This is a genomic window from Mycolicibacterium chengduense, from assembly GCF_033741155.1.
Lineage (GTDB): Bacteria > Actinomycetota > Actinomycetes > Mycobacteriales > Mycobacteriaceae > Mycobacterium.
Genome location: NZ_JAWQNH010000002.1, coordinates 166,155 through 1,015,948, shown reverse-complemented (window position 1 = coordinate 1,015,948; position 849,794 = coordinate 166,155). Strand labels below are relative to the sequence as shown.

Annotated in this window: 812 protein-coding genes, 2 tRNA genes, 1 rRNA gene, 7 pseudogenes and 4 riboswitches (1 of these 826 only partly in view); of the genes and pseudogenes, 424 read left to right on the top strand and 398 right to left on the bottom strand. The window is 67.6% G+C overall.

Going from position 1 to position 849,794, the window contains the following annotated elements:
• The first annotated feature begins 181 nt into the window (after positions 1–181).
• The 7 genes from rrf to recN all read left to right on the top strand — a co-directional run bounded on the left by rrf (position 182) and on the right by recN (position 5,945).
• Positions 182–294 (top strand): 5S ribosomal RNA (gene rrf, locus SBI67_RS10440).
• Between the two features lie 152 nt (positions 295–446).
• Positions 447–1,235: a tetratricopeptide repeat protein gene (locus tag SBI67_RS10435; protein WP_318980444.1), complete on the top strand. Its 789-nt coding sequence runs from the start codon at positions 447–449 to the stop codon at positions 1,233–1,235.
• A gap of 1 nt (position 1,236) precedes the next feature.
• Positions 1,237–2,241 (top strand): HAD-IIA family hydrolase, encoded by a 1,005-nt coding sequence (locus SBI67_RS10430; protein WP_318980443.1) that lies wholly within the window; start codon positions 1,237–1,239, stop codon positions 2,239–2,241.
• Positions 2,242–2,268: 27 nt separating this feature from the next.
• Complete coding sequence (locus SBI67_RS10425; RefSeq protein ID WP_318980442.1) at positions 2,269–2,460, top strand: hypothetical protein; 192 nt, start codon at positions 2,269–2,271, stop codon at positions 2,458–2,460.
• A 4-nt stretch (positions 2,461–2,464) separates the two neighbouring features.
• Positions 2,465–3,271 (top strand): TlyA family RNA methyltransferase, encoded by an 807-nt coding sequence (locus SBI67_RS10420; protein ID WP_318980441.1) that lies wholly within the window; start codon positions 2,465–2,467, stop codon positions 3,269–3,271.
• Positions 3,268–4,191, top strand: coding sequence for an NAD kinase (locus SBI67_RS10415; protein WP_318980440.1), 924 nt, complete (start codon positions 3,268–3,270; stop codon positions 4,189–4,191). Before SBI67_RS10420 ends, SBI67_RS10415 begins: the two co-directional genes overlap by 4 nt.
• Positions 4,191–5,945 (top strand): DNA repair protein RecN, encoded by a 1,755-nt coding sequence (gene recN, locus SBI67_RS10410; RefSeq protein ID WP_318980512.1) that lies wholly within the window; start codon positions 4,191–4,193, stop codon positions 5,943–5,945. Before SBI67_RS10415 ends, recN begins: the two co-directional genes overlap by 1 nt.
• Here recN and SBI67_RS10405 read toward each other — a convergent pair.
• Complete coding sequence (locus SBI67_RS10405; protein WP_318980439.1) at positions 5,942–6,781, bottom strand: pyridoxamine 5'-phosphate oxidase family protein; 840 nt, start codon at positions 6,779–6,781, stop codon at positions 5,942–5,944. The two genes, recN and SBI67_RS10405, sit on opposite strands and share 4 nt — an antisense overlap.
• 10 nt (positions 6,782–6,791) lie before the next feature.
• Positions 6,792–7,241 carry a VOC family protein gene (locus SBI67_RS10400; RefSeq protein ID WP_318980438.1) on the bottom strand — a complete coding sequence of 150 codons (450 nt, stop codon included), beginning with the start codon at positions 7,239–7,241 and terminating at the stop codon, positions 6,792–6,794.
• A 111-nt stretch (positions 7,242–7,352) separates the two neighbouring features.
• On the opposite strand from SBI67_RS10400, the gene SBI67_RS10395 reads away from it, so the two are divergent.
• From SBI67_RS10395 to xerD, 6 genes are all read left to right on the top strand, one after another.
• A complete protein-coding gene (locus tag SBI67_RS10395; protein ID WP_318980437.1) occupies positions 7,353–7,874 on the top strand; it encodes a CGNR zinc finger domain-containing protein in 522 nt (173 codons plus the stop codon).
• A gap of 101 nt (positions 7,875–7,975) precedes the next feature.
• A complete protein-coding gene (steA, locus tag SBI67_RS10390; RefSeq protein WP_318980436.1) occupies positions 7,976–9,160 on the top strand; it encodes a putative cytokinetic ring protein SteA in 1,185 nt (394 codons plus the stop codon).
• A gap of 22 nt (positions 9,161–9,182) precedes the next feature.
• Entirely contained in the window at positions 9,183–10,115 is a 933-nt protein-coding gene (locus SBI67_RS10385; protein WP_318980435.1) for a copper transporter, read from the top strand.
• Positions 10,116–10,247: 132 nt separating this feature from the next.
• Positions 10,248–11,981: a CTP synthase gene (gene pyrG / locus SBI67_RS10380; RefSeq protein WP_266049490.1), complete on the top strand. Its 1,734-nt coding sequence runs from the start codon at positions 10,248–10,250 to the stop codon at positions 11,979–11,981.
• Entirely contained in the window at positions 11,974–12,594 is a 621-nt protein-coding gene (locus tag SBI67_RS10375) for an NUDIX domain-containing protein (RefSeq protein WP_318980434.1), read from the top strand. Before pyrG ends, SBI67_RS10375 begins: the two co-directional genes overlap by 8 nt.
• The gene (gene xerD / locus SBI67_RS10370; RefSeq protein ID WP_318980433.1) at positions 12,591–13,538 is read left to right on the top strand and encodes a site-specific tyrosine recombinase XerD; all 948 of its coding nucleotides are present in this window, start codon (positions 12,591–12,593) and stop codon (positions 13,536–13,538) included. The genes SBI67_RS10375 and xerD overlap by 4 nt, the downstream gene beginning before the upstream one ends.
• Here the strand turns inward: xerD and SBI67_RS10365 are convergent.
• The gene (locus SBI67_RS10365; RefSeq protein WP_318980432.1) at positions 13,535–14,284 is read right to left on the bottom strand and encodes an O-methyltransferase; all 750 of its coding nucleotides are present in this window, start codon (positions 14,282–14,284) and stop codon (positions 13,535–13,537) included. The two genes, xerD and SBI67_RS10365, sit on opposite strands and share 4 nt — an antisense overlap.
• Positions 14,285–14,373: 89 nt before the next feature.
• On the opposite strand from SBI67_RS10365, the gene SBI67_RS10360 reads away from it, so the two are divergent.
• From SBI67_RS10360 to SBI67_RS10325, 8 genes are all read left to right on the top strand, one after another.
• Positions 14,374–15,255: a ParA family protein gene (locus SBI67_RS10360; protein ID WP_318980431.1), complete on the top strand. Its 882-nt coding sequence runs from the start codon at positions 14,374–14,376 to the stop codon at positions 15,253–15,255.
• Complete coding sequence (locus tag SBI67_RS10355) at positions 15,252–16,067, top strand: segregation/condensation protein A (RefSeq protein WP_318980430.1); 816 nt, start codon at positions 15,252–15,254, stop codon at positions 16,065–16,067. Before SBI67_RS10360 ends, SBI67_RS10355 begins: the two co-directional genes overlap by 4 nt.
• Positions 16,064–16,798 (top strand): SMC-Scp complex subunit ScpB, encoded by a 735-nt coding sequence (gene scpB / locus SBI67_RS10350; RefSeq protein WP_318980429.1) that lies wholly within the window; start codon positions 16,064–16,066, stop codon positions 16,796–16,798. The genes SBI67_RS10355 and scpB overlap by 4 nt, the downstream gene beginning before the upstream one ends.
• Before the next feature lies 1 nt (position 16,799).
• Entirely contained in the window at positions 16,800–17,543 is a 744-nt protein-coding gene (locus tag SBI67_RS10345) for a pseudouridine synthase (protein ID WP_318980428.1), read from the top strand.
• Complete coding sequence (gene cmk / locus SBI67_RS10340; protein ID WP_318980427.1) at positions 17,540–18,226, top strand: (d)CMP kinase; 687 nt, start codon at positions 17,540–17,542, stop codon at positions 18,224–18,226. The genes SBI67_RS10345 and cmk overlap by 4 nt, the downstream gene beginning before the upstream one ends.
• Positions 18,223–19,653: a ribosome biogenesis GTPase Der gene (der, locus tag SBI67_RS10335; protein ID WP_318980426.1), complete on the top strand. Its 1,431-nt coding sequence runs from the start codon at positions 18,223–18,225 to the stop codon at positions 19,651–19,653. Before cmk ends, der begins: the two co-directional genes overlap by 4 nt.
• 40 nt (positions 19,654–19,693) lie before the next feature.
• Positions 19,694–20,461: a sulfite exporter TauE/SafE family protein gene (locus SBI67_RS10330; RefSeq protein WP_413232456.1), complete on the top strand. Its 768-nt coding sequence runs from the start codon at positions 19,694–19,696 to the stop codon at positions 20,459–20,461.
• Positions 20,462–20,664: 203 nt separating this feature from the next.
• Entirely contained in the window at positions 20,665–21,579 is a 915-nt protein-coding gene (locus tag SBI67_RS10325; RefSeq protein ID WP_318980424.1) for a sulfite exporter TauE/SafE family protein, read from the top strand.
• Here the strand turns inward: SBI67_RS10325 and SBI67_RS10320 are convergent.
• Positions 21,559–23,043, bottom strand: a complete 1,485-nt coding sequence (locus SBI67_RS10320) for a cryptochrome/photolyase family protein (RefSeq protein WP_318980423.1) — start codon at positions 23,041–23,043, stop codon at positions 21,559–21,561. The two genes, SBI67_RS10325 and SBI67_RS10320, sit on opposite strands and share 21 nt — an antisense overlap.
• Positions 23,044–23,131: 88 nt before the next feature.
• Between SBI67_RS10320 and SBI67_RS10315 the strand changes: the two genes are divergently transcribed.
• From SBI67_RS10315 to SBI67_RS10305, 3 genes are all read left to right on the top strand, one after another.
• A tRNA-Pro gene (locus SBI67_RS10315) sits at positions 23,132–23,205 on the top strand.
• Positions 23,206–23,624: 419 nt separating this feature from the next.
• Positions 23,625–24,473, top strand: coding sequence for a bifunctional 5,10-methylenetetrahydrofolate dehydrogenase/5,10-methenyltetrahydrofolate cyclohydrolase (locus SBI67_RS10310; protein WP_318980422.1), 849 nt, complete (start codon positions 23,625–23,627; stop codon positions 24,471–24,473).
• A 103-nt stretch (positions 24,474–24,576) separates the two neighbouring features.
• Positions 24,577–25,428 carry a MerR family transcriptional regulator gene (locus tag SBI67_RS10305; protein WP_318980421.1) on the top strand — a complete coding sequence of 284 codons (852 nt, stop codon included), beginning with the start codon at positions 24,577–24,579 and terminating at the stop codon, positions 25,426–25,428.
• A gap of 26 nt (positions 25,429–25,454) precedes the next feature.
• Here SBI67_RS10305 and SBI67_RS10300 read toward each other — a convergent pair whose 3' ends face one another.
• The 3 genes from SBI67_RS10300 to SBI67_RS10290 all read right to left on the bottom strand — a co-directional run bounded on the left by SBI67_RS10300 (position 25,455) and on the right by SBI67_RS10290 (position 28,095).
• Positions 25,455–26,090 carry a GNAT family N-acetyltransferase gene (locus SBI67_RS10300; protein WP_318980420.1) on the bottom strand — a complete coding sequence of 212 codons (636 nt, stop codon included), beginning with the start codon at positions 26,088–26,090 and terminating at the stop codon, positions 25,455–25,457.
• Positions 26,091–26,094: 4 nt separating this feature from the next.
• Complete coding sequence (locus SBI67_RS10295; protein ID WP_318980419.1) at positions 26,095–26,808, bottom strand: class I SAM-dependent methyltransferase; 714 nt, start codon at positions 26,806–26,808, stop codon at positions 26,095–26,097.
• 324 nt (positions 26,809–27,132) lie between these two features.
• Positions 27,133–28,095 (bottom strand): dipeptidase, encoded by a 963-nt coding sequence (locus SBI67_RS10290; protein ID WP_318980511.1) that lies wholly within the window; start codon positions 28,093–28,095, stop codon positions 27,133–27,135.
• Positions 28,096–28,624: 529 nt separating this feature from the next.
• On the opposite strand from SBI67_RS10290, the gene SBI67_RS10285 reads away from it, so the two are divergent.
• Together SBI67_RS10285 and SBI67_RS10280 are read left to right on the top strand one after the other, a co-directional pair.
• On the top strand, positions 28,625–29,161 hold the full coding sequence (locus tag SBI67_RS10285) for a DinB family protein (protein WP_318980418.1): 537 nt from the start codon (positions 28,625–28,627) through the stop codon (positions 29,159–29,161).
• Between the two features lie 163 nt (positions 29,162–29,324).
• A complete protein-coding gene (locus SBI67_RS10280; RefSeq protein WP_318980417.1) occupies positions 29,325–29,582 on the top strand; it encodes a DUF3297 family protein in 258 nt (85 codons plus the stop codon).
• A gap of 150 nt (positions 29,583–29,732) precedes the next feature.
• Here SBI67_RS10280 and SBI67_RS10275 read toward each other — a convergent pair whose 3' ends face one another.
• On the bottom strand, positions 29,733–30,686 hold the full coding sequence (locus SBI67_RS10275) for an extracellular catalytic domain type 1 short-chain-length polyhydroxyalkanoate depolymerase (RefSeq protein ID WP_413232455.1): 954 nt from the start codon (positions 30,684–30,686) through the stop codon (positions 29,733–29,735).
• 66 nt (positions 30,687–30,752) lie between these two features.
• On the opposite strand from SBI67_RS10275, the gene SBI67_RS10270 reads away from it, so the two are divergent.
• Positions 30,753–31,202: a MarR family winged helix-turn-helix transcriptional regulator gene (locus tag SBI67_RS10270; protein WP_318980416.1), complete on the top strand. Its 450-nt coding sequence runs from the start codon at positions 30,753–30,755 to the stop codon at positions 31,200–31,202.
• 21 nt (positions 31,203–31,223) lie between these two features.
• On the opposite strand, the gene SBI67_RS10265 is transcribed toward SBI67_RS10270, so the two are convergent.
• The 8 genes from SBI67_RS10265 to SBI67_RS10230 form a co-directional block, all read right to left on the bottom strand.
• Entirely contained in the window at positions 31,224–31,790 is a 567-nt protein-coding gene (locus tag SBI67_RS10265; protein ID WP_318980415.1) for a dihydrofolate reductase family protein, read from the bottom strand.
• 37 nt (positions 31,791–31,827) lie between these two features.
• Positions 31,828–32,631 carry an RsiV family protein gene (locus SBI67_RS10260; RefSeq protein WP_318980414.1) on the bottom strand — a complete coding sequence of 268 codons (804 nt, stop codon included), beginning with the start codon at positions 32,629–32,631 and terminating at the stop codon, positions 31,828–31,830.
• Between the two features lie 130 nt (positions 32,632–32,761).
• A complete protein-coding gene (locus SBI67_RS10255; protein ID WP_318980413.1) occupies positions 32,762–33,454 on the bottom strand; it encodes a hypothetical protein in 693 nt (230 codons plus the stop codon).
• Between the two features lie 156 nt (positions 33,455–33,610).
• Positions 33,611–33,889, bottom strand: a complete 279-nt coding sequence (locus SBI67_RS10250) for a ferredoxin (protein ID WP_318980412.1) — start codon at positions 33,887–33,889, stop codon at positions 33,611–33,613.
• A complete protein-coding gene (locus SBI67_RS10245) occupies positions 33,883–35,097 on the bottom strand; it encodes an NADH-ubiquinone oxidoreductase-F iron-sulfur binding region domain-containing protein (protein WP_318980411.1) in 1,215 nt (404 codons plus the stop codon). The genes SBI67_RS10250 and SBI67_RS10245 overlap by 7 nt, the downstream gene beginning before the upstream one ends.
• Positions 35,094–35,654, bottom strand: coding sequence for a ferric reductase-like transmembrane domain-containing protein (locus SBI67_RS10240; RefSeq protein ID WP_318980410.1), 561 nt, complete (start codon positions 35,652–35,654; stop codon positions 35,094–35,096). The genes SBI67_RS10245 and SBI67_RS10240 overlap by 4 nt, the downstream gene beginning before the upstream one ends.
• A complete protein-coding gene (locus tag SBI67_RS10235) occupies positions 35,651–36,598 on the bottom strand; it encodes an FAD:protein FMN transferase (protein ID WP_318980409.1) in 948 nt (315 codons plus the stop codon). Before SBI67_RS10235 ends, SBI67_RS10240 begins: the two co-directional genes overlap by 4 nt.
• Entirely contained in the window at positions 36,595–37,098 is a 504-nt protein-coding gene (locus tag SBI67_RS10230) for a hypothetical protein (RefSeq protein WP_318980408.1), read from the bottom strand. Before SBI67_RS10230 ends, SBI67_RS10235 begins: the two co-directional genes overlap by 4 nt.
• Positions 37,099–37,160: 62 nt before the next feature.
• On the opposite strand from SBI67_RS10230, the gene SBI67_RS10225 reads away from it, so the two are divergent.
• Complete coding sequence (locus tag SBI67_RS10225; RefSeq protein WP_318980407.1) at positions 37,161–37,832, top strand: response regulator transcription factor; 672 nt, start codon at positions 37,161–37,163, stop codon at positions 37,830–37,832.
• The gene (locus SBI67_RS10220; RefSeq protein WP_318980406.1) at positions 37,829–39,034 is read left to right on the top strand and encodes a sensor histidine kinase; all 1,206 of its coding nucleotides are present in this window, start codon (positions 37,829–37,831) and stop codon (positions 39,032–39,034) included. The genes SBI67_RS10225 and SBI67_RS10220 overlap by 4 nt, the downstream gene beginning before the upstream one ends.
• A 34-nt stretch (positions 39,035–39,068) precedes the next feature.
• Here the strand turns inward: SBI67_RS10220 and SBI67_RS10215 are convergent, their stop codons facing one another.
• Positions 39,069–39,413: a hypothetical protein gene (locus SBI67_RS10215; RefSeq protein ID WP_318980405.1), complete on the bottom strand. Its 345-nt coding sequence runs from the start codon at positions 39,411–39,413 to the stop codon at positions 39,069–39,071.
• Positions 39,410–40,009 (bottom strand): hypothetical protein, encoded by a 600-nt coding sequence (locus SBI67_RS10210; protein ID WP_318980404.1) that lies wholly within the window; start codon positions 40,007–40,009, stop codon positions 39,410–39,412. Before SBI67_RS10210 ends, SBI67_RS10215 begins: the two co-directional genes overlap by 4 nt.
• A gap of 230 nt (positions 40,010–40,239) precedes the next feature.
• Between SBI67_RS10210 and SBI67_RS10205 the strand changes: the two genes are divergently transcribed.
• The gene (locus SBI67_RS10205) at positions 40,240–40,578 is read left to right on the top strand and encodes an RNA polymerase-binding protein RbpA (protein ID WP_266049463.1); all 339 of its coding nucleotides are present in this window, start codon (positions 40,240–40,242) and stop codon (positions 40,576–40,578) included.
• 3 nt (positions 40,579–40,581) lie between these two features.
• On the opposite strand, the gene SBI67_RS10200 is transcribed toward SBI67_RS10205, so the two are convergent.
• Complete coding sequence (locus SBI67_RS10200; protein WP_318980403.1) at positions 40,582–42,654, bottom strand: FUSC family protein; 2,073 nt, start codon at positions 42,652–42,654, stop codon at positions 40,582–40,584.
• Positions 42,655–42,771: 117 nt separating this feature from the next.
• Here SBI67_RS10200 and SBI67_RS10195 point away from each other — a divergent pair, with 117 nt between their 5' ends.
• Positions 42,772–43,728, top strand: a complete 957-nt coding sequence (locus tag SBI67_RS10195) for a helix-turn-helix transcriptional regulator (protein WP_318980402.1) — start codon at positions 42,772–42,774, stop codon at positions 43,726–43,728.
• Positions 43,729–43,734: 6 nt separating this feature from the next.
• On the opposite strand, the gene SBI67_RS10190 is transcribed toward SBI67_RS10195, so the two are convergent.
• A complete protein-coding gene (locus SBI67_RS10190; protein WP_318980401.1) occupies positions 43,735–44,394 on the bottom strand; it encodes a VldE C-terminal domain-containing protein in 660 nt (219 codons plus the stop codon).
• Positions 44,395–44,448: 54 nt separating this feature from the next.
• Between SBI67_RS10190 and SBI67_RS10185 the strand changes: the two genes are divergently transcribed.
• The 8 genes from SBI67_RS10185 (at position 44,449) to SBI67_RS10150 (ending at position 53,577) form a co-directional block, all read left to right on the top strand.
• The gene (locus SBI67_RS10185; protein ID WP_318980400.1) at positions 44,449–44,835 is read left to right on the top strand and encodes a DUF4267 domain-containing protein; all 387 of its coding nucleotides are present in this window, start codon (positions 44,449–44,451) and stop codon (positions 44,833–44,835) included.
• 94 nt (positions 44,836–44,929) lie between these two features.
• Positions 44,930–45,262 (top strand): ferredoxin, encoded by a 333-nt coding sequence (gene fdxA / locus SBI67_RS10180; RefSeq protein WP_266049458.1) that lies wholly within the window; start codon positions 44,930–44,932, stop codon positions 45,260–45,262.
• 120 nt (positions 45,263–45,382) lie between these two features.
• Positions 45,383–46,690, top strand: coding sequence for an acyltransferase family protein (locus SBI67_RS10175; RefSeq protein WP_318980399.1), 1,308 nt, complete (start codon positions 45,383–45,385; stop codon positions 46,688–46,690).
• Between the two features lie 10 nt (positions 46,691–46,700).
• Entirely contained in the window at positions 46,701–49,049 is a 2,349-nt protein-coding gene (locus SBI67_RS10170; protein ID WP_318980398.1) for a Tex family protein, read from the top strand.
• A gap of 1 nt (position 49,050) precedes the next feature.
• A complete protein-coding gene (locus tag SBI67_RS10165) occupies positions 49,051–49,821 on the top strand; it encodes an AraC family transcriptional regulator (RefSeq protein ID WP_318980397.1) in 771 nt (256 codons plus the stop codon).
• 76 nt (positions 49,822–49,897) lie between these two features.
• The gene (locus SBI67_RS10160) at positions 49,898–51,070 is read left to right on the top strand and encodes a 4-hydroxybenzoate 3-monooxygenase (RefSeq protein WP_318980396.1); all 1,173 of its coding nucleotides are present in this window, start codon (positions 49,898–49,900) and stop codon (positions 51,068–51,070) included.
• Between the two features lie 233 nt (positions 51,071–51,303).
• Positions 51,304–52,521 carry a DUF7159 family protein gene (locus tag SBI67_RS10155; RefSeq protein WP_318980395.1) on the top strand — a complete coding sequence of 406 codons (1,218 nt, stop codon included), beginning with the start codon at positions 51,304–51,306 and terminating at the stop codon, positions 52,519–52,521.
• A 123-nt stretch (positions 52,522–52,644) separates the two neighbouring features.
• Positions 52,645–53,577, top strand: a complete 933-nt coding sequence (locus SBI67_RS10150) for a class I SAM-dependent methyltransferase (RefSeq protein WP_318980394.1) — start codon at positions 52,645–52,647, stop codon at positions 53,575–53,577.
• A 4-nt stretch (positions 53,578–53,581) separates the two neighbouring features.
• Here the strand turns inward: SBI67_RS10150 and SBI67_RS10145 are convergent, their stop codons facing one another.
• Entirely contained in the window at positions 53,582–55,294 is a 1,713-nt protein-coding gene (locus SBI67_RS10145) for an acyl-CoA synthetase (RefSeq protein ID WP_318980393.1), read from the bottom strand.
• Between the two features lie 191 nt (positions 55,295–55,485).
• Here SBI67_RS10145 and fumC point away from each other — a divergent pair, with 191 nt between their 5' ends.
• From fumC to SBI67_RS10130, 3 genes are all read left to right on the top strand, one after another.
• A complete protein-coding gene (gene fumC, locus SBI67_RS10140) occupies positions 55,486–56,949 on the top strand; it encodes a class II fumarate hydratase (RefSeq protein ID WP_318980392.1) in 1,464 nt (487 codons plus the stop codon).
• Positions 56,942–58,243 (top strand): threonine/serine exporter family protein, encoded by a 1,302-nt coding sequence (locus tag SBI67_RS10135; RefSeq protein ID WP_318980391.1) that lies wholly within the window; start codon positions 56,942–56,944, stop codon positions 58,241–58,243. The genes fumC and SBI67_RS10135 overlap by 8 nt, the downstream gene beginning before the upstream one ends.
• A 121-nt stretch (positions 58,244–58,364) precedes the next feature.
• On the top strand, positions 58,365–60,017 hold the full coding sequence (locus SBI67_RS10130; protein ID WP_318980390.1) for an NAD-dependent malic enzyme: 1,653 nt from the start codon (positions 58,365–58,367) through the stop codon (positions 60,015–60,017).
• An 11-nt stretch (positions 60,018–60,028) separates the two neighbouring features.
• On the opposite strand, the gene budA is transcribed toward SBI67_RS10130, so the two are convergent.
• The 4 genes from budA to SBI67_RS10110 are packed head-to-tail and all read right to left on the bottom strand — an operon-like array spanning position 60,029 to position 64,193.
• A complete protein-coding gene (budA, locus tag SBI67_RS10125; protein WP_318980389.1) occupies positions 60,029–60,811 on the bottom strand; it encodes an acetolactate decarboxylase in 783 nt (260 codons plus the stop codon).
• A gap of 24 nt (positions 60,812–60,835) precedes the next feature.
• The gene (gene alsS, locus SBI67_RS10120) at positions 60,836–62,509 is read right to left on the bottom strand and encodes an acetolactate synthase AlsS (protein ID WP_318980388.1); all 1,674 of its coding nucleotides are present in this window, start codon (positions 62,507–62,509) and stop codon (positions 60,836–60,838) included.
• Between the two features lie 25 nt (positions 62,510–62,534).
• Positions 62,535–63,419 (bottom strand): LysR family transcriptional regulator, encoded by an 885-nt coding sequence (locus SBI67_RS10115; RefSeq protein WP_318980387.1) that lies wholly within the window; start codon positions 63,417–63,419, stop codon positions 62,535–62,537.
• A gap of 60 nt (positions 63,420–63,479) precedes the next feature.
• On the bottom strand, positions 63,480–64,193 hold the full coding sequence (locus SBI67_RS10110; protein ID WP_318980386.1) for an alpha/beta hydrolase: 714 nt from the start codon (positions 64,191–64,193) through the stop codon (positions 63,480–63,482).
• Between the two features lie 232 nt (positions 64,194–64,425).
• Between SBI67_RS10110 and SBI67_RS10105 the strand changes: the two genes are divergently transcribed.
• The gene (locus tag SBI67_RS10105) at positions 64,426–64,998 is read left to right on the top strand and encodes a UbiX family flavin prenyltransferase (RefSeq protein ID WP_318980385.1); all 573 of its coding nucleotides are present in this window, start codon (positions 64,426–64,428) and stop codon (positions 64,996–64,998) included.
• Between the two features lie 13 nt (positions 64,999–65,011).
• A complete protein-coding gene (locus SBI67_RS10100; RefSeq protein ID WP_318980384.1) occupies positions 65,012–66,535 on the top strand; it encodes a UbiD family decarboxylase in 1,524 nt (507 codons plus the stop codon).
• Between the two features lie 151 nt (positions 66,536–66,686).
• Here SBI67_RS10100 and SBI67_RS10095 read toward each other — a convergent pair whose 3' ends face one another.
• The 3 genes from SBI67_RS10095 to SBI67_RS10085 form a co-directional block, all read right to left on the bottom strand.
• Complete coding sequence (locus tag SBI67_RS10095) at positions 66,687–66,872, bottom strand: hypothetical protein (RefSeq protein WP_318980383.1); 186 nt, start codon at positions 66,870–66,872, stop codon at positions 66,687–66,689.
• 141 nt (positions 66,873–67,013) lie between these two features.
• Positions 67,014–67,472, bottom strand: a complete 459-nt coding sequence (locus tag SBI67_RS10090; protein ID WP_318980382.1) for a hypothetical protein — start codon at positions 67,470–67,472, stop codon at positions 67,014–67,016.
• On the bottom strand, positions 67,469–68,116 hold the full coding sequence (locus tag SBI67_RS10085) for an RNA polymerase sigma factor (protein WP_318980381.1): 648 nt from the start codon (positions 68,114–68,116) through the stop codon (positions 67,469–67,471). The genes SBI67_RS10090 and SBI67_RS10085 overlap by 4 nt, the downstream gene beginning before the upstream one ends.
• Positions 68,117–68,197: 81 nt before the next feature.
• Here SBI67_RS10085 and SBI67_RS10080 point away from each other — a divergent pair, with 81 nt between their 5' ends.
• The 8 genes from SBI67_RS10080 (at position 68,198) to SBI67_RS10045 (ending at position 71,113) form a co-directional block, all read left to right on the top strand.
• Positions 68,198–68,662 (top strand): Asp23/Gls24 family envelope stress response protein, encoded by a 465-nt coding sequence (locus tag SBI67_RS10080; RefSeq protein WP_318980380.1) that lies wholly within the window; start codon positions 68,198–68,200, stop codon positions 68,660–68,662.
• Positions 68,616–68,951 (top strand): Asp23/Gls24 family envelope stress response protein, encoded by a 336-nt coding sequence (locus SBI67_RS10075; RefSeq protein WP_413232441.1) that lies wholly within the window; start codon positions 68,616–68,618, stop codon positions 68,949–68,951. The genes SBI67_RS10080 and SBI67_RS10075 overlap by 47 nt, the downstream gene beginning before the upstream one ends.
• A gap of 114 nt (positions 68,952–69,065) precedes the next feature.
• Entirely contained in the window at positions 69,066–69,245 is a 180-nt protein-coding gene (locus SBI67_RS10070; RefSeq protein ID WP_266047830.1) for a DUF2273 domain-containing protein, read from the top strand.
• Positions 69,238–69,642 carry an Asp23/Gls24 family envelope stress response protein gene (locus SBI67_RS10065; RefSeq protein ID WP_318980378.1) on the top strand — a complete coding sequence of 135 codons (405 nt, stop codon included), beginning with the start codon at positions 69,238–69,240 and terminating at the stop codon, positions 69,640–69,642. Before SBI67_RS10070 ends, SBI67_RS10065 begins: the two co-directional genes overlap by 8 nt.
• On the top strand, positions 69,639–70,214 hold the full coding sequence (locus SBI67_RS10060; RefSeq protein WP_318980377.1) for a DUF6286 domain-containing protein: 576 nt from the start codon (positions 69,639–69,641) through the stop codon (positions 70,212–70,214). Before SBI67_RS10065 ends, SBI67_RS10060 begins: the two co-directional genes overlap by 4 nt.
• Entirely contained in the window at positions 70,211–70,792 is a 582-nt protein-coding gene (locus SBI67_RS10055; RefSeq protein ID WP_318980376.1) for an Asp23/Gls24 family envelope stress response protein, read from the top strand. The genes SBI67_RS10060 and SBI67_RS10055 overlap by 4 nt, the downstream gene beginning before the upstream one ends.
• Positions 70,789–70,929: a hypothetical protein gene (locus SBI67_RS10050; protein WP_318980375.1), complete on the top strand. Its 141-nt coding sequence runs from the start codon at positions 70,789–70,791 to the stop codon at positions 70,927–70,929. The genes SBI67_RS10055 and SBI67_RS10050 overlap by 4 nt, the downstream gene beginning before the upstream one ends.
• Positions 70,919–71,113: a hypothetical protein gene (locus tag SBI67_RS10045; protein ID WP_024449709.1), complete on the top strand. Its 195-nt coding sequence runs from the start codon at positions 70,919–70,921 to the stop codon at positions 71,111–71,113. The genes SBI67_RS10050 and SBI67_RS10045 overlap by 11 nt, the downstream gene beginning before the upstream one ends.
• Positions 71,114–71,118: 5 nt before the next feature.
• Here SBI67_RS10045 and SBI67_RS10040 read toward each other — a convergent pair whose 3' ends face one another.
• Entirely contained in the window at positions 71,119–71,523 is a 405-nt protein-coding gene (locus SBI67_RS10040) for a hypothetical protein (protein WP_318980374.1), read from the bottom strand.
• A 37-nt stretch (positions 71,524–71,560) separates the two neighbouring features.
• The gene (locus SBI67_RS10035) at positions 71,561–71,917 is read right to left on the bottom strand and encodes an Rv0313 family protein (RefSeq protein ID WP_318980373.1); all 357 of its coding nucleotides are present in this window, start codon (positions 71,915–71,917) and stop codon (positions 71,561–71,563) included.
• A gap of 39 nt (positions 71,918–71,956) precedes the next feature.
• Between SBI67_RS10035 and SBI67_RS10030 the strand changes: the two genes are divergently transcribed.
• Positions 71,957–72,748 (top strand): nuclear transport factor 2 family protein, encoded by a 792-nt coding sequence (locus tag SBI67_RS10030; protein ID WP_318980372.1) that lies wholly within the window; start codon positions 71,957–71,959, stop codon positions 72,746–72,748.
• Between the two features lie 26 nt (positions 72,749–72,774).
• Positions 72,775–73,350, top strand: a complete 576-nt coding sequence (locus tag SBI67_RS10025) for a hypothetical protein (protein ID WP_318980371.1) — start codon at positions 72,775–72,777, stop codon at positions 73,348–73,350.
• An 11-nt stretch (positions 73,351–73,361) separates the two neighbouring features.
• Here SBI67_RS10025 and SBI67_RS10020 read toward each other — a convergent pair whose 3' ends face one another.
• Positions 73,362–74,156: an SGNH/GDSL hydrolase family protein gene (locus tag SBI67_RS10020; protein ID WP_318980370.1), complete on the bottom strand. Its 795-nt coding sequence runs from the start codon at positions 74,154–74,156 to the stop codon at positions 73,362–73,364.
• Positions 74,157–74,201: 45 nt separating this feature from the next.
• Between SBI67_RS10020 and SBI67_RS10015 the strand changes: the two genes are divergently transcribed.
• A complete protein-coding gene (locus SBI67_RS10015; protein WP_266047820.1) occupies positions 74,202–74,720 on the top strand; it encodes an NUDIX hydrolase in 519 nt (172 codons plus the stop codon).
• A 70-nt stretch (positions 74,721–74,790) separates the two neighbouring features.
• Here SBI67_RS10015 and SBI67_RS10010 read toward each other — a convergent pair.
• The 3 genes and pseudogenes from SBI67_RS10010 to malQ form a co-directional block, all read right to left on the bottom strand.
• A pseudogene (locus tag SBI67_RS10010) lies at positions 74,791–75,120 on the bottom strand (nuclear transport factor 2 family protein); the annotation flags it as partial.
• A 23-nt stretch (positions 75,121–75,143) separates the two neighbouring features.
• On the bottom strand, positions 75,144–75,587 hold the full coding sequence (locus SBI67_RS10005; protein WP_266047819.1) for a hypothetical protein: 444 nt from the start codon (positions 75,585–75,587) through the stop codon (positions 75,144–75,146).
• A 64-nt stretch (positions 75,588–75,651) separates the two neighbouring features.
• Positions 75,652–77,766, bottom strand: coding sequence for a 4-alpha-glucanotransferase (gene malQ / locus SBI67_RS10000; RefSeq protein ID WP_318980369.1), 2,115 nt, complete (start codon positions 77,764–77,766; stop codon positions 75,652–75,654).
• Positions 77,767–77,862: 96 nt separating this feature from the next.
• Between malQ and SBI67_RS09995 the strand changes: the two genes are divergently transcribed.
• The gene (locus tag SBI67_RS09995) at positions 77,863–79,056 is read left to right on the top strand and encodes an MFS transporter (RefSeq protein WP_318980368.1); all 1,194 of its coding nucleotides are present in this window, start codon (positions 77,863–77,865) and stop codon (positions 79,054–79,056) included.
• Here the strand turns inward: SBI67_RS09995 and SBI67_RS09990 are convergent.
• Together SBI67_RS09990 and SBI67_RS09985 are read right to left on the bottom strand one after the other, a co-directional pair.
• Positions 79,010–79,333 (bottom strand): DMT family transporter, encoded by a 324-nt coding sequence (locus SBI67_RS09990; protein WP_318980509.1) that lies wholly within the window; start codon positions 79,331–79,333, stop codon positions 79,010–79,012. The genes SBI67_RS09995 and SBI67_RS09990 overlap by 47 nt on opposite strands.
• Positions 79,333–79,665, bottom strand: coding sequence for a DMT family transporter (locus tag SBI67_RS09985; protein ID WP_318980367.1), 333 nt, complete (start codon positions 79,663–79,665; stop codon positions 79,333–79,335). Before SBI67_RS09985 ends, SBI67_RS09990 begins: the two co-directional genes overlap by 1 nt.
• A gap of 186 nt (positions 79,666–79,851) precedes the next feature.
• Here SBI67_RS09985 and SBI67_RS09980 point away from each other — a divergent pair, with 186 nt between their 5' ends.
• The 6 genes from SBI67_RS09980 (at position 79,852) to SBI67_RS09955 (ending at position 86,400) form a co-directional block, all read left to right on the top strand.
• On the top strand, positions 79,852–81,378 hold the full coding sequence (locus SBI67_RS09980) for a carboxylesterase/lipase family protein (protein ID WP_318980366.1): 1,527 nt from the start codon (positions 79,852–79,854) through the stop codon (positions 81,376–81,378).
• 19 nt (positions 81,379–81,397) lie between these two features.
• A complete protein-coding gene (locus SBI67_RS09975) occupies positions 81,398–82,348 on the top strand; it encodes a sterol desaturase family protein (protein WP_318980365.1) in 951 nt (316 codons plus the stop codon).
• A gap of 35 nt (positions 82,349–82,383) precedes the next feature.
• On the top strand, positions 82,384–82,866 hold the full coding sequence (locus SBI67_RS09970; protein ID WP_318980364.1) for a cation:proton antiporter regulatory subunit: 483 nt from the start codon (positions 82,384–82,386) through the stop codon (positions 82,864–82,866).
• Positions 82,867–82,881: 15 nt separating this feature from the next.
• Positions 82,882–84,027 (top strand): cation:proton antiporter, encoded by a 1,146-nt coding sequence (locus SBI67_RS09965; RefSeq protein WP_318980363.1) that lies wholly within the window; start codon positions 82,882–82,884, stop codon positions 84,025–84,027.
• Positions 84,024–85,421, top strand: a complete 1,398-nt coding sequence (locus SBI67_RS09960) for an NAD(P)/FAD-dependent oxidoreductase (protein ID WP_318980362.1) — start codon at positions 84,024–84,026, stop codon at positions 85,419–85,421. Before SBI67_RS09965 ends, SBI67_RS09960 begins: the two co-directional genes overlap by 4 nt.
• Before the next feature lie 226 nt (positions 85,422–85,647).
• Positions 85,648–86,400: an Rv1815 family serine proteinase gene (locus SBI67_RS09955; protein ID WP_318980361.1), complete on the top strand. Its 753-nt coding sequence runs from the start codon at positions 85,648–85,650 to the stop codon at positions 86,398–86,400.
• Here the strand turns inward: SBI67_RS09955 and SBI67_RS09950 are convergent.
• The gene (locus SBI67_RS09950) at positions 86,313–86,753 is read right to left on the bottom strand and encodes a nitroreductase/quinone reductase family protein (RefSeq protein WP_318980360.1); all 441 of its coding nucleotides are present in this window, start codon (positions 86,751–86,753) and stop codon (positions 86,313–86,315) included. The two genes, SBI67_RS09955 and SBI67_RS09950, sit on opposite strands and share 88 nt — an antisense overlap.
• 105 nt (positions 86,754–86,858) lie before the next feature.
• Here SBI67_RS09950 and SBI67_RS09945 point away from each other — a divergent pair, with 105 nt between their 5' ends.
• Genes SBI67_RS09945 through SBI67_RS09935 form a run of 3 tightly spaced genes read left to right on the top strand, consistent with a single transcriptional unit; the run spans position 86,859 to position 89,617 of the window.
• Positions 86,859–87,566 carry a TetR/AcrR family transcriptional regulator gene (locus tag SBI67_RS09945; protein WP_318980359.1) on the top strand — a complete coding sequence of 236 codons (708 nt, stop codon included), beginning with the start codon at positions 86,859–86,861 and terminating at the stop codon, positions 87,564–87,566.
• A gap of 45 nt (positions 87,567–87,611) precedes the next feature.
• Positions 87,612–88,109 carry a VOC family protein gene (locus SBI67_RS09940; protein WP_318980358.1) on the top strand — a complete coding sequence of 166 codons (498 nt, stop codon included), beginning with the start codon at positions 87,612–87,614 and terminating at the stop codon, positions 88,107–88,109.
• Positions 88,106–89,617 (top strand): FAD-binding protein, encoded by a 1,512-nt coding sequence (locus tag SBI67_RS09935; protein WP_318980357.1) that lies wholly within the window; start codon positions 88,106–88,108, stop codon positions 89,615–89,617. The genes SBI67_RS09940 and SBI67_RS09935 overlap by 4 nt, the downstream gene beginning before the upstream one ends.
• Here the strand turns inward: SBI67_RS09935 and SBI67_RS09930 are convergent.
• Both SBI67_RS09930 and SBI67_RS09925 read right to left on the bottom strand, forming a co-directional pair.
• Positions 89,614–91,509 carry an ABC transporter ATP-binding protein/permease gene (locus tag SBI67_RS09930; RefSeq protein ID WP_318980356.1) on the bottom strand — a complete coding sequence of 632 codons (1,896 nt, stop codon included), beginning with the start codon at positions 91,507–91,509 and terminating at the stop codon, positions 89,614–89,616. The two genes, SBI67_RS09935 and SBI67_RS09930, sit on opposite strands and share 4 nt — an antisense overlap.
• A gap of 26 nt (positions 91,510–91,535) precedes the next feature.
• Positions 91,536–93,461 carry an ABC transporter ATP-binding protein/permease gene (locus SBI67_RS09925; RefSeq protein WP_318980355.1) on the bottom strand — a complete coding sequence of 642 codons (1,926 nt, stop codon included), beginning with the start codon at positions 93,459–93,461 and terminating at the stop codon, positions 91,536–91,538.
• A gap of 95 nt (positions 93,462–93,556) precedes the next feature.
• Here SBI67_RS09925 and secA2 point away from each other — a divergent pair, with 95 nt between their 5' ends.
• The 9 genes from secA2 (at position 93,557) to SBI67_RS09880 (ending at position 100,927) form a co-directional block, all read left to right on the top strand.
• Positions 93,557–95,908: an accessory Sec system translocase SecA2 gene (secA2, locus tag SBI67_RS09920; RefSeq protein ID WP_489685551.1), complete on the top strand. Its 2,352-nt coding sequence runs from the start codon at positions 93,557–93,559 to the stop codon at positions 95,906–95,908.
• 81 nt (positions 95,909–95,989) lie between these two features.
• Positions 95,990–96,538 (top strand): CDP-alcohol phosphatidyltransferase family protein, encoded by a 549-nt coding sequence (locus tag SBI67_RS09915; RefSeq protein ID WP_266047844.1) that lies wholly within the window; start codon positions 95,990–95,992, stop codon positions 96,536–96,538.
• A 4-nt stretch (positions 96,539–96,542) separates the two neighbouring features.
• The gene (locus SBI67_RS09910) at positions 96,543–97,436 is read left to right on the top strand and encodes a DUF881 domain-containing protein (RefSeq protein WP_413232454.1); all 894 of its coding nucleotides are present in this window, start codon (positions 96,543–96,545) and stop codon (positions 97,434–97,436) included.
• Between the two features lie 17 nt (positions 97,437–97,453).
• Positions 97,454–97,786 (top strand): small basic family protein, encoded by a 333-nt coding sequence (locus tag SBI67_RS09905; RefSeq protein WP_024455738.1) that lies wholly within the window; start codon positions 97,454–97,456, stop codon positions 97,784–97,786.
• Between the two features lie 80 nt (positions 97,787–97,866).
• Complete coding sequence (locus SBI67_RS09900) at positions 97,867–98,562, top strand: DUF881 domain-containing protein (protein WP_318980508.1); 696 nt, start codon at positions 97,867–97,869, stop codon at positions 98,560–98,562.
• 37 nt (positions 98,563–98,599) lie between these two features.
• Entirely contained in the window at positions 98,600–98,995 is a 396-nt protein-coding gene (gene gcvH, locus SBI67_RS09895; protein ID WP_318980352.1) for a glycine cleavage system protein GcvH, read from the top strand.
• A 176-nt stretch (positions 98,996–99,171) separates the two neighbouring features.
• A complete protein-coding gene (gene garA, locus SBI67_RS09890; RefSeq protein ID WP_024455735.1) occupies positions 99,172–99,636 on the top strand; it encodes a glycogen accumulation regulator GarA in 465 nt (154 codons plus the stop codon).
• Positions 99,637–99,648: 12 nt separating this feature from the next.
• Positions 99,649–100,386: a transcriptional regulator FtsR gene (ftsR, locus tag SBI67_RS09885; RefSeq protein ID WP_318980351.1), complete on the top strand. Its 738-nt coding sequence runs from the start codon at positions 99,649–99,651 to the stop codon at positions 100,384–100,386.
• Between the two features lie 46 nt (positions 100,387–100,432).
• On the top strand, positions 100,433–100,927 hold the full coding sequence (locus SBI67_RS09880; protein ID WP_266047801.1) for a bifunctional nuclease family protein: 495 nt from the start codon (positions 100,433–100,435) through the stop codon (positions 100,925–100,927).
• Between the two features lie 14 nt (positions 100,928–100,941).
• Here SBI67_RS09880 and SBI67_RS09875 read toward each other — a convergent pair whose 3' ends face one another.
• Positions 100,942–102,201 (bottom strand): YeeE/YedE thiosulfate transporter family protein, encoded by a 1,260-nt coding sequence (locus tag SBI67_RS09875; RefSeq protein WP_318980350.1) that lies wholly within the window; start codon positions 102,199–102,201, stop codon positions 100,942–100,944.
• Positions 102,202–102,548: 347 nt separating this feature from the next.
• Between SBI67_RS09875 and SBI67_RS09870 the strand changes: the two genes are divergently transcribed.
• From SBI67_RS09870 to SBI67_RS09860, 3 genes and pseudogenes are all read left to right on the top strand, one after another.
• Positions 102,549–103,181, top strand: a complete 633-nt coding sequence (locus tag SBI67_RS09870; protein ID WP_318980507.1) for a MerR family transcriptional regulator — start codon at positions 102,549–102,551, stop codon at positions 103,179–103,181.
• Positions 103,182–103,234: 53 nt separating this feature from the next.
• A riboswitch (glycine riboswitch) is annotated at positions 103,235–103,333 on the top strand.
• Between the two features lie 144 nt (positions 103,334–103,477).
• The gene (gcvP, locus tag SBI67_RS09865; RefSeq protein WP_318980349.1) at positions 103,478–106,303 is read left to right on the top strand and encodes an aminomethyl-transferring glycine dehydrogenase; all 2,826 of its coding nucleotides are present in this window, start codon (positions 103,478–103,480) and stop codon (positions 106,301–106,303) included.
• Between the two features lie 85 nt (positions 106,304–106,388).
• Positions 106,389–107,254 (top strand): annotated as a pseudogene (locus SBI67_RS09860) (alpha/beta fold hydrolase).
• On the opposite strand, the gene SBI67_RS09855 reads toward SBI67_RS09860, so the two are convergent.
• From SBI67_RS09855 to SBI67_RS09805, 11 genes are all read right to left on the bottom strand, one after another.
• Entirely contained in the window at positions 107,251–109,155 is a 1,905-nt protein-coding gene (locus tag SBI67_RS09855; RefSeq protein ID WP_318980348.1) for a hypothetical protein, read from the bottom strand. The pseudogene SBI67_RS09860 and the gene SBI67_RS09855 sit on opposite strands and share 4 nt — an antisense overlap.
• 57 nt (positions 109,156–109,212) lie before the next feature.
• Positions 109,213–111,411, bottom strand: a complete 2,199-nt coding sequence (locus SBI67_RS09850) for a malate synthase G (RefSeq protein WP_318980347.1) — start codon at positions 111,409–111,411, stop codon at positions 109,213–109,215.
• A 61-nt stretch (positions 111,412–111,472) separates the two neighbouring features.
• Positions 111,473–112,840: an alpha/beta hydrolase gene (locus SBI67_RS09845; RefSeq protein WP_318980346.1), complete on the bottom strand. Its 1,368-nt coding sequence runs from the start codon at positions 112,838–112,840 to the stop codon at positions 111,473–111,475.
• Positions 112,841–112,876: 36 nt separating this feature from the next.
• Positions 112,877–114,061: a lipase family protein gene (locus SBI67_RS09840; RefSeq protein WP_318980345.1), complete on the bottom strand. Its 1,185-nt coding sequence runs from the start codon at positions 114,059–114,061 to the stop codon at positions 112,877–112,879.
• Positions 114,058–114,936, bottom strand: a complete 879-nt coding sequence (locus SBI67_RS09835; protein ID WP_318980344.1) for a 3-methyladenine DNA glycosylase — start codon at positions 114,934–114,936, stop codon at positions 114,058–114,060. Before SBI67_RS09835 ends, SBI67_RS09840 begins: the two co-directional genes overlap by 4 nt.
• Positions 114,929–115,978 (bottom strand): hemolysin family protein, encoded by a 1,050-nt coding sequence (locus SBI67_RS09830; RefSeq protein WP_318980343.1) that lies wholly within the window; start codon positions 115,976–115,978, stop codon positions 114,929–114,931. The genes SBI67_RS09835 and SBI67_RS09830 overlap by 8 nt, the downstream gene beginning before the upstream one ends.
• On the bottom strand, positions 115,971–117,341 hold the full coding sequence (locus SBI67_RS09825) for a hemolysin family protein (protein ID WP_318980342.1): 1,371 nt from the start codon (positions 117,339–117,341) through the stop codon (positions 115,971–115,973). The genes SBI67_RS09830 and SBI67_RS09825 overlap by 8 nt, the downstream gene beginning before the upstream one ends.
• A 185-nt stretch (positions 117,342–117,526) precedes the next feature.
• Entirely contained in the window at positions 117,527–118,963 is a 1,437-nt protein-coding gene (locus SBI67_RS09820; RefSeq protein WP_318980341.1) for a GuaB1 family IMP dehydrogenase-related protein, read from the bottom strand.
• Positions 118,964–118,988: 25 nt separating this feature from the next.
• Positions 118,989–120,434 carry an NADP-dependent phosphogluconate dehydrogenase gene (gene gndA, locus SBI67_RS09815; protein ID WP_318980340.1) on the bottom strand — a complete coding sequence of 482 codons (1,446 nt, stop codon included), beginning with the start codon at positions 120,432–120,434 and terminating at the stop codon, positions 118,989–118,991.
• A 66-nt stretch (positions 120,435–120,500) separates the two neighbouring features.
• Complete coding sequence (locus SBI67_RS09810; RefSeq protein ID WP_318980339.1) at positions 120,501–121,448, bottom strand: M48 family metalloprotease; 948 nt, start codon at positions 121,446–121,448, stop codon at positions 120,501–120,503.
• Between the two features lie 14 nt (positions 121,449–121,462).
• Positions 121,463–121,879: a BlaI/MecI/CopY family transcriptional regulator gene (locus SBI67_RS09805; RefSeq protein ID WP_024453681.1), complete on the bottom strand. Its 417-nt coding sequence runs from the start codon at positions 121,877–121,879 to the stop codon at positions 121,463–121,465.
• 215 nt (positions 121,880–122,094) lie between these two features.
• Here SBI67_RS09805 and SBI67_RS09800 point away from each other — a divergent pair, with 215 nt between their 5' ends.
• From SBI67_RS09800 to SBI67_RS09765, 8 genes are all read left to right on the top strand, one after another.
• On the top strand, positions 122,095–122,874 hold the full coding sequence (locus SBI67_RS09800) for an iron reductase (RefSeq protein WP_318980338.1): 780 nt from the start codon (positions 122,095–122,097) through the stop codon (positions 122,872–122,874).
• 155 nt (positions 122,875–123,029) lie between these two features.
• The gene (locus tag SBI67_RS09795; protein ID WP_318980337.1) at positions 123,030–123,431 is read left to right on the top strand and encodes a PaaI family thioesterase; all 402 of its coding nucleotides are present in this window, start codon (positions 123,030–123,032) and stop codon (positions 123,429–123,431) included.
• 60 nt (positions 123,432–123,491) lie between these two features.
• On the top strand, positions 123,492–123,794 hold the full coding sequence (locus SBI67_RS09790) for an urease subunit gamma (RefSeq protein WP_318980336.1): 303 nt from the start codon (positions 123,492–123,494) through the stop codon (positions 123,792–123,794).
• A gap of 74 nt (positions 123,795–123,868) precedes the next feature.
• Entirely contained in the window at positions 123,869–124,186 is a 318-nt protein-coding gene (locus SBI67_RS09785) for an urease subunit beta (protein ID WP_318980335.1), read from the top strand.
• On the top strand, positions 124,183–125,904 hold the full coding sequence (locus tag SBI67_RS09780) for an urease subunit alpha (RefSeq protein ID WP_318980334.1): 1,722 nt from the start codon (positions 124,183–124,185) through the stop codon (positions 125,902–125,904). Before SBI67_RS09785 ends, SBI67_RS09780 begins: the two co-directional genes overlap by 4 nt.
• Positions 125,904–126,569, top strand: coding sequence for an urease accessory protein UreF (locus tag SBI67_RS09775; RefSeq protein WP_318980333.1), 666 nt, complete (start codon positions 125,904–125,906; stop codon positions 126,567–126,569). The genes SBI67_RS09780 and SBI67_RS09775 overlap by 1 nt, the downstream gene beginning before the upstream one ends.
• Before the next feature lie 25 nt (positions 126,570–126,594).
• On the top strand, positions 126,595–127,275 hold the full coding sequence (gene ureG / locus SBI67_RS09770; RefSeq protein ID WP_318980332.1) for an urease accessory protein UreG: 681 nt from the start codon (positions 126,595–126,597) through the stop codon (positions 127,273–127,275).
• Positions 127,276–127,279: 4 nt separating this feature from the next.
• The gene (locus SBI67_RS09765; RefSeq protein WP_318980331.1) at positions 127,280–127,906 is read left to right on the top strand and encodes an urease accessory protein UreD; all 627 of its coding nucleotides are present in this window, start codon (positions 127,280–127,282) and stop codon (positions 127,904–127,906) included.
• 8 nt (positions 127,907–127,914) lie between these two features.
• Here SBI67_RS09765 and SBI67_RS09760 read toward each other — a convergent pair whose 3' ends face one another.
• The 3 genes from SBI67_RS09760 to SBI67_RS09750 form a co-directional block, all read right to left on the bottom strand.
• Positions 127,915–129,309, bottom strand: a complete 1,395-nt coding sequence (locus SBI67_RS09760) for a type II NADH:quinone oxidoreductase Ndh (RefSeq protein ID WP_266047778.1) — start codon at positions 129,307–129,309, stop codon at positions 127,915–127,917.
• A gap of 104 nt (positions 129,310–129,413) precedes the next feature.
• Positions 129,414–130,340, bottom strand: coding sequence for an LLM class F420-dependent oxidoreductase (locus tag SBI67_RS09755; RefSeq protein ID WP_318980330.1), 927 nt, complete (start codon positions 130,338–130,340; stop codon positions 129,414–129,416).
• A 68-nt stretch (positions 130,341–130,408) separates the two neighbouring features.
• A complete protein-coding gene (locus tag SBI67_RS09750; RefSeq protein WP_318980506.1) occupies positions 130,409–131,080 on the bottom strand; it encodes an SDR family oxidoreductase in 672 nt (223 codons plus the stop codon).
• 207 nt (positions 131,081–131,287) lie between these two features.
• On the opposite strand from SBI67_RS09750, the gene SBI67_RS09745 reads away from it, so the two are divergent.
• From SBI67_RS09745 to SBI67_RS09730, 4 genes are all read left to right on the top strand, one after another.
• The gene (locus SBI67_RS09745) at positions 131,288–132,076 is read left to right on the top strand and encodes an ABC transporter permease (protein ID WP_318980329.1); all 789 of its coding nucleotides are present in this window, start codon (positions 131,288–131,290) and stop codon (positions 132,074–132,076) included.
• A complete protein-coding gene (locus tag SBI67_RS09740) occupies positions 132,073–133,155 on the top strand; it encodes a sulfate/molybdate ABC transporter ATP-binding protein (RefSeq protein WP_413232440.1) in 1,083 nt (360 codons plus the stop codon). The genes SBI67_RS09745 and SBI67_RS09740 overlap by 4 nt, the downstream gene beginning before the upstream one ends.
• 198 nt (positions 133,156–133,353) lie before the next feature.
• A complete protein-coding gene (locus SBI67_RS09735; RefSeq protein WP_318980328.1) occupies positions 133,354–134,292 on the top strand; it encodes an APA family fibronectin-binding glycoprotein in 939 nt (312 codons plus the stop codon).
• Positions 134,293–134,397: 105 nt separating this feature from the next.
• Positions 134,398–134,697, top strand: coding sequence for a GlsB/YeaQ/YmgE family stress response membrane protein (locus SBI67_RS09730; RefSeq protein ID WP_266047772.1), 300 nt, complete (start codon positions 134,398–134,400; stop codon positions 134,695–134,697).
• Positions 134,698–134,750: 53 nt separating this feature from the next.
• On the opposite strand, the gene SBI67_RS09725 is transcribed toward SBI67_RS09730, so the two are convergent.
• Positions 134,751–135,527 (bottom strand): CPBP family intramembrane glutamic endopeptidase, encoded by a 777-nt coding sequence (locus tag SBI67_RS09725; RefSeq protein ID WP_318980327.1) that lies wholly within the window; start codon positions 135,525–135,527, stop codon positions 134,751–134,753.
• A gap of 47 nt (positions 135,528–135,574) precedes the next feature.
• Between SBI67_RS09725 and SBI67_RS09720 the strand changes: the two genes are divergently transcribed.
• The gene (locus SBI67_RS09720) at positions 135,575–137,050 is read left to right on the top strand and encodes an acetyl-CoA acetyltransferase (RefSeq protein WP_318980326.1); all 1,476 of its coding nucleotides are present in this window, start codon (positions 135,575–135,577) and stop codon (positions 137,048–137,050) included.
• 17 nt (positions 137,051–137,067) lie between these two features.
• On the opposite strand, the gene SBI67_RS09715 is transcribed toward SBI67_RS09720, so the two are convergent.
• The 7 genes from SBI67_RS09715 to SBI67_RS09685 form a co-directional block, all read right to left on the bottom strand.
• Positions 137,068–138,258, bottom strand: coding sequence for an NAD(P)/FAD-dependent oxidoreductase (locus SBI67_RS09715; protein WP_318980325.1), 1,191 nt, complete (start codon positions 138,256–138,258; stop codon positions 137,068–137,070).
• A 28-nt stretch (positions 138,259–138,286) separates the two neighbouring features.
• On the bottom strand, positions 138,287–138,922 hold the full coding sequence (locus tag SBI67_RS09710) for an endonuclease (protein ID WP_318980324.1): 636 nt from the start codon (positions 138,920–138,922) through the stop codon (positions 138,287–138,289).
• A gap of 30 nt (positions 138,923–138,952) precedes the next feature.
• Positions 138,953–139,294: a TfoX/Sxy family protein gene (locus SBI67_RS09705; RefSeq protein WP_318980323.1), complete on the bottom strand. Its 342-nt coding sequence runs from the start codon at positions 139,292–139,294 to the stop codon at positions 138,953–138,955.
• Position 139,295: 1 nt separating this feature from the next.
• The gene (locus SBI67_RS09700) at positions 139,296–139,682 is read right to left on the bottom strand and encodes a nitroreductase/quinone reductase family protein (RefSeq protein WP_318980322.1); all 387 of its coding nucleotides are present in this window, start codon (positions 139,680–139,682) and stop codon (positions 139,296–139,298) included.
• Between the two features lie 22 nt (positions 139,683–139,704).
• Entirely contained in the window at positions 139,705–140,433 is a 729-nt protein-coding gene (locus SBI67_RS09695) for a DUF72 domain-containing protein (RefSeq protein ID WP_318980321.1), read from the bottom strand.
• 123 nt (positions 140,434–140,556) lie between these two features.
• A complete protein-coding gene (gene lon / locus SBI67_RS09690) occupies positions 140,557–142,899 on the bottom strand; it encodes an endopeptidase La (protein ID WP_318980320.1) in 2,343 nt (780 codons plus the stop codon).
• 30 nt (positions 142,900–142,929) lie between these two features.
• Positions 142,930–143,601 carry a VC0807 family protein gene (locus tag SBI67_RS09685; RefSeq protein WP_318980319.1) on the bottom strand — a complete coding sequence of 224 codons (672 nt, stop codon included), beginning with the start codon at positions 143,599–143,601 and terminating at the stop codon, positions 142,930–142,932.
• Between the two features lie 86 nt (positions 143,602–143,687).
• On the opposite strand from SBI67_RS09685, the gene SBI67_RS09680 reads away from it, so the two are divergent.
• On the top strand, positions 143,688–144,422 hold the full coding sequence (locus tag SBI67_RS09680) for an SDR family oxidoreductase (protein ID WP_318980318.1): 735 nt from the start codon (positions 143,688–143,690) through the stop codon (positions 144,420–144,422).
• Positions 144,423–144,426: 4 nt separating this feature from the next.
• Here SBI67_RS09680 and SBI67_RS09675 read toward each other — a convergent pair whose 3' ends face one another.
• Complete coding sequence (locus SBI67_RS09675; protein WP_318980317.1) at positions 144,427–145,044, bottom strand: TetR/AcrR family transcriptional regulator; 618 nt, start codon at positions 145,042–145,044, stop codon at positions 144,427–144,429.
• Positions 145,045–145,088: 44 nt separating this feature from the next.
• Between SBI67_RS09675 and SBI67_RS09670 the strand changes: the two are divergent.
• Both SBI67_RS09670 and SBI67_RS09665 read left to right on the top strand, forming a co-directional pair.
• A pseudogene (locus SBI67_RS09670) lies at positions 145,089–145,745 on the top strand (hypothetical protein); the annotation flags it as partial.
• Positions 145,746–145,888: 143 nt separating this feature from the next.
• Positions 145,889–147,847 carry a YhgE/Pip family protein gene (locus SBI67_RS09665; protein ID WP_318980316.1) on the top strand — a complete coding sequence of 653 codons (1,959 nt, stop codon included), beginning with the start codon at positions 145,889–145,891 and terminating at the stop codon, positions 147,845–147,847.
• A gap of 61 nt (positions 147,848–147,908) precedes the next feature.
• Here SBI67_RS09665 and SBI67_RS09660 read toward each other — a convergent pair whose 3' ends face one another.
• The 7 genes from SBI67_RS09660 to SBI67_RS09630 form a co-directional block, all read right to left on the bottom strand.
• Positions 147,909–148,904 carry an esterase family protein gene (locus tag SBI67_RS09660; protein WP_266047758.1) on the bottom strand — a complete coding sequence of 332 codons (996 nt, stop codon included), beginning with the start codon at positions 148,902–148,904 and terminating at the stop codon, positions 147,909–147,911.
• 188 nt (positions 148,905–149,092) lie between these two features.
• A complete protein-coding gene (locus SBI67_RS09655; RefSeq protein WP_318980315.1) occupies positions 149,093–150,484 on the bottom strand; it encodes a mechanosensitive ion channel domain-containing protein in 1,392 nt (463 codons plus the stop codon).
• On the bottom strand, positions 150,481–152,655 hold the full coding sequence (locus SBI67_RS09650) for an adenylate/guanylate cyclase domain-containing protein (RefSeq protein WP_413232439.1): 2,175 nt from the start codon (positions 152,653–152,655) through the stop codon (positions 150,481–150,483). The genes SBI67_RS09655 and SBI67_RS09650 overlap by 4 nt, the downstream gene beginning before the upstream one ends.
• Positions 152,656–152,720: 65 nt before the next feature.
• A complete protein-coding gene (locus tag SBI67_RS09645; RefSeq protein ID WP_318980314.1) occupies positions 152,721–154,010 on the bottom strand; it encodes an alpha-amylase family glycosyl hydrolase in 1,290 nt (429 codons plus the stop codon).
• Positions 154,007–154,486 carry a nucleoside deaminase gene (locus SBI67_RS09640; RefSeq protein WP_318980313.1) on the bottom strand — a complete coding sequence of 160 codons (480 nt, stop codon included), beginning with the start codon at positions 154,484–154,486 and terminating at the stop codon, positions 154,007–154,009. Before SBI67_RS09640 ends, SBI67_RS09645 begins: the two co-directional genes overlap by 4 nt.
• A gap of 30 nt (positions 154,487–154,516) precedes the next feature.
• On the bottom strand, positions 154,517–154,717 hold the full coding sequence (locus SBI67_RS09635) for a hypothetical protein (protein WP_266047754.1): 201 nt from the start codon (positions 154,715–154,717) through the stop codon (positions 154,517–154,519).
• Between the two features lie 118 nt (positions 154,718–154,835).
• Positions 154,836–156,521, bottom strand: a complete 1,686-nt coding sequence (locus SBI67_RS09630) for a tetratricopeptide repeat protein (RefSeq protein WP_318980312.1) — start codon at positions 156,519–156,521, stop codon at positions 154,836–154,838.
• 102 nt (positions 156,522–156,623) lie between these two features.
• On the opposite strand from SBI67_RS09630, the gene SBI67_RS09625 reads away from it, so the two are divergent.
• Positions 156,624–157,001 carry a cupin domain-containing protein gene (locus tag SBI67_RS09625; RefSeq protein WP_413232438.1) on the top strand — a complete coding sequence of 126 codons (378 nt, stop codon included), beginning with the start codon at positions 156,624–156,626 and terminating at the stop codon, positions 156,999–157,001.
• A gap of 48 nt (positions 157,002–157,049) precedes the next feature.
• Here the strand turns inward: SBI67_RS09625 and SBI67_RS09620 are convergent, their stop codons facing one another.
• From SBI67_RS09620 to SBI67_RS09605, 4 genes are read right to left on the bottom strand one after another with little or no spacing between them, the layout of a single operon-like run.
• Positions 157,050–158,657, bottom strand: coding sequence for a SulP family inorganic anion transporter (locus SBI67_RS09620; protein ID WP_318980310.1), 1,608 nt, complete (start codon positions 158,655–158,657; stop codon positions 157,050–157,052).
• 24 nt (positions 158,658–158,681) lie between these two features.
• Entirely contained in the window at positions 158,682–159,404 is a 723-nt protein-coding gene (locus SBI67_RS09615; RefSeq protein WP_413232437.1) for a cysteine hydrolase family protein, read from the bottom strand.
• On the bottom strand, positions 159,401–160,801 hold the full coding sequence (locus SBI67_RS09610) for an allophanate hydrolase (protein ID WP_318980309.1): 1,401 nt from the start codon (positions 160,799–160,801) through the stop codon (positions 159,401–159,403). The genes SBI67_RS09615 and SBI67_RS09610 overlap by 4 nt, the downstream gene beginning before the upstream one ends.
• Before the next feature lie 57 nt (positions 160,802–160,858).
• Positions 160,859–161,536, bottom strand: a complete 678-nt coding sequence (locus SBI67_RS09605) for a GntR family transcriptional regulator (protein WP_318980308.1) — start codon at positions 161,534–161,536, stop codon at positions 160,859–160,861.
• 83 nt (positions 161,537–161,619) lie between these two features.
• Here SBI67_RS09605 and SBI67_RS09600 point away from each other — a divergent pair, with 83 nt between their 5' ends.
• Positions 161,620–162,246, top strand: coding sequence for a PaaI family thioesterase (locus tag SBI67_RS09600; protein WP_318980307.1), 627 nt, complete (start codon positions 161,620–161,622; stop codon positions 162,244–162,246).
• Here SBI67_RS09600 and SBI67_RS09595 read toward each other — a convergent pair.
• On the bottom strand, positions 162,243–164,243 hold the full coding sequence (locus tag SBI67_RS09595; protein WP_318980306.1) for an FUSC family protein: 2,001 nt from the start codon (positions 164,241–164,243) through the stop codon (positions 162,243–162,245). The genes SBI67_RS09600 and SBI67_RS09595 overlap by 4 nt on opposite strands.
• A 101-nt stretch (positions 164,244–164,344) precedes the next feature.
• Between SBI67_RS09595 and SBI67_RS09590 the strand changes: the two genes are divergently transcribed.
• Together SBI67_RS09590 and SBI67_RS09585 are read left to right on the top strand one after the other, a co-directional pair.
• A complete protein-coding gene (locus tag SBI67_RS09590) occupies positions 164,345–165,055 on the top strand; it encodes an EthD domain-containing protein (protein ID WP_318980305.1) in 711 nt (236 codons plus the stop codon).
• Positions 165,052–165,807 carry an enoyl-CoA hydratase/isomerase family protein gene (locus tag SBI67_RS09585; RefSeq protein ID WP_318980304.1) on the top strand — a complete coding sequence of 252 codons (756 nt, stop codon included), beginning with the start codon at positions 165,052–165,054 and terminating at the stop codon, positions 165,805–165,807. The genes SBI67_RS09590 and SBI67_RS09585 overlap by 4 nt, the downstream gene beginning before the upstream one ends.
• On the opposite strand, the gene SBI67_RS09580 is transcribed toward SBI67_RS09585, so the two are convergent.
• Positions 165,804–165,989, bottom strand: a complete 186-nt coding sequence (locus SBI67_RS09580) for a (2Fe-2S)-binding protein (protein ID WP_318980303.1) — start codon at positions 165,987–165,989, stop codon at positions 165,804–165,806. The genes SBI67_RS09585 and SBI67_RS09580 overlap by 4 nt on opposite strands.
• 3 nt (positions 165,990–165,992) lie before the next feature.
• Positions 165,993–166,628, bottom strand: coding sequence for a fatty-acid--CoA ligase (locus SBI67_RS09575; protein WP_318980302.1), 636 nt, complete (start codon positions 166,626–166,628; stop codon positions 165,993–165,995).
• Between the two features lie 274 nt (positions 166,629–166,902).
• Here SBI67_RS09575 and bfr point away from each other — a divergent pair, with 274 nt between their 5' ends.
• The 4 genes from bfr (at position 166,903) to SBI67_RS09555 (ending at position 170,522) form a co-directional block, all read left to right on the top strand.
• On the top strand, positions 166,903–167,382 hold the full coding sequence (gene bfr / locus SBI67_RS09570; protein ID WP_266047741.1) for a bacterioferritin: 480 nt from the start codon (positions 166,903–166,905) through the stop codon (positions 167,380–167,382).
• A 117-nt stretch (positions 167,383–167,499) separates the two neighbouring features.
• On the top strand, positions 167,500–169,542 hold the full coding sequence (locus SBI67_RS09565; protein WP_318980301.1) for an MDR family MFS transporter: 2,043 nt from the start codon (positions 167,500–167,502) through the stop codon (positions 169,540–169,542).
• A 53-nt stretch (positions 169,543–169,595) separates the two neighbouring features.
• Positions 169,596–170,078, top strand: a complete 483-nt coding sequence (locus SBI67_RS09560; protein WP_266047739.1) for a carboxymuconolactone decarboxylase family protein — start codon at positions 169,596–169,598, stop codon at positions 170,076–170,078.
• 18 nt (positions 170,079–170,096) lie between these two features.
• Positions 170,097–170,522 carry a hypothetical protein gene (locus SBI67_RS09555; protein WP_318980300.1) on the top strand — a complete coding sequence of 142 codons (426 nt, stop codon included), beginning with the start codon at positions 170,097–170,099 and terminating at the stop codon, positions 170,520–170,522.
• Here the strand turns inward: SBI67_RS09555 and SBI67_RS09550 are convergent.
• The 5 genes from SBI67_RS09550 to SBI67_RS09530 form a co-directional block, all read right to left on the bottom strand.
• On the bottom strand, positions 170,473–171,333 hold the full coding sequence (locus tag SBI67_RS09550; protein ID WP_318980299.1) for a cytochrome c biogenesis CcdA family protein: 861 nt from the start codon (positions 171,331–171,333) through the stop codon (positions 170,473–170,475). The genes SBI67_RS09555 and SBI67_RS09550 overlap by 50 nt on opposite strands.
• 1 nt (position 171,334) lies before the next feature.
• Complete coding sequence (locus SBI67_RS09545) at positions 171,335–171,823, bottom strand: disulfide bond-forming protein DsbE (protein ID WP_318980298.1); 489 nt, start codon at positions 171,821–171,823, stop codon at positions 171,335–171,337.
• 37 nt (positions 171,824–171,860) lie between these two features.
• Positions 171,861–172,304 (bottom strand): nuclear transport factor 2 family protein, encoded by a 444-nt coding sequence (locus SBI67_RS09540; RefSeq protein ID WP_318980297.1) that lies wholly within the window; start codon positions 172,302–172,304, stop codon positions 171,861–171,863.
• Entirely contained in the window at positions 172,294–174,102 is a 1,809-nt protein-coding gene (locus SBI67_RS09535; protein WP_318980503.1) for an N-acyl-D-amino-acid deacylase family protein, read from the bottom strand. Before SBI67_RS09535 ends, SBI67_RS09540 begins: the two co-directional genes overlap by 11 nt.
• 78 nt (positions 174,103–174,180) lie before the next feature.
• Positions 174,181–175,089 (bottom strand): SDR family oxidoreductase, encoded by a 909-nt coding sequence (locus SBI67_RS09530; protein WP_318980296.1) that lies wholly within the window; start codon positions 175,087–175,089, stop codon positions 174,181–174,183.
• 67 nt (positions 175,090–175,156) lie between these two features.
• On the opposite strand from SBI67_RS09530, the gene SBI67_RS09525 reads away from it, so the two are divergent.
• The 3 genes from SBI67_RS09525 (at position 175,157) to SBI67_RS09515 (ending at position 177,778) form a co-directional block, all read left to right on the top strand.
• Positions 175,157–176,104, top strand: coding sequence for a dienelactone hydrolase family protein (locus SBI67_RS09525; protein ID WP_318980295.1), 948 nt, complete (start codon positions 175,157–175,159; stop codon positions 176,102–176,104).
• 80 nt (positions 176,105–176,184) lie between these two features.
• A complete protein-coding gene (locus SBI67_RS09520) occupies positions 176,185–177,297 on the top strand; it encodes a glycosyltransferase (protein ID WP_318980294.1) in 1,113 nt (370 codons plus the stop codon).
• 67 nt (positions 177,298–177,364) lie between these two features.
• Positions 177,365–177,778 (top strand): hypothetical protein, encoded by a 414-nt coding sequence (locus SBI67_RS09515; RefSeq protein WP_318980293.1) that lies wholly within the window; start codon positions 177,365–177,367, stop codon positions 177,776–177,778.
• Here the strand turns inward: SBI67_RS09515 and SBI67_RS09510 are convergent.
• Complete coding sequence (locus SBI67_RS09510) at positions 177,688–178,287, bottom strand: winged helix-turn-helix domain-containing protein (RefSeq protein WP_318980292.1); 600 nt, start codon at positions 178,285–178,287, stop codon at positions 177,688–177,690. The genes SBI67_RS09515 and SBI67_RS09510 overlap by 91 nt on opposite strands.
• Positions 178,288–178,348: 61 nt before the next feature.
• On the bottom strand, positions 178,349–179,104 hold the full coding sequence (locus SBI67_RS09505; protein ID WP_318980291.1) for a MetQ/NlpA family ABC transporter substrate-binding protein: 756 nt from the start codon (positions 179,102–179,104) through the stop codon (positions 178,349–178,351).
• Between the two features lie 134 nt (positions 179,105–179,238).
• Between SBI67_RS09505 and SBI67_RS09500 the strand changes: the two genes are divergently transcribed.
• Together SBI67_RS09500 and SBI67_RS09495 are read left to right on the top strand one after the other, a co-directional pair.
• Complete coding sequence (locus tag SBI67_RS09500) at positions 179,239–180,657, top strand: APC family permease (protein ID WP_318980290.1); 1,419 nt, start codon at positions 179,239–179,241, stop codon at positions 180,655–180,657.
• A gap of 219 nt (positions 180,658–180,876) precedes the next feature.
• Positions 180,877–181,317, top strand: coding sequence for a hypothetical protein (locus tag SBI67_RS09495; RefSeq protein ID WP_318980289.1), 441 nt, complete (start codon positions 180,877–180,879; stop codon positions 181,315–181,317).
• On the opposite strand, the gene SBI67_RS09490 is transcribed toward SBI67_RS09495, so the two are convergent.
• A complete protein-coding gene (locus SBI67_RS09490; protein WP_318980288.1) occupies positions 181,310–181,783 on the bottom strand; it encodes an acyl-CoA thioesterase in 474 nt (157 codons plus the stop codon). The two genes, SBI67_RS09495 and SBI67_RS09490, sit on opposite strands and share 8 nt — an antisense overlap.
• A 48-nt stretch (positions 181,784–181,831) precedes the next feature.
• Between SBI67_RS09490 and SBI67_RS09485 the strand changes: the two genes are divergently transcribed.
• Entirely contained in the window at positions 181,832–182,818 is a 987-nt protein-coding gene (locus tag SBI67_RS09485; protein WP_318980287.1) for a threonine ammonia-lyase, read from the top strand.
• A 307-nt stretch (positions 182,819–183,125) separates the two neighbouring features.
• On the opposite strand, the gene SBI67_RS09480 is transcribed toward SBI67_RS09485, so the two are convergent.
• Entirely contained in the window at positions 183,126–184,610 is a 1,485-nt protein-coding gene (locus SBI67_RS09480) for a peptide MFS transporter (protein ID WP_318980286.1), read from the bottom strand.
• A 209-nt stretch (positions 184,611–184,819) separates the two neighbouring features.
• Between SBI67_RS09480 and SBI67_RS09475 the strand changes: the two genes are divergently transcribed.
• Both SBI67_RS09475 and SBI67_RS09470 read left to right on the top strand, forming a co-directional pair.
• Positions 184,820–186,073 (top strand): DUF7159 family protein, encoded by a 1,254-nt coding sequence (locus SBI67_RS09475; RefSeq protein ID WP_489685550.1) that lies wholly within the window; start codon positions 184,820–184,822, stop codon positions 186,071–186,073.
• Positions 186,074–186,185: 112 nt separating this feature from the next.
• Complete coding sequence (locus tag SBI67_RS09470; protein ID WP_413232436.1) at positions 186,186–186,932, top strand: L,D-transpeptidase; 747 nt, start codon at positions 186,186–186,188, stop codon at positions 186,930–186,932.
• Here the strand turns inward: SBI67_RS09470 and SBI67_RS09465 are convergent.
• From SBI67_RS09465 to SBI67_RS09455, 3 genes are read right to left on the bottom strand one after another with little or no spacing between them, the layout of a single operon-like run.
• A complete protein-coding gene (locus SBI67_RS09465; protein WP_318980284.1) occupies positions 186,919–187,611 on the bottom strand; it encodes a sterol desaturase family protein in 693 nt (230 codons plus the stop codon). The two genes, SBI67_RS09470 and SBI67_RS09465, sit on opposite strands and share 14 nt — an antisense overlap.
• On the bottom strand, positions 187,608–188,339 hold the full coding sequence (locus SBI67_RS09460; protein ID WP_318980283.1) for a FadR/GntR family transcriptional regulator: 732 nt from the start codon (positions 188,337–188,339) through the stop codon (positions 187,608–187,610). Before SBI67_RS09460 ends, SBI67_RS09465 begins: the two co-directional genes overlap by 4 nt.
• A gap of 48 nt (positions 188,340–188,387) precedes the next feature.
• Positions 188,388–189,122 (bottom strand): helix-turn-helix domain-containing protein, encoded by a 735-nt coding sequence (locus SBI67_RS09455; protein WP_318980501.1) that lies wholly within the window; start codon positions 189,120–189,122, stop codon positions 188,388–188,390.
• A 129-nt stretch (positions 189,123–189,251) separates the two neighbouring features.
• Between SBI67_RS09455 and SBI67_RS09450 the strand changes: the two genes are divergently transcribed.
• Complete coding sequence (locus SBI67_RS09450) at positions 189,252–189,578, top strand: hypothetical protein (protein ID WP_318980282.1); 327 nt, start codon at positions 189,252–189,254, stop codon at positions 189,576–189,578.
• Here SBI67_RS09450 and SBI67_RS09445 read toward each other — a convergent pair.
• On the bottom strand, positions 189,514–190,779 hold the full coding sequence (locus tag SBI67_RS09445) for a cytochrome P450 (protein WP_318980281.1): 1,266 nt from the start codon (positions 190,777–190,779) through the stop codon (positions 189,514–189,516). The two genes, SBI67_RS09450 and SBI67_RS09445, sit on opposite strands and share 65 nt — an antisense overlap.
• A 218-nt stretch (positions 190,780–190,997) precedes the next feature.
• On the opposite strand from SBI67_RS09445, the gene SBI67_RS09440 reads away from it, so the two are divergent.
• Positions 190,998–191,471, top strand: coding sequence for a hypothetical protein (locus tag SBI67_RS09440; protein WP_318980280.1), 474 nt, complete (start codon positions 190,998–191,000; stop codon positions 191,469–191,471).
• On the opposite strand, the gene SBI67_RS09435 is transcribed toward SBI67_RS09440, so the two are convergent.
• The 5 genes from SBI67_RS09435 to SBI67_RS09415 form a co-directional block, all read right to left on the bottom strand.
• Positions 191,461–193,710 (bottom strand): molybdopterin-dependent oxidoreductase, encoded by a 2,250-nt coding sequence (locus SBI67_RS09435; protein WP_318980279.1) that lies wholly within the window; start codon positions 193,708–193,710, stop codon positions 191,461–191,463. The genes SBI67_RS09440 and SBI67_RS09435 overlap by 11 nt on opposite strands.
• A 1-nt stretch (position 193,711) precedes the next feature.
• Positions 193,712–194,275, bottom strand: a complete 564-nt coding sequence (locus tag SBI67_RS09430) for a TetR/AcrR family transcriptional regulator (RefSeq protein ID WP_318980278.1) — start codon at positions 194,273–194,275, stop codon at positions 193,712–193,714.
• Positions 194,276–194,431: 156 nt separating this feature from the next.
• Positions 194,432–195,562: a nitronate monooxygenase gene (locus tag SBI67_RS09425; protein ID WP_036395546.1), complete on the bottom strand. Its 1,131-nt coding sequence runs from the start codon at positions 195,560–195,562 to the stop codon at positions 194,432–194,434.
• Between the two features lie 211 nt (positions 195,563–195,773).
• Positions 195,774–196,526, bottom strand: coding sequence for an HAD family hydrolase (locus SBI67_RS09420; RefSeq protein WP_318980277.1), 753 nt, complete (start codon positions 196,524–196,526; stop codon positions 195,774–195,776).
• 5 nt (positions 196,527–196,531) lie between these two features.
• Positions 196,532–197,629: an NAD(P)H-dependent amine dehydrogenase family protein gene (locus SBI67_RS09415; RefSeq protein WP_318980276.1), complete on the bottom strand. Its 1,098-nt coding sequence runs from the start codon at positions 197,627–197,629 to the stop codon at positions 196,532–196,534.
• Between the two features lie 103 nt (positions 197,630–197,732).
• Here SBI67_RS09415 and SBI67_RS09410 point away from each other — a divergent pair, with 103 nt between their 5' ends.
• The 4 genes from SBI67_RS09410 to SBI67_RS09395 all read left to right on the top strand — a co-directional run bounded on the left by SBI67_RS09410 (position 197,733) and on the right by SBI67_RS09395 (position 202,943).
• Positions 197,733–198,491, top strand: a complete 759-nt coding sequence (locus SBI67_RS09410; RefSeq protein ID WP_318980275.1) for a glucose 1-dehydrogenase — start codon at positions 197,733–197,735, stop codon at positions 198,489–198,491.
• 115 nt (positions 198,492–198,606) lie between these two features.
• The gene (locus SBI67_RS09405; protein ID WP_318980274.1) at positions 198,607–201,363 is read left to right on the top strand and encodes a glycosyl hydrolase 2 galactose-binding domain-containing protein; all 2,757 of its coding nucleotides are present in this window, start codon (positions 198,607–198,609) and stop codon (positions 201,361–201,363) included.
• A gap of 54 nt (positions 201,364–201,417) precedes the next feature.
• On the top strand, positions 201,418–201,651 hold the full coding sequence (locus SBI67_RS09400; RefSeq protein ID WP_318980273.1) for a hypothetical protein: 234 nt from the start codon (positions 201,418–201,420) through the stop codon (positions 201,649–201,651).
• The gene (locus tag SBI67_RS09395) at positions 201,648–202,943 is read left to right on the top strand and encodes a competence/damage-inducible protein A (RefSeq protein ID WP_318980272.1); all 1,296 of its coding nucleotides are present in this window, start codon (positions 201,648–201,650) and stop codon (positions 202,941–202,943) included. Before SBI67_RS09400 ends, SBI67_RS09395 begins: the two co-directional genes overlap by 4 nt.
• A 9-nt stretch (positions 202,944–202,952) precedes the next feature.
• On the opposite strand, the gene SBI67_RS09390 is transcribed toward SBI67_RS09395, so the two are convergent.
• Positions 202,953–203,816, bottom strand: coding sequence for an LLM class F420-dependent oxidoreductase (locus SBI67_RS09390; RefSeq protein WP_318980271.1), 864 nt, complete (start codon positions 203,814–203,816; stop codon positions 202,953–202,955).
• A 17-nt stretch (positions 203,817–203,833) separates the two neighbouring features.
• The gene (locus SBI67_RS09385) at positions 203,834–204,748 is read right to left on the bottom strand and encodes an alpha/beta fold hydrolase (RefSeq protein WP_318980270.1); all 915 of its coding nucleotides are present in this window, start codon (positions 204,746–204,748) and stop codon (positions 203,834–203,836) included.
• A 220-nt stretch (positions 204,749–204,968) separates the two neighbouring features.
• Here SBI67_RS09385 and SBI67_RS09380 point away from each other — a divergent pair, with 220 nt between their 5' ends.
• The gene (locus SBI67_RS09380) at positions 204,969–205,301 is read left to right on the top strand and encodes a hypothetical protein (RefSeq protein WP_318980269.1); all 333 of its coding nucleotides are present in this window, start codon (positions 204,969–204,971) and stop codon (positions 205,299–205,301) included.
• A 13-nt stretch (positions 205,302–205,314) separates the two neighbouring features.
• Here the strand turns inward: SBI67_RS09380 and SBI67_RS09375 are convergent, their stop codons facing one another.
• Together SBI67_RS09375 and SBI67_RS09370 are read right to left on the bottom strand one after the other, a co-directional pair.
• Positions 205,315–206,778 (bottom strand): amidase, encoded by a 1,464-nt coding sequence (locus tag SBI67_RS09375; RefSeq protein ID WP_318980268.1) that lies wholly within the window; start codon positions 206,776–206,778, stop codon positions 205,315–205,317.
• 72 nt (positions 206,779–206,850) lie between these two features.
• Complete coding sequence (locus tag SBI67_RS09370; protein WP_318980267.1) at positions 206,851–207,237, bottom strand: hypothetical protein; 387 nt, start codon at positions 207,235–207,237, stop codon at positions 206,851–206,853.
• 172 nt (positions 207,238–207,409) lie between these two features.
• On the opposite strand from SBI67_RS09370, the gene SBI67_RS09365 reads away from it, so the two are divergent.
• Positions 207,410–208,066: a GNAT family N-acetyltransferase gene (locus SBI67_RS09365; protein WP_318980266.1), complete on the top strand. Its 657-nt coding sequence runs from the start codon at positions 207,410–207,412 to the stop codon at positions 208,064–208,066.
• Positions 208,067–208,069: 3 nt separating this feature from the next.
• On the opposite strand, the gene SBI67_RS09360 is transcribed toward SBI67_RS09365, so the two are convergent.
• The 4 genes from SBI67_RS09360 to yaaA form a co-directional block, all read right to left on the bottom strand.
• The gene (locus tag SBI67_RS09360; RefSeq protein ID WP_318980265.1) at positions 208,070–209,197 is read right to left on the bottom strand and encodes a hypothetical protein; all 1,128 of its coding nucleotides are present in this window, start codon (positions 209,195–209,197) and stop codon (positions 208,070–208,072) included.
• 194 nt (positions 209,198–209,391) lie between these two features.
• On the bottom strand, positions 209,392–210,762 hold the full coding sequence (locus tag SBI67_RS09355) for a WS/DGAT/MGAT family O-acyltransferase (RefSeq protein ID WP_266047701.1): 1,371 nt from the start codon (positions 210,760–210,762) through the stop codon (positions 209,392–209,394).
• Between the two features lie 46 nt (positions 210,763–210,808).
• Entirely contained in the window at positions 210,809–211,774 is a 966-nt protein-coding gene (locus tag SBI67_RS09350) for an esterase family protein (protein WP_318980264.1), read from the bottom strand.
• An 80-nt stretch (positions 211,775–211,854) separates the two neighbouring features.
• On the bottom strand, positions 211,855–212,604 hold the full coding sequence (gene yaaA / locus SBI67_RS09345) for a peroxide stress protein YaaA (RefSeq protein WP_318980263.1): 750 nt from the start codon (positions 212,602–212,604) through the stop codon (positions 211,855–211,857).
• Between the two features lie 611 nt (positions 212,605–213,215).
• Between yaaA and SBI67_RS09340 the strand changes: the two genes are divergently transcribed.
• A complete protein-coding gene (locus tag SBI67_RS09340) occupies positions 213,216–213,482 on the top strand; it encodes a hypothetical protein (protein ID WP_318980262.1) in 267 nt (88 codons plus the stop codon).
• Between the two features lie 5 nt (positions 213,483–213,487).
• Here SBI67_RS09340 and SBI67_RS09335 read toward each other — a convergent pair whose 3' ends face one another.
• Positions 213,488–214,165 (bottom strand): FadR/GntR family transcriptional regulator, encoded by a 678-nt coding sequence (locus SBI67_RS09335; protein ID WP_318980261.1) that lies wholly within the window; start codon positions 214,163–214,165, stop codon positions 213,488–213,490.
• A gap of 49 nt (positions 214,166–214,214) precedes the next feature.
• On the opposite strand from SBI67_RS09335, the gene SBI67_RS09330 reads away from it, so the two are divergent.
• Complete coding sequence (locus SBI67_RS09330) at positions 214,215–215,450, top strand: CynX/NimT family MFS transporter (protein WP_413232435.1); 1,236 nt, start codon at positions 214,215–214,217, stop codon at positions 215,448–215,450.
• A 4-nt stretch (positions 215,451–215,454) separates the two neighbouring features.
• Here SBI67_RS09330 and SBI67_RS09325 read toward each other — a convergent pair whose 3' ends face one another.
• Both SBI67_RS09325 and SBI67_RS09320 read right to left on the bottom strand, forming a co-directional pair.
• Positions 215,455–216,006: a peptidoglycan endopeptidase gene (locus SBI67_RS09325; protein ID WP_318980260.1), complete on the bottom strand. Its 552-nt coding sequence runs from the start codon at positions 216,004–216,006 to the stop codon at positions 215,455–215,457.
• Positions 216,007–216,291: 285 nt separating this feature from the next.
• Positions 216,292–216,789, bottom strand: a complete 498-nt coding sequence (locus SBI67_RS09320; RefSeq protein WP_318980259.1) for a MarR family winged helix-turn-helix transcriptional regulator — start codon at positions 216,787–216,789, stop codon at positions 216,292–216,294.
• Positions 216,790–216,865: 76 nt separating this feature from the next.
• Here SBI67_RS09320 and SBI67_RS09315 point away from each other — a divergent pair, with 76 nt between their 5' ends.
• Positions 216,866–218,107 (top strand): multidrug effflux MFS transporter, encoded by a 1,242-nt coding sequence (locus SBI67_RS09315; RefSeq protein ID WP_413232434.1) that lies wholly within the window; start codon positions 216,866–216,868, stop codon positions 218,105–218,107.
• A 12-nt stretch (positions 218,108–218,119) separates the two neighbouring features.
• Here the strand turns inward: SBI67_RS09315 and SBI67_RS09310 are convergent, their stop codons facing one another.
• From SBI67_RS09310 to SBI67_RS09295, 4 genes are read right to left on the bottom strand one after another with little or no spacing between them, the layout of a single operon-like run.
• Positions 218,120–218,566 carry a DUF5078 domain-containing protein gene (locus tag SBI67_RS09310; RefSeq protein ID WP_318980499.1) on the bottom strand — a complete coding sequence of 149 codons (447 nt, stop codon included), beginning with the start codon at positions 218,564–218,566 and terminating at the stop codon, positions 218,120–218,122.
• A 15-nt stretch (positions 218,567–218,581) separates the two neighbouring features.
• Entirely contained in the window at positions 218,582–218,932 is a 351-nt protein-coding gene (locus SBI67_RS09305) for a DUF732 domain-containing protein (RefSeq protein ID WP_318980257.1), read from the bottom strand.
• Positions 218,929–221,838, bottom strand: a complete 2,910-nt coding sequence (locus SBI67_RS09300) for an MMPL/RND family transporter (RefSeq protein WP_318980256.1) — start codon at positions 221,836–221,838, stop codon at positions 218,929–218,931. Before SBI67_RS09300 ends, SBI67_RS09305 begins: the two co-directional genes overlap by 4 nt.
• Entirely contained in the window at positions 221,835–222,266 is a 432-nt protein-coding gene (locus tag SBI67_RS09295) for an MmpS family transport accessory protein (RefSeq protein WP_318980498.1), read from the bottom strand. The genes SBI67_RS09300 and SBI67_RS09295 overlap by 4 nt, the downstream gene beginning before the upstream one ends.
• Before the next feature lie 309 nt (positions 222,267–222,575).
• Between SBI67_RS09295 and SBI67_RS09290 the strand changes: the two genes are divergently transcribed.
• The 3 genes from SBI67_RS09290 (at position 222,576) to SBI67_RS09280 (ending at position 225,233) form a co-directional block, all read left to right on the top strand.
• Positions 222,576–223,133 (top strand): Rv1352/Rv1906c domain-containing protein, encoded by a 558-nt coding sequence (locus SBI67_RS09290; RefSeq protein WP_318980255.1) that lies wholly within the window; start codon positions 222,576–222,578, stop codon positions 223,131–223,133.
• A gap of 105 nt (positions 223,134–223,238) precedes the next feature.
• A complete protein-coding gene (locus SBI67_RS09285; protein ID WP_318980254.1) occupies positions 223,239–224,420 on the top strand; it encodes an acyltransferase family protein in 1,182 nt (393 codons plus the stop codon).
• Between the two features lie 129 nt (positions 224,421–224,549).
• Positions 224,550–225,233 (top strand): Rv0518 family GDSL lipase, encoded by a 684-nt coding sequence (locus tag SBI67_RS09280; protein ID WP_413232433.1) that lies wholly within the window; start codon positions 224,550–224,552, stop codon positions 225,231–225,233.
• On the opposite strand, the gene SBI67_RS09275 is transcribed toward SBI67_RS09280, so the two are convergent.
• On the bottom strand, positions 225,212–225,892 hold the full coding sequence (locus tag SBI67_RS09275; RefSeq protein ID WP_318980253.1) for an MOSC domain-containing protein: 681 nt from the start codon (positions 225,890–225,892) through the stop codon (positions 225,212–225,214). The genes SBI67_RS09280 and SBI67_RS09275 overlap by 22 nt on opposite strands.
• A gap of 169 nt (positions 225,893–226,061) precedes the next feature.
• Entirely contained in the window at positions 226,062–226,718 is a 657-nt protein-coding gene (locus tag SBI67_RS09270; RefSeq protein WP_318980496.1) for a cutinase family protein, read from the bottom strand.
• A 140-nt stretch (positions 226,719–226,858) separates the two neighbouring features.
• On the opposite strand from SBI67_RS09270, the gene SBI67_RS09265 reads away from it, so the two are divergent.
• From SBI67_RS09265 to SBI67_RS09255, 3 genes are read left to right on the top strand one after another with little or no spacing between them, the layout of a single operon-like run.
• Positions 226,859–228,001: an alkaline phosphatase family protein gene (locus SBI67_RS09265; protein ID WP_318980252.1), complete on the top strand. Its 1,143-nt coding sequence runs from the start codon at positions 226,859–226,861 to the stop codon at positions 227,999–228,001.
• Between the two features lie 5 nt (positions 228,002–228,006).
• Complete coding sequence (locus tag SBI67_RS09260; protein ID WP_318980251.1) at positions 228,007–228,969, top strand: enolase C-terminal domain-like protein; 963 nt, start codon at positions 228,007–228,009, stop codon at positions 228,967–228,969.
• 5 nt (positions 228,970–228,974) lie between these two features.
• On the top strand, positions 228,975–229,196 hold the full coding sequence (locus SBI67_RS09255) for a hypothetical protein (protein ID WP_413232432.1): 222 nt from the start codon (positions 228,975–228,977) through the stop codon (positions 229,194–229,196).
• Here the strand turns inward: SBI67_RS09255 and SBI67_RS09250 are convergent.
• Both SBI67_RS09250 and SBI67_RS09245 read right to left on the bottom strand, forming a co-directional pair.
• Positions 229,193–230,395: an MFS transporter gene (locus SBI67_RS09250; RefSeq protein ID WP_413232453.1), complete on the bottom strand. Its 1,203-nt coding sequence runs from the start codon at positions 230,393–230,395 to the stop codon at positions 229,193–229,195. The two genes, SBI67_RS09255 and SBI67_RS09250, sit on opposite strands and share 4 nt — an antisense overlap.
• 37 nt (positions 230,396–230,432) lie before the next feature.
• Entirely contained in the window at positions 230,433–231,335 is a 903-nt protein-coding gene (locus SBI67_RS09245; protein ID WP_318980249.1) for a LysR family transcriptional regulator, read from the bottom strand.
• A gap of 86 nt (positions 231,336–231,421) precedes the next feature.
• On the opposite strand from SBI67_RS09245, the gene SBI67_RS09240 reads away from it, so the two are divergent.
• Positions 231,422–232,069, top strand: a complete 648-nt coding sequence (locus SBI67_RS09240; protein WP_318980248.1) for a response regulator — start codon at positions 231,422–231,424, stop codon at positions 232,067–232,069.
• 1 nt (position 232,070) lies between these two features.
• Positions 232,071–233,285: an ATP-binding protein gene (locus SBI67_RS09235; protein WP_318980247.1), complete on the top strand. Its 1,215-nt coding sequence runs from the start codon at positions 232,071–232,073 to the stop codon at positions 233,283–233,285.
• On the opposite strand, the gene SBI67_RS09230 is transcribed toward SBI67_RS09235, so the two are convergent.
• The gene (locus tag SBI67_RS09230; protein ID WP_318980246.1) at positions 233,255–234,388 is read right to left on the bottom strand and encodes an acyl-CoA dehydrogenase family protein; all 1,134 of its coding nucleotides are present in this window, start codon (positions 234,386–234,388) and stop codon (positions 233,255–233,257) included. The two genes, SBI67_RS09235 and SBI67_RS09230, sit on opposite strands and share 31 nt — an antisense overlap.
• A 42-nt stretch (positions 234,389–234,430) precedes the next feature.
• Here SBI67_RS09230 and SBI67_RS09225 point away from each other — a divergent pair, with 42 nt between their 5' ends.
• Positions 234,431–235,030 (top strand): TetR/AcrR family transcriptional regulator, encoded by a 600-nt coding sequence (locus SBI67_RS09225; protein WP_318980245.1) that lies wholly within the window; start codon positions 234,431–234,433, stop codon positions 235,028–235,030.
• 21 nt (positions 235,031–235,051) lie between these two features.
• Here SBI67_RS09225 and pntB read toward each other — a convergent pair whose 3' ends face one another.
• The 4 genes from pntB to SBI67_RS09205 all read right to left on the bottom strand — a co-directional run bounded on the left by pntB (position 235,052) and on the right by SBI67_RS09205 (position 240,368).
• A complete protein-coding gene (pntB, locus tag SBI67_RS09220) occupies positions 235,052–236,473 on the bottom strand; it encodes a Re/Si-specific NAD(P)(+) transhydrogenase subunit beta (protein ID WP_318980244.1) in 1,422 nt (473 codons plus the stop codon).
• A 4-nt stretch (positions 236,474–236,477) separates the two neighbouring features.
• Complete coding sequence (locus SBI67_RS09215) at positions 236,478–238,004, bottom strand: Re/Si-specific NAD(P)(+) transhydrogenase subunit alpha (RefSeq protein ID WP_318980243.1); 1,527 nt, start codon at positions 238,002–238,004, stop codon at positions 236,478–236,480.
• A 64-nt stretch (positions 238,005–238,068) separates the two neighbouring features.
• Positions 238,069–239,076: a magnesium transporter CorA family protein gene (locus SBI67_RS09210; protein ID WP_318980242.1), complete on the bottom strand. Its 1,008-nt coding sequence runs from the start codon at positions 239,074–239,076 to the stop codon at positions 238,069–238,071.
• Positions 239,073–240,368 carry a serine/threonine-protein kinase gene (locus tag SBI67_RS09205; RefSeq protein ID WP_318980241.1) on the bottom strand — a complete coding sequence of 432 codons (1,296 nt, stop codon included), beginning with the start codon at positions 240,366–240,368 and terminating at the stop codon, positions 239,073–239,075. Before SBI67_RS09205 ends, SBI67_RS09210 begins: the two co-directional genes overlap by 4 nt.
• 261 nt (positions 240,369–240,629) lie before the next feature.
• Here SBI67_RS09205 and SBI67_RS09200 point away from each other — a divergent pair, with 261 nt between their 5' ends.
• Genes SBI67_RS09200 through SBI67_RS09190 form a run of 3 tightly spaced genes read left to right on the top strand, consistent with a single transcriptional unit; the run spans position 240,630 to position 243,302 of the window.
• The gene (locus tag SBI67_RS09200) at positions 240,630–241,505 is read left to right on the top strand and encodes an ABC transporter permease (protein ID WP_413232431.1); all 876 of its coding nucleotides are present in this window, start codon (positions 240,630–240,632) and stop codon (positions 241,503–241,505) included.
• Positions 241,502–242,533 (top strand): taurine ABC transporter substrate-binding protein, encoded by a 1,032-nt coding sequence (locus SBI67_RS09195; protein WP_318980240.1) that lies wholly within the window; start codon positions 241,502–241,504, stop codon positions 242,531–242,533. Before SBI67_RS09200 ends, SBI67_RS09195 begins: the two co-directional genes overlap by 4 nt.
• Positions 242,514–243,302: an ABC transporter ATP-binding protein gene (locus tag SBI67_RS09190; RefSeq protein ID WP_318980239.1), complete on the top strand. Its 789-nt coding sequence runs from the start codon at positions 242,514–242,516 to the stop codon at positions 243,300–243,302. The genes SBI67_RS09195 and SBI67_RS09190 overlap by 20 nt, the downstream gene beginning before the upstream one ends.
• Positions 243,303–243,400: 98 nt before the next feature.
• On the opposite strand, the gene SBI67_RS09185 is transcribed toward SBI67_RS09190, so the two are convergent.
• Positions 243,401–243,511, bottom strand: a complete 111-nt coding sequence (locus SBI67_RS09185) for a hypothetical protein (protein ID WP_019514171.1) — start codon at positions 243,509–243,511, stop codon at positions 243,401–243,403.
• Positions 243,512–243,652: 141 nt separating this feature from the next.
• Here SBI67_RS09185 and SBI67_RS09180 point away from each other — a divergent pair, with 141 nt between their 5' ends.
• The 8 genes from SBI67_RS09180 to SBI67_RS09145 all read left to right on the top strand — a co-directional run bounded on the left by SBI67_RS09180 (position 243,653) and on the right by SBI67_RS09145 (position 257,305).
• Positions 243,653–244,294 carry a TetR/AcrR family transcriptional regulator gene (locus SBI67_RS09180; protein WP_318980238.1) on the top strand — a complete coding sequence of 214 codons (642 nt, stop codon included), beginning with the start codon at positions 243,653–243,655 and terminating at the stop codon, positions 244,292–244,294.
• Positions 244,287–245,063: an SDR family oxidoreductase gene (locus SBI67_RS09175; RefSeq protein ID WP_318980237.1), complete on the top strand. Its 777-nt coding sequence runs from the start codon at positions 244,287–244,289 to the stop codon at positions 245,061–245,063. Before SBI67_RS09180 ends, SBI67_RS09175 begins: the two co-directional genes overlap by 8 nt.
• Positions 245,060–246,766, top strand: a complete 1,707-nt coding sequence (locus SBI67_RS09170; protein WP_318980236.1) for an acyl-CoA dehydrogenase — start codon at positions 245,060–245,062, stop codon at positions 246,764–246,766. The genes SBI67_RS09175 and SBI67_RS09170 overlap by 4 nt, the downstream gene beginning before the upstream one ends.
• Before the next feature lie 139 nt (positions 246,767–246,905).
• On the top strand, positions 246,906–248,174 hold the full coding sequence (locus tag SBI67_RS09165) for a cation:proton antiporter domain-containing protein (protein ID WP_318980235.1): 1,269 nt from the start codon (positions 246,906–246,908) through the stop codon (positions 248,172–248,174).
• A 52-nt stretch (positions 248,175–248,226) separates the two neighbouring features.
• Entirely contained in the window at positions 248,227–249,993 is a 1,767-nt protein-coding gene (locus SBI67_RS09160) for an NAD(P)/FAD-dependent oxidoreductase (protein ID WP_318980234.1), read from the top strand.
• A 129-nt stretch (positions 249,994–250,122) separates the two neighbouring features.
• Positions 250,123–255,672 carry a type I polyketide synthase gene (locus tag SBI67_RS09155; RefSeq protein ID WP_318980233.1) on the top strand — a complete coding sequence of 1,850 codons (5,550 nt, stop codon included), beginning with the start codon at positions 250,123–250,125 and terminating at the stop codon, positions 255,670–255,672.
• Positions 255,669–256,502 (top strand): ABC transporter ATP-binding protein, encoded by an 834-nt coding sequence (locus tag SBI67_RS09150; protein ID WP_318980232.1) that lies wholly within the window; start codon positions 255,669–255,671, stop codon positions 256,500–256,502. The genes SBI67_RS09155 and SBI67_RS09150 overlap by 4 nt, the downstream gene beginning before the upstream one ends.
• A complete protein-coding gene (locus tag SBI67_RS09145) occupies positions 256,499–257,305 on the top strand; it encodes an ABC transporter permease (RefSeq protein WP_036399513.1) in 807 nt (268 codons plus the stop codon). Before SBI67_RS09150 ends, SBI67_RS09145 begins: the two co-directional genes overlap by 4 nt.
• Before the next feature lie 21 nt (positions 257,306–257,326).
• Here the strand turns inward: SBI67_RS09145 and SBI67_RS09140 are convergent, their stop codons facing one another.
• Positions 257,327–258,412 (bottom strand): alcohol dehydrogenase catalytic domain-containing protein, encoded by a 1,086-nt coding sequence (locus tag SBI67_RS09140; RefSeq protein WP_413232430.1) that lies wholly within the window; start codon positions 258,410–258,412, stop codon positions 257,327–257,329.
• 32 nt (positions 258,413–258,444) lie between these two features.
• Between SBI67_RS09140 and SBI67_RS09135 the strand changes: the two genes are divergently transcribed.
• A complete protein-coding gene (locus tag SBI67_RS09135; protein WP_318980494.1) occupies positions 258,445–258,882 on the top strand; it encodes an acyl-CoA thioesterase in 438 nt (145 codons plus the stop codon).
• Here the strand turns inward: SBI67_RS09135 and SBI67_RS09130 are convergent.
• Positions 258,859–259,755 (bottom strand): D-2-hydroxyacid dehydrogenase family protein, encoded by an 897-nt coding sequence (locus SBI67_RS09130; RefSeq protein ID WP_413232452.1) that lies wholly within the window; start codon positions 259,753–259,755, stop codon positions 258,859–258,861. The genes SBI67_RS09135 and SBI67_RS09130 overlap by 24 nt on opposite strands.
• 77 nt (positions 259,756–259,832) lie before the next feature.
• Here SBI67_RS09130 and SBI67_RS09125 point away from each other — a divergent pair, with 77 nt between their 5' ends.
• Positions 259,833–260,273 (top strand): SRPBCC family protein, encoded by a 441-nt coding sequence (locus SBI67_RS09125; RefSeq protein ID WP_318980229.1) that lies wholly within the window; start codon positions 259,833–259,835, stop codon positions 260,271–260,273.
• 66 nt (positions 260,274–260,339) lie between these two features.
• On the opposite strand, the gene SBI67_RS09120 is transcribed toward SBI67_RS09125, so the two are convergent.
• On the bottom strand, positions 260,340–261,020 hold the full coding sequence (locus SBI67_RS09120) for a GntR family transcriptional regulator (RefSeq protein WP_318980228.1): 681 nt from the start codon (positions 261,018–261,020) through the stop codon (positions 260,340–260,342).
• A 132-nt stretch (positions 261,021–261,152) separates the two neighbouring features.
• Here SBI67_RS09120 and fadD5 point away from each other — a divergent pair, with 132 nt between their 5' ends.
• From fadD5 to SBI67_RS09040, 16 genes are all read left to right on the top strand, one after another.
• Positions 261,153–262,796 carry a fatty-acid--CoA ligase FadD5 gene (gene fadD5 / locus SBI67_RS09115; RefSeq protein WP_318980227.1) on the top strand — a complete coding sequence of 548 codons (1,644 nt, stop codon included), beginning with the start codon at positions 261,153–261,155 and terminating at the stop codon, positions 262,794–262,796.
• A gap of 212 nt (positions 262,797–263,008) precedes the next feature.
• Positions 263,009–263,806: an MlaE family ABC transporter permease gene (locus SBI67_RS09110; protein ID WP_024454954.1), complete on the top strand. Its 798-nt coding sequence runs from the start codon at positions 263,009–263,011 to the stop codon at positions 263,804–263,806.
• A 10-nt stretch (positions 263,807–263,816) separates the two neighbouring features.
• Positions 263,817–264,686, top strand: a complete 870-nt coding sequence (locus tag SBI67_RS09105) for an ABC transporter permease (protein ID WP_024454955.1) — start codon at positions 263,817–263,819, stop codon at positions 264,684–264,686.
• Between the two features lie 4 nt (positions 264,687–264,690).
• On the top strand, positions 264,691–265,911 hold the full coding sequence (locus SBI67_RS09100; RefSeq protein WP_318980226.1) for an MCE family protein: 1,221 nt from the start codon (positions 264,691–264,693) through the stop codon (positions 265,909–265,911).
• A 52-nt stretch (positions 265,912–265,963) separates the two neighbouring features.
• A complete protein-coding gene (locus tag SBI67_RS09095; RefSeq protein ID WP_318980225.1) occupies positions 265,964–266,995 on the top strand; it encodes a virulence factor Mce family protein in 1,032 nt (343 codons plus the stop codon).
• On the top strand, positions 266,992–268,581 hold the full coding sequence (locus SBI67_RS09090) for an MCE family protein (RefSeq protein WP_318980224.1): 1,590 nt from the start codon (positions 266,992–266,994) through the stop codon (positions 268,579–268,581). The genes SBI67_RS09095 and SBI67_RS09090 overlap by 4 nt, the downstream gene beginning before the upstream one ends.
• Positions 268,582–270,231: a virulence factor Mce family protein gene (locus SBI67_RS09085; RefSeq protein ID WP_318980223.1), complete on the top strand. Its 1,650-nt coding sequence runs from the start codon at positions 268,582–268,584 to the stop codon at positions 270,229–270,231.
• The gene (locus SBI67_RS09080) at positions 270,231–271,382 is read left to right on the top strand and encodes a virulence factor Mce family protein (protein ID WP_318980222.1); all 1,152 of its coding nucleotides are present in this window, start codon (positions 270,231–270,233) and stop codon (positions 271,380–271,382) included. Before SBI67_RS09085 ends, SBI67_RS09080 begins: the two co-directional genes overlap by 1 nt.
• Positions 271,383–271,388: 6 nt before the next feature.
• A complete protein-coding gene (locus SBI67_RS09075; RefSeq protein ID WP_318980493.1) occupies positions 271,389–272,939 on the top strand; it encodes an MCE family protein in 1,551 nt (516 codons plus the stop codon).
• The gene (locus SBI67_RS09070; protein ID WP_318980221.1) at positions 272,909–273,541 is read left to right on the top strand and encodes an Rv1363c family protein; all 633 of its coding nucleotides are present in this window, start codon (positions 272,909–272,911) and stop codon (positions 273,539–273,541) included. Before SBI67_RS09075 ends, SBI67_RS09070 begins: the two co-directional genes overlap by 31 nt.
• Positions 273,538–274,530 (top strand): RDD family protein, encoded by a 993-nt coding sequence (locus SBI67_RS09065; protein ID WP_318980220.1) that lies wholly within the window; start codon positions 273,538–273,540, stop codon positions 274,528–274,530. Before SBI67_RS09070 ends, SBI67_RS09065 begins: the two co-directional genes overlap by 4 nt.
• Positions 274,527–275,078, top strand: a complete 552-nt coding sequence (locus SBI67_RS09060) for an Rv1363c family protein (RefSeq protein WP_318980219.1) — start codon at positions 274,527–274,529, stop codon at positions 275,076–275,078. The genes SBI67_RS09065 and SBI67_RS09060 overlap by 4 nt, the downstream gene beginning before the upstream one ends.
• On the top strand, positions 275,045–275,746 hold the full coding sequence (locus SBI67_RS09055) for a mammalian cell entry protein (RefSeq protein ID WP_318980218.1): 702 nt from the start codon (positions 275,045–275,047) through the stop codon (positions 275,744–275,746). The genes SBI67_RS09060 and SBI67_RS09055 overlap by 34 nt, the downstream gene beginning before the upstream one ends.
• A gap of 7 nt (positions 275,747–275,753) precedes the next feature.
• Entirely contained in the window at positions 275,754–276,428 is a 675-nt protein-coding gene (locus SBI67_RS09050) for a YoaK family protein (protein ID WP_318980217.1), read from the top strand.
• A 9-nt stretch (positions 276,429–276,437) separates the two neighbouring features.
• On the top strand, positions 276,438–277,268 hold the full coding sequence (locus SBI67_RS09045) for an SDR family NAD(P)-dependent oxidoreductase (protein ID WP_318980216.1): 831 nt from the start codon (positions 276,438–276,440) through the stop codon (positions 277,266–277,268).
• A gap of 143 nt (positions 277,269–277,411) precedes the next feature.
• Entirely contained in the window at positions 277,412–279,859 is a 2,448-nt protein-coding gene (locus tag SBI67_RS09040; RefSeq protein WP_318980215.1) for a hypothetical protein, read from the top strand.
• Between the two features lie 13 nt (positions 279,860–279,872).
• On the opposite strand, the gene SBI67_RS09035 is transcribed toward SBI67_RS09040, so the two are convergent.
• The 3 genes from SBI67_RS09035 to SBI67_RS09025 all read right to left on the bottom strand — a co-directional run bounded on the left by SBI67_RS09035 (position 279,873) and on the right by SBI67_RS09025 (position 283,176).
• Positions 279,873–280,955 (bottom strand): phosphodiester glycosidase family protein, encoded by a 1,083-nt coding sequence (locus SBI67_RS09035; protein ID WP_318980214.1) that lies wholly within the window; start codon positions 280,953–280,955, stop codon positions 279,873–279,875.
• Between the two features lie 189 nt (positions 280,956–281,144).
• Positions 281,145–282,434, bottom strand: coding sequence for a PQQ-dependent sugar dehydrogenase (locus SBI67_RS09030; RefSeq protein WP_318980213.1), 1,290 nt, complete (start codon positions 282,432–282,434; stop codon positions 281,145–281,147).
• Positions 282,415–283,176 (bottom strand): pirin family protein, encoded by a 762-nt coding sequence (locus tag SBI67_RS09025; RefSeq protein WP_318980212.1) that lies wholly within the window; start codon positions 283,174–283,176, stop codon positions 282,415–282,417. The genes SBI67_RS09030 and SBI67_RS09025 overlap by 20 nt, the downstream gene beginning before the upstream one ends.
• A 67-nt stretch (positions 283,177–283,243) precedes the next feature.
• Between SBI67_RS09025 and SBI67_RS09020 the strand changes: the two genes are divergently transcribed.
• Positions 283,244–283,696 (top strand): MarR family winged helix-turn-helix transcriptional regulator, encoded by a 453-nt coding sequence (locus SBI67_RS09020; protein ID WP_318980211.1) that lies wholly within the window; start codon positions 283,244–283,246, stop codon positions 283,694–283,696.
• A gap of 6 nt (positions 283,697–283,702) precedes the next feature.
• On the opposite strand, the gene SBI67_RS09015 is transcribed toward SBI67_RS09020, so the two are convergent.
• Complete coding sequence (locus SBI67_RS09015; RefSeq protein ID WP_318980210.1) at positions 283,703–285,241, bottom strand: class I SAM-dependent methyltransferase; 1,539 nt, start codon at positions 285,239–285,241, stop codon at positions 283,703–283,705.
• A 112-nt stretch (positions 285,242–285,353) separates the two neighbouring features.
• On the opposite strand from SBI67_RS09015, the gene SBI67_RS09010 reads away from it, so the two are divergent.
• A complete protein-coding gene (locus SBI67_RS09010) occupies positions 285,354–286,130 on the top strand; it encodes an SDR family NAD(P)-dependent oxidoreductase (RefSeq protein WP_318980209.1) in 777 nt (258 codons plus the stop codon).
• Between the two features lie 89 nt (positions 286,131–286,219).
• Here SBI67_RS09010 and SBI67_RS09005 read toward each other — a convergent pair whose 3' ends face one another.
• On the bottom strand, positions 286,220–286,855 hold the full coding sequence (locus SBI67_RS09005; protein WP_318980208.1) for a TetR/AcrR family transcriptional regulator: 636 nt from the start codon (positions 286,853–286,855) through the stop codon (positions 286,220–286,222).
• A gap of 80 nt (positions 286,856–286,935) precedes the next feature.
• Here SBI67_RS09005 and SBI67_RS09000 point away from each other — a divergent pair, with 80 nt between their 5' ends.
• The gene (locus SBI67_RS09000) at positions 286,936–288,696 is read left to right on the top strand and encodes a sulfatase family protein (protein ID WP_318980207.1); all 1,761 of its coding nucleotides are present in this window, start codon (positions 286,936–286,938) and stop codon (positions 288,694–288,696) included.
• Positions 288,697–288,700: 4 nt separating this feature from the next.
• Here SBI67_RS09000 and SBI67_RS08995 read toward each other — a convergent pair whose 3' ends face one another.
• Positions 288,701–289,825 (bottom strand): NDMA-dependent alcohol dehydrogenase, encoded by a 1,125-nt coding sequence (locus SBI67_RS08995; RefSeq protein ID WP_318980206.1) that lies wholly within the window; start codon positions 289,823–289,825, stop codon positions 288,701–288,703.
• A gap of 139 nt (positions 289,826–289,964) precedes the next feature.
• Between SBI67_RS08995 and SBI67_RS08990 the strand changes: the two genes are divergently transcribed.
• Positions 289,965–290,459, top strand: coding sequence for a VOC family protein (locus tag SBI67_RS08990; protein ID WP_318980205.1), 495 nt, complete (start codon positions 289,965–289,967; stop codon positions 290,457–290,459).
• Positions 290,460–290,605: 146 nt separating this feature from the next.
• Complete coding sequence (locus SBI67_RS08985) at positions 290,606–291,517, top strand: type IV toxin-antitoxin system AbiEi family antitoxin (RefSeq protein WP_318980204.1); 912 nt, start codon at positions 290,606–290,608, stop codon at positions 291,515–291,517.
• Between the two features lie 29 nt (positions 291,518–291,546).
• Here SBI67_RS08985 and SBI67_RS08980 read toward each other — a convergent pair whose 3' ends face one another.
• Positions 291,547–292,584 (bottom strand): sigma-70 family RNA polymerase sigma factor, encoded by a 1,038-nt coding sequence (locus SBI67_RS08980; protein ID WP_413232429.1) that lies wholly within the window; start codon positions 292,582–292,584, stop codon positions 291,547–291,549.
• 3 nt (positions 292,585–292,587) lie between these two features.
• On the opposite strand from SBI67_RS08980, the gene SBI67_RS08975 reads away from it, so the two are divergent.
• The 5 genes from SBI67_RS08975 to SBI67_RS08955 are packed head-to-tail and all read left to right on the top strand — an operon-like array spanning position 292,588 to position 296,385.
• Positions 292,588–293,427: an alpha/beta hydrolase gene (locus tag SBI67_RS08975; RefSeq protein ID WP_318980203.1), complete on the top strand. Its 840-nt coding sequence runs from the start codon at positions 292,588–292,590 to the stop codon at positions 293,425–293,427.
• Positions 293,424–294,470, top strand: coding sequence for an alpha/beta hydrolase family protein (locus SBI67_RS08970; protein WP_413232428.1), 1,047 nt, complete (start codon positions 293,424–293,426; stop codon positions 294,468–294,470). The genes SBI67_RS08975 and SBI67_RS08970 overlap by 4 nt, the downstream gene beginning before the upstream one ends.
• 31 nt (positions 294,471–294,501) lie before the next feature.
• Positions 294,502–295,242, top strand: coding sequence for a DUF2786 domain-containing protein (locus SBI67_RS08965; protein ID WP_318980202.1), 741 nt, complete (start codon positions 294,502–294,504; stop codon positions 295,240–295,242).
• A 7-nt stretch (positions 295,243–295,249) separates the two neighbouring features.
• Positions 295,250–295,738 (top strand): TIGR04338 family metallohydrolase, encoded by a 489-nt coding sequence (locus SBI67_RS08960; protein ID WP_318980201.1) that lies wholly within the window; start codon positions 295,250–295,252, stop codon positions 295,736–295,738.
• Entirely contained in the window at positions 295,738–296,385 is a 648-nt protein-coding gene (locus tag SBI67_RS08955) for an O-methyltransferase (protein WP_318980200.1), read from the top strand. Before SBI67_RS08960 ends, SBI67_RS08955 begins: the two co-directional genes overlap by 1 nt.
• Here the strand turns inward: SBI67_RS08955 and SBI67_RS08950 are convergent, their stop codons facing one another.
• Both SBI67_RS08950 and SBI67_RS08945 read right to left on the bottom strand, forming a co-directional pair.
• Entirely contained in the window at positions 296,386–297,060 is a 675-nt protein-coding gene (locus tag SBI67_RS08950) for a Crp/Fnr family transcriptional regulator (protein WP_318980199.1), read from the bottom strand.
• A 128-nt stretch (positions 297,061–297,188) separates the two neighbouring features.
• Entirely contained in the window at positions 297,189–297,839 is a 651-nt protein-coding gene (locus SBI67_RS08945; protein ID WP_318980198.1) for an IclR family transcriptional regulator, read from the bottom strand.
• A gap of 65 nt (positions 297,840–297,904) precedes the next feature.
• Here SBI67_RS08945 and SBI67_RS08940 point away from each other — a divergent pair, with 65 nt between their 5' ends.
• Both SBI67_RS08940 and SBI67_RS08935 read left to right on the top strand, forming a co-directional pair.
• A complete protein-coding gene (locus tag SBI67_RS08940) occupies positions 297,905–299,245 on the top strand; it encodes an FAD-binding oxidoreductase (protein WP_318980197.1) in 1,341 nt (446 codons plus the stop codon).
• A gap of 1 nt (position 299,246) precedes the next feature.
• Complete coding sequence (locus SBI67_RS08935) at positions 299,247–299,993, top strand: DAPG hydrolase family protein (RefSeq protein WP_318980196.1); 747 nt, start codon at positions 299,247–299,249, stop codon at positions 299,991–299,993.
• Positions 299,994–300,061: 68 nt separating this feature from the next.
• Here the strand turns inward: SBI67_RS08935 and ilvD are convergent, their stop codons facing one another.
• Positions 300,062–301,774, bottom strand: a complete 1,713-nt coding sequence (gene ilvD, locus SBI67_RS08930; RefSeq protein WP_318980195.1) for a dihydroxy-acid dehydratase — start codon at positions 301,772–301,774, stop codon at positions 300,062–300,064.
• A gap of 79 nt (positions 301,775–301,853) precedes the next feature.
• Between ilvD and SBI67_RS08925 the strand changes: the two genes are divergently transcribed.
• From SBI67_RS08925 to SBI67_RS08915, 3 genes are all read left to right on the top strand, one after another.
• Positions 301,854–302,426 (top strand): DUF305 domain-containing protein, encoded by a 573-nt coding sequence (locus SBI67_RS08925; protein WP_318980194.1) that lies wholly within the window; start codon positions 301,854–301,856, stop codon positions 302,424–302,426.
• Positions 302,427–302,429: 3 nt separating this feature from the next.
• Positions 302,430–302,732: a copper-sensing transcriptional repressor RicR gene (gene ricR / locus SBI67_RS08920; RefSeq protein WP_318980193.1), complete on the top strand. Its 303-nt coding sequence runs from the start codon at positions 302,430–302,432 to the stop codon at positions 302,730–302,732.
• 183 nt (positions 302,733–302,915) lie between these two features.
• Entirely contained in the window at positions 302,916–303,977 is a 1,062-nt protein-coding gene (locus SBI67_RS08915; RefSeq protein WP_318980192.1) for a L,D-transpeptidase, read from the top strand.
• 83 nt (positions 303,978–304,060) lie between these two features.
• Here SBI67_RS08915 and SBI67_RS08910 read toward each other — a convergent pair whose 3' ends face one another.
• On the bottom strand, positions 304,061–306,100 hold the full coding sequence (locus SBI67_RS08910) for a M13 family metallopeptidase (protein WP_413232427.1): 2,040 nt from the start codon (positions 306,098–306,100) through the stop codon (positions 304,061–304,063).
• Here SBI67_RS08910 and SBI67_RS08905 point away from each other — a divergent pair.
• On the top strand, positions 306,099–306,677 hold the full coding sequence (locus SBI67_RS08905; protein WP_318980190.1) for a hypothetical protein: 579 nt from the start codon (positions 306,099–306,101) through the stop codon (positions 306,675–306,677). The genes SBI67_RS08910 and SBI67_RS08905 overlap by 2 nt on opposite strands.
• Positions 306,674–307,363: a hypothetical protein gene (locus SBI67_RS08900; RefSeq protein ID WP_318980189.1), complete on the top strand. Its 690-nt coding sequence runs from the start codon at positions 306,674–306,676 to the stop codon at positions 307,361–307,363. The genes SBI67_RS08905 and SBI67_RS08900 overlap by 4 nt, the downstream gene beginning before the upstream one ends.
• Here the strand turns inward: SBI67_RS08900 and SBI67_RS08895 are convergent.
• Both SBI67_RS08895 and SBI67_RS08890 read right to left on the bottom strand, forming a co-directional pair.
• Positions 307,350–307,826: an XRE family transcriptional regulator gene (locus tag SBI67_RS08895; protein ID WP_266047478.1), complete on the bottom strand. Its 477-nt coding sequence runs from the start codon at positions 307,824–307,826 to the stop codon at positions 307,350–307,352. The two genes, SBI67_RS08900 and SBI67_RS08895, sit on opposite strands and share 14 nt — an antisense overlap.
• A gap of 2 nt (positions 307,827–307,828) precedes the next feature.
• Positions 307,829–310,777, bottom strand: a complete 2,949-nt coding sequence (locus SBI67_RS08890) for an MMPL family transporter (protein WP_318980188.1) — start codon at positions 310,775–310,777, stop codon at positions 307,829–307,831.
• Between the two features lie 363 nt (positions 310,778–311,140).
• Here SBI67_RS08890 and SBI67_RS08885 point away from each other — a divergent pair, with 363 nt between their 5' ends.
• The 4 genes from SBI67_RS08885 (at position 311,141) to SBI67_RS08870 (ending at position 314,434) form a co-directional block, all read left to right on the top strand.
• The gene (locus tag SBI67_RS08885) at positions 311,141–311,707 is read left to right on the top strand and encodes a hemophore (protein ID WP_318980490.1); all 567 of its coding nucleotides are present in this window, start codon (positions 311,141–311,143) and stop codon (positions 311,705–311,707) included.
• A 181-nt stretch (positions 311,708–311,888) separates the two neighbouring features.
• Entirely contained in the window at positions 311,889–312,272 is a 384-nt protein-coding gene (locus tag SBI67_RS08880) for a heme-binding protein (RefSeq protein WP_318980187.1), read from the top strand.
• A gap of 50 nt (positions 312,273–312,322) precedes the next feature.
• Entirely contained in the window at positions 312,323–313,000 is a 678-nt protein-coding gene (locus SBI67_RS08875; RefSeq protein WP_266047579.1) for a response regulator transcription factor, read from the top strand.
• A gap of 3 nt (positions 313,001–313,003) precedes the next feature.
• Positions 313,004–314,434, top strand: coding sequence for a sensor histidine kinase (locus SBI67_RS08870; protein WP_318980186.1), 1,431 nt, complete (start codon positions 313,004–313,006; stop codon positions 314,432–314,434).
• On the opposite strand, the gene SBI67_RS08865 is transcribed toward SBI67_RS08870, so the two are convergent.
• The 3 genes from SBI67_RS08865 to SBI67_RS08855 are packed head-to-tail and all read right to left on the bottom strand — an operon-like array spanning position 314,349 to position 317,039.
• Positions 314,349–314,717, bottom strand: a complete 369-nt coding sequence (locus SBI67_RS08865) for a DUF3054 domain-containing protein (RefSeq protein ID WP_266047580.1) — start codon at positions 314,715–314,717, stop codon at positions 314,349–314,351. The genes SBI67_RS08870 and SBI67_RS08865 overlap by 86 nt on opposite strands.
• Complete coding sequence (locus tag SBI67_RS08860) at positions 314,704–315,924, bottom strand: M23 family metallopeptidase (protein ID WP_318980185.1); 1,221 nt, start codon at positions 315,922–315,924, stop codon at positions 314,704–314,706. Before SBI67_RS08860 ends, SBI67_RS08865 begins: the two co-directional genes overlap by 14 nt.
• The gene (locus tag SBI67_RS08855; protein ID WP_318980184.1) at positions 315,924–317,039 is read right to left on the bottom strand and encodes a lysylphosphatidylglycerol synthase transmembrane domain-containing protein; all 1,116 of its coding nucleotides are present in this window, start codon (positions 317,037–317,039) and stop codon (positions 315,924–315,926) included. The genes SBI67_RS08860 and SBI67_RS08855 overlap by 1 nt, the downstream gene beginning before the upstream one ends.
• Positions 317,040–317,114: 75 nt before the next feature.
• Here SBI67_RS08855 and SBI67_RS08850 point away from each other — a divergent pair, with 75 nt between their 5' ends.
• Positions 317,115–318,269 carry an AI-2E family transporter gene (locus tag SBI67_RS08850; protein WP_318980183.1) on the top strand — a complete coding sequence of 385 codons (1,155 nt, stop codon included), beginning with the start codon at positions 317,115–317,117 and terminating at the stop codon, positions 318,267–318,269.
• Here SBI67_RS08850 and mmpL3 read toward each other — a convergent pair.
• Genes mmpL3 through trmB form a run of 3 tightly spaced genes read right to left on the bottom strand, consistent with a single transcriptional unit; the run spans position 318,266 to position 322,779 of the window.
• Complete coding sequence (mmpL3, locus tag SBI67_RS08845; protein ID WP_318980182.1) at positions 318,266–321,157, bottom strand: trehalose monomycolate exporter MmpL3; 2,892 nt, start codon at positions 321,155–321,157, stop codon at positions 318,266–318,268. The two genes, SBI67_RS08850 and mmpL3, sit on opposite strands and share 4 nt — an antisense overlap.
• Before the next feature lie 54 nt (positions 321,158–321,211).
• Positions 321,212–321,937 carry an NYN domain-containing protein gene (locus SBI67_RS08840; protein WP_318980181.1) on the bottom strand — a complete coding sequence of 242 codons (726 nt, stop codon included), beginning with the start codon at positions 321,935–321,937 and terminating at the stop codon, positions 321,212–321,214.
• 17 nt (positions 321,938–321,954) lie between these two features.
• Entirely contained in the window at positions 321,955–322,779 is an 825-nt protein-coding gene (gene trmB, locus SBI67_RS08835) for a tRNA (guanosine(46)-N7)-methyltransferase TrmB (RefSeq protein WP_318980180.1), read from the bottom strand.
• A gap of 228 nt (positions 322,780–323,007) precedes the next feature.
• Between trmB and SBI67_RS08830 the strand changes: the two genes are divergently transcribed.
• The 4 genes from SBI67_RS08830 to SBI67_RS08815 all read left to right on the top strand — a co-directional run bounded on the left by SBI67_RS08830 (position 323,008) and on the right by SBI67_RS08815 (position 328,980).
• Positions 323,008–323,859 carry a hypothetical protein gene (locus SBI67_RS08830; RefSeq protein ID WP_318980179.1) on the top strand — a complete coding sequence of 284 codons (852 nt, stop codon included), beginning with the start codon at positions 323,008–323,010 and terminating at the stop codon, positions 323,857–323,859.
• Positions 323,856–325,301 carry a hypothetical protein gene (locus SBI67_RS08825; protein WP_318980178.1) on the top strand — a complete coding sequence of 482 codons (1,446 nt, stop codon included), beginning with the start codon at positions 323,856–323,858 and terminating at the stop codon, positions 325,299–325,301. Before SBI67_RS08830 ends, SBI67_RS08825 begins: the two co-directional genes overlap by 4 nt.
• A 167-nt stretch (positions 325,302–325,468) precedes the next feature.
• Positions 325,469–327,295 carry a phosphoenolpyruvate carboxykinase (GTP) gene (locus tag SBI67_RS08820; RefSeq protein WP_318980177.1) on the top strand — a complete coding sequence of 609 codons (1,827 nt, stop codon included), beginning with the start codon at positions 325,469–325,471 and terminating at the stop codon, positions 327,293–327,295.
• A 407-nt stretch (positions 327,296–327,702) separates the two neighbouring features.
• Positions 327,703–328,980, top strand: coding sequence for a calcium:cation antiporter family protein (locus SBI67_RS08815; RefSeq protein ID WP_413232426.1), 1,278 nt, complete (start codon positions 327,703–327,705; stop codon positions 328,978–328,980).
• A 16-nt stretch (positions 328,981–328,996) separates the two neighbouring features.
• Here SBI67_RS08815 and SBI67_RS08810 read toward each other — a convergent pair whose 3' ends face one another.
• Entirely contained in the window at positions 328,997–330,373 is a 1,377-nt protein-coding gene (locus SBI67_RS08810; RefSeq protein ID WP_318980176.1) for an NAD(P)H-binding protein, read from the bottom strand.
• 159 nt (positions 330,374–330,532) lie between these two features.
• Between SBI67_RS08810 and fadD4 the strand changes: the two genes are divergently transcribed.
• From fadD4 to SBI67_RS08790, 4 genes are all read left to right on the top strand, one after another.
• Positions 330,533–332,053: a fatty-acid--CoA ligase FadD4 gene (fadD4, locus tag SBI67_RS08805; protein ID WP_318980175.1), complete on the top strand. Its 1,521-nt coding sequence runs from the start codon at positions 330,533–330,535 to the stop codon at positions 332,051–332,053.
• A gap of 48 nt (positions 332,054–332,101) precedes the next feature.
• Positions 332,102–333,346, top strand: a complete 1,245-nt coding sequence (locus SBI67_RS08800) for an MFS transporter (RefSeq protein ID WP_318980174.1) — start codon at positions 332,102–332,104, stop codon at positions 333,344–333,346.
• A complete protein-coding gene (locus SBI67_RS08795; protein ID WP_266047494.1) occupies positions 333,297–333,662 on the top strand; it encodes an ArsR/SmtB family transcription factor in 366 nt (121 codons plus the stop codon). The genes SBI67_RS08800 and SBI67_RS08795 overlap by 50 nt, the downstream gene beginning before the upstream one ends.
• Before the next feature lie 78 nt (positions 333,663–333,740).
• Positions 333,741–335,054: an amidohydrolase family protein gene (locus tag SBI67_RS08790; protein WP_318980173.1), complete on the top strand. Its 1,314-nt coding sequence runs from the start codon at positions 333,741–333,743 to the stop codon at positions 335,052–335,054.
• Here the strand turns inward: SBI67_RS08790 and SBI67_RS08785 are convergent.
• The 10 genes from SBI67_RS08785 to SBI67_RS08740 form a co-directional block, all read right to left on the bottom strand.
• Positions 335,029–335,793, bottom strand: coding sequence for a GntR family transcriptional regulator (locus SBI67_RS08785; RefSeq protein WP_318980172.1), 765 nt, complete (start codon positions 335,791–335,793; stop codon positions 335,029–335,031). The genes SBI67_RS08790 and SBI67_RS08785 overlap by 26 nt on opposite strands.
• A gap of 69 nt (positions 335,794–335,862) precedes the next feature.
• Positions 335,863–336,642 (bottom strand): 3-oxoacyl-ACP reductase FabG, encoded by a 780-nt coding sequence (fabG, locus tag SBI67_RS08780; RefSeq protein WP_318980171.1) that lies wholly within the window; start codon positions 336,640–336,642, stop codon positions 335,863–335,865.
• 40 nt (positions 336,643–336,682) lie between these two features.
• Positions 336,683–337,663 (bottom strand): phosphotransferase enzyme family protein, encoded by a 981-nt coding sequence (locus SBI67_RS08775; RefSeq protein ID WP_318980488.1) that lies wholly within the window; start codon positions 337,661–337,663, stop codon positions 336,683–336,685.
• Between the two features lie 35 nt (positions 337,664–337,698).
• Positions 337,699–338,364 (bottom strand): microcompartment protein, encoded by a 666-nt coding sequence (locus SBI67_RS08770; RefSeq protein ID WP_318980170.1) that lies wholly within the window; start codon positions 338,362–338,364, stop codon positions 337,699–337,701.
• Between the two features lie 2 nt (positions 338,365–338,366).
• Positions 338,367–338,648, bottom strand: a complete 282-nt coding sequence (locus SBI67_RS08765) for a BMC domain-containing protein (protein WP_266047499.1) — start codon at positions 338,646–338,648, stop codon at positions 338,367–338,369.
• Between the two features lie 12 nt (positions 338,649–338,660).
• Entirely contained in the window at positions 338,661–338,909 is a 249-nt protein-coding gene (locus tag SBI67_RS08760) for a EutN/CcmL family microcompartment protein (protein ID WP_318980169.1), read from the bottom strand.
• Positions 338,910–338,934: 25 nt separating this feature from the next.
• Positions 338,935–339,420: a hypothetical protein gene (locus SBI67_RS08755; RefSeq protein WP_318980168.1), complete on the bottom strand. Its 486-nt coding sequence runs from the start codon at positions 339,418–339,420 to the stop codon at positions 338,935–338,937.
• Positions 339,417–340,016 (bottom strand): BMC domain-containing protein, encoded by a 600-nt coding sequence (locus tag SBI67_RS08750; protein ID WP_318980167.1) that lies wholly within the window; start codon positions 340,014–340,016, stop codon positions 339,417–339,419. The genes SBI67_RS08755 and SBI67_RS08750 overlap by 4 nt, the downstream gene beginning before the upstream one ends.
• 4 nt (positions 340,017–340,020) lie before the next feature.
• Positions 340,021–341,568: an aldehyde dehydrogenase family protein gene (locus tag SBI67_RS08745; RefSeq protein ID WP_318980166.1), complete on the bottom strand. Its 1,548-nt coding sequence runs from the start codon at positions 341,566–341,568 to the stop codon at positions 340,021–340,023.
• Positions 341,565–342,842 carry a class-III pyridoxal-phosphate-dependent aminotransferase gene (locus SBI67_RS08740; RefSeq protein ID WP_318980165.1) on the bottom strand — a complete coding sequence of 426 codons (1,278 nt, stop codon included), beginning with the start codon at positions 342,840–342,842 and terminating at the stop codon, positions 341,565–341,567. The genes SBI67_RS08745 and SBI67_RS08740 overlap by 4 nt, the downstream gene beginning before the upstream one ends.
• 184 nt (positions 342,843–343,026) lie before the next feature.
• Here SBI67_RS08740 and SBI67_RS08735 point away from each other — a divergent pair, with 184 nt between their 5' ends.
• A complete protein-coding gene (locus tag SBI67_RS08735) occupies positions 343,027–344,568 on the top strand; it encodes an APC family permease (protein WP_318980164.1) in 1,542 nt (513 codons plus the stop codon).
• An 87-nt stretch (positions 344,569–344,655) separates the two neighbouring features.
• On the opposite strand, the gene SBI67_RS08730 is transcribed toward SBI67_RS08735, so the two are convergent.
• Positions 344,656–346,824 (bottom strand): acyl-CoA dehydrogenase family protein, encoded by a 2,169-nt coding sequence (locus tag SBI67_RS08730; RefSeq protein WP_318980163.1) that lies wholly within the window; start codon positions 346,822–346,824, stop codon positions 344,656–344,658.
• A 124-nt stretch (positions 346,825–346,948) separates the two neighbouring features.
• On the opposite strand from SBI67_RS08730, the gene SBI67_RS08725 reads away from it, so the two are divergent.
• From SBI67_RS08725 to SBI67_RS08710, 4 genes are all read left to right on the top strand, one after another.
• Positions 346,949–348,175, top strand: coding sequence for an alpha/beta hydrolase fold domain-containing protein (locus tag SBI67_RS08725; protein WP_318980162.1), 1,227 nt, complete (start codon positions 346,949–346,951; stop codon positions 348,173–348,175).
• A 23-nt stretch (positions 348,176–348,198) separates the two neighbouring features.
• Positions 348,199–349,638 (top strand): WS/DGAT/MGAT family O-acyltransferase, encoded by a 1,440-nt coding sequence (locus tag SBI67_RS08720; RefSeq protein ID WP_318980161.1) that lies wholly within the window; start codon positions 348,199–348,201, stop codon positions 349,636–349,638.
• Positions 349,639–349,670: 32 nt separating this feature from the next.
• Entirely contained in the window at positions 349,671–350,423 is a 753-nt protein-coding gene (locus SBI67_RS08715) for a hypothetical protein (protein ID WP_318980160.1), read from the top strand.
• Between the two features lie 165 nt (positions 350,424–350,588).
• Positions 350,589–351,494, top strand: coding sequence for an aromatic alcohol reductase (locus SBI67_RS08710; RefSeq protein ID WP_318980159.1), 906 nt, complete (start codon positions 350,589–350,591; stop codon positions 351,492–351,494).
• A gap of 21 nt (positions 351,495–351,515) precedes the next feature.
• Here SBI67_RS08710 and SBI67_RS08705 read toward each other — a convergent pair whose 3' ends face one another.
• The 5 genes from SBI67_RS08705 to SBI67_RS08685 form a co-directional block, all read right to left on the bottom strand.
• On the bottom strand, positions 351,516–352,718 hold the full coding sequence (locus SBI67_RS08705; RefSeq protein ID WP_413232451.1) for an MFS transporter: 1,203 nt from the start codon (positions 352,716–352,718) through the stop codon (positions 351,516–351,518).
• A 95-nt stretch (positions 352,719–352,813) separates the two neighbouring features.
• A complete protein-coding gene (locus tag SBI67_RS08700; protein ID WP_318980157.1) occupies positions 352,814–353,461 on the bottom strand; it encodes a GntR family transcriptional regulator in 648 nt (215 codons plus the stop codon).
• Between the two features lie 96 nt (positions 353,462–353,557).
• Positions 353,558–354,757 carry an alpha/beta hydrolase fold domain-containing protein gene (locus SBI67_RS08695; protein WP_413232450.1) on the bottom strand — a complete coding sequence of 400 codons (1,200 nt, stop codon included), beginning with the start codon at positions 354,755–354,757 and terminating at the stop codon, positions 353,558–353,560.
• Positions 354,750–356,366, bottom strand: coding sequence for an acyl-CoA ligase FadD12 (fadD12, locus tag SBI67_RS08690; RefSeq protein ID WP_318980155.1), 1,617 nt, complete (start codon positions 356,364–356,366; stop codon positions 354,750–354,752). Before fadD12 ends, SBI67_RS08695 begins: the two co-directional genes overlap by 8 nt.
• A 12-nt stretch (positions 356,367–356,378) precedes the next feature.
• Positions 356,379–357,188: a 1-acyl-sn-glycerol-3-phosphate acyltransferase gene (locus SBI67_RS08685; protein WP_318980154.1), complete on the bottom strand. Its 810-nt coding sequence runs from the start codon at positions 357,186–357,188 to the stop codon at positions 356,379–356,381.
• A 121-nt stretch (positions 357,189–357,309) separates the two neighbouring features.
• Here SBI67_RS08685 and SBI67_RS08680 point away from each other — a divergent pair, with 121 nt between their 5' ends.
• Positions 357,310–358,131, top strand: coding sequence for an arylamine N-acetyltransferase family protein (locus SBI67_RS08680; RefSeq protein WP_318980153.1), 822 nt, complete (start codon positions 357,310–357,312; stop codon positions 358,129–358,131).
• Positions 358,132–358,141: 10 nt separating this feature from the next.
• Here the strand turns inward: SBI67_RS08680 and SBI67_RS08675 are convergent, their stop codons facing one another.
• Both SBI67_RS08675 and SBI67_RS08670 read right to left on the bottom strand, forming a co-directional pair.
• Positions 358,142–359,131 carry an acyl-CoA dehydrogenase family protein gene (locus SBI67_RS08675; protein ID WP_318980152.1) on the bottom strand — a complete coding sequence of 330 codons (990 nt, stop codon included), beginning with the start codon at positions 359,129–359,131 and terminating at the stop codon, positions 358,142–358,144.
• A 63-nt stretch (positions 359,132–359,194) separates the two neighbouring features.
• Positions 359,195–360,337: an acyl-CoA dehydrogenase family protein gene (locus SBI67_RS08670; protein ID WP_318980151.1), complete on the bottom strand. Its 1,143-nt coding sequence runs from the start codon at positions 360,335–360,337 to the stop codon at positions 359,195–359,197.
• Positions 360,338–360,416: 79 nt separating this feature from the next.
• Here SBI67_RS08670 and SBI67_RS08665 point away from each other — a divergent pair, with 79 nt between their 5' ends.
• A complete protein-coding gene (locus tag SBI67_RS08665) occupies positions 360,417–361,316 on the top strand; it encodes a helix-turn-helix domain-containing protein (RefSeq protein WP_318980150.1) in 900 nt (299 codons plus the stop codon).
• A 5-nt stretch (positions 361,317–361,321) separates the two neighbouring features.
• Positions 361,322–361,846 (top strand): dihydrofolate reductase family protein, encoded by a 525-nt coding sequence (locus tag SBI67_RS08660; protein ID WP_318980149.1) that lies wholly within the window; start codon positions 361,322–361,324, stop codon positions 361,844–361,846.
• Here the strand turns inward: SBI67_RS08660 and SBI67_RS08655 are convergent.
• Complete coding sequence (locus tag SBI67_RS08655) at positions 361,843–362,466, bottom strand: TetR/AcrR family transcriptional regulator (protein WP_318980148.1); 624 nt, start codon at positions 362,464–362,466, stop codon at positions 361,843–361,845. The two genes, SBI67_RS08660 and SBI67_RS08655, sit on opposite strands and share 4 nt — an antisense overlap.
• 285 nt (positions 362,467–362,751) lie before the next feature.
• On the opposite strand from SBI67_RS08655, the gene SBI67_RS08650 reads away from it, so the two are divergent.
• Both SBI67_RS08650 and SBI67_RS08645 read left to right on the top strand, forming a co-directional pair.
• Positions 362,752–364,584 carry an acyl-CoA dehydrogenase gene (locus tag SBI67_RS08650; protein ID WP_318980147.1) on the top strand — a complete coding sequence of 611 codons (1,833 nt, stop codon included), beginning with the start codon at positions 362,752–362,754 and terminating at the stop codon, positions 364,582–364,584.
• 10 nt (positions 364,585–364,594) lie between these two features.
• Positions 364,595–365,224: a hypothetical protein gene (locus SBI67_RS08645; protein WP_318980146.1), complete on the top strand. Its 630-nt coding sequence runs from the start codon at positions 364,595–364,597 to the stop codon at positions 365,222–365,224.
• 15 nt (positions 365,225–365,239) lie between these two features.
• Here SBI67_RS08645 and SBI67_RS08640 read toward each other — a convergent pair whose 3' ends face one another.
• Together SBI67_RS08640 and SBI67_RS08635 are read right to left on the bottom strand one after the other, a co-directional pair.
• On the bottom strand, positions 365,240–366,733 hold the full coding sequence (locus SBI67_RS08640; RefSeq protein ID WP_318980145.1) for an aldehyde dehydrogenase: 1,494 nt from the start codon (positions 366,731–366,733) through the stop codon (positions 365,240–365,242).
• 54 nt (positions 366,734–366,787) lie between these two features.
• Entirely contained in the window at positions 366,788–367,552 is a 765-nt protein-coding gene (locus SBI67_RS08635) for a class I SAM-dependent methyltransferase (protein ID WP_318980144.1), read from the bottom strand.
• A 33-nt stretch (positions 367,553–367,585) separates the two neighbouring features.
• On the opposite strand from SBI67_RS08635, the gene SBI67_RS08630 reads away from it, so the two are divergent.
• A complete protein-coding gene (locus tag SBI67_RS08630) occupies positions 367,586–368,749 on the top strand; it encodes a glycosyltransferase family 4 protein (RefSeq protein ID WP_318980143.1) in 1,164 nt (387 codons plus the stop codon).
• A 111-nt stretch (positions 368,750–368,860) separates the two neighbouring features.
• Here SBI67_RS08630 and SBI67_RS08625 read toward each other — a convergent pair whose 3' ends face one another.
• Positions 368,861–370,447: an MmpA family trehalose lipid delivery protein gene (locus SBI67_RS08625; protein WP_318980142.1), complete on the bottom strand. Its 1,587-nt coding sequence runs from the start codon at positions 370,445–370,447 to the stop codon at positions 368,861–368,863.
• Between the two features lie 17 nt (positions 370,448–370,464).
• Entirely contained in the window at positions 370,465–371,676 is a 1,212-nt protein-coding gene (pgfA, locus tag SBI67_RS08620; RefSeq protein WP_318980141.1) for a cell envelope lipid trafficking protein PgfA, read from the bottom strand.
• A gap of 126 nt (positions 371,677–371,802) precedes the next feature.
• On the opposite strand from pgfA, the gene SBI67_RS08615 reads away from it, so the two are divergent.
• From SBI67_RS08615 to SBI67_RS08605, 3 genes are read left to right on the top strand one after another with little or no spacing between them, the layout of a single operon-like run.
• Positions 371,803–372,972: an acyltransferase family protein gene (locus SBI67_RS08615; protein WP_318980140.1), complete on the top strand. Its 1,170-nt coding sequence runs from the start codon at positions 371,803–371,805 to the stop codon at positions 372,970–372,972.
• A gap of 45 nt (positions 372,973–373,017) precedes the next feature.
• Entirely contained in the window at positions 373,018–373,914 is an 897-nt protein-coding gene (locus tag SBI67_RS08610) for a metal-dependent hydrolase (RefSeq protein WP_318980139.1), read from the top strand.
• The gene (locus SBI67_RS08605) at positions 373,911–374,978 is read left to right on the top strand and encodes a PDR/VanB family oxidoreductase (protein WP_318980138.1); all 1,068 of its coding nucleotides are present in this window, start codon (positions 373,911–373,913) and stop codon (positions 374,976–374,978) included. The genes SBI67_RS08610 and SBI67_RS08605 overlap by 4 nt, the downstream gene beginning before the upstream one ends.
• Here the strand turns inward: SBI67_RS08605 and SBI67_RS08600 are convergent.
• Together SBI67_RS08600 and SBI67_RS08595 are read right to left on the bottom strand one after the other, a co-directional pair.
• Positions 374,915–379,138, bottom strand: coding sequence for an alpha-(1->3)-arabinofuranosyltransferase domain-containing protein (locus SBI67_RS08600; protein WP_318980137.1), 4,224 nt, complete (start codon positions 379,136–379,138; stop codon positions 374,915–374,917). The genes SBI67_RS08605 and SBI67_RS08600 overlap by 64 nt on opposite strands.
• 109 nt (positions 379,139–379,247) lie before the next feature.
• Complete coding sequence (locus tag SBI67_RS08595) at positions 379,248–379,421, bottom strand: DUF2613 domain-containing protein (protein ID WP_064961435.1); 174 nt, start codon at positions 379,419–379,421, stop codon at positions 379,248–379,250.
• Between the two features lie 151 nt (positions 379,422–379,572).
• On the opposite strand from SBI67_RS08595, the gene SBI67_RS08590 reads away from it, so the two are divergent.
• Entirely contained in the window at positions 379,573–380,715 is a 1,143-nt protein-coding gene (locus tag SBI67_RS08590) for a glycoside hydrolase family 3 N-terminal domain-containing protein (protein ID WP_318980136.1), read from the top strand.
• A 10-nt stretch (positions 380,716–380,725) separates the two neighbouring features.
• Positions 380,726–381,739 (top strand): alcohol dehydrogenase catalytic domain-containing protein, encoded by a 1,014-nt coding sequence (locus SBI67_RS08585; RefSeq protein WP_318980135.1) that lies wholly within the window; start codon positions 380,726–380,728, stop codon positions 381,737–381,739.
• Between the two features lie 6 nt (positions 381,740–381,745).
• On the opposite strand, the gene SBI67_RS08580 is transcribed toward SBI67_RS08585, so the two are convergent.
• The 5 genes from SBI67_RS08580 to SBI67_RS08560 are packed head-to-tail and all read right to left on the bottom strand — an operon-like array spanning position 381,746 to position 388,455.
• Positions 381,746–383,197: an aminotransferase class I/II-fold pyridoxal phosphate-dependent enzyme gene (locus SBI67_RS08580; protein ID WP_318980134.1), complete on the bottom strand. Its 1,452-nt coding sequence runs from the start codon at positions 383,195–383,197 to the stop codon at positions 381,746–381,748.
• Entirely contained in the window at positions 383,194–384,360 is a 1,167-nt protein-coding gene (locus SBI67_RS08575) for an amidohydrolase family protein (RefSeq protein ID WP_318980133.1), read from the bottom strand. Before SBI67_RS08575 ends, SBI67_RS08580 begins: the two co-directional genes overlap by 4 nt.
• Positions 384,347–385,636, bottom strand: coding sequence for an aspartate aminotransferase family protein (locus SBI67_RS08570; RefSeq protein ID WP_318980132.1), 1,290 nt, complete (start codon positions 385,634–385,636; stop codon positions 384,347–384,349). The genes SBI67_RS08575 and SBI67_RS08570 overlap by 14 nt, the downstream gene beginning before the upstream one ends.
• Entirely contained in the window at positions 385,633–387,114 is a 1,482-nt protein-coding gene (locus SBI67_RS08565) for an APC family permease (RefSeq protein WP_318980131.1), read from the bottom strand. Before SBI67_RS08565 ends, SBI67_RS08570 begins: the two co-directional genes overlap by 4 nt.
• 24 nt (positions 387,115–387,138) lie before the next feature.
• Positions 387,139–388,455, bottom strand: coding sequence for a type I glutamate--ammonia ligase (locus SBI67_RS08560; protein ID WP_318980130.1), 1,317 nt, complete (start codon positions 388,453–388,455; stop codon positions 387,139–387,141).
• Positions 388,456–388,579: 124 nt separating this feature from the next.
• On the opposite strand from SBI67_RS08560, the gene SBI67_RS08555 reads away from it, so the two are divergent.
• From SBI67_RS08555 to SBI67_RS08545, 3 genes are read left to right on the top strand one after another with little or no spacing between them, the layout of a single operon-like run.
• Complete coding sequence (locus SBI67_RS08555; protein ID WP_318980129.1) at positions 388,580–389,371, top strand: class II glutamine amidotransferase; 792 nt, start codon at positions 388,580–388,582, stop codon at positions 389,369–389,371.
• 5 nt (positions 389,372–389,376) lie between these two features.
• Positions 389,377–390,243: a MurR/RpiR family transcriptional regulator gene (locus SBI67_RS08550; RefSeq protein WP_318980128.1), complete on the top strand. Its 867-nt coding sequence runs from the start codon at positions 389,377–389,379 to the stop codon at positions 390,241–390,243.
• A gap of 37 nt (positions 390,244–390,280) precedes the next feature.
• Entirely contained in the window at positions 390,281–390,883 is a 603-nt protein-coding gene (locus SBI67_RS08545) for a TetR/AcrR family transcriptional regulator (RefSeq protein WP_318980127.1), read from the top strand.
• A gap of 18 nt (positions 390,884–390,901) precedes the next feature.
• Here SBI67_RS08545 and SBI67_RS08540 read toward each other — a convergent pair whose 3' ends face one another.
• Both SBI67_RS08540 and SBI67_RS08535 read right to left on the bottom strand, forming a co-directional pair.
• The gene (locus tag SBI67_RS08540; RefSeq protein ID WP_318980126.1) at positions 390,902–391,747 is read right to left on the bottom strand and encodes a MaoC/PaaZ C-terminal domain-containing protein; all 846 of its coding nucleotides are present in this window, start codon (positions 391,745–391,747) and stop codon (positions 390,902–390,904) included.
• A gap of 5 nt (positions 391,748–391,752) precedes the next feature.
• On the bottom strand, positions 391,753–393,105 hold the full coding sequence (locus SBI67_RS08535; RefSeq protein ID WP_318980125.1) for a 3-oxoacyl-ACP reductase: 1,353 nt from the start codon (positions 393,103–393,105) through the stop codon (positions 391,753–391,755).
• A gap of 46 nt (positions 393,106–393,151) precedes the next feature.
• On the opposite strand from SBI67_RS08535, the gene SBI67_RS08530 reads away from it, so the two are divergent.
• Positions 393,152–394,450, top strand: coding sequence for an acetyl-CoA C-acetyltransferase (locus tag SBI67_RS08530; protein WP_266047541.1), 1,299 nt, complete (start codon positions 393,152–393,154; stop codon positions 394,448–394,450).
• 157 nt (positions 394,451–394,607) lie between these two features.
• Here the strand turns inward: SBI67_RS08530 and SBI67_RS08525 are convergent, their stop codons facing one another.
• A complete protein-coding gene (locus SBI67_RS08525) occupies positions 394,608–395,729 on the bottom strand; it encodes a TDT family transporter (protein WP_318980124.1) in 1,122 nt (373 codons plus the stop codon).
• Between the two features lie 27 nt (positions 395,730–395,756).
• Here SBI67_RS08525 and SBI67_RS08520 point away from each other — a divergent pair, with 27 nt between their 5' ends.
• Together SBI67_RS08520 and SBI67_RS08515 are read left to right on the top strand one after the other, a co-directional pair.
• Positions 395,757–396,665, top strand: a complete 909-nt coding sequence (locus tag SBI67_RS08520; RefSeq protein ID WP_318980123.1) for a TIGR03564 family F420-dependent LLM class oxidoreductase — start codon at positions 395,757–395,759, stop codon at positions 396,663–396,665.
• Positions 396,666–396,886: 221 nt separating this feature from the next.
• Positions 396,887–397,210 carry a helix-turn-helix domain-containing protein gene (locus tag SBI67_RS08515; RefSeq protein ID WP_318980122.1) on the top strand — a complete coding sequence of 108 codons (324 nt, stop codon included), beginning with the start codon at positions 396,887–396,889 and terminating at the stop codon, positions 397,208–397,210.
• Here the strand turns inward: SBI67_RS08515 and SBI67_RS08510 are convergent.
• Positions 397,207–397,800: a ClpP family protease gene (locus tag SBI67_RS08510; RefSeq protein ID WP_318980121.1), complete on the bottom strand. Its 594-nt coding sequence runs from the start codon at positions 397,798–397,800 to the stop codon at positions 397,207–397,209. The genes SBI67_RS08515 and SBI67_RS08510 overlap by 4 nt on opposite strands.
• 28 nt (positions 397,801–397,828) lie before the next feature.
• Complete coding sequence (locus SBI67_RS08505; protein WP_318980120.1) at positions 397,829–398,428, bottom strand: ClpP family protease; 600 nt, start codon at positions 398,426–398,428, stop codon at positions 397,829–397,831.
• Between the two features lie 211 nt (positions 398,429–398,639).
• Here SBI67_RS08505 and SBI67_RS08500 point away from each other — a divergent pair, with 211 nt between their 5' ends.
• Positions 398,640–399,542 carry a putative endonuclease domain-containing protein gene (locus SBI67_RS08500; protein WP_318980119.1) on the top strand — a complete coding sequence of 301 codons (903 nt, stop codon included), beginning with the start codon at positions 398,640–398,642 and terminating at the stop codon, positions 399,540–399,542.
• 55 nt (positions 399,543–399,597) lie between these two features.
• Here SBI67_RS08500 and SBI67_RS08495 read toward each other — a convergent pair whose 3' ends face one another.
• Positions 399,598–401,433, bottom strand: coding sequence for an acyl-CoA dehydrogenase (locus tag SBI67_RS08495; protein WP_318980118.1), 1,836 nt, complete (start codon positions 401,431–401,433; stop codon positions 399,598–399,600).
• Positions 401,434–401,691: 258 nt separating this feature from the next.
• Here SBI67_RS08495 and SBI67_RS08490 point away from each other — a divergent pair, with 258 nt between their 5' ends.
• A complete protein-coding gene (locus SBI67_RS08490) occupies positions 401,692–402,771 on the top strand; it encodes an NAD(P)H-dependent amine dehydrogenase family protein (RefSeq protein WP_318980117.1) in 1,080 nt (359 codons plus the stop codon).
• A 1-nt stretch (position 402,772) separates the two neighbouring features.
• On the opposite strand, the gene SBI67_RS08485 is transcribed toward SBI67_RS08490, so the two are convergent.
• Complete coding sequence (locus SBI67_RS08485) at positions 402,773–413,629, bottom strand: type I polyketide synthase (protein WP_318980116.1); 10,857 nt, start codon at positions 413,627–413,629, stop codon at positions 402,773–402,775.
• Between the two features lie 363 nt (positions 413,630–413,992).
• Here SBI67_RS08485 and SBI67_RS08480 point away from each other — a divergent pair, with 363 nt between their 5' ends.
• The 3 genes from SBI67_RS08480 (at position 413,993) to pe (ending at position 419,614) form a co-directional block, all read left to right on the top strand.
• Positions 413,993–415,414 (top strand): condensation domain-containing protein, encoded by a 1,422-nt coding sequence (locus SBI67_RS08480; RefSeq protein WP_318980115.1) that lies wholly within the window; start codon positions 413,993–413,995, stop codon positions 415,412–415,414.
• A 94-nt stretch (positions 415,415–415,508) separates the two neighbouring features.
• Positions 415,509–418,487: an MMPL/RND family transporter gene (locus tag SBI67_RS08475; protein ID WP_318980114.1), complete on the top strand. Its 2,979-nt coding sequence runs from the start codon at positions 415,509–415,511 to the stop codon at positions 418,485–418,487.
• Positions 418,484–419,614: an acyltransferase PE gene (pe, locus tag SBI67_RS08470; RefSeq protein ID WP_318980113.1), complete on the top strand. Its 1,131-nt coding sequence runs from the start codon at positions 418,484–418,486 to the stop codon at positions 419,612–419,614. Before SBI67_RS08475 ends, pe begins: the two co-directional genes overlap by 4 nt.
• A 96-nt stretch (positions 419,615–419,710) precedes the next feature.
• Here pe and SBI67_RS08465 read toward each other — a convergent pair whose 3' ends face one another.
• From SBI67_RS08465 to SBI67_RS08445, 5 genes are all read right to left on the bottom strand, one after another.
• A complete protein-coding gene (locus tag SBI67_RS08465) occupies positions 419,711–420,280 on the bottom strand; it encodes a hypothetical protein (protein WP_318980112.1) in 570 nt (189 codons plus the stop codon).
• Between the two features lie 438 nt (positions 420,281–420,718).
• Positions 420,719–422,431 carry an AMP-binding protein gene (locus SBI67_RS08460; RefSeq protein ID WP_318980111.1) on the bottom strand — a complete coding sequence of 571 codons (1,713 nt, stop codon included), beginning with the start codon at positions 422,429–422,431 and terminating at the stop codon, positions 420,719–420,721.
• A gap of 69 nt (positions 422,432–422,500) precedes the next feature.
• A complete protein-coding gene (locus tag SBI67_RS08455; RefSeq protein ID WP_318980110.1) occupies positions 422,501–423,745 on the bottom strand; it encodes a hypothetical protein in 1,245 nt (414 codons plus the stop codon).
• Between the two features lie 157 nt (positions 423,746–423,902).
• Positions 423,903–424,367, bottom strand: coding sequence for an HIT family protein (locus SBI67_RS08450; RefSeq protein ID WP_318980109.1), 465 nt, complete (start codon positions 424,365–424,367; stop codon positions 423,903–423,905).
• Positions 424,368–424,561: 194 nt separating this feature from the next.
• A complete protein-coding gene (locus tag SBI67_RS08445; RefSeq protein ID WP_318980108.1) occupies positions 424,562–426,685 on the bottom strand; it encodes an acyltransferase family protein in 2,124 nt (707 codons plus the stop codon).
• Between the two features lie 329 nt (positions 426,686–427,014).
• Here SBI67_RS08445 and SBI67_RS08440 point away from each other — a divergent pair, with 329 nt between their 5' ends.
• From SBI67_RS08440 to SBI67_RS08430, 3 genes are all read left to right on the top strand, one after another.
• Positions 427,015–427,845: an SGNH/GDSL hydrolase family protein gene (locus tag SBI67_RS08440; RefSeq protein WP_318980107.1), complete on the top strand. Its 831-nt coding sequence runs from the start codon at positions 427,015–427,017 to the stop codon at positions 427,843–427,845.
• Between the two features lie 1,198 nt (positions 427,846–429,043).
• Positions 429,044–430,420, top strand: coding sequence for a tyrosine-protein kinase domain-containing protein (locus SBI67_RS08435; RefSeq protein ID WP_318980106.1), 1,377 nt, complete (start codon positions 429,044–429,046; stop codon positions 430,418–430,420).
• 198 nt (positions 430,421–430,618) lie between these two features.
• The gene (locus SBI67_RS08430) at positions 430,619–431,695 is read left to right on the top strand and encodes an acyltransferase family protein (protein ID WP_318980105.1); all 1,077 of its coding nucleotides are present in this window, start codon (positions 430,619–430,621) and stop codon (positions 431,693–431,695) included.
• 141 nt (positions 431,696–431,836) lie between these two features.
• Here SBI67_RS08430 and SBI67_RS08425 read toward each other — a convergent pair whose 3' ends face one another.
• The 13 genes from SBI67_RS08425 to SBI67_RS08365 form a co-directional block, all read right to left on the bottom strand.
• On the bottom strand, positions 431,837–433,243 hold the full coding sequence (locus SBI67_RS08425) for a hypothetical protein (RefSeq protein WP_318980104.1): 1,407 nt from the start codon (positions 433,241–433,243) through the stop codon (positions 431,837–431,839).
• 72 nt (positions 433,244–433,315) lie between these two features.
• Entirely contained in the window at positions 433,316–434,056 is a 741-nt protein-coding gene (locus SBI67_RS08420) for a hypothetical protein (protein ID WP_318980103.1), read from the bottom strand.
• A gap of 110 nt (positions 434,057–434,166) precedes the next feature.
• On the bottom strand, positions 434,167–435,120 hold the full coding sequence (locus SBI67_RS08415; RefSeq protein ID WP_318980102.1) for a KpsF/GutQ family sugar-phosphate isomerase: 954 nt from the start codon (positions 435,118–435,120) through the stop codon (positions 434,167–434,169).
• Positions 435,117–435,860: a 3-deoxy-manno-octulosonate cytidylyltransferase gene (kdsB, locus tag SBI67_RS08410; protein ID WP_318980101.1), complete on the bottom strand. Its 744-nt coding sequence runs from the start codon at positions 435,858–435,860 to the stop codon at positions 435,117–435,119. The genes SBI67_RS08415 and kdsB overlap by 4 nt, the downstream gene beginning before the upstream one ends.
• A gap of 13 nt (positions 435,861–435,873) precedes the next feature.
• On the bottom strand, positions 435,874–436,428 hold the full coding sequence (locus tag SBI67_RS08405; RefSeq protein ID WP_318980100.1) for a KdsC family phosphatase: 555 nt from the start codon (positions 436,426–436,428) through the stop codon (positions 435,874–435,876).
• Positions 436,425–437,279, bottom strand: coding sequence for a 3-deoxy-8-phosphooctulonate synthase (gene kdsA, locus SBI67_RS08400; RefSeq protein ID WP_318980099.1), 855 nt, complete (start codon positions 437,277–437,279; stop codon positions 436,425–436,427). The genes SBI67_RS08405 and kdsA overlap by 4 nt, the downstream gene beginning before the upstream one ends.
• A gap of 43 nt (positions 437,280–437,322) precedes the next feature.
• A complete protein-coding gene (locus tag SBI67_RS08395) occupies positions 437,323–437,877 on the bottom strand; it encodes an acyltransferase (protein WP_318980098.1) in 555 nt (184 codons plus the stop codon).
• 2 nt (positions 437,878–437,879) lie between these two features.
• Positions 437,880–439,154, bottom strand: coding sequence for a hypothetical protein (locus tag SBI67_RS08390; protein ID WP_318980097.1), 1,275 nt, complete (start codon positions 439,152–439,154; stop codon positions 437,880–437,882).
• A complete protein-coding gene (locus SBI67_RS08385) occupies positions 439,155–440,189 on the bottom strand; it encodes a WaaS/CpsH family glycosyltransferase (protein ID WP_318980096.1) in 1,035 nt (344 codons plus the stop codon).
• A complete protein-coding gene (locus tag SBI67_RS08380; RefSeq protein WP_318980095.1) occupies positions 440,186–441,322 on the bottom strand; it encodes an NAD-dependent epimerase/dehydratase family protein in 1,137 nt (378 codons plus the stop codon). Before SBI67_RS08380 ends, SBI67_RS08385 begins: the two co-directional genes overlap by 4 nt.
• Positions 441,323–441,477: 155 nt before the next feature.
• A complete protein-coding gene (locus SBI67_RS08375) occupies positions 441,478–443,037 on the bottom strand; it encodes a sugar transferase (RefSeq protein ID WP_318980094.1) in 1,560 nt (519 codons plus the stop codon).
• Between the two features lie 748 nt (positions 443,038–443,785).
• On the bottom strand, positions 443,786–444,418 hold the full coding sequence (locus SBI67_RS08370; RefSeq protein ID WP_318980093.1) for a GAP family protein: 633 nt from the start codon (positions 444,416–444,418) through the stop codon (positions 443,786–443,788).
• Positions 444,419–444,425: 7 nt separating this feature from the next.
• Positions 444,426–444,980 (bottom strand): arsenate reductase/protein-tyrosine-phosphatase family protein, encoded by a 555-nt coding sequence (locus tag SBI67_RS08365; protein ID WP_318980092.1) that lies wholly within the window; start codon positions 444,978–444,980, stop codon positions 444,426–444,428.
• A 95-nt stretch (positions 444,981–445,075) separates the two neighbouring features.
• On the opposite strand from SBI67_RS08365, the gene rfbA reads away from it, so the two are divergent.
• From rfbA to SBI67_RS08330, 7 genes are all read left to right on the top strand, one after another.
• Positions 445,076–445,945 carry a glucose-1-phosphate thymidylyltransferase RfbA gene (gene rfbA / locus SBI67_RS08360; protein ID WP_318980091.1) on the top strand — a complete coding sequence of 290 codons (870 nt, stop codon included), beginning with the start codon at positions 445,076–445,078 and terminating at the stop codon, positions 445,943–445,945.
• Entirely contained in the window at positions 445,945–446,943 is a 999-nt protein-coding gene (gene rfbB, locus SBI67_RS08355) for a dTDP-glucose 4,6-dehydratase (protein WP_318980090.1), read from the top strand. Before rfbA ends, rfbB begins: the two co-directional genes overlap by 1 nt.
• A 15-nt stretch (positions 446,944–446,958) precedes the next feature.
• The gene (gene rfbD / locus SBI67_RS08350) at positions 446,959–448,389 is read left to right on the top strand and encodes a dTDP-4-dehydrorhamnose reductase (protein WP_318980089.1); all 1,431 of its coding nucleotides are present in this window, start codon (positions 446,959–446,961) and stop codon (positions 448,387–448,389) included.
• A 148-nt stretch (positions 448,390–448,537) separates the two neighbouring features.
• Positions 448,538–448,939: a hypothetical protein gene (locus SBI67_RS08345; RefSeq protein ID WP_318980088.1), complete on the top strand. Its 402-nt coding sequence runs from the start codon at positions 448,538–448,540 to the stop codon at positions 448,937–448,939.
• A 178-nt stretch (positions 448,940–449,117) separates the two neighbouring features.
• Positions 449,118–450,875, top strand: coding sequence for a DUF4012 domain-containing protein (locus tag SBI67_RS08340; RefSeq protein ID WP_413232425.1), 1,758 nt, complete (start codon positions 449,118–449,120; stop codon positions 450,873–450,875).
• Positions 450,876–450,942: 67 nt separating this feature from the next.
• Positions 450,943–451,914 carry an isopenicillin N synthase family dioxygenase gene (locus SBI67_RS08335; protein WP_318980087.1) on the top strand — a complete coding sequence of 324 codons (972 nt, stop codon included), beginning with the start codon at positions 450,943–450,945 and terminating at the stop codon, positions 451,912–451,914.
• Positions 451,915–451,927: 13 nt separating this feature from the next.
• Positions 451,928–452,410: a flavin reductase family protein gene (locus tag SBI67_RS08330; RefSeq protein WP_318980086.1), complete on the top strand. Its 483-nt coding sequence runs from the start codon at positions 451,928–451,930 to the stop codon at positions 452,408–452,410.
• 2 nt (positions 452,411–452,412) lie between these two features.
• Here SBI67_RS08330 and SBI67_RS08325 read toward each other — a convergent pair whose 3' ends face one another.
• The 5 genes from SBI67_RS08325 to SBI67_RS08305 form a co-directional block, all read right to left on the bottom strand.
• Positions 452,413–452,574, bottom strand: a complete 162-nt coding sequence (locus tag SBI67_RS08325) for a hypothetical protein (RefSeq protein ID WP_318980085.1) — start codon at positions 452,572–452,574, stop codon at positions 452,413–452,415.
• Positions 452,575–452,704: 130 nt separating this feature from the next.
• Entirely contained in the window at positions 452,705–453,454 is a 750-nt protein-coding gene (locus tag SBI67_RS08320) for a succinate dehydrogenase/fumarate reductase iron-sulfur subunit (RefSeq protein ID WP_024450258.1), read from the bottom strand.
• A 1-nt stretch (position 453,455) separates the two neighbouring features.
• Positions 453,456–455,360: a fumarate reductase/succinate dehydrogenase flavoprotein subunit gene (locus SBI67_RS08315; RefSeq protein WP_318980084.1), complete on the bottom strand. Its 1,905-nt coding sequence runs from the start codon at positions 455,358–455,360 to the stop codon at positions 453,456–453,458.
• Positions 455,361–455,397: 37 nt separating this feature from the next.
• A complete protein-coding gene (locus SBI67_RS08310; protein ID WP_318980083.1) occupies positions 455,398–456,228 on the bottom strand; it encodes a succinate dehydrogenase subunit SdhC in 831 nt (276 codons plus the stop codon).
• A gap of 46 nt (positions 456,229–456,274) precedes the next feature.
• Positions 456,275–456,577, bottom strand: coding sequence for an Rv0250c family protein (locus tag SBI67_RS08305; protein ID WP_024450255.1), 303 nt, complete (start codon positions 456,575–456,577; stop codon positions 456,275–456,277).
• 116 nt (positions 456,578–456,693) lie between these two features.
• Between SBI67_RS08305 and SBI67_RS08300 the strand changes: the two genes are divergently transcribed.
• The 4 genes from SBI67_RS08300 (at position 456,694) to nirD (ending at position 461,431) form a co-directional block, all read left to right on the top strand.
• The gene (locus SBI67_RS08300) at positions 456,694–457,449 is read left to right on the top strand and encodes an isocitrate lyase/PEP mutase family protein (protein ID WP_318980082.1); all 756 of its coding nucleotides are present in this window, start codon (positions 456,694–456,696) and stop codon (positions 457,447–457,449) included.
• Between the two features lie 109 nt (positions 457,450–457,558).
• Positions 457,559–458,428 (top strand): type IV toxin-antitoxin system AbiEi family antitoxin, encoded by an 870-nt coding sequence (locus SBI67_RS08295; protein WP_318980081.1) that lies wholly within the window; start codon positions 457,559–457,561, stop codon positions 458,426–458,428.
• 76 nt (positions 458,429–458,504) lie between these two features.
• On the top strand, positions 458,505–461,063 hold the full coding sequence (gene nirB / locus SBI67_RS08290) for a nitrite reductase large subunit NirB (RefSeq protein ID WP_318980080.1): 2,559 nt from the start codon (positions 458,505–458,507) through the stop codon (positions 461,061–461,063).
• Positions 461,060–461,431, top strand: a complete 372-nt coding sequence (gene nirD, locus SBI67_RS08285) for a nitrite reductase small subunit NirD (protein WP_318980079.1) — start codon at positions 461,060–461,062, stop codon at positions 461,429–461,431. Before nirB ends, nirD begins: the two co-directional genes overlap by 4 nt.
• Here nirD and SBI67_RS08280 read toward each other — a convergent pair.
• The 10 genes from SBI67_RS08280 to SBI67_RS08235 all read right to left on the bottom strand — a co-directional run bounded on the left by SBI67_RS08280 (position 461,397) and on the right by SBI67_RS08235 (position 469,109).
• The gene (locus SBI67_RS08280; RefSeq protein ID WP_318980078.1) at positions 461,397–461,663 is read right to left on the bottom strand and encodes a Fur family transcriptional regulator; all 267 of its coding nucleotides are present in this window, start codon (positions 461,661–461,663) and stop codon (positions 461,397–461,399) included. The two genes, nirD and SBI67_RS08280, sit on opposite strands and share 35 nt — an antisense overlap.
• 223 nt (positions 461,664–461,886) lie before the next feature.
• Positions 461,887–462,582, bottom strand: coding sequence for a sirohydrochlorin chelatase (locus SBI67_RS08275; protein ID WP_318980077.1), 696 nt, complete (start codon positions 462,580–462,582; stop codon positions 461,887–461,889).
• Positions 462,579–463,724 carry a uroporphyrinogen-III synthase gene (locus SBI67_RS08270; protein WP_318980076.1) on the bottom strand — a complete coding sequence of 382 codons (1,146 nt, stop codon included), beginning with the start codon at positions 463,722–463,724 and terminating at the stop codon, positions 462,579–462,581. Before SBI67_RS08270 ends, SBI67_RS08275 begins: the two co-directional genes overlap by 4 nt.
• Before the next feature lie 203 nt (positions 463,725–463,927).
• Positions 463,928–464,467 carry a GNAT family N-acetyltransferase gene (locus SBI67_RS08265; RefSeq protein ID WP_318980075.1) on the bottom strand — a complete coding sequence of 180 codons (540 nt, stop codon included), beginning with the start codon at positions 464,465–464,467 and terminating at the stop codon, positions 463,928–463,930.
• Between the two features lie 44 nt (positions 464,468–464,511).
• Positions 464,512–465,393 (bottom strand): 5-oxoprolinase/urea amidolyase family protein, encoded by an 882-nt coding sequence (locus SBI67_RS08260; RefSeq protein ID WP_318980074.1) that lies wholly within the window; start codon positions 465,391–465,393, stop codon positions 464,512–464,514.
• Positions 465,390–466,037 (bottom strand): 5-oxoprolinase subunit B family protein, encoded by a 648-nt coding sequence (locus SBI67_RS08255; protein WP_318980073.1) that lies wholly within the window; start codon positions 466,035–466,037, stop codon positions 465,390–465,392. Before SBI67_RS08255 ends, SBI67_RS08260 begins: the two co-directional genes overlap by 4 nt.
• Positions 466,038–466,111: 74 nt before the next feature.
• Positions 466,112–466,795, bottom strand: a complete 684-nt coding sequence (locus tag SBI67_RS08250) for a queuosine precursor transporter (protein ID WP_318980072.1) — start codon at positions 466,793–466,795, stop codon at positions 466,112–466,114.
• Positions 466,796–466,832: 37 nt separating this feature from the next.
• Positions 466,833–467,744, bottom strand: a complete 912-nt coding sequence (locus tag SBI67_RS08245) for an ABC transporter substrate-binding protein (protein WP_318980071.1) — start codon at positions 467,742–467,744, stop codon at positions 466,833–466,835.
• A 65-nt stretch (positions 467,745–467,809) separates the two neighbouring features.
• Complete coding sequence (locus SBI67_RS08240; RefSeq protein ID WP_318980070.1) at positions 467,810–468,502, bottom strand: maleylpyruvate isomerase family mycothiol-dependent enzyme; 693 nt, start codon at positions 468,500–468,502, stop codon at positions 467,810–467,812.
• Between the two features lie 10 nt (positions 468,503–468,512).
• Positions 468,513–469,109, bottom strand: a complete 597-nt coding sequence (locus SBI67_RS08235; protein ID WP_318980069.1) for a TetR/AcrR family transcriptional regulator C-terminal domain-containing protein — start codon at positions 469,107–469,109, stop codon at positions 468,513–468,515.
• A gap of 189 nt (positions 469,110–469,298) precedes the next feature.
• On the opposite strand from SBI67_RS08235, the gene SBI67_RS08230 reads away from it, so the two are divergent.
• From SBI67_RS08230 to SBI67_RS08220, 3 genes are read left to right on the top strand one after another with little or no spacing between them, the layout of a single operon-like run.
• The gene (locus tag SBI67_RS08230) at positions 469,299–470,300 is read left to right on the top strand and encodes an agmatine deiminase family protein (protein ID WP_318980486.1); all 1,002 of its coding nucleotides are present in this window, start codon (positions 469,299–469,301) and stop codon (positions 470,298–470,300) included.
• Positions 470,301–471,926 carry an amidohydrolase gene (locus tag SBI67_RS08225; protein WP_318980068.1) on the top strand — a complete coding sequence of 542 codons (1,626 nt, stop codon included), beginning with the start codon at positions 470,301–470,303 and terminating at the stop codon, positions 471,924–471,926.
• An 11-nt stretch (positions 471,927–471,937) separates the two neighbouring features.
• Positions 471,938–473,281: an APC family permease gene (locus tag SBI67_RS08220; protein ID WP_318980067.1), complete on the top strand. Its 1,344-nt coding sequence runs from the start codon at positions 471,938–471,940 to the stop codon at positions 473,279–473,281.
• Positions 473,282–473,369: 88 nt separating this feature from the next.
• Here SBI67_RS08220 and SBI67_RS08215 read toward each other — a convergent pair whose 3' ends face one another.
• The gene (locus tag SBI67_RS08215) at positions 473,370–473,774 is read right to left on the bottom strand and encodes an organic hydroperoxide resistance protein (RefSeq protein WP_318980066.1); all 405 of its coding nucleotides are present in this window, start codon (positions 473,772–473,774) and stop codon (positions 473,370–473,372) included.
• Between the two features lie 113 nt (positions 473,775–473,887).
• Between SBI67_RS08215 and SBI67_RS08210 the strand changes: the two genes are divergently transcribed.
• Positions 473,888–474,334, top strand: coding sequence for a MarR family winged helix-turn-helix transcriptional regulator (locus tag SBI67_RS08210; protein WP_318980065.1), 447 nt, complete (start codon positions 473,888–473,890; stop codon positions 474,332–474,334).
• Between the two features lie 7 nt (positions 474,335–474,341).
• Here the strand turns inward: SBI67_RS08210 and SBI67_RS08205 are convergent, their stop codons facing one another.
• The 4 genes from SBI67_RS08205 to SBI67_RS08190 form a co-directional block, all read right to left on the bottom strand.
• Positions 474,342–475,367 carry an alcohol dehydrogenase catalytic domain-containing protein gene (locus tag SBI67_RS08205; RefSeq protein ID WP_318980064.1) on the bottom strand — a complete coding sequence of 342 codons (1,026 nt, stop codon included), beginning with the start codon at positions 475,365–475,367 and terminating at the stop codon, positions 474,342–474,344.
• Positions 475,368–475,370: 3 nt separating this feature from the next.
• On the bottom strand, positions 475,371–477,278 hold the full coding sequence (locus SBI67_RS08200) for a flavin-containing monooxygenase (RefSeq protein WP_318980063.1): 1,908 nt from the start codon (positions 477,276–477,278) through the stop codon (positions 475,371–475,373).
• A 165-nt stretch (positions 477,279–477,443) separates the two neighbouring features.
• Positions 477,444–478,109, bottom strand: a complete 666-nt coding sequence (locus tag SBI67_RS08195; protein ID WP_318980062.1) for a response regulator — start codon at positions 478,107–478,109, stop codon at positions 477,444–477,446.
• Positions 478,106–480,172, bottom strand: a complete 2,067-nt coding sequence (locus SBI67_RS08190) for a histidine kinase (protein ID WP_318980061.1) — start codon at positions 480,170–480,172, stop codon at positions 478,106–478,108. The genes SBI67_RS08195 and SBI67_RS08190 overlap by 4 nt, the downstream gene beginning before the upstream one ends.
• Positions 480,173–480,346: 174 nt before the next feature.
• Between SBI67_RS08190 and SBI67_RS08185 the strand changes: the two genes are divergently transcribed.
• Entirely contained in the window at positions 480,347–480,655 is a 309-nt protein-coding gene (locus tag SBI67_RS08185) for a hypothetical protein (RefSeq protein WP_318980060.1), read from the top strand.
• Positions 480,656–481,069: 414 nt separating this feature from the next.
• Complete coding sequence (locus SBI67_RS08180; protein WP_318980059.1) at positions 481,070–481,972, top strand: helix-turn-helix transcriptional regulator; 903 nt, start codon at positions 481,070–481,072, stop codon at positions 481,970–481,972.
• A 13-nt stretch (positions 481,973–481,985) separates the two neighbouring features.
• Here the strand turns inward: SBI67_RS08180 and SBI67_RS08175 are convergent, their stop codons facing one another.
• Together SBI67_RS08175 and SBI67_RS29095 are read right to left on the bottom strand one after the other, a co-directional pair.
• Positions 481,986–482,579, bottom strand: a complete 594-nt coding sequence (locus tag SBI67_RS08175; RefSeq protein ID WP_318980058.1) for an MmyB family transcriptional regulator — start codon at positions 482,577–482,579, stop codon at positions 481,986–481,988.
• A 9-nt stretch (positions 482,580–482,588) separates the two neighbouring features.
• Positions 482,589–482,840: pseudogene (locus SBI67_RS29095) on the bottom strand (helix-turn-helix domain-containing protein); the annotation flags it as partial.
• Positions 482,841–483,022: 182 nt separating this feature from the next.
• Between SBI67_RS29095 and SBI67_RS08170 the strand changes: the two are divergent.
• A complete protein-coding gene (locus tag SBI67_RS08170; protein WP_318980057.1) occupies positions 483,023–483,964 on the top strand; it encodes an SDR family oxidoreductase in 942 nt (313 codons plus the stop codon).
• Between the two features lie 34 nt (positions 483,965–483,998).
• Here SBI67_RS08170 and SBI67_RS08165 read toward each other — a convergent pair whose 3' ends face one another.
• From SBI67_RS08165 to SBI67_RS08130, 8 genes are all read right to left on the bottom strand, one after another.
• Positions 483,999–484,739, bottom strand: coding sequence for a DUF2306 domain-containing protein (locus tag SBI67_RS08165; RefSeq protein ID WP_318980056.1), 741 nt, complete (start codon positions 484,737–484,739; stop codon positions 483,999–484,001).
• A 71-nt stretch (positions 484,740–484,810) separates the two neighbouring features.
• Positions 484,811–485,509: a cutinase family protein gene (locus SBI67_RS08160; protein ID WP_413232449.1), complete on the bottom strand. Its 699-nt coding sequence runs from the start codon at positions 485,507–485,509 to the stop codon at positions 484,811–484,813.
• A gap of 300 nt (positions 485,510–485,809) precedes the next feature.
• Positions 485,810–486,787, bottom strand: coding sequence for an amidohydrolase family protein (locus SBI67_RS08155; protein WP_318980054.1), 978 nt, complete (start codon positions 486,785–486,787; stop codon positions 485,810–485,812).
• The gene (locus SBI67_RS08150) at positions 486,784–487,692 is read right to left on the bottom strand and encodes an MBL fold metallo-hydrolase (protein WP_318980053.1); all 909 of its coding nucleotides are present in this window, start codon (positions 487,690–487,692) and stop codon (positions 486,784–486,786) included. The genes SBI67_RS08155 and SBI67_RS08150 overlap by 4 nt, the downstream gene beginning before the upstream one ends.
• A gap of 194 nt (positions 487,693–487,886) precedes the next feature.
• Positions 487,887–488,642, bottom strand: coding sequence for an SDR family oxidoreductase (locus tag SBI67_RS08145; RefSeq protein WP_318980052.1), 756 nt, complete (start codon positions 488,640–488,642; stop codon positions 487,887–487,889).
• Positions 488,643–488,839: 197 nt separating this feature from the next.
• On the bottom strand, positions 488,840–489,187 hold the full coding sequence (locus SBI67_RS08140; protein ID WP_318980051.1) for a DoxX family protein: 348 nt from the start codon (positions 489,185–489,187) through the stop codon (positions 488,840–488,842).
• Between the two features lie 185 nt (positions 489,188–489,372).
• Positions 489,373–489,813, bottom strand: a complete 441-nt coding sequence (locus SBI67_RS08135) for an HIT family protein (protein WP_318980050.1) — start codon at positions 489,811–489,813, stop codon at positions 489,373–489,375.
• Between the two features lie 63 nt (positions 489,814–489,876).
• Complete coding sequence (locus tag SBI67_RS08130) at positions 489,877–490,518, bottom strand: TetR/AcrR family transcriptional regulator (RefSeq protein ID WP_318980049.1); 642 nt, start codon at positions 490,516–490,518, stop codon at positions 489,877–489,879.
• Between the two features lie 757 nt (positions 490,519–491,275).
• On the opposite strand from SBI67_RS08130, the pseudogene SBI67_RS08125 reads away from it, so the two are divergent.
• The 9 genes and pseudogenes from SBI67_RS08125 to SBI67_RS08085 form a co-directional block, all read left to right on the top strand.
• Positions 491,276–492,691 (top strand): annotated as a pseudogene (locus tag SBI67_RS08125) (cytochrome P450); the annotation flags it as partial.
• 472 nt (positions 492,692–493,163) lie between these two features.
• Positions 493,164–493,895: an MBL fold metallo-hydrolase gene (locus SBI67_RS08120; protein WP_318980048.1), complete on the top strand. Its 732-nt coding sequence runs from the start codon at positions 493,164–493,166 to the stop codon at positions 493,893–493,895.
• Between the two features lie 27 nt (positions 493,896–493,922).
• Complete coding sequence (locus tag SBI67_RS08115; protein ID WP_318980047.1) at positions 493,923–495,035, top strand: NAD(P)-dependent alcohol dehydrogenase; 1,113 nt, start codon at positions 493,923–493,925, stop codon at positions 495,033–495,035.
• 75 nt (positions 495,036–495,110) lie between these two features.
• Complete coding sequence (locus tag SBI67_RS08110; RefSeq protein WP_318980046.1) at positions 495,111–496,319, top strand: oxygenase MpaB family protein; 1,209 nt, start codon at positions 495,111–495,113, stop codon at positions 496,317–496,319.
• A 35-nt stretch (positions 496,320–496,354) separates the two neighbouring features.
• Positions 496,355–496,921, top strand: coding sequence for a VOC family protein (locus SBI67_RS08105; RefSeq protein ID WP_318980045.1), 567 nt, complete (start codon positions 496,355–496,357; stop codon positions 496,919–496,921).
• A complete protein-coding gene (locus tag SBI67_RS08100) occupies positions 496,918–498,567 on the top strand; it encodes an FAD-dependent monooxygenase (RefSeq protein WP_318980044.1) in 1,650 nt (549 codons plus the stop codon). Before SBI67_RS08105 ends, SBI67_RS08100 begins: the two co-directional genes overlap by 4 nt.
• Positions 498,564–499,436, top strand: coding sequence for a fumarylacetoacetate hydrolase family protein (locus tag SBI67_RS08095; protein WP_318980043.1), 873 nt, complete (start codon positions 498,564–498,566; stop codon positions 499,434–499,436). Before SBI67_RS08100 ends, SBI67_RS08095 begins: the two co-directional genes overlap by 4 nt.
• Before the next feature lie 130 nt (positions 499,437–499,566).
• Entirely contained in the window at positions 499,567–499,704 is a 138-nt protein-coding gene (locus SBI67_RS08090; protein ID WP_318980042.1) for a hypothetical protein, read from the top strand.
• 163 nt (positions 499,705–499,867) lie between these two features.
• Entirely contained in the window at positions 499,868–500,041 is a 174-nt protein-coding gene (locus SBI67_RS08085) for a hypothetical protein (protein ID WP_318980041.1), read from the top strand.
• A 49-nt stretch (positions 500,042–500,090) separates the two neighbouring features.
• On the opposite strand, the gene SBI67_RS08080 is transcribed toward SBI67_RS08085, so the two are convergent.
• From SBI67_RS08080 to SBI67_RS08070, 3 genes are read right to left on the bottom strand one after another with little or no spacing between them, the layout of a single operon-like run.
• The gene (locus tag SBI67_RS08080; protein WP_318980040.1) at positions 500,091–501,587 is read right to left on the bottom strand and encodes an aldehyde dehydrogenase family protein; all 1,497 of its coding nucleotides are present in this window, start codon (positions 501,585–501,587) and stop codon (positions 500,091–500,093) included.
• 18 nt (positions 501,588–501,605) lie between these two features.
• On the bottom strand, positions 501,606–502,016 hold the full coding sequence (locus SBI67_RS29090; RefSeq protein WP_413232448.1) for an SRPBCC family protein: 411 nt from the start codon (positions 502,014–502,016) through the stop codon (positions 501,606–501,608).
• A 53-nt stretch (positions 502,017–502,069) separates the two neighbouring features.
• A complete protein-coding gene (locus SBI67_RS08070; RefSeq protein WP_318980038.1) occupies positions 502,070–503,047 on the bottom strand; it encodes an oxygenase MpaB family protein in 978 nt (325 codons plus the stop codon).
• A gap of 380 nt (positions 503,048–503,427) precedes the next feature.
• On the opposite strand from SBI67_RS08070, the gene SBI67_RS08065 reads away from it, so the two are divergent.
• Positions 503,428–503,718, top strand: coding sequence for a hypothetical protein (locus SBI67_RS08065; protein WP_318980037.1), 291 nt, complete (start codon positions 503,428–503,430; stop codon positions 503,716–503,718).
• 658 nt (positions 503,719–504,376) lie between these two features.
• Here SBI67_RS08065 and SBI67_RS08060 read toward each other — a convergent pair.
• Entirely contained in the window at positions 504,377–505,375 is a 999-nt protein-coding gene (locus SBI67_RS08060) for an amidohydrolase family protein (protein WP_318980036.1), read from the bottom strand.
• A gap of 68 nt (positions 505,376–505,443) precedes the next feature.
• On the opposite strand from SBI67_RS08060, the gene SBI67_RS08055 reads away from it, so the two are divergent.
• Positions 505,444–505,875, top strand: coding sequence for a MarR family winged helix-turn-helix transcriptional regulator (locus SBI67_RS08055; RefSeq protein ID WP_318980035.1), 432 nt, complete (start codon positions 505,444–505,446; stop codon positions 505,873–505,875).
• A 9-nt stretch (positions 505,876–505,884) separates the two neighbouring features.
• Here SBI67_RS08055 and SBI67_RS08050 read toward each other — a convergent pair whose 3' ends face one another.
• From SBI67_RS08050 to SBI67_RS29085, 6 genes are all read right to left on the bottom strand, one after another.
• Entirely contained in the window at positions 505,885–506,250 is a 366-nt protein-coding gene (locus SBI67_RS08050; protein WP_318980034.1) for a hypothetical protein, read from the bottom strand.
• 60 nt (positions 506,251–506,310) lie between these two features.
• Positions 506,311–507,423 (bottom strand): xanthine dehydrogenase family protein molybdopterin-binding subunit, encoded by a 1,113-nt coding sequence (locus SBI67_RS08045; RefSeq protein ID WP_318980033.1) that lies wholly within the window; start codon positions 507,421–507,423, stop codon positions 506,311–506,313.
• A gap of 6 nt (positions 507,424–507,429) precedes the next feature.
• Positions 507,430–508,521, bottom strand: a complete 1,092-nt coding sequence (locus SBI67_RS08040; protein WP_318980032.1) for a xanthine dehydrogenase family protein molybdopterin-binding subunit — start codon at positions 508,519–508,521, stop codon at positions 507,430–507,432.
• Positions 508,518–509,474 (bottom strand): FAD binding domain-containing protein, encoded by a 957-nt coding sequence (locus SBI67_RS08035; RefSeq protein ID WP_318980031.1) that lies wholly within the window; start codon positions 509,472–509,474, stop codon positions 508,518–508,520. Before SBI67_RS08035 ends, SBI67_RS08040 begins: the two co-directional genes overlap by 4 nt.
• A gap of 22 nt (positions 509,475–509,496) precedes the next feature.
• Positions 509,497–510,150: a (2Fe-2S)-binding protein gene (locus SBI67_RS08030; RefSeq protein ID WP_318980030.1), complete on the bottom strand. Its 654-nt coding sequence runs from the start codon at positions 510,148–510,150 to the stop codon at positions 509,497–509,499.
• Positions 510,151–510,426: 276 nt separating this feature from the next.
• Complete coding sequence (locus SBI67_RS29085) at positions 510,427–510,750, bottom strand: SDR family NAD(P)-dependent oxidoreductase (protein ID WP_413232447.1); 324 nt, start codon at positions 510,748–510,750, stop codon at positions 510,427–510,429.
• 86 nt (positions 510,751–510,836) lie between these two features.
• On the opposite strand from SBI67_RS29085, the gene SBI67_RS08025 reads away from it, so the two are divergent.
• Positions 510,837–511,655 (top strand): helix-turn-helix transcriptional regulator, encoded by an 819-nt coding sequence (locus SBI67_RS08025; protein ID WP_318980029.1) that lies wholly within the window; start codon positions 510,837–510,839, stop codon positions 511,653–511,655.
• A gap of 60 nt (positions 511,656–511,715) precedes the next feature.
• Here SBI67_RS08025 and SBI67_RS08020 read toward each other — a convergent pair whose 3' ends face one another.
• Entirely contained in the window at positions 511,716–512,486 is a 771-nt protein-coding gene (locus tag SBI67_RS08020; protein ID WP_318980028.1) for an ABC transporter permease, read from the bottom strand.
• Positions 512,487–512,594: 108 nt separating this feature from the next.
• On the opposite strand from SBI67_RS08020, the gene SBI67_RS08015 reads away from it, so the two are divergent.
• Genes SBI67_RS08015 through SBI67_RS08005 form a run of 3 tightly spaced genes read left to right on the top strand, consistent with a single transcriptional unit; the run spans position 512,595 to position 515,632 of the window.
• Positions 512,595–513,452 (top strand): MmyB family transcriptional regulator, encoded by an 858-nt coding sequence (locus tag SBI67_RS08015; protein ID WP_318980027.1) that lies wholly within the window; start codon positions 512,595–512,597, stop codon positions 513,450–513,452.
• Between the two features lie 57 nt (positions 513,453–513,509).
• The gene (locus SBI67_RS08010; protein ID WP_318980026.1) at positions 513,510–514,700 is read left to right on the top strand and encodes an MFS transporter; all 1,191 of its coding nucleotides are present in this window, start codon (positions 513,510–513,512) and stop codon (positions 514,698–514,700) included.
• Complete coding sequence (locus SBI67_RS08005; protein ID WP_318980025.1) at positions 514,697–515,632, top strand: alpha/beta hydrolase; 936 nt, start codon at positions 514,697–514,699, stop codon at positions 515,630–515,632. The genes SBI67_RS08010 and SBI67_RS08005 overlap by 4 nt, the downstream gene beginning before the upstream one ends.
• A 45-nt stretch (positions 515,633–515,677) precedes the next feature.
• Here the strand turns inward: SBI67_RS08005 and SBI67_RS08000 are convergent, their stop codons facing one another.
• On the bottom strand, positions 515,678–516,304 hold the full coding sequence (locus SBI67_RS08000) for a response regulator (protein WP_318980024.1): 627 nt from the start codon (positions 516,302–516,304) through the stop codon (positions 515,678–515,680).
• An 11-nt stretch (positions 516,305–516,315) separates the two neighbouring features.
• On the bottom strand, positions 516,316–517,386 hold the full coding sequence (locus tag SBI67_RS07995) for a sensor histidine kinase (RefSeq protein ID WP_318980023.1): 1,071 nt from the start codon (positions 517,384–517,386) through the stop codon (positions 516,316–516,318).
• Positions 517,387–517,571: 185 nt separating this feature from the next.
• Between SBI67_RS07995 and SBI67_RS07990 the strand changes: the two genes are divergently transcribed.
• The 4 genes from SBI67_RS07990 (at position 517,572) to bla (ending at position 520,319) form a co-directional block, all read left to right on the top strand.
• Complete coding sequence (locus SBI67_RS07990) at positions 517,572–518,045, top strand: hypothetical protein (protein WP_318980022.1); 474 nt, start codon at positions 517,572–517,574, stop codon at positions 518,043–518,045.
• Positions 518,046–518,200: 155 nt separating this feature from the next.
• Positions 518,201–518,599 (top strand): helix-turn-helix domain-containing protein, encoded by a 399-nt coding sequence (locus SBI67_RS07985; protein WP_413232423.1) that lies wholly within the window; start codon positions 518,201–518,203, stop codon positions 518,597–518,599.
• The gene (locus SBI67_RS07980) at positions 518,596–519,453 is read left to right on the top strand and encodes an alpha/beta fold hydrolase (RefSeq protein ID WP_318980020.1); all 858 of its coding nucleotides are present in this window, start codon (positions 518,596–518,598) and stop codon (positions 519,451–519,453) included. The genes SBI67_RS07985 and SBI67_RS07980 overlap by 4 nt, the downstream gene beginning before the upstream one ends.
• Before the next feature lie 92 nt (positions 519,454–519,545).
• The gene (gene bla, locus SBI67_RS07975) at positions 519,546–520,319 is read left to right on the top strand and encodes a class A beta-lactamase (protein WP_318980019.1); all 774 of its coding nucleotides are present in this window, start codon (positions 519,546–519,548) and stop codon (positions 520,317–520,319) included.
• A gap of 58 nt (positions 520,320–520,377) precedes the next feature.
• On the opposite strand, the gene SBI67_RS07970 is transcribed toward bla, so the two are convergent.
• The gene (locus tag SBI67_RS07970; protein ID WP_318980485.1) at positions 520,378–521,601 is read right to left on the bottom strand and encodes a cytochrome P450; all 1,224 of its coding nucleotides are present in this window, start codon (positions 521,599–521,601) and stop codon (positions 520,378–520,380) included.
• A 184-nt stretch (positions 521,602–521,785) separates the two neighbouring features.
• Between SBI67_RS07970 and SBI67_RS07965 the strand changes: the two genes are divergently transcribed.
• The gene (locus tag SBI67_RS07965; protein WP_318980018.1) at positions 521,786–522,340 is read left to right on the top strand and encodes a TetR/AcrR family transcriptional regulator; all 555 of its coding nucleotides are present in this window, start codon (positions 521,786–521,788) and stop codon (positions 522,338–522,340) included.
• 22 nt (positions 522,341–522,362) lie between these two features.
• Here SBI67_RS07965 and SBI67_RS07960 read toward each other — a convergent pair whose 3' ends face one another.
• Complete coding sequence (locus SBI67_RS07960; protein WP_318980017.1) at positions 522,363–522,995, bottom strand: TetR/AcrR family transcriptional regulator; 633 nt, start codon at positions 522,993–522,995, stop codon at positions 522,363–522,365.
• A gap of 77 nt (positions 522,996–523,072) precedes the next feature.
• On the opposite strand from SBI67_RS07960, the gene SBI67_RS07955 reads away from it, so the two are divergent.
• Together SBI67_RS07955 and SBI67_RS07950 are read left to right on the top strand one after the other, a co-directional pair.
• The gene (locus tag SBI67_RS07955) at positions 523,073–524,101 is read left to right on the top strand and encodes an aromatic ring-hydroxylating dioxygenase subunit alpha (protein ID WP_318980016.1); all 1,029 of its coding nucleotides are present in this window, start codon (positions 523,073–523,075) and stop codon (positions 524,099–524,101) included.
• A gap of 30 nt (positions 524,102–524,131) precedes the next feature.
• Entirely contained in the window at positions 524,132–525,205 is a 1,074-nt protein-coding gene (locus tag SBI67_RS07950; RefSeq protein WP_318980015.1) for an NAD(P)H-dependent amine dehydrogenase family protein, read from the top strand.
• A 24-nt stretch (positions 525,206–525,229) separates the two neighbouring features.
• Here the strand turns inward: SBI67_RS07950 and SBI67_RS07945 are convergent, their stop codons facing one another.
• Complete coding sequence (locus SBI67_RS07945) at positions 525,230–525,658, bottom strand: MarR family winged helix-turn-helix transcriptional regulator (protein ID WP_318980014.1); 429 nt, start codon at positions 525,656–525,658, stop codon at positions 525,230–525,232.
• 152 nt (positions 525,659–525,810) lie between these two features.
• Here SBI67_RS07945 and SBI67_RS07940 point away from each other — a divergent pair, with 152 nt between their 5' ends.
• The 3 genes from SBI67_RS07940 (at position 525,811) to SBI67_RS07930 (ending at position 529,129) form a co-directional block, all read left to right on the top strand.
• Positions 525,811–526,833 (top strand): substrate-binding domain-containing protein, encoded by a 1,023-nt coding sequence (locus SBI67_RS07940; RefSeq protein WP_318980484.1) that lies wholly within the window; start codon positions 525,811–525,813, stop codon positions 526,831–526,833.
• 197 nt (positions 526,834–527,030) lie between these two features.
• Positions 527,031–528,068 carry an aliphatic amidase gene (locus SBI67_RS07935; RefSeq protein WP_318980013.1) on the top strand — a complete coding sequence of 346 codons (1,038 nt, stop codon included), beginning with the start codon at positions 527,031–527,033 and terminating at the stop codon, positions 528,066–528,068.
• Between the two features lie 11 nt (positions 528,069–528,079).
• Positions 528,080–529,129 (top strand): AAA family ATPase, encoded by a 1,050-nt coding sequence (locus SBI67_RS07930; protein ID WP_318980012.1) that lies wholly within the window; start codon positions 528,080–528,082, stop codon positions 529,127–529,129.
• Positions 529,130–529,191: 62 nt separating this feature from the next.
• On the opposite strand, the gene SBI67_RS07925 is transcribed toward SBI67_RS07930, so the two are convergent.
• Genes SBI67_RS07925 through SBI67_RS07910 form a run of 4 tightly spaced genes read right to left on the bottom strand, consistent with a single transcriptional unit; the run spans position 529,192 to position 533,311 of the window.
• The gene (locus tag SBI67_RS07925; protein ID WP_318980483.1) at positions 529,192–529,638 is read right to left on the bottom strand and encodes a DUF5078 domain-containing protein; all 447 of its coding nucleotides are present in this window, start codon (positions 529,636–529,638) and stop codon (positions 529,192–529,194) included.
• A 15-nt stretch (positions 529,639–529,653) separates the two neighbouring features.
• On the bottom strand, positions 529,654–530,004 hold the full coding sequence (locus SBI67_RS07920) for a DUF732 domain-containing protein (protein ID WP_318980011.1): 351 nt from the start codon (positions 530,002–530,004) through the stop codon (positions 529,654–529,656).
• Entirely contained in the window at positions 530,001–532,868 is a 2,868-nt protein-coding gene (locus SBI67_RS07915; protein WP_318980010.1) for an MMPL/RND family transporter, read from the bottom strand. The genes SBI67_RS07920 and SBI67_RS07915 overlap by 4 nt, the downstream gene beginning before the upstream one ends.
• A complete protein-coding gene (locus tag SBI67_RS07910; protein WP_318980009.1) occupies positions 532,865–533,311 on the bottom strand; it encodes an MmpS family transport accessory protein in 447 nt (148 codons plus the stop codon). The genes SBI67_RS07915 and SBI67_RS07910 overlap by 4 nt, the downstream gene beginning before the upstream one ends.
• A gap of 181 nt (positions 533,312–533,492) precedes the next feature.
• On the opposite strand from SBI67_RS07910, the gene SBI67_RS07905 reads away from it, so the two are divergent.
• On the top strand, positions 533,493–534,092 hold the full coding sequence (locus SBI67_RS07905; RefSeq protein WP_318980008.1) for a TetR/AcrR family transcriptional regulator: 600 nt from the start codon (positions 533,493–533,495) through the stop codon (positions 534,090–534,092).
• Here SBI67_RS07905 and SBI67_RS07900 read toward each other — a convergent pair.
• Positions 534,077–534,526 (bottom strand): hypothetical protein, encoded by a 450-nt coding sequence (locus SBI67_RS07900; RefSeq protein ID WP_318980007.1) that lies wholly within the window; start codon positions 534,524–534,526, stop codon positions 534,077–534,079. The two genes, SBI67_RS07905 and SBI67_RS07900, sit on opposite strands and share 16 nt — an antisense overlap.
• A gap of 188 nt (positions 534,527–534,714) precedes the next feature.
• Between SBI67_RS07900 and SBI67_RS07895 the strand changes: the two genes are divergently transcribed.
• Positions 534,715–535,668: a TIGR03557 family F420-dependent LLM class oxidoreductase gene (locus SBI67_RS07895; RefSeq protein WP_318980006.1), complete on the top strand. Its 954-nt coding sequence runs from the start codon at positions 534,715–534,717 to the stop codon at positions 535,666–535,668.
• 4 nt (positions 535,669–535,672) lie between these two features.
• Here the strand turns inward: SBI67_RS07895 and SBI67_RS07890 are convergent, their stop codons facing one another.
• Positions 535,673–536,572, bottom strand: coding sequence for a class I SAM-dependent methyltransferase (locus SBI67_RS07890; RefSeq protein ID WP_318980005.1), 900 nt, complete (start codon positions 536,570–536,572; stop codon positions 535,673–535,675).
• A 282-nt stretch (positions 536,573–536,854) separates the two neighbouring features.
• Between SBI67_RS07890 and SBI67_RS07885 the strand changes: the two genes are divergently transcribed.
• Both SBI67_RS07885 and SBI67_RS07880 read left to right on the top strand, forming a co-directional pair.
• A complete protein-coding gene (locus tag SBI67_RS07885) occupies positions 536,855–538,081 on the top strand; it encodes a GGDEF domain-containing protein (protein ID WP_318980004.1) in 1,227 nt (408 codons plus the stop codon).
• Between the two features lie 60 nt (positions 538,082–538,141).
• Complete coding sequence (locus SBI67_RS07880; protein WP_318980003.1) at positions 538,142–539,656, top strand: PucR family transcriptional regulator; 1,515 nt, start codon at positions 538,142–538,144, stop codon at positions 539,654–539,656.
• Here the strand turns inward: SBI67_RS07880 and SBI67_RS07875 are convergent.
• The 4 genes from SBI67_RS07875 to lysE all read right to left on the bottom strand — a co-directional run bounded on the left by SBI67_RS07875 (position 539,647) and on the right by lysE (position 544,155).
• Positions 539,647–540,759: a CaiB/BaiF CoA transferase family protein gene (locus SBI67_RS07875; RefSeq protein WP_318980002.1), complete on the bottom strand. Its 1,113-nt coding sequence runs from the start codon at positions 540,757–540,759 to the stop codon at positions 539,647–539,649. The genes SBI67_RS07880 and SBI67_RS07875 overlap by 10 nt on opposite strands.
• A complete protein-coding gene (locus tag SBI67_RS07870) occupies positions 540,756–542,228 on the bottom strand; it encodes an aldehyde dehydrogenase family protein (protein WP_318980001.1) in 1,473 nt (490 codons plus the stop codon). Before SBI67_RS07870 ends, SBI67_RS07875 begins: the two co-directional genes overlap by 4 nt.
• A gap of 26 nt (positions 542,229–542,254) precedes the next feature.
• Positions 542,255–543,430 (bottom strand): acyl-CoA dehydrogenase family protein, encoded by a 1,176-nt coding sequence (locus SBI67_RS07865; RefSeq protein ID WP_318980482.1) that lies wholly within the window; start codon positions 543,428–543,430, stop codon positions 542,255–542,257.
• A gap of 125 nt (positions 543,431–543,555) precedes the next feature.
• Positions 543,556–544,155 (bottom strand): L-lysine exporter, encoded by a 600-nt coding sequence (gene lysE / locus SBI67_RS07860; RefSeq protein WP_318980000.1) that lies wholly within the window; start codon positions 544,153–544,155, stop codon positions 543,556–543,558.
• Between the two features lie 222 nt (positions 544,156–544,377).
• On the opposite strand from lysE, the gene SBI67_RS07855 reads away from it, so the two are divergent.
• Positions 544,378–544,992 carry a TetR/AcrR family transcriptional regulator gene (locus SBI67_RS07855; RefSeq protein WP_318979999.1) on the top strand — a complete coding sequence of 205 codons (615 nt, stop codon included), beginning with the start codon at positions 544,378–544,380 and terminating at the stop codon, positions 544,990–544,992.
• Between the two features lie 22 nt (positions 544,993–545,014).
• On the opposite strand, the gene SBI67_RS07850 is transcribed toward SBI67_RS07855, so the two are convergent.
• A complete protein-coding gene (locus SBI67_RS07850; protein WP_318979998.1) occupies positions 545,015–545,818 on the bottom strand; it encodes a DUF1906 domain-containing protein in 804 nt (267 codons plus the stop codon).
• A 157-nt stretch (positions 545,819–545,975) separates the two neighbouring features.
• Here SBI67_RS07850 and SBI67_RS07845 point away from each other — a divergent pair, with 157 nt between their 5' ends.
• Positions 545,976–546,830, top strand: coding sequence for an HpcH/HpaI aldolase/citrate lyase family protein (locus SBI67_RS07845; RefSeq protein WP_318979997.1), 855 nt, complete (start codon positions 545,976–545,978; stop codon positions 546,828–546,830).
• 34 nt (positions 546,831–546,864) lie between these two features.
• Here the strand turns inward: SBI67_RS07845 and SBI67_RS07840 are convergent, their stop codons facing one another.
• Positions 546,865–548,994: a DNA gyrase subunit A gene (locus tag SBI67_RS07840; RefSeq protein ID WP_318979996.1), complete on the bottom strand. Its 2,130-nt coding sequence runs from the start codon at positions 548,992–548,994 to the stop codon at positions 546,865–546,867.
• Positions 548,995–549,004: 10 nt separating this feature from the next.
• Positions 549,005–551,038: a toprim domain-containing protein gene (locus SBI67_RS07835; protein WP_318979995.1), complete on the bottom strand. Its 2,034-nt coding sequence runs from the start codon at positions 551,036–551,038 to the stop codon at positions 549,005–549,007.
• A 383-nt stretch (positions 551,039–551,421) separates the two neighbouring features.
• On the opposite strand from SBI67_RS07835, the gene SBI67_RS07830 reads away from it, so the two are divergent.
• The gene (locus SBI67_RS07830; protein WP_318979994.1) at positions 551,422–552,027 is read left to right on the top strand and encodes a class I SAM-dependent methyltransferase; all 606 of its coding nucleotides are present in this window, start codon (positions 551,422–551,424) and stop codon (positions 552,025–552,027) included.
• A gap of 6 nt (positions 552,028–552,033) precedes the next feature.
• Here the strand turns inward: SBI67_RS07830 and SBI67_RS07825 are convergent, their stop codons facing one another.
• From SBI67_RS07825 to SBI67_RS07800, 6 genes are all read right to left on the bottom strand, one after another.
• On the bottom strand, positions 552,034–552,999 hold the full coding sequence (locus tag SBI67_RS07825) for a hypothetical protein (RefSeq protein WP_318979993.1): 966 nt from the start codon (positions 552,997–552,999) through the stop codon (positions 552,034–552,036).
• 70 nt (positions 553,000–553,069) lie between these two features.
• Complete coding sequence (locus SBI67_RS07820) at positions 553,070–553,684, bottom strand: methylated-DNA--[protein]-cysteine S-methyltransferase (protein WP_318979992.1); 615 nt, start codon at positions 553,682–553,684, stop codon at positions 553,070–553,072.
• Positions 553,681–554,190, bottom strand: coding sequence for an RNA polymerase sigma factor (locus tag SBI67_RS07815; protein WP_318979991.1), 510 nt, complete (start codon positions 554,188–554,190; stop codon positions 553,681–553,683). Before SBI67_RS07815 ends, SBI67_RS07820 begins: the two co-directional genes overlap by 4 nt.
• Positions 554,191–554,233: 43 nt before the next feature.
• Positions 554,234–554,731, bottom strand: coding sequence for a flavin reductase family protein (locus SBI67_RS07810; protein ID WP_318979990.1), 498 nt, complete (start codon positions 554,729–554,731; stop codon positions 554,234–554,236).
• 38 nt (positions 554,732–554,769) lie between these two features.
• Complete coding sequence (locus SBI67_RS07805; RefSeq protein WP_318979989.1) at positions 554,770–555,822, bottom strand: 3-deoxy-7-phosphoheptulonate synthase; 1,053 nt, start codon at positions 555,820–555,822, stop codon at positions 554,770–554,772.
• Positions 555,823–556,094: 272 nt separating this feature from the next.
• On the bottom strand, positions 556,095–557,015 hold the full coding sequence (locus SBI67_RS07800) for an EamA family transporter (protein WP_318979988.1): 921 nt from the start codon (positions 557,013–557,015) through the stop codon (positions 556,095–556,097).
• An 86-nt stretch (positions 557,016–557,101) separates the two neighbouring features.
• Here SBI67_RS07800 and SBI67_RS07795 point away from each other — a divergent pair, with 86 nt between their 5' ends.
• Positions 557,102–558,028: a LysR family transcriptional regulator gene (locus tag SBI67_RS07795; protein ID WP_318979987.1), complete on the top strand. Its 927-nt coding sequence runs from the start codon at positions 557,102–557,104 to the stop codon at positions 558,026–558,028.
• An 18-nt stretch (positions 558,029–558,046) separates the two neighbouring features.
• Here the strand turns inward: SBI67_RS07795 and SBI67_RS07790 are convergent, their stop codons facing one another.
• The 8 genes from SBI67_RS07790 to SBI67_RS07755 all read right to left on the bottom strand — a co-directional run bounded on the left by SBI67_RS07790 (position 558,047) and on the right by SBI67_RS07755 (position 566,113).
• A complete protein-coding gene (locus SBI67_RS07790; protein ID WP_318979986.1) occupies positions 558,047–559,417 on the bottom strand; it encodes an NAD(P)/FAD-dependent oxidoreductase in 1,371 nt (456 codons plus the stop codon).
• An 82-nt stretch (positions 559,418–559,499) separates the two neighbouring features.
• A complete protein-coding gene (locus SBI67_RS07785; protein WP_318979985.1) occupies positions 559,500–560,687 on the bottom strand; it encodes an AI-2E family transporter in 1,188 nt (395 codons plus the stop codon).
• A 135-nt stretch (positions 560,688–560,822) separates the two neighbouring features.
• Positions 560,823–561,932, bottom strand: coding sequence for a glycosyltransferase family 4 protein (locus SBI67_RS07780; protein ID WP_318979984.1), 1,110 nt, complete (start codon positions 561,930–561,932; stop codon positions 560,823–560,825).
• 170 nt (positions 561,933–562,102) lie between these two features.
• The gene (locus SBI67_RS07775; RefSeq protein ID WP_318979983.1) at positions 562,103–562,552 is read right to left on the bottom strand and encodes a hypothetical protein; all 450 of its coding nucleotides are present in this window, start codon (positions 562,550–562,552) and stop codon (positions 562,103–562,105) included.
• Between the two features lie 2 nt (positions 562,553–562,554).
• Positions 562,555–563,265 carry an HAD family hydrolase gene (locus SBI67_RS07770; protein ID WP_318979982.1) on the bottom strand — a complete coding sequence of 237 codons (711 nt, stop codon included), beginning with the start codon at positions 563,263–563,265 and terminating at the stop codon, positions 562,555–562,557.
• Between the two features lie 78 nt (positions 563,266–563,343).
• Positions 563,344–564,384 carry an NAD-dependent epimerase/dehydratase family protein gene (locus tag SBI67_RS07765; protein WP_318979981.1) on the bottom strand — a complete coding sequence of 347 codons (1,041 nt, stop codon included), beginning with the start codon at positions 564,382–564,384 and terminating at the stop codon, positions 563,344–563,346.
• Between the two features lie 4 nt (positions 564,385–564,388).
• A complete protein-coding gene (locus SBI67_RS07760; RefSeq protein ID WP_318979980.1) occupies positions 564,389–565,417 on the bottom strand; it encodes a sensor histidine kinase in 1,029 nt (342 codons plus the stop codon).
• Between the two features lie 3 nt (positions 565,418–565,420).
• Positions 565,421–566,113 carry a response regulator transcription factor gene (locus tag SBI67_RS07755; RefSeq protein WP_318979979.1) on the bottom strand — a complete coding sequence of 231 codons (693 nt, stop codon included), beginning with the start codon at positions 566,111–566,113 and terminating at the stop codon, positions 565,421–565,423.
• A gap of 103 nt (positions 566,114–566,216) precedes the next feature.
• Here SBI67_RS07755 and SBI67_RS07750 point away from each other — a divergent pair, with 103 nt between their 5' ends.
• Genes SBI67_RS07750 through SBI67_RS07730 form a run of 5 tightly spaced genes read left to right on the top strand, consistent with a single transcriptional unit; the run spans position 566,217 to position 569,740 of the window.
• On the top strand, positions 566,217–566,873 hold the full coding sequence (locus SBI67_RS07750) for a glycosyltransferase family 2 protein (protein WP_318979978.1): 657 nt from the start codon (positions 566,217–566,219) through the stop codon (positions 566,871–566,873).
• On the top strand, positions 566,870–567,538 hold the full coding sequence (locus tag SBI67_RS07745) for a TIGR04282 family arsenosugar biosynthesis glycosyltransferase (RefSeq protein WP_318979977.1): 669 nt from the start codon (positions 566,870–566,872) through the stop codon (positions 567,536–567,538). Before SBI67_RS07750 ends, SBI67_RS07745 begins: the two co-directional genes overlap by 4 nt.
• Complete coding sequence (locus SBI67_RS07740) at positions 567,538–568,167, top strand: methyltransferase domain-containing protein (RefSeq protein WP_318979976.1); 630 nt, start codon at positions 567,538–567,540, stop codon at positions 568,165–568,167. The genes SBI67_RS07745 and SBI67_RS07740 overlap by 1 nt, the downstream gene beginning before the upstream one ends.
• 20 nt (positions 568,168–568,187) lie before the next feature.
• Complete coding sequence (locus SBI67_RS07735) at positions 568,188–569,264, top strand: molybdopterin-dependent oxidoreductase (RefSeq protein WP_318979975.1); 1,077 nt, start codon at positions 568,188–568,190, stop codon at positions 569,262–569,264.
• Positions 569,261–569,740, top strand: coding sequence for a hypothetical protein (locus SBI67_RS07730; protein WP_318979974.1), 480 nt, complete (start codon positions 569,261–569,263; stop codon positions 569,738–569,740). Before SBI67_RS07735 ends, SBI67_RS07730 begins: the two co-directional genes overlap by 4 nt.
• Here SBI67_RS07730 and SBI67_RS07725 read toward each other — a convergent pair.
• From SBI67_RS07725 to SBI67_RS07705, 5 genes are all read right to left on the bottom strand, one after another.
• Positions 569,666–571,012, bottom strand: a complete 1,347-nt coding sequence (locus SBI67_RS07725; protein WP_318979973.1) for a hypothetical protein — start codon at positions 571,010–571,012, stop codon at positions 569,666–569,668. The genes SBI67_RS07730 and SBI67_RS07725 overlap by 75 nt on opposite strands.
• A 75-nt stretch (positions 571,013–571,087) precedes the next feature.
• Positions 571,088–571,240, bottom strand: coding sequence for a DUF4193 family protein (locus SBI67_RS07720; RefSeq protein WP_318979972.1), 153 nt, complete (start codon positions 571,238–571,240; stop codon positions 571,088–571,090).
• Positions 571,241–571,375: 135 nt separating this feature from the next.
• Positions 571,376–571,681: a DUF4235 domain-containing protein gene (locus tag SBI67_RS07715; protein WP_318979971.1), complete on the bottom strand. Its 306-nt coding sequence runs from the start codon at positions 571,679–571,681 to the stop codon at positions 571,376–571,378.
• A 2-nt stretch (positions 571,682–571,683) separates the two neighbouring features.
• Positions 571,684–571,980 carry a DUF3618 domain-containing protein gene (locus SBI67_RS07710; protein WP_318979970.1) on the bottom strand — a complete coding sequence of 99 codons (297 nt, stop codon included), beginning with the start codon at positions 571,978–571,980 and terminating at the stop codon, positions 571,684–571,686.
• Positions 571,967–572,386: a phage holin family protein gene (locus tag SBI67_RS07705; protein WP_318979969.1), complete on the bottom strand. Its 420-nt coding sequence runs from the start codon at positions 572,384–572,386 to the stop codon at positions 571,967–571,969. Before SBI67_RS07705 ends, SBI67_RS07710 begins: the two co-directional genes overlap by 14 nt.
• 214 nt (positions 572,387–572,600) lie before the next feature.
• On the opposite strand from SBI67_RS07705, the gene SBI67_RS07700 reads away from it, so the two are divergent.
• The 3 genes from SBI67_RS07700 to SBI67_RS07690 are packed head-to-tail and all read left to right on the top strand — an operon-like array spanning position 572,601 to position 575,853.
• Positions 572,601–573,836, top strand: coding sequence for a PP2C family protein-serine/threonine phosphatase (locus SBI67_RS07700; protein ID WP_318979968.1), 1,236 nt, complete (start codon positions 572,601–572,603; stop codon positions 573,834–573,836).
• Entirely contained in the window at positions 573,833–575,410 is a 1,578-nt protein-coding gene (locus SBI67_RS07695; RefSeq protein WP_318979967.1) for a sensor histidine kinase, read from the top strand. The genes SBI67_RS07700 and SBI67_RS07695 overlap by 4 nt, the downstream gene beginning before the upstream one ends.
• A gap of 2 nt (positions 575,411–575,412) precedes the next feature.
• On the top strand, positions 575,413–575,853 hold the full coding sequence (locus SBI67_RS07690) for a response regulator (RefSeq protein WP_413232446.1): 441 nt from the start codon (positions 575,413–575,415) through the stop codon (positions 575,851–575,853).
• Here the strand turns inward: SBI67_RS07690 and SBI67_RS07685 are convergent.
• The 5 genes from SBI67_RS07685 to SBI67_RS07665 form a co-directional block, all read right to left on the bottom strand.
• The gene (locus SBI67_RS07685; protein ID WP_318979965.1) at positions 575,826–576,302 is read right to left on the bottom strand and encodes an ATP-binding protein; all 477 of its coding nucleotides are present in this window, start codon (positions 576,300–576,302) and stop codon (positions 575,826–575,828) included. The genes SBI67_RS07690 and SBI67_RS07685 overlap by 28 nt on opposite strands.
• A gap of 31 nt (positions 576,303–576,333) precedes the next feature.
• A complete protein-coding gene (locus SBI67_RS07680; protein ID WP_318979964.1) occupies positions 576,334–576,711 on the bottom strand; it encodes an STAS domain-containing protein in 378 nt (125 codons plus the stop codon).
• A 93-nt stretch (positions 576,712–576,804) separates the two neighbouring features.
• Positions 576,805–577,509: a HemK2/MTQ2 family protein methyltransferase gene (locus tag SBI67_RS07675; protein ID WP_318979963.1), complete on the bottom strand. Its 705-nt coding sequence runs from the start codon at positions 577,507–577,509 to the stop codon at positions 576,805–576,807.
• Positions 577,510–577,651: 142 nt separating this feature from the next.
• On the bottom strand, positions 577,652–577,804 hold the full coding sequence (locus tag SBI67_RS07670) for a hypothetical protein (protein ID WP_318979962.1): 153 nt from the start codon (positions 577,802–577,804) through the stop codon (positions 577,652–577,654).
• Positions 577,805–578,012: 208 nt separating this feature from the next.
• Positions 578,013–578,432: an STAS domain-containing protein gene (locus SBI67_RS07665; protein ID WP_318979961.1), complete on the bottom strand. Its 420-nt coding sequence runs from the start codon at positions 578,430–578,432 to the stop codon at positions 578,013–578,015.
• 374 nt (positions 578,433–578,806) lie between these two features.
• Between SBI67_RS07665 and glgX the strand changes: the two genes are divergently transcribed.
• The 6 genes and pseudogenes from glgX to SBI67_RS07635 form a co-directional block, all read left to right on the top strand.
• Positions 578,807–580,945 (top strand): glycogen debranching protein GlgX, encoded by a 2,139-nt coding sequence (gene glgX, locus SBI67_RS07660; protein WP_318979960.1) that lies wholly within the window; start codon positions 578,807–578,809, stop codon positions 580,943–580,945.
• Between the two features lie 107 nt (positions 580,946–581,052).
• Entirely contained in the window at positions 581,053–581,283 is a 231-nt protein-coding gene (gene mbp1, locus SBI67_RS07655; RefSeq protein ID WP_318979959.1) for a microaggregate-binding protein 1, read from the top strand.
• A gap of 74 nt (positions 581,284–581,357) precedes the next feature.
• Positions 581,358–582,395, top strand: a complete 1,038-nt coding sequence (locus SBI67_RS07650; RefSeq protein ID WP_318979958.1) for a zinc-binding metallopeptidase family protein — start codon at positions 581,358–581,360, stop codon at positions 582,393–582,395.
• Between the two features lie 35 nt (positions 582,396–582,430).
• Positions 582,431–583,408 (top strand): iron-containing redox enzyme family protein, encoded by a 978-nt coding sequence (locus SBI67_RS07645; RefSeq protein WP_318979957.1) that lies wholly within the window; start codon positions 582,431–582,433, stop codon positions 583,406–583,408.
• Positions 583,405–584,493, top strand: coding sequence for a M42 family metallopeptidase (locus SBI67_RS07640; RefSeq protein ID WP_318979956.1), 1,089 nt, complete (start codon positions 583,405–583,407; stop codon positions 584,491–584,493). Before SBI67_RS07645 ends, SBI67_RS07640 begins: the two co-directional genes overlap by 4 nt.
• A 173-nt stretch (positions 584,494–584,666) precedes the next feature.
• Positions 584,667–584,918 (top strand): annotated as a pseudogene (locus SBI67_RS07635) (Orn/Lys/Arg family decarboxylase); the annotation flags it as partial.
• A gap of 55 nt (positions 584,919–584,973) precedes the next feature.
• Here SBI67_RS07635 and SBI67_RS07630 read toward each other — a convergent pair.
• The 4 genes from SBI67_RS07630 to SBI67_RS07615 form a co-directional block, all read right to left on the bottom strand.
• The gene (locus SBI67_RS07630; protein WP_318979955.1) at positions 584,974–585,726 is read right to left on the bottom strand and encodes an SDR family oxidoreductase; all 753 of its coding nucleotides are present in this window, start codon (positions 585,724–585,726) and stop codon (positions 584,974–584,976) included.
• Positions 585,727–585,874: 148 nt separating this feature from the next.
• Entirely contained in the window at positions 585,875–586,318 is a 444-nt protein-coding gene (locus tag SBI67_RS07625) for a TIGR03618 family F420-dependent PPOX class oxidoreductase (protein WP_318979954.1), read from the bottom strand.
• A gap of 50 nt (positions 586,319–586,368) precedes the next feature.
• Positions 586,369–587,289, bottom strand: coding sequence for a 2-hydroxyacid dehydrogenase (locus tag SBI67_RS07620; protein ID WP_318979953.1), 921 nt, complete (start codon positions 587,287–587,289; stop codon positions 586,369–586,371).
• 5 nt (positions 587,290–587,294) lie between these two features.
• Complete coding sequence (locus SBI67_RS07615; RefSeq protein WP_318979952.1) at positions 587,295–587,810, bottom strand: nitroreductase family protein; 516 nt, start codon at positions 587,808–587,810, stop codon at positions 587,295–587,297.
• A gap of 83 nt (positions 587,811–587,893) precedes the next feature.
• Here SBI67_RS07615 and SBI67_RS07610 point away from each other — a divergent pair, with 83 nt between their 5' ends.
• Positions 587,894–588,484, top strand: coding sequence for an HD domain-containing protein (locus tag SBI67_RS07610; protein ID WP_318980481.1), 591 nt, complete (start codon positions 587,894–587,896; stop codon positions 588,482–588,484).
• Positions 588,485–588,605: 121 nt separating this feature from the next.
• Positions 588,606–589,427: a thioesterase family protein gene (locus SBI67_RS07605; protein WP_318979951.1), complete on the top strand. Its 822-nt coding sequence runs from the start codon at positions 588,606–588,608 to the stop codon at positions 589,425–589,427.
• Positions 589,428–589,431: 4 nt separating this feature from the next.
• Here SBI67_RS07605 and SBI67_RS07600 read toward each other — a convergent pair whose 3' ends face one another.
• On the bottom strand, positions 589,432–590,349 hold the full coding sequence (locus tag SBI67_RS07600) for a mechanosensitive ion channel family protein (protein WP_318979950.1): 918 nt from the start codon (positions 590,347–590,349) through the stop codon (positions 589,432–589,434).
• A 301-nt stretch (positions 590,350–590,650) separates the two neighbouring features.
• Between SBI67_RS07600 and SBI67_RS07595 the strand changes: the two genes are divergently transcribed.
• Positions 590,651–590,908 (top strand): DUF7218 family protein, encoded by a 258-nt coding sequence (locus tag SBI67_RS07595; RefSeq protein WP_318979949.1) that lies wholly within the window; start codon positions 590,651–590,653, stop codon positions 590,906–590,908.
• 64 nt (positions 590,909–590,972) lie between these two features.
• The gene (locus tag SBI67_RS07590) at positions 590,973–591,677 is read left to right on the top strand and encodes a hypothetical protein (protein ID WP_318979948.1); all 705 of its coding nucleotides are present in this window, start codon (positions 590,973–590,975) and stop codon (positions 591,675–591,677) included.
• Here SBI67_RS07590 and SBI67_RS07585 read toward each other — a convergent pair.
• Both SBI67_RS07585 and SBI67_RS07580 read right to left on the bottom strand, forming a co-directional pair.
• Positions 591,660–592,796, bottom strand: coding sequence for a DUF7802 domain-containing protein (locus tag SBI67_RS07585; RefSeq protein WP_318979947.1), 1,137 nt, complete (start codon positions 592,794–592,796; stop codon positions 591,660–591,662). The genes SBI67_RS07590 and SBI67_RS07585 overlap by 18 nt on opposite strands.
• Positions 592,789–593,724, bottom strand: a complete 936-nt coding sequence (locus tag SBI67_RS07580) for a metal-dependent hydrolase (protein WP_318979946.1) — start codon at positions 593,722–593,724, stop codon at positions 592,789–592,791. Before SBI67_RS07580 ends, SBI67_RS07585 begins: the two co-directional genes overlap by 8 nt.
• Before the next feature lie 97 nt (positions 593,725–593,821).
• Here SBI67_RS07580 and SBI67_RS07575 point away from each other — a divergent pair, with 97 nt between their 5' ends.
• Positions 593,822–594,424: a TetR/AcrR family transcriptional regulator gene (locus SBI67_RS07575; protein WP_318979945.1), complete on the top strand. Its 603-nt coding sequence runs from the start codon at positions 593,822–593,824 to the stop codon at positions 594,422–594,424.
• Here SBI67_RS07575 and SBI67_RS07570 read toward each other — a convergent pair whose 3' ends face one another.
• The gene (locus tag SBI67_RS07570) at positions 594,425–595,318 is read right to left on the bottom strand and encodes a LysR family transcriptional regulator (RefSeq protein ID WP_318979944.1); all 894 of its coding nucleotides are present in this window, start codon (positions 595,316–595,318) and stop codon (positions 594,425–594,427) included.
• 72 nt (positions 595,319–595,390) lie between these two features.
• Here SBI67_RS07570 and SBI67_RS07565 point away from each other — a divergent pair, with 72 nt between their 5' ends.
• A complete protein-coding gene (locus SBI67_RS07565; protein WP_318979943.1) occupies positions 595,391–596,434 on the top strand; it encodes an alpha/beta fold hydrolase in 1,044 nt (347 codons plus the stop codon).
• Here SBI67_RS07565 and SBI67_RS07560 read toward each other — a convergent pair.
• The 7 genes from SBI67_RS07560 to SBI67_RS07530 all read right to left on the bottom strand — a co-directional run bounded on the left by SBI67_RS07560 (position 596,409) and on the right by SBI67_RS07530 (position 603,860).
• Positions 596,409–597,263, bottom strand: a complete 855-nt coding sequence (locus tag SBI67_RS07560) for a hypothetical protein (RefSeq protein ID WP_318979942.1) — start codon at positions 597,261–597,263, stop codon at positions 596,409–596,411. The genes SBI67_RS07565 and SBI67_RS07560 overlap by 26 nt on opposite strands.
• Before the next feature lie 5 nt (positions 597,264–597,268).
• On the bottom strand, positions 597,269–597,625 hold the full coding sequence (locus SBI67_RS07555; protein ID WP_266045525.1) for a cupin domain-containing protein: 357 nt from the start codon (positions 597,623–597,625) through the stop codon (positions 597,269–597,271).
• An 81-nt stretch (positions 597,626–597,706) separates the two neighbouring features.
• Positions 597,707–598,423 (bottom strand): SDR family NAD(P)-dependent oxidoreductase, encoded by a 717-nt coding sequence (locus SBI67_RS07550; protein ID WP_318979941.1) that lies wholly within the window; start codon positions 598,421–598,423, stop codon positions 597,707–597,709.
• Positions 598,424–598,426: 3 nt separating this feature from the next.
• Positions 598,427–599,020, bottom strand: coding sequence for a sigma-70 family RNA polymerase sigma factor (locus SBI67_RS07545; protein WP_318979940.1), 594 nt, complete (start codon positions 599,018–599,020; stop codon positions 598,427–598,429).
• A 105-nt stretch (positions 599,021–599,125) separates the two neighbouring features.
• Entirely contained in the window at positions 599,126–601,927 is a 2,802-nt protein-coding gene (locus SBI67_RS07540; RefSeq protein ID WP_318979939.1) for a helix-turn-helix transcriptional regulator, read from the bottom strand.
• A gap of 84 nt (positions 601,928–602,011) precedes the next feature.
• Positions 602,012–602,791 carry an SDR family oxidoreductase gene (locus SBI67_RS07535; RefSeq protein WP_318979938.1) on the bottom strand — a complete coding sequence of 260 codons (780 nt, stop codon included), beginning with the start codon at positions 602,789–602,791 and terminating at the stop codon, positions 602,012–602,014.
• Positions 602,792–602,858: 67 nt separating this feature from the next.
• Positions 602,859–603,860 (bottom strand): LacI family DNA-binding transcriptional regulator, encoded by a 1,002-nt coding sequence (locus SBI67_RS07530; RefSeq protein WP_266045410.1) that lies wholly within the window; start codon positions 603,858–603,860, stop codon positions 602,859–602,861.
• Between the two features lie 79 nt (positions 603,861–603,939).
• On the opposite strand from SBI67_RS07530, the gene SBI67_RS07525 reads away from it, so the two are divergent.
• Positions 603,940–604,713: a TIM barrel protein gene (locus SBI67_RS07525; RefSeq protein ID WP_024450972.1), complete on the top strand. Its 774-nt coding sequence runs from the start codon at positions 603,940–603,942 to the stop codon at positions 604,711–604,713.
• 61 nt (positions 604,714–604,774) lie between these two features.
• Here SBI67_RS07525 and SBI67_RS07520 read toward each other — a convergent pair whose 3' ends face one another.
• Positions 604,775–605,473 (bottom strand): TVP38/TMEM64 family protein, encoded by a 699-nt coding sequence (locus SBI67_RS07520; protein ID WP_318979937.1) that lies wholly within the window; start codon positions 605,471–605,473, stop codon positions 604,775–604,777.
• Between the two features lie 131 nt (positions 605,474–605,604).
• Here SBI67_RS07520 and SBI67_RS07515 point away from each other — a divergent pair, with 131 nt between their 5' ends.
• Positions 605,605–605,847 carry a CDGP domain-containing protein gene (locus SBI67_RS07515; RefSeq protein ID WP_413232422.1) on the top strand — a complete coding sequence of 81 codons (243 nt, stop codon included), beginning with the start codon at positions 605,605–605,607 and terminating at the stop codon, positions 605,845–605,847.
• Here SBI67_RS07515 and SBI67_RS07510 read toward each other — a convergent pair.
• On the bottom strand, positions 605,816–606,454 hold the full coding sequence (locus tag SBI67_RS07510; protein ID WP_266045406.1) for a TetR/AcrR family transcriptional regulator: 639 nt from the start codon (positions 606,452–606,454) through the stop codon (positions 605,816–605,818). The two genes, SBI67_RS07515 and SBI67_RS07510, sit on opposite strands and share 32 nt — an antisense overlap.
• Before the next feature lie 69 nt (positions 606,455–606,523).
• Here SBI67_RS07510 and SBI67_RS07505 point away from each other — a divergent pair, with 69 nt between their 5' ends.
• Positions 606,524–607,687, top strand: coding sequence for an aromatic ring-hydroxylating oxygenase subunit alpha (locus tag SBI67_RS07505; RefSeq protein WP_318979936.1), 1,164 nt, complete (start codon positions 606,524–606,526; stop codon positions 607,685–607,687).
• 51 nt (positions 607,688–607,738) lie between these two features.
• Here the strand turns inward: SBI67_RS07505 and SBI67_RS07500 are convergent, their stop codons facing one another.
• The gene (locus SBI67_RS07500) at positions 607,739–608,161 is read right to left on the bottom strand and encodes a nitroreductase family deazaflavin-dependent oxidoreductase (RefSeq protein WP_266045404.1); all 423 of its coding nucleotides are present in this window, start codon (positions 608,159–608,161) and stop codon (positions 607,739–607,741) included.
• A gap of 121 nt (positions 608,162–608,282) precedes the next feature.
• On the opposite strand from SBI67_RS07500, the gene SBI67_RS07495 reads away from it, so the two are divergent.
• The 3 genes from SBI67_RS07495 (at position 608,283) to SBI67_RS07485 (ending at position 611,460) form a co-directional block, all read left to right on the top strand.
• Positions 608,283–609,653, top strand: coding sequence for an LLM class flavin-dependent oxidoreductase (locus SBI67_RS07495; RefSeq protein WP_318979935.1), 1,371 nt, complete (start codon positions 608,283–608,285; stop codon positions 609,651–609,653).
• Positions 609,650–610,870, top strand: coding sequence for an acyl-CoA dehydrogenase family protein (locus SBI67_RS07490; RefSeq protein WP_318979934.1), 1,221 nt, complete (start codon positions 609,650–609,652; stop codon positions 610,868–610,870). The genes SBI67_RS07495 and SBI67_RS07490 overlap by 4 nt, the downstream gene beginning before the upstream one ends.
• 128 nt (positions 610,871–610,998) lie before the next feature.
• Positions 610,999–611,460: a PPOX class F420-dependent oxidoreductase gene (locus tag SBI67_RS07485; RefSeq protein ID WP_318980479.1), complete on the top strand. Its 462-nt coding sequence runs from the start codon at positions 610,999–611,001 to the stop codon at positions 611,458–611,460.
• Here the strand turns inward: SBI67_RS07485 and SBI67_RS07480 are convergent.
• From SBI67_RS07480 to SBI67_RS07465, 4 genes and pseudogenes are all read right to left on the bottom strand, one after another.
• A pseudogene (locus SBI67_RS07480) lies at positions 611,457–612,663 on the bottom strand (HNH endonuclease signature motif containing protein). The gene SBI67_RS07485 and the pseudogene SBI67_RS07480 sit on opposite strands and share 4 nt — an antisense overlap.
• A gap of 29 nt (positions 612,664–612,692) precedes the next feature.
• The gene (locus tag SBI67_RS07475) at positions 612,693–613,307 is read right to left on the bottom strand and encodes a TenA family protein (protein WP_318979933.1); all 615 of its coding nucleotides are present in this window, start codon (positions 613,305–613,307) and stop codon (positions 612,693–612,695) included.
• A complete protein-coding gene (locus SBI67_RS07470) occupies positions 613,304–613,861 on the bottom strand; it encodes a TenA family protein (protein WP_318979932.1) in 558 nt (185 codons plus the stop codon). The genes SBI67_RS07475 and SBI67_RS07470 overlap by 4 nt, the downstream gene beginning before the upstream one ends.
• 41 nt (positions 613,862–613,902) lie before the next feature.
• Positions 613,903–614,562: a TetR family transcriptional regulator gene (locus SBI67_RS07465; protein ID WP_318979931.1), complete on the bottom strand. Its 660-nt coding sequence runs from the start codon at positions 614,560–614,562 to the stop codon at positions 613,903–613,905.
• 138 nt (positions 614,563–614,700) lie between these two features.
• On the opposite strand from SBI67_RS07465, the gene SBI67_RS07460 reads away from it, so the two are divergent.
• The 3 genes from SBI67_RS07460 to SBI67_RS07450 all read left to right on the top strand — a co-directional run bounded on the left by SBI67_RS07460 (position 614,701) and on the right by SBI67_RS07450 (position 617,896).
• Positions 614,701–616,350: an alpha/beta fold hydrolase gene (locus SBI67_RS07460; protein WP_318979930.1), complete on the top strand. Its 1,650-nt coding sequence runs from the start codon at positions 614,701–614,703 to the stop codon at positions 616,348–616,350.
• A gap of 21 nt (positions 616,351–616,371) precedes the next feature.
• On the top strand, positions 616,372–617,253 hold the full coding sequence (locus SBI67_RS07455; protein ID WP_318979929.1) for a LysR family transcriptional regulator ArgP: 882 nt from the start codon (positions 616,372–616,374) through the stop codon (positions 617,251–617,253).
• A gap of 64 nt (positions 617,254–617,317) precedes the next feature.
• A complete protein-coding gene (locus SBI67_RS07450; protein WP_318979928.1) occupies positions 617,318–617,896 on the top strand; it encodes a TetR/AcrR family transcriptional regulator in 579 nt (192 codons plus the stop codon).
• Positions 617,897–617,902: 6 nt separating this feature from the next.
• Here the strand turns inward: SBI67_RS07450 and SBI67_RS07445 are convergent, their stop codons facing one another.
• From SBI67_RS07445 to ligD, 7 genes are all read right to left on the bottom strand, one after another.
• Positions 617,903–619,570 (bottom strand): sensor histidine kinase, encoded by a 1,668-nt coding sequence (locus SBI67_RS07445; RefSeq protein ID WP_318980478.1) that lies wholly within the window; start codon positions 619,568–619,570, stop codon positions 617,903–617,905.
• Between the two features lie 42 nt (positions 619,571–619,612).
• Complete coding sequence (dosR, locus tag SBI67_RS07440; RefSeq protein WP_318979927.1) at positions 619,613–620,260, bottom strand: hypoxia response regulator transcription factor DosR/DevR; 648 nt, start codon at positions 620,258–620,260, stop codon at positions 619,613–619,615.
• Positions 620,261–620,332: 72 nt separating this feature from the next.
• Positions 620,333–621,307 carry an Acg family FMN-binding oxidoreductase gene (locus tag SBI67_RS07435; protein WP_318979926.1) on the bottom strand — a complete coding sequence of 325 codons (975 nt, stop codon included), beginning with the start codon at positions 621,305–621,307 and terminating at the stop codon, positions 620,333–620,335.
• A 107-nt stretch (positions 621,308–621,414) separates the two neighbouring features.
• Positions 621,415–622,011 (bottom strand): TetR/AcrR family transcriptional regulator, encoded by a 597-nt coding sequence (locus tag SBI67_RS07430; RefSeq protein ID WP_318979925.1) that lies wholly within the window; start codon positions 622,009–622,011, stop codon positions 621,415–621,417.
• A 43-nt stretch (positions 622,012–622,054) separates the two neighbouring features.
• Complete coding sequence (locus tag SBI67_RS07425) at positions 622,055–622,366, bottom strand: hypothetical protein (protein WP_318979924.1); 312 nt, start codon at positions 622,364–622,366, stop codon at positions 622,055–622,057.
• Between the two features lie 305 nt (positions 622,367–622,671).
• Complete coding sequence (locus SBI67_RS07420; RefSeq protein WP_318979923.1) at positions 622,672–623,094, bottom strand: STAS domain-containing protein; 423 nt, start codon at positions 623,092–623,094, stop codon at positions 622,672–622,674.
• A 234-nt stretch (positions 623,095–623,328) separates the two neighbouring features.
• A complete protein-coding gene (ligD, locus tag SBI67_RS07415) occupies positions 623,329–624,555 on the bottom strand; it encodes a non-homologous end-joining DNA ligase (protein ID WP_318979922.1) in 1,227 nt (408 codons plus the stop codon).
• Positions 624,556–624,609: 54 nt separating this feature from the next.
• Between ligD and fadD2 the strand changes: the two genes are divergently transcribed.
• The 4 genes from fadD2 (at position 624,610) to SBI67_RS07395 (ending at position 629,468) form a co-directional block, all read left to right on the top strand.
• Positions 624,610–626,280 (top strand): long-chain-fatty-acid--CoA ligase FadD2, encoded by a 1,671-nt coding sequence (gene fadD2, locus SBI67_RS07410; protein WP_318979921.1) that lies wholly within the window; start codon positions 624,610–624,612, stop codon positions 626,278–626,280.
• Between the two features lie 110 nt (positions 626,281–626,390).
• The gene (locus tag SBI67_RS07405) at positions 626,391–626,939 is read left to right on the top strand and encodes a hypothetical protein (RefSeq protein WP_318979920.1); all 549 of its coding nucleotides are present in this window, start codon (positions 626,391–626,393) and stop codon (positions 626,937–626,939) included.
• A 198-nt stretch (positions 626,940–627,137) separates the two neighbouring features.
• Positions 627,138–628,670 carry an MprF family protein gene (locus tag SBI67_RS07400; protein WP_318979919.1) on the top strand — a complete coding sequence of 511 codons (1,533 nt, stop codon included), beginning with the start codon at positions 627,138–627,140 and terminating at the stop codon, positions 628,668–628,670.
• A 9-nt stretch (positions 628,671–628,679) separates the two neighbouring features.
• On the top strand, positions 628,680–629,468 hold the full coding sequence (locus SBI67_RS07395; RefSeq protein WP_318979918.1) for an SDR family NAD(P)-dependent oxidoreductase: 789 nt from the start codon (positions 628,680–628,682) through the stop codon (positions 629,466–629,468).
• A 68-nt stretch (positions 629,469–629,536) separates the two neighbouring features.
• Here SBI67_RS07395 and SBI67_RS07390 read toward each other — a convergent pair whose 3' ends face one another.
• From SBI67_RS07390 to SBI67_RS07375, 4 genes are all read right to left on the bottom strand, one after another.
• Positions 629,537–631,726 (bottom strand): acyl-CoA dehydrogenase family protein, encoded by a 2,190-nt coding sequence (locus tag SBI67_RS07390; RefSeq protein ID WP_318979917.1) that lies wholly within the window; start codon positions 631,724–631,726, stop codon positions 629,537–629,539.
• A 73-nt stretch (positions 631,727–631,799) separates the two neighbouring features.
• Positions 631,800–632,798: a 2-hydroxyacid dehydrogenase gene (locus SBI67_RS07385; protein WP_318979916.1), complete on the bottom strand. Its 999-nt coding sequence runs from the start codon at positions 632,796–632,798 to the stop codon at positions 631,800–631,802.
• The gene (locus SBI67_RS07380) at positions 632,774–633,907 is read right to left on the bottom strand and encodes an alpha/beta hydrolase (RefSeq protein WP_318979915.1); all 1,134 of its coding nucleotides are present in this window, start codon (positions 633,905–633,907) and stop codon (positions 632,774–632,776) included. The genes SBI67_RS07385 and SBI67_RS07380 overlap by 25 nt, the downstream gene beginning before the upstream one ends.
• Entirely contained in the window at positions 633,904–634,527 is a 624-nt protein-coding gene (locus SBI67_RS07375; RefSeq protein ID WP_318979914.1) for a TetR/AcrR family transcriptional regulator, read from the bottom strand. Before SBI67_RS07375 ends, SBI67_RS07380 begins: the two co-directional genes overlap by 4 nt.
• Positions 634,528–634,617: 90 nt before the next feature.
• On the opposite strand from SBI67_RS07375, the gene SBI67_RS07370 reads away from it, so the two are divergent.
• From SBI67_RS07370 to eccE, 13 genes are all read left to right on the top strand, one after another.
• Positions 634,618–635,187 (top strand): VOC family protein, encoded by a 570-nt coding sequence (locus SBI67_RS07370; protein ID WP_318979913.1) that lies wholly within the window; start codon positions 634,618–634,620, stop codon positions 635,185–635,187.
• 80 nt (positions 635,188–635,267) lie between these two features.
• Positions 635,268–636,146, top strand: a complete 879-nt coding sequence (locus SBI67_RS07365; RefSeq protein ID WP_318979912.1) for an oxygenase MpaB family protein — start codon at positions 635,268–635,270, stop codon at positions 636,144–636,146.
• A 207-nt stretch (positions 636,147–636,353) separates the two neighbouring features.
• Positions 636,354–638,195 (top strand): type VII secretion AAA-ATPase EccA, encoded by a 1,842-nt coding sequence (gene eccA / locus SBI67_RS07360; protein WP_318979911.1) that lies wholly within the window; start codon positions 636,354–636,356, stop codon positions 638,193–638,195.
• The gene (gene eccB / locus SBI67_RS07355) at positions 638,192–639,766 is read left to right on the top strand and encodes a type VII secretion protein EccB (RefSeq protein WP_318979910.1); all 1,575 of its coding nucleotides are present in this window, start codon (positions 638,192–638,194) and stop codon (positions 639,764–639,766) included. The genes eccA and eccB overlap by 4 nt, the downstream gene beginning before the upstream one ends.
• Complete coding sequence (gene eccCa, locus SBI67_RS07350; protein WP_318979909.1) at positions 639,766–643,707, top strand: type VII secretion protein EccCa; 3,942 nt, start codon at positions 639,766–639,768, stop codon at positions 643,705–643,707. Before eccB ends, eccCa begins: the two co-directional genes overlap by 1 nt.
• On the top strand, positions 643,707–644,015 hold the full coding sequence (locus tag SBI67_RS07345; RefSeq protein WP_318979908.1) for a PE family protein: 309 nt from the start codon (positions 643,707–643,709) through the stop codon (positions 644,013–644,015). The genes eccCa and SBI67_RS07345 overlap by 1 nt, the downstream gene beginning before the upstream one ends.
• Positions 644,016–644,050: 35 nt before the next feature.
• A complete protein-coding gene (locus SBI67_RS07340) occupies positions 644,051–645,601 on the top strand; it encodes a PPE family protein (RefSeq protein WP_318979907.1) in 1,551 nt (516 codons plus the stop codon).
• A 52-nt stretch (positions 645,602–645,653) separates the two neighbouring features.
• A complete protein-coding gene (locus tag SBI67_RS07335; RefSeq protein ID WP_062657390.1) occupies positions 645,654–645,947 on the top strand; it encodes a hypothetical protein in 294 nt (97 codons plus the stop codon).
• Positions 645,948–645,967: 20 nt separating this feature from the next.
• Positions 645,968–646,255: a WXG100 family type VII secretion target gene (locus SBI67_RS07330; protein ID WP_024450930.1), complete on the top strand. Its 288-nt coding sequence runs from the start codon at positions 645,968–645,970 to the stop codon at positions 646,253–646,255.
• Positions 646,256–647,140, top strand: coding sequence for an ESX secretion-associated protein EspG (locus SBI67_RS07325; RefSeq protein ID WP_318979906.1), 885 nt, complete (start codon positions 646,256–646,258; stop codon positions 647,138–647,140).
• Positions 647,122–648,546 carry a type VII secretion integral membrane protein EccD gene (gene eccD, locus SBI67_RS07320; RefSeq protein WP_318979905.1) on the top strand — a complete coding sequence of 475 codons (1,425 nt, stop codon included), beginning with the start codon at positions 647,122–647,124 and terminating at the stop codon, positions 648,544–648,546. The genes SBI67_RS07325 and eccD overlap by 19 nt, the downstream gene beginning before the upstream one ends.
• A gap of 44 nt (positions 648,547–648,590) precedes the next feature.
• Positions 648,591–649,916: a type VII secretion-associated serine protease mycosin gene (mycP, locus tag SBI67_RS07315; protein WP_413232421.1), complete on the top strand. Its 1,326-nt coding sequence runs from the start codon at positions 648,591–648,593 to the stop codon at positions 649,914–649,916.
• On the top strand, positions 649,913–650,821 hold the full coding sequence (gene eccE / locus SBI67_RS07310) for a type VII secretion protein EccE (protein ID WP_318979904.1): 909 nt from the start codon (positions 649,913–649,915) through the stop codon (positions 650,819–650,821). The genes mycP and eccE overlap by 4 nt, the downstream gene beginning before the upstream one ends.
• Here the strand turns inward: eccE and SBI67_RS07305 are convergent.
• Positions 650,811–652,001, bottom strand: coding sequence for an alpha/beta hydrolase family protein (locus SBI67_RS07305; protein WP_318979903.1), 1,191 nt, complete (start codon positions 651,999–652,001; stop codon positions 650,811–650,813). The two genes, eccE and SBI67_RS07305, sit on opposite strands and share 11 nt — an antisense overlap.
• Before the next feature lie 25 nt (positions 652,002–652,026).
• Complete coding sequence (locus SBI67_RS07300; protein ID WP_318979902.1) at positions 652,027–652,905, bottom strand: amidohydrolase family protein; 879 nt, start codon at positions 652,903–652,905, stop codon at positions 652,027–652,029.
• 44 nt (positions 652,906–652,949) lie between these two features.
• Between SBI67_RS07300 and SBI67_RS07295 the strand changes: the two genes are divergently transcribed.
• The gene (locus tag SBI67_RS07295; protein WP_318979901.1) at positions 652,950–653,714 is read left to right on the top strand and encodes a trans-aconitate 2-methyltransferase; all 765 of its coding nucleotides are present in this window, start codon (positions 652,950–652,952) and stop codon (positions 653,712–653,714) included.
• Between the two features lie 24 nt (positions 653,715–653,738).
• Here the strand turns inward: SBI67_RS07295 and cysC are convergent, their stop codons facing one another.
• The 7 genes from cysC to SBI67_RS07260 form a co-directional block, all read right to left on the bottom strand.
• Positions 653,739–655,634, bottom strand: a complete 1,896-nt coding sequence (gene cysC, locus SBI67_RS07290) for a sulfate adenylyltransferase subunit CysN (RefSeq protein WP_318979900.1) — start codon at positions 655,632–655,634, stop codon at positions 653,739–653,741.
• The gene (gene cysD / locus SBI67_RS07285; protein ID WP_318979899.1) at positions 655,634–656,539 is read right to left on the bottom strand and encodes a sulfate adenylyltransferase subunit CysD; all 906 of its coding nucleotides are present in this window, start codon (positions 656,537–656,539) and stop codon (positions 655,634–655,636) included. Before cysD ends, cysC begins: the two co-directional genes overlap by 1 nt.
• The gene (stf0, locus tag SBI67_RS07280) at positions 656,536–657,345 is read right to left on the bottom strand and encodes a trehalose 2-sulfotransferase (RefSeq protein ID WP_318979898.1); all 810 of its coding nucleotides are present in this window, start codon (positions 657,343–657,345) and stop codon (positions 656,536–656,538) included. The genes cysD and stf0 overlap by 4 nt, the downstream gene beginning before the upstream one ends.
• Before the next feature lie 63 nt (positions 657,346–657,408).
• A complete protein-coding gene (locus tag SBI67_RS07275; protein WP_318979897.1) occupies positions 657,409–658,800 on the bottom strand; it encodes a sulfatase family protein in 1,392 nt (463 codons plus the stop codon).
• A gap of 73 nt (positions 658,801–658,873) precedes the next feature.
• Positions 658,874–659,593 (bottom strand): NUDIX hydrolase, encoded by a 720-nt coding sequence (locus SBI67_RS07270; protein WP_318979896.1) that lies wholly within the window; start codon positions 659,591–659,593, stop codon positions 658,874–658,876.
• A complete protein-coding gene (locus tag SBI67_RS07265; protein ID WP_318979895.1) occupies positions 659,590–660,072 on the bottom strand; it encodes a hypothetical protein in 483 nt (160 codons plus the stop codon). The genes SBI67_RS07270 and SBI67_RS07265 overlap by 4 nt, the downstream gene beginning before the upstream one ends.
• Before the next feature lie 74 nt (positions 660,073–660,146).
• On the bottom strand, positions 660,147–661,799 hold the full coding sequence (locus tag SBI67_RS07260) for a purine-cytosine permease family protein (RefSeq protein WP_318979894.1): 1,653 nt from the start codon (positions 661,797–661,799) through the stop codon (positions 660,147–660,149).
• A 91-nt stretch (positions 661,800–661,890) separates the two neighbouring features.
• Between SBI67_RS07260 and SBI67_RS07255 the strand changes: the two genes are divergently transcribed.
• Positions 661,891–662,571, top strand: a complete 681-nt coding sequence (locus SBI67_RS07255; protein WP_318979893.1) for a phosphatase PAP2 family protein — start codon at positions 661,891–661,893, stop codon at positions 662,569–662,571.
• Here SBI67_RS07255 and SBI67_RS07250 read toward each other — a convergent pair.
• Positions 662,525–664,006 carry a bifunctional phosphatase PAP2/diacylglycerol kinase family protein gene (locus tag SBI67_RS07250; RefSeq protein WP_318979892.1) on the bottom strand — a complete coding sequence of 494 codons (1,482 nt, stop codon included), beginning with the start codon at positions 664,004–664,006 and terminating at the stop codon, positions 662,525–662,527. The two genes, SBI67_RS07255 and SBI67_RS07250, sit on opposite strands and share 47 nt — an antisense overlap.
• Before the next feature lie 90 nt (positions 664,007–664,096).
• On the opposite strand from SBI67_RS07250, the gene SBI67_RS07245 reads away from it, so the two are divergent.
• On the top strand, positions 664,097–664,759 hold the full coding sequence (locus SBI67_RS07245; protein WP_318979891.1) for a L,D-transpeptidase family protein: 663 nt from the start codon (positions 664,097–664,099) through the stop codon (positions 664,757–664,759).
• Here the strand turns inward: SBI67_RS07245 and SBI67_RS07240 are convergent, their stop codons facing one another.
• Positions 664,760–665,242 carry a nuclear transport factor 2 family protein gene (locus tag SBI67_RS07240; protein ID WP_318979890.1) on the bottom strand — a complete coding sequence of 161 codons (483 nt, stop codon included), beginning with the start codon at positions 665,240–665,242 and terminating at the stop codon, positions 664,760–664,762. It abuts the gene before it with no gap.
• 212 nt (positions 665,243–665,454) lie between these two features.
• On the opposite strand from SBI67_RS07240, the gene SBI67_RS07235 reads away from it, so the two are divergent.
• The 5 genes from SBI67_RS07235 (at position 665,455) to SBI67_RS07215 (ending at position 670,181) form a co-directional block, all read left to right on the top strand.
• Positions 665,455–667,320: an Hsp70 family protein gene (locus SBI67_RS07235; protein WP_318979889.1), complete on the top strand. Its 1,866-nt coding sequence runs from the start codon at positions 665,455–665,457 to the stop codon at positions 667,318–667,320.
• Between the two features lie 76 nt (positions 667,321–667,396).
• On the top strand, positions 667,397–667,657 hold the full coding sequence (locus SBI67_RS07230) for a hypothetical protein (protein WP_266045353.1): 261 nt from the start codon (positions 667,397–667,399) through the stop codon (positions 667,655–667,657).
• Between the two features lie 2 nt (positions 667,658–667,659).
• Positions 667,660–668,079, top strand: coding sequence for a hypothetical protein (locus tag SBI67_RS07225; RefSeq protein WP_266045352.1), 420 nt, complete (start codon positions 667,660–667,662; stop codon positions 668,077–668,079).
• Between the two features lie 35 nt (positions 668,080–668,114).
• A complete protein-coding gene (locus SBI67_RS07220; RefSeq protein ID WP_318979888.1) occupies positions 668,115–669,323 on the top strand; it encodes an HNH endonuclease signature motif containing protein in 1,209 nt (402 codons plus the stop codon).
• A 126-nt stretch (positions 669,324–669,449) separates the two neighbouring features.
• A complete protein-coding gene (locus tag SBI67_RS07215) occupies positions 669,450–670,181 on the top strand; it encodes an Rv3717 family N-acetylmuramoyl-L-alanine amidase (protein WP_318979887.1) in 732 nt (243 codons plus the stop codon).
• On the opposite strand, the gene SBI67_RS07210 is transcribed toward SBI67_RS07215, so the two are convergent.
• Entirely contained in the window at positions 670,174–671,598 is a 1,425-nt protein-coding gene (locus SBI67_RS07210) for a short-chain fatty acyl-CoA regulator family protein (protein WP_318979886.1), read from the bottom strand. The genes SBI67_RS07215 and SBI67_RS07210 overlap by 8 nt on opposite strands.
• Positions 671,599–671,718: 120 nt before the next feature.
• Between SBI67_RS07210 and prpD the strand changes: the two genes are divergently transcribed.
• Genes prpD through SBI67_RS07190 form a run of 4 tightly spaced genes read left to right on the top strand, consistent with a single transcriptional unit; the run spans position 671,719 to position 675,514 of the window.
• A complete protein-coding gene (prpD, locus tag SBI67_RS07205; protein WP_318979885.1) occupies positions 671,719–673,224 on the top strand; it encodes a 2-methylcitrate dehydratase PrpD in 1,506 nt (501 codons plus the stop codon).
• Complete coding sequence (gene prpB, locus SBI67_RS07200) at positions 673,221–674,135, top strand: methylisocitrate lyase (RefSeq protein ID WP_266045347.1); 915 nt, start codon at positions 673,221–673,223, stop codon at positions 674,133–674,135. Before prpD ends, prpB begins: the two co-directional genes overlap by 4 nt.
• Positions 674,132–675,241 (top strand): bifunctional 2-methylcitrate synthase/citrate synthase, encoded by a 1,110-nt coding sequence (locus SBI67_RS07195; protein WP_318979884.1) that lies wholly within the window; start codon positions 674,132–674,134, stop codon positions 675,239–675,241. Before prpB ends, SBI67_RS07195 begins: the two co-directional genes overlap by 4 nt.
• A gap of 3 nt (positions 675,242–675,244) precedes the next feature.
• Positions 675,245–675,514, top strand: coding sequence for a WhiB family transcriptional regulator (locus SBI67_RS07190; RefSeq protein ID WP_318979883.1), 270 nt, complete (start codon positions 675,245–675,247; stop codon positions 675,512–675,514).
• Between the two features lie 54 nt (positions 675,515–675,568).
• Here SBI67_RS07190 and metE read toward each other — a convergent pair whose 3' ends face one another.
• Positions 675,569–677,863 (bottom strand): 5-methyltetrahydropteroyltriglutamate--homocysteine S-methyltransferase, encoded by a 2,295-nt coding sequence (gene metE, locus SBI67_RS07185; RefSeq protein ID WP_318980476.1) that lies wholly within the window; start codon positions 677,861–677,863, stop codon positions 675,569–675,571.
• A 115-nt stretch (positions 677,864–677,978) separates the two neighbouring features.
• Positions 677,979–678,181, bottom strand: a riboswitch (cobalamin riboswitch).
• Between the two features lie 223 nt (positions 678,182–678,404).
• Here metE and SBI67_RS07180 point away from each other — a divergent pair.
• The 8 genes from SBI67_RS07180 to SBI67_RS07145 all read left to right on the top strand — a co-directional run bounded on the left by SBI67_RS07180 (position 678,405) and on the right by SBI67_RS07145 (position 687,684).
• A complete protein-coding gene (locus SBI67_RS07180) occupies positions 678,405–680,051 on the top strand; it encodes an ABC transporter substrate-binding protein (RefSeq protein WP_318979882.1) in 1,647 nt (548 codons plus the stop codon).
• A 7-nt stretch (positions 680,052–680,058) separates the two neighbouring features.
• Entirely contained in the window at positions 680,059–681,048 is a 990-nt protein-coding gene (locus tag SBI67_RS07175; RefSeq protein ID WP_318979881.1) for an ABC transporter permease, read from the top strand.
• A gap of 3 nt (positions 681,049–681,051) precedes the next feature.
• On the top strand, positions 681,052–682,014 hold the full coding sequence (locus tag SBI67_RS07170; RefSeq protein WP_318979880.1) for an ABC transporter permease: 963 nt from the start codon (positions 681,052–681,054) through the stop codon (positions 682,012–682,014).
• The gene (locus tag SBI67_RS07165; protein WP_318979879.1) at positions 682,011–683,012 is read left to right on the top strand and encodes an ABC transporter ATP-binding protein; all 1,002 of its coding nucleotides are present in this window, start codon (positions 682,011–682,013) and stop codon (positions 683,010–683,012) included. The genes SBI67_RS07170 and SBI67_RS07165 overlap by 4 nt, the downstream gene beginning before the upstream one ends.
• Positions 683,009–684,004, top strand: coding sequence for an ABC transporter ATP-binding protein (locus SBI67_RS07160; protein WP_318979878.1), 996 nt, complete (start codon positions 683,009–683,011; stop codon positions 684,002–684,004). Before SBI67_RS07165 ends, SBI67_RS07160 begins: the two co-directional genes overlap by 4 nt.
• Positions 684,005–684,149: 145 nt before the next feature.
• Positions 684,150–684,839: a VldE C-terminal domain-containing protein gene (locus SBI67_RS07155; protein WP_318979877.1), complete on the top strand. Its 690-nt coding sequence runs from the start codon at positions 684,150–684,152 to the stop codon at positions 684,837–684,839.
• Positions 684,840–684,885: 46 nt separating this feature from the next.
• A complete protein-coding gene (locus SBI67_RS07150; RefSeq protein WP_318979876.1) occupies positions 684,886–686,718 on the top strand; it encodes an ABC transporter ATP-binding protein in 1,833 nt (610 codons plus the stop codon).
• A gap of 84 nt (positions 686,719–686,802) precedes the next feature.
• Positions 686,803–687,684: a glycoside hydrolase family 16 protein gene (locus SBI67_RS07145; RefSeq protein ID WP_318980475.1), complete on the top strand. Its 882-nt coding sequence runs from the start codon at positions 686,803–686,805 to the stop codon at positions 687,682–687,684.
• A 4-nt stretch (positions 687,685–687,688) separates the two neighbouring features.
• Here SBI67_RS07145 and SBI67_RS07140 read toward each other — a convergent pair whose 3' ends face one another.
• Positions 687,689–688,540 (bottom strand): LysR family transcriptional regulator, encoded by an 852-nt coding sequence (locus SBI67_RS07140; RefSeq protein WP_318979875.1) that lies wholly within the window; start codon positions 688,538–688,540, stop codon positions 687,689–687,691.
• Positions 688,541–688,610: 70 nt separating this feature from the next.
• Here SBI67_RS07140 and SBI67_RS07135 point away from each other — a divergent pair, with 70 nt between their 5' ends.
• Complete coding sequence (locus SBI67_RS07135; protein WP_318979874.1) at positions 688,611–689,615, top strand: bile acid:sodium symporter family protein; 1,005 nt, start codon at positions 688,611–688,613, stop codon at positions 689,613–689,615.
• A gap of 80 nt (positions 689,616–689,695) precedes the next feature.
• On the opposite strand, the gene SBI67_RS07130 is transcribed toward SBI67_RS07135, so the two are convergent.
• The 4 genes from SBI67_RS07130 to SBI67_RS07115 form a co-directional block, all read right to left on the bottom strand.
• Positions 689,696–689,929, bottom strand: coding sequence for a hypothetical protein (locus tag SBI67_RS07130; protein WP_318979873.1), 234 nt, complete (start codon positions 689,927–689,929; stop codon positions 689,696–689,698).
• Positions 689,930–690,156: 227 nt separating this feature from the next.
• Positions 690,157–690,456, bottom strand: a complete 300-nt coding sequence (locus SBI67_RS07125; protein ID WP_318979872.1) for a hypothetical protein — start codon at positions 690,454–690,456, stop codon at positions 690,157–690,159.
• Positions 690,457–690,580: 124 nt separating this feature from the next.
• A complete protein-coding gene (locus tag SBI67_RS07120) occupies positions 690,581–692,005 on the bottom strand; it encodes an APC family permease (RefSeq protein WP_318979871.1) in 1,425 nt (474 codons plus the stop codon).
• Positions 692,002–693,108 carry a DmpA family aminopeptidase gene (locus SBI67_RS07115; RefSeq protein ID WP_318979870.1) on the bottom strand — a complete coding sequence of 369 codons (1,107 nt, stop codon included), beginning with the start codon at positions 693,106–693,108 and terminating at the stop codon, positions 692,002–692,004. Before SBI67_RS07115 ends, SBI67_RS07120 begins: the two co-directional genes overlap by 4 nt.
• Before the next feature lie 97 nt (positions 693,109–693,205).
• Between SBI67_RS07115 and SBI67_RS07110 the strand changes: the two genes are divergently transcribed.
• Genes SBI67_RS07110 through SBI67_RS07100 form a run of 3 tightly spaced genes read left to right on the top strand, consistent with a single transcriptional unit; the run spans position 693,206 to position 694,576 of the window.
• Positions 693,206–693,817, top strand: a complete 612-nt coding sequence (locus SBI67_RS07110; protein WP_318979869.1) for a TetR family transcriptional regulator — start codon at positions 693,206–693,208, stop codon at positions 693,815–693,817.
• A gap of 55 nt (positions 693,818–693,872) precedes the next feature.
• A complete protein-coding gene (locus tag SBI67_RS07105) occupies positions 693,873–694,268 on the top strand; it encodes a YybH family protein (protein ID WP_318979868.1) in 396 nt (131 codons plus the stop codon).
• A 17-nt stretch (positions 694,269–694,285) separates the two neighbouring features.
• The gene (locus SBI67_RS07100; protein WP_036400906.1) at positions 694,286–694,576 is read left to right on the top strand and encodes a hypothetical protein; all 291 of its coding nucleotides are present in this window, start codon (positions 694,286–694,288) and stop codon (positions 694,574–694,576) included.
• Positions 694,577–694,579: 3 nt separating this feature from the next.
• Here the strand turns inward: SBI67_RS07100 and SBI67_RS07095 are convergent, their stop codons facing one another.
• From SBI67_RS07095 to SBI67_RS07080, 4 genes are all read right to left on the bottom strand, one after another.
• On the bottom strand, positions 694,580–696,097 hold the full coding sequence (locus SBI67_RS07095; protein WP_318979867.1) for a GMC family oxidoreductase: 1,518 nt from the start codon (positions 696,095–696,097) through the stop codon (positions 694,580–694,582).
• 23 nt (positions 696,098–696,120) lie between these two features.
• Positions 696,121–696,981 carry a dioxygenase family protein gene (locus SBI67_RS07090; RefSeq protein WP_318979866.1) on the bottom strand — a complete coding sequence of 287 codons (861 nt, stop codon included), beginning with the start codon at positions 696,979–696,981 and terminating at the stop codon, positions 696,121–696,123.
• Between the two features lie 14 nt (positions 696,982–696,995).
• A complete protein-coding gene (locus SBI67_RS07085) occupies positions 696,996–697,823 on the bottom strand; it encodes an alpha/beta fold hydrolase (RefSeq protein WP_318979865.1) in 828 nt (275 codons plus the stop codon).
• 352 nt (positions 697,824–698,175) lie between these two features.
• A complete protein-coding gene (locus tag SBI67_RS07080; RefSeq protein WP_024455250.1) occupies positions 698,176–698,832 on the bottom strand; it encodes a GntR family transcriptional regulator in 657 nt (218 codons plus the stop codon).
• Positions 698,833–698,909: 77 nt separating this feature from the next.
• On the opposite strand from SBI67_RS07080, the gene SBI67_RS07075 reads away from it, so the two are divergent.
• Positions 698,910–699,917 (top strand): 1-aminocyclopropane-1-carboxylate deaminase, encoded by a 1,008-nt coding sequence (locus SBI67_RS07075; protein ID WP_318979864.1) that lies wholly within the window; start codon positions 698,910–698,912, stop codon positions 699,915–699,917.
• Here SBI67_RS07075 and SBI67_RS07070 read toward each other — a convergent pair.
• From SBI67_RS07070 to SBI67_RS07055, 4 genes are all read right to left on the bottom strand, one after another.
• The gene (locus SBI67_RS07070) at positions 699,889–702,666 is read right to left on the bottom strand and encodes an ATP-binding protein (RefSeq protein WP_318979863.1); all 2,778 of its coding nucleotides are present in this window, start codon (positions 702,664–702,666) and stop codon (positions 699,889–699,891) included. The two genes, SBI67_RS07075 and SBI67_RS07070, sit on opposite strands and share 29 nt — an antisense overlap.
• A 77-nt stretch (positions 702,667–702,743) precedes the next feature.
• Entirely contained in the window at positions 702,744–703,838 is a 1,095-nt protein-coding gene (locus SBI67_RS07065; protein ID WP_318979862.1) for a Fic family protein, read from the bottom strand.
• Between the two features lie 346 nt (positions 703,839–704,184).
• A tRNA-Gly gene (locus SBI67_RS07060) sits at positions 704,185–704,258 on the bottom strand.
• Positions 704,259–704,314: 56 nt separating this feature from the next.
• On the bottom strand, positions 704,315–705,526 hold the full coding sequence (locus SBI67_RS07055; RefSeq protein ID WP_318979861.1) for a hypothetical protein: 1,212 nt from the start codon (positions 705,524–705,526) through the stop codon (positions 704,315–704,317).
• 128 nt (positions 705,527–705,654) lie between these two features.
• Here SBI67_RS07055 and dcd point away from each other — a divergent pair, with 128 nt between their 5' ends.
• The 5 genes from dcd to SBI67_RS07030 all read left to right on the top strand — a co-directional run bounded on the left by dcd (position 705,655) and on the right by SBI67_RS07030 (position 710,512).
• Complete coding sequence (dcd, locus tag SBI67_RS07050; protein ID WP_318979860.1) at positions 705,655–706,224, top strand: dCTP deaminase; 570 nt, start codon at positions 705,655–705,657, stop codon at positions 706,222–706,224.
• Between the two features lie 211 nt (positions 706,225–706,435).
• Positions 706,436–708,073 carry a DUF7159 family protein gene (locus SBI67_RS07045; RefSeq protein WP_318979859.1) on the top strand — a complete coding sequence of 546 codons (1,638 nt, stop codon included), beginning with the start codon at positions 706,436–706,438 and terminating at the stop codon, positions 708,071–708,073.
• A gap of 22 nt (positions 708,074–708,095) precedes the next feature.
• Entirely contained in the window at positions 708,096–709,406 is a 1,311-nt protein-coding gene (locus SBI67_RS07040; RefSeq protein ID WP_318979858.1) for a cytochrome P450, read from the top strand.
• A gap of 2 nt (positions 709,407–709,408) precedes the next feature.
• Positions 709,409–710,134, top strand: coding sequence for a maleylpyruvate isomerase family mycothiol-dependent enzyme (locus SBI67_RS07035; protein WP_318979857.1), 726 nt, complete (start codon positions 709,409–709,411; stop codon positions 710,132–710,134).
• Between the two features lie 9 nt (positions 710,135–710,143).
• Positions 710,144–710,512, top strand: a complete 369-nt coding sequence (locus tag SBI67_RS07030; protein ID WP_318979856.1) for a nuclear transport factor 2 family protein — start codon at positions 710,144–710,146, stop codon at positions 710,510–710,512.
• Here the strand turns inward: SBI67_RS07030 and SBI67_RS07025 are convergent.
• Complete coding sequence (locus SBI67_RS07025) at positions 710,509–711,750, bottom strand: YibE/F family protein (RefSeq protein ID WP_318979855.1); 1,242 nt, start codon at positions 711,748–711,750, stop codon at positions 710,509–710,511. The two genes, SBI67_RS07030 and SBI67_RS07025, sit on opposite strands and share 4 nt — an antisense overlap.
• 31 nt (positions 711,751–711,781) lie before the next feature.
• Positions 711,782–713,032 carry a pyridoxal phosphate-dependent aminotransferase gene (locus SBI67_RS07020; RefSeq protein ID WP_318980474.1) on the bottom strand — a complete coding sequence of 417 codons (1,251 nt, stop codon included), beginning with the start codon at positions 713,030–713,032 and terminating at the stop codon, positions 711,782–711,784.
• A gap of 131 nt (positions 713,033–713,163) precedes the next feature.
• Here SBI67_RS07020 and SBI67_RS07015 point away from each other — a divergent pair, with 131 nt between their 5' ends.
• A complete protein-coding gene (locus SBI67_RS07015) occupies positions 713,164–713,577 on the top strand; it encodes a hypothetical protein (protein ID WP_318979854.1) in 414 nt (137 codons plus the stop codon).
• A 36-nt stretch (positions 713,578–713,613) separates the two neighbouring features.
• Here SBI67_RS07015 and SBI67_RS07010 read toward each other — a convergent pair whose 3' ends face one another.
• The 3 genes from SBI67_RS07010 to SBI67_RS07000 all read right to left on the bottom strand — a co-directional run bounded on the left by SBI67_RS07010 (position 713,614) and on the right by SBI67_RS07000 (position 721,204).
• A complete protein-coding gene (locus tag SBI67_RS07010; RefSeq protein WP_318980473.1) occupies positions 713,614–716,562 on the bottom strand; it encodes a heterodisulfide reductase-related iron-sulfur binding cluster in 2,949 nt (982 codons plus the stop codon).
• Between the two features lie 362 nt (positions 716,563–716,924).
• Positions 716,925–719,405 carry an isoniazid response ATPase/transcriptional regulator IniR gene (gene iniR, locus SBI67_RS07005; protein WP_318979853.1) on the bottom strand — a complete coding sequence of 827 codons (2,481 nt, stop codon included), beginning with the start codon at positions 719,403–719,405 and terminating at the stop codon, positions 716,925–716,927.
• An 8-nt stretch (positions 719,406–719,413) separates the two neighbouring features.
• The gene (locus SBI67_RS07000; protein ID WP_318979852.1) at positions 719,414–721,204 is read right to left on the bottom strand and encodes an Hsp70 family protein; all 1,791 of its coding nucleotides are present in this window, start codon (positions 721,202–721,204) and stop codon (positions 719,414–719,416) included.
• Positions 721,205–721,405: 201 nt separating this feature from the next.
• Between SBI67_RS07000 and SBI67_RS06995 the strand changes: the two genes are divergently transcribed.
• From SBI67_RS06995 to SBI67_RS06980, 4 genes are all read left to right on the top strand, one after another.
• Positions 721,406–721,927 (top strand): Rv0340 family IniB-related protein, encoded by a 522-nt coding sequence (locus SBI67_RS06995; protein WP_318979851.1) that lies wholly within the window; start codon positions 721,406–721,408, stop codon positions 721,925–721,927.
• Positions 721,928–722,161: 234 nt separating this feature from the next.
• Positions 722,162–723,211, top strand: coding sequence for an IniB N-terminal domain-containing protein (locus SBI67_RS06990; protein WP_318979850.1), 1,050 nt, complete (start codon positions 722,162–722,164; stop codon positions 723,209–723,211).
• Between the two features lie 79 nt (positions 723,212–723,290).
• Positions 723,291–725,123, top strand: a complete 1,833-nt coding sequence (locus SBI67_RS06985; RefSeq protein WP_318979849.1) for a dynamin family protein — start codon at positions 723,291–723,293, stop codon at positions 725,121–725,123.
• Between the two features lie 8 nt (positions 725,124–725,131).
• Positions 725,132–726,625, top strand: a complete 1,494-nt coding sequence (locus SBI67_RS06980; RefSeq protein WP_318979848.1) for a dynamin family protein — start codon at positions 725,132–725,134, stop codon at positions 726,623–726,625.
• An 11-nt stretch (positions 726,626–726,636) separates the two neighbouring features.
• Here the strand turns inward: SBI67_RS06980 and SBI67_RS06975 are convergent, their stop codons facing one another.
• From SBI67_RS06975 to SBI67_RS06960, 4 genes are read right to left on the bottom strand one after another with little or no spacing between them, the layout of a single operon-like run.
• A complete protein-coding gene (locus SBI67_RS06975; protein ID WP_318979847.1) occupies positions 726,637–727,047 on the bottom strand; it encodes a hypothetical protein in 411 nt (136 codons plus the stop codon).
• A gap of 40 nt (positions 727,048–727,087) precedes the next feature.
• Positions 727,088–728,026, bottom strand: a complete 939-nt coding sequence (locus SBI67_RS06970) for an LLM class F420-dependent oxidoreductase (protein WP_318979846.1) — start codon at positions 728,024–728,026, stop codon at positions 727,088–727,090.
• A gap of 10 nt (positions 728,027–728,036) precedes the next feature.
• Positions 728,037–728,660 carry a TIGR03085 family metal-binding protein gene (locus tag SBI67_RS06965; protein WP_318979845.1) on the bottom strand — a complete coding sequence of 208 codons (624 nt, stop codon included), beginning with the start codon at positions 728,658–728,660 and terminating at the stop codon, positions 728,037–728,039.
• 19 nt (positions 728,661–728,679) lie between these two features.
• On the bottom strand, positions 728,680–729,219 hold the full coding sequence (locus SBI67_RS06960) for a hypothetical protein (RefSeq protein ID WP_413232445.1): 540 nt from the start codon (positions 729,217–729,219) through the stop codon (positions 728,680–728,682).
• 106 nt (positions 729,220–729,325) lie between these two features.
• On the opposite strand from SBI67_RS06960, the gene SBI67_RS06955 reads away from it, so the two are divergent.
• On the top strand, positions 729,326–730,138 hold the full coding sequence (locus SBI67_RS06955; protein ID WP_318979844.1) for a hypothetical protein: 813 nt from the start codon (positions 729,326–729,328) through the stop codon (positions 730,136–730,138).
• 7 nt (positions 730,139–730,145) lie between these two features.
• Here SBI67_RS06955 and SBI67_RS06950 read toward each other — a convergent pair whose 3' ends face one another.
• Genes SBI67_RS06950 through SBI67_RS06940 form a run of 3 tightly spaced genes read right to left on the bottom strand, consistent with a single transcriptional unit; the run spans position 730,146 to position 732,691 of the window.
• Entirely contained in the window at positions 730,146–731,465 is a 1,320-nt protein-coding gene (locus tag SBI67_RS06950; RefSeq protein WP_318979843.1) for a DUF445 domain-containing protein, read from the bottom strand.
• Between the two features lie 36 nt (positions 731,466–731,501).
• The gene (locus tag SBI67_RS06945; protein ID WP_318979842.1) at positions 731,502–732,344 is read right to left on the bottom strand and encodes an Abi-alpha family protein; all 843 of its coding nucleotides are present in this window, start codon (positions 732,342–732,344) and stop codon (positions 731,502–731,504) included.
• 47 nt (positions 732,345–732,391) lie between these two features.
• Positions 732,392–732,691 carry a hypothetical protein gene (locus SBI67_RS06940; protein WP_413232420.1) on the bottom strand — a complete coding sequence of 100 codons (300 nt, stop codon included), beginning with the start codon at positions 732,689–732,691 and terminating at the stop codon, positions 732,392–732,394.
• A 173-nt stretch (positions 732,692–732,864) separates the two neighbouring features.
• Between SBI67_RS06940 and SBI67_RS06935 the strand changes: the two genes are divergently transcribed.
• The 8 genes from SBI67_RS06935 to SBI67_RS06900 all read left to right on the top strand — a co-directional run bounded on the left by SBI67_RS06935 (position 732,865) and on the right by SBI67_RS06900 (position 741,711).
• Positions 732,865–733,095, top strand: coding sequence for an Rv2628 protein family (locus SBI67_RS06935; RefSeq protein ID WP_318979841.1), 231 nt, complete (start codon positions 732,865–732,867; stop codon positions 733,093–733,095).
• A gap of 224 nt (positions 733,096–733,319) precedes the next feature.
• Positions 733,320–735,170 carry a molecular chaperone DnaK gene (gene dnaK, locus SBI67_RS06930; RefSeq protein ID WP_318979840.1) on the top strand — a complete coding sequence of 617 codons (1,851 nt, stop codon included), beginning with the start codon at positions 733,320–733,322 and terminating at the stop codon, positions 735,168–735,170.
• The gene (gene grpE / locus SBI67_RS06925; RefSeq protein WP_318979839.1) at positions 735,167–735,793 is read left to right on the top strand and encodes a nucleotide exchange factor GrpE; all 627 of its coding nucleotides are present in this window, start codon (positions 735,167–735,169) and stop codon (positions 735,791–735,793) included. Before dnaK ends, grpE begins: the two co-directional genes overlap by 4 nt.
• 20 nt (positions 735,794–735,813) lie before the next feature.
• The gene (dnaJ, locus tag SBI67_RS06920) at positions 735,814–737,001 is read left to right on the top strand and encodes a molecular chaperone DnaJ (protein ID WP_266045295.1); all 1,188 of its coding nucleotides are present in this window, start codon (positions 735,814–735,816) and stop codon (positions 736,999–737,001) included.
• Positions 736,983–737,351, top strand: a complete 369-nt coding sequence (locus tag SBI67_RS06915; RefSeq protein ID WP_318979838.1) for a heat shock protein transcriptional repressor HspR — start codon at positions 736,983–736,985, stop codon at positions 737,349–737,351. The genes dnaJ and SBI67_RS06915 overlap by 19 nt, the downstream gene beginning before the upstream one ends.
• Positions 737,352–737,429: 78 nt before the next feature.
• Positions 737,430–739,679 carry a propanediol/glycerol family dehydratase large subunit gene (locus tag SBI67_RS06910; protein ID WP_318979837.1) on the top strand — a complete coding sequence of 750 codons (2,250 nt, stop codon included), beginning with the start codon at positions 737,430–737,432 and terminating at the stop codon, positions 739,677–739,679.
• On the top strand, positions 739,676–740,008 hold the full coding sequence (locus SBI67_RS06905; RefSeq protein ID WP_318979836.1) for a diol dehydratase small subunit: 333 nt from the start codon (positions 739,676–739,678) through the stop codon (positions 740,006–740,008). Before SBI67_RS06910 ends, SBI67_RS06905 begins: the two co-directional genes overlap by 4 nt.
• Positions 740,005–741,711, top strand: a complete 1,707-nt coding sequence (locus SBI67_RS06900) for a diol dehydratase reactivase ATPase-like domain-containing protein (RefSeq protein ID WP_318979835.1) — start codon at positions 740,005–740,007, stop codon at positions 741,709–741,711. Before SBI67_RS06905 ends, SBI67_RS06900 begins: the two co-directional genes overlap by 4 nt.
• Here SBI67_RS06900 and SBI67_RS06895 read toward each other — a convergent pair.
• From SBI67_RS06895 to SBI67_RS06885, 3 genes are read right to left on the bottom strand one after another with little or no spacing between them, the layout of a single operon-like run.
• Positions 741,704–742,597 (bottom strand): aldose 1-epimerase, encoded by an 894-nt coding sequence (locus SBI67_RS06895; RefSeq protein ID WP_318979834.1) that lies wholly within the window; start codon positions 742,595–742,597, stop codon positions 741,704–741,706. The genes SBI67_RS06900 and SBI67_RS06895 overlap by 8 nt on opposite strands.
• A gap of 14 nt (positions 742,598–742,611) precedes the next feature.
• The gene (locus SBI67_RS06890) at positions 742,612–743,760 is read right to left on the bottom strand and encodes an FAD-binding oxidoreductase (protein ID WP_318979833.1); all 1,149 of its coding nucleotides are present in this window, start codon (positions 743,758–743,760) and stop codon (positions 742,612–742,614) included.
• A 56-nt stretch (positions 743,761–743,816) separates the two neighbouring features.
• Positions 743,817–744,485, bottom strand: a complete 669-nt coding sequence (locus SBI67_RS06885; protein ID WP_318979832.1) for a GAP family protein — start codon at positions 744,483–744,485, stop codon at positions 743,817–743,819.
• A 77-nt stretch (positions 744,486–744,562) separates the two neighbouring features.
• Here SBI67_RS06885 and SBI67_RS06880 point away from each other — a divergent pair, with 77 nt between their 5' ends.
• Together SBI67_RS06880 and SBI67_RS06875 are read left to right on the top strand one after the other, a co-directional pair.
• Positions 744,563–745,963 (top strand): guanine deaminase, encoded by a 1,401-nt coding sequence (locus tag SBI67_RS06880; RefSeq protein ID WP_318979831.1) that lies wholly within the window; start codon positions 744,563–744,565, stop codon positions 745,961–745,963.
• A gap of 7 nt (positions 745,964–745,970) precedes the next feature.
• Positions 745,971–746,921, top strand: a complete 951-nt coding sequence (locus SBI67_RS06875; RefSeq protein ID WP_318979830.1) for a putative antibiotic biosynthesis monooxygenase — start codon at positions 745,971–745,973, stop codon at positions 746,919–746,921.
• A 4-nt stretch (positions 746,922–746,925) separates the two neighbouring features.
• Here the strand turns inward: SBI67_RS06875 and SBI67_RS06870 are convergent, their stop codons facing one another.
• The gene (locus SBI67_RS06870; protein WP_318979829.1) at positions 746,926–747,543 is read right to left on the bottom strand and encodes a CYTH domain-containing protein; all 618 of its coding nucleotides are present in this window, start codon (positions 747,541–747,543) and stop codon (positions 746,926–746,928) included.
• 61 nt (positions 747,544–747,604) lie between these two features.
• Positions 747,605–748,345, bottom strand: coding sequence for a GntR family transcriptional regulator (locus tag SBI67_RS06865; protein ID WP_318979828.1), 741 nt, complete (start codon positions 748,343–748,345; stop codon positions 747,605–747,607).
• Positions 748,346–748,407: 62 nt separating this feature from the next.
• Here SBI67_RS06865 and SBI67_RS06860 point away from each other — a divergent pair, with 62 nt between their 5' ends.
• The 7 genes from SBI67_RS06860 (at position 748,408) to SBI67_RS06830 (ending at position 758,447) form a co-directional block, all read left to right on the top strand.
• The gene (locus SBI67_RS06860) at positions 748,408–751,269 is read left to right on the top strand and encodes an FAD-binding and (Fe-S)-binding domain-containing protein (protein ID WP_318979827.1); all 2,862 of its coding nucleotides are present in this window, start codon (positions 748,408–748,410) and stop codon (positions 751,267–751,269) included.
• A gap of 78 nt (positions 751,270–751,347) precedes the next feature.
• Positions 751,348–753,894, top strand: a complete 2,547-nt coding sequence (gene clpB / locus SBI67_RS06855; protein ID WP_318979826.1) for an ATP-dependent chaperone ClpB — start codon at positions 751,348–751,350, stop codon at positions 753,892–753,894.
• Between the two features lie 193 nt (positions 753,895–754,087).
• The gene (gene ttfA / locus SBI67_RS06850; RefSeq protein WP_318979825.1) at positions 754,088–754,909 is read left to right on the top strand and encodes a trehalose monomycolate transport factor TtfA; all 822 of its coding nucleotides are present in this window, start codon (positions 754,088–754,090) and stop codon (positions 754,907–754,909) included.
• Complete coding sequence (locus SBI67_RS06845; RefSeq protein ID WP_318979824.1) at positions 754,906–755,691, top strand: SDR family NAD(P)-dependent oxidoreductase; 786 nt, start codon at positions 754,906–754,908, stop codon at positions 755,689–755,691. Before ttfA ends, SBI67_RS06845 begins: the two co-directional genes overlap by 4 nt.
• A complete protein-coding gene (locus tag SBI67_RS06840; protein WP_318979823.1) occupies positions 755,692–756,585 on the top strand; it encodes a hypothetical protein in 894 nt (297 codons plus the stop codon). It begins immediately after the preceding gene.
• 70 nt (positions 756,586–756,655) lie between these two features.
• A complete protein-coding gene (locus SBI67_RS06835) occupies positions 756,656–757,303 on the top strand; it encodes a TrmH family RNA methyltransferase (protein WP_318979822.1) in 648 nt (215 codons plus the stop codon).
• Positions 757,304–757,328: 25 nt separating this feature from the next.
• Positions 757,329–758,447: a glycoside hydrolase family 76 protein gene (locus SBI67_RS06830; RefSeq protein WP_318979821.1), complete on the top strand. Its 1,119-nt coding sequence runs from the start codon at positions 757,329–757,331 to the stop codon at positions 758,445–758,447.
• Between the two features lie 2 nt (positions 758,448–758,449).
• Here the strand turns inward: SBI67_RS06830 and SBI67_RS06825 are convergent, their stop codons facing one another.
• Positions 758,450–759,121 (bottom strand): VTT domain-containing protein, encoded by a 672-nt coding sequence (locus SBI67_RS06825; protein ID WP_318979820.1) that lies wholly within the window; start codon positions 759,119–759,121, stop codon positions 758,450–758,452.
• 23 nt (positions 759,122–759,144) lie between these two features.
• Positions 759,145–759,639 carry a lipoprotein LpqH gene (locus SBI67_RS06820; RefSeq protein ID WP_318979819.1) on the bottom strand — a complete coding sequence of 165 codons (495 nt, stop codon included), beginning with the start codon at positions 759,637–759,639 and terminating at the stop codon, positions 759,145–759,147.
• A 91-nt stretch (positions 759,640–759,730) separates the two neighbouring features.
• Between SBI67_RS06820 and fbaA the strand changes: the two genes are divergently transcribed.
• Positions 759,731–760,768 (top strand): class II fructose-bisphosphate aldolase, encoded by a 1,038-nt coding sequence (fbaA, locus tag SBI67_RS06815; protein ID WP_318979818.1) that lies wholly within the window; start codon positions 759,731–759,733, stop codon positions 760,766–760,768.
• 73 nt (positions 760,769–760,841) lie between these two features.
• Here the strand turns inward: fbaA and SBI67_RS06810 are convergent, their stop codons facing one another.
• On the bottom strand, positions 760,842–761,546 hold the full coding sequence (locus tag SBI67_RS06810; protein ID WP_318979817.1) for an Rv0361 family membrane protein: 705 nt from the start codon (positions 761,544–761,546) through the stop codon (positions 760,842–760,844).
• 81 nt (positions 761,547–761,627) lie between these two features.
• Between SBI67_RS06810 and SBI67_RS06805 the strand changes: the two genes are divergently transcribed.
• On the top strand, positions 761,628–762,044 hold the full coding sequence (locus SBI67_RS06805; RefSeq protein WP_318979816.1) for a DUF3151 domain-containing protein: 417 nt from the start codon (positions 761,628–761,630) through the stop codon (positions 762,042–762,044).
• On the opposite strand, the gene SBI67_RS06800 is transcribed toward SBI67_RS06805, so the two are convergent.
• From SBI67_RS06800 to SBI67_RS06785, 4 genes are read right to left on the bottom strand one after another with little or no spacing between them, the layout of a single operon-like run.
• Entirely contained in the window at positions 762,041–763,627 is a 1,587-nt protein-coding gene (locus SBI67_RS06800) for an FUSC family protein (RefSeq protein ID WP_318979815.1), read from the bottom strand. The two genes, SBI67_RS06805 and SBI67_RS06800, sit on opposite strands and share 4 nt — an antisense overlap.
• Positions 763,606–764,505, bottom strand: a complete 900-nt coding sequence (locus tag SBI67_RS06795) for a cation diffusion facilitator family transporter (RefSeq protein WP_318979814.1) — start codon at positions 764,503–764,505, stop codon at positions 763,606–763,608. The genes SBI67_RS06800 and SBI67_RS06795 overlap by 22 nt, the downstream gene beginning before the upstream one ends.
• Before the next feature lie 41 nt (positions 764,506–764,546).
• Entirely contained in the window at positions 764,547–765,326 is a 780-nt protein-coding gene (locus SBI67_RS06790) for a site-2 protease family protein (RefSeq protein ID WP_318979813.1), read from the bottom strand.
• A gap of 17 nt (positions 765,327–765,343) precedes the next feature.
• Positions 765,344–765,964, bottom strand: coding sequence for a peptidase M50 (locus SBI67_RS06785; RefSeq protein WP_413232419.1), 621 nt, complete (start codon positions 765,962–765,964; stop codon positions 765,344–765,346).
• An 81-nt stretch (positions 765,965–766,045) separates the two neighbouring features.
• Between SBI67_RS06785 and SBI67_RS06780 the strand changes: the two genes are divergently transcribed.
• The 4 genes from SBI67_RS06780 (at position 766,046) to SBI67_RS06765 (ending at position 769,318) form a co-directional block, all read left to right on the top strand.
• Positions 766,046–767,341, top strand: a complete 1,296-nt coding sequence (locus tag SBI67_RS06780) for an adenylosuccinate synthase (RefSeq protein ID WP_318979811.1) — start codon at positions 766,046–766,048, stop codon at positions 767,339–767,341.
• The gene (locus SBI67_RS06775; protein WP_318979810.1) at positions 767,338–767,982 is read left to right on the top strand and encodes a PaaI family thioesterase; all 645 of its coding nucleotides are present in this window, start codon (positions 767,338–767,340) and stop codon (positions 767,980–767,982) included. Before SBI67_RS06780 ends, SBI67_RS06775 begins: the two co-directional genes overlap by 4 nt.
• Before the next feature lie 95 nt (positions 767,983–768,077).
• Positions 768,078–768,281: a cold-shock protein gene (locus SBI67_RS06770; protein WP_024451638.1), complete on the top strand. Its 204-nt coding sequence runs from the start codon at positions 768,078–768,080 to the stop codon at positions 768,279–768,281.
• Positions 768,282–768,634: 353 nt separating this feature from the next.
• Positions 768,635–769,318: a hypothetical protein gene (locus SBI67_RS06765; protein WP_318979809.1), complete on the top strand. Its 684-nt coding sequence runs from the start codon at positions 768,635–768,637 to the stop codon at positions 769,316–769,318.
• Here SBI67_RS06765 and SBI67_RS06760 read toward each other — a convergent pair.
• The 6 genes from SBI67_RS06760 to SBI67_RS06735 all read right to left on the bottom strand — a co-directional run bounded on the left by SBI67_RS06760 (position 769,315) and on the right by SBI67_RS06735 (position 775,946).
• Positions 769,315–770,865 carry an HNH endonuclease signature motif containing protein gene (locus SBI67_RS06760; RefSeq protein WP_318979808.1) on the bottom strand — a complete coding sequence of 517 codons (1,551 nt, stop codon included), beginning with the start codon at positions 770,863–770,865 and terminating at the stop codon, positions 769,315–769,317. The genes SBI67_RS06765 and SBI67_RS06760 overlap by 4 nt on opposite strands.
• 123 nt (positions 770,866–770,988) lie before the next feature.
• A complete protein-coding gene (locus tag SBI67_RS06755) occupies positions 770,989–771,180 on the bottom strand; it encodes a ferredoxin (RefSeq protein WP_318980470.1) in 192 nt (63 codons plus the stop codon).
• A 2-nt stretch (positions 771,181–771,182) separates the two neighbouring features.
• Complete coding sequence (locus SBI67_RS06750) at positions 771,183–772,385, bottom strand: cytochrome P450 (protein WP_318979807.1); 1,203 nt, start codon at positions 772,383–772,385, stop codon at positions 771,183–771,185.
• A gap of 9 nt (positions 772,386–772,394) precedes the next feature.
• A complete protein-coding gene (locus SBI67_RS06745) occupies positions 772,395–773,201 on the bottom strand; it encodes an alpha/beta fold hydrolase (RefSeq protein ID WP_318979806.1) in 807 nt (268 codons plus the stop codon).
• Positions 773,201–773,953 (bottom strand): 5'-methylthioadenosine/adenosylhomocysteine nucleosidase, encoded by a 753-nt coding sequence (locus SBI67_RS06740; protein WP_318979805.1) that lies wholly within the window; start codon positions 773,951–773,953, stop codon positions 773,201–773,203. The genes SBI67_RS06745 and SBI67_RS06740 overlap by 1 nt, the downstream gene beginning before the upstream one ends.
• Positions 773,954–773,963: 10 nt before the next feature.
• Positions 773,964–775,946 (bottom strand): MMPL family transporter, encoded by a 1,983-nt coding sequence (locus tag SBI67_RS06735; protein ID WP_318979804.1) that lies wholly within the window; start codon positions 775,944–775,946, stop codon positions 773,964–773,966.
• Between the two features lie 51 nt (positions 775,947–775,997).
• On the opposite strand from SBI67_RS06735, the gene SBI67_RS06730 reads away from it, so the two are divergent.
• Complete coding sequence (locus tag SBI67_RS06730) at positions 775,998–776,468, top strand: MarR family winged helix-turn-helix transcriptional regulator (protein ID WP_318979803.1); 471 nt, start codon at positions 775,998–776,000, stop codon at positions 776,466–776,468.
• Here SBI67_RS06730 and SBI67_RS06725 read toward each other — a convergent pair.
• Positions 776,455–778,050: a Na+/H+ antiporter gene (locus tag SBI67_RS06725; RefSeq protein WP_318979802.1), complete on the bottom strand. Its 1,596-nt coding sequence runs from the start codon at positions 778,048–778,050 to the stop codon at positions 776,455–776,457. The genes SBI67_RS06730 and SBI67_RS06725 overlap by 14 nt on opposite strands.
• A 45-nt stretch (positions 778,051–778,095) precedes the next feature.
• On the opposite strand from SBI67_RS06725, the gene SBI67_RS06720 reads away from it, so the two are divergent.
• From SBI67_RS06720 to alr, 11 genes are all read left to right on the top strand, one after another.
• The gene (locus SBI67_RS06720; RefSeq protein WP_318979801.1) at positions 778,096–778,425 is read left to right on the top strand and encodes a UBP-type zinc finger domain-containing protein; all 330 of its coding nucleotides are present in this window, start codon (positions 778,096–778,098) and stop codon (positions 778,423–778,425) included.
• Positions 778,426–778,448: 23 nt separating this feature from the next.
• Positions 778,449–779,684, top strand: coding sequence for a formate-dependent phosphoribosylglycinamide formyltransferase (gene purT, locus SBI67_RS06715; RefSeq protein ID WP_413232418.1), 1,236 nt, complete (start codon positions 778,449–778,451; stop codon positions 779,682–779,684).
• Positions 779,681–780,118, top strand: coding sequence for an Rv0361 family membrane protein (locus SBI67_RS06710; protein ID WP_318979800.1), 438 nt, complete (start codon positions 779,681–779,683; stop codon positions 780,116–780,118). The genes purT and SBI67_RS06710 overlap by 4 nt, the downstream gene beginning before the upstream one ends.
• 52 nt (positions 780,119–780,170) lie before the next feature.
• On the top strand, positions 780,171–780,602 hold the full coding sequence (locus SBI67_RS06705; protein WP_318979799.1) for a rhodanese-like domain-containing protein: 432 nt from the start codon (positions 780,171–780,173) through the stop codon (positions 780,600–780,602).
• A 10-nt stretch (positions 780,603–780,612) separates the two neighbouring features.
• A complete protein-coding gene (locus tag SBI67_RS06700; protein WP_318979798.1) occupies positions 780,613–781,830 on the top strand; it encodes an O-succinylhomoserine sulfhydrylase in 1,218 nt (405 codons plus the stop codon).
• A gap of 2 nt (positions 781,831–781,832) precedes the next feature.
• Positions 781,833–782,237: a hypothetical protein gene (locus SBI67_RS06695; protein WP_318979797.1), complete on the top strand. Its 405-nt coding sequence runs from the start codon at positions 781,833–781,835 to the stop codon at positions 782,235–782,237.
• Between the two features lie 12 nt (positions 782,238–782,249).
• Positions 782,250–783,644: a xylulokinase gene (locus SBI67_RS06690; protein WP_318979796.1), complete on the top strand. Its 1,395-nt coding sequence runs from the start codon at positions 782,250–782,252 to the stop codon at positions 783,642–783,644.
• An 11-nt stretch (positions 783,645–783,655) separates the two neighbouring features.
• Positions 783,656–784,570, top strand: coding sequence for a LysR family transcriptional regulator (locus SBI67_RS06685; protein ID WP_318979795.1), 915 nt, complete (start codon positions 783,656–783,658; stop codon positions 784,568–784,570).
• 149 nt (positions 784,571–784,719) lie between these two features.
• Entirely contained in the window at positions 784,720–786,177 is a 1,458-nt protein-coding gene (locus SBI67_RS06680; protein WP_318979794.1) for an APC family permease, read from the top strand.
• A 15-nt stretch (positions 786,178–786,192) separates the two neighbouring features.
• Positions 786,193–787,209: an aminotransferase class IV gene (locus SBI67_RS06675; RefSeq protein ID WP_318979793.1), complete on the top strand. Its 1,017-nt coding sequence runs from the start codon at positions 786,193–786,195 to the stop codon at positions 787,207–787,209.
• Complete coding sequence (alr, locus tag SBI67_RS06670) at positions 787,203–788,342, top strand: alanine racemase (RefSeq protein WP_318980468.1); 1,140 nt, start codon at positions 787,203–787,205, stop codon at positions 788,340–788,342. The genes SBI67_RS06675 and alr overlap by 7 nt, the downstream gene beginning before the upstream one ends.
• Here the strand turns inward: alr and SBI67_RS06665 are convergent.
• Together SBI67_RS06665 and SBI67_RS06660 are read right to left on the bottom strand one after the other, a co-directional pair.
• Positions 788,285–789,148 carry an SDR family oxidoreductase gene (locus SBI67_RS06665; protein WP_318979792.1) on the bottom strand — a complete coding sequence of 288 codons (864 nt, stop codon included), beginning with the start codon at positions 789,146–789,148 and terminating at the stop codon, positions 788,285–788,287. The two genes, alr and SBI67_RS06665, sit on opposite strands and share 58 nt — an antisense overlap.
• 20 nt (positions 789,149–789,168) lie before the next feature.
• Positions 789,169–790,272: an FAD-dependent oxidoreductase gene (locus SBI67_RS06660; protein WP_318979791.1), complete on the bottom strand. Its 1,104-nt coding sequence runs from the start codon at positions 790,270–790,272 to the stop codon at positions 789,169–789,171.
• A gap of 69 nt (positions 790,273–790,341) precedes the next feature.
• Between SBI67_RS06660 and SBI67_RS06655 the strand changes: the two genes are divergently transcribed.
• Positions 790,342–790,989 carry a TetR/AcrR family transcriptional regulator gene (locus tag SBI67_RS06655; protein WP_318979790.1) on the top strand — a complete coding sequence of 216 codons (648 nt, stop codon included), beginning with the start codon at positions 790,342–790,344 and terminating at the stop codon, positions 790,987–790,989.
• On the opposite strand, the gene SBI67_RS06650 is transcribed toward SBI67_RS06655, so the two are convergent.
• Both SBI67_RS06650 and SBI67_RS06645 read right to left on the bottom strand, forming a co-directional pair.
• Positions 790,986–791,264, bottom strand: coding sequence for a barstar family protein (locus SBI67_RS06650; protein WP_318979789.1), 279 nt, complete (start codon positions 791,262–791,264; stop codon positions 790,986–790,988). The two genes, SBI67_RS06655 and SBI67_RS06650, sit on opposite strands and share 4 nt — an antisense overlap.
• On the bottom strand, positions 791,261–791,596 hold the full coding sequence (locus SBI67_RS06645; protein ID WP_413232444.1) for a guanyl-specific ribonuclease: 336 nt from the start codon (positions 791,594–791,596) through the stop codon (positions 791,261–791,263). Before SBI67_RS06645 ends, SBI67_RS06650 begins: the two co-directional genes overlap by 4 nt.
• 159 nt (positions 791,597–791,755) lie before the next feature.
• Here SBI67_RS06645 and SBI67_RS06640 point away from each other — a divergent pair, with 159 nt between their 5' ends.
• Both SBI67_RS06640 and SBI67_RS06635 read left to right on the top strand, forming a co-directional pair.
• Positions 791,756–792,865: an LLM class flavin-dependent oxidoreductase gene (locus tag SBI67_RS06640; protein ID WP_318979788.1), complete on the top strand. Its 1,110-nt coding sequence runs from the start codon at positions 791,756–791,758 to the stop codon at positions 792,863–792,865.
• Positions 792,866–792,874: 9 nt separating this feature from the next.
• Positions 792,875–793,165, top strand: coding sequence for a hypothetical protein (locus SBI67_RS06635; RefSeq protein WP_318979787.1), 291 nt, complete (start codon positions 792,875–792,877; stop codon positions 793,163–793,165).
• Here the strand turns inward: SBI67_RS06635 and SBI67_RS06630 are convergent.
• Together SBI67_RS06630 and SBI67_RS06625 are read right to left on the bottom strand one after the other, a co-directional pair.
• Positions 793,147–793,890: a class I SAM-dependent methyltransferase gene (locus tag SBI67_RS06630; protein WP_318980466.1), complete on the bottom strand. Its 744-nt coding sequence runs from the start codon at positions 793,888–793,890 to the stop codon at positions 793,147–793,149. The genes SBI67_RS06635 and SBI67_RS06630 overlap by 19 nt on opposite strands.
• A 14-nt stretch (positions 793,891–793,904) precedes the next feature.
• A complete protein-coding gene (locus tag SBI67_RS06625) occupies positions 793,905–794,648 on the bottom strand; it encodes an MBL fold metallo-hydrolase (RefSeq protein WP_318979786.1) in 744 nt (247 codons plus the stop codon).
• A gap of 36 nt (positions 794,649–794,684) precedes the next feature.
• On the opposite strand from SBI67_RS06625, the gene fgd reads away from it, so the two are divergent.
• The gene (fgd, locus tag SBI67_RS06620; protein ID WP_266045239.1) at positions 794,685–795,695 is read left to right on the top strand and encodes a glucose-6-phosphate dehydrogenase (coenzyme-F420); all 1,011 of its coding nucleotides are present in this window, start codon (positions 794,685–794,687) and stop codon (positions 795,693–795,695) included.
• Positions 795,696–795,728: 33 nt separating this feature from the next.
• Here the strand turns inward: fgd and SBI67_RS06615 are convergent, their stop codons facing one another.
• Genes SBI67_RS06615 through SBI67_RS06605 form a run of 3 tightly spaced genes read right to left on the bottom strand, consistent with a single transcriptional unit; the run spans position 795,729 to position 798,285 of the window.
• Positions 795,729–796,511: a GntR family transcriptional regulator gene (locus SBI67_RS06615; protein WP_318979785.1), complete on the bottom strand. Its 783-nt coding sequence runs from the start codon at positions 796,509–796,511 to the stop codon at positions 795,729–795,731.
• 1 nt (position 796,512) lies between these two features.
• Complete coding sequence (fabG, locus tag SBI67_RS06610; RefSeq protein WP_318979784.1) at positions 796,513–797,286, bottom strand: 3-oxoacyl-ACP reductase FabG; 774 nt, start codon at positions 797,284–797,286, stop codon at positions 796,513–796,515.
• Between the two features lie 9 nt (positions 797,287–797,295).
• Positions 797,296–798,285, bottom strand: a complete 990-nt coding sequence (locus SBI67_RS06605) for a phosphotransferase enzyme family protein (protein ID WP_318979783.1) — start codon at positions 798,283–798,285, stop codon at positions 797,296–797,298.
• A 251-nt stretch (positions 798,286–798,536) separates the two neighbouring features.
• Between SBI67_RS06605 and SBI67_RS06600 the strand changes: the two genes are divergently transcribed.
• From SBI67_RS06600 to SBI67_RS06570, 7 genes are all read left to right on the top strand, one after another.
• Positions 798,537–800,096: an APC family permease gene (locus tag SBI67_RS06600; RefSeq protein WP_266045235.1), complete on the top strand. Its 1,560-nt coding sequence runs from the start codon at positions 798,537–798,539 to the stop codon at positions 800,094–800,096.
• A 6-nt stretch (positions 800,097–800,102) separates the two neighbouring features.
• On the top strand, positions 800,103–801,371 hold the full coding sequence (locus tag SBI67_RS06595) for an aspartate aminotransferase family protein (protein ID WP_318979782.1): 1,269 nt from the start codon (positions 800,103–800,105) through the stop codon (positions 801,369–801,371).
• Complete coding sequence (locus tag SBI67_RS06590) at positions 801,368–801,757, top strand: YybH family protein (protein ID WP_318979781.1); 390 nt, start codon at positions 801,368–801,370, stop codon at positions 801,755–801,757. Before SBI67_RS06595 ends, SBI67_RS06590 begins: the two co-directional genes overlap by 4 nt.
• 192 nt (positions 801,758–801,949) lie before the next feature.
• Positions 801,950–802,153, top strand: a complete 204-nt coding sequence (locus SBI67_RS06585) for a hypothetical protein (RefSeq protein WP_318979780.1) — start codon at positions 801,950–801,952, stop codon at positions 802,151–802,153.
• Entirely contained in the window at positions 802,129–803,460 is a 1,332-nt protein-coding gene (locus SBI67_RS06580; RefSeq protein ID WP_318979779.1) for an HNH endonuclease signature motif containing protein, read from the top strand. Before SBI67_RS06585 ends, SBI67_RS06580 begins: the two co-directional genes overlap by 25 nt.
• A 40-nt stretch (positions 803,461–803,500) precedes the next feature.
• Entirely contained in the window at positions 803,501–805,576 is a 2,076-nt protein-coding gene (pta, locus tag SBI67_RS06575; RefSeq protein ID WP_318979778.1) for a phosphate acetyltransferase, read from the top strand.
• Positions 805,576–806,685, top strand: coding sequence for an acetate kinase (locus SBI67_RS06570; protein WP_318979777.1), 1,110 nt, complete (start codon positions 805,576–805,578; stop codon positions 806,683–806,685). Before pta ends, SBI67_RS06570 begins: the two co-directional genes overlap by 1 nt.
• Here the strand turns inward: SBI67_RS06570 and SBI67_RS06565 are convergent.
• The 3 genes from SBI67_RS06565 to glnX are packed head-to-tail and all read right to left on the bottom strand — an operon-like array spanning position 806,682 to position 811,260.
• A complete protein-coding gene (locus SBI67_RS06565; RefSeq protein WP_318979776.1) occupies positions 806,682–808,973 on the bottom strand; it encodes a serine/threonine-protein kinase PknG in 2,292 nt (763 codons plus the stop codon). The genes SBI67_RS06570 and SBI67_RS06565 overlap by 4 nt on opposite strands.
• Complete coding sequence (locus tag SBI67_RS06560; protein ID WP_318980465.1) at positions 808,973–809,938, bottom strand: glutamate ABC transporter substrate-binding protein; 966 nt, start codon at positions 809,936–809,938, stop codon at positions 808,973–808,975. The genes SBI67_RS06565 and SBI67_RS06560 overlap by 1 nt, the downstream gene beginning before the upstream one ends.
• Before the next feature lie 5 nt (positions 809,939–809,943).
• A complete protein-coding gene (gene glnX / locus SBI67_RS06555) occupies positions 809,944–811,260 on the bottom strand; it encodes a protein kinase G-activating protein GlnX (protein WP_318979775.1) in 1,317 nt (438 codons plus the stop codon).
• A gap of 103 nt (positions 811,261–811,363) precedes the next feature.
• On the opposite strand from glnX, the gene SBI67_RS06550 reads away from it, so the two are divergent.
• Entirely contained in the window at positions 811,364–811,846 is a 483-nt protein-coding gene (locus SBI67_RS06550; protein WP_318979774.1) for an NUDIX hydrolase, read from the top strand.
• Here the strand turns inward: SBI67_RS06550 and thiE are convergent.
• Entirely contained in the window at positions 811,836–812,471 is a 636-nt protein-coding gene (gene thiE, locus SBI67_RS06545; protein WP_318979773.1) for a thiamine phosphate synthase, read from the bottom strand. The two genes, SBI67_RS06550 and thiE, sit on opposite strands and share 11 nt — an antisense overlap.
• Before the next feature lie 34 nt (positions 812,472–812,505).
• Positions 812,506–812,617, top strand: a riboswitch (TPP riboswitch).
• Here thiE and thiO point away from each other — a divergent pair.
• The 11 genes from thiO to SBI67_RS06490 all read left to right on the top strand — a co-directional run bounded on the left by thiO (position 812,607) and on the right by SBI67_RS06490 (position 822,513).
• A complete protein-coding gene (thiO, locus tag SBI67_RS06540) occupies positions 812,607–813,599 on the top strand; it encodes a glycine oxidase ThiO (RefSeq protein ID WP_318979772.1) in 993 nt (330 codons plus the stop codon). (Overlaps the previous riboswitch by 11 nt.)
• Before the next feature lie 7 nt (positions 813,600–813,606).
• Positions 813,607–813,804: a sulfur carrier protein ThiS gene (thiS, locus tag SBI67_RS06535; RefSeq protein WP_318979771.1), complete on the top strand. Its 198-nt coding sequence runs from the start codon at positions 813,607–813,609 to the stop codon at positions 813,802–813,804.
• The gene (locus tag SBI67_RS06530; protein WP_413232417.1) at positions 813,797–814,588 is read left to right on the top strand and encodes a thiazole synthase; all 792 of its coding nucleotides are present in this window, start codon (positions 813,797–813,799) and stop codon (positions 814,586–814,588) included. The genes thiS and SBI67_RS06530 overlap by 8 nt, the downstream gene beginning before the upstream one ends.
• Complete coding sequence (locus tag SBI67_RS06525) at positions 814,585–815,340, top strand: SGNH/GDSL hydrolase family protein (protein ID WP_318979770.1); 756 nt, start codon at positions 814,585–814,587, stop codon at positions 815,338–815,340. The genes SBI67_RS06530 and SBI67_RS06525 overlap by 4 nt, the downstream gene beginning before the upstream one ends.
• Positions 815,337–816,233, top strand: a complete 897-nt coding sequence (locus SBI67_RS06520; protein WP_318979769.1) for an ABC transporter ATP-binding protein — start codon at positions 815,337–815,339, stop codon at positions 816,231–816,233. The genes SBI67_RS06525 and SBI67_RS06520 overlap by 4 nt, the downstream gene beginning before the upstream one ends.
• The gene (locus tag SBI67_RS06515; protein WP_318979768.1) at positions 816,230–816,898 is read left to right on the top strand and encodes an ABC transporter permease; all 669 of its coding nucleotides are present in this window, start codon (positions 816,230–816,232) and stop codon (positions 816,896–816,898) included. The genes SBI67_RS06520 and SBI67_RS06515 overlap by 4 nt, the downstream gene beginning before the upstream one ends.
• Before the next feature lie 25 nt (positions 816,899–816,923).
• Positions 816,924–818,417: a M28 family metallopeptidase gene (locus SBI67_RS06510; RefSeq protein ID WP_318979767.1), complete on the top strand. Its 1,494-nt coding sequence runs from the start codon at positions 816,924–816,926 to the stop codon at positions 818,415–818,417.
• Complete coding sequence (locus tag SBI67_RS06505) at positions 818,414–819,811, top strand: M28 family peptidase (protein WP_318979766.1); 1,398 nt, start codon at positions 818,414–818,416, stop codon at positions 819,809–819,811. The genes SBI67_RS06510 and SBI67_RS06505 overlap by 4 nt, the downstream gene beginning before the upstream one ends.
• A 112-nt stretch (positions 819,812–819,923) precedes the next feature.
• Positions 819,924–820,991, top strand: a complete 1,068-nt coding sequence (locus SBI67_RS06500; protein ID WP_413232416.1) for a type III polyketide synthase — start codon at positions 819,924–819,926, stop codon at positions 820,989–820,991.
• 5 nt (positions 820,992–820,996) lie between these two features.
• Positions 820,997–821,491: an isoprenylcysteine carboxyl methyltransferase family protein gene (locus tag SBI67_RS06495; RefSeq protein WP_318979764.1), complete on the top strand. Its 495-nt coding sequence runs from the start codon at positions 820,997–820,999 to the stop codon at positions 821,489–821,491.
• The gene (locus tag SBI67_RS06490) at positions 821,488–822,513 is read left to right on the top strand and encodes an NAD(P)/FAD-dependent oxidoreductase (protein WP_318979763.1); all 1,026 of its coding nucleotides are present in this window, start codon (positions 821,488–821,490) and stop codon (positions 822,511–822,513) included. The genes SBI67_RS06495 and SBI67_RS06490 overlap by 4 nt, the downstream gene beginning before the upstream one ends.
• Here the strand turns inward: SBI67_RS06490 and SBI67_RS06485 are convergent.
• A complete protein-coding gene (locus tag SBI67_RS06485) occupies positions 822,494–823,765 on the bottom strand; it encodes a uracil-xanthine permease family protein (RefSeq protein WP_318979762.1) in 1,272 nt (423 codons plus the stop codon). The two genes, SBI67_RS06490 and SBI67_RS06485, sit on opposite strands and share 20 nt — an antisense overlap.
• Before the next feature lie 17 nt (positions 823,766–823,782).
• On the opposite strand from SBI67_RS06485, the gene SBI67_RS06480 reads away from it, so the two are divergent.
• Positions 823,783–825,414: a SulP family inorganic anion transporter gene (locus SBI67_RS06480; protein WP_318979761.1), complete on the top strand. Its 1,632-nt coding sequence runs from the start codon at positions 823,783–823,785 to the stop codon at positions 825,412–825,414.
• Here SBI67_RS06480 and SBI67_RS06475 read toward each other — a convergent pair whose 3' ends face one another.
• The 6 genes from SBI67_RS06475 to thiC form a co-directional block, all read right to left on the bottom strand.
• Entirely contained in the window at positions 825,415–826,284 is an 870-nt protein-coding gene (locus SBI67_RS06475) for a DMT family protein (RefSeq protein ID WP_413232443.1), read from the bottom strand. It abuts the gene before it with no gap.
• Positions 826,251–826,520 carry a DoxX-related protein gene (locus SBI67_RS06470; RefSeq protein WP_024451699.1) on the bottom strand — a complete coding sequence of 90 codons (270 nt, stop codon included), beginning with the start codon at positions 826,518–826,520 and terminating at the stop codon, positions 826,251–826,253. The genes SBI67_RS06475 and SBI67_RS06470 overlap by 34 nt, the downstream gene beginning before the upstream one ends.
• A 20-nt stretch (positions 826,521–826,540) precedes the next feature.
• Positions 826,541–827,086 carry a septum formation family protein gene (locus SBI67_RS06465; RefSeq protein WP_318979760.1) on the bottom strand — a complete coding sequence of 182 codons (546 nt, stop codon included), beginning with the start codon at positions 827,084–827,086 and terminating at the stop codon, positions 826,541–826,543.
• A complete protein-coding gene (locus tag SBI67_RS06460) occupies positions 827,083–827,697 on the bottom strand; it encodes an alpha/beta hydrolase family protein (RefSeq protein WP_318979759.1) in 615 nt (204 codons plus the stop codon). The genes SBI67_RS06465 and SBI67_RS06460 overlap by 4 nt, the downstream gene beginning before the upstream one ends.
• Complete coding sequence (gene thiD, locus SBI67_RS06455) at positions 827,687–828,523, bottom strand: bifunctional hydroxymethylpyrimidine kinase/phosphomethylpyrimidine kinase (RefSeq protein ID WP_318979758.1); 837 nt, start codon at positions 828,521–828,523, stop codon at positions 827,687–827,689. The genes SBI67_RS06460 and thiD overlap by 11 nt, the downstream gene beginning before the upstream one ends.
• Entirely contained in the window at positions 828,520–830,082 is a 1,563-nt protein-coding gene (gene thiC, locus SBI67_RS06450) for a phosphomethylpyrimidine synthase ThiC (RefSeq protein ID WP_318979757.1), read from the bottom strand. Before thiC ends, thiD begins: the two co-directional genes overlap by 4 nt.
• A riboswitch (TPP riboswitch) is annotated at positions 830,074–830,186 on the bottom strand. (Overlaps the previous gene by 9 nt.)
• 96 nt (positions 830,187–830,282) lie before the next feature.
• Between thiC and SBI67_RS06445 the strand changes: the two genes are divergently transcribed.
• The 8 genes from SBI67_RS06445 (at position 830,283) to SBI67_RS06410 (ending at position 838,038) form a co-directional block, all read left to right on the top strand.
• Positions 830,283–832,022 carry an MFS transporter gene (locus SBI67_RS06445; RefSeq protein ID WP_318979756.1) on the top strand — a complete coding sequence of 580 codons (1,740 nt, stop codon included), beginning with the start codon at positions 830,283–830,285 and terminating at the stop codon, positions 832,020–832,022.
• A gap of 185 nt (positions 832,023–832,207) precedes the next feature.
• The gene (locus SBI67_RS06440) at positions 832,208–833,158 is read left to right on the top strand and encodes an alpha/beta hydrolase (protein ID WP_318979755.1); all 951 of its coding nucleotides are present in this window, start codon (positions 832,208–832,210) and stop codon (positions 833,156–833,158) included.
• Positions 833,155–834,000 (top strand): SDR family NAD(P)-dependent oxidoreductase, encoded by an 846-nt coding sequence (locus tag SBI67_RS06435; RefSeq protein ID WP_318979754.1) that lies wholly within the window; start codon positions 833,155–833,157, stop codon positions 833,998–834,000. Before SBI67_RS06440 ends, SBI67_RS06435 begins: the two co-directional genes overlap by 4 nt.
• 11 nt (positions 834,001–834,011) lie before the next feature.
• Positions 834,012–834,932, top strand: coding sequence for a ferritin-like domain-containing protein (locus SBI67_RS06430; protein ID WP_318979753.1), 921 nt, complete (start codon positions 834,012–834,014; stop codon positions 834,930–834,932).
• Positions 834,933–834,941: 9 nt separating this feature from the next.
• On the top strand, positions 834,942–836,396 hold the full coding sequence (locus SBI67_RS06425; RefSeq protein WP_318979752.1) for a flavin-containing monooxygenase: 1,455 nt from the start codon (positions 834,942–834,944) through the stop codon (positions 836,394–836,396).
• A 6-nt stretch (positions 836,397–836,402) separates the two neighbouring features.
• Positions 836,403–837,152 carry a MerR family transcriptional regulator gene (locus SBI67_RS06420; RefSeq protein ID WP_318979751.1) on the top strand — a complete coding sequence of 250 codons (750 nt, stop codon included), beginning with the start codon at positions 836,403–836,405 and terminating at the stop codon, positions 837,150–837,152.
• Positions 837,149–837,472 carry a methyl-accepting chemotaxis protein gene (locus SBI67_RS06415; protein WP_318979750.1) on the top strand — a complete coding sequence of 108 codons (324 nt, stop codon included), beginning with the start codon at positions 837,149–837,151 and terminating at the stop codon, positions 837,470–837,472. The genes SBI67_RS06420 and SBI67_RS06415 overlap by 4 nt, the downstream gene beginning before the upstream one ends.
• Positions 837,469–838,038, top strand: coding sequence for a class I SAM-dependent methyltransferase (locus SBI67_RS06410; protein WP_318979749.1), 570 nt, complete (start codon positions 837,469–837,471; stop codon positions 838,036–838,038). Before SBI67_RS06415 ends, SBI67_RS06410 begins: the two co-directional genes overlap by 4 nt.
• Here SBI67_RS06410 and SBI67_RS06405 read toward each other — a convergent pair.
• Genes SBI67_RS06405 through SBI67_RS06375 form a run of 7 tightly spaced genes read right to left on the bottom strand, consistent with a single transcriptional unit; the run spans position 838,007 to position 846,412 of the window.
• The gene (locus SBI67_RS06405; protein WP_318979748.1) at positions 838,007–838,669 is read right to left on the bottom strand and encodes a YoaK family protein; all 663 of its coding nucleotides are present in this window, start codon (positions 838,667–838,669) and stop codon (positions 838,007–838,009) included. The genes SBI67_RS06410 and SBI67_RS06405 overlap by 32 nt on opposite strands.
• Positions 838,666–839,433: an exodeoxyribonuclease III gene (locus SBI67_RS06400; protein WP_318979747.1), complete on the bottom strand. Its 768-nt coding sequence runs from the start codon at positions 839,431–839,433 to the stop codon at positions 838,666–838,668. Before SBI67_RS06400 ends, SBI67_RS06405 begins: the two co-directional genes overlap by 4 nt.
• Positions 839,424–842,753 carry an ATP-binding protein gene (locus tag SBI67_RS06395; protein WP_318979746.1) on the bottom strand — a complete coding sequence of 1,110 codons (3,330 nt, stop codon included), beginning with the start codon at positions 842,751–842,753 and terminating at the stop codon, positions 839,424–839,426. The genes SBI67_RS06400 and SBI67_RS06395 overlap by 10 nt, the downstream gene beginning before the upstream one ends.
• A complete protein-coding gene (locus SBI67_RS06390) occupies positions 842,746–843,417 on the bottom strand; it encodes a DUF4194 domain-containing protein (RefSeq protein ID WP_318979745.1) in 672 nt (223 codons plus the stop codon). Before SBI67_RS06390 ends, SBI67_RS06395 begins: the two co-directional genes overlap by 8 nt.
• Complete coding sequence (locus tag SBI67_RS06385) at positions 843,414–844,850, bottom strand: DUF3375 domain-containing protein (RefSeq protein WP_318979744.1); 1,437 nt, start codon at positions 844,848–844,850, stop codon at positions 843,414–843,416. Before SBI67_RS06385 ends, SBI67_RS06390 begins: the two co-directional genes overlap by 4 nt.
• Positions 844,843–845,808, bottom strand: a complete 966-nt coding sequence (locus SBI67_RS06380) for an N-acetylglutamate synthase, CG3035 family (RefSeq protein WP_318979743.1) — start codon at positions 845,806–845,808, stop codon at positions 844,843–844,845. The genes SBI67_RS06385 and SBI67_RS06380 overlap by 8 nt, the downstream gene beginning before the upstream one ends.
• Positions 845,809–845,818: 10 nt before the next feature.
• Positions 845,819–846,412, bottom strand: coding sequence for a peptide deformylase (locus SBI67_RS06375; RefSeq protein ID WP_266045207.1), 594 nt, complete (start codon positions 846,410–846,412; stop codon positions 845,819–845,821).
• Between the two features lie 130 nt (positions 846,413–846,542).
• Here SBI67_RS06375 and napA point away from each other — a divergent pair, with 130 nt between their 5' ends.
• The 6 genes in view from napA to SBI67_RS06345 are tightly spaced (at most 19 nt apart) and all read left to right on the top strand, a layout consistent with a single transcriptional unit that may run on beyond the window.
• Positions 846,543–846,851: a nucleoid-associated protein NapA gene (napA, locus tag SBI67_RS06370; RefSeq protein ID WP_024451719.1), complete on the top strand. Its 309-nt coding sequence runs from the start codon at positions 846,543–846,545 to the stop codon at positions 846,849–846,851.
• 19 nt (positions 846,852–846,870) lie between these two features.
• The gene (locus tag SBI67_RS06365) at positions 846,871–847,332 is read left to right on the top strand and encodes a LytR C-terminal domain-containing protein (protein ID WP_318979742.1); all 462 of its coding nucleotides are present in this window, start codon (positions 846,871–846,873) and stop codon (positions 847,330–847,332) included.
• 10 nt (positions 847,333–847,342) lie between these two features.
• A complete protein-coding gene (sodC, locus tag SBI67_RS06360) occupies positions 847,343–848,017 on the top strand; it encodes a superoxide dismutase[Cu-Zn] (protein WP_318979741.1) in 675 nt (224 codons plus the stop codon).
• Positions 847,998–849,128 (top strand): glutamate--cysteine ligase, encoded by a 1,131-nt coding sequence (locus SBI67_RS06355; RefSeq protein ID WP_318979740.1) that lies wholly within the window; start codon positions 847,998–848,000, stop codon positions 849,126–849,128. Before sodC ends, SBI67_RS06355 begins: the two co-directional genes overlap by 20 nt.
• Positions 849,125–849,538 carry a hypothetical protein gene (locus SBI67_RS06350; RefSeq protein WP_318979739.1) on the top strand — a complete coding sequence of 138 codons (414 nt, stop codon included), beginning with the start codon at positions 849,125–849,127 and terminating at the stop codon, positions 849,536–849,538. The genes SBI67_RS06355 and SBI67_RS06350 overlap by 4 nt, the downstream gene beginning before the upstream one ends.
• On the top strand, positions 849,535–849,794 hold the start of the coding sequence (locus SBI67_RS06345) for an LON peptidase substrate-binding domain-containing protein (RefSeq protein ID WP_318979738.1). It continues 373 nt past the right edge of the window; only the first 260 of its 633 coding nucleotides appear in the window; the start codon lies at positions 849,535–849,537; its stop codon lies off the right edge, out of view. Before SBI67_RS06350 ends, SBI67_RS06345 begins: the two co-directional genes overlap by 4 nt.

Genomic DNA, 849,794 nt, shown 5'->3' with positions numbered 1-849,794 from the left:
GGGGGTGGGTAACAAACAAACCGTGTAAGACAAAGAAAATTTGACGCACACCGCGCTCGCAACCACACATCCACACTTGATTGGACACGAGAAACCAGCAATGGTTTCACGCACCCCACCACCAAAACACCCAAGAATTTCCCCCAACACAACAGGGGGTCACTGAAAAAGTGAATAGAGTTACGGCGGCCATAGCGGCAGGGAAACGCCCGGTCCCATCCCGAACCCGGAAGCTAAGCCTACCAGCGCCGATGATACTACCCACACGGGTGGAAAAGTAGGACACCGCCGAACACACATTAGAATTACCCCCCACGATTACGTGGGGGGTAATTCTATATTCACGAGATAATTCGGTTATTCGGCGGCGAATTCGGTCGGCTGTCGCGATTCGCCGGCACCCGGCTATCCTTTTCCGGGACACATGATCGACCAGGAAGGCCAGCGTGGCGCAGGACAGGCAGGGTGGCAGCGGTGAACGGCGTCCGCGCCGAACCGACGGCGGGCCGCGACGGAACTTCCGCGACCGTCCGCGCGCACCGCAGGATGCACCCGACAACGACGCCCGGCGACCCTCCGGACCACCCATCCCGAAGGAGATCGAGGCCAAACAGCTGTCGCCGGAGATCCGCAGTGAGCTGATCACGCTGGACAAGTCGACCGCCGACGTGGTGGCCCGGCATCTGGTCGCGGCCGGTGAACTGCTCGACGACGACCCCGAGGCGGCACTGGCCCATGCCCGCGCGGCGCGAGCCAGGTCCGGACGCATCGCCGCTGTCCGGGAAGCCGTCGGCATCGCCGCCTATTACTGCGGCGATTGGGCACAAGCGCTCGCCGAGTTGCGTGCCGCCCGCCGAATGGGCAGCAAGTCCTCGCTGCTACCCCTGATCGCCGACTGCGAGCGCGGTGTCGGCCGGCCCGAGCGGGCCATCGAACTGGCCCGCACCCCAGAAGCCGAACAGCTCACCGGCGACGACGCCGATGAGCTGCGCATCGTCGTGGCCGGCGCACGCTCGGACCTGGGACAGCACGAACAAGCCCTGGCCGTGTTGTCCAGCCCTCCGCTGGACCCCACCAAGATCGGGCAAACCAGCGCCCGGCTGTACTACGCCTACGCCGAGACACTGCTGGCCCTGGGCCGGACCGAAGACGCGGTGCAAGCGTTCATCCACGCGGCGGCTGCCGACGTCGACGGCGTCACCGACGCCGAAGAGCGCCTCACCGAGCTGACCTGAGATGGGCACATTGGTACAGGAGCATGACTGCCTGCTCCTGGATTTGGACGGCACCGTCTTCCGAGGCCACGAAGCCACCCCCGGAGCGGTCGAAAGCCTGGCCGAACTGCAGCCCCGGGCGCTGTTCGTCACCAACAACGCCTCCCGTTCGCCGGCCGAAGTCGCCGCTCACCTGCGTGAACTCGGTTTCGCCGCCGGCGCCGAGGACGTGGTCACCAGCGCTCAAAGCGCGGCGCGACTGCTGGCCGGCCAACTCCCGGCGGGGGCCGCGGTACTGATCGTCGGCACCGAGTCGTTGGCCGCCGAGATCGAGGGCGTGGGCTTGCGCCCGGTCCGCAGCTGCGCCGAGGACCCTGTTGCGGTGGTGCAGGGGCATTCCCCGGCCACCGGTTGGAGCGATCTGGCCGAGGCCGCGCTCGCCATCCGCGCCGGCGCCATCTGGGTGGCCGCCAATATCGATCGCACCCTGCCGTCCGAACGCGGACTGCTGCCGGGCAACGGCTCCATGGTGGCAGCGCTGCGGTCGGCCACCGACCAGGAACCCCAGGTCGCCGGTAAGCCGGCCCCCACGCTGCTCAACGACGCACTAGCCCGCGGCACCTTCGGTGCCCCGCTGGTGATCGGGGATCGCCTGGACACCGATATCGAGGGCGCCAACGCGGCGGGCCTGCCCAGCCTGATGGTGCTCTCGGGGGTGAACACCGCCGCCGACATGGTGCATGCCATCCCGGGACGGCGGCCGGTTTTCGTGGCGCCTGACCTGCGGTCACTGCATACCGACCGCGAGGCGCTGCGCATCGCCGCGCACCCGGCCTGGCACGTCGACACCGACGGGACCAGGCTGACGGTGCGCGCGACCGGCGAGCAGGCCACCGATGAGCTGAGCGTGGTGCGCGCCGTGGCGCACGCCGGGTGGGCGGTCGAGGCCACCGACGGCCGGCTGCAGGTCGAACCGGGCGACGACACGGCCCGTGCGGCACTGGAACGCTGGGCGCTGCTGAGCTGACCGAATCGACTAGCGTGATCTCCTGAGATGAGTACCGATCCCGAGCAGATCCGCTCCGATGTCGAGGAGCTGCTGGCCGGACTGCCCGACACCACTGTGGGCGATGTCGAGCCGGCCGATATCGAGGCCATCGCCGTGCGCCTCGAGCAAGCGCACGACCTGCTGGTGCACGCCCTGGAATCGGTGGAGGGCTCCGGCATAGTGCACGGCGAAGCGTGAACCGATGACACGGCGCGCGCGGGTTGACGCCGAGCTGGTGCGACGCGGACTGGCTCGGTCGCGCCAGCAGGCAGCTGAGTTGATCGACGCCGGCTTGGTCCGCATCGACGGGATGCCTGCCGTCAAGCCGGCCACCGCGGTGTCGGTCGACGCCGCGCTGACCGTCGCCACCGTCGAACGGACCTGGGTGTCCCGCGGGGCACACAAACTCATCGGCGCCCTGGACGCTTTCGGCGTTCCCGTACACGGGCGGCGCTGTCTGGACGCCGGGGCGTCGACCGGTGGCTTCACCGAGGTGCTGCTGGACCGCGGTGCCGCACACGTCGTCGCCGCCGACGTCGGTTACGGCCAGTTGGCGTGGTCGGTGCGCTCCGATGACCGGGTGAGCGTGCTGGAACGCACCAATGTGCGGGAGTTGACGCCGGAGGCCATCGGCGGTGTCGTGGACCTGGTGGTTGCCGATCTGTCGTTTATCTCGCTGACGACCGTGCTGCCGGCACTGACCGCCTGCGCGTCGGTCGACGCCGATATCGTGCCGATGGTGAAACCGCAATTCGAGGTCGGCAAGGAGCGGGTGGGCGCCGGCGGGGTGGTATCCGATCCCGCGCTGCGCGCCGACGCCGTGCTCGGAGTTGCCCAGCGGGCCGCCGAATTGCATTGGCATACCGTCGATGTCACCGCGAGCCCACTGCCTGGCCCGTCCGGTAACGTCGAGTTTTTCCTCTGGTTGCGCGCAACCACCGAGCACCCGCTGCAGGGTGACGCACTCCAGCGCGCGATAGCCCGCGCCATCGACGAAGGACCGCAATGACGACCGAACGCACCATCCTGGTGGTCGTGCACACCGGCCGCGATGAAGCCACCGACACCGCCCGCCGCGTCGAGAAGGTGCTCGGCGACCACGGCATCGGGCTGCGGGTGCTGACCGCCGAAGCCGTCGACCGGGGTGCGCTGCACCTCGATCCCGACGACATGCGCGCCCTCGGGATCGACATCGAGGTCGTCGATCCCGACGAGCGCGCCGCCGAAGGCTGCGAGGTGGTGCTCGCCCTCGGCGGCGACGGCACGTTCCTGCGGGCCGCCGAGCTCGCGCGCAACGTCGAGATCCCGGTGCTCGGCGTCAATCTGGGACGCATCGGCTTCCTCGCCGAAGCCGAAACCGAGGTGCTCGACATCGTTTTGGACAACGTCATCAACCGCAATTACCGCGTCGAGAAGCGGATGACACTGGACGTGGTGGTCCGCGAGGGCGGCAAGATCCGGGACCGTGGCTGGGCGCTGAACGAGGCCAGCCTGGAAAAGGGTCCACGGTTGGGCGTCCTGGGTGTCGTGCTCGAGGTCGACGGCAGGCCGGTGTCCTCCTTCGGCTGTGACGGTGTGCTGGTCTCGACGCCCACCGGGTCGACCGCCTACGCCTTCTCCGCGGGCGGGCCGATCCTGTGGCCGGACCTGGAGGCGATCCTGGTGGTGCCCAACAACGCACACGCGTTGTTCGCGCGGCCCATGGTCACCAGTCCGGATGCCGCGATCGCCATCGAAGTGGAAAGCGGGGGGCACGACGCGATGGTGTTCTGCGACGGCCGCCGCGAGATGGTGGTGCCCGCCGGCGCGCGCCTGGAGGTCACCCGCTGCGGCACGTCACTGAAGTGGATCAGGCTGGACAGCGCGCCCTTCACCGACCGGCTGGTGCGCAAGTTCCGCCTGCCCGTCAAGGGATGGCGTGGCCAGTAGTGCTCTCCGAGATCCGTATCGAGTCGCTGGGTGCGATCAGCACCGCGACCGCCGAGTTCGACCGCGGCCTGACCGTGCTCACCGGGGAGACCGGCGCCGGTAAGACGATGGTGGTCACCGGGCTGCACCTGCTCGGGGGCGCCCGTGCCGATGCCAACCGGGTGCGCACCGGGGCTCAACGGGCCGTGGTCGAGGGGCGTTTCACCACCACCGACGTGCAGTCCGAGGTGATCGGCCGGATCGACGAAATCCTCGATTCGTCCGGGGCCGAACGCGATGACGACGACAGCGTCATCGCCGCCCGGTCGGTCAGCCGCGACGGGCCGTCGCGGGCATACCTGGGCGGCCGCAGCGTTCCCGCGAAATCGCTGAGCTCGTTCACCAACGAGCTGCTGGCGCTGCACGGCCAGAACGACCAGTTGCGGCTGATGCGCCCCGACGAGCAGCGGGCCGCGCTGGACCGGTACGCCGACGTGACCACGCCGCTGGCCAAATACCGTGCGGTGCGCGAGGAATGGCTGTCGGCGCGCCGGGACCTGATCGACCGCACGCAGCGGGCGCGCGAACTCGCCCAGGAATCGGACCGGCTGACCTTCGGGCTCAGCGAGATCGACGAGGTCGCGCCGGAACCCGGTGAGGACGACGCGCTGGTCGCCGAGATCCGCCGGCTCTCGGAACTCGACGCGCTGCGCGAGGCGGCGGCCGGCGCCCGGGCCGCACTGGCGGGTGCACCCGACGACGATGCCGGCGAATCGGTGTCGGCGGCCGGGGCGGTGGCCCAGGCCAAGACGATGCTGCAGGGTACCGACGATTCCGCGCTGCGCGCTCTGGGTGACCGGCTGGCCGAGGCGGTGGCGGTGATCGGCGACGTCTCTACCGAACTCGGTGATTACCTTGCCGAATTGCCCAGCGACGCAAGCACGTTGGAAGGCAAGCTGGCGCGCCAAGCCGAACTGCGCGGACTGACCCGCAAGTACGCCGCCGATATCGACGGTGTGCTGGCCTGGGCCAAGGAGTCCCGGGAACGGCTGGCCCAGCTCGACGTCTCGGAGGAGGCGCTGGCCGGGCTGCGTGCCAGGGTCGACGAGCTGCAGGCCAAGCTCGTCACGGTGGCCGCCGACCTGACCAAGGCCAGGACCAAGGCCGCCAAGGGACTGGCCAAGGCTGTCACCGCCGAGCTCGCCGGGCTGGCGATGAGCGGGGCCGATTTCGGTATCAGTGTGTCGCCGCTGCCGGCCCGCGGTGACGACTCCGCGCCGCTGACCCTGCCCGACGGCACCGTCGTGCACGCCGGGCACGACGGCGCCGATGCCGTCGAGTTCGGCTTCGCCGCACACCGCGGCACCGGCCTGCTTCCGCTGGCCAAGAGCGCCTCCGGCGGTGAGCTGTCGCGGGTGATGCTGGCCCTTGAGGTGGTCCTCGCGGCGTCGGCGGCGGGCACCACGATGGTCTTCGACGAGGTGGACGCCGGTGTCGGTGGGCGCGCCGCGGTGCAGATCGGACGGCGGCTGGCCCGGCTGGCCCGCACCCACCAAGTCATCGTGGTGACCCACCTGCCGCAGGTCGCCGCCTACGCCGACACCCATCTGGTGGTCGAGAGCGGACCCAAGTCCAGCCGGGTGGTGCGGTTGCAGGAGGACGACCGGGTGGCCGAATTGGCCCGGATGTTGGCCGGTCTCGGTGACACCGATACCGGGCGGGCGCACGCCCGTGAGCTGCTGGACGCCGCGCAGCAGGAGCGCAGCGCGCCTTAACCGGACCCGCTCAGCTCGACGACCGCGGTGACCGTGAGGTCGATCCAGCACTGGGCGGCGGCGTCATCCTCGGTGTGATCCCAGTCGATGCGGGCGGTGCCGGTCAGCTGGATGGTCGAGCCGGTCTGCCAATTCGGGATGAGAAGCCCGCAGTGTGGATTGACGGCGATGTTGCCCAGCGTCATGAACATCGAGTTGCCGCGGTAGTCGGGCCAGCGCAACCGGGTCGGGGAGACGACGTGCAGGAAACCCGGAGATCCGCCGCGGTGTGAGGCGTCGGCATTGCCCTCGGTGTCGGCCGACCCGACGAAGAACGTGTCGGCGGCGCCGACGGTGTCGCCGGTGCGCGCGTCGATCTCTGCCGTCCACCGGGCACCTGCCGGGCTCCGGTCGAATGCCGGTACCGGCCGGGGCGTGATGTACTTCGGGCAATTGGAGTACACCTGCTCGGTGTGGATGCGCAGGCCGTTCGGAGTCGGTACGGCGGTGCCGTTGACCCGCATCCGGCGCCGGGTTTGCGGCTCGATGGCGATCATTCCGATGCGCTGCGGACGGGTCAGGATGGCGGCCAGGGGATCGCCGGGGGCGGGCACGCCCGCGATCAGGATGGTCCGGGGATCGGCGGCGTACACGAAGCCGGGTGGACCGGTGATCAAGCCGGTCCACACCTGGCCCTCGGCGTCCACCGCGCTGATGACGACCATCGGCTGCGCAGCCAGGAAATCGACTGCCGCTGTGGGTATTTCGGCACGGACCATGCGGCCGACCCGGTCAGCCACCTGCTGTTGTCCCATGCGCTGCTGAACGGCGATCTCACCGGCGTGGTAGAGGTCCATCGCGGCGACTTCAGAAGAATCCGCAGGTGGGTGCCGAGCCGGTGGGCGCGGGCTCGGCGTCCACTCCGCTGAGGGTGTATACCTCCAGCCGGATGCCGTCGGGATCGGTGAAGAAGATGCCGCCGGAGGCCGCGCCTTCGTGATGGGCCACCACGCCGTCGTGCGCGAACGCTGCCCCCAGCTCCTCGAGTGCCGATTGCACCGCGCGGACCTCGTCGATGCTGTCGACCTGGAAGGACAGGTGATGCAGGCCGGGCGTCGCGGTGGAGAACGCACCGTCGCTCTGCTGCCACAGGGTCAGTCTCAGCGTCCCGGCATACCCCAGGAATGCGTACCGGTGATCACCATCGGTGCTGATGGCGAGCTGCTCCAGGCCCAACGCCCGCCGATAGAACTCCACGGAGCGCGCCAGGTCGGTGACGTTGAGTCCGACGTGTCCGGGTGTGGTGACAGTGGTCATTGCGGCGCCTCCAGGTTTAACCGGTGAATAGATATTTGAAGGTTAGACGGGTTGCGGGCGCAGCGTCAACCATCTAAATAGCTTTAGCTGGTTAGTGCGATACTGTGGGATATGCGCGATCCGCGTCCGCACCTCGGCGAACCCCTTGCGCTGGACCTGTTGAACACCCGCTGGATGTCCCCCGAGGGGCCGCGCGATCTGCTGGCCGATACGGCCGGACTGCAGTGCTGGCTGCAGACCAACGACCTGGCCGACCGTTGCGCCGCCGACGAGCCCACCCGTGCGGTACTGGTGCGGGCCCGGGAGGCGATCCTGCTCGCCGTCAAGGATGGTGCGCTCGACGAGGTGAACGACGTGCTCGAGCGCGGGCGCCTCAAACGCCGGCTGACCGACGCGGGTCCGTACGACGAAGCCGACGTGCCGGACCCGCAGTGGCTGGCCGGCTGGCTGGCCGCCGCCGACCTGGCGCGGTTGCTCGCGGAGTCCCCGGAGCGGATCAAACAGTGCGCCCACCCGCACTGCATCCTCTGGTTCTACGACTCCTCGAAAAACGGCACCCGGCGCTGGCATTCGATGACCACCTGCGGTAACCGCGCCAAGGCGGCGCGGCATTACGCGGCGAGACGTGATTGAGACGCTCTGGCTGTTGCAGATGTGACAAAAGAAAACTTGTGGGGCTGGTGTTACGGCGCGCCTCCACCTCAACTTGAGGGTTGGCCGACAGAATCGGCCCCATGAAGATGTCAGCGCTGCTATCCCGTAATGCCAGCTCAAAGCCGGGCGTCATCGGTACCGCCCGCGTTGATCGCGACATCGACCGACTTCTGCGCCGCGTCGGGCCCGGGGACGTCGTCGTCCTCGACGCTCTCGATCTGGACCGGATCACCGCCGACGCGCTCGTCGAGGCGGGCGTGTCCGCGGTGGTCAACGCGTCCCCGTCCATCTCGGGTCGCTACCCGAACCTGGGGCCAGAAGTGTTGGTGGCCAACGGCATCGTGCTGATCGACGAAGCGGGGCCCGAGGTCTTCAAGAAGATCAAGGACGGCGCCAGGGTCCGGGTCAACAACGGTGGCGTCTACTCCGGCGACCGCAGGATCGCGCATGGAACCGAACGTAACGACCTGGAAATCCACGAGCTCATGGTGGAAGCCAAGAGCGGACTCGTCGCGCACCTGGAAGCCTTCGCGGGCAACACCATCGAGTTCATCCGCAGTGAAAGCCCGCTGCTGATCGACGGGATGGGCATCCCCGACATCGATGTCGACATGGACCGCAGGCACGTCGTCGTCGTCGCAGAGGGCCCGTCGGCCACCGACGACCTCAAGGCGCTCAAACCGTTCATCAAGGAGTACCAGCCGGTCCTGGTCGGCGTGGGTACCGGAGCCGATATCCTGCGCAAGGCCGGCTACCGGCCGGCGCTGATCGTCGGTGATCCCGGGATCATCAGCAGCGACGCGCTTCGGTGTGGCGCCCAGGTGGTGCTGCCCGCCGACGCCGATGGTCACGCCCCCGGTCTGGAACGCATCCAGGACCTCGGTGTCGGCGCGATGACCTTCCCGGCCGCCGGTTCGGCCGCCGACCTAGCCCTGCTGCTGTGCCATCACCACGGTGCCGCGCTCATCGTCACCGCGGGGCACAGCGCCACCATCGAGGAGTTCTTCGACCGCTCCCGGCAGCAGAGCAATCCCTCGACGTTCCTCACCCGACTCAAGGTGGGGGAGAAGCTGGTCGACGCCAAGGCCGTGGCGACGCTGTACCGCAGCCGCATCTCCGGGGGTGCCATCGCCCTGCTGGTGCTGGCCATGCTGATCGCCGTGATCGTGGCGCTGTGGGTGTCGCGTACCGACGCCGTGGTGCTCGACTGGGTGGTCGACTACTGGAACCGCTTCCTGCTCTGGGTTCAGGGCTTGGTGACCTAATAGTGCCGGCAAGGGGTGCTGCATGATTTCACTTCGCTCACATGCGATTTCGTTGGCCGCGGTTTTCCTGGCGCTGGCCGTCGGGGTGGTGCTGGGATCAGGGTTGCTGTCGGACACCGTGCTGTCCGGGCTGCGCAAGGACAAGGCTGATCTGCACCAGCAGATCAACACCCTGACCGACGACAAGAACTCGCTGAACGAAAAGCTGGCCGCTGCAGGTGAATTCGACGGCCTGATGGCACCCCGAATCCTGCATGACACCCTCGGTGGCAAGTCGGTGGTCATCTTCCGCACCCCCGATGCCGCCGACGACGATGTCGACTCGGTCACCCGGTTGGCCACCCAGAGCGGGGCGACCGTCACCGGCACCATCGCGCTGACCCCGCAGTTCGTCGACGCCAACTCCTCGGAAAAGCTGCTCTCCGTGGTGAACTCGCCCATCCTGCCGGCCGGCCGCCAACTGTCCACCAAATCGGTGGACCAGGGCTCACAGGCCGGTGATCTGCTCGGCATCGCGCTGCTCACCGGCAAGGAGCCCGCGGTGGCCGACGATCAGCGTGACACCGTGCTGGCCGCGCTGCGCGAGACCGGCTTCATCTCCTACGACGCCCAGCGCATCGGGGCGGCCAACACCGCGCTCGTCGTGACCGGCGGCAACCTCGGCGACGACGCGGGCAACCGCGGCTCGACGGTGGCCCGCTTCGCCGCGGCCCTGGCGCCGCACGGCGCGGGCACCGTGCTGGCCGGCCGCGACGGGTCGGCGACCGGTACCGCTGCGGTGGCCGTCACCCGCTCCGACGCCGCGCTGTCCTCCGCGGTGACCACCGTCGACGACGTCGACGCGCAGTCCGGCCGGATCACCAGCGTGCTGGCGCTGGCCGATCTGGTGCGCGGCGGCAAGCCGGGCCAGTTCGGCATCGGGCAGGGTGCGTCCTCGGTCACCGTGCCGCAGTAAGCCGCAGTAATCGGTGCCCCCACCGGCGCGCCAGCGACAGCTTGTCGGAGTCGGTGTTAAGGTGAGATTCCGTGGGTCGGCAGGCCCCAGGTAGCAGTCAGCTGCCTTGCCCCATCGCCACGGAGGTTGCCCTTGCCCGGCCAAGCGAAACCGTTACGTAAGCATCCGCACACCGCGACGAAGCATCTGTTCGTCAGTGGCGGCGTTGCTTCTTCGCTCGGTAAAGGCCTGACGGCCAGTAGTCTCGGGCAGCTGCTCACCGCTCGCGGTTTGCAGGTGACCATGCAGAAGCTCGACCCGTATCTCAACGTCGACCCGGGCACCATGAACCCGTTCCAGCACGGTGAGGTGTTCGTCACCGAGGACGGTGCCGAGACCGACCTCGACGTCGGGCACTACGAGCGCTTCCTGGACCGCGACCTGTCCGGGTCGGCGAATGTGACCACCGGCCAGGTGTATTCGTCGGTGATCGCCAAGGAGCGCCGCGGCGAATACCTCGGCGACACCGTGCAGGTCATCCCGCACATCACCGACGAGATCAAGCGGCGCATCCTGGCCATGGCCGAACCCGATGCCAAAGGCAACCGGCCCGACGTGGTCATCACCGAGATCGGCGGCACCGTCGGCGATATCGAATCGCTGCCGTTCCTGGAGGCCGCCCGGCAGGTCCGGCACGAGGTCGGCCGGGACAACTGCTTCTTCCTGCACGTGTCGCTGGTGCCCTTCCTCAAGCCCTCCGGTGAGCTCAAGACCAAGCCCACCCAGCACTCGGTGGCGGCGCTGCGCAGCATCGGCATCTCCCCGGACGCGCTCATCCTGCGCTGCGACCGCGAGGTGCCCGAGCCGCTGAAGAACAAGATCGCGCTGATGTGCGACGTCGACATCGACGGCGTGATCTCCACCCCCGACGCCCCGTCGATCTACGACATCCCCAAGGTGCTGCACCGCGAGGAGCTCGACGCCTATGTGGTGCGCCGGCTCAACCTGCCGTTCCGCGATGTCGATTGGACACAGTGGAATGATCTGCTGCAGCGGGTGCACGAGCCGCGCGAGACGGTGCGAATCGCCTTGGTGGGCAAGTACATCGACCTGTCCGATGCCTACCTTTCGGTGGCCGAGGCACTGCGCGCCGGTGGCTTTGCCCACTACGCCAAGGTCGAGATCCGGTGGGTGCCCTCCGACGACTGTGAGACCGACCCCGGGGCAGCTGCCGCGCTCGAGGACGTGCACGGCGTGCTGATCCCCGGCGGCTTCGGCATCCGCGGTATCGAAGGCAAGCTCGGCGCCATCGGCTACGCCCGCCGTCGTGGGGTGCCCGTGCTGGGCCTGTGTCTGGGCCTGCAGTGCATCGTGATCGAGGCCGCCCGCTCGGTGGGCTTGACCGAGGCCAGTTCCTCGGAGTTCGACCCCGACACCCCAGACCCGGTGATCTCCACCATGGCCGACCAGCTGGACGCCGTCTCCGGCGAGGCCGATCTGGGCGGCACCATGCGCCTCGGCGCGTATCCGGCCGTGCTGGAGAAGGGTTCGATCGTCGCGCAGGCCTACGGTGCGACCGAGGTGTCCGAGCGGCATCGCCATCGCTACGAGGTGAACAACGCCTACCGGGATCGCATCGCCGAGAGCGGACTGAAGTTCTCCGGTACCTCCCCGGACGGGCATCTGGTCGAGTTCGTCGAGTACGACCGCGAGGTGCATCCGTTCCTGGTCGGCACCCAGGCCCACCCCGAGCTCAAGAGTCGGCCCACCCGGCCGCACCCGCTGTTCGCCGCGTTCATCGGAGCGGCGCTGCAGTACAAGGCGGGCGAACGCCTTCCGCTGGGCGAACTGGTGGCCGAACACGCCGAACCCGCACACCGTGGCTGAGCATCAGTTCGACACGCTCGAATCCGAAACCGTCTACGTCGGCAAGATTTTCGCGCTGCGCGCCGACGAAGTGCGGATGCCCGGTGGGGGCAGTGCACGCCGCGAGGTGGTGGAGCACTACGGGGCGGTGGCCGTCGTGGCCCTCGACGACGACAACAACATCGCGCTGGTCTACCAGTACCGCCATCCCATCGGCCGCCGGTTGTGGGAACTGCCCGCCGGACTGCTCGACCTCGGCGGTGAGCCGCCGGTGGTGACGGCGGCCCGGGAACTGGAGGAGGAGGCGGGGCTGGCCGCCAGGCACTGGGCCGTGCTGGTCGACGTGGACTCCTCACCCGGGTTCAGCGACGAGAGCGTGCGGGTGTTCCTGGCCACCGGGCTGACCGAGGTGGACCGACCCCAGGCGCACGACGAGGAGGCCGACCTGCGCCTGGAATGGGTGCCGCTGGCCGATGCCGTGCAGCGGGTGCTCGCCGGCGAGATCGTGAATTCCATTGCGGTGGGCGGAATTCTGGCCGCGCACACGGTGTCGGATCGGTCCCGGCTGCGCCCGGTGGACACGCCCTGGCCGGACCGGCCGCGGGCCTTCGCCACCCGCCAAGGCCACCCGTGACCACGGCTGTCGGCGCCGTCGAACACCAGGTGCGGGGTTATCTCGATCACCTGGTCATCGAGCGCGGCGTGGCAGCCAACACCATCAGTTCCTACCGGCGCGACCTGCGCCGCTACACCGAGCACCTCACCGAGCGTGGAATCACCGATCTGCGGGACGCCTCGGAGTCCGATGTCAGCGAGTTCCTGGTCGCGTTGCGCCAGGGTGACCCGGACACCGGCACAGCCGCACTCTCGGCGGTCTCGGCAGCCCGGGCGCTGGTCGCCGTGCGGGGGCTGCACAAATTCTTGACCGCCGAGGGCATCGTCGACGTCGACGTCGCCCGCGAGGTGAAACCGGCCACCCCGTCGCGCCGGCTGCCCAAGAGCCTGACCGTCGACGAAGTGGTGGCGCTGCTGGAGGCCGCCGGCGGTGACCGCGACTCCGACGGGCCGCTGAGCCTGCGCAACCGCGCCCTGCTGGAGGTGCTGTACTCCACCGGGGCCCGGATCTCCGAGGCCGTCGGGCTGGACATCGACGACGTCGACACCACCTCACGGTCGGTGCTGCTGCGCGGTAAGGGCGGCAAGCAGCGGCTGGTCCCGATCGGGCGGCCCGCCGTAGCCGCCCTGGACACCTACCTGGTGCGGGGCCGTCCCGACCTGGCCCGGCGAGGGAAAGGGACACCGGCGATATTCCTCAACGCCCGCGGCGGCCGGCTGTCCCGGCAGAGCGCCTGGCAGGTGCTGCAGGACGCCGCCGAGCACGCCGGGGTCACCGCCGCCGTGTCACCGCACACCATGCGGCACTCGTTCGCCACCCACCTGCTCGAGGGCGGGGCGGACGTGCGCGTCGTGCAGGAACTGCTGGGGCACTCCTCGGTGACCACCACCCAGATCTACACGCTGGTGACGGTCAACGCGTTGCGTGAGGTGTGGGCCGGGGCCCATCCGCGCGCTGTCTAGCCGGCGGCACCCAGGTAGCGCGACTCCAGCACCAGGTCGGGCAGCAGTGTCTGGTACTCGGCGTGCGTGTGGTGCTCGACGGTCTCCCACAGCGAGCCCTGCCGCTCCGTCATGTACGCCCGGTACTTCGGGGCGCCGGGCAGCTTGACGTTGTCGGCGACGACGACCGACCCCGCATGCAGCCAGCCCCGATCGAGGATGCTCTGCAGGTCGGTGAGATAGGCCGCCTTGTCATGGTCGATGAAGACGAAATCGAGTGACCCCCACGCGAAGCCCAGCGTGTCCAGGGTGGCGCCGCCGTCACCGAGGGTGCCCACCACGCAGGTGATGCGGTCGGCGACACCGGCGTGCGCCCAGATCCGGCGCGCGATATCGGCGTTGGCCGCGGACAGCTCCACCGAGAACACGCGGGCCGCCGGCGCCGCCCGGGCGATGCGTAACGCGCTGTACCCGCAGTAGGTGCCCAACTCGAGCGCGACCGCGGGATTGGCGCGCTGGACGGCGGCGTCGAGCAGCATTCCCTTCTCGTCGCCGACGTTGATCAGGAACGACTGCTCGTAGGCGAACCGGTCGATGGTGGCCAGCACATCGTCGATGTCGCCGCGCCGGGCCTCGCGCAGCACGTACTCGGCGGCCGCCGCCTCGCGCCCGTCGCCGATCTGACCGGTTTTGCTGATGTTGCGGGCGCCCCAGGCCAACCGCACGAACGACCAGCGCAGAAACGGGGCACGTCGGGTGAGACCCATATCGCGACCTTACCCAGCGGGTCTGCCGTGTCAGGTCCCGCTCCACGGCTAGACTCTGCTGCGATGTTCGCCGAGGAGGAAGGGGCCGTATGAGCGACGACGGCAGCCTCCACCTCGGAATCGAACCCCAGCCCGAGGTGGGCCTCACCGGTCGGCCACCCCGCCCCATCCCCGAACCGGCCCCGCGCACCAGCCACGGTCCCGCCAAGGTCATCGCGATGTGCAACCAGAAGGGTGGGGTCGGCAAGACCACCTCAACCATCAACCTGGGCGCCAGCCTGGCCGAGTACGGCCGGCGGGTGCTGCTGGTGGACCTGGACCCGCAGGGGGCGTTGTCGGCCGGGCTCGGGGTGCCGCATTACGAGCTGGAACACACCGTGCACAACCTGCTGGTCGAGCCGCGGGTGTCGATCGACCAGGTGCTCATCAAGACCCGGGTCAGCGGCCTGGACCTGGTGCCCAGCAATATCGACCTATCGGCGGCGGAGATCCAGCTGGTCAACGAGGTGGGCCGGGAGCAGTCGCTGGCCCGCGCGCTCTACCCGGTGCTCGACCGCTACGACTACGTGCTGATCGACTGCCAACCCTCGCTGGGCCTGCTCACCGTCAACGGCCTGGCCTGCGCCGACGGGGTGATCATCCCGACCGAGTGCGAGTTCTTCTCATTGCGTGGGCTGGCGCTGCTCACCGACACCGTCGACAAGGTGCGCGACCGGCTGAACCCGAAACTCGATATCTCCGGCATCCTGGTGACCCGGTACGACCCGCGCACCGTCAACGCGCGCGAGGTGATGGCGCGGGTGGTGGAACGGTTCGGGGATCTGGTGTTCGACACCGTCATCACGCGCACGGTGCGCTTCCCGGAGACCAGCGTCGCGGGCGAGCCCATCACCTCGTGGGCCCCGAAATCCGGTGGCGCCCAAGCGTATCGGTCGTTGGCTCGCGAGGTCATTCACCGGTTCGGTTCGTGACCGCCGAACCCGAGCCGGCCACCGCGCAGACGGGTTTCCAGGTCCGGCTGAGCAATTTCGAGGGTCCTTTCGACCTGTTGTTGCAGCTGATCTTCGCCCACCGCATGGATGTCACCGAGGTCGCGCTGCACCGGGTGACCGACGACTTCATCGCCTACACCAAGGAGATCGGCCGCCAGCTGGAGCTGGACGAAACGACGGCGTTCCTGGTGATTGCTGCCACACTGCTGGACCTGAAGGCGGCGCGGCTGCTGCCGGCCGGTGAGGTGCAGGACGAGGAGGACCTGGCCCTGCTGGAGGTGCGCGACCTGCTGTTCGCGCGGCTGCTGCAGTACCGGGCGTTCAAGCATGTGGCCGAGATGTTCGCCGAGCTGGAGGCGGCCGCGCTGCGCAGCTACCCCCGCTCGGTGGCCCTGGAACCCCGCTTCGAGGAGCTGTTACCCGAGGTCACCCTGGGTGTGGACGCGTTGCGGTTCGCCGAGATCGCCGCGTCCGCGTTCACGCCCCGGCCGGTGCCGACGGTGCGGTTGGACCATCTGCACGTCCAGCCGGTGTCGGTGCCTGAGCAGGCGATGCGGCTGATGGGGCTGCTGGAGCAACGCGGGATCGGCGGCTGGTCGTCGTTCGGTGAGCTGGTCGCCGGATGTGACGTGATGCAGATCGTGGGCAGCTTCCTGGCGCTATTGGAGCTGTACCGGGCCAGGGCGGTAACATTCGAGCAACCAGAACCGCTTGGTGTGCTCCAGGTTTCGTGGACCGGGGATCGGCCTACCAACGAACACCTCGCCGCCGCAGTGGAAGAAGACCGATGACCGACGACATGACCGACACCGAAACGCGTGTCGATCTGGGCACCGAGGTCGCCGAACCGTCCGAACTTGACAGTGACGTCACCCTCGACGACCTCGCGCTCGAGGACGCCGAACTGCTCGCGGTGCTGGAAGCACTGCTCTTGGTGGTGGACGCCCCGGCTCCGGTGGAGGCGCTGGCCTCGGCCACCGAGCAGTCCGCCGAACGGGTCGAGGCCACGCTGCGGCAGTTGGCCGCCGACCTGGCCGCTCGCGACAGCGGGATCGACCTCCGCGAGGCCGGTGGCGGCTGGCGGATGTACACCCGGGCCCGGTATGCGCCGTATGTGGAACGGTTGTTGCTCGACGGTGCCCGCTCCAAGCTGACCCGCGCGGCGTTGGAGACCCTGGCGGTGGTGGCCTACCGGCAGCCGGTGACCCGCGCGCGGGTGAGTGCGGTGCGCGGCGTCAACGTCGATGCCGTGATGCGCACGTTGCTGGCGCGCGGCCTGATCATCGAGGCCGGAACCGATGCCGACAGCGGGGCCGTGACATTCGCGACCACCGAACTGTTCCTCGAGCGGCTCGGGTTGTCCTCGCTGGCTGACCTGCCCGATATCGCGCCACTGCTGCCCGATGTCGACGTGATCGACGATTTGAGCGAAAACCTCAGCGAAGAGCCGAGATTCGCGAAGCTGGACGCGACCGGCAGTGCCCCCGAGGCGCCGCCGGCGATCGATGTGGACAAGGACTGATATGACCGAGCCAGAAGGCGTGCGACTGCAGAAGGTGCTGTCGCAGGCCGGGGTCGCCTCGCGCCGCGTGGCCGAGCGGATGATCACCGACGGCCGGGTCGAGGTGGACGGCCGGATCGTCACCGAGCTGGGCACCCGGGTCGACCCGGAGAACGCCGAGATCCGGGTGGACGGAACCCGCATCCAGCTCAACGACGACCTGATGTATCTGGCGATCAACAAGGAACGCGGGATGCACTCCACCATGTCCGACGACCGGGGCCGGCCGTGTGTCGGCGACCTGGTGGAGCACCGGGTGCGGGGCAACAAGCACCTGTTCCACGTCGGCCGATTGGACGCCGACACCGAAGGGCTGCTGATCCTCACCAACGACGGTGAGTTGGCGCACCGGTTGATGCACCCGTCCTACGAGGTGCCCAAGACCTACGTCGCGACGGTGCTCGGCAGCGTGCCGCGCGGGCTGGGGCGCAAGCTCAAGGACGGGGTGGAGCTCGACGACGGCCCGGCCCATGTGGACGATTTCGCGTTGGTGGACACCCTGCCCGGCAAGACGCTGGTGCGGGTGACGCTGCACGAAGGACGTAAACGGATCGTGCGCCGGCTGCTGGCGGCGGTCGGTTTCCCGGTGCAGGCGTTGGTGCGCACCGATATCGGATCGGTGAATCTGGGGGAGATGCGGCCGGGCAGTATCCGGGTGTTGACCCGCAAGGAGGTCGGTGAGTTGTACAAGGCGGTGGGGATGTGAGTGAAGCGCTGACAGTGGCCCTGGACGGGCCCGCGGGTACCGGAAAATCCTCGGTATCAAGGGGTTTGGCGCATGCGCTGAATGCCCGCTACCTGAACACCGGTGCCATGTACCGGATCGTCACCCTGGCGGTGCTGCGCGCCGGCGTCGATCTGGCCGACGCCGACGCGGTGGCCGAGGTGGCCGACGGCGCCGAGCTGGCTGTGGGCTATGACCCCGACTACGACACGGCTTACCTTGCCGGCGAAGATGTTTCGGCCGAGATTCGGGGCGACGAGGTGACCGCGGCGGTGTCCGCGGTGTCCGCGATTCCCGCGGTGCGGGCGCGCCTGGTGCAGTTGCAGCGTGAGCTGGCCGCCGGTGACGAGGCCGTGGTGGTCGAGGGCCGCGATATCGGCACGGTGGTGCTGCCCGACGCCGACGTGAAGATCTTCCTGACGGCATCGGCTCAGGAACGGGCCCGCCGGCGTAACGCACAGAACGTCGCCAACGGGCTGCCCGACGACTACGACGCGGTGCTCGCCGACGTGCAGCGGCGCGACCACCTCGACTCCACCCGCGCGGTGTCGCCGCTGCGGGCCGCCGAGGACGCGTTGATCGTCGACACCAGCGCGATGACCGAGTCCGAGGTCGTCGCCCATCTGGCCGATCTGGTGGTGCAGCGGGCCGGGGCATGCCCATGACCGACATCGATGCAGATTCGTCCGCGGACGGCACCTGGTCCGACGAGAGCGACTGGGAGATCGGCTTCGCCGACGACGAAGCCGGTGACGACGAGAGCTACGCGCCGCCGCCGGTGATCGCCGTCGTCGGCCGGCCCAACGTTGGCAAATCGACTTTGGTGAACCGCATCCTGGGCCGTCGCGAGGCCGTCGTGCAGGACATTCCCGGGGTGACCCGCGACCGGGTGTCCTATGACGCCAACTGGTTGGGTCGGCGTTTCGTGGTGCAGGACACCGGCGGTTGGGAACCCGACGCGAAAGGCCTGCAGCAGAAGGTGGCCGAGCAGGCGTCGGTGGCCATGCAGACCGCCGACGCGATCATCATGGTGGTCGACGCCGTGGTCGGGGCGACCGCCGCCGACGAGGCGGCGGCCAAACGGCTGCAGCGTTCCGGCAAGCCGGTGTATTTGGCGGCCAACAAAGTCGACAACGACCGCACCGAAGCCGAGGCCGCCGCGTTGTGGTCACTCGGGCTGGGGGAGCCGCACCCGATCAGCGCCATGCACGGGCGCGGGGTGGCCGACCTGTTGGACGTGGTGACCGCCGATCTGCCCGAAGTCTCCGAGGTGCGCGGCGGGCCCGGCGGCCCGCGGCGCGTCGCGCTGGTCGGCAAGCCGAACGTCGGAAAGAGTTCACTGCTGAACCGGCTGGCCGGTGACGAGCGCTCCGTGGTGCACGACCAGGCGGGTACCACCGTCGACCCGGTCGATTCGTTGATCGAATTAGACGGCAAGCCTTGGCGTTTCGTCGACACCGCGGGCTTGCGGCGTAAGGTCGGCCAGGCCAGCGGGCACGAGTTCTACGCCTCGGTGCGCACCCACAGCGCCATCGACGCCGCCGAAGTGGTGATCGTGCTCATCGACGGGTCGCAGCCGATCACCGAGCAGGACCTGCGGGTGCTGACGATGGTGATCGAGGCGGGCCGGGCGCTGGTGCTGGTGTTCAACAAGTGGGATCTGGTCGACGAGGACCGCCGCTACCTGCTGGACCGGGAGATCGACCGCGAGCTGGTGCAGGTGCAGTGGGCTCCGAGGGTGAACATCTCGGCCACCACGGGCCGCGCGGTGCAGAAACTCGTTCCGGCCCTGGAGAAGTCGCTGGCCTCGTGGGACACCCGCATTCCCACCGGCCGGCTCAACACCTTCATCAAGGAGATCGTCGCGGCCACCCCGCCGCCGGTGCGCGGCGGTAAGCAGCCGAGGATCCTGTTCGCCACCCAAGCGGCCACCCGGCCGCCGACGTTCGTGTTGTTCACCACCGGCTTCCTCGAGGCCGGGTACCGCCGCTTCCTGGAGCGCAAGCTGCGCGAGACGTTCGGGTTCGAGGGCAGCCCGGTGCGGATCAACGTCCGGGTCCGGGAGAAACGCGGTCCGGTCCGCCGTCGCTGACGACGCCCTGAGTAGGGTTGCCGGAGTGTCTGTTACGCACATGGTGCTCATCGCGCTGGCCGGGGTGGGCGCCGGTGCGATCAATGCGATCGTCGGTTCCGGAACACTGATCACCTTCCCGACGCTGGTCGCGCTGGGCTATCCGCCGGTGACCTCGACGATGTCCAATGCTGTCGGGTTGGTGGCCGGCGGGGTGTCGGGGACCTGGGGTTACCGCCGCGAGCTGCGCGGGCAGTGGAACCGGTTGCGCTGGCAGATCCCGGCCTCCCTGGTCGGCGCCGGGGTGGGGGCGTGGCTGCTGCTGCACCTGCCGGAGAAGGTGTTCACCCAGATCGTGCCGGTGCTGCTGATCGGTGCGCTGATCCTGGTGGTGATCGGCCCGCGGATCCAGTCCTGGGCGCGGCGCCGGGCCGAGGAGTCGGGGCAGTCGGCCGAGCACATCTCCGCGCGGCGGATGACCGCGCTGGTGCTGGCCACCTTCGCCGTCGGGATCTACGGCGGTTACTTCACGGCGGCGCAGGGCATTCTGCTGGTCGGCGCCATGGGTGCGCTGCTGCCCGAGTCGATGCAGCGGATGAACGCGGCGAAGAACCTGCTGTCGCTGCTGGTCAATGTGGTTGCGGCGGTGGCCTACACACTGGTGGCCTTCGACCGGATCAGCTGGGCGGCGGCTGGGCTGATCGCCGCGGGCTCCCTGGTGGGTGGCTTCCTGGGTGCCCACTACGGACGACGGCTATCGCCCAATGCGCTACGCGCGGTGATCGTGGTGGTGGGACTAATCGGGCTATACCGATTGTTGTCGGTGTAATCTTGCCGACGGCTTGTTAGTAGGAGGACACCGATGGCTCAGCGCGCACTTGCGGCGTCGCCGTCCGAGTTGTCCGCACTGGAGCCGTTCTGGCCGTCGCGCCGGTTGATGGCCTTCGACGAGTGGTGTTGTCCGCGTCCCTGACGCCGCCCACTCGTCCCTCGCGGTGCGCCCTGCGCTGACCGCACTTTCCGAAAGCAGCCATGCGTTCGCTTCTCATCTTCACCCTTGTCGGTGTCGGCGCCCAGCTCGTCGACGGTGCGCTGGGTATGGCGTTCGGCGTCACCGCCTCGACCCTGCTCGTGCTCTCCGGCGTGGGGGCGGCTCAGGCCAGTGCGGCGGTGCACCTCGCCGAGGTGGGCACCACCTTTGCGTCGGGGCTGTCGCACTGGAAGTTCAGGAATATCGACTGGGCGCTGGTGGCCAAGCTCGGCGCTCCGGGCGCGGTCGGTGCGTTCGCCGGCGCGACGGTGCTGTCGTCGCTGTCCACCGAGCAGGCCGCGCCGCTGATGGCGGCCATCCTGCTGGCCATCGGCCTGTACGTGCTCCTGCGGTTCTCGCTGCGCACCCCGCTCAGCCTCGGCGCGCGCGGCACCAGCCACAGCGCCAAATTCCTGGCGCCGCTGGGGTTGTTCGGCGGGTTCATCGACGCCTCCGGTGGCGGTGGCTGGGGTCCGGTCACCACCAGCACGCTGCTGTCGCAGGGCAAGACCGCGCCACGCACCGTGATCGGATCGGTCAGCGCGTCGGAGTTTCTGGTCTCGGTGTCGGCGTCGCTGGGTTTCCTGGTGGGGCTGCAGCAGGATTTCCTGGCCAACTGGCCGGTGGTGGTCGGTTTGATGGTCGGTGGCGTGATCGCCGCGCCGGTGGCGGCCTGGCTGGTGAGCCGCGTGAGTCCCGCCCTACTGGGTACCGCCGTGGGCGGGGTGATCGTGCTGACCAACAGCCAGAAGCTGCTCGCCTACTTCGGGGTGCACGCGCCGGCGTCGACCGTCGTGTACGCCGTGATCGTGGTGGCGTGGGCGGGGTTGGTGGGCTACGCCTGGCGGGTGTCGCGGGCCCCGCAGCTGGCACCGCTGGACGTCGTGGCCGTCGAATCAGAACCGGTCGCGCGCTGACTCCTGCTCGATGACGGCCTCCAGGTCGTCGAGGCGTTGCATCGACGAGACGGCCCGGCGGGTGCGCGCGTTGCCGGCCAGCAGATCGCGATGCCGGTGGGTGAACGCCCAGTAGCCCGCGGTGAAGGGGCACGCGTCGTCACCGAGGCGCTTCTTCGGGTCGAACGCGCAGTCGCGGCAGTGATCGCTCATCTTGTTGAGGTAGGCGCCGGCGGAGGTGTACGGCTTGGTGGCCAGCAGGCCGCCGTCGGCGTGCTGGCTCATGCCCACGACGTTGGTCGGCATCACCCACCGGAAACCGTCGACGAAGGCGGTGGCGAACCACTCGGTCAGCTCGTCGGGCCGGTAGCCGCGCTGCAGCGCATGGCTGCCCAGCACCATTAGCCGCTGGATGTGGTGGGTCCAGCCGCGGTCGCGCACGCCGGCCAGTGCGTCGTGCAGGCACGCCGCGGTGACACTGTCGGCGTCGAGGGTGGTCCACCAGTCCGGCAGCGGGGTGTGCGCGTTGAGCTCGTTGCGCTGGGTGTAGTCCGGGCCGAAATGCCAGTACAGATGCCACATGTACTCGCGCCAGCCGAGGATCTGGCGGATGAATCCTTCGACGGCGGCCAGCGGAGCCTTGTTGTCGCGATAGGCGCGTTCGGCGGCGTGCACGGCGTCGAGCGGATGCAGCACACCGAGATTCAGCGGTACTGAGAGCAAGGAGTGCGACATCGCCCAGTCCTGACCCATAATGGCGTCCTCGTACCGACCGAAGCTGGGCAGCCGGTGCTCGATGAATCGGGTCAGGGCGCGCTTGGCTTCGGCGGGGGTGACGGCGAACAGCCGGGGCCCGTCGCTGCCGACCGTGTCGAGGTTCATGGCGTCCAGATCGTGGCGCACCGCGGCGTCGATATCGTCCTCGCGCGGGGTGTAGGGAGCGGGCAGGCCCAGGGTGGTCTGCCTCTTCGGCGGTGGTTCACGGTTGTCCTCGTCGAAGTTCCACCGGTTGCCGACGGGCTCTGCACAGTCCATCAGGACGCCGAAGCGGCGGCGCTGCTCTCGGCAGAAATCCTCCATGCGGAACCGGGTGCGCTCACCCGCCCATGCGGCGAACTCGCCGCGCGACAACGCGAAGGTCGGGGTGGGCAGCACGTCGGCGACCAGGCCCTGCTCCTTGAGGCGGTGGACGAATCGCTGCGCGGCGTGCGAGGTGGGCTCGAAGACCAGGACCGGACGCCCGAACTGCTTCAGTGCCTCGGTGTAGGTGTCGGTGGCGAGCAGGGTGGCGCGCTCGCCGAGGTCGCGTTCGGCGTGGCGCAGCGCCGAGAGCACCAGGTGCAGTTTCTGCCGGTGAAACCGGCGCCGGCGCAGCGCCGAGGTGGCCTCGACGAGCAGGATCTCGCGGTGGGCGTGCTCACCGGCATGGGCGGCCGGACCCAGCTGATCGGCGAACAACCACAGCGGAGTGTCATCGCGGGTCACCGTGCCCAGGGTAGGCGTGGGGCGATTGTGGTCGGGCGGCTTGGCTGGGGTAGAGTTTCGTCCGCTGCCGGCGATCCCGGCAGCACCGCGGGCTGTGGCGCAGCTTGGTAGCGCACTTGACTGGGGGTCAAGTGGTCGCAGGTTCAAATCCTGTCAGCCCGACAAAGAGACCAGCTTCTAGCTGGTCTTTTTGTTTTGGTCGATCGCATGATGTTCGACTAAGCAAAGTTGTCACCGAGGACGCGGGTGTAACTGGGTCAGTCTTCGGTCGTCGCACTCCGCACAGCACAGTTGAGCGCTGCATTCCCGACCGATCGTGTGTGGGAAGGAAGGACCCGCCCGTCCTTGCGGGCCAAACCCCGAGTCGAATGAACAAGGTCGCCAGTCGCAAGCAGGCCGAAAAGTGGCTCCGCTTGTTCGACCAAGTCAAGTGCGACGGTCATCTTCACTGAACTTGTCAGCCCACCCTGGCGAATCGCTACGATGAGGCCGACGCGACTGGCGCAGGTGGGGGCACCACCAGGAAGCAAAACGCGGAAGCATCGAACGCCTGGGTGCTCCTCTCAACTGAGGAGACGTCTGTGAGCGCCGACGTAATCGACGGCATCGCCGTTGCAAACCGAATTCTGTCCGACACTGCGGTCCGTGCCGCACAGTTCGCCGAGATCACGGGCCGAAAGCCGTGCCTTGCGACCGTCCTGGTGGGCGATGACCCCGCTTCCCACACCTACGTGCAGATGAAGACCAACCGATGCCGAACCGTCGGCCTAAACTCCCAAGCGCATCGCCTCCCGAAGACCGCCGCCACCGTGGAAGTGGTTGCACTAGTGGCGAAGCTCGCAACCGACAACACCGTGGACGGCATCTTGGTTCAGCACCCGATGCCGCCCCAGATCGACGAACGGCAGGTATTCGAAGCGATCACCCCCACCAAGGACGTCGACGGCGTGACGAGCGCATCCTTCGCGGCAATGGCACTGGGAGACAAGGGCTTCGCTTCCTGTACTCCCGCAGGCATCATGCATCTACTGGACGCCTATGATGTCGACCCGGCCGGGCAACGCGCCGTCGTCGTCGGCCGTAGCTCCATCCTCGGCAAGCCAGTGGGGATGCTGCTTCTGGCGCGCGACGCCACGGTGACCTACTGCCACTCCAAAACCGTCGGTCTCGCCGGCGTGGTGAGTGAAGCCGACATCGTCGTCGCCGCAGTCGGTAGGCCGCGACTGATCAAGGGCAGCTGGATCAAGTCCGGTGCCATCGTCGTCGACGCCGGCTACAACCCCGGCAACATCGGCGACGTCGAGTACACCGCGGCCGCCCGCCGTGCCCGACTCATCACCCCCGTTCCCGGCGGCGTAGGGCCCACGACTATCGCGGTCCTGCTCGCCCAAACGGTCGAGGCCGCAGAGGCCGCTCACATCGCGGCGTAGAAGACGCCGCCCTCTCTAAAGCGAGAACTCAACGTGGCCAATTTGACCTTCTCGCGGCGGCAGCTTCTAGCGTGAGTACACCAAGACGGGGGGAGGACGGTCGGTGAGTTGGTCGATACAACAAGTCGCCCGGATGTCAGGGGTCACGGCACGAACCCTGCGTCATTACGACGACATCGGGTTGTTGCCGCCGTCTGAGGTGGGTGCCAACGGCTACCGGTACTACGACCGAAGACAACTGCTGCGGTTGCAGCACATCCTGCTGCTGCGCGAGCTCGGCGTGGATTTGACGACCATCAGGGCCGTGGTTGACGAGCGGCGTGACCCCGTAGAGATGCTGCGCACTCATCATCAGCGATTGCTTGATGAGCGCGAGCGCCTCGGTCGGCTCGCGCACACCGTGACTCTCACTATCGGCAACATTGAACATGGAGATGAGATGCCGGCCGAATCCCTTTTTGCAGCAATGACACCCGAGCGCGCCGCCTACCTCACCGACTTACCGAAGAAGCGGATCGCCGCCGGCGCTCTGTTCTGCGACGACCAGAACCGCACTCTATTGGTCAAGCCCACCTACAAGAACTACTGGCAACTCCCCGGTGGAGTTGCCGAGGCCGACGAGGCGCCGTTGGCTGCCGCGACGCGCAGAGTACGCCAGGAACTCGGGCTGCCCGCCGCGATCCTGGGGCGACTCCTGGTGGTCGACTGGGTAGCGCCGCGAGACGCTGTCGCGATCGAAGGACTGCTGTTCGTCTACGACGCGCCCGCGCTATCGGACGAACAGATTGCCGCCATCACATTGCCGGCCGATGAGCTCGCCGATTGGTCTTGGTGCGACGAACAGCAGCTTCACGAACGCCTACCCGCGCACATGCTGCGCCGCATCGTTAGCGCACGAAGCGCACGAAAAGAAGGCAAGACGTGCTATCTCGAAAACGGCGCCACCTGCAGCTGACAACGCGACGAGGCGTGGGTGGAGGGTTAGTGATTCAGGAGCGCAACCAGTCGTTCGACACCGGTAATCACGGGAAGGTACTGCTGGCGCACATCCGACTGCAACCAGGCGTCGCGATCCAACTGATAAACCTCTTCGGTGTGGGTACGACCGTCCTCGATGATGGCGTGGCGGTCAATGAGGCGGTAGCCAAGTCGGGTCGAAACTCCGACACTGGCGCGGTTATCGTGGAGCACCCAGGACTTCGCTAACTCAGCGCCCAAATGGGCAAATGCGAGTTCGAGAACTGCTGCGCGAGCGCGGGTTCCAATGCCGCGGCCCTGAAACGGAGCAAGCAGCCATGACGTTGTTCCCACGATGCGGCGGTGCGGCCATTGGTCGAACCCGGAAAGACTCTGCAGGCCGACTGGCTTGCCCTCGACGATAACCGCGAGGTCGATCGTCCAGCCGGGACGACGGGTCAGGTCGCGATTTGCCTGCACACGTGCAATGTGCTGTTGTTCGATCTCTCGCCTGGTCCGGTCCTGGATCCACATCACGAAGTGCGATCTGGCCGCAGGAAGAACAGCGTCAGGTTCGGCGGCCCGCTGTGCGAGCTCAACCAGCTCATCATCGGTTGGGGGTGCCAGATAGGCAGTGTCGATGATCAGTTGCAGGGGCATTCGTCTACCGCAATCGCGGATCGGGTATCGCCCGAATGGCCAGAAAGCCGCTGGGCTCGCTGCACAGTCGGGCGTAGCGCTCAGGGTCGAGGCTAGCGGCCTCAGCGGTCGGGCGCGGTTCGAGCAGCCGTTCGATTAAGAACCCAGCTTCGCGCAGCTCCTCGCAAGTCTGCTCCAACGGGGTCAACCAGTAACGGACCTGCCACCCGCGGCTCCACGTCTCCTCGATAACTCGTGCCTGAAAGTAGTTGCCGCCATGCCGCATCCAATCTCCCGTTGGATGCTGGCGCGACATCACCAAAGCCCCGTCCCGCCGCAGGACCCGCCGCAACTCACGCAGCGCCGAAACGCGGTCGTCGACATACTCCAGAGCCAGCGCGAACAGCACGCGATCTACTGACCCATCGGCCAACCAATCCAGCGGCCGACTCAGGTCATGGACGCGAAACTCGCCCGCAGGGACGGATCGACGCGATAACTCCACCATCCGCGGACTCTGGTCGAACCCGATCACGTGGGCTCCCCGGCGGTTTAGTTCGTCGGCATATAAGCCCGGACCGCAGGCGGCGTCGAGAACGACGCAGCCCCCGACATCGCCGAGCAACGACAAACATACGGGGCGATCGTAGTGAGCGTTGTAAAAACCCTGGCCAGCATGCTCGCGAAACTCATCAGCAAACGCCTCGTATTGCGGACGGTCACCTACAGCGTCAGGCATGAACCCTAGTCTCCACCATCGGAACCCCGCATCCGCGTTAGCCTGAGTCGTCCAACATCTCTACAAAGGACACTGCCGGTTCTCCTCGCGTCCCTGCCCGTTCCGGTGCCGACTTCATGAACACCTCGTCGTTCTCGGTGAAAAGCGGCGGCAGACCTTGCCGTACCTCTCGTGCGTGTCGGCTTGCGGGATCGGCGACCACTGCTGCCTGCACCCGCTCGTAGGTTTCGCGGTCGTCGTACTTTCACACCGCGAACACAACTCGCACTAAAGGCGACAACTTCGGATGCATGCCCGCCGAAAAGACGGAAGGAGAGCTGGCGGCTACATGGCGCTAATCCACGTTTGTCGTGCAACTCGGTGGAAGTTGCCTCCGAGGACGGCGGCGATGTCGGCCTCTGCCCAGCCTTCGCCGGTGAGGTGCTGGCCGAGGGTGAGCAGGGTTTCCGGTGGCATCCATTGGATGGCCCCCCAACGGGTGTAGCTGTCGTCGAACAAGTGCGGGTTGCGCAATAACTCGTCATTGAAATCGTCGTGGTCGAAGGAGAAATCGCTACTGATGCCCACGTGGTCAATTCCGACCAGGTCGACGGCGTAGTCAAGATGTCGCGTCATCGCCTCCAATGTCGGAGTGTTCGAGCCCAGGAAGATCCCTACACCGGTGATACCGACGACGCCGCCGGTATCAGCGCAGGCCTTTGCTTGATCGTCGGTGATATTACGCGGGTGGTCCCATATCGCCCTCATGCACGAATGGCTGTACACCACAGGTGATTTAGATGTCCGACAGATATCGAGTCCGGTGCGAGCGCTGCAATGTGACCCGTCAGGGACGATCCCGACCGCGTTCATCTCGGCGACAATGTCCGCACCCCATGCCGTCAGCCCGGTGTCGTTGTTATCCAGGCAGCCGCTGCCAGCACGGTTGGCGTGGTTGTAGGTCGGTAGCATGGTGCGAACCCCCATGCTGGCCAACGTCGCTAGATTGTCTAGGTCTTCGTCGAGCGGAGCGGAGTCTTCCAGATCGAACACCACGGCGATCCGGCCTGCCGCGGTGATGCTATCCACATCGTCGATGCTCGCCGCCAATTCAAGGTCTGGAAGGGCATCCATCGCGGTCCGGTAATGATGCAGCAGAGCCATCGTGTCGGCGAATGAGTGCGGCGAATAGCCGGCATTGACCGACACGCATGCCCCGCCGCGACGTTCATAGCGGGTGAGGTCATGGACGCCCGCGCTGACCTGCAACGGCAGGCAGGTGTGCTGGTCCCAAAGAAAGTGCGGCATGACTACCGATACTGCACGAACCAGGCCCGTGGCCCTTGCTGCGGCGTCCACATCAATGGTCTGGAGGTTGGTGAAGGTCGGAGCTGCCCGACGATCGTCGGGACAGCAGCAGCCCTTGCAGCTCTGATTACGCTGGCGCTGTCGGCCATCACGATGGTGTTCACGTAGGCCGTATCGAGCTGGACGATGCACTTGCGTCAGCGCCCGCAGGGAGCCAGTTACCGCACCGCGGCGCTCCACCGCCACCATCCGCACGATCTCGCTTTGACCAGTGATAAGAATTGCGGTCGCGGTTTAATCGTCAGCACAGAAGCCCAGTGATGACGCAGCGTCGTTGCGCAGACGCCCACGAACACGTCGCCGGTAGGCGTCTCTATCGCAGCACCGATGGTGACACACAGCGGTCTCGGTTAGCTGCTGCAAAGCGACCAAAACTGGCCCATGTGCAATCAGGGGCTTGGAACCACTCACTCCTTGAAATGCAGCTGCTATCGCCATATGACCAACCGACGCGAGGAAGAGTAATGCCATGCCAGACAACCAAACACGTAACGGTCCCGAGCGGATCATCATCGAGAGGCTGCTTGACCACAACCGCGAGGCGCTCATCGAGACTGTCCGCGGTCTCTCCGATGCTCAAGCCCGATGCCGACTTGTTGCATCGCTGACGACACCAATCTCATTGATCAAGCATGCCGCGGGGGCAGAGAGGATTTGGTTTCAGCGATTTTGGGCGGGACTGGATGAATCGGAGTGCGACGGGTACTCGCGCCGAGACGAAGGCACCTTCTCTGTTAGCGACGACGAGTCGCTCGCCGAGGTCGTCGCCGAATTTAAACGAGCCAGCCAAAGATCGCGGGAGATCGCGGCAGGCTTCGACCTCGACGACACCAAGGACAACCCGCGGGAAGGAACCGTCAGCATGCGGTGGACGCTTCTGGCCATGATCCAGGAATTTGCCCGGCACGCCGGACACGGAGACATCCTGCGTGAGCAGATCGACCGTCCAACCCTATGCAACCCGCGCGGGGACGTGGAGACACCGTCCCTACCGCCAGAGAAATGAAGTGATTGATCTCGGTTTTCCTGGAGCAAGACTCCATGCATGCCCGGCTACTTACCGCTGAATGGAAGTAAGGCCGCGACCTGTGCGACGCCCTCCATCACACGGTCGCGTAGGTTCTTAGAGAAGCACGTCCGAACCAGCGCAGCAATGAACGAAAGCCATCATGTCCCAGGATCAGAACACAGACGTTCCCCCGAATCACCTCTCCATCGATCCGCGTAGCCCCTTCTACAACGAAGAGGTGCTGAGCCGCGACGTGGGTATCCGATTCAATGGCGCGGAGAAGACCAACGTGCACGAGTACGACGTTGCCGAGGGTTGGGTGCGGGTGGAAGTGCCTACCGCCAAGGATCGCCGCGGAAATCCGATGGTCGTCAAACTCACCGGCACGGTCGAACCCTACTTCCGCCAACCGGAGTAGCAGACGCCCGTCAGCCACGCCGCGGTCGAATCGATGCGCGGCGGGGATCTCTGGACTGGTTTCTCGGTGGTCAGTGGCCACTCAAACGCGTCGCAGGACAGCCCAATTGGGCTGGACTCCAACTGAGAGTCACGTGGTTGCGGGGTCAGATCAGCGCTGGTGCTGCGTGAAGAACTGCCAGATGGTCGCCGTGGCATCGAGGGCGTTCGAGGGTGGCGGCAGGTCGCCGAGGCGCTGAGCGAGCGGGCTCGGGACGCCACCGGGCCACTGATGACCCGCGCCGGCGACGGAGATCAGCTCGACGGTGCGGCCGTCCGCGCAGCCGGCCACCTGGGTGGTCACCTCGCCCGACACCGTGACGGTGGGTTCTGCGCAGCCGTCGATGGATCGCCATGTGGCGTTGACGGATTCGACCGACGGGCCGTCGACCCTTGGTGCGTCCGACACGTTGGGGGCGCGGCCCGGCCCGCCACCGTATGGCACGCGATCATCGGCGGTGCCGTGAATCTGAAGAACCGACGCGGGTTGGGCGCCCGCGCAGTCGGTCAGCAGCGTCCCCGCAACCGGCGCAATGGCGGCGAAAAGTGTGCTCTGACAACCTAAACGCAACGCCATCATGGCCCCGTTGGACATGCCGGTGGCGTACACGCGGTGGGAGTCGATGGGCATCTGCGCTTCGATATCGGCCACCATCGCGGTGATGAACGCAACATCGTCGACGCCGGTCCGCTGCGGGAGTCCGCAGCACGATCCTGCATTCCAGGCGCGGTGCAGCCCGTCGGGATAGGCCACCACAAAATGGCCACTGTCGGCCTGGCTGTCCCAGTTGTATGCCCGTTCGGCCTGAGCGCCGTCCCCGAACCCGCCGTGCAGCATGACGACCAGGGGAGCGGCAGCGTCCAGGCCGGCCGGCCGATAGAGCCGGAATGACCGCGTGATTCCGCCGCTGTCCAGGGTGTGGCTGGACTGCCCCAGCGGTATGCCGTCGGAGGCCGGGGCGCCGAGCGCGCGCCCGCCCGCCATGCATCCGCCCGCGGCCAGGACCGCCACGACGGCCAGGCATGCGACGAGTGTCCGTGCGGTGCGCGTGGTCATGGCGTTCATCATGCGCGCGCCCTGTTATTGACAAGTGACTTGTCAAAATCTCGGTGGGTGGCACACTGCACGTCTGTGACTGAGGAATCCGACGCCGGCTGGCAGCCGACCGTTCCGGCGCTCGTCCAGCTGGTGGCGGCCAGCCGGGCGCCGCGTCTTCGTGCGGCCTTCGCTGCCGCAGGTATCGACGGCATTCGCCCCGCGCAGGCTGTCGCGCTGGTGCCGCTGGCCACCGGCCCGCTGCACGCCTCCGACCTGGCTGCCCGCCTCCAGGTCAGCAGGCAGGCGGTCGCCCAGGCCATCCGACCGCTGGAGCGGCACGGCTATGTGGTGCGCTCACCCGACACCGTCGACGCCCGGGCGATGCTCATCGAGCTGACGCCTCTGGGCCGAAAGGCATTACGTGTCATGCGTGACAACGCCGTCAGCCTCGAGCGGCGTTGGCAGCAACTGCTGGGGTCCGAACGGCTGGAAGATCTGCGTGCCACGTTACGGCTGCTGCTGGCCGACAGCGACGTGGAGTAAGGGGGCGGGCAGGGGCGGCCGTCAGTCCCGCTTGGCCTCGTAACGCAGCAGGACCGTGCCGCCAGGGAATGTGCGATTCTCCAACAGCCGCAACGACATCCACGAGGGCAATGTCGGGAAGAACGGGGTACCACCACCGACGGCGGTGGGCGTGACCACCATCCGATATTCGTCCACCAACCCGGCCTGCACGATAGGGGCGGCCAGCGTCGCACCGGCCAGTTCCAACGTCCCGTCGGTTTCGGCTTTGAGTCGCCGCACCACCTCGACCGGGTCACCGCGCTCGAGCTGGGAGTTCCAGCCGACGGATTCTAAGGTGCGGGAAAACACCACCTTCGGCATGGCGCACCAGACGCGAGCGAAATCGAGCGTGACCGGGGTGGCATCCGGATCCTGGTCGGCCGTCGGCCAGTACGCCGACATCAGGTCGTAGAGCCGTCGCCCGTAGAACGACAGGGCCGTCTGGCGCGCAAAGTCGTTCCAATACCGGTGGAGTTCTTCACTCGGTTCGGACCAGTCGATATTGCCGCGCGCGTCGGCGATATAGCCGTCTACCGACACGTTGAAGCCATAGCTGAGTGTGCCCATGCAGATCAGACTGCCGCGCAGGGCAAAACTCGCCGCGCTACGCGATCATCGGGTCGATCTGCGACCGCGGCACCAGCACATGCAACGGCCCGGCCGACGCCGGCAACAAGACACCCTGATCGAAGAAGAAGATCACCCCGTCGTTGACCACCGCGAAGTTCTGGTAGTTCGCCGGGTTGTACAGCGCGGCCTGCGAGAACGGCAACGGCGCCGGCGGCGGGGCTGACGTGGTGGCCGTCGTCGGTGTGGTGGTGGTCGTCGGTGTCGTGCTGGTGGTCGGCGTGGGGGGTGCGGCCGGCGGCGGGGCCAGCTGCTGTTGCAGTTCGGACTGCACGATCGGTGCGACCGTCTTCAGCGGATCGTCCACCCGCCACAGCGGCGTGTTCTGCTTGTCGTCCGGTGCGGCGGTGTAGGTGATCTCCTTGCGGAAGGTCTGATCCCAGTTGAACGATTTGTACGTCCGCTGCGGTCCACTGCCGATGTCCTGGGTGATCGAGAACACCACGGCCTGCGTGCCGCGCGGGGGCACCGACGAGCTGTACTCGGCCGGCTCCATGCTCAACACGTACGGCGTCGTACGGGCCGCCCCGGACTTGGCCGTGTTGAGGAACGTGTCACGGGTTTGGGAGATGTAGTCGGCGACGGATTTCTGGTCCGGGAAGTCCAGCGGGATGCTGATGTCGACGCTGTACCCGGGGTCGGACAGCTGGATCTCACACGTCCTGCCGGTGTTCGCGCCCTTGAGGTCGGCGCAGTAATCCTTCGGAGCGGCCGCAGCCACACCAGCGGAACCGAACACCGCGGCAACCGTGGCAGCCACGGCCACGCTGAGAAAACGCATGAACAATACCTCCAACCAAATGCGGCAACGCGCCGAGCGTCCAGACTAGCGTGCCCGGCTCCAGCAAAGCTGGCAGACCTCATCTGAAGGGGATGCAGACAGCGTTCGTGAGGCCATGCGCGACGCCGGATCAGTGGCCCAGCCAGAACAGGCGCGTCTGCTCGGCGATGGCATCGTTGGCGGCGCCGGTGCCGTCCCACAACCCGCGGTGCCGCAGGACGGGCACCGACCACCACAACGCCGCAGACCTGCCAACTTGCCGAACCCGCAGACCGGCGGCCAGCGTTGCGTAGTGCAGCCAGAAGTCGTCGGCGCGCGGGCAGACCTGGGTGAAGGCGTCGCCGCGCGCCCGCAAGGTATGCAGCACCGCCGGCGGGTAGGCCACCCCGGACGTGCCGGTGGCAAACACCGTGTCCGACGCTTCTGTTGTCTGGCACAACGGCCAGGTGCGATACGGGCCGTGGCCGCGGATCCGGGCGCGAAACGCCGTCACCTGATCCGGCCGATGTGCGTCCAACAGGTCATGCAGCCAATGCGCCGGATACAGCACGTCGTCGTCGGCGGTCACCAGCGTGTGATCGGGCTGCAGCGGGAAAACCTCGTCGACGTAGGGGAAGTACTTCTTGTGCGGGCCGTAGTCGCGGCACCGCCGGATCTCTAGCCCCCGCGCCTGCAGCCGCCGCAACGAGGGCGGCAGATCGGCCAACGCCGCCGCGTCGTCAAGCCACAGGATGATGCGCCGCGGCCTGCTGGTTCCCGCCCCGATGGTCTCGATCGTCTGCCATACCGTGGAGATACGCTTTCCGTAACTCGTCAACGACACGGTCGCATCGGCCGCACCGAGGATGCTTTGCCGCGAGCTCCGGTTGGTGTGACGCAGCCGAAGATGTTGGATGGCAAGCTCGGTGAGAGCCGCACACAATGCCGCCGGGCCCGTGGGGTTCGTTCCGGTATTCCGGGTGTCGATCGTCGACACGGGTTACCGCCCAGCAGATGTCGGTTCGCCGGCTGACAGTCTGGCGGCGCTGGGATGTGGCTTCTCGGTGATCAGCGACAGGGCCAAGCGGGGGCATCGCGCCACCGCGCGGCGAGCGTCGGGCAACGCCGGCCGGGGGACCGCAGGCTCGCGTGTCCGGTCGCGGCTCAAGGGGTACCCCCAGTCGTCGCGGTCGAGGATGCGCGGTAGCAGTTCACTGCACAGTCCACGTCCTTGGCAGCGGGTCCAGTCGATGTGTAACCGGGTAGGTGCCGTCACCATGTCCCTCCCTTGGTGTGCTGAGCACTGGGCGCCAGCGCTTCACAGCGCCCGAGCCGATGTTGTGCGATGTCGCCCGCGAATACGTTCAGCGCCGTGCGCACCATCCGGGCGGATCCATCCGGATGCCGGCACGCGCCGCGGCCATCGATGAGGTCTGTGGTGCAACGTATTTCGTCAACCAAGGCGTCGTCGGCAGGTCCGAACGCCAGCTGATCGAGCAACTGTGCAAGACGCGGCAGGCCGTTGACGCAGGGACCGCACTGGCCCGCGGTCTCGTCGGCCAGGTAGCTCACCACCGCCGCGGTGAACTCCAGACCGCACTCGTCGAAGCCCAGTACGCGCAGGACGCCGGCGCCCGGAGTCGCCCCGTAGCCCGCAAGACCGGCTCGCGACAGTCGCGCGCCGAGGGCACGGGCCGGTATCCAGCTGCCGTGATACCCACCCACCAGGACCGCACGCACGGTGCGCGGGTCGCACGCACCGCCGGCCATCAGGACATCGCCGAGCCGAGATCCGGTGGCCACCTCGAGCACTCCGGGCCGCGGGAGCGAACCGGAGAGGGTGACGAGCATGGTGCCTGGTTGCGTGCGCTCCCCGACGGAGTGGAACCATTCGGGCCCGTACCTGGCGATGAGTGCGATGTGGGCGAATGTTTCGACATTGCTGACTAGCGTGGGGCGCTTGCGAACCCCCGATGTGGTGGTCGGCACCGTTCGGTCGCGCGGCGCTGCGGCACCGCCCTCGATCCGGCTGACCACTGCCGATTCCTCTCCAGCGACGAACGCGTCGGGAGCTTCGGACACGGTGATCCGGCAGCGATCGGTGTTCGCTGCGTGGCGCTCGGCCAGCGCGGTCGCGACGGCAGCCATCGAACCCCGGTGAACGTAGAGCACCGCCGAGTTCGCGCCGACGGCCGTCGCAGCGATACTCACCCCGTCCAGCACAAGGTGCGGTGCGTGCGTGAGCAGGGTGGCGTCCTTACAACTCAACGGTTCACCTTCGGCGCCGTTGGCGATCACCACCGGCCTGCCTGCAGCCAGGGAGGCGACCTTGCGCGCGGTGGGGAAGCCGGCGCCACCGCGGCCGGTCAGGCCGGCGTCGTCGAGCCAGGCTGTCAAGGTGCTCAGGGCCGGTCGGGGTAGTTCCCCGTGCCGGTGGCGGTGCTCGTCCAGCCCGGGACCGGGCCCGCCGAGCAGACGCCGGATCATGACGGGCCCGGCACGCGTGCGGCGGCGTACTCGGTGTAATTGGCATGCAGCCGCCAGGCCAGTGCCGCGGCCACCATCACCACACAGCACCCGGCGAACACCAGGAACCAGACCCGTCCGGCGTCGGTCCCGTTGCCCAGGGCGTGGGCCAAGGCGATCGGCCACAGCGCGTACGTGATCCAGTGCACCACCCGAAAGGCATTGAGGCCGAGTCGGTGTCGCAGCAAGCTGGTGACGACGACGACCAGTACCAGGTCGAAGGCCAGGGTGCCCAGCCCCTGCCACAGCGGGCGGTAGGCACCCAGGAACGGGACGACGAAGTCGACGACGCGCAGCTGGGCATACGGGTCGGCGAACAGCAGGGCAAGGTGCAACACCACGAGGAGCGTCCCGGCCAACGCGGCGAACCGATGCACCTCGGCCACGGCGAACCGCGGTAGGGCCAGCAGCGGCCTACCGGAGCGGGCCGCGACACCCAGCGTCAATGACACGGTGAGGAAACCGAGCGCGGTGGCCCCGGTACCGCGGCCCAGCGCCCACAGCGCTTCGCTGCTCATCGCGGCCCGTAACTGTCGTTGTCGGGCCAGCCGCCCACGGTGTGCACGCTGCGGTCACGGGCGACCAATCGTGCCGCAAGGCCTTGTCCGGTAATCCAATTCGGGGCCCGTCGGCCGCGGATGACCGCGGTCGTGCTCACGGTGTTCGCAGCCAGGCAGCTGCCGGCCGCGACGGTGACGGTTCGCCATATCGGGTCCGCGCAGGCGCCGGTGCGCGGGTCGATGATGTGGTGCAACAGCTGCTCACCACGACGCCACCGGCGACGGATGGTGCTCGACGTGGCCAGCGCCGCACCGGATGTCAGCGCCACCAATGACGCCGGCTCACCCGCACCGTCGTGCACCAGTACCAGCCAGCCGCCGTCGGGTGCCGTTCCGGCAGTGGCGATATCGCCGCCGAGGTTGACCAGGACACCGCATCCGGTGCGGTCGTGCACGCGCGCAGCGCACCGATCGGCGGCCAGCGCCTTGGCCGTGGCGCCGAGATCGAGCACCACACCCGGCGGGAGGGTGACCATTCGATCGGCGAGGTGGACCATCGACCACGTTGCCGGCCGGGTGAACGATACTGCCAGGGGCACAGCGGAATCGAGGGTGGTGATATCGCGGTCATAGCCGAGTGCGTTGACCGCGGCGCCGATGGTGGGGTCCACATCACCGTCGGTATGGCGGGCCGCCTGCAGCGCGGCCCCCAGCATCTCGGCGAGCAATTCGCTGACCGGCGTCGGCCGTCCCGATGCCGCGGCCAGTGCGTTGATCTCGGAGTCGGGCCGGAATCGTGATGCGGCGGCTTCCACGGCGTCGAGTTCGGTGTCGATCACCAGCCGCGCGGCGGCTAGGCGAGCCGGGTCGGTGACGATGATCTGCATGTCCATAGACCACCGTCGCCAGTGCGCGGCCGCTGTGCCGCCGGGATTCCCGACACGCTCGGCTGTGACGGTCATGAGCCGCGGGAGATCGTGATGTGCGGCGAATAGTTCGGCGAATTCACCGTCGTCGGCCGCGGAACGCGCCGAGTGGTGGACGGGGAGGTGGTCACCGTCGTCGGCGTCGGCGGGTGCGTTGCGCGGGTACTGGGCGCGGGGGGCTGCTCGTCGGAGGGCGGCGAGTAGGGCGGTATGGGCGCAACAGCCGTGACGAGAGGCGGTGCGGGCGGGGTCGTTTCAGGCGGCGTCGTTTCGGACCGGGTCGTTTCGGGCGGGAGCACCGGCGCAGGGTCGGCCGGCGTTTGGACGTCGGGTTCGGCCGCCATGTCCGGCACGGCGAGGGCGGCGGTTGCGTCGTCCGGGGCGGTGAGCGCGACCTCGACCGGAGGCGGCGTTGCGGGTTTGAACGTATCCGCATAGGCGAGGGTGGAGGCGCCGGCGACCCCGGCGACCCCCAGACCGGTGAGAGCCCACGACACCGCGCCGGCGCGGCGGAAGCCCGACCGAGGTGATTCCATGAGTCGCATGCTGACACCGGATTCTTTGAACGCTCCAAGGACCGGCGTGGGACGCTTTTCCGGTGATCGATCGACAATCGGTGCCGCAACTGCTCGTTGTCGAAGACGACCCGGCGTTGAGCGCGCTGCTGCGTGACCTGTTCGTCGAGGAAGGATACGACGTCGATGTGGCCAAGGATGGCCAACAAGGTCTGCACAACGGCCTCACCGGAACGTATGACGCGATGATCGTCGACCGCGGCCTACCGGTGATGGACGGCTCGGATCTGGTTGCGCTGCTTCGATCCCGCGGCATCTCCACTCCCGCATTGCTTCTCACGGCGCGGGGATCGGTCGACGATCGTGTCGAAGGGCTCGACGCCGGGGCGCAGGATTATCTGGTCAAACCGTTCGAAATACCCGAACTGCTCGCTCGGGTTCGTGCTCTGGTTCGCCGCCAGGACGCCGGCTCAACGCTGCGGGCGGCCGGGTTGTGCCTGGACCGGATCACACGCACGGTCGCCGGCGTCGGCGATCACGCGATTGAACTCTCCGAACGTGAGGCAGCGCTGCTGGCCGCGTTGATGAGCGCTCCCAAAAGGGTGTTCACCCGTCGCCAACTGCTCGATGCCGCGTTCGAGAAAGCCGATACCGCGGGCACTGTCGACACCTACGTGCACTACCTTCGCCGCAAGCTCGGGAAGGCAGTCGTGCAGACCGTGCACGGCACCGGTTATCGGCTCGGGCCGGGATGATGTCGGATGGTGACCTCGCCGTCGTCCGGCGTGCCGGCAGGATGGCGGCGCTGCAGGCGTCGTTCGCGCTGACGCTGGTGTTGCTCGTCGTCGGCGCAGCCGTCTTCTTGGTCGACACCCGCGTGCAGCGCCAGCAGATTGCCTCGCAGCTGGGTGAGGTGGCTTCGACGGCCGACGATGTCACGGACCCGCCGGTGGGAATGGAGTTGGTGCTGCGCGACCGGGCGGGCCATACCGAGGCCAGCTCGCAAAGTCTTCCGGTACCGGAACTGTTGGCGCGCCCGGTGGGGGAGTTCGACACCGTGATCGACGGTACGGCGTACCGCGGGTTGGTGGTCGACAAGCCCGCCGGTCGGGTGGTCGTCCTTCTCGACTTGCGGCCCTACGACGCCAGTCGAAGCCGTCTGCTGCTTGCGTTGGCGATCGCCGAACTCGCCGGAATCGCGGCGTCGGTGGCGGTGGTCGTCCTGCTCACCCGACGCTCCATCCGCCCCTTGACGGAAGCGCTGGCACTGCAGCGCAGATTCGTGGCGGATGCCTCCCATGAACTTCGCGCGCCTTTGACGGTGTTGCACACCCGGATTCAGATGCTCTCGCGCCGATTCGACGCCGGTGACACGCACGCCGCCAAAGAGCAGATCGAGGCGCTCGCCTCCGACACTCGCGCCCTGGCCGCAGTCATCGAAGACCTGCTGGCCTCGGCGTCGATGACCGCCGGCGGTGCTCCCCGTGAACGCGTCGACCTGGCGCAGCTGGCCGAATCGGTCCGCGACACCATGGCCGAGCACGCCGAATCGACCGGGGTCCGGTTGGTCGTCGAACACGGCACCGACGAACCACACGAATGCGTCGTCCACGGGTCGTCGTCTGCGTTGCGGCGCGCCTTGTCGGCGCTCGTCGACAATGCGCTGGCCCATCAGCACGCGGGCGGCACGATCACGCTGCGGGTCAGCCGTCGAGGCGGCCGTGTCATCGTCGATGTGCAAGACGACGGAGTGGGCATCGACCGCGATGCGATGAGCACCCTGTTCGACAGGTTTTCGCATGGACACGCCCACACCGTGATCGGTGGACCCCGGCGCTACGGTATCGGACTTGCGCTGGTCCGCGAGATCGCGACCGCGCACCGCGGTGATATCACCGTTTCGCAAACCCCGGGCGGGGGAGCAACCTTCACACTTTCCGTACCGGCGGCCGAGTGAACGGCCCCGGCGAGGTCACCGACGCGTCGACGGCTCAGGCCCCGCGGCCAACCGCGGCGGTGTCCGACTGAGGCTGCACCAGTACGACACCGTCACCGACATTCACGGTGACCACTGCCGTGGCCTGGAACAGCCCGTAGAAGTCGTCGGTCTGGGCGAACGTGTGGGCGCGGGCGAACAGTGGCTGCACGTCGAACACGCGCACCCGCAGCTTCTCCCGGTTGAGCCGGCCGAGCTCACGACCGGACTCCGGGTCGGTGATCACCTGATCCGACTCGCCGTGCACGGCAAAGACCATGCCCGGTGTCACGCCGGCCTGCGCGCCGCGGTTGATCACCAGGGTGTAGTCGTCCTCGACGAAGGCGACCTGACCGTTCACGACGCCGCCAGGGTGGAGCCGGCCCGGATCCGGGGCCGGGTGCTGTGCTCGTCGATCGCCAGCAGCGCGTCCATCTGACTCGCCGGCTCCTGGTCGGTGCCCAGCGTGAGATCGACCGCGGTCTTGGCCTGGAACAGCGCGATCATGGCGTGTTGGTGCCGTTCGGCGCCGAACGCGTTGAGCGCGAAGGTGAGTTTCTTGTCGACGTACTCGACCGAGCGCTGCAAGTCCGAGACCGCCGGTTCGGCCGGTGCGCCGTACCAACGATGCGCCAGCGCGCCCAGGCTGAAGGCGCACACCGGCACCACCACGACGATGCAGGCCACCGCGACTGCGCGGGGTGAAGCGATGGCGCCGACGATGCCGAGCAGCAACACCACGGCCACGAACGTGACGAGCCGCAGTTTCGGCGGCACCCCCTGGACGGCCCTGGCCAGCTGCCGGGCCGCGCCGGCGCCGGCCCTGACCACCAACCGGCCGGCCTGGTCGACGTGTTCGCGGGTCACCGGGGATGTGGGCACCGCCCACACCCGCCGACGTGCCTGGGCGGCCTGTGGGTCACCGGCCGGCTCGGGGGCCGGCACGCCTTCAGTCACATTCGCATCATCAGCCACATGCGTATCATTCCGCGTTTGCCGCCCGAAGCTCGTTCGGCACGCCGACAAGCCCGCCCGGAGGTCTGCGCGTAGAGTTGTAGACCAGAACCTCCGGTCAACGGGCATAGCAGGCAGACAGTGCGCCAAAGGTGCGTAGCGGTTCGTCATCGAACACCACTCGCAGCCGAAAGGGCATGTCATGCAAGGTTTTTCTTTCCGATGGGCCGATCATGGGTGAACGTCGCCTGAAAGGCAGCCGCCTCGGCGCCGTCAGCTACGAAACAGACCGCAACATCGGGGTGCCGGCGCACCAGGTGGCGCGTTACCGCACCGCCAACGGCAGCGAATTCGACGTGCCGTTCGCCGATGACGCCGATGTGCCGGGCACCTGGTCATGCCGCAACGGCATGGAAGGAATCCTGGTCAACGGTGTGGCGCCGGAGCCGAAAACGGTCAAACCCACGCGCACCCATTGGGACATGGTGCGTGAGCGTCGCTCGATGGACGATCTGGAAGTGCTGTTCAAGGAACGCCTGAAGATCATCGAGTCGGCGCGCCGGCGTACCTAGCGTTCATTCCCGAGCCACCTCGGTCAGCGCGCGATCCAGGTTGTTCAGCGCGCGCACCGCACCCCGCACCGGTCCGGGCGGGATGTCGGAGGAGGCCATGACCTCCATGATCATCGCCGTCGTCGGCGTCTCCGGTGCGGCGGTACCGTCCCCGGCCACCAAGAGTTTGACATCGGCGACGGTCGCGCACACTCGGTCGGCGGCCTTGCGCAGGGCCACGGCCGTCGCCTCGGGCGGTGCGGTGTCCGCATCCGCGCGAGCGGCATTGACCCCGGCGCGGGCCAGGGCATGGGCGGAACGGTTACCGGCCTGCAGACCGCGCACCAGCCGCTGAACACCGCGGCGGCTGCGCACGGCCGGCCCCATCTGCAACGGCTTACCCGCCTTCACCACCTCCTGCAGGGCGTTGTCCAAGCTGCGGGTTTCGGCCACCAGATCGGTCTGCCCGCCCGGTGCCAACACCGACGTGATGCCCGCGTCGATCACCTCGGTCAGCCGGTCGAAGTACGCACCGGTCTTCTCGATGAACGTCGCGCGGGTGCCGGTGGTGAACACGAAGAACGCCGACGCGATACCGACCAGACCGCCGACCGCGGTCTCGACGACGCGCAGCTCGAGGACCTGGATGCTGAAGTTGCCCAGCAGCCCGTACAACATGGCCAGCACGACGGTGACAAAGAACGTCAGCCAGGCGTAGGCGACGGTCACCAGATAGAACGCGCAGAACACACAGACGACCAAGACGATGATCTGCATCGGCGGGTTGCGCCCGATCAGCGAGGCCAGCAGCACCCCGGCGATCACCCCCGCAACCGTGCCCACGATGCGATGCCCTGCGCGGGTGAGGATTTCACCGCGCGTCGACACCCCGGTGAATACCAGGAACGCGGTCAGCACCGCCCAGTACCAGCGATCAGGGGAGATCAGTTCACCCAGGACGGTGGCGGCCGACGTCGCGACCGCAACCTGCACGGCGGCCTTGGTGTGGGTGTCCAGGCCCCTCGGCGTGTCCTCGTCGGCCGATTCGGGTTCCGGCTCTGCGGTATCGCTGGTGCCCAGCGCATTGGTGGTGATGTGGTGGATAGCCAGGTGCGCCTGCAACGCACGGTAGGCCACCACCGTGGCGATACCTTCCGGGGTGGCCGCGTCGGCGCGGTCGGCCGCCGCTGCCGCGGATTTCCGCGCGGCGCGCAGCTGATCTTCGGACGGGTTGTCCTGCAAGCAGATGCGCAGCGCGGCAAGGGCGTCGAGTAATCCGTCCGGCCAGGTTTGGAGCGGGTCGAGGCTCCACAACAAGCTGGCCAGTTGTTCCACCGCGATCTGCGCATCGAACACCCGCAGCGCCAGATCGTTACTGGTGACGCTCAGTGTGCGGGCCGCGTCGTGGCGGTCGAGCCAATCGTCGATCATCAGGCCGGTGTCGCCGAGCCGGTCGAGCCGGCGTCGCAGCACGAGTCCGGCATGTTCGGTCCGTTCGGTGCCGATCGCATCCAGCACCGAGACCGACACGCCGCGCAGGGCGCGCACCAGGTGGCTGACCTCGGCGCGCGGGCGGTCGGGGAAGACCAGCGTCCGCACCGTCAGCGTCGCGCCGATCCCGACGCCGACGGCGGCGGCCAGAATCGGCAGCTGGCCGGGCGTGGCGTGGATGAACAGCGCGAAGAAGTACGACATGAACGCGACCATGCCCAGCGCGTTGCCCCGCGGGCCGAATCGACGCACCCAGACCGCGGTGAACAGCACGGCGATGAACCCGATATCGGCCACCCAGCCGAACGGAGACAGCACGGCGGCCAACGCCACCGCCCCGACCGCTGGGAGGGGCAGTAGCAGCGTGGTGATGACCCGTTGATGCTGCTGTTTGTCCTTCACTGCGGCCGAAGACTGCATGGCCACGATGGCGCCCAGCATGGCCACGGTGACCGGCTGCTGGGTGATCCGGGTGAGCGTCAACAGCGCGATGATGGCCAGCACCAGCGACAACGTCGTCGCCGCCGCGCTGCGCAACCGCAACCGGCCAGGATCGGAATCGACGATGAAGCGTGCAGCGCGATCGCGAAGCGCCGGCAGGTGCATCCCTCGATTGTCCGGTACGGCGTCGCGCAGCCGATGCCCGGCTGAAGCCGGCGGGTCGCGAACCCGAGCAGCTTTTCGCCGCTGGGAGAGCGGGTACCCGCCACGAGGAGGGATTTCGTGCCAACTGTGCTCGTCGACACCGACGACCTTGGCGTCGCCGAGGCGGCGTTGAGTGCCAACTACGCCAAAATCCGAATGTCTGCGCTGGCGGCACCGGCCACCCGAGTGCGCGTCACCTCGACCGAGATCGGCAAGGTGGCGGCACAGCGCAGCGAGTTCGGCTTCGGTTTCCGATATGACATGGATCCCCTGGAAAAGGTTGTGATCTGCCTGGTGGAAGCCGGTGCCGCAGAACAGCGCCTGCCGGCCCAGCCGCCGGAAACCGGAGGGCCGGGGGACGTGGTCGCCTACGGTGTGCGCGACGATCTGTCGTTCAGCGGTTCGGTCCGAGCGGGCCGGTTCAGTCAGCTGCTTCTCGATCGCACCCTGTTCGACGAGGTGGCGGCGGCAGCACCGAATGACGACGGCGCCCCCGTCCGGTTGACCGCTCTGCAACCGGTGTCCGCGCCCGCCAACGCGCACCTGGCGGGCCTCATCGCCTATGTCCGCGACAACGACGCCAGCGACCCGTTCGTCGCCGAGAACCCGATGGTGGCAGGTGCCGTGCAACGGTATGTGGCGGCCACCGTGCTGTCCGCGTTCCCCAGCACCGCGCTACTGGACCCCACCGCCGGCGACCGTCGCGACGGCACGCCGGTGCTGCTCAGGCGGGCGATTTCGTTCATCGAAGACAATACCCAGCGCGACATCTCCTTGACCGATATCGCCCAAGCCGTCTACGTGACACCGCGGGCGTTGCAATACATGTTCCGCAAACACCGGGACTGCACGCCCACCGAATACCTTCGGCGAGTTCGTCTACATCATGCCCACCTCGACCTCATCGCCGGCAACCGCGCCGCCACGACGGTGGCTCAGATCGCCCGCAAATGGGGATTCCTGCACACCAGCCGCTTCGCCGTGTACTACCGCCAGGCGTACGGGCAGAGCCCGCACGTCACCCTGCGCGGGTGAAGCGGGTCAGGACTGCAGCGAACTGAGGTAGTACGTTTCGTGCCCAGTGGGGTAACCGCCGCCGTCGGTGGCGATGTGGACATGGTCGAAGTGGTTGGCGGTCTCGTTGCCGTAGTCCGCCGTCCAGCTGGGGGCTCCGATACCGGGATAGAATCCCTGCCGCCAGATCACGTGCAGCACACCCCAGCGTTCGGCGTTCGCCAAGGCGTACCCGGCGATCTGGTTTCCGAGCTCGATGCCGGCATCGGAGTGATAGTTCGGGATCATCACGTCGATCGCCAGCCCGTTGGGATGCCACTTCAACGGGTCCTGTCGAAAGCCGCCGATGGTCTTGATCTCCGGGAACATCATCGCGATGGCGCGCGCCACCCAAATGGTCTTGACCTGCAGTCCGCCCTCGGGAGCCACCCCCTTGCCGAGCGGGAAGTCGAACACATTGGCCGCCTCGGGCGGCGCGCTGGCGGCCAACAATTCGGCCTTGGTGGTCGTCATGGCCGGCGCCGGTGCCGCCGAAGGCGGATCCTGAGCGCTCGTCATGCCCGCCTCGGGTGCGGGCGCGGTGTCCTGCGCGTAGACGACGACGGCCGAGACCGCCAGCGACGCGGCGAGCGCCAGCCAGCGCAACACCGGTCTGGCGCGGCGATCGGCCGGCTGCGTGACGCCCACGATGAGGACTGTAATCACGTCAACGGGGGCTCACCTGCGTTTTATGCTGCCAGCATGCCCATCGATCGCGCCGCGCTCGTCGCCGGCGGCATCCGGCTCGCCTCCGGCGTCTCCTTCCTGGTCGATCCGCTGCGCGCCAACCGATGGTGGGGTGAGCCCAACGATCCGGGACCGTCGGCCCGCCTGCTGCTGCGCTCGATGGGCTACCGCGACGCGTTGATCGGCGGGCTGCTGCTGACTGCCGGGCTGCGCGGCCGCGACACCCGCGGCTGGTTCCTGGCCTCCGGCGGCGCCGACGCGGCCGACCTGCTGGGCGGGGTCAGTGTGCACCACGACCTGACCCGAGGGCAGCGGATCATCGGTCTCGGTGGTGCGGTCGTCGGGATCGGTGTCGGACTGTGGGGTGCCACCCGGAGACACACCGATCTGCCCGCCGATTGAGGACTTTGGTCCCTTGAAGGTGAGGACTTTGGTCGGCTGGACCGGGTGCCTTCGGCACGTGATTGCCGAGCCGACGCTTCGTAGCGTTTCCGGTATGACCTACGTGATCGGAACCGCCTGTGTGGACGTCATGCACAAGTCATGCGTCGCGGAATGCCCTGTGGACTGCATTTACGAGGGCGCCCGCACGATGTACATCAACCCCGGCGAATGCGTCGACTGCGGTGCCTGCCGGATCGCCTGCGAGGCGGACGCCATCTTCTACGAAACCGACGTCCCTGAGGACCAGCTGGCGCACCTGGCCGACAACGCGGCGTTCTTCGACGAGGTGCTGCCCGGCCGGGACGAGCCGCTGGGCGCACCCGGCGGCGCTGCCGGGCTCGGCCGCGTCGGGGTGGACACTCCGCTGATCGCCGCCCTGCCCTGAATCTCTCATTTCCGTCGCTTCGCTCGCCGAGGGAATTTCGCCCCGTCGCTTCGCTCTCCCAGGGCAACGTCGCGTAGTCCTACTCATCCGCTACCGCCCGATCTGGGGCAGGCTGGACGTATGGCGCTCACCGAACCCGTGACCCCGCTCTCCGACGCCGCCACCCCGGGCCGCGATCGGGCCATCGATGTGGCTCGGCTCGCCGCCCTGGTGGTGGTGATGTTCGGCCACAGTGCGCTGCTGCTGGCCACCATCGACGACGGTGGGCTGCGGATCGGGAACATCCTCGGTGAGCTGCCGGCGCTGGCACCCATCACCTGGGTGGTGCAGGTGATGCCGCTGTTCTTCCTGGCCGGTGGCGCCGCCGGTGCCTACGGCTGGCATCCCGGCCGAACCCCTTGGGGCACATGGCTGTTCACCAGGGCGCAGCGGCTGTGCCGGCCGGTGTTCTGGTATCTGGCGTTCTGGACCGCGGCGCTGGTGGTCGCGAGGGTCGTGCTCGGCGCCGAATCGGCCGCCGGCCTCGGTCGTGAATGCGTGGCACTGCTGTGGTTCCTAGGGGTCTACCTGGTGGTGCTGGCGTTCGTGCCGGCGCTGACCCGGCTGCGCGGCCTGGGGGCCACCCTGGCGGTGGTGCTCGGCCTGATCCTGGTCGCCGCGGCTTTCGACGCCCTGCGTCTGGCGCTGGACAACCCGGAAGCCGGCCTGGCCAACTTCGTCGTCGTCTGGCTCATCCCGATGGTGATCGGCGTCGGCTACGCCCGCGGGCTGATCCGGCCGCTCGTCGCGCTGGCGGGTGCGGCCATCGCATTGACCGCACAGGTGGTGCTGGCGATCACCGGCCCCTACGAGGTGTCCCTGGTGGTTACCGGAACCGAGCGGATGTCCAATGTGTCACCCCCGACCACGCTGCTGGCGCTGCACTGCACCTGGATGTCGCTGCTGTTCGTCGCCGTGGCAGGGCCGATCCGGCGGTGGGCGCAACGCCCCCGGGTGTGGACCGTGGTCGCGACCGGCAACGGTGGTGCCATGACGCTCTACCTGTGGCATATCCCGGCCATCGCGGTGGCCACCTTCGGCCTGCACGCCGTCGGGCTGGACGCCTACGACGTGCACGCGGCCGGTTTCTGGGGGCTGCTGGCGTTGCGGGCGGGGGTGTTCGCGGTGGTGATGACCGGGCTGTTCGTGGCGCTGTCCCCGTTGGAGCACCGCCCGCTGCCGTGGTGGGACCGTCCGGCCACCGCCACCGGTGCCCGGTCGGTGGCCGCCGGAGCGCTGGTCTGCGCGGCGGGGGTGGCGGTGCTGCTGATGGCGAAGTTCGGGCTGAGCGGGGTCGCCGGCTACAGCGCGCTGGGCGTCTTCCTGGTGGCGGTCGCCACGGCCCGGCTCGCAGCGGTGTTGCCCGGACCTGTCGCCGCCATTCGGTAGGGTCCACCGCGTGAGTCAGAGCGCCGTACACACCGTCAAATCTGTAAACACCCGTCTCGCTGAGGAACTGGGCGTCGCGGAAGGCCAGGTCGCGGCCGCGGTCGCGCTGCTCGACGAGGGTGCGACGGTGCCGTTCATCGCGCGGTACCGCAAGGAGGTCACCGGAAGCCTGGACGACGGTCAGCTGCGCACGCTGGAGGAACGCCTGCAGTATCTGCGTGAGCTGGATCAGCGCCGTGACGCGGTGCTGGCCTCCATCGAGGAGCAGGGCAAGCTCACCGAGGAGTTGAAGGCCGCGTTGCTGGCCGCCGACACCAAGGCCCGCATCGAGGACATCTACCTGCCGTACAAACCGAAGCGGCGCACCAAGGCGCAGATCGCCAGGGAAGCGGGCCTGGAGCCGCTGGCCGACCGGCTGCTGGCCGACCCGTCGGTGGTGCCCGAGGAGGCCGCCGCGGAGTTCGTCGGCGAGGACGTCGCCGACGCGGCCGCGGCCCTGGACGGTGCCCGGCACATCCTCATCGAGCGGGCGGCCGAGGACGCCGAGCTGGTAGGGGAGGTACGCGCCAAATTCTGGGCCGACGGCACGCTGCGCACCCGGGCGTGGTCGGATGAAACCGCGAAAAACGCTGCCGCACAGAAGTTCCGCGACTATTTCGACTTCGCCGAGCCGCTGGAGGACATGCCGTCGCACCGGGTGCTGGCCGTGCTGCGTGGGGAGAAGGAAGAGGCGCTGGCGCTGACCTTCGACGGTGGGGACGACGAGGTGTATCAGGCCAGGATCGCGCAGTCGCTCGGTATCGACATGGCGGCGACGGGCCCGGCGACGCCCTGGCTGGCCGCCACCGTGCGCCTGGCGTGGCGCACCAAACTGATGATCTCGGCGTCCGTCGACGCCCGAATCAAGTTGCGGCAGCGGGCCGAAGAGCAGGCCGTGGCGGTCTTTGCCCGCAACCTCAAGGATCTGCTGCTGGCCGCACCCGCCGGTACCCGCACCACGCTCGGGCTGGATCCCGGCTTCCGGACCGGGGTCAAGGTCGCGGTGGTCGACCGCACCGGCAAGGTGGTCGACCACTGCGCCATCTATCCGCACCAGCCGCAGAAACAATGGGACACCGCCAAGGCCACCCTGGCGGCCCTGGTGGCCCGCCACGGGGTCGAGCTGATCGCCATCGGCAACGGCACCGCCTCCCGTGAAACCGACGCGCTGGCAACCGAACTCATCGCCGATATCCGGGCGGCCGGGGCGCAGCCGCCGACCAAGGCCATGGTGAGTGAGGCCGGCGCGTCGGTGTACTCGGCGTCGGCGTACGCCGCGCACGAACTGCCCGAGCTGGACGTCACCATCCGTGGTGCGGTCTCCATCGCGCGCCGGCTGCAGGACCCGCTGGCCGAACTGGTCAAGATCGACCCGAAGTCCATCGGTGTCGGGCAGTACCAGCACGACATCACTCCGGGCACCCTTGCCCGCAGCCTGGACGCCGTGGTCGAGGATGCGGTGAACGCGGTCGGTGTCGACCTGAACACGGCGTCGGTGCCGCTGCTGTCGCGGGTGTCCGGCGTGACGGAGTCGCTGGCCGAGTCCATCGTCGCGCACCGGGAAAAGACCGGTGCTTTCCCGAGCCGCAAGGCCCTGCTGGACGTTCCCCGGTTGGGCCCCAAGGCTTTCGAGCAGTGCGCCGGCTTCCTGCGGATCACCGGCGGCGAGGACCCGCTGGACGCCTCCGGCGTGCACCCCGAGTCCTATCCGGTAGTGCGGCGCATCCTGGACCGCGCCGGTGTCACCCTCGGTGAGCTGATCGGCGACGCGCGGACGCTGCGGTCGCTCAAACCCGCCGAGTTCGCCGATGACCGCTTCGGCATCCCCACGGTCACCGACATCCTTGGCGAGTTGGAGAAGCCGGGCCGTGACCCCCGGCCGGCCTTCTCGACCGCCACCTTCGCCGCCGGGGTGGAGAAGGTCGCCGACCTGAAGGTCGGCATGGTGTTGGAAGGGGTCGTCACCAACGTCGCGGCGTTCGGCGCGTTCGTCGACGTCGGGGTGCATCAGGACGGCCTGGTGCACGTGTCGGCGATGTCGGACCGGTTCGTCTCCGACCCGCACGAGGTGGTCAAATCCGGTCAGGTGGTCCGGGTCAAGGTGGTCGACGTGGACGTCGAACGTCAGCGCATCGGACTGACGTTGCGGCTCAACGACGATCCGCAGGCCCGCCCCGCCAAGCGGCCCGAGCGCCAGGGCCGGCCCAGTGGTGGGGAGCGGCGGAACCAGAACCGGGGCGGCACCGGGGCCCGGCAGGACGCCAAGCCGGCGTCGGGTTCGATGGCCGACGCCCTGCGCAAGGCGGGATTCGGGCGGTGACGTGAGCAGCCGACCCGCCCCATGGGTGCCGGAACTGCCGGACGACGTGGCGCATGGGGCGGGCTGGCTGGACCACGGTTTCCGCATCGCCGCGCATGCGCACGCTGACGGTCAGCTGGTGTACGCCGCGTCCGGCGTCGTCGCCACCACCACCGAGCGCGGCACCTGGCTGACGCCGGCCAACAGGGCGACGTGGACACCACCGGAATTTGTGCACTCCCACCGCTTCTACGGCAAGACCGATATTCGGCTCATCGTGCTGCCCCGCGACTTGTGCGGCGCACTGCCCGCGCGGCCCGTGGTGTTCACCGTCAGTCCGTTGCTTCGAGAAGCGCTGCTGGCGTTGACCTCTCGGCAAGATCCACAGGCCGCCTCCTACCAACGGCTGCGCGCGGTGGTGATCGACGAATTGGCCGAGGCCGGCGATCAGTCCCTGCACCTGCCGGAGCCCCGCGATGACAGACTGCGCGCCGTCACCGACCTGTTGCGGGCAGACCCCGCCCAAGCCACCACTCTCGAGCAGCTGGGGCGCGCGGTCGGCGCGAGCGCCCGCACCCTGAGCCGGTTGTTCGACGAGGAACTGGGCATGGGATTTCAGCGGTGGCGCACGATACTGCGCATTCACCAGGCGCTGCTCTACCTCACCGAAGGCCGGTCGGTGACCGACACCGCCATCGCCTGCGGCTGGGCCAACCCCACCAGCTTCATCGAGGCCTTCAGCGCCCTGGTCGGCCAGACCCCGGGCCGCTATCAGGCGGATCTGGCGACTTAGCGGTATCGGCTGTCCGCTCGGCGGTGGGCCGGGTGACCTCGCTGCGGTGACAGTGGTGTTCGGCAGCGAGCCGCACATGACGAGGAGCAGCACCATGCACATGTCGAACGACACCACCGTGGCGGTGATCGGCGCCGGGGTCGCCGGGCTGGCACTGGGTAACTTCCTGTTACGCAACGGGATCGACTGTGTGATCGTGGAACGGTGCAGCCGCGACCACGTCGAGGGCCGGCAGTGTGCGGGATCACTGGACGGCCGGGGGGTGCGGATTCTCGACGACTGGGACCTGCGCGAGGTGGTGGGCGACGCTGTCAGCCACTCCGCCGAACCGGAGATCATGCCGTTGTACATCGACGGCAGGCCGCGGCCTTGGGCGTTCGGCGATGACGAGCCCGGGGTGTTCTGCCCACAGCAGGTGCTGGTGCGCAACCTCATCGCGACGTTCCTGCGAAACGGCGGCGATCTGCGCTTCGGCGCGGCCGACGTCGCCATCGACGGGATCGACGGCGTCCGGCCATCGGTGCACTACCGCGACGCCGACGGGGTGTCCCGCCGGATCGGGTGCGAGTATGTGGCCGGCTGCGACGGTGACCGCGGGGTGAGCCGGACGGCCATCCCGGCGGGTGTGCTCACCCGGTATGCGCACGAGCACGGGTTCGCCTGGCTGGCCGTACTCGCCGACGTTCCCGCCGACCCACCCGCGGTGATGGCGGTGCACCGTCGCGGCTTCGCCGCGCACATCACCCGTGGCGCCGGTCAGAGCCGGTTCTATCTCCAGTGCCCGCTGACCGACACCCTCGAGCACTGGCCGGACACCCGGATCTGGAGCGAACTGGAAGCGCGGTTCGGCAGGCCGGTGCCGGCCGGGCCCATCACCGATCGGCAACTGGTGCCTTTGCGTGGTGTCGTCTACAGCCCGATGAGCTTCGGCAGGCTGTTCCTGCTGGGCGACGCGGCGCACATCGTTTCGCCGATGAGTGCCAAGGGTATGAGCCTTGCCCTGCACGACGCCGATCTGTTCGCCCGGGCGGTGAGCCGCACGATCAACGACGGCGATCCTGAGCCGCTGGCGAGCTACTCCGAGACCTGTCTGCGCCACACCTGGGATGCCCAGACCGGCGCGGTGTGGATCACCGACGTCATGCACGACGCGGGGGATGCCTCGCACGCCGGAGCGTTCCGTCACCGACTCGCCCGTGCCGAACTGCGGCGCATGCTCGCGTCGGAGGGCGCGGGCAATCCGTTCTGAACTCCCCGACGCGCCGATGGCCGGGCGGTGAACTTCTGGTGCCGGACGGGGCTGCTTGGGCAGCGGCGCGGGTGGGTAACCCGCAGGTAACGCGGTGTGCCGCGGAGTCGATGATCCCAGTACGACATCGATTCGGGCTGTTTTGCCGAGATGCCGTCCATAAGCGAGCAAACTATGCTCGGCGCGGTTGACGACGCGCCGCAGTGACTAACGGGACAGGAGTTGGGTCAGGGGTGAAGGCGGTACTGGGGCTGTCGGTGACTTCGGCCGGTGTCGGCTGGGTTCTGGTCGACGGCGCGGCACCGGAATCGGTCACCCTCGACGATGATTCTTTCGCCGTCGAAACGGTTGATGACCTGCGGTTACGTGGTTTGGCTGCGGTCCGTGGTGCGGAATCCATTGCCACCGCCAGCGGTCACGAGGTGGAGTCGATCGGCGTCACCTGGAGCGATGACGTGGCCGCCCAGGCCACGCAGTTGATCGCCGCCCTCAAAGAAGCCGGCTACGCCGACGTCCGCTCGGTGCCGTTGCCGAATGCCGCCGCGGCACCGTCGGACAGCGCCGCCCACACGGCGGCCGCCCGAGCGGTGACATTGACCGAGGCCGATTTGACGGTGCTGCTCGACGTCGATGTGGAGCCGATGGAGTCCGATCCCGACCTGGACGACGCCGCCACGGTGGCGGTGCCGTTGCCCCCCGAACTTCCGACCACCCGGTTCACCCCGGCCTACGACGCGGCCAAGGCGGTGGCGACCAACGTCGTGCCCGCCTGTTCGGCCGGCGGGGCGGTGCATCGGCTGCGCGGCTGGGTGAAGGATGCTCCACCGGCGCGGCTCGCGTCGATGGCCGGCGCCGCCGCGATCGCCGCGGTGGTCGGACTGCTGGCGGTCGGTTCGCAGTTCGGTGGACCCGACGGGCCCGCGCCACTGTCGACGGGGCATCAGCCGGTCAGTCCGGCCGCGGGGACCTCGCAGATCGTCAGTTCGGTGCCTGTCCCGGCTCCGCCCGCGCAGGAGATGGTCGTGCCGGAGCAGGCGGATCCCGAGCCCGCCGAAGCGCCGGCGCCGGTGTACTCCGAACCGATCATGCCGCTGAACGCCGGCCAGCCCGCCGAGTTCCCGGTCATTCCCGTCGAGATCCCGCAGCAGCAGGCGCCTGAGCAGGCGCCGGCCGCTCCGGTTCCCGCGGTGACACCGTCGGCCCCGCTGCCGCTGGAGCAGGGCACCGGGCCGCTGCCCGGCCCGGCCCCCGCTGCGGTCCCCGCCGAGGTGGCCCCGGCACCTGCTGCGGTGGCACCGGCACCTTCTGCGGTGGCGCCCGCGCCGGCCGCGGTTACCCCGGCTACTGAGCTGCCCCAAGCCCCGCCGGCTCCCGCTCCGGCGCCGGTGGATCCGATTCAGTCGGCCATCAACTCGCTCTTCCCGCCGCCGGCACCGGCACCGGCACCCTGATTTTTTCTGCACCGAAATCGACGAAATGGCGGGTCCCACTCGCACTTTCCCGCCCAAATGTGCATTTCGGCGGCTGGTGGACGCAGGACCGACGCCCCGCACATAAGCGTAGTGTGTCTAACTATGGCACGCACTGACAATGACACCTGGGATCTGGCCTCCAGCGTCGGCGCCACCGCGACGGTGGTGGCCATGCAGCGGGCGGTGGCCACGCGCGGTCCGCGACCCCTGATCTACGACCCCTACGCCGAGCCGTTGGTCTCGGCGGTGGGTGTGGACGCCTTCACTCGGTTCGCGCGCGGGGAGACCGGCGCCGCGGCGGGCACGGCGTTCGATGTGCAGCGGATGTCGGACGGTATCGCCGCGCGCACAAAGTATTTCGACGATTTCTTCACCGATGCCGCTGCCGCGGGCATCCGCCAGATGGTGATCCTGGCCTCCGGCCTGGACGCCAGGGCCTACCGGCTGCGGTGGCCGGCGGACACGGTCGTCTACGAACTCGACCAGCCGCAGGTCGTCGAGTTCAAGACCGGCGTACTGGCCGACCAAGGTGCGGTTCCCGCCGTCGAACACCGGCCCATCGGCATCGACCTGCGCGACGACTGGCCGGCGGCCCTGCGTGCCGCAGGTTTCGATCCGACCCGGCCGACCGCGTGGATCGCCGAAGGGCTGTTGGTCTACCTGCCGCCGGAGGCCCAGGATCGGTTGTTGGACAACATCACCGGTCTCAGCGCCGCGGGTAGCCGCATCGCCGCCGAGAACACCGGGACCATCACGGCCGAAGAACTGCAGGCGATGTCGGAACAGCTGAGCACGGCGCAGCAACAGTGGCGCGACAACGGTGTCGACGGATTCGACGCCGTCGGCCAGATCGATATCGCCGACCTGTTCTATGCCGGTGAGCGCACCGAGTCCGCCGCGTTTCTCGCCGACCGCGGTTGGGATGTCCGGCTGCGCAAGAGTTCCGAGCTGTACGCGGAGTACGGATTGCCGGATCCGGTCGACGGCCTGGCACCGTTCGGTGACATCACCTATCTGACAGGGGTGCTGGGCTGACGGGTCAGGAAGGGGTCGCGGCGGCATCCGTGGCCACCGTCTTGGCCCAGCGGTAGTCCGCCTTGCCCGCCGGGGAGCGCATGATCTTGGGCTGCCGGATGAACGCCTTGGGGACCTTGTATCGGGCGACGGTACGTCCGCATACCTCGGCCAGCTCCTTGTCGGAGGCCGTGGCGCCCTCGGCGATTTGGACGATGGCCACCACCTCGTTGCCCCAGCGTTCGGACGGACGGCCCACCACCACGACGTCGTACACGGCGGGGTGGGCGGCGATGGCGCGCTCGACCTCTTCGACGAAGATCTTCTCGCCCCCGGAGTTGATGGTCACCGAGTCGCGGCCGAGGAGTTCGATCCGGCCGTCGGGCAACACATTTGCCCGGTCGCCGGGCACCGACCAGCGCACGCCGTCGATGGTCGGGAAGGTACGGGCGGTCTTCTCGGCGTCCCCGAGGTATCCCAGCGGGATCAGGTCGCGGCGGGCCAGCCAGCCTGATCCTTCCCCTGGCGACAAGACACGGCTGAAATCCGCGGCGACGACGGCGGTGTCGGGTTGCGGGGTGAAGACCGCAGCGGGCTGCGCATCGGGCCCCGCAGCGGGCTGCGCATCGGATCCAGCAGCGGGCTGCGCATCGGCGGCCGACGTGAAGGTGCTCATCTGGGCGCCCGATTCCGAGGCGCCCACTGCGTCGAGCAGCATGATGTGTGGCAGGGCCTTGAGCAGCCGCGTGCGGACGGTGGGGGACAGCGCCGCGCCGCCATTGGAGACGGTGAACAGCCCGGACAGGTCGTAGGCGCCATTTTCGATTTCATCGACAAGTGGCCGGGCCACGGCGTCGCCCACCACCGGAATGCTCAGCACGCGTTCACGTTCGGCCAGGCGCAGTACGTCGGCGGGGCGCAGCCGTTCCACGTCGTCGGGAATGACGAGCTTGCCGCCCATCGTGATGGCGTTGTAGGCCGCCCACTGCGCGGCGCCGTGCATGAACGGCGGAATCATCAGCATCGACATGGCGCCACCGGCCGAGCGCGCCTTCTCGGCGAGTTCTTCGTAGGACGCCAGGGCATGGTCGCTGCCGAAGGGGCGCCCGCCCATGGATGACAGGAAGATGTCGTGCTGGCGCCACAACACGCCCTTGGGCATGCCGGTGGTGCCGCCGGTGTACAGGATGTACAGGTCGTCACCGGAGGTGGCGGGCAGGCCACCGGGCGGGGTGGGCGTGGCGACGGCCGCTTCGTAGTCCACCGCACCCGGCAGCAGGGCGTGACCGGAGTCGTCGGCCACCTGGACGAGCACCTGCAGGTCCGGAGCGCGGTCGCGGATGGCGGCCACCCGGGGCGCGAATTCGGCGTTGTAGACCAGGGCGCGCGCCTTCGAATCGTTGAGCAGGTAGATCAACTCGTCCTCGACGTAGCGGAAGCTGACGTTGTACGGGGCCACCCGAGCGCGATAACCGCCGATCATCGATTCGAGGTACTCGTTGCCGTTGCGCAGGTAAATGCCGAGATGGTCCTGGCCGGACTGGTGGCCGGCCAGCGCGCCGCGTTCGGCATGCACGCCCAGCCCGGCGGTCACCAGGAAGTTCGCGAAGCCGTCGACGCGCCGGTCGAACTCGGCATAACTGAACCGGCGGTCGCGCCAGACGAGGAACGTCTGCTCGGGCACCGCGGCGGCGACCGTGCCGAAAACGGAGGACAGGTTGAAGCTCACGCCGTTCATGGGAGCCGACCATACATGGCGGCATGGGCTGTATGGCCGAAAGTCCGGTCGGTGATAGGACTTGCCTATGGTGGCCCGCGTGGACTGGTATTGGACACCTGTGCCGGCATTGGACAGTGTGGTAGCCAACCGCTGTGGTAGCCACAGCCTCGTGGTACCAAAGAGCCTCGCCCTGGACAGGAGAACATGACGTGGCCATCGACGATCCCGATTCGCCGCCGACCTATACCGACACGCCGATCGGCATCTCCGCGAGCGGAGTCCGCAGTGAGTTCGACAGCCTCGGCACGGTCGACGTTCCCGCCGACAAGTACTGGGGTGCCCAGACGCAGCGCTCCTTGCAGCACTTCGCCATCGGCAACGACCACATGCCACTGGAGGTCTACCGAGCCTACGGACTGGTCAAAAAGGCCTGTGCCCTGGTCAACGAGAAGGCGGGCCGGCTGGAGCCGTGGCGGGCACGGGTGATCGTGCAGGCCGCCGAAGAAGCCATCGCCGGCAAACTCGACGACCACTTCCCGCTGTTCGTGTGGCAGACCGGGTCGGGCACCCAGAGCAATATGAATGTCAACGAGGTGCTGTCCAACCGCGCCATCCAACTACTCGGCGGACGTCTGGGCAGTCAGGTTCCGGTGGGCCCCAACGACCATGTGAACATGGGGCAGAGCAGCAACGACACTTTCCCCACCGCGATGCACATCGCGACCCTGGCTGCCATCGACGATCATCTGATCCCCCGGGTGCGGGCACTGCACGACGAGATCGCCGCCAAGAGCGCGCAATGGAACAGTGTCGTGAAGATCGGCCGGACTCATCTGGAGGACGCGGTACCGCTCAGCGTCGGTCAGGAATGGTCCGGGTGGGCCGCCCAGTTGCAGGCGTGCCTGGACGATCTCGGACGGGCCAGGACCGGCCTGCTGGAACTGGCTGTCGGCGGTACCGCCGTCGGCACCGGCCTCAACGCCCAGCCCGGGTTCGGCCGCGACGTCGCTGCGACACTGGCCGAACTGACCGGCAAGCCGTACGTGACGGCCCCCAACAAGTTCGCCGCCCTGGGATCACTGGACGCCATGGTGCGCGCGCACGCCGCGGTGCGGGGGTTGGCAGTGGCGTTGATGAAGATCGCCAACGATATGCGTTGGCTGGCTTCTGGGCCGCGCTGTGGTTTGGGCGAACTCGTCCTTCCCGCCAACGAACCGGGATCGTCGATCATGCCCGGCAAGGTCAATCCGACCCAGTGCGAAGCGCTCGTCATGATCGCCATCCAGGTGATCGGCAACGACACCGCCGTCGCGCTGGCGGGCTCGCAAGGCAATTTCGAGCTCAACGCCATGCGGCCGGTGATCATCAACAACGTGTTGCACTCGGTGCGCATCTTGGCCGACGGCTGCGGCAAGTTCCTCGAGTACTCGGTGCAGGGCACCACGCTGAACACCGAACGCATCGAGCGCTACGTGGCCACCAGCGCCATGTTGGTCACCGCGCTCAGCCCGGTCATCGGCTATCAGAACGCCGCGCACATCGCCGAGGACGCCGTCGCCCGCGATGTCACGCTGCGCGACGCCGCACTGGCCTCGGGCAAGGTCACCGCCGAACAATTCGACGCCATCGTGCGTCCCGCGGACATGATCGGTGACGGCGTGGCCGGTGCCTGAGCCCGAACGGCACGACAGCAGCCCCGCCGTCGGACATGATCGACCGGTGGGCGAGGACGGCACCAGGGCACTCGGCGTCATTCTGCGGGCAGCGACGTTGCTGCACGCCAACGGTCAGTCGACCGGCATGACCCTGCTCGCGGCGCAACGTCTCAGCCGCGGGCTGGGCCAGCCCGCCGTCGTGCTGCCGGGCTGGGGTGCGGTGACCGTCTACGACCCCGGTCGAGGTGGGGCGCAGGCGATCACCGCGGCGGCGCAACCTACCGGGGTGAACATGCGGCGGGTGGCCGCGCTGATGCGTGTCATCGACGAGGCCGAGCATCGCGGGGTGCGCCCCGAAGAGCTCGAGCCCGCTCTGGCCGCCGCCGAACGGCTGCCGATATCCGGCACGCCGGCGTTCGCCCTGGCGTGTGCCGCCGGGGCGGGCGCCCTCGCGGTGATCTTCGGCGCGGGTGATCCACTGGTGGTCGCGGTGGTGGCGACGGTCGCCGGGATCGGCGGCGTACTGCGCCGGGTGGTGGCCCGACTGGGGGCCGGCGTGCTGGGCCAGGCTTTCGGCGCTGCGCTGCTCGCCGGGATCGCCGGTGCGGTCGCCGCACATCTCGGCCACGCGGCAGCCATCGGACTCATCGCGGTCTGCCCGGCCATGGTGCTGGTGCCCGGACCGCAGGTCCTGGTCGGTGCGATGGATCTGCTGGCGCTGCGGATACCGCTGGCGCTGGCTCGGCTGGCCTTCTCGGCGCTGGTGCTGGCCACCATCGCGGCGGGCCTGGTGCTCGGGCTGGCCCTGGGCGGGCAGACCTTGCCGCTGAGCTCACCGGCCACCGACGTACCGCTGTGGGCCGACGTGCTGGCCGCCGGGGTGGCTGCGGCCTGCTATCCGGTGTTCTTCGCCATGCCGTACCGATTGCTGGGCTGGCCGATCGTGGTCGGTATGGCCGCCCACGCCGTGCACTGGGCCGCCATCGCCTGTGGGCATGCCGGTCTGCCGGTGGCCGCGCTGGCCTCCTGTCTGCTGGTCGGTGCTGTTCTCACGCCCATCGCCTATCGATTTCACATACCTTTCGCCGCAATCGGTTTCGCGTCGGTGGTGGCTCTGGTGCCCGGGATGTACGTGTTCCGGATGGTCGCCGGTCTGATCGCACTGAGCACCGCCCCCGATCAGCAGTTGCTGCTCGACGTCGCCGTCGACGGGGTGACCGCCGGCGCAATCGTGGCGTGCATGGCAATCGGTTTGGCCCTGCCGACCCGGGTGCGCGACGGCATCCTGGAGCGGCGGATGCGCGCTACATAGGCGACGCCTATGGCCTTGCGGGTGAACAGGTATTGGACACCCGCGGGCCTTTCACGCGAAGGTGGGGAAGAACCGGGCGCTGGGCGTGACGCCCTTGTCCCCCTTGCCGATAGGAGCTGCCATGACATCGTCGGTGTTCCCCCGTATCCCCGAGGCGCTGGCCAATCCGGTGCTCAACCGCGGGACGGCGTTCACCCGCGACGAACGACTTCGGATGGGTCTCACCGGGCGGCTGCCCGCCGGGGTGTTGAGCTTGGAGCAGCAGTCCCAACGGCTTTGGCACCAGCTGGGTGAACTGCCCACAGACCTGGCACGCAACTTGCTGCTCGAGCAGATGCACAATCGCAACGAGACCTTGTACTACCGCGTCATCATGGATCATCTCGCCGAACTGGTCCCGGTGGTCTACGCCCCGACCGTCGGCGATGCCATCGAGTCCTATTCTGACGAATACCGCGGCCAACGCGGCGCCTATCTGTCCATCGATCATCCCGACGAGATCGACTCCACGTTCGACACTTTCGGCCTCGGGTCGGAGGACGTGGATCTCATCGTCTGCAGCGATGCCGAACAGATTCTCGGTATCGGTGACTGGGGGGTCAACGGCATGCAGATCGCGGTGGGGAAACTGGCCATCTACTCCGCCGGTGCGGGAATCGACCCAGCCCGCACGCTTGCAGTCAACCTCGACGTCGGTACCGACAACGAGCGTCTGCGCGACGACCCGTTCTATTTGGGCAACAAGCATCCGAGAGTGCGCGGCGCCCAATACGACGACTTCATCCGCCGCTATATCGAAACCGCGCACCGGCGGTTCCCGAAGGCGTTGTTGCACTTCGAGGATTTCGGACCCGGCAATGCTCGCCGCATCTTGGACAGCTATGGCGCGGACTATCCCATCTTCAACGACGATGTACAGGGCACCGGCGCCGTGGTGATGGCCGCTATCTACTCGGGGTTGAAGGTGACCGGCGGTGCGATCAAGGACCAGACGATGATCGTGTTCGGGGCCGGGACCGCCGGTGTGGGCATCGCCGACAAGCTGTGCGACGCCATGATCGCCGATGGCGCCAGCCCCGAGCAGGCCCGCGCCAACATTTGGTTGGTGGACCGGCCGGGGCTGTTGTTCGAGGACAGCGACGGGCTGCGGGAATTCCAGGCGCCGTACCTGAAGAACCGCGAAAGGCTCGGGGTGCCGCCTGGCACCGGTGTCGACCTGGTGCACACCATCGCCATGGCGACACCCACCATCCTGTTGGGCGCCTCCACCGTGCACGGTGCCTTCGACCAGCAGGTCATCGAGCAGCTCTGCGCTGTCACGCCGCGGCCGATGGTGTTCCCCATCTCCAATCCCACCTCGCGCATCGAGGGCTTGCCCGCCGACATCATCCGGTGGTCCGGCGGAACTGCCCTCATCGCGGCGGGAATCCCCTCGGCACCTGTCGATTTCGGCGGGGTCACCTACCACTTTGGCCAGGCGAACAACTTCCTGGTGTTCCCGGGCTTGGGGCTGGGGGTCACCGTATCCGGCGCCACCCGGGTCACCGACGGCATGCTTTTCGCCGCGGGCAAGGCCGTCGCCGAACATGTCGACATCGACACCCCGGGTGCGGCGATGCTGCCCGACGTCCGTGAGATTCGCCAGGTGTCGGCGACCGTCGCCGAGGCGGTCTATGTCGCCGCGCATGCCGACGGCGTGGCGCGCCGGGCCCACGACAACCCTGCGGACGCCATCGCGTCGGCGATGTGGCAACCGGCCTACGGCCGGGTCTGATCCGCGGCGGGTCAGCCACCGCCCTCGGCATGCCGGATCTGTGCCCCGATGTCTCCACCGTCGAGCTCGGCGGTCAGGAAGGCGCCCGTGGTGGGCAGTCGCAGATGCAATTCGGAGGCGGTGCTGATCGCGATGCGCCCGCTGCGCAGCGCGAACTCCAGGACGTGCCCGCCGCCGGTGTGGGTGTCGTTCAGAAAGTGCAGGTGATAGCCGGCGACCGCGATGCCCTGCTCGAAATCCGGTGTGCGGAAGCCGATTATGGTGCCGGCGACCGGTGCGAACACCATCTCGGCCTGATGGTCGCTGACCTCGGCGAGCGGTGGGTAGGGGCGTGTCTGCGCGGCTACGGTCCGGGTGCGCACCGTGTCGAACGAGCCGGTGATCGCGATGGCGTGGATCAGATTGGGACTGCTGACGGCCGAGTCGATCAGCGCGAACACCGCCGCACGGTCGGTGGCGGTGTCGACGGTGAGGGTGGTCTGCGCGCGAAACCAGGTGACGGCGGCGAACGGGGTGCGATCGTCGGGCTCGGCCCGGCTGGCGCTGCCGTCGGCCCGTAAGTGGTAGCAGACCCCGTCGAGAATCACCATCTCGCCGTCGAGCCGGTCGAAGGTCCCGAGACCGAAATCGCCGTGGCGCAACAGTTCTGCGATGGTGATGTCACCGTCGTAGACGCCGTCGAGCAACGCGCTGATGGTGGAGGACTGATAGACCTCAGGGGTCTCGGGGCGGTGCATCGCCATCCGCCGCACCCACGCGGCGAGATGCTCGAACCGGGAATGGCCGGTGCTCATGTCCTCATCCTCCAGGTCGGTCGGTCACTCGAACATCCCGTCGTGAAGCTCGGCGGCCAGTGCGGTGTTGCGGCTGTAGTCGACCGGCACGTCGATCACGGACGGACCACGCTCGGCCAGTGCACTGGTCAACGCCGCCCCGAATCCGTCGAGCGAGTCGACCCGGTATCCGCGCGCGCCGAACGCGGCCGCGTAGGCGGTGACATCGTAATCACCCAACTGGACACCGGACTTACGGCCATACTTCAGCATCTCCTGGAAGCCGACCATGTCATAGCTGTTGTCGCGCAAGATGATATGGGTGAAATCGAGGCCCAGCCGGGCCGCTGTCTCCAGCTCCTGAGCCGAGAACAAGAATCCCCCGTCGCCGGAGATGGACACCACCTGGGTGCCGGGACGGACCATGGCCGCGGCCATCGCCCAGGGCAGCGCGACGCCGAGGGTCTGCTGGCCGTTGGAAAACAGCAGTCGCCGTGGTTGATAGACCCGGAAGTGGCGGGCCATGTAGATGTACACCGAACCGATATCGCAGGCGATGGTGGCCTCGTCGTCGAGCTGAGCACGCAAGGCCAGTACCACGGCCGTGGGGTTGAGTCCCGATCCGTCGGTGGGCAGGGCACATTCGGTGGTGTCGATATTCGCCAGGGCGCGGCGATGCCGGGCGATGTCCTCGGTGAAGTCCGGTTGCAGCGTGAGTCCGGACAGCAGCCTGGTGAGTTCGACCAGGGTGCCCGCGATGTCGCCGCGCAGTTCCGCGGCGGGCTGGTAGTGATTGTCGATATCGGCGGGCAGGGAATCGATGTGCACCACGGGGCGCCGGGGATCGTGGTTCCACAGGGCGGGGTCGTATTCGACGGCGTCGTAGCCGACGGTGATGAGCACGTCAGCCTGCGCGACCAGGAGATCACCGGGCTGATTGCGGAACAGGCCGATCCGGCCCAGGTAGTGCTGCTCGAGCTCACGGGAGATCACGCCGGCCGCCTGGAAGGTTTCGACGACGGGCAGTCCGGTGGACCCGACCAGATCACGTAGTGCGGCGCAGGCGTGCGGATCCGCGCCGCGGCTGCCGACGAGCAGGGTGGGCCGACGGGCGCCGCGAATGGTTGCCGCCGCAGACCGGATCGCCTCCAGGGGCGCGCCGGCGAGGGTCGGCAGCGGGTGTGGTGCCGTCGGGGCGGCTGCCGTGGGAGTGCTGAGCACATCGGCGGGTAAGACCAGGGCAGCCGCTCCCTGCGGTTCGGTCAACGCAGCGCGGAAAGCGTTCACGGTGGCCTCGGCGGCGTTGTCGGGATGGTTGACTTCACCGGTGTACTTGGTCACCGAGGCGAGAAACGCTGCCGCATCCATCGACTGGTGGGTGCGCTTGAGCCGATCGGTACGGGCCACCGCGCCGCACAGGGCCACGATGGGATCCTGCTCGGTGTTGGCGGTGAGGAGCCCGGTGGCCAGGTTGGTGGTACCCGGACCGGAGGTGACTACCACGACGCCGGGCCGACCCGTGAGTCGGCCGATGGCGCCGGCCATGAATGCGGCGTTCTGTTCGTGTCGGCACACCACGACCTCGGGCCCACCGTCGGCCAGGGCGTCGTAGACGGCATCGATCTTGGCGCCGGGCACGCCGAAGACATACGGGACGCCGTAGGCGGTGAGCACGTCGACGATCCGCTGCGCGCTGCGGATGGCGGGCTGGTCGGTCATAGGGTCCTCTCGGTGCAGGAGCCGGTCAGCTGGTCGTGTCGTGACGCAGTTCCAGGAATGCCCGCAACACGGCGGAGGCGGGAATATCGTTGCGCCACACCAAGATCTTCTCGAACTCGATGACGGGATCGATACCTCGGATAGTCAAGCCGGTACCGAGGAGGGCGGGGTCGGAGCGAACACTGAGCGCGATGCCGAGACCCTTGCCGGCAAACGCGACCTGCAGCCGCACGTCGTTGGCGGCATAGTTGGCCCGCAGCGCCACCCCAGCCGCGGCCGCCGCCCGGTCGATCCCGGCGCGCAACGCGCTGGTGCGGGGATAGGTGATGATCGGATATGGCGCGAGATCGCCCATCGGCACCGGGTCGACGTCGCCCAGCGGGTACACCGCCGGGTCGTAGACCGCGACGATGTGGTCGCTGAACATCGGCGCCGCGGTGATCGTCGACGGCAGCGGATCGACCGGGCGCGCGATGACCGCTGCGTGCAACTGGTTCTGTAGCACCATGTCCAGCAATGGCCGGCTGGGCGCCTCCGCGACCTCGATATCGATGCCGGGGTACTTCGCGCGGAGCGCGCCCAGCAAGTGCGGAACGGTGGTGTGCTCCACGCCGCCACCGGTGCCGATCCGAAACTCGCCCCGCAACAGGCCGGCCCGCGCGGAAAACTCCGCCTTGGCGTCGTTGGCTGCGGTCACACATTGCCGGGCATACGGCAGCAGCAGTTTGCCGCCGTCGGTCAGCACGGTGCTGCGCTGGGTGCGATCGAACAGTGCCTCACCCAGTTCCCGTTCCAGCGCCTGGATCTGTGCGCTGATCGACGGTTGGGTCACGAAGCACTTCTGCGCGGCCCTGGTGAACGAACCCTCCTCGGCGACCGCGATGAAGTACTCCAGTGTTCTCAACTCCATGTGGGGAAACAATGCCCGATAGGAGCATCCTGAAGCCACTCCGGTGGTTGCCGGAGTGGCTCAGCCGAGCGCGACGAGGATTTCACGGATGGTGTCGATCACGAACGCCGGTTGCGACAGCATCACCAGGTGCGACGAGTCGACCTCGCGGATGGCGGCGCCGGCCCGTTCATAACCGAACCGCTGCACCTCGGGCCGTAAACCCCGGTCCGAGCGGCAGAGCACCCCCCAGGTGGGCCGGTCGCGCCAGGCTGCGGTGGTGGCCGGCTCGTCGAACGCGACACCGGCCAACGGGCGTTGCGACACGGCGAGCACCGAGGCCAGCGCCGGGTCGACGTCGGCGGCCAGGATATCGGCGAATCTGGCGGCGTCGACGGTGAAGTCGATGCCGCCGGGGGCGCTCGCAGTCGGCGGATATGGTGCCTGGAGCAATGCGGCCGGTAGCTCCGAATCGGGGAATCTGCCCTGCATCTCAGCCAAGCTTTCGCCTTCGGCCAAGGCGTAACCCGCGAGGTAGAGCAGGGCCACGACATTGTCGGCGCTGCCGGCCTCGGTGATCACCGCGCCACCGTAGGAGTGACCGACCAGCAGCACCGGACCGTCGATCGCGGTCACCACGGCGCGGACCGCTGCGGCGTCGCTGATGAGACCGCGGTTGGGAACGGCGGCCGCGGTGACGGGGATACCCGCCTCCAGCAGTGCCTTGGTGACGGGCTGGAAGGTCGACGCATCGGCGAAAGCGCCGTGCACGAGCACGACGGAGGGGATAGGCATCAAGGACACTCTCCATTCGAGCCGGTTTGCCGTCAAGCCTGAGTGACCGAAACAACTTGCGTCCAATAGGGTTTCACGATGGTCGGATAGGAAAATCCGATGACTGTGCGCCTGCCATCGGAGAACCCGATGCCGACCGGTGGTGTTTTCTATTGGACGCCGCATCATCGCGCATCGCAGACTTCTCGACACCGATGAGTGCACCCGCTCGCGGGGAACACGGGAGCCTATTGTGACGCGCAGAGTGGTCGTAGGGATGTCCGGCGCCAGCGGCGTTGCCTATGGCATCCGACTCCTTCAGGTACTGCGCAGCCAACCCGATATCGAAACGCATCTCGTGATGTCCTCGGCGGCCAAACGTACGTTGGCAACCGAGACGGACAGTGCGTCAAGCGAAGTCGAGGATCTTGCCGATGTGGTGCACCGGAACACCGATGTCGGGGCGTCCATCTCATCCGGATCGTTCCGTATCCACGCGATGATCGTGGCGCCGTGCTCGATCAAAACCGCGGCCGGTATCGCGACGTCCTACACCGACAACCTGCTGTCGCGCGCCGCCGATGTCGCGCTCAAGGAGCGCCGCCGGCTGGTGTTGCTGGTGCGCGAAACACCGTTACATGTGGGGCATCTGCGCATGCTCACCCTGCTGGCCGAGGCGGGGGCGGTCATCATGCCCGCGACGCCGGCGTTCTACCACCGGCCCAGCTCGGTGGACGAGATCGTCGACCAGACCGTCAATCGCGTCTGCGACCTCGCCGATATCGAACTGGCCCATGACCTCTTTCCCCGCTGGGTCGGGGCCTAGGACAGGAGACACCGTGCCCGCACGCGTCGACCGCGCGAAGATCCCCCGCAGCTACCGGCAGTACCTGGCCCTGATGAAGGAGATGGGTGAGCTCGTCGAGATCGACGACGAGGTCGACTGGAACCTGGAGATGGGCGCGATCTTCCGGCATGCGGCCGAAACATGTGCACCCATGCCCGTTTTCAACGTCGTCAAGGATGCCGCGCCGGGCTTTCGGGCCGCGGACTGGGGGATGGGGAAGAGCTCGTTCCCCGGGCAGCCCTGGCGGCGGCTGGCCGTCATGCTGGGTCTACCACCCGAGACACCGTTGATGGACATCCAGGCGGCCTATATCGAGGCCAAACAGAACGGCGCCGCGCACCCGCCGCGAATCGTCGAGGCTTCGGAGGCGCCGTGCAAACAGAACAGGTGGGTGGGTGACCAGATCGACCTCAACCGCATCCCCGCGCCGTTGGCCCACGACGGTGACGGCGGCCGCTACCTGCAGACGGCGGGCCTGAACATCACCCAGACCCCGGACGGCCGCTGGACCAACTGGTCCACCAACCGCGCGGTCATCCTGGACGCACAAACGATGACGGGCCAGTGGTGGCCCAAACAGCACAACGGCATGATCTGGTCGATGTGGCGCGAACAACAGCGGGACATGCCGTGGGCGTGCGCGCTGGGCGTCAGTCCGGTGGCCGCCACGCAGGCCGCATCGCGCATCCCGGCCTGGGTCGACGAATACGACGTGGCCAGCGCCCTGCTCGACGAACCTCTCGACATGGTCCAATGCGAAACCAGCGGCATCCTGGTTCCGGCCGATGCCGAGATCGTGATCGAAGGCATCGTCGAGTTCGGCACCAGCGAACCCGAGGGCCCGTTCGGCGAGTACCCCGGCTACCTCCCCGACGAGACCACCTCGTTCCCGCGGCAGAAGGTCACGTGTGTCACGTTCCGGGACCGCCCGATCCTGCCGATGTCGATTCCTGGTGTTCCCATCGACAACTGCCACGTCAGCATGGGGTTCTTCATCTCGTCGGATTCGGTGATCGCCCTGCGCGCGGCCGGGCTGCCCGTCATCGACGGCATCTATCTGTTCGAATCGGCGATCCTGTGGTTCGTGGTCCGGGTGCCCACCGATTGGCACCAGCGTACCGGTTGGACACTCGACGAGTTCATGAAGCGCATCGGCACCACCTTCTGGACGCAGCACGCCGGCGACACGGTGACCAAGATCCTGGTGGTAGGGGAGGACATCGACCCCTCGGACGTACAACAGGTGGTGTGGGCGTTTGCCTCCCGCAACCATCCGACGTTCACCACTTACTACTTTCCCGAGCTGCATGCGTTCGGGGACGGCATCGAGTCCTACCATGTCAGCCGCGAACTCGCCGAGAACCGAGGTAGCTCGCTGGTGATCTACGCCTGCCTGGAGAACGCCGACCGGGTAGGGCGCCCGGCAAAGCGGGTGATGTCCTTCGAGCAGAACTATCCCGCACCGGTCAAACAGAAGGTGCTCGACAACTGGGCCCGCTGGGGTTTCACCTCGTAACCCACGGCGCACCAGACAAGTTCGGGCGCAGCGGACTGGCGGCCCTTCCTTCGGCGCCGCGGGTACGGGAAAGCCCGGTCAATGTCGAATGCCTTGCGAGCCAGGTGATGCGGCCGGAGCGCTATTCAAAATGGTTCGGCGGCAAGAGAAGTCATGCCGTGCGTCGCAGCCGCAGCACATCACGCTGCACGCAGCCGATGCGGTCGGCGGCTTCGGCCACTGACAGCGTCGGGTCCAGCAGGATTTTCAATTCTGCTGGCGAGAACGAAGGTTCGACTTCCCAGGGCGCGTGGTCCCAGCCCGCGTCTTCGAAGCCGGAGAACAGTCCTTTGCTCAACTCATTGCCTGTCGGTGTTGTTGGCTGCCGCTGTCTTCGATGAAGCGAATTAGATGGCGTACTCCAGACGGTACGCAACTTTCAGTCTAGGGCACGGTCGCCGCGGGCGCAGGGGCCGCGTCGCTGCGCGCCGCACCGGCGTCAACCCAGCGGATCGCCGTCCACGACATCGGTGATGGTCACGTCGATCGGTCCGGCCGCCCCGCGCCCGCTGTCGTCGAGATCGTCGAGGATCTGCCGCACCGTGTCGAGCACCGTGCGTCGGATGTCATCGCCGAGCTCGCGCAATTGGGTGCCGTAGCTACCGGTGACGTCGATGTCGATGGCGCGCAGCACCGCACCGTCGAGGGTGAACGCGATGCGCGTCGGTTGGCAGACGAACTTGCGGCGCAACTCCCTGGCCAGCAGGCTGCGCAGGGCCTGATCGCTGATATAGACCGCGCCACCGGCGGCATCGCGCGACGCCCTGACGGGCCAGCCGACGCGGGACGCGGCATGCACCGCGGCCCGCACCGTGGAACTGATGGCATCCCAGCCGGGCTCGGGCACCGTCCGCAGATACGAGGCCGCACGGTGCAGGAAGGGATCGGCTTCCGTCACTGCCACCTCCTCAACAGAACTCGTAACGTCTTGGTCGCCCGCAGATGGTGGCCGCGCACGGCATCGGGGCTGAGCTGGAGCACTTCACCGATCTCTGGGAATGTCATCAACTCGATCTCCCGCATCATCCAAACCGCCCGTTGGCGCACCGGCAACTCACCGAGCGCCGTTTCCAGGGCATCCAGGAACGCGGCGTTGGAGGCTGCCGTGAACGGGTCGGCCGCGGTGTCCGGTCCGGCCAGGGGTTCCAGTACCCAGTCTTCGACCGGTTTAGCCCTCTTGAGCCGGTGGGTGTCGGCGATCTTTCGGTAGCAGATCGCGAAAAGCCAAGTGCGCAAAGACGATGCGCCGCGAAAGCTGCCGATCTGTCGCCATGCGGCCACGAAGGTGTCCTGCACGACGTCGGCGACATCGGCTTCCGCGGCGAGCATCCGGCGGGCATACCGGTACAGCACCGGGCCATATCGATTGACGATGGCGTCAAAGGCCTCCCGGTCGCCGAGCGTCGCGGCGACCCGTAAGGCCTCATCGTCGGCGTCGCGTAGGTCGCCTTGGGTTGGCGCTATCACCACACTCCGCTCTCCGGTCGCGCTTCGCCGTTCCCAAAAATATAGGTCCTGGTTAGAGTCACCGGTATCCGGCATGTGTCGCGCATCACGTCGGAGCGACGTTCGGTTTGGGGTCGTTGCCCCGACTACCCCTATGTTGCAGTCGGAAGGAGAGCGATGATGACCAGCGCACAGACCGATATCGAGACCTCGGGCAAGGAAGTCAGTCCGTATCAGGGATCACCCCTGGTGAGTTCGCAGGGCAAGACGACGATCGCCGACGTCGTGGTGTCCAAGATCGCCGGAATCGCCACCCGCGAGGTCAGTGGCGTGTACGACCTCGGCGGCGGCGCGTCTCGGATGGTGGGCGCCCTGCGGGAACGGATCCCCGGCGCCAGCGTCAACCAGAGCCAGGGTGTCTCGGTCGAGATCGGTGAGAAGCAGGCGGCCGTCGATATCGACATCGTCGCCGAGTACGGAGTGGCCATCGCCGATCTGGCCGCCGGTATTCGGCGCAATGTGATCGCCGCGATCGAACGGATGACCGGGCTCGAGGTGACCGAGGTGAACATCACCGTGCACGACGTGCACATCGATGGCGACGGGGCCGACGACGACGCGACACCCGCCCGTGTCCAGTGACGACGCCGAACGCATTGCCGAGGCGGTGACCGCTGTCGATGGGGTGGCCGCCCTGCACGCCGGCATGTTCGGCGAAGTGGCCACCTATCTGCCCGGGCGCCGGGTGCCGGGTATCCGCATCGGACCCGACCGCGTCGACGTCCATGTGAGCCTCGCGCTGGATGCGCCGGTTCGGGCCACCGCGTCGGCCATCCAGGCCGCGGTCGGCGCCATCACCGACCTCCCCGTAGACGTCACCGTCGAAGATCTCGTGCCCGTGACACCGGCGTCCGGCCGCGATCTCCGATAGTGCGCCGGGTGGCGGCGCGGCGAGGGGCGCGCCGCCACCCATCTATCGTGAATCCATCTGTGCCAGTACTAGTTTCTGTGCCAGCACTACGTTGTCCTGCGGAAGGGGCGCATCATGACCTCATCGACTCTGGGGTTGGTTGCCGGACTCCTGCTCGGCGTCGCCGCGGCGGCCGGCGGGCTGTGGGGTTTTCTCATCGCGGTGCTGCTCGGCGCGGTGGGTTACCTGATCGGCGCACACCGCGACGGTGAACTCGATCTGAGCGCGCTGCTGCGCGGCCGTGGCCGTGACTGACTGCGAACCCGACGCGACCAGCAAGACCGACGAAGGCCACCGCGACCCCGATGACGGCGCCGATCGCGGCACCCTGACGGTGCGGGAAAAGGTTGCCCAGCGGCTGGCCGTGCGGGCCGCCCTCGACATACCGGACGTCCTGCCGTTCACGCCGGGGCTGACCAAGATCGCCGGCCGATCGCTGCCGCAGGCCCAGCTGACCGTCGCCGGAAACCGCGTCACTGCCCATCTGAAGATCGCCGTCGCCTGGCCGGCCCCGGCCGTGGAGGTTGCTTCCGCGGTTGCGCGCAACGTCGCGCACACCCTGTCCACCATGGCCGGGCTGCACGTGGACCGCGTCGACGTCACGGTCGAGCAGCTCACCACCACCACCACCGATATGAAGAGGGTCCAATGACGACCGCCGATGCCGCTCCGCTACCCGCACCCGGCCGAGTTCCCGTGGCCACCGCCACCGCCCGGTACATCGGGGTGGTCCTGGCGGTGGCGTTGCTCGCCGCGGGTGTCCTCGCGGTGCGCGAAGCCGGTGTCATGCTCGGCTGGATGACCGGCACCTCCTGGATCGGCGCCGCCGTCGCCGCCGCCGACGGGCTGCACAGTCAATGGTGGATGGTGCCGGCCGGAGCGGTCGCGCTGGCCGCCGGGTGTTGGCTGGTGTTCTCGGCGCTGCGGCCCCGGCGCAAAACCGCGATCGCCGTCGACGCATCGGCGGCGGTGTGGATGCGGCCGCGCGATGTGGCCCGACTGGCCTCCCATGCCGCCGCGGCCGTACCCGGCGTCGAGGTGCTGCGCGCGGAGGCAACCCGCCGCAAGGTGACCCTGTACGTCGGCCTCACCGGGGCCGAATCCGGAGCTTCGGCCGGCGGAGCGGCCAAGGGCGCCGTCACCGCCGCGGTCGGCAGCGCCACCGAGATTCTGCGGCCGCCGCCGCGGATCGCGGTGCGGATCGGCACGAGTACCTCGGCATGAGCATGCGCTCGAACGATCTGCTGGACCGGGCCGCCACACTTGTCGCGGGCCTGGCGTTGGCCGCGATCGGAGCCCTGGCCGTGCTGTGGCCCACGCACGCGGTACGCCGCATCCCCGACGAGATCAGCACGGGCCCGCTGGTGCGTGTCACCACGTCGACCTGGTGGCCCTGGGGGCTCGCCGGCGCGGGAGTGCTGCTGGTGCTGATCGGACTGGTCTGGCTGGTATCGCACGTGCCGAGCCGCAAGGCGCCGGTGCTGCGGGTGCCCGGCACCGCCGACCTGGGCGTCATCACGGTGAACCTCGACGGGGTGGCGTCGGCGGCGGCTTCCGCGCTGGAACGAGAACCGGATGTGCAGTCCGCCAAAGGCAAAGCTGTCACCGATCGCGGCATCGCGACCGTCGAACTGACCGTCACGGTCGCGCACCCGGCCGGGCTGTCCGGCGTCATCACCGCGGTGAACGCCACGTCTGCCGACATTGCCCGCGCCACAGGCACTTCCGCGTTGGCAGCCCGGACGGTGCTGCAGGTCGCCAAGGCCGGCGTCGCGTCCCGGAAGTCGCGGAATCTCGAATGACACGGTTGACCACGGATGCCGTGATCGCCGCGCTGTTCGCGGGCGCGGTCATGCTGGGCATCCTCCTGCGCAGACTCGGCCGGCTGGTCGATCGGCCGAAGAACCCAACCCCGCACAAGGAGTCCCATGCCCGGTAGCGATGACCACGGCGAGCAGCTGTTCGCCTGGGCCGTTCTGGCACCGGTGCTGATCCAGCACTACTCGATCGTCGTACCCAGCGACCTGAAGGTATCGGTGTGTGCATGTTCGCCGGGCGTGCGCCGCAGCATCGACGACTGGGCGCGGCACGTCAGCGATCAGGTCGCCGCGAGCATCGGATGAGCCGGTCAGGCGGGGAAGAACCCGTCACCGGTGAAGAAGCCGGGCTGCCAGCCCTGTGCACCCAGGCACAACATCGGCTTGCCGTCGGGGGATTGCGCAGCGGCCTGCGGCCCGGGGCAGGGGGCACCGGTTTGCTGCACCCCGTAGAGCGGATAGGACGGCATCCAGAAGCCGGTGTACACCGGGGGCCACTGGTTGGGCACCCAACGGCACATCATGGCCTGGCCGCCGGGACCGCGTCCGAACGTGAACAGCTGATAGTTGTCGCACGGCGCGCCCGATGAGGCGTCGTAGTTCATGCCCGGCACGTCGCTGGGATAGCGGCCGGGGTCGTCATCGGCAAACGCCGGCGCGGCCACTCCGAGCGCAGCAACCGCAATCGTCGCCGCCACGGTCAGTTCACGCATCATCCGGCAAAGCTTAGTGGGAACGCGAAACGTGCACGGGCTATTCGGGAGCGTCGAGCACGCTCACCGCGATGCCGTAGGGCAGGAACCGCACCCTTCGGGCCGGGTCGGTGTTGTTCTTGTTGGCCCGCAACGCCTCGAGTTCGCTGGGATACACCTCCTCGATATGGGCTCCGCCCGTGTCGTCGACGGTGTAGATGGCCCACACACCGTCACCGGTGTCGCCGGTGGTCTCCGGTCGGGTCGGTCGCGACTGCGCGGTGAACTGGTCGATCAGCGTGGACCAGCCGGCGCGTTTGCCGAACCGATCGAGTGCGTCGCGCAGCCCCTCGCCGGCCTCGCGGGCCAAGCGGTCGAAGTCTTCGGGGTCGATGCCGAACGGCCCGTTCTGGCTCATTGCCGTCCTCCTTCGCACAAGGGTGGTAAACGAAAGGATATGTCGACAACACGCCTGGCGGTTCTGACCACGGTCGAACGTTCCCCGGCCGCGGCCGCCACCCACGACCGGGAGGGCTGGGTCGGGCTGTTCACCGCAGACGGATGGGTGCAGGATCCGGTGGGCTCGCGCGCCCATGTCGGCCACGACCAGCTGCGGCGGTTCTACGACACCTTCATCGGTCCGCGGGCCATCACGTTCCACCGCGATGTCGACATCGTCGTCGGGACCACGGTGCTGCGGGATCTGGTTCTCGAGGTCGCGATGGGTCCTGCGGTCACCATGCGCATCCCGGCGATGCTGCGCTACGACGTGCGCCACGACGGCGGCGAGTTGCGGATCGCTGCGTTGCGCGCCTACTGGGAACTGCCCGCGATGGCGCTGCAGTTCGCCCGCGCCGGGGTGGCCGCGGCGCCGGCGGGGCTGCGGTTGACGGGCGCGCTGCTGCGCAACCAAGGCCCGGCCGGCGCGCTCGGCTTCGCCGCGGGTATGCCCGGCGTCGGGGCGCGTGGCAAACGACTGCTGTCCGAGTTGCTCGCCGACGCCGCCGCCGGGGACGAGGTGGCGGTGAAACGGCGCATCGGCGCCGGACTGCAGCTGACCGCGGGTGACGGCGACCCGATGCCGCAGGCCGAGCTGGTCGGGCTGCTCGCCGGGGCGCAGACCCGCACGCTACTGGCGGCGGGACGCAGTGTGGCCGCGCGCGTCCGCGGCGAGCGCGACGTCGTGTTGATCGGACAGTTCGGCTCCCGGCCGACCGCCCTGCACCGACTGCGGGTGTTCGCCGAATAGTGCGGGCATGAGACGGTAGGTTCACCATGTCTGAGATTGAGTACCCGGCGGGGTACATGACCTATGAAGAGTTCGGCCGCAAGTTCTTCGAAGTCGCCGTCAGCGAGCAGCGGGTCGGAGATGCGATCGGCTCGATCGCCGGCGACGAGTTCCAGATGGGGCCCATCGGGCAAGGACCCGGCCGAATCGCCAAGGTCACCGCCAGGGTCCGAATCCAGACGCCGCGGGTAGCCCGCCACTCCGGGCACAACTTCAGGTTCGACATCCGGATCCCGCTGGAGATCAACATGGTCATCGACCTGAGGATCGACCGGCCCCAGTTCATCGTCTTCGGCGAGATCGCGCTGCAGGCCGTGGCGCGGGCGGCCGAGCCGTTGGCGCTGGTGCTGGACGTGCAGAAACCGCAGCCCAGGGACATCACCATTCACGTCACGTCGAAAACGCTGCGTGCCGAGGTGTTGCGGGTGATGGCCGGGATCGACGCCGAGATCAAGCGGTTCATCGCCGCCCATGTCAGCGGGGAGATCGACAACCCCGCTGCCCAGCAGGCCAAGGTGATCAATATCGCAGAGATGATCGACTCCACCTGGACGGGGATCTGAGCGCCGTCGGGCTACCGGGCCTCCGAGCGCGCCGTCACCGGGAGCAACTCCGGATGCCTGGGCCCGCCGCCGATGCTGGCCGAGCGGCCGCGAAGGTGCCGCCAGATCCACGGCATCAGCATGTTGCGGGTCCACATGGCCTGCGAGTACCAGCGCGACAGCGTGGACTGCTCCGTGACGGATGCCGCCGCATGAGCCCAATCATGATTGCTACCAGGTAATCCCAGAGCCTCGGCGGCCGCCGCGGCGAACAGTTGATGCCCTTTGGTGCTGCCGTGGACGCGGTCGGCGCTCCAGGTCTCGGGATCGGTCATCGAGTTCGCGGTGTACAGGTCGATGAGGCGGAAGCCGTGCCGTTCGGCGGCCGCGCGGATGGCGTCGTTGATCCGCAGGACGCGCGGCACCAGGACCCGGCCGGCAGGCAACACCCGCGCCAGATCGGGAAAGGTGGTGGTCACCACCGTCGCGCCGGTGTCGGCCAGCCGGTCATACAGGGTGTCCAGGTCGACCAGAGCGCCGTCGAACTTGCGGCCCGGACGCGTCACGTCGTTCATGCCGACGCAGACGGTGACCAGGTCCGGTTGCATGGCCAGCGCCGCCGGAAGTTGGGCATCCAGCACGTCACGGATGCGTTTCCCGCGGACGGCTAGATTGGCGTATTCGACACCGGGGCAATGGGTGTCGAGCCGCATCGCCAGCCGGTCGGCGAAGCCGATGAGAGCCCCGCTGGAATCGGTATCCCAGAGACCCTCGGTCTGGCTGTCGCCGAGGGCGACATACCGGGTGTAGTGGTGGGTGTCGGCCACGGTGGTGACTGTAGTGGCCGACTGCTCGTTGCCTACAGTGGGGCGATGCCCCGCCACAGCGCCGGTCTGTTGCTGTACCGCACCACCCGCGGTGCCCTCGAGGTGTTACTGGGACATCCCGGCGGACCGTTCTGGGCGCGCAAGGACGACGGAGCGTGGTCCATACCGAAGGGGGAGTACGCGCAGGACGAGCACCCGTGGGATGCGGCGCGCCGAGAGTTCGCCGAAGAGACCGGCGTGCTGCTGCCCGACGGGCCGTATATCGCCTTCCCGCCGCTCAAGCAGCCCGGCGGCAAAATCGTCGCGGCCTACGCCGTCGAAGGTGACCTCGATGTCGCCACGGCGGTGAGTAACACCTTTTCACTGGAGTGGCCGCGCGGTTCCGGCAAGGTCACCGAGTACCCGGAGCTGGACCGGGTGGGCTGGTTCGACGTGCCGTCGGCGCGGTCGAAGATTTTGAAAGGTCAACAACCGCTGTTGGATTGGTTGACTCAGGCCCTTGATGATCGCGATGCTCACGATGATCGCGGAGCCGACGGGCCTGGCGGGTCTCGATCGCGTTGATGGTCAGGGCCCTGCCGTGGATACGCCACCCCGCCGGGGTGCGCAGGTATTCGTCGTCGTAGCGCAGATGCCACACCACATCGTCGATCTCGGTGCCGCGGCGGCTCCAGTGGTGGGCGATGCAGGTGATGCGGCCCAGCGCATATCCGGGTTGCGGACCCGGCGCGTACACCTCACCCACGATGGCGTGTTCGGTGCGCTCGACCGCGCCGAGGGCGGCCATGGCGGCGCGAACTCCGCGGTGGCCATGTTCGGTGCGGGCCGGCGTCAGCTGACGCGGCGGTGCCGGAAGTCGGAATTCGGCTGTGTCGGTGAATAACTCGATCACGTCGTCGAACCTGCGATCATCGACGCCGGCGGCGTACAGGTGGACCAGGTCGGACAGCGCCAACCGGTCCACCGGATCGAGGCCCACCGTCCGGCTCAGGCCCCCGGAATCGTCATTCCGGGCTGCGGCCCGACCGGGGTCGGGGTGACCGTGGTGACGCCGTTGGAGCCGACGGTCGGGCCGCCGGGAACGGCGGCGACGCCGCCACCGGAGGACGGGGTGCTGGCCTGTGCGTCGTCGTACGCCTTCTTGGTGCAGTCCAGGTTGAGGATCATCTTCCCGGCGGAGGTGGCCTTCTGGCCGCTCACGATGCACTGTGCCTGCGGCAGGTCGCTGCCGACGGAACCGCCGAAGCTGGACCGCACACCCTGGCTGCGCAGGATCGCCACCGCTTTGCCGTACGGCTCGCCGAGCACGCTGTACGGGTTGGCCCCGCCGGCCGGATCCGAACTCGCGATACCGGCGCTGACCAGGGCCGCCGAACCCCCTGCGGCAAGCACGGCGAATCCACCGATGCCGAGTACAACCAACTTCTTCACGTGACCTCCGGTTATCGCGGTGCGCTGCGAAGATATCTCAGATACCCACCCTGAGAAACTCCAGTCACGGGTTCATCGCCCGTACCTGCGCGTTCATTACATCGGCCAGTGCGGCCGCCCGGGGATCGGTGAAGACATCCTCCAGCAGCAGGCGCCGCCCGTCGGGGCCGGTCAGCGGGACGCGCCAGTTCGGATATTCGTCGGTGGTGCCGGGCTGGTTCTGGGTGCGCAGATCGCCGACGGCATCCGGCAGGGCCAGCGCCAGCAGCCGCGACGGTGTGCGGCCGAGGTAGGCGTAGAGCCCGCGGATGATCTCCTCGGTGTCAGCCTCGGCGTCGACCAGCCCCCGTCGCTGCAGCTCGGCCAGCCAGGCGGCCTGCGCGGCGCGGTCGTCGGCCAGTTCCTCGTCCGCCGGCCGGGTCAGCAGGCCCAGCTCGGCACGCAACCGGACGTGCTCGCCGGCCAGGTAGCCGGCGGTCGGGGGCAGATCGTGGGTGGTCACCGAGGCCAGGCAGTATTCCCGCCAGCGTTCGGCGGCCAATGGCGAATTGGACCCGTCGCGGTCCAGCTCGAACCACAGGATCGAGGTCCCGAACAGCCCGCGCTCGCGCAGATAGTCGCGCACCCACGGTTCCACGGTGCCCAGATCCTCGCCCACGACCACTGCGCCGGCCCGCTGAGCCTCCAGTGCCACGATGCCGATCATCGCCTCGTGGTCATACCGGACATAGGTGCCCTCGGTCGGGGCGGCACCGTCGGGAATCCACCACAACCGGAACAACCCGATGATGTGGTCGATGCGCACGCCACCTGCGTGCCGCAAGACGGCGTGCACCAGGGCCCGGAACGGTGCGAAACCCGCCTGCTCCAACTGGTCGGGCCGCCACGGCGGCTGGGACCAGTCCTGGCCCAGCTGGTTGAACTCGTCCGGCGGCGCGCCGGCGCTGACACCGAGGGCCAGCACATCCTGCAACGCCCAGGCATCGGCACCGTTGGGATCGACGCCGACGGCCAGGTCGTGCATGATGCCCAGCGCCATCCCGGCCTGCTCGGCGGTGGCCTGCGCGCCGGTCAGCTGCTCGTCGAGCAGCCACTGCAGCCAGCGGTGGAAATCGACATCGGCGGCGTGCGCGGCGGCGAACTCGGCCACGGCCGCGTTGCCGGGATGCTGCAACTGCGCCGGCCAACGGTGCCAGTCGGGGCCGTATTCCTGCGCCAGCACACACCAGGTGGCGAAATCGTCGAGGCTGCGTCCCTCCCTGGCCAGATAGGCCGCATACGCCAACTCCCGCCCCGCCGACCGCTTGACCCGGTAAACGTGTTTCAGCGCAGCACGTTTGGTCTTCCACACCGCGTCCCGGTCGATGCGCTTCTTCCGGTGGGCGCGGGCAGCCAGTTCCGCACGTGCCTTACCCAGCGGCGACCTTTTGCGCAGGAATGCGTACTCCGGGATGGCCTCGATGCGCAGATAGATGGGGTTGACGAAGCGCCGCGAGGTGGGCAGATAGGGCGAGGGTTCCATCGGGGGCACCGGTGCGGCCGCGTGTAACGGGTTCACCAGGATGAACCCGGCGCCGTGCCGGGCCGCCGACCACACCGCGAGATCGGTGAGGTCGGTCAGATCGCCGATACCCCACGAGTTTTCCGATGTGACGCTGTACAGCTGGGTGGCCAGCCCCCAATGGCGTCCCGGCGGCGGGCTGAGCGTGGCGGGGGACACGATGAGCAGGGCGCTGCTGTCGGTACCGCCGGTCTGGGCATGTAACCGGTGATAACCCGGCGGCAGGTCGGCGGGCACCTCGAACGTCGCCTCACCGACCAACCGGCCGTCCAGATCGTATGGCGGGCGGTTGTTTTCGAGCTGACGCAGACCGGTGCGCACCGACCCGTCCTCCAGTCGCAGCCACAATCCGACCGGGTCGCCGTGGGTGACGTGCACCCAGAACGACGTCGTGGTGCCGGTCCGCGCAACCACGGTCGGCGGCAGTGTCCGCTCCCAGTACTCGCGTTCGTGCTCGGCCAGCGCGGCCCGGCGCTCGTCCTGGGTGGCGGCCGGCACCCCCAGGGCGCCCAGCACCGACACCAGCGTCGCCTCGGGCACCGGAACGCGCCGTCCGGTCCAGTCCTGGAACTCCGTCGACACCTTGTAGCGCGCTGCCAGGTCGGCAAGCTCAGTCATGTCCGCAATCTTGCCGGAAGCCGGCGTCGGCGTCGCGGCCCGCGCCACCGAAGCCCGGGAAGCCGGCCCGACGGCGGCCCAGTATCGTCGGCGTCCGTGGCTTGGGGAGGGCAGGAGCAGCGCGCCAGGGTTGCGGTGGCCGCCCTGTTCCTGGTCAACGGCGCCACCTTCGCCAACCTGCTGCCACGCTTCCCCGAAATCAAGGCCGATCTGGCGCTGAGCAATTCGGCCTACGGCGTGATGGTGGCGGCATTCCCGGCCGGTGCGCTGGTGGCCGGGCTGGCCGCCGGGGCGGCGATCCGCCGACTCGGCTCGGCCCGGGTGGCGGTACTCGCGTCGGCGGCGTTGGCGATCCTGGTGGGGCTGGTCGGACTGGCGCACAGCGCCCCCCTGGTGTCGGTGGCGCTTTTCGCCGGGGGTTGTTGTGACGCGATGGCCGATGTGGGGCAGAACGCGCACGGGCTGCGGGTGCAGCGCCGCTATGGCCGGTCGATCATCAACTCGCTGCACGCGGTGTGGGCGGCCGGCGCGGTCTTCGGTGGCCTGCTCGGCGCGGGGTCACTGGCCGTCGGGATGAGCCGGAGCCTGCATCTGGGGCTATCAGCCGTGATGTTCACGGCGGTGGCGCTGATCGCGTGGCCCTTCCTGCTGCCGGGCACCGAACACGACGACCACGGTGACACCGGTGCTGCCGGCCGCGCCCGCCCCGGTGCCACGGTCTACGCCGTGCTGGCTGCCCTGGTGGCGATGATCATCGCCGGGGCCGTCGTCGAGGACGCGGGAAGCTCATGGGCGGCACTGTATCTACGCAGCCTCGGCGCCGGCGGGGCGGTCTCGGTGGCCGGCTACATCGCGCTGGCCGGCGCCTTGTTCGTCGGCCGGCTGGCCGGGGACCGTCTGGTGGATCGGTTCGGGGAACGTGCCGTGGTGCGCGGCGGCGCCGTGATCGTGATCGTCGGGATGGGGTCGGCGCTGGCCTACCCGTCCGTTGCCTCGGCCATCGCCGGATTCGCCGCGGCCGGCCTCGGCATGGCCACCGCGGTACCGGCGGCCATGCATGCCGCCGACCGGCTACCCGGGCTGCGGCCCGGCACCGGGCTGACGGTGGTGGCATGGCTGATGCGGGTCGGGTTCGTCACCGCGCCGCCGGTGGTCGGGCTGATCTCCGATGCCGCCGGGCTGCGCGCGGGTCTGCTGCTGGTGCCGGTGGCCGGGGTGGTCACCGCGCTGACCGCCGGTGTGCTCAGTGCGGGGCGACACCCAGCTCGATCGTCAGAACCCCCGCCATGATCAAGGCGATGCCCAGCATCATCCGCCAGGTCAGTGGATCACCGAACACCGCCCGGGCCACCACGGCCACCAGGGCCACTCCGCACGCCGTCCACACGCCGTAGGCGATGCCCACCGGCATGCCCAGCGACAGGGTCAGCCACAGCAGCGTGAACGACAGGACGTATCCGGCGGCCACCGGCACCAACCACGCCTTGCGCCGGAATCCGTCGGAGGCGCGCAGCGCGAGGGTGGCCAGTACCTCGACCCCGATGGCGCCGGCCAGTGCCCACCACATCATGTGGAAGACCCGGTGTGCGAACCGAATTCGACGAGCAGCACTCCGGCGATGATGAGTCCGATCCCTACGGCGACGGGCCAGGTGAACGGCTCGCCGAAGAGCGCCGCGGCGACGGAGGCCGTCACCGCGGTGCCCACCGCACCCCAGATGCCGTACGCCACCCCCACGGGCATGCCCGTGCGCAGCACGGCGGCCATCAACGCGAACGCCCCGGTGTACCCGATGACCACCACCACCAGCCAGGCGGCGTGTTCCTGGGATGCTCGCAACGACAGCGTCGCCGCCACCTCGACCGCGATCGCCCCGCCCAGCAGTAGCCACTTGCGCACGCCGTCAACGTAGCGGTCGGCTCCGACGATCAGAGCACGAGGCCCAGCCGCGGTGGCCGGGTGCCGTGCAGGGTGTGACGGCTCCGACAGGGGTGTGTCCGGCGCGATTGAATCTCTGCGCAGGCAATCGACGGACCATCGCCGCTACCGTGGTGTGGTTGGGCATCGAACCGATGGGAGGCACCTGTGATCCCCGATACCGACACCAGCACCGGGTACGGGCCCGTCCGGGGAACCGATGACGGCATCGTCCGGCAGTGGCTGGGCATCCGCTATGCCGCGCCCCCGGTGGGCGATCTGCGCTGGCGCGCGCCGGTGCCGCCGCAGAAGTGGACCGAACCCGCCGATGCCACCCGGTTCGGTCCGGTGTGCCCGCAACAGACCGATCCGCACATCCCACTGGATCTGGGCGCGCCGCAGGGCGGCGATTGCCTGACGCTGAACGTGTGGGCGCCGTCGACCTCCGGCGGCGCCAAGCCCGTCATGGTGTGGGTGCACGGCGGTGCCTACGCGCTGGGATCGTCGGCCCAGCCGCTGTACCGGGGCCGCGAACTCGCCGTCGGCGGGGATGTCGTGGTGGTGACCATGAACTACCGGCTCGGGGCATTGGGATTCTTGGACCTGTCCTCGTTCGGCCCCGGTTTCGACACCAATATCGGTGTGCGCGATGTCCTTTCGGCCCTGCAGTGGGTGCAGGACAATATCGCCGCGTTCGGCGGCGATCCGGGCAATGTCACGCTGTTCGGTGAATCTGCCGGGGCGGGCATCCTCACCACGTTGATGGCAAGTCCCGCGGCCGCCGGGTTGTTCCACCGCGCGATTGCGCAGAGTGCGCCCGTCACCTCCGTTTACGACCGGGAGCGGGCCCGCCGGATCGCCGAGCAATTCCTGGACCGCCTCGGCGTGCGGCCCGGCGAGACCGACCGGCTCCGCGACATCCCGGTGGAACGGGTGATCGCTGCTTCCAAGCGGGTCTACAACGACGTGCCCCGGCGTTTTCCCGGCACCCTCGCGTTCGTCCCGATCGTCGACGGCGACCTGGTGCCGGATTACCCCGCTCACGCCGCTCGCGCCGGGCGCACCCACCCGGTGCCGCTGATCATCGGGACCAACCGGCACGAGGCCGCCCTGTTCCGCTGGATGCGTTCACCGCTGATGCCCATCGCCCCGCACACGCTGCGCGATATGTTCGCCGCGATCGCCACCGAGCAGCCCGGTGTACAGATCCCCACCGAGGAGGAGATCACCGCGGTGTACCGCGGCCGGGGCCGTAAGCCCGCGCTGGGGGTGGCTCGGGACGTCGGCTTCCGGATGCCGTCCATCTGGTTCGCCGAAGGGCACAGCGCCGTCGCGCCGGTGTACATGTACCGGTTCGACTGGTCCACTCCGATGCTCAAGCTGTTGCGCCTGGAAGCCGCCCATGCCACCGAATTGCCCTATGTGTGGGGCAATTTGGTGATGGGACCGAAAGACCCGACCTTCAAACTCGGTGGCCTGGCGGCCGGTGCGGCGGTGTCCGAGCGAATGCGCGCGCGGTGGACCGGGTTTGCCTCCGGCGCCGAACCGGGTGCCGGCCCGCGCCATCCGGCTTGGCCGCAGTATCGGCCCGACGAGCGCGCCACCCTGATCATCGGCCGCGAGGACGAGGTGGTCGCCGACCCGGACCGGGCCCAACGGGTCACCTGGGGTGCCGAGGTGTTGAGTTTCCGGTGAGCCACCTAGGCTGACCGTCATGGACGGGATCGGCACGGTGCTGGACGCGCTGCCGGCGCCGATGCGCGACCCGGTGCTGTTCGCCATCCCGTTCTTCCTGCTGTTGTTGGTGCTGGAGTGGACGGCCGCGCGCAAGCTGGAAGCGACGGGGGAGGCTGGCCCGGCGAGCGAAGCGACGGGGGAGACTGGCCCGGCGAGCGACCGGCCGGTCGCCGGGGCTTACCTGCGCCGCGACGCGTGGGCCAGCCTGTCGATGGGGCTGGTCTCGGTGGCCACCACCGCTGCCTGGAAAACTGCTGCGCTGCTGGGATACTCGGCCATCTACGCCTACCTTGCGCCCTGGCACCTGCCGGCCACCAGGTGGTACACCTGGGTGATCGCGTTGGTGGGCGTCGACCTGCTGTTCTACACGTATCACCGCATCGCGCACCGGGTCCGGCTGATCTGGGCCACCCATCAGGCCCATCACTCCAGCCAGTACTTCAACTTCGCCACCGCGCTGCGCCAGAAGTGGAACAACAGTGGCGAGATCCTGATGTGGATCCCGTTGCCGCTGTTGGGCGTTCCGCCGTGGATGGTGTTCGCCAGCTTCTCGGTGAGCCTGATCTACCAGTTCTGGGTGCACACCGAACGCATCGACAAGCTGTGGCGGCCGTTCGAATTCGTGTTCAACACACCGTCGCACCACCGGGTGCACCATGGCATGGACCAGCTCTACCTGGACCGAAACTACGGCGGCATCTTCATCGTGTGGGACCGGCTGTTCGGGACCTTCCAGGCCGAGCAGTTCCGGCCACACTACGGGCTGACCAAACAGGTCGACAGCTACAACATCTGGACCCTGCAGACCCACGAGTACCTGGCCATCGCCCGCGACGTCCGGTCGGCACGGCGGTGGCGGGACCGGCTCGGCTACGCCTTCGGCCCGCCCGGCTGGGCGCCGCGCGAAGCGGCGGTTTCTCCGAAGTAGGGACGGGGACAGCCGCATTCGGCCAGGATGGGCGCATGGATGTCAAGGAAGTCCTGCTTCCCGGCGTCGGGTTGCGGTTCGAATTCGACACCCGCACCGGGGACCGGATCGGGGTGGTGGCGCGGCGCACCGGCGATTTCGAGTTGGTGGTGTACCCCAAGGAGGACCCGGACCAGGCCAGGGAGGTTTTCCGGCTCACCGACGAAGAAGGCGAGGCGCTGGCTCAGATCCTGGGCGCGCCGCGGATCGCCGAACGGTTCGCCGATTTGACCCGTGAGGTGCCCGGCCTGGATGCCGGCCAGGTGCCCATCCGGGAGGGCAGCCCGTTCGTCGACCGACCGCTGGGTGACACCCGGGCGCGGACCCGCACCGGTGCCTCGATCGTCGCCATCGTGCGCGATGAAGAGGTGCTGGCCTCACCGGGGCCTGCCGAGCCGCTGCGTGCCGGTGACGTGCTGGTGGTGATCGGCACCGAGGACGGTATTGCCGGCGTCGGCAGCATCGTCGTCAGCGGCTGAGCCGGGGGCTGATCCGTGCAGGTGTCGGCCGCACTGCTCCTGGAACTCGGCGTCATCCTGGCCGTGCTCACCGTGCTCGGAACCGCGGCGCGCCGGTTCGCGTTGTCGCCGATCCCGCTGTACCTGGCTGCCGGCTTGGCCCTCGGGGAGGGCGGGGTGGCCCACATCCCGGCCGCCGACGAGTTCGTCACCACCGGGGCGACGATCGGCGTAGTGCTGCTGCTGCTCACCCTGGGGCTGGAGTTCTCCATCGGGGAATTCGCCAACAGTCTGCGCCGGCATTTGCCCTCGGCATGGGTGGATCTGGTTCTCAACGCCGTCCCCGGCGCCATCGCCGGTTGGCTGCTGGGCCTCGGCGGGGTCGGCATCCTGGCCCTGGCCGGGGTCACCTATATCTCCTCGTCGGGGGTGATCGCCCGGCTGCTCGACGATCTGCGTCGGCTCGGTAACCGGGAGACACCCGCGGTGCTATCCATCCTGGTGCTCGAGGATTTCGCGATGGCCGCCTACCTGCCGCTGTTGGCGGTGCTCGCGGCCGGGGGCAGCTGGGTGCACGCCTTGTTCGGGATGGCCATCGCGGTGTCGGCACTGGTGCTGGCCTTTGTGGCCTCCTACCGCTGGGGCCACCTGGTGGGCCGGCTGGTGGCTCACCCCGACAACGAGCAACTTCTGTTGCGGATCATGGGACTGACGCTGATCGTCGCTGCGCTCGCCGAACTGATCCATGCCTCGGCGGCAGTCGGCGCCTTCCTGGTCGGGCTCACCCTCACCGGCGAGGCGGCACACCGGGCCCGCATGGTGCTCAGTCCGCTGCGGGATCTGTTCGCCGCCATCTTCTTCCTGGCGATCGGGCTGTCGGTGAATCCGGCCGACCTGATTCCGATGCTGCCGGCGGCGCTGGCGCTGGCCGTTGTCACCGCGGGTACCAAGGTCGCCACGGGGATGTTCGCCGCCCGCCGCGACGAGGTGGCCCGCCCCGGTCAGTTGCGGGCCGGGACCGCGTTGATCGTGCGGGGCGAGTTCTCGCTCGTGATCATCGGCCTGGTCGGCGCCACCGTGCCCGCGGTCGAGGCGGTCGCCACCCCGTATGTGTTCGTGCTGGCCATCGCCGGGCCGGTACTGACGCGGTTCGTCGGGGCGCCCCGTAGTGTGGCGGGGTGAAAACCGCCTTCGATGCTCACGTCGACCCCGCGTTGATTGCACGGTCGTTGGACGCCAGTGCTTTCGGGTCCGTGTGGCTCGATATTCCGCGCCCGGACTATCCGGCGCTGTCCGGCGCGGTCAGCTGCGACCTGTTGATCGTCGGCGGCGGCTACACCGGGTTGTGGACGGCGGTGCAGGCTGCCCAGCGCAACCCCGGGCAGCGCATCGTGTTGATCGAGGGCGAGCGGATCGGCTGGGCGGCCTCGGGGCGCAACGGGGGATTCGTCGAGGCCAGCCTGACGCACGGCCACGACAACGGGAAGTCGCGGTGGCCCGATGAGATGGACACGCTCGAAGCGATGGGCATGGCCAACCTGGACGGGATGGCCGCCGATATCGAGCGGCTGGGCCTGGACGTGGAGTGGGAGCGCACCGGCATGCTGACGGTGGCCACCGAACCGCACCAGGTGGGCGAGTTGGCTGCCGCCGGCGAGGGGACGTTCCTCGACGAGGCGCGGGTGCGCGCGGAGGTGGCCTCGCCGACGTATCTGGCCGGGCTGTTCGAGGCCGACAGTGTGGCAATCGTGCATCCGGCCAAGCTGGCCCTCGAGCTGGCCCGGGCGGCGGCCGAGGCCGGGGTGCAGATCCACGAGCACACCCGGGCATTGTCGCTGCAGGCAGCTGGGTCGGGGGTGCGGGTGGACACCGGGGCGGCCGTGCTCACGGCGCAGCGGGTGGTGTTGGCCACCAATGTGTTTCGCAGCTTGCTGCGCCGGAACAGGTGGTACACGGTGCCGGTCTACGATTACGTGTTGGCCACCGAGCCGCTGACCGAGGCCCAGCTGGACCGGATCGGCTGGCGAAACCGGCAGGGGATCGGCGACTGTGCCAACCAGTTTCATTACTACCGCCTGACGGCGGACAACCGCATCGTGTGGGGTGGTTACGACGCCGTCTACCATTTCGGTCGCCGCGTCGACCCGGCCTATGAGGACCGTCCGCAGACCTATCGCAGGCTGGCTGCGCACTTCTTTCTCACGTTCCCTCAGCTCGACGACGTCCGGTTCACCCATCGTTGGGCCGGTGCCATCGACACCAACACCCGGTTCTGCGCGCATTGGGGCACGGCGCACGGAGGTCGGGTCGCCTACGTCAACGGATTCACCGGTCTCGGGGTCGGCGCAACCCGCTTCGCGGCCGATGTGTGTCTGGATTTGCTCGACGGCAATCCGACGGCCCGAACCGAATTGGAGATGGTCCGGCGCAAGCCGCTGCCGTTCCCGCCGGAACCATTGGCCAGTGTCGGCATCCAAGCCACCCGCTGGTCGCTGGACCGGGCCGACCACTCGGCGGGACGGCGCAACCTGCTGCTGCGCACCCTGGACCGGCTGGGTCTGGGATTCGATTCCTGACCCTGCGCCCGGGCTTGCACCCGGGGCCACCGGCGCCGCGCACCGGACCCTGATCCGGCCCCCGGGACGGGCTCTGAGCACCCGATAACTTCCCTCGCGACACGCCGAGCGGGATTCTTGCCGTTCGGGTAGGTGTTGTTGTAACGGGATCGGGCCGTTACCCGATCTACACCTCAGCATCCCGGTAGCGTCGGGCTCACCGCGGATGAAGGGATCGGAGGGATTCGTGCGCGCACGTCTGTTGAGCATCCTCGTTGCCGCTCTCGCGGCCGCTGCGCCGGTGGCTGCCAGCCCGGCTGCCGCCAGTCCGGGCGTCACTCCCGGTCCCACCGTCTATCCCGGCATGGAGATCCGGCAGGGCAGCACCATGTGCACCCTCGGCTATGTCGACATGGCATCGCGCTCGGCGCTGACGGCGGGCCACTGCCGCGGCGACGGACCGGTCACCGACCGGGACGGCAACGTCATCGGCGCGGTCACCCTGTCCAGGGACAACACCCCCGACGGCGCGACCATCACCGCCGACTATCAGATCACCGACTGGGAGGCCATCGCGCTGGCCCCCGATGTGCAGATGGTCGACGTGTTGCCGGGCGGCCGGGCGTTGGTGTCCGATCCGGACCTCGCGGTGCAGAAGCCGGGCCAGTCGGTGTGCCACTTCGGCATCATCACTGGCGAGACGTGCGGCACCATCAACGCCGTCAACAACGGCTGGTTCACCATGACCAACGGCGTGGTCAGCCAGAAGGGGGATTCCGGCGGTCCGGTGTACGTGCCGACGGCCGACGGCCGTGCGGTGATCATCGGGCTGTTCAACAGCACCTGGGGGCAACTGCCCGCGGCCGTCTCGTTCGAGTCCACCGGTCAGCAGATCATCGAGGCCACCGCGATTCAGCCGACCAATTCGAACACCGGTATCGAGACCGTCTTCACTCGCAGCTCAGCGTCGGTGGCATCCGGCGTCAAGCCGCCGATGTGATTTTTGACCTCCCAGAACCAGCGGTCGAGGTAACGCTTCACCAACTCGGGCTTCGCAGCGTCGGGCACTTCGATGGCCCGGACCTGCCGCCGGTGCCACCACGGGCCCACCTGGACGGTGCCCGCGGCTCGCGCATTGCGAGCCCATTGGGTGTTGCCGCGCGGTGAGACCAGGTAGTCCCGACCCTCGACGGTGAGCACATTGACCACCACGGCCTGCCAGGTGCCGGTGCGCCGACCACGCACGCGCAGCGCCCGGGTGCCCGCGATGCTGATGCCGGTCTCGGCGAGCCAGCGGATCAGCAGATTGCCCGCCTTGGCGGTCCGGCTGGGTTCGTCGTAACGAATCGTCACGGGAGTTCCTTTCAAAGTTTCGAGAGCGGTGCTCTTGTTTTGAGCGTGCCACGCGGCGCACGGGAAATCAAGAGCAGTGATCTCGTTTTGTGTCAGACTGGCGTCATGGGCAAGCGGCAGGACGCACGTGACCGCATCGAGGCCGAGATCATCGAGATCGGCAGGCGGCACCTGATCACCGAGGGAGCGGCGGGGCTGTCGCTACGCGCCGTCGCCAGGGACCTGGGCATGGTGTCCTCGGCGGTCTACCGATACGTCCCCAGCCGGGATGATCTGTTGACCCTGCTGTTGGTGGACGCTTACAGCGAACTCGCCGATGCCGTCGATTGCGCTGCCGCCAGTGGCGGCAATCCAGCAGACGCCGCCAGTGGCGGCAACTGGCAGGACCGGGTAGTCGCGATGGCGCACGCCGCGCGGGCGTGGGCGGTCGGGCAGCCGGCGCGGTGGGCTCTGCTCTACGGCAGTCCGGTGCCCGGCTACCGTGCGCCCGCCGAGATCACGGTCGAGCCGGGCACCAGGGTGGTCGCGGCACTGATCGGTGCCGTCGCCGACGGCATCGTCGCCGGCGACATTCCCGATCCGAAAGACCCGCTACCGCAACCGCTGTCGCGCGATTTTGCGGCGGTGCGCGCCGAGTACGGATTTCCCGGCGGCGACCGAGCCATGCTCAAGTGCTTCATGTTGTGGGCCACCCTGGTAGGGGCGATCAGTCTGGAGGTCTTCGGTCAGTACGGCGCCGACACGCTGGCCGACGCGCGGCCGGTTTTCGACGGTCAGATCCGGCTGGCCGTCGATGCCCTGAAGGGAAACTAGAACACGTTCTAGCCATGGTGGGTGGGGCGGGATATCCTCAGATCGATGCTGAACCAGACACCTGTCCAGATCGCCTGGGTGACGCGCGACCTGGACGCCACCGAAGCGACCCTTTCGGTGCTGCTCGGTGCCCGTGGCTGGGTGCGCATGCCCGCGGTGCATTTCGGACCCGACGGCTGCACCTATCGCGATGCGCCTGCCGATTTCACGGCCGATATCGCGCTCGGCTACGCGGGGGACACCCAGTTGGAACTGATCGCCCCGGTGCGGGGAGTCAGCATCTACACCGAGTTCCTCGAGGCCAACGGCCCTGGTCTGCACCACATCTGCGTGGCGGCCCCGGACGTCGACGCCTTCGAAGCTGCCCTCGCCGAGGCGCACGCCCGGGGTGCTCCGGTGGTCCAGCGCGGCGTCATGCCCGGCGGTATGCGGTTCGGCTACGTCAGCGCTGCCGACGCCGGGGTCCCGTACCTCGAATACGCCTACATTCCGCCCGAGATCCAGGCCTTCTTCGACCATGTGAAACAGGAGAGCAGCACGTGAGCATCACCACCCCCGCCACCGTCGACGCCAAGGATGTCACCGACTGGTCCGGCGAATTCGACGTCGTCGTCGTCGGATTCGGAATCGCCGGCGGTAGCGCCGCCGTCAGCGCCGCCGCGGCCGGTGCCCGGGTGCTGGTGCTGGAACGCGCCGCCGCCGCCGGTGGCACCACCTCCATGGCGGGGGGACATTTCTACCTCGGCGGCGGCACGGCCGTGCAGCAGGCCACCGGCCACGAGGATTCTGCCGAGGAGATGTACAAATACCTGGTCGCGGTGTCCAAGGACCCGGAACTGGACAAGATCCGGGCCTACTGCGACGGCAGCGTCGAACACTTCAACTGGCTTGAGGGCCTGGGCTTCGAATTCGAGCGCAGCTTCTACCCGGGCAAGGTGGTGGTGCCGCCGGGTACCGAAGGCCTGTCCTACACCGGTAACGAGAAGGTGTGGCCGTTCTGCGAGCAGGCCAAGCCGGCACCGCGCGGGCATTCGGTTCCGGTGCCAGGGGAGTTGGGCGGCGCCGATATGGTGATCCAGTTGCTGTTGAAGCGGGCGGCCGAGCTCGGCATCGAAATCCGTTACGAGACAGGGGCCACCAACCTCGTCGTCGACGAGGACGGCGCGGTGGTCGGGGTGAGCTGGAAGAACTTCGGCGACACCGGTGCGGTCAGGGCCAACGCCGTCATCATCGCCGCAGGCGGATTCGCGATGAACCCCGAGATGGTCGCCGAATACACGCCGGCGCTGGGCAAGAAGCGCAAGACCAAGCACCATGGTGAGGTCGAGCCCTACATTCTCGGCAACCCCCACGATGACGGGCTCGGCATCCGGCTCGGGGTCTCGGCCGGTGGCGTGGCCAAGAACCTCGACGGATTGTTCATTACCGCGGCCGCCTACCCGCCGGAGATCCTGCTGACCGGGGTGATCGTCAACAATCAGGGTCAGCGTTTCGTGGCCGAGGATTCCTACCACTCCCGCACGTCGGCGTTCGTGCTGCGCCAACCCGATCAGCAGGCGTATCTGATCGTGGACGAGGCGCACATGCAGATGCCCGAGATGCCGCTGATCAAGTTCATCGACGGATACGAGACGATCGCCGAAGTCGAAGCGGCACTGGGTATTCCGTCCGGTAACCTGGCCGCCACCCTGGAGCGTTACAACGCCGCGGCCGCCAAGGGAGAAGACCCGGACTTCCACAAACAGCCCGACTACATCGCCGCGCAGGACACCGGACCGTACGCGGCGTTCGACCTGTCCCTCGGCGTGGCCATGTACTCGGGGTTCACCATGGGTGGGCTGGCCGTGTCACTGGACGGGGAGGTGCTACGCGAGGACGGCAGCGCAGTGCCCGGGTTGTACGCCGCCGGCGCCTGCGCATCGAACATCGCCCAGGATGGCGAGGGGTACGCCAGCGGAACGCAACTGGGTGAGGGCTCGTTTTTCGGGCGGCGGGCGGGCGGTCATGCAGCGCGGCGGGCGGGAGCCCGCGCCGCCCAGTCGGCCGGCTAGACCGGCGTCAGCCGCCACCGGCCCGCGCCGAGCAGTTCCAGCCGCTGACGGTGGTGCCGGTCGACGCTGTCGCGGTGGCTGACACTGACCACGATGGTGTCGGGCAACGCCTCCCGTAAGGTGCGGTACATCGCGAACTCCTGGCCCGGATCCAGCGCCGAGGTCGCCTCGTCCAGGAACACCGCCGCCGGCCGGGCCAGCAGCACCCTGGCGAACGCGATGCGTTGCTGCTCGCCGGGTGAAAGCTGTTTGCCCCAGTCGGTTTCCTCGTCCAACCGGCCGGTCAGATGCCCCAGCGTGACGGCGTCCAGCGCCGCGCGGATGGCGTCGTCGGGGTAGGTGCCGGGCGGGGCCGGGTAGCCGACGACGGCGCGCAGGTCACCGAGCGGGGCGTAGGGCAGCTGGGACAGGAACATCGCGTCGGCGGGGTGGGCCACCGAACCCGAGGCGTAGGGCCACATTTGGGCCACACTGCGCAGCAGGGTCGTCTTCCCGGTGCCCGACGGGCCGGTGATCACCAAGGTGTCACCGGGGCCCAACCGCAGGTCCAGCGCATCGACGAGCTGTTCACCGAGCGGCGAGCACACCCGCACATCGGCGATCGTGACCCCGCCGTCGTCGCTGTCCGTCGCGGTCAATCGCGGTAGCGCCCTGGCCTGTTCATTGGCGGTGACCAAGCCGTCCAGCCGGATGATGGCCGCCCGGTAGCCGGCGAACGCGTCGTACACGGCGCGGAAGAAGCTCAACGAGCTCTGCACCGAACCGAACGCCCCGGCCGACTGCATGACGTCACCGAACTTGAGCTCACCGGCGAACAATCGGGGCGCCTGCACCACCAGCGGCAGCGGCGAGATGATCTGGCTGATGGAGCGGTTCCAGCCCAGGAACGCCACCCCGCGCAGCACCAGTCTGCGGTAGTTGGCGATGATCGCCGCGAACCGGCCGCCCAGGGTGCGCCGCTCGGCGTCCTCGCCGCGGTACAGGCTGACCGCCTCGGCGGCGTCCCGGATCCGAACCAGCGCATAGCGAAATGCCGCATTGGTGCGTTCGTTGCGGAAGGTCAGACCGATGATCGGGCGGCCGATCCAGAACGCGACAACGGTCGTCACCGCCACCCACAGCAGCGCCAACCAGAACAGGGCCTTGGGAATCGTCACGCCCAGGATCGTCAGCGGGCCGGCCAGGTTCCACAGGATCGGCGTGAACGCCACGACCGACAGCACCGCGTTGACGGTGCCGAACACCAGGGTCTGTGCCGTGCCGACCGTCGGGGTGTTGGTCTCGGGTCCGGTACCGGTGGTGAACACGTCGATGTCCTGCTGGATGCGTTGGTCGGGGTTGTCTACCGGCTCACCGCCGAACGCGCCGAGAAACCGACCGCGGTAGTAGGCCTGGTCGTCGAGCCAGGAGCCGGTGAGGTGGTCGGTCAGCCATACCCGCCACCGAATGATGAAGTACTGCATGAGATACAGGTCCAGCAGGGTACGGGTGATATCGGCGGCCACCAGCACCACGAAGATCAGGATCGACTTCCAGAACCCGGCGATACCCGAATCACGCACCGCCGCATTGCCGGAACTGGCGCCCTCGAAGGCGACCTGCAGCGCCGTCGACTGGTCGTTGGCGTAGTAGCTGAACAGCACGTCCATCCGGACCGAGACCATCACCGACAGCAGCAGCACACCCAGCAGCGTCCACACCGCAACGCTCTGGCGTCCGACGAAGTACCCGCCGGTGACATGCCAGAACTGCCGGCCCCAACCGGTGAACCTGGCCAGGAAGGCGGTGACGGCCACCATGACGACCGCACTGATCGTCCACGCCTTCGCGATCCACCACAGTGACGCGAGGATCTCGTTTCCCCAGTCCAGCGACTGGCTGAACATCTCCATGCCGGGAAGCTACCCGGCGCAGGGGCTCAGACGGGGGTGACTTCGTCCTCGACGTCGCGGCCCACGTCACCCAACGACCAGCGCCCGGCGCCGTGCAGGTGCAGATGCTTCTCGTGATGCTGACCTACGGTGCTGCGGTGGGTGACGCTCACCAGGATGGTTTCCGGCAGCTCCTCCCGGATCAACGCGTACATGGTGTACTCCAGGCCTTCGTCCAGCGCGGAGGTGGCCTCGTCCATGAACACCGCACGCGGTCGCGTCAGCAGCACCCGCGCGAACGCGATGCGCTGCTGCTCGCCGGGGGAGAGCACCTTGGCCCAGTCCGCCACCTCGGCCAGCCGCTTGGAGCATTGCGGCAGGGACACCTTCTGCAGCGCCCAGTGCAACCGCTCGTCGGGGATGCTGCCCGGTTCCTGGGGATAGGACACCACCGCGCGCAGATCACCCAGCGGCACGTACGGCATCTGGGACAGGAACATCGTCTCGTTCTCGGCCTGCGGGTAGCGGAACGTCCCCGAGGTGAACGGCCACAACTGCGCCATGCTGCGCAACAGGGTCGTCTTGCCCGCCCCCGACCGGCCGGTGATGATCAGGGTGTCACCGCTTTCCAGCTGCACGTTCAGATCCTCGACCAGCGGTTCGCCCAACGGGGTGCGCACCTCGACACCGTCGAGTTCGACCAGGCAGTCCTTGCTGGGCTCGACGGTCAGCTCGGGCAGCGCCCGGCCCTCCTCGTTGGCGACCACCAGGCCGTGCAGACGGATGATGGATGCCCGCCAGCCGGCGAACTGGTCATAGGTGTTGCGGAAGTACGACAGCCCGCCCTGGATCTGGCTGAAGGCCGACGACGTCTGCGAGATGTCACCCAGCTTGATCTGTCCGGCGAACATCCGCGGCGCCTGGATGACCCACGGCAACGGCACGATGATCTGGCTGATCGAAAGGTTCCAGCCGTAGAACTTGACGGACCGGTTGATGAAGCGTTTGTAGTTGTCGACAACGGGGGCGAAGCGTTCCCGCAGCTGCACCCGCTCGGCTCGTTCGCCGCGGTAGAAGGCCACCGCTTCGGCGGCGTCCCGCAAACGCACCAGGGCGTACCGGAAGGCCGCGTTGAACTTCTCGTTCCGGAAGCTCAACTCGATGATCGGGCGGCCGATCCAGAACGCGATGATGGTGGCCACCACGACGTAGACGATGCCGATCCAGAACATCGCCCTGGGCAGGGTGGCCCCGAACAACGAGAGGTCACCGGACAAGTTCCACAGGATGACGGCGAACGAGCCGACGCTCACGATCGCCTCGATCGCGCCGAACAGCAACATGTTGGCGCTCAGCGTGTTGGGGTTGGCCGGCAGTGGGCCTGCACCATTGGTGAAGACGTCGATATCGGACTGGATGCGCTGGTCGGGGTTGTCGATGGTGTCGTCGATGAACCGGGCGCGGTAGTAGGCCTTGCCGTCCAGCCAGTCACCGGTCAGATGGCCCGTAAGCCACGCGCGCCAGCGAATCAGGAACCGCTGCGTGACGAAGAGATCCAACATGACGCGCGCGACGTGCACCGTCGCCAGGACGGCGAAATGCGCCCACGCCCACCAGAACCCGCTGACCCCGGAGTCCTTGAGGGCCTGGTTGTCGCTGCCGATGCCCTCGAATGCGGTCTGGGCCGCGGTCATCATGTCGTTGCCCTGATAGCTCAGCAACACGTCGAGGCGGACCCCGATGATCACCGACAGCAGGATGCCGGCCAGCCACAACCACACCACGATGCTGTCGCGGCCCGTGAAGTAGCCACCGGTGATCCGCCAGAACTGCTGCCCCCAGGTGGTGAACCGCGCGAGCAGGGTCAGGATGATCAGGGTCGGAATCGCCGTATACAGCCAGACCGTGGCGATCCACCACAGCGATTTCGGTAGCTCGGCGCCCCAATCCAGCGTGGGGGTGAACATATCCATCTCGGCAAGGTACCGCTCCAACCCGGTGCGGGCGGCTTATGGGTGGTCAGCCGGTTCGTGCCGGTGTGGCCGCCGCGTACCGTATGACTGTGGCTGTGAGTTCCAAACCCTCGAAGACCCCCAAGGCGGCCAAGCAGGGCCGCTTGAGCAATCGGTTCTGGAAGCTGCTCGGCGCCAGCACCGACAAGGACCAGGCCAAGTCGATGACGCTGGTCCGCGAATCGGAGAACTTCGACGAGAAGGCCGCGGATCTCGACGACGAGCAGCTGCGTAAGGCCGCCGGGCTGCTGAACCTCGACGAGCTCGCCGAGTCCGCCGACATCCCGCAGTTCCTGGCCATCGCCAGGGAAGCCGCCGACCGCGCCATCGCGCTGCGCCCGTTCGACGTGCAGCTGCTGGGCGCGCTGCGCATGCTGGCCGGGGACGTCGTGGAGATGGCCACCGGCGAGGGCAAGACGCTGGCCGGCGCGATCGCCGCCGCCGGTTACGCGATCGGCGGCCGCAAGGTGCACGTGATCTCCGTCAACGACTATCTGGCCCGTCGTGACGCCGAGTGGATGGGCCCCCTGCTGGCGGCGATGGGCCTGACGGTCGGCTGGATCACCGCCGACTCGACCCCGGCGCAGCGGCGCGACGCCTATGCCTGCGATGTCGTCTACGGCTCGGTCAACGAGATCGGCTTCGACGTGCTGCGTGATCAGCTGGTCACCTCCGTCGACGACCTGGTGTCGCCCAGCCCCGACGTGGCCCTGATCGACGAGGCCGACTCGGTGCTGGTCGACGAGGCGTTGGTGCCGCTGGTGCTGGCCGGCACGTCGCATCGGGAGAGCCCGCGGCTGGAGATCATCCGGCTGGTCGGCGAGTTGGTGCCCGGATCGGATTACGAGACCGATGCCGAGCGGCGCAACGTGCAACTCACCGATACCGGTGCGCGCAAGCTGGAGAAGGCGCTCGGCGGGATCGACCTGTACTCGGAGGAGAACGTCAGCACCACGCTGACCGAGGTGAACGTCGCCCTGCACGCGCACGTGCTGCTGGAGCGCGACGTGCACTACATCGTGCGCGACCACGCCGTGCACCTGATCAACGCCTCGCGAGGGCGGATCGCCTCGCTGCAGCGCTGGCCCGACGGACTGCAGGCGGCGGTCGAGGCCAAGGAAGGCATCGACATCACCGAAACCGGCGAAGTGCTCGACACCATCACGGTGCAGGCGCTGATCAACCGGTATCCCACCGTCTGCGGGATGACCGGCACCGCCTTGGCGGCCGGCGAGCAGTTGCGCCAGTTCTACAAGCTCGGGGTGTCGCCGATCCCGCCGAATACCCCCAACGTCCGCGAGGACGAGCCGGACCGGGTGTACATCACCGCCGCCGCCAAGAACGCCGCCGTCATCGAGCACATCGCCGAGGTGCACCGCACCGGGCAGCCGATCCTGGTCGGCACCCGCGACGTCGCCGAATCCGAAGAGCTGCACGAGCGGCTGCTCAAGGCCGGCATTCCCGCCGTCGTCCTCAACGCCAAGAACGACGCCGAGGAGGCGGCTGTGATCGCCGAGGCGGGCACCCTGAACCGGGTGACCGTGTCGACGCAGATGGCCGGCCGCGGCACGGATATCCGACTCGGCGGCTCCGATGTTGACGACCATGCCGCCGAAAAAGACCGAGTGGCGGAACTGGGTGGGCTGCACGTCATCGGCACCGGCAGGCATTTCACCGAGCGGCTGGACAACCAGCTGCGCGGCCGGGCCGGGCGCCAGGGCGACCCGGGATCATCGGTGTTCTTCTCCAGCTGGGAGGACGACGTGGTGGTCGCCCATCTGGAACCCAACAAGCTGCCCCTGCAGGTCGACGAGGACGGCCGGATCACCAGCCCGAAGGCCGCGGCGCTGCTCGACCATGCGCAACGGGTCGCCGAGGGCAAACTGCTTGACCTGCATGCCAATACGTGGCGGTACAACCAGTTGACGGCGCAGCAGCGGGCCATCCTGGTGGAGCGGCGCAACACCCTGCTGACCACCGACGCGGCCCGTGAGGAACTCGCCGAGCGCTCGCCCAAGCGTTATGAGCAGATCGCCGAGCAGGTTTCGCAGGAGCGGCTGACCGAGATCGCCCGGCTGATCATGCTGTATCACCTGGACCGCGGCTGGGCCGACCACCTGGCCTATCTGGCCGATATCCGGGAGAGCATCAGCCTGCGGGCGCTGGGCAGGCAGAACCCGCTCGACGAGTTCCACCGGATGGCCGTGGATGCGTTCGCCTCGCTGGCCGCCGACGCCATCGAGGCCGCGCAGCAGACCTTCGAAACGGCGAACATCGTCGACGGGGAAGTGGGATTGGACCTGTCCCGGCTGGCCCGGCCGACGTCGACGTGGACGTACATGATCCACGACGATCCGATGGCCGACGATTCTATGTCGGCGCTGAGTCTGCCTGGCGTGTTCCGCTAGGTTTAGCCCGTGGGGAGGCCGACCGGGGCGAGCGGAGCGACGGGGAATCAGCCCGGGGCGAGCGGAGCGACGGGGGACCGGGTGCTGACCATCCCCAACGCGCTGAGCGTGTTGCGCCTGGCGCTGGTGCCGGTGTTCCTGTACCTGCTTCTGGTGCTGCACGCCAAGGGATTCGCCGTTGCGGTGCTGATGTTCAGCGGTTTCTCCGATTGGGCCGACGGGAAGATCGCCCGGCTGTTCGACAACCAGTCCTCACGGCTGGGGGAGTTGCTGGACCCTGCGGTGGATCGCATCTACATGGTGGTGATCCCGCTGGCCTTGGCCGCCGCCGGGGTGGTGCCGTGGTGGTTCGTGGCCGTTCTCATCGCGCGCGATCTGCTGCTGGCCGGCACCCTGCCGGTGCTGCGCCGGTATGGGTTGACCGCACTGCCGGTCACCTATATCGGCAAGGCCGCCACCTTCGCGTTGATGTCCGGTTTCCCGCTGGTGTTGCTGGGTCAGTTCGACGCGTTGTGGAGCCGGGTGGTGCTGGCCATCGGCTGGGCGTTCCTGATCTGGGGCATGGCGCTGTACCTGTGGTCGGCCGTGCTGTACCTGGTGCAGGTGGGGCTGGTGGTCCGGCGTGGTTGACCCGTTGCGCCCGCTGGGCGGGTATGAGCCGCATGTCGGACTCAACGCGCACGAAGCGGGTGCGCCGCAACGCATTCCGGTGCCGTCGTTGCTGCGGTCACTGCTCACCGATCACCTCGACCCCGGGTACGCCGCCGCGGCACGGGCCCGCGCCGAGGGCCGCACCCGGCGGCTGGGCTGGGTGTGGCACCTGGTCGCCGGACTGAGCGTGGCGACGGTGTTCGCCGCCGCGGTGTCCCAGGCGCAGTCGGTGGCACCGGCCAACCGGGAGTCCCAGCAGGTGCTCTCGGGAAGCGTGCGTGCCGCCGAAGCCCGGACCGACGCGCTGACCGCCAGCCGGGACGCGCTGAGCGGCCGGGTGGAGGGTGAGCGGCGCAGCCGGCTGGCCGGTGACGAGCGGGGGCGCGCGCTGCTCGCCGACCTGGACCGGGCGGCGTTCGCGTCGGCCGCCACCGCTGTGATCGGGCCGGGGCTGACGGTGGTGATCACCGATCCGGGCGTGTCACGCGACCTCACCGATGTGTCCAAACAGCGCGTCGCGGGCAGTCGGCAGGTGATCCTGGATCGCGATCTGCAGCTGGTGGTCAACTCACTATGGGTCAGCGGCGCCGAGGCGATCGCAGTGGGTGGCGTGCGGATCGGGCCCAACGTCACGATCCGGCAGGCCGGCGGCGGCATCCTGGTCGATAATCAGCCCATCAGCAGTCCCTACACCGTCACCGCGATCGGGCCTCCGCACGCCATGCAGGAGGCCTTCGGCCACAGCGCGGGCCGGCAGCGGCTGGCGCTGCTGGAGCAGTCCTACGGGGTCGGCGTCACGGTCAGCACCGGGGACGCTCTCACCGTGCCGGCGAGTTCGGTGCGAGACCTCCGCTTCGCCAAGCAGATTGGGTCCTAGAAAGCTGTGAGACAGTCATGATCGGAATCGCCGCACTGGTCGTCGGCATCGTGTTGGGTCTGGTCTTTCATCCCAGCGTTCCCGAAGCCATCCAGCCGTATCTGCCGATCGCGGTGGTGGCCGCGCTCGACGCGGTGTTCGGCGGGCTGCGTGCCTACCTGGAGCGGATCTTCGACGCCAAGGTCTTCGTGGTGTCCTTCGTCTTCAACGTGCTCGTTGCCGCGCTCATCGTGTACGTGGGTGACCAGCTCGGCGTCGGCACCCAACTGTCCACCGCGATCATCGTCGTGCTCGGCATCCGCATCTTCGGCAACGCGGCTGCGCTGCGGCGCCGGCTGTTCGGGGCTTGACCGTGTCCGACGAGCACGCCGCACCGCAACCCGCCGACGAGCCGCACCACGGCCGCCACGAACGCGGCCCCGGCGCCGAGCTGCCCAAGCGCCGCACCAGGTCGCAACGGATGTTCGGGGCGCTGGCCGCGGTGCTGATCCTGCTTCTCGGTGTGGCGATCGTCACCCAAGTGCGCCAGACCGAGTCCGGTGACTCGCTGGAGACGGCCCGCCCGGCGGACCTGCTGGTGCTGCTGGATTCCCTGCAACAGCGCGAGGCCGCCCTGAACACCGAGGTGGCCGACCTGCAGCGGACGCTGTCCTCGCTGCAAGCCTCCGGCAGCAGCGACCAGGCCGCCATCGAGAACGCCCAGGCTCGGCTGGCCGCGCTGTCCATCCTGATCGGCACGGTCGCCGCGACCGGGCCGGGAGTGAGCATCACGATCGACGACACAGCCCGCGGCGTGTCCCCGGAAACCATGCTGGACGTGATCAACGAGTTGCGCGCCGCGGGGGCCGAGGCCATGCAGGTGGGCGACCTCAGAGTCGGGGTGGACACCTGGGTCGTCGGGGCGCCCGGCGCGCTGACCATCGACCGCACCACCCTGAGCCCGCCGTATTCGGTTCTGGCCATTGGTGATCCACCGACGCTGGCGGCGGCGATGAACATTCCCGGCGGCGCGATCGACAGCGTCGAGCGGGTCGGCGGCACCATGACTGTCACCCAGTCCGACCACATCGAGGTGACCGCCTTGCGGCAACCGAAACCTCGCCAATACGCTCAGCCAGTCAAATGAGCAGTGCCCGCCCTCAGTTCGCAGCCAAAGGAGCGCCGTGAGCGAAATCCCAACCGACCTGCAGTACACCTCCGAGCACGAGTGGGTGCAGCGCACGGGTGACCGCACCGTGCGGGTCGGGATCACCGACTACGCGCAGGCGGCGCTCGGTGATGTCGTGTTCGTCCAGCTGCCCGACGTCGGCGCCGAGGTCAGCGCGGGTGAGTCTTTCGGTGAGGTGGAGTCGACCAAATCGCTGTCGGACCTCTACGCCCCGCTGACGGCGAAAGTCGTTGCGGTGAACGGCGAGCTGGAGGGCAGCCCGGAGTTGGTCAACTCCGATCCGTACGGCGACGGCTGGCTGATCGAACTCGAGTTGGATGCCGCGGCCCTGGCCAGCGGTTTGGCCGAACTGCTCGACGCGGACGCCTACCGCGGCGTGGTGGCCGAGTAACGAGTTGTTAGGGTTTTGCCCATCGGTTCAGATGACCGAGGGGCGTGGCCGGATCCGGCCGTGGTGGACCCAACGGGACCCACGGCGCGGTACGGTCGATATCGACGCATGACGGCTGGGAGCTCAGCGCCCGGCCACCGGGCAACACGCCACAGCAGCCAGCAGAGGAGCAGCGGGTGACGGAGAACAGCAACACCGGGGCCGACCAGACGTCCGACGAAGTTACCGTGGAGACGACATCGGTATTCCGCGCTGATTTCCTCAACGAACTGGATGCCCCGGCCGCGACGAGCAGCGACACCTCGGTGTCGGGCGTCGAGGGCCTGCCGGCCGGCTCGGCGCTGCTGGTCGTCAAGCGCGGCCCGAATGCGGGCTCGCGTTTCCTGCTCGACCAGCCCACCACCTCGGCGGGTCGGCATCCCGACAGCGACATCTTCCTCGACGACGTGACCGTCAGCCGCCGGCACGCCGAGTTCCGGCTGGAAACCGGTGAGTTCCAGGTGGTCGACGTCGGCAGCCTCAACGGCACCTACGTCAACCGGGAGCCCGTCGACTCGGCGGTGCTGGCCAACGGTGACGAGGTGCAGATCGGCAAGTTCCGGCTGGTGTTCCTCACCGGGCCCAAGTCCGACGACGCCTGACGCGATCCCGGGATGACCCAACCGGATCCGGGATTCACCGGAATGTCGATCGGCGCGGTGCTGGACCTGCTGCGCCCCGACTTCCCTGACGTGACCATCTCGAAGATCCGGTTCCTGGAGGCCGAGGGGCTGGTCACGCCGGAACGCTCGGCAGCCGGCTATCGGCGGTTCACCGCCTACGACTGCGCACGTCTGCGGTTCATCCTGACCGCCCAGCGCGACCAGTACCTGCCGCTGAAGGTGATCAAGGCGCAACTGGACGCCCTGCCCGACGGTGAGCTGCCGACCGGCGGAAGCGCTTATGCGCTACCGCGTTTGGTGCCGGTGGCGCCGTCGGCCACCGACCAGCACGAGGCGGCCGCCGCCGTCGCTCCCGCGCAGGTCCGGCTGAGTCGTGAGGATCTGCTGGAACGGTCCGGGGTGGACGCGGCGCTGTTGGCCGCGCTGGTCACCGCCGGCATCATCCGGCCCGGCCCGGCGGGTTTCTTCGACGAGCACTCGGTGCTGATCGCCCAGTGCGCGCGGGCGCTGGCCGACTACGGCGTCGAACCGCGACACCTGCGGGCCTTCCGGTCCGCCGCCGACCGGCAGTCCGACCTGATCGCGCAGATCGCCGGTCCGGTCGCCGCCGCGGGTAACGCCGGTGCCCGGGACCGGGCCGATGACCTGGCCCGCGAGGTGGCCGCGCTGGCGATCACGTTGCACACGTCGCTGATCAAATCGGCCGTGCGCGACGTTCTGGACCGCTGAGGACTAGACTTCGTGGTGACGGCTTCGTCATGGAGGGCAGACGCAGATGGGTGAGGTTCGGGTAGTCGGTATTCGCGTTGAGCAGCCTCAGAATCAGCCTGTGCTGCTGCTGCGTGAGTCCGATGGCGACCGTTACCTGCCGATCTGGATCGGCCAGTCCGAGGCTGCCGCCATCGCCCTCGAGCAGCAGGGCGTGGAGCCGTCCCGGCCGTTGACCCATGACTTGATCCGGGATCTGATTGCTGCGCTTGGACATTCGCTGAAAGAGGTGCGGATCGTCGACCTGCAGGAAGGCACCTTCTACGCCGACCTGATCTTCGACCGCGATATCAAGGTGTCGGCTCGCCCTTCGGATTCGGTGGCCATCGCGCTGCGGGTCGGGGTGCCGATCTACGTCGAGGAGTCGGTGCTGGCCGAGGCGGGGCTGCTGATCCCCGACGAGACCGACGACGAGCCCTCAGGCCCGGTGCGCGAGGACGAGGTCGAGAAGTTCAAGGAGTTCCTCGACAGCGTGTCGCCGGACGACTTCAAGGCAACCTAAAACGTCAAGGCAACCTAGAACCCGGACGTACTTCCCGCCGGGTGATGGTGTTTTGCCGCAGTGACCGACCACGGCGCGTCCCGGTAGACGAGTCGGGCCGTGACGACCATCGCACCGAGCATCGCGACCGTGAACAGCCACGAGCTCACCGACAGTTGGATACCGCCGCTGAGCGTGTGTCCGCTGGTGCATCCACCGGCCATTCTGGCGCCGAACAGTGTCAGGAACGAGCCGGCGAACACCGCAGCCGCGCGGTTGCCGCGCCGAGCGCCGAACCGGTGTCGCCAGGACGGCGGAACGACCGGACGGAATCGGGCGAATCGGCCGCTGATGAAGCGAGCGGAGATGAAGGCCCCGGCCAGCACCCCGAGGTCGCTCAGCGGTTCCCAGCCGATCCCGGCGATGACCTGGCGGGAGTAGGTGAAGTGCGGCATGAACAGCTCGCCGACCACCCACGAGTACGTGGTGGACTGCCCGAACGGCTGGCGGAGAAAGATGGACAACACCACCAGCACGGCCACGCCGGTGGCGACCGCCGCGGTCGTGCGGCTGAAGAACGCCGGATGCGCGACCCGGTCGCCGGAGACCCGCTTGAACCACCGCCGACGGCGTGCGTCATCGGCACCTTCGTAGAGGTAACCGATGGTGTCACGCGTCATGAGGCGATCGAACTCGGTGGGCGACGCGCCGCGAAGGGTGCGTAGGCAGCACCGTTCACCTCCGCGGAAGCGCGGCAGGTAGTTCAGGAGCACAAAAGCCAGCGCCGCGTACCCGACCGCGATCGCCAGAAGCCGTCCCGGGGTCTGCGCGTCGAGGCGTTCGCCCGCGACCAGGCCACCGTAGTTTGCGGTCGTCGTCAGCCAGTGGCCGACCGGTGTTCCGAACACGGCCGTCCACGCTGCCGCGCCGAGCAACCCGCCGGGAATCGCGGCCAGCGCGTCTCGCCGACCCTCGCCGAGGGCGATGAGCGCGGTGCCGGGGAAGTAACCGCTGATGGCCGCTCCGCTGCCGAACAGCGCCCCACCTGTCACGACGCCGACGATGTAGAGGGGTTTGGGGGCCAGGTGCATCGGCACGCCCACCGCATGCAGGCCGTAGAGCAGCACCGCACCCACGGCGGTGACGAACAGGAAGCAGCCGAGCAGTAAGCGGTCGACCAGCCGGGCCGTGCGAATGATGGTTTCCGGGTTACCGATTCCCCACAGGCCGGCGACGATGCCGAAGGCTACGCCGATGGGCAGAGCCACCCAGAGCGGTGCGGTGACCCCGCTCATGCGATGCAACCGGATCCGGCGGTGCGATGACGAGATGACGACATAGATCCACTCATACCCCGCGGGGTATAACGTTGTCACTGTGATGCCGGCCTGCTGCCGTGCGGGGATCTTCGACCAGGCAAATCGTCCAGATCACGGATACGTCTCGTGACTCCGACACGCGGGTCGTGTGTGGGGCGACCGCGGAACGGGCAGCCATACTTTCAACGACGACGAGCAGTAACCGGACAGCGTTGGGCGTATGCTCGACACATTCGAAACTGGGCGAATGAGGCGTGGGAGCAGGCCCCCGCGCAGGTCATACAGCCGGAATCGATCGGCGGAGAGGATGGACTGTGGGCGATATGCCACGCACGCCACATCAGGGGGAGTTGGATCTGTCCACCAGCAGTGGCCCGGCGGCCGGTCAAGTCCCGGTGGCCGGCGGCGTCGGTGAGCCCGTCCAGGCAGGTCTGTTCCCGGACGACTCGGTGCCCGACGAGCTGGTGGGCTACCGCGGACCGAGCGCCTGCCAGATCGCCGGCATCACCTACCGTCAGCTCGACTACTGGGCGCGCACCTCACTGGTGGTGCCGTCCATCCGTGGTGCCGCCGGTTCCGGCAGCCAGCGGCTGTATTCCTTCAAGGACATCCTGGTCCTCAAGATCGTCAAGCGCCTGCTCGACACCGGCATCTCGCTGCACAACATCCGCGTCGCGGTCGATCACCTGCGCCAGCGCGGTGTGCAGGACCTGGCCAACATCACCCTGTTCTCCGACGGCACCACCGTCTACGAGTGCACCTCGGCTGAAGAGGTCGTCGACCTGCTCCAGGGTGGACAGGGTGTCTTCGGTATCGCGGTCTCTGGTGCGATGCGCGAGCTGACCGGCGCCATCGCCGACTTCCCGGGTGAACGGGCCGATGGCGGCGAATCGATCGCCGCGCCCGAGGACGAGCTGGCCTCGCGCCGCAAGAACCGCGACCGCAAGATCGGCTGACCCCGCCGCCCCCGCGCAGCTGGCGGGATCGGTCGGTAGACTGACTCCCGCATCGCCCTTGCGCGGGAGAGTTCCGTGACGGCCAGTCACGGGCGCCGAAGGAGCAACACCTCTCCGTCAACCTCTCAGGCACCCCGGACCGCGCACGGCCCCGATGCCTCTGGAAAGTGGCGCGTTCCGCGCGTCCGCCCATGGGGAAAGGTCTTCGGGCCGAATCTCTCAGGCGCCCCGACAGAGGGAGAGGACGCGTCCTTTTCGCGCGCGTCCCGCGCCCGCACCCCAGGGGAGAGCAACTCGTGTCTGTCAATTCCGGCTTCGCCGATCGCCACATCGGTCCCGATGCCGCTGCGATCGCCAGGATGCTCGAGGTCATCGGCGTCGACTCTCTCGACGAACTGGCCGAGAAGGCGCTGCCCGCGGGCATCCTCGACGCCGTCTCCGGCGCCGGCCTGGCGCCAGGTCTGGATCTGCTGCCCGCACCGGCCACCGAGGAGGAGTCGCTGGCCGAACTGCGGGCGCTGGCCGACTCCAACACCGTCGCCGTCTCGATGATCGGGCAGGGCTATTACGACACGCTGACCCCGCCGGTGTTGCGCCGCAACATCCTTGAGAACCCGGCCTGGTACACCGCCTACACCCCGTATCAACCCGAGATCAGCCAGGGCCGGCTAGAAGCGCTGCTCAACTTCCAGACCATGGTCAGCGATATGACCGGGCTCGACGTGGCGAACGCGTCCATGCTCGACGAGGGCACCGCCGCCGCCGAGGCGATGACGCTGATGCACCGCGCGGTGAAGGGCCCGTCGAACCGGCTGGCCGTCGACGCCGACGTGTACGCCCAGACCGCCGCGGTGCTGGCCACGCGGGCCGAACCGCTGGGCATCGAGATCGTCACCGCCGACCTGCGACAGGGCCTTCCCGATGGTGACTTCTTCGGTGTCATCGTGCAGCAGCCCGGGGCCAGCGGCGCACTGGTCGACTGGACCGACCTGATCGGACAGGCGCACGAGCGCGGTGCGCTGGTGGCTGTCGGTGCCGATCTGCTGGCGCTCACGCTGGTGGCCCCGCCCGGGGATATCGGCGCCGACGTCGCCTTCGGCACCACCCAGCGGTTCGGTGTGCCGATGGGCTTCGGCGGCCCGCACGCCGGCTACCTGGCGGTGCACACCAAGCACGCCCGGCAGCTGCCCGGCCGCCTCGTCGGGGTCTCGCAGGACGCGGACGGAAACGCGGCATATCGGCTGTCCCTGCAGACCCGCGAGCAGCACATCCGCCGGGACAAGGCCACCAGCAATATCTGCACCGCCCAGGTGCTGTTGGCGGTGATGGCCGCGATGTATGCCAGCTACCACGGCGCCGACGGGTTGACCGCCATCGCGCGCCGGGTGCACGGCCGCGCCGCCGCGATCGCCGCCGCGCTGGGTGATGCGGTGGTGCACGACCGGTTCTTCGACACCGTGCTGGCCCGGGTGCCCGGCCGCGCCGACGACATCGTGGCCGCGGCCAAGGCCCGCGGCCTGAACCTGTGGCGCGTGGACGCCGACCACGTGTCGGTGGCCTGTGACGAGGCCACCACCGAGGCACACGTGGCGGCGGTGCTGGAGTCTTTCGGGGTGGACGCCGCCGAACCGGCGGGCGCCGATATCGCCGACCGCGCCAGCGGGTTCCTCACGCACCCCGCCTTCACCCGGTACCGCACCGAGACCGCCATGATGCGGTACCTACGGTCGCTGGCCGACAAGGACCTGGCGCTGGACCGGACGATGATCCCGCTGGGCTCATGCACCATGAAGCTGAACGCCGCCGCGGAGATGGAGCCGATCACCTGGACCGAGTTCGCCCGCCAGCACCCGTTCGCGCCGGCGTCGGACACCCCGGGCCTGCGTAAGCTGATCGCCGATCTGGAGCAGTGGCTGACGGCGGTCACCGGGTATGACCGGATTTCGTTGCAGCCCAACGCCGGATCGCAGGGGGAGTACGCCGGTCTGCTGGCCATCCAGGCCTACCACGCCGACCGCGGTCAGGGGCAGCGCGATGTCTGCCTGATCCCGTCCAGCGCGCACGGCACCAACGCCGCCTCGGCCGCCCTGGCCGGGATGCGCGTGGTGGTGGTGGCCTGCCGCCCCAACGGTGACGTCGACCTGGACGACCTGCGCGCCAAGATCGCCGCGCACGCGGAAAACCTTGCCGCCCTGATGATCACCTACCCGTCCACGCACGGGGTGTACGAACACGACGTGGCCGAGATCTGCGCCGCGGTCCATGACGCCGGCGGCCAGGTGTACATCGACGGGGCCAACCTCAACGCGCTGGTCGGGCTGGCCCGGCCGGGCCGGTTCGGCGGCGACGTCAGCCACCTGAACCTGCACAAGACGTTCTGCATCCCGCACGGTGGCGGCGGTCCCGGGGTCGGTCCGGTGGCGGTGCGCTCGCACCTGGCGCCCTACCTGCCCGGGCATCCGCTGGCCGAGGAACTCGGGGACGCGCTGACGGTGTCGGCGGCGCCGTACGGGTCGGCCTCGATCCTGCCGATCACTTGGGCCTACATCCGGATGATGGGTGGCGCGGGTCTGCGCAGGGCGTCGCTCACCGCGATCGCGTCGGCCAACTACGTGGCCCGCCGGCTCGACGAGTACTACCCGGTGCTCTACACCGGCGAGAACGGCATGGTGGCCCACGAGTGCATCCTGGACCTGACCACGATCACCAAGGCCACCGGCGTCACCGTCGATGATGTGGCGAAACGGTTGGCCGACTTCGGCTTCCACGCCCCGACGATGAGCTTCCCGGTGGCCGGCACGTTGATGGTGGAGCCCACCGAGAGCGAGAACCTGGACGAGGTGGACGCGTTCTGCGATGCCATGATCGCCATCCGAGCCGAGATCGACAAGGTCGGATCCGGGGTGTGGCCTGCAGAGGACAATCCGCTGCGCGGCGCCCCGCACACCGCCGAGAGCCTGCTGGTCGACGAATGGTCGCACCCGTACACCCGCGAGCAGGCCGCCTACCCGCTGGGCAAGGGCTTCCGGCCCAAGGTGTGGCCGCCGGTGCGCCGGATCGACGCCGCCTACGGTGACCGCAACCTGGTGTGCTCCTGCCCGCCCGTGGAGGCGTTCGCCTAGCTTCTTCGCCGCGAACGTCGACTACCGCTCGACTTTCCGTGCGGTTGTAGCGCGATAGTCGACGTTCGCGGGCTAGGGTCGGCGCATGCTGTCGCCGATCGTGCAGGAATGGCGCGACGGCGGCGGGTTCCTGGATACCGCAGCCGGTCGGGTCTTCGTGCGCTCGTCGCCGGGTGACGGTCCGACGATCCTTCTGCTGCACGGCTTCCCGTCCAGCTCGTTCGACTACCGCGAGATCGTTCCGCGGCTGGCCGGCCGTGCCTGGCTGACGCTGGATTTCCTCGGCTTCGGGTTGTCGGACAAACCTCGGCCGCATCGCTACTCGCTGCTGGACCAGGCCGATCTGGTCGAACGCGTGGTGAACGCGAGGGCACAGGGGCCGGTCGTGCTCGTCGCCCACGATATGGGCACGTCGGTGGCCACCGAGCTGCTGGCCCGCGATATCGAGGGCGGGTTGGGCTTCGAGCTGCAGCGGGTCGTCCTGACCAACGGCAGCGTCATCCTCGAACGTGCCAGCCTGCGCCCCGCCCAGAAGCTGTTACGCAGCCCGCTCGGACCGGTGCTGTCCCGGCTGACCAACCGGTCCGGCTTCATCCGCGGCTTCGGCCGGCTGTTCAGCGCGGCGCATCCGCTCAGTCCGGTCGAGGCGCAGTCGCAGTGGGAGTTGTTGTCCTACAACGGTGGACATCGCATCGCCCATCTGCTGTGCGCGTACCTGGACGAGCGGGTGCGCTATGCGCGGCGCTGGCACGGCGCCGTGGCCGACTGGCCCAAGCCGCTGGGCTTTCTGTGGGGCTGCAGGATCCGGTGGCCACCGTCAACGTGCTCGACGGGCTCCGCGAACTGCGGCCCGCCGCCGCGGTCACCGAACTGCCAGGCGTCGGGCATTATCCGCAGGTCGAGGTGCCGGATCGGTTCGCCCGCGGCGTGCTCGACCTGCTGGGTGGTTAACCCAGCAGGGTGGCCAGTGCGGCCGCCAGCTCAGGGCCGGCCGAGTTGGCCACGTTCTGGTACTGGCCGCCGCTGGCCTGGGCAACCGCCTCCCAGGTGGCGCGGTCGGAGTCGGCGCCGAAGTCGATGACGTTGACCGCCACCGGCTTGGCGGGGTTCGCCGCCCCCTTGATGTAATCCACCAGCCCCGGCCCGCTGAGGCTCTGGTCGGTGTGCGGGCCCGCCGTGATCACCAGCACCGAATTGGTCTGCCCGTCCCGGAAAGCCGTCAGCGCATCGCCGTAGACCAGGCGCAGCGTGGTGAACGACACCGCCCCGCCACCGGAGGCGCTCTGACCGTCCAGGCTGGACTTGAGCGCCGCCGATCGGGGCTGCCCGGCCACGGGGTCACCGAGTGGCCCGGTGCTGACCTCGGATCGGCCCGCCACCCCGTCGAACGTCCACAAGCCGACCGCCGCTGTGGGCGGAAGCGCCTGCAGCCGGGCGTTGAGGGCGGTGACGACGTTGGCCAACCGGCTCTTGCCGCCCTCGTCGGTGGTCATCGACTGGTCCAGCATGATGGTGACGGTCTGGCCCTGCGCCGGTGCGGTCAGCCCGGCTGCCATGGTCGCCCTGGTCTCGTTGTCGCCCACCGACAGCGGCTGTCCCAGCGGCGCGAAATCGGTCACCGGGCTCTGCGGTGCCTGCACGCCGTCGGCGCGGAAACCGGCCTTGGCGAATTCGGCCAGCTGCTCGGGTTTGCGCATGAACCGGTCGAACTCGCTGGCGGCACCGATCTGTTCCTGCGACAACCAGTCACCGCTGAGCAGCACGGCCGGATAGTCGGCGATGGCGACCGCACCCGGCGGTGTCCACGAGGTCAATTTCTGTGCGGCATCGGCCAGGTCGGCGCCGCGCTTGAACAGCTGCTGTTCGGTGGTGACCACGGCGTGCACCGGGGCGGCCGCCGGGTCGGCGGCGTTGACGAGCGCGTCCAGTGCCGTCGCGGCGTTGGTGTCGGCGAGCTTGGGTTGACCGGCCAACAGCGATTGCACGGCGTTCACCCCGGCGGTGGCCGGGGCCCCCTGCGGAGCGGATGCGGCCGCCACCGCCTCGGCGGCCAGATAGGTCGCATCGGCATTACCGCCCAGCGGCAGTGACAGTTTCAGCGAGCCCCAGCCCGGCAGGTTCAACTCGTCCAGTCCGGTCGGGTTGTTCTGCAGTGTGGGCAGTGTCGACCAGTTCTGCTCGGCCAGCGCCGCTTTCAGTTCGGGACGGATGGCCAGCAGCACGGGGGAGGTGACCAGCGGCCGGCTGTTGCTCACCGTCTTGGCGCCGGCGGCGCTTTCCAGCCGAGCCTCCGAGACCGTGCTGGCCGGGATCCACAACGCCGGGCGGTCACCCAGATCACCGGGCCACTGCCCGACGAAACCGTTCACCACGGCATCCGAATCTGCAGGCCGGACGGCAACTTTCACACACTTGTCGCCGACAGGGGCAGCGGTCTTGCTGTAGTTGTCGGCCAGCGTGCGGACCTGGTCGGCGATGCTCGGGTCGGCCAGGACCGCGACGGTCACCTCACCTTCGACGCAGCGGGCCGAGGCCTCGTGGCTGCGGCTGGACAGCGCGTCGCCGAAGAAGCGCCACAGGATGAACGCTCCGACCACCACGACGACGGCGACCAGCGCGACGATGACCGCCGGGCTGACCTTGCGCCGGCCCGGAGTGATCGCCCGGTGACTACCGGTCCACTCACCGGAATCCCAGGCGCGCTGGGATCCCGTCGTCGACAACGCGCGGGTGGGCGGCTCGTCATCGGCCGGTTCCTCGGTTTCGGGGGGTTCGGCCCCGTACCCGAAACGACGCCGTGCATCGTCGTCGTCGGCGGGATCATCCGGTCCGGGAATGCTGTGCCTGCCCATCCCTCACCTTCGTGCTCGTCGTGTCGCCCCCACGTTGCCCGTCGCGCCGGAATCAGGCTACTGGGCGGCGGCGCGGGCCTTGAACTCCCGACGGCGCCGATGCAGGATCGGCTCGGTGTAGCCGTTGGGCTGCTGGGCGCCGGCCAGGATGAGTTCCTGAGCGGCCTGGAACGCGATGCTCGCCTCCGGGTCCGGAGCCATCGGCAGGTAGTCGGCATCGCCGGCGTTCTGCTCGTCGACCACGGCAGCCATCCGGCGCAGGCTGGCCTTCACGTCCTCCTCGGTGATCACCGCGTGCCGCAGCCAGTTGGCCAGCAGCTGGCTGGAGATGCGCAGGGTGGCGCGATCCTCCATCAGGGCGACGTTGTGGATGTCGGGCACCTTCGAGCAGCCGACACCGGCGTCGATCCAGCGCACCACGTAGCCGAGGATGGACTGGCAGTTGTTGTCCACCTCCTCGCGGATCTCCTCAGGGGCCCAGGCCAGCTCGCCGGACAGCGGGATGGTGAGCAGCTCGTCGACGGTGGCGCGGGTCTTGCCCTGCAGTTCGGCCTGCACGGCGTACACGTCGACCTGGTGGTAGTGCATGGCGTGCAGCGTGGCCGCGGTCGGCGACGGCACCCACGCGGTGGTGGCGCCCGCCTTGGGCTGGCCGATCTTCTGCTCCACCATGTCGGCCATCAGATCGGTCATCGCCCACATGCCCTTGCCGATCTGGGCGCGGCCGGACAGCCCGGTGGCCAGACCGACGTCGACGTTGTTGTCCTCGTAGGCCTTGATCCAGGGCTGCGACTTCATCGCACCCTTGCGGATCATCGGCCCGGCCTCCATCGACGTGTGGATCTCGTCGCCGGTGCGGTCCAGGAATCCGGTGTTGATGAACACCACCCGGTCGGCCGCGGCCTTGATGCACGCCTTGAGGTTCAGCGTGGTCCGCCGTTCCTCGTCCATGATGCCGACCTTGAGGGTGGCCTCCGGCAGGCCGAGCACATCCTCGACGCGGCTGAACAGCTCGCAGGTGAACGCCACCTCGTCGGGACCGTGCATCTTGGGCTTGACGATGTACACCGAACCGGTGCGGCTGTTCTGGTAGGGGCCGTTCGCGTCACCGGTCTTCAACCCGTGCATGGCGATCAGGCTGGTGAACAGCGCGTCCTGGATACCTTCGGGGATCTCTTTGCCTTCGGCGTCCACGATGGCGTCGTTGGTCATCAGGTGCCCGACGTTGCGGACGAACAGCAGGCTGCGGCCCGGCAGGGTGAGCTCACCCTCGCCGTCCGGGGTGGTGAAGACGCGGTCCGGGTTGAGCACCCGGGTGAACGACTTACCGCCCTTGCTGACCTCTTCGGCCAGGTCGCCCCTGTTCAGCCCGAGCCAGTTGCGGTAACCGAGCACCTTGTCCTCGGCGTCGACGGCGGCCACGGAGTCTTCGAAGTCCATGATCGTGGTGATCGCCGACTCCAGCACGACATCCTTGATGCCGGCCTTGTCGGTGGCGCCGACGGGCGACTGCGGGTCGACGAGGATCTCGATGTGCAGCCCGTGGTTGGCCAGCAGCACCGACCAGGACGGGGAGCCGAGTTCGCCGGTGTAGCCGACGAACTGATCGGCGTCGGCCAGTCCGGCCTCCAGGCCGTCGCCCAACGTGGCCACCAGCCGGTGCTCGTCGTCGATGCGCAGACCGGTGATCTCCGACCACGAGCCCGAGGCCAGCGGTGCCGCCTCGTCGAGGAAGTTGCGGGCGTAGGCGATCACCTTGTCACCGCGGATCCGGTTGTAGCCGGTGCCCTTCTCGGCGCCGTCGTCCTCGCTGATGACATCGGTGCCGTACAGCGCGTCGTACAGCGAGCCCCACCGGGCGTTGGCGGCGTTGAGGGCGAAGCGGGCGTTGAGGATCGGCACCACCAGCTGCGGGCCGGCGGTGCTGGTGATCTCGGCGTCCACCCCCGAGGTGGTGATGGTGAACTCTGCGGGTTCGGGCTGCAGATAACCGATTTCGGTGAGGAAGGTCTTGTATCCGGCGGCGTCGAATTCGCCGATCACCCTGGCCCGGTGCCACTTGTCGATCTGCGCCTGCAGTTCGTCGCGGCGGGCCAACAGGTCCTCGTTCTGCGGGGCCAGGTCGGTGACGACCTTGTCCACACCCGCCCAGAAGCTGTCGGGGTCTACGCCGGTACCGGGCAGCGCCTCGTTGGTGATGAAGTCGTGCAGCACCTTGGCGACCCGAAGATTCCCGACGGTCACGCGCTCGGTCATATTTCCTCCCTTGAACGTCGACCGAGTTTACCCGTGGGTAACTGCACTCAGATCGGTGGTGTCACGGTGTTGCGCCGGGTAGCGGAACGGCCGGCGCTTGCGGCGTCCCCAACCGTCCGGCCAGCCACGGCAACGCCTCGGCGAATACCCGCGCCGCGGTGGCCAATCCGTGGTCGCCGTTGTCCGGGACCACGGCGCACTCGATGCCGTAACCGCTGGCCATCGCGCATAGGTGCTGGGCCACCGCGCCGTGTTCGGTGTCCAGTGAGTCGGGGTCGACCGCCGCGGGCGGCGAATCGGCTGGGGCGCGGTAGGTCGGCTGCCCCGGGCCCGACACCGCGAACCAGGCGGCGATCCCGTCGTAGCGGCCGTGCTTGGCCATCACGGTCTGCGGATCGAAGGCCAGGTAGGCGTCCATGTCGCCGCCGAACAGCCGCGCCACGGTCTGGCTCTTGGAGCCCGCGTTGGGCCCGATCTGTCCGTCGATGTCCAGGAACGTGGTGAACAGGTCGGGGTGCATGAGCGTGGTGGTCAGCGCGCAGGTGCCGCCGGCCGACCAGCCGGCGAAACCCCACTGCGCGGGTTGCACGCTCGCACCGAAATGGGTGGTGACATACGGCACCACGTCGCGGGTGATGTGATCTGCTGCATTACCGCGCGGACCGTTGACGCATTCGGTGTCGTTGGTGAAATCGCCGCTGGTGTCGATGAATACCAGGATGGGGGCGTTACCGCCGTGCGCCGCGGCGAACGCGTCGGCGGTGGCTCGGGCGTTGCCGGTGGTGGGCCAGTCGCGCGGGGTGCCGAACTCACCGCCGGCCATCACCACCGCGGGCAGCGGCGGGGGCGGGTCGCTGGCGAACCAGGCCGGCGGCAGATAGATCAGTTCGTCGCGATGCCGGAACCCGGACCCACCCGGCCCGTCGCTGGGGATGGTGACCGACACCACGACGCCGTGCGTGGGACGCTCACCGCGACGCACCATGTCCCGCAGCGTGGCCTCGTCGACCTGATTGGCCAGCTGAGCATCGGTGACCCGATCGGAGACCGCCCCCACCGTCGGCAGATAGTCGGTCCAGGCGTTGACGGTGATCGCGACGCACAGTGCACTCAGCGGGACGGCCACCAGTGTGGCGCCGCGTCGGGCCCAGCCCGACCCGCGCCAGCCGGCAACGGCCAGGACCACCGTCAGGCCGGTGGCGGCGATCCACAGCCACAGCGCCGGACCCGCCGGCTCGTCGGCGAGGGCCTGGTATTCGACGAACCAGTACGCCAGGCCGGCCGCCGCGGCACCGCAGGCCAGGCCCAGCGGGACCCAGCGCAGCCAGAACCTGCTCGACGCCCGGCACAGCACGACGATGATGACCGCCACCGTGATCGCCTGGACGGCGATCGGTAGCCAGCCATGCGTCAACGCCCACCCGGTCACGTCCCCAACATAGCCTGAGCTGCGCGGGGTTCCGGTTCACCGCGGGCAATCGTTCTGGGCAGCAATCGAATTGAACCGGTCGGTGATCCAGCCGACGGCCTTGTCAGGGTCGCCTTCGGCCTGGATGCCGGTCGCCACGATGTCACCGAGTTCACATGCCCGGGCTACCGCGCGATCGGTCCACACCTGCGGTATCAGCCCGCCCGGCCGGTCGGCGGTCACCAGCATCGGCGCCGCGGTGGGGCCCTGCGGCAAGGCGGTCTTCTTCAGGTAGCCGCGCAGCGCGTCGACCGCGTCGGGCGTCGAGGGCCGCAGATCCGCCGCCGTCATCTCGGCGAGCACCCTGGCGCGCTCCGCAGAAGATCCGCCGACGCAGCCGCTCAGGGCATCCCAGTTGGCCTTGAGCACCCCGTGCCGATAGTCGTCGATGCGGAAATCGGTGTACTCGTTGGCCAACGCCGACAGGTACTGATGCAGGGTCAGCATCTGCTCCTCGGTCAGGGTGCCGGCGGCCGCGGCGTCGGCCAGTCCCTCGACGGCGGCGGTGGGCGCGGCCGCCACCACACCGGCCAGTTGCGTCGAGCCGCCGTAGTCGGCCGCCAGTTCGTTGGCCGCCCATACCGCCTGGCCACCCTGCCCGGTGCCGTAGCCGACCCACCGACCGGCCAGGCCCGGCACCAGTTTCCCGGCGGCGCGCACCGCGTCGAGCACGTTGTAGCCGGCGGTGGTGGAATCCAGGAACGGGTGCGGGGCGTCGTCGAGACCCAGGCCCTGGTAGTCGGGGACGGCGACGACGTACCCGGCGTCGAGGAAGGTCTCGACCGTCGGCGCCAGCCCGCGCAGGGTGGGAGAAAGTGAAGGCGCGCAGGGTGTTTCGCTGCCCGTGTTGGGGTGTCCCAGTACGACCAGCAGCCAGCCACCCGGCGGTGGGGCGCCGTTCGGGACGAACACGGTGCCGCTGACCTTGACCTGGGTGTCGCTGATGCCCGACGTGGACAGGTAGACGACGCGGGCGGCGACCGACGTCTTGGCCGCCAGGTCGGGATCGAGGTGCTCCAGCGCGTTGGCCGACACCAGCGTGCCCGGCCCGGAACCGCCGAAGTCGCCGGGCAGCGCGGGGCCGAAGGTCGGTGCGGGGGTGGCCGCGGGCCGGTCGGCGCAGCCGCCCACCAGCGCGCCCACCGAGACCAGCGCGGCCAGCGCGGCAAGTGTGCGTCTCACCGAATCGCCTTCGCGGCCAGCAGCCGGCGGCAGTGCTCGCCCAATGTCGACCTGAGCTCACGTGCGCGCCGTGCCACCTCCTGCTGCTGCCGTACGTAGGTAGTGCGTCCGGCCGCGGTCTCGACTTCGATGGGCGCGATGTCGAACTCGCTCAGGTCATACGGACTGGCGCGCATATCCAGCAGCCGCGCGGTCAGCGCCAGGTCGAGACAGTCCATCAGGAGTTCGGAGGCCACCAGCGGGCCGAGCTTGTAACACCACTTGTACAGATCCATGTTGGCGTGCACACAGCCGGGCTGCTCGTGGCGCAGCTGGGCGTCGCGGCTCAACGGCTCGGCGTTACGCCCCACGGCGGCATCGGTGAAGAACCGGTAGGCGTCGAAATGGCTGCAGCGCAACGGCATCGACTCCAACACCGTGTCGGTGCCGGCCGGGCCCAGGCGCAGCGGTACGCCGCGGTGGCGTATCTCGCGAGCCCGGTACACCATGGCCCATTCGTGCATGCCGAAGCAGTTCAGCCGGGCGGGCCGTGCGGCGGTGGCCGACAGCAGCTCGGCGATGAAACCGACGGTGTCCAGCCGGGTCGCCAGATGGTCTGGACCCACCGTGACGGTCGACCCGCGCCGCCGGTAGCCGGTGCGCCGCAGGAACTTCTCGGCCGCCGCGCCCTCCAGCGCGGTCCCGTACCCGGGGTGCCACTGGGCCAGCTGGCGCGGCTTGAAGCTGTAGTAGGTGAACAGGAAGTCCCACACCGGGTGAGGCTGGCCGGCCTGTGCCCTGACGCGGTGCGGGCCGAGCACCCGCTCGGCCCGCTCGGTGTGCCGGCGTTCCCGTTCGGTCCATTCGGCCTCCGGTAGGACGACGAGGTCAGACACGGTGGGTTCCGTCGCGGACGGTACCGACGAGGTCTTCGACCAGATCCTCCAGCGCGACCATCGCGGTGATGTTGTCGCCGGTGGTGACCAGGGCCAGGTGGCTGTTGTTGCGGCGCATCCGGGACAGCGCCTCCGGCACCGGCAGCGCGGCGGGCACCTTGATCAGGGGGCGCACCATGGTGGCGTTGAGCACCGCATCCGGGTCGTCGACCAGGGCCAACACGTCCTTGATGTGCAGGTAGCCCAGCATGGCGCCGTCGGGATCGGTGACCGGGAAGCGTGAGTAACCCGTCTCGGCCAGCGCGCTCTGCACGGCGCCGACGGTCGGCCCGGCGCCGGGCCGGGCCGCCGGTATGGCGCGGATCCGGCTGAGCGGGATCGCGATATCGGAGACTTTGCGGTCCCGGATCTGCAGCGCCCTGGTCAGCCGGGTGTGCTCCTCGTGGTCGAGCAGGCCCTCGGACCGGGATTCGGCGATCATCTCCGACAATTCGACGGTCGAGACCGCGACGTCGAGCTCGTCCTTGGGTTCCACCCGCAGCATCCGCAGCGTGGAGTTGGCCGCCCAGTTGTAGAACGCGATGAACGGTTTGGCCAGCCGGATGTAGGCCAGATACGGCGGCACCAACAACATGGCGGCGGTCTCCGGGCCGGCGATGGCGATGTTCTTCGGCACCATCTCGCCGAGCAGCACGTGCAGCGTCACCACCACGGCCAATGCCACCACGAACGAGACGGTGTGCAGCACCGTCTGGTCGACACCGAGCAGCGCGAACGGCTTCTCCAACAGGTGCGCGACGGCGGGTTCGCCGACCCGGCCCAACAGGATCGAGCAGATCGTGATGCCCAGTTGGGCGCCGGCCAGCATCAGCGACAGGTTCTCCGCCGCGTGCATCACCGTGACGGCCCGCTTCTTGCCCTGCTCGGCGAGGGCCTCCAACCGGTCGCGGCGTGCCGAGATGAGCGCGAACTCGGCACCGACGAAGAACGCGTTGGCGCCCAGCAGCAGCACCGTGAGCGCGACGGCCAGCAGATCACCCATCGTGGCGCTCCCCGTCGGTGCGGTCGGGCTGGTGGCCCAGCTCGGTCAGCTCCAGCAGGTCGATACGACGGCCGTCCATCCGCAGCACGGTGGCCTGCCAGCGGACTGGGTCGTCGACGCTGTCGGGGTCGAACGCCCGCAACTCCACCGTCTCGCCGACCTCGGGGATGTGGCCGAGTTCCTGCAGGACCAGGCCGCCGATGGTTTCGTAATCCCCGTCGGGGGCGCGAAACGGCGTCTCCGAGTCGACCTCGTCGATGCGCAGCAGCCCGGAGACCTGCCAGCCGGAGCGGACATGCACCACATCGGGGGTGGCGTCGTCGTGCTCATCGCGGACGTCGCCGACGATCTCCTCGATCAGGTCCTCCACGGTGACCATGCCCGCGGTGCCGCCGTACTCGTCGACGACCATGGCGGTTTGCAGGCCGTTGGCCCGGATCTGGGTCATCACCGAGTCACCGTCCAGGGTGGACGGCACCTTCGGAACCGGCAAAGCCAGCGTGGCCAGCCGGGTGCGGGACCGTTCGGCCAGCGGTACCTCGAACACCTGCTTGACGTGCACCATGCCGATGGTCTCGTCGAGGTCACCTTCGACGATGGGGAACCGGGAGTGTCCGCTGCGCATCGCCGCCTCGATCAGATCGGCCACGGTGTCGTCGGCCTCCAGCGTCTCGATCAGTGACCGCGGGGTCATGAGTTCCTCGGCCGAGCGTTCGCCGAACTGCAGGGACCGGTCGACCAGCACCGCGGTGGCCTGGTCCAGCGATCCGCTACGCGCGGAGTTACGCACCAGTGAGACCAGCTCCTGTGGGGAGCGGGCCGAGCGCAGTTCCTCGGCCGGTTCGATGCCCAGCCGGCGCAGGATCCAGTTGGCGGTGCCGTTGGTCGCGTTGATGACGGGGGTGAGCAGCTTGGCGAAGTACCACTGCGGCGGCGCGGCCACCCGGGCGGTGGGCAGTGGCTTGGCCACGGCGAGGTTCTTGGGCACCAACTCGCCGAAGATCATCGACACCGAGGTGGCGATCAGCAGCGCCAACACCAGCGCGATGCCGTCGATCATGGTCGCCGGGACGCGGATGGCGGCCAGCGGGGTGTGCAGCAGCCGGGCCACCACCGGCTCGGCCAGGTAACCGGTGGCCAGGGTGGTGATCGAGATGCCGAGCTGGGCGCCCGAGAGTTGGAACGACAGGGTTCGGTGCGCCTTGCGGATGAACTCGTCGCGTTTCCCGCCGGTGCGGGCATTGGCCTCGACGGTGCTGCGCTCCAGTGCCGTCAGCGAGAATTCGGCGGCCACGAACAGGGCGGTGCCCGCGGTCAAGGCGATGAACGCCAGCAGGCTCAGAAGGGTGGTTGCGAGGCTCATCGCGCACTCACCACACGGATGCCGGGCCGCGAGCCCGGCCGACTAGGGGAGGGGTCGGCGTCGCCGGACTCACCGTGGTTTTCCACGGGTGCCTGTGGCACGGGATCCCTTTCGCTAGATCGGCGTTGCACGGTGCATGACGCCGGGAAGCCTCAATGGTAGCTTGCGCGCCCGCGCCCGCGGCTTCACCAACCGCTGGGCAACGGGTGACCTTCGGCAAACCCGGCGGCAGACTGGACCCCGAGGATCACCTTCTCGTGCAACTCGGGCAGGGTGGCCGCACCCACGTAGGTGCAGGTGCTGCGTACCCCGGAGGTGATGTGGTCGAGCAGGTCCTCGACCCCGCCGCGGGTCGGGTCGAGCGCCATCCGCGATGTCGAGATGCCCTCCTCGAACAACGCTTTACGGGCCCGGTCGAAGGCGCCGTCGGCAGCGGTGCGGGCCGCGACCGCGCGTTTGGAGGCCATGCCGTAGCTCTCCTTGTAGGGCAGCCCGTCGCGGTCGCGCAGTAGGTCCCCCGGCGACTCGTAGGTGCCCGCGAACCAGGACCCGATCATCACGTTGGACGCGCCGGCGGCCAGTGCCAGCGCGACGTCGCGGGGGTGCCGAACCCCGCCGTCGGCCCACACGTGGGCGCCCAATTCCCTTGCCGCCGCAGCACATTCGACGACGGCAGAGAACTGCGGGCGGCCGACGCCGGTCATCATCCTGGTGGTGCACATGGCGCCGGGCCCGACACCGACCTTGACGATGGAGGCGCCGGCGGCGATCAGGTCGCGGGTGCCCGCCGCGGACACCACGTTGCCCGCGGCGATCGGCACGCCCAGGTCCAGGGCGGCCACCGTGGCGATCGCGTCGAGCATCTTGGCCTGGTGCCCGTGTGCGGTGTCGATGACCAGCAGGTCGGCGCCGGCCTCGACCAGCCCGCGGGCCTTGGCGCCGACGTCGCCGTTGATCCCGACGGCGGCCGCGATGCGCAGCCGGCCGTTGGCGTCCACGGCGGGGGTGTAGATCCCGGCCCGGATACTGCCAGTGCGGGTCAGCACCCCGGCCAGTTCGCCGTCGGGGCCGGTGAGCACCGCGACGCCGACGGGAGCGTGCTCGAGCAGGTCGAACACCTTGCGGGGGTCGGTGCCGGCCGGGGCGGTGACGAAATCGGTGAGCGCGACGTCGCGGACCCTGGCGAACCGGTCCACCCCGGCGCAGGCGGCCTCGGTGATGATCCCGACGGGACGACCGTCGCGGATGATGACCGCCGCGCCGTGCGCGCGCTTGTTGATCAGCGCCATGGCATCGGAGACGGCGCTGTCGGGTGCCAGCGTCACCGGGGTGTCGGCGACCAGGTCGCGGCTCTTGACGAAATCGACGGTCTCGGCGACCGCCGACAGCGGCAGGTCCTGCGGTAGCACCACGATGCCGCCGCGGCGCGCCACCGTTTCGGCCATCCGGCGCCCGGCCACCGCCGTCATGTTGGCCACCACGACCGGGATGGTGGTGCCCGAGCCGTCCACCGTGGACAGGTCGACGTCGAACCGGGACGCCACCTCCGAACGGCCGGGCACCACGAAGACGTCGTTGTAGGTCAAGTCATAGGGCGGGGTGTGCCCGTCAAGAAACCTCACGACGTCAGTCTAGGTATCCCCGCGGTCAGGCCGGCACTTCGCTGCGGTCCCCGCTCCACAGGGTGTGGAACTTCTTACCCTCGGGTGCGTCGATGCGGCCGTAGGTGTGGGCGCCGAAGAAGTCCCGCAGGCCCTGGGTGAGGGCGGCCGGGAGGCGTTCGGTGCGTAGCGCGTCGTAGTAGGACAGCGCCGAGGAGAACCCGGGGATCGGGATGCCCAGCTGGGTGGCGGTGACCACCACACGACGCCAGGCGTCGATGCCCGATTCGATCGCGTCGCGGAAGTACGGTGCCGCGATCAGGGTCGGCAGATCGGGGTTCTCGTCGAAGGCCTCGGTGATCCGGTTGAGGAACTTGGCCCGGATGATGCAGCCGCCGCGCCAGATCCGCGCCATGTCGCCCGGCGCGATGCCCCAGTTGTACTCGGCGCTGCCCGCCTGGATCTGGTTGAAGCCCTGGGCGTAGGCGATGATCTTCGACGCGTACAGCGCCTTGGCGACATCGTCGATGAATTGCGTTGCGTCACCGGGCTTATCGCCGAGGGCGCCGGAAGCCAGGCCCGTGGTCGCCGTGCGCTGGGCCACCGATCCGGACAAGGCGCGGGCGAAGACGGCCTCGGCGATACCGGTCACCGGGACACCGAGATCGAGCGCGGACTTCACCGTCCAGCGGCCGGTGCCCTTCTGCTCGGCCTCGTCCACGATCACGTCGACCAGCGGCTTGCCGGTGGTGGCGTCGGTTTGGCGCAGCACCTCGGCGGTGATCTCGATCAGGAAGCTGTCCAGGTCGCCTTTGTTCCATTCGGCGAACACGTCGGCAATCTCCGGAGCGGTCTTGCCCAGCCCGTCGCGCAGCAGTTGGTAGGCCTCGCCGATGAGCTGCATATCGGAGTACTCGATACCGTTGTGCACCATCTTGACGAAGTGACCGGCGCCGTCGGGACCGACGTGGGTGCAGCAGGGCACCCCGTCGACGTGGGCCGAGATCTCTTCGAGCAGGGGCCCCAGGCTCTTGTAGGACTCGGCCGGGCCGCCGGGCATGATCGACGGCCCGTTGAGCGCGCCCTCCTCACCGCCGGAGATGCCGGCGCCGACGAAGTGCAGCCCGCGCTCGCGGATCGCCTTCTCCCGCCGGATGGTGTCGGTGTAGAGCGCGTTGCCGCCGTCGATGATGATGTCGCCCGGCTCCATGGCGTCGGCCAGTTCGTTGATGACGGCGTCGGTCGGGTCACCGGCCTTCACCATGATGATCACCCGGCGGGGCTTCTCCAGCGCGTCGAGGAATTCCGCGATGGTCTCGCTGCGCACGAACGTGCCCTCGGACCCGTGCTCGGCCAACAGCGCATCGGTCTTGGCGATGGACCGGTTGTGCAGGGCCACGGTGTACCCGTGCCTGGCGAAGTTACGGGCGAGATTGGAGCCCATCACGGCGAGGCCGGTGACTCCGATCTGGGCGGTGCCGGTGTCGGACATGCAGACGCCTTTCGTTGTTTTGTTGTCGGTCGCCTTGTACAGCGCCGTGCGTGCGAGATTTCATGCCTAGTTGGCGAACAACCGGTGCAACTCGGTGAGCCACGGAATGGCCAACGCGAGCGTGGGCACCACCATGATGGCCGCGGCCGCCAGGTACGCGCCCACCGCGAGAACCAGACTATTGCCCGCACCGCCGAGGCGCCGCACCCGAAGCACCGTGGTCGGGCCGCCGGCTGCCAGCGCACCCGACGGGGTGTGGCTGGCGGCGCAGGCCACCAAGGCGCGGGCCAGGGGAGTCGGGCCGGTGACGCGGACGGCGGCGTCGTCGGCGAGCAGTTCGATCAGCAGCCGGACCGCGTCGAGGGCGCTGGCGCTGCGGACGAACCGCGGGAACGCGGCGCGCATCGCGGTGAACATCTCCAGCACCAGGTCGTGGCGGGCCCGCAGGTGTGCGCGTTCATGGCTGAGGATGGCCTCGATCTCGGAGGCCGACAGGCTGGTCAGCGTGCCCTCGCTGACGACGACGCGGCTGCGCACGCCCGGCAGGCAGTAGGCCATCGGCTGGGCGATGTCGAGCACCCGCAGCCCGCTGCGCCGGCGCGCCGGGGCGGGCACCGCGTCGCGGGACATGCCCAGCAGGTCGACCAGCATGCGATGGTGGGCGCGCCGGCGCCGGGTGGCCACGGCCACCGCCAGCACCGACACGATCAGCCGGCCGCCGATCATCAGGGTCACGGCCAACACGCAGACGTAGAGGAGCCACAACGGCCAGCCCAGCACCCCGATCTCACTGGTCAGGGTCGCGGTGGGCTTGCCGTCCGGGCCCGGCACCAGCAGCCTGCTGGCGATGGCGATCCCGGCGGAGAAGGCCGACAACACGGCGGCCAGTGCGATGGCCTGCCAGAGCACGATCGCGGCGCGGGGCGCGCGCTGCGGCCAGCTCGCACGCGCCAGCAGCGCCGGCACGGGGCCGACGAGCAATAACGCGACGATGGAGAAGGCCAGCGCGGACACGCCGCTAGTGTCTCTCAGCTGGTGGCCGAATTACCAGCGGGCGGCGCGATCTGGTGCTTGGCCTCCAACTCGGCCAGCGCGCGGCGCAGCGCGGCGGCCTCGTCGGCGCCGACCCGTTCGACAAAGTGCACCAGGGCGGCCTCGCGGCTCCCGGAGTCGGCGGCCTGGTCCAGGGCGTCGACCATGAGACCGGCCACCAGCTCGTCGCGGCCGTGGGTGGGCGCATAGCGGTGGGCCCGGTCGTCGCGATGCTGGACCACCAGGTTCTTCTTCGCGAGACGCTGCAGCACCGTCATGATCGTCGTGTAAGCGAGGTCTCGGCGTGCTGCCAAGGCCTCGTGCACCTGCCGCACCGTCTGCGGCTCCCGCGAGGTCCACAGGTGATCCATCACCTCGCGCTCGAGTTCCCCGAGCCGCGTCAACTTGGCCATATCCCGTTCATCTCCTGAGCGATAAATGAAGCCTACACGGGCTTACTACCGTGCGTCGTATCGAATTTCCGTGACCGGTCCAACGTGCGGGTGCATGTCCTCCGTTCCCGGTCAGCCAGCCTTTCTGGATTGCCTGTGAGTCGAGTCACAGGTTTTGGCCACCCTCACTGTCGTGACTATAGTAAGGCTAACCTAAGTGATCGAGGAGGTGTGGAGTGACGGTCGTGATCGATGACCCGTTGATTGCTCGGATGTCGATTCGGCGGGCCCTGCCGCTGCACGAGTCGAGCCGGCGGCTGCGCGAGTTGTACCCCGAATGTCCACGCGTGTACGGCGTCGCCGTGATGGGCGATCTGTCCCGGCGGCGCTGGTGGCCGCTGGCCGAGGCGCTCACCACCGACCGGCTGCGCACCATGTTCGACGTTGCGATCGCCGAGATCGACAGTCACGCCGCCGTGGCCCAGCAATTGGCCGCCACCCTGGCGCACGTCGTGGTCGGCCGGGTGGTGCCGCTGATCGCGCTGGAGGGGCGCGCCTGGGACACCGGGCTGGAGAACCTCTGGGTGCACGTCGATTCCGAGGGGGCCATCGACTGGGTCGGTGTGGTGGATCCGACGCTGCGGGCACTGCCCGACGATCCGCACTTGGCCACCCGCGTCAGCGTCGGCTCCGTGCGCACCGCGCGGGACGGCATCGTCGCGCTGCCCAGTGAGGCGGCGCTGGCGACGTGGGTGGCCCATCGCAGTCATCGCGCGTTGGCGCCGCTGTTCGCCAAGCTCCACGAGGTCACCGACGGCGCGATGTCGGTTGCCGCGATGTGGAACGTGGTGGGGGCGGCCGTGGTCGGGGCCGCCACCCAGGTGCCGCTGCTGGCCGGCTCCAGCGAGCTGACGAGCATGCGCCGCAGCCAGGCGATCTTGGACGCGCTGGTGGGATTCGGGCTGCCGGTGCGCGGCATGGGCCGCATCCCAATGGGCAAGGCCTTGCTAAATTAGGCAAGGCTTGCCTATGCTTGCAACGCGAGGCTAACGGACCGAGCCGGAGTCCTGAGGGCTGCAGAGACCCCCGGTCCACTCGAAGGGCGGGTCCCGCGCAACAGTGCGGGGCCCGCCCGCTTTTTTGTCCGGCCGCCCGTGCAAACATCAGTGCCGTGACCGCACCTGAACTCGCCGATCTCGGCAAGGGCTTCGACGCCGAACTGGGACTGAAGTACCTGGACGTCACGCCGGACGGCGGACGGGCCCAGCTGACCATTACCGACAAGGTGTTGCAGCCCTGGGGGATCGTGCACGGCGGCGTGTACTGCGCCATCGTGGAGAGCCTGGCCAGTGTGTCCGGCCACGTCTGGCTCAGTGAGCACGGCGGCGGCACCGTCGTCGGCGTCAACAACAACACCGACTTTCTGCGCGCCATCAAGAGCGGCAAGGTGACGGCCGTCTCCGAGCCGATCCACCGCGGCCGCCGCCAGCAGCTGTGGCTGATCACCATCACCGACGAGGACGATCGCCTCGTCGCCCGTGGGCAGGTCCGGTTGCAGAACATCACAAGCTAGACCCCGCGGGGTAGACGTACGCGCTGCCTAATGCAGCGGGCCGTGGCAATATCGCGCACTATGCGTTTAACGCCGCATGAACAAGAGCGGTTGCTGATCTCCTACGCCGCAGACCTGGCTCGTCGTCGTCAGGCTCGCGGGTTGAAACTCAACCATCCCGAGGCCGTCGCGCTCATCACCGATCACATCCTGGAGGGCGCCCGCGACGGACGCTCGGTGGCCGAGCTGATGGTCAGCGGCCGTGACGTGTTGTCCCGCGAGCAGGTGATGGCAGGGGTACCCGAGATGCTGCACGACGTGCAGGTCGAGGCTACCTTCCCGGACGGCACCAAGCTCGTCACCGTCCACCACCCGATCCCGTGAGGGCCCATGAGCGCTTGCGCGAAGAGCAGAGGTCTTGAGATGAGCGCTTGCGTGAAGAGCATAGGTCTTGAGCCGTGATCCCTGGTGAGACTTTTTACGGCGACGGCGACGTGGAACTCAACGCCGGCGCGACGCGTCTTGTGCTCGATGTGGTGAACACCGGCGACCGTCCGGTGCAGGTGGGTAGCCACGTGCACCTGCCGCAGGCCAACGCCGCGCTCGACTTCGACCGCGCCGCAGCACACGGGCATCGTCTCGACATCCCGGCGGGCACCGCCGTGCGCTTCGAACCCGGTATCGCCCAGCGGGTCTCACTGGTACCGCTGAGCGGCACCCGTGAGGTCCACGGGTTGTCGCTCAATCCGCCCGGCAGATTGGACCCGCCCCAGTGACCTCGCTGTCCCGTGACCGCTATGCGGCCCTGTTCGGCCCCACCACCGGCGACCGGATCCGACTGGCCGACACCGACCTGCTCGTCGAGATCACCGAGGATCGCAGCGGTGGGCCGGGCCTGGCCGGCGACGAGGCCGTCTTCGGTGGCGGCAAGGTGCTGCGCGAATCGATGGGGCAGTCCCGGGCAACCAGGGCCGACGGCGCCCCCGATACCGTCATCACCGGCGCGGTCATCCTCGACTACTGGGGAATCATCAAGGCCGACATCGGTATTCGCGACGGACGCATCGTCGCGATCGGAAAGGCCGGTAACCCCGACATCATGTCCGGGGTACACCCCGACCTCGTCGTTGGCCCGTCCACCGAGATCATCGCCGGCAACGGCCGCATCGTCACCGCCGGTGCCATCGACTGTCACGTGCACCTGATCTGCCCGCAGATCATGGAGGAAGCCCTCGGCGGCGGTATCACCACCATCGTCGCCGGCGGCACCGGACCGGCCGAGGGGAGTAAGGCCACCACCGTGACGCCCGGCTCCTGGCATCTAGCCCGGATGTTGGAGTCGCTGGACTCCTGGCCGCTCAACGTCGCCCTGCTGGGTAAGGGAAACACCGTCAGCACCGAGGCGATGTGGGAGCAATTACGGGGCGGTGCAGCCGGATTCAAGCTGCACGAGGACTGGGGTACCACCCCGGCGGCCATCGACGCCTGCCTGACGGTGTCCGAGGCAGCCGGCGTCCAGGCCAACATCCACACCGACACGCTCAACGAGGCCGGGTTCGTGGAGGACACGCTGGCCGCCATCAAGGGCCGCGGTATCCACGCCTACCACACCGAAGGGGCCGGCGGCGGGCACGCACCCGACATCATCACCGTCGCCTCGCACCCCAATGTGTTGCCCAGTTCCACCAATCCGACCCGCCCGCACACGGTCAACACCCTCGACGAGCACCTCGACATGCTCATGGTGTGCCATCACCTGAATCCCAGCATTCCTGAGGATCTGGCCTTCGCCGAGAGCCGGATTCGCCCCTCGACCATCGCCGCCGAGGACCTGCTGCACGATATCGGCGCGATCTCGATGATCGGCAGCGATGCGCAGGCGATGGGCCGGATCGGGGAGGTGGTGCTGCGCACCTGGCAGACCGCGCACGTGATGAAGAAACGTCGCGGCTTCTTGGCGGGTGACACCGCCGCCGACAACAACCGCGCGCAGCGCTATGTCGCCAAGTACACGATCTGTCCCGCGGTGGCCCACGGGTTGGACCACGAGATCGGCTCGGTCGAGGTGGGCAAGCTGGCCGACCTGGTGTTGTGGGAGCCGGCCTTCTTCGGGGTGCGCCCGCATGCGGTGCTCAAGGGCGGCATGATCGCCTGGGCGGCGATGGGCGACGCCAACGCCTCGATCCCCACCCCGCAGCCGGTGCTGCCGCGGCCGATGTTCGGCGCCACCCCGGTGGCCGCCGCGGCCACCTCTGTTCACTTCGTGGCGCCGGCGGCGCTGGAGGACGGGCTGGCCGACCGACTGGATATCCGGCGGAAACTGGTGGCGGTCAAGAATGTTCGCCAGGTCGGCAAAACGGATATGCCGCACAACGACGCCCTGCCGCGCATCGAGGTGGATCCGGACACCTTCACCGTGCGTATCGACGGGGAGGTCTGGGCCGAGCAACCCGCAGCCGAACTGCCGATGGCGCAGCGCTACTTCCTGTTCTGATGAGCTCTCTGGACTTCCCGTCGCTTCGCTCGCCCGGTCTTACGACACTGCTGGCCCTGGCGGATTCGCGGCTGCCGACCGGCGGGCATGTGCATTCCGGTGGCATGGAGGAGGCGATCACCGCCGGGCTGGTGACCGACCTGGCCACCCTGCGGGCCTACCTGCGCCGCCGGGTCCGCACCCAGGGCCTGGTGACCGCATCTCTGGCGGCCGCGGTGCACACCGGCACGCTTGCGGTTGCGGTCGCCGACGCCGAGACCGACGCTCGTACCCCGGCTCCGGCCGCCAGGGTGGCCTCGCGGGCCCAGGGCCGCGGGCTCCTCCGACTGGCCAAACGGGTGTGGCCAGAACACGATTGGGCTCCGCTGGGGCTCAAACCACATCTCGCGGTGGCCGCCGGCGCGGTCGGGATCGCCAGCGCGGTGGCACCCGAACACACCGCGCTGTCGATGGTGTACACCACGATGACCGGTTCGGCCACGGCCGCGCAGCGGCTGCTGGCGTTGGATCCCGCCGACGTCGCCGCCTTGACTTTCGAGCTCTCCGCGCTGTGCGAGCAGACCGCTGCGGCGGCGGTCAAGGAGATCGCCGACCTGTCCGACCCGTTGCTCGACGTGCTGGCCCAGGACCACGCGGCACGCGAGCGGCCTCTTTTTGTCTCATGAGTTGCCAGAGGTGATAAGGACCACCATGCCACCACATTTCATTGACGGTCAGCCGCACACCCACACCGACCGGCCCAAGCGGGTCCGGCGGCCGGGGGAGCCGCTACGCATCGGCATCGGCGGGCCGGTCGGCTCGGGCAAGACCGCGCTGACCGCCGCGCTGTGCCGGCAGCTGCGTGACGAACTGTCGCTGGCGGTGCTGACCAACGACATCTACACCACCGAGGACGCCGACTTCCTGCGTCGGCACGCCGTGCTGCCCGACGAGCGGATCGCCGCGGTGCAGACCGGCGGCTGCCCGCACACCGCCATCCGCGACGACATCACCGCCAACCTCGATGCCATCGACGATCTGATCGAGGCCAACCCGGGTCTCGATCTGATCCTCGTCGAATCCGGCGGTGACAACCTGACCGCCACCTTCTCGTCCGGTCTGATCGACGTGCAGATCTTCGTCATCGACGTGGCCGGTGGCGACAAGGTGCCGCGCAAGGGCGGGCCGGGGGTGACGTTCTCGGATCTGTTGGTGATCAACAAGACCGACCTGGCCCCGATGGTCGGTGCCGACCTGGACGTGATGCGTCGCGACTCGACGAAGGTGCGCGACGGCCGGCCGTTCGTGCTCATCTCGCTGACCGAGGATCCGACGGCGGGGCCGGTGCTGCAGTGGGTGCACGAGCAGCTACGGGTGCCGGTCTCGGGCTGACATCGTGCGTTCCGACGTCCTGTTGGTGGCTTCGCCCGGCCGCGGTCCCCGCATCGAATGCAGCGGGGGACTGGCGGCCCGGCGCACCCGACCCGACACCGTGCACCTGATCTCGGCGGCGGCCACCCCCCTCGGCGGGGATGCCATCGCCATCCGGATCGTGGTCGAGGCCGGAGCCCGGCTACGGGTGCGTTCGGTGGCGGCCACCGTGGTGCTGCCCGGTGCGACCACCACGCAATCGCACAGTTCCTGGGATCTGGAGGTCGACGGCGAACTGGACCTGGACGTCGAACCGACCGTGGTGGCCGGCGGTTCCCACCACCTGGCCGGCACCCGGCTGCGGTTGGGCCGTGACGGCCGGGCCAGGGTGCGCGAAAGCGTCCAGATCGGCCGGACCGGCGAAACGCAGGGCTATTGGTCGGGTGCCTTACATGCCGATGTCGACGGCACGCCGTTGCTGCGGCACCGCGTCGAGCTCGGCGGCGGCACGGTGGCCGACGACGAACTCGGCAGCCCCCGCGCTTGCATCAGCGAATTGCGCTACCCGCAAACGAGTTTCGTGAGCCCGGGTACGGTTCTCGAACTCGCCGCGGGTGGCTGCCTGGCGACCTGGCAGGGCGAGCGACTCTGAAGAGTCGGCTAACTCGCGCGTTCCTCCTGCACCGCCGCCGCGATTTCCTGGAGTTCTTCGATCCTGGTCCTGGCGTAGGCCTGCTGTTCGGTGATGGTCAGCTGACCGCGCTGCCTGCTCAGGAACGTCACCGCCCAGGACAGCAGCGTGGCCACCTTGGTCTTGAATCCGACCAGGTAGATCAGGTGCAGTCCGAGCCAGGCCAGCCACGCGAAGAAGCCGCCGAACTCGAATTTGGTCTTCTCGCCCAGGGGGATCTGGGCCACGGCGTTCCACTTCGAGACGGTGGCCATCGAGCCCTTGTCGAAGTACTTGAACGGCTCGCGCGGCTTCGGCTTGGTGCCGTGCTGACGGGCCTTGTCCTCGTTCTTGATGATCGCGGCGACGTACTTGGCGCCCTGGATCGCGCCCTGCGCCATGCCCGGCACACCGGGAACGAAGGCCATGTCGCCGATCACGAACACATTGGGGTGTCCGGGGATCGACAGGTCGGGGTTCACGATCACGCGGCCGGCGCGGTCGATCTCGGTCTCCGACTGCGCGGCGAGGTCCTTGCCGAGCGGGCTGGCCTGCACCCCGGCCGACCACACCTTGCATGCCGACTCGATGCGGCGGATGGTGCCGTCCTTGTCCTTCACCGTGATGCCGTTGCGGTCGACATCGGTGACCATGGCGTTGAGCTGGATCTCCACGCCCATCTTCTCCAGCCGCTCCTTGGCCTTGAGGCCGAGCTTCTCACCCATCGGTGGCAGCACCGCCGGTGCGGCGTCGAGCAGGATGACATGCGCCTCGGTCGGGTCGATGTGCCGGAAGCTGCCCTTGAGGGTTTGGTCGGAGAGCTCCTGGATCTGACCGGCCATCTCGACACCGGTCGGCCCCGCGCCGACGACGACGAAGGTGAGCAGCTTCTTGCGGCGTTCGGGATCGCTGGACCGCTCGGCCTGCTCGAAGGCGCCCAGGATGCGGGCGCGCAGCTCAAGCGCGTCGTCGATGGTCTTCATGCCCGGCGCCCACTCGGCGAAGTGGTCGTTGCCGAAATAGGACTGCCCGGCGCCGGCAGCCAGGATCAGCGTGTCGTACGGCGTGCGGTAGGTGTGACCGAGCAACACCGAGTCGACGGCCTTGGCTTCCAGGTCGATATGGGTGACATCGCCGAGCAGCACCTGGGCGTTGTGCTGCTTACGCAGGATCAGCCGGGTGGGTGGGGCGATCTCGCCCTCGGAGATGATGCCGGTGGCCACTTGGTACAGCAGCGGCTGGAAGAGATGATGCGTCGTACGTGCGATCAGCTTGATGTCGACATCGGCGTGCTTGAGGGCCTGGGCGGCGTTCAATCCGCCGAATCCCGAACCGATGATGACGACCTTATGCCGATCCGTTGCCGTAGCTCCGGGGTGGCTCATTGCTGCTCCTAGCGGACGTACTTTGTCAATACAACCTCTAGGGTAGTCGGTGGCCATCTCACCAGTGCGGTGAGATGGCGCACCGTACCTATTGTTTACCTGATCTACCCGGCGATCAGCGGTCGAAGGGCTTCGCCCACCGCGGCGACGCCGCCGGGGGTGTAGCCGCCAACGGTGAAGGCGCTGAGGATCACGCCGTCGACGCCGGCGTCGTAGACCTTCTCCTTCAACTGCGTGGCGATCTGTTCGGGCGAGCCGAACACGGCCTGCTGTTTGAACTCGTCGGGAATGACCTCGGCGGTGTACTGCTCGCCGATCAGCGCGATGGCCAACACGCTGGTTTCCAGGGTGGCCGGGTCACGGTCGATCTTCTCGCAGTTCTCCTTGACGACGGCGACCTTGCGGGGCAGCTCGTCGAAGCCGGCGATGATGTTGAGGTGGTCGAAGTGCCGGGCCGCCAGCGGGATGGTCTTCTTCTCGCCGCTGCCGCCGATCATCAGCGGAATGTGTTCGCGGAAGCGGGGATTGGCGAACGCTTCCTTGGTGCGGTAGTACTGGCCGTCGAAACTGACCCGATCGCCCTTGAGCATCGGCAGGATGATCTCGAGCGCCTCGTCGAGCTTCTTGAACCGTTCGGTGAACGTGCCGAATTCGAAGCCCAAGCTGTCGTGCTCCAGTTCGAACCAGCCGGTGCCGATGCCCAGGATGGCGCGGCCCTGGCTGATCACGTCCAGGGTGGTGATCGCCTTGGCCAGCAGGGTGGGGTTGCGGTAGGTGTTGCCGGTGACCAGGGTGCCCAGTTGCACCTTCTCGGTCGCGGCGGCCAGTGCGCCCAGCGCGGTGTACGCCTCGAGCATCGGTTCCTCGGGGGCCCCGATGCCGGGCAGTTGGTAGAGGTGGTCCATCACGAAGACGGAGTCGAAGCCGGCCTGCTCGGCCTCGCGCGCCTGCGCGACCACTGTCGGGAAGAGTTCGGAAACGCTTGTGCCGTAGGAGAAGTTGGGGATCTGGAGTCCGAGTCGAATCGCCATGTGCCTTAGGTAACCACAGCGAAGCGGAGAATTCGCCCCGTTTAGCTGCGGGCGAACGCCGGAATATTTCAGCCGAAGTTGGCCAACGCGCCCTGGCTCACGTGCAGGGTCTGCCCGGTGATGTGCCGCGCGGACTGGGTGGTGAGGAACAGCGCCAGCCGGGTGATCTCGTCGGCCACCGAGGATGCCGGGCTCGCCGCGCCGGCATAACCGACTTCGGCACCCTTGCCGGTGGCCACCGTGTTGACGGTGATGCCCCGGATGCCGAAGTGGGTGGCCTGGCCTGCGGTCCAGTTGGACAGGGCGGCCTTGATCGCGGCGTCCACACTGCCCTCGGCCGGGTGGCCGGGCACCACGTTGATGATGGCGCCGCCGGAGCTCAGCTGGTCGCCGAGGATCTGCACGGTCAGCACGGCGGACAGTAGCGTCGTGTCCAGCGCCTGGCGCCAGGCGTCGGCGTGATCGGCCAGGGTGAAGGTGCGCGGATCCCGGGCCGGCACCCGCGGGGCGGGCACGTTGACGATGGCGTCGAGGTGGGTCGGCAGGGCACTGCGGGCGGCTTCGAGGCTGGCGGCATCGGTGTTGTCGACGACGACGTAATCGACGTCGACCTCCTTGGCAATCACTTCGAGGTCGTCGCGGCGCGCGCCGGCGAGCACCACGGTGTGGCCCTCGTCGCGGAAACCGGTGGCGACCACACGGCCCAACTCGGTATCGCCGCCGGTGAGCAGCACCTCCATGTGATTACCTCCTTGTTCGGCGCTGAACACAGCCGATCGCGACAACATGGTCGCGACACAGCCGATCGCGATCATGTTACTGGACGGTAGCTAGGCGGTGAAATCCGGCGCGCCGCGCTGACCGCGCCCCGTCCGAGCGATCCGGCGCCGATCCCGAGCCGGTCCCGGCGTGATCCGCGGTGATCATGGGTGTTCTAGGGTGCTGCCATGCGGCTGCCCCGCTGGATCTACCTGCCTGCGGCACTGGGCACCTTGTTCGTGCTGCTGCCGCTGCTGGCCATGGCGGTCAAGGTCGACTGGCCGCGGTTCGGGTCGTTGATCACCAGCCCCGCCTCGGTCACCGCGCTGGGGCTGAGCCTGCGCACCTCGGCCGCGAGCACGTCGTTGTGCATCGTCCTCGGGGTGCCCATGGCGCTGGTGCTGGCTCGCAGCCACTCACGCGTCATCACGGCGCTGCGCCCGGTGATCCTGCTGCCGCTGGTGCTGCCGCCGGTGGTGGGCGGCCTTGCGCTGCTGTACGCGTTCGGCAGGCTCGGGCTCATTGGCCGCTATCTGGAGAGTGCCGGGATCCAGATCGCGTTCACCACCGTGGCCGTGGTGCTGGCGCAGACGTTCGTCTCGTTGCCGTTCCTGGTGATCGCCCTGGAAGGGGCGGTGCGCACCGCCGGCGCCGACCACGAGGTGGTGGCGGCCACGCTCGGGGCCCGGCCGACGACCGTGTGGCGCCGGGTGACGCTGCCGCTGTTGGCGCCCGGGCTGGTCTCGGGTGCAGTGCTGGCCTTCGCCCGGTCGCTGGGTGAATTCGGCGCGACGTTGACCTTCGCCGGATCTCGGGAGGGGGTGACCCGCACGCTGCCGTTGGAGATCTATCTGCAGCGGGAAAGCGATGCCGACGCCGCGGTCGCCCTGTCGATTCTGTTGGTGATCGTCGCCGCGGTGGTGGTGCTCGGGCTCGGCGCACGACGGCTGCGGACCGCGTCCTGGCAGGCGGCGTGACCGGGCTGCGAATCGGCGTCGAGGTGGCCGCCCGGGACGTGCAGGTCGAGCTGGAGGTGGCCGCCGGTCACGTGCTCGCCGTCCTGGGGCCCAACGGGGCGGGGAAATCGACCCTGCTGCATGTGCTGGCCGGCACCGTTCGACCCGACCGCGGGGAAGTGCGGGTGGGGGACCGCACGGTGACCGACTGCGCCGCCGGACTGCACATCCGCACGCACGAGCGCCGGGTCGGACTGCTGATGCAGGACCCATTGCTCTTCCCGCACCTGAGCGTACTGGACAACGTGGCGTTCGGTCCGCGCAGCGGAAAGAGATTGAGTCGCAAGGACTCCCGAGATGTGGCGCGGCGCTGGCTGGCCGAGGTGGGCGCGACCGAACTGGCCGACCGGATGCCGGCTGCGCTGTCCGGCGGTCAGGCGCAGCGGGTGGCGCTGGCCCGCGCGCTGGCCGCCGATCCGGACGCGCTGTTGCTCGACGAGCCGATGACGGGCCTGGACGTGGCAATGGCAACCGCGATGCGTGCGCTGCTGCGCCGGGTGCTGACCCGCGACGGCCGCGCGGCGATCCTGGTCACCCATGACGTCCTGGATGTGGTGACCCTCGCCGACCGGGTGGCGGTGCTCGAGTCCGGGCGCGTGGTGGAAAGCGGCCCGGCAGCGCAGATCCTGGCCGCACCGCGCAGTCGGTTCGGCGCCCGGTTCGCCGGGGTGAATCTGGTCAGCGGCCGGCTGGGCGACAACGGTGCGCTCCACACCGACTGGGGTGTCCAGTGGCACGCCGGTGCGGTGTCGGGCGTCGCCGTCGGCGATCGGGCGGTTGCGGTATTCGCGCCGGCAGCGGTGGCGGTGTACCGGCAGGCGCCGCACGGCAGTCCGCGCAATGCGGTGGAGGTGACGGTGGCCGAGGTGGACAGCCGCGGGCCGGCCATCCGGGTGCGGGCCGAACCGCAACCCGACGGCGCGCCAGGCCTGGCCGCCGACATCACCGCGGCGGCGGCCGCCGATCTGCGGCTGGCGCCGGGGCAACGGGTTTTCTTCACCGTGAAAGCGCAGGAGCTGACAATCTCACCGGCGCCGTAACGCCCGGCGCGGCACGGGCGAAACACCGGATGACAGCCGCCCCGCAGTGCGGGGCGGCCCCGTCGTGGGTGGGTGCGGTCAGCAATCCGCTGAAATGGGTCTCTCCACCGAATTCGTTGTCTGCAGCTACTTCCCAGCTGAGCACTTTATGAGCAACTCACACTTGCGTCACGGCGGTAACACGGTATTTTCATCGTCATGGATCAGCCGGACGTGCGCCCGCCGCACCGCAAGCGCCTCTCCACCGCAATGGCCATTGCGGCTGCGGCCGCCCTGACGCTGCCGATCGCGGTGTCCCACGCCGACCCGGTTCCGGCGCCCCCGGCTCCAGCACCAGCCCCGGCACCCGCTCCGCCGGCTCCCACCGATCCCAATGCGCCGCCCGCCGATCCGAACGCGCCGCCCGCGGATCCGAACGCGGCCCCGCCGCCGCCGGCACCCGAGCCCGGCCGGGTGGACAACGCCGCCGGTGGATTCAGCTACGTCGTGCCCGCCGGCTGGAAGGTCGCCGACGCCACCCAGCTGTCCTACGGTCAGGCGCTGCTCACCAAGATCCAGCCCGGCGCCCCCGCCGAGCCGACGCCCGCACCGGGCACTACCGCCCCGCCGCCGGCCAATGACACCAGCGTGCTGCTCGGGCGGCTGGACCTGAAGTTGTTTGCCGGGGCCGAGTCCGACAACACCAAGGCGGCCGCTCGGCTTGCCTCGGATATGGGTGAGTTCTTCATGCCGTTCCCGGGCACCCGCGTCGGGCAGGAGACCACGCCGCTGGCCGCCGGCGACATGACCGGTTCCGCGTCGTACTACGAGGTGAAGTTCACCGACACCACCAAGCCCACCGGCCAGATCTGGGCCGGGGTGATCGGTGCGCCGACGCCGGCGGGTGTGCCCCGCGGCCAGCGGGCACCGTCGCGGTGGTTCGTGGTGTGGCTGGGCACCGCCAATCACCCGGTAGACAAGGCGGCCGCGGTCACTCTGGCACAGTCGATCCGCCCGTGGAGCCCGCCCCCGCCGCCGGAGCCGGACCCCAACGCCCCGCCGCCGCCGGCTGACCCGAACGCTCCGCCGGCCCGCCCGGGTGTCGGTGTGCCCGTACCGGTGACCAACGCTCCGCCGGAGATGATGCCGCAAGGCTGATATTTGTGGCCGTTTCGCCGGTCGGATCGTGACCTGCGGCGGGTACACCGGAAGTGACCCGGCAAATTGGGCCGGGTCTACCGGTGGTAGGCAGGAGGCCTGCGCATGGATATCGTTGCTTCGACTGAACTGCTGGCCCGTTCGACCACGCTGACCAGCGTGGGCTGGATCGGCTACATCATCATCGGCGCGCTCGCCGGCTGGATTGCCGGCAAGCTCGTCAAGGGTGGCGGCTCCGGGATCCTGATGAACATCGTGATCGGCATCGTCGGCGCCCTGATAGGCGGATTCCTGTTGAGTTTCTTCCTCGACACGGCCGCCGGCGGGTGGTGGTTCACCCTGTTCACCGCGGTTCTCGGTTCGGTGATCCTGTTGTGGATCGTGGGGCTGGTCCGTCGGGACTGATGGCGTCGTAGCCCGGCAGGTCCGGGTCTGGCACCGCGTTCAGAACATCGCGTTCAGAACGTCGCGTGCCAGACCAGGGCCGCGGCCAGGGCGCCCATCCCGTTCAGCGACCAGTGCAGCGCGATCGGCGCGAGCAGGCTGCCGCTGCGGCGTCGCAGCCAGGTGAACACGAAGCCGGCCGCCGTGGTCGCCAGCACGGCGCCGACCACGCCCGCCACCGTGCCGAACACACCCCCGCCCAGAAGATGGGTGAAACCGGCGTTACCGCTGGTCAGTCCCAGCGAGCTGGCGATATGCCACAGACCGAACAGCAACGAGCCTGCCGCGGCAACCCCGCGGAAGCCCCAGGCTCGGTCCAGTGCACCGTGCAGCACCCCGCGGAACGCCAACTCTTCGGGGATGACGGTCTGCAACGGGATGATGATCATCGAGGCGATCAGCGCGCCCGACACCGTGGCGTAGTGGTTGTTCATGAACAGCGGGCGTGTCCAGGGCAACAACACCCCGACGGCGATCACCGCCAACACGATGCCGATGGCGGCGGCCGCGTACCCGGCGCCCGAGCGCCAGTGTTCGCGGCCCAGCCCCAGTTCGGACCAGCCCAGCCCACGGGCGCGGACGAGCGCCACCAATCCGACGGCCGCGGCGGGCACCGTCGCGATATTGGCCCACGGGGTGGTGAAGTGCGCGATGAGATTGGTGGCGACCAGCACCACGACGACGATCGCGACGTCGGCATAGATGCGGAAATGGTGCAGCGCCGCGAGGGTGCCCACCAGCGGGTGAGCTGGTGGGGAGTGCGGTAGGGCCGACGCGGCGAGGTCAGACATCGCCCCCCAGTGTACGTGCCCGGGTTGTCTATCTAAGTTATAGAACTATGTCTCTTGATCCACGCACTCCGGTCCTCGTCGGTTACGGCCAGATCAACCAGCTCGAGGAGAGCGCCACGACCGAACCGGTCGATCTGATGGAGCGGGCGGCCCGAGCCGCGGCCGAGCCGCGCATCCTGGAAGACGTCGACGCGGTGCGCATCGTCAACCTGTTGTCCTGGCGCTACCGCGATCCCGGTCTGCTGTTGGCGCAGCGGATCGGCGCGCCCGGTGCGCTCACCCGGTACACCAGCATCGGGGGCAACGTTCCGCAGTCGTTGGTGAACCAGGCCTGCCTGGACATCCAGCGGGGCCGCAATGACGTGGTGCTCATCGCCGGCGGGGAAACCTGGCGCAGTCGTACCCGGTTGCGCGCGCGCGGCGAGAAACTGGTCGGCACGATCCAGGACGAGTCGGTGCCGTTACCCCCGGGCGCCGACGACGAATTCGTGCTGGCCGGGCCGACCGAGATCCGCATCGGGTTGGACCGCCCGGCCTACGTCTATCCGATGTTCGAGCAGGCCTTGCGCATTGCGTCGGGGGAGACGGCCGAGGCGCACCGCCGCCGCATCGGCCGGCTGTGGGCCGGGTTCAGTGCAGTGGCCGCCGACAATCCGCATGCGTGGAACCGCGCCGCCCACACGGCCGAGGAGATCTGGCAGCCGGGACCGGACAACCGGATGATCAGCTGGCCGTACACCAAGTTGATGAACTCCAACAACATGGTCGACCAAGGTGCGGCCCTGATCCTCACCTCGGTGGAGAAGGCCGATGCGCTGCGCGTTCCGCGCGAGCGCTGGGTGTTCCCGCACGCGGGCACCGATGCGCACGATACGTATCTGATCGGGGAGCGGGCCCGCTTCGACGGCTCCCCGGCCATTCGGCTGGCCGGAGCGCGGGTGCTGGAACTGGCCGGCCGCGGGATCGACGATGTCGACCTGGTCGATCTCTACTCCTGCTTCCCGTGCGCGGTGCAGGTCGCGGCCAACGAGCTCGGATTGCCCACCGAGGATGCCCGGCGTCCGCTGACGGTGACCGGCGGGCTGACGTTCGCCGGGGGGCCGTGGAACAACTATGTCTCACACTCGATCGCGACCATGGCCGAACGGCTCACTGGCGCACCCGGCGCCGTCGGGCTGGTGAGCGCCAACGGCGGATATCTGACCAAGCACAGCTTCGGCGTGTACAGCACCGAGCCTCCCGTCGATGGATTCCGTTGGGAGGACGTGCAATCGGCGGTCGATGCCGAACCGACCGTGGTGGCCGAGGACGAGTGCGCCGGGGTCGGCACGGTGGAGACCTGGACCACGCCGTTCACCCGTGAGGGCAGCGCGGAAAAGGCATTCGTGGCGGTGCGCACACCCACGGGCAGCCGGGCGCTGGCCGTGATCACCGACCCCACTCAGGCCGCGGCGACCGTCACCGAGGACATCGCCGGCGCGAAGGCGACGGTCGGCGCGGACGGTGTGGCCGTCCTGGAATGACCGACACCCGGTAATGCTCAGCCGCCGTGCCCGAGCGGTTGCCGGCCGCGCACCATCGCCTTGATGTCGTCCAGGCCCTCCCAGATGTTGACGTTCATGCCGGCCAGCACCCGATCGTCGTCGTCCACCCAGAACGCGGTGAATTCGCGGCCTGCGACGTCGCCGCGGAACACCACCTTGGCGTCCGGTGGTGCGTGGCCGACGTACTCCATGCCGAGGTCGTACTGGTCGGTGAAGAAGTAGGGCAACTCGTCGTAGCTGCCGGGTGAGCCGAGCATGCCGGCCACCGCGACGGCGGGTTGTTTGAGTGCGTTGGCCCAGTGCTCGGTCCGGATCCTGGTGCGCAACAGTGGGTGCTCAGCGGCGGCGATATCCCCGACGGCGAAGATGTCGGGATCGCTGGTGCGCAACGCGGCGTCGACGGCCACGCCGCCGTCGGCCAGCGTCAGCTCCGCCGCCTCGGCCAGTTCGATGCGCGGCCGGGCACCCACCGCGACGAGCACGAGATCGGCGTCCACGCTTGATCCGTCGGCCAGCTGCACTCCGGTCGCACGTCCGGCTTCGGTGCTGATCTGGGCGACCTGCGCGCCCAGCCGCAGATCGACGCCGTGCTCGCGATGGAGGTCGGCGAACACCTGCGCGATATCGCGCCCCAAGGCGGCCAGCGGCAGATCCGCGGACTCCACCACGGTGACCTCGACACCGGCCTGGCGGGCGCTCGCGGCAACCTCCAAACCGATCCAGCCGGCGCCGATGACGGCCAGCCGGGTGCCGTCGGTGAGTCGGGATCGTAGCGCCGCCGCATCGTCGATGGTCCGTAGCACGTGCACACCGTCGGCATCGGCACCCGCGATGGGCGGTCGGCGCGCCGCTGATCCGGTAGCCAGCAGCAGTTTGTCGTAGTGCTCGTGCTTGCCATCAGAATGGCCGATGGCGTGGGCCGAGCGGTCGATGGTCGCGACGGTGGTGTCCAACCGCAGGTCGATACCGTTGTCGCGGTACCAGCTTTCGGGCTGCACGGTGAATTCGTCGAGTTCCTTCTTGGCGGCCAGGTAGTCCTTGGACAGCGGTGGTCGCTCGTAGGGCAACCGCGCTTCGGTGCCGAACAGGATGATCTGGCCGCCGAAGTCGTTGTTGCGCAGGGCTTCTGCTGCCTTGGCGCCGGCCAGTCCGGCGCCGACGATGACGAACGTGGGAATGGTGGCCATGGGGGTTCTCCTTCTGGGTGAGCAGGTGCTACGCGGTGACCCGGTCCCGCAGCTCGTCATCGAGGGCGACGCGGACCAGGGCGGCGGCCAACTGGGCCGGGCGCCCCTCGGACAGCTCGAGCAATCGGGCCGGCTCGGTGGGCAGGCCGAGCTGCCGGGCTCCGGCGACCGCACGGTCGTCGAAATACGGCTGCACCCAAGGCCATACGTCCTGCACCTCGCGCAGGTAGATGTCGGCACCGGTGGGACCGACGCCGTCGAATTGCTGCAACGCCCGCGCGGCCGTGTCGGTATCGCCCTCGGATTCCGCGGCCAGCTTCCGCAGGTCGCCACCGTAGCGGTCGTGCACCCGGGCGGCCAGCGCGGTGAGTCGGGTGGCCGAACTCTCGTCGTACCGGGCGTAGCCGGCCCGGCCGAACGCGTCGATCATGGTGCTGCGGTCGGCGTGGAGCACCGCATCCGGCGTGCGCAACCCGCTGCGGAACACCTCGGCGGCGGCGGACACCGCGACCTCGGCACCGATCGGCTTACTGGCCAGCATGGTGAGCACCAGCAACTGGAACAGGGGTTTGGGTGTGTCATGCAGCGTGATACCGGCTTCATCGGCAAAGGTGCTACCGGCGTGCCGGAGCAGGCGCGCTGCCAGGTCAGGTGCACCGGGCATGAGTCAGGCATACCCGTTCCCGCCGCCGGGCTAACGGCGCTTCTTGGCGGGCAGCCCGGCCGCGTACTCCAGCCCGCGGACCACCCACGGCCGGAGTTGACGCTGGGTGCGGACGCCGTCGGCGCCGACGCGCAGCCACCCGCGGGTTTCGCGGCCCGCCATCACCATGGGTTCGACATGCTCACGGGTAAGCAACGCCGCGGTGTCCTCGGGCGGCACCCGCACCATCAGTCCGCCGTGGCCGCTGACGGCGACCGCCATGTTGCCCTGCACCAGAAACGCCAGGCCGCCGAACATCCGCTTCTCGTCGATATCGCCGCTGCCGGCCAGGATCTCACGGACCCGGTTGGCCAGATCTTCGTCGTAGGCCATGTCAGTCCAGGTCGATGCGGATGGTGAGCAGGTCGCTGCCCATCATGCGGACCACCGCGCTGTTGAGCGCGGGCAGCTGAGCCAACCGGGCCGCGGCGTCGTCGTCGGGCAGCAGGTGCGCCGTGCCGGTGCGCCAACGCCCGTTGAGCCGGAGCCGGACCGCCGGGTTGGCCTTGATGTTCTTCACATAGTCCGACTGCGCCCCATGCTCGGAGACGAGCCAGAACGCGTTGTCGACAAGACGGCCCCCGACGGCAGTGTGCCGCGGCTGTCCGGAGGTGCGCCCGGTGGTCTCCAACATGGTGACCGGGAGGTTGCGGCCCACGGGATTGACCAGGTAGCGCTGGGCGGTGTGCACGATGCGGCGTTTGAGGGTGTTGGCCACCATGGGGTCGAGTTTAAGGTCGGGTCTACCCGCCGACCAGCCGTTTGAGCGTACGGGCGTTGTACACCGCGTTGCCGTCGCCGTCGTTGTTGAAATACACCACGACTTCGCGGCCGTCGTTACGCCAGTCCTCGATGCGGTCCGCCCACCGCTGCAGTGCTTCATCGGAATACGAACCCGCATAGAGCTTTTCGGTGTCCGGTCCGTGCATGCGCAGATACACCAGGCGGCTCGTCGCGCGGGGCACGCAGGGAAGGCCGGCGCCGCTGGTCACCACGTAGGCGGCGTCGTGGCGCTCCAGCAGGTTGAAGACCTCGTCGGTGTTCCACGAGTCGTGGCGGAATTCGACGGCCAACGGGATCCAATCGGGCATCACCGTCAGAAAATGCTCGAGCAGCGCGTCGTCGCGGGCCAGCTCGGGATGTAGCTGGATGAGCAGTGCTTCGCGCCGCGCCCCGAGCGCGCGCCAGCACCGCTCGAAGCGCTCCACCCAGGGCTCCGGGTTGCGCAGTTTGCGGAAGTGGGTCAGGCCGCGGTGTGCTTTGACGGTCATGGTGAAACCGGGCGGCAGGCGGCGCTGCCAGCCCTCGAACACGGCGTCGCGCGGCCAACGGTAGAAGCTGGCGTTGAGCTCGACGGTGTCGAATTCCTCGACGTAGTAGGCCAGCCGCTTGGCGACCGGCGTGCCCGGTGGATACAGCACCGAGGTCCAATGGTCATAGGACCAACCGGAGGTGCCGATCCGCACGGTCATGCCGTATGTGGTTCCCAGCCCAGGCCTGGTCCTAACCTCTGGGATCTCACGCGAACGTGCGCGTTTGCACGCGACACACCGTGTCAGACCGTACAAACGCGCACGTTCGCGGGGGTTATGCCGTCAGGCTGCCTGGGTGGCCGCGACACCGACGGGCTCCAGGGCCTGGGCGACGATCTCGGCCACGTCGACCATCGGCTTGACCTCCAGCGCCTCCAGGACCTCGGCGGGGACATCGTCCAGGTCGGGTTCGTTGCGCTGCGGGATGAAGACCGTCTTCAGCCCGGCCCGTTGGGCGGCAAGCAGTTTCTGCTTGACGCCGCCGATGGGCAGCACCCGGCCGTTCAGCGTGACCTCGCCCGTCATGCCGACGTCGCCGCGGACCTGCCGTCCGGTGGCCATGGAGACCAGCGCGGTCACCATCGTCACACCGGCGGACGGGCCGTCCTTGGGCACCGCACCCGCGGGCACGTGCACGTGGATCTGCCGGTCCAGCGCTTTCGGATCCACACCGAGCTGCTCGGCGTGGGCGCGGACGTAGGACAGCGCGATCTGCGCCGACTCCTTCATCACGTCGCCCAGCTGACCGGTCAGCTTCAGACCCGGCTCTGCCTCGACCGACCCGGCCTCGATGTACAGCACGTCACCACCGAGCCCGGTGACGGCCAGCCCGGTCGCCACCCCCGGCACCGCGGTGCGCTCACTGGACTCCGGGGTGAACCGTGGACGGCCCAGGTACTCAACGAGATCCGGCTCGTCGATGACGATCGGGGCATCGGTCGAGTCCAGCTTGGTGGTGACCTTGCGCAGCGCCTTGGCCAGCAGTCGCTCGAACTGACGCATGCCCGGTTCGCGGGTGTAGTCCGCGGCGATCTTGCGCAACGCTGCGTCGCTGAGCGTGACGTCATCCGACGTCAGCGCCGCCCGCTCGGCCTGCCGGGGCAACAGGTAATCCCGGGCGATGGCCACCTTGTCGTCCTCGGTGTACCCGTCGATCTGGATCAGCTCCATGCGGTCCAGCAGCGCCGACGGGATGTTCTCGATGACGTTGGCGGTCGCCAGGAACACCACGTCGGACAGGTCCAGATCCAGCTCCAGGTAGTGGTCCCGGAACGTGTGGTTCTGCGCCGGGTCCAGCACCTCGAGCAGCGCCGACGACGGGTCGCCGCGGTAGTCCGATCCCACCTTGTCGATCTCGTCGAGCAGCACGACGGGATTCATCGACCCCGCCTCGCCGATGGCGCGCACGATCCGGCCGGGCAGTGCGCCGACGTAGGTGCGCCGGTGCCCGCGGATCTCGGCCTCGTCCCGCACGCCGCCCAGGGCGACGCGAACGAACTTGCGGCCCAACGCCCGTGCGACGGATTCGCCCAGCGATGTCTTACCGACACCGGGCGGACCGGCCAACACCATGACGGCGCCGGAACCGCGACCGCCGACGACGGCCATACCGCGCTGGGCACGCCGGGCGCGCACCGCCAGGTATTCCACGATGCGATCCTTCACATCGTCGAGCCCGTGGTGGTCGGCGTCCAGGATCTCGCGGGCCGCTTTCAGATCCGCCGAATCCTCGGTGGTGACGTTCCACGGCAGGTCCAGCACCGTATCCAGCCAGGTGCGGATCCAGCCGCCCTCCGGACTCTGGTCACTGGAGCGTTCTAGCTTGCCGACCTCGCGCAGCGCAGCCTCGCGGACCTTCTCGGGCAGCTCGGCGGCCTCGACGCGGGACCGGTAGTCATCGGAGTTGCCGTCGCCGGCAGGATCCAACTCCCCCAGTTCCTTGCGGATGGCGTTGAGCTGCTGGCGCAGCAGGAATTCCTTCTGCTGCTTGTCCATTCCGGCCCGGACGTCCTCGGCGATCTTGTCGTTGACCTCGACCTCGGCCAGGTGTTCCCCCGTCAGCGCGATCAACAGCCGCAACCGCGCCGCCACGTCTTCGGTCTCCAACAGTTCGCGCTTCTGCACGTCGGTCAGATAAGACGCGTACCCGGCCGTATCGGCCAGTTGCGACGGGTCGGTGATCTTGTTGACCACGTCGACGATCTGCCAGGCCTCCCGGCGCTGCAGCATCGCCAACAACAGCTTCTTGTATTCGGCGGCAAGCGCTTTGGCCTCCTCCGACGCTTCGGCCTCGGCGACCGGCTCGACCTCGACCCACAGCGCCGCGCCCGGTCCGGTGGTACCGGAACCGATGTGCGCGCGGTGTTCGCCGCGCACGACGGCGGCGGCGCCGCCACCGGGAACTCGCCCGACCTGCACGATGGACGCGATCACCCCGTAGGTGGGGTAGCGGTCGTCCAGGCGCGGAGCGATGAGCAGTTTCCCTGCGTCGCTGTCGTGGGCGGCGGCCTGAGCCGCTTCGACGGCCGCGCGGGCGGCCTCGTCGAGCTCGATGGGCACGACCATGCCGGGCAGCACGATCGGCTCGCTGACAAACAACACCGGGACTGCGATGACTTCAGGCATCAATCCTCCAGAAAGTTGAACCTGATGGGCTCAACTCTGGCTGGCGCTCCTTTGTTCCCACCGTGCCCGCGCCCGCTTCGCGACGACGATCGTCACGAGGATCAGTACCGCGGTCACGGCGAGCGACACCGCGGTGTTCACCCCCTTCCCGACGTCGACCGAGAAGGAGAAGATGATGCCCAAACTGACGAACATGCCGACGAGAAGACCGACTCCCCATATCGCGGACAGCAGAACGTGCACGCGGTGCTTGAAGTCTGCCTCGCCGGGTTCGGGGGAGCCGTTGCTGCCGGTCGGCTCCTCGCGCGAGCGCTCGTCGGTGCCGGTCGGCTCCTCGCGCGAGCGCTCGTCGGCAGGTTGCACACGCTCGGCGACCACCTGCGTCAGCGGTTTCCCGATCACGCAGCTGCCCAGGAAGATCAGCGCCCCGATCCCACCGACCAGGGTGTCGCCCACCATCAGCATCCGGGCGTCGTGGGTGGCCAGGCCGACCGCCAGGCTCAGGCCGAAGTTCAGCATCAGATAGCCGGCGAAGGGATCCAGGCGGCGCGCCTTGATCGCGTCGTAGCCCACCTTGATACCGGCCAGCACTGTCGCGGTGAGCAAGGCGATGTACTCGGAGACACCAAGGGCGCGCAGCCCGTAGTAGCCGACCAACGGCGGGGCGATGTCCAACAGCATGCCGCGCAGAACCGGGGTCACGCGCCGACGGTAAGTGCTGGCCCTGGCAGTCCGCTGTGAATCACGGTGGCCGGAATAACGGTCGCCGATCGGGAGTCGTACGTTGCGTGGATGACTCCGGGGTAGACCCACTCGTCGGCAAGGTCGTCGCAATCACCGGTGCCAGCAGCGGGATCGGGGCGGCCACGGCCGGCCTGCTGGCGCGCCGCGGCGCGCGGGTGGTGTTGGGTGCCCGGCGGGCCGATCGGCTGGCGGAACTGGAAGATGCGCTGCGCGCGGACGGTGCGGACGCCGTCTGTGCCACCGTGGACATCACCCGGCCCGAGGACGCGCAGCGATTGGTGAGTGCGGCGGTCGACGCCTACGGCCGGCTGGACGTTTTGGTCAGCAACGCCGGTATCGCCACGCTCGGGCCGCTGGCCGACGGCGCCCTTGCCGAGTGGTCGGACATGATCGACGTCAATCTGCGTGGGGTGCTGAACGGGATCGCCGCCGCGATGCCGGTGTTCCTGCGCCAGGGGCACGGAGACTTCGTCACCACGGTGTCGACCGCGGGCTTGAAGATCGTCCCGAACATGGGGGTGTATGCGGCGACCAAGAATGCGGTCCGCACCGTGATGGAGGCGCTGCGGCAGGAGTCCACCGACGGGGTGATCCGCACCACCAGTATTTCGCCGGGTTACGTGCGCACCGAGCTCGGCGGTTCGGCCGACACCCGCTCCACGATGGACGCCATCGCGATCGCCCCGGAAGCGGTGGCGCGTGCGGTGGCTTTCGCCATCGAACAGCCCCGCGACGTCGAGATCGGTGACCTGACCATCCGGCCCACCGTGCAGGGCTGACGGGCTACTCCGCCGGTGTGGCCACCAGTAGTGCGGTGAGCAGCCGTTCCAGGCCCTCGACCGTGATACTGCCCGGCTGCAGGATTTCCTCCATGGCGATGCCGGTGGTCAACGCCAGGAAAAGCTTGGCCAGCCCGGCCAATTGACGTCCGGTCAGAGTCGGCCCGGCCTGCGCAACGACCTGCACGGCGTGTTCGGCGGCCACGCGGCTGCGCTCGACCAGCTGGTCACGCAACTGTGGGTCGCGCACCGCGCGTAGCCAGTACTCGAAGTACACCAGGTGATACGCCCGCTGGGCGTGGATCGAGTCGAGCATCGACCGACTCACCGCCTGGGTGGTCGCGGTCAGGTCACCGCCGCCGCTGCCGAAGGCGCCGGCGATCACCGCGCCGCGTTGTTCGAACTGCCGATCGAGCAGGGCCAAGAACAGTTCGTCCTTGGATCCGAAGTTGGAGTACACCGCACCCTTGGTGAACCCGGCGGCCTGGCCGATCGCGTCGATGGTCGCCCCGGCGAATCCGGCGGCGGCGAACACCTCCAATGCGGCGTCCAGGATGCGGTCCCGCACGTCTTCACGCCGGGGCCGAACGCGTTGTTTGACAGCCCTCATGCGCATGAGCATACTCGCCAGTATCCAATGGATACTCACGAGTATCGAAAGAGACGATGTTGAACGACACCACTGCCGACACCACCGCCACGGCGGTCATCACCGACACCGCACCAGCGGTCATCACCGCGGCCGGACTCCGGGTCGACGGCGAACACGGTCCACTGTTCGCCGGCGTCGACCTGTCACTGGAGGCGGGATTCCACGCGATTCAGATGCCGGGCGGCCACCCGCAGAGCGCGTTGCTGCTGACGCTGGCCGGACGGCTGGCCCCGACCGACGGCACGGTGTCGGTGTATGGCGCGACGACCCCACCCCGGATCCGGCGGCACTGCGCCATCGCCGCCTTCGCCGATATCGACGAACTCGAGGACGCCGTCACGGTCGCGACGGTGCTGGGCGAGCAGCGACGCTGGTTGTCCCCGTGGTACCGCAAGGTCGGCGCGGGCGCCGGATACGACCTCCTGGTCGACGTGTTCGGTGACCTCACCGCACCAGCGCTGGACGCCTATATCGGCGACCTGACCGATCTCGAGCTGTTCCTGCTGCGCATCACCCTGGCCCTGATGAGCGATCGCGACGTCCTGGTGGTCGGTGATCTGGAACAGGTGCGCGACCAGGATCAGCGCGCCATGGCCGTGGATCGGCTCGCCGCGCTCGCCGCGCGACGCACTGTCGTCGTCGGCGTCACCAACCCGCTGGGCGGCACCGCCGCGGATCCAATCGGCGGCACCGCCGCCAACCCGCTGGGCGGCACCGCCGCGGATCCAATGGGCGGCACCGCCGCGGATCCAATGGGCGGCACCGCCGCCGGGCACCAACTGCACGATGTTCGCGCTTCGATGGGAGGCCTGTGATGGCGGCCGTGTTCGCTTTCGGTTCGGAAGCCAAACGATTCGGCCGCAGCCGGCTGGGGCGTATCGGCATCGCGGTATTGATGCTCATGCCGCTGGTGTACGGCGCGCTGTACCTGTGGGCGTATTGGGATCCATTCGGACACGTCGACAAGATGCCGGTGGCGCTGGTCAATTCCGATCGGGGAACCGAGGTTTCGGGGCAGCGCATCGACGCGGGCGCTCAGGTCGCCAAGAGCCTGCTCGCCGACGGCGGATTGGATTGGCACGTCGTCGATCCCGAGGAGGCACGCAGCGGGGTGGAACACGGCAAGTACTACTTCATGCTGGAATTGCCGCCCGACTTCAGCGCGGCGATCGCCTCGCCGGTGACCGGGAACCCGAAAAAGGCCGATCTGATCGCCGTCTACAACGATGCCAACAACTACATCTCGGGCAGCATCGGGCACACCGCGATCGAGCAGGTGCTCAACGCCGTCTCCGCACGGATCGCCGGCCAGTCGGTGAACCAGGTGCTCTCGGTGGTGGTGTCGTCCGGCTCGGGGATCAAGCAGGCGGCCCAGGGCGCGCAGCAGCTGGCCGACGGAACCGTCCGGGCCGATGACGGCGCCGGTCAACTCGCCACCGGCCTGGACTCTGCCAAGACCGGCTCTGCCGAGCTGGCCACCGGCGCCCGCCAGCTGTCCGCGGCGATCAATAAGGCGACCGACCCGATGATCACCGTCAGTAAGGCACTGTCCCAGTTGGGTGGCAGTGACGAGCAGTTACGCACCGGGGTCACCGCACTGCGGCAGGCGACCGACCAACTCGACACCATCGCCGACACGCAGGACCGGGCGGCCAAGGGGCTGGGACCGGTGATCGACCAGCTCGCCGCCAGTCCGGATCCGCTGGCCGCGGGTGCGGCGAACTCGTTGCGCGACATCCAGAATCAGCTGCAAGCACACCAGTTCAGCCCGCAGATCCGCCAGCAGCTGTCCAGCGCCGAGGATTCCGCGATCGCGATGTCATCGGTGCTGCGTACGCCGGACAGTGCGTTGAGCCGCTCACTGGACGACCTGGGTCGCAGTGGTCAGGATCTCACCGACAAGCTGACGCAGTTGCGCGACGGCGCCGACCGCGTGGCCACCGGCAGCGCCGAACTGAACCGCGGCCTCGTGCGGTTGGATGACGGCGCGCATCAGCTGAAGTCGGGCACCGGGCAACTGCGAGACGGTGCCTCGGAACTGGCAGGCAAGTTGGCCGACGGTGCCCAACAGGTGCCCCAGTGGACCGATCAGCAGAAGGACGCGATCGCCGACACCATCGGCGGCCCGGTCAGCCTGCAGGCCTCGCATGAGAACGGCGCGCCGAACTTCGGTACCGGCATGGCCCCGTTCTTCCTCACGCTGGCCCTGTTCTTCGGCGCGCTGATGCTGTGGATGGTGTTGCGGCCGTTGCAGTCCCGCGCGGTCGCGGCCGAGGTGCACCCGCTACGGGTGGTGTTGGCCAGTTATCTGCCCGCCGCGGCGATCGGGGCGTGTCAGGCTGTCATCCTGTACGCGGTGGTGCGCTTCGCCCTCGGGCTGCACGCCGAGCACCCGGTCGCGATGCTCGCGTTCATGGTGCTGATCGCCTGCGCTTTCGTGGCCGCCGCTCAAGCGGTCAACGCACTGGTGGGGCCGACACTGGGCCGGGTCCTGCTGATGGCGCTGCTGATGGTGCAGCTGGTCAGCGCGGGTGGGCTGTATCCGGTGGAGACGACGTCCAAGCCGTTCCAGTTCATCCACCGCTTTGACCCGATGACGTTCGGGGTCAACGGATTACGCCAGCTGGTTTTGGGTGGCGTGGACGGTAGGCTGTGGCAGGCCGTCGTGGTCCTGGTGATCATCGGGGCCGTGGGCCTGCTGGTCTCGTCGTTGTCCGCGCGGCGTAATCGGATGTGGACCATCTCCACCCTCATGCCGGCCGTCAAACCGTGACAAGCAGGGAGCCTGCCGCTCGGGGGGTGCGGCAGGCTCCCTGTGGTTTCGGGCAGATCCGTCAGGCGGAGGCTTGCGCCCCCAGCACCCGCTGGATGTCCGGCTTCATCATCTGCAGCTGCTGTCCCCAGTAGCCCCAGCTGTGCGTGCCGTTCGGCGGGAAGTTGAACACGCCGTTGTTGCCACCGGCCGCGATGTAGCGATCACGGAAGGTGATGTTGGTGCGCAGCGTGAATCCTTCGAGGAACTGCGCGGCCATCAGGTTGCCGCCACCACCGGAGGTGTCCAGTTCCGACGGGGTGCCGGTGCCGCAGTAGATCCAGATGCGGGTGTTGTTGGCCACCAGCTGGTTGATGTTGACCATCGGGTCGTTACGCCGCCACGCCGGGTCCGACGACGGACCCCACATGCTCTCCGCGTTGAAGCCACCGGCGTCGTTCATGGCCAGCCCGATCAGCATCGGCCACCAGCCCTCGGACGGGTTGAGGAAGCCCGACAGCGTGCCCGCGTAGATGAACTGATCCGGGTGGTAGATCGCGTAGGTCAGGGCGGCACTGCCCGCCATCGACAGACCGACCACGGCGTTGCCGGTGCGCGACACGCCCTTGTTGGTTTCCAGCCAGGCGGGCAGCTCCTGGGTCAGGAACGTCTCCCACTTGTAGGTGTAGTTCTGCCCGTTGCCCTTTGACGGCTGGTACCAGTCGGTGTAGAAGCTGGACTGACCACCGACCGGCATGATCGTGGACAGGCCGGACTGGTAGTACCACTCGAAGGCGGGCGTGTTGATATCCCAGCCGTTGTAGTCGTCCTGGGCGCGCAGACCGTCGAGCAGGTACAGCGCGTGCGGGCCACCGCCCTGGAACTGGATGCGGATGTTGCGGCCCATCGATGCCGAGGGCACGTCGAGATACTCCACGGGCAGGCCCGGGCGGGAGAATGCCCCTGCGGTCGCCGAACCCCCCGCGAAGCCGATCAGCCCGGGCAGCGCGGCGACGGTCGCGGCGACCACCGCCGCCCGACGGAGCCACTGACCACGAATCTTCCTGATGAACTTCATAACGGCAACCAACCCACCTTTCGTCAGAGATCCAAGCAATTGCCGTTGCTCTTTCTTCGTCGAAAGTGAATCACGCGCCCCAAATGCCACACGTGTAACACGGCCGCGCGGGGCTGTCGCGGTTGGGCAACGATTGGGACTCGCCCGGGAGACCCACGCGTGACCGCGCCGTGACCCGACTGGGGGACTCAGCCGGCCAGTGCCTCGCGTACGGCGCTGCGACGTTCCTCGATGGCGCGCCCGATTTCCTGGAGCAGCAGCGGTTTTCGGGCCACCAGTTGCTCGATATGGGCCCGCCCGATCTGCAGTACCGTGACCTCGTCCAAGGCGTAGGCACCCGCTGATACCGGTTCGCGGGTCAGGGCGGTCTGGCCGAGGAAGTCGCCGGGCTCGGCGGTGCGCACGGTGACGATCGACCCGTCGGGCCGCACCGCCGTCAGCCGCACCAGGCCCTTGACGATGAACGTCATCCGGTCCGGAACCTGGCCGGGGGACTGCAGGGTCTCCTCGGCCCCGTATCGAACCAACCGCAGATGCGGCAGCAGGTCGCCGAACTCGGCCTCGCTGATGCGCATCGTCGAGGACACCACGTACAACGAATCGAGAATCCGGTCCTCGGTGGCGAACGTGTCCTCGGCCTCGTCCAGGTGCAGATCCGCGCGCCGGGCGGCGTACCAAACCCAGCGCAGGAACATCGCCCTCGCCGCGCCGTCGTCGGCCGGGGAGCGCAGCGGGATCGACGTCTTGTACTGCAACCCGCCCATGGCAACGGCTTTCGGCCGCGCGTCGGGCCGCAGCTGGGGCAGATTGGCCGCCACGCGGGTCAGCATCGCGCAGACCGTGTCCGGCGCGTCCTCCAGGGCGAACACGCTGACCACCGAGATCGAATGGTCACCGGGCGGACGGCTCTGGTTGGTGAACGACGCGCCGGCCAGCACCGAGTTCGGCATGATCTGCATGCCGCTGCCGGTGTCGATATGCGTTGCGCGCCAGTTCACTTCGACCACCCTGCCGCGGGCCGACGGGGTGTCCAGCCAGTCGCCCAGCTGGAACGGCTGCTCGAAAAGCAACAGCAGGCCGGACACGATCTGGCCCACCGAGTTCTGCAGCGCCAAGCCCAGCACGATCGACGTGATGCCCAGCGCGGTGAACAGGCCGCCGACGTTGGCGCCCCACACGTAGGAGAAGATCAGCGCCAACCCTACTGCGATCACCGCGAAACGGGCCACGTCGAGGAAGATCGACGGAATCCGCTTGCGCCAGCTGCCTTCCGGCGCACCCTGGAACAGCGTGGCGTTGAAACCCGACAGCAGCAGGATCAGGATGACGAAACCGAAAACGGTCGCGATGATGCGCACCGGCGTGGCGTCCGCGTTGACGTCCGTGGCCTCCGTCAGCAGCAGCAGTAGGGCGCCCAGCGGCAGGATGTAGTTGCGTAGCAGGCTCACCGCGCGAACCAGCTTGCTGCCGCGGCGGGCCAAGGCGGAGCGTACCTCGGTCAGGATGACCAGGGCGACCGGCAACCCGACCGATACACCGACGGCCCAGAAGAACCACGGCGCGTCGAGCACACTGGTCACGGCCGGCGCTCCGTGAGCCGCCACACCGGCTCGGATCCGCCAGGACCGGTGATTTCACCCGCGGGGACGAACAGGTCCGGATCGCTCACCGCATCGCGTACCCGTGCCGTCACGTAGACGCCCGGCTGCGCGGAGCCGCTCTGCACCTGGTTGGCCAGATCGACGGTGTCACCCCACATGTCGTAGGCCAGGCTGGACCGGCCGACCAAGCCGCTGGTGACGGTTCCGGTGTCGATGCCCGCTCGCAGCTGCAGATTATTGCCCGTCTCGCCGTTGTAGCGGTCCACGATGCGCTGCATCTCCAGGGCGAAATCGACTGTGCGACGGACATTGTCGAGTCTGGGTACGCTGAGTCCGCAGCTGGCCAGGTAGCCGTTGTGCAGGGTGCGGACCCGTTCCACGCCCAAGCTCTCGGCCGCGGCGTCGAACTGGCGCACCAACCGGTTGATGATGGCCAGTGCCGCATCCGAGCTCAGCTGCGCCGACAACTCGTCGAGTCCGGCGATATCGGCGAAGATCACCGTCACGTCCTGATGATCCTGGGCGATGGTCTCCTCGCCCTCCCGGTAGCGGGCCACCACGGGTTCGGGCATCAGCGACAGCAACAGTCGATCGTTCTCCCGGCGCTGTTCGTTGAGCAGGTCCTCCTTGATCGCCAGGTTGCGGCTCATCCCATTGAAAGCGACTGTCAGATCGCCGAACTCGTCCTTGGACAGCACCGGCACGGTGACGCCGTAGTCACCGGAGCTGATCTGCTGGGCGCCGGCCTCCAAACGCCTGATCGGCTGGATGAAGAACCGGGCCAGCAGCATCGCCGCGATGGAGACCACGAAGATGATCCCGGCCGTGGACAGCACCAGGTTGCGGGTGAACGCGGATACCGGCGCGAACGCCTCGGCGGTGTCGATCTTGGCGATCATCGCCCAGTGCAGTCCGTCGATGTCGACGGGGGCATAGGCCTGCAGGGTCTCCTTGCCCAGATAGTCGCCGGCGATGAGGGTGCCGCGCTGGCCGCGCAGCGCCAACTTGGTGGCTTCACTGCCCACCGGTTGCACCAGCGTGGTGCCGTCCTCGCGAATGGAGTTCTGCGCGACATCGGGCGGGGTGCCCGCGTCGATCACCTCGCGCTTGAACCGCTGGGGATCCTCGACGAACAGCCGGGAATCCGAACGCATCAGATCGTCCGTGCCGACGATATAGGTTTCGCCGGTTTTGCCCATACCGGATTCTTCCCAGCGCTTGTCCATGGTCATCAGCCGGTTGATCTTCGAAACCGGGAACTGCAGGGCCAGCACGCCCTGCACCTTCCCGAGTTCACCGACGGGGGAGACCAGCCACGCGGTCGGCGACGGTGCCGGCTGGTAGTCACCGAAATCGGTGACGGCGACGTAATCGACGGCGTTGGAGGCCATGGCCTTGAGGTAGGCATCTGTCAGATTGCCGGCGCGGTACGGGCCGTTGAGGATATTGGTGCCCAGGTCGACGCCCTTGTACGCCGAATAGACGACGTTTCCTCTGGTGTCCAACAGCAGGGCATCCTCGAATTCGAACCGGGTGACGATCTCCCGGAAGAAGTCGTTGTATCTGGCGTTGGCCGCCGACCAGGCGCTGCCGTCGCGGGCATCGTCGTTCAGGATCGCCTTGTCGAAATCGGTGAACGGTGCCGTGTAGTAGGCCTGCAGGTACTTCTCCGCGTTCGAGGTCGGCAGCAAGGCCGATACGTCGACATCGTCGCCGTTCTGGTTGTCCTCCACCTTGGCGAATTGGTTGGTGTAGTAATCCGTGACCGACTGTTGCTGCTGCGGAGTGACGGCGGCGTTGGCCAGCTGATCGAAGCCGGCGGTGAACGCCTGCAGGGCCTGGGTGGTGGTCGCCCCGCGGGTGTAGATGACCAACGAGTTCTTCAGATCGGAAATCTGGGCGGCCAGTTGCCTGCTCTGCGATTGCCGGATCTCGGTCAGGCGGTCGAATGCCGAGTTGCGCAGCGATTCCCGGCCGGATTGATAGCCGATGGCCCCGACCACGGCAGCCGACAGGATGCTGGTCGCCAGCAGCATCACCAACAATTTGGATTGGATGCTCACGCGGGCAAGAAACCGGCGGCTCAATTTCGGCGGTGCCGGTGCGTCACCCGAATCGGAATCCGTCGGGCTTTTCGTTGTCGTGGTCATCGGTTCGAGAGCTTAGGCGTTTCACCACGCCTTTTCCGATGTTGGCCGATATTCGCCCGCCTCGGTCACCGGGGATCGATGATCACCCAGCCGTGCGGCGGTACCACGATGTCGGACACGACATCCGGCGGCGGGGCACCGGAGCCCGCGATGACCTGCCCCGGCCGGGGCAGGGTGGCCCGCAACGGCTCGGCACCGACGTTGAGCGCCACGGTCAGCTCTGCGCCTTGAGCGGTGGTGCGGTACACGTAACCGGTGTTGCTCACCGCGACGGCCTCGGTGCGCGCGGTGTGCAACCACGGGTGCCTGCGCCGCAAGCCGACGAGGTACTGGTGCAACTGCAGGGTGTCGTTGTGACCCGTTGGGCGCCCGCCGAATTCGGGGCGGATGGCGTCGTCGCCGCCGGCTCGCTCCTCCTTGACGGCCTGCCAGGCCCATTCGTCGCCGGCGTAGATGCTGGGGGTGCCGCCGGTGGTGAGCAACAGCACCAGGGCGTGTTCCAGGTGACGCGGGTCGTCGAGGCGGCTGGCGATTCGTGTCACGTCGTGGTTACCCACGAACGTGAGCGGCACGAAGGTGTCCAGAAAGTCGTTGTGGCGTCGCAACGCCCAGTCCAGCTCGTGGAAGTTGCCGTCGTTGAGGCTGCTCCAGACCGCCTTCCACAGTTCGTACTGGGTGACCGAGTCGAAGCCCGCCGCCCGCACCTGCGCCGGGTAGTCGCCGTGGATCACCTCGCCGACGAACCACGCCCGCGGATGACGTTCCCGCACGGCCGGCAGTACCGCGGCCCAGAACCGTTCCGGGACCGCATATGCCGCGTCCAGCCGCCAGCCGTCGGCGCCGCGGTCCAACCAGTGCGCCATCACGTCGACGGTGTAGGCGACCACCTCGGGATTGCCGTGGTTGAGCGTGATCAGCTCGCCGTGGCCCTCGAAGGTCGCGAACCCGTCGCGCCCTCGACGGAACCAGCCGGTGTCGGCGTCCTCGGGCTGCTCCTGCGCCCGGCGATAGCGTGGGAAATCGGTGCCGACGTGGTTGAAGACACCGTCGAGCAGTACCCGCAGGCCGCGTCGGCGGGCTTCGTCGACCAGCCGGTCGAAATCGGCGTCGTCGCCGAGTCGGGGGTCGATCCGATAGTGGTCGGTGGTGTCGTACCCGTGCGTGCGGGAGGCGAAGATCGGTCCGAGTGCGATCCCCGAGCAGCCGAGTTCGACGGCGTGGTCCAGCCATTCCACGATGCGCAACAGGCGATGCTCACCCGGCTGTGGCGGCGGATCGGCGGGAAAGGCGCCGACGAACCCCAGCGGATAGATCTGCCACCAGATGGCATGGGCGACCCAATCCGGATCGGTCATGGCCGGAACTTCGCTTCGTACAGGGCGCGCATCCGTTCGGTCAGCTCGGCGGCCGGGCCGTCGGTGTGCAGGCCGGGCGCCACGGTGCCGATGGGTAACGGGGCCACCGGGGTCGGTGGCGTACCCCATTCGCTGCACCACTGGCTCAGCTGGGCCGCCGACGCGGCGTACACGATGCGTCCCAGCCCCACCCAGGCGTGGGCCGCCGCACACATCGGGCAGTGTTCACCTGAGGTGTACACGGTGGCGGTGCGGCGCTCCTCGGGTGTCAGGTGTTCGACGGCCCACCGGGCGATGGCGAATTCGGGATGCCGGGTGGCATCGCCCCCGGCCACCCGGTTGCGGTCCTCGAAGCGGGTCCGGCCGGTCGCGTCGACCAGTAGCGATCCGAACGGCTCGTCGCCGTCATCGAGCGCCGACCCGGCCAGTTCGGCGCAGCGGCGCAGATATTCGAGGTCTTGGGCACTGATGGACACCTCGGCGAGCCTACTCACCGCCGGCGTGCTCTAGGTCTGATGACATACCTGGGGGACGGTTTCGAACGCCGACGCCGAACCCCAGCACCACGCCGCGTACGCCGCCGCGACGGCCACCCGATCGATGTCGAGCTGGTTTCCGCCGGCCGATCGGACGGACTCCGCGACCGCGAACTTGATGATGTCGACGAGCGCCGACATGGATGCGTCCGGTCGGTGCGTAGTGGACATGGTCACTGTTCCCCCAACGGCCAGCGGCCCTCGCGCGTCGCCCCGTTGCGAGCCGCGAAACCGCTGCCTGCTCAACACCTTAGTCCCTGCGCCGGGTGTTCGCGCGGCAGGCGCGCCTTTAGTGACAGCAGCCTCTTTCGTTCGTGACCACCTCAAGCCGGCACGCGCAGGATGCGAGTACCGGCACGTCGGCACGGGCGGTGGCCAGGGTGAGCTGCTGACCGATGATCGCTGCTTCGGCGTCGCGCCCCAGTCGTTGCAGGCACTCGTGGTAGCCGTGCAGGCTCCACACGTTGCCGGGATGCTGACACGACCGGCGCAACGTGCCGTCCAGCCCCAGGTCGGCGGCGTACACCGCGGCGGCCTCATCGACACGGCCCTGCTCCAGCAGCAGCGCCCCGTAGGCGTGCCGGGTGGGCTGCATCCAGCCCCACGGCTCGTCGTAGGGCAGGGCGTCGTCGAGCGCGATGGCCGCCCTCAGGTGGGTGAACGCGTCGTCGAAACGCCCTTCGCGGTAGGCGATTTCACCGTCCAGCATGGCCACCGCGATGGCGAGGATGTCCCGGCTGGTGTTGTTGAACAGGTATCGGGTGTCCGGGATGCGGGCATAGGCCGCCGCCAGCGCCGCCCGCTCGGCATGAGCCTGGGGGAGTTGCCCCTTGGCAGCATGCGCGACACCACGGCCGTAGTGGATGGTGGCGGTGGTGGTGCAATACAGCTGCTGGTCATCGGGCAGCGGGGTGGCAATCAGCTCGTCCCAGCGCCCGAACCGCACGAGCACGTGCACCCGCAGCGGCACGAACGCCTCCAGCCAGTCGGCCATCGGCGGGGATTCGATGGCCAGCAGCTCGGGGGTCAGCTGACCGGCCAACTCGTCGGCCGCTTCCAGCGCCACCTGCGACCGGCCCTCGAACATCGCCGAATAGACCACGAAGTGCAGATCGTGCGCGCGGTACAGCGAGTAGAAGTTCAGCGGGCCCTCGCGCCGCACGAATCGGCGATCGGCGCGCACCGCCGCCTGGTTGGCCAGGATCGAGGAGCGGTAGTCGCCGCAGAGCACGTCGATATGGCTGGGCATGTGCTGCAGGTGACCGGCATCTGGAACCAGGCCCCGCAGCAGATCGGCGGCCGGGAGCGCGTCCTCGGGGTGCGCCGACATCTCCAGGGCGTGTAGATACAGATGCAGGACGCCCGGGTGCGTCCGTCCGGGTTCGGTGCGCAGCGCGTCGTCCAGGATCTGCACCGCCGCCAGCACTCGGGAGCCGGGGGCGGGTTGCCCGGTGGCGCCGTCCCACAACGCCCACGCGGTGACATTGAGCAGCGCGTCGGCGGCCAGCGCGGCGACGTCGACATCATCGGGATACTGCTGCGCGACACGGGCCATCGCGTCGGCGTAGGCGCCGTGTCCGGCTTCCAGCGCGACGGCGTCCGCCGGATCGCCGGTGGCGAAGCGCACCGCCAGGGCGTCGATCAGCGCCCGTTCCACCGCCGAGGCCCGGCCGGTCCGGGCTCGCTCGAGTTCGCTGCGGGCGCGGGCCAGTGAGGCGGCCAGATCCACCGGATCGAACGCCTCCCACGCCTTGTTGTAATTGGGGCCGACGGCATACGCGATGCCCCACCGGGCGATGGCCAGATCGGGATCCAGGGCGAGCGCACGCTCGAAACAGTGCACTGCTTCTTCGTGATTGAAGGCGTAGGCCCACACCAGGCCGCGGTCGAACCACACCTGCGCCTGCGGTTCGGCTGTCTCGACGGGCCGGTGGTAGGAACCCAGGTCGTAGTAGGGCTCGGCTGCTGTGCTCACGGCAGGCACGTTAATTCAGCGGCGGCCGCGGCGAGAAGCGTTGTGCAGATGCCTGAGCCGAACGATGCGCCCACGACTACCGTGACCCCCATGATTCGTTGTGTGCGGTTGTGGACTGGTGATGACGGTGGCTCTCATGTCGACGTGGGCGCACTGGACATGGCGCCGGGCCGCAACGCGGATCTGGTGTCGGCGGCGATGTCGGCGGCCCACGTCACCGTCGAGGAGACCGCCGGCGGCGGCTCGCTGGCCTGGCATACCGCGCCGGTGCGCCAGTTGGTGGTGACCCTGGCCGGCACCTTGCGGTTCTCGACCCGCGACCATGAGACGTTCCTGCTGCATCCCGGCGACGTGCTGCTGGCCGAGGACACCACCGGTACCGGCCATCAGTGGGAACTCGTCGGCACCGACCCGTGGCGCCGGATGTACGTCGTACTCGCCCCCGACGCCGAGGTCCCGTTCGTTCCGGCTTCCCGGTGATTTGTGGAGTCTGAGCCGTAATCATTACGGCTCAGACTCCACAAATCGCTAGTGGCCGGCGACGATATCGGCCTCGTCGACCTCGACCGGGTCCTTCGAGCCGGGTAGCAGGGAGTAGGCCGCGCAGACGATTCCGAAGAACAGATAGCCCAGGGCCACTTGCGGATTGGCCGCCCAGGCCACTTCGGGGGCGTGGATCAGGCCGATGAAGGACAGCACCGCGCCGACCGCCGACGCCAGCGCGGCGAACAGGAACTTCTTCTCCAGGATGAAGGTGACCATGGTGCCCAGGATCAGGCCGACCAACACCGCGCCCTCGCCGAGGGTCTGCAGGCCCTCGTAGACCACGCCGGCGCCGTTGAGCTTGTCCAGTCCGACAGCCGAGGCCGAGGTCCCGGCGGCGTTGAGCGCGTTGTCGATCAACCCGCTGGCCCACTGCGCCAGGTTGGGCAGCAGCGCGGCGACGACGGCCACGGCGTGCAGCCGCGGCACCGCCTGGAAGGCCTGCGCCCCGATCAGCAGACCGATGTAGAGCAGGATCGGCACGATCGCGGGCACCGGCAACAACGCGTCCAGCACGCCGAACAGGCCGAGGAAGCAGAAGATGCCGATCACCACACCGCTGGCCAGTGAGTACCCGGCCCGGCCGCCGGCGTCCTTCCAGCCGGGGTGGCCGATGTACACCGCGGGCGGGAAGGGCGAGCCGAACGCCGACCCGATCACCGCGCCGGCGCCGTCGGCCAGCAGCACACTGCGCAGGTTGTAGTTGTCGCCCGCGGCGGCCGCACTCTCCACATTGCTCATCGCCTCGGTGAAGTTGTAGACACCCAGGGGGATCGCGGTACCCAGCAGCGGTGCCAGGTGCGACAACCCGCTGAACAGCATGTCCACCCGCAGATCCGGCACGCCGATCGCGATATCCGAAATCGCCTGTCCCACATCGGGTGCCGACATGAATCCACCGATCCACCCGATGGCGGTCCCGACCAGCAGGGCGGCCAGGCCGACCGGGATACCGAACGGCAGCTTCATGTCGGTGAAGAACCCGATCAGGATGATGGCGAGCACCGGCAGGCCGATCCAGGCGGCCTCCCACATCTGGGCGGCCGGCCGCATCGAGATGAACGTGATCGAGATACCGGCCAGGGTGCCCAGCATCGCCGCGCGCGGGGTCAGCTTGCGGATATAGGGCCCGACGAAGGCGCCGATCATCACGATGACGCCGATCATGAATGCCCAGGCCAGCCCGGCCTGCCAGGCCTGCATCGCGTCCTTGGTCTTCAGATACACCGGCAGCATGACGACGAACACCACGATGAACATGTGCGGCACGCTGGGGCCGTACGGCAACGCCGTGACGTCCGTGCGGTTTTCGCGGCGTGCGAGCCGGCGGGCCAGGAAGGTGTAGTAGAGGTTGCCGAGGATCAGCGCCACGCCGAGGGCGGGCAGGATGGTGCCCAGCACATCGCCCGGTGGCACGTTGACGACGCCGATCATCAACCCGGTCAAGGTGAGGACGTTGACCAGGATGTTGAAGCCGAGTCCGAAGAACGCGTTGGTGTCGCCTCGGGTCCACCAGGGGATGGACAACCCCGGTTCGGCCTTTTCGGCCGGGGGATCGGAGCTGGCGGGGGGATCGGTGACGTCGGTGGACATGGCAGGATCCTTTCGGGCGGGCGCTCAGGCGGCGTTCGTGGTGAGTTGTTGCAACGCGGGAATGACCGCCGCGGTGTCGGCGACCCACCCGAAAATGCCCCCCTGGGCCTTGATCATCTCCAGCCCCACCCGCTGGAACTCCGGGAAATACGAACCGACGCAGTCGGATACCACCAGGCATTCGTAGCCTCGATCGTTGGCTTCCCTGGTCGTGGTGTGCACACACACCTCGGTGGTGACGCCGGTGACGAGCAGTTGGGTGATTCCCGCATTGGTCAGCACGTCCTGCAGCTCGGTGGCGTAGAACGCGCCCTTGCCGGGTTTGTCGATCACCACCTCCCCGTCGATCGGGGCAAGGTCGTCGACGATGTCGTGGCCGTACTCGCCGCGGATCAGGATGCGCCCGTACTTGCCCGGGTCACCGATCCGCTTGGACGGGGCACCGCGATGGAGCTTGGCGGGCGGGCAATCCGAGAGGTCGGCGAGGTGACCCTCTCTGGTGTGGATGACCAGGATCCCGGCCTCGCGGGCGGCGGCGATCAGCGCGGCCAGCGGCGGGACCACCTTGAGCAATTGGTCCACGTCGTTGCCCAGGCTCTCGCCGAAACCACCGGGCAGCAGGAAATCCCGTTGCATGTCGATGACGATCAGTGCGGTGCGGCCGGGCTCCAGCGTGAACGCCGACGGTTCGGCGGCGACGGATACCGACATGGGTGATCCGGCTTCGGCTCCTCGCTGGGGTGTCATATCTGCTCCTTGACGGATGGTTCGGTGGCGGCTGCGGTGGTGGCCCGGGGCTCGTCGAGAATTTGTGCGGCCAGCGTCAGGGCAGTGTCATCGGAGAGCGCGTTGCCCAGCAGCATGGCGCTGTAGGGGCGCCCGTCACTGGTCACGCCCAGTGGCACCGCGACGCCGAGCAGGTCGAGCAGATTGCCGAAATGGGTGTAGTGGCCCAGCATCGTGTTGCACTCGATGGGCCGCGCGAGCACCTGCTCGACGGTGAAGGTGGTACCGATGGTGGGCACCACCAACACATCCATGGACTGCCAGAGCCGGCCGACCTCGGCCTTGAGTTCCTGCAGCTTCTGCAGGGCGGCGAACGCGTCCACCGCGGTGTAGCTCAAGCCGCTGCGGAAGATGTCGCGCACCACCGGGTGGATCGAATCAGGGTGGGATTCCAGGAAATCGCCGAACTCGACCAGGCGCTCGGCCACCCACGGCCCTTGGTAGAGCAGCGCCCCCGCGGCCAGGAACGGTGCCAGGGACACCTCGACGATGTCGGCGTGGCGTTCCAGGTGTTCCCGAAATCCGATGTGGGCGGCGCGCATCGCGTCGTCACCGAAGAACTCCAAGTCGGCGACGGGCGGCAACCCGACCCGGATCGGCGTGCCGTCATACCGGGGGCCGCGATCCCGTGACCAGGGGTCGCCGTCGTCGCGGCCGGCGAGCACGTCGAAAACCCGGTCGACGTCGTCGATGCAGCCGGCCATCACGCTCAGGCAGTCCAGCGATTTGCAGGCCGGCACCAATCCGACGGTGCTGATCAGTCCGCGTGACGGCTTGAACCCCACCACACCGTTGAGCGCGGCGGGTACCCGCCCGGATCCGGCGGTGTCGGTGGCGACCGCGAACGGCACCTGGCCCAGCGCAACGGCCAGCGCCGAGCCCGAGCTTGAGCCGCCCGAGATGAGTTCGCCGCCGAACACGCTGCGCGGCACGGTGTATGGGGTGCGGGTGCCGTTGAGGCCGGTCGCGAACTGGTCGAGGTTGGTCTTGCCGACGTAGAGGGCGCCCGCGTCGAGCAGCCGCTGCACGGCGGGCGCGGTGCGCTCTGCGACATAGGCGTAGTCCGGACAAGACAGGGTGGTGGGGACACCGGCGACGTCGATGCTGTCCTTGACCCCGAACGGCACCCCGTACAGCGGCAGGGTACGTGCCCCGGGCCGGTTCTCGATCTCGACGGCGGCGGCCAGCAGTTCGTCGCGGGGCACGGTGGACAACCACGTCCCGTCGTCGCCGCGGGCAGCGATGGCGTCGGCGACCCGGGCCGCGGTCTTGACCGGCGAGCCGGTGCCGCCGGCATGCGAATCGAGGATCTCGGAAATCGACGGTCCGATGGACGGACCGTTGGCGGCTGTTCCCATGTCTGTCGATTGTCGACAGAATCGTGGCGATTGCGGTACGGCTGTGTGTCGATCGTGTTAGCGCGTGGCCTGGGTGGTGAGGTCCAGATATCGCAGGTGGCCGTGCTGTTCCAGCGCGGCGATGACGGTCTGGGCGTCATTGGACTCCAGGGCGGTCAGGATCGCCCGGTGCCGCTCGACACCGTCGCTGGCGTGGTGATGGCGGGCCTCTTCGCGCAGGTTCATCGCCATCGGCAGCTGCAGTTTGAGCAGGATAGGCTCCAGCACCAGATCCAGCTGGCGGTTGCCGGCCAACGCGACGACCGCGGCGTGGAAGCGGCGGTGCGCGTCGTCGCGGTCCAAAGCGTCTGTCGCACAGGTCATCTCGTCGAGCGCCAGCCGCACCGGTTGCAGCGCGGAGTCCGGGTCGGCGAGCGGCATCGCGAGTTCGACGGCGTGCCGTTCCAGGACGTGCCGAAGATCGAACAGCTGCAGGATGTCCGACGGCGACCAGTCGGTGACCCGTGACCCGCGGCGGGGGAGATGCTCTACCAGGCCCTGCTGCGTGAGCAGCCGCAACGCCTCGCGCAGCGGTGCCCGGCTGATGCCGAGGTCCGCGCACAGTTGCTCCTCGACGATCTTCTCGCCCGGGCTCAGCGCCCCGCTGAGGATCGCGTCGCGCACCCGGTTTCCGGCAAGCTCGACCAGGGTCGCGGGCAGGTCCTGTCGCGATCCGTCCGTCCGGGGTGCCGCCATGTCACGCCATGGTAGGAACTTTTGCGGCCGCGTGCCGCATGCGGGGCTCGACACCACACCTAGAACGTGTTCTAGTGCTTGGCATGCTGGACTTCACCCTCGAGGACCTCAGCGCGGAGGACGTCGAGCGCTTGCGCACGGTCTACGGACCGCTGACCGAGTCGGTGCGCGCCCTGATCGATGCCACCATCCGCTCGGAGGCCGACGCCGACGCGGTGGCCACGGCCAAGGCGCAGATCGACGCGGCGACCGCCATCCTGCGCCGCCAACAGCTCGACGGGCCGTTCGGCGTCCGCTTCACCGCCCAGGGCGACCGGATGCCCTGGGGCAATGCGGTGATCGGGCTGCGCAACCCGATCGCGCCGCCACTGGCCGTGCGGCGCAACGCCGACGGATCGGTGTTCGCCGATGTCGTGCTGGGTGCGGCGTACGAGGGTCCGCCGGGACATGTGCACGGCGGGGTAGCCGCACTGCTGCTCGATCACGTGCTCGGGGAATCGGCCAGCCCGGCCACCAGCCCGCGGCTCACGGGCACCATCAGCATCCGATATCTGCGACCGACCCAGCTCGGCGCGCGGCTGCGCATCGAGGCGGCGGTCGTGCGCACCGAAGGGGTCAAGGCGTTCGCGGCCGGCCTGATCTCGGATGCGGACGGTCCCACCGTGCAGGCCGAGGGCGTGTTCATCCGGCCGAAGTGGGCCAGGGGCTAATCAGCGGCCGGGGCCGCCGGGCCGGCGTTGGCGATGTCGACGAGCACCCGGGTGATCGTGGCGAGTTCGCCGACGAGCACCCGGGCCGGGCCGTCGTCGGGACCCAGTAACGACGCGGCGTCACGCACCGCGACCGCGGCGGCGTTGAGTTGCTCGGTATCCACCCGCCACGGTGCGGCCGGAGTGGCTGGATTGCCCGTCAGCGCCTTGACGTAACCGTCGATCGCGCTGGTGAATTCGCGATTCAGCGTCGGCGACGGGTGCGCGGGCAACGTCGACTCCAGGGTGGCGCAACTGGTGGTGACCGCGTTCAGTGAGGCGCGGTACGGTCGCAGCCACCGACGGATCACAGCGTTCTCGGTTCGGGTGGCCCCGACCGCGGCCTCGAACGCCGAGCGTGCGCTCTCGGCTCGCTGCCAGGCGGTCGACAGGGTGTCGGCGGGATGGTCGACATCGTGCACGAAGCCCTTGATCACCGTGGCGGCGTAGTCGATTTCCGTCTTCAACAGTTCGCCGGCCCGTTGCCGCAGCCGGACCAGGGCATTGTCGGGAAGGCCGACATGCACGATCAGCGCAAGCGCCCCGCCGACGACGGTGGCCAACCAACGTTGCTCGACGGTGGCGGCACCGGCGGATCCGTCCACGTCCAGCAAGAAGATGATCGCGGCGGCCAACGCCGCGTTCACCGCGAAGTATCCGAATTCGGCACCGAGATAAGCGATTCCCAGACACGCCACGGCCAGCGCCGCCGATACCAGACCACTCGGGTGCAGCAGTGTGGTGACGGTCGACGCCGCCACCACGCCGATTGCGTTGCCGGCGATCCGCCCGACGCACCGGGTATAGGTGTGGGCCGTCTCGGGCCGCAGCACCATGAGAACCGTCACCGCGATCCAGTACGCGTGCTCGGCTCCGCTGGCGCGGGCCATCGCCAGCCCGGCGGTCACCGCGATCGTCAATCGGACGGCATGCCGCAAGATCGGTGACCGCCACTGCAGTTGCGCCCGCATCAGGTCGACAGCCGCCGTCCAGGCGTGCGGTAGTCCCGGTCGCCGCAAGGGGGCCACCTGTTCGGGCTCGAACTGCCCGAATCGCAATTCGACCGCTTCGGACAGCTGGCGGTACAGCCGCTGGGCCGCCGTTGCGGTCGTGCCGTCGGTGGCGTCGGCCGCCGCGTTCAGGCGGGTCAGTGCGGGACCGACCTCGTGGCGATGGGCGCGCCTGGCGATCAGCTCGAGCAGGTCTCCGGTGGCCCGCAGGGTGTCCGCGGCGGCCGGATCCCGCGGCCCTTCGCGGCCCAGCGCGGTCAGTGTCACCGCGATCCGTTCCGGCAAGCCGTACCAACCCCGGTACACGGGCGGCCGCCGTTGCGCCTGGGCTTCGCTGAGGGTGAAGGCCTCCCGCAGCCGGATCAAGGGCAGTCGGTCGATCCGGGCGCCGGGCTCGGTCGCGAGCCGGTGCGCATCCGCGCCCAGGGCGCGATAGGCCTGCGTGAGGGCCTCGCTCTGGTTGCGCCATCGGCGTTGCGGCCAGACCGCGATCAGCACGGCCTGGGTCAGCCCGCCGAGCAATGCCAGGCCGGCCGAGGTCAGCGCCGCCGTGCCGGTGTCTGCCGTCGCCGAGGCGGTGACCAGGAGAACCGCCGCGCCGGAGGCCAGCATGCCGGCGTTGGCGCCCAGCGCCCACTGCATCCCGGCCAGGAAACACCACGCCGCCACCGCGATCAGGAACAGCGGAGCCCACTGGCCGGTGAGTCCGCCCACGGCCACTGCCAACGCCGTCTCGGCCGACACCGTGAGGACGACCGGGATCCGGCTGCGCGGGCTGTCCTGCAGCGCGGTGGCACCGGCCAGGGCGCCGGCGCCTCCCGCGGCGATCGCCGAACCGGGTGTGCCGAGGTAGAGCGCAAGCGCGGCGACCGCCAGCACCCCCAGCAGGCTGCGCACCACCGCACCGAACTCGTACAGCGTCAACCCGAGGGCTCTGGCCCTGCTCACCAGGCGGCCTTACTCACCGCTTCATTCTCGTACGCGCCGCGTGCTGTGAGCCGTTACCGAGCCGCGCGGGTAAGCGTGTCCGCTGTTGTTATTTTCGACGGATGGAAAAGGTGATGGTGCTGCTGCGTCGGGCCCAGGCGGACGAGCAGTGGTGCCGACGGTTGCGCACCTCGGTCACGTCGGCCTTGTCCGCATTGGAGTTGCCGGGCCTGACGGTCAATGTGCGTGACGACGCGGTGCGCGCTTCGCTGATGACGCTGACCACGTTGGACCCACCGGTGGTCGCCGTGGTCAGCATCTGGACCCAGCAGTACTACGGGACGGCCATGGCGTCCGCGATCGATCTGCTGTCTGCCGAATGTGATTGTCTGGCAGCGTATCTGGTCACCGAATCGGTGCCCATGGCCGCACCGGACGGGCCGCCGAGCGCACGCACCCCGGGTTTGGCCAATGTGGCGCTGCTGCGCCGGCCGGCCGACCTGGACCAGTCGACCTGGCTGGCCCGCTGGCATCTGGACCACACACCGGTGGCGATCGCGACCCAAGCGACCTTCGGGTACACCCAGAACACGGTGGTGCGGGCGCTCACCGACGGGGCTCCACGCATCGACGCCATCGTCGAAGAGCTGTTCCCGATCGAGGCCGTCTCGGACCTGTACGCGTTCTTCGGGGCGGGCGACGACGCGGATCTGGCCGACCGGATGGGCCGGATGGCCGCCAGTGTGGCGAGGTTCGGCGCGGACCGCGATATCGATACCGTGCCGACCAGTCGGTACCCGATGTGGGGTCCGGCGCCTACGCTGGCGACGTGACACTTTTGATCGCGGATGACAACCGCGTACGCACCCTCACCCTGAACCGGCCGGAGGCGCTCAACGCCTTCAGCGAGGCGCTGTACGACGCGACCACCGAGGCGCTGCTGGCCGCGGCGGACGACCCCGAGGTGTCGGTGGTGCTGCTCACCGGTGCCGGCCGCGCCTTCAGTGCCGGCAATGACCTGGTGGAGATGCAGCGGCTGGTCACCGACCCCGACTACCAACCGGGTAAGCACGGTTTCCGCGGCATGATCGAGGCGCTGGCCGCTTTCCCCAAACCGTTCATCTGTGCGGTCAACGGGGTGGGCTTGGGTATCGGGGCCACCGTCCTGGGCTACGCCGACCTGGCGTTCATGTCCAGCACGGCGCGGCTGAAGTGTCCGTTCACCAGTCTGGGTGTGCCGCCGGAGGCCGCATCGTCGTATCTGTTGCCGCGGTTGATCGGTCGGCAGAACGCCGCCTGGCTGCTGATGTCCTCGGAGTGGATCGACGCGGCCGAGGCGCTGCGAATGGGGCTGGTGTTCAAGGTGTGCGAGCCGGCGGAGCTGCTTGCCGAGGCACGCCGGCATGCCGACGTGCTGGCGTCCCGCCCGCTGAACAGCCTGCTGGCCGTGAAGAAGACGATGCTCGAACCGGTGCGGCCGGGGATCGCCGCGGCCAGCGAGCGGGAGAACGCCTTGTTCGCCGAATTGTTGGGCCAAGCCGCCAATGTCGACGCGCTGGCATCCTTCGTCGAGAAGCGGGGTTAACCGGCGGCGTGCACCGGGCATTCGCGCGAGGACGCGAGGATGGCGCGTAAGGTGCGGCGGCACCGGCCGCAGTCGGAACCCGCCCCGCACGCCTCGGCGATCTGCTTGGACGTGGTGGCGCCCGCCGCGACGGCCTCACTGACGGCTTGCGTGGTGGCACCGGTGCACAGGCAGACGAACACGGCTCAGCCCCCCACCGTCATGTGATGGGCGAACTTGCCGACGAACAGGGACGGGTAAGCCCCGAACCCGGCGCGGGACATCCACTCGGCCGCGGCGTCGGGATGGTCGATCCAGCGCCTGGCGCGGGACTCGTTCTCGACCTCCTGCAGGATCAGCACCTCGTGCCCGTCGTCGAAGGCGCGGTAGACCCAGAGCTTGCGGACGCCGGACTGCCGGATGCGCTCCAGCGCCCCGTGCACCTTCACCATGAGGTCGTCGACGCTGTCGACGGTGCTGACCACGCCGACTATCACCCCGGCGACGGCGCTCTCGGCGGGGCCGGGTTCACCGTCGTACAGATCGATCTTCTCCACGACCTCGCCGGCAAAGATCGCCGGGATGTCCTGGACGCCGGAGATGTCGAAAAGGTCGAAGATGGCCGGTGACCGCAGCACCTCACGCACCGAATTCGGATGCGAAATGCCGATCGTCACCAGAATTCGTCCCGGTTCCCAGATCGAGGTGTAGAGAACGACGTGATGGGCATCGATATTCGCCAGGGAGTGCTGGCGGGCATTCAGTGAATTCCACATCGATTCCGGATCGGCGACGCGATAATCGGCGGCCAGAATGAGCGAATGCACATGGTATTCGCCCACTGGTCGTCACCTCCATCGCTATCCGGTCGACGGGCCTGTCGTACCCCGCTCGCCAAGTAAGGGAAGTGTAGCCTTAGTTAGGGCAGGCAGTCCATCATTACCCCGCCGCCTGGGGTTAGCCTCACCTACGAAGTGCGTCGACTCGCCATGCAGTGGAGTCGAAACGGCTCCGAAACGCCCCCGAAGCGCTCGCCGCAGGGTCTGGCCTGGACTAGATTCGGGCGTGCACGGCAACAGCAACACCTGACCAGCCCGCACGGTGCGTAGGAGCGAAATGCAAGGCGATCCGGAAGTTCTGAAGCTGCTCAACGAGCAGTTGACCAGTGAACTCACGGCGATCAACCAATATTTCCTGCATTCGAAGATGCAAGACAATTGGGGATTCACCGAATTGGCGCAACACACGCGCGAAGAATCCATCGAGGAAATGCACCACGCGGAATGGATTACCGACCGCATCCTGTTGCTCGACGGGCTGCCCAACTATCAGCGGCTGTTTTCTCTGCGGGTCGGCCAGACTTTGCGCGAGCAGTTCGAGGCCGACCTGGCGATCGAATACGAAGTGGTCGCTCGGCTCAAGCCCGGCATCATCATGTGCCGCGAGAAGCAGGACGCGGTGTCGGCCAACCTCCTCGAGCAGATCCTCGGCGACGAGGAGAAGCACATCGACTACCTCGAGACGCAGCTGGAACTGATGGACAAGCTCGGCGAGGCGCTGTACTCGGCGCAGTGCGTGTCGCGTCCGCCCAAGTAGCTCGCCTTCACGACGCCTTCCGCCGGCCGCCGACGTCATCCGTCAGCGGCCGGCGGTCGCGTATATTGGTAGCCAATCTAATAATCGTGCGGTCGGGGTGAACGGGGGGAGGGCGCCATGACCGAGGTATCCGCACGGCAGGACACCGATGCCGCCGGAGAGCTCGGATCGCAACGACGCAATATCGTCTTCGTCGCCGTGCTGCTGGGCATGCTGCTGGCTGCTCTCGACCAGACCATCGTCGCGACCGCGCTGCCCACCGTGGTGGCCGACCTGGGCGGTGCCGGCCACCAATCCTGGGTGGTGACAAGCTATTTGCTGGCCTCGACCATCGCCACGGCGATCGTCGGCAAGCTCGGCGACCTGTTCGGCCGCAAGGCCGTCTTCCAAGGCTCGATCGTGTTCTTCTTGACGGGATCGGTGCTGTGCGGGCTCGCGCAGTCGATGACGATGTTGGTTGCGGCGCGGGCACTCCAGGGCATCGGCGGTGGCGCCATCATGGTCACCGCCACCGCCGTGATCGGCGAGGTGATTCCGTTGCGCGATCGGGGCCGATATCAGGGCGCACTCGGCGCCGTGTTCGGCGTGACGACGGTGATCGGGCCGCTGCTGGGTGGGTTCTTCACCGATCACCTGTCCTGGCGCTGGGCGTTCTGGATCAATGTGCCCGTCGCGGTCGTGGTGTTCGCGGTGGCCGCGGTGGCCATCCCGGCGCTGGCCGGTCGGGCCAAACCGGTGATCGACTACCTGGGCATCGTCCTGGTGGGACTCGGGGCGGCCGGCCTGACGTTGGCCACCAGCTGGGGTGGCGCCGAATATGCATGGTCGTCGCCGATCGTCCTCGGCCTGTTCGCCGGGTCGGCGGTCATCCTGGCCGCCTTCGTCTGGGCGGAAACACGTGCGGCCGAACCGATCCTGCCGATCAGGTTGTTCGCCAGCCCCGTCTTCACGGTGTGCTGCGTGCTGGCCTTCATCGTGGGCTTCGCGATGCTCGGCGCGATGACCTTCCTGCCGACCTTCATGCAGTTCGTCGACGGCGTCTCGGCGACCACCTCGGGCTTGCGCACCCTGCCGATGGTCGCGGGCATGCTGCTCACCTCGATCGGCAGCGGTGCGTTGGTCGGCCGCACCGGCCGGTACAAGATGTTCCCGGTCGCCGGCACGGCCGTCATGGCGGTCGCCTTCGTCCTGCTGTCCCGGATGGACGCCGCCACGTCGGTCTGGCTGCAGTCGGCCTACCTGTTCCTGCTCGGTACCGGTATCGGCCTGTGCATGCAGGTGCTGGTGCTGGTGGTGCAGAACACCGCACGGTTCGACGATCTCGGTGTGGCGACCTCGGGTGTGACGTTTTTCCGGACCATCGGCAGCTCGTTCGGCGCGGCCATCTTCGGCTCGCTGTTCACCAATTTCCTCTCCGGCCCGCTGACCGACGCCCTGGCGGCCGGCGGGGCGCCCGCGGCCGCCGCGCAGTCCCCGAAAGCCCTGCACGAGTTGCCTGCCCAGGCAGCCGCGCCGATCGTCGATGCCTATGCCGACGCGCTCGGTCTGGTCTTTCTCTGTGCGGCACCTGTCGCGGTGGTCGGATTCGTCGTGGCCCTGTTCCTCAAGGAGATCCCGTTACGCGAAATCGAGGCGGCCTCGGCGGCCGACCTCGGTGACGGGTTCGGGATGCCCGCCATCGAATCCCCTGACGACATCCTGGAGCGGGCGGTGGTCCGGATGTTCCGCGATTCACCGGAGATCCGGCTACGGAATCTGGCCGGTAGCCCGGGCTGCGAGCTCGACGTGGCGCGGTTGTGGGCGCTGGTCCAGATCTACCGGCACAGTCAGTCTTTCGGTTCGGCGACGCTCCCGGAAATCGCCGAGTTCCGGCGGGTGCCGCCCGAAGTGCTGGAGCCGATCTTCGGCAGGCTCGTCGACACCGGCTACGCGCTGCGCACCGGAGACCGGCTCTGGCTGACCCAGTCGGGCGCCGACCAGGTCGACGCGGTGACCGCCGCACTGGTCGGTCGGATCGTCGACAAGCTCGCGGTCGCCCCCGACTATCAGGGCCGGCCGGACCGGCTGCAGGTCGAGGCCGCACTCGAGCGCATCGCGCATCGGATGTTGGTTCAGCGGGAATGGCTCGACGACCGCCCGGCGCTGGCCGCCGCACCGTGACGGAAAACTAGAACGCGTTCCAATTCCAGGATTCCAGGCGTACTCTTCGCAGCATGAGCCGAATCGGAGATTATCCCGACGATGACGCCGCCGCCTGGGTGCTCAAGTCACCCGATATCGGTGTTGCCATGGCCGGTTTCACCAATGCGGTCTACACCAAGAACCGGCTGCCGATGCGGGTCCGCGAGCTGGCCCGGATGGTGATCGCCCTGGACAACGAATGTGTGGTGTGCCAGAACACCCGGGATTCGGACGGGATCGCCGCCGGCGTCGACGAAGACCTCTACGACCACGCCCACGAGTGGCGAACCTGGCCCGGCTACAGCGCGCAGGAACGCGTCGCTGCCGAATTCGCCGAGCGGTTCGCCCGCGACCACACCGGGCTGCGCGACGACGACGAGTTCTGGGCACGGTGTTCGGCGGAGTTCGACGACGAACTGCTGACCGACCTCGCGTTGTCGTGTGCCATGTGGCTGGGCATGGGGCGGATGCTGCGGACCCTGGATATCGGCCAGAGCTGCAAAATCACCCTCTGACACCCCCTGGATGATCGGATGGGTGCAGCTGCCGCGACCGCGGTTGCCGCGGTCTTCGTCTGGCTCGGCATGGTGCTGGCGATCTCGTTCATCGAGGCGCCACTGAAGTTCCGCGCGCCGCGTGTCACGCTGCCGATCGGACTGGGCATCGGACGGCTGGTGTTCCGGGCGCTCAACGGCGTCGAAGCGGTGCTCGCGATCGTCGTGATCGCCGCCGTGGTGTCGGCGCACCTCCCGACGCTCACGAGCGCCGCGGCCGCAACGGCGGTCGGCGCATTGGTCGTGCAGTTGGTGGTGGTGCGGCCCAGGCTCACTCGCCGCTCCGGCGCGGTCCTGGCCGGCTCGCCGGCGCCGCGGTCGCGCGCCCATTACGCCTACGTCGGGCTCGAGGTGGTCAAGGTCGTCGGCCTGATCGTCGCCGGTATCGCACTGTTGTCGCCGTGAGCACCGCGGCCAGACCCGCACCGGCGATGAGCACGACCAGCCAGGGCAAAGCGCCGTGCTGGTGCACCCAGCCGGCAAGAGTCGCCTGCAGGCGACCGGCGGCGGTGATCACCGGATCGGCCGCGCCCACGCCGCCGCCGAACAACCGGATCTCGTAGACGCCGTAGTAGGTCACATACGCGCCGACCACCACCAGCAGCACGCCACCGATCCTGTTGACATAGGGCAGGGTTCGTCGCAGCCGGTCGAGCATCGTGGAACTCGCGACGGCCACCGAGACCGCCAGCGCCCCGACGATCAACCCGAAGCCGGCGGCATACGCCAGATACACCCCGACGGCGTCGAACAGCGTGTCCGCCCGGGCTGCCCCGGCCGTCACCGCGAGAAACGGCCCCACCGTGCAGGACAGCGACGCCAGCGCGAAACCGGCGCCGTACCCGAGCATCGAGCCCAGCCGGGCGGTGGGCGCCCAACGCGCACCCGCCGACATCGGTACTCCCACGTGCCGTCCGGCCAGCAGCCACAAGCCCAGCACCAGCAGCAGCACCCCGATGAACACCGTCACGTAGGGCAGATAGCGCTGAATCGTCGAGGCCACCGAGACCGCCAGCGCGCCGAACCCGGCGAATACCGCGACCACGCCCGCGGTCATTGCGGCGGTGGCCGCCAGGGCCCGGCCCACGGCGCGAGCGGGTCGGCCGTCGCGCTGCACCACCAGCGCCAGATACCCGGGCAGCATGGCGAACCCGCACGGGTTCAGCGCGGCGACCAGTCCGGCGCTGAACGCCAACCCGACCAGGTTGGTTTCCAACTCAGGCCAGGGCCGCCACGCGGTCGGACAACTCCTGTTCGGACATCGCCGAGGTGGGGTTGTTCACGAACGACGACGTGCCGTCACGCTTCACGAACAGGTAGGCCGGCTGCCACGGCACGTTGAACCGCGCCCAGATGGACCCGTCGGCGTCGTTGAGGTTGGTGAACCCCAAGTTGTACTTGGACACGAAGCCCTGCATGGCCGACACGTCGGAACGAGCGGCCACCCCGACGAAGGTGACACCGGGGTTGGCGGCGGCCACCTTGCTGACGTTGGGCGCCTCCTGATTGCAGAACGGACACCACGGCGTCCAGAACCACAACACGGCCGGGCGGCCCTGCAGGCTGGCACCGTTGAACGGGGCACCGGAGAGGGTGGTACCGGTGAATTGCAGGCGGTCATCGGCCAGGGCCGTCGGCGCAGTGACACCGAACAGCATCAAGGCCGTCACCGCGATCAGGACGAGGTGGCGGATGCGAGTGTTCATACCCGGTGCACGTACCCGGAACCCGTTCGGTTCACTCTCAGATCTGGCCGGTGGCGTCGTAGATCCAGGACATGTCGGAACGGGCCAGCTCCGCCATCCACGTCGACGGCGCGAAGTTCACCAGCGCCCCCATGTCCCAGTAGTCCTTCCACAGCGTGATCCGGTCGTCGCGGACCTCGTGCACACTGACGAAGCGCAGCAGGGCGGTCTCCCCGGATCGCCACTCCCACGTCTCGGAATGCTCGTACATGACCGTGTCACCGGCGGCGACCAGCGGCCCGTCGTGGTTGACGTAGGAGGCCAGCGGCTCCAGCCCGATCTTGAGCCGTTTGACGATGTCCTCCGGGCCGCGCGCGGACGCGGCAGGCCCGACCGGCATATCGGCATAGATGCAGTCGTCGGCGAGTTCTGCCTTGACCGCCGCCCAGTTCCGGTCCGACAGCGCCTTCCACATCCGCCGCACCGTGTCTTCAGCTGACAACGGACAATTCACCTCGCACGTCGTCTCGCTCGGCGGGCAGCGCGGGAGCCCGGTGCGCCGCGCGCAGGAAGCGACCGGTGCGCCGCCGGCCGACCAGGTCGGTCGGCGCGCCGGCGGCGAACACCAACCGCCCGCCGACCAGCACGGCGGACACGGTGTCGTCGTTGCGGTTGACCATCCGCGACAGCCCGCCGTAGTGGTCGACGGGCTCTTCGGCGTAGGCCTCCAGGGTGGCGTCGAGGCGGGCCGGGTCCACGATCACCACGTCGGCGCGGTCCCCGATACGCAGGTGGCCGGCGTCCAGGCGGTACCAGTCGGCCAGCTCACCGGTGAGCCGGTGCACGGCATGCTCGACCGTCATGAACGGGCGGCCTGCCTTCTCGGCGTCGTACACATGCCGCAGCAGTCGCAGGCCCATGTTGTAGAACGCCATATTGCGCAGGTGCGCGCCGGCATCGGAGAACCCCATCTGGATTCCGGGTTCGCGGGCCAGCTTCTTCAACACGGCGGGGCGGTGATTGGAGATGGTGGTCCGCCAGCGCAGCGCCCGGCCGTGCTCGCACACCAGGTCCAGGAACGCGTCGACGGGGTGCACACCGCGGTTGACAGCCACCTGACCGAACGACCGCCCGATCACCGAGGTGTCCGGGCAGTCGACGATATCGGCGTCGAAGAAGTCCCGCTGCCACACCCGCACCCCGAACTTGTTCTCGTAGTCCTTGCGGAACTGTCTGCGGTACTGGGGGTCTCGCAGCAGTTCATTGCGTTCCACCTCGTCGCGCAGGTGCAGCGCTGCCGCTCCGGTGCCGAACTCCTCGAACACCACCAGGTCGATACCGTCGGCGTATACCTCGAAGGGCACCGGCAGGTGCTGCCAGCGGAAGTTGCCGCCGAGTGCGTTCACCAGCCGGGCCAGCGGGCCGAGGATGCGCACCGCATAGGGGTTGGACTTCACGTCGGCGGCCGAGAGCAGGCTGGTCTTGAGGGGGTTGCGGAACAACCCGAGCGACTGCGCCAGCTGCGACAGCAGGTTCAGCGGGTTGGCGATATCCGGACCGGACTGCAGCACCCGCCCGGTGCGACGCAGCCGGGATTTCAATCTGCGTAGCTCTCGCGGTCTGGCGTAGGTGGACGGCAAGGTGCGTGACCGGCACACCTCGCCGTCGATCTTGTCGAAAAGCAGTTGCTGCGATGACAATCCGACAAAACCGGCATCCAGGGCCTCGGCCAGCATGCGCTCCATCGCGGCCTGCTCGCGCCGGGTGGGGCGTTCGGAGCGGCGGGTCGCCCGGTCCAAACCCATGACCGCCGTGCGGATGTCGGAGTGCCCGATGAAGGCGGCCACGTTCGGGCCGAGCGGCAACGTCTCGAGCGCGTCGACGTAGCCGTCGGCGCCGTCCCAGCTCTTGTGACGGTCCACCGCGGCGATGACGTGTTCCCGCGGGATCGCCTCGACCCGGCCGAACAGGTCACCGGCGTCTTCGCCGTCGACATGCACGGTCGACAGCGAGCAGGAACCGAGCAGCACCGTCGTCACGCCGTGGCGCAGTGATTCGGCGAGCGCGGGACCGCAGAGAATCTCGACGTCGTAGTGGGTGTGGATGTCCAGCATGCCGGGCAGCACCCATTTCCCGGCCGCGTCGATCACCTGCGGGCATCCGGTGCTGTCCAGCTCGTCGGCACTGATGGCGACGACGTGACCGGCGCGGATACCCACATCGCGTACCGCAGACGGCGCACCGGTGCCGTCGAACCAGCGTCCGCGCCGGATGACGGTGTCGAAAGTGCCGTGCGTCACGTTTGTGCTCACCCCGCCATCAGAACAGCGCGGCCGGACGGGTGTCAACGAAAATCGTGAACAGATTTCAGAAGTTGTCTACACCCAGCCATCGGGGCGGCGCCCGTCGATATCGCTGAAGCCGTATTCGGCGGCCAGTGCGGCCGAGGTCACCGACCGCTGATTCCAGCGCTGTCGGTCCGGATCCGCGGCGATCGCGGCCACCCCGCGCCCCACGAAGCGGGGTGACTCGGACTGGGCAAAGCCCGGCGGGGCGCACGGGTAGCCGTCGTCGCGGCCGATGTCCAGCGCGCGGTGCCAGTCGGCCTCGCAGACCCCGTAGGCGTCGAGCATCATCTCCGAACGCAACCAGCCCGGGGTGACGGCCACCGCGGTGGCGCCCACTGCTCTGAGCTCGTGGCCCTGACTGAAGGCGAGCCGGTTCACCGCCACCTTGGCCAAGTCGTAGAACACCGAGAGCCGATAATTGGCTGCGTTGTATTCCGTTGTGCCGTCGGTGATTTCTACGACCAGTCCGCCCGGGCGTCGCACCAGCAGTGGCAGCAGGCAGTGCGAGGTGATCAGATGGGTGTCGATACCCAACCGCAGGATGCGCAGGCCGTCGTCCAGATCGTGATCCCACATCGGCCGGCCCCACGTCGTGGGTGGCCCCTTGAGCACTTCGGCGCCCCAGATGTCGTTGACCAGGATGTCGATGGTCCCGAACTCGTCGTCGATGCGTCGCGCCAGCCGTTGCACCTGCGCTGTGTCGAGATGGTCCACCTGCACGGCCACCCCCGTTCCGCCCAGGCTGGTCACCAGCTCGGCGGTCTCCTCGATGGTCTCGGGCCGGTCATAGTCGGAACCGTCGTTGCCGGTCACGCTGCTGCGCCCGGTGCAGATCACGGTGGCCCCCGCCTCGCCGAGGCTGGCCGCGATGCCGCGACCGGCGCCGCGGGTCGCACCCGCAACGACCGCGATCCGGCCACGCAACGACCCAGCGGTCATCGTCTGAGTATCGCGCGTCCAGAAATACGGCAGGGAGCTTTCATCGATCCGGGGCATACTCGCGAATGTGACTCCCATGCAGCGCTACATCGCCGAAGAGATCGCCACCGACCATGTCGACGGGTTGCTGTCTCGCCGTGAGGCGCTGCGCCGGCTGGCCCTGCTCGGGATCGGCGCCGGTGCGGCAAGTGCCCTCATCGCCGCGTGCAGTGACAAGAAGGCGGCCTCGCCGACGCCGAGCGCCAGCACCGGCGCCACGACGTCCGGTTCCGCAGCGGCCGCCCCGCCGCCGGGGTCAGAGCACACCCTGCCCACCGCGCCGGTGAACTGGGCCGGGCCACAAGGGGAGCTTGAAGGGGCGTGGGCGTCGGCGGACGCGAGGAGCAATACCGGTGACGCGGTCGACCCGAAGGGCGCCGTGCTGATCGTGCACGAGAACAAGGGGCTCAACGACTGGGTGCGCTCGGTTGCCGGCCGGTTCGCCGGCAGCGGCTATTCGGCGCTGGCGATCGACCTGCTCTCGCCGCAGGGCGGGACCGGTAGCTTCGCCGACCCCGCGGCGGCCACCGCGGCGTTGGGCAAGATCCCGGCCGCGGACCTGGTGGCCAACCTGAAATCGGGTGTCGATGAACTGGCCCGGCTGGCGCCGGGGCAGAAGCTGGCGGCGGTGGGCTTCTGCATGGGCGGCGGCCTGGTCTGGCAGCTGCTGGCCGCCGGTGAACCGCGACTGGCCGCGGCGGTGCCCTTCTACGGCCCCACCCCGGCGAACGCCGATTTTTCCGGTTCCAAAGATGTTGCGGTGCTTGGCTTCTACGGTGCGCTCGACGATCGGGTGAACGCCACCGAGCCGGTCGCCAGGGCTGCGCTGGAGAAGGCGGGCATGGTGCACGAGCTGGTCACCGAACCGGACGCCAACCACGCGTTCTTCAACGACACCGGCGAGCGTTACCAGGCGACCGCCGCAACCGACGCGTGGAACCGGGTGCAGGACTGGTTCACGAAGTATCTGTCCTGAGCGGGCGAGTTCACGCTTCGTTCAGCGACGCGTCGACCATTGGTGTCCGTCAGCACACGGGCTGCCGATCTGATGGTGGCATGCGCGTTGTGCAGGTCGCGAACTTCTACGGCCCGCGGTCGGGTGGCCTGCGGACCGCAGTGGACCGGCTCGGCGCGGAGTACTGCGCGGCCGGTCACGAGGTGTTCCTGGTGGTCCCCGGCAGGCGCCGGGCGCGCCGGGCGCTGCCGTCGGGGGTGGTGCGGTTGGAGTTGCCCGCCGCGCTCATCCCGGGCACCGGTGGCTACCGCGCGGTGCTGCCGGGCCCGGTGACCGCGCTGCTGGAGCGGTTGCAGCCCGACGCGCTGGAGGTATCCGACCGGCTCACCCTGCGCTCACTCGGGCAGTGGGGTCGCCGGCACGGAGCAGCGACGGTGATGATCTCGCATGAGCGCCTGGATCGACTTGTGGGACAAGTCCTTCCGCCCCGGATGGCGCGTTCAGTGGCCGACCTCGCCAATCGCCGCACGGCATCGAACTATGACGCGGTGGTGTGCACGACCGCGTTCGCCAGGGCGGAGTTCGATCGGATCGGTGCCCGCAACGTACAGACCGTCCCGCTCGGAGTGGATCTGGAGCAGTTCCACCCCAGCCGGCGCAGCGCCCAGGTACGCGGCCGGTGGGCGGCGCCGGAGCAGACCTTGTTGGTGCACTGCGGCCGGCTGTCGGTGGAGAAACACGCCCACCGGAGCATCGAAACCGTTGCTGCTTTGCGCGATTCGGGATTGGATGCGCACCTGGTGGTGGTCGGAGAGGGGCCGATGCGGGCCCGGCTGCAACGCCAGGCCGCCGGCCTGCCGGTCGCTTTCACCGGGTACGTCGGCTGCCGTGACACGGTGGCGGCGATCCTGGCATCGGCCGATGTCGCCTTGGCGCCCGGGCCGCACGAAACCTTCGGCCTGGCGGCGCTGGAGGCATTGGCGTGTGGGACACCGGCAGTGGTGTCGCGCACCTCGGCGCTGGCCGAGATCCTCACCGAGGACAGCGGCGCCACGGCCGACAATGATCCGCGGTCCATCGCCGACGCGGTCGCCGGTGTCATCCGCCGCCCGGAGCCGCTGCGCCGGGTCAGTGCCCGGCGCCGCGCAGAACAGTTCACCTGGCCCCGCTCGGCGGCGGGCATGCTCGACGCGCTGGGAGCGGCGGCCGGGTAGTACGCGCCTGCACGCTGGTGCTGTTCATCGTCGGTCCCGGAGCGGGGCCGTGAACTACCATCCGACTATGAGACGTCGCGTCGCCGTCCTGGTACCGCTACTGATGGCCGCCGGCCTGGCCGGCGCGGACTTCACATTCGTGGGTGCGGCCACCGCCGCACCCGAGCAGCCCGGCTGCGCTTACACGCTGTCGACGCCGGTGGTGACGCAGGTGTCGGGAACACCGATGGTGACCACCACCGTGACCACCGCGGCGTGCAACCGGACCAATTCGATGCTGCAGGTGGCGTGTCTTGAGATACAGGGGGCCGGTGCCGCGCCGCTGTGCGTGTCGAAGGAGGGCCCGACCGCCGCGCAGGTGTTCTTCGCGCCGTACCGGCCGGGGGCGACCTATGTTGCCAGCGGACGCGGATGCGCCGTGGCGGGCAGCCCGACCGTATCGGTGTGCCACACGGTGGGGCCGGTCACCGTCACGTTGTGACGGCCGGGTTCGGGCAGATCTGCCGGGTCCCAGCGGTAACCGGAGCCGCGGACGGTTTGCAAGGCCCGCGCATAGCCGCCCAGTTTCGCGCGCAACCGTCGCACATGGGTGTCCACCGTGCGCGCCGACACCGCCGAGTCCTGCCAGACCTGTGCCATGAGCTGCGTCCGGGACGCCACCTGCCCGTGCCGCTCGGCCAGGTGGCGCAGCAGGTCGAACTCGCGGCGGGTCAGGCGCAGCGCGATGCCGTCCACCCAGGCGTCGTTACGCCCGATGACCAGGCCGCGGGCCGACGGGGCGGGGCGCGGCCGCTCGGGCCGGTCGGCTTCGATCTGGACCGGCCGCACCCGTACCCCTGGCACCGATCGCGCGATGATCTTGCCGTACTCCTCCGCCAATTGCGCTGTGCGCGAAGGGAGCTCGACGAAGCCGACGGGCACGTCGAAGGTCAGCAGCACCCGCACCGTGCCGGTGCGTTCGGCCGGTGGCGGGGTGGCGGCCTGGTACATCCCGTCACTGTCACCGCTGACGAGGTGATACGGCCAGGGTTTGCGTCGGCCTGAACACAACTCAGAACGCGGCGACCACCTGTCCGTCGTATGCGGTGGCGATGAACTCCCGGGTGGCCGGGCTGTTCAGGGCCGCGGCCAGCAGCCGGATGTCGGGGTGGCCGGCACCGCCGGCGGCCACCACCAGATACTCGGCATACGCGGAATTGGCCCGGTCGCAATACAGGGCCGTGGTGGTGTCGACATCGGCTTCCATCGCTTGATTGCCGAACAGGAAAACCACGTCGAAATCGTCGCGGGCCGAGGGCAGCATCCAGCTGGACAGCTCCTTGAACACCAGCCGTCGCGGGTTGGCCTGCACGTCAGCGACCGAGGCCAGGACCCCCGGCCCGGCGTCGCATTCGATCAGGCCCAGCCCCGCCAGCATTCGCAGCGACCGGTCGGCGTTCACCGGATCTGCGGGCAGCGCGACCTCGGCGTACTCGGTCACGTCGGCGAGCCGGGCGAACCGCGTCGAGTACAACCCGAACGGTTCGATGTGTACCGGCACTACGGGTTCCAGCGCATGGCCCGTGCGCTGGTTGAACTCGGTCAGGAAGGGCAGGTACTGAAAGTAGTTGGCGTGCAACCGTCCCGCCGCCAGCCAGTCGTTGGGTTCGTCGAACGAGTCGAACACCGTCACCTGCAGGTCGATCCCGTGACCGGCCAGCGGTCCGCGCACGTTCTCCAGGATCTCGGCGTGCGGCACCGGGGTAGCGCCCACCCGCAGCGGCCGCAGACCCTTGGTGGCGAACGCTCGCACCGAACTGGTCGACATGCGGGCAACACTACTGCTGTTGCGCCGGTTGGACGCGCGGTGCCCGGCGGTGATTGTGTCGCATTGTTACGGCCTTTGACGCACGCTGACCGCAGCCGTGGTCGCTGCGGCGCCGGGACCATACGGTCTCGCGCATGTCTGAAATCAGTGCGGTACCCGACGATCTCACCGCGCCAGGGGAACGGAAGCTGCGCGGCAATCTCGGGGTGGCCGCGATCGTGTTCATGGTGGTGGCTGCGGCCGCACCACTCGGCGTCGTCGGCGGAGTCTTTCCGCTTGGCATCGCCAACGGTAACGGCGCCGGTTTTCCGGCGACCTTCATCGTCTCGACGGTCATCCTGCTGTTGTTCGCGGTCGGCTTCACGGCACTGACCCCGTTCGTCGAGGAGGCAGGTGCCTTCTTCTCGTATGTCCGTCACTCTCTTGGCTTTTCGGTGGGCATCGGGTTCGGCTTCGTCGCGCTCGTCAGCTATGTCGCGCTGGAGGCCGGCGTGTACGGCCTCCTCGGGCCCGCCGGGGCCGGCGTGGTCACCCTGTTCGGCGGGCCCGCGTTGCCGTGGTGGGTGATCGCGGCCATCGCCTTCGCGGTGACGACGTTCCTGGGTTACCGCAACATCGAGCTGTCCAGCCGGGTGCTGGGCATCCTGCTCACCGCCGAGATCGCGGTGATCCTGATCCTGGACCTGGTCATCGTGGTGCGCGGGGGAGGCGAGCACGGCTTGTCGGCCGGCGTCATCACCCCAGCCACGGTGTTCTCCGGATCGCTGGGCATCGGGCTGCTGTTCGCGATGCTCAGCTATATCGGTTTCGAGGCCACGGCCATCTTCCGCGACGAGGCCAAGGATCCCGAACGCACCATCCCGCGGGCCACCTATGCCGCGCTGATCCTCATCGGTGCCTTTTACGCGGTCACCAGTTGGGCGTTGATCTCGGCTTGGGGTGATGACCAGGCGGTGGCCAAGGCGACCGAATCCGGTGGCACCTTCCTGTCCGATATCGCGCAGACCTACATCCGCACCGCGGGCAACGACATCATCACGGTGCTGTACTTCACCAGCTTGTTCGCCTGCATCCTGGCGTTTCACAACGTGGCGTCGCGTTACGTGTTCGCACTGTCGCAGCACCGGGTGCTGCCGCAGTCCCTCGGCGTCGCGCATGCCGCTCACGGGTCGCCGCACAAGGCGTCGCTGTGGATCTCCGGTGTGGTGGCGATCAGCATCGCGGCCGCCGTGGTGTTCGGTCTCGATCCCGTCGCGCAGTTCTATACGTGGTTCGCGGCCGCCACCACGGTCGGTTTCGTGGTGCTGCTGATCGCGACCAGCGTGGCGGTGCTGGTGTTCTTCGCCCGTGACCGTCGCGGCTACTCGCAGTGGCGGGTGCGTATCGCGCCAACGCTGGGGCTGGTGGGACTGGTGGTCACGCTGGGACTGATCCTGACCAACCTTGAGGGGCTCGCGACGTCGAACGCCCTGGGCTGGGGCATCGTGGGCCTGCTGGTGGTGTCGTTCGTCGTGGGCGCGATCGTCGGTAACCGTGTCGGAGACGCGTCATAGGACCCGGTCGGAGACGCGTCACAGGACCCGGTCGGGGACGCGCCCGGAACCGCTGCGTCATGACCCGGCGGTAACGCCACCGGGGCGGCGGTCGATACTTCGGGTAGGAATGGCGGCCGACTGGCAGTACGCATATATCGACGACCTGGTGCGCCTTCGTACTGCCTGTCGCCGTGTTCTTCCTGAAGAGAACGCACGCAACATGGTGGGGAGATCACGATGAAGCTGGCCAAGGTCGTGGCGAGTGCCATGATCGTCGGCAGTCTGGGATTCGGCGGCGCGACCCTCGGGGGTGCGGTGGCGTCGGCGGACCCGGGGCACGGCAACGGACACGGGCGCGGTAATGACTGCCAGCCGTGGTGCGCGGGCCCCGGCGGACCGGGCGGCCCCGGTGGCCCCGGTGGACCCGGGTTCGACAAGCACTGGGACAAGGGCGTGTGGTGGGCCAACAACCGCCACGACTGGTGGGATGACCGCCAGGGTCCGCCGCCGTGGGGCTGGGGCCCGCCGCCCCCGTTCCAGTGGACCGGCGGCCCACTGCCTCCGTCGATCAACTACTGGGGCTACAACGCGAACCCGGTGTGGGACGACGGTTTCCACCAGTGGGGGATCTGGCTGTTCGGGCTGTGGATTCCGATCTTCGGCGTCGGGTTCAACTGAGCGGGCCGCGCCGGTCAGCTGGCGCACAAAGGCTTGTTGCCGTGCGCTCCAAAGCGGTGCGAAAGTGCTCGGGGACGGGCCGTTTCGCCCAATCCGACATCGCGACGACGACGTAGGTGGTGCGGCCTCGCACGGCCGGCTGTTCCGCCTCGCCGGACCCCGTGCGCAGTACGGTGAACGCCAGCGTGAAGCTGGTCGTGCCGGTCCGCTCGCAGGCCACCAGCACCCGCACCGTGTCGCGCCAGCGAACCGATACCAGGTAGTCGATCTCGGTGTGTACCACCTTGAAGTCGAGTCCCTCGGCGAGCAGCTCGTCGTAGCTCGATGACAACCCGTCCAGAAACGCGGTGCACGCCTCGTCGAACCACGTCAGGTAATGGCCGTTGAACACCACGCCCTGCTGGTCGATCTCGGCATAGCGCGGCACGATCGGAAACGAGAACGGTTGGTCGGTCGGTGTGCTCACCGAAGTCACCTTGCCCGACACGGCGCCGACATGAAAGCGTGGGAACCGATGACCACCGCTTCCCTCGTCACGCTCGACGATATCCGCGCGGCGGCGCAGCGGCTGCGTGGCGCCGTCGTACGCACCCCGCTGGTCCCCGCCGAGTGGGCGGATCCCGCTCGGCCGCTGTGGATCAAACCCGAGAGCCTGCAGGTGATCGGCGCCTTCAAGGTCCGCGGTGCGCTCAACGCCGTGGGCCGCATCGACGCGGCCGTCAGGTCGCGCGGCGTGGTGGCCTACTCCAGTGGTAACCACGCGCAGGCAGTCGCCTATGCGGCAGCCACTTTCGGTATCGACGCGCATATCGTGATGCCGCAGGAGACGCCGGACATCAAGGTGCGCAAGACCCGCGCACACGGAGCCAGGGTGGTGTTGTGTGGTGCCGGCGAGCGCGAAGCGGTGGCCGCCGAGCTGGTGGAGCAGACCGGTGCCACGCTGGTCCCGCCGTTCGACCATCCCGATGTCATCGCCGGGCAGGGCACGGCCGGTCTGGAGATCGCCGAGGACATGCCCGATGTGGCCACCGTGCTGATCCCGGTCAGCGGGGGAGGGCTGGCGTCGGGTATCGGCACGGCCGTCAAGGCATTGTGCCCGCAGGCCCAGATCTTCGGCGTCGAGCCCGAACTCGCCGCCGACACCGCGGCCGGGCTGCGCGCGGGGCACCGGGTGCCCATGCCGGTCGCCGAGCGAAACCGCACCATCGCCGACGGGCTGCGATCCGAACCCTCGGAGCTGACATTCGCGCACCTGCAGCGGGTGCTGACCGATGTCCTCACCGTCTCAGAAGAGGAAATCCGTTCTGCGGTAAGGGAATTGGCATTCAAGGCGCATCTGGTCAGTGAGCCCAGCGGGGCCGTGGCGCTGGCGGCGTACCGGCGTTACGCGTTGCCGCCAGGTCGCACCGTGATGATCCTCTCCGGCGGGAATGTGGAACCGGCGGTGCTGCGCGAGATCCTGGCCGGCCCGTCAGCCGGCGCGGAACACCAGGGGCACTGACACCTCGCATCGCTGCTGGATGCAATGTGTCCACGCATCTTGCGCCGCAACGGCTCTCAACCGGCGACGGGGCCCGTGCCAGCCACAGGTGCAGCTGGCGGCGGAGTGCCCGATCCCGCGGCTGTACACCGACGTCATTCCCTGCGCGGCACAGTCGACGCTCAGGTCATCAAGTATTGGGGCGCTCATCGGCACCTCCTTCGCGGGTCGTGCCCTCGATTCTCGCGCACCGGGCCGCGATTGGGCTCGGCGCAAGGTCACGACTTCGCACAGATCGGATGGAGCGCCCGTAACCGTCGGCGCCGGCTCAGTGCACACCCTCCATCTGGCGGCTGATCCACGGCGACACCACGAACACCACGATGCCGACGATCACCGCGACAGCGCCCAGGATGCCGAAGTAGGCCACCTCCCTGGACGGTTCGTAGTACTTGGCCAGTACGCCCGACATCGACGTGCCCAGCCCCACCGAGAAGAAGTACAGCGCCATCATCTGGGCGCGGAACGCATCCGGCGCAAGCTTGGTGGTGACCGACAGTCCGATCGGCGACAGCAGCAGTTCCGACACCGCGAACACTGCCAGGATGACCGCGATGAGCAGCGCCGGGACGGCCTTGACACCGGCCAGCGGTACGAAGCACAGGAAGGCCAGGCCCATACCGATGACGCCGTAGCTGAACTTGCGGGGCGTGGTCGGCGCCCGATTGCCCAATTTGGTCCACATCGCCGCGAACAGCGGTGACAGCACGATGGTCCACACCGGCTCGATCGAGCCGATCCAGTTCGACGGCGCCGTCCAGCCGAAGATCGACCAGTTCATCCGCTCGTCGGAGTAGACCGCGAGCACCGTGAAGATCTGCTGGAACAGTGACCAGAACACCGCGTTGGCGATGAACAGTGGGATGAACGACCGGACCCGCACCTTCTCAGAATCGGTCACCTTGGCACTGCGCAGCATGACGGCGAAATACGCGATCGACGCGACGATGATGACGCCGGTGGTGACCTGGGACAGGTTGCTCAGCGTCACCAGTTTCAGTCCGGCGGCCACGGCGATGACCGCGATGACCGCGACGAAAACCCCGGCCGTCTTGCCGATGGCACTGCGAGGCAACGGATTCGGGACATGCCGACCGTGGTCACCGAGATTGCGGCGGAAGGCCACGTACTGCGCGAGCCCGAGCGCCATGCCGATCGCGGCGGCCCCGAACCCGTAATGGAAACCGACCCGGGTCTGCAGGAGGCCGGTGATGAGCGGCCCGATGAAGGCGCCGAGGTTGATGCCGAGGTAGAACAACGTGAATCCACCGTCGGCGCGGGCGTCACCCTTGGCGTACAGCGTGCCCAGCAGCGACGAGGCATTCGCCTTGAGCGCCCCGGAGCCCAGCGCGACCAGCACCAGGCCCGCGCCGACACCCGACAGGCCCGGCAGCACCGCCAGCGCGATATGCCCCAGCATCACCACGACGCCGCCGTAGAAGACGGTGCGTTCCATGCCGAGTAGCCGGTCGGCGATCCAGCCGCCCAGTACCGTCGACAGATAGACCAGACCGCCGTAGGCGCCGACGATGCCGGTGGCGGTGGCCTTCGACAACTCCAGGCCGCCGTCGGTCGCCGAATAATAGAGGTAATAGCCGAGGATGGTGAGCATCCCGTAGAAGGAGAAGCGCTCCCATAACTCGACGCCGAAAAGGTTGGTCAGACCGATCGGATGTCCGAAGATGGTCCGCGTCGAATCCCCCTGCGACTGCTGCGGCAGGTGTGACTCCTGCGGCCCCCGTAACTCGCTCATGTCGGTTACCCTGCCACGCCGGCCGGGACGGCATCGCCTTCTTGCGGTGTGTTGGCCTCGGTTTTCGGTGCGGTTCGCAAGCAGGGGCGGCGGCGGACTGGGCCGAAGGCGACCCGCCCCGGTAGTCTCAGCCCGATAACGAGGCGGTGACGGTATCGCCTCGACGCGGTCGCGCTCCACTGTGGCCTGCGTGGTCCGAAGGGGTACATGTGGACGCGGTGCTCGGATTGTCGATGACACCCACGTCGCTCGGCCTGGTGGTGGTGGGCGGTGCTGACGAGGTCGACGGTGGTTCCGCCGGCGATGCCTTCGCGCTGCCGGTGGACGGCGGCACGGATGTCAGGGCGGCCGCCCAGCGGGTCACCGCGGCGGTCGAGGCGATCTCGGCGGGCCGCCGGCTCAAATCGATCGGCCTGACCTGGAGTGAGGATGCCGGCGCCGAGGCGGCGATGCTGATGAACTCGCTCAGCGAGTCCGGCTTCGGCAACGTGGTGCCGATCCGGTTGCCGGAGGCGACCGAGGCGCTGGCCCGCGGGATGGCAGAGGTGATCGGCTATCGCACGACAGCGGTCTGCGTGATCGAGCCCGACACCGTCATCGCTCTGATCGTGCATCGCGGCGACGGCGGCGTGCAGACCGCGATCAACCACGGCATCGACAGCGACGAGAGCCTGATCGGCTGGCTGAGCACGGTCTTCACCAAGGCCGACTGGCAGCCGGAGGCGTTGGTCGTGGTCGGTTCGGCCGGCGACTTCGGCGCCGTGTTGCCGCGGCTGGAAGACGCGCTGTCGGTTCCGGTGTACGCCCCGGACGAGGCGCCACTGGCGCTGGCCCGTGGCGCGGCGCTGGCCTCCACCCACAGCCTGGACCTGCCGTTCGACGAGGCGGCATTGGCTCCGGTCGGCGGCGGGCGGCATGCCGCCGGACGGCGGGTGACGGCGACCGGGGCGCTGACCGGCGTGCTGGCCGCCGGTGTGTTCACCTTCGTCGTCTCGGCATCGGTTGCCGTCGCGGTGGCACTCTCGCCCGAGCATGCGGTCGCGGCGCCCCGCCCGGCCGCCGCGTCGGCGGCGATTCCCCAGGTGGCCGTCCCCGCGGCGGCCCCGATCATGGCGCCGCCGCCCGCCGCGGCACCGCCCGAGGCCGTCCCGGCGGTCGAGGTACCGCAGGCACCGGTCGACCCGGCCACCGACGCGCCCGCCGCGGCACCCCCGGATATCGCCGATACCGCACCGGCCGCCGGGGTGGACACCGAGCCTCCGGCGGCACCGGTCGACACCGCGCCGCCGCCGCTGAGCTTCGACGCGGGGGTCGCGGCCGCGGTGCCGCCACCCGCGATCGTGCCGCCGGCCCCGGCCGCCCCGCCGGTGAAGAAATCACTGCTGGACCGGATCCGCGACCGGTTGCACCCAGGCGCCGACGACGACTACCCGACCCCCGTGCTGCCCGCGCCGCAGGGCTGATGCGCGGCTCTCGTTAACGATCATCTCGCCGCGGACGAACTAGCATGTAGTCCACCACCGCCGTCTGGGTGTCCCAGAGAGGATCGAAAACTTGCGCAGAGCATTTCGGTATGTGCTTGTCATCGCTGGGATCGCCATGTTGGCCACGCCGTCGACAGGCGTCGCCGGCGCCGCGGAGACCGGCACGGCCACCGCGGTGGTATCCGTGTCGCCCAAAGCCGGCGATGTCGTCGGGGTGGCTTACCCGGTGACGGTCGGTTTCGCCGGTCCGGTCTCCGACCGGACGGCTGCCGAACACGACATCGATTTCTCGGTGTCCAGTCGTCGCGTTTCCGACGCCAAGGTTCCCGGGGGATCCTTTGCCTGGCTTGATGATTCGACGGTGCGTTTCACGCCGAGCGGTTACTGGCCGGCGCACTCGACCATCGCCTTGTCCGTCGGCGGGTTCAAGACGACCTTCGAGACCGGATCCCAGGTGGTCGGTGTCGCCGATATCGACGCGCACACCTTCACCGTCAGCATCGACGGCCAGGTGGTCCGGGAGATGCCGGCCTCGATGGGTAAGCCCAAGCATCCCACCCCGATCGGTTCGTTCACCGCACTGGAGAAGCAGAACCCGGTCGTCATGGATTCGCGGACCATCGGTATCCCGCTCAGCGATCCGGAAGGTTACAAGCTGACGGTCAACTACGCGGTGCGCGTCACCTGGGGCGGTGTCTACGTGCATTCGGCACCGTGGTCGGTCGCCTCCCAGGGCAACTCCAACGTCAGCCACGGGTGCATCAACCTCAGCCCGGACAACGCGCAGTGGTACTACAACAACGTCAGCATCGGCGACCCGATCATCATCCAGGCCTGACCGAGCCGTGCTCTGCGGCGCCGTGCAGGTTCTTGGCGGTGGGTGAGGTGGCGACGGTCGCCGGGTCGGGATAGGTGCCCAGCACGCGATCGGCGGTGCCGCTGCTGGTGACCGTGAACCAGTAGTGCTCGTTCTTGAAGTGATGCTGCCGGTGGTTGCGCCAGATCGAGCGGTACAGAGCGGTTTTCGGCTTGTAATCGGTGTGCACGAGGTAGTGGCACCATTCATAGCCCAGGCCGAGGACCGCCAGCCACGCCAGGAAGGTGAGGCCGCGGCCAAGGCCGGCGCCGGTGGCCGGGAACACCACCACGCCGATCGCCACCGCCAGTGGCAGCACCCACAGCAGTGACTGCCAGGGTATGAAAACCAAGGGGACATCACGTGGTTCGACGTGATGTTCGCGGTGTTTACGGGCCAGCAACGGATCGACGGTGACCCCGGCTATCCGGCGCGGGCGCCAATGCAGGATCATCACGTGGATCATCCATTCCAGGAACGGGAACACCGCCAGCATCGCCACCGGCACGAGTGCATCACCGATTTCCCAGTCGCCGTGCATGATTCGTGCGATCACGGCGGCAACGAGGGTCGCGCCGATCAGCCACGGCGACGGGTGCCTGACGAACTCGCGGGCCGCTGCGCCGAGTGTGAGCCCCCGGCGGGTGGGGGAGATGGTCATAGCTTCCGCTCCTGAGTTTCCAGTGCCGCCAGCGCGTCCAGCAGCGCGGTGGTGGCCGGTTCGAGAAGGGCCCGGGCGGCCGCTGCCGCGGCGGCGGGGTCGCCTGCGGTGACGGCGTCGGCCACCGCGCGGTAGGCATCGAGCCTGCCGACCTCGGCGGCCATCATGGTGGCCAGCGCAGGCAGCGCGGGTTCATAGGTGGCGCGCAGCGTGTTGTACATCAACCGCAGCGCTATCGAGTCCGCACCGTCGACGAGGTGATCCCAGAACGTCAGCGCGTGCCGCTGCGCGGCGACCGGATCGGTGCAGGCCGTCAGCGCCGCGATGGCCTGGTCCAGGAGTTCACCCAACTCCGGGCGGTGTCGCATCGCCGCGAGTTCGGCGACCTTGGGCCCGTTGTGCAACCGCGTCTCCAGGATGGACCGCACGACCGCGGGGTCGAGCTCGCCGTCGCGCACCAGGAGCCGGGGGAGCAGGTCCAGTCCCGCATGCCTGCGGAAATCGCGCACCGTGGTGGTGTCGCCCTGGCGGATCTCGACCAGCCCGGCCGCCGTCAGCTGTTTGAGCGCCTCGCGCACCGCCGGTCGGGACACCCCGAGCACCTCGGCCAGACGTCGTTCGCTGGGGAGCGGATCCCCCGGTTGCATCTCGCCGCTGAGGACATCGGCCACGATCTGGTCGAACACGTCCGCGGAGACCGACCGGCGATTGATGGGTTGCAGCGCCATGCCCCGAGCATCACACGCGGCTGGTTAGAGGTCAAGTGGTAAGACCAGTCACCGGAGCGCCTCCGCGGTGGCCTCGTCCGCGGGCAGGAACGCCTCCAGGCTCAGCTCGGCGGCCGTCAGGTCCAGCGCGGTGCCGAAGGTGGTGACGGTGCTCAGGAACCGCAGCACCGTCCCGTCGCCCCCGTCGATCTCCAATGGCACCACCACACCACCGAGGTCGCCGGTATCGGACTGGCCGCCGGGATAGGACTCGATCTCGGCCAGCAGTGCCGCCGAGTCCGGCGATCCGCTCACCGCTGCCTCCCGGCGCAACCGGCCGATGACGTGGTGGCGCCACTGCGCCAGATTGCGGATGCGCGGTGCCAGCCCGTCGGGATGCAACGAGATGCGCAGGGCGTTGGGGTGTTCCATCAGGTGGGCCGCCACACCGTCGAGCAGTACTGCGGTTCCGGCATTGACCTGCAACACATTCCAGCCACGGTCCACCGCGAGGCAGGGGAAGGGGTCGTAGGCGGCCAGCACCCGGTCGATGCCGGCCCGCACGGCGGCCATTCCCGGATCGTCGAGGGCGCGCTCGCTGTACATCGGCGCCAGCCCGGCCGCGAGCAGCAGCCGATTCTGTTCTCGTGCCGGCACATCGAGCGCCGACGCCAACTTGAGCACCATGGACCGGCTGGGCGCCGAGCGGCCGGTCTCGATGAAGCTCACGTGCCGGGCCGACACGTCGGCCTCCAACGCCAGGTCCAGCTGGCTGAGCCTGCGTCGCTGCCGCCAGGTGCGCATCAGCGCGCCGAAGGTCGGATTCTGGGTGTCCACGCTCGTCACGTCAGCCAGTGTCGGATACCGGTGGACCCGCCGCCATTACCTCCGCGGTAATTGCCCCACCTACCCGGGACCGCCGACGCTGGGAGCATGACACAGCCGAACATCCCCCGATGGCTCCGCTTCGTGCTCCGCTGTGACCGGGCCGGGTCATCCTGGTACATCGGTACCGGTTTCTTCTTCGCGCCGGTGCTGGCGCTGCTGTCGCCCTGGCCTGACTTGACCACGCTGCTGTGGGCCGTCATCGCGCTCGCCGGATTGTGGCTCGGGCTGCTCGGTATCGCGATGGCTGTCGGGCTGTCGGTCGTGCTGCGGTCCGACACCGAGATCGGTGAGGACTATTGGCGATCGATCATCGACTACCCGCGGGTTGCGCCCGCTTCGACGCGCCCACGTAGTCGACCTGCCAGTGTTTGATGCCGTTGAGCCACCCCGAGCGCAGCCGTTCGGGTGCGGCCAGCGGGGTGAGCTCGGGCATGGCGTCGGCGATCGCGTTGAACATCAGATCGATGGTCATCCGCGCCAGGTTGGCGCCGATGCAGTAGTGCGCGCCGGTGCCGCCGAAGCCCACGTGCGGGTTCGGGTCGCGCAGGATGTCGAAGCGGAACGGATCCTCGAAGACGTCTTCGTCGAAATTGGCCGACCGGTAGAACATCACGACGCGCTGCCCCTTCTTGATCGACACGCCGCCCAGCTCGGTGTCGGCCAAGGCCGTGCGCTGGAACGAGGTGACCGGTGTCGCCCAGCGCACGATCTCGTCGGCGGCGGTCCCGGGGCGTTCCCGTTTGAACAATTCCCATTGATCCGGAAAATCGGTGAACGCCATCATGCCCTGGGTGATCGAGTTGCGGGTTGTCTCGTTGCCCGCCACCGCGAGCAGGATGACGAAGAAGCCGAACTCGTCGTCGGAGAGCTTGTGGCCGTCGACATCGGCCTGAACGAGCTTGGTGACCAGGTCGTCGGTGGGGTTGGCGGACTTCTCGGCCGCCATCTGCATGCCGTAGGTGATGAGTTCCACCGATGCGCTGATCGCGTCGTTGTTCGCGAATTCGGGATCCATGTCGCCGACCATCTGATTGGACCAATGGAACAGCTTCATCCGGTCCTCCTGCGGCACCCCCATCAATCCGGCGATGGCTTGCAGCGGTAGCTCGCAGGACACCTGCTCGACGAAATCGCCCCGGCCTTCTGCCGCTGCGGCGGCGACGATCTGGCGGGCCCGCTCGGCGAGATCGGCGCGCAGTTGTTCGACCGCGCGCGGGGTAAATGCCCGCGAGACGATCTTGCGCAGATGGGTGTGATGCGGGGCGTCCATGTTCAGGAGCACGAACTTGCCGGTCTCGATCTGCGCCGCGACGGTGCCGTCCTTGTAGCGCGGAAGCGCCGTCTTGGCCAGGCTGGAGAACACGTCGCTGCGGCGCGATACTTCTTTGACGTCATGGTGCTTGGTCACCACCCAGAACCCGCCGTCGTCGAAACCGCCGATCCCCTCGGGTTGATCGTTCCACCAGATCGGTGCCACCTTGCGCATCTCGGCGAGCTCCTCGACGGGCAGCCGATGGGCGTAGATGTCGGGATCGGTGAAGTCAAAGCCGGGCGGAAGGTTCGGGGTCGGCATCGTTGCACTCCCAAGACGACGGTGTGTAATTGGTCCCTCTGGGCATTGCTACACCACCGCCCGCACCCGCGTCCCGAAGTCGGGAAAGGTGGCCGAAGCTGACACATCGCGGTTCGCGTGCGTCCCACCGGGCTCAGGTGTAACAATTTTCTGGCCCGAGCTGAATATCCAGGTGACTGCGCGTCATGCGCGGTGTGGCGGTGAAAGGGGATTGGTACATGGCGATCGACATCGCAGCGAAGGCTCTGCTGGCGTTGGCCGGCGGGGTGACGGCACTGGCACTGGCCGCGCCTGCCGCGGCCGATCCCACGGATGCCCCACCGCAGCCGGTGCTGCCCACGGTGGATGCCGCCGCCGCGCCGTCGGACGGGGTGCCCCATCTGCCGAGCCCAGACGCGCCGCCGCCGGGGGCGACCATGGATCCCAGTGTGATGGCGGGCGCCGAGTCGCCGCGGGTCAGCTATCTGCGGGATCTGTGGAACGCAGTGCAGAACCGCGAGATCAGCGGTAAGGAGGCCCTGGTGCTGGGCCTTGCACAGCGAGGCATGGACACCCCGAATCCGGCGCAGGCCCCGATGGCACCCCAGGGGACGCCGGCACTGATGGTGCCGCAGGCGGCACCGGCACCGGTAGTGCCGCAGGCGGCACCGGCACCGGTGGTGCCGCAGGCGGATTCGCCCGCTATACCGTGACCGGCTCGACGGCGGTGATCCGCGCCGGCACGTGTTTGTGCCATGGGGTGCCGGCGTAGGCGTCGCGCCAGTCGGTCGACGTCAACGCGTTCGGGGCGACCCCGGGCACCGTCGAGATGCCGTCGGTGTCCACGAAGTCCAGTCCGAAGCCGTTGGGCAGGGCCGCATGCCCGGGCATCATCGCCTCGCTGATCTCGACGGTCGCCTCCGCACTGCCTGCGGCCGTGCTGATCCGCGCGCGGCCGCCGTCCACCAGGCCCAACGTCTGCGCATCCTGCACGCTGACCCGCAGCGCCCCGTCGGCGTCACGCTTGCGCCAGGCAGGATCGCGGAAGATGTCATTGGCGGTGAACGCCCGGCGTTCCCCGGCCGAGAGCACGATGGGGAATTCGGCGCTGGTCAGCTGCGCCGGGCCGGCGGCCAGCGCGTCGAGATCGGCGAGCAGTTCCGGGATGGCGAGCGTGATCTTGCCGTGGTCATGGCTGATCAGGCTCCAGTCGTCGGCGTATTCGTGCTCGGTGAACGTCACCCCGGACGGGCTGGACAGGATCGCGGTGAACAACGCGTTGCCGTCGGCGTGGCCGGCCCGGCGCACCGCGTCCGGGTAGGTCAGCGCGGCCTTCTGGGCCAGCCCCCACAGCGCGGCGGCGCCGGCCAGTCCCTGCGGTAGCACCGGGCCGAGTGTCTCGTAGAGGACATAGGGCAGCACCTTGCCCAGGGCGGGCTTCGTGCTGACCGCGGCGAAGAAGGCCTGCGCGTAGGCATCCAGTCCGTCGGCCGCGGCCCGGCGAAGTGGTTGCAGTTCTGCGTCGTCGACGACACCGAGGGCGCGCACCAGCCGGGCCCAGATCTCGGGTTCGGGAAGGGTGCCCGGTGCCGGCGGCATGAGCGGGTGCCGGAGGTGAAAGGTGTTGTGCGGGAACTCCAGATTGAAGAAGGTGGCCTCGGCCTTCTCGAACTGGCTGGCCGCCGGTAACACGTAATGTGCCAGACGTGCCGTTTCGGTCATCGCGACGTCGACGACGACGAGCAGCTCGAGGGCGCCGAGTGCTTCGCGCACCGCGGCCGAGTCGGCGAGTGAATGCGCGGGATTGCTGCTCTCCACGATCATCGCGCGGAACCGGTCGGGGTGGTCGGTGAGGATCTCCTCGGCCACCGCGTTCGAGGGCACCAGCCCGGCGATGATGGGCGCTCCGGTGACTGGGGTACAGCCCACCCCCGCGGTGCCGAACAGCGGTGCGAACGTCGAATGTAGATGCTGCCCACCGCGTTTGGCGAAATTGCCGGTGAGGATCCACAGCATCTTGTTGAGATAGGAGCTCAGGGTGCTGTTGGGCGCCTGCTGGATGCCGAGGTCCTCGAACACCGAGACGCTGGACGCCGCGGCGATCCGGCGTGCCGCCGTGCGCACCAGCTCGGCGTCGATACCGCAGTGCGCGGCGTAGCCGTCGATGTCCACCGCCGCCAGGGCCGCGCGCACCGGCTCGGTTTGCGTGACGTGTTCGGTCAAAAATGCTTCGTCGCAGAGATTTTCCTGGACCAGGACGGCGGCCATGGCGGCCAGGCACCACGCGTCGGTGCCGGGACGCACCCGCAGGTGGAAGTCGGCGAGCTTGGCGGTGTCGGTGATCACCGGGTCGATGACGATCATCGAGCGATGCGGATCCTTGGCGATGTCCTGCAACACCGTGCGGGCCCGCGGGAAGCTCTGCGACATCCACGGGTTCTTCCCCACGAACACCGACACCTCGGCGTGCTCGAACTCGCCTCGGGTGTGCCCGCCGTAGAGTTGGCTGTCCACCCAGAACTCGCCGGTCTTCTCCTGTGCCAAGGCATTCGACCGGTACCGCGCGCCGAGCGCCTTGAGGAATGCCCCGCTGTAGGCGCCACCCAGGTGGTTACCCTGGCCCCCGCCGCCGTAGTAGAAGATCTTGTCCCCGCCGTAGGTGTCGCGCACGCGGGTGAATCCCTCGGCGATCTCGGTGATCGCGGTATCCCAGTCGACCTCGTCGTAGCCGCCATCGGGCCGTCGGCGCATCGGTGCGCGCAGCCGGCCCGGATTGTTCTGGTAATGGTCCAGGCGCAGCGCCTTGTTGCAGGTGTACCCCTTCGAGGCGGGATGCTCCTTGTCGCCTCGGATCTTGGCCAGGCTGCGGCCGTCGAGTTGCACCACGATGCCGCAGTTGCATTCGCAGAGGATGCAGGCGGTGGGCTGCCACTGCGCGGATGGTGTTGTCATATCACGCCTTTCGTTCCGCGATTTCGGCAGCCACGAGGGCGCGCAGCTGCCGGTGGACGAGAGTGAGAGCGGTGTCGTCACCGGCGGTGCGCGCCACCAGTACGGCACCCTCGATCGAGGTGGTGGCCAGTATCGCGAGCTCGGCGGCTCGGCCCGCGGTGATGCCGTCGGCGCGCATCAGCTCTTCGAGCTGCGTGATCCACCGGGTGAACGCGGCGGCGGCGCGCGCCATGACCTCGGCGTTATCGGCTTCGACGGCCACCGCCACGACCGGACAACCGGCCCGAAATCCGGTTTCTGACAGTTGATTGCGGAAGTGCTCGACGATGATGTCCAGCGCGTCGAGTGCCGAGGCTGCCGAGGAGATCTGGCTGGCGACATAGCCAGCGGCAAAATCGATTGCCTCGCAGAGCAGTTGCGTGCGGCCGCCGGGGAAGTGGTGATAGGCCGAGCCGCGTGGCGCGCCGCTGTGTTCGAGGACATCCGAGATGGCGGTCGCGTGTGCACCGCGCTCCCGGATCAGCAGTGCCGCCGAGACGATCATGCGGTCGCGCGGGCTGGCCATGGTGGTGGTGTCCTTTCGGCCGACCGATTATGTAGAGCATCATACATATTCGATGGGGCGCCGGGAACGGATGCGCGAACCCGGCCGTGAATGCACGAATCCCGCCGGTCCGGGAGAACGGAGGCCGGCGGGATTCGCGGTCTGGGGGCTACCTGATCAGACGGAGGCGGCCTCGTTGATCTGGTTCAGCGTGCTGGTCGCCTCGAGATATTCCTGCACCCAGCGTTCGATGACGGCCGAGGTCTTCTCGACCTTGGTGAACTGGCCCACCACCTGGCCGATGGGGTTGAACGCCACGTCGATGGTCTGGTCTGGGTACTTGTGCGTGGCGGCCACGGCCATGCCCGACACCATGTACTGCAAGGGCATGCCGAGCGGCTCGGGGTTGCCTGCGGTCTGCCAGGCATCCGTCCAGTCGTTGCGCAGCATCCGGCACGGTTTGCCGGTGAACGAGCGGCTGCGCACGGTGTCGCGGCTGGTCGCCTTGGCGTACGTCGCCTGTTGCACAGGGGTGTTCTCGGCTTCCTCGACCATCAGCCACTGCGACCCCGTCCAGGCGCCCTGCGCGCCCATGGCCAGTGCCGCGGCGATCTGGTAGCCGCTGCCGATACCGCCGGCGGCCAGCACCGGACGTGGCGCGACCTCCTTGACGACCTGCGGCCACAACACGATCGAACCGACCTCGCCACAGTGGCCGCCGCCCTCGCCACCCTGGGCGATGATGATGTCGACGTCGGCCTCGGCGTGCTTGCGGGCCTGGGCGGGCGACCCGCACAGCGCGGCGACCTTACGCCCGGACTCGTGGATGTGCTTGATCATGTCGGCCGGCGGAGTCCCCAGCGCGTTGGCGATCAAGGTGACCTTCGGGTGCTGCAGGGCGATTTCCACCTGGGGGGTGGCCGTCGCCTCGGTCCAGCCGAGCAACTGCAGCGCGTTGTCGTCGAGGTCTCCGGTGGGAACGCCGTGGTCGGCCAGCAGCTTCTTGGCGAAATCGAGGTGTTCCTGGGGGACCAGCGCGTTCAGCGTCGACTTCAGTTCGTCGGCCGACATGTTGGCGTCCATGCCCTCGTATTTGTTCGGGATCACGATGTCCACACCGTAGGGGTGGTCGCCGATGTGTTCGTCGATCCAGTTGAGCTCGATCTCGAGCTGTTCGGGGGTGAAGCCGACGGCTCCCAGCACGCCGAAGCCGCCGGCCCTGCTGACTGCGACGACGACGTCTCGGCAGTGCGTGAAGGCGAAGATCGGCACGTCGATGCCGAGTTGGTCACAGAGGGCGGTATGCATGCCTACTCCTTGGGGAACGAGCGCGGGCGGACGACTGAAACGTGTTCTAGTTTAGGCGATGCCCCGGGGTGTCGAGCAATGCCCCGCGCCACCCGAAATCGGGTTGAGCCTCGACAGGCGTGGAGAACGGCATTCTCAGATCGGCAAGTGGCATTAACAGTTCGCGAAGTCGGGTGCGCCCCTCGACGGCCGATGAATCCGGTGCGCGCGGTTATCGGGTCGCGCCGCGGCGCCGCAGTGCGACCCAGCGGCGACCCTCATCGGAGCTGACCCGCAGCACCGGCCAGCCGCGTTGCGCGGCGGCGGCGGCCAGGCCGGGCCGGGGATTGACCGCGTGCGGATGGCCGACGGCTTCCAGCACAGGCAGATCTTCGGTGCCGTCGGAGTAGCCGAAACTGCTGTTCAGGTCGATATCGTGGGTGGTGCTGAAGGCCAGGACCGCGCGGGCCTTGTTGCGGCCCCAGATGATCGGTCGCACGATCTGTCCGGTCAACCGGCCGTCGTCGTCGGTGGCGAAGTGATTGCACAGCACATCGGTGATGCCCAGGTGCCGGGCCACCGGCTCGGCGTGCATGGTCAGCGCCGACGAACTCATCACCACCGTGTGACCGCGGTCCTGATGGGCGGCCACCACCTGGCGCATGACCGGGAACAACCGCGCGACGGTGTGTCGCTGGAACAGCTCCTCGCCGAGTTCCTCGAGTTCGGCCAGCGAGTCGCCCATCAGATAGCCCGCGGCGCGCTGCAGCAGTCGCTCGAACTCCATCTTGCCCAGCTTGTAGCGCACCGAGGCCTCGATGATCCCGGTCAGCTCGCCGAACCTGGCCTGCCGGTTACGGAACCGATGCCCGGCATGAATGGTCGCGGTGAAACCGCGGACCAGAGTGCCGTCCAGATCGAAGAAGGCGCCGACCCGCGGTCCGGCAGGTGCGCTGTTGATCTGGGCTATCGCGTCGGCGGGCACGCCTCCTATTCTGCGTGTTGTGCCGCGTGGTGCGCGTACAGCAAGCCCTTGCCGGTGCCCAGCGGCAGGTCGACGGTGGTGCGGATACCCGGCGGCGCGGCCACCACGTCCGGGATGGCGTTGACGATCCGTCCGGCCGCGGCGAGGATCGCGGCGTAGTTGTGGTCGCCGCGGCTGCTGGTCGGGCAGATGTCGACGACATATGACGGTTCCCCGGTGATCTCCACCCGGTAGGACCCACCGGGCTGCGCGGGCTGGGCCCAGTCCGGGCGCAGGTCCGCACGCACCCGGGTGACGTGTTCGACGACGATCACCGGGCTGCCGCCGACCATGCCGTTGATCTGGAAACGCATCGCCGCCACCGTGCCCGCGGCGATCACGCCGGTGGCGACCTCGATATCTTCGGGTGCGGGGGCCAGCTCGTAGCTCTCGGTGATCTCGTCCACCTGTACGCCCAGGCCGGCAGCCAGCATGGTGATCGCGGTGCCCCACGCGGCGCTCAGGATGCCGGGATAGAACAGCAGGCCGGGCTGGTCCATCGGATTGCCGAACCCCATGACCACCGACATCACCTCCGCGCCGTCGTAGGTGGCGTAGTCCGCGATCTCCATCGTCTTGATCTGGTCGATCCGCTGGCAGGTGCTGGCAATGGCGAACGGCACCAGGTCGGTGGCGAAACCGGGGTCCACCCCGGTGATGAAGACACTTGAGTTGCCTTGGTGGGCAGCCTCTTGCACCCGGGCGATGGCCTTTTCCGGCATGGCGCCCCACGGGTATTGCAACCCGCCGGGTGCCGAGCCGACCACATTGACACCGGCGGACAGCGCGGCGGCGACATCGCGGGTGGCCTCGACCGGGCGGGTGTCGCCCATCGCGCAGTAGACCAGGCAGTCGGGCTTCGCTGCGAGGACGGCGTCGAGCCCTTCGGTCGCGGTGATGCCGGTGGTCACGTCGAGACCCGCCAGCTCGCCGGCATCGCGGCCCACCTTGTCCGCGTTCGACGTGCCGACCGCGACCAGCTCGAACCGGGGGTCCTCGATGAGCTGGATGAGGGCCAGCCTGCCGCAATTCCCGGTCCCGACGAGTGCCACGCGAATGGCCATACAAATCTCCTAAGGCTGTGTGGTCTGATCGCAGTATGGGCTGTCCGCGGCGAAATTGGAACAGGTTCTAATTCCGCTCCGAAGTGGGGTAGCCTCACGCCCCATGGGACGCGTGGACGGCAAGGTTGTACTGATCAGCGGCGGTGCCCAGGGCATGGGCGCCGCCCACGCACGGGCGCTGGTGGCCGAGGGCGGCAAGGTGGTCATCGGTGACATCCTCGACGAGCCGGGGCAGGCCCTGGCTGACGAACTAGGTGCGCAGTATCCCGGGTCGGCGCGCTACGTCCACCTCGACGTCACCCAGGCAGACCAGTGGGATGCCGCCGTCGCCACGGCCAACGAGGCCTTCGGCGGCCTGACCGGTTTGGTGAACAACGCCGGCATCGTCGCGCTGGGCAAGATCGGCAAATTCGACATGACGCAGTGGCAGAAGGTCATCGACGTCAACCTCACCGGAACCTTCCTGGGGATGCAGGCCGCGGTCGGCTCGATGAAGGCGGCAGGCAGCGGCTCGATCATCAACGTGTCCTCGGTCGAGGGGTTACGCGGTGCGCCGATGGTCCATCCCTACGTGGCGTCCAAGTGGGCGGTCCGCGGGCTGGCCAAGTCCGCCGCGCTGGAACTCGGCAGGCACAACATCCGGGTCAACTCCGTGCACCCCGGCTTCATCCGCACCCCGATGACCGAACACTTCCCCGAGGACATGGTCACCGCGCCGCTGGGCCGCCCCGGCCAGTCCGAGGAAGTTGCCGCTTTCGTGGTGTTCCTGATCAGCGACGAGTCGTCGTTCGCCACCGGCGCCGAGTTCGTCGTCGACGGCGGACTGGTCACCGATGTCAACCACAAGGACAACGTCTTCTGACGCGTTGAGGGTCGCTCCCCGGGCCGCCCGTTGACGGGGCCGCCAGGCACAATGTGGTGTCGGCCGATCGGCCGGCGCGACATCAGGCACCGAAGGGAGCGGCACCATCGGGGCATTGACGCGTCGCACCGCCCTGTTCAGCGTCGCCCTTCTGGTACTCGTGCTGCTGCTCGGCACTGCCGACTTCGCCTCCTTCGCGCGGCCCGAACCGGCGGCCACCACCACCGAACTGGCACAGGGCTGGAAACTGGTGTCGGCGCGGGGCCTGCCCGCCGACGGCCGCGTCATCTCGACGCCCGGCTACCGGGATGACGGCTGGCACACCGTGTCGCACATGCCGGCCACCGTCCTCGACGTGTTGCAACGCGACGGCACCTATCCGGACCTGTACTACGGGACCAACCTGGCCGACAAGGTGCCGCAGGATCTCTACCAGCAGGACTGGTGGTACCGCACCACCTTCGACGCCCCGGCCGGCCACAGCAACTATCAGCTCGATTTCCCCGGGATCAACTACCGCGCGGAGATCTGGCTCAACGGCCGGCTGATCGCCGACAGCAGTCAGATCGTCGGCATGTACAACGCACACCAGCTCGACGTCACCCGGTGGATTCGCAGCGGCCCGAACGTTCTTGCGGTGAAGGTGATTCCGGAACGCGCGCTGCAGGATGTCGACGGTGTCGAACTGGCCGACAGTTGGTATGACTGGATCAACTGGCGTTACCTGGGTTACCAGGGGCCTGGCAAGAACCCGGCCAACGGCAACTCGTTCGTCCCGGATCGCAACGCAGGCATCTTCAAACCCGTCTACCTGCGCGCCGCGGGTGCCGTGGAGATCGACGACGCCACGGTCAACACCGAACTTCCGCTCCCCAGAACGGATTCCGCGCGTCTGACGGTATACGCCAACGTCCACAACTCCTCGGACCGGCGGGTCAACGGCGCGCTGCGGGCCACCATCAGCCGGCCGGGCAAGCCCACGGTGACCGTCGAGCAGCCGGTCACGCTGTCGCCCGGCGAACGGCGCGAACTGACGTTCAGTCCGGCCCGTTTCGCCGAGCTGACCGTCGAGCACCCAGACCTGTGGTGGCCCTACACCATGGGTGACCCCAGCCTCTACGACCTGAAATTGGACTTCCGCCAATACAACCGGGTGGTCGATACCAGTTCCCAGCGGTTCGGCATCCGGACCATCACGCAGCACCGCGACACCGATGAGCAGTTCCCCGAACTGGGCTCGGGCGGCAGTTTCTACCTCACCGTCAACGGCAGGGACTACCTGATCCGCGGCGCGGTGTACACCCCGGATCTGCTGTTCGACGACAACCCGGACCGCGAGGACGCCATCCTGCGGTACGCCAAGGATCTCGGCCTGAACATGCTGCGGTTGGAGTCCAAGATCCCGGGGGAGCGGCTGGTCGAACGTGCCGACGAGCTGGGCATCCCGCTGATGGTCGGGTGGATGTGCTGCAACCAGTGGGAGAAGTGGGAACAGTGGGATGACGAGGACCGCGCCGTGGCCCTGGCCAGTCTGCGCTCACAGATCCTGATGCTGCGTTCGCACGCGTCGGTCGCGATCTGGGCCAACGGCAGCGACGGATTGCCGCCGGAACCGCTGCGCGGCCAATATCACGCGGTGCTGCGAGACCTGCACTGGCAGAACGCAGTCGTCGACACTGTCTCCTCGTTCGGGCACGACGACGATCAAGGTCAACCGCGGTGGGACGGTATCCACATGGCCGGGCCGTACAGTTGGCGACCGCCGAGCTACTGGTTCAGCGGCCGCTACGGTGCCACCCGGGGCTCCAACGCCGAACAAGGGGACAACGAGCACATCCCGCCACTGGCCAGCCTCAAGGAGTTCATCCCGCCCGACAAGCTGTGGCCCATCAACGACACCTGGTCCTTCCATGCCGGGTCCAACCCCGGCAACGCGTCGCTGACCAGCATCCAGCGCGCCATCAACCGTCGCTACGGACCATCCGCCGGCGCCGAGGAGTTCACCCGCAAAGCCCAACTGGCCCATTACGAATCGACCCGGGCGCAGTTCGAGGCGTTCGCGGCCAACGGGTGGGCCAACCACAAGATGACGATCTATTGGATGCTCAACAGCCACTGGCCGTCGTTCTTCGGCAACATCTTCGACTATTACCTGCGTCCCGGTGGCGCCTACTACGGGGCCAAGGCCGGGCTGCGGCCGCTGTCGCTGGTGTTCGACTCCTACGCCGTCGGCAACCACAGCACCGCCGACATCAAGGTGGTCAACCAGAGCCCGCAGGACGTATCGGGCCTGCGGGCCCGGGTGCGGGTCTACGACCTGGCCGGCCGGGTGCGTGACGACCGGACCGTCGACGGGGTGGCCGTCAGCTCCGGCGGGGCGCACACCGTGCTCACGCTCCCGCGCGAGGCCCGCGATTCACGGGTGTTCTTCGTCAGGGCCGAATTGCTCGACAGCGCAGGAAAAGTGCTGTCCCAGAACGTCTACTGGCAGTCCCAGCAGCCCGATGATGTCGGGGACCCGGCCAACGACACGGCCTTCGAACTCAGGCAGGTCAGCTGGGCCGATATGACACCGCTCAACTATCTGGCCAAGGCGCCGCTGCAGATGAGCGTCAAACGGACCGGTGACCGCGAGATCGCCATCAGACTGCACAACCCCGGCAAGCAGATCGCGTTCTTCGAACGCGCGGAGCTCACCGACACCCCGGACGGTGACGAGATCCTGCCGGTGCAGTACACCGACAACTATGTGACGGTGTTCCCCGGCGAGACCGTGGACCTGAGCGGCACGGTGCTCGCACCCGCTCAGCGGGCCAACTATGTGCGAGTCACGGGCTACAACACCGCTGCGGTGGTGGTGCCGGTCGGCTGAGCCGAGCCGGTGGGGCAGGATTGACGACAGCACGCAGGAAGAGGAGATCGAGACATGTCTGAGGCGAAGACCGAAGGTAATCAGCGCGAGCAACTCGCCGAGTTGACCGCGCAGCACGGGTGGACGCGGCACGTTGCCGACCGGGTGGACGTGTACATGCGCGGTGCGACCAGGATCCGGGTGATCTGGGCCGGGGACGATCTCAGCGGCGGTTCGCGGTACCAGGACGACCTCATGGAGCAGTACTCACGCGAGGCGGACACGGTCCAGGGCTGGCTGACCCGGTGACCGCGCGCGCCGGCATCGTCGTCACCGGCACCGAGGTGCTGACCGGGCGGATCCAGGATCTCAACGGCCCATGGCTGGCCGACCGACTGCTGGAACTCGGGGTCGAGCTGGCGCACATCACCATCTGCGGCGACCGCGCCGACGATGTGGAGGCCCAGCTGCGCTTCCTGGCCGCCGAGGGCGTCGACCTGATCATCACCAGCGGCGGCCTGGGGCCCACCGCCGACGACCTGACGGTCGCCACCGTGGCCCGGTTCTGCGGTGTCGAGCTGGTCCTCGACACCGAGCTGGAGGCCCGGATCGCGGCGATCCTGCGCACGCTGATGTCGCGGCGTGCCGCGGCGGACACGGACTTCGACGCGGTGCTGGCCGCCAATCGCAAACAGGCGCTGGTGCCCGTGGGAGCCGAGATCCTGGATCCGGAGGGCACCGCACCCGGTGTCGTGGTGGACGGACCCGACGACGGCAAACCCGTCGTCATTGTGCTGCCCGGTCCGCCGCGCGAATTGCAGCCGATGTGGTCGCGGGCCATCGCGACCGCGGCGGCCCAGCGTGCGATCGCCGGACGCACGGAGTACCGACAGGCCACCATGCGGATGTTCGGTCTGGCCGAGTCCGGCCTTGCCGAGGTCCTGCGGGAAGCCCAGACCCGCATCGACGGATTCGACGGCCTGGAGATCACCACCTGCCTGCGCCGCGGTGAGCTGGAAATCGTCACTCGCTACGAACCCGGGGACGACGACACCTACCGGGCCCTTGTCGATTTCCTGGCCGAGCGCTATCCCCAGGAATTGTTCTCTGCCGACGGTTCCCTGATCGACGAACAGATCGCGGCGCTGCTGACCGGGCGCACCATCGCCACGGCGGAATCGTGCACGGCGGGGATGCTGGCCGCGCGGCTGGCCGACCGGGCCGGCTCATCGGCGTATCTGGTGGGCGGGGTGGTGTCCTACTCCAACGAGGCCAAGGTCGAGATGCTGGGAGTGGACGCGACACTGATCGCCACGCATGGCGCGGTGTCCGAACCGGTGGCGATCGCGATGGCTCGAGGTGCCCTGCACCGGTTCGCCGCCGATACGGCCGTGGGCATCACCGGTATCGCCGGCCCCGGCGGCGGAACCGCCGAGAAACCGGTCGGCACGGTGTGTTTCAGCGTGGCGTTGGCCGGACGCGAACCGTTGGTCCGCACGCTGCGGTTGCCTGGCAATCGCAGCGACGTCCGGGAGCGCGCCACCACGGTGGCGATGCACCTGCTGCGCCGGGAACTGCTGGCGTATTCGGCCAGCGCGTGAGCGCGCCGGTCAGCCGCGGATAGCGGCCGCCAGCCTGCGCCACTGTTCCCGCGGGAACGCGCTCGGGTCGGCGTCGAGGAGCTGCAGGCAGACGTGGTCGGCGCCGGCGTCGCGGTGCTCGGCCACTCGGGCCAGCACCTTTTCCTCGTCGCCCCACACGATGATCGCATCGAACAAGCGGTCGCTGACCTGGGTGAGGTCCTCTTCGGAGAAGCCGGACCGGAGCAGGTTGTTCGCATAGTTGGGCATCGCGAGATAGGAGCGCAGCCAGTCGGTGCCGATCCGGCGCGCCTCGTCGCGGTCCTCGGTGAGGATCGCGGTCTGCTCGGGCAGCAGCAGCGGGCCAGTCCCCAAAGTGGCGCGGGCACTCGCGGTGTGTTGCGGGGTCACCAGGTAGGGGTGCGCCCCGCGGGACCGGGCCGCGGCCAGCTCGAGCATCTTGGGACCCAACGCCGCCAGCGCGCGCTGCTCCACCGGTACCGGCTGCTCGGCGGCATCCAGTGCGTCCAAGAAGGCCGCCGTGGCCGCCAGTGGTTTGCGGTACAGCCCTGGCTTTTTCGAGTCGATCAGCGGCGCGTGGCTGACGCCGATGCCGAGCAGCAGCCGGGGTCCGTACTCGGTGGTCAACCGGGCATGGGCGGCCGCGACGTCGGCCGGTTCGTGCATCCACAGGTTGAGGATGCCGGTCGCGATGACGGTGTTCGTGGTCGCGGCCAGCAGATTGGTGATCGAGTCGAACAACGCGCCGCCCACGTCGGGGATCCACAGCGCCGGGTAGCCCAGCTCGTCGAGCTCTGCGGCAGCGTCGGCGGCTTGTGCCGGGTCGCTGTAGCGCAGTTGGGCGCTCCAGATGCCGATTCCCGAAAGTTCCATCAGGGCAATCCTTTCCGTCACCGGTGACCGTCGCGGTCCCAGCTCTGCACCATCGTACGGAGGATCTCCTCGGCGCGGCCGAGGCCACCCAGATGGCTTTCGCCGGACAGTACCGTCATGGTGGCATCGGGCAGAAGGTTCACCGCATGCCGGCCGTGGTCGAACGGCACGATGTGGTCCTTGTCGCCGTGCCACCAGTGCACAGGGACCTTGACCTCGTCGAGCCGGAACCCCCAGTCCCGGACGAAGACCACGACGTCGGCGAACGGTGCGGCGAGCTGTTTGCGGCTGCCGTTGAGCAGGTCGTCGAGGAACATCGCCTTGAATTCGGGGCGGCTGAGCAGCCGGCGGTCACCTTCCGGGGACAGGCGTGCATAGAGGTCCAGTGCCGGGGAGGCCACCGGGCCGAGGACCCTGATCAGCGTGGCGGCCATCAACCGGATAGGCGTTCCGGCCACTTCGAGCACCGGGGCCACCCAGGAACCCAGATCCATCAGCCCACTGCCGATCGCATCCGGGCCCACATACGGTGCCACGCCACCCAGTACACCGGCCGCCACCACCCGGTCGGGCATCGCCGCGGCGGTCGCCAGGGTGTACGGGCCGCCGCCGGACAGGCCGACGACTGCGAAGTTGTCGATCCCCAAGGTGTCGGCGATGACACGGAGGTCCTGGGCGAACGCGAGCACGTTCGGATATTGGTGCGGCGTGGACGACCCGATGCCCGGACGGTCCAAGCCGATCAGCCTGATTCGTTCGAGTTCGGCGTAGGCGCGGGCCTCCGCGGGAATCTGCCTGCGCGCCCCGGGTGTGCCGTGCAACCAGAAGACGGCGCGGCCCTGGGGATCGCCGAATTCGGCAAACCCGATCTGGCGGTCTGCGCTGACCGCGATGTTGCCCTCGAGCTTGGGGCGCGCGATGGGAGGAACCATGCGCCGAGTGTGTCATGCGCCATCGACCCACCCGCTGCTGGTCGGCGGCGCGGTATCGGCGCGGTGGGGCACCGCGCCGCGTGACCGTTGCGTGACCGAATCAGCTACCGAACCGTTTTATACGTGGCGCATACCGGTCGCACAGCAAAAAACAATGTGCCCCTTCGACACTCGTAACCCGAGTGGCCCACGACCGTGGGCCTCGTCGAACAGGAGTGGCATGAATCTCAAGCGAATTGCCGGCGCGTCGGCACTGACCGTCGGGGTCGGCCTGACCGGATTGCTGGGCCTGGGTCTGGGCACCGCCGCCGCCGATCCTGGGCCCGGGCAGTGCGGCCCGCAGCCGGGGATGTGCGACAACCACGACGACCGCGGTCGCGACGACCGGGGGCCCGGCGGCGCGCCGCAGGACGACTGGGGGCATCGCGGTATCGACCAGGGCAGGCAGGATCACCAACCGTTCAACTGGAACGGTCAGCGGGTCAACCCGGTGTGGGACGACAACCACCACGGTTGGGGTTTCTGGTTCCTGGGCATGTGGATCCCGCTGTGACCGGTCGCCGCGGTCACCGACCGGCCCACACCTGCGGGCGCCGCCCGGCCCACGGCGTGGCCGCCTCGAGCTGGGCGGCCAGCTGCAGCAGGACCGTCTCGTCGGGTGCCATCAGCTGAACACCGATCGGCAGGCCGGTCGACGTGGTGGCCAAGGGCAGCGAGATCGCGGCCCATCCGGTCACATTCGCCAGAGACGTCCAGCCGGTGGTGGCGAACTCGACATCGAAGAAAGCACGTGTCGTGCCGCGCGGCTGGTCCAGCAAGCCGTACGGCGGCGGGCCGCTGACCAGCGTCGGTACCAACAGCACGTCGTGGCCGTCCAGGCCCGCCGCGAACCGGCGGGTCTGGGCGTGCACGGTGGCGATCGCGTCCGCGTAGTCGAGCCCGGACGTGGTGAATCCTTCCCGGACCATCACCCAGGTGCTCGGCTCGAACTCGTCCTCACGCGGCTCCCGGCCCAGATGCGTGCTGGCCAGCGCGTGCAGTTGCGCGTTGCTGACGGTGTGCAGCACCGCGATGGCATCGGCCACGGCATCGGAATCGATGGTGGGCGAGCCTGATTCGACGATATGGCCGAGGCCGGCCAGGGTCGCCGCGGCGGACTGGACCGCAGCGACGACGTCCGGATCGGTCGGCGGTCCCGGAAACGGGGACGCGGTGGCGACCATGATGCGCTGCGGCGCCGGAGTCTGGGTGATGGCGTGCAGATACGGCTGAGGCGGCGCAGGCGCACCGTAGGGGTCACCGATGGCTGCGCCGGCCACCACGTCGAGCAGCGCGGCGCTGTCGCGGACGGTGCGGGTCAGGGCGTGCTCGTTGACCAGGCCCTCCAGCCCGTGCCCGGCCGCAGGCGCGAACGAGGTGCGGCCGCGTCGCGGTTTCAGTCCGACCAGCCCGCAGCAGGAGGCCGGCACCCGGATGGACCCGGTGCCGTCCCCGCCCGAGGCGGCGGGGACCACCCCGGCGGCCACCGCGGCCGCCGATCCGCCGCTCGATCCGCCGGGGGTGATATCGGGTGCCCACGGGTTGGCGGTGCGCCCGAACAGGGATGGTTCGGTGGTGCAGTGGTTACCCCACTCGGGTGTGTTGGTCTTGCCGAAGACGACCAGTCCGGCCGCCAGGTAGCGCTGCACGATCCAGGCCGACTCGGTGGCGACGTGCGTGCGCAGCGCCCGCGACCCCATCGCTTCCGGGGCGCCGGCCAGCGAGGCACCGAGATCCTTGAGCAGGAAGGGAACTCCGGCCACCGGCCCGGCACCGCCGCCGCGTAGTACGCCGTCGGCGTCCAGCGCGGCGGCGTGGGCTCGGCCCCGCTCGAACAGGTCGGTGATCACGGCGTTGAGCTCGCGGGTGGCGTCCAGGCGCAGGATGGCGGCGTCGAGCAGATCGGTCGCCGAAAGCTGCCCGGAGGCCACCAGGGCCGCCTGGCCGACCGCATCGATCGCGGCCAGTTCCTCTGCGGTGCGTGCATCCATGGCCGTCCATCCTGCGGTGCCGCCCACCGGGTGGCAACTGGGCGCGGGACAGGATCGACGAGCGGGGGTTGGCTAGAAGGGGATGACGCTCTCACTGTTGAGCGCCTGCCAGGACCGTCGGCACATGCCGACGGCCCGCTTGCGCAACCGCCACTGCGCCGACTTGAGGTGATGCCCGGCCGCCTGGTCGATCATGTGGTCGATGAACTCGGAATCGAGTAGTGCGTAACCGCCGTCGATGCGTTCCCAGAGGCCGGCCAGCCACAGCTCGATCGCGGCCTGGGTCGCATCGGGCATGATGCGCTCCAAGGCGATATCGGCGAGGAATTCCGGATGTCTGGTGTGCACGCTGTGTGCCACTGCCAGCACGTGCAGGTGCAGGGCCGCGCGGGTGATGTGGGCGCCGTCCGGGCGGGCGCGCAAGGTCTCGACTTCGGCGTAGACCACTTTGTCTCGCATGCCCTGACTTTAGCGTTTACCTGGCTGAAACATGAATGGCGCGCGCAGGACGACCGGGACAGGACGGACCGGGTGGGTCGCCTGGGCCATCGCGCAGGGCGAGGCGCAGTGGACGGGGTTGGACGGGCGGAAGCCACCAGCCGACCGCCGATGCTGGTCTAGGCTTGCCGACATGACCGATATGGATCGAGCCGCAGCCCGTCGTGACATCGCCGATGCCTTGGTGAAGGCGCTCGATCGCCGGCACGAGGTGCTCGACATCATCGTCGACGCCGAGAACCGGGACGCCGCGGTGGATGCGATCGCCGCGCTGCTGGGCACTACCCGCGCCGGCGGTGAGGCGGTGATCGGCTTGTCGTTCGACCGGGTCACCAAGGAGTCCCGCCGGATCATCGCCGAGGAACTCGACGACCTCAACAGTCAGCTCACCTTCACCCTCAACGAGCGCCCGGCGTCGTCGGCGGAAACCCTGACGCTGCGCGCCTTTTCGGGTAGCGACGACCGGGACATCTTCGCGGCGCGGTTGCAGGATCAGGGCGCGGCCGGCGATGGTTCCGGTGCGCCGGCGGGCAACCTCGACGACGAGATCGGCGCCGCGCTGAGCCGGGTGGACGCCGAGGATGCCGCGTGGTTCGTCGCGATCGAGGGCGACCAGAAGGTCGGCCTGGTGTTCGGTGAGCTCAAGGGCCACGAGGTGGACGTGCGGATCTGGATTCACCCCGAGCACCGCAAGAAGGGTTACGGCACTGCGGCCCTTCGTAAATCGCGCTCGGAGATGGCGATCTACTTCCCTGCGGTTCCCGTCGTGGTCCGCGCCCCGGGAGTCTGACGCTCAGCCGTCCTGACGGCGGCCGTCTGTCCACCCGACGCGATCCGGGCTGACACCGCGATGACTGCCGTCGGCGCCCGCCGACCATGCCGTGCCGGCGCACACCAGATCGTGCGGCAGGGCCAGTTCGGTCGGCAGCACCGGCAGGCCGGGAACCGAGGGAATGGCGATCGGTGGTGGCGGCGTGGCCGCCACCACGGCCGGTGCCGACGCCAGCATCGGAAGCACGCTGCTGGCGGCGTCGATCGGTAGTCCGACGGCGACCGGCGGTGCCACGCCGGCCGGTACCGCGACGGCGGCGGCATCGATGGGTGCCGCGGCAGCGCTGTCGACCGGTGCTGCGGCTGAGGCAGCGGCATCGAGCGGTGTCGCGACGATGTCGGCCGGCGGTTGGAAGGGTGCTGCGACCGGGGGTGCCGGCGGCGGCGGTGCCGCGACCATGGGGGCGGCCTCTGCGGCCGGTGCCGGGGGAGTCGCGGCTTGCACTGGTGCAACGGGAGCAACCGCGGCCACGTTGGCCACCGGAAGCGCATCGGCGGCCGGGGCAACGTCGGCGACCAGTGCGACAGGGGCCGCGTCGGCGACCGGGGCGGCCGGTACCGCGTCGGTGACCGGGGCGGCCGCCTCGACCAGTGGAGCGGACATCGGAACAGACTGTGCCGCAAGCGGTAACGGCACGCCGAGTGGACCGGGTGGGACGGCAGCCGGTATGGCGGGCACCGCGATCGGGGCTGCCGCGGGCGCAGCAGCGGCTGCGGCAGCATCGGCTACCGGAGCGGCGTCGGCCGGCACCGCGGACACTTGGCTCGGCGCGGCCGCGACCGACACGGCCTCCGGCGCCGGTGGCGCCGCAGCCGCCGCGCTTCCCGTTGTCACAGAAGCGCTTTCGGCGGCCATGTCGAGTGTCGGTGCGGGTGGCGGCAGGGGCGCAGACTCCGGCGGACCCGTGGCGCCCAACGCGTCGGGGATGATCTCCGGGGAAGTCGCCAGCTGCTGAACCATATCCAGGCACGGCACGCCGGGGCTGGATTCCACCTCGGCGATGGCCGCCGGGCTGCCGATCAGCACCGCCCAGTACAGACCTGCCGTCGCCGCCGCGGTCAACGCGATGCGATTCGTGGCGTGCGTCATGGACTCCCGGTTCTCCTTGAGACGGCGACATGGGAGAACCTAGCGTGAAAACGCATTTGTACAAGCGGCCGCATTGCCGGATATCGATCCGATATGCGGCGGTATCAAAGTTGTGATGCTGCAATCGGTTCCACCGGACATGACCGACTGCCTCCGGGGATGTCGCGCATGGACGCGAGTGCGCGGCCGAGATGTCAGGCGCCGACCGCCTTCTCCATGGCAGCCAGAGAGTCTTCCAGGTGGCCCAGCAGGCGTTGCAGATGCGGCACGCTGCGCCGGCACCCCACCAGCCCGAAGTCGAGGTTGTCCGCATTGTTGGTGAGTGTGATGTTCAGCGCCTGGCCGTCCAGGGCGATCGACAGCGGATAGTTGCCGTCCAGTCGGGCGCCCTGCCAATACAGCGGCTCGCGGGCCCCGGGCACGTTCGAGATGACAATATTGAACGGCGGCGGCGTCGATGCCACCAAGCCGGGAACCATGCTCAGCGCCATCCCGGACATCAGGAATCCCGACAGGGCCAGTGCCTGCAGTCGCGGCAGCTCGGCGAACACCTTCTTGTTGTCGCGTGTCGACGCACTGATGGTTTCCAGTCGGGTGATCGGGTCGTCGATATCGGTCGCCAGGTTGCACAGGATGGTGCCCACCATGTTGCCGCCGGCATCCTGTTCGTGCTCGCCACGCAGGCTCACCGGAACCATTGCCACCAAAGGGGTCTCGGGCAAGGCTCCCTGCTCCTGCAAGTAGGCACGCAGGGCTCCGGCCGACATCGCCAGCACCACGTCGTTGACGGTGACGCTGTCGACCGCGGCCTTGACCGCCCTGATGCGCTCCAGCGGCCAGGACTGGGCTGCGCATCGGCGTGCCCCACCGATGGGCACGTTGAACATCGTCTTCGGGGCTCTGAACGGCAGGGTGAGTTGCTGTTCGATCAGGGCAGCCCTGGCCAGCGACACCGTCGACGGCGCGATGCCGGCGACCGCGCTCGCGGTGCCCGTCACCGTGCTCAGCAACCCCGATGTCGGGTTCGAAGCCCTGCGCGTCCGGGTGCGCGGCGGCAGCGCCCAGGGCACCCGGACTTCCCGGTCCTCGGCATCGGGCGACAGGGTTCGCATCATCAACCGCTGGGCCGACACCCCGTCGAGCAAGGAGTGATGGATCTTGGTGTAGACGCCGAAGCGCCCGTCGTGCAGACCTTCGACGAGATAGGCCTCCCACAGCGGACGGTGTCGGTCCAACAGTGTGCCGTGCAGGCGCGAGGTCAGCTCCAGCAGCTCACGCACGCGGCCCGGACGCGGCAGCGCCGATCGGCGCAAGTGGTAGTCGATATCCACGTCGTCGTCGAAAGCCCAACTCAGATTGGAGATTCCGCCGAGTACGCGCGCTGGGTGCTTACGGAAGGTGGGTTGGAACTCGGCACACCTGGCAATCGATTCGTACAGGTCGGTGACAAACTCGGGTCCCGAGCCCTCCGGCGGCCGGTACAACTGCAGCCCGGCGACGTGCATCGGGTGCTCGCGCGATTCACCGAGCAGGAACATCGCATCGGTCGGCGAGATGAGCTTCATACCGGTAGACGCTACCCATCCGGGGCAGCGCCCCGACGCGGTTTGGTCAGGCGGCCGGGACGGCGCCCAGCACCCGTTGCAGGGCGGGTTTCATCTCCTGTAGCTGCGCACCCCAGTAACCCCAGCTGTGTGTGCCGTCGGCGGGAAAGTTGAACACACCGTTGCGGCCCCCGGCGGCGATATAGCGCTTCTGGAACTCCTTGTTGGTGCTCAAGGTGATGTTCTCCAGGAATTGCGCGCTGTACAGACCGCCGAAGTCCGAGCCGGTGTCCAGGTCCGAGGGGGCGCCGTTGCCGCAGTAGACCCACACGGCGGTGCCGTTGGCGGCCAAGGTGGCGACGTTGACCATCGGGTCGTTGCGTCGCCAGGCCGGATCTGTGCTCTGGCCCCACATGTCGGTCGCCCGATATCCGCCGGCGTCACGCATCGCGACGCCGATCAGCGTGGGCCACAGTCCCAGTGACGGATTGACGAAACCGGACAACGAGCCGGCGAAGATGAACTGGGCCGGATGCCAGATCGCCAGCGTCAGCGCCGACCCACCCGACATGGACAGCCCGACGACCGCGTTGCCGACGTGGCTGATACCGCGGTTGGCGGCCAGCCAGGTGGGCAACTCCTGAGTCAGGAACGTCTCCCACTTGTAGGTGGTGGTGCCGGCGCTGCCCTTGGCGGGCTGATACCAATCGGTGTAGAAGCTCGACTGTCCGCCGACGGGCACCACGAGCGACAGTCCGGAATGGTTGAACCAGTCGAACACCGGGGTGTTGATATCCCAGCCGCTGAAGTCGTCCTGGGCCCGCAGCCCGTCGAGCAGGTACACCGCGTGCGGGCCGCCGCCCTGGAAACCCACCGGGATGTTGCGGCCCATCGACGGCGACGGGACCTGGAGCAGTTCGACGGGACCACCACCGCTGGAAAATGCGGCGGCATTGGGCGCGCCGACGGTCACGAATCCGGCCAGCAGCACTGCGGTGGCCAGCAGTCCTAGGACGCGGCGAAGCAGGGGCATGTACCGCAAGCTAGCAGCCGCACGGTGCACGGACATGCACCCACACGGGCCGTGATCACGTTGTGATGTAACGGTTTAACTCAGGCCGAGACCACGATCGTCAGATCGTTGCCCGCGCGTTCCACCTGCATACCGGTCCGGCGGGCGATGGCCGCGACCTTGCCGGCATCGTCAGGTTCGGCCCGGCTGGAGACCAGCGCCCGAGCCAGCCTGCCCTTGTGCGCCTTGTTGAAATGACTCACCACGGTCCGTTTGCCTGCGCTGTTTTCCGACACGACGTCGACGTTGACCGCCCCTGGGAGCCGGCCCAGCGCCGCATACGATCCCGAGCGCAGGTCGACCACGAGTTCGGTGTCGGCGATACCGGTCAACACGGGTTCGAGCACCGGGCGCCACCGGGCGGCCAGGGTGGGCCGGCCGGGCAGTTTGGACCCGGCCGAGAGGCGGTACGCCGGTATCGGATCGTCGGCGCGCAGCAGGCCGAACAGCGCTGATCCCACCGCCAGCCGCGCGGTGGCCCTGGCCGCTGCGGTCCCGCGGAGCGAGCCGACGTCCAGCGCGTCGTACAACACCCCGGTGTAGCGGTGGATGGCCGGCAGTGTCGGCGATGTCAAAAGTGCTGTATTGCGGTCGATCTCAGCATCCTGGGCAGCGGTGATGCCGAGCGCCCGGCGGCAGGCCGCCCGATCTGCCGAGGACAGGGTGACGAGCTCGTCGACCAGCTCGCGGCGCAATGGGTTCAATTCGGGGGAGTGCAGTGCCTCCAGCTGCAGCGGCGGCCCGTCGCCACCGGCTCGTTTGGTCTCCGACGGGGGCAGCAGCACGATCACCGGACAGAGGGTAGCCGAGCCAACTCGTGATGCGGCCGTGGGCGTAAGGCCCCGAGTGGCCGCCCCGAGCGGGACCCGATCAGCGTCCGTAGCGCACGGATCCGGAATCGTCCCATTGCTGTGACGCGAGCACGCATTTGATAAACACGTGCAAGCGCCGAAATGGTTAGCCGCACTCCGCTTCCTGGTCCGAATTCAAACGTCTCCGCGGTCTCCTATTCCCTTTGCTGTGCCGGTCGCCCCGTCACGATTAGGGATGTCGTTCGCCTTTTCGGGTGTGCCCTGCCATAGCTTGGGCCGGTCTCATCCGAGGTTGACACTTACCGGCCCGATGTCCAAAGATCGACGTGGGGGACGGGTTTCGATCAGGTCGAGGGGCTTGATCGAAATACGCAGGGGCCAGGTGTCGGCGGGGCGAACCGGGCGTCGGGTGGAATCGGAGCAATTGGCGGTGTGCATCGAGCCCGGGCCGAGGGATATGGTATTTAAATCGTTAACTGCCGTACATACCGGCGGCGAGCAGCGCAACACCGCAATATCCGATTCGGGGAAAGGCACTACAGGCCCGCGGCTGGCATTGCACAGCCGCCAGGAATGACAGGTGAACTCTGGTGACCGCTCAGGAAATCGTGGATGCCGACACCGCCGGCGACGACAACAACCGTGACGGGGGGCTCGCCGTCAATGTGCGGGTGCTGGTCCACCCGGACACCGACGAGGAGGCACGCGGCGTCGTCGTCGACGACTTCGGTGACGCCGCCGGTTACGCGGTGTCCGTCGGCGACGATCACATCGCCGATCCGGCCCGCCGCTGGGCCGTCCAGCTCGACAGCGGTTGGCTGACGTTCGTCGACAGCGCCGACCTGCGGCCCGAATAGCCGAACTAGGCGCGGTCGGGCAGCTCGCCCAGCAGTTCGTCCAGGAAACCGCCCGCCTCGCGCCCGGCCCGGTCGACATCCCTCGCATCGATCGCTTCCACCAGCCCCCGGTGCCTGATGTGGGCGGCCGCCGCGGTCTGATGGGTGGTGGTGGCCACGCTGGCGAGCACCACCTCGGTCAGGCCGCGATAGAGCTCGGTGAGCACGGTGTTGTGGGAACTGCGGACCACAGCGAAATGGAGCTCGGCGTCTGCACGCACGAATTCCTCCATGTCGTGCTCGTTCTGGAGGTCGTCGCGGCGCTGTAGCAGGTGCCATAGTTCCGCGAGATCGGCGTCGGTGCGGGCGGTGGCGGCGAGCCGGGCTCCCTCCACCTCAAGGCACCGGCGAACCTGCAGCACCTCGCGTAATTCAGATCCGCACAGTCGGCGCAGCGCCCCGGATACCTCACTGGTGGCGCGGACGTAGGTGCCGTCGCCCTGTCGAACCTCCAAGATGCCGCCGTGTGCCAGTGCGCGGACGGCTTCCCGCACGGTATTGCGGCCGACACCCAGCGTCTCGGCCAGGGTCGGCTCGGTGGGGATCTTCGTCCCGATGGGGTACTCCCCGGCTGTCACCGACGCGCGGAGCTGGTCGATGACCTGATCGACGAGTCCGGTTCGACGTGTCGTGGCTAAAGGCACGCAAAGACCTCTTTCATCCAATCATGGGATGTATGGCATGCTAACTCCAGTGACCGACTCTCGCCACAGCAACACCATCGACCTCCCGCCCGCCGCGGGCACCCTTGCGGCGCGACCGGCGACCAGCGGCCTGCTGTTGACGTTGGCTGTCGTACTCACTGCCCTCAATCTTCGCCCTGCGATCACCAGTGTGGGTCCGTTGTTGGGGGATATGCGCGATTCAATGGGTGCCTCCGCGATCTGGGCCGGGGTTTTGACCACTCTGCCCGGCCTGTGCTTCGCCGCCGCCGGTCTGGCCGCGCCGTGGTTGGCCGCCAGGGTCGGCGTCGACCGCGCGATCACCGTGGCCCTGGTCGTGCTCAGCATCGGGCTGGTGCTGCGGGTGGTGGACGGGCCCCTTGTCGTCATCGGCGGCACACTCGTCGCGACGGCCGGCATCGCGTTGATCAACGTGCTCATCCCCGTCGTCATCAAGCGGTCGTTTCCGGCCCGGATCGGCATGATGACCGGTATCTACACCGCCGCCCTGCAGGGTGGCGGTGCGCTCGGCTCGGCCGTGACACCGGCGATCGACGCGCTGTCCGGATGGCGCACCGCCCTCGGCGCGTGGGCGGCGCTGGCCGCGCTCGCGCTGGCGGCATGGCTGCTGGCAACCGGTCGCGGCGGTGTCACCTCGGTGGCCCCGCCCCGGGTCGACGCCGATGCGGTGCCGCCGCGTCGATCGATGCTGCGCAATCCGTTGGCGTGGACCATCACGCTGTTCTTCGGCTGCCAGGCGTTTCTCGCCTATGTCGTGATGGGATGGCTGCCCGCGGTCTTCATCGACGGCGGCATGAGCAAGGGCGCCGCCGGGCTGCTGCTCGGGCTGATCTCGGTGCTGGCCGTCCCGGTGAGCATCGTGATCGCACCGGCGGCCGCCCGGCAGTCCAGCCAGAGTGGCTGGATCGTGGGCCTCGGCGTACTCGGCTTCGCCGGGGTGATCGGCCTGGCCGCGGCACCCGATGCCGCGCCCCTGCTGTGGAGCGTGTTGCTCGGCCTCGGGATGAGCGTGTTCTCGCTGGCGCTCACGGTCATCGCGTTGCGTTCGCGCGATGCCGCCGACACCGCGCGGCTGTCGGGCATGGCGCAGGGTATCGGCTACCTGCTGGCCGGCGTCGGTCCGTTCCTGTTCGGCCTGTTGCACGAGGTCACGGGCGGCTGGACGGTGTCCTGGGGCCTGGTCCTTGCGGTCTACGCGATTCAGATGGTGACCGGCGCGCTGGCCGGCCGCAACCGTTACGTCTGACCGGTCAGACCGCTACGTCGGCAGGGGCAGGGGGCGCGTCGGCCGGGTCGGGCGGCAGATCGGCCGGGGCCGGCGAAACGAAGTCCGCGGGCGCAGGTGGCGGTACCTCGGCGGGGGCCGGCGGCAGGAACTCGACGGGAGCCGCCGGCGGGGCATCGGCCGGTGCGTTCGGATCCGGCGCGTCGGTCGGCATCGGCAGGTACATGTGGTGGGTGAACTGGGGCTGATAGGCGCCGCCACCGCCGATGCGGACGCCCCCGCCCTCACCTGAGGAGACGGGCGTGCCGTCTGGCAGTGTCACCGCGGTATGGCGGCCGTTCCAGCCGATCACCAGTGCGTTCGGTGCGGTGCCGTATTTGAAGCCGCGGGCCAGCAGGGCCCGTTCCTCGTTCCCGGTGTGGAAGCGGTCACCGAACACGGGCCGGTCGGTCGCGGCGTTGCTGACCCAGGATGCCAGGCCCGAGCAATCCGTTCCCGCCGGAGAGTCCCCACCGGGGATGTACGGCGTGCCCGAGACCTGGTTGACGAGCGCCAAGAGCGACGCAAGAGCAAACATGCGGACGGACACTAACAGAGCAATTTGTGAGGGAGCAAAAATCTGTGACTCCCTTCACAATTCATGAATTCAATTGATAGACTCACAAAACCGCAGGTGAACGCCATTGATGCGGGCCATAATTCACCATTGGTGACCATCTTCCTCGCCGTCGCGCAAACGTGTTGCCGCCCAGTGCCTCAGCGTTCACTCCCATTGATGCAGAACGCTACGGTGGTGAAACATGTTGCTGTTGAATTGAACTACGCACCAGACTTGAATGATGTTGACCAACAGCATCTTTCATCAATCTGATCCGATTCGCACAGTTCTGGCAACGGCGGGGCTGGATGGTCGGGCCAAGGTGTCGGATAACCGTCGCATTGCGGGGGTGGCGGCCAGTAGTGCCGCCACGGACTCGGCCGGCAACCCGGCGAGCAGCTCGGCGACGCTGTCGGTCAGCGCGTCGTCGATGGCATCTTTTTCGGTGCGGGCCTTATAGGTTGGATGTAGGACCGATACTCGGCGGTCATCTTCCCGTGGGGTTTTCGAGACCAAGCCGCGCTCCGTGAGGGTCCGGATCGCGGCGCTGACATTGCTCGGCTGCATGGAGACCGCCGCTGCGACCTCCGACACGCTGGAGCCCGGCTCGTCGACGATCGCGCGCAACACCGCCACCTCGGACGAGGGTAGGGGGTCGAGTCCGGCTCGAGCCGGGCCGATGCGCGCCAGTCGCCATGACACGTCATGCAATGCGAGGGCCAAATCCCGGATCCCCGCCTGCGGCGAGGCTGTGGTGGTCATCACCCCAGTTTACCTATGACTAGATACATATGATCAAATAGATATGTATCCATAATCAATGACCAGAGGTTTCCCCGTGACCCGACCCGTCCGCCACGCGGCGCCCGCGCCGCTGATCGCTGTCCTGGCCCTGCTGTCCGCCGTCCCGCCACTGTCCATCGACATGTACCTGTCGGCATTTCCCGAGATGGCCACGGAATTCGGCACGTCGGCGTCGCTGATCCAACTGACGCTGACCGCGCTGCTGATCGGGCTCGCCGTCGGTCAGTTGGTGATCGGGCCGTTGTCCGACCGGTACGGCCGGCGCACGCCATTGCTCGTCGGCACCGTGGTCTGCCTGCTGGCCAGCGTGTTGTGCATCATCAGCCCCTCGGTTGAGGTTCTGATCGCCTTGCGATTCGTCCAGGGTTTCGCGGGGGCGGCGGGTGTGGTGATCTCCCGCGCCATCGTCACCGACCGCATCGCCGGGGCCGAGGCCGCCCGGTTGTTCGGTGTGCTGATGGTCATCGGCGCACTGGCCCCGGTCCTCGCACCGGTGCTGGGCGGGTTCATCGTCGCCGACCTCGGGTGGCGCGCCGTGTTCGTCGCGCTGTCCGCCCTCAACGCTGTGATGTTGCTCGGCGTCGTCTTCTTCACCCCGGAGTCGCTACCCCGCGACCGACGCAGGCCCGGGGGACTGACGGCACTGTGGTCGAGCACCGCCACCGTGCTGTCCAACCGCCGGTTCGTCGGTTACGCGTTGGCGCTGGCCTTCGTCTTCACCGCACTGTTCTCCTATATCTCCGCCTCACCGTTCGTCCTGCAGAACATCGTCGGCTTGTCGCCGCGGGCGTACTCGTTGACGTTCGGCGGCTGCGCGGTGGTGATGGCCGCGATGAGCGCGCTGTCCGCCCGGCTGGTGGTCAGGATCGCGCCGCGCCGGCTGATGCTGGTCGGCATGACGGCAATGGTGATCGACACCGGCTTGCTGCTGCTCACCGTCACCGTCGGCGGTGTCGCGCCGGTGCCGACGATCGCGCTGATGGCTGGCTTCTCGGCCAGCATGGGCCTGGTCGTGGGAAACGCCATGGCATTGGCCACCGCCGAGGTCCGCTATGCGGCGGGCACCGGGTCGGCGGTGCTGGGATTCCTGCAATACGCGCTCGGCGCAGGTGCCTCGCCTCTGGTTGGGCTGGCCGGCGAACGCAGCGCCGTGCCCATGGGTATGGCCATGTTCGCGGCGGCCGTGCTGGCCGCTGCGGCGATCGCCGTCACCCGCAAGAGCCGGTCTGAAACAGACGACCCCGCCGAGCCGGCGATCACGGCCGCCACCCACTGAGTGGCGACGGGCCTAGTGCCAGTCCCAGACGGACATGTCGCCTGGTGGGTAGTTCTGGCAGATGTCGGTGGTGTGGGCGGCCACACCTTTGTTGTTGAAGAACAGTTTGGCCCAGTTGGGCCAGCGCCAGGACATTTGTTCGTAGAAGGCGTTGGTGGCGGTGTCTTCGGAGTATTGGCGCCGTCCGGCGTAGTCCAGGGAGAAGAACCAGTGGATGCGGTCTTGGGCGCCTTGTTGGTCGGCGGCGGGTTTGTTGTTGTAGTCGATCATGTAGCGCTCGTAGTAGACGGGTTCGACGTCGCGGGCGGCGGCCATGATCTGTTCGGCGGTGCAGGGGGTGCGCAGGATGCGGTTGGGGATGGGGTAGTCGTCGGTGGCATCGGCTGAGGCGATGCCGGAGGTGGCCAGGGCGCCGGCCAGGGCTGCGGCGGCGACACCGAATCGGATGGTCTTGTGCATCATGGGCGTTCCTTCCTAGTGCTGGGCGGCCGCGACCTGGTCGAGGATGACGCGTTTGTCGGGGCAGTAGTAGTTCAGGGCGGCGCCCAGGAACTGCCAGTTCTGTTCGGTGGTGTTGTGGCGGTCGAGATTGTCGCCGACGAATTTCGCTGAGGCGTAGGCGTCGTGGTCGACGTTGTTGGCCAGGCGTTTGCAGACCAGTTTGCCGATCCAGGCGTTGTAGTCCTTCTGGCCGTAGATGCCGTAGGTGTGCAATTCGTGGGCGAAGTTGGTGTCCGGATCCCGGTCGTAGGCCGGGTCGGCGGCCGCGGGTGCGGCCAATCCCACGGCGGCGCAGGCGATCACAGCGCCGACGACGAGTTTCATGACAGGGCCTCCTCGGACTCTTTCTGGATGGGTGCCGGCCACGGCTCGGGCACCGGGCGTTGCCGCACCCGTTGCGGCCACCAGAACCACTTACCCAGCAGCGCGGCGATCGCCGGGGTCATGAACGACCGGATGATCAAGGTGTCGAACAACAACCCCAGACCGATCGTCGTGCCGACCTGCCCGATCACGATCAGATCGCTGACCGCCATGGAGATCATGGTGAAGGCGAACACCAGGCCCGCGGAGGTGACCACCGAACCGGTCCCGCCCATGGAGCGGATGATGCCGGTGTTAAGCCCGGCATGGATCTCCTCCTTGAACCGGGACACCAACAGCAGGTTGTAGTCCGAACCGACGGCCAGCAGGATGATCACCGACATCGCCAGCACCAGCCAGTGCAGCGGCTGCCCGATGATGTGCTGCCAGATCAGCACCGACAGGCCGAACGACGTGCCCAGCGACAGCAGCACGGTACCGACGATGACGGCGGCGGCCACCACGGCCCTGGTGATGATCAGCATGATGATGAAGATCAGGCACAGCGAGGCGATACCGGCAATCATCAGGTCGTACTTGGACGCGTCGGCCATGTCTTTGAACACCGATGCGGTGCCGGCCAGGTAGATTCTGGAGCCCTCCAGCGGGGTGCCCTTGATCGCCTCCTTGGCGGCCTGCTTGATCGCCTCGATATGCGAGATGCCTTCGGCGCTCATCGGATCGCCGTCATGGCTGATGATGAAGCGCACCGACTTCCCGTCGGGGGAGATGAAGTTCTTCATGCCCCGCTTGAATTCGGGATTGTCGAACGTTTCCGGCGGCAGGTAGAAGGAGTCGTCATTGCGCGAGGCGTCGAAGGCTTCCCCCATCGCCGACGAGTTGTCCTGCATGGCCGACATCTGATCCTGTATGCCCTTTTGGGTCTGATACATGGTCAGCATGTAGGTCTTCATGTTCTTCATCGTGGCGATCATCGACGGCATCAACGCCACCATCTGGGGCATCAGGGTGTCCAGGCGCTCCATATCCGGCAGCAGCTGCTGGATGTCGTCGGTCATGGTGTCGATCCCGTCGAGGGTGTCGAAGATCGACCGGATCGCCCAGCACGACGGGATGTCGTAGCAGTGCGGTTCCCAGTACAGGTAGTTGCGGATGGGCCGGAAGAAATCGTCGAAATCGGCGATGTGGTCCCGCAATTCGGCCACATCGAGGGTCATGGTCTTCATCTTGGTGACCATCGAATGCGTGGTGGCCGCCATCTGCGCCGTGATGCTCTGCATCTTGGTCATGTTGTCGATGGTGGTCTGCATATCGTCGGCCTGCTTGAGCATGGTGGCCATCATGTCCTGCTGGTACTTCTCGTTCATTTTCTGAGAAGTGCCCTGCATGCTGATCTGGAACGGGATCGAGGTGTGCTCGATCGGGGTGCCCTGCGGCCGGGTGATGGCCTGCACCCGCCCGATGCCCGGGGTGCGGAACACCGCCTTGGCGATCTTGTCGATCACCAGGAAGTCCGCGGAATTGCGCAGATCGTGATCGCTTTCGATCATCAACAGCTCGGGGTTCATCCGGGCCTGATTGAAATGCCGGTCGGCGGCCGCGTATCCCACGTTGGCCGGGATGTCGGATGGCAGGTAGTTGCGGTCGTTGTAGCCGGCGCGGTACCCCGGCAGGGTCAACAGGCCGACCATCGACAGCGCGATGGTGGCGACCAACACCGGGCCCGGCCATCGCACGATCAGCGCGCCGATCTTGCGCCAGCCCCGGGTACGCATGGCCCGCTTGGGCTCGAGGGTCTTGCCGAACCGGGACGCCACGGTGATCACGGCGGGGCCCAAGGTCAGCGCGGCGAACACCGCGACCACCATGCCGATGGCCAGCGGGACGCCGAGGGAGACGAAATAGGGGAGTTTGGTGAAGTGCAGGCAGAACGTCGCACCGGCGATCGTGAGGCCGGAGCCCAGGATCACATGCGCGGTGCCGTGATACATCGTGTAGTAGGCGGCTTCACGGTCCTCGCCGACGCTGCGGGCCTCCTGATAGCGCCCGATCAGGAAGATCGCGTAGTCGGTCGACGCGGCGATCGCGAGCGTCACCAACAGGTTGGTGGCGAACGTCGATAACCCGATGATGTTGTGGTAGCCGAGGAAAGCGATGAATCCGCGGGTGATGCCGAGTTCGACGGCGACCATGGCCAGCACCAGGAAGACCGTGACCGCCGATCGGTAGATCAACAGCAGCATCAGGATGATCACGCCGAAGGTCAGCATCGTGATCATCTGCATGCTGCGGTCACCCGCGATGTGCTGATCGGCCATCAGCGCCGACGGGCCGGTCACGAACACCTTCAACCCCGGCGGTGGGGTCATGCCGTCGATGATCTTCTGGGTCGCCTCGACCGACTCGTTGGCCAGCGACTCACCCTGGTTACCGGCCAGATACACCTGGACATAGGTGGCCTTGCCGTCAGCACTCTGGGCGCCGGCCGCCGTCAGCGGATCGCCCCACATGTCCTGGATGTGCTCGACGTGTTTGGTGTCGGCTTCCAGCTTCTTGATCATCTCGTCGTAGAACTTGTGCTCGGCGTCGCCGAGCTGATGATCGGCCTCGAGCACCACCATCGCCGAGCTGTCCGACTTGAACTCGCCGAAGTTCGCGCCGACACGCTTCATCGAGATCATCGACGGCGCGGTATCGGGACTCATCGACACCGAACGGAGTTTGCCCACCTCTTCGAGCTGGGGAACGATCGCGTTCAGAACTACCATGATCGCGATCCAGCCGATGATGATGGGCAGGGCCAGCGTCCGGATGGTGCGCGGGATGAAGGTGCGGTTCGGGTGCGTCACCGTCGGGATGGCGTCGGTGGGCGGATCGGCAGGGCTGGCAGCCGGGGGCGTGGTCATGCCGACTTCACCAGGCAGTACGTGTGCGCCCCGACGCCGTTCACGGTTCGCTCGTCCTTGACCTCGTCGTCCACGGTGATCCGGCAGGACAGGCTGTCGCCGTCACCCTGTGCGGAGATGGTGGGGAACACCGACGGGGCGGTGGTGCTCAGCGTCAACGTCCACGGCAGCGGGGCATTGTCGGCCCGCTGCGGTTTGGCGTCGAGGTCCATATAGTTGATGTTGGCAGTCGCCCCCGGCTCGCCCCAGATCTCGTATTTGACGACCTTCGGGTCGAACGGCTCACTCTCGTCGGAGGCACTGTTCTCGGTCGACACGTAGCCGGGGCCGGTACCGAAGAACGTCCGCACCCGCATCACCGTGAACGTGGCGACGCCGACCACGACCAGGATGACCAGCGGAATCCAGATGCGTTTGAGCACGTTCATCGAGTTCGATTTCCCCCGTTGGGTCTGTTTCGTCGCGCGCACCAGGCGTCTTATGGTCGCCACAGGTTAGCTCGTGTAACGGAGAGCTTAGCTCACTTAATAGAGTGACGTGCCGTACATATTTTGCAACGTCACCACCCCCACCGACACCGCCTTGTCCGACCCTGGCCCGGCCCGTCTACCTGCGCATACGCCCCTAAGAGCGGCATTCCGCGCCGCCCCGCACCGGGGCCGTTGCACCACAGCGTGCGCCGCTCGGCTCATCCTCAGGGTGCCGGATCTGCCCGGAGCGGGCCTACCCTGAGGTATATGAGGTCGAAACTGGTGGCGGTCCCCAGCCTGGCCGGTGCGGCGCTGGCCACGTTCTCGCTGCTCGGTTGGGGCGGTGCCGCGACCGCGGTGGCTGATCCGGCAGTGCCGGCGCCGACTCCGGCGCCCGCACCGCCGGCCGCGCCGAAGAATGTCATCGACCATGACGGCTCGTTCGTGGTGGGTACCGATATCGTGCCCGGCGTATACGCCTCGGCCGGACCCGTCGGCGACGGCACGTGTTCCTGGCGCCGGATCGCCGCCGCGCCGGCCGGCCAGACCGGCGACACGATCGACCGGGCCTTCACGCACGAGGCACAGGTCGTCGAGATCGACGCCACCGACGGCACGTTCAAGACCACGGGTTGCCAGACTTGGCAGCTGACCGACCAGGCGCCACCGGGTCCCGGGCTGCCGCCGGTGTTGCAGGGCTTGAAGCTCAAGGCCTATCTCGACGGTCTCAATCGCAACGCCGCGCAGTACAACGCCACGCATCCCGATGACCCGGCGCCACCCAGCTCACCGGACCCCGCACCCGCGCCCGCTCCGGCTCCCTGACCCCGTTCACCGCGTCGCTGACAGGAATCGCGCAGGTTTCACTTCGCGGCCCTCGACCCGGTGCGCTGATACCCTTTGCACGGAATCGGCCACGGAAAGAGTGTTGTGCGTAGCGGAGAGATCAAGGCCCTGACCGGCCTTCGCATCTTCGCCGCCGTCTGGGTGGTGCTCTTCCACTTCCGGCCGCTGCTGCATGAAGCCGCCCCCGATCTCAGCGAGGCGCTGGCCCCGATCCTCAACTGCGGCGCTCAGGGCGTCGACCTGTTCTTCATCCTCAGTGGGTTCGTGCTGACCTGGACCTACATCGACAAGATGGGCAAGAACTGGTCGACCCGGGCCACCTTGCATTTCCTCTGGATGCGGCTGGCCCGGGTCTGGCCGGTCTATCTGGTCACCCTGCACCTGGCCGCGCTGTGGATCATCTTCACCCTCTACGTCGGGCACGTGCCGTCGGAGAACGTGCACACCCTCACCGCGGTGAGTTACCTCCGCCAGCTCTTCCTGGTGCAGTTGTGGTTCCAACCCTTCTTCGACGGCTCCAGCTGGGACGGGCCGGCATGGTCGATCAGCGCCGAATGGCTGGCGTATCTGCTGTTCGGCGGGTTGGTGCTGGTCATCTTCCGGCTGGCCAGAGCGACGCGGGCCCGCACCCTGCTGTGGCTGGCCTTCGCGGTGACGCTGCCGCCGGTGATGTTCCTGCTGGCCAGCGGCCACTTCTACACCCCGTGGAGCTGGTTGCCGCGGATCATCATGCAGTTCACCGCGGGAGCCATCGCGTGTGCCGCGGTCCGCAGGCTCAATCCGTCCGACCGTGCCCGCACCCTTGCCGGGCTGGCGGCGGTGCTCCTGGTGGCGGTGCTCGTCGGCGCCCTCTACTGGTTCGACGCGCACCCGATCCCGGACGTGATCGACAGTGGCGGCGTGCTGGACCTGCTGTTCGTGCCGCTGGTGGTGACGCTGGCCATCGGTAGCGGCACCCTGCCCAGCCTGCTTTCCCTCCGGGTGTTGACCTACGGGGGCCAGATATCGTTCAGCCTGTACATGGTCCATGAGATCGTGCACACCGCGTGGAACTGGGCGGTGCTGCAGTTCGAGCTGACGCTGGCCGGACCTGCCGGCAAATGGATCCTGGCGGGTCTTTTCGCCGTCGCGTTTGCCGCGGCGGCCGCGCTGTACCACTTCGTCGAAGAACCGGCCCGCCGGTGGATGCGCCGGATGGTCGACGTCAAAGACGCCGCGCCCGCGGTCCAGTCGGTCGGGAGGGACGACCGCAAGTTGTCCGCCTGAACGTTCGCTGTGCGTCCGAACGTGACGAATAGCACTGCGCGGCAAACCAACTGACGGTAGCCAGTAGGCTGTCGGCGGAGTTGATCTTGCTCGTGCTCGAATCATCTCGGACCTTGGGAGGGGAGACCGTTGCGCCGCTTTGCCATGCTTGCGACCTCGGTGGCGGTGGTGGCCGGACTGGTCAGCACGCGCCCGGTTCAGGTGATGACCGTCAGCCGGGACGCGCCGGTCAGCCACATCGCCGTGATCGGCGATTCCTACACCACCGGAACCAATATCGGTGGGTTGGGCAACAAGGGGTGGCCGACCCAAGCCTGGCGAGACCTGGCTCGGCAGGGAAAGCCGGTGGCTGCGGATGTGGCCTCCGAGGGCCGGGCCGGATACGCGGTACGCGGTGACCACGGCAGCCTGTTCGTCGACCTCACCGCCCGAGCTGTCCGTCCCGACGACGTCCTGGTGGTGTTCTTCGGTTCCCGCAACGACGAGCCGGCCGATCCGCTGGCGCTGAGCGGAATGGCCTGGAGTGCTTTCGATTCCGCCCGACGTACGGCGCCGGCGGCCAAGCTGCTGGTGATCGGTCCGCCCTGGCCGACCGCTGACGTACCCGACAAGGTGCTGCAGATCCGCGACGCCCTGGCCAATGTTGCCCGCGCGTTCGGCGCGGTGTTCATCGACCCGATCGCCGAACGCTGGTTCGTCGGGCGTCCGGACCTGATCGGCTCCGACGGTGTGCACCCCACCGACGCCGGACACACCTACCTGGCGGATCGGATTGCGTCGCTGGTGGGCGATCAGCTGCCCGCAGCGCCCTGAACTCGCGTCGCCCGGCGCCTGGCCTTGTCCTTGATGTCCTCGGGTAGTGCGTCGGCGGCCAGCACCGACGGCAGCAGGGCGCCCTCCAAGGTGAGGGCCCGGAACACCACACCGACGGTGATGCCATGGTCGGGTCGGTGGATCACCTCGATCGCGTCACCCGCGCGTACCGCACCTGGGGTGATCACCCGCAGATAGGCGCCTGGGATGGCAGACGTCGTGAACGTCTTGACCCACCCGTTGATCTCCAACCACAGCGCGAAGGTCCGGCACGGAATCCGCGGGCGGGATACCTCCAGTTCCAGACCGCCCGTGCCCACCCGCCACCGTTCGCCCACGACGGCGTTGGTGACGTCGACCCCCGCGGTGGTGAAATTCTCCCCGAACACCCCGTTGGCGATATCGCGGTTCAACTCCGACTCCCAGGCGTCGAGATCCTCTCTCGCGTAGGCGTACACCGCCTGGTCGTCACCACCGTGAAAGGCTCGATCGCCGATCAGGTCGCCCACCAAACCGCTGCCCAGCCCGCCCTGCATCGGTCCGGGGGAGCGCACCTCGACGGCTCCGGCGACGGGGCGCTTGTCGATCCCGGTCTGCAGACGGCCGTCATCGGGGCTGGTGCGCGGTTCGGCGATATTCACCGTCAGCACGTGCGACATGACCACCAGCCTAGAGGTTCGGAAAGAATCGGGTGGGTTTGACGCCGCCCGCATCGGAACCGACTTGTCGGCCGTGTGACCTGTCGTGGTGAGGGCTCGGTTCTGTTGGCGGAGTGAGCCTTTCGTCCGCCTACCGGTTATCGGGTCGCGCGGTGAACCGTCGAGCCGTTCAGAACACCCGCTGCGCCACGAAGTCGGCCGCTTCGGCGGGCGCCTCGGTGCGGGCGTAGTTGCCGTGCACCAGGCTGATCCCGCCACCACCGGCACAGATCAGATCGCCGGGCAGGCAGATGTTGATGGTCTTGTCCGCGACCAGTGGGCCGATCACCACCGGCGGCGCGCCGAGCGTGCTGACCACACCGTCCGACGGTGTACCGAACAATGCCACCGCGGCGATATGTCCGGCCGTCTGCGCCGACATCGGCCCGTTGATGCCCTCGGGCACGATATAACCGGGCGGGATGGCGGGGCCGGTGACATACCCGATCACGGCCGCGCCCTGGGAACTGCCGCCGAGCACCAACTTCGTGTTCGGGCAGTTCGCCACCATCGCGTTGACGTGGTTCATCGCGTCGATGACACCGTCGGAGGCCGTCGGGAAGTCGTTGCTGGCGGGGTAGTTCACCGGGTAGTCGGTCACCGTGCGGGACCCGGCGCGGGCCCGAACCTCGTTCACGAAGGCCTGCCCGACGGAGCCCAACCCGGGTGGCTCCGTCGTCCCGCGGGCAAAGGTCACGTCCACGTCGGGGCAGGGGTCAGCCGCCGCGCTCGGGGCGCCGGGGAAGACGGCCAGTGCCGGGCCCAGTATCAAGCCCAGCGCGCCCATCAGCGCCCCACTCGCCGACCGGCCCCGTCGGGTTCGGGCCGCTCCACCGTTGCTCGTGTTCATCCGGTTGCTCCCAAATTCTCGCCCAGGGGCCATGGTAGTGGGGTGGCCAGGCACGGCTCGCCGCCTACCCTGACCTCATGTTCATCACCCCCCGCTACGGCGACGGTGCCCTGGCCGACCTGTTGCCGTCGGTGCTCGGCGCGCTCGGCGTGCCGGGCGAGCACGACCGGATCGGTCTCGGGTTGGGCGACGTCCGCCGGGTCGCGGTGCTGCTCGTCGACGGAATGGGCGCCGAATTGGTGGCGGCGCGGCGGGCGGCCGCCCCGTTTCTGGACAGTGTCGCGGGCCGGACGCTGACCGCGGGATTCCCCAGCACCACGGCGGCCAGCCTGGCGTCGCTGGGCACCGGTGTTCCGGCCGGGGAGCACGGACTTGTCGGTTATCTGCTCGCCGTGCCGGGCCACGAGCGGATGATGAACCCTCTCAAATGGCGGCTGATGGGTGCGGGTCCGCGCGTCGACCTGCTCAAAGAGCTTGTCCCCGAACAGTTTCAACCGTTGCCGACGACTTTCGAGCGCGCGGCGGCCGCTGGCGTCACCGTCACGCAGGTGGCGCCGATGTATCAGGCCGACTCGGGGCTGACGCGGGCAGCGTTGCGGGGCGCCGAGTTTCGGCCGAACTTCTCGGCGGGTGACCTGGTCGACGGTGTCCTGACGGCGTTGCGGGGCAGTGCACGTGTCCTGGTCTACGCCTACCACGGTGACCTGGACATGACCGGGCACGTGCGCGGACCGGCCTCGGAGGCCTGGGCGCAGGAATTGGCCCATATCGACCTGACGATCCGCGCCATCGCCGAGCGGCTACCCGCCGATTCCGCCCTGCTGGTCACCGCCGACCACGGTATGGTGCACGTCGAATCGCCAGTGGACTTCGACCGGGAACCACCGCTGCGCAACGGTGTTCGCGGCCTCGGCGGCGAGCCGCGAGCGCGGCACGTCTATGCCGAGCCGGGGGCCGGACCCGACGTGGCCGCCGCCTGGCGCGAGCTTCTCGGCGCCGATTTCACGGTGCTCACCCGCCAGGAAGTGATCACGGCCGGTTGGTTCGGTCCGGCGGTCGGCGCACACGTGGCGCCCCGCATCGGCGACGTCGTGGCAGTGGCCCGCGGCAACCGTGCGGTGATCCGATCCGGGGTCGAACCGCTGCAGTCGAACCTCGTCGGCCACCACGGCTCGCTGACCGCGGCGGAGATGCTGGTCCCGCTGTACGTGATTCGATAACGCCCGTGCAGACGCTCATCGACCTCGACAACGCGCGGCCCTTCGCCCTCCCGGTCCTCGACCCGGGGCGGGGTGTGACGATGGTCGAGGGTCTGCTCATCGAGGGGCCCCAAGGCTGGGGGGAGTTCAGCCCACCACCGGACGCCGGCGCCGTCGAACTCGGTCGTTGGCTGACCGCGGCCACCGAGCCGGGCACCATCGGCTGGCCCGATGCCGTCCGGGGTCGAGTGCCGGTGGCCGTCAGCGTGCCGGCCGTCGGCGCGGCCCGGGCGCGCGCGATCGTGCGGGCAGCCGGCTGCCGGACCGCCGACATCGAGGTGGCGGACCCCGCCCGCGGGCTTGCCGGGGATATGGCGAGGGTGGCCGCGGTACGCGCCGAACTGGGCACGTCGGGGCTCATCCGCTGTGACGCCCGGGGTCGGTGGGAGCCCGCCGAAGCGGTGGCCGCGATCGCGGTGCTGGACGAGGCGGCCGGCGGCCTCGAATTCGTGGCCCAGCCGTGCCGCGACCTGAACCAGGTGGCCTGGGTTCGGGCCAGGGTGGCGGTCCGGATCGCCGCCGCCGCCGAGGACGCCGATGATCCGCGCGCTGTGCGAGATGCCGCCGATATCGCCGTGCTGCGCTGCGGCCGTCTCGGCGGCGCGCGCCGGGCCCTGCGGGTTGCCGAGCTTGCCGATGTGCCGTGCGTCGTCGTCTCCGACGCCTGGACGGGGATCGGCGTGGCAACCGGAGTTGCCCTGGCCGGTGCCCTACCCGAGTTCGGTTATGCCGCCGCCCTGGGCACCCGGTTGCTGCTGGGCGGGGATGTGGTGGCCGATCGACGGTCGCTGGTGCCGGTGGACGGCACCCTGCCGGTGGCGCCCATGCCGCCGGGTCCGGATCCTGACTTGCTGGGGCGGTTCACGCTGACCGACGCCGCCCGAATCGAACGCCTGCGTCACCAGTTGCGCGCGGCAACTGCACAATAGTGGCCATGACGCGACCGCCGTCGGGGGCCGCCCCGCACATGTTGCTGGCACAGGCGCTGGCCCCGGCAGATCGGGCGGACCCATATCCGGTGTACCGGCAACTGCGTGAGTACGGTCCGCTGCACCTGCCGGAAGTCAATCTCATGGTGCTGTCCTCGTACGCCCATTGCGATGCCGTGCTGCGGCATCCGCACGCGGCCAGCGACCGGAGAGGTACCGGGGGTTAGGCCGGCTGCTGGACCGGGGTGGCCCGCAGCGTCATCGCGAGGGCGCCCGAAACGACGGCCAGGCCGATGACGGTCCCGGCCACGGCGGGCCAGCCGGCCGCGTCGAAAGCCACGCCGCCGAACCAGCCGACGACGCTGGACCCCGCGTAGTAGCAGAGGTTGTAGAGCGACGACGCCTGCGCCTTACTGTCGGCCGCCGCGACGCCCACCCAGCCCGAGGCAATCGAATGCGCGCCGAAGAATCCGGCGGTGGCCAGTATCAGTCCGGCCAGCACGGCGAAAACGTTGTCGCTGAGGGTTATTGCGGTGCCGACGATCATCGTCGCGGTCGACGCCAGCAGCACGCGGCGGCGCCCGAACCGCCCGGCTTCGGCGCCGGCACGCGCCGAAGCCCAGGTGCCGGCCAGATAGGCCAGGAAGGCCAGGCTGACCACGGTCTGCGGAAGGTGAAACGGTGCTGCCGTCAGCCGGAAGCCGAGGAAGTTGTACATCGCGACGAACCCGCCCATCAGCAGGAAGCCCTGGGCGAACAACACCAGCTGCCGGGGTGAGCGCACGTTCGTCAGCAGCTTGCGGCCCAGATCGCTGCCACGGGACGGGGCGAAGCCGCGGGCGCGTGGCGCCAACTTGACGAAAGCCGTTGCGGCCAGGGCGCACAGCACCGCCACCGTGAGGACACCGACCCGCCAGTCGGTGTATTGGGCGATCGGTCCGGTGATCAGTCGTCCGCTCAACCCGCCGATCGTGGTGCCGGCCACATAGGTGCCCGCGGCGCGGGCCGCATGGCCGGCCGCGATCTCTTCGGTCAGGTACGCGATGGCCACGGCCGGCACACCGCCGAGCATCAGCCCCTCGATCAGCCGGCCGCCCAACAGCAGGGCCGCGGTCGGGGCGAACGGCACCAGCAACCCGAGAATCGTTGCCGCCGTGACCGATATGGTCATCGCCTGCACCCGGCCGATCCGGTCGGCGAGCACCGACCACGGGATCACACCGAGGGCTAGGCCCACCGTGGCTGCCGAGACGGTCAGTGCGGCGTGGGCGGCGCCGGTGCCGAGGTCGGCGGCGATCAATGGCAGCACGGCTTGTGGTGAGTACAGCTGGGCGAAGGTCGCGACGCCCGCGCAGAACAGGGCGACGAGCAGGCGGCGATAGTCCGCCGATCCACGTGGATGCCCCTGCCAGCCGGTCGAGGTCAGGGATGCGGTCACTCAGCCGACGGTAGGACGGCGGTTTCTATGTGTCCAATGCATAGGTTTCGGCAAGGTCATGACGATTATGAATGATGAACTCGATGACCCGCGCCGCCGCGGGCGGCAGCTCACGGGCGTCGTTCCACGCCAGCCCGATCTGCCGCTTGGCGGCGGCCGCGGTGAGCGGAATGTACGCCGCGCCCGGCTCGGCGCGCTGCGGTCGAGGCACCGGGACGACGGCCACCCCGAACCCGGCGGCCACCAACCCCTCCATCGTCGGGATCTCCATGGCCTCGAAGACGATGGGCGGATCGATCCCGGCTTCGGCGCACAGTTCGTCGGTGAGCTGGCGCAATCCGAAGCCCGGGGCCAGCCCGACGAACGGCTCGTCGCCGGCATCGGACAGCCGGATGCGGGTCCGTCGCGCGAACGGGTGGGCGCGCGGCACCGCCAGGCACAGCCGCTCCACGTAGAGCCCGCGCCAGGCCAGCCCCGGTGGGCGCGGTGCGGTGATCGCCAGGTCGGACGCGCCGTCGGCCAGCCGTTCGGCGATATCGTGCGCCGCACCCTGGAACAGTTCGAAGCGCACCCGGGGTGCGGTGATCCGAAACAGCTGTAACAGGTCCGGCACGAATCCACTGGCTTGCGAATGCAGGAACGCCAGCCGCACCAGGCCGGTCTCCGGATCACGCAGCGCGGCGATATGCTCGGTGGCCGAACGTATTTCGGCGATGGCGCGGCGAGCATGCTCGAGCAGAATGCGACCGTAGGCGTTGAGCTGCAGCCGGCGGTTGACCCGGTCGAACAGCGGCGCACCCACCTGGGTCTCCAGCCGGGCCAGCGCACGGGACAACGTCGGCTGGCTGATGCCGAGCTCGGCTGCCGCGTCGGTGACATGTTCGGTCTCGGCCAGCACCACGAACCAGTGCAGGTCGTCAACGTCCATACCGGTGACTCTTCCGGTCCGGGCACCGCAAACAGGCATTTTGGTTCGGCGTGTCGGGACCGGCCCGCTGTGACAAGCTGACGCGCATGCAGGACTCGGCCCAGAAGGTGCGCGTGGTGGTCGGTGACGACCATCCGATGTTTCGCGACGGCGTGGTGCGCGCGCTGGTGGCCAGCGGCTCGATCGACGTGGTGGCCGAGGCCGAGGACGGGGCGGCGGCACTGGAGGCGATTCGCACCCACCACCCGGCCGTGGCGCTGCTCGACTACCGGATGCCGAACATGGACGGTTCGGAGGTGGCCGCCGCGGTGACCCGCGACGGGTTGCCCACCCGGGTGCTGCTGATCTCGGCACACGATGAATCGGCCATCGTCTACAAGGCCTTACAGGACGGCGCGGCCGGGTTCTTGTCCAAGGAGTCCACCCGCGGCGAGTTGGTCAGTGCGGTGCTCGACTGTGCCCGCGGCCGTGATGTCATCGCGCCCGCGCTGGCCGCATCGTTGGCCGGTGAGATCCGCCGCCGCAACGAGCCCGATGTGCCGGCCCTGTCCGCCCGCGAGCGGGAGGTGCTCGCGATGATCGCGCGCGGGTTGAGCATTCCGGCGATGGCCAAGGAGCTGTACCTGGCCCCGTCGACGGTGAAGACACATGTGCAGCGGCTCTACGAAAAGCTGGGCGTGGGCGACCGGGCCGCCGCGGTGGCCGAAGCGATGCGCCGCAAGCTGCTGGACTGACATGGCGGGCGTCGTCGCCTTCTTCTCGGCCGAACCGGTGCGGGTCTCCGCGGCGCTGCGGCTGCCGCTGATCGCGTTGATCGCGGTGCTGGTGTGGATCTGGGAGGTCGACCACTGGCTGCCGGGCCTCTACGCGGTGGTACTGGGCGGCTACGCCGTCGCGGCCGTGGTGTGGTTGATCGTGGCGTTGCGCGGACCGCTGCCGCGGTGGGCGGACTGGGCCTCCACCGGTGTGGACGTACTCGTCATCGTGGTGCTGTGTGTGGTGTCCGGTGGTGCGACGGCGGCGCTGCTGCCGGTGTTCTTCCTGCTGCCGATCTCGGTGGCGTTCCAGGACCGCCCGTGGATGACCGGGATCATCGGAACCCTCACGGCCGCTGCGTATCTGTCGGTCTGGATCGTCTACTCCAAGCGCGACGACCGCATCGGGCTACCGAACATGGTGTACACCCACTTCGGGTTCCTGCTGTGGTTGGCGGTGGCCACCACCGCGTTATGCCTTGTGCTGTCCCGCCGTTCGGCGCGGGTCAAGACCCTGTTGGAGGTCCGTCGCCAACTGGTGTCGGAGGCGATGCAGGCCGACGAACAGCACAACCGCGAGGTCGCCGAGACCCTGCACGACGGGCCGCTGCAGACGCTGCTGGCCGCCCGGATGGAACTCGACGAGGTGCGGGAGCGGATGCCCGATCCCGCGCTGGATGCGGTGCACGCCGCCCTGCAGGACACCGCCAAACAGTTGCGTTCCACCGTTACCGAACTGCATCCGCAGGTGCTGGCGCAGCTGGGTCTGACGGCCGGTGTGCAGGAGTTGGTGCGCCAGTTCGAGTCTCGTTACCAGTGCGAGGTGCACACCGAGCTGCAAGAGGTGGGCAAGCCGGAGTCCGAGGCGCTGATGTACCGGGCCGCGCGTGAGTTGTTGGTCAATATCGGCAAGCACGCGCACGCCACGACGGCGTCGGTTGGCCTGGTGCGGGTGGGTGACCGGGTGGTGCTCACGGTGTCCGACGACGGTGTCGGGTTCGACCCGTCCCTGGTGGCCGAACGGCTGGCCGCCGGTCATATCGGGCTGGGCTCGCTGTTGGTCCGGGTGGACGCGATGGGTGGGGCCATGGACGTCGGCTCGGCGCCCGGCCGGGGGACCACGGTCACGGTGACCTCCCCGCCGGAATCCGCCGAGCAGTTGGGTCAGAGCCCCCGGGCGATCACCAGCCGCTGAATCTGGTTGGTGCCCTCGAAGATCTGGGTGATCTTGGCTTCGCGCATATAGCGCTCCACCCGGAAGTCGCGGGTGTAGCCGACGCCGCCGAACACCTGCACGGCGTCGGTGGTCACCTTCATCGCGGCATCGGTCGCGAGCAGCTTGGCCACGCTGGCTTGTGCGGAGTAGGGCAATCCGAGATCGCGGCGCCGTGCCGCGTCCAGGTAGGTGGCCCGCGCCCCGGCCACCGCGGCAGCCATATCGGCCAGCAGAAAACCCAAGCCCTGGTGGTCGATGATCTTGCGGCCGAACGTCGTTCGCTCCTTGGCGTAGCGCACCGCCTCGTCCAGTGCGGCCTGGGCGATGCCGACGGCCACCGCGGCGATGCCGAGCCGGCCCGAGTCGAGTGCGGAGAACGCGATCGGCAGACCCTGACCCTCGACGCCGATCAGCCGGTCGGCGTCGAGGCGGACGTTGTCGTAGAACGCCGAGGTGGTCGGGACGGCATGCAGGCCCATCTTCTCCTCCGGCTTGCCGAAGGACAGACCCTCGGCATCGCCGGGGATCAAAAAGCAGGAGACGCCTTTGGATCCCTCGCCGGTGCGGGCGAACAGGGTGTAGAAATCGGCCTTGCCGCCGTGGGTGATCCACGCCTTGGAGCCGTTGATGACATAACCGTCACCTTCTCGCGCCGCGGCGCAGCGCAGCGCGGCGGCGTCGGAGCCCGCCTGGGGTTCGGACAGGCTGTAGGCGCCGATCTGCTCGCCGGACAGCATGCCCGGCAGCCAGCGGTTCTTCTGTTCGTCGGTGCCGAAGGACAGCAGCGCGTGCGAGGACAGGCTGTGCACACTGACGGCGACGCCGATGGCCGCCCACCGCGCGGCGATCTCCTCGAGCACCTGCAGGTACACCTCGTAGGGCTGGCCGCCGCCGCCCCATTGCTCGGGCTGGGGAAGGCTGAGCAGTCCGGCCGCGCCCAATTGCGCGAATACGCCCTCGGGGTAGGTTTCGGCCTTCTCGTGGGCATCGACGATCGGGTCGAGCACCTTGTCGGCGATATCGCGGGTCAGTGCGATGAGCTCGTGGGCTTCGTCGGTGGGGAGCAGGCGGTCTACGGGCATATCAAAACAGTACTAAATGATCGTCTCCAGTACTATTAGGGGATGTTCGAGCAGCTAGACCCCCGTTTCGCGACGCGTCGGCAAACCGCGCTGTTCGACGATCTGTTGGGCCTGTTCCTGGCCGAGGGCTTCGGTCACCTCACGCTCGATCAGATCGCGGCGCGGCTGCGGTGCTCCAAGTCGACGCTCTACTCGCTGGCCGCGAGCAAGGACGAACTGGTCCGCCGGGTCACCGTGCACTTCTTCAAACGGGCCACCGTGGCCGTCGAGGCCCGGCTGCACCACGCGGACACCGACCGCGTCGCGGCCTATCTCACCGCGGTCGGCGCCGAGTTGTCCGTCGCCTCCGAGGCGTTCATGACCGACCTCAACGGATTCGCCCCCGCGCGTGAGGTGTACCAGGCCAACACCGAGGCCGCGGCCCGGCGGGTACGCGAACTGATCGAGGAAGGGGTGCACGACGGGACGTACCGCGCCGTGCACGCGTCGTTTGCGGCCGACCTGATCGCCACCATGATGGTCCGCATCCAACAGCGCGGCGTCCGCGCGGCGACCGGCCTGAGCGATGCCGCCGCCTACGGCGAACTGGCGGCACTGCTCACCTACGGTCTGACCAAAGATGGCCGCCACCCGAAGGGGTGACGGCCATCTTCGCGAAAAGCGTTACAACGCGGCAAGAATGTCGTTGACCCGGTCGCGCGCATCGCCGAAGAGCATCTGCGTGTTCTCCCGGAAGAACAGCGGATTCTGCACGCCGGCATACCCGGATGCCATCGACCGTTTGAACACGATGACGTTCTCGGCGTTCCACACCGTCAGCACCGGCATGCCGGCGATGGGTGAACCGGGATCCTCCGACGCCGCCGGGTTGACGGTGTCGTTGGCGCCGATGACGAGTACCACCGATGTCTCGGGGAAGTCGTCGTTGATCTCGTCCATCTCCAGCACGATGTCGTAGGGCACCTTGGCCTCGGCCAGCAACACGTTCATGTGGCCGGGCAGCCGGCCGGCGACGGGGTGGATACCGAACCGGACGTTGATCCCGCGCTCACGCAGCTTGCGGGTCAGATCGGCGACGCCGTACTGCGCCTGGGCCACGGCCATGCCGTACCCGGGCGTGATGATCACCGAGCTGGCGGATGTCAGCAGCTCGGCCGCGCCCTCGGCGGTGATCTCCCGGTGCTCGCCGTAGTCCTTGTCGTCGGCCGGGCCCGCCTCGATCCCGAAACCGCCGGCGATCACGGAGATGAACGACCGGTTCATCGCCTTACACATGATGTAGGACAGGTAGGCACCCGAGGAGCCGACCAGCGCGCCGGTGATGATCAGCAGATCGTTGGACAGCAGAAAGCCCGACGCCGCGGCGGCCCAACCGGAGTAGCTGTTGAGCATCGACACCACCACCGGCATATCGCCGCCGCCGATGGAGGCCACCAGATGCCAGCCCAGCAGCAGCGCCAGCACGGTGACGACGACGAGCAGCCACAGTGCCGGCGCGATGACGAACCACACCGTCAGTGCGAAGAACAGCACCAGCGCGCCGACGTTGAGGAAGTTCTTGCCGGGCAACATCAGTGGGGCGGACTTGATCCGCGCCGACAGCTTGAGATTGGCGACGATCGACCCGGTGAAGGTGACCGCACCGATGAACACACCGACGAACACCTCGGCCGAGTGGATGCCGAGCATGCCCTCGCCGGCCAGGTGCGCGGCCTCGGCGCCGGCGGCGTTCGCCTCGACGTGCAGGTAACCGTTCCAGCCGACCAGCACCGCGGCCAGACCGACGAAGCTGTGCAGCAGCGCGATCAGCTCCGGCATCCCGGTCATCTCGACCACCCGGGCCCGCCACAGACCGATCGCCGCGCCGATCGCCATCGCACCGACCAGCAGTCCGAGCCCGAGTGGCTCGATGCGCCGGTCCAGCGCGAGGGCGATGGTCGCGATCAGTGCGACGGCCATCCCGGCCATGCCGAAAGTGTTTCCGGCCTTTGATGTTTCGTGCTTGGACAGTCCGGCCAGTGCCAGGATGAACAGCAGGGCGGCGACGACGTACGCCGCCGTGGCGGCGGTTTCAACGGAGAACACGGATTTAGCTCCTCGAGAACATTCCGAGCATGCGACGCGTCACCGCGAAGCCACCGAACACATTGATGCTGGCGAGCAGGATCGCCACCGCGGCCAACACGGTGATGGGCAGGTTGCCGTGGCCGATCTGCAGCAGCGCGCCGACGACGATGATGCCGGAGATGGCGTTGGTCACCGACATCAGCGGGGTGTGCAGCGCGTGGTGCACGTGGCCGATCACGTAATAGCCGATCACGATCGCCAGCGCGAAGACCGTCAGGTGCACCTGCAGCGCCACCGGCGAGATCGCGATCAACACGAACAGCGCCGCGGCCGCGGCAAAGGTCAGACCCAGCCGGCGGCCGGTCGACATCGGCTCCTTGGCCTTCGCCGCCTCGACCGGGGCGGCCGACGCGGCGGCAGCGGGGGCGGCCGAGACCTGCACCGGTGGTGGGGGCCAGGTGGTTTCCCCGTCGCGCACGACGGTCACCGAGCGCTGCACGACGTCGTCGAAGTCGAGCACCAGCTGCCCGTCCTTCTCCGGCGTCAGCAGCTTGAGCAGGTTGACCAGGTTGGTCCCGTACAGCTGGGAGGCCTGGGCGGGCAGCCGGCCGGCGAGGTCGGTGTAGCCGATGATCGTCACGCCGTTGGCGGTGACGACGGCCTGGTCTTTCACGGTGCCCTCGACATTGCCGCCGTTGGCCGCCGCCATGTCGACGATCACGCTGCCGGGTTTCATCGAAGCCACCATCTCGGCGGTGATGATCCGCGGTGCGGGACGGCCGGGGATCAGCGCGGTGGTGATGATGATGTCGACGTCCTTGCACTGCTCGGCGTACAGCGCCTCCTCACGCGCCTTGTAGTCGTCGTCCATCTCCTTGGCGTAGCCGGTGGCCGACACCTCGGCTTTCTCGTTCGCCACGGACAGGTACTCCCCGCCGAGCGAAGCGACCTGATCGGCGACCTCCGGCCGCGGGTCGGTGGCCCGCACGATGGCGCCCAGGCTGCCCGCGGCGCCGATCGCGGCCAGGCCGGCCACCCCGGCGCCCACCACCAACACCTTGGCCGGCGGCACCTTGCCCGCGGCGGTCACCTGACCGGTGAAGAACCGGCCGAAGGCGTGTGCCGCTTCGACCACGGCGCGGTAGCCGGCGATATTGGCCATCGAGGACAGCACGTCCAGCGACTGTGCCCGCGAGATGCGCGGCACCGCGTCCATGGCCAGCACGGTGATGGGCCGCGCGGACAGCTTCTCGACCAACTCGGGATTCAGCGCCGGCGAGAGGAGACTGACCAGCGTCGCGCCGTCGCGCAGCGCGGCGATCTCTGCGTCGGTCGGTGCGTTCACCTTCAGCACCACATCGGCCTGCCAGGGGTCGCCGATATCGGCGCCGGCGTCGGTGTACGCCGCGTCGGAGAAGCTGGAGGCTGCACCGGCGCCGGGCTCTACCACTACCGAATAGCCCAGCTTGATGATCTGCCCGACGGTTTGCGGTGTGGCGGCGACGCGCGTCTCACCCGGTTGAGACTCGCGCGGTATCGCGATGATCATCGGAAGAGTCTCGCATCCGTATGCCGGGTCGGCGTCGGCCACCCCTGAAACGGTGAACGAATGTTCACAACCAGTCGCGGCGTTTGAACATCACGTAGAGCACCACGACGAGCACCACGATCAACGTCGAGCTGGCGATGAAGCCGACGACGGTGTTGATGCCGGGGTAGTTGACGTTCTGCCCGTAGAAGCCGGTGATGGCCGTCGGCACCGCGATGATGGCCGCCCAGCTGGTGAGTTTCTTCATCACCGTGTTGAGCCGGGCGTCCTGCAGGGACAGGTTGGTCTCGAAGACGGTGGTGACCATGTCCCGCAGCGATTCGGTCCATTCCGAGGCACGCAGCACGTGGTCGTACAGGTCGGCGTACAAGGGATCCAGCTCGGGCGCCGTCTTGGAGTCCAACCGGCGGTGCTGGATGGTGCTGACGACCTCGCGCATCGGCAGCACCACCCGGCGCAGCTGAACCAGGTCCTTGCGCATGCGGAAGGTTCGTCGCTGCAGCCCGTGTCGCGGCCCGCGTTCGTCGAACAATTCGTCCTCGAGCGACTCGATCGCGTCATCGAGGCTCTGCACCGCCTCGAAATGACCGTCGACCACCACGTCCAGCAGGCCGTGCACCAGGGCGCCGACGCCGTGCTCCTGTCCGCCGAGTTCGTCGAACCGCTGCGACACCTGCGCCATGTCGAGATCATCGGCGCCGTCGGCACCGATGGGCGGCAGCCGTACGGTGATCAGACCGCGCGGCAGCACGAACGCCGAGATCCGGTGTTTGACCAGGGTGGCGGTGGTGTCGTCATCGGGATCGACGGTGTCCACCGCGTACACCGTGAAGAAGGTGTGGGTGTGGTACACCGACGCCTTGGTGCGTTCCATCGGTGCGATGGCGTCCTCCACGGCCCACACGTTGAGCCTGAGTTCCTGGGCAAGCCGACGCAGGGACTCGTGATCGGGGTTGTAGATGTCGGCCCACACCAGGGTGTCCTCGGCGGCCAGGCAGTCCGAGATGGCTGAGAACGTGAACCCGTCGACGGGGGTGCCGTCGCGCCAGATCCGGCCGTGCACCTCGGTCACGGCGGTCCCACCAGATTCCCGCGCCGGATGTTCTCGCGGCAGGTCGCGCGGTCCTGATGGGTCTCGGTGACACACACCTGGACCTGCTGCTCGATCCCCGGCGGGTAGACCTGGTCGGTGGCGGCGGGCGGAGCGGCCGGGACCGGAACCGTGCCCGAGTACAGCGACCACATGATGTCCCCGGTGCTCGGCAGCCGGGCGCAATAGGCCTTCTCCCCGGAGCTGCTCTGACCGGCCGCGCCGAGGGTGGCGCAGTCCGCGCCGATGAGGACGACCGGCACATTGGGTGCGGCGGTGTGGTGGGTGTCGGGTTCGCGCTCGCCGACCAAGTAGGCGGCCAGCGCCACGCCGGCCGCGGCCAGCACGGCCACCGCCGCCAGGACCAGTCGCCCGCGGCGGCTCCGGGGCGGCTTCTCGGGGGTGCGGAACACGTGGGCCGGCATCGTGAGATCGGCGGGTGCGCCGATGCTCGCCCGCAGGGCCGCCGCGAACTCCGCGCAGCTGTCGAAGCGGTCGGCCGGTGCCTTGGCCAGCGCCCGTGACAGCACCGGATCCAGCCCGGCGAGGTCTGGTCGGCGGCCGGCGATCGCCGGCGGAGGGGCGGTGATGTGCTGGCTGATCACCGCGGCCGGGTTGTCGTGCAGGTAGGGCGGCGAACCGGTCAACAGCTCGAAAGCTGTTGCCGCCAAGGAGTATTGGTCGGCTCGGCCGTCGACGTCGCCACCCATCAGCTGCTCCGGCGCGGCGTAGGCCACGGTGCCGACGGTCATGCTGGTCGCGGTCAGTCGGCTGGCCTCGCCCATCCGGCGAGCAATGCCGAAATCGGCCAGCAGCACTCGCGGCCACTCGGCGCCGATATCGGTGAGCAAGATGTTGGCGGGCTTGATATCGCGATGCAGCAGCTTGCGCTGGTGCGCGTAGTCCAGGGCGTCGGCCACCGCGCCGACGATGTGCAGCGCCTCGCCGGCGGATAGGGCACCGTGCTCGCGCAGCAGCTGGCCGGCGTCGGTGCCCTCGACGTACTCCATCGAGATCCACAGCTGGCCCTCGTACTCACCGCGGTCGTACACCCGCACGATGCTGGGGTGCATGAGGTCGGCGGCGAAGTCGGCTTCCCGGTCGAAGCGGGCCTGGTACTCGGTGTCGGCGCTGACATCCTTGCGCAGCACCTTGATGGCGTCCTGGCGCGGCAGCCGCGGGTGCTGGGCCAGATAGACCTCGCCCATGCCGCCGGAGCCCAGGAGGCGCACGACGGTGTAACCGGCAAACCGCTCACCGGGCGCAATCGACAAAGGTCGCCTCCTACCGTCGCTCACCTCATTGTTGCCGAATTGTCCCAGGACAAAACCCAGACCCGCGCAACGACGGGCGGATCCGGGAGTCTGTGAACGCCGCCGGGTTTGATGCGCCCGCTTAAAGCTCGCTGTGAGCGCAGCTATTCACCTCGCGTTCACGTCGCCATATAAAAGGGCGGCGTGACCTCGACACCACCGCACTGCTGTCGTACGAGCGCGTCGTCCATTCGGTTCGGTGCACAGAGAGCCAGGTAGAACGTGTCGGTCTTCGTCGATATCACCTCGGGTATCACCCCGGACGAGGAGGTCGGTGCCGCGCCGCCTCCCGTCGCCGGCTCCGGCCGGTGGCGGGCCGTGCTGACCCGCGCTGGGCTGCCGCTGCTGTCGGTGCTCGTCTTCTTCGTGGTGTGGCAGCTGGTGGCCGCCGCCGGAATCTGGAACCAGACCTTCGTGCCCTACCCCGCCACGGTGTGGCGCGCCTTCGTCGACATCTCGACCACCCACGACGGCACCCGCGGCTATGCGGGCTACCTGTTGTGGGAGCACCTGTACATGACATTGCGCCGGGTGTTCGCCGGCGTCGCCATCGGTGTGGTGCTGGGCGTGCTGCTGGGCCTGCTGATGGGTTCGGTCGGCTGGTTGCGCAGCGTGCTGGAGCCGTGGCTGACCTTCCTGCGCGCACTGCCGCCGCTGGCCTATTTCTTCCTGTTGGTCATCTGGCTGGGTATCGACGAGGCACCGAAGATCACCCTGCTGGCACTGGCCGCCCTGCCCCCGGCGGCGGTGGCCACCACGGCGGCGGTGGTGGCCGCGCCCGTCGGCCTGCAGGAGGCGGCCCGCGCGCTGGGCGCCACGCGTGCCCAGGTGATCCGGGATGTCGTGGTGCCCTCGGCGCTGCCGGAGACGTTCACCGGAATCCGGCTGGCGGTCGGGATGGCCTACTCCTCGGTGGTGGCCGCCGAACTGTTCAACGGTATCCCCGGTATCGGCGGATTGGTCAAGGACGCAAGCAATTACAACAACACACCGGTCGTGCTGGTCGGGATCTTTGCCATCGGCATCTCCGGTCTGGTGATCGACGGTGTACTGCGGGCTGCCGAGCGGCGGGCCGTTCCGTGGAGAGGGAAGATATGAGAATCAAGGCGTTACTCGCCGCTGCCGCGGTCTCGATGCTGGCACTGGCCGGCTGCGCGGTGGACCATTCCGGGCAGGACGCGCAGAAGCCCACCATTCGCATCGGCTACCAGTCCTTTCCGAGCGGTGACCTGATCGTCAAGAACAGCAAGTGGCTGGAACAGGCACTGCCGGACTACAACATCAAATGGACCAAGTTCGACTCCGGGGCCGACGTGAACACCGCATTCATCGCCAAGGAACTCGACTTCGGTGCGCTCGGTTCCAGCCCGGTGGCCCGTGGCTTGTCCGCGCCGCTGAACATCCCGTACCAGGTGGCCTTCGTGCTGGACGTCGCCGGTGACAACGAGGCCCTGGTCGCCCGCAACGGCACCGGTATCACCACGATCGCCGACCTCAAAGGCAAGCGGGTGGCCACCCCGTTCGCCTCCACCGCGCACTACAGCCTGCTGGCCGCGCTGGCGCAGAATGGGTTGAGCCCGGCCGATGTTCAGCTCATCGACCTGCAGCCGCAGGCGATCCTGGCGGCGTGGGATCGCGGTGACATCGCGGCGGCCTACACCTGGCTGCCCACCCTGGACCAACTGCGCAAGACCGGGAAAGACCTGATCACCAGCCGCCAGCTGGCCACCGACGGCAAGCCCACTCTCGATCTCGGCGTGGTCTCGAGCGAATTCGCCTCGGCGCACCCGGATGTGGTGGATGTGTGGCGGCAGCAGGAGGCCAGGGCGCTGCGACTGATCCACGATGACCCCACCGCGGCCGCCAAGGCGATCGCCGGGGAGATCGGGCTGACTCCGGAAGACGTTGCGGGACAGCTCAAGCAGGGGGTCTACCTGACCCCGGAGCAGGTGTCGTCCGCGCAGTGGCTGGGCGCCGACGGCAAGCCGGGCAATATTGCGACCAACCTGGAGAGCGCGTCGCAGTTCCTGGCCGCCCAGTTGCAGATCCCGGCCGCGGCACCGCTGAAGACGTTCCAGGATGCCGTTTACACCAAGGGATTACCCGATGTCCTCACCAAACAGTGAGCCGGCCGGCCGGCTGCTGATCAGCAACGTCGCGCATCGGTACGGCAAGGGTTCCGGCGCAGTGACCGCGCTGGGCCCGGTCGACCTGGACGTCGAGCCGGGCGCCTTCCTGGTGCTGGTGGGCGCGTCCGGGTGCGGCAAGAGCACGCTGTTGCGGTTGATCGCCGGCTTCGAGTCTCCCAGCGAGGGCGCCGTGCAGGTGTCCGGGACGGCGCCCACCCCCGGCGTCACCTCGGGTGTGGTGTTCCAACAGCCGCGGTTGTTCCCGTGGCGCACCGTCGCCGGGAATATCGACCTGGCGCTCAAGTACGCCAAGGTGCCGCGCGAGCGCCGGGCCGAGCGGCGCGCGCAGCTGCTCGAGCGGGTCGGGCTGGAGGGTACCGGCGACCGCAAGATCTGGGAGATCAGCGGTGGTCAGCAGCAGCGGGTCGCGATCGCGCGCGCACTGGCCGCCGAGGCCCCGCTGTTCCTGCTCGACGAACCTTTCGCGGCGCTGGACGCGCTGACCCGGGAGCGGCTGCAGGAGGACGTTCGGCAGGTCAGCGCGGAGTCGGGTCGCACCACGGTGTTCGTCACGCACAGCGCCGACGAGGCGGCGTTCCTGGGCTCGCGGATCGTGGTGCTGACCCGTCGTCCCGGCAAGGTGGCGCTGGACCTGTCATCGGAGTTGCCCCGCTCCGGCGTCGACGCGGGCGAGTTGCGGCGGTCCCCGGAGTTCCTGCGGCTCAAGGACGAGGTGGGCGAGGCCGTCAAGGCAGCCGCGGCCTAGCGATTTGTGGAGCCGTAGCCGTACCCATTACGGGTGCGGCTCCACAAATCGCAGCAAAAAGGCACCCGCCGCGGCGGGTGCCTTTTGTGGTGATCGGCCTAGACCGGTGGGTACGCCGGCGGCGGGTACACGCCGCGCAGACCCCAGGCCAGCCAGCTGAAGAAGAACTCACCCTCGTCGCTGATGTCGTAATCCGGATTCGGATCCATTAGGTGCCTCCCCAGCCTGGCCTCGTTTGGTCGAGTCTAACGCGATCGGGCCCGGGTCTGACATCCGAACCGCCCGATTGCCTAGACTGGCCAACCAGTTGATTGGTCACCGGTCGCCCGGTCTGCAGATAGCGAGTTGTCATGTCCACCGAACCCACCAATGGGTCGTCCCGGCGGGAAGAATTGCTGGCCGTCGCCGCCAAGCTCTTCGCAGCTCGCGGATATCACGGCACCCGGATGGATGACGTCGCCGACGCCGTCGGGCTGAACAAGGCCACTGTCTACCACTACTACGCGAGCAAGTCGCTGATCCTCTGGGACATCTACAAGGCCACCGCCGACTTCACCGTCGACGCGCTGCACGACGACCCGACCGCATCGGCCCGCGAGACCATCTACCACTTCACCCGGCGGCTGCTGACCGGCATTGCCAACGATCTGGAGGCGGCCGCCGTCTACTTCCAGGAGGGCCCCTACATCACCGAGTGGTTCACCGAGGAACAGGTCGAATACATCCGCAAGGCCGAGGCCACCGTTTACGAGCACGTTCGCGACGTGATCGACCGGGGCATCGCCAGCGGCGAGTTCTACGACTGCGATTCCCATGTGCTGGCCCTCGGCTATATCGGCATGACGCTGGGCGCCTACCGCTGGCTGCGCCCGCACGGCCGCCGCACGGCCCAGGAGATCGCGGTGGAGTTCAGCACCGCCCTGTTGCGCGGATTGATCCGCGACGAGGCGGTTCGCACCGCGGAACCGCTCGGCGGCGCCAGCCATGAGTGACCTGTTCCGGCTCGACGGCAAGGTCGCCGTGGTCACCGGCGGTGGTCGTGGGATCGGCGTGATGATCGCGCGCGGGCTGCTGCAGGCCGGGGCGGCCAAGGTGTACCTGGCGGCCCGCAAGGCGGACGAACTGGACGCGGTGGTGGCCGAATTGGCGCCGTTGGGTGCCGTCGAGGGCATCCCCGCGGACCTGGGCACCGCGGCGGGGGTGGACGCACTGACCGCCGCGGTGGCGGCGAAAGAGGACGCCGTGCACCTGCTGTTCAACAATGCCGGGGCGGCCTGGGGTGCACCGTTCGACGAGTTCCCGGAATCCGGGTTCGACAAGGTCTTCGATATCAACGTCAAGGGCGTCTTCCTGCTGACCCGTGCGCTGGTGCCGCTGCTGACCGCTGCCGCCACCGATGAGGACCCCGCCCGGGTGATCAACACCGGCAGCATCGACGGCTTCCTGGTGCCGGAGAAGGGCAGGGGCAACTTCTCCTACAGTGCCAGTAAGGCTGCCGTGCACATGCTGACCAAGCATCTGGCCGGTGAGTTGGCGCCCAAGATTCTGGTGAATGCCATTGCCCCGGGGCTGTTTCCGTCCCGGATGACGAAGGTGATGCTGGCGGCCGGGGAAGAAGCGGTTGGCTCGCTGCTGCCGCTGGGCCGGGTCGGGCAGCCCGACGACATGGCCGGTATCGCGGTATTTCTGGCCAGCCGGGCCAGCAGTTACATCACCGGCGCGGTGATCCCCGTCGACGGCGGTGTGAGCACCGTCCGATGAAGTCGACCATCCTGTCCCGGCGTGACCTCGATTTCCTGCTCTACGAATGGCTTCGGGTCGACGAGCTGACGGCGCGGCCCCGGTTCGCCGAGCATTCCCGCGAAACCTTCGACGGGGTGCTCGATCTCTGCGAGCAGCTGGCCGAACGCTACTTCGCCCCGCACAACAAGCTCAGCGACGCCAACGAACCCACCTTCGACGGCACCACGGTGACGGTCATCCCGGAGGTCAAGGAAGCGCTGCAGGCGTTCGCCAAGGCGGACCTGGTCGGGATGGGCTTCGACGCCGAACTCGGCGGCGCACAACTGCCCGCAACGGTGGCCCAAGCCGGGTTCGCCTGGATCTCGGCGGCCAACGTCAGCACCTCCGGATATCTGATGCTGACCATCGCCAACGCCAACCTGATCGCCAAATTCGGTACACCCGAACAGGTTTCGACATGGGTGCAGCCGATGCTGGCCGGCCGTTTCACCGGCACCATGGCGCTGTCGGAGGCCGGATCGTCGCTGGCCGATATCACCACCCGCGCCGAACCCCAGCCCGACGGCACCTATCGGCTGCACGGCACCAAGATGTGGATCTCCGGTGCCGAGCACGAACTCACCGACAACATCGTCAATCTCGTACTGGCCAAGATCCCCGGCGGGCCGGCGGGCACCAAGGGCATCTCGCTGTTCATCGTGCCCAAGTTCCTGGTCAATGCGGACGGGTCGATCGGGGCCCGCAACACCGTCGCCATCTCCGGACTGAACCACAAGATGGGCCAGCGCGGCATCACCAACACCGTGCTGAACTTCGACGGCGCCGAAGGCTACCTGGTCGGCGAACCGCATCGCGGCATCGTCTACATGTTCCACATGATGAACGAGGCGCGGCTGGCCGTCGGCATGGGCGCGGTGTCACTCGGCTACACCGGCTACCTGAAATCGCTGGAGTACGCCAGGGAACGCCCGCAGGGCCGGCTGGTCAAGGATCCGTCCAGCCCGCAGGTACCGATCATCGCGCATGCCGACGTGAGGCGGATGCTGTTGGCGCAGAAGGCCTATGTGGAAGGTGCGCTAGGGCTGGCGCTGTACTGCGCGCGCCTGGTCGACACCGGAGAAACCGACCTGCTGGACATCCTGACCCCGGTGGCCAAGAGCTGGCCGTCGCAGTGGTGCCTGGAGGCCAACAACCTGGCCATCCAGGTGCTCGGCGGCTACGGCTACACCCGCGAGTACGACGTCGAACAGCACTACCGGGACAACCGGCTGAACCCCATCCATGAGGGAACGCACGGTATCCAAAGTCTGGACCTGCTGGGCCGCAAGGTGACTCAGCGCGGTGGGGCCAGCATGGCGGCCCTGTCCGAGCGCATCGCGGCGACGGTGGCCGCCGCCGGTGATCACGAGTTCGGTGCTCAGCTCGACGCGGCGTGGCAGCGGCTGGTCGAGGTGACCGGCGGCCTGTTCGCCTCCGGTGACCTCGAGGCCGCGATGGCCAACAGCGCCGTCTATCTGGAGGCCTTCGGACACATCGTCATCGCCTGGATCTGGCTGGAACAGGTGCTGGCGGCGGCAGGTAAGGACGGCGACTTCTACGACGGGAAACGCCAAGCCGCCCAGTACTTCTACCGCTACGAACTACCCAAGACGGCACCGCAGCTGGATCTGCTGGCCAGCCTGGACCGCACCACTCTGGACATGCGCGACAGCTGGTTCTGACACCTCTCCTGCGCCCAAACTCACCTTTGGGACAAGAAGTGCGAGGCGGAGGCATTTCGTCGATCTCGGTGGGGTCGTCGATTCTGTGGGCTTGTCGATCTCGGTGAGCTCAGTCGCGTCCGTGTAACAGACTGGGGGTATGCCCGCAGAGATCGCGATCCACTTCTTCCTCACCCTGGCGGTCATCCTCGGCGCGTGCCGGCTGGTCGGCGCTGCCGCCGAGCGGATCTGCCAGCCCCGCGTGGTGGGGGAGATGATCGCGGGGGTGGTGCTGGGCCCCTCACTGCTGGGCCGGTTCGCGCCAGGCCTGCAGCACGAGCTGTTCCCGGCCGGCACCTCCAACGTCGTGCTCTACACGGTGGCCCAGGTCGGGCTGGTGCTGTACATGTTCGTGATCGGGCTGAACTTCGATGTCAACCACGTCAAGGAGCGGTCCGGCACGGCGACAGCGGTGTCGGTCGCCGGTATCGTCGCGCCGCTGGCGCTCGGTGCGCTCACCGCCCTACCCCTGCTCGGCAACGGGGGCTTCTTCGGGTCAGGCGTCACCCCCGCCATGGCGATGATGTTCCTCGGGGCGTCGATCGCCATCACGGCCTTCCCCATGCTGGCCCGCATCATCTTCGAGAAAGGGCTGTCCGGTACACCTTTGGGTACCCTGGCGCTGGCCTGCGGTGCGGCGGCCGACGCGATCTCCTGGTGCATCCTGGCGGTGGTCCTCGCGGTGCACCGCGGAAATGCCGCCACGGCCGTCGTCGCGATCGGCGGCGGCGTGCTCTACACCATCGTGGTGCTGACAGTGGGCCGGCGCGGCTTCGGTGTGCTCGGCCGGGCGGCCGAGCAGCGCCGCAGTGTCCCGCCCGCCATGCTCAGCACGGTTCTGATCGCCCTGATGGGCTGCGCGTGGCTGACCGACGTCGTGGGCATCTACGCGATTTTCGGGGCCTTCATCCTCGGCGCCGCCGTGCCGTCGGGGTTCTTGGCCCAACGCCTCACCGACATCATCGAACCGCTCACCACGACGCTGTTGTTGCCGATGTTCTTCGTCTACTCCGGCCTGAACACACAGATCGGCCTGGTGAACAGTGCGCAGCTGTGGGCGATCACGCTCGCCCTGCTCGTGGTGGCGATCGCAGGTAAAGGGTTGGCGTGCACCGCCGCCGCCCGACTGTGCCGGGTACCCGCACGTGAGGCGTTGGCGCTGGGATCGTTGATGAACGCGCGCGGGCTCATCGAACTCATCCTGCTCAACATCGGGCTGCAGGCCGGCATCATCACGCCGACCCTGTTCACCATGCTGGTGCTGGTCGCCATCGTCACGACGCTGATGTGCTCGCCGATCTTCGAATTCGTCTACGGCCGGCACCGGGCTGCCGATCTTTCGGCGTTGGAGCCCGGCCCGCGCGTGTAGCGTGGCGGAAAGTGCGACACAACCTTGTGCCCGGTGCAGGGAGGAGAAACGCGTGGACGTTCGAGCGGAGATCGCACAACTGAGTCCGGCGGCACGCGCAGCGCTGGCCGAGAAGATACGTAACCGGCTGTACCGCAACGACAGTCGTTCGATCGACTATGACGTCGTCATCGCCGGTGGCGGGGTGGCTGCCCTGACTCTCGGGTTGGAACTGCGCGCATCCCGCCCGGACACCCGCATCGCGGTGGTCGAACCGCGCACGCATCCGGTTCCCGAGATCACCCACACCGTCGGGGAGTCCACTGTCGAGATCTCGGCGCACTACCTGAGGGATCGGCTCGGTCTGGGGGACCACCTCAGCACCGCCCAACTGCGCAAGATGGGCTTGCGGATGTTCTTCACCAAGGGCGACAACTCCGATATCGCCGCCCGCATGGAGCTGGGGAGTTCGTGCTTCGTCCCGCAGGTGACCTATCAGGTCGACCGCGGCAGGCTGGAGAACGAACTGCACCGGCGCTGTCTGGCCGCGGGTGTCGACATCGTCCGTGGCCGGGTGCGGTCCGTCCAGTTGAGCACCGCAGGCCCGCACACCGTCACCTGCCAGGACACCGGCACCAGCACCGAGATCACCGCCCGCTGGGTCGTCGACGCCTCCGGCAGGAATCGTGCGTTGGCCCGGCAGCTGGATCTCAAGCGTGCCAACGAGCATCGTTGCAACGCCGTGTGGTTCCGCGTCGCCACGGAAATCGACGTCGGCCGATGGAGTGACGATCCGAGCTGGCAGGCCCGCCTCGTCGAGGGGGACCGCGCGATGTCGACCAATCATCTGATGGGAGATGGTTACTGGGTGTGGCTGATCCGGCTGGCGTCCGGCGCGACCAGCGTGGGGATCGTCGCCGACCCGGACTTCCACCGGTTCGACGAGTTCAACACGCTGCCCAAGGCCATGGCCTGGTTGCGGGTCCACGAACCGCAGTGTGCCGCCGTGCTCGCCGCCGACGACGCCCTCATCAGGGACTTCCGGGTGATGAAGAAGTACAGCCACGGCGTCGCCAAGGCCTTCGACGGCACGCAGCGCTGGGCGATCACCGGCGACGCCGGAATCTTCCTGGATCCGCTGTACTCGTCGGGGCTCGATCTCGTGGCCGTGGGCAACGGACTCATCACCGATATGGTCACCCGCGACCTCGACGGTGAGGACGTGACCGCCCGCGCGCAGATCAGCGACACCCTGTTCCGCTCACTCACCGATATGTGGCTGGCGGTGTACCAGGGGCAGTACACCCTGATGGGCACCCCCGTGGTGATGTCGGCGAAGATCATCTGGGATGTGGCCTTCTACTGGGGATTCATCGGGCTGCTGTACGCGAACGACCGGTTCACCCGGGTGGCCGACGAACCGGACTTCGTACCGCAGCTCGAAGGTCTCATCGCGCTGAGCAACCGGATGCAGCGGTTCTTTCGGGAGTGGGCGCGTATCGAGCACCGCGACGCACCGGCCGACTTCGTCGACCTGTACGCCCCACTGAACTTCATGGTGACCCTGCACGCCGCGATGATGGACGAGCCGGCGAGCTTCCTGGACCGGTTCGAGACCAACGCACTGTTGCTCCGGCAGGTGGCGGGTCAGCTCGTCGACACCGTGATCACGGACAAATCGAGCTCGTTCGACGACGACGAAACCCCGCTTCAGCTGCAGGTTTGGCAGCGCGACGCGCTGCTGCGCGAGCTGCGCGAGATCTATCGCCGCGAGCAACACCAGCACTCGGTGAGCCCCGATTGGATCGTCACGGCCGCACCCGTCATGCAGGCAAGCTGATCCGCCGGCGGCACCCATCCGTCGGTGACCCGGCGACGAATGACTGCTGGACCGGCAAGTCGACGGGGGTCAGATGGCGATGATGGGTGCAATCGGCGGTGGTCGCTGCGGACGCCGGACGGTGACGGTTTGACGGCGCCGGACACCCCGCCCCAGCCGCTGGCGATCGTCGGTATCGGCTGCCGGTTCCCCGGCGACGGCGATACGCCGGAGAGATTCTGGGATCTGCTCTGCCGCGGTGTCGACGCCACCGGTGTCGTACCGCAGACCCGATGGAACGCCATGCGCTTCTGGGATCCGCACCCGGGCAAGGTCGGCAAGATCGTGACCCTCCGCGGTGGATTCCTGCGCGAGATCGATCGGTTCGACCCACAGTTCTTCGGGATCTCGCCACGCGAGGCACATTCGATGGACCCGCAGCAGAGGTTGTTGCTCGAGGTGACTTGGGAGGCCTTGGAGGACGGCGGCGTGCCCGCCGACCGGCTGGCCGGCACCGACGTGGGCGTGTTCGTCGGCGGGTTCACCCTCGACTATCAGCTGTTGCAGAACCAAGGGCGGGCCAGCCGATACCGGTTCAAGGCGCACTCGGCCACCGGGATGATGATGACGATGTTGGCCAACCGCATCTCGTTCGCCTTCGACTTTCGTGGCCCGAGCATGGCGGTGGACACGGCATGTTCGAGTTCGCTGGTGGCGGTTCACCTTGCCGCCCAAAGCATCTGGAACGGTGAATGTGGTGCGGCGCTGGCAGGCGGAGTCAACGTCATGGTCGGGCCCAACACCGCGATCGCCGAATCCCGCAGCGGTTTCCTCAGCCCGGAAGGGCGGTCCAAGGCGTTCGACGACGCGGCCGACGGGTACGCCCGCGGTGAGGGCGCCGCCGTGGTCCTCATCAAACCGCTGGCTGCGGCGCTCGCCGACGGCGACGACATCTACGCCCAGATCCTCGGGACGGCCGTCTCTCAGGACGGTCGCACCGACGGTATCACCGTCCCCCGCGAGGAAGCCCAACAGGCAGCCATCACCTCGGCGCTGCGGCGGGCCGGGGTGCACCCAGGCGACGTCGGATACGTCGAGGCGCACGGAACCGGCACCCCGGTGGGCGATCCCATCGAGATGCGGGCCTTGTCGCGGGCGCTCGCCCACGACCGTCCGGCACAGCGGCCCCTGCTGATCGGCTCGGTCAAGACCAACATCGGCCACCTGGAAGCCGGTGCCGGTGTCGCCGGTCTGATCAAGGCGGCCATGGTGCTCAAACACGGGCACATTCCGGCCACGCTGCACTTCCGCAACCCCAACCGGGCGGTGTCGCTGTCCGACCTGGGCCTCGAGGTGCCGGCATCCGGCCGGCCGTTCCCCGCGGGACAGCCGCGCATTGCCGGGGTCAACTCGTTCGGCTTCGGGGGCACCAACGCCCATGTCGTGCTGGCCGGTCCGCCCGAACTCTCGGCGCGGCCCGATGCGCCGCCCCTGCGGTCGGCACGGCCCGATGCGCCGCCCCTGCGGTCGGCGACGTTGTTACCGCTGTCAGCTCGCAGCGAGGGTGCGCTGGTGGCCATGGCCGGCCGGCTGGCCGATCACCTGGCCGCCGATCCCACGGTCCGACTGCCCGATCTCGCCTACACCCTCGGTCAGCGGCGCAGCCACCTCAACCACCGGCACACTTTTCTCGTCGGGAGTATCGGCGACGCGCGCCGGCAACTGCGCGAGCTGGCCGACGGCGGACAGATTGCCGCCGAACGACTTTCGGCCGATCGGCCGAAGCTGGCCTTCGTGTGCTCGGGTATGGGACCGCAGTGGTGGGGGATGTGCCGCGGACTGCTCGATACCCTGCCGGTCTTCGCCGACAGCATCGCCCGCACCGACCGTGAACTGTCCCGATACGTGGAATGGTCGCTTTCGGAGGAATTGCGGCGTGACGAGCAGACCTCGCGGATGTCCGAAACACAGTTCGCCCAGCCGGCGAACTTCGCCGTGCAGGTCGCCCTCGCTGAACAACTGGCGCACTGGGGGATCACGCCGGACGCCGTCATCGGTCACAGCGCCGGCGAGGTCGCCGCCCATTACCTCGCCGGGTTGCTCGGCTTCGAGCAGGCCGTCCGGGTGGTCTACCACCGCAGCCGTCTGCAACAACGCACCAGCGGACGGGGCCGCATGCTGGCCGTGGGCGTCGACGCCGAGACACTGATGCAGACACTCGACGATGCCACCCGTGCCGAATTCGGAGCGCGGGTTTCGGTGGCCGCCATCAACAGTCCATCCGCGGTCACGGTCGCCGGAGACGACGCGGTGCTCGACGACATCGTCGGTCAACTCGACCACGCCCAGATCTTCCACCGCCGTCTGCCGGGTGCCGTGCCCTATCACACGCACTACATGGACGCGATCAAAGACGATCTCTTCGCCGCGTTGGAGGATCTGGAATCCCGGCCAGCAGCGGTGCCGCTGTATTCGACGGTCACCGGTGAGCGGTTGGACGGCTACCGGGCGGGGGCGGCGTACTGGTGGCAGAACACCCGCGCCACCGTCGTGTTCGAACCGGCCGTTCGCCGCATGCTCGACGACGGGTTCACTCATTTCGTCGAACTGGCTCCGCACCCGGTGCTCGCGTCATCCGTCGCCGAAACTGCTGGTCGGCTGCGTGTTTCGGTGTTCGCCACCCAGCGTCGCCGTGAAGACGACCTGCCCGCCCTGATGAATTGTGCCGGTTCGTTGTATTGCCTGGGCCACGACCTGGACTGGTCGGCGCTCAATCCGGCAGAGGGGGCGCGGCTGCTCAAACTGCCGACCTACCCATGGCAGTCCAAACGGTTCTGGACCGACACCGCCGATGTCTCGGAGGCCCTGTTCTACGACCCGGTACACCCGCTGCTGGGTCAGCCGATCAGTGCGGTGCACCCCACGTGGGAGGCCGAGTTCTCGGTGCTGACCAACCCGTTCCTCGCCGATCATCGGGTGCAGGGCGCCGTGGTGGTGCCGGGCGCAGTCTATGTCGAGATGGCGCTGGCGGCGGCACGGCACACATACGGCTCGAACCTCAGCGTGGACAATCTCGTGCTGCGCCGCGCCGTGATCCTCGACGACACGTGCGATCCCGTCGTGCGCACCACGGTCAACCAGGACGACGGCACGGTGGAGTTCTCGGCCTTCACCGCGTCCGCGGACGGTGAGGGCAAGTGGGTGATCACCGCCACCGCCGAACTGAACGCCTTGCCCGCGGCGCCCCGTGCGGCAGAACAGCCCACGCTCGATCAGGTGAGCACACTGACCGGCGACGAGTTCTACACGCACACCACAAGCTTGGGCTTCGACTACGGGCAGCGCTTCCGCTCGGTCACCGCGGTGACCGCCGGTCACGACTGGGCGCGCGCGGACCTGGCCGTCCCGGCGGGTATCGGCGACGAACTCGACTGGTATGCCTTCCATCCGGCGTTGATCGACGGCGCCTTCCAAACGCTGTTCGGCGCCCCCTTCGGCGGCCAGGCCGACGGTGACGAACCTTTCCTGCCCACCCGGATCCGGCGCTGCGCCGTCTACGGCGCCCCCGAGTCGGCGATGACGGTGCACGTCGACGTGCTGTCGGCGACCAGGGACGCCATCGAGAGCAACATCACGATCAGCGGGGCGGACGGTGCGACCCTCGCCGTCTTCACCGGATTCACCGTGCAGTCGCTGAGTGCTTCCTCACGCATGTCGGTCGACCGGATCGACAAGGGGCTCTACGAACTGCGCTGGTGCCAGACCGACCTGTCGCCGAACGACGCCAGGGCGGATGTGGCCGCCGAGTCGTCATGGCTGGTGCTCTGTGACACAGCCGGTTTCGGCGCGGCGGCGGCCGACTGCCTGCGGTCGCGCGGCCACCGTGTTCGTACGGTGTGCCACGCCGACGTCCGAGCCGTCACAGACACCGACGAGGGTTGGCTGGTCGATTCCCGGAACCCCGATCACCCGCGGGAGCTGGTGCAAGCGCACCTGCACCGCGACGGTGACCTGGCCGGGATCCTGGACTTCTGGCCGATCGATATCCCCGACCGTGCGGAATCCGGCGGGCTCAAGGATGATTCGGATATCGGTGCGCTGACCGTCGTGCGGCTGGTGAAGTCGCTTGCCGAGCATGACACCGTGAAGCCGCGGCTACATCTCATCACCGCGAACGCCCAGCCGGTTCCCGGTACGGAAAACCTTGCCGTGCAGCAGTCTCCGATCTGGGGCCTGGGCAGGGTCATCGGGCATCAGGAGTTCGCCGAGCATTGGGGTGGGCTGGTCGATATCGACATCCGCGACGACCCTGCGATGGTGGCGGCCCGAATCTGCGATCAGGTGCTCACCGCCCAGACCGATGACCAGATCGCCCTGCGCGGTGAGCACGCCTACGTGCCCCGCCTGCAGCCGTGTAGCGGACTGACCAAACCGTTTCCCACCAAGCTCAATCCCGATGCCACCTACGTCATCACGGGGGGAGCCGGAGCCCTGGGCCGGGTGGTGGCGACGTACCTGGCCGACCGCGGGGCCCGGCACATCACCCTGTTGGGGCGAAGTGCCGTCCCGCCCAGGGCCAGCTGGGCAAGCCTGGGAGACGGCAATCCGTACCGCGCGACCGTCGATGCGATCAGGGCCGTCGAACGGCTCGGGGCGCAGGTCGACACCGCTTGTGTGGACGTCACCGACGCGCACCAGGTCCGGGACTGGCTGCACCGGCACCTCCGGTCCGGCGGCCGACCGGTGCGGGGCATCATCCACGCCGCGGGTGTCGTCGACGATCAGCTGCTGATCAACATGAGTGATGACGACTTCCTGAAAGTGCTGTCTCCCAAGATCTCCGGCACCTGGGCATTGCACGACGCGTTCATCGAAGAGAATCTCGACTTTTTCGTCCTGTTCGGCTCGGCCGGCTCGGCGATCGCGGCGCCCGGTCAGGCCAACTACGCGGCCGCGAACGCCTTCTTGGATGCGTTCGCCCACTATCGGCGGTCGCTGGGGTTGCCGGCACTGACCATCGGCTGGGGGCCGTGGTCGGTCGGCATGGTCGAGGAACTCAAGCTTGAGAAGATCTACGCGCAACGCGGTATCGAGCTGATCACCCCTGCCGTGGGAGTGCGGATCCTGGACAGGCTGATCAACCAGGCTGTGCCCCACGCCATCGCCATCAGTGCGGACTGGGGTCGGGCTCGGGAGGTGGGGTTGGGTGGCCGGCTACCCGCCATGTTCTCGGCGTTGGAGACCGTCGACGCGGATGCCTCCCAAGGCGACGCGCACGGGATCCTCGACGTTCTGGCTTCGACACCCGAAGGCGAGCGCCACGCGGTGGTCGCCGAGCACGTCCAACGCATTGTGGCGACGGTCTTCGATTGCGGTATCGACGATTTCGGGCTCGATGACATGCTCGACGACATCGGACTGGATTCCATGATGGCGATGGAATTCCGGATCAGGGTGAACACCTTGTTCTCCATCGACCTTTCGGTGCTGGAGATCCTGCGGGGCGTCAGTGTGAACTCGCTGGCCGCAAGGGTGCTGGCCGAATTGCACCACCGGCACGGCCCGGCCGAGACGCCGACGGCAGTCGGCGGGGAATCCGACGGCGAGGTCGACGCGCTGCTCGGCGGGCTGTCCGATGACGAACTGCGTGAGTTGCTCTCCGAACTCGAGGATCCGACTGCCGGAGTGGGTGAGTCGTGAGCGCGGTTCACGCGCGAGGATTGTGCAAAGCCTACGGACGCCGCCAAGCCGTGCACGACCTCGACCTCGACGTGCTGGCGGGCGAGATCTTCGCCATCCTGGGTCCCAACGGCGCGGGGAAATCCACCACCATCGAGATCCTGGAAGGTAATCGCCGGCGCGATGCCGGCGAGGTACGGGTGCTCGGTGAAGACCCGGGCACGGCGGGGCGGCGGTGGCGGGCCCGGATCGGCATCGTGCTGCAGGAAGTCAGTGATGCCGGGATGCTCACGGTCGACGAAACCCTGCGGATGTTCGGCAGTTGCTACGGCCATTCCCGCGCCCCCGCCGAGGTGCTGAACCTCGTCGGGCTCAGCGCGGTATCGGGAGCCCGGGTTCGCACGCTGTCCGGCGGCCAGCGCCGGCGACTGGACGTCGCGCTGGGTATCGTCGGCAACCCGGAGTTGTTGTTCCTTGATGAGCCGACCACCGGATTCGATCCCGAGGCCAGGCGCCAGTTCTGGGAGCTCATCAGGGCGCTGGCCGCCGACGGCACCACCATCCTGCTGACCACCCACTACTTGGAAGAGGCTGCCGCACTGGCGGATCGGGTGGCAGTGATCGCCGCCGGCCGAGTGGTGGCGGTCGATCCGCCGGCCAAGCTCATCGAACACGTCGGTCTGTCCGCCACGGTCCGGTGGGTGCAGGATGGCAGCGTGCATGTCGAGACCACCGACCGCCCCACCCAGTTGATCAGGCAGCTCAGCGCTGACGGCCGGGAGCTGGCAGATCTGACGGTCACCCGTCCGACCCTCGAGGAGGCCTACCTTCATCTGGTCGGGTTGGCGTGACGACCAGAGCGCTCCCGTCACCGGTGCGTATCGGGTTCTCCCGTGTGATACCGGAATTGAAGATGTTCTATCGCAGGCCCGAGCAGGTGGCACTGACGTTCTCGATGCCTGCGGTGATCTGCGTCCTGCTCGGCTCCATCTTCTCGGATCGGTTGCCCAACAGTGCGGTCACCACCGGGTCGGTGATCGCGGCCAGCATGCTCGCCTACGGCATCTTGTCGACGTCGTTCATCAATCTCGGGATCAGCATCGCCGCAGACCGCGACACCGGCGCATTGCGCCGGCTGCGCGGCACCCCCACCACGGCGATGTCGTACTTCATCGGCAAGGTGATGCTGGTGGGGATCGTCAGCCTGGCCGAGGCGGTGATCCTGCTGCTGGTGGGCGTTCTCGTCTTCGGGCTGCGGCTGCCGACGACGGTGTCCGGCTGGTTCACGCTGGGCTGGGTGTTCGTGCTCGGCATCGTCAGCTGCTCCCTGGTGGGCATCTTCATCAGCAACTTCGCCAGTAATGCGGTATCAGCTGCGGTGATCACCAACGGCCCCGCCGTCGGATTGCAGTTTCTGTCCGGGACATACGTGCCGCTGATGGCGTTACCGACCTGGATGCTGATCGTCGGCTCGGTGTTTCCGGTCAAATGGATGGCGCAGGGCTTCCGCTCGGTACTGCTTCCGCCGGAGATGGTGATCTTCGAGCCGGCGGGCAGTTGGGAGCACGGACGCATCTTCCTGGTGTTGACGGCTTGGAGCGTCGGTGCGCTGATCGGCTGCCTCGCCGTGTTCCGCTGGTCGGACACCACGTGAAGCCGAGACCGTTGCGGGCGACTAGAACTCGATGATCTGTCGTACGGCAGTCCCGTCGGCCAGCGCGTCCATCGCGGCGTTGATCTGATCGAGGGTGATCGTCGAGGACACCAGCGTCTCCACCGGGAGCCGGCCGGCCCGCCACAGTTCGACGAACCGCGGAATGTCGCGGGCGGGCACCGCCGACCCCAGATAGCTACCGATCAGCGACCGGCCCTCGGCCACCAGCGCCAACGGCGAGACGCTGATGCGCGCGTCCGGGTGCGGCAGTCCGACGGTGATGGTCTTGCCGCCCGGTGCGGTCAGCCCGATGGCAGTCTCCAGCGCCGCGGGATGTCCGACGGCCTCGATCACCACCTCTGCCTTCACGCCGGCTGCCTCCTCGGGCGTGTATGTCTCGTGTGCACCGAGTTCGCGTGCCCGGGAGAGCTTCTCGGGCAACCGGTCCACCGCGACCACCCGCACGTCGTCGTGCGCCAACGCGGTGAGCATCGCCGCCATCCCGACACCGCCCATCCCGACGACGGCCACCGTCTGGCCCGGCGTGGGATGCCCGGCGTTGAGCACCGCACCGCCACCGGTCAGCACCGCGCAGCCCAGCAGCGACGCCACTACCGGTGGAACGTCGGAGTCCACCGGCACCACCGACCGCCTGTCCACCACGGCATGGGTGGCGAACCCGGACACGCCCAGGTGGTGCAGCACACCGTCGCCGAGCCGAACCGCCCCGGACAGCAGCGTGCCGGCGCCATTGGCAGCGCTGCCGGGGATACACGGCGCCAACCCATCCGTCGCGCAGGCGCTGCACTGCCCGCAGCGCGGCAGGAACGTCATCACCACCCGTTGACCGACGCTCAGATCCGATGTGCCGCCGACCTTCTCGATGACACCCGCAGCCTCGTGCCCCAGCAGCATCGGTACCGGCCGCACTCGGTTACCGTCCACCACCGAAAGGTCGGAATGGCACAGCCCGGCCGCCTCGATCCGCACCAACAGCTCCCCATCGCCGGGGTCGGCCAGGTCCAGTTCGGTGACCCGCAGCGGTCGCGACTCGGCGTAGGGGGCGGGCGCCCCGATGGTCTCCAGCACGGCACCACGAATCCTCATCACTCCAGCCTGACAGACTGGCCGCCATGGATCTGACGAGTGCCGACTTTCCGGTGCACTGGCCGGTGCAGACCCGCTGGACCGACAACGACATGTTCGGGCACCTCAACAACGCGGTGTACTACGAACTGTTCGACACCGCGATCAACGCCTGGATCGGCGCGGGCACCGGCATCGACGCGATGACGGCCCCGTGGCTGGGTGTGGTCGCCGAATCGGGATGCCGGTACTTCGCCGAGCTGAAGTTCCCGGCGAACCTGGTGGTCGGGCTGGCCGTCACCCGACTGGGTACCAGCAGCGTCACCTACCGCACCGCGTTGTTCGAAGACGGCCAGCCGCTCGCCGCGCGACCTGATTCGCGGCTCGCCGCGGTCGGCTCCTGGGTGCACGTCTACGTCGACCGCGACACCCGCAGACCGGTGCCCATCCCCGACGCCATTCGCGAGCTACTCACCGGCGCGGTGGTCTGACAGCCACCGTGCGATCGCCGCGACGCCGTCGCGGAAGAAGATCCGGTACGGCCGGTCGGCCACGTACCCCAGATGCGGGGTGGTGACCACACCCGGCATGTCCCGCAACGGGTGCCCGAGCGGCAGCGGTTCGGTGTCGAACACGTCCAGCCCCGCCCCGGCGATCGAACCGGAGCGCAGCGCATCGATGAGCGCCACCTCGTCGACGATCGGGCCGCGGGAGGTGTTGACCAGCAACGCGGTCGGTTTCATGGCCGCGAATTCAGCGGCTCCGATCAGGCCCCGGGACCGGTCACCGAGTTTCAGGTGCACCGTCAGCACGTCCACGGTGCCGAAGAATTCGTCGCGCGGCAGGTACCGGGCTCCGGCCGCGGCCGCGGTCTCGGGCGTCATGTTGGTGCTCCATGCCACCACCTCCATGCCGAAGGCCGCGCCGATCCGCGCCACCCGCGGCCCGATCCGGCCCAGGCCCAGTACGCCGAGGACCCGTCTTTCGAGTTCGCGACCCACCCCGAGCTGCCAACGACCCTCGGCGACCGCGCGGCTCTCGGCGACCAGGTTGCGGGCCGTCGCCAGGATCAGCGCCCAGGTCAGTTCCACCGTCGACGCCACGGATCCACCGGTGTGACTGACCTCGATGCCGAGCTCGGCGGCCGCGGCCATGTCGATCGAGGCATTCGCGTTGCCGGTCGAGGCGATCATCCGCAACCGCGGCAGCCGGGTGAGAACGCTGCGCGGCAACGGCGTTCGCTCGCGCATCACGAACACGACATCGAACGGTGCCAACCGGGTGATCAGCGCCGCCTCGTCGGCCAGATGATCGTCGAAGACCGTCACCTCGGCGCGTGCGGTGACGGGCGACCAGTCGGTCATCTGCAGGGCGACGTTCTGATAGTCGTCGAGGACGGCGACCCGGATCGGTGTGCTCACGGCCCTTATAGAATCGCCCGATGCCCATCGTGAGCAAGACCGAAGAGGTCACCGCCTCTGCCGCGGCGATCATGGCGATCGTCGCCGACTTCGAGGCGTACCCGCAGTGGAACGAAGAGATCACCGGTCTCTGGATCCTCGCGCGGTACCACGACGGGCGGCCCAGTCAGCTCCGGCTGGACACCAAGATCCAGGGCATGGACAGCACCTTCATCCAGGCCGTGTACTACCCCGCCGAGTTTCAGATCCAGACCGTGCTGCAGCAGGGAGACATCTTCTCCAAGCAGGAGCAGCTGTTCTCGGTCGTCGAGATGGGGGCGACGTCGCTGCTCACCGTCGACATGGACGTCGAGGTGTCGATGCCCGGTGTCCCGTCGATGATGGTGAAGAAGATCGCCAACGACGCGCTGGAGCACCTGGCGGGCAACCTCAAGAAGCGCGCCGAGGAACTGGGCGCCTGACGCGCCGAGATCGACGTTTCGCCGATTTCTTCTCGCACTTTCGCGCCCGTTTGATCAATTGGGCGGTTAGGTCCAGAGGCCGAGTTCGTCCAGCCGGCGGGTGAGCCGACGGGCGCCGTCGGCGAACTGGCTGCGGGTCAGCTGCACCACCTCGTCCACGTCGCGGCGGCGCAGCGCGGCCACCAGCTGGCGATGGTTGGCCACCGCGTCCGCACCCCACGACGGGTCGGCGGCGTACAGATTGGGCGGTAGGTACCGCGCGGCGTGCAGCAGGAACCAGGCCAGCTTGATGCGTCCGGCGGACCGGTTGAACGCTCGGTGAAAGCTGAACTCCGCCATGGCGATCGACTCGAGGTCACCGGAGTCGACGGCCTCGGCCAGCGCGTCGGTCAGCCGGGAGAGTTCGTCGATCCCGTCTTCGGTGATCCGGGTGGCGGCCGACGCCGAGATCTCGGTCGCGATGGTCGTCTGCAACCAGAAGATGTCGGCGATGTCGTCGCGGGTGAACGGCGCCACCACGTGCCCGCGGTGCGGCTCCAACTGCACCATGCCCTCGCCACGCAGGGTGCGTAACGCCTCGCGCACCGGTGTGATGCTGACGCCCAGCCGGGCCGCCGTCTCGTCCAGGCGCACGAAGGTGCCCGGCGGCAAGGTGCCCGACATGATGGCGGCCCGCAGATGGGCGGCCACTTCGTCGGACAGCTGTTCACGCCGGCTGATCGGCGCGGGCGTGGCGGGTGCGTTCACGGTGGGGGCGCGCTGCCTTTCACAAAGTCGGAAGTTTGTCCGCACGCCATTCTCGTCATAGTGTGACCGCGGCAACACAAGATTTGATCAAATATCAAGGACGCGCAACTCCACGACCGGAAAAGGCTCCCGTTGACCACTCAGCCGCTGCCCACCGATCAGCCGTATCTCGCCCGTCGGCAGAACTGGACCAACCAGTTGGCCCGGCACGCTCTCATGCAGCCGGATCAGACGGCATTGCGCTACCTCGGCCACACCACCACCTGGGGTGAGCTGGATCGACGGGTGACGGCGCTGGCGGGGGCGCTGCAGCGGCGAGGCGTGCAGCTCGGCGATCGGGTCTTGGTGCTGATGCTCAACCGCACCGAGTTCATCGAATCCGTCCTGGCTGCCAACCGGCTGGGCGCCATCGCGGTGCCGGTGAACTTCCGGATGACCCCGCCGGAGATCGCCTTCCTGGTGGGTGATTGCGAAGCCCGGGTGGTCATCACCGAATCGGTGCTCGCGCCCGTCGCGGTGGCGGTACGTGCGCTCGACCCGACGCTGACCACGGTCATCGTCGCCGGCGCGACGGACGATCTTCCCGACCTCGAAGGCTATGAGGACCTGGTCGCCGAGCCGGGTCCGGCGCCGGTGCCGGTGGACATCCCCGACGATTCCCCGGCGCTGATCATGTACACCTCGGGCACCACCGGACGACCCAAGGGCGCGGTGCTCACCCACACCAATCTCTCCGGGCAAGCCCTGACCCATCTGTTCACCAGCGGCGCCGACCTCAACAACGACATCGGCTTCATCGGTGTCCCGCTGTTCCACATCGCCGGGATCGGCAACATGATCACCGGCCTGCTGCTCGGCTTGCCCACGGTGCTCTATCCGCTCGGCGCGTTCGATCCCGGAGCGCTGCTCGATGTCCTCGAAGCCGAGAAGGTCACCGGGATCTTTCTGGTTCCCGCGCAGTGGCAGGCCGTCTGTACCGCGCAGCGGGCCGCGCCACGCAACCTCCGGCTGCGGGTGCTGTCCTGGGGTGCGGCGCCGGCATCCGATACGTTGCTGCGCGACATGGCCGAGACGTTCCCCGGCGCGAATATCCTGGCCGCGTTCGGACAGACCGAGATGTCACCCGTCACCTGTATGTTGTTGGGGCAGGATGCAATTCGTAAACTCGGCTCGGTCGGTCGAGTGATCCCGACGGTCTCCGCGCGGGTGGTCGACGAGAATATGAACGACGTGCCGCGCGGGCAGGTCGGCGAGATCGTCTACCGCGCACCCACCCTCATGGCGGGCTATTGGAACAACCCCGCGGCCACCGCAGAGGCGTTCGCCGGCGGCTGGTTCCACTCCGGCGACCTGGTGCGCCAGGACGACGAGGGTTACGTATGGGTCGTCGATCGTAAGAAGGACATGATCATCTCCGGTGGTGAGAACATCTACTGCGCCGAGGTGGAGAACGTTTTGGCCGGTCATCCGGCCATCGCCGAGGTCGCGGTGATCGGCAGACCGCATCCCAAATGGGGCGAGGTCCCCGTCGCCGTGGTGGCCCTCGGCGCGGCCACCGCGGCCCGGTTGACGCTGGCCGAACTCGACGAATACCTCGGCGGGCGGTTAGCCCGCTACAAGCATCCGAAGGCCCTGGAGATCGTCGACGCACTGCCGCGCAACCCTTCGGGCAAAGTACTCAAAACCGAACTGCGAAACCGGTTTGCCGAAGAAATTGCCGCGGGCGTCGATCAAATATCCTCTGCGGCAACGAATTCTGCCCCGGTGCCCAATTGATCGCTGGTCAGGATATGTTTGCTATCAACTCGGGTGTCAATACCGCGGATGCGATGTGCCGCTCGTGACGGATCGGGTACAGTCCTGTGGTCCGTCTTACTACCCGTCAGTAGGGAGATGGATATCACAGCAACGGGGATGGGCCGCAATCGGCAGGGAGGGGATGTGCGCCACGTGATTGCACTCCGCGACCGTGACAGGAGCACGCGACGGTGACGGCGAGCAACGGACTGGTCGACTACGTCCGTGATCAGTTGGAGAAGCCCCTGACCATGGTCGGTGGCTTCTTCAAGATGTGCGTGCTCACCGGCAAAGCACTGCTGACACGGCCGTTCCAGTGGAAGGAGTTCGTCCTTCAGAGCTGGTTCCTGATCCGGGTGGCCTTCCTGCCCACCCTGGCGGTCTCGATCCCGTTGACCGTGCTCATCATCTTCACCCTCAACATCCTGCTGGCCGAGTTCGGCGCCGCCGACGTGTCCGGCGCGGGTGCGGCTCTCGGCGCCGTCACCCAGCTCGGTCCCCTGGTGACGGTGCTCGTCGTCGCCGGCGCCGGGTCGACCGCCATCTGTGCCGATCTGGGCGCCCGCACCGTCCGCGAAGAAATCGATGCCATGGAGGTGCTCGGCATCGACCCGATCGAGCGCCTGGTGGCCCCGCGGGTGGTCGCCTCGACCTTCGTGGCGTTCCTGCTCAACGGCGCGGTGATCACCATCGGTCTGGTCGGCGGGTACTTCTTCGGCGTCTACATCCAGAACGTCAATGCCGGCGCCTACGTCTCGACGCTGACGCTGCTCACCGGGTTCCCCGAGGTGATGATCTCGGTTATCAAGGCCACCCTGTTCGGTTTGATCGCCGGTCTGGTCGGCTGCTACCGCGGGCTGACGGTCGCCGGTGGTTCCAAAGGTGTGGGCACCGCGGTGAACGAGACCCTGGTGCTGTGCGTGGTCGCGCTGTTCGCGGTGAACGTCGTGCTGACCACCATCGGCGTGCGGTTCGGGACGACGACATGAGGGCCCTCCAGTGAGCACAGCAGCGGTTCTTCGCACCCGGTTCCCCCGCGCCTTCGGCCGCGCCAGCGGTTACGCGGGTGCGCCGGGCCGATTCCTGGACAGCATCGGGCATGTCGCCTGGTTCGTGGTCACCGCGGTGGGTCACCTCCCGCACGCATTCAAGAACTATCGGCGCGAAGCGCTGCGGCTGGTGGCCGAGATCGGTATGGGTACCGGTGCCATGGCGGTCATCGGCGGCACCGTGGCGATCATCGGCTTCGTCACCCTGTCGGCCGGCTCGCTGATCGCCATCCAGGGTTTCGCGTCGCTGGGCAATATCGGCGTCGAGGCCTTCACCGGATTCTTCGCCGCGCTGGCCAACATCCGCGTCGTCGCCCCGGTGGTCACCGGCCAGGCGATGGCCGCCACCGTCGGCGCCGGCGCCACCGCCGAGCTCGGCGCCATGCGCATCAGTGAGGAGATCGACGCGCTGGAGGTCATGGGCATCAAGTCCATCTCGTACTTGGTGTCGACCCGCCTGATCGCCGGCTCGATCGTGATCATCCCGCTCTACGCGATGGCGATCCTGCTCTCGTTCCTGTCGGCGCAGCTGGTGACCACGTTCTTCTACGGACAGTCGGTCGGCACCTACGAGCACTACTTCCACACATTCCTGCGGGTCGACGACGTCATGTGGTCGTTCCTCGAGGTCATCATCATGTCGGTCATCGTCATGCTCAACCACTGCTACTTCGGCTACTACGCCAGTGGCGGCGCGGTGGGCGTCGGTGAAGCCGTGGGGAGGTCGATGCGTACATCACTGATCGCCATCGTGCTGGTGGTGCTGCTGGCCTCGCTGGCCCTGTACGGCACCGACCCGAACTTCAACCTGACGGTGTAGCCAGATGACCGCGCCGGCAACATCAGTGAACAAACCCAAGACGCCGCCCTACAAGCTGGCGGGCCTCGTGCTGCTGCTCGTGGTGGCCGTGGTGCTCGGGCTGACCTGGGCGCAGTTCCGCGGGTACTTCGAGAAAAAGGCCACCCTGGTGGTGATGGCCGAACGGGCCGGGTTGTCGATGGATCCCGGGTCGAAGGTGACGTTCAACGGGGTGCCGATCGGGCGGTTGAAGTCGGCCGATGCGATCACCGACGGTGAGGAGTCGCGGGCCAAGCTGACGCTGGATGTGCAGCCGCAGTATCTGAAGATCATCCCGGCGAATGTGGATGCGCAGTTGCGGGCGACGACGGTGTTCGGCAACAAGTACATCTCGTTTCTGTCGCCGCCGGATCCGTCGGCGGACAGGCTGAAGCCGGGTGCGGTGATCACTGCGGGCAGTACGACGACTGAGTTCAATACGTTGTTCGAGACGATCATGGGGATCGCCCAGCAGGTGGATCCGGTGAAGCTGAATCAGACGTTGACCGCGGCGGCGCAGGCGCTGGATGGGTTGGGCGACAAGTTCGGTCAGTCGTTGGTCAACGGTAACGACATCTTGGGTGAGCTGAACGCCCGGATGCCGCAGATCCGTCGGGATACCAAGGGGTTGGCGGATGTGTCGACGGTGTATGCCGATGCCGCGCCGGATTTGTTCGACGGGCTCAAGAGTGCGGTGGTGACGGCGCGCACGCTCAATGCTGAGCGGGGGACCATCGATGCGGCGTTGATGTCGGCGGTGGGGTTCGGTAACAATGCCGGGGATGTGTTCGAGCGGGGTGGACCGTATCTGGCGCGTGGCGCCCAGGATTTGTTGCCGACGTCCAAGTTGTTGGATTACTACAGCCCCGAATTGCTGTGCACCATCCGCAATTACCACGATGCCGGTCCGAAACTGGCTGCGGCGCTTGGCGGCAACGGATACTCACTGCAGACCAATACCGAGCTGATCGGCGCTGGCAACCCGTACGTGTACCCAGACAATCTGCCGCGGATCAACGCCCGCGGTGGCCCGGAGGGACGGCCGGGTTGCTGGCAGCCGATCACCCGGGATCTGTGGCCGGCACCGTATCTGGTGATGGACACCGGTGCCAGCATCGCCCCGTACAACCACTTCGAGCTCGGTCAGCCGCTGGCCGCCGAGTACGTCTGGGGCCGCCAAGTGGGGGAGAACACGATCAACCCATGAGCGCAGCGAATCGACACATGGCATGCGGGACCCGAGCCTGCGAGGGAGCCGCATGAGTATTAGAGGCACGCTCTTCAAACTCGGTGCGATCTCGGCGGTGCTGCTCGTCTTCACCGCCATCATCTTCGTGGTGTTCGCACAGGTCCGCTTCGACAAGACCACCGGCTACTCGGCGATATTCGACAATGCCAGCGGCTTGCGCAGCGGTCAGTTCGTGCGTGCCTACGGCGTCGAGGTCGGCAAGGTGAAGGACGTCACGCTGATCGACGGCGGTCAGCACGTCCGCGTCGATTTCGAGGTGCAGAACGATCTGCAGCTGTTCCAACAGACCACCGCAGCCATCCGATACCTGGACCTGATCGGCAACCGCTACCTGGAACTGCGTCGCGGCGACAGCGACAAGATCCTGCCGCCGGGCGGCACCATCCCGCGTGAGCGGACCCAGCCTGCCCTGGATCTGGACGCATTGGTCGGCGGGTTCCGTCCACTGTTCAAATCGCTGGACCCGGACAAGGTCAACAACATCGCCAACTCGCTGATCACGATCTTCCAGGGTCAGGGCGGCACCATCAGCGACATCCTGGACCAGACCGCCGAACTGACCTCGGCGCTGGCCTCGCGGGACCAGGCCATCGGCGAGGTGATCACCAACCTCAACACCGTGCTGGACACCACCGTCAAACACCAGCAGCAGTTCGACGACACGCTGAAGAACTTCGAGGCCCTGATCACCGGCTTGAAGAACCGGGCGGACCCGATCGCCTCGTCCGTCGCCGACATCAGCAATGCCGCAGGTTCGTTGGGCGACCTGCTCTCCGATAACCGGCCGCTGCTGCGCGACACGCTGGGCTATCTGGAGACCACCCAGCAACCGTTGGTCGACCAGAAGGACGAGGTGAACAACATCCTGCAGCAGATCCCGGCGTCGCTGAAGATCATCGGTCGCGCAGGTGGTATCTACGGTGACTTCTTCAACTTCTACGTGTGCGATCTGTCGCTGAAGCTCAACGGGCTGCAGCCGGGCGGACCGGTCCGCACCGTCAAGGTGGTCACCCAGCCGTCGGGCAGGTGCACGCCGAAATGAGGACGATCCAAGGTTCTGACCGCGCCCGCAAGGGCGTGATGGGTGTGATCACCGTGGCGCTGGTCATCGGTGTCGGCTCCAGCCTCACCAGCGTGCCGATGCTGTTTGCCGTTCCCACCTATTACGCGCAGTTCAACGACACCGGCGGGCTGAACGTCGGCGACAAGGTGCGCATCGCCGGTGTCGACGTCGGCGATGTGACGAGCATGGACATCAAGGGCGACAAGGTCGAGATCGGCTACACCCTTGGTGGCCGGGAGATCGGCACCGAAAGCCGGGCCGCTATTCGCACCGACACCATCTTGGGACGCAAGAACATTCAGGTGGAGCCGCGCGGCAACACGATCCTCAAACCCCGCGGATCGCTTCCGGTCGAGCAGACCCAGACGCCGTACCAGATCTACGATGCGTTCCTCGACGTCACCCGCGCCTCGCAGGGCTGGGACACCCAGGCCGTCAAGCAATCGCTCAACGTGCTGTCCGAGACGGTCGACCAGACCTCGCCGCACCTGAGCGCCGCGCTCAAAGGCGTGCAGGAATTCTCCGATTCCCTCGGCAAGCGCGACGAGCAGCTCAAGCAGTTGCTGGCCAACGCGGGCAAGATCGCGACGGTCCTCGGTGACCGTAGCGGCCAGGTGAACGCCCTGCTGGTCAACTCGCAGACGCTGCTGGCCGCGATCAACGAGCGCCGGCAGGCCGTCAGCATGCTGCTGGAGCGGATTTCGTCGGTCTCCCAGCAGATCACCGGATTCATCAACGAGAACCCGAATCTCAACCGTGTGCTGACCCAGTTGCAGACCGTCAGCGGTGTCCTCAACGAGCGCAAGAACGATCTCGCCGACACCCTGAGCCTGGCCGGCAAGTTCATCACCGCGCTGGCCGAGGCGCTGGCCTCGGGCCCGTACTTCAAGGTGCTGTTGGCCAACCTGCTGCCGCCGACCCTGTTGCAGCCGTTCGTGGACGCAGCCTTCAAGAAACGCGGCATCGACCCCGAACAGTTCTGGCGCAACTCGGGTCTGCCCGCCTTCCGGTTCCCGGATCCGAATGGAACCCGGTTCGAGAACGGCGCGCCGCCGCCGGCGCCGACGCCGATCGAGGGCACTCCGGAGAATCCCGGACCCGCGGTGCCGCCAGGGTCGCCGTGCTCGTACACACCGCCGGCCGACGGTCTGCCCCGGCCCGGTGACCCGCTGCCGTGTGCACACCTGGACCAGGGTCCCTACGGTCCGGTCCCCGGAGGCTACCCGCCACCCAATGTGGCTACCTCGCAACCCAATCCGGACGGAATCGGTCCGAACCCCGGTGTACCTTCGGCGGCCATCCCCGGTCAGGTGGCGCCCGATGTGCCGGGCACCCCGGTGCCGATCGCGCCCGGTCCGCCCGGTGCGCGGACGGTTCCGGTCGGTCCGCCCGGGCTACCCACGCCGCCCGGGGACATCCCCGGCCGCGCGGTCCCCGCACCGCTGCTGCCGCCAGGACCGCCGGCGCCGCCCGGACCTGGCCCGCAGATCTCCCCGGTGGGCACCGAGCCGCTGCCGGGTAACCCGCCGTTCCTTCCGCCCGGATCTCAGGGAGGGGCCCCGTAAATGTCGAGCGTCTTCAACATCCGAAACATCAAGCTGCCGCACTTCTCCCGTACCGCGGTGATCCTCACCGCGATCGTGGTGGCGGTGGCCATCGGCGCGGGCGTGGTGGGCTGGAACGTCTACAAGAAGCTGACCACCACCACGGTCACCGCGTACTTCCCCGAGGTGCTTGCGCTGTATCCCGGGGACAAGGTGCTGATCATGGGTGTGCAGGTCGGCAAGATCGACTCGATCTCCACCGACGGCGACAAGATGAAGGTCGTCTTCCACTGGAGCAGCAAGTACAAGGTGCCCGAGAACGCGTCGGCGTCGGTGCTCAACCCCAGCCTGGTGTCCTCCCGGGTGATCCAGCTTTCGCCGCCTTACACTGGCGGGCCGGCGATGGCCGACGGCGCGGTGATCCCGTTGGAGCGCACCCAGATTCCGGTCGAGTACGACGAGTTGCGGGACCAGGTGACCCGGCTGCTGGCTGATCTGGGTCCGTCGAAGGAACAGCCCAAAGGACCGTTCGGTGATGTCATCGAGTCCTTCGCGGACGGGTTCGCCGGCAAGGGCGAGCAGTTCAACAAGACGATCCAGGGTCTGTCCGAGGCGCTCGACGCCTTGCACCAGGGTCGCGGCGATATCGTCGCGGTGATCAAGAGCCTCGCCACGTTCGTCAACGCGCTCTACAAGAACGACCAGCAGTTCGTGGCGCTGAACAACGATCTGGCCCAGTTCACCAATTCGTTCACCAACACCGACCGTGAGGTGGCCACCGCGCTGCAGCAACTCAACCAGGTGCTCGGCACCACCCGAAAGTTCCTGGACGAGAATCAGAAACCGCTGACCACCGACATCAAGAACCTGTCGGACGTGACCACCGCGATCCTGCAGCCGGAGCCGCGCAACGGCTTGGAGACCGGCCTGCACGCCTATCCGAACTTGGCGGCCAACGTCGTCAACATCGCGTCGTCCAACCAGGGTGGCCTCGTGGCGCTGCCGGTGCTGCCGGGCGTCACCAACTTCTCCAACCCGCTGAACTTCATCTGCAGCACCATCCAGGCCGGTAGCCGATTGGGCTACCAGGAATCCGCCGAGTTGTGTGCCCAGTACCTTGCGCCGATCCTGGACGCGATCAAGTTCAACTACCTGCCGTTCGGGATGAACCTGGCCAGCACCGCGATGACGCTGCCCAAGCAGATTGCCTACTCCGAGCCGCGACTGCAGCCGCCGCCGGGTTACAAGGACACCACGGTGCCGGGTATCTGGTCGCGTGACACGTTGTTCTCGCACGGCAACCACGAGCCGGGCTGGATCGTGGCCCCCGGTATGCAAGGCGTCGAGGTGCAGCCGTTCACGCAGAACATGCTGACCCCGGAATCGTTGGCGGAGTTGATGGGTGGGCCCGATATCGTCCCGCCGGCCGCGCCACCGGCTTTCGGGGTGCCGCCCGGTGGCAACCTACCCGGTCCGCCGAACGCCTACGACGAGTCCAATCCGCTGCCACCGCCGTGGTATCCGCAGCCCGGCCCGCCGCCGGCACCGGCTCCCGGCGTGCTGCCCGGCGACCCGCTGGGAGCCATCGCCCCGGCACCGCCGGCCGCACCCGCGGCCGGCCCGGCGCCCGCGGGACCACCACTGCCCGCCGAGGCCGGAGGGGGTAACTAGTGCTGACACGTAACTGGAAGCGCGCCGGCCGGCGCACGGCCGCGCTCGCGGTGGCCGCGCTGGCCCTGAGCTCGTGCTCGCAGTGGCGCGGTGTGGCCAATGTGACGCTGCCCGGTGGTCCCGGCACTCAGGACGGACACTCCACCATCTACATCCAGATGCCGGAGACATTGGCGCTCAACGCCAACAGCCGGGTCCGGGTGGCCGACGTGTTCGTCGGCAGGGTCAAGGCCATCCAGTTGAAGAACTGGGTGCCGACGCTGACGGTCGACCTGGATCCGGGTATCACGTTGCCGTCGAACGTGCTGGCCAAGATCGGCCAGACCAGCCTGCTGGGTTCGCAGCACGTCGAATTGGACAGCCCGCCGGACCCGTCGCCGGTACCGCTGCGCAGCGGTGACACCATCCCGCTGAAGAACTCGTCGGCGTATCCGACCATCGAGCGCACGTTGGCCAGTATTTCGGGCATCCTCACCGGCGGCGGCATCCCCAATATCGAGGTGATCCAGAACGAGGTCAACAACATCCTGACCGGCCGGGCCGATCAGATCAGGGAGTTCCTGAACCGACTGGACACCTTCACTGCGGAGATGAACAAGCAGCGCGACGACATCACCCGGGCCATCGATTCCACCAACCGGCTGCTGGCCGTGGTGGCGCAGCGCAACGACACGCTGGATCAGGTGCTCACCGAGTTCCCGCCGCTGATCCAGCATTTCGCGGACACCCGCGACCTGTTCGCCGATGCGGTGACGGCCCTGGGACGGGTGTCGGCAGCCGCCGACGACACGTTGAGCAACACCAACGCCAACCTGCACACCAACTTGGTGAACCTGCAGCGCCCGCTCAAGCAGCTGTCCAAGGCCTCGCCGTACCTGGTGGGTGCGTTGAAGCTGCTGCTGACAGTGCCGTTCAACATCGAGAACGTACCGAAAGCCGTTCGCGGTGACTACATCAACACGTCGGCGACCATCGACCTGACGCTGTCCGCGGTGGACAACTCGCTGTTGTCGGGCACCGGTGTCTCGGGCATGTTGAGGGCGCTGGAACAGGCCTGGGGCCGTGACCCGGCGACGATGATCCCCGACATCCGCTACACCCCGAACCCGCATGACGCGCCGGGTGGACCGCTCGTCGAACGGGGGGAGTGAGACATGTTGCTGACCAGATTCATCAAGGGGCAGCTGCTCGTCTTCGCCATCGTGACGGTCATCGCGCTGGTGGTGCTCTCGCTGTTCTACTTGCGACTGCCCACCGCCGCCGGCATCGGGATGTACCGCCTGTACGCGGATCTGCCGAACTCCGCGGGCCTGTACGAGACGGCCAACGTCACCTACCGGGGCACCACAATCGGCAAGGTGCGCGACGTGCAGCCGACCGCGACCGGCGCCCGGGTGACCATGGACATCGACGACGACGCCAAGGTTCCGGTCGACGCGTCGGCCAACGTGCATTCGGTCTCGGCGGTCGGCGAGCAGTTCCTGGACCTGGTGTCGGAGAAGGACGAAGGCAAGTACTTCAGCTCCGGGCAGACCATCACGAAGGGATCGGTGCCTGCCGAGGTGGGCCCGGCACTCGATGCCGCCGAGCGCGGCCTGGCTGCGCTGCCCAAGGAGAAGATCGGTCAGCTGCTCGACGAGACGGCGAAAGCCGTTGGGGGACTGGGGCCGGCCCTGCAGCGGGTGGTGGATTCCACCCAGGCGCTGGCGGGTGACTTCAAGGACAACCTGCCGTCGGTCAACGACATCGTCGAGCATTCCGGACCGATCATCGACAGCCAGGTGAGCTCCGGCGACGCCATCAAGCAGTGGGCGGCCAATCTCAACACCATCGCCGGGCAGACCGCCGAACAGGACGGCACGCTGCGTAGCAGCCTTCAGCAGGCAGCGCCGACGACCGATCAGCTCAACGCCGTCTTCGGCGATGTGCGCGACGCCCTGCCGCAGACCTTGGCGAACCTCGAGGTCGTCATCGACATGCTCAAGCGGTACAACAAGAACGTCGAGCAGGTGCTGGTGGTGCTGCCGCAGGGTGGGGCCATCGCGCAGACGGCGACGATCTTCGCCCCCAAGGGTCTGCTGCACTTCGGCCTGGGCATCAACTCACCCCCGCCGTGCCTGACCGGCTTCCTGCCTGCCTCGCAGTGGCGGTCACCGGCCGACACCAGCACCCAGCCGATCCCGTCGGGCCTGTACTGCAAGATCCCCAAGGATGCGCCCAACGCGGTCCGTGGTGCGCGCAACTATCCGTGCGCCGACTTCCCGGGTAAGCGGGCGGCCAGCCCGGCCGAATGCCGCAGCAACGAGCCCTATGTGCCGCTGGGCACCAACCCGTGGTACGGCGATCCCAATCAGGTCGTGGACTGCCCGGCCCCGGCCGCACGCTGCACCCATCCGGTGGACCCGGGCCGGGTGATCCCGGCGCCGTCGATCAACAACGGACTCAACCCGCTGGGCGCCAGCCAGCTGCCGCCGCCAGAGTCGACCGCGCCGACCAGTGACCCGCTGACCCCGCCCGGCCAGGGCACCGTCAGCTGCAGTGGACAGCAACCCAACCCATGCATCTACACTCCGGCAGCAGGCCCCTCCGCGGTGTACAGCCCCCAGAGCGGCGAGGTGGTCGGACCCGACGGCGTCAAGTACACCGTCAACAACTCGATGAAGCCAGGAGATAGTGGATGGAAGGAGATGCTGGCACCAGCCGGCTGAACCCCACCCCGGACGCCGAGCAATCGGACGATTCAGAAGAACCCATAGCGCACACTTCCGAGGAACAGCCCGAGCCGGCGGTCCCGGTCAGCGCTGCTCGGCCGGAGCGGCTCGGTTCGGGCTGGGTGGCCGCCATCTGCGCCGGCCTGCTGCTCCTCACCGCCGGGCTGGCCGTGGTCGGCTACCTGGCTGTGCAAGCCAACGCTCGTAGCGCTGCGATCGGGCGCGACGACGCCATTGCCCTGCAGGCGGCCAAGGACTGCGTGACCGCGACCCAGGCCCCGGACACCGCGTCGATGGGCGCCAGCCAGGCCAAGATCATCGCGTGCTCGACCGGTGACTTCGGCGCCCAGGCCGGTTTCTTCAGCGGCATGATGGTCGAGGCCTATCAGGCGGCCAACGTCACCGTGCAGGTGTCGGATCTGCGTGCCGCCGTCGAACGGCACAACGACGACGGATCGGTCGACATCCTGGTGGCCGTGCGCACCAAGGTGACCAACTCGCAAACCGCCGGTCAGGAACAGGGCTACCGGCTGCGGGTGACGATGCAACGCGACGAGGGCACCTACAAGATCGCGAATCTGGTCCAGGTGACGACGTGACGGCGGTGCTGGACGTGAACTCAGACGTGAACCCCGGCGCAGAACCGGTGTCGGCAGACGGCGCGGTTACCGAGGTGCCGGTGGCGTCCTGGGCGGCGCGGGCCGGGGCGCTGGCGGTCGACGTGCTGTTCGGGGTGGCCGCCGTAGCGGTGCTGGGGCTGCTGGTCTGGATCTCGCCGTGGCAGGGCTGGCAGTGGTGGCTGTATGTGGTAGTGCTCGTGCTGTTCGGCGGGGCGGTCGTGGTGAACCGCTGGCTGCTGCCGGCCTGGACGGGCTGGACGCTGGGCCGAGCGGTTGCCGGCATCCGGGTGGTCGGGCGCACCGGCGCGCGGGTAGGTGTCATCCGGTTGATCGCGCGCGATGCCGCACACCTGCTCGACACGGCGCCGCTGCTCGTCGGGTGGCTGTGGCCGCTGTGGGACCGGCGCGGGCGGACCTTCGCGGATTTCCTGTTGCGCACCGAGGTTCACCGGGTCGACGCGCCGCAACGTGATATGCGCAGGCCGGTTGCGGCGGCCATGGTGGCCACCGTCGTGGTGTGCGGTGCCGCCGCGGGACTGGGATATGCCGTGGTGTACCGGCACGACCGCGCGGTGGACCAGGCCAGGACCGAGATCTCTGCGCAGGGTCCGCGCATCGTCGAGCAGATGCTCAGCTACAGCCCGCAGACCGTGCAGGACGATTTCGCCAAGGCGCAGTCGCTGGCTACCGACAGCTACCGGCCTCAGCTTGTCGCCCAACAGAATTCGGTGCAGAAGGCGCCGATCGTGGACAACGAGTATTGGACCGTCAACAGCGCGGTCACCGCGGTGGCGCCCACGACGGCCACCATGTTGATGGCCATGCAGGGACAGCGCGGCGCCGATCCGGCCACCCTGAAGTTCATCACCGCGACAGTGCAGGTCGACTTCGTCAAGGCCGGCGGGCAGTGGCGGGTGCAGAACCTGACGGTGATCACCCGCCCGCAACCGGGCGGAGGGCCCCGATGAGCCCGCGCCGGCAGATCGATCCTGCCGCGCCCGAACTCTTTGTGACCGTGCACAAGCGGCCGAAGCGATGGGGTCTACCGCTGGTCGGGGGTGTCTGCGCGGTGGTGCTGGCCGCCCTCATCACGGCGTGCACGCTCATGGCGATGGCGCACGAATCGGACCGCCGCACCGAGCGTCGGGATGCCTCGGCGTTGGCCTACGTGCGTGACTTCATGACGGTGTACACCACGATGGATCCGTTCCACGCCAACGACTACGCCGACCGGATCAAGGCGCAGGGCACCGGCGAGTTCGTCAAACAGTTCACCGAGAAGCAGAACGAGATTGTCATCCAGGTGGCTCGCGCCGAGCCGACGACCGGTACCGTGCTGGCTGCGGGCGTGCAGCGCTGGAACGACAACGGCAGCGCCGACGTCCTGGTGGCGACGAAGATGACCTCCAAGACACCCGACGGGAAGCAGACTATCGAGACCGGGAGCCGTTGGCTGGCAACGACTATTCAGGAAGGGCGACAGTGGAAGATCAGCCGGCTGATCCAGGTGATCTGACCACCGGGTCCCCCGACGAGCAGGCCGAGGCCCAGCCGACCGGCAAGGCGGCGCGGGCGGCGGTCGCGGCCGCCGAGTCGGACAGCAGCCGCACCGACCCGCAATCCGAGCCGGACGCGGTGGCGGCCGAGCCGGTGCTGGTGGCGCACCGAACCGCGGGCCGCCCGTTGAAGATTGCGGCGGTGGTGGCGGCGGTACTCTTCGTCGCGGCCGGCGCCTTCGCCGGCTCCACGGCTGCCCGGTATCTGTCCGACCGGGCGCTGGTGCACACCAAAATGGAGATCGCCCGCACCGCGACCGATGCCATCACGACGCTGTGGACGTACACGCCAGAAGACATGGAGTCCCTGCCCGACCGGGCCGAGAAGTACCTCGGTGGCGACTTCGCGGCGCAGTACCGTCAGTACATCGACGCGATCGTGGCGCCCAACAAGCAAGCCCAGGTCTCCAACAGCACGCAGGTGCTCGGCGCGGCCATCGAGACGATCAGCCCCGGACAGGCCACGGCCCTGGTGTACACCAACTCGGTGGCGACCAGTCCGGTCACCAAGAACATCCCGTCGCTGCGGTACCTGTCCTACCGGCTGACGCTGGAACGCCGTAACTCCACCTGGCTGATCACCGAGATGACGCCGGTCACCTCTCTGGATCTCACCCCGCGGCTGTAGGCGCGAGATGCGCTCACCAGTGTCCCGGCGGCTGACCGTCACGGCGCTGCTGCTGTTGACCTTCGCCACCGGCGTGGTGGATGCGGTGAGCGTGCTAGTACTCGGCCACGTCTTCGTGGCCAATATGACCGGCAACGTGATCTTCTTGGGATTCTGGTTCGTCCCATGGTCCGGGGTGGACCTCACGGCCGCAGCCGTGGCCTTCGCCGGCTTCGTCGCCGGAACCGTGCTCGGTGGCCGGTTGGCGCGGCATCTCGATGCGAGGGTGCGTCGCTGGTTGGTGGTGACGCTGGTTGTCGAAGCGACGATCATCGCCACCATGGCCGGGCTCGCCGGGGCCGGCGTGCTGGACTACCGCGACGACAGCAAGCTGATATTGATCGCCGGGCTCGCGGTGAGCTTCGGCTGTCAGAACGCCACCGCACGGCAATTCGGCATCCAGGAGCTGAGCACCACGGTGCTCACCTCCACCATCGTCGGGATCGGGTTCGACAGCCGCCTGGCCGGCGGAACCGGGCAGGGCGAGAAGCTGCGCTACACCGTCGTACTGACCATGTGCGCCGGTGCGGTGCTCGGGGCGACGCTGAGCCGCTACACCGTCGCCCCGGTGATTGGTCTGGCCGCCGCGATCGTCGCGAGTTCCGCGGCCATCTTCGCGTTCGGGCCCGAGAACGCCGACTAGCCTGGCCCCATGCCATCGGTACTTGTCACCGGCGCCGGACGGGGAATCGGGCGAGCGATCGCCGAGCAGTTGGCCGGTCGCGGTTGGGATGTCGTCGCGGGGGTGCGCTCGGCTGCCGACGCCGAGGCGCTGCGCGCCGTGGATCCGAAGCGCATCTCGACGGTGAGTCTGGACATCACCGCCGACACCGACCTGCAGGCGCTCAGCGACGCACTGCCCGCCCGGTTGGACGCGGTGGTCAACAACGCCGGCATCGTGGTGGCCGGGCCGATGGAGGCGGTGAGCACCGAGCAGTGGCGAAAGCAGTTGGACGTCAACGTGATCGGCCAACTTGCCGTGACCAGGGCGGTGTTGCCGCGGTTACGGGAATCGCATGGGCGGGTGGTGTTCATCTCGAGCATCAACGGCCGGCTCTCCACCCCGCTGATCGGTCCGTATGCGGCGTCGAAGTTCGCGTTGGAGGCAGCCGCCGACGCGTTGCGGATGGAGCTGGCGCCCTGGGGGATCGCGGTGGTGCTGGTCGAGCCCGCCCAGACCGACACCGATATGTGGCGCACCGCGGACACCATGGTCGACGATATCGAGGCCGAGTTGACTCCACAGCACCGCGAACTGTACGCCCGCCACGTTGCTGGAATGCGCAAGTCGGTGCCGATTTCGCAGCGGCTCGCGGTTCCGCCCACCGCGGTGGCCGCGGTGGTGTATGCGGCGCTGACCTCGCGTCGGCCCCGTCCGCGCTACCTCGTCGGCATCGGTCCCAAGGTTCAGGTGGCCTTGATGGCGAACATCCCGTCATCTTTGCGGGACCGGATCCAGCGCCTGGTGATGCGCCAACCCTGACCAAAACCCAACGCGCACAAGCCATCGGCGGCGCCGGTCGGTTCACGCAAAACCATGGATCACGTGTGATCCGGATGTTACCGTCCTGGGGATCGGCTGACAGCCTACGGGGAGGCGTGTGCGTCATGGGGAATCATCGTGCGGTGACGGAGCGGACCAGACGGCTCGCCGTGGTGGGAGCAGCGACCGTCACCGCCACCGCGTTGACGGTCGGGGCGACCGCGCCGCAGCCGCTGGTGCCGCGTCCCGAGCTGCGGCTGGTGCACGACCAGCCGGTGGGCCTCGCGGCAACCACCAGCCTGTTCCCGCCGCCCGGCGTGCTGCCGGATATCACTGGGGGGCGCGGTAATACGGCATACAATGCTGCGCAAGACCTCTACGCCGCCATTGCCAGAGCGCTGGTCGACCGGGTGAGCATCCCCGCACTCACCGGCGGGGCGAACATCAACATCGGCGACATTCTCGACAAGATTCCGCTGAACCTACTCGACCAGGTGTTGGGCGCGGTCAAGATCAACCTGGGCTCCCTGATCGACGGCGCGCTCGGGTCGGCGGTCACCGGAGCGCTGATCCCGGTGCTGGATGCGATCGGCCTCACCGACTCCGCGGGCAACGTGTCGCTGAGCGCCCTGCTCAGGCTGGTCGGCCTGGACCTGTCCAACATCGTCGATCTCGCCCAGCAGAACATCCCTGGCGTCAACATCATCACCCCGGGCCCGACCTTCGGTCTGCTGAAGATGCTCGGCTTGGATATTGGCTGGACCCCGGGAACGCCGAATGCCGTTGCCCAGGCGATCAATTCAACCCCATACCTAGACATCAGCGGCGACGGTCTCTTCGATATCGTCTTCGAGCGGGCCGGTGACGTCATCGACAATCTGGGGCCCGTCCTCGGCTTACCGCTGCAATTGCTGGTTAACACCCTGCATGCGGTCACCGATGCGTTGCCGCTGGAACTGCTCAACATCACCGATGTGCGGATCCCCATCGTGGCCGGAATCGGGTTGGGCGCCTTTTCCACCGGCGCGGCCCTGCCCAAGATCCTCGCCGAACTGGCCAAGCAGCCCGGCGGTACGCAGTCCGGCGACCATCCGCTCGTCGGCAATTTCACCGTGCTGCCGATGGTGCTGCTGAACAATCTCGGGCGCGCCAACGGCGGTATGCTGTCGCGCTTCTATCCACTCGGCGACCTGCTCGGCATCGATCTGCTGACACCGGACACCGCGGCCACGCACAGTGGCGGCCTGCCGTTGCTCAATACCGGTCTGGCCGTGGGCGGAGCAAACGTGCTGCCGGTCAAGATCGATGCGACCGCCCAGTACCAGCCGTTCTCCGACTTCGCCGCCTGGCCGAATCCCTTCACGTTGGCCAACAACCTGATAGCCGGCACGGTGGGTGCCAGCTACATTCTGCGCGGTCTGACGTTGGACAACATCCTGGAACAGGTGGGTGATGCGGTCGGCGATGCGGTGGGCAACGTCACCGCCGGAAAGCCGTTGGCGCTCAACATCTATCTCACCTTGCCAGCGGCGACGCTGCCGCTGCTGGAACCGCTCTACCTGGCGGGCGACGTGCTCAATACGGTGAGTTTCGGCACGCTCGGGACATTCCCGATTCGGCTGGCGAACGCCCTGGCGCCGGCACTGACCAGCATGGTGAACCTGGGCTACACCGATGTGGTGCGCAACCCCGACGGCACGTACACCAGGACGCTGACCGACGCCGCCACCCCGACGCCGTTCTTCTCGTTCCCGCACGTCAACCCGGGCCAGGTGGTCAACGACGTGATCAAGTCGTTGATGAACGGGTTGCACAAGGAGTTCTTCAGCGGCCACCCGACCGCGGCGCCGCCCAACGTGATCAACGAGCTGGTGAAGCTGGTGAAGAGCATCACCAGTGGCACCCTCGGCAAGGAATTGACCAAGGCCGCCACCGACGCCGCCGATGCCGGACTGGCGAAGGCCGATGCTCTCCCGGCCGCCGGCGCTCATACCGTGACCTTGGCGGCGAGCACCGCCCACGAGGTCACCTCGTCCGGCAAGCATGCGGCGCCGGAAGGGACACCGGTTCCGGAAGATTCGGGAAATCAGCCCCGGCATGCGGCCGCGGAGGAGAGCTCCGCCACCTCGGGTACCGAGGATGCCGGTAAGTCCGACACCGAGAAGACGGACACCGAGAAGGTAGACACCGACAAGACCGATACCGACAAGACCGATACCGACAAGACCGATACCGACAAGACCGATACCGACAAGACCGATACCGACAAAGCGGATACGGCCAAGGCTGGCACCACCGATAAGACCGACACCGACAAGAGCGATACCAAAAAGACCGACACCAAGAAGAGCGACACGACAAAGAGCGATACCGAGAAGAAGGACCCGCCCAAGGCCGGCGCTTCTGCGGCACAGGCGAATCCGAAGCCCAAGACCACGAAGCAGGATCCGCTGAGCGCCGCCGTTCGTGATATCACCCGGGCGTTGCACCCGAAGAAGAAACCGGCCGCCGCCGATTCGGCCACCAAGGCCGGTGCCGGGTCGACGACGGCGAAGAAAGCGGAATCCGGATCGAAGGGTGAGGCTGCCTGAAAGGCGCCATCTTTCAGTTGAACGCCAGCCAGGCCGGCAACGCGCGTTCGCGGGAGTCACACAGCACCTGGAAGGTGTCGCAGGATCCCTTGGGTACACCGGCGCCGGCCCACATGCCGCCGCTGTCGCGTCGCAGCACGATGGCCGATGATCCACCGCCGTCGAGCAGGATGGCGGTGTTACTGCCCAACCCGCGGAACAGATCCTGGATCTGGTCAGGGGTGTAACTACCGCCCTGGAAGACGTACATCTCGTCGCGCTGACGGGCATAGGCCAGCGCGGTGCGGGCCGCCGACGGGCCGGGGTCGTTCATCTGTCCGGTGTCGCCGGGTGCCAGCAGGCCCAGGCCGCTGACCGCGACGAAGCGGGTGCCCTTATTCATCAGATCGGTGATGACCGGCGTCGCGGCATCGAAATCGTCTGCGCCGCGGGGATTTATCACGAAGGGCGCGCCCGAGACGGGCAGGATCATGGTGGACAGGGGTGTCCAGATCTCGTTGCCGCCGGACAGCCCCTGCTTCCCCGCGTACGCAAGGGTGCCCGTCACCGCCGCGTTGGCCTTGCCCTGTCCGCGGGTGTTGTCCACGTACGCGCCCAGCGGGGAGCTGCAGCCCGTCGTCTTCCACGACCCGCTGCGTTGTCCGCGGATGTCGAAGAAATTGGCGTTGACGGCAATGGTCGGGCGGCCCAACGCCTGCCAGGCAGCGATAGGCGTGTAGATCTCCGAGGCCTGGAGTAGTCCTTCGGCGGTGCGGGCACCGGGAGTGCGTTCGCAGCGCGCTTGATAGCCGGTGTGCGAGTCGACGAGCAATCGCGGGGTCAACCGACCCGCGGCGCCCTTGATGACCATCAGGTGGCCGCCGTTGTTCATCTCATACCACTGCCCGGCGGCATTGAGCATCGGCGCCGGAAACCCCGGCCCGAAGTTGTACACCAGGTAGGAACCACGAGTGTTGGCCACCGCGTTCGCCAGCAGGGTGCGGCCGTCGGCCGCGGCGGCGACGGGTGCTCCGATGCCCGTGGCAACTGCCGAGGTGACGGTGAGCACCGCGATGCCGATGGTAAGACGCAGGAGGCATGCGGCAGCGCTCGGCACGGCGTTCCCCTTCTGGCAAACTTTTCGAGAAGCTCAGGATAGTCACAGCTGACTCACTGTCAACTTTCATCACGGGTGGATAACGCTTATGCCACAACGCAATTGCTGAATGAGCGGCTGTGGTTCGGTGGGATTGTGCAGCGGTGACCGGTGTGCTGACGGAAGTCCCTCGATGCGGGTGCCTGGGCGCTACCGACCCGGCGGCGCCAGTCGATACACCGCGTCGGCATAGTCATCGGTGACGTACACTGCGCCGTCTGGCCCCACCACCGCCGAAACCGGACGGCCCCAACGGGTTCCATCGGCCGACTGGAAGCCGCCGACCAGGGTCTGCGCGGCGCCCAGGGTGCCGGACCGCCATGGCAGAAACGTCACCTCGGGGGCGCGCGGCGGCTGGCGATTCCATGATCCGTGCACTCCGAGCAACGCGCCGGTGGTGTAAGGCGCCGGCAGCGCCCCGGCGGTGAAACTCATGCCCAGCGGCGCGGCATGGGCGCCGATGGTCTGCTCGACGGGCGGCAACGCCGCGCAATCCAGCGCACCCCCGTCGGCGTTGGTCTGGACATCGCGGATGAACGGGGCGCCGGACGGTCCACCGACCGGATGGCAGAACGGCCAGCCCAGTTCGCGGCCGGGAGTGAGTCGGGCGATGGCCTCCGGCGGGTTCTCCGCGACATAGTCCGCGTCGACCTGCCCGGTGGCGGGGTCGGCGATGTTGTCCCGGTTGTTCACCGCCGTCCAGATCGACCCGTCCGGCGCGGTCGCCAGTCCGGTACCGTTGCGGACCCCGGTGGCGTATACCGTGGCCGGGCCACCACCGGGCGGCACCCGCATGATGGTGGCGCGCGGCGGGTTGGCCGTGCGGTCGTGGGCCGAGATGTTGCCGGTCGATCCGATCGAGAAGTACACGGCCCCATCGGGTCCCACGGTGACACTCTTGAGGGCGTGCGAATAGGCGCCGCGCAGATCCGGGCTTCGGGCGTCGGGCAGGCCGACGGCGACCGGCCGTGGGTTGGTTGCCGCACCGTCCCGGTAATCGTAGGCGGTGACCCTATTGCTCTCGGCGACCAGCAGCGTAGAGCCGGTGAAGGCGAGGCCGTGCGGCTGGGTGAGCCCGTCCAGCAGTGGTGTGCCTGCCCCGTTGGTCACCGTGACGATCTGGCCGGTGCTGGGCAGCGACACCAGCAGCCGGCCGTCGGGTGTCCAGGCGGCCAGCCGGGCCTTGGGCACCCTGGCCCATACCGATATCGTCCACCCCGGCGGCACCAGTGCCTGCCGGGCGGTGTCGAACGGCCGCTGGTCCATTCCGGCAGGGACGGTGACGGTGACCGGAACGAGGCCGGCCGGTACCACCACCGGCGCGTCGGGACTGCCCAGCGCCGGTACACCCGCACCGGGGCGGCCCTCGCCACAGCCGGTGAGCAGCCCCGTTACGGCGAGGCTGCACAACAGCTTTCGACTATGCCGCCAGACCGGCATGCATCTCCCACACCAGGATCTCGGCGTCGGTGGTGGCGGTGACGCGTTGGCCGCCGGTGGCCGTCAGCCGCGCGGCGTCGCCCTCCTGCAGGCCGCCCGCGCCTTCGAGGACAACCTCGCCCCGTGGCACGAACAGGTGCAGATACTGCGCTTCGGGCAACTGCACCGAATCGCCGGGTTGCAGCCGGGCCCCGTGTAGGGCGGCGAACCGGTTGGCGATGCTGATGGCGGTGTTGTTGCGATGCTCGGGCATCCCGGAGGCGATGGTCACCAGGCCGCCGCGCAACAGCTCGTCGTCGATCTCCAGCTGCTGGTAGCCGGGGGTGATGCCGGCCTGATCGGGAAGAACCCACATCTGTACGAAATGCACTGGCTCGGAATGTGTTTCGCCGCCTGTCAAATTCCAGGAGTCGTTTTTCTCCGAGTGCAGGATGCCGCGGCCGGCCGACATGCGCTGAGCCAAGCCGGGATAGATCACCCCGGAGTGGCCGGTGGAATCCTGGTGCACCAGCGACCCACGCAGGACCCAGGTGACGATCTCCATATCGCGGTGTGGGTGGGTCTCGAACCCCGCGCCGGGCTTGACGATGTCGTCGTTGTTGACCAGCAGCAGGCCGTGATGCGTATTGGTGGGGTCGTAGTGGTCGCTGAAGGAGAACGAGTGCTTGGAGTCCAGCCACGAGATCTTGGTGGCCGCCCGGTCGCCGGCGCGCCGGATGTCGATGGTTGCGGTGCTGCTCATGGTTCTCCTTGCGGTTCGATGCCAGCCTAGGTGTCAGTGCTGGACACCACAACATAGATGATGTGTCATGTATTCCGTGTGGCTGAACGAGGAACAACAGCGCGTCTGGCGCGACTACCTGACCATGACGTCCCGGCTACAGGCCGCGATGAACCGGCAGCTGCAGGCGGACTGCGGACTCTCGCTGGCCGACTACGAGGTACTGGTCGCGCTGGAGGAACGCCCGGGTTGCCGGATGAACGAGCTGGGTGACCGCCTCGGCTGGGAGCAGAGTCGGGTCTCGCATCAGCTGCGCCGGATGACCGACCGCGCCCTGGTGGCCCGCCATGGAGCCGAGGGCGATCGCCGCGGGGTGACGGTGGAGATCACCGCCTCCGGCCGACAAGCCCTGACCGCCGCGGCGCCCGGACATGTCGCCCTGGTGCGCGCGGTGCTGTTCGATGACGTGAGCGCGGGCCAGACCGCCGCAGTCGGGCGGTGGCTGGCCCGCGCACTGGACCGTCTCGATGAGACAGACTGAGCGGCGTCAACCCAGTTTCAGCTCGGCCAGCCGTTGCGCCAGGGTGCGCACGTGCTCGGTGACCACGTCGCGGGTGCCCGCCCCCGCGGCCAGCAGCGCCGCGATCAGCTGGTCGTCATCGCGGCTGCCGTCGAGCAGTGGCAGCAGGTGTCGATCCAGCGGCTCCAGCGGTACCGTTTCGTGCCAGCGGTTGAAAGTGGCAGCGTCATCGGAGTCAGCGGTCAATTCTGCTGCGCGCCTAGCATATTCGTCGATGCGCGGGCTGGTGCCCATCGGTTCGGGGCGCACCGGGTGCAGCCGGTAGTTGGCTTGGCCCTGCATCACCAGCACACGGGTCAGGTCGTCGATATGAACGGGCAGGTCGGTGCTCGGCTGCGCACCCGCGTCGAGCAGCCGCTCGCGGGTGGCAACCACCAGCTCATCGTGCGACATCGTCCACGGCCAGCATTCGGTGAGCGCGTCGAGGGCCGCTTTGATGGCGGGCGCGTTGGTGAACAGCGTGGCACCGTCGGTCTGCCGGAATTCCTGGCGGGAGTGATCCAACCGGACCGGCCCGTCGATCGGCGGCACCAGCGCCGCCAGGTGCAACCGGCGCAACCGTTCGGCGGTGGGGCTGTACTCGATCTGTGGGGCGCGTTCGGCGGGCACGAACAGCGACTGCCGGAAGGTGCGGTTGGTGACGAAATCCAGGTACTGCTCCACCAGTACCTGGGCGGTGACACCGTTGGCGGCCAGATACTCGGCGACTCGGGGGCCGTGGTTGGCGGGAACCATCACCTCCGGGCGTGCCTCGCCCAGATAGGCCAGTCCGTGCGCATTCGCCCGGGCGAGCACTTCGTAGAAGTAGCGCGGCGTGTTGAACGTCTCGAGCTCGTCGTGCAGCAGATAGGAGTCGCCGAAACCCTCGTCGGCGGACTGCCACTCGGCCATGATGGCCGCCAGCACGCCGCCGGCCGGTGCCACCTCCGACAGGAAGTCCGCCATGCCGCGGGCGTGGCGCACCTTGTCCTCCGGTGTCTGGCTGCTGCCGGCGGCCAGCATCATGGCGTCGCGTACGACCTCCTTGGCCTTCCAGCCCGGATACACGTTGTAGCTGAGGTAGCCGACGCCGTCGGTGCTCAGGCCGGCGCGCATCGCGGCCAGCAGGGATTCGGCGACGTCGTCGGGCACCCAGCTGTATACGCCGTGGGCGACGATGTAGTCGAACGCGCCCAGCGCGGCCACGTCCATCGCGGCGATATCGCCGGCGATCAAGCGCAGGTTATCGATACCCAGCGCCTGCACCCGGGCGCGTCCGGCCGCGATCTGGACCTCGGACAGGTCGATGCCCACCACCTCGGCGTCCGGGTGGGCCGCGGCGAACGGCACGATGTTGCCGCCTGCGGCGCAACCGATCTCGAGCACTCGGGCGTGCCCGACGTCGGGCGGGTGCAACCCGAACAGATGCGCCACCGCGGCCAGCGTGCCCGGCGCCGACTGCGGAAACGAATTCGACACGTACGGGGTGGCGTCGTAGTCGGAACGAAGATTGTCGATGGCGGTCAAAAGCCACAACTCCTGTCTGTGCCCACGCAAAACTGCGCGGCACGGTACGCGCCTGAGGTGAACTCTCCGTGCCGTGCCCGACCCACCGGTGGATAGGGCTTACTCTGTCGACGTGGATATCAATGGAGCTAGTGCAATCGTCACCGGTGGCGCGTCGGGTATCGGCGCGGCCAGCGCACGCCAGCTGGCGGCCAAGGGCGCCAGAGTTGTCGTCGCGGACCTGAATGCCGAAAAAGGGCAGGAACTCGCGCACGAGATCGGCGGCGTCTTCGTCACTGTCGACGTCACCAACACCGATCAGATTCTCGACGCCGTGAACACCGCCACCGACCTCGGACCGCTGCGCGCCCTGGTCAACTCCGCGGGCATCGGCTGGGCTCAGCGCACCATCGGCAAGGACGGCCAGTTCGAGTCGGCGCACAACCTGGACGTCTACAAGAAGGTGCTGGCCATCAACCTGGTCGGCACCTTCGACTGCATCCGGCTCGCCGCCACCGCGATGAGCCGCAACGAGCTCACCGATACCGGTGAACGCGGTGCGATCGTCAACCTGACCAGTGTCGCGGCGTTCGACGGGCAGATCGGCCAGGCCGCCTACAGCTCGTCCAAGGGCGGCGTCGTGGGCCTGACGCTGCCGGTTGCCCGCGACCTGTCCGCCGTCGGCATCCGGGTGAATACCGTGGCGCCCGGCCTGATCGACACCCCGATCTACGGCGAGGGCGAGGCGTCGGAGGCGTTCAAGGCCAAGCTGGGCGAGTCGGTGTTGTTCCCGCACCGCCTCGGCAAGCCCGAAGAGCTGGCCTCGATGGTCATCGAGCTGATCACCAACTCCTACATGAACGCCGAAGTGGTCCGCGTCGACGGTGGCATCCGGATGCCACCGAAGTAACCTTCACCTCGACACGCAAGCCCCCGCACCACTGTTATTCGGTGCGGGGGCTTCGTGCGTCCGAGGTGGGCGGCCGGTGTGGCGCCCCCTCAGCCGATCATGTCGATGGCGGACTGGAACACCAGCCGGGCATGCAGTTCGAACAGCTCGACGAAGCGTTGCGGGTTCTCGTCGATCTCGTTGGCGATGAACAGGCCGTCGGCACCGGCGATGAGATAGGTGGTCAGTGACTCGACCTTGTCGTCGGCCAGCCCGGGCGCGACGGCGCGGATGACGTCGGCGAACTGTTCGAAGGTGGCGGTGCGACTCTGGAGGAACTTCGTCCTGGCGTGCCGTTCGGCCGGGCGGCGGTCGAGCGCGAGTTTGAGACCGAGTCGCAGGAAGTCCGGTGCCTCTTGGAGGGCCTTCGCGACTTGGGTGCCGACATGGCCCGCCCAACTGTCGGCATCACCGTCGGTAGGCAGGCTGAGGGCGCCCGACCAACGCTGGTAGCTGCGATCGATCACGGCGGCGATCAGATCGTCCTTGTCGGTGAAGTGCCAGTAGATGGATGTCGGTGGTAACCCGCTGCGCTTGCTGACCGCCGAGATCGTGGTCCCGTCGTATCCGCGTTCGGTGGCGACCTCGGTGGCGGCGTCCAGGATGCGTTCGCGGGAGCGGTCGCCGTTCGCGCGGGTACGTCGCGGTCGGTGCCGGGAGGTCGGCTCCGGGAGATGGTCGGTCATCACTTCACGATCTCACGTAGTCAAACGGGTGTATAGCCATTACTGTACAGAGCGCTACATTAAAGGAAAGGCGGAACGCGATGACCACCAACTCGGGTCCCAGCCGGAGGGCATTTCTGGCTATGGCGGGCGTGTCGGTCGCCGCGGCCGCCGCCGCGTGTACCGCGGAATCCGCCCACACACCGTCGGCGCCCAAGGCCGGGTTGCCCTCGGCGGCCAAACACAACATCCTGTTCGTCTTCACCGACCAGGAGCGCCACTTCTCGGCTTGGCCCTCCGGTATGGCGCTGCCCGGCCGCGAGCGGCTGCGTGACGACGGCGTCACGTTCACCAACCACTACTGCCCCGCGGTCATGTGCACGAGTTCGCGGTCGGTGATCCTGACCGGGCTGCAAACCCCGGACAACGGCATGTTCGAAAACGTCGACATGCCCTACGTGACCTCGATGAATCCCGATATCCCGACGGTGGGCGACATGCTGCGCAAGGCCGGCTACTACACGGCCTACAAGGGCAAGTGGCATCTCAACAGTGCGTTCGAAACCGAGCAGCCCGATCATCTGTTCACCAAGGAGATGGGGGCCTACGGCTTCTCCGACTACGTCTGGCCGGGCGACGTCCTGACCCACACCCTGGGCGGCTACCACTACGACAACATGATCGGTGGCAGTGCCGTGTCCTGGCTGCGCGATCAGGGCCGGACGCTGGCCGACGAGAACAAGCCGTGGGCACTGTTCGTCAGCCTGGTCAACCCGCACGACATCATGTACTTCAACACCGACGCACCCGGACAGAACGTCCAGGACAACGGCAGGCTGCTGATGGAGGCTGCCCGGGCACCGGAGAACGAGCTCTACGCCAAGACCTGGGACGCCGCGCTGCCCAAGAGCCTCACCCAGCCGATGGACGAGCCCGGCCGGCCCGCCGCACACGGCGAATACCTCAAGGCGTGGGGGTACACGCTGGGCACCGTCCCGCCCGAGGAAGAGCGCTGGCGCCGCTTCTCGGACTTCTATCTCAACAGCATCCGCAGCGTTGACCAGCAACTGGCGCAACTGCTCGGTGAACTCGACAACCTGAAACTGACCGACAACACCATCGTGGTGTTCACCAGCGACCACGGTGAGATGGGCGGTGCGCATGGGCTGCGCGGTAAGGGGCCGTTCGCTTACCAGGAGGCCATCCATCTGCCGATGCACATCGTGCATCCGGATGTGGCCGGCGGACAGGATGTTTCGTCACTGACCGGGCACATCGATCTGGTGCCGAGTCTGCTGGCGTTCGCCGGCGTGAAGGCGGGCAACGAGGGCGAGGTGGCAGGCCGGGACCTGCCTGGCCGGGATTTCAGTGCGGCACTGGGTAACCCGCGGGGCGCCGACGAACACACGGTGCGTGACGCGGTGCTGTTCACCTACAGCGGACTGGCCACCAACGACAGCGAGGTCATCCGGATCGTTGCCGACGCCAAGGCGGCCCACAAAGACCCCAAGAAGGCGATGGCCGAGGCGGGGTACCGACCGGATCTGAACAAGCGCGGCAGCCTGCGCACCATGTTCGACGGCCGGTTCAAGTTCACCCGCTATTTCGCACCGACGCAGCGCAACTTACCCCGCGACCTCGACGAGCTCTACCGGTACAACGACGTCGAACTGTTCGATCTGCAGAACGACCCGGCCGAGATGACGAATCTGGCTGCCACCCAGGGGGAGAACGCGGAGCTGGTCCTCGCGTCCAGCGCCAAGCTGGAGTCCCTGATCAAAGCCGAGATCGGCGTCGACGACGGCCGCGAGATGCCACACTTCGACGACATCGACTGGACGATCGATCGCCTGGACCTCTAGCGACTCACCAGTCCGACTCGTCGAAGCGGATCACGCCACGAATGTTGTTGCCGTCCAGCATGTCCTGGTAGCCGGTGTTGATGTCCTCGAGCTTGTAGGTGCGGGTGATCATATCGTCGATGTTGAGCAGGCCCGACTTGTACAGCGCCACCAGCCGCGGCGTCTCGACGTGACTGCTGCCGCCGCCGAAGATGTTGCCCTTCAACGTCTTCTGCAACATGGTGAACAGGAACAGGTTCAGCTTGACGTCGGCGTCGAGCATCGATCCCATGCCCGTCACCACGCAGGTGCCCGTCTTGGCGGTCAGGATCATCGCCTCTTCGATGTACTCGCCCTTCATCTCGCCGACGGCGATGATCACCTTGTCGGCCATCAGGCCGTAGGTGGTGTCGATGACGGGCGCGATGGCTTCGGCCATCGACGGGTAGACGTGGGTGGCGCCGAACTTGATGGCCTGTTCGCGTTTCCATTCGTTCGGGTCGATGGCGATGACATGCTTGGCGCCCGAGATCACCGCGCCCTGCAGGGCGCTCATCCCGATACCGCCCACACCGACGACGATGACCGTCTCACCCGGCTTCACCTCGGCGACATTGGTGGCCGAGCCGAACCCGGTGGGCACCGCGCAGCCCATGATGGCGGCCGTCTCGAACGGGACGTCCTTGTCGATCTTGACGACCGAATCCTTGTGCACCGTCATATACGGGGCGAACGTGCCCAGCAGGTTCATCGGAGACACCTCGTGGGAGCCCGCGTGGATGCGGCTGGTGCCGTCGGCGATGGCCTTCCCGCCGAGCAGCACGGCGCCACGGTCACACAGCGAGCGGAAGCCCTTCAGGCACGGCGGACACTGCCCGCATGCGGGGATGAACGCGAGGATGACGTGGTCGCCCTCCTCGATGCCGGTGACGTTCTTGCCGACCTTGGTGACCACGCCCGCGCCCTCGTGGCCGCCGAGGGCGGGCAGGCCGATCGGGGTGGCGCCGGTGGTGATGTGGTAGTCGGAATGGCACATGCCGGCGGCGTGCATGCGGATCTGAACCTCGTCGGCGACGGGGTCACCGAGCTCGATCTCGTCGACTTTGAACGGCGAATTGAGTTCCCACAGCAGGGCGCCCTTGGTCTTCATGGCTTGCGATCATAGAACAGGTTTCAGATTTTGTGTTAGCACCCTAGTTGAACTGGGAGTTCAATGGCTTCGATGATTCGACGGCCAGGGCTCGGTCTATACCGGTGACCCGCTATTTCGCCGACGAGGAGTGACTCTCATGACGAAGATCGACGCGCGCATCGTCCCCAATCTGTGGTTCGACCGGGAGGCCGAGGAAGCCGCCGCGCACTACATCGCCGCCTTCGGAGGCAACGGCCGGATCGTCACCACTATCGCCGCGCACCCGGCCGCGCCGTCACCCCAGGATGTCCCATTGGTGGTCGAATTCGAACTCGCCGGCCAGCGCTTCGTCGGGATCAACGGCGGTCCGCAGTTCAGTTTCACCGAGGCGGTGTCATTGGAGGTGCGTGTCACCGGGCAGGACGAGCTCGACCGGATCTGGGCTGCCCTGGTGGAGGGCGGGGCCGAGCTGCCCTGCGGGTGGCTCAAGGACAAGTACGGGCTGGCCTGGCAGATCACCCCGACCGAGTACTACGACCTGCTCGACGCGGGTGACGCCGCGGCCAAGGACCGGCTGATGAACGCGGTGATGGCCACCGTCGGGAAGTTCGATATCGCGGCGCTGCGGGCGGCGGGACGGGGCCAGGGCTGAGTGTCGGGTTGAGTCACGCGGCGTGGCCGTCGTCGTGTCCCAAACCGACATTCGGTTTATCCCCAGTCACGGATTCATCCACACGGACCGACTTCTGGCGCGGCGGGCAGGACTGCTCGGTCGGTCCCGGCGGCGACATTGTTGCCATGGACGCCGGCATCGACCCCGCATTGCCCTTCCTCGGAACCGAGGCTCGTTCGGCTGGACTCGTCACCAAGCGCACACTGCGCAGTCGGCATCGGCTGGTGTATCGCAACGTCTATCTGCCCAGCGACGTAGAACTGACGCCGGTGCGCCGTGCGGTCGCGGCGTGGCTCTGGTCGGATCGTCGGGCGGTCGTGTCAGGGATGTCGGCCGCGGCACTGCTCGGATCCAAGTGGATCGACCACGACGCCCCCGCGGAGTTGGCCCGGCGAGCAGCGGCCGCCGTCGACGGCATCATCGTCCACCGTGAGGTCTTGCGCCGCGACGAGGTGATGAGGGTTCGCGGAATCCCGGTGACGACGCCGGCCCGAACCGCCTTTGATCTGGGGCGCCGCCTCGACCGCGTCCCTGCCGTGACGGCCCTGGATGCGCTTGCGCAGGCTTCGGGTGTGCGAGCACGTGATGTCGCTGCGCTCGTGGACAGACACCGCGGGATGCGCGGAATCCTGGGGCTGCGTGCGGCGCTGTCGCTGATGGACGGTGGCGCGGAATCACCCCAGGAGACCAAGACCAGGCTGGTACTACTCGACGCGGGTCTGCGACGTCCGCGAACGCAGATCGTGGTGCGGAACGCTTACGGCGCATTCGTGGCACGCCTGGACATGGGATGGGACGAGTTCAAGGTCGGTGTCGAATACGACGGCGCCCAGCACTGGACCGACCCTGCGCAGCGCACCAGGGACATCGACCGATCAGCCGAGCTTGCGGCGCTGAAGTGGACGATCGTTCGCGTCAGCGCGGAGCTGCTGCGTCGCCGTCCGCACGTCCTGGTGGCTCGGATCGGCTCCGCACTGAGCAACGCCGGTTGTCCGTGGATCAATGAGCCACCCGAGTGTCGGCCTGGGGCACGCTGAGGGGAAGCAAGCGTGCCCGAACCCGACACTCAAAGTGCTGCGGGCAGCCCGAACGTCTCGAACAGGCGGGGATCCATGAACGCCACCACGTGGGCGATACCGCCGGGCGTGATGTCCAGGACGTGCAGCTGGAACGCCTCGTGCACGCCGGTCTGCGGATTGCGCATGTACATTGCGGCCGCGGACTGGCCGTTGGCGGTGGTGGCGATGAACCGCATATCGCCGGGACGCTCGGCCGGGCACTTGTGCTTGGACAGCAGACCGATGGCCTCCGGGCCGCGGTACCAGGTGTCGAACGGCGGCATCTCCCAGATGGCCTCATCGGTGAACAGGGTCACCAGCTTGTCGATGTCATAGGCCTCGAACGCCGCGATGTAGTGGCGCAGCTGTTCCTGCGCTTCTGCGGACTCCGGTGCCGACAGGGTGTCGTCCCGGCTGGGGCCCACCTCGTCGAGCTGGGCGCGGGCCCGCTGCAACAGGCTGTTCACCGCGGCCGTCGACGAACCGACCGCCTCGGCGACTTCGGCTGCCCGCCACTGCAATACGTCGCGCAGCACCAGCACCGCCCGCTGCCGCGGAGACAGATGCTGCAACGCCGCGACGAAGGCCAGGCGCACCGACTCCCTGGACTCCACCACCTCGGCGGTGTCCGGGAGCGGCTCCAGCCAGGGCACCTCGTGATGTTCGAGAATCTCGGTGGTCGGGTCGGCGCTGTCGGTCCCCAGGCCCGACGGCAACGGCCGGCGCTGCTTGTTCTCGATGGCCGTGAGGCAGGTGTTGGTGGCGATGCGGTACAGCCAGGTGCGCGCCGATGCTTTGCCCTCGAACCCGGCGTAGGACTTCCAAGCCCGCAGGAATGTTTCCTGCACCAGATCCTCGGCGTCGTGTACGGAGCCGGTCATCCGGTAGCAGTGCGCGAGCAGCTCGCGGCGGTACTGCTGGGCGTCGGCGAGGAACGCGTCAGGGGAATCCGCCTTCGCGGGGGGACGGTCAGCCATTTCTGTGAGGACGCTCACGCCACCGAGCTTACGCAACGGGACCGACAAGAGTGCTCCCGTTAGGCTCATCGGGTGGCCACCACACGCACTGAACGCAGCTTCGACGGTGTCGGAGGCACCCGCATCGTCTACGACGCCTGGACCCCGGGCACGGATCCGAACGGCGTCATCGTGCTCTGCCACGGCTATGCCGAGCATGCCCGCCGCTACGACCACGTCGCGCAGCGGTTCGGCGAGGCCGGACTGCTCACCTACGCCCTCGACCTGCGCGGGCACGGCCGATCCGGCGGCAAGCGTGTCTACCTCAAGGACATCTCCGAATACACCGAGGATTTCCACCATCTCGTCGGCATTGCGACCGCAGCGCACCCGGAACTCAAGCGCGTGGTGCTCGGGCACAGCATGGGCGGCGGTGTGGTGTTCTCCTACGGCGTCGAACATCCCGACGACTACGCGGCGATGGTGCTGTCCGGGCCCGCGGTGTACGCGCAGGACGCGGTATCCCCGGTGATGGTCGCGGTGGCCAAGGTGGTCGGCAGCCTGCTGCCGGGCCTGCCCGTGGAGGACCTGCCCGCCGACGCCGTGTCGCGGGACCCGCAGGTGGTGGCCGCCTACGAGGCCGATCCGTTGGTGCATCACGGCAAGCTGCCCGCCGGCATCGCCAAGGCGCTCATCGGCATCGGCGAGACCATGCCGCAACGGGCATCGGCGCTGACCGCCCCGTTACTGGTGGTGCACGGCGGTCAGGACAAGCTCATCCCGGTGGCCGGCAGCGAACGGCTGGTGGAATGCGTGGCGTCCCAGGACGTCAATCTCAAGGTCTACCCCGAGCTGTACCACGAGGTGTTCAACGAACCCGAGCGCGCGCTGGTGCTCGACGACGTGACCACCTGGATCGAGACCCGGTTGTGAGGCAGATCCTGCTGGCGCTGCTGGCCCTGGCGGCTACCGCGCTACTGCTCGGCGGCTGCTCGGCGGACAAGAACACCGCGCCCACCGGCTGGGTGGACGAGGATGTCAGCTTCGACGCCGACGGCCTGACGATCCACGGCACGTTCCGGCATCAGAGCGCGCCGGGTCCGGCCGCCCTGCTGATCTCCGAGAGCGGCCAGACCGATCGCAACGGGGACAACGCGGTCGCCGGCCCGGTCGGCAATATGCGTCAGCTGGCCGAGTATCTGTCCGAGCACGGTATTGCGACGCTGCGCTACGACAAGGTCGGCACCGGCCGCACCGGCCTCGGCAAGTTCAAGGACCACCCCACCGAGGTGGGCAGCGCGGTGTACACCGCCGGTGCCCGCGCGGCGATCCGTTTCCTGGCCGGCCGGCCGGGCGTCGATCCCACAAAGCTGTCGGTCTATGCCTTGGGCGAGGGCACGATTCATGCGATGACCTTGGCTGCCGATGGCGCTGCCGCCGGTACCGGCGCACCCAAGATCCACGCGCTCGGGCTCTTCCAGCCGTTGTCGGGCCGCTACCTGGACATCATCACCGGGCGCGTGCACGCCGATGTGGATGCCGCGGTCAGCTCCGGCGCCAAGACCCGCGCGCAGGCCGACGCCGTCGTCGCAGCCTGGAACGCCGCGGTGGCCCAGGCCAGGACGCAGGGCACCGCCCCGGACAAGCTGCCGGAGGGCTTGTCGGCAATCCTCAACGCGCAGAACGTCAAAGCCGTCGTCGAGGCCGACGCCATCGATCCGGTGGCCTTGGCCGCCAAGGTTCCGGCCGCCACACCGGTGCTGCTGACCTGCTCGGACGCCGACAATCAGGCCAGCTGTCCGGCCGAGCAGTCGCTGATCGGCGCGTTGGCCCGGACCGCGCTGACCGTGGTCCGGCTCACGGGCGTCAACCACGTACTGCGCGACGATCCCAGTGACAACGTGGCCAACTACGCGAAGCAGGCGCCATTATCCCCGCAGTTGACCGATGCGCTGAACACTTTTGTAACGAAATAGGTTGTCGGACTGAGCGGTTAGCCTGAGGAACATGAGCGACAAGATGCTGGCCCGGATCGCGGCCCTGCTGCGCCAGGCCGAGGGCACCGACAACGCGCACGAGGCGGAGGCCTTCATGGCGGCCGCGCAGCGGCTGGCCACCGCGACGGCCATCGACCTGGCGGTCGCCAGGGCGCATTCGGCGCAGCGCACCAAGGCCCAGCTGCCCGAGCAGCGCATCATCACCATCGGGCCGGCCGGCACCAAGGGCCTGCGCACCTACGTACAGCTGTTCGTGGTCATCGGGCTGGCCAACGACCTCACCTGCGATGTGGCGACCAATTCCACGTATGTGCAGGCCTATGGGTTCGCCGAGGACATCGACGCCACGCACGCGCTGTACGCCAGTCTGGTCACTCAGATGGTCAAGGCATCCGAGGCGTACATCGACTCCGGCGCGCACCGGCCGACACCGACCATCACCGCGCGGTTGAACTTCCAGCTGGCTTTCGGGGCCAGGGTGGGGCAGCGGCTGGCCGAGGCCAAGGCGGAGGCCGAACGCGAAGCGGACCGCCAGGACCGGCCCGGAACGGCGCTGGCCTTGCGCAACAAGGATCTTGAGCTCAAGTCGTTCTACCGGCAAACCTCGTCGGCGCGGGGGACCTGGCGGGCCAGCAGTGCATCGGCTGGCTACTCGTCGGCCGCCCGGCGGGCCGGTGACCGGGCCGGCAAGCACGCCAGACTCGGACCCAGCCAGGAGCTCCCCGGCGCCCGCACCCCCCTGCGACCATAATGCGATCGTGACCGACCGCGACGCCCAGCGCGCGAAAGTGTATGCCGCCGAAGGGTTCGTCCGGACGATGTTCGACCGCGCGGCCCGGCGTGGCAACGGCGCAGTGGACTTCTTCGGCACCCAGCTGACGCTGCCGCCGGAGGCCCGGTTCGCGTCGCTGGATGCCGTGCGCCGCTACGTCGAGGAGGTGCTGGCCCTGCCCGCCGTGCGCGAGCGCTGGCCGGCTGCGGGGCCGGTGGTGGTCCGGGCCCGCCGGGGACTGACGGCCGCACATTACGAGGCCGACTCCGCGACCATGGCGGTGCCGGACCGGCGCACCACTTGGGCGCTGCGGGAACTCGTTGTGCTGCACGAACTTGCGCATCATCTGTGTGCCGACGGCGCACCGCACGGGCCGGAATTCGTGGCCACGTTCGGTGAGCTGGCCGGTGCCGTGATGGGGCCCGAGGTGGCGCACGTGTTGCGGGTGGTTTATGCCAAGGAAGGGGTGCACTGATGGCCGATCCGGTAGCGGTGGACGCGTTGTTCGGGGAACTGTTGGTAACAGAGGACGACGCGCTGCGCGCGGCGCGCGAGTCCACGGTGGCCGAATCCATGCCCGCCATCGAGGTGTCGGCTCAGCACGGCCGCCTGTTGCAACTGCTGGCCGGCATCCGCGGTGCCCGCCGGATCCTCGAAATCGGCACGCTGGCCGGTTATTCCACCATCTGCCTGGCCCGGGGCGCCGGACCCGACGGGCGGGTGGTGTCGCTGGAGTTCGACCCCCGGCATGCCGCCGTCGCCCGTCGGAACCTGGAGCGCGCGGCAGTTTCTGACCGGGTCGAGGTGATCGTCGGTGCGGCACTGGACACCTTGCCGACGCTGTCGGGCCCGTTCGACTTCTTCTTCATCGACGCCGACAAGGAGAACAACAGCGCTTACGTCGAATGGGCGATCCGGCTCGCCGAGCCCGGCGCGGTGCTCGTCGTCGACAATGTCACCCGGATGGGCCGGGTGCTGGAGCCGGCCGCGGATGACCAACAGGCCCGCGGGGTCCGCGACATGCTGGCCATGATGGGCCGGCACCCCCGGCTGGACACCGCCGCCATCCAGACCGTCGGGACCAAGGGTTGGGACGGGTTCGCCATCGCCGTCCTGAGATAGCTACTTGGCGCGCTGGGCCAACCGGGCCGAGTCGTAGATCAGGATCGTCTTGCCCTGCAACTTGATCCAGCCGCGCTGCGCGAAATCCGACAACGCCTTGTTCACCGTCTCCCGGGACGCGCCGACCAGTTGGGCCAGCTCCTCCTGGGTGAGCTCGTGCGTGACGTGCAGGACGTTGCCTTCCTGCTTGCCGAACCGCATGGCGATATCGAGCAGCTGTTTGGCCACCCGGCCCGGCACGTCGGTGAAGATCAGATCCGACAGGGCGCTGTTGGTGCGGCGAAGGCGACGGGCCAACACCCGCAGCAACTGCTCGGCGATCTCTGGGCGGCCCATCACCCAGGCATGTAGCGCTTCGCGGTCCATGCTGACCGCCTTCACCTCGGTCAGCGCGGTGACCGTCGAGGTGCGCGGGCCTGGATCGAACAGCGCGAGTTCGCCGAACATGTCCGACGGGCCCATCACGGTGATCAGGCTTTCCCGGCCGTCGGCGGTGCGGCGCCCGATCTTCACCTTGCCCTCGATGATGATGTAGAGCCGGTCGCCGGGCTCACCTTCGACGAAGACGGTGTGCCCGCGAGGGAACGAGATCTGCTGCAGTTGCGCGATCAGGGCGGCGGCAGCATCGGGCGTCACGCCCTGGAAGATGCCGGACCGCGCGAGAACGTCGTTCACTCAAGACTCTTTCCGTGCATCTCAATGCTGTGTTGTGGGCCACTGCCCGGATTCACATTACAGGCCTGGTATTTGACGGTGCAGCGCGTGAGACCGGTGCGCGTCGCGGTCGCCGATCGGCTGCCCGGTCACGGTGTGAACGGCGCACCGGCAGACAACAGCGCCGCGACGATCACGCTCCGGTTGGCGTTGAACCTCTCGCTGGGGGCGGGCACCGAGATCGCCACGATCTGGCCGCCGGGTGTCCGGCCGGCAATCCCCGCCGCGGAGATGCCCGGCGTGTGCTCGTCCAGGTCGAACGCCACCTCGTTGCCGGACCCGGCCAGGACGGCGATCGCCGCCTTACCGTTGGCGGTACCACCTACCGGAAAGCGCACGCCGACGGCCGAGACCGCACGTAATCGATGCCTGGACTCGACCTGGTCGATGAACCACATCTCGCGGCCGTGCAGCACCGACAGGTCGACCGTCTCGCCGGTGGCGTCGGCGATGCGCTGCAGGGTGGGGCGGAACGCGGCGACCAGGTGGGCGTTGTCGGAACCGGTGAGGCCGAGAAGTCGGTCGCCCAGGCCGAAGCGGCCGGCTTCGTCGACCGCGGCGTATCCGATATCGGTCAACGCCAACAGGATCCGCCGCACCGTGGATTTGGCCAATCCCAACCGGTTCTCCAGGTCGACCTGACGTAGCCGGCCGGGTTCGGCGGCGATCTCGTCCAACGCTGCGGCCGCCCGCCGCAGCACCTGGATACCGTCTTCGCGATTCGTGTCCGCAGCAGGCATCCGCTCACTATAGTGACCCGCATTGTGGATCACAATGATCCGCACAGTGAATCTTAGGAGTCACCGTGGGTGCTCTCGATACAGCGCGGAGTTTTGTCCGAGGTACTGACGGCTACGAAGCCGCCCGGCGAGCGACGGTGTGGAATGCGCGCCTTCCGCAGCGCTTTCCGGACCTCATCGTGCAAGCCGCCGACGTCGGCGATGTCGTGGCAGCGGTCCGGCACGCCGCCGAGCGCGACCTCACGATCGGGATCCGGTCGGGCGGCCACAGCTGGGCGGCCAACCATGTACGCGACGGCGGATTGCTCCTCGACGTCAGCCGGCTCGACTCGTGCACCATCGACAGGCAAGCCATGACGGCCGTCGTCGGTCCCGGGAAAGGGGGCAGTTCACTGGCCGTCGAACTGGCCGAGCAGGGATTGTTCTTCCCCGCCGGGCATTGCCGCGGGGTGGCGATCGGCGGTTATTTGCTGCAGGGCGGCTACGGTTGGAACAGCCGGGTGCTGGGGCCGGCGTGCGAGAGTGTCCTTGGCCTGGACGTGGTGACCGCCGACGGGGCGCAGGTGTACTGCGACAGCGAGCATCACCCCGAGCTGTACTGGGCGGCAAGGGGTTCCGGTCCAGGATTCTTCGGCGTGGTGACCGCCTTCCATCTGCGGCTGTACCCCAAGCCGCCGGTATGCGGCAGTAGTCTGTACGTGTACCCCATCGAGTCGGCGGACGCGGTGTTCGGCTGGGCGCGCGAGATCAGCGCCGAAGTGGACCGCCGGGTGGAGCTGCAGATCGTCACCTCGACCGAGATTCCCGGCGTCGGTCTGCGCACTCCGGGGATCGTGCTGGCCTCACCGGTGTTCGCCGACACCGAGGATCAAGCCAAAGCCGCACTGGCACTTCTCGATACCTGCCCGGCGCGCGCAGACGCCCTGATCGCCGTGCCGTTCGCCCCCGCGGACCTGCCCAGCTGGTTCGACGCGGTGATGAGCAACTATCCATCCGGGTACCGCTACGCCACCGACAACATGTGGACATCGGCCCCGGCTGCGGATCTGCTCCCGGGCGTCCGCCGGATCATCGAGACCATGCCACCGCACCCGTCGCACTTCCTGTGGCTGAACTGGGGTCCGTCACCGGCGCGCCAGGACATGGCGTACAGCCTGGAGGACGAGATCTATCTGGCGTTGTACACCGCCTGGTCCGATCCGGCCGACGACGCGCGGTACGGCGACTGGGCGCGCACGAACATGGCGGAGATGGCGCCCCTGGCCACCGGTGTGCAACTGGCCGACGAGAACCTGGGGCAACGGCCGGCCAGGTTCGCCACCGATGCCAGCATGGCGCGTCTTGATGCCGTTCGCGCGCAATATGATCCGCACGGCCGGTTCCACAGCTGGATGGGGCGGGTCTGAGATGAGCTATCTGGGTTACCGCGGCGACGACGCCGATACGGACTTCGGGTCGTTCTTCCGGGAGGAGATGGCGCCGCTGCCCCGCCATGTCGTGCAGGCCCTGGAGCACGGGCCGCAGGCGGGGCCCGTGCTGCCCGACTTCGAGGACCGGCTGGCAGAGCAGGGTTACCAGCAGACCGAAAACGGTTACGGCTCGCTGGCAGACGGTGGTTTCACGGTGGCGGTGCGCACCGATATGCCCGGTGTGACGCCGCAGATGTGGCAATGGTGGTTCGGCTGGCACGGCTGCGATTCGCGGCGTTACAAGCTGTGGCATCCGCGGGCCCACGTCTCGGCACGCTGGCGCGATGGCCGTGACGAGCAGGCATTCGTCGGACGCACCTCAGTGGTCCATGAGTACCTCGGATCGCAATTGACTTCGGCTGCCATCCAATTCGTGGAGCCGTCGGTGCTCGGGCATGCCGGCGTGGCGATCACCGCGCGGCTGGGCTCGCCCGACCTACCGGTGGACATCGGCTGGCTGGTGCACCAGGTGCGGCCGACGGCCGATGGCGCGGAGATGCGCTCCCGGTTCTGGATGGGCGGACGGCACGTGGCGTTACGCGCCGCACCGTCACCTGCCGACCGGGCATTGCGGCCGGTAGCCGCCCGTCGGCTACCCGATCCGCGGGACCTGCTGGTGCACTGTGCGCAGGAGATGAACCATCTGGCCGGCTTTCTGCCCGAGCTCCACGCGCGGTGTGGATAGCCCACGAGCGTGCGCGAAATGCCACGGTTTGCGGCGCGTCGCTGTGCAGGCGCGCACGCTCGCGTGAATCAGGTGCAGACGGCGCCGGTGGCGGCCGAGCCGACCAACTTGGTGTACTTGGCCAGCACACCGGTCTTGTACACCGGCGGCAGCGGCTCGAAACCGGCTTTGCGGGCCTCGAATTCGGCCTCGTCGACCAGCACGTCCAGCGTGCCGTTGGCCACGTCGAGCCGGATCCGGTCACCGTCGCGGACGAAGGCGATCGGCCCGCCGTCGACGGCCTCGGGGGCGATATGCCCGACGCACAGACCCGTCGTGCCGCCGGAGAACCGACCGTCGGTCATCAGCAGCACATCCTTGCCAAGGCCGGCGCCCTTGATGGCGCCGGTGATCGCGAGCATCTCGCGCATGCCCGGGCCGCCCTTGGGGCCCTCGTAGCGGATGACCACGACGTCACCATGCGTGATGGTGCCGTCCTCGAGCGCGTCCAGCGCGGCCCGCTCCCGCTCGAAAACCCTTGCCGTGCCCTCGAACACGTCGGAGTCGAACCCGGCGGACTTCACCACCGCGCCCTCCGGGGCGAGCGAGCCGTGCAGGATGGTGATACCACCGGTCGGATGGATCGGGTTGCCCATCGCGCGCAGCACCTTGCCATCCGGATCCGGTGGCTCGATGTGGGCGAGGTTCTCCGCCATGGTCTTACCGGTGATCGTCAGGCAATCCCCGTGCAGCAGGCCGGCATCCAGCAGCGCCTTCATCACCACGGGCACCCCGCCGATCTCGTCGACGTCCTTCATCACGTGCCGGCCGAACGGCTTCACGTCGGCCAGGTGCGGCACCTTCTGGCCGATGCGTGTGAAATCCGCCAGGGTCAGGTCGACCTGGGCCTCCCAGGCGATGGCCAGCAGGTGCAGCACCGCGTTGGTGGAGCCGCCGAACGCCATCACCACGGCGATCGCGTTCTCGAACGCCTCCTTGGTCAAGATGTCGCGGGCGGTGATGCCGCGGCGCAACATCTCGACGACGGCCTCACCGGAGCGGCGGGCGAACTCGTCGCGCCGCTTGTCGATGGCGACGGGGGAGGCGCTGCCTGGCAACGACATACCGAGTGCCTCGGCGGCGGAGGCCATGGTGTTGGCGGTGTACATGCCGCCACAGGCACCCTCGCCCGGACAGATCGCGCGTTCGATGATGTCGACATCCTCGCGGGACATCAGCCCGCGTGCGCAGGCCCCGACCGCCTCGAAGGCGTCGATGATGGTGACTTCCTTCTCGGTACCGTCGGTCAGCTTGGCGACGCCGGGCATGATCGAGCCGTTGTAGAAGAACACGCTGGCAAGATTCAGCCGGGCCGCGGCCATCAGCATGCCCGGAATCGACTTGTCGCAGCCGGCGAGCAGCACCGTGCCGTCGAGGCGCTCGGCCTGCACGACGGTCTCGACGCTGTCGGCGATGACCTCTCGCGACACCAGCGAGAAGTGCATGCCCTCGTGCCCCATGGAGATGCCGTCGGACACCGAGATGGTGCCGAACTCCAACGGGTAGCCGCCGGCGCCGTGCACGCCGGACTTGACCGCCTGCGCCAGCCGCTGCAACGACATGTTGCAGGGGGTGATCTCGTTCCACGACGAGCCGACGCCGATCTGCGGCTTGGCCCAGTCGTCGTCGCCCATCCCGACCGCGCGCAACATGCCGCGGGCGGCCGTCTTCTCCAGGCCGTCGGTGACGTCGCGGCTGCGGGGCTTGATGTCGGGGGAACCGGAAGGAGCGTCAGAGGGCATTGCGTAAGTATGCCTTCGGGTCGTTACCGGCCCAAACCACAATCGCATACCCCGCAGGGGTACCCGGTACGCTGGTGGAGTGCGTGTTCTGGTGTCGGTAACCCTGCTCGGCGGTGCCCTGCTGCTGGCGGGTTGCTCGGCGGGATCCGAGCCGGCGCGGCCCGCGTCCAGTTCCGCTCCGGTGATCACCGACGCACCCGCGGGCAGCAATGCGCAGGACAGCGCATTCGGTGCCGCCCTGCTGCAGCTGCTGCAGCAGGGCATCGGACTGGCCGGCCTGGCCAAGGAACGCGCGGCCAACCCCGCGCTCGTCACCCTCGCCGACACCATCGCCGCCGGTCAACAGGGCGAGAGCGACACCATCAAGGCGCTGATGGTGCAGTGGAGCGGCGGCGCGAGCCCGCCGGCCGCACCCGGCGCCGCGACGCCGGGTGCGCTGGACCCGGCCATCCTGACCCGGCTGGAGTCGCTGCGGGGACCGCAGTTCGACACACTGTGGTTGCAGTCGATGACGAGCCTGCACCGCGGCACGATCGGCCTGGCCGAGGCGGAGATCGGCGGCGGGCAGAACAGCGACGCGAAAACGCTGGCCAAATCGGTCCTGACCACGCGTCAGGCGCAGTTGCAACAGATGCAGCAGATGGTGGGGTGAGGCATGGACGATTCGAACGCCGGCGAACACGGCTATTCGCCGCAGAAAGAGAACTACGCCAAGCGGCTGCGGCGCATCGAAGGCCAGGTCCGGGGGATCGCCAGGATGATCGAGGACGACAAGTACTGCATCGACATCCTCACCCAGATCAGCGCGGTCAACAGCGCCCTGCAGTCCGTGGCGCTGGGTCTGCTCGACGAGCATCTGGGGCACTGTGTCACCCAGGCGGTGGCCGAGGGGGGCCAGGAGGCCGACGCCAAACTGGCCGAGGCGTCGGCGGCCATCGCCCGCCTGGTTCGGTCCTGAATCCGCCCTTACCGGCCGCTGCAAACAAACTCGGCGTGTAACGGCGCGGGCCCCGGCCACGATCAAATACCAGGTCAGTGGCGTCGGTCGGGCGGCGATGAGGGGTCTGCCCGGCCTCGCCAGGGTTAATGGGGGTTCGCCGCTGTGCCAGACTGGACTGCAGAAATGTACTGGAGGTGACGGATGTCGCAGCGGACGGGGCGCAGACTCGCCAGCGCGATTCTCGCGGCCGGAGTGGTCGCTGGATGCACGATCGGCAGCCCGGCTGCCTGGGCCGATCCCGAGGTCGCCCCCGATCCGGGAGTCGTCGACGCGCCGCCCGCGCCGGCACCGCCGCCCCCGCCGGACCCGTTCGCCTTCCCACCGCCGGCGGATCCGTTCGCACCGCCGCCACCGCCACCCGGTGATCCGCTGGACCCGCCGCCGGCCGATCCGCTGGCTGCCCCGCCGCAGCCGTTCAACCCGTTCGCCCCGCCGGCGGTCATCCCCGAGGGCACCCCGGCCGGGCAGAACCCGCTGCCGTACACCGGCGAACCGGTGTTCGCGCCGCCGTCATTCAACCCGACCAACGGGGCGATCGCCGGTGCTGCCAAGCCGATCTACATCAACTTCGCCCGGCCGATCGCCAACCGGCAGTTGGCCCAGGACGCGGTGCACATCTCGTCGGTACCGCCGGTGCCGGGCCGGTTCTACTGGACGACTGACACCCAGCTGCGCTGGCGCCCGCTGGCCTTCTGGCCGGCAGGCACCGTGGTAAACATCGACGCCGGTGGCACCAAGTCCAGCTTCCGGGTGCCCGAGCAGCTGATCGCGACCGTCGACGACACCACCCACACCATGACGGTGACCCGCAACGGCAAGGTGGAGAAGACGTTCCCGGTGTCGATGGGCCGGCCCGACGGCAAGCACGAGACCAAGAACGGCACCTACTACGTGCTGGAGAAGTTCCCGGACATCATCATGGACTCGTCCACCTACGGTGTGCCGGTCGATTCCGCCGAGGGGTACAAGCTCAAGGTGCAAGACGCGGTGCGCATCGACAACAGCGGCATCTTCGTGCACAGCGCGCCGTGGTCGGTGGGCGACCAGGGCAAGCGCAACGTCAGCCACGGCTGCATCAACCTCAGCCCGGCCAACGCCCAGTGGTTCTACGACAACTTCGGCAGCGGCGACGCCGTCGTGGTGAAGAACTCCAAGGGCACCTACAACGCGCCCGACGGGGCGTCGGACTGGCAGATGTTCTAGCCCCAGACCCTGTTCTGGGCCAGACACAAGACTCCCCGTAGTTCCGGTGCGGAACTACGGGGAGTCTGTGTTTCACAGGGTGACTAGTTCCAGATGCGCACGCGCTGATCCGGATCCAGGTACAACTCGTCGGACTCGGTCACCTCGAACGCGTCATAGAACGCGTCGATATTGCGCACCACGCCGTTGCAGCGGAATTCCGGCGGTGAGTGCGGGTCGGTGGCCAGCCGGCGGATCGCCTCGGCCTCACGGGATTTCGTGCGCCACACCTGCGCCCAGCCGAACAGCACCCGCTGCACTCCGGTCAGGCCGTCGATCACCGGAGCTTGCTTACCCTCCAGGGACAGCTCATAGGCCAGCAAGGCGATGGACAGCCCACCCAGATCGCCGATGTTCTCACCGACGGTGAACGCCCCGTTGACATGATGACGCCGGTCCAGCGCGCGGGGCGTGAATGCCTCGTACTGCTCGATCAACGTCTTTGTGCGCAGGCCGAACTCGGCCCGGTCGGCATCGGTCCACCAGTCCACCAGGTTGCCGTCACCGTCGTACTTGGCGCCCTGATCGTCGAAACCGTGCCCGATCTCGTGCCCGATGACCGCGCCGATCCCGCCGTAGTTCGCGGCGTCGTCGGCTTCGGCATCGAAGAACGGCGGCTGCAGGATGGCCGCGGGGAACACGATCTCGTTCATGCCGGGGTTGTAGTAGGCGTTCACCGTCTGCGGGGTCATGAACCACTCGTCCCGGTCCACGGGACCGCCCAGCTTGGCCAATTCGCGGTCGTATTCGACGGCGTAGCCACGCTGGTAGTTGCCGTACAGGTCGGCCCGGTCGATCACCAGCGCCGAGTAGTCGCGCCAGCGGGCCGGGTAGCCGATCTTCGGGGTGAACTTGTCCAGCTTGGCCAGGGCGCGCTGGCGGGTCTCCGGGGTCATCCAGTCCAGGTTGGTGATGCTGACCCGGTAGGCCTCCCGCAGGTTGGCCACCAACTCGTCCATGCGTGCCTTGGCGGCCGGCGGAAAGTGCTTCTGCACGTACAGCTTTCCGACGGCGTCACCCATCAGGTTCTCCACCAGGGCCACACCGCGCTTCCACCGGTCGCGAATGGCCTCGGTGCCCGACAGGGTGCGTCCGTAGAAATCGAAGTTCTCGGCCACCAGGTCGTCGGTCAGCAGCGACGCACGCGAGCTGATGACGCGCCAACGCAGCCAGGCCTTCCAGTCCTCCAGCGGCTCGCCCGCCCACAGCGCGGCGAACGCGGTCAGGTAATCCGGCTGGCGCACCACCACCTGGGCCGGTGCGGCGCCCAGCGCGCCCACCCAGCCCGACCAGTCGAATCCCGGTGCCTCCCCCGGCAATTCGGCGAAGGTGCGCAGGTTGTAGGTCAGGTCCGCGTCGCGGCGTTTGACCACATCCCAGTGCGCGGCGGCCAGTTTGGTCTCCAGCGCCACGATGCGGGCGGCGGTGTCGGCGTGGTCGCCCTCGCCCCCGTGCACCAGGGTCAGCATCCGCGCGATGTGTTCGGGGTAGGCCGCCAGGATCGCGGCGTGCTGCGGATCCCGATAGTAGGACTCGTCGGGCAGGCCGAGCCCGGACTGCGACAGATGCAGCAGGTACCGCGTCGAATCCTTGGAATCGGTGTCGACGTAGACACCGGTGCCACCGCTGACCCCGGTGCGCTGCAATCCGGCCAGCACCACGGCCAGCGCGTCCGCGTCGGCGGCGGCATCGATGACGGCCAGCTCCTCGAGCAGGGGAGCCAGCCCACGGCGGGCCACCGTGTCGGTGTCCATGAAGCTGGCGTAGAGGTCACCGATGCGTTGGGCATCGCCGGCCCCGTCGGCCCCGCCGGACTCGGCGGCCTCGGTGATCAGGTCACGCACCTGCTCTTCGGCGCGGTCGGCCAGGGTGCGGAAGGCGCCGTCGGTGGCACGGTCGGCGGGGATCTCGTAGTCGGCCAGCCAACGCCCGTTGACATGTCCGAACAGGTCGTCCTGGGGGCGGACCTCGGCGTCGACGAAGGTGAGGTCGATACCGGAAGCAATAGTTGAACTCACTCTCGCATCCTGCCAGAAGACCGTCGGCAGCGGCCTCAGCAACGGGCCGGGTAGCCTCACGGCCATGCCAGATCAGCTCACCGAAGAGCCGCCTGCGCCGGCCCTCAGTCGCTACGGCATCGCCTCGGCGGTGCTGGCCGTGGTGGCTGTCGCGGCCGCGGTGCTGGCCGCGATGATCTGGTCGGGACACCGGGACGAGGCCGGTGACCTGGCCTACCGCACCCGCGTGCTGCAGACCGCCGCGGAGTGGACCGGCGGGCTGGTCAACATGAACAAGGACAACGTCGCGGGCAATCTGCAGAAGCTGCGCGACGGCACCGTCGGGCAGCTCAACGTGGAGTTCGACCAGACGGTCGAGCCGTTCAAGGCGATCGTGGCCAAGCTGCAGGCCCAGACCGTCGGTCAGGTGGAATCGGTGTCCCTGGAGTCGCTGCGGCACCAGTCCGGGGATGGGGACAAGCCGCCGGCCGATCAGCCCGAGTTGGCGGCGGTGGCGTCGCGCACCGACACCGTGCTGGTGGTCGCGACCTCGGTCAGCCAGAACGCCGGTGGCAAACCCCAGACGGTGCGCTGGAATCTGCGCCTCGGTGTCTCCGATGTGGACGGCAAGCTGCTGATCTCGCGGCTGGAGGCGATCCGATGAGTAATCGGCTGCGCGTTCTGCTCTTCGACGTCCTGGCGCCCGTGGCCGCAATCGTCGCGCTGGTGTACATCGGCGCCGCGCTGGCCTGGCCGCTGTGGTGGGTGTCGGTGTGTTCGGTGCTGTGCGTGCTGATCTTCGAGGGCGTGGTGATCAACGCGGTGCTGTTCCGCCGCGACCGTGTCACGTTGGGCACCGACGACGACGGGCCCGCACTGCGGCTGGCCGTCGCTGCCGGCGCGGCCCTCACGCTGGGCGCGGCGGTCGTCGTCGGCTACACCAGCTGGACGGTGCCCGAGCGCGACCTGCACAACGACAGCGCCGAGGTGGTCGGCATCGCCAGCAGTGTCGCCGAGGCATCCGCGACGTTCACGCCCAGCAGCCCGAATGCGTCCATCGACCGGGCGACCGCACTGATGACACCGGACCGGGCCGACTCCTATCGAGCCGAATTCGGTTCGGTGGCAAAGGATTTGACGAGTCGCAACGTCTCGGGTCAGGCGCAGACCATCTCGGCCGGCGTGGAGGCCATCGGCCCGACCGATGCCAGCGTGGCCGTGGTGTTGCGTGGCACCCAGAACGCGCCAGGCAAACCGGCCGACGTGGCGGTGCTGGCCCTGCGGGTCCTGCTGACCAAAGAGGGCGACAAGTGGCTGGTGGCCGACGTGACGCCGATCAACGCCCGTTAGCGGCGTCGCGCTGCGCGCGGATCTTGGCGAACCGGTCCGACAGCCGGCGCATCCGGACCATCATCGACGCCGACGGGCAGTCGGCGCCGTCGAGCCAGCCGGTGAATTCGTCCAGCGGCACCCCGACCCGGGAGGCGAACTCGTGCGGTTTCAGGCCGGAGCGTTCCAGCAGCAGCCGGACGTGGTGGGTCACCTCGGCGCGTTCGGTGGCCTCCAGATGTGCCCGCGCCTTGTCCAACACCTCGGCCAGCGCCGCTGAAACACCGTAGGGCTGGGCGGTTTCGAGCACCTCTTCGACCTGACGGGCGGTCCGGCCGAACGGGTCGCGCTTGATGGCGGTCGCGATGCGCTGCCACACCGACAGGTCGTCGTTGTCCAGGGCCGCGCGGATCGCCGACGTCGGCCAGAACTCGACCGGCCGGTCCCCGGAGGGCACCGAGGTCTGCGCGGGCTTCGCGGCCACCCTCACCTCGTTTCCTCAAGCATCGCCACGGCGACGGACAAGCAGCGCTTGCGGACCGTGGCCCAATCGATGTCGGTCGACGACAGCGCCTCGGCCGGGTCGTCCTCCGGGCGCGGGTCGGCCAACCGCCTGATCAGTTGGGAGGCCACCCACTGCGACCGCGAGCGTGTTCCACAGTAATACCGGTCCATCCCGGTCAGGACCTCGGCCGCGGTCTCGGTTTCCATCGATTCGGCCCAGCGGGCCAGATCGGCGTAGTCGCGGGCGTGGTTGCGGGTCAGGACGAGGTAGCCCGCCAGCCGCAGGGTTTCCGCCCCGGTCGGGATCAGCAGCCGGTCCCCGGTCGGCAGCGCCACGTTGGTGGTTTCCATCGGACTGCTGCGTTCCACCGTCGAGTTGTCCGACGCCGCTGTGTCCAGCGCGTCCAGCGCCACCGCCAGCCGTCCCCGCCACATGGTGACCGGATGCACCGGCTTGGACCCCGTGGACAGTCGTGCCGTGGGCCCGGCCGTCATGCTGCCCGCAGCTCCGCCCCCGCGGCCCGATCCGACCCCGGCGAACCGGCGAGCGCCTGCCGTCGCGTCGGCGAGCTGCGTGACACGGGGCCGGCACCCGCTGAACACCAGTGGATCGGCGACGATGATCGACTGCGGCGCAAGGGTTTTGAGCTTGGCCGACGATTTCATCACCACCCGCAGATCGGCGCCGGGGGTGACCAGGCCGGAGATGTCGTCGGGAATGAGGACCAGATCGCCGATATCGATCTTGGGCAGCGGCTTCTCGAAATCCACCGACGGCAGGATGCGGTCCAGCCAGCGCGGCAGCCACCAGTTCCACTGGTCGAACATCGCCATCAGCGCCGGTACCAGGACCAGACGGACCACGGTGGCGTCGACCGCGATCGCCGTCGCACACGCCACCCCGATCTGCGCGACCAGGGGCATCCCCGCGAACGCGAAACCGATGAAGACCGCGATCATGATCAGCGCCGCGCTGGTGATCGTGCGGGCGCTGGTGCTCACGCCGTAGGCGACCGCGTCGCGGGTGTTGTTGGTCTGCAGGAACCGTTCCCGAATCCGGGTGAGCAGAAAAATCTCGTAGTCCATCGACAGGCCGAAGGTCATGGCCAGCACCAGTGGCGGGACGGTGCTGTCCAGGGACGCCAGCGGGGCGAACCCGAGGTCCTCCAGCCAGCCCCATTCGAAGACCACCACCAGACTGCCGTAGGCCGCCGCCACCGACAGCACCGTCATCAGCACGCCCTTGAGGGCCAGGAACACCGACCGGATCGAGATCAGCAGCATCACGAACGCGATGACGCAGACGAACAGGAAGACCCACGGCTGCATGGCCGAGACCCGGTCGTCGAAGTCCTTGATCAGCGCGGTCGGGCCGCCGACGTCGATCCGCGCGCCGTCGGTCGGCAGTTTCGGCAGTTCGGCGCGCAGCCAGTCCACCGTCTTACGGGCGCCCAGATCCTCCGGGTCGACCGACAGCACCGCCGAGAACAGCGCGCTGCGGTTGTCCTTGCCGAACACCGGCGGCGAAACCGAGGCCACGTCGGGGGCCTGGGAGATCCGGGTGCGGATGGACTCGAGTACCGGTGCCACCTGCGTGCTGTCGGCGTTCCCGTTCGGGAAGCCCACCATGATGCGTACCGGTCCCAGCGCGCCGGGGCCGAGCGCCTCGGCCGCGGCGTTCACGCCGCCCCGGATCTCGTGACTCGGGTCGAACTGGCGCAGCATGCTGTTGCCCAGTGACATCGCGAACACGGGTGCGGCCATGGCGAGCAGCAGCAGCGAGGCCAGCAGGGCCGACAGCCACGGTCGGTGCATGACCCAGCCGGTCCACCGGGTCCAGAACCGCGACTGCGTGGTGACCGGTCGTCGCGACCAGTGCAGCAGCGCCGACCGTTTGGCCGCCGCCCGGCCGAAGGTGGCCAGGACCGCGGGCGTGAGTGTCGTCGAGGTGAGTACCGCGATGGCCACCGCGAGGATGGCGCCGGTGGCCATCGACCGCAGGATCGGGGTGTTGATCAGGTAGATGCCCGTCACCGAGGCGATCACGGTGAGCCCGGACAACACCACCGCCAGCCCGGAGGTGGCCATCGCGGCATCGGTGGCCTGGGCCGGATCCCGGCCGGACCGCAGCTCCTCCCGGAATCGCATCAGGATGAACAGCGAGTAGTCGACCGCCAGCGCGATACCGAACATCGACACCGTCGACGTCACGAACACCGACATCGTCGTCACCGTCGACAGCAGGAAGACCACACCCATGGTCACCACGACGGTGCACACCGCCAGCAGCATCGGCATCGCCGCGGCCGCCAACGACCCGAACACCGCCAGCAGCACGATCAGCACCACCGGCAGGTTCCACTGCTCGGCCTGGGCGATGTCGTGCTTGGTGGCGGTCTGGGCGGCCGCGCCCAGCGCTCCTTGGCCGATGACGTACAGCCGAACCTTGCCGTCCCGGGTCTGGCCGGCCTGGTCGCCCTCGATGCCGACCTTGGCACGCAACTGCTTGGCGATATCGACGGCGCCGCTGTTGTGGAAGTCCAGTTGCAGGGTGACGACGTACGGCCGGTCCGGGGCGGGCGGGCGTTGTTGCGGACCGCCGGCGGGATTCGGGACGGGCGGGGCGACCTTCACCCCGGGTACCTCACCGGCGATGCGCTCCAGCTCGGCCACGGCGGCGTTCATATCCTCGAACGACGCGTCCGCCCTCGGCACGGCGACGAGCGCCAGCGGCGACGCCCCCTGCTCGGGAAACTGCTGCTCGAGCTGGCGCTGGACGTACAGCGACTGGGAGCCGGACACCTCGAAGCCGCCGCCGGTGAGGTTGTCCGACTGGCTCATCGCGAGGTAGACCGAGGGCGCGAGCAGCAGCAGCCACGCGACGAACACTGCCCAGCGATGCCTGCGCAGGCCGCCGCTCAAGCGCATCATGAACTGCTGGATGGCGAGCCTCCGCCTCTCTCCCCGCTCGGCTGGTAAGCCCGGAGCCTACCGCAGCCGGCTGTGTCCTGACCTGCCGTGAACCGTCTCGCCCTGGCAGATGGGCGGGCGCACGCCCGTGCGCCTGGCTCCGGCCGCCGGTCCCCGCCGCACGATCAGGCGCTGCCTGAGCTGGAAGTTTGCTGCGTCGATTTCCCCGGCCCCGGTGGGGATGGCATCATGGACAACGCTGTTTGCGGGTCGGGGTTTCCACAAGCCGCTACACGCGGCCACAACGAAGGTGTAGGTGCCGGTCACAACGGTGTGCCGACCGGTACTGCCTCCGTCCCGGTGAAGGAGTGACCCATGTCGACCATGTCCAATGCCCCGCGCTCGGTGCGCCGTGCCCTGTTCGGGACATTCGCTGTGAGTGCATTCGGCGGTGTGCTGGCGGCAGGATTGCTCACCCCGGCCGCCACCCCGACGGCCAGCGGGGCCACCGACCCCTGCGCCGCCAGCCAGATCGCCAAGACGATCGGCTCGGTGGCGACCTCCACCGGCAGCTATCTGGATGCGCACCCGGAGACCAACCAGGCGCTGACGACGATCGCGCAGATGCCCGCCGGGGCGCAGTCGCTGGCCGCGACGAAGTCGTACTTCGACGCCAACCCGCAGGCCGGTAAGGACATGCAGCAGTTGCAGCAGCCCCTCGTGTCGCTGTCCACGCAATGCCGGCTGCCGATCACGCTGCCCCAGCTGCTGGGGTTGATGCAGGCCGCGCAGAACCAAGGGGCAGGTTTGCCGGCCGCCCTCGCCCCGGCCCAGTCGCTGGGCGCCGCGAGCACCTCGGGCACCGGCGCAACGGCGGCCACCGCCCCCGGCGCGGCGGGTGTCACCGCCACCGGGCCGCTGCCCGGGCCGGCCACGGTCACCCCGCGGTAGCCCGAACAGGCCTGCCGAGCCTCCTCGGCACGCCGCGCAACCTGCATATTTCAGGTTTCTGAGGATTCGTTGTCAGCAAGCCGCGAAAGTCCATGGGGATTCTGCTTAGCTTCTTGGTGTCGATAACCGCCCGTGGTTACCGGCCTGGTGAACCTGGATGAATTCGGTAAGGAGCTTGACCATGATGCTCTCGGCTCGTGCTGCGCGGCGTGCGGTTGCTGGCGCGGTGGGCACCGGCGCACTCGCCGGCGCGATGTTGTTCGGTGCCATCCCCTCGGCACTTGCCGACGACCCGGCCAACAACCCCCCCAACTGCACCGCGGCCGATCTGGCCGGTGTGGCGTCCGGTGTCTCCGCGGCGACGTCCGCATACCTGTTCACCCATCCCGACGTGAACTGGTTCTTCACCAGCCTCGAGGGTCTGCCCCGCGATGAGGTCCGCAAGCAGGTGGCCGACTACCTCGACAAGAACCCGCAGACGAAGGCGGAGCTGACGGGTATCCGGCAGCCGCTGGTGGATCTGAAGAACCGCTGCGGCGCCGCGCCTGCGCCTGCCATACCGTAGGTAGCGTGCCGGGCACGCCAGACTCCTCTTCTCCGGAAAGCACCGGTCGCATGGTGCTGATGGTCGACGACGACCCGGACGTGCGAACGTCGGTGGCCCGCGGGCTACGGCATTCGGGGTTCGACGTCCGGGTCGCGGCCAACGGCAAGGAGGCGCTGCGCCTACTGGCCACCGAGGCACACGACGCCCTGGTGCTGGATGTGCAGATGCCCGAACTCGACGGGGTGGCCGTGGTGACGGCGCTGCGCGCACTGGGCAACGACATCCCGATCTGTGTGCTGTCGGCCCGCGACACGGTCAACGACCGCATCGCCGGCCTGGAGGCCGGCGCCGACGACTACCTGACCAAACCGTTCGATCTCGGTGAGCTGGTGGCCCGGCTGCATGCCCTGCTGCGCCGCGCCGGTCACTCCGAGCGGCTCTCGGACGTCATGTCGGTGGGGCCGCTGACCATCGATACCGCACGCCGGCTGGTCTTCGTCGACGGCGACCGGGCTGATCTGACCAAACGGGAGTTCGACCTGCTGGCCGCGCTTGCCGAGAACGCCGGCGTGGTGCTGTCGCGGCAGCGCTTGCTGGAGTTGGTGTGGGGATACGACTTCGACGTCGACACCAACGTCGCCGACGTGTTCGTCTCCTATCTGCGGCGCAAGCTCGAGCGGGACGGCCATCCGCGGGTCATCCACACGGTGCGCGGTATCGGCTACGTTCTGCGGGAGGAGGCGTAGCGCGTGCGGCTGTCCCGGTTCGGTCGGTCGGCATCGCTGCGCACCCGGGTGGCGGTGGCCTCCGCCGTCGCAGCCGCGGCCGTCGTCGCCGGATTCACCATCCTGACCTCGGTGGTGTTGGCCAGTAACGACGACGCGCAGTTGGATCGGCGGCTCGACTCGATCGTCGAGGCCAGCATGTTCCCTGAACAGCTGTCCGACCCCAAACGGGGGGTGCTCACCACCGGGCGGTCCATGTCCACCGGGCAGGTGATCTTCCAGCGCGGTTTCCAGCTGCCGTCGTTGCCGCCGGGCACGGTCACCGTCACCGTCAACGGCGTCGACTACCGGGTGCGCACCATCAGGATGACTCAGCAGGCCGGAAATGTGTTGGTATCCATCGGGATCCGGGCCGACAGCATTCTGCTGAACCGGGCCAGGATCCCGGTCTACACCGCCGTCGGGGTGTTCACCGTGATCGTCGCCGGTGGGCTGGGCTGGTTGTTGGCCGGGCCTGCCGTGCGACCGCTGCGCAGGCTCACCGAACAGACCAGCCGGCTGAGCGGAGGCACCGAACAGATGCCCGCGGTGACCGGAGCGCGGGAGGCCGAGGAACTCTCCGAAGCGATGGCAGGGATGCTGCACCGGCTGGCCGCCGCTCAGCAGGCCACCTCGAATTCGCTACAGGCGGCCCAGGATTTCGCGGCGAATGCCGCCCACGAGCTGCGTACCCCGTTGACCGCCATGCGGGCGGATCTGGACACCCTGCGGATCCACGACCTGCCCGCCGAGGAACGCGACGAGGTGATCGCCGACCTACTGCGGGCCCAGCTGCGGGTCGAGGCCACCATCACCGCGCTGGGTCAGCTGGCCTCGGGTCAGCTGGCCCAGGCCAAGGACCGCGAGCCCATCGATGTGACCGATCTGCTGGACCGGGTGGCGCGGGAGAATCTGCGCGCCGGCCGCGCGGTGGACATCAGCGTGGAGGCCGACGACGACCTGGGCACCGTGTGGGGCTGGCCTGGTGGACTGCGGCTGGCGGTGGACAACCTGGTGCGTAACGCCGCGACCCACGGCGGCGCCGAACGTGTTGTGCTGTCCGGGCATCGGCGTCCCAGCACGATCGACATCGTCGTCGACGACGACGGGGTGGGGGTGCCCGTGGCGGAACGCGATATCGTGCTGGGCCGGTTCGCGCGCGGCAGCACCGCCGCGCCCGGCGGCTCCGGTCTGGGGCTGGCGCTGGTGACTCAGCAGGCCGAACTGCACGGCGGGGAACTGGTGCTGGCGGACAGCCCGCTGGGCGGCCTGCGCGCCACGCTGACGATCGCGATATCGGCACCGGTGGACCCCGATGCCACCGTCCCGGTCAAGACCGGGATGCAGCCTTGGCTGCGGCGCGCCAACCGAGTAGCAGGATGGCGGTCGTCAGGGTTGCAACCACCACAAAACTGAACGCGGTACCCGCCGAGGTGGCCTTGCGTAACAGCATCCCGACCGCCACCGTGCATACCCAGACGATCAGCCCGGTCGGGGTGATCGAGGTGGGCCGCCGCCAGCCGCGGGCGATCAGCCAGCCGACCAGGGTGCCGGTCAGGAACGGCCAGGCGGTCTCGGCGACCCCGGTCAGCGTCACCCCCTCGGCGTGGCTGCGCCGCCCGACGGTACAGAAGATGACGACGGCCACCGCGTCGGCGACCGCGGCGGCCAGGACGGTATTGCGCTTACTCACCGGGATAGTCCATCACATCGGAAACCAATGGCATGACCCCCGATTCGTCGCGGGCTTGACCACCTGGCCGCAGCGGGGCCGGTCGGCCGGCGATGAGGGTGTCGAAGACGTCGACGCTTGCGGTCTGGGCGTCCAACCGGAAGGACCGGAACACGAACGGCAGTCCGTCCGAACGCAGCGGGTCGGGGCCGTCCATCACATGGAAGTGCAGGTGCGGTGCATCCGAATTGCCGGTGTTGCCGAGGTTTCCCAACACGTCACCAGCCTTGAGCCGTTGTCCCGGCTGGACTTTCACGCTTCCGGTTTTCAGATGGGCGTACAGCGCAAAGTTGCCGCCGCCGAGGTCCTGTACGACGTGGTTGCCCGCGTACTGGTCCAGCGCCAGTCCGGCGGGGGTCTGGCCGGGTGTCTGCTCGGGCAGACCGTCGAGTACCGCCACCACCGGGCCGTCGGCGACGGCGTGCACGTCGGCACCGAAATACCGGTAGCTGGTCAGCTTGCCGGGGGCGCCGGCGAGCAACCGATAACTCGGATCGAGCTGTACATAGTCGATGGCGAACCGCTCCGCGGCCCACAGTTGCCCGTCGAGCGGGTTGAGGGCCATCCGGTGCGGGGTCATCGCACAACACCCGTTGCCGTCCAACCATTTCGGCCCGCGCAGCGGGGGATCGATGGACACCGGGGTGCGGGTCTGTACCGGCACCGCGGCCACCGTCTCGGTCATGATCGCGGGCAACAGCGGGGGAGCGGGCCGGCTGATCGCCACCGTGACGGCGTGCTCCAGCCGGTCGGGCACATTACCGGGAGCCACCGTGGCGTCCAGCCAGACCGCGGCGGTCTGGGCGGGACCGATGGTGGTGGTCGGTGTGCCGGCCTCCCCCAGTAGCCGGGTCCACTGTGCCAGCGGCGCACCGGACAACGACAGCAGCGATGCGTCGCCGCCGCGCACGGTGACCGTCAGCAGCGTGACGTCCTGATTCAGCACGTTGGTCAACAACAGCTCGTAGGCCAGATGGGTGCGGCCGTCGGTGGCCGGGACCGCGACGGGTGCGGCCACCACCCTGGCCAGTACCGGGGTGGCCGCGGGCTTGCCTGCAGCAGTGGGTGACGTGGACGTGGTGGCCGGAGCGGGGGCCTCACCCGGTGTGCCCGCGCATCCGGCCGTCACCGCGACGATGCTGAAAAGTGCTGCTGCCGAACGCCTTCCGCGCATCAGGACTCCGGGCGCCGCGGGTTGTCGGCGTCGGGTGTGATGGTCAGCGGCTCGACGTCGGGGTCGATGTCCACCTCGGTGCGGAACATGAAGAAGAACACCACCCACCCGATCGCCGAGATGAAGATCCAGCTGACCAGGCGATAGATCAACATGGCCGAAATCGCTTGGGCCAGTGTCATTCCGCTGGAGACCAGGCCGGGAACCAGAACTGCCTCCACCACCAGCAGGCCACCCGGCATCAGCGGGATGGAGCCGACGGCGCGCGCTGCCGCGTAGGCCACCGTCAGGCCGGCCAGCGACGGGTGACCGCCGGCGGCGTAGGCGGCGAAGGCCAGGCACGCGACGTCGGCGATCCAGTTGAACATCGACCAGCTGAAGGCGTTGCTCAGCGCCCGGCGGCTCAAACTCACCGACTCGAGCTGCGCGAGCATCCTGCGCCACTTCGCCAGCCCGGTGTCGGCCGGGCGGCCGCGCACCGAATTGACCCAGGACAGCAGCCGCACCCCGATCCCGTCGATCTGCTGCGGGTTGGCCGCGACCGTCTGCGCCAACAGCAGCAGGGCGACGAATCCGCCAAGGGTGAAGATCAACGACAGCGGGTTCTTGCTGGCACCCAGCAGGAACGCTCCGCCCAGTCCGAGCAGGGCCAGGCCGACCACCTGCAGCACACCGGACATCACCAGCTGCCAGGACGCCACCACCGGCGACGCGCCCCAGATGCGCTGCTGGCGGTAGACGAAGGTGGCCGAGAGCACCGGGCCGCCGGGCAGGGTCGTCGACAACGCGTTGCCCGCGTAGAACGCCGCCTCCGAACGCCACTGCCGCACCTGCACCCCGGCCGAGCGCAACAGCGTGCGCTGGATCTGGGCGAAGCTGTGCATCGAGGCCATCGCGGCGACCACCGCCGCCAGCACCCACCACCAGTCGGCCGAAAGCAGGCTCTTCCACGCCTTGGCCAGCTGATCCCAGACCAGGGCCAGTTCGACGGTGAGCACCACGACGGCGATCGCGATGACGGCCCAGCGCACCCACCAGTACTTGCCGCGGGGGCGGCCGTCCTGGGGGCGGGCCTCGTCGTGGTCGCGGCTCGTCGGCGCGTCGTCGTGCGACACGCCTTTCAGGGTAACGGCCCAGGTCGTGCCGAAACGTACGTTGGACGGGCGCGGCGCGCCGTTACGCTCATCCGCATGAGCCTGTTACCCAGCGTCGACCCCATGGCCGACGAGTCGGTCAGCCCCCTGGTCCGTAAGGCGGCCGCCTGGTCGTGGCGGCTGCTCGTCATCGGTGCGGCGCTGGTCTCGCTGCTGTGGGTGATCACCCACCTGGAACTGATCTTCGTGCCGGTGGCGCTGGCCGCCATGATGGCCGCACTGCTGATGCCGGCGGTGGATCTGCTGGTCGCACGTCGGGTGCCGCGCGGCGCCGCGGTGGCGTCGGTGATCCTCGGTGCGATCGCCGTGGTGGGCGGCATCATGACCTTCGTTGTGAGTCAATTCATCAGTGGCGCACCAGATCTCGTCGAGCAGGTGACGCGCAGTATCGACGGCTTGCGGGTCTGGTTGATCGAGGGCCCTGCCCATCTGAGCAAGGACCAGATCGACCACGCCGGCGACTCGGTGATCACCGCGCTGCGGGAGAACCAGGCCAAATTGACCAGCGGCGCGCTGTCCACCGCGGGCACTATCACCGAGATCGTCACCGGCGCCCTGCTGGTGCTGTTCACGCTGATCTTCCTGCTCAACGGCGGTCGCGACATCTTCGCCTTCGTCACCAAGGTGTTCCCGGTAACGGTGCGCGACCGGGTCCGCGATGCCGGGCGGGCGGGATTCCGCTCCCTGATCGGCTACGTGCGGGCCACCTGCCTGGTGGCACTGGTGGACGCCGTCGGGATCGGCACCGGGCTGGCCATCATGGGGGTGCCGCTCGCGCTACCCCTGGCGTCGCTGGTGTTCCTCGGCGCGTTCATACCCTTGGTAGGTGCGGTGCTGACCGGTGGTATCGCGGTGATCGTCGCGTTGATCGCCAAGGGCTGGGTGTACGCCCTGATCACCCTGGGCCTCATCATCGCGGTGCAGCAGCTGGAAGCCCATGTGCTGCAACCGATCGTGATGGGCCGCGCGGTCTCGGTGCACCCGCTGGCCGTGGTGCTGGCCATCGCCGGCGGTGGTGTGCTGGCCGGTATCGTCGGTGCGCTGCTGGCGGTGCCGATCGTCGCGGTGCTCAACAGCGCCGTGCGGGTGCTGCTGGCGACCGACCCGGACACCGAAGCCGCCGCGATCGCGGCGCAAACTCCCGCCGTACCGTCCGATCCCGATCCCGATGCCGGGACCGGCTCCGGTTAGAGCCGGCCCTCCCGGCGCAACAGATCGGCCGCGCTGAGCCCGCCGCTGCGGCGCGTCGGCGCGTCGTCACCGGCCTCGGTGTCGCGGATCTTGGAGGTGTCCAGCTTCTCGGTGGCATCCGCGTCCCGCTGCGTCGGGATGGCGGTGGTCGGCGCGTTACCTGCCGGGTCACCCATCGCGACCGTGGGCTGCGCCGACGGCCGCGGCGGCTGCGCGCTGCTACCGCTGCTGCGCAGGTCACCGAGCCACGACTCGATCTCCCGCTTGTCCCGACTGGGCTCGCCGCGGCGGGTCCGCTCGGTACCGGCGGCGTTGACCGCGTTGCGGGCCGCGTCGATGGCCACGGTCGCCGGGGAGTCCGGCTGCGCGGCGAACCGGGTGGTGGGCGGCTCGGGCGCGGGGCTCCCGGTGGTCGGGATCCGCGTCGTGCCCGCCGCCGACGGTCCGGCCGGGCGCACCGGCGGGGCCGGGGGACGGCCACCGGCCGGCGCTGCCGGCGCGGGGTGGGTGGGATCGTGGGCGGGCAGGGCCTGCATCGGGGCGCCGGCGCCGACCAGTGCGGCGGGGTCCGGAGCCGGCTCGTTCGGGTCGCGCACGGTGGGCCGTTTGCGCTCGTCGGGCAGTTCCACCTCGCCGAGCCCGATACGTTCCTGCACCCGCTTCATCCACTGCGGTGCCCACCAGCAGTCGTCGCCCAGCAGCTTCATGATCGCCGGCACCAGGAACATCCGGATGACGGTGGCGTCCAGCAGCAGCGCGATGAGCAGGCCGAAGGCCAGGTACTTCATCACCACCAGGTCGGAGAACGCGAACGCCGCGACCACCACGGCCAGCACCAACGCGGCGCCGGTGATGAGCCGGCCGGTGGTGGCGGTGCCGATGCGGATGGCCTCGGCGGTGGACAGGCCACGCTCGCGGGCCTCCACCATCCGGGACACCAGGAACACCTCGTAGTCGGTGGACAGACCCCAGATCACGGCGATGATCAGGCCGATCATCGGGGCGAACAGCGGCTGCGGGGTGTAGTTGAACAACCCGGAACCATGGCCGCCCTCGACGAACATCCACGTCAGGATGCCCATCGTCGATCCGAGCGTGAGCGCGCTCATCAATGCCGCCTTGATCGGCAGCACCAACGAGCCGAACGCCAGGAACATCAGGATCGTCGTGGTGATCACCAGGATCACCACCATCAGCGGCAGCTTGTCGAACAGCGTCAGGATGCTGTCCTGGGCCAGCGCCTGGGTGCCGCCGACCATGATGGTGGTGCCCCGGGGCGGGGTCAGCGCCCGCAGCTCCTGGATCTTCTTGGGTGCGGTGGAGCTGTTGACCAGGCCGTTCTGGATCACCCGGACCGACGGATCCTTGGACCCGCTCTCCTGCGCGGAGCGCTCCTGCCACATCTTCGACGGGTTGTCGCTGCCGGCGAACCCGGAGATGGCCTGCGCCTCGGCGCGCACCGCGGCCAGCTGCTGATCGGTGATCGGCTCGCCGTTGTCGGACTTGATCACCAACGTCAGCGGCTCGGTGCGGAAGCTGGAGAATTCCTTGTCGAACTGCTCCTGGGCCATCCGGACCGGGTTGTCCGGCGGCAGGTACTTCTCGCTCAGGCCGCCTAGCGCCAACTGGCCGATCGGGATGACCAGCAGCGTCATGATGATCAGGATCGGCGCCGCGAAGGCGATGGGCCGCTTCATCACGATGTTGACCAGTCGGCCCCAGAAGCCCTTCTCGACCTCTTCGCGGGTCTTGGTCTTCTGGGTCTTCTCGATGAACCAGTCGATGATCTTGCGGGAGAACGGCCAGTTGGCCAGGAACGGGATCCGCAGCAGGGTACGCACCCCGAGCGCGTCGACATTGGTGCCGAGGATGGCAAGGGTCGCCGGCAATACCGTGATGGACAGGAATGCCGCCAGCAGCACCGAGGCGATGATCGCGTAGGTGATCGACTTCAGGAAGCCCAGCGGGATCAGCAGCAACGGCAACGAGGACGCCACGATGATCACCGAGGAGAACGCCACCGTGCGTCCGGCGGTCATCACCGACCGGCGGACCGAAGCCTCGATGTCGTAGCCCTCGGCCAGTTCCTCTCGGAACCGGCTCACCACGAACAACCCGTAGTCGATGGCGATACCGAAGCCCATCATGGTGACCACCGGCTGGGCGAAGAAGTGCACCGGCCCGAACTCGGCGGTCAACCGCAAGATGCCGAGCGCACCGGCGATGGTCAGGCCGCCGATGATGGCGGGCAGCGCGGCCGCGACGGCGCCGCCGAAGACGAAGAACAGCACCACCGCCACCAGCGGGACGATCGCGATCTCCGCGCGGGCCTGGTCGGTGCCGATGGTTCCGGTCAACTCGCTGGCCAGCGGGTTCAGGCCGGCGAGTTTGATATCACCGCCGTTGACCTTCTTCAGGTCGGGTTCGATGGCTTGGTAGTTCTTCAGGATCGTGTCGTCGTCGTCGCCCTTGAGCGGGACGCTGATGAAGGTGTGCCGAAGATCTTGGGTCTTCATCTGGCTGACCGTGGGATCGGTGGTGTCCGGGGCCTTGAGCCAGCCGACCCAGCCGACGATCTGATCCGGGTGGTCCTTGACCACCTGGTCCAGTTCCCCGACGACCTTCTTCTGCCAATCCTTGTCGGTGACCAACTTGTCATCCGGCGGCGTCAGGATGGCGACGACGTGGCTGGTGCGGTCGCGGCCGTATACCTCGTCGGCCAGTGTGGATGCCCGGACCGACTCACTGCCGTTGTCGTAGAAACCACTCTGCGTGACGTGCTGCCCGAGGCTCGCCCCGAACAAGCCGCCACCAAGGCACAGTGCGACCAGGACACCGATCACTATGTATCGGAATCGGTACACCGTTCGACCCCACCAGGCGAACACGTCAACTCCTTAATATGTTCTGGTCACGCTGCGCGCGCGTATCACTTCTATTGTCTATAAGCGCGAGGTCAAAAGCGCGGACAGCGGCCGGAAGGGCTGCAGCCAAGCGCCCTGCTCGGGCAGCGAATCAAGGCCGATTCGCGGTAGCGGCTCCCGGAAGACACCTGCGATGTCCTCCAGGTCGACAAACTCCAAGGTATCCGACGCTAACGCCCAACTGGCATGTTCGCGAAATCCGAGCACCTGCACGGGAACGCCGTCGTGAGCAATCTCTTCCAGCGGCGCCCGGAACGCCTGACCGTCGGCCGATGCCACCACCAGCCCGGCCAGGCCCTCGCTGCGGCGCAGCGCGATATGGCTGAGCATGTCGCTGTCGACGTCGCTGTCTTCGTCGACCTTGGGTTTGGCGAAAACCGCGAACCCCACGTTACGCAGTGCCTCCACCCAGGGGCGGACGACATCGGCGCTACCAGGGGCGATGTTGGTGAAGACGGTGGCTTCGGGTTCGACCAGCACGTCGGGCTGGGCTTCTGCCCCGGAGTCCGGCGCGGGCGCGGCGGTGGCCGAGATGTCGGCGGTGCGCTGCAGCAACCAGCGGCCGAGGGCGTCGAACCGCGGACGGTGCGCGGCCGTCGGCCGGCCACCGAGGATGGAACCCAATCCCATGTCCAGATTGGGCGCATCCCAGACCAGCAGCACCTTCCGGATCACCGGGGTGGGCACCTCCTCGGCGGGTGCCGAGATCTCTGGTGCCGCCGGAATGTCGGTTGCGATGCTCATCGGCCGGTCACCTCTGCTCACTCCGTCATTCCATGGGTACGTACCCACACCAGCTCGGCGATATCGCGCCCGGCCCGCAAACCCTTGCCCTCGTACTTGGTCTCGGGTCGCTGGACGGAGATGGGCAACGCGGCCAGGTCGGCGTCGTGGGCACGGCGCAGCCTCGGTTCGGCGTCACCCACCTCGGCGATCTGCTCGGCGTACTCGGCGTGGTCGGTGGCGGCGTGCAGCACGCCGCCCGGCGCCAACCGGTCGGCGATCAGTGCCACCGTCTCGGGTTGCAGCAGCCGCCGCTTGTGATGACGCGCCTTCGGCCACGGGTCCGGGAAGAAGATCCGCACACCGGTCAACGACGCCGTACCGAAAATGTGCTCCAGTACGTCGACACCGTCGCCGCGGATCAGCCGGATGTTGGTGAGGTCATTGCGGTCGATGGCACCGAGCAGCTGGGCCAGCCCGCGCCGGTAGACCTCTACCGCCACCACGTCCAGGTGCGGCTCCTCGATCGCCATGGCCAGCGTCGAGATGCCGGTACCGCAGCCGATCTCCAACACCACCGGGGCGGTGCGCCCGAACCACTGGGCGATATCGCGGGTCAGCGGGCGACCGGCGGCGTCGCGGGCCTCGGCCCCGAGCTCGGGCCAGCGCTGCTCCCACAGCTCCTGCTGGTTACCGCTGAGGGTGGAGCGCCGGTTGCGGAAGCTGCTGACGCGCCGATGGTGATGTTTCTGCTCGGAGCTGTGGTGCGGACCGTCGGTGGTGTTCCGGCTCGAGGTGCCCGAATCCGACAGCTCGTGGCCGGCTTCCTCGCGCTGGGCATGCATCGGTCCATCGTCGCTCATCCAGGCCGATCTACCTGCATCGTGGTGCAGATTGATACCCAACAGTTGCCGAGGGTGGCCTGTGCGGGAAAACACCGTTCGCGGGGAGGTCGGCGCGGTGTCACCATGTGAAGTGGGAATTGGTGTCAGTGCGACTCATGAGGTAAGGAGCCGGTCATTCTCGCCGACGTCTTGGCGGCCTTCGCCGCGGAAACCGGCGAATCCCGGCTTGACCCGATTCTGCACCGGTTGAACCGACCGATCCGGGTCGGCGTGACCGGCCGCCGCGGCACCGGATGTGCCACGGTGACCGCCGCACTGGGGCACGCGGGCCGCACCGTCGTCAGCGGCCCGGCCGACGCCGCCGTGCTGGTGGTGGCCGAGACCGTCAAACCCGAGGATCTGGCCCGGTGCGGCCCGAACACCCTGGTGGTGCTCAACAAGCAGGATCTGCTCGGCGTGGCGCTGACAGGTCAGGTCGCCGCGGTGCGGGCCCGCACCGGACGGCCGACGGTACCGATGAATGCCCTGCTGGCGGTCGCCGCGGCGACCGTGCCGGCGGGCGGGGAGCTGGTCGGCGCGCTGCGGGCGATGGCCGACGACCCACCGGAGCTGTCCTCGACCGACGCGGTGACCGCCGCGGCGCACCCCGTCGACGCCGTGACCCGCGGTCGGCTCCTGGCGGTGCTGGACCGGTTCGGCATCACCGCGCTCACCGCGGCGCTGCGGGCCGGCGCGGACCCGGCGTCGCTGCCGGACCTGATGCGCGAGCTCAGCGGCCTCGACGACGTGCTCGCAGCGCTCGATGCGGTGACGGCCGCGCAGCGCTACCGGCGCCTGCACGCCGCGCTCACCGAGGTGCGGACGCTGGCGGTGCGATCCGGCAGCGCCGCGCTATGGGAACTGCTGGCCTCGGACCCGGTGGTGCTGGCGGAGATGACAGCGGCGGCCGAGGTGCTGCGTGCCGACGGGTTGACGGTCACTTCGAACACCGACCCGCAGCACTGGAGCCGGTACGGCCGCGGGCCGCTGAACTCGCTGCACCGACGTTGTGCCAGCGCGCTGACCAGGGGATCGCTGCGGCTGGCGGCGCGCAGATGACCGCCAAGGAGGCGGCGCAGACGACCGCCGAGGAGGCGGAGCAGGAACCCATGCCGAAGCTGACCGGCATCCCTGAGGGCATCGATCCGCCGACGATGGTGCACCGCGACGTCGTGCTGGTCGCGGGCCCGTGGCTGGCCGGTGTGTCGGCGTTGGCCGCGGCGCTGCGGGACCGGATGCCCCACCGGACCTTCGTCGAGAGCGGTGAGCTGCCGCCGGGCCAGGCGCCGTCGGCTGTCGTTTTCGCGGTGTCCGCGGTGGCCCCGCTGACCGACTCGGATGCGGTGTTGCTGGACGCCGCGGCCCGGCATACCGATGTGGTGGTCGGGGTGGTGACCAAGACCGACGTCCATCGCGACTGGCGTGCGGTGCTGGCCGCCGATCGTGATGCGGTGGCCGCCCGGTCGCACCGTTATACCGGCATGCCGTGGGTCGGTGCCGCCGCGGCACCCGAGGCGGGTGAACCGTCGCTCGACGAGCTGGTGGAGGTGTTGTCCGGGTGTCTCGCCGACACCGCAGGACCGCATCGAAACCGGTTGCGGGCGTGGGAAACCCACCTCACCACGCGGATCGACGAGCTGTCCTGCGTGCAACCGCGGGAGGGTCGGGCGGTGCAGTTGCGGGCCGAGCGGGACGAGCTGCTGCGGGACAGGCGGCTGCAGCGGTCACAGCGCAATATCGCCCTGCGCAGCCAGGTGCAGCAGGCTCGGGTCCAGTTGGGCTATTTCGCCAGGAACCGCTGTGCCTCGGTGCGCACCGAGCTGTCCGAGGATGTGGCCGACTGGAACGGCCGGCGCACCGAGCGGCTGGTGTCCTATGTGCACCGGCGCTGCGCCGAGGTGGTCGCCGAGGTGGACGACGGCATCACCGAGCACCTGACCGATGTCGCCGGCGAACTCGGCCTGTCCGTACCGGAAGTGCCGCAGGCCGCGCCGGTACCGGCGGCCGGCGCTCCGGCGCTGCGGTCCAGGGCGTTGGAGACCCGGTTGATGATGGTGCTCGGCGCGGGTTTCGGCCTGGGTGCCGCCTTCGCCGTCAGCCGGCTGTTCGCCGGTCTGGCGCCGGGGTTCACCGCGCTGGGGGTGGGGGTCGGCGCGGTCGCTGGTCTGCTGCTGACGGTCTGGGTGATCGGGATCCGCAGTGTGCTGCACGACCGCGCCGTGGTGGATCGCTGGATCGGAGAGGTCACCGCACGGTTGCGGGATGCCACCGAGCAGCGCGTCGCGCACCGGGTGTTGACGGCCGAGGTGGCGTTCACGGGGCAGGCCGCCGCTCAAGACGAACGTGCGGCGGCGGAACTGGCGCGCCGTATCGAGCGGATCGACGCCGAACTCGGCGATATCGCGGCGTGCAGCGCGCGGTCGGCGGCCGCGGGTCAGCGCGAACTGCCACGGCTGCGCACCGCGCTGGCCACGGTTTGTGCCGGGTTGGAAAGTGGGTAATACAGAACAGCGGTTCAGGGGCGTATCTGAATCGTTCTTGTGAGTGATCGGACATTGTTCCGATTCACCACGGGTATGTCACGGGCGTTAACCTCTCCATAGGGACGACCGTGACCTATCAGTTATCGCCGATGCTACCGGCGCGTAACCTACGCAGGAGATATTAGATGACCTCAGCGACCATTCCCGGTCTCGACAGTGCACCGACCAAACATCAGGGGCTGTTGGCCTGGGTCCAGGAGGTTGCGGAGCTGACGCAGCCGGACCGGGTGGTTTTCGCCGATGGCTCCGACGAGGAATACGAGCGCTTGGCGGCGCAGCTGGTCGAGGTCGGCACGTTCCAGAAGCTGAACCCGGAGAAGCAGCCGAACTCCTACCTGGCGCTGTCCGACCCGTCCGATGTGGCCCGGGTGGAGTCGCGCACCTTCATCTGTTCCGAGCGTGAGGTCGACGCCGGCCCCACCAACAACTGGATGGCGCCCGCCGAGATGCGCGGCATCATGACCGAGCTGTACCGCGGCAGCATGCGCGGTCGCACGATGTGGGTCGTGCCGTTCTGCATGGGCCCGCTGGACGCCGAGGACCCCAAGCTCGGCGTCGAGATCACCGACTCCGAGTACGTCGTCGTCTCGATGCGCACCATGACCCGGATGGGTGCGGCGGCGCTGGCGAAGATCGGCGACGACGGCTTCTTCGTCAAGGCACTGCACTCCATCGGCGCCCCGCTGGAGCCCGGTCAGCAGGACGTGCCGTGGCCGTGCAACGACACCAAGTACATCAGCCACTTCCCGGAGACCCGGGAGATCTGGAGCTTCGGGTCCGGCTATGGCGGTAACGCCCTGCTCGGCAAGAAGTGCTACTCGCTGCGGATCGCGTCGGCCATGGCCCACGACGAGGGCTGGCTCGCCGAGCACATGCTGATCCTCAAGCTGATCTCGCCGGAGAACAAGGCGTACTACATCGCCGCCGCGTTCCCGTCCGCATGCGGGAAGACCAACCTCGCCATGCTGCAGCCCACCATCCCCGGCTGGCGCGCCGAGACCGTCGGCGACGACATCGCCTGGATGCGGTTCGGCAAGGACGGCCGGCTGTACGCCGTCAACCCGGAGTTCGGCTTCTTCGGCGTCGCGCCGGGCACCAACTGGTCGTCCAACCCGAACGCCATGAAGACCATCGCCGCGGGCAACACCGTCTTCACCAACGTCGCCAAGACCGACGACGGTGACGTCTGGTGGGAGGGGCTGGAGGGCGATCCCGACCACCTGATCGACTGGAAGGGCCAGGACTGGTACCGGGAGTCCGAAGACAAGGCGGCGCACCCGAACTCGCGTTACTGCACCCCCATCTCGCAGTGCCCGTCGGTGGCCCCGGAGTGGGACGACCCGCAGGGTGTGCCGATCTCGGCGATCCTGTTCGGCGGTCGCCGCAAGACCACGGTGCCCCTGATCACCCAGGCCCGCGACTGGCAGCACGGCGTGTTCATCGGCGCCACCCTCGGCTCGGAGCAGACCGCCGCGGCCGAGGGCAAGGTCGGCACCGTCCGGCGCGACCCGATGGCCATGTTGCCGTTCCTCGGCTACAACGTCGGCGACTACTTCCAGCACTGGATCAACATCGGCAAGAACGCCGACGAATCCAAGATGCCGAAGATCTTCTTCGTGAACTGGTTCCGCCGCGGGGACGACGGCCGCTTCCTGTGGCCGGGCTTCGGCGAGAACAGCCGCGTGCTCAAGTGGGCCGTCGAACGCATCGAGCACAAGGCCGACGGCAAGTCGACCCCGATCGGCATCGTGCCCACCGCGGCCGACCTCGATCTGGCCGGCCTGGACGTGGATGCCGCCGATGTCGACGAGGCGCTGGCCGTCAATGCCGACGAATGGCGGGCCGAGGTGCCGCTGATCGACGAATGGTTCGAGTTCGTCGGCGAGAAGCTCCCCACGGGCATCAAGGACGAGTTCGACGCGCTGAAGACCCGGCTGGCCGAGTCCGACTGATCGGACGCACAGCTCACCAAACCGCCCCCGACACCGTCGGGGGCGGTTTTTTTGTTGCTCGCACCGGTTAGCCGTAAGAATTAGTTCGCAGACACGAACTCAGGGTTACAGGGTCTGTGAGCAGCAAATTCAGGATCGTTGACGCCGTAAATTTGTAGCCTCGCTAAGTTGCTGGACGATCGCGGGAGCGGGTAGGGTCTCGGTCAGCGAAGGGGAGTAGTTCCTGACCGCCGGCAGGTCCGGCGCGATGCGGACGGGTCGACACACCGGCAGCGCGAGCAGCCCGGCCCGCCACCGGATCCCATATCCGGCGAGCGAGACCTTCGGCCGACATGACCGTTGTCGGCCCGAGGTTTCGTCGCCGTCGATGTCAACCCGGGCCGCGCACAGATCGAGGACTCGCCCACGTGACCACACCCCGCGCCCGGACGCTCATCACGTCGTCCGCCGCCACTCTCGTGTTCATCATTCCCGCCCTGGTGGTGCGGATCGCCGGTCTGCACCCGAATCCGATTGTGGCGCTGGTGATCTACGGTGCCGCCGTGGTGGCCGCCAGCTTCCTGCTGGCCTGGGCCGCCGAAGCCGCCCAGATCGACGTGTCCGGCGGGCTTGCCATCGCCGTGCTGGCGCTCATTGCGGTGCTGCCGGAATATGCGGTGGACCTGTACTACGCCTACACCGCGGGCAGCAATCCCGAATACGTGCAGTACGCGGCGGCGAATATGACCGGCTCGAACCGGTTGCTGATGGGTGTCGGTTGGCCGGTGGTGGTGCTCGTCGGGCTCTGGGTGGCCCGGCGCGTCGCCGCACCCGGCTCGACGGGGCGGCAGACCAGGAGCATGGCACTCGAGCCGGGAAACCGTGTCGAACTCGGGTTTCTGCTGATCGCGGGTGTGGTGGCCTTCGTCATCCCGGCCACCGGGCGGATTCACCTGGTGCTGGGCGTTGCCCTGCTGGCCTGGTTCGGGTTCTACCTCTACAAGCTCACCCGTGGTGATGTGGAAGAGCCCGACCTGATCGGCACCGCCGCGGCCATCGGGGCGCTGTCCACACGCGCCCGCCGGCGCACCGTCGTCGCACTGTTCGTCATCGCCGGCGCGGTGATCCTGGCCTGTGCGGAGCCTTTCGCCGAGAGCCTGATCGGCGCGGGTACCGAGCTGGGCATCGACCGGTTCCTGCTGGTGCAGTGGCTGGCGCCGCTGGCGTCGGAGGCGCCGGAGTTCATCATCGCGATCATCTTCGCCGCCCGTGGCAAGGGCACCGCGGCAATCGCGACCCTCATCTCGTCGAAGGTGAACCAGTGGACGCTGCTGATGGGCTCGCTCCCCATCGCCTACCTCGCCGGTGGCGGCGGATCCGCTCTGGTGCTGGACGGCCGCCAGATCGAAGAGGTGCTGCTGACCGCCACGCAGACCATGATGGGTATCGCCTTGATTCTGTCGCTGCGCTTCCACCGGAACACGGCGTGGCTGCTGCTGGCGTTGTTCCTGGTGCAGTTCCCGATCACCTCGACCGGGGGACGGCTGGTGTTGTGCGGGGTGTACGCCGCGCTGGCGGTGGCGGCAATGGCCGTCAATCGGCGCGCCCTGTTGGCCGCCGCGCGGGCGCCCTTCGTCGGCGTGACCGATGAGCCGAACGAGCCGGATTCCGTTGGGCGGCAGGCTGTTTCGAGCCTGCCGCGATAGTGCAAGCGGTGGCCGGTCAGGTGGTGAGCAGCCGGTGTAACTCGGTTTCCAGCGCTTTTTGCTGCAGTTTGCGCGTCGCATACCAATATGCCTGGCCGGCAAGACCTTTGGGAAAGTAGATGGCTCGCTGGCGAACCGTGGTGCGGTCGTCACCGGCGGGTTGCAATGTCCATTCCAGCCAGGCCCCGCCGGGGGCGCGGCCGGCTATCCGTACCCGCAGCACGCGGTTGTCGGTGCTCCGGTCGATGTGCCGGTGGTTGCGGCCAGGGCCGACCGCGAAGGTGCCCGGGGTGGCGGCGGCGACACGGGAGTGCAGTCTGGCCCAGGTCTGTTCGACGGTGCCGGCGCACTGCGCCGTGCGGTCGTCCGTGTAGACGATCTCGCCCGCCCAGTCCGGATCCGACGGCAACGGGTCCGACGGCGCCACGGTAGCCGGGATGGTCGTCCACGTCGGCTCCACCTCGCCGTCGGCGGCGTGGCGCAGCGCGAGCGCGACGGCCTGGCGGTAGTCGGTCGGTCCGCCCGGCGGCGGTGGGATGACGGCGTCGATGTCGTGTTCCTTGGCGACGGCATCGGTGCTCAGCGATTCGATCAGAGCCCGGCCGATGCTGCCCGGAACGGGTGTCACCAGATCGATCCACAGCCCGGCCAGCTTGGGAGTGAGGACCGGCAGCACCAAGATGCGGCGCCGGGCCAGGCCGGCCACTTCGGCATAGATCTGCATCATCTCGCCGTACCGGAGCACGTCGGGGCCGCCGATGTCGTAGGTACGGCTGCCGGCCAGGTCCGCATCGGCCGCGGCGATCAGGTAGTACAGCACGTCGCGGACCGCGATCGGCTGGATGTGGTTGTTCACCCAGCGTGGTGTGGTCATCACCGGGAGCCGGTTGGTCAGGTGCCGGATCATCTCGAAAGAGGCCGAGCCCGAGCCGATCACCACGCCGGCCTGGAGCACCATGGTGGGCACGCCGGAATCGATGAGGATCTGGCCCACCTGCGTGCGCGAGCGCAGATGCGTCGACAACTGACCCGAGTCGGCGTGCAGGCCGCCGAGGTAGACGATGCGGCGCACGCCGGCCCGCTTGGCCGCCTCGGCGACGTTGGTGGCGCTGCGGGTTTCCTTGTCCAGGAACCCGCCGTGGCTGTTCATCGAATGCACCAGGTAGTAGACGACGTCGACGTCGGCGAGAGCGTCGTCCAGCGTGTCCGGCTGCAGCAGATCGCCGCGGAACACCTGCACATCGGCAACCCACGGCACGTTCCTGATCTTGTCGGGGTCGCGGACCAGCACCCTGACCTGATGACCGGCGTCCACCAGCCGCGGCACCAGGCGCGCACCGATATACCCGGTGGCACCGGTGACCAGCACTCGAAGCGGCCTGTCGTCCGTCACTGGTCTCCTTGCGGGCCTCGGGTGGGGCAGAGCATCGAGCAAGCAGATCGGTATTCCACCACATCGGCACGCCCAAACCCGCGCATCCACAGAAGGTGGTCGGATGTGGCGGGGGCCACCTCTTGACAGGTGTCAAACGCGGCATCGTAGAGTCAGCCCATGCAGATCCGTGAAACCGCGCTCGCGACACCCGACAAGCCGGCCGTCATCCTCTACCCGGCCGGCACCGTGGTCACGTTCGGTCAGATGGAAGCCCGGGCGAATCAGCTCGCGCACTATTTCCGCAGCCGCGGCCTGCAGGAGGGTGACGCGGTCGCGATCCTCATGGAGAACACCGAACACATGCACACGATCATGTGGGCGGCGCGCCGATGCGGTCTGTACTACGTACCCCTCAATACGCACCTGACCGCTGCCGAAGCGGCCTACATCATCGACAACAGCGCGGCCAAGGCGATCGTCGCGTCGGCGGCACTACGGGACACCTGTGCCGCCCTGGCCGAGCACCTGCCGGCCGGACTGCCCGACGTCCTGCTGACCACCGCCGACGATCTGGACGGCTGGGCGAACTACCCGCAAGCCGTGCAGGATCTGCCCGAGACGCCGATCGCCGACGAGATCGAGGGTGATCTGCTGCAGTACTCATCGGGCACCACCGGCCGGCCGAAGGGCATCAAGCGCGCGTTGCCGCACCTGCCCCCGTCGGAGGTGCCGGGCATGATGGCCATGCTCGTCGAGTACTGGATGGGGCCCGACGCCGTCTACCTCAGCCCCGCGCCGCTGTATCACACCGCCCCGTCGGTGTGGTCGCTCAACGCCCTCGCCGGTGGGTTGACCGTGGTGGTGATGGAGAAGTTCGATCCCGAGGGCACGCTCGAGGCCATCGCGAAACACGGTGTCACACATGGGCAATTCGTGCCGGTGATGTTCACCAGGATGCTCAAGCTGCCGGCATCGGTGCGCGAGTCCTATGACATCTCGTCCCTCAAGCGGGTCATGCACGCCGCCGCCCCGTGTCCGGTGGAGATCAAGAAGCAGATGATCGATTGGTGGGGGCCCATCGTCGACGAGTACTACGCCTCATCGGAAGCCATCGGCTCGACTCTGATCAGCGCCGAGGAGTGGTTGACCCACCCCGGTTCGGTGGGCAAGCCGATGGTCGGCGCCATCCACATCCTGGACGAGGACGGCAACGAGTTGCCGCCGGGACAGCCGGGTGAGATCTACTTCGAAGGCGGCAACGACTTCGAGTATCTCAACGACCCCGGCAAGACGGCGTCCTCGCGCAACACGCACGGCTGGCTGACCGTCGGCGACATCGGCTACCTGGACGACGACGGTTACCTCTACCTCACCGACCGGCGGCACCACATGATCATCTCCGGCGGCGTGAACATCTATCCGCAGGAAGCCGAGAACATGCTCGTCACCCATCCCAAGGTGATGGACGCCGCGGTGTTCGGCATCCCCGACGAGGAGATGGGCCAGGCCGTCAAGGGTGTGGTGCAGACCGTCGACCCGGCGGACGCCACCGAGGAATTCGGCCGGGAGTTGCTCGGCTGGCTGCGGGACAAGCTGGCGCACTACAAGTGCCCGCGGTCCATCTCGTTCGAGGCGCAACTGCCGCGCACCGATACCGGCAAGCTCTACAAGCAGGAGCTGATCAGCAAGTACTCGTGACGCCACGTATATGTGCGCAATTGCGCACATATACGGCATACTGGGCGCATGATCCTGCGCCACCGCGTCTTCCGGCGGCTTTACACCGCGCAGGTGACGGCCCTGGCCGGAACCGGGCTGCTCACCGTTGCGCTCGGTCTGCTCGCCTTCGACCTGGCCGGCGGGGCGGCTGGTGCGGTCCTGAGTACCGCGCTGGCCATCAAGATGATCGCGTACGTGTTCGTCGCCCCCGTCATGTCGGGTCTGACGGTGCGGCTGCCCCGCAAGACCGTGCTGGCCGGGGCAGATATCGTGCGTGCGCTGGTGGCCTTGGCACTGCCCTGGGTAGACCAGGTGTGGCAGATCTATCTGCTGGTGTTCGTCCTGCAAGCCGCGTCCGCGACGTTCACCCCGACGTTCCAATCCGTCATCGCCGACGTGCTGCCCGACGAACGCCAGTACACCCGCGCCCTGGCGTTGTCCCGGCTGGCCTATGACCTGGAGGCGGTGCTCAGCCCGCTGCTGGCGGCGGCACTGCTCACCGTCGTCAGCTATCACGGTCTGTTCGCGGGCACCGGCGCCGGATTCCTGGTGTCACTGACATTGGTGCTGGGCACCGCGATTCCACGCCGGCCGGCCACCGGACCCTGCGCACCGCTGCTGTCGCGGATCACCGTCGGCGCCCGGATCATGGTGCGCAGCCGCGAACTTCGGGCCCTACTGGCGATGAACGTGGTGGTGGCCGCGGCCACCGGACTGGTGGTGGTCAACACCGTGGTGTACGTGCGCGGCCTGCTCGGCGGTGCAAACTCCGACGTGGCATTGCTGCTGGCCTGCTACGGGGCCGGGTCGATGGCGCTGGCCCTGCTGATCCCGGTCGTGCTGGGCCGGGTGGCCGATCGCGCCGTGATGCTCGGCGGTGCGGCGCTGGCGGCGGCGGGACTGGTCGCGACGGCCGTGCTGCTGGCGATCGGGTCGGTGGGCTGGGCCGCGTTGATGGTGCTGTGGATCGCGCTGGGCGCGGCGACGTCGATGATCAACACGCCGGCCGGGCGACTGTTGCGCCGCCATGCCGGTGAACAGTCCACGGCGGTGTTCACCGCGCAATTCTCGCTCTCGCATGCCGGGTTCCTGATCACCTATCCGGTGGCCGGGTGGGTCGGCGCGGAGGCGGATCAAGCGGTGGCCGCCGGAATTCTCGCTATTCTCGCTACATTCGCGGCGATCGCCGCGACGCGGATGGTGCGGAGAGGCGGGACGGCCGATGAGCAGGGATCCACTCCCGCGCGGGCCGCAGCCCTCGCTGGTCCATGAGGTCGCGCCGGACGGGCAGCGGCTCGATATCGCCAGCGAGACCTTCCGCATGCTGGCCGACCGCACCCGCCTGCACCTGCTGTGGCTGCTGGCCCAGGGCGAAGCCGATGTCACCGCGCTGGCCGAGGCAACCGGCGCGTCGCGCACCTCGATCAGCCAACACCTGGCCAAACTGCGGTTCGCCCGACTGGTCGAGACGCGTAAGGACGGCCGGCGGGTGTTCTACCGGCTGCGCGACGGCCACCTGAGCCGGCTGGTTCAGGAGGGCCTCAACCATGCCGACCATCAGGTGACGGGGGAGCCTGCGCATCCCTGAGATACAACTGTGCCGACCGCCGATGGTCCTGGCAGTAGTGGTCCTGGCACCAGTGGTCGAGGAAAGGTGGTCCGTGTCATGCTGATTCGGCGTGCAAGCCTGCTGGACGGCAGCGTCGTCGACATCCGGGTCGGAGCCCGGATCGACGAGGTGGCCCCCACACTGGCGCCCGTCGCGGGGGAACAGGTGCTCGACGCCGCGCTGGGGCTGGTGCTCCCCGGCCTGCACGATCACCACGTGCACGTGCATTCGGCGGCGGCCGCAGCGGACTCGGTGCGGGTCGGCGTCGGCGAGGTGCACGACCATGACGACCTGGCGCAGGTTCTGGGCAATGCCGCGGTCGGCGACGACGGCTGGATCAGGGCCGTCGGCTATCACGAGGCGGTGGCCGGACCACTGGACCGGCGCGTACTCGACACGCTGGCACCGGAGGTGCCGGTGCGCGTCCAGCATCGCAGCGGCGTGCTGTGGACGCTCAATTCGGCCGGCCTGGCGGCCGTCGGTCTGGCCGATCACCCCGACGGGCGGCTGCGCAGCGCCGACCGGTCCTGGTCGGACGCCCTCAAGCGGCGTGACACGTCCGTCGACGCCCTCAGCGCTCGGCTGACCAGTTACGGCGTCACCGGAATCACCGATGCCACACCGGATCTCGATGTCACCGACATGGTCCTGCTGACCGAGGTGCACCGCCGCGGCGGGCTGCGCCAGCACGTGCACCATCTCGCGCCGGGCAAGCGCATCCTGCATGACGACGATCTGGACCTGGGCGCGTTGACCGCCTGGATCGGGCGCAGGCACGACGAAGAAGCTCCGGTGGCGCTGCACTGTGTGACCGCAGCACAGCTGGTGGTGAGCCTGGCCGCCCTCGGCGACGCCGGCGTGCACCCCGGTGATCGCATCGAGCATGCCGCGGTGGTGCCCGACGATCAGCTCGAGGTGCTGGCCGCTCTCGGCGTCACCGTGGTGACCCAGCCGAACTTCGTCGCCGAGCGCGGTGACCAGTATCTGGCCGACGTACCCGTCGACGAGCATCACCAGTTGTGGCGACTGGCTTCCTTGCTGGAAGCCGGTGTGCCGGTGGCGCTTTCCACCGATATGCCGTTCGGGGACGGCGACCCGTGGGCGGCGGTGCGGGCCGCCGTGCACCGCAGCACCGCATCCGGAGCGGTGCTGGGTCCCGACGAGCGCATCGATGCCCGCACGGCGCTTGAGCTTTTCCTCGGCACGGCGACAGAGCCCACCTCGGCGCGTGCGGTCGCGCCCGGTCAGCCGGCCGATCTGTGCGTGCTCAGCGCTGCGCCCGCCGATGTGTTGCGTGACCTGGATGCAAAACTGGTGGCTGCCACCGTGATCGACGGTGAGGTGATCAGCCCGTCTGGCGTTGCAGCGTGATCGACGCCGGCTCGGCGTCGGCCCCGGTCAGTCCGCGGCCCTGCGCGGTGACCGACAGCGCGGTGCGGTCGCCGCGGAACAGGTCACGGGAGTACTCGTAGGGGGTGCCGTTCTGGTCGTGTGTCACGCGGGTGATGAGCAGCAGCGCCGCCTTCGATTTGATGCCCAGCAGCGCTGCCTCGTCATCGGTGGCGCTCACCGCCTCGATGCGTTCGACGGCCCGGCCCGCGGTCAGGCCGTACTCGGACTCTAGGATCTCGTAAAGGGAGCCGCGCAGCGGTTGCTCGAGCAGGCCGGGCACGGTGTCGGCAGGAAATTGGGCGTGCTCCAAGGAGATCGGTGACCCGTCGGCCAACCGGACACGTTGCACTTCGACGACGTAATCGGTGGGACCGAGCTTCAGGGCGTGCTGGGTGGCGTGGTCGGGAATTCCGATCTTGGTGGACAGCACTCGCGTGCCGGCGATATAGCCCTGATGGGCGAGGAACGCCGGTACACCCACCACATCGGCCAGATTGCGTTCCACCTGCCCGTGGCTGATGAAGATGCCACCGGCCCGGCCGATCACCCGGTGCACCAGGCCGGCCTCCTCCAGCGCGGCGAGCACCTGGCGCAGGCTGGACCGGCTGGTTCCGTAGCGTTCGGCCAGATCGCGCTCGCTGCCCAGTTTGGAGCCGGGGGTGCCGGCATTGACGTCTCCGACGATCCGGCGCCGCAACTCTTCGCTGTGAGTTGCCACCGTGCCCCCTTGCTCAGCCGTGATATCCCGACGGTCGTATTGGTATATCCAATTCTAACCGTACGTGTATCAGAGTTCGGCGATAGCCAGGTGCGATTCGGGCAAGATCTGGCCACCATCGACCACCAGCGACTGACCGGTGATGTAGGCGGCCTCGTCGGTGGCGAAGAAGAGTGCTGCGTTGCCGATGTCGGCCACCGAACCCAGCCGGCCGGCCGGTACCGCGGAGGCCATTTGGTCGAGATATTCCTGGCCCATTTCACCGAGCCCCTCGGTGACGATGTTGCCCGGCAGCACCGCGTTGACGGTGATGCGCTTGGGTGCCAGCTCCATCGCCGCGGTGCGCAGGAAGCCCAGCTGTGCGGCCTTACTGGCACCGTAATGCGACCAGCCGGGGTAACCGGTGATCGGTCCGGTGATCGAAGAGGTGATGATCACCCGGCCGTGGCCACTGGCGGCGAGGGCGGCCAGGGCCGCTTGCACGATGTACACGGTGCCCTTGAAGTTCACCGCAAGCACGGCCTCGATATCGTCGGGGGTGAGATCCTCCAGCCGGCCGGACGGGAAGATACCCGCGTTGGCGCACACAATGTCGACGCCGCCGTGGCGCTGCGCTGCCTCGGTCACCACGCGGCGGGAGTCGGCGGGATCGGACACGTCGGCGCTGATGGCGCTGACCGTGCCGGGAGCGCCGGCCAGGGCCGCGACGGTGCGGTCCAGATCGTCGGAATTGCGGCCGGTGATGACGACGTTGACCCCGGCGTTGGCGAAGGTTTCGGCGATACCTCGGCCGATGCCCTTGCTACCTCCGGTGACGACGGCGGTGCGGCCCTGCAGTGAGGTGAACATGGTTGGTGCCCTTCAGATGTGGTGCCAGCTCGGCAGTCGGTCAGTGCAATGTGCGGCCGGCGGAACTCAGGTAGCGTTCGGCCAGCGTGCAGCTGCCCGCGGTGTAGCTGACCGCCTTGGTGGCGGATTCCCTGGAGTGGCTGTGGCTGCCCATCCAGGCCAGCAGCAGCAGCCGGCGCAGCAGCACGAACGAGGCCAGCATGTCCTCGTCGGCGGTCGACAGCTCGCGGCGCGTGCCGGAGCGACGGGAGAAGTCGCGGTACCCGGCGACCCACGCGGCCTGCCATTCCGGTAGCGCCGGATCGTCCTCGATGAACGACACCGCGGTGCCGAAATCGTAGAAATACCAGCCGAATCCGCAGTCGTCGAAGTCGATGACGGTGATCTGGTCTCCGGCGGCGGTGTCCACCAGCAGGTTGGCCAGCCGCAGGTCGGCATGGATCAGCCCGTACACGTCCGGCCCGGTGCCGTACGCCGACAGCCGGTCCAGTAGCAGGGCCTGGGCCTGCTCCAGCACGGACCGCTCGGCCGGCCCCACCCCGTGGGCGTCCTCCCACCGGCCCCACCGCGGGGTACCGCCCAGACTGTGTTCCCAATCCCAGGCGAACCGGCCGAAACCGGCCGGCCGCTGCCAGCCCCTGGCGTGGTCGTGCAGCGCCGCGGTGATGCGGCCCAGGGTGTGGAAATCCTGCGCCGTGAGGGCGTTCTCGTCCGGCTCGACCCCGCCGACCATGCCGAAATGGACGACGTGGCGTGGTGTCCCGTGGGCGGCAGGGTCGTCCACGGTGACCACTCGGCGGCCGTCCTTGGCCGGGAGCACGGTGGGGACCGTGACATCGCTGTCGGCCTGCAGCGCGGCCAGCCAGTCCAGCTCCGATTCGATCTCGTGCGGCAGATGGTAGTCCTGCCGGTGCACCCGCAGGATCGACTGGGCCTCGCCGTCGGTGACCAGATAGGTGGCGTTCTCGGACAGGTTGAGCAACCGCAGTTCGGCATCGGCGGAGATGTCGTACTGCGCCATGGCCTGTTCGGCCACCGCCCGGTCGTCGGTGATGCTCACGACTGCTCCTGCCCGTCGATCCCGGCCAGTACCTCGGTGATGTGATCGCGGGCGACCGTCACATCGGCGGTGCTGCCGCCGATGTAGAGCCGGCCGGCCGCCCCGATCATCTGCACATCCACCACGGTAAGTCCGGGCGCCACGCGTTCGGCCTCGTTCGCCGCGACAGCGGCGAACAGCGCCGGGGTCATCTCGTACACCAACAGCGACTGGCCGGGCAGGATCATCGATGCCTGCCGGTTGCGGTTCAGGATCACCGCGTGCTGGTCGGTGATATCGGTGATGATGTCGTGATAGAGCACCCGGGGGCGGAGCTGGTCGGAGGCCTTGTTACCGGTGCCCGCCAGGATCGCCGCCCCGGCCCGGCGTACCTCGTCGAGATCGGCCGAGTGGATCTCCAGCACACCGAACTGCCGCTCCACGTAGAGGATTCCCGGTTGGATGCCGGGCACCTCACGCAGCGCCAGGTCGATCACCCGCTCGATCGCCAGCGCCGGCGACACCTCCACGATGAGGGCGTGGTCGCCCGCGTAGGGGGGATACCCCCTGGCCCGGGTCGGGGTGCCCAGATAGGCGGCGAACTGTCGCTGCAGATCCTGCACCAGCAGGTAGACGCGGATCTGGGTGCGGATCCGCGTGCTCTCCTGTGCTTCGGTCGGCATGGCTACTTGCTGGCGAGCGAGAAGTGGGCGCCGAGCTCACCGTGCGGGCGCGGGATGACGTGCACGCTGACCAGTTCGCCCACCTGCGAGGCGGTTTCGGCGCCGGCCTCGGTGGCGGCCTTCACCGCACCCACCTCACCGGTGACGATGACGGCGACCAGACCGTCACCCACCTGCTGGCGGTCGGTGATAGTCACGTTGGCGGCCTTGACCATGGCGTCGGCAGCGGCGAGCGCGGCCACGTAGCCCTTGGTTTCGATGAGGCCGATTGCGTTGCTGGACATGAACTTATCTCCTTATTTGTTGGGATTGGTATCGATGGATCCGATGATGAGGGCATCCACTGGTGGCGGGGTGCCGGTGAACCAGCTCGATGCCACCGAGCCCTGGGCGATCAGCACCCGCTCGCCGACACCGGTGCCCAGCACGTCGAAGGCGATCAGGCTGGCGCCGCCGTCGACCTGGACCTCCAGGAACGCGCCGGCCGGGATACCGTCGACGCGGCGAGTGGACCAGACGTTGCCGGTCACGGTCGCTGATATCATTTCCGCTCCTCTGTCGCCGGGGCGATCATTTCCCCTCCTTCGTGATGGTGATGCCGAGCGTTCTGGCCTTCTCCCGCGCCAGCGGCGTGAGCACCGCACGCGGTCCGAGAAGCAGTGTGCCGCCGGCCAGATCGGCGATCTGGCGTTCGGTGACCGCACCGCTGTCGATGCGGTGTACCGGGCCGCCCGGCCCCGACCGGCCGGCACCGCCGAGCCGGAAGCGCAGCCGACCGGCCCTGATATCGGCCCGGTTCTTGGGATTGTCGAACAACCGCAGCAACTTCCGGACGAAACCGTCAAGATCCGCATCGGTGGCCAGCCGCACCTCCTCGGTACGCACCCGGCCGTCCGCCGCGCGCGGACCGCTGGGATCCAGTCCCATTTGCTCCGCGACGCTCGCGGGCTGAACCGGTGGCGCGGGGGGTTGCGGTGCCGGCGCCTTGAGGCCGGTGACGGCTTCCCGCAACACCTCCCGTACCAGCGCACGCAGCTCCTCGGACGAGATGCTCATGCGCGGGCCAGCGCATCCCGCGCCGCGTCGGCGGCCTGGCGCACATCGGCCTCGGTGCCGGACAGGTATACCCGGCCGGTCGCGCCGATCATCCGGAAGTCGACGACCTTGATATCGGCGGCCTTCTCGGCCTCGTTGGTCGCCAGGATCGCGTAGGACGCCGGTTGCACCTCGAGTACGAACAGCGATTCCCCGGCGAGCACCATCGAACCGATCTTGTTGCGGTTGATCAGGAAGGCGTGCTGATGGTCGACGCTGGAGATGATCCGGGACGCCAGGATGGTCGGGCGCACCGCCGCGTGGGAATCGCCGCCGAGCGAATCCAGTGCCGCGTCGGCGGCGGCCTTCACCGCGCCGGTCTCGCCGTGGAACTCAAGGTAACCGAATTGCCGTTCCACCAACAGGATTCCGGCCTTGACTTCGGCGTGCTTGAGCGCAACGTCGGTGACCCCCTCGATGTCCAGGCCGGGGGCGACCTCGATGATCTGCGCGGCCTGGTTCGCCCGCGGTAACGCACCCTTGATCCAGGTACCCAGATACGACATCGTCTGCGGCTGCAGGCGATCGATGAAGATGAAGGAACGCAGTTCAGCCACGGATCTACCTCTTGATCAGTTGAGCGAGTTCTTCGACGACAAGGGCACGCAGCTCGGCGCGCAGGGCGTCGAGATTCGGATCGGCGGACCGGGCCGGGGCCTGATACGGGCGCCGCGCAGGCCGCGTTGCGCCGCCGGGATCGTTGGACGCCCGCGGATACGCAGGTACCGCACCGGTCGGTGCCTGCCAGGGTGTGATCGCGCCGAAATCACCCATCGTTATCCCTGATTCGGCGTTGTACGCGATCCGTGCCCAGTTGACCAGATGGTGCGGCGCCAGGTTCTCCCCGATGGAGCTGCGGCCCACAAAACCGGTGCCGATGGTCATCGACGGCGCCAGGTTGGTGTCCAGACCCGAGCTGCCGGTGCTGTTGCCGACGTTCACCGACACCCGTAGGACCGGCACCTGTGCCGCGAAATCGGCGATCACCGAGGTGTTCTCACTGTGGATGGCGGCCGAGTGCCCGGCACCGCCGATCCGCACCACCGCCCGGGCGGCGCGGATACCGCGCGCCGCGTCGGCGGCGGTGGTCATGCCGAGCACCGGGGACAGCTTCTCGTGCGCCAGCATCTCTTCGGCGACGACGTCGCCGAACGGGGCGATCAACACCCGGGTCTTGGGTGTGACGCGTAGACCGGCCTGTCCGGCGATCCATGCCGCGTCCCGGCCGACCACCTCGGTGTTGAGGTGACCGTCGGCGAACATGTAGGCGCGCAGCCGTCGCGCGCCGTCCTCGTCGAGGATATGGGCGCCGGCCCTGGTGAGTGCGCCGCTCAACTTGTCGGCGATCGCCGCCTCGGCGATCAGCACCGATTCGTTGGTGCACAGCACCGAATTGTCAAAAGCCTTGCTGTCCACGATGCGTTTGGCCGCGGCAGTGATGTCGGCGCTGGCGTCGACGAACACCGGAACATTACCGGGACCGACACCGAGGGCCGGATTGCCCGACGAGTAGGCCGAGCGCACCACGCCGGTGCCGCCGGTGGCGACGATGACGTCGGTGCGGTCATCGGCCATCAGGGTCTGCACCAGCGGGATGGACGGCTCGTCGACCACAGCCACGATGCCGTCCGGGGCACCCGCGGCGGCCGCCGCCTCGGCCAATAGCCGGGCCGCGTCGGCCGAGCATCGTTTGGCCCGTGGATGCGGGGCGATGACGACGGCGTTGCGGGTCATCAACGCCAGGATGGTCTTGAAGTACACCGTGGCAACGGGATTGGTGGTCGGTGTCAGCGCCAGCACCACCCCAGCGGGGCGGGGGAGTTCGACGATCTTACGGGCATGGTCGATGCGCGGGGACACGAAATCCTGGCCGGCGTAATAGTCGACGATGCCGCGCGAGCAGGCCCGGTTCTTGGTCACCTTGTCGGCGACCACACCCATGCCGGTCTCGGCGACCGCCTCGGCGGCGAACCGTTCGGCGGCGGCATAACCGGCCTCGGCCACCGCGGACACGATCGCCGACACGGTGCCCGCGTCGTACTCGGCATAGGCTGCGGCGGCCCACCGAGCCCGCTCCAGCAGGTGGCCGGCTTGTGCGGTCGTTGTCATGATTTCCTTCCCCGCGCAGCGATTTCGGCCCGATCGACCGCCACCGACAGGCGGTCCAGCACGTCCTCACAGAGGTCGCGGGACAGCAGCAGACCGGGTTTGAACTGCAGAACCCGCGGATCCAGGGTGGAGAAGATGGCCCACACCCCGTTCTCGTACAGTTCGCGCATCACGAACTTGGCGCCTTCGGGATGATCGAATTCGAGTCCGATCACCACGCCGTTCTGCCGGATACCGACGAACCAGTCCGGATGATCGGCCTGGATGCGGCGCAGGCCATGGTCGAAAAGGTCGGCGATGTAGTGCACCATCGATCGCACCTCGGGCCGGGTGCAGATCTCCAGCGTCTTGATCGCGGCCACACAGCCGAGCTCGGCCCCGCCGAAGGTGGAGATGTGGCCGAAACCGTCCTGGTCCAGCCATTGGGCTGCCCGGTCACCCAGCAGGGCCGCGGTGATCGGGTACATGCCGCCGGACAACCCTTTTCCGGTGACCAGGATGTCGGGCTCGATCCCGTGTTTGGTGATGCCCCAGAGTTCGCCCGTGCGCATCAGGCCGGTTTGTACCTCGTCGGCGATGTAGAGCGTGCCGTGCCGCTCGGTGGCCGCCTTGACCGCCTCGAGGTAACCGGGTGCGGGAAGGGGGAATCCGTAGGTCGCCGGGATGGTCTCCATGATGACCGCGGCGATGTCACCGGCGGCCAGCACCCGCTCCATGGCGTCGATGTCGTTGAACGGCACCTGGAGGAACTCGTCGGGATTGTCGGACAGGAACAGTTTGGCGAAACGGTCGTCGCCGGTGGCCACCGCCAGACCGGTGTGGCCGTGATAGGCCTTGACGATCGAGACGATCTTGCGGCGCTGCGTGGCATGCCGGGCGCTCTTGAGTGCGATATCGATGGCCTCACCGCCGCCCGAGCCGAAGGCCACCTTCGTGATGGACGCCGGGGCGGTCTCGACCAGGCGCTGCGCCAGTGCGGTACGGGCCACCGAGGGGAAGTGGTGGTTACCGACGTCGAAATGTGCCATGCCCTCGGAAAGAGCTTGCAGCACTTCTGGATTGCGGTGCCCGATGTTGTAGGTACCACCGTTGAGGTGCATGTCGATGAGCCGGCGCCCACCCATGTCCCACAGGAAGTACCCCTCGCGGCGATCGATCACCAGATCGACGCCGGCATCGGTCCAGAACTGGGTCTTGTCCGGGTTCCAGAACGTTTTCGCGCGCTCCAGCACCTCGGTCTTCGATTCGAACGAGAACGTGCCGTAGTCGTACATGCGGCTCCTCTGCCGTCACTGGGAAGCTGTGACGGCGCCCACCGTAAAACGGTACGACCAAATATGTCAATGGCTCAAATTGGGTCTTGCATCCCCGTTTTGGTAGTGCCAATATACGAGGGGTTCGGGCTGTGGCGTGCGCCACACCGGCCCTCCTATCCAGCGTGGAAGGTATGTCCCACCGATGACCGAGAACATCGCACCACCCACCAAAGCCGCAGGTGGCGGCGCTAGCGACGTCCAACGACTGAAGCGCAACGCCGTCGGCACGATCGGCGTCATCTTCATGGCGGTGGCCACCGCCGCTCCGATCACCGCGATGGTCGGCAACGTCCCGATCGCCGTCGGCTTCGGAAACGGTTCACACGCCCCGGCGGGCTACATCGTCGCGACCGTGGTGCTGGGCCTGTTCGCCATCGGGTACGCCACCATGGCCAAGCACATCACCGCCACCGGCGCGTTCTACGGCTACATCTCCCACGGGTTGGGCCGGGTGATCGGCATGGCCAGCGGGTTGCTGATCACCATGGCCTACATCGTGTTCGAGGCCTCGTTGATCGGCATCTTCGCGTTCTTCTTCCAGAACCTGTTCGCCTCGCAGCTGGGTCTGCACGTGCACTGGCTGATCCCCGCCTTGCTGATGATGACGTTGAACTGCATCCTGACCTACTTCGATGTCAACCTGACGGCGAAGGTGCTGGGTGTGTTCCTGGTGACCGAGATCGTCATGTTGGCCCTCGGGGCGCTGGCGGTGCTGTTCTCCGGCGGCGGCCCGGACGGTTTCGCGGTGGCCCAGACACTCAACCCGATCGGTGCCTTCACCCCCGCCGCGGTCGCCGGTGCCAGCGCAGGTCTGGGATTGTTCTTCGCCTTCTGGTCCTGGGTCGGTTTCGAGTCGACCGCCATGTACGGCGAGGAGTCCAAGGATCCCAAGCGAATCATCCCGCGGGCCACCATGATCAGCGTCATCGGTGTCGGCCTGTTCTACGTGTTCGTGTCGTGGATGGCCATCGCAGGGACGGGCCCGCAGAAGGCCGTCGAGTTGGCGCAGAGCGCGGACACCTCCTCGGAGATCTTCTTCGGTCCGGTGCGCGGCACCTACGGCGAATGGGCCATCACGGTGTTCAACATCCTGCTGGTGACCGGGTCGTTCGCGTGCGGCATGGCCTTCCACAACTGTGCTTCCCGGTACATCTACGCGCTCGGCCGGGAGGGTTTGTCCAAGAGCCTGCAGAAGACCATCGGCGCCACCCATCCGACGCACGGGTCACCGCATATCGCGTCCTTCGTCCAGACCGGCATCTCCCTGGTGCTCATCCTGGCGTTCTTCTTCGCCGGTATGGATCCCTACGTGCACATGTACACCCTGTTGGCGATCCTGGGCACCATGGCCATCATGATCGTGCAGTCGCTGTGCGCGTTCTCGGTGATCTCCTACTTCCATTTCCACAAGAACCACCCGTCTAGCGCGCACTGGTTCAAGACGTTCACCGCACCGCTGCTCGGCGGCATCGGCATGCTGTACGTGGTGTATCTGCTGTGGGAGCACAAGGACGCGGCTGCGGGGGCCGCATCAGGCACCCTGCTGTTCAAGCTGACACCGTGGATCGTGGTCACGCTGTTCGTGCTCGGTGCGGCAATCGCGCTGTACTTCAAGTTCCGCGACCAGCGCCGCTATGAACTGATCGGTCGGATCGTGTTCGAGGACAGCGAAGTTCGCGACTAGTCCGAGCAACCGGTCAACCCGGCCGCAGTGTCGTCGCCCAGCCTTACGGCAATGGCTGCGACACTGCGGTTTTGGGTTCGGTACCGATCACTTGAGCAGCGGATCGCGCGGCAGGCCGAGGATACGTTCGGCGATGGTGTTGCGGGTGATCTCCGAGGTCCCGCCCGCGATCGTCATGGCCCGATTGCCCAGATAGGCCCGGGCCAGCTTCGTCTGGGAACCCACCACCGCGGCCGGTCCGGCCAATGCCATGCCGAGCTCGGTCAGCCGCTGGGTGTGCTCGGCCAGCAGCAGTTTGGTGACATTGCCTTCCGGCCCCGGATCGGCGCCGACGATGGCGCGGCTGACCCGGCGCAGATTCAGCAACGGTAGGGTGTGCGCCTCGGCGATCACCGCACCGACCTGGCGCACATACTCGGCAGTGACCAACGGCGTTGCAGAATCCAGCAATTCGATCAGATCGTCGGGCGTGAAGCCGGTCGGCGCGGACGAACCACCGCCGATCGAGATGCGTTCGTTGCCCAGCGTGGCCCGCGCCACCAGCCAGCCCTTGTTCACCTCACCGACCACATCGGCGTCCGGGACGAAGACGTCGTCGAAGAACACCTCGTTGAAATGCGCGTCACCGGTCAGACCGCGCAGCGGATTGACCTTCACCCCAGGAGATGTCATGTCGATCGCCATCATGGTGACACCGGCGTGCTTGGCTGCGGCCGGATCGGTACGCACCGTCGCCAGACCCCACTGGCAGTGCTGGGCCAGGCTGGTCCAGACCTTCTGACCGGTGACCCGCCAGCCGCCGTCCACCTTCTTGGCGGAGGTGCGTACGGCGGCGGCATCGGAGCCGGCTCCGGGCTCGGAGAAGAGCTGGCACCACATCACCTCGCCGCGCAACACCGGCTCGACCCAGCGTTGCCGCTGGTCGTCGGTGCCGGCCTGGGCGATGGTCAGCGTCACCCAGCCCGTGATGCCCATATCCGGGATGTCGATATCGCGGAACTCTTCCTCGATCACGAGCTGTTCCAGAACGTCAGCCGCCCGGCCCCACGGTTTCGGCCAGTGCGCCACCAGGTAGCCGGAGTCGACGAGGAAGTCGCGCTGCTGTTGCGCCGGCAGCGCGCGCACGGTGGCGGCGGCGTCGGCGGCCGCCGGGCGGAACCGTTCTGCCTCGGGTGGCACGCGCAACGTCGCCGCGCGGGCGGCACCGCTGCGCTGGGCATCGACGATGTCCAGGAGGGGGTCGGCGCCGTCGCCGAGCAAGGTGGCCATGGTGCGAGCCCGCCGCAGATACAGGTGTGCGTCGTGTTCCCAGGTGAAACCGATTCCGCCGTGCAGCTGAATATTGTTCTGCGCGTTGAACACCTGCGCCCGGATGGCATGGGAGGCCGCGATGGCCGCGGGGAACCACGCGGCGTCCAGGTCATCGCTGTCCGCAGCCGCCCAGGTGGCCGCCGTGGTCTGCTCGGCCTCGACGAGCATGTTCGCCGCGTGATGTTTGACGGCCTGGAAGGTGCCGATGGTCCGGCCGAACTGTTCGCGGACCTTCGCGTACTCGACCGCCATGTCCAGCGTCGCCCAGCTGAGCCCGACCGCCTCGGCTGCCGCCAGGACCCGGAACACCGTGCGGGCCCGGCGGCCGGCCCCGCGCAGCACCCGGTCGGCCGGAATCTCGGCCCCGCGCATCGTCACCGCACCCACCGTGCGGGTGGTGTCCATCGGATCGAGTGGGGTGACGGTGACACCGGCGGCGTCGGCGCGCACGATGACCAGGTCCGCGCCGGCCGCCAACACCAGGATGTCGGCATCGGGGGCGCCCAGCACGGCGGGCCATTCCGCGGTGGCGGTGTGGTCCCCGCTCATCGACACCTTGATGTTCAGTCCGAGTGCGGCCTTCAGGGACCCCTCGGCGAGTTTCGGGACTAATTGCGCGCGAACGGAATCCGGCGCGCATCGATCGATGACGACGGCCGCGGCGACGGTGGGCAGGAACGGCCCGGGCAGCAGCGCGCGGCCGGCCATCTCGGCGACCACCGCCAGTTCGGCCAGCCCGTAACCCGAACCGCCGAACTCCTCGGACAGGGCCAGCCCGTTCCAGCCCAGATCGACCCCGGCCGCCCAGATGGCAGCGGGGTGCGTGCCAGGGGCCGCCAGGGTCGCGCGGGCCGCCGCGAGGCTGTGCGAGCGCGCCAGCTGCCCCGCAGCCGCATCGGCGAGTTCGCGGTGCTCCTCGGTGATGGCCAGCGCAGATCTGCTCATGACCAGCGAAGTTACCTCGGCCGCTGAACCCGATGAAAGTGACACACGTCACAATCGGGTAGCGCGGTAGACAAGTCTGGCAAGTTGTCGCTTGGGCGCGGTGGCGCGGGGGTACTCTCGCGCCATGACGGCACCTTCCGGTCCACAGCGCCCCGCTCTCAGCATGTGGAGCCGCGCGCGGTGGATGATGTCCGCCAGCCCCGCCGATCACGTGTTGGCGCTCACCGTCGCCTCGGCCTCGCTCCCGCTGGTCGGCAAGCGCCTGGAGCCGCTCGGCGCAGTCGCCGCGATGGGGGTGTGGGGGTTTCGGCACATGCCGGATTTCTTCGCGTCGTCGGCCAGATCGTGGATGGCCCCCGGCGGAGCCGGGATCCGTAAGGCGCAGCGCGACCAGACCAACGCCGTCGTCCGCGACGGGCTGCGCGATGTGGTGCCCGCCGCCGACTTGGCCGCCGTCGATTTTCCCGCCCCGGAACAGCTGCCGCCGCTGTGGAACACCGTCGCCTACCGGCGCAGTGTTTACCGCACGTCGGTGCGGTACGGCGACAGCCCGACCCAGCTGATGGACGTGTGGCGGCCCAAGGACATGCCGTCCCAGCCTGCCCCGGTGTTGTTGTTCGTGCCGGGCGGGGCGTGGGTGCACGGCAGCCGGATGCTGCAGGGCTATGCGTTGATGGCGCATCTGGCCGCGCAGGGCTGGGTGTGCCTGTCCATCGATTACCGGGTGGCCCCGCACCACCGGTGGCCCCGCCACATCCACGACGTCAAGGCGGCGATCGCGTGGGCCAGGGCCAATGTGGACAAATTCGGCGGTGATCGGGACTTCGTTGCCATCGCGGGCTGCTCGGCGGGCGGGCATCTGGCGGCACTGGCCGGGCTGACCGCCGGCGACCCCGAGTTGCAGGGCGACCTACCCGAAGGGTCGGACACGTCGGTCGACGCGGTGATCGGGATCTACGGACGCTACGACTGGGAAGACCGCTCCACCGTGGAACGGATGCGCTTCGTGGACTTCCTGGAACGTGTCGTGGTCAAGCGCAAGATCGATCGGCATCCGGAGATCTTCCGCGCGGCCTCGCCCATCGCCCAGATCCACCGTGATGCGCCGCCGTTTCTGGTGATCCACGGCAGCGGCGACACGGTCATCCCGGTGGAGCAGGCCCGCAGCTTCGTGGAGCGGCTGCGCGGGGCATCACGGGCCGCGGTCGCCTATATCGAGCTGCCAGGGGCCGGCCATGCCTTCGATATGACCGACGGCACCCGCACGGGACCCATCGCCACGGCCATCGGGGTGTTCCTCGACCAGATACACCGAAACTCCCCGGCAAGGCAGGCCAAAGCGGTTATATAGACGCCTCACGCGGGAGGACGTCGGTGAAGAGGCTCAGCGGGTGGGATGCGTTCCTGCTCTACACAGAAGCGCCGAATGTGCACATGCACACCCTGAAGATCGCGGTGATTGCGCTCGAAGGTCTCGGCGACCGCACGTTCGGCGTGCAGGAATTTCGCCAGGTGCTGCACGGCAGGCTCTACAAGCTGGACCCGTTCCGGTACCAGCTGGTGGATATCCCGTTCAAATTCCACCACCCGATGTGGCGGGAGAACTGCGATGTCGACCTCGAGTACCACGTCCGGCCCTGGCGCGTGGCCGCTCCCGGTGGGCGGCGCGAGCTCGACGAGGCGATAGGTCAGATCGCGAGCACCCCGCTGGACCGCAGTCGCCCGCTGTGGGAGATGTACTTCGTCGAAGGGCTCGCCCCCGGAGGCGACGCCGACAATCCGGTCCCGCGCATCGCGGTGGTCGGCAAGATCCATCACGCGCTGGCCGACGGTGTCGCCTCGGCGAATCTGCTGGCCCGCGGCATGGATCTGCAGGACGGACCGCAGCGGGACCGCGATTCGTATGCCACCGATCCCGCTCCGTCGCGATCCGAGTTGGTGCGCTCGGCGTTCACCGATCATCTCCGTCAGATCGGCCGGCTGCCGGGGCTGATGAAGTACACCGCCGACGGCGTGGGCCGGGTCCGGCGCAGCAACCGCACGTTGGGGCCGAAGTTGACCCGCCCGTTCACACCGCCGCCGAGTTTCATCAACCACGTGCTGACCCCCGAGCGTCGCTTCGCCACCGCGACGCTCGCCCTCGCCGACGTCAAGACGACCGGAAAGATGTTGGGCGCCACCATCAACGACATGGTGCTGGCGATGTCGTCGGGAGCGCTGCGGACCTTGCAACTGCGCTACGAGGGCAAGGCCGATCATCCGCTGCTGGCCTCGGTACCGATGAGTTTCGACTTCTCCCCGGAGCGTATTTCGGGCAACCGGTTCACCGGTGTGCTGATGGCGCTGCCGGTCGACGTCGACGATCCGCTGGAGCGGGTGCGCCGGGCCAGCGCCGACGCCGCGCTGGCGAAAGAGAGTAATCAGCTGATCGGTCCCGAACTGGTGGCGCGGTGGGCCTCGTACGTGCCGCCGGCCGCGGTCGAGGCGCTGTTCCGGCGGCTGTCCGACAAGGACGGCCAGAACAAGGTGCTCAACCTGAACATCTCGAACGTGCCGGGACCACGCCAGCAGGGCAAGGTGGGTGGCGCCACCGTCACCGAGATCTATTCGGTCGGGCCGCTGACGGCGGCCAGCGGGCTGAACATCACCGTGTGGAGCTATGTGGATCAGCTGAACATCTCGGTACTGTCGGACACCGCGACGGTGGACGATCCGCACGAGGTCACCGACGCGATGGTGCAGGAGTTCCGCGAGATACGCCGAGCGGCAGGGATTTCCGAAGAGCTGACGGTCATCGAGACCGCCATGGCGTGAGCCCGCGCCACGCATACGCCAGAATGACAGCCATGGAACGGCTGACAATGCTGCGCGCCGGCGCCGCGACCGCGGTGATCACGGCGTCGATGGTGGCCGGCTGTTCGTACGGGCCGGCCAGTCCACCGATGGCCGAGAGTAGGCCGGCCAACGCCAGCACCGGCCCGGCAATGGTCTCCATTTTTCCCGGCACCGCGGCGCTGGGCACCCCGCTGACCGCGAAAGGGGCCACCGTCACCCCGAAGGCCGACAACATGGCGGTGCTGCGGCCGGACGGCAGCGACGATCTGGAGCTCGGGATCGAGGTGTCGGTCACCGGCGTCACCGCGCCGATCGACGTCACCGGCCCCGACGGCGGGTTCCGGCTGTACGTCAGCAGTGGTGAGCAGATTCCGGCGACGCCGGCCACCGCCCTCAAACAACCGCCGCTGGCCTCGCCGGTCACCGCCGACGCGGATGGCTGGGTGTTCTTCCATATCAAAGCAGGCATGCACGCCACTCAGCTGCAACTGCTGGCCGCGCCCGCCGGGTACGGTTTGGCCCCGCAGTCGATCGCGGTATGGCTGATGCCCGACACGTTGCCCGGTGTCGCGGCGCCTGTCTCACCGCCGCCACCACCGGGCGCACCGGCGCCCGCCCCACCACCGGCTGTCTCCCCGGGCGGCGGCTTCCAGCCGCCCCGGCTTCCCCCGCCACCGCGGCTGCCGCCCCCACCGCGGATGCCCGCGCCGCCGCCGATACCCGCCCCGCCGGCCGTGGTCTGCCAACACACGTCGTTGTGCTGAACGCCGAGCGGGCGAACACGTCGTCGTAGCCGCGGGATGGGCCGCGGTGGCGGCGGCGTTGGTGCTGTCGGTGGTCAGGTGCACGTGCACCGGACCGACGTCACCACGAGAGAAACAGAGACGACCACAACAGTGACGACAGAAACAGTGCCGACTACGTCGAACGTGAATCGCCCGGCCATCCTCGTCATCGGCACCGGGGAGCTCGGCGCCAGCGTGCTCGCCGCACTCAACCGTCATATCACCGAGAACTCCGGTGTCGCATCGATTGCTGTGCTGCTGCGTCCGTCGACGGCAACGCCGGACCCGCGCATCGAGGAGATGACCAAGCAGGGCATCACCGTCGAGCACGCGGACGTCGCCAGCGCGTCCGTGGCCGAACTGGCCGCGGTCATGACGCGCTATCACACCGTGATCAGCTGCGTGGGCTTCGCGGCCGGCCCGGGCACGCAGCGCAAACTGGCCCGAGCCGCGCTCACCGCGGGCGTATCACGGTATTTCCCATGGCAGTTCGGCGTCGATTACGACGAGATCGGCCGCGGCAGTGCCCAGCCCCTGTTCGACGAACAGCTCGACGTCCGTGACTTGTTGCGCGGTCAGGGCGCCACCGAATGGGTCATCGTGTCGACCGGTATGTTCACCAGTTTCCTTTTCGAGCCGGCGTTCGGCGTTGTCGACCTGACGACGAATACCGTGCACGCGCTGGGCAGTTGGGACAACGAAGTCACCCTCACCACGCCGGAGGACATCGGTGTGCTCACCGCCGATATCGTGTTCACCGAACCACGTATCCGCGATTCGGTGGTCTACCTGGCCGGTGACACGATCAGTTACCGGGAACTGGCCGACATCGTCGAGCGGGTCCGCGGAACCGCCGTCACCCGTGCGGTGTGGACAACGGCTTTCCTTGCCGACCAGTTGCGCCGGCAGCCCGACGACACCATGCGCAAATACCGTGCGGTGTTCGCCAGGAGCACCGGCGTCGCCTGGCCGAAAGCCCAGTCGTACAACGCTGCCCGGGGTATCGACACGATCACCGCCGAGGAATGGGCCAACGTCAACCTGACGTGATGTGCGGGGTTGGCCGTGCCGCTACTGCGCCGTGGCCGGACTCAGGTGCTTGGACCAGCCGGACGCGCACGCCAAGGTGCACGCCGCCGCCAAGGCCCCCACCGCGGTCAGCATGACCGGGTAACTGAAGAAGTGCGCCAGCATCGCCAACGCCGCGGGCAGCAGGAAGCCGACGTAAGCCAGCGAGTAGTACACCCCGGAGATACCGGCGAGCTCGTCGGGGTCGGCGATGCGCTGGATTTCCAACAGGCCCGATACGATCGCGATGCCATACGCACTGCCGAGCAGCATCGCCACCACCAGCGCGATGATCGGGGACCGGGTGATCGCGGTGGCCACGGCCGCGAAGACGCCGGCGGCCATCAGCACCATGGACACCACCACCGCGCGGGCACTGGAGTGGTCGTCCAGTCGGCGCGCGATCGGTTGCACCAGCACGCCGCACAGCAGCGTCAGCGTGGTCAGTGCCGAGGTGTACAGCAGCGCCCACTGTCCGAGCCGCTCACTGACCAGTGCCGGCACGATGGCATAGGCGATGGCGGCCGACCCGAAGATCCATGGCGCCATCGGAACGACGACGCGCAGGAATCGGCGATGACCGGCAGCCGGCACCCGCAATCGGCTGACCAGCGAGGCGCCGCCATCGGTGGATTCAGAGCGGGTCTCCACCGCGCACCGGATCACCACGGCGAGCCCGCCGAGACACAGCGCGGCCTGCGCCAGGTAGGTCAGCACCAACGGCAGCGGCGCGAACGCGGTGAGGACCCCGGCGAACAGCGGCCCGACCCCCAGCCCCAGTGACAACCAGATCGATGCTCGCCGGGCACCGGCTCCAGCGGATGCCGAATCATAAGGCGGTCGCGACAATTCGGTGATCCATGCCGAACCCACGGCCATCGCGATGCCCACCGCCAGGCCGCTGAGCAGGCGGCCGGCGAACAGCGCCGGGAAACCCGCGTAGTCACCGACGGCCAAGATGATGCTGCCCAGCGCCGAACTGATCAAACCCGCGACCATCACCGGGCGGCGCCCGTGCCGGTCCGACAACGCCGAAGCCAGCAGCAGTCCGGGCACCAGGCCCAACACGTAGGCGCCGAGCAGGATATCGACGTCCACCCGGGTGTAACCCGCGTGCTGCGTGTAGGCGATCAGCAGTGGCGTGAACTGATTGCCGCCCCAGCCGATGCAGAACACGGCCAGCGCGACGGCGCGCCATGGCTTGATGTCGGCGCCGGAGCGCCTCGGGGGCTTGATGTCGGCGCCGGAGCGTCGCGGGGGCTTGATGTCGGCGCCGGAGCGCCTCCTCCAGACTGCCAACTTCACAGCACCACCCCGTACGTCGTCTGCAGGTGTGCCAGCAGCAGCCTCTCGAAGTCGGCCAGGTCGCGCCGCTGGATCGCCTCGGCCAAGCGGCCGTGCTCGTCGATCAGCTGGGCCGCGCGTGCGGTGTCCGAGCGCACCGCCGAGGCCATCATCCGGCGCTGCCGGTCACGCAGCGACCCGTAGAAACGCTGCGCGATCGCGTTGCCCGCGGCCTCGACGATGCGGTGGTGGAACGCGTCGTCGGCGGCAGCGAACCGGTGTTCATCCCCGGCCGCGGCGCCATCGCGCTGGGCGCTGATCAGATCGGTCAACTCGGCGAACAACGCCTCGACAGTGTCGGCGGTCTCGGGGATCCGGCACAACCGGCGCACTGCCGACGACTCCAGCGCCAGCCGCATCTCCAACAGATCGGTGGCTTCGCGCGGCGGTGCAGGCACCACCACCGCACCCCGGCGGGGAAGCAGTTCCAGCAGGTCCTCGGCGGCCAGGCGGAGGAACGCCTCGTGCACCGGCGTCCGGCTCACCCCGAGGGCAGCGGCGACCTCGACCTCGCTGAGCAGCTGCCCGCCACGTACCGCACCCGACAGGATCTGGTCCTTGGTGGCCTGGTAGGCGCGCTGTCCGCTGGAATCCGCTTCGGTCATGCCGACCACTGTACGCCCCTTGCATGCAACCTTGCATGCAAGGGGCGGTGACGTCGGCGCGGGTGACCGCGGTGGGCGCGGGTGCGCGCGCCGACATCACTCGGGACGGGTGGCGCGCGCCCAGTCCAGGAACCGTTCCACGGCCGAAGCGGTGTAGTGCCCGTGTGGCGAGCCGAAGATGTCGAACGCATGCTGCGCGTACGGAATCTCGGCGTAGATCACCGGGGCCTGCGACACCGCACGCAGTTTCTCGACGAACTCGCGTGCCTCCTCCACCGGGATCAGCGTGTCGTGGCTGCCATGCAACACGAAGAACGGCGGCGCGTCCGGTCCGACATGCGTGATCGGCGAGGCGTCGAGGTAGAGCTGGCGGTTGTCGGTGAACGGCAGCTTGACGATCAGCCGTTCCAGCACCGATCCGAATTGCCGGCGCTCGGGGAACCCGTCGGTGATCCAGTCATAGCGCCCGTAGATGGGTACGGCGCCGGCCACCGTGGTGTCGGCATCCTCGAAACCCGGTTGATACGCCGGGTTGTTCGGGGTGAGCGCGGCCAGCGAGCTCAGATGCCCGCCCGCCGAACCGCCGGTGATGTACACGGCGTCCGGGTCACCGCCGTAGCCGGCGATATTGGCCTTCACCCATGCCAACGCGCGTTTGACGTCGACGATGTGCGCAGGCCACGCGTGCTTCGGGCTGATCCGATAGCCGATCGAGACGCAGATCCAGCCGTGATCGGCCAGCTGGGACATCAGTGGGTAGGCCTGCGGCCGGTTCATCCCGATCATCCACGCGCCGCCCGGAACCTGCAGCAGCACTGGTGCTTTCGCGTCCTTGGGTAGATCCGGGCGCACCCAGATATCGGCGACGTTGGAGCGGTAGGGGCCGTAGCGGACCGTCTTCTCGACGAACCTGCGGCGGGTCTGGCCGGTGGCCCACACCCCGCCCGGTCGTGGTGGCACCGGGGGAAATTCCGGACCGAGGACGTCGCTGAGGGGATCTTCGAAAGCCGGCCGCGACGACACCGCGCGGCGATGCACCACGGCGAGCAGCACCCAGGAAACGAGCTTGAGCAACAACGCAATTCGACCCGAGGCTGATCGGTACTCGCCGCGCACCGCGCGCCGCAGCGCGGCGAGTGCCGATCCGGCGATCACCAGCGGAGCGTTCTCCGAGGTAGGCCAACCGAAGGCGAACACCCCGATCGCCGGGTATCCGCGGCGGGTCAGGGGGCGCAACGCATTGCCGGCGTTGACCAATTCGGCGGCGGCACCGAGCACGAGGCGGCGGTTACCCACCGGCACGCTCCTGGAGCTCACGGCGCACGATCTTGCCGGTACTGTTACGCGGCAATTCGTCGAGCAGCGTGATCTCCCGCGGGACCTTGTAGTTGGCCAGATTGTCGCGCACGTAGCGCTTCAGGTCGTCGGCGCTGACGCGATCCGGCCCGGACGGCACCACGAATGCCGCCAGCCGCTGGCCGAACTGTTCGTCGTCCACTCCGATCACCGCCGCCTCGGCGACATCGGGATGCGCAACCAGCATCTTCTCCACCTCGATCGGATAGACGTTCTCCCCGCCGGACACGATCATCTCGTCATCGCGTCCCACCACGAACAACCGGCCGGCCTCGTCGAGATACCCGATATCGCCGGAGTTCATGTATCCGTCGTGAAAAGCCTTGGTACTCCCCGAGGTGTAGCCGTCGAATTGGGTCGAGTTGCGTACGTAGATGGTGCCGACCTCACCCGTCGGCAGCTCCCGCAGATCGGCGTCCAGTATCCGGATCTCGGTGCCCTCGGCGGGTTTGCCCGCGGTGTCCGGCGCGGCCCGCAGGTCGGCCGGGGTGGCGGTGGCGATCATGCCGGCCTCGGTGGCGTTGTAGTTGTTGTAGATCACGTCACCGAACTGATCCATGAACTTGATGACGACGTCGGGGCGCATCCGGGAACCCGACGCCGCGGCGAACCGCAGGGTGTGTCCGCTGTAGCGATTGCGGATCTCATCGGGCAGTTCGACGATGCGGTCGAACATCACCGGCACCACGCACAATCCGGTGGCCCGATGGATGTCGATCAACGCGAGGGTGGCCTCGGGGTCGAATTTGCGCCGGGTGACGATGGTGCACGCCATGGACGCCGCGAACGCCAGCTGGGAGAAGCCCCAGGCGTGGAACATCGGCGCGACGATGACGACGGTCTCCTCGGTGCGCCACGGCGTGCGATCCAGGATGGCCTTCAGTACTTCCGGTCCACCGCCGGAATGCTTGGCTCCCTTGGGGCTTCCGGTGGTTCCCGAGGTCAGCAGGATGACCTTGCTCTTCTCCGTGGCGCGCACCGGCGTCTTGCCGGCGTGGTCGCGGATCAGGTTCTCGACGGTGAGATCGGGTTCGGCGGTGTCGTTCCACGCGATGACGCGGGTGACATCCGGAGCCTCGGCCAGCGCCCGGTCCACGGTCGCGGTGAACTCCTCGTCGTAGATGACGGCCTCGACCTGCTCCCGGGCCACCACCTCGGCCATGGCCGGACCCGCGAACGAGGTGTTCAGCAGCAACACGTCGGCACCGATGCGGGTGGCGGCGATCAGGGACTCGACGAAGCCACGATGGTTGCGGGCCATGATCCCGACCACCTGCGGCGAGCCGATGGCCTGCAGACCGGCGGCCAAAGCATCTGCGCGCTGGTCGATTTCGCGCCAGGTGAGCGAGCCCAGCTCGTCGATCAAGCCGATCCGGTCAGGGCAGCGCTGCGCGGCCGCGGCGAATCCCGATGTGATGCTCATGTTCTCGCGGGCCATGGCCGCGGCGATGCGCAGATACTTGTCCGGACGCAACGGGGCGATCACACCCGCCCGCGTCATCGTGGCGAGCAGCCCGACCGTGTTGGCGACCGGATCGAGGAGTCCCATCCGTTGAGCCCCTCAGCCGATCACCGGCAAGCGGCGCTCGGCGGCCAGCCCGTCCAGCGCGCGCTGCATCACGCGGCGGACGTGGGCGTCCACCTCGTCGATGTCCGGGTTCTCACCGAACTCCTCGTCGATATGCACCGGCGGCAACACCTGCATGACGATCTTGGAAGGCAGCGGGACGTTCAGCGGCAGTACCGCCGACAGGCCGAACGGGAAGCCGAATGACAGCGGCACCACCTTGGCGCGAGCCAGCCGGGCGATGGGGCCCAGCGCCTTGGCGATCCCGGAGCCGCGGGTCAAATACAGCTGCGTCTCCTGGCCGCCGATACCGACCATCGGCACGATCGGGACGCCGGCGTTGATCGCGGCTCGCACATAGCCCTGCCTGCCGTCGAAGTCGATCTTGTTCGCCGCGGACGTCGGCCGGTAGACGTCGTAGTCGCCGCCGGGGAACACCACCACGACACCGCCGGAACGCAGCGCCTCGTCGGCGTTCTCGTGGCTGGCCAGGATGAAGCCGGTTTTCTTGAAGAAGTCCCCCGTGGGCCCGATCATCAGCATCGCGTGGCTCAGCGTGTACACCGGCCGGCCGTAGCCGAACCGCTCGTAGAAGTCCGCCGCGAAAATGGGCACATCCATGGGGAACAGGCCACCCGAGTGGTTGGACACCACCAGCGCGCCACCGGCGGGGAAGTTGTCCAGGCCCCGCACCTCGGACCGGTGGTAGGCCTTCAGGAACGGCCGCAGCCAGCCCATCACCTTCTCGGTGAGACCGGGATCGAACTTGGTGATCTCGGTGGGGTCGATATCGGTCGAGCTCATCAGGATCCTCCGCCGCCGCTGGCCGAAAGTAGAACGTGTTCTAGTTTGCCTGACCGGTGACCGCAGGTCAAAGCTGGGCGCTCCTGGCTCACCCGGCCGCCCGTATCCCACCATAGAGAGGATGAGCACCGACACCGCCGGTTACTTCGCCCGGATCAACCTCCCCCGACCCGCTGCTGCCAGCCTGGACGCGCTGCGCGACATCGTGGCCGCGCACAACCGGTCCATCCCGTTCGAGAACCTGGACCCGTTGATGGGTATCCCGGTGCACGATCTCAGCGCCGCGGCGCTCACGGCCAAGTTGGTGCACCGCCGCCGGGGCGGTTACTGCTACGAGAACAACGGGCTGCTGGCCTACGTGCTGGAGGACCTCGGATACGGGGTGGACCGGCTGGCCGGCCGGGTGGTGTGGATGCGCCCCCCGGATGCGCCGCAGACCGGACTCACCCACAACGTGCTGGCAGTGACCATCCCGGGGGAGGGGGGCCGCTTCCTGGTGGATGTCGGGTTCGGTGGGCAGACCCTGTCGTCGCCCATCCGGCTGGAGGCCGGGCCGGTGCAGCAGACTCGGCACGAGCCGTACCGGCTGGTCGAGCATCCCGAGGGCTTGCAGTTGCAGACTCAGATCCGCGACGAGTGGCTGCCGCTGTACCACTTCGGTCTGCGTCCGCAACCGCTGGTCGATCTCACGATCGGGTCCTGGTATTCGTCGACCTATCCGACCGCCGTGTTCGTCGTCGGGCTGTCCGCGGCGCTGGTCACCGACACCGCGCGGTGGAACCTGCGGGGGCGCAATCTCGCCATCCACGCGGGCGGGGACACCGAGAAGATCCGACTGACCTGCGCCGCCGACGTGCTCGAACAGCTCACCACTCGCTTCGGAATCGACCTGTCCGGGCTCGGCGACGTCGAGGCACGGGTCGCTCAGGTGCTGGACGCGTGATCAGCCGGCCTCACGGGCAGCTGATCAGCACGTCCCACGGATCGTCGGCGGCCAGCGTCAACCGGCCCAGCCGGCGGGCGTGGGATGCGGTGCTGCCGAACTCGTCGCTCCAGCTGCGCGCCCGCATGGTGGCCGACCACAGCTGGTGCTCGATGGTGACCCCGATGGCTCCGTGCAGCTGGTGGGCGATGGTGGTCACCGGGGTGACCGCACGCCCGACGGCCACCTTGGCGATGGTCACCGCGTAGTCGGACTGCGGCGCTGCAAAGCCGTACTCGCAGACGGCCGCGGTAGCCAGATCAGTTGCTGCCCTTGCTCGTTCGATCTCACCGGCCATCGCGGCCAGCGAATGCTGGACGGCCTGGAACTTGCTGAGCGCCCGGCCGAACTGCACCCGCTGCGATGTGTGCGCGACAGTCAGTTCCAATGCTGCGTCGAAGGTGCCGACGATCTGCACGCAGCGCGCCCAGGCCCCGCGGCGCACCAGCTCGTCACCGACGGCGGCGTCCAGCCGCACCAGGCCCGCGGTGCCGTAGCTCACCGTGCCGCGCGGCTCGCCGGCCAGGTTATGTCCGATGTCGCCGATCTGCGGATCATCGGGCAGCCCAACCGAGATCCCGGCACCGGAGAGCTCGGCCACCAGCACCGCGGCGTCTCGCGGCCACGGCACGTCGGTGGCGGTGCCGTCGGTACCGATCGCCACCGTCAGCGGCCCGGTGGCGGGCACCTCCAGCCCAGCGCATCCCGCCAGCCAGCCGGCCAGCACGTCGGTCTCGGCGACGGGCACCGCAGCGGCGTGGCGGGCCAGCCCGGCCAGCACCACCGCGGATTCTCCGGGGCCGGCTTCCTGCTCGGTGATCAGCCGGCTGAGCCCGGTCTCCTCCAGGTTCTGCCACAGCTCGGCATCGAAAACCTCGGGCAGCCTGCGCTTCCCGAACCTCGCGTCGTAGGACCGGCGGCCGATGTCATCGACCAGCTGCCGCAGTTCGTCGTCAGCCATCACGTCTTTCTGTTCGTCGCGCAGGCGCTCATCGGCGTTGTCTGTTCTTCGCGCAAGCGCTCATCACCGCACCCCTAGGCCGCGCGCGATCACACCGCGCAGCACCTCGTTGGTTCCGCCGCGCAACGTGAACATCGGCGCATGCTGGCGCGCGGTGGCCAGCACCGCGCGCAACCCGCCCGGATCGTCGACCGTCTCCAACAGATCGGCGCACAGCTCCACCGACTCCTGCTCGAACCGCGTGCCCAGATCCTTCACCAGCGCGGCGCGGGTGGCCGCGTCACGGCCGGCGGCCAGATCGCGCGCCACCGCCACCGACAGTTGTCGTAGCGACATCACCCGACCCATCAGGTCACCGACGGCACCGGCGGTGCGGTCGTCGACCTGCGGGCCGAGCGCACGCAGCACACCGAAGATCAGGATCGCGGTCGACAGGATCCGTTCGGGCCCACTGCGTTCGAAACCGAGCTCCGCGGTCACCTGATGCCAGCCGTCGCCCACCTCGCCCAGCACATCGCCGTCGTCGACGGCCACGTCCTCGAACGCCACCTCGTTGAAGTGGTGATGCCCGTCCAGCGTGATGATCGGGCTAACGGTCACCCCGGGAGCGTCGAGCGGCACGATGAACTGGCTGAACCCGGCGTGCCGGTGGTCGGGGTCCGGCGGGCTGGTGCGGGCCAGCACGATCGCGACATGGGCCCGGTGCCCACCGCTGGTCCACACCTTGGTGCCGTTGAGTCGCCACCCGTCGGCGGTGCGGGTGGCTTTGGTTGCCGTGGCCGCCAGGTCCGAGCCGGCGCCGTGCTCGCTCATGCCGATCGCCGAGTACAACCGGCCCGCCGCTATCTGCGGCAGCAGGCGGCGGCGCTGCTCCTCGGAGCCGTAGGACAGCAGCGCCGGCGCCACCTGCCGGTCGGCGAACCAGTGTGCGGCCACCGGCGCGCCCTGACCGAGCAGTTCTTCGGTCACCACGTAGCGGTGCAGAAAACCGCGACCATGGCCGCCGTATTCGGGAGGAATGGTCAGGCCCACGAAACCGGCGTCGGCCAGCCGCTCGCTGAACTCGGCGTCCCAACTGGTCAACCAGGAGTCGATGGCGGGCACCCAGCCGTGGGTGGCCCGGTCAGCGGTGATGAACTGCCGGACCGCGGCCCGGAGTTCGGCCAGCTCACCGTCGTTGGCGCACAGCGCATCGAATTCGCTCACTGGCACCGGAGTGTAGCCAACGCGGGTGCGCAGGAAACGTCATGTCGCCCGGCGAGTGGGACGGCCATACTCGGAAACCGTGAACGCACCTGGACGGGACCGGCTCCGCGAACTGCTCGACGCGGTGGTGGACGAGGCCAACGACGGTGTCGCGGGGATGGCCAGGGCCAGTTTCGTCTCCGAGTTCCACTTCTCCCGCGAGATCAGCCGGCTCACCGGGGAGCCGCCGGCGACCATGCGTCGACGCATCATGCTGGAGCGGGCGGCCTGGCGGTTACAGCGTGGGCAGGGGGTGGCCGCGGTGGCGCTCGACGAGGGCTGGTCGTCGCCAGAGGTGTTCTCCAGGGCCTTCCGGCGCGCGTTCGGTGTTCCGCCCTCGCAGGCCGACGAGGTCGGCTTCCGGCTGCCCGCGCCCAACGGCATGCACTTCCATCCACCGGCGTCCCTGTGGTTGGACGCGCCGGCCGGCGCGCAGCCGCCCGCGGTGTCGGCCTTGATGTTGGCGCACGACATCGCCGATACCGGTTATCTGATCGGACAGGCTGCCCGGTTGACAGAAAAGCAGTGGGCACAAGAACTTTCGCCGGGTCAGGTGATCCTGGCCTGGGATGGGGAAGAGTCCAGCGTGGGAGCGGTGCTCGGTGCGCTGGTGTGGTCCAAGCAGGTGTGGCTGGCCAGCATCGAGGGAGCCGACCTGCCGGATCGGCCCGCCCTGCGGTCGGCCGAAGAACTCGCCGCCGACCATGACGACATTGCCACCCGCTGGGCGGAGATGGTGAGCGACTACACCGCGCAGGGCCGGCTCGCCGACACCGTGATCGACGCGCTGTGTGACCCGCCGGAATCGTTTCAGCTGTGCGGGATCATCGCGCACGTGCTCAACTACGCGGCTCATCGTCGGGAACTGGTACGCGCCATGCTGGCTCGGCTCGGACTGAGTGTGCGCAGCGGCGATCCGCTGGATTGGATGAGGAGGTAACCGAGGTGAAAACCATCTATTACACGGCGTCCAGCCTGGACGGTTTCATCGTCGACGAGCGCGACAGCCTGGACTGGCTGACCAGCCGTACTATCGACCCCGAAGGGCCGTTCGGCTATGAAGCGTTTGCCAAATCCGTTGGGGCACTGGTGATGGGATCGACAACCTACGAGTGGATCGCGCGCAACCACCCGGGCGGGTGGATGTACGAGCAACCCTCCTGGGTGCTGACCAGCCGCCCCGGTCGGGTCGTCGAGGGACACCCGGTGCGCGTGTTCGACGGTGATGTGACCGAGCTGCACCCCCAACTTGTCTCTGCGGCCGGTGATCTGGACGTGTGGGTGCTCGGCGGTGGCGCGGCGGCCGCGCAATTCGTCGACGCCGGGCTGGTGGACGAGATGATCGTGAGCTATGCCCCGTGCACGCTCGGCCGCGGTGCCCCGGTCCTGCCGATGCGATCGGAATGGCGGCTGGTGGAGTCGGGTTTCAACGGCGACTTCGTCTGCGCGCGTCTGGCGAAAGCCGGCTAGCGGCCCGCAGCTCCGTATAAACGCACCAATTCCCGTGACTTGAGCAGGAACTCGAGCTGCTGTCCCACCTGGTGCAGCGCTTCGGCATTGCCCGCCGACCGGCACAGGGCCACCGCTCCCTCCAGTGCGGCGATGCACATCACGGCCAGCGACTCGGCTTCTGCGGATTCGAATCCGTCGGCGCGGAAAGTCTGGGCCAGCGCGTCCCGCCACCTGACGAAGATCTGCCCGGCCGTCGACGCCAGGACGGACTGGTCCTCGGTGGTGCTGATCGCCGCCGCCATGACGGGACATCCGGCCGAATAGGCGCTGCCGGCCAGCGCGCGTTCCCAGAAGGTGACGAACCGCCGCACCAAAGCCATGCCGCCGCGGTCGGCGACCGCGTCGATGACCGCGGTGATCGAGTCGCCTGCGTAGTTCAGTGCTTCGGTGAGCAGCTGGTTGCGGCCGCGGGGGAAGTGGTAGTAGACGGAGCCGCGGGGGGCGCCGCTGCGCGCGAGTACCTCGTCGATGGTCAACCCGGCGGCTCCCCGTTCACGCAGCACGTCGACCGCGGCGACCAGCATGGCGCGCCGGGTCGAACCGCGTTTGCGGGTCAGGCCGCCGGTGTTGGACGCCATTGCAGGTGGCGGGGGTGCAGCCGCGCCCGGACTCGGTCGAAGGTGTGGCGGGGGCCGCCCACCTGGTGTCTGCACCGGTGGCCGGCGACGTTGAGCTCGATGAGCAACATCGGTTGCCTCCAATCTATGGTTGTGAGCATAGAACAGGCAGGGCGGCCCAGCAATCCTTCCCTGGCGGAGCCGTCGTGGACTGGGTGGACGTGGCGCTTATATGGTCGTTCGCATAATGTGCGGACCCGCGTCATTTCCACGGGCTCGGCCGTGCCGGCCATTAGGCTCGCGGGCATGGGCCACTATCGCAGCAACGTGCGGGATGTCGAGTTCAACCTGTTCGAGATGTACGAACTCGAAAAAGTCTTGGCCACTGGCGAGTTCGGTGACCTGGACGCAGCGTCGGTGCGGGAGATGCTCGACGAGGCGGCTCGGCTCGCCGAAGGGCCGCTGGCCGAGGCGTTCGCCGAGACGGACCGCCATCCGCCGACCTTCGACCCGGCGTCGCACGTGGTCAGCATTCCTGAGCCGTTCAAGAGGTCGCTGCGGGCGTGGCGTGACGGTGAATGGTTCCGGATCGGCCTGGACGAGGGCGTCGGAGGTGTGCCGGCGCCGGCGATGCTCTCCTGGGCGGTCGGCGAATTCGCCCTCGGCGCGCAGCCGGCGGCGTTCATGTATCTCGCCGGGCCGGTGCTGGCCAACATCCTCTTCGGCTTGGGCAATGAGCAGCAGCGCCGGTGGGCCGTGCAAGCCGTCGAGCGCAACTGGGGTGCCACCATGGTGCTCACCGAGCCCGACGCCGGATCCGACGTCGGCGCGGGCCGCACCAAGGGCGTTCAACAGGCCGATGGCACCTGGCACCTGGACGGGGTGAAGCGGTTCATCACCAACGGTGACGCCGACGACCTCTTCGAGAACATTCTGCACATGGTGCTGGCCAGGCCCGAAGGGGCGGGGCCGGGCACCAAGGGCCTGTCGTTGTTCGTCGTCCCCAAGTTCATCCCGGACCAGCAGACCGGTGCGCCTGGCGAGCGCAACGGGGTGTTCGTCACCGGCCTCGAGCACAAGATGGGGCTGAAGGCGTCGGCGACGTGCGAGCTGACCTTCGGGCAGCACGGTGTGCCTGCGATCGGCTGGCTGGTGGGTGACAGCCACAGCGGTATCGCCCAGATGTTCAAGATCATCGAATATGCCCGAATGATGGTGGGTACCAAGGCGATATCCACCCTGTCCACCGGTTATCTGAATGCACTCGAGTATGCCAAGACGCGCGTGCAGGGTGCCGATATGACCGAGATGACGAACAAGGCGGCGCCGCGCGTCACCATCGTGCACCATCCCGACGTGCGGCGGGCATTGCTGACGCAGAAGGCCTACGCCGAGGGACTGCGCGCGCTGTACCTGTTCACCGCGGCGCACCAGGATCCCGCCGCGGCGGCCATCGTGTCCGGTGCCGATCCGTCGATGGCCGAACGGGTCAACGATCTGCTGCTGCCCATCGTCAAGGGTGTCGGATCCGAACGGGCCTACCAGTGCCTCACCGAATCGCTGCAAACCTTCGGTGGCTCGGGCTTTTTGCAGGACTACCCGATCGAGCAGTACATCCGTGACGCGAAGATCGACTCGCTGTACGAGGGCACCACCGCCATCCAGGCGCAGGACTTCTTCTTCCGCAAGATCGCCCGCGACCAGGGCGGCGCCCTGGCCCACGTGGTGGGCCGTATCCAGGCGTTCCTGGATCGCGACGCCGCCCGTCCCGAGCTGGTGCAAGCCCGCGCCCGGCTGGGGTCGGCGTTGGCGGACGCGTCGGCGATGGTGACCGCAATGACCGGCTATCTCATGTCGTCCCAGCAGAATTCGCGCGAACTCTACCGAGTGGGGCTGTCCTCGGTGCCGTTCCTGCTGGCCGTCGGTGACCTGTTCATCGGATGGCTGCTGTTGGAGCAGGCCGAGATCGCGCTGAATGCGTTGGACACCGCCGGGGATCGCGACCGCGACTTCTACCTCGGCAAGGTCGGTGCGGCCGACTTCTTCGCCCGGCACGTGCTACCGCGGCTGGCAGCGGACCGGACGGTCATCGAGACGATGGAGCTGGCCCCGATGGAGCTGCCGGAGGCGGCGTTCTAGGGGTGGCGAGATGAGCAAGGACAACCCTGACGGCGATCTCGCTGGAGCGCTCGCGAGTCGTCCTACTGACGATGCCACGTACCGTCGGCGCTCGATCCCCGAGACTGTGGTCGGGGTGCTGGCGGCCGCGCTGCTCGCCACCGCGTGTGCGCACGAGAACACCACGGCACCAACAACATCGACGACATCGGCCACCGCGACGACCACAACAACGGCGCAGTCCGTCCTGCCCGGCGTGCCTGCGTTCCTGCCGCAACCACCGGCCAACCGTGGCCGGCTCGACCTGATCGGCTACCGCACCGCACCGGGACCCGACGGCAGCACCATCGCCACGGTGTACTTTCACGCACCGGCCGTGGCATTGCAGCCACTGCCGGGTGCGAGCGGTCCGCCGCCGTGCGATATCGCCCCGCGCGTCACCGGCGCCGGCACCGACCACGTCACCGTCGATATCGACCTGACCTTCTCGGCGAATTCGGCTGCCGCCAACGCGATCATGGCCGACTGCTGGACCGGTGACACGCACCGGCCGGTCGTGCGTTCGTACGTGGTGGGTCCGGTGCCGGCCTCGGCGAAACTGTTCACCGGGACGCCGGCGCCGGACACCCCGCTGCCGAAACTGACCGAACCACCGCGGTAGCCGGTCCCGCGAAAACTACTCGGGCGTGTAGCCGAACGGCAGCAGCACGCTCTTGGCCTGGGTGTAGGCCTCGATGCCTTCCGGGCCGTTCTCCCGGCCGATGCCGGAGTTCTTGTACCCGCCGAACGGAGAGCCCGGATCGAACGCGTACATGTTCACCGCGTAAGTCCCGGTGCGGATCTGCGAGGCGATCTCGATGGCCTTGGGGAAGTCGGTGGTGTACACGCTGCCGGCCAACCCGTACGGCGAATCGTTGGCGATGCGCACCGCGTCCTGCTCGGTGTCGAACGGGATCACCACCAACACCGGTCCGAAGATCTCCTCCTGCGCGATCGTCATCGAGTTGTCCACATCGGCGAACACCGTCGGCTGCACGAACCAACCGGAATCCAGGCCCTCGGGCCGGCTACCGCCGGCGACGATCCGGGCGCCTTCCTCGACGCCCTTCTTGATGTAGCCCTCGACGCGCTCCCGCTGCTTCTCACTGATCAGGGGGCCGATCATGGCCGCCGGATCGTCGGGCAAGCCGACCTGCATGGCGCCGACGGCGGCGGCGAGCTTTTCCACCACTTCGTCGTAGCGCGAGCGGGGTGCCAGGATGCGGGTCTGCCCCACGCAGGCCTGTCCGCAGTTCATCAGCCCGGAGAACACCAACATCGGCAGGGTGGAGTCCAGATCGGCATCCTCGAGGATGATCGCGGCCGACTTGCCGCCCAGCTCCAGGGTGCACGGCTTGAGCTTCTCGGCGGCGATCTTGCCGATCTCCTTGCCGACCGCACTGGACCCGGTGAACGTGAACTTGTCCAACTCAGGGTTGTTGGTCAGCGCCCGCCCGGTGTCTGGCCCGCCGGGCACCACCGACAGGACGCCCTCGGGCAGCCCGGCCTCGGCGAACACCTCGGCGAACAGGTTGGTGGTCAGCGGGGTTTCGGCGGCGGGCTTGAGCACGACGGTGCAGCCGGCCAGCAGGGCCGGGCCCAGCTTGTTACAGGCCAGGAAGAACGGCACATTCCAGGCGATGACGGCGCCGACCACCCCGACCGGCTCCTTGACCACCAGGGTCTGGCCGTACACACCGTCGCGGATGTCCTTCCAGGCGAACTTGTCCGCCGCGCCGGCGAAGTACTGCAGGCCGGTCACGCCCGCCCGGAACTGCATCATGTCGATGATGGTCGGCGGCTGGCCCGTCTCCAGCTTGAGCAGTTCCTTGAACTCCTCGGCACGTTCGTTGACCAGCTCCACGACCTTGGCCAGCACCGCCTGCCGCTCCTGGGGAGCCAGCCGCGGCCACGGGCCCTCGTCGAAGGCCTGGCGCGCCGCGGCGCACGCGGCGTCGACGTCGGCTTCGGCGGCCAACGGAACCTGGCCGACCTTCTCGCCGGTGGCGGGGGAGAAGACCTCGATGATCTCGGAGGTCGACGGCTCGACCCACTGGCCGCCGATGAACAGCTTGTCCCAGACGGTCCGGGCCAAGGTTGCGGCGCCCGCGGTAGTAGTGCTCTGTGTCATGCCCGTCACACTACCCAGTTCCCGGCGAAACGAGAACACGTTGCAATGCTGTTCTCAGGCGGCGCGCAACACCAGCACCAGATTGCTCACGGTGAATTCCCGCCAACCCGGGATAGCGGTCATCCACCAGGCCCATCGTGGGTGGTAGCGGGGAAATGCGGCGATCAGCGCGCCCGTCGAACGCGCCCATTCCAACCCGTCGGCAGCGGACACCGCGAACAACGACGATCCGTAGTCGTTCTTCGGCCGATGACCGTGTTTACGGGTGTACCGCTGGGCCGCGCGACGGCCACCCAGGTAATGCGTGAGACCCATCTCGTGTCCCCCGAACGGGCCCAGCCACACCGTGTACGACAACACCACCAACCCGCCGGGGCGGGTCACGCGCAGCATTTCGTTGCCCATCCGCCACGGATCCCGCACGTGCTCGGCGACGTTGGACGACAGGCAGACGTCGACGCTGTCGTCGGCGAACGGCAGTGCCAGGCCAGAGGCGCGGACGAACAGCCCCGTCCCCGGCTGGGCAGCGGGACCCGCGTGCATCTCGCGGGGATCCGGCTCGACGCCGATGTAGGTCATCCCGGCGGCATCGAATGCGGCCGAGAAATAGCCAGGACCACCACCGACGTCGCACACGGTGCGCCCGGCCGCCGGCGAACCGGTACTTCCCGTCCACAGGTCGGCCACCATGGCGGCCGTGTCGGCGGCCAGCGCGCCGTAGAACCTGGCCGGGTCGCTCTGCTCGAACCGGAACGACGCCAGCAGCCGCACCGACCGCCGCAGCGTGGCCCGCTCGGCGAACAACTCGGTAGGACGCACCCGCTCAAACTACTCACCGGTACTCTCGACACGATGTCCTCGCGCCCACCCGTCCGGTCAGTACTGCTGTTGTGCTGGCGCGACACCGGCCATCCGCAAGGCGGCGGCAGCGAGGCCTACCTGCAGCGGATCGGCACCCAACTGGCCGCCGACGGCGTCGCGGTCACCATGCGCACCGCGCGCTATCCCGGTGCCCGGCGCCGGGAAGTACTCGACGGGGTCACCGTCAGCCGCAGTGGCGGCCCCTACTCCGTCTACATCTGGGCCGGCCTTGCCATGGTGCTGGCCCGCATCGGCCTCGGGCCGCTGCGCCGCGCGCGGCCCGACGTCGTCATCGACACCCAGAACGGCATCCCGTTTCTGGCCAGGCTCGCCTACGGCCGGCGCTCGGTGGTGCTGGTACACCACTGTCACCGCGAACAGTGGCCGGTGGCCGGACGTCGTACCGGCAGGTTCGGCTGGTTCGTCGAGTCGCGGCTCTCGCCGCGGCTGCACCGGCGCAATCAGTACGTCACCGTGTCGCTGCCCTCGGCCCGCGAGCTCGTCGAACTGGGTGTCGGCAAGCATCGGATCGCGGTGGTGCGCAACGGAGTGGATGCGGCCCCGCCGGACAGCCTGGAACTGCCGCGGTCCGCGACTCCGCGGGTGGCGGTGCTGTCACGGCTGGTGCCGCACAAGCAGATCGAAGACGCTCTCGACGCGGTGGCCGCCCTGCAGGAACGGATACCGGATCTGCACCTGGACATCGTCGGCGGCGGCTGGTGGCAGGACCGGCTGGTGCGCCACGCGGCCCGGCTCGGCATCACCGACGCCGTGACCTTCCGCGGACACATCGCTGACGACGCCAAACATCAAGTGGTCCAACAATGTTGGGTGCACCTGATGCCCTCGCGCAAGGAAGGCTGGGGGTTGGCGGTGATCGAGGCAGCCCAACACGGCGTCCCGACCATCGGGTACCGGTCGTCCGGCGGACTGACCGACTCGATCGTCGACGGCGTCACCGGCCTGCTGGTCGACGGCCCCGCCGAACTCACCGACGCCCTGGCCCGGCTCCTCACCGACCCGGTGCTGCGGATCGAGCTCGGGGCCAAGGCGCAGGTGCGCAGCACCGAGTTCTCCTGGGCGCAGAGCGCGGACGCGATGCGCGCGGTGCTGGAGTCGGTGCATGCCGGCACCTACGTCAGCGGCGTGGTGTAGCCCCTTACTTGGGCGAGTTGCCGAGCAGGCCGGCCGCGACGGCTCCGCGAGATTGCCGTTATGGCGCGTCCCACTCGATGTTCTCCGCCATATCTGCAATTTCGTGGCTCCTCAGGTACTGGATCGCCGCCGTTTGGGTGACAGCGCACACGCTGCCACCGCGCCCGCCACCACCAGCAGCCCCAGCCACACCAGATGCGCGCCGATCAACAGCCCGCGCTCGGACGCGGCGGGCGCTGTTCCGCCCACCCGGTACAGGGTGAGCTCGCCGTCGCGGTAGGCGACGGGCAGATCCAGAGCCGGCGATCCGGATTCGACCACCACCCAGCCGACACCCGCTGCGGCCAGCCGCTCCCGGGACGCGCCGCCGGCCAGCAGCTCGGTCACCTCCCGGCCCCTGGTGCCTTCGCCGGGCACCGTCTCACCGCCGATCAGCAGGTCGCCGCTGGCCAGCACGTCGGCGGAGACCCAGCGCGGTAACGGATCGAGCACCGGCGCGGGCCCGGCCCACCCGAACTGCCGCATACTGTCGGCCGGCAGCACCGCGACCGGACGGGGATCGGTGTTGATCAGCCGGGCCACCGCCGGCCAGGCCGCTGGATAGTGCACCGCCCGCAGCTGGCCGGCCACGCCCCACGCCAGGTCGGGCAGCACGGCGATCAGCGTGGCGGCACCCACCACAGCCACCGCGCGGCCGTATCTGGCCACGCCTGCCGCGGCCAGCACATAGCCGGGCAGCGCCAGCGCCACCCACTTCTGGCCGTCGCGCAGCAGGCCCAGCCCGGGCACCGCCCGGATCACCGCCTCGAGTGCCGCCAGGCCGGGCCCGGTCGCCGCCAGCGCCGGCAACACCACCGCGACCACCGCCAGCACCAGCAGGGGCCGGGCGGCCCGCACCCGCAGCACCAGCGGAAGGCCGACGAGGACCACCGCGAGCAGTACCAGTGTCGCCGCAACAGCGAAAAGTGTTGTCCGCGAGGCGGGTACGGACTGTCCGTTCCAGATTCCGCCGAGACCGGCCAAGCTGCCCAGCGTGCCCAAGCCCGGTTCGGCGCGTGCCGCGAAGGCCCGGACCCCGGCACTGGCCGAGCCGGACAACGACCCGGCCACCACCGCCGCGGTCAGCCACGGCAGCGCGGCACCGGCCGCGGCGGCCAGCGTCACCCCCACCGGGCGCCAGCCCCGGGCACACACCAGCGCGACCACCGTGGCCAGGATCAGACCCGTGGGAGTCAGGCCCGCCAGCGCAAGCCAGAACGCCACGCCCCACAGCCGCCCGCGCAGCATCGTCGCGGCCACCCAGGGCAGACAGCCGTATCCGACCAGCAGGCTCCAGTGCCCCTGCAGCAAGCGTTCGGCGACATAGGGATTCCAGATCGACAGTGTCACGGCCACGGCCTGGCCGGCCATCCCGGTCTGCGGCAGCACCGCCGCCACCAACCGGGCCGCACCCCAGCCGGCCAGCCAGAGCCCAGCCACCAGCAGGATCTTGACCAGCACGCCGCCGTCGATCACGGTCGACACGACGGCGACCAGGAAGTCCTGCGGTAGTGCGCGCGGGGCGGCCTCGGACAGCCCGAGCGCCGCATCGGACAGATACGACCGCGGGGTGGACACCGCGTCGCGCAGCAGGAGGTACCCCGGTCCCAGCAGCGGGCCGGTGACGAGCAGGGACAGCGCCAGCGCGTACGCCGGCACTAGCGCATGCCGGGCTTTCAGACCGGTCGGTCCGGCGGCAGGTCGGTCGGTCGCCGGGTGGGGATCTTCTCGGTTTGCGCCTCGGCGGCCGGCATCGGGCCGGATTCGTCGTCACGACGGCTGAAGAACCCGCGATCCGATCCGTCCAGGCCGGGATCGATCAGGGCGGACTCGGCCCGCAACCCGAACGACCCGAGCAGCACGCCACCCACGAGCATCACCAAGCCGAGACCGGCGAACGTGATCGGCAGAATCCGGCTCCACAACGCCAGATTGTCGGCCTCGTCGCGCGCGGCGGAGACCTGGTGCTCCACCGTCGCCTCGGTGGAGGTCACCGTGTAATCGGCGAACGTCACCTCGGGTTTGAGGGCGTCGCGTGAGTAGTAGTGAAAGGCATGCTCTTTGGACTTGACGATCGTGCCGGTCACCGGGTCGACCCAGAACGTCCGCTGGGCGGCGTAGTAGCGGGTCATGGTGATGGGTGCGTAGGGATCCTCGGACGGCACGCCCCACTGCTGCGCGAGAGCGGTCACGGTGCTGTCGATGTCGTTGTCGTAGAGCGACGCGTATTTGATCGGCTCGGCGAGCTTGCCGTCGGCGTCATAGCCCACGTTCTGGGTGAACCGGTAGGCGGTCAGCCCGTTGATGTCCTCTTCGCCGTCGTAGTTGGCGTCGAAGGCCTTCTGCGCGATCGGGTCGAAGTAGGGGTAGGTCTTCTTCTCGGTGTCGAACGGGAAGCGGTAGGCCAGCCCCTCGTGCGGCAGCGCGATGTTGGTCGGCGGGTTCTGCTCCTCGATGGTGCGCGGCTTCTGCACGGCCCCGCCGGGGTTGGTGTCGCTGGAGACCGCCTCGGCCGTGGTGCGGTTCAGCGTCACGGTGTCCACCATGGCCAGCAGCAGACCCTTGTCCTGCTGCTTGTCGGTGCGCCGCAGCGAGGTGCCGACCTGCAGGGTGACCACATCGGCGTTCGCCGGGGCCTCCACGCTGACCTGCTGCTGCTGCGCCACCGGAACGTTCTTGTTGATGACGAAATGTTCCGGCTGGGCCAGCGACGCCGGGTCCAGTGCGGTTCCGGTGCCCTCGCTGATCAGGTCGGCTTCGAGATCCAGCGGAATCTTGGAGATCTTGCCCTTGGTGTACGTCGACAACAGCAACGCGGCGATGAGCAGGGCAGCGCCGAGCCCCATCAGTCCGCACGCTGCGATTCGCAGGGCCACTGCGCGGTTCAACCCGTGCTCCCTTCGGTCGGACTTGACCCTAACAGCACACCGTAAGGGGGATGTTCAGGACAACTCCACCTTCGCTGACTACCCGGTCGGTGCGCGGTATCCCGCTCGACCGGCAGACTGTTGGCCATGGGCACTTCCGAGATCGGCGGGACGCGTAGTTTCCTGCCCGCGGTCGAGGGGATGCGGGCCTGCGCGGCCATGGGCGTGGTGCTCACCCACGTGGCCTTCCAGACCGGGCATACCGGCGGTGTCGGCGGCCGGCTGCTGGGGCGGTTCGACCTCGCGGTGGCGGTGTTCTTCGCGCTGTCGGGCTTCCTGCTGTGGCGCGGCCACGCGGCCGCCGCCCGTGGCCTGCGCAAACGCCCACCGACCGGGCATTATCTGCGGTCGCGGTTGGTGCGCATCATGCCCGGCTATCTGGTCGCCGTGATCGTGGTGCTCACCCTGCTGCCCGATGCCGAGGCCGACTTCACCGTATGGCTGGCCAACCTGACGCTCACCCAGATCTACGTCCCGCTGACGCTGACCGCGGGCCTCACCCAGATGTGGAGCCTGTCGGTGGAGGTCAGTTTCTACCTGGCCCTGCCGTTGTTGGCGCTGCTGGCCCGCCGACTGCCGGTGCGCGCCCGGATCCCGGCCATCGCCGCGGTGGCCGCGCTGAGCCTGGCGTGGGGCCTGCTGCCACTGCACCCGCCGGCCGGGGTCAATCCGTTGAACTGGCCGCCGGCCTTCTTCTCCTGGTTCGCCGCGGGCATGCTGCTCGCCGAGTTGACCGTCAGCCCGGTCGGGCCGGCACACCGACTGGCCCGCAACCGCCTGCTGATGGCGGCGGTGGCGGCCATCGCGTTCGTCGTGGCCGCGTCGCCGCTGGCCGGTCCGGAAGGCCTGACTCCGGGCACCGTCGGTCAATTCGTGGTGAAGGTGACGATGGGCGCGGTGGTCGCCGGCGCGCTGCTGGCCCCGCTGGTGTTGGACCGGCCCGAGACACCGCACCGGTTGCTGGGCAGCCGGCCGATGGTGACGTTGGGCCGGTGGTCCTACGGGCTGTTCATCTGGCACCTGGCGGCGCTGGCCATGGTGTTTCCCGTCATCGGTCAGTTCCCGTTCAACGGGCATATGCCTGCCGTGCTGGTGCTCACGCTGATCTTCGGGTTCGCCATCGCGGCGGTCAGCTACGCCCTGGTCGAATCGCCGTGCCGCAACGCGCTGCGCCGCTGGGAGTACCGCAGAGGCCCGGCGCCGCCCCCGCTGGACAGCTCGGTCACCGACGCCGCCGAGCCGGCCGTCGCGCGGTGACGGCCGGGATCGACTTTATCCGGTACCGCAGGTACCGTTACGCAGATGGAGCTGTTGGACACCGACACCCCGGACGGCACTGCCATCGCCCTGCATGCCCGTCCCGTGCACTTCGACCTGGCCGACGTGCCCGCGCACTACGTCTACGGATATCCCGTCGCCACCCACCTCTACAACGGGCTGAGCCTGCTGCTGCCCGCCGGCGAGGAATGGTTCATCACCGTCCTGAAAGAGGCGCTGCCGCACATCCAGGACGAGAAGCTGCGTGAGGATGTCATCGGTTTCATGGGCCAGGAGTCCATGCATGCCAACGCCCACGTGGGACTCAACGAGTACCTGACCCGCCACGGTATCGACCCCGCACCGATGATCGAGCGGGCCAACTGGGTGTTCGGCCACCTGCTCGGCCCCCGCCAGACCGCCGGCGAGGAAGCGCACAACTATCTGGTCGAGCGGCTGGCCGTGATCGCCGCACTGGAGCACATCTTCGCCTTCCTCGGTGACTGGGTGCTCAACGCCGATCAGCTCAACGACAGCACCGTCCATCCGGTGGTGCTCGACCTGCTGCGCTGGCATGGTGCCGAGGAAGTCGAGCACCGCATGGTCTCGCATGACGTGCTGCACTACTTCGACGGAAGCTACTTCCGCCGGGCCCGCGCCCAGGTGGTCGTCGCCCCGGTCCTGCTGTACCTGATCTGGCAGGGGATCCGTTACCTCATGCGCGTCGACCCGAACATCGCCATGTCACGCAGACAACGGAAAATCGTGTGGCGCAAGCTGTTCCGCTCCGCTCACCGTGGCGTGACGCCGCCCATCCGGCATCTCGTGCTGCGCGCCCTGCAGTACTTCTCCCCGTGGTATCACCCCGGCGACGTCGGCGACACCGCGCAGGCGGTGGCTTACCTGGCGTCCTCGCCGGCCACCCGGCCCGCCGCGCAGTGAAGCACGTCCCGCCGGTCGGCGCCCCCATCGACGACCGCGCCATCAACGTGGTCGCCACGGTGCTCGACAAGTTCTGGCTGCGTCCGGTGACGCGCAAGGGCTACACCGATCACCGCGCGGTGCGCAGCCCGGATGACCCGATGACGCTGGTGCTCACCGAACGCGTCGTGGTCGCCAGCGACAACGACGTGGTGGCACTGACGTTCGCCGATCCCACGGGCGCCCAGCTACCGGCCTGGCAGCCGGGATCCCACCTCGATCTGCACCTGCCGTCCGGCCGGCGACGGCAGTACTCGCTGTGCGGTGACCCGCAAGACCGGTCCGGTTATCGCATCGCGGTGCGCAAGATCCCGTCCGGCGGTGGCGGTTCGCTGGAGATGCACGCGCTGGCCGAAGGGGATTCCGTCACGGTTCGCGGACCGCGCAACGGCTTTCCGTTCATCCCGCATCCGCGGGTGCTCTACCTGGCCGGCGGTATCGGCATCACGCCGATCCTGCCCATGGTGCGCGCCGCCCAGCGGTTGGGTCTGGACTGGTATTTCGTGTACTGCGGCCGCAGCGCCGACACCATCCCGTTCCTCGACGAGATGTGGCAGTGGGATCCGGCACGGGTCACCATCCGCCTCGACGAGGAACACGGCATCCCGACCGCCGACGACCTGTTGCGCGACGCACCGCGAAACGGTGCGGTGTACGTGTGCGGGCCCCCGCCGATGATCGAGACGGTGCGCCACGGGTTCGGCCGAACTGATTCCACTGCACTGTATTTCGAGAGATTCAGTGCACCGCCGGTGGTCGACGGCAGCCCGTTCGAGGCGGAGCTGGCCAGCACCGGTGAGGTGGTCCCCGTCGCGGCCGACGAGACGCTGCTGCAGGCGCTGACCCGGGTGCGGCCCGATATCGCGTACTCGTGCCGGCAGGGCTTCTGCGGTACCTGCAAGATCGGCGTGGTGGCCGGAACACCCGACCACCGAGACAACCGGCTCACCGATGACGAACGTCAGTCCTCGATGCTCACCTGCGTATCGCGTTCGCTCTCACCGCGTTTGGTGCTCGACGTATAGACCACCGTCGACGCGGCCAGCATCGCCACCGCGATCAGCGCCGGCAGTTGCACCCACGGGGAATGGCCGACGTAACCGTCCACCGACCGCCACGGATACCGGGACAGCGCCGCACCGGCGACGATCAGGCCCGCGGCGCAGGTGCCGACCGTGACCATCTCCAGCGGCCGGGGCCGCTGCCGCAGCAGATACCGGGCGCCGAGTGCCACCGCGACCACCATCGCGCCGGCCACCCCGCTGATCACCGCGCCGGCCGCCACGGCCAGGCCGCCCAGCACGACCGGCCGCGGCTGCCACGGGTGCACGGGCTCACCGGCGCGCGGGCGTCGAATCGGCAGCAGCGCAAGCAATGCCAGGATCGGCAGCAGGGCCAGCCCACCGAACAGGCCGACCCGATAGGCGGCGTTCGACGGGAAGGTCAGGGTGATCGGACCCGACGTGCCCGCGGGGATCACCCAACCCTGCTGCCAGCCGTTGACGGTGACCGGTTTCAGGTCGCCACCACCGGAGGTATGGGCAACCCAGCCGGGGTTACGGCTCTCGGGCACCACCAGGATGCGGTCTCGGCCGGACGCCGTGACGTCGATCTCCCGACGGTCCGGTCCCCACTGTCCGGTGCGCACCGGGGCCGTCGGCGCCGGACGTAGGTCGCTCGAACCCGGTGCGGCCAGCGCGACTCCGTCGACGAAGAAGGACGGCCCGGGACTGATGAGCAATTCCTGTTGCCCGGCGGGCAGCGCGATCGGCCGGCTCTGGCACGGGCTGGCGGCGATCGGCTCGCCGTCGAGCAGCGCGCCGACGGTGGTGGTGATCGAGGTCTGCACGAACTGGCCGGCGACCCCGATGATCGGCCCCTGCCCGCAGGGCAACGTGATGACACGCTTGCGGTTGGCCGCACCGTCGGCGGCGGCGATGGGACGGTGCGCCCGGTCCAGTGCCGTCACCTCGGCCAGCCCCGGCGGCTTGAGCTGATCGAAACCCAGTGCGTTGCGGTCGATCACGTCACGCCAGTCCAGGATGGACACGGTGATGGTGTCGGTCACGCGGGGCTTGAGGTCCACGGTCTGGGTCTTGGTGCCGGCCAGCGGGCGCACCTGTGGGCCGTCCCCGAGGTCGATGGCCACCATAGTCGGATGCGCGGGCAGTTCCGAGCTGCTCGGCGCCAGCATCAGCGCTGCCACCTCCGCGGGCCGTGGCAGTTTGAGCGTGAGGCTCGGGGCGGTCTTGAACTGCACCACATTCTGCGGTGCGGTCCACGCCGTGTTCGGATCCCCGTCGGCGGCCGCGTATGCCGACCCGAGCACGTCGATCGGGTCGGCGTCACCGGTGGCACGCGCGGTACCGGGCATCGCGATCAGGTCGGCAAGCCGCGGACCCTGGCGGGCCCGGACCCAGACCGTCGGGGTGACCGACGTGGCCGTGGGCACGGTCAGCGTGCGGCTCAGGTTCACCGGCTCCTCGGGGGCCAGTGCCATCGCCGCGGCGCACCGCACGCCGTCCGGTGCCGCCGCGCAGCCGGGCTGGCCCTGCAACTCCGTGCCGAGATCCCATTGCGCCACTGCCGATCCGGTGGGCGGGCCCGGTACGTCGACGGTGTGGCGCAGGTTGACCGGATGGGCGAAACCGGAGGCGTCGTACTGGGTGACCGAGAAGTCGGTGATGCCGAATTGGACACCGGGGGAGCCGTCGTTGGTGCCGACGGCGGTGATCCGCATCCACGGGGTCTCGCCGTAGGGCAGTGCCACCGACAGCGGCTTGCCTGGCTCGTCGAACCGCAGAGTGGTGCTGCCGTTGGCGGTCGACACCTCGATCCGGCGTACTTGTGCCCCGACCGCGGTGGCGCTCGGGGTGATGGTCAGTGAGGCGTTGGTGATCGGGTGGTCGAAGTCGACCTGCAGCCACTGTCCCACGGCGGTCTGCAACGCGTTGGAGACCCAGCTGGTCGACGAGTCCCCGTCGATGGCCGCAGCCGTGCCCGTCGACGGTGAAACATTGGGCAGCGCCGTCGAATCCGATGCCGAGCTGGACGCGGTGATCCGGCCCCCGGACCATTGGCCGTAGACCGGGTCGGTGCCGGCGGGATAGTCCATCACCCGGTTGAAGGTGTGCCGCGGATCGTCCGGGGAGCGCACGGCCGAGGAGTGGTTGTCCACCCGGCCGTAGTCGGTCTCGCGTGCCAACGGCGTGTCGGTGACGGTGACCAGCGGCGCCGGCAGCCCGGCACGTTGGGCGTCGGCCGTCAGCAGCATCGGGCCCAGCGGCTCTTTGCCCAGCAGTCGGCGCCGTTCGTTGAGGCGCAAGAGGGCTTCCGGCCCGCCGTCCACCCGGGCCATCGCGTCGGTGTCCGTCACATAGGGTCCGGTGACGGCGCCGCGCACGCGATAGATCTCCACCGCCGGATACCGGGGCCGCAGCCCGCTGTCGGCGACGAATCCCTCCAGCAGGCCGGGTCCGACGGGGTCCCCGAAGGCGGCGACCTTCGTCAGGCCGGGCGAGTGGTCCACCGCGCGGTGCACCAGCAGCGGCCGCGCCGACCGGGACGTCTCCGGGTCCAGGTCGTTGCGCACCACCAGGTAGGAGATGCCTTGCTGGGCAAGGGTGTCGGCAAGGCCGGCAGAGGGCCGGCCGGCGGCGAACAGGCGCTGCACCGAATCCAGCGCGCGGATGGTCTCCGGCGGGGTGAGGGGAATGGAATCCCTAACCCCCCAAGGGCTGTCGCCGAGAACTTGCAGTGGCTCGTCGTGGGTGTTGCCCCAGGTCTGGGTGGCGAACGGCGCCCCGGGGGCCACCAACACCCGGCCCCGGTCGGTGTTGTGCTCGTCGAGCCAGCGGGCCGTGTCGTGCCAGTACTGCGGGATGGCGCTGAAGCTGCCGGGCGGGGTCAGCCGGCCGGTCCACGCCAGCGACGTCCCCGCGGCCAACGCGGCCAGCACGACGATGGCCACCGCCACCCGGCGGTCCTTCTCCGGGTGCGTCCACACCGGTAACCACACCGTGCGCGGCGCACTCCCGGGCAGCGGAACGCGACCCAGCAGATGCGCCAACCCCAGTGACAGCGGCAGCCGGATCAACGGTTCGAGCTTGTGCACGTTGCGCAGCGGTGTGCCGGCGGCGTCCAGGAACAGTTGCACCTGGTGGGCGATCGGCGAACCCAACCCGCCGGAGTAGCCCGCCGCCAGCGCGACGGTCCCGATCAACAGGATGGCGATCAGTCGCCCGCGCGCCGGCATGGTCTTCATTGCCAGCCCGGCCAACCCGGCGGCCGCGACGAGGGTGGTGGCCAGCACCGCCACCGAACCGGTGACCAGGGAGGAGCCGGCGGTCGCCGTGGTGGCCACGAACGGTGTCCAACTGTCGGTGCCCCGCAACACCTCGGTCAGCGACAGCCAGCTGGTGGTGACACCCGAGGATTCGATGTAGTCGAGGAACGGCGGGCTGATCCGGCCCAGCAGTACCAGCGCCACCGCCCACCAGGTGACGGCCAGCAGCGTGCACACCGCCCACCACGCGGTGAACCGCCACCACTGCCGGTTCGGCCGGTGGGCTGCCCACCAGATGACCGCCGCCAGGCAACCGGTCAGGGTGGCCACCGCGTTCACCGCGCCCATCAACGCGACGGCCACCGCGGAACGGGCGGCCAACGTCCGGATTCTCGGATCACCGCGCAGCACCAGGATCACCGGCAGCAGCACCCAGGGGGCCAACATCATCGGCAACGTCTCCGACGAGATGGCACCCAGGGTGGTCAGCACCCGCGGGGACAGGGCGAACGCCGTCGCCGCGATGATCCGGGAGGTCGGATTGCCGATGCCCAGCGCCTCGGCCACCCGGAGCAATCCCCAGAAGCCGGCCGTCAGCAGCAGCGCCCACCACAGGCGCTGGGTCAGCCAGCCGGGCAGCCCGATCAGGTCACCGAGCAGGAAGAAGGCTCCGTGCGGGAACAGATAGCCGTACGCCTGGTTCTGCGCCTGGCCGAACGGAAGGTCGCTGTTCCACAGGTTGGCCGCGCGGGCCAGAAACCGCAGGGGGTTGGCGGTGAGGTCGAGTTTGGTGTCCGGCGAGATGCGGCCAGGGGACTGCGCGAGGCACAGGACCAGCGAGACCAGGCCGACCAGCCACAACCAGCGCCGGGACAGCGGGGCGACGGGGTGGGATTCCAAGGAGAGCGAAGCGACGGGGGAAGATCCTGGGGCGAGCGAAGCGACGGGGTCAGATCCTGGGGCGAGCGAAGCGACGGGGGAAGATCCCTGTCCGGCGGTTGCCCCGGGGTTAGGCCCGGTCGCCGTATTCAACGCGGTTGAGCACCGATGACGCCGGGTCACCCGACTGCACCGGCGGCTTGGTGTCCTGCTGGATCATCAGCGTCACACCGAAGATCGCGGCCGCACCCAGCAAAAGACCGACGACGATGCTGGCCGCGGCGGGCACGACGAACCGATCCATGCCGTCAACCTAGCACGGGCAAATGTGACGGCGAGGGTGCACACAGACCCTCGGCACCGCGCAAAAGCCGATCTGGGTGCACGTTCGGTACGCCACCGGTGGTCGACGGGTGTTCCCCGACCGATGCTGTGCCCGACTAAGGTCACTTGGCATGCCGATGTCCCGCACCCTGGGTGCCCTGACAGCGCTGTCCGGATTGTTGCTGGGCTGCTCCCACGCCGAACCTGCCGCGTCGCCGGTGAGCAGCAGCGTCACCCCGGCATCGACGAGCGCACCGCTGGCTCCCGCCCCGGCCGAGGCGCTGCCGCTGTGTGGCGACGTCACCACCATCCCGCTGCGCGAGAAGCTGGCCCAGCTGCTCATGGTCGGCGTCACCGACGCCGCCGATGCCAAGGCCGTGGTGACCAACTACCACGTCGGCGGCATCTTCATCGGCAGCTGGACAGACAAATCGATCTTCGGTGACCTCAAGGGGATCACCGACGCGGCGTCCGCGCTGCCGCTGGCGGTCAGCGTCGACGAGGAGGGCGGCCGGGTGTCGCGGCTGGCCGACATGATCGGCGCGCAGCCCTCGCCGCGGGTGCTGGCCCAGACCAAGACGCCCGACGAGGTGTATCAGATTGCGCTGCAACGCGGTCAGGCGCTGCGCGGGCTCGGCATCACCGTCGACTTCGCCCCCGTGGTCGACGTCACCGAGGAATCCGACGACGAAGTGATCGGGGACCGATCCTTCGGTTCGGACCCGGCCAAGGTGACCGAGTACGCCGGCGCCTACGCCCGCGGGCTGCGCGACGGCGGTGTCACGCCGGTGCTCAAACACTTCCCCGGGCACGGTCACGGCTCGGGTGATTCCCACACCGGTGGGGTCACCACCCCGCCGCTGGATGCGCTGAAGGCCGACGACCTGGTGCCGTACCGGACGCTCACCACCGAGCCCGGTGTCGCGGTCATGGTCGGGCACCTGCAGGTTCCTGGACTGACCGGCACGGACCCGGCCAGCCTCAGTGGCGCCGCCTATGGCCTGCTGCGCTCCGGCGGCTATGGCGGACCGGGCTTCAACGGGGTGGTGTACACCGACGACCTGTCCAGCATGGCGGCCATCAACGCCCGCTACGGCGTGGCCGAGGCGGTGCTGCGGGCACTGCAGGCCGGCGCCGACGTCGCGTTGTGGGTGACCACCGGTGAGGTGCCCGCAGTGCTGGACCACCTGGAGAAGGCGGTCAACGCGGGTCAGCTCGCGGTGCCGCGATTGGATGACTCGCTTCGCCGGTTGGCGGCGACGAAATGTGGATAATCTGAGGCGCATGACCACACATCGCGCCGTACACGTTGCCTCCGCCCAGGCCCCGCTCGAGCTCGTCGATGTCGAGACGTCGCCGCCGGCGGCCGGGCATGTGCGCATCGACGTGGCGGCCTGCGGAGTGTGTGGCACCGACCGCGAGTTCGTGGCCGGACACTTCCCCGGCCTGACCTGGCCGTTGACCCCTGGCCACGAGATCGCCGGCACTATCGCCGAAATCGGCTCCGGTGTCGAAGGTTTCGCGGTCGGTGATCGGGTGGCGGTTGGCTGGTTCGGCGGCAACTGCAACCACTGCGGGCAATGCCGCAAGGGTCAGTTCATCCACTGCGAGAACGGTCAGGTACCCAGCTGGCAGTACCCGGGCGGGTACGCGCAATCGGTCACCGCGCCGGCCACCGCGCTGGCCCGCATCCCCGACGGTCTGTCCTTCGTCGACGCCGCGCCGATGAGTTGCGCGGGCGTCACCGTCTACCACGCCCTGCGTTCGACGCATGCGGTCGCCGGGGACCGCGTCGCCGTGCTCGGTGTCGGCGGCCTCGGACATCTCGGCATCCAGTTCGCCCGTGCCATGGGGTTCGAGACCGTCGCCGTCGCGCGCGGCGCCGACAAGGCCGACGACGCCCGCCGGTTCGGCGCCCACCATTACGTCGACTCCACCGCCGGGGATGTCAGCGAGGCGCTGCGCGCGCTCGGCGGTGTCGCGGTGGTGCTGGCCACCGCCGCCAACTCCACCGCGATCGGCCAGACGGTCGGCGGGCTCAACCCGCGTGGCGAGCTGGTGGTCATCGGGGTGTCGGCCGACCCGCTGCCCATCAGCCCGCTGGATCTGATCAACCCGGCGCTCACGGTGGCCGGTCATCCGTCGGGAACCGCCGCCGATATCGAGGACACCATGAATTTTGCTGTCCTGCACGATGTTCGGGCGCAGATCCAGGAGTACCCGTTGGAGCAGGCGGCCGATGCGTATGCCGCCATGGAACACGGCCGCGCCCGCTACCGCGGGGTCATCACGATCTGAGTCGGTTCAGCGCACCACCAGGACGTGCTGCAGCGACGGATCCGACGCGCTGATTGGGGTGCCCGCCGTCGCCAAGGCGCGCAGCAGGTCCACCGCCTCGGCGGTCAGCCGCTCGCCCGGCATCACCAACGGTATTCCCGGTGGATACGGCGTGATGGCTTCGGCGGACACCCGGCCCGTCGCGCCGGTGAGCGGCACAGCCTCGTCGACGGCGAAGAACGCCTCACGCGGGGTCAGCACCTGATCGGCCCGCAGGGCGAGCAGATCGGCGACCAGCCCGGCGTCGGCGCCTTCGTCGGTACGTGACCCGAAATACGCCGCTGTCTCGGTCAATCCGTCGACCAAGCGGTCCATATCGTGATCGGTGTTGGCGATCGTCGTGATGCACAGCAGGTGGCCCGGCCCGCTGAGTTCGGGTTGCACACCGTGCACCCGGTTCAGTCGGGTCAGCACGTCCCTGGCGTCGACGGCCAGGCCGCCGGTGCCGACCAACAGTTTGGTCTCGTCCAGGTGGCAGAAACCCGATCCAGGGCCGGTGGCGTCGGACGGGCCCAGCACGCGCAGCCCGGGGATCGCCGCGATCCGCGCGGCTGCCGTCCGCGCCCGGCGCAGCGTTGCGCTGAGCAGTTCTGTTCCGGTGCAAGCCATCTCGCGACGCGCGGTGTCGATGGACGCCATGATGGCGAAATGCGGACTGGTGGTCTGCACCAGTTGCAACGCCCGCCGTACCGTCGCCGGACCCAGCTGCGCCGGGTCGATGTGCACCACCGCGGCCTGGCTCAGGCCGGAGAGGATCTTGTGTACCGACTGCACCGTCGCGGCCGCCCCGCTTCGTTCGGCGGCCGGGGGCAGTTCGTCGTGGAAACCGAAGTGCGGCGAGTGGGCGCCGTCCACCAGAAGGCGGGCTCGGTGGCTGCGGCACAGGGCGGCCAGCGCCACGATATCGGCGGTGGTCCCGTAGTAGGTGGGGTGCAGCAGCCACAGTGCCGTCGCGCCGGTGTCCCGTAGGGCCTGCTCGACGACGGCGACGCTCAGCCCGTGCGCGACGCCGAAACGGTTGTCCCACTGCGGCTCCAGCCACACCGGCCGGGCCCCGGATTGCACCAGCCCGGCCAGCACCGACTTGTGCGCATTCCGTTGCACCAGGACGGGTTCGCCGGGGCGCAGCGCGCTCAGCGCCACCGCGATGTTCCCGCCGGTGGATCCCTGCACCATGATGAAACTCTGACCGGTGCCCCAGGCCTGGGCGATCAGCCGCTCGGCGTCGGCGATCGGGCCCTCCGGGCAGTGCAGGGTGTCCAGGTCGGGCAGGTTGTTCAGATCCAGCTCGGCGATATGTGTGCGCAGCCAGGGGTCCAGCGATCGGCCGCCCTTGTGCCCGGGACTGTAGAAGGGCGCCTGCCCGCGTTCGACGAAGGCGCGCAACGCATCCAGCAGCGGTGCGGTCGACTGGTTCACAGCCCGTATACCCGGACGGCGTTCTGCACGCCGATCAGGTCGACGATCCGGATGGCGTCGGGCACCGTGCAGTCGCCGTGCCGGATCCAGTTCGCCAGCTCGATGCCCATGGCCCGGCGCCACAGCACCGAGCCCAGCACGTGCAGTTCCGGCGGGCCGAACGCATCCGAGGAGAACAGCTGTTTGGCGAACGGTGCCGTCTCCATGGCCTCGGCCACCAACCCGGTGGAGCGCACCCCGAGGTAGTTGATCCCCAGTCCGACATCGAAGTTCACATTATCGAAGGCCTGTGCCAGATATCCGGCCTGCCGGTGGAACGGGTAGCAGTGCAGCAGCAGCACCGGGACAGGCGCCATGCTGCGCAGCAGCGGCAACAGCAGGAGCGGATCGGTGCGGTGCAGGTCCAAATCACGGTCACCGAAGCCGACGTGCACCTGGATCGGCAGGCCGCGCTCGGCGGCCTCGTGCACCCCGAAGGCGATCAGCACGGGGCTGTCCAGGCGTAGCGAGCCGCGTGCGGCCAGTTCGCGGGCGTGGACGACGACCTCGGCATCCGATGGTCGGGACCAGTCGATGTCGAATCCAGTACGGTACGCCGCGATGGTCTTGGTGCCCACGGTATCCGGGTCATCGACCGCGGCGGCGAGGTGTGCACGGAACGCCGCGGGGAAATCCTCGGCAGCGGTGCCGTCCTCGAGCAGTTCCTCGGCGAGCCGTTCCAACCGCAGGATCGACGACGACGGTCGCCCGCTCAGCTCGGTCAGCCGCTGTGGGGTGGTGATCAGATCGCCCTTGAAGCCGGTGTCCACCACCCACCGCTCGATGCCGGCGGCGGGCAGCAGGAGTTCGGCCAGTTCGGCCGGACCCAGTTCGGCACGGCGCTTCCAATACGTGTCGGCGTCGGCGAAGGCCTCCAGGCCAAGCAGGGGCGCGCACCAGCGGCGGATGGAAAGTCCGAGCGGAGAATCGAATTGGGTCATGAAGTCTGGAATCGGGTCGTTGGACCCTTCGTTGATCGACTGCTCGAAACCGGCGCGATCGACCGGCTGGTCGAACACTCCGTGCACGTGATGGTCGATCAACGCGACGGTGCGCAGATGGTCGGCCAACTCGTCCGGCACGTCCACGCGATCGAACACATCGAGCATCTCACCACCCGGCATAACTGGCCACCTCCTCGGCATCGACGCTACCCGCCGCGGCATCGGTGATGGCGGCTCCGATGATCTCCGCGGCCCGCAGGGCCTCGGCCTCGGTGAGCACCAGCGGCGGCGTGATCTCCAGGACGTTGCCGCCGACGTAATACACCACCACGCCGAGCTGCCAGGCGCGGTACACCACCTGCGCCGCCAGCCGCGGAGCACGGTCACCGGTGGCCGGGTCCACGAGTTCCAGCCCGATGGCCAAGCCGCGACCGCGTACGTCCCCGATGTGTTCGGAATCCAATTCTTGCAAGGCCTTTCGCAGCACGGCACCGACTCTGGCGGCACGCTCGGGCAACTGCTCGCCGACGATGGTCGCCAGCACGGCCCGGCCGGCCGCCGTGCACACCGGGTTGCCCGCCGTCGTCAGCAGCGCCGCCGCCGGTGGGGCGTCGAGCACCGCAGCAGGCCCCACCGCGGCCGAGAGCGGCAGGCCGCCGCCGAGCACCTTGCCGAAGGTGACGATGTCGGGTACCACGCCATCGTGCTCGAAAGCGTGCAGGGTGCCTGGACGGCCCAGACCCATCTTGACCTCGTCACAGATCATCGGCACCGCGAAGCGCCTGCACACCTCGTGCAGCCGGGCCAGGAATCCGTCGGGCGGCACCACCAGCCCGCCGTCGGACAAGATGGGCTCGACAATCAGGCAGGCGACGTCACCGGCTGCCAGCTGCTCCTCGGCGAGCGCCAGGCAGTGTCCGACATCGTCGGGTCCGGACGGCCGAAAAGGGTTGGGATAGGGCAGAAATGCCACGTCGGCGTCGGGTGCCGCGCCGGCGTCGACGTGTACACCCGACACTCCCATCGCGACGCCGACACCGCCGTGATAACTGTGCTCGAACGCCACCACCCGGCGCCGGCCGGTGGCGTGCCGGCAGGCCCGCAACGCCACGTCGTTGGCATCGGATCCGGCGTGGCCAAGGTAGATGCGGCGCTCGCCGTCGCCGGGCACCAGGGCGAGCAGGTCTTCGGCCAGTCCCACCGAATCCGGGTGCACGGCGGACAGTCCGCCCGACCCCGGGGCGGTACGCACAGCCCTGCTGACCGCCTCCACGATCGCCGGGTGCCCGTGCCCGAGGCCCGAGGCCGTCCACGTCGCCGACAGGTCCAGCAGCTCTCGGCCGTCCGGTGTCACCAGCGTGCTGCCATGCCCGGACACCACTTCCAGTGGAAAGAACCGCAGTTTCTCGATTCCCGCGATCACGGCCTCGTCACGGGCGTAGAGGGTCTCCGTCACGGCGCGCCAGGCAGTTGCAGTTCGGCGGTCAACGACTGACCGACCCGTTTGGCGATCCCAGATGCGGCCAGCGCGATCACCAGCCCGACCAGGCACCAGTACAGACCCAGAAGCGGTGCAGCGGTCCAGGTTTGGGCGTCCTTGACGTTGAACCACAGCACCACCGCGATCACCACGGCGCCCAGCAGGGGTAGCACCAGCCCGGCCACTTTGCCGTGGCCACCGTGTACCGCAACGAATTTCGGTGCGCCGACGAACCAGGCGGCGGCGATCTCGACGAGCAGGTAGCACACCATCAGGCACACCGACCCGGCGACGGCGAACAGGAAGTAGGTGTCGATCGCCGGGTTCCCGGTGCCCATCTCCGGCCAGCCGGTCAGTCCGCAGATCAGGTCCACCACCAGCGCCAGCCCGATCACCAGCCAGGTGGCCCGGCGCGGACCGCCGGTGGACGGGTGGATGTGCGCCAGCGCGCGCGGCCCGAACCCGTCGCGGCCGAAGGCGTACAGCATCCGGCCCGAGGTGGCCGCGGTGGCCATGTGACAGCCGAAGGCGGCCACCGTCGCGGTGAAGATGATCAGCAGGCTGAACCACTGGCCGATATAGGTGCTGCCCAAGTCGCCCAGCGTGTTCCCGGAACCCTGGAACGCCGCCAATCCGGCCTCGTCCGTACCGAATCCGATGACCTGGGCGAACATCACGACGACGAACAGCACACCGGTGAGGATCAAGGTGCCGCCGAGCGCCCGGGGGATGTTGCGGCCCGGGTTGTCGGTCTCCTCGCCCATCGACGCGCAGGCCTCGAACCCGGCCCAGGACAGGAACGCCGCCACCACGCCGGACAGCACCGCCGACGGGGACACCCCGCCGGAGAAGGAGAACACGCTGAAATCCACGCCCGTCGAGGGCGCTCCGCCGCGGGCGAAGATCACGATCACCAGCACGACCATGGCGAGGATGCCGACTCCCTCGATCGCCAGCAGGATCTTGGCCAGCAACCGCACGTCCCGGCCGGCCAACAGGAACGAGATGACCGCGCCGATCACCACGGGGACCAGCCACGGCAGCTGGTAGGGATGGTCGGATCCGGCTTGCAGCTGGGCGATGAACGCATTGGTGAAGGCGGCGGTCAGCGCCAGCGTCCCGATGGAGAACCCGACATAGGCGCCCAGCATCGCGAAGCCGGAGAAGAACCCGGTGCGCGGCCCGACGGTACCGCCCACCAGGGCATAGGCTGACCCGGCATGGTTGAGGTGGCGGGTCAGCCGGACAAAGCTGTACCCGACCAGGGCCACGCCCACCAGACCGATGACGAATACCAGGGGCAGGGCCTTGCCCACGGTGGCGATCAGACCCTGGCCGTTGCCGGACATGGCCAAGGTCGGGCCGACGGTCGCGACCGACAGGGCCAGCGCCACCCAGAAGGGCAGCCGGCCGCGGGTCAGTTGATCGTGCTCGGGTGAGGTTTGCGTGCTCATCGAGGTGCCTTTCGGTTTTGGGGGTCAACAGCTCCAGGCCAGCCGCAACGCGGCGATGGTGTCGTCCGGTGGCCGGGTGCCGTAGGTGGTCAGTTCGTAGCGTCGTACCGCGAGCACACCTTCGACCACCGCCGAGGTGAGCAGTTCTGCAGCGGTAGAAGAGGATTCGAAGGTGTCCAGGGCGTGTGCCTGGTCGGCGGGCAACGGCTCGGCCACGCCGGCCGGGTTGTCGGTGACCTCTTCTGGCAGGGCCAGGCCGTGCTCGATACCGCGCAGCGCGCTGCCCAGGAAGCCCAGCGTTGCCAGGTAAGGGTTGGCGCTGGGATCGATGATCTTCAGTTCGACGTTGGCGCCGTGCGGGTTTCCGGCGGTGGCAGCGACGAAGCGCACCGCCGCCTCGCGGTTCTCCAGCCCCCAGCAGCGTGCCGCGCCTGCCCAGTTGCCGGGCTTGAGCCGAGTCGCCGACAGCACCGAACCGGCGTACACCGCAAGCAGGTCCGGCAAGGTGTCGAGCACACCGGCGATGGCGGCGGCGCCGTCGGCGCGCATGCCGTGCGGTCCGTCGCCGCCGGAGAACAAGGGCCCCTGCGCGTCGGCCAGGGACAGGTGCAGGTGTGCGCCGTTGCCCGCTTCACCGAAGAACGGCACGGGGGAGAACGAGATCTTCAGTCCGTGCCGGGCCGCGGTGCGTCCGATGACGATCCGGGCCAGGATGACGGCGTCGGCGGCCGCCACCGGCGTTGTCGGTGCCAGCGATACTTCGAGCTGGTCGTGGCCGTATTCGGTGTGCAGTTGTTCGATGCTCAGGCCGGACCGTTCCGCGGCGACGGCCAGGTCGGTCAGGAACGTCGCCCGGTCCAGTGAGGTGCGGATGCCGTACGGCGACCAGGGTGCGGCCGTGGCGTGACCACCATCCGGTGCCAGCATGGTGCATTCCAGTTCGGCGCCCACCAGTGCGGTCAGGCCACGCTGGGCCAACGACTGCTCGGCGGCGCGCAGCAAGGACCGTGCGCACAGCGGTGCCGCGGTACCGTCCTGGTCTCCGAGACTGGCCGGGGCCCAGGCGATGCCGTCACCGATGGCATGCAGGTCGGCCGGGTCGATGCGCAGTCGCTGATCGCCGACCACCCCGATGGTCGGGGTGAAGGCGATCCCGCTGTCCACGCAGAAGACACTCCACGACGGCGACACCCCCATCCCGGAGGTCACGAACGCATCGAGGCGGCGCAGTGGCACGTACTTGGCGCGGGTGACCCCGGCCAGGTCGGTCAGTGAGCCGGCCACCAGTTCGACGCCCTCGGCACGCAGATCCGTGCGCAGTTGCTCGCTGATGTCGGGCATGACGACCTCCTCCAGGGTGATTCCAGGGGAACGCTATGTCATAAATGTTTCAGAGTCTTTAAGATGCGTCCATCCGAGAAACATTCGTAAAATTTGGGAAGCGAATCGAGGAGAGGGGGCCGCGGTGTGCCGACTGCTCGGTGTGGTGTCGACCGAACCGGTCACCGTCGAGGGTGCGGTGGGTGCCCACGTCGTGAAGGACTTCGTGGCACTGACCAAGGTGCACGGCGACGGGTGGGGTGTCGCGGCCACCGACGGAGGTGATCCGCGCGTCCACGTCAGCGCCACCAGCGCAGTCGACGATCCCGACTTCGCGGCCGTCATGCGCGACTGGCGATCCAGCGCCACGATGGTTCATCTCCGTTGGGCCACAAGTGGACTCGCGGTGCGACCGGAGAACTCGCACCCCTTCCTGGCCGATGGGCTGGCCATGGCGCACAACGGGTCCATCAAACCGACCGACGCGCTCGACGCCCTGCTGGAACCCGACCTCGTCGGCACGCTCGGTGGCACCACCGACAGCGAACGCTATTTCGCCGTCATCAGGGCCTATCGGCGACGTGCCCCCGATCTTGCGGCGGCCGTGCGTGCCGCCGTGGCCCGGCTGCGCGCGCCCCACCCCGACGCCAGCCTCAACGCCCTCATCCTCGGCGAGGGCCATCTCATCGCGGTGCATGCCAATGCGCGCAGCACGTTGTCCGTCGAGGATGTCGCCGAGATCACCGCCGCCGACCTGCCCACCGAACATCTGGAGGACTATTTCGGCCTGCGCTGGGCCCGTACCGGCAGCGGTGCCCTGGTCGTCGGATCGACCGGGTTCGGTGACCTGGACTGGCAGCCGCTGCCGCCGGAGAGTGTCACCGCGATCTCGCTGCGGGACCTGACGATGACGACCGTGCCCGTCGTGGCAGATTGACATCCGTGGCCGACGCGCAGCACCCGGAATCCGTTGCGGAGCGAACCAGTGCCGCGCTGTCCACGTTGTCCAAGGCCGAACGGCGCGTGGGGCGTGCGCTGCTGGCCGACTACCCGAGTGCCGGGCTGGCCAGTGCCGCCCGGCTGGCGCAGCGCGCGGAGGTGAGTCCGCCGACCGTGCTGCGGTTCGCGCAGTCCCTGGGGTACGACGGTTTCGCCGACCTGCAGGTGGCGCTGCGGGCCGAATTGTCGGCCCGCTCCAGCGGTCCGATCACCCGGCTGCCCGACGCACCGCCGGCCGGCAGCCCGCTGGACCGGCTGCTGCAGCAAGGCCGGGCCCAGAACGACAGGGCCGCCGAGACGCTGGCTCAACTGCCCGCGGCCGCGCTGGAGGCGGCCGTTGCGCTGCTCGCGGACACCAACAGGACCATCTATCTGCACGGCGGACGGTTCTCGCACCTGCTGGCGGTGCACCTAGCCGCGCATCTCGAACAGCTGCGGCCCGGGCTGCGGGTGCTGGCGGATCCGACCGGCGCCGACCTCGGGGCGCTGCTGGAGTTGGACCGCTCCGATGTGCTGGTGTTGTTCGATTACCACCGCTACCAGCGCAGCGCCGCCGAGCTGGCGGGCCGGGTGCACCGGGCCGGGGCCACCGTGCTGTTGATCACCGATGACCTGGCGTGTCCGGTGGCCCCGGACGCCGAGGTGGTGCTGGCGGCCTCCAGCACGGTGGGGACCACCTACCAGAGCATGGCGGCCGGTTTCCTGCTGACCGAACTGCTGGTGCCGCTGGTGATGGACGCGATCGGTGAGCCGGCCAGGACCAGGATGGCGCTGTGGGAGGAGCAGCGCCGCGGCGAGTTGCTGTCCTGAGTGGGGAGCCGGGCCGGGCATTGCCTACCCTGGACGGATGGCAGGTGGAACGAAGCGGTTGCCGCGCGCGGTGCGTGAGCAGCAGATGCTCGACGCTGCCGTGCAGATGTTCTCCATCAACGGGTATCACGAGACGTCGATGGATGCCATCGCCGGGCAGGCCCAGATCTCCAAGCCGATGCTGTATCTGTACTACGGCTCCAAGGAGGAATTGTTCGGCGCCTGCCTGGACCGCGAACTGAACCGGTTCGTCGAGGTGGTGCGCGGCGACATCGACTTCACGCTGAGTCCGAAAGATATGCTGCGCAACGCCGTTGGGGCGTTCCTCGGGTATATCGACAAGAACCGGTCGTCGTGGATCGTGCTCTACAGTCAGGCCACCAGTTCGCAGGCCTTCGCGCACACCGTGCGGGAGGGTCGCGAGCGGATCATCGACCTGGTCGGCCGCCTGTTGCAGTCCGGCACCCGTAATCCCGAGCCTGACGCCGATTTCAACATGATGGCAGTGGCGCTGGTGGGTGCCGGCGAGGCCATCGCCGACCGGGTCAGCACCGGTGACGCCGATGTGAACGACGCCACCGAGCTGATGATCAACCTGTTCTGGCGGGGTCTCAAGGGCCGTCCATCCGAGAAGGCCTGAGCAAAGGCCTTTTCCCGGTCAGATCCCCCGGAGCGTCGCGGTCAGGTGCGGGTAACCCTTCTTCAGGTGACGCAGCGCCAGCTCCCACCCGTCGGCGTCCCGGTCCACCCACAGCCCCGCCTTGGCCGGCAGCAGCACGGGCTTGCCGAACTTCACGTGGTAGGCCACCGCGTCGGGCAGCTGACCCTCGATGTTGCCCAGCACCGCGGCGGCGCTGTACATGCCGTGCGCGATCACGGTGGGGAAGCCGAACAGCTTGGCGCCCAACGAGTTGGTGTGGATCGGGTTGTGATCGCCGCCGATGGCCGCGTACGAGCGGATCTGCCCCGGCGTGATCGAGAGCACCGCGTTCGGTGGCGGCAGCTTGGGCGCCTTGGCCGGTTCGGGCCGCGGTTCGCTGGACAGGCTGGTGCGCTGCTGGTGCAGGAACGTGGTGATCTGGTGCCAGGCCACGTCGTTGCCGATCTTCACCTCGGTGACGATGTCGACGAGCAGGCCCTTGCGGTGCTCACGCAGGTTCTCCGCGTGCACCGCCACGTCGAGGGTGTCACTGACCGCGATCGGGCGGTACTGGGTGATCTGATTCTCGATATGTACCGAACCCATTGCGGGGAAAGGGAAGTCGAACCCGGTGACCAAGGACATCACGGTCGGGAAGGTCAGTGCGAACGGATAGGTCAGCGGCACGGTGTCACCGAAGCGCAGGCCCGTCACATGGGCGTAGGCCGCGACGTTGGCCGCGTCGATGCGCAGATCGGTGACATGCACCGTCCGGTCCGGCAGGCCGTCACCGCGCGGCACGAACGGCAGCGCACCGGCCACCGCCCGCGCCATGTTCAGCAGGCCGTTGGGCTGCTCAGCCATGCCGGTCACGCCCCCAGCAGGGCCTGGCCGCAGACCCGGATCGTGTTGCCGGTCACCGCATTCGATGCCGGGCTGGCGAAGTAGGCGATGAGTTCGGCCACGTCGACCGGCTGGCCGCCCTGGAACAGCGAGTTCAACCGGCGGCCCACCTCGCGGGTGGCCAGCGGGATGGCCTCGGTCATCTTGGTCTCGATGAACCCGGGGGCCACCGCGTTGATGGTGATGCCCTTCTCGGCCAGCACCGGCGCCAGGGTTTCGGCGATGCCGATCATGCCGGCCTTGGTGGTGGCGTAGTTGGTCTGCCCGCGGTTGCCGGCGATACCGGCCATCGACGACAGTCCGATCACCCGGCCGCCCTCACCCAGCGCGCCGGCGGCCACCAGGCCTTCGGTCAGGTTCAGCGGGGCCAGCAGGTTCACCGCAATGACGGCGTCCCAACGGGATTCGTCCATATTGGCCAGCAGCTTGTCGCGGGTGATGCCGGCGTTGTTCACCAGGACGTCCAGCGTGCCGCCGTGGTGTTCCTTCAGGTGGGCGATGATGGCGTCGACCGCACCGTCGGAGGTGACGTCCAGCGTCAGGGCGGTGCCACCGACCTTGTCGGCGGTCTGGCGCAGGGCCTCCTCGGCCTGCGGCACGTCGACGGCCACGACGGCGGCGCCGTCCCGGGCGAACACCTCGGCGATGGTCGCACCGATGCCGCGGGCGGCTCCGGTGACCACGGCGACCTTGCCGGCCAGCGGCTTGTCCCAGTCGGCCGGTGGTACCGAATCGGCGGCGCCGACCCGGAACACCTGGCCGTCCACGTACGCCGACTTGCCGGACAGGATGAAGCGCAGCGTGGATTCCAGGCCGGTCGCGCCCGCCTTGGCGTCGGCGGCCAGATACACCAGCGAGACGGTCGCGCCGCGGCGCAGCTCCTTGCCCAGTGAGCGGGTGAAGCCTTCCAGCGCGCGCTGCACGATGTGCTCGTGCGGGGTCGCTGCCTCGGAGGGGGTCGTGCCGATCACGACGACCCGGCCGGAGGGTCCGAGGTTGCGCAGCACCGGGGTGAAGAACTCGTAGAGCGCCTTGAGGCCCGCCGGCTCGGTGATACCGGTGGCGTCGAACACCAACCCGCCGAACGAGTCGGCCCAGCGCCCGCCGATGTTGTTGGACACGACGTCGTAGTCGCCGGCCAGGGCGGCGCGCAGCGGTTCCACCACGCGGCCTTCCCCGCCGATCAGCAGTGAGCCGGCCAGCGGCGGCTGACCCGGCTGGTAACGACGCAGGGTTTCGGGCTGGGGTACGCCCAGTTGCTTGGCCAGGAACGATCCGGGCCCGGAGTTGACCACTTGGGTGAACAAATCGGAAGCCATGGGATCTAACTTACTCCAGAGTAAGAACGCCGGGTAACATTGGGATATGGCTAACACGAATTCTCGCCGCGTCGCGATCCTCGGTGGTAACCGGATCCCCTTCGCCCGCTCGGACGGCGCCTACGCCAACGCCTCGAATCAGGATATGTTCACCGCCGCCCTGGACGGACTCGTCGACCGCTTCAACCTCTCCGGTGAGCGCATCGGCATGGTCGTCGGTGGCGCGGTGCTCAAGCACAGTCGCGACTTCAACCTGGTGCGCGAATGTGTGCTGGGCAGTGCACTGTCGCCGTACACCCCCGCCTATGACCTGCAGCAGGCCTGCGGCACCGGCCTGCAATCGGCCATCGCCGTCGCCAACGGCATCGCACTGGGTCAGTTCGACTCCGGTATCGCCGGCGGCGTGGACACCACCTCCGACGCCCCCATCGCCTTCGGTGACAACCTGCGCCAGGTGCTGCTGAGCCTGCGCCGCAGCAAGTCCAACCTGGACCGGCTCAAACTGGTCGGCAAACTGCCCGCCGCCATCGGCGTGGAGATCCCCACCAACGGGGAGCCCCGGACCGGCCTGTCGATGGGCGAGCACGCCGCCATCACCGCCAAGGAATTCGGTGTCAAACGCGTCGACCAGGACGAGCTGGCTGCCGCCAGCCACCGCAACATGGCCGCCGCCTACGACCGTGGTTTCTTCGACGACCTGGTCACCGGCTTCCTGGGGCTGTACCGGGACAACAACCTGCGCCCGGAGTCCAGCCCCGAGAAACTGGCCAAGCTCAAGCCGGTCTTCGGTGTGCGCAACGGCGACGCCACCATGACCGCCGGCAACTCCACCCCGCTCACCGACGGCGCGTCGGTGGCCTTGCTGGCCAGCGAGGAATGGGCGGCCGAGCGCAACCTGCCGGTGCTGGCGTACTTCGTCGACGCCGAGACCGCCGCCGTCGACTACGTCAACGGACCCGACGGGCTGTTGATGGCGCCCACGTACGCGGTGCCGCGGCTGCTCGCCCGCAACGGCCTGACCCTGCAGGATTTCGACTTCTACGAGATCCACGAGGCATTCGCGTCGGTGGTGCTGGCCACCCTCGCCGCCTGGGAGTCCGACGAATACTGCAAGGAGCGCCTCGGCCTGGATCAGGCGCTGGGCAGCATCGACCGCAGCAAGCTCAACGTCAACGGCTCGTCACTGGCCGCCGGGCATCCGTTCGCCGCGACGGGTGGCCGGATCGTCGCCCAGCTGGCCAAGCAGCTCGCCGAGAAGAAGAAGCAAACCGGTCAGCCGGTGCGCGGCCTCATCTCGATCTGTGCCGCGGGCGGCCAGGGCGTGACAGCGATCTTGGAAGCCTGACCAGGCCGGAAAGAATTTCGAAAGAAATTTCCGGAAACCTGTAACGCGGCCCCCAAGTGCGTCGATACACCGGATAGCTCCGTGTTGCCGTCTGACCCCCCGACCCGACGGCAACACGGGGCTCTTTTGATTTTCCCGTCGCTTCGCTCGCCCCGGATTAGTTCTCGGTTCTTCTTGGCTGCTTCGACGCCCTGATCGGCCCCGCCGCGGCCGGCGCGAACAGGCTGCCCGCCAGGCTCCCGCGCGCGGTCCGCACCGCCACCAGCGTCCAGGTGCACAGCAGGCCGATATAGGCCGCCACGGCCGCGACCCGGAACGCCGGCAGCCCGGTGTGGGCGGCCAGCTGGGTGGTGCCCGTGACGAACGTGCCGACCGGGAAGGTCAGGCTCCACCAGGTCAACCCGAACGGCATGCCGCGCCGCAACGTACGGACGGTCAGCGCGGTGGCCAGCGCTATCCACAACACGGCGAAACCCCACACCGGGACGCCGAACAGCACCGCGAACACCCGCATCCCGGTCGCCACGTCGGCCGGAGCCGCCAGCGCGGCATTCGCGCCGAGCAGCCCGGCCGCGGTGATGCCCTGCCCCAGCGGTCCCAGCACGATCCACAGCGTCGGCACTCGTGCCGTCCCGGATGTCCCGTAGTGCGCCAGCCGGCTCCAGATCATGCTGATGATAATCAGCGCGGCGATCAGCGACAGGCCGAACATCGCGTAGCAGCCGTAGAGCAGGGTGGTGCGGCCGGTGCCCGGCGCCATATGCGGAATCAGCAGCGCGCCGCCGGCGGCCGACACCATCGGCGGCACCACCGGCATCAGCCAGCCGCCGAACGCCGCGTCGGGACCGACGTCGATCTGGGTGAACATGATGAACGGGATGGTCATGGCGGTGAACAACCCGCCGATCGTGCCCGCGGTCCACAACAGCCAGTCGATGTCCACGGCGAGTCGCTCGCCGACCAGGTCCCGGCCCACCAGGGTCGCGCCGGTCCCGACGGTCAGCAGTGCCATCGGTGCGGCGCCGTAGAAATGCGTCATCTGCGGATGGCGCACATGGCTGCGGGCCACGGTCGGGTGGCGCACCCATTGCGCCGTCACCGCCACCGCCAGCACGACCAGCAGCACCGCGGCCGCCACCCACACCGCTTCGGTGAACCCGCGCAAGCCGGGGACGTGAATCGGTAATGTCGCGCCCGCGGTAGCAACGATGCCCGTCCCCATCACCGATGCGAACCAGTTCGGCCCGAAGTTCCCGAGCCGCGACTGCTCAGAGGTCATGGTGCGACATTCAACAGGAAGCGTGTCATGCAGATCAGCATCATCGGATCGTTGAGCGGCGCAGGATCACCGGTGGACGCCACCGTGAACTTCCTCGCCCAGGCCCGCGACGAGGGCTTCCGGCGGGTCTGGATGACCCAGATGCCTTATGAGCCGGACCTTCTCACCGTGCTCGCGGTGGCCCTGCGGGAGGTGGACGGCATCGAGGTGGGTACCGGAGTGGTGCCGATCCAGAACGTGCACCCGATGTTGATGGCCCAACGTGCGCTGACCCTCAACCTCATCGCCGGTGGCCGGTTCATCCTCGGGTTGGGCATGACACACGCCGCCGTCACCGAAGGCATGTGGGGTATCCCCTGGGACAAGCCGGTCCGCCGCCTCAACGAGTACCTCGACGGGCTGCTGCCGCTGCTGGCCGGTGAGCCCGCGGACGCGACGGGCGAGACCGTCACCACCCGCGGTGCCGTGCAGATCCCGGGCGCCCCACGCCCCGACGTCTACATCGCCGCGCTGGGGCCGCAGCTGCTCAAGATCGCCGGGCGGCGCACCGCAGGCACCGTGACGTGGATGACGGGCCCCAAGACCCTCGGCGATCACGTCGGCCCCGGGTTGCGGGAGGCGGCCGGTGATCGGCCGGTACGGGTGGTCGCCGCCTTGCCGGTGGCCGTGACCGACGACATCGACGGAGCCCGGGCCCAGGCCGCCGAGCAGTTCGCCATGTACGGGCAGCTGCCGTCGTACCGCGCGATGCTGGACCGCGAGGGATACGCCGGCCCGGCCGACGCCGCGCTGATCGGCGACGAGGCGACGGTCACCGCACGTGTCGAGGAACTGCGCAGCGCCGGCGTCGACGAGTACGTCGGCGTGCCGTTCGATGCATCGCCCGAGGTCAGGGCGCGTACCAGGGCCCTGCTGCGGGCGTTGGATGCGGACTGAAGGGGCTCTGGTGTGATCTTGATCACAGGTGTACTGTCGACCGCACGACGGGTTCGGGAAGTGACAGATTCCAAAGAGCCGGAACAGAGGAGAAGATCCGGCCGCGTGCCATACCGCAAGGTAGAGAAGACGCCCCTCAAGTGTCCTTCCCGAACCCGCCCATTTTTGTGCTGATGGTGAACACGCCTGCACGACGACCCGATGACGGCGAGGATGCTGGCATGGGCGAGGTCATTCGTATCCACCCCCACCGGCGGGCGCCAGAGCCGCTGGATCCGCTGTGGCGAGAGGTCCTGGGCCGCCGGTTGCGCGCGACCCGTCAACGCCAAGGGCAGCGGCTGGTCGACGTGGCCGAGCGGGCGGGCGTTTCACCGCAGTACCTTTCCGAGATCGAGCGGGGCCGCAAGGAGCCGTCCAGCGAGATGATCGCCGCGGTGTGCGGGGCGCTGGGCACCGATCTGCTGCGTCTGCTCGGCGGCATCTCGGCGGACCTGAGCCGGCCTACCGGGCGCCCGGTGTCCGGCCCGATGTTGTTGGCGGCCTAGCCGTTTCGCTGGTCGAGCACCCGGTCGGCCAGGCCGTAGGCCACCGCCGCCTCGGCGTCGAAGACGCGATCGCGGTCGGTGTCGTGGCGCAGTTGCTCGGTGCTGCGCCCGGTGTGCCGCGCCAGGATGTGCTCCAGCTGATTGCGCACCCGCGCCACCTCGTCGGCCTGCAGGATCAGGTCGGGAATGGTGCCGCGACCCTGTGCGGCGGGTTGGTGTAGCACCACCCTGGTGTGCGGGAGCACCGATCGCCGACCCGGCGCACCGGCGGCCAGCAGCACCGCGCCCGCGGCGACGGCCTGGCCGACGCACGTCGTCGCCACCGGCGCCTTGATGAAGCGCATGGTGTCGTAGACCGCCAGCATGGCCGATAGGTCGCCGCCCTCGGAATTGATGTACAGCGCGATCTCCTGCTCGGGGTTGTCCGCCTCCAGATGCAGCAGCTGCGCGATGAGGGCGTTGGCGACACCCGGATCGATCGCGGTGCCCAGGTAGACGATGCGCTCGCTGAGTAGATGCGAGTACACGTCCATGATGCGTTCGCCGCCGGTGGTGCGGGTGATGACGTTGGGGATGGTGTAGGTGCTCATATCTGTCGACTCCCTCGGCAAGCCTCGCTCATGCGTGAATTCCCAACTGCTGCTTACGGTTCGGCGCGATCTGCCCGAAGTCCTCGACGACGTGGTCGATGAAGCCGTACTCGCGCGCCTGCTCGGCGGTGAACCAGCGGTCGTGCAGCGAGTCGGTGAAGATGCGCTCGAGGTCCTGCCCGGTGTCCGCGGCGATCAGGCCGAGCACGGTGTCGCGGGTATGGCGCAGATCGTCGGCCTGCACCTCCACCTCGACCGCCGACCCGGCGATACCTGCCGAGCCCTGGTGCATCAGGATGCGCGCGTGCGGCAGCGCGAAGCGCTTCCCGGGGGTACCCGAGGACAGCAGGAACTGCCCTGCGCTGCAGGCCAATCCGAGTGCCAGAGTGCCGACCTCGGCGGGCACCAGACGGATCACGTCCCTGATGGCCAGCATGGCCGGCACCGAGCCGCCGGGGGAGTGGATCCACAACCAGATGTCGTCGCTGGAATCGGCGGCCAGCGTGAGGAACTGGGTGACCAGGACGGTGCCGTTGTCGTCGTCGAGGGCGCCGTCGAGCACCAGAACCCGCTTGCGGAACAACTCTTCTCGTAACTGCCGGCTGAACAAGGGTGGTTTCTCGGACATGCCTCGACCCTGCCGTCTCAGGCGCCCGGCGCCCAGCCCACGCTGCTCTGAGCAGAACGCCATCTCCTCGAGCGTGCACACAGAGTGCGGGTTCGCGTCATTTCGCGATCTGAGTGCACCGTCGGAATCGAGTCTGTGCACAATGACCGATCAATCCACAGATCGCCGAGTTTGGCTTCCGTCTCCACTGTCCGCTCGCGCAGGGTGAAGCATGCCCATCCCGTTCGTCGGCAGCGAAGCCGTCGCTTCCGGGCTGCTACCCAAGCATCAGTTGCGTACCAAGTACACGGCGCTCTTTCCGAATGTCTACATCCCTCGTGGTCACCGCCCCACGGCGTGGGAACGGGCTTATGCCGCGTGGCTGTGGTCGCACCGCACCGGCGTCATCGCAGGATTGACGGCCTCGGCATTGCACCGAGCTCGCTATGTCGACGAGTCGCTACCCGTTGAGCTGTTCTCGCCGAACCGTCGTCCGCCCGAGGGAATCGTCACGCACAAAGGCGAACTCGTCGCGTCCGAAGTGATGCTATGTGGCGGTCTACCGATCACGACGCCGGAGCGAACGGCGTTCGACCTCGGCCGCCGGTCTTCTTCGCTCGACGACGCGGTGGCCCGGCTGGATGCGCTCGGCAATGCCACAGGATTGCAGGCCGCCGACGTCCTTCAACTGGCGCGCGAAAGGCACGCGGGCGCACGCGGGATGCGTCAGCTGATGGATGCGCTCGATCTCACCGACGCCGGGGCGGAGTCGCCGCGGGAAACGTGGTTGCGGCTGATGGTCGTGCGTGCCGGCTATCCGCGGCCCAGCACCCAGATCCCGGTCCGCAGTGTCGACGGGCGCCGACGGTACTACCTCGACATGGGTTGGGAAGACATCAAACTCGCGCTGGAGTACGACGGAGATCACCACCGGCAGGACCCGGTACAGTTCGCGCGTGATATCGCCCGCTCGGAGGATCTCGACGAACTCCACTGGCGCCGGATTCGGGTGGTCAAACGGCACGCGAAAGCCGATATTCTGCACCGGCTGTCGGTCGCGTGGGAGGCGAGCGTGCATACAGACCGCGAAAAGCGAAGAATCCCTGATCTGACTGCACGCTCGCGACCCGCATAGCGCCGAAACGAGGAGAGCCCCAGGTCCTCAGACCTGGGGCTCTCCTCGTGACAGATCAGAAGGAAGCTTCGTCGAGCTCCATGACCTCGTTGTCGATGCCGTCGATGACGGCGCGGGTGCTGGTCAGCAGCGGCAGGAAGTTCTTCGCGAAGAACGACGCGGCCGCAACCTTGCCGTCGAGGAACTTCTTGTCCTCGCCGGACGCACCGGCATCCAGCTGCTCGATCGCGACGGCGGCCTCACGCTGCAGCAGCCAGCCGACCATCAGGTCGCCGACGGCGAGCAGGAACCGCACCGAGCCCAGGCCCACCTTGTAGATGCTGGCGGTGTCCTCCTGCGCGGCCATCAGGTAGCCGGTCAGGGTGGCGGCCATGCCCTGCACGTCCTCCAGGGCGGTGGCCAGCAGCGCACGCTCGGTCTTCAGGCGGCCGTTGCCCGACTCGTTCTTGATGAACGTGTCGATCTCGCCGGCCACGTAGGACAGCGCCTGGCCCTTGTCGCGAATGATCTTGCGGAAGAAGAAATCCTGCGCCTGGATGGCGGTGGTGCCTTCGTACAGCGAGTCGATCTTGGCGTCGCGGATGTACTGCTCGATCGGGTAGTCCTGCAGGAAGCCGGACCCACCGAAGGTCTGCAGCGACTCGGTGAGCTTGGCGTAGGCCTGCTCGGAGCCGTAGCCCTTCACGATCGGCAGCAGCAGGTCGTTGACCCGCAGTGCCAGGTCTGCCTCGACACCGTGCAGGGTCTTGGCCACCTCGTCGTCCTGGAAGGTCGCGGTGTACAGGTACAGCGCGCGCATGCCCTCGGCGTAGGCCTTCTGGGTCATCAGCGAACGACGCACGTCCGGGTGATGCGTGATGGTCACGCGCGGTGCGGTCTTGTCGGTCATCTGGGTCAGGTCGGCACCCTGCACACGCTCCTTGGCGTACTCCAGGGCGTTCAGGTAACCGGTGGACAGGGTGGCGATGGCCTTGGTGCCGACCATCATGCGGGCCTGCTCGATGACGTCGAACATCTGCGCAATGCCGTTGTGTACCTCGCCGACGAGCCAGCCGACGGCGGGCTTGTCGTGCTGGCCGAAGGTCAGCTCACAGGTGGCCGAAACCTTCAGGCCCATCTTGTGCTCGACGTTGGTGACGTAGACGCCGTTGCGCTCGCCCAGCTCGCCGGTCTCGAAATCGAAGTGGAACTTGGGCACGAAGAACAGCGACAGACCCTTGGTGCCGGGGCCGGCGCCCTCGGGGCGGGCCAGCACCAGGTGGAAGATGTTCTCGAACATGTCATCGGCCTCGGCGGAGGTGATGAAGCGCTTCACGCCGTCGATGTGCCAGGAGCCGTCCTCCTGCTTGATGGCCTTGGTGCGGCCGGCGCCGACGTCGGAGCCCGCGTCGGGCTCGGTCAGCACCATGGTGGCGCCCCAGTCACGCTCGGCGGCGATGACGGCCCACTTCTTCTGCTCGTCGGTCGCGTTGTGCGCGAAGATCTGGGCGAAGGCGGCACCGCCGGCGTACATCCAGACGGCCGGGTTGGCGCCCAGGATGTGCTCGTTGAGCGCCCACAGCAGCGCCTTGGGAGCCGGCACGCCGCCCAGTTCCTCGTCAAGGCTGACCTTGTTCCAGCCGCCCTCGATGGTCTTCTTGACCGACTTCTTGAACGACTCGGGCAGCTTGACGGTGTGGGTCTTGGGATCGAACACCGGCGGGTTGCGGTCACCGTCGGCGAACGATTCGGCGACCGGGCCCTCGGCCAGGCGCGCCATCTCGGAGATCATCTCCTTGGCGGTGTCGGCATCCAGATCGCTGAATGAGCCGGCGCCGAGCGCCTTATCGAGGCCGAGTACGTCGAACAGGGTAAAGACCTGGTCACGAACATTGCTCTTGTAATGCCCCACGGTTTCTCCTCAATGAGATGGAACTGTCGGTTGGGTACTTGGACTCACGCCACGCTAAGTTACCCACCAGTAACTGCCCAGAACTATACCGCTCGGTAACCCCATCTCAAAGGGGTGTGGAGCAAATTTGCGCCAGCGAACCAACCCGCTGGTTGATTGGGCCGGTCACGAGGCCCGTTTTTGGCGGTTGACGTGCTAAAACGGGTGATCTGTGATGCTCGCCACGGAAACGCCCATCAAACCTCTAATGTGAGGCGGATGAGACGCGTGGTGGTATGGGGAACCGGAAATATGGGCGCGACGACCATCCGTTCGGCACTGGCCTTTCCGGGGTTGGAGCTGGCCGGGGTCATCACCTCGTCCACCGAGAAGGCGGGCCGGGACGCGGCCGTGTTCGCCGGCCTGCCCGGCCTCACCGGTATCGCCGCCACCACCGACGTCGATGCGGCGCTGGGCACGGCCGACGCGGTGGCCTATATGGCGTCCGGTGACATCCGGCCCGAAGAGGCCATCGCCGATATCGAGCGGGCCCTGAAATCCGGCGCGCACGTGGTGACGCCGTCGCTGTACTCGCTTTACGACCCGCGTTCGGCGCCGCCGGAGTGGGTCGAAAGGCTCACCGCCGCAGCACAAGCCGGGCAGGCGTCGCTGTTGGTCAGCGGTGTCGACCCGGGCTGGGGGAACGACGCGCTCGCCGTGACGGCCGCCAGCCTGTGCACCCGCATCAAGACCATCACCTGCCAGGAGATCTTCGACTACTCCACCTACAACCAGCCGTTCGCCGTCAAGGTGTCGTGTGGTTTCGGGGGCTCCATGGACGAGACCCCGATGATGCTGCTCCCGACGATCCCGACGATGGTGTGGGGCGGCAACGTCCGGATGATCGGCCGTGGGCTGGGGATCGAGATCGACGAGATCACCGAGGAGCTCGAGCGACTACCGCTGGACGAGACCGTCGACACCGTGCTGGGGCCGTTCGAGAAGGGCACCCAGGGCGCGTTCTACCTCAAGGTGATCGGCTGGTCGGCCGGCGAGCGGCGGGTGATCATCGAGCACATCACCCGCATCCACCCGTCGTGCGCCCCACACTGGCCCCAGCCCGACCAGGGCGTGGGCGATCACCGTGTCATCGTCGACGGTGACCCGCAGCTGACCATCACCACCCGCGCCGACGTCCCCGGCGGAACCCGCGCCGACGGCGGCAACACCACCGCCGCCAACCGGCTGTTGGGTGCCGTCGAATGGCTGGCCACCCAGCCCGCCGGTATCTACGACGGGCTGGATGTGCCACTGCGCTCGGTACTTCCGGCCGAGGTAGCGGCGAGCCGCTGGCTCTGACCTATTCCGTGGGCGCCGACTCCGGCGTCTCGGCGTCGGGCAATTGCGATACCAGATGCTCGGCGAGCTCACCGATGGTCGGATAGTCGAACACCGCCGTCGGGCTGATGTCGAACTTCCCGCCGAACTGACCGAACAGCCGGTTGCGCAGCTCGACGGCCATCAGCGAGTCCGTGCCCAGGTCCAGGAATCTGCTCGACGCGGCCGGGGGCTGCGCCAGCCGCAGGAAACCCTGGACTTCCTTCTGCAGGAACTCGGTGATGAACCCGGCCCGCGCGGCCACCGGCAACTCCTGCAGCTGACGGAGCAGCTCGCTGTCGCCGGTGCTCGCCCCGTCGCCGCTGGGCAGCACCTGATCCAGCAGCGGTGGCCGGATGCCGCCGAGCATCTTCGCGGTGCGCTGCCAGTTCGCCTTCAGCACGGTCGCCTGCGCCGTGCCGTGCCGGATCGCCTCGCCGAGCGCGGCCAGCGCCGACGACGGCTCCAGCGGCATCATGCCCTGCGCGCTGAGATTGGCCACTGCCGCTTGCGAACTGGCCATTCCGCCGCTGCCCCACGGACCGAAGTTCACCGCCGTCCCCGGCAGCCCCTGTGCCCGGCGCTGGGCGATCAGCCCGTCCAGCAGGGCGTTGGCGGTGGCGTAGTTGGCCTGCGACGGCGAACCCAGCACCGCCGACGCCGACGAGTACAGGATGAAGAAGTCCAGCTCGTCGTCCTTGGTCAACCGGTGCAGGTGATCGGCGCCATAGGCCTTGGGGGCCAACGTGGTCCGGAACCGGTCCAGATCCTGCTGGGGCAGCAGCGCGTCGTCGAGCACACCGGCCAGATGTGCCACACCGGCCAGCGGCGGCAGCTCGGCCCGGATCCTCGCCAGCAACGCCGCCACCTCAGATTCGGTGCCGACGTCGGCGGTGAACACGTGCACCCGGCAGTGGTAGCGCTCGGTGATGGCGTCGATGGCCTGTTGCGCTTCGGCGTCGGGCGCCCGGCGGCTGGTCAACACGATGTCACCGGCCCCGAGCTGAGCCAGGTACGCCGCCGTGTGCAGCCCCAGCGCGCCGAGCCCACCGGTCACCAGGTAGGTCCGGTCACCGTGTGGCTGCAGCGGTTTCGGCATCTGCACGACGATCTTGCCGATGTGCCGGGCTTGCTGCATGCGCCGGAACGCCGTCCTGGCCTCGGTCAGCGGGTACACCTCGGCGGGCACCGGCGTCCACGCGCCGGTGGCCATCCCGTCGGCCACCTCGTTCATCAGCAGCTGGATGTGATCGGGGTCGGTCATCATCGTCACGTCCAGCGCCACGATCTCGTAGTCGATATCGGGCCGGACCGCGGCCATCTGCTCGGCCGTCCAGATATCGCGCTTGGCGATCTCGGCGAACCGGCCGCCCTGGGCGGTGGCCCGCACCGTCGCCTCGATGAAGCCCTCGTTGGTCAGGCTGTTGAGCACCACGTCCACGCCGGCACCGTCGGTGTCCGCCAAAATCTGATCGGCGAAATCCGTTGTGCGGGAGTCATAGACGTAGTCCACACCCAGCGCCCGCAGCGTGGCCTGCTTGTACTTGCTCGCGGTGGCGAACACCGTCGCGCCGAACTGCTTGGCCATCTGCACCGCGGCCAACCCGACACCACCACTGGCCGCGTGGATCAGCACCTTGTCGCCGGGGCGCAACTTCGCCCAGTCGAATGCCAGCCGCACCGTCAGCGCCGCCGCCGGAATGGTCGCCGCGTCCACCGCGCCGATCCCGTCCGGCACCACGGCCAGCAGCGGCGCCGGGACGTTGAGCCGGCTGGCGAACGCCCCTTGCATCGAACCGAAGACCCGCTGACCGACCTCGAATCCGCTGACCTCGGAACCCACCTCGGTGACCACACCGCACAGGTCGCCACCGATCGGGCCGGGATCACCGGGGTAGAGGCCCAGCACGTTGAGCACATCGCGGAAGTTCAGGCCGGCGGCCTCGATCCGGACCTGCACCTCGCCCGGCTCGGGCGGGGTCACCTCCTTCTCGATCAGCCGCAGGTTGTCGATCGCGCCGCGCTCGGTCGGCGCCAGCTGGTAGTCGTCGCTACGCGGCATCGGCAGTTGGCCGCTGCGCGCCCAGTGCAGCAGCCGCGACACCAGGAAACGTCCCTGCCGCACCGCCATCTCGGGCTCGGTCACCGGGGTCCCCAGCGCACCGGCCAGCCAGCTCAGCGATTCCGCCGACGAATCCCCGTCCACCAGCCGGACCCGCAGGGTCGGCTGTTCGGCGATCAGGGTGCGTCCGAATCCCCACAGGGCGGACTGCACCGGATCGACCGGCTCGCCGGGTTCGGTGGCCACCGCACGATCGGTGACAATCCACAACCCGCCGGGCAGGCCCTTGTTCTCGGCAGCGGTCTGCGCGGCCGCCAGCAGTCCGGCCACCTGCGCCTCCAATCGGGACGCCAGGCCGGCATCGGATTGTCCCGACGCGTGCCAGACGATCCCGGCCACGGGCGTGCCCTGGTCGGCGGCGTCGGTGAACGCCCGCTGCCAGGACTGCGGATCGGTGACGTTGTCGACGGCCACGGCACCGGGCACCGCGGCGGCCAGCGCGTCGAAACCGGCGACCAGCCAGGTGCCGGTCGCCTTCTCGGCGTCCTCGGTGCCCGGCGCGGCGGCCTCCTGCCAGCCCACCGTGTAGAGCAGGCGGGTGGAATCCCCGCCGAGTCCGCGCAGCAGCGCTTCCCGGGGGGCGCGCTTGACGGTGAACTCCCGAATGCCGCCGAGGATCCGTCCGTCGCGGTCCACGAAATCGAGGTCGAACACCTGGGTTTCGCCGTTCAGGGCGCTCTCGTGCCAGCGTGCGCGGCAGTAGAAGCGCCGCGGCATCTTCTCCTGCACCTGGACCTGCCCGTAGCGCAGCGGCAGGAACAGATCCGACATGCCCTGTTCGGCGGCCAGGATGGCGGGGAAGGCCGGGAACGCGACACCGGTGCACAGGTCCAGCAGCACCGGGTGAATCGGCTCGCCGCTGAGATGCTCGGCGAGTTCCTCACCGATGGCGATATCGCCGATGGCCTCACCCTCACCGACCCACAACGACTTCAGTGATGTCGACCAGGTCGGCCCCCAGGCCAGTTCCATGTCGGCGAAGATGTCGAACAGTTCCTGCGGGCGGGTGCGATTCATCTGCTCGATCGCCTCCTCCGGGTCGACCGAGATCGGTTCCTCGTCGGCCTCGGCGCCGGCCAACAGGCTGCCGTCGGAGTTCAGCGACCACTCCGCGTCCCGCACCCCGTGCGGGCGGCTGTGTACCTGGAACTTCCAGCCGTCGTCGACGGGGTGCAGCGTCAACTGCACCTCGCGAGCGGCCTTGTCCGGCAGGATGATCGGCTCGTAGAAGAACACTTCCTTGACCCGGGCCGGCGCACCGGCCGCGGCGAGTGCCATCGCGGCGTACGTCGCGCCGGGCACGACGACGGTCCCGTAGATGACGTGATGCGCCAGCCAGGGCTGGGTCTTCACCGACAACACGTTGCTGTACACGGTGTCACCCGAGGCCAGATCCTTGGCGCTGCCCAGGATCCCGGCGACCCGGATGCCATCGCCGCCGCCTGCGAAACCGGAGGCCTTGGGCCAGTAGCGGCGACGCTGGAACGGATAGGTCGGCAGCTCCAGCCGGCGAGCCGTGGCGTGCTGCTTGGCGGCGAAGTCGGGCCGGTGCCCACAGATGTATGCCGTGGCAAGCGCTTCGGTGATCTGACGCTGGGCGTTGGCGCCCTTGCGCAGCGACACGATGGTGCGCGGCGCATCCGAGGACTCCGGCCAGCACTGCAGCGCGGCCGCGGTCAGAATCGGCTGCGGGCCGATCTCCATCAGCACCGAGCAACCCAGCGCCGCGACGGTGCGCACGCTCTCGGTGAACTGCACGGGTTGGCGGGAATGCCGCCGCCAGTACAGCGCGTCGATCGGGGTGTCGGCGGTGAGCACCGCGCCGGTCCGGTTGCACACCAGCGGCCGGGTCGGCACCGCGTAGTCGAATTGGGCTGCGAACGCCTCGAATTCGTCGAGCACCGGATCCAGCAGCTCCGAGTGGAAGGCGTGGCTGGTCTCCAGCCAGGTGCAGCGGGCGCCGTCCTGACTGCAGTTGGCGACGATCTGTTCCAGATCCTCACCGGGGCCGGACAACACGGTGTTGCGGCCGTTGTACGCCCCCACCGACACCCGCGGGAATGCCTCGGCGGCGTCCTCCACGTACTGCGGGTCGGCGAACACCGCCACCATGCGGCCGCCGGCGGGCAGACTGCCGAACAGCCTGCCGCGTTCGGCGATCAGCCGGGCGCCGTCCTCAAGGCTGAAGACCCCAGCCACACACGCCGCCGCGTACTGGCCCACGCTGTGGCCGAGCACCACGTCGGGTTCGATGCCCCAGGACTGCCACAGCCGGGCGAGCCCCATCTCGATCGCGAAGATCGCGGGTTGGGCAAAAGACGTGTGCCGCAACGTCTCCGCGGCTTCACGACCGCTGCTGAACAGGACATCCAGCAGGGGCTGGGGCAGCATGCCGTCGACGGCCTGCGCGCACCGCCGGACGGTGTCGGCGAACACGGGTTCGGTCTCGAACAGCTCGCGTGCCATGCCCGGATACTGGCTGCCCTGGCCGGGGAAGAACCACGCCGTGGTGGGCGGATCGGTGCATTCCCCGCGGACCACGCCCGGCCGCAACCGGTTGGCCACCAACTCGTCGAGCAGCTGCCGGGCTTCCTGGGCTGAACCGGCGACCACCGCGGCGCGGTGCTCGAAGTGCGCCCGGCCGGCCCCTGCGGTGAAGCCGACATCCCCGATCAGGGTGTCCGGGTGCGCATCCAGCCAGGCGGCGTACCGCTGGGCCAACGCCGTCAACCCGGCGGCCGACCGTGCGGACAGCGGCAGCAGGGTCAGCGGTTCGCGCGGTGCCTCGGGTGCATCGTCGGCGGTGTCCTCGGCGGGCTGCGGCGCCTCTTCGAGCAGCACGTGGGCGTTGGTGCCGGTGAATCCGAACGAGCTGACACCGGCGCGGCGCGGCCGGCCGTTGGTGGGCCACGGCGTCGCCTCGTCCACCACCCGTACGGGCAGGCTGTCCCACGGGATGTGCGGCGACGGGTTGGTGAAATGCAGTGTCTGCGGCAGCATTTCGTGCTGCAGCGACAGCACCACCTTGATCAGGCCGGCCACCCCGGCCGCCGACTCCAGGTGCCCGATGTTGGTTTTGGCCGTCCCCATCAGCAGCGGCCGGTCCGCATCGCGGCCGGCGCCGTAGGCCGCCGCGGCGGCCTGCACCTCGATCGGGTCGCCGAGCGGCGTCCCGGTGCCATGTGCCTCCAGGTAGTCGACGTCCCCGCCGGTCAGCCCGGCCCGCGACAGTGCCGAGGTGATCAGGCGTTGTTGCGCACCACCGTTGGGCACCGTCAGGCCGCTGGACGCGCCGTCCTGGTTGACCGCGCTGCTGCGGATCACCGCGCAGATCCGGTCACCGTCGCGTTGGGCGTCCGACAGCCGCTTGAGCACCAGCACACCGCAGCCTTCGCTGCGGACGTAGCCGTCGGCGGCGGCGTCGAAGGTCTTGCAGCGGCCATCGGGGGACAACATCCTGGCCTGGGATGCCGCCACGATCGAGGCCGGGCTCAGCAGCACGTTCACCCCGCCGGCCAAGGCCAGATCGCAGTCACCGGAGTGCAGGGCCTGGCTGGCCTGATGGACCGCCACCAACGACGAACTGCACGCGGTGTCCACCGCCATCGCCGGCCCCTCCAGGCCGAGCGTGAAGGCCACCCGGCCGGCGATCGCGTTGAGTGCGTTACCGGTGATGAAGTGGGCTTCCAGATTCTCCACCGACTCGCCGAGCAGATGTGAGTACTCGTTGGCGCCAACACCGACGAAGACACCGGTGCGGCTGCCGCGCAGTGCCGACGGCGCGTACCCCGCCCGTTCCAAACCCTCCCATGCGATTTCGAGCATCAGTCGCTGCTGCGGGTCGATCCAGATGGCTTCGCGCGGGGAGATGCCGAAAAACTCGGGATCGAAACCGTCGACGCTGTCCAGGTATCCGCCGTTGCGCGTGTAGATCTTTCCGGGGGTCTGCTGATCGGGGTCGTAGAAGTCGTCGACGTCGAAACGGTCCTCCGGGATCTCCCGGATCGCGTCGACACCGCCGGCCAGCAGCTGCCAGTAGGCGTCGGGGTCGGGCGACCCCGGGAAGCGGCAGGCGACGGCGATGACGGCGATCGGTTCGTCGGTCGCCGAGGTCGCCAACGAGACATGCCGAGTCGCTGTCGCGGCGCCGGCCTTCTCGTTGAGGTGCAGCACGTCGCCGAGCAGGTAATCGGCGACATCGGTGAGCCGCGGGTAGTCCATCGCCAGGGTGGCCGGCAGTTCCTTGCCGACCGCCTGTTCCAGCCGGCGGCGCAGTTCCACGGCCATCAGCGAATCCATGCCGAGGTCGAAAAAGCCACCCTCCTCGCGGATCTCCGATGCGTCGACCTGGGTCACCTCGGCCACGGCGTCGCGCAGGTACTCCAGCACCAGTTTCTTGCGCTGCTGCACCGGTGCGGCCGTCAGCTGCTCGACCAGCCGGGTGGAGCCGGTCGGCCCGGACACGGTGGCGACGGCGTCGGGCACCTCTCCGGCGACCTCGGCGAGCAGCGAACGCGGCCCGGTCTGCAGGTAGATCGGCAGGAACCGGGACCAGTCGATGCGCGCCACCACGCCGTGCGTGCCGGTACCGACCATCAGATCGGTCATGCCGGCCAGGGCATCGGCGGGCGACAACGTGCGGACACCGCGCCGATCCAGCTGCGCGCGCGCCTCGGGGTCGGCCATGCCGGCGGCCCAGGGGCCGAAGTTGACGCTGATCCCTGGGACGCCGAGTTCGCGCTGGCGCCAGGTCAATCCGTCCAGGAAGGCGTTGGCCGCGCTGTAGGCGGTCTGGCCGTAGCTGCCCCACACCGCCGAGATGGACGACGTGGAGACGAAGAAGTCGAGCGCCATGTCGGCGACGGCCTCGCTCAGATACCAAGCGCCCCAGACCTTACCGGCGAACACCCGGTCGAGTTCGGCGGGCTCCAACGTGCTCAGCGCGGTGGTGCTGTTCTCCCCGGCGGCATGCACGATGCCGGCCAGCGGCGGCAATTCGGCCTGCACCGTCGCGATGAGGTGGGCGACATCATGGGGGTTGGCGACGTCGGCCGTGACCACCCGCACCGCGCAGCCGTGTTGTGCGGACAGTGCGTCGATCTGCTGCTGGGCGGCCGCACTGGGCGCCCGCCTACCGGTCAGCACCAGCTGCCGGGCGCCGTGGCCGGCGAGGTGCCCTGCGATCTCCAGGCCGAGCGATCCGAGCCCGCCCGTGATCAGATACGTCGCCTCCGAACGCAGTTCCAACGTAGTGGGATTCGGCTGCCCGCTACGGCGCACCAGTCGGGGCACGTGCACCGCGTGCCCGCGCACGGCGAACTGATCTTCGCCGCGCGGCGCGGCCACCACCTGGTTGATCAACAGCGACCACTCGTCGGCGCCGCCGACTGTCACATCCGCCAGCCCGCCCCACACCTGTGGGAACTCGAGTGCGGCCGCGCGGCAGAACCCCCACAGCGCGGTCTGCTCCGGCGACACGGTGTCGGCGTCGGTGACATGCTGTGCGCCACGGGTCACCACCCAGATGGGTGCACGCAGGTCGGCGGCGGCGCGGAACAGGCGCTGGGTGCCGGCCAGCACCCGGTGCTGCATGCGCAGCAGCGATTTCATCGTCGGCGCGGTGTCGGCATCGAGCGCCGCGACGTGCAGGATGCGAAGCCCCGGTTCATCTTCCACCGCGGCGCGCAGTTCGGCGCGCAGTCGTTCCTCGTCGGCGTCGGACGCCGGCAGGCCCAGAGTGCGGTGCCGGTGTCCGTGGGTGCTCAGCGCATCCAGCAGCGGCTGCATCACGGCGGTGTCGTCGCCGACGACCAGCCAGGCCGAACCTTCACCGGCGACGGCTGCGCTGGCAGCGGCCTGCTGCCACCGAATCTCGTAGCGGGCATCGGCGATGGACTGCGCATCGCGCTGCCGATTATGTTGCGCGGCAAGCCTGCTCAGTACATCGGTGGCGCCGTCCGTCCCGCCGAGCAACGCCGCGAGTTCCTCGATGCGGCCCTCTTCGAGCAGCCGGACCGCTTCGGTACGCGCACTGTCGGTCCTGGCCGGTTGGGTCTGCTTGTCCCGGAACCAGTAGTGCCGGTGCTGGAACGGATAGGTCGGGAGGTCCAGTTTGCGGGCCGGCTCACGCACGAACGCGGCGAAGTCCGGCACATGCCCGGTCACGTAGGCGCTGGCCAGGGCTTCGGCGATCTGCCGGTGGTCGGCGCCGTTCTGGCGCATGGACGCGATGGCCCGCGGGGCCGTGGCCGGGTCCGGCCAGGCGCGCATCGCGGCGGCGGTCAGCACCGGTTGCGGCCCGACCTCCAGCAGCACGGTGCAACCGAGTTGAGCCAGGGTCGCGACGCCTTTGGCGAATTCGACCGGCTGGCGCGCATGCCGGCGCCAGTAGGCCCCGTTCAGCTTCGCGGTGCGGCCCAGTGCCGAACCCGTCCGATTGCACACCAGGATGCGTTGTGGCGGTTGGAATTCGAAGGTGTTGGCATACGCCTCGAAGGCGTCCAGTGCCGGATCGAGCAGCGCCGAATGGAAGGCGTGGCTGGTGTCCAGCCACTCGCAGCGCACTCCGTCGGCCGTCAGTCCCGACACCGCCTGCTCGAGGTCGGCACCTGGACCGGACAGCACGGTGTTGGCGCCGTTGTAGGCCGCCACCGACAGGCTGGGGAATTCGTCGGTAAGGCGTTCTACCCGATCGGGATCGGCGAAGATCGCGGCCATCCGCCCGCCGGCGGGCAGCTCGCCGAACAGCCGGCCCCGCTCGGCGAGCAGCCGCACACCGTCCTCGAGGCTGAACACCCCGGCCACGCAGGCCGCGGTGTACTGGCCGACGCTGTGCCCGAGCACCACATCCGGCTCGAATCCCCACGACTGCCACAACCGGGCCAGGCCCATCTCCACGGCGAAGATCGCCGGCTGGGCGTGCTGGGTCTGGCGCAGCGTCACGTCACCGTCGGGTGCCTCGAAGATGATGTCGAGCAGCGGGGTGTCCAGGGCGTCGGCGCAGCGCCGCAACGTCTCGGCGAACACGGGTTCGGTCTCGAACAGCTCGCGCGCCATCCCGGCGTACTGACTGCCCTGCCCGGGGAACAGCCACGCGGTCTTCGGGGCGTCGGCACACTCGCCACGCACCAGCCCGGGGGCGGGCCGGTCGTCGGCCAGCGCGCCCAGCAGCTCGCGGGCGGACTCGACGGAGTTCACCACCAGGGCCGCCCGGTGCTCCAGGTGTGCCCGCCCGGTTCCTGCGGTCAGGCACAGCTCGGCCAGGGTGGCCTCCGGATGCGCGCTCAACCAGCTGCGATACAGCTGCGCGGTCTGCACCAGCGCGGCCGGGGTGCGGGCCGACAGCGGTAGCACCTGGAACCGCCGGTCGTCTTCTGCGGCAGCCGGCACGGGGGCGGGGACCGGAGCCTCTTCGAGGATGACGTGCGCGTTGGTGCCGGAGAACCCGAACGAGCTCACGCCCGCGATCCGGGGCCGGCCGTTGCGCTCCCACGCGGTGGTCTCGTCCACCACCCGCACCGGGATGCGGTCCCACGGGATGTGCGGGGAGGGGTTCTGGAAGTGCAGGTGCTTGGGCAGCTCCTGGTTTTCCAGTGCCAGCACCACCTTGAGCACGCCGGCGATCCCGGCGGCCGCCTCCAGGTGGCCGATATTGGTCTTGGCCGAGCCGATCAGCAGGGGCTGGTCGGCGTCGCGGTCGCGTCCCAGCACCGCGGCGGCGGCCTGGACCTCGATCGGGTCGCCCAGCGAGGTTCCGGTGCCGTGCGCCTCCAGGTAGTCGACGTCGACGGGACGCACACCGGCCCGGTCCAGCGCCTCGATGATGACGCGCTGCTGGGCGACGCCGTTGGGCACCGTCAACCCGCCGGAGGCGCCGTCCTGGTTGACCGCGCTGCCGCGGATCACGGCGCGGATCCGGTCGCCGTCGCGCAGCGCGTCCTCCAGCCGCTTGATGACGATGACACCGCAGCCCTCGCCGCGGACGTAGCCGTCGGCGGCGGCATCGAAGGTCTTGCAGCGCCCGTCGGGCGACAGCATCCGGGACTGCGAGAAGGTGATCATGGTGGCCGGGCTCAGCAACACGTTCGCGCCACCGGCCAGGGCCATATCGCATTCGTCCAGCAGCAGGGCCTGGCAGGCCTGGTGGATCGCCACCAGCGACGAGCTGCACGCGGTGTCGACGGTGACGGCCGGGCCGTGCAGCCCGAGCCGGTAGCTGATCCGGCCCGCCCCGGCCGCGCCGGAAGTGCCGATCGCCAGATAAGCCTCGACTTCGGGGTAGGTCAGCTCGGAGGAGGCCATGGCCAGGTAGTCATGGGTGGACAGCCCGATGAACACCCCGGTGCGGGTGTTGGCCAGAGCGGTCGGCGCGGTGCCCGAATGTTCGACGGCCTGCCAGGAGGTCTCCAGCAGCAGTCGGTGCTGGGGATCCATCAGCCTGGCCTCGCGGGCCGAGATCCCGAAGAAGGGCGCGTCGAACCCGACGGCGTCGTCGACGAACCCCGCCCGACGGGTGACGACCTTGCCCGGGGTGGAGGCGTCGGCGTCGAAGAACTCGTCCAGGTCCCAGCGATCCCTCGGGATCTCCGATACCGCGTCGCGACCGTGGTGCAGCAGATCCCAGTACTGATCGGCATCGGCGGCACCGGGAAGGCGCGCGGCGTAGCCGATGATCGCGAACCGGGGCTGCTGGCCCGTGGTGTGTTCGGTAGATGCCATGAAAGGTTGTGCTCCCCCGCGTCGGGTCGATGACGTTTCGATGCAAGCGGGAGACCGCGTCAGGGTCAGAGTGTTTCCGAACAGCCGTGGCGCGCTCACCGTCGTCGGCAGCGGCCGGCCCATCTCCCGCCGGTCAGTATTGCATGCGAGTTGCTGAACGAAGAGGTTTCCGGTCAGGTGAACACTCGCCGGCGGCCCGCGGGTCGGCGTGCCGCAACACCCGCTTAGGCGGTCTCGCCAAGAGGTCTCAAAGCCCGCCCACAGGGGCGTATCGGCGACCTTCGCCGCCGGAGCCGCTATCGTGAAGTCGCCGCCGGTGTTGCTGGACCGCCGCCGTCGCCGCTTCAACCCGGGAGGGATTTAGTGCAAATCGGGAAGATCACCATCGGCACAATCGATGATTGGGCGCCGAGCCCGGGCGTCGTGACGTCCTGGCACCCGACAAATGCGGCGATGGACAAGGCGCGGCAAGCGCCCGTCAGTGCGGTGCCGGTCAGTTATATGCAGGGCCAACACATTCGCGGCGTCTACCACCAGGAAGCCGCGGGCCTCGACTATTCCCGCCAGATCATCGCTACCTGCGAAGTGCCTGGTAAATGTGACATCGAGGCGATGAACCACGCCATCAACGCCTATCTGCGGCGGCATGACACGTACCGCAGTTGGTTCGAATACTCGGGTTCCGGCGATATTGTCAGACGCACCATTACCGACCCCGACGATATCGAATTCGAACCCGTCAACCACGGCGAAATCACGGCCGAAGACGCGCGCAAACATATTGTCGACATACCCAGTCCGTTGGAATGGGGATGCTTTTCTTTCGGCATTGTCCAGAGCGAAGATCATTTCGATTTCTACGCCAGCATCGACCACGTGCACGGGGATGCCGCGCTGATCGGGATCACCATGCTCGAGGCGCACGGCATGTACACATCGCTGACCCAGAGCGGCCAGCCGATGCCGTTGCCCGAGGCGGGCCGGTTTGACGATTTCTGCGTCAAGGAACGCGAATCGACAGCGAATCTGACCGTCGATTCGCCGGAGGTGCAGGCCTGGATCGAGTTTGCTGAGAACAACAACAACAGCCTGCCCGAGTTCCCGCTACCGCTGGGTAACCCGGCGGAGCCGACGGTGGCCGACATGGTCGGGGACATGCTGCTGGATGCCGAGCAAACCGCCAGGTTCGATGCGGCCTGTACCGCGGCGGGCACCCGCTTCGTCGGTGGCCTATTTGCCTGTACCGCCATGGTCGAGCACGAGCTGACCGGCGCCGCCACCTACTACGGGTTGACACCGAGGGATACCCGGCGGACGTCGGACAACTTCATGACGCAGGGTTGGTTCACCGGCCTGGTGCCGATCACCGTGCCGATCGCCGCGACCACTTTTGCCGAAGCCGCGTGGGCGGCGCAGACATCTTTCGATTCGGGTCTCAACCTGGCGAGAGTGCCCTATTATCGCGTGCTGGAATTGGCGCCGTGGCTGGACAAGCCGCGCCCGAACTTCCCGGTTTCGAACTTCTTGCACGGCGGTGCCGCTCCGCTCAACGCGGTTCTCGCCGCTGCCGAGATGGGATATTCGAACAATATCGGAATTTACTCCGACGGCAGATTCTCCTATCAGCTCACCATCTATGTATTCCGGCACGAGGCCGGGACCGTGATGTCGGTGATGTTCCCCGACAACCCGGTCGCCCAGAAGTCGGTGGCGCGCTACATAGCAACGATGAAGTCGGTCTGCGAACAGGTGGCCGATACCGGCGATTGGGGTCGTTTTGGCTGACGCGCGGCATGAGTTCGGCGAGGCCAGTGCGGTCTGATCCGGTGAGCAAGATCTTCGGGACCACCCGAGTGCAGGGACCACCAGTGGGGGCGACGTGCGACGGCTAGCCGATTTCGTCGTGCGGTTCCCGTACGCGGTCGTCGGGATCTGGGTGGCGTTGGCGGTGGTGTTGCCGCTGTCGTTCCCCAGCCTCAACGAGATGGCCCAGAAGCATCCGCTGGCGATGCTGCCCGCCGATGCCCCGTCCAATGTGGCGGCCCGGCAGATGACCGAGGCGTTCCAGGAGCCCGGCGGTGACGATCTGTTGTTGATCGTGCTCACCGACGAGAACGGACTGGGCCGCGTGCACGAGGCCACCTATCGCAAGCTGGTGGACGCCTTGCGTGACGATCAGCAAGACGTGGTCATGCTGCAGGATTTCGTCGGAACACCGGCGCTGCGTTCGTTTTTGACCAGCAAGGACAACAAATCCTGGGTGCTGCCGGTCGGCCTCGCCGGTGCGCTGGGCACCCCGCAGTCCTATGCCGCCTACAACCGGGTGGCCGAGATCGTCAAACAGAACACCGCAGGCGGCCCGTTGGAGGTGCATCTGACCGGACCGGCCGCCACCGTCGCCGACCTCACCGTCGCCGGTCAGCGGGACCGGATGCCGATCGAGATCGCGATCGGCGTGCTGGTGCTACTGGTGCTGTTGGTGGTCTACCGCAATCCGATCACCATGCTGTTGCCGTTGACCGGGATCGGCATTTCGCTGGTGATCGCGCAGTCGGTGGTGGCCGGGTTGTCCCAGCTGACCGGCCTCGGGGTGTCCAATCAGGCCATCATCTTGCTCAGCGCCATCATCGCCGGTGCGGGGACGGACTATGCCGTCTTCCTGATCAGTCGCTACCACGATTACGTGCGACTCGGTGAGGGCTCCGACGACGCGGTGCGGCATGCGTTGGGTTCGGTGGGCAAGGTGATCACCGCGTCGGCCGCCACCATCGGCCTCACCTTCCTCGGTATCAGCTTCGCCCGGATGGGGGTGTTCTCCACGGTCGGGGTGTCCTCGGCGATCGGTATCGGGGTGGCCTTCCTCGCCGCGCTGACGCTGCTCCCGGCCATCCTGGCGATCGTGGGGCCGCGCGGCTGGGTCACGCCGCGGCGGGAGATGACCGCCCGGATGTGGCGGCGCTCGGGGGCGCGCATCGTGCGCCGGCCACGGCTGCACCTGGTCACCAGCATGTTGGTGTTGCTCCTGCTCGCCGGCTGTGTCGGGCTGGCCAGATACAACTACGACGACCGCAAGGCCGTGCCGGCCACGGATCCCAGCTCGGTGGGCTATGCCGCGCTGGAACGGCACTTCGACCTCAACCAGTCCATCCCGTCCTATGTCCTGGTGCGTTCACCGCACGACCTGCGCACCCCGCAGGCGCTGGCCGACCTCGAGCAGATGGCCGAACGCATCACCCAGGTGCCGAATATCGGGATGGTCAGCGGTATCACCCGCCCGCTCGGTGTGGTGCCGCAGGAATTCCGGGCCACCTATCAGGCCGGCCTGGTCGGTGACCGGCTGGGCACCGGCTCGGCCATGATCGCCGACAACATGGACGACCTCAACCGGTTGTCGAAGGGAGCCGATACGCTGGCCACCGGGCTCGGCGACGTGCGCGGCCAGGTCAACGGCATCGCCACCAGCATCCAGCAGATGGTCAACGCGTTCTCCACGATGCGGGGTCAGTACGGCGGCGACAAGCTGGTGCGCAATGTCGAGGTCGGCGCCAAGCTGGTCGACAGCATCAACCAGCTCGGCAATTCGATGGGTATCAGCGTCACGGCGGCCAAGGACATGTTCGGCTGGGTGGGCCCGGTGCTGGCCGCGCTGCAGGGCAACGTCACCTGCGATCTCGATCCGTCGTGCAGCGAGACCCGCATCCACTTCTCGCGGTTGGCCCAGGCCCGGCAGGACGGCACCCTCGACGAGATCAACAACCTTGCCGGGCAACTGCAGTCGATGCAGGACAAGCAGTCGTTGAACGCGTCGTTGAATCAGCTCGGTAATGCCTTCACCACCATCACCAAGCTGATGAAGACGATGGGGCTGGATTCGCCTGCCGGTGCCCAGGCCACCCTCGGCAAGATCCGGCAGCAGGCCGACCGGTCGGCCACCGGTAGCCGCGAGGTCGCGACGGGCGTGAACCAGGTGGTCGATCAGATCCAGCTGATGCGTTCCGGACTGGACCAGGCGTCGGCCTTCCTGCTGTCGATGAAGCAGAACGCGGCCGCTCCGGCGATGGCGGGCTTCAACATCCCGCCCGAGGTGCTGGAGCTGCCGGACTTCAAGGCCGCATCGAAGATGTTCATCTCACCCGATGGCCACTCGGCGCGGTATCTGGTGCTCACCAAACTCGATCCGTTCAGCGTCGAGGCCATGGACCAGGTCAACGCGATCCGGGATGCGGCCAAGGGTGCCCAGCCGAACACCTCGCTGGCCGACGCGTCGATCTCGATGGGTGGTTATCCCGCCGCGCTTCGCGACACCCGTGACTACTACCAGGCCGACATCCGCTTCATCATCGCCGTCACGCTGATCGTGGTGCTGGTGACCTTGATGCTGTTGCTGCGGTCGCTGATCGCGCCGCTGTATCTCGTTGGCTCCGTGGTTGTTTCGTACTTCGCGGCGTTGGGCATCGGGGTGCTGGTGTTCCAGTACCTGTTCCACCAGCCGTTGCACTGGACGGTGCCACCGCTGGCGTTCGTGGTGCTGGTCGCCGTCGGGGCGGACTACAACCTGCTGTTCGCGTCGCGGCTGCGGGACGAGTCGCCGGACGGCAGCCGCTACGGCATCATCCGCACGCTGTCGTCGACGGGCGGCGTCATCACCGCAGCCGGTTTGATCTTCGCCGCGTCGATGTGGGGTCTGTTGTTCTCCAGCATCGGTACGGTGGTGCAAGGCGGGTTCGTCATCGGTGCCGGGATCCTGTTGGACACCTTCGTCGTCCGCACGATCACGGTGCCCGCCATCGCTACGCTGGTCGGCAAGGCGAACTGGTGGCCATCACGAGGGACAGCGCAGGGGAGCAGCCAGGCATGAAGAAACTACTCGCCGTCGCGACCGTGGTGCTCACCGTGAGTGCCATGGGGCCATCGGGTCTGGGTGTCGCGGCTGCTGACGAGCCGGCACCCGCGCCGGGTGTCGGTGCCGACACCCCGACACCGCGCGGCACGCCGGGCAAGGCCTACGCCCTCGGCGGCGCGCACGTGCTCGGCATTCCCTATGACGAATACATCCGTCGCACCGGCGCGGACTGGTTCCCCGGATTGGACCGCCAGAACATCTGGTATCCGGCAGGTCAGGTTCAGGGGCACACCCTGGAACGGCTGTTCCCGGGCATCGGGAAGCTGGACGACGGGTTCCCGGGTCTCGGGCTCGACGGCCCGAGTATCGGCGAATCGGTCGACGTTGGTGAGGGCAACCTCATCCGTGCGATTCAGGCCGGTGGCAGCGGCACCGCCATGGGGTTGTCGGAGGGCGCCATGGTGCTCAACGCGGTGAAGAACCGGCTGGCCAACGATCCGGCCGCGCCACCGCCGAATCAGTTGTCCTTCGCCACTTTCGGCGATCCGCTGGCCACCCACCCCTTCGGCCAGAGCTTCCTGCGGCAGAACTTTCCGGTGGGCAGCGTCGTCCCGTCGCTGGACTTCACGATGCCGCCTGAGGTCGACAGCCAGTACGACACCTACCAGTTCATCTCCCCGTACGACAGCATCGCCGATTGGCCCCAGCGCCAGGACAACATCATCTCCGTCACCAACGCCATCGTCGGGTTGGCCACCGGTCACACCGCGGTGGCATTCACCAACCCATCGAATGTGCCGCCCCAGAACGTCGCGGTGACGTACAACTCGCGGGGTGCGAAGACGACGACGTACATGATCCCCGAGCAGCATCTGCCGCTGGTTCTCCCGTTCAAGTACCTCGGGGTGGACGAGGGCACGTTGAACAAGCTCGACGGGGTGCTGAAACCCTATGTGGATGCCGGGTATACGCGTAACGACAACCCGCTGACCGCGCCCATCACCGTGGATCCTGTCCGCGGCTACGATCCTGCGGTCGTTACCGCGGGGGCCAGTGCGGCCGCCTTCGGTAGCGGAGGGACCGATCCGCTGTCGCAGTTGATGGCCGGGTTGCAGTACGTGCTGGATCACAACGTGCGGTAGGGAAAAGCGGGCGAGGCCGCCCGCTTTTCGTACGATGCGGCTGGGCGGCTGTGGAGACCGTGCGACGCTACGGCGCGGCGCAAAGCACCAATGAGGTCAGCTCACGGTGAAGGTGCACAGGTCCCCGTGCAGGTTGCAGAATCGCTCGCAGTAAGCGTGGTTCTTATCGGATTTGTCGCACCAGGCAGGGTTGTTGTTGAGTGCGGCCGCCTTATCCATGGTGGATTTTGCGGCCCTTCCCTCCGGCGTTGTGATGGAGCCACCGGGTGACGTCGCCCCGCCAAACGCAGGGTTGCAGTTGAGATGCAACATGAAGGCGGCAGGCTTAATAGGATATCCGCTTGCGTCGAGACGGCTGGACTTCCGCCAACTCGTCACGATGCACTTGTCGCGTGCGAGAACGTCTCCGACGGCCGACGCGACGATCGCCGTGGCTTGCCAGTCACCCGCGATCTTTCCCTGTGCTTCGGCATAAGTCTTGCCGACCAACGGATCATCAGCCTGCGCGGGAGAAGCGGTAGACAGTGCGAGTACCGATAGCGTGGCCAAGGCCAGCGCGCCGGACGATACATGAGAAAACACAGCACCCTCCGCAACCTCGGCGACGCCTTGCACATCCCGACACGCGTAACGCTTCGCGATAGTGCTTGGCGATTTGTTCAGCACGCTACCACGGAGACACGGGTTATACAGGGTAATGATTGCGACCACCAGAATTCTTGGCTTGGAATGTTTGGCGACTGGGTTTCGACCGCATGTGTCAGCGCACGTGGACATCCTGTCCGGCGAGTGCTCACCATAGGGTCTGCGCCCAAAGATTATGGAGCACTTGCTAATTGCCCCGGCGTAGCAGGCTGTATCACAGGATGCGGAGACCTCTTCGAGCTTGCCGGGGTGACACGTGGCGGTGTGCCCACTAGCGCGAGGCACGGCCATTTTTCTTCGTCAGATACGTGCAGTAGGCGCACTAAGCTCTGCGGAAACGGAGTTGTCAGGCATAAAGCTCGGTAATGCGCCGCCAAAGCAGGCGTGAAATGTGCTGCTTTGGTGAGGGGCGATCGCACGGCGCCGATCTTCGAGCGAGACGAACCAGCCTGCCGTGAACTAGTTGTCCAGGCGCTGGAATGTGTTTACTCGGTAGTTTTCGACGCATCCTGACCGGCGGATCTTGCCGCTGGTGGTGGTCGGAATGTCTCCTGGTGCCACAAACACTATGTCGGCGACGTGCAGCCCGTGTGCGCGTGAGATCGACGCGATGATTTTGCTTTTCGTGTCGTCGAGGTCCCTTGTGTCTCCAGTTTTCTTGAGTTCGATAATGATGACCAGATTCTCGGTCTGTTCATCGGGGACCGCGATGGCTGCCACCCGCCCACGGGTGATCTGCTGAACGGTGGCTTCGATGTCTTCGGGATAGTAGTTGCGGCCACGCACGATCAGCATGTCCTTGATGCGGCCGACTATGAACAGGTCCCCTTCGGAGATGAAGCCCCGGTCTCCGGTACGCAGCCATCCCGTCTCGGGGGCATCCGCCGGCGCGTCCGCCAGCGTCGCGCCGAAGGCGGACCCGGTCTGCTCGGGTTTGCACCAGTAACCGGCGGAGACGTTCTCGCCGTGGGTCCAGATCTCCCCGATGGTGCCGTCCGGGCAGGGCCGGCAGGTGTCTGCGTCGACGATCCGCACCAGCGGTGAGACGGGCATCCCGTATCTCATCAGGGGTGACCCACCTGGGCTGCGGGTCGCGACACCCTCGACCAAGTCCTCGGCGGCGAACTCGACGGCTTCGGGCGCCCGGCCACTGTTGCCGCTGGCCACGAAGACTGTTGCCTCGGCAAGGCCGTAGGACGGCACCATCATCTCGGGCCGGAACCCCACGGCGCTGAACCGCTCGTTGAACTTAACCAGGGTGGGCGGATGGATTCGTTCGGCACCGTTGATGATGCCGAGGATGCCGCTGAGGTCGAGATCGGACATGTCGGCATCGCTTGCGCGCCGTGCTGTGAAATCGAATGCAAAGTTGGGTGCGGCCGACCATGCGTACGTGGGCCGGGACAACGCCCGCACCCAGCGCATTGGATTGGCCAAGAACGCCAGTGGGCTCATCAGATCTGCCGCATGCCCGGCGAATATGGGCGCCGCAACTCCGAGCATCAAGCCCATATCGTGGTAGAAGGGCAGCCACGAGATCAGTTTGGTGCCCTCGGGCAACACGCCTCCGTGCTGGGCGAAGTAGTCCGCCATCAACTGCTCGTAGTTCGCCTGCAGATTGCGGTGGCTGATCATCACGCCGGCCGGCAACCGCGTCGAACCCGAGGTGTACTGCAGATAGGCGACATCGGATCCTTGGGCCGGCTCGGCATTGCCTGCCACAGGCCGGTCGAGGTCCAGCGAATCGACGGAGACCACGGCGATCATGGCGGCTCCGTCGTCAACGTACTGGCTGGCGAGGTGCGCGACCGCGGACGTCGTCAGCACGACGACCGGGGACGTGTCGGCCACTACGGCGCTGACTCGCTCATCGTGCGACCCGGGAACCGGCACCGACAGGGGCACAGCGATGAAACCGGCCTGCATGGCACCCAGGAAGGCCACGATGTAGTCCAGACCCTGCGGAGCGATGATGAGCGCGCGGTCGCCGGGGGACCCGTACTGCTCGAACTCGTGCGCCGCGTTGACCGTGCGACGGTGGACCTGCGCCCAGGTCAGCGTCTGCGAGACCCCGTTCGGGTCGACGTCGTAGTCGGTGAAGGTGAAGGCCTCGGTATCGGGGTTTGCGATGGCGTGTTCCTGGAGCAGGGTCAGGAGGGACGCATCGGGCATGGACGTCAGGCTACTCAAGAAGCCTCGAGCACCGTTGCGGCGGTGCGCCGTACCGAGCCGAGTCGGACACTAACCGTTCGTCACCGCATGCGCCCGACGCCCGAGCATCACCGACAACACAAGATAGGTGATCGGGAAAGCCGAGCACGCGACGTCTAGCGACGTTGTGAGACTCAAGGTGCAGAATAAAGCCACCCCGGCACCCACGACGGTCCCCTGTGCCTTGAAGAGGAACGCTTCGTCGTGGCACATCGTGAGGGTCAAGGCGTAGACAGCCGAAATCGCGAAAAGAGCTTGGGCGCCGACCAAGAGGGCCAGCATTGTGTCGGAACTGTCGACGTCGGCAAATGACGACACGTAGTCCCGTGCAAAGAAGACTCCAACTGCTGCCAGTGCACTCGAGACCGCTACCGACACCACCATCAGCTTGGTCACCCGCTGCAATTCGGCGAATCTACCCTCGGCGAAAAGGCCCGCGAGCCGCGAGGCAAAGGTGAAGTTGATCGCCAGCATGATGAGGCTGATCAGTAGGGACAACTTGTACGTGACCATGAAACTGGTAAACAGTTCATCGCCGTAGGCAATGGGGACCACCAGTAGGGCCGCCCAATTGAGGGCTTGCTGTGACAGAACCACGCCGCCGAGTTTGTTCGCCGCCCGCCGGTCGAGCTTGGCTCGAGCGGACTCGCTGTCCCGCTCCTCAGAAGACCTGGCGCGGCGGGGCCTCGTCAACGGGGTTGCCCAGACGGTTCCGACGTAGGCGAGTAAGGCGACACTCGCGTAGATCAGTTGAAGTCGCGCGGAACTGATTGGCACCTCGAGTGCGACCATCGTCAGCAGTCCGAGCAACAACAGCCCGGGCACAAGGATGTTGAGGATGAAGGCTGCGAGGTTGGTGCGGCGCTGGCCCTGGTGAACGCGACCGGCGCATGACGTCAGTGCGATCAACGCCGAGATTACGACCGCATTGAACAACTGCTCTGTGCTCGCCTCAGCGGCCGGAAGCGCTCTGGTTGCCCAGACCACGGACGCGCACACCCCGGCGATGAGCGTCCATATCGCGACCCGCCGGTGGGAGAGCTTCATCAGATATGAAACGCTGCGCCGCGGAGATTCCGAGCGTAACTCTGCGGCAACCCGCCGCACGATCACGTCGTCCAGTCCCCATCGGAAGCAGACGGCGGCCACCGTCGTCACGTTGAAGACAAGCAGAAAAGACGCGGCGGACGCGGCGTCGAGGTATCGCACCACCAGCAACGTGAGCAGCACCGCCACGCCTGATCCCAGGCCTCGCAGCACCAGCGTGTTGAGCACCTTGGCTAAACTCGAATGCCGCACTCGCTGGGACAGCGTGCGGGGCACGAATTCCGTTGACGGAGAAAGCGTCTCGGGAGATGGTCTGGATGACTCCGTCAATCAGGAAACCTCACAGCACCCCCGGTCGTCGGATTAATCGTACGACACCGCCGCATCATCGACTCGTTGTCACATCGAGCGCACGACGCACCATGTCATCGAGTAGGTCAGGGGGGATGGGTAGTCGGTCACCGGCCGGAGGGTCCACCGTTCGCTGTCGCTTGCCCCAGATCGGTTCGGGGAAGTGGCTATCCCACTCGAAACGTGCGACGACGTGCCAATGCAGATGCGGGACGACGTTGCCCAATGCCGCGAGATTGATCTTCGTTGGCTGCAACCGTTCGAGCAAGACCCCCTCCACTGCGCAGATCAACGCCAGACACCGAGCGCGCCGGGCGGTGTCGAGCTGCGACAACTCAACGACATGCTGGCGGGCGATGAGGCGGTAGAACGCGGGGAAGTCGAAGTCGTCAACGGCGACGACGCGCCAGGATTCGTCTGACCAGATGAGCCGACCGCCGGTGTGCGTGCAGAGAGTGCAGTGATCGGCATGATCGGTCTGAGTAGCGGGGTCAGTCATGGTTCACCTTGGGTGTGGGTGGCACCGGAGACTGCAGACTAGCCGAAGAGTGCGCCTGGCCCATTGACGATCACCACGTTCTGCCGCCGCGAGTGAGATGGGGGTATACCTCATCCGTCACAGGAGCACGAAGTACGTACACCGAGTGTGTGGAATCCGTGACAAGTCGAGGTTCGTCTGTGCGACGAAGTAGGTCATCGATGTGTGGTTACGGGTGTGTCCAATGCGCGCCGCACACCCTCTTCAATCGGTTGCCACAGTGTTCTTGAAAGGGTCGCGGTGATATGGGTGGCGTCTGAATGAACGATGACGTCACCGATCACCGATGGGCAACGGTCCGCGTTGCAGTAGTACGGGGTCAGGTCCATCACTGTGGTACCAGCGACAAGATTGGCGCTTTCGACCAAGGCGTCCGGCTTGGGAAAGGCATCGCCCCTGGGGGTGCCACACTCGCTAGTCCGGTCACCGACGCTGACTCGGGTTAGGCACGCGATCGCCTCTTCACTACTCACAGGGTTGTCGGCCACGACGAGAATCCGACTTCCGGCCGCGGTAATTGGCTCCATGGCCGCGCGGTGCCGGATCGCTTGTTGTTCGACGCCATAACTGACGTTCGCCATGATCACCAAGTCATACGGATGTTGCAACAGCTCTCTCTCGGCTTCTTTCATTGGTCCCCGGCACTCATCTTTCGGGGGGATCATCAAGGCGCAGGTCTTACCTAGATAAGTCGTGAGCTTCCACTTATTGGCATTGAGTACTTTCCGCAGTGCTGGAAGCAGAAAGATTCCTTTCGAATCGCCAACGATGGCAATCTTTTTGGCGTCGCTACCCTCATAGCCAAAGTTGCACGTTCTGAGCTTTTCGTCTTTGGGGGTGTAGCATCTGTTCCACTCCCGTGGCCGGTCTGTAGAGAAATTATCGAGGGAAGGCTGAAGGGGTACTCCCGAGTTTCTGAGCGCGCAATGGGGATTTATCATCGCTGGCGCCCCGAAACAGGGGTCGACCTTCTCTTCATGTGGTGACGAAAGTGCGGACTGAACCTCTTCGCGCTCGCTTGCCAGCTCGGCTTGTATTTCGGAATCTCTCTCTGCGTGTCCCATGACCAGAATCGCCAGCACGATCGCTGCCGCGCCAAAAGCGCCGATTCCTGTCCACACCTGACGACCCCACACGTAGAAAAGTCTGTGTGCAGATGGGTCGACTTTGTCGAGCAGCCAGCCCGACTTCCTGATGGGGTCCTCGTAGAACCGGTATGTGAGAGCCGTAAGGCCCAGGCTCACAGCGGTGGCGACAACGATGTAGCGCGGTCCTGGTGGGATCACGCTTAGCAGCAGAATGATGACCGGCCAGTGCCAAAGGTACAGCGTATAGCTGGTGTCTCCGAAGTACCGGACGACGCGGTTGGTCAAAGGAAACATGCCGTGCACTTCTGCGCCGTGGAAGGATGCCACAACAAGAGCGGTCGACAAGACCGGCAAAGAGGCCCACGGCGCGGGGAACTGGACGCTAGGGGAGATGATGAACAAGGATGTCGCTACACCAGCGAGGCCGAGGTAGGCCAGTGGCGCTCGAAATGCGGTCGGAATTTTCACGAGCCACGCCCCACCAATGGCTAAGAGCGCACCCGCTCCGAGTTCCCAGACCCTCGTGAACGTTGAGAAGTAGGCACGGTTCGGGTCATCAGTCGAAAGGTGCATCGCCCACGCGAAGGAAATGGCAACGATGACCGCCATGACGCCGAAGAGTGATACGCGTCGAGCCCAACTCTTACCGCTACGGCGAAACCCACGTGTGAGTCCGAAGATCATCACCAGTAACGCCGGCCACACAAAATAGAATTGCTCCTCGATCGATAGCGACCAGTAGTGCTGAAGTGGTGACGGGGGCATGTTTTCCTGGAAGTAGTCGGTGCCCACTGCTTCGAATCGGATGTTCGCTCCGAATACCGCTGCGTATAAGGCGTCCAGAAGAGTTTCTTTTGCCCGCGCGGCAGGAAACAAAATATAAGAACAGGCGACAGTCACGACGAGCACGAGCAGAGCGGATGGCAGTATCCGCTTTACACGGCGGATATAGAAGTTCTTAAAGGACAGTTTTCGCTTAATTTCGCGTTCCCGCAGGAGGATGCCGGTTATGAAGAACCCGCTCAGCACGAAGAAGATATCTACTCCAACGAAGCCGCCTGGCGGCCAATCTAATAGGTGGTTTGCGAAAACGGTGAGGACTGCAATGGCGCGCATGCCTTGCAGGTCTGGACGGCGCTGATTAGATGCAGCAGTGTGCAGTACCCGGTCTGCTTGGGTCGCAACAATCATTAGGACACCCTGGCCAGATCCCGCTGACCGCAATCTGCCCGCCAGCTCGTATTGGATTGCCGAAGATGGTACGGCGTAATGTGAGTCCGTTGGGCCGCTTCGACAAAGTACTTTGTACTTCGCGACGGCTTATTTGAGTCGGAAAACAATCTAAACTATTGAGAAGGGAACTCGGTGACGAGACCGATGGTGGCACGCGCTGAGTGTCGTGTCACGGGCTGCAGTGACCTGGGTCCGGTTTGGAGGATGGGGAATGGCACTGGCGGTGGAGATCGGTCGACACATCGGATCAGCGATTGTCGATGCAGTGCAGACCAATCGACAACTAGATGCGTGACTCCAACTATCGTTTTGCCATGATCCTAGAGGAAAGTAGCGAGCGCCCCGGTGCCCTCCTGAAGCGCGCGCATCTGCTTCGGTACGAACTTCCTCGGCGAGCCTGGACTCACAAGATGTCCGTCATTCTCGTCCTGCTTGTCGCGTTCGTGGCTGGCTGCGCCAAGGGGCCGACGACACCCCCATCTGCGCCCGAGCGCCCCGTCCTCACTGCGTCCCCCCGGCCGGACGCCGCCTACGTAGCAGTTATCGGCGACCTGTACACCATCGGATCGCCATCCGCGGGTGAGGGCTCAAAAGGTTGGCCCAGCTTGGCGAAGAGGATGCTTCGCCAAGAAGGCGTGAACGTCGAACTCAAGGTGGGCGCCAGGAGAGGCTCGGGTTACGCCTGGCACAACACACCGATGAGCGTCGTCTTCATCGACCAGGTGCACCGGACGGTGGGCACAAACTCGAAGTTGGTAATCCTGTTTGGCTCGGAGAGCGATCAGGGAAATCCCCCAGAACAACTGACCACTATCGTTCAGAGCACCCTCGCGGAGACGAAGAAGAAGGCCCCCAACGCGAAGCTCCTCGTGATCGGCCCGGCTTGGGCCAGGCCGGATCCACCTCCAGGCGTGCTACAAGCGCGAGATGTTGTGAAAACTCAAGCTGGCGCCTTCGGCGCGCAGTTCGTCGATCCGCTGGCTGAAGAGTGGTTCGCGGGGAAGCCTGAACTACTGGCGCCTGGCGGTGATCGTCCTAATGATGCGGGCCATGAGTTTATGGCCGGGCGTATCGCGCCACTCATGGCGGAGCTGCTGAGAGAGTCACCACCGGGATAGCCCGCCAAGTTCGGGGTTGGCCATCGGGATCCCGTAGTCGACATCCAACCCTCGGAGGCGAAATGGCCGGAAGGTTTGTCTTGTCGGTTGCCGCCGGAGCGCAGATCGAGAGATTTGAGGACAGGGGACTTCTGACTCGGCGCTGCAGCCTCGATCTTGGCCTACGCGTATCGGTCGCCAATCCATCCAGTAGGTCGGATGGAGCGACGAATCGGGCCGCTCGACCCACAAACGTGCAGCGGGCAAGTGCACCCGTCAAATACGCTGGCTCCGTGGCTAGCCCTTGACTTTGTCACATGCCCAACGACCGGAGCGGTAAAGCCTGAGTGCTGCCGTTTTGGTGCGTGCCAGCGAACTCTTATCCGTACGTGTTTCCAATGACGACGGAACGTAAGTCGCCCAGTCGGTGGCGGTAAGTGCCTATTTTCCGACACTCGGGTGGTCTCTATAGCAAACGAATGGAGAGTGGGCAATCTTAGGGGCAAGCGCAAAGAAGCACTCGAAGATCTTTTGACACAGATCTATTAGTCTGCGATGCTTCCGAAAATCCGTGGGGCCAGTACAAGGAACAGATGCCAGCAAGGGTAAATGGGCGCGATGCGGAATGCGAACCATCTCAGCGGCGCTCGTGGCTGCCATCGCCTTGCAGGTCGATAATGAACTGTCGTCGCTGATGCCGCTGCGCTCCCCGTGGACACGGTCCGGACTTCGGCAGGGCATCACGACACATCTCCGAGAGTTCGGCGCAGCGTCGACATTGGTCTTATGCTCTGCAAAGCCCTGCATGTGGTCGGCGCCCCGTCGCGGATTGCGCCAGGAGTCGGTGTCGTGATGATGACCGTCAGCGGTTGCCGGGAGTCGGTGGCGGAGAAACGAGGGGTGCGATCAGTACATGGTCAGTTCCTACGGCCGCCGAGGCGTCTCACTGTCAGTGGCAACCCAATGATCTGGCCTCGCAGCGCGCTTTCTGCAAGTGCCGCCTTCCGTCTTGGATAGGCGGCAGGGCCTTATGCTGACCGCGATGGATTGCGATTCGGGATCGCACCGGGTGCACGGAGGTTTGCCGCGGGTCGCGATTCAGCAAACATGCGTGCACATTGGTGCAAGAAAGCCCGTCTAATCTTCAAGTCTCCCAATAGAATACGCTGGTCGGATGGCCGAACGCGCGGATCCGTAGATCCCGAGTGAAGGGACCGCATTGAATATTCAGGAATATGTAAAGCTGCTCCGCGGCCGCTGGTTGACGGTAGCGTTGACTATCTTGGTAGCGGTACTAGGGGCGGTCGCGGTCACACTACTGACGACTCCTCTCTACAAGGCGTCGACCAGACTGTTTGTTTCCACGAATGCGGGATCATCAATCGCTGATACGTACCAGGGCAACCGGTTCTCGCAAGAGCGTGTCGACTCCTACGTCGAGCTACTGACAGGGCAGACCCTGGCTCAGCGCACCATCGACAAACTGGGCCTCGACATGAGCGCCCAAGATCTTCAAGAGCACGTCAAGGCCACGTCGAAACCTCAGACGGTATTGATAACGCTGGATGTGCTCGATCCGTCTCCAGTTCGTGCACGTGATATCGCGAATGCCCTCTCCGACGAATTCGTAGTCATGGTGCGCGAACTCGAGACGCCAGAGGATGGAACCAGTCCGGATTCACGCGTCGTTCTCGAACAGCGCGCATCCATTCCGGACACCCCGGCCGTTCCAAAGCCGACGCGCAACATCGCGGTCGGCCTCGGGCTCGGGGTGTTGGTCGGCATTGGCTTAGCCCATGTCCGCGATCTGCTGGACAACACAGTGAAAGATCGCGAAACTCTGGAGACGATCGCGGGGACGGGGGTTGTCGGCAACATCCCGCTCGATAAGGACCGCCGTAAGAAGCCGGCGATATCGTTTGACAACGATAACTCGGCAATTGCGGAAGGCTTTCGGAAGCTTAGAACAAACCTGCAGTTCCTTGCGGTCGACAATCCGCCGCGGGTGATTGTGCTGACAAGCTCAGTCCCAAGCGAGGGTAAGTCGACGACCGCCATTAATCTGGCCTTGGCATTGGCGGAAGCCGACTACAGTGTCGTTGTGGTCGACGGAGATCTTCGTAGACCCACGCTTCACAAGTATCTCAACTTGGTTGGTGCTGTTGGTTTTAGCACCGTTATCAGCGGCCAGGCGTCGCTCGATGATGCTCTCCAGAAGTCAAGCGTGGCTGGCCTCACGGTTCTTACAGCTGGGGCGATTCCGCCGAATCCGAGCGAGCTTCTGGGGTCGCAGTCGGCGAAGGCTACTTTGGCGGAACTGCGTGCAAGATTCGACTACGTCATCGTGGACTCCACACCGCTGCTTGCAGTTACAGATGCCGCGATCCTCGCTGCAGCTTCTGACGGTGTGCTCATGATGACCCGATTCGGTTACACCAAACGTGAGCAAGTCGCTCATGCTGTTGCCAGCCTGCACAACGTCGGGGCTTCGGTACTCGGTGCGGTATTCACCATGGTGCCCGCCCGCAGCGGTTCGCCGTACAGCTATAGCTATTACTACGGCGAAGAAGGCGGGCGAAAGGCATCTTCTTCGTAGTCGAAGCGGGTGCAACCGGGAAGCGGCCGTTAACATCTGACGATGGACTGCGCGGCCGCGCGAGCGCGAAGTCTGCCCGGATAGCGTCTCTACCTTTGCCGCAACTAACTCAGTCGACTGCTGATCATTGCGATATGCTCCTCGTGCAAAGGGTCGATTTTTCGATTCGCGATCGTCCCGCCGAGGGGGATCTAGGGCATGGGTCAAAACGCCGAAGTGCCAACAGAGTCCACACAGCTCCCACTGTTGACCGGACTGCGTGGATTGGCGGCGTCTGTCGTCCTAATTTCGCACACAGCAATTGTTGGAATGCTCCCGACAGTATTTGGCCATGGATTTGGACAAGTGGGGGTGATGATTTTCTTTGTCCTCAGTGGATTCCTGATGGCCTATCTCTATATTGGTCGAAAACCCAGCAAGAAGAATGTACTTTCCTATGTGCGCGCGCGTGTCGGACGTGTAGCGCCACTGTACTTGGCGGTTGTGCTCGTATCGATTGTGGTATCCAACTCCGTGTACGAGCATTTCCGCTATTCGCTTCCGCTGGATAATGCCGGGCAAATATTACAAGCTACTCTATTTGTGCAGGCTCCGTGGGAACTATGGACGATCCCCGTTGAGGTCCAGTTCTACGCCGCTTTCGTTTTCGCGTGGTTACTTTATCCAAAGATGGGCAGAGCTGCTCCAATCGTTGTCGGAACCGTCGTGTCGTTTCCAGCTGCTATCTACCTCGGCCTCTATCAGGAGAAGCCTTCAATTCTCCCGACGTACGCTTTCGCGTTCTTCTTGGGAGCGATCACAGGTGTTTACCTCCCGCAACTGAAGAGGTTCCTCAATGGTCGAATGCCAGGCTTTCTTGGTGCATTGTTCCTGTTACTGTTGTTCGTGAATCTTCCGGCTTTGCGTGACGAAATGGGCCTATCGATTTCGCCTGGTAGTGTTTACATTTCGACCTGGCTGGATCCGGCAACTTGGTTCGTGGTGTATGGCCTGTTCGTTTGTTGTCTGATGGCGTCGCCGACACTTGCGATACTCGACTCGCGGCCATTCATATTTCTGGGAGAGATTTCATACGGCCTTTACCTCTTACATTATCCAGTTCTGGAGATCACTGCCCGTTTTGTAGGTACATCTCTTCTTGGTTTGATCGTTGGCGTGGTCGGTTCTACTGGACTTGCATGGTTGTCCTACCGCTACTTCGAGCTGCCTGTGATGCGGTGTGTCCGAGGCAGGAAACCGTCGCGCACGATAGGTACCGATGAACCCGCCCCCTGAGCTATCCCTGCGGTTCAGTGGGTCGGGGCGTCGTGTGTTTGTTGAATCGCCCGCGCGGCAGGCTCAGCTCCGACCGTGATGTAGCGAATTCGAACGGGGTTGACCCGCAATATTTGGCGTTGCCTATAGGCGGCGTCAGACTCAAATGTGGTTGGCTTCAGTAGATTGGTTCCGAGAATAATCCGAGTTGGTATTCGTCAGTTGGCCGTCAACCGGGGACGGAGCCTCTCTGGATTTGAATGCGATCGACGCCATCCATATCACTCCAAGTCCGCCGAGAATGTACCAAACGAGTCGGATGCTGGAGCGGAGATTATATTGCAGAATGCTGACTGAGAAAAAGACTGTGATACCTAACACCAGCAGTGACGCGGCCAGGGCATAAGCGCCTTCGAGACGCGATGAGATGCGAGTCGACAGGGCGAGCAGCAGTCCGACTGCAAACGCGACACCCACTAGTGCGAACCATCCATGAGCGCCGAGTTCCCCGAGAGCGTTGTACGGGGTGGAGGAATCCACTCGAAGAGCGTTCTTGTACTCACCCCATCCTGCCCATGAACCAGGCAGAGGATTGACACCGACCCAGAGTGCTTCCAGCGGGATTTGCCTGTTTGCGACGACACCCGTCAATGGACCGCTGAAGAGAATGTTTCCCAGAATGCCATCGAGGCTAAAACCAGAAAATATCTCCTCGGGCCGGAAGATCACTTGCTGGGTAAGAGGAATGATGCCAACTCCATCCGGATTGGCACGGCCGACGAGGGGGAGTTGCATTAGAAATACGGTGGCGACGATTACCAAAGCGATCGAGTGCGCCCGAACCTTCGCGCCAGATGTGAAGGTGCGAGCGAATAGCAGAAGGACGGGAAATACTGCAATTGTCCGACTTGCTCGTGCGAACAACAAAAGAAACCAGATACCTATGCCTAGAATTGCAAGCCAGCGCCACGGTCCTGGCTTAGAAGCGACAATGGATAAAGCAAGAATTGCGAGAGGAGCGATGGCGTTGCTGAGTGCAACTGCCCAGATCGGCCCATCGATGACGTTGTACCGTCCCTGGAGAAGTCCACCCTGGCGACCGTAAATGGTGAGTATGATCCCGGCGTAGCCGGTGATCACCAATGCGCCGTCTGGAATTCTAAAACTCTGACCGAGTCCTGAGATTGACTCGCCAACCTGAGCCAGCGTGACGCGAACGGCTTGCGGGCCTGCCAATAATGCGCCCACGGTGTATGCGAAAGAGAAAACAATTCCGATAACGGCGGCTTGGATATGATATTCCTCAGGTACCCGAAGTCTGACTGAAACTATCGAGTCGACGCGAATCTCATCCCACAGGAACATTGAGCTGAGCAGGACGCTGTTCACGGCCAGGACCGGTACAAGAACTGCGCTGAAGCCGCCGGCCGCTTTGGTTAGAACTATCACTTCGATGCTGACAAGTACTACACCGACGGCAAGAACGATTGCTAGTGGAGAATTGCTGGCGATCCCGTAGAGGGCGGCAACCATACCTCCGAAGACTCCGAGAACCGCCGCCTTCAACACCGAATGGAGTTTACATGGAACTGGTCGGGAATGTTCTGTTGTGGCGTGGGTACGGACAGGCAATACGTCCGGTCAGCGTTGCAGCTCCGCGCCCCATCGGAGTACCCGGAGTTCCTTGAGGGGACTTTGGCTGGCGGGATTGTTGAGCTGTAGGGTCGCCCATGGCCCCGTCCCGGCTGAGATCGATGCGGAAGCCTCGGATTCCCACCGTTTCCCGTCAGGCGTAGTGATCACTGCCTTATCGCCTTTGATGCTGATCTCGGCGCGGTGGACACCGGGCGCCAGCGCCCCGTACGTGCCGTGAACGACGCGGCTTCTCTTCAAGCCCGGGTGTAGTGCCGTAAGGCTGTCGCAAGCGAACGCGGAGCTGGAGAAGACGCAGTGGAGGGCAGCGTTGGCGAATTGGTATCCAGCTGCGGTGAATTCAGTTGCGCTAATAACCAGTACAATCGCCTCTTGAGGGTGCGGTCCTGGCGGCACTTCGTACTCAGCCCACATGTAGCCGACGGTCGTCCCGAGCTTCACGCCCAAATATGACGACTGAGTGGCCGAGGGATTCGTTTGCGTGTGAGTCAGGCGGCCACCACTGATCTGCCAGGGAATCTGGCCTAGCACGCTGTAGCTGTGACCCGAATCTGACAACGCCCCGGCGGTCAATGATCCATCGGGTTTGGTGGTGAAGTCGTCGTAGAACGAATCCGATGAGCCGAAGCCGTAATGCCTCAACCAATTCTGGCTGCCACACCCCGCTACCAGCGAAACGATCAGCAGCAGCACCGCCGCCCATTTATGGAGGGGCAGGTACGGCTCCATCGCCGAGAAGTTACGTAGAGTTCGCATCGATCGACGGGGCAGGAGTTGTGGGACGCGGTTGCGAGCCATGGCAAGACGATAGTCGTACTTCGTTGTCCCCGACGAGCGCACTACTTCTTCACAACTCCCACGAGTTCGTCGCCGTCAAATACCAGCAGGGCGGATATGCGCTGGCTCTCCATCTGGGTTAGTGCCTCCTGCATCCGGGTCCCGATCGCCACCCTGGCCGGATTGCGTGTCATGAGATCTGCAGCCCTGCGCTCGAAGAAGAGAGGTCCGAACCGTTCGACCGCACGGCGGAGATCTCCGTCAGTGATGATGGCCCACTCGGAGTGCGTGCGGACCAGCGTCAGCCCCAATCTGGAGCTCGTAATGGCGTTCAGCACGGCCATGACACCCGCCTGTTCATCGAGGATGGGCAGGTTCTTTGTGACCATCTCGTGCTCAACACGATTGAGTAGGCGCTTCCCGAGTGTGCCACCAGGGTGGAAGCGTGCGAAGTTTTCGGGCTTGAATCCGCGCGCCTCCATGAGGGCGATGGCCAAAGCGTCGCCCATCGCTAAGGCCGCCGTAGTCGACGAGGTCGGAGCCAGCTGAAGTGGGCATGCTTCCACTTGAACCGCTATGTCTAGGTGACAGTCTGCGGCGGTGGCCAACGTCGAGTTGGCGTTTCCGGTAGCGGCGACCAGGAAGTTCCGATTTTCGACCAGGAAAGGGAGCAACCTCAGCACTTCGCCGGTTTCGCCCGAATTGGAGATGGCGATGAACGTGTCTTTCGGCGTGACCATGCCGAGATCGCCGTGATAGGCCTCGCCCGGGTGCATGAAGAAGCTCGGCGTTCCAGTACTGGAGAGTGTTGCGGCGATCTTGCGTGCGATGATGCCCGACTTCCCCATGCCCGAGACAATGGCCCTGCCATCGGATTTGAGCAGGTGCGCTACAGCGTGCTCGAAGTCTGAATTCAGCTGGTCCGCGAGCGAAGCCACTGCCGATGCCTCGATCTCGAAGACGCGGCGGGCTGTTTGGACGGCGCTGCCCGCCGGCGTGGCCTGCGTGTCGCTCATGGGCTGCTCACCAGATAGGCGGTGACGCGTTCGACATCCTCGGCAGTGTCGACACCGCCGGGCGGCGCGACATCCCAATCCATGACGTGGATGGGGATGTTCAGCCACAGCGCACGCAGTTGCTCTAGGCTTTCGATCCGTTCGAGTGCGCATTGCGGTGTCATGGTGAGTGCTTGCAGGACATCATTGCGATACGCGTAAATTCCCAGATGCCGGCGGTAGTTGGTTGGGTTCCACTCCGACGGGTCGTGGTCACGGTCGAATGGGATCGGAGCACGGGAGAAGGTGATCGCGCTACCGTCGCTGCGCACAGTCAGCTTCACTACATTCGGGTCTGAAATCTCGTGCTGCTCCTGCACCGGAACTGCGATCGTCGCCATCGAAAAGTTGTCGCGTTTCAGGCAGAAGTCGGCGAACGCCGCAAGCAGATCAGGCGGGAGCAATGGCTCATCCCCTTGAACGTTGATCACCACGTCGTCGGGGTGCCAGGAACGGAGACGCGCGATTTCGGCTACCCGGTCTGTCCCGGAGGCACACGTGGGACTCGTCATGGTTGCTTCAATCCGATGGTCATCCAACACCCGCTTGATGCGCTCGTCATCCACGGCCACCACGATGTCCTCGGTGCTGAGACCCGCACGCACGGCGTCGAAGACCCGCACGATCATCGGTTTGCCGGCTAGATCGATGATCGGTTTGGCCGGGAGCCGCTGGGATCCGAAACGGGCAGGAATCACCACCCGGACTACACGCTCACTGGACTGCATTGAGGCGTTCCCATTGTTTCAGAAGTGGCGCGTAAGCCTGCTCTAGTGTCAGACCGGCCGAGACCAGAATATGGTCGGCGGCTTCCCGGGCGGCGCCGCCCCCACCGCGGCTGGTGAGCACGTGATCGGCGTGTGCGAGCACCAAGGGGTGCGCGTCTGCCGGGGCGTAGAAACGTCCGACGCGGCCGGCCAGTGGTAGGTCCACCACGTCGTCTCCCACGTACGCGATGGAGGCGTAGTCGAGACCCTCCTGCTCACTGACGGCCGCAAGAGCGTCCTCTTTCTCCAGTTTGCCGGTGATCGCGACGTCAAACCCCAGTTGTCGAATGCGGAAGTCCAAGGGGCTACTAGCCTTTCCTGAAAGCACGCCCGTTCGGATCCCGTGTGCGCGTAATAGGGCAACGGCCAATCCATCCCGAACATTGAAGGCCTTCAACGCCTCGCCGTTACCGTCCAGAAGCAACGTGCCGTTGGTGAGAACTCCGTCGACGTCGAAAAGCACCAACCGGATCGGGCCTGGGTAAGCACCGCCCGAGTTCATTGGAAGTCCAGCGGGGTAAATCCCTTGACGAGACGATCGACAGCGACGATCTGTTCGAGAAACCGTTCGAGCAACGCAAGCGGCAACGCGCTGGGCCCGTCGCAGAGCGCTTGGTCCGGGTTGGGGTGAGCTTCCAAGAACAACCCGGCCAGGCCGACGGCCATGCCGGCGCGGGCGAGCTCCAGCACTTGGCGTCTGCGGCCGCCGGATGCCTCGCTCCCTGCGTCCCGGCGCTGCAGGCTGTGCGTCACGTCGAAGATTGCCGGGAGGCCGTCAGTTGCTTCGACCATCTCCCGGAATCCCAGCATGTCCACGACAAGATTGTCGTAGCCGAATTGGGTGCCACGTTCACACAGGATGATCTGCTCGTTGCCGGCCTCTCGGATCTTTGCCGTGATGTGCTTGACCTGAGTTGGACTCATGAACTGTGGCTTCTTGATGTTGACCGCCCTGCCGGATTTCGCGACTTCCACGACGAGGTCGGTCTGGCGCGCCAAGAACGCCGGGATCTGTAGTACATCAACAACTTCGGATACAGGCTCCACTTGGTGCACTTCGTGGACGTCGGTGATGACTGGTACCCCGAAGGTGTGCTTCACCTCATCCAGGATCGCGATGCCCTGGTCGAGGCCCACACCGCGGAACGACCGCATCGACGATCTGTTGGCCTTATCGAACGATGCCTTGAACACGTACGGAATCCGCAGGCGATTCACCACGGTGGCGTAGTGTTCGGCTGCTCGCAGGGTGGAGTCCCGGTCCTCGATCACGTTGATACCGCCGAACAGCACGAACGGAGCATCATTCGCCACATCGACGCCGTCACCAATGCGGACGTGTGTGGTGCTCATCGGACCTCATTGCTCGACAGGGTGGTCCGCATGTTGCGCAGACCTAGCATCTCTTCCACGTTGCTGACTCAGAATCGTACTTCTTCACGACGCGTGCCGGCGCACCGACGATGACGCTATGAGCGGGAAACTCGCCCCGCACAACCGAATTAGCGCCAACGATACAGCCGTCTCCCAAGATCGTTCCGGCTTGGATACGTGCTCCCATCCCCAGAAAGCAGTTGTTCCCGATCGCAGTTCGACGGTGTACAAATTCCTGCTCGTGTACTGGCCGGGTGATGTCGCGATACTCGTGATCGATGTCGGTGACCATCACCGACCCGACAATCAGAGTCCCAGATCCGATGGTCAGCTCTCCCATGGCGGTGATGTGAAAATCCTGACCGATCGAGACGTTCTCGCCAATTCTGATCGTGCCTCCATGATGAGTCTCAGCGCGCATTCCCGGGAAGATCCGCACTCGTTTGTCGATGAAGATTTGTTTTGGCCTGACGAGCATGAGCGGAGGTCCGAGGTATGACGGCATGCGCAGCCGGCCGAACGTCGGACTGAGCAAGATCGCCCTGAGGATCCAAAGCATCTTCCTGAACCGATACACGATCACACTCCCTGAGCGATCAGCAGTGCACTGCGAATGCGGGCATCTTGGCCGGTGTCGTCATTGAACCACCGCTTCAGCTTCCGCGTGCGGGCGTTGCCACTGGCGGGGTCCATCATGTCTGCGCGTACCGTCTCCAATACGGCCTCCACACCCTCGAAGCTGAGGCCCGGCAGCTGAAAGGCATCGGCCAGGCGTCCGTCATCGAGGACATAGACGGGTGAATCAACTTCGAGCATCTCGATGGTGGCCCCGGACATGTGGGCGAGACTGAAGTCGACGTTGCTGACGTATTCTCCGGTCGGTACCGCGCTGATCGATGTGCACCGCTCGTTGACCCGCGTGCGATACTCGCGAGAGTCGAACGAAGGGTGCAACCGGACGACGAATCGCATGTCCAGCTCTTCGGCAATACGGTTGGCGGCGTCGAGGAGGTCGATGTTCGAATCGGCGCCGTTCTCTCCGTTGAGCATCACGCCGAACGTGCCTGTCGCAGTTTCCGGCCGGCTGACTGGGTCCCAATGGCGTATCCATCCCGTAATTACCAGCCGGTCTCGTCTGATACCGAAACGTTCGAATTCGTTGCGGGTGGCCTCACCCCAGCAGAGGAGGTGATCGCTGACGAAATTTGCATAGGCTTCGGCGTCTGTGCTGATGTTTCGCTGATCAAGAACGCGGTACTGACCGTGTTGTGCCGTTACGGTTGAAGCGCCAGCGAGGATTGCGATCTGGGCGAGCAGGTTGTCATGCGGTGCCGCATCACAGAAGGTCACAACGCGGGTACGTCCGGATACGAGATCGTTAAGGGCACTGCGGGTAGTCGAACTGAACTTGGCAACCAGAGCAGTAGCAGCAACCCGGTGCATAAACCTCGACTGGTATGCACTCGTCGATCGCCAGGCGCGAGGTAGGCGAAGCAGTGTGGCCCAACTTTGGGCAATCGAGAGCACTTCTCGGACCTCCGCAGCATCGCCCTGATTGCCGACGATGGCAACCAGGCGGTCCGCAATGTAGTCGTAATCAGACCGTTTTTTGTACCGGTAGGAATAGAAGTTGAGGAGTCTCTCGCCCCTTCCCGAGACTGTAGTTCGAGCCGTAAAAAGGAAACAGAACACAATGATCTTCACCCAATGCCGAAACGACCTGTCATAAAGGTACAGCGCAATCACATGCGCATAGTTGACACCATCGATGACGCTGCGCGGATCACTCTTGTACGCCTGAATGCGCTGGTAGTGCCGCCAGGCTGGCGGTTCGCGGTCGGTGTCCCGGTCCATCTAGACGAAGCCCCCGGACCGACTTGATGCCGAAACTATCGTGGAGACCCAGGAGGTTAGTGAGTACCGTTCGAAAGATGGTGGGGGGGTGCCTGGCGCTTCCAACGAAGCTAGTTGTGCGCGAATCTTTTTCGACTCGGGCGCAGTCAGGTCATCGGGTATGACGACGACACGGGTGGGATCGAAGAACGGCTCGCGAGTGATTGCCGGGTTGGTTGTCACTAGAACGGCGCCGGACGCCAGGACCTCGAAGGTGCGAATGGTCAGACCTGCTTGACCGCGCCGAGGCATGTCCAGGACTGCCACCGACTCGCGGAAGATCTCGGCTACTTCTGGACGGCTCAGCTTGTCGAAGGACATGTCGCCCCACGGAACCGTGGCGTGTTCGCGGGTGAGGTACTTGACCATCGCGAAGTACCACCGGGCTTGCACGTAGAAGAAGCCGTAGGTGTCCGACTTGCCCGCGAAAAGTCGCTTCGCGAAGGCGTAGCGCTCGCTGTGAAGGGTACCGACGAAACTCATTGAGTAGCGCCGCGGTCGTCCCAACTCGGACATTGGCAGGGGGGTGAAATCTCGTGTGTAAAAAAGAGGCAGATACGAGAACTCCGGACGGGCGGCCACGTCCTCGGAGTCGAAGCTGAAGAGGTCGTCGAAACAATCCAGGACTGCCAGACAGTTCGGTGTGTTGTCGACAGCGTCCCAGCTGTAGAAGATCAGCCGCGCATCGGGATTGGCCTGACGGAGATTCTCCAGGAACCACCGAGGTATGACCTCGGCTTTGATGACGAGCACAATGTCGAACGAGCTGCCACTGAGTGCGGACCACTTCTGCCGATAATAATTGTCGATTTGCCGGCCGATGAGGTTCTTGCGTACGCGCAGCACGGCCCGGGCAACTGCGCTGTTCGACGGTCGCTCGTCGACGAACACTGTCTCGTATCCTCTGTGCTCGAACTCGGCGACGATGTCTCGTTCGTAACCGAAGAACGACGGCGTGATCACAAGTGCGCGCTGACGCTGCCGGGAATCGGTCATTTCAGCAGCTTCTTCTCTCGCATTTCTCGTAGGGACGCCTCGTAGCCGCCATCAGTGAGCTCCTGGTCCTGGACCCACTGGGCGAAAGCCTGGACACCGGTCCGGAAGTCCACCAGAGGCTCGAATCCCAGCAGTTCGCGTACGCGCGTGAGGTCGGCAAGGTTGTGCCGAATGTCGCCGAGCCGGAAGTTTCCGGTGATATCTACGGGTACGGTTCGCCCATAGGCCCGCATCAGCTCGTCCACCACAGTGCTGACGGTAGTTGCGACGCCGCTGCCTACGTTGAAGATCTGGTCGTCGGCCCGCGGGTCTAGCGCGGCCTGCGCGGTCGCCCGCACGACATCGTCGATGTAGACGAAGTCTCGACTTTCAAGGCCGTCCTCGAAGACGTTGATACTCTTGCCCTGTCGGATCAGTGTTGAGAAAATTGACAGGATCCCCGTGTAAGGGTTGGACAACGATTGCCCTGGACCGAATACGTTCTGATAGCGAAGTGCGACCGTCGCCACGCCGAGGGTTGGGCCGACGGTCATCACCAGTGATTCCTGTGTCTGTTTTGTGATTCCATACACCGATGACGGATGGATCTTCGAGTCCTCGGTCGTACCAACCAGTTTCAGCCCCGACCTGTCGCCGGGGACGGTTGGCTCGAACCGGCCCGCAATGAGATCCAGTTCGTTGCGGGTCTCGGGGTAAACGAACCCAAGCTCTTCGCTCAAGTACCGGCCCTCGCCGTAGATCGATCGTGACGACGCCACCACCACCTTGCGCACCGAGCGATTCTTGTCGTTGGCGAGGATGTCCAACAACAATGCGGTCCCACCGATGTTGACCCTGCTGTACCGCTCGATCTCGTACATCGATTGACCGGTGCCAGTTTCTGCTGCCAGGTGAACGACGACTTCTTGCCCGGCCAACGTCTGCTGGACGACGTGGCGATCGGTTATGTCACCGACGATCACGTCACCTGCCGAGCGCGCGATCTTGAGAAGCCCGCTTTTGCTGGGGTCGAGACCGTGAACCTGAGGCAGTAGGTTGTCGAGCATCGTGACCGTGTGCCCGTCTTCGTTGAGTGCAGAAGCCAAGCGCGTTCCGATGAAGCCTGCTCCGCCGGTGATGAGAATTCGAGTCAATGGCGATGCTCCTTCGGGATCTCTGGCTGGCGGTAGTTCGGCTGGTCGACCGGCGCGTCCGGTTCGTTGGTGCCAGGCTGATTGGTTCTGGGAGGGTCATCCCGACTGTTCAGCGGCAGTTGAACCGACTAGCGACGTGGCGCACAACCGTCGTGCTACTTGGACCGCTCGCGGTAGATGACCACTGCTCGGAAGGTCCTGATGATGATCTTGATATCCAGCCACAGCGACCAGTTCTCGATATAAAAGTTGTCGTACTGTGCGCGGTCGAAGATCGAGGTATCCCCTTTGAGGCCGCTGACTTGAGCGAAACCGGTCAGACCTACTTGGACACGGTGGCGGTACGAGTAGCGGTCAACTTCGCTGGAGAACTGAGCGACAAAATGCGGTCGCTCCGGACGTGGCCCGACAACCGTCATGTCCCCGCGGAAGATGTTCCACAGCTGGGGCAGCTCATCGATAGATGTGCATCGTAGGAACCGTCCAACCCGTCCAACCCGGTTGTCGGAGCACACGTTCCATTGCGTCTGAGATTCTTGCTCATTCGCCGGCCGCATCGAGCGGAACTTCAACAACTCGAACTGCTTACCGTCTCGGCCGACCCTTACCTGCCGGAAGATGACGCCCGGACCGCCCTCGATTCGGACGGCCAGCGCTGCGGTAGCGAGCACGGGCATCAGCACGATAAGCGCAACGGTTGAAACGACAATGTCGAATGCCCGCTTGATGAGCCGTGTCGGTCCTTGAAGGTTGGGATTGCGAATACGCATGATCGGGATCGAGCCGATCTGGTCGGCCATCCCCGTTTGGGTGTGGAAGTGGTGCATCCTCGGGACGATCAGTAGTTCAGTCGTCAGGCATTCTTTGGTGCGGACTGCCGTCATGAGCGCACGCTCTTCGAAAGCGCCGTCGGCGATGAGTAATGTGTCCGCTCCGGAAGTCACGACGGCCATATCAAGATCGGCCAGCCTGCCGAGGCGCGGTAGGTACTGCTCTGCCGGGCAGATGTCGCAGTCGTCGACGAATCCATCTGCCTGCAAACCGTATTCGGGGTGTGCAGCGAGCGTCCTCGCCAGTTCGGCGGCGGCGGGTCCGCCTCCGACCAGAACGGTGTGGTGCCGGGTGAGACCCCGTCGGCGGCACACGGCTATCAGGCGTGTGGTCATCACCCTGCCGAGGACCACGAGGGCGATCGCTTGAGCTGCCGTTTCGAGGAAAATCATTACGGAGATCTTTTGGTGTGTATACAAGATGGCCGTCGCGATGACGGCGGTCGCGGCCAACAATCGGGTCAGTATCGTCGGTAAATCGTCCAAGACGCTCAGGTGTATCGGCGCGGTGTATTTCGTGCCGCCGGTGAGTAGGAGGATCGCCAAGACGGCCAATGCCAGTGTCGAGTAGAGCTGGGGCGGCCGCCATGCCAGCGGCGCGACCATCATCACGAAGTCGACAGCGGGCACCACCATGTACGCCCGTATGCGGTTGCACAACGGTCGGTGGCGTTCGGAACTGGTTATGGCCTGGGAAGGGGCGCTCGGAAGAGCGACGTTGTTCAGCGGAATGGCCTGCGCCGCAGCAACAGGCGCGGAGGCGCGGCTCCGGCGTCCACCATGCAGGCCACGAGTGCTAGCGGCACCGTTGTTAACCGCAACATCAACCCTCATGGGTTTTCTGTCGGCAGAAGCGTTTGTGAGGGCAGCAGCTCCGTCGTTCATCAACCGATCCGTCCATGAGTAGCAAACAATTTAGCCCCTGCAAATACACGCGGTGTAGACGGCGAATGCGGGGCGGGGCTGACGGCAGCGTCAATTTTGGCAATGTCGTTTGTGTGCGCAAGTAGTTCGAAGGGTGCGATTTCGAGTGCCGTCACAAGCCGAATCTGGTACCTATATCCAGATTTGCTAGAACTGCAGGAGTTCGTCGATTGACGTTCCTGTGTTCGGGCTAGCTGTTGCATCGAGCGCCACCGCCCCTTCTGCCGGTTGATCAGCATGTTATCGACTTCTGGCGCTCTGCGCACAGCAAGTTTTAGATGTTTACTCAGAGAAAATACAGACTCTGCGGCTAGTGCTCCGTCACGCCCAAAACCGCAGGTAGATGTGTTTTCAGCGGGAATGGCCGATCCTGTAGACGCGGCACGCGCAATTAGTTTGCTGTGCTGATATTCCTCATCGAAACGATGTATTTGCGTTTGCTACAGAACGGAAGAAGCGGTGTCCCATATGGTCGGGTAGTTCCGGTGCATACATAACGTGATGCCACGGCAGCAGAGCCGAGACGTGTCGACAGAAATTTGGCAGCGTAGAGGCGGACGGTGTCCCCTCCGGTCTTTGTGGTGGTGACGACCGAGATTCGTGGCTCTGTCCTCAACCTGGCGCCGTGTGGGCGAGCGCTCATCGGAGGGGACGACCCTGAGCTCGGTCCAGAGCGGGTGTCCGCAGTGGCCCACCGGCGTTGTCCGGTTCAGCGACCCAGCAACCCCGCGATAAGCAGAATTACGCCCACCGACGCCAGCAGGGTTGCGACTTCCTTACGTCGCCGCGCCCTTATCCAGGTGTTCAGCGATGCCATGAGGGCGCTCGTTCGGGCTGGTGCGAACAGGTAAGCGACGAGAGGGATCTCGACTAGAGCGAATGCCACGACGTTGAATGCGATCAGCGCACTGAGCTGCGTGGATGCGTTCCCGCCGGATGCGGCGATTACCGCCAAGGCCGCCAGATAATCCACGGAGGGCAGCGCGATACCGAGGCCGGCTAAGCCTGCGACCCAGAGAGATTGGCCGCCAAGTAGTCGCCTCATCCATGTAGGCGGTGTGCGTGACCTCCCCGGTGTGAGTGCAAGGCCGAGAGCTATAACTAGCGCGAGAGCCCCGATGGCGAGCTGCACGCGGGGCAAGGTGAAATGCGTCCGCGGCAGACGATCGCCGATGACGAAGAGAACCGTCACGCCGACGGTCATACCCATCGCAAAGCCGCCCGCCAGAAATGTCGCCAACTGTAAGTGGGGACGAGGCCGGTTCAACATCACGGCAGACATCCCGATACGGAACGGTTCCAAGCTGACCGCGACGGCCATTACCAACAGCGTGAGCCACATCCGGCGGCTAGCTGTCTGGAAGAGCGACGGACCGCCGGCACAATTCGATAATCGGAGGAAGCGCATGCGCGATAAGTGCGGCGACCGCCGCGAAGTATGAGTCGTCCTGTCCGATGGGGTCGGGGATGTCGTCTGCCTGTCGCCCGGCCAGGCGCGGCCGAAGGTCTGCCAAATCGGCCAAGCTACGCGGCTCGTACTCGGCGGCCAAGAGGGATGCCTCGCTGAGCGTGAAGGTCTTGCGAAGTTGGCGTGGAGCCAACTCAAGCACGGCGCTGCGATGTGCTGTTGTCATCGTGAGGACCAGATCGGCAGCGCCAGCGATCCGAGATGTGAGATGGCGCGCCATGAATCCGGATGGATCCCCGCCCAGCGCTCTCAGCGCCTCGGCCGCCTGTTTATGCATCTCGTGCCCGATCACAGCCCGCGTGCCGGCGCTGGAGGTCCGGAAGTCCGGGATGTCGCGTTCGGCACCCATCAGCGCGGACAACCGTTCAGCCGTCGGCGATCGGCAGATGTTTCCGGTGCAGACAAATAGGACGTGCAGACGGACTCCCTGCTTCAATCTGAAGTCGGTGATTATGCGCTGCTCCTTGGTGGCCTCTAGGGAGCTGCCGTACAAAGTTAGCCCACCCGACTGCGCTGTGCCACGATGGCCGCGTGAAGGGGATAGTCCTGGCCGGCGGTTCGGGTACGCGTCTGCACCCGATCACCTTGGGAGTGTCGAAGCAGCTGATGCCCGTTTACGACAAGCCCATGATCTATTACCCATTGTCGACGCTGATGCTCGCCGGCATCCGGGACATCTTGGTCATCACCACGCCGCATGACGCGACGAGCTTCGAGCGTTTGTTGGGCGACGGCTCGCGATTCGGAGTGTCGATCACCTATGCCCAGCAACCTTCGCCGGAAGGATTGGCGCAGGCCTTCACGATTGGGGCCGACTTCCTGGCCGGGCAGAACGTGGCGCTTGTTCTGGGAGACAACCTGCTCTATGGGCCGGGTCTCGGTACGCAACTACAAACCTATAGTGACATCAATGGGGGGGCGATTTTCGCGTACTGGGTAGCCGAACCATCGGCTTACGGCGTGATCGAATTCGACCGTGACGGTATCGCGGTCTCTCTGGAAGAGAAGCCGCGACAACCGAAGAGTAATTACGCTGTACCTGGCTTGTACTTCTACGACAACGACGTGGTGTCGATGGCCCGGGATTTGAAACCGAGCGCACGTGGTGAGTATGAGATCACCGACATCAATCGGCTATATCTTGAACAAGGCCGTTTGCACGTTCAGGTATTGCCAAGGGGAACCGCTTGGCTCGACACCGGCACGTTCGACCAGATGACCGACGCCGCGGACTTCGTGCGGACCATGGAACGGCGAACCGGATTGAAGATTGGTGTCCCAGAGGAAATCGGTTGGCGCCAAGGGTATTTGACAGACGATGAACTGCGCGAGCGGGCAGAACCCCTACTCAAGTCGGGCTACGGCGCCTACCTTCTGGAGTTGCTCGAGAGGAGCCACTGATGGCGCGGTTGCTCGTCACCGGCGGTGCCGGATTTATCGGGTCCAATTTTGTCCACTACGCCGTGGAGCACACTGCCCACCACCTCATCGTGTTGGACAAGCTCACCTATGCCGGAAATCGGGAGTCGCTAGCCGGTCTGCCAGATGATCGTGTGTCATTCGTCCTCGGTGACATAGCTGATGCTGACCTCGTTGATGATTTGGTTCGATCGGTCGACGCTGTGGTCCATTACGCCGCGGAGTCGCACAACGACAACTCTCTGGACAATCCGCATCCATTCCTCCACACCAACCTGGTGGGCACTTTCACCCTTTTGGAGTCTGCGCGCAGGCGCGGCGTCCGCTTTCACCACATCTCCACCGACGAGGTTTACGGTGACCTCGAACTCGACGACCCGATGCGGTTCACCGAAGCCACGCCCTACAACCCCTCCTCACCCTATTCGTCGACTAAGGCCGGCAGTGATCTGCTGGTACGCGCGTGGGTTCGGTCATTCGGGCTGGCGGCCACAATCTCGAACTGCTCCAACAACTATGGACCCTATCAACACGTCGAGAAGTTCATTCCGCGCCAGATCACCAACGTGCTCCGCGGTTCGCGGCCGAAGTTGTACGGCGAGGGCCGCAATGTGCGCGACTGGATTCATGCCGACGATCATTCTTCGGCGGTGTTGAGCATTCTGGATAGGGGACGAATCGGGGAAACCTACCTGATTGGCGCGGACGGTGAGCGCGATAACAAGACTGTCATCGAGATGATCTTGCGACTGATGGGGCAACCAGAAGGTGCGTATGACCATGTCGCCGATCGCGCGGGCCACGACTTACGTTATGCAATCGACTCTTCCAAATTGCGCGCCGAGCTTGATTGGAGACCGAAGTATCGCGATTTCGAGACCGGGTTGGCAGCGACCATCGAGTGGTACCGCAACAACGAGGCGTGGTGGGCGCCGGCCAAGGACGAAACCGAGGCGTTTTACGCGCGCTTGGGTCAGTGACCAAGGGCTAATACGGTGACCGATTACGGGAAAAAGCTGTCGGCGCAGGCGACAACGATACCCGGGCTGACGATTTGGGAGTTGCCCGTTCACGGCGACAGTCGCGGCTGGTTCAAGGAGAACTGGCAGCGCGAGAAGATGGTCGCCGCCGGACTGCCTGACTTCAACCCTGTGCAGAACAATGTCTCATTCAACGATGCCGTGGGCACCACCCGAGGCATCCACGCCGAGCCCTGGGACAAATTCGTCTCGGTCGCCTCCGGCCGGATCTTCGGCGCATGGGTCGATTTGCGTGCGGGCCCATCATTCGGCGCCGTGGTCACTGCGGAACTTGACCCGTCGCGAGCCGTCTTCGTTCCTCGCGGTGTGGGAAATGCGTATCAAACGCTTGAAGCCAACACCGCGTATACCTACCTGGTTAATGACCATTACTCGCCCGAGGCGCTCTACACCTCGGTGAATGTCGCGGATGAGGAGGTCGCGATTGCGTGGCCGATCCCGCTCGACCGGGCTGAACTCTCGATGAAAGACCGAGGCCATCCGAGGCTGGCCGACATCAAGCCGATAATCCCACGCAAAACCTTGGTCCTCGGGGCTAACGGCCAGCTCGGCAGGGCGTTGCGCGACATTCATGCCGATGACCCTCTTGTTGAATTCGCAGATAGAACTCGGTTGGATCTTGCCGGCAATGACTTCGATGACGCGTTCCGTTGGAGGGATTACCAGGCAATCATCAATGCGGCGGCCTACACGGCGGTCGACGCTGCCGAGACCGAGGGGGGCCGCCCCAATGCTTGGGCGGTGAACGTGACCGGTGTGGCCGCATTGGCGCGCGTCGCGAACCGTCATGGCCTGACGTTGGTCCACATCTCCAGTGACTATGTTTTCGACGGCACAAAAGATCAGCCCTACCGTGAAGATGATCCGGTGGCCCCGTTGGGTGTATACGGCCAAACAAAGGCCGCCAGTGAACAGATTGCGGCCACCGTTTCTCGCCACTACATCATCCGGACGTCATGGGTGATCGGCGATGGCCGCAATTTTGTCCGGACCATGCTGTCGCTCGCCCGGCGCGGTGTGAACCCGTCAGTCGTCGACGACCAGTTCGGCAGGTTGACTTTCGCGTCTGAGCTGGCTCGCGCCATCCGGCATTTGACGGACAGCGGTGCCCCCTACGGCGTCTACCACGTGACCGGAGCTGGGCCGGCTACGTCGTGGGCGGACATCGCCAGGGAGGTGTTTGCACTTGCAGGGCACAGCCCTGACCGCGTGGCCGCGGTAAGTGCTGAACAGTACTTCGCTTCGAGCGCGGGTCCTGTTGCGCCCCGACCGCGCAATTCTGTGTTGGACCTGGCGAAGGTTCGATCCGTCGGATTCACGCCCACTGACGTGGGCAAGATGCTGGCTCCCTTTGTTCAGGGCGAATGTGCGGAGCAGGAGCGTTAGCGAACGCGCGGTGTAGGGGCCGCGGTAACGCGAGTATTTCCACTTGTTTGCGCCCAGAAATATCGTGTCACCTGGGATCTTTCGTATTGACAGCATGCTCTCAGTCTGCGATTCTTTTTCCCAGGCTCTCTGATGGAAGGACAAAAAAATGTCCGCTCTCGCGACACACTTTTCCAATGCAACAACCAAGTTTCAGGTGGGTGTCGCAACCTGCGCCATCGCGGCCGCTGCCACCCTCACTCCCGCGATTGCCGCACAGGCTGATGTCGCGACCCCAGCTCCTCTGGCTCCTGTCTCGCAGGTTCTTGACAACCTCGCCCAGGACAACTGGCTGCAGAATCAGCTGTGGTGGATCGGATCGCCCCGTGACCCGGCGAAGCCGGCGGCGACGGTTTTGGTCTTCACTCCGCTCTCACTCATTCCGGGTTTCCTCAAGCCGATCTATAAGTCGATTACTGCCAACCTGAACTTCGAGGTTTGCCTCCTTGGCGCCACCGCCAAGCTCGGACCGTATGGCAGCTTCACTATCTCGTTCAGTCGGGGCTGCTAGTCACCCCCGAGCGAACACGCCGGAAGGGACGGCGTTCGGCCACTCTATGGTTCGGCCTGAATCTGGCGCGAATTGCAGCATGTGAAGGCGGTGTCCGCTGAGCGAGTCGTCGAATGGTGGGAGTGAGTATTCGATAGCTGACGACGAGCCGTCGTCCCGGTTTGGTCGTCTGCGAAATGTGTTAGGCCTGCGACAAACCAAGTTCGCCATCGCAATATTCGCGGCCATCATTGCCGGATTCATCGCTTGGCTCGGCTACGAGGCGTACGTGGCCAAGGGCGAGTTGGAGCGCGCTCGCTCCAACTCGCAGCAGGCGAAGGATGCCCTGTCTGATGGGCGGGCTGAAGACGCCCAGGTGCACGCCCGTAAGGCTCAGTCTCAAGCTCTTTCCGCGAGCACTGCGACGCATTCGATACCGTGGCGGATCGCCACAATGGTGCCGTGGTTGGGCAGCCCATTCCAGACCGCACAACAAATTTCGGATGTTGCTCTCGGTCTGGTCAGGGATGTGCTCCAGCCCTCAGCGCAGATCGGCGTGGCACTATCACCTGACCAGCTGTTCGAGGGGTCGCGTCTCAATGTGCAACTCCTCCGCGAGAAAGCGCCGACTCTCAGCAAGATATCTGCAGATGCTCGCCGCTTGAATGCACAGGCCGACGCAATCGCCGAGCCGACATACCTCTCCGTGTTGCGGAAGGCTCGGACCGAGGTCCAGGCTCAAACCGGCAGAGTCGCTTCGCTTTTGGAGAACACCGCGCTCGCCGCCCAGTTGGCACCGTCGATGATGGGAGCCGATGGGCCTCGAAGTTACTTCATGGGTTTTCAGACCAACGCTGAAGCGCGCGGCACCGGAGGAATACTGGGTGGCTTTGGCATCCTGCACTTCGACAACGGCGCGCCCAGTGTTGAGGCGTTAGGTCCCAACAGTGAACTGAAGGGTCCTTTTGCGCCGCTTGAGTTGGGTGCGGAATATGCCGAGCAGTATGGTTATGCCAATCCCAGCACCGATTTCCGTAATAGCAATCTGAGTTCGCACTTCCCGTACACCGCCCAGATTTGGAAGTCGATGTGGGCGCAAACATCGGGACAGAGCGTTGACGGCGCCATAGCCATCGACCCGGTCGCGCTGAGCTACATCCTGGGCGCTGTCGGACCCGTGACGTTGGCAGACGGTGAGAAGATCACCAAGGACAACGTTGTCGAACTTACCGAATCGATTGCCTACCAACGCTTTCCCACCGATCAGACCGCCCGCAAGCAGTATTTGCAAGACATCGCCAACGAAGTTGTCAAGAAGATGACAGGCAAGTTGGAATCTCCCCGGCGTGTACTTGACGCTCTGGGCAAGGCGGTCGGTGAGGGCCGCATCGCCGTGTGGAGTGCGTCGCCGGAGAATCAAGAACTTCTCGAGGGGACGCCCCTTGCACACGCGATCCCAGACAATGCGGCACCTTACGCCGAAGTCGTCATCAACAATCTGGGCGGCAACAAGATGGACTATTACCTCCGGCGAGAGATCGAGTACGCCGGCGATGGGTGCTCCGAGGATCAGCGCAACACCACCATCACCGTGAAATTGAAGAGCGTCGCGCCGGACACGCCATTGCCCGACTACGTGGCCGGGACCGCCGGCGTCTTGCCCAACCTCCCGTTCACGATGCCCAGCGGGTCCATGTTGACCTCGGTACGGTTGGTTGGCACAAAAGACGCCAAGCTGCTCAGTGCCTTCTCGAACGGAGAACGTGTCCCGGTCTTCACAGGTACTGAGCGGGGTCACCCCACCTTCGAAATCCAGGTGGCGATTCCGCCGAAACAGGCAGGGGAATTGGTTTTCCGCCTGTCGGAGCCGACGGCCGGCGGTGCACCCCGTGTGCCAATCCAGCCGTTGATAGACACCGTCGAACCCAAGGTGAGCGTGCCAACCTGCTCGGGTTGAGCTGCCCTTCCGTTCAGCCTGAGCCAGACCATGGCCAACCGGGCTGTCCGGCGGCAACAATGGAGCCGTGCCTTCCGTCCATACGGCGCTGCCCGTCGTCGACCTTCGCGACGACCCCGCCGAACTGCGGGACCGGCTGCGCCGGGTAGCCCATGAGGTGGGGTTCTTCTATCTGACCGGGCACGGCGTCCCGAACGACCTGATCGAACGCCTGCTCACCCAGGCCCGCGCCCTGTTCGCGCTGCCGCAGGCGGACAAGGACGCCGTGGCCATGGTGCACAGCCCGCATTTCCGCGGCTATACCCGCCTCGGTGGCGAGCTCACCGGCGGTCAGATGGACTGGCGCGAACAGATCGACATCGGACCGGAACGCGCCCCGTTGGCCGACCCGGTCGAGCCGTATCTGCGCCTGCAGGGTCCCAACCAATGGCCGGCCGCGCTACCGGAGTTGCCGGCCGTCATCGCTGCGTGGGATGCCGCGTTGGCGCAGGTGGGCCGTACCCTGCTGCGGCACTGGGCCGTTGCCCTGGGAAGTCCGGCAGACGTGTTCGAGCCGGCGTTTGCCGCTACCCCGGCGACACTGATCAAGGTCATCCGCTATCCCGGCGGCGCCCCGTCCGGTCAGGGCGTCGGCGCCCACCGTGACGCCGGGGTCCTCACCCTGCTGTTCGCCGAACCGGGCAGCACCGGATTACAGGTGCGCACCGATGCGGGATACGTCGATGTCGATCCGCTGCCCGGTGCGTTGATCGTCAACATCGGCGAGATGCTCGAGATCGCCAGCGACGGCTACCTGCGCGCGACCGAGCACCGCGTACAGATCGGCGGGGCCGAGCGCATCTCGGTGGCCTACTTTTTCAACCCACGCCTGGATGCGCGGATACCGGTTCTACCGCTACCCGACGACTTGGCGGCTCATGCCGGCGGAGTCACCGACGACCCCGCCGACGAGCGTATCTACCCTGTTTACGGGCGTAATGCGTGGAAGAGTCGATTGCGTGCGCACCCTGACGTGGCCGCCGCGCACCGTTACGTGTGAAGATGGAAGTGTTATGACCAACACAGAGCTGAGCCCGGCCGCGCTGCGTGAGGCGTTCGGGCATTTCCCGTCCGGCGTCATCGCGATCGCCGCCGAGGTCGACGGCGTCCGGGTAGGGCTGGCGGCAAGCACTTTCGTGCCCGTATCGCTGGATCCGCCCCTGGTCGCATTCTGTGTGCAGAATTCCTCTGAGACCTGGCCCAAGCTGCAGAATCTCCCGGCCCTGGGCATCAGCGTGCTGGGTGAGTCGCACGATCAGGCGGCGCGCACGCTGGCTGCCAAGACCGGCGACCGGTTCGAAGGCCTGGAGACGCATTCACACGAGAGCGGTGCGGTGTTCGTGCACGGCACCAGCGTCTGGCTGGAGAGCTCCATCGATCAGCAGGTGCCGGCCGGCGACCACACCATCGTCGTGCTGCAGGTCAAAGGCATCACGGTGCACGACGTGCCGCCGATCGTGTTCCACCGCAGCACGTTCCGCAAGCTCGGAGCCTGAGGTCAGGGACGCCCGGCGAGCTCGTCGCGGTAGCGGGTTATCCGCTGTTCGATCTCGGCCGCGTCACCGGGCCGGCCCTCTTTGCGGGCCAGTGCCGCACGGGCGGTCAGCTCGCGGATCGCGGTGCGAATGTCGTTGACGCTGTTGATTCCACGCAGTGTCATCGAGGTACCTTTCGTCGCTGTTCGGTCCCTACCCCAACCGTACGCTCGACGCCGCATCGAGTGTGCGCTCAGAGCGCGATGCCGCGCCCGATCATGATCTGAGCGCACGCCCGCGGATCGCAGCGCCTTCTCATCGCCGAAACAGCTTGTTCCCCAGCCACACAATCGGGTCGTACTTGCGGTCGGCGACGCGCTCCTTCATCGGGATCAACGCATTGTCGGTGATCTTGATGTGCTCGGGGCACACCTCGGTGCAGCACTTGGTGATGTTGCAATAGCCGAGCCCGAACTCGTCTTGCGCCATCTCCTGACGATCCACCACGTCCAGCGGGTGCATGTCCAACTCGGCGATTCGCATATGGAACCGCGGGCCGGCGAAGTTCTGCTTGTTCTCTTCGTGATCACGCACCACGTGACAGACGTTCTGGCACAGGAAGCACTCGATGCACTTGCGGAACTCCTGGCTGCGGTTCACGTCCTCCTGCTGCATCCGGTACTCACCGGGCTGCAGGTCCTTGGGCGGGGTGAACGACGGGATCTGGCGCGCCTTCTCGTAATTGAAGGAGACATCGGTGACGAGGTCGCGCATCACCGGGAAGGTACGCAGCGGCGTCACCGTCACGGTCTCGGCCGGATCGAATGTCGACATCCGCGTCATGCACATCAACCGCGGCCGGCCGTTGATCTCCGCCGAGCAGGACCCGCACTTGCCGGCCTTGCAGTTCCAGCGGACCGCCAGGTCGGGCGTTTGCGTGGCCTGCAATCGGTGGATGATGTCGAGCACCACCTCGCCGTCGTTAACCTCGACGGTGTAGTCCTGCAACTCGCCACCGGCCGGATCACCGCGCCAGACCCGCAGATTCGCGTTGTACGCACTCATATCAGTTCTTCCAGTCGGGGTGTTCGGCCAGTTCGGCGGCGGTGTAGTACTTCTTCAACTCGGACAGTTCGAACGTGGCCAGCAGATCGGGTCGCATGGGGACCTGCGGCTCCGGCGTCACCGTCACGTCCGGGACCACCGCACCGTCGCTTGCCCGGCACACCAGCAGGGTCTTGCGCCAGTTGGCGTCCATGGCCGGGTGGTCGTCGCGGGTGTGCCCGCCGCGGCTCTCCGTGCGCTGCAGCGCCGCCTTGGCGACACATTCGCTGACCAGCAGCATGTTGCGCATGTCGATGGCCAGATGCCAGCCGGGATTGAAGACCCGGCCGCCCTCGACGGTGACATTGGCATAGCGGGCCTTCAGCTCGTCGATCTTGCCCAGCACCTCTTGCAGCTCGTTCTCCTTGCGGATGATGCCGGCCAGGTCGTTCATCGACTGCTGCAATTCGGCGTGCAGCGTGTACGGGTTCTCCGGGTTCGCCTTGGGCTCGAACGGCGCCAGCGCCAGCGTGGTGGCGGCGTCGAGGGCCTCGTCGCTCACCGTGGGGCGCTCGGTCAGGCCGCGGACGTAGTCGGCGGCGCCGAGCCCGGCGCGGCGCCCGAACACCAGCAGATCGGACAGCGAGTTACCGCCCAGCCGGTTGGAACCGTGCATCCCGCCGGAGCACTCGCCCGCCGCGAACAGCCCCGGCGTGGCGCCGGCTCCGCTGTCCGGATCGACCTCGATACCGCCCATCACGTAGTGGCAGGTCGGGCCGACCTCCATCTCGTCCTTGGTGATGTCGACCTCGGCCAGCTCGATGAACTGGTGGTACATCGACGGCAACCGGCGCTTGATCTCCTCGGCCGGCATGCGGGATGCGATGTCGAGGTACACGCCGCCGTGCGGCGTACCGCGGCCGGCCTTCACCTCTTCGTTGATGGCCCTGGCCACCTCGTCGCGGGGCAGCAGGTCAGGGGTGCGCCGGGCGGAGTCGTTGTCCTTGAGCCACTGGTCGGCCTCTTCCTCGGTCTCGGCGTACTGGCCCTTGAACACCTCGGGGATGTAGTCGAACATGAACCGCTTGCCCTCGGAGTTCTTCAGCACCCCGCCGTCCCCGCGCACACCCTCGGTGACCAGGATCCCCTTCACCGACAGCGGCCACACCATGCCGGTCGGGTGGAACTGGATGAACTCCATGTTGATCAGGCTGGATCCCGCACGCAGAGCCAGCGCGTGCCCGTCGCCGGTGTACTCCCACGAATTCGACGACACCTTGAAGCTCTTGCCGATACCGCCGGTCGCCAGCACCACCGCGGGCGCTTCGAACAGGACGAAATTACCGGTCTCACGGTAGTACCCGAACGCGCCGGCGATCTTGCCGCCATCTTTGATCAGGTCGGTGATCGACGTTTCGTGGAAGACCTTGATGCGGGCCTCGTAATCGCCGAGTTCGCGCTTGTCCTCCTGTTGCAGTGACACGATCTTCTGCTGCAACGTGCGGATGATCTCCAAGCCGGTTCGGTCACCGACGTGGGCTAGCCGCGGGTAGGTGTGCCCCCCGAAGTTGCGTTGGCTGATCTTGCCGTCCTTGGTCCGGTCGAACAGCGCACCGTAACTCTCCAGCTCCCACACCCGGTCCGGGGCTTCCTGTGCGTGCAGCTCCGCCATCCGCCAGTTGTTCAGGAACTTGCCGCCGCGCATGGTGTCTCCGAAGTGCACCTGCCAGGAGTCCTTGGTGTTGACGTTGCGCATGGCCGCCGCGCAGCCGCCCTCGGCCATCACGGTGTGCGCCTTGCCGAACAGTGATTTCGTCACGACCGCGACGCGCAGACCCCGTTCCCGGGCCTCGATCACCGCACGCAGTCCCGCCCCGCCGGCCCCGATCACGACAACGTCGTACTGGTGCCGTTCGAGTTCAGCCATAAATGATCCTCGCTTGATTCGCTATCGAATTGTGTTTCTAGCCAACAAATCTCAGGTCGCTGATGGTCCCGCTGGCGACGAGCATGATGTAGAAGTCGGTGAACATCAGGGTGCCGAGGGTGATCCAGGCGTACAACTTGTGCCGGGTGTTCAACCGCGACACCTGGGTCCAGATCCAGTAGCGGACAGGGTGTTTGGAGAAATGCTTGAGCCTGCCGCCGGTGACGTGCCGGCAGGAATGGCAGGACAGCGTGTACACCCACAGCATGATCACGTTGACCAGCAGGATGATGTTGCCAAGTCCGAAGCCGAAACCGCTGGCGGTCTTGTCCGAATGGAAGGCGATGATCGCGTCGTAGGTGTTGATCACCGAGATGACCCCGGCGATGTAGAAGAAGTACCGGTGGGTGTTCTGGATGATCAGCGGCAGGCGCGTCTCGCCGGTGTAGGTGGCGTGCGGTTCGGCGACGGCGCAGGCGGTGGGGGACTGCCAGACCGAGCGGTAGTAAGCGCCCCGGTAGTAGTAGCAGGTCAGCCGGAACAGCAGCAGGAACGGCAGCGACAGCGCCGCATAGGGCAGCCACCACACGTCAGGAAGGAACTGTGGCCAGAAGTGGCTCGCTTCCGGCACACAGCCCTTGCTGACGCACGGCGAGTAGAACGGCGTCAGGTAGTGGTAGGCGGGAACGTAGTAGTTGTTCTGCAAGAACGCGCGCACCGTCGCGTAGATGACGAAGGCGGCGAACCCGAGATCCACGATCAGCGGTGACTGCCACCATCGATCGGTACGCAGTGTGCGCGCCGAGATCTGAGCTCTGGTAGGTGAGAAGACGCCGGTGCCTTGACGATTCGAGGTCGGTGCGCTCACTGAGTTCCCTCTTTTTCTGTTGTGAACTGGCGCGGACGCCCAGGCGTCAGCGGGTGCCGCCGAGCCCTTCGTCGTCGACGTCGCGCCAGAAGTCGCTTGCGTAATCGGTATCGGGGATGCAGATCTTCTCCACCGAATGCGGGTGGTGAACTGTTCGTCCGCCGCGATCGGTCTCAAGCTCCTCGGCGTCGATATCGAGCCGATCGATATCGTTGAGCATGCGTTCGGCGTCGTTCACGATGCGGCGCATCGCTGGGCTGTCGCCATGCCGGGCCGCCAACGATGTGACGCATCGACGGAGGCCGCCGATCAATTCGTGGAGTTCGGCAATTTCGGTCGTAGTGGACAAACTAGTGACCTCCTCGGGCTGAAGGGTGTCATGGATCACAGTACGCACTCGATGTTAGCCACAACATGGACTTCAGAGTGAGACAGATCACGTCTACGAAACGAGAGGTAACCGAATTGTCGAATGAGGATCTGGTCGAGAAGGCTGCCGCCTTGCTGGCTTTGCACCGGCCCGGCAACCCGGGTGTGTTGCCGACAGTGTGGGACGCTTGGTCGGCGAACACCGTGGTCAAGGCGGGTTTCGCGGGTCTGACGGTTGGCAGTCATCCGGTCGCGGACTCGCTGGGCAAGCCCGACGGCGAGCAGATGGGCTTCGATGATCTGCTGGCCCGGGTCGCCCAGATCACCGCCGTCGTCGACGTCCCGGTGTCGGTGGACGTGGAGTCCGGTTACGGCGAGTCGCCTGCCGCGCTGATCGAGGGACTGCTGGGCGCCGGCGCCGTCGGCTTCAACATCGAGGACACCGTGCACCGCGACGGCGGCCGGCTGCGCAGCGCCGAGGAGCACGCGGCCCTGGTCGGGGAGCTCCGGGCGGCGGCCGACGCGGCGGGTGTGCACGTGGTGATCAACGCCCGTACCGACATCTTCCTCAAGAACGAGGGGGACGAAGCCGGTCGGGTCCAGCGCGGTATCGACCGGTTGACGCTGGCCGCCCAGGCCGGCGCCGATTCGTTGTTCCCGGCCGGTCTGCGTGATCCGGAGGGCCTGGGCACCTTCGTCAAGGCCGTACCCCTGCCCGTCAGCGTCACGGTGCAGCCCACCAGCGACCTGGCCGAGCTGACCGCGCTGGGCGTCGGCCGGATCACCTTCGGCCCGTTCCTGCAGTGGGCGCTGACCGAGAAGACCACCGAGATCCTGGATCGCTGGAAGTAAGACCGGGTCGATTCCGACGTTGTGGTGGCGTCGAAGCCTCAACCGGCACCACAACGTCGGAATTCAGGGCGCCGGGAGCCGAAACGGGGCCGGCTGCGTCTGAACCTGTGTGCGCATTCCGTTTCTGGGCAGTGCCGCCCTCGCCGCGGGACAGCTGAGCCGGTCGCAGTTGCGCACCGGGTACCGGCCGATCTACCGCGGCATCTACGTGCCTCGCGAGCACGAGGTGACGCTGCGGGACCGAATCCAGGGCGCGGCGCTGGCCACCGGCGGGGTGATCGCGGGTGTCGCGGCCTCGGCGGTGCACGGCGCGAACTGGGTCGATGTCGACGCGCCCATCGAGGTCATCGGAGCCACCCGTCCCCGCCACGGCCTCGTTCTGCATGACGAACGGGTGACCGCTCATGAGATCACCCGGGTCGGCGGGGTGCGGGTCACCACCGTCACCCGCACCGCTTTCGACCTCGGGCGCCGGCTGCCGCGGGAGCAGGCCGTCGCTCGGCTCGACGCGTTGTGCCATGTCAGGCGGGTCGATATGGCGGACGTTCTCGCACTCGCCACGCTCAATCCGCGTGCCCGCGGGCTGCCTGCATTGCGCAAGGCCCTGCCCCTGGTGGACGGGGGTGCCGAGTCGCCGCGCGAAACCTGGCTGCGGTTACTTCTCGTCGACGCCGGATTGCCCATCCCGACAACCCAATTCGTCATCCACGAGAATGGCCGGTACATCCGCAGGGTGGACATGGTGTGGGAGCAGTTCAAGGTCGGCGCGGAGTACGACGGCGCCCAGCACCTCACCAGTCGCGCCCAATATGCCAAGGATGTGTGGGCGGCACGTGAGCTCGCGAGATTGGACTGGCACATTCTGCACGTCATCAAGGAGGATGCCGCCGCCGATATCGTCCGGGAGGCCCGCGCGGCCTTGATTGCGCGCGGCTGGCGGCCGGGAAGGCCGGCGCGGCGCACTCACACACACCCGTGACGCTTTGTGAGAACACCGTGACGGCTGCTTCACACGATGCGACATGTCGGCAATATCGACTACCTACCGTCGCGGTATGCACTCAGCCAAGCATGTTGTCGTGGTCGGACACGGCATGGTCGGACACCGGTTCGTCGAAGCACTGCGATCCCGGGATGCTGAGGGCTCCTGGCGGGTGACCATCCTGTCGGAGGAAGCCGACGCGGCGTATGACCGCGTGGGCCTGACCGGCTACACCGAACACTGGGACCGGGCGCAACTGGCGCTCCCCGGTAATGACTATGCAGGCGACAACGACGTCGTGCTGCACCTCGGCTTGGCGGCCCGGGAGATCGACCGGGCCGCCAAGACCGTGACCGCCGCCGACGGCCGTGTCCTGGACTACGACGCCCTGGTGCTGGCCACCGGGTCCTACGCCTTCGTGCCGCCGGTGCCCGGACACGACCTGCCGCAGGTGCACGTCTACCGCACGCTCGACGATTTGGACGCCATCCGGGCGGGCGCCAAGACCGCACGGGACAGCAACACGCCCGTCGGCGTGGTGATCGGTGGTGGCCTGCTCGGTCTGGAGGCCGCCAACGCGTTACGCGCCTTCGGGTTGACGACACACGTGCTGGAGATGTCACCGCATCTGATGGCCAACCAGCTCGACGAGGCCGGTGGCGTACTGCTGAGCCGGATGATCAAGGGCCTGGGCATCGAGGTGCACACCGCGGTGGCCACCGAGAGCATCGCACCGGCGCAGCGGCACCGGCCGATCCGTAAGTCCGCCGTCGACGACTCGGTGCGGGTCTCGCTCAACGACGGCAGCACCATCGACGCCGGCGTGGTGGTTTTCGCCGCCGGGGTGCGACCGCGTGACGAACTGGCCCGCGCGGCCGGCCTGGAGATCGCGCAGCGCGGTGGTGTGCTGACCGATTTGTCCTGTCTGACAAGCGATCCGCACATCTACGCGATCGGCGAGGTGGCAGCCGTCGAGGGGCGCTGCTACGGCCTCGTCGCCCCGGGCTACACCACCGCCGAGGTGGTGGCCGATCGGCTGCTCGGCGGGGAGGCCGAGTTCCCCGGCGCGGACATGTCCACCAAGCTCAAACTGCTGGGCGTGGATGTGGCCAGTTTCGGTGACGCCCAAGGGCATACCCCCAACTGCCTGGAGGTCGTGGTCAACGACCCGGTCAAGCAGACCTACGCCAAGCTGGTGCTCTCCGATGACGCCAAGACCCTGCTCGGCGGCATCCTGGTCGGCGACGCGTCGGCCTACGGGGTGCTGCGCCCGATGGTGGCCAGTGAGCTGCCCGGTGACCCACTGGCCTTGATCGCCCCGGTGACCGACGGTGACGCACCGGCGCTCGGTGTCGGTGCGCTACCGGATATCGCGCAGATCTGCTCGTGCAACAACGTCACCAAAGGTGATCTGAAAGAGGCGATCTGCGGTGGCTGCGACGATGTCGCCAGCCTGAAGAAGTGCACGCTGGCCGGCACCTCCTGCGGGTCGTGCGTGCCCCTGCTCAAGCAATTGCTGGAGGCCGAAGGCGTCGAGCAGTCCACGGCGCTGTGTGAACACTTCAGCCAGTCTCGCGCCGAGTTGTTCGAGATCGTCAGCGCTACCGAGATCCGCACCTTCTCCGGCCTGATCGAGAAGTTCGGCACCGGAAAGGGTTGCGATATCTGCAAACCCACCGTCGCCTCCATCCTGGCCTCGACCAGTTCGGATCATGTGCTCGACGGTGAGCAGGCCTCGCTGCAGGATTCCAACGACCATTTCCTGGCCAACATCCAGCGCAACGGCAGCTACTCGGTGGTGCCGCGCTCGCCCGGTGGGGAGATCACCCCCGAGCAGCTCATCCTGATCGGGGAGATCGCAAGGGATTTCGGCCTCTACACCAAGATCACCGGCGGCCAGCGCATCGACATGTTCGGCGCCCGGGTCGACCAGTTGCCCGAGATCTGGCGCCGCCTGGTGGACGGCGGTATGGAATCCGGGCACGCCTACGGCAAGTCGCTGCGCACGGTGAAAAGCTGTGTGGGCAGCACCTGGTGCCGGTATGGGCAACAGGACTCGGTGAACATGGCCGTCGAGATCGAGAAGCGCTACCGCGGTCTGCGGGCACCGCACAAGATCAAGATGGCGGTGTCCGGCTGTGCCCGCGAGTGCGCCGAGGCGCAGAGCAAGGATGTCGGGATCATCGCCACCGAGCAGGGCTGGAATCTGTACGTGTGCGGTAACGGCGGTATGTCGCCCCGGCACGCCAAGCTGCTCGCCGGTGACCTCGATGACGAGACGCTGGTGCGGTATGTCGACCGGTTCCTGATGTTTTACATCCGCACCGCCGACCGCCTGCAGCGCACCGCGCCGTGGCTGGAGGCCATGGATGGCGGGCTGGAGCACCTGCGCGACGTGGTGTGCAACGACTCACTCGGCTTGGCCGCCGAGTTCGAGGCGGCCATGGAACGCCATGTGGCCGGCTACGCCTGTGAATGGAAGGGGGTCCTCGACGATCCCGAGAAGCTGTCGCGGTTCGTCTCGTTCGTCAATGCCCCCGATGTCGCGGATCCGACTATCGAGTTCACCGAATCCAACGGACGCAAGGTGCCGATCGGGATGCCGACGCTGCGAGTTCAGGAGAAGGCATGACACTGCTCGACGATCGCAAACACGTTGACTCCCAGGATGATCGGGAGTGGATCACGGCGTGCGCGTACGACCGCCTACTGCCGTGTCGCGGTGTGGGCGTGCTGCTGCCCGACCGAACCCAGGTGGCGCTGTTCCGGCTGGACGACGGCTCGTTGCACGCCGTCGACAATATCGACCCGTTCTCCGGTGCCGCGGTGATTTCGCGCGGGGTCGTGGGCGATCGTGCTGGGCGCGCCTGTGTGCAAACCCCAATCAAGAAGCAGGCCTTCGCGTTTGACGACGGCAGCTGCCTCGACGACCCAGCTGTCGCGCTGGCGGTGTACCGGACCCGGGTTACGCCGGACGGTCTCGTGCAGATCGCGGTGTAGCCGCGGCCCAGTGGGCGTCGCGGCCGGGGCCGGGGCGGCGGACCACGTCGCCGCGGCGCTCCAGCACGGTGAGGTTGCGGTACACGGACTCGATGACGGCGTCCTTGCCCGCCCGGTCTATCCTGCCTTGCGCGTAGTCGCGCAGCTCAGCGGTGGTCAAGGTGCCATCGGTGTCGTCCAGCGCCGCCAGCAGCCATTCCCGCAGCTGCGCCGCCCCCCATTGTGAAGCCATCGCAAGAGATAGTAACCGAGTAACCGGGTCACCCCCTAGTTCAGCGTTATGTCAGGTACCGCACCCAGTGGCAAGTTGAAATGTGCTGCGAGATTTGGTATCTCCGACCGATCTATGCCCAGGTGTCCAATCGGTTGCCGCCGTGAACGGTTAGCTGGTGCTGGCTGGGATCGAACCAGGAGCGGGAAGAGCGGGCCGACGCGACCGATTGTGACGTTGCTGGCTACGCCGCCACGCGCATCCCGTCGACCCGGGCGCGGCGGAACCGGCTGGCGATCAGGCGCACCATGCCGGGGTGGATGCCGAGTGGGTCACCGACGATATCGGCACCGGAGGTACGCAACCGATCCTGGAAGAGGCCGTCGGCGAGCAGGTAGGACGCGACCGCCACCCGCCGTCCGCAGCGGCTGCGGGCGGCTGAGACCGCGTCCCCGACGGTGGGGGTGCCGGTTGCGGCAAAGGCGAGTTCCACACGGTCGCCGGTGAGCGCCGACAGCATGGCCGCGGTTCGGCGCAGATCGGATGCGGCACTGGGATCCGACGTTCCCGCCGCCGCCATGATTACCGAATCGCCCGTACGCCAACCTGATTCGTACAATCGATCGGCCATCACCCGAACCGTGCCCTGGCACGGCCCCAGTGGCGGGGTGACCACCACGCGGCGGTGCCCGCTGGCGGCGACGTGGGCGGGCACGTCGACCCGGACGTGATAGCCACCGGCCAGGAAAGCCGGCACCACGACGGCCGGTTCGTCGTCGGATAACGAGTCGAGCACTTCGCGCGGGGTCGGTCCGAGCACGTCGACGAAGGCCACCCGCACCTCCCGGTCCAGTACCGCGGACACCCGCTGGGCGAGCTCACCGATCATGTTCACGCCGCCGGCCTTGCGGGTGCCGTGCGCCACCAAGATGTAGCTCATGCGCCCACCGGGAATTCGTCGACCGCCAACCGATATCCGCGCTTGACCACTGTCGCGACGATGTTCTTGTCGCCCAAGGCCGTTCGCAAACGCAACACGGCGGTCTCCACGGCGTGGGTGTCGGTGCCGCTGCCAGGCAGGGCGCCCAGCAGATCGGCGCGCGACACCACCGCACCCGGCCGGTGCGCCAAGGCGCGGATGGTGGCCATGCTCGCCGGCGGCAGCTCCTTGACCACCTCGTCGACCATCACACAGGTCCCGCGGATCTCCAGGACGTGCCCGGCGACGCGGATGCGGCGGGATTGCAACAGCGGCAACTCGTCGGTGATGTGGCGAGCCAGTGCGCCCAGTCGCATCCGCTCCGGAGACGAGGTCGGCACGCCAAGTCGTACCAGCGGCCGGGCGGTCACCGGACCCACACACATCGCATGCACCGTGGTCCGCAACGCCTGCAGCAGTGCGTCCTCCACGTCGAGCTCGGTCGCTCGCATCAGCATGGCCGCGACCGCGGGCGCGGAGGTGAAGCTGACGGCGTCGTAGCGCTGATCGGCGATGCCCATCACCAGCTGGTCGAACGCGCCGCCCCGCGGTGCGGGATGCCAGCGGTAGACCCGGATCGGGACCACCTCGGCGCCGGCTGCCTCCAGCTCGTCGAGGAATTCGGGGAACGGGTCCCATTCCTCGGTCGCACCGTGCAACTGCACCGCGATGCGCATGCCGACGATGCCGCCTTCCAACAGGTAGTGCAACAGCTCGCGGGAGGATTCGGATTCCGGGGACCATTCCTCGGGCAGCCCGGCCGCGCGCAGGGCCCCGGTGGCCTTGGGGCCGCGCGACACGATGCGTGCCTTGGACAATGCGGCGGTCAGTTCGTGGGCGAGCCCCCAGCCGTCGGCCGCCGCGATCCAGCCGCGCAGGCCGATGCCGGTGGTGGCGATGACGATATCCGGCGGCGTCGCGATGAGGGCTTCGGTATTGGCCCGCAGCTCGTCGTCGTCGGGTAGCGGCACCATGGTGATGGCGGCGGCCGACGTCACGTCGGCGCCACGACGGGTCAGCAAGGCGGCAAGCTCCTCGGATCGGCGGGCCGAGGTGACGGCAACCCGGAACCCGGTGAGCGGAGCCCAATCAGGTTCAGTCATGGCACCTGTGTATTCAGGGCATGTTTCGGTCGGGTTAATCGGCTGTTGCGCATGTGTGTCACCTGGGCAGATGAGCGTGGGCGGCGGCGCATGCGGACCACGGTAAGAAGGCAATGTTGCGCTATCACTGCCTGCGATATCCCAGCCGTGAACTTCCGCTCACTATCGGCGGAATACTCCTGTGAGGTCGGGACGCCCGGCCCTCACCAGACGTCACCGTCGCGCCAATCGCAGGTCAGCGCCCCGTCGAGGTCGAGTTCGGCGGTGACCGGCAAGACGTAGACGCCCCCGTCGTCCTCGGGGGTGCGGGTGATCCCGGACGGCGCCAACACCGACGTCTCGCCGCGCCACTGGCGCCAACCGCGACCGGCGTACAACGTCCGGCCGGCGTCCGATGAACTCAGCGCACCCAATTCGTAGGCGCCGCGCAGCACCTGCTCCAGGGCGTCCAGCACCGCGGCGGCCAAGCCCTGACCCCGCCAGTCCTCGCGCACGGCCACGGCCTCGACGTAACCGCAGCGCAGCGCCCGGCCCTGGTGCAGTAGGCGTCGCGCAACGACGGCGCCGTGGGCGATGATCGCACCGCGATGGCACACCAGCGCGTGCATGCCCCCGAGGGCGTGCTCCCAGTCGGCGCCGGTGAACTCACCGTCGAACGCGTCGTGCACCATCTGCCGGGCATCGTCGCGTGTGTCACCGTCGAGGTCGGCGGTATGGATCAGGCGTGCGGTGTGTACCCCCACCCTGTCGTTGTACCAGCCCGGGCGCCGGACCGAGTCGAGTTCGGTTACTGCACCGGACCGCGCGGGTGTGACCAGTGCAGCCGGATGGTCTGACCGGGCCGAGCCTGACCGACGCGGTCCAGGTCGGCATCGGTGATCACACCGATCACCGGATAACCACCTGTCACCGGATGATCGGGCCCGAGGATCACCGGAAAACCGTTGGGCGGCACCTGGATTGCGCCCCGCGTGGCACCCTCGCTGGGCAGCTGCCGGTCCGGCCAGCGGTACTCGAGTGGCATGCCGACCAGCCGCATCCCGACCCGGTCACTGCGATTGGTGACCAGCCAGTTGGTGCGCACCAGGATGTCCGGGTCGACGAACCAGTCGTCCCGCGGCCCCGGCACCACATCCAGCTCCAGGATGTCGCCCTCGATCGACGCCACCGGCGCCTGGTCCAGCTCGGGGAAGTCCGTGGTGTGCTCGCCGACTGGCAGTACGTCCCCGGCGCGCAGCGGGGCCGGGCCGATCGCCGACATCACGTCATAACTGCGCGAGCCGAGTACCGGTGCCACGTCGATACCGCCCCGCACCGCCAGATAGCTGCGCAGGCCCGAGTGGGGCGCACCGAGCGAGATCACCTCGCCGTCATGGGCGTAATGGATGCTGTTGGTCCCGAACGGTTTTCCGTTGACCGACGGATCGGTGTCGGCACCCGTCACGGCGATCGCGACGTCGCCGCCGCGCACCCGCGCCGAGAATCCGCCGAAGGTCACCTCGACCGTGGCGGACTCACCCGGGTTGGCGACCAGTCGGTTGGCCAGTGTGTGGGCCCGGCGGTCGGCGGCACCGGATCGGGTGACTCCCATATGGGCCAGGCCGGGCCGGCCCAGGTCCTCCACCAGGGCCAGCGGGCCGGTGCGCAGTACTTCCAGCGTGACGCTCATGCTGCTGCCTCCTGGAATCGGACGGTCATCCCGGGTACCAGCAGTGCCGGTTGATCACGGTTGATATCCCACATCACGGCGTCGGTGCGCCCGATCAGCTGCCAGCCACCCGGCGTCTCGCGCGGATAGACCCCGGTGAACTCACCGGCCAGCGCCACCGCGCCGGCCGGGACCCGGGTGCGCGGTTCGTCGCGGCGCGGCACCTGCAGCCGGGGATCGCCGCCGACCAGGTAGGCGAAACCCGGTGCGAAACCACCGAAACCCACCTGCCAAAGGCTGCCGGTGTGGGCGGCGACGACCTGGGCGCGGCTCAGCCCGGTCAGCTCGGCCACCGCGTCGAGGTCGGCGCCGTCGTAGACGACGTCGATGACCACGTCCGGCCCGGCCGGGGCCGCCGCATCGCCATGGTCGGCGCGCAGCTTGCCCAGCCGTTGCCGGGTCGGGGCCAGGTAGCGCGGGCCGGCCAGCTTGAGCAGGATGGTGCGCGACGCGGGCACGATATCGACGACGCCGAGCAGGTCGGCATTTCGGATGGCGGCAGTCCACGCCAATACTTCGGCGGTGCTGCCGAACTCGAGGAGCAGGGCCTGATCCCCGTATTCACGAACGGTGCTGAGCACCGGTGACTCCGTTGTGACTGTCATCTGCCAACGCTACCGCCGGGTAACAACAATGCGGGGCGCTCTGGGAGCTTTGCCAGAGGAGCCTTAGCGCCTATTTAAGCGGCCAGCGCGTACGTCGGCTCGTGGCGTTTGACGTATGCGATCACCCGGTAGGTGATCGGCAGCATGACCACCTCGACGGCCGTCTTGTAGAACCATCCCAGCGCCGTATAGACGGCCAGGTCCTTGAACGTGGTGATGCCGATGGCGCCGGCGGCGATGGTGCAGAACACCAGCGTGTCACCGAGCTGCCCGGCGAAGGTCGACCCGACCAGCCGCGCCCACAGGTGCTTCTCCTTGGTGCGCTCCTTGATGGCCACCACCACCCATGCGTTGATGGTCTGTCCGACGATGAAGCCCGCCAACCCGGCGATGATCAGCTGGGTGTAGGCGTGCACGACGTTCTCCAGGTGTGCCTGGTTCTCGTAGAAATCGGCGGCCGGCAGGTAGAGAGTGACCCAGAACATCAAGGCCGCCAGGATGTTCATCGCGAAGCCCAGCAGGATCGCCTTGCGGGCCGCTTTGAATCCGTACACCTCCGAGAGCACGTCGCCGATCACATAGGTCAGCGGGAAGACGATGAACCCGCCGTCGGTCAGGATCGGGCCGAACGCCACGCCCTTGGTCGCGGTGACATTGGAGATGATCACCAGGGCGGTGAACACCGCGACGAAAATCGGATAGTAGGCCGAGCCGGTCTGCGCGAAACGAGTCGGCTCACGGTTCTCGGTGCTGGTCACCCGGACATCTTGTCAGGCCGTTCCTGGGCGCCGGTTGTTAGCCCGCCGCCGCCAGCAGCGGTGGTAGCCGGTCGGCGACCACGGGCAGCGACAGCGGCGAGGTGTAGGCGATGGCGGCGGCCAGTTCGGGATCGGTGAAGACGTTGTGCTTTCCGTGCGCGGCGATCGCCGGGTCGGCCAGCAGTGCGTCGCGGGCCGCATCCCCGTCGGTGGTCCAGATCAGGACGTTGGCGGTGAGCTTGTCGACGGCGATGCGGCTGTCGGTGGACGGCTCGGTGAAGCCGAGTGCGGTGAGCCAGTCCGGATGGTCGACGCGCGCGTGGCCGTCGTCCAGGGCGCCCTCCAGCAGCAGCGCGGTCCGTCCGGTGAACGACGGATTGCTCTTGGCCGCCGCGGCGAACTTGTCGTCCACCCCTTTGACCAGCTGCTGCATCTCGTCGTGTTTGAACACGGCCTGGCCGATGACGGTGGCCTGGTCCTTCCACGGTTCGAAGAAGGCGTCCTGACCGGACTGCGGGATGGTCGGGGCGATGCTCGCGAGCTTGGTGTAGGTGTCCTTGTCCAGGCCGGCGTTGGTGGCCACGATCAGATCCGGTTTCAGTGCGGCGATGGCGTCGGTGTCGACACCGTTGGCCAGGTTCAACACGGTCGGCTGTGCCGAGCCGAGTTTCGCGACCGCCCAGGGCCATACCCCGAAGGGCTGCGCCCCGAACCAGTCCGTGATCGCGATCGGCACGACCCCGACCGCCAACAGGAAGTCGTGGTCGTTGAGGCCCGCGCTGACCACCCGGGTGGGCGGGTGCGGGATCTTGGTCTCGCCGAACGCGTGCTTGACGGTGACCGATCCGTCGTTGGCGACGGTGCCGGGCTTCTGTTGCCCGCACGCGGCCAGCAGGGTCACCCCCGCGGTCATCGCCAAGAAGCCGCGCCGGGACAGGTGAGTCGGCACGCTGGCAGACTAGCCAACTCGCCGGCCGGCGTCCGCGCAGGTGACCACAACGGCGCCGGGTGTGTCTACGGTGTCAGCGCCAGCCCCAGGGTGCGGCGGACGGCGGCCTCGTCACCGTCGATCCGCGCGGTGGCGGGCAGATCGAGGCGTTTCCACAGCCCGAGGTACAGCGTGGCGGCATCGGCGGTGATGGTCGCGACGGGTTCGCCGGTACCCAGCGTCCAGCTGTGCCCGGTATCGGTCGCCACGATGTTGACGGTCTCCGAGACCGGTGGTGTGCGTTCCATGCGTACCTGTCGGGGATAGAACACCGTCAGGATCTCGTCCACACCGTCGGCCGCGAGAGCCGGCGCGAAGACCGGAGTCGTACCGAAGGCCGCTTCCAGGTCGACGCGGTGGATGGCGTGCTCATGGGCCTGGCGGCGGATCCACCAACCCGCCGTACGGGGCGGCGCCCCGAAATTCCAGCACGGCTCGTCGGGGCTGATCGCGCGCATCGCGGTCAGGTAGTCAGGGATGCCGTCGACGAAGTCGGCGACCGGCGCGGGGCCGGGTTCGGGGGTCGGTTGCACTTCCCGGGCGCGCAGGATCAAGCGCACCCAGCTCTGGATCACCCAGAGGTGGGCGAGGAGGTCGGTGACCGTCCAGCCGGGGCAGGTCGGCACCGGACGGTCTAGGTCCGGGCCGCCGGCCAGGGCCGTCTGCTGGATGGCGATCACATCGTTCTGCAGTTGCCGGAGCAGTGCATCGTTGTCCACCCGGGGCAGATTACGCGGCGCCGATACCCCGCAGCAGTACGGTCAGGCCGAACTCGAACGCCTGCTCGGCGCGGTCCGGCCGGTTATCGCCGGTGGTCAGTGCCGCGGCGAACTCGGGAACCACGTCCGGGCTTGTGCCCCAAGGAGTTTCGGGAGCCGCGGCGTCGAGTGCCGAGCCGAGCACGAAGTTGTCGATCAGGGTGATGATGTGCAGGGTCTCGGTGGGCCCGAATCCGGCCCTGGTGAGCGTGACGGCCAGCGCGTTGTACATCTCGACGGCGTGCCGGCTGCTGACCGGATAGGCCGTCATCAAAGGGATCAGTCGCGGGTAGCGGGCATAACTGCGCCGGTAGGAGCGCATGATGTCGGCCACCACCTCGGGCCACGGGCCGTCGAGTGCGGGCAGCTCGACCTCGTTCATCGCCAGCTCGCGCAGCAACTCGACGATCTGCTCGCGGCCGCTGACGTGGTTGTACAACGAGGACGGCCTGACCTTGAGCTTGCGGGCCAGGTCAGGGATGGTGAAACCGCCGTTCGCATTGACCAGATCCATCGCCGCCCGCGCGATGCGGTCGGTGGACAGGATCGGAACTGCAGGACGGCCCATATGAACTTCCCCCGAACACTTGCGAACCCGTGGCTTCCATCACACAATAAACGAACTTGATTCGTTTTAGGGGTACTTACATGCTCACCGTGACCGCTGGCGCAGCGCAACTGCCCTCGCGTGGCACCGCCTCGGACCAGTCGGCGATGGCTGCTGCCGAATGAGGGCCGCGGCGTGACCCGTTATCTGATGCCCGCCGAGGGCGCGACCCAGGACCGGATCTGGATGGCATTCCCATCACAGGGCTATTCGCTGGGCGACAGCGAATCCGAACACCACGAGGCACGCTCCACCTGGGCTGCCGTCGCGCATGCCATCTGCGAATTCGAACCGGTCACCATGCTGGTCGACCCCGCGGAGCTGGCCGCGGCCAAACGCTATGTCTCCCAGGAGGTGGAGATCGTCGAAGTGCCGCTGAACGACGCCTGGATGCGTGATATCGGGCCGACTTTCGTGCACGCCGACGACGGCTCGGTAGCCGCCGTGGACTGGGTGTTCAACGGGTGGGGTGCCCAGGATTGGGCGCGTTGGGACCGCGACGCCGAGGTCGGTGCCGTGGTGGCCGAACTGGCCGGTGTGCCGATCGTGAAGTCCGACTTGGTCAATGAGGGTGGGGGCATCCAGGTCGACGGCCGCGGCACGGTGCTGGTCACCGAAACCGTCCAGCTCGATCCGGGCCGCAATCCCGGACTGAGCAAGGCACAGGTCGAGTCCGAGTTGACCCGCACCATCGGGGCCACCGATGTGGTGTGGTTGCCGCGCGGGCTGACCCGTGACTCGCAGCGCTTCGGCACCAGAGGGCACGTCGATATCGTCGCGGCGATCACCGCGCCGGGCCGGCTGCTGTTGCACACCCAAACCGCTGATGAACACCCGGATACTTTGGTGTGCAAGGAGATACGCGATGTCCTCGGCGACCGGTTCGATATCGTCGACATGCCGGCACCGGACACGCTGACCGATTCGGAAGGGTACGTCGACTACAGCTACATCAACCACCTGGTGGTCAATGGCGGCGTGATCGCGTGCAGCTTCGGTGATCCCCGAGATGCCGACGCGGCGGCCATCCTGGCCGACGAGTATCCGGGGCGCCGCGTCGTGAGTGTCGACGCGCGTCCGCTGTTCGAGCGGGGCGGTGGCATCCACTGCATCACCCAACAGCAGCCGTCTCCGATAACCGTGCGCGCGTAGATGTTCCGGCGTAGTGTGCCCTCCGTGCCAACACTGTTTGACAATGGAACTATCTGGACCGGGGCCGAAACCACCGACGCGCTACTGGTCGCCGACGGCGTCGTCGTGGCGCTGGGGGAGCAGGCGCGGGAGGCCGGCGCGGACGAAATCGTCGACCTGGAGGGCGGATTCCTCATGCCGTCCTTCGGCGACGGACATGCCCACCCGCTCTACGGCGGGCTGGAGTCGGCCGGTCCGCAGATCCGCGGGTGCGCCTCGGTGGACGAAATCGTGGCCGAGGTGGCGAGATTCGCCGCCGCGCACCCCGAGCAGGAGTGGATCGCCGGTGCGTCCTACGACGGCAGCCTGGTGCCGGGTGGCTTATTCGATGCGCGTTGGCTCGACGCCGCGGTGCCGGACCGACCGGTGGTGCTGAGGGCCTGGGACTATCACACGTTCTGGGTGAATTCCGTTGCACTGCAACGTGCCGGCATCACCGACGATACGCCGGACCCCGTCCTCGGTGAGATTCCGCGCCGTGCGGACGGCTCCGTGCTGGGCACCTTGCGGGAATGGGGCGCGACCGATCTGGTGAGCAATGTGATGCCCGCCAGGGATGAGGCCGTCCGGATCGCGGCGCTGGGGACCGCCGCGGACTACTACCTGGCCCGCGGTGTCACCTGGGTGCAGGACGCCTGGGTGGAACCCGCCGATGTCGACACCTACGTCGCCGCCGCCACCCACGGTGCGCTGCGCATGCGCTTCAACCTCGCGTTCTACGCCGACCCGCGCCATTTCGATTCGCAGGTAGCCCAGTACGCGGCCGCACGGGATCGGGTGCAACAGGCGGGGTCGCCGCTGCTGACCGCGAACACGGTGAAGTTCTTCGCCGACGGTGTGGTGGAGAACGAGACCGGGGCGCTGCTGCAGCCGTACTGCTCGGGCCTGCACAGTCACGGCATGCAGTTGTGGGAGGGCGATTCGCTGGCCGAGGCCGCCCGCCGGGTGGACGAACTGGGCTTCCAGATCCACATCCATGCGATCGGTGACGCCGCGGTGCGCCAGGCGCTGGATGCCATCGAATACGTCGCGGCGCACAACGGACCCCGGGACCGGCGCCCCGTCATCGCGCACGCGCAGCTGATCGACGACGCCGATATCGGCCGGTTCGGTGCGCTGGGCGTCATTCCCAACATGCAGCCGTTGTGGGCGCAGATGGATGCGTTGATGACGGTGCTGACCATCCCGCGGCTGGGTGCCGAGCGCTCCGATAAGCAGTACCGGATGCGGACCCTCGAAACATCTGGGGCGGCATTGGCTTTCGGATCGGACTGGCCGGTGTCCTCGGGCGCCCCGCTGGACGGCATCGCGGTCGCGGTGTCGCGCCGCACCGCCGACGGCGATCCCGACGGGGGCTGGACACCCGAGGAGATCGTGCCGATCGACCGGGCGCTGTCCTGTTACACCGCCTCGGTGGCGCACCAGGCCTTCGCCGAGAACACCTGGGGGCGCATCACACCCGGCGCCAGCGCCGACCTGGTCTGGCTGGACGCCGATCCCTCCTTGACTGCCGCGCTGGAGCTTCCCCAGCTCCGGGTGCGCGGCACCTATCTGCAGGGCCTGCGCGTGTACGCGGGCGAACAGTGAAAGGCACCACGATGTCCGAGACTCTCTCCGATACCGAAGGCAATCTGAAACGGGTCCTCGGGTTACCGTCGCTGGTCCTGTTCGGGCTGGTGTACATGGTGCCGCTCACGGTGTTCACCACCTACGGCATCGTCACCGAGACCACGGGCGGCCGGCTGTCGGTGGCCTACCTGGTGACGTTGGTCGCCATGGTGTTCACGGCCCGGTCGTACGCGCGGATGTCGGTCGCCTATCCGGTCGCCGGATCGGCCTACACCTACACCCAGAAGTCGTTCGGTGCACCCATCGGTTTCCTGGCGGGGTGGTCGCTGTTGCTGGACTACCTGTTCCTGCCGATGCTCAACTACCTCGTCATCGGCATCTACCTGAACGCCGCTCTGCCTGCCGTTCCGCAGTGGCTCATCGTGGTGATCACCATCGCGGTCGTGACCGTGCTCAACATCGTCGGCATCGTGTCCGTCGACCGGGCCAACTTCCTGATCATCGGGATCCAGGCCATCTTCATCGTGGTGTTCGCCATCATGGCGTTCGTGGCGATCTCGCATTCCGGCACCGTCGACGTGATGGCCCCGCTGCGCGGTGACGGCTCGGCCGGTGGGTTCAGCCCGATCCTGGCCGGCGCGGCGATCCTGTGCCTGTCCTTCCTCGGGTTCGACGCCGTGTCAACCCTTTCCGAGGAAGCCAAGGACCCCAAGCGCACTGTCCCGCGCGCCATCATGATCGCCACCATCGCGTCCGGCGTGATCTTCTTCGTGCTGTCCTACATCTCGCAACTGGTGTACCCGTCCAACCAGTTCGCCGATGTCGACTCCGGTTCCTTGGAGGTCATGACCACCGCCGGCGGCCAATTCCTCAATTCCTTCTTCACCGCTGCCTACGTCGCCGGCGCGCTCGGATCGGCCATCACCTCGCAGGCGTCGGTGGCCCGCATCCTCTTCGCCATGGGCCGGGACGGAATCCTGCACCGCAAGGTCTTCGGCCACGTCTCACCGCGTTTCAGCACACCGGTCTACGCCATCGCCTTCGTGTCGGTCATCTCACTGGCCGCCGTGTTCGTCGACCTCGCCCTGCTGGCCTCGGTCGTCAGTTTCGGTGCCCTGGTGGCCTTCTCGGTGGTCAACCTGTCGGTCATCAAGCATTACTTCGTGGATCTGAAAGAGCGCCGCGGTGCCCAGGTTCTCGGCAGCCTGGTGTTGCCGCTGATCGGTTTCGCCCTGACAGTGTGGCTGTGGACGAGCTTGTCCGGGACCGCCCTGGTCGTCGGGTTGATCTGGCTGGCCATCGGATTCATCTGGCTACTGGCCGTCACCCGCGGCTTTTCCCGGCCCACGCCCACCCTGGACATGGCGGAGTAGTAGGGCTCCTCCCGCGAGCGGCCGTGTCTGCACGCGACACGCCGCACAAGAGTGGCATTTTGGGGCCGCTCGCGAGAGGTACCGCAGGTCAGACGAGGCTGACGGTCACCGGGATGTTGCCGCGGGTCGCCTTGGAGTAGGGGCATACCTCGTGCGCGGCGTCGATGATCTTCTGCGCGACATCGCGGTCGACGCCGGGAATGGTGACGTTGAGCCGGGCTGCCAGCGAGAAGCCGCCGTCGGTGTTGACCAGATCGACCTCGGCGTCGACCGCGGTCTCGGCGGGGAGTTTCACGTTGTACTGACCCGCGGTCAAGCCCATGGCGCTGAGGTAGCACGCCGACCATCCGGCGGCGAACAGCTGCTCGGGGTTGGTGCCGGTGCCGTTGGCTCCTGGCGGCGTGAGCTGGATATCGAGGTTCCCGTCCGAGCTGTAGGACTCGCCTTGCCGGCCACCGGTGGTGTGGGTCTGGGCGGTGTAGACGACGGACATCGTGGGGCTCCTTGTGTCGGTGTGAGCGTTACTGCAACTGGAACGACCGACTCGCGTCAGATCATTCCCATCCGATTAAATCGGATCCGATTATTTTTCGGTAGAGTGGGTGCATGTCCCCCGATGTGCCGAAGCTCGCCGACTTCATGTGCTTTGCGGTCTATTCGGCCAACCTGGCCTACGGCCGGGCCTACAAGCCGATCCTGGACAAGCTCGGCGTCACCTATACCCAGTACATCGCCATCGTCGCGCTCTGGGAGCAGGACCACCAGACCGTCCGGGAGCTGGGCGAGAAGCTGTTCCTGGAATCGAACACGTTGACACCCATCCTGAAGAAGCTGGAATCGGTTGGGCTGGTCACCCGGGCCCGCGATCCACACGATGAGCGCCAGGTGGTGGTCAGCCTCACCGACGCCGGACGCGCGCTGCGGGCCAAGGGCGCCGAGATGGACTTGGTGGCAGCCACCGGATTGACGCTCGATGAACTGCGCACGCTGCAGCGCGGCGTCGCGACGTTACGGGACAACCTGCGCCGACACGTCGAGAACACGGCGCAGTGACCGGCCGTTACGGGCGCAGAAGGACCTTCAGATGTTCGCCCGAGCGGGACATAGCCGCGGCGTAACCATCGGCCGCGGAGTCCAATGCGATTGTGGTGGTGAAGATTCCGCTGACGTCGAGACGTCCGGCCTGTAACAGTGGGATCAGTTCGGGCCAGGTCTGCTGCACCGGCGCGGTGGTCAAACGGATGGTCAGGCTGCGAATGAGGCAGGCCAGCGCCGGGAGTGGATACGGTTGCAGATCGTGGACGCCGACGATGGACACCGTGCCGCCGGTGCGGACGGTGTCGATGGCGTCATTGATGGAGGTGTCGGTGCCCACCGCGTCGATCACCGAATCGGTCCCGAGGCCGTCGGTGTACTCGCGGACGGATTGTCCGGCGGGCGGGGCCACCGGCACGGCACCGCGGGCCGCCGCCCGCTCGCGTCGTGCCGGCACGGGGTCGACAGCGAAAACTGTTGCCGCGCCGAGTGCGAATGCGCTCTGCATGGCGCACATGCCGACCGGTCCCAGGCCGAGCACCGTGACGGTACCACCGATCGGGATATCGGCGCGTTTGGCCGCAGCCCAGCCGGTGGCCAGGTTGTCGGTCAGTAGCAGGGCCTGTTCGGTGTCGATGGCATCCGGTAGCGCCAGCAACTGGAAGTCGGCGCCGGGCACGGCCAACAGTTCGGCCTGAGCGCCGCCCAGCGCTCCGGAACCGAAGATGAGGGGGCCGCCGACGCACCGGATGGGGTCGCGGGTGGCGCATCCGCTGCAGTGGCCACAGCCGGCGACCGAGGAGACCAGAACCTGATCCCCGACGGTGAAACTGCTTACCTCCGAGCCGATCTCGACGACAGAGCCCACCGCCTCATGGCCGAGCGCGACCGGCTCGACGATAGGGTAGTGACCTTCCAAGAAGTGCAGGTCCGACCCGCAGATGCCGGTGGCACTCACCTCGACGATCGCGCCGTCCGGTCCGGGCAACCCCGGGTCGGGGCGGTCCACCACGTCGATCTGACCGGCAGCGTCGACGACAACCGCACGCATACGCTAAGCCTCCTGATAATCCGACCACGCGGGTTCTGCTATGGCGCAACGGTATTCGGACAACCGCCATGGGCTGACGGTGTGAATCTCACCGTCGGCGTTCTTGAAGTACGAGTGTGTGACCGACGGGTGCGCCCATACGGTCTTGCCGATCGCCTCCTGGGACTTCGCCCGCCAGGCCGCGGTGGGCTCGGGTCGTGGCTCGATACTGCGCAGCCCCGCTGTGACGAGGTGCTCCAGGCATTGGTTGATATAGCGCATCTGCAACTCGGAGTTCATGATCAGGCTGCCGCCGTGCGCCAGGTGGGTGCCGGGGCCGTAGGTCATGAAGAAATTGGGGAAGCCGGGCACGGTGATGCCGCGGTAGGCGTATGGCCGGGACCCCCACACGGTGTGCAGGTCCACGCCGTTGCGACCGGTGATGGTCATCGGGAACAGCACATCGGTGGCGCGAAAACCCGTGGCGTACACGATGACATCCACGTCGTGCTGTGCGCCGTCGGCCGTGCGAATACCGGTGGGCGTGATGCTCTCGATCGAGGTGCGGACTAGGTCGACGTTGTCGCGCTTGAGGGTGGCCAGCCAGCTGCCGTTGTCCTGCAGGGTGCGTTTGCCGGTGGCGGGATAGTCGGGCAGCACCTTGGCGAGCAGGTCGGGATCGTCGCCGACCTGCGTGGTGATCCAGTCGGTGAACATGATCCGGGCGATGGCGTTGATCTCGCTGACCGCGTTGGCTTGATCGGCGTAGTCCGGGTCGACCCGGGCGGCATCGAGGCCCTTGTCGGCTCCCGGCCACAGCAGCAGAAACCGGTACCAGCGACCGTAATACGGTAGGTGCTGCATGGCCCACCGGACGCCGTCGGGAACCCGGTCGTGGTACATCGGGTTGGGGAACATCCATTGCGCGGTGCGCTGGAACACCGTCAGATGTGCCACCCGATCGGCGATGGCGGGGGCGATCTGGAAACCGCTGGCCCCCGCGCCGACGAGGGCGACGCGCTTGTCGGTGAGGTCGACGCCGTGGTCCCATCGCGCGGAATGAAAGGCGGGCCCGGTGAAGGTGTCGGCGCCGGGGAAGTCGGGAATCTGCGGGCGGTTGAGCTGACCGACCGCGGTGATGACGGCGTCGGCCCGCAGCGTCTCGGTACCGTCCGCGGTGCGCACGGTCACCTGCCAGTGGTCGTCCCATTCCGCCGAGAGCACTTCGGTGTTCCACCGGATATGCGGCCGCAGGCCGTGCCTGTCGACGACGTCGCAGAAGTATTGGCGCAGTTCGGGTTGTTCGGCGAAGAAGTGGTCCCAGTGATTGCTGGGCTCGAAGCTGTAGCAGTAGAGGTGATTGGCGACGTCGACTCGGGCACCCGGATAGCTGTTCTCCCACCAGGTTCCGCCGGGTCCGGCGTTCTTCTCCACGATGGTGAACGGAATGCCCGCCTGCTTGAGCCGGACGCCGGCCAGCACACCCGACTCGCCGCAGCCGATGACGATGACGTGGAAGCCCTCGGCACCGGTGAGGGGCCTGGGCCGGCGGGGATCGGCACCCTGCAGGTCGAGTTCCTCGAGAACCAGTGGCACGTTGTCCTCGTCGACGGGTTCGCAGGCCGCCCAGTCGAGCATCTCGCGCACCAGGTCGTCGGGTAGCGGCTCGGGGATGGGGCAGCCACGGTCGCGGTAGTCGGCGATGATCGGCAGCGCGACGGCGCGGGCGCGGGCTTTGTCCTCTTCACTCATGAAGCCCTGGACCTCGTTGAGGAACAGGCCGGCCTGTTTGAAGTCCCGGATATAGGACGGGTCGCCGGTGAGGTGCACCAGGGAGAGCAACAGGGTGGGAATGCTGACGTCTTCCAGGGCCGCGGCGATCTCGGCGTCCGGGGTGTCGAACGGCTGCCCGACATGGAAACTGCGCGTCACGGCTAGTTACGCTACGTTGCGTAGCGTTATAGGGCAAGGGTGGTTGATGGGTGCTCTGGGCGCTATGGCAGTTGTCGATCGACGACGGGACCCAGGCGATGCGCCCGGGCGATCATCGACCACACGCTGTGCTTTGACGCCGACGCGGGGTTAACGGTGGGTGGTTCAGCGGCGTTCGCCGAGTCCGGCTTCACGTGCCCGCACGATGGCCGCCGAGCGGTCGGCCACCTGCAGTTTGGCGAAGATGTTGGACACGTGGTTGGCCACCGTTTTCGGTGAGATGACCAGCCGCCTGGCGATGACAGCGTTTCCGTGGCCGGCGGCGATCAGCTCGAGCACCTCGTTCTCCCGTTCGGTCAGTTCAGGGAAGGGGACCGGGGCCGGGCCGTGCGGGTGCGCGAAGTAGTCGATGAGCCGGTGGGCGATCGCCGGTCCGAAGATGGCTTCGCCGTGGGCTGCGGCCTGGATGGCGCGCACGATCTCGTCCTGTTCGGCGCCTTTGAGTAGGTAGCCGCGTGCACCAGCCTGCATGGCGGCGAACACCGAGGTGTCGTCTTCGAACATGGTGAGCACCAGGATGGCGACGGTGGGGTCGGCGTCCATGATTTGGCGGGTCGCTTCGATGCCGTCGGTTTCGGGCATCTGCAGATCCATGACCACGACGTCGGGTTCGAATGCCTTGGCCGCGGTGATGGCTTCGGCGCCGGTGCTGGCCTCGGCGACCACCTCGATACCGGCGGCCACCGAGAGCACGGTGCGCAGGCCGCTGCGTACCAGCGGGTGGTCGTCGGCGATGACGATGCGGATCGGGGGTTGTGCGGTGGTGTTCATCGTTGCCGCAACGGTAGTTTCGCGAGCACCCGGGTGCCACCTTCGGCAATGGGTTCCACCGACAGGGTGCCGCCCAATTCGCTCGCGCGTTCACGCATGGAGGCCAGCCCGACGCCGGGCATCCAGGCGGCCCCGGCACCCACCCCGTCGTCGATGACCTGAACTTCGAGGGCGCCGTTCATCGAGATGCGCAGCAGGCAGTGATTGGCGTTGGCGTGCCGCGCCACGTTCGTGACGGCTTCGGCGCCGATGCGGTAGGCGGCCACTTCCACGGCGGCGGGCAACGGTGGCAGGTCGGCGGGAGCTTCCACGCTCACCCGTAATCCGTCGGCGCGGCCGCTGCCCGCGCGGACGAACGCGGCCGCCTGTTCGCGTAGCGCCCGCACCAGTCCGAGTTCGTCCAGCGCCGGCGGGCGCAGGTCGTAGACCAGGCGCCGGATCCCGTCGATGGACGCTTTGACCTCCGCGCGCAGTTGCACCAGCAGTTCGTCGGCTGCTGCCGGGTCGGTGCGCAAGACGTTGCGGGCGGCATCGATCTGCAGGGCCACCGCGGTCAGCGTGGGCCCCAAACCGTCGTGCAGATCACGGCGGAATCGTCGCCGTTCCTCCTCCAGCGCGGCCACCAGCCGCTCACGTGAATCCTGTAATGCCACGGTCAGCGCGACGGCGTGCACGGCGACGCCCGCCTGGCGTGCCACGTCCTCGAGCAGTCGGCGGTCGGCGGGCGTGAAACTGTCATCTCCGCTGCGGGCGGCCAGCACCAGCGACCCGACCGGCGCACCCTGGTACTGCAGTGGCAACCTCAAGGCGATCGGTGCATCATCTCCATAGGAGGCAACGATTTTCGGGTTATCCGTGGTGGCGTCGCCCAGAATCCGATTCGGCACCTCGACGGCGACGTAGGGCAGTTTGAGCGCGTGGCCGACGGTTTCGACCAGGCGCGGCAGCACCTCGTCGGGGGCCAGCGTCGATTCCAGGCGTTGCCCGAGCTGGGACAACACCTCGTACGGTTCGTCCCGCGCGCCGTAGAGCAGCCGGTTGGCGCCGCGCTGCAACCGATACCGCAGCGGGTTGAACGCCGCGGCCACCACACCCGTGGCGATCAACGACGGGATCAGCCCGGCGCTGGCCTGCAGGACGGCCCCCGACGCGGCCACGATGGCGACGTACATGGCCAGCACCAGGATGGTCAGCGCACCGTAGACGAGGGACCGCTTGAGGATGACGTCGATGTCGTACAACCGGTACTTGAGCACCGCCACCGTGATGGTGCAGATCAACAGGGCCATGTGCAGCTTGAACGCCAAACCGCTCGGGGTGCCGGGCGCGATATAGCCCATCGCGATGGTGACGGGCAGGAAGACCGCCACCGAGGCCAGCCACTTGAGCTGCAGCCGTTCCTCGCCGCGGGCTCGCCGGAAGCGCAGCAACAGGCTGACCACCCCGACGATGAGCACCAGATCCAGCACGGCGTCGGCGATCCGGTGGGCCTCGGTCAGCACGTCACCCCAGGCGTCGATTCCCACCGGGTTGTCGATGGCGGCAAGGCTCGTCGCCTCGGCGACCATCGCGCCCGGACGGAAGACCTGGGCGATCAGCAGCACGGCGGTGGCCACGGCGGCCACGCCCAAGACGGGCGCCCAACGCCGGGACAGCAGCTTGCCGTCGGGGAACACCAGCAGCACGGCAGGGATGACGCCGATGTAGAGCACCCAGGACCAGTTCGACAGCCACAGCGCCCATTGGCCACCGGGCAGGTCGTGACCCGGCGTGAGCAGTGTGTACACCGCGTACTCACTGCCCAGGGCGGTGGCGGCGGCGGCCAGGCTGGCTCCGCAGAACAGCCAACCGAACGGATTGCGTGGCCGCTTGGTGACGATCAGAGCGCCGGCGGCGGCCCACGCGAATGTCTGCAGCACCGTGGCCGTCCAGAGTTCGGTCTTCAGCCCCGAGGTGTCGAGCGTGCGGTTCATCCAATGCATCACCACCGTGATCGCTGCCAGCAACACGGCCAGCCCGGCGACTCCACAGGCCATCCGCACGGCACCCCGCCAGAACGTCATGGATCCAGCATGAAGCAAACGGCTCCCGCCGTCATGGGTGCACATTCCCGACCGTTCCGGGAATCAGTGCACCGGGAAAACCTCCCGACCGATCGGGTGCTGGCGCCCGTGTCCCGAGGTGTCTGGGCAAGCCATGTTGGTCACATCAGCGTCAGACCAGCGAAAGGCAAGATTATGCGAACCCATCCCGTCACCGCCCTCACGGCGGCCGCGCTCATTACCGGCTGCGTGGCGGCCGCCTTCTCGGCGACCGCGTCGGCCGCGCCCACGGGCCCGTCGAACGCCCAGGACACCGTCAATTCGCTCAAGGCGCAGGGGTACACGGTGATCCTCAGCCGGACCGGGACGGCGCCGCTGACCAAATGCCTGGTGCACGCCATCCGTCCCGGCCAGGAAGTCACCCGCAGTGACAGCAGCGGCCCCGGCGACACGTTCACCACGGTCGTCGTCTCGAAGTCGATCTACCTTGATGTCGAGTGCTGAGCACTCGCTCGGATGAGGTGCTGAGCGGTCGCTCCGGTCAGACCGGGAAACCGAGCGGCCGCCGCTGCTCGCGGCCGTCGTCGGTGACAGGTACGGTCTCGACGCTTCGTGGCAGGGCTGGAACCACGCCGAAAGTCGGCCCCCGCTTGGGGTCTCTTTGGGCGGGTTGACGCTGCGCGTCATCAGCGCCGATCTGATGAAGACACCGCGCAGTCGTGCCGAACGTGTGACTTTCGGCCGACCCTCCGATCACGTGTGGAATCGGCGCAGCGTCAACGCACGCTCGACGGCTTGCGGAATCGCCAGAGCCCCACCAGGGCCGGCCAGTCCGCGGATGTCAGCTCACCGCATGCCCGCGATCGGGGGGTGTGCGAGTCCCTGGATGTTCAACTGGGTAGCAAGAAGAATGGGAACATGGATCAACCTCAGCTCGCCGAATTCCTCCGTAACCGGCGAATGGCACTGACTCCCGAAGACATCGGGTTGCCCAGCGGCCGGCGACGTCGCACCAGTGGACTACGTCGCGAAGAGGTCGCCTCACTGGCAATGATCTCCACCGATTACTACTCCCGGATGGAGCAGCAGCGCGCTTCGCAACCATCGGTGGAGGTGGTGGCCTCGTTGGCCAAGGCGCTACGCCTCTCGCTGGACGAGCGTGATCACCTGTTCCGCTTGGCGGGACACAATGCGCCTGCGCGCACTCCCGGCGGCACTGAGGTCAGCGCTGCGATGGTGCGCATACTGGATCGACTACACGACACGCCGGCTCAGGTGATGTCCGCATTGGGGGAGACCCTGGTGCAAACCCCGCCGGCCCGGGCACTTCTCGGCGACGAGACACGGTATGAAGGGCTGGCCCGCAGCATCCTGTACCGGTGGTTCACCGACGAGACCGCGCGCAGCGTGTATCCGGTCGAAGATCATCTAAAGGTGGGGAGGTCTTTCGTGGCGGGTGCTCGCATCGCCTACGTGCGTGACGGGGCGACATCCCGCGCGGCCCAGATTGTCGACTCGCTACTCCAGCGCAGCCCGGAGTTCGCAGAGCAGTGGGCGCAACACCATGTCGATCAATCTCACGAGTTGGAAAAGCGGATTGTGCACCCGCGGTTGGGCGTTCTCGATCTTCAGTGCCAGGTTCTCCAGGATGTGGCGCACTTGCACACGTTGCTCGTGTTCACCGCCGACCCCGCGACCGAGAGCCGCGCCAAACTCGCAGCACTCTGCGCCGCACCAGACGAATACCAGCGCGACGTTCCCACCGACGTCAGTCTTGTCGAAGTGCCGGCCAGACGTCAGGATGTCAACGGTAGGTCGTGAATGTTGCGGCGCATCAGCCGTTGAATCGGTGGTTGCCGATGACCGACAACAGCTGCAATGTCGTCTCGTCGGCTGAACCTGGAGCCGCGTGGTAGATGACAACCCGCTGGCTGCGGTCGGCCAGGGTAAGGACCTCGCGCTGCAACTCGAGTGGGCCCAGAGACGGATGGACGAAGCAACGCGGCTCGATGGTGAACGGTTGTTCTCTCAGGTCGCCACTCTTCCACAGTGTCGCGAATTCCACACTGCGACTGAGTAATACGATGATCAGATCGGTCACCGACTGGCTGGCTCGCGTACTGGATTGGGTACGTCGCAGGTCGGCCGCGATCTCCACACTGATCGCGCGGTGATCGATGGGCGCGTAGCGTTGCCGCTCGTCGGGGTCGAGGAACCAGCGATAGTAACCGCTGCGGGCTCGCCCGGTATGCCTGCTCAGATCCCCGATCAGCGATCTGGAAGCTCGGGTCTGCCAGAGCACCTCGCCTACCGGGTCGACGGAGTGTGCGGGTGTGTCGGCGAGCCTGTCGAGCAACAGCATCACTCCCGGATCGACGTGGGCGTAGCCCACATCAATGTCGACGGCATAACCGGCGGCCGCGAACAACGCGTCACGTTCCTCGCGGGTGAACCGAAGACCCCGCGCAATACTGGCCAGAGTGGCGCGCGACGGACTGCTGCCCCGGGACCGTTCCAGCCGGCTGTAGTAGGTGGTCGATATCGAACAGAGTTCTGCGACTTCTTCGCGACGAAGCCCGGGAGTGCGTCGGCGCCTACCCCGGACCAATCCGACGTCCTCAGGCTGCAGCGTTCGGCGCCGAGCTCGCAGCAACTCCGCCACGTGGTCGAGATCGACATCCGGGGACATCACGTGTCGATGATGCGGCCCCTTACCGCCCCATGGAAGGACCTGCATATCCGCGGATCCGCCATCCGTGGACGCCGACCGGGGGACTGTCAGTCAGGGGATATCTGCGGCCTGAACCCATTTCCACCAGCGTGCCATAGTCGGGAGCACCGGTACACATCGGTGAAACTGAGGAGAGCGGAATGAGCAGGAAATCAAAGGTTTTCGTGCCGGATATGCGGGGGCGTCTGGCAGTGATCACGGGCGCGAGCGACGGCATCGGGTATGCGCTTGCCACCACACTGGCGTGCGCCGGCGCCGACCTTGTGCTTCCGGTGCGCAACCTCGCCAAGGGTGACAGGGCTCTCCGCGAGATTCGTGCCATGGCTCCCGGAGTGGACATTCGACTCCTTCCCCTCGACCTGTGCTCTCTGCAGTCGGTCGCTGATCTTGCCCAGAGCCTGCTGAGCGACGGACGCCCGATCAACGTGTTGATCAACAACGCCGGCGTCATGAGTCCGCCCGACCGGCAGACCACGGCTGATGGATTCGAACTTCATTGGGGGACCAATCATCTGGCACACTTTGCGCTCACTGCCCGGCTGCTGCCCCTTCTGAGCGCCGGCAACGCGCGCGTCACCACCCAGTCGAGCGTGTCGGCGCAGATGAACGGGATCAATTGGGATGACCTCAATTTCGAACGTTCCTATTCGGACTCCAAGGCTTACAGCCAGTCCAAGATCGCCAATCTGATGTTCGGTCTGGAGCTCGATAGGCGCAGCATCGTCGCCGGGTGGGGCATCACGAGTAATGCGTCCCACCCCGGGGTGACTCCTACCAACCTTCTGAAGGCCCAGCCGCATATGGGCCGTTCCCGCGACACTACGGGTTTCCGGATGGTGAAGGCGTTCGCTCGACTCGGCCTGCTGAACCGGTCGGCTGAAGAGGGAATGCTCCCCGCCCTGTACGCGGCGACGAATCCGCATGCCCAGGGCGGGAAGTTCTACGGACCCAGCGGTTTTCTGCACTTGTCGGGGCCGGCCGCCGAACAACAGGTCTATCGGCCGGCTCGCGGCGTGGAGGAGGCCGCGCGCGTCTGGGAAAAGTCGGAGGAACTCGTCGGCGTTCAATTCGCCACCCGCTGAGCCGCTTGTCAGGCTTTCTCCGCCGCCCCGGCGTTCACCACCGCGAGTACACACCGAGCACCACAACCGCAGCGGCAACCGAGAGGGCAAGAAGGGATGCGATGCGCCATGCTACGGAACCGTGGCGCCGCCGCGCCCGCAGATACATCTCCGTGATGAGAAGGTTGGGCACGTAGAAGGCGAAAGCCATGATCTGGTCGAACCATCCGGTGAACTGGGGTGTGTGTCCGCCCATTCCGAGGACACCCGCTGCACCGTACTCGAGCCGGTACAGCCACGAGGCGACGACGAGGACGAACAGTCGCACCGCCCAATCCCGATGCGCCGCGACGTCGCCGGCGCGGGCGTGACGAAGACACCGGACGGCCGCTACGAGTACGAGAACCCCGTAGAGGCCGAAACCGACGTCCATGACCGCACCGCCTACGGTGCCGTTGAGCACGATGTAGCCCAGTCCACCAACCGCGGCCAACATCGCCGAACCCACGTACGCCCGTCCGATCGCACGATGCATGACCGGCCACCGACGACGCGCCGCCGTGACGAATTGCACGCACCCCAGCACCATCACGATGACGCCGGCGACCAGATGCAGTACCAACGACGTGGTGGCGACCGGATCTCCGCCATTCGAGAAGCCGGGCGCGAACAGATGCCACTGATCAGGGTCGGCACCGAGCGACGGCGCTAGATACCGCAAGACGATGTACAGACAGAACTGCATGCCGCTCAGGCACAGCAACACCGTGATCCCGGTTGCGAGTTGCCGGTTCATTGCATCGAGCAACCCTGATGTCTTCTGCGAGTGCTCCTGGCCACCTCGATGATCCGGATTGGACACCACCGTCATTGTTCGCGCAGCCGTCCTGCGGCAAAATCGGCGGCCTGGGACGCCATGCCGTTATCGATGTAGGTGCCGTGAGCCGTCCGGTCCAGACCACCGACCGCGCATATCGGGTCCTGTTCGGCGCAGAGGTCCAGCGTCCTGCCCTGGTATGTCGGGCCGATCACCGATGGTGGCGCGTCTTTGACGGCGAGCCTTGTCACGAACATGGATGGACGGCCGAACAAGACGACCGCGGATACGCTATCGGCGACCGCGCCGGTCAACGGCCTGGGCATCGGGGACGGGGAAATGTATCCGGCAGGCATTTCCTCGCTCGTGGCGTAGGCGGCCACGGCTGCACCCTGTGAATAACCACCCAAAACGATGTCGGTGGTGGGGCAACGTTCGGACACCGCGCGAACCCGATTGACGACATCGACGACGCCATCTGCCACGCGGGGGAAATCCAGCGATGCCGGATACTCCACGGCGTGTACGTTCAAGCTCTGATCGGGGAGGCGGGCGCGCAGCGCGTTGATGAATCCCTGTCCCGTCGCACCGATTCCCGGTGGCTCGAAGGTGCCGCGAGCGAAGATCACCTCGACGTCGGGGCACTCGCCGACCGCGGCGGCGGCACCAGGATTTGTCAGGATGGCCACTACCGAGAACAGCACTGCCAAGAGGGTTGCAGCACCCGGAGATCGCCCGATCCAGCGCAGCGCAACAGGCGCGTGTCCGCAGCCTTCCGATGCCGGCGACTCCTCCGCCGCAGCGGACAGGAAGAAGGTGCTGCCCGGGGTGCTCCGTGCCGCGATGGCGTCTCCTCGGATTTCGGAATTTTGGTGCACATCCGTCGTGCTACGCGGTTCTGCGGACACCGGCATACCACCCGATAGTGCTTGGCGGCGTCGTGAGCGGGAAGGGTCGGTTTATCCGAGGATTGCAGATCCCCTGCGTGGCTTCGGCGGGGAACGCGCGTGCGGAGTTCGGCGATTGGTGTCGCCGATGGACATGACGCGTCAACGAGTTCTGCGGGCAAGCCGCGGGAACAGCGCCGTGGCGGTGGTCGCCATCGCCGAGAGTTCGTTGTCGTCGAGGATCGTCGTCGACTTCAGAAGCTGCATGTTGGTTTCGATGACGCTCTCACCTGCCGGTGGATAATCGGATCCGAACACGATATGCGACGCGGTCGTCGTTTCGAGAAGCGGCAACAGCGAATTGGAGTGCGCCGACAGCGCCGTGTCGTAGTACAAACCAGCCAACTGGCTTCGGATTTCGTCGGCTGTCACATTGTCGGGGTTCGGCACCCACCCAAGCATTCCGGTGGTTGCGATGCGGGTGGCCAGCACCGGTAGCACGCCGCCGGCGTGGGCGATGATGAAATTGATCCGCGGGTAGCGCAGGAATACCCGCGCGTAGATGGCGTCGACCACAGTGCGGGCGGTGTCCATGGGAAACTCGATGACCGGCCCGGGCCTGCCGCAGGACAGATGCGGGAAGCCAGCTGGTTCGACCGGATGGACGAATACTGTAGCTGCACGCTCATTGAGCGCTGCGAAGATGTCATCGAAGACTTGATCACCGAGGTAGCGGCCACCGTAGTTGGTGATCAGGACGAAACCGTCTGTGTTCAGATCATCTGCAGCACGGTCGATCTCGGACAGTGCGACTCGGGGTTCGGCTAGCGGGAGGCTGGCCAGCAGACCGAACCTGTCAGGCTTGTCTGCAACGACGTCGGCGCCGAAATCGTTGAAGCGGCGTGCCGAGTAGGCGGTCAGCTGATTGGGGTTGGACAGCAATTGGGCGCGTATTGCATGAGAGTCCATGAACTCGATAGCGAGTTCGGGGCTCCACTTGCTCGCCGGCGGGAACAGGAAGTTGCTGCGTTGATGGGTGGCGAGTATCGCGGCGCGCCTGTCATCTGGTACCGGTGGGGCATAGTGTGCGTGCACATCCACGAGGTCCGCGCCGGTACGTTCCGTCAGGGTCGTGGTCATGTCGGCGGGTTTGTCCTTTCGACGGTTTTCGGTCTTGTGACCGGTTCTGGGCGTGGCGGCCCGGCGAGGATGTCGGTGGCGATCGGCTGCCAGCGGACTGCACCGGACGGATCCCGGTCTACACGACCGAACGGCTGATCGCCGAAGTGTATTGCGAATGCGTATGTGTCTGGTTGGCAGAGTTCCTCGAGAAGGCGAGCGCGCGCCCCTGGGACCAGATCGGGGGCAGCGTCCGGCGCCGATCCCCAATCCGGGTGGCTCAGTTGCGCCGGTACGTGAAACGCATCCCCGAAAGCGAGAAGTCGTCTACCGGAGGATGAGGTGATGAGATACGACGTGTGGCCCGCGCTGTGGCCGGGAGTGATGATTGCCTTGATGCCAGGCATGATCTCCTCACCGTCCGTCACCCGCCTGAGAGTCGAGAGCCGCTCCATGGGCGCGACGATGGAGTCGTGGTCGCACGCGCCGAGCGGGCGCTCCCCGCGATGGAACGGCTGGAGTTCCGACTCGGCGACGACGTACTGCGCATGGGCGAACGCTGGCACCCTGCGACCGTCATCGTTCAGGAAGGCCCAACCGGCGTGATCGACGTGAAGATGGGTCAGGGCGAATACATCGACATCCTCGGTTCGGACGCCCAACGCGTCGAGAGTATGCAGGAACTCCCCGGAGTCGTTTTGTCCGATCGCGTTGTCGGTCTTCACATCGCCTAATCCAGCATCGATGAGCACCGTGTGGCCGCCCGACTCGACCAGTAGTCCGCCGGCCGACATCGCGACATAGCCGTCAGGGCTCACCTCATCAGGATGGTCATCCCAGTAGCTGGTCGGGATCGAGTTGAGAAAGAGTGCTGCGGCCAGCCACATCGATCCGTCCACGACGTAGGTGAACGTGAATTCGTCCATCTGCCAGCGCCGTATGGACGACTGTTCTGCTAGCTTTCCGATAGCGGCTCTCATGCTGCACTTTCGCTGGTAGGGAGGGGCGTGTCGATCCAAGCCGGGCTCAAGTGGTGAGCATCGCACCAGGCCGTGAGTTGTTGCGCCAGAGGCAATGTCATGGGGTCGCTTGAGGTGCGAGTATTGGGCACCGCTAGGGCTTACATTTGGGCGCCGCCGCTGACCAGTAGGTGCTGGCCACTCACCCACCCCGCTAGGTCGCTTGCGAAGTACTCTGCGGCGTCGGCGACGTCCTCTGGACGTCCCATCCTGCCGCCAATGGGCCGCATCGCGGCATTCATCTTGTTGTAGCGGTCGTCGGGGGCGATGTCGGTGAACACTCCGGCCCCCTCGATGACTGTGGGCAGAATGGTGTTCACCGTGATGCCGCGCCTGCCGAGCTCCAACGCGAGCACACCCACCAAGTATCGGGGCGCCATCTTGCTGGATCCATACAGTCCTACGCCAGCGAATGGACTGCACGTGGTGCTCGAGCCGATGTAGATGATTCGACCGTTATCGGCGATGTGGTGCGCAGCCTTCTGTAGCGTGAAGAACGCGCCCTTGGTGTTGATCGCGAAAAGGTGATCGAACTGCTCCTCGGTTACCTCCAGGACCGGTTGATCGATGATCTCGACACCGGCGTTGGCAACCACCACGTGCAAGTCGCCGAACGCGGCGCGTGAGCTCTCGAAGAGCCTGTCCAGTTCAGCGGTCTTCGACACGTCGGCTTTGATAGCGATAGCCTTGCCGCCCGCGTCCTCGGCATCCTTGACTGTTTGCACCGCATTGGCTTCATCGCCCGAATAGTTGACGACGACGGATGCGCCGCACGATGCATATCGCAGTGCGATGGCGCGACCGATACCTCGCGCCGATCCCGTGATCAGCGCTACCTTTCCGCTGAGATCGGTCATACCTTGGGCCCCTTCGAATTTCGTAGACGAGTGCTGCCGCTGATCGGAGTCGACGTCGCAGAACGGATGGCGACGAGGCAGCGTCCGCTGCAGGCCACGATAGAGCAGTGCTTGCAGGCTAGCAAGCAAACAGCCGATGCGTTCATGCGACAATGCCCACACGTACCGGACATTGAAAGTCGCTATGTGGCAATGGGTCAACGAGTGACGAAACGTAGGATCAGGGCGCCCACCCCCAAGGCGAGCAGGAACAGCGCAGGTGCGACGTTTCCATTTCGGGAGCGTATGTGAGCGCCGACGGCCCCGAGGAAGTACAGCACAACGCCGCCGGCCGCGGCGACCCCGATGAGCCACCAGCGTAGGCCAAAGAGGAGGCCGGCCGACCCCGCAAGTTCTGTCGAGGCCAGAACTGCGGCGTACTTTGGCGGAAATCCGACCGTCGCCAAACTTTCGACGGTGGTGGCATGGCCGGCAAGCTTTGCGACGCCGGTCACGCTCAGGGCCAGTGCGAGCAGGCAGCATAAAACTGTTAAGGCGACGAACATTGCTTGGTTCCATTCGTTTGTGGTCGGAATCGATTGCGGGGCATCGTGAGCCGGCCGAAAAGGTTGTCCGGCGCAGCTTGCGGGCAAGCAAGACGAATGTCAACTGGTCGAACTCAGGAGGCCCGGAGAGAGCTCGAAGCGGAGTTTTGAGCATGGGCGTGGGCCAACCGGCGCAGGCTGCGTACCTACCCGTTTCGGATCGTCTGCGCGAGCACCGAGCACACATGATCGCGGAGTTCGGGTTGCTCCAGGATCGAATCCCTGGCCAGAATGCGAGATAGTAGTTGGGCACCTCGGTCGGCGGGATTCGACGGTGATAGCGGCACTCCGACCAGTACGTGAACGTGGCGTACGCCCTCGCCGAGCGCGTATGTGTAGGTGCGGTCCGCGCCTGTCGTTACTTGCAGACATGTGGATACGTCACGGACAAGGACGCCCAGCGAGGTGGCTTCGTCGTGGTCAAGTTCGGCCAGTGTCTCGACGTGACGGATTGTTTGAATGGCGAGCCAGCCCGGTGCGGCGACACCCGGGTGTGCCGAGACGGCCCACAACGCATCCTGGTAAATCCATCCGCCGGGCGGCGGCGCCGACGAGGTTAAGCGTTCGCACAGTGTGCAGTCAGTCACCCGGCCCAACGTAGTGCTATGACTTGCTGGCAAGCAAGCAGTTGGACGCTTGCGTCGACCTTGTTATGACCGCCGCCGGCGGGGGGCCGGGGCAGTCTTCGATGTCGCCTTCGCGGACTTCGGGCGCTTTGTCCTTGCAGGTGGCGGAGAAGCGGAGTCTTTGCCGGTGAGGCCCGAAATCGCGACCCGGGCGGCCTGGTCGGCGACCTCGTCGATGGAAGTGCGTGAACGGGTGCCTTCGTACCACTGGGTGGTCCCGTTACACATGCCTACGAGCAGTAGGGCCTGCATCATCGGGGGAGCGGGGAGGAATGTCCCGGCTCGTTGACCGGCCTTGACTACGTCGGCGATGCGGTGGACATAGTCGGACATGCCCTTTCGCAGTGTTTCAGCGCGTTCGCCGCTGAGCTTGTTCAACTCCGCGAACTGGACGCGGAAGGTGTCGGGCTGGGCCAGTACGACGCGGACATGGTTGCGCACGATCTCCGTCAAAGCCGTAGTGGGCTCCAGATCGGCGTCGAAAATGGGTTGTGACGTCGAGATCATCGACTCTCCGGCCTGTGCAATCAGCTCGTACAGGATCTCGTCTTTGGCGCGGAAGTAGTGATAGACGGCTTGGCGGCGAAAACCCAACTCCACGGCGATCTGATTGAGATTCGTCTCGCGGTAGCCCTGTTCGGCGAACAGTTTGGTCGCGGCGCGCAAGATGTCCTGACGACGTGCGGCGTCCTTATGCTCTACGGGGCGGGGTCCGCTCGCGGTCTGCTCCGGTCGCGTTCGATCTACCACTACGGTGTCCTTCCGACAAATGTCGGGTATCAGGCTAGTGCTTTGCCAACCCGTAAGGCCGGGCACACACATACTCACGTGTCGGTCACGCACTTTCCGTGCGACCCACCTGTGGCTTCATTCAACTTGACGTTGTGCGAACACGTACCCCGGAGAGTCCTTGCTCAGCGCCCAGTTGAACTATCGGTGTGCCCCTTGACCAGCCATCGTTAACGCTGACAAGCCCGATATGGCCGACGGGCAGGACGATTACACCGGTAGGTGTCGCGGGATACCGCGCGCCGTGGGTTCATTGCGTGAGCCGGGCTGCAGAAGTGGCCGGTGTACGCGCGCCTCGTGCTTGCTCGACACGTGCATTGAGACGGTGCCGTGCGACAGCCTACTTGCTGGCAGGCAGCCTAGGTACATGTCGGTAAAAGTGCATTGAGTGAAGTTGATCCGTTGCGAGTTCGCAATCGTGTGGTGCCGGCTGCCAGTCGGGGTGACAGCCGCGGCGCGGATCCCTCATCAGAGTCATTATTTCGCAGGTGATTTGGGATGTCTCAGTAACTCGGAATGGTGAAGGTCTCGACGGAAGTGTGATGGCCCCGAAACTTGACATGCGTCAAGTTTCGGGGAGATCATCGACTATCGGTGATCTCCACCACACGTCCTCGCAACTCAGGAGCCGCACATGGCGACCATCAGTACCTCCCGTTACCTTTTGGACCAGATCAAGCGGCGGCTTACCTTGATGCCGGCGACGACGCCGGGGCTTGGCGCTCTGGAGAAGCGGCTCAAGGTCAAGGACTGGGACCAATTCGTGCTCGCCGAGCCATTTGCCGGCAGTGGGCTCAAGCCGGTCATGGGTGACTCCGGTTTGCCGGTCCTTGGGCACGCAATCGAGATGTTCCGTGGCGGTCCGGACTATGCACTGGACCTATACCGAAGGCACGGCCCTATCTACTTCACCGCTTCGCCGGCATTGTCGTCGGTGATGGCACTGGGGCCCGACGCCACTCAGGCGGTCTTCTCCAACCGCAACAAGGACTTCTCGCAGCGCGCCTGGGCCAAGGCGATCGGCCCGTTCTTCGAGGGCGGTCTGATGCTGCTCGACTTCGACGAGCACATGTTTCATCGCCGGATCATGCAGGAGGCTTTCACCCGCACCCGGCTCAGCGGCTACATATCGCACATCGATTCGGTGGCCTCGACCGTGTTGACCGACGACTGGGTGGCCGAGGACCCGCGGTTCCTTTTCCATCCGGCGATCAAGGTACTCACGCTCGACATCGCTTCCGAGGTGTTCATGGGCGTGCCGGCCGGCACCGACCGATCTCTGGTCACCACAGTCAACAACGCGTTTACCACCACCACGCGCGCCGGCAATGCGATCGTGCGAGCCTCGGTGCCGCCACTGAAGTGGTGGCGCGGTATCCGGGCCCGCAAGACCTTGGAGGACTACTTCGCCAGCCGCATCGGCGAGAAGCGGCGCTCGGAGGGGACTGACATGTTCAGTGTGTTGTGCCATGCCGCTGATGAGGACGGGCAGACCTTCACCGACGACCAGATCGTCAGCCACATGATCTTCCTGATGATGGCCGCACACGACACCTCAACCTCGACGATGACGACGATGGCCTACCACCTGGCGGCCAATCCGGAGTGGCAGGAGCGCTTGCGCGACGATTCCGCGCGGATCGGCGACGGGCCCCTGGACTTGGAATCGCTGGAGAAGCTAGAAACTTTCGACTTGGTAATCAACGAGTCGCTGCGGATGATGACGCCGCTGCCGTTCAATTTCCGCGAAGCCGTGCGCGACACCGAATTGCTGGGCTACTTCATCCCGGCCGGGACCAGCGTGCTGACCTGGCCGTCAGTCAACCATCGGTTGCCTGAATTGTGGACGGATCCAGAGAAGTTCGACCCGGAGCGTTTCGCCGAGCCGCGCAGCGAGCACAAGAGGCACCGCTATGCATTCGCACCGTTCGGCGGTGGTGCGCACAAGTGCATCGGAATGGTGTTCGGCCAGTTGGAGATCAAGACGGTGATGCACCGGTTGCTGCGGCGTTACCAGCTGGAACTCGCCAGTCCGGATTACCAGCCGCGCTAAGACCACGGCGGCATGCCGGTACCCGTCGACGGCATGCCGATTGTGCTGCGCCCGCTGCGCTGACATCGGACCACTGCGCGCGCCGGCGTGGGTGATCCTCCCAATGCAGCATTGCTCTGCTATCCATTGGCGGCATGACTTGCTTGCTAGCAAGGACATGACGGGTCGCGCGTGTCCGGCCATGATCAGGAGGTTGTGGGGATGGCGACCGCAGGGTTACCGGCGCCAGGGCAGGGCCTGATGCCACCCTGATCTGGTTCGCATCGCTGGCGCCCCGAGCCGAATCGTCGCTGACTTTGGCCGACCGGTTGACCCGTCCGCGGGGCTGGTTGCCCGAAATGCACCGCAAAATAACGCTCGGGGCGAGGCCCGCCTTGACAGCTTGCTTGCGCGCAAGTAGACATGGAGTATGTGGGAGGCACCGTTGCGTGTGGGGGGAGTAGACGTTCACCCGGTTGTCGACGGGATCATGCCGGTGCCACTGTCGGTGCTCTATCCCGATGTCTCTGAGGACGTGTGGCGAAGCATGTCCACCGATCTCAGTTCCGATGGCCGCTTAAATGTTCCCTACGGGGGATTCCTCGCCGTCGATTCGTCGGGTAGCACCGTGTTGATCGACACCGGCGGCGGTCCGACGCCGTCACCGCTGCCGGATGGCTCGTTGCCTCACCGGTCCTCCGAACTCCCGGGCGTGCTACGTGCGCTCGGTGTGACGCCCGGCCAGATCGATCACGTGGTCCTGACCCACTTTCATTCCGACCACATCGGCTGGGCCACGGTCGACGGTGCGCCGTACTTTCCGAATGCCGTTTACCACGTGCACGAGCTCGAATGGGCAAGCCTGAACCCGGAACACGAGGCACGCCACGTGCTGCAGCCGATCGTGTCGCACCTGGCGTTCTGGTCCGGCGCGCGAGCCATGCCGCTGCCGTGGCTCACCCTGCATCACGCGCCGGGGCATTCACCGGGCAATGCCCTTGTCGTGGTATCCGATGTGAACGGCCAGGACGCCTTGGCGTTCGTCGGTGATCTGTTCCATCACCCGCTGGGTGTGGCCAACGCCGAGTGGCGGTGCGGCTTCGATGCTGACGCCGGTGCCGCTGCACGGCAACGCTTCGAATGGGCCGAACGGCTGAGGGCCGCCAGGATGCCGATTGTCAGTTCCCACTTTCCCGGCATGAATCCATTGATCGCGTACTGATTCGACGACCGTGAAGGGTGCAGAAGGATGATGGCGACCACGGCAGCGGTGAGCCGTGCTGGGGCTAGCGGCTTTGTTGTCGAGCAGGTGGGCGTCGAGACGCCGCGCGCGGATGAGGTGATTGTCCGCTTCTTCGCGGCCGGCTTATGCCGCACTGACCTTGAGGTCGCTGCAGGGCGTCTTCCGACGCCGCTGCCCGTGGTGTCGGGGCACGAGGGAGCGGGCGTGGTCGAGTACGCCGGTTCGGGCGTGGAGGGATTCGCTGTGGGCGACCGGGTGATCGCCGGCTTCAACTTCTGTGGGTGTTGCGCCAATTGTCGAGGTGGGATGCCGGCGTATTGCCCCGATCACTTCGCATTGAACTTCGGGGCGCAGCGCGCCGACGGGTCCGTAGGCCTCCGCGACCAGAGCGGCAGGCCGATCCACGACCACTTCTTCGGGCAATCATCTTTCGCCGGCCTGAGTCTTTGTCGGCCGAGCGGATTGGTCAAGGTGGACGCTGACATCCCGGCGCCGGTGCTCGCGCCACTGGGGTGTGGAGTCAGCACCGGCGCTGGCGCAGTGTGGAACGTACTGAACGCCGAACCCGGAGCCACGTTGCTTGTCATCGGTGCAGGAGCGGTCGGGCTGAGTGCGGTCATGGCGGCGGTCGCGTCGGGCGTAGCTCGAATCATCGTCGCCGACAGGCACCCGGCGCGGCTGGATCTCGCGGTGCAACTCGGCGCCACCGACGTGGTCGACATCAACGCCACCCCGCCAGTCGATGCGGTAATGGAACTCACCGGTGGCGCGGGTGTCGGCCTGGCTCTGGAGTCCACCGGATCTCCGGAGTCGATGACGGCCGCGGTGGCTTCATTGGCTCCGTTGGGCCGGGCCGCGATCCTCGGCATTGCGCCTGCGCAAGCCGAGTTCCGAACCGACGCCTTCGAGTTGTTGTTGGGCCGCAGCGTCATGGGGTCGGTCATCGGCCATCAGGCACCCGCCGTGTTGATACCGCGAATCCTGCAGTTGTACCGACAGGGCCGGTTCCCACTCGAACAGATCACGACGGTCTATCCGCTGGAGTCCATCAACGACGCGGTCGCCGACGTCGAAGCCGGTGTCACCGTCAAGGCGGTTCTCGAACATCATCACGATTGAGGAAGAAGTAGACAAGTGAGCGAAGCATCGATTGATCCGGTGAACCGGAGGAATCCCCAATGCCCCAGTGCATTTGTGTATTTCGAAGAGGCCGAGCGGCCCAGCGGCATCGGCTTGACGAAGCGGCTCGAGAAGCTCGCGAAGGCCGATCTTCGGCTACCACCGGAAGTGGTGTCGAGCATGGGTCGCGCGCTCGATCAGGGTGACCGACTTGGCGACGCCTGGTACGCCGACGCGAGGACTCGCGGGTCGGTACGGCAGGCCCGGGAGGAGTTCAACACCGCGGTTCACGGTGGCATCAAGGCGGTGGACGATCCGTCGCCTGCCCTCGTTGAGCTCTTCACCCAGATCCACACGGAACCGGATTGGTTGGATTGGGACCTTCTGGACCGCGGAGCGAAGGTGTTTCGGCGATACGGAAAAGAGCTCTATCCGTACTTCGGGATGGCAACGTTCGCCGGATACCGCACCCCGTCGGTCACCAAGCCGCTGATTCTGACCGGCGCCTACACCGGAAATTCAGCGCTGAACCGGTTTTGGGAGACGTGCAAGCACTGGACGGACATCAGCGAGCCGGACGGAATGCGTAGAGGCAATCCCGGGTACGTGACCTCCCTGCACGTGCGGCTCCTACACTGCATGATTCGAGCGCGCATCATCAACCACAAGGAATGGGACCGTCCGCGCCTCGGCGTTCCGATCAGCCAATTCAACATGTTCACCACATTGATGGCGGGTTCGATCATCTCTGGGGCGCAACTACGCACGATCGGCTACCGGACGACCGATGACGACATCGTCGCCATGCTGCACATGTGGCGTTACATCGGCTACGTGATGGGCGTAGAGACACCGTGGTATCCGGAAACGATGGAGGATGCCTACCGGGCGATGCGGTTGACCGCGCTGGCGCAGCGCACCGAGGACAACGACGACAGCCGCAAGCTGTGTCATTCCTTCATGGATTCCTACAAACCCGATCCCGAGGACCGAGGATGGAAGCGGGCCAAGGCCGAGCTGAACTACCGATTCCAGTTGGGCCACGCCTACTTCTACACCCCGGGGTCGTACGTCAAGTCGGACTTTCCGAACGTCGGGCCCTGGCGCTTTGCACCACTGTTGCGGTTCGCCCCGAACTTCATCCGGGACACCGCTTGCCAGAAGATTCCGACCGTTGCGCGGCTGGTCGACCACCGGCACCGCGAATGGCGACGCAAGGAGCTTGACCGCACGCTCGGAGCCGGTAAGGGCAGCTACAGCCCGGTCGAGACGCTATCCCGCTAGCGCGGATCAATTCAGGCAAGGAGTCGAAAGAGAGCATGAGCGAGTCGTTTCGCATCGGCTTGTCCGAGGTCGTCCTGCGTACCCCGTACTACGAGAGGTTATGTTGGTTCTATTCCGAGGTGTTGCGGCGGCCTCCGACGCTGGATATGACTCCCGCCGGTGGAGTGGACACAACGGATCCGGACACGCCGACCCGGATCGCGTTCTTCCAACTGCCGGGTGGATTTCCTTACACACAACGCATCGCGGTGTTCGAATGCGCCGATGTCGGTGGGACCGACCGACGTTCGGTCGGGCTCCACCACCTGCAGGTCCGATACCCCGACCTGGAGCGCTTGCACGGTCAGTACCGCCACCTCAAGGCGCTGGGCGAGCTCCCGATCGAAGCGGCCAACCACGGCGTGGCCAGCAGCCTCTATTACCGCGACCCTGACGGCAACAAGGTGGAGTTGTCGGGCATGAACTTCGCGACAGAAGAGGAGATGGGAACGTTCATGCAGTCCGAGGATTTCCAGCGCAATCCTGACGGGCACAAGATCGATCCCGAGGAGTACTTCGCGCCGGGAGGCGAGGCCGCAGGTTACAGCGGTGTCCGTCGATGACGGTGACCGTCGCCAGTCAGGCCATCTACGAGATCGACTCGGATGAGTACGACGTCGTCGTGGTCGGAGCGGGACCGGTCGGGCTCGCCGCGGCGATCGATCTGGGGACGCGAAGCGTCCGCGTTCTGGTGGTCGACAGCAGTGACGGGTCGATCACCTACCCGACTGCCGAGTCCATCGACGTCAGAACGATGGAATGGCTTCGCCAGCATCAACTGTCGGGTGAAGTGGAGAGGAGTGGCTTCCCAGCTGACCACCCCCGGGACATAGCCTTTGTGACTCGGTTGACAGCGCACGAGGTCGCCCGCTTTCCTCGACCATCCAATGCGGATAGGTTGTTGTCGTTATCGGGCACGAGTCCAGAAGGTGGCGCGTGGTGGCCGAAATTCTGGTTCGATACCGCTTTGCGCAACAGGGCGAATGCGCTTCCTTCCGTTACCGTTCGATACGGATGGCGGTGCTTGCGGACAGCCGAGGACAGCGATGGTGTCGTCGCGTTTCTCCAGCGGTCGCGGGACGTCAGCAAGCGGGTGATGGCCTCCTACATCGTCGCTTGCGACGGAGCCGGGTCCACCATTCGTCGCCAGCTCGGCGTGGCACTGGAGGGGGTTCCGGCGGAAGCTACCTGGCAGGGCGTCTTCGCCGATATCCCCGACCTTCTCGCGATAACCGATGCGCGCCCCGCGGTGCAGTATTACGCCCTCCGGCCTCGCCGGGCGATTTTCGGCTCGCTCAACGGCGACAATTTGTGGCGCGTCACGTATCCGCTGCGACCCGGCGAGCGCCATGGTGTCGGCGATGTGGTGGCGACGATCAGGGACTGCATTGGCAGCGTCGACATCGAGGTGAATGTCGTCGACTCCAGAACGTGGTCCGGACGAACTGTGGTCGCATCGGCTTACCGTGTCGGGCGTGTTCTGCTGGCCGGGGACGCCGCTCATCAGATGTGGCCATCGGGAGGTCACGGCATGAACACGGGAATAGGGGACGTGCACAACCTCTGTTGGAAGCTTGACATGGTGCTTCGTGGACAGGCCGGGCCCGAATTGCTCGACAGTTACCACCTGGAACGCAAGCCTGTCGCCGAGCGCAATGCACGACGCGCCCAAGCAAACTACTTGGCGGACATCGCCTTACCGACGGTTGCGAATCTCGATGACGACGGCAAGGACGGCGATACAGCCCGGGCCCGCGCAGCCGATGCCGTGATGCGAACGCGGGCGGTGGAATGGTCTTCGCTCGGCACCCAACTCGGATACCGCTACACGGGGTCTCCCGTGGTGATCGGTGCCGACACCTCGGAGGCACCCGACGGCCACAGCACGTACGTTCCCGCAGGTATGCCAGGCCGCCGAGCCCCTCACGTCGAACTTCCGGACGGCAGTTCCGTGCTCGACCTTTTCGGCCGGTCTTTCGTACTGCTCGTTTCACCGGACGGGCCCGACGTCGATGACTGGATAGCGTCTTTCGCCGATTCAGGAGCGCCGTTGGACGTCATCCACTTACGCGGGAGCGACGCATCCGCCTCATACCCGATGCCCTTGACGTTGGTCAGGCCAGACGGATTCATCGCCTGGGCTGGCAGCAGCTCTGAAGATGCTGGTGCTCTCACGGCGGTTGTGCTGTGCAGAACGGTCGTGCGGTGACACGGTTCGCGCAGACCACCCAAGGCGTGGCACGAATTGAAGGGGAGAATCTCTGCCTTCTGGACTTGGCTCTATCACTCGACGACCTCATCCGCGGCGGTCAGCTGGACCGAGCGCTGAACGCGCCGGTTCGAGACGTCGTAGCGGTCGAAGCGGTGCCGATGCTCGCGCCCGTTCGCCGGCCTGGAAAGATCTGCATCGTCGGGCTCAACTACGCCGACCATGCTTGCGAGATCGGCGCGGACGTGCCATCGCACCCGCGCTTCCATTTCGCGGTGGGTTCGGCGGTGAGCAATCCGGGCGATGCCATCGTGCTACCCGAATTGGCCGCCGAGGAAGTGGATTACGAGGGGGAGGTGGCACTCATCATGGGAACGGCGGCCTGCCGCGTGACCGTCGACGACGCGTGGCGCCATGCCGCAGGGCTCACCGCGGCCAACGACGTGTCGGCGCGGGACGTCCAACTAGGTCGTCGCGCGCATGCCGGACGTGCGAGCGTCCCCGTCGCGAAGTCGTTCGACAGCTTCAAACCGCTGGGGCCCTGCATGATGAGCGCCGACGATGTCGACACCGGGGAGCCCCTCGTGTTGCGGACGTACGTCGACGACGAATTACGTCAACAGGCGTCCACTACCGACATGATTTTCGGTTTCGCCGAGCTGATATCGGAGATTAGCCACTACGTCACGCTCGAGCCTGGGGACGTCATCCTGACCGGAACTCCCGCGGGTGTCGCCGAGAACACCGGGAAGTTCCTGAAAGCCGGTCAGACCGTTCGCGTCGAGATTGACGGTATCGGCGCGCTGTCGAACCCGGTGCGCCGCATGGCGGGCGAGAGCCTCCGGGTCGCTGCGACAATCGAGCCGTGACAGTTATCCGAGCTGCCCTCGCACCGGGAGTATCGGCGTCGGTTGTTCCCGTAGCTCCGGTGAGCTCACGGCGCTGCTGGAGACCGGCCGCGTCATGCGCGCGTGGATCGGTGGCGGCACAGTAAACCTCTTGAATCTGCCCATGTTCTGCCAAGACGGTATCGGCCGTCCCGGGTTCAGCGCCCGGCGGGAGCCAGCGGCCAACGTCATCGTCACCGAAACCGCATTGGCCCGTGGGACGCAGGCGTTTCCGATCCTCGATCGCTGACCGGCACTTGAGGCGTCGTATTGGTCGGCGAGTACATCCCCCAACGCAGCGACAGAGTGTGGCTACGGAAGAACCCGGCTGATCAGGCTGACGCAATTCGAGCGGCAGGCTTTCCCGAGGGCGGTGTTCTTGTGCAGCCGCTAGTTCTGCACTGGACGGGAACTTGGGCATCATCGGCACCGACATCGAGCGGATGTCTTCCGTCCGCTTCGGGCTGGCGCGTCTCCGCAGTTCGATCTTCACCGGAGCGAGGATGAACGCTTTCTCCGCGAGACTGTTCACGGTGACCTCCACACCGAATACCCCGGTCAGTATGGAGATCAAGGCCGTCTTCTAACTCTCGCCTGGAGGCGCGTCGTCCTGATCGGTTCCACCGGCGACCGACGTCAGGCTTGCAGATCGTAGGCCACGACCTTCTGCACGGTGTAGTGATCGAGGACCGTGCCGAGCGTCCCCTCTCGGCCGAATCCACTCTCCTTGACTCCGCCGATCGCTTGGCCGGGGGTCAAGTTGAAGTAGCGGTTGATCCAGACCGTTCCCGTGTCCATCGAACGCGCAATCCGCTGTGCGCGTGAGACATCCTTCGTCCACACACCACCGGCGAGGCCGTACCGAGTGTCGTTGACCTGGTGGAGCATTGCGGTCTCATCCGTCCACCCGATGACGGAGGTGACGGGCCCGAATATCTCCTCTTGCGCGATGCGCATGTCGTTGCGGACATCGGTAAAGACCGTGGGCTGAACAAACCAGCCGTTTTCGAAACCTGGTACGGTGGCCCGATTTCCACCATGAAAGACGGTTGCCCCCTCCGCTCGCCCGATGTCGATGTAGTCGAGGATCTTCACGAACTGGGCCTCGGATGCCTGTGCTCCGAGCGTGGTGGTCGGATCGAGGGGATCGCCCTGCCGCACGAAGGCGAGCATGCTGTGCAGGTGCTCGAGGAACTCCTCCCTGACGGCATCGTGGACGAACACCCGTGATCCGGCCAGGCACACCTCTCCTTTGTTGACGACGGTGGACACCGCCACGGATGCTGCTGCGGCGGCGACGTCGGCGTCGGGGCAGACGATGTTGGCCGATTTACCACCGAGTTCAAGGGTCTGCGGAATGATGTTTGTCGATGCATATCGCAGGATCTTCCGGGCGGTTTCCCGGCTGCCTGTGAACGCGACTTTTCGGATATCGGGGTGCCCGACCAGTTCCTCGCCGACTTCCGCTCCGAGTCCCGTCACGACGTTGATCACTCCGGGCGGCAGGAGATCACAAATGTCGTCGATGAGCTCGAGGACCGATAGGCAGACGGACTCGGCAGGTTTCAAGACAACCGTACATCCGGCCGCCAGCGCCGGCGCGAGCTTCATCGAAGCCATCAGCAGGGCGACGTTCCATGGAATGATCTGCGCTACCGGGCCGATCGCCTGACGATGAGTGACGACCGTCGTGTCACAGAAGTCCGCAACGTCACCCTTCACGTGGTACGCGGCACCTGCGAAGTACTCGAATTGCTCTATCGCAGAGGGCACGTCGTGAAGATAGGCTTCGGTGACCGGCTTACCGTTGTTCAGTGACTCAAGGACCGCGTAGTCGAGACGGCGCTGGCGCAGCCTGTCGGCGATGGCCAGCGGCGCGCGTTGCCGTTGCACAGGCGGCGTGCCGGACCACGAGGGAAACGCTGCGCGCGCAGCCCGCACCGCCTCCTGGACATCGGCTGGGCTGCTGCGTGCGATGTGCCCGACCACATCGCGCGTCGCGGGATTGCACAGGTCCAGGACGCGACCTCTGCGCGTATCGCACCACTGTCCGTTGATGAAGTTGCCGTAGGACCTGGGCGTGGCGAATCGCGCGGCGGTCGCTCGAACGGCGTCGTCATCAAGCGCCGGCATACCAACCTCCTCGGTTGTTTACGACGATTCCAGTCGTTGCTTGACGGATTCGATGTAACGGTCATGCACATCGGCATTGGCCGCACCATCGGGTGGGACGCGATACGTCCTGTCGGTGTTCTCGGCGGGCGGGTAGCTGATCCTCATGTGCCTGCGGAACAACGTGCCCGTGCCGGCGGGCTCGAATTCGTACTGAATGCGACACGACACGTCGGAATCTCCCAGCGCGTCGGTTTCGATAACCCACCGGCGGTCGACTTCGCAGGTGCTCACCCGCCATCGAACGTCGAAGCCCGGTTGACCGCCGCCTATGGTTTCGACGAATTCGTCGCCGTTGGTGGCGCGAGCATCATCTCCGCTGAAACGGACGTCATCGGTAACTGGATGCGTGCCGACCCAGTTGCGTGGCCGGGTGACGAAGTCGAACACCGCCGCGGGCGGGCGACCGATAAAGCCGCGACTTGATGTCGAGACATCCCACGTCACGGTTCACTCCGATGTGTGGCGTGGGCGTTCTCGTACAGGGCGGCATCGGACGCCGCAACGGACTGCCGAGCGGCGGCAAGATTGTCTTCGATGTGGGCGCTCCATTTCGTCGGTTCGGTTCGCAGCGAACTTCTGAACGACCGCACCCGCTCGATCGCCGCGTCGATGACCCTGTCGGCCGCTCGTGATCGTGAGATGCCGAGTTCGTCGGCCACGGCGTCGCCATGGAACATGCGGGCGAGCGACGCCAGCCCGCGAGATCCCAGCGGTTCGGGCAGCCGGAGGCCGACGTGGAGCAGATCGGCGATGGAGTTCAGCGTGGCGGACGCGAGCGCCACGGAATCGTCGATCAGAGGTCCGGTGACATATTGCAACAAAGTGTCGACTCGGGCTGCCTGTTCGTGAGTGGAGACCCCCTGGACAAGCCGTGCGTCGATGCCCAGCAGATGCGCGAGAAGCCACCAGTATCTGTACAGGGAGCGGGTTTCGCGCGAGGTCAGTGAGAACCCCATGATCGCCTCGGCGCGCATCGAGGTGTAGGTGAAATCGAGCCAGGTGCGCGCCAGATCAACTTGGTTGATGGGGACACCATGCAGGGCTTCGTCGAAGCCGCGATTGCGCGCCACTCGTCGCATCTGCGCGTGCAGCATCCGGACTTGAAGGGTCGCCACGTAGCCCGGCTGCCCCGGACGCAGACCACCGGGGAGCATGGCGGTTGACACCCATTTTCCGGTTTCCCGGATGCGGCGATCGGCTCCTTCGATCAGGCGTCCCGTCGTCGCGAGAACCTGGGAGATGGAGGGCGATTCGTAAACGCGGATGAGCGCGCCGGCACTCAGCGACACCATGTGAACGGGCGGAGGCATGGTGTAGAAGGCAAGCGAACCCCTGTCGATCAGCGCGTCGTTCGCGAAGTCGGGAAACGTTTCGCAGTGCCTCAGAAGGGCTTCGACAGCAGGGGGCGGATCGTTCACCGATGCTAGACCGTTCCGTATTCCGGCGTCGAGGCAGGCGCGCGCGCTTCGTCCAGGTGCGTGCAGTTCCTCCGCAGCGGCATCGGCTAGCGGGTCGCCGGTCTGTAAGGCCCACTGCAACAGATCAGCGCGGCTGCGCCCGAACTGGAGTAGGGCTCCCGAGTGGGTGCCCCTTCCGGGTGGGAAGGGCGAAGGTGAATCGTCGTGCACGAGTGGCACTCCTGTCGGTCGATACTCGTCGGCTGCGCGCGCCGCCCCTCACCAACAATGCCATATGCTTGCTTTCGCGCAAGCAGGGCACCTCGGCCAGCTGGGGGAACTGCCAGTAGCGTCAGGTCGACCCGCGGCGATCCCGACCGCTGCGCCGATTGGTCGGGGGGATGATCTGGGGAGCGAGCCAGGCGTTGTTAGAGGAGTCTCCGTTTGATGCGGCCGGGCGCTTCGCCGGTGTCGATCTGGGCGCCTACCACTTCGCCGTAAACGCGGACGTGGGCGGCATTCACGTCGAGACGATCGATGGCCCCGAAGGTTTCGCCAACGAACGCGGTGCCGAAGGAGTCGGCGAAATCGGCGTCCTGGGTACGGTGGCGGCAGTGGCGAACACGGTGCATCACGCCACCGGGAAGAGGGTGCGGAAGACACCGATCCTGGTGGACGATCTCATTCCGTGAAGTGCTCTGGAGCACGATAAATCGGGGTCCTAGAGCCCGTACAACCCGGTGAGCAGATCCGTGCGGTTCCCTCGACCGAGGCTGCTTTGACGGTTCCATCGTCGGTGACGTCGGCCCACACCTGCAGCTCGGCATCGGACGTCAAGGAGTCGTTCGACGACACCCTCGAGTCGATCGCCAGCCCCGGGCTCACCCAGGTCGACATCATGACGTCCGAGCCCCACATGCAAGCCGGCACCTGCGACGCATACCAGCGTTTACGCCTAGTAGCGGCTTCGGCGCTGGGAGTGAAGAACCCGTGGTCGCTGAACACGAGTGCATCGACATCAACCTACTGTCGATGCACGCCGATGTGTGCACGCTCAAACATCATCTGATCGGCCTCGAGTTGGATCTGGCCGTGGACCTGGCTGCTCGACACGTGGTGTTTGCCGCGGCACGGGTACATCCACTTGCCCCTGCACCGCGCGGGGACTCCATCGCCGTGCTAACGGATGCGTTCGTGAAGCTGGCGACATGTGCTGACGGTGGGGCGGACGTCCTGGCAGTGGTGTGGGCCATCGGTTCGAAGAGCGTGGGTTGTGTGTACGAGGTGGCCAACCTGATCGCGTTCGAGGACCCGTGCGACGGAGTTGACGCGAGTGCGACCGATCCGGCTCTACCGCGACGCGAATCGGGACAGCAACTTTCGCGCATTGCCTTCCATCACCGCGGCCAGTGTGTCGGGTCGGTCGCCGAAATACGCGTCTACGTTGCGCGTGTACCATGCCGCAGCTGACGGGCTGACCGCCGGGAAGTCGGTGCCGAACAGGATCTGGTTCACCGGTACGAAATTCTCCAGGGCCACGAGGTTCGTTTCGAATCCCGAGAGAGCGGTCTCGTAATAGAAGGTGCGAAAGTCGGCGATGATCTCGTCGGCGGTGAGATCACAGTCGGTGTGGAACGCACACAGTCCGGCCACCCGCGATGCGAGGAACGGCGTGCTTCCGCCGGAGTGCGACAAGATGATTCGCACATTCGGGAACTGGCGCTTGCGTCCGCTCGTGACGAGGTCGGCCGCGGCCTTGTAGGTCTCGTTGGGCACCTCCACCACCGGTACCGGCAGGAACTTGTTCGGTGCGGGGTTGCGCCCGGGGGTCTGTTCGCCGTGGAGGAACACGACGGCCTTCCTCCGGTCGAGTTCGGCCCACAGGGTTTCGAACACGGCGTCGCCGAGCGACCGGGCGTTCTCGCCGGTTCCGTAGACGTTGGTCACGGTGACCCCGTCCGCGCCCAGCACGTCCAGCGCGTAGGCCACCTCCTCCAGTGCCGCGTCTGGATCGGTGGGTGACGGCAGGTGGGCGAAGAAGCCGAAGCGGCCGGGATGTTCGTCGGCGACCTGCCGACAGAATGTGTTGATCTCGCGAGCGAACCCGCGGCGGCTTGTTGCCGGTAGGTAGGGCTCGATGTCGTTGGGAAGGGACAGGATTGCCGTGGAGATGCCCATGGCGTCCATGAACGCGAGGCTTGCGTCGGGGGTCCAGGCCGGCGCGTCCGCGGTGAACTTCCACCCCGAATTCGCTCCCAACGCGCCCGCGACGTCTTCGCCGAACAGTTGCGGTGGGAACGCATGGTGATGGAGGTCTATCCGGGCAGTGGCGGGTGGTGTCGCGGGCATCTCATCAGGGTGGGCAAATAGTTGACAAAAGTCAATAGTTGACAGATGACATTGATATGGTGATGCCGGTGACCAGGGATCAACGCGCCGTCGAGATGCGACTCCTCGATGCGCTGTATCGACTGAACAAATCGGTCCTGGGTGCTGCTCGAACGCACGTTGCGGCAGTGGCGAAACTGGACCTCGTCGATTTCCTGATACTGCGGTCGATCGAGCTCGGCGTGGACGCACCTGGCGATCTCGTTCGAGATCTGGGCCTGCACGCGTCGGTGGTCAGTCGCGCGGTGACCAAGTTGGCCAAAGCCGGGTTGGTGGTGCGGGCCGTGGACCCCGCCGATTCGAGGCGGTCCTACCTCACTCTCACGCCGGCGGCCGAGGTCGCCATCTCCGAGGTGGAGGGGCGTGTGCAACCCATGCTGCACGATCGCCTCGGGCGGCTGACCGCTCAACAGATCACCACCCTGCTGGAGTGCTTCGACATCCTCAACGGCGCCGAGTAGCCACCCGGGTCACATGGCCGGGATGGTCGGCTGCAGGACGGCGCGCGCGACTGCCTCGGTGCGCAGGTGCTCGAAGGCCACGTAGTCCGGGTCGTTGACCATGTCGACGAAGCTCTGCCGAGTCGGGTAGCTGACCAGCAGCACCATGTCCCAGTCGCCGAGTTCCGTCGCGACGAGGGAGGGATGGCCAGCACCGGCGTAGATGATCGTGACCCCGTACCGCTCATTGAGTCCCGAGGTCGTGAACCGCTCGATGTACTGCAGGTACCGGGCAGTGCCGTCCGGCACGAATTGCAGCAGGTTCAGCATCACCACCGGGCCGTCGGGATCGGCGGCGACGAAACGCTCGAGATCGGATGCATCGAGAACTGACATGGAAACTCCTCCATCGAATAACTTTTTGTCAAACGACACGCAACGGCGTGGATTACGCGATCAGCGCAGCAGGACCTCCGGATGGATGGGCAGGTCACGGACCCGGAGTCCGGTGGCGTTGTAAACGGCATTGGCTATTGCCGCGGCCGATCCCACGGCGCCGAGTTCGCCGACGCCGCGCGCTCCGACCTCGCTGAAATCGGGGTCGTCGCCGTCGAGGCATACCGCATCGATGAACGGAACATCCGCGTTGACCGGAACGACGTAGTCGGCCAGGTTGGTGGCGGCCAAGCGGCCCGAAGGGTCGATCGGATCGGCTTCCAGCAAGGCGTGCCCGATGCCGAAGATGACGCCTCCGACCACCTGGCTGCGGGCCGCCTTCGCGTTGATCACCCGACCGATGTCCACGACGGTGGTGAATCTGGCGACGCGCGTTTCTCCCGTCAACGAGTTGACCCGCACCTCGCAGAAGTGCGCTCCGAACCCATGTGCAGCGAACTGGGGAGAAATGCTGTCGGCGCTGCTGTGGATGGCGTCGATTCCCGGGATTCGCATCCTGTGTAGCAGATCAGCGAAACCTAAGCGCGCGTTGCCCGCTCGCAACGTGCCGGCAGCGTAGGACACTGGTGCGTCCGAATCTGCCAGCGGCGAACTTGGATTCGACGAGGCGACCCTGACGAGATTGTCGATCGCGGCCCGTGCGGCGGCCCGTGCGGCGGTCCGGGCCGTCGGAGCCATGCTGCCGGTTGCGCGGGAGCCGACGGCGCCGGGCCCAGGCGGCAGGATGGTGTCCCCCACCTCGGTGACGATACGGTCCATCGGCAGGCCTACCGCGTCGGCGATGACGATCGCCAATGCGGTCGCGGCACCCGTGCCGATGTCCATGATGCTCGTCGACGCCAGTACGGTGCCGTCATCGCGAAACTGCACCCGAACCGCGTTCGCGGAACGGCCGGCGGCCGGGTAGATCGCCGTAGCCATCCCCATGCCGATCAGCCACTGGCCGTCGCGGATCGTTGCGGGGATGCTGGCGCGGCGTTCCCAGCCGAATCGACTGGCGCCGAGTCGGTAGCATTCATCGAGTCTTTTGCTGGTCCAACGGCGATTGGTGCCGGGCAGTGTCGTCGCGTAGTTGCGCATCCGTAACTGCACCGGGTCGACGCCGGTCGCCACCGCCAGTTAATCCATCGCGGTTTCGATCGCAAACGCTCCGGGCGCTTCATTGGGCGCCCGCATTGCCCAGCTCGGTGGAGTGTCCAGAGTGACCTGGCGTTGGTCCACATGCAGATTCGGGGTGCGGTACAGCGCTGCGGTGGTCTCGGCCGCGGTGCGCATGGGCCAGCCGCCCACCGCTGGGGCCTCGGCGTCGGATTCGTGGCTGACTGCGGTGAGTGTCCCGTCGGCGCGCGCACCCAAGCGCACTCGCTGGCGAACCGCCGAGCGGTGCCCGACGATGGTGAAGACCTGGGTGCGGGTCAAGATCAACTTGACCGGACGGTTCAGCTGGCGAGCCGCCGCTGCGCCCAGGATGACGTCCGACCACGGGAGCACGCGGCTGCCGAAGCCGCCACCGACGTATGTCGAGATGATCCGCAGCTGCTCGGGCGTCAGCCCGAGTGCACCGGTGATGCCGGCAATGGCCCGGCCGGGAAACTGGGTGCCTGTGTAGAGCGTCAGGACGTTTTGGCGCCAGACCGCCACGGACGCGTGCGGTTCCATCGCCGCGGCATGCTGAGCCGGTTGGGTGACGGTGGTCTCGACGGTGATATCACTGTCGCCTAGTGCGGCCTCGATCGAGGTGATCCCCGGCGCCAGGATGGTCTTGTTGCCCGAGTCCGGCATGGCGATGCTGACTCCGGGTCCGGCGTCGGCCAGCGATGTTCTCGGAGTGCGGGACTGGTAGTCGACGGTGATCATGGCCGCTGCGTCACGCGCATGCTCGAAGCTGTCGGCAACCACCACACCGATGGCCTGGCCGTGAAAGCGCACCTCACGGTCTTGTAGCGGACGGTACTTCTCGCCGAGCGCATCTTCGGCGACAGGCTGCAGCTGCAGCGGAGCGAACGGGGTGTACACCGCGAGCACACCCGGTGCGCGCGTTGCCGCGTCGGTGTTCATCGCGGTGACGGTCCCCAGCCCGGTGGCGGCCGAAACCAACACGGCATGCACCAGATCCGGCTCCTGGTAGTCCGCCGAGTACCGCGCCGCACCGGTTGTCTTGGCCCGCCCGTCGACGCGGGAGATTTCGCCGCCCAGCGGTGACGGAGTCATGCGATGCCTGTGACGTCGGTAAGAGCTCGGATGATCGCCCGGCGTAACAGATGAGTCTTGAAACCATTGTGGCTCAGCGGTCGGGCGTCGGTGGCCGCTGCTTGGGCGGCAGTCTCGATGGTGACCGCGGTGGCGGGCCGGTTCGTCAGCAGCTTCTCCACGTCGAGCAGTCGCCATGGCACCGTGGCCACCCCACCGGCGGCCAGGCGGGCGCGGACGATGATGTTGTCGCGCAGCGTGATCGCGACCGCCACGGAGGTGAGCGCGAATTCGTAGGACTGGCGATCGCGCACCTTGAGGTAGCCCGTCTTGGTTCCTTTGGGAAACCGGGGTGCTGTGATGGTGGTGATCAGTTCTCCCGGCTTCAAATCGCTTTCGACCTCCGGTGTAGCACCGGGCTTGCGGTAGAACTGTTCGAGGGCAACACTGCCCCCACCTTCTGAACTGCTCAGTTCCACCGCTGCCTCGGCGGCCACCAGTGCGACGGCGACGTCACTGGCGTGGGTGGCTACACAGGCGTCACTGGTACCGAGTATGGCGTGGCCGCGGTTGTAGCCGTCGATGGCCGGGCAGCCGGTTCCGGGCTCGCGCTTGTTGCATGGCATCGATACATCGCGGAAGTAGCTGCATCGAGTGCGCTGCAAGAGGTTTCCGCCCATGCTGGCCATGTTGCGTAATTGCGGAGAGGCGCTGAGTTCCAGTGCTCGGATGACCAGGCTGAAATCACTTCGCACGGCCGGATGTTCGGCGACGTCGCTCATGCGTTCCAGCGCACCGATACGCAGACCGGCGCTACCGACCGTGATGCCGGTCAAGGGCAAGCCGTTGATGTCGACCACCTGCTCGGGGGTCAGCACCTCCAACTTCATCAGGTCGACCAGGGTCGTGCCACCGGCGAGATACGCCTTGGCCGAGCCGCCGTGGGTGGTGGCTGCGGCCACCGAATCGACCACGGTATAGCCGTAGGGGCGCATATCAGGACATCCGATCGCTGGCTGCCTTGACGGCTTCGACGATGAAAGGGTAAGCGCTGCAACGGCAAATGTTGCCCGACATCTGCTCGCGGATCTCGTCGTCGGTGCCGGTGCGTCCGCCCTCGATGACGGCCACGGCCGACATGATCTGGCCGGGTGTGCAGAAGCCGCACTGAAAGGCGTCGTTGTCGATGAAAGCCTGCTGTACGGGATGCAACTCATCGCCGTCGGCCAGGCCTTCGATGGTCATGACCGCGCGGCGTTGCACGGTTGCCGCCAAGGTCAGGCATGACAGTACCCGCCGTCCGTCGACATGCACCGTGCAAGCACCGCATTGCCCGTGGTCGCATCCCTTCTTGGTGCCGGTCAGTCCGATGCGATCGCGCAGTGCGTCCAGTAACGTCGTTCGCGGGTCGAGGTCGACTGTGTGCTCGGTGCCGTTGACACGTAACGTCACCGGAATGTCGGCCGCAGAAGCAGCAGATTCTGCGCCGCGGTCGGCGAGCCGCGTTACCAGGACGGTGCCGCCTACCGATACCACGACAGCGGTGCCGCTCCAGCCGATGAAACTGCGCCGCGATACTCCAGATGGCTCGTCGGGGGTGGTCGATTCAGGTTCAGCTTCGGTGCGATTGTCGATAGGGTTTTCGGGCATCGGTTCTCCGTCTTGGGCTGCAGCGCGTCGAAGTGCTAACCACGATTCCCGCCCGTCGAGCTGTCGTTCAGAGACGGGTTATCCGCGGATAGCTGGTCCTGTGATTCGGCTTCGCCGCCAGCCGTCGTCGGCGCGTGTCGATGGGCTGCCGAATCGGCTTCGGCCGCAGCAGATGTCAGGCTGATCGGACTGGACAGTGACGTTGCAGGCTGTCAGGTGTTGCGCCTTTTCGACGTGGATCGGATGTCTTTTCACCACGGGTACTGCTCACCGGTATCACCGGTGAACTGTCCTGTCGGTCCATCGTTGGCGATGAGGGCCATGGCCACGGCTACTGTTGCTCCGTCGGCAGGGTCGCCGGCACCCGGGGTGGGCTGTCCACCGTTGAGTGGCGCGGTATCCCGGACATACCGCGTTCACCTTCACGCCGTCGGGCCGCAGTTCGTTGGCGTACAGGACGGTGAGGGCGTTCAACGCTGCCTTGGAAGTCTGGTAGGCGGCTTGATTCAGTTTGGTGACTTCGATTTGGGGGTCGGTGATCAGGGCGATTGATCCCATTGCGCTCGAGACGTTGACGACTCGCGGGGAGGTCGATCTCATGTGCTCCACTGTGGCTGGGAGGCACTCGGCGAACCAGACACAGGTTGTGTCAGCCATGAGCACTGCGTCAGAGGCATCATGGGGTGATGGATCAACGGCCGCTGGCTCGGTTCCTGCGGGACCGACGGGCGCGACTCACGCCTTCCGACGTCGGGCTGCCCAACGATGGTCGACGGCGGACTGCCGGCCTGCGACGTGAGGAAGTCGCGGCAATGGCGCACATTTCGGCGTCGTACTACACCCGCCTTGAGCAAGCTCGTGCGTCGCGGCCGTCGGGGGGAGTGCTCGAGGGTCTCAGCTGCGCGCTGCAACTGGATCAAGACGAGCGGTCCCTCTTGTTGAGCCTTTCCGGACGTGTGGAACATGACAGAGGCATGCCCGGGCGCTCGGCGTCGAGGATCCCGGAGCTGATCCATCGCATGCCTGGCACCGCGGTGCTCGTCCTGGACACGAAGTATGACCTCATCGGTTGCAATGAACTGGCGGCAGCTCTGTTTGGGGATCCGTTCTCCAGGACACCTACCGAGCGCAATCTGATGAGGAACTTCTTCCTCCAGCCAGATGTCTCTCAGCGCCACTTCGGGGTCACGGGCAGCGAAGACTTCGCACGCTTCGCCGTGAGTCAACTCCGCCTGGCCGCGACACGGTATCCACGCGATGACGGCATCAGCAGTTTGATCGCCGAGTTGCGTCTTCGGAGTTCGGAATTCGAGGATCTGTGGCATCAGGTCGACGTAGTGCTACCACGTCATCAGATCAAGAGGATGACGCACTCAGTCGTGGGGCCGATCGAGATGCACTGCGACTTACTCGCGATTCCGGACTCGGACACCTCGTTGGTGCTCTTTACCGCCGAGCCCGGCACGCGAACGCAATCGGCACTATCGACCTTGTCGAGATTGTGAGCCGGACCCTGGACAGGATGCTAGGCGCCGAAGGTGAAGACCGCGAAACCTACTGGTGATTCAGGGTCCTCGCGGAACACGTAGTGAAAGGCGTCGTTCGATCTTGCCGCGGGCGACCAGTTCCCCGACCACCGCGACGCCGCACACCTGCGCCAGCAGCAGCGCGACGAGCACCAGAACCTGGACCGCACCGGCCTGCGCGGCCGAGCCGGTGGCCAGCAGCACACCGACGAATGCTCCTGGCAGGGTTACCAGTCCGGCAGTTCTGGCCTGATCGAGATTGGGCAACAGGGCGTCAGACAGCTCCCGCTCGATGACCATCATTCGCGAAAAGCGTTCGGACAAGCCCACACTGAGTGCCGCCTCGACCTCGCCGGCGCGTTGGTTCAACGCATCAAGGGCACGGCGCGCCGCCACCGCCGAGGCCGTCATCGTTCCACCCAGCACGATGCCGAATACGGGCACCATCGCGACACCGGTGAACGGCACCACACCGCTGAGCAGCAGCAGCGGGATGACCGCGATCATTCCGGTGCCCAGCGCAAGGGCCAGCCACCCGCCGCCACGGCTCGCCTGACTGCGGCGCGCGGCGGTGATCGAGGCGACGGTGAACATCACCGCAACGACCAAGATCGAGGACCACATCCGTTGCAGCGCGAACGCAAGCACGGTCGCCACCGCCGCCAGCTGAACGGCGGCACGGACCGCCGCGGCCGGCGCCGCCCGCGGCGACCCGTTCAGGGCCAGGCGGTTCACCGCGGCCGCGGCGACGGCCATCACCACACAGACGATCACCAACGTAGGCGTCAACAAGGGTTCGGCAGTGCGCACACATCAAGTGTCCTCGGCGCGCAGTGGTGCTGTCTTCGCTGAACGCGGTCGCTCCCTGGCACTGCCAGGGACAGGTGCGCCACGCGAACATCGCGCACCATGGAAGCCATGACGAACGCACGTGGTTCAGATGCCCAGTTGGCGCAGTTTCTGCGCAGCCGGCGCGCCGCGGCCGACACCGCACTGTTGCCGGGGGTGGTCGGGGCGGGGCCCCGCCGGGTACCGGGGTTGCGCCGTGAAGAGTTGGCCGAGGCGGCCGGGGTCTCGCTGACGTACTACACCCGGCTGGAACAGGGGCTGGCGACCAATCCCTCGACCCAGGTGTTGGACGCGCTGGCCCGGGCGTTGGCGCTCGACGAGGTCGAGCGGGCGCATCTGCAGCGGCTGGCCTCGGCGAGCGATGCCCGGCCGCGGTTTGGGCGAACCGGGTTGCGACCCGAGTTCGTCACGCTGATGGACGCGATGTCCGATGTCCCGGCAGTCGTGCTGTCGCCATTGCAGGACATCATCGCGTGGAACCGGCTGGGTCACGCGCTGCTTGCGCCGCATCTGGACCCGGCCGCGCCGTATGGCGGCGAGCCGCCCAACAAGGTGGCGATGATGTTCACCGATGCCCAGTCGCGCAGCATGCACCGCGAGTGGGAAGCCGAGGCCACCTTGGCGGTGGCCTCCCTGCGCTACGTCAGCGCCGCCTACGTCGCCGACGACGATCTCGCCCGACTGGTCGGCACCCTGAGCGTGGCCAGCGACGACTTCGCCCAACTGTGGGCCGCGCAACCGGTGGCGTTGTGCACGCACGGCGTCAAGCGTTACCACCATCCGACGGTCGGGCGCCTCGACCTGCATTTCCAGATCCTGCATCTGCCCGAAGACGACGGCCACCGGCTGCTGTTGCACCACGCCGAACCCGGCTCCAACGATGAGGCCGCGCTGCGCCTGCTGGCCAGCACCACCATCACCGAGTGACGCCGCGCAGCCAATGCTGCTGCGCTGCAACTGACATCGACTCCAAGGAGATCATCCATGGATAGCTCCACGCTGCCCAAGAACAGTTCTGATGCGCCGGTGCGCCGGATGCACCCTGGCCTGCTCGCCCTGGCCGTCGGCGGGTTCGGGATCGGGCTCACCGAGTTCGTCATCGCTGGATTGCTCACCGGGGTCGCCGACGCATTACGTGTCAGTGTTCCCGCCGCGGGCGCACTCATCTGGGGCTATGCCCTGGCCGTCGTGGTCGGCGCATTCACTGTCACCGCGGTCCTGTCGCGGCGGCCGCCGAAGGGCGCGCTGTTGCTGTTGCTGGCGCTGTTCGTGGCGGGCAACGCATTGACCACGCTGGCGCCCGATTTCGGCGTCGCCCTGCTGGGCCGTGTCGTCACCGCACTGTGCCACGGCGGATTCTTCGGGATCGGCGCCGTGGTCGCAGGCGACCTCGTGGCGTCAGACCGCAAGGCTTCGGCCATCGCGTTCATGTTCGGCGGGTTGACGCTGTCCAACGTTCTCGGCGTGCCCTTCGGCACCTTCGTCGGGCAACACCTGGGATGGCGCAGCGCGTTCTGGATCATCAGCGCGTTGGGCGTGCTGGCCGTGATCGGTGTGGCCGCCCTGGTGCCACGCATGTCGGCACCGCCACCGACAGCGGGGAGCCACTTCGCGGTGCTTTTCCGGCGGCAGGTCGTGGTGTCGATCCTGCTGACCATGATGGTGTTCGGCGGCGTTTTCGGCGCGTTCATCTACGTCGAACCCCTCGTCACCAGGGTCACCGGCTACGGAGACGGCGCGGTGCCGTGGCTGCTGGTGCTCTTCGGAATCGGTTTGTTCATCGGCAATTTCGTCGGTGGTTGGGCCGCCGACCGCAATCTCACCTGGACACTGCGCGTTCTCACGGTGCTACTGCCCATCGTGCTGATCGGTTACGGACTGCTCGCGGCGTGGCGGCTACCGGTCGCTGTGCTGTTGGTGGCCATGGGCGTTGTCGGGTTCGCCGCGACGCCGGCCCTGCAGTTGCGGGTGATGCGCTTCGCCGAGGATGCACCGACGATGGCCTCGGCGGCCAACATCGCGGCGTTCAACCTGGGCAACGCAATGGCTTCGGCGATCGGGGCCGCGACCATCGCCCTGGGCCTGGGGTGGCGTTCACCGGTGTGGGTGGGCGCCACCATGGCGCTGATCGGCACCGTGCTGGTGTTCACCAACAACCATGGCGAGCCGCAGTGACCGACACACCGGCCCTGCACCCGCAGGCCCGCGCGCACCTGGCCGCGGCGACCGCGGCGCCGGGGATTGCCGCCCTGTCGGTACCCGACGCGCGCCTGGCCGCCCTGGGCTACCTGGACCTGCAGCACCCGGCACCTGAGATGGCTGCGGTGGAGCACCGGTTCATCCCCGGACCGACCGCGGACCTTCCGGTCCGGATCTACCGGCCCACAGCAGTCCGTGGGCCGCACCCCGTCATCGTCGTGCTGCACGGCAGCGGATGGGTGATCGGCAACCTGGATCTGGTGGACGAACCCGCGCGGGTTCTGGCCCGCGACACCGGATATGTCGTACTCGCCGTCAACTATCAGAAAGCGCCTGAGCATCGCTTCCCGGTTCCACTCCAGGACTGTGTCGCCACCGTGCGGTGGGTGCACAGCCACGCCGCCGCACTCGGTGTCGACCCGGGCCGGATCGCCGTCGTCGGTGACAGCGCCGGTGGCAACCTCGCCGCGGCGACCACTGCCGAACTGGCGGGCACCGACGTCAGCGTTGCCGCCCAGGCCCTGCTCTATCCGGCACTGGACCGCGCGATGACGGCGCCGTCGTATGGGATGTTCGCCCGTGGCTTCGGTCTCGACGCCGCCGACATGGCCTGGTTCTGGGGCCATTACGTCGATGCCGGCGCGAGTGCGGAGCCGCGTGTTTCACCGCTGCGCGGCACCAATTTTGCTCACCTTCCGCCGACCTTCGTGGCCACCGCCAGCCACGACGTGCTGCGCGACGAGGCTGAGGCGTACGCCCAGTTGTGCCGCGACGCCGGAGTCGACGTGGTCAGCAAACGGTACGACGGCATGATCCATGGCTTCTGGTGGATGGACGGCGTGCTGGACGACTCTCGCACTCTGCAACGCGACCTCGCCGACTTCCTGGTCGACCGGCTGGGAGCCTGACGACCGTGGGCGTGCCGCCGCGCACAATCGGCGTGGTCCGCATCGCTACCAGGGTGGGCCGGAAGCGCTTGCCCGCTGTGCGGCTTCCAGCCGCGAGGTCACCCCCATCTTCGTGAACAGGTTGTTGATATGGGTCTTCACGGTGGACATCGAAACGACCAATTCCGCTGCGATGTCGCGATTCCGCAAGCCAGCGGCAATGAGGTGCAGCACGCGGGCCTCTTGTTCGGTCAGCCCGTAGCGGCGAGCCGCGGACTCAGTGGTGCGTCGGGTACGGAGACCGCGGAGTAGGAACTGAGTGGCGTCGGTCCCGAACGGGCTCTGCCCGGCGGCCACTGACCTGACTGCGGCCACGATCTGAGCGGCGCCGTCAGCTTTGGTGATGTACCCGTGCGCTCCGGCGGCCAGAGCGCAGGCGATGGAGTCGTCGTCGCCATAGGTAGTCAAAATCAAAATTCGTGTCTTGCAATCGAATTCAACGATACGCCGGATGACCTCCATGCCGCTGACCTCCGGCATCTGCAGATCCAGTAGCAGTACGTCGGGTTCGTGCGCTGTGACGGCGTCGACGGCTTGCGTCCCGTCGCAGGCTCCGGCGGTGACAGTGATTCCGTCGGCCAGCTCGAGGATGGTGATCAGCCCGTCACGCACGGCTGACTGGTCGTCGGCCACGACAACCGAGATCATAGGGGCACGTCGCAGCACAGTTCCCATATGCCGGCTTCCCATCGAGCGACGACTTCGGCGCCCACTGCCAGCGCACGTTCATGCAGGCCATGTAGACCCATGCCGGCATTCCCCGCGGGTTCGGACGCCTCGTTCTGCAGACACAGCCTGACCCGATGGCGGCTGTAGCACACCTGCGCATGCGCCACCTCGGCATTGCCGTGTCGGCGGATATTGTTCATGCCCTCCACTGCGACGGCGCCGAGTAGGTCGGTGACAGCCTCCGGCAGCGGTGGAGCGCTGCCGGTCACCGTGACATGCAATCGGCCGCCCGCCCGCCCCGTCGGCTGATCTGCCAGCCGAGTCAAGAGCTGCTCCACGGGTTCGGTGAACCGGCGCAGATCGTGCACCGCCTTGCGGGCATCATCGAGTCCCTGTGCGGCCATTTCGCGTGCGACGTGTACCCGCCGCACTACATCGGTATCCGAGCTGCGGCGGTCGACGACGGCTCCCAGCGCATCGAGCTGGATTACCAATGCGCCCAATGAATGAGCGAGCACATCGTGCAGATCCCGGCCGAGCCGGGCGCGTTCCTCTGCGGCGGCAACCCGCAGCTCGGCCTCGTGCAACCGCCGTTGGTGCTGGCGTTGACGTGCCGCGTCCATGCCACGCAACCCCAGGATGACACCGACTGCGACCGGCACCACGACCGCCGAACTGTCGTCAAGCCGAGCCGGCCCGGCCAACCAGGTGCCGGCACCCGCTGCAACGAGTGCCGAACCACTCAGCGCCACCCCAGCCACCGACATCGGGTAGGCACCCACGATCAGCGCCACCCCGGCCCCGAGCGCCACCGATGCTGCAGCCGAACCACACAGTGTTCCGAACATGCCAGTCACGCCAATCAACGCCCCACAGCAGTAGCGCAGCAGCGGAGTTGCGGTGCTTGGCATCACTGCACACCACATCACCACACCGGCGACGCCGGGCATCAGCGCGTACAGAGCGACACCGCCGGCACGGTCTGCCACCGCGAAGGCCGCGGTGAGTATCAGCACCACCAGACGTAGCAGCGCGCGCGGATCCACTCGGTCAGTGTGCCAGCGCCGGCTGACCGTTCGGGGCCGCCCGGATGGTCGATTCGCCGATATCCACCCGAATCTCCACCCGAGGGTGGTGCCGTCTGGTGCGCGTCATGGACCACGGTGAAGACCGTGCTTTTGTCTGCCAGTCGTATGCGCCAGATTGTCGTCGAGTCGTCGATGGTCCACTCGTGACCGGTCACGCGGGGCAGGTCGATATCGTCGTCGGGGTCGTGGTCCTGGTTTGGTTGCTTCGCCGTCAGCTCACCGCGCGCCCCGTCACGGAGCGACTGGGCACTGCCACGGTCCTTCTGCTGATCGGTTTGGTTCAGACCGTTTCCAACGTGCAAGAACAGCCCTTACGTCCAGCACCGGTGCTGAGCCTGGTGCTCAGCCTGATCCTGGGACTGCTGCTCTCCGTTGCTCGGGCGTACTCGATGCGCGTGTTCGTTCTCGATGGCACCCTGATGCGCCGCGGAACGGCCCTCACCATGGTGCTCTGGCTGACCGCTGTGGTGATCCACTGGGCACTGGCTCATACCGGTTCGCAGCCCAAGGTCGCCACATCACTGTTGGCGTACATCGGGTATTCGCTTCTGGCGCAGCAACTCACGTTGCGGGTGCGTACACGTCACCTCCGCACGCTTACCGGCCGAGGCGCATGACGGCGCAGTGTCGGCCGTCAGCCGTTACGGGTCGCGCGCGTCTCCTCCAGCAGGTCAGTACCGCAAATGTTCTTAAACATCCTTAATATGGGGCTGGAGAACGCAGATAGGGTAGTTTAGGGAGTATGGGTGTCACGATGTACTCGGTCGAGCAGGTGGCCGAGATCCTCGGATTACATGTGCGCACTGTCCGGGGATACGTGCGAGACGGTCGACTTCCAGCGGTGCGGGTAGGCAAGCAGTACCGGATCGCCCAACGCGACTTCGAGACCTTCGCCGGCGTGCCGGCCGCTGAACCGGCCAGCTCCGGCCCGCGCGCACACGTGTCGACCGTTGTGCACATCGAGAGCGTGGCCCGCCCGACGATGGACCGTATTACCACCCATGTCAGCGCCGCAGCGAGCGGCGATCTACACCGATCCGGACAGCTCGACGTTCATTTCAACTATGACGAATCCGACTGCCGCCTGACGATTTTCGTGGTCGGCGATGTTGATCCGACCGCGGCAATCCTTGAGTTGATCGGGACCGTGACGCGGCAGGGCGAGCCATGAGCACGACCGTGTACCGTTCCGCGTCGAGCCAACAGATCGTCGAGCATGGGTACCGCCATCGCCTGGAGCGTTGGACGGTGCCGCTTCGGCAGCGCAGTGTCGCCACCCGCGAAGGCGACACCTTCGTCCTGGACTGCGGCCCCGCCAAGGCCCCGCCGGTCGTGTTACTGCACGGCGCCGGAAGCAACAGTGCAATCTGGCAGACCGACGCGCTGCGCTGGTCACGGACTCACCGGCTGTACATGGTCGACATCATCGGCGAACCGGGATTGAGCGCACCGTCGCGCCGTCCGCGCCACACCGATGCTCATGCGTTATGGCTCGACGACGTCCTCGACGCGTTGGGCATCGAGTCCACCGCCCTGGTGGGGGTATCGCTGGGCGGGTGGCTGGCCACCGATTACGCGATCCGCCGCCCCGCCCGTGTTCGACAGCTCGCACTGCGCGCTCCGAGCGGCATCGGCCGCCAACGCTATGGCGCCGTCCTCGCGGCTTTGACCCTGATGGCTTTCGGCGACGGAGGCACGCGCCAGGCGCTTCGGATTGTGTTGGGACCGGGCGATATCGCTGATCCCGTTCTGGACTACATGGTGAGCATTCACCGCAACTATCGCCCCCGGCACGACAAGCTGCCCATCTTCGCCGACTCAGACCTCCACTCCATCACCGCACCACTTTTCGTCGTACTTGGATCACAGGACCGCATGCTCGACTCCCGGGAGACCGCCGCGCGCCTGGCCCGCCTACAACCGGAGGCGTCGATCACTGTGCTTCCCGGCGTCGGGCATGGAACCGTAGATAGCGGCGTCGAGTTGCACGCCTTCCTCCAGAGCGCCCCAGGGATGAGTTCTTGATGTCCTCGATCAACCGAAGGCACTTCGTGCTCGGGCTACCGCTGCTGGCAACAGTCTTCGCGGCGCCGAGGGCGCGGGCGGCATCCTCGTCGTTGGCCGATATCGAACGGCAGTATGGCGGCCGGCTGGGCGTACTGGCGCTGGACACCGGTTCGCAGCGCACGTTGGCGTGGCGTGCCGATGAGCGGTTCCTCATGTGCAGCACCTTCAAAGGGCTGTTGGCGGGGCAGATACTCGCGCGTATCGATTCAGGTCGAGAGCAGCTCGACCGCATGGTCCCGTATACCGAGCGAGATCTGCTCTTCACCTCGCCGGTCACCCAAGCCAATGTCGCACGCGGCGCGCTGCCCGTTCGTACACTGCTACAAGCGATCCTGGAACAGAGCGACAACACCGCAGCCGTGTTGTTGATGCGCGGCGCCGGCGGGCCTAGTGGCCTGACGCAATTCCTGCGGGAACTGGGCGATGACGTGACCCGGTCCGATCGTTATGAGCCCGAGTCGAATCGAGCCGAGGGCGTGCTCGACACCACGTCGCCGCGCGCAATGGTGATGACCGCACAGAAGCTGTTATTGGGCGATGCGCTGAGTGCGAGTTCTCGCGCCGTTCTGGAAGACGGGATGGCAAAGTGCATACCGGGTCTGGGCCGCCTACGTGCGGTGTTGCCCGACGGCTGGCACGCTGCTGACCGGCCCGGCACCAACGTCGAGAATGAGACCAACGACTATCTGCTGGCACGTCCAGCCGAGCAGGCACCCCTGCTGATCGCCGCGTACTACGACGCACCGGGCAAGCCTGCCGATGAGAGGGAAGCGGTGCTGCGGGAAGTCGGTCGGTCATTCGTGCAATGGGCTGCCGGCACGTGAACGGTCTCGGCCGAGACGAATAGTGCTGCGGCAGAGTCATACAGCGACCGGCAACGAGTCAAATCTCGATGTCGAGTTCGAGCGAAGCCAGTCGGCGTACCAGCAGACTGGGCAACCAACGCCCCACCGCGCGCGCCGATATCCAGTCGGTGCGCCGCAGCATGTCACCGATGACTATCCGCGCTTCCAAACGGGCCAAAGCCGATCCGACGCAGAAGTGAGCGCCCTTGCCGAAACTGAGGTGACCTTTGCCGTTGGTCCGGTCGAGTCGGAATTCGTCGGGCTGGTGGAACTGTGCCGGGTCGCGATTGGCTGCACCCCACAGCAGGAGCAGCCTGGAACCTGCAACCAGTTCCGTGCCGGCCAGCGTGCAGTCGTTGACGACGTGTCGATAATGCCCCCGAAATGGCGGTTCGAACCGGAGCACCTCTTCCAGGAACGGGCCGAGCAGATCGGGATTGTCCCGCACCTGCTGCTGGATATGTGGTCGTGTTGCGAGGACGTGGGCCGCTGAGCCGAGCAGCGATGCGGTGGACTCGCCGCCGGCGCTGAACAACGTGATCATCATGATTTGTGCTGTGAGAGTGTCGACTTCACCGCTCTGGCATGCGATCGCCAGATCTCCCAACAAGTTATCGCCGGGGTTCTGCGCGGCGCGGGTGAAGTGCTCGGCAATATAGCCGGACAGTTCCAGGGTCGCGGCGCGGGCAGCAGCCAGGTCGTCAGGTCCGAGCAGCCCTTCGAGCAGTTGAGTGCTTGCATAACCCCACGCCACCAGCTGATCGACGTCGTCGTCCGGGACGCCGATCATCCTGCCGACCACCATCATGGGAAGGCGGTTGGCGAGGGCAGACATCCACTCGACCGTCCCGTCAGCGAGGCTTTTGCGCCACAGGGAATCGTTGGTCCCTTCGACCAGTGGCTGCAGCGCGCGGATGCGCTTGGCCGCCAACTGTGGGAGCAGCATCTTGCGATGCACACGGTGGCTTGGATCATCGGCCGTCGCGAGCACGTGGGTGGGGCCACCCAGTCCGTCCATGGTGAACGTGCCGATCGACCCGTCGGCTCGGCGCATGATGGTTCCCGTCAAGTTGGACGAGAAATCGTCGACCCGGGCCACCGCCTCCTGCACGGCGGCCCACCCCGGCACCGCATAGAAGCCGGTATCGCCGACGGAATGGACGGGGCCTTCCGCGTGCATTCTCCCGTAAAGGGACGCGGGGGACTGGATGTAGTCGTCGTCGAGTAGTTGGAGCCCCAACGCGCCGTAACTCACTGTCACTCCAGCAGATTCGAGCGTGGAGAGCGGCACGTCAACCCACTGAAGCGAGGTTGATACGGGCATCGGGCCTGCGCGGGCGTGGCCGTGTGTCGCAGACGCACCGGCGACCAGCGGGTGCGAGTGGTAACTTTCGGGGAGTTTGTCTCACGGTGAGATTTCTGGCGAATTCGTCCAAGGAGGGCGCATGCCACCGCAGGACTGGCTTCTCGGTGATCGTCAGGCCGTCGCCGCCGAGAAGATCTATTCGGCCGCTGCTGAGCTGATCGCCCGCGGCGGGTTCGACGCGCTCGACATCGATGTTCTGGCTGCTCGGGTGCACTGCTCACGCGCGACCGTCTACCGACACGTCGGCGGCAAACGCCACATAGCCGACGTGGTTCTCGCGCGCGCGGCCGAGCGCGTCGTGGCCAAGGTGCGTCTGGGTATTGAGGGTCTCGCCGGGCGGGAGCGAGCTGTGACGGCGATTGCCGTCGCGTTGGAATACATTCGAACCGACCCACTCGGCAGATTCATGGCCGAATCCCTGCGCGGTGTCGATCAGATGAGTTGGCTGACCGATATGCCGGTGTTCGCAGACTTGGCCACCGAGCTTGTCGGTGTCGCTGCCGGCGACCGGGCCGCCGGTCAATGGGTCATGCGTGTGGTGCTGGCGCTGATCTATTGGCCCGTAGAGGATCATCGAACTGAGCGTGAGGTGATCGACCGCTTTGTGGGTCCTGCCTTCGACTCGATGGCGTGAGCGGGGCCGAGGACGCGTCTGATCAATCCGCCGTTTGCAGGTAGGCGACCAGCGCGTTGGTCAACCCGCGACGCGCGACGTCGAGGTCGGCGTAGGAGCCGAGCTGCCGCTCGGAAACCAGGCCGCGCATCGCGCCCGGAATCAACGTCGCCACCTCACGGACGCGCTCGGGATCGGCACCAAGATCCTCAAAAGCGTTGCGGCAGATGTCCAGCCACGACTGACCCCACGAGTACAGCTCAGCCGCGGTCTGCGGGTACAACCGCTCCAGTTCGGCGTGATCGCGGGGCAGCGCCGCGCGGAGATTCTCGATGGCCCGTGAATCCGGCGAGTCCAGGCCGTCGAAGAGGGTGTCGATGATGTTGGCGACGCGTGTGCTCAACACCGGGTCGGTGCTGAAGGAGGCGAACACGTCAGCTCGGCGTTGCGCGGTGCGGTGAAGTACAGCGGCCCAGAAGCCATCGGCGTCGCCGAATTGGTACTGCACCGCGCCCCAGGTCGCGCCGATGTCCTTGGCGATCCGGTTGGCCGATACGGACCCGGGGTCGCCCGACGCCAGCGCCTTCAACGCGGCCTCCAGCATGTTCTCGCGGGTCGCCTGACCACGTCGATTCGGGCGCCGTGCCGGCATCGAGGCCTCGGCCGTATCGGTCATCAACCGAGAATAGCGCGGCTCAGAGAGAATCATAAAGGGCACTATGCAACTTTCATTGATTGTTCTATGCTTCGCCAATGGCCAAGCCGCCCCTTTCCATGAAGCCCACCGGCTGGTTCCAAGTTGCCTGGTCCGACGAGGTGGGCGTCGGTGACGTCCACCCCATGAAGTACTTCGATCAAGAGTTGATTGCCTGGCGCTCGGAATCCGGTCAGGTCACGGTGATGAACGCCTACTGCGAGCACCTGGGAGCCCACCTCGGATACGGCGGCAGCGTCCACGGCGAGGTGCTGCAGTGCCCCTTTCACGGGTGGCAGTGGAGCCAACAGGGCCGAAACGTCTGCATCCCGTACGAGAGTCGGCCCAACCGGGGGCGCCGCATCAAGACCTACCCCGTCGTCGAACGTAATGCTTCGATCTACATCTGGCACGACATCGAGGACCGTGAGCCATTCTTCGACGCCCCCGACGTTTTCGCCAGTTTCGGTGACGGCAGTAGCGAAGCCGACTACTACCCCCAGCAGCGTTTGTTCGACCAGGGCCGGGAGATGCATCCGCAGTACGTGCTCGAAAACGGTGTGGATTTCGCCCATTTCAAGTACGTGCACGGCACGCCCATCAATCCGATCTTCACCCGGCACGACTTCGACGACCCAGTGTCCTACGTCGATTTCACCATCACGTTCGAAGGCGATGACGGCCAGCGGATCGAGGACGTCAACAGCGGTGTCGAGGCGATCAACGGCGGACTGGGCATCGCGGTGACCAAGAGTTGGGGGATGATCGACAACCGCACGATTTCGGCCATCACTCCGGTCGACGACCGCACCTCCGACATCCGATTCATGGTCTACATCGGACGGCCGAAAGGCGAGGTGCGTAGTCCCGAGCGAGCCCGTACCAAAGCCGAGGAGTTCGGCAACGAAGTCATCCGGCAGTTCCGCCAGGACATTCACATCTGGTCGCACCAGCGCTATTCCGATCCGCCGGCGCTGGCCAGTTCCGAACTCGAAGGATTCACCGCGATCCGCAACTGGGCGATGAAGTTCTACCCCGACGGCAAGGGCGGCAGCGCAGCCGATCTGGCCGCCCGATCCACGCACTGACCGAACCAGTTTTGGATAGAGAGGTTTTTGATGACAATCAAGGTGTTCCAGGTCGCGACCGGCAATGTCGGATCCGAGATGATCAAGCGGATCGCCGATCAGCCGGATCTCGAACTTGTTGGTGTGCACTGCTATTCGCCGGACAAGATCGGCAGGGACGCCGGTGAGCTGGCCGGGATTGCGCCCAACGGGGTGATCGCCACCGGCACGCTCGACGAGATCATCGCCGCCAAGCCCGATGTGCTGACCTTCCACGGCGTGTTCCCCGACGAAGATCTGTACGTCAAAGTCCTTGAGGCCGGGATCAACATCGTCACCACCGCCGACTGGATCACCGGCTTCCACCGCGACACCAATCACCCGCACGACTCCGGTCGGCCGGTCACCCAGCTGCTCCAAGAGGCGTGCGAGAAAGGTGGTTCGACGTTCTACGGCACCGGGATGAACCCCGGCCTCAACCAAATTCTCGGCGTCGTCTGCTCGGCCGATGTCGCCGAGATCGAGAACGTCACCACCATCGAGTCCGTCGACGTGTCATGCCATCACTCGAAGGACACTTGGATCGAGGTCGGCTACGGGCAACCGGTCGACGATCCCTCGATCCCGGACAAGCTGCGCAAATACACCGAGGTGTTCGCCGACTCGGTCTACATGATGGCCGACTGTTTCGGGCTGGAACTCGACGAGGTCAAATTCGAGTATGAGCTGGGCGCGTGCACCAAGGATGTCGACCTGGGCTGGTACCAGCTCCCCAAGGGCTCCCTGGGCGGGAATTACATCAAGTATGTCGGCACCGTCGACGGCGTGCCGCGGGTCGAGACCCACCTGGAATGGCAGATGACCCCGCACACCGATCCGAGCTGGGATATCAAGGGCTGCTACATCACTCAGATCAAGGGTGATCCCAACATCTACAACAAGCACATGATCTTCCCCAAACCCGGCGTCGACCTGTCCAACCCCGACAACTTCGCCTCCATCGGTATGACGGTCACCGGCATGCCCGCGCTCAACGCCATCAAGTCGGTGGTCGCCGCCCGTCCCGGCATCATCACCAGCGCCGACCTTCCGCTGCGCGGCTTCGCCGGACGATTCAAGCTCTAACCGGCGGATACCGTCGGTTGCGCGTCACCGCCGCTGGAACGCCCTCCCGAACAACGCCTGGGCGAGTTCGGCGCCGTCGCTGTCGAGCCATTGCGACTCGGCGGACGCGGCAGCCCGGCCGAGTCGCTCGTGCAGCTCGGCGCCGCGCGCGCTCAAATAGACCCTGACCTTGCGCCGGTCCAGAGCATCCACCTCGCGGTACGCCGCGCTGTGCGTCACGAGCTTGTCGACCACCCTGGTCAGCGTAGGGCCGGGGGTCAGGGTCGCGATCTGCAGGTCGGCCATCGTGAGGCCATCACCGCTCGCCAGGGCTTCCATGGTCAACCAGTGGTCGATACCGAGGCCGTCGTCCTGCAGTTCCGCCTCCAACTGCGATGTCAGCCGCCGCGACGCGCGCAAGACGGCAGTGGCGACCGACGCGGCGGCAGGGCCCTCCGAGTCGCTGTTGGCCATAGCTCGCCCACTCCTTCGTGTTGCCGATCCCCGCCGACCGCGCGATACTTTTGAATGAAAACGATAGTAGACGATCGCGCGCAGATGGTGGTGAGGTCACGACGTTGACGGGCCCCGGGCAACGGAATCGAGACCAGCAGTGGCGGCTGGCGATGGTCATACCGCTGCAAGGCCCTGGCGGCGTCTTCGGGCCGGCCTGTGCAGCGGTGAGTCACCTGGTTGCCCGCGACCTGAACGCCGCCGGTGGGGTGCTCGGTCGTGAGGTCATCGTCGATATCGTCGACGGTGGAGCCGCCCCGTCCCGGGTGGCCGCCGACGTGAACGCCATGATCGCCGCCGGCGCCGTGGACGCGGTCAGCGGCTGGCATATCTCGTCGGTGCGTAATGCCCTGGCGCCCATTGTCGCCGGCCGCGTGCCCTATGCGTATCCGGCGCTGTACGAAGGCGGAGAGGCTCGCCCCAACATCTTCTGCTGCGGAGAGACGCCGGACCGTCAGATTTCCCCGGCTCTGCGCTGGCTACGCGACAACCTCGGCGTCCGGCGGTGGTTCGTTGTCGGTGACGACTACGTGTGGCCGAGGTCCTCCATGGCTGCGGTACGCCACTACGCGCACGCTCTGGATCTGGATATCGTCGGCGAGCGGCTGGTGGCCCTCGGCAGCGACGACATGCTCAGTGTCGCGGGTGAAGCGATGTCCTCCGGTTGCGATGCGGTACTGATGCTTTTGGTGGGGCAGGACGCCATTGCGTTCAATCGGGCGTGCGCCGAGTTGGGTGCCCACGAATCCTTCCTTCGGTTCAGTCCACTGATGGACGAGAACATGCTGCTCGCCAGCGGTGCGGAGGGCACGTGTGGCCTCTTCGCTGCGGCCGCGTACTTTCGCTCGATGGTCAGTCCAGCGTCCATGGATTTGATCGGTGGCTATCGGGAGATGCACGGTCCGTATGCCCCGCCGTTGAGCGGCATCGCCGAATCCTGTTACGAGGGAGCGACATTGCTGGCGCACCTCATCGCGAAGGCCGGGCGCCTCGGCGATATCGCAACGTCGGAGCGCCTCACGTACGAAAGTCCGCGGGGGACTATCCACTTCGATCCGCGCTCCACCGTGCAGCCGGTGCACCTGGCGGCGGCGAACGTATTCGACTTCGACGTGCTCGCGACCCTCGTTGTGTGAGCGCCACAGCGCAGGCCAGCTGCTGACCTCTTGACACGGCAGCACGTCAGATATATTTTCAATTGAGAATTGTTTAGCGGGCAACGACCTCCCGCGCAGGGGTCGGTCCGTGCACTCTCGCCGAGCGATGTTGCGGCGGCGGTCCTTCCGTGTGGATGCGGAAATGCTTTTCCACCAACACTTTAGGAGAAACATTCATGCGTCATGGAGATATCTCGTCCAGCCCTGACACCGTCGGTGTGGCCGTCGTCAACTACAAGATGCCGCGTCTGCACACCAAGGCCGAGGTGCTGGACAACGCCCGCAAGATCGCCGAGATGGTCATCGGGATGAAGGCCGGTCTGCCGGGAATGGACCTGGTGGTCTTTCCCGAGTACTCCACGCAGGGCATCATGTACGACCCCGAGGAGATGTACGCGACGGCGGCCACCATTCCGGGTGACGAGACCGACATCTTTGCGGCGGCCTGCCGAGAAGCCAAGACATGGGGAGTGTTCTCGATTACCGGCGAACGGCATGAGGATCACCCCAACAAGCCGCCCTACAATACCCTCGTCCTGATCGACGACACCGGCCAGATCGTCCAGAAGTACCGAAAGATCCTGCCGTGGTGTCCCATTGAGGGCTGGTACCCAGGGGATTCCACCTATGTATCCCGGGGTCCGAAAGGTATGAAGATCTCGCTGATCATCTGCGACGACGGTAACTATCCCGAGATTTGGCGAGACTGCGCGATGAAGGGCGCCGAACTGATCGTCCGCTGTCAGGGCTACATGTATCCGGCCAAGGACCAGCAGGTACTGATGGCCAAGGCCATGGCCTGGGCCAACAACTGTTACGTCGCGGTGGCCAACGCGGCCGGATTCGACGGTGTCTATTCCTATTTCGGGCATTCCGCGGTCATCGGGTTCGACGGCCGCACGTTGGGAGAGACGGGCGAGGAGGAGTACGGCATCCAGTTCGCGCAGCTGTCACTGTCCGCGATCCGCGACGCCCGCCACTTCGACCAGTCGCAGAACCACCTGTTCAAGTTGTTGCACCGCGGCTACTCGGGCGTGCACGCCGCCGGCGACGGGGACAAGGGGGTCGCCGACTGCCCGTTCGAGTTCTACAAGCTGTGGGTCACCGACGCGCAGAAGGCGCAGGAGGTGGTCGAGTCGATCACCCGCGACACCGTCGGCGTCGCCGACTGTCGGGTCGGCACGCTCCCTGTCGAGGAGACCGCCGAAGCCTAGCCGGGCACGCCATGCCGTTCATCACCGATATGTTCCACGAGCAGAACGGAACTGACCTGGAGCCCAACGACGCCGCCGGGCGGCGCGCTCCCGGCTTCGACGAGGATGCCTTCACCGCTGCACTCGCCGCACGTATCCTGGGCCAGGAGCACGCCGTGACGGCCGTCGGCCGGGCAGTGGCGATCGCGCAGGCCGGCATTGCGGACCGCGGCCGTCCGCTCGCCAGCATTCTGCTGGTCGGACCCACCGGAGTGGGTAAGACCGATCTCGTCCGGCAGGTGGCGGCTCAGCTGCGTTCCGGTCCCGACGACCTGTGCCGCATCGATATGGCAGCACTGGCTCAGGAGCACTATGCGGCATCGTTGTCCGGTGCGCCGCCTGGATACGCCGGGAGCAAAGAATCGTTCACGGTTTTCCAGAAGGACAAGATCGAAGGCGATCCGTTCATGCCGGGAATCGTGCTATTCGACGAGATCGAGAAGGCAGACACCACGGTCATCCGAGCCCTCCTGCACGTACTGGACTGCGGGCAGCTGCGACTTGCCAACGGACGCGAGACCATATCGTTCCGCAACAGCTACATCTTCCTCACCTCGAACCTGGGCTCGCACGCCGTGGCGCGCGAGCAACGATCCAAAAGCACACGACGCCGGTGGAATCCACGCCGCACGGTCAGTGCGCGCCATTCTCGCGACCTCATCCGGCACGCCGCCGAGGACTTCTTCGACCCGGAGTTCTTCAATCGCATCGATGAGACCGTCGTCATGGATCCGATCGCCCCGTCGACTGCCAGGGCCATCACCGAACGCGAAGTCGAACTGCTCACGGCGCGCCTCGCACGCGAATCCGTCACCCTCGTCGTCAACAACGACGTGGTGACGTTCCTGCATGACCGGGGCTTCGACCCGGTCTACGGAGCGCGCGGACTGCGCCGAACGCTCCGTCAGCACTTGATCGCGCCGGTGGCCACCGCACTTCTGAAGGCAAGACCGGCGGGGCGGGAACCCATCGGCCTGACCGCGGACCTGGCCGCCGGCAGGGTTGTCGTCGGGGTTTCGTGAGCGCGTGCGCTCTCGTAGCGGCCCGATCGAGACCCGGCTACTTTCTACGAGGCCTGTTCTGGCTAGTGCCAGTCCCAGACGGACATGTCGCCTGCTGGGTAGTTCTGGCAGATGTCGGTGGTGTGGGCGGCGACGCCTTTGTTGTTGAAGAACAGTTTGGCCCAGTTGGGCCAGCGCCAGGACATTTGTTCGTAGAAGGCGTTGGTGGCGGTGTCTTCGGAGTATTGGCGCCGTCCGGCGTAGTCCAGGGAGAAGAACCAGTGGATGCGGTCTTGGGCGCCTTGTTGGTCGGCGGCGGGTTTGTTGTTGTAGTCGATCATGTAGCGCTCGTAGTAGACGGGTTCGACGTCGCGGGCGGCGGCCATGATCTGTTCGGCGGTGCAGGGGGTGCGCAGGATGCGGTTGGGGATGGGGTAGTCGTCGGTGGCATCGGCTGAGGCGATGCCGGAGGTGGCCAGGGTGCCGGCCAGGGCTGCGGCGGCGACACCGAATCGGATGGTCTTGTGCATCATGGGCGTTCCTTCCTAGTGCTGGGCGGCCGCGACCTGGTCGAGGATGACGCGTTTGTCGGGGCAGTAGTAGTTCAGGGCGGCGCCCAGGAACTGCCAGTTCTGCTCGGTGGTGTTGTGGCGGTCGAGGTTGTCGCCGACGAATTTCGCTGAGGCGTAGGCGTCGTGGTCGACGTTGTTGGCCAGGCGTTTGCAGACCAGTTTGCCGATCCAGGCGTTGTAGTCCTTTTGGCCGTAGATGCCGTAGGTGTGCAATTCGTGGGCGAAGTTGGTGTCCGGATCCCGGTCATAGGCCGGATCGGCCTGGGCGGGTGCGGCCAATCCCACGGCGGCACCGACGATCAGGGTTGTGACGGCGAACTTCATGACAGGGCCTCCTCGGACTCTTTCTGGATGGGTGCCGGCCACGGCTCGGGCACCGGACGTTGACGCACGGGCACCGGCCACCAGAACCACTTGCCCAGCAGCGCGGCGATCGATGGGGTCATGAACGACCGCACGACCAACGTGTCGAACAACAAGCCCAGACCGATCGTCGTGCCGATCTGACCCAAGACCACCAGGTCGCTGAAGATGAACGATGCCATCGTCGCCGAGAACACCAGACCGGCTGCCGTCACGACACGCCCGGTCCCCGCCATCGACCGGATGATGCCGGTGTTCAGGCCCGCGTGCAGTTCTTCCTTGAACCGCGACACCAACAGCAGGTTGTAATCAGCGCCCACCGCCAACAGCAGGATGATCGCCAGCGGCACCACAATCCAGTACAGATGGATGCCGAAGATGTACTGCCACACCAAGACTGCCAGGCCGACGGAAGCGCCCAGCGATATCGCGACGGTGCCCACGATGACGAGGGCGGCCACGATGCTGCGGGTCACGAACATCATGATCAGCAGGATCAGCGCTATTGCGGCCAGCGCGGAGATCAGCAGGTCGTACTTCATGCCCTCCTGAATGTCCTTGTTGGTGGACCCGATTCCCGCGACGTAGATCTTGGCGTCTGACATGGGCGTCGCCTTGAGCGCATCGAATACCGCGTCCTTGATGGCATCGATATGCGGGATGGCTTGCGGGTCGGCTGGATTGCCCTGGTGGGTGACGATGAACCGGGCGGCCTTGCCGTCGGGGGAGAGGAACAGCTTGAGGCCACGCTTGAAGTCGGCGTTGTCGAAGGCCTCCGGGGGCAGGTAGAACGTGTCGTCGTTCTTGGAGTCGTCGAACGCCTGGCCCATCGTGGTGGCGTTCTTCAGGGCCTCATCGCTCTGGGCGTTGGTGCCGCCGGTGGTCGCGTAGTTCGACAGCGTGAGTTCCTTGTTGCGTTCCTGGATGGCGATCTGCGGCGGCAGCAGGGCCACCAGTTGCGGTTGCAGGGCATCCAGTTTGTCCAGGCTGGCGGTGATGTTGGTGAACTTGTCCGACAACTCGGAGATGCCGTCCAGTGAGTCGAACACCGAACGCAGTGCCGAACACATCGGGATGTCGAAGCAGTGCGGCTCCCAGTAGAAATAGTTGCGCAGCGGACGGAACTGGTCGTCGAAATTGGCCAGCTTATCGCGCAGGTCGTTCACCGTGGCGACGGTGTCGTGGAACGCCTCGGTCTGTTCGTGCGTGGCCGCTGCGCTCTGCTGTTGCAGGGCCAGTTGCTGTTTGAGCACACCGATGGTGTTGTCGATCTCGTTGGCCTGCTTGAGCAGATCGTCGGCCCGATCCTTCTGGTAGCCCAGGTTCATGATCTGGCTCGCGCTGGTGGCACTGATCTGGAACGGGATGGAACTGTGCGTGATCGGGGTGCCCAGCGGGCGGGTGATCGACTGCACCAGCGCGACACCCGGGGTGTGCAGCACCGCTTTGGCCGCCCGCTCCAGGATGAGCATATCCGCCGGGTTGCGCATATCGTGATCGGTTTCGATCATCAGCAACTCGGGATTGATCCGCGCCTCGGTGAAATGCCTTTCGGCGGCTTCCATCCCGATGACGCCGGGCGCAGTGGCCGGAATGTAGGGGCGATTGTCGTAGCTGGTCTGGTAGCCGGGCAAGGCGAGCACACCGACGAGGGCGATGCCGCAGGTCACCACCAGGATGGGTCCGGGCCAACGCACGATGGCGGTGCCGATCCGGCGCCAGCCGCGGGCGCGCAGCTGTCCTTTGGGCTCCATCAGCCCAAACCTGCCGGCGATCAACAACACTGCCGGACCCAGCGTGAGGGCGGCTGCCAACGTGACGACGACACCCAACGCTGCGGGGATACCGAGGGTCTGGAAGTAAGGCAGCCGGGTGAAGGCCATACAGGCCACCGCCCCGGCGATGGTCAACCCGGATCCGACGATGACATGGACGGTGCCGCGCCACATGTCGTAGTAGGCCGGGATCCGTTCCAGCCCGTTACTGCGGGCTTCCTGGTAACGGCCGACGACGAAGATCGCGTAATCCGTGCCTGCGGCAATGGCAAGCAGCGTAAGGAGATTCGTTGAATAGGTGGACAACCCGATGACGCCGGAATGAGCGAGTACCGCCACCACGCCGCGGGCGGCGGCGAGTTCGATGGCGACGGTCACCAGCACGATCAGCATGGTGACCACCGAGCGGTAGACGAACAGCAGCATGATCCCGATGACCAGGAAGGTGATGCCGGTGACCTCGTTGGTCCCGGCGCTGCCCACTTCGAAGTTGTCGGTTACCAGTGGCGAGGCGCCGGTGATGTAGGCCTTGAGGCCGGGTGGGGGCGGGTCAGCGGCCACGATTTTGCGTACCGCGTCGACTGATTCGTTCGACAGCTCCTCGCCTTGGTTGCCCCGCAGGTAGAGCTGGGTCAGGGCGGCCTTGCCGTCCTTGCTCTGCGATCCGCCGGCAGTCAGCGGGTCGCCCCAGAAGTCCTGCACGTGCTCGACATGGTCGGTATCGGCCTGGAGCTTCTTGACCAGCCCGTCGTAGTACTTGTGAGCGTCCTCGCCCAACGGTTGATCGCCTTCGAGGACGAGCATTGCCGCACTGTCGGAATCGAACTCGTGGAAGACCTGGCCGATATGGCGCATCGCCAGGATGCCGGGCGCGTCGGCGGCGTTCAATCCGACCGAACGCTCCCAGCCGACCTCTTCGAGCTGGGGCACGAGCGTGTTGGACAGCGCGGCGATCGCGATCCACGCCAACAGGATCGGTAACGACAGCGTGCGGACCAGCCGGGCCGCCCGTGACCCCTGGACCGGTGTCTGGACTTCTTGGTGGGTCATGCCGTCTTGTCCAGGCACGCGATGTATCCGTTCACGTTGTCCGACGACCTCTCGTCCTTGACGATCCCATTGACGGTGATCCGGCAGCTGATGGTGTCGCCGTCACCCTGGGCCCGCAGATCGGCGTACATCGTCGGGTCGTCGGTGACCAGTTCTCGGGACCACGGCAGCGGTACGTTGTCCACGCGTTGCGGCTGGGCGTGGATGTCGAGGTAGTTGATGGTCGCCACGGAACCGGGCGAGCCGAACACCTCGAACAACACGTGCTTGGGGTTGTAGCCGGTGTTCTCCAGGGCTTCCGAACCTGCCCTGGAGATCTCGTTGTCGGAGCCGAAGATGCCGTGCAGTCGGCTGACCGCGAAAGCCACCACGGCCACCACCAGGATCGCGACGATCACTATCCACTGCCGACGCGCCAGCGCACTCACCGAGAACTTGCTCAAGCCCGACCCTCCCGACGCCCCCGTGATCGACCGGTTCCGTTGAGGAACGGATCGCAGAAGGAGAACGGTACGGTACCGTACGATGTCGTGCAACCGCTTGACGTGCGACTAACTAACTGCTCTCGCGGAGTTTCGCGCACCTGGTGCGGTGTAATCCTGATCGGGCAGAGAAAGGGGCGTAGTGACTTCCGGCCAATGTGACGATGCCTCGAGCTGCCCGTGGAGCGAGCGGGAGGCCGAACTCCTCGCGATCACGTTGGAGTTGCTCCAGGAGCACGGGTATGACCGACTGACCGTCGAGGCTGTCGCCGTCAGGGCCAGGGCCAGTAAGGCCACCATGTACCGGCGCTGGCCGTCGAAAGCCGACCTCGTGCTCGCGGCCTTCATCGAGGGCACCCGTAGTGCAGCTATTCCGCCGCAGACCGGCTCGCTGCGCGGTGACCTGCTGGAAATCGGCAGGTCGACCTGCCGGCAGTCGCGAGAGCACATGCGCACCATGCGAGCCGTGCTCAACGAGATGTCGCACAGCCCAGCGCTTCAGGAGGCGATGCGCGAGAAGTTCGTCCTGCAGCGCAAGCTGGTCCTCGAGGGGGTGTTCGCGGAGGCGGTTGCCCGCGGCGAGATGGCGGCCTCCGCGATCAACGACGAGATCTTCGATCTGCTGCCGGGCTATCTGGTGTTCCGGTCCCTCGTCTCGGACCGGCCGCCGAGTGACGAAACGGTGCGGGTGCTCGTCGACGAGGTGTTGCTGCCGAGCCTGACCGGTCACGGCAAGGCATAGTCCATCGGCGCCGCGTTACCGCCAGTGGCCTGCCGATGCGCGACCACGGTGGCGATATTGGCACCGCCCCGGGTGATGCCGAGGATGGACACCTCGTCGTTCACGGCGAAGGCACTGGCCGCGGTACCGACGTGGCTGCCCGACATGGTGATTCCGTTGGTCTGGGCATCGATCACGTAGGTGCGGGCCACGCCGTCGGCACCGACAGCGGTCAGGGAATCAGGCGTGACCGCGACCAGCCGGCCCTCCTGCATGATCGGCTGTGCGGTCCCGGCGGCCGGAGCGGGCGCGGATGCCTGCGTGGCGGCCGAGTCCGCGATGTGCATGAGAACCGCCGCGGCGACCGCGGCAAATGCCACGACGAACGACACGGTGAGCGCGATCGCGGTGGCGCGCGGCGTCTTGCGCGCGTGCTTTCCGTGTCCGGAGCTCATCACAGTCCACCTTTCGTTGGCTGACATCGAGTACCCGAGGGCCGGACGCGAAAAACCCCGGCAGCGTCTCACCCCTGCCCAGCAGAACCCCGCCGAACGTCGTTCTCATTCCCGCGGACCGGCGACCACCTCGTGTGATCCGGCAGTTATGGGCGCTTAATCGCGGTAGCGGCGGGTAGTCCGCTGCCATGGCGAAGATCGGTTACTTCTTATCGTGCGAACAATTCGGTCCCCACGACCTCGTCGACCAGGCCAAGCGCGCCGAAGACGCCGGCTTCGAGGCGCTGTGGATTTCCGACCACTTCCACCCCTGGAACGACGAGCAGGGCCAGAGCCCGTTCGTGTGGGGCGTCATCGGGGCGCTGTCGGAGGCGACGACATTGCCGGTGTCGACCGCCGTGACGTGTCCGACGGTGCGGATCCATCCGGCCATCGTGGCCCAGGCCGCCGCCACGGCCGCGGTGCAGCTGGACGGCAGATTCGTACTCGGCGTGGGCAGCGGCGAGGCACTCAACGAACACATCCTCGGCGACCCGTGGCCGTCGGTGGGCGTTCGTCAGGAGATGCTCGAGGAGGCGGTCGATGTCATCCGGCTGCTTCTGGCCGGCGACGAGGTGAGCCACCACGGACTGCACTACGAGGTTCAGGAAGCGCGGATCTACACCCGACCCGCCCAGCAGTTGCCGATCTATGTGTCCGGTTTCGGGCCGCAGGGAGCCGAATTGGCCGGCCGCATCGGTGACGGTTACGTGCTGACGATGCCTGATGCGGATCTGGTGCAGACCTTCCGGTCCTCCGGCGGCGGCGACAAACCTGTGCAGGCCGGGACGAAGGTGTGCTGGGACACCGACGCGGGGGCCGCGCTGGACACCGCGCATCGGTTGTGGGGCAACGAGGGCCTGCCCGGGCAGACCGCCCAGATCCTGCCGCGGCCAAGGGATTTCGCCGCCCTGCAGAACCTGGTGCCCAAACAGGACATCGCGGAATCCGTGGCGTGCGGCGCCGATCCGGAAACGCATGTGGCGCAGGTACGCAAGTATCTCGATGCCGGTATCGACGAGGTGTACGTACAGCAGATCGGCCCGGATATGGCCGGCTCCTTCACCGCCTGGCAGCGCGATGTCCTGCCGCACCTGCGCTAGCGGCCTACCTCTTGATCGCGGTGACCAGCGTATTCGACTGCACCATCAGCGCCGATTGTGATCCCGCTGCGGGTAGTGGACGACCGAGGCCACGGATCTGCTCGGCGAGCGGGGTGGCCTCGGCGTCCCATCCGTGACCGGTGAACCAATCGGCGGCCTTGGCGACCTGCTCGTTGTAGATCAGCTGAAAGAAGGAGCCGTCGCCGTCGGGAGCGCCGGCTTCGGCATGCTTGGCCGCTTCATACGCGGCGGCCGGCATCGGGTCCCCCTCCTCGATACCGGCGTGACTGCCCGGCGCAGACAGCGCATGGATACCGTGGAAGAGCTCGCCTTGGGCTGTCGCGGGCAGGTAGATGAGCAGCCCCTCGGCGATGAACGCCGTCGGCACGCCGGCGTCGAACCCGGCATCGCGCAACGCTGCCGGCCAATCGTCGCGCAAGTCGATGGGTACCTCGACGCGCTGTGTGGCCGGGCGGGCGTTGTGTGCGTCGAGCACCTCGCGTTTGAACTCGAGCACCTGCGGCTGGTCCAGTTCGTAGACGGTGGCGCCCTCGGGCCACGGCAGACGGTAGGCACGAGAATCCAGGCCGGCTGCCAGCATGACCACCTGGCGCACGCCCGCAGTGGTGGCCCGCCTGAAATAGTCGTCGAAGTACTTGGTGCGAGCGGCCTGGAACGTGACGAAGTGGGTGCCGAAGTCAGCGGTGGTGAGCTTGCTGTCGGTGTTCTTGCCATCCACCACATCGGCCCACCGCCCGCCGACGGCCCGGCAGAACAGCGCAGCGTACGGATCGACGGCCAGCGGATCGGGTTTGCGGGCCTCGAGTGCGCGGGCGGCCGCGACGAACAAAGCCGTCGAACCGACGCTGGAGGTGATGTCCCAGGTGTCGTTGTCGCTGCGCATGGCGCGAGGCTACCCGGCGAGCCGGCACCGCGCTGCTGGTTGGCGGGCGCATGCCGACGGCCGCCGCTGACCCGAAGATGTTTGCCAACGAAACTATTGTGAGCTGCCGGTGGCGCACCGGTCTGCCCCCTGAGACTCCGCCGTTCACGGGCACTTAGCTGCACTATGGACTGATCATGAGCCGTTTGTTAGATTGCTCAAGCGCCGGCGGGGGGCGCCCGGTGGTCGATTCGCTGGATCGGGACTGTGAGCGGGGGGCGTTTGCTGTCTAAGTTGAAGAGCTTGCGCGCGGTCGTGCGCCTGTTCGGTGTGTGGTGGTCGGCTGACGTCGAGCCGGAATCCCACGTCCGATACTTCGCGCACCGGGGCCTGCTCCACGGCATCCAATTGCTCATCGGCACATGCACTTTGGTGTTCGCCATCGTCCCGTTGATCAGCCAGTTCTCCCCGAGTGGGCCCACCACGCACGCGACGTGGCTGGTGTCCTGCGCGCTGGCGCTGTCGGCACTGATCTGGACCGGCGTGTGGTGGTTCGGCCCGTGGCCGTCACGGCCGTGGTCGATCCTGTTCACGGTGTATGCCGACGTGGGAATCACGGTCGTCGCCCTGACCTATTCGAATCGGCTGGCCGGGATGTTCGGGCTCAACGTCCTGGTCCTGGTGTCGGTGTATGCCAAGTTCTTCGAAACCCCGAAAGTGCTTGCCCTGCATACCGTCATCATGCTGTTGGCGGTGGGGGTGTTCGCGGTCGTGATCGCGACCGGTCCAGATGGTGACCCCTATCTGGCCACCGCCAATGCGCTGATTGCCGTGGTCTCGTTGCTGGTGACACCGGTGGTGATCCAGTTCGGGATCTGGATGCTGCGCAACGACGCCAACGACTCGACCACCGCCGCCATGACCGACGAGCTGACCGGGCTGCTCAACCGGCGCGGCCTCAACTTCCACATCGCAGAACTGGTCGGGGACCGGGACCGCGATGGTGGCGATTCGGTCATGGCGGCGGTGATCGACCTGGATCGCTTCAAGCTGGTCAACGATTCCTTCGGGCACGCGACGGGCGATGCCGTGCTGGTGCGCAGCGCCCGCAGGATCGTGCACTCGGTCCGCGGTTCGGCGCTGGTCGCCCGAACCGGGGGAGAAGAGTTCGTCGTGGTCGACATCGCTGCGCCCGAACATACCCGCAGCATCGCGGAGCGGATCAGAGCCGCGATCGCCGCGCCGGTCGACATCGCGCCGGTCACCGCGAGCGTCGGCGTCGCCTCGATGGCGCTCGCCGAGTTTCGGCGCAGCGGCGCCGAACCGTCGGCGGTGTTGGCCGAGGCCATCGAGCGCGCCGACCGGGCCATGTTCGACGCGAAACGAACCGGCGGAGATGCTGCCGCCGGCCCCGCGGACACGTCGAAATCGATGCGGTGTCAACAGGATTGTCGTCAAGGCGACAGATGCCGCGAGGCGATGGTGGTGGGCGCGGGCGGATCGGGTGAAGGGTGTCGCCGCGCCGGGTGATGTTCGCCCGCGGCGGCGCCGAGCGCGGCTAGCATGGCCTGGCGACGCTCAGGAGACGATATGGCACTCACCCCGCGGGACCTGGTCAGGGCGAAGGGGCTCGGTTTGACGCTGGTTGCCGGAGCGCGTGGCGCCGACCGTCAGGTGAGCTGGGCGCACGCCATCGAACTCGCCGACCCCACGCCGTACCTGTCCGGGGGTGAGCTCGTCATGACGACCGGGATCAACATCGGCCAGGACGACGCCGCCCAATTCGACTATGTGGCGCGGTTGTCTTCGGCCGGTATCACCGCACTCGCCGTGGACACCGGAACCACCCTGACCGATATACCGGCCGGAATCATCACCGCGGCAGACCAATTGGATCTTCCCGTGCTCCAAGTTCCGGCATCGACACCGTTCATCGCCATCACCCGGGTGGTCATCGACGCACTCAAGGGCGACGAGTTGCGCTCCGTTCAGGAGGTGGTCGACCAACAGGAGGTCCTCGCCAGGGCCACCTTGGGCGGCGGTATTCCCGGCGTCGTCGCAGCGCTGGCAGATGGGCTGCCGGCCGGTGTCGTCGTGGTCGGCGTCGACGGGAGGGTGCTGGCGGCCGCTGGGGCCGAACACGAGCGAGTGGCGGCGCTGCTGACCGGTCCCGCGGCACCGATCGGCGACTCGCGTGGTCACGCCGCGCGGGTCTTCGCCGATGGGGACGCCTTCGTCGTCGTGCAGAGTCTGCGAGCCGCCCAAGCGTTGCGCGGGTATCTGGCGGTGCGTACCACCGCACCCCTGTCGATCGCGGACCGGCTTCTCGTGGCGCACACGGTGTCGCTGGTGTCGATTGCGATCGAGAAGCCGGCCAGGGTGGTCGACGCCGAACAGCGACTGCGGTCGGCGGTGACCCGTACCGTGCTCGCCGGCGGTGACGTCGACGACGGCGTACTGAGGTACTTCGGTTTCGAGCCCGCAAGCGATGTCGTGGTGCTCCTGCTCACCGGTGTCGGTCCGGTGCTGGCAGCCGAGCGTGACGCCGGCCGCCTGCTGGCCGGTGTGGGCCCGTACCTGCTCGCCTCCGACGATCAGGACATCGTCGTCATCGTCCCCGCGGCGCACAAGCGCCGTGTTCGCGGCCTGTGCGGGCAGTTGGCCGAGCAACTCGATGGGCTGGGTGCAGGCCTGAGCGGGCCCAGTCGGCTCGCCGACGTCAAGGTGGCCGTCGCGCAGGCCCGCATCGCGGCGACAGCCCGTGTCGGGTCCACCTTCGCCGAGTTCGCCGAACTGGGCGCCTACGGCGTCCTTCTCGGCGGCAAGACCCCGGCCGAACTCGGTGTTCTCGCCGGCCTGTTGGCCCCACTGATCGGGCAACGGGGCGATCTGGTGGAGGCTCTCACGGTCTTTCTGGAACGAAACGGGCAGGTGGAGGCCGCCGCGGCCGCTCTCGGGATCCATCGCCACACCATGCGAAATCGGATACAGCGCATCGGCCAGCTGCTGGGCGACGATCTCACGTCGGCCGATACCCGGGCCCAGCTCTGGATCGCGATCAAGGCCCATCGGCTGCTCGCGGCCCGCGACGTCGGTCAGGCTTGATCGCCGAGCCGCGGCGGGCCGCTGCGGTATGTCGCGGGTGTCACCGACAACGAGATCGGGTTGGCGACCTGCGCGGTCGGGGTGCCCGGCACGGTGACTGTGGTACTGAGGCCGAGGCGTTCGGCGAAGGCGAAAGCCTCCGACATGTCGTTGATCGGACCGGCCGGGACCCCGGCCGCGGCGAGTGCGTCATACCAGTGGTCGGCGCCCTGCGCCTGGAATGCAGATTCCAGGATGGTGCACAACGCATTTCGATGCCGCACCCGCAGTGCGTTGGATACGAAGCGTTCGTCTTCGGCCAGCCAGTCCAGACCGAGTACCTGGGCGAGTGCCTTGAACTGCTTGTCGTTGCCGACGGCCACTGCCATCGGCCGGTCGGCGGTGGAAAACGTCTGATACGGCGTGATACTCGGGTGCCGGTTACCCATCCGGGCGGGCACGGTTCCCGCCCCCAGGAATCCCGAGGCCTGATTCACCATGGACGACAACAGCACCGAGAGCAGGTTGGTGTCGACCCGCTGACCTTCCCCGGTGCGCGCCCGGTGTGCCAGTGCGAGCAGGATTCCGCTGAGCGCATGCATTCCGGCGAGGACGTCGACGACGGCGACGCCCACCTTCGTCGGTTCACCGTCGGCCTGCCCGGTGATGCTCATCAGGCCACCGACCGCCTGGACCAGCAGGTCGTAGCCGGGCAGATCGGCACCGCCGTCGCGGCCGAATCCAGTTATGGCACAGTAGATCAGGTCCGGTTTGAGCGCGCGCAGGGCGTCGTACCCCAAACCGAGTTTCTCCATGGTGCCCGGGCGGAAATTCTCCACGACGATATCGGCGCCGGACACCAGCTCACGGGCGCGGGCCACGTCGGCCGCATCGGTGAGGTCGAGCACCACCGACCGTTTGTTGCGGTTGACCGCATTGAAATAGGTTGCGACTCCTGCTGAGTCGTACGGTGGGCCCCATTCCCGGGTGTCGTCACCCACGCCCGGCCGTTCGATCTTGATGATATCGGCGCCGAAATCACCGAGCATCATGGTGGCGTACGGTCCGGCCAGCACGCGGCTGAAATCGACGACCACGATGCCGTCGAGGGCGGCGCTGGTCACGATCGAACCGCCCCGCCGCGTAGATACACAGTGGTGGTGTGGGTGAAGAACTCTCTGGCCGCCCGGCCCTGCTCCTTGGGGCCGAGCCCACTTTTCTTCGCGCCACCGAACGGGACGTGCGGGTCGGCGCCGGCAGACTCGGAGTTGATGTGCAGCACGCCCACGTCGATATGCTCGACCGCTTCGAGCGCCCGGGTCACATCTTGCGTGAAAACGGCTGCAGATAGCCCGAATTCGCTGTCATTGGCGAGTGCGAAGGCCGCTGCGGGATCGGCGGCGCGGCGCACCGCCAATACCGGACCGAAGAGCTCCTCGGTCCAGACGTCGGCGGGCTGCCCGTCGAGTTCCAGGACGGTCGGGGCGATGAAATAGCCGTCGGTCAACGGGCCGTCGACGGGGACGCGGCCGCGAGCCAGTGTGGTGGCACCCTGTGCGGCCGCCGCGTCGATACCCGCGGTGATGGCACGTCGGGCGGATGCGCTGACGACCGGCCCGAGCTGCGTGGCGTCATCGGTGGGGTCGCCGGTCCGCAGAGCGTGCACGTTTTCGGCCAGCATCGTCAGGAACCTGTCCGCGATACCGTCGGTGACGATCAGACGTGAAGTGGCCGTGCATTTTTGGCCTGATGAGCGGAACGCGCCGAGCGCGACCTGTTCGACAGCGAGCTCGATGTCGGCGTCGTCGAGTACCACGGCGGCGTTCTTGCCACCCATCTCGGCCTGCACCGGCACGCCCCGCGCTGCCGCGACCGAGGCGATGCGCCGCCCCACCGCGGTCGAACCGGTGAAGGAGATGGCGTCGACGCCGGGGTGGTTGACCATGGTGTCGCCGATATCCGTTCCGCCGATCAGCAGGTTCAGCGCACCGGGCGGTAATCCGGCGCTGGTGAGCGCCTCCGCCAGTCGCAGCGCCAGCAGCGGCACGGTGCTGGCGGGTTTCCACACGACGGTGTTGCCGTAGACGAGTGCCGGCGCGATTTTCCACGCCGGGATGGCGATGGGGAAATTGAACGGGGTGATCACCGCGACCACGCCGACCGGTTTACGGGTCACCAGGATCTGCTCACCGGCGCGCGGTGACGAGTAGATGTCACCGGTCCGGCGATCGCCTTCGTTGCCGTAATAGCGCAGGATCTGGGCGGCGCGCCGAACCTCGCCGATGCCTTCGGCTTTGGTCTTGCCTTCCTCCCGGCTGAGGTCGCGTCCCCAGTCGTCGGCGTTGCGTTCCAGGATCGCAGCGGCCGCCAGCAGCACGGCGCCGCGCTGGTGCATCGGGGTGGCGGCCCAGCCGGTGCCGGCCCGGTCAGCGGCTGCCACCGCGGTGTCGACATCATCGGCCGTGGCGCAATCACCTTCGGCGACAACGATCGCGGGCTGTGATGGGTTGATGCTGGCCATCCGGTCGCCGCCGCCGGCGATCCACTGGCCGTCGACCAGATGACGTAAAGAGATGGGGCTGGGTGACGTCATGTGTGCTTCCTGCTCGGCGACGTGGGTCAGCGGAATGCGGCGTGGCCGGTCAGGGCCTTGCCGATCGACAACAGGTGCATCTCCGAGGTGCCTTCGTAGGTGAGCACCGATTCGAGGTTGTTGGCGTGCCGCAGCGGTGAGTACTCAAGAGTGATACCGCTGCCGCCCAACAGGGTTCGGCATTCGCGTGCGATGGCGATCGCTTCCCGTACGTTGTTCAGCTTGCCGAGGCTGACCTGTTCCGGTCGTACACCTTCGGTGTCCTTGATGCGGCCGAGGTGTATGGCGAGCAAGGTGCCCTTGCCGAGCTCCAGCGTCATATTGGCCAGTTTCTCCTGCGTCAGTTGGAAACTCGCCAGCGGCCGATCGAACACCTCACGGGACTGGGTGTAGGCGATGGCCATCTCCAGGCTGTCGCGCGCCGCGCCGAGCGCTCCGAAGACGATCCCGAACCGCGCCTCGTTCAGGCAGGACAGTGGTGCGCTCAGCCCCACCGCATGCGGCAGCTGAGCCGATGCCGGCAGCCGCACCTCGTCCAGCACCAGTTCCGAGGTGACCGAGGCCCGCAGCGAGAGCTTGCGGTGGATCTCGTTGGCGGTGAAGCCCGGCGTGTCGGTGGGGACCAGGAAACCGCGGACCCCGTCGTCGGTCTGCGCCCACACGGTGGCGACATCGGCGAGGTTGCCGTTGGTGATCCACATCTTGGTCCCGGTGATGACCCAGTCGCTGCCGTCGCGGCGCGCCCGGGTGCGCATCCCGGCCGGGTTGGAGCCGAAATCGGGCTCGGTCAACCCGAAGCAGCCGATCGCCTCGCCGGCTGCCAACCGGGGTAGCCACTCGCTCTTCTGCTCCTCGGAGCCGTACCGATGGATCGAGAACATCGACAGTGATCCCTGCACGGACACGAAACTGCGGAAGCCACTGTCCCCGGCTTCCAGTTCCATACATGCCAGGCCGTAGCTGACCGCGTTGGTGCCCGCGCATCCGTAGCCGTCGAGGTGCATGCCGAGTACGCCGAGCGCACCGAACTCTTTCGCCAGCTCACGCGGCAGGGTGGCCGACTCGAACCAGCTCTCGATATTGGGTCGCAGCCGGGTGTCGACGAACTTGCGCACGGTGGCGGCGATATCGCGTTCGTCGGCGTCCAGCAGCCGGTCGATGTCGAACAATCCCAGCGGGGTGGGGAAGTCCACCAGCGTCATATCGGTCGTCTCTTTCGTCGGCGTCACGCCAGCGTAGGGAGGGACCCGCTGCAATCTCCATCGCCGTAGTGGATAGGCTCCGACTGACGGCTATACAACTCGGCGATGCGCCGAGGTGCCGTCGGTCACGACAGGGCCATCCACGCGCCGAGGGCCACCATGATGACCGCGATGGCGCCGTCGAGGATGCGCCAGGTCAGCGGCGTCGCGAACAACCCGGCCAGCCGTTTGGCGCCCAATCCGAGCCCGGTGAACCACAGTGCGCTGGCCGCGACCGAGCCGGCACCGAAAAGCCAACGCTGATCGCGGTGTTCGTTGGCCAGTGAACCGAGCAGTACCACGGTGTCCAAGTAGACGTGCGGGTTGAGCCAGGTCATCGCCGCGCAGGTGAGCAGCACCTCGGCCAGGCGTGCCGGATTTTCTTCCGACGGGGTGAGGGCCGACGGCCGCCATGCCCTCCTTGCCGCCAGCAGGCCGTAACCGGTGAGGAAGGCCGCGCCCCCGAGCTTGGCGACGGTCATCGCGTCGGGGTGGGCGGTGATCAACGCCCCGACGCCCGCGATGCCCGCGGCGATGAGGACCAGATCGGACACGGTGCACATGGCGATGACCGGGATGACGTGCTCGCCACGGATGCCCTGACGCAGCACGAAGGCGTTCTGCGCGCCGATGGCGGCGATCAGCGTCATGGTGGTCAGGAAGCCGAGCAGGACGGGCGAACTCATGAGGCCGACGGTAGACGGCGTCTTTGATGCAGTACAGCTAAATATTTTCAGGCATCTTAAGAATGGTTCATGTGTATGGGCCCTGTGCCGCGGCGAAATCCGCAACGACGAGAAAGCCGTTGCCGGATCTCGGCAACGGCTGACAGGTCCGCGGCGCAACGCACGGCGGCCGGGACCGATCCGGTTTAGGCTGAACGCGGCGCACACAGCGAGGAGGGCGTAGTGACAGCCGAGGGGCAACTTCAGCCGAGCAAGCGCCCGCGCCAGCGCCGATCGGAACTCACCCGCGACCGCATCCTCGATGCGGCGGTCAGCGTGTTCAGCGAATTCGGGTATGCCCGGGGCACGACCAACCGGATCGCCGCGTTCGCCGATGTGTCCATCGGCTCGCTCTATCAGCACTTCCCGAACAAGGACGCCATCGTCGTCGCACTCGCTTCCCGGCACCTGGAGGCCGGTGTCGCGACGGCCCATCAGCACCGACCGCTGTGCGGTCCAGCCTCGCTGGAGCAGGTGATGGGTGACGTCGTCGCTGCCGCATTCGACACCCACCGCCAGGACCCGGAGTTCCTGCGGGTGCTGGTCGAGCAGGCACCTCGCTCACATGAGTTACTGGCGAAGGTGGCCCAGCGGCGCACGGAGTCGATCGAGGCCATGCGGGAATTTCTCACAGCTCACCCCGACGTGTCGGTGCCCGACAAAGAGGCGGCGGCGCGCCTGGTGGTCATCACGATCGAGTCGGTGGTCCATCACGCCATGGCGGCGCCGCAGACCCATGCCGTGCCCGAGTTGAGCGAGCAACTGGTGACCATGCTGACGCGCTACCTGGCGGCCTGACCGCCGAGACGCGCAAATCCCCTCAGGGGTGCAGGTTCCACTGCCCGCAGTCCTGGGCCAGCACGTCGTTGACGTCGACCTCCAGCCCGCCCACCACCGGGCCCGGATTCGACGCGGTGCTCACAATGCGCTGATAGAGAACGGCGGCGGGGTGGATCTGCCCGCGCGACCAGGACCTGGTCTGCCACGCCCAGGCCCGGCCGGGCGTACTGGAACGCCCGATGACACCGTCGGCGATGGCCCACTGGCACGGGTTGATGCCCGCGTAGATACCGGTGCGCTGCACCCCGATCACCGAGTTGATCCCGCGGAACCATTGCAGGGCAACGTTGTTCCACGTGGTGCGGTCGATGTCGTCGTCGACGCTGAAGAAGATCGGCGCGCTGCGGCCCCCGCCGGCGGCGGTGTGCAGCTGCCAGGCGGTCTGCGCGTCGGCAACCCCGCCCGCGTAGCCGCGGGTGAAGTCCGACGGTGCGGTCCCGCCCGGTTTGCCGTATTGGTAGTTGCTCACGATCACCAGACCGGCGGCGGTCAGCGACTGCGCGTAGGGGAGGGTGATCGGCTTGGCGCCGAAGGACGAACCGGGCCGCGATGTGGAGACGTAGTTGATCACGCCGGAATGGCCGGCCGCCAGGATGTCCCTGGCCGGTATCTGACGCATCGCGAAGTCGATCAGGGTCGGCGCGGCGGCAGATGCCGTGGGTATGTGTGCGGCTGCCGAACCGAGTCCGGCCAACGCGGTCGCCGCACCGGCGTAGCGCAGCGCGTCGCGCCGCGAGAGCATGCGTGATCGCCGCCGATGTGGCGTCCACGACTCGTCGGGCATTGCCCGATGTTAACAGAGTGATCATTGTGAATGAAGTGATGGAAGCGGCGCGGCGCGTGGCCCCGCCGGTGAACATAATGTGCGGAATATGGCGTGCGTCCCGGCATGCCCCGACGATCGAAGCGGCATCGTCGAAGTGGGTCGCCGAGTGGAGGTCATGAGCGTGGTTGCAGCGCGGGTCGCCGAACGCATCCGTAAACCGCACTGGTCACTGGCCCGGACGTGGCTGTTGCAGCCGGGCCTGCCCGGCGGCGGCGAGGCGTTCGACGCCGCCGCAGCCGGGCGCGCCGACATCGTGGTGCTCGATATCGAAGACGGGCTTCCCGAGGCGCAGAAAGCGGCCGGCCGACACGCGGTGGCCGAGTACCTCAGCGCCGGGGGACGGGCGTGGGTGCGGATCAACTGCGTGAGCACTGCCGCGTGGTCGGCCGATCTGGACGCGGTGGCACAGACCCCGGGCTTGGCCGGCGTGATGCTGGCCAAGGCCGAAGGTGCCGACGACGTGGCCGCCACCGCCGCCCGGCTGCCCGACGGCCTGCCGGTGGTGGCGCTGATCGAATCGGCGCTCGGTATCGAGTCGGCTCTCGATATTGCGCGCACGGCGGCATGTGCGCGGATCGCGTTCGGGCTCGGCGACTTTCGTCGCGACACCGGCATGAGCGACGATCCCACCGTGCTGGCTTACGCGCGGGCCAGACTGGTCATCGCGAGCCGCGCCGCCCGGCGCCCCGCCCCGATCGACGGACCGACGCTGCGAGCCGCAACCAACCGGCTGGCTCGGGACACGGCGGTGGCCAAGGCCGCCGGCATGACGGGACGGCTGTGCCTCGATCCCGCGCACGCCGAGACCATCAACACTCTGCTGAGCCCCTCTGAGATGGAGATCGACGAGGCACGCCGCACGCTCGCCCTGCTGGACGCGCCCGCCGGCCCCTACGACGGCAGTGTCGGCCCCACCAAGGCGCGTGCGCAGGCGGTGCTCGACCTCGCCGCCAAACTCGGCCTCGAATAGACCCGCGGAGCCCGGGCCGGGAGAACCCGCCGCCCTACTCGGCGGGAGTCACGTCCGCGCCGGAGCCCTTCACCGACGCCTTCGCCCGATTCTCCGCCCGCACCGGCCTCTTGCCGCGCACGAACCCGGTGGTCGAGATCGACGCCGACAGCAGCGCACCCTCGCCGGCGGCGAAGGGATGGAATCCGACGCCTGCGCCACCGCGGCCCTTGACCGGGATGTCGGCGACCTCGGTGACCTTCCACCCTTTCTCGGAGGTGGACAGGATGGCCTCGCCGTTCTGGCAGGAGACCGGCAGCGCCGCGATCACCTCATCACCGTCGGCGGCGAGCTTCACGCCGGCCACGCCGTTACCGGCCACGCCCTGCGGGTTCACCGCCGCCGGGTCGATCCGCAGAATCTTGCCGCGCCGCGTCACCAGGGCCAAGTGGTAGCCGGCGGGCAGGACACCTGAGCGCAGCAGCCCGGTGATGTCCGGGGCCACCGGGATGTCCCGGATCTTGAACGGCAGACCCCCACCCGCGGTGAACTTGATCCGCCCGTCGGTCCACACGGCCCAGCCCAGGCCTGAGGTCAGCAGCTCGCCGTGGCTGTCGGAGAACACGCCCCGATCGTCAAGGCGCCACGCGGTGTTGACCTTCCGCTCGCGCGGCCCGTCCTCATCGGCACCGGAGGTCACCGGCGTGGCGTCGAAGTCGAGGACGGTGCGTCGATCGAATTCGGGCCCCTTGAACAGTTTTGCCGTCTCGACCAGTTCCCGATCGATCACCGCGCGCCGCGCCTCCGGGTTGGCCACCAACTCGGTGAGCTCGGCGAACTCGGCGTCCAGCTTCTCGGCCTCAGCCTGCAGCTCGATGACGTCGAGTTTGGTCAGCCGTCGAAGCTGAAGTCCCAGAACGTAATCCGCCTGCTCGGCGTCGATGGAGAACCTGTCCTGCAGACCCTGCCTGGCCTCGTCGACGGTCTCGGATCCGCGGATCACCGCCACCGCCGCGTCGATGTCCAGGTGAATGGTCATCAGCCCGGCCACCAGGTGGCGGCGGGCGGCGACCTTCTCCAGCCGGTACTCGCTGCGGTGCAGCACCACCGAATCTCGCAGATGCAGGAATGCGGAGATCAGTTCGCGCACCGACCACCAGCGCGGCACCCGATTCTCGTCGAGCGCGACCAGGCTGGCGGCGAAAGTGGATTCCAGCGGTGTGAGGGCCAGCAGCTGCTCACGGATCTGCTCGGCATTGTGCCCACGCTTGGCCGTGACGACGATGCGCAATCCGTTGCGGCGGTCGGTGAGGTCCGACATGTCGGCCACCCCGGACAGTTCACCGGACTCCACCAGCGCCCGGATCCGGTCCTGCACGGTGTTGCTCGCGACACCCGGCGGCAGTTCGGTGATGACGCAGTTCTTCCCGTCGACCGTCACCGTGCCGCGCACCGTGAAGGCGCCACGGCCGGTGGTGATGTATTCGCGCAATCCGGCCGTGCCGACCACCGTGGCCCCGCAGCCCCAGTCGGGACCGGGCATGAGTTTCACCAGCCGGTCATCGGTCATATTCGGGGTCTTCAGCAGGGCCCGGCAGGCCGCCATCACCTCGCGCGGATTATGGGCCGGAACCTTGGTGGCCCAGCCCTCCGCGATGCCGACGGCACCGTTGCACAGCAGCACCGGCCACTGGGCGGGCAGCCACGTCGGTTCCACCCACTCGCCGTCGAAGGTGGGCACCATCGGCACCGCATGACTGTCGAGCTCGGCGGTCAGTGCCGCCCCGGGTGCGGACAACCGCATCTCGGTGTAGCGGTCGGCCGCCGGAATGTCACCCTGGATCCTGGGGAAAGCACCTTGCCCGTCAATGACTTTCACGCGCTGGAACTCGGCGGCCATCAGTGCGGCGGCCCCGTACATCGACGCGCCGCCGTGCGGGTGCAGGTTGCCGGTGACCGCAGAGCACACCTTCGAGGATTTCTGCGGCTTGTTCCCTGGCAGCAGTTTGGAATCGTGCATCTGATAGAGCAGCCGTCGCTGACCCGGCTTGAGGCCGTCGAACGCCGAGGGGATGGCGCGGTCGCTGACGCTGTAGAGCGCGAAGGTGAGCTGGTAGTGGTTCCAGTAGTCGTCGGCGCTCTGGTCGAGCACCAGGTCCGGATTCTGCTCGATAACGGCGGTCACGGGGTGTCTCCTAGGTCAGGTCCAGCGCGGAGGTGTCGACACGGGAGGCGATATCGGCCATCCACGTGCGCCGGCCCTCCGGTGGCCCGCCGAACAGCGTGTGATGCAAATTCTTCTCGCCGTCGTCGGGATGGACCCGAATCACGGTGCGCCGCTGGGGATCCAGCACGGTGTTCCAGAAGTCGTCGGCATCCATCTCACCGAGACCCTTGTTGCGCTGGACTTCGACCCGTTTCTTGGAGGTCGCTTTCAACTGGGCCACCGCGCTGTCGCGCTCGGACTCGTCCTGGCAATAGATCCGCTCGTCACCGTTCTTCACGACGAACAGCGGCGGCATGGTGACATAGACCATCCCGGCCTCGACGAGGGGACGGTAGAAATCCAGGAACATCGAGATGAGGCTCGAGTTGATGTTGCCGCCGTCGGGGTCGGCGTCGGAGGCGAACAGGATGCGGTCGTACCGGCACTGCTCGGGATCGCAGTTGTCCCGGATGCCGCAGCCCAAAATCCGCTCGATGGAGTCGAATTCGTCCTTGATGCGCGCCTTGCTGACGGTGAAGCCGTAGACGTTGGGCGGCTTGCCTTTCAAGGGGAACGCCGCCTGGAACGTGGCGTCGCGGGCCGCCTTGATGGTGCCCAGCGCCGAATCGCCCTCGCACAGGAACAACTCGGCGCCCGATCCGCGCCCGGTCTCCCGGCTCGGCAGCAGCTTGGGCGGCAGCGACAGGTTCGTGCCCAGTCCCTTGGCCTTCGACGCCGCCCGTGACCGGGCCTTGGCACCCTCGGCGCTGCGCCGGGCGCGCGCCGCTTCGAGGGCCAGTTTGGTCCACAACGTCACCACGTCACCGTTGGCGGGATTGGCGGCCCAGATGGTGACACTGCGCGCCACGTCCGGTGCCATCGCCACGTTCAGGGAGCGGGAGGACACCGCGGTCTTGGCCTGCGAGTCCCAGGCCACATCGGGTGCCCGGGTGTCCACGGCCAGCGCGGTGACGGCCGCGAAATCCTGGGGTTCGGGGCCGTCCTCCCCCTTGGCCAAGCCCAGGTCGCGGATGCGCGACGCCCGGTCGGCCAGCGCCTCGGACAACCCTTTCACCGCGGCCGTCAGGTGCGATCCGCCGCCGGGGGTGCGCACCGTGTTGCAGAACGCGGCCACCGTGGCCGGTTCGGCCGGACCGGCGGTCAGAGACCAGCGGAACGGGGTGGGGCCACGGCCGGTGGTGTACTCGCCGCGGCCTTCCACGACCGCCCGGACCTCGGGCAGCGGGGTGCCCGCGGCGGTACACATGAGGTCGAGCAAGGTGTCGGTACCCCAGGGGCCGCTGAACGGCGTGACCAGCGCGGGCGGAACCTCCCCGCCGGGCCAACCCTCGTCGACCACCACCAGATGGACGCCGGGCGACATCCGCGCGGCGGCGTGCGCCCGCAACAGCACCTCACCGATGTCGATGCTGGAGTCCGGGACGACGGCCTGTTCGAACAGGATGCGCACTTCCGTGCCGTGCGCGTCGGGCTTGCGGTTGCCCGTGCCGCGCAATTTCTGGGTGTCGGCGCGGGTGAACGGGGCCTCGGGGTCGAAGTCCTTGCCATCGAAGATGCCGGGATAGCCGCCCCCGAAGCTCTGCAGATAGGTCTTCCCACCGCGACGCACCGTGACGTCGGTCCTGGCGGAGATGAATACGGCCGCCGCGGCGCCGATGCCGTTGAGCCCGGCGCCCGTGCTGCTCGCATCGGCGTGCGCGGAGAACTTTCCGCCGGCGCGCGCGGTGCCCAGGGTCTTGACGATGCCGTTCTTGCCGGTCACCGGGTCCGAGTCGACGGGGAGACCGCGACCGTCGTCGGCGACGCTGACCGATCCGTCGGCGTGCAGGGTGATGGTGACCGTCGACCCGCCGTGGCTGGGGTCGGCAACCTCTTCGATGGCATTGTCGACGAGCTCGCGCAGCGCCGTGTTCAGGACGTCCAAGCCCAGGTTGACCGCCGGCCGCAGGCGGGTGTGCTGAACATCGTCGAGCTCGGTGATGTCAGCGGCGTTGTAGCTCACGGCGGGTCCTTTCCTTCCGGGCCGGGCGAGCGAGGACCGAGCCTGAGTTCTGGCGGGTTCGCGGTCGTCGTCCGCGACGCGACGCGTGGTCCCGGCACCGGTACCCGGCACGGCCTGCCGCAGAGATACTAGGCGCCCCGCCCGACATGTTTGCGCACGCGCACCGTGAGCGACGGCACGGGTGAATCACATCGGACCTCGCCGAGGACGCCGCCGAGGATACCGCCGAGGACGCCACCGAGGACACCGCAGTGACCGCGGACACGGTGGCCGTGGACCCGCTGCGGAGCGCCCGGGGCCGGGTGCACGGTCGGTGCCGGGCGCTGACAACCTTGCTGCTCAAGGCCTTTGGGTCAGCCGGACCGGCCTGCCACAATGGTCCTATGGTCGAGCAGAGTATCTGGATGCAGAAGGTTGCCGCCGACCCAGGGCACTCGCAGTGGTATATCGACCGCTTCCGGGCCATGGCGGCCGCTGGGCGTGATCTGGATGGCGAGGCCCGCCTGGTGGATGCGATGGCGCCGCGCGGTGCGCACATCCTCGACGCCGGTTGCGGTCCGGGTCGGCTCGGCGGTTACCTGGCCACCGCCGGTCACCGGGTGGTCGGCGTCGACGTCGACCCCGCGCTCATCGAGGCCGCCGAGCAGGACCATCCCGGACCGCGCTGGCTCGTCGGTGACCTCGCCGAACTCGATCTGCCTGCGCGCGGCATCACCGAGCCGTTCGACGTCATCGTCTCGGCCGGCAATGTGATGACGTTCCTGGCGCCGAGCACCCGTCGCGCCACGCTGGCCCGGCTGCGCGCCCATCTCGCTCCCGATGGGCGGGCGGTGATCGGGTTCGGTGCCGGTCGGGATTACGAGTTCGATCAGTTTTTCGACGACGCCGCCGCCGCGGGTTTGCGGGCGGACCTGCTGCTCTCGACCTGGGATCTGCGGCCGTTCACCGACGGCGCGGACTTTCTGGTTGCGATTCTGTCGCCGGCCTGACGCGCCTCACCCCACGTTCAGCCTGGCGAGCTCCGAATCGGCTTGCCGCAGGGCGGTTTCCGCCGTTTCGAGTTGGTGGTGCGCGGTGTCGGCCCGGCGTTGTGCATGAGCGTATTCGCGCTGGGCGGCAACCACATCGCGCTCCGCGGCGGCCAGCGCTGCCTGCAGCTCGGCCAACCGGTTGCGGGCGGCAGCGAGCTTGTCGCGGTGCTCCTCGGCGGTAGCCACGGCGTCGGCATGGGCGCTGCGCGCCTCGTTCACGGCGCTGGTAGCGGTGTCGCGCCGGCGCAGCGCCCGCCCGATCTCGGGCCGGTCCTGCGGTTCTCCGGGTGCCGGTTGGGGCGCCGGTTGCTTGGTGGCTGTGGTCCGTTTCGTCGCGGCCGCCCGTGTCGTGACCGCCGACGACGTGCCGAAGTCGGCGAAGCCGGACCAGGTCTCGGCTTTGGTCAGCCGGCCCAGGCGGGCGGTGACGTCGGGATCGGCGACCGCGGCCTGCAGGGTGCCGCTCACCTCCTCGCGCAGCGCCGACGTCGGATGCGCCTGCCCGGTCGCCGCCAACGCGGCGGCCGTCAGCTCGTGCATCAATACCCGTTGCTTCTTGGACAATTCGCGGATGCGCGGCCCGTCCATCTCGGTATGGGCCGCGCGCAGGTCCTGACGCAGCTCGGCCAGTCTCGGCCGCACCGTCGTGTCGGTCAGCACCAGCAGGTTGACCAACCATGCCGCCGTCGTGGGACGTCGTGCCGCGCCGACGGTGCGGGCCGCGTCCGGGTCGCCGCGCTTCTTGGCGGCGGCGACCAACTCCTTACGCCGCGCGGTGAACCGCTCCGGCGGGGTGCGGAAAAGGTCGTCCAGGTCGGTCATGCGGCCCGAGCCGCTATCAACAACGTCGAGGTCGACATCCACTTCGACGGCACTGGTGTCACCTGGCCGGGCAACGACGGTCGGGTACACCGCCTGGGCGCTGTGCACGCACCCGCGGTGCTGGCCGACGCGATCATCGACAGCCTGCTCAACCCGGCTTAGTGGTCGGTCGCGGTGGTCATGCGGCCTCCAGATCGAGCAGGAGTCGCTTGGCCTGCGGGCCGCCGAGGTAGCCGCCCATCGCTCCGTCGCTGCGCACGACGCGATGGCAGGGCACGACGACGGGGAGCGGGTTGGTGGCGCATGCGGTGCCCACCGCGCGGACGGCCCTCGGATTGCCGGCGAGCTCGGCGACCGCGGCGTAACTGGCGGTGCGGCCGTATCCGATCTGGGGGAGGTGTCGCAGGACGGTGTTGCGGAAGCCGGCGGACAGCCGCCAGTCCAGCGGCATGTCGAATGCGCGCCGCACACCGGCGAAGTACTCGTCGAGTTCGCGTGCGGCGGTGTCCAGACGGTCGGGCGCCAGCAGGATGCGGGGGCTGACCTTGTCGGCCAGTCGCTGCAGGACGGCATCGTGGCCCTCGCTGGCATAGGCGACCCGCAGCAGTCCGACCTCGGTGGCGGCGATCAGCAGCGGCCCGACGGGACTGTCGACGACGCGGTAGGCGATGTCGAGGACGGCGTCGCGCTGGGCGGCGGCGGCGAGCCGGTTCTGCAGTGCCGTCAGGTGATCGGCGTCTGCGCCGGTGATCGTGGCGAGGTGGCCGATGACGTCTCGGTTGTCGATGTTCATGAGTGCTGTCCTTTCGTGGACGCGCCCGGTACGAGGGGCGGATCGCTGAGGCGGCGGCGCAGCGCGGCGATCCCGTCGGCGGCGGCGCGGCGGGCGGCGTCGGGACTGCTGCCGGTGATGTCGGCGACTTCGGTGTAGGGCAGGCCGGCCAGGTAGTGGTAGGCGACGGCCTGTTTTTGTTTGGGGGACAGGCGGTTCACCGCGTCGATCAGGTCGTCATGTCCTTCATCGCGCGCCGCGGTGGGCCGTTCGGGGAGATCATCGGTGGGGACGGCGTGCCGGGCCCGGCTGCGGAGGATGTCGATGGCCTTGCGGTGCGCAATGGTCACCAGCCAGGCCGCGACGTTGGCATCCGCCGGCAGGTCGGGATAGGCCTTCAGCGCCGACAGGAAGGTTTCCGACCATGCATCGTCGCCGTCGACGGGACCGACGATGACCCGGCAGACCCGCAACACCGTGGGACCGTGCTCGGAGACCACGGCCTGGAAGGGCTGTTTGAGCGTCACACCGAGTAGACGGCCCAGCCGCGGGTTTTGTGAGGACCCGGTCTCACGCCTCGTGACCGGGTTCCAGATCGGAGACGTCGCTGAAGGTGAGGATATCGCCGAACGATTCCGGGGCGTCCCCGGCGACCGGCTCCAGCAGGTGCGCCAGATGATCGCCGGCGTCGAAGCGGGCGAGCACCTTGCCGGCGAACCAGGCCGGGGCGTCCCGCAGGATCGGCAGGTCGTGCGGGCCGGCGTACCAGTCGCAGCGCGCGAACTTGTCCACCTCGTCCCCGGTTTCGGAGCCGAACGACCGGGCCAGCGCCGCGTCCTGGCGGGAGAGCACATGCACCGCAAGATGGTCGGCGCCGCGCGCGATGCGGTAGGTGAAATTCCGCTTGGACAGCCCGATCAGGAAGCGCGGCGGCCGGATGCTGGTCTGGCTCGCGAAGCCGACCAGGCATCCGGCCCGGGTGCCCTCGGCGTGGGTGGTCACCACGAACATCGGGTAATCGAGGTGCCCGACCAACCGTTCGAAGGCTTCGGAACCGGACAAGGCCATCGCGCTCCTCCTGATGTCGGGCGGGGACTCGTATTCTGTCAGCCGACGGCGGCGAACAGACGCGCGAGCACCGCGCGCGTCGTGTCGAAGCCCATGCAGGCATCGGTCACCGATTGCCCGTAGACAAGATCGGGCCCCAGGTTCTGGGCGCCGGCGACCAGGAAGCTCTCCAACATCAGACCGCTGATCCCGCGTTCGCCCGCCGCGATCCGGTCGGCGATCTCGGTCGCCACCTCGGCCTGGCGGACATGATCCTTGCCCGAATTCGCGTGCGAGCAGTCGACCATCACCAGGCCGGGTAACCCGGCCTGCTCGAGTTCACGCACGGCGGCGCGCACCGACGCGGCATCGTGATTCGGGCCGGCCGTGCCACCGCGCAGGATCACGTGGCAGTCCGGATTTCCGGCCGTCTGGACCGCCGAGCCCCGGCCCAGCTCGTCGATACCGAAGAAGACATGTTGTGCCGCTGCGGCATTCACGCCGTCGATGGCGACGCGCAGGTTTCCGTCGGTGCCGTTCTTGAACCCGACGGGCATCGACAGACCCGACGCCAGCTGGCGGTGAATCTGCGACTCGGTGGTGCGCGCACCGATGGCACCCCACGCGATGGTGTCGGCGATGTACTGCGGGCTGGTCGGTTCCAGGAATTCGCAGCCGACGGCGAGGCCGAGTGCGCCGATGTCGAGCAGCAGGGCGCGGGCGGTCCGCAGCCCACGCTCGACGTCGAACGTGCCGTCCAGGCCGGGGTCGTTGATCAGGCCTTTCCACCCGACCACGGTCCGCGGTTTCTCGAAGTAGACGCGCATGACGATCTTCAACCGGTCGGCGTAGTCGGCGGCCAGCGGCGCCAGCCGGCGGGCGTAGTCGAGGGCCGCGACCGGGTCGTGGACCGAGCACGGACCGACGACCAGCAGCAGGCGCCCATCGCGGCCGGCGAGGATGTCGGCGATCTCGTCGCGATGGCGTTGGACGTCGGCGGCCAGGGCGGTGGGGAGCGGCAGCTCGGCCCGGATCTCCTGTGGACTGGGGATGGGGCGGAATTCGGTGATCCGTCGGTCGGAGGTGGGGATGTCGACGGCGGTGATGGTCATATCGGGGTGGTCTCCTTGATCGATATCAGGGCTCACCCGACCCGTCCGGTGCCCTGAAATGACGAAAGCAGTGACCGATTGGTCACTGCCGGGCTCCGGGTGGTGGCGTCGCGCGCTGGATTACCGCACTTTATCCGTGGCTCCACCCGGAGCCGGGATAAAGCGCCAATAGCGACGCAGGCCGATGTTCACGAAGTCGACTATAACCACCGCCCCCGAATGGGGCGAAAGCCACCGTCCCCGAAAGGGGGCGAAACCCGGCCCGATGCTCGTCATCCCGCGCCGACGGCGGTCAGATCTGATCGCGCGGGCGTGGCGCCGGGGCGCCGGTCCAGCGTCGCGATCGCGGACACGATCACCACGGTGGCAATCGCGCCGGTGTCGACCCAGGACAGCGTTTGGCCGAGCAAGGCCCAGCCGGCGATGCCCGCAACGGCCGGTTCGAGGCTGAGCAGCACGCCGAAGGTCTGTGTGGACAGCCGGCGCATGGCCGCGAATTCCAGCGAGTACGGGATCACCGAGGAGAGGACGGCGACGGCGGCCAGCTGGAAAAGCAGGCTCGGTGCCTGCGCCAGCGCGGGCAGGGCCGGCGCGGCGAACGGCAGCGTCGCCGCGGCTCCGACGAGCATGCCGACCGCCAGCGCGCCGTGGCCCGGCACCTGGGCGCCGACCTGCTTGCCGGCCAGCATGTAGAGCGCCCAGAAGCCGGCGGCGATCAGGGCGAGGATGACGCCCGCGGCGTCCAGGTGGGTCGTCGCGGTGCCTGAACCGTGCAGGCCGAGGGTGGCGATCGCGATGGCCGCTGCGGCCACGCACACCAGGTGCCGAGGACCCCGCCCCAAGATCGCCGCCAGCAGCAGCGGACCGGCGAACTCGATGGTCACCGCGGTGCCGAGCGGGATGCGGGCGATCGCGGCGAAGAAGAAGCCGTTCATGCCGCCCAACGCGAGCCCGAACACCAGCACCGACGTCCATTGCGACCGGGTCCATCGGTTGACGCGGGGCCGGAACACGGCCAGCAGCAGGGTGCCGGCCAGCAGCAGCCGGAACATCACCGGCAGGCCGGTGCCGAGGTGGTGTAGCAGGGGCGTGGCGACGGCGGCGCCCAGCTGCAACGACACACACGATCCCAGCACCATCAGCACGCTGCGCGACGAGCCGGAGTGGCGCGGGTGGGTCGCGGAGATCGGCATGGCACCAGCTTCCCAACGCTGAAACAAACAGTCCAGCGAATGTTTATGATCCAAAACAGTAAGTAGAACTGGTGAATGGAGCGGCGGTGCTCAACTTGCAGCGGCTGGTGCTGCTCTACGAGTTGGAGCGGCGGGGCACGCTGGCCGCGGTGGCGCGCGCCCTGTCGTACAGTCCGTCGGCGGTGTCCCAGCAGCTGGCCCAGCTCGAGCGAGAGGCCGGGGTGGCTTTGACCGAACCGGTCGGCCGGGGTGTCCGACTCACCGAGGCGGGCCGCATCCTGGTCGACCACGCACGGGTGGCCATCACCGCGCTGGAGGATGCCGAGACCGCGCTGGCCGCGGCGCAGGGCAGGGTCGGGGGCCGGCTACAGGTGGCATCGTTCCAGACCGTCCTGTTGTCCCTGCTGCCCGCTGCCCTCGATGCGCTGGAGCGTGATCATCCGGAGCTGCGCGTCGACATCGCCCAGCGCGAGGCGGATGCGGCGATGTCGGGACTGCTCACCGGTGGATTCGACGTCGTGCTCGGCGAGGAGTATCCCGGCGAACCGTTCCGCGGGCGCCCGGACATGCACCGGGTGGACCTCGGTGCCGACGAGGTGTTCCTGGCCGTGCCGACCTGGGGGCCGTGGAGCGAGCCCACCGGGCTGGCCGACCTGGCGGGTGCGCCGTGGGCGCTGGATCCCCGTGATTCCGCGCCCGGCCGGTGGGCGCGAGAACTATGCCGCGACAACGGATTCGAACCATCGACTCGATTCGACGGCGTGGACCCGCTGGTGCACGTGCAGATGGTGGAGTCCGGTCGGGCGGTCTGCTTCGTGCCGGCGCTGCTGGGCCGGCAGCGATTGCAGGGTGTGCAGCTGTGTCGGTTGCCGGGCGCACCCAAGCGTCAGCTCTTCACGCTCGCCCGCGCCGCCTACGCCGCGCACCCGTCGGTGACCGCCGTGCGTGCCGCGCTCGGTACCGGCTTCCTGGTGCACGAGTCCCGCTCCCTGGCGGCAAAACGGTTGTGCTGAAGCCTCTTTCCGATGCGGTTACGGTGCGCGGTCGGCCGTTTTCTGATCGTCGGTGGCAAGCATGTGTGGATGGAAGAACTTCAGCCAGGTGTACGGATGTTCGGGTGAGGTCGTTCCACCCAGGATGAACGTCCGATCGGTGCGGCTGGCCCGGGCAATGGTCACCAACCAGCTGCCCAACGTACTGATCCGGTTCTCGACACCGGTGAGGAACGCGATGTGGATCAGTCCCCAGCCCAGCCACCCCAACAACCCCGCCAGCCGGATGGGGCCGGCTTGCAACAGCGCGTTACCCCTGCTGATATAGGCCGCCGAGCCCAGATCCCGGTAACGGAAGGGCCGCCGCGGCTTTCCTGCCAGACCGCGGCGGATACAGGCCGCGGCGTGGAGGCCGCCCTGCATGGCGTTCTCGGCGACCCCGGGAAGGTGATCGCGGCCGACCAGATCGCCGATGACGAAGATCTCCGGATGACCGGGAATCGACAGGTCCGGATCCACCGCGATGCGGCCGGCACGATCGGATGCGGTTGCGGTGACCGCGGCGACGCGGCGCGCGAACGGCACCGCCTCCACACCGGCGGTCCACAACACCGTGCGCGCCGGGTAATCCGCCGGCGGGCTGCCGTCCTTCGGGGTGACCGTCACCCCGTCGGGCCGGACATCGGTGACGTGCACCCCGAGATGCAGTTCGACCCCGAGTCGCTGCAGCGTTCGGGTCGCCTTATCGGTCAGATCCGGGGCGAAGCCACCCAGAATGCTGTTTCCGCCGTCGAACAACAGCACCCGGGCGTCCTCGGGATCGATGCTGTGGAATTCGTGCGCCAGCGCGCGGGTGGCCATTTCCCGGATCTGGCCTGCCAATTCCACGCCGGTCGGGCCCCCGCCGGCCACCGCGAAGGTCAGCCAGCTGTCGCGTTCCGGTCCCGGCGGCAGCGTCTCGGCGATCTCGAATGCGCCGAACAACCGCCGGCGGATGCTCAGCGCGTCATCGAGCGTCTTCATCCCGGGCGCCCACTGTGCGAACTCCTCGTTGCCGAAATATGCCTGCCGCATGCCGACCGCCACCACCAGCACGTCGTAATCCAGCGTGTAGGTGGACTCGTCGGGCCTGCGCACGGTCACCCGACGGGCGTCGGCGTCGAGATCGATGGCCTCCCCGAGCAGTGTCGTGACGTTGCGGTGCCGCGCCAATTCCTCGCGCAACGAGCGGCTGATCTGACCGATGCTCAGCGTCCCGGTGGCACATTGGTAGAGCAGGGGCTGGAACACGTGGCAGGCCGCCCGGTCCACCAAGGTCACGTCGACGTCGGCCTTCCCGAGCCGGCGGGCGCAGAACAAGCCGCCGAAGCCACCGCCGACGATCACTACCTTGGTCCGAGACGTCGTCATCACCATCACTCCATGTCGCCAATAGGGTCCCTCCCGTAGTACCCGCTGCGCCGGGTCTTGGGTACTTGACGGGCCGACCGACTCACGCGTTGTCCAGCCTGGGATACAGGATCTCGGCGACCAGCAGCGCAATGGCGGCAGCGACGGGGATGGCCACCAGCGCGCCGACGATGCCGAGCACCGCACCGCCGATCAGCACCGCCACGACGGTGACCAGCGCCGGGACGTCGACCGCTCGCCCGATGATGCGTGGCACCAGCAGATAATCCTCGGCAAGCCGGAACACCACGAAGAACACGATGGTCGCCACACATACCGGCCATGACACGGTCCAGGCCACCGTCGCCACCGCGACCCCGGCAATGGTGGAACCGACCACCGGCACCAGATCGAGCAATGCCACCAGGATGCCGAGCAGCAGGGCATAGGGAACATCGAATGCGTAGAGCCAGATCATGGTGGCCGCACCGGCAATGAGCGAGATGATCACATTGCCCAGCAGGTAGGCCCCCACCTTGGCGAACACCTCATCGCCGATGAGGATCGCGCGGGGGCGCCGGGAGTGCGGCACCAAGCGGTACAGGAACGTCCGGATGCGTGGCAGGTCGATGAGAAAGTAGATGGTCAGCACCACCACGATGACGGTGTCGACCACCGTCTCGACCAGAGCAGATCCCGCACTGATGACCTGGTTCAACGCCGATCCGCCGGAAGCGTCGAGCATGTCGGTGAGCCTGCGCTGCAATTGGAAGCGCTCGTTGAGCCGACCGATCGTCGACGAGTGGTCCTGGGCCTGCTGCAGGTAGTGCGGTGCTTGGGTGATGAGCTGGCTGAGTTGCTGGGACAGCGGCGGGATGGCGGCGGCGATGAACGCGGCCAGCAGTGCGGCGACCGCGAGGAACACGATCGTCGTCGCCGCCCAGCGCGGCAGCCGGCGTGTCACCAGCCACGACACGGCCGGCTCGAGTCCGAGGGCGAGAAAGAAGGCAACGCCGATCAACAGCAGCATCGAGGACATGATCGACAGCAACTGGACCGCGCCGTAGGTGACCGCCACCCCGCCCGCCGCTGTCATCCCGATGTAGAAGGGCGATCGGCGATCGAAGCGCCGGCCGGGAACGCCCAGCGGCCGTTCGCCCGTGCTGATCTCGGCGGCGCGTTGCTCGGCATCGGCCACCGGGCCCTCGTCGATCTCGGTGTGCGGCTGACCGACCCGCTCGTGGTGACCGTCCGGGGCCTGGGGGTCCGTCTGGACGTTATCAGCGGACATGACGCCTCGCCGAATCGAAGGAACGAATCACGGCGGCCTCCTACTGTCGAGCCAGAGGTGCTGCTCGCCCGGCATAGCGGAATACCCTGCGCGACGGTCAATTAACCGTCGTTGCGAAGAGGCTGCCGCCCTGGGCTAGGGGACGCCGCTGCCTGCCCTCGCCTCGGTTGCCATCGCGCTCTCGTAGACCCATTCGTATTCTTGTGCGACGCGCCGCCAGCTGTAGCGGGACCTGGCCCGGGCGCGTCCGGCCGCGCCCATGCTCATTCGCGCAAATGGTTGGGCCAGAAGCCTTTTCGCGGCGGCTGCCAGCTCTCTTGGCCGCCCCGGCTGGATCAGCAGTCCGGTGACGTCGTCGATGACGGTGTCGGCCAGAGCGCCGGTGTCGTGGGCGATCACCGGGATGCCGGCGGCCATCGCCTGGAGCGCCGCCGAGTGATCGGTGCACAACGCCGGTGTGCACGTGGCCACATCGGTGCGCCCGAGCCATACCAGTGCCTCGGCCGGGTCGGGCACCAAGAGTTCGACGCGGTGCTGCACCCCCAGTGCGCGGGCCAGCTGCCCGGCCGCGTCCAGGTGATGTCGTTGTGGCGGACGGCCGATGCCGACGAAATGGGCCTCCGGCACGGTCGGCAGGGTACGTATCACCGCGTCGAACCCGGGATCCAGATCGTCGGAACCTGCCAGCCCGGTGATCAGGTGCGGGGGGCCGTCCGATCGCACCCCGTCGGACAGCGCCTGCTCCACCATGTCGACGTCGATTCCGCCGGCAATCACCGATGTTCGGCGACGTGACCCGCGCAGCGCGGCCACGGTCTGCAGCTCCTGGCTGGAACCGGTCGTGACCCAGGTGGCGTTGCGCGCCACCAGCGCTGCCAGCCGGGTCTGTGCGGGTTTGGCCATGCGTTCACGCGGGCCGAGCGGGGCGGTCCCGTGAAACGACTGGACGGTCGGCAGCCGGTGCCGATCGGCGGCGAGCTGGGCGAAGAGCCCGATCGGCCAGGAGTGCGCCTGGACGACGTCGGGACGGTCTCGCTCCCAGGCAGTTTCCAGCTCGGCGGCGAGTTCACCTGCCGCGCCGGTGATCGCGACGACTCCCGGCGCCGCCGGTCCCGATGACGCGTCGCCGAGGCTGTAGACGGTCACCCGATGGCCGGCTTCGCTCCACAACTCGGGCAACCACCGGGCGTGCTCGGATGCCGCGCAGGGTTGCCTGACCGAACCGATGACCATCGCGATCTTCATATGCCCCCTGAAACGCGCTCCTGAACCGCCGCATGCCTGAACGGCAAGACTCAGCCTGGACGGGCTACCCGAAGTCCCGGCGCAGACAAACGTTGTGCGATGAGCTCTTCGTATCGCGGGGCAGTGTTTCGTTGTGCGGACGATCGACGACCGTTTGGCGCGGGCGCGTCTCAGCGCGGCCGGACGCCCACGGCAGCCAACGCCAATCCGGCGACGGCGAGCCAAAAGGCATAACTTGCGGTCCACATCGGAGCCGCGACGGGCATCTGAGTCGCCAGCGCGGCACGTAGTGCCCCGAAATGGGTTTTCCAGTACGCGGCCGCCAGCAGGCAGGTGAGCACGAGGACAACCGCCCGCCCCGGCCATCCGGTGAGTCGGCGGCTGCGTGCCACCACCGCCAATACCACTGCCGCTGCCGCCGCGACGCCCAACGCCGTCCATCCCAGCAGCAGAGTGCGGTCGGCCACGCGTCGGCAGACGTACAGTCCGGCGCAGTCCGGCAGTGGGGCCGCCACGGTGTACGCGCCGACGATGAGGGCACCGGCCACACACAGCGCCCCGGCCGCCCAGGCCGCGCGGCGGATCGCGGGAGTAGCCGCGGTGCCGCGGGCTTCGTTCACGATCAGCAGGTTAGCGGGTCCGGCTTGCCGGCGGCGGACAACGCCGCGATGGGACTGGTGTCGAGGTTGGCCAACAGGTCGCGCGGGTCGTCGTAGATGACCTTGGCTCCGGCACAGTCCAATTCACAGCTGCCCACCCCGCCGCTGCGCAACCCGATGGTGACCACGCCGGCTCGCCTGGCCGCCAACGCGTCCCAGGTCGAGTCACCGACGAACACCGCGCAGGACGCGTCGACGCCGGCCCGCTCCAGCGCCACGTGCACGATCCCAGGGTCGGGCTTGGCGACGTCGACGTCCCGCGAAGAGGTGACTGTGGAGATCACGTCGTCACAGTCCAGTACTCGCCGCAACAGCATCAGCTCGTCCTCCGGGGCCGACGTGGCCAGCACGACCTGTATGCCCAGGTCGGAAACCCGGTGCAGCAGGTCGCGCGCACCGGGCAACACCGTCAGCAACGACGCCATCTCACGGTAGAACTGACTGTGGTGGTCCTTGAGCCGGTGTTGCACGGCCTCGTCGGCACCACGCGCCAGGGTGCGGACCAACGTGTCGCCGTCCATGCCGATACAGCGATGGACGCGCCAGGCCGAGACCGGCTGGTCCTCGACCTCGAAGGCGCGCACCCAGGCATGCACGTGCAGGTAGTTGGAGTCCACGAGCGTGCCGTCGACGTCGAAGAGGACCGCTGGAACATCCGAAGAAGCCGGCCGCATCGTCTACTCCTCTTGTCCTGTCGAAGTGGTCGAGACATACCCGATGCCCGGCCGGCGCAAACTGGGCGGCACTGTGGTTCAGCGCACCGCGGCACGGAGCGGGGCGTAGGCGAAATCGGTGATCCCGTCGGCGGGGTCGACCGTTGCGCGGAAGCCCAGCCGGGCGGCGGCCCGGCCGGGGTCGGCGACGATATGCCGGACGTCACCGCTGCGGTAGCGGCCGGTGACCTCCGGTCGGTCGGACCCGCGCGCCGCGCACAACCATCCGGCCACCTCCCGAATGGCTACCGGCCGCCCGGAACAGACGTTGAACGCCTCGAACCCGCCCAACTCGGCGTCGAGTGCCGCGAGGTTGGCGGCGGCGACGTCGTCGACATGGACGAAATCGCGCATCTGACCGCCGTCCTCGTACACCTGCGGCCGCATCCCCGCCTCCAGCGCCGAACGGAAGATCGCTGCCACCCCCGAGTACGGGGTGTCGCGTGGCATGCCGGGCCCGTACACGTTGTGGTAGCGCAGCGCGACAACAGACCCACCCGTCGCCTCGGCCCAGGCCAACGCGTAATGCTCTTGCGCCGCTTTGCTTGCCGCGTACAGACTGCGTGGACGCACCGGTTGATCCTCGTCGACCAGGCGCCACTGCAGCGGCTCACCGCCGTGTGGACAGCGGTGCTCGAACACCCCTCGATCCAGGTCCGTCGCGGTGCGCGGCAGCGGGTCGACGGGACCGTGCACCTGACAGTCGTAGCGCCCTTGCCCGTACACGACCATCGACGAGGCGAAAACCAGTCTGCGGCAACCGGCGGCATACATCTGGGCGAGCAGAACGGCAGAGGCGTAGTCGTTGTTCGCCGCGTAGGAGGGCGCGTCGGCGGCGTCGACGCCCGCACCGACGACCGCCGCCTGGTGACACACCGCGTCGACACCGCGCAGCAGTGCAGCCAGCCCGTCGGCGTCCCGCAGGTCGAGCCGTGCGCAGTCGTGGGGCACCTCGGCGCCGCGACCGTGGGCCATGGGCAGCATGGCGTCCAGGGCAACCACGTCGTGACCGGCCGCCCGCAGCGCACCGGCGATGCGGGCACCGATGAACCCCGCGGCACCGGTCACCAGCACCCTCATCGGCTCACATCTCCTCGGCCAGCGGCAGGCGCACTTCGAATCGGGCGCCCGTCCCCAGGTTGTGCGCAGACAACGTTCCCCGGTGCGCCTGGACCAAACCGGCTGCAATCGCCAATCCGAGCCCGGATCCGCTGGGTAACGACGAATCAGCGCGGGGCACACGGCCATTGGAGCCGCGGTAGGCAATGTCGAAAACTCTGGGCAGGTCCGTCTCGTCGATGCCGACACCGGTGTCGTCGACGCGGGCCCACGCTTCGCGCTCGTCGCGACCGGCCGTCAGCTCCACCCGGCCACCCTCGGGGGTGTGTGCGATGGCGTTGGCGACGAGGTTGGACAGCACCCGCACCAGGGCCCGTCCGCTGCCGACGACGTGCACCGGCTGCGGCGGCAAGCGGGCACGCAATTGCACTCCGGCGCGTTCGGCCGCGATCCGGTGCGCGGCCACCACGTCGTCCACCACCTCGTCCAAGGCGACGGTGTCGAGTGCCGGTTGCACTGCACCCGCGTTGATCTTGGACATCTCGAAGAGGTCGTCGACCATATCGGAGAGCCGGATCGATTCCTGCTCGATATGTTTGGCGTGCTCGCGGGTCTCGGCGCCGTCCACCAGACCGTCGGCGATGGCTTCGGCCACTGCGCGGATCCCGGCCAGCGGTGTCCTCAAGTCGTGACTGACGAAGGCCACCAACTGTCGCCGGGAGTGTTCGGCGGCGCGCTCGGAATCACGGATCTCCTTCTCCCACACGGTACGACGGGCTTGGTACCGGGCCAGCGTGACCGCGGCCGGGATGGTGACCACCGAGACGATGACCAGGACGACCGCGGTGCGCTCGAAGGTCTCGGTGATCATGAAACCGCTGGCGCCGAGGACACCGGTGAAGGTGGCCAGCGTCGGGATGAGGACCAACGCCGCCATGCTGACCGCCAGCGACCAGGAGCGCGCCAACCTGATCGTGAGCGCACCGGCGATGACCACCGGAACCGAACAGGCGAGCGCCCACCCCACGATCTCCCACACGTCGGTTGCCGGCATGGGCTAGCCCTCCCCACTGACGTGTCCGGCGGTACCCCAGAGGTACCCGCGGCCCCAGACGGTCTGGATGCGGTGGTGGGTGCCCAGTTTGGCGCGCAACCGTTTGATGTGCACCGTGACGGTCGACATATCCCCGAAGTCCCACTGCCACACCAGTTTCAGCAGCTGGTCGCGGGAGTACACGGTATCCGGGTGGGACATGAAGAAGGTCAGGAGATCGAACTCCCGCGCGGTCAGGCTGACCGGACTGCCGTCTGCCGCCACGGTGCGCGCGGCGGTGTTCAAACGCAGCCCCGCACACTGCAATTCCGCAGGAAGTTCGGCAGGCGGTGGCGTGCGGCGCAACACCGATCGCACCCGCAGCGCCAGCTCACGCGGGCTGAACGGCTTGGTGAGATAGTCGTCGGCGCCGGCTTCCAGGCCGGCGATGCGGTCATCCTCCTCGCCGAGCGCGGTCAACATGATCACCGGCATGCCGTAGTCGTCGCCACGGCGCAGACTGCGGCACAAGGTCAGGCCATCGGGGCCGGGCATCATCACATCGAGGATTGCCAGGTCGATCCGCATGGATTGCAGCATCTGCAGGGCCTGCGCACCGTCACCCGCCGCCGCCACCAGGTGGCCATCCCGTTCCAGGTAGCGGCGCACCACGTCCCGCACCACAGGATCGTCGTCGGCGATCAGCACCCTCGTCACCCCTCCGACACTAATGCGCCGGCGCCGCGACCTGCAGCGATGTCACGGACTTGTCATTATTGCGCCCTTTCCATGACCCCGCGGCAGGCATACGTTCGATGGCATGCGGCAAGCCAGGGTGACGGTGGTGCTGCCTTGTCTGAACGAGGCACAGTCACTTTCCGGCGTGCTGGCGGCCGTCCCGCCCGACTACCGGCCGCTCGTCGTCGACAACAACAGCACCGACGGCACCGCCGAGGTTGCCCGTGCACACGGGGCCGATGTCGTGTCCGAGCATCGGGCGGGTTACGGGGCCGCGGTGCACGCCGGGGTGCTGGCAGCCGAGACCCCGATCGTCGCCGTGCTGGATGCCGACGGTTCGCTGGATCCCGCGGCCCTGCCGACTCTGGTGGCCGAACTCGACCGCGGCGCCGACCTGGTGGTGGGACGGCGCCGTCCGACGCCGGGTACCCACTGGCCGTGGCACGCCAGGCTGGGCACTGCGGCGGTGTGTTGGCGGCTGCGCCGCCGTCACGGCCTGCCGGTGCACGACATCGCGCCCCTCCGGGTGGCCCGCCGGGACGCCTTGCTGGCGCTGGGGATTACCGACCGGCGATCGGGGTATCCGCTGGAACTGTTGGTGCTCGCGGCACGCAACGGTTGGCGGGTGGTGGAACTCGATGTCACGTATCGATCGCGCACCGGGGGCCGGTCGAAGGTGAGTGGATCGCTGCGTGGCAGCGTCATCGCGGCCGTGGACTTCTGGCGGGCCATCACATGAACGCACCCTTTCCGGTGAACATCGTGGTGGTGGCCAAGGCGCCGGTACCCGGTTTGGCCAAGACCAGGTTGGCCGCGTCCATCGGTGCCGAATCGGCGGCCGATGTGGCTGCGGCGGCCTTGCTGGACACCCTCGATGCGGTGGCCGCCACCCCGGCGGCGGCCCGCACCGTCGTGCTCACCGGCGATCTGGGCAGGGCCAGCGGCGCCGCCGCCATCCGGGATCGGCTGCGGACCTTCACGGTGATCGACCAGCGCGGCGCCGATTTCGCCGAACGCCTGGCCAATGCACACCGAGACGCTTCCCGCGCCGGGTATCCGGTGCTGCAGATCGGTATGGACACCCCGCAAGTCAGTGCCGCACTGCTGGCCGAAGGCGCGGAGGCGCTGCTCGGCGCCGAGGCGGTGCTGGGCCCTGCCGAGGACGGCGGCTGGTGGGCGCTCGGGCTGTTCGACGCGTCCGAGCCCGACTGGCTGGCCACCGTGCCGATGTCCCGGTCGGACACCGGCGCGCAGACCATCCGCGCGCTGCAGGGCCGCGGGCTGGAGGTCCAGCTGCTGGCGACGCTGGCCGACGTGGACACCCTCGGTGACGTGGAAAAAGTTCGTCGTCAGTGTGGCCCCACAAGCCGGTTTCGCCGTGCGACAAGCGCTTTGGAGGTGTGATGTTCGGAAATCTCTACGAGCGCGCGCTCACCGGTGAGCGCTGCTGGATTCGGCACACCGACGGCACCGTCCACCGTCTGCCGGTGCACAACTGGCTGGGCGGCCTGCACGCCGACGTGCGTTTCGACCGGGCTGTGCTGGACCGCTGTGACGGACCCACGATCGACCTGGGCTGTGGGCCGGGGCGGTTGGTCGCCGATCTGATCCGCCGAGGGATCCCGGCGCTCGGTGTGGATGTGTCGGCGACGGCGGTGGAGTTGGCCCGGCGCAGCGGCGCGCCGGCGCTACTGCGCGATGTCTTCGGTCCCCTTCCCGGCGCGGGACGCTGGCAGACGGTGGTGCTCGCCGACGGCAACATCGGGCTCGGCGGCGACCCGGTGCGCATTCTGCGGCGCGCCAGGGATCTGCTCTGCCGCGACGGGTGCTGCCTGGCTGAGTTCGACGCGACGCCAGGAGGGATCCGGCGGCAATGGGTGCGACTGGAGTCCACCCAGACTATCGGCCCCTGGTTTCAGTGGGCCACAGTGGGATTCGACAATGCTGCCCGTGTCGCCGGTGATGCCGGTCTGGTGATCACGGGCATCCATCCGATCGGCGAGCGGATGCTGGCCAGTTTGGCCCCGCGGTGACGGCCGGGTGGAGAACCGCGGTGACCGCACGCGTCGGCATCGCACTGGGTATCGCGATCACGGTGTGCTTCGGTACCGGACTGCTCAGCCATCTCATCCAACACCCGGTGCCCTGGTTCGCCTGGCCGACAAGGCCGGTCTGGCTGTACCGGTTCACCCAGGGCGCCCATGTCGTCACCGGTATCGCAGCCATCCCACTGGTCATCGTCAAATTGTGGGCGGTGTGGCCGAAACTGTTCGAGCGGCCCGTGATCGGGGGACTCACCCGCCAGCTCGAGCGACTGTCGATCCTGGTGCTCGTCGGCTCGGTGTTGTTCGAGTTGTCCACCGGCCTGCTGAATATCGCCCAGTGGTACGTATTCGGCTTCTTCTTCACCACCAGCCACTATGCGGTGGCCTATCTGGCGGCCGGTGCGGTGCTGGTGCACGTCGCGGTCAAACTGCCGGTCATCCGCCGTGCCCTCGGTGAACCGCTCGACGACGTGGCTGCCGGCGGCAATATCGGGCCGACCCGCCGCACCGTGTTGCGGGCCACCTGGCTGGCGGTCGGGGTCGCGACGTTGGCCACCGCCGGACAGACGATTCCGTTGCTGCGGCAGGTGTCGGTGCTGGCGCCCCGGTCCGGGGCGGGGCCGCAAGGACTTCCGGTCAATCGCACCGCGATCGCGGCCGGCGTCCTGCGCCGGGCCTATGCACCCGATTACCGGCTCACGGTGGTCGGCACAGCCACGAGCCGGTCGTTCACGATCGCCGAACTGACCGCACTGCCGCAGGTGACCCACCGGCTGCCGATCGCATGCGTCGAGGGGTGGAGCGCGGATGCCGATTGGACCGGTGTCGTGCTGGCGGACCTGCTGGCGGCGGCAGGCGCAGCACTGGACCGAGACCTGCGGATGGTGTCGCTGGAACCTCCCGGCCCGTATTCGAGAACGGTACTTCCCGCGGCGCACGCTCGCGATCGCATGACCTTGATTGCATTGCGGGTCAACGGCGAACCGCTGCATGCCGACCACGGCTATCCGTGTCGGCTCATCGCGCCGTCGCGCCCGGGGGTGCTGCAGACCAAATGGCTCAGCCGGATCGAGGTGATCCCGTGACCGCGGTGCGGACGGTGCTGTTGCTGGCGGGTGTCGGGTCGGCGGGGTACGGCGCATGGCTGCTGGCAGGCCAGCCGCCCGTGGTGCTGCTCCGCATGCTGGCATGGGCATTGGCGGCCGTGTTGATCCACGATCTCGTTTTCGCGCCGCTGTGTGCGGCCGCCGGTTGGGTAAGCCTGCGGATCCTGCCGCGGCACTGGTGGGCTCCGGTGTCGGCTGCCGGGTTGTGCACCGTCGTGCTGGTTGTGCTCGCCATTCCGGTGTACGCCACACCGGGTTTGCGGCCGGACAACCACACCGTGTTGAACCGGGATTACCCACGCGGGCTGTGGGTCAGCATCGCGTTGGTATGGGTCGTGGTCTTGGGCGCTGCGCTCGGGTATCGAGTTGCGTTGCGGCGGCTACCAATTGGTCAGGATCAGATGGTTGAGCGCGAGGGCGCCGATGACGTTGACGGCCAGCCACCAGCGTCGTGACGGCGCGGGCAGCAAGGCCCCCGCCGCGGTGAGCCAGACCGTGAACGGCAGCCAGATCCGTTCCGTCTCGGCCTTGCTCAGCATGCTCAGGTCGGCGCAGACAATGGCCAGCAGCGCCGCGAACACCACCAGCTCAAGTCCGCTGCGTTCGCGAAGTGCGGCCCGGCGAAACGCCCGGCTCAGACCGGCGACCGAACCAAGTCCGATCGCGCAGACCACCGAGGCCAGGTTTGCCCACACCCAGTATGCGAAGGGCCGGTCGGATGCGATGCCCTGCCAATAGCGCTGCTGCACCAAGGTGTAACCGTCGAACCACCAGAATCCGGCAACCGCGAAGGTGCCGACGACCAGCAATGCCGCGACGGCAGCGGCGGCCAGTAGTCGGGCCGCGGTGCGTCGGTCGGCAGTGAGCAGGACCGCCAGCGCGGGCAATCCCATCAACACGAGCCCGTAGTTGAGGAAGATGCCCCAACCCAGCAGCAGTCCCGCCGCCAGACCCAGTGGTACCGGGTGACGGCCCCGGCTGGCCAGAGCCAAGAGCGCGATGCCCCACGCCGCGACTCCGGCGTAGTATCCGTCGGCCGATACCGCGATCCAGATCGCCGTCGGCGCAACCGCCACGAACGGCGCCGCGGCTCGGGCCAGGGCCTCGCCGGAGAGGGCCCGGACCGTCACGACGATTGCCGCCGCGGCGCTGGAGCCGATGAGCAGACACCACCACGCCGCCCACGCGCCACCGCCCAGGCCCAGTCGATCCAGCCAGACGAAGGTGAGCAGCGCACCGGGCGGATGGCCGGAGACGTGGGTGATCCACGAGTCCGGCTGGTAGTCGAGGATCCGCGCCGAGAAGGTGCGGACCGCCTGGGGGATATCGGTGATCGTCGGTACCTGGCGCAGATACTCGTGGCGAGCGGTCAGCCGCCCGGCGAAGCCGCGCTGCCAGCCGTCCACCATCGCCAGCGCGAACGCCCACCCGAATGCTGTCGCCCAGGCGACCCAGGGCACGGCACGCCACGGGATCCGGTCGGTCACCGACGGTCCCCACCACACGGTCGCGGCGCCGATCAGCACGGCAGGACCCGATCCCCACCCGACATGCGCGTCCCACCACCCGAAGATGGGCGCGGTCTGGGCGAAGGCCCTGATCTGTTCGGCGGAACTGTGGATCAGCGGGGTGACGCCACCGAGGTGCAGGTGGGGCACCACGAAGGCGGCGATGACCAAAATCAGTGCGGCACCCGCGGCGGCGGCTTCTCGGCTACGGACCCTCACACCCCACCACGTTATGGGACGACGGCGGGCTCAGTCCTGACAAATCCGTGACGCCTGCGGCCAGTCGGGCCGCACCTACGAGCAGTCGAAGCAGACCCGGGAATCCTCGTCGGCCATGTTGTGCCGATGATGAACCAGTAGGCAACGGCTGCAGATGAATTCGTCGAACTGATAGGGCAGCGGCCCCACGGTGTTGCCGCGGCGCGCAAGATCATGAGTGATAGTCACGGGCGGAGGCTCCCTCTCGGTTCGGAATCGCTGGCATCACTGGCCTCGAAAACGGTGAGGAGATGATGCCCGGCCCGCGGTCGTGATAAACCCGTTATCGCCGGCGCAACTCGATGATCGGGATCACCGAGGTGGTCAGCTGCCGGGCCACTCTCCGGTAGCTCGCTCGAACATCCTGGCTCCCTGGCGATCGATCACCGTCTTGACGACGGAGAAGATGACTCCCTGCAGCGCCGCGGCCAGCAGTATCTCCCGGAAGGAGTATTCGGTCTGCAACGCACCGGGCGGGTCGGTTCGATTGTTGTTTCCCACCGACCGTGCGGTGAGTTTCCAGACCTGTTTGAAGATCGCCCCGGCGACCAGGCCGCCGGCCACCGAACTGGCCAGGCCGACCGGCCGGTACAGCATCCGGGCGGCCACACTGGGCTTGTTCGCGGCCATCGTCACCTCCGTTGCTTTCTGCGCTGCCAGATCACCAGACCGATGACGGCTCCCAGTCCCGCCAGCGCCAGCGGAACCCTCCTGGCCGCCGCGGCGTCCTTGGTGTCGCGAGCCCGGTCGACGAGGTGCCCCTTGGTCTCGTGGGCCTTGTCCTGGACACGCCCCAACACGTCCAACTTGTCCGAGAGGGCGCTCACGGTTTCGCCGAGTTCGTGCCGTGTCCGCGCGATATCGCGCTCGATCTCGTCGACGGCGGCGTCGGCGCGCAACTGGGCGCGCGGTTGCTCAGGACCGGTCATGGCGCGCTTCCTTCACCTCGTCGATATCGGTCTTGACGCTGGTGACAACCTTGTGGCCGGCCGGCGGCAGCTGTTGTACCTCTTTCTTGCCGACGACGCCGGCAACCGCTGCGGCAATGAACAACAGCGCCGCGACGATCAAACAGGACGCCCAGACCGGCAGCACCAGAGCCAGCCCGGTGACCGCGGCGGCGACCACGGTGAGAAAGCCCGCGCCCGCCAGCATGCCCGCCGTGCCGAACAACCCGGCACCGAAGCCGGCCCGTTTGGCCGAAAGCTGAAATTCCTTCTGCGCCAGCAGTATTTCGTCGCGCACCAACCGTGACGTCTGGGCGGACAGCCGGGACATCAGTTCGGTGACCGATGCATCGTCGGCCGGTCGGTGTGCAACGCTCGCCTCGGCCATCTCAGCCCTCCCATCGCTCGCATCCTTTCCGGCTGTGCCCGGCAGCAGTGCGGGTTAAACATTGGGGCGCCACATTCGGGCTTCCGGAAATCAAGATCGCGGCGAGTTATGACTTGGGCATGTCGACTGGGTATGGTCGGTGTTGTCACTGAAGCAGACGGTCAGCGCGACCAGGGTGACCTTCATACGTACTTCATGAAGGACGTGATCATCCATGCGCGCCCCATCAGATCGACCGCTCGTGCCGGCTCCGGTTGCCGGCACCACCGAATTACCCGGTGCGCGGCTGTCGTTGTTGCTGGTCGAAGACGACCGCGCCGACGCCTTGCTGGTCGAAGAGCTGATTGCCGATACCGCCGCGAACATCGACTTCGTCTGGGCACATTCGATGTCGGACACCGAGAGCAAGCTTGCGGCCGCCCGCCCGGACTGCGTGTTGTTGGATCTGAATCTTCCCGATGCCGACGGTATCGACGCGCTGCACCGGATGGGCAAACTCGACCCCACCATTCCGATCATCGTGCTGACCGGCCTCAACGACGAGCACTTCGGCATCTCCGCGGTGGCATCCGGTGCGCAGGATTACCTGGTCAAGGGGCGCGTGGAGCCGGATACGCTGCGTCGGGCAGTGCTCTACGCCATCGAGCGCAAACGCGCCGAACTCACCGCGGTCGACTTGCACGCCAGCCGGCTGCGCGCGGCCGAGAACGCGCGGCTGGAGCGCGGATTGTTGCCGTTGCCGCTGCTGCACGACGAGCCGGGCGTCAGTATCGTCGCGCAATCCCTGCCGAGCCGGCGCGAAGCGCTGCTCGGCGGCGACTTCTTCGACGTGGTCCAGACCTCGGACCGCACGGTGCACGTCATGATCGGTGACGTGTCCGGGCACGGCCCTGACGAAGCCGCCCTCGGCGTGGCGTTGCGCATCGGGTGGCGTGCGCTGACCTTCGCCGGCCTGCGGGGCAACGATCGCATGCTGCAGCTGGACCGCATCCTGATGACCGAGCGCCCGGGCCGGGGTACGTTCGCCACGCTGCTCAGCGTGGCGCTGGACCCGGACACCGGCGCCTTCGATGTGGTGCGGGCCGGGCACCCGGGTGCGCTGTTGCACGGCCCGGGCACCGTGGAATGGCTCGAACCGCCGGCCGGCCCGGCGTTGGGCCTCGGCGCCTCCGAGTGGCCGGTCAGCCGCCTGCAACTACCGAACGATCACGGTCTGCTGCTGCTCACCGACGGGTTGTTCGAAGGGCATGCCGGCAGCGGTGAGGAACGACTCGGGGAACAGGGTCTGCTGGCGCTGGCGCGCTCGGTGGCCGACCTGCCCGGGCCGGACTTCGTGCACGCGCTGATCAGCCAGGCCGATGCGCGGGCCCGGCCGCACGGCGGCCTCACCGATGACATCGCGGTGATCCGGGTCCAGCGGGATGGCCGTGCGGCCGGGCCGACCCGATGAAACTGACCGTACAAGGCTGGCAGAACCTGGTGCTGTCGGTGATGGGGTTGGTGGTGCTCTCCGGAGCGGTGGCCGGTGCGGTGCTGATGAGCCGGACCGACGAGGTTGCCGGTGATTTGATCGACCACATCCAGCCCGCCCGGGTGGCTGCGTACGAACTTCAGGCGGCCCTGCGGGATCAGGAAACCGCGGTGCGCGGATACGCGATCGCCGCCGATCGACAGTTCCTGACTCCCTACCAGGTCGGGCAGCGCACCGAAGCCTCCGCGGCGCAGGACATCCGGGACTACCTGGCCGGCCGTCCCGACCTCATCGGCGATCTCGACGCGATAGAACATGCGGCCGCGGTGTGGCGCGCCGGTTATGCCGAACCCCTGATCGCCAGTGTCACCCCGGGCCGTCCCGCCGTGCTCGACGGCGGCACCGCCGAGCGTGGTAAGGCCCAATTCGACGGACTTCGTGCACTTTTCGATGTGCAGAACGGGAATCTGGCGCAGGCGCGCGGCGCGGCCATCGACGAGCTGGACTGGGTCCGCAACTGGCGCGACGGCGTGCTGGTCGCGATGGTGATCGCCTTCCTGGTGATGGGAGGGCTGCTGGCGGTGGTGGTGCGCAACGCCGTCACCAGGCCGCTGGACCTCCTTGCCGCGTCATGCCGGCGCATCACGGAGGGCCACTTCGCCGAACGCATCGTCGTACGCGGACCGAAGGACATCAGGGCCATCGCGACCGATGTCGAGGACATGCGCCAGCGGATCGTCGAGGAGCTGGCGTCGTCCGAATCGGACCGGGCCGCCCTCGACGAACAGACCGAAGAGTTGCGGCGGTCCAACGCCGAGTTGGAGCAGTTCGCCTATGTCGCATCCCACGACCTCCAGGAGCCGTTGCGCAAAGTCGCCTCGTTCTGCCAACTGCTAGAGAAACGCTACGGCGACAAGCTCGACGACCGCGGTATCGAATACATCAACTTCGCCGTCGACGGTGCCAAGCGCATGCAGGTGCTCATCAACGACCTGCTCACCTTCTCCCGCGTCGGACGGCTGAACGCCACGCACGCCGAGGTCGACCTCGATGCAACGCTGGATGCGGCGGTGAAGAATCTCTCGGTGAGCGTCGCCGAATCCGGGGCTGAACTGATCCGCCCGCCGGCACCGCTGCCGTCGATCGACGGTGACCCGACACTGTTGGTCATGTTGTGGCAGAACCTGATCGGTAATGCCGTGAAATTCCGACGTGACGGTGTGGCGCCCCGGATCGTGATCGAGTGTCGGCAGGGCAGCGGTCCCGACGCGGAACACTGGGTCTTCACGGTGTCGGACAACGGCATCGGAATCGGCGAAGAGTTCGTGGACAAGGTCTTCGTCATCTTCCAGCGCCTTCACGGCCGGGATGCCTACAGCGGCACCGGCATCGGACTGGCCCTGTGCAAGAAGATCGTCGAGCACCACGGTGGCACCATCTGGATCGACACGTCATACACCGACGGAACCCGCTTCGTCTTCACGCTGCCCGTCACCCCCACCACAGAACCGAACGCCATCCCGGTGGCCGTCACGGAAGGAAATCGCGCATGACCATGCCCGACGAAGGTAGAGCAATCGACATCCTGTTGGTCGAGGACGATCCCGGTGATGAGCTGATCACCCGGGAAGCCTTCGAACACAACAAGATCAAGAACACGTTGCACGTGGCGCACGACGGCCAGGAGGGCCTGGACTTTCTGTACCGGCGTGGCCCGTATGCCGACGCTCCGACACCCGACCTGATCCTGCTCGACCTGAATCTGCCCAAGTACGACGGGCGCCAACTACTGGAGAAGGTCAAGTCCGATGCCGAGCTGTGCCATATTCCGGTCGTGGTGCTGACGACGTCGTCGGCGGAGGAGGACATCCTGCGTAGCTACAAGCTGCACGCCAACGCCTATGTCACCAAACCTGTGGACCTCGACCAGTTCATGAACGCCGTCCGGCAGATCGACGAGTTCTTCGTTCAGGTGGTCCGGCTGCCGCAGTTCTGAACTTCGGAGGGGCCGCCGGGAACCACGCCGATGCGGTCCCACTGCATGCAGACCTGGGTGCCGGTCGGTGTGGTGTCGATGGTCGCGCGGTCGGACAGGGCGTGCATCAACGGAATTCCGCGCCCCCGAGCGGGATCGGTGACCGTGGGGTCCTTGGTCCGCCACGATCCCTCGTCGGCGACCGTGACGGTCAGTGTGCCCAGCTGGCGGTCGTGGTCGGCCTTGAGGTGCATCTGGCCGGGCTGATCGACGTTGACGTAGGCGAATTCGGCGGCGTTCGCCAGTGCCTCGTTGACGGCCAGCACGATATCGCTGGCCTTGGTCGGGTCGAGCGTGAAGTGGCCCCGCAACCATTCGGAAAACTCATGGCGGAGAACGGCTGCGCGTTCGGGTGCCGCTGTTACGCCGATTCGCGTAAAGCGGGTGCCTGATTGCGTTGCGTCTACCATGTCGGCTGCGGTGTTCCCGATCTTGTCCGTGTTATGTCGCGATTGCGTCGAGCGCTTCGTCGAGGGTGGCGAACACGTCGACGACGTCGGTGATCCCGACGAGCTTGAGCGGCCGGCTGGTCGCAGGCCCGTCTGCCACCACGGCGAAGCGCACGTCCGGCGTCAGATCGCCGTGTGCGGCAACCAGGAGGCCCATCCCGGCAGAAGCCAGGAAGTCGACCGCTCCCAGGTCCACCACCACGGCTTGTGGCGTCGTGGCCGACGCTGCCGAGATCGCGGCTTCCAGACGTGGTGCGGTGAGCATGTCGAGTGTTCCGGTCACCGAGATCACGCTGACCTCTCCGATCCGTTTTTCCTCGACCGTGCAGCTGGGTGCGCCAGCGGCACCTGGCTCGGGCTGGTCAGTCATCGCCACCTCCGACGTGTTCTTCGCTACTCCGGCAGTTGCCAAAGTCTAACGACGGGCGTCGGACTTCTTGCCGCAGCCTCGGGCAGCGATGGATCACGGTTTGACCGCGGCGATGACGGCCAGCGTCTCGATGCGTTTGCCGACCGGTAGCAGCCCGGTCTCTTCCAGCCACCGGGCGCGGCTGTGCAGCACCGGCCCGAAGGGAATGCGCTTCTGTGCCACCACCGAACTGCGCAGGCCGTTGGCGGTGAGCGTGTTGACCGTGCGAGGGATATCGGCCAGTTCCGATTGCACGATCAGCATGGTGCCGTGCCGTCGCAGCAGCGCCGGGGCGGCGGCGCACAGCGGATCGAGCACCTGCCGGCCGTCGCGGCCGCCGTTGACCGCCAGCGCGGGGGCCGGCACCTCCGACGAGGGCAGATCCGGTGGCACCGGCACATAGGGCGGATTGCACAGCACCAGGTCGTACGGTCCGTTCGCCACGGCTCGGGTCCAGGCACCTTCGAACACCTCGATGTCGGCACCGGTGGCAAGGGCCTGCGTACGCGCACATTCGACGGCGGACGGGGAGCGGTCGAACGCGCTCACCGAATACGCGCCGGCGGCCGCAGCGGCCAGCGCCACCACACCGGATCCGGTGCACAGGTCGGCAACCGAGAGCCCCTCGGGCGGCGCGACGGACATCATCGCCTCGATCAACAGATAGGAATCATGTTGCGGTTGGTAGACGTCGGGGCCGACATCGGGCAATGACCTGGCAGACGCAGGCTGGGCGAGGCCATCGGCGGTGACGGTCATGGCATCCTTCCGGGGCAAAGCAATGCGGCCAAAGGTTGGCCGGTCGTTGCGGACGGCTGTTAATTCCCAGTTGCACGGGGTGTTAAACCCCGTGGGCAGTGCTCGCCGGCGGCCGAAAAGACGCTCAGCACAGCACCTGCGCTCAGCCGAGCCGGTTGTCGCCGTCGGGGCAGGAGCCACATTCGGCGGCATCGATGTCGATGTGGCCACAGGTGGGGCAGATGAACGGGATCACGGACACCTCCAGATTGAGCGGTTCGGCGCCGACGGCGCCGGACGCCGCATCTGTACCCACCGGGGGGTGCGTTCGAAACGGGTTATTTCCGCCCCGGAGTGGGTATCCCCGCCGTTATGGCTTTTCGGGAGGTGCTGAACTCTGCACTGACGTTCCTGCGTCCAGGCCACGCTGCGCTCCCGGTGCCGGGTGGCTATGTGCCGCTGCTGGCGCTACAGCCACGTCGCCCCGGGGCAGGACCGAACGGGACCCGCTGACCGCCCTGCGCTCAGCCGCGGACCAGCCGGGGAAAGCGTGCCGCCCCGCGACGTACGCCGGCCAACGCATCGCGCAGGGTGTCGTGGCTTGGCAGCGCCGATTCGGGGTCACAGATACCGAGCAACCGGGTGACCTCCCGGCTGGGAATCAACGCCCAGCTCACACCGAGGCCGGCGGCCTGCACGCTGAGGGTGTGCAGTGCCGAGAAGCCGGCGGTACCGAAGAACCGGACGGCGCTGAGGTCGAGAATCAGGCGTTCGGTGGACGGCAGCAGCGCCGATACGCAACGGATGAACTCGCCGGCGTTGGCGGCATCCAGCTCACCGTGCACGCTGACGGCGGCGGTCGACGGCTCCAGCCAGCTGGTGGAGAATGTGGCGAGCGTGTTGTCTTGGGCGGGGAGTGGTGCAGCGGTGGATGCGGTTACCATGGTGACTCCATCAGTCGGAATAACGTGTATTCGACCTGCGGTGACGACTCGGACGACGCAGTTGGCGACAATGCCAGAAAGCTGTGACGCGACGTGGTGTGGTGTCAGCCTCCGCGTCATCGTGGGACGTCCCGCAGCTGGCTGTGAACTCAACCTGCCTTGACACTACGCCAGGAGTCCGGTCCACACAATCGTTGTCGACGGATTCTCATAAAGCTCAGGAGCGTGGAATGGCAAATGTGACAGTAGGGCTACGGAGGTATCAATAGTGTTGTCCCGCAGGCAAATTCGATCGGGCTCCGACGCCTGTTTCGCTGGGGTTACGTGTCGGCGCGGCACGTTTCCGGCGTACCTACCGGGGGTATAGACGCATGATGACGCAATCCGACGCTGTAGAAATCTGGCCGGGCAAAGCGTATCCACTGGGCGCCACCTACGACGGTTACGGCACCAACTTCTCGGTGTACTCCGAGGTGGCTGAACGGGTGGAGCTCTGCCTGTTCGACGCCGACGGCACCGAGACGCGGGTCACCCTGCCGGAGGTGGATGCGTTCGTGTGGCACGGTTTGGTGCCCAACATCGAGCCGGGGCAGCGGTACGGCTACCGCATCCACGGGCCCTACGACCCCGCCAACGGGCAGCGCTGCAATCCCAACAAGCTTCTGGTCGACCCGTACGCGAAGGCAATCGACGGTCAATTCCATTGGGATCAAAGCCTGTTCGGGTACAACTTCGGCGACCCGGACAGCCGCAACGACGACGACTCCGCGGCGAGCATGCCCAAGTCGGTGGTGATCAACCCGTACTTCGACTGGGCTATGGACCGGCGCCCCGGGCACGAGTACGCCGATACGGTCATCTACGAAGCGCACGTCAAGGGGTTGACCCAGACTCATCCCGATATCCCTGAGCAGATGCGCGGCACCTATGCCGGTGTCGGTCACCCGGTGATCATCGAGCATCTGAAATCGTTGGGTGTCAACGCCATCGAGCTGATGCCGGTGCACCATTTCGCCAACGACTCGACGCTGATCGACAAAGGACTATCCAACTACTGGGGCTACAACACCATCGGTTTCTTCGCCCCGGACGGCAAGTACAGCTCCAACACCACGCCTGGCGGGCAGGTGCAGGAGTTCAAGGCGATGGTGCGTGCGCTGCACGAGGCGGATATCGAGGTGATCCTGGACGTCGTCTACAACCACACGGCGGAAGGGAATCATCTGGGACCGACGATCAGTTTCCGCGGTATCGACAACTCGGCCTACTACCGCCTGGTCGAAGACGACGCGCGGTACTACATGGACTACACCGGCACCGGTAATAGTCTCAATGTCCGCAATCCGCATGCCCTGCAATTGATCATGGACTCGCTGCGGTACTGGGTCACCGAGATGCACGTCGACGGATTCCGGTTCGACCTGGCCGCCACGCTGGCGCGGGAATTCTATGACGTGGACCGGCTGTCGTCGTTTTTCGAGCTGGTACAACAAGATCCGACGGTCAGCCAGGTCAAGTTGATCGCGGAACCATGGGATATCGGGCCGGGCGGGTACCAGGTCGGCAACTTCCCGCCGCAGTGGACCGAGTGGAACGGCAAGTACCGCGACACCGTCCGCGACTACTGGCGTGGCGAGCCCGCCACGCTCGACGAATTCGCCTCACGGCTGACCGGCTCGGCAGACCTGTACGAGCACACCGGGCGTCGGCCCGTGGCGTCGATCAACTTCGTCACGGCGCACGACGGATTCACCCTACGAGACCTGGTGTCCTACAACGAGAAGCACAACGAGGCCAACGGCGAGGACAACAACGACGGCGAGAGTCACAACCGCTCGTGGAACTGCGGCGCCGAAGGGCCGACCGACGACCCGGCGGTCAACGAGCTCCGCGGCAGGCAACAACGCAACCTGCTCGCCACCTTGCTGTTGTCCCAGGGGGTGCCGATGATCTGTCACGGCGACGAACTGGGCCGCACCCAAAAGGGCAACAACAACGTGTACTGCCAGGACAACGAACTGTCCTGGATCGATTGGGCCAACGCCGACGAGGAGTTGATCGAGTTCACCCGCCGTGTCGGTGCGCTGCGCCGCGCCCACCCCGTCTTCCGGCGCAGGCGATTCTTCGACGGCAGGCCCGTCCGGCAGCGCGCCGCCGGGGGGCTGCCCGATATCGCCTGGCTACGACCCGACGGTACCGAGATGGGCGACGCCGATTGGGACAGCGGGTTCGGCAAGTCGGTGGCGGTGTTCATCAACGGTAACGGCATTCCCGACCGCGACCCCCGCGGCCAGCGCATCACCGATGATTCGTTCCTGTTGTGCTTCAATGCGCATCACGAGCCCATCGAATTCACGCTTGCCGCAGGCGAATTCGGCGAACGGTGGGAACCGGTCCTCTACACCGCGGATGCCGTCCAGACCGACGGTGCCAAGCCCGTCGACGCCGGACACACGCTGCCGGTCGAGGCGCGCTCCATTCTGGTGCTGCGCGCGGTGCCGGCGTCGTCGTGACCACGGCCACGGCCGTGACCAGCGCACACGTCCGCCACAACAGGTTTGGGGTGGTGCCCCCGCGGGGTATCTAGCGGTCACGAGTTCCCCGATCGAGAGGAAGAGTGATGGGCGACAGTGGACCCGAAGAGGCCGTGAAGGGCGTCGTGGAGGACGTCAAGGGCAAGGCCAAGGAAGTGGCCGGCATCGTGACCGGAAGCGACGACCTCCGCGAGGAGGGGCGGGCGCAGCAGGACAAGGCCGACGCCGCGCGTGACGCCGCCAAGAAGGAGGCCGAAGCCGAGGCCGCCCGGGCCGCCGAAAGCGCCGCCGAGGCCCGCCAGCAGGCCGCAGAGTAACCGTCGCCGCACCGAGCGGCAGGGGTCCATCGGGCTCCTGCCGCTCGTCTGCTGTCTGAGAATGAGGATGACCGATGCGTGATTTCACCTGCCCGAACTGCGGGCAACGGCTGGCTTTCGAGAACTCGGTTTGCCTCAGCTGTGACAGCAGGCTCGGCTTCTCACTGGACGCGATGGCGTTTCTGGTGATCGCTGAGGACGACATGGCCGAACAAGCCGGTTCGGTGGCCGGCAGTGAGTATCAGTTGTGCGCCAATCTGCACCTGGCCGAATGCAATTGGTTGGTCCCCGTCGCGCCCGTCCGCAAGCTCTGTGTGTCCTGCGCGCTGACCAGGACCCGGCCCAACGACGCCGACACCGTCGCGCTGGCGGCGTTCGCCAGGGCCGAGCAGGCCAAGCGCCGGCTGATCGCCGAACTGCACGAGCTCGGCCTGCCGATCGTCGGCCGCGATGTCGATCCGCAGTATGGACTCGCGTTCGATCTACTGTCGAGCGCGCAGGAGAAGATCTTCACCGGCCACGAGAACGGGGTGATCACCCTGGACCTCGCCGAGGGCGACGACGTACACCGTGAACAACTACGCATCGCGATGGACGAGCCGTACCGCACGTTGCTAGGTCACTTCCGGCACGAGGTGGGGCACTATTACTTCTATCGACTGGTAGCCGGAGAGTCGGACCGGGCGCAGCAGTTCGTCGAGCTCTTCGGTGATCCCGATCTGGACTACCAAGAGGCGCTGGATCGCCACTACAGCGACGGACCGCCGGCAGACTGGCAGCAGGACTTCGTGTCCTCGTACGCGACCATGCACCCGGCCGAGGACTGGGCCGAGACGTTCGCGCACTACCTGCACATCCGCGACACCCTGGACACCGCCGCGGCCTTCGGATTCGCACCCGCCGGCGCGGCCCTGGACCGGCGGGTGCTCGGCCCCAGCGGGTTCGGCACCATCACCGAGATGTGGTTGCCGCTGTCTTGGGGACTGAACATGGTCAACCGCTCGATGGGTAAGGACGATCTGTATCCGTTCGTGCTGACCCCCGCCGTGTTGGACAAGATGCGCTTCATCCACACCGTCATCGACACGGTGATCGACGAAAAGACATCCTGACCGTTTGGGGAGTTCAGGCGCGGGTACCCACGGGCGTGCCGTCGACTGCCACCCATCTCCAGCCCGCACTTCCCTCCGCCGTCGGACCCGTCTCGGGTGCCCTTCTCGACCATCTGGCCTGCCGTGCGCCGCGTCGGCATTACGTGCCGGTGGAAGCCCCGGTGGGCGACACCAGGCCCTACGGCCACGATCTGCAACTCGCCCTCTATGTCAGCTACGAACTGCATCACCGGGGCTTCGCCGATGTCGACCCGCGCTGGGAGTGGGATCCCGGTGTGCTGCAGTTCCGGGCTCGGCTGGAGGAGGCGTTCGGGACCGCCCTGCGCGAGGACGTCGGTGACGTGTTGGCATGCACGGCCGCCGATGAGATCCGGCGGGTGTGCACCCGGTCCTCGGCGCTGGCGGAGCACCTGCGCGAGCGCGGCACCTGGGCGCAGATGCGGGAGTACTTCGTGCACCGGTCGGTGCACCGGTTGAAGACCGACGACGCGGGCGCTTGGGCCACCTACGCGATGACCCCGGCTGAATTCGCCCAGTCGGTCGCCGGTGCGCCGCAGCGCAGCTCCCGCGGCCGGTTCGCCGACGTGCTCAGTGCCGCTGGCCTGGACGACTCCTACCTGCACTATCTCGGCGAGGTGACCCCCGAGGCGTTGGCGCTGGTCAACATGATGTCCATGTTCGGCCTGCACCGGAATCTGCGCGGCGCCGCCACCGGCCAGGTGGTGGCAACCACGATCACCATCAGGCGTGCCTCGGCCGGGCTGCGCGATGCGCTGCTGCGGCTCGGCGCGCCGCAGCCGTGCGTGCAGTTCTACCGCGACCAGGCGGGCACCGCCGACGGATCGCCCCGCGGTGAGTCGGTGGGTGCCCTGCTGGAGCGCGAGCCGGAACTGGAACCCGATGTGGCGCTGGGCATCCGCGCGTTCGGGCTACTGGAAGAGCGCTTCGCCAGCCGATTGTTGACGTGCTGGGCCGACGGCCGTTCGTCGCTTCGGCATCTGTCGCTGCGATGAATCCAGCGCTACCCGATCTGGACCGCGACCTCCTGCGCGAACTGCTGGCCACCTACGGCCCCTGCGGGCAGGAGGACGAGGTGCGGGAGATCTGTCGGCGTGCGGTGGCGCCGCTGGTGGACGAAACCTGGGTGGACTCCGCGGGTAACCTGGTCGGCCTGCTGCGGGGCCGGGATTCTGCGGCCGCGCCGATACGGGTGATGGCGCATATGGACGAGCTGTCGATGCTGGTGAAACGGGACGGTTCGCTGCATGTGACCCAGCTGGGCACGATGTATCCGGGCAATTTCGGCTTGGGGCCGGTTGTCGTCCTGGGGGACCGCGAGCGATTGAATGCAGTGCTCACCCTGGGATCGGAGCACACCACTCAGGAGAGCCCTCGGATCTGGGAGACCAAACCCGACCAGGGGGACAAGGCGATGGATTGGCTGCACGTCTATGTCTTCACCGGGCGCACGCCCGAAGAGCTGGCGCGAGCGGGCATCGGGCCCGGCACCCGGGTGTGCGTCGACGGCAGCAAGCGCACACTCTTCGAGTTCGGTGACTATCTCGGTTGCTATTTCCTGGATGACCGCGCGGCGATCGTCGCGGTGGTGCAGGCGCTGCGTGAGTTGGTGGGCGACGGTGGCCGGCCGGCCGGCGACGTCTACGCCGTGTTCACCACCAACGAGGAGATCGGCGCGGCCGGCGGCTCGTATGCCAGCCGGACGCTGCCCGGTGATCTCACGCTGGCCGTGGAGGTCGGCCCGACCGAGGCCGAGTACGCGACCACCTGCGCCGGCGGACCGATCGTTGCCTACAGCGATGCGCTGTGCGTCTACGACAAGGTGGTGGCCGACCGGCTGGTCCATATCGCGGCCGGGCTCAACCTCGACCCGCAGTCTGCCGTGCTCGGTGCGTTCGAATCGGATGCCTCGCACGCCAAAGCGAATGGGGTGAGCGCGCGCGCCGGCCTGCTGTGCCTGCCGACGATGAGCACCCACGGCTACGAGGTGATCACCCATGCTGCGATCCCATCGGTCGCGGCGACGCTGGCTGCCTTCCTCCGCGAGCCCGGGCCGGCGGGCACCGCGCTGACCGGCTGACAGGTGTGCGGTCGCCGGCCCGCGGGTAATCGCAGACGGTGAACCAGTCCGAGGCGCCGTTGCTGGACGCGCTGGCCCAGTACCACCACCTCAACCGGTACGGCTTCACCCCGCCCGGGCACCGGCAGGGCCGGGGCGTCGATCCGCGGGTGCTGGCCGTGCTCGGCCGGATCCAACTGGACACCGTGATGTTGCCGCGGGACGCGTTCTTCGGAGCCGCCGAACAGGTGCCCGCCATCGAGGCGGTGGGACGCATTGCGGCCGAACAGATCACGCCCTACCCGCCGGGGATCCCGGCCGTCGTGCCGGGGGAGCGGTTGAACGACGCGGTGCTCGACTACCTGCGCTCAGGGGTGACCGCCGGCATGAACGTGCCGGACCCGGCCGATCCCAGCCTGCAGACGCTGCGGGTCGTCGCGCAGTGATTTGTGGAGCCGCAGCCGTAATGGTTACGGGTGCGGCTCCACAAATCGCCGGGAGTTAGGCCGACCGGTCGATGAGGTAGTCGGAGCCGCCGACGTAGACGATGCCCGGGTGGTATGGCGAGCGCGCGGCACCGGCGATGGCGGCGGCGAACTCCTCGATGGTCGGCAGCGGGGCGTGGGCGCGACGGGCGTCGACCGCGCCGGGGTCACGGCGCTGCAGCAAGCGGATGATGATGGTCCCGTCGATCATGTCACCGGACACCACCGTGAAATGGATTCCGCGCCGGTCGAACTCGTGCTTCATGCCGTGCAGGGCCGTCTCGCCGGCACGCTTGCTCAGTGCGATGGGGGCATAGCCCTTCGGGACGGCCTTGTGCGGGTAGAAGTGCGCCTGGTGGCTGGTGACGAAGACGATCCTGGCGCCGGGCGGCATGAGCGGCAGTGCCAACTCGACGAGCCGCCGCTGCGCATCGCGGTTCAGCCGCATGGCGTAACCGGCGTCGGCGCCCTGCTCCAGGCCACCCGAGGCGTTGAGGACCAGCATGTCCAGCCGCCCGAAGCGCCGTCCGATCTCGGTGATCATCGCGGCGGCCGAGGCCTCGTCGGAGATGTCGGCGCCAACTGTGGACGCCTGGCCGCCGAGGTCGCGGATGTCGTCGGCGACCGTCTCGGCGCGCTTGGCCTTCTCTCGGTAGTTGACGATCACGTGGGTGTCGGGCTCGGCGAGTTGCTTGGCAACCTCGGCGCCGATGCCGCGAGACGCACCGGTGACCAGGACGATCTGGTTGGTGGTCAGGGTGGCGTGCATATCGGTTCCTTCCGCTGGTCACGGCGGAGATCGCTCCGCCGTGCTGGCCCTACCCGGAAGAACGGTACACCGAATTTAAGAAAAATAAGAGATACCTAAGGTAACGGTAAGGTGGAGCGTCGATCGCTTTCCACGGCTACACGCGAGATCAGCCGTTGCCGTAGACGCGGGTCGGCGTGATGAGCACCGCGGTGCGGCCCTGCTCTCGCATCACCCGGTCGTAGCTGTCCCAATCGTCGTGGGTGCCACCGGCCGCGGCGAAGATCTCGCGCAGCAGCACCCGCAACCGGTCGGGATCGGTGAGCCACGGCTGCGGATCGGCCGGCCCCGCCAGCTCGGCGTGCCCTTCGACGGTGGCCCATTGCCAGCCTGACCGGAAGGTCACCGAGATCTGGGGTCGCCGCCGGAGATTGGCCAGCTTCACCCGACCGTAGGTGACGAAGGCCAGGACCGGTTCCGCCGTGCCGGGGTGGGTAAGCACGCCTGCGTTGATCAACGAGGACTGGATGGTGGTGTCAGCGCGCAGTGTCGACACCACCGCCAACCCCTGGTCCGCGGCGGCCAGTGCGGCGGCTTCGGTGAGTGTGGGCATCGCGGACTCCTTCTTTTCGGCAGAGGGGCCGCCGTGGGGTCGCCCTGGGGTCATTGTGCGGGCACGCCCGGCCCGGCGACCAGATTCGACGGGACACCGCCCCCGGCGTAACGCTCGATCTGGTCACGGGCCACCACCCAGGCGCGTTGCCAGGCGCCCTCGGTGCTGCCCGCCACGTGCGGAGTCAGCAGCAGCCCAGGCGCCGACCACAACGGATGCCCCGTCGGCAACGGCTCGGGGTCGGTCACGTCGAGGGCCGCCCGTAGCCGCCCGGAGGTCAGCTCGGCCAGCAAGGCGTCGGTGTGCACCGCGCCGCCGCGGCCGGCATTCACCACCACCGCGCCGTCCGGCAACAGCGCCAGTACCTCCGCGTTCACCAGGCGGTATGTCGAGGCATCGGCGGGCAGCATGGCCACCAGCACATCGGTGCGGGGCAACAGGTCGGTCAGATCGTCCAGCGCGCGCACGCCGGCGCGGGGTCGCCGGCCGATCAGGGTCACCTCCGTCTCGAAGGGAGCCAACCGTGCTGCGAGATTGACCGCCAGATCGCCGGCGCCCAGGATGACGACCCGTTTACCGATCAGCGTCTCTGTCGACCGGTGTTCCCACACCTGCGCGGCCTGCTGGTCACCGAACGATCGCAGCTCCCGGAAGATGGACAGCAGCGCCGCCACCACCCATTCCGCCGACGAGCCACCGTGGGCCCCGCGCCCGTTGGACAGCGACACTCCCGCCGGGATCCACGGCAGCCACTGCTCGTACCCGGCGTTGAGGGTCTGCACCAGGCGCAGTGCCGGCAGGTCGGCCAAGCGCGCCCCGACCGCCGGCGCGTTCTCGTAGCCGACCACCACCACCTCGGCGTCGTTCCCGTCCGTCGGCCACGGTGCACCCGGCTGGTACCGGATCGGTTCCAGCACCGGTGACTCGTCGAGCACCTTGACGCCGAGATCGTCGGGAACCAGAACCTGCACGCCGCTCACCAGCGCCCCCGATGCACAACCTCGTCGAAGCGCCGGCGGTCCGGTTTGACGATGGGCCGCAGCGGCCGGTCAGCCGGATATCCGATACCGAGTAGATAGGAGACCAGATGGTGCTCCGGTACGCCCAAGATCGACCGGGCCTTCTCCTGGTCGCCGACGGCCGAATGCCCGGTGCCGATGCCGAGGTCGGTCGCCGCCAGCGTCATCGCCAGGGTGGCCTGACCGAGGTCGTACTGATCGATCAGCTTGGTGCGCTCATCCGGTGGCTCAGGAACGACCAGCGCAATGGCGGCGGCAGCCGACGCGATATGGCCCGCACCCTGCCACACGGTCGCGAGTTCGGTCAGCTGCTGGCGGTCGGTCACGATGACGAAATCCCAGTGCTGTTGATTGCGCGCCGACGGTGCACGCCAGGCGGCCTCGGCGATGCGCTCCAGGTCGCGCTGCGGCACCGGTTCGGGACGGTACGTTCGCACGTTGCGCCGGGCTCGGATGGCGTCCCAGGTCTCCACTTCATCTCCGTTCGTCGACTGTCCTGCAAAACCGTCGTCTGGTGTCGCATATTTCGGTGCCCGCCTAGGATTTCGCTGTGACCATGCCCGAGGTCCTGCACACCCACCCGTTGGTCGAGGAGATCCTCGAGTCGCATCGGTACCGCGCGCATGGTGACGACGTGGGGTTCGACGCGTACAAGGCGCACGTGTACCGGGTGCTGAACTTCGCCCGTGCGCTGTCAGCGGACGTGCCCGGTCGTGATGACAAGCTGGCGATCGCCGCGTCCTTCCATGACCTGGCCGCTTTCGAGAGCCTCGATTACCTGGCGCCCTCGATCGTGGCGCAGGACGCCTGGCTGCAGCGCACCGGACGGACGCAGTGGTCCGACGAGCTGGCGGTCATGGTCGCCGAACATCACCGCTTCACCCGGTACGCGGCACCGCGTCCGCACGCCGTGTTGGTCGAGGCCATGCGCCGGGCCGACCTGGTCGACGTCAGCCAGGGGCTGGTCCGATTCGGCCTGCCGGGCGCCTTCGTCAAGGAGGTGCGCGGCAGCTTCGACGCCGGCGTCTTCTTCAAACGCGTCATCCCGGCCGGGCTCGTCAAGACGGCGCGGACACTGCAGCCGCTGGGGTTCCTGCGGCCCGGTGACGCGCTGCGGCGTTCGGGGCATCAGGGCGCCGACAGCTGACGGACGCGGCCCGTGGGGCAGATCGGCACCCCGATCGGGCTCCGGTTACTGTTCGACACGTTCATCGTGCGCTCGCTGACACGCCGGTGGCCCGGGCGGCCGTACTGGCGGAAGGACCATCATGACCGACACTGCACCCTTCACCCGACTGGTCGCGCTGGAGGAGACCGGCGACGGCGTGTTCACGGCCGTCGTCGACCCGATCTGGACGATCGGCCCGAAGGTGCACGGTGGTTGCTTGATGGCAGTGTGCGCTGCGGCGGCGCAGCGGGTCTCGTCACAGGAGCCGATCGCGGTGAGCGCCAGTTACCTCGCCGCCCCGGACCCGGGACCGGTCCGGGTCGCCACCACCGTGCGCAAGCGGGGCCGGCAAGTCAGCGTGGTCGACGTCGAACTGTCCCAAGGTGACCGGACAGCGGTCACGGCCACCGTCACGCTCGGGCCCCTCGATAGCGACCAACCCCGACATCGGGAACCGCTTGCGCTGCACGACATGCCGATCGCACCGCCGCCCGACGCCGTCCACATCACACCCGATCACCCCATGGGACAGATCGTGCACGTGGCCCAAGGCTGCGATCTGCGGGTCGATCCGTCGGCGGCGCACTACCTGTCCGGGCGCCAGGGCGATCCGGTCAACCGAATGTGGTTGCGACCCTTCGCCGACGACGAGTCCGACCCCGGCACCGCGCTGCTGTTCGCCTTGATGGCCGGCGATATCAGCGCGCCCGTCACCATGAACCTCGGCATGTTCGGCTGGGCGCCGACCGTCCAACTCACCACCTATCTGCGTCGCCGTCCCGCCCCGGGATGGATGCGGGTGATGGCCAGTGCCACTGTGCTGGGCGATGTCTGGTTCGAGGAGGACCACGTCATCCTCGACTCCGACGGGCACGTGGTGGTGCAGAGCAGGCAGCTGGCGATGATCCCGAAGGGAGTGTGACGGCTCAGCTGCGGCTGGCCACGGCGTCGACGGTCGGACGGAGTTCGGCGTCCCCGGCGATGCCCGCGCGCCGTAGCTTGCCGACGATCATGCCGCGCAGCCGGCGCCCCACCTCGAATTGTTTGCCCGGCAACGTGCGGGCCACCATGCGAACGTGCACGTTGTCGACCTCGATACTCTCCACTCCCATCAACGACGGGGTGTCCAGCAGGAGGTCGCACAGCTGCTCGTCCTTGGTTGCTTCGGTGGTGACATCCTGCAGCAGTTTGTTCACCTGGTTGAGATCCTCGGACACCGGCACCGGGATGTCGATGACGGCGCGGGCCCAGTCCTTGGACAGGTTGTTCGACCGCACGATCTGCCCGTTCGGGATGGTGTACACCTCCCCGTCACTGTTACGGAGCTTGGTCACGCGCAGGGTGACATCCTCGACGGTGCCGACCGAGTCCGTCGACGCACCGGTGACCGTCAGACGTACGAGATCGCCGAAGCCATACTGCTTTTCGACGATGATGAAGAACCCGGACAGCAGGTCCTGAACCACCCGCTGCGCGCCGAAACCGAGCGCGGCGCCGAGCACGGCGGCCGGCGCCACCAAGGACCCTATCGGTAGGCCCAGCAGGCCGATGATGTCCAGTCCGACGATGATGTACACCACGGCGATGGCCACCCAGGAGATCACCGAGGCGACAGCCTGTCGGTGCTTGGTGGCCTCCGACCGGACCAGCGCATCACCCTGGGACACCCCCAGTCGGCGGGTGATCCGTTGCGCCGTATAGCGGATGAACCGGGCGGCCAGTATGGAGAACAACACCAGCACGACGATGCGTAGACCCTTGTGCGCGACCCACGTGCCGACCTCGCTGTGCCAGAAGGAATTCCAATATTGCGCCGCTGAGGCGGTCAGTTGTGTTCCCTGCATGCCACCTCAGCTCACCGTGAACGTGTCGACGGTGGCGATGTGATGTTCCGGCGCCCGGAACAAACGCTGATGCATGAAAACCTCTCTGTCGATCGCGCGCCGCTCACCGCTCCTGGCAGCGACGACGCGTGGGCGGTCCTGGCGACGTCCCGTGCGCGCTGTCAGTGCGGCTCATCGGGCGTCGGTGACCCTTGCGGTGTTGCCCACGGGTGCGGTGGCCAAACCTGCGCGAGGTTTCAGTTTGTGCGGGTCCGGGAATCATCACACAACACACGCACGATCGGCCGAGGAGGTAGCCACGGTGCCGAATGCATCGATCAAGAACGAAGAGATGTACCGCGACCTGCGTGAAGAGGGAAATTCCAAGGAGAAAGCCGCCCGAATTTCCAACGCTGCGGCCAACCGCGGAGCGTCGGCGGTGGGACGTAAGGGCGGCCGATCAGGCAGCTACGACGCGTGGACCGTGGTGGAACTGCGCAAACGCGCCAAGGAGCTCGGGCTGTCCGGCTACTCGAATCTGCCGAAAGACGAGCTGATCAGCAAACTCCGCGACTACTGACTGGCAACCAGTCATCGTCAACCCTGGTCCCGGTCCCGGGCCGAGCATGCGTCAGGATGTCGCTATGGGCCTGTTGCCGCTACCGAAAGCCGAACTCACCGACGAGGACGTCACCAGCGCGCTCGGCCGCGCTGTGGGTCTGATCGACCTGATCCTGGAAGTGCTGGCCGAGGCCGACCCGCTCGGGCTGCGACCGCGACTGCGCTGTGCCGACATCCCGGGTACCCAGGCGTGGGACGCGAAGGATCGCGCGGCCCGGGTCCGCTGGTGGGTACGGCGCGTGGGGGCCCTTGACACCGTCCTGGTGGCCTTCCCCGGGGTCTTCGGTGCGGTCGCGGACCGCCTGCCGATCCAGGATCTGCTCGGATTCACGAACCAGGCGATCGTGTTGTGCGCGGTGGCGCGCGAACACGGCATCACCGACACGCCCACCCGGGTACGGATGCTGGCCGAGGTGTTGTGTGGCCGCGATATCGCTGCCGACGTGGACGCCGACGTGAACTCTGCGCCGCCGCAGGAACCCGGTTGGGCGCAGATGTCGCTGGCCGGCAAGGTCTGGCACCTGGCGGGCATCCTCAACGCCGTCGGCGGCGAACTGGGCAAGCGGCCCCAACCCCGTGGCCTGTTCCGCTACCTGGGCATGCTGCCCTGGCTGGGCGCGGTCGCCGACTATTTCGGCGAGTACGGCGCCCTGGTGCGCGCCGCCGCCGCGGCCGAGCAGTGGATCAGCTCGCACACCGGCCGGGTTGGCTCACCGGCCGGACAGTAGCGGCTCGGGCGCAGCCGTGGCGCGCGGCGCCACGCTGCGGCAGGCGGTGAGGCACAGCGCGGCGATGGCGAAGCACAGCACGGTGTACCAGAGGCTACCGACCGGGTCTCCGTCGGCCGTCACCCCGCCGTCGGCGCCGAAGTAGGCGGGCAGGGCGGCGACCCACAGCACCGCCATGACGACCAGGTATACCGCGGCGTAGCCCAGGATGAGCGGGTTGTGATGGGCGCTCCCGGACCCGCGCAGGGTGCGCCATTGGCCGATGAGAGCCGGTATCGCGACGACGCTCAGTGCCACCAGTTCCAGGGCGTACACGATGCCACCGATATCGGTGCTGCCGGTCAACCTGGTGACCACGGTGGCGGGCAGCGGCAGGACCGCGGTGCCGACGGAGGCCAGCACACCGACCACGATGGTGCGCCAAACGATCTGCCAGCCGGTGTAATTCGTGCCGGCGTCGACGTGGCGCCCGACGAACAACTGCACGCAGAAGGCCAGCGACATCGGCCAGAGAGCGGCGAACACCACGACGCTGGGGAGCGGGACGGAGTCGAAGAACGGTTGATTCATGGGATGGTCCAGCGTCCATTCCCACCACCGCAATTGGGGCCCGAGATGATCGAAGATCTCGTAGAAGGCGTGGTGGACGAATCCGACGCAGATCGCGCCGATCAGCACCCCGCGTCGGGCGAACACGCCGAGAACACGGACGATCTCGAATGCGACGGTGGCCATCATCGGATAGATCGCGATGATGTAGAGCGGCAACCGGCCCCACAGGAAATCGACGGTGAACACGTTGTGCGCGAACATGGTGTCGACGTACTCGCCGATCCCGAACTGCGCGGGGAAGTACAGCGGTGGCTCGATGATGAGCAGGTAGGCGATGGCGCCGAACCACAGCACGATGTTGGTGGGATCACCGTGGCGGCGCCACCGGGTGACGGCGTACACCAGCGACAGCACCGCGCCGGTGATGACGATGAGCTCCAGTACCGGCAGCGTCCAGTTCTCCAAAGCCAGCGGATTGCGCAAGGAGATGAGGCCACCCATCTCGTCGCACGAGAAGCCGAGGCGCGCAGCCAAACCAGCGAATGTCGCGGCGCACAGATCAGACATCGGCGGCCGCCCTGGCCGTGTCGCCGGCCGTGTACCACTTGGTCACGTCGTAGCCCTCGTCGTAGCGCCGGAACCACTCACCGGCCAGCGCAGGCAGCTTCTCGTGCGCCGGATCGTGCCCGGGTATCTGGCTGCGCACGATACCCACGAACGCGGTGAGCAGTTCCCGCTTGGACAGATTGGGGAACGGGCTCTGGAACGGCCCGTAGTCGGGCCGGCGACCGATCTTCTGCAGAAAGGCGTTCTTGCCGCGCTCGAGGGCGAAGGTGGAGACCGCGTCGACCTTGCGCACCTCCAGTGGGATGTGCTTGTTGAAGCCGTCGCACGCCATTCGTACGACATCCAGTACGTGCTTGAAGATGGACGGGGCCACCCGGGCCCGGTACCAGGGGTCGCCCACCAGGCCGTTGTAGATGATCAGGGCCGAGCTGCGGTGTTCGACCTCTTCGACGAAGTGCCACAGGAACAGTGAGGCCACCCGGTCATCGCCCGGGGCGAACAACGTTGCGTCGTTGTCCAACATCAGCTTGAACACCGGGGTGAAGGTGGCCTCCAGGTCCGCGGTGTAGGCGAGCCGGTACTTCAGCGGCGTGTTCTCGACCAGATCGTCGAAAGCGGCCATCACCTGGTCGAGGGTCTCCTTGAGGGCCGGGTAGGCCTTGATCAGTCCCCGCGCGTGCTGGCGGTGGGCCATCGAATGCTGGCCCTCCTGCCGCGTGAACGCGTCGGCTTCCTCGGCGATCACCGGATCGGTGAGCAGCGGCTTGGCCTCGGCCATGGTGCTGACGATCATCTTCTCGAACGCGATGGCCAGGAAGGACACCGCATTCGCCATCGCCGAGAACGCCGGATTGGTCTCGTTCCACAGGAACGGGACGTCGTAGTCGGCGAACGCAAACCGCATCTTGCGTACCACCAGGTCCGTCATGGGAACACCTCGCTGTGATCATACAAATCTGCCGTCGTGTGTATGTTGACATTGCGTGCTGTACGACGTCAACGCGGGGTGGCGATATCCTTCGACCATGGCGCGCAGGCGCGGATGGGGTGGCGAGCCGCCGCGCAGCGACGAGGAGGCGACGGCGCGGATCGTCGAGGCGGCCGTGAAGCTCATTGCGGAGACGGGCAAGGGCATCAGCATCGCCGATGTCGCCGCATCCCTCGGGGTGATCCGCCAGACGGTGTACCGGTACTTTCCGACGGCCGAGTCCCTGATGCACGCCGCGGCCATCGCGTCGGTGGACGGCTTCCTGGACCGGCTGGCCGGCGCGGTCGGTGGCATCGCCGACCCGGCCGAAGCGATGACCGAAGGGGTGATGTTCACCCTCGAAGAGGTGGCGCGCATCCCGCACCTGGCGATCCTGCTGTCCGAGTCCTACGAGAACGCCCGGCCGGGCAGCATGGCCTCCGACGAGGCGCAGGACTTCGGTATGCGGATGATCAACCGGTTCGACGTGGACTGGGCGGCCCACGGGTACGACGACGCGGCCCTGCACGAGTTGGTGGAGTTCACGCTGCGGATGATGCTGTCCTTCTTCGTGGCACCCAATCCGGCCGGGCGGTCACGGGAAGACTTGCGCCGCTTCGTCAAACGGTGGCTGGGTGGTGCGATCACCGCGCAGCGCTGACTAACCGGCCCGGGTGGCGGTGGCCAGCAGGGTGTCGGCGAGCCGCACGGTGGCCGGGGTCATCCGCTCGGCCGGTGGTGAGGCGAGGTAGACCTGCCAGGTCACCGGGTTGACCAGCTCGACGGCGTTCAGGTGGGGGAACCGGCGCGCCTCGCAGCGGGGCATGAAGGTGGTGCCCAGCCCGTTGCTCACCAATTCGGCGATGGCGGCGAAGCCGGCAGGCACCTCGTACTGGGTCTGGGCGTGCACCCCGGCGGCGTGAAAAGCGTTGTCCACCAGCTTTCGCAGCCCGAAGTCGGGCGGGAGGCCGACCAGTTCCTCGGTGGCGACATCGGCGATGTCCAATCGTCGCGATGCTGCCAGCGGGTGGTCGGAACGGCACACGAAGGTCATCGGTTCTTCGAACAGCAGCCGCAGGTCCAGCTGCGGGGGAAACCGGTTGGGCATCGACACCAGGGCCAGGTCCAGTGACCCCTCGGTCAACGCGGCCAGATAGGCCGAGGCGCCACTCTGGCTGAGCCGCAACCGTAACCGCACGTGCGGATGCGCCCGGTGGAACTCACCGAGTGCGCCGGCCACGTCCAGCGGGCCGAAGGAAATCAACGATCCGAACTCAACTGTGCCGGAGAGGGTTCCGCGGAACTCACCGATCGACTCGGTGGCCGCCCTGGTTGCCCGCAACACGTCGAACGCGTGCGCCCGGAAGCGTTCACCGGCGGCGGTCAGGGTGATCTGCTGACGGCTGCGGTCGAACAGCTGTACACCCAGCTCGCGCTCGAGCTTGCCCACCGAGGTGGACAGGGCCGATTGCACGACGTGGGCGCGCTCGGCAGCCCTGGTGAAGCTCAGCGCGTCGGCGACGGCGAGAAAGTGTTCGATCTGACGCAGTTCCATATCTACACGGTAGATGGCTCAGATGAAAAAGAATCGTTGGACCAGATGGGCGCGATGCGTTCAGATGAACCCATGACTGGTGCCGCCTCACCCGGGATCAACCGCCGGACCTTCGCTCGGCTCACCACGCTGGCCGCGGGTGCGCTCACCGTGGCCGCCTGTAGCCCCGCGCCGAAGGACGGTCCGGCCGCCCCGTCCGGCCCGCCGGCCGCACCACGGCACGCGTTGGGGCCCGTCAAGCAGATTGACGCGGGAGTGCTGACGGTCGGTTACGTGGACGCCGGGCCCGCCGACGGGCAGCCGGTGATTCTGCTGCACGGCTGGCCGTATGACATCCACAGCTATGCCGATGTCACCGCCATCCTTGCCGGGCAAGGCTTTCGGGTGATCGTCCCGTTCGCCCGCGGCTTCGGGTCCACGCGGTTCCGGTCGGCCGACACCGTCCGCAACGGCCAGCAGTCGGCGCTGGCGCACGACGTGATCGACCTGATGGATGCGCTGAACATCCCCAGCGCCATTCTCGGCGGCTACGACTGGGGCGGTCGCACCGCCAACGTGGTCGCCGCGCTGTGGCCACACCGCGTGCGCGGGTTGGTCGCGGTCAGCGGCTACCTCATCGTCGACCTCGAAGCCAACCGTGCACCACTGCCGCCGAAGGCGGAATACGGTTGGTGGTACCAGTATTACTTCGCCACCCCGCGGGGCGAACTCGGCTACCGGCAGAACACCGCCGACTTCAACCGTCTCATCTGGCAGAACGCTTCGCCGCTATGGCATTTCGACGACAGCACCTATGACCTGTCGGCGGCGGCGTTCGACAACCCCGACCACGTGGCCATCGTCATCCACAATTACCGGTGGCGCCAGAGCCTGGCCGCCGGTGAAGCCCGCTACGACGACGACGAACGACGGCTGGCCGCGAAACCGCCGATCACCGTTCCCACCATCACGATCGGCAGCGACTTCGACGGGCCGGCCAAGGACGGTGCGGGCTACCGAGCCCGCTACACCGGCCCCTACGACCACCGGGTGCTCGACGGTATCGGGCACAACGTCCCGCAGGAGGCACCAGATCGGTTCGCCGCCGCGGTCAACGACGTGCACCGGATGGCGTGAGCCACGACGCGATATTGCGCACGTAATCCTTGAAGGTCTCCAGACGGGATGGATCGTCCTTGATCGCACAGCCGGGCGACTCGGTGACGAAGGTCGGCGCGCCGCGGCCGACATCCCAGTTGTAGTCCGCGAAATGGTGAAAGGTGGACTCCGCAAGTGCCCGGCCCATCATGTGCTCGCCCGGTGGACCCGATTCCTCCAGTGCGACAGCCAGATTGAAACGCCGTCCGGTCGATGCGCTGCGGCCCTGGGCCACCACGCGCGCGCCCGGCACGTCGTCGGCAACCAACCCCTCATGCGGGTGCGCCGGGAACCACTCGATGCGCCCGCTGGCGGTTCGGCCGGTGCGCAGCAGTTCATGTGGGACGCCGTCGACCAGCACCGGTTGGTAGTCGCCGTTGGCGCCGGAATGGAAGTTGGGCCAAGAGATATCGGGATTGTCGCGGTCGTCGCACATGCTGTCCGGGTCGACCGCCGGGTCGTGGAATCGATTCACCATCCCCAGTGAACCCAGCCGCAGCAGGCAACTGCCGAGTTCCTGATGATCACGGGCAGTCAACACCCCACCTCCGGCCAGCCGGAATCGGCTGATGGCCGTGCACTCGGCCTCGGTGAGGCCGCCGCCGGTATCGACGGCCATCAGCCACAGTTGGTCGTAGCCGAGCTCGTCGAGATGGGACAGCACCGGATCGTCGTCGTCACCGGCGCGGTTGCGGGCGATCACCTGATGCCCGGCTGCGCGCAGTTCGTCGGCGAGCAAGGTGAACCGGGAGATGTCCCAGTCGTCGGCGTTGGCCGGAATGGTGGTCTGTAACAGGATTCTGGACATCGAACTCACTCCTGCGCCGGCACGCGCAGGTGCGCGCGGGCCGCCAGTTCCTCGTCGTCGACGAGGGTGAGCATCGGCTGCCCTGGCACACACATCATGGTGACCAGGAAACGGCTCCTGACATCGTCGCGGTGGTTGGCATCCGAATAGTGGATGACATCACCGCCCGGCTCCCAGAACGCCTCACCGGCCCGGATGACCCGTGGCGGTTCGCCTTCCAACTCGAACAGCATCTCGCCCTCGAGCATGTAACCGAATGCCGGACCACTGGGGTGCCGGTGCGGCGGTGCGCCGGCGCTACCGGGTGGATATTCGATGATGACCGTCATGGCGTGCGCGCCTTCGGCGATGGCAGGCGGCATCACCTCCTGGACGACGGTCAACGCGTCCTCCCAGCCGGGGTCGTATGTTTTCGTCACGGGGTGCTCCTCGGGGTGTTCGAGTCAGATGGCGCTGCCGCCGCCATCGGCGTGCAGCGTGGAACCGGTGATGAAACTGGCGAGCGGAGAGGCCAGGAAGAGCACGGCCTGCGCGATCTCCAGGGGATCGGCGGTGCGGCCCAGCGGAAGTGAGCGGCCGAGTTCCTCGTTGGTGTCGCCCCATTCCGCCTGCACGCCTTCGGTTCTGGTGGGGCCGGGAGCGACGCTGTTGACACGGACCCCGCCCGGACCGAATTCGGCGGCCCACGTGCGGGTCAGCGATTCCACCGCAGCCTTCGATGCGCTGTACGCCGACGCCCCCGGTACGCCTTTGCCGGCAACCATGGTGGTGATGTTCACGATGCTGCCGCGCCCGCGGGCGAGCATCCCGGGCACCAACGCGGCAGTCAGGAAGTAGAGTCCCCGGACATTGGTGGCAAAGGTCCGCTCGAAGGGGTCGAGTTCCTGCTCGACGGTGAGAGCCGCGGGAAAGGCGGCGGCATTGTTCACCAGGATGTCGACCTCCGGCGCCTGCCGGGCCAGCGCTCGTACCGACTCCATATCCGACAGGTCGGCCCGGACGAACCGGGCTCCGATCGCGGCCGCCGCCGCGGCACCCCGGTCGCCGTCTCGGCCGGTGACGAGCACCGTCGCGCCCGCAGCGGCCAGCAGTCGTGCGCAAGCCAGCCCGATCCCCGCGGTGCCGCCCGTGACCAGTGCGGTCTGCTGTGTCAGTTCCATCGGTCAGGCGATCCGTCGCTCGTGCACGGCCAGTGAGGTGCGCAACCGCTGGCGACCACGCGAGACCCGGGACATCACCGTGCCCATCGGGATGTCCATGATGGCCGCGGTTTCGGCATAGGTGTAGCCCTCGACATAGGCGTAGAACATCGCCGTGGTGAAGCCCTCCGGCAGTTCGGCGAGGGCCTCGGTGAGCTCCGGATCGGGCAGCGCCCCGAGCACCACGGCCTCGGCGGAGTGCAGGCCACCGGACTGATGGGTGGCGGCGCGGGCCAGCTCTCGGTCGGTGATCTCCTCCACCGTCACCTCGGCGGGGCGGCGTTGCCTGCCTCGGTGATTGCTGATCCACCGGTTGTACATGATCCGGAACAGCCAGGCCTTCAGATTGGTGTCGGGGCGGAACTTGCGGAAGCCGGTGTAGGCGTGCAGCAGGGTGTCCTGCAACAGATCCTCGGCGTCCGCCTCGGTGCGGGTCAGCCGGCGGGCGCCGCGATGCAGCACATCGAACAGTGGCTGGGTGTCACGGGCGAAGCGTGCCGCGAGTTCGGCATCGGATTCGTGCCCGGCCCCGTCGGCCGGGACGGATGTCAGGGTCATGAGTGCCTCCGCGCGTCATTGGTTTTCTCGTTCGAGAACCAGCCTTGTCGGCGAAGGGGCGCGGCGGACCCTTGAAAGTCCGTAGTCGCGACTCCGTGGTGCGGATCAGCCGGCCGGCCCCGGTGCCGACGAGAGCGTGCGTAACTGTTTGCGCGAGGTGATGCCGAGTTTGACGAACACCTTGCGCAGGTGCCATTCCACGGTGTGGGTGCTGATGAACAGCTGGGCGCCGATCTCCTGGTTGGTCAGGCCGTTGCGGGCCAGCTGGGCGATCTGGGCTTCCTGGGCGGTGAGTTCGTCCCCGGAACCGGCGGCCTGTCTGCGGACCTTGTCGCCGCTGACGTTCAGTTCGCGACGTGCCCGCTCGGCGAAACCGTGTGCGCCCATCGTGGTGAACAGTTCGTGGGCGGCGGTCAGCTGTTTCCGGGCGTCCGCGCGACGGTTGGCCCGCCGCAACCACTCCCCGTAGGACAACCGGGCCCGGGACAGGTGGAGCGCGATGTCGGCGCGCTCCAGTCGCTCGATCGCTTCGACGAAAGCCTCCTCGGCATCGTCATTGTCGGCAAGCAGGGCCTGCGCGGCCGCGACCGCGCCGAGGCCCCAATCGGTACCGCTGGCACCGGCGCGCTCCTCGAGCTTCGGCAGCGCCGCTTCGGCAGCGGCGCGGTCGCCGGTGTGGACCGCCGCCTCGATGAGTTCGTACAGACACCAGCCGTAGAAGCCGAGGTCCTCGTACTCACAGCAGCGGTGCGCGGCGGCCAGTGCCTCGTCGTAGCGGCCGAGTCCGTTGTAGAGCACGGCCTTGCTGAAGCCGGACAAGCCGAGCAGCCGCCCTTCACCACGGGCCGCACCGTCGGCGGCGGCCGCCTCGATGATCGCCTCGGCTTCGGCGACCGCGCCACGCCACGCGGCGAGCAGCAGCGTGTGATAACGCACCGGCGCATTGCCCATCGATGCGGTGATGGCCATGGATTCCTCGATCAGCGTTGTGGCCGAATCGAACTCGCCGCGGTAGAAGTGGACGCCGGCTCGATAGCCGAGTGCAGGTGGCAGCGCGGCCAGGGCGCCGGCCTCCCTGGCCCGCCGCACCGTGTCACCGGCGATCCGTTCCAGCACCTCGTCGTCCCACATCTCGTGGGCGGCTGATTCCTGGGCGACCGGGAACGGCCAATACAGCCATTGCCCGGTCTGCTCCTGAGCGTGGGCGTTCCACAGTTCGAGTGCCGCACTCAAATCGGCCGAACCGGTGCCAGGACCGTCGACGATCCGGGTTGCCATGCCGCGCAACAGATAGTCGACCGGCCGGCGCAGCTGCGCAACGGAGCCCGCAGCCGCCAGACCCGCAGTGGCCACCTCGACCATCAGGTCGGGCTCGCCGAGACGGCCGGCGTACATGGCTGCGGTCAGGGCCTCCAGGTAGGTTTCGCGGGCCAGCTCGTCGTCCAGGCCGGTCAGCGCGCGCGCCGCGTCGAGCAGTTGGGCGGCGGCCGCACCGACGGGTGGCGTTCCTGCCGACGTGGCCCGGCTGCGCACGAAGTCCATCTGGGCTCGCATCCTGGTGACCAGGGCTCGTTGCAGGGTCGATAGCGGGCCCGCTTCGGCCAGCGCCAGCAGCTCGTAGGCGGCCTCCGGCGCGGCCGCCTCCCGCTTGGCGTCGGCGGCCGCGATGGCACGTGCCCCCCGCAGTGCCGGGTCCAGCGTGAGGATGGCCGCACGCTCCAAAAATGCTGCCGCTGCGGCGATTCCGCCTCTGCACTGGGCACGGTCGGCCGAGGCCTCCAACTCAGCGGCGATGGTGTCGTCGGGGCCGGTCGCGGCGTTGGCGGCATGCCAGGCCCGGCGGTCGGGATCGGCCTGCGGATCGGTGGCGTCGGCCAGCGCACGGTGCACCACCCGACGGTCACCGAGGTCGGCGGCGCGGTACGCGGCCGAGCGCATCAGCGGGTGGTGGAACCGCATGCGGTGCCCGAATTCGATCACGCCCGCCTCTTCGGCAGGGGCCAGGGCATCGACCGGGATACCCAAGGCCGCGGCCGCCCGCAGGAACAGCGCAGCATCACCCACCGGCTCTGCGGCGGCAACCAGGAGCAACCGTTGCGTATCGGCAGGCAGCGCGGTGATGCGCCGCACGAACCCGGCCTCGATCGCGGCCGTCGATGATCTCTTGCCGGCAATCCAGAAGCCCCCGGCCAGCTCGGTTGCCGTCACGGTGCGTGGCACATCGACCAAAGCCAGTGGTAGGCCGCGAGTTTCGGCGACGATGCGATCCCGCACCCGGGGGTCGATGCCGCCGATCATCACCGACTCCAGCAGTGCCCTGGCATCAGCGTCGGACAGCCCCGTGATCGGCAGGTCGGGTAGTCCTGGCAGGATTTCGGCGTGGCCCTCGCGCACGGCGAAGACCATGGCGATGCGTTCGGCGAGTAGGCGCCTCGCGACGAACGCCAGGGTCTGCACCGACGCCTGGTCGAGCCATTGCGCGTCGTCCACCAGGCAGAGCAGTGGTTGATCGTCGGCCGCCGCGGCGAGCAGGCCGAGGACGGCCAGGCCGACCAGGAACCGGTCCGGGGTGGGACCGGTGCCGTACCCGAAGGCCACCGCAAGGGCTTGCCGCTGCGGCACGGCAAGAGTGTCGACGTAACGCATCAGCGGTGCGCACATCTGTTGCAGAGCAGCGAATGCGAGTTCCATATCGGTCTGCACTCCGGCGACCTGGACGACGCGGAAATCGGCTGCCACGCCGGATGTGTATTCCAGCAGCGCCGTCTTGCCGACCCCGGCCTCGCCCCGGAGGACCACTGCCCGGCCGGTGCCGGCGCGCGCCTGCAACACCAGGTCGGCCAGCGTTGCGGACTCGCGGCCGCGGCCGCGCAACGTTGTTCCCCGCCCGCCGGCTTGGCTCGACATAGCTACCACCGTGTCTGTTCGATTCGATCTTGGATGCTAGCGAGTGCAGGTGTGCAAGGCGATGGTGGGCCGCCAGACCCAGGGCTAGCCGCGTTGTTCGGTGGCCGCGGTTTCGAGAATCCAGTCCGCGAACCGGGTCTCGAACAATGTCGCGCCGGCCGACGGCACCAGGGTGTCGGCATCGATGTCGATGCCCCAGTACGTGGCGGTGGGGTCGGTGATCACCGTCCGGCCGTCACCGCGGGCGGTCAGCGCTGTCCGGATGAGGTCGGGCAGGTCGAAGCGTTGTGGGCCGCCGATTTCGGAGACCCCGTTGACGGGTTCTCCGAGTGCCGCGATGGCGACCCCCTCGGCGACATCGGATGCGGCCATCGGCTGGATACCCTTGGCGGGCAAGCGGACGCTTCCCTCGACGGTCGCCGAGTCGGCGATGACGCCCAGGAACTCGAAGAACTGCGTTGCCCGCACGATGGTGTAGGGAATCGGGCCGGCCCCGATCAGGTTCTCCTGTGTCAGCTTTGCGGCGAAGTAGCCGCTCTGCCGTGCCAACGTCGGGGTGCCCACCACCGAGAGGGCCACGTGATGCCGCACCCCGGCGGCGGACTCGGCGGCCAGCAGATTGGTTGCCGACCTGGTGAAGAACTCCAGTGCCGGCCCGTCCTCGAAGCTCGGCGAGTTCGATACGTCGACCACCACATCGGTCGGCCGCCCGGCACCGGTCAGCACGTCGGTCAGCCCTTCGCCGGTGACGGCGTTCACCCCGGTCCGCGGCGAGGCGGCGATCGCCTGGTGGCCGTGTTCGGTCAAGGCGTGCACCATCTTCGATCCGATCAGGCCGGTCCCGCCGATGACGACGATGCGCATGCTGTTCCTCTCCGGCCGCAACCCTCGGCGGCCCTCCGCGGACCAGAACGGATGCGCCGGTGCGGATTCATCCCGTCGCGGTGGGTGCCGAGGTGGTGCCCCGCACCACCAGTGTCGGGGGGACGACGATATCGACCGGCCCGGTGCTGTCGTCCGTCTCGTCGAGTCGGCTCACCAGGCGGGCCACCGCCGCACGAGCCAACTGCCGGGTTTCTTGCCGAATGGTGCTCAGGTCGATGTGGGCCAGCCGGGCCGCCGGGCTGTCGTCGAAACCCAGCACCGAAACCCGTTGGGGTACAGCGACACGAGCTCGCACCAGGACGTCGAGTACACCGAGTGCGCAGCGATCGTTGAAGGCGAAGATCGCCGACGGCAGGGCCGCGCCGGAGCCGAGCAGGGCCGTGGTGGCGGCGGCGCCTTCGCGCTCGGTGAGGCCGCCGGGCACAGTGGCTGCCGTCAGGCCGGCGGCGCGCATGGCCTGCGTGTAACCGCGGCGCCGTTCGGCGGCGCCGGGCGCACGGCCACCGTCGAGGTGGACGATATCGCGATGCCCGAGAGCGTGCAGGTACTCGACGGCCATCGCAGCGCCGGCGGTGTCGTCGCTGCGGACGGCGTCCACACCGCGTAGGCGCCGTGCGACGACGACTACCGGGATAGTGGTGGCCAACCGGATGAGCTCGGCGGCGGACAGCTGCGGACCGAGCAGCAGCAGGGCCTCGCACCGGTCGTCCAGCAGGGTGCGTACGGCGCGGCTTTCATCGTGGTGTCGGGTGACGCCGCTGAGCACGACGTCGTAGCCGAATTCGTCTGCGGCGGCGTAGACGCCGTCGACCAGTTCGGCGTGGAATTCCTGACCGGTGGCGAAGGCTACCCCGAGCAGTTTGGTGCGCAGTTGACGCAGTCGCCGCGCCCGCGGGTCGGGGCGATAGCCGATCTCGTCGGCGGCCAGGCGCACCCTGGCGCGGGTCTCGTCGCTGGCGCCGGGGACGTCGCGCATGACGATGGACACCAGCGCGCGCGAGACACCGGCGTGCCGGGCCACATCCTCCAGCGTGGGTCGGTGCTGCATGACACGACACTAGAAGGTTCTAGTCGAGCAGTGCTTTACTGAACGCGACTAGAACGTTCTAGTCGAAAGGAGAGAGAAGATGGGTTTCCAGCTGGCCGTCTGCTCGGAGATGGTGTTCCGGGACCTGCCGATCGTCGAGCGGGTCGAGCGGATTCACGAGCTCGGCTTCGCCGCAGAAATCTGGAGCTGGCACGACAAGGACCTGGCCGCGCTGGCCGCGACGGGGGCCACCTTCACGTCGATGACCGGTTATCTGCACGGCGACCTGATCGACCCGGCCACCGCCGGCGAGGTGGTGCGCACCGCGGAACTGAGCATCGAGGCCGCCGAGACGCTCGGCGTCACCCGGCTGAACCTGCACACCGCCGAACTGGTGGACGGTCAGGCGGCCCGGCCGCGGCAGCGCGCCACCGGGGAGATGTGGCTGACCGCGCTGCGCACCCTGGAGCGCATCGGCGAACTCGGGGCGCGTGCGGGCGTGACGTTCTGCGTGGAGAACCTCAACACCATCGTCGACCACCCCGGTGTGCCGCTGGCCCGTGCCAAGGACACCCTCGCGCTGGTGGAGGGCGTCGGGCATCCCAACGTCAAGATGATGCTGGACCTCTATCACGCGCAGATCGGGGAGGGGAACCTCGTCGAGTTGGTGCGGCGGTGCGGCCCGGCGATCGGGGAGATCCAGGTGGCCGACGTGCCCGGCCGCTGCGAACCGGGCACGGGGGAGATCAACTACCCGGCGGTCGCGCGGGCACTGGACGGGATCGGGTTCACCGGCACCGTCGGCATGGAGGCGTGGAATTCCGCGGACAGCGAGACCGCGCTGACGGCCTTCCGGGCGGCGTTCACGGTGTGAGCCGCGTTGACTTGGCGTTGGTGGCGGGCGCTTCTCGCACTTTTGCGCCGCCACGGCCAAGTCAACGAGGTGTGCGGCCGCGCCAGGCGCGGTAGCCGCGGTGGGCGGCGAAAACCCCGACGATGGCGGTGACACACCACACCGCGGCGGCGGCGAACGCGAGCGCGGCGGACTTCTCGCCGAGCGCCGCGCCGAGTGAGGTGTACACGAACGCACGCGGCGTCGACCCGATGAGCGCGCCGAGTGCCATCTGCCACAACGGCATTCCGAACGCCCCGAACGCATAGGCGGCCATCGTGTCGGACATGCCCGGAATGAACCGCTGCCCGACGACGGCCCACAACCCGCGCCGCTCGATCAAGCGGTCGAGGCGATCCGCCCGCTCGGGGCCGAGCAACGCGCGGGCACTGTCACGTCCGGCCCGGCGCCCGACCAGACTGGCGATCACCGCGGTGCCGACGGTCGAGCCGAGGGTGACGGCGAGTCCCACGGCCGGACCGAACAGCAGTCCGCTGCCGGCGGCCAGGATCGGGCCCGGCACGAACAGCGCGCCGAGTACGGCCGAGACCACGATGTAGGCGAGCGGGGCGGCGGGTCCGGCGGCGGTGACGACGGCGCGGATCTCGTCGGCGTCGATCACCTTGCCGAACACCATCAGCGCGAACAGTGCCGCCAGGACCGCCGCGAACAGGACCAGGCGCACGATGTGGTGACGCCGATCCACAGTCTCCCGGTTGGCTGCGCCCTCGGTATCGGTCATCTCGTTTGTCATTCTTCCGTACTCGGGGGGGCGGTGCTGTGCCGGCGAGATCACACTTGCCGTGGACCCACCACCGGAGGATAATCCTAGTCAGGCTAATTAATTGGTCTGAGCAAGGAATGGCATGAGCGATGAAGGCGAAGATTGCCGGCGCCGTTCTGGTGGCGTTGGCCTTGTCGGCGGCGGGTGCGGTCGCTTCGGCGCCGCCGGCGGCCGCTGAGTGTGGAAGTGCCGTCGTCTGGGGCAACGGCGGCGGTCAGTGTGACGGGCCGTTCTATCCGGACGGCAGTTTCCAGCGCTGCGTGACGGTCTATGTGCTGGGTATCGGCGGTTCGAATTGCTTCATCGTTCCTCCGCCGCCCCCGCCGCCCTGACGGTGACGCGCGCGGCGTGCGCGCTGACGGCGGGCGCGACCCAGTCGTCGAGGTAGTCGCGCAGCGCCTGACCGTGCCGCGCGGGGCGACCGGGGTCGACGATGAACGACTGCAGGATGCGCAACATGAACTCGACCAGTTCATCGAGCCTGCTGTCGGCGAATCCCGCTGCGGTCCAATCGATGTCGAAGCGTTGGAGGATGCTGCGGCCGAACCCGATGGCGATATCGGAGGTCACCCCCGCGGTGAATGCACTGGCCTTGCCGGGCTGCAGAACCAGGCCGAGGTAGCGGTCGTGTGGCAACTGCTCGACGGTGTACGCGATGCCCTCGACGACGGCTTCCGTGGGGTTGCGGATCGAACCAAGTTGGGCGGCAAGGCGATCCAGGAACCCGTCCACGGATGCGACGGCCGTTGCGGCCATCAGCGTCTCCTGGGTGGGAAAGTATCGATAAATCGTCTGACGGGTGACGCCCAGGGCTTGGGCCACCGCGGACACGCTCACCGTGCCCTGGGCGTCGATGGCGCGGCGGGACGCGTCGACGATCCGGGTCACCGCTTCGTCGTCGTCGGCCGGGATGTCGCCGGACCAACCATGCCTGCGCATGCATCGATCGTCGCATGGATCGGCGCGCAATCTTGACAATACAGTCATTGGCAAATGTATGGTCTAGTCATGGTTCCCACACCCACGACGTGCGCTGACGAGGCGCTGACCCGGCGAGCCCTGCGGCATGCACTCGACGGCACCACCGATATGGCCGATGCCGTGCTCAAGGTGCCGCTGCACTATTACCGCGATCCCAAGATCACCGAGATCGAAGAGGCGCAGATTCTGCGCCGGGTGCCGCTCGCGATCGTCCCGTCGGCGCAGTTGCCCGAGCGCAACGACTACGTGGTGCGCTCCGTGCTGGGTGATTCGTTGCTGGTCACCAGGGACCGGACGGGCGCCGCTCATGTCCTGCTGAACTATTGCCGGCACCGTGGGGCGATGCCGGCCTGTGGGTCCGGCAATGCCGCCCGCTTCGTGTGCCCCTATCACGCCTGGACCTATCGCAACACCGGCGAATTGTTCATGGTGCCCGGCAAATCGGGCTTCGACACCATGGACAACGCCGACTACGGGCTGGTCGAACTTCCGTCACAGGAACGGTACGGGTTCATTTGGGCGGTGCTGACCGCCGATGCGTCCATTGATGTCGACAACCATCTGGGAGCGCTGGGACCCGAACTCGCGCAATGGAATTACCAGTCGTATGGCTACCATACCGATCGGGAGTTCTCCTCCGAGGTGTCCTGGAAAGGAGCGCTGGAGGCGTTTGCCGAGGGGTATCACTTCCCCTTCGTGCACGGCGAAAGCCTGATCGGGCAGAACACGCTACCCAACACCTCGATCTACGACGAGTTCGGCAAGCATCACCGGATCGGGTTCCCGTTCACCTGGATCACCAACGTTGAGCAGGACGCGGACGCGCCACGCGAACCGTCGGCGAATATGGGCGTCATCTACTGGGTGTATCCCAACCTCATCCTGGCCAACAGCCCGGTCGGGGTGGAGATCATCGACATGCTGCCCGCGGGCGAGCCGACGCGCTGCACGGTGCGGCACAGCTGGATGGGGCGCGTCCCGGCCGTGGACGACGACATGCGTGCTTTCTACGACACCGTGTACGAAGGGGTGCATGCCGCGGTGCGCGACGAGGATTTCGCGATGCTGCCGCAGTGCGGCGAGGGCGTCCGGCACGGCCAGCATGACCACATGATCATCGGCCGCAACGAGATCGCCGTGCAGCACATGATCAAGGTGTTCGCCCAGGAGCTGGGCGTCGCTCTCGGATGAGGCATGCCTGTTCAGCGGCTGTCATGCCGCTGAACAGGCAGAGATCACGAATTATTCGACGACGAAGACCGGGATCTGCCGGTCGGTCTTGGTCTGGTACTCGGCATACGGCGGGTAGGCCGCGACGGCCAGCTCCCACCAGTGGGCCCGCTCGTCACCCTCGACCTCGCGGGCGGTGCCCTCGGTGACCTTGTCCCCGTCCTGCACGGTGACCTGGGGGTTCACCTTCACGTTGTGATACCAGGACGGGTGGTTGGGGTCGCCGCCCTTGGAGGCCACCATGGCGTACTTGCCGTCCTCCTCGACGCGCATCAGCGGCACATAACGCTTCTTGCCCGATTTCGCTCCCGTCGTGGTGAACAGGACGATCGGACGATCCAGGACCTCGACGCCGTCGGTGGTCCCGCTCTGCAGGATCTTCTCGGTCTGGGTGCGGACCCAGTCGGTGGGGCTCAGTTCAGGCTGCTCAGTCACCTGCTGCGCAACACCGATCGGCGTGCGGATATTCCCGCCGTGTGTGACGCAACGTTACGGAAGAGAATCGCACCGATTTGATCGGTATCGCGAAGCCGTCCGGTGGGCCATCGTGTCGGCGGTGGCCCGCCAGATCGTTCTGAACGCGTTCGACATGAACTGTGTGACGCATATCGTTGCCGGTACCTGGCGGCACCCGGAGTCGCAGGCGGCACGGTACAAGGACCTGGAGTACTGGATCGACCTGGCCCGGCTGTTGGAGCGGGGGCTGTTCGACGGGTTGTTCATCGCCGATGTGCTGGGCATCTATGACGTGTATGCCGGCGGTCCGGAGGCCGCGCTGCGCTCGGGTGCCCAGGTGCCGGTCAACGATCCGCTGCTGGTGGTGCCGGCGATGGCCGCCGTCACCGAGCATCTCGGATTCGGCATCACCGCGGCAACGTCGTTCGAGCACCCGTATTCGTTCGCGCGCCGGATGTCCACCCTGGACCATCTGACCAAGGGGCGCGTCGGGTGGAACATCGTCACCGGCTACCTGGAGAGCGCTGCCCGTAACCACGGGTTGGACACCATCACCCCGCATGCCGACCGCTACGCGATCGCCGACGAGTACACCGAGGTGCTGTACAAGCTGTGGGAAGGCTCCTGGGAGGATGACGCCGTCGGCGCCGAACCCGGGCGCGCGCACTACGCCGATCCGGCCAAGGTGCACCCGATCGAGCACTCCGGCAAGCACTTCCGGGTACCGGGAATCCATCTGTGCGAACCGTCCATCCAGCGCACCCCGGTGCTGTACCAGGCCGGGGCGTCGAACCGGGGCCGGCAGTTCGGCGCCGAGAACGCCGAGGTGATCTTCATCGGCGCGCCCACCAAGGAGGTGCTGCGCGAGGCCGTCGCCGATATCCGGACGCGGGCCTCCGATGCCGGGCGCGACCCGTACGACGTCAAAATCGTCAACGGGCACGTCGCCGTGACCGGGCCCACCCGCCAGGCTGCGCGCGACCGCTACGAAGACTTCCGCCGGTATACGGATCCCGAAGGGGCACTGGCTCTTTGGTCGGGCTGGCTGGGCAGTGACCTGTCCCGGTTCGACTTGGACGACCCGGTGGCCGTCACCGACAACGAGTACCTGAAGTCGTCGGTGCAGATGTTCGGGCAGGGCCAGTGGACGCTGCGCGATTTCATCGACGCACATGCCATCGACGCCGAGGGCGGCTTCAGCGTCGGCGGACCCACCGAGGTGGCCGACGACCTGCAGTCCTGGGTCGAGCAGACCGACGTCGACGGATTCAACCTCACCAACGTCATCACCCCGGGGTCGTTCATCGACTTCATCGACCACGTCGTTCCCGAGCTGCAGCGACGCGGCGTCTATAAGACCGCATACGAGCCGGGTTCGTTGCGGCACAAACTGTTCGGGCGCGGTCCGCGGCTGCCCGAATCACACCGCGCGGCGCGCTACCGCCGCGTCACCGAGGAGATATCACGATGACGAACACCCTGTCCACCGAACCGCTGACCTATGGCTCGGACCGGCTGGCGCAACTGATCGCCCAGATCGGCGAGGGCGCCCTGGAACGCGAACGCAACAACGAGCGACCCTTTGCCATCATCGATCTGATCCGCAAGTCCGGACTCGGCGCGCTGCGCGTCCCCGCCGAGCACGGTGGCGGCGGTGCCAGCCTGCGGGAGTTGTTCGCCACGGTGATCGCGCTGGCGGCCGTCGACGTGAACGTCGCGCACATCCTGCGTGGGCACTTCTCCCACGTGGAGGAGCGGCTGCGCCTGGACGAGGACGAACGCCGCCGCGTCATCGACCTGGCGCTGCGCGGTGCGATCGTCGGCAACGCCTCCACCGAACTCGGGTCCACCCCGGCCGGATCGTTCACCTGGCAGACCAAGCTGACTCCCGATGGTGACGGCTTCCGGCTCAATGGCACCAAGTACTTCACCACCGGCACGCTGTACGCCGACTATGCCGAGGTGCTCGCCAGCAACCCCGAGGGCGCCACGGTGATCGCGCTGGTGCCCACCGATCGGGAGGGCGTGACCGTGCTCGACGACTGGGACGGTTTCGGGCAGCGCGCCACCGGCACCGGGACCGCCGTCTTCGACAACGTCGAGGTGCACGCCGAGGAGCTGTTGCAGTTCGCGCCGCCGGACGCCGATGCCGAGCCGCCGGCGCTGTATCTGTCCGGGGCGTTCTTCCAGCTGTATGTCACCGCGCTGGAAGTCGGTGTGCTGCAAGCTCTTCGCAACGACGCGGTCGCGCATGTGCATCAGCGCCCGCGTAGCTTCACCTGGGCTCCGAATCCATCGGCCCCTGATGATCCGCTGCTGCAGCGCGAGATCGGGGAGATCGCCGCGGCCGGGTATGCGGGTGAGGCCACGGTGCTGGCCGCCGCCGATGCGCTGGAGCGCGCCTATGACGCCGACGTCGCCAAGACCGATCCGCACCTGGACCTGGCGCATGAGGCGTCGCTGCACGCCGCGGCGGCGAAGGTCGTGATCGACGGGCTGGCGCAGAAGGCCGCATCGCAGATCTTCGACGTCGGTGGGGCGTCGGTGGTACGGCAGGCGCATCTGCTGGACCGGCATTGGCGCAACATCCGCACGCTCGCGTCGCACAACCCGACGTCGTACAAGGCCCAGGCCATCGGCGCCTACTACACGCGCGGCACCAAACTCCCGGGCAGCGGCTACTTCTGACCGGCGATTTGTGGAGCCGCACCCGTAACCAGTACGGGTGCGGCTCCACAAATCAGGAGAAGGACGAGTTTTCCGGCTAATCGGTCCCACGGTTCAGTTTCGGCGTGACCGAGGGGGACAATCACGGTATGCCCCGCACCTACGCCACCGCCGATACCGTCAGCCTCGAGCAACTACTGGAGTTCGTCCGCCCACGTCACCGGATGGTGCTCACCACCTTCCGGGCGGATGGCTCGCTGCAGAGTTCGCCGGTCACCGCCGGCGTGGACGGCCAGGGCCGCATCGTCATCGCCAGTTACCCGCAGCGCGCCAAGGCCGTGAACATCGGCCGAACTCCGCGGGCCAGCGTCGTGGTGCTGTCGGACGAGTTCAACGGCCCCTACGTCCAGATCGACGGTGACGCCGAGCGGATCGACTTACCCGACGCGGTCGAGCCGTTGGTCGACTACTTCCGCGCCGTCGCCGGTGAGCACCCGGATTGGGACGAGTACCGGCAGGCCATGGTTGATCAGCGAAAGTGCTTGCTGCGCATCACGCCTCGCCGGTGGGGGCCGGTGGCCACCGGGGGATTCCCGCCGCCGCAGGATTAGTTGGCGCTCGTCGGTGGTGGTTGGAAGGGTTGGTACCACCACCATTGGGCGCGTTCACCGGTCGGGCCCTTGTAGGGCGCGACGGTCGGTGGTGCGGTGGTGGGTGGTCGGGCCAGTGAGCCGCGGTCGATGGGGTCGCCGTCGGTGTCGGTGACGACGAGGCGATCGGCGGGGCCGGTGATGGTGATCTCCCCGCGGTGATGCAGGCGGTGATGCCGCGGGCAGAGCAGCACGAGATTGTCCAGCTCGGTGGGGCCACCGTCCTCCCAGTGCACGAGGTGATGCGCATGCAAGCCCCGACTGGCGGCGCAGCCGGGGATGACGCAGTGCCGGTCCCGGTGCTCCAAGGCCTTCCGGAGCCGGCGGCTGATGGTCCGGGTGGACCGCCCGGCCCCGATCGGTCGGCCGTCACGCTGAAACCAGGCCTCACAGGTCGCATCGCAGAGCAGTTCCCGGCGCTCCGCATCGGTGAGCACCGGCCCCAGGTGCAGGGCGGCGGGTTGGTCGACCTCGACGTGCACGATGACGGTGGTGTGCTGCCCGTGCGGGCGGGCGGGCGGCGACGTCGGTGTCCCAGCCGGCGTGCACCAAGCTCATGAACGCATCGACCCGGGTGGGGAACGGCGTCTGGTCACCGGGATGCTCGGCGATCAGCGCGTCGTGGCGGGACTGCAGCGCGGCGTCGAGTGTGGCGGCTTCCAGCCGGGGCAGGGTGATCCGGTAGGTGCAGTGGTCCCCGTGTTCGGTTTTGGTGATCGCCGGTGTGGGTTCGGGTTTGGGTGGTGCGTCTGGTTGGGGTGCCAGTTTGATGGCGGTGCGCAGTTGTTCGACGGTGGCCGACAGCGCCAGTTCGGCGTAGTGGGCATCAGACCCGTCGGCGGCGCGTTCGGCGATGACCCCGACCTGATCCAACGACAGCCGGCCTTGGCGTAGGCCGTCGGCGCACTGGGGGAACTCGTCGAGGCGGTGTGCGACGGCGGCGATGGTTTCGGCGTTACGCGGTGTGGCCCCGGTTTTCCAGGCGATCAGGGCCGCGATCGAGCGGCAGCCGGTCATGCCGGCCAGGTCGTTGCGTTCGAGTTCGGCGACGATCTCGACGAGTCGTCCGTCGATGGCGTTGCGTTGCCCGCACAGTTCACCGATCTCGTCGAACAGCACCGCCAAGCGCTCTTTGGGTTCCAAAGACGCTGCGGCGGTGGACATACCTCATTCTGGCAGAGGGGTACGACAAGTCAGGCTCTGAACGCCGCCTCGAAGAATCCCAACTCCAGACGCATGGCGCGGCGGTAGGTGTCGTGCAGCGCGGGGGTATCGACGTCCTGGTGATCCAGCAGTGTCTCGAGCTGAGTTGCCAGCGCCTCGAATTCCGGATCGGCATAGGTCTGCACCCAGTCGGCGTACGGTCCGGCGTCGCCGCCCGCGAGCGACCGGCCCAGCCATGCGTAGAGCCGCATGCATGGCGTCATCGCGGCGTACACGGCGGCGGCATCCTGGGTGGATGCGGTGGCCAGCAGGAAGTCGGTGTAGGCCAGGGTCGCCGGCCACGGCGTCACCCCGGCCATGTCGATACCCCACGAATCTGCGTACGAGGCATGCAGCCGGAGTTCGTCGCGGACCCCGCCGAGGAGATCCGCCAGGGTCAGCAGGGTGGTGGTGTCGGCGCTGCGCACCAGCACCAAAGCGTAAGCCCGCGCGAAGGATTCGAGAAAGAACGCATCCTGGGCGACGTACCCGGCGAACAGCTCGCGTCGCAACGACCCGTCGCCGATACCCTGCACGAATGGGTGGGCAAGGGTCTGAGCCGCAAGGTCGTCGTTCTCCGACCACAGCCGGGAGGACAGGGTCATGCGCCGGCCATCTCCCAGAAGTCCACCTCGTGCGACAGCACTTCGTCCACCAGTGCGTTGTTGTCCTCTGGGGTGGCCAGCTCACCCAGTGCGTCGACGTATGACGCGAATTCCGGTGTGCTCCAATGTTCGACGAACTCGCGGAAACGTGAGCTCGGCGAGTGTGCATACTGCCATGCGAGCAGGTACACCCGTTCCAACGCCCACAGCGCGGTGACGGCCGCGTCGAACGGTTCGGCGTCGAGGACGCGGAGCAGTTCCCGGTAGGCGAGGGTGGCCGGCAGCGCCGTGCTGTGCAGCTCGATACCGCGCCGGGCGGCCTGTTCCTCGAACCAGTCCAGTTCGCTGACCAAGGCCGCGCAGCCGGCGACGAGCACCGCCTGCGCCGGGCGTGGTGAGCGGGCCAGCAGTCGGGCCTGGAACTTCAGCAGGTCGGCGACGAAGATGGCGTCCTGTTCCAGCCAGCGGTCGAAGGCTTCGTCGGTGATGGTGCCGTCGCGCACCGCATTCAGGAATGGATGCCGGGTGGCCGACGCCCAGAGCTCATCTGACACGCTCGAAGGATAGCGCCCACCTCGTGGTTGCCCGGCAGCGCTCATTCGTCGTCGGTGAACACCGGGCGTGCCGGCGGAAACCGCGCTGCGACGGCCGGCAGGAAGAACACCTCGATATAGCGCCTGGTGGTTTCGGGATCCTCCGACCCGGGCACGACGCCGAGCAGCAGGCTCATGCTGGTGGCGATGAGAAAGCGGGCGAGGTCCTTGCCGCGCAGGCCCGGTCGCAACGATCCGCCGGCATCGGAGTCGACGACGGTGGCCATCCATGCCTCGACCATTCGGTGCAGTTCGGCGTTGTTGGCCAGCATGTTGGCCACGATGCGGTCGTCGGCCTGATCCGAGATCGACCGCACCAGCGGGTCTTGGTTGAGTTCGGTGGCGACGATCACCAAACTCTCGACCATGATGTCCAGCGGCTCGGCATCAGCGGGCAACCGGTCGAGGATGCCGACCATGTGCCGTTGGGTGGTGCGCCGCATGAGCGCTTCGACCAGGCTGTCCCGGGTGGGGAAGTGCCGGTAGACGCTGCCGCGCGAGTAGCCGGCCGATCGGGCGATGGTCTCGATGGTGGTGTTCCGGTAACCACGGGTGACGAACAGCCGCTCCGCCGTATCGAGGAAAGTCTCCCGCAGTTCTTCTGCTGCCGCGCCGCCGCCAGCCGGGCGGCCCCGACGGCGGCGTGCCGGCTCCTCGCCCACTCGCGTGCCCGTCCTTCGTGCCGTGTCGTAACACCACGACGCTACTACGCGTCCGTCAATTACTCTCGACAGCTAAATATCAAGTGAGCTAGTTTGTTCAATTGTGCCGCGTCGCGCGGCCGCGGTGGGGGGATTCCGATGGTCGCTCGGGTGATGGCATGGCTGGCTGCCGTGTTCGCGATGACTGCGGTGACCGCCGCGCTGCTGGCCGGTGCGGCGGTCGCCGCCGCCGATCCCGATGCGGGGTCGGCCGCCGGCAGCGGCAAGCCGGCAGCCGAAGGTCCGCGTGATCCGAAGTCCGCGGACCCCGCGGCGGCGACGAGGGACGAACCCGCCACCGAGTCGCAGCGGGATGTTTCGAAACCGTCGACACCGGCGGAGGAAGAACCGGCGCCCACCGAGACCGCGAAGTCCGGCACCACCAAGAAGAAGGCTTCGACCACTCGGCAGCGCAGCGCTACTCCGACCACCCATCGCACCGCGGCGGTCGCATCGGCCACGAAAACTGCACCGGTGCAGGAAGAGACGAAGGACACTGCGGCGCGCCCGAAGGTGCCCTCCGCGGGATTGGCGCAGGCGGCGGCGCGCGAGCCCTCGGTGACTGTGGACGCACCGTCGTCGGTCAGCGCGGCCGCCGTGGTTACCGCCCGTCCGGCTGATCGGGTGGTGGCCGAGGCCGCGACCCCGCGCCGGGTGACGCCGGTCGACGCCATCGGATCGGTCATCCTCAACGCCGTGATGGGTCTCGTCCAGTTCTTCGCGGGGCCGCCGGTGCTGCCTGCCGACGCCAACGTGACCGTCCGCACGTCGACACTGCGGATCCCGGTCGCGGGCGGGCGCACCGTCACCGCAGACTGGTATTTCCCCACGGGTTCCGATGACCAGGCGCCCGCCCGGCTGATCTATCTGCAGCACGGGTTCGGTGCGGTGGGATCGATGTACAGTTTCACCGCGACCGCGCTGGCCGAGCGCACCAACAGCGTCGTCGTCGCGCCGACCATCACCTCGAATTTCCTTGCCGCCGATGGGGCCTGGCTGGGCGGTACCGCCATGCAACAGGGCGTCGCGGACCTGTTCGCCGGTGATCGAGCGGCGCTGACGGCGAGCGCGTCGGCGGCGGCCGGGCGCGAGGTGACCCTGCCCACCCGCTTCGTCCTGGTCGGCCACTCCGCCGGCGGCAGCCTGGTGATGGGGGCGGCAAACGACATGATCGACAACGGGGCATTGGCCGACCTGGCCGGCGTGGTGCTCCTGGATTCGGTGGATATGAACGGCACGGTGCCCAAGGCGTTGGCGCGGCTCACCGGAGCCAATGACGTTTCCGTGCTCGATATTTCGTCGGAGCGCTACGTGTGGAACATGTTCGGTGCGGTGGGCGACGAACTGGAAGCCGCTCGTCCCGGTCAGTTCAACGGTGTGATGTTGACCGGTGGGCGTCATATCGATGCGTTGCTGGGCGGCAACAAGCTCGTCCAGTTCGCCGAGTATCTGGTGGCAGGCTTCTCGGCACCCGCGAACGTCCAGGCCGTTCCGACGATCGCGGCCGGCTGGATCAACGACCTCTTCGCCGGCACGCGCGAGGGGTACTACCCAGCGCCGGGACACAGCGTCGAGATTCCCACCTCGTCCGGGGTCGCCACCGCGGTCGCACTGCCGTTCGCCTCCGGCAAGCGCATCCAAGCCACCCCGCTGGACGGCATCTTCGAACTCGTCCTCGGTCTGATCACCCGGGTGGCACTGTTCGATACGACGCCGGATCAGTTGCGGCTCTTGGCTCTAAGGTCGTGACCGTGCACTAGCATGGCGGGCATGAGGCTGGACGGTCAGCAGTTGGCCGCCTACGCGGCCGTCATCGAACGGGGCAGCTTCGATGCCGCCGCAACGCATCTGCACGTCACGCCATCGGCGGTCAGTCAGCGCATCAAGGCGTTGGAGCAGCGGGTCGGCCAAGTCCTGGTCATTCGGGAAAAGCCTTGCCGGGCAACACCGGCCGGTACGCCGCTGCTCCGACTGGCCGCCCAGATGGCGTTGCTGGAGGCTGAGGCGCTGGCCGAGACCGGCGACGGACCGCAGGAGCCCATCAGGGTGGCGGTGGCGGTGAACGCGGACTCCATGGCCACGTGGTTCGCCGGCATCTTCGCCCGGCTGCCGGGCATCCTCTTCGATATCCGGATCGAGGACCAGGATCATTCGGCCCGGCTGCTGCGCGCCGGTGAGGTGATGGGGGCCGTCACCACCGAGCGGACCGCCGTCTCCGGCTGCCGCGTGCAATCCCTCGGTGTGATGCGCTACATCCCGGTGGCGACCCCGGACTACCTGCGGCGCCACCTGCCCGACGGCTTCACCGCGAAGGCGGCTGCCGAGGCGCCGTCACTGGCGTGGAATCGCGATGACGCACTTCAGGACAACTTGCTGCGCAAGGCCTTTCGGCGTGATGTGCGTCGCCCGGTGCACTATGTACCGACCGCCGAAGGGTTCCGCGCGGCGGTTCAAGCGGGATTGGGGTGGGGTATGTACCCCGAGCAACTGGTGGGCCCGGACTTCGTCCGGATCGCCGAGATCCATCTCGACGTTCCGCTGTACTGGCAGTGCTGGAAGCTGGACAGTCCCGTCGTGGACACCGTCACCGAAGCCGTGCGGACCGCCGCTGCGGTGCTGGGGACGAAAGCGGCGACACGACGGCCAAGCTGACCTATGACAACTGTAATAATCACAGTTCGAGGTACCTTATGACAACTGTCATAAGGGAGCTGCGATGAACGGCGGAGATGTCGACGCCCGGGCCCGGATGGTGGCCGGGGCGGCCGAGATGATCCGGCGGCGCGGGGTGAACGCCACCAGCGTGCGTGAGCTGGCCAAGCACACCGGCGCGCCACTCGGGTCGACCTATCACTATTTTCCGGGCGGCAAGAGCCAGCTCGCCGCAGAGGCCGTCCGGTGGGCCGACGACCGCACGGCGCGCAGGCTGACCGAGGCGACGGCGGCGGGTCCGGCCGAAGGCCTGGAGGCCTTCCTGGCGATGTGGCGAGAGATCTTGGTGGACAGTGACTTCCAAGCCGGCTGTCCGGTGCTGGCGGTCGCGGTCGAAGAACTGGCCGACGGTGATTCCGCCCCGCGTGATGCGGCGGTGTTCGCGTTCGGGCACTGGACGACGATCCTTGCCGGCGCATTGCGCAGGCAGGGCGTGTCTCCGCACCGGGCGACCGGGACGGCCACCCTGATCGTCGCTGCGGTGGAGGGGGCGGTCGTGATGAGCCGGGCAGAGCGGGCCACCCAACCGCTGGACACCGTCGGTGAGCAGCTACGCGATGTGCTGGGGACGGTGCTCGGCTGACCTCGACTAGGGCAAGGGCACGTGCCAGCGCAGTACCATCCCCCCTCCGGTGGGCGCGGTCAGCGCGAGATCACCGCCGCACTCCTGGGCCCGCAGGCGCAGGTTCGCCAGCCCGCTCTCGGTGATCGGTCCGTCGAATCCTCGTCCGTTGTCGGTGACCTCGACGGTGAGATCGTCGTCGACACGCACCGATACCGTGATCTCCGTCGCGTGGCCGTGTCGCACCGCGTTGCTGACGGCCTCGCGCACCACAGCCTCGGCATGGTCGGCGATCGCCGGCTCGATGACCGACAGCGGACCGTTGTACTGCGCGGAAGTGCGGACGTCCGCCGACGAGAACTGCGCGAGCGCGTCGTCGAGGCGCTGCCGTAACCGGGTGCTCCCCGCGGATCCGCTGTGCAGATCGAAGATCGCGGTACGGATCTCGGAGATGACGTCCTGCAGGTCGTCCACGCATTTCTCCACCCGCTGTGCCGCATCGGCCGGGCGGATACGGGGGATGGCCCCTTGCAACGCCAGTCCGGCGGCGAACAACCGCTGGATGACATGGTCGTGCAGATCCCGCGCGATCCGGTCCCGGTCGGTCAGCACGTCCAGTTCGTGTATCCGCCGCTGCGTGGTGGCCAGCTGCCAGGCCAACGCCGCCTGGTCGGTGAACGCTGCGGCCATCGACAGGTCGTCGTCGGTGAACGGCGCGGCGCCCGGTTCGCGTTGGGTGATCACCACGCCGGCAACCGTCTCGGTGGTGCGAAGGGGGAGCACCAACGCCGGTCCCGCACTGCCCGCCACGTCGAGATGGGGCGCGCTCAACGGAATTCGCCGGGTATACGCCTCACCGATCGGTCCGTCGCCCACCGGGATCGGCGCCAGCGTCCCGATGTCCACCGATCCGGCGCCGGTGACCTCGGCCACGAGAAGTTCACCGACGGCCCCCGGCTCTTCGTCCTCGTCCTCGGCAATCGCGACAACGGCGACGGCCGACGCGGTGAGCGCTCTGGCGCGTTCGGCGATCACCCGGAACACCGCGGCCGGGTCGGTGCCCGACAGCAATTCGGTCGCGATGTCCCGGGTGGCCTCGATCCAGGCCTGCCGCTGTTGCGACTGCTGGTACAGCCGGGCGTTCTCGATCGCGATGCCCGCGGCCGCGGCGAGGGCCTGCGCCAGCACCTCGTCATCCTCACTGAAGGGCTGGCCGGAGTTCTTCTCGGTGAGATAGAGATTGCCGAACACCTCGTCGCGGATCCTGATCGGAACGCCGAGGAAGGTCGTCATCGGCGGGTGGTGCGGCGGGAAGCCGACCGACGCCGCATGATCGCGGATGTTGTCCAGCCGGATCGGGCGTGGATCGTCGATGAGCACGCCGAGCACGCCCAGTCCCTGCGGCAGATTGCCGATCTGGTGGCGGGTGGGTTCGTCGATGCCTTCGTAGACGAATTCGACCAGTTCGTGCCCGTGCCCGCGCACACCCAGTGCTCCGTAGCGGGCGTCGATCAACTCGATCGCCGTGTGCACGATCGTGGCCAGCGTCGCGTCGAGTTCCAGGCCTGCGGTGACCGTCAGCATCGCGTCGACCAACCCGTCCAGCCGATCCCGGCCCGCCACGATCTGCTCTACCCGCTCCTGAACCTCGCTGAGCAGTTCGCGCAGCCTCAACTGCGACAGCGTCTCCCGCATCGGGCGGTTGCGTCCGTCATCTGCTCCAGGCACGGCTGGAGTCTATTGCCCGCGTTGGATCGGACGATCGAGTCGGGAGACGTAGACGGCCGCCTGCGTGCGGCGCTGCATGCCCAGCTTGGCCAGCAATCGGGACACGTAGTTCTTCACGGTCTTCTCCGCAAGGAACATCCGGGCGGCGATCTGCTTGTTGGTCAACCCTTCACCGAGGAGGTCCAGTAGAACCCGTTCCTGATCGGTGAGGCCGGACAACGGGTCGGAATGTTCGCGGGATCCCCGAAGCTTGGCCATCAGGGCGGCGGCGGCCCGGTTGTCGAGCAGGGATCGCCCGGCCCCGACCTCCTTGATCGCCTGGGCCAACTCCATGCCCTTGATGTCTTTCACCACGTAACCGCTTGCGCCGGCCAGGATCGCATCCAGCATCGCCTCGTCGGACGTGAACGACGTCAGCATCAGGCAGCGCAGATCGGGCAGCTGGGACAGCAAGTCGCGGCACAGTTCGATGCCGTTCCCGTCGGGCAGCCGCACGTCGAGCACTGCCACGTCGGGGCGCAGCGCCGGTATCCGGGCCAGCGCCTCGGACACCGACCCGGCTTCACCGATGACGTCGAGATCGGGATCCGACCCGAGGAGGTCGACAAGCCCGCGACGCACCACCTCATGGTCGTCGACGAGGAATACGGAGACCATGGGCGCACCTTCCGGGAGAGAGGCTGTGCTCATCATTGTGGACGCATCGTGGCTGCGGCGGCAGATGCGGGATCAGATCTCGACCCGCAACACGTCCTGCAGCGGGCGGCGCGGTGTCGGCGGCGGCACCTCCTCCAGCGGAGATGCGACCCCCAGCCGCACCACCACCTGCGGCGCGGCGCGGCCGACGAGTGTGCTGACGATCTCCCGGCTGACAGGCACCTCGGTCAGATGGCTCAGTGTGCACGACGACAACCCGGCCATGGTGGCATCCAGCAGTACCGCCGACAGCGCCTCGCCGGCGGCCAGGATGCCTTCCCGGCTGTCATCCAGGGCGGAGATGACGAGCAGGCGGGCCTGATCCTCGCCCACATCGCGCCGGCGTTCGCGATTACCCGTGACGGGGAAGGTCCGACCGACGTCGACACGATCTGCCTCCTGCGCCGAGATCAGCGCCGTGTGCGGTATGCCATCGCTCACCTCGTAAGCAGTTGTCCACCAGGTGATTTCGTGGTGATACTCGGAATCGTAGAGACGCATCGCGTCGGTAAGGGCGGAGGCCTCGGCCAGGGCCGGGCGGTCGGCGGGGTCGACGATGTCGACGGCGCAGCCGAAGTGGTCGGTGCCGCGCAGCATGTGCTCGAAGGAATCCCAGTCCGGGGGTGCCCCGAACGGCAGCCGGTCGGTGCGTCTGCGCAGGATGGCATCGGCACGCTGGCGTTGGTCGTCGGTGACCTGTGCCAGCTTGCTCAGACCGATATCGGCCACGCGGTAGCGATCCTCGGCGTCGGGGTACAGCGTGACATGTGTGGCGTAACCGGCTGCCGCGACAGCCACCCGGAAATGATCGAGGGCAGCCCCGCAACTGATCAGCGCTTGCCGGCCGCCGGCATCCGAGGCGACCAGATGGTCGGGATCGATGAACAACGACACCGTGCCGGACCGGATCACCCAGCGCCACGGCTGGCTGTTGTGATAGGAGGGGGCGCGGCAGGCGAGGTGTACGGCATCCTCGACGAGCGTGACGGGGACAAGTGTCGTCGGCATGAACTGATCCTGCGCTGCGGACCGCTCGCGGGGCAGGGCCAGAAGTCCCTAATCGGAAGTACGGAGCGCCGAGGATGCCCGCCCCGCCGCGTCGATTCGCCGGCCGGTCAGGTGAGGTTGAGCGCCGGTCCGATCCAGCGCCGCAGATACGCCCGCAGCCGGGCACCGGTGCGCGGCGGATCGGTCGGAGCGAAGATCATCGACTGGATGTTGCGCAACAGGAACTCGACCAGCTCATCGAGCATGTCATCGCCATAACTCATTGCCGCCCAGTCGATATGGGTGTGGCGCAACATGGTTCGGCACCGGGCGATGACTTCCGGGGTGAGCATGCCGCGGCTGAAGCTACTGGTCCGGTCGCTGTCCAGCAGCAATTCCAGCAGCGGTTCGTGGGGGAGTCGTTCGATGATGTAGGCCACCACCTCGACCAGTTGATCGGTCACGTTGAGGTTCGCGGTGAGGATGCCGACCTCGGCGACGAAGCCCTCCAAACTCACCTCCGCCACCGCGGTGAACAGTTCCTCGGTGCCGGTGAAGTAGCGATAGATGGTCCGGCGGGTGATGCCGAGCGCCTCGGCCACGTCGGCCAGTGCGGTGCGGCCGGCACCCCGCTCGTCGATCAGCACCCGGGTGGCGTCGATGATCCGCTTGCGCGCCTCGGCATCGTCGGTCGGCGGTGTGCCGCCCCATCCTTTGCGTCCCACCCCCGCGACTCTTCCAGATGGCGACATCGGGGTGCGCCCGGTATCACGGGCACTGTCCGTTGTTGACGCACGTCGGTGCCGCCGTCGCCTTGAATGTCGGGGCCGCGAACGTGGTGGCCGGTTGTGACGCCGGCACCTGCGCGGTGGCGGTGGAACCCAGCTTCATGGCCGCCGTGGGATTGATCAGCATGGCCGGCACGGTCGGTGACGAGTAGGTGCCGGTGGTCGAGGAGTCTCCCGACCCGCCGGCGACCGTGGTGCTCTGGGCGCCGCCGTCGATGATCTCGATCAGGATGGCGACGAGGACAGCCCCGCCGCCGACCGTGGCACACACTCTCTTCTGCAGATCCGCCATCGTCGCTCCTTCGGGGGACTGGGCACGAAGTGACGGCATGAATAAGGACGCGGGAGGGTCCGGAATTCCCGAAATAAGCTGTCTCAGCAGGCTTTACGCCCATCCACACGGGACAGGCAGCTCACAGGTGGGCGACGCGCGATCGTCGACGGCAACGGCCGAGAACAGCAGAAGGACCGACCGGCGAGTCGGGTGACTCGCCGGTCGGCCTTCTACGATGGAGTTAGTGAGCCGGCTTGCGGTGACGGCGTACGAGAGCGGTCAGCCAGCGAACGTCGATCAACATGGTGGTCCGCCTTTCTTTGTTATGCGGTCTTGTGCAGCAGGGGCAGGAGGCGCCGGCGGGCCAGAGTGCCCTCGGCGAAGTGATGCAGCGCCTCGGGAACCGACGCGGTGATCGGGAAGGCGTCGTCGAGGAGCTGCAGGATGTCGAGCACCTCCGGGCTGGCCACCAGGGCCCATTCCACTCCCGCCAAGTCGCACTCGTCGTCGAGTCCGTACAGCAGGGACACGCCGCGCGCCGACAGTCCGCTGACGCCGCTGAGGTCCAACACGAACGGCTTCTCGGTGAGGACCAACTGCCGGACCCGATGGGTGAGTCGCTCGAAGTTGGCGTCGTCGATGACGCCGGTCAGTGTCGCGACGGTCGCCAGATGGCGGCACTGCGCGCGCAACTGGGCACCGTCACACTCGACCGCCGGATTGCCGTACCGGAATGCGATCGTCATGTTTGGGCCTCCCTTCGGTGTCTCTTCACGTTGGTGAACGTGCTACCGAAGTTATCCGCCGAATTTAAGGTACCTGGGAGTACGCATTAATACTTTGCTAAGAAGTGCCCCTGAAATGCGCGTAAGGGTTTACTGAGAAAATCGAACATTGCTGCGCTGCAACGTCTTTCGCTAAAATAAGACAATTTCTCAGTAACTGGAGTCAACTTACCGGGCAGTAGCCTCACTGCATTCTCAGCGTCGAAACTGGCCGCCGGTGTAACCGATCCACGGCGAATAATCGGCGATCAACGCCTCCTGCGCAGGGCGTTCGTCCTCGGGTACGTGCTGCAGATTGATCCGCACCCGGTACCAGATCGAACTGGGCCCGCGCATCCCGTCGATGAGGACGTCCACCGGGGTGAGCCGTCGGGCGGCGCCGGGATGGCGGTCGCGCCACACGTCGAGCGCCGCCAGTGCCTCGTCGCGGGTCTTGGTCCTGGCCACCTCGATGAGCGGCATGGTCGATTGCCGGCGCCCGTCCTTGGGCGCCTTGCCCCGCTTCTCCATCGGCCCGAGTTCCTCGGCCAGCTCGAGCAGCGGCTCCAGCCCACCCGCCGAATTGTCCATGCCCTCCCACGGATCGCCCATGTCGGCGAACCGCGCGGGCACGGTCGCGATGGTGAAGGCCTCGGCGCGGCACTGGGGGACCTCATCCCAGCGCAACGGCGTCGATACCCGGGCATCCGGCGTCGCGCGAACCGAGTAGGCGGAGGCCACGGTGCGGTCCTTGGCGTTCTGGTTGAAATCCACGAACACGCGCGCGCCGCGTTCCTCCTTCCACCAGCGCGCGGTGGCCAGGTCGGGAGCGCGCTGTTCCACCACCCTGGCCACCGTCTCCGCAGCCAGCCGGACCTGTTTGAACGGCCACTGCGGATGGATGCGGGCGTAGATGTGGAAACCGCGCGACCCCGAGGTCTTGGGCCACGCCGTCAGTCCGTGATCGGCGAGCACCTCGCGGGCCACCTGGGCCACCGCCAGAATCTGCTCCCACTCCACGCCCGGCATCGGATCCAGATCGACCCGCAGTTCGTCGGGATGGTCCAGGTCGGCGGCGCGCACCGGGTGCGGATTGAGGTCGACGCAGCCGAGGTTGACCGCCCAGACCAGTCCGGCGGCATCGCTCAGGACCGCCTCCTTGGCCGAGGTGCCCGAGGCGTACTTGAGTTCGGCCACCTCGATCCACTCGGGCCGTTTCTCCGGCGCCCGCTTCTGGAAGATCGCCTCCTCGGTGATGCCCTTGACGAAGCGCTTCAAGATCATCGGCCGGTCCGCGACACCGCGCAGCGCGCCATCGGCGACGGCCAGGTAGTAGTCGATCAGATCGCGCTTGGTCACCCCCGCATCGGGGAAAATCACCTTGTCGGGATGGGTGACGGACACCTTTCGGCCACTCACGTCCCATGCGACCGAGTCGGCCATAGCGCCATCCTAGTTAGCTCTCCGGCTGCGACCTGAGTCACATATGGTGGCCGTATGTCCAGTCTCTTCAGCCTGCCGGCGCAGGCGGTGGCCAAAGCCCAGCAGTATCTCGACCGCGGCTCGGCGGAGCTGCACTATGCGCGCAAGATGTTCGAGGCCGGTGCCTTCAAGCTCGAGCCGCCGCAGAACTTCGTCGCCATGTTGGCCGATATCCGCCGCTGGGGGGAATTCGGGATGATCCCGGCGCTCAACGCGCGGCGTTACCCGGACCGGATCGCCGTCATCGACGATGACGGCACGATCACCTTCGCGGAACTGGACCAGGCCGCGCACGCCGTGGCCAACGGACTGCGCACCATGGGCGTCAAAGGCGGCGACGGCGTCGCCCTGCTGGTCCGCAATCACCGCTGGTTTCTCATCGGCCTGTATGGCGCAGCCCGGGTCGGTGCCCGCGTCATCCTGCTCAACAGCGAGTTCTCCGGTCCGCAGATCAAGGAGGTCTCCGAACGCGAAGGCGCGAAAGTCATCATCTACGACGACGAGTACGCCGGCGCGGTGGCGCAGGCCGAACCCCCGTTGGGCAAGCTGCGCGCCCTGCCGACCAATCCGGACAAGCCCGACGAGCCGTCGGGCACCGATGACACGTTGGCCGATCTGATCAAGCGCAGCAGCAAGCAGCCCGCGCCCAAGGCCACCAAGCATTCCTCGGTGATCATCCTGACCAGCGGCACCACCGGGACCCCCAAGGGTGCCAACCGCAGCACCCCACCGTCACTGGCGCCCATCGGCGGCGTGCTGTCACACGTCCCGTTCCGCTCCGGCGAGGTCACCGCGCTGCCCGCGCCGATGTTCCATGCGCTCGGGTTCCTGCACGCCACCATCGCCATGATGCTGGGCACCACCCTGCTGCTGCGTCGGCGCTTCAAACCGGCGACCGTGCTGGCCGATATCGAAAAGCACCAGGTGACCGCGATGGTGGTGGTCCCGGTGATGCTGTCGCGGATCCTCGACGAATTGGAGAAGACCCAGCCCAAGCCCAACCTGTCCAGCCTGCGGATCGTGTTCGTGTCCGGCTCCCAGCTGGGCGCCGAACTGGCCACCCGGGCGCTCAAGGACCTGGGGCCGGTGATCTACAACCTGTACGGCTCCACCGAGATCGCCTTCGCCTCCATCGCCCGGCCCAAGGACCTTTCCATCAACCCGGCGACGGTCGGCCCGCCGGTCAAGGGCATCACGGTGAAGATTCTCGACGACAACGGGAACGAGGTGCCCCGAGGCGACGTGGGGCGCATCTTCGTGCGGAACACCTTCCCCTTCGAGGGGTATACCGGCGGGGGTGGCAAGCAGATCATCGACGGCATGATGTCCTCGGGCGACGTCGGATACTTCGACGAGAACGGACTTCTCTACGTGTCCGGCCGCGACGACGAGATGATCGTCTGCGGTGGCGAGAACGTCTTCCCCGCCGAGGTCGAGGATCTCATCAGCGGACATCCCGAGGTGGTCGAGGCGACCGCCCTTGGCGTCGAGGACCGGGAGTTCGGTGCGCGGTTGCGCGCCTTCGTGGTGAAGGCCGAGGGGGCCACCATCGACGAGGACGCGATCAAGTCGTACGTCAAGGAGAACCTGGCGCGCTACAAGGTGCCTCGCGACGTCGTATTCCTCGACGAGTTGCCGCGCAACCCGACCGGGAAGGTCCTCAAGCGCGAGCTGCGCGAAATGTGATGCCGCGCATGGTGTTACCGGGCCGATAACGTTCCCTTTTGCGCTGCCATCCGGCGTCCTACCCTTGGTGGGGTGGCAACTCGGATATCTCGACATCGGTGGACGCACCCATGACCGGCAGGGTGTTGTCCGACGAGCAGATTGCCGCCATGACGCCCGGTCAGCGCCGGGACCTGATTCGCCGGCTGCAGCGACCGGTCGACGATATGCGGCCGGCGGGACTCGCGTCGTTGTTGCGGCGCACCCACCTCGGCCTGATGGCCGGCGGCGCCTTCTTCATGGTGCCGTGGATCGTCTACCTTTCCATCACGCTGCCGCCCAGCTATCTCGTCCGGAATTGGACGGTGACCTGGGTGGGTTTCGACACGCTGCTGGTGGGGTTCATGGTCGCGACCGCGGTACTGGCCTGGCTGCACCGGCAGATGCTGGTGTTCTTCGCCTTCACCACAGGCATCCTGCTGGTCTGCGATGCCTGGTTCGACGTGATGACCTCGGATCCCGGTGATCGCCGGGCCGCGGTGCTGACCGCGGTGCTCGGCGGTTTGCCGCTGGCCACCATCCTCATCGCGGGCGCCCTGAGCATCGTGCGCCTCAACGCCGTGCGGTTGTGGCAGTTGACGCCGGACCAGACACTGTGGCGATTGCCCCTGCTGCCATGACCCGACGATGACCCGATGCGGTTGTGTGTGCCCGACTCGGCGAGCGGAAAAGGGCCGGAGGTCCCTACCGCGGACGAGCCGTGCACGATTAGCTGGACTCAGTTCTGCACGGGCCGGGTTGCCGGTGGGCGGACCGGGTACCTAGGGCCAACTGGTCGTTGAACGGCCCGGGGAACGAGACCGAAAAGAGGGCAGCCGGTGATCGCCTCTGCTGTCCGCCGCGCGACCCGAATCGGTGATGTCGCCAGCCGTGACCGCTTACTGCTCGCGGCGCCGTCCACCCGCGTGCGTCACATCGCGGCGCTGGCGACGGGCATCGGCCTCGTCACACTGCTCGAGGTGCTGATCCGTGAACGCGGCGAGGGCGATTGGAGCGGGCTCGGCCGCCTCACCTGGACACTGGCCCTGCTCGTCGCCGTGGTGACCGTCACGCGCGGGCTGTCACTCGGACGGCCGGTGGTGGGCGCCCACGCCGTCATGGCCGTGGCAATGCTGGCGACGGGTCTTGCCGCGCATGTGCTGGGCCGCGGGATCGTCGGTGACGTGCTGGTGGTGTCGGCCGCGGTGGTACTGACCTGGCCGGCACCGTCACCCTTCGACCCGAAAGACGGTGCGCGGGTGCGACCGCTGATCGCCGAGACCGAGGACGACCCGTTGGCGCCGTTCGCCGTCGCATCCACCAAGCGGGTGTTCCTCGGCGTCGACGGCACTGCTGCGGTCACCTATCACACCCGCGTCGGTGTCGCGGTGGTCAGCGGTGATCCGGTCGGTGATCCGCAGGCGTTCCCGGCGGTGGTCGATCAGTTCGCCACGATGTGCCGGCAACTCGGCTGGCGCATCGCGGTGCTCGGCTGTTCCGAGCGGCGGTTGGGCCTGTGGCGCGCTGCCGCCGTGGCAGGACAGCGGCTCAAAGCAGTGCCCATCGGCCGCGATGTGGTGATCGACGTGGACTCGTTCACCATGCAGGGCCGCGCTTTCCGCAACCTGCGGCAGGCGGTGCGAAGGACCGAACACAGCGGTGTGACCACCGAGATGCTCCGTGAGGACAGGTTGACCCGACCCCAACGCCGGGAACTCGAGGCGGTGGTACGAGACTCCCACCGGCAGTGGCGCTTTGAGCGAGGCTTCTCGATGACGCTGGACCACGTGTTGGAGGGCCGTTATCCGAGCGTCGTGCTGATGGTCGCGCGCGATCGGAACGGTAATGCGCAGGCCTTTCAGCGGTATGCCCTGGCCGGGTCGGGCAGCGATGTCAGCCTGGATATCGGATGGCGGCGGCCCGGCACGCCGAACGGTATCGACGAACGGATGACCGTCGATATGATCTCGTGGTGCCGTGAGCGCGGCGTCAAACGAATGTCCTTGGCTTTTGCGCCTTTTCCGGAGCTGTTCGAATCCGATCACCGAACCGCAGCGTTCCGGATCGCGTACCGGCTGACGCATGTCGCGGACCCGTTGATCAAACTGGAATCGTTGTATCGGTACCTGCGCAAGTTCCATGCCCTCGGCGCGCAGCGGTACGTACTGGTGCCGCTGTGGCATCTGCCGACCGCGGTGGTGGCTCTGATCAGCCTGGAGTTCCTGCCCCGGGCGAAGAAGCGTCGCCACACGCAGCCCGAATTTCCCGGAGATCGTGTCTTCTTACGGCCGGTCGGTGTGACGAACGCCCCGGCGGGGCGTGGTCTGCTGGAGGTGCTGCGCACGGGAATAGATGACCGATTCCACGGGTAGTAACTGCTCGTGAATATCGACCTCTCCGGAAAAACCGCGCTCGTCACCGGCTCCACCCAAGGCATCGGCCTGGCCATCGCCGAAGGCCTGGCCCGCAGCGGGGCCCGGGTGGCCGTCAACGGCCGCACCGCCTCGCGGGTGGACGAGGCGGTGCAACAGCTGCGAACCACCGGCGGTGACGCCTTCGGAGTGGCAGCCGATGTCAGCACCGCCGAGGGCACCGACCGGCTGCTGGCCGAACTGCCCGATGTCGACATCCTGGTGAACAACCTGGGCATCTTCGGTGCGGTTCCGGCCCGCGAGGTCACCGACGAACAGTGGCGCACCTATTTCGAGGTGAATGTCCTTGCCGCGGTGCGGCTCATCCGCGCCTATCTGCCGGGCATGACCGAGCGGGGCTGGGGCCGGGCAATCCAGATCGCCAGTGACTCCGCCATCGTGATCCCCGAGGAGATGATCCACTACGGGGTCTCCAAGACCGCGTTGTTGGCGGTGTCACGCGGCTTCGCCAAGGACGCTGCCGGCACCGGCGTGACGGTCAACTCGGTGATCGCCGGGCCGACGCACACCGCCGGCGTGGAGGATTTCGTCTACCAATTGGTGGACAAGAACCTGCCGTGGGACGAGGCGCAGCGCGAATTCATGCGCAAGCACCGGCCGCAGTCGCTACTGCAGCGACTCATCGAACCCGCCGAGATCGCGAACATGGTCACCTATCTGGCGTCGCCGCTGGCGTCGGCCACCACCGGCGGAGCACTGCGGGTGGACGGCGGATACGTCGATTCCATCCTGCCGTGAGCGTCGAGACTACGGGTCGTGGCGGGGTTTTCGCGCGAACACGCCACGAACCGTAGTCTCGGCGGCGGCTACGGGTCGCGGGGCAGGCCCAGCAGGCGTTCGGCGATGATGTTGAGCTGCACCTCGGTGGTGCCGCCGTAGATCGTCGTCGCCCGGCTGAACAGCAGGTAGTCGGCCCACTTGCCGGTGATCTGGTCCTTGTCGCCGATCACGGCGTCGGTGCCGAACGAGGACACCCCGAACTCGGCGTAGCCCTGACCGGTCTTCATCGAGAGCAGCTTGGAAATGGCCGCGGCCGGCATCGGGTCACCGCCGGCCAGGGTCAGCAGAGTCGAACGCAGGTTGAGCACCTTGGCGGCGTACCCCTCGGCGATGAGCTTGCCCGCGTGGTTCTGCTCGATCTGGTCGAACTGCCCGTTGGCCAGGAACTGCACGAACTGGTCCAGGCTGGCCAGGAACGGCGGCTCGCCGCTACCGATGGACACCCGCTCGTTGGTCAAGGTGTTGCGGCTGACCTCCCAGCCGCGGTCCACCTCGCCGAGCACCATCGAATCCGGCACGAACACGTCGTCGATGAAGACGGTGTTGAACATCGCGTCGCCGGTCAGCTCGCGCAGCGGCTTCACTTCCACGCCAGGCGATGTCATGTCCAGCAGGAAGTAGGTGATGCCATTGTGCTTGGGGACGCTGGGGTCGGTGCGGGCCAGCAGGGCGCCCCACTGCGAATACTGGGCACCGGTGGTCCAGATCTTCTGCCCGGTGATCCGCCATCCGCCGTCGACCTTGGTGGCCTTGGTGGTCAGGCTGGCCAGGTCGGACCCGGCGCCCGGCTCGGAAAACAGCTGGCACCAGATCATCTCGCCGCGGAAGGTGGGCGGCAGGAACTGCTGTTGCTGCTCGTCGGTTCCGTAAGCGACGATGGACGGGATGATCCACGCCGCGATGCCCATGTTGGGCCGCGCGACCCGACCGGTGCCGAACTCCTGCGCGATGATGATCTGCTCGACCGGACCCGCGTCCCGCCCCCACGGCTTGGGCAGGTGCGGCTGTACCCAACCGCCCTCGGCGATTGCGGCGTTACGTTCCTCGCGCGCAATGGCTTTCAGGGCAGCGACCTCGGCCCTGATCTCTTCGCGCAGCTTCTCGGTCTCCGGGTCCAGGTCGATGTCGAGCTTGCGCAGGCCGGTGCTCGTTGCGGTGTCGACCACCAGCTGCGGATAGTCGGCGGCGCGCCCGAAGCTGGCGGCCAGCACCAGCGCCCGACGGTAGTAGACATTGGTGTCGTGTTCCCAGGTGAACCCGATACCGCCGTGCACCTGGATGCACTCCTGCGCGCAGTGCTGCGCGGCGACCGGGGCCAGCGTTCCCGCGACGGCCGCGGCGAACTCGAAGTGCGAATCTGTCGTGCCGCCGGTGAACTCGTCGAGTGCCCGAGAGGCATCCCAGACCGCGGCGGTGGCCCGCTCGGTCTCGGCGATCATGCCGGAGCACTTGTGCTTGATGGCCTGGAACTGACCGATGGGCCGGCCGAACTGTTCACGGATCTTGGCGTACTCGACGGCGGTGTCGGTGGCCCACCGGGCGACGCCGACACATTCGGCCGACAGCAACGTGGTGATGAGCGCGCGGGCATGGCCGCGGGTGAGGTTGGAAAGGACCTTGTCCAGGCCGATCTCGACGGCGTTGGCGCGCACATGGGCCACCGGGCGCAGCGGGTCGATGCTGGTGACGGGTTCGATCTCCAGCGCGTCCGCGTCCAGGACCACCCATTCCTCGCCGCTGTCGATCGACACCGGTAGCACCAGCAGTGCGGCTTGTGCGGCCGCGGGCACCGCTCGCACCTCACCCCGGATGGTGAGCGTGTCGTCGTGCCGGGTGGCCGTCAGCCCCGAATCGATGGCGTAGGCGGCGATGACCGCGCCGGAGGCCAGCCCGTTCAGCAGCGCCGACCGGGGGTCGTGGGCCGAGATCAGGGCGCCGGCGATGGCCGACGGCACGAACGGGCCGGGAACCGCGCCGTAGCCGAACTCGGCCAGGGTGATGGCCAGCTCGAGGATGCCGAAGCCCTGCCCGCCGACCTCTTCGGCGAGGTGCACACCGTTCAGCCCTTGCTCGGCGGCCGCCCGCCAATAGCTCGGTGGGTTGGCAATCGGCGTTTCCAGCGCCTCGTGCAGCACTTCGGAGGGGGCGACCTTGGCCACCAGGGACCGGACCGAATCGGCCAGGTCGTTGTGCTCAGGATTGATCGCGATCGGCATATGCGCCCTTCCCTAATAACCGGTGGGTTGGGGACGAGGTTACCCGCGTCGTGACGGGCGCCACTCCCGGGGGTTATCTGACTTCGTTTACCAGGTGCACCAGCGGCGCCGCGTCACGCAGCCGCCGGCAGTTGTCGACCGCCATCTCCAGGTAGCGACGCATGGTGTCGACGGTGTACCACGTGACATGCGGCGTCACCACGACGTTCTCCAGGGTCAGCAGGGCGGACTCCGCGGGCACCGGTTCCTCGGCGAAGACGTCCAGCCCCGCCGCGGTCAGGTGACCGCTGCGCAGCGCATCGATCAGGGCCGCCTCGTCGATGATCGGGCCCCGCGACGTGTTGACCAGGACCGCGCCGGGTTTCATCGCGGCGATCTCGTCGGCACCGAGCAGGTGCCGAGTCTGGTCGGTCAGCGGCAGGTGCAGCGAGACGATATCGCTGGCGGCCAGCAGCTCGGTCAGGGTGCGCCAGCCGGGGGAGCCGTCGTCGCGGGTGCTGGTGTGGACCACCTCGGCACCCATGGCCGTGACGATGGTCTCGACCTGTTTGGCGATATTGCCGTAGCCGATCAGCCCGACCGTGCACCCGCCGATATCGCGGACGGTTTCGCCCAGGCTGGGATCGGACGGCCATCCGCGTCCGGCCCGGGTGGCTCGGTCCAATGCCGGTAGCCTGCGCAGCGCCGCCAGCATCAGCAGCAGGGTGCCCTCGGCCACCGACGGCGCATTGGCGCCGGGCATGTTGGCAACCGCGATGCCCAGTCCGGTGGCGGTGTCCACGTCGATGGTGTTCACTCCGGCACCGAGTTTGTGCACCAGCTTGAGGCGCTTGCCCTGCTGCAGATCCTGTCCTGCGATGGGGCGCAGGACATGCCAGATCACCTCGGCGTCGGGCAGTTCGCGGTAGAACATCGCGTCGTCGTCCTCGGCGCACCACCGGACGTCCAACCAATCAGACTCCGGCGCAACGAAATCCAATACCTTCTGGCCGGGCGTGAAATGCGCGAGAACTCGCACCGGCGGGCGCTCGCGCGAGGAGTCATCGGCTAGCGCCACCGCTTCGCGATCCATCTGGCGATCGTATCGGCCTGTTCGCTGCGGGCGCCCGGGGTGGTGAAGTAGTGATCCGTGTCGATCGAGCACAGCGTTTTGTCCTGAGCCGCGAGGGCGTCGTAGATGCGTTGCGCGTCGGACGGATACACCCCGGTGTCCTGGTCGGCGTTGATTACCAGGGCCGGGCAGTCGATGAGTGCCAAATGCGGCTCGGCCCTGGTCTGGGCGTGCCGCAGGCTCCACATGCCGAGCCAGTTGCGGAGCGTGCAGGCCGCCGCGATACCCCGAGCGGATCGGTTGGCGTGCATGGGAACTCCTGCGTAGCACAGGTTCGCTTGGCGCCTGGTCGGTTCCAGTGTCGGGTCCACCATCCGGGGGTCGGCCCACGTGCGCAAGACCGAGAACGGCCGGTCGCTGAAGCCGGCCGCGCGCACGCGCTTGAGTTCGGCCTCGGCCCAGTCGGTGATGGACTCGTTGCGCGCGACTTGTGCCGCGCGGTAGCGGGTCACGAAGTCCGCGGAGTATGGCGGACCGTTCTGCCTGTGGAACAGGTCCAGCGCGAGATCGGTGGCCACCGGGTCGTTCTCGTCGATCACCGCGGCATCCATCCACGCTGTCAGGACGTCGGGTCGGCCGGGATGTGCGGCGCTGGCGACGTACCCGTCGGCCGGCGGCAGGTCGGAGACACCGGGAGCCGGGCGCATGCCCTCCAGCACCGGCCCGACATGGTTGTGCAGCGCCTGCGCCTGATAGGCCGCCATCAGCGATCCGCCGCCGGAATTGCCCAGCAGCACCACGGTTTCGATGTTCTGCACCTCCCGCAGCCAGCGCACGCCCACGCCGATGTCCACGAGTGCGTGGTCGAGCAGGAAGCTGCTCTCGAAACCACGGAAGCGCGTGTTCCAGCCCAGGAAACCGATGCCCCGGGTGGCCATGTAGTCGGCGAGATAGTGCTCGGAGAAATCGATCTGATAATGGGTGGCGACCATGGCGATCTTGGGCTTTCGGCCGACACCGCGGTAATAGAGCCCCTGACACGGATGGCCGCCGGCACCGGCGCGCAGGGCGGTCGGTGAGTCCAGTCCGACGAACTCACGGGATACCCCGGCGGCTGCGCTCCTGCTCATGGTGCGGCGGTCCCCTCGTGGTAGATCGTCCGGTAGAAGATGTTGGCCAGTGTGGCGATGCAGGCGTCGTCGTCGACGGTGGCCGCGCCGTCGCCGCTGAGCTGGGTGTAACAGAACTGGTTGAGCATCGACACCAGGGCCACCGCAACCAGCCGAGGGTCGTCGTCCGGGCAGAATCCCTGGCGCTGAGCATCTTTGACCATGGTGGTGATGAGGCCGATTGGGAGCGCGCAGATGTCGCGCCAGTACTGCGCGAAGTCGTCGTTGATCATGGCCAGCTGCGAGACGCTGATGATCTCGGCGAGCCGATGTCGGTAGGTGTGCCAGTGCGCAGCGGCTGCGGCGTGCGCCCGCTCGGCATTGCTGCGGCCCGGCTCGGCGGCTGCGCGTGCCCGGTCCCGGGCCTCGTCGCGAAACCGCAGCGCCCACTGCCGCACCATGGCTTCCTTGGAGTCGTAATAGTTGTAGAACGACGCGGTGGAACGGCCGGCCTCGGCCGCGATGTCGGCGATGGTGGCGGCCAGAATCCCCTTGCGAGCCACGACGTTCCGCGCCGCGATGTCGATGGCGGCCTGAGTCTGACGCCCGCGCACGGTCGGGAGTTGCACGCGTGCGGTCACCGAGTTCCCTCTCGTCCGGTAGGGCGTTGATCAAAACTGAATCTGATGTTAGATTCAGTTTCGGATCTGCGCTAGAGGTGGGAGATCGTCATGATCAAGCCGGACAATCCGAATCCCGAATTCCAACTCGGCGGTATCAACCACGTCGCACTGGTGTGTTCGGACATGCAACGCACCGTCGACTTCTACTCCGGCACCCTCGGTATGCCGCTGATCAAGGCGATCGACCTGCCTGGCGGTATGGGACAGCATTTCTTTTTCGACGCAGGCAACGGTGACTGTGTCGCCTTCTTCTGGTTCGCCGACGCGCCCGACGGTGTGCCGGGGATCTCGGCGCCGATCGCGCTCCCGGGTCTGGGGGAGATCACCAGCGCGGTATCGACGATGAACCACCTGGCCTTCCACGTGCCGCCCGAGAAGTTCGACGAGTACCGGGAGAAGCTCAAGGCCAAGGGCGTTCGGGTCGGACCCGTACTCAACCACGACGAGAGCGAGTGGCAGGCGTCGCCGACCCTGCATCCGGGGGTGTATGTGCGGTCCTTCTACTTCCAGGACCCGGACGGCATCACGCTGGAGTTCGCCTGCTGGGTCAAGCGGTTCGATCCGGACGAACCCAAGGTGGCACCGCGCACCGCGGCCGACCGCCGGGTGAAGGTCTGACTTCGTGAGCTCTTGACACCTGTCCAATCAAAGCGGCACTATCTGGAAACAACCGTTCGCAGATTTGGGTAGGGGTGTCCATGACCATTGCCGAACGCCCGGTCAACGAGGCTGCGCGGCACGCGGTGCGGCGGCTGCGCTGGGGCGCCAGTTTCGACGACGGACTGATGGGGGTGGCATTGTTGGCCGGCCCGGCGAACGTGATCATGCAGTTGGCCCGTCCCGGCGTCGGCTACGGCGTCATGGAGAGCAGGGTCGACAGTGGTCGGGTGGACCTGCATCCCATCAAGCGGGCCAGGACCACTTTCACCTATCTGGCGGTCGCCGGCCGGGGCAGCGACGCGCAGAAGGCGGCTTTTCGGCGCGCGGTCAACCGGGCGCACGCGCAGGTCTATTCCACCGCGGACAGTCCCGTGCAGTACAACGCCTTCGACAAGGATCTGCAGCTCTGGGTGGCGGCGTGCCTGTACAAGGGCGCGGTCGACGTGTACCGATTGTTCGTCGGGGAGATGGATGACGAGACGGCCGACCGGCACTATCGCGACGGCATGACACTGGGTACCACCCTGCAGGTGTCACCGGAGATGTGGCCCGCCGATCGCGGCGCCTTCGACAAGTACTGGGCCGAATCGCTGGATCAGGTGCGTATCGACGACGCGGTCCGTGAATACCTGTACCCCATCGCGGTGGCGCGGTTGCGCGGCTTGCGACTGCCCGGCCCGCTGCAGCGGCACGCCGAGGAGTGGGCCGGGTTGATCACCACCGGATTCCTGCCGCAGCGATTCCGCGACGAGATGCGGCTGCCGTGGGATGCCCGGCGTCAGCGCCGCTTCGACCGGTTGATCACGGTGCTGCGGACGGTCAACAACGCCATGCCCGCAGTCGTGCGGCAGTTCCCGTTCAACATTCTGCTCAAGGACCTCGACTGGCGGATCCGTACTGGCCGCCCCCTGATATAGCCAAGCTATAGCCAAGCTCTAGGCCAGTTCCAGCCAACTTGTGGCGCGCGCGCCGGAACCTCGCGGGGAACCGGCCGAATCGCGCAAATCACAAGGTCGCGGGGCACCGAACGTCTCGACAGTTAGCTTATGCAATGCTAACTTCACCGGAGTTAGCATAGGCAAACTTAAGGAGACGGCGGGCGGCGTTGTGCCCCGCGATGGCATATGGAAACGGTCAGTGGCACGCTCACGCCGAGCGTAGGAGCAGCACGCGTCGACCGCGACGTCGCAAGCAGGTTCGCGACGTGTTGTCGCGCCCTGGGACTGTCGGTCCACGAACGGCAGCGCCCCGCCGACCTTGCCGCCGCCCGGTCGGGCTTCGCCGAGCTGACCCGCATCGCCCGGGAACACTGTGACGGATGGGTCGGCCTGGCCGCCGCCGGAGCGGGAACCGGCGAGCACGCCGGCCGGGTCATCGAAACCATCTGGCGCACTGCCGCGACGCTGGGCGTCCTGCAGCGCGATATCGACCTGCACCCAGGTGCACTGGGCTTCACCTACGACACCGGGCTCTATCTGCAGTTCCGGGCCACCGACCGCGACGATATCCAGCTCGCCTATGCCGCCACCCTGGCCGATTCCGGTGACTTCGCCACCGCGGACAGCCTGGTGGCCGAGCTGGTCGAGCGCAGGCCCCATTGGCTGCAGGCGCGCTGGGTCCGGGTCGCGATCTTCCATCGCACCCGGCGGTGGGCCGACGTGGTGCGCCTGCTCACCCCCGTCGTCAACGCCCCCGACCTCGACGGGCACTACGCGCACGCCGCCCGGATAACCCTCGGTATCGCACTGGCCAACCTCGGAATGTTCGCCCCGGCGATCTCGCACCTGGAGAACCCGGAAGGCCCCGTTGCGGTGGCCGCGGTGGACGGCGGGCTGGGCAAGGCGCTCTCGCTGCGCGCCCAGGGCGAGGCCGACGAGGCTGCCGACGTGCTGGCCGCGCTGTACGCCGCCAATCCCGAGCATGCGGGAATCGAAGAGGCACTCCAGGATTCGTCGTTCGGGCTGGACACCACCACCGCAGCCCGGATCGACGCGCGCACCGATCCGTGGGATCCGGGCACCGAGCCAGGCGAGGGCGACTTCGTCGATCCGGGCGCCAAGGAGCGCAAGGCGCACCTGCTCACCGAGGCCGAGGCCGAACTCGCCGAGTTCATCGGCCTCGCCGAGGTCAAGTATCAGGTGGCCCGGCTGAAAAGTTCTGTTGCCATGTCGATCCGGCGGCAGGAGCGGGGGCTGGCCGTCGCCCAGCGCACCAACCACCTGGTGTTCGCCGGGCCGCCCGGTACCGGTAAGACGACCATCGCCCGTGTCGTCGCCAAGATCTATTGCGGTCTGGGACTGTTGAAGAAGGAGACGGTGCGCGAGGTACACCGCGCCGACCTCATCGGCCAGCACATCGGCGAAACCGAAGCCAAGACCAACGCGATCATCGACAGTGCGCTGGACGGCGTGCTCTTCCTCGACGAGGCCTACGCGCTGGTCTCCACCGGCGCCAAGAACGACTTCGGGCTGGTGGCCATCGATACCCTGCTGGCCCGGATGGAGAACGACCGCGACCGGTTGGTGGTCATCGTCGCCGGATACCGCGCCGACTTGGACCGCTTCCTGGACACCAACGAGGGTCTGCGTTCGCGCTTCACCCGCAGCATCGATTTCCCGTCCTACAGCGCACCGGAGCTGGTCGAGATGGCGATGCGGATGGCGGAGAAGCGGGACAGCATCTTCGAGGCGGCGGCGCACGACGAAATGGAGAAGTTGTTCGAGCAGCTGGCGCAGGGATCCACCCCGGATGCCGATGGCGTTGCGCGACGCAGCCTCGACATCGCTGGTAACGGCCGCTTCGTCCGAAACCTTGTCGAACGTTCCGAAGAGGAGCGTGAGTACCGATTGGACCACTCTCATTCCGACGACTTCACCGATGACGAACTGATGACGATCACCGCCGACGACGTGAGTCGCTCGGCCGGCCCGCTGCTGCGCGGTCTCGGGTTGACGGTGCCCGAATGAGCGCACAGGACAACGACGACCGCCGCGAATTCGCCTCGCGCACACCGGTGAACGACAACCCGGACCAGATCCGCTATCGGCGCGGCTTCGTCACCAGGCATCAGGTGTCGGGCTGGCGGTTCATGATGCGCCGTATCGCCTCCGGGGTCGCCTTGCACGACACCCGGATGCTGGTGGATCCGCTGCGCAGCCAGAGCCGCGCGGTGCTCGTCGGCGCGCTGGCGCTGGTCACCGGACTGGCCGGTTGCTTCGTGTTCTCGTTGATCCGGCCCGCCGGGGACGCCGGCACGTCGACCATCCTGGCCGACCGCGACACGTCCGCGCTGTATGTGCGCATCGGGGATGTGGTGCATCCCGCGCTCAACCTCACCTCGGCCCGGTTGATCGCCGGCCGGCCCGACAACCCGACGCTGGTCAAGAGCAGCGAGATCGACCGATTCGCCCGCGGCAACCTGATCGGGATCCCCGGCGCTCCGGAACGCATGGTGCAGAACATCTCTCGGGCAGCGGACTGGACGGTGTGCGACACCACCGCCTCGACGGCCGCCGCTCCGGCCGGGGTCTCCGTGCTGGCCGGAACCCCGGACCAGTCCGGCGAGCGGGCCGCCTCGTTGCCGTCCGACCGCGTCGTACTGGTGCAGAACGTCGGCGGCGTGCACGCCGGGACGTGGCTGTTGTGGAACGGTAAGCGCAGCCCCATCGACCTGGGTAACCGGGCGATCACCGACGCGCTGGGCCTCGGCACCCAGATCCCTGCCCCGCGGGTCATCGCCCCAGGCCTGTTCAACGCCATCCCCGAGTCGGCGCCCCTGGTGGCGCCCGCGCTGCCCGGCGCAGGCACCCCGCCCCGCTTCGCGGTGCCGGTCCCGGTTCCGGTCGGTGCCGTCGTCGCGGCCTACGAGGCGGACAACACCATTCGCTATTACGCCGTCGAGGCCGAAGGCCTGCAACAGATCTCACCGGTGCTCGCGGCCATCCTGCGCAACACCGATTCCTACGGCCTGCAACAGCCGCCGCGGCTCGGCGCCGATGATGTGGCGCGGCTGCCGGTGGCTTCGGGTATCGACACCGCTGCCTACCCGTCCGATGCGGTGACCCCGGTGGACGCCGCGGCGGACCCGGTGACCTGCGCGCACTGGTCCAAGCCGGCCGGCGCCACCGAAAGTTCGCTGACCCTACTGGCCGGCGCCGCGCTGCCGGTCCCGGACGGGCTGCACACCGTCGACCTGGTGGCTGCCGGCTCCGGCGGCACCGCCGATCGTGTCGCCCTGCCCGCGGGCCGCGGATACTTCGTCCAGTCGGTGGGCGCGGAAGCCGGTGCACCACAATCTGGTTCGTCCTTCTGGGTGAGCGATACCGGCGTGCGGTACGGCATCGACACCATCGGTGACACGAAAGCGGTCGAGGCGCTGGGCCTGACCCCGCCGCCGGTGCCCATCCCGTGGGCGGTGCTCACCCAGTTCGCGGCCGGGCCGACGCTGTCGCGCGCCGATGCGCTGGTGGCCCACGACGCCCTGCCCGCCGATCCCAGACCAGGCGTGGTCAACGCCGCCCGCGAGGGAGAAAACTGATGAGCCGGTTGATTTTCGAGGCCAGGCGGCGCCTGCCCGCACCGGAGGTCCGCAAGGGTGCCATCACCATCGAGGCGCCGCCCACATTGCCGCGGCTGGTGCCGCCGTCGCTGCTGCGCCGGGTGTTGCCCTACCTGATCGTGATCCTCATCGTGGGCATGATCGTGGCGCTGGTCGCCACCGGCATGCGGCTGATCTCCCCGACGACACTGTTCTTCCCCTTCGTGCTGCTACTGGCCGCCACCGCGCTGTACCGCGGGTCGGACAACAAACTGCGCACCGAGGAGGTCGACGCGGAGCGCGCCGACTACTTGCGTTACCTGTCGGTGGTGCGGGACAACGTGCGAGCCCACGCCCAGGATCAGCGTGCCGCACTGGAATGGTCGCACCCGAATCCCGATCTGCTGGCGGCGATCGCGGGCACCCGCAGGCAATGGGAGCGCGACCCGCATGACGCCGACTTCCTGGTGCTGCGAGCCGGTCTGCACGATGCGCCGTTGTCGGCTGCGCTGCGCGTCAAAGACGCCGTCGACGAGGTCGACCTGGAACCGGTCTCGCACACCACGCTGCGCGGTCTGCTCGACGTGCACGGCACCGTCCGCGCGGTGCCTGCCGGGATCGAGGTGGCCAAGGTTTCCCGGATCACCGTGCTCGGTGATCGTGACGAGGTCCGCGGCGCGGTCCGGGCCTGGCTGGCGCAGGCGGTCACCTGGCACGATCCCGCCGTGCTCGGCGTGGCCCTGGCCACTCCCGACCTGGAGCAGCCGGACTGGTCCTGGCTCAAATGGTTGCCCCACACCGACATTCCCGGTGCCGCTGACGGAGTCGGACCGGCTCGCTATCTGGCGACCGGCGCCGACGAACTGCGCGCGCTGCTGGCGCCGGTGCTCACCGACCGCGGGCCCTTCACCGGCGACGCCGCGGGCAAGCACCTGCTGATCGTGCTCGACGACCCGGAGATCGACGCCGACGATATCCTCGGCCGGGCCGGGGCCGCCGGTGTGACCCTGATCCACTGCGGCACCAAAGAGCCACATCGCGAACAATATTCGGACCCGGAGCGGCCGATCCTCAAAGTCGTCGACGGCAGGATCGCGCGGTGGCAGAGTGGCGGCTGGCAGCCCTATATCGACGTCGCCGACACGTTGTCCGACGCCGCGGCCACCCACCTGGCGCGCCGGTTGGCCCGCTGGGACTCCAATCCGGACCGGGCGCGCACTGCCGCGTCGGGTGCCTCGACGTTCACCACGCTGTTCGGTATCCCGGATGCCTCCGCCCTTGATGTCGCGAGCCTGTGGGCGCCGCGCAGCCGCGATGACGAACTTCGGGTGCCGATCGGTGTGACCGCCACCGGTGAACCCCTGATCTTCGACCTCAAGGACGAGGCCGAGGGCGGCATGGGCCCACACGGCCTGATGATCGGTATGACCGGATCGGGCAAATCGCAGACGCTGATGTCGATTCTGTTGTCGCTGTTGACCACCCATCCGGCCGACCGGCTCATCGTCATCTACGCCGACTTCAAGGGTGAGGCCGGCGCCGATATCTTCCGGCACTTCCCGCAGGTGGTCGCCGTCATCTCCAACATGGCCGAGAAGCGGTCGCTGGCCGACCGATTCGCCGACACGCTGCGCGGTGAGGTGGCCAGGCGGGAACAGCTGCTCAAAGAGGCCGGCCGCGCGGTGCAGGGCAGCGCGTTCAACTCCGTCACCGAATATGAGGCGGCCATCGCGGCAGGGCACGACCTGCCGGCCATTCCGACATTGTTCGTGGTGGCCGACGAATTCACCCTGATGCTGGCCGAGCACCCGGAATACGCCGATCTGTTCGACTATGTGGCACGCAAGGGCCGGTCGTTCCGAATCCACATCCTGTTCGCCTCGCAAACCCTCGATGTCGGCCGGATCAAGGATATTGACAAGAACACCTCCTACCGGATCGGCCTGAAGGTGGCCAGCCCGTCGATCAGCAGGCAGATCATCGGTGTGGAGGATGCGTTTCACATCGAGGCCGGACGGGAGCACAAGGGCGAGGGCTTCCTGGTGCCCGCCCCGGGCGCGACGCCGATCAAGTTCCGCAGCACCTACGTCGACGGCATCTACGACCCGCCGCGCACCGCGCGTTCCGTGGTGGTGCAGTCGCTTCCGGAACCGCAGCTGTTCACCGCGGGACGGGTGGAGCCCGCGGTCGAGACCGTGATCCTGTCGAGTGAGCCGGACGAGGCACCGATCCCGCGCAAACTGATCACCACCATCGGCGATCAGCTGGCGGCCTACGGTCCGAAGGCGCCGCAGCTGTGGCTGCCCCCGCTGGACGAATCCATCCCGCTGGCCGACCTGCTGGCACATGTCGACGGACACCAGTTCCGCTGGCCGCTGGGTGAGATCGACAAGCCGTTCGAGATGCGCCGGGACACGCTGATGTTCACGGCGGATTCGGCGGCGGGCAATGTCGTGGTGCACGGCGGGCCGAAGTCCGGCAAATCGGGTGCGTTGCAGACGTTCATGCTGTCGGCGGCGGCCCTGCACGCTCCGGGTGATGTCAGCTTCTACGTCCTGGATTACGGTGGCGGGCAGCTGGCGCCGATGGCCGAGCTGGCGCACGTGGGTGGGGTCGCCTCACCACTGGAGCCCGAGCGGATCCGCCGTACCTTCGCCGAACTGGAACAGCTGCTGCTCGCCCGCCAGAGGCGCGGTGCGGTGCACCGGGCTGGCTCCTATGACGACGGCTACGGTGAGGTCTTCCTGCTGATCGACAACCTGTACGCGTTCAGCCGCGATAACGTCGACGCGTTCAACACCCGTAATCCCCTGCTGGCCAAAGTGACCGAGCTGGTCAATACCGGGTTGGCGTACGGCATCCACGTGGTGATCACCACGCCGAACTGGCTCGAGGTGCCGCTGGCCATGCGTGACGGGCTGGGGCTGCGGCTGGAGCTCAAGCTCAACGACTCGCACGACAGCAATGTCCGGGTGGTCGGGGCGCTGCGCCGGCCCGCCGAGGCGGTGCCCGCCGACCAGCCCGGCCGGGGTCTGACCATGGCCGCCGAGCACTTCCTGTTCGCCGAACCGGACCTGCGTCTGATCCCTGCGATCAACGCCAAGTACCCGGCTCGGCGGGCGCCCGAGGTGCGGTTGCTGCCCACTCAGCTGTCCCCGGACGCGCTGGGCCCGTTGTATGTCGGCGCCGAGCAGGTGGTGATCGGCCAGCGCGAAGAGGACCTGCGCCCGGTGGCGATCGACTTCGCCCGACACCCGCTGATGATGGTGTTCGGCGATACCCGCTCCGGCAAGACCACCCTGCTGCGGCACCTGATCCGCACCATCCGGGAGGGCTCGACCGAAGATCAGGCCGCGTTCACCGTCGTGGACCGCCGCCTGCAACTGGTGGACGAGCCGCTGTTCCCCGACAACGAGTACACCGCCAACATCGACCGGATCACCCCCGCCATGCTGGGCCTGGCTGCGTTGCTCGACAAACGTCGGCCACCGGCCGGGATGTCCCCGCAGGAGCTGCGGAACTGGACGTACCCGGGGCACACCCACTACCTGGTCATCGACGACGTCGACCAGATCCCGGACGGCCCCGCTGTCAGCGGACCGTACGTCGGGCAGCGGCCGTGGCCACCGCTACTGGCCTTGCTGTCACAAGCCGGTGATCTGGGACTGCGGGTCATCGTCACCGCACGGGCCAGCGGGTCGGCACATGCGGTGATGACCGCGCCGTTGCTGCGCAGGCTCAACGACCTGCAGGCGACCACGATCATGCTGTCGGGCAGCCCGGCCGACGGCGGCAAGTTGCGTGGGCACCGGTTCCACCGGCTGCCTCCGGGGCGTGCCGTGCTGCTGAGCGACAGTGCCGAGGCTACCCACGTGCAGTTGGTGAATCCCTCAGCTGCAGAACATGTTTCGGCCGGCACCAACGGAAAGGAATACAGCTGATGACGCTGCGAGTCGTTCCCGAAGGCCTGACCGCGGCGGCCGCCGCGGTCGAGGCACTCACCGCCCGACTGGCCGCGGCGCATGCCGCCGCCGCACCGGCGATCACCGCGGTGCTGCCACCGGCCGCCGACCCGGTGTCGCTGCAGACCGCGGCCGGTTTCAGCACCGCGGGCACCGAATACAACGCTGTTGCCGCGCTGGCAGTGGAAGAGCTCGGTCGTTCCGCCGCTGGGGTGGCCCAATCTGGGGCAAGTTACGCCGCCGGTGATGCGCTGGCCGCCTCGTCGTACCTGATTGCCCGCGGCTGACCCATGTTCACCCCCGTCGCTTCGCTCGCCCGGTCATGACAGCACCCATCTGGATGGCGCTGCCGCCCGAGGTGCACTCGGCCCTGCTCAGCAGCGGTCCGGGCCCCGGGCCACTGCTGGTCGCCGCGGGGGCTTGGCAATCACTCAGCGCCGAATATGCCTCCGCCGTCGCCGAACTGACCGCCACCCTGGGCAGTGTCGGCGCTGGTTCATGGGAAGGCCCGAGCGCCGAACAGTACATCGCCGCGCACCAGCCGTACCTGGCCTGGCTGGCCCAAGCGGGCGCCAACAGCGCGATCGCGGCCGCCCAGCACGAGACCGCGGCGGCCGCCTACAGCACCGCCCTGGCCACCATGCCGACGCTCGCGGAGCTCGCGGCCAACCATGCGCTCCACGGGGTACTGCTGGCCACCAACTTCTTCGGCATCAACACCATCCCGATCGCGGTGACCGAGGCCGACTACGTCCGCATGTGGATTCAGGCGGCCACCGTGATGAGCACCTACCAAGCGGTGTCGGCGGCGACCGTCGCGGCCACACCCGCGTTGCCGCCGACGCCGTTGTTGGTCAAACCCGGGGTCGGCGAAGCCGGCACCGCCACCGCGACGGCCACTCAGTCGGTCGCGCAGGCACAGGCACTGGATTCCGGCACCGCACTGGACAATTCGAACTCGATCCTGAGCTACCTGGAGTCCTACATCAAATCGCTGCCGGGCGGCGACCTCATCTGGGACTTCCTACAGAACCCGATCGGGATGACGCGCCAGATCATCATCGACTTCCTCACCAATCCGTCCGCGGCACTGGTGCAATGGGGTCCGTTGCTGGCCGCGCTGTTGTACCAGGTCATCTTTCAGCCGGTCGGCTGGGGAACGTGGGGCGCGCTGCTCGTCGCCCCGTTCCTGCTGCCGGTGCTGGCCGGTGTCGGTCTCGGCATGCTCGGGCTGCTCGCCCTGCTCCCAGCCCCCGAGGTTCCGGCCGAGGCGGTGCCGGAAGCACCGACGCCGCAGCGGGCCGACCAGCCCAACGTGTGGCCGGTCGCCAGCGTCGCCCCAACCATCGGCGCTCCCGCCGGTACGGCGGCCGGCGCACCGACCGGTACGGCGCCCGCCGGCGCGCCGGCCGCAACCCCCGCGGCGGCCACCACCGTCGCCTACGCGGTGCGCGGTGGCGATCCCGGTGAGGGCTTCACGCCGGTGATCCGCGATCGCACCGCGGCCTCCGCACCCGCCTCCGGATCGGCGGCCGCGGTGAGCTCGGCGGCGGCACTGAGCGCCGCGGAACGCCGGAAACGGCGCCGCAAGAAGGCCGCCGAGATCCAGGATTTCGCGTACGCCGACGAATACATGGACTATGACGAGAAAGCCGACCGCCCGCCCGTGCCGCACGAGCACGACCCTGCGGTCACAGCGTCCACCCGCGGGGCAGGACCGATGGGCTTCACCGGTGCGGTCAGCGGTGACGCCGAGAACACCACCGCCGCCGGCTTGACCGAGCTGACCGGTGACCAATTCGGCGGGGGACCGGTCAACCCGATGCTGCCCGGCACCTGGTCATCCGATGAGCAAGGGGGACAGCGCACCTGAACACGCCACCGCACGTGACCGTCATCGACCGACACATCGAGAAGGAAATTCCATGAGCATGCTCGACGCCCACATCCCCCAGATCGTCGCCTCGGAGACCGCATTCGGCGCCAAGGCCGCGCTGATGCGCAGCACCATTGCCCAGGCCGAGCAGGCCGCGACGGCCTCGCAGGCCTTCCACATGGGCGAGGCCTCGGCCGCATTCCAAGCCGCGCACGCCCGTTTCATCGAGGTCGCCGCCCGGGTCAATGCGCTGCTGGACATCGCACAGGCCAACCTCGGCGACGCGGCGGGTACCTACGTGGCGCAGGATGCCGCCGCCGCGAGCAGCTACACCTCCATCTGACCTTCCACCAGGAGAACATCATGTCGCAGATCATGTACAACTACCCGGCCATGCTGGGACTCGCCGGTGAGATGGCCGGGTACGCAGGCGCTCTCAATGCGGTGGGTGCGGATATCGCCGCGGAGCAGGCCGCGCTGGGCAGCGCCTGGCAGGGCGACACGGGAATGACCTACCAGGCCTGGCAGGCCCAGTGGAACACCAGCATGAGCGAGCTGGTCCGGGCGTACCAGGCGATGGCCAGCACACACGAAACCAATACCGTCGCGATGAACGCCCGCGACCAGGCCGAGGGTGCCAAGTGGGGCTAGATGGCTGCTAATGCGGTCGAGCTGACCGTCGAGCAGGCCTGGTACCTCGCCGAGTTGACCGGATCCGGTTCGCTCCCATGGGTACTGGCGATCACGCCGCCCTACAGTGAACCGTCCGCCGGTGCCGACTTCGCGGCCGCCCGCGTTGCCGAGCTGACCGACCTGGACGTGCTGTCCAGGGAAGGGACGGTGAATCCCGATGTTGCCCAGTGGATCCGGGTGGTCTGCCGGGCCCGGCAATGGCTGGAGCTGCGAGTGGTGAGCGCCACGGGCGACATGCTGCGGGGCGTCGTCGGCAGGCGGCAGGGCGACACCGTCGTCGCGCTGCGCAGCGGTGGACTGGTGACCTTCACCGAGGTGGATCTCGCCGACCCGTCCGACGTGGTCCCGGTGGTCACGGCCGGCCTACCAGGACGGCGGCCGGCCGGGTTCGACGAGTTCGCCATACCCATGCGGGCCGGCGCCCGCGCAGACGAGAAGCTGCGCAGCGGCGCTGATCTCAGCGAAGTCGTTGCCTACCTGGGCATCCCGGCATCGGCGCGGTCGGTGGTGGAGACGGTGTTCACCGGCCCGCGCAGCTACGTCGAGATCGTGGCCGGGGAGCACCGCGATGGCTACCGAGTGAGCACGGAGGTCGGGGTCAGCGTCGTCGACTGCGGTGCTGGACGCATCCTGGTGCACCCGCACCGGGCATTCGACGGGGAATGGGTGTCGACCTTCACCCCGGGGGCCGGCCCGGCGATCGCCGACGCGGTGGACCGCCTGACCGCAAGCCTGCCGGACGGCTCGTGGTTCGCCGACACCAGAAGCGATCGACCTTCAGCCACACCGTCCGACCGAGATTTCGACCAGAGAATGGAAAACCGATGCCCGACAACACTGTGATTCCGATCGTGCGGGTGGCCGTGCTGGCCGCCGGTGTCGATGAGGAGTCCGGTCGCGCGGCCGGCCGGCTCACCGAGCTGGCGCTGCCCGCCGAACTGCCGCTGCGCGAGATCATCCCGGCCGTACAGCGCACCGTGCGGCCCGCCGACGACGGTACCGATCTCGACGGCACGCCGGCCAGACTGAGCCTGGCCCCGATCGGTGGCGCGCCGTTCAGTCTGGATGCCACCCTGGACACTGTCGGGGTGGTCGACGGGGATCTGCTGGCGTTGCAGGAGATCCCGGCCGGTCCGGCCGCACCCCGCATCATCGAGGACATCGCCGACGCCGCCGCCATCTTCTCCACCGCCGGCGAGCGCGCCTGGGGGCCAGGTCAGATCCGACGGGGAGCCGCTGCGGCGGTGATCACCCTCGTGCTGCTGGCCACCGCATTGGCGGCCACGTTCCGGGTCGGTACCGGTCATGCGAGCGGGCTGTTCGGGCTGGCCGCAGTCGCCGTCGTCGCGGTGGTGGCGTCGCTGGCCACGCGGCCCAGGTCGGCTTCGCTGGGCACGGTGCTGGCGGTGACCGCACTGGCCCCGCTTGCCGCAGCGTTCGCGTTGGCCGTGCCCGGTGACTTCGGTGCGGCACATCTGCTGCTTGCCGCGGCCGGGGTGACCGCCTGGTCGATCATCGGGATCGTCGTGTTCGAGCGCGCCATCGCGACGTTCACGGCGACCGCAGTCACCGGATTCGGTGTGCTGCTGTTCGCCGCCCTGGCATCGGTGTGGGAGTCCACCCCCACCCGGATCGGCTGCGGATTGGTCGTTTTCGCGCTCGTGGTCACCGTCCAGGCCGCTCAACTGTCGGCTGTGTGTGCGCGGCTGCCCGTCCCCGTCATCCCCGCACCGGGTGACCCCACCCCGTCCGCGCCGTCGATGCGGGTACTGGCGGATCTGCCCCGCCGGGTCCGCGTCACGAACGCCCACCAGGCCGGTTTCCTGGCCGCCGGCGTTCTGCTGTCGGTCACCGGTTCGGTGGTCCTGGTCAGCGGGCCCGTGGTGTCGCCGTGGGCGTGGGTTCTGGTGGTTGCCGCGGCGGTCGGGACGGCACTGCGCGCCCGGGTCTGGGATTCGCCGGCCTGTAAGGCCTGGCTGTTGAGTCATTCGGCGCTGGTGACGGCGGCGCTGCTGATCGTCCTGCTGGTCACCGATCGCTATGCCGCGGCCTGGTGGGCGCTGGGCGTGCTGAGCCTTCTGGTCGCCGGCTGGGTGCTGGTGGCGTTGAACCCGCGGATCGCCGCGCCGGACACCTATTCGTTGCCGGCCCGCCGGTTGCTGGGCTTCGTCGCGGCCGCGATGGACGCTTCGGTGATCCCGCTGGCTGCCTACCTGCTCGGCCTGTTCGAATGGGTGTTGAATAGGTGAGCGGATCCCGCTGTCGTGCAGCACTAGTCGGCACCATTGGGGCCGTGGTGCTGCTGAGCTGTCCCGCCGCGGGAGCAGTCACGCCGCCGGCGGTCGACGCTGCGGTGGGGCCACCCACGGGAGCGGCGGGGCCGGTGCAGCCCATGGCGCTGCGTACCCCGTGCGTGACCACCGGTGTGCTACCCGGCACCGATCCTTCGGCGGTGAACCCGAACCAGGTGGCCCTCGACCTGTCCCGGGCCTGGCAGTACAGCCGCGGCGACGGACAGACCGTCGCTGTCATCGACACCGGCGTCCGCCCCGGCCCGCGGCTACCGAACGTGGAGCCTGGTGGTGATTTCGTCGAGGCCGGTGACGGACTGTCCGACTGCGACGGCCATGGCACGCTGGTCGCCGGGCTGATCGCCGGGCAGCCCGGCCAGGACGGATTCTCCGGTGTGGCGCCCGGCGCCCGGCTGGTGTCGATCCGCCAGACCTCCGCGCACTATTCGCCCGCGCAGCAGGGGCCCGATCCGGTACTCACCCGTGCCGGTATCGATATCGCGACGCTGGCCCGCGCGGTGGTGCGGGCGGCCGACCTGGGTGCGCGGATCATCAACATCTCCGCGGTGACCTGCCTGCCCGCCGACAACACCGTCGACCAGTCCGCCCTGGGCGCGGCGCTGCGGTACGCTGCGGTCGACAAGGACGCCGTCATCGTCGCAGCGGCCGGTAACAGCACTGCCACCACCGCAACCGGAACCTCCTGTGCGGCAAACCCACTCGCCGACCCGGCCCGCCCTGGCGATCCCCGGAACTGGGCCGGCGTCGCATCGGTGTCCATTCCATCCTGGTGGCAGCCCTATGTGCTGTCGGTCGGCGCGCTGACTCGGCAGGGCGAACCCGCACCGTTTACCATGGCTGGGCCCTGGGTCGGCATCGCGGCACCTGGTCAGGACATCACCTCGGTGAGCAACGGCACCGACGGCGCACTGGCCAACGGGCTGCCCAGCGCCAGAGGCGAACTCGCGCCGGTCAGCGGGACCAGCTACGCCGCGGCGTACGTGTCCGGGGTGGCCGCACTGGTGCGATCCCGCTTCCCCGAGCTGACCGCCGAGCAGGTGGTGCGCCGGCTGACGGTGACAGCGCACGGTGCCGACCGCTCACCGTCGAATCTGGTGGGCGCGGGCAGCGTCGACCCGGTCGCCGCGCTGACCTGGGATGTACCCGGTCCGGGCGGCCCGGCTGCTACAGCCAAAGCGATTGCCGCACCACCGGTTGCGGAGCCCAAAGACGTCACCCCTGCGATCGTCGCTTTCGTCGGGGCCGGGGTGCTCGCGCTGGTGGTCGTGGCGGTCGCCGCTCTTCGACGGAAGGACACAGCCGCATGACGGCCCGACTCGCCCTGGCGTTGCTCTTCATCACCCCGGCCGCACTGGCCTATCCTTGGCCGACGGTCGCCTCGAGGTGGGTGCTCGGTGTGGCGATCGTCCTAGTCATCGTGTTATTCGCTTGGTGGCGTGGAGAATTCGTCGCGACGCTGCTGCGGCGCCGGCTGGCAATCCTGCGCCGTAACATCCGCACGTCCGGCACCGGCGCGCAGCCGGCCGATCACGCGTCGGTGCTGCTGCGAATCGAAGGCGCGGGTGAGCTACCGGTGCCGCTGATCGCCGGGTACGTCGACCGCTACGGACTGCGCTGCACCAAGGTTCGCATCACGAGTCGCGACCAGGGCGGGCACCGGCAGACCTGGGTCGGCCTGACCCTGGCAGCCGAGGACAACCTTGCTGCCCTGCAGGCACGTTCGGCGCACCTACCGCTGCACGAGACCGTCGACGTACTCGGCCGCCGGTTGGCCGGCCACCTGAGAGAACATGGGTGGACGGTCACCCCGGACGACGCCGGCCAGCCGGAACCGGTTCGCGATGGCGCGCGGGAGTCTTGGCGTGCGCTGGCCGACGGCGACGGGTTCGTTTCTGCGTACCGCATTCCGGTACCGGCGCTGCCGGAACTCCTGGACGCGGTATGGGCAAGTCCAGCGCAGGAGACCTGGACCGCCGTCGAGTTCGGCGTGCGCAGCGTCGCGGCCCTGGTCGCGTTGCGTAGCGCCGAAGCTCCCGGGGCCGCCGCACCGGTGCCGGGACTGACCCGGCTGGGCGGGCAACAGCGGCCCGCACTCGAGGCGCTCGCGTTGTCTGCCGTACACCGTCTGGACGGTCATGAACCAGCCGACCCGGACCTGTCCGCCCGGCTGATCTGGCCGGCGGATGTCGCGCAGGCGCCGGTCAGAACATGAACGGTCGCAGGAACCGCGTCATCCGGCGCAGGTAGTCCGGCTGGCTGACATGCACGACGTGGTTACCCGGGAACCAGTGGAATGCGCAGCGATCCCAGTGCCGCCACAGCATCTCGGCCTGCTGCGGCGGTGCCAGCCGGTCGCCGAGGCCGGCGATGATCAACCGCCGGTCCCACGGCACCAGCGGCCGATAGTTCAGCGGTGAATGGAACAGGGTGGCCGCGTCGGAGCGGGCCTTCTCGATATGGGTCAGCCGGTTGCCGAGGGCGACAAGTTTGTTGGCAGGGAACCAATCCGCGAAGGCGGTCTCGGGCGTCACCACCGGCACATTCGGGATGACGGCCTGGATGCGGTCGTCGACGCTGGCGATCAACGCCGACGTGTAACCGCCGAGCGACATCCCGGTCAGCGCAATGCGGTCGACCCCGGTGTACTCCAGATGGTCCAGTACCGAACGAAAGTCGTGCACGGCCTGGGCCATCGATTCGGCGAATCCGGCCATCCCGTCGGCGAAGTACCCGAATCCGCTGTAGGGCGAGCCCTTCTCGGCGCGAGGACCGTGGAACGGCAGGGTATAGAGCAGCACGTCATACCCGCAGCGGTAGAACCACGGCAGCGCGAAGAACAGCCCGTTGAGCAGGTACGGCGAACCCATGAACCCGTGGATGACACACAGCGTAGGGTGCGGTCCGTCGGCGTGTACCCAGTGCTGGGCGTGCACCACATTGTTGCGGCTGTAGGCCTGCCGTTGCTCGCGCAGCGCCGGATTGACGGCCCGGAAGCTGCTCTGGAAGCGCAGGTTGCGGACCTCGCCGTGGGCCATCCAGGCGGCGATCGGGTTGGCCGGACGCGAGGAAACCCGGGGCGGGGTGGTCGGGGCCGGGAAGGACCGTTGCGGGTCATGCTGCGCGGCCAGGTCGATGTAGAAGTCCAGCGCATCCTCATCGGCGTGGACGCGCGACGGGTGCAGCGCCGCCGACGCCAGCCGCGGCAGCATGGCCGCGCCGACGATCGAGGCGATGGTGGTGCGCAATCCGAGGTCGGCGATGGCCGAGGAGTCGACCACGAGCCGTTGTTGCCAGGTCAGGTCGACGCGCCGGGGCAGCCCGCGGGAGTCGGCGCCGGGGACATCGGGGACCGGCAGGGGCGACACCTGCGGCACCGGGAACGGTTCGGTCACCTGCCGATGGTAACCGCGGAACCGGTCAGTTCAGCCCGAACAGGGCCACCCCATTGTCGTGGAACACCTGCCGCAGCCAGTCGTCGTCGACGCCGGGTAGCCGGGTCACCGCTGTCATCGCATCCAGGTAACCGTAGGGAATGTTGGGGAAATCGCTGCCCCACAGGATGCGGTCGCCGAGCGCGCGCAGCCTGGGATACTCTGCGACGGGGAACGGCATGGTCTCCTCGGAGAATCGGGTGAAGGCCATCGTGGTGTCCAGAGCGACACCGCTGAAACCTTCGGCCAGATCGAGGAATTCGGTGTACTCGGGCATACCCATGTGCGCGACGATCAACCGCAACCTCGGGTGCCTGCGCAGGACGGCGCGCACCGGATCCGGTCCGGTGTGGTTGCCCGGCTGCGGGCCAGAGCTGCAGTGGATGACCACGGGGACGGCGGCCTCGGCCAGCAGGCCCCAGACCTCGTCGAGCAGCGGGTCGGTGGGGTCGTAGCCGCCCACCTGTACGTGCGCCTTGAAAACCTGGGTGCCGCCGGTGATGGCGGCCTGCACGTACCCGGCGGCGGTGGGCTCGGGATAGAAGGTGGCCGTCGACAGGCAGTCCGGGGTGTCGGCGGCGAACTGTGCCGTCCACTGGTTCAGCCATGCCGCCATATCGGGTTTGTGGGGGTACACCAGCGAGGTGAAGGCGCGCACCCCGAACCTTCGCAGGGTGTCCAGCCGGGCTTGCTCGTCGCTGCGGTAGGTGATGGGCCAGGGCCGGCCCACCAGCGGACCGGCGGCGTCGAAGTACTGCCAGACCTTGTCCATGACGTTCTTGGGCATGAAGTGGGTGTGCACGTCGACGATGCCGGGCAGCCCGAGGGATTCCCAGATCCGACGCACCGAAGTCGGTTCGTCCATCGTTGCCGAACATACTCACAGTTGCGGGGAGGACAATCGCGGGTGTGTGGAATCCCGATGTATACCTCGCGTTCGCCGATCACCGCGGGCGCCCGTTCTTCGACCTGCTGTCGCGGGTGGCCGCCGACGCACCCCGACGGGTGGTCGACTTGGGTTGCGGTCCCGGCAACCTGACTGCGACGCTGGCTCAGCGGTGGCCGGGGGCGCAGATCGAGGCGTGTGACTCGTCGCCGGAGATGGTGGACAAGGCACGCGAGCGTGGCCTGGACGCCACGGTCGGCGCCATCGAGGAGTGGACGCCCCGACCCGATACCGATGTGGTGGTGTCCAACGCCGCGTTGCAGTGGGTGCCGGGGCACCGGGACATCGTGCTGCGCTGGGCCCGACAGCTGGCACCTGGGTCGTGGATCGCCTTCCAGGTGCCCGGCAACTTCGATGCGCCCTCGCACCGGGCGATCCGGGAGCTGGCGCGTCGCGAACCGTTCGCCGAACCACTGCGCGAGATGCCCTGGCGGGAAGCCGATGTCGTCGGCAACCCGGAGGACTACGCCGGACTGCTCACCGACGCAGGATGCGCGGTGGACGCCTGGGAGACGACCTATATCCACGAACTCCGCGGCGCGACACCGGTATTGGATTGGATCACCGGAACAGCGTTGACGCAGGTGAAGGCCAGGCTCTCCGAGCAGCTGTGGCAGCAGTACCGGCAGGAGATCATCCCGGCGTTGGCTCAGGCCTATCCCGCCCGCGCCGACGGCATCACGTTCTTCCCGTTCCGGCGCGTGTTCGTCGTCGCTCAAATTCGGTGATTTGTGGAGCCGCAACCGTAATGATTACGGGTGCGGCTCCACAAATCGCCTCTTGTCGAGCAGTTCGATGACCTGTTGGACCAGGTGATCGATATCGGCCCCGGTGGTGTCGACCACCAGGTCCGGTGCCTCGGGCGCCTCGTACGGCGCGTCGATCCCGGTGAGCCCCTTGAGTTCTCCGGACTTCGCCCGCGCGTACAGGCCCTTGGGGTCGCGGCGCGCGCACTCCTGCACCGGGGTGGCGACGTGCACCTCGATGAACGGCAGCTTGGCGGCGTCGTTCAGGGAGCGGGCTATCTCGCGATCCGAGCGCAGCGGTGACACCAGCGCGGCCAGCGCGACGACACCGGCGTCGGCCAGCAACCGGGTGAGATGGCCCACCCGCCTGATGTTCTCGGTGCGGTCACCCGCCGAGAAGCCGAGATCATCGGACAAGCCGTGCCGCAGATTGTCCCCGTCCAGCAGGTAGGCCACTTGGCCGGCCTCGACCAGTGCCCGTTCCACGGCCACGGCCAGCGTGGACTTCCCCGAGGCGGGTAACCCGGTGAACCAGATGGTTGCGCCGCGCTGGCCGGTCTTGGTCCAGCGGTACTCACGGTCGAGCGACGACGGATGCCACTTGATATCGGAGCGATTGTGACCGCTGGGTTTGAGTTCGCGGGCCTCGACGATGATCCCGGCGCCGACGGTGTCGTTGGACACCTCGTCGATCAGGATGAAGGCGCCGCTGTCGCGGTTCTCGGCGTACGGGTCGGCCACCACCACCGAGCTGGTGCGCAGCGTGACCGCGCCGATATCGTTGAGTACCAGCTCAACCGGGCCGTCGAGTTCGTCGAGTGTCTCGGGATCCAGCTTGGTGTGCAGATCCTGCACCGTCGCCCGCACGGTGCGGGTGCCCTGCTTGAACGCCAGCCGATCACCCGCGCGCAACGGGCTGTCCTGGAACCAGCAGACCGTGGCGTCGATCTCACGGGCCAGCACCGGCAGCGGGGCCTGGTCGGCCGCGCTGACGAACACATCACCGCGGCCGACGTCGATATCGTCGGCAAGTTCGATCGACACCGACAGCGGCGCCACGGCAGTGGTTCGCTCGTCGTCGAGGGTGTCGAGCACGGTGACGGTGGACCGCGTGCCGGCGGGCAGGCTCACCACCTCGTCGCCGACGCTCAACGTCCCCGCCGATAGCCGCCCGGTGTAGCGGCGGCGCTGCTCCGAGGTCGGGCGCGACACCCACTGCACCGGCAGCCGCAGGTTCGCGGGATCAGGGTGTGGCGCCGAAAGCTCGATGCCCTCAAGGTATTCCAGCAGCGTCGGGCCGGTATACCAGGGCGTGTTGGTGGAGCGGTGCACGACGTTGTCACCCAGTTTGGCGGCGATGGGGATCACCGTCAGCTCGGCTCCACCGAGCCGGTCGGCGACCAGTTGCAGCTCGCCCTGCACCTCGGCGAACCGGCCCTCGTCGAAGTCGACCAGGTCGATCTTGTTGACGGTGGCCACGAAGTGCTTGATACCCAACAGCTTTGCGATTCGCGCGTGGCGGCGGGTCTGGCGCAGCACACGCGCGCGGGCATCCACCAGCAGGATGGCCACGTGCGCGTTGGACGCACCGGTGAACATGTTGCGGGTATAGCGCTCATGCCCCGGGGTGTCGGCCAGGATGTAGCTGCGGGTATCGGTGGAGAAGAACCGGTAGGCCACATCGATGGTGATGCCCTGTTCGCGTTCGGCGCGCAGGCCGTCGGACAGCGCGGCCAGATCGGCGACGCCGTCGGAGTCGGTGACGGCCTTCAGGTGATCCAGTGGCAGGCTGTCGGTATCGTGCAGCAGCCGGCCGATCAGGGTGCTCTTACCGTCGTCGACCGAGCCGGCGGTGGTGATGCGCAGCAACTGCCGGGTCGTCGAGCCCGTCTGAGAAGCCATCAGAAGTAACCCTCCCGTTTCCGGTCTTCCATCGCGGCGACCGACGTCCGGTCATCGGCGCGGGTCTCGCCCCGCTCGGAGACGGTGGCCGCCGAGATATCGGCGATCACCCCGTCGATCGTGGTGGCCGTGGAGCGCACAGCACCGGTGATGGTGAGGTCACCGACGGTGCGGTAGCGCACCCACTCGACGGCGGCCTTCTCGTCACCGGTCGGCTGCGTGTACTCCGACACCGCGAGCAGGATCCCGTCCCGCTCGAACACCTCGCGTTCGTGGGCGAAGTAGATCGAGGGCAGCTCAAGGTTTTCCAGCTGGATATAGCGCCACACGTCCAGCTCGGTCCAGTTGGACAGCGGGAAGACGCGGACCTGTTCGCCCTTGCGGATACGTCCGTTGTACAGCGACCACGGCTCGGGCCGCTGGGCCCGTGGATCCCACTGCCCGAACTCGTCGCGGAAGCTCAGGATGCGCTCCTTGGCACGGGCTCGCTCCTCGTCGCGGCGCGCGCCGCCGAACGCGGCGTCGAAACCGCCGGCCTCCAGGGCATCGAGCAAGGTGCGCGTCTGCTGCCGGTTCCGCGAGGCGCCGGGGCCGGGGTCGGCTACCCGGCCGCTGTCGATGGTCTCCTGGACCGAACCGACGATCAGCTTGTGCTCGGCGACTCGCCGGTCACGAAACTCGATGACCTCGTCGAAGTTATGGCCGGTATCGACATGCAACACCGGAAAGGGGAGAGGGGAGGGCCGAAAAGCCTTCTCCGCCAGGCGAAGCAGCACGATCGAATCCTTGCCTCCGGAGAACAACAACACCGGGCGCTGCAGTTCGGCCACCACCTCGCGGATGATGTGCACCGCCTCGGCCTCCAACAGCCGTAGCTCGTCGACGTGGACGGTATCGGTCGTCATGTCGGCAATCCTTCCCGGTGCGCATCCGCGCGGTAACGGTCAACCCATTCATCGGATCGCTGATCGGCCTGGCGTTCCAGCACCGGCTGCGGCGCCAGCCGTGGGTCCAGGCCCAACTGCTCCAGCACCGTGGCCACCACCGTGGTGAGGTTGCGCCAAAGGTACGGATAGGACACGTCGATCGGTTCGACCCCTTCCTCGGCAAACCAGTTGCGCCAGCCTTCTTCCTGGGCCCGCAACAACGTCACGACGTGCGCGATGCCACCGGCGTGATACTCGGCGCGGGCATCGCGCACCGGGTCGGGACGACCACGCCACACCCGAGTCTGCACCGCCCGCCAGAAGGACACCGCTTGGGACACCACGTCGGGCCGGTAGACGTGGATCAGCACCGGGTCGCTGCCGACGACATCGCGGATGGCCGCCAGCAGGCCGTCGCCGGAACGGTCGGGGAGATCCTTGGCGCGGTCGAGCAGCAGGGGCGTCTGGTTCCACATCAACTTGCCGCCCCACACCCCGTTCGGGGTGCGCCCGACGGTGCGGATGTAGTCGCGCCAGATCTCGGCGGGCGCCAGATCGGGTTTGCCCTCGACCAGCGGATCGAGCAGTCGCAGGATCGACTCGTCGCCGACGTCGGCGAACCACTCCCGCGGTTGCGGCGACATGCTGGTGTTGGGCAGGTATTGGAAGAACTCCTGCGGCTCGCCGGCCACGCCCGTCGCGCGCAGCGATTCCACCAGCAGGGTGCTACCGCTGCGCTGCGAGGCGAGGACCAGATACGCCGTGGGTGTCGTCGGTGAAGCCATGCGCGAGAGCCTAACCCGTCCGGTAATCCGCTGCTCAGAGGCGTTTTTCGCGCACGGTGAGTATTAATCTTGCGCGCTGCGTTCCCGGTCCACGCCGCGGTCTGCTGCGATGCCGGACCGGCTGGTGACGGGCCGGCCGTGAATGCTCAGGTACGTCTGCGTGTAGCGCTCTGAGATGCGGGTACCGGCGAAATCGGACGGGATGACGTCATTGGTCTTGTGCCGCCAGTCGTCGAGTTTCAGGGCGAGATCCCCGGCGACCGCCTCGGCCGCCAGCAGATCGTCACCGGAAGCATTCGCGGTGAGCAGATTTCGGCTCTCGGTCGGGTCGGTGGTCAGGTCGTAGAGCTCGCGCGCCGGCCGCGGTGTGGTGGCCAGCGGCGCCACTGCGTGACCGGGTGGGCTGTCGGCGATGTCCCACGGCAGATCCAACAGCGGTCGCGGGGCGTAGTTCTCGATATAGCTGTACTCCTTCGTGCGGATGGCACGGATCGGGTCGAAGGAGTCGTGAAAGGTCTTGGTGGTGTAGACCTCGGTGCGAACCTCGTCATCGGCGACCCCGCGCAGTGTGGCGGCATGCGAAAGTCCCTGTACCGCTTCGGGGATCGGTACCCCGAGCAGGTCCAGCAGGGTGGGGGTGAGGTCGACGCCGCTGAACAGGTCGTCATAGACCCGGGGGGCGATGTCGGCGTCGCGGGGCGGGCGCACGATCAGCGCGATGCCGGTACCGGCGTCGTACAGCGTGGACTTGGCGCGCGGGAGCGCGGGCCCGTGATCGGTGAGGAACACCACCCAGGTGGTGCGGTCCAGACCCGTCTCGGCGAGCGTGTCGAGCAGTTCGCCCACGGCGGCGTCGGCCACCGTGATCGACCCGTAGAAATCGGCCAGGTCCTGCCGGACATCGGGCGTGTCCGGCAGGTAGTCGGGGACGGCCACCGCGTCGGGATCGGCGGGGTCGTAGCGTTCCGGCGGGTAGGGCCGGTGGGTCTCGAAAAACCCGGTGGTGAGCAGGAACGGCTTGCCCGTCGGATCGGAGCTGCGCCTGCGCAACCAGTCGGTGGCCCGCTCGACCACGTACTCGCAGTACGAGTTGGATACGTCGAACTCGTCGAACCCCAGCCGGGCGGGATAGGACGTCTCGTGCTGCATGCCGAACAATGCTGTGTGCCAACCTGATTCGGAGAGCAGAGCGGGCAGCGTCTGTACGTCCGAGCGGTACTCCCAGCCGTGGTGGGCCAGCCCGAGCAGCCCGTTGCTCTGCGGGTAGCGGCCGGTGAACAGCGATCCGCGCGACGGCGAGCACAGCGGTGCGGTGGCATGCGCCCTGGTGAACAGGATGCCTTCGGCGGCCAACCGATCCAGTCGGGGGCTGTCGACATCGGTGTGCTGATAGGCGCCGAGGTAGCGGCCGAGATCGTGCCAGTGCACGAACAACACGTTGGCGGGGCCGGTCACAGGAAATCCTTCATCGGAGGTACAGGCAACAGTGTGAATCCGGGTTCGGCAACCCTTTCGTTCACCGAGATGGTCACTTCCAGGCGAACACCGGTTGTTCGAGCTCGTCGACGCGGTCCGGCTTGCCCTCCAGGCCCAACCACCGCAGCTGCAGCAGCACGGCACCGGTGGGTGCGTGGATCAGGTCGTTGCCCAGCGGGATCTGCACCACCGGACGGGGGCTCTCCGGAATGCTGATGTAGCGCGGAGAGTCCTCGCGCAGCAGCTGATGCAGGCCGACCCGGTAGGCGGCGACGACCTCGTCGGGCTGCGGTCGCAGCTCCAGGCGCCCACCGCCCCACAACACCACCGGCGTGATGACATACCCGGAACGGGTCGGGTAGTCGTCGAGCAACCCCAGCACCGACGAGCCGGGCAGCTCGACACCGACCTCCTCGTGGGTCTCGCGCAGCGCGGCATCGACCGCCGTCTCGCCGGGGTCCAAGCGTCCGCCCGGCAGGGCCCATTGCGCCGCGTGAGAGGTGAGCCGGGTCGCACGCCGGCACAGCAGGAACGCGGCGCCGCCGGACACGTCGACCATCCGCCCGTCCAGGCCGGTGTCGGCCAGCGGCCGGCCCGCAGCCCAGTCGTCGACGGGTGCCGGATCGACGCGGTCCTCGCCGAGTTCGGAATCCACCAGCACGATCGCGACCGCGGCATGCCGCTTGGTGGGATCGGTGACGCTGCGGCGGTCGTGGCCGCTCAGGTGGTGCCAGATGCGTTCCCGCAGCGCGGCGTCATAGCTGACGGTCATGGGTGGTAGGGCACGCCGACGGCCCGGAACACCCACTCCGGCGGCACGTCATAGGCCAGGTGCAGGAGGGGCAGCCGCGTCAGCACCTCGGCGGGCAGGGGCTCCTTGTAGTGCAGCGACAGTCGTCCGCTGCAACGCGGGTCCACCCGGCCGACGTCGACGTTGATATGTAGCCCCGCTTCGGAGATGTCGGCGGTCACGGCGCCGGATTGCGGTGCATCCCAACGCTGGTCGATCACCCGGCCGGCCAGTTTCGGTACCGAGGACAGGGTGCCCAGCACGCGTTGGGAGGTCAACACCAGCGACCCGGTGTAGCTGCTGACGCTGCCTGCCGAGCGCAGCCCGGGAACCCGGCCGGAGAAGTGCCGGGTGACGGCCACGTATTCGGCCAGGTGGATGATGCCTTCGGCTTCCACGGCGGCCCGCAGATCGTCGGGTAGCTTGCCGATGCCGAGCAGCTTGCGCAGGAAGACGGCCATGGCCACACAGTACGACGATTTGTGCACGTTCCGTAACGCTCGGCGTGACGGAACGTGCACAAATCACCCGTGGATCAGGCGGGCAGCACGTGCTCCCCGGTCTTGTCGGTGCTCAGGCACAGCGAGCAGATGAACCCGTTGCCCGTCGCCGATGCGATCATGTCGGGCCGCTCGTAATCGTGATGGCAGACAAGGCATTTCAGATGGTCGGCGGCGGGGTTGCCGTGTTCGTCGAACAGCGGCAGGTCGATGCCGTCGTCGGTGCGGCGCAGGTAGTACTTGCCCTTGGTGGCGATCGCGATGATCGGCGGCAATACCACCGCCAAGCCGATGGCGACCAGCGGCGAGTACGGCCGGATGGCCTCACCCAGGCCACCGAAGAAGGCGATGACCGACAGGCCCGCGGCGATCAGCATCGAACCGAAGCCGACCGGGTTGAACGCGTAGAGCATGCCGCGCCGGAACTCCGGCACCTTGGGCGAGAGTTTCAGCAGGTATTTGTTGAACACGATGTCCGAGGCGACCACCACCACCCAGGCCATACCGCAGTTGGCGTAGAAGCCCAGGATGGTGTTGAGGAAGTCGAACATGTTGGCTTCCATCAGGATCAGCGCGATCAGCAGGTTGACCCCGAGGAACACCAGCCGGCCCGGGTAGGTCTTGGTGACCCGGGTGAACGAGTTGGTCCAGGCCAGCGAACCCGAGTAGGCGTTGGTGACGTTGATCTTGATCTGGCTGATGACCACCAGCACCACGGCCAGGGTCATCGCCAGCCAGCCCGGCAGGAAGTTCTGGTAGATCTCCAGGAACTGGTGCACCGGCTGGTTGGCGATGCCGGCGCTGTCGGCGACGTTCGCGATCAAGTACACGGCCAGGAACAGGCCGACAATCTGCTTGATGGCGCCGAAGATCACCCAGCCCGGGCCGGCCAGGAACATCCAGGTCCACCAGCTGCGCTTGTTCTCCGGGGTTTTCGGAGGCATGAACCGCAGGTAGTCGTTCTGCTCGGCGATCTGGGCGATCAGCGACAAGCACACGCCGGCGGCCAGCAGCGTCGAGCCGATGTCGAAGCCCTTGACCCCGTTCTCGCCCTGGTAGGCGAAGAACTGCCCGACCGACTCCGGATGGCTGATCACCAGGTAGATGAACGGCGCCACCATCAGGATCAACCACAGCGGGGTGGTCCACACCTGCAGGGTGGACAACACCTTCATGCCGTAGATGACCAGCGGGAAGATGATGAGCGTGGAGGCGGCGTACCCGAGCCACAGGGGGATGCCCAGCCCGAGCTGCAGGCCCTGGGCCATGATCGACCCTTCGAGGGCGAAGAAGATGAAGGTGAACGTCGCGAAGATGACGTTGGTGACCACCGAGCCGTAGTAGCCGAACCCGCTGCCGCGGGTGACCAGGTCGAGGTCGATGTTGTAGCGCGCCGAGTAGTAGGCCACCGGGAAACCGGTCAGCATCACCACGACGGCGAAGATGAAGATGCCCCACAACGCGTTGGTGGTCCCGTAGGAGATACCGATGTTCGCGCCGATCGCGAAGTCGGCCAGGTAGGCGATACCGCCGAGGGCCGAGATGCCGACCACTCTGGTGGACCACTTCCGGTAGCTGCGCGGGGCAAACCGCAGCGTGTAGTCCTCGAGAGTCTCCTTGGTAGCGGTGAGCCGGTCATCCGCGTCGACGGTGGCGTCAGCCGGCTCGCCCGTGAGCTCTTGTGTCATGGTCAGCAAACTTATGGGGGCTATGTTTCCGCTGCGTCACCACGGCGTTGCCCTCAGGCTGCGCCCAGCTGTGGATGGTAGGACTGGTGCGATGACACGCATGACGCGGTGGGCGGCGGCGCTGGCAGTCGTGAGTGCCGTCGTGTTCGTCGTTCTCCTCGTTGCGGTGCTGACCCATGCCGGCTGGCTGGCATCGGTGGACGCGGCGATCTTGGATCCGCTGCACAGCTACGGTCTGCAGCATCGGGACTGGGTACGGGGCTGGACGATCTTCTGCGATGTGTTCCATCCCGGAGTGTTCCGGGTCGTCGCGGGCATCTGCATCGTCGTGGCCCTGCTTCGTCGGCGGTTTTGGGTGGCGCTGTTCCTGACGCTGTCGGTGGAGGCGTCCGGTGTGCTGGTCGCCGTGCTGAAGATCGCGGTGCAACGGCCGCGCCCGTCCTTCGACCTCGCCTATGAGCCGTCCTGGTCCTTCCCGTCCGGGCATGCGCTCGGGGTGATGGCCGGTGTGCTGGCTCTGACGATCGTGGCCTTGCAGCTCTTTCCGGGGAAGCTGCGGCACGGCCGTCGGACGGCGGTGATCGCCGTGGGCGCGGTGATCGTCGTCGGGATCGGGGTGGGGCGCGTGGTGCTCAATGTGCACAACGCCTCCGACGTGCTCGCCGGCTGGGCGCTGGGCTACCTGTGGGTGCTCGCGTGCCTGCCGGTGCTGCGCCGCGAGCCGGTCAGGTCAGCGGCCGAAACACCGGCAGCGCTCGGTAGCGCACCTTGAACGTCGCCTGTTGGCAGGAGTTCTCCACCTCCCCGTCGTGGGCGACGGGTGTCGGTCCGTCCACCGCGACGAAGCTGAACTCGGGCACCCGCAGTTCGTGATACAGCGGGCTGCGCACCAAGCGACCCAGCGCGAGCGATACCAGGATGCGGGTGCGGCTGAACCGGCGCCCGGTCTCCAGGATGCGGACGTCGATCAACCCGTCATCCATCCGGCTGCGCCGGGACGGGGCGAAGCCCGACGGTGCGTACACCGCGTTCCCGAGGAAGAACAACGACGTCTGCATGGTCTTGTTGTCGTAGCTGATCCGGACCGCGGCATCGCTGCGCAGCGTGCGCCACAACGCGTACGCCCCGGCCAGCGGCTTGCCGATGCGGTGTTCGAGCTTCTCCCGGATTCGCACGAACGCCGGATAGGCGCCGATGCTGGCCGTGTTGACGATGGTGTCGGCCTCGTTGAAGCGGATCACGTCCACATGCGCCCCGTGCCCGGCGCGGATGGCCGCCACGGTGGCGGCCACGCTGTCGCAGCCGATGTCCTTGGCGAAATGGTTGAACGTTCCGCCTGGGAACACCGCCAGCGGCACGCCGGCATCGACGGCAATACCGGCGGCACACGACACCGTCCCGTCCCCGCCGCCGACCGCCAGCACCTCGGCCCGGGCGGCGGCGCTGCGCAGCACCTCGGCGATATCGTCCTGGTCGCCCACCTCGATGATCTCGGTGCGGGGCAGTGCCCTGCGCACGTCGTCGACGACGCGGGCCCCGGTGCCGCTGCCCGAGGCCGGGTTGATGACCAGCACGACCCCTTCGCCGTCGGGCCGCGGCCGGGTGTCCAGCCGCAGCAGTTCCGACGTCGGGGGCGGAGTCTCGACGATGGGCGGGACGACGCGGGCGCCGAGCACCGCGACGGCGGCGCCGATGCCGAACCCGGCGAAGACGTCGCCGGGGTAGTGCGCCCCGGTGGCGACCCTGGACAGGCCGACCAGTCCGGCCAGCAGGGCCAGGCCCAGGCCCACCGGTGGGCTTTCCAGGCCGACGCCCACCGCGAAGGCGGCGGCGCTGGCCGAATGCCCGGACGGTAGCGAATTCGATATCGGGGCGCGCCGCGATCGGCGGATCAGGGGAACGGGGCTGCGGTCCGGCCGGGGTCGGCGCCACAGCCGTTTGGCGCCCTGATTGGTCACCAGGCTGGTGACGGCGAGCGTCACCAGCCCACGCGCGGCCCCGCGCCGCATGGACGGGGTGCCCGCGGCCGCCAGGGCAGTGCCGATGGCGATCCACATCTTGGAATGGTCGGCCGCCGAGGTCAGCCGGGGCATGAGGAAGTCCAGCAGCGGACTGGGCGATTCGGCGACCGCCTCGTAGATCTCGCGGTCCAGGGTGCCCAGGCCCCGGCCGATCTGCTGGAGTCCGCGTGCCCGTCGTCCGATCATGACTCCAACCTACTGATGCCTCTATCTCCGGGAAGGCTGTGTCCAAACCTTGACTTGACCCCGACCGCGCCTGCTGCCGACGATGGTGTGATGCGCCGACTGCTCGCGCCGCTGTGCGCGGTGATCGTCATGTGCGGTGCTGCGCTGGGTTCACCGGTGGCCCGTGCGGTGGACACGCCGTGGTTCGCCGACGCCGTCGGCGGTGCCACCCAAGTGATTTCGGTTGTCGGCGTGGGTGGTTCGTCGGCGAAGATGGATGTGTGGCAGCGCACCGCCGCCGGATGGGAACCGATCGGCGTGGGTATTCCGGCGCATATCGGCGCCAATGGCATGGCGCCGCAGACCCATGACGGTGAAATGAAAACGCCGATGGGCATATTCACCCTCGACTTCGCATTCGGCACCAAACCCAATCCGGGGACGGGGCTGCAGTACGTCCAGGTCGGGCCCGATCACTGGTGGGACGGCGATATGAAAAGCCCCACCTACAACACGATGCAGGTGTGTAAGAAGGCGCAGTGCCCGTTCGACACCGACCCCCGCAGCGGCACCGAGAATCTGCAGATTCCGCAGTACGCGCATGCGGTGGTGATGGGTGTCAACAAGGCCAGGGTGCCGGGCAACGGTGGCGCGTTCTTCTTGCACACCACCGACGGCGGCGCGACGGCGGGCTGCGTCGCCATCGACGACGCGACCCTGGTCAAGATCATGCAGTGGCTGCGCCCCGGCGCCCTGATCGCGGTCGCCAAATAATCAGATATTCAGTGCGCGACCGGGTTTGAGGTGAAAGCTCAGGTTCTCCAACGACATGGTGGCGTCGTAGGTGCGGTCATAGGACGTCGCGCTGATCTTCCAGCCGTCCGGTGTGCGGCGGTAGCGGTCGTGGTAGAAGGCGGCGCCGATGAGCATGAAGTTGAAATCGGGCGCGATGACGCGGTCCTGCAGGTACCAGGTGGCCGAGGCCTCGTCCGGGCCGTCGATGGTGATCTCCGGATGATCCACCCGATGTTCGGTGATGATGGCCGGACCCAGCGATGTGCGCATGAAATCCACCAGCGCCTCCCGATCGGTGAAGTGCAGTTCGTTGCCCAGTGACGGGCCGTAGTCGCCCTTCACGTCTTCGGCCAGGGTGGCGGCGAAGTCGTCCCAGTGCTTGGTGTCCAGCGCCCGCAGGTAGCGGTACTTGACCTCTTTGATGGCCTCGATGTCGCGTGCGTTATCACTCACAGGCGACATTGCAGCACAAATGTCTGCTCACGCAGGCCGATCGGGGGCAGTTGGGTCACACCGGCGGCTGACGGCAACGTCAAAAATGGCGGACGGTCCGGGCTGTTCGGCGCATAGCGGGCGCACAACGATTCCAAAAGTTCAGCGGCGGAACGCAGTTCGAATCGACGCGGTGTGTCCGTTCGTGCCGGCGGCCCGTTGACGGCTAAGGTGTGCTCGATATGAGCGACCCGTTGGGGTTGTCGATCGGGACGACCAATCTGGTCGCGACGAGTGTCGGCGGCCAGTCTGTCACGCGGCGCGCTGTGCTGACGTTGCCCCCGCACGGTGCGCCGGTCGTCGGCGTGCCCACCGGTGACGGTCTGGTGTTGGCCGGATTCGTGGACCGGGTCGGTGATCCGGTGCCGTTGGTGGCGACCGACGGATCGTCGTACTCCGCCGACGACCTGCTGGTCGAGGCGCTGGAGGCGATGGTCGGTAGCGTCGGCGCCGGGCCGGCTGCCATAGCCGTCCCGGCGCATTGGACGCCCGCGACCGTGCGGACGCTGCGCGCCGCCATCCGCGCCAACCCGGTGCTCGCGCCGGGTGGCACCCCGCCCCGACTGATGTCCGATGCGGTCGCCGCATTGACCGCTCTGCGGACCAATCCAGGTCTGAACGGTGGCGGCCCGGTGGTGCTGCTCGACTTCGGGGGTGGGGGTACGAGCATCACCCTTGCCGACGCCGGGGCCACGTTCGACCCGTTGGACGAGACGTTGCGGGTGGCCGAGTTCTCCGGCGATCTGATCGACCAGGCGGTGCTGACCAAGGTGCTCGGGGGCTCAGCCGAAACCCAAGCCGATGCCGACGCCACCGCCGCGGTAGGGCTGCTCGGTGCGCTGCGTGCGCAGTGCCGACAGGCCAAGGAGCGGCTGTCCGCGGTCACCGCCACCGAAGTGCCGCTGACGCTGCCGGGCCGGCCGCCGGTGGTCCGCCTCACCAGGGCGGAATTGGAGGAACTGCTCGACGAGCCGTTCGCCGAGGTCTTGGCCGCCCTGGACAACCTGCTGCGACGTAACAGGATCACCGTCGCGGAGTTGTCCGCGGTGGCCGTCGTCGGAGGTGGTGCGAGCATTCCTCTCGTCACCCAACGGCTTTCCGAGCACACCCGGCTCCCGGTGGTGAGCACCGCCCAGCCCGCGCTCGACGCGGCCACCGGCGCAGCACTTTTCGCGGCGTACGCCGCCGAATCCGAGCTGCGTACCGGACTGGCGCCCATCGCCCCGGATGCGCCGACGGGTTTGGCGCCGTCCGCGGCGGACGCGCCGACGGGCCTGGCGCCCAGCGCCGCCGACACCCAACAGGGGCCCGCCGTGCCCGGTGCGGTCGGCGCGCTGGCCTGGTCCCAGGACGACGACGCCGTCCCCGACCCGGTCCCGTACGCCGGGCCGGAGCTTCCGTACAGCGTGGCCAATCCGTACGGCGTGGACAACCCGTACAGCTTGGACACCGCCACACGTGCTGTGGCACAGCATGTTCCACGTTCCTATGACGATCCGCCGAAAGCCTGGCAGCGACTGCCCATCCTGGTGTTCGCCGGTGCGGGTGTGCTGACCCTGGTGGCGTTGGGCGGGGTCGCGGTTGCGTTGACCGGCAATTCAGGCAATTCGGAGGAGCCCCGCCCGGCGCCGTCCACCGCGCCCGCTACACATGCGATCAGCCCGCCACCGGCCCAGACGCCGCCCGCGGCCATCTCGCCCTCCGCGGTTCAGGCCCCGCCGCCGGTCGTCACCGTCACCACCGAACTGCCGCCGCCGACGCAGACACCCGAGCCGGTGGTGACCGCAACGCATACCGTCACCGTCACCACCACCACGCAGCCCACGACGACCACAACCACGACGACCACGACCACGCCGAGCACCACCACCACTCCGCCGACCACCACAACCACGACGACGACCGAGACCACAACGCCGGCGATGACCACGACCTACATCAAGGTGCCGTTGATCCCGGTGCCCATCCCCATTCAGGTGCCCAACCGCGGGGCGCCGGCCTCTCCCACCACGGCGCCCTACCCGGGCGTCCCCGGCTTCCCGCAATGAACCGGTAACGAGGACCGCAGCAACATCACAGCCAGGGTCCAGCCAGTCTGAGGTTGGCCACAGCACGATCTGGGGCATGAACACACAACCGCCATCGCGCTCTCGTCGCGCGCTCCTGGGCGTCGTCGGAGCCGGCGCGCTGATCACCCTCGGTGCGCTCAGTGCCACGCACAGCGCCGGAGGCCCGACCAGCATGCTGGCCGGATCGGGTGACGCCCCCGCCAACACCACCTACTCGTCACCCGTCGTGCAGCCCGCCAACATGGGTGCGACCGCGACGTGGACCACCCCCGCGACGGTGGAACCCACCACCATGGCCGTCCCGAAGAAGGGCTGAGCATGAAACGCCTTGCCCTCGGCGCGGGACTGGCCGCCGTCTCGGCCGGTGTGGTCGTGGTGATCAGCACCGGCAGTGCCGCCGCTGCGAATACCGACGTGACCGGCCAGAAGTACAGCGACGCCTCGTCGACGCTCAGCGGAGCCGGCTACACGGTGATCGTCGGCACCACCTTCGGTGACGAACAGCAGCGCGATGACTGCATCGTCGTCAACGCCCAGCCCCGCACCGCGCAGCCGCCCCCGAACAGCAGCGGCTCGGCGACCAAGGAGATGGTCGTCTCGCTGAACTGCGACTCCGGTGCGGCCTCAAACAAGTCGGCGGGCTATTCCGCCGGCAGCCCGGAGGGCCGGGCCGCCAAGGCCGCCGCCGAATCGGCTGCCGCGCAGTCGTCGGCCGAGGCGGCGCCGTCGGGCGGCTGACCCTACTTGTCGTACCCCTCTGACAGAATCGGGGTATGTCCACCGCCGCAGCATCTTTGGAACCCAAAGAGCGCCTGGCGGTGCTGTTCGACGAGATCGGTGAGTTGTGCGGGCAACGCAACGCCATCGACGGGCGGCTGGTCGACATCGTCGCCGAACTCGAGCGCGACGATCTGGCCGGGATGACCGGCTGCCGCTCGATCGCGGCCCTGGTCGCCTGGAAAACCGGGGCCACACCGCGTAACGCCGAAACCATGGCCGCCGTCGCGCACCGCCTCGACGAGTTCCCCCGCTGCGCCGATGGTTTACGCGACGGCCGGCTGTCGTTGGATCAGGTCGGGGTGATCGCCGAACGCGCCGCCGACGGGTCTGATGCGCACTACGCCGAACTGGCGCTGTCGGCCACCGTCGAACAACTACGCACCGCCATCAAACTGGCACCCCAACCAGACGCACCACCCAAACCCGAACCAACGCCGGCGATCACCAAAACCGAACACGGTAACCACTGCATCTACCGGATCACCCTGCCCCGGCTGGAAGCCGTGAAGTTCGACGCCGCCGTGCAGTCCCGCCACGACGCGCTGATCGCCGAGCATCCCGGTGACCAGACGCCGTTCCCCACCCGGGTCGATGCGTTCATGAGCTTGGTGCACGCCGGCTGGGACACCGACGTGGCCGCCCGCCCGCACGGGCAGCACAGCACCGTCATCGTGCACGTGGAGGTCGACCAGCCCGCCGCCCTGCACCTGGGGCCGGTGCTCACCGATGCGGAGCGCCGGGAACTGTTGTGCGATTCGACGTGTGAGGTGTGGTTTCAGCGTGACGGCCGCCCGATCGGGTCCGGGCGGTCCACCCGCACCATCAGCCGGCGGCTCCGCAAGGCCTTGGAGCACCGCGACCGGCACTGCGTGGTGCCCGGCTGCGCCGCCAGTCGGGGCTTGCATGCGCATCACCTCGTGCACTGGGAGGACGGCGGCCCGACCGAGCTGGACAATCTCGTGCTGCTCTGCCCGCGGCATCACCGCCAGCATCACCGCGGGGAGATCACCATCACCGGCCCCGCCGATCGCCTCGTCGTCACCGACACCGACGGCGACCCCATCGACCGCGGGTCACTAGCCCGACCACCCACCACCAACCCACCCAACGCCGGCCCGTACAAGGGCCCGACCGGTGAACGCGCCCAATGGTGGTGGTACCAACCCTTCGAACCGCCACCGACAACGAACGGTGACAACTAGATCGCCGGCCGGCATCGATTACCTGCCGGGCTGCTGTGACCCATCGCGCCCGACGGATGGCACATTTACGGTGAAAGCGTGTGCTGCGGAGGTGCTTTCAGTCAGAGATCGACAACGCGACGAGATGTGCTGCGTCATGCGGCAGCGGCGTCGGTCTTTCTCGCGCCCGCGGCGCTGCTGAGTCCTCCCAGCGCCCACGCCGCCTCCAGCATGGCCGGCCGGATCGTCTTCCTCGATCCGGGCCACAACGGCGCGAACGACTCGTCCATCGTCCGGCAGGTCACCGACGGGCGCGGCAATACCAAGGAATGCCAAACCACCGGCACCACCACCGACGCCGGCTATCCCGAACATACCTTCAACTGGGACACGGTGTTACGGATCAGGGCCGGCCTCAGCCAGCTCGGCGTGCGGACGGCGATGTCCCGGGGTGACGACAATGCCCTGGGTCCCTGCGTGGATCAGCGTGCGGCCATGGCGAATTCGATACGCCCTGACGCGATCGTCAGTATTCACGCCGACGGCGGGCCGCGGCAGGGTCGCGGATTCCACGTCAACTACTCGGACCCGCCGCTGAACGCGGCACAGGCCGGCCCGGCGCGCCGGCTCGCGCAGGTGATGCGCGACGAACTGGTGGCGTGCGGCCTGCAACCGTCCACCTACCGCGGGACCGACGGCCTGTACGGTCGTGCCGACCTCGCCGGCCTGAACCTGGCGCAGTACCCGTCGATCCTCATCGAGATGGGCAACATGCGGAACCCCGACGACGCGGCGCTGCTCTCGGATGCCGGAACCCGCGCGCGGATGGCCGAGGCCGTCACGCGGGGTATCTCTGGCTATCTGCAGATGCTTACCTGAATGGTGTTGTGGCCGCCGGCGGATACGGCAGGTTACTGCTGGTCTCCGGGTCCACCTGAACCGGGCGGCCAACGTAGGGAAAGGCGCGCTGTGGGCAGGCCACGCGGTCGCAGATCCGGCAGCCGGCGCCGATGGGCACGGTGGCTTGGGGGTCGGTGAGATCGATGCCGACGGAGTAGATCAGCTTGTCGGCGTGCACCATGTCGCAGCCCAGCCCGATCGCGAAACGCTTGGGCGTGCCAAGGTAGCTGCCCGGCGTCGAGCCGGCGGTCTTGGCCAGCCAGAAGTAGCTGCGCCCGTCGGGCATCTGGGCCACCTGGGTGAGGAACTCTCCGGGACGTGCAAAGGCGTGGTGGACCACCCAGAGCGGGCAGTTGCCGCCGACGCGAGAAAAGTGAAAAGCGGTGGCGGACTGTCGCTTCGAGATGTTCCCGGCACTGTCGGTGCGGACGAAGATGAACGGGACGCCACGCGCGTCCGGTCTCTGGAGTGTGGACAATCGATGGCAGATGGTCTCGAACCCGACCTCGAACCGGCGCGCCAGCTGGTCTATGTCGTAGCGCAAATGCTCTGCCGCGTCTAGGAATTCGCGGTAGGGCAACAGCAGTGCGCCGGCGAAGTAGTTGGCCAGTCCGATGCGCGCCACCTCTCGCGCCTCGGGGCTGAGCTGGTCGTCGGCCGCGACGATGGCGGTAATGAGATCCGCGTGCAGAAGCAGGGCGAGCTGGGTCCCGAGTTGGAATGCTCGCTGACCGGGGAGCAGCCATCGGGCCACATAGAGCGCCTTGGTGTCGGACTGGAAGCGTCGCTTGACATCCGGCCCCAAGGCGCCGCCGTCGTCGACCACGACGGTGATGCCGAATTGTGCGGCGAGCAACGTGGCGAGTTGGGTGTCCAGTCCGCCGACGCGCAGTTGATGGGTGGTGAACAGATCCTCGGCGGCCCGGTCGAGGACGTCGATGTAGTTGCGCCGGTCGTAGAAGAAGTCCCGGACCTCCTCGAACGGCATCGGCTGTTGCGTGCCGGTCTGGGCGTCGAGGTTGGCTCGCTCCTGCGCGGCTTCCAATTCGGCGGTGGCGTCGTGCAGGCGGCGGTGCAGATTGACCATGGCCTGCCCGACCTCGGGCATCCGGGCGACCAGTTCCTCGATCTGCGCGGTGGTGGCAGGTCCGTCGGAGAGGATCTCCCGCAGATCTGCCACCAGCCGGGCGTCGGCGTCGGGTGCGAAGTAGTGGGTGGGCAGGTCGAAGCGGTCCGACAACGCCAGTAGTACGCCGACGGTGATCGGGCGCTGGTCATTCTCCAGCTGGTTGACGTAGCTGGTGGACAGGCCGAGGGCGCGCGCCAGCGCGACCTGTGTCAGGCCTCTCTCGTCGCGCAGCCGTCTCAGCCGGGCGCCCGCGAATGTCTTCGCCACCGCCGCCGAGACTACCGCGCCCTCTTACGCAACATTCGCAAAAGTGCCGGTCCAAGGACACATAATTACGCATCTACAGGCACTTTCCCCGTCGGCGATGGCCTGCGTAGCGTGCGGAATATGCGTGTACACGACGTCAGGACCCGGCGCAGCGCCGACGAATTCCCCCGCACCGAGCACCTCGCCTGGAAGATCGCCGAGGTCGCCGCCGATCCCGTCGCGGTGCTCCCGGAGACCGAGGCGATGGTCGTCAATCGCATCATCGACAACGCGGCGGTGTCTGCCGCCTCGGTGACCCGCCGGCCGGTCACCGTTGCGCGGGCGCAGGCGTTGGCGCACCCGACCCGTCAGGGTGCCGCCGTCTTCGGCGTGCCGGGCAGTGTCTCGGCCGAGTGGGCCGCGTGGGCCAATGGGGTGGCCGTCCGCGAACTCGACTTCCACGACACCTTCCTGGCCGCCGAGTATTCGCATCCCGGCGACAACATCCCGGCATTGGTTGCCGTGGGCCAGCAGCTGGGCGTCCGCGGGTCCGACCTGATCCGCGGTATCGCCACCGCCTACGAGATCCAGGTCAACCTGGTGAAGGGAATCTGCCTGCACGAGAACAAGATCGACCACGTCGCCCACCTCGGTCCGTCGGTGGCCGCCGGACTGGGCACCATGCTGCGGCTGGACACGGCGACCATCTATGCCGCGATCGGTCAGGCGCTGCATCTGACCACGGCCACCCGGCAGTCCCGCAAGGGCCTGATCTCCAGCTGGAAGGCCTTCGCGCCCGCCTGGGCAGGCAAGGTCGCCGTCGAAGCCGTCGATAGGGCCATGCGCGGTGAAGGGTCGCCGGCGCCCATTTGGGAGGGCGAGGACGGTGTCATCGCCTGGCTGCTGGGCGGTCCCCAGCGCACCTATCACGTACCCCTGCCCGAGCCGGGTGAGCCCAAACGCGCCATCCTCGACACCTATACCAAGGAACATTCGGCCGAGTATCAGAGCCAGGCGCCCATCGACCTGGCCCGCCGGATGCGTGAGCGAATCGGTGACCTCGCGCAGGTCGCATCGATCGTGCTGCACACCAGTCATCACACTCACGTGGTCATCGGCACCGGCTCCGGCGACCCACAGAAGTTCGACCCCGACGCTTCACGCGAAACCTTGGACCACTCGGTGCCCTACATCTTCGCCGTCGCCCTGCAGGACGGGACCTGGCACCACGAGCGATCCTATGCACCCGAACGGGCCCACCGGGCCGACACCATCGACCTGTGGAACAAGATCTCCACCGTCGAGGACCCGGAATGGACCCGGCGCTACCACTCGAATGACCCGGCCGAGAAAGCGTTCGGCGCCAAAGCTGTGGTGACGTTGAAGAGCGGCGAGACCATCGTCGACGAACTCGCCGTCGCGGATGCCCATCCGCTCGGTGCCCGCCCGTTCGAGCGTTCCCAGTACGTCGCCAAATTCACCGAACTCGCCGCTGGTGTGGTGGAATCCGAAGAGCAGCAGCGCTTCCTGAATGTCATGGACGGTGTCGCCGGCATCAAGCCAGGTGGCCTGAACGCACTCAACATCCGGGTGGACCAGCGGGTGCTGGACAAAGCCCCTACCGTTGCCTCGGGCATCTTCCGATGAGCGTCCTGGGGTCGGCGAAATCGGCGGTTGAGAAGCGGCTGCACTTTCGCGCCGGGCTGGAATCGGGCCACTTGCAACGCTTCCCAGGTGCCTTCTCGCCGCTGGTGGCCAAGCTGGTAGCCGAGATCGGCTTCGACGGGGTGTACGTCTCCGGCGCGGTGCTCGCGGCCGATCTCGGCCTGCCGGATATCGGTTTGACCACCCTGACGGAGGTGGCGAGCCGGGGAGCGCAGATTGCGTCGGCGACCGACCTGCCGACCTTCGTCGACGCCGACACGGGATTCGGTGAGCCGATGAGTGCGGCTCGCACCGTCACGGTGCTCGAAGACGCCGGCCTGGCCGGGCTGCACCTGGAGGACCAGGTGAATCCGAAGCGTTGCGGTCATCTGGACGGCAAGGCCGTCGTCGAGACCGCGGAGATGGTGAAGCGGTTGCGGGCAGCGGTTTCCGCTCGACGCGACCCCAACTTCGTCATCTGCGCAAGGACGGATGCCGCGGGTATCGAGGGCGTGTCCGCGGCCATCGAGCGGGCCAAGGCCTACGCCGACGCCGGTGCAGATCTGATCTTCACCGAGGCGTTGCATACCCGGGCGGAGTTCGAACGGTTTCGCGCCGCCGTGCAGACACCATTGCTTGCCAACATGACCGAGTTCGGGAAATCCGAACTGCTCAGCGCCCGCCAGTTGTCCGATATCGGCTACAACGTGGTGATCTATCCGGTCACGACGCTGCGGCTGGCGATGTTCGCCGTCGAGGCGGGGCTGCGCGAGATTGCAAGTGTGGGAACACAATCCGGTCTCCTTGATCGGATGCAGCACCGAAGTCGACTCTACGAGCTGCTGCGTTACGCCGATTACAACCAGTTCGATTCCGACGTTTTCAACTTTGTCCTGCAGGGGGCTCAACGATGAGTGTCGCCGTTCACAAGGGTCTGACCGGTGTCGTGGTCGACACCACCGCCATCTCCAAGGTGGTCCCGGAAAGCAATTCGCTCACCTACCGCGGCTACCCGGTCCAGGACTTGGCCGCACACTGCAGCTTCGAAGAGGTCGCCTACCTCCTGTGGCGCGGAGAACTGCCCAGCGACGCCGAATTGGGGCAGTTCACCCAGCGTGAGCGGGCGTTGCGTCGCATCGACCGCTCGCTGCAGTCGCTGCTGGCCAAGCTACCCGACACCTGCCATCCGATGGATGTCGTGCGCACCGCGATCAGCTATCTGGGCGCCGAGGATCCACAAGAGGACGACGCATCGGAGTCGGCAAACTACGAGAAATCCCTGCGCATGTTAGCCGTGCTGCCCACGATCGTCGCCGCCGATATGCGCCGCAGGCGCGGTCTCGACCCGATTCCGCCGCACAGCCACCTGAGCTACGCCGAGAACTTCCTGCGGATGGCACTCGGTGAGGTCCCGGACACGGTGATCGTGCGGGCCTTCGAACAATCCATGGTGCTGTACGCCGAGCACAGCTTCAATGCGTCGACCTTCGCGGCGCGCGTAGTCACCTCGACGCAGTCCGACATCTACAGCGCGGTGACCGCAGCCATCGGTGCGCTCAAAGGCTCGCTGCACGGCGGCGCCAACGAGGCCGTCATGCACGACATGCTGGAGATCGGCACAGCCGATAGGGCTTCGGAATGGTTACACGGCAAGCTGTCCCGCAGGGAAAAGGTGATGGGCTTTGGTCACCGGGTGTACCGAAGCGGTGATTCCCGGGTACCCACGATGAAGGCGGCGTTCGAACGCGTCGCCGCGGTGCGCGACGGCCGGCGGTGGCTGGACATCTACAACCAGTTGGAGCAGGACATGTTCGCAGCGACCGGGATCAAACCCAATCTCGACTTCCCGACCGGGCCGGTCTACTACCTCATGGGTTTCGATATCGCGAGTTTCACACCGATTTTCGTGATGAGTCGAATCACCGGCTGGACCGCACACGTCATGGAGCAGGCGGCGTCGAACACCTTGATCCGGCCCCTCAGCGAGTACAGTGGGCATCCGCAGCGCGCGCTCACGTGATCGATGAACGGGAACACGTCCCCGGATTGGCGGCATCTGGCTCGATGCCGCGATCACGACCCCGATCTGTTCTTCCATCCAGACGGTGAACGCGCAGAGTCCAGACGCCGGCGATTGGCCGTGGCGCAAGAGATCTGCGCAACCTGCCCGGTGAAATGGGAGTGTGCGGGGTTCGCGCTCGAGCGTGGAGAGGATTTCGGAACCTGGGGCGGTATGTCAGAAGTCGACCGCGCCGTGCTGCTGAACCGCCAAGACGAACACCGCAACGCTTGACCGCGACCGCGTTCCGGAATCCCGGATCCCGGATCCCGGAACGCGGTCGCTGCGTCACTGCTCGGTGCGTACCAGCTGGGCGGCCTCGACAAGGTGGCGTAGGGCGGCCGTCACCTCCTCGGTCCTGCGGGTTTTGAGGCCGCAGTCCGGATTCACCCAGAGCCGTTGCGCCGGAATCGCGCGCACGGCCGCACGCAGCGATTCCACGATCTCCTCAGTTCCAGGCACCCGTGGCGAGTGAATGTCGTATACCCCGGGGCCAACGCTGTTGGAGAAACCGATCGCGTTCAGGTCATCGAGCACTTCCATGCGTGACCGCGCCGCCTCGATCGAGGTGACATCGGCATCCAGGTCCGCGATCGCCCCGATGACCTCACCGAACTCGGAATAGCAGAGATGGGTGTGGATCTGGGTGCTGTCACTGACCCCGGAAGTGGAGAGCCGGAACGCGCCGACCGCCCAGGACAGGTAATCCTCTTTGTCCTTCGACCGCAACGGCAGCAGCTCACGCAGCGCCGGCTCGTCCACCTGGATGATGGAGATGCCTGCGGACTGGAGGTCCACCGTCTCGTCCCGGATGGCCAGCGCGATCTGATTCGCCGTGTCCGCCAACGGTTGATCGTCGCGCACGAATGACCACGCCAGAATCGTGATGGGACCGGTCAACATACCCTTGACCGGCTTGGCGGTCAGTGACTGGGCATAGACGGTCCAGTCGACCGTCATCGGCTCGGGCCGCGTCACGTCGCCGTACAGGATGGGTGGGCGCACACAGCGGGTGCCGTAGGACTGTACCCAGCCGTTGCGGGTTGCAAAGAACCCGGTCAGCTGTTCGGCGAAGTACTGCACCATATCGTTGCGCTCGGGTTCGCCGTGCACCAGGACGTCGAGCCCGATCTCCTCTTGGAGGCTGATTACGGCGGCGATCTCCGCCTTCATCTGCCGCTCGTACTCGGCCTGATCGATCTGCCCGGAGCGCACTGCGGCGCGGGCTTTTCGGATCTCGACGGTTTGGGGATACGAACCGATCGTGGTGGTGGCCAAAGCCGGCAAATGCAGCCGGGCGTCCTGGTCGATACGTCGCTGCTCGGCGGGCCCGCGCGTCGTCCCGGCGGCCAAGACCGCTGCCAGTCGGTCCCGAGCCTGGCCGTTGCGCAGGCGCGGATCGGACCTCCGGGATTCCTGCGCCCGCGCCGACGCGGAGATCGCGCCGATCACCGATTCGCGGCCGTCGCGCAGGGCCTTGGCCAAGGTGGCAACCTCGGCGAGCTTCTCGTCGCCGAACGCCAGCCAATTGCGCAGTGCGGCATCGAGTTCGGTCTCGGATCTCAGCGAGTACGGGACGTGCAAAGTGGAGCATGATGTCGACACCGCCACTGCGCCTGCGGCCGCGCGCAGTGCAACCAGTTTGGCCAGTGCGGACTCCAGGTCCGTAGCCCAGACGTTGCGCCCGTCCACGACACCGGCCACCACGAGTTTGTCGGCGAGTTCGGGGACCGCGGTTACCGCCTGCTCACCACCGGCGACCAGATCCACGCCGATCGCCTCGACCGGCGTGCTGGCCAGGGCCGGCAGCACCCGCTCGAGCGACCCGAAGTACGTCGCAACGAAAAGCGCAGGACGGAGGGTGGTTTCGCCGAGGTACCGATAGACCCGTTCGGCCAGCTCGGCGGCGTCCTCGAGGACGTCGGTCACCAGAATCGGTTCGTCGAGTTGAACCCACTGCGCGCCCGCGGCGGTCAGCTGGCCGAGCAGGTCCCGATAGAGCGGCAACAGTTCGTCGAGGCGTTCGATGGGTGCGGGGCCGCCGTCGACGGCCTTGGACAGCGCCAGGAAGGTGATCGGCCCGATGATCACCGGCCGCGCGGCCGTGCCTTCGCTGCTGGCCTCGCTCAGTTCGTCGAGGACCTTCGCCGGGTTGAGACTGAACGTCGTGGCGGGGCCGATCTCCGGAACAAGGTAGTGGTAGTTGGTGTCGAACCACTTCGTCATCTCCAGGGGAGGGATATCCGCGGTGCCACGCGCGGCCGCGAAGTAGCGATCGAGATCGTCGTCGATCCCGGCGCTGGTGACCCGCGGAGGCAGAGCGCCCAGCAGGACAGCGGTGTCGAGTACCTGGTCGTAATACGAGAAGGTGTTGACCGGGATCGAGTCCAGGCCGGCGGCGGTCAGGGCGTTGCGGGTCGCGGCGCGGATATCGGCGGCGACGGCCTCCACCTGGCTGCGGTCGGTGCGGTGCGCCCAATATCTTTCGACGGCTCGTTTGAGCTCACGGTTGGGCCCGATGCGCGGCGAACCGAGCACGGTTGCAGTGAATGGGTGAGTAGTTGTCACAACTCTGTCCTTCAGACGGGGGAAAGCTCACCGCCATCGGACGTGCAACCGAAAAAGACACCGCACCAACGCATGCGGCGGAACGTTCGGTCATACGCCCAGTCCTCGAGGCGATGCGCCACCGGGCGCGGCGCACCCGGTACAGCCGGCAGGTCTTCGGACTCACAGGCGATCCCGTTAACGGGTGTTCCTAGTAACCGTCGCTTCCCAGTTGCCCAGTGCGTGTGACGGCGTTCGTTCCTGCATACCGCTGCGGGACAGTCCCGGATTCCCACCGGGTTCCCTCTCACGACAACGCCATCGGGCGATGCCGCTCGATGCCGCCGACGCGTTTTCCACGCCGACTGCAAACCAGCTGCGAGGGGTCACTCTACTGCAAGCTGACAAACCGCGACGTTTGTCACCACCGAGCTGGGCTGCAGCGTGCCGGCGCAACCGAATCTGGGAACTCGAGTTGACGGCGGCTGGTTTTCCTCAAAGATGGTCCACAGCCCATTGACGTGGCGTACAGCTTATGGACATCAAATCGACAGCTGGTGGACGAGGGGAAATGGCAATGAGCAGGCTGCGCAGGGGTGCGACCACCGTATTCGCGGTCGCGCTGACGGCGTTCGGGGTGGCTGCGTGCGGAGGAGAGTCGTCGGAGGGTGCCGGCGGTGGTGGCGGTGGCGATATCAACATCTCGATGACGTCATTCCCGGACTACATCGATCCGCAACTGTCCTACACCGTCGAGGGGTGGGAGGTGATGTACAACGTCTACACCCCGCTGCTGACCTACAAGCACCAGAAGGGTGAGGCCGGCACCGCAGTGGTGCCCGGCCTGGCCAAGGCCATGCCGGAGGTGTCCCCGGACGGCTTGACCTACAAGCTGACGTTGCGGCCCAACATGAAGTACTCCGACGGCACCCCGATCAAGGCATCGGACTTCACCTACGCCATCAAGCGGCTGTTCAAGGCGAACTCCGGTGGTTCGGTCTTCTACGAACCCATCGTCGGCGCAACGGATTTCGCCGAAGGCAAGGCCGACACCATCTCCGGTATCAAGACCGACGACGGCACCGGTGACATCACCATCACCCTCACCGCGCCCAACGGCACCTTCGAGAACGTGCTCGGACTGCCGTTCGCCGCGCCCGTGCCGCCGACGACGCCGCTGGACAAGGACGCGACCAACAACCCGCCGGCGTCCAGCGGTCCGTTCATGATCACCAAAGTCGAGGCACCGCAAACGCTCACCATGGAGCGCAACCCGAACTTCAAGACGGTGAAGGATGCCGGGGCCAGCGAGGTTGCCGACGCGCACGTCGACAAGATCACCGTCACCCAGAACAAGAGCAACTCGGCGCAGGTCACCGGCGTCGAACAGAACACCATCGATCTCATGGTCGACCCGCCCGACGCCGACCGGCTGACGGAGGTGAAAACCAAGTACGGTGACCGATTCCGGCTGGAGCAGTCGATCAACACCTACTACTTCTGGATGAACACCCAGAAGGCGCCGTTCAACGACCTGCGGGTGCGCCAGGCGGTCAACTACGCCGTCGACCCGGAGGCGCTGAACCGCGTGTTCGGCGGCCGCATGCACCCGACCCAGCAGATCCTGCCGCCGGGAATGCCCGGCTACCAGGAATACAAGCTGTATCCGGGACCGGATATGAACAAGGCGAAACAACTGATCGCCGAAGCGAATCCGGCCGACAAGGACATCACGGTGTGGACCGATGACGAGCCCGACCGCAAGCGCATCGGCGAGTACTACCACGACGTACTCACCCAGCTCGGGTTCAATGCGACGCTGAAGGTGATCGCCGGTGACGTCTACTTCACCACGATCGGCAACCAGTCCACCCCGGACCTGGACACCGGTTTCGGTGACTGGTTCCAGGACTTCCCGCACCCGGACGACTTCTTCCGCCCGCTGCTCAACGGTGCAAGCATCCTGCCCACCAACGGCAACAACTTCTCCAGGGCGAACATCCCGGCGTTGGATGCCACCATGAACAAGCTGCGCACCGAAGAGCTCAGCGACGACGTCAAGAAGCAGTACGCCGACCTGGATCGGGCTTTCATGGAACAGGCGGTATGGGCGCCGTACGGTAACGAGGAGTTCAGCACGTTCGTCTCGGAGCGGATCGACTTCGACAAGGCCTACTACCATCCGCTGTTCAACGAGGACTACTCCGCGCTGGCGCTGAAGTAACCCCGCGGTGACCACCCAGATCTCGGAGTCCGCGCGCACCCGTGGACCCTGGTACCTCGGCTGGTTGCGGTTGCGCCGCAACAAGGTTGCCCTCGCGTTCGGAGCGCTGTTCCTGTTCATCGTGGTGGCCTGCCTGGCCGCGCCGGTGTGGGCCGAGCACGTCGCCCACACCGGCCCGAACGACAACCACATCACCGACAAGGTCCTGATCGACGGGCACGAGGAGTACGTCGTCACACCCGACGGCACCCCGCTGGGGCCGGGCCTGCACGGCCGATACCTGCTCGGTGCCGACCAGAACGGCCGCGACGTCATGGTGCGGCTGCTTTACGGCGGGCGGACCTCCATCTTCATCGGGGTGTTCGCCGCCCTGGTCACCACGGTGCTCGCGGTGGTCACCGGCCTGCTGTGCGGCTACTACCGCGGGTGGATCGACGCCGTGCTGTCCCGGGTGATGGACGTGGTGTGGGCCTTTCCGGTGCTGCTCCTGGGCATTGCACTGGGTACCGCACTGGCGTTGGGCGGGTTGAAGATCGGCGACCTGGTGGTGGCCGGTGACTCGTTGTGGATACCGATCATGATCATCGGGTTCGTGTACGTGCCCTATATGGCGCGGCCGATCCGCGGTGAGATCCTGGCGCTGCGGGAGAAAGAGTTCGTCGAGGCCGCTGTCGCGCAGGGCATGGGTTCCATGCGCATCATGTTCACCGAGCTGCTGCCGAACGTGGTCTCGACGATCATCGTGTTCTTCACCTTGAACATCGCCAACAACATGCTGTTGGAGTCGTCGCTGTCGTTCCTGGGCGCGGGGGTGCGACCACCCAACGCGTCATGGGGGACGATGATCGCCGACGGCTACCAAACCATCTACACCGCACCGCATCTGACGATCGTGCCCGGCCTGATGATCGTGTTGACCGTGTTGTCGCTCAACGTGTTCGGTGACGGCCTGCGCGACGCGCTGGACCCGCGGGCCAAGATCAGGCTGGAGCACTAGGCCATGGTTCGTTTCATCGCCCGGCGATTGGCGGGCATGGTCGCGGTACTGTTCGCGATCTCCGTCGTCGTCTTCCTGATCTTCAACGTCATTCCCAACTCCGACCCGGCCGCGCGCATCGCGGGCAAAAACTCCGACCCGGCGCTGATCGCCAGGGTGAGCGCCGATCTGGGACTGGACCAGCCGCTGCCGGTGCAATACCTGACCATGATGCGCAAGATCCTCACCGGCCAGCTGACCTCCTACGCGAGTTCACAGAACGTCACCGAACAGATCTGGAAGGGGCTGCCCGCGACGTTCTCGCTGTGCATCGGCGCGGCGGTGCTGTGGATGACGCTGGCGATCCTGTTCGGCTATCTGTCGGCGGTGCACTCCGGTAAGTTCACCGACCGGATCCTCACCGTGCTGTCGCTCACCGGTGTGTCCATGCCGGTGTTCTGGTTGGCCGCAATCCTGTTGTACTACTTGAGTTTCAAGGCCCAGCTCTTCCCGACCAGCAGTTACGTCCCGTTGACCAAGGACCCGGTGCAGTGGGCGTATCACCTGATCCTGCCCTGGACCACGTTGGCCGTGCTCTACGTCGGTTTCTACAGTCGGGTGTTGCGGTCGAACATGCTCGACGCGATGAACGAGGACTACGTCCGGACGGCGCGGGCCAAGGGCATCAGCGAACGCCAGGTGCGGATCCGGCATGTGTTGCGTAACTCGATGATTCCGGTGGTGACCATGTTCGGCCTGGACTTCGGTGTGGTGGTCGGCGGCGGCGCGATCCTGACCGAGACGGTGTTCAACCTCAACGGGGTCGGGTTGTACGCCGGGCAGGCCATCGGCAGCCTGGACCTGCCACCGCTGATGGGAGTGACGATTTTCGGGGCGTTCTTCATCGTGCTGTTCAACACCATCGTCGACATCCTCTACGCGTTCCTCGACCCACGGATCCGGCTCGGAGAGGCGGCACCGGCATGATGCTGCAAGTGGACGGGCTGACCGTCGGATTCAACACCGAAGGCGGGCTGGTGCACGCGGTCGACGGCGTCAGTTTCGGGCTGGACCGCGGCGAGATCCTGGCCATCGTCGGTGAATCCGGCTCCGGCAAGAGTGTCACCGCGCAAACCCTGCTCGGCTTGACCCGCGCCCCGAACGCCAGGATCGGCGGCTCGGTGCGGTTCGACGGTATCGAGCTGAATACCCTCGACGACGACGGTTGGCAGGCGGTGCGCGGCGAGCGCATCGCGATGATCTTCCAGGATCCGATGACATCGCTGAACCCGGTGTACCGCGTCGGCGATCAGCTGATCGAGATGATCCGGGCGCATCGCGACGTATCCAAGCACGAGGCCCGCGACCGCGCCGTCGAGCTGCTGCGCTCGGTGGGGATACCGAATCCGGAACGCCGCGTGCGCGATTACCCGCACGAGTTCTCCGGTGGCATGCGGCAGCGGGTGGTGATCGCGATGGCGTTGTCGTTGGATCCGGACGTGCTGATCGCCGACGAACCGACGACGGCACTCGATGTCACCGTGCAAGCCCAGATCCTGCGGCTGCTGGCGCGGCTGAACGAGGAGCGCAGCCTGGCCGTCGTGCTGATCACCCACGACCTGGGCGTGGTTGCCGAGGTGGCCGACCGGGTTGCCGTCATGTACGCCGGCCAGATCGTCGAAGAGGCCACCTTGGACGAGTTGTTCTACGACCCGCAACATCCCTACACCTGGGGACTGCTGGGCTCGTTGGCCCGGCTGGACCAACCCAACCCGGAACGACTGGCCCAGATCGCCGGGGCGCCACCGTCCTTGACCGATCTGCCGAGCGGTTGCCGGTTTGCTCCGCGGTGCCCACACGTGTTCGACAAGTGCGCCGAACCCCCGCCGCTGCAAGGGGATCGGTGCTGGCTGACGGCCGAGCAGAAGCGCACCCTGCGGGTCGTCGACGGCCGGATCGGATTACGGAAGCCGGTGACCACATGAGCCCGCTCCTCGAGGTCACCGACCTGGTCAAGCACTTCCCGATCAAATCGGGGGTGATCGTCGACCGGGAGATCGGCCGGGTCCGCGCCGTCGACGGTGTCAGCCTGACCCTGTACGAGGGCGAAACCCTCGGATTGGTCGGTGAATCCGGCTGTGGCAAGTCGACCCTGTGCCGGTTGATCATGCAGCTGACCGCACCGACATCCGGTTCGGTGCGGTTCGACGGGCAGGAGTTGGTCGGCCGGAGCCAACGCGACCTGCGCGGCATGCGTCGGCAGATCCAGATGATCTTCCAAGATCCGTACGCATCGTTGAACCCGCGCAAGCGGGTGGCGCAGATCATCGGTGCGCCGATGGAACTGCACGGCTTGGCGTCGGGTCGCGACACCCGCGCCCGGGTGCAGGAGCTGTTGGAGCGCGTCGGGTTGCGGCCCGAGCATGCCGACCGCTTCCCGCACGAGTTCTCGGGCGGACAGCGCCAACGCATCGGTATCGCCAGGGCGCTCGCCCTGCGGCCCAAGTTGATCATCGCCGACGAACCGGTCTCGGCCCTCGATGTGTCCGTGCAGGCCCAGATCGTGAACCTGCTCAAAGACCTGCAGGACGAGTTCGGGCTGTCCTACCTGTTCGTGGCCCACGATCTAGGTGTCGTCCGGCACGTCTCCAATCGGGTCGCGGTGATGTATCTGGGCAAGGTCGTGGAGAGCGCGCCGGCGGCGGGGCTGTACCAGCACCCCCTGCATCCCTATGCCAATGCGCTGTTGTCGGCCGTGCCGGTGCCGGATCCGCGCCGCAACGCCACCCGCGAGCGGCTGGTGCTCGAGGGCGATGTGCCCAGCCCCATCGACCCGCCGTCGGGATGCCGCTTCCATACCCGTTGTCCCTGGTCGACGGAGGTCTGTCAGGCCGAGGAGCCGCAGTTGGTGGACCATACCGACGGCCGCGAGTCCGGCCACGTTGCGGCCTGTCACCACCCCCGCAACCTCGACTGAACGCCCCAACCTGCGGAAATAGGGTCACGCTCAACTTGAGCGTCAGCAACACGCCCGGTTATGATCACGAACGTGTAACAACACGTGCACGGTCAGATATCGGAAGTTGCTGCGTATGCCTCGTCTCGGTCGTAATGTGCTGTCGGTGAGCCGACACGCATTGCCCAAGAAGCGGCGTGCAGTGTCCCCATCGGCCGCCCTGGCCGCGCTCGTCGTTCCAGCCGCCATCCTGGCCGGCACCGCCGGTGACGTGCATCCACAGGCGGCTCACCGGCCCGCCGCACCCGTGCTGGGCGATGTCGTGACAGTCGCTGACAGTGCCCCGTACGGGCTGGAGATCGTCGCGGCCCCCGCCGCCTTCTCCTCGGCGCCCACCGTCACGCAACCGGCGGCGTACTTTGCCGCGGCGCAGACCGGAACGGCCTCGCGGTGGCGGGTGGATACCCGGCCGCTGCTGCTGCCGGTCGGGCTGGCGCCCGAACGCGGCCTGCAGGTGCGCACCATCCTGACCTCACGCGCCGTCACGGCGACGTTCCCGGAGATTCACAGCATCGGCGGGGTACGCCCCGACGCACTGCGCTGGCATCCCGACGGCTTGGCGTTGGACGTCATGATTCCCGACGCCGGCTCGGCGTCGGGAATAGCGCTCGGCAACGAGATCGTGTCCTACGTGCTGAAGAACGCGGTCCGGTTCGGGATCCAGGACGCCATCTGGCGCGGCGTCTACTACACCCCCGGCGGCGCGCAGCGCGGCGGCTACGGCCACTACGACCACGTGCACATAACCACTACCGGCGGCGGATACCCCACCGGTAGCGAGGTCTACCCGCGCTGATCGCGGTTGTGCCGCGTAAAAGCCGAACATCGCGCATCCTGATCGCGTGCGATCCGCCTCACCCTCCCGCCTGATCTGGCGCAGCCTGGGCATGCTGCGCGCCGTGCGCGGCCTCATCGTGATCTCCTTGGTGCTCGGGGTGATCGCCTCAGCGCTGCCGTATCTGTCGGCCGCCGCGTTCGGCCCGATGATGCAGGTGGTCGCCGACGCCGGGAACGGCGGAAACCTCAGCGACGTGTGGAATATGCGGGGCCCCTTGGTGGCCCGCGAGGACGGGCTGCTGCACGCGGTGGCCGGGTCGGTTCCGTTCGCGGTGCTCCTGGTGACCTGGGCGGTGTCACTGGTGCTGACCCAGTTCATGTACTTCGTCAACGGATGGGTGGGGGCGAGGGTCGAACGGATCCTGGTGGTGGACATCCGCCAGCGGGTGCACGACCATCTGCAGACACTGTCGATGGACTTCTTCGCCCGCTCGCGCACCGGTGAGTTGATCCAACGGGTCACCACCGAATCGGCCGGGGTGCAACGACTGCTGACCGGATGCCTCATCCCGCCGCTCATCGACACCGTCGTGTTGTTGGCCGCGGTGAGCTATCTGATGATCCTCTGCTGGCAGATGACCATCGCCGCGCTGGTCCTCACGCCGCTGGCGCTGTTCACGTTGCGTTTCGCCGGAGCGCATGTGCAGTCGGCGGTCCGCAAGGAGATGACCGCCGACCGGGCGATGTCCACCGAGTTGGAGCAGACCGTCAGCGGCATCTCCGAGATCCAGATGTTCAACGCCCAGCCGTTACGCAGCAGGCGCTTTCACGAGGTGTCCGAGAATGCGGCGAAAGCCGGTGCCTCGTCGGTGGCGTGGATGCAGGCCACCGCCAACGGTTCTCAGATCTTCGTGGCGCTGAGCACCGTGGTGGTGCTGCTGGTGGGCATCGGATTCAGCGCCGTCTTCGGTCTGACCTTCGCCGGGTTGCTGGTGTTCGCGGGTATGGTGCCGACGATGTTCGGTGCGGCACAACGGGTTATGGGCGCCTACACGACCTACAAATCCGTCGCACCCAATGCCGCCTCGACCTACGAACTGCTCGACACGCGGCCCTCGGTCGTCGAACGGCCCGGAGCCCCCGAACTCGTTGCGGTGCAGGGCAATCTGGTTTTCGAGGACGTCACGTTCGGCTATTCGGCCGAGCATGCGGTCCTGGACGGGTTGACGTTCAGCGTCTCCGAAGGTGAGACCGTCGCCCTGGTCGGAGGCATCGGATCGGGCAAGTCCACCGTGTTCAACCTGATGTTGCGGTTCTTGGACCCGCACCGCGGGCGGATCTTGCTCGACGGGCACGACATCGGCGGTGTCACCGTCTCCTCGCTGCGCGAGCAGGTATCCAAGCTGGCCCAGTTCCCGTTCTTCACCAAGGACACCATCCGCGAGAACATCCGCCTGGCCCGGCCGGCGGCCACCGACGCCGAGATCGAGGCAGCCTGTGTTGCGGCGCACATCCACTCGGTCATCACCGACCCGGTCAAGATGCACGCCGGCTACGACACCGTGATCGACGTCCAGGTGCCGTCGGGCGGGCAGAAGCGGCTCATCGCGCTGGCGCGGTGTCTGCTGCGTCGTCCTGAGGTGCTGCTGCTCGACGAGCCGACGGAGAACCTCGACGCCGACCAGCGGGCCCGGCTGACCGGGGTGATCCGCGGCTACGCGCGGGACCGCACGTGCATGGTGATCAGCCACGATATGGATTTCATCGCCGCCGTCGCCGATCGGATCCTGGTGCTGGAGGATGGCAGAATCGTGCAGTCGGGCGATCATCGCTCGCTGATCGCGGAGGGCGGTTTGTACAAACGTCTGTACGAGGCGCAGAACACCGCGACCGACTGAGGTGTTGCCGCTGGTTAACGGCGTGCGAACACAGGCTGAAGCTCCATCGTCACGCGCATCGTCTAAGGTGCTGCTGTGCCTGACATGGATCGTCGCAGCGTCATGATGATGATGGGTCTGGGTGCGGCCGCAGTCGTGCTGCCCACTCAGACAGCCCATGCGGACCCGCTTCCAGGGGATCTGGGGCCGGGTCCGGTGCCCGGCCCGGCAGCGCCGGGGGCGCCTGCGCCGACTCCGGCCGCGGCCGAACCGGTCTTCCTGTGGCGGGACGAATTCAACGGCCCCGCCGGTGCACCTCCGGGACCCGACTGGTTCATCGTGCCCGCGCGCGAGACCATCCGGAACCCCGTCGAGTGGGACAAGCCCTACAACATGGGCCGCTACGTCACCGATCAGGAACACGTGTTCCAGGACGGCAAGGGCAATCTGGTCATCCGCGCCACCCGCGGGCCCGGCAACAACATCCAGGAGCGCTACGCCGGCGCGAAGATCATCGGTAACTGGCGCGGTGCCATCGGCACCACCTGGGAGGCCCGCGTCAAACTCAACTGCCTCACCGACGGTGCGTGGCCGGCCTTCTGGCTGCTCAACGACGATCCGGTGCGCGGCGGCGAGGTGGACCTGGTCGAGTGGTACGGCAACCGGGACTGGCCGTCGGGCACCACGGTGCACGCCCGGCTGGACGGCACCTCCTTCGCAACCGATCCGCACCCGATCGACAGCGCCTGGCACACCTGGCGCATGACGTGGCTACCGACCGGCATGTACTTCTGGAAGGACTACGCGCCGGGTATGGAGCCGTATTTCACGGTCCCGGCCAACTCGCTGGACGACTGGCCGTTCAACGATCCCGGCTACACGCTGGCCCCGGTGTTCAACATCGCCGTCGGCGGATCGGGTGGCCGGGAACCGGCGGGCGGCAGCTACCCGGCCGAGATGCTGATCGACTGGATCCGCGTCTTCTGATCCGTCAGCGGTGCATCCGGCGGGCGTTGGCGACGATCGCGTCGCGCAGCGCCTGCTCGGGTTCGGACAGCGAGCTGCGCCGGCACACCAGCACGAATTCCAGCGCACCCAATTCCGGAAGCCCCTCGTCGACGGGGTAGAGGCCTTGCGGCAGAAGGGTTTCGGCATGGGGTACGACGCCGAGGCCGGCCAGCACCGCCGCCTGCAGGCCCAGTTGACTGTCGCTGACGCAGGCGATGCGCCAGCTGCGGTGTTCGCGTTCGAGCGCCCGCAGCGCCATGTGCCGGGTCAGGCTGGGCGGGGGATAGGTCACCACCGGCACCGGGTCACCCGCGTCGGTCATCCCGGCCCGCCCGGCCCACACCAGCCGGTCCTGCCACAGCAGTTCGCCGTGCTGCTCGCCGGGTAACCGCTTGGCGACCATCATGTCCAACTCGCCGGCAGCCATCCGCACCTTGAGGTTCTCGCTGAGCCCGACGACCAGTTCCAGGTCGACGGCCGGATAGGAGCGCTGGAACTCGACGAGCACATCCGGCAGATCCCGGGTGACCAGATCGTCGGAGGCGCCCAGTCGGATGAAACCGGTCAGGCGGGGCTCGGAGAAATACCGGTCGGCCTGGGCCTGGGCGTCCAGGATGGTGCGCGCGAAACCCACCATGGCAGCGCCGTCGGCGGTGAGGGCGAGATTGCGGGTGTCCCGGCGGAAGAGCTCGCGCCCCACCGCCTGTTCGAGGCGGGCGATATGCCCGCTGACGGTGGACTGCCGCAGCCCGAGGACGCGCCCGGCCGCGGTGAAACCGCCCGCCCGCTCCACGGCCAGGAAGGTGCGCAGGTGCTCCGGATCGAACATATTCATCACGTTACGTGATCAGAGATATTGAGCGCATCGCCTTTCGCAATGAGTGGGGTCCTCTTACCGTGGAGCGGTGACCTTACTGGCCAAACTCCGGATCGACGGATTCCTGCTCGGATTGTTCGCTGCCATGGCGATCGGGCTGCTGCTGCCCGCCAGTGGGGCGGCCGCCGGCGTACTGGACTGGGCCACCAAGATCGCGATCGCCGTGTTGTTCCTGCTGTACGGCACCCGGCTGGAGCCGCGTGAGGCGTTGCACGGGTTGCGGCACTGGCGGCTGCACACCACGGTGCTTGCCTGTACCTACGTGCTGTTCCCGGTGCTGGGGCTGGCGCTCAAACTGCTGGTGCCCTCGGTGTTGACCGATGACCTCTACACCGGGGTGCTCTATCTGTGCCTGCTGCCGTCCACGGTGCAATCGTCGATCGCGTTCACCTCGATCGCCCGCGGGAATGTGGCGGCGGCCGTGGTGAGCGCGTCGGCGTCGAACATGCTGGGCATCTTCGTGACCCCCGTGCTGGTGACCTTGTTGATGCAGACCACCGGCGCCGCCACGGTCTCGCCGCGGCAGATCCTGGAGATCGTGGTCCAGCTGCTGCTGCCGTTCATCGCCGGACAACTGTTGCGGCCCAAGCTGCATCGGGTGCTCGCACACACCACGTTGACCAAGGTGGTGGACCGCGGCTCGGTGTACCTGGTGGTGTACGCCGCCTTCAGTGCGGGCATGGCCGAGCATATTTGGGCCGGGATGACCGCGCTGCACCTGTTGGCCGTGGTCGGGGTGTGTGCTCTGCTGCTGGCGGTGGTGCTCGGTGTGACGACGGGGATGGCGCGACTGCTGCGCTTCAACCGGGCTGATCGCATCGTGGTGATCTTCTGTGGGTCCAAGAAGAGTCTGGCCACCGGGTTACCGATGGCGACGGTGCTGTTCGCCGGTCATCCGGTGGGTCTGATCGTGTTGCCGCTGATGATCTTTCACCAGATCCAGCTCATCACCTGCGCCACCCTGGCCGGGCGGTGGGGCCGCGCCGCCGAGAAGGCGTCGGCCGATGAGGCTCTCACCGTGAGCCGGGCTTAACCGCTCGACGGCCCCTCGAAAGCGACAGGGTGGCCTGCCGGCGGCTGAGGCCGCGGCAGGCCACCCTGTCGTCGTGGGGATCAGCCCAGCGGCGGGAGCGTGCCCCAGGCGCCGTAGGGGCCGTTCATCACGCCGCCGGTGCCGGACTGCGGAACGGAGAAGCCGCCGATGCCCTGCGGGCCCAGGCATCGTGACGTCGACACCGCAGTGGTGCACGGGTCGTTACCGGCCGCGAGGGCGGTGGGAGCGCCGGACAGCCCCATGGCGATACCGGCTGCGGCGAGGACGGGGACGGCAATTCGCTTGAACGACATGAGATACCTCTCTTTCGGTCGACCACTGTGGGTGATGTGGCCGAGGGGAAGGTGTCGCGGCTGTGGGTTCCGCCGCGCCTGACTCCTGTCTACCCGTCGTTCGTATCGCCGCAAAGCGCGTGAAATGTACTCATAGACAACACATATTCGTGTCGGAAGATATGAATTTCATATAAATGTGCTCCAGCGGTCAGTGGTGACCGCTGGAGCACAGTGCTGTGGAGCGCTCAGAACGGAAGGTCGACCTCGCCGTTGGAGGTGATGCCCTCGTCGTGATTGCGATTGACGTAGCCGGTGGTGACCGGTGCTTGGGGATCGGTGCCGTACGGGATGAGTGGATCGGTGCCGGCCTTCGCGTCACCCAGCGGCGCTCCGGTGTCGGGCGAGATGGGGGTGTTCTGCTGCCAGGACGTGGTGGTGCTGGGGCCGGCGACGGCGATGGTCTCACCGGCAGGTGCCAGGCCGACGAATCCGGCGGCCAGGCCGACGGCCAGCAGGGGGGCTGCGAATGCGATCCGGGTCTTCATGGTGGGCTCCTGTTCCTCTCGGGTACCCCCATCATTCGCCCGCTTTCCGGCGGAATCGCCACGGCTAGCTGGCAAGATGGACTTCCAGCTAGCCGGTAGCCCGAGGGGTCGACGAGCGACGGGGCTAAACGCCCGAAGCCGACAGCGACCGCGACGGCCGCCACGCCAGGAAGCCGATGATCAACCCGGCGAACGGAATCGCGGCCAGGATCGTGCTCAAGGTCGGGCTACCACCGGTCACCAGGGTGAAGTTGGACAACACCAGCCACAGGCTGCCGAGTAGTCCCAGGACGGCCAGCGCCGGTGCGATCCGCGTGGACCACAGCCCCGTGGCGCGGTCACGGTTGCGCAGGAAGAACACCAGCACGGCGATGGACGTGGTGAGCATCAGCAGCACCATGCCGACGGTGGCGACACCGGCCATCGACCCGAAGACGCCGACCAGGGGATCGATGCCCAGCGCCGCCAGCACAGCGACAATGATTGCGGCCGTGCCGGTTTGCACCACCGAGGAGAACGACGGCGAGTGGTGGCTGCCGTGCACCTGGGCCAGCCGCGCGGGCAGCAGCCCCTTGCCGGCCAGCACGAACTGATAGCGCGCGATGACGTTGTGGAAGGACAGCACACAGGCGAACAGACTGGTCAACAGCAGCACGTTGACGACGTCGCGACCGACGGTGCCCAGCATGTCGCCGGTGGTATCCAGCAGCATGTTGCCCTCACCGGCGAGGGTGCGCTGCGCCACGCCGGTCACCTGGTCCGGGCCGAGGGCAACGACGAAGGCCCACACCGTGATTGCGTAGAAGGCGCCGATGATGATGACGGCGGCATAGGTGGCGCGCGGGATGGTGCGCTCCGGATCGCGCGCCTCGTCACGGAACACCGCGGTGGCCTCGAATCCGATGAATCCGGTCAGGGCGAACAGGATGGCGATGCCGATGGTGCCGTTGGTGAACGTGGCCGGGTCGAAGGAGGTGAAGGTGATTCCGGCCGGGCTGGGCTTGGCCACCATCACGATGTCCAGCAGCACGACGATGCCGATCTCGCACGCCAGCGCCACCCCGAGGACTTTGGCGCTCAGTTCGATATGCCGGTAGCCGAGCACCGCGACGATGGCCAGCACCGCGAAAGCGTAGACCGGCCACGGGATCGACGGACCGTGGTAGTGGGCCACGGTGTCGGAGATGGCCCAGCCGATATAGCCGTAGATCCCGATCTGGATGGCGGTGTAGGCGATGAGCGCGACCACCGCGATGCCCTTGCCCATTCGTTCGCCGAGGCCGACCGTCACGTACGAGAAGAAGGCGCCCGCCTCGGGCACGTGTGGCGTCATGGTCACGAACCCGACGCTGAACAGCAGCAGGACGAGGGCGGCGATCACGAAGCCCATGGGTGCGCCGGCGCCGTTGCCCAGCCCCATGGCCAACGGCATATTGCCGCCGATCACCGTCAGCGGTGCCGCCGCGGCGACCACCATGAAGACGATCCCGACGGGGCCGAGGTGACCGGTCAGGCGCCCCCGCTCGGCCGTGGTGGGTGTGGTGGTCATGAAGCCTCCTGGGGTCGAGAGGTGTTGGGCGACAGAGCTTGACGTAGTAGGTCGTGGTCGATGGCGTGGGCGGTGAAACCGTTGCGTCCGGTGACGGTGGTGGCGGCGACCATGGCGTTGACGATGGCCTCCTCGGTGGCCTCGATCGTCAGGTCGAACAGCCGGGTCATCAGCTGCGGCGCGACCATCCGCAGCGGGATCTCGGGGCGTGGGGTGGCAGCGTCCTCATCCCATGCGTACGGCGGGATGCCGCGGTTGCCCGTGGCGAAGGCCAGCATCAGGTCACCGCTGTACTGCTCACCGGTGCCGCCGAGGCGGCCGACGGCCAGGGTCGCGCGCTGGGCCAATCGGGTGCATTGGTGGGGGAGCAGGGGGGCGTCGGTGGCGACGATGACGATGATCGACCCCGACCCCGGCTCGTACTGGCGCGGCAGGTCCGGCAGCGGCACCTGGTCGGGGCCGATCAGTTCGCCGACCGGGACCCCGTTGATCCGAAGTCGTTCCCGCCGACCGTGATTTGCCTGCACCAGGACGCCCACCGTGTATGCGCCGGCGGCCGTCTCGGTGGTGCGCGACGCGGTACCGATGCCCCCTTTGAAGCCGTGGCAGATCATCCCGGTGCCGCCGCCGACGGTGCCCTCGGCCGGCGCGTCGGCGGACGCGTTCTCCAGCGCGGAGCGGACGTGCTCGGGCCGGACGTGGAAACCGTTGATGTCGTTGAGCAGGCCGTCGTAGGTCTCGCCGACGACGGGTAGTGACCAGTACAGGCCCTCGCCGCGGGCGCGAACCTGGGCGGCCACCAACTCGTCGCGTACGACGCCGACGCTGTGCGTGTTGGTCAGGCCGATGGCGGTGGTGAGCTCGCCGGACTCGCGGATCCATTCCAGGCCGGTGAGTTCGCCGCTGCCGTTGAGTCGGTGCGCCCCGGCGAACACCGGCTCGGTCCAGATGTCGCCGTGCGGGACGACGACGGTGACGCCGGTGTTGATGCCGTCACCCTGCAGGGTGGTGTGCCCGACCCGTACGCCCGCGACGTCGGTGATGGCGTTGTGGGGGCCGGTGGGGTGTTCCCCGATGACCACACCGAGATCTCTGGCGCGCATTGGTTCCGCTCACTTCGTCGATAGTTCTTTTCCTGATTGGAAAAGAACTATGCGCCTGTGTACGGCGTCCCGCAACAGAACGGGCAAGATTGGTGTCATGGCACGGCCGAACAAGCAGGTGGAACGGCGTCACGACATCATGGACGCGACGATTGCGCTCATCGAGCGCCATGACCTGGCCACCCTCAAGCTCTCGGATGTCGCCGAGGAACTCGGGCTGACCACCAATGCGGTGCGCTACTACTTCAAGGACATGACGCAGCTGCTGTCGGAGTTGGCTCTGCGCTCCGACGTTCGGTTCTACGACGAGCGCTTGCAGTTGCAGAGCGCCTCGGGCGATGTGCGCGAGCAGCTGGTGTTGACCATGGCCGCCGGCCTGCCCACCGGGCCCGAGGATGCCGAGTGGCGCGCGATCTGGCGGGCGGTACTCTCGGCCGGCTTCGAACTGGACCAACGCCGCGATGTACAGGGCATCTATCACCGGCAGGTCGGGCTGTACGCCGACCTGTTGACCACCGGTGCGCAGCACGGCGTGTTCGAGCTGCGGCACCCGGCGCGCGATATCGCCATGACGATCATGGGGATGGAGGACTACTTCGGGTACCGCATCGTCGCGCGGGACCCGGACTTCTGCCGGGCGACCGCGGTGCGGTTGATGCGGCAGTACGCGGAGTTGGCGGTCGGGGTGGTGTTGCCGGAGATCGACTGAGGCGATGACTTCTGCGGCCCGCGCCGGTCGATACCGGTGTGGAAAGGAGAATTCCGTGAGCGCGGAAGCCGACGTTCGAGACGTGATCACCCGGTGGGTCGACGGCATCACGGCCTGCGATGTAGAGGCCGTGGTGGCGGCGCATGCCGATGACTTTGTGCAGTTCGACGTTCCGCCCCCGTATGGCGGTGTCCGCGGGCTGCCGGCATACCGCGACACCTGGCCGTCGTTCTTCGAATTCCTGCGTGGCGGAGCAGTTTTCGAGATCGTGGAACTGAACGTCGTGGCCGGAAGCGATGTCGCCTTCGCGTATGGGCTGGCGAAGTGCGGCCGCGCCGAGGATTTCGCGAAGAACCCGGACATCCGGCTGCGGATGACCGTGGGACTGCGCAAGGTCGACGGCGAATGGTTGATCGTGCACGAGCATCATTCGTTCCCGATGACGGGGTAGGTCGGTACGGTGGGCCGGTGTTTGACGATCACCGTGAACCCGATGACGAACTGGCCGACCTGATCGCCGAGGAGGAGGACGACGAGCAGACGGCCAACGGGTCGATGCTCTCGATCCGCAACGCCGACGGTGAGGAGGTGGTGAGCATCTTCGCCACCGGTGACGAATGGAACGTGCACCTGCAGCCCGGCGGCTCGATCCGCAACGCCTTCCTGGGCAGCCGCGCCGAGTCGCCGGTGTGGGTGAGTAGCGCGGACAGTGAGATCGAGCGGGACGAGGACGGGACGTACGTGATCCGGCTGGGCTGACGGTCAGCGGATCATCGCGGCCGCCTTTTCGCCGATCATGATGGCCGCGGCGTTCGTGTTCACGGGCATGATTCGCGGCATGATCGACGCATCGGCAACCCGTACACCGGTCAGCCCGCGCACCCGCAGATCCGGTCCGACCACGGCATCGGGCCCGATGCCCATCGCGCAGGTGCCGACCGGGTGGTAGTACGTGCTGGTGCCGTGAGCCAGGAAGTCCCGCAAAGCCGCCTCGTCGGCGGCTTCGGCACCCGGCAGCACTTCGCGCGCTCGCCAGGGGCCGAAGGCCGCGGCGGCGGCGATCTCACGCGCTACCTCGATCCCGTGGACCATGCGCCGCACGTCCGACTCCACGCCCAGATAGTTCGGGTCGATCAACGGCGGGGTCTCCGGATCCGGTCCCGCCAGCCGGATCGAACCGCGCGCATCCGGCACCGTCGCAACCGCCAGTGTGAAGCTGTTCGGTGGTGCCGCCAGGTGGGGGGGATGGAACGGCACGTGGATGAACATCAGCTGCATGTCCGGGCCGGCCAGCGAGGTGTCGCTGCGCCACAGCAGCGACACCTCGGCGTGGTTCGTCTTCGCGGCCGGAATCGGTTGCGCCGCTTCGTAGACGACGCCGCATAGTGGATGGTCGTGCAGGTTGCGTCCGACCCCGGGCAGGTCGTGGACAACCTCGACACCGGTGGCGCGGAGTTCCGCCGCGGGTCCGACGCCCGACAGCAGGAGCAGTCGTGGTGAATCCACGGCACCGGCACTGATCACCACCTCCGCGGCGGCGTGGACTGTCGTTTTTCGACCGCCGTGTACGAAATCGACTCCCGTACAGTGCGTCCCCGCGAATCTCAGCGCGTGCACGCGGGAATCCGTCATGACCGTCAGGTTTGCCCTGCCGCGTACCGGGTGCAGATAGGTGGTGGCGGTGCTCTGCCGGGTACCGCCGGAGATCGACAGGTCGTGCCAGCCGGCGCCCTCGGCTCGGCTGCCGTTGAAGTCGTCGGTCGATGGGAACCCGGCCGCGGCCGCAGCGTCGAGGAACACCTGCGACAACGGATTTGCCACGTCGGCGGTGGCCGGCGCCGGGGTCATCGGACCGGCGGTGCCACGGTAGTGCGGATCGGCGGCCGGTACCGTCTCAATGCGCCGGAAATAGGGCAGTACCGAATCGTAATCCCAACCGACACAACCCGATTTGGCCCACCCGTCGAAATCGTTCGGGTGGCCGCGCAAGTACACCATTGCGTTGATGCTGCTGCTGCCCCCGAGTGTGTGGCCACGGGGCCAGTTGTGGGCGTGTCCGGCGGTGCCGGCCTGTGGGACCGTGTCGTAGGAGTAGTCGACCTCGGTGCCCCACAGCGCCGGCCAGGCGGGTGGCGCGGAGATCTCGGACCGGGTGTCGGCCGGCCCGGACTCCAGCAGCAGCACTCGGGTGGTGGGATCCTCCGACAGCCGGGCGGCGATCACACACCCGGCCGATCCGGCGCCGACCACTACATAGTCAAATTCGGCGAATTCTGTCATCTGCCAATCACTTCCAGTCGTCTTCACACCATCGTCCAGCGCTGCGGCTGGAGCACGAAGTCGTATGTTGCGAGCAGCCACGGCTCGTCGGACGTCCGCCCGTCGGGCGTCGGGCCTGCCGGGCGGTGTTCGAACTCGACCACCAGCTCGGCCTTGGTGCCGTACACGGCATCGGCGTCGAGGTACGGTGCGCCCGCCTCGAACAGATGGGTGATCAGCGGCTCGTAACCCGGGGCGGTGATCAGGAAATGCACGTGAGCCGGGCGGTGGCGGCTGATACCGGCGCGCGAGATCAGCTCGCCGACCGGGCCGTCCATCGGTATCGAGTAGCCGCGCGGTGCGATGGTTCGCACGCAGTAGCCCCCGCCGGGTTGCGAGGTGTACTTCGCACGCAGGCGCGCGTCCCCGTCGGGGAGCTGTCCCTCGTAGATGCCGTGGGCGTCGGCCTGCCACACGTCGAGCACCGCCCCGCCGACGGGCTGGTCGTGGAGGTCGCGGATCACGCCGGTGATGTAAAGCGGAGTCCCACTCGAACCCTCGGCCATGTTCGCGCCGTACTCCAGTTGGGGGGAGCCCGCGACGTGGAACGGCCCGAGGACCGTCGGCGGGGTCGCTCCGGGGTCGCGGCGGTGATTCATCTCGACGACGAGCATCGACAGTCCCAGGACATCGGAGGCCAGGATGAACTCCGCGCGCTTGGCGTCACTGATCTGTCCGGTGCGGGCGAGCCAGGACATCGCGGTCTTCCATTCGGACTCGGTGAGCCGCACCTCGCGCGCCATGGCATGCAGGTGGCGCACCAGCGCCCGCATCACCTCGGACAGCCGGGCGTCACGGGCGCCCGCCCAGCGTTCCGCCGCAAGGGCGGTGATGTCCGCACCCACGGATTGGCCCGTGGTCACGAGGCCGTGGCGCGAGCAGCTTCACCGATCAGCTCGGCGACGGCGTCGGGGTGGGAGATCGTCACGGCGTGGGACGCGTCGATCTCCACCGAGTGTGACGTCGCCCGGTCACCCATGAAGCGCATCGACTCGGCCGGAATCGCAAGGTCGGCGGTGGTGACCATGTTCCACGACGGGATGTTCTTCCACGCGGCTTTACTGGCCGGCTCGTTCAGGGCGTCCTCGGTGATGGGCCGCTGGGTCGCCGCCATCAGCTCGGTGACCTCCGGTGCCACGTCCGCGGCGAACACCCGCTGGAAGTCCTCCTGCTTGATGTAGAGGTCATTGGCTGTGCCGCCGCTCGGCAGCGGCACGGCGACGGTCTGCAGGGCGGGGCCGAGCTGTCCACCGGGGAACTTGCCGGCCAGCTGGGAGGTGCTCTCTCCCGGGTCCAGGATGAAGCTCGCGATGTACACCAGAGCCTTGACATTGGGGTTGCCCGCGGCGGCCTCGCTCATGACCGATCCGCCGTACGAGTGGCCGGCCAGCACGACCGGACCTGGCACACTCTTCAGGACAGCGGCGACATAGGCCGCATCCTCATGCAGCCCGCGCAGCGGGTTCGCCGCAGCGATCACCGGGTAGCCGTCCCGTTTCAGGCTCGCGACCACGCCGTTCCAGCTTGAGGAATCGGCGAACGCCCCGTGGACCAGCACCACGGTGGGCTTGGCTGCCGGGGCGGGCTGGTCGGGCGAGCCCGGTTGCTCGGCCGATGCGCCGCCGCAGGCCGAGAGCGCCAGCACCGCGCCGGCGGTCATTGTCGTCAACAGGGATGTGAATCTCATTGATCTCCTTGGATTTCGACCGGGACGTGATCTCGGGCGAGCTGGCGACGGACACGGCAGTCCATCGGCACCGTCGGCCCGCACGGACCACTCTGGTGCCCGTGGTGGCTGGGGGAATCAGTCATCCGACTGCCGAAGCGTCGAGCCCGGATCGGTCGCGATGCAGTCATTCGACTCGGTTGCATTGGCTGTGGTTGCCTGCCGTCGGCACGTGGCGATATATTGCATATCGCTTGCCATCGGTCGAAGCGCCGCCCAACCGGGCCCGGTGAGCCACGGCCATGAAGGGGGCGCTATGTGGCACGTCGTCAGCGAAAATGTCGTTGACGCAGTCGAAGTCGACCCTCGGCGATCAGCCGTCGGAGGCGTGCGCGTCCAGGGTCATCCAGTTCTTCCGGGTCTCGGTCGCGGCGGCGTCCGCGTCACCGGCCTCGGCGAAGGTGATGATCCGGGCATGCTGAGCCACCGAATCGCGTCCGCGCAGCGAGGCGAACCGGATGCGCTCCACCCGCCTGAGCACCGGCGTGTACTGATCGAGCACGGTGCGAACCGCCGCGTTCCCCGCGCGGTCGACGAGAATCCGATGGAATGCGTCATCGGCCGCGACGGCAGCGACGACGTCTCCCGCCGCCAATGCCTCGGCGAACGCGGCGTTGGCCGCCCGCATGCCGGCCAGATCGTCGGCGGTGAGCAGCGGTACGGCCGTGCGCGCCGCAAGCTCGTTCATCGCTGCCGTCACCGCCTGCGCGTCGGCGAGGGTGCGCGGGTCGATCGGGCTGACGATCGTGTACCGGCCGGGCCTCGTCTCGACCAGGCCCGCCGCGTCGAGGCGCGCGAGTGCTTCCCGGATCGGTGTCCGGCTGACGCCGAGCCAGGCACTGAGCTCGCCGTCGACCAGTCGCTCTCCCGGCTCGAGGGTCCCGTCGATGATGGCGTCGCGAATTCGCACGAACACGCTGTCGCGCAGCAACTGCCGCCCCTCAAGGGCACTGGCAACGGGAACCGGCATACCCCATCATGCACCGTCGAACGCGCCCCGCGAACGCCGACCCGGCGCCCGATCCCCACTCCATGGAACGAGGAATCATGTCCCTTGCCGACTTCGAACGCCATCCCCTGCTCTTCGGCCCCAGCCCCGTCCACCCGCTGGAACGCCTGACCGAGCATCTCGGCGGCGCGCGGATCTGGGCCAAGCGCGAGGACTGCAATTCGGGACTCGCCTACGGCGGCAACAAGATGCGCAAACTCGAGTACATCGTTCCCGACGCCCTGGCCAAGGGTGCCGACACACTGGTCTCGATCGGTGGTTACCAGTCCAACCACACCCGCCAGGTGGCCGCGGTCGCAGCGCGGCTGGGGATGAAGGCGCGGCTGGTCCAGGAACGCTGGGTCGACTGGCCCGACGTCGTCAACGACAAGGTCGGCAACATCCTGCTCTCCCGGATCATGGGCGCCGATGTACGCCTGGACCCCGCCGGATTCGGTATCGGCATCAAGGATTCCTGGGAGACGGCGCTCGAAGAAGTGCGCGCTGCCGGCGGCGTGCCCTACGGCATCCCTGCCGGTGCATCCGAACATCCGCTCGGCGGACTCGGTTTCGCGAACTGGGCCTACGAGGTGCAGCAGCAGGAGCGGGAACTCGGCGTCTTCTTCGACACGATCGTCGTCTGCACCGTCACCGGCTCGACACACGCCGGGATGATCGCCGGATTCGCGGGGCAGGACCGGCCCCGCCGTGTCCTGGGCATCGACGCCTCCGCGACCATCGTCAAGACCCTTGAACAGGTCGCGCGCATCGCCAGGCACACCGCCGATCTCATCGGCCTGGGCCGGCCGCTGGAGGACGACGAGATCACCGTGCTTGAAGGGTGGGCCGGTGATCGCTACGGCATCCCGGTGCAGTCCACGATCGACGCCATCCGGTTGACCGCCCGCCTCGAGGGAATGATCATCGACCCGGTGTACGAGGGTAAGTCGATGGCCGGGCTGATCGACCTGGTGCGGCGCGGTGACATCGCACCGGGGTCGACGGTGCTCTATGCCCATCTGGGCGGACAGCCCGCGCTCAACGCGTACGCGGGTGCGTTCGACTGACCGAGACGTCCGGACCCGCGTCGGCGGACAGCGCGTCGCGAAGCCCGGCTCGTGAGGACACGCCCAGCTTGGGGAACGCGCGATACAGGTGGGCGCCCACAGTGCGGTGCGACAGGTACAGCCGCTCGCCGATCTGCCGGTTGGTCAGACCGCTGGCGGCCAGGTGGGCGATCTCGAGCTCCTGCGATGTCAACGTCGACTTCGACGGCGGGTTCGAAGACCGAAACCCACTGGCGCGCAACTCCTGTCGGACACGCTCCAGCAACGGCTGCGCGCCCATCGCGGCAAAGCCGTCTCCGGCGATGAGGAGGTGCCGCTGCGCTCGCTGCGATTCCTTACGTCTGCGCAGGGCTTCGGCGTAGGCCAGGCGGATGCGGCATGCCTCGAACAGCCACCGATCCGCGGTAGGGGAGGCCAGTGATTCCTCGAGCGCGGCGTCGGCGGTCTCGTGGTCGAGCACCAGCGCCGCCACCCCGCGCTGGATCAGGTCCATTCGCGGTGACAGTGCCGCGACATCGGTAGCCCGCATGGCACCGAGGTGGGCCCCAGCTTCCGCATCGCGACCGGTGCGTAGCGCCGCCTCGACGAGGTCGAACATGACCCAGGTGCACTGCGGGACATGGACGTTGAGGACACCGGGCGCGCTGAGCGCAGCAGCATGGCGGAAGGCGGCGTCGAAGTCGCCGATGGCCGACGCGGCGAGCGCGCGGGGGTGGTGCGCATAGAGAAGGACACTGGTGGCGCCGCGGGGTCGTGCCCAATGGCTCATCTCGTCGGCCAGTGCGAACGCCTCGTCGTCGCGACCCCGGCCGGCCGCGATCACCGCTCGGTTGTACAGGAAGTACCACGTGAAGAAGGTGAAACCGGTTGCGGTGCAGAGCTCTTGCCCTTCCTGGGCGAGTTCTTCGGCTTCGTCCCAACGTCCGGTGAGGTAGTCGTCGAGGCACAGGTGCATCAGGGCGCCGATGTGTCTGCGCGGGGAACCACCGTCGCGGCCGTGGCGGACCACCCGCCAGTGCGCTTCACGCGTGTCTGCCAGCCGGTCCAGGAAGACCGATGCCGCACCGATCCGGACGATCCGCGAAGGGTCGGTCTCACCAGGGAGCGTGGCGAGCACGCGCTCCAGCTCGGGTGCTGCCGCCGCACCGGTGCGCAGCGGGTCGGCGAAGGTCCTGCTGGCCAGTGCCAGCAGCTCCGGTGGTTCGGGGGTCAGCATGCGCAGAACGCGGAAGAACGACTCCCAATGGGTGGGCGTGCCCGCGTACCAGGAGAGCAGGAGCAGCGTGTGCATCGCCTCGACCAGTGCCGCGTCGTCGGCCCGGTAACCGTGTCCGGCGGTCTCGATGGCATCGAGGAGGAGTCGGTGTGCGGTGTCGACGGCCCCGCCCCCGTTGAGCATCAGGAACGTTGCGGCGTTCGCCGCGTGCAGCGATCCGGTCGCGTCGGGGCCGGCCCGACGAGCTTCGGTGAGAAGGGTTTCCGGATCGCCGAGCGTGCTGCCGGATTCGGCGCTGATATAGGCGGCCTCGGCCAGTCTGCGGCCTCGCGCCTGGGGTGTGGTGCTGAGATCGGCTGCCCGGACCAGTGCCGACACCGCTCCACGCGGATCCCCGCGGTGCATGGTCCGGCGTGCCACCCGGTCGAGTACCTCGGCTGTCGCGTCGTTAGGGCCGACCGCTGCCGCGGCCAGATGCCAGGCCTGCCGTTCCTGGTCGGCGTGCAGTGATCGCGCCAGCATGAGGTGGGCGTGACGACGGTCCTCGTGGGTGGACATCGCGACGACAGTCGCTCGAATCAGAGGATGGCGGAAGGTGATTCGAGCGGTGCCGTCATCGACGTCGACGAGCTGCGCGTGCTCGGCCGGGGCGAGATCGGTGAGGCCCGGTTGCTCGCCGGCGACCTGACGCAACAGGCGCACGTCGCCGGTGCCCTCGAACGCCGCGACGAGCAGCAGCCGGCGGGTGGCATCCGGGAGGGCAGCGATGCGGGAGGTGAACAGTGCCTGGAGCCGATCGGTCAACGGCACGGCGTCGGGCTGGTCGACGGGAGGCGGCATGCAGCTCAGCGGGTCGGGGAGTTCGACCAGGGCGAGCGGGTTTCCCTGGGCGAGGTCGAGCACCCGTTCCCGGACGCCCGGCGACAGGTGCGGGAAGCGGTCGTCGACGAGGCGTTCGGACGCCTCGCGGTCGAGCGGTTCGACCACTTGCTCGGTCAGTCCCCGGCGATCGAGCGGACAAACAGTGCCGGTCCGGCACGACATCACCAGCCCGACGGGGTGACCCGCCACCCGTCGCGCGATGAAACCGAACACCATGGCGCTGGCGCCGTCGATCCACTGGATGTCGTCGATGAGCAGCAGCAGCGGTTTCCGTTCCGCGACCGCCAGCAGGAGGGACAGCGCGGCATTGCAGACGAGCAGCGCATCCGGTTGGGGGCCGGGCCCGAATCCGAGCGCCACCATCAGCGCATCGCGCGATCCGGGCGGAAGGCGGTCCACGTCGTGGCGCAGCGGCAGAAGCAGTTGGTTGAGCCCGGAATAGCCGATGTGGACCTCGAACTCCGAACCCGAGGCGCTCAACACGAGCATGTCCGCCGCGCGCGCCCGGTCAGCCGCGGCGGCGAGCAGAGCGGTTTTGCCGACGCCGGGCTCGCCGTTGACAAACCGGGTATCACCGCCGGTGCTTCGCACGCCCTCGAGGAAACGCTCGATCCGGTGCAGCTCGACCCCGCGGCCGAACAGTTCCGCCATGCCCACCTCTCTGCTGCAATATATTGCATATCGCCGCGTCGGGATTGTCAAGGCGGCGCGGGACGGACCACCCGGTCTTAAGTGCTCGCTCGCTCGATCCTGCGCCCTAAGTCGTCGAGTTCGTCGAGGACAAGGCTTGCGCCCCATACCTGGTCTCGTTTGCGGTCGGTCAACGGTCGTAGAACGCCGGCATCGTGCAGTCGTTTTATCGCGGCGAACACGCTGCTTCGAGGTGCATCGACAAGTGATGCGACGTCATCGGACGAAACGATCGGCGTCGCCGGTAGTAACTGGAGGAGTTTGTCGGTCGCACTGTGACGCCTGATCGGTCCGGCCATGTTGCGCCACTCCGTTGGTATCTCGGCCAATCGCTCAGCCGTGGTGCGTGATTCGGCTGCGGCGGTCCTCGATGCGTTCGCAAATGTGACTATCAGTGGGCGTAGGTCGCCGGCCCGGTAGGTGTCGAGTGCGCCGAAGTAACGCTCTCGGTGGGCAACAAGCGCCGATGCCAGGGGGACGACGACGCGCGTAGTTGCTGCCTTTCGCCGAAGGACGGCGTTGATGAGTGCCCGGCCGATCCGGCCGTTGCCGTCGGTGAACGGATGAATCGATTCGAATTGTGCGTGGACGATGGCGGCCTGAATGAGAACGGGAATGTCGGTTCGGTTTGCGAACTCGATCAGGTCGTCCATATACGTGGGCACCGTGTCTGGTGGTGGCGGCACGTAGAGCGCATTTCTCGGCGAGTGGTCGCTTCCGCCGATCCAGTTTTGGACAGTCCTTATGTGACCAGCGTGCGGCCCCTCTGTCGGATCGTCTCGCATCAGCGCCTCGTGTGCGCGCAGGATGGCGGTCATCTGTACGGGGTCGTTTTGGTTGACGCTCTCGATCATGCTGTTCAGGGCTGTCGTCGCCGCCACCATGGATACCGCGCTTGAGTTGCCGCGTCCGCCGTGGAGCGCGCGGGCGTAGTCGTCCAAGCTCGCTTCGATGCGCTCGATCTTCGACGATGCCACCGATTCTGTTCGAAGCAGGAGAGTGCTGAGCGCCCCGAGGTGCGTTCCGTGCGTGCTGTCGAGTCGAGAGATCTCGCTCATGGCGGCTTCGACTTCGACAGCGATATCCGCGTCGACGGTCGGACGGACATCGGCGATGTACGGGGGAAGGGACACCGTGACGGAACGAAGTGTTCGGTCTTCGCGGGTGCCACCCCGTTGGGTCTGTGCCCAAGGGCGTCGCTCTGCGTTGTGGCGAGGCCACGCGCCGCTGGGTCGCATCGATGCCTCCTAACTCGGACTAACGATAGCGTTAGTCCGAGTTATTACGGTAAGTCGGACATTGACCCGCGTTGGTCCGGGTTGTCGAGCGGCTAACCATCGGCGCAGGCGCTTTAGCCGCTGGAGGCAACGTTCGCATGGGGCAATCGCACGGCGAGATCTGCAGGACTCGGCTGGTCCCCTTGGTGACTACATGAACCGATGGTGAAGCAGTTCGAACCCTACTGGCGGCTGTGAAAAATGGAGCCGATGACGGGAATCGAACCCGCGTATTCAGCTTGGGAAGCTGATGTTCTGCCATTGAACTACATCGGCGTACCAGCGGTGCTGGTGATCAGGAAGGTTAGCACCGCCGGGATCGGGCACCGCAATCAGGCCGCTGCCGCGCCGCCGTCCTGGCTGCTCGGGGCGTTGGCCTCACCGTCGCTGGTGGTCCCGGTCGACGTGATCCCACCCGAGGTCGTCCCACCCGATGTGGTGGTCGTCGTCGTGGCACCTGGCGTCGCGGTGGTCGGCGTGCTCGTCGATCCGGTGCTGCCGGTGGCTCCGGTGCCGTTCTCGACGTCGGAGACCTTGGAACCGGGCTCGAACTTGTTGCCCGTCTTGGTGACATCCTCGGTGGGTTTGGGCGCGGCGGTTGGACTAGGCGCTGCGGTTGGGCTGGGCGCAGATGCACTGGGCGTCGGGTCAGCCGTCGGCGTCGGGTTGGCGGTCACGCTGGGAGCCGGCGCCGAAGGCGTCGACGCGCTCGACCCGGTGGTATCGGTTCCCGTCTTCAGTGTCACCACCGTGTCGGCCGTGCTCGGCGGCGTCGACACCGACAGCGCGGCCGCGCCGGCCACCTTCGCCGTCGGCGCGAGCGTGCTCGTCGGTTGCGCCGCCAGCGCGGTGGCGATGGTCTGCTGCGCGAATACGATGCCGTCGACGATCTTGCCGGCACCCTCGCCCAGCCCCTGCGCGATCAGTTTGACGCCGTCCACCAGCGCGTTGATGACATTGCCGATGTTGATGGGCAGCAACGAATCGACGACATTCTGTCCGGCGATGATCACCGACCGGGCGACGTCGTCGAACCCGGCGACCAGTGCGGTACCCAGCCCGATGAGGGCAGCCGGAGTGGCGGCTTGCAAGGCCAGATCCACCGCCAACGACCGCTGATTGCGTTCGATGACCGACGCCAGCAGCGGTCCGCCGATCACGGTGACGGCGCCGGCGAAGCCCTTCTCGATGGTGGTCAGCGCCCCGAGCAGGTCACCGGAGAACACCTGCTTAGTGACGGTGAGGATGAACTCGGGCGCGCCCCGCAGCGTCATCCCGACGCCTTCACCGGCTTTCGCCCAGCCGACGGCCAGGGTTGCCACGTCGACCACCTGGTTGCGCACCCACTGCTTGAGCGCCGGAAATTCCAGGATGTCGGCCACCGTGGCGGCCAACTGAATATCCGGCATCTGCATGCTGTGCACGATCGGTGGCGCGGCGAGCGGCAAGGCCGGCGGCGGGGCCACCGCGGGTGTCACCGTGACGACACCGGCAGCGAGCAGAGCGGCTGCAGGAAGGCTGAATCGGGTTGCGAGAGTGTGCATGAGAAGCTCCTGTCCGTGCTGAACCACTCGATATATTGACGCTAGCGTCAACATTGTGCGTTGGCTGTAGAACCGCAATCTCCGAGACGACTCGGCGAGGACACGCGCGGGGTGGCTAGGCTCATCGCGTGCTGCTCTCCGACCGCGACATCCGCGCCGAGATCTCTGCAGGCCGTCTGGCGCTCGATCCGTTCGACGACGCCCTGGTCCAGCCCTCCAGCGTCGACGTCCGGCTGGACAGTCTCTTCCGCGTCTTCAACAACACCCGCTACACCCACATCGACCCGGCACAGCGGCAGGACGACCTGACCTCGCTGGTCGAACCCAAGGAGGGCGAGCCGTTCGTGCTGCACCCCGGCGAATTCGTGCTGGGCGCCACCCTGGAACGCTGCAGCCTGCCCGACGACCTGGCCGGCCGCCTGGAAGGCAAGTCGTCACTGGGCCGCCTCGGCCTGCTGACCCACTCCACCGCCGGGTTCATCGACCCCGGCTTCAGTGGCCACATCACGCTGGAACTGTCCAATGTGGCCAACCTGCCGATCACGCTTTGGCCCGGCATGAAGATCGGCCAACTGTGCCTGCTGCGGCTCACCAGCCCCGCCGAAAACCCCTACGGCAGCGCTGCGGCCGGCTCCAAATACCAGGGTCAGCGCGGCCCGACGCCGTCGCGGTCCTACCAGAACTTCATCCAGTCATAGCCTGCGCACAGCCCACGGTGGCACTGTGGGGCCCCGAGAGGGTCGAGCCATCGCCGCGTGACGCGAGTAGGGTCGATTAAGTGGTCTAGCTAACGGTGCCGGATGTAACGACGCCGCCGGCGACGACGATGAACCATCGAGTCGGCGCTTTGCGCCGTGTGGGAGCGGCTTCGGCGATCTGGATGGTGTAGCAAACACTTTGGAGGGGTAAGTGGACATCGTATTAGGTGTGTCGTTGACACCTACGACGGTGCGCATGGTGCTGGTTGAAGGTAGTAAAGCCGACGGGGCCACCGTCGACCACGACGTCTTCCCGGTCGCGCCATCGAACGACTCAGCAACACCCAGTGCGGCCGATCAGGTAGTGCAGGCGGTGCTCGGCACGCAGGAAAGCGCCGAGGCCGGCGGCCACCACCTGGCCCACGTCGGCGTGACCTGGACCGACCACACCGAAGCGGCTGCGCTGCGTGACGCACTCGCCGCCCACGGCATCGCCGACGTCATGCTGGTCTCGGAATTGCACGCTGCCAGCGCCCTGGCCCAAGCGGCGGGCGCCGCCGTCGGCTACCAGTCCACCGCGCTGCTGTTCCTCGACCGCGACACCGCCACGCTGTCGGTCGTCAACGGGGACGATGGGTCCGTCGTCAAGGTCCTCAGCCGCAGTCTGCACAGCGTCGACGCCATGGCCGTGCTGGCCGATATGGCCGCCGCGGTCGCCGGTCAGTCGACCGCGCCGCAGGGCATGTTCATCGTCGGCTCCGGTGTCGACGTGTCCTCGGTCAAAGAGCACCTCGAGCACCTGGTCGACATTCCGGTCAGCGCCCCGGAGGAATCCGAGCTGGCCCTGGCGCGCGGCGCCGCGCTGGCCGCCGCCAACGCGCCCACGTTCGAGGCGTCGACCGTCGGCCTGGCCTACTCGCAGGACCCCGACGGCCCCACCGCCGGATCGGCGTACGCGGCCATGGCCGCCGCCGACACCCAACTGGCCATGTCGTCAGGTGAGGCGCCGCTGTTCGCTGAAGACGTCGACGCCGCATTCGCCGAAACGCCGCCGCCGGTCGAGGAAGGCCGCAAACCCTTCTTCCTGGTGGGCAGCGCCCTGATGTCCATCTTCGTGGTCGGCGTTGTGGCCCTTGCTGTTTCGCTTGCGGTCAGCATCCGACCGACCGCAGACCAACGTCCCTCGCCGGCCCAGAATGCGGTCGCCCCGAGCGCACCGCCTGTCGCGCCGGCCCCGGCGCCCGAGGCTGCCCCGGTGCAGTCGGCCGCGCCTGCGCCACCCCCGGCCGCCGAGACCATCAAGGCGCCCATCCCCGTGGTGCAGGAAGCCCCGGCGCCGCGCAAGGTCTACGTCGAGCAGACTCCCGCGCCGCAGGCGCCCGCACCCGAACCGGCCGCGCCGCCGCCGGCCCCCGCGCCTGAGGCGCCGCCCGCTCCTGCGGTGGTCGCCCCGCCGGTCGTGGTGCCCCCACCGGTGATCGTGTGGCCGCGGCCGCAGGTGCCGGTCTGGCGTCCGCCGTGGGATCCGGGCCCCAAACAGCAAGACCCCAGCGATGACGACTACCCGGGCCAGTACCCCGGCGGCTATCCCGGCCAATACCCGGGCGGCTCCAACGGTGGCTATCCCGGGCAGTACCCGGGTGGTTCCAACGGCGGTTACCCCGGCGGCTATCCGGGCAATGGTGGCGGCAACGGTGGCTATCCCGGGCAGTATCCGGGCGGCTCGAACGGCGGCTACCCGGGCTCGGGTAACCAGGGCGGCAACGGTCCCGGTGGCGGCCGCGGCGATCACGGCGACGGGCCGAAGAAGAGTGGCCCCTGCTTCCTGATCTTCTGCGCCCCGCGCTGAGTGATCCGTAAGCTCGGTGACCATGCGGCAACGGATTCGTTGGCTGGCTCTGCACGGGGTGGTACGCGGGCTCTCCGCGGTGGCGGCGCGCCGGGGTGACCCGCAGGGCCGGCTGATCGCCGACCCGCGAGCCCGAACCGATCCGGGCGCCTTCGCCGACGAGATGCGCACGCTGGGGCCGGTGGTCCGCGGCCGGGCCGTGCTGCTGACCTTCGACCACGCGATCGCCGCCGAGGTGCTGCGCTCCGAGGACTGGCGGGTCAGCGCCCTGGGCGTCAACCTGCCCAAGCCGCTGCGCTGGATCGTCGAGCACACGTCCGACGATCTGCTGCACCCCATCCAGCCGCCGTCGCTGCTGTCCGTCGAGCCGCCCGAACACACCCGGATGCGCAAGCTGGTCTCGTCGGTGTTCACCACGCGGGCCGTGGCGCGGCTGCGCGAACGCGTGCAGGAGCGCGCCGATCAACTGCTCGACGAACTCGGCGGCGACACGATCGACATCGTCGACCGGTACTGCTCCCAACTGCCGGTCGCCGTCATCGGCGACATCCTCGGGGTCCCGGAAGCCGACCGGCCCAACATCCTGCGCTTCGGCGAACTGGCCGCCCCCAGCCTCGACATCGGCCTGACCTGGGCGCAGTCCCAGCAGGTGGACCAGGGCATCGCCGGCTTCGACAACTGGCTGGGTGGGCACCTGCGCGAACTGCGGCGCAATCCCGGCGAGGATCTGCTGAGCCAGATCATCGCCGCCTCCGACGGCGGCGCGGCCGGCGCCCCACTGACCGAACGTGAGCTCAAGGCGCTGGCCGGGCTGGTTCTGGCGGCCGGCTTCGAGACGACGGTCAACCTGCTGGGCAACGGCATCCGGATGCTGTTGGACCACCCCGAACACCTGGACACCCTGGCCGCCCGGCCCGAGCTGTGGCCCAACACCGTCGAGGAGATCCTGCGGCTCGATTCGCCGGTGCAGATGAGCGCCCGCCTCGCCGGTCGCGACGTGGACCTGGCCGGCACCCCGGTGCAGCGGGGTGAGCTGATCATCGTCCATCTCGCCGGCGCCAACCGTGACCCTGCGGTATTCGCCGACCCGCACCGCTTCGACATCGAACGCGACAACGCCGGCCGGCACCTGTCGTTCTCGGCGGGCCGGCACTTCTGCCTGGGCGCCGCGCTCGCCCGCGCCGAGGGCGAGGTCGGCTTGCAGACGTTCTTCGCGCGCTTTCCCGACGCCCGGCTGGCCGGTGCCGGTGCCCGCCGGGACACTCGGGTGCTGCGCGGGTGGGCGACCCTGCCGATCGCCCTCGGGCAGGCGCGTCCCGCGCTACGGTCGTAGGTGTGGACTTCCGGGCCGCCCTGCTCGAGCAGACCAAACTTTTCGGTGACGTGATCCGTCAGGCGGATCCGTCGACCCCCGTACCGACGTGCCCGGACTGGACGCTCAAACAGCTGTTCCGCCACGTCGGTCGCGGAAACCGTTGGAGCGCAAAGATCATCAGCGACCGCCGGTCCGAACCGCTGGACCCGCGCGACGTCCCCGACGGCAAACCGCCCGACGACCCCGACGCCGCCATCGCATGGCTGAACGCCGGGGCCCAGCTGATCCTCGACGCCGTGGAGCAGGTCGGGCCGCAGCGGGTGTGGACGTTCCTGGGGCCGCGGCCGGCCGGCTGGTGGATCCGCCGCCGCCTGCACGAGCTGACCGTGCACCGCGCCGATGCCGACCTGGCGACCGGAGCGGATTTCACCCTGTCGGCCGAGCTCGCCGCCGACGGCGTGAGCGAATGGATCGAGCTGTGCACCGCGCGCGGCCAGGGCCTGGCCCCCGGGCAGCGGCTGCACCTGCACGCCACCGACGAAGCGCTGGGCCCGACGGGGGAGTGGCTGATCGTCAACGACGAAGACGGTCTGGCGTGGTCGCATGCGCACGCCAAAGGTGATGCAGCGGTGCGTGGCTCCGCCCGCGACCTGCTGCTGGCCATCACCCGGCGCCGCGACGACGCTGTCGAGGTGCTCGGCGACTCCGCCGTATGGGATGGCTGGCTGGCCGGCACCCCGTTCTAGAGTTGTGGCGTGAGTACCTCCGAGATCGCGACCGTCCTTGCCTGGCATGACGCCCTGAACGCCAGGGACTTCGCCACGTTGGACCAGTTGTGCAGCGATGACATCGAATTCGGTGACGCCGGCGGCGCCGCACAGGGCCGTACCGCGTTGCGGGAGTGGGCGCAGGGCCTCGGCGACACGGTGACGGTGGGCCGGATGTACGTGCATGACGGTGTGGTGGTCGCCGAGCAGACCGTCACCGGCGACGACGGCGCCGACGCGGACACCTTCGGGTCGGCGTTCCGGGTGGTGCACGACCACGTCACATCGGTGTTCCGGCACGCCAGCCTGGAGGAGGCGCTGGCGGCCACCGAGCTCTCCGAGTCGGATCTGGTCTAGCCGGCGGGCTTGCCGCCGAGCGGCCCCGGCGTCGCCAGTACGGCGGCGATCGCCGTCGTCAACGGCACCGACAACGCCAGGGCGATGCCGCCCACCGCGGAGCGCGCGATCTCGATGGCCACGCTCTCACTGGTCAGCACGTCGCCAAGGGACCGGTTGGCCACGCTGAACAACAGCAGCAGCGGCAGCGCGCTACCGGCATAGGCCAGCACCAAGGTGTAGACGGTGCTGGCGATGTGGTCGCGGCCCACCCGCATCGCCCCGGCGAAGATCGCCCGCCGCGACGTCGCGTGCTCGGCCAGCTCGAACGCCGTCGACGCCTGTGTGACGGTGACGTCGTTGAGCACACCGAGTGAGCCGACGATGAACCCGGCCAGCAGCAGGCCGGTGATCGACACGTTGCCCATATAGGTGGCGACGGCGTTGTTCTCCTCTTCGGACAGGCCCGTGAGGTTGGTCAATTCGATTGCGGCCCAGGACAACAATGCGGCAAGGAAGAGTGCGGTCAGGGTGCCCAGCAGGGCCGCGCTGGTGCGCAGGCTCACGCCGTGCGCCAAATAGATCACCGCGTACAGAATCGCCGAGGACGCCACCAACGCCACCGGGACGGTGGGTGCACCGTCGCGCAGCGCAGGCAGCAGGAAGACCACCAACACGATGAACGCCACCACGATGCCGACCAGTGCGCGCAACCCGCGCCACCGGGCCACCGCCACCACCACGAGAGCGAACGCGGCGGCCAGCGCGACCAACGGCCACGTCCGCTCGTAGTCGTAGAACGCGTAGGTGGTGGTGCCGGTCGGGTCGACCTGGCGGGTGATCCGGATCTGGTCGCCCACCTTGAGCTGGGGCTGGCTGGGACCGCCGCTGAACTCCAGCGCGGTCATGGCGCCCGAATTGGGTCCGGACTCGATGGCCACCATGGACCGCACACACGGCGAATCCGCCGGCCCGGTGGGCAGTGATTGTCTGGTCAGCACGGCACCGACATCCTGGCCGCCACACACCGACTTACCGGTGGCCAGCACCCGGCCGGCCTCGGTGGTGACCGCCCCGCCCGACGAGTTCTGGAACGGCAGCGGAATGGCGACCTTCTGCTGGCTGGGCCACAACCACACGGCGCCGACGACGGTGGCGACACCGATGGCCACCAACAAGCCGATGACGATCCGGGCGGCCAGCGGGCCCAGCGGTGAGGGACCGTCCAGCGAGTGCGAATGCCCGTGCGAGTGCGTCACCTGAGCAAGGGTAAGGGGTCCGGCTGGGCCGTTACTGGCGGTAGCTCACCAGGAAGTTGCCCAGCCGCTCGATAGCCTTGGCCAGGTCACGGGCCCAGGGGAGGGTGACGATGCGCAGGTGATCCGGTGTGGGCCAGTTGAATCCGGTGCCCTGGGTGATCAGGATCTTCTCCTGCAGCAGCAGGTCGAGCACCAACTGCTCGTCGTCGTGGATGTCGTACACCTCGGGATCCAGCCGAGGGAAGGCATACAGCGCACCGGACGGCTTGACGCACGAGACCCCGGGGATCTCGTTGAGCTTCTCCCAGGCGACGTCGCGCTGCTCGAGCAGCCGGCCCCCCGGCAACACCAGGTCGTCGATGCTCTGATGGCCGCCGAGGGCCACCTGAATGGCATGCTGCGCAGGAACATTCGGGCACAGCCGCATATTGGCCAGCAGGCTGATGCCCTCGATGAAGCTGGTGGCGTGCTCCTTGGGGCCGGTGATCACCAGCCAGCCCGACCGGTAGCCGGCCACCCGGTAGGCCTTGGACAGGCCATTAAAAGTCAAACACAGGACGTCAGGCGCTATCGACGCCATCGCGATGTGCTTGGCGTCGTCGTAGAGGATCTTGTCGTAGATCTCGTCGGCGAGCAGCAGCAGTTGATGCTTGCGGGCCAGATCGGCGATCTGGCTGAGGGTCTCGCGGGTGTACACCGCGCCGGTGGGGTTGTTCGGGTTGATCACCACGATCGCCTTGGTGCGGTCGGTGATCTTGGATTCCAGGTCGGCGATATCGGGATTCCAGCCCTGCGTCTCGTCGCACATGTAGTGCACCGGGGTGCCACCGGCCAGCGAGGTCGACGCCGTCCACAGCGGATAGTCCGGCGCGGGGATGAGCACCTGGTCGCCGTTGTCCAGCAGGGCCTGCAGCGTCATGGTGATGAGCTCGGAGACACCATTGCCCAGGAACACGTCGTCGACATCGAATTTCGGGAAACCGTCCACCAATTCGTAGCGGGTGAATACCGCGCGCCGGGCGCTGAGGATGCCCTTGGAGTCCGAGTAGCCCTGCGCCGTCGGCAGCGCCTGGATGATGTCGCGCATGATCACATCGGGTGCCTCGAATCCGAACGGGGCCGGGTTACCGATGTTGAGCTTGAGGATGCGGTGGCCTTCGGCCTCCAGCCGTGAGGCGTGTTCGTGTACCGGACCGCGGATCTCGTAGAGGACGTCCTGCAGTTTGGTGGACTGCGCGAACGTCCGCGGGCGCGGGTGTTGCCCGGTGTTCTGCCACGACATCTGGTGGGTGCTCACGCGGCTAATTCTCCCATGGCCTCGCAAACCGGTTTTTTGCGCAAGGTTGCAATTTGACGTCGGGGTCGGAGTTTTCTGCGTGATCGGTGTTAAGTTCCTGAATCACTATGACGTCGATGACACGTGTGACGGTCGCGGCTTTCGCGATGACGGCAGTTGCCGCACTGAGTTTCGCCGCATCGGCGCAGGCCGATCCACCGCTGCTCAACGGTACTTATGCCGGCGGCGACGACGAGAATGTCTGGACGATTTCCAGCGTTTGCGGGATCACCGGGTGTACCGGAACCGTGGCCAGTAATCAGGGCTGGACCAGCCCGATGACGTTCACCGACGGCCGGTGGAATTTCTCGGTGACCAAACCCGACGGTTATGTGTGCGACGACGGTAGTTATCAACCGGCCGTCATCTATTTGACGATCGATCCGGTAACGCTGGGCGGTGTTCTTTCCGCGGATTCGAATGGCGCTTGCCCCGGCGGGATCACCACCGCGACCCCATTCCAATTGCGACTTGTGGAGCCGCAGCCGTAATCATTACGGCTGCGGCTCCACAAATCGCGGGGGGTTTTAGCGCTTGCCGGGGCGGCGGGCGCCGGGCTTGATGCCCAGCCCGACCACCGGAGGCTCCGGCTTGGCCGGTTCGGCAGGCTCAGCCGGGGCGGCCGGTTCGGTCGCCGTTGACTCCGGTTCGGCGGCCGCGGCCGGCGGCTCGGCAGGTGCGGCGGGGGCAGCGGCGGGGGCAGCCTTCTTGGCACCCGGACGACGCGCACCCGCGGCGATCCCGAGCCCGACGACGGGCGGTTCCGGCTTGGCGGGCTCGGCCGAGGCAGCGGGCGCTTCGGCGGCGGGCTCGGCCGGTACCTCAGCACCCGGAGCGGCGGCTGGAGCAGCTTTCTTGGCACCCGGACGCTTGGCGCCGGCGGCCAACCCCAGACCCTTCACCGGGGCCGCGGGGGACTCGGGGGCATCGGCCGGAGCGGCTGCCTCTGCCGCGGGAGCTGCGGCTGCGGCCGGGGCGGCCTTCTTGGCGCCGGGGCGCTTGGCCCCACCGGCGATACCCAGGCCCTTGACCGGTGCCGGGGCGGCTGCCTCTGCCGCGGGAGCGGCGGCTGCGGCCGGGGCAGCCTTCTTGGCGCCGGGGCGCTTGGCCCCACCCGCGATGCCCAGGCCCGTGACCGGGGCCGGGGCCGCCGTGGCTGCCTCGGCAGCAGCAGCAGGCGCTTCGACCTTCTCCTCGACCTTCTCCTGCACCGGTGCGGCCGCGGCTTGTGCGGCTTCCGTAGCGGCCCTGGCCTCGGCACGTGCCGCCGACGCTGCGGCGGCGGTGCCCTTCTCCGGCAGCGTGTAGACGCTGGTGTCCAGCGAGTTCAGCAGCAGCTGGGCCACGTCGAGCACCTCGGCCTTGGCGCGGTCACTGTTCGCGGTGACCTCGTCGACGCCGTCGGTGATCATCACCCGGCAGAACGGGCAGCCCGTCGCGATCGCGGACGCCCCGGTGTCCAGGGCTTCCTCGGTGCGTTCCTGGTTGACGCGCTTGCCGATGTGCTCTTCCATCCACATCCGCGCGCCACCGGCACCACAGCACAGACCACGATCGGCGTGCCGCGGCATCTCGGTGAGCTTCGCGCCGGCCGCGCCGACCAGTTCGCGCGGGGCCTCGTACTCCTTGTTGTGCCGGCCGAGGAAGCACGGGTCGTGGTAGGTGACATCCTGGCCGACCGGGTTGATCGGGATGAGCTTCTTGTCCCGGACCAGGCGGTTGAGCAGCTGGGTGTGGTGCACCACGGTGTAGTTGGCGCCCAGCTGGGGGTATTCGCGGTTGATCGTGTTGTAGCAGTGCGGGCAGGTCACCACGACCTTGCGGTCGACGGCTTCGACACCCTCGAACAGCTCATTGATGGTCTCGACGTTCTGCGCGGCCAGCTGCTGGAACAGGAACTCGTTGCCGGCGCGGCGGGCCGAATCACCGGTACACGTCTCACCGGTGCCCAGCACCAGGAACTTCACCCCGGCAGTGGCCAGCAGCTCGGCGACCGCTTTGGTGGTCCGCTTGGCGCGGTCCTCGTAGGCGCCGGCGCAGCCGACCCAGAAGAGGTACTCGAAGCCTTCGAAGGAGTCCACGTCCTGGCCGTACACCGGGACGTCGAACTCGACCTCGTCGATCCAGTTGGTGCGGTCCTTGGCGTTCTGACCCCAGGGGTTGCCCTTGTTCTCCAGGTTCTTGAACAGCACACCCAGCTCACCGGGGAACTCCGACTCGACCATGACCTGGTAGCGGCGCATGTCGACGATGTGGTCGATGTGCTCGATGTCCACGGGGCACTGCTCGACGCACGCACCGCAGTTGGTGCAGGACCACAGCACGTCGGGATCGATGACACCGCCCTGTTCGGCGGTGCCGACCAGCGGGCGCAGGGCCTGCTCGGGGCCGGAACCCTCGATACGGGCGAAGCCGTCCTCGGGCACACCGTGTCCGTGCAGGCTGTCGCCGAGCGCGGCGAAGTCGACCGAGCCCTCCTCGGGCCTCGGCTTGCCTTCGATCAGGTAGGGCGCCTTCGCGAACATGTGGTCGCGCAGGTTCATGATGACGAGCTTGGGCGACAGCGGCTTTCCGGTGTTCCAGGCCGGGCACTGCGACTGGCAGCGACCACATTCGGTGCAGGTGGTGAAGTCGAGGTAACCCTTCCAGGTGAAGTCCTCGATCTTGCCGCGGCCGAACACCGCGTCCTCGGCCGGATCGTCGAAGTCGATCAGCTCACCCTTGTGCTCCATGGGAAGCAGGGGGCCCAGGCCGTCGGGCAGCCGCTTGAAGGTGACGTTGATGGGGGCCAGGCCGATGTGCAGGTGCTTGGAGTGCAGCACGATCAGCAGGAACACCAGCATGACGCCGATGTGACCCATCAGGGCGATGGTCTCGATCCAGGCGTTGGCGGTGGGGCCGAGCGGGGCGAGCAGGGCGGCCATACCGTCGGAGAAGAACGCGCCGCTCTGGTAGGGGAAGTTCTCGCCGAGCACGTTGACCGCGGCGCCGCGGAAGATGGCGTAGGTCAGGATGACCAGGAAGATCATGAACAGGATCTCCCACGCGCCCCCGGTGTGGGATCCGTAGAAGCGCGACTCGCGGCCGATCTTCTTGGGCTCGCGGGTGATGCGGATGATGGCGAAGACGATGATGCCGGCCAGCACGGCCAGGGCGAAGAAGTCCTGCAGGAAGCCGAGCACGGCCCAGCGGCCGACGAACGGGATGTGGAACTCCGGGTCGAACAGGACGCCGTAGGCCTCCAGGTACACCGAGGCCAGCACGAAGAAGCCCCACATGGTGAAGAAGTGCGCGATACCGGGGATCGACCACTTCAGCAGCTTCGACTGGGCGAAGACTTCCTTGTTCTGGTTGAGGAACCGGGTGAGCAGGTGGTCTTTGCGGCCACGTTCGTCACCGACGCGCTGACCGGAATTGATCAACTTGGTCAGCCACAGCACCCGCTTGGCGGCGAACACCAAGACGATGGCGGTCATCAACAAACCAAGGATCAACCGGCCCGTCGTGAGCGTGTGCTCCAGGCTGTTCTCCACCGTGCGCCTCCCGTAGTTTAAGCTACTCAGTAGTAACTTAAGATGTGTTACTCGCCAGTAACTTAGGCTAGATGCCTGCTCATAGTTGCATCCGCCTAGGAAGCGCCGCTAGCAAGGCTGACCTAAGTAGGTCATATGTCACCTTGCTGGGTGCGCGACGGTCGCCCGGATACCCGGTCCGCCGGTACCGGAAAAGTCTTGATGACACCGGGCGATGGCTGTGTAACGCCGCTACCGGAACGGTCGACGCCGGGCGCCGGCAAACCACTCGCTGTGGCGGTTGCCACAGTTGTGACGAGGCGGCGTCAGGCCTGCGGACCGACCAGGGCTCGCAACATGGACAGCATCTCCGAGCGCGATTCGGCCCCGAGCCGGCGCCGGATCCGCGCCACGTGGTGCTCGACCGTCTTGGCTGAGATCAGCAGCTGGTTACCGATATCGCGATACGGCATACCCTGCAGCACCAGCTCGGCCACTTCGCGCTCTCGGTCCGACAGCCGCGCCCACGTCGGCATCGACTGTCCCGGCTCGGCCGCCGCGCGGGCCGGGGCCGTCGGGAGGACGTCGTCGGCGATATCGGATTTCAGGTCACGGGCGAGCTGCAACATCGAGCCGGACACCTTGCCATCCGGTGTGTGCAGCGCCGCCTGACTGGCCAGCCGGGTGGCGTCCCAGGTCAGCCCGAACCTGGCCAGGCCGCGCGCCGCAGCCGTGACCTCTTCGGGATCGACCTGATTGGCCAGCACCCGCAGCCAGGTCCGGCCCGCGGTGGCCAAACTACGCGCGAACGGGCTCTGCCCGGCCGCGGCAGCCAGCGCCTGACCATGCGGGGCCACCGCTTCCGGAGAGTTGGCCAGGATGCCGGCATGCACCCCGGCCCAGTGCAGCGGTACCGACCACAGCACCGGGTTACCGAGCGCGGCGAGCAGGCCGAACGCCTCGTCGATGTGGTGCGCGATCCGGTCCACCTGGCGCAGCCGCGCGGCGGCCACCCACACTTCCCCCAGCGGCAGCGTGCAGTAGACGTCCAGCGAGTACTCGGCCAGCACCTCCACGGCGGCATACCAATACTTCTGCACCGCGCCACCGTCACCGCTGCGCCGCGCAATGGCGGTGCGCAGCGCTGCCGCCCAGAGCGCGTCCCGACGGTGCGGTGCCGGCGGTATCGCCGCCACGTCGGCGTTCGCCGCGCTCAACTGGCCGTCCTGCATGCGGACCCAGCCGAGCAGCAGCCAATGACGGGCCGCGGTGAAGCCGTGGTCGTCGGCCGAGTCGGTGGCCGCGGCGCGGGCGATGATGCTGCGCGCCCGCACCGGATCGCCGCCGTGCAGAGCGGCGAGGGTGACCAGCGCCGCCGCGCTGTCGGGCGCGACACCGGCAGCGGTGCGCTCGGCGGTGATCGCCTGGCTCAGCTGCCCGATCGCGCCGGCATACGGCTGGTCCAGGGTGGCCAGCAACCCGACCGCCAAGCTGCGAGCCGCTCGCGCCGTGGAGGTGGGCGGGCCGCTGTCCTCGCCGGCCAGCGCAGCGCGAGCCGCCGCGACGTCGCCGGTGCCGATGGACACGATGGTCGCGGCGGACCCGATGACGGCGTCGGGATACGGGCCGAGCCAGCGGAACAGATCGGCGGCTTGGGCGGCCGCCCCGTCATGGGCGGCGATGCTGGCGGCGATCCGGACCGCGGCCGCGCGTTCGGCCGCGTCGGACGAGCCGAGCAGCTCGTCGGCCAGTCGTGCCGCGGTCGTGCAGTCACCCGTCATCGCCAGGGCGTCGGCCAGTCCGGCGCTGTGCGCACGGGTGGCCGCTCCGGCGTCGGCCGCCGCCCGGAACAGCCGGGCCGCCCGGGCCGGCTGGCCGCGATGCTCGGTGGCGAGCGCGACCAACGCGTCAGCCAGCAGGGTGTCGCGCAATCCGTGCTCTGCCATACGCAAAGCCAAATCCGTTGAGAGCGTTCCTAACTCGTACTGCGATCGGAGGAGCGCGGTCTCGTCCTCATGATGCCGCGCCGACCCCAGGATCTCGGCCACTGCCCGGTGCAGGATGCCCAGGAACGGCCGGCGGTGCGCGGGGTCGATGAGGCCGGTGGCGCGGGCGTGATCCATCACGCGCGCGGACTCGTCGGCGTCGACGCCCAGTGCGGCGGCAATGTCGTCGGCACCCAGGCCGGGGCTCAGCGAGCACAGCAGCAACGCGTCGAGCACCGGACGGCCCAACCGGTGTAGCCGTTCCACCAAGGCGACCCGGGCCGCGGTGCCGATCACGGCCGTGGCGGACTCGGCGTCCGGTGCCCCGAGGGCCGCCGCGACCGATGTCACCAGGAACGGTAACCCGGAGGTCGCCGCCTGCACGGCACGCACCAATTCATGTGGCAGCGAAGGGAATTCGCTGGGCGGCAGGGGTCCCAGTGCGACAACCGGATTCTCCCGCGCCAAGGCCGTGGTCAGATTGTCCAGCGCAGCCCGGTGCGCCAGCGGTGCGGCGGCGACGACGATGGTCAGCTCCGCGCGCTCCACCAGCGCGGTCAACCGGACCAGTGCGTCGTCGTCGAGTAGTTCGGCATCGTCGATGACGATGGCCGCGCCATCGATCTCGGATTCATCCGGCACCCAGGACAACACCGGCCGGCCTGCCTCGCGCAGTGCGTCGCGCACCTCGGTGACCCGTGCGGTCTTACCGGTGCCGATCCCCCCGGACACCAGCACCTTGGCCGGCCTGGTCGGCACTTCGATCAGACCGGCGAGCGGATCAGCGGAGGTCGCCCCGTTGCGCCGCGCGCCTGCGCCCATCGGTTCGGTTATCCGTTACCGGACTGGACCACCGTGGTGGTGACCGGTGGTGCGGCCGTCGTCGTCTGCGCCGCCGCCGAGGTGGTCGGCGGTTTCGTCGTGGTGGTCGTCGGCGGCTGGGTCGTGGTCGTGGTGGTCGTCGTCGGCGGAGTCGTCGTGGTGGTGGTCGTGGTCGTGGTGGTCGTCGTGGTGGTGGTCGTCGTCGTGGTCGTGGTCGAGCTGGTGGTCGACGGCGTGGTGGTGGTCGTGGTCGTGCTCGGGGGTGGCGGTGGCGGCACCTCGGAGGTGGTGACCAGCCCGTCGGACCCGGTCACCGTCACGGTCTGCGGCTCGGTGACCACCGGCTCGGTGCTCTGGCCCGGTTGGGTGGAGAAACTGGTGGCCGTCTCGATCACCGTTCCGCCCGGTTCGCTGTTACCGGTCAACGTGACCGCGAGCCCACCACCGGCCAGCAGAACCGCTGCGGCGGCAGCGCCGAAGAGCAGCGGGGGACGCATGTACCAGGGCAGCGGCGCTGCCTCGCCCTCCTGTTCGTCATCACGAGCGAAGGCCACCTCGGGCCTGGCATCGGTGAAACCGGTGTCGTAATCCGGCCCCTCGTAAGGCACCGGCTCACCGCTTTGAACCGGATTGTCTTGGGACCAGGCCAATCCCGGCGCTGCTGTGGTCGGGGGCGCCCCTGCCGGGTCACCTGCCCCGGCCCAACCCATGGTCGGAGCCAGTCCGGTGGGCGCGGCATCGGCGGCCGCGGCCGGCGCCAAACCCGTTGCGGCAGCGGCCTCGGAAGCCAGGCCGGCCACCAACGCCGCGCCGACGGCGGTGTTCACCTGGGCGTACGGCGTGGTGATCACCGGTGCCTGCAACCGTTCGGACAGTCGCTGGGTGGCCAACGGAATCGGTGCGCCGCCACCGACGGTTGCGATCGCGGACACGCTGGACACCGGAATCCTGTTGCGCTGCAACACTTCATCCACTGCGTTGAGCAAGCCGTCCGCGGGTCCGGAGATCAGTTGCTCCAGTTCGGGACGGGTCACCCGGACATCGGAGGTGAACCCGGGCAGTTCGACCGGGATCACGGTGGCGGTCTCGGCGGACAACCGCTCCTTGGCCAGGCGGCACTCCTCGCGCAGCCTGCCGAGCGAACCCACCGCCGCCGTACCGGCGGGATCGGCGTTACCGGCATCGGCGATGCCGGCGATGACGTGGTTGAGCAAGGCCTGGTCGATCTGATCGCCGGAGAAGTCCGGGTAACGCTGCGTGGTGCCCAACGGCGCTAGGTCGGCGCCCGCGTCGGCGAGCGTGATGCTGGTACCGCTGCCGCCCAGATCCACCAGCACGACGACGCCCTGCGCGGGCAGGCCAGGCCCACTGCGCAGACCGGCGAGGGCGGCCACCGAATCGGGAACCAGCGTCGCCGACGACAGGCCGGGTTTGGCACGCAATGCAACCTGCAACGCGGAGACCGCGGTAGGGCTCCAATGCGCCGGGGCGGCAATGGTGATGGGTGCGCCGCCGCCGACGGTGTGGGCCATCGCGTCCAACGCCTCGGCGAGCACCTGATCACCGCGGTGCGACGACCCGTCGGAGGCGACCAGGGGCACCGGGTCGCCGACGCGGTCCACGAAGCCGCCCAGCACCAGGCCGGGCTGATTCAGATTCGGGTTCTGGCCAGGGACACCCACCTCGGGGGCGCGGTCGTTGAACAGGGTCAGCACCGCGCGACGCACCACCGGCGGCCGGCCTTCCCGTGCCGCCACCAGATTCGTGACACCGATCGACAACCCGAGAGAGTCGCCCATGTGATCTCCTGTCGAGAGTCGTGACGCCCTCACCTTAGTGGCAGTCGACGGCGGTCCGTGGCAATCCCCCTAACGTGTCGAAACCCCTAATGGGGCATCCCCTAATGGCGCGATCGGCGAGGTGGGTTCAGCACCGATTTGCGCCGTGACGTGCATCGATAACATCGAAGCCAACTCACAGGAGATAAGGAGGGCGATCCGATGGCGAATGAACTGCTGGACTTCGTCATGTCGCTGGTGCGCGACCCGGATGCTGCGGCACGCTACGCCGCCGATCCCGGCCAGGCGATCGCCGACGCCCACCTCACGGACGTGACCACCGCCGACGTCAACCATCTGATCCCCGTGGTCACCGAGTCGCTGTCGGCGGCGGTGCCCACCGGCGGTGCCGATCTGCTGGACTCCGGGGACAACGTCTGGGCCAGCGGCGCCGCGACGGCCGCCTTCGACGCCTTCGGGGATTTCGGTGCCGTCAGCGATCACGTCCCCGTCGTGGTGACCGATGACGCGCACTCGGCGGTGACCCTTCCCGACGCCTTCGAGCCCAGCGTCCGCACCGTCGTCGATGACTATTCGGCCGACGTACCGAACTTTGCTGGGGATCTCCATCCCGTCGACGACGTGCCCGTGGTCGACACTGGCCTGGAAACCCACTGGAACCCCGACAGCGGCGGTGACCACCACACTCCCGTCGATGACGGAGGATTCGACATCTTCGGCTGAACATCCCGAAAAGCCCGCTCACCTGCAAGGGAGCGGGCTTTTTTCATGCCCGGATGCCGACCACCCGGCCATCCCCTAATCCCCTAATGGGTGTGGCCCCTATACCCCCGGTGGGGGATGTGCAAGGAGGGGTTTCGGCCCCGTTTCCGCCGTCGGGCGGAATCCATAACGTTGTTGTCAGTTCGCCGGACCACCCGGAAACAGACAGACCACCCTCGAAGGAAAGGCACTCCGATGACCACTCTGATCGACTACATCCTCGACCTGTTCCGCAGCCCCGACGTCGCGGCGGCCTTCGTGGCCGACCCCGACCAGGCCATGCGTGACGCCGGCCTGCCGAACGTCAGCGCCGCCCAGCTCGCGTCGGTCGCGGCCAGCGTCGCGCCGGCCGGTGTCGCACTGGGCAACGGTGATCCGGTGTACGGCCTGCAGAGCGCGGTGTCGAGCTACCACAGCTTCGCCTCGCCGTTCTCGCCGCAGACCTCCTACACCTCGGCGCCGACCTTCGCGCCGCAGACCGATTTCGCCAGCCACAACAGCACCGACTTCGCCAGCCACAACGACGTGCCGGTGTTCAGCCCCAACCAGGATGCCGGCGCCAATGCCCAGCAGGGCGCGTTCAACCTCGGCTTCGGTGACATCACGCTGTTCGGTAGCAAGACCACCACCACGACGACCGCCACCAACGGCGGCGTGGTCGTCGACGGCACCAACACCGGCACCGTCACCACCGGTCACGACAACACCGTTGGCGACGGCAACACCAACGTCCACGATGTGCTGACCGGCAGCCATTCCCCGGTGATCGTCGGCGCAGGCAACCAGGTGCACGACAGCTCGCAGACCGCCGGTGGGGACGTCATCTCGCACAACAGCGGGCCCGTCATCAAGGACGTCGACACCAGCGGCGGCAACGGCGGCGGAGCCAGCGCCGGTGGAGGCATCCTGGGCGGCGGTCACGCCAGTGGCGGCAGTGGCGGCAGCGGCGGCAGCATCGTGATCAACGACAGCCACGGCTCGACCAACGTCGACAGCGGCAACACCAACGTGGTGGACAGCTCCAGCCACACCGCGACCACCACCTCGACCACCACCACGGTCAGCGGACACTCCACGATCGACAGCTCGGTGCATGCCGACAGCTCCGTCCACGAGGACAGCTCGGTGCACACCACGGTGACCGACGAGTCGGTGCACCAGGCCGGCGGCATCAACACCTACGCCGACACCGACCTGCACAACACCACCACCGTCGAGCCGCACACCGCTTTCCACGCGTTCTGATCGACACCCGATGGGCGGGGACCACGAAGGTCCCCGCCTTTCGGCGCGCATAGCCTTTGATGGGTCAGGAGAGGACGACATGACGCAACCGCAGGACCGGCCCGCCGGCAGGCCGGCCAGAACAGTCGAAGTGATCGTCGAGCTCATCGACCACACCTCCCGGATCGCGGCCGCCCACGACCGCCCCGACCTCGTGGAACGGCTGCGCATCGCCAGGGAGCGGATCACCGACCCGCAGATCCGGGTCGTCATCGCCGGACAGCTCAAACAGGGCAAGAGTCAGCTGCTGAACTCCCTGCTGAACATGCCGGTGGCCCGCGTCGGCGACGACGAGAGCACCGTGCTGGCCACCGTGGTCTCCTACGCCGAAACCCCGTGGGCGCGGCTGGCGATCGCCCGGCCCGACGGTGAGCCGGAGTTCGTCACCATCGACATGGCCGACCTGCGCAATGACCTGCGCAACGCACCCCAAGCGCAAGGCCGCGAAGTGCTGCGCGTCGAGGTCGGCGTGCCCAGCCCGATGCTCAAGAACGGCCTGACCTTCATCGACACCCCCGGCGTCGGTGGGCACGGCCAGCCACACCTCTCGGCAACCCTGGGCCTGCTGCCCGAGGCCGACGCGCTGCTGATGATCAGCGACACCAGTCAGGAGTTCACCGAACCCGAGCTGACCTTCCTGCGCCAAGCCGTGGAGATCTGCCCCGTCGCCGCCATCGCGGCCACCAAGACCGACCTGTACCCGCACTGGCGTGAGATCGTCGCCGCCAACACCGCACACCTGCAGCGCGCCGGCATCACCACCCCGATGATCGCGGTGAGTTCGGTGCTGCGCAGCCACGCGATCACGCTCAACGACAAGGAGCTCAACGAGGAATCCAATTTCCCCGAGCTCGTGAAGTTCCTGAGCGACAAGGTGATGTCCCGCGAAACCGATCGGGTGCGTGACCACGTCGTCGACGAAATCAAGGCGGCCGCCGAGCATCTCGCCCTGGCGGCGGACGCCGAACTGTCGGCGCTCAACGATCCCGATACCCGCGGGAAGCTGGCCGCCGACCTGGAGCGGCGCAAGCAGGAAGCCCAGGATGCGTTGGCGCAGACCGCGCTGTGGCAGCAAGTGCTCAACGACGGTATCGCCGACCTCACCGCCGATATCGACCACGATCTCCGAAACCGGTTCCGCCACATCACCGCTCACACCGAGCGGGTGATCGACAACTGCGATCCCACCCAGCACTGGGCCGAGATCGGTGCGGAGCTGGAAGAGGCCATCGCCACCGCCGTCGGCGACAACTTCGTCTGGGCCTATCAGCGCGCCGAAGCCCTGGCCGCCGAGGTAGCCCGCACCTTCACCGAAGCCGGCCTGGATGCCATCGAGCAACCGCATGTCAGCGCCCGGGAGATGGGCGCCAACCTCGGGGAGTTCAAAGCCGTGGCCCGGCTGGACGCCAAGCCGATCAAGACCGGCCACAAGATCGTCACCGGGATGCGCGGTTCCTACGGCGGCGTGCTGATGTTCGGCATGATCACCTCGTTCGCGGGTCTCGGCATGTTCAACCCGCTGTCGCTGGGGGCCGGACTCCTGCTGGGCCGCAAGGCTTATAAGGAGGACATGGAGAACCGGATGCTGCGGGTGCGCAACGAGGCCAAGACCAATATGCGCCGGTTCGTCGACGATGTGTCGTTCGTGGTGAACAAGGAGTCCCGGGACCGGCTGCGCGCCATCCAGCGGCAGCTTCGGGACCACTACCGCGGTATCGCCAATCAGACGTCGCGTTCGCTCAACGAATCGCTGCAGGCCACGCTGGCGTCGGCCCAGCTGGAGGAGAAGGAGCGCAACACCCGCATCGCCGAGTTGGAGCGCCAGCTCAACATCCTGCGGCAGGTGACGGACAACGCCGACAAATTAAGCTGATCGGCGGTATGAGCACCAGCGATAATGTGCGCGCGATCCTGGCCGGCACCGTCCGCGCCTACCAGGCCGACCCCGCCTACCGGGACCGGCCGGACGTGCACAACGAACTGCAGCGGATCGGCGCCCGGCTCAACGAGCCGATCCGCATCGCGCTGGCCGGCACCCTCAAGTCAGGCAAGTCGACCCTGGTCAATGCCCTGGTGGGGGAGGAGATCGCCCCGACCGACGCCACCGAGGCCACCCGGCTGGTCACCCGGTTCCGGCACGGTCTGACCCCGAAGGTGACCGCCAATCATCGCGGCGGCCGCCGGTCCAACGTGCCGATCACCCGGGACCCGCACGATCGGGGGTTGACGTTCAGCTTCGACGGCCTGGACGAGGGGGATATCGAGGATCTGGACGTGCAGTGGCCGGCCGCGGAACTGATCGACACCACGATCATCGACACCCCGGGTACTTCGTCACTGTCGCGCGACGTCTCGGCGCGCACGCTGCGGCTGCTGGTTCCGGAGGACGGTGTGCCCCGGGTGGACGCTGTCGTGTTCCTGCTGCGCACACTCAACGCCGCCGATATCGCGTTGCTCAAGCAGATCGGCGATCTGGTCGGTGGTTCGGCGGGGGCGTTGGGGGTCATCGGCGTGGCGTCGCGGGCCGACGAGATCGGGGCCGGGCGCATCGATGCGATGCTGTCGGCGCGTGAGGTGGCCACCCGCTTCACCTCGGAGATGGAGAAGACCGGCATCTGTCAGGCGGTGATCCCGGTGTCGGGGCTGCTGGCCCTGACCGCACGCACGTTGCGTCAGAGCGAGTTCGTGGCGCTGGAGAAGCTGGCCGCGGTGGAACCGGCCGACCTGACCAAGGCGATGCTGAGTGTGGACCGGTTCGCCCGGGAGGACAGCTCATTACCGGTGGACGCGCCGACCCGGGCCGCCCTGCTGGACCGGTTCGGCATGTTCGGCATCCGCATCGCCATCGCGGTGCTGCGCGCGGGGATCGGCGATTCGGTGGCGCTGGCCGACGAACTGCTGGAGCGCAGCGGGCTGATCGCGCTGCGCGATGTCATCGACCAGCAGTTCGCGCAGCGCTCCGATTTGCTCAAGGCGCACACCGCGCTGCTGGCGCTGCGGCGGTTCGTCCAGGTCAATCCGGTGTATGCCGGCAGGCAGATCCTGGCTGACGTCGACCCGTTGCTCGCCGACGCCCATCCGTTCGAGGAACTCCGACTCCTGAGCCAATTGCGTTCCCGGCCAACCACTTTGAACGACGACGAGATGGTGTCGCTGCGCCGCCTGATCGGCGGGTCGGGCACCGACCCGGCCAGCCGGCTGGGGCTGGGCCCCGACGATCCGTACGACGGGCCGCGGGCGGCGTTCGCGGCCGCGCAGCGTTGGCGGCGCCGTGCCGATCATCCGCTCAACGATCCGTTCACCACCAGGGCCTGCCGGGCGGCGGTGCGCAGCGCGGAGGCGCTGGTGGCGGAGTACCACGCGATGGGCCGATGAGCGCTTGCTGATCAGGGCGGCGGGTACAGCGTCCGGGTCTCGTTGAACCGGGGCCGCCGTCGGGTGGTGGTCTCCCCGTCGCTGGGTTCGGTGCTGCGGTGCCGGGTCTGCGGTCCCTGCGTCGGCGATGTCGACGAGGTGGTCGAGGACGTCGCCGACGAACTGGTGGCGTCCGGATCGGTGATGTCGGTGGTGGCCGGCGGGCTGGTGCTGGTGATGGTCTCGGTCGTGGTGGTCGCCGACGATGTCGAACCGTCCGAGAAGCTGGGCGTGACGAACTCCGTCGGCGCCTGCTGCGGCTGATTGAACTGGCGGGCGACGAACAGGGCGCCCCAGACGATCAGCGCGATGGCCGCCAGCGCGGCGAGACTGGCCGCGGCCAACGTGGACGTGCGTTCATGCCACTTACGCTCGTCCGTCACGGGCACCGATAGTAACCGCGTGGTGCCGTCGGCTGCCGGGTCAACCGAGTTGACCGATGACCTCGGACGCGAAGAACTCCAGGTGGTCGAGATCGGACATGTCCAGAACCTGCAGGTATACCCGCGTGACGCCGGCGTCGAGGTAGGGGCCCAGCTTGTCGGCGATCTCCGCCGGGGTGCCCACTGTCGGCGAGTTCTGGCGCATCTCGTCCAGCTCGCGGCCGATGGCGCCCGCGCGGCGGGTCAGTTCGGCCTCGTCACGACCGGCGCACAACACGAACGCCGCCGAGTAGACCAGCGAGTCCGGCGCCCGGCCCGCGGCGTCGACCGCCGCGGCGACCCGGCCGAACTGCTCGGTGACCTTGTCCAGCGGGGCGAACGGGATGTTGAATTCGCCGGCGTACTGCGCGGTGAGCGCCGGCGTGCGCTTCGGACCGCCACCACCGATGATGATCGGCAGGGGCCGCTGCACCGGCTTGGGGAGGGCGGGCGAATCCTTGACGGTGTAGTGCGTGCCGGTGAAGTCGAAGGTCTCGCCGACGGGCGTATCCCAGAGGCCGGTGAGGATCTGCAATTGCTCGGTGAGCCGGTCGAACCGTTCGCCCAGCGGCGGGAACGGGATGGCGTAGGCCTGGTGCTCTTCTTCGAACCAGCCGGCGCCGATACCCAATTCGATTCGGCCACCGCTCATTTCGTCGACCTGGGCGACGGCGATGGCCAACGGTCCTGGGTGGCGGAAGGTGGCCGAGGTGACCATGGTGCCCAGCCGGATGGTGGAGGTCTCCCGTGCGATAGCGCCCAGGGTGACCCATGAATCGGTGGGGCCGGGCAGCCCGTCGCCGCTCATGGCCAGGTAGTGGTCCGATCGAAAAAACGCGGAGAACGCCAACTTCTCGGCGGCCTGCGCCACGGCGAGCTGGTCACCATAGCTGGCCCCTTGTTGCGGTTCGACGAAGACGCGGAAGTCGGTTGTTCCCATGTGTACAACCCTAGATGCCACGCCGGGCCGCGCGCAGCGCGGCGACGGCGTCACCGTCGCCGTCGAAGGACACCCGCGCCGGTTCGCGGCCCGCGGCGAACAACAGCAGTTCGCCGGGCTCGCCGGTGACGGTCACCGGTGCGCCGCTGCCTGCGGTGGCCAGCACCGTGCCGTCGGGCACAGCCAGGCTGACCCGGGCCGGCGACTTCGACAGCGTCATCCTGGCGAACTGAGCCACCTGACGAGTCAGCGCGCGCCTGGTCTGATCGTCGAGAGTCCTTGGATCCCAAGATGATCCGGCCCGGCGCACGTCCTCGTGATGGATGAACATCTCGGCGACGTTGACCAAAGGGTCGAGCAGGGCGAACGGCGAGTACACCGGCGGCCCGGCGGCAACCTTGTCCAGCAGAGCACCCCAGTCGTTGGACGCCGTCACCTGTTCCTGGACCTTCGCCGTGTAACCGGCCAGCGCGGGAAGCAGGATGCCGGGGGCGGCGTCGATGCGCCGCTCCCGCACCACCAGGTGTGCGGCCAGGTCGCGGGTGGTCCAGCCCTCGCACAGGGTCGGGGCGTCGGGCCCGGCCTCGCGCATGGTGGCGACCAGGGCTGCGCGTTCCCGTCGTGCCACCGACATCAGATTCCCCCACTCATGGTCAGAAGACGTCCACGCCCTCGACTCGCACGAGCATGCCGTGGCCGGTGCCGTCGTTGGTGAACCGGGTGCCGTCCGACGACGCCGCGATGGTCCACCCCACCGCCCGGTAGGTCTTGTAGTCCAGGGTGACAGCCGGAATGTCGCCGAGATTGCCCAACACCCAATGGACTTCGCCGTCGGCGCTCAACCGCACCCCGTTGGCGGGCGTGCCGTCCACCTGGGGAGCGTTCTGGAACTGCGACTCGCACCCCACCTCGGCGGTGGACACCTGGCAGCGCGTCAACCCCGATTTCGTCTGGATGAAGACATACCCGTTCTGCGGGGCGAGGGTCTCGGCGCCCGGCGGCGCGGCGGTGGGCAGGGGGCTGGACGGGGCCGGCGTACTCGGAGGCGCGGGGGTACTTCGGCTGGGTCGCGGGGTGGACACCGTCGGTTCGATGCCGTCGGTGTTCGGCGCCCCGGTGGGATGGCCGTTGGTCAGATCGGAGCAACCACCCAGGCTCAGCACGACTGCGGCCACGCACACCGCCACTCGTATCCCCTCGCTGACCACACGTCGAGGCTACCGGCTGGGATGTCGCGACTTCGGGAACGTTAGGTCGCGTCTCGGTAACTTCACAGCATGGCGACCTAGGGTCGGCGTAATGCTCGGCAAGCACGGAGCCCGCTTGTGGGACAGGTTCCTGGACTCACCGTTCTCCGGCCTTGCGCCGTGGATGTGGATGTCGACGCTGGCCGGCCCTGGACGCTACGAAGTGGCCGTCTCGGGGGCGCTGGCGATCTCGGTGCTGATCCTCGTGATGTGCGGGCGGCGGGGAATCCCGGTGCATGTCATCGAGTTTCTGGGCGTCGGCTACTTCGTGCTGATGGCGGTCATCGGGTTCTTCGCCTCGAGCGCCACGAAGGCGTGGCTGGAACTGTGGTCCGGTGATATCACCAATGCACTGCTGGCCGGGTATGCCGTGGTGACCCTGATGATCAGGCGACCGTACACGATGGTCTACGCACGGCACCGGATGGCGCCCGAGCATTGGGGCACTTCGCTTTTCGTGCGTATCAACATGACGGTCACCGGTGTCTGGGCGGCCGCGTTCGCCTTCGCGGCAGCCAGCGGTCTGATCGGCGACGCGGTATGGCACGACACCGACAACTTCTGGACCGGCTGGGTATTGCAATTGGCGGCACTGTCCTTCGGGGTGGCGTTCAACGACCTGTATCCCGAGCGCGCCCTGGCCATCGCCCACGCGCACAGCGAGATTCCGTCCTGGGTGCGCGTCGTCGAGTGGCTGCCACCGTTCGTGGCCGGCACCGGGGTGGCCGGCTGGCTGCTAGGGGCGCTCGCCGGTGCCGGTTGTGCGGTGCTGGTAGCCGTTGGCGCCGTCAGCGCGGCTCTGTTGCGCTGGGCAGCACACCGCCCGGTGTCGTCCGCGCCAGCCGCCGAGCATTCTTCTCGGTGAGAGCGCCCTACTGCCGCAGCAGCAGGCGGGTCAGGTCGCTCAGCGCGACGTGCGGTGGTTCGTTACCGAAGTGCTCGATGAGCTGCACCTGGATCTCGCCGACGACACCACCGAGGACGGCGCCCACGGCGATCATGGTCGGCTCGTCATCCTTGAACACCGGCCGCAGGATCGACTCGTACTCCTCATTGCTGAGCTGACCCATCTTGTCGATGATCGTGTGCTCTAGGTCGAGGGCATTCATGGCGTAGTCCTGCGCCTCGTGCAGTGCCGTCGGCAGCTTCTCCAGCACCATGTGCACCAGGTTGTTCTTCACGGCGTTGTAGCGCTCGGTGCCGACGGCGAACTGCACCAGCGGCTTGGCCACCCCGGTCTGCGCATCGATCGCGGCGTCCACTTCCTTGGCCACGAGCGCGAACAGCTTGTCCGCGCCGGGACCGCGCAGCACCCCGTCGAACAGGATCTCGGCGGAGAACAGGTCCTCGGACAGGATCCGCGCGTAGTCGCGGGTGATGGTGTCGCGCTGGGCGTGCAGCAGCCCCTGGAATGGGATGAAACCGAGGAACTTGATGGGGTGGATCGGCCGGAACAGCATGTTGAGCGCGATGTAATCGCTGATGAAGCCGACGCCGAAGCCGAACGCGGGCATGATCCACGGGTTCTGGAACAACGCCCAGGCCACCATCTGGACCACACCGATGGCCAGGCCGAAATAGATGCCGCTGCGCCGGACGAATGCCATCGCGTTGTCGCCGAGGCCGCGCATCAGCTTGTTGAGTTTGTCCTTGTTACGCACCAGGGTCGTGATGGCCAGGAACTGGACATCGACGAAGCGCGGCAGATCCGACTGCATCTCGCGCAGCAGGCTCTCGACCACCCGCGGCGTCTCGGCATGGATCCGGGACTTGATGGCCACCCGCGCGGCCTCGGGCAGCGAATCCCACAATCCAGGTCGGATCTGTTCGGCGAGGTCGCGGGATATCTCGTCGACGGCCTCGGTCAACGGCTCCCGCAGCGCCTCGACGGCTTCCTTGGCGTCGACCTTCTGCAGCAGTTCCTCGGGTTTGAGCAGGTTCTGGGTGAGCAGTTCGATGGTCTTGGACCCCACCTTGCCCGCCCGGCGCGGCACGATGCCCTGCCAACCGAACGGTCCGATGCCCTTGAACTCCTGCGGCCGGTACAGCATCTCCAGCGCGACGATCTTGGTGCTCCAGCCGACGAATGCGGCCACGAAGGGCATGGACAGGTAGATCAGCCAGTTGACGCTGAAGTCGGCCTTGATCTCCTGCCAACTCTGGATGGCGAGAAGTGTCTCGCTGGTACTCATCCGCGATCCGCGAGCTTCTCGCTGGTCATGCGGGGATCACGGGCCGTCCTGTTGCATCGCTGCCTCCCACAACCCGCGGCCCAGAGCCGACAGGCTCAAGGTCTGTTTCTCCACCCGTGCGACGAGTGGCCCGCGCGTTGCGTTCTTGATGGCTCGCAACACCATGGGCTCGGCCATGAGCACCTCGTAGTCCGCCTTCTTGGACGGGTCCTCGTGACCGGTCTCGACCAACCCAAGAGATAGCAGATGCCCGACGTATTGCGGGACCATATTGGGCAAAGCGACGTTGGCCGTGCGACCGATCAGACAGGCGTTCTCCAGCACGGCGCCGCCCGAGGTCCGCGACCTGGAGTAGACGTTGACCAAGGGCGAGGCCGCGCCTTCGGACAGGGCGCCGATGATGCGTGCTTCGTCGGCCACCAACTGGTCGAGCAGCCGGTGATACAACTCGGTCTGGCTACCGGCGGTGCTCTGGTCCAGCGCCCGGTCGAGCAGCTTGCCCATCTTGCCGTGCAGCGAGTCGGTGTCGACCGGTTTGGCCGACGCCACCGTGCGCGCCGGCGGCTCCAGTGCTTCCAGCCGGTTCTTCACCAGGGTCGCCAGTTGCTCTTCACCCCACGTGGCCAGCTTGAATCCCACCTTGGCCGCATCCATGGCCCGGTCGGCAATGCCGAACGGGTCGAAGCGCTTGGGCACGACCGGTCGCCGCCGCGGCGTCCGCAGGATCACCGCGAGGTCACCCACCGGCGTGGTCAGCCGGAACGCTCGACGCTCATGGCCTTCGCGGTTGGCCGGCTGGTCGTCCGTGACATCCGGGCCGACGTCTGGGCCGACGCCCGGGTCGGCTCCCGACTTCGATACTTCCTGTGACACCGTCACCCTCCCGCACCCCTTGAGTTGTTGGCACGGTACCGGACAGCCCTGCGTTACTGCGGAGGCAGCAGCGGTGGGCGACACACGTTGCCCACCGGGTCCCACCACCAGCCGTTGTCGCATGCCAGCGGCGTGGTGGCCATGGCCGGCCGGCAGGTGTTGGCCACCGGGTCCCACCAGCCGTCGGTGCAGTTGGGTACCAGCGGCGCCTGGCACACGTTGGCGACGGGATCCCACCACTGGCCGCCCGCGCAATCGGCCGAGCCGATGGCCGGGGTGACGGCCGCGGTGAACGCCATGGGGGCGCAGGCCGCGACGGCGACGACCGCGGCGCGTTTCAGGGTCTTGTGCACGATGTCCTCCCAGGTCCGATTGGGATCGAAGGTAGCCGTTCCCGGCCTGCCGAAAAAGCTGCCGAGAAGCTCGAAAAAAAGTCCGAGGAATATCGATCCCAAAGTGGGTGTCGATACGTCCTATCAGGAGAAGCGCAACGAGAATCGACAGCAACCGGGAAGGGATGCGGGCCATGCGCAAGCGGCGAGCGGCGGTGTACGAGGTCCGCGATCGTCTGCACGACGGCCGCTGCCGCCTGGTGCACTCCGACCAGATCGTCCCGACGGTGTCGGACTGGCTGGCCGAACTCGGTGTGCACACCCCTTTGGTCGACGACCTGGCCCGAGCGGTGTGCGACGGCGACTGGGCTGCCGCGCACGCCGTCGGCGACATGCTGGGCGTCGATATTTCGCTGGCCGCCTGAGGGCAGCACCCTTCCCTCATTCGCGAAGCCCGCTTCTCCCTACATTCGCGAAGCCCGCTTCGCTGCCCGGCCGCGGGAACAAAACCGCGCAGTGCCCCGTTGACCTGATCGACAACAACTTGAGTGCATCAGACTCAAGTCTGGCTTGACAGGCGACCGCCGGCGGGTGCAGGCTTGAGTGAGGTTCACTCAGATCCTTTCAAGCCAATCAGGAGGCAACCACTATGGCTCGTGCGGTCGGTATCGACCTCGGGACCACCAACTCCGTCGTCGCAGTGCTGGAAGGTGGCGACCCCGTCGTCGTCGCCAACTCCGAGGGCTCCCGCACCACCCCGTCGGTCGTCGCGTTCGCGCGTAACGGCGAGGTGCTGGTCGGTCAGCCCGCCAAGAACCAAGCGGTGACCAACGTCGACCGGACCATCCGTTCGGTCAAGCGCCACATCGGCACCGACTGGACCGTCGGCATCGACGGCAAGGACTACACCCCCCAAGAGATCAGCGCGCGCATCCTGCAGAAGTTGAAGCGGGACGCGGAGGCGTACCTGGGCGAGGACATCACCGACGCCGTGATCACCGTCCCGGCGTACTTCAACGACGCTCAGCGGCAGGCCACCAAGGACGCCGGCCAGATCGCCGGCCTCAACGTGCTGCGCATCGTCAACGAACCGACCGCGGCCGCCCTGGCCTACGGCCTGGACAAGGGCGAGAAGGAACAGACCATCCTGGTCTTCGACCTCGGTGGCGGCACGTTCGACGTCTCGCTGCTGGAGATCGGCGACGGTGTCGTCGAGGTCCGCGCCACCTCCGGTGACAACCACCTCGGTGGCGACGACTGGGACGACCGGATCGTGGACTGGCTGGTCGAGAAGTTCAAGGGCACCAGCGGCATCGACCTGACCAAGGACAAGATGGCCATGCAGCGGCTGCGTGAAGCCGCCGAGAAGGCCAAGATCGAACTCAGCTCCTCGCAGAGCACCTCGATCAACCTGCCCTACATCACCGTCGACGCCGACAAGAACCCGCTGTTCCTCGACGAGCAGCTGACCCGCTCGGAGTTCCAGCGCATCACCCAGGATCTGCTGGACCGCACCCGTAAGCCGTTCCAGTCGGTCATCAAGGACGCCGGCATCTCCGTTTCGGAGATCGACCATGTCGTCCTGGTCGGTGGTTCCACTCGCATGCCCGCGGTGACCGATCTGGTCAAGGAACTGACCGGCGGCAAGGAGCCCAACAAGGGCGTCAACCCTGACGAGGTGGTGGCCGTTGGCGCCGCCCTGCAGGCCGGCGTGCTCAAGGGTGAGGTGAAAGACGTTCTGCTGCTTGACGTCACCCCGCTGTCCCTGGGCATCGAAACCAAGGGTGGCGTGATGACCAAGCTCATCGAGCGCAACACCACCATCCCCACCAAGCGGTCGGAGACCTTCACCACGGCCGATGACAACCAGCCGTCGGTGCAGATCCAGGTGTTCCAGGGTGAGCGTGAGATCGCCTCGCACAACAAGCTGCTCGGCTCCTTCGAGCTGACCGGCATCCCGCCGGCCCCGCGCGGTGTGCCGCAGATCGAGGTCACGTTCGACATCGACGCCAACGGCATCGTGCACGTCACCGCCAAGGACAAGGGCACCGGCAAGGAGAACACGATCAAGATCCAGGAAGGCTCCGGCCTGTCCAAGGAGGAGATCGACCGGATGATCAAGGACGCCGAGGCGCACGCCGAGGAGGACCGTCAGCGTCGCGAGGAGGCCGACGTCCGCAACCAGGCCGAGTCGCTGGTCTACCAGACGGAGAAGTTCGTCAAGGACCAGCGTGAAGCCGAAGGCGGATCGAAGGTTCCCGAGGACACCTTGACCAAGGTCGACGCCGCGATCGCCGAGGCCAAGACGGCCCTGGCCGGCACCGATATCGCCGCGATCAAGGCGGCGATGGAGAAGCTGGGCACCGAGAGCCAGGCCCTGGGCCAGGCTATCTACGAGGCCACCCAGGCCGAGCAGACCGGTGGTGAGTCCGGTGGTTCGGCCGCCGATGACAACGTGGTGGACGCCGAGGTCGTCGACGAGGATCAGGAGCGCAAGTGAGTCAGGACGATTCGCACGAGCCGGTGACCATCACCGACAAACGGCGTATCGATCCGGACACCGGTGCGGTCCGCGAGCAGGAGCCGAACCCTCAGGACAATCCTGAGGGCTCGGCGCCCGCCGAGGCTGCCGGAGGGTCCGGAGCCGCCGACGAGAAAATCGCCGAGCTGACTGCCGATCTGCAGCGCGTGCAAGCCGAGTTCGCCAACTACCGCAAGCGTGCCCTGCGCGACCAGCAGGTCACCGCCGAGCGGGCCAAGGTCGCCGTGATCACCCAACTGCTGGGTGTGCTCGACGACCTGGACCGGGCCCGCAGTCACGGCGACCTGGACTCCGGACCGCTCAAGGCGGTTGCCGAAAAGCTGGTCAGCACCCTTGAGGGACAGGGTCTTTCGGCCTTCGGTGCCGAGGGTGACCCGTTCGACCCGGCGTTGCACGAAGCCGTGCAGCACGAGGGTGACGGATCGAACCCGGTGATCGGCACCGTCATGCGCCAGGGCTACAAGGTCGGCGATCAGGTGGTGCGCCACGCGATGGTCGGCGTGGTCGACACGGTCGAAAATGCCGACGGGGGCGTGGCTGCCACGTCCGATGACGAAAAACCCGCACAATCAGAGAACTAGCACCGGAGAGGAGGTGACGCATGGCCCAGCGTGAATGGGTTGAGAAGGACTTCTACAAGGAGCTCGGCGTCTCCTCCGGCGCCACCAAGGACGAGATCAAGCGCGCCGCGCGCAAGATTCTCGCCGAGAACCATCCGGACCGCAATCCCGGTAACAGCGCCGCCGAGGACCGCTACAAGGCGGCCTCGGAGGCCAAAGAGGTACTGACCGACGACGCCAAGCGCAAGGAGTACGACGAGACCCGTCGGCTCTTCGCCAACGGCGGGTTCGGCCGGCGCTTCGGTGGCGGTGGTGGCAGTCCGTATGGCGGCGGTGGCTTCAGCTCCGACGGTGCCGAGTTCAACCTCGGTGACCTGTTCGACCAGGCCGGCCAGGCTGGTGGCGCCAACATCGGCGACCTGTTCGGTGGCCTGTTCGGCCGGGGCGCACAGCAGCCCAGGCCGAGCCGGCCCCGCCGGGGCAACGATCTGGAGACCGAGACCGAACTGTCGTTCATGGAGGCCACCAAGGGCGTGGCGATGCCGTTGCGGCTCACCAGCCCGGCCCCGTGCACGAATTGCCATGGCAGCGGGGCGCGCCCGGGCACCAGCCCGAAGGTGTGTCCCAACTGCAACGGCGCCGGGGTGATCAACCGCAACCAGGGCGCGTTCGGGTTCTCCGAACCGTGCACCGAATGCCGCGGCAGCGGGTCGATCATCGAGCACCCGTGTGACGAGTGCAAGGGCACCGGGGTGACCACCCGGACCCGCACCATCAACGTCCGGATCCCGCCGGGCGTCGAGGACGGCCAGCGCATCCGGCTGGCCGGTCAGGGTGAGGCGGGGCTGCGCGGCGCCCCCTCGGGTGACCTGTACGTCACCGTGCATGTCCGGCCGGACAAGGTGTTCGGGCGCGACGGTGACGACCTTACGGTCACCGTTCCGGTCAGCTTCCACGAGTTGGCTTTGGGTACAACGCTTTCCATCCCGACGCTGGAAGGCAAGGTGGGGGTGCGGGTGCCCAAGGGCACCTCGGACGGCCGCATCTTGCGGGTGCGGGGCCGCGGTGTGCCGAAGCGCTCCGGCGGTCACGGCGACCTGCTGGTGACGGTGAAGGTCGCGGTGCCGCCCGCCCTGGAAGGCGAAGCGGCCGAGGCGCTGGAGGCGTACGCCAAGGCGGAACGGGCCAGTGGGTTCGATCCGCGCGCGGGATGGGCGGGCAATCTGTGAGCAAGAAGGACGACGCCCGCACCTTCCTGATCTCGGTGGCCGCCGAGCTGGCCGGTATGCACGCGCAGACCCTGCGCACCTACGACCGGCTCGGTTTGGTCAGTCCCCAGCGCACGTCCGGGGGCGGCCGCCGCTACTCGCAGCACGACGTCGATCTGCTGCGCGAGGTCCAGCGGCTGTCCCAGGACGAGGGGGTCAACCTGGCCGGGATCAAACGGATCATCGAGCTGACCAACCAGGTGGAGGCGTTGCAGGCCCGGGTCGCCGAGCTGACCGCCGAGCTGGAGCGGATGCGCAAGCCCAGCACCGCGGTGGTGCTGTGGCAACCGCACGGCAAACGGGTGCGCTGACCGGCTTTTTGGTTGGGTTTACCCGACAAATGGACTAACCCTTTACGAAAACGGTCCAGTCAAGGCAGGATTCGGTACATGGCCGAATCCTCCCCAGAACTGGGCCGTTTTCGTGTGCTCGACGCCAAACCCGTCAATCTCGACGGGTTCAGCGTCGCCGCGCCCGAGCTCGGGCTGGCCGCCATGCACAGCCCGTTCGACCCAGAGCCCTCGCTGGTGATCAGGGACGGCACGGTCGTCGAATTGGACGGCAAACCCGCCGAGTCCTTCGACGTGATCGACGAATTCATCGCCCTCTACGGCATCGACCTGGCCGCCGCCGACGAGGCCATGGCCCTCGACGATGTCACCCTGGCCCGGATGACGGTGGACATCAACGTCCCGCGGGCCGAGGTGGTGCGGCTGATCGGCGGCACCACGCCGGCCAAGCTGGCCCGCGTCGTCGCGGTGCTCACCCCGGCCGAGATGCAGGTCGCGATGAGCAAGATGCGCGCCCGTCGCACCCCGAGCAACCAGGCCCACGTCACCAACCAACTCGACGACCCGCTGCTCATCGCCGCCGACGCGGCCAGCGCGGTGGCCTACGGATTCCGCGAGGTCGAGACGACGGTGCCGGTGCTGGGCGACGCCCCCTCGAACGCGGTGGCCCTGCTGATCGGCTCCCAGGTCGGGGTGCCGGGCGCCATGGCGCAGTGCTCCATCGAGGAGGCACTGGAACTGCGACTCGGGCTGCGCGGGTTGACCAGCTACGCCGAGACCATCTCCATCTACGGCACCGAACAGGTCTTCACCGACGGTGACGACACCCCCTTCTCGAAAGCCATCCTCACCTCCGCCTACGCCTCACGCGGCCTGAAGATGCGCGTCACCAGCGGCGGCGGCGCCGAGGTGTTGATGGGTGCGGCCGAGAAGTGCTCCATCCTCTACCTCGAATCCCGCTGCGTCTCCCTGGCCAGGGCGCTGGGCTCCCAAGGGGTGCAGAACGGCGGCATCGACGGTGTCGGTGTGGTGTCCTCGGTGCCCGAGGGCATGAAGGAACTGCTCGCCGAGAACCTCATGGTGATGATGCGGGACCTGGAATCCTGTGCGGGCAACGACAACCTGATCTCCGAGTCCGATGTCCGGCGCAGCGCGCACACCCTGCCGGTGCTGCTGGGCGGGGCCGACTTCATCTTCTCCGGTTTCGGGTCCATCCCGCGCTACGACAACGCCTTCGCGCTGTCGAACTTCAACGCCGACGACATGGACGACTTCCTTGTGCTGCAGCGGGATTGGGGCGCCGACGGCGGCCTGCGCACCGTCGGCCAAGACCATCTGGCCCGGGTCCGGCGCCGCGCCGCCACGGCGGTGCAGGCCGTGTACCGCGATCTCGGCCTAGCCGACTACGACGACGACCGCGTCGAGGCCGCCGTCGTCGCCAACGATTCGCGCGATATGCCGCCCGGTGACCCGAAGGCCGTCGCCGAGGCCGCCGCGGCCATCGAGGCCCGCCAACTGACCGTATTCGACGTGGTGGCCGCGCTGCACCGGACCGGCTACGCGACGGAGGCCGAGGCCATCATGGCGCTGACCGCCGAGCGGCTGCGCGGCGACCAGCTGCAGACCTCGGCCATCTTCGACGAGCAGATGCGGGTGCTGTCCAAGGTCACCGATCCCAACGACTATCGCGGACCCGGAACGGGTTACGCGCTCACCGACGCGCGGCGCGCCGAGATCGACGATATCCGCCAGGCCCGCACCACCGCCGAACTCACCGCCGACCAGGCTCCGCACGCCGGGCACCTGGTGATCACCGATATCGAGGACGCCCGCCAGGGCACCAACCCGCGGGAGGTGTGTATCGGGCTGTCACCGGCGCTGGGCCGCTCCGTCTGGCTGACCCTGTGCGGGCTGACCGTCGGCGAGGCGATCCGGCAGATCACCGCCGGCCTTGAGGAGGAGGGTTGCGTGCCCCGGTTCGTCCGGGTCCGTTCGACCATCGACGTCGGGCTGATCGGGCTGACCGCGGCCAAACTGTCCGGCTCGGGTATCGGAATCGGCTTGCAGGGCAAGGGCACCGCGCTGATCCACCGCCGCGATCTGGCTCCGCTGGCCAACCTCGAATTGTTCAGTGTCGCTCCGCTGCTGACCGCCCGTAACTACCGCGAACTCGGCCGCAACGCCGCGCGGCACGCCAAGGGGATGGCGCCGGTTCCCATCCTCACCGGAGGCACCGACGAATCCATCTCGGCGCGCTACCACGCCCGCGCCGTCGCCCTGGTGGCGCTGGAGCGCGATGCCAGCGAACCCGGTGCCGTACCGCTGACCGTGGAGGTGAGACGAGCATGACCAGTGAATTCACGGTGGCTGCCGCCGTCGAGGGCCGGCTGGGTCTGGCTGATCTGCGGATGGACCCGGCCACCCTGGCGCATCAGGCCGTCGTCGCCGAGGAGCACGGCAACCCGCAACTGTCCGAGAACTTCCTGCGCGCAGCCGAATTGGCGCTCATCGACGGCGAAGAGGTGATGGCGCTGTACGAGGCGCTGCGGCCGAACCGCTCGACCGCCGCCGAACTGGAGGCGCTGCGGGTGTCCCTGCACAACCACGGCGCGGTGCGGTGTGCCGCACTCGTCGAGCAGGCCGCCGCGGTGTACGCCAGGCGGGGCCTGCTGCGTTGACAACAATTGCCGGTATCGACGTCGGCAACCACACCACCGAGATCGTGCTGGCCCGGGTGGACGGCGGCGGTGCCGAACCCGTCGCGCACGGCCAGGCCCCGACCCGCGGCCGCAAGGGGTCCCGGGATTCCCTGGAGGGTGCGGCCGCCCTGCTGACCCGCCTGGAGGTGCAGGCCGGCGTCACCGCCGACCGGGTGGTGCTCTCGGCGATTCGTCCGGTGGACACCGCGACCGCGCCGCTGCCGCCGGCCTCCTCACCGCGCTCACCGGTGATCAGCCTGCGCCGCCCCGACGCCAGCACCCCGGCCGGCACCGGTTACGGCGTCGGCAGGCATGTGCCGGTCCACGCGTTGACCGGCCCCACCGCACCGCACCCGGTGGTGGTTTCGGTCGGGCCGGACATCGACTACGAGGATGCCGCGCAGAACATTTCGGAGGCGGTGGCCGCGGGGTGGAACATCGTCGGGGTGCTGGCCGCCGAGGACGACGCGGTGTTGATCGCCAACCGGATCCCGGTCCGGGTGCCGGTGGTCGACGAAGCCGACACCCATCTGCTGGAACCCGGTGTCCTGGTCGCCCTCGAGGTGGTGCAGGAGGGCCGGGCCTACCGATCGCTGGCCGACCCCATCGCGCTGGCCGCCGCCCTGCAGATCGACCCCGCCGAGCTGCCCTGGGTCGCCGAGTTCACCAGGGAGTTGGCCGATGCACCGGCCATCGCGGTGACCCGGCGCACCCGGGCACCGGAACCACCCGCGACCGACGACGACTATGTCGACTGCCGGATCGCCGGGGAGACGGTGCGATTCGCCCCCGAACAGGCCTACCCGCTGCTGCGCACCGAAGCGCCCGGCACCGCGGTACGGGTCCGGTTACGGTCGCTGAAATCCGCCGAGGGCGGGATCGCCGTCGACGACGCCTATTTCACCGATCTGGCCACCATCGACAACGGCGCCTGGCTGCGCCGCGGGGTGGCCGAAACCAAGGGCGCCGTCGTCGCGCTGCTGGCCGCCGACCACGTCGCCGATGCCGCCGCCACGATGACAGAGCTGACCGGCCGGCCGGCGCAAACCCTGGCGGCGGAGCCCGCCGCGGCCGCCCGCGGCGCACTGACCACACCCGGTCTGCCCGCCGACGTCATCGTCTGCGATATCGGCGGCGGCACGGTCGACCTGATCGGACCGGACCGGACGGTGACCGCTGCGGGGGCGGGGGAGACCATCACCTCGGCGGTGGCCCGGGTGCTCAACATCCCGCGCGCCCTGGCCGAACGCGTCAAACGCAGCCCGGCGCTGCGCGTCGAGGGGCCGCACCTGGCGCATGAGGAGGACGGCCGCCGGGTGTTCCTGGACACGCCGGCCACCGCCGACGCGATCGGCCGGTTGTGCACTCGCGGCAGCGCGGGCCTGGTGCCGTTCTCCCGCACGCTGGCCGCTGAGGAATGGCGCAGTCTGCGGCTGGCCGTCAAGGAGGCGACGGTGGCCGCCAATATCGTCCGATGCCTCACCGTGTTCGAACGCATGCCTGCGGTACTGGTACTGGCCGGTGGTGGTGCACTGGACGACGAGCTGATCCGCACCGTCGGAGAGGCACTGCGCGCCGCGGGCAGCAACACCGTGGTGGGCCGGGCCAATATCGACGGCCGCCACGGTCCGCGGTACGCGGTAGCCGCCGGGCTGGTGCAGCTGGCCGCAGCGGTCAGCTGACCCGGATGGAAAAGCGGGCCGTGACGGGGCCGCCGGCCGCGACGGCATGGTCGCCGCGGCGCAGCGCATCGGTGGTGGCGGCCATCGGTTCGATCGCCACCAGATCGTCGCCCGCGGGTGCGAAGAGCTGCGCGGCCGGGTAGCCCTGCTCGTAGACGACCTCGATGCGGCGGCCGCCGCCGGACAGCGCGAACACCGCGCCGTCGGCCACACCGCAGAACCCGTCGTCGAGTACCCGGTCGCCGAGCCGCTGCGCCGTGGCGGGCCAGTCCTGCTGCTCGCCGGTGGGGATGCCGCGTTCGTCGGTCGGTAACCGGTGCAGCGCAGGGGTTTCCAGCACCCAGTCGGCCCGTGGTACGCCGGGGATCTGCAGGTACGGGTGGTAGCCGAAGCACAGTGGCACGGCGGCGCCCGTCGTCGGGGTGACGGTGGTGGCGATGGTCAGCGTGCGGTCGGCCAGAGTGACGTCCTGGGTCAGCAGATGGGGGAACGGGAAGGCGGCCAGCAACCGCGGGTTGGCGCCGAAGTCCACGGCGGCCGTGAGCCGGTTGTCGGTGTGGGCGGTGACCAGCCAGCCCGGGTAGGCGGCCAGCACGCCGTGGATCGGCAGGCCGTTGGCGTCAGCGCGTACTCCGCCGGCTCCCGGGGTCAGTGTCACCACCGCACCGTCGACGTTATAAGTGTTGGCGCTCAACCGATTTGCCCACGGGTACAGCAGCGGGATGCCCATCGTCTTGCCGTCGGCCACATAGGCGTCCAGGCCGCGGCGCTGGCCCAGATACTCGACGCCGTTCTCGGCCAGCGATGTGCCGATCATCCCGGCAGCGGGCACGAAGGTGGCGGTCAGCGCGGATGATGGATCCTGCAGGGTGATGGGCTCTGGCACCGGTGCGTCCTCTCTCAGTGCAGCGGATCGTGCTGGATACGTTCGGGTGGAGCACCTTTGGCGACCAGCGCCGCCTTCGTCGCGGTCACCATATCCGGGCCGCCGCAGATCAGGATCTGCCGGTCGCCCCAGCCGCCGTAGCGGGTCACCACATCGGGCAGCATCCCGTTCTGGCGGACATGCAGACCACGCGGCGGTTGCACATCCGGATAGTCGGCCGCCCACGGCGGGTCGGTGGCGAACTCGGACACCGGGGTGACCGACAGCCACGGATTGGTCGAGGCGATCTCCCACAACGTGCGCAGGTCGTACAGATCGCAGGGGAACCGGCCCCCGAAGAACAGGTGCACCCGCGGATTCACCCCGTAGCGGCACAGATCCATGACCAGCGTGCGCAGCGGCGCCAGGCCGGTGCTGCCCGCAACCATCAGTACGTCGCCGTCGGCGCGGTCGACGTGCAGGGCGCCGTGCGGATTGGACAACCGCCAGCGGTCGCCCGGTCGGGTCTCGCCGATGATCGCCGTGCTCACCATGCCGCCGCTGACCGAGCGGATGTGGAACTCGATGGCGCCGCCCGGGTCGGCGGGAATGGAGGGCGAGAGGTAGCGCCAACGCCGCGGCCATTGCGGCACCTGCACCGACACGTACTGCCCCGGGTGATAGCGCAGCGGATGGTCGAGCTGTAACCGGACGATCGAGACGTCGCGGGTGGCGCGGATGTGCTCGACGACGGTGCCGTCGTGATACGGCAGGCCACCGTCGGCGTCGGCGGCCCCACGCATGACACCGACCAGCAGCGCCACGGTGTCCCCGGCGGCCTCGGCAACCCGGGCGTCCCACCGATCGTGCAGCTCGGCGCGCAGGGTCCCCAGCAGGGCGGTGCCCATGGTGTCGTAGTGCGCGCCGACCACCCCGTACTTGCGGTGGTCGCGGCCCAACTGGGCGAGAAAGGCGACCGGTTCGTCGGCGCGCTGGGCGATGAGTTCGGTGAGCAGCCAGTTCAGCGCGTGGGCGAAGTTGTGCCGCTGGTGGGCCAGATCGGGCGGGAAGAGGTCGCGCGCGGTGGTGTCGCCGGCGAACCAACGGGTGTAGAACCGGCCGATGAGCTCCGCGTCGACGGCCGCGCGCACGGTGTGCAGCGCGTCGCGATCGTCGAGTCCCACGTGTGAGGAGTGTAGTTCGGGGTGCGCAACCCTGCGGCGGCGCGCCACGGGAACCGCTACAGGCCGTGAATTCCCTTGTACAGCACCAGAACACCGATCACGACGAGGATTGCCGCGACCAGCGTGCCGTGCTGGCGCTCCATCCAGTCCTTCAGCATGGTCAGCGGCTGGGCCAACCGGTCGCCGGAGACGGCGTAGGCCAGGATCGGGGCTGCCACCGTCGACGCGGCGACCGCGACGAAATAGATCAGCGCTATCCAGGCGTGCACCCGACCCAGCCCGGCAGTACCGATGGCCAAACCGGCCGCGGCGCAGATGAACAGCACCTTGGGGTTGACCACCGCCAGTACCGCCGCGGTCACCAGCGCACGAGCCGGGGTGAGATCGGCCAGCTTGCGCATCCAGACCGGGGAATGCTCGGACTGCCTGCGGGTGAACCAACGGTAGGCGCCGAACACGATGAGCAAACCGCCCACGGCGATCCGCACCCACGACGCCCATACCGGCGGTTTGTCTAGGGTGCCCATCAGATCGGAAACCGCGACGAAGATGCCGGTCAGCACCCCGGTGCCGAGCAACCAGCCGGCCAGGAACATCAGCCCGGTGCGGCGCGGCTCCGCGGTGTGCAGGGCCAGCACCGCCGGGATGATGGTCAACGGCGACAGCGCGATCACCAGGGCCAGAGGGATGAGCTCGGTCAGCGTCGAGCCGAAATTCCCGGACATAGCGCAGAACGTAGCATCCGGCGCGGTTTCAGCCGGTTGACCGGCAATACGCCCGCTTCCGTGTTCCCCTAGAGACCGTGAGCCACATCCACTACGGGCACATCTTCCACATCGCGGGCAGCCCGGCCATCGGCGATTCCCCGGCTTCCCTGGTGTCGATCCCCGACGGCGCGCTGGTGCTCGACGGCCACGGACGGATCGCATTCTGCGGCAGCAGAACCGATATCCCACCCGAATACGCCGCCGCGGTGGTGCACGACCACCGGCCGGGCTACCTGGTGCCCGGCTTCGTCGACACCCATATCCACTTCCCGCAGACCTACGCCGGAGATTCCTACGGTGGTGGACAGCTGCTGGAGTGGCTCACCCAGTGCATCTTTCCCGCCGAGTCCCGGTTCGCCGACCCGGTCTTCGCCGCCGCGGCGGCCGCCGAATTCTGTGACCGGCGCATCGCGGCGGGCACCACGGCGGCCATGGTGTTCGGCTCGGCCTTCCCGCACGCCCAGGATGCGTTGTTCACCGAGACGCAGCGACGCGGGCTGCGGATTGTCAGCGGCCGTGGCATCCAGACCGTCGGCCCAGACTCGGCGGGCCCGCTGCTCACCTCGGAGGCCGATGCCATCCGGCTCACCCGTGCGGAGATCGACCGGTGGCACGCCGCCGACACCGGTGATGTGCACACCGCGCTGCTGCACGTCGCCGTGGTGCCCAGATTCGCCCTGTCGGTCACCGTCGAGACGCTGAAAAGCCTTGGTGAGCTCTATGATTCGGTACGCGATCGCGGCGTGTACGTGCACACCCACATCAACGAGAACAACCGGCCCGGCACCGGGGAGGTGGACGTCACCAAGTCGACCTACGGGGTGAAGTCCTACCTGGACACCTACGACGGCCGATTCCTGCCGGGGTCCGCCGTCGGCGGGGCCAGCCTGCTGGGCCGGCGGACCATCCTGGCGCACGCCGTGCACTGCACCGACGCCGAGCTGGCCCGGATGGCCGAGACCGGAACCTCCATCGCGCACTGCCCGGTCTCGCAACTGTTCCTCGGGTCGGGCACCATGCCATGGCGGCGTACCGTCGACTCGGGGGTGAACCTTTCGGCCGGAACGGATTTCGGCGGGGGTGACGAATGGCTCATCCCGAGGGTGCTGGGCGACGCGTTCAAGGTGCACATCTCCGAGGACGGGGAGGCCGGAACGTCGCTGCACCCCGCCGAGTTGCTGTTCCTCGGCACCCTCGGCGGGGCCAGGGCGTTGGACATGGAGCACCGGTTCGGCAACTTCGACGCCGGCAAAGAAGCCGACTTCGTCGTCGTCGACCCAGCCCGAACCCCCGCGCTTTCCGCCGCGCTGACCAACGGGATCCGCTCGGCGGATCCCCAATTGGCGCGTGATCAAACACTTTTCGCGCTGTTGATGGGCCTGCGGGAATCGTCGGTAGCCGCCGTCTACGTCCAGGGCCGTCACCTGAACCCGTGAGGAAGCCATGAGTGCCATCGTCGTCACTTTCTTTCACCGTCCCCCCGACCTGAACGGGTTCGACGTCTGGGCCGACGAGCTGGCCGCCGCTGCCCGCACCGCACCCGGCTTCGTCGACGCGGTGGTGTCGGTGCATGCCGATCCACGCCTGGAGCTGGCGGTATCGGCGACCTTCGGCAGCGAGGCACAACTGCACGCCTGGCTGGACGGCGCAGCGCGGGCGGCGGTGCTGCGCGACGGCCGGGCGCGCGGCCTGCACCGCGCCTCCTCCGATCTGGTCGTGGTGGAGGGCGAGTTCACCCCGCCCGGGGTCGCGGTGTTCCGGCATCCGGTGTCCGCGGGCCGGGAAGCCGATTTCATCGCCGCGCAGGGCGATCTGACCACGGCCAGCGCACGGTTCTCCGGTTACGAGGGCACAGTGGTGTTCCCGGCCACCGGGCCGGACGACGAGTGGATGACGTTGATCCGGTTCCGCACCGAGAAACTGCTGTCCGGCTGGCTGAGTTCCCGGCAACGGATGGAGGCGCTGCCCACCCTGCGCTCGGCGCTGGACGACGATTTCTCCACCTTCTCGCACACCACCCCACTGGGTACCACGGTGCGGATCGAGAACGGCAAGACCGAGATGACGCCGAGTTGGAAGACGGCGATGCTCGTGCTGATGGTGCTGTACCCGACGGTGATGCTGTTGGCGCGCTTCCTCGGTCCGGTACTCGACCGGGTCGGCGCCGAGCCCTGGCTGGCGATGTGGTTGAGCCAGGTGGCCAGCGTGTCACTGATGCAGTGGGCGCTGATGCCGTTCGCGGTGGCGCGGACCCGGCGCTGGCTGGATCCCGTGGCAGGACGAGGCCGGGGGATAAGCCTGCGCGGCGCGGCCGCGGTGTGTGCGGTCTACGCCGTGACGCTCACCCTGTTCGCGACCGTCACCTGGTTGCAGTTCTGGGACTACCCGGACTGACCGGCTAGGACCCGCCGAATCGGTTCTGGCCCAGGTTGGCGATGAATGTCGGTCCCTGCGAAGCGAATTCGCGCCGATAGGCATCGGCCCACCCGCCGAACGGCCGGTGCGCCAGGTACTCGTTGCGGAACCGATCGTCTTCGGACACCTCGGTGACGCAGAAGTCGGGAATCACCAGATCGACAACGGGCCCACCGCGTTCCACCTCGGCCAGCACCAGCGGGGCATTACCGCCGAGGAAGCGGTCCAGGATCCAGCCGTCCTCGTTCAGCCACACCGAATAGCGGATCTTGGCCACCACGTGCTCGGCGCGCTGCACGATCTGGCCCGCGACCATCGGGTCGAGTTCACGCTCGGCTTCGTACCGGGTGCCCCCGGCCGCCGGGCCCTTGGCGGTCATGGTGCCGATCGATTCGTCGCCCAGCGCCGCCACCAGGTCGGCGGGGGACCGATCCGGTTCGGCGACAGCGGGTCCCTGCACCCGGACCCGGACCGCATACCCGTCCGCCGCGAACAGGTAGGCCTGCACGATCAGGACGGGGGTGGGGTCCGATGCTGCGATGGCGGGCAGATCGTCGACGACGAACTTCCGCTCGAATTCGAAATCTCGGTAGCCGGACATAACCAGACGCTAGCCTCCTACGTCGGAGAATGCCCTGATTAGCGTCGCGGCGCACCCCGTGTCAGGTCACTGCCCGCGCCCACACGGTCGCGGTGTCCAGCGGTGAATCCTGGTCGCGGATGGCCTGGGCGACCAGCAGCTGCCCGGTCGAGGTGAGGTGGTGGCGCATCGCCGCGACGGCCGCGTCCGGCCGGTTCGCGGTGATGGCGGCGATCACCGGCCGGTGTTCGGCATCGATGTCGAACAGGCTGCGGTCCCGGTCGGCGGTGGTGGCACCGAGCAGGCGGGTGGACTCGCGCAGCGACCCGATGATGGCCCTGGCGCGGGCATTTCCCGCCGCGGCCAGGATGTGGTCGTGCAGCAGATGGTCGTGGTGGGCGAAGGTGCGTTCGTCGCCGGCCTCGGCGGCGGTGCGCAGCAGCTGCATCCGGTCCCGCAGTTGCGCGGCCAGGGCCGCGTCGCAGGCGACGGCGGCCCGGCCGACCGCGGGCAGTTCGAGAGCCAGCCGGATGGCGAAGATGTCGGCGATCTCTTTCGGGTCGGGCAGCAGGATGCGGAAGCCCTGCCTGGCCTCGAACCGGATCAGCCCCACTTCCTCGAGGCGAAGCAGGGCATCGCGGACCGGGGTGCGCGATACCGCCAGCGCGTCGGCGAGGCGGTAGATCGAGTACTTGACGCCGGGACGCATGACCCCGGCGTCGATGGCCGCGCGCACCGCCTCCATCACCTGCTCGGCCCGCCGGCCGGTGCCCTGCAGCGGGGCCAGTGCGAGCCCGTCGTCCTCCCGCACTGGACCGGCCATGGCCGCACTGTAGCAAGACCGGGCGGTTCCTAGCATGCTACGACTGCCGTAGCATGCCAGGGATGACCGAGGTGGAAGCGTTGCATGCCGCGCTGCGGGCCGCCGGGGTCGGCGATGTCCGGGTGGACGCCACCAGCAGGGCCGCCTACTCCTCGGACGCGTCGCTGTACCGGGTGATCCCCACCGCGGTGGTCTGTCCCGCCGACCATGACGAGGTGGCGGCGGTCCTGCGGGTGTGTCGGGAGTCGGGGGTGCCGGTCACCGCGCGCGGCGGCGGCACCTCGATCGCCGGCAATGCGGTGGGTACCGGCGTGATTCTCGACTTCAGTCGGTACATGAACCGGGTGGTGGCCATCGACCCCGATGCCCGCACCGCCGTCGTGCAGCCCGGTGTGGTGCAGGCGGTGCTGCAACGGGCGGCGGCGCCGTTCGGCCTGCGGTTCGGGCCGGACCCGTCGTCGTTGTCGCGCTGCACCATCGGCGGGATGATCGGCAACAACGCCTGCGGATCCCGGGCGCTGGGCTATGGCCGGACCTCCGACAACATCGCCGCACTGCGGGTTCTCACCGCGGCGGGCGATGACCTGCGGCTGGTGTCGGGCCGGCACGGCGCCGACCGGTCGGCCTCGCCGATGCTCGACGCGCTGGCCGACGTGACCCGGTCCGGGCTGGCCACCATCCGCACCGAATTCGGCCGATTCGGCAGGCAGGTCTCCGGCTACTCGCTGGAACACCTGTTGCCGGAGAACGGATTCGACGTCGCCCGGTTGCTGGTGGGTAGCGAGGGCACCCTCGCGGTGTGCACCGAGGCGACGGTGGATCTGGTGCGCGAACCCGCCCACCGGATGCTGGTGGTCCTGGGTTACCCCGATATCGCGACGGCCGGTGACGCGGCCCCGGTGATCGTCGCGCACCGACCTTCGGCCTGTGAAGGCATCGATTCGCGCATCGTCGACGTGGTGCGCGAACGCAAGGGCGCCGGTGCCGTCCCGCCGTTACCCGCCGGTGCGGCTTGGGTTTTCGTCGAGGTGGTGGGCGAGACGCTCGACGAGGCGCGGCAGTGCGCCGTCGAGGTGGCCCGCAGCTGCGGTGCCGTGGACGCCCTGGTGGTCGAGGATCAGGTGCGGGCCGCCGCGCTGTGGCGCATCCGGGCCGACGGCGCCGGCCTGGCCGCCCGCAGTCCGGCGGGACGACCGGCACATGCCGGCTGGGAGGACGCGGCGGTGCCACCCGACCGGCTCGGGGATTATCTGCGCGAATTCGACGCGCTGATGGCCGAATTCGGCGTGACCGGCATGCCGTACGGCCATTTCGGTGAGGGCTGCCTGCACATCCGCATCGACCTGCCGCTGGACCGTCCCGGCGGCACCGCGGTGTTCCGGGATTTCGTGTACGCCGCCGCCACCCTGGTGGCCGGCTACGGCGGGTCGCTGTCCGGGGAACACGGTGACGGCCGGGCTCGTGGTGAACTGCTGCCGCTGATGTACTCGCCGGACGCGCTGGCGTTGCTCGCCGCGGTCAAACACACCTTCGACCCCGACGATCTGCTCAATCCCGGCGTCGTGGTGCGGCCCGCTGCGCTGGATGCCGACCTGAGGGTGCCCGCCGCCCCGGCCCTGCGGCACAACCTGGCCTTGGCCTACCGGCACGACGACGGGGATTTCAGTCAGGCGGTGCACCGGTGCACCGGGGTGGGCAAGTGCCGTGCGGACAACACCGGCATCGGTGAGGTGATGTGCCCGTCGTATGCGGCCACCCGGGAGGAGAAGGATTCCACCAGGGGTCGGGCCCGGGTTCTGCAGGAGATGGTCAACGGCGGGCAGGTGCGTGGTGGCTGGCGGGCACCGGAAGTGCATGAGGCCCTTGACCTCTGCTTGTCGTGCAAGGGCTGCGCGTCGGACTGCCCGACGGGCGTCGACATGGCCGCCTACAAGGCCGAGGTGCTGCACCAGAGCTACCGGCACCGGGTCCGTCCCGCGTCGCACTATTCACTGGGCTGGCTGCCGCGGTGGGCGAGGGCGGCCGCGGTGGCCCCCCGGTTGGCCAACTCGGTGATCGGGCTACCGGGTGTCGGGCGGGCGGCGCTGACGGCGGCCGGGGTGGACCCGCGCCGGTCGGTGCCCGCGTTCGCGCCGGAGACGTTTCGGAAATGGTTCCGCCGCAACGTCTCCGCCGACGCCGGTCCAGGTGCAGACGACGTGCTGCTGTTCGTCGACACCTTCACCAACTATTTCGCACCCGAGGTCGGGGTCGCCACCGTCCGCGTGCTGCAGGCTGCCGGGTACCGGCCACGGCTCACCGACAGACAGCAGTGCTGTGGCCTGACCTGGATCTCCACCGGCCAGCTCGACGCGGCCCGGCGCATTCTCGGGAGCACCGTGTCGGCCCTGGCCCCGGCCGCCGAAAACGGGGTGCCGGTGCTGGGGATGGAACCGTCGTGCACCGCGGTGCTGCGGTCGGAGGCGGCCGAACTCGTCGGCGGCGAGCGCGCCGACGCCGTCGGGGCCGCCACCCGCACCCTGGCCGAACTGCTCACCGCGCGGGGCTGGCAGCCACCCACGCTGGCGGGCACGACGGTGGTCGCCCAGCCACACTGTCACCACCACTCGGTCCTGGGCTGGGCAGCTGACGCGCAGCTGTTGCGCGCGGCCGGTGCCGACGTGACCAGACTCGCGGGGTGCTGTGGCCTGGCCGGGAACTTCGGGGTGGAGAAGGGGCACTACGAGGTGTCGGTCGCCGTGGCCGAGCAGCAGCTGCTGCCCGCGGTGCGGGCGGCCGACGCTGCGACGCCGATCCTGGCCGACGGGTTCTCCTGTCGCACCCAACTCGATGATCTGACCGATCGCCGGGGTATCCACCTGGCGCAACTCCTGGCCGAGCGCCTCCCGGAGTCCACTATCGCCAAAATCGATCCAAAAAGGTAAACTTGAGCGGAACAGACTCAACCTTGAGTACGTTGGACAGTACGACAAGCATTTTCTCCACAGGGAAAGGGAGGTGTCGTGGACTCGTTCAACCCGACCACGAAGACCCAGGCGGCGCTGACCTCGGCGCTGCAGGCGGCCACCGCCGCAGGCAATCCGCAGATCACGCCGGCTCATTTGTTGATGGCGCTGCTGACCCAGAACGACGGGATCGCCGCGCCGCTGCTCGAAGCGGTCGGAGTCGAGCCCGCGACCATCCGGACCGAGGCCGAGCGCCTCATCGGCCGGTTGCCCAGTGCCAGCGGCTCCAGTTCGCAGCCGCAGCTCTCACCGGAGGCGATCTCGGCCATCACCACCGCCCAGCAACTGGCCACCGAGATGGACGACGAATACGTCTCCACCGAGCATCTGCTGGTGGGGCTGGCCACCGGGAGCAGTGACACGGCCAAACTGCTGACCAACCACGGTGCCTCGCCGCAGGCGCTGCGGGACGCATTCACCAAGGTGCGCGGTAGCGCGCGGGTCACCAGCCCCGACCCCGAGGGCACCTACCAGGCGCTGGAGAAGTACTCCACCGACCTGACCGCCCGCGCCCGCGACGGCAAGCTGGACCCGGTCATCGGCCGGGACAACGAGATCCGCCGCGTCGTGCAGGTGCTGAGTCGACGGACCAAGAACAACCCGGTGCTGATCGGTGAACCCGGCGTCGGTAAGACCGCCATCGTCGAGGGCCTGGCCCAGCGCATCGTCGCCGGTGACGTGCCCGAGAGCCTGCGGGACAAGACCGTCGTCTCGCTCGACCTGGGGTCGATGGTGGCCGGTGCCAAGTACCGCGGTGAGTTCGAGGAGCGGCTCAAGGCCGTCCTCGACGACATCAAGAACTCGGCAGGCCAGATCATCACGTTCATCGACGAGCTGCACACCATCGTCGGCGCCGGTGCGACCGGTGAGGGTGCGATGGACGCCGGCAACATGATCAAGCCCATGCTGGCCCGCGGCGAGCTGCGGCTGGTCGGCGCGACCACCCTCGACGAGTACCGCAAGTACATCGAGAAGGACGCCGCCCTGGAGCGGCGGTTCCAGCAGGTGCTGGTCGGTGAGCCGTCGGTGGAGGACACCGTCGGCATCCTGCGCGGGCTCAAGGACCGCTACGAGGTGCACCACGGTGTGCGCATCACCGACTCGGCGCTGGTCGCTGCGGCCACCCTCTCGGATCGCTACATCACCGCCCGCTTCCTGCCGGACAAGGCCATCGACCTGGTCGACGAGGCCGCCAGCCGGCTGAAGATGGAGATCGACTCGCGGCCCGTCGAGATCGACGAGGTCGAGCGCCTGGTGCGCCGCCTCGAGATCGAGGAGATGGCCCTGGCCAAGGAGGAGGACGAGGCGTCCAAGGAGCGGCTGGAAAAGCTGCGTTCCGAGCTGGCCGACCAGAAGGAGAAGCTTTCCGAGCTGACCACCCGGTGGCAGAACGAGAAGGGCGCCATCGACGTCGTCCGCGAGCTCAAGGAACAGCTGGAGGCGCTGCGCGGCGAATCCGATCGGGCCGAGCGCGACGGCGACCTGGCCAAGGCCGCCGAGCTGCGCTACGGGCGCATCCCGGAGGTGGAGAAGAAGCTCGAGGCCGCCCTGCCCCAGGCTGAGGCGCGCGAAAACGTGATGCTCAAGGAGGAGGTCGGACCCGACGACATCGCCGAGGTGGTGTCGGCGTGGACCGGCATCCCGGCGGGCCGGATGCTCGAGGGCGAGACCGCCAAGCTGCTGCGCATGGAGGAGGAGCTGGGCAAGCGGGTGATCGGCCAGCGCAAGGCCGTGCAGGCCGTCAGCGACGCGGTGCGCCGCTCGCGGGCCGGCGTCGCGGACCCGAACCGGCCGACCGGCTCGTTCATGTTCCTCGGGCCCACCGGTGTCGGTAAGACCGAGCTGGCCAAGGCGCTGGCGGAATTCCTGTTCGACGACGAACGCGCCATGGTCCGCATCGACATGAGCGAATATGGCGAGAAGCACTCGGTGGCCCGGCTGGTCGGTGCCCCACCCGGATACATCGGCTACGACCAGGGTGGTCAGCTGACCGAGGCGGTGCGGCGGCGGCCGTACACGGTGATCCTGTTCGACGAGGTCGAGAAGGCCCACCCGGACGTGTTCGACGTGCTGCTGCAGGTGCTCGACGAGGGCCGGCTGACCGACGGGCAGGGCCGCACCGTCGACTTCCGCAACACCATCCTCATCCTGACGTCCAACCTCGGGTCGGGCGGCAGCGAGGAGCAGGTGATGGCCGCGGTGCGCTCGGCGTTCAAGCCCGAGTTCATCAACCGGCTGGACGACGTGATCATCTTCCACGGCCTGGAGCCCGGCGAGTTGGTGTCCATCGTCGACATCCAGCTGGCCCAGCTGCAGAAGCGGCTGGCGCAGCGTCGCCTCACCCTCGAGGTGTCGCTGCCGGCCAAGCAGTGGCTGGCCCAGCGCGGTTTCGACCCGCTCTACGGCGCCCGTCCGCTGCGCAGGCTGATCCAGCAGGCAATCGGCGACCAGCTGGCCAAGCTGCTGCTGGCCGGTGACGTGCACGACGGCGACATCGTGCCGGTCAACCTCAGCGCCGACGGCGAAAGCCTGGTCCTGGGCTGAGTTCTTCCGGGGTTCTTCCGGAGGTTCTTCCGGGGTTTTACCGGGTTGCTCCGGCCGAACCGACACACTCCCGCATTTCCGCCAGGAAATGCGGGAGTGTGTGTCTGGTGAGGCGCAATATCAGTGCAAGTAATCGGGTTGTGACCACAACGAGTTCCCGGTAGAGGGGTACCAGCAAGTACGCTAGGTCCCAATGGTCCCTCTCTGGTTCACACTGTCCGCGCTCTGTTTCACCGGGGCGGCCGTGTTGTTGTATGTCGATATCGACCGCCGCCGCGGTTTGGGCCGGCGGCGTAAGTCGTGGGCGAAGTCGCACGGCTTCGACTACGAGCACGAGTCCCACGACATCCTCGACCGCTGGAAGCGCGGCGTGATGTCCACAGTGGGTGAGCACGTCACCGCCCGCAACGTGGTGCTCGGTCAGATCCGCGGCGAGGCCGTGTTCATCTTCGACCTCGACGACGTCGCCACCGTGATCGCGCTGCACCGCAAGGTCGGCACGAACGTCGTCGTCGACCTGCGGCTCAAGGACATCAAGGAGCCGCGCGAGAGCGATATCTGGCTGCTCGGCGCGATCGGCCCGCGGATGGTGTACTCCACCAACCTCGACGCGGCCCGGCGCGCCTGCGACCGCCGGATGGTGACGTTCGCCCACACCGCACCGGACTGCGCCGAGATCATGTGGAACGAGCAGAACTGGACGCTGGTCGCCATGCCGATCACCAGCAGCCGCGCCCAGTGGGACGAGGGTTTGCGCACCGTCCGGCAGTTCAACGACCTGCTCCGCGTGCTGCCGCCGATTCCGCAGCCGGGCCGCAACGGCGTCGGCGTGCACGCCGGTCAGCCCGCCCTCGCCCGCCGCGGCGGATCGCCCAGCCGCCCGCTGCTGCCCCGGCCCGCCGAACTGCCCGCCGGCCGCGGTGACCTGCCGCCCGGCCGTGCCGACGTGAGCCGCTATGTCGACCAGCGCACACCGGTGCGCAACGGCCGGCAAGCCCCGCACTATCAGCGGTGACCGGATCCGCCAAACCCGTCGCACTGATCACCGGACCGACGTCGGGGATCGGCGCCGGCTTCGCCCGCCGCTATGCCGCCGAAGGCTTCGACCTGGTTCTGGTGGCCCGCGACACCACCCGCATGGAAGCGCTGGCGGCCGAACTGCGTGACCATTCCCGCGTCGGCGTCGAGGTGCTGTCCGCCGACCTGGCCGTCGAAGCCGACCGCCGCACGGTGGCCGCTCGGCTGGCCGACGGTGTGCAGGTGCTGGTCAACAATGCCGGGTTCGGCACCTCGGGCGAGTTCTGGAAAGCCGATTACGCGACGCTGCAATCGCAGCTCGACGTCAACGTCACCGCCGTGCTGGCACTGACCCATGCCGCGTTACCGCCCATGCTGGCCGCGGGCCGCGGCACCGTCATCAACGTGGCCAGCGTGGCCGGGCTGCTGCCGGGCCGGGGATCCACCTACTCGGCGTCCAAGGCCTGGGTGATCTCGTTCTCCGAGGGGCTGGCCAACGGACTCGATGGAACCGGTGTGAGCGTGCACGCGTTGTGCCCCGGTTTCGTGCACACCGAGTTCCACGACCGCGCCGGCATCGAGATGTCCGGCACGCCGTCGTGGTTCTGGCTGGAGGTGCCCGACGTGGTGCGCGACTGCCTGGCGGCCGTCGCCAAGGGCGAGGTGGTGATCGTGCCCGGCGTGCAATACAAGGCGCTGACCACGGCCAGCCGACTGGCGCCGCGAAAGTTGGTGCGCACCTTCACCAAACGTGTCGGTAAGGGCCGCGGGCGGACCTGAATGCGGGTGAAGCGGACGGTAGCGGCCGTGCTGACGGTGCTGCTGCTGGCGGCATGTTCCGGCGGTGACGCCGCGGGTAACCCCTACGGTGCCCAGCAGGCCCGGATCGGCGAGTCGCTGACGCTGCTCGGCTGGAACGTCTCGGTGTCCAATCTGCGCTTCGACGGCGACCAGGTGCTCGTCGATATCGACGCCGCCCCCGCCAAAGCCGGCGGCCCGCACGTCAAACCGGAGAGCCTGCGGTTCGGTCTGTACGGCGCCCTGGCTCATCCCCTCGAGTCCAACGCCATCGGCGGGTGCGCCGACGCGACCAGCCTGAGCCTGTCGCCGGTGACCGCCACCGATCCGCAACATCTCAGTGGCACGGTGTGTCTGGGTCCGCTGCGGGATCAGAGCCAGGTCCGCGGGGTGTACCTGTATTCGCCGGAGGAACGCATCCCGAAGACCACGGTGGCCTGGCCGGCAGCTTTCCCGGTCGGTCTGATGCCCACCGGTGACAGCGAAGCCGGCCTGGTGCTGCACTCCACCAGCGTCGACGCGTTCCGCGCCGACGGCACTCAGCTCACCCAGGCCGCCCTCGGCGACCCGACGGCGTTCTCCGGTAACGGCTACATGCTGATCGGCCTGTCCATCGACGGGACGGCGCAGCGCTACCGTGCCGACTCGGCCGCGCGCGGCGGCCCGCTGATGGTGCTCACCGGGCCCACCCTCCCGGGAAATGGTCTGTCCCATGCCTGTTCGGCCTACGGCTCCTCGCTGCTCATCCTGCCGGAGGCCAGTCTGGACGCCGTCGCCGTCCGCGCGTCGATGTGCACGCAGGGCGAGATCAACGCCGCGCTGCTGTACCCGACGGTGTCGGTGGTGGGCACGCACGCGGGGCTCTGGACCAAGTGACCCGAAGTCGAGCGCGAGTGAGGATCGTAGCGAGGGACGAGCGAGGACCGGAGCGAGCGGGAGACGAGGCATGAACACCGGCCCCACCGAGTGGGGAGAGACCCCCGGTGTCGGCCCGTGGGAGGGCCCGCTGCCCTCCGGAGCTGACGCTTCCCGCTACGACCCGCAGTTGTTGCGTGACGGCGACACCCGCAACGTCGTCGACGCCTACCGCTACTGGACGCGGGACGCCATCGTCGCCGACATCGATCGACGCCGGCATCCGCTGCACATCGCGATCGAGAACTTCGGCAGTGACGCCAATATCGGCACCGTCGTGCGCACCGCCAACGCCTTCGCCGTGCACACCGTGCACATCGTGGGCCGGCGCCGATGGAACCGCCGCGGCGCCATGGTCACCGACCGCTATCAACGGCTGCAGCATCACGACAGCACCGCCGGTCTGCTCGAGTTCGCAGCCGGCGCCGGGCTGACCGTCGTTGCGGTGGACAACGTGCCCGGCTCGGTGCCGCTGGAAACCACCGCGTTGCCAAGGGACTGCCTGCTGGTGTTCGGCCAGGAGGGCCCGGGCATCAGTCCGGAAGCGAGTGCCGGGGCGCGGATGACGGTGTCCATCGCGCAGTTCGGCTCGACCCGCAGCATCAACGCCGGAGTGGCCGCCGGGATCGCCATGCATGCCTGGATCCGCGCCCATGCCGACATAACGGCGGCTTGGTAGGGGTCGGTTGAGGCAGGATCGAGGCATGGATCAGGTGTGGGCCGACCGCGCAGCCAGTGCCGAGACCGCCATTGCCGAGCGGCACCTGAGGCGACTGTGGGGTCTGCCGGGCACCCAGCTCGGCGTCGTCGCCTGGCCCGCGGCCCGCAAACAGCGCCTGTTCGGCACCTGGCACTACTGGTGGCAGGCCCACCTGCTGGACTGCCTGGTCGACGCGCAAGTGAGAGCGCCTGCACCACAACGCATTTCGATGATCACCCGACAGATCCGCGGCCACCATCTGCGCAACATCACCTGGACCAACGACTACTACGACGATATGGCGTGGCTGGCGCTGGCCCTGGAACGGGCCGGGCGCCTGGCCGGGGTGCACCGCCCGGGCGCAGGTAAGAAGCTCGCCGAGCAGTTCCTCACCGCCTGGGTGCCCGAGGACGGCGGCGGCATCCCGTGGCGCAAACAGGACCAGTTCTTCAACGCCCCCGCCAACGGCCCGGCCGGGATCTTCCTGGCCCGCTACGACCGGCTGCGCCGCGCCCAGCAGATGGCCGACTGGATCGACGACACCCTGATCGACCAGCAGACATACCTGGTGTTCGACGGCATCAAGGCCGGCTCGCTGGTGCGCGCCCAGTACACCTACTGCCAGGGTGTGGTGCTGGGTCTGGAGACCGAACTGGCCGTCCGCACGCAGGACCGCAAGCATGCGGTGCGGGCTCGCCGGTTGGTGGCCGCGGTGCGCGAGCACATGACCGGCGACGGTGTCATCCAGGGCGCCGGCGGCGGCGACGGCGGCCTGTTCAACGCCATCTTGGCCCGGTATCTGACGCAGGTGGCCACCGACCTGCCCGGGGATACCGCCGACGACGTCACCGCGCGGGCCACCGCCCGGGACATGGTGCTCGCCTCCGCCGAAGCGGCCTGGGCGAACCGGCAGACGGTGGACGGGTGGCCGCTGTTCGGCGCGTTCTGGGACCGCCCGGCCGAGGTGCCCACACCCGGCGGTAAACAGGCCGAGTTCGTCGAGGGCGCGGTCAACGCGTCCGAGATCCCCGAGCGAGATCTGTCGGTGCAGTTGTCTGGCTGGATGCTGATGGAAGCGGCGCACGCCCTCGAGGCGCAGCCGACGGCGGCCGACCGAACCTGACGTCAGGCGTTGTCGGTGGCGTTCTTGGCCGCTTTGCGGCGCTTGTACCACTCCCAGATCATCGGGGCGAGGGACACCACGGCAATCAGGATGAAGATCGGTTCCAGCAGTTTCTGGATGATCTCGAACTGCCCCAGCCCGTAGCCCAGCAGCGTCAGACCGACACCCCACAACACGGCGCCGATGATGTTGTACAGGGTGAACACCGCGTACTTCATCTGCGCCGCGCCGGCGGTGATGGGGGCCAGCGTCCGCACGATCGGCACGAAGCGGGCCAGCACGATCGCGAACGGTCCGCGCTGCTCGAAGAAGGCGTGTGCCTCGTCGAGGTACTTCTGCTTGAGCACCTTGGCGTCCGGTTTGAACATCGCGGTGCCCAGGTAGCGGCCCACGAAGTAGCCGACCTGACCACCGAGCACGGCGGCCACCGGGATGAACACCAGCAGTTGCCACAACTGGAAGTTGGTGTCCACCGCGGCACTCTGCGCGGCGGTACCCGCGGCCAACATGCCCGCCACGAACAGCAGCGTGTCACCGGGCAGGATCGGGAACAGCACACCGGATTCGACGAAGACGACGACCAGGATGCCCACCAGGGCCCAGGTGCCGAACTGCTCGATCAGCTTGAGCGGGTCGAGGAAATCCGGCATCAGGGCCAGATGGGTGGTGGTCATGAGGCCCCAAGATACCGGGCAATCTAAACCGGGCAGGCCACCGCGATCGCGTAGGTGGTGGGCACGATGCGCGCCGGGTTCGTCGAGTCGGTGCCCTCACCCGCGCCCGTCACGGTCAGGGTGTCGCCGTGGCGGCTGGCCTTGGGTGGATCTTCGGACACGTCGGCGTCATAGCCGATGGACACCCCGCCGGCGTCCCCGATGGTCACCGACCGGACCGAGGGCACGTCGTCGTCGGTGATCACCACCGTCACCCCCAGCGACGTCTCCCCGATGGTGTACCGGCTGAACCCGTCCCGATGCGAGCACACCACCGGGCCCATCGGGCCGGCGTCGCGACCGTTCACGATCAGCTGGGCCTGTCCGGGCGGCAGGTCGGTGGCCAGTACCGGCGCCGGGGCGACCGCCGGTGGCGGCGGTGCGGGCGGCGGCGGCGCGGGTTCGGGGTGCCGGGCGCAGGCCGCCGACAGCAGCACAGCACCCGACGTGACGACAGCGAGAGTCGGGCCGATGCGCATCTGCGCAACGCTAATCCAGACCGGCCAGTGCCTGCTGACCCGCTTCTTGTCATACTGACCGGGTCAGCCGGACAGCCGAGAGGAAGTTTCCATGCCCATCGCCACGCCCGAGGTCTATGCCGAGATGCTGGGCCGTGCCAAGGAGCACTCCTTCGCGTTCCCGGCGATCAACTGCACGTCGTCGGAAACCATCAACGCGGCCATCAAGGGCTTCGCCGACGCAGGCAGCGACGGCATCATCCAATTCTCCACCGGCGGAGCCGAATTCGGTTCCGGCCTGGGTGTGAAGGACATGGTTGTCGGCGCCACGGCGCTGGCCGAGTTCGCGCATGTGATCGCCGCCAAGTACCCCATCACCGTCGCGCTGCACACCGACCACTGCCCCAAGGACAAGCTGGACAGCTTCGTGCGTCCGCTCATCGCGATCTCGGCCGAGCGCGTCGCCAAGGGGCAAGACCCGCTGTTCCAGTCGCATATGTGGGACGGCTCGGCGGTGCCGATCGACGAGAACTTGGAGATCGCCCAGGAACTTCTCAAGCTGACCGCGGCCGCCAAGATCATCCTCGAGGTGGAGATCGGCGTCGTCGGCGGTGAAGAGGACGGCGTGGAGGCCGAGATCAACGAGAAGCTCTACACCAGCTCCGAGGACTTCCAGAAGACCATCGACGCGCTCGGCGCCGGCGAGCACGGCAAGTACCTGCTGGCCGCGACGTTCGGCAACGTGCACGGCGTCTACAAGCCGGGCAACGTGGTGCTCAAGCCCGAGGTGCTGGCCGAAGGCCAGAAGGTGGCCGCGGCCAAGCTGGGCCTGCCCGAGGGTTCCAAGCCGTTCGACTTCGTGTTCCACGGCGGCTCGGGGTCACTGAAGTCCGAGATCGAGGACTCGCTGCGCTACGGCGTGGTGAAGATGAACGTCGACACCGACACCCAGTACGCCTTCACCCGGCCCGTCGCCGGGCACATGTTCAGCAACTACGACGGCGTGCTGAAGATCGATGGCGAGGTCGGCAACAAGAAGGTCTACGACCCGCGCAGCTACCTGAAGAAGGCCGAAGCTTCGATGACCCAGCGGGTCATCGAGGCCTGCAACGACCTGCACAGCGCGGGCCGGAGTGTTTCGGCAGGCTAGTTCCGCCAAGCGATTTCGGCGCGGCTACCCCCCGGGCCCGCGGGTCACCGCGGGTAGGCGCGCCGAAATCGTTCTAGGAGTTCTGGCAGATCTTCCACTGGTCGTCGCGGAACTGCAGGTCGAAACTCCGGGTGGAGCGGGTCTGCGGCGCGTACGCCATGAACGTCGTGACATTGGCTTCGGCGTGGTCGTCGTGAACCACCACCTGGTCGATGCTGGCGACCACCGGGTACTGCTTGGCCGCCGCGACCCGGGCATGGGTGTCGGCCCAGGCCTTGTCGTTGTACTGGACGTAACTGTCGCGGGTGGCCCCACAGGTGATGCTGCGCAGGGTGGCCAGGTCGCCCCGCTGGATCGCGCCGTCGAAGCTGCCGATGGTGCTGCGCACCAGCTCCTCTTGCGACACCGCCGCGTTGTTCTTACGGGTCAGCAGCACGGTGCCCAGCACGGCCAGCGCCACCAGCGCCGCGATCACCAGCACCACCGCGATCACCCAACCCCAGCTGCGTCGGGTGCGGACCGGCTGGTCTGACTCGTTGCGCGGTGGAATGACCTGTGGCACAACGTTCTTGGGGGCCGCACCGGCCGGCTGCGCCGCCATCAGCTCGGTCGCGTCCTCGGCGGAGAAGATCTCGGTCGGCGGTTCGGGGACCGCGTCGATGATCTGAGTGGAGCCGTCGAAGCCCGACGGCGCGGTGAACCGACGCTCGGGCGCGTCGTCCTCCGATGTGCCCTCGCCGGATTCCTGCTTGTCGTCCGGCCCTGTTGGGTTCGACATCCCTGCTGCGGTCCTCCCTTGCCGACGCTACTGATGAAGCCTAGCGATTGGCTGTCGACGCCCGCACGGCACAATGGGCATATGACTCGGATGGGTGATCTCCTCGGTCCGGACCCGGTGCTGCTGCCGGGCGACACCGAGGCGGAGGAAGAGCTCGAAGCGGGGGAGAACCCGGCGATCGTCGCGGCCGCGCACCCCAGCGCGTCGGTGGCCTGGGCGGCGCTGGCCGAGGACGCGCTGGGCGAGGACAAGGCGATCACGGCCTATGCCTACGCGCGCACCGGCTATCACCGCGGTCTGGATCAGCTGCGGCGCAACGGCTGGAAGGGGTTCGGTCCGGTGCCCTACAGCCACGAGCCCAACCGCGGCTTCCTGCGCTGCGTGGCGGCGCTGGCCAAGGCGGCCGACGCCATCGGTGAGACGCCGGAGTACGCGCGCTGCCTGGACCTGCTCGACGATTGCGATCCCGCCGCGCGCGCCGAACTCGGGGTCTCCTAGCCTCGGCGGCTTTCCACCGCCCACAGCGCGGCGATGGTCTGCGACGACGCGCGCTCGACGGCCAGCACCTCAGGGCCCAGTCGGGTGGCGTCCGCTCGCTGGTCCCGCGGTCCGGCCTGGGCCGCGTCGAGCACGTCCAGCATGTCCAGGGCGCTGATCTGCAGGTCGCGGCGCGCGGTGCGGGCGGCGAGGCTCGCCGTGTCGCCGGCCGCCACGAACGGCTCGGCGCACGCGAGCGCGGCCCGGGTGGCCGCCAGCGCGTCGGCGAGCCGGTGGGTTTCCTGCCTGCGCGCCAGGGCCAGGTACACCGCCAACCCGATGGCGCAGCCGATGAACGTGTCGATGCCGCGGGTCAGCAGCAGGTGCCCGACCTGGCCCGGCGCCAGCGGGTGGCTGGCGGTGCCGATGGTCAGTGCGGTGGCGGTGATGAACACCGAGGCCAGCAGGTAAGTGCGGGCCACCAGCATCTCGATGGCGAAGTTCAGCAGCGCCAGCACGGCGGCCAGCAGCCAGCCCTGCGGGTGAATGACGATGATCGCGGCGGCCAGCGCCAGCCCGATCCAGGTGCCGAGGAGCCGCTCGGCGCCACGGCGCAGCGCGTGCCACAGCGGTGCGCCCTGATGCAGGATCAGCACCGCGGCGGCCATCGCCCAGTAAGCCCGGTCGACGCCGAGTCCGACGGCGGCAAACCCGGCCAGCGGCACCCCGATCGCCACCCGGACCATCACCCGGCGGGTCTGCGAGCCGGTGCGCAGCGCCGCCCGCAGCAGGTGCCGCGCGGGCGCCTGCGGGGGTGGATGTCGGTCGGGGTCGCGATGTGCAACGGCATCGGGATCGGCCTCGAGCCGGCCCAGGGCGTGCGCCAGGTCGGCGGTGTCGGGTTCGGCGCGGGCGAACAGCACGTGCACCGCATGGTTGGCGGCGCGCAGCCGGTGCAGCTCGCGGCTCCCGGACGCGACGGGCTGCTGATCGGCCAGCGCGGTCCAGGCCTGGTGCAGCGCGTGGGCCGCCCGCCGCCGTGCGGCGTCCTCGTCCGGTCCGCCGACGGCGCCGAGGTAGTCGGCGACCCGATCGGCCGCCGTCTGCACCGCGACCCGTTCCGGGCGCCGGAAGCTCGTCAGTGCGCCGAGCATCTGGACCGCCCAGGCCAGCATGCCGCCGGCCAGCACGAGCGCCCCGATCTGCCAGGGGCTCAGCCGGGACGCCGAGACGCCGATGCCCGCGGCGCAGGCGACGACGAACACATAGGCCCCCGGCGGCCCGACCTTCAATGCGCTGCACAGCCACACCGCAAGGACCGCGATGGCGGAGACGGTGAGCACGCCGGCCCAGGCCACGTCGGCAGCCCAGGCGCCGGCGGTCACCGCCAGTGCCAGCGCGCCGGCCACCAGCGCGAGGTGCGCGGCGCGGCTCAGATAGGGGCGGCCCACCCCGAACCGCGCCGTGAAGGCCCCGAGGGTGGCGATCAACCCCGCGCCGAGAGCGCCGGTGGCATTGCCGACGAGGACGGGGATGGCAGTGCTGACCGCGGCGCGCAGCGCTACGGGCAGTCGTGGCGGGGCTACCGGTTCTGGCTTTCGCACTCGCAGTCGGCGGCCGAATCCGGCGGCTCGACCTGCACGGTCGCGTGGTCGAGCCCGCGGGCGGTCAGCACGGCCCTGGCGTCGTCGAGCACCAGGGCCGATTCCCGGGTGCTGGTCAGGTGCGCCGTTGCCATGTCCTTGCCGGGCACCAGGGTCCACACGTGCAGGTCGTGCACGCCGGTGACCCCGTCGACCGCCTCCAGCGCCGTCCGCAACTCGTCGACGTCGATGTGGCTGGGCGACGTCTCCGACAGGATGCGCAGCGCCGCGCGGGCCAACGCGATCGCCCTGGGCAGCACCCACAGCGCGACGAGTACCGCGACGACGACGTCGGCGTAGGGCCACCGGGTGGTGACGGTGACGATGCCGGCGATCAGTACGCCGATGCTGCCCACCGTGTCGGCGACCACCTCCATGTAGGCGCCCTTGACCGCGAGGCTGTTCTCGGAGTGCGAGCGCAGCAGCAGCACAACCACCGCGTTGGCCAGCAGGCCCGCCAGCGCCACCACGATCATCGGCACGCCGGGCACATCGGGAGCCGCACCCAGTCGTTCGATGGCCTCGTACAGGATGAAGCCGGCGACCCCGAGCAGCAGCACGGCGTTGGCGACGGCGGTGAACACTTCGGCCCGATGCCACCCGTAGGTGCGCGACGGGGACGTGCTGCCGCGTTTGGCCAGCAGCACCGCGGTCAGACCCATGAACATCGCGACGAGGTCGGTGAGCATGTGGCCGGCGTCGGCCAACAGGGCGATCGAATTGATGGCGAGCGCGGTGCCCAGCTCGACGAAGAAGAACACCGAAAGGATGACCGCGGCGAGCACCATCCGGCTTACCCGAGCATCGGCCCCGTGGCTGTGGTCATGTCCTGCACCCATGCCAGAAATATATGCGTAAAGTCGCATATGTTGCAAGGGGTCTACACCCAGGCCGACCAGAACCGGGTCAGTGCCCCGCCGTTTCCGACCAGCCAATGCGGTACACCGGACAGGTCGAAGAACCAGAACACCACCCCGAAGAACCACTGGTTGAGCTGCGGAACCAGCAGCAGGATCAGCAGGATGAAGAACCCCCATTGCTTGGCCGGTTCCAGGGCGCGGCGGTTGTCATCGCTCAGGTGTGGCTCCAGCGCGCCGTAACCGTCCAGTCCGGGGATGGGCAGCAGGTTCAGCAGCAACGCGGTGACCTGCAGGAAGCCCAGGAACGCCATACCCGCCCAGAAGACACCGTGCGCCGGGTCGAAGAAGAGGGCCGTCATGGCCAGCAGCAGCACCGCCAGGACAGCGTTGGCCGCCGGGCCGGCCAGGCTGACCTGGGTGCGCTGGCGTGCGGTCATCCAGGACGTCCGGACGTAGACCGCGCCGCCCGGCAACCCGATCCCGCCCAGGGCGATGAACACCAGCGGTAACGCGATCGAGAGCACCGGGTTGGAGTACTTCAGCGGGTTGAGCGTCAGGTAGCCGCGGACGGCGACGTCGCGGTCGCCGAACCGCCACGCCGTGTAGGCGTGGCCGAATTCGTGCAGGCACATCGACACCAACCAGCCGGCGACGACGAACACGAACACCGCGGCGTAGGACAACGGGCGGATGGTGTCCCCGCAGAACCAGGCCAGCGCGCCGCCTGCCGCCGTGAGAGCGAGGATCGCCAGGAAGACCGGGCTGGGGCGCACCGACTGGTGCAGAGGCCGGATGTTCACCCCACGAAAACTACCGGTCAGCGGACGGCCAGCCAGCCTTGCGTGTGCCGGTAGAACGTCGACCGTCGCACCGGCCGCGGCACCTGGACGCCGTCGCGGACCACCAGGGCCCCGGTGGTGCCGAGTTGCACCGCCCGGCCGGTCACCCAGTGTTTGGGCCGCATGCGGGCGGTCAGCACGCTGGCCCGCAGGCCCGGCTGCGCCGCGATCGGTTCGATGCGCACCGCGGTGGCGCTCCCGTCGAACAGCACGGTGTCGTCGACCACCGCCTCGCCCTCGATGTGGCGGGCCGCCTCGTCGGGCGGCAACCAGTACGCGGTGCCGACCAGCACCGTGCCCGTCTCGTCCCGGATCAGCGGTAGCCGTGTCACCGCACCCGTGCGGGCCCGCCGACCCGACCGCCAGCGACCCACCCGGGCCACTTCGATATCGAGCCGGTCGGCGCGCATCAACCGGCCCAACACCGTCGCCAGATCGGATTCCGACCCCACTACGACGAGCCGGCGCGCGGTGAACGCGGCATCGATATCGGCCGGTTCGGCCACCATTACCGCAGGACAAGCCCCTAACGCCCGCGGAATCCGACGTCCGCCGAAGACCAACACGCTGATAGCTCTATCGCCGTCTGTGGTGGTCAACGCCTCTCCTGTGGCTGCGCTCGGATATGGTGGGTCACCGGCTGCATCACATTTGAGCAGGAGACTCAGGGAGACAATGCCATGCCGGCAATCGTGCTCATCGGGGCCCAGTGGGGTGACGAGGGCAAAGGTAAGGCCACCGATCTTCTCGGTGGACGCGTGCACTGGGTTGTGCGCTACCAGGGCGGTAACAACGCGGGTCACACCGTGGTGCTGCCGACGGGCGAGAATTTCGCCCTGCACCTGATCCCCTCGGGGATCCTCACCCCGGGTGTCACCAACGTCATCGGCAACGGTGTCGTGGTGGATCCCGGCGTGCTGCTCACCGAGCTGTCCGGTCTGGAGGAGCGCGGCGTCGACACGTCCGGCCTGCTGATCTCCGCCGACGCGCACCTGCTCATGCCGTATCACGTCGCCATCGACAAGGTGACCGAGCGGTACATGGGCAGCAAGAAGATCGGCACCACCGGCCGCGGGATCGGTCCCTGTTATCAGGACAAGATCGCCCGCATCGGGATCCGCGTCGCCGATGTCCTCGACGAGCAGCAGCTGGCCAACAAGATCGAAGCCGCCCTGGAATTCAAGAACCAGGTGCTGGTGAAGATCTACAACCGCAAGGCCCTGGACGCGGGCGAGGTCGTGGAGAACCTGCTGGCCCAGGCCGAGGGCTTCAAGCACCGGATCGCCGACGCCCGGCTGCTGCTCAACCAGGCGCTCGAGGACGGTCAGACGGTGCTGCTGGAGGGTTCCCAAGGCACGCTGCTCGACGTCGACCACGGCACCTATCCGTTCGTGACGTCGTCCAACCCGACCGCCGGCGGCGCGGCCGTCGGCTCGGGTATCGGACCGACCCGCATCACCACCGTGCTCGGCATCCTCAAGGCGTACACCACCCGGGTGGGCTCGGGTCCGTTCCCGACGGAGCTGTTCGACGAGCACGGCGCCTATCTGGCCAAGACCGGCGGCGAGGTCGGCGTGACCACCGGCCGGCCGCGGCGCTGCGGCTGGTTCGACGCCGTCATCGCCCGCTATGCCACCCGGGTCAACGGCATCACCGACTACTTCCTGACCAAGCTGGATGTGCTGTCCAGCCTGGAGACGGTGCCGGTGTGCGTCGGCTACACGATAGACGGCAAGCGCACCGACGAGATGCCGATGACCCAATCGGATATCGCTCGCGCCGAGCCGATCTACGAAGAGCTGCCGGGCTGGTGGGAGGACATCTCCGGAGCCCGCGAATTCGACGAGCTGCCCGCCAAGGCGCGGGACTACGTGCTGCGGCTGGAGGAACTGGCCGGTGCGTACGTGTCGTGCATCGGGGTCGGTCCCGGCCGGGACCAGACCATCGTGCGGCGCGACATCCTGGCGTCTCGGTGACCGATTTCGGACTGGACCCGCGCCGCGCCGACCCCGAGTACGACCGGCACGGCGGATTTCCGTTGTTCGAAGCCGCCGACCCCGGGCCGGGGTTCGGCCGCTTCCTCACGGCGATGCGTCGCGCGCAGGATCTGGCCGTCTCGGCCAACCCCGACAGCGCCACCTGGGACGAGGCCGCCGACCGGGTCGAGGACCTGGTCGCGTTGTTGGACCCGTACGAGGCGGCCGAGGGCGAAGGACCCGCCAACCGGGTGCCGAGTCTGCCGGGCGTCGGCAGCCTCCTGATGCCGCCCTGGCGCGCAACCAAGTTCGAGCCCGAAGGGGTGGAACTGCAGGTTGAGTTCAGCCGCTATCACGTGGGCGGCAACAATGCCGTGCACGGTGGCGTGCTGCCGCTGCTGTTCGATTCCATCTTCGGCATGGTCATCCACGCCGCGGGCCGGCCGATCAGCCGGACCGCTTTTCTGCACGTCGACTACCGCAAGGTGACGCCGATCGACACCACCCTCACCGCGCGAGGGTGGATCCGGGAAACCGAGGGCCGCAAGGCTTTTGTCAACGCCGAGCTGCGTGACGGCGCGGGTGATCTGCTCGCCGAGAGCAACGGTCTGATGGTCAGGTTGCTGCCCGGTCAGCCGTAGCGGAAAGTTGAATGGTGCGGTTTTGTCCGCGGGGTGCTACGGTCATTCAGCGCACATTTTGGTTGTTGCGCTTGTAAATGAGAGAAGTAAGTTCAATGGCACAGGGCACTGTGAAATGGTTCAACGGCGAAAAGGGCTTCGGCTTCATCGCTCCTGATGGCGGAGCGGCCGACGTCTTCGTCCACTACAGCGAGATCACCGGAAGCGGCTTCCGCTCGCTCGAGGAGAACGCTCGCGTTCAGTTCGAGGTCGAGCAGGGCGCGAAAGGCCCGCAGGCAGTGGGCGTTTCGGTCATCTGACCGGACCTGACTTAAAAGGCTGGCGCAGCTTCGGCTGCGCCAGCCTTGTCGTTTCCGGACCTCGTTACTCGCGCCGTGCTCCTGGACGATCCGAGAAGGTGAGGGTCGTGACGTTATCTTTGTAGGGGTCGTTATCGACGTCGGCGGTGACCTCGGGCCGGTCCGGATGTGAGAAAAGATCGTTGGACTGCATGGATTTCCTCGACGGTTGATTCGTGTGCCGACACAAGACGCACAACGCGCAATGAGAAGCGGGTACATGCCTGAGCCTCGTGGGCTTGGATCACCCCCACGCTACACCCGCCCCGACCGTTCCCCTGCGGCGGCTACGTGCCAGGTGCGACCATGACGCCGTGACCACGCCTTTTCCGTTCCGCCGCCTGACCACGCCGCGGGCCGCCGCGGCCGCGGGTGTCCTGTTCTCGTTGCTGTTCACCACCGCTCTGGTGTTGTTGTGGACGACGGTGCCCGACGGGGCTGCGCACGGCGCCCAGTGGACCGTTGCGGGCAGTAGTCACCTGAAAGTGGCCGCGACGCTCATGCCGTTCGCCGGGATCGCGTTCCTGTGGTTCATCGGGGTGGTGCGAGACGGGTTCGCCGGGGTGGAGGACAAGTTCTTCTCCTCGGTGTTCATGGGTGCCGGGCTGCTGTTCCTGGCGATGGTGTTCGCCACCACGTCGGTGGGAATCGGCTTGGCGCACAGCGGGACCGACGTGCTCGATGAGCCCGCACGGGCCGAGGTGGTGGCTTTCGCCACCATGACGTTGACCGCACTCGGCAAGACCTACGCGCTGCGGATGGCCGCGGTCTTCATGATCTCGTTGGCCACCATCTGGCTGAAAACCGGTGTGATGCCACGGTGGTTGGCGTTGGCCACCTACACCATGGCGCTGGTCGTTCTGGTGGCCGCCGACACCTCGGTTTGGCTCACCCTGGTGTTCCCGGTGTGGGTACTGGTGGTCAGCCTGCTGCTGCTTGGGCGCGCGGGCGTGATCCACCTGCCGGGCCGGATCGGTGACGATATCGAATCCACCTAGAACGGTGGGGGTTTGGTGTTCGTGTCGATGGCGTGTTGATTGCGTCGGCGCGCGGCGGTGACGCGGGCGGCGCGGGTTTGGTCGCGGGTGCGGCGCCGCCCGGGCATGGCCGACTGGCGGTCGGCGGTGGTGACGACCGGTCGCGGCGGGGGTGCCGGCGTGTGGATCGGTTTGTCGGGGAACAAGATCCGGCTGAGCGGCACGGTGGTGTAGGCGTGGCCGGTGGGGCTGGTCCAGGTGTGCGTGCCGTCGGCGTGTTGGTGGTCGGTCCAGCCACCGAAGGTCTTGAGCAGGTGGTGGGTACGACATTTGGCCGAGAGGTTGCCCGGATGGGTCGCGCCGGCCGGCCACGGGATCACGTGGTCGAGATCGCAGCGCGGGGCAGCGCGGGTGCAGCCGGGGAAGGTGCACGTCAGGTCGCGGGCCCGGACCCAGGCGGTCAGTTTCGCCGAGGGGCGGTAGCCCCGTTCGGCTTCCAGCACGGTGACGTCGTTCAGGGTGACGACGCCGGCGCCGGCGGTAATGAGGTCGGCGAGCATGGGTGCAGGTAGGACGCCGCCGCCGAGCAGGATTCCCGGGCCGGTGGTGGCGGCCGGATTATGCGGCCGGGTCTGATCACGGTCCAGGCGAGGTTCGCGCGGCGGCGGCGGCGTGGTCGTCGGAGTCGGTGGCACGCCCAGTGGTGGTTCAGGTTCGGGGCCGGGCGGTGGATCGGTGGGCGCGTGGTCACCCGTGGTGGCGGTGGGTGGGGTATCGGTGAGCACATAGACGGTGACCGCGGCCGCGCGCGGGTCGATCCCGGCAGCCGGGCAATCGGGCTGCTCGCACTGGCAGGCCAACCGGTCGGCGGCCGGGTCAGCGCCCAGCAGGCCCAGCGCATCGACGAGGCGTTGGGCGCGGGTGCGGGGATCGGCGGCGCAGACGGTGTCGGCGATCGCGGACAACCGGGCCCGCAGGGTCGCGGCGTCGGTCGCCAGCATCCGCCCGTAGACGCCGACGGTGCCGGTGAGGTCCTCGGCGGTGCCGAATTCCAGGTAGCGCGAGCGGGCGGCGCTACGGGCGCAGGGCACGGCTGCCGGATCGAAAGCTTCAACCCAGACGTCGATTGCGTCTTCGATGTTTTGCTGGGACAACACTCCGAGGGTGGGGGCGACCTCGGCCAGCGCTGCATCGATGAGGGCCAGTGCTTGAGCATCGAATACCAGCCGGGTGCGCCAGGTGATGGCGGCGGCAATCTTGGCGGTAATCACCCCGGCGGCCAGCAGCGCCCCGATCTTCGGTAGCCGGTCGCGCAGAGCCAGCGCGATGCGCATCTGACCGGCGGCGGCTTGCTTGGACAGCCCGCAGACGGCCGATACCTCGGCGGTGGCGTACTCCCACCCGTCGATCACCGCGTGGGCGGTTGCCTCGTCCTCGTCGTCGCAATGGTGGGCCACCACCGCGGCGATGATCGCCCACCGCCGCGCGGCGGCTACTGCCTCGGCCCGGTGCGCCACCCGCAATGCATCGACCAACCCGGCACCTTCACATTCGGCCGGATCCAACATGACTCGACACTACAACGACCCACCGACAACTGGACGCGGGAAATCAACAGCCGCAACAGTATTCGAACTTTATCGCCGAAAAGTCGCTCAGAGGCGGGCAATCGGGGTCGGCCTAGGAGATGCCTAGGTGATTTCGCGCAGGGCGCCGGCCGGGCAGAGCCGCACCGCTGCCCTGGCGTGCGCCTGCTCGTCGGCCGGCACCTCGTCGACCAGCACGACCACCACACCGTCGTCGTCCTGATCGAAGACCGCCTCGGCGGCCATCACACAATTCCCTGCCGAGATACACGCGTCGCGGTCGGCTGCCACCCGCATGGTCACCACCTCACCTGCAATGACCGTAATCCGTAGATGAAATGGAAAGACCGGAATTCGAGGTCCGCGAAATCCTCGGCCAGGGCCAATCCGGGGAACCGGCGAAACAGTGCGGGGAAGGCGATCCGCATCTCCATCCGGGCCAACGGGGCGCCGAGGCAGTGGTGCACGCCGTGCCCGAAGGCCAGGTGGCCCGCCGCCCCGCGGCGCACGTCCAATTCGTCGGGTGCGTCGACGAACGACGGATCCCGATTGCCCGACGGCAGCGACGCGAACACCACGCTGCGCGCCGGGATCGGCACGCCGGCGACCTCGACGGCGGCGGTGGTGAAGCGCGGAATGGCGTGCTGCACCACCGAAAGCCAGCGCAGCAGCTCCTCGATCGCCGGCGCCACCGCATCGGGGTCATCGCGGACCAGCGCCAGCTGGTCGGGGTGACGCAGCAGCGCCAGCGTGCCCAACCCCAGCATGTTCGACGTGGTCTCGTGCCCGGCCAGCAACAGCAGGCCTGCGATGCCGATGAGTTCGTCGTCGGTCAGCTCGGTGCCGTGTTCGCGGATCAGCATGCCGAGGATGTCCTCGCCGGGGGCCGACCGGGCCGCCAGGACCAGCCCGCGCATATAGTCCCGGCTCTCCCGCTGCAGCGCCATGCGCTCGGCGATGGGCAGCGACAGGTCGAGTTGACGCCCGGACCGCTCCTGGAAGTCGGCGCGGTCGTCATACGGCACGCCGAGCAGCTCGCAGATAACCAAGGACGGGATGGGTAGCGCGAATTCGGCGATCAGATCGCTGGGTGGGCCGGCGTCGGCCATCGCATCCAGCCGCTGCTCGACAATCTCGACGATCCGCGGTTCCAGCCGCTTCATCCGCCGGATGGTGAATTCCGGGGTGAGCATCCGGCGCAGCCGCTGATGCTCCGGGGGATCCTGGGCCAGCAGGTTGCCCGCCCGGGCGGCGGCCTGCTCGGCCGCGGAGATCTCCGGTACCCCGGGCAGCGTGAAATCCGCAGGCCGACTGTTGGAGAAATGCTCGTGGTCGGCGAGGACAGCCTTGACGTCCTCGTGCCGGGTGATCAGGTAGGCCGGATTGCCCAGGGGACCGATGATCGACTGCACCCCCGCCGCCGCGCGCAGCTCCGCGAGCTCGGGGATGGGGTCGAAGGCGTTGCGCCGCATGTGTACCGGCGGCAGGACACGGGCCGTCATGCCCCGACGCTACCCGCCGAACACAAAGTCCTTGATCAGAGCGTTGACGACGGTCGGGTTCTCCAACGCGGCCAGGTGGGCCACCCCGTCGAGCACGGCCGTTGACGCACCCGGGATGGCGTCGGCCATCGCCAACGTCTCCTCGAGGGGGAAGGTGGCGTCCTCGGCGCCGGCGACCACCAGGACCGGGGTCCGCACGCCGGCGAGCAGGGCGCGCTGGTCCGGCCGGCGCGGCACCACACTGCGCACCGCATGCGACACCGAGCCCACGTCGACGCGGCCCGCCGCCGCCGCGACGAACGCCACCACATCGGGCCGCGTGCTCATGGTCGTCGGCCCGAGGAAGGCCTTGAGCACCTCGCGGGTCAGCGGACCACGGATCCCGCCGAGAGCCCTGGCGGCCTGCAGCAGCAGTCCGTACTCGAAGCGCTGCCGGGCCCCGGCCGCCGACGCGGTGCAGTTCATCAGCACGGCCCGACCGACGCGCTCGGGGAACCGGACGGCGAACGTGCCGCCGATCATGCCGCCCCACGAATTGCCGACGAAGTGCGCACGCTGGACCCCCAGTCCGTCCAGCAGGTCGACGACAACCTGCGCACAATCGGCGAAAGTGAAAGGTGCGGTCAACTTTTCGCTCCCACCGTGGCCGGGCGGGTCGATCAGCACCACTTGGTGGTCAGCCCCGAAGGCCCTGGCCTGGCCGGCCCACATGTCACCGGTCATCAGCAGGCTGGGCCAGAACAGGATCACCTCGCCGGTGCCGCGGATCTGCACCCGCAACCGGCCCAGCGTCGTCGGCAGCGTGCGGTCGTCCATCAGATCACCGGCAGCAGCGAGTGCACGATGTGCACCGCGGCGTGCGCCACCTGCGTGGTGTACAGGGTGAAGTCGATGTCGGGGTCATGCCCGGCGAGGTCGGAGAGCGCCCGGATCACCAGCCAGGGCACGCCCAGCGCGGTGCAGACCTGGGCCACCGCCGCGCCCTCCATCTCCACGGCCGACCCGCCGAACTCCTGGTGCCACCGCTGCCGGGTGGCGGCGCAGTGCAGGTACGCGTCCCCGGAAAGGATGGTGCCGTAGGTGATCCGCGGTGGCCGGTCCTGGCCGCCGGCCTCCGCGTCGAGAATCGGCAGCAGCACCGCCGACAGCCTGTGCCGCACCCGGGCGAGCAACTCGCCGTCCACGTCGAAGCCCAGTTCGTCGGTCGGGTTGAAGAACCGCACGTGCCCTGGCTGGTAGAGCGAGAGTTGTTCGTTCTCGATGATCCCGGAGTCGTTGGCCACGATGCGGTCGGCGATGACGATATCCCCGATTTCCAGGTCCGGGTCCAGTCCGCCGGCGACGCCGGTGAAGATGACGGCGTCGCAGCCGAACTTGTCGACCAACAGCGTGGTGGCCGTGGCCGCGTTCACCTTGCCCATCCCGGACTCGGTGAGCACCACGTGGTGCCCGTCGATGTGACCGCCCGTGAACGTCCACTGCGCCACCGTGGTCTGCGTGGCATCGGGCATGAGCTCGACGAAACTGCCGAGCTCGTGGGGAACTGCGCACAACACGCCGGTCGTCATGAAAGCCACGCTAACGGTCGGCGCGCAACCCCGGCCACCAGATACGCGGTCCGATCAGGGTGAACAGCGCCGGGATGATGACCGTGCGCACCACGAAGGTGTCCAGCAGGATGCCGAGACCGACGATGATGCCCAACTGGGTCAGCACGATCAACGGCAGCACGCCGAGCACACAGAACACCGCCGCCAGCACGATGCCCGCACTGGTGATCACCGCCCCGGTGGCCGATACCGCCCGCACGATTCCTGCCCGGTTGCCGAAGGCCGGCGTCTCCTCGCGGGCCCGGGTCACCAGGAAGATGGTGTAGTCGACACCGAGGGCCACCAGGAACAGGAACGCGAACAGCGGGGTGGCGTTGTCCAGTGCCGGAAATCCGAACAGGTGCACGCTGGCCCAGCCACCCAGACCGAGGGCAGCGAGCGCGCTGAGCACCGTCACCGCGACCAACAGCAGCGGGGCGAGCGCCGAACGCAGCAACACGAACAGCACCGCCAGCACGACGCCGAGAATCGCCGGGATCACCACCAGCCGGTCCCGGTGGGCGGCCGCGGCGGCGTCGCTGGCCTGCGCATCCGGTCCGCCCACCACCGCGGCGCCGTCCACCCGGTGCACCGAATCACGAAGGGCCGCAACGATGGTGAACGCCTTCTTCGATGCCGGCTCGGCGTCGAGCACCACCGACCACTGTGTCAGCCCACTCGGTGACTGGCCCGCCGGGACGGCCGATGTCACGCCAGGAGTTGCGGCGATGGCCCGCTGCATCCCGTCGGCGGCCGAGGTGGGCGCGATGACGGTGGTGGGATTGGTCAGCCCGCTGGGGAAGTGGGCGGCCAGCGTCTCATACCCGGCCACCGACTCGGCCTGCACCCGGAACTGTTCGGTCTGCGACAGCCCGAGGGGGGTGAAGAACAGGCCGGTGCACAACACGGCCAGCCCGGTCAGCGCGGTGATCGCGACCACCGCCGGACGGCGGGCCACGGTGTCCGCAATGCGGTGCCAGAGCCCGCTCTCGGTGAGCGGCGGCGTGCCCGCCCCGGCTTGCGGGATGAACGGCCAGAACAACCGGCGCCCACACGCGCCGAGCAGCGGCGGCAGCACCAGCAGGACGAATACCGCGGCCACCACCAGGCCGGCTGCCGACTGCACGCCGAGGCTGCGGTTGCTGGGCGCCGATGCGAACACCAGGGTCAACAGTGCCAACACCACGGTGGCGTTGCTGGCCAGGATCGCCGGCGCGGACGCGCGCAGCGCCACCCGCAAGGCGTCGTGGTGATCGGCGTGCCGGTGCAGCTCCTCGCGGTACCGCGAAATCAACAGCAGCGCATAGTTCGTGCCCGCCCCGAATACCAGCACACTGGTGATACCGCCGGTCGATCCGTCGGGGCTCAGCCCGAGCCCGGCGGCGACCGCGGTGCCGACCACGCTGCCGACTCGGTCGGCGAACGCGATCACCAGCAGTGGTACCAGCCACAGCACGGGGGAGCGGTAGGTCAGGATGAGCAGCAGTGCCACCACCGCCGCCGTCACCGCGAGCAGCGTGATGTTGGCCCCGGCAAAGGAATTGGCGATATCGGCACCGAATGCCGGGCCGCCGGTGACCTGGGCGCGCACACCGTCGGGCAGTTGCGCGTTCACCGCGGCGCGCAGCTCGCGGACCGCGTCGTCGAGGGCGAAGCCGGACAGGTCCGCGGCCAGTGGGGCCACCCGCACCGCGGCTTTCCCGTCCTCGGAGACGCGCGCCCCTGCACCGGCGGCTGCGACGTCGGCCGCCGTCAGCGGGGCACCATCGGTGCGGGTCACCACGATGATGATCGGAACGTGATCGCCGCCAGGGAAATCGGTGCGCAGCGCGTCGGCGCGGGCCGATTCGGCCGACGGCGGGACCGACACCGGGGATTGCGATGCCGAATCCCCCGAACTCAGCAGCGTCATCAGGGCACCGGAGAGCGCCACCACGATCAAGGCCAGGATCCAGGACAAGCGGCGGGACATGAGCCAAATATTTCAGATACTTAAATATTAAGCAAATGTAGGATGCGACACATGTCCACGTCCGACCGGGCCGCGCTGGAACTGCAGATCTCGTCCGACGTCCGGGCGCTGACGGCCGAGTCCGAACAGATCGGACGGACGTTCGCCGGTCAGAACAATTTGGGCGCCAACGACTTTCAGGCATTGCTGCACGTGATGGTGGCCGAGTCGGCCGGTGCTCCGCTGACCGCGGGAGAGCTGCGCAAGCTGCTGGGCACGTCCGGCGCGGCGGTCACCTACCTGGTGGAACGGATGATCGCCTCCGGGCATCTGCGTCGCGACGCCGATCCGGCCGACCGTCGCAAGGTCATCCTGCGCTACGACGAGCACGGGCTGGCGGTGGCCAGGAAATTCTTCACACCGCTGGCCCGGCTCACCGGGCAGGCGCTGGCCGAACTGCCCGACGCGGATCTCGAAGCGGCGCACCGGGTTTTCACCGCGCTCACCGGTGCCATGGCCCAGTTCCGGGCTAGCGCCGATTGAGAGTGGCCTCCTCCAGATCCAGTCCGCGCAGCACCGATCGCAGCACCTCGTCGTCGATATTGCCGGCGTCGCGCTCGGCGATGAACGTCGCGCGTTCGGCGGCCAGCATCTCCAACCGGAGCCGGCGGAACGCCGAGGCCGGACTCTCCCCGAGCTCCTCCTCGCTGCGGCCCAGACGCTCCCACGCCGCGTTGCGGCGGGCGGTGTTCCACTTCTGCAACACCGCCGCGGCACCGTCGCGCAGGGCGGTGCCACTGGCGCGCTGTTCTGCCAGCAGTTCGTCGAGTCGTTCGGCCGCCGCGCGGGCCGCCTTGTCCTGGGCGGCGGCCTCGGCGAGGGCGTCCTGCTGGGCGTCGTCACCGCGCACGCAGAAGTGCCGGATCACCCACGGCAGGGTCAGGCCGTGCAACAGCAGCGTGCCCACCACCACCACGAAGGTGAGGAACACCAGTTGCGGGCGGCCGGGGAACGCGTCGCCGCTCAGGGTGGTCAGCGGGACACCGAACGCCGCCGCCAGTGACACCACGCCGCGCATGCCGGCCCAGGCCAGCACGAAGACCTCCGCCGGACCCGGCCGCGGCTCGTTCTCCCTGACCCGTTTGATCAGCAGCCGCGGGGTGTAGGCGAACACGAACACCCACACGATGCGCACCACGATCACCGTCGCCAGCACCGCCACCGAGGACACCGCGATGGTCAGGAACGGGATGCCGGTCAGCTCGTGCACCACCTCCGGCAGTTGCAGCCCGATCATCAGGAAGGCGAAGGATTCCAGGATGAGCTGCAGCGCCTTCCATACCGCGTCGTCCTGCAGGCGGGTGGCGTAGCCGGCCCGTGTCGAATGCTGACCCAGGATCAGGGCGGCCACCACCACCGCCAGCACCCCGGAGCCGTGGATCTCCTCGGCGATCAGGTAGATCACGAACGGGGCGATCAGCCCGATCGCGCTCTCCACCAGCGGGTCGTCCAGCCGGTAGCGGATGAACGTGATCAACCAGCCCACCGCCAGGCCGATCACCAGGCCGCCGGCCACCGCCAAGCCGAACGTCGCCAGTCCGGTGCGCCACGACGCCGACGCGCCGATCGCCGCCGCCAGCGCCACCTTGTAGGCGGTCAGCGCGGTGGCGTCGTTGAGCAGGCTCTCGCCGCCCAGCAGCGTCATGATCTGACGTGGCAGCCCGAGCCGGCGGCCGACGGCCGTGGCCGACACGGCATCCGGCGGGGCCACGATCGCGCCCAGTGTCAGCGCCGCGGCGACCGTCAACTCCGGCACCGTGTGGAACGCGACGAACCCGACGGCCAGCGTCGTCGCCAGCGGCAGGCCCACCGCCAGCAACCCGATCGGGCGGATGTGCTGGCGCATGGTGACATAGCTGCTCTCCAGACCGGCCGACCACAACAGCGGCGGCAGGATGACGTTGAGCACCAGTTCCGGGTCCAGCTCCACCGCGCCGAATCCCGGGATCGCGCTCGCGGCCAGCCCGACCACCACCAGTGCCAGCGGTGCCGATACGTCCAAACGACGGCTGACCCCCGCCAGCAGCACCGCGGCCGCCAGCACCGCGAGCAGTGTGCCCCCCATAGCGGTTGTCTCCTCTGTGATCGTCCGTCCGTATCCTTGATCAATATGCTGAGGAGATCACGCCGGCGCGAATCCGGAGCCGCCGGGGCCTCGGCATCGTCGGCCCCCGCAACCTGCGAACACCTCCAGGCAGCGGTGGACATCGTCGAACCCCAACCGCTGACGCCGGGGCGTTGCCAGGAATGCGAGGCCGACGGCGAGAACGCCTGGGCGCACCTGCGGATGTGCCTGACCTGTGGGCACGTCGGATGTTGCGATTCCAGCCCGCACCAGCACGCGTCGGCGCACTTCAAGCAGACCGGCCATGCGGTGATGCGCTCGGCGGAGCCCGGCGAATCGTGGCGGTGGTGTTACGTCGACATCCGGTTGGGCTGACGATCTGGCAGGCTGGGTTGGCGATGACTGAGGACGCGAAGGACCCGACCGGTGCGGGCGGTATGCGCAACATTGCCGCGCCCGTCGTGATGCTGCTCGGCTCCGGTGAGATGAGTCGTGAACTGACGCTGGCCTTTCAACGGCTGGGTGCCGTCGTGGTCGCGGTGGACCGATACGCCGACGCTCCCGCTCATCGGGTCGCCGACCGCGCGGTCGTCGTGAAGATGAACGATCCCGAGGCGCTGACCGCGGTGATCGACAAGGAGCAGCCCCATTTCGTGGTGGTCGAGGCGGGGGTGGTCGCCACCGATGTGCTGACCGGGCTGAGCGAACGCGTCGAGGTGTTCCCGACGCCGCACGCCACCCGGCTGGGGCTGGACCGCGAGGGCCTGCGCCGGCTGGCCGCCGACGAACTCGGCCTGCCCACCGCGCCGTTCTGGTTTGCCGGATCGGCGCAGGAATTGGCCACGATCGCCGAGCATGCCGGTTTCCCGCTGACCGTCACCCCGGTCGAGGGTGCCCCCGGCGACGGTGTCTCGGTGCTGCTGCGGGCCGAGGATGTCGAACCGGCCTGGAACCGAGCGGTGGCCGCCGGGCACATCACCCACACCCGGGTGCTGGCCGAGACCGTCGTCGACGTCGACGACGAGGTGACGCTGCTGACCGTGCGCACCGCGGGGCCGACCGGTCCGGTGGTGCATTTCTGCGAGGCCATCGGGCACCGCGTCGCCGAGGACGGCACCCTGGCCACCTGGCAGCCGCACCGGCTGTCGCCTGCCGCGCTCGACGCGGCCAAGTCGATCGCCGCCCGCATCGTCAACTCGCTGGGCGGGCGCGGCATCTTCGCGGTGGAGCTGCTGGTCCGGGGTGACGAGGTGTACTTCTCCACGGTGCGGCCCCGTCCCGACGACACCGGCCTGGTCACCGTGCGCAGCCAGCGGCTGTCACAGTTCGACCTGCACGCCAGGGCCGTGCTCGGCCTGTCGGTGGACACCATCATGGTCTCGCCAGGGGCTGCCGAGGTGTCCTACGGCACCGCCGAGACGCGTGCCGAACCGGTGCGCGTGCCGGATGTGCTGGCGGTGCTCTCCGAGGCGTTGGAGGTCGCCGAGAGCGATGTCCGGCTGTTCGACCGGCTCGACGAGTCCGATGGCCGGTACCGGCTGGGCGTCACCACGGCGACCGCGCCCGATGTCACCGTGGCCAGGGACCGTGCGCAGCGCACCGCGGTGGTGCTGCGTAAGCTCTGGCAGTCGTGAGCGATCAGGACGAGCCCGCCGACCGGCCGACCCCCGCGCCGTTCCTGGGCGCCCTGGTCATCATCGTCATTGTGATCACCGCGATTTTTGTGTTCAACCGCAACAGCGGTGGGGGCGACGCCGAACTCATCGGCCGCGCCGTCTCCGGCCAGAACGACGCGCTGCAACGACAGAACTATCAGGACTTCCTCACCTACACCTGCGCCGGCCAACACGGTACCCAGGATGCGGTCCTTGGCGGGCAACGTAATTCGGTGGCCAAGCGCGGTGAACGGTACGTCGACGGTGTCGGCAACGTGGTGGTGGACGGCGATCGCGCCACCGCCAAGGTGACCTATCACTTCAAGAACGACGAGGACACCAAGGTGGGCGCCGATCTGGCGTTCGTCAAGGAGGACGGCACCTGGAAGGTGTGCTCGCCCGGACCGGCCTGATCCGGCCAACCCTTCGCACCGTCGCACAGCCGTCGCTATTACGGTATGAGACGTGTCCACACCCGAAGGCCAGCGCTACGCCGGAGACATCACGCCGCAGCAAGCGTGGAAACTCCTCGTCGACGATCCCAGCGCCGTCCTGGTCGACTGTCGCACCGAGGCCGAATGGCGGTTCGTCGGCGTGCCCGACCTGACCGAATTACGGCGCGACGTGGTGTACGTCGAGTGGAACCGAACCGACGGCACCCACAACGACGCGTTCGTCGAAGACCTCACCGACGCCGGCATCCGTCCCGGTGACCGCCCGGTGATCTTCTTGTGCCGGTCCGGGAACCGCTCGATCGGCGCGGCCATCGCGGCCACCGAGGCCGGCATCGGCCCGTCCTACAACGTGCTCGACGGATTCGAGGGCAACCTCGACGACAACGGCCACCGCGGGGCAACGGGCTGGAAAGCGGTCGGGCTCGCCTGGAAACAGAGTTAGGGAACTCCTCATGAATGAAGTGCCATCGGTGCCATCCGTCCGGGTTCCCGCCCCGCTACCGGATGGGGTCAGCCAGGCCACCATCGGTGTGCGCGGGGGACTGCTGCGCAGCGGTTTCGAGGAGACCGCCGAGGCCATGTACCTGACCTCGGGTTACGTCTACGAGTCGGCCGCCGACGCCGAGCGTGCGTTCACCGGCGAGATCGACCGGTATGTGTACTCGCGCTACGGCAACCCGACCATCTCCATGTTCGAGGAGCGGCTGCGCCTGATCGAGGATGCCCCCGCCGCGTTCGCCACCGCCACCGGCATGGCGGCGGTGTTCACCGCGCTCGGCGCCCTGCTGGGTGCCGGCGACCGGTTGGTCGCCGCCCGCAGCCTGTTCGGCTCCTGCTTCGTGGTGTGCAACGAGATCCTGCCGCGCTGGGGTGTGGAGACCGTCTTCGTCGACGGCGAAGACCTGTCCCAGTGGGAGGCGGCGCTTTCGGTGCCCACCCAGGCCGTGTTCTTCGAGACCCCGTCCAATCCGATGCAGTCGCTGGTCGACATCGCCGCGGTCTCCGAATTGGCCCATGCTGCCGGCGCGAAGGTGGTGCTGGACAACGTCTTTGCCACACCGCTGTTGCAGCAAGGCCTACCGTTGGGTGCCGACGTGGTGGTGTATTCGGGCACCAAGCACATCGACGGCCAGGGCCGGGTGCTGGGTGGGGCCATCCTGGGCGACAAGGACTACATCGACGGCCCGGTGCAGAAGCTGATGCGGCACACCGGCCCGGCGATCAGCGCGTTCAACGCCTGGACGCTGCTCAAAGGGCTTGAGACGCTGGCCGTGCGGGTGGATTACTCGAACCGGTCGGCGCAGCGGGTCGCGGAGTTCCTGGAGGGCCACCGGGGCGTGAACTGGGTGAAATACCCGTTCCTGGAATCACATCCGCAGTTCGACCTGGCCAAGCGGCAGATGCGCGGCGGTGGCACGGTGGTCACCTTCGAAGTCGATGGTGGCAAGGAGCGCGCCTTCGAGGTCTTGGACAAGCTGGAGGTCATCGACATCTCCAACAACCTCGGCGACGCCAAATCGCTGATCACCCACCCGGCCACCACCACACACCGCGCGATGGGCCCGGAGGGCCGGGCCGCCATCGGACTGGGTGACGGCGTGGTGCGTATCTCCGTCGGCCTGGAGGGCACCGAGGACCTGATCGCCGATCTGGACCGGGCGCTGGGCTGACCGTGTCCAAACGCGGTGATGCCAAGAAGGCCCGGCGCCGCAAGCGCCAGGCCGCCACCCGCCGGATCCCGGCCGCCATCGTCGACCAACTGGCCGACATCCCCGACGGTATCGTCGCCGACCTGGCCGCCTTCGACGAACGAATCACCGAGCGCGGCTGGACCTTCGACGAGGAGGAGTCCGGTGACGACTACGCCGTCTGGTTCTACGAGCCCTCCGGCGCCGACGTCGCCGACGGTTTACAGGTGACCTCCCTGTGGCTGGATGCGGCCGAGGACGGCGAAGTCGTCCGCGTCGTGCTCGTCGGCACCGTCGAACAGCACGCCTTCAGCCACGACGAGCTGTTCGCGCGGCTCGATGCCATCGAGATCTACCGCAACGGTGACCCGGTGCCGCAGTTCGACTAGGGTCTGCGTTCCATGACCCTCGTTGCGGGAATCGACTCCTCCACGCAGTCCTGCAAGGTGCTCATCTGTGACGCCGATACCGGTGCCGTCGTGCGCGAGGGCCGGGCCCGTCATCCCGACGGCACCGAAATCGACCCGGCGGCATGGGAATCGGCGGCGTCGGCGGCCATCGAGCAGGCCGGCGGGCTCGGTGATGTCGCCGCGGTGTCGGTCGGCGCGCAGCAGCACGGCATGGTGTGCCTGGACGACCGCGGCGAGGTGGTGCGCCCGGCGCTGTTGTGGAACGACACCCGCTCGGCGGGCGCGGCAGCGGATCTGGTGACCGAGCTCGGCGGGCCGGGGGCCTGGGCCGAGGCCGTCGGGGTGGTCCCGCTGGCCGCCATCACCGTGGCCAAGCTGCGCTGGCTGGCCGATCACGAACCGGCCGCCGCCGACCGTACCGCCGCGGTCTGCCTGCCGCACGACTGGCTGAGCTGGCGGCTGCGCGGCGCGACGACTCTCGACGACATCGCGACCGACCGCAGCGATGCCAGCGGCACCGGCTATTTCGACGCAGCCGGTGACCGCTACCGCACCGACCTGCTGGAGCTGGCGCTGCGCGGCCGGACACCGGCGTTGCCGCAGGTGCTGGCCCCGGGAGCGGCCGTCACCGGTGAAGGCCCCGCGTTCGGCGCCGGGCTGGGCGACAATGCCGCCGCCGCATTGGGATTGGGCGTCGAAGACGGCGACGTCGTCGTCTCGATCGGTACCTCGGGTGTGGTCTCGGCCAGCACATCGATACCGGCCAGGGACAGCGGCGGATTCGTCGCCGGCTTTGCCGACGGCACGGGCCGGCACCTGCCGCTGGTGTGCACGCTCAACGGGGCCCGGGTGCTGGACGCCGCGGCTGCGCTGCTAAGCGTCGACCACGACGAGTTGTCCCGGCTGGCGTGCTCGGCCCCGGCCGGCAGCGAGGGCCTGGTGATGGTGCCCTACCTGGAAGGTGAGCGCACCCCGAACCGGCCCGAGGCCACCGGCGCCGTGCACGGGCTGCGGGTCGGCAACGCCACCCCCGCCAACCTGGCGCGGGCCGCGGTCGAGGGGCTGCTGTGCGCGCTGGCCGACGGGCTGGACCACCTCACCGCGCTCGGTGTGCCCGCACGGCGGGTGCTGCTGGTCGGCGGCGGCGCCAAGTCCGTGGCGCTGCGCGAGATCGCGCCCACGGTGTTCGGTGTCCCGGTGCACGTTCCGGAGCCGGCCGAATACGTCGCGGTGGGTGCGGCCCGGCAGGCCGCCTGGGCGCACAGCGGTGCGGACGCCCCGCCGGCGTGGGCGCCACCGCCCGCCCAGCGGTTCGAGGCCGCCGCCGAGCCCGCCGTCCGGGCCCGCTACGCCGAGGTCCGCGACCTGACCGAGGGCGTGCGCTGACCTTGCCGGATGTGACGCTGCGGCAACTCCGCTACTTCGCCGTCCTGGGCGAGGAGCTGAATTACCGCCGCGCCGCCGAACGCTTGTTCATCACCCAGCCGGCGCTGTCCACCGCGATCAAACAGTTGGAGCAGGCGTTCGGGGTGGTGCTGTTGCGCCGCAACACCCGTGAGGTGGCGCTCACCGACCTGGGTGCGGCGTGGCTGCCGCAGGTGCAGCAAGCACTGGCCGGGGTGGACGCGGTGGTGGACAACCTGGTGACGCTGTCGGGTACCCGGCAGGGCCGGCTGCGGCTGGGGTATCTGATCGGGACCGGCGCCGACCTGTTGTTCCGCATCGTGCGGCATTTCGAGGCGGCCTACCCCGATGTCAGCGTCGAACCGATCGAGTTCGATTTCGCCGACCCGACCGCCGGGCTGGCCTCCGGTACCACCGAGGTCGCGCTGATCCGCCCACCGGTGGACCTGCCCGAGCATCGGATGCTGATCCTGGATTCCGAATCCTGGGTGGCGTGCCTGCCCAGGGATCATCCGTTGGCCGGGCGGCGCGAGGTGCGCATCACCGAGCTGCTGGACGACCCGATCGTGTGCGCCCCGCTGACCGCGGGCCCGTGGCGGGACTACTGGCTGGCGATGGACGTGCGCGGGAACCGGCCGCCGACCATCGCCGCGGTGGCGGCCACCTACGAAGCCGAGACCACTTCGATCGCCAGGGGCCTGGGCATCAGCTTCACGACGTCGTCGGTGGCGCGGTTCTACGACCGGCCCGGCATCGTCTACGTGCCGATCGTGGACCGGCCGCCCAGCCATGTCGCGCTGGCGTGGCACCCTGGAGCGCTGAGCCCGCAGGCCGACGCCCTGATCCGGCACGTGCAGCAGCAGTGGAGTTTCGGCGACGGGGACGACATCCGACCCGACCTGCAGTGATAAATCCTCGTTATCACTAGATCAAAAGATGGAACTTCCGGTGACCGGCCGGTGGCGTTTTCCTTACAGCAGTCGTTCCCGACTTCACCTGACCTGGAGTGATCATGACGGATGCGCTTGCTTCACCACCCCACTCGTCTCATTCATCGATGAACGCCGAAGACGCCAAGCTCGCCGAGCTGGGCTACACGCAGAAGCTGGACCGCTCGGTCGGCACGCTGGCCTCGTTCGCCATCGGCTTTGCCACCATCAGCGCCACCACCGCGGTGTTCACCGGCTTCGGCGCCGGCTACTTCACCGCGGGCGCGCCGTTCGTGTGGACACTGCTGCTGGCCGGCGCGGTGTTCGCGCTGTGGACGTTTATCGCCGCCGACCTGACCGCCAAGCTGCCGCTGGCCGGCTACTCCTACCAATGGATCAGCCGGATCAACGGACCCAACCTCGCCTGGTTCACCGGATTCATCGCGCTGATGGGCTGGGTGTGCGGCATGACCGGCGTCGGCTTCATCCTGTCCGGCTACCTCGGCGGGTTGTTCGGCTGGAGCATGAGTCAGAGCGCGCAGATCCTGCTCGCCATCGCGGTGGTGTTCGTCTGCGTGCTGATCAACATCTACGGCGTGCGGTTCGCCACGATGGTCAACAACATCGGCGTCAGCCTCGAACTGGTCATCACCGTCGGCGCCACCGCACTGATCGCCATCATCGCGTTCTCCGCGCCGGAGAATCACCAGCCGATCTCGACGCTGTTCACCGGCGGGCAGTCCGGCGACAAGGACTCCTACCTGCTGGCCTGGCTGGCCGCCGCGCTCGGACCGTTCTTCGGCCTGATCGGCGTCGAATCCGGCGCCGACGTCGCGGAGGAGACCAAGAACGCCCGCCGCGTGGTGCCCAAGACCATGTTCTACGCGCTGATCACCTCGATCGTGATCGAGTTCCTGATGTACGTGGTCTACGTGTTGGCGATCAAGGATGCCGCTGCGGTCGAGGCCAACTCGGCCGCGCCGATCGAGGAGATCATCACCCAGCAGGCCGGCCCCGTCGTCACCAAAATCGTGGTGGCCGTCGCGCTGACCAACATCCTGGCGTGCCTGCTGGCCAATATCCTGGTGGCAACCCGGCTCACCTACTCGATGGCCCGCGACAACATGCTGCCGTTCTCACACATCTGGCGGCACGTCTCGGCCAAGAGCAAGGCGCCCACCTACGCGGTGCTCGGACTGGGTGTGCTCTCTGCGCTGCTGCTGTGCTCGGCACTGGTGAACGAGGAAGCGTTCAACTACATCATCGGCATCGCCTCGCTGCTGTTCTTCTTCGTCTACATCCTGCAGACCATCGGCCTGCTGATCGGCTACCAGCGCGGCACCATCCCGGTGGGCGAGCCCGGCACGTTCGACCTGGGCCGCTGGCGCCTGCCGCTCTACGTCACCGCGCTGGTGGTGTTCCTCGGCGTGGCCGTGGCGCTGCTGTTCCTCCCGCAGTTCACCAACAACAAGTGGGTCTTCCTTGGCATCGTCGCCATCGCGGCGCTGTGGTGGGCCACCGGACTGAAGGCGCGGTTGGCCCGCGGCGACGCCGGTGCCGACTACGTCAAGACCCACACCGACTAGAAGGGTCCGAAACACATGACTTTGGCAGACGCAGGCACCTCCAATCTCGTCGCCGTCGAACCCGGCGCCATCCGGGAGGACACCCCGCCCGGCTCGGTGATCCAGTACAGCGACTACGAATTGGACACCTCCAGCCCGTTCGCCGGCGGCGTGGCCTGGATCGAGGGCGAGTACCTGCCCGCCGAAGAGGCCAAGATCTCGATCTTCGACACCGGTTTCGGGCATTCCGATCTGACCTACACCGTCGCCCACGTGTGGCACGGCAACATCTTCCGGCTCGGCGACCACCTGGACCGGTTGCTCGACGGGGCGGCCAAGCTGCGCCTGGACGCCGGGATGAGCAAGGACGAACTCGCCGAGATCACCAAGAAATGCGTGTCGATGTCGCAGCTGCGGGAATCCTTCGTGAATCTGACCGTCACCCGCGGCTACGGAAAACGCAAGGGCGAGAAGGACTTGTCCAAGCTGACCCACCAGGTCTACATCTACGCCATCCCGTACCTGTGGGCGTTCCCGCCGGCCGAACAGATCTTCGGCACCACCGCCGTCGTCCCCCGCCACGTCCGCCGTGCCGGCCGCAACACCGTCGACCCGACCATCAAGAACTACCAGTGGGGCGATCTCACGGCGGCCAGTTTCGAGGCCAAGGATCGCGGTGCCCGCACCGCCATCCTGCTGGATTCCGACAACTGCGTGGCCGAGGGTCCCGGCTTCAACGTCTGCATCGTCAAGGACGGCAAACTGGCTTCCCCGTCGCGAAACGCGTTGCCGGGCATCACCCGTAAGACGGTGTTCGAGCTGGCCGACCAGATGGGTATCGAGGCCACCCTGCGCGATGTCACCAGCCACGAGCTCTACGACGCCGACGAACTGATGGCCGTCACCACCGCCGGTGGGGTCACCCCGATCAACTCGCTGGACGGCGAACCGATCGGGGACGGCACGCCCGGCCCGATGACGGTGGCCATCCGGGATCGGTTCTGGGCGTTGATGGACGAACCGGGACCGCTGATCGAAGCGATCGAATACTGAGTCCGGAAGCGGTCGTCGACCTGGCGGCCATCGCACACAACGTCGGCGTCCTGCGTGAGCGGTCCGGCGCCGAGGTGATCGCGGTGGTCAAGGCCGACGGCTACGGGCACGGCGCGGTGCAGGTGTCGCGGACCGCGCTGGCAGCCGGGGCCACCGAACTCGGGGTGGCCACGGTGGCTGAGGCGCTCGCCCTGCGGGCGGCCGGCATCGGCGCCCCGGTGATCGCCTGGTTACACACGCCGTCAACGGATTTCGCGGCGGCCATCGCCGCCGACGTCGAGGTGGTGGTGTCCACGCCGGCCCAGCTGACGGCGGTGATCGACGCGGCGCACCGGCTGGGCCGCGTCGCCGTCGTCGGGGTCAAGGTGGACACCGGCCTGGCCCGCAGCGGGGTGTCCGGACGCGAGTGGCCCGAGGTCTGCGCGCTGCTCAAGGATGATGCGGTGGCGCTGCGGACGGTGATGTGCCACCTGGCCCGCGGGGACGAACCGGGGCACCCGCTCAACACCGCACAGGCCGCCGGCCTGGACGCGCGGGTGGCTGACCTGCGCCGCGCGGGGTTGCCCCCGCGGCGGGTGCACATCGCCAATTCGGCTGCCGCGCTGACGGACCGGAATCTGTGCCGGGATGTGGTGCGCACCGGGATCGCGCTCTATGGCCGCAGCCCGGTGCCCGCGTCCGGCGACTTCGGTTTGATCCCGGCCATGACGCTGACCGCCGAGGTGGCGATGGTCAAGAAAATCGCTGCGGGGCAGGGTGTTTCGTACAACCACAGCTGGGTGGCACCGCGTGACACCGTGGTGGCGGTGCTGGCGTGCGGATACGCCGACGGCGTGCCGCGGGCGCTGAGCAACCGGCTGCGGGTGCATATTGGCGGCCGCCGGTTCGCCGGTGTGGGGCGGATCTGCATGGATCAGCTGGTGGTGGACCTCGGCCACGACGGCGGTGGCGTGACCGAGGGGGACCGGGCGGTGCTGTTCGGTGGTGCCGGCGCGAGCGCCGGTGACTGGGCGCAGGCCACCGGCACCATCGACTACGAGATCCTCACCGGGATCGGCGGGCGGACGACGCGGCGCTACGTGGTGCCGTCGGACTCGATGACACCCTGCGCGGCGCGGGCCCGGTCTTCGTAGGCCTTGCGCTTGGTCTTGTCGAACTCCAGGAACACGTTGTCCAGCCCCAACGCCTTGTTCATCGCCCGCCGCGCCTTCGGTGGCAGCATCTGCGCGGCCTGCGCGGTGAACCGCAGCGGCGGCGGCACCGATACGTGGGTCTTGGGCTTGTTCAGTGTCTTGACGATCGCGGCGGCGATCTCCTCCGGCTCGACCGGCTTGATGGCACCGCCGGACTTGGTGCCCGAGATCAGTTCGGTGTTGGTGAACGGCGGCATGATGACCGAGACGTTCACGCCGTAGGGGGCCATCTCGTCGGCCAGCGCGGTGGACAGTCCGACGACGGCGTACTTGGCGCCGACGTAGACCACCTGGCCGGGCAGCGGGATCAGCCCCGACAGCGAGGCGATGTTGATGACGTGGCCGCGCCGGCGCTTGACCATGTCCGGCAGGGCCAGCTGACAGCCGGTGAGCACGCCGTACACGTTGACCTCGAGGGAGGACCGGATCGACTGTTCGGTCTCTTCCAGGAACGGGCCCACCGGCATCACGCCGGCGTTGTTGATCAGGACGTCGATATGCCCGCCGCCATCGGTGCGGGCCTTGTCCAGGAAGGTTGCGAAGGACTCCCGGTCGGTGACGTCGAGCGGATAACCGGAGACCTGGCCGAGCTTGGACAGCTCGACGACGGCCGATTCCTGCAGGGCGACGTCACGGTCGCCGATGACGACGCGGGCGCCGCGGCTCAGTAGCTCCTTGGCGGTGGCATAACCGATACCGCGAGCGGCGCCGGTGATCGCGATGGTCCTGCCCCTGATGTTGTCCATGGCGCCGAACTTTACATGTGTCAAGTTTCGCGCGAAAGGGTGCCCAGTAGCTCGGACGGCGCGTGCATCCCGTCCAGCATCCGGATGGCAGCCAGGGCGGCGGCCTCACCGCGCGGGAACATCGCCGCCTCGTAGGCGGCCAATGCGGCTTCGGTGTCACCGGGGTGCGCGGCCAGCGCGGCACCGAGTTCGGCGCCGTCGAGCATGGCCAGGTTCGCCCCTTCGCCCGCGGGCGGCGACAGATGCGCGGCATCGCCGATGAGTGTCACACCGGCGGTGCGGGTCCAGCGGTGACCGGCCGGCAGGGTGTAGATCATCCGGACGGTCGGCCCGGCGTCGCATTCGGTGATCAGTGCGGTGAGTTCGGTTGCCCAGCCCTCGAATTCGGCCGCGACGCGGGCGGGATCGGTCAGGTCGGCCGCGGCGATCCACTCGGCGGGGCGGTGCAGGGCGACGTACGCGTGTAGGACGCCATTCGGCTCGCGGTGCGCACCGATCCACTTGCCGGGAGCCACTGCGAACATCGAGCCGGCGCCGACCGCCGCCGCGGCCGCGCGGTGCCTGGTGTCGGCGTCGTACAGATAGGTCTCGACGAAGGTCATGCCGGCGTACACCGGTTCCGCCTTCGACAGCAACGGCCGGACCTTCGACCAGGCGCCGTCGGCGCCGACCAGCAGCTCGGTGCGCACGACGGTGCCGTCGTCGAAGCCGAGCTCGTGTTGGCCGGCACCGAGCGGGCGGATGCCGGTCACCTTGCGCCCCCAGTGCACCGTGCCCTCGGGTAGGGAGTCGAGCAGGATCCGGCGCAGCTCGCCGCGCAACACCTCGGGACGGCCGCCGGTGCCGTCATCGGGCTCGTCGAGCAGCACCGTGCCGTCGGGCGCGAGCACCCGGTCGGCTTCGGCGCCGCGGTGGATGATGGCCTGGAACGCGTCGGTCAGCCCCGCCAGCGCCAACGCGGGCTGGCCGGTGCCGGCGTGGATGTCCAGTTGGCCGCCCTGGGCGCGGCTGCCGGCCGACGGCTCGGCCTCGTACACCGTGCTGGTGATGCCGTGCACGTGCAGCACCCGAGCCAGCACCAGGCCGCCGATGCCGGCGCCGACGATCGTGACGTGTGTGGTCACCCGACCCCCTTTGGAACGTTGTTCCAATCAAGGTTGGAACAACGTTCCACATCTGTCAAGATGACAGCCATGGCCACCAGGAACGCGCTGTCCACGCAGCGCATCGTGGACGCCGCCATCGAGATCCTCGACGAGCACGGTGAGGACGCATTGACCTTCCGCGCGCTGGCGGCCCGGTTGGCCACCGGCAGCGGGGCGATCTACCACCACATCGCCGACAAGAATGCGTTGCTCGCCGCCGCCGCCGACACCGTCGTCACCCGGGCGCTGGCCGCCGGGCACGACGACGCCGAACCCGCTGCCGCCATCCGCAGCATGGCGCTGGGACTGTTCGACACCTTCGACGCGCATCCGTGGGTCGGCGCCCAGCTGCATCGCCGCCCATGGTCGGCGCTCCTGCAGATCGTCGAAGGTATCGGCGGCCGGTTGGGGGCGCTCGGGGTTCCCCAACGCGCACAGTTCAATTCGGCCTCTGCGCTGGTCAACTACATCCTCGGGGTCGCGGGGCAGAACGCCGAGAACGCCCGCTCGCAGATCGCTGGGCCGGCCGACCGCACGGCGTTTCTGGCCGACGTGGCCGCCCAGTGGACGCGGGGCGACCCGGCGCGGTATCCGTTCGTGCATCAGGTGGCCGCACAATTGGCCGATCACGACGACCGCGACCAATACGTGGCCGGTATCGATCTGATCCTGGCCGGCATCGAGCAGTTGCGTTAGCCGGTCAACCACAGATCAACGCCGGTATCGGCGAACACCCGCAGCAGCCTGCTCCACACCGGTTCGCCGATCGCGGCCTTGGCCGGTCGGTACGGGGCGAGGACGAACCGGAATCCGCCGCTGTCCGGGGTGCCGAAGCCGCCCCGCAGGCAATCGGCCAGCGCGTCCAGGTTCGACCCGAAGTAGCCGCCCTCACCGTTGACCGCCCGCCCGATCTCGGTGAAGAAGTCGGCCTGCGAACCGATCCGGGAGCCGTCGATCGTGTAGGTCTTCATACGCCTCCGATCCGGCAGAACGACTCGTAGTGATCGCCGGTGTAATAGAACTCCGGCGGATGGGTCAGTGGTGTGCCGCCGGTGATGATGCGCCGGGTGCCGCGATGCGACAGCCCCGGGGTGGGCACCGTGTACTCGTGGTAGTAACCCCGGTCGTGCTGCGGCAATCTGCCCTCGTAGTTGCCGAACACCACGCCGTCGTTGCGCGGGTAGGGGAATGGCCCGCCGGACTCGATGCGGTGCACCGTCTCGCCGACCTGGGGCGGCAGACCGCCCAGGGCGCAGGTGCCGTCGGCGCCGGTGCCGGCGGCCGCCGTGCAGCCGGACAGCAGGCCACACAGCAGGGCCAGCACCACCGTCGTCAGGGCCGCGCCACGCACCCGATCGACGCTAGCAGGCCGGATTTCGGCTCATGGTGATCCGATCACGCCCATCTGGAATGCGGGCCGCGCCGACCGGTTAGACATGAGGTGACGACCGCAGGAGGTGTGATGACGGTACCGCTGTCCATCCTGGACCTCGCGCCGATCAGCGCGGGCAGCGATGCGCGCACCGCGCTGCGCAACAGCGTCGACCTGGCGCGGCACGCCGAATTGTGGGGCTATCGCCGCTACTGGGTGGCCGAGCACCACTATGTGGCCGTCGCCAGCTCGTCCCCGGCGGTGCTGATCGGCCAGATCGCGGCGGCCACCAGCACCATCCGGGTGGGCGCGGCCGCCGTACAGCTCGGGCACACCACACCGGTGGCGGTGGTGGAGAGCTTCGGCATGCTGGACGCCTTTTATCCGGGCCGGATCGATCTCGGGGTGGGCCGGTCGGGTCAGCGCCGCGTCGAGTCGCTGCGGGACGCGCCGCGCACCCCGAGAGCGCCGAGGCAACGTCATGAGGTCGACGGCGTCGTGGTGCCCGTGCCGTTCGACGTCGGCGCCCTGATGCGCGAACCACGGCTGCGCGCCGTCATGGCCACCCTGCAGCAGCCCGGTGCGGTGGCACCGGATTTCGGTGAGCAGGTGGCCGACATCCTCGCCATGCTCGACGGCAGCTTCCGCGCCGGCGGTTTCGAAGCACACGTCACCCCCGGTGAGTCGACTGCCCTGCGGCCGTGGATCTTCGGCAGTTCGAAGGGACAGAGCGCCCAGGTCGCGGGCACGCTCGGGCTGCCGTTCGTGGCGGCCTATCACATCGCTCCCGGCACCGCCCTGGAAGCGGTTACCGCCTACCGCAACGCTTTTCGGCCGTCGGCCGGCCTGTCCGAACCCCGTGTGGTGGTGTCGGCCGACGTGCTGGTCGCCGACGACGATGCCACCGCGCGACAACTGGCCGCCAGTTACGGGCACTGGGTGTATTCGATCCGGGCGCAGGGCGGGGCCGCGCCATATCCGGATCCGGACGCCGTCGCGCCGCTGACCGCCGAGCAACAGGCGCTGGTGCAGGATCGCATCGAAACCCAGTTCGTCGGGGACCCCGACACGGTCGCCGACCGGCTGGCTGCGCTGCAGCGGGTGACCGGCGCCGATGAGCTGGTCATCACCTCGGTGGCCTACCGGCACGAGGACCGGCTGCGGTCGCATGAGCTGATCGCCAAGAGGTGGGCAGGCTAATCTGGTTCCGTGTCGCAAACGACCGTCGGGCTGCTGATCCTGGTGGCGGCCCTGGTGACGGCGCTGGCCGGGGTCGGCCTGCGGATCGTCGTCGGCCGCAAGAGCGAATCGCCGGCCGTGCGTCGCACGGTGATCACCATGCGGGACAACAAAATCGGGCAATTACTGTTCGGCAGGGTGCTCACCGACCCGTTCGACGACGACGAGCTGGACGGGATGATCCTGATGCCGGCGATCGTGCTGGCCTGCGGGCTGTTCCTGACCGGGGTGTTCCTGCTCGGTTACGACGTGCTGACCTGAGCCGTGCACAGCACCGCCAGCGCGTCGTTGGTGGCCGCCACGCCGGCAGGTCCGATGACTGCTGTCAGCCGGGTGCGCAGCTCGTGCTGCTGGGGGGCGGGCAGCCGCAGCACGTTGGAGTAGGTGGTCACCATGTCCACCCATTCCGTGGCGCTGTAGTGCGGATGTTCGACGTAACGCCGACGTTCGCCGCTCAGTCCGGCCGCCGTCAGCAGCGGGTCGAGGTCGTCGCCTTCGACATCGGTGGACGGGCGCTGCCAGTCCTCCAGGAGCCCCGCGTACGCCCGGCCGAGTTGGTCCGGACCCGGGGTCACCGGCACGATGCGGTTCCACAGCAGTGCCAGCCGGCCGCCAGGGGCCAGCAGTGTCCGCACCTTGTGCAGCGCCGGTTCCGGATCGACCCAATGGAACGACTGCGCGAACACCACCAGATCGAAGCTTCGGCCCCGGGGCTCCCACTCCTGGAAAGTCGCCACCTCGACGACCAGCCCCTTGCCCGCCGCCACCTCGGCCATCAGCGGATCCGGTTCCACGGCCAGCACGTCGGCGCCCGCGGCGCGCAGCTGGGCGGTGGCGATGCCGGTGCCCGCCCCGACATCGAGCACGGTAATGCCTTGGCGGTCAACGAGATCGGCGATGAGGGTGGCGGGGTAGCGGGGACGGTGCCGGTCGTAGCGGGGGGCCGCGGAGCCGAACGATTCTGCCCGCAGCCGGTCGGTGTGCAGCGGAGCCCGCTCGTTCATCGGGCGGCCTGCTCGGCGGCGGTCCGGATGGGCCCGTGCCACGCCGGCCCGTGCCCGGGCAACAGGATCTCGGTGTCGAGCATGCCCAGCGCGCCGAGGCTGCGCACACAGCCGTCCTGGTCGTGGTTGAACAGTTCCGGCAGCAGCTGCGGCCCCCGCCGGGTGCTCAGCGGATGGCCGGTTACCAGCGCGTCACCGGCCACCAGCACCCCGTCGACCAGATACGAGCAGTGCCCACCGGTGTGGCCGGGCGTCGGAATGGCCACCGGGGTGCCCGACAGCGTCGAGGCGATGGTGTCGTCGAGCGCCTGCGTCGACCCGATGCCCTCATGGGTCAGGCCGCCCTTGCGGATCAGCGCCAGTGACCAGGTGAGGTAACGCGGCTGCCAGGCGCGGGCCAGCACATCCTTCGGGGCGGCCTGCTCCAGGTATTCGCGTTTGGCGTGTCCGACCTCTGCGGCATGCGTATACACCGGTGTGCCATGGGTTTTCGCGAACCAGATGGCCGAACCCAGGTGGTCCACGTGGGCGTGGGTCAGCAGGATGGCGCGCACGTCCTCGGGGCCGAACCCGAGATCGCGGACGGTCCTGAGCACGTCGTCGCGATCGCCGGGATAGCCGGCGTCGATCAACACCACCCCGCCGCCGTTGGCGCCGGTGCCGGTGACCAACGTCCAGTTGACCAGGTCGGTTTGCGCGAAATGTACGGTCTCGGTGATCGCCGTGAGGGACACTGCCATGCCCGCGAGTCTATGCAGGGGAGTAGAAACGTAGACGTGGCTGAACTCAAACTGGGGTACAAGGCGTCTGCAGAACAATTCGCTCCTCGTGAGCTGGTGGAGTTGGCAGTGGCCGCCGAAGCGGCCGGCATGGACAGCGCCACGGTCAGTGACCATTTCCAGCCGTGGCGGCACGAGGGTGGGCACGCCCCGTGGTCGCTGGCCTGGATCGCGGCGGTGGGCGAGCGCACCCAACGGCTGGTACTCGGCACGTCGGTGCTGACGCCGACGTTCCGGTACAACCCGGCCGTCATCGCGCAGGCCTTCGCGACCCTGGGTTGTCTGTATCCCGACCGCATCTTCCTCGGGGTGGGCACCGGTGAGGCGCTCAACGAGATCGCCACCGGGTACGAGGGCGAGTGGCCCGAGTTCAAGGAGCGCTACGCGCGGCTGCGCGAGTCCGTGCGGCTGATGCGCGAACTGTGGCTCGGCGACCGGGTGGACTTCGACGGCGAGTTCTACAAGACCAAGGGCGCCTCGATCTATGACGTGCCCGAGGGTGGCATCCCGATCTACATCGCCGCGGGCGGACCGCAGGTGGCCAAGTATGCCGGCCGGGCCGGTGACGGTTTCATCTGCACCTCCGGTAAGGGCGAGGAGCTGTACAAGGACAAGCTCATCCCGGCGATGCGGGAGGGTGCCGAGGCGGCGGGCAAGAACCCCGACGACGTCGACCGGATGATCGAGATCAAGATCTCCTACGACACCGACCCCGAACTGGCCCTGGAGAACACCCGGTTCTGGGCGCCGCTGTCGTTGACGGCCGAGCAGAAGCACTCCATCGACGATCCGATCGAGATGGAGAAGGCGGCCGACGCGCTGCCCATCGAGCAGGTGGCCAAGCGCTGGATCGTGGCCTCGGACCCGGACGAAGCCGTCGAGAAGGTCGCCGATTACGTCAAGTGGGGCCTGAACCACCTGGTGTTCCACGCGCCCGGACACGACCAGCGCCGCTTCCTGGACCTGTTCAAGCGCGATCTGGAACCGCGGCTGCGCAAGCTGGGCTAAGCACCGGCGGGCAGGAGCGCAGCGACCCGGGGATCAGGCACTGACGATGCGTTCCACCATGCCGTCGCCGGCGCGGCGTTCCCGCTGCGGCTGCACGGTCATGGTGGCGGTCAGCCGCACCCGGTCCGCCCGGAACAAGTCGTAGGCGTACTCGAACGGCCGGCCGGTCGCGTCCCTGGCCACCCGCGTGATGGCCAGCAGCGGCCGGCGGTGCGCGATGTCGAGCCACTGGGCCTCGCGCGGGCTGGCGCTGACCACCTCGATCGTCTCGCTGGAGGTGGCCGGGACCAGTCCGTACCGAACCCGGAACAGTTCGTAGAGCGAACCGCCCAGCGGCTGCTCCAACAGGTCACTCACCCGGTCGGCGATGAAGCAGGACATGTCCACCGACAGCGGTACCCCGTCGGCGTAGCGCAACCGCCGGATGACGAACACCTCGTCGGTCTCCGGGATCTCCAGCGCCGCGGACTCGGCCGCAGTGGCCAGTCTGCGGTCGGTGGCCAGCACCTTGGTGGAACTGGTGTGGCCGCCGCTCTGCAACAAGGCGGGCAGCCCGGTCAGCTCGGCGGCGTTGCGCTGCACCATATCTGCGCGCACGAACGTGCCACCGCGGCGGCCGGTACGGCGTTCCAGCACGCCGGCTTCACTGAGCGGCAGCAGTGCACTGCGCAGCGTCGCACGCGACACCCCGAACTTGTCGGCCATCTCGCGTTCGGTGCCCAACCGGTTTCCCGGCCGCAGCGCCCCGCTGGACAACATGGACAGGATCCGCCGGCGTACGTCCTCGGCGACCGCACCCCCCGGTGTCTCCTCCATATCAGGCCAGGGCGTCCAGCGACTCGGGCAGCACCTGCCCGCCGTCGACGGCGATGGCCTGGCCGGTGATGTAGGCCGCCTCGGTGGTGGCCAGGAAGGCGGCCAGGTGGCCGATGTCCTCTGGGGTGCCCAGCGCACCGGCCGGGATGGAGCGGGCCATGCTGGCGATGTACTCCTCGCCGTTGGCGATCATGCCTTCGCTCATGATGTTGCCCGGCAGGATGGCGTTGACCGTGATCTTGTGCGGCGCCAGCTCGATGGCCGCCGTCCGCATGAAGCCCAGTTGAGCCGATTTGGTGGCGCCGTAGTGTGACCAACCGGGGTAGCCGGTGATCGGTCCGGTGATCGACGAGGTCAGGATGACCCGGCCGCTACCCGACGCGATCAGGGCGTCCAAGCACGCCTGGACGGCAAAGAAGGTGCCGTTGACGTTGATACCCATGATCTCGTTGAGCTGCTCGGGGGTCATCGTCGCCAGCGGCGCATCCGGGAAGATACCGGCGTTGGCGCACAACACATCCAGGCCACCGAACGCTTCGGTGACCGTCGCGGCCATCTCGGTGCAGGACTGGCGGTCGCTGACGTCGACGCGGACCCCGATCACCTTCCCGCTGCCCAGTCCGTCCAGGGCGGCGACCGCCTCGTCGAGGTCGGCCGCCGAGCGGGCGGCGACCGCCACGTCGGCGCCGGCGCGGGCGAACACCGTCGCGATACCGCGGCCGATGCCCTTGCTTCCGCCGGTCACCAGCACCGAGCGGGACTGCAGGTCGAACATGGGTCTCCTTTACCGTAACCAGCTGTCGTCGTTGAGATAGCGTTCGGCCAGTCGGGCAGTCCCGACGGCGTACCCGGGGCCGATCGCGATCGCCGCGTCGGCATCGGCGTGGGAGGCGATCCACGCGGTGAGTTGAATCCGCCGCAACATGACGAAGGTCGGGATGAGCGCCAGGTGTTCGTCGGGGAGGCTGCGCACCTTCTGATAGCCGCGCAGCCATTCGCCCACGATGCGTTCGGCTTCCGGGGTGTCCTCGATCCACGACACCACCGCGCCCAGATCGGCCAGGTGCCACCCCCAGCCGGCGTCGTCGAAGTCGATGACGGTGATGCCGTCCGATGGTGCCGCCGGGTCGACCATCAGGTTGGACAATCGCAAGTCTGCGTGAATCAGCCCGAATCTGTCTGCGCCGGTACCGAACTCGACAAGCTCCTCGGTGATGCGGTGTACCGCGCGCATGATGATGGCGCGGTCGGCCTCGGCCAGGGCGGGTGCCGCGCGCCAGTCGCCCCAGCGCGCCCCCGGCCCCAGGATGTCGTCGAGGTCCCAGCGGAACCGGGTGAAGCCGTCCGGGACGGACCAGTGTTGTACATGCTCGTGCATGATCGCGGTCAACTCGCCGAGGGTGCCGAAGCCGACCGCCTCGGGAACCTCCTCGGCGGTGCAGCCCGGTATCAGGGTGACGGCGTCGACGAACAGTTCGCGGCCGCCCACCTCGGCCGCCACCACCTCGTGGCCGGCGGCCGAACGAACCAATTCCGGTGTGTCGACCGTGGTCTCGGCGCGCAGGGCGGCCATCCAGGCCAGTTCGGAGCGGATGGCAGCCAACGAGTGGTAGCCCGGCCGGTGTACCCGCAGCACGATCGGGTCGTCGTCGGCCACCAGGTACGTGGCGTTCTCCGAGAGGCTGAGCAGGCGCAGCGGGCTGTCCAGATCGCGACCGTAGGCGGCCAGCGCCGCGCGGGCGAAGCGTTCATGGTCGGCAGGAAGTCCCGGCATGCCGAACAGTGTGGCGCAAGTATCGAGCCAAAGCAGACCAAATAGGCGGGATTTACTTTTCTGTTGCAAAACCACGGTCCGCGAAACGTGCTGGAAACATGGTGTGTGATGGCTGAGACTTCCAGTTGACCAAGCAATCTCGACGAGGTAACAATGGCCCGCGTCGCAATACGTCACCAGCATCGAAGCGGGTGGCTTTCGGATACCAGACCAAATCTCGGTCGAAGCAAAACCCCTCAGATAGGGACTCAATGAGCGAAATCATCGATCCACCGGTGCCGTCTGGCACCGATACCGTCCAGCGCCTGAAGCCGAATGCGGTCGGGCTGGTCGGCGTGCTGTTCATGGCGGTCGCCACCGCCGCACCCATCACTGCCATGGTCGGCAACGTGCCGATCTCCGTCGGCTTCGGTAACGGCGCCTACGCGCCGGCCGGTTACTTCGTAGCCACCATCGTGCTGACCCTGTTCGCCATCGGCTACGCCAAGATGAGCAAGCACATCACCGCGACCGGCGCCTTCTACGGGTACATCTCGCACGGTCTCGGTCGCATCGTCGGGTTGGGTGCCGGCTTTCTGACCGCCCTGGCCTACATGGTGTTCGAGGCGTCGCTGATCGGTATCTTCTCGTTCTTCGGCAACGACCTGTTCTCGTCACTGTTCAACATCCACGTGCCGTGGATCGTGTTCGCGCTGGTGATGCTGGGCATCAACGCCGTGCTCACCTACTTCGACATCAACCTGGCCGCCAAGGTGCTCGGCGTCTTCCTCATCACCGAGATCGTGATGTTGGCACTGATGGCGTTGTCGGTGCTCTTCACCGGTGGTGGCCCGCAGGGCTGGTCGTGGGGATCGCTCAACCCGATCAACGGTTTCCACAGCCTCTCCGGTGTGGTGGCCGGTCCGGACGGCTCGATGATCACCGTTGCGGGGTCCGCCGGTGTGGGCCTGTTCTTCGCCTTCTGGTCCTGGGTCGGGTTCGAATCCAGCGCCATGTACGGCGAGGAGTCGCGCAACCCCAAGAAGATCATCCCGATCGCCGTGGTGAGCTCGGTCATCGGCATCGGCGTGTTCTACGTGCTGGTGTCCTGGCTCGCGATCGTCGGCACCGGACCGGAGAATGCCATTGCGCTGGCGCAGGATTCGGCTACCGCCGGGAACATCTTCTTCAACCCGGTGCATGACCACCTGGGGCAGTGGGCGGTGGATCTGTTCAAGATCCTGCTGATGACCGGGTCGTTCGCCTGCGGTATGGCGTTCCACAACTGCGCCGCGCGCTACCTGTACGCACTCGGCCGCGAAGACGTCATCCCCGGGATGCGCAAGACGATCGGCGCCACCCATGCGGTGCACGGTTCCCCGCACATCGCCGGCTTCGTGCAGACCGGTTTCGCCACCCTGGTGGTGCTGTTCTTCGAGTTCACCCAGCGCGATCCCTACACCGGTCTGTACGGCCTGATGGCCTTGCTGGGCACCACCGCCATCATGATCGTCCAGGCGCTGGCGGCGTTCTCGGTGATCTCGTACTTCCATGTGCAGAAACGTCATCCGGAGACGGCCAACTGGTTCAGCACCTTCCTGGCGCCGCTATTGGGTGGGCTGGGCATGGTGTACGTGATCTACCTGCTGGCCAAGAACGCCTCGTTCGCCGCGGGAGCGGCGGCCACGGACTGGATCTTCGCGGCCATCCCGTGGGTCGTCGCGGTGGTGGGTATCGGGGGCGTGCTGTGGGCGCTGCTGCTGAAATTCCGGGATCCGCAGCGGTACGCCGAACTGGGCCGTACCGTGTTGGAAGAAGCCCACGAACGCTAGGCACCCATGTCCAATGCCAAGGCATTCTCAAAGATCATGGACTCCAACAGCTATCAGGGTGGTCTGCAGGACGACCCCCTGATAGCTGCCAGGGAGCGGATGCTGGGCCCGGCGTACCGGCTGTTCTACGAACGGCCGGTACACCTGGTCCGGGGCCGGGGCACTCTGCTGTACGACACCGATGGCAACGAGTACCTGGACGCCTACAACAACGTCGCCAGCGTCGGGCATGCCAACCCGCACGTGGTGGACGCGGTCACCCGCCAGCTGGGCCTGCTCAACACCCACACCCGCTATCTGCACGAGGGCATCGTCGACTACTCGGCCCGGCTGCTGGCCACCTTCCCTGATCCGGGGTCCGGCGACTCCTACCAGGTGATGTACGCCTGCACCGGTTCGGAGGTCAACGATCTGGCGTTGCGGGTGGCCCAGACCTACACCGGGGCCACCGGCGTCATCATCACCAACGATGCCTACCACGGCAATACCGCTGCGGTGACGGCGATTTCGCCGTCCATCGGCGGTGCCGCCGTGGTGGGGCCGCACGTGCGCACCGTCGCACCGGATTTGCGCGGGGTGGACGCGGCGATCGCTGATCTGAAGGCCAGCGGGTTCGGGGTGAGCGCACTCATCGTCGACACCGTGTTCTCCTCGGACGGCATCTATCCCGACCCGTCGGTGCTCGGTCCGGCGGTCGCGGCGGTGCGGGCCGCCGGAGGGGTGTTCGTCGCCGACGAAGTGCAGCCCGGCTTCGGGCGCACCGGTGATGGCATGTGGGGGTTCGACCGGCACGGTGTGGTGCCCGACCTGGTCACCATGGGCAAGCCGATGGCCAACGGATTGCCGGTGGCGGCGATGGTGGCGCGCGGCTCGGTGCTGGATGAGTTCGCCAGCGGCATACCGTATTTCAACACTTTCGGTGGTAACCCGGTGTCGATGGCGGCGGCCGCCGCGGTGCTCGACGTGATCGAGGACGAGAAGCTGGTGGCCAATGCGGCCGAGGTCGGTGGGGCGCTGCGGACCGCGTTGACACGGCTGGGCGACGAGCATCCGGTGATTCGGGAGGTGCGCGGTGCCGGGCTCTACATCGGGGTGGAGGTCGACTCGCAGGAGACGGCCAAGTACATGGTCAACGCCATGCGGGAACGCCGGGTGCTGATCTCGGTGTGTGGTGCGCACAGCAATGTGCTGAAAATCCGTCCGCCACTGGTGTTCTCGATGGCCGATGTGGACCGGTTCGGTACGGAGTTCGAAGGGATGTTGCACCAATTGTGACCGAGGACGATGTGCTCGCCGCCGCGGATGCCCTAATTGCGGCGTTCGCCGCCACCGACACCGCGGCCTACTTCGACTGCTTCAGTCCCGACGCCACGTTCGTGTTCCATCCGGAGCCGGCGCGGTTGGACAGCAGGGCCGCCTACGAGGCAGTGTGGGCGGGCTGGCTGGCCGCGGGCTGGCGGGTGGTGTCGTGCACCAGCACCGACCAGCTGGTCCAGCTCTTCGGTGACGTCGCCGTGTTCAGCCATTCGGTGCGGACCACCACCTCCGACACTGGCGTGGAGTCGACCGTCGACGAGCGCGAGACGATCGTGTTCACCCGCGTGGGGGAGCGGTTGATCGCAGTGCACGAGCATCTGTCGCCAGTGGCCGACGGCGACTGAGCGCTGCCGACGCGCCAGTGTAGTCACTGCCCGCCTCTGAGCGACATTTCAGCGACAGTTCCGCACCGGCGGTTGACTGCCGTCGTAGCTGAATGTCAAGTCCGAATCGCGTTGCGCCACAGTATCTGTGGATGAATCGGCGATTGTGGATAACTCGCGGATCTGTCGGTGGTGGGGCGTAGCGTTTCGAACATGTCAGCGAATGCGGTGTCGGATCGGGTGTCGGTGCTGGCCGCCTTCGACGCCTACGACTCCGCGTGCGAAGCGCTGGCCGGACTGGACTTCACTGCGTTCTCCGTTGCGGAGTTGTTGGCGTTGCAGTCCGCCGGGAACACCGGGCTCGCACGACCGCCGGTGTGGATCACCGGATCATGGCCGTCCTGCAGACCCGGGTGACACCCGCCGAGATCGGCGAACGTACCTGGACCAAGGTGTTGATGACGCGCATGCGCATCGGTGAGGCCGAGGCCAAGCGCCGGGTCGAGTTCGCCGAGGATCTGGGCCCGCGCTACCCGACGTGCGGCGGCAGCATCGAACCGGCGCTGCCGGCGACCGCGGCGGCATTGGCCCAGGGGGCGATCAGCATCGATCATGTCTGCGCCATCCGCGACGGGCTGAGGAGGGCCGCCACGGTGCGCGATCCCGCGGGCTGCTCGGCGCTGGAGGCCACGCTGGCCACCGCGGCCCGGCATGTATCTCCTGCGGAGGTGTCCGCCCTGGCCGATCGCGCGGTGTACCTGATGAATCAGGATGGTCTGGAGGGCCCGGACCCCGCTGCCGCCAAACGCGGCCTCACGATCGGGCGCCAGGGACCCGACGGGCTCTCCCGGGTCAGCGGTCATGTCGACGCCGAGACGGCGGGCTACCTGCGGACCCTCAACACCGTCCTGGCGGCCAGGGGCGTCAACAACCCCGACGACCCCGACTCGGTCAACCCGTTGCTGCCCACGCAGCAGCCCGATGCCAGCACAGGCGCGGCCACCGACACCGACACCGACACCGACACCGACACCGACACGGCGCAGGAGCCTGACTCGAATGCTGCCGGGGATGCCGCCGACGAGCACTCCTCACCTCGAGAGCGCGATATGCGCACCCCACCTCAACGCAACCACGATGCCCTCAAGACGATCCTGCGGCACGCCCTGATGTCCGGCCGGCTCGGCCAACACAACGGGCTGCCGGTGACCCTGCTGATCTCGACGACACTGTCGGAGTTGGCGGCCAAGGCTGGAATCGCGGTCACCAGTGTGGGCACCCTCGTGCCGATGCGCGATGTCATCCGGTTGGCCGGCCACGCCGAGCACTACCTGGCCGTCTTCGACGAACACAAGAGCCTGCCGCTCTACCTGGGCCGCGCTCGGCGCACCGCGTCGGTCGGGCAACGCCTGGTCATGGTCGCTCGGGATCGCGGGTGTAGCCGACCGGGCTGCACCCGGCCCGCCATGCAGTGCCAGGGCATGCACGTCGACCAGGACTGGATCGACGGCGGCTCGACCAACGCCGACAACCTCGGCCTTGGCTGCGACCGGGACAACCAGCTGGCCTTCGACACCGGCTGGAGCACCGAGATCGGGGACGACGGCCGGGTGCACTGGAAGCCCCCGCCCCTTCTCGACACCGGTCAAGACAGGACCAACCACCACTTCCACCCCGAGGAGCTCCTACACCCACCCGACGAGGACGACCGGGACGACCCATGATGAGTTGGCTCACGTTGGGTCATTTGGTTGGCTCTTACCCATGGCCCCCGCTGCGTCCGCGATCTACATCGCCGCCCCCGAAGGCGACACCGGCAAGTCCACCATCGCGCTCGGCATCCTGGCGCGCTTGGCGGCGACCGTCGCCAAGGTCGGCGTGTTCCGGCCCATCGCCCGCTCGGGTGAGGACGGTAGTGACTACATCCTGGAACTGCTGCTGGCGCGCTCCACCGCGGGCCTGGGCTACCAGGACTGTGTCGGTGTCAGCTACCAGCGCCTGCACGAGGATCTCGACGGCGCCATCGCCGAGATCGTCGAGCGGTACCACCACGTGGCCGATGCGTGCGATGCCGTCGTCATCGTGGGCAGTGACTACACCGACGTCGCCAGTCCCAGCGAGCTGGCCGTCAACGCGCGGATCGCCGTCAACCTGGGCGCCCCCGTCGTGTTGGCGGTACGTGCCTCGGACCGGACCCCCACCGAGGTTGCCCAGGTCGCCGAGCTGTGCCTGGCCGAGCTCGGCGCCCAGCACGCGCACACCGCCGCGGTGGTGGCCAACCGCTGCGATCCTGCCCAGCTCACCGAGGTCGCGGCGGCACTGGCCCCGCTCGGGCCGAAAAGCTATGTGCTGCCCGAGGAGCCGGTGCTGGTGGCGCCGTCGGTGGCCGAACTGCGTGACGCGGTGCGCGGCACGCTGACCGGAGGGGACCCGGCGCTGCTCAACCGCGAGGCACTCAGCGTCCTGGTGGCCGGCATGACCGCCGAGCACGTACTGGAACGGCTGCGCGACGGGATGGCTGTGATCACCCCCGGTGACCGCTCCGATGTGGTGATGGCGGTGATGGGCGCGCACGCCGCGGACACCTTCCCCTCGCTGTCCTGCCTGATCCTCAACGGCGGCCTACAACTGCATCCCGCCGTCGCCAAACTGGTCGACGGGCTCAAGCTGCGGTTGCCGGTCATCGCCACCGACTCGGGCACCTATGACACCGCTCGTGCGGTGGCCAAGGCCCGCGGCCGGGTGACGGCGGCCTCCACCCGCAAGATCGACACCGCGCTGGCCCTGATGGAGAACCACGTCGACACCGCGGATCTCCTTGCGCAGCTGGCCATTCCGATCCCCGAAGTGATCACCCCGCAGATGTTCACCTACCAGTTGCAGGATCGGGCACGCGGGAATCGTCAACGCATCGTGCTGCCCGAGGGCGACGACGACCGGATCCTGCAGGCCGCCGGCCGACTGCTGGCGCACAGGGTGGCCGATCTGACCATCCTCGGTGACGAAGCCGCGGTCCGCGGCCGCGCCGCCGAACTGGGCGTCGACCTGGACGGGGCTCAGGTGATCGACCCGCGCACCAGCGAGCTGTGCGACCAGTTTGCCCAGCAGTACGCCGAACTGCGCCGCAAAAAAGGGGTCACCGTCGAACAGGCCCGCGAGATCATCCACGACGTCTCGTATTTCGGCACGATGCTGGTGCACAACGGCATGGTCGACGGCATGGTCTCGGGGGCGGCACACACCACCGCGCACACCGTCCGGCCCGCTTTCGAGATCATCAGGACGGCACCGGGGGTTTCCACCGTGTCGTCGATCTTCTTGATGTGCCTGGAGGATCGCGTGCTCGCCTACGGCGACTGCGCCATCGTGCCCGACCCGACGTCCGAGCAACTCGCCGATATCGCCATCTCCTCGGCGCGCACCGCCGCCCAGTTCGGCATCGACCCACGCATCGCGATGCTGTCCTACTCCACCGGCACGTCGGGCACCGGGGCCGATGTCGACAAGGTCAGGGCGGCAACCGAACTCGTCCGGGAACGCGAACCCAGCCTGCTGGTGGAGGGCCCCATCCAATACGACGCCGCGGTCGAACCGTCCGTGGCGATCACCAAGATGCCCGATTCGCCGGTGGCCGGGCGGGCCACCGTGCTGATCTTCCCGGACCTGAACACCGGCAACAACACCTACAAGGCTGTGCAGCGCAGCGCCGGGGCCATCGCCATCGGGCCGGTGCTGCAGGGGCTGAACAAACCGGTCAACGACTTGTCCCGCGGTGCGCTGGTGGAGGATATCGTCAACACCGTGGCGATCACGGCGATTCAGGCGCAGGGCGCCCACTGATGTCGGTACTGGTGCTCAATTCCGGCTCGTCGTCGGTGAAATACCAAGTGGTCCAGGTCGATTCCGGGGAATCGCTGTGCACGGGCATCGTCGAGCGGGTCACCGACTACAGCGTGGCGCTGCGTGAGGTGTTCGACGGCCTGGCCGCCGCGGGGCTCAGCACCGACGATCTGGTGGCGGTCGGGCACCGCGTGGTGCACGGTGGCGTGCACTTCTACCGGCCGACGGTCATCGACGACGCCCTGCTCGCCGAGTTGGAGAAACTGTCCCCGCTGGCCCCGCTGCACAATCCGCCGGCCCTGCTGGGTATCGCCGAAGCCCGCAAACTGCTCCCCGGCCTGCCGCACGTCGCGGTGTTCGACACCGCCTTCTTCCATGACTTGCCGGCCGCTGCGGCCGAGTACGCCATCGACCGGGACGTGGCGCGGCAGTGGCATATCCGGCGGTACGGTTTCCACGGCACGTCACACCGCTACGTCAGCGAACAGGCGGCGATCTTCCTGGATGTGCCGCTGGAATCCCTGAATCAGATTGTGCTGCACCTGGGTAACGGTGCCTCGGCTTCGGCGGTGGCCGGCGGTCGGCCGATCGACACCTCGATGGGCCTGACCCCGATGGAGGGACTGGTGATGGGCACCCGCTCCGGTGACCTGGACCCGGGGATCATCACGTATCTGTGGCGCACCGCCGGGATGACGGTGCCGGATATCGAGACCATGCTCAATCGCCGCTCCGGCGTGCTCGGGCTGGGCGGCGAGACCGATTTCCGGGAACTGCACAAGCGCATCGACGACGGTGACGCCGATGCCCGGCTGGCCTACGACGTCTACATCCACCGGCTGCGTAAGTATGTCGGGGGCTACCTGGCGCTGTTGGGTCGCACCGACGTCATCACCTTCACCGCGGGAGTGGGGGAGAACGACGCCCTGGTGCGCCGTGACGCGCTGGCCGGGCTGGCCGCGCTCGGCATCGAACTCGACGACTCCCGCAACACCGCCGCGCAGCGCTGCGCCCGGCGCATCTCGGCGGACACCTCGCCGATCACCGTGCTGGTCATCCCCACCAACGAGGAGCTGGCCATCGCCCGGGCGTGCGCCGAGGTGATCTAGAAGGTACTCATCGGCCGCACGCTGTTGGCCAGGTCGATCAGCGCGTAGCGGTGGGCCTGGGTGGGCGCCACCCGGGCCAGGCTGCGCAGCGACGCCTCGACGCCGAGCTGCAACCCGTGCTGGGTGAACGGAAAACCGAGGATGTGGTTGGTGCTGGCCGTGTTGTCGGCCAGCCAGTCCATCGCGGTGCCCAGCACCAGGGCGCGGATCTGCAGGACGCGCGGTTCACCTTCGGGCAGCGCCTCCACCCGCCGCGCGGCGTCGCGGATCTGGCGTTCGGACACCTCGCTGATCGAACGGCCGGACAGCAGCGTCACCGCACTGGTCAGCCGGGCCGTGGTGAAATGCCGTGAGGTGGCCGGAACCAGGTCCAGCGTGCGCACGGCATCGTCGCGGTGACCGTCGGCGGACTGCGCCCGCGCCAGCCCGAAACCCGCCGAGATCACCCCGTTGTCGGTGCGCCACACCGTTTCGTAGAAGCGGCGTTCGTCGGCGGTGCCGGCCAGCTCGGCCGTCGCGGCCAGCGCCACCTTCGGTGCCAACTCGCCGGGCAGGGTGTCCAGCACCTCGGTGAAATACTTGGTGGCCGTGTCATAGTCGGCGGTCAGCAGGGCGGCCACCCCGCGGAACCACGACAGCCGCCAACGCCAGCCGACCCGCTCCACCCGGTCGGCCAGCTGGGCCAGGTCGTCCAACTTGCGGGTGGCCTTGGCCACATCGCCGAGGTCCAGCAGCGCCCGCACCTCCATGAGCGGCAACTCCAGCGACTGGGACAGGTCGATGTCCTCGGAGTCCAGGGTGCCGTGCCGGGCCGCACGCAGCGAATCCAGCGTCTGCACAGGCTGACTCAGCACGGTCGCGGACAGGATCGGGGCGCCGACGTCGGCCGGGTCGACCAGCGGCACCTGCAGCGCCTTGACGATCTCGGGTGCGGTCAGCTTCGCCGAGTGCACCTGCCCGTCCAGGTAGACATCGGTGTGCGCCACCAGCAGTTCCACCCCGAACGTCGACCGGGGCGGGCTGAACACCGTCGACAGGCCCGGCCGCGGCACCCCGGTGTCCTGCGCGACCACCTCACGCAACACGCCCATCAGCTGCCCGGACATTTCCTCGGCGCTGGTGAACCGCCGGGCCGGATCCGGGTCGATGGCCCGGCGCAACAACCGGCCGAACGAGTCGTATTTGCGCAGTACCGGATCGTCGTCGGGCAGGCCGTCCACGTAGCGGCCCTTGCGGGTGCGCAGCTTGAGGGTCAGCGCGGCCAGGGTGCGCCCCACCGTGTAGATGTCGGTCTGGACGGTCGGCCCGGTCCGGATGATCTCCGGGGCCTGGTAACCCGGTGTGCCGTACAGGAAACCGAACGAGTTGATCCGCGATACCGCACCCAGGTCGATGAGCTTGAGCTGCTCCTCGGTGACCATGATGTTCTCGGGTTTGAGGTCGTTGTACACCAGGCCGAGCGAGTGCAGGTAGCCCAGCGCGGGCAGGATCTCCAGCATGTAGGCAATGGCTTGGGCCACCGGCAGTTTGGCGCCCTTGCGCTGTTTCAGCGACGTTCCGCCGACGTACTCCATGACGATATAGCCGACCGGGTCGCCGTGCTTGTCGTCGTGCTCGACGAAGTTGAAGATCTTCACGATGGCGGGGTGGGTGACCTCGGCCAGGAACTGGCGTTCGGCCATCGCGGTGGCCTGCGCCTCGGCATCACCGGAATGGACCAAACCCTTGAGCACCACCGGGCGGTAGTTCACGTTGGTGTCGAAGGCCAGATACACCCAGCCCAGGCCGCCGTGCGCGATGCAGCCCTTGATCAGGTACTGGTCCACCACCATGTCGCCGGGGCTCAGTTGCGGCAGAAAGGAATACGCGCTGCCGCAGTACGGGCAGGCGCCCTCGGACCGGGCCGGCCCGTCCTTGGATGCCCGGCCCACCGGCTTGCCGCAGTTCCAGCAGAACCGCTTCGATTCGGCCACCACCGGATTGGTCATCAACGCCGCGAGCGGGTTGCGTTCGGGCACGCGGGGAATCTCGACGAGACCACCACCGAGGCGCCGGGTCGGCGAACGGGGGCGCATGACGGTCGTCATGCGCTCGTTGGGCTCGGTGGTGGCCGAGCCGGCGGAGGCCCGCGACGTCCGGCTGGTGTCCCCGAAGTCGGGGCGGTAGACGGCCTGGGTGGCCATCGGCCGGACCGTCGCGGCGGACTCGTCGTCGAAATCCTCGAACTGCTCAAGGTCGGCCAGGCTGGCCGGACGGGTGCCCGGATCCTCCATCTCGGCTTCGCTCATCAGTCCACGTACCTTGCCACCGGCGGTGCCGGCGTCGGTCCCAGCACGGTCAACCATTTGCGGTACAACGTGTTCCACGTCCCGTCCCGGCGGATGCGGTCCAGCGTGCCGTTGACGAAGCGCACCAGACCGGGATTGTCTTTGTTGACCCCGATGCCGTAGGGCTCCTCGGCCATACTCGGTCCGACGATGTGCAGGTAAGGGTCCTGGCTCACCAAGCCGGCCAGGATGGTGTCATCGGTGCTGACCGCGTCGACCTGCCGCTGCTGCAGCGCCACCAGGCAGTCCGCCCAGGTCACCGTCTCCAGGATGACCGGCGGCGGGACGATCTGCCGCACCCGGTCCAACGACGTGGTACCGGTCGCCGCGCACACCCGCTTACCGCCCAGGTCGGCGGCCTGCCGGATCCGGGAATCCCGCGGGGCCAGGATGCGCTGGTTCGCCGACAGATACTCGGTGGAGAACGCCACCAACTCCTTGCGGGCGCAGGTGATGCTCATCGTCTTGACGACGATGTCGACCTGGTCGTTCTGCAACGCGGTGAGCCGGTCCGCCGAGGACAGGATGCGGTATTCCACCTGCGACGGCGTGCCGAAGATATCGCGCGCGACCTCGCCGGCGATGTCGACGTCGAACCCGGTGATGGTCCCCGTGATGGGATCGCGGAAGGAGAACAGGTTGGAGCCGATGTCCAGCCCGACGATCAGCCTGCCGCGGTTGCGGATCTTCTCCACGGCCTCCTCGGCCTGCCTGCGATCCGGGAACGGGCGCAGGCTCGCGGTGCGGTCACAGTGTTCGTTGCTCGCCGGTGGTTCCGGCGACGGGTCCGGCGGCAGTTGTTGCATGCCGGCCGGCGTCGGCGGGGCCAGCGTGACCTCGGGCAGCGGTGCGGCGGGCGCACTCTGCTCGCAGCCGGCCAGCACGGCGGCCGCGGCCAGCAGGGCGAGCATGCGGCACTTCCTCATCACCATTACCGGTACTCGCTGAGCCGGGGCCACAACCCCAGTGAGACGGCGATGGCGGCGAGCACGCTCAGCGCCGCGGCGCCGAACGTCGCCCCCGACAGCACCCGGCGGGCGCTGACGATATCGGTGCGCAGTTGGTTGCGGCTGTCCTCGATGCCCTTGGTCAGTGCGGCGTCCAGCTTGCCGAAGGCCGGGGTGGAGTCGTCCTCACCGGTCCCGAGGGCCACCTGGGTGGCGGCCTGGTAGTCGCCGACGGCGATGTAGGCGTTGATCCGATCGTCGGCCGCGCGCCACCGGCGCAACAGCTGTTCGGCGTCGGCGAGTTCGCCCTTGTTCTTGGCATCGCTGGCCAGATAGATCGACAGCTGCTGCTGCATGGCGTCGATGCGCTGATAGTAGGACTGCTTGCGGACGTCCTCGTCGCCGCGGCGGACCAGGGCCAGCGTCTCGTCGGCGCGGGCCTGCTGCGCCGTGATCGCCATCGTGGTGACCGTCTTCAGCGACTGCGCCGCAGTGTTTTTCGCGCTGCGGCTGTCGGCGGTCGAGATGACCAGTGCGGTACCCACCCAGACCACCATAATCAGCACCGCCAGTCCGCCCGCGACGAAACCGGCGTTGATCCGCCGTCGGGTCCGCCGGGTGAGCCAGCGGTTGGCGAACAACCCGAACAGGATGGTCGCCAGCACCACGATGATCACCGAGGCCGGAATCCGAGCCGAGGCGGCCGTCTCGGCGTCGACATGGGCCGAGGTGGCCTCGTACAGCCGCTGCGCGTCGGGCAGGATCTGGGTCTGCATCAGCGCCGAGGCCTCGGACAGATAGGACGAGCCGACCGGATTCCCGGCCCGGTTGTTGGTCCTGGCCGTCTCCACCAGGCCGGTGTAGACCGCCAGTTCGGCGTTGACCCGGCCGAGCAACTGGATCATCGGTTCGTCGGTCAGCCCGCTGGATGCCCGGGTCACGGCCACCGCCGCGTCGGTGATGGCCTGCTCGTAGCGCTGCCGGACATCGGTGGGTTCGGCGCCGGCGATGAACGCCGTCGCGGCGGCCGCGTCGGCCACCGACAGGGTGGTGTAGAGCTGGCCGGCCGCGAACGCCAGCGGTTCGGTGTGGTCGAGCACGGTGGTCAGCGCTTGCTGACGGTCGTTGACCGTGCGGGACGTGGCGAACGCGCACGCGATGACCAGCGCGCACAGCACGACGCCGATCGTCAGGATGCGGCCGGGCGTGGTCCACAGGAACCACCACCGCGGATGCCCCCCGGCAGCCGGCGACCGTGACGCCAGCGGTTCGGTCGACGGGTGCGCCAACTCCACGGTCACGGGTGCGCGGACCTCCCTCACAACGTGGTCGGTGTGCGATTAATGAAAGTCTAAGAGAGATTGGAGTGACGCGTGGGAATTCGTGGCCCCTTATCCTGAACCTGTGCGTGGCGACGGTGACGGCTGGGTGATGTCGGACGGCGGTGCGCACTATTGGGGCCGCCACGGCGCGGCCGGGTTGCTGCTCCGCGCGCCGGCTCCCAGCGGGGTCGCGGCGGTCCTGCTGCAGCATCGTGCCCCGTGGAGCCACCAGGGCGGCACCTGGGGTTTGCCCGGCGGGGCACGCGACAGTCACGAGTCGGTCGAGGAGGCCGCGGTCCGGGAAGCGCACGAGGAGGCCGGCCTCACCGCGGAGATGATGACCGTGCGGATCGCGGTGGTCACCCATGAAGTGCCCGGCTGGTCGTACACCACCGTCATCGCCGACGCCGTCGAACTGCTGACCACCACGCCCAACCGGGAGAGCTCGGAGCTGCGTTGGGTGACCGAGGACCAGGTCGCTGAGCTGCCCCTGCACCCCGGCTTTGCGGCCAGCTGGGATCGGTTGCGCAGCGTCGCCGCCGGCATCCCGCTGCTCAGGCCGTGAGCGCGTCCTTGAGGTGACGTGCGGCGGCCCGCGGGTCGTCGGCTTCGGTGATGGCCCGCACCACCACGATCCGGCGCGCCCCCGCGGCCAGCACCTCCGGCAGCCGGTCGGCATCGATCCCGCCGATGGCGAACCAGGGTTTGGCCGGTGCCAGCGCGGCGGTGTGCCGGACCAGATCCAGCCCCGGTGCCGGGCGTCCCGGTTTGGTCGGGGTCGGCCAGCACGGACCGGTGCAGAAATAGTCGACCGGTTCGGCGAGCGCGGCGGCCACCTGCTGCTCGTCGTGCGTGGAGCGGCCGATCAGCGGTCCGGGACCGATGATCGAGCGGGCCACCTCCAGCGGCAGATCGTCCTGCCCGAGGTGCAGCACGTCCGACCCTGCGGCGCGCGCCACGTCGGCGCGATCGTTGACCGCCAGCAGGGCGCCGTGCCGGCGGGCGGCATCGGCCAGGATCTCGAGCGCGGCGAGTTCCTGGCGGGCCTCCAAACTCTTGTCCCGCAGCTGGATGATGTCGACCCCACCGGCCAGCGCCGCGTCGGCGAACTCGGCGAGGTCACCGCGCGCCAGCCGGGCGTCGGTGCAGAGGTACAGCCTGGCATCGGCGAGGCGGGCGCGTGCATCCACAGCGCCGAGGTTATCGGGCGGGCCGAGTACCCTGGACACCCGACGCGGGAGTCCCGGGACCGGGGCTGAGAGTGGGCCAATCACCGGCCCTGACCGTTGCACCTGATCCGGGTCATGCCGGCGAAGGGAGAGGGAATGTCTGAGCGTGCACTGGCCGTCATCGGCGGCGGCGTCATCGGCCTGTCGGTCGCGCGCCGCGCCGCGCAGGACGGCTGGTCGGTCCGGGTGCACCGCACCGATGCCCGCGGGGCGTCGTGGGTGGCCGGCGGGATGCTCGCCCCGCACAGCGAGGGCTGGCCGGGTGAGGACGCCCAGCTGGCGCTGGGCCTGGAATCGCTGAAGCTGTGGCACACCGGGTTCCTGGACGGGCTGCCCGCTGAGGTGGTCACCGCGCGGGAATCCCTGGTGGTCGCGGTGGACCGGGCCGATGTGGCCGACCTGCGCACCGTTGCCGAGTGGCTCTCGGCGCAGGGGCAGCCGGTGAGCCCGACGACGGCGGCCCGCGATATCGAGCCGCTGCTGGCCCAAGGCATCCGGCACGGATTCGTGGCCGAGACCGAGCTGGCGGTGGACAACCGCCGGCTGGTGCAGGCGCTGGAAGCGGCGTGCACCGCGCTCGGCGTGCAGTGGGCGCCGCCGGTCACCGACCTGACCGAGGTGCCCGGGCTGCGGGTGATCGCCAACGGCATCGACGCCCCGGCGCTGTGGCCGGGCCTGCAGGTGCGCCCGGTGAAGGGCGAGGTGCTGCGGCTGCGCTGGCGCAAGGGCTGTATGCCGATGCCGGACAGGGTCATTCGGGCCAGGGTGCACGGCAGGCAGGTGTACCTGGTGCCGCGCCCGGATGGTGTGGTGGTCGGCGCCACCCAGTACGAGCACGGCCGGGACACCGCACCGGTGGTCACCGGTGTGCGCGACCTGCTCGACGATGCGTGCGCCGTGCTGCCGGCGCTGGGGGAGTACGAACTGGCCGAGTGCGCCGCCGGATTGCGGCCGATGACCCCCGACGGACTGCCGATCGTCGGCAGGCTCGACGAACGCACGCTGGTGGCCACCGGCCACGGGCGCAACGGATTCCTGCTGGCGCCGTGGACCGCCGAGCGGATCGCCGCCGAACTGGCACAGGGTTAGGAGCACGATGATATTGCTGGTCAACGGTGAGGAAGCCGATGTGCGGGACGCGATCACCGTCGGAGAACTGGTGAGCGACTTGGGTTTTCCGGAGAAGGGCATCGCGGTGGCGGTCGACTGGGAGGTGCTGCCGCGCTCGGCGTGGGACACCGTGCTCACCGACGGCGCCCGGGTCGAGGTCGTGACGGCGGTGCAGGGTGGCTGACTGTGATGCTCTTCGCGCAAGCGGCTCATCGACAAAACTGACCATCGCCGGCCGGGAGTTCGGGTCCCGGCTGATCATGGGCACCGGCGGCGCGGCCAACCTCGCCGTCCTCGAGGAGGCGTTGATCGCCTCCGGCACCGAGCTGACGACGGTGGCGATGCGCCGCGTCGACGCCGAAACCGGCACCGGGGTGCTGGATCTGCTCAGTCGGTTGGGCATCACCCCGCTGCCCAACACCGCGGGCTGCCGCGGCGCCGCCGAGGCCGTGCTGACCGCGCGGCTGGCCCGCGAGGCGCTCGGCACCGAATGGGTGAAACTCGAGGTCATCGCCGACGAGCGCACCCTGCTGCCCGATGCCATCGAATTAGTCAGGGCCGCAGAACAACTCGTCGACGACGGATTCGTCGTGCTGCCGTACACCAACGACGACCCGGTGCTGGCCCGGCGGCTGGAAGACACCGGCTGCGCGGCCGTGATGCCGCTGGGCTCGCCGATCGGCACCGGGCTGGGCATCGCCAACCCGCACCACATCGAGATGATCGTGGACCGGGCCGGGGTTCCGGTGATCCTGGACGCCGGTATCGGCACCGCCAGCGATGCGGCACTGGCCATGGAACTCGGCTGTGACGCCGTGCTGCTGGCCACCGCCGTCACCCGGGCCGCCGATCCGCCGGTGATGGCCGCGGCGATGGCCTCGGCCGTCACCGCCGGTCGCTTGGCGCGGGCGGCCGGGCGGATCCCGAAACGCTTCTGGGCGCAGGCGTCGAGCCCCACCGTCCCGTGAAACGGTATGTTGCGCTGGGTAGTTCGATGGCCGCGGGTCCTGGCATCGCGCCACGGGCGGCCGGGTCACCATGGCCGGCCATGCGCTCGGCACGCAACTACGCGTACCTGACCGCCGCGCGGCTCGGACTGGATCTGGTGGACGTCACCTACTCGGGTGCCACCTGCGCGCACATCCTGACCGACCACCAGCACAAGACGCCTCCGCAGCTGGCGGCGCTGGACGGATCCGAGGATCTGGTCACCATCACCATCGGCGGCAACGACGTGGGATACGTTCCGCTGCTGACGTTGGCGGCGCTGCCCGCGCCGCTGCGCCGGATCGCGCCGACGACAGACCTGTTCGACCCGGTGGCCCGCGACGCGGCCCTGTCGACCGTGCGCGATGCGCTGGTGCGGGTGGGGGCGGCCGTTCGGGACAGAGCACCGCGCGCCCGCGTGGTGTTCGTCGACTACCTGACGCTGCTGCCCCCGTTGGGAACCCCACCGCCGATACCGGCGGACCTGTTCGCCTTGGGCCACCGGGTCGCCGCCGGGTTGGAAGCGGCCACCGCCGATGCGGCCGCCGCCAGCGGGTGCGAGGTGGTGTGCGCCGGCGCGGCCAGCCGCGAACACCACCCCTGGTCCCCGCAACCCTGGACCACCAAGCCCAGCTGGCTGATCATCCCGGTGCCCGGCGCCGGGCCGGCCCCGCTGCACCCCAACGCCGCGGGCATGCAAGCGGTGTCCGATCTGCTGGTCGCGGCGCTGTGATCGAACTGACCGGCCTGACCAAACGCTTCGACCGCACCACCGCCGTCGACGACCTGACCTGCACTGTCGAATCCGGGGTGGTGACAGGGTTTCTCGGTCCGAACGGGGCAGGCAAGTCGACCACCATGCGGATGATCGTCGGGTTGGACCGGCCGACGGCGGGCGCCGCGACCGTGCTCGGCAAGCGCTACCACGAACTCACCCACCCGCTGCGCACCGTCGGTGCGTTGTTGGATGCCCGGCAGGTACACCCGAACCGGTCGGCCCGCGCGCATCTGCGCTGGATCGCGGCCAGCAACCGGATCGACCCCGACCGGGTGGACGAGGTCCTCGACACCGTCGGACTGACCGACGTCGCCGACAAGCGGGCCGGGACGTTCTCGCTGGGCATGAGCCAGCGGCTGGGCATCGCGACCGCACTGCTGGGCGACCCTCAGGTGTTGCTGTTCGACGAGCCGGTCAACGGGCTGGATCCCGAGGGCATCCGGTGGGTGCGCACCCTGATGCGGACGCTGGCCGCCGAGGGCAGGACCGTCTTCGTATCCAGCCACCTGCTCGCCGAGATGGCCAACACCGCGGACCGGTTGGTGGTGATCGGTCGCGGCCGGCTGGTCGCGGCCACCTCGATGGACGAGTTCCTGGCGTCGTCGGCCGATGTGCTGGTGCGCAGTCCGGAGGCCGACCGGCTCACCGAGGTGTTGACCGCCGAGGGCCTCTCGGTGGCGGGCGAGGGCACCGGATTACGGGTGACTGCGGCGACCACCGAGCGGGTCGGTGAGCTGGCCGCCCGGCACGGCATCACCTTGCACGAGCTGACGCCGGTGCGCACCTCGCTGGAGGAGGCGTACCTGAACCTGACCGACGACAGCACCGATTACCGGGCCGGCCGATGACCATCACCAGCGAATACCTCAAACTCCGCAGCACACCGTCGCCGGCGTGGTCGGCCCTGGCCGTCGTGGTGCTCAGCCTCGGGCTGGCCACCGCCATCCCGAGACAGCCCGAACTCGGCGCCGCCATGTTCGGCGTGCCGGTGCTCATGGTGCTCTCCGCGTTGACTGTGACCGGTGAATATCGCACCGCGATGATCCGCACCACCTTTCTCGGCACCCCCAACCGGGTGCGCGTGCTGGCCGCCAAAGCGATTGTCGCCGCCGCGTTCTCCGCCGTGGTGAGCGCCGTGGCCACCCTCGGGTCCTTCGTACTGGCCACCGGCACGCCGGGGTGGCCGACGGTGGGTGCGGTGTCCTTGTACGCGGTGCTGGGGGCGGTGCTGGCCGTCGGACTGGGCGCGGTGGTGCGGCACAGCGCCGCCGCAGTCGCGGTGCTGTTGTTGTTGCCGTTCGTGGTGGAGCCGCTGCTCGGGGTGAGCCCGCAGCTGGGTTCCCGCATCGGCCCGCTGCTGCCGTTCACCAACGCCAATGCGTTCACTGGTGTCACCTGGATCCAGAGTTTCACCATGTGGTGGGGGCCGACGGGTTCGGCGCTGTACTTCGCCGCCGTCGCGGCCGCCGTGTTCGCCGTGGCCGCCGCGCTGGTGACCCGCCGGGACGCCTGACCGGCGTCCGCTACCGTGGGGTCCTATGCGGCTCAGATCACAGGCGGTCCTGTTCACGATCGTCGCATCGGTGCTCGTCGGCTGCGGCCACCGACAGCCCGCCCCGCCGACACCGGCCACCCCGCAAACAGCCGCATCGGAGTACGCAGGAACCATCCGGGACCGGGTCACCGCCGACGCGATGATGGGCCACCTGACCAAGCTGGCGCAGATCGCCGACGCCAACAACCACACCAGGGCGATGGGCACCCCCGGTTACCAAGCCAGTGTGGACTATGTCGCCAACATGCTGCGGGACAAGGGTTTCGATGTGCAGACGCCCGAGTTCGAGGTCCGTCTGCCGTTCGCCGACGAGCCGGTGCTCACGGTGTCCGGCGCGCGGGTGCCGGCCAAACCGCTGAACTACACCATCGGCACCCCCGCGGGCGGGGTGTCCGGACCGCTGGTCGCCGCGCGCGCCGACGACAGTCCCGGCTGCGCCGAATCCGACTACGACGGCCTGCCCGTCCGCGGCGCGGTGGTCCTGGTCGACCGCGGCACGTGCCCGTTCGGTGACAAACAGGCCAACGCCGCCAAACGCGGGGCGGTGGCACTGATCATCGCCAACAACGTCGACGGTGACGAATTCGGCGGCACCCTCGGCGAAGACACCGACGTGCAGATCCCCGTCGTGAGTGTGACCAAGGCCGAGGGGGCCCGGCTGCGCGGCGCTCCCGGGCCGGTGACCCTGACCATGAAAGCCGGTGTCAACGTCGACCGCACCCGCAATGTCATCGCACAGACCAAGACCGGGTCCACCGCCGACGTGGTGATGGTCGGTGCCCATCTGGACAGTGTTCCGGAAGGCCCCGGGATCAACGACAACGGCACCGGGGTGGCTGCGGTGCTGGAAACCGCGCTGCAGATGGGCAGTTCGCCCGATGTGCGCAACGCCGTGCGGTTCGGCTTCTGGGGTGCCGAGGAACTGGGTCTGCTCGGCTCCGACAACTACGTGTCCACGCTCGGGGTGGACCAGCTCAAAGACATTGCGCTGTATCTGAATTTCGACATGCTCGGCTCGCCCAACCCGGGCTACTTCACCTACGACGGTGACCAGTCGCTGCCACCGGCCAAGGACGGCAGCGTGCCGCGGGTGCCGGAGGGATCGGCTGGCATCGAACGCACCCTGGTGGACTATCTGGACGCGGCGGGCAAGCCCGCCCGCGACACCTCGTTCGACGGCCGATCGGACTACGACGGCTTCACCAAAGCCGGGATCCCTTCCGGCGGGCTGTTTTCCGGCGCCGAGGAGGATATGAACGAGGACGAGGCGCGGCTCTGGGGCGGGAAGGCGAATCAGCCGTTCGACCCGAACTATCACAAGGCCACCGACACGCTCGACCACGTCGACCGCACCTCGCTGGACATCCAAGGCAAGGGCGTCGCCTACGCGGTCGGGTTGTACGCCCAGGACCTGAGCGGCCGCAACGGTGTTCCGGTCCGCGACGACCGCACCCGGCACCCGCTGTCGGGTTCATGAGGCGGCTGCTCGCGGTCGCCTGCGCCGCCGCCGCATTGGCCGCCTGCGCGCCGGTCACCACCCCTGCGCCGGTGACGGGCCGCGACCTCGCCGACCGGGTGACCGCCGACGCGATGTACGCCCACCTGAACAAACTCAACGAGATCGGTGGCCGCCAGCCGGGCACCCCGGGTTTCGACGCCGCCGTCGACTACGTCGCCGGTGTGTTGCGGGACAACGGTTTCGACGTCCAGACCCCGGAGTTCGAGTGGCTCGACACCGGTGATCCCGGCGCACCCAGCCTGGAGGTGGCGGGCCGGCGGTATCCCGTCGACCAGGGCTCGCCGCTGGTGCCGACACCGGCGGGTGGGCTCAGCGCAGTGAGCATCCGCCCGGTCAAACCGGCCGGCTGCGCGGCGGCGGACTACCGCGGCGCCCAAGGTGTCCGCGGGGCCTTGGTGATCGTCGACGCCCTCGGTTGCTCGGTCGTCGACAAACAGAACGCCGCGGTGGCGGCCGGGGCCGCCGGGCTGCTGGTGGTCGCCACCAATGGCGTGCCCGGCCTGTTCCCGCCCGGGTACTACCAGCAGCTCAAGGTTCCGGTCGCGATCATCGACCGCTCGGCCGATGCCGCACTGCGGCGCACCACCGCACCCGTACGCCTGACCCTGGACGGCAAGGCGACGCTGGCACGCTCGCGCAGCGTCATCGCCCAGACGCACACCGGGGACACCGGCAAGGTGATCGCCGCGGGAGCGCAGTTGGACAGCGCACCGAACAGCCCCGGGATCAACGACAACGGCACCGGTGTGGCGGCACTGCTGGCCACCGCGACGGCGCTGGGCTCGCGGCCGGCCATCGCCAACGCGGTCCGGTTCACCTTCTGGGGGTCTGAGAATCTGGGTGCGGCAAGCAAATACCTGGCCGGTCTGGATGCCGGGCAACGCGACCAGATCGCGCTGTACCTGGACGCCGAGCAGCTCGGGTCGCCCAACGCCGGCTTCTTCACCTTCGACGGTGATCAGTCCGGTCCGGCCAACCCCGACTTCCCGGCGGTGCCAGACGGTTCGGCGGGAATCGAGCGCACGCTGGCCGGCTACCTGAACCTGGCCGGTGTCCGCCCGGCCGATATGCCGTTGGACCGGTTGACCGATTACGGCGCCTTCCTGGCGGCCGGGATTCCCGCCGGCGGCGTCACCACTGGGGCGCTGCAGAAGAAGACACCGGTGCAGGCCCGGCTGTGGGGCGGCAAGGCCGGTATGCCGTTCGACCCCGATGCCGGTGGTCCAGGAGACGGGATCGCCAATGTGGACCGGCGCGCGCTGTCGATCACCGGACCGGCCATCGCGTTCGCCGTCGGCACCTACGCTCAGTCCACCGACGGCCCCAACGGGGTACCGCACCGCAAACCCTGAGGGATCCGTCGGGCTCGACGAAGTGACCGACGGCACAAACTGATTCCGGTATCGAGGTGAACCGCGGGACGTAGCGCCCCGTGGCAAGGGTATGGGAATTACTGTCGCCGAAGTGTCGAATCCAAGCACCATCGCCGGAGTTCACGGCGTCCTTCCACCGCACCGCTACACCCAGCACGAGGTCACCGAGACGCTGCTCGCGCTGCCCGGTTACCGCGAGCACGAACCGGTGGTCCGGGCGCTGCACAAGAGCGCCAAGGTCCAGAGCCGGTATCTGGTCCGGCCGCTGGAGGAGTACGCCCGGCTCACCGACTTCGGCGAGACCAACAGCCTCTTCATCGAACACGCGACCGAATTAGGGTGTGCCGCGCTGTCCGGCGCCCTCGACGAGGCGGGCCTGCGGCCCGAGGACGTCGACCTCATCATCACCACCACCGTCACCGGAGCGGTGGTGCCCTCCCTGGATGCCAGGATCGCCGGCCGGCTGGGTCTGCGTCCCGATGTGCGGCGGCTGCCGATCTTCGGGCTGGGGTGCGTGGCCGGTGCGGCCGGTATCGCGCGACTGCACGACTACCTGCGCGGTGCGCCGGACAAGGTGGCGGTGCTGGTGTCGGTGGAGTTGTGTTCGCTTACCAGCAAACACAACCCGTCGATGCCGACCCTGGTGGCCGGGGCCCTGTTCGGGGACGGCGCCTCCGCGGTGGTGGCCGTCGGACGCGACCGTGCGGAGCGGCTCGACCCCGTCGGACCCGATGTGCTTGACTCGACCAGCCACCTGTACCCGGATTCGTTGCACGCCATGGGCTGGGACATCAGTTCCAAGGGTTTCGAGATCGTGCTCAGCGCAGAAGTGCCTGCCTTCGTCGGCCGCTACCTCGGCGACGACGTGACGGGTTTCCTTGCCGCCCATGACCTCACCGTCGAAGACGTGAGCACCTGGGTGAGCCATCCCGGCGGCCCCAAAGTCATCGAGGCCATCATCGACACCCTCGCGCTGCCCTCGGATGCGCTCGACCTGACCTGGCAGTCACTGGCCGAGGTTGGCAATCTGTCGTCGTCATCGGTGCTGCACGTGCTGCGCGACACCATCCGCAAACGCCCGCCTGCCGGCACGCCCGGCGTCCTGATGGCGATGGGGCCTGGCTTCTGCTCCGAACTCGTCCTGCTGCGGTGGCGCTGATCGCCATGCGAGGGTTCCTCACGCTGATCCTGTTGGTGGCCGTCGAACGGGTGGCCGAACTGGTGGTGTCAAACCGCAACCTGGAGTGGAGCAAAGCCCAGGGCGGCAAGGAGTTCGGTGCCGGGCACTACCCCGTGATGGTGGCTCTGCACAGCGGGCTGTTGGTCGGTGCGCTCGCCGAGGCGCGGGCGCGCAGGCGCTGGGTGTGGCCGGCGTTCTGGGTCGTGGTGGCCGCCCAGGCATTGCGCTGGTGGTGCATCACCACGCTGGGGAAACAGTGGAACACCAGGGTGGTTGTGGTGCCGGGGGCTGCCAGGGTGACCGGCGGCCCGTACCGGCTCATCCCACACCCGAACTATGTGGCGGTGGTGCTCGAAGGGGCGGCCCTACCGTTGGTCGGGGGCGCCTGGATCACCGCGCTGATCTTCTCGGCCGCCAATGCGGCGTTGCTGCGCACCAGGATCCGCGTCGAGAACGCGGCGTTGCAGAGCTTGTCGTGATCGATCTGCTCGTTGCGGGGGGCGGGCCGGCCGGCCTGGCCACGGCGGTACACGCCGCCCGGGCGGGTCTGGAGGTGGTGGTGGTCGAACACCGCCGCGGCCCGATCGACAAGGCGTGCGGGGAAGGCTTGATGCCGCATTCGCTGGCACACCTACGGCGCATCGGTGTCGAGCCGCAGGGGGAGGCGTTTCACGGCATCCGCTATCTGGACGGTCAGCGCACGGCCGAGGCACGGTTCCGGCACGGTGCCGGTCGCGGCGTGCGCCGGACCGTGCTGCACGCGGCATTGATCGACGCGGCGGCCGCGGCCGGCGTACGGGTGGTGCACGGTGACGTCGGGACCGTCACCCAGGACGACGAATCGGTATCGGCGGCCGGCTTCCGCGCCCGCTACCTGGCCGCCGCCGACGGGCTGCATTCACCGATCCGGCGGGCACTGGGTCTGTCGGCGGGCGAGGCAGCCACCCGCAGGTGGGGTATCCGGCGGCACGTGCAGATGGCGCCGTGGTCGGATTGCGTCGAGGTGTACTGGGGACGGGGGCCCCACGCAGCGGAAGCCTATGTGACGCCGGTGAGCCCGGACTGCGTCGGTATCGCGATCCTGAAGTCGACCCGCGGTGGCTTCGACGAACACCTCCGGCAGTTCCCCGCCCTGACGGACCGGATTGCCGGACTGCCGCACGGTCAGGACCGGGCGGCCGGGCCGCTGCGCCAGAAGGTGCGCCACCGCACCGCCGGCCGGGTGCTGTTGGTCGGTGATGCCGCGGGGTACGTCGACGCCCTGACCGGCGAAGGGATGGGCCTGGCATTCGGCGCGGCGGAACTACTGGTCGACTGCCTGGTCACCGGCAGCACCGCGGACTACGACCGGCGATGGCGGGCGATGACCCGGCGCTACCGGTTCCTGACGGCGGCGCTGTTGCAGGCCACCGCTGTCGGACCGGTCCGCTCCGCGATCACCCCGGCCTCGGCGGCGCTGCCCGCGGTGTTCTCGCGGGTGGTCAATGCACTGGCTCACTAGAGATGCGGCTGCTGGGCGCGCCCAGCAGCCGCATCCCGTGGTACACCACCAGGGCCGCGATGGCACCCAGCGCGATACCGGTGAACGTCAATGAGCCGATCTGCCAGGTGAAGTCGGCGATCCCGACGATCAGCGGGATGGCCGCGGTCATCTGGTTCACCGGCAGCGAGAAGTCCACGTGGTTGGTCAGCCAGATCCGGATGCCCAGCACCCCGACCAGGCCGTAGAGCACGATCGTCGCCCCGCCCAGCACACCGGGCGGGATGGCCGAGATGACCGCACCGACCTTGGGGCACAACGACAATGCGATCGCCACCGCGGCGGCTACCCAGTACGCCGCGGTCGAGTAGATCCGGGTCGCCGCCATCACGCCGATGTTCTCGGCGTAGGTGGTGGTGGCCGAGCCGCCACCGGCGCCGGCCAGCACGGTGGCCACACCGTCGGCGGCCAGCGCGCGGCCCAGCACCGGATCAAGGTCGGTGCCGGTCATCTGGCCGACCGATTTGACGTGCCCGATGTTCTCGGCGACCAGGGCGATCACCGCAGGCAGGAACAGCGGCAGCACCGACACGTCGAACGAGGGTGTCTGGAAGTGCGGTAACCCGATCCACGGGGCCGCGGCGATGGCGGTGGTGTCCACCTCGCCGAGGGCCAGGGCCACCAGGTAGCCGATCACGACCGCCAGGAAGATCGCCAGCCGGCCGACCAACCCTTTGAAGAAGGCGAGCGTGCCGACCAGCAGCACCAGCGTGACGATGCCGACCAGCGGACCCTTCTCGAAGTTGGTCTTGGCCGCCGGTGCCAGGTTGAAACCGATCAGCGCGACGATGGCGCCCGTCACCACCGGCGGCAGCGACACGTCGATCCAGTGCGTGCCGACCACGTGCACGATCACGCCGATCACGATGAGCAACAGGCCCACCGCCACCAAACCGCCCAGCGCGCTGCCGGTTCCGTGGGCGGCGACGGCCGCGGTGACCGGGGCGATCACCGAGAAACTGGACCCCAGGTAGCTGGGCAGCCGGTTACCGGTGATGAGCAGGAAGGCGATGGTGCCCACCCCGGAGAACAACAGGGTGGTGGCCGGCGGGAAGCCGGTGAGCACCGGCACCAGGAAGGTGGCGCCGAACATCGCCACCACATGCTGGGCGCCGATGCCGATGGTCCGTGGCCAGCTCAGCCGTTCGTCAGGGGCGACGACGAACTGACCGTCGTTGCGGGACTCGACGTACTTCCAACGCAGTGTGCTCACGTAGTTGACTACACACCATGATCGGGCGTCGCGCACAGTATCAGCGGCAGTGGCTGCGCGGTGACGTGCTCGCCGGAGTCACCGTCGCCGCATACCTGGTGCCCCAGGTGATGGCCTATGCCACGGTGGCCGGGTTGCCACCGGTCGCCGGGCTGTGGGCCGCCCTTCTGCCGTTGGCGGTGTACGCGGTGCTGGGATCATCGCGCCAGTTGTCGGTGGGGCCGGAATCCACCACGGCGCTGATGACCGCCACCGCGCTGGCCCCGCTGGCGATCACCGACGCCGCCCGCTACGCCGCCCTGGCGGCGGGCTTGGCGCTGCTGGTGGGCGCGCTCTGCCTGATCGCCGGATGGTGCCGGCTGGGTTTTCTGGCCGACCTGCTGTCGCGGCCCGTCCTGGTCGGGTACATGACCGGTGTCGCGGTCATCATGATCGGCGGCCAACTGGGCAAGGTCACCGGGGTGCAGGTGCACGGTGACGAATTCGTGGACCAGATAAGGTCTTTCGTCGTCGGCGTGCACGGTGTACATGGTCCGACGCTGGCACTGGCCGGCGCCGTGCTGGCCCTGCTGGTGGTGTTGCACCGGTTGTCCCCGCGGTTTCCCGGCCCGCTGGTGGCGGTGTTGCTGGCGACCGCGGTGGCGTGGGCGCTGGGGCTGCGCGAGTACGGGATCCGTGTCGTCGGTGCCATCCCGGCGGGTTTCGCGGTGCCCGCTGTGCCGGATGTCTCGGTGACCGACCTGACGGCACTGCTGGTACCGGCCTGCGGTATCGCGGTGGTCGCGTTCTCCGATAATGCCTTGACCGCAAGGGTTTTCGCCGTCCGTAAGGGTGAGTCCATCGATGCCAACGCCGAACTGCGGGCGCTGGGTGTCTGTAACCTGGGTGCCGGTCTCACCCACGGTTTCCCGGTCAGTTCCAGCGGCAGCCGCACCGCGCTGGGCGATACCGTCGGCAGTCGCACCCAGCTGTACTCCCTGGTGATGTTGGCGACGGTGATCGTGGTGATGCTCGCCGGACGCGGAGTGCTGGAGCATTTTCCCACCGCCGCGCTGGGCGCCCTGGTGATCTATGCAGCGGTCCAGCTGGTCGATACCGGCGAGTTCCGCCGGCTGGCCCGGTTCCGGCGCAGCGAGCTGATCCTCGCGTTGGCGACCACGGCGGCGGTGCTGGGTCTGGGGGTGCTCTACGGGGTACTGGTGGCGATCGTGCTGTCGTTGTTGGACATGCTGCGTCGGATCGCCCGCCCGCATGACAGTGTGCTCGGGTATGTGCCGGGGTTGCCCGGCATGCACGACGTGGACGACTATCCCGATGCCGAACCGGTGCCCGGGTTGGTGGTGTACCGCTACGACGCGCCGCTGTTCTTCGCCAACGCCGAGGATTTCCGGTCTCGGGCGATGGCCGCGGTGGACCAGGCCGGCACGCCCGTCGAGTGGTTCGTCTACAACGCCGAGGCCAATGTGGATCCCGACCTCACCGCGGTCGACGCGTTGGAACAGCTGCGCGCCGAGCTGACCGCGCGCGGCATCGTGTTCGCGATGGCCAGGGTCAAGCAGGACCTGCTCGACGACCTGCGGGCCGCGGGTTTCCAGGCACCGATGTACCCGACGCTGCCCACCGCGGTGGAGGCGTTCCGCAACCGGTGATCAGCCCGCCTGCTCGACCATGCCTGCGACGGCAACCGCACCCGCCACCGCGGTACAGAACGCCACGACGACGAGCCAGTCGAACCCGGGGCGGGCGGTGTCGCCGAACAACAGGGCGCCCAGGATGCCCGGGATCACCGTCTCGCCGACCACCAGGGCGGCGGCCGCCCCGTTCACCGAACCGAGCTGCAGCGCCACGGTGAACAGGTAGAACCCGCCGATCCCGGCGACGGCGACGGTCAGCGCGGCGGGGTCGGTGAGCAATGCGCCCAGTCGGAAGGGGTCGAGCCCGTCGGTCACCCGGACGGCGACGGCCATGGTTCCGTACAGCACCCCGGCGATCAGGCCCGCGGGTATGGCCGCGCGGGAGCCGAGCCGGCGGGCCAGGACGATCCCGCCGGTCAGGATCACCAGCGCGGCGACGAGCAGCGCCCAGTGCAGCCCGCGGGTGCCGGTGCCGGTGCCGAGGTGGCCGGTGGTGAATCCCAGGACCACCAGCGACGCCACCACGGTGCCGATGGCGAGCCAGTCGCGACCACGCAGCCGTAGACCCAGCAGCGCGGCGCTGAGCAGCGCGGTGACCACCAGGTTGGCGCTGATGATGGTCTGCGACAGGAAGAGCGGGATCAGCCGGGCGGAGACCAGGCTGCACAGGAAGCCCAGACCGTCGAGCACCATGCCGGCCAGAAAGGCCGGGGTGAGCGCCGCCTTGACCGTCGACTGCAGGGTCGCCGCACCGGAGTCCGCGGGGTCGCGGGAACTGCGCGCACCGTAGGCCTGCAGCACGGACGCGGTTCCGTAGCTGAGACATGCCGCGAGTGCGGCCAGCAGACCGATCAGCGGTTGCGAATCGCGTTGGCGGCCAGGTATCCGACGTAGCCCAGCGTGCCGACCTTGGCCAGCTTGCGGGTCTTCGGGATCAGCAGGCCGACGCCGATGGCGGTCTCGATGCTGCCGTTGGTCTTGATGTGGCGATCGGTGTCACGCGGGAACGCGGGCCGGGTGATCGACTCGAACAGCTGCGGGGCGACGAAATGTGCGACACCGGTTCCCGCAAAGGCCAGTCCGGTGAGGACGACGGCCGGGGACTTCTTCTTCTCGGACACGGGACCGACGGTACCGCACGTCAATTCTTGAGCGATCCGGTCCTCGGGGTGTCGGTGGTCGCGATGCACGTGACGGCGCGGTCACCGCGTTTCCATGACGCCTCGGTCGGGTACAGCACGAACATGCCGACCTCGGGATCCTCCATGGCCGCGGACGAATACGCCTGCAGTGCGGGCTGGCATTTGTCCTGGTAGCCGATGATCTTGTCCTGTCCGGGAAAATCGCTGCCCGGTACGGTGATGACGGCGAACACCTCGCCCTTGTGCGGCTCGGTGCAGGCGACGGTCTTCACCGACGACACCAGACTGGAGTCCGACGGGATCTCGCCCAGGCAGTCACCCATGCCGATCTCCGCGGCATCGACCACATCGGAGTTCTTGACCAGCAACACGATTCCCACCACGCCGAGCGCGGCCAGTAGCACGAACCCACCGGCGATCAGCCCGATGATCAGACCCCACCGGGTCTTGCGCGGCGGCGGGGGCGGCGCCTGGTACGGGTAGCCGTATCCGTACGAGTACGGCTGCGGCGGCGGTGGCGGTGCCCCGTAGGGCGGCTGCGTCATGGAATGACGATAACCGCGGCCGCGACCGCGAGCACAGGAACATCCAAGGTCTTGGAGGCCAGATCATGCCGGGCGCCGGTGATCTCGACGACGGTGCTGGTCCCGGCGATCAGGTCCGCGGCGGCCCTGATCTCGTCGATGCCGCCGAACGGGTCCGCGGTGCCGTGGGTGAACACCGTCGGCGCGGTGATCCGGGGTAGGTGCTCGGTGCGGGCCCGCTCCGGCTTTCCCGGCGGGTGCAGGGGATAGGAGAACAGGGTGAGCACGTCGGGGCCGTCCGGGCCTGCCGCGACCATGGACGTCATCCGCCCGCCGTAGGAATGCCCACCGGCGAGCACCGGCCCGTGGCCCAGGCCGCGGGCCCACCCGATCGCCTCGGCGATACCGTCCTGATCGGCGGTGGCCGAACCAGACGGCGGACCCTTGGGCCGACGCCGGCGGTAGGGCAGGTTGTACCGCACGGCCAGGAATCCGGTGCGGGCCCACTCGTCGCAGATCCGGATCAACAGCGGGGCGTCCCGGTTGCCGCCGGCACCGTGGGTGAGCACCACGACACCTTTCGGGGCACCGTCGGGCTCGTGCGCCACCCCGGCGAGGTCGTCAAGATTCACACTGCAACCTGAACAGTGCGTTCACCGGACCGTGCCCGTGCCCCAATGGGTATGCGGCCCTGAGACATTCGGTGATCCACCGTTTGGCGAAGGCCACCGCGTCCGGCACGGTGTAGCCGTGCGCCAGCGCGCAGGTGGTGGCCGCGGCCAGAGTGTCGCCGGCACCGTGGTCATGCCCGGTGTCGATGCGTTCGGCGTCGAATTCGTAGAAATCGGTGCCGTCGTACAGCAGATCGGGGCTGTGCGCCGAGGACCGCAGATGCCCACCCTTGACCAGGGCCCAGCGCGGGCCCAGGGCGTGCAGCGCCTTGGCGGCATCGCGTTGGCTGGCGACGTCCACCACCTCGATCCCGGTGATCAACCGCACCTCGTCGAGATTCGGGGTCACCAGGGTGGCGATCGGAAACAGATCGTGGCGCACCGAATCCAGCGCCGACGGATGCAGCAGCGGGTCACCGTGCATGGATGCGCACACCGGGTCGACCACCAAGGGGATGTCACCGTCGAGCCCGCGCCAGGTGGCGGCCACGGTGCCGATGATGTCGGCCGAGGCCAGCATGCCGGTCTTGGCGGCCTCGATGCCGATATCACCGGCCACCGCCTCGATCTGGCCGGCGATGACATCCAGCGGGATCTCGTGAAAGCCCTTGACGCCCACCGAATTCTGGATGGTGACGGCGGTCAGTGCAACGCACCCGTGCAGTCCGAGCATGGCGAAGGTGCGCAGGTCGGCCTGGATGCCCGCCCCGCCGCCGGAATCGCTTCCGGCGATGGTCATCACCCGGTGCGGCGTCTGCCCCGGCGGGGTCAGCGGCAGAAAGTTCATGAGCTCAAGGGTAGATACACCCGGTTCCCGTGCTCCGCGAACTCCTCGGATTTCTGGTTCATCGCGTCGCGGATGTCCTGGGTGATTCGCATCGAGCAGAACTTCGGCCCGCACATCGAGCAGAAGTGCGCGGTCTTGGCCGGTTCGGCGGGCAGCGTCTCGTCGTGGAACTCGCGCGCGGTGTCCGGATCCAGCGACAGCGCGAACTGGTCGTGCCAACGGAATTCGAAGCGGGCCAGGGACAGTGCGTCATCGCGTTCCTGGGCCCGCGGGTGCCCCTTGGCCAGGTCGGCGGCGTGCGCGGCGATCTTGTAGGCGATCACCCCGTCCTTGACGTCCTTGCGGTCGGGCAGGCCCAGGTGCTCCTTCGGGGTCACGTAGCACAGCATCGCGGTGCCGGCCTGGGCGATGATGGCCGCCCCGATCGCGCTGGTGATGTGGTCGTAGGCCGGTGCGATATCGGTGGCCAGCGGGCCCAGCGTGTAGAACGGGGCCTCCTCGCAGAGTTCTTCCTCCAGGCGCACGTTCTCGACGATCTTGTGCATCGGCACGTGGCCGGGGCCTTCGATCATCACCTGCACGCCATGGGATTTCGCGATCTTGGTGAGTTCGCCGAGGGTCTCCAACTCGGCGAACTGGGCGGCGTCGTTGGCGTCGGCGATCGAGCCGGGGCGCAGGCCGTCACCGAGGGAGAAGGTGACGTCGTAGCGGGCCAGGATCTCGCACAGTTCACCGAAGTTCTCGTACAGGAACGATTCCCGGTGCTGGGCCAGCATCCAGGCGGCCATGATCGATCCGCCGCGGCTGACGATCCCGGTGACCCGCTTGACGGTCAACGGGATATAGCGCAGCAGCACCCCGGCGTGCACGGTCATGTAATCCACGCCCTGCTCACATTGTTCGATCACGGTGTCGCGGTACATCTCCCAGGTGAGTTTGGTGGGATCGCCGTTGACCTTCTCCAGGGCTTGGTAGATCGGCACGGTGCCGACCGGCACGGGGGAGTTGCGCAGGATCCACTCGCGGGTCAGGTGGATATCGCGCCCGGTGGACAGGTCCATGATGGTGTCCGCGCCCCACCGGGTGGCCCACACCATCTTGTCGACTTCTTCGGCGATGGAGCTGCTCACCGCGGAGTTGCCGATGTTGGCGTTGACCTTCACCGCGAACGCCTTGCCGATGATCATCGGTTCGCATTCGGGGTGGTTGTGGTTGGCCGGGATGACGGCGCGGCCGCGGGCCACCTCGTCGCGCACCAGCTCGGCGGGCACGCCCTCGCGTTCGGCGATGAACGCCATCTCGGCGGTGATCTCGCCGGCGCGGGCCCGCTGCAGCTGGGTGCCTCGCTCGCGCACCACCCCTGACCTGGGCGGCAGGCCCTTCTTCAGGTCGATGGTGGCGGTGGCGTCGGTGTACGGCCCTGAGGTGTCGTACAGGTCGAAATGCTCCCCGGTGGTCAGGTGCACGCGACGCAGCGGAACGCCGCGCTCGGTGTAGACCTTGGAGCTGCCCGCGATGGGGCCGGTGGTCACGGAATCGACGGAAACAGAAACAGTCATCAACAGATCTCCCTACGCCGGCATTACCCGGTCAGGTTCGTACGGTCGACGGCCCAGCCAGCCGTCCTCTCAGCGCACTTGGGTGCGCTCCCGTGTTGGACGAGTTCCAAGTTAGCCGACCACGCCGGGAATGTGAATTGCAGAGAGATCGTTTGGATAGCTAATATATGTTTTTCCCCGATGCGTAGAGCTGAAGACGGATGACGACTGAGACTGAGCTGACTGCAGAAGCCGAAACCGCCCGCCGCCGCACGCGGATGGACCACGATCACCCCTTCTACAAGTGGGTGGTGCTGTCCAACACGACGCTGGGCATCCTGCTGGCCTCGATCAACGCCTCGATCGTGTTGATCTCACTGCCCGCCATCTTCCGCGGTATCGGCCTGAACCCACTGGCCCCCGGCAACGTCAGCTACCTGCTCTGGATGCTGATGGGCTACCTGGTGGTGACGGCGGTACTGGTGGTCCCGTTCGGGCGGCTCGGCGACATGTTCGGTCGGGTCCGCATCTACAACCTCGGATTCGTGGTCTTCACCCTGGCCGCCGTCGCGCTGTCCTTCGACCCGTTCCACCTCGGCGGGGGCGCGGTGTGGCTGATCGCCTGGCGGGTGATCCAAGGGATCGGCGGGGCCATGCTGATGGCGTCCTCGTCGGCGATCCTCACCGACGCGTTCCCGGCCAATCAGCGTGGGATGGCGCTCGGGGTCAACATGGTGGCCGCGGTGGCCGGCTCCTTCCTGGGCCTGCTCATCGGCGGCTTCCTGTCGGAGTGGCACTGGAAGGCGGTGTTCTGGGTCGGCGTGCCGATCGGCGTGCTCGGCACCATCTGGAGCTACCGCTCCTTGCGCGAGCTCGGGGTGCGCACCGCGGGCCGGCTGGACTGGGCGGGCACGCTGACCTTCGGGCTGGGGCTCACGGTGCTGCTGATCGGCATCACCTACGGCATCCAGCCGTACGGGGAGTCCACCACCGGCTGGACCAGCCCGTGGGTGTTGGGCGCCATCGGCGGTGGCCTGCTGTTGCTGGTGGCGTTTTGCTTCGTCGAGTTACACGTCGAGTCCCCGATGGTCGATATCCGGCTGTTCCGGTCCGCGGCATTCGGCATGGGCAACCTGGCCGGCCTGATGTCCTCGGTGGGCCGCGGCGGATTGCAGTTCATGCTCATCATCTGGTTGCAGGGCATCTGGCTGCCGCTGCACGGCTACAGCTTCGAGTCGACACCGCTGTGGGCCGGCATCTACCTGCTGCCGGTCACCGTCGGGTTCCTGGTGGCCGCACCCATTGCCGGTTCGCTGTCCGACCGCTTCGGCGCGCGTCCCCTGACGGTCGGCGGAATGCTTTTGATGGCAGCCACTTTCGTGGCGCTGCTGCTCATCCCGGTCAACTTCGACTACTGGGTTTTCGCGGTGCTGGTATTCCTCAACGGATTGGGTGGCGGCATCTTCACCGCACCCAACTCCGCGGCCATCATGTCCAGCGTGCCGGCGGATCAGCGTGGTTCCGCCTCCGGTGTGCGGGCCACCTTCTTCAACGCGGGATCGTCGCTGTCCATCGGCATCTTCTTCTCGCTGATGATCGTCGGCCTGGCCGGCACCCTGCCCTCGGCACTCAGCAGCGGCCTTACCGGTCAAGGGGTTTCGGCCTCGGTGGCCCACGACGTGGCGAACCTGCCCCCGGTCGGCAGCTTGTTCGCCGCCTTCCTCGGCTACAACCCGATGGCCGAACTGCTCGCGCCCTACGGCGCCCTGCACCAGCCGGGCGTCAACGCCGACGTGCTCACCGGGCAGACCTTCTTCCCGCAGTTGATCACCGAACCGTTCCACTCCGGACTGGTCGTGGTCTTCAGCGCCGCCGCGGTCATGATGGTCCTCGGTGCCATCGCCTCGCTGTTCAACCCGGGCCGCTACGGCACGGATCCGGGTGCCGACAACGCGGCCTGACCCGCCCTCCTACTCGCCCAAACGCACGTTTCGGTCATTTTGTGCGAGTACGTTTCGGCATTTCGTCGAATTCGGCGTCCGGTTGAACGCGCCGGACACCCCCAAGCGACTTCGATCGACCCAGGTGCTGGGCCACCGGCAACTGTGCCATTGACAAATGACACAGTTGATGATGACCTAATGGTGTGACGGACACTGAGGTACCGGCCCGCGCGACGTTGCGCGCGGTGGTCTCGGCCACGGCGACCCGCTGGACGCTGGGCTGCCTGACAAGCGCGATCCCGATGACGACGCCGGGGGTGTGGTTCGGCAGGCAGCTGATCGCCACCATCATGGCCCTCGGGGGCTCGATGCCCGCCGGTACCAGGATCGTCCCGGAATCCGGCGGCGAATGGGTGCTCGGGCCCGGCGTCGAATTCGGAAGGCGTGCAGGCTATTACGTACACGGCAGCGCGTATGTCATCTGTTCGGCGAAAACCCACCGCAAGCTGGTGGCCCGGCTGTCGGAGGCCACCGGCCTGCCGTTCTTCGTGGTCGACTACCGGCTGGCGCCCGAGCACCGGTTCCCCACCGCGGCGCACGACGTCGAAGCCGGCTACCGCTGGCTGCTCGCACAGGCCTACCAGGCATCCGACCTCGTCATCGCGGCCGACTCCGCCGGCGGTCACCTGACCTGCGACCTGCTGCTGGCCCACGCCGACGATCCGGCGTTCCAGCCGGCTGGTGTGGTGCTGTTCTCTCCACTGATTGACCTCACGCTCGGGCTGGCCGAACAGCAGGAGCGCACCCATCGCGATCCGGCGATGTCGGCGGGCGCGGCGCGCAAGATGGTCGGCCTATACACCCAGGGCCACGACCCCGAGCATCCCCGGCTGCGCCTTGACTTCACCGAGGCACGAGCCCTACCACCCATCCTGATCCAGGCCGGCGGGTTCGAGATGCTGCGCGCCGACGCGCGTCATCTGGACGCCGAACTGCGCAAGGCCGGCGGCCGCAGCATTCTCGAGGTCTGGCCGGGCATGGTGCACGTCTTCCAGGCCCTGCCGAACGTGGCCCCCGAGGCCAAGGCCGCACTGCGCCGGGCGGCGCACTTCATCACCGGCCAGTTTTCCGACGACCTGCAGGAGATCTGTTGATATTCAACCTGTTCGGCAGCGGCCCAAAACGCAGCACCGATGCCAAGGCCGTCGTGACCGGCGCCGGCAGCGGCATCGGACGGGCGTTCGCCCTCGAGCTCGCCCGCCGCGGTGGCGACGTCATCTGCGCGGATATCGACACCGACCGTGCCGCCGAAACGGTCGGCCTGATCGACCGGCTCTGGACGGGCAAAGGGCACGCCGTGCAGTGCGACGTATCCGACCGCGCCGCGATCGAGCTGTTGGCCAAGCAGGCGCAGGAGATCTTCGGCGGCGCGCCCACCTGCGTGATCAACAACGCCGGCGTCGGGATCGGTGGAAAGCCCGTCGGCGACATCGGGTTCGACGACTGGGACTGGGCGCTCGGCATCAACCTGTGGGGTGTCGTGTACGGCTGCGAGGTGTTCACACCCATCCTGCGTGAGGCCGGCCGCGGCGGGATCATCAACGTGGCCTCGGCCGCGGGCTTCGCGGCGGCGCCGTCGATGGCCGCCTACAACGTCTCCAAGGCGGGCGTGCTGTCCCTGTCGGAAACCCTGGCGGCCGAACTGGCCGGTACCGATATCGCGGTGACCGTGCTGTGCCCGACGTTCGTGAAAACCAATGTCTTCCAAGACGGGCGGATCACCCCCGGCTCGATGAACCTGAGTCAGCAACTGGCCCGCTGGACCGGTCTGTCGGCCGACAATGTCGCCGCTCGCACCCTCGACGCCCACGACGGCGGCCGGCTCTACGTCGTACCGCAACTGGACGCCACCGTCATCTGGCATCTGAAACGGCACTTCCCGTCCCTGTACGTCCGCGGCGCGGGGTTACTCGGCCGCCTGCTCCCCGACAACTGAAAGGCTCGATCATGGCAATGGATCTGGACAACATGCTGCAGATGATCAAGGACAAGCAGTGGGCCCTGGTCGACATCGACTGGGACGCAACGGGTGCCGAGCTCATCGACGCCGACCTGTGGGCCAAGCTCAAACCGTTCATGACCGACCTGATGTGGATCGAGAACGTCGGCGCCCGCGGATTCGCCGCACTGGCCAAGAAAGCCCCGACCCCGACGCTGAAGAGCATCTACGAGCACTTCCACGCCGAGGAGCAGAAGCACGCCAACGCCGAACTGGCGCTGATGCGCCGCTGGGGCATGCTCGAGGACGACGAGATCCCGCCGCCCAGCGTGAACGTGCAGTTGGTGATCAACTGGCTCGACAAGTACTCCGACGGCATGGATCTGACCTTCCTGGGCACCGTCATCCCGATGCTGGAGGTGGCACTCGACGGCGCCCTGATCAAATTCATCACCGACGAGGTCAAAGACCCGGTGGCGCAGGAGGTTTTCAAGCGCATCAACTCCGACGAGTCCCGGCATCTGGCCGTCGATTTCGAGGTGATGGACATCATCGGTCACGCCGATATGCGCAAACTGCTCATCAAACTGGTCGGCGGCTGGGTGAACCCGACCTTCCTGGTCGGGGTGCTCAGCTACGTACCGTTGCTGAACAAGATGCGGGACAACATCGTCGCCATGGGGGTGGACGAGGAGCGGCTGTACCAGGCCATGCGTCGGTTCCAAAGTGTCGGTGAGCGAAGCCAGTTCGCGCGACGGGTGCCGATGTACCGCATCATCTCGTGGCAGGGCCGCAAGGTGATCGACCGGACCTCCAAATACCATTGGATGGCCGATTCACTGGTGAAGATCACCGGCGTGATCCCGATCTCGCTGGTGCGCAACAACCCCACCTGGTCGCAAGAACTGACCTACGAGCCCGTCGCCTAGGAGCCCCTGATGACTGTCTCTGTCGCCATCATCGGTGCCGGTTTCGCCGGCATCGGCGCGGCCATCCGGCTCAAGGACCGCGGCATCACCGATTTCGAGATCTACGAACGGGATACCCGAGTCGGGGGCACCTGGCGGGACAACACCTATCCCGGTGCCGCCTGCGATATCCCGTCCCGGCTGTACTCCTACAGCTTCGCGCCCAACCCGGACTGGTCGCACACCTACTCCGGCAGCGCCGAAATCCTGCGCTACATCGACGATATGGTCACCGAGGCCGGCCTCCAGCCGCACATCCGCTTCGAGCACACCGTCACCGGCGTGGTCTACGACCAGGCTGCGGGGGAGTGGACGGTCAGCTTCGCCGATCGCGACCCGGTGCGTGCGCGGGCCGTGATCGTCGCCTCCGGCCCGCTGGCCAACGTGAGTCTGCCCGAGCTCCCGGGCATCGACACCTTCGAGGGCAAGAAGATCCACAGCGCCCGCTGGGATCACGGGTACGACTTCGCCGGTAAGAAGGTCGCCGTGGTCGGTACCGGTGCCAGTGCTGTGCAGATCGTGCCGGAACTGGTGAAGGTCGCCGAGTCGGTGAAGGTGTTCCAGCGCACCGCCGGATGGGTATTGCCGCGGTACAACACCTCAACCGCCGACTGGCTCAAGGACATCTACAAAACGGTGCCGCTGGCTGAAAAGCTGATGCGATCCGCCTGGTTCTGGGGCCACGAGTCGGTGGCGCTCGGTGTGGTTTGGGACACCCCCTTCACCCGGCTGGTGGAGGCCATCAGCAGGGCGAATCTGCGCGCCCAGGTGAAGGATCCGTGGCTGCGCCGGCAGCTCACTCCCGACTTCTCCGCCGGCTGCAAACGCCTGCTGATGACCAGTGATTACTACCCCGCCCTGCAGGCGGACAATTGCACATTGGTCACCTGGCCGATAGCGCGGCTGGCCCCCAGGGGAATTCGGACCGTGGAAGGTATCGAGCACCGGTTCGACGCGATCGTGTTCGCGACCGGTTTCGACGTGTCCAAGACCGGCACGCCGTTCCCGGTCACCGGTGTCGACGGGCGGGTGCTGGCATCGGAATGGAGCCGCGGGGCATACGCCTACCGCAGCGTCGCGGTGTCCGGCTACCCCAACCTGTACTTCACCTTCGGCCCCAACTCGGGCCCCGGGCACAGCTCGGCGTTGGTGTACATGGAGGCGCAGATCGACTACATCACCGAGGCGATCGGCAAGCTGCTGCAGTTCGGGTGGAAGGCGTTGGATGTCCGCCCCGACGTGCAGGCCCGCTACAACGAGCGGATCCAGCACCGGTTGCGGTCCACGACCTGGAACTCCGGCTGCCAGAGCTGGTATCTGACCGAGGACGGCTTCAACGCGACGATGTTCCCCGGTTTCGCCACCCAGTACGTCAACCAGCTCAAGGCGCTGGATCTGCGCGACTACCGGATCACCGCCGCCTAGACTCCGATGGTGGCCGAATACCGGATTGACGACCTCGCACGGGAGGCGGGGACGACGACCCGGAATGTTCGCGTCTACCAGGAGAGCGGTCTGCTGCCCCGGCCCCAGCGTCGCGGCCGGGTCGCCATCTACACCGATAAGCACCTACGCCAGTTGCAGGCGATCGTCCGCTTGCTCAGCGAGGGCTTCACCGTCAAGCACATCCTGAAGTTCCTGACCGGCCTGCAGCGCGGCGAGGGCCTGATGGAGGTGCTCGACCTGCAAGACCTCGGCGAGTTGGTCACCGAACCGTGGTCGCACCCGGTGCCCGAGACGCTGACCCGCGAACAGTTGCAGGCCCGACTCGGCGAACTCACCGCGGCAACCCTGCGCAAGCTCATCACCAACGGGATCATCGAGGCGGCCGACGACGCGGACACCTACCTGGTGCGCGACAGCCGCGTCATCGACGACTTCGGCAAACTGGTCTCGCGCGGCCTGCCGCTCACGGTGATCCTGAAGACGACGGCGACGGTGGACAGAAAACTCGACGAGGCCGCCAGGGCGCTGACCGAGGCCGGTCACGCCGAAGTCGTCCGGCAACGCGGCACGGGCTGGTATCCGAGCAACGATGTCGAATTGGCCTGGGCCGCCGACCTGATCGACGTGATGCGCCGGGTGGCGCGCCGCTCGGCACACGCCAGCCTGGACCGTGCGTTGGACGAGGCGGTGCGTGCCGAACTCCGGCGCTACCAGCAGGGAGAGCAGCAGAGATGAAACGGCTCAAAGTTTTCGAAGATATCTCCGAACTGCGCCGCTCGGCGCAGTTCATCGCGCAGAACATCGCCGAACTCAGCGAGAGCGCGGCCGGCATCAATCGTCATGCCGAGAAGATCGCCGGCGAGATCGCCACCCTGACCGAAGCCGCCAGCGGCATCGACTCCTCTGCGGAGAGGATTGCCGCCGGCGCCAACGCGATCGCCGAGACGCTGCCGCGCATCCAGCGGCTGGCCGAGGTCGTCGATCCGCTGGAGAGCACGGTGGCGCGGCTGGGCTGGGTGGTGGACCGGATACCCGGTGGACGGCGTACCCAGTGAACCCCCCGACCGCCGCGATCACCCGGTTCTGGAGTCTGGCCGCGCCGCTGTACGACCAGCACTGCCTGCAGCGGTGGGTGTACCGGCCCGCCCAGGACGAGGTGCTCGCCCAGCTGCGCCGGTACGGCTCCCGTCAGATCGCCGATATTGCCTGCGGGACGGGCATTCTCACCAACCGCATCCAGCGTGAGCTGCTGCCCGACGAGGTGTACGGCGTCGACATGGCCGACGGCATGCTCGCGCAGGCGCGCAAACGCTCCGACCGGGTGCGCTGGATGTCCGCGCCCGCCGAGAAGCTGCCGTTCGCCGACGGTTTTCTGGATGCCGTGGTGACCACGTCGGCGTTTCACTTCTTCGACCAACCGGCGGCGCTACGGGAGTTCCACCGGGTGCTGCGTCCGGGTGCAGTGGTGGTGGCCACCACCATCAGCCCGAGCGCGCGAGCGGTCAGGGCGTTGTTCACCGACGCCGGTTTCACGGTCGCCGATCAGCACCCGGTACGCCGGCCGTTCTGGACGCCCGTGTCGGACGTCATCACAGTCGGCGTGAAGCCCCCGCAACCGTAGCGACGACGGCCAACAACACCGTCGCCAACCCCAGCGCCCCGGCGTGATACCCATGCACCACCAGCGCGGCGCCGGCCAGCGCGCCGAGGAACATGCCCAGCACCGGGACCAGCCTGCGGCGTGCCTTGCTGCCATGTCCGGACGCGGCGTCCGAGGCGATCCCGGTGAGGGTCAGGGTGAGCACCGTGGTGGTCAGGTCGGGCACCGCCAGCGCCCGCGCCGTCGCGTTCTGCAGACCCATGCCGATGCCCAGCAAGACGATCAGCGCACTCAGGCTCCAGCTTCGGTAGGGCACCGGCGCGGCGATGACCACCGCCAGAGCGGCTGCGACGCAGACCAATTCGATGACCGTCGAGGTCAACAAGTGTCTTCGCCGGTCATCGCCGAGGCGCTTGCGCAGCGACCCGCCGAAGGCGGCGCCGATCAGAAAGGTGGCGACGGCGAGCAGCAGGGCCCACCAGAGGAAACCCGGCGCACCCGCCAGCGCGAACCCGCTGAACACCACGTTGCCGGTCATATTGGCCACCAGGACGTGCCCGAGAGCCAGGTAGCTGAACGCGTCCACCACGCCGGTGACGACCGTGAGGAGCAGCAGCAGCCGTGGCAGCGGTGCGCTCAATCCCTCACTCACGTCAGTTCGACCAGCACCGGCGCGTGATCGCTGGGCTGCTTGCCCTTACGTTCTTCGCGGACGATCTCGGCATGCGTGACGCGGTCCGCGAATTCCGGTGACCCGAGGATGAAGTCGATGCGCATCCCTTGTTTCTTCGGGAAGCGCAGCTGGGTGTAATCCCAGTAGGTGTACACGCCGGGACCGGGGGTGTACGGGCGCACGATGTCGGTGAACCCGGCGTCGTGGAAGGCGCGGAACGCCGCCCGCTCCGGTTCCGAGACATGGGTGGACCCCTCGAAGACGGCGGGATCCCAGACGTCCTCGTCGGTCGGTGCGATGTTCCAGTCGCCCATCAGGGCCACCGGACCCGGCCAACCGGCTGACGAAACACGCAGTGCCTCCAGCCATTCCAGCTTGTAGGTGTAGTGCTTGTCGGCCAGCGTGCGACCGTTGGGAATGTAGAGGCTCCACAGCCGGACCCCGCCGCAGGTCGCCCCGATGGCGCGCGCCTCGGCCAGCCCGTCCCACAACGGCTGGCCGGGGAATCCGATCTCGACATCGTCGAGGCCCACCCGCGACGCGATCGCCACCCCGTTCCACTGGTTCAGCCCGATATGGGCGACCTCGTAACCCAGCGCGGCGAACGGCATGGCCGGGAACTGCGCGTCGGTGCACTTGGTCTCCTGCATGGCCAGCACGTCGATATCGGCGCGCGCCAGCCAGTCGGTGACGCGGTCGACCCGGGTGCGGATGGAGTTGACGTTCCAGGTGGCTACACGCATGCGAGATCCTTACGCAGGGCCGTGAAATCGGTGATGGTCTTGGTGGCCACCGACGCGACCGGTCGGGCGTTGCGGCCGGTGGCCTCGGTCTTGGACACCATCACCACACCGTCGATATAGGGCTGGATGGTGGTCGCGTTCTGCACGGTGGCCACGATGACCAACTGGAAGCCGAACTTGCGGAACGCCTCCAAAGCCTGAGAGGCGAACTGCGGATCGGACTTGGAGAACGCCTCGTCGAGCATCAGCTGGGCGAAAACGGGGGTGTTGTCCCCGCTGTCGGGATTGGCCAGATTGAAGCTCAGCGCACCGGCCAGGCAGAACGCCATCAGTTTCTCCTGCTCACCGCCGGAGTTGTCACCGGCATTGCTGTGGGTGCGGATCAGGTCGTCGGTGCGCACATCCCATTCGGCACAGTCGAAGGTGAACCGGTTGCGCACGTCCAGTGCGTCACGGGTCCAGTTGCGATCCTCGGGCGCGGTGCTGGCCAACCGGTTCCGCAGCCGCAGGATATCGGCGTACTGCTCCAATATGGCTTTCTTGTCACCCATGCTGACCTCGGCGACCCGGCGCGAGATCGCCTTGACGATCTCGGTGAGCTCGGAGACGGCGGCCAGGCTGCGCGGGGTGGCCCGCAGCGTCAACCGGGTGCCGCGGTTGAACTCCACCGCGCTCAATCCGCCGTTGACGCGGTCGATCTGCTCACTGATCCGCCGGGTCTCCTGCTCGGCCACCCGGTGCAGCGTCAGGATGGCATCGGGGGCCTGTTCGGTGATCAACCGCATCATCCGGTCGTAGGCGTCCGGCAACTCGCGTTCGTCGATGTGCCGGCACACTGCCACGTAATCGTGCACCCGCTCGTCGAGGTCATCGGAGTCGTTCGGGATGGCATCCGGGAACGAGGTGTCGAAGGTGGCGATGATGCGGGACAGCTCTTCATAAGAGCGCCTGCGGCTTTCGGTGAGCTGATCGCGTTCCCGGCGGATCGCGGCGAGCAGCGCGTCGCGGTGCGGCTCGGGGTTGAGCAGCTCGAGGGCGACCGGCAGCTCGGCGGCGAACCGGCGCAGCAGCTCGGTGGCCGGCTCGGAGACGGCGGGCGGGGAGAGCCGGTCGGCCAGCTCCAGCAGCTGGGTGCGGCGGCTGTCCAGGTCGTCACGCCTGGTCTGGATCGCACCGCGGCGGGTCATCAGCGTCTGGATGTCGGTCCAGCATTCCTCGGCCCGGGCGCTGAGGGCTTCGATATCCGGGTGGTCGGCCAACAACAGTTCGTACTGTTCGCGCAGTCGATCGGCATGCCCGTCGGCGGTCTCGCTGTCGATCTGGCTCCACTGCGGGAACTGCTCGTAGATGGCCCTGCACGCTGCGGCCCGGTCGCGCCACTGCTGGCGTTGGGCGGCAATGTCATCGGCGGCCTTGCGGGCTCGCGCGAAGGTATCCTCGGCCTCGGCCAGTTCGGTGTGCAGCGCCTCCAGTTTGGCGCTGATATCACCCTGGTAGATGTACTCCGACGGTTTCAGCGGCCTGCGGTCGTCCTTGACGGCAACCCGGTCGGATTCCTTGTAGAGCCCCGAATCGGTGACCGCGCGGCGGAACCGGGCGAAGACGTCGGGGGTGTCGACGCAGATATGGTCACCGGCGTCGGCGATCACGTCGAGCGCCTCGGCAGCGCAGGCGTGGTCGGGGTTGACCAGGAACAGCTTGCCGGCCAGCGTGTTCGGCTCGGGTGCGGTGCCACTTGCGCTGTTGCGGACATGGTGTAGCGCCAGCCGTCCGCGCATGTTGGTCTCGTTGACGAACCGCAACACCTTGGCGTGGTGCCGGTCGGGTACCAGCAGTCGCAGCCCGACGCCGCGCAGCACCTTCTCCACCGCGACGCGCCAGCGCTGCTGGTCCGGCTGAAGATCGAAAAGCTCTGCCACATAGGGCAACTCAGCGGGATCGACACCGATCGCGGTGCAGATGTGGTCGCGCATTGCCACCGCGAACTCGGGCAATGCCGAGCCCACCTGCTCCACCCGCTTGAGCTCCTTGGCGGCGTTGTCGCGCAGGATGCGGGCCGACTTCTGGGCGTACTCGGCATCGGTCGAGGCATCGCGCCCCCACTCCAGCTTGCCGAGCATCTCGGTGGCCTGTTTGGTGAGCGCCTCACGCAGCTCCCAGAACTCGTCCGCACTGTCCGGCACGTCGATACCCTGTGCGGTGACCAGTTCCTCGAACGCGGCACGCCGACGGGACACTTCCTCGGCCTGTGATTCGGCGGCGGTGACCTGGGCCTGCAGCGGTCCCACATTGGAGCTGGCGCCGCTGATCTGGGCGTTGAGCGAATCGCCCTCGGCCTTGGCCAGATTCAGCTGACGGGTCAGGTCGGCGTATTCGTTGTCCAGTTGCGTGATGGTGGCGTCCAACGCCTCGATCTGGGCCGGGCATTCGCGCAGCCGGACGTGATCGGTGTAGGCCCGCACCATCGGCGGATCGACCAGGTCGATGATGCCCAGATCGCTGGACTCCGAGGCGTAACGCACCTGGATCGCCTCGATATCGCCGAGGATCTTGCGTTTGCGTTGCGCGACCGCGAGCAGCTCGCGGGCCTCCACCAAGGGGTCGATCTGCTTGAGTGCCTCGGGCAGCCGGGCCAGGCTGTCCGGCTCGTCGAGCATGAAGTCGCGGACGAACTGTTCCAGCCCGCCAACGCTTTTCAGCGACTTGGCCTTACCGAGCAGTTGCTGGGCGGCATCGGAGGCGCGGATCCCGATGGAGGAGTAGAGCTGAGCCAGGTACTGGGACTCCACCTTGGTGGAGAACCGCCAGTGGTTTTTGAACACGCTCGCATCGAAACGCCCGGCCGCCCATCGGTTGCAGACATCCTCGATGCTCAGGTCGCCGTCGCCCAGCACGTAGCGGCTCGACGAATCCGAACGGGACTCACCGGTCAGCCATTTCAGCACCAGGCCGGTGATGGCACGCCCGGTGTTGCTCCGGTAGGTGACCGCAACCGCAGACCAGGTGGTGCCCTCACCGCGCAGGTACATCACCTGGCTGGAGCCCCCGTCGCTGCGCTGGCCCCAGGCCCCGCGTACATACTTGTCGACCGTGCGCCGCCCGGCGCTGGAGCCGGCGGCGGTGTTATCGCCGGAGGCGTTGAAGTTGCGCCGGTTGAACGGCAGGAAGCCCAGCGAGATCGCATCCAGCAGTGAGGATTTACCGCTACCCGAGGCGCCGGCGATGAGCGCGCCCCCCGGCCCGAAGCAGATGTCGTGGTAGCCGTCGAACACGCCCCAGTTGATGACCTGCAGTCGGGACAGGTGGAACTGCTCACTCATCGCCCGCGCCGCCCTTCAGGAGTGCCTCGAACTGCTGCTGCAGTTCGGTGATCACCGAGGCCGACATGATGGCGCTGATCACCGGGCTGACCGTATAGCTGTCCTCGTCATCGCGGGTCTTGCGCAGGATCTCCAACCCGGCCAGCCGTGCGACGGCGGCGTCGATGCGTGCGGCGAAGGTGACGGCGTCGCGGTCGGTGTCGTTGAGCACCCCGGCGAACAGGCCGTGGATCTCGTCGCGGCTGATGACGAAACTCGCGTCACCGCCGGCGCGCATCATCTGCGCCAGGTGCAGGGCCAGGATGGAGTCGTAGGTACCCAACGGTTCCCGCCGCAACAGCTTGACGCCCCGGGCCGACTCGTAACGGGCCTGCTCGATGAACGCGATCTCCACGCCCTCGGCGATCTGCAACTGTAGGTCCAATTCGGACAGTCGGACCGCCAGGTCGGCTCGGTACTCCTTGATCCAGCTGTAGATATCGCTGTCGGATTCGTTGCTGACGTAGCGCCGGGTGAGCAGGTGCTGCAGCGCCCAGCAGGCACGGTCGGGTAGCGCACTGACGTCGCCCTCGAAGCGGGGCCGGCGCTGTTGCGCCGGCGCGGCGGCCCGGCCGGTGCGGTCGACGTCGGGCAGCGAGGCGAAATCAACTGGCGTATCGGTCATGAGGATGCAACTCCGGCAATGGGTTCGGTGAACATCAGGTGCGGAACCTCCATCTCGCGGTCGCGGCCGTCGAGCGAATGGAACCGGACGAGCGTCGGTGGGGGATCGGTCGTGCCCCTATCTGGATTGCCGCCTCCGGCGGCGGGCTGCTTGAGCGCCCACGACCACAGCACGATCACGTGCCCGAGGTACGGGGTGTCCAGCATCGAGACCGCGTCGGGCAGGGACAGGGGGGCCGCACGCAGCGCGGTGTTGATCATCGCCGACATCGCGGGGGCGTCCACCTGGGTGGTCAGCGCCGCGAAGGTGGACAGGTCCACGTCGCCCTCGGCGGCGGCCGCCGGTTTCGGCGCGGACAGGTCGCTGATGCGGAAGCTCAGGGCGCCCACCGAACTGATGGTGTGCCGGGCCAGCGGCACGTCGATGTCCAGCCGGGAATCCGTCAGCGACACCTTGAGCAGGGCTCGGGCCGCGCCGATGGCTTCGTTGAGCTGCCGCGCGATCCCGCGGCTCTGCTCCAGCGTGCCGAACGCGGTGAACCGCTTGACCCGCTGCGCGCAGCGCTGCTGGATGCGTTCCACCTCGTCGATCTGATGTCCGACCAGTTCGAAGAAACCGGCCATCACCTTGCGCAGCGCGGGGTCCAGGTCGGGCAGCGCCCCGGCCACCGCGGCGATATCGCCCTCGAACGCCATGCGCTGCTCGGGATCGTTGATCATCCGCAGGAACGCTCGATGCGAATCACGACCGGAGGACTCCCAGGCCTGCTGATAATCGGCGTACATCTGCCGCTGCCGGTCCCGGTACTCGGTATTGGTCTCGATCGGGTCGTCGAGCGCGGCGGTGGCCTGCTCGATCATCGTGCCGTACAAGCCGATATCTGTGATCAGCCGTTCCATCTGCAATGCGATGGCGCGGGCTTCGTCGTACATCGAGGTGACGTCGGGCTCGGGACGCAACCCGGCGTCGAGTTCCTCCAGTTCGCGGTGCAGGGCCGCGATCTCGGCCTCGATGCCGGCCCGGATGCGTACCGGGTTGTTGTCGACGCGGACGGCGACCTGCTTGAGCCGGGAGGCGATGCCGTTGATGGAGCCGCCGGTGGCGATGGTGTCGTTGCGGCGCATGCCGCGGACGAAGTCCAGTGCCCGGCGGGCGTCCTGGGTCAGATAGCAGACGTTGCGGTCACCCTTGACGACGCGGTGCAGCCAGCCCTGGCTGGCCCACGTCTTGATGAGGGCCAGGCCGGTCTGCTCGAGCTCGTCGAGGTCTTCCAGATCGCGATCCAGACGCACCACCAGATCGGTCTCGGGCACCAGCCCGTCGAGCAGGTGCCGCTCCATCAGCGTGGCGTAGATGGCCAGGTTCTGGGTGGCCAGCAGCCGGACCGCGCGCGTGGACTGCACGTCGCGGTTGAGTTGGAGTAACTCATGCATCGGGAAGGAGGCTTTCTGCGCGCAGGTACCGCAGCGTGTGGTGCAGGCGGAAACCCATCGAGTGGTACAGCGTGGCGGCGGGCTCGTTGTCGGCGAGCACCTGTACGTAGGCCCGGGTGGCCCCGTGCCCGGCCGCCCAGCCCAGCAGTGCCGAACATACCGTGCGGGCGTGCCCGCGGCGCCGCGAATCCTCGGTGACCCGCACACAGGAGATCCCCGCCCAGCGGGTGCCGTCCGGAGCTGTCGTCACCGCACCGCGGCCCACCGCGGTGCCATATCCCGTCGCTTCGCTCGCCCCGGTGCCATATCCCGTCGCTTCGCTCGCCCCGGTGCCATATCCCGTCGCTTCGCTCGCCCCGGCACCGCCGAGGGTGGCGAAAGCAACCCGGCCGTCGACGACGGCCGTCAACACCTCGACCGGGACGTTGCGCTCGTAGATCCGTAGCCACCGGTCGTCCGGGCGGGACGGGAGGTCGGCGGGGGCATCCTCGGGCTCGATATCACGGACCAGCACGCGGGTGGCCTTGATGCCGGGCGTTGTGACCGGCAGCAGCCGATCGGGCAGGGCCAGCCAGGCCGGCAGGTCTCGTGCGGCATACCACTGCTGGATGTCGGCCAGGGCGTGCGTCGTCGCCTCGAAGTGCAGGGGCACCGCCGAATTGGCGCGGCTGGTGTAACCCCCGCCGGCACGCAGCAGCCAACCGTCGTGCCAGTGCTGCTCGGTGCCCGGCCAGGCCAGCGCCGCTGCGTGTTCCAGCGCGCGGATCTCGGAATTGCGCACCGTGACATGGGACAGTTCGCGCACCGACACCACATCGCCGGGGGCGATGTGGACCGTGTCACCGGACTTGGTCCGTATCGACACCAGGGGGGTGAGCGCTTGGATCTCGCCGACGACGTCGGAGAGGCCGTCGGGCACGCGGTAGCGCAGCGACACCCGGTCGCCGACGGTGGTCATCTAGCGGGCATCAGTGGCCGAACGGGTCGGGATCCTCGCCGGGCATCCAGCTCAGGCCGGGGACACCCCACTTGTTGGCCTTCACCATCCGCTTGGCGGCGCGGGCGTGCCGGCCGATCAGTCCGTCCAGGTAGGTGAAACCGTCGAGGTGGCCGGTCTCGTGCTGCAGCATCCGGGCGAACAGGCCGGTGCCCTCCAGAGTGATGGGCGTGCCGTCGGCGTCGAGTCCGGTGACGCGAGCCCAGTCGGCGCGGCCCCGCGGGAACGACTCACCCGGCACCGAAAGGCACCCCTCGTCGTCGTTGTCGGGGTCGGGCATGGTCTCCGGCAGCTCGGAAGTCTCCAGCACCGGGTTGACCACCACACCGCGCCGGCGCACCGTCTTGCCGCGTTCGTCGGCGCAGTCGTAGACGAACACGCGCTCGGTGCGGCCAATCTGGTTGGCGGCCAGGCCAACCCCGTTGGCGGCATCCATGGTGTCGTACATGTCGGTGATCAGCTCGGCCAGTTCGGCGGGCAGCGCACCGTCAGGTCCGACGGGAACCGGGGTGGTCGCGGTGTGCAGGACGGGATCGCCCACGATGCGAATCGGTACAACAGCCACGGTTGGCAAGCTTAAGTCAGCCGACTCGCGGGTAACGATCACGCCCGCATTACCGCGGCCGTGATTGAATGAGCGCCGAACAACAGTCTTGTAATTCTTTTGATGATGTCGGAAGGGCCCAAGGAGCGAGATGGACGGCGCTATCGCGCGGACTGAGCAATCCGGGGATGATTCCGAGCCCGCCGATGGCCTGACGCGCCGCGAACACGACATCCTGGCCTTCGAACGCCAGTGGTGGAAATACGCGGGATCCAAGGAAGAAGCCATCAAGGAACTGTTCGGGTTGTCCCCGTCGCGCTACTACCAGGTGCTCAACGCGCTGGTGGACCGCCCGGAGGCGCTCGCGGCCGACCCGATGCTGGTCAAGCGGCTGCGCCGGGTCCGCGCCAGCCGGCAGAAGGCCAAGGCCGCCCGGCGGCTCGGGTTCGAGGTCACCTAGACCGCTAGTCTGGGCTTCGATGAACCAGCGTGACTCCTCCGGGCTGCCCCTGCGCGCCATGGTGATGGTGCTGCTCTTCCTCGGCGTGGTCTTCCTGCTGGTGGCATTCCAGTACATGGGCTCCGACGACAGCGACAGCAGCGACTCCACCTCGGCCAGCGTGACGACCAGCGCCACCACGACCACCAAGACCTCGGCAGCACCCGCGCCGAAGGCCGACGTCCGGGTGTACAACATCTCCGATGTGGCCGGGGCCGCCGAAGGTACGGCCACCAAACTGCGCGACGCGCAGTGGAACGTCACCGAGACCGGCAACCTCACCTTGGACGGCGTCACCGCGACGACGGTTTACTTCGGCGAGGCGGCGGGGGAGAAGGAAGCCGCCGAAGCGGTGGGCAAGCTCCTCAACGCGCCCGTCGAACCGCGGCTGCCCGCACTCGCAGAGCAACCGCCGGGCGTGATCGTGGCGGTCACCGGCTAGGCTCTCGGGCATGCCGATCTCAGCTCCGCTTCGTGCCGTCGCCGCCGCAGCCTTCCTGGTCCCGATCGCCGCAGCCTGCTCGCCCTACGAGCCGGTTGCCACCCAGCCCGGGACCACCCCGGCAATTTGGACCGGGTCACCCGCCCCGTCCGCCGAGGCAGGCCACGGCGCAGGTAGCGAGACCCCGGCCGCCGGGCACGGCGAGAAGCTCAGCGCGCAACTGAAGCTGGCCGACGGCACCGCCGTCGCCACCGCCGATTTCGAGTTCGCCGACGGCGTCGCGACCGTCACCGTGCAGACCACCACCCCCGGCAAGCTGGCCCCCGGCTTCCACGGGCTGCACATCCACTCGGTCGGCAAGTGTGAGGGCGACTTCACCAGCGCCGGTGGGCATCTGCAGGTGCCCGGGCACACTGCCCACCCGGCCAGCGGCGACCTGAGCTCCCTGCAGGTGCGCAGTGACGGCACCGGCAAGCTGGTGACGACGACCGACGCGTTCACCGCCGAGCAGCTGCTGGCCGGCACCCAGACCGCGATCATCATCCACGAGAAGGCCGACAACTTCGCCAACATTCCTGCCGAGCGTTACCAGCAGGTCAACGGCACCCCGGGTCCGGACGAGACCACCATGGCGACCGGCGATGCCGGCAAGCGGGTAGCTTGCGGTGTCATCGGCGCCGCATAGGTCCAGGATCGACTTCGCCGGGTCACCCCGGCCGACCCTTGGTGTCGAGTGGGAGTTCGCCCTCATCGATCCGGTGACCCGCGACCTGGCCAACGAGGCCGCGGCCGTCATCGCCGAGCTCGGCGAAACCCCGCACGTCCACAAGGAATTGCTGCGCAACACCGTAGAGGTCGTCACCGGTATCTGTGACACCGTCCCGCAGGCCATCGACGATCTGCACGGCACGCTGAGCACGGTGCAGCGCATCGTGCACGCCCGCGGCATGGAGCTGTTCTGCGCGGGCACCCACCCGTTCGCCGAATGGGAGATGCAGCAGCTCACCGACGGCGCGCGGTATGCCGAACTGATCAAGCGCACCCAGTGGTGGGGCCGCCAGATGCTGATCTGGGGCGTGCATGTGCACGTCGGGATCTCGTCGGCGCACAAGGTGATGCCGATCATCACCTCGCTGCTCAACCAGTACCCGCACCTGCTGGCACTGTCGGCGTCCTCGCCGTACTGGGACGGCGAGGACACCGGGTACGCGAGCAACCGGGCGATGATGTTCCAACAGTTGCCGACGGCCGGGCTGCCGTTCCACTTCCAGAAGTGGTCGGATTTCGAACGATTCGTCTACGACCAGAAGAAGACCGGCATCATCGACCACATGAACGAGATCCGGTGGGATATCCGGCCCTCGCCGCATCTGGGCACCATCGAGGTCCGGATCTTCGACGGGGTGTCCAATCTGGCCGAACTCGGTGCGCTGGTGGCGCTGACCCACAGCCTGATCGTGGACCTGGACCGGCGCCTGGATGCCGGAGAGCAACTGCCCACCATGCCGCCGTGGCATGTGCAGGAGAACAAGTGGCGCGCCGCGCGGTACGGCCTGGACGCCGAGATCATCCTGGACGCCGACAGCAACGAGCGCCTCGTCACCGATGATCTCGACGATCTGCTGACCCGACTGGAGCCGGTGGCGATGTCGCTGGGGTGCGCCGACGAGCTGGCCCGCGTCGAGTCGATCTACCGGCTGGGCGGGTCGTATCAGCGCCAGCGCCGGGTAGCCGAGGAGCACGACGGTGATCTGCGTGCCGTCGTCGACGGGTTGATCGGGGAGTTGCAGCTGTGAAGGTCCGCGCGGTCGTCCTGGTGCTTGTCGCGCTGGTATTGGCGGGCTGTAGCAAGGAGATTGCAGGCACCCCGATGGCCGACCCCGCCGCGACGGTGTCCGAGACTCCGGCGCCCACGCGTCTGCCCAGAACCATCCAGATCCCGATTCCGTCGTTTCCGAACCTGCCGAACCTGCCGATCCCCACACCGGGTGGACCGCCGCCGACCGGGCTGGCCGCCACCACGTGCGGTGACTACCAGACCATGGACAAGACCCAGCAGCGCCAGGTGATCGATGCCATCGGCAAGGACAACCAGCTGGTGCAGATGAATCCGGAGCTGTGGCTGGGGCTGGCCAGCGCCATGTGCGCCTTCACCCCGAAGACCACCCTGGTTCGCGATGCCGTTGCGGGACAGGGATTCCGGTGAGTGTGACCCCGATGTTCCCGCTCGAGGTGGCGATGCTACCCGGGGAGCAGTTGCCGTTGCGGATCTTCGAACCCCGGTATTCGGCGATGATCACCGATTGCCTGGCCTCGGACCGCGCGTTCGGTGTGGTGTTGATCGCCGCGGGCCGGGAGGTCGGCGGTGGGGATGCCCGCAACGACGTCGGCGCGCTGGCCCGGATCGTCGACGTTGCCGAGCAGGGCGGCGGGCGGTACCGGTTGCGTGCCGAGGTGGCCGA

Coding starts and splice junctions, on each gene's coding strand:
- bfr (WP_266047741.1), top strand. CDS start 166,903: ATGCAAGGCGATCCGGAAGTTCTGAAGCTGCTCAACGAGCAGTTGACC.
- SBI67_RS06665 (WP_318979792.1), bottom strand. CDS start 789,148: ATGGACAACATCAGGGGCAGGACCATCGCGATCACCGGCGCCGCTCGC.
- SBI67_RS08715 (WP_318980160.1), top strand. CDS start 349,671: ATGGAACGGCTGACAATGCTGCGCGCCGGCGCCGCGACCGCGGTGATC.
- eccA (WP_318979911.1), top strand. CDS start 636,354: ATGGAAACGGTCAGTGGCACGCTCACGCCGAGCGTAGGAGCAGCACGC.
- SBI67_RS07330 (WP_024450930.1), top strand. CDS start 645,968: ATGTCGCAGATCATGTACAACTACCCGGCCATGCTGGGACTCGCCGGT.
- SBI67_RS09480 (WP_318980286.1), bottom strand. CDS start 184,610: ATGAGCGAGTTACGGGGGCCGCAGGAGTCACACCTGCCGCAGCAGTCG.
- SBI67_RS10295 (WP_318980419.1), bottom strand. CDS start 26,808: ATGCCTGACGCTGTAGGTGACCGTCCGCAATACGAGGCGTTTGCTGAT.
- SBI67_RS08190 (WP_318980061.1), bottom strand. CDS start 480,172: ATGACGTTCTGGCGGGGTGCCGTGCGGATGGCCTGTGGAGTCGCCGGG.
- SBI67_RS07565 (WP_318979943.1), top strand. CDS start 595,391: ATGACTGGTGCCGCCTCACCCGGGATCAACCGCCGGACCTTCGCTCGG.
- SBI67_RS10365 (WP_318980432.1), bottom strand. CDS start 14,284: ATGGGTCTCACCCGACGTGCCCCGTTTCTGCGCTGGTCGTTCGTGCGG.
- SBI67_RS09360 (WP_318980265.1), bottom strand. CDS start 209,197: ATGACGCACGCCACGAATCGCATCGCGTTGACCGCGGCGGCGACGGCA.
- SBI67_RS07695 (WP_318979967.1), top strand. CDS start 573,833: ATGAAACTGACCGTACAAGGCTGGCAGAACCTGGTGCTGTCGGTGATG.
- SBI67_RS07690 (WP_413232446.1), top strand. CDS start 575,413: ATGCCCGACGAAGGTAGAGCAATCGACATCCTGTTGGTCGAGGACGAT.
- SBI67_RS10325 (WP_318980424.1), top strand. CDS start 20,665: ATGCGTTCGCTTCTCATCTTCACCCTTGTCGGTGTCGGCGCCCAGCTC.
- SBI67_RS08735 (WP_318980164.1), top strand. CDS start 343,027: ATGACCGAGAACATCGCACCACCCACCAAAGCCGCAGGTGGCGGCGCT.
- lysE (WP_318980000.1), bottom strand. CDS start 544,155: ATGAGTTCGCCCGTCCTGCTCGGCTTCCTGACCACCATGACGCTGATC.
- SBI67_RS09320 (WP_318980259.1), bottom strand. CDS start 216,789: ATGACCACCACAGCCTCGCCGCAGGCGGGGATCCGGGATTTGGCCCTC.
- fadD4 (WP_318980175.1), top strand. CDS start 330,533: ATGCAGATCCGTGAAACCGCGCTCGCGACACCCGACAAGCCGGCCGTC.
- SBI67_RS08515 (WP_318980122.1), top strand. CDS start 396,887: ATGGGCGAGGTCATTCGTATCCACCCCCACCGGCGGGCGCCAGAGCCG.
- SBI67_RS09020 (WP_318980211.1), top strand. CDS start 283,244: ATGTATTCCGTGTGGCTGAACGAGGAACAACAGCGCGTCTGGCGCGAC.
- SBI67_RS09370 (WP_318980267.1), bottom strand. CDS start 207,237: ATGCGAGACAAAGTGGTCTACGCCGAAGTCGAGACCTTGCGCGCCCGC.
- SBI67_RS07820 (WP_318979992.1), bottom strand. CDS start 553,684: ATGAACATCGACAACCGAGACGTCATCGGCCACCTCGCCACGATCACC.
- SBI67_RS09125 (WP_318980229.1), top strand. CDS start 259,833: ATGCCCATCGTGAGCAAGACCGAAGAGGTCACCGCCTCTGCCGCGGCG.
- SBI67_RS08650 (WP_318980147.1), top strand. CDS start 362,752: ATGGGCCACTATCGCAGCAACGTGCGGGATGTCGAGTTCAACCTGTTC.
- SBI67_RS07705 (WP_318979969.1), bottom strand. CDS start 572,386: ATGGCCGAGGCGAGCGTTGCACACCGACCGGCCGACGATGCATCGGTC.
- SBI67_RS06465 (WP_318979760.1), bottom strand. CDS start 827,086: ATGACGCAGCCGCCCTACGGGGCACCGCCACCGCCGCCGCAGCCGTAC.
- SBI67_RS07145 (WP_318980475.1), top strand. CDS start 686,803: ATGGATCGTCGCAGCGTCATGATGATGATGGGTCTGGGTGCGGCCGCA.
- SBI67_RS08385 (WP_318980096.1), bottom strand. CDS start 440,189: ATGACCGATTCCCGGCAGCGTCAGCGCGCACTTGTGATCACGCCGTCG.
- SBI67_RS09705 (WP_318980323.1), bottom strand. CDS start 139,294: ATGGCCTACGACGAAGATCTGGCCAACCGGGTCCGTGAGATCCTGGCC.
- SBI67_RS06495 (WP_318979764.1), top strand. CDS start 820,997: ATGCGAGGGTTCCTCACGCTGATCCTGTTGGTGGCCGTCGAACGGGTG.
- fbaA (WP_318979818.1), top strand. CDS start 759,731: ATGCCCATCGCCACGCCCGAGGTCTATGCCGAGATGCTGGGCCGTGCC.
- SBI67_RS09825 (WP_318980342.1), bottom strand. CDS start 117,341: ATGAGCCTCGCAACCACCCTTCTGAGCCTGCTGGCGTTCATCGCCTTG.
- SBI67_RS09275 (WP_318980253.1), bottom strand. CDS start 225,892: ATGTCGCACGTGCTGACGGTGAATATCGCCGAACCGCGCACCAGCCCC.
- SBI67_RS08155 (WP_318980054.1), bottom strand. CDS start 486,787: ATGACCACGACCCTGACGGAACGTACCGGCGCGGACCTCGTGGATGTG.
- SBI67_RS09755 (WP_318980330.1), bottom strand. CDS start 130,340: ATGGCGATTCGACTCGGACTCCAGATCCCCAACTTCTCCTACGGCACA.
- SBI67_RS06970 (WP_318979846.1), bottom strand. CDS start 728,026: ATGGGAACAACCGACTTCCGCGTCTTCGTCGAACCGCAACAAGGGGCC.
- eccCa (WP_318979909.1), top strand. CDS start 639,766: ATGAGCCGGTTGATTTTCGAGGCCAGGCGGCGCCTGCCCGCACCGGAG.
- SBI67_RS08880 (WP_318980187.1), top strand. CDS start 311,889: ATGATGCTCTCGGCTCGTGCTGCGCGGCGTGCGGTTGCTGGCGCGGTG.
- SBI67_RS09975 (WP_318980365.1), top strand. CDS start 81,398: ATGGACGGGATCGGCACGGTGCTGGACGCGCTGCCGGCGCCGATGCGC.
- SBI67_RS09190 (WP_318980239.1), top strand. CDS start 242,514: ATGTCCTCACCAAACAGTGAGCCGGCCGGCCGGCTGCTGATCAGCAAC.
- SBI67_RS10185 (WP_318980400.1), top strand. CDS start 44,449: ATGCCCATCGATCGCGCCGCGCTCGTCGCCGGCGGCATCCGGCTCGCC.
- SBI67_RS08770 (WP_318980170.1), bottom strand. CDS start 338,364: ATGCCGACCGAAGCACAGGAGAGCACGCGGATCCGCACCCAGATCCGC.
- SBI67_RS09725 (WP_318980327.1), bottom strand. CDS start 135,527: ATGTCTGACCTCGCCGCGTCGGCCCTACCGCACTCCCCACCAGCTCAC.
- SBI67_RS09240 (WP_318980248.1), top strand. CDS start 231,422: ATGCAGGACTCGGCCCAGAAGGTGCGCGTGGTGGTCGGTGACGACCAT.
- SBI67_RS06730 (WP_318979803.1), top strand. CDS start 775,998: ATGTCCACGTCCGACCGGGCCGCGCTGGAACTGCAGATCTCGTCCGAC.
- SBI67_RS07325 (WP_318979906.1), top strand. CDS start 646,256: ATGGCTGCTAATGCGGTCGAGCTGACCGTCGAGCAGGCCTGGTACCTC.
- SBI67_RS07865 (WP_318980482.1), bottom strand. CDS start 543,430: ATGACGCTGGTGGACTTCCCCACCCCGCTGGGATTGTTCGACATCGAC.
- SBI67_RS08115 (WP_318980047.1), top strand. CDS start 493,923: ATGATGGCGACCACGGCAGCGGTGAGCCGTGCTGGGGCTAGCGGCTTT.
- SBI67_RS07490 (WP_318979934.1), top strand. CDS start 609,650: ATGACGAACACCCTGTCCACCGAACCGCTGACCTATGGCTCGGACCGG.
- SBI67_RS07445 (WP_318980478.1), bottom strand. CDS start 619,570: ATGCGGGAGACGCTGTCGCAGTTGAGGCTGCGCGAACTGCTCAGCGAG.
- SBI67_RS09005 (WP_318980208.1), bottom strand. CDS start 286,855: ATGACCGACCATCTCCCGGAGCCGACCTCCCGGCACCGACCGCGACGT.
- SBI67_RS07475 (WP_318979933.1), bottom strand. CDS start 613,307: ATGACCCTGTCCTCCCGGCTGTGGTCGGAGAACGACGACCTTGCGGCT.
- SBI67_RS06770 (WP_024451638.1), top strand. CDS start 768,078: ATGGCACAGGGCACTGTGAAATGGTTCAACGGCGAAAAGGGCTTCGGC.
- SBI67_RS08675 (WP_318980152.1), bottom strand. CDS start 359,131: ATGGCTGACGACGAACTGCGGCAGCTGGTCGATGACATCGGCCGCCGG.
- SBI67_RS07950 (WP_318980015.1), top strand. CDS start 524,132: ATGACAATCAAGGTGTTCCAGGTCGCGACCGGCAATGTCGGATCCGAG.
- SBI67_RS09720 (WP_318980326.1), top strand. CDS start 135,575: ATGTCTCTTGATCCACGCACTCCGGTCCTCGTCGGTTACGGCCAGATC.
- SBI67_RS09715 (WP_318980325.1), bottom strand. CDS start 138,258: ATGGCCACCATTCCCACGTTCGTCATCGTCGGCGCCGGACTGGCCGGC.
- SBI67_RS09945 (WP_318980359.1), top strand. CDS start 86,859: ATGGGCAAGCGGCAGGACGCACGTGACCGCATCGAGGCCGAGATCATC.
- SBI67_RS09875 (WP_318980350.1), bottom strand. CDS start 102,201: ATGAGCGGGGTCACCGCACCGCTCTGGGTGGCTCTGCCCATCGGCGTA.
- SBI67_RS10260 (WP_318980414.1), bottom strand. CDS start 32,631: ATGCGTTTTCTCAGCGTGGCCGTGGCTGCCACGGTTGCCGCGGTGTTC.
- SBI67_RS09185 (WP_019514171.1), bottom strand. CDS start 243,511: ATGGATCCGAATCCGGATTACGACATCAGCGACGAGGGTGAGTTCTTC.
- SBI67_RS07510 (WP_266045406.1), bottom strand. CDS start 606,454: ATGCGCAGGCATGGTTGGTCCGGCGACATCCCGGCCGACGACGACGAA.
- SBI67_RS07125 (WP_318979872.1), bottom strand. CDS start 690,456: ATGAAGACCCGGATCGCATTCGCAGCCCCCCTGCTGGCCGTCGGCCTG.
- fadD2 (WP_318979921.1), top strand. CDS start 624,610: ATGTCCAGTCTCTTCAGCCTGCCGGCGCAGGCGGTGGCCAAAGCCCAG.
- SBI67_RS08275 (WP_318980077.1), bottom strand. CDS start 462,582: ATGAGCTACATCTTGGTGGCGCACGGCACCCGCAAGGCCGGCGGCGTG.
- SBI67_RS07980 (WP_318980020.1), top strand. CDS start 518,596: ATGAGCACGACCGTGTACCGTTCCGCGTCGAGCCAACAGATCGTCGAG.
- SBI67_RS09700 (WP_318980322.1), bottom strand. CDS start 139,682: ATGGTGGCCAACACCCTCAAACGCCGCATCGTGCACACCGCCCAGCGC.
- eccB (WP_318979910.1), top strand. CDS start 638,192: ATGAGCGCACAGGACAACGACGACCGCCGCGAATTCGCCTCGCGCACA.
- SBI67_RS07745 (WP_318979977.1), top strand. CDS start 566,870: ATGAACGCACCCTTTCCGGTGAACATCGTGGTGGTGGCCAAGGCGCCG.
- SBI67_RS06675 (WP_318979793.1), top strand. CDS start 786,193: ATGACTTTGGCAGACGCAGGCACCTCCAATCTCGTCGCCGTCGAACCC.
- SBI67_RS07000 (WP_318979852.1), bottom strand. CDS start 721,204: ATGGGCGACTCTCTCGGGTTGTCGATCGGTGTCACGAATCTGGTGGCG.
- SBI67_RS09310 (WP_318980499.1), bottom strand. CDS start 218,566: ATGCACAAGACCATCCGATTCGGTGTCGCCGCCGCAGCCCTGGCCGGC.
- SBI67_RS07770 (WP_318979982.1), bottom strand. CDS start 563,265: ATGCGGCCGGCTTCTTCGGATGTTCCAGCGGTCCTCTTCGACGTCGAC.
- SBI67_RS08985 (WP_318980204.1), top strand. CDS start 290,606: ATGGACGCCGGCATCGACCCCGCATTGCCCTTCCTCGGAACCGAGGCT.
- SBI67_RS07545 (WP_318979940.1), bottom strand. CDS start 599,020: ATGACCCTGACATCCGTCCCGGCCGACGGGGCCGGGCACGAATCCGAT.
- SBI67_RS08345 (WP_318980088.1), top strand. CDS start 448,538: ATGTCCGCTCTCGCGACACACTTTTCCAATGCAACAACCAAGTTTCAG.
- SBI67_RS07110 (WP_318979869.1), top strand. CDS start 693,206: ATGGCACGGCCGAACAAGCAGGTGGAACGGCGTCACGACATCATGGAC.
- SBI67_RS07550 (WP_318979941.1), bottom strand. CDS start 598,423: ATGGAACTGACACAGCAGACCGCACTGGTCACGGGCGGCACCGCGGGG.
- SBI67_RS09060 (WP_318980219.1), top strand. CDS start 274,527: ATGAGCCCGCGCCGGCAGATCGATCCTGCCGCGCCCGAACTCTTTGTG.
- SBI67_RS08280 (WP_318980078.1), bottom strand. CDS start 461,663: ATGGCTTCACAATGGGGGGCGGCGCAGCTGCGGGAATGGCTGCTGGCG.
- SBI67_RS08955 (WP_318980200.1), top strand. CDS start 295,738: ATGGCCGATCCGGTAGCGGTGGACGCGTTGTTCGGGGAACTGTTGGTA.
- SBI67_RS07170 (WP_318979880.1), top strand. CDS start 681,052: ATGGTTCGTTTCATCGCCCGGCGATTGGCGGGCATGGTCGCGGTACTG.
- SBI67_RS09290 (WP_318980255.1), top strand. CDS start 222,576: ATGAGGTCGAAACTGGTGGCGGTCCCCAGCCTGGCCGGTGCGGCGCTG.
- SBI67_RS07460 (WP_318979930.1), top strand. CDS start 614,701: ATGGTCGCTCGGGTGATGGCATGGCTGGCTGCCGTGTTCGCGATGACT.
- SBI67_RS07390 (WP_318979917.1), bottom strand. CDS start 631,726: ATGCCGATCGCGATCAATCCTGAGCACAACGACCTGGCCGATTCGGTC.
- SBI67_RS10300 (WP_318980420.1), bottom strand. CDS start 26,090: ATGCCCCTGCAACTGATCATCGACACTGCCTATCTGGCACCCCCAACC.
- SBI67_RS07750 (WP_318979978.1), top strand. CDS start 566,217: ATGCGGCAAGCCAGGGTGACGGTGGTGCTGCCTTGTCTGAACGAGGCA.
- SBI67_RS07520 (WP_318979937.1), bottom strand. CDS start 605,473: ATGACCGATACCGAGGGCGCAGCCAACCGGGAGACTGTGGATCGGCGT.
- SBI67_RS08195 (WP_318980062.1), bottom strand. CDS start 478,109: ATGAACACCACCGCACAACCCCCGATCCGCATCGTCATCGCCGACGAC.
- SBI67_RS10160 (WP_318980396.1), top strand. CDS start 49,898: ATGACGAGGAGCAGCACCATGCACATGTCGAACGACACCACCGTGGCG.
- SBI67_RS09850 (WP_318980347.1), bottom strand. CDS start 111,411: ATGACCGAGCGCGTGACCGTCGGGAATCTTCGGGTCGCCAAGGTGCTG.
- SBI67_RS08800 (WP_318980174.1), top strand. CDS start 332,102: ATGATCCTGCGCCACCGCGTCTTCCGGCGGCTTTACACCGCGCAGGTG.
- SBI67_RS07515 (WP_413232422.1), top strand. CDS start 605,605: ATGAAGGCGAAGATTGCCGGCGCCGTTCTGGTGGCGTTGGCCTTGTCG.
- nirD (WP_318980079.1), top strand. CDS start 461,060: ATGACACTGCTCGACGATCGCAAACACGTTGACTCCCAGGATGATCGG.
- SBI67_RS09735 (WP_318980328.1), top strand. CDS start 133,354: ATGGATCAGCCGGACGTGCGCCCGCCGCACCGCAAGCGCCTCTCCACC.
- SBI67_RS10175 (WP_318980399.1), top strand. CDS start 45,383: ATGGCGCTCACCGAACCCGTGACCCCGCTCTCCGACGCCGCCACCCCG.
- SBI67_RS08540 (WP_318980126.1), bottom strand. CDS start 391,747: ATGGCTGAGCAGCCCAACGGCCTGCTGAACATGGCGCGGGCGGTGGCC.
- SBI67_RS10115 (WP_318980387.1), bottom strand. CDS start 63,419: ATGGAGTTGAGAACACTGGAGTACTTCATCGCGGTCGCCGAGGAGGGT.
- SBI67_RS09425 (WP_036395546.1), bottom strand. CDS start 195,562: ATGCATACCGCCCTCTGTGACCAACTCGGCATCGACGTGCCGATCTTC.
- SBI67_RS09590 (WP_318980305.1), top strand. CDS start 164,345: ATGGAAAAGGTGATGGTGCTGCTGCGTCGGGCCCAGGCGGACGAGCAG.
- SBI67_RS09365 (WP_318980266.1), top strand. CDS start 207,410: ATGACCGATATGGATCGAGCCGCAGCCCGTCGTGACATCGCCGATGCC.
- SBI67_RS07260 (WP_318979894.1), bottom strand. CDS start 661,799: ATGACACAAGAGCTCACGGGCGAGCCGGCTGACGCCACCGTCGACGCG.
- SBI67_RS08700 (WP_318980157.1), bottom strand. CDS start 353,461: ATGACCGAAGCGGATTCCAGCGGACAGCGCGCCTACCAGGCCACCAAG.
- SBI67_RS08485 (WP_318980116.1), bottom strand. CDS start 413,629: ATGGCATCTACCGAACACACCACGGGCCAGCAGCCCCGGTTCGCGATC.
- SBI67_RS09745 (WP_318980329.1), top strand. CDS start 131,288: ATGCGGCTGCCCCGCTGGATCTACCTGCCTGCGGCACTGGGCACCTTG.
- SBI67_RS09000 (WP_318980207.1), top strand. CDS start 286,936: ATGACCACCAACTCGGGTCCCAGCCGGAGGGCATTTCTGGCTATGGCG.
- SBI67_RS09495 (WP_318980289.1), top strand. CDS start 180,877: ATGAAGCTGGCCAAGGTCGTGGCGAGTGCCATGATCGTCGGCAGTCTG.
- SBI67_RS10075 (WP_413232441.1), top strand. CDS start 68,616: ATGGCGACGGGGCCGACGACGACGCGACACCCGCCCGTGTCCAGTGAC.
- SBI67_RS10330 (WP_413232456.1), top strand. CDS start 19,694: ATGGTGCTCATCGCGCTGGCCGGGGTGGGCGCCGGTGCGATCAATGCG.
- SBI67_RS07535 (WP_318979938.1), bottom strand. CDS start 602,791: ATGCGCATCGTCGTCATCGGCGGGACCGGCCTGATCGGATCGAAGATG.
- ligD (WP_318979922.1), bottom strand. CDS start 624,555: ATGGCCGACTCGGTCGCATGGGACGTGAGTGGCCGAAAGGTGTCCGTC.
- SBI67_RS10205 (WP_266049463.1), top strand. CDS start 40,240: ATGGGTGAACGTCGCCTGAAAGGCAGCCGCCTCGGCGCCGTCAGCTAC.
- SBI67_RS09085 (WP_318980223.1), top strand. CDS start 268,582: ATGTCGAGCGTCTTCAACATCCGAAACATCAAGCTGCCGCACTTCTCC.
- SBI67_RS08730 (WP_318980163.1), bottom strand. CDS start 346,824: ATGAGCAGATCTGCGCTGGCCATCACCGAGGAGCACCGCGAACTCGCC.
- SBI67_RS07555 (WP_266045525.1), bottom strand. CDS start 597,625: ATGCCGCCTGCCATCGCCGAAGGCGCGCACGCCATGACGGTCATCATC.
- SBI67_RS07450 (WP_318979928.1), top strand. CDS start 617,318: ATGAACGGCGGAGATGTCGACGCCCGGGCCCGGATGGTGGCCGGGGCG.
- SBI67_RS07740 (WP_318979976.1), top strand. CDS start 567,538: ATGTTCGGAAATCTCTACGAGCGCGCGCTCACCGGTGAGCGCTGCTGG.
- SBI67_RS08370 (WP_318980093.1), bottom strand. CDS start 444,418: ATGTGGCTCACGCTGTTGGTAATGGCCGTCGCGGTCAGCTTGGAACCG.
- SBI67_RS09090 (WP_318980224.1), top strand. CDS start 266,992: ATGAGGACGATCCAAGGTTCTGACCGCGCCCGCAAGGGCGTGATGGGT.
- stf0 (WP_318979898.1), bottom strand. CDS start 657,345: ATGGCTTCACCGACGACACCCACGGCGTATCTGGTCCTCGCCTCGCAG.
- SBI67_RS08140 (WP_318980051.1), bottom strand. CDS start 489,187: ATGTTCGTCGCCTTAACAGTTTTATGCTGCCTGCTCGCACTGGCCCTG.
- SBI67_RS07830 (WP_318979994.1), top strand. CDS start 551,422: ATGGTCGAGCAGAGTATCTGGATGCAGAAGGTTGCCGCCGACCCAGGG.
- SBI67_RS06680 (WP_318979794.1), top strand. CDS start 784,720: ATGAACGCCGAAGACGCCAAGCTCGCCGAGCTGGGCTACACGCAGAAG.
- SBI67_RS09600 (WP_318980307.1), top strand. CDS start 161,620: ATGCTGGACTTCACCCTCGAGGACCTCAGCGCGGAGGACGTCGAGCGC.
- SBI67_RS06380 (WP_318979743.1), bottom strand. CDS start 845,808: ATGACCACCGTCGGCGACCGGGTGTCGCTGCGCTACCGCGTGCCCGAC.
- SBI67_RS09545 (WP_318980298.1), bottom strand. CDS start 171,823: ATGAACACTCGCATCCGCCACCTCGTCCTGATCGCGGTGACGGCCTTG.
- SBI67_RS08415 (WP_318980102.1), bottom strand. CDS start 435,120: ATGAGCGACACGCAGGCCACGCCGGCGGGCAGCGCCGTCCAAACAGCC.
- SBI67_RS08995 (WP_318980206.1), bottom strand. CDS start 289,825: ATGAAGACCAAGGGCGCCCTGCTGTGGGAACTCAATTCGCCGTTCAAA.
- SBI67_RS07890 (WP_318980005.1), bottom strand. CDS start 536,572: ATGCGCAGCGACAACGACACCTGGGACATCACCTCCAGCGTCGGTTCG.
- SBI67_RS09675 (WP_318980317.1), bottom strand. CDS start 145,044: ATGCTCATGCGCATGAGGGCTGTCAAACAACGCGTTCGGCCCCGGCGT.
- SBI67_RS09445 (WP_318980281.1), bottom strand. CDS start 190,779: ATGCCGACCCCGAACCTTCCGCCCGGCTTTGACTTCACCGATCCCGAC.
- SBI67_RS07805 (WP_318979989.1), bottom strand. CDS start 555,822: ATGACCATCACCGCCGTCGACATCCCCACCTCCGACCGACGGATCACC.
- SBI67_RS09435 (WP_318980279.1), bottom strand. CDS start 193,710: ATGACAACACCATCCGCGCAGTGGCAGCCCACCGCCTGCATCCTCTGC.
- SBI67_RS07785 (WP_318979985.1), bottom strand. CDS start 560,687: ATGTCCGCTGATAACGTCCAGACGGACCCCCAGGCCCCGGACGGTCAC.
- SBI67_RS06615 (WP_318979785.1), bottom strand. CDS start 796,511: ATGGAGGAGACACCGGGGGGTGCGGTCGCCGAGGACGTACGCCGGCGG.
- SBI67_RS07530 (WP_266045410.1), bottom strand. CDS start 603,860: ATGCAGCACCGACCCACGCTGGAGGATGTGGCCCGGCACGCCGGTGTC.
- SBI67_RS07165 (WP_318979879.1), top strand. CDS start 682,011: ATGATGCTGCAAGTGGACGGGCTGACCGTCGGATTCAACACCGAAGGC.
- SBI67_RS29085 (WP_413232447.1), bottom strand. CDS start 510,750: ATGAGATCGACCTCCCCGCGAGTCGTCAACGTCTCGAGCGCAATGGGA.
- SBI67_RS09270 (WP_318980496.1), bottom strand. CDS start 226,718: ATGGGCGCGCTGGGCTTGATACTGGGCCCGGCACTGGCCGTCTTCCCC.
- SBI67_RS07525 (WP_024450972.1), top strand. CDS start 603,940: ATGGGTTTCCAGCTGGCCGTCTGCTCGGAGATGGTGTTCCGGGACCTG.
- SBI67_RS09500 (WP_318980290.1), top strand. CDS start 179,239: ATGTCTGAAATCAGTGCGGTACCCGACGATCTCACCGCGCCAGGGGAA.
- SBI67_RS07900 (WP_318980007.1), bottom strand. CDS start 534,526: ATGAGCTCCGGACACGGAAAGCACGCGCGCAAGACGCCGCGCGCCACC.
- SBI67_RS10050 (WP_318980375.1), top strand. CDS start 70,789: ATGACACGGTTGACCACGGATGCCGTGATCGCCGCGCTGTTCGCGGGC.
- SBI67_RS09165 (WP_318980235.1), top strand. CDS start 246,906: ATGCCCGCAGAGATCGCGATCCACTTCTTCCTCACCCTGGCGGTCATC.
- SBI67_RS06995 (WP_318979851.1), top strand. CDS start 721,406: ATGGCGAATGAACTGCTGGACTTCGTCATGTCGCTGGTGCGCGACCCG.
- SBI67_RS09460 (WP_318980283.1), bottom strand. CDS start 188,339: ATGGCGCTGCAACCCATCAATCGCCGGTCGGTCTCCGCGGACGTGTTC.
- SBI67_RS07020 (WP_318980474.1), bottom strand. CDS start 713,032: ATGTCGTGGCAGAACACCGGGCAACACCCGCGCCCGCGGACGTTCGCG.
- SBI67_RS09440 (WP_318980280.1), top strand. CDS start 190,998: ATGGCGATCGACATCGCAGCGAAGGCTCTGCTGGCGTTGGCCGGCGGG.
- SBI67_RS07115 (WP_318979870.1), bottom strand. CDS start 693,108: ATGCGCGCCAGAGATCTCGGTGTGGTCATCGGGGAACACCCCACCGGC.
- SBI67_RS10220 (WP_318980406.1), top strand. CDS start 37,829: ATGATGTCGGATGGTGACCTCGCCGTCGTCCGGCGTGCCGGCAGGATG.
- dnaJ (WP_266045295.1), top strand. CDS start 735,814: ATGGCCCAGCGTGAATGGGTTGAGAAGGACTTCTACAAGGAGCTCGGC.
- SBI67_RS09710 (WP_318980324.1), bottom strand. CDS start 138,922: ATGCCCGGTGCACCTGACCTGGCAGCGCGCCTGCTCCGGCACGCCGGT.
- fadD12 (WP_318980155.1), bottom strand. CDS start 356,366: ATGGGACTCCTCGATCCGGTCGCCAACACGGTCGGGCTGCTCGCCACG.
- SBI67_RS08840 (WP_318980181.1), bottom strand. CDS start 321,937: ATGAGCATCGCAACCGACATTCCGGCGGCACCAGAGATCTCGGCACCC.
- SBI67_RS07710 (WP_318979970.1), bottom strand. CDS start 571,980: ATGACCGGTCCTGAGCAACCGCGCGCCCAGTTGCGCGCCGACGCCGCC.
- ilvD (WP_318980195.1), bottom strand. CDS start 301,774: ATGCCCTCTGACGCTCCTTCCGGTTCCCCCGACATCAAGCCCCGCAGC.
- fdxA (WP_266049458.1), top strand. CDS start 44,930: ATGACCTACGTGATCGGAACCGCCTGTGTGGACGTCATGCACAAGTCA.
- SBI67_RS10345 (WP_318980428.1), top strand. CDS start 16,800: ATGACCGAGCCAGAAGGCGTGCGACTGCAGAAGGTGCTGTCGCAGGCC.
- SBI67_RS06595 (WP_318979782.1), top strand. CDS start 800,103: ATGTCCAATGCCAAGGCATTCTCAAAGATCATGGACTCCAACAGCTAT.
- pe (WP_318980113.1), top strand. CDS start 418,484: ATGAAGAAACTACTCGCCGTCGCGACCGTGGTGCTCACCGTGAGTGCC.
- SBI67_RS09485 (WP_318980287.1), top strand. CDS start 181,832: ATGACCACCGCTTCCCTCGTCACGCTCGACGATATCCGCGCGGCGGCG.
- SBI67_RS06430 (WP_318979753.1), top strand. CDS start 834,012: ATGGCAATGGATCTGGACAACATGCTGCAGATGATCAAGGACAAGCAG.
- SBI67_RS09940 (WP_318980358.1), top strand. CDS start 87,612: ATGCTGAACCAGACACCTGTCCAGATCGCCTGGGTGACGCGCGACCTG.
- SBI67_RS07190 (WP_318979883.1), top strand. CDS start 675,245: ATGAACGGGAACACGTCCCCGGATTGGCGGCATCTGGCTCGATGCCGC.
- SBI67_RS08445 (WP_318980108.1), bottom strand. CDS start 426,685: ATGATTGTTGCGACCCAAGCAGACCGGGTACTGCACACTGCTGCATCT.
- SBI67_RS07810 (WP_318979990.1), bottom strand. CDS start 554,731: ATGGCCTTGTCCGGTTCCGAAGCCTTCGAACGGTTGGTCGGGCACCTC.
- SBI67_RS06510 (WP_318979767.1), top strand. CDS start 816,924: ATGCGGCTCAGATCACAGGCGGTCCTGTTCACGATCGTCGCATCGGTG.
- SBI67_RS06755 (WP_318980470.1), bottom strand. CDS start 771,180: ATGCGGGTGGCAGCCGACCGCGACGCGTGTATCTCGGCAGGGAATTGT.
- SBI67_RS08615 (WP_318980140.1), top strand. CDS start 371,803: ATGGGCACTTCCGAGATCGGCGGGACGCGTAGTTTCCTGCCCGCGGTC.
- napA (WP_024451719.1), top strand. CDS start 846,543: ATGGACGGCGCTATCGCGCGGACTGAGCAATCCGGGGATGATTCCGAG.
- SBI67_RS09380 (WP_318980269.1), top strand. CDS start 204,969: ATGAATCTCAAGCGAATTGCCGGCGCGTCGGCACTGACCGTCGGGGTC.
- SBI67_RS07630 (WP_318979955.1), bottom strand. CDS start 585,726: ATGCACGCCACCCTGACCACCAACCAGATCGTCCTGGTCACCGGTGCG.
- SBI67_RS09350 (WP_318980264.1), bottom strand. CDS start 211,774: ATGCCCCTGCTTCGCCGCGTCCTAGGACTGCTGGCCACCGCAGTGCTG.
- SBI67_RS06400 (WP_318979747.1), bottom strand. CDS start 839,433: ATGCGTGTAGCCACCTGGAACGTCAACTCCATCCGCACCCGGGTCGAC.
- SBI67_RS08430 (WP_318980105.1), top strand. CDS start 430,619: ATGGGTCAAAACGCCGAAGTGCCAACAGAGTCCACACAGCTCCCACTG.
- SBI67_RS10110 (WP_318980386.1), bottom strand. CDS start 64,193: ATGCCTATCCCCTCCGTCGTGCTCGTGCACGGCGCTTTCGCCGATGCG.
- SBI67_RS08180 (WP_318980059.1), top strand. CDS start 481,070: ATGGATCAACCTCAGCTCGCCGAATTCCTCCGTAACCGGCGAATGGCA.
- SBI67_RS06385 (WP_318979744.1), bottom strand. CDS start 844,850: ATGCATGAGTTACTCCAACTCAACCGCGACGTGCAGTCCACGCGCGCG.
- SBI67_RS09100 (WP_318980226.1), top strand. CDS start 264,691: ATGACCGCGCCGGCAACATCAGTGAACAAACCCAAGACGCCGCCCTAC.
- SBI67_RS06830 (WP_318979821.1), top strand. CDS start 757,329: ATGGATCAGGTGTGGGCCGACCGCGCAGCCAGTGCCGAGACCGCCATT.
- SBI67_RS06700 (WP_318979798.1), top strand. CDS start 780,613: ATGAATGAAGTGCCATCGGTGCCATCCGTCCGGGTTCCCGCCCCGCTA.
- SBI67_RS09520 (WP_318980294.1), top strand. CDS start 176,185: ATGCGCGTTGTGCAGGTCGCGAACTTCTACGGCCCGCGGTCGGGTGGC.
- SBI67_RS08220 (WP_318980067.1), top strand. CDS start 471,938: ATGTCCGAGACTCTCTCCGATACCGAAGGCAATCTGAAACGGGTCCTC.
- SBI67_RS07420 (WP_318979923.1), bottom strand. CDS start 623,094: ATGACGATCGCATTCCGGTACGGCAATCCGGCGGTCGAGTGTGACGGT.
- SBI67_RS07685 (WP_318979965.1), bottom strand. CDS start 576,302: ATGGTAGACGCAACGCAATCAGGCACCCGCTTTACGCGAATCGGCGTA.
- pta (WP_318979778.1), top strand. CDS start 803,501: ATGGCCCCCGCTGCGTCCGCGATCTACATCGCCGCCCCCGAAGGCGAC.
- SBI67_RS08205 (WP_318980064.1), bottom strand. CDS start 475,367: ATGCGTGCGGTTGTCGTCGACGCTGCCGGTCAGATCGACGTGGTGGAC.
- SBI67_RS09505 (WP_318980291.1), bottom strand. CDS start 179,104: ATGTCGACCAGTTCGGTGCGAGCGTTCGCCACCAAGGGTCTGCGGCCG.
- SBI67_RS09175 (WP_318980237.1), top strand. CDS start 244,287: ATGAGTGACCTGTTCCGGCTCGACGGCAAGGTCGCCGTGGTCACCGGC.
- SBI67_RS07940 (WP_318980484.1), top strand. CDS start 525,811: ATGGTCATACCGCTGCAAGGCCCTGGCGGCGTCTTCGGGCCGGCCTGT.
- SBI67_RS07140 (WP_318979875.1), bottom strand. CDS start 688,540: ATGAATATGTTCGATCCGGAGCACCTGCGCACCTTCCTGGCCGTGGAG.
- SBI67_RS08210 (WP_318980065.1), top strand. CDS start 473,888: ATGTCCCCCGATGTGCCGAAGCTCGCCGACTTCATGTGCTTTGCGGTC.
- SBI67_RS08725 (WP_318980162.1), top strand. CDS start 346,949: ATGACGGCACCTTCCGGTCCACAGCGCCCCGCTCTCAGCATGTGGAGC.
- SBI67_RS08080 (WP_318980040.1), bottom strand. CDS start 501,587: ATGCCGGCGCTTGATGACGACGCCGTTCGAGCGACCGCCGCGCGATTC.
- SBI67_RS10035 (WP_318980373.1), bottom strand. CDS start 71,917: ATGAGCCAGAACGGGCCGTTCGGCATCGACCCCGAAGACTTCGACCGC.
- SBI67_RS08545 (WP_318980127.1), top strand. CDS start 390,281: ATGGCAGGTGGAACGAAGCGGTTGCCGCGCGCGGTGCGTGAGCAGCAG.
- SBI67_RS10200 (WP_318980403.1), bottom strand. CDS start 42,654: ATGCACCTGCCGGCGCTTCGCGATCGCGCTGCACGCTTCATCGTCGAT.
- SBI67_RS06650 (WP_318979789.1), bottom strand. CDS start 791,264: ATGAAGACCTACACGATCGACGGCTCCCGGATCGGTTCGCAGGCCGAC.
- SBI67_RS09235 (WP_318980247.1), top strand. CDS start 232,071: ATGGCGGGCGTCGTCGCCTTCTTCTCGGCCGAACCGGTGCGGGTCTCC.
- SBI67_RS07435 (WP_318979926.1), bottom strand. CDS start 621,307: ATGCCGACGACACTTGTCCCCGTCACGCTCGTCGAGGATGCCGTACAC.
- SBI67_RS06795 (WP_318979814.1), bottom strand. CDS start 764,505: ATGGGTGCAGGACATGACCACAGCCACGGGGCCGATGCTCGGGTAAGC.
- scpB (WP_318980429.1), top strand. CDS start 16,064: ATGACCGACGACATGACCGACACCGAAACGCGTGTCGATCTGGGCACC.
- SBI67_RS09245 (WP_318980249.1), bottom strand. CDS start 231,335: ATGGACGTTGACGACCTGCACTGGTTCGTGGTGCTGGCCGAGACCGAA.
- SBI67_RS10415 (WP_318980440.1), top strand. CDS start 3,268: ATGACGACCGAACGCACCATCCTGGTGGTCGTGCACACCGGCCGCGAT.
- rfbB (WP_318980090.1), top strand. CDS start 445,945: ATGGCGCGGTTGCTCGTCACCGGCGGTGCCGGATTTATCGGGTCCAAT.
- SBI67_RS07220 (WP_318979888.1), top strand. CDS start 668,115: ATGTCCACCGCCGCAGCATCTTTGGAACCCAAAGAGCGCCTGGCGGTG.
- SBI67_RS08905 (WP_318980190.1), top strand. CDS start 306,099: ATGCCAGATCAGCTCACCGAAGAGCCGCCTGCGCCGGCCCTCAGTCGC.
- SBI67_RS06810 (WP_318979817.1), bottom strand. CDS start 761,546: ATGTCGAACCCAACAGGGCCGGACGACAAGCAGGAATCCGGCGAGGGC.
- SBI67_RS08490 (WP_318980117.1), top strand. CDS start 401,692: ATGAGACGCGTGGTGGTATGGGGAACCGGAAATATGGGCGCGACGACC.
- SBI67_RS08945 (WP_318980198.1), bottom strand. CDS start 297,839: ATGCCTGCTGCGGACACGAATCGCGAAGACGGTATCCAGGTGCTGCGG.
- SBI67_RS06910 (WP_318979837.1), top strand. CDS start 737,430: ATGGCCGAATCCTCCCCAGAACTGGGCCGTTTTCGTGTGCTCGACGCC.
- SBI67_RS07265 (WP_318979895.1), bottom strand. CDS start 660,072: ATGGCCGTCTTCCTGCGCAAGCTGCTCGGCATCGGCAAGCTACCCGAC.
- SBI67_RS08535 (WP_318980125.1), bottom strand. CDS start 393,105: ATGGCTTCCGATTTGTTCACCCAAGTGGTCAACTCCGGGCCCGGATCG.
- SBI67_RS08560 (WP_318980130.1), bottom strand. CDS start 388,455: ATGCCCGACATCAGCGAGCAACTGCGCACGGATCTGCGTGCCGAGGGC.
- SBI67_RS07120 (WP_318979871.1), bottom strand. CDS start 692,005: ATGACCACCACACCCACCACGGCCGAGCGGGGGCGCCTGACCGGTCAC.
- SBI67_RS06420 (WP_318979751.1), top strand. CDS start 836,403: ATGGTGGCCGAATACCGGATTGACGACCTCGCACGGGAGGCGGGGACG.
- SBI67_RS09510 (WP_318980292.1), bottom strand. CDS start 178,287: ATGTACCAGGCCGCCACCCCGCCACCGGCCGAACGCACCGGCACGGTG.
- SBI67_RS08505 (WP_318980120.1), bottom strand. CDS start 398,428: ATGTCCGAGAAACCACCCTTGTTCAGCCGGCAGTTACGAGAAGAGTTG.
- SBI67_RS06985 (WP_318979849.1), top strand. CDS start 723,291: ATGACGCAACCGCAGGACCGGCCCGCCGGCAGGCCGGCCAGAACAGTC.
- SBI67_RS10080 (WP_318980380.1), top strand. CDS start 68,198: ATGATGACCAGCGCACAGACCGATATCGAGACCTCGGGCAAGGAAGTC.
- SBI67_RS08820 (WP_318980177.1), top strand. CDS start 325,469: ATGACCTCAGCGACCATTCCCGGTCTCGACAGTGCACCGACCAAACAT.
- SBI67_RS07335 (WP_062657390.1), top strand. CDS start 645,654: ATGAGCATGCTCGACGCCCACATCCCCCAGATCGTCGCCTCGGAGACC.
- SBI67_RS09665 (WP_318980316.1), top strand. CDS start 145,889: ATGGCGGCCGTGTTCGCTTTCGGTTCGGAAGCCAAACGATTCGGCCGC.
- SBI67_RS08260 (WP_318980074.1), bottom strand. CDS start 465,393: ATGAGCGTCACGCTGGAAGTACTGCGCACCGGCCCGCTGGCCCTGGTG.
- SBI67_RS08460 (WP_318980111.1), bottom strand. CDS start 422,431: ATGCCCGATGCGTCCCTCCTGACCCTGCTCCAGGAACACGCCATCGCA.
- SBI67_RS06875 (WP_318979830.1), top strand. CDS start 745,971: ATGAGTGCCATCGTCGTCACTTTCTTTCACCGTCCCCCCGACCTGAAC.
- SBI67_RS06935 (WP_318979841.1), top strand. CDS start 732,865: ATGCGCAAGCGGCGAGCGGCGGTGTACGAGGTCCGCGATCGTCTGCAC.
- SBI67_RS08965 (WP_318980202.1), top strand. CDS start 294,502: ATGAGCGACAAGATGCTGGCCCGGATCGCGGCCCTGCTGCGCCAGGCC.
- SBI67_RS09560 (WP_266047739.1), top strand. CDS start 169,596: ATGAGCCGAATCGGAGATTATCCCGACGATGACGCCGCCGCCTGGGTG.
- SBI67_RS07765 (WP_318979981.1), bottom strand. CDS start 564,384: ATGAGGGTGCTGGTGACCGGTGCCGCGGGGTTCATCGGTGCCCGCATC.
- SBI67_RS10240 (WP_318980410.1), bottom strand. CDS start 35,654: ATGAGCAGCGAAGCGCTGTGGGCGCTGGGCCGCGGTACCGGGGCCACC.
- SBI67_RS09750 (WP_318980506.1), bottom strand. CDS start 131,080: ATGGAGGTGCTGCTCACCGGCGGCGATACCGAGTTGGGCCGTGTGGTC.
- SBI67_RS10285 (WP_318980418.1), top strand. CDS start 28,625: ATGCCAGACAACCAAACACGTAACGGTCCCGAGCGGATCATCATCGAG.
- SBI67_RS07055 (WP_318979861.1), bottom strand. CDS start 705,526: ATGCACACTCTCGCAACCCGATTCAGCCTTCCTGCAGCCGCTCTGCTC.
- SBI67_RS09695 (WP_318980321.1), bottom strand. CDS start 140,433: ATGACCGTGCGGATCGGCACCTCCGGTTGGTCCTATGACCATTGGACC.
- SBI67_RS10430 (WP_318980443.1), top strand. CDS start 1,237: ATGGGCACATTGGTACAGGAGCATGACTGCCTGCTCCTGGATTTGGAC.
- SBI67_RS08935 (WP_318980196.1), top strand. CDS start 299,247: ATGAGCTATCTGGGTTACCGCGGCGACGACGCCGATACGGACTTCGGG.
- SBI67_RS07610 (WP_318980481.1), top strand. CDS start 587,894: ATGCCCGAGGTCCTGCACACCCACCCGTTGGTCGAGGAGATCCTCGAG.
- SBI67_RS08860 (WP_318980185.1), bottom strand. CDS start 315,924: ATGCGCGGAAGGCGTTCGGCAGCAGCACTTTTCAGCATCGTCGCGGTG.
- SBI67_RS09305 (WP_318980257.1), bottom strand. CDS start 218,932: ATGAAACTCGTCGTCGGCGCTGTGATCGCCTGCGCCGCCGTGGGATTG.
- SBI67_RS09830 (WP_318980343.1), bottom strand. CDS start 115,978: ATGGGTGATCTGCTGGCCGTCGCGCTCACGGTGCTGCTGCTGGGCGCC.
- SBI67_RS09805 (WP_024453681.1), bottom strand. CDS start 121,879: ATGGCCAAGTTGACGCGGCTCGGGGAACTCGAGCGCGAGGTGATGGAT.
- SBI67_RS07925 (WP_318980483.1), bottom strand. CDS start 529,638: ATGCACAAGACCATCCGATTCGGTGTCGCCGCCGCAGCCCTGGCCGGC.
- SBI67_RS08225 (WP_318980068.1), top strand. CDS start 470,301: ATGTTCCGGCGTAGTGTGCCCTCCGTGCCAACACTGTTTGACAATGGA.
- SBI67_RS07605 (WP_318979951.1), top strand. CDS start 588,606: ATGACCGACACTGCACCCTTCACCCGACTGGTCGCGCTGGAGGAGACC.
- purT (WP_413232418.1), top strand. CDS start 778,449: ATGACTGAGGACGCGAAGGACCCGACCGGTGCGGGCGGTATGCGCAAC.
- SBI67_RS08120 (WP_318980048.1), top strand. CDS start 493,164: ATGCCGGTGCCACTGTCGGTGCTCTATCCCGATGTCTCTGAGGACGTG.
- SBI67_RS08525 (WP_318980124.1), bottom strand. CDS start 395,729: ATGACCTCTGAGCAGTCGCGGCTCGGGAACTTCGGGCCGAACTGGTTC.
- SBI67_RS08990 (WP_318980205.1), top strand. CDS start 289,965: ATGACGAAGATCGACGCGCGCATCGTCCCCAATCTGTGGTTCGACCGG.
- SBI67_RS06365 (WP_318979742.1), top strand. CDS start 846,871: ATGAACCAGCGTGACTCCTCCGGGCTGCCCCTGCGCGCCATGGTGATG.
- SBI67_RS09300 (WP_318980256.1), bottom strand. CDS start 221,838: ATGACCACGCCCCCGGCTGCCAGCCCTGCCGATCCGCCCACCGACGCC.
- SBI67_RS08760 (WP_318980169.1), bottom strand. CDS start 338,909: ATGATATCAGCGACCGTGACCGGCAACGTCTGGTCCACTCGCCGCGTC.
- prpD (WP_318979885.1), top strand. CDS start 671,719: ATGCGTGTACACGACGTCAGGACCCGGCGCAGCGCCGACGAATTCCCC.
- SBI67_RS08775 (WP_318980488.1), bottom strand. CDS start 337,663: ATGGCGCAGTACGACATCTCCGCCGATGCCGAACTGCGGTTGCTCAAC.
- SBI67_RS07230 (WP_266045353.1), top strand. CDS start 667,397: ATGAACACACAACCGCCATCGCGCTCTCGTCGCGCGCTCCTGGGCGTC.
- SBI67_RS07570 (WP_318979944.1), bottom strand. CDS start 595,318: ATGGAACTGCGTCAGATCGAACACTTTCTCGCCGTCGCCGACGCGCTG.
- SBI67_RS06820 (WP_318979819.1), bottom strand. CDS start 759,639: ATGCGCATCGGCCCGACTCTCGCTGTCGTCACGTCGGGTGCTGTGCTG.
- SBI67_RS09610 (WP_318980309.1), bottom strand. CDS start 160,801: ATGGGAACAGCCGCCAACGGTCCGTCCATCGGACCGTCGATTTCCGAG.
- SBI67_RS07160 (WP_318979878.1), top strand. CDS start 683,009: ATGAGCCCGCTCCTCGAGGTCACCGACCTGGTCAAGCACTTCCCGATC.
- SBI67_RS10085 (WP_318980381.1), bottom strand. CDS start 68,116: ATGCCGGATACCGGTGACTCTAACCAGGACCTATATTTTTGGGAACGG.
- SBI67_RS07585 (WP_318979947.1), bottom strand. CDS start 592,796: ATGTCTGATCTGTGCGCCGCGACATTCGCTGGTTTGGCTGCGCGCCTC.
- SBI67_RS08595 (WP_064961435.1), bottom strand. CDS start 379,421: ATGGATCGGTTCGTCGTGCCCGCCGCGGCCAGCATCGTCGTCGGTCTT.
- eccE (WP_318979904.1), top strand. CDS start 649,913: ATGACGGCCCGACTCGCCCTGGCGTTGCTCTTCATCACCCCGGCCGCA.
- fabG (WP_318979784.1), bottom strand. CDS start 797,286: ATGTTCGACCTGCAGTCCCGCTCGGTGCTGGTGACCGGCGGAAGCAAG.
- SBI67_RS09620 (WP_318980310.1), bottom strand. CDS start 158,657: ATGTCCACCGACGTCACCGATCCCCCCGCCAGCTCCGATCCCCCGGCC.
- SBI67_RS06780 (WP_318979811.1), top strand. CDS start 766,046: ATGCCGGCAATCGTGCTCATCGGGGCCCAGTGGGGTGACGAGGGCAAA.
- SBI67_RS07640 (WP_318979956.1), top strand. CDS start 583,405: ATGAATCCAGCGCTACCCGATCTGGACCGCGACCTCCTGCGCGAACTG.
- SBI67_RS09775 (WP_318980333.1), top strand. CDS start 125,904: ATGAGCTCTCTGGACTTCCCGTCGCTTCGCTCGCCCGGTCTTACGACA.
- SBI67_RS06860 (WP_318979827.1), top strand. CDS start 748,408: ATGACCGAGGTGGAAGCGTTGCATGCCGCGCTGCGGGCCGCCGGGGTC.
- gndA (WP_318980340.1), bottom strand. CDS start 120,434: ATGTCCGACACCGGCACCGCCCAGATCGGAGTCACCGGCCTCGCCGTG.
- SBI67_RS09760 (WP_266047778.1), bottom strand. CDS start 129,309: ATGAGCCACCCCGGAGCTACGGCAACGGATCGGCATAAGGTCGTCATC.
- SBI67_RS08765 (WP_266047499.1), bottom strand. CDS start 338,648: ATGTCCAGCAACGCAATCGGCCTCATCGAAACCAAGGGCTACGTGGCC.
- SBI67_RS08255 (WP_318980073.1), bottom strand. CDS start 466,037: ATGACAGTCACAACGGAGTCACCGGTGCTCAGCACCGTTCGTGAATAC.
- ftsR (WP_318980351.1), top strand. CDS start 99,649: ATGACCCAACCGGATCCGGGATTCACCGGAATGTCGATCGGCGCGGTG.
- SBI67_RS10385 (WP_318980435.1), top strand. CDS start 9,183: ATGATTTCACTTCGCTCACATGCGATTTCGTTGGCCGCGGTTTTCCTG.
- SBI67_RS07760 (WP_318979980.1), bottom strand. CDS start 565,417: ATGCCGGCAACCGACGTGTGGGAGATCGTGGGGTGGGCGCTCGCCTGT.
- SBI67_RS10265 (WP_318980415.1), bottom strand. CDS start 31,790: ATGGGCACACTCAGCTATGGCTTCAACGTGTCGGTAGACGGCTATATC.
- SBI67_RS07895 (WP_318980006.1), top strand. CDS start 534,715: ATGGCGAAGATCGGTTACTTCTTATCGTGCGAACAATTCGGTCCCCAC.
- SBI67_RS08450 (WP_318980109.1), bottom strand. CDS start 424,367: ATGACTGACCCCGCTACTCAGACCGATCATGCCGATCACTGCACTCTC.
- SBI67_RS09990 (WP_318980509.1), bottom strand. CDS start 79,333: ATGTGGTGGGCACTGGCCGGCGCCATCGGGGTCGAGGTACTGGCCACC.
- SBI67_RS10030 (WP_318980372.1), top strand. CDS start 71,957: ATGTCGACAACACGCCTGGCGGTTCTGACCACGGTCGAACGTTCCCCG.
- thiS (WP_318979771.1), top strand. CDS start 813,607: ATGATATTGCTGGTCAACGGTGAGGAAGCCGATGTGCGGGACGCGATC.
- SBI67_RS07255 (WP_318979893.1), top strand. CDS start 661,891: ATGACACGCATGACGCGGTGGGCGGCGGCGCTGGCAGTCGTGAGTGCC.
- der (WP_318980426.1), top strand. CDS start 18,223: ATGACCGACATCGATGCAGATTCGTCCGCGGACGGCACCTGGTCCGAC.
- SBI67_RS09400 (WP_318980273.1), top strand. CDS start 201,418: ATGTCTGAGGCGAAGACCGAAGGTAATCAGCGCGAGCAACTCGCCGAG.
- SBI67_RS08755 (WP_318980168.1), bottom strand. CDS start 339,420: ATGAGCATCTCGTCCGAGGAGCTGCGTGCGCTGGTACGGGAGGTGTTG.
- SBI67_RS09390 (WP_318980271.1), bottom strand. CDS start 203,816: ATGGAACTTTCGGGAATCGGCATCTGGAGCGCCCAACTGCGCTACAGC.
- SBI67_RS06445 (WP_318979756.1), top strand. CDS start 830,283: ATGACGACTGAGACTGAGCTGACTGCAGAAGCCGAAACCGCCCGCCGC.
- dosR (WP_318979927.1), bottom strand. CDS start 620,260: ATGGTCTCCGTATTCCTCGTCGACGACCATGAGGTGGTGCGTCGCGGG.
- SBI67_RS07780 (WP_318979984.1), bottom strand. CDS start 561,932: ATGAAGATCGCGATGGTCATCGGTTCGGTCAGGCAACCCTGCGCGGCA.
- SBI67_RS07070 (WP_318979863.1), bottom strand. CDS start 702,666: ATGGCGGAACTGTTCGGCCGCGGGGTCGAGCTGCACCGGATCGAGCGT.
- SBI67_RS07850 (WP_318979998.1), bottom strand. CDS start 545,818: ATGCCCGACGAGTCGTGGACGCCACATCGGCGGCGATCACGCATGCTC.
- SBI67_RS08145 (WP_318980052.1), bottom strand. CDS start 488,642: ATGACCGATCTCAGCGGAAAGGTAGCGCTGATCACGGGATCGGCGCGA.
- SBI67_RS07955 (WP_318980016.1), top strand. CDS start 523,073: ATGGCCAAGCCGCCCCTTTCCATGAAGCCCACCGGCTGGTTCCAAGTT.
- SBI67_RS10015 (WP_266047820.1), top strand. CDS start 74,202: ATGCCCCGCCACAGCGCCGGTCTGTTGCTGTACCGCACCACCCGCGGT.
- SBI67_RS07080 (WP_024455250.1), bottom strand. CDS start 698,832: ATGCCGGTTCCCGTTGCCAGTGCCCTTGAGGGGCGGCAGTTGCTGCGC.
- SBI67_RS06585 (WP_318979780.1), top strand. CDS start 801,950: ATGTCAGCGAATGCGGTGTCGGATCGGGTGTCGGTGCTGGCCGCCTTC.
- SBI67_RS06745 (WP_318979806.1), bottom strand. CDS start 773,201: ATGGACGACCGCACGCTGCCGACGACGCTGGGCCGGTTGCGGGTGCAG.
- SBI67_RS08185 (WP_318980060.1), top strand. CDS start 480,347: ATGCGAACCCATCCCGTCACCGCCCTCACGGCGGCCGCGCTCATTACC.
- SBI67_RS06990 (WP_318979850.1), top strand. CDS start 722,162: ATGACCACTCTGATCGACTACATCCTCGACCTGTTCCGCAGCCCCGAC.
- SBI67_RS09660 (WP_266047758.1), bottom strand. CDS start 148,904: ATGAAGTTCATCAGGAAGATTCGTGGTCAGTGGCTCCGTCGGGCGGCG.
- SBI67_RS07085 (WP_318979865.1), bottom strand. CDS start 697,823: ATGAGATTCACATCCCTGTTGACGACAATGACCGCCGGCGCGGTGCTG.
- SBI67_RS08790 (WP_318980173.1), top strand. CDS start 333,741: ATGCTGATTCGGCGTGCAAGCCTGCTGGACGGCAGCGTCGTCGACATC.
- SBI67_RS09255 (WP_413232432.1), top strand. CDS start 228,975: ATGACGCGACCGCCGTCGGGGGCCGCCCCGCACATGTTGCTGGCACAG.
- SBI67_RS08825 (WP_318980178.1), top strand. CDS start 323,856: ATGACCGCCAAGGAGGCGGCGCAGACGACCGCCGAGGAGGCGGAGCAG.
- SBI67_RS09930 (WP_318980356.1), bottom strand. CDS start 91,509: ATGGAGATGTTCAGCCAGTCGCTGGACTGGGGAAACGAGATCCTCGCG.
- SBI67_RS07965 (WP_318980018.1), top strand. CDS start 521,786: ATGCCACCGCAGGACTGGCTTCTCGGTGATCGTCAGGCCGTCGCCGCC.
- sodC (WP_318979741.1), top strand. CDS start 847,343: ATGCCGATCTCAGCTCCGCTTCGTGCCGTCGCCGCCGCAGCCTTCCTG.
- SBI67_RS09295 (WP_318980498.1), bottom strand. CDS start 222,266: ATGAACGTGCTCAAACGCATCTGGATTCCGCTGGTCATCCTGGTCGTG.
- SBI67_RS07250 (WP_318979892.1), bottom strand. CDS start 664,006: ATGATCGGACGACGGGCACGCGGACTCCAGCAGATCGGCCGGGGCCTG.
- SBI67_RS06425 (WP_318979752.1), top strand. CDS start 834,942: ATGACTGTCTCTGTCGCCATCATCGGTGCCGGTTTCGCCGGCATCGGC.
- SBI67_RS07405 (WP_318979920.1), top strand. CDS start 626,391: ATGACCGGCAGGGTGTTGTCCGACGAGCAGATTGCCGCCATGACGCCC.
- SBI67_RS08170 (WP_318980057.1), top strand. CDS start 483,023: ATGAGCAGGAAATCAAAGGTTTTCGTGCCGGATATGCGGGGGCGTCTG.
- SBI67_RS06565 (WP_318979776.1), bottom strand. CDS start 808,973: ATGAGCGAAGCCGAGATGGAGGATCCGGGCACCCGTCCGGCCAGCCTG.
- SBI67_RS06690 (WP_318979796.1), top strand. CDS start 782,250: ATGACCCTCGTTGCGGGAATCGACTCCTCCACGCAGTCCTGCAAGGTG.
- SBI67_RS08105 (WP_318980045.1), top strand. CDS start 496,355: ATGAGCGAGTCGTTTCGCATCGGCTTGTCCGAGGTCGTCCTGCGTACC.
- SBI67_RS06505 (WP_318979766.1), top strand. CDS start 818,414: ATGAGGCGGCTGCTCGCGGTCGCCTGCGCCGCCGCCGCATTGGCCGCC.
- SBI67_RS10425 (WP_318980442.1), top strand. CDS start 2,269: ATGAGTACCGATCCCGAGCAGATCCGCTCCGATGTCGAGGAGCTGCTG.
- SBI67_RS10245 (WP_318980411.1), bottom strand. CDS start 35,097: ATGATCCGGCGTCTGCTCGGCGGGCCCGGTCCCGGGCTGGACGAGCAC.
- SBI67_RS08640 (WP_318980145.1), bottom strand. CDS start 366,733: ATGACACAGAGCACTACTACCGCGGGCGCCGCAACCTTGGCCCGGACC.
- SBI67_RS09615 (WP_413232437.1), bottom strand. CDS start 159,404: ATGACACCCCAGCGAGGAGCCGAAGCCGGATCACCCATGTCGGTATCC.
- SBI67_RS09180 (WP_318980238.1), top strand. CDS start 243,653: ATGTCCACCGAACCCACCAATGGGTCGTCCCGGCGGGAAGAATTGCTG.
- SBI67_RS08740 (WP_318980165.1), bottom strand. CDS start 342,842: ATGTACGACTACGGCACGTTCTCGTTCGAATCGAAGACCGAGGTGCTG.
- SBI67_RS06825 (WP_318979820.1), bottom strand. CDS start 759,121: ATGACCACCACCCATCTGGCCCTGATGCCGGATTTCCTCGACCCGCTC.
- SBI67_RS06950 (WP_318979843.1), bottom strand. CDS start 731,465: ATGAGTACCAGCGAGACACTTCTCGCCATCCAGAGTTGGCAGGAGATC.
- SBI67_RS08165 (WP_318980056.1), bottom strand. CDS start 484,739: ATGAACCGGCAACTCGCAACCGGGATCACGGTGTTGCTGTGCCTGAGC.
- SBI67_RS08050 (WP_318980034.1), bottom strand. CDS start 506,250: ATGTCAGTTCTCGATGCATCCGATCTCGAGCGTTTCGTCGCCGCCGAT.
- prpB (WP_266045347.1), top strand. CDS start 673,221: ATGAGCGTCCTGGGGTCGGCGAAATCGGCGGTTGAGAAGCGGCTGCAC.
- SBI67_RS06570 (WP_318979777.1), top strand. CDS start 805,576: ATGTCGGTACTGGTGCTCAATTCCGGCTCGTCGTCGGTGAAATACCAA.
- SBI67_RS09455 (WP_318980501.1), bottom strand. CDS start 189,122: ATGCGCACCTGGCGGCAGCGACGCAGGCTCAGCCAGCTGGACCTGGCG.
- SBI67_RS08315 (WP_318980084.1), bottom strand. CDS start 455,360: ATGGCTGAACTCGAACGGCACCAGTACGACGTTGTCGTGATCGGGGCC.
- SBI67_RS09355 (WP_266047701.1), bottom strand. CDS start 210,762: ATGAAGCTCATCTCGCCGACCGATGCGATGTTCCTGCTCGGTGAATCG.
- SBI67_RS07040 (WP_318979858.1), top strand. CDS start 708,096: ATGCGGCAACGGATTCGTTGGCTGGCTCTGCACGGGGTGGTACGCGGG.
- SBI67_RS07590 (WP_318979948.1), top strand. CDS start 590,973: ATGGGCCTGTTGCCGCTACCGAAAGCCGAACTCACCGACGAGGACGTC.
- SBI67_RS10360 (WP_318980431.1), top strand. CDS start 14,374: ATGAGCGACGACGGCAGCCTCCACCTCGGAATCGAACCCCAGCCCGAG.
- SBI67_RS08270 (WP_318980076.1), bottom strand. CDS start 463,724: ATGACTGAACCTGATTGGGCTCCGCTCACCGGGTTCCGGGTTGCCGTC.
- fabG (WP_318980171.1), bottom strand. CDS start 336,642: ATGTTCACCTCACTGCAGGGCCGCACCGCCGTCGTCACCGGAGGTAGC.
- SBI67_RS09880 (WP_266047801.1), top strand. CDS start 100,433: ATGGGTGAGGTTCGGGTAGTCGGTATTCGCGTTGAGCAGCCTCAGAAT.
- SBI67_RS08520 (WP_318980123.1), top strand. CDS start 395,757: ATGCAGATCAGCATCATCGGATCGTTGAGCGGCGCAGGATCACCGGTG.
- trmB (WP_318980180.1), bottom strand. CDS start 322,779: ATGAGCGACGATGGACCGATGCATGCCCAGCGCGAGGAAGCCGGCCAC.
- SBI67_RS10055 (WP_318980376.1), top strand. CDS start 70,211: ATGAGCATGCGCTCGAACGATCTGCTGGACCGGGCCGCCACACTTGTC.
- SBI67_RS06750 (WP_318979807.1), bottom strand. CDS start 772,385: ATGACGGCCCGTGTCCTGCCGCCGGTACACATGCGGCGCAACGCCTTC.
- SBI67_RS08850 (WP_318980183.1), top strand. CDS start 317,115: ATGAGCCTGTTACCCAGCGTCGACCCCATGGCCGACGAGTCGGTCAGC.
- SBI67_RS06980 (WP_318979848.1), top strand. CDS start 725,132: ATGAGCACCAGCGATAATGTGCGCGCGATCCTGGCCGGCACCGTCCGC.
- SBI67_RS09730 (WP_266047772.1), top strand. CDS start 134,398: ATGGATATCGTTGCTTCGACTGAACTGCTGGCCCGTTCGACCACGCTG.
- SBI67_RS06965 (WP_318979845.1), bottom strand. CDS start 728,660: ATGTCGGTGGCACGACGGGAACGCGCAGCCCTGGTCGCCACCATGCGC.
- SBI67_RS08040 (WP_318980032.1), bottom strand. CDS start 508,521: ATGACTCCGTCACCGCTGGGCGGCGAAATCTCCCGCGTCGACGGGCGG.
- SBI67_RS07540 (WP_318979939.1), bottom strand. CDS start 601,927: ATGTCGAGCCAAGCCGGCGGGCGGGGAACAACGTTGCGCGGCCGCGGC.
- SBI67_RS09515 (WP_318980293.1), top strand. CDS start 177,365: ATGAGACGTCGCGTCGCCGTCCTGGTACCGCTACTGATGGCCGCCGGC.
- glgX (WP_318979960.1), top strand. CDS start 578,807: ATGACGCAATCCGACGCTGTAGAAATCTGGCCGGGCAAAGCGTATCCA.
- SBI67_RS08685 (WP_318980154.1), bottom strand. CDS start 357,188: ATGAGCTCGACCGATATCGACCCCACCGAGATCACCAAGTTCGATCCC.
- SBI67_RS09095 (WP_318980225.1), top strand. CDS start 265,964: ATGAGTATTAGAGGCACGCTCTTCAAACTCGGTGCGATCTCGGCGGTG.
- SBI67_RS09030 (WP_318980213.1), bottom strand. CDS start 282,434: ATGCCGGTCTGGCGGCATAGTCGAAAGCTGTTGTGCAGCCTCGCCGTA.
- SBI67_RS09970 (WP_318980364.1), top strand. CDS start 82,384: ATGGATGTCAAGGAAGTCCTGCTTCCCGGCGTCGGGTTGCGGTTCGAA.
- SBI67_RS07370 (WP_318979913.1), top strand. CDS start 634,618: ATGATCAAGCCGGACAATCCGAATCCCGAATTCCAACTCGGCGGTATC.
- SBI67_RS09140 (WP_413232430.1), bottom strand. CDS start 258,412: ATGAGGATTCGTGGTGCCGTGCTGGAGACCATCGGGGCGCCCGCCCCC.
- ureG (WP_318980332.1), top strand. CDS start 126,595: ATGCCACCACATTTCATTGACGGTCAGCCGCACACCCACACCGACCGG.
- SBI67_RS08500 (WP_318980119.1), top strand. CDS start 398,640: ATGCCCATCCCGTTCGTCGGCAGCGAAGCCGTCGCTTCCGGGCTGCTA.
- SBI67_RS07340 (WP_318979907.1), top strand. CDS start 644,051: ATGACAGCACCCATCTGGATGGCGCTGCCGCCCGAGGTGCACTCGGCC.
- SBI67_RS09130 (WP_413232452.1), bottom strand. CDS start 259,755: ATGACCGACTGGTCGCCCGTCACCGCACGCGCCGAGGTGACGGTCTTC.
- SBI67_RS10145 (WP_318980393.1), bottom strand. CDS start 55,294: ATGAACGGCGTGAGCTTCAACCTGTCCTCCGTTTTCGGCACGGTCGCC.
- SBI67_RS06605 (WP_318979783.1), bottom strand. CDS start 798,285: ATGCCGGGACTTCCTGCCGACCATGAACGCTTCGCCCGCGCGGCGCTG.
- SBI67_RS09635 (WP_266047754.1), bottom strand. CDS start 154,717: ATGTCCACTACGCACCGACCGGACGCATCCATGTCGGCGCTCGTCGAC.
- SBI67_RS08030 (WP_318980030.1), bottom strand. CDS start 510,150: ATGCCCGAAAACCCTATCGACAATCGCACCGAAGCTGAACCTGAATCG.
- SBI67_RS06740 (WP_318979805.1), bottom strand. CDS start 773,953: ATGACGACCGGCGTGTTGTGCGCAGTTCCCCACGAGCTCGGCAGTTTC.
- SBI67_RS10070 (WP_266047830.1), top strand. CDS start 69,066: ATGACCTCATCGACTCTGGGGTTGGTTGCCGGACTCCTGCTCGGCGTC.
- SBI67_RS08010 (WP_318980026.1), top strand. CDS start 513,510: ATGGATAGCTCCACGCTGCCCAAGAACAGTTCTGATGCGCCGGTGCGC.
- SBI67_RS08100 (WP_318980044.1), top strand. CDS start 496,918: ATGACGGTGACCGTCGCCAGTCAGGCCATCTACGAGATCGACTCGGAT.
- SBI67_RS09230 (WP_318980246.1), bottom strand. CDS start 234,388: ATGCCCGTAGACCGCCTGCTCCCCACCGACGAAGCCCACGAGCTCATC.
- SBI67_RS08420 (WP_318980103.1), bottom strand. CDS start 434,056: ATGGAGCCGTACCTGCCCCTCCATAAATGGGCGGCGGTGCTGCTGCTG.
- SBI67_RS06760 (WP_318979808.1), bottom strand. CDS start 770,865: ATGTTGGATCCGGCCGAATGTGAAGGTGCCGGGTTGGTCGATGCATTG.
- SBI67_RS07790 (WP_318979986.1), bottom strand. CDS start 559,417: ATGACGACGTCTCGGACCAAGGTAGTGATCGTCGGCGGTGGCTTCGGC.
- SBI67_RS07130 (WP_318979873.1), bottom strand. CDS start 689,929: ATGTCGTTCAAGCGAATTGCCGTCCCCGTCCTCGCCGCAGCCGGTATC.
- SBI67_RS07235 (WP_318979889.1), top strand. CDS start 665,455: ATGAGCGACCCGTTGGGGTTGTCGATCGGGACGACCAATCTGGTCGCG.
- SBI67_RS08910 (WP_413232427.1), bottom strand. CDS start 306,100: ATGGCCGTGAGGCTACCCGGCCCGTTGCTGAGGCCGCTGCCGACGGTC.
- cysC (WP_318979900.1), bottom strand. CDS start 655,634: ATGGCTTCTCAGACGGGCTCGACGACCCGGCAGTTGCTGCGCATCACC.
- SBI67_RS10275 (WP_413232455.1), bottom strand. CDS start 30,686: ATGAACGCCATGACCACGCGCACCGCACGGACACTCGTCGCATGCCTG.
- SBI67_RS07455 (WP_318979929.1), top strand. CDS start 616,372: ATGAGGCTGGACGGTCAGCAGTTGGCCGCCTACGCGGCCGTCATCGAA.
- SBI67_RS10025 (WP_318980371.1), top strand. CDS start 72,775: ATGTCTGAGATTGAGTACCCGGCGGGGTACATGACCTATGAAGAGTTC.
- SBI67_RS09925 (WP_318980355.1), bottom strand. CDS start 93,461: ATGGATATGTTCACCCCCACGCTGGATTGGGGCGCCGAGCTACCGAAA.
- SBI67_RS07675 (WP_318979963.1), bottom strand. CDS start 577,509: ATGACCGTCACCGCCGATGGCCTCGCCCAGCCTGCGTCTGCCAGGTCA.
- SBI67_RS07425 (WP_318979924.1), bottom strand. CDS start 622,366: ATGGCGGATCTGCAGAAGAGAGTGTGTGCCACGGTCGGCGGCGGGGCT.
- SBI67_RS07680 (WP_318979964.1), bottom strand. CDS start 576,711: ATGACTGACCAGCCCGAGCCAGGTGCCGCTGGCGCACCCAGCTGCACG.
- SBI67_RS08405 (WP_318980100.1), bottom strand. CDS start 436,428: ATGAACTCGGGCGGTGCTTACCCAGGCCCGATCCGGTTGGTGCTTTTC.
- SBI67_RS06835 (WP_318979822.1), top strand. CDS start 756,656: ATGAACACCGGCCCCACCGAGTGGGGAGAGACCCCCGGTGTCGGCCCG.
- SBI67_RS08795 (WP_266047494.1), top strand. CDS start 333,297: ATGAGCAGGGATCCACTCCCGCGCGGGCCGCAGCCCTCGCTGGTCCAT.
- SBI67_RS07665 (WP_318979961.1), bottom strand. CDS start 578,432: ATGGTAACCGCATCCACCGCTGCACCACTCCCCGCCCAAGACAACACG.
- SBI67_RS08645 (WP_318980146.1), top strand. CDS start 364,595: ATGAGCAAGGACAACCCTGACGGCGATCTCGCTGGAGCGCTCGCGAGT.
- SBI67_RS10405 (WP_318980439.1), bottom strand. CDS start 6,781: ATGGACCTCTACCACGCCGGTGAGATCGCCGTTCAGCAGCGCATGGGA.
- SBI67_RS10395 (WP_318980437.1), top strand. CDS start 7,353: ATGCGCGATCCGCGTCCGCACCTCGGCGAACCCCTTGCGCTGGACCTG.
- nirB (WP_318980080.1), top strand. CDS start 458,505: ATGCACTCAGCCAAGCATGTTGTCGTGGTCGGACACGGCATGGTCGGA.
- SBI67_RS09905 (WP_024455738.1), top strand. CDS start 97,454: ATGATCGGAATCGCCGCACTGGTCGTCGGCATCGTGTTGGGTCTGGTC.
- SBI67_RS08150 (WP_318980053.1), bottom strand. CDS start 487,692: ATGGACGAATTCACGTTCACCTACGTCGTGGACGGATCGATGTGGCTG.
- SBI67_RS08530 (WP_266047541.1), top strand. CDS start 393,152: ATGGCTAACACGAATTCTCGCCGCGTCGCGATCCTCGGTGGTAACCGG.
- alsS (WP_318980388.1), bottom strand. CDS start 62,509: ATGACCGACCAGCCCGCCATCCGCAGCGCGCAGCGGATCGTCGACGTG.
- SBI67_RS08610 (WP_318980139.1), top strand. CDS start 373,018: ATGGAGCTGTTGGACACCGACACCCCGGACGGCACTGCCATCGCCCTG.
- SBI67_RS10290 (WP_318980511.1), bottom strand. CDS start 28,095: ATGCCGCACTTTCTTTGGGACCAGCACACCTGCCTGCCGTTGCAGGTC.
- SBI67_RS09430 (WP_318980278.1), bottom strand. CDS start 194,275: ATGGCCAGCCCGCGCGACCGCATGATCGTCTCGGCGGCACTGCTGATC.
- SBI67_RS08330 (WP_318980086.1), top strand. CDS start 451,928: ATGACCAACACAGAGCTGAGCCCGGCCGCGCTGCGTGAGGCGTTCGGG.
- SBI67_RS08680 (WP_318980153.1), top strand. CDS start 357,310: ATGAGCACCGACACCGCCGGTTACTTCGCCCGGATCAACCTCCCCCGA.
- SBI67_RS06725 (WP_318979802.1), bottom strand. CDS start 778,050: ATGGGGGGCACACTGCTCGCGGTGCTGGCGGCCGCGGTGCTGCTGGCG.
- SBI67_RS08630 (WP_318980143.1), top strand. CDS start 367,586: ATGTCCTCGCGCCCACCCGTCCGGTCAGTACTGCTGTTGTGCTGGCGC.
- SBI67_RS07575 (WP_318979945.1), top strand. CDS start 593,822: ATGGCGCGCAGGCGCGGATGGGGTGGCGAGCCGCCGCGCAGCGACGAG.
- SBI67_RS07715 (WP_318979971.1), bottom strand. CDS start 571,681: ATGGCCGCGAACAAGCCCAGTGTGGCCGCCCGGATGCTGTACCGGCCG.
- SBI67_RS07920 (WP_318980011.1), bottom strand. CDS start 530,004: ATGAAGTTCGCCGTCACAACCCTGATCGTCGGTGCCGCCGTGGGATTG.
- SBI67_RS10280 (WP_318980417.1), top strand. CDS start 29,325: ATGTCCCAGGATCAGAACACAGACGTTCCCCCGAATCACCTCTCCATC.
- SBI67_RS09650 (WP_413232439.1), bottom strand. CDS start 152,655: ATGACCACGACAACGAAAAGCCCGACGGATTCCGATTCGGGTGACGCA.
- SBI67_RS07240 (WP_318979890.1), bottom strand. CDS start 665,242: ATGTCGCCTGTGAGTGATAACGCACGCGACATCGAGGCCATCAAAGAG.
- SBI67_RS06905 (WP_318979836.1), top strand. CDS start 739,676: ATGACCAGTGAATTCACGGTGGCTGCCGCCGTCGAGGGCCGGCTGGGT.
- SBI67_RS07015 (WP_318979854.1), top strand. CDS start 713,164: ATGACACGTGTGACGGTCGCGGCTTTCGCGATGACGGCAGTTGCCGCA.
- SBI67_RS10400 (WP_318980438.1), bottom strand. CDS start 7,241: ATGACCACTGTCACCACACCCGGACACGTCGGACTCAACGTCACCGAC.
- SBI67_RS10420 (WP_318980441.1), top strand. CDS start 2,465: ATGACACGGCGCGCGCGGGTTGACGCCGAGCTGGTGCGACGCGGACTG.
- SBI67_RS08590 (WP_318980136.1), top strand. CDS start 379,573: ATGCCGATGTCCCGCACCCTGGGTGCCCTGACAGCGCTGTCCGGATTG.
- SBI67_RS07700 (WP_318979968.1), top strand. CDS start 572,601: ATGCGCGCCCCATCAGATCGACCGCTCGTGCCGGCTCCGGTTGCCGGC.
- SBI67_RS06955 (WP_318979844.1), top strand. CDS start 729,326: ATGCTCGGCAAGCACGGAGCCCGCTTGTGGGACAGGTTCCTGGACTCA.
- SBI67_RS07560 (WP_318979942.1), bottom strand. CDS start 597,263: ATGTCCAGAATCCTGTTACAGACCACCATTCCGGCCAACGCCGACGAC.
- SBI67_RS06865 (WP_318979828.1), bottom strand. CDS start 748,345: ATGGCCGGTCCAGTGCGGGAGGACGACGGGCTCGCACTGGCCCCGCTG.
- SBI67_RS09325 (WP_318980260.1), bottom strand. CDS start 216,006: ATGTTTGCTCTTGCGTCGCTCTTGGCGCTCGTCAACCAGGTCTCGGGC.
- SBI67_RS08325 (WP_318980085.1), bottom strand. CDS start 452,574: ATGACACTGCGTGGAATCAACAGCGTCAACGACATTCGCACCGCGATC.
- SBI67_RS06915 (WP_318979838.1), top strand. CDS start 736,983: ATGGGCGGGCAATCTGTGAGCAAGAAGGACGACGCCCGCACCTTCCTG.
- SBI67_RS08585 (WP_318980135.1), top strand. CDS start 380,726: ATGACCACACATCGCGCCGTACACGTTGCCTCCGCCCAGGCCCCGCTC.
- SBI67_RS07845 (WP_318979997.1), top strand. CDS start 545,976: ATGAGCGTGGTTGCAGCGCGGGTCGCCGAACGCATCCGTAAACCGCAC.
- SBI67_RS08215 (WP_318980066.1), bottom strand. CDS start 473,774: ATGTCCGTCGTCTACACCGCCCAGACCCACACCACCGGTGGCCGGCAA.
- SBI67_RS08235 (WP_318980069.1), bottom strand. CDS start 469,109: ATGGGCCGTCCTGCAGTTCCGATCCTGTCCACCGACCGCATCGCGCGG.
- SBI67_RS08890 (WP_318980188.1), bottom strand. CDS start 310,777: ATGATGCGCTTGAGCGGCGGCCTGCGCAGGCATCGCTGGGCAGTGTTC.
- SBI67_RS06515 (WP_318979768.1), top strand. CDS start 816,230: ATGACCATCACCAGCGAATACCTCAAACTCCGCAGCACACCGTCGCCG.
- SBI67_RS08510 (WP_318980121.1), bottom strand. CDS start 397,800: ATGAGCACCTACACCATCCCCAACGTCATCACCCGCACCACCGGCGGC.
- dnaK (WP_318979840.1), top strand. CDS start 733,320: ATGGCTCGTGCGGTCGGTATCGACCTCGGGACCACCAACTCCGTCGTC.
- SBI67_RS07930 (WP_318980012.1), top strand. CDS start 528,080: ATGCCGTTCATCACCGATATGTTCCACGAGCAGAACGGAACTGACCTG.
- lon (WP_318980320.1), bottom strand. CDS start 142,899: ATGCCTGAAGTCATCGCAGTCCCGGTGTTGTTTGTCAGCGAGCCGATC.
- SBI67_RS08565 (WP_318980131.1), bottom strand. CDS start 387,114: ATGAGCACGCAAACCTCACCCGAGCACGATCAACTGACCCGCGGCCGG.
- SBI67_RS08230 (WP_318980486.1), top strand. CDS start 469,299: ATGCCCGCCGAGGGCGCGACCCAGGACCGGATCTGGATGGCATTCCCA.
- SBI67_RS09870 (WP_318980507.1), top strand. CDS start 102,549: ATGCCACGCACGCCACATCAGGGGGAGTTGGATCTGTCCACCAGCAGT.
- SBI67_RS08745 (WP_318980166.1), bottom strand. CDS start 341,568: ATGACAACGACCGCACAAGCCGGCCACCTGCTGGAGCGGGCTCGGTGG.
- eccD (WP_318979905.1), top strand. CDS start 647,122: ATGCCCGACAACACTGTGATTCCGATCGTGCGGGTGGCCGTGCTGGCC.
- SBI67_RS09790 (WP_318980336.1), top strand. CDS start 123,492: ATGCGTTTAACGCCGCATGAACAAGAGCGGTTGCTGATCTCCTACGCC.
- SBI67_RS07380 (WP_318979915.1), bottom strand. CDS start 633,907: ATGAGCAGGAGCGCAGCCGCCGGGGTATCCCGTGAGTTCGTCGGACTG.
- SBI67_RS09375 (WP_318980268.1), bottom strand. CDS start 206,778: ATGGATGCACGCACCGCAGAGGAACTGGCCGCGATCGATGCGGTCGGC.
- iniR (WP_318979853.1), bottom strand. CDS start 719,405: ATGGGCGCAGGCGCGCGGCGCAACGGGGCGACCTCCGCTGATCCGCTC.
- SBI67_RS06840 (WP_318979823.1), top strand. CDS start 755,692: ATGCGGGTGAAGCGGACGGTAGCGGCCGTGCTGACGGTGCTGCTGCTG.
- SBI67_RS09045 (WP_318980216.1), top strand. CDS start 276,438: ATGCCATCGGTACTTGTCACCGGCGCCGGACGGGGAATCGGGCGAGCG.
- SBI67_RS07600 (WP_318979950.1), bottom strand. CDS start 590,349: ATGCAGGGAACACAACTGACCGCCTCAGCGGCGCAATATTGGAATTCC.
- SBI67_RS08915 (WP_318980192.1), top strand. CDS start 302,916: ATGTCGCAGCGGACGGGGCGCAGACTCGCCAGCGCGATTCTCGCGGCC.
- SBI67_RS09170 (WP_318980236.1), top strand. CDS start 245,060: ATGAAGTCGACCATCCTGTCCCGGCGTGACCTCGATTTCCTGCTCTAC.
- SBI67_RS09385 (WP_318980270.1), bottom strand. CDS start 204,748: ATGGTTCCTCCCATCGCGCGCCCCAAGCTCGAGGGCAACATCGCGGTC.
- mbp1 (WP_318979959.1), top strand. CDS start 581,053: ATGGGCGACAGTGGACCCGAAGAGGCCGTGAAGGGCGTCGTGGAGGAC.
- SBI67_RS06580 (WP_318979779.1), top strand. CDS start 802,129: ATGGCCGTCCTGCAGACCCGGGTGACACCCGCCGAGATCGGCGAACGT.
- SBI67_RS09605 (WP_318980308.1), bottom strand. CDS start 161,536: ATGGCGGCACCCCGGACGGACGGATCGCGACAGGACCTGCCCGCGACC.
- SBI67_RS08015 (WP_318980027.1), top strand. CDS start 512,595: ATGACGAACGCACGTGGTTCAGATGCCCAGTTGGCGCAGTTTCTGCGC.
- ricR (WP_318980193.1), top strand. CDS start 302,430: ATGGACGATTCGAACGCCGGCGAACACGGCTATTCGCCGCAGAAAGAG.
- SBI67_RS07225 (WP_266045352.1), top strand. CDS start 667,660: ATGAAACGCCTTGCCCTCGGCGCGGGACTGGCCGCCGTCTCGGCCGGT.
- malQ (WP_318980369.1), bottom strand. CDS start 77,766: ATGACTGAGCTTGCCGACCTGGCAGCGCGCTACAAGGTGTCGACGGAG.
- SBI67_RS07800 (WP_318979988.1), bottom strand. CDS start 557,015: ATGCCGATCTCCGCGACCCACCCGCGCCACTCCGGCTCGTCGCGCAGC.
- SBI67_RS07580 (WP_318979946.1), bottom strand. CDS start 593,724: ATGACGGACCTGGTGGTACGCAAGATGCGGTTTGCGTTCGCCGACTAC.
- SBI67_RS07505 (WP_318979936.1), top strand. CDS start 606,524: ATGGTTCCCACACCCACGACGTGCGCTGACGAGGCGCTGACCCGGCGA.
- SBI67_RS06885 (WP_318979832.1), bottom strand. CDS start 744,485: ATGTCCGGGAATTTCGGCTCGACGCTGACCGAGCTCATCCCTCTGGCC.
- SBI67_RS06395 (WP_318979746.1), bottom strand. CDS start 842,753: ATGAGTGAGCAGTTCCACCTGTCCCGACTGCAGGTCATCAACTGGGGC.
- SBI67_RS10045 (WP_024449709.1), top strand. CDS start 70,919: ATGCCCGGTAGCGATGACCACGGCGAGCAGCTGTTCGCCTGGGCCGTT.
- SBI67_RS07945 (WP_318980014.1), bottom strand. CDS start 525,658: ATGGCCAACAGCGACTCGGAGGGCCCTGCCGCCGCGTCGGTCGCCACT.
- SBI67_RS08060 (WP_318980036.1), bottom strand. CDS start 505,375: ATGCCCGCGACACCACCCGCCACTGCCCGGATAGACCTCCATCACCAT.
- SBI67_RS07880 (WP_318980003.1), top strand. CDS start 538,142: ATGGCACTCACCCCGCGGGACCTGGTCAGGGCGAAGGGGCTCGGTTTG.
- SBI67_RS06390 (WP_318979745.1), bottom strand. CDS start 843,417: ATGACCGATACGCCAGTTGATTTCGCCTCGCTGCCCGACGTCGACCGC.
- SBI67_RS06655 (WP_318979790.1), top strand. CDS start 790,342: ATGGCCACCAGGAACGCGCTGTCCACGCAGCGCATCGTGGACGCCGCC.
- SBI67_RS08900 (WP_318980189.1), top strand. CDS start 306,674: ATGAGTAATCGGCTGCGCGTTCTGCTCTTCGACGTCCTGGCGCCCGTG.
- budA (WP_318980389.1), bottom strand. CDS start 60,811: ATGAGCACCGGCCATTCCCGGTTCGAGCATCTCGCCGCGTGGGTGCGG.
- SBI67_RS07270 (WP_318979896.1), bottom strand. CDS start 659,593: ATGACCGTCAGCTATGACGCCGCGCTGCGGGAACGCATCTGGCACCAC.
- SBI67_RS07625 (WP_318979954.1), bottom strand. CDS start 586,318: ATGCCCACACTCACCGAAGCCGCCGCACTGGCCGCCGCGGACCAGGGG.
- cysD (WP_318979899.1), bottom strand. CDS start 656,539: ATGACGACCGATACCGTCCACGTCGACGAGCTACGGCTGTTGGAGGCC.
- SBI67_RS09415 (WP_318980276.1), bottom strand. CDS start 197,629: ATGGCCATTCGCGTGGCACTCGTCGGGACCGGGAATTGCGGCAGGCTG.
- SBI67_RS07245 (WP_318979891.1), top strand. CDS start 664,097: ATGCGCCGACTGCTCGCGCCGCTGTGCGCGGTGATCGTCATGTGCGGT.
- SBI67_RS07180 (WP_318979882.1), top strand. CDS start 678,405: ATGAGCAGGCTGCGCAGGGGTGCGACCACCGTATTCGCGGTCGCGCTG.
- SBI67_RS09530 (WP_318980296.1), bottom strand. CDS start 175,089: ATGACCGCTGGGTCGTTGCGTGGCCGGATCGCGGTCGTTGCGGGTGCG.
- SBI67_RS06415 (WP_318979750.1), top strand. CDS start 837,149: ATGAAACGGCTCAAAGTTTTCGAAGATATCTCCGAACTGCGCCGCTCG.
- SBI67_RS06870 (WP_318979829.1), bottom strand. CDS start 747,543: ATGTCCGGCTACCGAGATTTCGAATTCGAGCGGAAGTTCGTCGTCGAC.
- SBI67_RS09025 (WP_318980212.1), bottom strand. CDS start 283,176: ATGAGCAGCACCGCAACCATCGACATCCGGCGCGCCGGCGACCGGGCG.
- SBI67_RS10150 (WP_318980394.1), top strand. CDS start 52,645: ATGGCACGCACTGACAATGACACCTGGGATCTGGCCTCCAGCGTCGGC.
- SBI67_RS09465 (WP_318980284.1), bottom strand. CDS start 187,611: ATGACCATCTCCCCCACCCGCCGGGGGCTCACACTCGGCGCAGCGGCC.
- SBI67_RS07485 (WP_318980479.1), top strand. CDS start 610,999: ATGCCCCGCACCTACGCCACCGCCGATACCGTCAGCCTCGAGCAACTA.
- SBI67_RS07300 (WP_318979902.1), bottom strand. CDS start 652,905: ATGGACGAACCGACTTCGGTGCGTCGGATCTGGGAATCCCTCGGGCTG.
- SBI67_RS09565 (WP_318980301.1), top strand. CDS start 167,500: ATGACCGAGGTATCCGCACGGCAGGACACCGATGCCGCCGGAGAGCTC.
- SBI67_RS09070 (WP_318980221.1), top strand. CDS start 272,909: ATGGAAGGAGATGCTGGCACCAGCCGGCTGAACCCCACCCCGGACGCC.
- SBI67_RS09195 (WP_318980240.1), top strand. CDS start 241,502: ATGAGAATCAAGGCGTTACTCGCCGCTGCCGCGGTCTCGATGCTGGCA.
- SBI67_RS07870 (WP_318980001.1), bottom strand. CDS start 542,228: ATGACGTCACCCAGCCCCATCTCTTTACGTCATCTGGTCGACGGCCAG.
- SBI67_RS06625 (WP_318979786.1), bottom strand. CDS start 794,648: ATGGCAGTGTCCCTCACGGCGATCACCGAGACCGTACATTTCGCGCAA.
- SBI67_RS10235 (WP_318980409.1), bottom strand. CDS start 36,598: ATGACCGTCACAGCCGAGCGTGTCGGGAATCCCGGCGGCACAGCGGCC.
- ttfA (WP_318979825.1), top strand. CDS start 754,088: ATGGTCCCTCTCTGGTTCACACTGTCCGCGCTCTGTTTCACCGGGGCG.
- SBI67_RS08980 (WP_413232429.1), bottom strand. CDS start 292,584: ATGAGCCTAACGGGAGCACTCTTGTCGGTCCCGTTGCGTAAGCTCGGT.
- SBI67_RS07075 (WP_318979864.1), top strand. CDS start 698,910: ATGTCCCTTGCCGACTTCGAACGCCATCCCCTGCTCTTCGGCCCCAGC.
- SBI67_RS06805 (WP_318979816.1), top strand. CDS start 761,628: ATGACTCGGATGGGTGATCTCCTCGGTCCGGACCCGGTGCTGCTGCCG.
- SBI67_RS07960 (WP_318980017.1), bottom strand. CDS start 522,995: ATGACCGATACGGCCGAGGCCTCGATGCCGGCACGGCGCCCGAATCGA.
- thiD (WP_318979758.1), bottom strand. CDS start 828,523: ATGAACTTTCTGCCGCTGACCCCGCCGGGGCAGACGCCGCACCGGGTG.
- SBI67_RS08875 (WP_266047579.1), top strand. CDS start 312,323: ATGGTGCTGATGGTCGACGACGACCCGGACGTGCGAACGTCGGTGGCC.
- SBI67_RS08065 (WP_318980037.1), top strand. CDS start 503,428: ATGATCTGGGGAGCGAGCCAGGCGTTGTTAGAGGAGTCTCCGTTTGAT.
- kdsA (WP_318980099.1), bottom strand. CDS start 437,279: ATGAGCACCACACACGTCCGCATTGGTGACGGCGTCGATGTGGCGAAT.
- SBI67_RS07345 (WP_318979908.1), top strand. CDS start 643,707: ATGACGCTGCGAGTCGTTCCCGAAGGCCTGACCGCGGCGGCCGCCGCG.
- SBI67_RS09225 (WP_318980245.1), top strand. CDS start 234,431: ATGTTCGAGCAGCTAGACCCCCGTTTCGCGACGCGTCGGCAAACCGCG.
- SBI67_RS10040 (WP_318980374.1), bottom strand. CDS start 71,523: ATGATGCGTGAACTGACCGTGGCGGCGACGATTGCGGTTGCTGCGCTC.
- thiC (WP_318979757.1), bottom strand. CDS start 830,082: ATGACTGTTTCTGTTTCCGTCGATTCCGTGACCACCGGCCCCATCGCG.
- SBI67_RS08320 (WP_024450258.1), bottom strand. CDS start 453,454: ATGAGTGCGTACAACGCGAATCTGCGGGTCTGGCGCGGTGATCCGGCC.
- SBI67_RS09050 (WP_318980217.1), top strand. CDS start 275,754: ATGCGCTCACCAGTGTCCCGGCGGCTGACCGTCACGGCGCTGCTGCTG.
- SBI67_RS07935 (WP_318980013.1), top strand. CDS start 527,031: ATGCGTCATGGAGATATCTCGTCCAGCCCTGACACCGTCGGTGTGGCC.
- SBI67_RS06600 (WP_266045235.1), top strand. CDS start 798,537: ATGAGCGAAATCATCGATCCACCGGTGCCGTCTGGCACCGATACCGTC.
- SBI67_RS08375 (WP_318980094.1), bottom strand. CDS start 443,037: ATGAACGACGGAGCTGCTGCCCTCACAAACGCTTCTGCCGACAGAAAA.
- SBI67_RS08025 (WP_318980029.1), top strand. CDS start 510,837: ATGGATCAACGGCCGCTGGCTCGGTTCCTGCGGGACCGACGGGCGCGA.
- SBI67_RS09555 (WP_318980300.1), top strand. CDS start 170,097: ATGGGTGCAGCTGCCGCGACCGCGGTTGCCGCGGTCTTCGTCTGGCTC.
- SBI67_RS06560 (WP_318980465.1), bottom strand. CDS start 809,938: ATGAGGAAGTGCCGCATGCTCGCCCTGCTGGCCGCGGCCGCCGTGCTG.
- SBI67_RS07915 (WP_318980010.1), bottom strand. CDS start 532,868: ATGACCCACCAAGAAGTCCAGACACCGGTCCAGGGGTCACGGGCGGCC.
- SBI67_RS09450 (WP_318980282.1), top strand. CDS start 189,252: ATGACACAGCCGAACATCCCCCGATGGCTCCGCTTCGTGCTCCGCTGT.
- SBI67_RS06480 (WP_318979761.1), top strand. CDS start 823,783: ATGATCGGGCGTCGCGCACAGTATCAGCGGCAGTGGCTGCGCGGTGAC.
- SBI67_RS07095 (WP_318979867.1), bottom strand. CDS start 696,097: ATGACAGAATTCGCCGAATTTGACTATGTAGTGGTCGGCGCCGGATCG.
- SBI67_RS09410 (WP_318980275.1), top strand. CDS start 197,733: ATGGGACGCGTGGACGGCAAGGTTGTACTGATCAGCGGCGGTGCCCAG.
- thiO (WP_318979772.1), top strand. CDS start 812,607: ATGTCTGAGCGTGCACTGGCCGTCATCGGCGGCGGCGTCATCGGCCTG.
- SBI67_RS08655 (WP_318980148.1), bottom strand. CDS start 362,466: ATGGCGTCCAACACCGGCGGCCTGACCCGCAAACGCGGTTCGACCCGG.
- steA (WP_318980436.1), top strand. CDS start 7,976: ATGAAGATGTCAGCGCTGCTATCCCGTAATGCCAGCTCAAAGCCGGGC.
- SBI67_RS08390 (WP_318980097.1), bottom strand. CDS start 439,154: ATGGACCGGGACACCGACCGCGAACCGCCAGCCTGGCGGCACTACCAG.
- SBI67_RS10250 (WP_318980412.1), bottom strand. CDS start 33,889: ATGGTGACGGCACCTACCCGGTTACACATCGACTGGACCCGCTGCCAA.
- SBI67_RS07010 (WP_318980473.1), bottom strand. CDS start 716,562: ATGACCGCCATCGTCTTGGTGTTCGCCGCCAAGCGGGTGCTGTGGCTG.
- SBI67_RS07195 (WP_318979884.1), top strand. CDS start 674,132: ATGAGTGTCGCCGTTCACAAGGGTCTGACCGGTGTCGTGGTCGACACC.
- SBI67_RS06640 (WP_318979788.1), top strand. CDS start 791,756: ATGACGGTACCGCTGTCCATCCTGGACCTCGCGCCGATCAGCGCGGGC.
- SBI67_RS10060 (WP_318980377.1), top strand. CDS start 69,639: ATGACGACCGCCGATGCCGCTCCGCTACCCGCACCCGGCCGAGTTCCC.
- SBI67_RS08885 (WP_318980490.1), top strand. CDS start 311,141: ATGTCCAATGCCCCGCGCTCGGTGCGCCGTGCCCTGTTCGGGACATTC.
- SBI67_RS09215 (WP_318980243.1), bottom strand. CDS start 238,004: ATGATCATCGCGATACCGCGCGAGTCTCAACCGGGTGAGACGCGCGTC.
- SBI67_RS09645 (WP_318980314.1), bottom strand. CDS start 154,010: ATGACCGATCCGGATTGGGTCGCCCATGCCATCTGGTGGCAGATCTAT.
- SBI67_RS10130 (WP_318980390.1), top strand. CDS start 58,365: ATGACATCGTCGGTGTTCCCCCGTATCCCCGAGGCGCTGGCCAATCCG.
- SBI67_RS07365 (WP_318979912.1), top strand. CDS start 635,268: ATGACCATTGCCGAACGCCCGGTCAACGAGGCTGCGCGGCACGCGGTG.
- SBI67_RS07385 (WP_318979916.1), bottom strand. CDS start 632,798: ATGGATCGCGAAGCGGTGGCGCTAGCCGATGACTCCTCGCGCGAGCGC.
- SBI67_RS06735 (WP_318979804.1), bottom strand. CDS start 775,946: ATGTCCCGCCGCTTGTCCTGGATCCTGGCCTTGATCGTGGTGGCGCTC.
- SBI67_RS08575 (WP_318980133.1), bottom strand. CDS start 384,360: ATGCCGGGTGGTGAGATGCTCGATGTGTTCGATCGCGTGGACGTGCCG.
- SBI67_RS07650 (WP_318979958.1), top strand. CDS start 581,358: ATGCGTGATTTCACCTGCCCGAACTGCGGGCAACGGCTGGCTTTCGAG.
- SBI67_RS09265 (WP_318980252.1), top strand. CDS start 226,859: ATGTTCATCACCCCCCGCTACGGCGACGGTGCCCTGGCCGACCTGTTG.
- SBI67_RS10230 (WP_318980408.1), bottom strand. CDS start 37,098: ATGGAATCACCTCGGTCGGGCTTCCGCCGCGCCGGCGCGGTGTCGTGG.
- SBI67_RS08440 (WP_318980107.1), top strand. CDS start 427,015: ATGCGTGACTCCAACTATCGTTTTGCCATGATCCTAGAGGAAAGTAGC.
- SBI67_RS09855 (WP_318980348.1), bottom strand. CDS start 109,155: ATGGGCAGGCACAGCATTCCCGGACCGGATGATCCCGCCGACGACGAC.
- SBI67_RS06720 (WP_318979801.1), top strand. CDS start 778,096: ATGCTGAGGAGATCACGCCGGCGCGAATCCGGAGCCGCCGGGGCCTCG.